The sequence below is a fragment of the Bacteroides mediterraneensis genome (genome assembly GCF_900128455.1).
Taxonomy (GTDB): Bacteria; Bacteroidota; Bacteroidia; order Bacteroidales; family Bacteroidaceae; genus Phocaeicola; species Phocaeicola mediterraneensis.
In genome coordinates, this window is sequence record NZ_LT635783.1 from 1,431,275 (window position 1) to 2,354,020 (window position 922,746).

Here is a 922,746-nt window from a genome sequence, read left to right on the forward strand (position 1 = left end):
AAAAGGCTGTCGTAAGTTTACGACAGCCTTTCTGTAATATTATATCTTTTTGAGGTATATACGCACGACTGAGTTCCCTTACGACTTGTGAAGTTGTAAGCGGCGCCACCAGAAGAATGTATTTACCATTGAATGTCTCATAATGTTATTTTTCTTGTTTTTTTATTGTTTCGTTCGCAAAGGTAACGATTCATTTGAAATTTCCAAACAAAAGAGCGTGATTTTTTTACTTTTTCCTATCTTTGCCCGAAATTTTAAAATCGCGTATATAATAAGGTCATGGAGGAATTCAGACTGGACGGTTTGACCGTCAAAGAACATCTGCTGATACTGGCAGCGGATGGGAACCGCAAGTTTACGGAAGGGCTTCACCCCGGTGTGGAACATGTGTTGGGCATTCGTTTGCCGGCGTTGCGGAAACTGGCTGCAAGGATTGCCAAGGGTGACTGGGAAAATTACCTTGAAACAGTCGACGGGTATTACATGGAAGAACGCATGTTGCAGGGAATGGTGTTGGGCTGCATCCAGCCCGATGAAGATGTGGAAGTGTATCTGCACCGTGTCACCTGCTTTGTGTGGAACATCAACAGCTGGTCGGTGTGCGATACGTTTAAGTTTGGAGGCGGGAAGGCGTTTATTCGCCGTCATTCAGCCCGTCTTTGGGAATACCTGAAAGAATGGATGAAAGCCTCGGGTGAGTATGAAGTCCGTTTCGGGGTAGTGATGGGTATGAGTTATTTTCTGGATACGGATCATGTGGATGAATTGCTTTCCTTACTCGACGGTATCCGTCACGAAGGATATTACGTACGTATGGCTGTGGCATGGGCTCTTTCGGTTTGTCTGGTAAAATTCCCTGAAAAGACTTTGGATTTTCTCCAAAACTGTCACTTGGATGATTTCACCTTCCGCAAGACCCTTCAGAAAATCGGCGAATCTTATCGCGTAAGTGAAGAGATGAAAAAGGCTGTCAAGGCATTGAAGCGTTGACAGCCTTTGCTGTTTTGGTTTTTATTTCATTCTAAATTTTACGGCTGCCCAATTGTGTTTTTCGCGGTGGTGTACGTATTCCATACCCAGACTTTCCGCTTTTTCACGCAATACCGGAATGTCTTCCGTGTAGAATCCGCTGATATACAGTTCAGAGCCTTTTTTCATGCAAGCTGCATAAGCCGGCATATCCTGTAGCAGGATGTTGCGGTTGATGTTGGCGATGATGACATCAAACGGTTCATGTCCTTTCAGAAGGGAAGCGTCGCCCAGCGCTACGGTGATGTTGGAGATACCGTTCAGGGCAATGTTGTCGCGCGAATTGTTCACGCACCAGTCGTCAATATCGATGGCAGTCACTTTTTCAGCTCCTCTCATGCTGGCCAGAATAGCCAGAATGGATGTGCCGCATCCCATATCAAGTACGGATTTTCCTTTCAGGTCGGCTTCCAGCAGTTCTCCCAAGATGGAGCTGGTGGTTTCATGGTGTCCTGTACCGAATGCCATCTGCGGATTAATCACGATGTCGTATTCAGCCTTCGGGTAGTCTTTGTGGAAGGTACTGTGAATCACACAGCGGTTGTCGATGACGATGGGCTGGAAGAAATTCTTTTCCCATTCTTCGTTCCAGTTCTTGTCTTCCGGTTCCGCGATGGAGTAGGTAATGGCTGTATCAGGTATCGGGAAATTCTCCACTACCTGCTTGAGGGCTGCTTCATCAAACTGGCTTTGCTGGATATAGGCCTTCATGCCGTTTTCACATTCCACGAAACTTTCGAAACCGATATCGGCGGTCAGTCCCGATAATACATCTGTGATGGTCTCGTTGCACGGCTGTGCGGTAAAGGTCACTTCAAAATATTTCATACGTTTGTGCGGTTTAAAATAGAATCTCAGACAAATGTACATAAAATCCTTGACATTATGGGTTCGTCGTACGCGAAAAACAATCCCTATATGTAGGGATATTCTGTCGTTTGCTAATAGGTAAAATAGCCATTTTTGGTGATTTTCCATGAAACAGGCATGTCGTATTTTTGCAAAGAAAGTTTTTACTTGTGTAAAAAACCTTAACCAAACTATTTTATGGATAAAAATCACAACGTAGGGCTCCTGTTGGCCCTATCTTTCCTTTTGCATATAAGCTACTTATATGCAGGCACTTCTTATGAGGCTTATGAAGCTGCTCCACAAATCGTGGTAAGAGGTGTGGTTACGGATGTCGGTGGAGAGCCGTTAATTGGAGCTGCTGTACAAAATGTACGAAAGAAAAGCGGTGTTGTTACAGACTTGAACGGTCAGTTTGAAATTCGTACTTCTGTGGGTGAAAAATGGACCGTCAGTTATATTGGGATGAAACCGTATGAGTTTGTTGTCAAGTCTGAAAAGAAATTGCGCATCGTGTTGGAATCCGATGTGCAGGCCTTGGCTGAGGTGGTCGTGACGGGATATAGTAAGGTGAATTCCCGACTGTTTGTAGGGGCTGTCACCAAAGTCTCTACCCAAGACTTCCTTTCGGCACCCCAGGCCGATTTCAGTCGCCTGTTGGAAGGAAAAGCGCCGGGGTTGAATATCTCTTCTGTTTCCAGCACTTTCGGGGCGGCTCCGAAAGTTAACATCCGGGGCGGCAGTTCCATTCACGGAAATGTGCAGCCTTTGTGGGTGGTGGATGGAGCTGTTGTGGAGGATATGGTGGCATTGAACGAGGAACAGCTGGCCTCCGGTGATGCCATTACGCTAGTCAGTTCTACACTGGCCGGATTGAACCCGGCAGATATTGAAAGTATTGAAGTGTTGAAAGACGCTTCGGCCACTTCCTTATATGGGGCCAGGGGGATGAACGGAGTCATCGTCGTGGAATCCAAGGCCGGCAAACGCGGGAAAGGACTCGATGTGACGTATAATTTGACCACCTCTTTGCGGCTCAGGCCATCTTATACACAATTTGACATGATGAACAGTGCCGAAACGATGCAAGTTTATCATGAGATGGAGAACAAAGGCTATTTTACGATGAATCGTGCCCTTTATGGGCGAAGGGGAGGGGTGTATTCCCAAATGTATCAGCTTATCGATACCTTTCAGCAAGGCGGATTCGGTTTGCCCAATACGTTGGAAGCCAGAAGGGCGTTTTTACATAAGGCATCCACGTATAATACCGATTGGTTCAAGCACATCTATACCCAGTCGCTGACACAAAATCATTCTTTGTCCTTGAGTTATGGGGGAGAGAAATCGGCCACTTATGCCTCCGTGAGTTTTTACAATGATCCGGGTGAAACGGTAGCCGAGAAGGTGAAGCGCTTTACGGGTTTCTTGAATTCGAGTTTCTTCCTGTCTCCCCGTCTGAAGGTATCTGCCAATCTGCAGGCCAACTTCCGTGAACAGCGTGCCCCGGGAACGTTTCCACGTATCCGGAATCTGGAGGCAGGAGCTTATAAGCGTGATTTTGACATCAACCCGTTCAATTATGCGTTGAATACGTCCCGTACGTTGCGTCCTTACGATGAGGCAGGAAATTATGAATATTACCGGAACGATTGGGCACCATTTAATATTCTTCAAGAGTATCAGGAAAATTACATGCGTATCCGGGTGTCCGATTTTCGTTTCTCATTAAGTGGGGAATGGGAACCTGTCAAGAAACTGCGTCTGTCGCTTTTGCTGAATACCCGTATGGCGGTGACGGGAATGGCGCATTTTCTGGGAGAGAACTCCAATGTGCTGTGGGCGTACCGGGCCGACCGGAGCTTGTTGGAAAGACAGCACAATATTTACCTTTACCGTCCGGAGAAGGGAGAGCCGCAGGTGATTCTGCCCATGGGTGGGGTTTACCAGAAATCGTCACAGACGATGAACAGTTATCTGGGACGTGCCTCATTGGATTATTCTCACGAATGGGGCGGACACCGGATCAAGTGGTTCTCTTTTGCCGAAGTGAAAATGAACGACTTGTCATCCGATGCTTTCAAGGGATACGGTATCGGTTTTAACCGGGCCAACAGTGTCATGACTTCACCGCTGGTGTTTGAAAAGATACTGAATGAAGGGGAGGACTATTTTTCCTTGCACGACCGCCATGAGCGTGACGTCGTTTTTTCCGGCTCTTTGACCTACGACTACCGGAACCGGTATATTCTGAATCTGGTAGGTAATTACGAAGGTTCCAATGCGGCAGGAATCGGTCGTCGGGTAAGATGGTTGCCTACTTGGAACGTGGGGGTGAAATGGAATGTGGATGCGGAGTCGTTTTTTGCACCTTTCCGTAATTTTTGGAACCAGTTTTCCCTGCGTATGAGTTACGGGTTGGTGGCCAAGATGAACAGTGAAGCCATCAATTCCTTGCCGGTATACGACAGTCGTCTGACCTTCCGTAAGGATATCTCCGACAGGGAATATGCCATTTACATCCAGCACCTGGAAAACCGTGACCTCACTTGGGAAAAAATGTATGAGTTCAATGTGGGAACCGACCTGTCTTTCTGGAATGACCGGATCAGCTGTTCGTTGGATGTGTATTCGCGCCGTTCGTTCGATTTGATTGACTGGGTACAGACTTCCGGTATCGGAGGGGAGTACAAAAAATGGATGAACTTTGGGGATATGAAGACCGTGGGCCTTGATTTTCTGCTGAATACGCAGAACATCCGGCAGAAAGATTTCAGCTGGAATACAGTCTGGGGCTTCTCATTCTATCACCAGGAGATAACCCGTCTGCTGAACCAACCTACCACTTTCGATATGGTGGCAGGCAACGGGCGGGGGAATATTGAAGGATTTCCCCGGGGAGGGTTGTATTCTTTCGACTTCCGGGGGCTGACGGATAGAGGATTGCCCCAGTTTTATTTTGGCAATCTGCCATTGTCATCCAACGGCTATTCGCAGATTGCGGGGGCCAACTTCTATGATACGACTTATAACCGGTCTTATCTGCTGTATGAGGGTCCTTTCGAGCCGTTTATCACTACTAGCTTGGAAAACACTTTCCGTTACAAAGGTTGGAGTCTCTCCGTGTTTCTGACTTCCCGGATGGGTAACAAAGTGCGGATCAGTCCGACGTTTGACCCGGAATACAACGACCTGAATGTGTTCACCACCCGTTATCGCGACCGCTGGCTGGTGAAGGGAGATGAACAGACCAAGCACATTCCCGTCATTCCAGGATATGACATTTACAGTTTGATGGGAAAAGAGAATGTGGAGCGGGCTTACAACACCTATAACTATTCGCAGGTGAATGTGGCCGACGGAAGTTTCGTGCGCTTGAAGAGTCTTTCGCTAGGCTATACTTTCCCTCGCTCGGTTTGTGAGAAAATGAAGATGAAAGGTCTCAGTCTGTATGCCCAGGTGACCAATCCTTTTTTGATTTATGCGGATAAGAAACTGCAGGGAAGAGACCCGGAGTTCATCAATTCCGGAGGGGTTTCTTCTCCCACCCCCAGAACGTACAGTATGTCGGTTCAGTTAAGTTTTTAATGAATAGAAAATATGAGAAAAATAAATAGATATGTTTCCTCCCTTTTGGGAGCGGTTTGCCTCGTGCTGTCTGCCTGCAATGATTTTCTGGAACAGTATCCCGATTCGAATACCCATACGGAAGTCGACTCCAAAGAGAAGATTGCCCAGCTGCTGACGGCTGCTTATCCGGAAGCCAGTTATTTCCGTTTCCTGGAGTTGCGGACGGACAATGTAGACGACCGGAGTGCGAAATTGCCGGCTTCACGGTTGAACGAGGCCATGTTTTATTGGAACGATTACCACGAGGAAGATTTGGATTCTCCCAAGCTGTATTGGTTGGATTGTTACCGGGGAATTGCTCAGGCCAATCAGGCGCTGGAATTGCTGGCCGCTTATCCGGACAAGGAAGACCCGCAGTTGCAGGCCCTTTATGCCGAGGCGTTTCTGGTTCGTGCTTACCTGCATTTCATGGTGGCCAATATCTGGGCGCCGCCTTTTGCCGATGAGGAAACCAACAAAGGGTTGCCTGGCATCCCTTATGTGGAGAAATCCGAGAAGAATGCATGGGTGTCTTATCCGCAAGAGAACTTGCAGGACACTTACCGGAAGATTGAAAGAGACCTTTCCTATGGGCTGGCTTGGGTGAAGGACGAGTATTATCAGAAGAAAAAATACCACTTTCATAAAAAGGCGGCTTATGCGCTGGCCGTCCGTTTTTTTGCCTATACGGGTCAGTGGCAAAAGGTGATTGATTATGCTACTTACGTATTGGGTTCGGACGTGAAGAAAGCCATTTTGCCTTATCAGGAATATAAGGAGAAATCCGTGGAGGAGATGGTGGAAGGTTATGCCTCGGAGGATAATCCAAGTAACCTGCTGATTACTACGGTGGAGAGCCTTTGGGAAGAAAACTACAAGACCGACCGCTATGGACTGGGAAGTGTATCGTATGAAGAGATTTTCCAGCGTTTTTCGTCTAAAAGTATCCGGCAGATAGAAGGTTATTTCAAAGCGGTGCACAGGCTTGATCGGAACAGTGCCTACTGGCCTAAATTTACCCATTTTCAGTCGGCTGACGGATTGCTGAACGAACGTCGCGGACAGTACACACAGAATGTCTTGCTGACCACCGAAGAAGTTTTTCTGCACCGTATTGAAGCCTACGCCATGACGGGCCGTGCTGATTTGGCCAAAGATGACTTGATTACGTTCATCAACCAGAAGCATATTGCGGATGGTATCGGGAGTGAGTTGTCTGGTACTGAAATCGAGAATGTGAAACCTGCCGACCGGGAGCGGATACAGCCTTTTTATCGTCCGCTTACGCAAGAACAGGCCGCTATTCTGTACTATGTCAGTGAGGTGGCCCGGCAGCAGTTCATTCACGAAGGACTCCGCTGGTTCGATTTACGCCGTTTCAATATCAGTGTAGACCGCAACCGGGTGGGAGAGGCCAAGAAGGCACGTTATGTGTTGCAGCCGGAGGATTCCCGCAAAACGCTCTCTTTGCCCGAGGGGGTAACTCTTATTAATCCGTAAACTTATAATGATATGCGAAAACAGATTTATTTATTGCTCTTGATAGGGGGCGGTTGCCTGGGAGGTGGATGTCAGAAGGTAGAGATGCCCGTTCAGTATCCTTTTGTTTCGGAACCTGGAGCACAAACCGAATTGGACCAATGGCTGTCGGAAGAATTTACTCGCCCCTATAATATAGAGGTAGGGTACACCCGGACGCCTTACAGAGAAACAGACTGGCCTGACAACCTGCCGCCCAATCGGGAGAAAATTCGTCCGTTGCTGGAGGCCTTGAAGGCTTTGTGGATAGTACCTTTTGAACAGGCCGGTGGTACGCCTTTCGTGAAGGAATATGTTCCCCGACAAATCCTTCTGTGGGGAGATGTCAATTTGAATTCCTTGCAGATAGGTGAAATTAATACCTCTTTGGGGGAAGCTGTTCTTCCGGTGTTTGGGGTCAATCGTTTTTCGGCAGCAACAGCAGAAAACCTTTTCCCGTATGTGCGGATGGCGACTTTTGCTTTTGCCAAACGGCTGGTACAAGGACGACCTTCCTTACTCGACAAGTTTGCGGCACTCAATCCATCGTCTTTTTATTATGACTGGTCGAAAAGTGCGGATGTATCCAAAGGGGAGTATCCGTTTCATGGTACGCCTTACAGTTGGAAGAAAGGTTTCTTCAGCAATGGAGCAATGGAATCATCCCTTTGTGATTTTGCCGAGACACTGAGTATGCTTGTATGTTTGTCTGTCAGTGAAATCAATGAGTGTTTAAATACGGCACAAGAATTGGGAGGTGAAGGAGCCAAGGCGACATTGCAGCGTAAAATGGCTTTTGTCGATGAGTTTTTATGGGAGAACTTTAAGATTCGCAGGGAGGCGCAGCTGACCCGGGTCATTTCAGCTTCTCTCAAACATTATAAACAACCACATGATGCTCCGGCATCGTGACAAAAAACAATGTGATGAAAAAATTGATTTTTTATATAATGATGGCTTGCGGATTAGGTATGGGGTGTAGCAAGCAGGAACCTGTATCGGTGAGCAATATTGAGGACTTGTCGGCGGCAAAGGGTTTCCGGGAACGCTTGTGCCAAGCGGAAAACGGATGGCTGGTGCGTTATTTCCCGCAAGTGGATAATTATTTGAATACGAATATTACCGAAAATATAAAGACGAACTATAACTCGTTGTATCCTGAAATCTTATCCCGCCGTTTGGGCGTGGGAGGCTATAATCTGTTTGTAAAGTTCCAACCCGACGGCACCCTGAAGATGCTGACGGATATTGCCTATCGGCAGTCGGACGCTGACCAAACGGAAATGGAGCGAAAAACCTATTATGCGCCGGAATTCAATCTGGAGGTGACGGAGGCAAACTATGAGATAAAGGTGGCGGAGGGATTGAACCTGATTTTGACGACGCCTACCATGCTCGACCAGCTAAAAGGATTTGAAGTCAATGTGGAAAACCGTTTCTCTCCGGTACGTGTGGAGGAAGACAAGATTGTGCTGCGTACGGCGAACTATCTGGGCGAAGGTTCTGAATGGATTGAACTGACTCCTCTCGATTTCCCGATGGAGGAATGGAAGGAACGGATGCAACGGCGGATTGACCGGAAAGAACGGTTCCGGAAACGCTCTTTTGCCACGGGCAACCAAAAATCGCGGCGTCCTTGTGTCTTGCAGATTCTGCTGACGGCAACTGGAGAAGTGGTGTATCAGAGCACCATGGATTTTGGTTATACGCTGATGGACGACCGTATGACTTATCATTATGGACATACGCGGGAGAATGGAGAACGGGTGGCCCGTTACGACCGTTTGCAGTATGAGCTGTTCTATAAGAACGAGCAGCCGGAAAAGACGGTGGAAGGCTACGATGGCAGCACGTATTACACGGCGTTGGGGTCGGGATATATGGCTACTGAAGAGGGAGTCTTTTTCCTGCCCGGACTGAAGTTCAACGAGGAGGTCGTGTTTCAGGAGTTTGTAGAGAAAGGAAGTCGGGAATGGGAAGGAGTGGCAGGGCCTTATACCGCCCGAATAAAATTTAATTGAATTGATAAATGAAGAAACGTATGAAATATTATGTATGGGTAGGCATGGCCGTGCTGCTGGTCGGTTGTCAGAAAGAAACGGCGGAGATGCCGCCCGAGGATTATAGTAAGTTTATCTCCTTGAAGGAAGCAGACAAGCTGCCGTTGGAGCTGGGAGTACCTTTCAACTGTTTCCCGAAGCATCCGGGCGACTGGGGTGTTACTCCGTCGGACGAATTTCAGATGGAGGATAAGAATACTTATTCAATAGAGTTGAATTTCTATGCACGGGCAGACATTCACAACCGGCAGGACCCGACCAATCTGACGGCTATGGTGATTCAGTACTTGGACACTGATAATCGGCTGGTGGTCGATACGTTGTACGACGGGAAGAACTGCATTACTTCCCGGGAACGTAACGGAGTATTGTCTTTTTCCGGCAAGCAGGCGGACCGGAAATACACGATTGAAAAGAAAAGTGGCGACCTCTTCTATTTTGCCGTGTTCCTCAGTCCGTATGGGAGGGTGGATGTCTCTTCGGAATTCTATGTCAATGGAGATGCCGATGATACGTTCTACGGCATGCAGTACGAGTATAGCCGGAACGCGGAATCCTTCCATATCACTGATTACGGGGTGGACTACCTGATTTATTCAAAAGCCATGTATTTACCTTAACTTAAATAATTTATCAAATGAAAAAAATCACCTTATGGATTTGTATGGGGAGTGTAATCTGTCTGCTCTCCGGTTGTGCGAAAAAAGAACTGGAAAGAATGACCGATTCAACCGAAGAGAAGAAGGAGGAGCTCCTGATGGAATATAAGTTTACTCAAAACGGAGTTTCTACGGTAGACATTGGGGAGTCGAAGGAGATGATTCTGGCTTTCCGTCATTTCAACAATGCCATCAACAGTAAGACGCAGAGTAATTTTTCCAAACAGCTGGAAAGTTATCGGAATGTCATTGCGGGTGCCTTGTCTCCGACAGATGAAGCGCTCAAAAAGCCGGTGGCCGACCGTATTTCCAGACTGGCAGACCAGCTGTATGCACTGGTGAGCAGTGAGGCTGTCAGTCGAAAAGCGCAGCCAGGCGTGCCGGGTACGGTGGCCGTATCGAATGAAGAATCCCGAATGCTGGACAAAAAAGGGGTGGAATTAGGGCAGGTCATCCAGAAAGCCCTGATGGGTGCTTTGACACTGGACAAGGTCAATTATTTTCTGGAAAAGGCCCTGAAAGCAGACAATGCATTGCCGGTGGCTGGTAAGAACTATACGGAAATGGCGCATTGCTGGGACATTGCCTATGGTTATTTGGGTACGTTGGACGTAGACCCGAATCGGCTGGCTCCTTTGTTCCTGGCCAACTATATTGAAAAGGAAGCAGTGGGCATGCAGGGACTGAGCGGCATCAATACGTCGGTCTATCAGGCTTTTTACAAGGGACGGAAGGCCATTGGGGACAACAATCTGGAGGAAGTGCGGAAGCAGGTGGCTTCCATTCGTGGGCAGATGCTCAAGTTGTTTTCCTTGCGTACGGTATATTATTTGCGGGAAAGCCAGACATTTCTGGAACGGACGGTTTCGGTGCCGAGCGAAGGTTACTTCCATTCCATGGGAGAGGCACTTGGGTTTATGCTGGCCCTTCCGTTTGTGAAGGATGAGGCTGGAAAATCCCGGATTACGTTGGAACAGGCGGTCGCTCTTTACGGCGGACTGACACAAGGTGAGACCGGCGTGTGGGAGAAAGACCGTCTCACCGGGGTGCAGGAGGGTTCCATCAGCGCAGCCATCGAAAAGGTACATCAGTATTTTAACTAAAAAATGCATTGACCTGACATGAAGAATTATGTATTGATTTTCCTTTTCTTGCTATGTGGCATGGTGGGGGTTACCTCGTGTGTGTACACCCCCATCAAAGGATATAATGGAAATTCCAAGATTGATCCGCAATACCTGGATTTCTGGTATCGGCAGCAGATATTACCCGCCTATGCCGGTTATCTGGCCCAGGTGAAGCGTTTGGATGAAATGGCTGGAGAACTGGAGAAATATCCTGAAAAATTGGTGGAGCTGAAGCGGCAGTATGAGGCCGCTTTCCTGTCCTTGCAAGACCTCATTATTTTCGACCAGCCTTATTTCGTGGGAGAGCTTTATGGCTTGTACACGGTATCGGCCCGTTTCCCGGTGAATAAAACACAATTGGAGGATGCGGTGCGTAATCGGTATTCGGCAGAAGTTTTGTCGGAACGGTTGGACCGTGGGGTGTTGTCGCCCAATGCCTTGGGCTATGCGGCACTGGATTATTTACTGTATTCAGACCGTGTGGACTTGACGGGAGAGACGGGGAGAGAGTATCTGTCTTTCTTCCCGGTATTGACCCGGTTGTTGGTGAAGCAGGCTGAGGCGGTGTATGCGTCTTATGAGAAAGGTGGCGATAATTTTGTGCGCAACGATGATTTCTCCGTGGGCGGCAGCCTGAACGTGGTGCTCAACTTGCTGATGAGTAACTTTGAAGCCAATATCCGGACGGCCAAGGTCGGCATTCCGGTGGGTATTTATGGAGTCTCAATCCATCAGCCGGAGCCGATGACGGTAGAGGCTTATTACCATGGAGAGGGACTTTCCACCCGCCTGTTGGTTCGGTCTGTTCAGGCTTTCCAGCGTTTCTACGACGGTTATCCTTACGGAGCGTCGTCGGCCAAGAACGGAGCGCTTTCTTTTGCTACGATGTTGGGAGAGTACCTTCCTCCCTCCAAGAGAACGGAGATTCTGCAAAAAATGGAACAGGTGTTCACGGCACTGCATGCCGAGCTGGATGATGAGACTGCCGATCTGGCCCGGTTGGCTGAAACTCCGGAAGGAACGGAGAAGTTGAAGCGGGTGTATGCGGAATTGCAAAAAGTGGTCGGAATCTTGAAAACGGAAGTAGTGTCGGCGTTGGGGCTTACGGTAACGTACAGCGACGGCGAAGAGGGCGATTAAAAACGGAGGAAAGATGAAAAAGATTTTATTGTGTATCATTTTATGTGGTGGAAGCATCGGGTGGGCTGTGCCTGGATTCTCTCAGTCGCTGCTGCATCTCTACGGCGACATCCAGTGGGAAGAAAGGCAAGTGAAAGGACCTGTTTGTCTGGAAATCTTCGGACTGGCGGGTAATCAGTCGGTACAGGTGCAGACCAATGAAAAAGGAACCGGGTATGCACTTACCGTGAAGCGTCCCGACTACACCTTCCTTTCGTTGATGTTCCGTCGCTGCGGACAGCCCGACAAGGTGGCTTACGTCAACGTGCAGCTGACGGAGAGTGATTCCGTGCGGTGCGACCTGTCTTTCCGCCCGCAGGAATATATGCTGGGCGAGGTGCAGGTGAAAGGCAGTTCTTCCCGCAAGGAACAGGGGCAGCGTTTTATGCGGGATGTGGAGGAGGCCATGATTTTTGCCGGCAAGAAAAGCAACGTGACTTTGACGGAAAATATGCTGTTTAACAAAGCGGCCAACAATACCCGTCAGTTGTTCCGGAACGTGCCCGGCATCACGATTCAGGAAGGAAGTGAGGGCGGGCTGCAACTGAACATCGGTACCCGTGGACTGAACCCTAACCGTTCTTCCAATTTCAACATGCGGCAGAACGGCTACGACATCAGTGCCGACCCGTTGGGCTATCCGGAAAGTTATTACACCCCCAATGCCAATGATATCAAGGAGGTGCAGGTGTTTCGTGGGGCTTCGGCCTTGCAGTACGGCTCACAGTTTGGGGGGATGGTGAACTTCAAACTTTCGGAGCCTCCGGCCGACAAGAAAGTAGAGGTAAAACAACATGTGTCGTATGGCAGTTATGGCTTTTTGAGTTCCTATACCCGCCTGTCGGGCACATTGGGCAAATTTGCCTACTACCTGTCGGGAACAGTCAAGAAGGGAAACGGCTGTCGTCCCAATGCCGATTTCAAAGGATACAGCGTGTTAGGTCAGTTTTTCTACCGGCCCAGTACGTATGAACTCTACAAACTGGATGTGCTGAAATATCATTATCTGGAACATCAGCCCGGCGGACTGACCGACAAGATGTTTGCAGAGAATCCCTACCAAAGCAACCGGGAACGCAACTGGTTCATGGTGGACTGGAACATCCTGTCGTTCAAGTATCGGAAAACCTTTGAGGAGAGTGGGGATGAAGTGAATTTCCATGCGGTCGGTTTGTATGCCCGCCGCTTTACGGTGGGATACCACACCAAGCGGGTGGGGTCGCCCGACCCGCTGAATGTGGAGCGGGACCTGCAGCGCGGCATCTTTGTCAACTGGAGCATGGAGGCCCGCTACTTGAAGCGATTCCGTCTTCCACGGTCGGAGGTGAAATCTTCGTGGGTGGTCGGCATGAAATACTATCAGGGACGGAATACGGGGGAACAGGCTCCGGGCAGCCGGGGAAAAGGTCCCGATTTCACCCCGGTGGAGCGGACTACAGATTTGTCGGACATGAACGGCAGGGTTGGCCTGCATTCTTTCTACCGTTATCCCAACCTGAACCTGGCCTGCTTCAGTGAGGCTTCCCTTCGTCTGGGAGAGAAGTGGACTGTGGTGCCGGGCCTGCGTTTCGAGATTATCCGTACCGGGATTTTGGGTGAGTTGTCACACTACCGCGTGGCGTACACCGACGGAACTCCTCAGCTGCAGAATGATGTGCTGAAAGACCGGGTGCATAAGAACCGAACCATCCTCTTGGCCGGAATTGCGGCTTCGTGCAAGTTGCCCCGTGCCGAGTTCTATGCCAATGCCACCCGGAATTACCGGGCCATTACGTTTAATGACATGCGTACCGTGTCGCCCGGACTGGCTGTCAATCCCGATTTGAAGGATGAGTCGGGCTATTCCAGTGATGTGGGAGTCCGTTCCCGCGGGAAGAGTTTGCTCAGTTATGATGTCAGTGCTTTTTTCCTCTACTACGGTAACCGCATCGGAGAATACTATCGGGAGAATCCGGAGATGAAGGGCACCTACCACCGTTACCGCGACAATGTGGGGAACGGTATCAGTTATGGGGTGGAAAGTACCTGTTCTGTCGATTTGTCTTCTTTTGCCCGGGTGATTCACGAAGACTTGAAGCCGGAAGTCTATGCCAGTGTGGCTGTGACCGGCTCCCGTTACCTGGGGCAGTCCCGGAAGCAGATAGAGTTTGTGCCGTTGTATAACCTGAAAGGAGGACTCAATTTGAGTTTCCGGCGCTTCTCGGCAGCCGTGCAGGTGAGCGGTACCTCTTTCCAGTACACCGACGCTTCCAATGAACCGATGGACCCCAACGACGGAGTGTACGGTATCTATGGAGCCATTCCCGGTTTTTGTGTGGTAGATGCAAGTGTCAGCTACCAGGCTACCCGTTATGCGGGGATGGTACTCTCTTTGCAGAACATCGGGAACGAGATTTATATGACCCGCAGGGCTACAGGCTATCCGGGGCCAGGCATCATTCCCTCGGCTCCGTTCAACATGATGCTGACCCTGGAATTACATTTATAAAATCAACGCAGAAAATGAATTGGATGGAATTATTTAAAGAAGCAGTCTGGTTGCCAGTGGCGTATTTGTTCGACCCGGCACGGAGAGTCTTTATCGGTTATCTTCTGATGTCCGGACTGATAGGGCTTTGCCTTTTGTATTTTGTACATGGAAAATCGTTTGTGGAAAGCTGGAGGGAATTGTTTGCCAAACGTAACTGGTGGAGCGGTTCAGCCCGTACGGACTACGGACTGTTTTTCATTGGTTTGTGCTTCAAGGCGGTATGCATCGTACCTTACCTGTCGGTGGGATCCATGCTGGCCTACGCGATGTCCATGCAGCTGACCGATTGGCTGGGACCTCGTCCAGACGCTTCTTCCAGTCTGTGGGTGGCATTCTGCTATCCTGTGATTTTGTTTCTTGTGAAAGACTTTTTTGTCTTTGTCACGCATTACTATCTGCACCGCAACCGTTATCTGTGGGAGTTTCACAAGGTGCACCATTCGGCCACGGTCATGAATCCGTTTACGCTCTATCGCATGCATCCCGTGGAAATTCTGTTGCAGAACCTGCAAGGAATGGCGGCTTTCGTGTTGGTGACCGGACTTTTCTTTTATTTCAACAATCATCTGGTGGCCCGGGCCACAATCTGGGGCGTCAATTCGTTCAGTTTTCTGTTCTTCATGGCTGGGGCCAATCTTCGCCATTCCTCCGTGCCGTTGAGTTACCCGCGGTGGCTGGAAGTGGTGTTGATGAGCCCTTATCAGCACCAGATTCATCACAGTGACGAGGCCCGGTTCTGTCATAGCAACTTCGGTTCCCGCCTGGCTATTTGGGATTATTGGTGCCACACGTGGGTACGTTCCGTCGATTGTCCGGAAAAAGACCTGCACTTCGGTCTGCCGGGTCGGGGACTTCATGCTTCGAATACCATAGCCGGAAATTTGCTTTCTCCTTTCAAGGGATGTGTCAGCATTTTCCGGAATACAGTCTGCCGAAAACATCGTATGTAGGTAAAGAGGAAGATTGGTAAGAGCCCGTCATTGCTAAAAATAGTTCAATGGCGGGCTTTTTTATGAGAATCTATTTGTCATATTAAAAAAAACTCTAATTTTACGCGACCGAAGCTGTCAGTCAGTTTGTCGGCAAAAGATTCACGTTTGAATGAAATGATACAGGTATGATGAAAAGCACGTTCTGTATGCTGCAATGCAGTATCCTAAGTTTGATGTCGGTGTTGGCCGGATGCAACAGCGAGGTCTTTATTGATGAATTTTTGACGGATTGTCCGACTGTTTCCCTTTCGGAGGATGCAACCGATGTGACCGTCCGTTTCGAAACCGATAATTGGGAAATTGTGAGTTTGGATAATCTGCGGGAAGACTTGTCAGTGTTTGTCACCGACCTGGAAGGGAAGAACGGAAAATCGCTTCCGCTTGAAGAAGGCGAAACTGGTATTGTACATTGCCGGAATTCTTTTCTGGATTTTCAGGTGGTAAAAAGCAATAGTCGCGAATTGCATCTGATTGCCGGAGAGAATCTTTATGACTGGCCGTTTGAGGCCGCAATCAGGGTAGGCAACCGTTACGAAGAAAAGATGATTCAAATTTCTTTTGCACCGACCAGGAAATATCAGGTAGACAGTGTAGCATACGACTGGAGTCAGTTTTCTTTTTATGACAATATGTTGGAGCCGGTAGACAAAATGGTTGTGAATACCCTGAACAGTTCCCAGCCCGTGACAGTGTGTTTTTATCCCTACCGCAATTCAGCCCGTACAGTGGAATTTTACATGCTGAGTAACAGTGGAAATATAGAGAGAGAAGCAGTACAGCAATTGTTGGAAGATTCTCTTTCTCAGGTTGAGATTCCGGATGTGGTGAATGGCGTGCCGGGATTATATGGCACGAAGGTGCCTTTCTGTGTTCAGGAGCAAAGGCTGGATGCGGGGCTGGACAAAAACCTGGGGGTGGTAAAGAAACTGGAACCCGGTAGGAAAGTACGCTTGGAAGTCTTTACTGGAATGAAGATGTATAATATACCTTATAAGGTTTATCTCTCCAATTCGTTTACCGGAAAGAAAATGATATTTTCCGGGACGCTTTCCAGTTCAACTCCATTCGATTATTTGATAATACCTTTTGACATTACCAATGAAGATGAATAGATTCATAGTCAGGATGTACGTAGGTGCAGTCTGGTGCACTTGCACCCTGTCGTTGTATGCAGGCAGCCGTGACAGCCTTTCCCATAAGACGGTGCATGCGGTAGGCTTTGACCTGAAGCCGGCCTATGTGTTCCCCACCCATGAGTTTTTTGCCGGGAACAATGCGACTTTTGCGCCCATCCGGAAAAACCTGTCGGTCAACCTGAAATACGGATTCAAGTTTGCTCCTGATTCATATTTCGGTCGGATGTATCCCCATGCCCTGCAAGGTATCGGGGTAGGATACCACACGTTTTTCAACACAGCCGAGGTGGGAAATCCCTGGTCTGTTTATGTGTTTCAGACTTCTCGTATTGCGAGTATTACTCCTCGTTTGTCTTTTGATTATGAATGGAATTTCGGAGCCTCTTTCGGGTGGAAAAAGTTTGATGCCGAATCGAATCCCTACAACCGGGTGGTGGGATCTAAGGTGAACGCTTATATTCATTTGGGCTTTCTGTTGAACTGGCAGCTGGATGCGTGTACTAGTTTGCGGGCCGGAATTGCCGCTACCCATTTCTCGAACGGGAATACGGGCTATCCCAATGCGGGGGTAAATACGGTGGGAGCCAGTATCGGCATTACCCGTTATTTTGGAGGAAGTGAGAAAACGGAATGTGCCTGTACCTTCCGGAGTCCGGCTTTCAAACCCTATCTCAGTTACGATTTGATTGTGTATGGCTCTACCCGGAAGAAGGGGGTGTTTCTGGAAGACGGTACCCCCATTTTGGTACCCGGTTCCTTTGGCATTCTGGGGCTGAATTTTACACCGATGTATAATTTCAGCCGCTATTTCCGGGCCGGTGTGTCATTGGATGCCCAGTACGATGAGAGTGCGAACATTTCCCGTCATATCGCCAACAGTGTGACAACTCCCGATGCAGAGACCATTAAGTTCTATCGTCCTCCCTTCCGGGAACAATTTGCCGTCGGACTTTCGTTGCGGGCCGAAATCGTGATGCCGATTTTTTCGATTAATTTGGGTTTTGGTCGGAATGTAATTTGCCGGGGAGCTGATACTGACGCATTTTATCAGGTTTTGGCTTTGAAGACAGATATTACCAAGAATCTGTTTTTGCATGTGGGCTACCAGCTTCATGATTTCAAGGACCCCAACAACCTGATGCTGGGCGTGGGATTCCGTTTCAATGCCAAAGGAAGGGAATAGGGGTTCCCTTCACTTTGGAGATTGGTTATTGCACGGCTTTCAGTGTAGCTTCATAGTCCGGTTCGTGGGAGATGTTTTTCACCAGCTGCGTATAGCATACTTTTCCATTCTCGTCCACCACGATGACGGCCCGTGCCATCAGTCCTTCCAACGGTCCGTCGGCCAGTTGCAGACCGTAGTGGGTCATAAAATCATGGCTGCGGAATACAGACAGGGGAATTACATTGTTCAGCCCTTCGGTAGAGCAGAAGCGTGACTGTGCAAAAGGCAGGTCCATGGAAAGGCACAGTACTACAGTGTTTGTCAGCCCTGCCGCCCTGGCGTTAAATTGCCGGACAGATAATGCGCATGTTGGTGTATCCAAACTCGGGAAAATGTTCAAGATTACTTTTTTTCCTTTGTAGTCCGATAAACTGATTTCTTCCATTTTTGCATTGACTGCCCGGAAGTCGGGAGCTTCTCTTCCTACTTTAATCATCGGGCCCGAGGTGTGTGCTTCTACTCCCCGGCAAACAACGGTTTCTCCTTTTTCTTGTGAGGAATTGCTGGAGGATGTGTTGGCTGTAAGATTCATTGATATGCCGTACAGACCTATCACAACCATCCATAAGATTCTACTGATTTTTTTCATATCAAATAATAATTAAAGGTTAGAATGATAAAGATAGGGCGATTTTTCTATTTCTTCAAATGGTATGCATTCCTTTTGGATTTTTCAAATAATAGTTGTAATTATTATATGTTTTCTCCTCTATATAAATAAAAAAATACGGGATTGTTTCGAATCCCGTATTTTCATTTGCATAAAATATTTTAGAATGGCTTATTGGTGTCATTTTTTATATTCCAGCTATTTCTTAGAATATTGCTGGTGAATATCTTCTTTTATGATGTAAGAAATTAGCAAACCTTGTGTGAACCGTCGCTGATTACGACATCATATACTTTCGGGCTGCGGCCGAATTTTTCTTTGAAGCGTTCTTTTGCGGTAGAAATGAAGGTTTCATACAATTCATTTTTTACCAAGTTAATGGTACATCCACCGAATCCACCACCCATTACACGTGAACCAGTTACTCCGCAATCAAAAGCGATGTCGTTCAAGAAGTCAAGTTCTTCGCAGCTTACTTCGTAGAGTTTGCTCATGCCATGGTGAGTTTCGTACATCTTTTGACCTACTGTTTCGTAATCACCTTTTTCCAGAGCGTCACATACATCCAATACACGCTGGATTTCTTCGATTACGTATTCTGCGCGCATGTAGTCTTCTTGGGTTGCTTCTGCTTTCACTTCATTCAGCATGTCCATTGTACAGTCTCTCAGGAATTCTACGGTCGGATGATTCTTTTTAATGGCAGCCACTACAGCTTCGCAGCTCTGGCGGCGTTTATTGTAAGCAGAAGAAGCCAGTTCATGTTTTACAACTGAGTCAACGAGCACCAAACGGTATCCATCTGGGCGGAAAGGGAAGTACTGGTATTCCAGTGAACGGCAGTCCAGACGAATCAGGTGACCTTCTTTTCCGAATACAGAAGCGAATTGGTCCATGATGCCACAGTTCACGCCACAGTAGTTGTGTTCAGTTGCCTGACCTACTTTAGCCAGTTCGAACTTATCAATCTTGTTGTCGCCAAACAAATCGTTCAACGCAAAAGCGTATGTAGATTCCAATGCAGCAGAAGAAGACATTCCGGCACCCAGAGGTACATCACCTGCAAATGCTGTGTTGAAACCTTTTACGTCAACTCCTCGTTTGATCATTTCGCGGCAAACACCGAAAATATAACGTGCCCAGCTTGCTTTCGGAGCATCTTCCTCGTTCAGGCCAAATTCTACGTAGTCTTTCAGGTCGATGGAGTAGGCACAAACCTTATCTTTGCCGTTCGGTTTGATTTCAGCTACCATTCCTTTGTCTACAGCACCCGGAAATACGAATCCTCCGTTATAGTCTGTGTGTTCACCAATCAGGTTGATACGTCCCGGAGAAGTATATACTGAGCCTGTTGTACCGTCGAAATGCTTGATAAAGCGGCTTCTTACAAATTCTATGTCCATAATGATAAAAATTTAAGGGTTAATATTAAAAGCATATCCGGCCCTGACACACAGGACCGGACGGCCGGATTTATTCTACAGGAATATCTTTATTTACATTCTTGCAACCTGTCAGACCGTAGAACAGCAGATAAGCAAGCATGGCTACAATCAGCCAGTAGCTGGCCATATAACCTACTGCATCGGAGATGACTTGTTGCAGCAACGGGAAGATTCCACCACCTACTACCATCATCATAAAGATTCCGGAAGCCTGTGCGGTGTATTTACCTAATCCTTCTACAGCCAAGTTAAAGATACCTCCCCACATGACGGAAGTACACAGACCGCAAAGGACGAGGAATAATGCACTTACTGGTACACGGGGTGTTTCCATTGATTTTACGACCTCAGCAGGAGTTGAATGTATTTCCTTCAGTGCCTCTGCATAGGGGGCCAAGGCTTCTTCCGACGGATTGCTGACGAATGTCGCAATCTGATCGGCTGGAACACCGGCGTTTGTCAAAATTTCAGAGGTCTTGGCTGCCGGATCATATACCACTTTCGGCACATTGAAACCCACTGTCTTGGGCGTGAAGATGGCGATGACTGTAAAGATTATGGCAGTAGCGGAAACGGTGATCAACTGTGCGCGGGTTGAAACTTTTCCACTGATGATACTACTGGTCAGACGACCCACCAGCATCAACAACCAGTAAATTGCTGCGATGGCGCCGCCGATAGCTGCACCGTTGGTCAGGATTCCGGCTCCCTTTTCACTGGAGTCGGCCAGGTAGAAGTTTAATGTACCCGGAATACCGATTTCAATACCTACATAAATAAAGATACCAATCACTCCCAGTACTGTATGACGGAAGCTCCAAGGGCTATGAGAGAATTTTTCTTTAGCTGCATTATCGCCTTTCTTTCTCATGTGAGGTTCCGGAATAGATACGAAGGAAATCACGATGAAAGTGAAAGCGAATACACCCATGGCGATGAACAACAGTGGAGCCACATCAGACATGGCTGTTTTCGGAGTCACTGTACCGATGAGCACGCCCACAAAGAGCGGTGTCAGTGTACCAGCCAATGAGTTCAATGCACCACCCGTCTGAATCAGCTGGTTACCTTTGTTGCCGCCACCTCCTAACAGGTTCAGCATCGGGTTGACTACTGTATTCAGCATACATACGCTGAAACCGCAGATAAAGGCACCCAACAGATACACGATGAAGTTCAGTTTGATGGCGTATTCACCTAAAGAGAAGACATCCACATCTGCTCCGAAAAGACTTGACAAGTATTGTACCAGCAAACCGACAAAGCCGACTGCCATGGCAATCAAGGATGTTTTTTTATATCCGATTCTAACCAGCATGTTACCGGCAGGAATACCCATGAAAAGGTATGCCAAGAAGTTCATCATGTTACCCATCATACCTAATGTGTTTGCACCGGCATACTGGTTTTTCCAGATGGTACCAAACGGTGCAGCCAGATTGGTAACAAATGAAATCATCGCAAACAGAAAGAACATCGTAATGATTGCGATGACATTAGTTTTTTGTTTTTGTTGCTCCATGGTTTAAATTGAAAGTGTATTAAGTTATAAATTAGATTGATTTTTTAGGTATTATTTTTCGACCCCGAATTTATAGATGGTTACTTGGTGATAGGTGTCTTCCGGTTTCAGTACGACTGAAGGGAAATGTCCTTTATTGGGTGAATCTGGAAAATGCTGTGCTTCAAAGCAGATGGCGCTTCTGGCCGGGAATGTGGCTCCATGGTATCCGGTGAAGCCGTTGTGCCAGTTGGCAGTGTAGACTTGCACACCTGGCTCGGTGGTATAGACTTCCAATGTACGTCCGCTTTCCGGTTCTACACATTTTGCTGCAAATACCAAAGCGTCTGTTTCCCGTTTGTTCAATACGTAGCAGTGGTCGTATCCGGCTCCGTTAATGAGTTGTTGGAAGGGCTCATTGATACGGCTTCCTACTGTGTGTGGGGTACGGAAATCCATCGGCGTTCCTTCCACTTTCAAAATTTCCCCCGTCGGGATAGATACTTCGTCGATAGGAATATAATAGTCTGCGTTGATAGTGACGATATTGTTGTCTACGGTCGGTGTCGGGTTGTTCAGACCAGCCAGGCTGAAGAAGGCATGATTGGTCAGATTGATGATGGTTTTTTTGTCCGTGTTGGCCACGTAGGTAATGACCAGTTCGTTGTTTCCGGTAAGGGTATAGGTCACGGTGACATCCAGATTGCCAGGGAAACCTTCTTCTCCATCTTTGGCAAGGTAATGCAGGCTGACAGTGTGGGCTTCTTTCTGCTTGGCATCCCATACACGAGCATGGAAACCAGTAGGACCTCCGTGCAAGGAGTTAGGTCCGTTATTGATGGTCAGCTTGTATTCTTTTCCATCCATCAGGAAGCTTCCTTTGGCGATGCGGTTGCCGTATCGTCCGATTAATGTACTGAGGAAAGGTTCATGACTGTTAATGACGTGGTCAATACTGTCATGTCCTTGAACCACATTGGCCAGTTTCCCGTTTTTATCCGGAACCATTATAGCTAAGATTGCTCCCCCGTAGTTTGTGATGGCAACTTCAGCGCCACTTTGATTTGAAAGAATAAACAAATCAGTTTCTTTACCGTCGATTGTTTTTTGAAAATCTGCTCTTTTTAAGCCGCTTAAATTATTTTCTTTGTAAAATGTGTTGTTCATATTATTAAAATCTTTTTAGTTCACACATCATTTTGTTGTGCAAATAAAAAGATTTTCTCCAACATACCCAAACATTTTTCAAAGAAAGAATACGGTTTATTTATTTAAAGAAAGTAAATCGGCTACAATAAAACTGCTTCCTCCCACAAAAATGAAATCATCGGGCTGAGCTTGATGCCGGGCAGCCTCGAAGGCTTCTTCCACATGGGGGTAGGCATTACCGTGCAATCCGAAGCTTTCTCCTAAAGCTTTCATTTTGTCACAAGGAAGTGCCCGTTTCACACTGGCTTGGGTGAAATAATAACATGCCTTTTGGGGAAGCATGGAAAGTACACCGCTCACATCTTTGTCATTTACCATTCCAATCACGATGTGCAGGGTTTGATACGTCTGCCGGCGAAGCTGCTCTGTGATGTATTGCATGCCGCCCACGTTGTGTCCGGTGTCACAGATGATGGTGGGGTGTTCTCCCAGTTTTTGCCAGCGTCCCATCAGTCCGGTCAGTTCACAGACGTGCAGGAAGCCTTCCCGCACATTTTTTTCTGTGATACGGTAACCGATATCAGGAAGCCGACGGAGGGCGGAAAGCAAGGTGTTGGTGTTTTTCAGCTGGCATAGTCCGCCCAGTTCACCTTCCAGGTCGGCATAGTCTGCCGTCTGGTAGATATAGTGCATGGTTTCGTTTCGTCTGGCATCGAGAAGCAGGTGTTCGTCTTCAGCAAATACGATGGGGGCACCTGCGGCTTCTGCCTTGGCCTGAAAGACCGGTCGGGTCTCCGGAGTGGTTTCTCCGATGATTACCGGAACGCCTTTTTTGATGATACCGGCTTTTTCGGAGGCAATTTTTGCCAGTGTATTTCCCAAAAACTGCACATGGTCGAAGCTGATGTTGGTGATGACGCACAAGTCGGGCTGGATAATGTTGGTGCAATCCAGTCTTCCTCCAAGGCCCACTTCAATGACGGCCACATCCACTTCCTGTTGGGCGAAATATGTAAATGCCATGGCGGTGGTCAACTCAAAAAAAGAAGGGTGCAGCGGTTCGAAGAAGGCACGGTGTTTTTCTACGAAATCGACGACGAACTCCTGGCTCACCGGTGTGCCGTTCACACGGATTCGTTCGCGGAAATCGACAAGGTGAGGAGAGGTGTAGAGGCCTGTCTTATAGCCTGCAGCCTGCAGGATAGCTGCCAGCGTATGCGAGCAAGAACCCTTTCCGTTGGTTCCGGCCACGTGGATGGTGCGGAAGCGGCGGTGAGGGTGGTCGAAATAATTGTCTAGTGCATACGTGTTGTCCAGCCCCTCTTTGTAGGCATCCTTGCCAACTTGCTGAAACAGAGGGGCACTGTTATATAGATAAGTGAGCGTTTCCTGATAATTCATGATTCTTGTTTTTTAAGCCGCTGCAAATATCATCATTTTTATCAGGATAACCTATCTTTTTAGCTTTCATTTACCACCAATAAGGCCCTTGGGGAGCTTTGATTCCTTCCACACCGATGCTGATGGAGCTGCTTTCATTGAATTTGAAGTTAATCATTCCGCCAATCCGGTCAGGAGCAAAATTGGGCAGCGGGTAGTAGTAGGGCGAACGTTTCGGCATGAGTGATTTGTTGCCATACGCATACAGGCTGATTCGTTCGTTCACCTTAAAGGCTGCAATACCGGCAATGCCCACGTTCCGGTAATTGATACCTCCCCAGTTGAAATTGTTGGCATACAGTCCGCCTGCCACGCTGAGGCGTTTGTTCAGGGGAACGGCATACAGGAAGGCTGCATCCTGTCCGAATCCTACGCCGGAAGGCGCATATTTGCTGGGGCTGAACGTGACGTTCATGCCGATGGAGGCATTGAATCCTTTATGCAGCTCCCATGTGGTATAGCTGAAGGGAGTGATGCCATACATATCGAAGGGAGAATATAGATAATGTGATTGTACGGGTGCGGGCAGAGGTACACTGAGGGTATCCTGCGGCAACAGATTCTCCGTGTGCAGGGGAGCGGCAGAAACGGAGTCGGCTGGAAGAGACTTTTTGTTTTCGGTCTGTGCAAAGACGAGTACCGGACAAAACAGTATTCCTATCAAGATACAGTGTTTCATTACTTTCTGTTTTTTAGGTGCCTCAAAAATACAAAAAAAGTGCCTTGCATTTCCCAGGATTATCTCTTTTTAGGTTTGGTTTAAAGATTATTTGGACAAATGGGAGGGAACCTATGAAAAAAGGCCATCCCTGTAAAGGAATGACCTTGTATTTCTGTCAAAAAGAGATTGCGTTAGTCGAATAGGCTTCTGAACTTCTTGAAGATTTTTTCTTTCAGGCTCATGTTCGGCTTGAAGTTCTCGGCTTCCTGCCATTTTTCGAGTGCCTGACGCTCTTCTTTGGTCAATGTTTCCGGAATGTAGACACTGACATTGACCAGCAAGTCGCCTGTCCCCGTATTGTATCCGTAGCTGTTGATGTTCGGCAAGCCTTTGCCCCGCAGGCGGAGTACCTTGCCTGGCTGTGTGCCCGGCTCTATCTTGATTTTTGCCTTTCCGTCGATGGTCGGGATTTCTACCGTACCTCCCAAAGCTGCCGTCGGAACGCTCAGCAGCAGGTTGTAAATCAGGTCGCTTTCGTCGCGAATCAGTTCCGGATGCTTTTCTTCTTCAATCAAGACCAGCAGGTCGCCCGGCACTCCGTTGTGTTTCCCGGCATTACCTTTTCCATTGATGGTTACCTGCATGCCTTCAGCCACCCCGGCAGGAATCTTCACGGTGACTACTTCTTCACCGTACACGATGCCTTCGCCGCCACATTCCTTACACTTGTTCTTGATGATTTTTCCTTCACCTCCACATTGCGGACATACGGTCTGGGTCTGCATCATACCGAAAATACTCTGTTGTGTGCGGGTCACGCTACCTGTTCCGTGGCAGGTAGGACAGGTTTCCGTGCCTCCGTCGCCTTCGGCACCCGTGCCGTGACAGTGGCTGCACTGCACGTATTTCTTCAGCTTGAACTTCTTTTCTACGCCCGTAGAGATTTCCTTCAAGGTCAGTTTGACTTTCACCCGCAGGTCGGAACCACGGAACTTGCGTTGGCGCGGCTGGCCGCTTCCGCCAAATCCGCTGCTGAATCCGCCGAAACCTCCGTGTCCGCCGAAAATATCGCCGAACATAGAGAAGATATCGTCCATGGACATGCCTTGGCCACTGAATCCGCCGAATCCGCTTCCGCCTCCGGCTGCACCGTCTACACCTGCAAAACCAAACTGGTCATAACGTGCACGTTTGTCGGCATTGCTCAACACTTCGTAGGCTTCTGCTGCTTCCTTGAATTTTTCCTCCGCCTCTTTGTCGCCCGGGTTGCGGTCTGGGTGATACTGGATGGCTTTCTTTCGATACGCTTTCTTTATTTCATCTGCCGTGGCCGTTTTGGCAACTCCAAGCACTTCATAATAATCTCTTTTCGCCATGACTCTACCTGTTTATTATTGGGCAACCACCACTTTAGCGTGACGGATGACTTTCTCGTTCAACTTGTATCCTGTTTGTACGCAGTCCAGAACCTTTCCTTTCTGGTCTTCGCTGGAAGCCGGCACCAATGCGATAGCTTCGTGGAAATCGGTGTCGAAATCCTGACCGACAGGTTCCATCTTTTCCAAGCCTTCCTGATGCAGGTTTTTCAGGAACTTCTGGTAAATCAGTTCCACCCCGTCGTAGATGGCCTTTACGTCTTCCGCTTTCTGCATGTTCTGTAGTGCACGTTCCAAATCGTCCAGAATCGGCAGCACGGCATTGATGGCCTTTTCACCACCGTTCTTGATCAGTTCGGCCTTTTCCTTGATGGTACGTTTCCGGAAATTATCGAATTCTGCAGACAGGCGCAGGTATTTGTCTTTCTGCTCGTCGATTACTTTCTGAGCTTCTTCCAATTCCTTTTCCAGCTTTTCTTCTGCAGTGAGTTCCTTCTTTTCTTCCCCTTCTTTCTGGGTTTCTTGCGTTTCCGCTTCTTGAGATTCAGCGGCAGTCTGCGCGTTTTCGGCAGTGTTCTGCTGTTGGTTCTTCAATTCTTCTTCCACGTTTGGGTTTTGATTTTTGTTACTCATATCTTAATGGTTTTTATTTCAGTTGAATGTTTTTGCTTTTTCACTAGCAAAATCTGTGCCTCAATCCGGCTTTTGTACGGATTGGCCGCAAAAATAATAAAAAACTGCCACACTGACATGGAAAAAGATAAGTTTCGGCTTCCGCCTTTCCTTTTTCCATTTCATCTTCCCGAAAGGTCGTTTCAACCCTTGATTTGTCTGTTTCACACTTTTATGCATCTTTTAGAGAGAGCGAGGAATTAATTTTGCTACCATCATCAATCAACACTCAAGAAAATGTTTAAGAAAATAGTCCGTTTTTCAATTCGCAAAAAACTGTTTGTCGCCCTGACGACACTGTTTTTAATGATAGGGGGCATCTATTCCATGCTGACATTGCCCATTGATGCCGTGCCCGATATCACCAATAATCAGGTGCAGATTGTCACGGTGTCGCCCACGTTGGCGCCTCAGGAGGTGGAACAGCTCATTACGTTCCCGATAGAGGTGGCCATGAGCAACATCATGAATGTACAGGAAATCCGTTCGGTGTCCCGTTTCGGACTTTCCGTGGTGACGGTCGTATTCAAGGAAAGCGTGCCCACGCTGGATGCCCGTCAGCTGGTAAATGAGCAGATACAGACCGTGGCTGGAGAGATTCCCTCCAATTTGGGGGTACCGGAAATGATGCCTATCACTACCGGGTTGGGCGAAATCTATCAGTATGTGCTGAAGGTAGCTCCCGGGTATGAAAAGAAGTACGATGCCATGGAGCTGCGTACCATCCAGGATTGGATTGTGAAACGCCAGCTTTCGGGTATTCCGGGTATCGTGGAAATCAACAGCTTCGGAGGTTACCTGAAACAGTATGAGGTAGCCGTCGACCCGGATGCCTTGTATTCGTTGAACATCACCATCAGTGATGTGTTCGATGCGCTGAGCCGCAACAACCAGAACACGGGAGGAAGCTATATAGAAAAGGTAAACCGGGCGTATTACATCCGTTCGGAGGGTATGATTTCCGATTTGAAAGACATTGAACAGATTGTCGTGACCAACCGGGGCGGGATTCCCGTGCATGTAAGTGACATCGGAAAAGTACGCTATGGCGCCCCCAAGCGTTTCGGAGCCATGACCAAGGATGGAGAAGGTGAGTGCGTGGGAGGTATCGCCATGATGCTGAAAGGAGCCAACGCCAATGTGGTGACCCAGGAACTGGAGAAGCGGGTGGCCAAGGTACAGAAGATGCTGCCCGAGGGTATCAGCGTAGAACCCTACCTGAACCGTTCGGAACTGGTGAACCGTAACATTTCGACGGTCATCCGTAACCTGGTGGAAGGAGCCATTATCGTGTTTCTCGTCTTGATTGTGTTCCTGGGAAATGTACGTGCCGGACTGATTGTGGCTTCCGTCATTCCCTTGGCCATGCTCTTTGCCTTTATCCTGATGCGGGTATTCGGCGTGTCGGCCAACCTGATGAGTTTGGGGGCCATCGACTTTGGTATTGTGGTAGACGGTTCCATCGTGATACTGGAAGGTATTCTGGCACACATCTATGGCAAGAAATGGATGGGCCGTACGCTGAGCAAGCAGGAAATGGATGAAGAAGTGGAAAAAGGTGCCGGCAATGTGGTGCGGAGTGCGACGTTTGCCGTACTCATTATTCTGATTGTCTTCTTCCCGATATTGACCTTGACGGGAATTGAAGGCAAGTACTTCACTCCGATGGCCAAGACCCTGGTGTTCTGTATCATCGGTGCCCTGTTGCTGTCGCTTACTTATGTGCCGATGATGGCATCGCTTTTCCTGAAACGTACCGTTTCGTCCAAGCCGACCTTGGCCGACCGTTTCTTTGAGAAGTTGAACCGCGTGTATCATCGGATTTTGAATTTCTGTCTGGCTCATGTGTGGGGTACCTTGGCTTCAGCCTTTACCTTATTAATATTATCCTTCTTGTTGTTCACCCGGTTGGGAGCCGAATTTATTCCGACACTCGATGAAGGCGACTTCGCCATGCAGATGACGCTTCCGGCAGGTAGTTCCTTGAGCCGCAGTATCGAGGTATCGCTTGCGGCTGAGAAGAAACTGAAAGAAGATTTTCCGGAAATCAAGCACGTGGTCGCCAAAATCGGTACGGCTGAAGTTCCTACCGACCCGATGGCCGTAGAGGATGCCGACGTGATGATTGTGATGAAGCCGTTCAGTGAATGGACTTCGGCCAGCAGCCGCGCGGAGATGGTGGAGAAGATGAAAAAGTCGCTGGAGTCGGTGAAAGGAGCCGAATTCAATTTCAGTCAGCCCATCCAGTTGCGTTTCAATGAGTTGATGACAGGAGCCAAAGCCGATATCGCCATCAAACTGTATGGAGAAGATATGGCCGAACTCTATGCCAAGGCCAAAGAGGCAGCCAAGTATGTGGAACAGGTGCCAGGAGCTTCCGATGTGCTGGTAGAGCAGGCCATGGGACTTCCGCAGTTGCTGGTGAAATACGACCGTGCCAAGATTGCCCGCTACGGCATTGACATAGAGGAACTGAATATGATTATCCGTACGGCCTATGCCGGAGAGGCTGCCGGAGTGGTCTTTGAAAACGAACGCCGTTTCGACCTCGTATTGCGTCTGGACAAGGATAAGGTGAAAGACCTGAACATCGACAAACTGTTTGTCCGCACGAGCGAAGGCATTCAGATACCGGTCAGCGAAGTGGCCAGCATCGACCTGGAGAACGGACCGTTGCAGATTAACCGCGATGCTACCAAACGACGGATTGTCATCGGTGTCAATGTGCGCGATGCCGACATCCAGCAGGTAGTGGAACAGATACGTACTTCACTGGAGAAAAATGTCAAGCTGAAACCCGGTTATTACTGGGAATACGGCGGACAGTTTGAAAACCTGCAGAATGCCGTACGCACGTTGAGCATTGTGATTCCGATTGCCCTGATGCTGATACTTTTGCTGTTGTTTTTCGCATTTAGAAGCGTAATTTATTCGTTAGTTGTTTTTTCTACCGTACCTTTGTCTCTGATTGGAGGTATCGTAGCCTTGTGGTTGCGTGGACTTCCGTTCAGTATCTCGGCCGGTGTGGGATTTATCGCCCTGTTTGGTGTGGCCGTGCTGAATGGTATCTTGATGATCAATCATTTTAATGATTTGCGAAAAGAAAAAACTTATACTATGTGTACGAATCGAATCATTGCAAAAGGATGTCCTCATCTGTTGAGACCGGTGTTCTTGACCGGACTGGTGGCTTCACTGGGCTTTGTGCCCATGGCGGTAGCTACCTCGGCCGGAGCCGAAGTACAACGCCCGCTGGCGACCGTAGTGATTGGCGGACTGATTGTATCTACCGTGCTGACCTTGATTGTCATTCCGGTGTTCTACCGGCTGGTAAATGTCATTGCCCATTTGTGGGGACGGAAAAGACACCGTGCTCGGTTGGGCCGAAAAACCGGAATGACCTGTCTGCTGTTATTGCTGGCCGTATCTGCTTCCGCCGTGAATCCGACTCCTCAGAAGGCGATTTCGCTGGATGAGGCCTTGGAAATAGCCTTGCAGAATCACCCACGGTTGAAGATGGCCAATGCGGAAATCGAACGGAGCCGGGCAGCCCGTGGAGAAGTGTGGGACGGGGGTAACACTTCGTTCAGCTACTCCTGGGGGCAGTTGAACGGGGAATACCGGAAAGATAACGAACTGTCGGTAGAACAGTCGCTCGGTTCCTTGCTGACTCCTTTTTATAAGAATGCCTTGGTCAATGCACAGGTGACCACCGGCAGTAACTACCGCGACATGGTGAAGAAAGAAATTGTGGCTGAAGTGAAACGGGCGTGGGTGTACTATCAATATGCTCTCCATTTGTATCGTTTGTATGGAGAGCAGGAGGAGCTGGCCCTGAAGCTGCGTGAAAGCGGGGAACTGCGTTATCAGCAGGGAGATATTGACCAGACACAACGGAACATGATTGCCACGCTGGCAGCGGATCTTCACACCCGCAGCCTGCAGGCACGGGAGGAAGTGGAGCTGGCTTCCCGTCGTTTTGCGTGGGCCTGCTATGCCGGTGCGCCGGTAGTGCCCAATGACAGTTCGCTGGCCGTACTTCCGCTCTCTTTGCAGGACCGTACGCTTTCGGCAGCCCATCTGAACTATTTTGCCAGTCAGGTACAGGAAAAGAAATCGGAACTCCGCATTGAACGCAGCAAGTTTTTCCCGGAGTTCTCACTGGGGTATGTGCGTCAGAAAATCGCCCCGCTGAACGGATTGAACTCGTGGATGGTGGGCGTGTCTTTCCCCATTCTGTTCTTCCCCCAGCGCAGCCGCAGCAAGCAGGCCAAGGTGAACTTGCAGATTGCAGAATGGCAGGCCGAGCAGAACCGGGTACAGTTGAACAACCAGGTGGAAGAGCTTTTCCGCCGTGCCCGCCAGCAGCAGGAGAGTCTGGATTATTATTCCAAGGCTGCCCTGAAAGAGGCAGAAGCCTTGCAGGAAAGTGCCCTGCTGAAGTTCAAGGAAAGTGAAATCAATATCACGGACTTCGTGCAGAGCCTGAACGCTTCACGCGACATCCGCCGGAGTTACATTGAAACGGTATATGCCTATAACGTATCCGTACTGGAAATCGAATTATACACTGAATAAAAAATAAAAAGCATAACAAGATGAAACAGATACTTTTTTTCTCAGCCTTATGGTGTGCACTGGCTTTCACGGCTTGCGGGGGAGGTGCATCCGAACAAACAACCGATGAAGCAGCCGGCACACAGTCGGCACAGGCCGACAGTCTTTCAGCCTCGGCCGACAGCGTGGAAGTGGACGGGGTTTCTGGAGCGACTCAGGTGGCCAATGCACCGTCTTTCAACGGCATCCTGATGGTACCTCCGCAGCAGCATGCCACCATTACCTTGAGCATGGGAGGCGCTGTACACAGCGTGGCTTTCCTTCCGGGCAGCTACGTACAGAAGAACCAAGTAATTCTGACATTGGAAAATCCGGACTTCATCGCCTTGCAGCAGACCTGGCTGGATGCAGCCGCACAAGTGGAATTTCTGGAAAAAGAATATCTCCGCCAGAAGAACCTGGCTTCGCACGAGGCCGCTTCACAGAAACAGATGCAGCAGAGCAAGTCGGACTATCTCTCCATGAAGAGCCGGCTGGATGCGGCGGCTGCCCAGTTGCAGATTCTGGGTATGGATACCCGTCATTTGCAGACGCAGGGCATTCATCCTTATTTGGAGATAAAAGCTCCGCTGAGCGGATATGTGACGAACATGAACGTCAATCTGGGAAAATATTTCAATGTGGGTGAACCTGTATGTGATGTGATTGACAAGCAGGCACTGATGTTGCAGCTGACTGCTTACGAGAAAGATTTGGACGATTTGAGGGTGGGCGACCAGATTGAGTTTCGTGTGAACGGCATGGGAAACAAGACTTTTGAAGCCGTGTTGGTTTCCATCGACCAGATGGTGGACAGCACCAACCGCTCCATCAAGGTGTATGCCCGTGTGTTGCATCCGCTGAAAGATTTCCGTCCCGGAATGTATGTATCAGCCCGTAAGGCTCCCCAAAAATCTTGATTGTGACGCATGAAGCGAATCGTGAACAATAAATATCTGCTGGTAGTGAATGCCATCGCCATCATGGTGGCATTCCTTACGCATTTCCCGGAACTGATTACCTTGTCGAATCCGTATTCGGCCGACGGGCTTTCGTTTCCGGGTATGCACTGGGCAGATGTGGGCAATGAGGTGCTGTTTACGTATGTTTCCTTGTTGTTGCTTTTCTTCCTGAACGAGGCCGTGTTCCATTTCAACAGTGACATGGTTTCCATCGGGTGGAAGAAGATGCTCTGCGCGTTTGTGCTCACGTGGATTGCGAGTAATCTGCTTGGAAAGTTTTTCGTCTACTTGCACCAGCATTTCGACATTCCGGCCATTGATGCCATGCTTCACCATTATCTCCATCCTTTACGGGATTTCCTGATTACCTGCATTGTGACGGGAAGCTGTTATTTTTTTCATCAGAACCGGAAAAGCCGCAAGATGTTGCTCGAAAACCAGCAGTTGCGCACGGAAAACATCATCAACCAGTATGAAGCCCTGAAGAGCCAGCTGAATCCGCACATGTTGTTCAATTCGCTGAACACCTTGTATCTGCTCATTCGCGAATCGCCCGACAAGGCCCGTCATTACCTGGAGGAGCTGTCGAAGGTGATGCGTTACACCTTGCAGGACAATGAGTCACATTCCGTGACCTTGCGGGAGGAGATGGAATATGTGAGGTCATATATGTATCTGCTGCAGGTGCGTTACGAAGAAAACCTGCAGTTTGACATCCGGATTTCGCCGGAGCTGCTTTCCCGCAAGCTGCCTCCCATGGCCCTCCAGCTGCTGATAGAGAATGCCGTGAAGCACAACGAAATCAGTAACCGTCGTCCGCTGACGGTGCTGGTAAAGGCGGAAGGCGATACGGTGGAGGTGAGCAACCCGTTGCAACCCAAGCGGGGTGGGGCGGCCGGAATGGGAATCGGACTGGCCAATCTGGCCAAACGTTACCAGTTGCTGTATAAAAAAGAGGTTTCCGTACAGGAAGAGAACAACCGTTTTACTGTGATTTTGCCTTTGATTTGAAATGAAAACACTGATTGTAGAAGATGAGAAAGCGGCTTTGCGCAACCTGAAGGCCGTGATGCAGGAAGTAGACACCGATTTTGAAATCGTCGGGGAGGTGGACAGCATTTTCGACGGAGTGGAATGGTTTCGTACGCATCCCATGCCGGAGCTGGTGTTTATGGACATTCATTTGGCCGACGGCTCAGCCTTCGACATTTGTGCACAGGTGGACATCACCTGTCCGATTATCTTTACCACGGCCTACGATGAATATGCATTGCGGGCGTTCAAGGTGAACAGCGTGGCCTATCTGCTCAAGCCCATCAGCCGTACTGACTTGCAGGAGGCCATGCACAAGCTGGAACTGTTGGGCGGACAGCCGAAGGAGGAGAAACAGCCCGACCTGTCGGATATTATCCGTAGCCTGAAAAAGGAGGAAAGCTACAAGACCCATTTTCTGGTGCCGGTGAAGGGCGACAAATTCCTGCCGGTATCGGTCGATTCCATCCAGTATTTCTATATTTCCAACGGGCTGGTCAAGGCTGTCGACGGAGACGGGAAGGAGTTTGTGTTCTCGCAGTCGCTCGACGAGCTGGCCGAACTGCTCAACCCGCACGATTTCTTCCGGGCCAACCGCCAGTTTATCGTATCGCGGAAGGCCGTATCCGACATCAGTCTGTGGTTCAACGGACGGTTGGCCATCAACTTGAAAGTGCCGGTGCCCGAGAAAATCATCATCAGCAAGGCCAAGGCTTCGGAACTGAAGGACTGGTTCTGAACAGAAAGGGAGAAACGCTTCGTGGTTTTTCCCTTTATTTTTTCGGTGGAAATCCGTATCTTTGCCGCATAATTCAAAAAAGGTAGAAAAAACAGATGATAACAGTTTCAAATGTAGCCGTTCAATTTGGTAAAAGAGTGTTGTATAACGACGTGAACCTGAAGTTCACGAATGGTAATATTTATGGCATCATCGGAGCCAACGGTGCCGGTAAGTCTACGTTCCTGAAAGTGATTTCGGGCGAGCTGGACCCCACCAAGGGAAGTGTCACCCTGGGACCGGGCGAACGTCTTTCGGTATTGAGCCAGGACCACTTCAAGTTTGATGCCCATACGGTGCTCGATACCGTGCTGATGGGACACACCGTGTTGTGGGACATCATGAAGCAGCGCGAGGCCCTGTATGCCAAGGAAGACTTTACCGATGAAGACGGTATCAAGGCAGCCGAACTGGAAGAAAAGTTTGCCGAACTGGAAGGCTGGAATGCCGAGAGCGATGCGGCCATCCTGCTGAGCGGGCTGGGCATCAAGGAAGACAAGCATAACACGCTGATGGGTGATTTGAGTGGTAAGGAAAAGGTGCGCGTGATGCTGGCACAGGCGCTTTTCGGAAATCCGGACAACCTGTTGCTCGACGAGCCGACCAACGATCTGGACATGGATACGGTGACCTGGCTCGAAGAATACCTTTCCAACTTTGAGCATACCGTGCTGGTGGTGAGCCACGACCGTCACTTCCTCGACTCGGTATGTACGCATACGGTCGATATTGACTTCGGCAAGGTGAACCTCTTTGCCGGTAACTATAGCTTCTGGTACGAATCCAGCCAGCTGGCTCTCCGTCAGCAGCAGAACCAGAAGGCCAAGGCGGAAGAAAAGCGCAAGGAACTGGAAGAATTTATCCGTCGTTTCTCTGCCAATGTGGCGAAGTCCAAGCAGACTACCAGCCGCAAGAAGATGCTGGAGAAACTGACGGTCGACGAAATCAAGCCGTCGTCACGCAAGTATCCGGGCATCATCTTTACGATGGACCGCGAACCGGGCAACCAGATTCTGGAGGTGTCGGGTCTGCGTGCCGAAACGGAAGAGGGTACGGTGCTCTTCAACGACGTGAACTTCACGGTGGAGAAGGGCGACAAGATTGTGTTCCTGAGCCGCGACCCGCGTGCCATGACGGCCTTGTTCGAGATTATCAACGGCAACCGCAAGGCGCAGGCCGGACATTATAACTGGGGGGTAACCATCACCACGGCTTACCTGCCATTGGACAACACTGATTATTTCAACTGCGACCTGAACCTGGTGGACTGGCTGAGCCAGTACGGTCAGGGAAATGAGGTGGAAATGAAAGGCTACCTGGGACGCATGCTGTTCTCCGGCGAAGAAGTGATGAAGAAAGTCAGCGTGCTGTCGGGAGGAGAGAAGATGCGTTGTATGATTGCCCGCATGCAGCTGCGCAATGCCAACTGCCTGATTCTGGATACTCCGACCAATCACCTGGACTTGGAATCCATTCAGGCGTTCAATAACAACCTGAAGATTTACAAGGGAAATGTGCTCTTCTCTTCACACGACCATGAGTTCATCGAAACCGTGGCCAACCGTATCATCGAGCTGACTCCGAACGGTATCATCGACAAGATGATGGATTACGACGAGTACATCTCATCCGACCATATCAAGGAGATGCGTGCCCGTATGTACGGCGATAAATAAGATGCAAAAAAACGCCTTTGCGTTTGGAGGAAAACGTAAGTACGTTTTATCCGAAACGCAAGGACGTTTTACTTGAAACGCAAGTACGTTTTTGTGGAAACGCACTTGCGTTTTTTTCTGTCCTCAAAAATCTTCTTATTTCGTCAGAAATTCCCCGCCGAACGACAACGGGAGCAGGTCTTTCGTACCGTCTACCTCGTAAATCGCTTTCTCGCCATACAGCAGGATGCGCATGGGCTGACGGTAGCGTTGCTCCGTTTCCAGCAATACCTGGCGGCAGGCTCCGCAGGGAGGAATCGGCGTGTCAAGGTAGCCGGCTTCGTTGCGGGCAGCAATGGCCAGTGTCAGTACCGCCTGGTCGGGATACTGGGAATTGGCATAGAACAGTGTGGTGCGTTCGGCGCACAGGCCGGAAGGATAGGCGGCGTTTTCCTGATTCGTTCCCGTGACGATAATCCCGTTTTTCAGCAGGGCGGCGGCACCGACCGAGAATTTGGAGTAGGGAGCGTAACTGCGCGAAGTGGCCTCTTTGGCCTTGTCAATCAGCTCGCGGTCTTGCGGGGCAAGTTCTTCGTATTGCAAAGAGTGGATACAGATTTCCAGTTTAATTTCTTTCATGGCTTTTGTTTTTGTGGTTGGGTAATAAACAAATATACGCAAAAAATCGGTTTTCCTCCTGCTTTTCTGTATTTTTAAGCATTTACCCGTAAGGCTTCTGTACCGAATCGCTTATCTTTGTGCAAAACCATAAAAGAAGAACTGCATGAAATCGTTAAGATATATCTTGGTGTGCTGCTTGGCAGGGATGGTACTATCTTTGGGAGCGGCCCAGCGGCGGAACAAGGCATACGAGGATTACATCCGGCAGTATCACAAGATTGCCGTGGAAGAGATGAAGCGTTACCACATCCCGGCCAGTATCACGCTGGCGCAGGGATTGCTGGAGTCGGGAGCGGGACGGAGCGAACTGGCCCGCAAATCGAATAACCATTTCGGCATCAAGTGTGGACGAAGCTGGGACGGGCGTACGGTGCGTGCCGACGACGATGCTCCGAACGAATGTTTCCGGGCTTACCGTCATGCCAAGGATTCTTATCGCGACCATTCCAAGTTCCTGCGTACGGGAGCGCGTTATGCTTTCCTGTTCCGGCTGAAGATTACGGACTACAAGGGATGGGCCCGCGGACTGAAAAAGGCCGGCTATGCCACCGACCCGCGTTATGCCGACCGGCTGATTAATATCATCGAACTGTATGACCTGGACCGTTACGACAGCAAGAAGGGACTGGAGTGGGCCGAGGAGTTCCCCAACCCGCATCAGCCGTATCTGGCCAACGACATGGTGTATATCATCGCCCGTCGGGGAGATACGTTCAAGTCGCTTTCGGATGAGCTGGGCATCAGCAAGAAAAAACTCCGCACTTACAATGAACTGCCCAAGGATTATGAATTTGCAGGGGGTGAAATCGTGTATCTGGAGAAGAAACGCCGCCGCGCTACGAAGGAATACATTGTCTACGTGGTGCGTCAGGGCGATTCCATGTACTCCATCTCGCAGAAGTTCGGCATCCGCTTGAAGAACCTGTACAAACTGAATAAGATGGAATCGGATGCTCCGGCTCCGAAGGTGGGCGACATTCTGCGGTTGCGCTGACCGGTTTATTCGTGGTGATAGGGACCGTTGTTCAGAATGGTCATGGCCCGGTAAAGCTGTTCCACGAAGATGAGCCGTATCATCTGGTGTGAGAAGGTCATCTTGGACAGGGAAATCTTTTCCTGGGCCGCCTGGTAGACCGCGGGGGAGAAGCCGTAGGGCCCGCCGATGATAAACACCAGCCGCTTGTTCACCGTATGCATCTTCCGCTCTACCCAGTTGGCAAACTCGATGGAGCGGAATTCTTTTCCATGCTCGTCGAGGAGTACCACCACATCGCCCGGCTGAAGGGCTTTCAGGATGGCTTCGCCTTCTTTTTCTTTCTGCTGGTCCATGCTGAGGCTCTTGGTGTTCTTGAGTTCGGGAATCACTTCCATGTCGAACGAAATGTAGTGCTTGGTACGTTCCACGTAGTCGTTGATGGCTGTGATGTAATGCTTTTCGACCGTCCGGCCGACCACAAGTAGGGTAAATTTCATATCTTTTTTACTTTGATTAAAACGGGTTGTCTTTGCAAAGATATGAATAATAATTACCTTTGCTTCCAGAAATATCACCTAATATTTTGAACAAAATGGACGAAAAAATTGTAAAGGATTTGATTGACCGTCTGATTGACCTCTCTTTTGCAGAGGATATAGGCGACGGGGACCATACTACATTGTCGTGTATCCCGGCAGATGCCATGGGAAAGTCGAAACTGCTCATAAAGGAAGAAGGAATCCTGGCCGGCATTGAAGTGGCCAAGGAAGTGTTCCATCGTTTCGACCCCGACATGAAGGTGACCGTATTCATGCAAGACGGTACGCACGTGAAACCGGGGGATGTGCCGATGGTGGTGGAAGGCAAGGTGCAGTCTTTGCTGCAGACCGAACGCCTGATGCTGAACATCATGCAGCGCATGAGCGGTATCGCGACCATGACGCACAAGTATGTGGAACGCCTGAAGGGGACAAAGACCCGTGTACTCGATACGCGTAAGACGACTCCGGGCATGCGTATCCTGGAGAAGATGGCGGTGAAAATCGGTGGGGGTGTGAACCATCGTATCGGTCTGTTCGACATGATTCTGCTGAAAGACAACCATGTGGATTTCGCAGGAGGCATCGACAAGGCCATCACGCGGGCCAAGGAATACTGCAAGGAAAAAGGCAAGGACCTGAAGATTGAAATCGAGGTGCGCAACTTCGACGAGCTGCAGCAGGTGCTCGACCTGGGTGGAGTAGACCGTATCATGCTCGACAACTTCACGCCGGAGAATACCCGCAAGGCCGTGGAAATGGTGGGCGGACGTGTGGAACTGGAATCTTCTGGCGGTATCACGTTTGACACGCTGCGCGACTATGCGGAATGTGGAGTGGACTACATCTCCGTAGGTGCATTGACCCATTCTGTGAAAGGTCTCGACATGAGCTTCAAGGCTTGTTGAGGCGGACGGAAAGAGAGGCTTGCTGCTTGTAACAAAAGAACAATCAACTAAAATAGAGAAGAGTGATGAAAAAAAGTGTTTTATGGAAAAGTGTGCTGGTGCTGGCATTGTGTTTGGCCGGAACAGCCAATGGAATGGCACAAGACCTGAAGTCGATTCTTTCGGGTGTGGTAGGTGCAGTGACCAATAAGGTGACAGGCGAAAGCAGTTCGCTGACCGGAACCTGGGCTTATTCCGGACCTGACTGCAAGTTTGAAAGCGACAACCTGCTGGCTAAGGCCGGTGGTGAAGTGGCAGCCAAGAAGGTGGAGGAAAAGATGAGCGGCGTATTGGAAAAACTGGGCTTCAAGGAAGGAGCGACTTATACTTTCAATGAGGACAGTACCTATACTTCCGTGATAGGTGGAAAAACGGTCAGCGGAACCTACAGCTACAATGCCGATACCAAGGAGCTGACAATGAAAACGCGTCTGGGACTGAAGGCGAATGCCACTGTGTCCAAAGGACTGACAGGCAATACGATGAGTCTGCTCTTCAAGGCCGACAAGCTGATGTCGCTGGCGCAGACCATTACCGGTGCAGTGGCAAGCAAGTCGTCTAATTCGGCTGTAAGCACAGCTACCTCTTTGCTGAACCAGTATGACGGACTGCAATTGGGAGTGGAGTTGAAGAAACAGTAATTTTGTTTTGTATATCTTAGGAAAGAAGCATGGATGCGGAGAGAATTTCTCTCGGAATCCATGCTTCTTTTTTTGTTTTCAGATGCATCCCTTGCTGGAGGGAATCTCAAAATGATGGATGTCGCGCCGGACGGCCATCTTGATGCTGCGGGCAAGCGCTTTGAAAATCCCCTCAATCTTGTGGTGTTCGTTGGTGCCTTCTGCCTTGATGTGAAGGTTCATGCGGGCCGAGTCACTCAGCGACTTGAAGAAATGGAGGAACATCTCGGTGGGCATGTCGCCAATCTTTTCGCGGGTGAAGGTGGCGTCCCACACCAGCCAGGGGCGTCCGCCGAAGTCGAGTGCCACCATGCACAGGCAGTCGTCCATGGGCAGGCAGTAGCCGTAGCGTTCGATGCCCCGCTTGCTTCCAAGGGCCTGATACAGACATTCTCCCAAGGCGATGGCCGTGTCTTCAATGGTGTGGTGCTCGTCTACGTGCAAGTCACCGTCCACGTGGATATCGAGGTCGATGCCGCCATGCTTGCCAATCTGCTCCAGCATGTGGTCGAAGAAACCCAGTCCCGTGTCAATGTGGCAGGTGCCGTTGCCGTCCAGGTTGAGGCGGATGCGGATATCGGTCTCCTTGGTCTTCCGGCACACTTCTGCCGTCCGTTCGCCGGCAAAGAGGAACTCCGCCACGCGGTCCCAGTCGGTAGTGGCCAGCACGCAGGTATCCTCCAGTTCGCTGCCAGCCAATATACTTTTATCCGGTTGCAGCAGGATGGCCTTGCAGCCTAGGTTCTGTGCCAGCTGTACATCCGTCGCCCGGTCACCGATGACAAAACTGCCCGGCAGGTCATAGTCCGGATTGTGCAGGTAAGCCGTCAGCATGCCCGTGCGGGGCTTGCGCGTAGGTGCATTGTCTTCCGGAAAGCTCCGGTCAATCAAAATATTGTCGAACTCGATGCCCTCGTTCTTGAACGACTGGAGCATCAGGTTGTGTACGGGCCAGAAAGTCTCTTCCGGGAAAGAAGGCGTGCCCAGTCCGTCCTGATTGGTCACCATGACCAGCTCAAAATCCAGTTTCTGCCGGATGAAATACAGGTTGCGGAACACTTTGGGGTAAAACTCCAGCTTTTCGAAAGCATCCAGCTGGTAATCTACGGGCGGTTCGATGACGAGGGTTCCGTCGCGGTCGATGAACAAGACTTTCTTTTTCATGCTTCCTCCTCCTTGTAGTTTTTCAGGGCCTCCAGCAGCGCATCGTTCTCCGGCCGCGTACCGATGGTGATGCGCAGGCAGTTGTGGCACAGGGCTACGTTGCTCCGGTTGCGGACGATGATGCCTCTGTCTACCAGGTAGTCGTAGATTTTCTTGGCATTGCTCACCCGGGTGAGGAAGAAATTCGCGTCGGTGGGGTAGATGTGCTCGCAGCACGGCAGTTTCTCAAATTCGGTCATCAGCCGGGTACGTTCCTTCAGTAACGAACCTACCCATTGCTGCACCTGATAATGCTTTTCAATCATCCGGATGGCTTCCTGCTGTGTCAGTCGGTTCACATTGTAAGGATATTTGATTTTGTTCAGCAGGTCGATGATTTCCTTGGAAGCGAACGCCATGCCCAGGCGGATGGCCGCACAGCCCCACGCCTTCGAGAAGGTCTGCAGGATAATCAGGTTCGGGAACTCGTCGAGCTGTGACAGGAACGACGGCTGGTCGGAGAAATCCGCATACGCCTCGTCCACGATGACCAGTCCTTCGAACTGCCGGAGCAGGGTCAGAATCTCTTCCCGGCACAGGTTGTTGCCCGTCGGGTTGTTGGGCGAGCAGAGGAAAATCAGTTTGGTGTGCTCGTCGGCAGCCGCCAGCAGGTCGGCAGCCTTGAACTGGAAATTCGCGTCGAGCTGCACCTTGCGGTACTCCACGTCGTTGACATTGGCACAGATCTGATACATGCCGTAGGTAGGCTCGATGGCCACCACGTTGTCGATGCCCGGACGGCAGAACGCCCGGAAAGGAAGGTCGATGGCCTCATCGCTGCCGTTGCCCAGGAAGATATGCTCGGGCGCCACCTTCTTGATACGCCCGATCAGCCCCTTCAGTTCCCGTTGCAGCGGGTCCGGGTACCGGTTGTTGGGCGTGTTGTAAGGATTCTCGTTGGCATCCAGAAACACCGATGCCTCTTTCCCGCTATATTCGTCGCGTGCCGAAGAATAAGGCTTCAAGGCCCAGATGTTCGGCCGCGTAAGTTCTTTCAATGGTTTCATGATTCTTTCTTTAAACGTACGGAGATTGCATTTTTGTGGCCGTCCAGCTGCTCGTTGGCCGCCATCACCTCAATGGCCGGGCCAATCATGGCGATGCCTTCGGGCGTGATTTCCTGGAATGTGATTTTGCGGATGAAGCTGTCCAGACTCACTCCGCTGTATGCCTTGGCATAGCCATTGGTCGGCAGCGTGTGGTTGGTGCCCGAAGCATAGTCGCCCGCACTTTCCGGCGAATAATATCCCAGGAATACCGAGCCCGCATTGACAATCCGTTCGCTGACTTCCAGGTAGTCCTTGGTTTCGATAATCAGGTGTTCCGGCGCATACTCGTTGACCATGGCCACCGCCTCGTCCATGTCCTTCACCAGAATCAGTTTGCTGGCCGCCAGCGAGCGGCTGGCTATTTCCTTCCGCGGCAATTGGGCCAGCTGGCGCTCCACTTCCTTCATGGCGGCTATCAGCAGCGGTTCGCTCGTCGTAATCAGGATGGCCTGACTGTCTACTCCGTGTTCCGCCTGTGAAAGCAGGTCGGCTGCCACGAAAACCGGATTGGCGGTTTCATCGGCCAGTACCGCCACTTCCGACGGACCTGCCGGCATGTCGATGGCCACGTCGCGCAGGGAAACCTGCTGTTTGGCCGCCGTGACATACTGGTTGCCTGGACCGAATATCTTATATACTTTCGGAATGCTTTCCGTGCCGTAGGCCATGGCCCCGATAGCCTGTACGCCCCCCGCCTTGAAGATACGGTTGATGCCCGCCAGTTTGGCCGCATACAGGATGGCCGGATGAATCTTTCCTTCCTTGTCGGGCGGGGTACAGAGAATGATTTCCTTGCAGCCCGCAATCTGTGCCGGAGTGGCCAGCATCAGCACGGTCGAGAAGAGAGGAGCCGTTCCGCCGGGAATGTACAGTCCCACCTTCTCAATGGGCACCGCCTTCTGCCAGCAAGTGACGCCCGGCAGGGTGGTAATCTTTTTCCCTTGGAACACCTGTGCCGCGTGGAACGTGTGGATGTTCTTGTAGGCCAGTGTGATGGCCGCCTTCAGTTCGATGCTGACCTTCTTTTCCGCTTCGGTGATTTCCGCCTCGCTCACCTGCAGGGAGTCCAGCCGTACCTTGTCGAATTTCTCTTCATACTCCCGCACGGCCTTGTCGCCTTCAAACTTGATGCGGTTCAATATTTCGAGTACCGTCTCCCGCAGCGATTCCGTCTGGAGAGTAGGCCGTTTCAGTAAGTCGGCCCATGTACTTTTCTCAGGATAAGTAATGATGTTCATAGTAGCATTTGGTGTGAAATGATTCAACGGTTAAAGTATCATTTTCTCGATGGGGAGTACCAGGATACCCTGTGCCCCGATGGCCTTCAGCTTGCCGATGATTTCCCAGAAACGTTTCTGGTCGATGACGGTGTGGATGCTGCTCCATCCCTCCGTGGCCAGCGGCATGATGGTGGGACTCTTGATACCCGGCAGTACCTCTACGATGTCATTCACCTTGTCGGTAGGCACGTTCATCAGCACATACTTCTTGTCTTCGGCTGTCTTCACGGCATCGATGCGGAACAACAGCTCCTGAAGGATTTCCTTTTTTTCTGCCGACAGGTTCTTGTTGCCGATAAGCAAAGCCTCACTCTTCATCACCACTTCCACCTCTTTCAGGTTGTTGCTGATGAGGGTAGAGCCCGAGCTGACAATATCGAAGATGGCATCCGCCAGTCCGATGGCCGGAGATATTTCTACCGAGCCCGTGATGACATGGATGTCCGCCTCAATCTGCTGCTCGTTCAGGAAGTTCTTCAGGATGTGCGGGTAGGAAGTGGCAATCTTCTTGTGGTTGAACCACTGCAGCCCGTCGTATTCGGTCTCCTTATGGATGGCCAGCGAGAGACGGCATTTGCTGAATCCCAGCCGGTGAACGATTTCAGCTTCTTCGGCACGTTCCACGAACTCGTTTTCCCCCACGATGCCCAGGTCGGCCACGCCGTTGGCCACGCACTGCGGAATATCGTCGTCGCGCAGGAAGAGCACCTCCACGGGGAAGTTGGTAGATTGTGTCAGCAAGGTACGTTTGGAAGTAGACAGCTTGATGTCGGCTTCTGTGAACAGGGCCATTGTGTCTTCAAACAAACGCCCTTTGGATTGTACGGCAATTCTTAACATGTTGTTTTTCGGTTAAAGTGTCCAAATAAAAAAAGGCTTACCGGGATGATTCCTAACGGCAAGCCTTCTTTGTTATCTTATCTCTTTTCTGTAACTACACGCCTTCTCAGCCTACCGTGTGAACCGTTAGGAAATGATGATGGCGATGATGTACAGTGTTTAAAATCATATTTTCTTTCTTTTGTTGCGACAAAATTATAAGATAAGATTTGAAAAAGCAAATATTTATCAGAAAAAAGTCGGTTTTGCTGTCAGTTTTATAAATTCTCCACCTCTTTTTCCGTATAGCAGCCCTTGAAGCACATTTCCTTTTCCGCTTTTTCCTTCGAGAAGAGGTAATAGGTGCATACGGCCTTGGTGCAAAGCTGGTCGTGCTCGTCGAAGATGCCCGCTTCGATGAACGCGAAGTGCCGTTTCACTTCTTTCAGCCGCGCCCTGAGCGTGAGATGCGAGTCGGTGGTATGCACCGGCTTCAGGTAGTGCGTTTCCATGCGGGAAGTCACCCCCGAAGTCTGCATCTTGCGGGCGATGACCCAGGCACAGATTTCATCGAGCATCGTGGCCTGTATGCCCCCGTGCAGGGTGTTCACCCAGCCCTGGAAGCGGGCCTCCGGTTTCCACAGGCACACAATCTCTTCTCCGTCCTCGTAAAACTCCATTTTCAGTCCGTCCTCGTTGTGGGGAGCACATCCGAAACAGTAGTAGCCTTCTATTCCTTTCCAGGGATTGATAATCTTTTCCATGTGCGTCGAGGTTGGAAGGTTAGAGGGTATAGTCCACGCAGGCCCGGTTTTCCTTGGCCTCTTTCAGGATACCCGCCGCAGCCACATGGGCCGGATGGATGGAATAGGCTTTTACGTCGTCGAGGGTGTCGAAACTGCTGTCCAGGCAGATGTCCCATGTCTCTGCCGGGTTCTCGTTCAGTCCTACATGGATGTCGCGGATAAAAGGAATGGTAGCCGGAAGGGCTTCGATAGCCGCTTTGAAACGGTGCATGATGTCGGCTTTTTCAGCCGCAGAAAGACTTTCTTTCAGTTTGAATAGAACAATGTGTTTGACCATGTTTGTTTGTTTTTATGATTTTCGTATTTTTGTGTATTGCAAATATAGAAATTAATTATTGAAACAAGTTATGATTATCATTGGAATTGCAGGAGGAACAGGCTCCGGGAAAACAACTGTGGTGCGACGGATTGTAGAAAGTCTGTCGGAAAATGAAGTGGCAGTGCTTCCGCTCGACTCATATTACAAGGACAGCAGCCATGTGCCCGTGGAAGAGCGGCAGAACATCAACTTCGACCATCCTTCTGCCTTCGACTGGGATTTGCTTTCGAAGCACGTGGATATGCTGCGCCGGGGCGAGGCCATCGAACAGCCCGTGTATTCCTACCTGACCTGTACCCGCCAGAAGGAGACCATTCACGTGGAACCGCGCAAGGTGGTCATCATCGAAGGGATTCTGGCCCTGAGCGACCGTCGTCTCTGCAAGCAGATGGACCTGCGCATCTTTGTGGATGCCGACCCCGACGAACGTCTGATACGTGTCATCCAGCGGGATGTGATTGAACGCGGACGTACGGCGGAGGCCGTGATGGACCGTTACGTGCGGGTGCTGAAACCCATGCACCTGGAGTTCATCGAGCCGGCCAAGCGGATTGCCGACCTGATTGTCCCGCAGGGAGGACACAACGAAAAAGCCATTGAGATTCTGAAAATGTACATCGAAAAAATCGTGGACCGATGAAAACCTGGATCGGATGTCTGGTAGGGGCGATGGCGCTGCTGCTCTTTTCCTGTCAGCCGGAAAAGAAGACGGAGGAGGTGGCGGTCGACTTGCCGCAGATACTGGAGAAGAAAGAGCTGGTGGTGCTCACGGTAAACAGTTCCGTGTCGTACTTCAACTACCGCGGCGAACCTATGGGATTCCAGTACGAACTGGCCCAGCAGTTTGCCAAGTCGCTCGGTGTGACCCTGAAGGTAAAGGTGGTGAAAGACGAAGAAGGGCTGGTGGACAGTCTGCTCTGTGGGGCAGGCGACCTGGTGGCCTATAACCTCATCATGACCAACGCCCTGAAAGACAGTCTGATTTATTGCGGGGAGGAAGACATCACCCGCCAGGTCATCGTGCAGCGGCGCGGAAAGGAAGCCCTGAAAGACGTGACGGAGCTGGTGGGGAAGAAGGTCTATGTCAATTCCGGAAAATACCGCACCCGGCTGGAGAACCTGAACCGGGAGCTGGGAGGCGGCATCGACATCTGTGAGGTCTCCTCCGACAGTGTCTCGTCGGAAGACCTGATTACGTGGGTGGCGGAGGGCCGTATCGACTATACGGTGGCCACCGACGAAATCGCCAAAATCAACCGAACCTATTATCCGGTGCTGGACATCAAGCTGGCCATCAGCTTCGACCAGCGTTCATCGTGGGCCGTGCGCAAGACCTCGCCCCAGCTGGCCGCCGCAGCCGACAAGTGGCACCGTGAGAACATCAACTCACCGGAGTTCCGGGCCAGTGCCCGGCGTTATTTCGAACTGGCCAAGCGTCCGTCGCACGGGTCCATTCTTTCCGTGAAAGACGGTAAGATTTCCCACTACGACGACCTGTTCCGCCGTTATGCCAAGGAAATCGGGTGGGACTGGCGTCTGCTGGCCTCGCTGGCCTATACGGAATCGAACTTCAATCCGAACGTCGTGTCGTGGGCCGGAGCCAAGGGACTGATGCAGCTCATGCCTGCCACCTCCCGTGTGATGGGGGTACCGCCCGGCAAGGAACAGGACCCGGAAGAGAGCATCAAGGCCGCCGTGAAATACATCGCCAACATGCAGCGCACGTTCAGTAAGGTAACCGACAAGGAAGAGCAGGCGAAGTTCATCCTCGCTGCCTACAACTGCGGGATAGGCCATGTGACCGATGCCATGGCCCTGGCCGAGAAGTATGGCTGCAACCGTTACCTGTGGGAGCACCACGTGGCCCATTACATGCTGCTCAAAAGCAACAAGGAATATTATCAGGACCCCGTCTGCAAGAACGGCTATCTCCGCGGCAGCGATACGTATGAGTTCGTGCGGGAGATTCTGGCGCGAGCGGAGCTTTACAAACGGAAAATCAAGAAGTAAGAGACGAGTTTAGGAACTTGTTCGGAAAGTGCTTGGAGGTTTTTGTGGAAACTTCAGGCACTTTTTTATGTTTCCCTGCCCGGAAACGTACGTTTCCCGTGGCGGAGCCGTATGTTTTCCGCGTGAAAACCGTACGTTTCTCTGCCGGGAAACGTAGAAAATTCTTTGAGGATGGGGTATCTTCGGCGGGAGGTTTTTTCATCTTCTCGGGGAAAAGCGTAACTTTGTAGAATGTTGAATGTTCAATAGACCTCATTGTGAGTTTGGAAAGACTGAAAATAGAATTATGGCAACAAGTACACAACAAAAGCAAGAGTTATTCAAGACAATATGGGCCACAGCCGAAGATTTGCGGAACAGTGTGGACGGATGGGATTTCAAGCAATATGTGCTGGGCATGTTGTTTTACCGTTTCATCTCGGAAAACATCACCAACTACATCAACAAATTGCAGCGTGAGGCTGGCATGGAAGATTTCGACTATACCACTTTCCCTGATGAAGAGGCCGAGAATGCGCGGGAAATGATTGTGCAGGAAAAGGGCTTTTTCATCTTGCCGTCTGAATTGTTCTGCAACGTACGGGCAAAAGCCAAGAACGACGCCAACCTGAACGAAACCTTGGAGGCGGTGTTCGACCACATTGAAGCGTCGGCCAAAGGAACGGACAGCGAAGACGACCTGAAAGGGCTTTTCGACGACATCGACGTGAACAGCAACAAACTGGGCAACACCGTGCCCAAGCGTAACGAAACCCTCTGCAAGATATTGAATACCATCGGAGGGCTCGACTTGAAGGGGGATTATTCGGAAAACCAAATCGATGTTTTCGGGGATGCCTACGAGTTTCTGATGACCATGTATGCCGGGAATGCCGGAAAGTCGGGCGGTGAGTTCTTCACACCGCAGGAGGTGAGCGAGTTGCTGGCCCGCATTACGGTGGTCGGCAAGAAGGAAGTGAACAAGGTGTACGACCCTGCTTGCGGCTCAGGCTCCTTGCTGTTGCAGTTTGCCAAGGTGTTGGGCAAGGAAAATGTGCGTACGGGGTTCTTCGGACAGGAAATCAACATCACGACCTACAACCTGTGCCGCATCAACATGTTTCTGCACGACATCAATTACGAGAAGTTCGACATCCACTGCGGCGATACGCTGACCGAGCCTTACCATTGGGATGATGAGCCTTTCGATGCCATCGTGTCCAACCCGCCTTATTCCACCAAATGGGCAGGTGATTCCAATCCGGTACTGATTAATGACCCGCGTTTTGCACCTGCGGGTGTACTGGCTCCCAAGACCAAGGCTGACCTGGCTTTCACCATGCACATGCTGTCGTGGCTTTCTACCGACGGCACGGCGGCCATCGTAGAGTTCCCGGGTGTGCTGTATCGGGGTGGAGCCGAGCAGAAGATTCGCAAGTACTTGATTGATAACAATTACGTAGATACGGTGATTCAGCTTCCAGCCAATTTGTTCTTTGGGGTGTCGATTGCCACCTGCATTATTGTGCTGAAAAAGAGCAAGAAAGAAAACAAGACCCTGTTTATCGATGCCAGTGCAGAGTTTGTGCACGAGGGAAACAAGAACAAACTTTCGCCCGATAATATCAGTCACATCCTGAATGAATACATCGACCGCAAGGAAGTGCAGCATTTTTCTGCCTTGGTAGACAATGCGGCCATTGCAGAGAACGACTATAATCTGTCTGTCAGCAGTTACGTGGAGGCAGAAGACACTCGTCCACAGACCGACATCAAGGAACTGAACGAACGAATCCGCCGCATTGTGGCACGCGAAAACGAATTGCGTACAGAAATCGACCGGATTGTGGCAGAATTGGAGGAGGATGAGGCATGAGTGAGATGCAGGGAAATATAATTGAGTCTTATTGTTCTTATCCAATTACGAACTCACTGCGTTCGCAATTGGATGTTGCAAAATATTTGCTTGGTTTGCAGGTGATTAATTGTATGGGTAACGTAGGATGGTGGAAAAAGGTCAGAACGCAGAAATTGTGGAGGATGAATTATGAGTAAGTTGCAGGATTTGATACGGAAACTTTGTCCGGAGGGGGTGGAGTTTAAGAGGTTGGGAGAAGTGTGTGAGATATATACAGGTGGAGAGCCTCCGAAAGATACAATTAAAGGAAATGCAAAAGATGTAGAGCATCCTTATCCAGTTTGGGCAAATGGTAAAGACGTTTATGGTTATTCATCTACATATAAAATAGATAAAGATGCTACTGTTATATCATCTATAGGTGCAAATACGGGAGCTATATATTTTAGAAGGGCTTATTTTACCCCAACAATAAGGTTAAAAGTTTTGGTTCCCAAAGATAATAATCTAATATCAAAATATTTGTATTATTATTTATCAACAGTTGCATTTGTAGTAAAATCTAGTAGTGTCCCTAATATGAATGCTAATGAGGTTAGAAAACTTGAAATTCCTCTTCCTCCCCTTGAAGTGCAAAATGAAATAGTTCGTATTCTTGATGCCTTTACATCGTATGCAGCGGAGCTGCAAACAGAGCTGCAAGCAAGAAAGGAACAATATGAGTATTATCGGAATAAGTTACTCACATTTGATGAGAATGATGAGAGAGTGAAATGGATGACGTTGGGAGACATTGGTAATATTTGTATGTGCAAAAGAATCATGAAGCATCAGACTAGCGATATTGGTGAAGTTCCTTTCTTTAAAATTGGTACATTTTGTAAAGAAGCTGATGCATTCATTTCTTATGATTTATATGATGAATATAAAAATAAATATTCATTTCCCCAAAAAGGGGAAATATTAATTTCGGCTTCAGGAACGATTGGTCGTACTGTTATATACGATGGTCAAGATGCATATTTTCAGGACTCCAATATTGTTTGGATTCAAAATGATGAATCCAAAGTATTAAATAAATATTTGTATTATTACTATCAAATAATAGAATGGAATGTAGAAGGAGGTACGATTAAGCGGCTATATAATACAAATTTATCTAAAACTTTTATTGCATATCCCTCACTTTCCGAGCAGCAACGCATCGTTTCCATTCTCGACAAATTTGAGTCCTTGGTAAACGATTTGTCTGAAGGACTTCCGGCAGAAATTGCTGCCGTGCAGGAGCAATACGAGTATTATCGTGATAAACTATTGACATTTAAACGGAAGAGTTAAAAGTATGATGAGTTTTCAGATGTTTAAGGAGCGCATAGCCTCGCTAAAAGTAGTTTATAGTGTAAGAGACAGAGTGCCATACAAGGTGTGCTCCGTGCAAGGTAATCTGTTGACCATTCAGAGGGAAAGTACCGGAAATTACGTAGAAATCAAACTGGATGAATTATATAATTTCTACGTGAACGAAACAACCTATACGACAAAGGCTGCGAGGAAATACATATCCGGGTATGTGTATTCTCCAGCTGTAGCCGTAATCAAAGAGTTAGTAAAATAAGTAAAAAACTTAAATCAAACATATAATGATAAAACCAGACACAAAAATAGAACCTCTTCGTGAGGATTTAAGATGTATCATTGAGGACTCTTTTTTGCTTAGTATTTCATTCAAACGTTGGATTATTTCTGTGAAATTAGATAAGATGTGGGAGCAATGTCTTTCAAAAGCGAAACAGGAGAATAGATTTTTTGGTATAGGTTCTGATGAGTATGAAGCAGGTAATGCATTAACGCTTTTGCTTAATATTTCTTTTGAAGAAGGTAATGAAACCTTGGTATGGTTAGTAAGTGAATTGTTGTATCTTTATCACAATGAAACGAGAAAAAATATTGACGTATCTGCTCTTCGGCTTGATATGCAAGTTATAGGCATAGATAATACGTTGATGCAACAATTGGATGACTTGTGTGTTAGTGAAGCCGTAACCGAGGAAGTAAAACCTGTTGTTCTTACAAAAGAACAAAAAGTCCGTCAGTTAGAGAATGATTATAAAGAAGTTTCTAAGGGTGACAGAAACTCACGAAAATCAATTGAAGCGTATTTAGAATGGCATAAAGAAGCATTGATATATCTTAGTGATTTTTATACTGATATGAATAGTGATTTTAAGGAGTTTAAAAATCTTGATAATTCAGGTAATGGCTATTCTCTATATTCAAACTTTAATAAAATCTATACCAAATATAATCTTTTAATGTCTAAAGTTAATATGGAATCAGAAAATAATCAAAAAAAAGGAAATAGTCCAATGGTATTTATTAGTCATTCTTCAAAGGATAAGGAGTTTGCGGAAGCTCTTGTTGATTTGCTTGAAAGTATTGGACTAAATAAAGAAACATTGTTTTGTAGTTCTGTTGATGGATATGGTTTAGGGTTAAGTGATGATATTTTTGAAACTTTACGTGGACTTTTTGAAAACCATGATCTTTTTATGATATTTCTTCATTCACCAAGATATTATAAAAGTTCAGTGTCTCTAAATGAAATGGGAGCTGCGTGGGTTTTACGTTCTGGCTTTTGTTCCATTTTGACCAGTGATATGGATTTCTCGGGCTTAACAGGCGTAGTTAATGGAAGTAAGATTTCTATTAAAGTAAATGCACAAGACGCAGCAAGTAGATTGAATGATTTGTATAAAATTCTCCAAGAGATTTTTAATCTAGCTCCTCTTGAAATAACTCAATGGGAAAGAAAACGTTCTATTTTTTTAAGAAATGTCAACGCTATAAAATATACAGAATAAAAAGATATGTCAGAGCAATATAAAATGGTAGCGGAAAATCCGCAGAGCACCGTGGTGTCGGATTATGAACCGAGGTACCGCACTGCCAAGCAATACCAGAGCGAGGTGGAAATGGAAAAGGGGGTTATAGAGCCTTTTGTAAACGACTTATCCGAAGGACTTCCGGCAGAAATTGCTGTCGTGCAGGAGCAATACGAGTATTACCATAATAAACTATTGGTATTCCGCAGAATAGAAAAGCATTGAATCATATAAATCAGAAAGTATGGATATTAACTAATTGTCCCAAGCTGTCCTAAGTCTGTCCCAAGCTGTCCTAAGTTTATCCGTAATAAAATCCTGCTACCGTTGATGGAAAATGGATTTATAGAACCAACTATTAAAGAAGTACCTAATAGCCCCAAACAGCTATATCGGCTTTGTAAAAAATTGTAATTTGAATAAATATGTCAGAGCAATATAAAATGGTAGCGGAAAATCCGCAGAGTACTGTGGTGTCGGATTATGAACCGAGGTACCGCACCGCCAAGCAATACCAGAGCGAGGCGGAGATGGAAAAGGAGTTTATCGAACAGCTCCAGACGCAGGCGTATGACTATCTGCCCATTACTTCCGAAAAAGAACTGATAGAGAATCTGCGCCGTCAGTTGGAAAAGCTGAACAACTATCGTTTTACTGACAAGGAATGGACGGCTTTCTTTAAGGAAAAGATTGCCAACCAAAACAGCGGTATCGTAGAGAAAACGGCTATCGTACAGGATGATTACATCCAGTTGCTGACCCGTGAGGATGGTTCCACCAAAAACATTTATCTGCTCGACAAGGACAATATACACAACAACCGTCTGCAGGTTATCAATCAGTATGTGCCCGAAGGAGGCAGTCATGAGAACCGTTACGATGTGACCATCTTGGTAAACGGATTGCCGCTGGTGCATGTGGAACTGAAACGCAGGGGAGTGGACATCAAAGAGGCTTTCAATCAGATACGGCGCTACAACCGGGAAAGTTTCTGGGTCGGATGCGGGCTGTTTGAATACGTGCAGATATTCGTAATCAGCAACGGTACACAAACCAAGTATTACAGCAATACCACCCGTGTGTCGCACATTGCGGAACAGAACAAAAATAGTAAGTCGAAAAGCAAGAATCAGACCAGCAACAGCTTTGAGTTTACCAGTTACTGGGCCAGAAGGGATAATCAGATTATTCCGGATTTGGTGGACTTCACGGCCACGTTCTTTGCCAAGCATACATTGCTGAATATCCTGACCAAATATTGCGTGTTTACTTCCGAAAAACTGCTCTTGGTGATGCGTCCTTATCAGATTGCCGCCACGGAAAGTATTCTGCAACAAATACGGGTATCGACCAACTACAAGAAGTATGGCACGGTGGAAGGTGGCGGTTTTGTGTGGCACACTACGGGAAGCGGTAAGACGCTTACTTCCTTTAAAACGGCCCGGCTGGCCAGCAAGATGGAAGGTATCGACAAGGTGCTGTTTGTGGTCGACCGTAAGGACTTGGACTATCAGACCATGAAGGAATATGACCGCTTTGAGAAGGGGGCCGCCAACAGCAACACCAGCACGGCGGTACTGAAAAAGCAATTGGAGGATGACAATGCGCACATCATTATCACGACCATACAGAAGTTGTCGGTGTTCATTGCCAAGAACCGCACGCACGAGGTTTACGGCAAGCACGTGGTGCTGATATTCGATGAGTGTCACCGCAGCCAGTTCGGCGAAATGCACACGGCTATTGTGAAGAAATTCAAGAAATACCATCTGTTCGGGTTTACAGGAACACCGATATTCCCTAACAACTCCAGCACGGGTGTTAAGTTTGATTTAAAGACCACCGAACAGGCATTCGGCAAGCGGCTGCATATCTATACCATTGTGGATGCCATTGCTGATGGAAATGTGCTGCCTTTCCGGGTGGATTACATCAGCACGATGCGTGAACAGGAAAACATCAAGGACGAGCAGGTACGCAACATCGACCGGGAAAAGGCTTTGCTGGCTCCCGAACGTATCCGCCGTATCGTGGCCTATATCCTGGAGCATTTCGACCAGAAAACCAAACGGAACGGCCGGTGGTTTGCCTTTCATAAATTGACCAATATTGCGGAAGTGGCTTCGGCAAAGAGAGGGAAGGAGGAAGTGGAGGAGCAAAAACAGAAAGTGCATATCCAAGGCTTCAACTCTTTGTTTGCCGTGTCGTCCATTGAAGCGGCCAAACTTTATTACCTGGAATTCAAGCGGCAGATGGCGGAACTTCCACCCGACCGGAGGCTGAAAGTGGCTACCATTTTCAGTTACGGGGCAAATGAGGCGGAAGAGGATTATACGGGGTGTGTAGATGACGAGAATTCAGAAAATACGGATGCGTTGGACAAGAGTTCACGCGACTTTCTGGAAAGTGCCATTGAAGATTATAACGCTTTGTTTAAGACCAATTATGATACCAGTGCCGACAAGTTCCAGAACTATTATAAGGATGTGTCGCTACGTATGAAGAACCGGGAGATTGATTTGCTCATCGTGGTAAACATGTTTCTGACGGGGTTTGATGCCACCACGCTCAATACGTTGTGGGTGGACAAGAATCTGCGGATGCACGGTCTGTTGCAGGCGTATTCGCGGACCAACCGTATTCTCAATTCAGTCAAGACGTTTGGAAACATTGTCTGTTTCCGTAATCTGGAACAGGCAACCAATGAAAGTATCGCGCTTTTCGGCGACAAGGAAGCGGGCGGACTGGTCTTGCTCAAAACTTTTGAGGAGTACTATAACGGATATGAAGACAAGAACGGCAAGCATCAGGAGGGGTACACGGAACTGGTCAATGCGTTGCTGGAGGATTATCCGCTGGACAAACGCATCGTGGGGGAAGAGGCGGAAAAGAAGTTTATCCGTTTGTATGGCGCTATCTTGAAGGCCACCAACATTCTTTCTACTTTCGACCAGTTTGCCGGAAAAGAGATTCTATCGGAAAGGGATGTACAGGATTATCACAGCGTGTATCTTGATTTGTATGAGAAGTATCGTCGTGTAAGAGGGGATAAGGTCAATGTGAACGATGACATCGTGTTCGAGATGGAACTTATCAAGCAGGTGGAAATCAATATCGACTATATTCTGTATCTGATTGAACAGATGCACGACGGAAATGTAGGCGACAAGGAAATCCATGTATCCATCCAGAAGGCCATCGGTGCCAGTCCGGACTTGAGAAACAAGAAGGAACTGATAGAGGATTTTATCAATCAGCTGACTCCTGATAAGCATGTGAACGAGGAATGGAAACGGTTCGTAAAAGAACAACAACATAAACAGTTGGATGAAATCATTTCTGAGGAAAAGTTGAAGCCGGAAGAAACCTATCATTTTGTCAGTCAGTCGTTCAAGGATGGAAACATACAGGAATCCGGAACTGGAATTGCCCGGATACTGCCGCCGATGTCCATTTTCGACAAGAGTCGTGAAACCAAGAAGAAGACTGTGCTGGAAAAGCTGAAAGCCTTCTTTGAAAGATTTTTCGATATTTCCAACGGGGAACTGTGACAATAAGGTATTGTGTCGTTTTTTGAGGAAGTCTCTTCAGGGGCTTCCTCAACTGTTTTTATGTGGGTTGCTCTCTCTTCGGCACTCCCTCTGTCGTTTTTCCGCCGATTTCTTTTATATAACTTTTTTTTCTTATAAATTTGCAGCCTAAATTTGGGAGGGTTCTTCCTGATAAACTAGATAATAGATAAAAAATCACATAACAATTATGAGTAAGAAGTTTACTGAATATTCGCAGCTCAACTTGTCGGAAATCAACAAGGAGGTGCTGAAAACATGGGATGAGAACGATGTGTTTTCCAAAAGTATGACGGAACGTGAGGGATGTCCTTCTTTCGTGTTTTACGAAGGTCCCCCTTCAGCCAACGGTATGCCGGGCATTCACCACGTGATGGCGCGTACGATTAAGGATACATTCTGCCGTTTCAAGACCATGAAGGGCTTCCAGGTAAAGCGTAAAGCCGGATGGGACACACACGGACTGCCGGTGGAACTGGGAGTGGAAAAGGCACTGGGCATCACCAAGGAGGATATCGGTAAAACGATTTCGGTGGCAGACTACAACAAGCACTGCCGCACGGATGTCATGAAGTTCACGAAAGAATGGACCGACCTTACACATAAGATGGGTTACTGGGTAGACCTGGACAACCCGTACATCACTTACGACAACCGCTACATTGAAACCTTGTGGTGGCTGTTGCAGCAGCTTTACATGAAAGGCTTGCTCTACAAGGGTTACACCATCCAGCCGTATTCTCCGGCTGCCGGTACGGGATTGAGCTCGCACGAGCTGAACCAGCCGGGATGCTACCGCGACGTGAAAGACCTGACCGTAGTGGCTCAGTTCAAGATGAAAAACCCGAAACCGGAAATGGCGGAGTGGGGTACACCGTACTTCATCGCATGGACGACTACTCCGTGGACTTTGCCTTCAAATACGGCTCTCTGCGTGGGTCCGAAGATTGACTACGTGGCCGTACAGACATACAATTCATACAATGGCGAGAAAATGACGGTGGTGCTGGCTAAACCGTTGCTGTATGCGCACTTCAACAAGAAGGCGGAAGGCTTGGCACTGGAAGACTACAAGCCGGGCGACAAGCTGGTTCCGTTCAAGGTGGTAGGTGAGTACAAGGGTACCGACCTCGTGGGCATGGAATACGAACAGCTTATCCCGTGGGTGAAACCGGTGGAAGCTGCCGAAGACGGCACATGGAAAGAGGCTGCCGACAAAGCGTTCCGCGTGATTCCGGGTGACTATGTGACTACGGAAGACGGTACGGGTATCGTACACATCGCGCCGACATTCGGTGCCGACGATGCCAATGTGGCACGTGCGGCGGGCATTCCTTCTTTGTTCATGATCAACAAAAAGGGTGAAACTCGTCCGATGGTCGACCTGACCGGTAAGTTCTATCTGATGGAGGAACTGGGTGAGGCGTTCGTGAAGGAATGTGTGGATGTAGAGAAATACAAGGAATACGAAGGCCGCTGGGTGAAGAATGCTTACGACCCGCAGTTTACCGTCGACGGCAAATACGACGAGAAAGCCGCTCAGGCAGCTGAATCACTCGACGTGTATATCTGCATGATGCTGAAACAGCAGGGACTGGCGTTCAAGACCGAAAAGCATGTGCACAACTATCCGCACTGCTGGCGTACCGACAAACCGGTGTTGTATTATCCGCTGGACAGCTGGTTCATCCGTTCTACGGCTTGCAAGGAACGTATGATGGAGCTGAACAAGACCATCAACTGGAAACCGGAATCTACGGGTTCGGGCCGTTTCGGAAAATGGCTGGAAAACCTGAACGACTGGAACCTGAGCCGTTCGCGCTACTGGGGTACTCCGCTGCCTATCTGGAGAAGCGAAGAGGGCGAGGAAATCTGCATCGGTTCAGTGAAAGAACTGTATGACGAAATTGAAAAATCGGTGGCTGCCGGTTTCATGACGGAAAATCCGTACAAGAAACTGGGATTCCAGCCGGGCGTATATAATAAGGAGAACTACGACAAGATTGACTTGCACCGTCCGTATGTAGACGATATCATCCTGGTATCTGCTTCGGGCAAGCCGATGAAGCGTGAGTCGGATTTGATTGACGTATGGTTCGATTCAGGTTCCATGCCGTATGCACAGCTGCACTATCCGTTTGAAAACAAGGAACTGATAGACTCTCGCAGCTACTATCCGGCTGACTTCATTGCGGAAGGGGTGGACCAGACGCGTGGATGGTTCTTTACGCTGCATGCCATCGCCACGATGGTGTTCGACAGTGTGGCTTACAAGAACGTCATTTCCAATGGTCTGGTGCTCGACAAGAACGGCAACAAGATGTCGAAGCGTCTGGGCAATGCCGTCGACCCGTTCGGCGCCATCGAGAAATTCGGTTCCGACCCGTTGCGCTGGTACATGATTACCAACTCTTCTCCGTGGGACAACCTGAAGTTTGATACGGAAGGGGTGGACGAAGTACGCCGCAAGTTCTTCGGTACTTTGTACAACACGTATTCATTCTTCGCCTTGTATGCCAACGTGGATGGCTTTACCTACGCTGAAAAGGACGTGCCGATGAACGAACGTCCGGAAATCGACCGCTGGATTCTGTCGTTGCTGAACACGCTGATCAAGAACGTGGATGCTTGCTTCACGGATTACGAACCGACCAAGGCCGGACGTCTGATTACCGACTTTGTAAACGATAACTTGAGTAACTGGTACGTGCGTCTGAACCGTAAACGTTTCTGGGGCAGTGCCATGTCGACCGATAAGCTGTCTGCTTACCAGACGCTCTACACTTGCTTGGAGACCGTGGCCAAACTGATGGCACCGATTGCTCCGTTCTATGCCGACCGTCTGTATATGGACTTGATTGGCGTGACCGGACGCGACCAGGTGGTTTCTGTACATCTTGCCAAGTTCCCGGTGGCCGACGAAAGCCTGATCAATGCGGAACTGGAGGCCCGTATGCAGATGGCACAGGATGTCACCTCCATGGTGCTGGCTTTGCGCCGTAAGGTGAACATCAAGGTGCGTCAGCCGCTGCAGTGCATCATGATTCCGGTGGTAGATGAGGCACAGAAACAGCATATCGAGGCAGTGAAAGACCTGATTATGAACGAGGTGAACGTGAAGGAAATCAAGTTCGTGGACGGTGCGGCAGGAGTGCTGGTGAAGAAAGTGAAATGCGACTTCAAGAAGCTGGGCCCGAAATTCGGAAAACAGATGAAGGCCGTGGCTGCTGCCGTGGCAGGCATGTCGCAGGAAGCCATCGCCGAACTGGAGAAGAACGGAAGCTACACCTTCCAGCTGGAAGGCGGAGAGGCCGTAGTGGAAGCATCGGATGTGGAAATCTTCAGCGAGGACATCCCGGGCTGGCTGGTAGCCAATGAGGGCAAGCTGACCGTGGCGCTGGAAGTGACCGTGACCGATGAACTGAAGCGCGAAGGTATCGCCCGCGAACTGGTGAACCGTATCCAGAACATCCGAAAGAACAGCGGGTTCGAGATTACCGACAAGATTGCGATTGTGTTGTCAAAAAATCCGAATACCGATGACGCGATAAATGAATATAATACTTATATTTGCAACCAAGTGCTGGCTAACTCATTGGTTCTGGCCGATGAAGTGGAAAACGGCACGGAAATTAGTTTTGATGACTTTTCGTTGTATGTCAATGTAACGAAATTGTAATATGAACTCATCCACCCGGTTCTGCCGGGTGGATACTATTATTAACTTAAAACTTTAAGCACTATGGCTGAAAAAACGAGGTATTCTGACGCTGAACTTGAAGAATTCCGCGCCATTATCATGGAAAAACTTCAGCTCGCGGAACGCGACTATGAGAAACTGAAAAGTAGTATAATGAACACGGATGGGAACGATACGGACGATACATCTCCTACATACAAGGTATTGGAAGAAGGAGCCAACACATTGTCGAAGGAAGAAACTACCCGTCTGGCTGCCCGTCAGCTGAAGTTCATTCAAAACCTGCGCGCGGCACTGGTACGTATCGAGAACAAAACCTACGGAATCTGTCGTGAAACAGGAAAGTTGATTCCCGCTGAGCGTCTTCGTGCGGTGCCTCATGCCACATTGAGCATTGAAGCCAAGCAGCATGGAAAGAAGTAACGAACATTAGTTTTTAACTCGAAGTTGGGAATTGAAGGTTGAAAAAACGCTGCTTTTTCAGAGTGGGCCATTTTCAATTTTCAGTTCTCAATTTTTTTGAATCGATTTGTAATTTGAAGAAGATGAAGAAATTTCTCACTCAGGGTCGTCTGGCTGCTCTTGTAGTGGCAGGGGTGCTGATTATTGACCAGCTTATCAAAATCTCGGTAAAGACAAACATGTTTTTGCATGAGAACATTCACGTGACTGACTGGTTTTATATTTATTTCACCGAAAACAACGGTATGGCTTTCGGGCTTGAGATTTTCGCCAAACTGTTTCTGACGCTGTTCCGCATCGTGGCGGCCGTGTTGATTACGGTATACATTACCAAGCTGGTGAAGCGGACCACGGACAAGGTGAAGAACGGTTACCTGGTGTGCCTTTCCCTGATTCTGGCCGGTGCGGTGGGCAACATCATCGACTGTGTGTTCTATGGCGAGATTTTCAGTGAGAGTACACATTCGCAGATTGCTTCGTGGGTGCCGCTGGGCGAAGGTTATTCCAGCTGGCTGCACGGCAAGGTGGTGGACATGTTCTATTTCCCGATTATCGATACCTACTGGCCCGACTGGATGCCTTTTGTGGGGGGTGACCATTTTATTTTCTTCAGTCCGATATTCAACTTTGCCGATGCGGCTATCAGCTGCGGTATCATTGCATTGCTCATTTTTTATTCGCGCTACCTGAATACGGGTGCCCGTGCGGAGTCCACTACTTCCAAAGAAGCCAAGAAATGAAACGGATTGCTGTTATAGGAGTCTCGGCCTTGATGCTGTGCGGCCTGTTCGGGTGCGGCAAGAAGGTGCCCAAGGATGTCATCCAGCCTCAAGCCATGGAGGATTTGCTTTATGATTATCACTTGGCCACGACGTTGAGTGCCGATTTGCCATACAATGAGAATTACAAGAAGGAGGCATATCTGGCTTATGTGTTCAAGAAGCACCATGTTACGGAAGCGGAGTTTGATTCTTCCATGGTGTGGTATTCCCGTCACAGCGACGAGATGACGACCATCTACCAGAACTTGCAGAAGCGGATGGAGACCACGGCGGAGCAGTTGAAGAAGCAGACCATCCGTCACAGCGGGGAGGTGTCTGTCTCCTTGTCGGGCGATACGGTGGATTTGTGGCAGGACCGCACACTGTACTGGCTCACGGCTTACGGCCTGACCAACAAGCTGACTTTTGATTTGAAGGCGGATACCTCTTTCCACGAGAAGGACCGACTGGTATGGGAAGCTGATTTCTCTTTCCTGCCGAAAGGGAAAACATCGGGCCGTGTGGTGATGGGAGTGAACTTGACTTTCAGCAACGACAGTACGCAAGGCATGACGCGCGTGGTGAGCATGTCGGGGATGCAACGCTTGGTCATCACGCCCGATTCTGCTTTCAAATATAAGAATGTGACGGGTTTCATGTACTACACCGGAGGGGAAGAAACCTCGGTGCTGGTCAGCCGCATTCAGCTGATGCGTTACCGTACGCCGGAACATCTTCTGCCGGTAGTATCCGATTCACTGGCTACAGAGCCTGCCGACACGCTTTTGAAGGATTCTCTTCGCCAAAACAGAATCAAACGGCCGGAACTCATGAAGCGTTGAAGTCCATGATTTATTATGCATCTCATTATCTCTGGCATGCGGGGCAGAACCGACTGTTCCGCATGCAGCGTATAGGGCTGGAGGCTTCCAGTCATCACTTTGTTTCCATGGAACCGCTTGAAGAAGAGGTCCGGCAGACCCAGTGGCTGGGAGGGCTGGTGGTACTGGCTCCCTGTCAGCCGGAGGTGAGGGAAGGAGAGCCGTTCCCGCATTTCTGCCTGCGAGTGTCCCAGTCGGTGACAGGGGGAGAGTCCTTGTATGCGTTTCACGTGACGGGATTCGACTTGCAGGCCATGAAGTTTACGTCGAAAAGTCGGCTGGTGCGTTTATGACATGCGGCGGCGGAACTCGGCGCACACAATGGCAGTGGCCACCGCCACATTCAGTGATTCGCTGGTTTCCTGTCCCTGCGGGTAGTTGGGTATCAGTAGTTTCTGTGACACCATCGCTTCAATTTCCTTGCATACCCCGTTCCCTTCGTTTCCCATCACGATGACACCGTGTGCCGACAGTTCCTGCGAATAGAGGCTGTCACCGTCCAGGAAGGTACCGAACACCGGAATCTTCCTTTCAATCTGCAGGCGGATAAAGGCTTTCAGGTCACAATAATGCAACTTGACGCGGGCCAAGGCACCCATGGTGGCCTGCACCGTTTTGGGATTGAAGGCATCGGCCGTGCCGGGGGAACAGAAGATATCCTCTATGCCGAACCAGTCGGCAATGCGGATGATGGTGCCCAGGTTGCCAGGGTCCTGCACGTCATCGAGTGCCAGACAGAGCGAGTGGGCGGGCAGGGTGTCGTCGTAAGGGTACGACGGAAGTTCGAATACGGCCAGCACTTCCTGCGGATTTTTCAGCAGACTGGCGCGGGCCAGCTCTTCCGGAGTCACTTCAATGGTTTCCTTGGCCAGTAGCAGAGGATGTTTTTCCAGCCATGAGGTGGTGGCTATCAGGAGGTGGCAGGGAAAATGTCCTAGCAGGTCGCCTACCAGTTTGTTGCCTTCGGCCAGAAACCCATTTTCAACTTTTCGGTACTTTTTCATCTCCAGTGCCCGGATGTATTTGATTGTGTTTTTGCTCAGCATAATTGTGACGGGGATTTTTAATTATATTTTATGAACAAAGCTAAGAAGATATTTTTAATTAATGCCTATCTTTGCATGTAATTTTGCATATATCTGCTTGTTTGTATGAAGATACCCCCCCGTTTCTATATAGGTCTGTGTGCGATGCTGCTTTTCCTGAGCGGATGTTCGGTCAGTAAGTTTATCCCGGAGGGGCATTATTTGCTGGACAATGTGAAGGTGGAGTCGGACAACAAGGAAATCAAGTCTTCTCAGATGACGGCCTACCTCCGTCAGACACCGAATGCCAAGTGGTTCAGTCTGGTGAAACTTCCCATGTACATTTACGGGGCTGCCGGAAAAGATTCTACCAAGTGGATGAACCGTTTCCTGTATCGCATAGGAGATGCTCCCCGTATTTATGATCCGGAGTTGGCAGAAGAGACACGTCTGCAAATTGAGCAGGCTGTACGCAACATGGGCTACATGAGCGGGCAGGTGAGCATGCACACCCAGACAAAGGGAAAGAAAATCAAGGTCTATTATCAGATTCATTCCGGCGACCCCTACCTGATTTCACGGGTGGCCTATGATATTTCCGATTATCGGATTCACGATTACCTGATGGCTGATTCGGCCCGTTCTTACCTCAAGGAAGGAGCCCGTCTGGATATCAACCAGCTGGATCAGGAGCGTGACCGCATCACGCAGTTCCTGCAGAACCGCGGATATTATCGTTTCAACAAGGATTTCATCACATATCAGGTGGACACCATGCGCAATTCACGTAATGTGGACCTGATTATGCAGCTGCATCCTTACCGTCGGAAGAAAGAGGATGCGCCTTCTCCGCACCGTCAGTATTATCTCCGGAATGTGGATTTTGTGTTTGATGTGGATTTCGCCGATCTTGCTTCCGAAAGTCTGCAAGGGATTGATTCCATCCGTTCAGGGGGGATGACGTTTTATTTTAAGGACAAAATGTTTCTGCGCCCCCAGGTGATTGGAGATAACAATCACTTGAGAACGGGACAGCTGTATCGGGTGCGCGACGTGCAGAACACCTATTCGGCGCTCGGACGGCTGAATATCCTGAAATATTCCAATATCCGTTTCCGGGAAGACTTGCGGGCTGATTCGGCTTACCTGGATGCGTATGTCATGCTGACCCGTAACAAGAACAAGTCGCTTTCGTTCGAGATTGAAGGTACCAACTCCGCAGGCGATTTGGGAGCGGCGGCTTCGGTGGCATACACCCACCGCAACCTGTTCAAGGGGTCTGAAACTTTCACCATCAAGGTGCGTGGGGCCTATGAGGCTGTGACGGGACTGGAGGGCTATGCCAACAGCAATTACATGGAGTATGGAGTGGAGACCAGCCTGAATTTCCCGGAATTCATGTTTCCTTTCCTTTCGGCTGATTTCCGCCGCCGGAGCCGAGCCACATCGGAGGTGACGGTGAAATACAACTGGCAGATTCGTCCGGAGTTCGAGCGTACGGTAGCATCTGCGGGATGGAGCTATCACTGGAGCAAACGGCGGGCTACCCATCGTTTCGATGTGCTCGACCTGAACTATATCTACATGCCGTATCGTTCGGAGACTTTCCGTGAGTATCTGGATTTGATGGATGAGAGGAATCCCCTGTTGCGTTACAGTTACGAAGACTTGTTTATCGTGCGTATGGGATATACCTATACGTACAACAGTTCCGGGGCCACATCGTTGAAGACTTCGCGCCGGAATTCCTATTCCATTCGTTTCAACATTGAAGAGTCGGGCAACTTGCTGTATCTCTTCTCGAAAGCGATTAACGGGAAGCCGAAGAATGGGGAGAATTATCAGATGGCCAATATCGGCTTTGCCCAATATGTGAAGACGGACTTCGACTATGCCAAGAACTTTATGATTGACGACCGCAACGCACTGGTGTTTCATGTGGGGGTGGGAGTGGCCGTGCCCTACGGGAACTCCAAGAGCCTTCCGTTTGAAAAACTGTACTTCTCTGGCGGGGCCAACAGCGTGCGCGGATGGAGTGTCCGCTCGTTGGGACCGGGAGGTTACCGGGGCGACAGTAACAGCCTGGACTATGTGAACCACACGGGCGACATCAAGCTCGACCTGAATCTGGAGTACCGCACCCATCTGTTCTGGAAACTGAACGGGGCTGCGTTCATCGATGCCGGAAATGTGTGGACCATCCGCAACCGGGAGTTGCAGCCTGAAGGTCTGTTCAAGTTCAACCGCTTCTACAAGCAGCTGGCCGTGGCCTACGGATTGGGGCTTCGCTTCGACCTGGACTTCCTGATTATCCGTTTCGACGGCGGTATGAAAGCCGTCAATCCGATGTACACCGGGCGCGACCGTTACCCGATTGTCTCTCCCGACTTCAAGCGCGACTTCGCCTTTCATTTTGCAGTAGGTTATCCGTTTTAATTCTTTATATATGAGTACGAACAAGAATGTATATACCCATGAAGAAGTGGACCAGCTCAAGGCCTGGTTCGACCAGGCTGAGCTTCCGGCTGAAATGCAGCTGGACAAGGCTGTCTATATTCCCGATGTGAAAGAAACCGTTCGCCGCCTGTTCTTGCAGGCCTATGTGTGCTGTGAAAATCCTCGCCTGCAAGGCTGTCTGCGTTTGCTGGAACGTATCAAGGCCCATCTGGAGGAAGAGAAAAAGAACTAGATGGGGGCTAAAATTGCCGGCTTTCTTTCATATTTGCGAAAAAAATACGAAATTTGCACAGCAACGAAAAAGATTATTTCAATACACCTTTATAAATATAACAATTATGACAAAAAGTGCATTACAAATTGCAAGAGCTGCTTACCAGCCGAAATTGCCGAAAGCATTGAAAGGCGCGGTAGTAGCTAAGGAAGGCGAACCGACTCAGTCTGTAGCCGATCAGGAAGAAATCAAGAAATTGTTCCCGAACACTTACGGCATGCCGTTGATTCAGTTCGTGGAAGGTGAAGCAAAGGAATACGCTCCGATGAACGTCGGTGTTATCTTGTCTGGTGGACAGGCTCCTGGTGGCCACAACGTTATCTCTGGTTTGTTCGACGGTATCAAGAAACTGAATCCGGCCAACAAACTCTACGGTTTCATCCTGGGTCCTGGCGGTTTGGTAGACCACAAATATATGGAACTGACAGCCGATATCATCGACGAATACCGTAACACAGGTGGTTTCGATATCATCGGTTCAGGACGTACAAAACTGGAAAAGGAAGACCAGTTTGAAAAAGGATACGAAATTCTGAAAGAACTGGGCATCAAGGCACTGGTAATCATCGGTGGTGACGACTCAAATACAAACGCTTGCGTATTGGCTGAATACTATGCTGCCAAGAACTATGGCATTCAGGTAATCGGTTGCCCGAAGACTATCGACGGTGACTTGAAGAACGAAATGATTGAAACTTCATTCGGTTTCGATACTGCCTGCAAGACTTACTCTGAAGTAATCGGTAACATCGAACGTGACTGTAACTCAGCCCGCAAGTACTGGCACTTCATCAAACTGATGGGACGTTCTGCTTCTCACATCGCACTGGAATGTGCTTTGCAGACTCAGCCGAACATCTGTATCATCTCTGAAGAGGTAGAAGCCAAGAACATGTCTTTGGACGACATCGTGACTTACATCGCTCAGGTAGTAGCAGACCGTGCAGCTGCCGGCAACAACTTCGGTACGGTATTGATTCCGGAAGGTCTGATTGAATTCATCCCGGCCATGAAGCGCCTGATTGCTGAATTGAACGACTTCCTGGCTGCCAATGGCGAAGAATTCAACAGCATCAAGCGTTCTAAACAGCGCGAATATATCATCAGCAAGCTGTCTCCTGAAAACGCAGCTATCTATGCTTCTCTGCCGGAGGGTGTAGCCCGTCAGTTGTCACTCGACCGTGACCCGCACGGAAACGTACAGGTTTCTTTGATTGAAACTGAAAAGCTGTTGTCTGAAATGGTAGCTACCAAGCTGGCTGCATGGAAAGAAGAAGGTAAGTTCGTAGGCAAGTTCGCTGCTCAGCACCACTTCTTCGGTTACGAAGGACGTTGCGCGGCTCCGTCTAACTTTGATGCCGACTACTGCTACTCTTTGGGTTACACTGCTTCTATGTTGATTGCCAACGGAAAGACAGGTTACATGTCTTCTGTACGCAACACAACCGCTCCTGCTGCTGAATGGATTGCAGGTGGTGTGCCTATCACCATGATGATGAACATGGAACGCCGTCACGGTGAAATGAAGCCGGTTATCCAGAAAGCACTGGTGAAACTGGATGGTGCTCCGTTCAAGGCTTTCGCTGCTATGCGTGACACTTGGGCTAAGGAAACAGCTTACGTATATCCGGGTCCGATTCAGTACTTCGGTCCGACAGAAGTTTGCGACCAGCCGACGAAGACTCTGCAGTACGAACAGGCAAAATAAATTGAAGGTTGAACTCCCGCAAGGGATTTTCAGCTGATACCTATCTTTTAGCGAAGAATCGGGCCGACCATCCGAGCGCCGGATTCTTCGCTATTTGTTGAAATACAATCTCTACCGCATGGGCGGTACATCTTTAGACATTCTTCATAAACACATTGACGATGACCAAAAAATCACCCATTCTCGCGGTGAACGAAGCCGAGAAAAAAACTTCCCGCAAGCGTCCTGCGGCCAGGAAAAACACGGGCAGACGAAAGACCGCTTCCGGCAAGCCGTCGGGAAGAACCCCGCGGGGAAAAAGGAAAATCCGCCACTGGCAGATGCCTTCCTGGTGTTATTACCTGTTGTTGGGGGGGATAGGTGCCTGTTTTGTCGTCGCATTCTATTATTTCTTTATCCGTCCCTACGCCTACCGCTGGAAACCTTGTTACGGGCTGAAAGCCTACGGGGTATGCCTGCCATACGGGTTTGAGGTGCATGGTTTCGACGTGTCGCACCATCAGGGGCAGATTGACTGGGCAGAATTGCAGAAAACGCAGAATTCGCCGTTTCCCGTACGGTTCGTGTTCATGAAAGCCTCCGAGGGAGGGGACTTCAGTGATACGGCATTCATTCATAACTTTGACGAGGCCCGCAAGCATGGGTTCATCCGCGGCGCCTATCATTTTTACAATCCCAAGACAGATGCTTCCCGCCAGGCCGATTTCTTTATCCGCTCCGTGAAACTGGAGTCGGGCGACCTGCCTCCGGTACTCGACATCGAGGTGAGGGGAGAGAACGAGAAGAAGCTCCGCCACGACCTGAAAATCTGGCTGGATAAAATCGAACATTATTATCGGGTGAAACCGATTCTCTATACATCCTACAAGTTCAAGACCCGCTACCTGAACGACTCCGTCTTCAACTCCTATCCCTATTGGATTGCCCACTACTATGTTGATTCAGTGGAATACAAAGGGCAGTGGCGGTTCTGGCAGCATACCGATGTGGGTCGTCTGCCGGGTATCCGGGAAGAAGTGGATTTGAACGTGTTCAACGGCACACTCGACGAACTGAAGCGTATGACAATTCCCTGACTTCCGGAACGCCTTTCGGAATAGCAAGAGAGATACAAACAAAAAACCCTCCGCAGGTATCCTTTTTCAGGAATCCCTGTGGAGGGTTCATTTTATATAATAGAAGATAAGGGAAAAATTCCGCAGACTTAGTTACGGAACTTCAATCCATCACCCTCGCGCTCTACGATAATCGGTTTCTCGCGGTTCACTTCCTGCGACAGAAGTTTCTTTGACAAATCGTTCAGCAAGTAGCGCTGGATGGCACGTTTAACCGGACGTGCACCGAATTCCGGATCGTAGCCGGCAGTAGCCAGGAAGTCGATGGCTTCGTCGCTCATCTGCAAGGTTACACCGTTGTCCTCCAGCATCTTCTGGATGCCTTTGATTTGCAAGCGGACAATCTGTTCGATTTGCGGCTTGTTCAGCGGCTGGAACATGATAATCTCATCGATACGGTTCAGGAACTCCGGACGGATGGTCTTCTTCAGCATGTTCATTACCTCTTTCTTGGTCTCGTCTACCACCTGGTCGTGGTTCTGGTCGTTAATCTTCTCGAACTGACTCTGGATGTACGAGCTGCCCAAGTTGGAAGTCATGATGATGATGGTGTTCTTGAAGTTCACCGTACGTCCCTTGTTGTCGGTCAGACGTCCGTCGTCCAGTACCTGCAACAAGATGTTGAACACATCCGGATGTGCCTTTTCGATTTCATCGAACAAGACCACTGAATACGGTTTCCGGCGAACGGCTTCGGTCAGCTGCCCCCCTTCATCGTAACCAACGTATCCCGGAGGCGCACCAATCAGACGTGACACGGTATGCTTTTCCTGATACTCACTCATATCGATACGCGTCATCAGCGATTCATCGTTGAACAGGTATTCTGCCAAAGCCTTGGCCAGTTCGGTTTTACCGACACCGGTCGTACCCAGGAAGATGAACGAACCAATCGGACGTCTCGGGTCTTGCAGTCCGGCACGGCTACGACGTACGGCATCTGCCACAGCCTGGATGGCTTCATCCTGTCCGATGACCCGCTTGTGCAGTTCGTCTTCCAGGTGGAGCAGTTTTTCACGTTCGCTCTGCAACATACGGCTTACCGGTATGCCCGTCCAGCGGGATACCACGTCGGCGATGTCTTCTGCCGTTACCTCTTCCTTGATCAAGGCGTTGTCGCCCTGTTTCTTCTTCAAGTCCTCTTGGATAGACTTGATTTCGTTCTCCAGTGCCTGCAGCTTTCCGTAACGGATTTCGGCCACCTTTCCGTAGTCGCCTTCACGTTCTGCCTTATCAGCTTCGAACTTGAGTTGTTCGATTTCCTTCTTGTTCTGCTGAATCTTGTTCACCAGTTCCTTCTCACTCTGCCATTTGGCCTTGTAAGAAGTCTCCTGTTCCTTCAGTTCCGCAATCTCCTTGTTCAACTGAGCCAGTTTTGCCTCGTCCTTTTCCCGCTTGATGGCCTCGCGTTCAATTTCGAGCTGTTTCAACCGGCGTTCAATCTCATCCAGTTCTTCCGGTAGAGAGTCACGTTCCATACGCAGCTTGGCAGCCGCCTCATCCATCAGGTCGATGGCCTTATCCGGCAAGAAACGGTCGGTGATGTACCGGCTGCTCAGTTCCACAGCCGCAATGATGGCCTCATCCTTGATACGTACCTGATGGTGGTTTTCGTAACGCTCCTTCAGTCCACGCAAGATGGAGATAGAGCTGGCCGTATCCGGTTCGTCTACCATGACGGTCTGGAAACGACGTTCCAACGCCTTATCCTTCTCGAAATACTTCTGGTATTCGTCGAGGGTAGTGGCACCGATGCTCCGCAGTTCCCCACGGGCCAAGGCCGGTTTCAGGATGTTGGCCGCATCCATGGCACCTTCGCCTTTTCCGGCACCCACCAAGGTGTGGATTTCATCGATGAAGAGGATGATGTTTCCATCAGACTTCTTCACTTCGTTGATGACCGATTTCAGACGTTCCTCAAATTCACCTTTGTATTTGGCACCTGCCACCAGCGCACCCATATCCAGTGAGAACAGCTGTTTGTTCTTCAGGTTTTCCGGCACATCGCCCCGAAGGATTCGCTGTGCCAGTCCCTCTACGATGGCCGTCTTACCGGTACCCGGTTCACCAATCAGAATCGGGTTGTTCTTCGTACGCCGGCTCAGAATCTGCAACACCCGTCGGATTTCCTCGTCACGGCCGATGACCGGGTCGAGCTTTCCGCTTCGTGCAGCTTCTATCAGGTTGATGGCATATTTATTCAGTGATTGATACGTATCTTCACTAGATTGCGAGGTGACATTCTGTCCCTGACGCAATTCCTGGATGGCAGCCCGCAGCTCCTTGTCGGTCAGCCCTGCATCCTTCAGCATGGTAGCCACCGTGCTTTTCACGTTCAGCAGTGCCAGCAGCATGGCTTCGAGTGACACATATTCGTCGCCCAGTTCCTTGGATACCTCCACGGCCTTCTGCAACACTTCGTTGGCGTCACGGCTCAGGTAGGGTTCTCCTCCCGATACCTTCGGCAAGGAAGCAATCTGCCGGTCGAGTACGGTTTCTATCTGCTGGCCGTTTATGCCGAGTTTCTGGAAAATGAAGTTGGTTACATTTTCGCCCACCTTCAGCAAACCTGCCATCAAATGTTCCGGCTCGATGGCCTGCTGTCCGCGGTTCTGTACCAGATTCACCGCCTCCTGCACTGCCTCTTGCGATTTGATTGTAAAGTTGTTAAAGTTCATAAATGGTCTCCTTTCTCGTTCTTGTTGTTTTTCTTTTTCTTTGCCGGGAGCCTCCCGCCTTGTGACAGGCGGCGCACCGACGCTTACCTTTATGCAAACTCTTTGCCAACGCCTGTCGGTCGGGAAAACCTGCCGAATTGTCATTCTGTATGGTTTTTATACTGAAGATCTGTCAGTTACGACCTGCTTTTTGTCAGTCGGAAAAACGCACTTGCGTTTGGATTAAAACGTCGAAGCGTTTTCTCTAAAACGTACTTGCGTTTTACTTCAAACGCACTTACGTTTTACCTCAAACGTACTTGTGTTTTGGATGAGGCGTAAGTAGCTGTAAACGAGTGGATTGTGTGGAACTCGGTTCCGGATGGGCCGATAGGGGTGAAGAAATTGGCTTCATTGAAATAACGGTAGAAAAATGCGGGCTCTCGGATATTTTTCGTACCTTTGTCTGAAGGCTTTTAATTGTGCATGTATGAAATACCCAATCGGAATACAGAGTTTTGACCGCATCATAGAAGACGGTTATGTGTACGTAGATAAGACGGATATGGTTTATTCGCTTGCTCAGGAAGGTTCGATTTACTTTCTGAGCCGTCCGCGGCGTTTCGGAAAGAGCCTGCTGGTTTCCACGCTGAAGAATTATTTTCTTGGGCGGAAGGAACTGTTCAAGGGGCTGAAGATAGACCGTCTGGAGAAGGATTGGAAGGTGTATCCGGTATTTCATTTGGATTTCAATGGTTCCAATTTCATGCAGAAAGGAGTGCTGGAAGAACGCTTGGATAATTATGTATCCGAGTGGGAAGCTTGCTACGGACTGCCCTCTGAAAGTGACAGGCTGGATGTGGGATTCCGTTTTATCAAGGTGCTTCGTGCGGCCCACGAACAGACGGGGCGTCGTGCGGTAGTGCTGGTGGATGAATACGACAAGCCGATATTGGACGTGCTGGATGTGGATAAGAATCTGGAAGAAGAGCACCGCAACATCCTGAAAGCGTTTTATTCCGTGTTCAAGGGAGCCGACGAGCATCTGCAGTTCGTGTTCCTGACGGGCGTGACGAAATTCTCGCAGGTGAGCGTGTTCAGTGGTTTCAACCAGCCTTTCGACATCAGCATGCACGGCAAGTATGAGACGCTTTGCGGCATCACGCAGGAGGAACTGGAGAATACTTTCCGGGAGCCGATGGAGCGCATGGCGCAGGTGTACGGATGTACGTACGAGGAAATGCGTAACCGACTGAAGGCCCAGTACGACGGCTATCATTTCAGTAAGAATATGACGGACATCTATAACCCGTTCAGTCTGCTGAATGCTTTTGCCACACTTGATATTTCCGACTACTGGTTCAAGAGTGGTACGCCTACTTACCTGATTCGTCTGCTTTCGCACACGAACGAAAATATGGACGAAATTACGGGCCGGTATTATGCGCCGAAGGAGTTTATCGACTACAAGGCAGATGTGGAACAGCCGCTTCCGATGATTTACCAGAGTGGTTATCTCACCATCAAGAACTTTGACCGGGATTTTGACTTGTTCCTGTTGGATTATCCCAACAAGGAGGTGAAGGAAGGTTTTCTGTCGATGGTGGCTTCCAAATACTTCGATAACGGGGATAAGATTTATCCTTGGGTGCGGGAGGCGACCATATTTCTGCGGAAAGGGGAATTGGACAATTTCCGTACGGGGCTGACTTCTTTCCTGGCAAGCATACCTTATACGATGCGCCGCAAGGAGAACGAACGGGAACGGGAGCGTTATTTCCATTATACGTTCTACCTGATTATGCGGTTGATAAGCGTCTATACGGTCTACACGGAGAAGGTGCAGAGTCAGGGCCGCGTGGATTGTGTGGTGGAGACGCCGCAGTATGTCTATATCTTTGAGTTCAAGCTGGACGGGACGGCCGATGAGGCCTTGCGCCAGATAGAGGAAAAAGGCTATGCCCGCGAGTATGAGTCGGACAGCCGCAAGCTGTACAGGATAGGGGCCGTGTTCTCTTCCGAAACGGGTGCCATCGGCGACTGGAAACAACTATAAACGGAAACACATTAACTAATTTATGGAAAAGAAAATACCCTTTGCTTCTGATGTGATTTTGATAGATGCTGCTTTCTTGGACCGCGTGGGCGGGGATATGGCGGCTCATTTTGCGCCCCTGGTGGGCCGGGAACTGCCTAAGGCCGACTTGGCGGTGCTGTTGGAATGTCTGGCGCTGGATGCCGGACTGGAACCGGGGCAGCACGAGATACAGGTGATTTTTGTGTACGATGCGGCACATGGCCGGATGCGTTTCTGTGCGCCTTCCGACTTGGAAAAAGAGATTCACGGCATGGCTTTCCAAAGCCGGCTGGGTGAGTTCTCACTGTATGCGTTCCAGACTTCGGGAATGGCCCGGCGGGAAGACTTGTTCGGTGAATCGTTGCAGTTGCTCACGGAGTCGAAAGACGCGCGCCGGGTGATGCTGGTGCCCGATGAGGGAGAATATGGCTCTGCCGTGGCCGAACTGGCAGAGAAGATGAAAGACAAGGAGAGTGTGACCGTGTTCGGCATGAACCCTCCGGCACACGAGTGCAGTTACCGTTTTGAGATGCTCGGGTTTGCCGTGCTTCAGTCGCTGGGCATCCGGGCAGAGGAACTTTAATCCGTGGAGTAGCCTATGTCTGATTTCCGTTTGAAAGCATTCTACAGTGTGGCCCGCAACCTCAGCTTTACCAAGGCCTCGCAGGAATTGTTCGTGAGCCAGCCGGCCGTGACCAAGCATGTGCGGGAGCTGGAAAGTCTTTACGGGGTGCGCCTGTTCGACCGTAAGGGGAACTCCATCTCGCTCACGGAGGCGGGGAAGCTACTCATGGAGCATTGCGAACGTATCCTGGCCGACTACCGCAAGCTGGAGTACGACATGCACCAGCTGAACAACGAATATGCGGGGGAACTGCGACTGGGAGCGAGTACGACCATCTCGCAATATGTGCTTCCACCTGTACTGGCTGCTTATACGGAACGTTATCCCCAGATGAGTGTGTCGCTCATGGATACCAACTCGCGCAATGTGGAGAAGGCGTTGCAGGAGCATACCATCGACGTGGGGATGGTGGAAGGTGTGTTCCGCCTGCCCAACCTGCGCTATGAACCTTTCCTGTGCGACGAGCTGGTGCCGGTGGTGTGTCCGCGCGGACGCTGGGCCGGAAAGGAGGAACTGACATTGGACGAGTTTACCCGTGTGCCGCTGGTGCTCCGTGAACGGGGTTCGGGCACGCTGGATGCCATTGAGATGGTGTTGGCTGAGCAGGGGTTGAAACTCTCGTCACTGAACGTGCGGATGCACCTGGGCAGCACGGAGGGTATCAAGTCGTTCCTGCGGTGCAGTGACTGCATGGGGATTGTATCGGTCTGCGCCTTGGGGCGGGAACTGAAAGCCGGCGACTTTCAGGTGATTGACATTGAAGGCTTGCAGTTCAAGCGGCATTTCTGTTTTGTATCGGCCCAAGGACAGGAGGCCGATACCGTATTGCATTTCATGCGTTTTGTCCGGCATTTCCTTGCGGGGAAGTAAAGACCGGACGGGGCGCTTCTTTTTATTTCTTACCAAATTCAGGGTCGATTTTCAGCAGGGCGGTCACACCGAAGGTGGCCAGGGTGCAGACCATAATCCAGATGAAGAACAGCTGGTAGCCCAGGGTTTCCTGCATCCATCCTGCAATCATGCCCGGCAGCATCATGCCCAAGGCCATGAAGGCCGTACAGATGGCATAGTGCGAGGTCTTGTGCGAGCCGTTGGCAAAATAAATCAGGTAGAGCATGTAGGCCGTGAAACCGAATCCGTAGCCGAACTGTTCCACGAAGATGCAGCTGTTGATGAGGACGAGGCTGTCGGGCTGGGCGTAGCTCAGGTACACATAAACCAGGTCGGGCAGGGAGATGGCCCACACCATGGGCCAGAGCCAGCGGCGGAGTCCGTGGCGTGCCACCGCAATGCCTCCCAGGATGCCACCCAGGGTCAGTCCGACGATGCCGAGGGTACCTTGTGCGAATCCGATTTGGGCGGTGGTCATGCCGAGTCCTCCTTGTTCCACAGGGTCGAGCAGGAAGGGGATGCCCATCTTGGCCAGCTGGGCTTCCGGCAGGCGGTAGAGCAGCATGAACAGGATGGCAGTGAGGGCCTGCTCTTTCTGGAAGAAGGAACGGAAAGTGAGCAGGAAGTCGGTCAGAATGCCTTTGGCGTTCCTCCGATGCGTGGCCGAAGGACGGTCCTGGTCGGGCCGCGGTAAGACGAAAGAATGGTAAAGCCACAAGGCCAGCAGACAGCCTGCCAGGGTAAAGAAGGTGATGCTCCAGGCGTAGGAAGTGCGGCCGGTCACTTCTTCCAGCCCTCCGGCCAGCATGATGAGCAGCCCTTGTCCGGCAATGGTGGCAAAGCGGTAGAAGGTGCTGCGGATGCCCACGAAGAAGGCTTGCTGGTGGGAGGTAAGCCCCAGCATATAGAACCCGTCGGCGGCGATGTCGTGGGTGGCGGAACTGAAGGCCACCAGCCAGAACACGGCCAGGGTGGTCTGGAAAAAATGGCTCGTAGGGATGGTGAAGGCAATGCCGGCCAGTCCAGCTCCCAGCAGCAGCTGGGTGGTGACAATCCACCACCGTTTGGTGCGGAGTAGGTCGACAAACGGGCTCCACAGGGGCTTGATGACCCAAGGCAGGTTCAGCCAGCTGGTGTAGAGGGCTACCTCCGTGTTCGAGATGCCCATCCGCTTGTACATCACCAGCGAGAGAATCATGACCGCTACGTAGGGAAGGCCTTCGGCAAAGTAGAGCGAAGGCACCCAATACCAAGGAGAACGTGTGTGCATGGCCGTCAGGATTTAGTATAACTTGCGGATTTCAGCTCCTTGGTAGTAGTGCAGCAGAATCTGGTCGTAGGCATAGCCTTTCTCGCCCATCACGGCGGCACCAATCTGGCAGAGTCCCACGCCGTGTCCCCATCCGGCGCCGGTCAGTTCGAACCATTCCGGTACACCGTTCACCTCCGGTCCCTTGTCGACCACGAAGGCCGAGCTGAACAGGTGGGTGGGTGAGAGGGTCCGTCGTATCTCCAGTTCTTTTCCGATAATCATCGTCTTCAAAGTACCCACAATCTTCAGGCGGCTGATGCGGCCCGACTTTCCACGTTCCACGGGAATAAGGTCGAGAATCTCGCCGTAGTCATTTTTGGTGTGGGTGGCAATCAGTCCGGCCAGTTCCGTCTGCGTATATCTCACTTTCCAGCGGTAGAAGTCCTGCGTCTCCTGGTCGTAGTGGTTGAGAATCTGGGAGAGGATTTTCGGGTTGGTGGTGTGGCAGAACGATTCCGGCCGTTGGCGGATCCAGCGTTCGGCTTCCTCCTCCTTTGTCAGGTCGGGCAGCGGGGATTCGGTGTCCAGGTCGCGCACGGCACTGAGGTAGGGATATTTCTTGTCCTCCCAGCAGTAGTTGAATTCTTCGGTCACCCCACCGCAGCACTTGGAGAAGCGGGCGTCGCAGATGGCGTGCTTGTACATGAGCACCTGGCCGCGGGTTTCCTTGACCGCCTCCACCACGCTCTGGTTCGATGCGCGGGTGATGCCTTGGTAGCGCTGGCAATGGTCGTCGGCACAGACGTCGAAGATGGTATGGTCTTCGCGGTCGTACCAGCGGATGTATTCCGTATCGGTCTTGAAGAAGGGGAAGAAGCCGCTGCTTTGTTTGCTGAGGGCTTTCCGTTTCTCAATCTGGGCCAGCAGCCAGCTCCGGGAAATCACGGCATGGGCTTTCAGGAACTCCAAGGAAGAGGTGGCATTCATCTCCGACGAAATGACACTGGTCAGGTAGTCCTCGGCCGGAAGCTGGTTGATGGCCGTAATCTTTCCCTCGTCCACCACCAGTCGCAGGGTGCCCAGGAAGGTCTGTGTCTCCTGTCGCTCCCAGTGGAAGTTGATACCGATGGTCACATCTTCGAGCGAGAAGGAAGCATCGTCTTCCAGTGGGGTGAAAGTCAGTTCGCGGTACACGTTGCCGTTCCAGAAAATGCCTCCTTCGTCGAAGGATACATGCTGTTTGCCGGAGACGGTTTCCCCTTTGGCCAGGAACTTGGCATTGAGGGTGAAATGTATTTCAAGGGCATTGACGATGCCCACGTTTATTTCGGGTTCTTTCATGGGGCTTAATGGGTTACTTCGTGATAGATTTGCCGCAGGGTGTCGGCGTTCAGTTTCTGGAAATCTTCTTCGCGGGCCGTCACCAGAATGCCGGCCATGTCGAGGGCACCGGGACTGACGAGCAGCTGGGCATCCCCCTCGGCGGTGTAGCATTGCGGACGGTGGGCGGTACGCGGAATGTAGACCGTGACAAACCCGTAGCGGGGGTCGTCCCAGGCAAACAGGTTGTAGCGGGGCTCCATCTCTCCTTCGGGCAAGGGCAGGCTGCGCAGGTAGCTGTCAATCAGCCGGGTGCCGGTACCCATTCCTCCCTGGGTGATGAAGGCGCGCAGGGGGCAGATGTATCCTTCAATGTCGTAGGCGATACAGGATTTTCCGTCGGCAAGCGGTTCGAACCCTTTTTCTACGGCGGTGCTCATCAGTTTGTCCCATTGCCGGATGAGGGGGACATCTTTCTGGTGTACGGCCTGAAAATGGAAATGGTCGGGAGCGGAGGCGCCACATTTGGCTCCGTTATAGAATACGGTGTAGCCCTCGGCAAAATGTTTTTCCAGCCAGTCGACCAGCCGCTCAGGCAACCGGCGGGCGGTCTTGTCGGCCAAAGTCTGCCACTGGTGCCGTTCCGTAGAAATCGTGAGATGTCCCGGCAGGATAGGATAAGGGTTCAGCCGCAGGCTGAAGGCTTCGTCCAGCAGGATGCGGAGACTCTGTTGTTCTTCCGGCTTGTGGCTCAGGCAGAGGAAGCAGGGGCGGGCCGCAATGGAAGCCTTGTCTACTTTGGCACAGGTGGAAACGGCGCGGGCCGGGTTGAACTGTACGGTGATGGGGTTGCCGTCCAGCGGGAGTGTGCGGGTCTGCACGTCGGCCAAGGCCTCATGGTTCTTGCGGGCCAGCGGCCAGGTGTCCAGCTGGTGGTGGATGAACGCTTCCGCCGAAATCTCCGGAGATGCTTCTTCCCAGGAAAGCGGACGGCGGAGCATGGCCTGCCGTTTGCGTATTTCCAGCGTACGCAGGCTGTCCTTATAGCTGTTGTTCTGATTCTGTTTTTCGATGCTCAGGGCTGCGTCGGAGTTGCCTTCCCATCGGCGGCAAAGATAAAGTACATCATAGATACGGCCGATGCGGTATTCGCGGGAGAAGGCCAGTCCCAAGGCATAGTCTTCGCCGTAGCTGGTGTTCGGCACACGTATCTTCCGTAGCAGCGGAGTGAAGAAAGCGCGGGGTGCGCCCAGTCCGTTGATGCGGAGGGCGTTGTTGTGGCCGTTGGTGTCGGTCCACTCCTTGTGGTCGATGACGCCCGGCGGCAAAGTCTCCAGCTGGAAATTGGTCATGCGGTACGAACCGATGACCATGGCGCAGCGTTCCCGACGGAATTTGTCGACAATCGTCTGGAGGGTAGACTGACTGCTGTACAAGTCGTCACTGTCCAGTTGCACGGCGAAGCGTCCGCAGAGCGGATGATGCACGCCCAGGTTCCAGCATCCGCCGATACCCAGGTCGTCCCGTTCCGGAATGAGGTGGATTACCTTCTCGTTGCCGGCATAGCGGTCGATGCACTCCGTGGTGCCGTCGGTCGAATGGTTGTCGATGACAATCACGTTGAAAGGAAAATCGGTCTCTTGGGTCAAGACGGAATCAATGGCATCGGCAATGGTGCGGATGCGGTTGCGTACGGGGATGATGACTGAGGCCTCGTAGGCAAATTCTCCTTCCGTAAGGTCGATATCCCGTTGTACCGGAGGCAGGAAGGCCCCGATATGCTTTAAATAATAAGTAAAGGCCGTTTCCCGTTCCAGTTGTACACTCCGGTTGCGCGGGTCCACGTAGTCAAACTGTTTCTCGCCCGACTTGCGGGTGTCTTCTTCAATTTCCGTGTAGAGGAACTCGCGGATGTGGGTCAGCTCGTGCTGTTGGGAGAGGGCCAGCCGCACGGCATAGAGGGCCGAGTAGCGGTATTCCGGTTGGTGGGTGATACATTCAAAGGCTTCCTGCAAGGCCGCTGTCTTGAAAAGCAGCACCGAGCCGAAGTCGAAATTATCGCGCACGCTTCCCGGCTGGTAGTCGATGACCGGATGAGGCTGCCGCACCCCGTCGGCCACCTGATAGTGGTCGGCATAGACCATGCCCGTTTCCAGGGCACACAGGTAGTCGCACATGCGCTCCAGCGCCATGTATCCCATGTCAAGCGCCTGCGTTTTGGTGTAGATGAGCAGGTAGGGCGTATGCGTCAGAGCGAGCATCTGCCGGATGCCGTCGGTCTGCTGGAAAGAGAAAAACGGGAGAATGCGGCATTTGCCGGTAGGGGCACCTGCGTTTTCCGGGTGGTCAGTTAGTAGGAATATCTGGTCTGTCCGGGAACTGGCGCTCAGTCCCTCGATGGTCTTATTCTGTTGGTTATCACCTTCGTAAGGAAGGAAACAAGTCACTAGATTATTCATATTTAATACATTTATACGGACAAAGATAGGGAATATATCTTATTTTTTCCCTAACTTTGTACGCTAAATGTGTAGAATATAAGAGAATTATGATGACAAAAGCTCCTTTATTGGGGAAAACACTGAACGAATTGAAAGCGATTGTGCAGGATTTGGGAATGCCCAAGTTTACAGCCGGACAGATTGCTTCGTGGTTGTACGATAAGAAGGTGGGGTCGATTGAAGAGATGACCAACCTTTCGTTGAAGAACCGTGAACGGTTGATGGAGAACTACGAAGTGGGGGCCAGTGCACCGGTGCATGCGATGCGTTCGGTAGACGGAACAGTGAAGTACTTGTTCTGCACGCCCGAAGGTGATTACATCGAATCCGTATATATTCCCGACGAAGACCGGGCCACGCTCTGTGTGTCTTCGCAAGTGGGATGTAAGATGAACTGTAAGTTCTGTATGACTGGAAAGCAGGGCTACACCACCAGCCTGACGGCTGCCCAGATTCTGAACCAGATTTATTCGGTGCCCGAGCGGGACACCCTGACCAATGTGGTGTTCATGGGAATGGGAGAGCCGTTCGATAACCTCGATGAGGTGCTGCGTGCCTTGGAAATCCTGACGGCCGATTATGGCTACAAATGGAGTCCGAAGCGTATCACAGTGTCGTCTGTAGGTCTGCGGAAAGGGTTGGAGCGCTTCCTGGAAGAGAGCGACTGCCACCTGGCTATCAGCTTGCATTCGCCGTTTCCCGCCCAGCGCCGGGAACTGATGCCGGCCGAGAAGGCATTCTCCATCACGGAAATCGTGGATATCCTCCGTAAATATGATTTCAGCAAGCAGCGCCGCCTGTCTTTTGAATATATCGTGTTCAAGGGAGTGAACGACAGCCTGATTTACGCCAAGGAACTGGTCAAGCTGTTGCGGGGACTGGATTGCCGGATGAACCTGATTCGTTTCCATGCCATCCCGAATGTGGATTTGGAAGGGGCCGATATGGAGTCGATGATTGCGTTCCGTGATTATCTGACGCAGCATGGCTTGTTTGCCACTATCCGTGCCTCCCGCGGAGAAGATATTTTTGCCGCTTGCGGCATGCTTTCTACCGCCCAGCAACAGGCCGAGAAAAAAGAAAAAGAAAGTGAAACCATTTAATACCAGAATATTATGAAGCGAGTAACATTTTATCTTGGGATAGCCTTGGCAGTGCTGTCATTCTCTTCCTGCCGGAACGGCGGAAAGAGTATCATCACTCCAGTGTCCAGCGGACGCCCCTACGAAGTGATGGTAGTAGCCGACGACAAATGTTGGATGAGTCCGGACAGCGCCCTTTTCCATGTGTTGGACACCGATGTGCCGGGATTGCCGCAGCCGGAACGTTCGTTTCGTATTTCACGTGTGCGACCGGATGCGTTTAATCGGTCGGTCCGTCTGTTCCGCAACATCATTATCGTGGACATTCAGGACATTTACACGCAGCCCAAATTCAAATATACCCGTGATGCCTATTCTTCTCCGCAGATGATTATGACCATCCAGGCACCCAACCAGCAGGAATTTGCCGATTATGTGTCGAAGAACGGACAAGTGATTATCGATTTCTTCACCCGTGCCGAAATGAACCGTCAGGTCAAACTGTTGGAAAAGAAGCACAGCGATTTGATTTCTACGAAGGTGAAGAGTCTGTTCGACTGCGACATCTGGATGCCGGTGGAACTGGAGTCGTATAAGGTAGGAAAGGATTTCCTCTGGGCTTCCAGCAACCTGAACGACCTGAACTTTGTGATGTATTCCTATCCGTTCCGCGATAAGGATACCTTTACCAAGGAATATTTCATCCACAAGCGCGACTCTGTGATGAAGGTCAACCTGCCGGGTGAGCGGGAAGGTATGTATATGGAAACATCCGATTCCATTTTCCTTACTACCCGCAACATTGCTGTGAAAGGAGATTATGCGTTTGAGGCCCGTGGTTTGTGGGACATGAAGAACGATGCCATGGGTGGTCCGTTCGTATCGCATGTACGTGTAGACCGTGAGCATGCTCGCGTCATCGTGGTGGAAGGGTTTGTCTATAACCCGGGCAAGCTGAAACGTGACCAGATTCGTAAACTGAATGCGGCGCTTTACACCTTGCAGCTTCCGTCGGAAAAGGAAGTTTCGGAGATTCCGGTAGACAATGCCATTTCGGAAGAAAAAGTGAACAAAGAAGCTGAACAGAATAAGCAATAAATATGGAAAATCGTAAAATTAGAGTGGGAATCACTCATGGAGATATAAACGGAGTAGGCTATGAGGTCATCCTGAAAACCTTCTCCGACCCGACCATGCTGGAACTGTGTACACCGGTCATCTATGGTTCGCCCAAGGTGGCGGCCTATCATCGCAAGGCCATGGAGATACCGACCAACTTCAGCATCGTGAATACGGCGGAAGATGCCCAGGACGGAAGGGTGAATGTGGTGAACTGCATTGAGGAAGAGCTGAAGGTGGAACTTTCCAAACCAACTCCCGAAGCGGGAAAGGCGGCATTGACGGCACTGGAAAAAGCACTGGCCGATTATCGGGACGGTTTGTTTGATGTGCTGGTCACGGCTCCCATCAACAAGCATACCATCCAGTCGGATACGTTCCATTTTCCCGGACACACGGAATACATCGAGGAACGGGTGGGCGACGGACAGAAGGCTCTCATGATTCTGCTGAAAGGTGACTTCCGCGTGGCGTTGGTCACGGGACATGTGCCGGTGCGTGACATCCCCGGCATGCTGACCAAGGAACTGATTATGGAAAAGATGGAAATCTTCCACCAGTCGCTGAAGAAGGATTTCGGTATCGACAATCCGCGTATCGCCGTTTTCTCCTTGAATCCACATGCCGGTGACCACGGTCTGCTGGGAACGGAGGAGGAGGAGATTATCATTCCGGCCATGAAGGAAATGATTGCCAAGGGTGTGCAGTGCTTCGGACCTTATCCGGCCGACGGTTTCATGGGTTCCGGTAACTATACCCACTTCGACGGTATCCTGGCCATGTATCACGATCAGGGACTGGCTCCGTTCAAGGCACTGGCCATGGACGAAGGCGTGAACTTCACCGCCGGACTGCCTATCGTACGCACCTCGCCGGCTCACGGCACGGCCTACGACATTGCCGGAAAAGGCGTGGCTTCGGAAGATTCGTTCCGTCAGGCCGTGTATGTGGCCATGGACGTGTTCCGCAACCGTGCATGGGAGAAAGAAATCAGTGCACGCCCGTTGCGCAAGCAGTATTATGAAAAACGTGACGATAGCGATAAACTGAAATTAGATAGCATAGAAGAAGAATAACATGAAGTTTGCAATCATATCAGCCGGGGAGGGGTCCCGGTTGTCACAGGAAGGAGTTCAGTTGCCCAAGCCTTTGGTGCAACTGAACGGAGTGGCCATGATTGACCGCCTGATACATATCTTCGCACAGAACGGGGCGGAAGAAGTGGTTATCATCATCAACAACGAGGTGCCCCTTACGAAGGCACATCTGCATGAACTGGAAAAGACATCCGAAGTGCCTTTGCGGGTAGTAGTCAAGACCACCCCCAGTTCCATGCACAGCTTTTATGAGCTGAGCCGTTACCTGAAGGACGACCGTTTCTGTCTGACTACCGTTGACACCATTTTCCGGGAAGAAGAGTTCGCCCGTTTCATTGAGGCCTTCAAGGCTTTCGACGGTGACGGCATGATGGCCGTGACAGATTATATCGACGACGAAAAACCCCTGTACATCGGTACGGATGCGTCCAATCGCATCACCGGGTTCTATGACAGTCTGCAACCCGACACCCGCTACATTTCCGGCGGAATCTATTGCTTGTCGCCCAAGTCGATTGTGACGTTGGAGAAATGCATGGCGCAGGGCATGTCGCGCATGCGCAACTTCCAGCGCCAGCTGGTGGCCGACGGTTTGCAGCTCAAGGCTTATCCCTTTTCAAAGATTCTGGATGTAGACCATGCGGGCGACATCGTGAAAGCAGAGGCTTTTTTGAACGGACAAGATTAAATATACCAAACGAGATAAAAGAATAAAACCTGATTTTTTGCGAAAAATCTAGAATAAAAAGACAGAATGTATAAACAAGGAGAGAAGATTCGGGTAGTCGGTGTGAGCCGTGGTAATGAGTATTCCCCGAATCATGTAGACAATGATGCTGCCATCCTCCGGCTGGCGGCAGAAGCATTGGAGAAAATGGGGTGTGAGGTCACTGTGTATCCGGAAAAGGAGTTTGTGGCCCAAAAGATAGAGGGAGCGTTTATCTTTGACATGGCGCGCGACAGAGCCACCATTGAACGCTTGAAAGAACTGGAAGCCGGGGGAGCGCTGGTGGTGAATTCAGCGTACGGCATCGACAACTGTGTCCGTCAGCAGATGACGGAACTGCTTATGGCAAACGGGGTACCTCATCCGAAGAGTTTCATTATTCCCACCGACGGGAAGTTTACCCCTTCCATTTTTCCTTGCTGGATCAAGCGGGGCAATTCGCATGCCATGGTGAAAGAAGACGTGGTGTATGTGGAGTGCCGGGAAGAAGCGGAAGTGGTGATGGCCGATTTCCGGGAAAGACACATTCCGGTGGCCGTGGTCAACGAGCATCTGGTAGGTGATTTGGTGAAGTTCTACGGGGTGCAGGGAACCGATTTCTTCTATAGTTTCTATCCCACGGAACAATCGCACAGCAAGTTTGGCTTGGAAGTCATCAACGGGGCGACTAGGGGATTCCCCTTTGATGTCAAGCAGCTGCAGGCTTATGCCAACAAGGCCGCCGAAGTGCTGAACGTTCCTATTTACGGAGGCGACTGCGTGGTATCGTCCACGGGCGAAATCCGTATCATCGATTTCAACGACTGGCCCAGCTTTGCCCGCTGCCGCGTGGAAGCCGGTCCGGAAATAGCCAAATGTATTTATAACCGCATCATGCACAAATTAGAAGAAGAATGAGTACGGAGAAAAAAGGAGTAGAGGCTTCTTTCAAGTCCATGGATACAGAAGAGTTTCTGGACATCCATTTCAATCGCCCCATCGGTTATGTATGGGCCTTGTTTTTCCAGCGTTTCGGCGTCCATCCCAATGTGGTGACCATCCTGTCCATCATCCTTGGAGTGGCGGCAGGGGTGATGTTCTATTATCCCGACATGACCCATACGCTGATTGGTATCTTCCTGCTGATGTGGGCCAACCATTATGACAGCTGCGACGGGCAGCTGGCGCGTATGACCGGCAAGAAAACCCGCTGGGGACGTATGCTCGACGGATTTGCCGGCGACCTTTGGTTTATCACGATTTATGTGGCCATCTGCCTGCGACTGATGAATCAGCCGCTTCCTTTCCATATCGGGGAGGCTTCCGGACAGACCTGGAGCATTTATATCTGGCTGATTGCCCTGTTCTCCGGTACGGTGTGCCACAGCAAGCAGTGTACGCTGGCCGACTATTACCGCAACATACACCTGTTTTTCCTGAAAGGAAAGGCCGGCAGTGAGCTGGACAACTTCAAGCAGCAGCGTGAGATTTTCCACAGCCTGCCCTGGAAAGGTAACTTCTGGTGGAAGGCTTTCCTGTATTTCTACGGTAACTATACCCGCAAGCAGGAGCAGATGACCCCGAACTTCCAGCGTTTCTATGCCTTTGTTCAGGAGCGTTACGGCGACAACATCCCGCAGTCGCTGCGCGACGAGTTCCGTGCCCTGAGCCTCCCGCTGATGAAGTACACCAATATCCTGACGTTCAACACCCGTGCGATAGCCCTTTACATCAGCCTGCTGATTGGCGAGCCTTGGTTGTATTTCATTTTCGAGATTGTGGTGATGACCGCTTTGTTCGTGTACATGCGTCACCGTCATGAAGCCTTGTGCGCATTCCTTTACCATAAATACGCCCAGTCATAATGAAAGAGAAATTTCGCAACATATTCTGGTTCTTCGGCATCTTTGCCATCGTGGTCATGCTCTGCACGTTCGACATGGACTATCAGGAACTCTGGCAGAACCTGCGGAAAGCCGGTATCTGGTTTCCGGCAGTCATCCTGCTGTGGGTGTTCATCTACTACCTGAACACCTGGTCGTGGTATGTCATTATCCGCGACGGGAAACATGCCAAGGTACCTTTCTGGAAGGTGTACAAGCTGACCGTTTCCGGCTTTGCCCTGAACTATGCCACTCCCGTGGGACTGATGGGAGGGGAGCCCTACCGTATCATGGAGCTGACCCCATACGTAGGAGCCAGCAAGGCCACTTCGTCGGTCATCCTCTACGTGATGATGCACATCTTCTCCCATTTCTGCTTCTGGTTGTCGGCAGCAGTGCTGTATGTCATCTTTGAACCGATGAACTGGGGAATGGGTATCGTGCTGTCGGTGGTGGTCTTTTTCTGTCTGCTGGCCATCTATTTCTTCATGAAAGGCTACCGCAACGGAATGGCCGTGCGCACGTTCAAGCTGTTGGGCCATGTGCCTTACGTGAAACGCTGGGCACACCGTTTTCTGACTGAGAAGAAAGAATCGCTGGAACGGGTGGACGCACAGATTGCCGAACTCCACAAACAGCGGAAGACTACGTTCTACGCATCGTTGGGACTGGAGTTCACGGCCCGCATCGTGGGCTGTGCCGAGGTGTTCTTCATCCTGAACATCCTGACCGACCACGTGAGTTTCCTGGCCTGTATCCTGATTATGGCCTTCACCTCCCTGTTTGCCAACCTGTTCTTCTTCTCGCCCATGCAGCTGGGTGCCCGTGAGGGGGGATTCGCGCTGGCCGTGGGCGGACTGGCCATCCCGAGTGCGTTCGGCATCTATACCGGACTGATTACCCGTGTGCGCGAATTGATTTGGATTGTAATCGGAGTGTTGCTGATGAAAGTCGGCAACGGAACCCAAAATACTACAAAAGATGAATAAACTGACAGATGTGAAAGGCGTAATCTTTGATTACGGAGGTACGATTGATACGAACAGCCGCCACTGGGCGGAAGTGTTGTGGAGCAAGTATGAAGCGTTTCAGGTGCCGGTGGACAAAGCCAGCTTCCGTGAGGCATACGTGCACGGCGAGCGCACGCTGGCTCGGGTGCCGCTGGTGAAGCCGGAGCATGACTTCCACGATGTGCTGCGCATCAAGACCGACATTCAGGTGAAATACCTGGTGGAGCAGGGCAAGCTGGACGAAGCGACTGCCAGCCGTGAGCGTTATGCCGAAAAGGTGGCCGACAGCTGCTACCGCTACGTGCTGGACGTACTGGAACGTACCCGTCCCGTGGTGAAGACCCTTTCCGAACGCTATAAGCTGGTGCTGGTGTCCAATTTCTACGGAAACATCCAGACCATCCTGAAAGACTTCGGCCTGTTCGATTTCTTTGCCGACATCATCGAATCGTCGGTGGTGGGCGTACGCAAGCCCGACCCGGCCATCTACCGCCTGGGCGTGGAAGCCATGGGCCTGCCCGCCGGGAATGTGCTGGTAGTAGGCGATTCCTTCTCGAAGGACATGGTGCCCGCGAAGAAAGTGGGCTGCAAGGTGGCCTGGCTGAAAGGCGAAGGCTGGGGAAATGAAGAGATAGACGAAACCCTTCCGGACCTCATCATTACTGATTTGCCGGAATTGCTGTCGTATGTATAAAGGAGGGGCACGGATGAAGAAACACGGAGTTGCCTTGGTGGAACGCCAATACCTGTTCCCCTTTGTACTGATTACCTCACTCTTTTTCCTGTGGGGATTTGCCCATGCCATTCTGGATGTGCTGAACAAGCATTTTCAGGAACTGCTCACCATCACCCGTACCCACTCGGCCATGATTCAGGCCACGATGTACATGGGTTATTTCATCATGGCCATCCCCGCCGGACTGTTCATCAACCGTTACGGATACCGCCGGGGTGTGGTGCTGGGGCTGCTGCTGTATGGCGTCGGCTCCCTGCTGTTCATTCCCGGGCAGCACTGGATGTCGTTCAATTTCTTTCTGTTCTCCTTGTTCGTCATCGGATGCGGACTGACCTTCCTGGAAACGGCCGCCAACCCGTATGTCACGGAACTGGGGGCGAAGGAGACCGCTGCCAGCCGCTTGAATTTCGCCCAGTCGTTCAACGGACTGGGATGCATCTTTGCTCCCATTCTGACGGGAATCCTTCTGTTTGCCGACGAGGACAAAGGGGCCAGCGGCAATGTGGCCCTCCCGTACGCCGTGATGGGCGTGATTGTACTGTTGGCCGCCCTGGCTTTTGTGCGGGTACGCCTGCCCGAGATACCTCACGAGGAGGAAGTGGACAGCGAAGGAAACCGTGTCGGCCTCTGGGCACATAAGCTGTTTGTCTTCGGTCTGATTGCCCTGTTTGCCTACGAGGTGGCCGAGATTTCCATCAACAGCTTCTTCCTCAACTACGTGACCGAGGTGGGATGGATGAACGCCCGCGATGCCTCCCTGATTCTGTCGTTCGGCGGACTGGGACTGTTCATGGTGGGCCGTTTCGTGGGAAGCTGGATTATGCGCCGTGTACGGGCCGAGAAGATGCTCTTCTGGTGTGCCACGGGAACGGTCGTCACTACGCTGCTGGTGATTCTCGACCTGGGTTCCGTGTCGTTCGTGGCCCTGCTCTGCGGCTATGCCTTCGAAGCCATCATGTTCCCCACCATTTTCGCCCTCTCCCTGAAAAGACTTGGCAGCCATACGAAGCGCGCCTCTTCCTTCCTGATGATGTCGCCGGTGGGCGGTGCCGTAGGTCCCGTACTCATGGGGCTGGTAGGCGACTATGCCGACATGCACTGGGCCTTTGTGGTACCCTTTGTCGGTTATGTGGTGGTGTGGTGCTATGCCCGCCACATGGTACGTCTGAAAAACTGAGACCGTTCTCTCAGGCGGTATGAAATAAAAGAAGCGCGGAACTTGAGGTGTCTCCCGATACCCTGGGTTCCGCGCTTCGGCGTATTAAATGATAAGTATAGAATTTGGGATTATTTACCTTGAGGAGCCTGAGGAGCTGCCGGACATTGGTTCGGACATCCCGGAGCCGGCATTTGTCCCGGCCGACCCATCTTGCCGTGCATCATCTGGCAGAGCTTCTGTCCCATGCGCTTGTGCATTTTTCCCGGACGGTCCATGCGGAACACTTTCTCCAGCTGGCGGGCATTCAGGATTTTCTTGAAGGAATTGTAATACTTCTTCTGTGTGTCGAGCACCTTCTGACGCATTTCGAAGCCCTTTTCAATTTCCTGTTGAATCTGTGCGTCGGTACGTTCGCAGGGTTTCACCTTTTCACCTTCCGGAGTCGGACGGCAATCCTTCAGTGCGGTCAGATATTCCTTGTAGAGGGTGGTGAACTGAGCCAGTTTGCTGTCGTCCAGCATCAGTTGTTTTCCCATTCGGGTAGCCTGCATGTCCATCCGCTGTTCCGGTGTCATTTTAGCACAATTCCCTTTTCCAGCTTTTGCCGGGCAATCTTTCTGTGGAGCGTTTTGCGCCATCATGCTGCCACATCCCAGACATACGGCGAGAATCAATGTAGAGAATAAACGAGTTGTTTTCATTGTTGTCATTTTTTTAAGTTGAACATTTTGTTTTTAGTGCACTTACGACTCTAAGACAATCAGACTTTCTCAGGGTTTATTGGGAACTTTGATTTTTAACATTTGAAAAGAAGACAAGTCGTCAGGTGTGAATTTTTTAAAGGATAATAGGAATTTCCATCAAATTACTTACGAAAAACGACCCTTTCATGCTGGGAATTCCATGCGTGGAAAACGCAAGTGCGTTTGGACTCAAACGCAAGTACGTTTTAAGGCAAACGCACTTACGTTTTGGATGAAACGTCCTTGCGTTTTGTTTAAAACGTACTTACGTTTTTGGGGCAAAGATAAGGTTGTTGTAAATGGCTAGAAATCAGCCTCTTTTGCAATCCTGATTTTTTCTCCCGTCACCGGATGCACGAACTCCAGTGCGGCGGCATGCAGATACAGACGGTCGGACGGCTGGCCGTAGAGGTCATCGCCCACAATCGGATGATTCAGTCCCTCGGGATGCGCGGCATGTACCCGGAGCTGATGCGTGCGCCCCGTATGCGGATAAAACGTCACCCTTGTCATCCCATCCCTGCGCTCCAGTACCCGGTAGGACGTGACCGCCCGTTTGCCGTATTCCCGGCTTACCATCTGGCGCGGGCGGTCCATCGGATTCGGACAGAGAGGCAGGTCGATGATACCCTCGTCCGTTTCCAGTTCCCCTTCCAGGATGGCCGTATATCGCTTGCGGATGAGGCGCGTCTCGAAAAGTGCCTGAAGCTCCTTGTGCACCTCCTTCGTCTTGGCCGCCAGCAGCAGTCCGGACGTCGCCATGTCCAGCCGGTGCACGATAAGCGGTCCGGTGGCTTTCGGGTAGAGGTTGTGCAACCGCTGGAGGATGGAATCGAGGTCGTTTTTGCCCGGTACGGAAAGCATGCCCGCCGGTTTGTGTACCACCACCAGCCACTCGTCTTCGTAGAGAATCTCCAGGGCCGTCTGCCGGTGCACATCTTCCTCCAGCGGATTCGGTTCGACCTCCAGCCCCACGAGCATGTGTTTCAGAATCGGTTCACATTTCCCCTTGCACGACGGATAGAAATGCCCTTCGCGGCGTATCTCGTCCTTGGGCGACATGCCCCACCAGAACTCGCCCATGGCCAGAGGCTGGAGGTGATGCAGGTACGCATACTGGAGCAGCTTGGGCAAGGCACATTCCCCCGCTCCGGCAGGCGGAGTCTTCTGCGGGGTATTTTGGAAAATCTCGCACAAATCTTTCACCTCGCCCCGGGCGTTGAGCATCCGGAACTGGGAAAACAGCCGTAACTGGAGTGCCGCCGAGCGCGTCTTCCGTTCGTGGCGTAAGGCCTGAATCTCCTGGTCGAGAGCCTGGAAAGCCTCTCCGGCCTCCTGCACCTTCTCCTTTAACCGCCGTTCCAGCCGTTTGAACTCTGCTTTCTGGAACTGGCTCTCGCGCGACATCGCTTCCGCCTCTTCGGAAGAAACCCCTTCCTTCCGCCGTTGTTCCCGACGGGCCTTCTCCTCTTTCAGTTTTTGTTTTTCACGGGTCAGTGTGGCCTGAGCCTCTTCCTCCGCCTGCTTCCATGCCGCCTGTGCCAAGCGGTAAGCCCCGCTGGCCTCCAGTGCCGCAATCCGGTGGTTGATGCCCGAAATCTCCGCCTCCTCGATACGGAAGAACCCGTCGGGTTGCAGGAGGTCGTACACCGGCGGCACGAAAAACGCGTGGTGGTTGCTGCCGGCCAGATTACCCGAGAAAGCAGCCAGGTAGCCCAGCTTTCCTTCTCCATCCCGGATGACCAGTACCCCGAACATCTTTCCCTGGCGGAGCTCTTCCTGCCAGTCGTCCCGCGTGAGCAGGTACTGGCGCACCTCTTCCGCCGCCAGTCGGGTAAGCGGGTGAGGAGTGTAGTGGAAGGGAAAAGTGAAGGCCTTCGGCAAGGCGATGCCTTCGGTAGGGGTGTGGAAAGAATGTATCATGATGAGAAATTCAGTTCGTTTTTATTGCGGGGCAAAGGTACAAATAAAATAAAAAAAAGAGTGGATTTAGGATAATTGTAAATAGAAGTTTTCATTTTGAATAATATTTTGTGAAAAATATTGATATTTTTATTGAATATTGTATCTTTGTTAGGCAGAGAGAAAATGCTATGAAAAACGGGATTGTGTGATTGTCTGGATGATGAAACAATCTATGGTTGCCTGAAAGAAGAACTGTTTTTATGGGAAAAGAATAGGCGATGTCCGTTTGGGGGGACAGTCGTTTTTAAGAAAGTGGAAATGTGCTTTTAAGACTCTTGGATTTTTCGTTTGTATTATTGTCGTACTCTAAATTTAATATTATGTCAATCAATGTCAATTTAAAAAAGAGAGGTGAAATTTCCATCTTCCTCGTTGGGATTTTACTGTTATTCACATTGTATGCATGTTCTGAAGATTCTCCTTCATCGGAAGAAGAACAGCCAACTCTTTCCATCCCTTCTAGCCAGCTTTCCTGGAATCTGGGTTATGAGGCGCAGACGGTTGAAGTGGAGTTCAGCTGCAATGCAGAGTGGGCTGTATCGGTGGACGACGCATCCTCTTCCTGGTTGAGCGTCACCCCTTCAAAGGGTAATGCAGGTGAGTATACGCTGTCGATTTCCGTGTCGGAGAATACGGACAAGGATTCCCGTACCGGTACTGTCACGGTGAGTTCCAGGGAATTGAGCAAGGAAATCTCCTTTACGCAAAGCGGGTTTGAAACCACCCTTTCCATTCCTTCTGACCAGCTTTCCTGGGACCTGGGTTATGAGGCACAGTCGGTTGAAGTGGAGTTCAGCTGCAATGCAGAGTGGTCCGTATCGGTGGACGACGCATCCTCAGCCTGGCTGAGTGTAACCCCTGTAGAGGGTGATGCCGGCCAGCATACACTGTCGATTTCCGTTGCGGAGAATACAAGCGGGGAATCTCGTACCGGCACCGTCACGGTAAGTTCCGGAGAAGAAAGCAAGGAAATATCTCTCACGCAAAGCGGATTTGATATGACACTCGATATACCTTCCAGTCAGTTGTCCTGGAACCTGAGTTACGAGGCACAGTCGGTTGAAGTGAACCTCAGCTGCAACGCAGAGTGGTCCGTATCGGTGGATGACGCATCTTCAGCCTGGCTGAGTGTAACCCCTGCAGAGGGTGGTGCCGGCCAGCATACACTGTCGATTTCCGTTGCGGAGAATACAAGCGGGGAATCTCGTACCGGTACCGTCACGGTAAGTGCCGGAGAAGAAAGCAAGGAAATATCCCTCACGCAAAGCGGATTTGATACGACACTCGATATACCTTCCAGTCAGTTGTCTTGGAGCCTGGGTTACGAGTCACAGTCGGTTGAAGTGAACCTCAGCTGCAATGCAGAGTGGTCTGTATCGGTGGATGCCGCTTCCTCTTCCTGGTTGAGCGTAAGCCCGTCAAAGGGTGGTGCCGGCCAGCATACACTGTCGGTTTCCGTTTCGGAGAATACAAAAGGGGAACCTCGTACCGGTACCGTCACGGTAAGTGCCGGAGATGTAAGCAAAGTGATTGTCCTTATGCAAAGCGGCTTCGAAACCACCCTTTCTATCCCTTCCAGTCAATTGTCCTGGAACCTGGGTTACGAGTCACAGTCGGTTGAAGTGAATCTTGGTTGCAACGCAGAGTGGTCTGTATCGGTGGATGCCGCTTCCTCTTCCTGGTTGAGCGTAAGCCCGTCAAAGGGTGGTGCCGGCCAGCATACACTGTCGGTTTCCGTTTCGGAGAATACAAACGGGAAATCTCGTACCGGTACCGTCACGGTAAGCTCCGGAAATGTAAGCAAGGTGATTGTCTTTACACAAAGCGGCTTCGAAACCACCCTTTCTATCCCTTCCAGTCAGTTGTCCTGGAGTCTGGGTTACGAGTCACAGTCGGTTGAAGTGAATCTTGGTTGCAACGCAGAGTGGTCTGTATCGGTGGATGCCGCTTCCTCTTCCTGGTTGAGCGTAAGCCCGTCAAAGGGTGGTGCCGGCCAGCATACACTGTCAATTTCTGTTTCGGAAAATACGGGTGAGGAATCTCGTACCGGCATCGTCACGGTAAGTTCCGGAGAAGTCAGCAAGAAAATTTCCCTCACGCAAAGCGGAAGAATCTTTCAGCCAGAAATTGGAGGTCCGGAAGACATGCCGGTGGAAGAATGGAAATAGTTTATTAACCATAAAGAACAGATATGATGAAAAAGATACAAAACTATATCAGTTTGTTTTTGTTTGTATGGACAATGTTTAGCTGTACAGATGAAAATGTGTTTGGGGGTAAGGATGAAATCAATGTGATTGGTAATATAGAATCCTCTTCAAGGACTGCGTACGAAGAAGGAGAGAATAAAGTGAGCGTGTCATGGGTGGCGAATGACAAGATTGGTTTGTTTACAGATGAACAGTCTTCTTTGTTGCCCTACAGTGCGGTTTCAGGGGGAAAGCAAGTGGATTTTACTCCTGCGGGTACCCGTCTGAAAGCACAGGACGGGGAAAAAGTATATGCATTTTATCCCTATGATAACCTCTCCATCAGTTATCCTAAAATTGCGCTTCCGGATTTGACCCAGCAATATTCCTCGGGCCTTCCATCGGCTGAAACGGATTTGATGTACGCCAAAGGAACGATAGCGGGTAATGAGCTGGTATTGAATTTTAAGCATTTGTTTGCCTTTATAAAGTTAAGAATCCAATCCGAACTTCTTAAAGGTACAACCGGATTGTTCATCCTTTCGGGAGAGCCTATCATGTATGCCTATAATCAGTCTGGAGCCACTCCATATTTTGATTATGAGGAAGAAACAATTACGTCGGACATGCTGGATTACATTTGGTATTCCATACCTTCAGATGTGATTGAGAGTCAGAATGTGGTTACCTGTTATGTGGCCGTTCTTCCAACTTCGGGGAATAATACGCTTGCTTTCTACCGGAAAGATAACAATGGGGTTGGAGATCTCATCATGAGTAAAGCGGCTCCCGCAGGAGGTTTTCTGGCCGGTCATGTGTATGATTTGACGGTCGATGAGAATGCAGACAACATTGAACAACAGGAAAGAGAGGCACTGATTGCTTTTTATGAGGCAACAGGCGGGCCACAATGGACGGATAATACCAACTGGTGTAGTGATAAACCTGTATCAGAATGGTATGGTGTCAGTACGTCGTGGGATGGAACCGTAGTCGGACTTTATTTGTATAACAATAATCTGACGGGTAGCATTCCTTCTGAAATTGGGAAGCTGAGTCATTTAGAGTGGCTCTATTTAGAATATAACAGCCTGTCCGGCACATTGCCTGAATCCATTTCTCAGCTTCAGCAGCTGAATTCCCTGGTTTTATCTGACAACAAGCTTGAAGGTACACTACCCGAATCTTTTGCTGGACTGATGGACAAGCTGCAAACGTTGGATTTGGGTTACAATAATTTTAGTGGACAAATTCCGGATGCAATCATTAATCATGAAAGATGGAAAGACTTATGGGTAGGCTGCATCGGAGGAGGTTTTGATATCTCCGGAGTCAGACTGCCGGCAGCCGATTTCAACGTACAGGCTTTGGATGGTACGTCAATCTCTTCGGCTACGGAGTTTTCGAAGAATAAGCTGACAGCCATACTGCATTGGAGTCCGTCTTGTCCTTTCTCAACGGCCTACATGGAAGAGCAGTTATTGCCATTGTATGAGATGTACAAGACCAAAGGCTTTGAGATAATAGGATATAGTGTGGCTTCCAGACCTGAAGTCGTAAATTATATCAATGAAAAACAGATTCCATGGAAGAATTTTGAATATACAGGAGACAATCAAGTACCGGGCTTCTTCACCCGATTCACTCCTGCCATTTTTCTGGTTGACCAGAACCAGGAGGTGGTCTTCCAGAGTGTGACACAAAACCGTAATGACATCCAGAGCGTATTGTCCGCATACTTGGGTGATGTTGAACTGTATACCTCCACTGATTATTCGCGCGACGGGGAGGTGGTTACCCTGCAGAAGGCTACGAAAGGAAAAGGTATCAATCTGGTTTTCCTGGGCGAGGGCTTTGTGGATAAGGACATGGGTGATAATGGATTGTATGAACAGGTGATGAGAAGCGCAGTAGACCAATACTTTGCTTATGAGCCTTTGAAATCGTTTAGAGACCGTTTCAACGCCTATTGTGTGAAGGTTGTGTCGCCCAATGCGGAATTCCTTTCGAATGCAGTGCATCGGATAAACGAGGACAATGCGGTTTGTTTCGAGTATGCCAGCAAAGTTCCAGGACTGGAAAATGCTTCTTATCAGATGGTTTCGGTAATTTACAACAAAGGGTGTAATGGTCGGAGTTATACTGTCATGTATTATGGCGACAGGTCGTATGTCGGTTATATGATGTCGGGAGTAAACGAGGTGCTGAACCATGAAGTCTGTGGCCATGGACTGGGCCGACTGATGGATGAATACGTGGAAGGTGGGTATGAAAACCTGACATTGCCTGCTTCTGAACGTGATATTATGGACGAGGAATGGAGCACTTATAAATGGGGTGCCAATGTGGATTGGAGAAGCAATGCAAATGAGGTAAGATGGGCTCATTTCTTGAACGATTCGCGTTATGCCGGTGAGGGCTTAGGCTTGTATGAAGGTGCTTATTTGTATGGAAAGGGGGCTTACCGTCCTACAGAAAACAGTATGATGCGCTATAATGATTCGCCGTTTAATGCTCCAAGCCGTGAGAGAATCTATCAGGTTATAATGGAATTGTCGGAAGGTGAGGACTGGGTATATAATTATGAAGATTTCGTGGCTTATGATATCGTCAACAGGAATTACGCCACTTCACGTGCTTTAACAGCTCCTTCCTCAGACAGTGCCCGTGAACTTTGGAAGAAGAAACACCGTGCTCCTGTAATTGTGAAGGGAGGTTGGAAAGATGCGAAATAGTTAGTTTGAGTCTGGTGTAAATACAAAGAATCTGTAGCCCGTCATTGAGAAAAATCACATCAATGGCGGGCTTCATTTTTCGGGGAAAAGCCCTGTCCCCTCGAAAATGGGGAAATATCCGTTGTTTGCAGATGTTTCCGGAGATTTTTGTTAAGTTTGCAGAAACGGTCAATTTCATCTCAAATGAGGAGCCTGAACTGTCGAGAATCTGGTTCTTTTGAATAGATACGGACAAGAAAATAGATACGGACAAGAAATATGTATGAAGTTTCTCAGGACAAGGTTTCATATATGCGGGTTGCTCGGCCTCCTTCTTGGGAGAATACTTGAAGATATTGGGAAGCCGGATGATTCACAGAATTTTTGCATGAGCTGACTATTTGATATATTAGCAGAATATTCCCTATGAAAACAACGAAGAAAACCATCCTCCGCCTGCTCATTGCCCTGGTCGTGGTGCTGGGGGTGGTGTATGCCTCCTTGCCCTACTATGCCCGTCAGGCGCTCATCCACTGGATGCCTGTCATCGACGACTTGGAAACCTTTCACCGGCATACGGTACACCATAATCCCGACGACGTGTGGCACTGGCCCCTTTCTGCCGACTATAACCGCTACCGACTCACGGAGCGGGATGCGCACTATCTGGACAGCCTGCGCACCGTGTCGTTTCTTGTCATTCATCGTGACAGCATCCTTTTTGAGAGTTACCGTGACGGGTGGAACGATACGCTGACCTCGAACCTCTATTCTGCCACAAAGACCATCGTGGGACTGTTGGCGGGTGTGGCCCTCGACGAAGGAAAGATTCACAGTCTGGATGACCCTGTATCGCGCTACCTGCCGGCCTATACGAAAGGGATGCAGGCCGATGTTACCTTGCGCGACTTGCTGACCATGAGCGGTGGCATGGCGTGGGATGAGGCGTATGCGTCGCTCTTCTCCGTTACCACGCATGGCTACTACGGTAATGATTTGTATGACTTGGTGACGGGCTTGGACGTGACGGAAAAGCCCGGCGTGCAGTATTCTTATCGTAGCGGTGAGACGCAACTGCTGGCTTTTGTCATCGAAGCGGCCACCGGGCAAACACTAAGCGACTATGCCGAAGAGAAGCTCTGGCGTCCGATGCAGGCCGAACGTGATGCCTATTGGTTGCTCGACAAGAAAGACGGCGACGAGAAAGCCTTCTGCTGCTTCCATACCACGGCTCGCGACGTGGCCCGTTTCGGAAGCCTCTTGTTGCACCGCGGCAATTGGCACGGCCACCAACTGGTATCCGAAGCCTATATGGACGAACTGATGCGTCCTGCTTCGTACCTGAAAGACCAGTGGGGCAAGGATTCACTCAGCTACTACGGTTTTCAGACGTGGATTATGGATTATCACGGGATGCGTTGTCCTTACATGCGCGGTATGCTGGGGCAATACATCATCGCCATCCCCGCACTGGATGCCATCGTGGTGCGTCTGGGTCGCAAGCGTAGCGATGTCTATCACCGCGAGCTTACGACCGACATCATGCGGTATATGGACATCGCCCTGAAGATGCTGAAAGAAAATCAGTGAAACGGGTACACACCTCCGAGTTATTGTTACATACCTACGGCCTGTTCTCCGCTACCTTTGCATAAAGACTAAAAAAAAACAGGAGATTATGAATCGAAGAAATTTTCTGAAACAGGCTTCCGGTTATACCTTGGCCGCAATCGGAATGATGACAGGCGTAGGGCAGGCCTTTGCCGGAACGAGGCTGGTGGGGGAGAGCGCGACAAATGCATCGTCAAACAATCGGGTACAAAGAAAAGAGATGGAACACCGCAAGCTGGGCGGGATGGAAGTTTCTGCCATCGGCTTGGGCTGTCTGCCGATGGTGGGCTACTATGGAGGCAAATATGAGAAGAAGGAGATGATAGACCTGATTCGGAGGGCATACGACCAAGGGGTTACGTTGTTCGACACGGCAGAGGTTTACGGGCCTTACACCAGTGAGGAATGGGTGGGCGAGGCCGTTGCCCCATTCCGTGACAAAATTAAAATCGAGACGAAGTTCGGCTTCGGGGTAGAAGAGGGTCAGCCGACCGCTCTGAACAGCCGGCCGGACCATATCCGGCGGGCAGTGGAAGGTTCGTTGCGCCGTTTGCGTACAGGCCATATCGACCTGCTTTATCAGCACCGTGTGGATCCGAATGTGCCGATGGAAGAGGTGGCTGGGGTGGTAAAAGACTTGATGCAGGAAGGGAAAGTCTTGCATTGGGGATTGTCTGAGGCAAGTGCCCGCTCCATACGCCGGGCACATGCGGTATGTCCGCTTTCAGCCGTGCAGAGTGAATATGCCATCTGGTGGCGCGAACCGGAGACCAAGATTTTTTCCACGCTTCAGGAGCTGGGTATCGGCTTTGTACCTTATTGCCCGCTGGGACGGGCTTTCCTGACGGGAACAATCAATGAACACAGCCGTTTCCAAAAGGGAGACAGGCGGTATAATCTGCCGCAATTCCAGCCTGAAGCATTGACACACAATATGCCGTTGGTTTATCTCGTGGAGGAATGGGCGAAACGTAAAGGGGTGACTCCGGCGCAGTTTGCCCTGGTTTGGATGCTCTCGCGTAAATCATGGATTGTCCCTATTCCCGGAACGACTAATCCTGACCATCTGGCTGACTTCCTCGGTGCCGCTTCCGTACGGCTGACTCCTTACGAAATGGAGGAGTTTGACGCTGCCTACGCCAAGATAGATCTGATGGGGCACCGTGCCGACCCCTTCACGGAGAGCCAGATAGATAAATGATTTTACCGTTATACAGATAATTGCGGATGGCTTGTTTGTTAGGTGTGCAGCTGCTGGCAGTATTCGGAAGGAGTGATGCCTTCTTGCTTCTTGAACATGCGACTGAAATGCTGGGGATATTCAAAGCCGAGTCTGTCGGATACCTGCGACACGGTTTCGCCCGCTGCCAGTCCGTTCTTGGCCAGCCGGATGATGAATCGACGGATGTGATTGCTTGCCGTATCGCCAGTGGTTTTCTTGATGACGTCGCCGAAATAATTGGGTGACAGGCACAGCTTGTCGGCACAATACTGCACGCTAGGCAGGCCGAGGGTCAGCTGTAGTTTGTCTTCAAAATAATCGCGAAGCAGATGGTCGAAACGGACGAGAATGTCGGAGTTCTCTACCTTGCGGGTCAAGAACTGGCGGTTGTAGAACCGTTGGCAGAAGTTGAGCATCAGTTCGATGTAGCCTACAAGGATGGTGTTCTGTAGCTCGTCTGGCTTTTTGAACAACTCGTCTTGTATCTGGCGCATGAGAGAGATAAGGATGTCATGCTCCTCATCTGTCATGTGCAGGGCTTCATTGACGCGGTAGTCGAAGAAAGAATATTCCTTGATGTGCTTTTCGAGTGGAAAGCCGTGCAGCAGGTCGGGATGGAACAGGAGTGCCCACCCCGTAATAGACACCTGTTCGCCGTTGTCTTCCTTGCCTCCCACTTGTCCGGGTGCCACGCACAGCAGCGTACCTTTGTGGTAGTCATACTTGCCACGGCCATAGTCCAAGGCTACATCGGCATCGTCCCGCAGGAACAGTCCGTACACACTGTAATTGTTCAGACTGTGACGTATGGGGGACACCTCGGCATAGTCTACCACGCAAACAAATGGATGTTTCGTGACACAACCGAGATAATTCCCGTAATCATTGACATTTCTTACTTTCAATATAGTGCTCATACTCTTTCTTGTTGTGTCTATACAAAGATAAAGTATTTAACTGACAATGTTTTATGCAGGTTGTAAATTCTGTAAAAATGGTATATTCTGCCAACTTATGGTTACGGGATTTTCGTTCATCACGATGTATTTTTGCATTTAGATAAATAACCGAAAATACAGTATATGAGAAAAGTAATCAGTATCATAATAGCCTTCGTGCTGGCAAGTAGCTTGTCCATGATGGCACAAACAATAAACCATAGTATGAATAGAATAGAAGTATGCAAGCAGAATTACCACACGCTGTTCGGCAGGAAAGCCTTGACCGGACAGGGTACTGACCCGGAAATGATGGATATTTTGCAGAAGTTTATCTTCGGTGAGGTATTTCAAACGGGCAACCTTACCTTGAAACAGCGTGAAATGATTACCTGCATCACCCTTGCTACCATGCAGACACTTCCGCAATTGAAAGCCCATGCAGGGGCGGCACTTAATGTCGGAGTCACTCCTGAAGAGCTGCGAGAGGTGATGTATCTCACTGCGCCTTTCATCGGTTTCCCTAAAATGCTGAATGCCGTGGCTACGGTAAATGAAGTGTTTCAGGAGCGGGGCATCTCATTGCCGTTGGAAAAGCAAGGCACGGTGACGGAGGAAACCCGTCATGCGACGGGCAAGGTCATTCAGGACCGGCTCTATCCCGGCGGCATCGCTTCGGTGATGGAAGGATTGCCCGGTGATATGGGCAAGCAGGTGGAGCAATTCCTCACGGATTATTTCTTTGGCGAAATATACAGCCGGGGCGCCATCGATTTGCCGACACGCGAATTGCTGGGCTACTGTGTGCTGACAACTTTGGAAGCCGAAAGTCAGCTTCGTTCGCACTATCACGGCAATCTCAACGTGGGCAACACGCCCGAAACACTGACTGCTGCCGTCATCCAGTGTCTGCCGTATATCGGTTTCCCGGCGGCCATCAAGGCGTTGCGCATCATCAAGGAAGAATATTCCCGGCCGGTTCCTGCTGAAAACAACCTGGTGCGCCTGTCAAAGATTTCTGTGGACCCGACCCAGTTGGAGGCCTACAATGCTTTCCTGAAGGAAGAAATTGAAGCTTCCATGCGCTTGGAACCGGGTGTATTGGCACTCTATGCCACTGCCGAGAAAGAAGCACCGCACAAAGTGACCATCCTCGAAATCTATGCCGACCGTGCGGCCTACGACAACCATTTGAAAACATCCCATTTTCAGAAATACAAGCAAGGGACACTTTCAATGGTGAAAGAATTGGAACTGGTGGATGTGAAACCCCTGATGCCGGGATTGAAAATCAAATGACGTGATTGGAATAATGGATTTTGCTTCGTATAGTATAAGAGAAAACCGGACTTTATCAGTCCAGTTCTCTCTGACGGCAGAAGCAGCCGCCGAATTTTTCGTCCACGTTTTCTACCGGCTGGCGGAAGATGCCGTACACCGAGGAGCCGGAACCACTCATGCTGGCGAACACGGCACCCAGGTCGTACAGTTCGTCCTTGATAGCGGCAATTTCCGGGTATTGCAGGAAAACGCTGTCTTCAAAATCATTCTTCATGTTGTCTTTCCATGTTTCTACCGGCTGGCGGGCGATGTCCTTCAAGGAAACCTCTGGCTTGTGGGGAGTGATATGGGCAAAGGCTTCGCGGGTGGATACGAAAATGTCCGGTTTCACCAGCACGAGGTAACAGCCTGAAAGCGACAGGCGGATGGGCTCAAAAACGTTGCCGATGCCAGTGGCAAAGACCGGTTGGTTGCGGATAAAGAAGGCACAGTCGGCACCCAGACGGGCGGCGTAAGCTTCCATTTCTTCCAGACTCAGGTTCAGGCGGAATTTCTCGTTCAGCAGCTTGATCATGAAAGCGCAGTCGGACGAACCGCCTCCCAGTCCCGCACCCGTAGGGATGTGCTTGAACAGGTGGATGTCGATGGGCGGCATCTCATGGTCTTTCTTCAACAGCTCGTAGGCTTTCACTACCAGGTTGTCTTCCGGAGCTCCTTCAAGGGCAGTTCCTTTTACGTGGAGGGTATAAGGAGTGTCGTCTTTTTCTCTTCGCGTCACCTCCAGTGCGTCTTGCAGGTGGATGGGATAGAAAATGGTTTCCAGGTTGTGGTAACCGTCGGCGCGTTTTTCAACAATATTCAGGCCAAGATTTATTTTGGCATTGGGAAAGGTAATCATAGTGTCGTTTGTTTTGTATGTTTTTTGTTGCTCAAATATACACGAAAGTTTTTAGAAAAACGGGATTCACGGAAAAAATCGTATCTTTGCCCCACTTAAATAAAAGACAAATGGCAGAACCGAGAAGAAATACACGTGTGGCGAAAACGGCTAAGACCAAGCCGATGGATGAGTATGGACATCTGCAGCCGCAGGCTCCTGAACTGGAGGAAGCGGTGCTGGGTGCGCTGATGATTGAAAAGGATGCGTATTCGCTGGTGAGCGAGATTCTTCGTCCGGAGTCGTTCTACGAGCACCGGCACCAGCTGATTTATGCGGCCATCACCGATCTGGCCATCCAGCAGAAACCGATTGATATCCTGACCGTGACCGAACAGTTGCGCTCGCGCGGCGATTTGGAAGAGGTGGGCGGACCGTTTTATATCACGCAGCTGAGTGGTAAGGTGGCGTCGTCGGCCCACATTGAATACCATGCCCGTATCATTGCCCAGAAGTTTCTGGCGCGTGAACTGATTTCTTTCACAAGCAGCATACAGACCAAGGCGTTCGACGAGACGCAGGATGTGGACGACCTGATGCAGGAGGCCGAAGGAAAGCTCTTCGAAATTTCCCAGCAGAACATGAAGAAGGATTACACGCAGATTAATCCGGTCATTCAGGAGGCCTACGAGATGTTGCAGAAGGCAGCGGCCCGTACCGACGGTCTGAGTGGACTTTCGAGTGGTTTCCATCAGTTGGACAAGATGACTTCTGGCTGGCAGAATTCCGACCTGATTATCATTGCGGCCCGTCCGGCCATGGGTAAGACGGCGTTCGTGCTTTCCATGGCGAAGAACATGGCGGTGAACAATAAGGTGCCGGTAGCGTTGTTCTCGCTTGAAATGAGCAACGTGCAGCTGGTGAACCGTCTGATTGTAAACGTCTGTGAGATTCCGGGTGAGAAAATCAAGAGCGGTCAGCTGGCACCTTACGAGTGGGGACAGCTTGACTACAAAATCAAGGAATTGTATGATGCTCCGTTGTATGTGGACGATACGCCGTCATTGTCTGTATTCGAATTGCGGACCAAGGCGCGCCGTCTGGTGCGTGAGCACGGGGTGAAGATTATCATCATCGACTACCTTCAGCTGATGAATGCCAGCGGAATGTCGTTCGGCAGCCGTCAGGAAGAGGTCAGCACCATCTCGCGTTCGTTGAAGGGACTGGCCAAGGAACTGAATATTCCGATTGTGGCCCTGAGCCAGTTGAACCGTGGCGTGGAGAATCGTGAAGGTATCGACGGAAAACGTCCACAGCTGAGTGACCTGCGTGAGTCGGGTGCCATCGAGCAGGATGCCGATATGGTGTGCTTTATCCACCGTCCGGAATATTATAAGATTTATACCGACGAGAAGGGAAACGATTTGCACGGCATGGCCGAAATCATCATTGCCAAGCATCGTAACGGTGCGGTGGGCGATGTGCTGCTGCGCTTCCGCGGCGAGTATGCCCGTTTCCAGAATCCGGACGACGATATGATTGTACCGATGCCGGGTGAGGAGAAGCCAGCTCCAGTACTCCGTTCGAAGATGAACGCCGGTGGGGGACAGGATTTCGTGCCGCCTCCACCCACTGATTTGCCTCCGATGCCCGATAATCCGTTTGGTGCTCCAGTGCCGGATGTTCCGTTTTAAGGCCGAATTAAAATACTACAGGCGGCTCGCTTTGATGCGGGCCGCCTGTGATGTCTCTATACGGGTTGTTTCAGAATTACTGTGCAACGGTCACTCCGAATTCCTCCAGTTCTACCGTAGCGGTAGTGGCATCGGGAGTCGTAGCTTCCAGTTTGATGAACCGGACAGATTCTGCCTGCGGAAGGGTTACGGTCTGCGGCAACGGATTGTGCATGATGTTACTGAACTCTCCGCGGCTGATTAGTTCCTTCCATTTCTTTCCATCGGGACTCACATAGAACTTATAGCGGAAGGCCATGGTCGGTTTGGCTTCTGCGTTCAGAGGGGCATAGGTAAAGGCCTTGAGGGTAACGGTCTTTCCTAAGTCGATGGTCAGCGGGGAAGCCGACAGCTTCTTCCAAGAGTCTCTGGACAGGTTGTTCCAGTTGGCTGCGCTTCCTTGTTCAGCCAACGGCTGGGCGTAGTAAGCCGCCACTTGCTGGATGTGCGCGTTCAGTCGGCTCTGGTGGATGGTGACTTTCAAGGAATCGGTCACGGTATCAGGAAAACGTACCATGCGCTTGTAGCCCACGGTGGTTCCTTTTCCCAAAAGCTTCCAGTTGCCGTTGTCCCAGGCTTCGAGGGTGAAGTCTTCCACTCGTTGTCCTTTAGAGATGTCTTCTTGCAGCATCACCACGTTGATAGGGGTTTGGCTTTTTACGGCATAGGTGCGTGCAGCTCCCTGCGGGGCTTCCCACGGCTGGTCTCCCCGAAGCACTTTGTTGTCTTTGAACGTTTCCTGGCGATAAGCGGCAAATTCTTTCAGACGGGCTACGTCGGCCTCATGAATCCGTCCCCGGCGGTCGGGAGGAATGTTCAGCAGGAGGACAGAGTTGTAGCCTACCGACTGGAAATAGATGTCCGACAGTTGCTTCAGACTTTTTACCTTGTCATTTTCTGTTTCATGCCAGAACCATCCCGGACGGATGGATACATCGACTTCCGACGGATACCAGAAGAGTTCCGTGGCATCTTTCAGCATTTCGCGGCTACCCAGGTCCTTGGCTTGGCTGTACACTTTCAGGCGGGCATTGTTTGCTTCCGAGCGGGCATAAATTCCCGGAGTCAGTACCGTGGCGCTCCATTCGGTTTCGCGTCCAAGGCCTTTTTCGTTGCCGACCCAGCGTACGTCGTCGCCCATGATGGCCATGACGGCTTTGGGTTGCAAGCGCTGAATGGTCTTGTAGAAGGCATCCCAGTCGTAGGTTTGTTTTTTCCCGTTGGGGCCTTCTCCGTTCGCGCCGTCAAACCAAACTTCGTGTACTTCTCCGTAGTTAGTCAGCAGTTCGGTCAGCTGTTCGATGAAGAATTTGTTGTAGGCAGGAGAATCGCCATAGCAGCTGGCGTTCCGATCCCATGGTGACAGGTAGACACCAAATTTCATGTCATATTTGGTACAGGCATCGCGAAGTTCCTTGACCACATCGCCTTTCCCGTTTTTCCAAGGAGAAGACGCTACGGAGTGAGTGGTGGTCTTGGTAGGCCACAGGCAGAACCCGTCGTGGTGCTTGGCGGTGAGCAATACCATCTTGAAACCGGCTTCTTTCAGGGTCTTCACCCATTGTTCGGCATCCAGGTCGGTGGGGTTGAACAGTGCCGGGTCTTCCGAGCCGTCGCCCCATTCCCTGTCGGTAAACGTGTTGATGCCGAAGTGCAGGAAGGCCGTCAGCTCCATTTGTTGCCAGGCCAACTGCTGAGGCGTAGGAACCAGACGGGCCGCCATGGATACTTTTTGCTCCATGGTTTCATTGCCAGAAAAAGGCAGGTGCTTCACGAAATAGGCCGTGTCTTGCTGTGCCTGCATTCCTATGGGGAGGGAAAGCAGTGCGCATGCCGCGAGAATTTGAGGTAGTTTTTTCATAATGAGATTGTTTTCAGAGTGTGATTTCATTTCATAATAGGGAAAATATCACAGAATTTGATTCAATGGAACGTTCCCCGAATGTTTTATTGGGGTAAAAATAATATAACTTGCTCAATTTTCAGTGATTTCGGTCGATAAAAACGCTGTTTGATAAGATTTTTTTTCTTTAAGAAAAGTGGGGTGGGGGAGATTATGAGAAAATAAGGATTGAATTTTCTATATTTTGACATCGGAAACTCTACTATTTGATTTTCTAATTCGCTAACATTCAGTCTAATTTCATGCAATCTGCGGATTTTATTAGAATATTCCATCTAATTTTTATAACTTTGCGCATCATTCTTAGGAAATTATAAATAACAACGATATGAATATCTCTTATAACTGGCTGAAAGAATACGTCGACTTCGACCTAACCCCGGACGAAGTGGCAGCCGCATTGACTTCCATCGGTCTGGAGACTGGGGGAGTGGAAGAAGTTCAAACCATCAAGGGGGGATTGGAAGGCCTTGTGGTAGGCGAGGTGCTGACTTGCGAACCGCATCCCAATTCCGACCACATGCATATTACCACCGTCAACTTGGGACAGGGAGAGCCTATCCAGATTGTCTGCGGAGCGGCTAACGTGGCTGCCGGACAGAAGGTTATCGTAGCCACACTGGGTACGAAGCTGTACGACGGCGACCAGTGCTTTACCATCAAGAAGTCTAAACTCCGTGGTGTGGAGTCAAACGGTATGATTTGTGCCGAAGATGAAATCGGCGTGGGCACAAGCCACGAAGGTATCATCGTATTGCCGGACGATGTGGTTCCGGGTACACCTGCCAAGGATTACTATAACATCAAGAGTGAATATGTGCTCGAAGTGGACATCACTCCGAACCGTGCCGATGCCTGCTCACACTACGGTGTGGCGCGCGACTTGTATGCATGGCTTATCCAGAACGGACACAAGGCTACATTGAAGCGTCCGTCGGTCGATGCTTTCAAGGTGGATAACCACGACATGAACATCGATATCGTGGTGGAAAATACGGAGGCTTGCCCGCGTTATGCAGGAGTCGCCATCAAGGGTGTCACCGTGAAGGAAAGTCCGGAATGGTTGCAGAACAAGCTCCGTCTGATTGGGGTGCGTCCGATTAATAACATTGTCGATATTACCAACTACATTCTGCATGCCTACGGTCAGCCGATGCACTGCTTCGATGCCGATAAGATTAAGGGTGGCAAGATTGTAGTGAAGACTTGTGCCGAAGGAACTCCGTTCGTGACACTGGACGAAGTGGAACGCAAGCTGTCTGACAAGGACCTGATGATTTGCAACACGGAAGAGCCGATGTGTATTGCCGGCGTATTTGGCGGACTGGATTCAGGTACGACGGAAACGACTACGGACGTGTTCTTGGAAAGCGCTTATTTCCATCCGACTTGGGTGCGCAAGACGGCGCGTCGTCACGGTTTGAGCACGGATTCTTCTTTCCGTTTTGAACGTGGTATCGACCCGAACATTACGATTTATGCCTTGAAGGAAGCTGCGCTGCTGGTGAAGGAACTGGCGGGAGGAGAAATCGCTTCTGAAATCAAGGACAACTATCCGCATCCGATTGCTGATTTCCCGGTAGAGCTTTCTTACGGCTATGTCAACTCACTGGTGGGTAAGGTGATTCCGGTAGAAACCGTGAAGAACATCGTTACCAGTCTGGAGATGAAGGTTGTGAACGAAACGGCAGAAGGTCTTTCGTTGCTGGTTCCTCCTTATCGGGTGGATGTACAGCGTCCGTGCGACGTGGTAGAAGATATTCTCCGTATTTATGGATATAATAATGTGGAAATCCCCACTACGCTGAAGTCCAGCTTGAGCGTGAAGGGAGAAGTAGATAAGTCGGTGAAACTGCAGAACCTGGTCGGCGAACAGCTGGTGGGTTGTGGTTTCAACGAGATTCTGAACAACTCACTGACCGCTGCGGCTTATTATGACGGACTGGAAACGTTCAAGCCGGAAAACTTGGTGCGGGTGATGAATCCGTTGAGCAACGACTTGAACGTAATGCGTGCCACACTGCTTTTCGGCGGTTTGGAAAGCATCCAGCACAATGCCAACCGCAAGAATGCCGACTTGAAGTTCTTCGAGTTCGGTAACTGCTATCACTTCCATGCCGAGAAGAAGAATCCGGAAAAGGTACTGGCTGCCTATTCGGAAGAATTGCACATGGGCTTGTGGCTGACCGGAAAGCGGGTAAGCAACTCTTGGGCACATGCCGATGAAAATGCGTCTGTATATGAGCTGAAGGCTTATGTGCTGAATATCTTCCGTCGTCTGGGGGTAAACTTCGGAGGACTGGTATTCGGAAATCTTTCGGACGACATTTACTCGGTAGCTATTTCCGTACACACTCGTGGCGGTAAGTTGCTGGCTACCTTCGGTGTGGTTTGCAAGAAGATTCAGAAGGCGTTCGACATTGACCATGAAGTATATTATGCCGACTTGAACTGGAAGGAACTGATGAAGGCTATCAAGAACAATGTGGTAAGCTATAAGGAAATCTCCAAGTTCCCGGCTGTAAAACGTGACTTGGCTTTGCTGATTGACAAGAAGGTACAGTTTGCTGAAATCGAAAAGATTGCTTACGAAACCGACAAGAAGCTGCTGAAGTCTGTTGAATTGTTCGATGTGTACGAAGGCAAGAACCTGGAAGCCGGCAAGAAGAGCTATGCCGTAAGCTTTATGCTTCAGGATGAAAATGCCACACTGAACGACAAGCAGATTGACAAGTTCATGCAGAAGCTGATTGGCAACTTGCAGAACAAGCTGGGAGCTGTGCTTCGATAAGATAAAGCCCTGAATGATGCGTTACGATATTCAACCAGATTATCACCTGAAAGCTAAGCGGAGATGTCTGACGGCATTCTCCGTGGGCTTGGTGCTTGCGTTTCAGGCTGTAAGGGTCCTTTGGGATTTTTCGCTCAATGCGCCATGGAAGAATGGATTGGCCATTGTGGGTGGTTTGGGATGCTTACTGATTAGCGGAATAGGGTGCTGGAAATACTGGAAGCTCATTCAGCATAATAAAAAGAGAATTCATTAAAAATAAATTTAAAAATATCATCCAATGGGAAGAGCGTTTGAATATAGAAAAGCTACAAAATTGAAAAGATGGGGTCACATGGCGAAGACCTTCACTCGTCTGGGTAAACAAATTGCAATTGCAGTAAAAGCTGGTGGTCCGGAACCGGAAAACAACCCGGCTTTGCGTTCGGTAATCGCTACTTGTAAGCGTGAAAACATGCCGAAGGACAACATCGAACGTGCCATCAAGAATGCAATGGGTAAAGACCAGAGCGATTACAAGAGCATGACTTACGAAGGATACGGTCCTCACGGAATTGCCGTATTCGTAGACACTTTGACAGACAACACGACTCGTACGGTAGCCGACGTACGTTCCGTATTCAACAAATTTGGCGGTAACTTGGGTACTACCGGTTCACTGGCTTTCTTGTTTGACCACAAGTGTGTGTTCACTTTCAAGAAGAAAGACGGTATTGATATGGAAGAATTGATTCTGGACCTGATTGACTACAACGTAGAAGATGAATACGATGAAGATCCGGAAGAAGGTACCATCACTATCTACGGTGACCCGAAGAGCTATGCAGCCATCCAGAAGCACTTGGAAGAATGTGGCTTCGAAGATGTCGGTGGTGATTTCACTTACATCCCGAACGACCTGAAGGATGTGACTCCGGAACAGCGTGAGACAATCGACAAGATGGTAGAACGTCTGGAAGAATTCGACGATGTACAGACGGTTTACACGAACATGAAACCGGAAGAGGACGCAGAATAATTTTTCTCATTACATACATTACGGACGGAGTGCTTCATCAGGTACTCCGTTCTTTTTTATACGCAAAAAAGACAATAGCATGAAATACAGTTACAGAACGATGGGGACCTGCAGTTCCCAGATTGACGTGGAAGTGGAAAACGGAATTGTAAAGGACGTACATTTTACAGGCGGATGCAACGGCAACCTGCAAGGTATCTCTTCACTGGTAAAGGGGATGAAAGTGGATGACGTGATTGCACGCCTGGAAGGTATCCGTTGTGGGGGAAAGCCCACTTCCTGCCCCGACCAGCTTTGCAAGGCCCTGCGTGAGATACGCTGAGAGGCTTTCTTAAAACTCCTCCGAAAGTGAGGAAAGCAGCACGATGAGCAGGATACCGGCGATGACGAGGGCCAGGAACGTGAACAGGCTCAGTAAGCCCACGGTTTTGAGGAAGGTTCTGACCCAACCACGGTGGTACACGGTGTGCAGCGAAATGTAGGTATAGATAAACATGCCCACGAGGAAAACAGTCAGTGTGTAGAAGGGAATGTCTCCTCTGAAGGCATCCAGAAAGTTTTTCTCTGTCAGCAGGGGAATCAGCGGGATAGGCAACAGCATCAGGAATACGGTATTCAGATGGATGGCATGCACGAAATGCCACATGTAGGGATACCGTGATTTGCGGAACAGCCCTTGTAGAAGCCAGGCGAACAGCGGCAAAAGGAACATCATGTAGAGGGGTGTCCATTTGGACAAGCCTCCTATGAGTTGGTTGAGGAAAGACTCCCGGCGGAGTTGTTCAGCTTCATCGGGATTGTCTGAATTCCATTCGTATACGGGTGTGAGGGCGTTCCCAGCGGAGTCTGTTTGGAAGTGAAGAGCTGCTTGCATCGATTCCGAGCCGATTTCTTTTTCTTTCAGCAGACTGTCCAGTTGTGAGGTTTTCACTTTCTGGAGGTACAGAATGGTTTTCAGGTCTTTTTCCCGGAGGGTGCTTTCACGGAGACAAGAGTCGGCTACCAGCTTCGGCATCCGTACATAGGAAAGGGAGAAACGGTCGTCCAGGCGTTGTACTTGGAACAGTTCATCGGTTCGGGTGACTCCTCTTTCCTGAAGAGCCTGCACCAGTTCCGGACCCTGATACAGATAGACGCTGGTATCGGGGAGGGCAGCTTCGGAGTTGAGCTGTTGGACTACTTCGTCGTTGATGCTCAGAGACTCTACGGCCTGTAAGGCTTGGTTGGCCTTATCAGAAGCCAGCATGAAAAAGAGGGTGAAAAAGACCACGGAGATGCACATGTAAAGGCGGAAAGGATGCACGTAGGAATTGATTTTCCCGGCATTGAACTCGTTGGTCAGGAAGCCCGGGCGAGTGAACATGAGCCATAAGGTCTGCCAGATTTTACTGTCGAACTGGTAGACATTTTCAAAGTATTGCTTGAAATATTTCCAGAACGGCTGGTAGATGTCGAGAGCATATTGTCCGCAGCAGTGGCAGTACATCCCTTCCAGTTTGGTACCGCAGTTTTTACAATAGGTGTATCCGGGAACAGTCTTTTTGCGGATTCTCTGGAGGCGTTTCAGTTCGATGAGCCGCATAATCCGGCGTTTCCTTTCTGTAAGTTTTTGTCGCATCCGGGCGAGAAAGCCCGTCTTCTTTTGCGTTTCGTGTGTGGTATTTTTCATGTCGGTCTGATTGAGTAAGATGATATACTGATACAAAAATACGTTTGTAGAATGAATTCTGCAAGTTTTTGTGAAGAAGAGCTGTATTCGGAACTTGTTCCTTCTTCAAATGGTGGAAAGGCATAAAAAAACAGTTATATTGTTTCCTTCTGTATCAGATTGTTCTTGGGAAGCAATATAACTGCAAGGATACCTTGTAGAGGTATTGTGTGTGATGCGATTAACCAATCTTGCTGATTTTTTTCAGCTTTTCTTCATCGATGATTTTGATTTTTCGTCCGTCGATAATAATCAGTTTTTCGGCAGCAAAGTTTGATAGGGTACGAATGGCATTGGAAGTGGTCATGTTGGAAAGGTTGGCCAAGTCTTCTCTTGAAAGATAGATACTCAGCGTGCACTGGTCTTCTTCCACTCCGTAGGTCTCTTTCAGGAAAAGCAGAGATTCAGCCAGACGTCCGCGGATATGTTTCTGAGTCAGGTTGACGGTTCTTTCATCGGAGATACCCAAATCTTTCGATAGTTGTTTGATAAAGAACATGGCCAGTTCTGCATTCTCCATAATCAGTTGGACAATGACCGGCATTGGAATCAGACACATGGTACAAGGCTCAAAAGCGGCAGCTGCGGTCACAAAATTTTCTTCCGCGAAATACGCACGGTAAGCGAAATATTCTTTGTTCTTGATGACACGGATAATCTGGCTTCTTCCTCCCACACCGTCTTTGTAAATCTTGACTTTGCCGTTCAGCAGGCACATCAGATTCTCCGGAGTTTCCCCTTCACAGTAGATTGTTTCGTTTTTCTTGTATTTTTGAATTGTAAAATTTTGTGCGAGTAGTTCGCGTTGTTGCTGGGTTAATGGTTGCCATAAATCTGGTATACTTTCGGCAATCTCAGCTTCTGTTAATTCCTTTTTTACCATAAGTGTTCCAAAACCATGTTATTAAGCACAAAGATAGAAAGAAAAATTGAAAGAATATACTTTTTCCGGGTAAAAAATGCCTCTGGAATAGGGCTTTGTTATATATTTGCCTAAGTTATGCGAATAGGGAAAGCCTTTTATATGGTTTTGTGGGGACTATGGGCTTTGTGCCTGTTAGGTGGTATCCCACAGCGGGGAATGGCACGTGACAATATGCCGGCTCTTCCCTTGCGACCCATGGTGCCCGATTCCATTCTGGAATATATGTTTCAGTCTGCTTCCGTCTATTCGCACGAAGTGAAGGGATACAAGGCGGATTTGTATTTAAAAGGACATCTCACCGTTCACAAGCAGAACCGCATCATACGCTACGTCCCTTCTATGTTCCGCTTGGAGAAGGGAATAAAAGACTACGTGCATGAATCCATCAGCGACCTTCAGTACACGGCTCCTGGACTTATTGACCGGAAGGTGAGGGCCATATCTACTACTTTTCCCAGTTATAGCGGGCAGATATTCGATGTGATAGACTACATGAAGTTCAATATCTATTCACCATCGTTGATGGGAAACAAGCTGTTGTCGCCTTTGAATAAGAAGGCACAGGTGCATTATCGTTATCTGCTGGAAAGCGTGGAACCTCAGTTTGACGGGGAGCTTTACTGCATCCGGGTGATACCACGCTACCGGAGTACGCAACTGGTAGAGGGGACATTGTGGCTTTCCTCGGCCGACTGGACCATCCGGAGGATGGATCTGAAAGGGCGTTATGATTTGATTCACTTTCATCTGCACATGCAGATGGGAGAGGAGAAAGACACGAAATGTCTCCCGGTGCTGATGAATCTGGACCTGAATTTCAAGTTCCTGAAGAATCACCTGGAGATGAAATACACCGGATGGATGCGCTATTCTTCGGTGACGTTCCGGCAACCGGGAGAGGAGTGGATTGATAAAAAGACAAAGGACCATAATCTTTCCAACTCTTATACGCTGACTTGTGACACCAGTCGTCTGGTAGTAGAGCGGGATTCATTCAACCGTATCCGTCCGATTCCTTTGTCGTCGTATGAAGATTCGCTTTATCGGATGGCGGATGAACGGAGGCGTCAGCGGGAGGCAGATACCTTGAAGCCTCCACCTACGAAGTTCAAAAAGAACATGGTGTTCCTCGGGCAGATAGGGGATGCCTTGATCAGCAGTTACGACATCGACCTGTCGCGGGTGGGGAGTATCAACTGTTCTCCGATTATCAATCCGTTGCTGGTGAGTTACAGTCATCGGAACGGGATTTCGTACCGTCAGGTGTTCAAATACAACAAGCTGTTTCACGACGGACGGTTGCTGCGTATCGCCCCCCAGATTGGTTATAACTTCACCAAGAAAGAACTCTATGCCAAGGCAGACGTGGAATATTTCTATAATCCCCGGAAGTTGGGGTCCATTGAAGTACATGCCGGAAACGGTAACCGTATTTACAGTAGTGTGGTGCTCGATCAGCTGAAGGAAATGCCGGACAGTACGTTCTCGTTCGAAGGGCTGGAGCTGGACTATTTTAAGGATGTGTACGTCGATGTGTCGCACAACATTGAACTGTGCAACGGTTTGAAACTGGGTACGGGATTGGCCATGCACTGGCGGTATACCAAAAGCACGCCGGAAGTGGAGGCCCGTGTCCGTTCCCGTTACAACAGTTTTGCTCCCCGCATCCGCCTGGAATGGACGCCGGGGATGTATTACTATATGAATGGCAACCGAAAAATCAATGTGGGTTCATATTATCCCACCTTCATGCTGGACTATGAAAGAGGCCTCAAGTTGCTGACGAATTCAGGCACGTATGAGCGTATCGAATGTTCGGTGGAGCAGATTATCCGTCTGAAGAATGTACGTTCTATTGCTTACCATATCGGAGGTGGAATGTTTACAAACCAGTCGGATATGTACTTTGTGGATTACGTGCATTTTGCCAATCTGAATCTGCCGCAGGGCTGGAACGACGACATCGGAGGTACCTTCCAGATGCTGGACGGGCGTTGGTACAATGCATCCAGTCACTATTTGCGGGGAAACATGACCTTTGAGGCTCCCTTTATTCTCCTGTATCCGGTGTCCCGTCTGTTGTCTTTCATTCAGAAAGAACGAATTTATGCGGGCATTCTGTTTATGCCTCACCTGAATCCTTATTTGGAGTTTGGATACGGTTTCGCCACCCACCTTTTCGATGCCGGTGTGTTTATCGGAAATGAAAAAGGTAAATTTACCTCCGTGGGATGTAAATTTACCTTCGAACTATTCAATAAATAACCTACTCTTTACACCAGTTCATCCGATGTATAGCCTTTTGGCAGCGGGCGGCAGTTATAGCCTGAAGCCATGATTTCTCCGTAAGCTCCGGCCGAACGCAGGGCAATGAGGTCGCCACGGTGTACCTTGTTCAGGTCGATGGCCTTGCCGAACACGTCGGATGATTCACAGATAGGCCCTACCACGTCGTAAGTCTCTACCGCTTCTTCCGAAGTCAGGTTTTCAATCTTGTGGTAAGCCTGGTATAAAGCCGGGCGAATCAGGTCGGTCATACCCGCGTCTACGATGGCAAACTGCTTGTTTGTGCCTTGTTTCACGTAAGTCACTTTGGTGATGAGGCTTCCGCATTGTCCCACTACCGAGCGTCCTAGTTCAAAGTGAAGTGTCTGTTGCGGGCGCAGGCGCAGGTGCTTGTGATAGGTAGCGAAGTACTCGGCGAAGTCCGGAATCGGCTGGCGGTTAGGATGTGCATAGTCGATGCCCAGTCCGCCACCCACGTTGATGTGTTCCACGATAATCTGGCGGGCATACAGTTTCTCCTGCAGTTCGTTCACGCGGTTGCAGAGCGCCACGAAGTCGCCCATGTCAAGAATTTGTGAGCCGATGTGGAAATGCAGTCCCACGAACTTCACGTTTTTCATCTCCAGTGCCAGGTCGATGATGTGGTCCATGTCCTGCATGCTGATGCCGAATTTGTTTTCGGCCAGACCGGTAGTGATGTTGGCATGTGTATGTGCACCTACATCCGGGTTGATACGGAATGCTACGCGGGCAATCTTGTTCTTGGCCGCAGCCAGTTCATTGATGACCTCCAGTTCCGGAATGGACTCTACGTTGAAGCAGAAAATGTCATAATCCAGTCCCAGATTGATTTCCTTGTCAGTCTTTCCCACGCCGGCATAGACAATCTTGCTGGCCGGGAATCCGGCTTGGATGGCTGCCTGAATTTCACCGCCGCTCACACAGTCGGCTCCCAGTCCGCTTTCGCGGATGATACGCAGGATTTTGGGATTGGCATTGGCTTTTACGGCATAATGCACACAGAATTTATTATATTTTCCTGCTTCCTCCTTGATTTTGTCCAAGGTTTCACGCAGCAGGTTTGCGTCATAATAATAAAACGGGGTTTCAAGTTCCCTGAAACGTGTTATTGGAAAATTTGCTTTCATGTGAGTTTAGTTGTTTTGGATTGATATAGAGGATAAAAAAGCGGACGATGCGGCTTTGACCGTATCCTCCGCTTTTCGCTGTATAGAAATGTATTTTATTTCTTGTTGCCGTTGAACAGCACGTCGCTCAATGACTGAAGCGCTCTCTTCTTGTCTGCCTCCCGAATCAGGAAAGAGATGTTGTAGTTGCTTCCGCCGAATGAAATCATACGCACCGGGATTTCGCGCATGGCATCGAGTGCCTTTGCCTCAAAACCTACGTTTTCCCATTCCAGGTCGCCCACTACGCAAACGATACACATGTCATGGTCTACTGTCACCGTACCGTATTTCTTCAGGTCGTTCACAATCTCATTCAAGTGCTTCGTGTTGTCGATAGACATGGACACACCTACTTCTGAAGTACAAACCATGTCGATGGCCGTCTGGTAGCTTTCGAAGATTTCGAACACCTTGCGCAGGAAACCGTGAGCCAGCAGCATACGGCTGGATTTGATTTTGATGGCTGTGATGTTGTCTTTGGCAGCTACCGCCTTGATTTTGCCTTTTTCCGTATCGTTTGAAATCAGCGTACCCGGAGCCGATGGTTCCATGGTGTTCAGCAGACGTACCGGGATGTTGGCATATTTGGCCGGCTGGATGCAGGTTGGATGCAGAATCTTGGCACCGAAGTAAGCCAGTTCGGCAGCCTCTTCAAAGTGCAGCTGACGGACAGGAGATGTCTTGTCCACTACGCGCGGATCATTGTCGTGCATACCGTCGATGTCCGTCCAAATCTGGATTTCAGACGCGTTGATGGCTGCTCCAATCAGAGAAGCCGTATAGTCGCTTCCTCCGCGCTGCAAGTTGTCGATTTCACCGTATGCGTTGCGGCAGATAAATCCCTGCGTGATATAAATCTCATAACCCGGATTGGCTTCCAGCTGTGCGTTCAGTTTCTCGCGGATGTACGTCAGGTCCGGTTCACTGTTTTTGTCCGTGCGCATGTATTCCAGTGCCGGAATCAGTACCGCCTTCACGCCCTGTTCGCACAAATAATTTGTCACCATGTTTGTAGAGATGATTTCTCCTTGTGCCAGGATGACCTTTTCTTCGAACAAAGTAAATATGTCTTTCGTGTAAGAACGAATGTAATCAAAAACCGATTTTACAAAATCCAGTGTCTTCTGTTTATATTCTTCGGTAGAATACAACTCATCAATGTGCTGTTTGTATTTAGATTCCAGTCTATTGATGATTTCATTTGCACCTTCTGGATTTTTCTTGTACAGATAATCCGAAATTTCAACCAATGTGTTCGTCGTACCCGACATGGCAGACAGGACTACAATTTTCTGTTCGCCGTCATTGATTAATTTGGCCACATCCTTCATTCTTTGTGCGGAACCTACGGATGTACCTCCAAACTTTAAAACTTTCATTTTACGTTTCGAATTTAAAATGTTTTATAATTAATTATTTTCGGGAGCAAATGTAGTAATAAAAACCCTATTTTAAGTTCATTTTGGCAAAATTCCTTTTACTCCTTTGTCTTTTTTATGAATTTGCGGTTTCTGTCAGGCGATGGTGCTCACATTTATACACTTTTCCCGGGTATTCCGACAGCAGGTTCAGGTTGTGCGTGGTCATGATGATGGCCGACCCTTGCCGGCAAATTTCTTGTAACAGTTCCACGATGTGCCGGCCGGTTTCCACGTCGAGATTTCCCGTCGGTTCGTCGGCCAGGATGATGTCCGGCTGGTTCAGGATGGCCCGTGCGATGACAATACGCTGCTGTTCACCTCCGGAAAGTTCGTTGGGCATTTTGTATCCTTTGTTTTCCATGCCCACCTGTCGGAGCACCTCTTCGATACGTTTTTCTATTTCCACACGGTTTTTCCATCCCGTAGCCTTGAGCACGAATTTCAGGTTCTCGTGTACGGTACGGTCGGTCAGCAGCTGGAAGTCCTGAAACACGATGCCCAATTTCCGGCGCAGGGTAGGGAGGTCTTTCCTTTTCATGTGTCGGACAGAATATCCCAATACCTGAGCCTCTCCGTTGTCGATTTCCACTTCCCCGTAGAGGGTCTTCAGGAAAGTTGATTTTCCGCTGCCCACCTTTCCGATAAGGTAGATGAATTCTCCTTTCTTCAATTCAAAGTTGATGTCTGAAAGAATTTCCTGCCCCTGCAGGCTGATGCTGACATGCTGATATGTGATAAGCGGTTGTGCTTCCATTCTTTCCATTAATGTTTTTTCCAGTTCGCGCTGTGGCGTTCTTTCAGTTCACGGGCCAAGTCTTCAATGCGGTATCCCTTGTAGGTGAGTAATACAATCAGGTGATACAGCAAGTCGGCTCCTTCGTAAATCAACCGTTCGTCGGTACCGTTGCAGGCCTCGATGATCGTTTCCACAGCCTCTTCGCCCACTTTCTGCGCCATCTTGTTGACACCCGAATTGAACAGGCTGGTCGTGTAGGATTTATCCGGCATCTCCTGGCGGCGTCGGTCAATGAAATCCTGCAGCTCCTTCAGGAACATGATGTCCTGCTCGTTCTTTTCACCCCAGCAAGTGTCGGTGCCTGTGTGACAGACAGGGCCGTCCGGGTGTACCATGATGAGCAAGGTGTCGTTGTCGCAGTCTGCCTTAATGGATACCACGTGCAGGAAGTTGCCGCTCTGTTCACCTTTGGTCCACAGGCGGTTTTTCGTACGGCTGAAGAAAGTCACCTTTCCCGTTTCCACGGTCTTCTCGTAGGCTTCCTTGTTCATGAAGCCCAGCATCAACACTTTCTGTGTGTAGTTATCTTGGATGATGGCCGGAATCAGGCCATTCATTTTCTCGAAATCCAGTTCCATAATTCTTTATTTAATATATAATAAGTGGTTAAACATGTTTTTATCTGCGCACGGTGACGCCTTCTTTGCAAAGGTAATCTTTTAATTCGGGAATCCGTATCTCTCCGAAGTGAAAAACGCTGGCAGCGAGTGCGGCGTTGGCTTTTCCCAGTGTAAACGCATCGCGGAAGTGTTCTTTCTTTCCGGCGCCTCCCGAAGCGATGACCGGGATGGTCAGTCGTTCAGCCAGTTCGGCCAGTGCCTCATTGGCATATCCTTCCTTCACTCCGTCGTGGTCCATGCTCGTGAACAGGATTTCTCCTGCGCCCCGGCGGTTGGCCTCTTCCGCCCATTCCATCAGGAAACGGTCGGTCTCCAGCCGTCCTCCGTTGAGGTAACATTTCCAGCCCTGCGGAGTCTGGCGCGCATCGATGGCCACCACGCATACCTGTGAGCCGAAATGGAGAGCAATGTCATCAATGAGCTGCGGGTTGCGGAGGGCAGAGGAGTTGATGGACACCTTGTCCGCTCCGGCGTTCAGAAGCCGTTCCACGTCGCTCAGTTCATGGATGCCGCCTCCCACCGTAAACGGGATATTGATTTCCGCCGAGATGCGTTTCACCAGTTCCGTAAATGTTTTCCGGCCCTCGTGGCTGGCCGTAATGTCCAGGTATACCAGCTCGTCCGCCCCTTGTTCGCTGTATGCCTTTCCCAGTTCTACCGGGTCGCCGGCCTGCCGCAGATTGACGAAGTTGGTTCCCTTCACTGTCTGTCCGTCCTTGATGTCCAGACAAGGTATGATTCTCTTTGCTAACATAGTTTTGTTTCTTGAATAAGTTTTAAGGAAGGAAAGCCTTTAAATCCTGTAGGGTGATGCGTCCCTCGTAAAAAGCCTTTCCGAATACCACCGCCGGGATGCCGGCCTCTTCCAGTGCTTCAATGTCCTTCATGCCGCTGATGCCTCCGCTGGCAATCAGATGCAGGTCGGGATGCGCCTGGATAATTTCCTTGTACAAGTCGATGGATGGTCCGTTGAGCATGCCGTCGCGGGAGATGTCCGTGCAGAGCACTTTCGTGACCCCCTTCTTGATGTATTCGTCGAGGAAAGGTATCAGTTCCATCTGGCTACATTCCAGCCAGCCGTTCACGGCGATTTTTCCATCCTTGGCATCCGCTCCCAGGATAATACGTTCGCTACCATAGGTCTCCATCCAGCGGCCGAACGTATCCGGCTCCTTCACGGCGATACTGCCCAAGGTAACCATTTGCGCTCCGCTCTCGAAAGCAATGTGCAAGTCTTCATCACTTTTGATACCTCCACCGAAGTCGATGACCAGTGAGGTCTGTCCGGCCAGCGCTTCCAGTACCTTGTAATTCACGATGTGTTTGGAAGCCGCTCCGTCCAGGTCTACCACGTGTAGCCGACGGATGCCGTGTGCTTCAAACATTTTGGCCACTTCCACCGGATTCTCGTTGTACACCTTTTTCGACTGGTAGTCTCCTTGTGAAAGTCGTACGCATTTGCCGTCGATGACATCGATGGCAGGTATAAGTTCTATCATAGGATGTTCTTGATGCAAATTGAGTGAAATATTAAAGATTCAGGAAGTTGCGCAGGATACATTCGCCCACCTTTCCACTCTTTTCCGGATGGAACTGGGTGGCATAGAAATTGTCCTTGTGCAGTGCTGCACTGAACGGAGTGATATATTCCGTAGTAGCCGCCGTAAACTCGTTGACCGGCACATAGAAACTATGGACGAAATACACGAATTCTTCCTCCTTGAGTCCTTGGAACAGCGGACTGCGGAGATGCGAAAGTGTGTTCCATCCCATGTGGGGCACTTTGTCCTCCGGATGGGTTGGCTGGAATTTCTTCACTTCCGCGTCGAAGATGCCCAGACAGTCGACGTCTCCTTCCTCGGAATGGCGGCAGAGCAGCTGCATGCCCAGGCAGATACCCAGAACCGGTTGCTTGAGGTCCTTGATGAGCTGGTCCAGTCCGCATCCTTTCAAGTAATCCATGGTAGTGCGCGCTTCGCCCACTCCCGGAAAAATGACCTTGTCGGCACTGAGCAGCATTTCCTTGTCGTGGGTGATGATGGGTTCCACACCCAGACGTTTCAGGGCACAGTCTACTGAAAAAAGGTTGCCGGCATTGTATTTTATGATGGCGATTTTCATTCTGTACTATTTTTTTTGTAGGAAAAAATTGTTTCTGCAAAAGTAACGAATTATAATCAATCTCCTAATAAACGCAACGAAAAGTTTGGTGCCTGCTTTCTTTTTCTGACAAGATGGAGCAGTGAGGAGTGATTTTCCCTATTTCTCATATTTAGTTTGTGTGGCTTCCATGGAATTTTTTTTCAGGAAGCTATTGCAGGTTCAAAAAATTGTACTACCTTTGCAACCGCAATCGAGAGAGAAAGCAACGAAAGAAAAACTTAATGGTGCGTTAGTTCAGTTGGTTAGAATACATGCCTGTCACGCATGGGGTCACGGGTTCGAGTCCCGTACGCACCGCAATAAACATTGAAAATCAATGTTTTACAAATTAAACACCCGATTTTACACCCAAGAATGTAAAGTTGGGTGTTTTCGTATTATTTATGATTATAAAGGGAGAGTATAAAAGTTTTTTACCAGTCGATGCGTTCATAGGATTTATGTGCCTGATGTTTGCCGGGGGTATTGCTTATGCCATTTATCACGCCTTGTTCGTTGCTGTTGTCCAGCAGAATATCGCTTCGGAAATTCTCGGGCGCACGTTTTCTTTGATATGTAGTCTGAGCACGCTCTCTTCCTTGTTGGGGATATTGGTATCGGGATATTTGGCTGAAAACATGAGTATTGCAACCTTGTTTGTAATCTGTGGGACGCTCATTGGAGCGGTCGGAGTAGCCGCGTGTTTCATCTCTTCGATAAAATCTCTGCAATAACATATTTATCACAAAGACATCGTTTATTATGGCAAAAAAAGAACACATTACGATTTCAGACTTATTCCAAATATTGGATTTATTGGAAAGTACAGGCGTGAAGTATTGGCTCGATGGAGGATGGGGCGTAGATGCCCTGCATGGAGGGCAAACCAGAATCCATAGAGATGTGGATATTGATTTTGACAGCCGTTATACCGACAATTTGATTGCCTTTCTTCAGGAAAATGGTTTCGTCATAGAAACGGACTGGCTTCCTGCGAGGATGGAATTATACAGCGTCGAATTAGGGTATATAGACATACACCCGTTTATATTGAATGAGGATGGTACATCCAGACAAGCGGATTTGCAAGGTGGTTGGTATGAATTTCAGTCGGACTATTTTGGTGAAACTACTTTGGATGGCAGGGTTATTCCATGTATTTCATTGAAAGGGCAAAAGATATTCCATTCGGGATATGAATTTCGGGATAAGGATATTCATGACTTATCTATTCTTGATGCTATTTCAAAATCATAATTAAAAGCTGGAGGATCAATTCCCCCAGCTTTTTCAGCCCTCGTTACATCATAACTTGAATCCTCTACTTTTTCTTGGCTCTTCTGTTTTTCGTAAACCTTGCCGAAGTTTCTCCCATTGTTCTTTGAACCATTCGCCAATCGGTTGCCTGTTTATGGTCAGTACCAGTTTACTGTCATTGGTCGGATTCTTTTCCACTTTGAAAATATCATTCCTGATGTCAAACTTCCGTCTGTGCTCTTCGGAATAAATCCTGCCATTGCACCTGATAGCCTCTTTCTTCGTCAGAAGGCTCTCTATCATTTCTTTGGTGAAGCCGATGGCAGAGCATAGCTTTTCCATTCTCAACATTTCTTTGAGCATCGGGAACCATTTGAACGCCTTTTCAAGAATAGCATTCAGCCGTGATATTTCCTTGTCTTTGGCTTCAAGCTCCTGCTTGTGTATTCCTTGCAGGTTGCGTATCTGCCTGCCGTGCTGTTCCTGCATGTGCCGCATTTGGGCTTTCAAGTCATCAATTCCCGTGTCCCGTTTGGCAATTTCCTGATGCAGTTCTGCATTGGATTGTTCCAGTTTCTTCATTTTTCCGCTACCGAAAAGAGAACCCACTCCGCTTACTATGACCGTAGCGGCATCGGTGGCTGCGCCTTTGAGCTTGTCCGTGCGTATCTCCGATTTCACCTGACGGAGTTCCTGTTCGGCAAGATTTATCTGTTCTTCTTTGTGCCGTTTTGCAGCATCCATGCGTTGCAGTTCGGCTTTCTGCTTCTCAATGATAAAATCGTTCCTCTCCAGATGTTCTTTGCCTGTTACGGCCTTTGACTGTCCACGCTCCATCAGCAGGATGTCGGATGCCAAACTCTGCATTTCGGTCATATCCTCGTCATTGAGTTTGCGGCTCTTGCCTGTATCGTGGTTCATCCAATCGAATACGATATGGGCATGGTAATTGGGCTTGAACCATCTTTCGCCTACTTGGAAACTCTCCTTGTCATCCACTTCGGGCTGACCGTTCAGCCAATGCCCCTCGTCCTTGTGCAGGAAGATTTGAAGCGGTGTGATGCCCCATCGCCTTTGGCACTCCTCGCCAAACCTACGCACATCTGCCAAAGTGGTGTCCTGTCTGATGAGCAAGACTCCCTCACGGATGGGTGAACATCCCGCCACCTTGATAATCTTGCCGTTTTTTCCTTTGCGTTCACGCTCCTTTTCCTGCATGGCGCGTCCTGTCTTTTCCTTGACCATGCGTTTGATGTTCTCATAGTGCGTCTGCAATTCGGGACTGCCGAAATCCGGATTTATCCATTGTCCATTATCGGCTGTAAGTTCGGGCACGATATAGATTTTGGACTTGCCGATGTTGCGCATATACTCGGCAGTCCTTCGGTTATGAGCCTCGCTTGATGCCACGTTGCAAGGCTTGACATGTATGCTTGATTTTGTTGCCATCTTTTCAATCTTTGATTCGGTTATTACTAATTTGGTTTGCTGCTTTCCGCTCATAACCGCAAAGGGGTTCTTAGGGGTGCGACCCATAAGCGGAGTTTCCAAAGAGAGGGTCACTCTTTGGTCGGGTTGCATAGGGCTGAAAGCCCTTGCCGGGTTCTTAGGGCAGCGTCCTAAGCCCCTCGGGAGAGCCCACAACTACGAAAGCGAAGCGTGTAGTTATAGTGGGCTATAACCGGAAGACTTTCGGTTTCTTGGATAGCGTGTCACTCCTCTTTCTGACGGATTGCATTTGCTCTTTTCCATCAGCCATGCGCTTCTGCAAATACTCGTTCAGGTCTTTGCATCCGCAGTAGATTTGGGAAGCGTCCCGTATATGCCGGGTGCTGTCGTATTCCTTGCGGATTTGTTGAAGGGCTTCCATTCCTGCACGGTCATTGTCAAAAAAGCAGTGGATGCGCTCATAGCTTCCCAACGGGTAGAGTGCCTTGGAAACATTGGCTACGGAATTAAGAATCATGTAATCCTGCCTGTCGAAATCGGGGCATTGCGGACAGCTTTCAAGCCGCAGGGTCAGAAATGAGAGGTAGTCCATAAATCCCTCAAAAACGTAACACGTGTTCCTTTGTTCTCCCGATTGTCTGATATGGGATATTTCTTTCGGCGCGATACAGCCCTTGAAATATCGGTTGCGTATCTCATAGCCGCCCGATATATTCGGAAACGCAATGGCGAAGTACCGCTTGCCGTTGTGCGTAAACCGTGCTTCCCTGCATTCTCTTTTCGCCAGTACCGGATTGATACCCCTTTCCTGCAAATAGGCGAGCAAGGCAGGGGAAGATAGCGGCACGGTTTCCAACTGCAGGAAACTCGGCTCCGTAAAGGACTGCTTGCGAAAAGAGAAAGAGACGGGACGCACGTGCGGTGCCTGTTCCTCTATGCGTTTCAAAAGGTACGGCACACTGTCCGTTGCATAGAGGTGCGAAGCCAGTGCGATGATGTTGCCGCCCTTGCCGAGCGCAAAATCGTACCATTGGTTCCGCTCGGTGTTCACCTTGAACGATGCTTCGGTTTCTTCCCTGAACGGCGATTTATACCAGAGATTGATGCCCTGCCGCTTCACCGGGCTATATCCCAAGCTGTGAAGATACTCTTCCAGCCTGATTTGTTTTGCTGTCTGTATGTCCATAAATGATTGTCTTTATCGGTTATCGTTTGTTTTTCTTTTCGCCAGTACCTTTTCATATAGGTTACTGGCTGTATAACCACTTCACTTTATTGTCGTATATATAGGATACGGCTTAAAGTGAAGCGGTTTGATGTGTCCCTGCAACCACTTCGCTTTATCCTAATATATAGACCCGGAGAATAAAGTGAAGTGATTGCAGGAAGCGTGTCAATAGTGGAAATCCGGTTCGTACCTGTACTTCCTGCCGTTCTCCTGCACTATCATCCGCTTGTTCTTCAACACTGTGATGAGTTTGACCAGCTTGTTGTCGCTTAACAGAACACCCACCAAGGCATACGACTCTTTCAATGCTTTGCTCAGTTCCTTATATCCGTATTCGTCCTGTAACGAAAATGCTGCTTCCAGTGCTATCCGGTGTTGTTGCTCGGAAATGTCCTTGCAGGCATCGAACCTTTCGCCTTGGGGTCTGCCGGGTGTTTTGGCTTCTGTCTGGTAATCCTCTATCAGTTCAGGCAGTGCCTTGTCATTGACGCGGAAGGCAAACGGCTCGAAGTCCATCGCACGGATGTGCATGGCGGAAACCTTGCTGATGTCCCCGTTGCTTTTGTCCTTTTCAACGAGCAGCACGGTTTCAGCCTTGTTGTTCAGTTCCGTGCCGATATGTCCCCTTGCGTTCTCATCCCCCTTGTTCTGGTGGAGTATCGTGTGGATATGTATCTGCCTGTCGTCCGTCCACTGCATCAGTTTCGATATGATGCGTGTCGATTCGCTGGGGCTGTTGATGTCATACACCATGTCACGGATACCGTCTATCACCACCATACCGAGGTTCGGTGTATGGTAGATTGCCTGTTCGACAATCCTTATGCGTTGCTCCGGCGTATATTTCCGCAGGGCAAGGAACTCAAGGTTCTCGTTGTCCCTGTCATCGGGCAGCCCTGCCATGCGCATGATGCGTTCCATCACATTCAGGCAGTGGTGGGGGCTTTGCTCCGTATCGACATACAGCACTTTCCGCTTGGCTTCGGGAAGTTCAGCCGCATACCTGAGCACCGTGCCGTTCTTCAAAGCCGCAGCCACGATAGCCGACACATTGAATGTCTTCTTGCTTTTGGCTTTGCCGATGGATGCACTGAAATTTCCCAACGTGCCGATTACAGAACCTTTCACGCTGAGGATTTCTGGCGCTTTCTCGTATTTTCCCGACAGGCTCAGCCGTGAGGCTTGCCAGAGGATTACCGCCTGTTCGTCCGATATTTCCCGGATGTCTTTCATATAGTCCATAGCAATTCCTCCCGTTACTTGCGTCCGCCTGTTTTCTTCCCTGCCAGTTCAAGGGCAAGTTCCGCATCCACGATAATCTTGCGCCCTATCTGGGTGATAGCCTTGTCTATTTTTCCGCTTTTCTTTATGCGGTTGGCGGTGGGCAGGCTGCATCCGAACAGTCTGGCTATGCCGGGTATTCCGTACACATACTTTCTGTTTGTGTCCGTTACGGGCTGTGGCTGCGCTTCCGTCTGAACGGAAGCGTGCCTGCTTAACATGATGAACTCTTCGCCTGTCATCTGCCAGACGGGTTTGGATAATAATTCTTGTAGATTTTGCATAGTTCTACTTTTTTTGATTCAACAATCAGCCCTGCGCACTGGCTGTTATTTCTGTTCTCGAACGATGCAAAATTAGGTAGGGTTATGGGTGGTAAGGATGGGGACGGTATAATCCGGATATTGATATATCTTATTGAATATCAGTAAATAAAAATACCACTCAAAAATTAATTTGAGTGGTAAAAGTGGAACTTTCGTAAAATATCAGGATATGTCACCGATTATCTGAATATATGTTCCATTTCTTTGGCGAATTTCTGGTTACTGTCACTCGGAAAATCGGAAACAGGCTCCTTGTACTTTGACTTGTAGTAGCTGTCATCAATATCCAGCAGTTTCAGTATCCCGGCTTTCCATTTGTCCTTGTCCTGCTTGGAGAGTTTCTCGCCCATCAGGAATATCAGATAGCATACACGGATTTTCTCTCTCGGTTTGATTCTCAACTTGCAGTTGCAGGGTTGCAGGTTCATATTGGCATAGAAATCCAGTGCGGAAATTTCCTCGAACTGTTCTCCAACACATACCTCATGAATGAGCGAAAGCAATTTCATGCTGAAATATTCTTGTTGTCCGTCCGTCGTTTCCTGCTGGCTGATGGGGTTGCCCGGCTCGTCCTGTCGTTTCCCGTCAGGAATGTATTTTTTCAATATGTCCAGAAAAAGGCGGCTTTGGCGGTATATGTCCGTACAACGGTTCTTCATATATTGGAACGCCTCTTTCCTTGCAGCCTTTTGCTGGTCATAGAGTTCGTTCAGTATGGCTCTTTCCTTGTCATATTCAGCCTTGCAGCGTTCATATTCTTTCTCCGCCTGCTTTTCCTCTTCGGCGGTATGTTCCCTATAGCCAATGGAATCATACTTGTTGTTGGCTTCATTCAGCGGCTTGCTCAGACTTCTTGTAACATCCAGTTGGGCTTTAATTTCAGGGGAATACCTTTCCATGTGCTGATAGCAAACACGTTCTATCACACTGTCACTTATGGGGTGCGTTTCATAAGACTGTATGCTCTTTTCTATTTCGGTTCTCAGGCTGCTGAGTATCAAGGTGTATTGTTCTTTTTGCCTGTCAAGCACCAGTTCAAGGATAGCGGCTTCAAAAGACTTTGTGTCACTATACTGCCGATAGAAATCCGAAATGAATTTCTGCCTGTCAAAAGAGAAAACGTGATTGTCTATATAGTCCCTGTATATTCTGTTGAGTTCTCCGTACCGGGGGATTATCGTCTGTATCTTGTCTGCCATAGGTGTCTTACTTTTGTTTGTTCTTTTCATTGTCAAGAAGCATCGTCAGTTCTTCTTCCACCTGTTCTATGCTCGGCAATGCCGATTTCAGGTTCTCTGGTACGGCCTTGCTGAGTTGGTAGTCACTGATGCCGATAGGCTGGTCATAGCCTGTCAGTGCATACTGCGCAACAATCTCATCCTTGCCCTTGCACAGCAGCAGCCCGATGGTCTTGTTGTCATTTTCTCCCCTCAGTTTGTCGTCCACCACATTGATGTAGAAATTCAACTGTCCGGCGTATTCCGGTTTGAACGGGGTGGCTTTCAGTTCCACAACCACGTATGCATGGAGCTTGATATTGTACAGAATCAGGTCGGCATAGAAATCGCTGTCGCCAATCTGGAAATGCTTCTGCCTTGCGACAAAGGCGAATCCGTTGCCCATTTCCAAAAGATAACGGGTAACGTGCTTCACCAGTTGTTCCTCTATGTCCCTTTCGTCAGCACGTTCTTTGGCTCCTGCCAAGTCAAAGATATACGGGTCTTTCAACAGGTAGTTGGCAAGGTCGCTTTGAGGTGCGGGAAGCGTGGCGGTAAAATTATTGACTTTACGGCTGTTGATTTGCCGTTCATACAGTTTGCTTTCAATCTGCATTTTCAGGACATTGCTGCTCCAGCCCATTTCCACGGATTGCTTCATGTACCAGTATTCCACACCCAGCGGAAGCGAACTGTTGAGCATGACCATTTGGCTTGCCCAATTGATTCTTGCCACAGGCGATGCAAGGAACAGTTTTTCTATATCTCCGATGTCTGTTCTATAAATGGCAGATACGGTTTTTGCCACATTCTGAATTTGCGCAGGAACTTCCTGCGTAAATTCTAATTCTCGAAAATCAACCGATTGTATTTGCGCAGTAAGCTCCTGCGTAAATTGCCCGTTGTTTAATTTCAAGACTTCATCTGTTACATTCCGTATGTTTGGAAGCGACAGCCTTGCATCCGTTTCAATAAAACATCGTAGTACACTCAATGGATACGACCTTGCGAATTGGCACATATAAGTAAGGTTGCGTTCCGAATATCCTTTCTTTTCGGGATAATTGAACCGTATCGCCTGCGCCAGTTTCTTGATGACCTTGCCGCCCCAGCCTTGTCGGTTCTGGTGGTACAATATGTAATTGCCCATCTTCCAGTAGTGGAACAGCATCTGTGCATTGGCGGCACTGATGAGCCGGACTTGCGCCTGCTCTATTTCTGAACCGATGGCACTGACGAAAGCCTCGAAACTTCTTTTCTCTATATTGTTGTTATCGTTACTGCTCATTGTTGTATGTATTGAAAGTTACAAAGATAAGCCGAATTACAGGCTTTCCATGAGACTTGATGATTGTTTTTTACAGTTGGTTGAATTTGTTCATCGCATTGGCTTTCACATCATCAGCGATGTCAATGTAAGGTTTCATCGCCTTGTAGTCGCTGTGTCCCGTCCATTTCATGACCACCTGAGCCGGAATGCCGAGAGCCAAAGCATTGCAGATGAAAGTCCTTCTTCCGGCATGGGTGCCCAACAATGCATATTTGGGCGTAATGGTGTCTATGCGTCTGCTTCCTTTATAATAGGTCTCGCTTACTGGCTCGTTGATTTCGGCAAGCTCGCCCAACTCCTTCAAATAATCGTTCATCTTCTGGTTGCTGATGACAGGGAGAGCCTTATGCCCCTCAAACTCCACATCTTTATATTTATCCAGTATCGCCTTGCTGTGGTTGTTCAACTCGATGATAAGCCTTTCGGCGGTCTTTACGGTGGTGATTTCTATATATCCGTCCCTGATGTCGCTTTTCTTTAGGTTATGCACATCCGAATACCGGAGTCCGGTGAAGCAGCAGAACAGAAAGACATCCCTCACCCGTTCAAGGTATTGCTTTGTGTCGGGTATCTGATAATTTTTGAGTTTATTCAGTTCTTCCCACGTGAGGAATATCACCTTTTTCGGGGTGCTCCGCAATTTGGGATTGAAATCTTCGTAGGCATTGTTCATGCAATACCCTTTCTTGGTACACCAGCGCAGGAACCATTTCAGATAGGCGACCTGTTTCATGATGGATGTGTTCCGCATGTCTTCGGTATCTTTCAGGAAATTCACATACTTTGTCAGCTTGGGTTCGTCCAGCGATTCAAAAGTCAGTCCCTTGTCAAACTTTTCAAGGTGCTTCCTTACTGCGGCAAACTTCTCATAGGTGGCATCTGACCAGCCGTTTTGCGTACCGCATTCTTTGATGAACTCGTCAAACACCTCCAACGGAAGAAACACCACCGGGGCTTCCTCCTCTTCCTTTTTCCCATCGTGCAATCTGTTGAACGCATCCTTTACCTGTTCGGTAGTGGGCATGAATCCCTGCACCTCGAACTCCTTGAAGATATTCTGTATTTCGGTGTAGTATTTCAGCAAGTCCGCATTGATTTCCGATGCGCTTTGCTTCAGCTTGTTGGTGCATCCGTTCTTTACCCGCTGCTTGTCGGCATCCCATTTGGCGACATCAATGCGGTAGCCCGTTGTGAACTCGATGCGGTGGCTGGCGAAAACCACACGCATACGGATAGGGACATTCTCCACGATTGGCACTCCGTTCTTCTTCCGGCTTTCCAATGAAAAGATGATGTTTCGTTTGATATTCATAATTGGGTGCGTTTGAAATTCAACACCCAAATATACACCCAATAATTGAAATAGCAAAAGGTATTTAATGATATTTAGTAATATAGCCGATTTATAATAACTTGATTATTATCAGTATATTGCAGTTTTATGAGATTTCTTGATTGTGTAAGTTAAAGTCCCGTACGCACCGCAAGGCTTCAGAGACATCTGAAAGCCAGCGAATGACAAAGCCCACAAAATCAATGATTTGTGGGCTTTGTTTTTTCTTTTTAGAGCCATTCTGAAGACAAACAAATTCCCCAAACAGACAAAGTTGAGTTACCAAATCGTTACAGAAAAAACGGGCTTTTGGAATTGTAACGATTTTCTTTGTAAGTCGCTGATTTGTCGTCTGTTGTCATTAAAATGTCCGCTTGTAAATCAATTATTAATCTTTCCTTTGCAGGCAATGTGTAACAGTTGTAACGAAGGAGCAAAATTAAAAGGTTTATGAGCAAAAGTACATTCCGAATCCTCTTTTATCTGAGGAAAAACTACCTGAACAAGTCAGGCAAGGCGGGTATCATGATCCGCCTGACGGTGAACGGTTACATGGTGCAGTTCAGTTCCAAACTGGACATAGAACCGTCATTGTGGGACACGAAAGCCGGGAAAGCGGCAGGAAACAGTGTCAAGGCAAGACAGATGAACTCTATGCTGGAGGACATCCGCACAGCCCTGAGCAATCATTACCGGTACGTGGAATCGCGTGATTCGTTTGTCACGGCGGAGAAGGTACGCAATGCGTTTCTGGGGTACGAGGTAAGGCAACAGACCCTGTTGGAGTTATTCAAGCAACATAATGAGGACGCTTCCAAACTGAACGGCATCAGCAAGGCTCCGGCTACGCTGGTGAAATATGACCGGACTTACCGCCGGCTGGAAGAATTTATGAAAGTGAAATATAAAGTGTCTGACATCGCCCTGCGGGAGATTGACCACAAGTTCGTGACGGACTTCGAGTTTTATCTCCGTACCGTCAGCCGGTGCAACGAGAATACTACGGGCAAGTTCATGCAGATATTCCGCAAGATAGTCCTCATCGCCAAAAACAACGGATGGATAACCATCGACCCGTTTGCAAACTATCATATTCACATGAAAGCGGTGGACAGGGGCTATCTGACGGAGCAGGAACTGGAGCGTATTCTCCAAAAGGACTTTAATTCGCGTCGATTGGAACAAGTTCGAGACGTATTCATCTTTTCTTGCTTCACGGGGTTGTCATACGTGGATGTAAAGAACCTTACCAAAGAAAATGTCTGTATTTCATTCGACGGGAAACAATGGTTGCGGCTGCACAGGCAAAAAACTTCCACTGCGGTCAATCTCCCCCTGCTGAAAACTCCTTTGGCAATATTGAAAAAGTACGAGGACAAACTATCAGACGGACGGTTGCTGCCTGTATTAAGCAATCAAAAACTTAACTCTTACCTGAAAGAAATTGCTGACATATGCGGGATTAAAAAGAATTTAACATTTCACCTCGCAAGACATACTTTCGCTACGACAACTACGTTGGCAAAGGGTGTTCCCATCGAAACGGTATCTAAGATGCTGGGACATACGAACATAAAAACCACACAGATTTATGCGCGTATCACCAACGATAAAATACGTGAGGACATGGAAATGCTTGCCGGGAAACTGGAGGGCATCGAAAACATTGCATTGCAAGCGGTAAATCATTGAACGGATTGTAACAGCGAAATGACAAATCGTCCCTGCTTATATGGAAAATTATATCACTTAAAAAATATATCGGTATGGCAAGAAAAGGATTTTTTGAGATAGAGCCTGCGCCGGGGAAACCGGAGGGGATTTCTGTAAGGATAGAACCGGGGGCGGACGGTGACGTGTGGATGACGGTAAACGATATTGTAAAGGCATACGGTGTGTTCTACCAGACGGTACGGGCAGGGCTGAAAGCCCTGAAAAAGTCCGGGGATTTTGACGAATACCGGGATGTAAAGATTGAGCGTTTCACCTACAAGGGAAAAACATGCAGCATAGAACTGTATAATTTGCGAATCGTTATCGCCCTCGGATTCAAAATGAACGGGCTGACATGTCAGCGGTTCAGGAAATGGGTGGCATCGCGACTTGCAGAATCCTACCAACGGAAACCATCTGCCTTGTTCCTATACATGGGAAAGGATACTTTCATAAGCTGAAAAAGATTCCCGGATTATGAATCTGAGTATATCCGGTCTGCTCCAAGTATAAACCAGTCCAGACTGGATGAACCATAAAGCCCTGTCCGTGCAGCAATGCCGGGCAGGGCATTTTTGTGCCCCGACCTTGCGTTCCGGGAAGAAAAATCAAGAAAATCATTATGTAGTATGTACATACTATATAATCCTCCTCTTGCAGATTGCACATCTTTGCAGCGTAATCAAAAACAAGAACGATATGGAAATAGTAACAATGGACCATGAAGTCGTAAAAGCGATGATGTCGAAAATCGACCGGATAGCGGCTTATGTATTCAAAAAAGAGAATGTGCCCAAAGAGGAGCCGGAAATTCTGCTGACCAGCGAGGAAACCGCCGACCTGTTGAAAATCAGCACAAGGACGCTCCAACGGATGCGCAAAGACCGCACTATCCCCTATGTGATGATGCGGAACAAATGCCGCTACCGCCTCGCGGATCTGGAGGAATGTGTACGGACAAAAATCGTGAAATGCAACCCGCAGACACTGGAAGAGTTCAGACGGAACTATCTGTTGAGCGGAAGGGATGGAGGACGGGAATATGATTGAGCGGGAATTGTTCGAGGCATGGATGCAACGCATCATGGAACGACTTGACCGTCAGGATAAAATCATCTCAGTGCTGATAAACAAGGATGCCGCCGGAGTGAAGTACATGGACGGTGAGCGCCTGTATGACAATCAGGACCTGTGCGAGATGCTGCGCACCAGCAAGCGGTCGCTGCAACGCTTCCGCAGCGAGTACGGACTGCGCTACCGGAAAATCAGCCGCAAGAGCTACTATACGGAGTCAGACGTGCTGGACTTCATCAACCGGAACATGGAGGAAGTCGTGCAAGGAGGGGTGAAAATTCTGAAAATGAAAGAGAATGCGGAAAAAAAGTCCCCGGTCAAGGCAAAAAGAAAAGGCAACGGGAAATGAAAACAGAAAAAACGGCGAAAGCCTGTGATTCTATAATTATTAAAAACATCGAAAATGGAACAGAAAAAGAAAAACGAGAAAGACGTGCTGGTCGTCCGCGACGAGAAGACGGGCGAAATCAGCGTGGTCGCCGGGCTGGACAGCAAGGGCTATCCGAAGACGGCTCCGGCAAAGGCGGAACACTCGCAGGACTTCCTGCGCTTCGACCGCCACGGGGACATGGTGGACAACTTCTTCAGGAACTTCTACCGCCAGTGCAAGGAGCCGACACGCTTCGGCTTCTACCGGGTGGCGGCGGACATGGCGGATGCGGTGCTGCCGGTCATCAAGGATTTGCTGAAAGACCCTGCGGCAAACGCGGAAATGCTTGCGGCGCACAAGGTGGACACATCGGAATACCGGAAGCAGGCGGAAATGGAGAATGTAAAACAAGAAAGCGACAATGAACCCCTTAAAAAGACAGAAGAAATGGAACAGAAAAAAGAAGAACAGAAACAGGAAGTGCAACAGCCTCAAACGGCTGAAGCGCAAGATGAGCAGCAACCGCAGAAACAGGAGAAGCCGAACCTGATAGCGGACGACCAAGTGGACTGGAATGAGCTGCTCAAATGCGGCATCGACAAGGAAAAGCTTTCAGAAAAGGATTTGAAAGCCCTGATGAATTACGGCAAGACGGGGCTGGTGACGGTGAAGCCGACCTTCGGCTACGAGAGCTACGAGCTGCAAGCCCGCCTCTCGTTTCAGAAAATGGAGGACGGCAAACTGAAACTGACACCCCATTTTATCCGTAACGAGCCGCGCCTTGACATCCCCCACAACGGCTACACCTTCACGGACGAGGACAAGAAGAACCTTAAACGCACGGGCAATTTAGGCAAGGTGGTGGATGTGGCGGATACGAGAACCGGAGAAATGCGCCAGTCGTATATCAGTATCGACCGCCTGACGAATGAAATCGTGGACGTGCCTGCCGACAAGGTGCGCATCCCCTATCAAATCGGACAGACCGGCTTGACAAAGGAAGAAATGGACATCCTGCGTGCCGGGCTTGCCCTGCCCAAAGAAGTGACATTATCCAACGGGCGCAAATTTCAGGCATTACTTCAGGTGAGCGCCGAAAAACGCGATGTGGAGTTCGTGCCGGGGCAGCGACGTCAGCAGCAGTCGCAGCGTCAAAGCAAGCAGCAGGACAATCCCGATGCACAGGGGCAGACGCAAGAAAACGGCGAAAGGCAACGGCGCAACCGCTCGTGGACGAACGAGGACGGAAGCATCCGCCCGATAAGCAAATGGAAAGACGACCTGTTCAACGAACAGCAAATCGCCGACTACGTGGCAGGCAAGACGGTGGTGCTTGCCAATGCGAAAGACGACCAAGGGCAGCCCTGCACGAAGTACCTAAAATTCAGCCATGAGAAAGGGCGTCCGCTGACCTACTCGCAGAATCCCGACCTCGCGCAGACCGTCGCCCCGTCGAACGAGAGCAGGACGCAGCTTGCCGTGAACAACGAGGGCAAGACCAACGAGGCCACCAAGCACGTGAAGGAGCCGTTGCAGCAGGGTCAGACCGCACCGAAGGACGAAACCCAGCAGAAACGGCAGACAAGAAAATCCAAAGGTGTGAAGGTGTCCTGATTGCCGCCACTAAATCCATCCGACAATAATCAACGGATTGAAACGGGGAGCATACACCGCCCTGTACCGCATATCCCATGGACAAGGACGTGCCCCGTTTCATTCCCACCCAAAGAAACAAGAGTATCAACAGATTAAATAGAAAAAGACATGATTACCATATTGGCAGAAAAACCGAGCGTCGCCCGTGAGATAGCACGGATTGTCGGCGCAATGAAGAAAGAAGAAGGGTATTTCACCGGAAACGGCTACCACGTGACATGGGCATTGGGGCATCTGGTACAGCTCGCCATGCCCGACGGGTACGGCATCAGGGGCTTCCGGCGCGACAGCCTGCCCGTCATTCCCGAAAGGTTCGAGCTTGTCCCCCGTCAGGTGAAGACGGACAAGGGCTACAAGGCGGACGCTGCGGCGGTGAAACAGATTAAAGTGATAACCAAGCTGTGGAACGAGAGCGACAGTATTATCGTGGCAACCGACTGTGCCCGTGAAGGGGAACTGATATTCCGCTACCTCTATGCCTATACCGGCTGTACCTTGCCCTTTCAAAGACTGTGGATAAGCTCGCTGACCGATGCCGCCATCCGCAAGGGACTGAAGGAACTGAAGGACGGTCACGAGTACGACAGCCTCTACCATGCCGCCAAAGCCCGTAGCGAAGCCGACTGGCTGGTGGGCATCAACGGCACGCAGGCATTGACCGTCGCCGCCGGACGGGGCACGTATTCCGTAGGGCGTGTGCAGACACCCACGCTGGCGATGGTCTGCAAGCGTTTCTGGGAAAACAAGCGTTTCACGCCCGAACCGGTACACCAGCTTCACTTTACCGTACCATCGGTAAGCGCAAGTGAAGTGGTAAAGTTCGCCTCGGTGGAGAAATGGAAAGACAAGGAGGAAGCCGCCGCATTATATAATAAGGTAAAGGCACAAATGGCGGCAACCGTTGTCAAAGTCGAAAAGAAAGAGAAGGTGGAGAACCCTCCATTATTATATGACTTAACTACACTTCAAAAGGAGGCGAACACGAAGCACGGCTTCACGGCGGAGCAGACGCTTGACCTCGTGCAGAAGCTCTATGAGGCGAAGCTCGTCACCTATCCGAGAACGTCGAGCCGCTACATCCCGGAGGACGTGTTTGACGAAGTGCCTGCGCTGTTCGACCGTCTGGCAGGTCATTCGTCCTTTGCGGAGAAGATTGCAGATATGGGCGAACTGAACCGCCGCAGCGTGGACGCATCGAAAGTGACCGACCACCATGCGCTGTTGGTGACCCCGAACCGTCCGCTGGCTCTTTACAAGAACGAACAGCTCATCTACGACATGATTGTGGGGCGCATGATTGAGGCATTTTCCCTGGAGTGCGTCAAGGACACGACCACCGTCCGTGCGGAGTGCGAAGGCGTGGCGTTTGAAACCAAAGGGTGCATCGTCCGCAAGGCGGGCTGGCGTTCGGTCTATGGCGAGGACAGGGAGGACACCGTACTGCCCGACTGGAAGGAGGGCGACACGCTGTCGATGAACGGCTGCACGATGAGTTCGGGCATGACCCGTCCGAAGCCGCTGCACACGGAAAGCACCCTGCTGGCGGCAATGGAGACCGCCGGACGCGAGGGCGTGGAGGACGAGGAAGCGCGGCAGGCGTTGAAGGACTGCGGCATCGGCACGCCCGCCACCCGTGCCGCCATCATCGAGACCCTGCTCCGGCGCGAATACATGGTGCGCGTGAAGAAGTCGCTCGTGCCGACGGAGAAAGGGCTTGCCCTGTATTCCATCGTGAAGGGCATGGACATCGCCGATGTGGAAATGACCGGGCGCTGGGAGTCGGAACTGGCGGAGATAGAAAAAGGCAGGACGCCGCACGAGGCTTTCCTGCACGACATCGAGGACTACACCCGCAAGATAACCACCGAACTGCTCGCCTGCGACAAAATCTTTGGTCACAAGGCATCGGGCTGCGCCTGCCCCAAGTGCGGCACGGGCACGATGCAGTTCTACGGCAAGGTGGTGCGCTGCGACAACCCGGACTGCGCCCTGCCGGTGTTCCGCCAGATAGCGGGCAGGACGCTCACCGACACGGAAATGACCGACCTGCTGGCAAAAGGGAGGACGGGTGTCCTCAGCGGCTTCAAGAGCAAACAGGGCAATCCGTTCAGCGCGGCGGTCGCCTTCGATGCGGATTTCAACACGAAATTCATCTTTCCCGAAGCCAAAGGCACAAGAAAGAGTACAAACATGAAAGGAAGAAGAAAATAATGACTACCTTTGCCACTGATTCATGTAATAATCTGTTTCAATTCGTTGATACTGTTTCTTTACATGGATTTAGTGGCGGCACTCGGAGGGATACCGGGTGCCTTTTTTCTTCTCCTTTATCCATATCAATATCCGATTTTTTCACCACTAAATCCATAAAAAGATGAAACAGAACAAGAAAACCGTTCCGGCGGAACTGTCCTATTACGGGCTGTACCTACTGGACTACCTGAGAAAATACCATCCCGACAAAGCATCGGATACCGGTTTCATTGCCGGACGCGAAGAAGCAGCCACCGCCACCTTCGAGAAGGAAAGGCTGGCGGGCGGCACGGTGGAGGACGCCCACGAGGAAGCCATGCGCGTGCTGCTCGAAGGGCTGCACTTCTCTCCCTACGCCCTGCTGACGGAGGTCGTGGAGAGGGAATTTGCCGACGAGGTGGCGGAACAGGAGCGTGAACCGTTCTGCCGCAGGCTCTACCCCCACCTGAACAACCTGTTTGCCGGTTACGACACGTCGGATGACACCTTCGCCCTGTCACCCGCGCATGACCTGCTCTACACGGAGCTGGTCGGAACCGTCATGCTTTATCTGGAGTCCTATGGCGTTCAATAGGAAACAGAAGCTGAGGGACAACATCGAGGCGGTACGCACGGCGTTCACGCTTGACCGGGAACGGCGCACCCCGACGGAAAGGGAACGTGCGCTGCTGGAGCGGTACTGCGGCTTCGGAGGGCTGAAGTGCATCCTGAACCCGGCAAAGGAACTGGCGGATGCCGTGCATTGGGTGAAGTCCGACCTCGAACTGTTCGCCCCGACGGTGGAACTGCACCGTATCATCCGTGAGAACAGCAGGGACGAAACGGAGTACAAGCGGTATGTGGACTCGCTGAAAGCCTCGGTGCTGACGGCGTTCTACACGCCGCAAGCCATCACGGACACCATCGTGGACGTGCTCCACGACAAGAAGGTGCGCCCGAAGCTCGTGCTGGAGCCGTCGGCGGGCATGGGCGCGTTCATCGCCCCGGTACTGTCGGACAATCCGCAGGCGGAGGTGATGGCTTTCGAGAAAGACCTGCTGACGGGCAAGATGCTCGGACACCTGTACCCGCAGCAGAAGATACGCAGGGAAGGCTTCGAGAAGATAGAAAAGCCGTTCCTGAACCGGTTTGACCTTGCCATCTCCAACATCCCTTTCGGGGATATAGCCGTGTTCGACCCGGAATACACCAATGGCTCGGTATTCAAAAAGATAGCGGCAAGGAAGGTGCATACCTATTTCTTTCTGAAAGGGCTGGACGCGGTGCGTGACGGCGGTATCGTGGCATTCATCACCTCGCAGGGCGTGCTGGATACGGAGGGCAACGGCGGCACACGCTACATGATGATGAGAAAGGCGGATCTGGTGTCCGCCATCCGCCTGCCGAACAACCTGTTCACGGACAATGCCAACACGGAGGTGGGGTGTGACCTGATTATCCTGCAAAAGAACGAGGGCAAGGAGGAACTTTCCGAAGAAGACAAGAGGTTGGGCGATGTCGTAAAGAACAACCATACGGGAATTTCCACCAACGGGTATTTTTTCGACCACCCAGAATACATCATCCACACCGACGCGAAAAGGGATACCGACCCCTACGGCAAGCCGGCTATGGTATATACGCACAGCGGCGGCGTGGAGGGCATCGCCACGGACTTGTACCGGATATTGTCGGCGGACCTGTCGGCACGGCTGGATTTGGAACGCTACAATGGCGTCAAGGCTGAAAAGCGTGAAACACAGACGATTTCCGTCCAGCCGCAAGTTCAGGAAGTACAACAGCCGAAGGTGGAAATAGAAGAAAAAACGGTACAGCCAAATGCAGAAGCGGTAAAATCCGCACCGCAGGTCGTGGAAACGAAACAGCACGAAGCTCCTGTCATGGACTTGTATGACCTGTTCGGCTACACGCAGGAGGAGCGCAGATTGGCGGAACGGGGACTGAAACCGGAGAGGAAGAAAGGAGCCAAGTTCAAACGCCGGAAGCCGGTGCAACCGTCATTGTTCCCGATGCCTGCTGACTGGCAGGGGGTAACGGCGAAAAAAGAAAATGAAGCGGCAAGAGGCAGAAGCGCGGAAACGGCTCCTGCCATCAGCCCCGAAGAGGTACGGGAAATAGAGGAAATCATCCGTCAAGGGGCGAGCGGAATGCCGGAAAGCCGGCACGAAGAGCCAGTACCCCTGCACGGAAAGACCGAAGGTGCTACCGCCCCAGCCGAAGACGATGACCCGGAGGATGCCGTTTACCGCAGTCTGGACTGGGAAACGAACCCGCCCATCAACGGCTTCTATGAAATGATGATGTCGCTCACGCCGGAGAAACGTGCCGAACTGCGCCGGATGGGAAAGGAAAAGATGGATGCCAATGCCGCCAAGCAAGCGGATACAGTCCGACCGCAATCCATACATCCGGTCTATCCAGTAGAGAACGGCTTTGAGGCAGAGGGAAGAAGACGGATTGAGCGTGTGGAAAGGGAGATGCGCGAGGAGGAAGCAGCCCAGACACCGGAAGAACGGCAGCGCAGGAAGGAGGAAGCGATGATGCCCCGTCCGTTCAAGGGCATTATGGAGCCGCACCTGAAGGAAGGTTCGATGGTATGGGAACATACCGGCGGCGTCCGTTTCCAAATCGGGGTGCTGAAGGATGTCACCAAGTACGGGGCAACATTCCAGCCGCTCGACATGGAGGGGATGCATGCGCAGAAGGCACAGCTCTACATCGACCTGCGCAACACCTACGAGCGGCTCTACACCCACGAAGCGGAAAACCACGAGGAAAACGCCTTGCTGCGCCGCAACCTGAACACCTACTATGACGAGTTTGTCATGCGCTACGGCAACCTGAACGCCAAGCACAACGCGAAACTCGTCCTCATGGACGCTTCGGGGCGCAACATGCTCTCGCTGGAGCGCGGCGAGAACGGGCAGTTCGTCAAGGCGGACATCTTCGACCATCCCGTTTCCTTCGCGCAGGAAACGCTTGCCGGAGTGGAGTCGCCCGAAGAAGCCCTGTCCGCCTCGCTGAACCGGTACGGCGGCGTGAACCTGCCCTACATGGAATCACTTTGCGACCTGCCGCAGACAGAGATACTCGAAGCCCTGAAAGGCAGGGTGTTCTACAATCCGCTGGCGGATGGTTACGAGATAGCCGACCGCTTCATCGCAGGGAACGTGGTGCAGAAGACCGCCGACGTGGAAGACTGGATAAAGGAAAATGAAGGGCACGGGATGCTGCCGCAGGCGCAGGAGGCTTTGGCGGCATTGCGCGAAAGCATACCCGAACAAATACCGTTTGAGGATTTGGATTTCAATTTCGGGGAGCGGTGGATACCCACGGGCGTGTATGCCGCCTACATGAGCCGCCTGTTCGACACGGAGGTGCGGATAACCTATTCGGAAAACATCGACGAGTATGCGGTGGCGTGCAGTCACAAGACGATGAAAATCACGGACGAGTTTCTGGTGAAGGGCTATTACCGCCACTACGACGGCATGAACCTCCTGAAGCACGCCCTGCACAACACCTGCCCGGACATGATGAAAAGCATCGGCAAGGACGAGCACGGCAATGACATCAAGGTGCGCGACAGCGAGGGCATACAGCTTGCCAATGCGAAGATTGATGAAATCCGCAACGGCTTCACCGAATGGCTGGAGGAACAGTCTCCGGAGTTCAAGAAACGGCTGACGGACATGTACAACAACAAATTCAACTGCTTCGTGCGCCCGAAGTACGACGGCTCGCACCAGAAGTTCCCGGACTTGGACCTGAAAGGCTTGGGGATAAAGGACTTGTATCCTTCGCAGAAGGACTGCGTATGGATGCTGAAATTGAACATCGGCGGTATCGCCGACCAGGAGGTTGGCGGCGGCAAGACGCTGATAATGTGTGTCGCATCCTATGAGATGAAGCGTCTGGGGCTGGTTCACAAGCCGATGATTATCGGTCTGAAAGCCAACGTGCGCGAGATTGCCGAGACCTACCGCAAGGCTTATCCCAACGCGAAAATACTCTACGCCTCGGAAAAAGACTTTACGGCAGCCAACCGGGTGCGCTTCTTCAACGACATCAAGAACAACGACTGGGATTGCGTCATCATGTCGCACGACCAGTTCTGCAAGATACCGCAGTCGCCGGAGTTGCAGCAACGCATCTTGCAGGAAGAACTGGACTCGGTGGAGGAAAACCTCGAAGTGCTGCGTCAGCAGGGTAAGGATGTGTCACGTGCCATGCTGAGGGGGCTGGAGAAAAGAAAAATCAACCTTCAGGCGAAGCTCGAAAAGGTGGAACACGCCATCAAGTCACGCACGGACGACGTGGTGGACTTCAAGCAGATGGGCATCGACCACCTCTTTGTCGATGAGAGCCACCAGTTCAAGAACCTGACGTTCAACACGCGCCATGACCGTGTGGCGGGACTGGGCAACTCCGAGGGAAGCCAGAAGGCGTTGAACCTGCTGTTCGCCATCCGCACCATACAGGAGAGGACGGGCAAGGACTTGGGGGCGACGTTTTTGTCTGGGACTACCATTTCCAACAGCCTCACGGAGTTATATCTGCTCTTCAAGTACCTACGCCCGAAGGCGCTGGAGAAACAGGACATCCGCTGCTTCGACGCATGGGCGGCGATATTCGCCAAAAAGACCACCGACTTCGAGTTCAACGTGACGAACAACATCGTGCAGAAGGAACGCTTCCGCTACTTCATCAAGGTGCCGGAGCTGGCGGCGTTCTACAACGAGATAACCGACTACCGCACGGCGGAGGACATTGGCGTGGACCGTCCGAAGAAGAACGAGATACTGCACCACATACCGCCCACTCCGGACCAAGAGGTGTTTATCGGGAAGCTGATGGAGTTCGCCAAGTCGGGCGACGCGACGATATTGGGCAGACCGCCGCTCTCGGAAACGGAGGAGAAGGCGAAGATGCTCATCGCCACGGACTACGCACGGAAAATGGCATTGGACATGCGCATGATTGACCCGAACTACGAGGACCACCCCGACAACAAGGCGAGCCATTGCGCCAAGATGATAGCGGAGTATTACCGCAAGTACGACGCGCAAAAAGGCACGCAGTTCGTCTTTTCGGATTTGGGTACGTACCAGCCCGGTGGCGGCTGGAGTGTCTATACCGAAATCAAGCGCAAACTGGTGGAGGACTACGGCATACCCGCCCATGAAATCCGCTTCATACAGGAGTGCAAGAACGAGAAGGCACGGAAGGCGGTGATAGAAGCGATGAACGAGGGGTACGTGCGTGTGCTGTTCGGTTCGACGAGTATGCTCGGCACGGGCGTGAACGCCCAAAGGAGGGCTGTCGCCATCCATCACCTCGACACGCCGTGGGTGCGACATGAAGTCGCATAGATAATTGTTGGAATGATACTTACGGGTATCAGCTTTAACCCGCTGTTCCGTCAGCGGTAGCCTACCGACCGATGCACCTTAATGTTGTATTAAGCGGTCGGGACGAAGTACACTTTCGCAAGACAAGACAGAACCGTGAGGGGAAGTCAAGTACGGTTAGTATCATACCGTAGAGTGGCGAGGCTGGATAGTATGGTTAGCGCAAGCGAACTGTTAGTAAACTTCGTAATGTCACGAAAGAGTGTAAGATACTGGCACACTCTACCCAAAAGGGAAGCGGTCGGTTAATCCTCTCCATGGTAGGATTACACGGATATAAGCACCGCCGGAGGATGAGACAGAACCTAACCTATCCGTTAGTTATCTATGTGGAACATGGTAAGCCTGTATATCTCCTGTCATGTAAAAATGACAGGTAAGCTGACAGCAATGAAAGCCGAATGGTGTGCAGGTATAAGATAACAGAAAAAGCGAATGCCGTTCTGTAATGGAGCGGATACGGATTGAACCGACATCACGGGCTGATGTGGGCGACATCATCCGACACGAAAGTGGGCAGACTTCTGTGACGACATTAGGTAGGCAATCAAACCGAATGTTGTCAAATGGTGATTCTTTACAATTAACTTTTAGAACTTTCAAAAGGAGGAAAGCAAATGAACGAAAACAAGACATCGTGTGCGCCTGCTGACAATCAGCAAACACTTTGGGACAGAATAGACTGGACTAAAGCGGAGTTGGCTGTCAGAAAGCTACAAGCACGAATTGTAAAGGCTCAGAAGGAAGGCAGATACAACAAGGTGAAAGCCTTGCAGTGGATGCTGACCCACTCTTTTTACGCAAAAGCCTTAGCCGTAAAGAGAGTTACTTCTAACGGAGGTGGCAACACCCCCGGAGTGGACATGGAAACATGGGAGAAACCCGAAGCAAAAACACAAGCAATAAGCGAACTCAAACGCAGAGGCTACCAGCCGAAGCCATTGAGAAGAGTCCACATCAAAAAGAGTAATGGCAAACTGCGACCGTTGGGAATACCGACAATGAAAGACAGAGCCATGCAAGCACTCTACCTTATGGCATTAGAACCAGTGTCGGAAACAACAGCCGACTCACGTTCATACGGTTTCCGCAAGGAACGCCGCTGTATGGACGCGGTAATGCAATGCCATAACATTCTCCGAAAAGGCTATTCTCCCGAATGGATTCTGGAGGGTGACATAAAGGGGTGCTTCGACCATATCAGCCATGAATGGCTGCTTGCCAACATCCCTATGGACAAGGCAATACTCCGAAAATGGTTGAAATGCGGCTATATCTTCAACAAACAGATGTTCCCGACAGAGGAGGGAACGCCACAAGGTGGCATTATCTCTCCCACGCTTGCCAATATGACATTGGACGGATTGCAGAAAGTCCTTGCAGAGAAATATAAACGAGTTAGAATCAAAGGTAAGTTATATTCGCCAATGGTGAATCTTGTCCGTTACGCTGATGACTTTATAATTACCTGCGAGAACCGTGAAACACTTGAAAAGGAAATCAAGCCATTGGTAGCCGACTTTATGTCTGAAAGAGGTCTGACCTTATCAGAAGAAAAGACGGTGATAACCAATATCCGTGACGGTTTCGATTTTCTCGGTTTCAACATCCGCAAATTCGGTAATGAAATATTGACCAAGCCGACCAAGAAAGCCGAAAAACGCTTTATGGAGAATATCCGTAAGGTGACAAAAGGTCATAAGGGTTGCAAGCAGGAATCATTAATCAGGATGTTGAATGCTAAAATTCGAGGATGGGGAGCATATTATCAGCATGGGGCGACACGTGATTCTTTTCACAGAATCGACCATCAGATATTTCTCGCCTTGTGGCAATGGGCTAAACGCCGTCATTCCAAGAAAGGGAAACAGTGGATAAAAGACCGCTATTGGCACAATATCCGAGGGAACAGCTGGACTTTTGCGGCTAAGTTCAAGAAATCAAACGGCAAAGAAGACCAACTTACCTTGTTGAAACTGGCATCTTCGTTTCCTTTTCTGCAATATACGCAGATAAAGGGGGACATGAATCCGTTTGACGCAGACTGCCGCCTGTACTTCAATAAAAGAATGAAGTCAAAGATGCTTGTGACGCTGAAAGGACGTAAATCCCTGCTTTACCTATGGGAAAAGCAAGGTCGGAAATGTCCGATATGTGGTGAACCGATTGACACGCATAAGGCATGGAATGTAATGCCGACCGTACAAGACGGACGGAAATGCAATCTGTTGGTTCATGATGAATGTTTCAAATTATCCCGTAAAAACAATGGAAACAAGAAGTAGGATGAGCCGGTCTCTGCACACGAACAGAGACTTTGAAAAGCTTGAGCCGTATGAGGGGAAACCCTCACGTACGGTTCTGAGGGGGGAAGAGGGCAGTAATGCCTTTGACCTACCCGATCGCCCGTCCGACCTCGCCCAAAGGGATGGACGGGCGGTCAGGAAAGGCAACGAGATTGCCAAGCTGTATGCGGACAACAAGGTGGACGTCATTATCTATGCGGTGGAGAAGTCGCTGGACAGCTACAAGTTCAACCTGCTGCATTGCAAGCAGACGTTCATCTCGCAGTTGAAAAGCGGCGCGTTGGGCGCACGAACCATCGACGAGGGGGCGATGGACGAGAAGTCGGGCATGAACTTTTCGGAGTACATGGCGATACTTTCCGGCAACACGGATTTGCTGGACAAGGCGAAACTCGAAAAGAAAATCGCCTCGCTGGAGGGCGAGCGCAAGTCGTTCCACAAGGGCAAGCGGGATTCGGAGTTGAAATTGGAGAGCAAGACCTCGGCGCTTAGGAACAACCAAGCGGTCATTGCCGGCATGACGGAGGACTGGGAGAAGTTCACCGCCGCCGTACAGACTGACAAGGAGGGCAACCGGCTCAATCCCATCAAGATTGACGGGCTGGACACCACCGACGAGAAGACCATCGGCAAGCGGTTGCAGGAGATAGCCAAGAACGCCACGACAGGCGGTCAGCCCAAGCGCATCGGCGAGCTGTACGGCTTCCCCGTCAAGGTGGTGAGCGAGCGGACACTCAGCGAGGGGCTGGAGTTCACCGACAACCGCTTTTTCGTGGAAGGGAACTACAGGTACACCTACAACAACGGGCATCTGGCTATGGCGGATACCCATGCCGCCGCCGTGAACTTCCTGAACGCGCTGGAGAAGATACCCTCCGTCATTGACCAGTACAAGGCGAAAAACGAGACGCTGGAACGCGAGATACCGCAGTTGCAGGAGATAGCGGGCAAGACGTGGAAGAAGGAGGACGAGCTGAAACAGTTGAAGTCCGAACTTGCCGCTCTCGACCGGAAGATACAGTTGGAACTGGCTCCCAAACATGAGGAAACGCCCGATAAAGGGCAGGTACAAGGTGGCGGTCAGGACTTGCCGAAGCCGGAGAACGTGCCGAAGCCGGACGATGCAGCCCATGACTACATCCGTGACCATATTATAATAGGCAGGCCGGGCATAAAACACAAGGAAATCCGTGGAATGAAAATGTGAATAAAGCCGATGATAGTTAGTGTTCTATCATCGGCTTTATTCACATTTTGCTTTTTATATGACCCTTTCTTGTTCTCGATACTCATTCGGTGTACACCCTACCACCTTCTTAAACATCCGGCTCAAATGATGCGGATACTGAAATCCGACTTCATAGGCAATTTCACTCACGGTTTTGCTCGTGCTTGCCAGCAAATCCTTGACACGGTTGATGACGGTGAGGTGGATATATTCAATGGCTGATTTGCCCGTTTCTTTCTTGATGAGGTCACCGAAATAGTTGGCTGAGAAGTGGAGCTGGTCGGCACACCACGCTACGGTTGGCAGACCTATTAGTTCGGGTTTGTTCGAGTCGAAATAACCGGTCATCAAATCCTCGAAACGGGTAAGAACATCGCGGTTGATAACCTCACGTGTGGCAAACTGACGGTCGTAGAAACGGAGGCAATGGTTGAGCAGGACTTCGATGTTTGAAGTGATAATACTGCGGCTGTGTTTGTCGATGCTGTGGTGAAGCTCTTCCTGTATTTCGATGAAACAGTTGAAGATGGTCTGGCGTTCACGCTCGGACATGTGCAGGGCTTCGTTCACTTCGTAGGAGAAGAAGGTGTATTCCTTCATCTTGCGGGCAAGGCTTGTACCGCGCAACAAATCAGGATGGAACAACAGAGCAAAGCCTTCGGGATTGGGTGTCTCACCGCCGTCATCAATGCCTGCCACCTGTCCGGGGGCTACAAATACCAGCGTACCTTCCTGATAGTCATACTGGCTACGTCCGTAAGTCAGTTTCCCATGTATCTTTTCCTTCAAGTAAATGCCGTAGAAGCCATAACATTTCTTTTTATGTTTTAATACTTTGACTTCCCGGAAGTCGATAAATGTCACCAAAGGATTGAGCGTTTCAATGCCCAAAAACTCATTATAATCATGGATAGTGCTGATATTTATGATGTCACTCATGCCTTATTTCCTCCATTATTTTGGTATGATGCCACAAAATTAGTTTTTTTCATGGTCTTTCGGTCATGCCGGAAGCTAAATCTGTAAAATAGGTGCAAGATTCTGTTATATGTGTTATCCGGCTGATTGTAGGAGAGTTGCATCGACTGGCTTCCGTTGATATTGGTGCTTCATTCTGTAATCTGTGTATGGACATAGAACCGTCTTCGTACTACCTTTGCACCATAACGAATTAGAGGACAAAATGAAAATGACTATCAATATCTGTTTGCTTATGACAGTTTTATCTTTCAGCAGTTGCAACGAGAGTACAACTTCGCCTTATGTGACTTCGCAAGAAGAGAACGATTCGGTTCCTGCAACAATGGAACACCTGACTACCCGCAGTACCATCGCTGATGTTTTGGTTCATCCGGCATTCGACGGGTTCAGCCGATACATTCTTCCTTTGGAATGGGGTTATGATGCCGATATGCCGCTCGCTGATGTGGCGCAGCTACTCCCTTATCATAATTATATTGACGCGGAGCGGTGCGTGGGTTACATCAACCAGATGATAGATTCCGTGGCGGCGGGGCGCAGGATTTATTATGACTTAGGACGCAAGGATGCCGGACTGTTCTTTTTCCGTGGACGGCCTGGTGCGCCGTTTGCGGTCGTCTGTCCCGGCGGAGGATTTTCGTATGTCGGCTCCATCCACGAGGGCTTTCCCCATGCCTTAGCGTTGAGCCGGATGGGGTACAATGCGTTTGTCATCCAATACCAGACAGGCAGTGCACAGACGGCTTGCGAGGATTTAGCGGCGGGCATCGAATACATCTTCCGCCACGCCACGAAATTGCAGGTCGATACAGCGGGCTATTCCGTGTGGGGCAGTTCGGCCGGGGCACGTATGGCTGCATACATCGGTTCATACGGAACGGCGGCTTTCGGTGCGGCACAGCTTCCCCGTCCGCGCACGGTGGTGATGGCTTATACGGGGCATAGCGAATATACCCGGCAAGACCCGCCGACCTATTCAGTAGTCGGTTCGAATGACGGCATTGCCAATCCGAACACGATGCGCCGCCGCACGGAAGCCTTGCAAGCCATCGGCATTCCGGCAGAGTTCCACCTCTATCCGAATCTCCGGCACGGCTTCGGGCTGGGCATCGGAACGAGTGCCGAGGGATGGATTGACGGGGCTGTCCGTTTTTGGGAAGACAACCGATGAAAGATGAATCCGGACTTCATCCTACATCAGTCCGTACCTCATCCTACATCAAGTCCGGGGTGATGTACCATCAGTTCCGGACTCATCTTTATTAACATTTGTCCTCATTATCTCCGACAACGCCAATCCGTCAGGATAAGTACCATCCGAGATATTTCCGGGGCTTCGGTGAAATAGGTGCTTCAATCTGTAATCTGTGTATGGACGGAGAAACTCTGCCAATGTAACTTTGCATCAGAAATCAAACTTAATACATTAACGATATGGATACAGTAAAATTGAGAAACGGCGTCGAGATGCCGATTTTGGGTTATGGAGTTTATCAGGTGTCACCGTCGGAATGCGAGCGGTGCGTAAGGGATGCGATTAGCGTGGGCTATCGTCTGATTGATACGGCACAGGCATACGGCAACGAACAGAACGTGGGCAATGCCGTCAAGAATTGCGGCGTATCGCGCGAAGAATTGTTCATTGTGACGAAAGTATGGATTTCCAACGCCGGATACGAGCGGGCAAAGGCCAGCATTGATGAATCACTCCGTAAATTGCAAACCGACTACATCGACCTGCTGCTGATTCACCAGCCATTCAACGACTACTATGGCACGTGGCGGGCGATGGAAGAAGCGTACAAGGCGGGAAAACTCCGAGCCATCGGCGTATCGAACTTCTACCCCGACCGATTCATTGACCTTGCGGAGTTCAGTGAAATACCGCCGATGGTCAATCAGGTGGAAACGCACGTGTTCAACCAGCAGATAGAAGCGCAGAAGATAATGGAGCAATACGGCACGCACATTATGGCGTGGGGACCGTTTGCCGAGGGGCGCAACAACTTCTTCGACAACGAAACGCTGATAACCATCGGTGCGAAATACAATAAGAGTGCGGCACAGACCGCCCTTCGTTACCTCATCCAGCGCGGCGTGATTGTCATCCCGAAGTCCGTCCGCAAGGAACGTATGGAGCAGAACTTCGACGTATTCGACTTTACATTAAGCGACGGGGATATGCTGCGCATTCGCCAGTTGGATTTAGGCCACAGCCTGTTCTTCTCGCACTACGACCCGCAGACGGTGAAATGGCTTTGCGATTATGGAAAGAGCAAATAAAGGCAGACAACTGAAAGTGCTGTTGGTAAACGGAAGTCCGCATCGCAACGGGAATACGTTTACCGCACTTTCAGAAGTGGCGAAAGCTTTGGACGAGGAAGGCATTGCGTCCGAAATCCTTTCTATTGGCAACCGCCCCGTGCAAGGCTGTATCGGCTGCTACAAGTGCAAGGAGAAAGGCATCTGCGTGTTCCGTGATGAAGCATACCTGACCTTGCGTGAGAAGCTGGCGGAGGCAGACGGCATCATCATCGGTTCGCCTGTTTATTTCGGAGGACCTGCGGGAAGCCTTTGCGCCTTGCTCGACCGCCTGTTCTATTCCAGCGGACAACTGGCGCAATACAAACCTGCGGCTTCCGTAGTGGTCTGTCGGCGTGGAGGGGCTACCGCTACGTTTGATAGGTTGAACAAATACTTCACCATTCTCAATATGCCCGTCGTGCCGTCGCAATACTGGAACTGTGTACACGGACGCAATCCAGACGAAGCCTTGCAGGATGCAGAAGGACTCCAGACGATGCGCACGTTGGCGCACAATATGGCGTGGATGCTGCGTAACTTGCGGAACAGCGACACTCCGGTAGAAACAGAAAAACGAATACATACCAATTTTATCCGATAAACAGCGTATGAAAAAAATATTCCAGACACTCTGTCTGTTGCTTGCCGCGACGATTGCAACGGCTTGCGACAATACGGAAGAAAACGGATGGCTGCCGGAAATAACGGTAGAAACTATTGTTACGACCGACATTACCGCCACCTCCGCCATATCCGGCGGGCGCATCTCCGGCAATACGGAAAGCATCACTGCTTTCGGTATCTGCTGGGGCACTTCCACTGAACCGACCATCAACGATTCGCATATCAACGCTGACGGCTCGCCCGAAACATTCGCCGTTTATATGATGGGGCTTACGCCGGGCACAACCTACTATGTCCGAGCTTTTGCTACCCTTGCGTCTGGCACAGTGTATGGCACGGCACGCCACTTCACCACCGCAAATGAAGATGGCGAAGAAGGAAGCGAGGACGAAATACAATTACAGACCTACTTGTGGCCGGAAGGCAATATGCCGACCGAAACCAACTACACCGTAAACAACGGCAACTATCAGGATGGCCCTGATTTCCGTCCCAATATGGTGTGGTATCCTGTGCCGGACGGCGTGGAGGTAAAAGGAGCCGTGATGGTATGTCCCGGCGGTGCGTTTATGTTCCGTAGCCCCAACGAAGGTGCGCCCGTGGCGGAGCGGCTGGCGGAATTGGGCTGGCAAAGCTTTGTGGTGAACTACCGTGTCCGTCCCTATACGATGGAGGAAGGCAGTCTGGACTTGGCACGTGCCATCCGCTATGTCCGTAGCCACGCCGCTGATTATGGCATTTCCCCCGACCATATCGCATCGGTAGGCTTCTCTGCTGGTGGCATCCTCTGTGGCGACGAGGCATTGCATTTCGACGGGCTGGTAAACGGTACGGTATTGGATGACAACTATGTTCCCGATGCGCTCGATGAGGTGTCGGCGGACGTATGTGCCATCGGTATGATTTACTCGTTCTATGGACGGTTGAGCGTATCAAATAACAACGTGGACGACCTGCGTGCAGGGAATATTCCCCCGACATTCTACACCTACGGTACGGAGGACCCCTTCTACCGCCAGTTCATTGCCAACGCCAACGCTGCCCGTGAAGCTGGGGTGCAGGTAGAAGAACACATACTGGACGGTTGGCCGCACGGCTTTGGCGTACAGGGAGAATGGACTACGTGGTTTGACAGTTTCCTGACACAGATAATGTTGCATTGATTATGAAAACAAATAAAGACAACCCCAAAGGCATCTCCCGTCGTGATGCACTAAAACGGATGGGAATATTTGTGGCGGGAGCAGCCGCATTGAGTATGCCCACGGTATTGACTTCTTGCGATATGAAAAAGAAGAAACGCATCGTCCTTTACTTCACCGCCACGGGCAACAGCCTCTACATTGCTCGGCAACTGGCAGACGAAGATACCGAACTGCTCAGCATTCCGCAGATGGTAAAGCAAGGTCATCGCGATTTTGAGGCGGACGAGATAGGCATCGTTTATCCCATCTACGGACACATGCCACCCAATATGGTGCGGAACTTCATCAAGCAGGCACGCATCAAGGCAAGCTACAAGTTTGCCGTCCTCACCTACGGGATGCTTGACTTCAACGCCGCCGAACTATGGGACGGTATATCACAGCAGGCAGGCACAAAATTCGACTACATCAACACCCTTGTGATGGTGGATAATTGGCTGCCCAACTTTGATATGGCAGAACAAATGAAGATAGACAAGCACATCCCCGAACAGATAGAGAAGGTAAAGGCGGACTTGAGCCAACAGAAGCATTGGGTAAAGCCCGCTACCAATGACGACCGTCGCAACCACGACGGCTTTATGTTCTTCTCTCGTCTCGACCCCGAAGTGGGCTTCCTGAAACGCAGCGAGAAGTATTTCCAAGTGACGGATGCCTGCATCGGTTGTGCCGTATGTACCGAAGTCTGTCCGCGCGGCAACTACAAACTGACCTCTACGGGCGTAAAGACCGAGGACGACTGTGACTTCTGTTTCGCCTGCATCCACAACTGTCCGCAGAAAGCCATCCAATTTCAATCACTACCCGACGACCCGTTGCTGGCACGTGGCGAGGTGAATCCCAACGCCCGCTACCGCAATGAACACGTGTCGTTGTGGAGCATCAAAGAAAGTAACAGACAATGAAAACGACTATAATCAAATTAAAAATGAATACACTCAAAAAAGTTTTGCTGTCCGCATTGCTTATCTGCGGTAGCGTATGCGTCCTGAACGCACAAGAGAAAACTACCACGGCAGGCGTGCCCGTAGTGAAACTGAACAATGGTGTAGATATGCCTCGTTTCGGATTGGGAACATTCCTGCAAGGTTCCAATGAAATCTGTAAGCAATCATGTCTTACCGCATTGAAGGCAGGCTACCGCCATATAGATACGGCACACGCTTACCAAGACGAGGAAGGCGTTGGTCAGGCTGTCAAGGAAAGCGGTATTCCACGTGAGGAAATCTGGATAACAAGCAAGCTCTGGCCTACGGAGTACGGCGAGGGCAAGACGATGAAAGCCATTGACGCGATGCTGGAACGGATGCAGTTGGATTACATTGACCTGCTCTACGTCCACCAGCCCGTTGGTGACTTCGTAGGAGCATGGAAGGATATGGAAAAGGCTGTAAAAATGGGTAAGGTGCGTGCACTCGGCATCAGTAATTTCGACGCCAACGATGAAGTATGGAACGCTATTATGGACAGTGCCACCATCAAGCCCCAAGTGCTCCAGATAGAGTGCCACCCTTATGCACAGCGATTGGAGATGCGCAAGAAGGCCGCCAAGGAAGGCATACAGATGGAATGCTGGTTCCCGCTGGGCGGCGCGATGAGTAACGGTGCGCTGCTGAAAGACCCCGTGATAAAGAAGATAGCCGAAGCCCACGGTAAGAGCCCGGCACAGGTCATCTTGCGCTGGCACATCCAGGAGGGTTTCTCCGTCATCCCCGGTGCGTCGAATCCCGACTACATCAAGGAGAACATCCAAATCTTCGACTTCGCCCTGACCGACGAGGAGATGCGGCAGATGCGTTCGCTCAACAAGGAGCAACGTTTCTTCAACGCTACGCTGGAGGACGTGGAGCGCATGGTGTGGGGAGCAAAACTCTAACAAAAAGAATCTATTTATGGAATATGTAAAACTGAACAATGGGGTGGAAATGCCCCTTTTAGGTTACGGTGTTTTCCAGATACCGCAGGCTGAATGTGAGCGCTGTGTGTCGCAGGCTCTCGAAGCAGGTTACCGCTCCATTGACACAGCGCAGGTTTATGGTAACGAGGCCGGTGTGGGAACAGCTGTACGGAAAAGCGGCATACCGCGCACAGAGCTATTTCTCACTACCAAGATATGGATTTCGAATGCCGGATATGAGAAAGCCGCCGCATCCATCGATGAATCGCTCCGCAAATTGCAGACTGACTATGTGGACTTGTTGCTCATTCATCAGGCGTATGGTGATTATTACGGCACGTACCGGGCCATGGAAGAGGCTCTGAAGGCTGGCAAGACACGTGCTATAGGGGTTTCCAACTTCCAGACCGGACGCTTCGTAGACCTCGCCTTGCACGCCGGAGTGAAGCCAGCAATCAACCAACTTCAGTGCAATGTGCTGAGTCAGCAGAACGGCATACGTCCTATTCTGGACGAGTTCTGCACAACACTAATGGCGTGGGGCCCCTTGGGAGGTCCAGATGCACCGGAAATATTGTCAAGCCATGTCTTGGTGCAGATAGGGCAGCGCCACGGCAAAACCGCCGGACAGGTCGCCTTGCGCTGGCTCACGCAGCAGGGCATAGTGGCTATCCCCAAAAGCACACACCGCGAGCGCATGGAACAGAATCTCGACATTTTCGGCTTCCGCCTCTCCGACAACGATATGGAAGCCATCTCCACCCTTAACCGGCATGATGCAGGAACGGTGGATTTCAATGACCCCGGTTACATCAAATTCGCATTGTCTTTGTAAAAATTCTATAGATTATGGAATATAGAACGTTAGGAACGGACGGCCTTCGCGTTTCAGCCATAGGATTAGGCTGCATGGGCATGAGCCATACCTATGGCGCGACCGCCGACAAAAAGGAAATGACGGAACTACTAGCACAGGCAGTGGATGTGGGCTACACTTTCTTCGACACAGCTGCCAGCTACGGCACTCAGGCTGACCCGCATGACAACGAGCATCTCGTAGGACAGGCGTTAAAACCCTACCGTGACAAAATAGTGCTTACCACCAAGTTCGGCATCACTATGGACCGCTCTGTACCTTGGCCATGGCCGGTTTTGGCAGATTCTTCACCCAAGGCTATCCGCCGTGAAGTGGAAGGTTCGTTACGCCGGTTACAGACAGATTATATCGACCTCTATTGGCAGCACCGCATCGACCCGCACGTGGCGCCGGAAACCGTGGCAGAAACCATGGCGGAACTTATCCGGGAAGGGAAGATACTCCATTGGGGCATCTCCGAGGCTGGTGAAGACTACCTGCGGCGGGTTCACAAGGTCTGCCCCGTCACCGCCGTGCAGAACCGTTATTCGATAATGGCACGATGGCACGAGGCACTGTTCCCCACGCTCGAAGAGCTGGGCATTGGCTTCGTCGCCTTCTCACCCCTTGCCAACGGCGTACTGAGCGAGTGTTACAACGCACAAACGAAGTTCGACCCCAAGACCGACTTTCGCAGCACTATGCCCCAGTTTTCGGCAGAGAGCTTCGAGAAGAACCGTCCGCTGTTCGCCCTCCTCAACCACCTCGCAGACACGCACCGTGCCACGCCTGCGCAGGTTTCCCTTGCATGGATGCTCTGCAAAAAGCCGTGGATAGTTCCCATTCCCGGCACACGAAAGCTTGCCCGCCTGAAAGAGAATGCTGGAGCGGCAGACATCGTGTTTACGCAGGAAGAAGTACAGGCTATTGATGAAGTGCTGGACAGAATGGAGATGAGCGATGTGTTTGGAGGATTAGACGTAAAAAAAGAGGCTTGATATGAAAGAAAGAATCATCCGTTTCTTCAAGATATGGACGCTTCCGCTTGGTATGTTCGCTGGTGTCGGCATTTACCTGATGTTTCATTACATCCCGTGGCTCAGTCCGTTGAAAGTACTGGCGAAAGGAGCGAATGATTACATTTTGCCGACAATGGTGTTTATCCAACTGTTCACAACTTTCTGTAAGGTTAACCCTCGTGAAATGCGCATCAAACGGTGGCACATGATTATGCTTGCTATACAGTTAACGTGCTGCATGGCGGTGGCACTGCCCATACACTTTTTCCCTGACTTCTCATACAATGTGGTGGTACAGGGTGCTTTGGTATGTTTGATTGTTCCCACTGGAACAGCGGCGGCAGTTATCGCCGGACGGCTGGGCGGTAATGAAACTACGCTGACCACCTACACCATTCTCAGTAATCTGGTAGCGGCGGTGATGATTCCGGCGGTGTTCCCGCTGGTGGAGATGCAGTCGGCAGGTTCATTCGGGCAACAATTCATGCTTATCCTGCGGCGTGTGTTTCCGCTGCTGCTCACCCCGTTCTTAGCGGCATGGGCATTGAGGGAGTTTGCCCCCAAGCTGCACGTGCTTGTAGTGAAATGGTGTGGAAGTCTGGCGTTCTATTTGTGGGGCATATCACTCGTCATTGCTATCGGACTGACACTGCGCTCGGTGGTGAACAGCCACTTCGATCCGCACGTAATGTGGCTGCTGGCTTTGTCGGCAATGGTGGCGTGCGCCTGGCAGTTCGGCATCGGGAAGCTGGTGGGTAAACGTTGCCACGACTACATCAGTTGCGGACAGGGTTTCGGACAGAAGAACACGATACTTGCCATTTGGGTATCCTACACCTATCTGACCCCTGTCATATCCGTGGCACCCAGTTGCTACATCCTCTGGCAGAACGTGGTGAACTCGTGGCAGCTGTGGAAGAAAGGAAAACGGGATGCGACATTATCCAATAATAACCAACAAAACTAAATAAATCATCCGTTTATGAACTATAGAAATTTGGGAACCCGCGGCTTGCGTGTGTCTGCCGTCGGACTGGGTTGCATGGGCATGAGCCATGCTTACGGTGCGCCTGCCGACAGACACGAAATGACGGAAATGCTGGCAAAAGCTGTGGATATGGGCTATACATTCTTCGACACGGCAGAGGTGTATGGCACGGCGGAACGTCCGCACGACAATGAAGAACTACTGGGCGATGCCCTGAAGCCTTACCGAGACCGGATTGTCATCGCTACGAAATTCGGGCTGCGTTTCGACATGGATAGCGGGCGCGTACCGTATCCGTTACTGCCTGACTCGCGCCCTAAAACCATAAGGAAATCTGTAGAAAGTTCACTCCGGCGTTTGCAGACCGATTATATCGACCTTTATTATCAGCACCGCCCCGACCCGAATGTACCGGTGGAAGAGGTAGCTGAAGTGGTGAAAGACTTGATAAAGGAAGGCAAGGTGCTCTATTGGGGCTTGTCGGAAGCGTCGGAGGAAGATATACGCCGTGCAAATGCTGTTTGTCCGCTTACCGCCGTGCAGAACCGCTATTCGATGATGGCTCGTTGGCATGAGGCGTTGTTTCCTACATTGGAGGAATTGGGCATCGGACTTGTGGCTTTTTCGCCGCTTGCCAACGGGCTGTTGTCCGATTGCTATAATGCCGCCTCGCATTTCGATGCAGGCACGGATTACCGGGCAGGAATGCCGCAATTCCAGCCTGACAGTTACGACAAGAATCGTGACCTGTTGGAATTTATTCGCCGCATCGCCGCAGAAAAGAATGCTACACCCGCACAAATCTCTCTTGCGTGGATGCTCTGCAAGAAACCGTGGATAGTGCCTATTCCCGGCACACGCAAGGTCTACCGCCTTCAAGAGAATGCAGGGGCGGCAGACGTTATCCTGAGCGGTGAAGAAGTGAAACAGATAGACTGGATATTGGCGATGACACCAATATCTGACGTATTCGGAGGAACAAAAATCAAAGCATAGAAATGAAACGATTCAATTACTTTATTCTGTCCGCTTTGCTTGCCTTGTGTGCAGGCTGTGGCGGATACTCATCCCAAACTCAAGAGGGGATGGCAAACGACAGTATCCTTGCTATCCGTGAGCAAGGTAGTTTCTTAATTGGGGGAACGGTAAAAAACGCACAAGGCACTTATGACACAAATCAGCCTCTGAAACCTGACGGACAGACATTGCACGGCGACCACGCCTATGTGTCTTACCAGATTCCGGCAGATGCCCGCAAGAATCCGCTCGTATTCCTGCACGGGGCCGGGCAGTCAGCCAAGACATGGGAAAGCACGCCCGACGGACGCGAGGGCTTTTCTACAATTTTCTTGCGCCGGGGATTCTGTACCTACTTGATAGACCAGCCTCGCCGAGGGCGTGCCGGACGCAGCACGATAGACGAAACCATCAAAGCCACGCCCGATGACCAGTTCTGGTTTGAGAATTTCCGCATGGGTGTGTGGCCGGATTATTATGACGGCAGCCAGTTTCCGCAATCGGCGGAAGTATTGGAACAGTTCTTCCGCCAAATCACTCCGAATACAGGAGCATACGATGAACAGCTTATAGCCATCGATGTGGCAGCCCTTATGGACAAGATTGGAGGCGGTATCCTCGTCACCCATTCGCAAGGTGGAGGACCAGGCTGGCATACTGCCATCAAGAGCGACAAGGTACGTGCCATCGTTTCCTACGAGCCGGGCAGTGGCTTCGTCTTTCCCGAAGGCGAAACACCTGCCCCCTTGCAGACCATCAGCCCGTTTGGGGCATTGAGTGCGACATCCATTACCTTGGCTGATTTCGAGAAGCTGACCCGTTTCCCGATTATCATCTACTACGGCGACTACATTCCCGATGAGCCGAGCGACAATTGGGCAATGGATAGTTGGCGTGTCCGCCTGAAAATGGCACGTCTGTTTGCCGATTGCATTAATCGCCACGGTGGCGATGTCACGGTGGTACACCTGCCGGACGAGGGCATCAAAGGCAACTCGCACTTCTTGTTTGCAGAAAAGAACAATGTGCAGCTTGCCGACTTATTGTCCGCTTGGTTGAAAGAGAAAAGTCTTGACTAACTACTCTTCTTAGTCTCATAACATATAAACGTAGAGCATCTTCGGAATGAGAATTTCGAGGATGCTTTTTTTTGAGCATATACGGCGTATGAGACCGCCTCATACGCCGTTAGAGATACCCTTATACACCGTATGAGCTATGCTCGAAATACATTCGTTGATATTGGTGCTTCCTTCTGTAATCTGTGTATGGACGGGCGATGGCTTACGGCGTAACTTTGCACATAGAATAATAATTAAAACAGAATGATTTATGAAGACAGCTATCTTATCCCTGACACTTCTTTTGCTTGCCCTCTGCCAGACGGCACAGGCACAGCAAACGGACACGCTGGACATGCGCCAGCAGAACATCGTACTCATCGCTTCGGCCACGGCGCGGGGAGACTTGAATAATCTGAAAACATCCCTTTCCCGTGGATTGGACAATGGGATGACGGTAAATGAAATCAAGGAAGTATTGGTACACGCCTACGCCTATTGCGGATTTCCCCGCAGCCTGCGTGCCCTGCAAACCTTTATGGAAGTATTGGACAGCCGCAAGGCACAAGGCATTACCGATACCGTAGGCCGCGAGGCATCAGCCATAACTGACAAACGGGACAAGTACACCCGTGGAGCGGAATTGCTTGAAAAGTTGAGTGGAGCACCAGCTGATGCGCCCAAGACAGGCTATGCCGCCTTTGCCCCCATCATTGAACAATACCTGAAGGAACACCTGTTCTGCGACATCTTCGAACGTGACCTGCTTACGTGGCAGGAGCGCGAACTGGCTACCGTGTCCATCCTTACCGCAATGGGCGAGGGAGTAGAACCGATGTTGAAGTCACATTCCGCCATCTGCCTGCGTCAAGGCATTACCGAGGGGCAGCTTAGGCAAATGACAACCTTAGTGAATGGGCTGGACGATGACGACCCGTTCGCACGCGGTACGCTGATGCCAGATAATCCGAATTTTACGGGCAAGGCCTGGCTGCAAGGCTATGTCGCTCCGCAGGACGGTTTCGGCTGCACGGTATCAAACGTAACCTTCGCACCCGGATGCCGCAACAGTTGGCACAGTCACAAGGGAGGACAGCTCTTGCTCTGCACTTCCGGCAAAGGCTATTATCAGGAGAAAGGCAAACCCATCCAGCTGCTTCTGCCCGGCGATGTGGTGAAGATTGCCCCTGATGTCATCCATTGGCACGGAGCGGCTCCCGACAGCGAATTTACACATATAGCCATCGGCACACAGCTGGACAAAGGCGGCGTGACGTGGATGGAGCCGGTAACGGACGAGGAATACAATAGCTATAAGGAGAGTAATAACCGATAAATTATAGGAACGATGAAAAAGTATTTTGTTTACCTGTTGATGGCGCTTGCCGCCTTCACTTTCAACGCCTGCGAGGACGATGACCCCGTGACGGAAGAACCGGGAACAGAACAGCCCGGCACACCAGATGACCCGAATGACAACTCTGATGATTCAGACGAACCTGAAGACCCTAACGACCCGGACACACCTTCGGGAGACAGCAACATCCTTGTGGCCTATTTCAGTTGGGGAGGAACCACACAGCGGATGGCACAGCAGATTGTCGAACAAACCGGAGCTGACCTGTTTCGTATAGAGCCAGTCACGCCTTATCCCGAAGATTATACCGAATGCACCGAAGTGGCATTGGCAGAACGGGACAGCGATGCCCGTCCTGCCATAAGCAGCTCAATTGATGAAGAAGCGTGGGCGGCATACGACACTATCTTTATCGGTTGTCCCGTATGGTGGCACACCACACCCATGATAATCTGCACTTTCGCCGAGAGCTATGATTTCGCAGGAAAGACTGTAGTTCCGTTCTGCACCTATGCATCAACCTACCGTGACGAGACACTGGCACGCATCGCAGAACTGACTTCAGGAGCCGAGGCGCATCTGGACGGATTGGGATTGACCAGCGGAAGCCTGAGCAACGAATCGAATGTGGAAAATTGGCTTCGTGAGATTGGAATCATTGAATAATAATACTAAACAATAAGAACGAATGAAAACAAAGATTATCGCACTCATCGCCCTGCTCGTTATGGGCGGAATGAGCCTGTACGCACAGGACAACAAAATCTTAGTGGCTTATTTCAGTTGGAGCGGCAACACACAGTATGTAGCAGAACAGATTGCCAAGCAGACTGGCGGCACGCTCTTCCGCATCGAACCCGTCAAGCCTTACCCCACGGAATACACCCCTTGCACCGAGGTGGCAAAGAAAGAAAAGGAGGACAATGCCCGTCCCGCCATCAAAAACAAGGTGGAGAATTGGGACAGCTACGACACCATCTTTATCGGATGCCCCGTATGGTGGTGGACTGCCCCGATGATTATCAATACCTTCACTGAGAGCTACGATTTCAAGGGCAAGACGGTCATCCCGTTCTGTACGTATGGAGCCACCTATCGCGACGAGACCCTCGCCAAGATTGTGGAACTGACACCCGATGCCAAACACTTGAAAGGATTTGGGGCGGTGAGCCGCAATACGAAAGGGATTACGGAGTGGCTGAAAGAGATTAAGGTCATCAAATAATGAGAGGAGGAACAGATGAAACGGTATTTTATCCCTTTCGCCTTGCTTTGTGCAACGCTGACATTCGCCTCTTGTGGCGACAATGAAGATAACGATATTGATGTCCCTACCGAAGAGGTAGTACCCGGAACTAATCACAATGTGCTTGTTGCCTACTTCTCCGAGCCTTTGCCGGACGGTGTGGATGCCAGCACTTCCGCCAGCCGTGTGATTGTAAACGGCGACTTGTACGGCAGCGTGGAATACATGGCAACGGTCATTAGCGAAACCACCGGTGCTGACATTGTACGGATACAAACAGCAACACCCTATCCGGGCAATTTTGATGATTTGGCATCACAGGCCGATAACGAGCGGCAGAACGATATTCACCCCGCTCTTGCCACGGATATTGAGAACTTCGATGATTACGATGTCATCTTCGTGGGCTATCCCATCTGGTGGTATCAGATGCCGATGGCAATGTATTCGTTCTTCGATGAATACGACTTTACGGGCAAGACGCTCATTCCTTTCTCGTCACACGGCGGAAGCGGATGGAGCGGAACGGTGGATGACATTGCCGGAATGGAGCCAAACGCCACGATGGTGGACGGTTACAGCATCTCGCGTAATAGCGTGGAAGGTTCAGCAGACGGCATACGTGAATGGCTCGGACGGATAGGAATGTCGGAACAATGAAAACATCTCGTTTATATATGGTATGGCCGTTTCTTTTCGTAGCTTTCCTTGTCGGGTGTGGTACGGATGAAACCTTGCCGGAAACGGGCAATCCGTCCGTCCCGGACAACTCAGGCGCATCTTCGTCCGAAGTGGAACTTGTCAGCGAAACAAATCCCATTCCCAACGGATACGAACAGGAAGCGGAACAACGTGGCAGCATTGTCCGTATGGATTATGACACACGCGACTATGCGGAAGGCAGTGGTGCATCCCGGACAAACACGGCATACGTCTATCTACCTTATGGCTATGACGAACAGAAAAGGTACAACATTATGTACCTCGTACACGGGCATTACGGCACGGCTTCCACCTATTTCGAGACAGAGGACGGTATGCTCCGAAATCTGCTCGACCAGATGATTGCCCACGGTGACATCGCCCCGATGATTGTAGTCACGCCGACTTACAACTACGGCCAGCCCACAGCCAACTATACAGATGCCGATCCGTATTGCAGGGCTTTGCCGCAGGAACTGGTCAACGACTTGATTCCTGTGGTGGAAAGCCGATACCATACATACGCCGAGGCCACGGATGCGGAGGGCATCGAGGCATCCCGTGCACACCGTGCCATCGGCGGCTTCTCGATGGGTGCAGTCACCACTTGGTATGCCTTTGACGAGACACTCGATGCATTCAAATGGTTTATGCCCGTCAGCGGCGACTGCTGGTCGTTAGGCCGGTTTGCCGGAATGAACCGTCCCGATGAAACGGCGGCTTATCTTGCTGACAAGGTGCGACAATCCGCATACGCCGGCACTGGGTTCTATATTTGGGCGGCAAGCGGAACAAGTGATTCGGCATACAGCGAAACCTTGCTGCAAATCGAAGGGATGGCACGCTTGCCGGAGGTGTTCAACACGGACAATATGACTTTCCACGAAAAAAAAGGGGCACGGCACGAATACCGTCCGACAATGGAATACATCTACAATGCGCTTCCGTTCTTTTTCCCGAAAAATGATGAATGATAAAAAATAGAAAAAAGATGAACAATTTTACATATCAATATCCCGTCCGCCAACATTTTGGCAAGGGGTGCGCCGAGGGCGCGATAAAAGAAGAAATGAGACTTGTGGGCAAGAATGTGCTGTTAGCATACGGTGGCGGCTCGCTGAAACGCACGGGATTGTATGACAAGGTTGTGGATTGGCTGCACGAGTGCGGAAAGGATGTGGTGGACTTCGGCGGAATTATGCCCAATCCTACCTATGCCAAGGTGCAGGAGGGTGCACGGCTGGTGCGTGAAAACAGTATAGACTTCATCCTTGCCGTGGGCGGAGGTTCGGTCATCGACTGCTGTAAGATAGTTTCGGCACAAGCAAAGTTAGACGAGGACATCTGGGAGATGCAGTACACGAAGCATCGGTATCCCAACGAATTTGTACCGATGGGTGCTGTCGTTACGGCATCGGGAACAGGTGCGGAGCAGAACAACGGGGCGGTCATCACCCACACCGAAAAGAAGCTGAAACAGCCGCTGGTTGGGGCTTACCACAACTTCGCCGTCTTGGACAGCGACTTGACGAAAACCCTTCCGATGGGACAAGTCATCAGCGGCGCATTCGACACATTGAGCCACTGTATGGAAACCTATATGGGCAAGCCGCAGACGGACAACCTCTCTGATGAAATCAACGAGGCGGTGATGCGCAACGTCATCAAGAACCTCCGTACCCTGATAGCCGACCCGGACAACGACTTTGCCCGTGGCGAACTGATGTGGGACTCTGCCCTTGCCGAAAACAGCCTGCTGAAGTTGGGCAAGCAGACCGACTTCCAATGCCATATGCTGGAACATGCCGTGGGTGCTTACACCGACTGCAACCACGGTCGGGCATTGGCAGTCATCCATCCCTCGCTCTACCGTCACTTGCTGAATGAAGGCAAGGAGAAGCTGGCGCGTATGGCAGAACGGGTGTGGAATGTGAAAGGCGATATCGTAGAACAGACCGCCGCCCTTGGCATCGATGCGCTCGAAGCCTTCATTAAGGAAATAGGCCTACCTACCCGTTGGAGCGAGTTGGGCATTACAGACGAGAGCGTGCTTCGTGCTGCTACCGACACCTGCCTGCTGATGCCGGGATGTTGCAAGCAGTTCACACGGGATGAATTGTTTGAGGTGTTGAAAGAGTGTATGTAATCAACTGACAAAAAGAAACACAATGAATACTTTATTTAAGAATGTTTTGTGCAGTGCTGTCGCTTTGATGCTGGCAGGCACATCGGTCGCACAGACTAACCAAGCGTTTACTTCGGTGGACTTCTCCACCATTCAAAGCCCTAACTCCAATCCTTTCGGGTTGGTCTATCAAGGAGCCATTACCAAGAACGAACCGGGCAAGGTGAACATCCATCGCATTACCTACGACCTGAACGGCTTGACAATAGTCGCCAATGTCTATACGCCTGCCGGATATGACACAGCGAAAACCTATCCCGCCCTTGTCGTGGCGCATCCCAACGGAGGCTGCAAGGAGCAGGTGGCGGGTCTATACAGCCAACGAATGGCGGAGCAGGGTTACATCTGCCTTGCCTTTGACGCAGCCTATCAGGGCGGAAGCGAGGGAGAGCCGCGCAACGTGGACAAGCCTGCCAACCGCATTGAGGACATACACCGTGCCGCCGACATCCTGACGCAATATCCCGGAGTGGATGCCAACCGCATCGGCATCCTCGGCATCTGCGGCGGTGGCGGCTATACGTTGAAAGCCGCGCAGACGGACAAACGCTTCAAGGCGGTCGCTACGCTCAGTATGTTCAACTCCGGACTGGTGCGGCGCAATGGTTTCCTTGATTCGCAGATGGGCGATGTGCAGGAGCGTCTTGCCGATGCCTGTGCCGCCCGTCAGAAAGAAGCCAATGGCGAAGCACCGGAATATGTGGGTGATATGAGCGGCATTTCGCCGGAGCAGGCGAAGCAGCTCCCTTTTGACCTCTATCGTGACGGCTACAAGTATTACCTCCAAACGCACGCGCATCCCGGCTCCACTTTCCGCTATACCAAAAGCAGTCTGATGGACTTGATGGCGTTTGATGCCAGCGAAGGGATGTACCTCATCAACCAGCCGCTCCTGATGATGGCGGGCAGCAATGCCGATACGTTCTATATGACTGAACAATGTTTCAGCAAAGCCACGGGGACGGACAACAAGGAACTGTATCTCATCCCCGGTGCAAGACACATCCAGACGTATTGGGTGCCGGAGCACGTGGAAAAGGCGGTAGGCAAGCTGACAGAGTTCTTTGGAAAACATCTGGAATGAACTTATCTCATCCCGGACATGAGGTAGGCTCAGGTCGGACATGAGATACCCTCAAGTCCGAGGTGAGGTAGCCAAAGGCCTGACCTTTAGTAAAGCTCTCTTGCCGCTTTCGTCGAAATTGGTGCTTCAATCCGTAATCTGTGTATGGACGCGCCACGGCGGAAGCGGTATTTTTGTATCAAGACATAAAACAAATAGTAATGAACGATATACGGACATTTACCATAGACGAGTTTAACAAACAGATGCGGCAGCCGACGTTGCACCCGGAAGTGGCCGTCATCGACCCGGCACGCTTGGAGGACGACGGCACATTATGCTTTACGGGCAACTTCTACGCCATCCGCTTTGTCCAGACACGATGCGGCGAAGCGCGTTATGGCAGAAAGTGCGCCGATTTCCAATATGGCACGCTGGTATTTACGAAGCCGGGCGACATCGTGCGCGTCTGCCGGGAGGATGCCGTGGACGGAAGCATATCCGGTATTTTGTTCCACCCGGAGCTGTTCAGCACCAAAAGCCTTGTGTTCAAGAAAACCGACTATACGTTCTTCGATTACCGGGAGAACGAGTCTTTGCACCTTTCCTTGCAAGAGAAGCGCATCGTGCAAGACCGTCTGGAACATCTCCACGAGGAACTGCGGCGCGATATTGACCGCCACAGCCTACGCCTTGTATCTGCCGGGCTGGAACTGCTGTTGGACTACTGCGTTCGTTTCTATGAACGGCAATTTGCCTGCCGCACCGACATTGACGGGGAATATATGGAGAAGCTGGACAAAACGCTTTCCCAATATTTTTCATTATGCGAACAAAAGTCTGTGGAAGGCGGTATAAGTAAGGTAGAATCCGCTTTGTCCTCCCTTTCACCTGCGTACTTGAACGACTTTGTACGGGCAGAAACCGGGAAAACGCTTGCCGAATATATACGCATCAGAATGATGGAGTACATCAAAAAGCGTGTCCACAAGGAAGGCTGTCCGTTGGAACAGGTTGCCGGAGAGTTCGGCTTCTATCAGCCACGCCTGTTGGCTCTTTTATATCGGCAGGTATTCGGATGCCAACCTGAGCACTATCTATTGACCCCGGATTATAAATTAAATTGATAACGATATGTACCCACAAATTATTTGTCACGTAATGGGTTCCGTGGATGGTCGGCTGCTGACCGACCGCTGGACGGAACCATATAATGGGAAGAGCAAAGGCGAACTGATGGGCATCTATGCCGCCGTTGGCCGCCAGTTGAATACCGACGCTTGGATGTTCGGCAAGAACACGTTGTGTGAAGGCTATTTTCCAAAGAAATTTCATACGCAGGACACCACGCCGTTGGCTCATCCTGCACCGTTTATTGCCGAGCGCACTTCAACCCGTCTCTTTGTGGTAGCCGACCCGGATGCGGACATTCTCTATGAATCCGCTACCGTAAGGGGCGACAGCATCGTCTGCATCCTGCCTGAAACGGCTCCTGCGTTCTATTTGGAGTATCTTCAGAAGAAAGGAATCTCCTATCTGTTTGCCGGATCAAAAGGCGATGACCTCCGCACGGCGATGCATACATTGGCGGAGACCTTTGGCGTGGAATCACTCTCGCTGCAAGGCGGAGGCATCATAGACGGTGCGTTCCTGCAAGCCGGACTGATAGACGAGTTGAGCCTTGTCATATATCCGGGCATCGACGGTTCAGCAGGCTCCACATCCATCTTCCATTATATTGGCAAAGGAAATCCCTCGCAAGGGCAGTCGCTTGAACTGCTATCTGTGAAAGAGATGGAGGACGGGGTGGTTTGGTTACGATATAAATTCCATAAAAACAGTTGAGAAGTATGTTACGCAAAATCAGACTGACGCTCGCCGTCCTGTTCTTCACCGCCGTCACGCTGTTGTTCCTCGACTTCACGGGGACGCTGCACGCTTGGTTGGGCTGGACGGCCAAAATACAGTTCCTGCCTGCGCTCTTGGCGTTGAATGTGGGAGTTGTGGTGTTCCTCGTGCTGCTGACACTTGCCTTCGGACGGGTGTACTGCTCAATCATTTGTCCATTAGGCGTGATGCAGGACATCATCGCTTGGGTGGGCAAGAAACAGAAAAAGAACCGTTACGGCTATTCTCCCGCCAAATCGTGGTTGCGGTATAGTGTGCTGGCGGTCTTCATCATTGCGATGATAGCCGGGATTGGCTCATTAGTGGCATTGCTCGCGCCGTACAGTTCATACGGGCGGATAGCCGGCAACCTGTTCGCCCCGATATACGGCTGGGGGAACAACCTGCTCGCTTATTTTGCGGAGCGAGCCGACAGTTACGCCTTCTATGAAACGGAGGTGTGGCTGAAAAGCCTGCCGACCTTCTTTATCGCTTTGCTCTCCTTTATTATAATAGGAGTATTGGCGTGGCGGAACGGACGGACTTACTGCAATACTATCTGTCCGGTAGGTACGGTGCTGGGGTTCCTTGCCCGTTTCTCGTGGTTGAAGCCGGTGATTGACAAGGACAAATGCGTAAACTGCAAACTGTGTGCCCGGAATTGCAAGGCGGCTTGTATCGACATCGCCAACCATCGGATTGATTACAGCCGTTGCGTGGCTTGTATGGATTGCATCGGAAAATGCCATAAGGGAGCCATCAGCTACAAGCATCCGGCAAAGGAAGCCGCACAACCGAAAGCTGTTGAATCTAAAATTTCAGCAGAGCAAATCAACGATGCCCGCCGCTCGTTTCTGACCGCCACGGCTTTGGTTGCCACAACTGCCGCGTTAAAGGCACAGGAAAAGAAAGTGGACGGAGGCTTGGCGATTATCGAGAGCAAGAAAATCCCCGACCGCAAGACCCCGATAGTGCCACCGGGAGCATTGAGCGCACGCGACTTCGCCCGGCATTGCACCGCCTGCCAGCTCTGCGTGTCGGTATGCCCCAACGGGGTACTTCGCCCGTCCACCGACCTGACGAAGCTGATGCAGCCAGAAATGGGTTATGAGCGTGGCTACTGCCGACCGGAATGTACGAAGTGCAGCGAAGTCTGTCCTGCCGGAGCTATACGCCCGATAACCGCAGCGGAGAAATCCGCCACGCAGATAGGACACGCCGTATGGGTCAAGGAGAATTGTGTGCCGCTGACCGATGGCGTGGAGTGCGGCAACTGTGCCCGCCATTGCCCGGCGGGAGCCATACTGATGATACCCTCGGATGCCGCCAATCCCGATTCGCCCAAGATTCCGGCCATCAACGTGGAGCGTTGCGTCGGTTGCGGGGCTTGCGAGAATCTTTGTCCGGCACGCCCGTTCAGTGCGATTTACGTGGAAGGGCACGAGGTGCACAGGGAGATTTAAAAGGAAGTCCGCGAGCGCCGTCGCACCCTACGACGGAGCGAATAATTCTCCAGAAGTGTTATTGCGCCCCGCGACGGAGCGAATAATTCTCCAGAGGCGTTATCGCGCCCTACGACGGAGCGAATAATTTTCCAGAAGTGTTATCGCGCCCTACGGCGTGGTTTACAATAAATGATAAAACAAAACTCAGTTATATGGATAATAAAAACAAAAGAATCATCTCGCGCCGCGATTTCTTCAAGATAGCGGGAGCGACAGGAATGGCAACCGCGGGGTTGGCGGCTTGCGCTAATAAGCGGGACAAGGCATCAGCTAACAGCGAAATCTCTACCGGGCAGATGACCTACCGTACCAACCCCAAGACAGGCGACCGGGTGTCGCTACTCGGCTTCGGCATGATGCGCCTCCCCTCTGTGGGAGGTCGCTCCGCACGGGAAGGAAACGAGGACATTGACCAGGAGATGGTAAACGAACTGGTGGACTACGCTCTCGCGCACGGCGTGAACTACATCGACACATCGCCCGCCTATTGCCGGGGCATGTCGGAGAAGGCGACCGGCGTCGCCCTTGCCCGGCATCCGCGCGACACGTATTTCATCGCCACCAAACTGTCTAACTTCGCCCCCGCCACGTGGACTCGCGAGGCAGCCATCGCGATGTACCGCAATTCGTTGAAAGACTTGCAGGTGGATTACATCGACTACTACCTGCTGCACGGCATAGGCATGGGAGGCGGCATGGAGGAATACGAGAAACGCTACATAGACAATGGCGTGTTGGACTTCCTGTTGGAAGAACGCGAGGCAGGACGCATCCGCAACCTCGGATTTTCCTATCACGGGGACATCGCCGTGTTCGATCGCCTGCTGGCAGAGCACGACAAATACCACTGGGACTTCGTACAGATACAGCTGAATTACCTCGACTGGAAATACGCCAAGCAAATCAACCCGCGCAACACCGATGCCGAATATCTGTACAATGAACTGGCAAAGCGCGATATCCCTGCTATCATCATGGAGCCGCTGTTGGGCGGACGGCTGTCCAATGTCCCGAACGACATCGTGGCAATGTTCAAGCAGCGCGAACCGGAGCGTAGCGTGGCATCGTGGGCATTCCGCTTTGCCGGAAATTTCCCAGGCGTGCTGACCGTGCTGAGCGGCATGACACGCATGGAACACCTGCAAGACAACCTGCGCACCTACAGCCCGCTGAAGCCGTTGAGCGATGACGAGCTCGCTTTCCTGCAACAGGCAGCCGACCGCATGATGCAGTTCGACACCATCCCTTGCAACGACTGCAAGTATTGTATGCCGTGCCCCTACGGGATAGACATCCCTGCCATTCTGCTGCACTACAACAAATGCCTGAACGAAGGAAACATTCCCGAAAGCTCGCAGGACGAGAACTACTGCCGTGCCCGTCGCGCCTACCTTATAGGTTATGACCGCGACGTGCCGAAACTCCGTCAGGCCAGCCATTGCATCGGGTGCAACCAATGTAGCCCCCACTGCCCGCAACGCATTGACATTCCGGCGGAACTGCAGCGGATTGACCACTTTGTGGAACGGTTGAAGCAAGATAATCTGTAACACCTAAAATTATATAGAGATATGAAAACTAACAAGTACATTCTGTTCTGCCTTTTCCTGCTGTATTTGGCTCCGGCAAAGGCTATCAACATTCCGAAAGATGAAAACAAGTATGTAACCATCAGCGGTACGGTAAAAGACAAGTCGGACAAGCGGGTCTTGTCTTACGCCAATGTGTCCATCGCCGGAAGCACGGAGTCCACCGTGACCAATGCCGACGGCGAATTTACGTTCAAGGTGAAAGAACCGGTAGGCAATACCACGCTCGAAGTGTCGCATTTGGGTTACGCCAATGCCCGTATCCGTCTGAAAGAAGGAGATTCGGACTTATCCACCGTCTGGCTTACACCCTCCACGTTGATGCTGAATGAGGTTGTCGTCAGCGGACGCAATCCGCGCGAGTTGGTAGAGGAAGCTATCCGGAAAATACCTGCCAATTACAGTACCGTGGCCGACCGACTGACTGGTTTCTATCGGGAAACCTCCCGCAAGCGCAGACGCTACATCAACATTGCCGAAGCCGTCATCGACTTACACAAGACACCCTACACGCAAGATGCCGGCCACGACCGGGTACGTATCCTCAAAGGCCGTCGCCTGCTTAGTCCGAAGGCAAGCGATACTTTAGCCGTAAAGCTATTGGGCGGGCCTAACGCATCCATTTATTTGGATGTGGTGAAGAATCCTGACTTGTTGCTCAGTCCCGAAGTTCTCCCGTGCTATGACTTCCATTTTGAGGAACCGACCGCCATCGACCAGCGTCCGCAATACGTGGTGAGCTTCACGCCCAACCGCAAACTGCCTTACGCCCTCTATTACGGCAAGTTCTACATCGACAAGGAACGCCTCTCCTTCACCCGTGCCGAGTTCTTCCTCGACACGAGCGACCGTTACAAGGCTACGCAAGCCATCCTGCACAGTAAACCTTTCGGCTTGCGCTTCAAACCTGTGGAAGTAGCTTATCAGGTCAATTACACCGACCACGATGGCAAGACCTACCTGAGTTATGTCCGCAACGAACTCCGTTTCAAATGCGATTGGCGGCGCAGGCTGTTCTCCACCAGCTATGCTGTTGTATCAGAAATGGTAGTAACGGACATCAAGCCGTCCACCACCGATATTCCCATCCGTGAAGCCTTCGGGAAAGACCAAATTCTTTCCGATGATGCCTCGCTGTTCTTCGACAAGGGCTTTTGGGGAAATTACAACATCATCAAGCCGGAGGAATCGTTGGAGAAGGCGGTGGGTAAGTTGCGAAAGATACAAGAGAAATAAAGTTTCAATCAAATGAAATTAAATCAGAAAATATTATTGGGCTATGTGTTATTACTGCTTATTATTGGTAGTATGGTAGGTGTTATTGTATATGAACGTAAGCGTATGCGTAATATTGAAATGGAGGTAAGTGAGATACAACAGGTACGCCGCGACATCAACACCGCCCACCGCCATATCACCCAGCTTGCCCTGTTGGGCGAGGGTGTCATTGGGTGGAATGATACGGATTATCGTAATTATCATAACCAACGACTGCATACAGACAGTTTGTTGCGAGCTTTGAAGCTCCATTGCATGACGTATGTACATCCAGAACAGATAGACACTCTTTGTACCCTGCTATCAGATAAGGAACTTCACTTGTGCCATATCATGGAAGCGATAGAACAGCAAGGCGAAGCGGACAGCCTTTTGGTGAACCACCTGCCCGAAGTAGCAAAGCGAGCAACACGTATTCGTACCGTGAAACAGAAGAAAAGCGGACTGGCAGGAGTGTTCGGAGGTAAGAAAACCGTTCAGGTACTCCCTTCCGCCAAAGAATTGCACCAGTTCAGCGACAGCTTGATAGCCCTGCAACTGCGGCAAACGGCGGAAATGGATGCCTACGCCGACAGTCTGCGCAACCGCAACAGGACACTGAACATCCAACTGAACAGATTAATCGGTGACCTTGATATACAGGCGCAAAACGCTTTTGTTCAGCGTGAACGGAAAATAACCGAGGCGCAGGCGTTGTCCGTGCGGCTGTTCACCGCCACCATATCCGCCGCCATCATCCTGCTGTTCCTGTCGTACTTCGCCATCCACCGGGAAATGAAACGCAACGACAACGAGCGGAAGCGGCGCGAGAAGCTCATCGGCGAGTTGCAGGAGAGCAACGAAGCGAATGAGAAGCTAATCAAGCTGCGGCGTAACCTCATCCAGAACGTCACCCACGAACTGCGCACCCCATTGACCGCCATCAGCGGTAACGCCGAACTGCTACAGAACGACACGGAAGCGGACAGCCGGATGCGCCACGCACAGACCATCCACGATGCCGCTAGACGCATGGCTTGGATGATTAACAGCCTGCTTGTGTATTTCCGACTGGACAGCGGCAAGGAAACGCCAAGTATCAAGCCGTTCAAGCTATGCTCCATCGCCGAGACCTTGAAAACGGAATTTGCGCCTTTGGCGAAAGGTAAACAACTCACATTCACGGTGAAAAACCAAGCGGACGAGATAGTAGGCGGCGACAAGAACCGCATCCTGAGCATCGGCGGCAACCTGCTATCCAATGCCATCAAGTTTACACAAAGCGGAACAGTCACATTAAGTACCGATTATAAGAACAATGTCTTCACGTTAGTAGTGGAAGACACTGGTACGGGCATAACAAAGGAACAGCAACAGCGGATATTCATCCCTTTTGAGCGGCTGGGCAATGCCGTGACGGAAGACGGCTTCGGGCTGGGGCTTGCCATCGTAGCCGATACGGTGAAACTACTGAAAGGAAGCATCACAGTGGAAAGCGAACCGGGCAAGGGAAGCCGTTTCACCGTGAGCCTTCCTTTGCCTAAGGCGGAGGAAACAACGGCCATCGAAAAGACAAACGCTCAACGTTCCACGCTCTCCGGCTGCTCCGTGCTGGCGATAGACAACAACGGGATGTTGCTGGACATGATGAAGGAAATGTATAAGCAAAGCGGCGTGGAGTGCGACACCTGCCTGACGGTGGATAAACTGACAGACCTGATGCGCACAAAGGATTACGACCTGCTGATAACCGACCTGAAGATGCCGGAGGTAAACGGCTACGAGGTATTGGAACTGATGCGCACATCGGAAATCGGCAACTCGCAGACCATCCCCGTTGTTGCCGCCACCGCCGCAGGCTACGTGGAGGAAGAGGAACTGAAAAGGAAAGGTTTTGCTGCCGTGCTATACAAGCCCTATTCCATAGACGAACTGCTTGCCGTCACGGAAAACTGCATCGAGCGGAACAAAACAAGCCGCATAGACCTCTCGCCTCTGCTCGCTTTCGGTGACAAACGGCGCACATTGGAAAAGTTAGTGACCACTACGCAATCCAACATGGAAGAAGTGCGCAAGGCGGAGGAAGCAAAGGACATGAAGGCGTTGGATAACTGGGTACATCATTTGAGAAGCTCGTGGATGCTGATAAAGGCGGAACAGCCGCTGAAAGTGCTGTATGATGTTATCCATAAGGAGAGCGTATCGGATGAAGAATTGAGTACAGCCGTAGGTGCAGTATTGGCACAAGGTGAGTTGATAGTTGATTTGGCAAGAAAGGAGGCGGAACGATGGGCAGAATAATCGTCATTGAGGACAACATCATCTATTCCGACTTTGTGTGCCGCCTGTTGGAAAACAAGGGATACCAAAGTGTAGCCACTTCCACCTGCAACGGCGCACGGAAGCTGTTTGCAAAGATGCAGGAGGACGACATCGTGCTTGCCGACATGCGCCTGCCCGACGGTGACGGCATCGCCCTGCTGGAAGAACTGCGGAAGCAAGGCAGGAACAATCCCTACATCGTCATGACCGACTATGACGAAGTGCCCACCGCCGTCCGGTCTATGAAATTGGGTGCGGAGGACTACATCCCGAAGAAGCTGATTGAGGACAACCTATTTCCGCTCCTGAAAACCTTACGGAAAAGGATGGAGCGGCACGAAGCACCGATTTACGAGCGGCAGAGCGCGGCTTTCCGTGAGATAGACCACAAGATAAAGCTGGTTGCCACCACCAACATGAGCGTCCTGATACTGGGCGAGAGCGGCACGGGCAAGGAACACATAGCCGAGAAGATACACGCAAGGAGCAAACGGTCGGCGGGGCCATTCATACCCGTGGATTGCGGACTGCTGTCGAAAGAGCTTGCCGCATCCGCCCTGTTCGGACACGAGAAAGGGGCGTTCACGGGAGCCGAAAGCAAGAAGCAAGGCTTTTGGGAGGAAGCCGCCGGAGGCACGTTGTTCCTCGACGAGATAGGCAACCTGCCACCGGAAGTGCAACAGATGCTGCTCCGTGCGCTGGAAGCCAAACGGTACAGACCCACGGGCGGCAGCAAGGACAAGAAAGCCGATGTGCGTATCATCGCCGCTACCAACGAGGAATTGCAGACCGCCATCGCCGAAAAGCGTTTCCGGGCTGACCTCTACCAACGGTTGAAGGAATACACCCTGCATATACCGCCATTGCGTGAATGCAAGGAGGACATTATGCCATTAGCTGACTTCTTCCGGCAACTTGCCAACGAGGAATTTGAGAAGCAGGTGAAAGGCTTTGACGCGGAAGCGAAGAAACAACTGCTTGCATACACATGGGGCGGCAACGTGAGGGAACTGAAACGGGTCGTGCGCATGGCGGTGCTGCATACAGAAGGCAATACGGTCACGGCGGACACGTTTGATTTTGACGAAATGCCGCCGGCGGCTGATGATATTTTGTCATTAAGCGACATGGAAAAGACGCGGATACTCCGTGCCTTGGAACAGTCAAAGGGCAACCGCACGTTGGCAGCAAAATTACTCGGCATCGGGCGTACCACCCTGTACAACAAGATAGACGCATACGGAATAGAATAGAAAATAGTAAAAAAATGAAAGGAATTACAGGAAAAAGGCTACCTTTGTAGCAACATTTGAGAAAAATCGGGTGTGGAAAGTAAAGATTTCTGCCCGATGAAGATATAGTATAGAATAAGACCGCAAGGCGTTTCAAGCGAAAATCTGGTAAATTGGAACTACAGAGGCGATTGCGTGATGCTTATGCTATGCCTTGGCATAGCGTGCAGTCACGTACTCTCTGTAAAGGCTTTACCAGAGCCGTCGCTTGAAAGTAGTGTGCATTGCACGCTATTTTTGTCGGCTTCGGTCATAACCACTAAAAAAGACCGAATGGGAAAAGTCGTATTATTCGCCGTCCTCACGATGGACGGATGCCTTGCGGACAGTTCAGGGGAAGCGCAGAAATGGCTTTCCAAGACCGACACGCCGGACAAGTTCGGGATTGCCGAAATGAAGGAAACCGCCCGTCCGCTTTCCGAATACACCTCACTCACCATGCTGGTGCTTGACAAGACCTCTGCAACCTATTTCATAGAAGCCAATACCACCACCGCAAGCATCATCAACGGCATGGCTCGGATGCACCTGCTGGATGAAATCATCCTCTGCACAATACCCGTCATTGCAGGGAATGGCTGCCGCCTGTTCCTTGGGGATTTGCCCGAAAGCGAATGGGTACGGGACGGAATAAAGGCGTACAAGGACGGCTCGCTGAAAGCCGTGTACCGCAAGAGCGATGGCGCAAGTGTTCAGAAAACGGACGCTTCCCTGCTCAAAAGACTGTTCAGATTATGAACACGTGTTCATAATCTGAACACTTCCGGAAATCCTTTTTGGGGTATCCAAAATTATTTTCATCAAACATATCCCTGTCTATCAGCCTGTTGCAAAACAAACCGCAAAAAAACTCTCTCCGTTGGACTGCCGTTTGCCCGATAGTTTTATGTGCGCACACTTCAACCCAAGTGTAACAACATAAAACTGAAGAAAAATGGAACATCTCATATTGACGGAAACGGAGTTTTTCCGGTTGATAGACAACCCCGAAAGCCGCAACGGGCTAAGTGCGGCATACAACGAGTTCGTAGCAACGGTCATTTCGCTCTGCACGGGAGCGGCAAGCCCCTGCCATCCGTTGCCCGCGTTGAGCTATGCGGAAACGGAACTGCAATACCACAAAGCCCTGCAAGATACGGGCACCCACCACAGCGTGTACGTGCGCAAAGCCCTCGCCTTCGTGCGCAAGATGCTGAAGCACATTTCCATGCCACATAGCCAAGTGCCGCCACTATCCTTCATCCCCTCCCAAGACGAAAAGAAAAATGACATACCTGCCGATGCCCCTTCCATGCGGTGGACGGGCAGCACCGTGGACCTGATAGAACTGCTGTACGGACTTGACACATTGAAATATATCAATGGAGGAGAAACCGGCATGGGGGAACTGTTGGGGCACTTCTCCCGTATATTCGGGCTGGAAATCAAAGACAGCCAATGCTATAACACCTATGCCGCCATCAAGGGACGGAAAAACGGTAGCCGCACCTATTTCTTTGACCGGGCTTCGGAGAAACTGAACCAGCGTATGGTGCAAGACGAAGAACGGGAACGGATGCGGAAAAGATAAACCATGTTCTTTTGTATATTTCCTTTTGAGTTGGGGCAAGGGGGCGCGTGAAGCGTCTCCTTGCCTGTTTTTTATACGTCTCCATGAAGAAAAGGCTATTTCTTGTCTGTTTTCTCCATGAAAAAGGTTACTTTTGTATCCATCATCGCCCTTAGATGGAAAAAGCTAAGGCTCGCCACTTCAAGAAGTGGCTCAATTTTATAATGCACATACAGAATGGAAACATATAAGAAACCGCCTTTGAGCTACACGGAACAAGTCGCCCTTTTGCAGTCAAGGGGCATGTCTGTTCCGGACATACCGCGGGCGGAAAGACTGCTCGCCAACATCAGCTATTACCGGCTCAGTGCCTATATGCTGCCCTATAAGAAAAAGGAGAACGGCACAATCATTGACAGTTTCAAGGAAGGCACGACATGGGATATGGTGTATGACTTGTACGTGTTTGACCGAAAATTACGCCTGCTCGTATTCGATGCCATTGAACGGCTGGAAATAGCCATCCGGACACAAATCATTTATCAGTTGAGCCACAAATACGGTTCCCATTGGCAAGATAATCCTTCCATATTCAAAGCTCCGGAACGACGTGTGTTGCGTGACGGCTCCATCGTGACATTCGATGTGTATGCCGAAATCCAGAAACATATCAGCGACCAATTGCACAGTAACCGGGCTGAGGTGTTCATCCAGCACTACCGGAACAAATATGACAATCCGGTCAATCCCCCTTCGTGGATGAGTGTGGAAATCATGTATTTCAATCACCTGTCACGTATCTGTACGGGATTGAAGAGCAGGGCGGACATCAACGGCATAGCCGATTATTTCGGCTTGCCTCCAAAGACATTCTGCTCATGGCTGCATACCATGAACTACGTGCGCAACTTGTGCGCCCACCATGCAAGGCTTTGGAATAGGGAAATGAGCATCGTGCCTGAAAAACTGCATTTTTCCAAAAGGCTGGTATGGATAAGCAATCCTGATACGGTACAGCGTGGCAAGGTGTATTATTTCTTCTGTATGTTGGGATACCTCTTACAGACAGCCAATCCCACTTCTTCATTCAAGGATAGGCTGAAAGCGTTGGTCGATGAATATAAAGGCGTAGCGTCACTTTCCGCAATAGGCTTTGCCGAAGGTTGGGAAAACGAAAAAATCTGGAAATAGTCATTTTTCCGGCTTCATGCGCTTGCCATTCAAGAAAAAATGCCTACCTTTGCATCACAAGATTAACAAGACAGTTATAAACTAAAAGATAATAAGCCTCCCAGGCGAGCCGCAAGGCAGCATACTTGGGGGGCGTTCTTCATTATAAGGGAAAATCCGTAACCCGGTCTGAAAAGAACAGCCGAGTTACGGATTTTCCTTTTTTCGCCTGTGGCGTTTTTTACTTGCCCTGCAAGAGGTGTTGCAGTTCCGGGTCGGACTGGATGCGCTGCAACTCGTCGGCGACAATCTGCCGCACCTCGGCACGGATGCGGTTGTAGTTCTCCTGAATCATCTCCTTCATGCGGTCGTTGCCGTCGGCATCGGTAAAGTCCGTGATGACGGGGATAGGCTTGTATGCCTGTTCCTCGCGCTTCACCTTCCCGGCATCCACCACTATCTCGCAATGAAAAATCTTCTGCTCGATGCGCTCGTTGAAATTGTCCGCCACCGCCCCGACGAACATGCCCTGCGTGAGCGTGGAAATCTTGCTTGCCGGGATAAGGCTCTCCATCTGCGTGTTGATGGAGGTGGACTTGTCCTCGCGGTTGATGGTGATGCTCTGACGCTTCTGCAAGATTTTGCCGAAACGCTCCGAAAGGGTCTTGGCGGTCTCGCCCACCACCTGACCGGAGAAGATGTTGCCCACCGTGTTCATCACTACGGCGGCTTCCTTGTCGCCGTAGTCGCGCTTGAGCTGCGAGAAGTCCTGAAAACCGAGGCAGACCGCCACCTTGTTGCTTCGGGCGGTGGCGATAAGGTTGTCCAGCCCCTTGAAGTAAATGGTGGGCAGCTCGTCAATAATCACCGCCGACTTCAGCTTGCCCTTCTTGTTGATGAGCTTCACGATGCGCGAATTGTACAAGCCCAATGCCGCACCGTAGATGTTCTGGCGGTCGGGGTTGTTGCCGACACAGAGTATCTTCGGCTCGTCGGGATTGTTGATGTCGAGGGTAAACTCGCTGTCGGACATGACCCAATAGAGCTGCGGGGAAATCATGCGGGATAGCGGTATCTTCGCCGATGCGATCTGTCCGGCAAGCTGTTCCATCGCGCCGCCTTGCCATGCGTCCATGAACGGGGAAAGGTAGTTCTCCAGTTCGGGATAGCTGGTGAGAATAGGAAACACGTCCTCGTAACGGCGGTTCAAGAGTTCAATGGCATGGGGAAAGGTGCAATACTTGCCGTCCTTATAGATGCGGAGGAACCAAATCACAGCAGCAAACAGGATAATCGGTGACTCCACAAAGAAGTCGCCCTGTTTTTGCACCCAAGTTTTGTTCAAATTGAGCATTATCGTGTAGGCACTCTCGTAGGCATCGGTGATGTCCTCCATGAAATCGGGGTGTATGGGATTGCAGCGGTGCGAGCGGCGCGGGTCGTCGAAGTTTATCACGTAGAACTTCGGCTTGACCTTATATCCTTCCGGGTGGTTCATCAGGTGGTTGTAGGCAATGGTCGATAAGTCGCTGAATTTGAAATCATAGATATACATTGAATAACCTTTCTCAATCTGTTGCTTGATAAAACTGTTTACCACGGCATACGACTTGCCGCTGCCCGGCGTGCCCAGCACGATGGACGCACGGAACGGGTTTACCACGTTGATGTACCCGTCGTTCCACTTCTTCCTGTAATAGAAGCGCGTGGGCAGGTTCACCGAATACTCGTTCTCGATGAGCCGCGTTTCCTGCATGAAGCTCTCGTTCTCCACATTGAACACGTCTTCCATGAGGTTGGTGCGCAGAAGGCGGCTCATCCATGTGCCGGACATCAGCAGGCAGACATAGCCCGCCGCTACGGTGGCGGTGTACAATGCCGCGTCTGCCTCTACGGGCAACGGCAGGGACAATATCCACCAGTTCAGAAAAAACAGCACCAGCCCTGCTGCAAGCACCGTCCAAATCCTTGCCCACGTGATTTTTTCCTCCTTGACCCCCTTCGTGCCCAGACACGAGAGTGCCAAGAAAACCAACGCAAAGAGTTTCGTATAGACAATGGAATGGAACAGCCCTGCGGTGCGGTCGAAGTTCACCAGCACCCTGTCCACCACGCCGATGTCGATGCCCCACAGCCTTACGGCTTCGTAACAATACCAATAGAGGTGTATGACCACCAGTAAAATGCTTACGGCACGCAGAAAATCCATGATTTTCGCCAATGCCCTCAAATCGTCTTCCTGTTGTGACATAAATCTGTTTCTGTTTTTAAGTTGAACAATATCTCCGCAAGGCACGGTACGGAGGTGAGCATACATCACCCCGGACTTCATGGTACATGAGGCCGGACTTGATGTAGGATGAAGTCCGACCTCATCCCCTATGCCCTGCGAAGGGATAAATTACAGCCCCAAACCCTTGCGGCGTTTCTTCCGCCTGCGTTTGAGGTCACGCTCGAAGGCGGCTTCCTGAGCCTGTGCGCCCGATGCGTCGCCGCCAAGCAAGCCCAAGCCCGTGGAATGCCCCTCATCGTATTCCTCATAGGAATGGATGTTTGCCTGTGGCGTATCCTCCGTGACAGTGAACGGCAGCGGCGGCGTGTCGGCATACGGCAGGGTAAAATGCTCCTGCAAGGCGTTGGCGGAAAACTCTTTGCCCAAATGTGAGCCGTTCAGCACACAGCCCGTGCGGTGGTCGATAAAGGTCGCCCCGTAGATGCGTCCTTCGTCCGTGTGGCGGAACACCACGTCCACACCCTTTGCTTTGAGCAGGGCGATGAACGTCTCCTTACGGTACGTCCGGGCAAGCACGGCAGCGACGGTCTTGCGCGTCATATCCGCCGGACGCTTGTCGCGGATGTGGGCCTTGGAGTATTCAAACCTGCGCCGCACGGCCTCGTAGCCGACGGACTTCCCGATGCGGGATGCCTTGAAAGGATTGCCCACCTTGTTCCCGGCATCGTCGGTGGCGGAATAGACCAGTCCGTGATATTCCCGTCCGCCTGCCATGCCACGGGCTTCCTCCACCGTGACATTGTAAAGGGATAACAGGGCGCGGTATTCGCCCATCGTCCGGAACTTGTAGGTCGCCATGACCGCCTTGGCGGTGTTCGCCACCTGACGCTTCACGTCGCCCTGCGAAGCATCCACCTTACGCAAGGGATTGTCGTGGCGGTGCTGCCTGCGGTCGGCGGGGTGCAGGCCGTACTTGCGTTCCAGTTCGGTGGTGATACGCTTGCTGCGGCGGTGGATGAAGTCCTTGTTCAGCCGCCTGCCCCGCTCGTCCACATTGACGGAAACGATATGCAGGTGGTGGCGTCCGATGTCCTCGTGTTTGAAGATAAGAAAAGGCTGGTCGCCGTAGCCCAGCTTTTCCAGATACTCCCGTGCGAGCTGTTCCATCTCCATGTCCGTCAGACGGTCGTCGGGATGCGGATTGAGGGAGATATGGATGACCTTGTTCCGTGTGCGGACATTCTCCGGCATGTACCGTTTGAAATCCTGCTCGGCACGGGCGATGTTCACCCGTCCGCTGCCGTCGTCGAAGACCTTGTTCACGGCGAGGAGCTTGCCCTCGCCCTCGTTCACCTTCAGCCCGTTGTAGGCGAGTGCGCCGTACAGCGACGTGCCTACATTGATTTTTGCGACCATCTCCCTTCAAACTCTTTGGACAGTTCCATGACTTGGCGCATCAATGCCGCCAGTTCCCTCGTGCATTGCTCCAGCCGGTAGAGCAATGCCATCGCCTTTTTCTCGGAGAAATGGCAGCGCAGCTCCTTGACCGTTTGGTTGTAGTTGTTGCCGATGGCACGGTACTGCGCATGGAAGGCGGAGAGCTTCGTGCAGTAGTCAAGCAACGTCTTGTCCGTCGTCAGCACCCGGAAAGGCTGCCCGAAGAAGTGCGCCTTCAGGAACACAGCCCTCGCGTACACGCCGGACTTCTCGTACATGGCGAGGAACCTGAGCCATTCCCCGTCGTCGAAACGCACCATCACGCAGTGCGACTTGCGGCTTTCTTTCGGGTGCCGCCCCCACTTGGGCGTTTCCGCCCCGTTCTTTTTCTTGTTCATATTACAATGGATTTAGTGGTGTCACGGCATAAGCGTAGCTTCCGGCAACCGCACCGCAGGTAGGAAAACAGGCTTCCCGACTTCGGAGAGGAAGCCCTCCCCGCAAGGGGCAAGGTCGTTTCGGGAGTAACCCGAAACCCTTTGAGTTACTCAAAGGACACCTTGCTGTGTCTTTGAGGACACAAAAATCCGTAGCAGACGGATTGAGTGTTACTCTTCCTCCTCCTTGCAAGACATAGTTCAAGCGAGCTTGACTCTGTTCTTGCTTCGTTCGTCGGTTGGGGATATGCCTGTTATAACAATCCCATAAAGGTATCGGTCGCCCGATACCCTCCGGCTGCCCAAAAGAAGGACGGAGCTGGGGCCTGCGGTACGCGCCGGGAGCATTGCCCTGCCGCTTGGGTGCAAAGGTAGGGGGTAAATCCGGGTCGGAAAGGGGCTGAGGAACGCCACAGGCTACCACATCGGCGCCAAATGCTGCCACGCAAGGGGCAAGTGATACAGGTAAGCTGAAATACCTTTTCCTTTGCACACAGAAACAACGGACCAACGATTTGCAGAAATGAAAATGAACGGAAACAACCATGCAATGCGGCAAGTCCGCATGAACGGACAGAAACGAATTTTTACTGCGGCGCTGATTCATTGTCGTGCTGTTGTACGACAATGCGGAAACAGACCAAGAGCGCCATAAGCAAACAGCACCGTAACGGTACAAGGACAGGAATACGGGACGAAGCAAGCCAATGGAGCAGCAGACCTGTAACCCTTCATGGGTACATATCCGTGTACAGGTACGGGAAAAAAGGAATGAACAGGCGGTGCAACAGACCGCTACGGATTGAGAATAACAATAATTTGTAACAACAACGATTAAAACAAGCAGGAAAATGAACAAAGAAACATTCGTTGCTTTCGCAACACAGAAAGGCGGTGTCGGCAAATCGACCGTCACCGCTCTCGTAGCCAACTATGTCCACAACGTAATGGGTTACAATGTCGCCGTGATTGACTGTGATGAACCGCAGCACAGCATCGCCGGACTGCGTGACAAGGAAACTGCCCTCATTGAGCAGAACGACCGGATGAGAGCCATCGCCTGCGAGCATTTCCGCAAGTCGGGCCGCAAGGCGTTCCCGGTCATCCGCAGCAATGCAGTACAGGCGTTGGACGATGCGGAAAGCCTGCTCGCAGAGGGTGACTATAAACCGGACATCGTGTTTTTCGACCTGCCCGGCACGCTGAAAAGCGACGGGGTAATCAAGACGCTCTCGCAAATGGACTACATTTTTACGCCCATCAGTGCGGACCGTTTCGTGGTGGAGAGCGCGTTGCAGTTCGTCATGATGTTCAATGACAACCTCGTGACTACCGGCATTGCCCGGACAAAAGCCATATCCCTGTTCTGGACCAAGGTGGACGGACGGGAACGGACAGACCTGTATGACCTCTACGGAAAACTGTTTGCCGAAAACAACTTCCATGTACTCGGCACCAAGTTGCCGGACAGCAAGCGCTTCCGTCGGGATATGTCCGACGACCGCAAGACGGTGTTCCGCTCGACCATCCTGCCTGCGGACAACGCCATGCTGCGGGGAAGCCGCATCAAGGAACTTGCCGAAGAAATCTGCGATGTCATTAAATCCTGAAGGTCATGGCAAGCCGCAAATTGAATACGGAAGGCATTGACGAGAACCTGCTGCTGGCTTCTATCGGCAAGTCCCGCCAAATGGCAGGCGCATCTCCGCCACCAAAGCCAGACGGAACCGGCAGTGCCGGGGAGACACCCGCTAATGCAGGACAACCGTCAAAAATGAAGGGGCAGTACGAACAGGTGAAGGGGAAAAGCCGGGATTACGGACAGACTTTCCTCAAAGGGCATGAGTTGAAAACACGGAAATGTGTGTACATCAGTGCAGAAGCCCACGGCATCGTGTCCAAGATAGTGAACACCATCGCAGACAAGGAAATCACCGTAGGCGGCTATATCGACACGGTGCTCATGCGCCACTTTGAGGAGAATAAGGAGGAAATCAACAGCCTGTACAGACGTGACAGGGACGACCTCATCTGAGAACAGACAATTATTGTAAAACATTAGAAAAACGAAGACAATGAAACTGAGTATCAACATTTTCAGAAGAAAGCAGAAAGAAGAAGCCTACATAGGCAAGTACCTCACCCGCCGCAAGCCGGAAGGCTGCGCACAAAAAGCGGTATATATCAGCCGGGAGAACCATGAGGCGGTCAAGCGGATTGTGGGCATAGCCGGAGGGCACGGGATGACCATATCCGGGTACATTGACCGTATCCTTTCAGAACACCTTGAACAGCATGGGGAGGAACTGGAAAGCCTGAGCAGCCGGAAAAGACACGGAGTTGTCGAACAGATAACGATAAGCCAATGGTGACGCTACTTATTATCCTGATGATGGCGTGCAACCTGTGGATACTTTTTTACCTGACATGTGAGCGTAAGGAAGAGCGGACCAGAGATTTTTCCGGCAAGGCAGGAAAGGAGGAACAACAGCAGAAACCTCTGGCTGACATCATGGGCAAAAGCCTGTTTCGGATGCCGGAAAGGACGCCACAAGCTACCACAACGGCGCCAAATGCTGCCACGACAGTCCGAAGTGAAGCAGTGGACGAAAAGGACGTTACCTTTGCCGACGAGTTGAAGGACACCGGAAACCATGCCGCAGAAAAGGACGCATCACGCCAAGTGCCTGACGAGGATTTGGACAAGGTATTCGAGGACAACCGCACTTACGCCCCGGATGAGGACTTTGACGAGGAGCCACCGCAGGCAGGCGGAAGCACCTTTGACGAAATCGACCGTGCCGCAAGGACGGTGAAGGATGCCAAGGCGAAGGAGCCGGAAATCCTGCAAGCGGGCAAGGTGTTCCATGAACTGGAAGGCACGGAGTTTTACAACATGTTCCGGCGTAACAACGCCCGGTACGAGGCAAGGGTGTCGGGAATGGTGGATGCCTATCTCGCAAGCATCCGTCCCGTGCAGAAGAGACCAAGGATGAAAGCGGCTGCGCAGAAGGAATACGAGAACTTCAACATCCGCGACTATGTATAACAAGTAAAACGTAACAATGATGCGAAAAAAGAAAATCGACTACGGCTAAACCACGGCTTGCCACCGAACCACTAAATCCACAAGCCGGCTTCATCCAAAGCCGCAAGAAGTAAAAACAAGTATCAACCGCCAAAGGGACTATCCAACCCGGAGGCACAAAAAAGAAACGATTATGACAAAGACATTGAAGAAAAAACAAATCATTCTCGCAGCCCTTCTGCTGGCTGCAAACATCTCAGCGTCCGCACAAGGCAACGGCATGGCGGGCATCAATGAGGCTACCAACCTTGTGACCAGCTATTTTGACCCCGGCACGAAACTCATCTACGCCATCGGAGCTGTCGTCGGGCTTATCGGGGGCATCAAGGTGTATGGCAAGTTCTCATCGGGCGACCCCGACACCTCGAAGACCGCCGCGAGCTGGTTCGGGGCGTGCATCTTCCTGATTGTGAGCGCGACGATTCTCCGTTCGTTCTTCCTTTAATAAACGTACATTCCCATACATATATAATAAGGTGTAAGGACAATGGCTGAATACCCTATCAACAAGGGCATAGGCCGTCCGGTGGAGTTCAAGGGACTGAAGGCGCAATACCTGTTCATCTTCGCAGGCGGGCTGCTTGCCGCCTTCATCCTCTTTGTCATCCTGTACATGGCGGGCGCGGGCCAGTGGCTCTGCATCGGCTTCGGTGTGGTGTCGGCTTCCGCCACCGTCGGGCTCACGTTCCGCCTGAACGCCAAGTACGGCGAACACGGGCTGATGAAGCTGGGCGCGGCACGGATGCGCCCCCGCCATGTGCTCCACCGCAGACGGGTGTCCAATCTGTTAAGACGAAAGACAGTGCAAGCGAGCGGAAAGAGAACTTGTTCTCAATTTCCCGAGTGCAGACTGTCTTATGTAAAAAAGAAAGGAAGAAACGTATGAGAAATGTAATGAAAGCCACCACGCTGGAAAGCCGCTTTCCGCTGCTCTCGGTGGAGCACGGCTGCATCGTCTCGAAGGACGCGGACATTACCGCCGCCTTCGAGGTGGAACTGCCGGAGGTCTATACCGTCACGGCGGAGGAGTACGAGGCCATCCATGCCACGTGGTGCAAGGCGATAAAGGTGCTGCCCGACTACTCGGTGCTGCACAAGCAGGACTGGTACGTGAAGGAGCGGTACCGCCCCGACACAGGCAGGGAGGGCATGGGCTTCCTCGCCCGCAGCTACGAGATGCACTTCAACGAGCGCCCGTTCCTGCACCACAAGTGCTACCTGTTCCTGACGAAGACGACGAAGGAGCGCATGAGGCAGCAGAGCAACTGGAACACCCTGTGCCGGGGGCACATCGTGCCGAAGGAGATGCAGGACAAGGAAACGGCGGTGAAGTTCATTGAGGCGGTGGAGCAGTTCGCGCGTATCCTGAACGATTCGGGGCACATCCGGCTGCGCCGGCTCTCCGATGACGAGCTTACGGGCACGGAAAAGGAAACGGGCATTATAGGCAGGTACTTCGCGCTCTCGCCGGGCAATGTGGACTGTCTGGAGGACATGGAAATGACGGCAAGGGAGATGCGCATCGGCGACAACCGGCTGTGCCTGCACACCCTGTCGGACACGGAAGACCTGCCCGCTGCGGTGGCGACGGACTGCCGTTACGAACGGCTCTCCACCGACCGCTCGGACTGCCGCCTGTCGTTCGCCGCTCCCGTGGGCCTGCTGCTTCCCTGCAACCATATCTACAACCAGTACGTTTTCATCGGCAACAGCGACGAGGAGCTGCGCCGCTTCGAGAAAACGGCGAGGAACATGCAGTCGCTCTCGCGGTACAGCCGCCAGAACGCCATCAACCGTGAGTGGGTGGAGGAATACCTAAACGAAGCGCACTCGCAGGGGCTGAAGTCCGTCCGCGCCCACTTCAACGTGATGGCGTGGAGCGACGACGCGGAGGAACTGAAACGCATCAAGAACGATGTGGGCAGCCAGCTGGCTTCAATGGGCTGCGTGCCGCGCCACAACACGACGGACTGCCCGACGCTGTTCTGGGCGGGCATCCCCGGCAACGCCGCCGACTTCCCGGCGGAAGAAGCGTTCCACACGTTCATCGGGCAGGCGGTGTGCCTCTTCGCCGGCGAGACCAACTACAAGGACTCGCCCTCCGCCTTCGGCATCCGCATGGCGGACCGTATCAGCGGCAAGCCGCTGCACATCGACATCTCCGACCTGCCGATGAAGCGGGGCGTGACGACGAACCGAAACAAGTTCGTGCTGGGTCCTTCGGGCAGCGGCAAGTCGTTCTTCATGAACCACCTTGTCCGCCAATACTTTGAGCAAGGCTCCCATGTGGTATTGGTGGACACGGGCAATTCCTACCAAGGGCTGTGCGAGATGATACACCGCAAGACCAAAGGAAAGGACGGTATCTACTTCACCTACACGGAGGAAAAGCCCATCTCGTTCAACCCGTTCTACACGGACGACGGGGTGTTCGACGTGGAGAAGAAGGACAGCATCAAGACGCTGCTGCTTACCCTGTGGAAAAGCGAGAACGAATCCGCCACGAAAACGGAGTCGGCGGAACTGGGCAGCGCGGTGAACGCCTACATCCTGAAAATCCAGCAGGACAGGAGCATCGTGCCGTCGTTCAACTCGTTCTACGAGTACATGCGGGACGTGTACCGCAAGGAGATGGAGGAACGCTACATCAAGGTGGCGAAGACGGACTTCAACATCGACAACTTCCTGACCACGCTCCGGCAGTATTACCGGGGCGGACGGTACGACTTCCTGCTCAACTCCACGGAGAACATCGACCTGCTGCACAAGCGGTTCGTGGTCTTCGAAATTGATTCCGTGAAGGATAATGCCGAGCTTTTTCCGGTGGTCACGATTATCATCATGGAGGCCTTCTTGGGCAAGATGCGGCGGCTGAAAGGCGTAAGGAAACAGCTCATCGTGGAGGAGGCTTGGAAGGCCCTTTCTTCGGCGAACATGGCTGATTACCTGAGGTATATGTACAAGACAGTCAGAAAATACTTCGGCGAGGCGATTGTGGTGACGCAGGAGGTGGACGACATCATCTCGTCGCCCATCGTGAAGGAGAGCATCATCAACAACTCGGACTGCAAGATACTGCTTGACCAAAGAAAATTTATGAACCGCTTTGACCAGATACAGTCCCTCTTGGGGTTGACGGAAAAGGAGAAGTCACAGATACTCTCCATCAACCAGTCCAACGACCCGTCAAGGCGGTACAAGGAGGTGTGGATAGGCTTGGGCGGCACGCAGTCGGCGGTGTACGCCACGGAGGTGTCCATGCAGGAGTATTTAGTGCGCCCGTAAAGGGAATTTGATGAATGTCGCTTTGGCAAGCGACTGGGCAAGTGTTTATAATGCCCATTAACAACCGCTTACCGGAGGGGGAAACCCCATAAGGGAACACAGCACGTTGGTAAAGCCATAAGTCAGCCAACTGTCAGGCTGCGACCGAATGGCAAGTTAAAATGACAGATATGAGGATAAAGCCTGTATTGGTTGAACGATAGTCCGAGCAGTCGTATCCTTGGGCAATGACGGAAGACAGTTGAATAATTCTTCGGAATTATACCGTCATGTTGCGGTACTACACTGATGATTTGTAGCAGGAGTAGCATAAACTTACCGCAAGGCAACTACCATAAGTAGTAAAGGACGAAAGTCGTATCCGACAATCTGTCAAGCCAAATAGTCGTCAAATTTCTAAACGGGGATTGCCTAAACCGGAAAGCCAGTTGTACGGCTATGGGGTCTGCCCCTGAATATCCGGCATGGCAACGGAGCTTCCATAGTAGTCTGAGCAGGGTAACGCCCTGTACATGGCGAAGGGAAGCAGCTAATTAAGTTTAACAATTTAAAGGAAGATGTGAGAGACATGAGAAATCCAGAAAATGTGTTGAACAGTCTGAGTAAACACAGCGGTAACTTGAACTATAAGTTTGAGCGGCTGTATAGAGTACTGTTTAACGAGGAAATGTTTTATGTAGCCTATCAGAATATTTATAGCAAGACAGGCAACATGACGGCAGGAGCCGATGGTAAAACCATTGACGGAATGAGCATTGACCGAATTGAACAACTGATTGGTAGTCTTAAAAATGAGACTTATCAGCCTAACCCGTCCAAAAGGACGTACATACTTAAGAAAAACGGGAAAAAACGTCCGCTTGGCATACCCTCTTTTGATGATAAGCTGGTACAGGAAGTAGTTAGAATGATACTTGAAGCAATCTATGAAGGTAGTTTTGAACATACTTCGCATGGGTTTCGTCCCAAACGAAGTTGTCATACTGCTCTTATAGATATACAAAAGACATTCACTGCCGTGAAATGGTTTATTGAAGGCGATATTAAAGGATTCTTCGACAATATCAATCATGACGTATTGATTAATATTCTTCGGGAACGTATCGCTGACGAAAGATTTTTGCGGCTTATCCGAAAGTTCCTGAATGCCGGATATGTGGAAGACTGGGTATTTCATAGAACGTACAGTGGAACTCCGCAAGGCGGGATTATCAGCCCAATACTGGCTAATATCTACCTTGACAAGTTCGACAAGTACATCAAGGAATACACCAATCGGTTCAATAAAGGAGTAACGAGAAAAGGCGACGCTCGATACAAGCTCTACGAACAGCGGAGATACCGACTGGCAAAGAAACTGAAAAATGAGAAAGATGCAAAGGTAAGGGAACAGATGACCGCTGAAATTAAGCGGCTACGAGAAGAACGGAACAACTATCCGGCACGTAATGAAATGGACAGCAGCATCAAACGGTTAAAATACGTGAGATACGCAGATGATTTTCTGATTGGAATTACCGGTAGTCTTGAAGACTGCAAAACAGTAAAAGAGGATATTAAGAATTATCTTAATGAAGCTCTTAAACTGGAACTGTCAGATGAAAAGACACTGATAACCAATGCACAAAAACCAGCGAAATTTCTCGGATATGACGTATTTATACGCAGGTGTAACGATTTACGTAAGGATAAGTTCGGTAGAACGGTTAGGGCATTCGGACACAAGCCTGTCTTGTACCTGAATTTTGAAACGATGCGGAAGAAACTCTTTGATTATAAAGTCGCAAGAATAGCGGTTGTCAATGGCAAAGAGGTTTGGAAATCCATCGTCAGAACGTACATGCTGAACTTGGATGACTTGGAAATAGTCAGTCAGTTCAATGCCGAAATCCGAGGGTTCTATAATTACTACTCAATAGCCAATAATAGCTATGTCATCAATTCTTTCTATCACATTATGTCATACAGCATGTATAAGGTATTTGCGAACAAATACAAATCATCTGTAAAGAAAATACTTCTGAAATATAAAAAGAACAAGGTTTTCCAAGTGGCATATGAAAATAGCAAGGGTAAGACACTTTACCAATCATTTTATCATGATGGTTTCAAACGCAAAAAGGTTGCAGGGAATATTTACTGTGACACTATTCCACGGACAGTTTCCATAACAGGTGGACGTAATAGCCTTATGGAAAGGCTGAAACTCCAAGTCTGCGAATTATGCGGTGCTACCGATAAACTCGAAATGCATCACGTTCGCAAACTTAAAGACCTGAAAGGTAAATCCGACTGGGAAAAGAAAATGATAGCTCGAAGACGAAAAACTTTGGCTGTCTGCTCAAAATGTCATGCAAAAATAGACCCCGACCGAAGAATCAGACTGAATTAATTAGTGGAGAGCCGGATACAGGGAGACTTGTAAGTCCGGTTCGGAGGCGAGTACTCGGAAACCTACCATAGAAATATGACAAGGCGCTGGGTGCTTAGCCTACGCCTACACGACGGAGGAAACGGAGAAGATGGAAGTCCGCGAACTGGCGGAGAAGCTGGGCGGCGACATGGAAGCCGCCATACGGCAGATAGCGGAAAGGCGGAAAGAAGAAAAACAGTAAACAGATTATTCAACGACATTAAAAATTGAAACAGAAAATGAACATTGAACTGACAAAGACACAACGGCTGCTGCTTTGCGGCGGTCTGATTGGCTTGGCATCGCTGATGCTGCAAGCCTGCGAAACGGTAATGAAGGAAAACGAAGACGTCCGCGAGAAGATTTGCGGCAACTGGCAGAGTGCGGAGGCGGGACCCGACATACTGGTGTACAAGGAGGGTGAACACTACAAGGTGACGCTGTTCCGACGGTCGGGCGTGCGCCGCAGGCTGAAGCCGGAAACCTACCTGCTCCAGCGGGAGGAGAACGGCAACCTCTACATGAACACGGGCTTTCGCATCGACGTGGCGTACAACGAGGAAACGGACGTGCTGACCTTCTCGCCGAACGGCGACTACATCCGGGTAAATATGGAGGACGCTTCGGACGGTGAAAAGAAAGAAGAATAATGAAAAGACAACGAACCACTAAATCCAACGTGAATGAGAATGAGACAAAAACTGAAAATGCCGCTGATAGCGGTCTGCCTGTGCCTCACGGGTGCGGGCACGGCAAACGCCCAGTGGGTGGTGTCCGACCCCGGCAACCTCGCCCAGAGCATCATCAACTCCGCCAAGGAGATGGTGGAGACGGCGGGCACGAAGGCGAACACCCTGAACGGCTTTCTGGAAACGCAAAAGATTTTCCAGCAGGGAAAGAAGTATTACGACGCGCTGAAATCCGTGCATGACGTGGTGAAGGGCGGCGTGAAAGTATCGAAAAGCATAGGGCTGGTGATGGAAATCTCGGAGATATACGTGGACAACTACCAGCGTATGCTCTCGGACGAGAACTACACGCCGGAGGAGCTTGCCGCCATCTCGTCGGGCTACGCCATGCTGATAGACGAAAGCTCGGACGTGCTGCAAGAACTGAAGAACGTGGTGAACGTCACAGGGATGTCGCTCTCGGACGCGGAACGGCTGGCAATCATCGACAACGCCTACCGCAGCCTGATGAACTACCGCAACCTCGTGCGCTACTACACGGGCAAGACCATCTCGGTGAGCTACCTGCGGGCAAGAAAGAAGAACGACATGGACCGGGTGATGTCGCTGTACGGAACGGCTAACGAAAGGTACTGGTAGCCTATGGGAGAGTTCGACAACCTTCACCAGATACTCCTTTCGCTCTACGACGAGATGATGCCGCTTTGCGCGGACATGACGGGCGTGGCGAAAGGGCTTGCCGGGCTGGGCGCACTGTTCTACGTGGCGATGCGCGTATGGCAGTCGCTTGCACGAGCCGAAGCGATAGACGTGTACCCGCTGCTGAGACCTTTTGCATTAGGTCTGTGCATCCTGTTCTTCCCGACCATCGTATTGGGCACGATGAACAGCGTGCTGAGTCCCATCGTGCAGGGCGTACACGGGATTCTCGAAGAGCAGACCTTCGACATGAACGAGTACCGGGAGCAGAAGGACAAACTGGAGTACGAGGCGCTGATGCGCAACCCGGAAACCGCCTACCTCGCCTCGGATGAGGAGTTTGACCGGCAGCTGGACGAGCTGGGCTGGTCGCCCTCGGATCTCGTGACGATGACGGGGATGTACATGGACCGGGCGGCGTACAACATCAAGAAAAGCGTGCGTGACTGGTTCCGCGAACTGCTTGAACTGATGTTCGCCGCAGCCGCACTCATCATCGACACGCTACGGACGTTCTTCCTCGTAGTGCTCAGCATCTTGGGACCGATAGCCTTCGCCTTCTCCGTGTGGGACGGCTTCCACTCGACACTCTCGGCGTGGTTCAGCCGCTACATACAGATTTACCTCTGGCTTCCGGTGTCCGACCTGTTCAGCACCATACTGGCGAAAATCCAGATTCTGATGCTCCAGCAGGACATCGAGCGTATGCAGACCGACCCAAACTTTTCGCTGGATGCAAGCGACGGGGTGTACATCGTATTCCTTATCATCGGCATCGTGGGTTATTTCACCATACCGACGGTGGCGGGCTGGATTATCCAAGCCGGAGGCGGCATCGGCAGCTACAACAAGAACATCGGGACCGCCGGGGCTTTGGGCGGCAGCGTGGCAGGTGCAGCCGCAGGAAACGTGGCGGGGCGTGCCGGGAAGCTCATCAAGGGAACGGCTGGAAAGGTGTTCAAGAGGTAACAGCCGGAACGGTTGAAGTGGCACTTTGGGGTTGCCTATGTGCCACTTTGACCTCCCCCGAAGTGTCACTTCGGGAAAAGGATACCGAAATATGATTTTACAAACAGAAAAAGAAAGACGAAAAGAAAATGGAATTCAAATCACTAAAGAACATCGAGACGAGTTTCCGGCAGATACGTCTGTTCGGCATCGTCTATACGGCAGCCTGCGCCCTCGTGGTGGTCTGCTCGGTGGTGTGCGCCTTCCGCTTTGCCGAGGCACAGCGGCAGAAGATATATGTCCTCGACGGGGGCAAGAGCCTGATGCTCGCACTCTCGCAGGACCTGTCGCAGAACCGTCCGGCGGAAGCGAGGGAACACGTGCGCCGTTTCCATGAACTGTTCTTCACGCTCTCGCCGGAGAAAAGCGCGATAGAGCACAACGTGAAGCGTGCCCTGCTCCTGGCGGACAAGAGCGCGTACAACTACTACGCCGACTTCGCCGAAAAGGGCTTCTACAACCGCATCATTGCCGGCAACATCAACCAAGTGCTTCAGGTGGACAGCGTGGTGTGCAATTTCGACCGCTATCCCTACGAGGCGAGGACATACGCAAGGCAGATGATTATCCGCGAGAGCAACGTGACGGAACGCACGCTTGTGACCGCCTGCCGCCTGCTCAACGCGAGCCGCTCGGACGATAATCCGAACGGATTTACCATCGAGGGCTTCACGGTGCTGGAGAACAAGGACATCCGGACCATAGAAAGATGATGCGCGTATGGGAAAGATGAAAACTCTCATTGAAAAGTACACCACCAATTTCAAGAAGAAATTGCGTGGAAAACTGGAAGCCCTGCCGCCGAAGGCACGTCTGGGGATAGTCCTCACGGCATTTGCCGCTTTCGCCTCGCTCTGCCTGTACATGACCGTCACCGCCATCGCCGGTTTCGGCAAGGGGAACGGGGTAATGGAGATACGGCACATCGAGAAATTGGACCTGCCGATGCAGGAAAGTATGAACCTATATAATAATGTATATGGAAAAGGAACAGAAGAAGAATGAACAGAAAGAGAAAAAGCCGCTGACCGAACAGCAGCGGCAGCAGCGCAGGAAGATGCTGGTCTATCCGCTGATGGGACTGCTGTTCCTGGGCTGCATGTGGCTCATCTTCGCACCGTCCTCCGAGGACAGGGAGAAGGCACGGCAGGGTCAGGGATTCAACACGGACATGCCTCTGCCCGAAGACTCGAAAATCATCGGTGACAAGGCGAAAGCCTACGAGCAGTTGCAGTTGGAGAACCGGCAGAAAGAACGCCGGGGCATGGTGGGCGACCTGTCCTCGTTCTGGCACGACGGCGCGGAAAAGCCGGACACGGCGGCTGCATCGGACGACTACCGCCTGACACAGACGGAACCGTCCGAAAATGAGCGTGCCGATAAGCAACAGGCGGGCATACGCACCTCCGCTGCCGCCTATGAGCGGCTGAGCACTTCGCTGGGCACGTTCTACGAGCCGCCGAAGGAGGACCGGGAAAAGGAGGAGCTTCGGGAACGCATCGATGAACTGGAAGCCATGCTGATGGCGCAGGAGGGCAAGCCGTCCTCAATGGAGGAACAGGTCGCGCTCTTGGAAAAGTCCTACGAACTGGCGGCAAGATACCAGAACGGGAAGAACAATGCCGGGCAGACCGCACAGTCCGAAGAAATGGAAACATCCGCCAAGGCGGACGGAAAGAGCATGAAGGCGGAACCGGTAAGCGGGGTGCGTCCGGCGGTGGTGTCCGCCTTGCCGCAGCCCATGACGGACTCGGCTTTCATCGCGGACTACGCGGGTGAACGGAACTACGGCTTCCACACCGCCATCGGCACGGCGGAAGCCTCGGAAAAGAACACCATCGCCGCCTGCGTGCAGGGCGACCAGACCATTACGGACGGGCAGACGGTGAAGCTCCGGCTGCTGGAGCCGATGCGCGTGTCGGGGCGCGTCATCCCCCGGAACACGCTCCTTGTGGGCGCGGCACGGTTGCAGGGCGAAAGGCTCGGCATCGGCATCACCTCGCTGGAACACGGGGGAAACATCATCCCGGTAGAACTGGAGGTGTACGACAGCGACGGGCAGGCGGGCATCTTCATACCCGGCTCGATGGAGATAGACGCGGCAAAGGAAATCGGGGCGAACATGGGCAGCTCGCTCGGAAGCAGCATCAACATATCGACCGACGCGGGGGCGCAGCTCGCCTCCGATCTGGGTCGCGGGGCGATACAGGGCATCTCGCAGTACATCTCGAAAAGGATGCGCACCATCAAGGTGCATCTGAAATCGGGGTACAGGGTGCTGCTGTACCAAGAAAAGGAATGAACAGCCCAAAAACATAAAGGCGAAAAAAGAAAAAATAATCAACAAACAAATTTTAATCACCACTAAATCCAACGTAAAATGAGTATCAAGAAAACAATGACAATGTTTGCCCTGCTGATGGGCATCGCCTGTGCGGCCTACGCGCAGGGAGTGACGAACGACAGCACCGCCACCGCCAAGGAGGACGGGCTGGAACTGGTGAAGGACGTCTATCCGCAGACGGAAGAGGACGGCGACCTGTACCACGGTCTGACGAAGAAGCTGATGTTCGACCGCATGATACCGCCGCACGGTCTGGAAGTCACGTATGACAAGACCGTCCACATCCTGTTTCCGGCGGCGGTGCGCTACGTGGACTTGGGTTCGCCCAACCTGATAGCGGGCAAGGCGGACGGTGCGGAGAACGTCATCCGTGTGAAGGCGACGGTCAAGAATTTCCGCAACGAGACGAACATGAGCGTCATCACGGAGGACGGGTCATTTTACACATTTAATGTGAAATACGCCGATGAGCCGCTTATCCTGAACGTGGAAATGAAGGACTTTATCCACGACGGCAGCACAGTGAACCGACCGAACAACGCGCAGGAAATCTACCTGAAGGAACTGGGCAGCGAAAGCCCGATGCTGGTACACCTCATCATGAAGTCGCTGCACAAGGAGGACAAGCGCAAGGTGAAGCACATCGGCTGCAAGCGTTTCGGCATCCAGTGCCTGCTGAAAGGGATTTATGTCCACAATGACCTGCTGTATTTCTACATGGAGATAAAGAACCAGAGCAATGTGCCGTTTGACGTGGACTACATCACGTTCAAGATTGTGGACAAGAAGGTGGCGAAGCGTACCGCCATGCAGGAACAGGTGCTGTTCCCGCTCCGCGCCTACAACTACGCCGTCCGTGTAGCCGGGAAACAGTCCGAGCGCACGGTGTTCTGCCTTCCGAAGTTCACCATCCCCGACGGCAAACAGCTCGTGGTGGAGATGAACGAGAAGGACGGCGGACGCCACCAGACGTTTACCGTGGAGAACGAGGACTTGGTACAGGCTGAAACCATCAACGAGCTGCGTGTGCGATGAAAGCGAGAGTCCTTTTCCTTGTAACGCTTCTGTCCGTCCTTTTCATGGGACGGGCGGAAGCCCAGCGGTGCCTGCCGAAGATGCGGGGCATCGAACTGAAAGCCGGGCTGAACGGGGCGGACGGCTATGTGCTGGGAGCCACGCTGTCAAGCTACGCGAAAGGCGGGAACAAGTGGGTGTACGGGGTGGAATATCTGCAAACCAACCATGATTATAGGAGTACGACCATCCCTGCGGCGCAGTTCACGGCGGAGGGAGGCTTCTACTACAACTTCCTGTCGGACGCGAAAAAGGTGGTGTTCCTCTATGCGGGCGCGTCAGCCCTTGCCGGGTACGAAACGGTGAACTGGGGCAAGAAGACGTTGTACGACGGGGCGAGGCTGAACAACGGGGATGCCTTTGTCTATGGCTGCGCCGCCACGCTGGACATGGAGGTGTACCTCGCGGACTTCATCGCGCTGACGGCTTCGCTCAGGGAGCGTTTCCTCTGGGGCGGAAGCATGGGGGTATGCCATACGGAGTACGGGATAGGTGTCAAGTTCATCATCAACTGACGGATGCCTATGGACATAGAAGCGATGAAACGGTTTCCGATAGAGGACTTCCTCGCCCGGCTGGGACATCATCCCGTGCAAAGGCGTGCCAATGCAATTTGGTACAGGTCGCCTTACCGGGAGGAAAAGACGCCTTCTTTCAAGGTGAACCCGGAGAAGAACCTCTGGTTTGACTTCGGCGAGGGCAAGGGCGGCAACATCTTCGCATTGGCGGGCGAGTTCATCAAGACGGGCGACTTCCTCACGCAAGCGAGGTATGTGGCGGAAGTGGCGGGTATGCCGACACAGGACTATGGACCGCAAAAAGCCGTTGATACGCACCGTTCTGACGGGCACAGCTTCGAGGATGTGAAGGTGCTGCCTTTACAGAACCGGGCGTTGCTCCATTACCTGCAAGAGAGGGGCATACCGTCCGCCGTCGCCATAGCGAACTGCAAGGAGATACGCTACTCCACGCACGGCAAGCGGTATTTCGCCGTGGCTTTCGGTAACGAAGGCGGCGGCTACGAGATACGCAACCCGTTTTTCAAGGGCTGCGTGCCGCCGAAGGACGTGACCCTGCTGTCGGTCGGCTCGGCGTCCTGCAACGTGTACGAGGGCTTCATGGACTACCTCTCTGCCCGTGCGCTGGGCATCGGCGGCAAGGAAGACCACCTTGTCCTCAACTCGGTGTCCAACGTGGCGAGGGCGTACCGCCATCTGGACGGCTACGGGCGGATAAAGTGCTACCTTGACAATGACGAAGCCGGACGGCGGACGCTGGGGGTTTTGCTTGCACGCTATGGCGGAAGGGTATCGGACTGCTCCGGCATCTATGACGGGTGCAAGGACTTGAACGAGCACCTGCAAAGGGTACTTGCCGAAAGGCAGGCTCAAAGCGAGAACGAAAAGAAAAACAAATCCATCAGACTATAACAGATTATGAACATGAATAAATTGAACAACAGACAAAAAGCGAAAAGAAACATAGTAAGAACCTTTGCTGCCCTCTGTGTGGGTATGCTCTCCATAGGCTTCACTTCCTGCGATGATGACTTGGATGTGACGCAAGCCTACCCGTTCACGGTGGAAACCATGCCCGTGCCGAAGGAACTGGCGCAGGGCGAAACGGCGGAGATACGCTGCGAGCTGGTGCGTGAGGGTGAGTTTGACGGGGCGGTCTATACCATCCGCTACTTCCAGTTTGACGGCGAAGGCACGCTGAAGCTGGATAACGGCCTGGTATTCCTGCCCAATGACCGCTACCTGCTGGAGAACGAGAAATTCCGCCTGTATTACACCTCGGAGTGCGACGAGTCGCAGAGCCTGACCATCACGGTGGAGGACAACTTCGGCAATGCCTTCGAGTGGGAAGTCGAGTTCAACAATGACTCGGATGCGGATGTGGCGGTGTCGGACACCTTGAACGTCAGCCGATGATGCGCAAGGCGTTGCTCCTGCTGCTGGCGGCTGTCCTCTGTGGCAGCCTGCCGGCACAGGATACGGAGGAAACGGCACGGCTGCTGGCGCTGTTCAACAGCCACCCGAAAGCGGACATAGCCGTTGAACTGGTGAAGAAATACGAGGGGCTGCATGACCGTTCCGACTACCCGTATTACGGCTACGGACACCGCAGGCTGCCGAACGAGAAGCTGTCCTACGGCATGACGGAGGCGGAAGCGGAAGCCCTGCTCCGCAAGGATTTGGCGGTGCGTTACAGGCTGTTCCGCAAGTATGGAAAAGACGCCTTGCTCCTGACCGTCCTGAGCTACAACGTGGGGCAAGGGGTGCTGCTCGGTCATGGAGGGCATCCGAAAAGCGGGCTTGTCCGCAAGCTGGAAGCCGGAAACAGGGACATTTTCCGTGAATACACAGCCTACTGCCGGTACAAGGGCAAGCCCGTCCGCTCGATAGAGCGGCGGCGCAAAATGGAGTTCCTGCTGCTGTATGAGCCGTGAGGCTATGGTTGGCTGTACAACAAACAAAATCCGATGGTGCCTTTTGTGGCTTCATCGGATTTTTCCATATTATCGAAGATGGAAAGTAACGGTTTCTTTGCTACTTTCTTATCCGCCTGTCCTGCTCATGAAAGAAAGTAGCGGGCGGCAATTCCTGCCACCCGCCAAAGGGTCATCCTGCCATTATACGCTTCTGTATGCGTTCAAGGGTACGCTCGGCAATGGGGCGTGTGTCCTTTGTCCAAAGGTCATAGTCATGCACGGATATTCCCACGCTCCGCAGGTCACGGATATAGCCGGACACATAATCTCCCGAAGGGAGGTAAACGAACTGCATCCATGCGTCCTTGCCGTCTGTCAGTATAAAATAGTATTTCATGATGCTTTCTCTTTTAATGGTAAGTGTGGGCCGGTGGTGTCCACCGCCACGCACTCAAAATTCTCTCATATCAGCGATAGTCGTACAATGTGTGAGCCATTCCTTTACGCAGGGCATGTTGTATTCGGAAGTGATGACTGCCATATGCTCGTTTATCTGCGTAAACCTCGTACTTTCATAGTCCTCCACCCATCCTTTGAGGGTATCCGTTCCCCATGCGTCCGCATCGGAAAACATATTGTCCAATACCTTGATTGGGTCGCTGAACGTAACTATCAGCGTATCATAGCCTGCTGTCATACCCTGTCCTCCTTCGCTTTAATCCATTCGTCACGCAACCGCCTGCACTCGTCCAGCGTGGGCTTCACGCAGGAGAACAAATCTCCGTCGGTATGGCGGTAGTCGTATTGGTACATAGTGCGGACTTTGCGCCCGATTTTCAGTTGGAATTTCTCGTACTTCTCGCCTGCCGTGCAGGTCGATACCCCGTTAATGGTCATTCTCGTTGTCATAGCCTTATCAATTAAAATTCAACAATCAGTAGTCTGTTCTCCAAACATTGGTCGGGGTCGGAAGCCTTCTTCTGCGTCACCCATAAATGGTGTGCGCCATACCCAAAGGCGAAAAGGACATTGAAAAGTTCCTTTCGGGCGAACACCTCCATTACACCCCTTACATCCTGCTCGTTCTTTGTCAGCACAAGCGTGTTCAACAGTTCGATGAACATTTCGGGCAGCTCCTCGTGCCATCCGAAAACCATATTTTCTATTTTCACTTCCATATCATTAACTATTAGTTTGTTATACGATTATGCCACCTGCTTCATCCGCTGCCGTATCTGCTCGGCATTGTCCTCCACCAACTTGATGATGCGGTCGTGGTATTCGGTGTTGGAGTTGCATACGCCACGGCTCTGCACCACTTTCAACGTCTGTAAGTCCACCTCCACCGTTTCGATGCGCTCTCCGTCAATCCGTGCGGATAGTATCAGCGAGTTTTCATCATTATAGTAAGCGTTGGTATAGACGCAATGGTGCATGGCTTTCCCTTCCTCGTAAAATTCGTCTATACTCTGTAACACCTTGATGATGATTAGCCCGTCTGTCAGTACAAGGTTGAAGAAGGCGGCTTTCTTTCGGATATACTCGTTTTTCTCTTTCGCCATATTCTCCAAACGCTTCCGCTCACGCTCCAACCGCTCGGCTTCCCATATCATGCGCCGCCGCTCCCGTTCACGCTCCAATTGGGCTTGCCGTTTCTCCATATATCGGTCGTGAGCCGCCTTGAGGTCGGTCGGGCAAATGAAATGGGGGTTGCGCACGTCTTTTCCCAATTTCTCCAACAGATATAAAAGGTCGCACCATAATGAGATGTCGGTTATGGCATATTTATTCCGCATTGCTATTTTGTACGAGTGCCAACATCTGTCAAGTGCTTGCGGCTTGGAGAGGAAATAGCGCAAATGCTCGATGTTGCCCGACTTCATCAGGGTTTCCGCACGGCTGTCTGAAAGCAATGCAGGGATGAGCTTGGTCGGCACAATGCCATGAAAGTCACCCTTGAAACCGTTTCTGCGTAACGTGTCCGTCACCTTAAATTTAGGGTATATCGGAGAATGGGCTATGTGGTCGTAGGCGATGTTGTCCTGCCGGATAGCCATAGGAGAGGCAAAAGAGAAAAGGTCAAGATACCTGCCCCAAATCCGCTGTTTGCCGACAACCGCTGTGCGTCCTTCCTTGTTCCACCAGTACTGACCAATTTCAAGTACATAGGGGTCAGCCTTGCAACCTTTCTCCATCTCCACGAAAAGGAGGTACATGCGCAGCACTTGGTATTCCCCACACGTGGTAAGAACGGTGAAGTATTGTTTCTGCTGCACTTTACGGACATAACTTGTTACCACTTCCAGCCTTGCCCCACATTCGGGGCAGGTGCAGTATTCCGTCTGTTTGTCCATAATCCAACAATGTCCGCAGTCCATGCAGGTGGTGCGTCCTTTGGGCAAACGGTGGGCGTAATGGTCAATGCACTCACGGAAAGCCCAATTCATCTGTGCTTTGGTTATGGGGCGGAGTTTCTTGCTCTGTGCAAATACCGTTTTCTCGAATTTGTTTCTCGGTTTCATAGGTTCAGAATAATGAGAGTTCAACTTGTTGTACATTTGTCTTTTGGCTTGCCTTAGCCTTGTTTCGGTTCTGCAACTTGCGCAGTTCCTCGGCTTGGTATTGGCGGATGGCTTGCTGCCGTGCTTCCGCCTTTTCCTCGTCAGTCAGTTCTACCGTATGGTTCACGACTACTTGGCATTGCAGTGGCTTGCCCACTTCAATGTCGTCCTCGTCATAGTAGTGGACGGCTTGGGAATAGATTTCACCGTCCGTAAAGCCGTTGCAGCCGCTTTTCTGTACCCAATTGAGGATATAGGTCACGCAATCCTCTATGTTCTTGTTAGGCTTGTTGTAATTTGCTGCAAACAGTTTGTCCTCCGCTGCACGGTTGTCCAGATAGGCTTGGATTGTACGCTTGAAATGGTCTGTTGTCTTGTTCATATCAGTATGTATTTTAGTCAATTGAAAAATTCTCCGTTGGATAAAAACTCATATCCGTTGGCTTCGCAATCATGTTCAAAAGCTTCCTCATCGGTGCAATACTCAACGTCCCTGCTGCAAAAGCGGAAGAAACTGCCGATGCACTCGTCCATAAGGTCATGCAGGTTCGTATGCTTGTCGGGTGCTTTCAGAAAGTCGTATATGGGCTTCAGGATGTCCATGTCAGCACAATAGCCTGTCAGCACGCAATCCTCGGTTACGGATATGCGGCTTCTGCGTTGTTTGTTGAAGTCCTTTCCGTGCCAATAGGTCTTGGGCTTGAAAAGGCTGTGCCAATAGTTGTTCACGATGAATTTCAATAACCGCACACCGCAAAGTCCTTCCTCTTCCTCGCTGTAATTGGAGGTGAAACGGTAGTAACACGTGCAGCCGTCATATCTCCAATCACATACACGTATGTTGAATATGCCTTCAAAGGCTTTCAGCGTTGCCATGTTCTCACTCTGCCACGGATATTCATACCCTGCCAACCATCGGTTGTAAGCATTTTCCTTTGCCGTGAATGAAAGTTCGTCCACCTTATAAACATCGTATGTCCTTGTTTCCGTTCTCATAATCTTCTGTCTTAAAGGGTTGTCAAATGGTTTCTTTCAAAATCTCTCTCCAATAGACTGGCTCTACCTCGCTTAAAAGAAAGTCTATGAAGTCCTTTCTCGCTTCCTTGTTCAGTTCATGGTACAATCTTCTGAATGAGGAAAAGTTACCGTTGATGTACGTTTCCACCATATACTCAAAGATGTTGTCCACCTCGTAAAACCTACATTGCTGCGCTGCCGTCTTGCTGTTTCTTTTCGCCATATCCTTATGAATTAAAGGGTTAATAACCAAATGAATGTCCAAATAATTGTCACTATTGAAAGTAGTGCGGTGAGGATGCCGAACATGAAGTTCAACACGCCCAATAGGATTTCCCCTGCGATGCCTACCGCCAAACCTCCTGCGCAAAGGGTAATGCCCCATGCCGCTCTCGCTACTGCGGACAATACTTTCCGCAAAGCCTTTCCGATGTCGTTCAATGTCATTCTCATATCTTCCAATTTTTAAGTTGTTCTTACTTGTCTTACTCGGATGGGGAGGTCGAGTCCTTTTTCTTTTCGCCTCTCCGTATGTCCGATGTTTCCTTGTGACGTCTTCCGACCGCGCATCGGTCGTTTTCGTTTCGGGGGCCATGCAAAGGTTAGGGAGTAGGTTCAGCAAATTTTTTCGACAGAATACTACCTGAGCCTGCGAAGTGTGGAGATTGTGGCTAAAAAATTTGTGTTCCTAATCCCGTCTTTACCTTTGCCCCTGCAACGAAAATGACCCACTGATGCCGTCTGGAATGGCGGCATGGGAATATCGGCATACTTGCTGGAGAGGCGGGAAGGAAAAGGGGAAGCATAGAGGATGGCGCAATGCGCCACGGGGAAGTTCAAAGGGCGGCGCAACGGACAAGGGGAAAGCCCCGCTTTCCTGCCGCCGTGACAGAAGTCCTGCAACCGTCATTGTCATGCGTGCATGGCTTGCGGTTGCAAGTTTTCTGCCGACGGCACATGTCTTCAAACGGTCTTGTCTGCCATGCCCGGTTTGGCAAAAGCATGGCAAGACGGTTTGAGGACAGGGAAGACATGACAGCCGGAAATAGTCGCAGGTGCAGATTCACGCTTGCCGTGCCCTGCATCCGGCGGCATTTCGGCTGCCAAAAGAAGACGAGAAAAAGAAAATGGATAAAACGGACTTGTCCGTTCTGCACAAGCATATAAAAGAAGTGCCCACGACGATGGCGGTGTCACTTGTGACATTGTGGTCGTCGTGGGCTTTTCTTTGCTTGTGCCGTTTCTGAAATGGGCTTACGCACATCAAGCCGGAAGCCGTTTTCAGAACGGAGTTTAGGCATAAGTTGAGTTGAAGGTCTTTAACAAGTTTGATGTAACATTCAAGTTTTTAGGATATTGTAATGGGAATTTATCAATAGTAGAGTTCTGAACCTCTACATTTATTAAATTGAAAAAGAAAAAAGTATGCACGAATTTTGCTGTTACAGAAAAAAGCATTAATTTTGTCAACTGAAAACGATATGCAACGCGGACATTATGATGTCGAACAAAGACATAAAACTGCCATAAAACAGTTACAATATCGTTACAAGAAAAATTTTGGTCGATGCAACAATCTGACTATGAGATTGTGGGCAAATTCGGGTTCGAGTCCCGTCCGCACCGCAAGCTTACAAAGCAAAATTAGGAAAAGCTCTGATTCACCACAGAATCAGGGCTTTTTTCGTTTCTGGGCGGATGCAGAATACGGTGGTTTTGCGAAGTAAGTCAGGTGCAAAAATGGTTGCTTTTTTCAGACCTCAAAAAATGCAACTAAAATGTATTGCATTTCGCTGATTTTCATATTTTTACGTAGGTTTGTTTTGCTCCATAAAAACTAAGTTTGTAACACTAAAAACAAAGGAGTATGAAACAGAACACACTAAGAGTGCTGTTCTTCGTTTTGAAGAGCAGGTTGTTAAAGAATGGTGAGGCGCCGATTATTCTTCGAGTAACTATAGATGGCCAGCAGGATGAAGTCCGGATTCAACGTTCTGTTCCGTTGAAGTTATGGGACAATGTGAAGGAACGCAGTAAAGGAAAAGACCGGAGTTCAATAGAACTGAACAGCTATATCGAGGCATTAAAAGTAAGGCTGTATCAGATTCACAAGGAACTTCTCTGTCGGGAAGCCCTGATTACCCCAAAGAATCTTCTGATAAAGTTATTCTCTAAAGAGGAACGACATCTGGTTTTGCAGACTATGCGGAAATGTATCGATGACTGGACTTCCCTGATCGGTACGGAGTACCAGCCCTCCACCATTTCACGTTATAACAATTGTTATGAATCGTTACAGACGGTCATAAAGGATTTCTACAGGAAAGAGGATATTACATTCCATGAGCTGAATGGGGAGTTTATCGACCGGTTTGAGATGCATCTGAGGACGGTACGCAAGCTTTCCCAGAATACCCTGACCAAGTATATGAGCTGTTTCCGCAAATTTCTCGGACTGGCCCGGGAAAACGGATGGCTGGAACTGGACCCGTTGGCCGGAAAACGCAAGCGTCTGTTTCGGAAGGAAGAAACGTGTCCTACGTTCCTGACCCTGGAAGAATTGAAACGGATTATGGAGAAGGATTTTTTCACGGCACGTCTGAACACCGTGAAGGATTTTTTTCTGTTTTGCTGTCTGACCGGCCTGTCATACATTGATGTGAAGACCTTGTGCCCGGTACATCTTTACAAGGACAATGAGGGGAAACTGTGGATACACAAGGCCCGCGTAAAGATTACTACTCATAAGGAAAGCTGTACCTGCAATGTTCCGCTTCTGGAACCCGCGCTTGTCATTCTGGAGAAATACAAGGACTGGAATCCGGAAAATCCTGAAGGTCCCTGTTTCCCGATTCCGTCGAATCAGAAGATGAACGAGTTCCTGAAAGAGATAGCCACCCTATGTCGGGTAAACAAGCGGCTGACCGTTCATGTGGCCCGGCACACGTTCGCGACGACTGTTACCCTTGCCAACGATGTCGCTCTACAGAATGTGTCGAAGATGCTCGGCCATTCTTCAACTCGCATGACACAGCATTATGCACGTGTACTGGATAACAGTATTATGAAGGACATGCAGGATGTTGCCCGGGTCTTCGGATAATCAGAAAAGGCTATACTTCACAACACACAGTGAGGTATAGCCTTTTACATAAGGAAGAGTTGTCTACTTGTATGGATTGGCCACGTTTTTACCGGGATTATCTCTTCTTCCCTTTTTCAATCAGTCTGATAACATCCTGTCTTCGATAATAGGTTTTCCGGTCAATTTGGGAGAAGGGTAAGGTGCCGTTGCTTCTCATGGCCTGCAGTGTTCTCTGCGATATGTTCAGTGCCATGCATACTTCCTGATTGTCCATCCAGTCATCCAGACTCTTTGAGGTTTGCCTGCTTTTGAGGTTTTCCAGTTTTTCTTTCAGCAGTCGGATGGATGTTATCATTTCTCTGAAAGTACCGGCTTCAATGTTTACGATTTCCATAAAGTATAGTTGTTTGGTTTGAGGCAAAGATAGACGGTATGGCCTGGCTGGCCAACGTGGTGTCATCAGATGGCAACATAAGTCATCAGATGTCTTAATGTAGGTTGTTGCTAAAATTGGTCATTAAAGAATATCCTATTGTTGAATCTGGGAAGTACAGCCATGTTCAGGAAAGGCATGTATCATACTTCGCAATATTGCGTAATTTTGCATAGTGCTGTATTTCAGTGTATTTACTAAGTTTGCACCAAAACAGAACGTATGAAAGGAAACACACTGAATGTAATGTTCTTTATCTTGAAGAACAAGTTGTTGAAGAACGGTGAAGCACCGGTCGTTCTTCGGGTGACAATCAATGGACAGCGGGATGAAATCCGTATCCAGCGCTCTATACCGGTGGAGTTATGGGACAATGCGAAGATGCGTAGCAAGGGAAGGGGGCGGAGTTCGGCAGAGCTGAACATGTATCTTGAGACACTGAGGGACAGAATATATGTCATCCATAGGAATTCCGTGTATGATGGGGAAAGACTGACTCCGAAGAAAATTCTGGATATTTTGTATGTCAGGGAAGGACGGCATCTGGTTCTGAAGGCCATGAAGGAATGTATAGACGGATGGGCGGCTTCTCCCGGGGATTTGCATCCTGCCACTCTGGCACGTTACAACAGGTGTCACGGATTGGTGGAGACAGTCATACGGGATGTTTACAATAAGGAAGACGTCGCATTCTCCGAACTGGACAGGAAGTTCATCACGGCATTTGAAAGATATCTGAAGGAAACCTGCGGGCTGGCCTGGAATACGGCGGCTAAATATCTGGAGTGTTTCCGTAAAGTTCTCAAGGTGGCTCAGCAGAAGGGCTGGATGGAACATGGCAAGTTTTTGGAAGAACTGGGACAGTTGTGCGTGAAGGAGGAGACTTCTCCGTCTTTCCTGGGCTGGGATGAACTGAGAACAGTGATGGAAACGGATATGAAGGCCGGACGTCTGGAACGGGTGAAGGATGTGTTCGTTTTCTGTGCTCTCACCGGACTTTCCTATCAGGGGATAAGTACTCTTTGTCCGTTGCACCTGTTTAGGGATGACGAAGGAACACTGTGGATTTGCAGGACACGTGCTGAAGGAACGGAGGTCGGAGACAGCTGTACAAGCCGTGTTCCTCTTCTTAAACCGGCAATGGTTCTGCTGGAGAAATACAGAGGTTGGAATCCGATGAATCCAGAAGGTCCGTGTTTTCCTGTCCCGTCAGTCCAGAAAATGAATGAATACCTGAAAGAGGTAGCGGCGCGTTGTCGGATTTCCAAGCGTCTGACCACCCAGATGGCCCGCAACACGTTTGCTGCGACAGTCACCCTGGCCAGCCGGATTCCTAAAGAACACGTCGGGGAAATGCTTGGCTATTCTTCCGACTATATGTTGCGCCATTATATGCAGGCTCTGGAGAGGAATTTCCAAAAGGCATGAAGCAGATATATACAAAATATGATAAAAAGTGAAAGGCTATACTCCAATGGATGTGGTGGTATAGCCTTTCCCATAAACGGAACTGGATGTCAGAACGCTTCTTTCCGGTTCTTTTCCAGCAGTCGTACGATATCGCTTTCCCGGTATAGGATTTTTCCTCCTATCTGGTAATAAGGCAATATGCCGTAGCGTCTGTAGTCCAGCAGCGTACGCTTGCTCAGCTTGAGTTTTCCGGCCAGTTCCGTATCTGTCAGGTAGTTTTCCCCGTCCAATAAGTGCCGGTTGTCCATTGGCAAATGGTCGATGAGGTCCGATACCCTTTTCATTTCATCGAAGAAATGAAGCACTTCCTTGTCTGAGCTGGTGATGATTGTTCCCATAAAATGTTCTTTTTGGTTTGAGACAAAGATATCCGCATTCCCATGCCGCTGCAAACCGCCGGAGCCTGTTGTCATTAGATTTCATTAAATGTCATCAGATTTCATCGGACCGGATTCCGGCTTCCAGTCCTTCAGCTTGTTCTTTAATACCTTCATGTCCTCCGTGACTTTCCTGTACGTGATTCTGGCATAGGCTTGTGTAACCCTCAAATTGGTATGTCCGAGCATTTTGGAAAGCGTTTCTATCGGAAGCCCGTTTTCCAGACAGACAGTCACGGCGAACGTGTGACGGGCCACATGAAATGTCACCCTTTTTCTTATATGGCAGATGTCGGCAAGCTCTTTAAGGTAAGCGTTACTTTTCTGGTTCGAGATGGTCGGGAATAGGTATTCCGATTCGCCTTTTCTTATGTAAAAACTTGCTATTTTCTTGGCTTGGGGAAGGAGAGGGATGAATGCGGGGTGGTTGGTCTTGGTTCTGTACAGATGGATATACATGCTCTTGCCGGAATCTGAAATGATTTGATCCTTTCTCAACCGACAGATGTCTGAGTAAGCGATGCCTGTGAAGCAGCTGAAGATGAATATGTCACGGATGGAAACCAGTCTGGGAATATCCAGCCGCTTGTTCATTATCCTTATTATTTCCTGCCTGTTCAGGTATTGTTTCTGGCTTTCCTCCTTCTTAATCCGGTAGGTTGAGAACGGATTGGTCAGGATAATTCCGCACCGGTATGCCCATAGGATTCCTTTTCTTACCATACTCATCATCTTGGCTGTCGTATTGATTGACAGCCTGCAGTCAGTCCTGAAGAAAAGTTCCAGTTCATGTATCATCTGCCGGTTGAACTGTTCCAGTGGCATATCTTGTCTGCCCATTTTCTTACAGAATTCCTCAAGCCGTCTGTAGACCAGTTTATGTCTGTTGGAATGGGACATGCTGATTTGTCCGGCATGTGCCAGCCTGTCCGCATCTTTCACTTGTTTGTCAAATATCTCCAAAAGGGAAGGCGGGTTGGATCCTGTGGCCATGAAGCGTTGTTTCAGCATGCTTGCTGTAAGCTGCTTTCCTTCCAGTTGGGCCTGTCGGTAATAGTGGAGTAACGTGGAACTTACTTTGTCTAGGTATGCATTGATGTCGTGTGCTTCTGGGTTCATGGTAGAAACACGTTTGTTCTGCTTGTCCCAATGTTCCTGCAAGATGGAAGTCTTCAGGCTTACATCTGTTGCCTTGTTATTGACTATAATGCGGAGCATGATTGTTGACTTACTGTCTTTTTGAAGCTTTCTACGTTTCAGATAGAAGTAGATGGAAAAACTATGTCTCATAAGAAATAAATATTAATTGTGTCCATATCACAGACGGATGCATAGGACACGGATAAGACATAGATTATGGTTTTGAGTGGAATGTAATATGTTGATTATTAATAGTCTTGGATAAAACGCTATAGGAGAAGAAAATAAAGTAAATGCGTGACTTTCAGATATTTGTTAGGGTCATAGGAAAAGGTTCTAATCCGTTTGGGGGCGGAACCTTATATTTTTTATCGCTAATAATCAGTTACTTATCTTGCTGTTTATCATTTAGTCCACCTATTTCACCTCGATTGAACTTCTTTGTTCTGCACTGATATACAACTCTTTGTCAGTACTGCAAAGATACGGATTTTTGCTTTGAAAATCAACGAAAATTCCAAGAAATGTTTAACGGAATGCTTCCTGTCTGTTTTTCTCAAGAAGTTCTTCTATATCAGATTCCCGATATAAAATTTTACCTCCAATCTGATAATAGGATAAGATTCCATTATTTCTATATTCTTGTAAAGTGCGTCTTGATACTTTAAGGTAATTTGCCAATTCTGCATCATTCATATATCTATGCCCATTAAGTGTTGGGTTGTTGCTCTTCAGAATATTTTCGAGTCTTGTTAGCGTATCTTTTAACCTATTGTATATCTGAATAACTTGCTCATTATCTTGGGTAATTACTTTGCTCATAATTTTCTGTTGTGTTTTTCAATGAACTTCTGAATATCTTCTTTTTTATAATAAATCTTTTTCCCAATTTGAGAATAAGAGATTTGGTCTGTATCTCTAAGATTCTGTAATGTTCTTGGAGAAATTTTGAGGATCAGGCAAACTTCTTGATTATCCAACCATTCCCCTATTGTTTTCTGTGAAGAAGCTGTAATCAATTTATCAATGGTATCAAGGAAGTTTTCAATTTCCTTTAATGTCTTTTCATATGTAGCTGTTTCAATTCCAATGATTTCCATATCCAAAAAAGTTGAGTTTGTACAAATGTATTTTGAATATGTATATGATACAAAATGTTGTCATTAGGTGTCGTCAGGTAGCATCAGATGTCATTGTTGGTGGCTGTGTTAACCCGTTTCCAATTCTGTATTACATAGTTTACACTTTTGGTTTACACTAAATATTAAGTAGAAAAAATATACGCCTGATTATCAGCGTCTAATAAGCTTGTTGATCTTTGTCTTAGATTCAGGCATACTATTTTCACTACTATAAGTACATACTCTTAGAGTGCGCACGAAGAGAGTATCTATTTATTCATTTAATAACATTGGAATTATGTCATATATAGATAATGAGATACTCGAAAGACTTATAGGAACCATGGTAGAGGGATTTGCCCGCATTGAAAAGAAACTGGATCAGATGAACCGTCTGAAAGAATGTATGAACGGAGACAGACTGCTTGATAATGTGGATCTGGCAGAACTCCTTGGTGTGTCACAAAGAACCTTGGCACGTTACAGGCAAGAGGGCAAGATTAAATATTACTCGGTGGAAAAGAACGGGAAATCATTCTATCTTGCCTCAGAGATACAGAGTTTCCTTCTCCAGCGAGGTAAGAACATAGTAAATAATAAGTAGCAAATAGAATAAGTGACCGTATTCTGATGGAAAGATGATACGGTCACTTATGCATTACACTGGGATTGCGGTCATTTTCAATGTATCCAGATTGACATAGACACCGCGATACAGTGTCTTTCCTTCCTTGAACATTCTCCATAATATGTCACATCCGATATGTGCCAGTGTGGAGTTGATGAACAAATCCTGTTTTTCCAAAGCTTCCGCCAGAGAACAGCTTGGTCCTGATTCCTTTTCCTTGATTTTTGCATAGTCCACTTTCTCGGTGATGACATTCATTTTAGGCATGGGAATATATTCCTGTGAAGAAGGTTGGAGAACTTTCTCACGTACCGTCCCGATGATGACCTGTCCTTTTGTCTGGCTGTTCCCAAAATCCATCCAGTATATGGGAGCCGAATGGTCACTGAAGTTTTCTTTGCGGACTTTCTTCAGGAACTTCCAAAGCGTAAGACGTGAACGTATATTGTCCGTACAGGTTATGATGATATTTGCTGTGCTTTCTCCAGAAAAGTTCCTGGTGGGGAAACATTGCGGTTCTGCAGTCCATGCGTATCCGAAGAAACGGTTGATGCGTGTGACAAGTGATACAGCCTTGTTCAGTCCCAGTTCCGTCTCACTGAAAAGCTGGCGTCCTATATTGGCTTGGCTTACTGTGTCGGGATCGAATACGGTGACATGCAGTCCGGGATGGCCCAATGCTTGAAGTGCCATACTCATGCGTGCCAGATTGGTTATCACTTGTGAGCCGGTACCTCCGGCTCCGATGACGAATACCGTTACCGGATGACGCGGATTGAGCAGGTAGCGGTCGGTAAAATGTATTGGTTAAAATTATAGTGTTATATAACGATAGCCTCCTTTTGATTATACGGCTAGCATCATGTTGCTTGTAGTTAATTCCTATAATCTTCATTTTAATTTTAATCAGTTTACTACCACATTTTTTCAGATGAATTTTCAAGGCGATAGTCATAAAGAAAATTCTCCTTAAGAAAGGAACAAATACGATTATAAAGCAGTATTGGAATTTATCTTTAATGGAATAGATAACTTAAAAAATAATGCAAGTGTCATATTTCTTACACTGATTATTTCGATAAAATGTTTTTTTTGCAAAAAAATGTATATATATGATATTATCTAAAAGGCAGAAAATAATAACAGCCATCATGGCTGGAACTATAGTAGGAGGTGGATTATTTTTCCTTTATATGTTGAGGGCGCATACTTATCTTACTGATGAACCTTCAGCTTGTGTGAATTGTCATATTATGTCCCCTTATTACGCTACATGGATGCACAGTTCTCATTCAATAAATGCTACTTGTAATGATTGTCACGTTCCTCATGAGAACTTTGTAAAGAAATGGACTTTTAAGGGAATGGATGGAATGAAGCATGTTGCAGCTTTTCTGACAAGTTCTGAACCACAGGTCATACAGGCACATCCTGCAAGCTCACAAGTAATAATGAATAACTGTATACGATGCCACCAGCAACTTAATACTGAATTTGTGGAAACAGGACGTATAGACTATATGATGTCTGAAGTTGGAAAAGGGAAAGCATGTTGGGATTGCCATAGGGAGGTACCTCATGGAGGTAAAAACAGTCTCTCTTCCACTCCCAATGCGATAGTTCCACTACCTGAATCACCCGTACCGGAATGGCTTAAGAAAATGAAGAAATAATAAAATAAAACTATAGTATATGAACAATAATTTTAAATCTTGGCATGGATGGTTGTTGTTTGGTGTTTCAATGACCGTTGTTTTTTGTTTGGGACTTGCTGTTTCTGCATTGTCTGAACGCAGGGCAGAAGTGGTAAGCATATTTAATAACAGAAAAAATCCTATGAAGGGTATTGTACCTCAGAATGAGAAGTTCCAGAGTGATTTCCCGAGAGAATATCAGACTTGGACAGAAACTGCCAATACTGATTTTCAGAGTGAATTTAATGGAAACGTAATGGTTGACGTCCTAGAACAACGTCCTGAAATGGTCATTCTTTGGGCTGGTTATGCTTTCTCAAAGGACTATTCTACACCGCGTGGACATATGCATGCAATAGAGGATATACGAGCAACATTACGTACCGGTTCTCCGGAAAACGAAAATGACGGTCCCCAGCCTTCTACATGCTGGACATGCAAGAGTCCTGATGTCCCACGTATGATGCAGGAAATAGGTGTTGATTCATTCTATAATAATAAGTGGGCTGCTTTTGGCTCTGAGATTGTAAATCCTATAGGATGTTCAGACTGTCACGATGCAGAAACTATGGATCTTCATATAAGCCGTCCGGCTTTGATTGAAGCATTTGCACGTCAGGGAAAAGATATAACAAAGGCAACACCGCAGGAAATGCGTTCTTTGGTCTGTGCGCAGTGCCATGTGGAATATTACTTCAAAGGGGATGGAAAATATCTGACATTTCCTTGGGACAAGGGTATGACAGTGGAAACAATAGAACAATATTATGATGAGAACAATTTCTCTGACTATACACATGCCTTAAGCCGTGCTCCTATTATCAAGGCACAACATCCTGATTATGAAATATCCCAGATGGGAATTCATGGACAGCGTGGGGTATCATGTGCAGACTGCCACATGCCGTATAAGAGTGAAGGTGGTATGAAGTTCAGTGACCATCATATCCAGAGCCCTCTTGCCATGATAGACCGTACATGTCAGGTTTGCCACCGTGAAAGTGAGGAAACTTTGCGTAATAATGTTTATGAACGTCAGCGTAAGGCTAATGAAATAAGAAACCGTCTGGAAGAAGAACTGGCTTCTGCACATATTGAAGCCAAATTTGCATGGGACAAGGGAGCTACGGATAATGAAATGAAGCCTGTTCTAAAGCTTCTTCGCGAGGCACAGTGGAGATGGGACTTTGGAGTAGCATCACACGGAGCAGCATTCCATGCGCCTCAGGAAATACAGAGAATCCTTTCGCATGGACTTGACAGAGCCTTACAAGCGAGATTGTCTATTTCCAGGATATTGGCAAAGCATGGATATACGGACAATGTACCTATGCCTGATATTTCAACCAAGGAAAAGGCTCAGAAATTTATCGGATTGGATATTCCAGCAGAGAAAGCTGCAAAGGAGCGTTTTATGAATAAGACTGTACCAGGTTGGTTGAAAGAGGCAAAGTCTAACGGACGTATTATTTGATATTTATGTGGAAGAATACTTGGGGAGTAAAAGAAGGAATAATGACCTGTGGCGGATTGATAGCCATAGGTCTTATTTTGCATCTATTTACGGGGGCTGTTGACTGGAGCAGTTTTGCTTGGCCACTTAATATCTGTATTTTAACAGTGTATGTAGTGGTTTTGATAATGCTTTATATTTTAAGGAAAAAGCTATATTTTGTTCGTTGGACAATGTCGTATAATGCAGCTGTACCATCATTGATAGCAGTTGTATTTCTGACATTCCTTATGGGGATGATAAAACAGATGCCGTCTTCTGTTTCTTCGGACGGATTTTCCATATTTAACAGTATGCTTTCTTTTTGGCCTTTCATTCTGGTTTATATTTGGATGACTTCAATAGTGGGGCTAGTTTCTATAAAATATTTGTTCTCATTTCGTGTTGCCAGAATACCATTTCTGCTAAATCATTTAGGGTTGTTTATAGCTTTGGTTTCAGCTACTTTGGGAAGTGCTGACATGAAGAGGCTGACTATGAATACCCGTATTGGTCAGACTGAATGGCGTGCTACAGACATTAACGGGAATTTACATGAATTGCCGTTAGCCATAGAACTAAAGGACTTCAGTATAGACGAATACCCACCGAAACTGATGCTGATAGATAATTCTACAGGAAAGGCTTTACCATATGATAAACCTGAACACCTTTTGCTGGAAGATGGGGTAAATTCAGGTAAGCTGTCAGAGTGGAAGTTTGAAATATTGGACAGAATAGAAATGGCTGCATCAGTATCAGGAGAAGATACTGTAAGGTATGTTGAATGGCCAAGTACCGGAGCCACTTATGCTGTAAACGTGAAGGCTGTTTCCTGTGATGGGAAACGAACTGCAAGTGGTTGGGTAAGCTGTGGAAGTTTTCTGTTCCCATATCAGGCTCTTCGCCTTGATAGTATTTGCAGTCTGGTAATGCCGGATAGAGAACCCAGACGTTTCTCTTCAGATGTAGTTATATATACAGAAAGCGGAAAAAAACAGGAAAAAACAATAGAAGTAAACAAACCTGCAGATATAGAAAACTGGAAGATTTATCAGTTGAGTTATGATGAAAGCAAAGGACGTTGGAGTGATATAAGTGTTTTTGAACTGGTTTTAGATCCTTGGCTTCCGGCTGTTTATGTAGGAATTATAATGATGATGTTTGGTGCTGTGTGTATGTTTGTCACTGCCCAAAAGAAAAATAATTAGAAAATAGGGAAATATGATGAGTTGGGACTGGTTTATATATTTTGCCATAGCGTCTGTATTGTTCTGGATTATAGGTTCATGGAATGCTTTTAAAGAATTCAAAATACGAGCATGTACATTTACTTTTATAGGACTTCTTGTCTTTGGAACATTTATAGTCTTGTTGTGGTATTCATTGGAGAGACCTCCTTTGCGCACAATGGGAGAGACCCGTCTGTGGTATTCTTTTTTCCTGCCATTTGCTGGGTTGATTACCTATATGAGATGGAGGTATAAATGGATACTTGGATTCAGTACTATACTGTCTGTAGTATTCATTTGTGTAAACATTCTTAAACCTGAAATTCACAATAAGGCTTTGATGCCTGCGTTGCAAAGCCCATGGTTTGCTCCTCATGTCATTATATACATGTTTGCTTATGCTATGCTTGGGGCTTCGGCCATAATGGGAATTTATCTTTTATGGATAAAGAAAAATCAAGGCGATGTCAAAGAAATGGCCTTGTGTGATAACCTGGTATATGTCGGATTGTCATTCATGACTCTAGGTATGTTGACCGGAGCATTATGGGCAAAGGAAGCATGGGGACATTACTGGTCATGGGACCCAAAAGAAACATGGGCTGCAGTTACATGGTTTTCATATCTCACATATATACATATGAGGATAGGAATGCATAATAAACGGAAAGCATCCTTGTATGTTTTACTGTTATCGTTTGTGTTTCTGCAGATGTGCTGGTGGGGAATAAATTATTTGCCGTCTGCACAAGGTAGCAGTATACATACTTATAATATGAACTGATTAAACCTTATGATTTATGAGAAGAAGAAACTTATCTATGTTGATAGCATTCTTATTTATAGGAAATGTATCAATCTCTTATGCCCAGGAAGAAAATAACGAAAAAGACAAATTTTTTGTTTCGGCCCAGATTCGTACAAGAGGTGAATACCGTAATGGAGCATTGTATTCACGTAATGAAGGTGATCCGCCGTCCGGTTTTATAAATGAACGTGCCAGACTTTCATTGGGATATGAACGTCAACGCCTTTCTCTGAAATTCTCTGCTCAGCATGTAGGTGTATGGGGACAGGATGCCTTGGTGGATAAGAACGGCCGTTTCATATTGAATGAAGCATGGGCTGCATTTGAATTTAATGATTATTGGTTTATGCAGTTGGGAAGACAGGCTCTTTCGTATGACGATGAGCGTATTCTCGGAGGGTTGGACTGGAATGTAGCCGGACGTTATCACGATGCTCTGAAAATTGGATATAGAAAAAATGGGCATCAGCTTCATGGTATATTTGCATTTAATCAGAATGACGAGAATGTTATAGGAGGAACATTCTATGATAGCAGCAAGACAAAGCTGTATAAGAATATGCAGACTTTATGGTATCATTATGATTTTGCTTCAACCCCTTTACAGTTTTCAATTATGGCAATGAATCTTGGTCAGGAGGGAGGCGATGCTGAGTCAAGAAAATCTGACACTCAATATATGCAGACATTCGGAACATACATTAAATATGCTCCCGGCCAATGGAATTTATCCGGTGCATTTTATTATCAGTTCGGCAAGAATGTATCATCACGTTCAGTATCAGCTTTTATGGGTAGTGCACGTGCTTCATATAATATAAATAAAAGCTGGTCTGTAAATGTTGGAACTGATTACTTGAGTGGAAATGATAAGTCTGACGGAACATATAAGGCTTTCAACCCATTATATGGAACACACCATAAGTTTTATGGGGCAATGGATTATTTCTATGCTTCTGATTTTATTGGAGGTTATAACCCAGGGCTTTCCGATACTCAGATTGGAGTTGGTTATAAGGTGTCTTCTTCAGTATCGATGGGAATGAATTATCATTATTTTGCTACAGCTGTGAAACTTGAAAATCTGGAACGTTCATTAGGATCTGAAATTGATTATCAGCTGGACTGGAAGATAATGAAGGATGTAAGTTTGTCTTTAGGCTATTCTGTAATGTTCGGGACTTCAACAATGGATATTGTAAAAGGAGGTAACCATAACAGCTGGCAAGACTGGGGATGGATATCACTGAATATAAACCCACAAATCTTTTGTAAGTGACGATTCCTGTATGAGTTTTGGTGGTAATTATTCTGAATTCAAGTTTCGATAATAAAATGTATATTAAACAGAACGCTCAATTGAGTAAATTACATATAATTTACTGTAAGTAGAAAATAGAAGACCTGGCAAATAGTCATGAAATAAAAGTAAATGAGCTATTTGTCAGGTCTTCTATTATAATTGAAATTAATCTTGATATTATATGGGCCTTTTAATTTTAGCCAAGTTTAATTCTATGTTACCATTAGGTATTCTTTTTATTAATCCTTCCTTTTCCATTTTATTGAATTCAGTTGATAATGCAGGTCTTGTAACATTCAAATATTCAGCCAGCTGCGTTAAAGTATGAGGCATCTTAATGATATTAGAGTCTTTAGCCTGCTTTTTAAACAGATATACTAGGATACGTTCTCTAATTGTTTTTCTGGATAAAACATCCAAACGTACAGTTGTACATATATTACATTTTCCGGATACACAAAGAAAACTTCTTAAAATATCAGGACATTCACTGATGAGACGGAATGTGGAATCCTTTGTAGCTGTCAGAAGTATAGATTCTTCAATCGTTTTAAATGTTGCGGGGAATCTGTTGTCTTCTTTAAACAAATGAGGAGTTGCAAATGCACGTGGGGCCACAATATTTTCGATTAGAACCTCATTGCCATTTGCATCAATAATATTGACCTCTAATTCTCCTTTTAATAAGATATATAGCCTGGAACAGGCTTCTCCTTGTTCTGCAATTATTTCATTATTTTGAATCTTGAATAAATTAAAATCAAGTTCCTGAATGAGTCTCTTTTTTAATATAGTATTTAAATCACGGAATAGTGGTATTGAGAATAATATATCTTTATAATAGTCATTAAATTCAATTGTCTCCATAATCTTATTCTTTTTGAAAATGTACAAAGTTAGTATTTTCTGCCGACATTATGAAACTTTATCCGGACTAATATCCAATCTGATTATCAGATTACTGAGGATTATGTGAACATAGTGTTTTATTCATAGATGAAGTTTCATGTATGTATATTATATGCTTTTCAAAAGTTTAGATTTGAAATATTCGCTGAATAAAACATACAGTTAAGAATGAAAATGTATTGGATTGATTATTTCATCAGGTATTTTCTCTAATAAATATCAATGGTGTCATTTTTATTACATCGTATTTTTTTCATCTAAGGTAATTTTGTCGTATAGTTATAGAATATTTTATACCTAGGTAATAGAACAGAGGTTGTTCTTACCTGTAAATTAGGCAAATATTTAAGCATATTTAGAACTTTATGAGAAAAGTAAGTAGGGAAATGGACAGCAACTGGGCATTGGAAATAATGCGCAAAGCTCCATATATAACGGTTAGTTTTACAAGACCGGACGGTACTGCATATGGAGTACCATTATCTTTGGCCAGTAATGGTGATGATATTTGGTATTTTCATTGTGCTCCAGAAGGTGATAAACTTGATGCTATAGCAGTAAATCCAGAAGTATGTCTTTCTGCTGTTACAAAATGCCAACCTACGGTTGGTCCTAAAGATGGAACTTTCACTCTTCAGTACCGTTCGGCTATTGCATTTGGAAAAGCTGAGGTTGTTACTGATAATGAAGAAAAGATTTTGGCATTGAGATTAATTAGCCAACGCTTTCTGCCAAAACACATGGACGCTTTTGAGGAAGCAGTTAAAAGAAGCCTTCATCGTACAGCTGTAGTCAAAGTAACCTTGTCGTCTCCTCCAACAGGCAAGCGTAAACAATACGATAAGAATGGCGATGAAATGAAGTATGGAAGGATGGAGTAGTAAAATATTAGATTATGAATTTGTTTGATGTTTATTCTATATTCCCTATAAATATTGTTAGGGGTTCTGGTTGTTATGTTTACGATGACAACGGTAATTCATATTTGGATTTTTATGGTGGACATGCTGTAATATCAATAGGGCATTCTCATCCGTACCTTGTAAAATGTATGTATGAGCAGATGCAGAATCTGATGTTTTACTCTAACTCAGTAGTTAATAAACTTCAGGAGAAGCTTGCATATGAATTGGGGGAAATCTCCGGGTATTCTGATTATAGTGCATTTTTTGTAAATTCTGGAGCTGAGGCAAATGAGAATGCCCTTAAACTAGCCTCGTTCCATACCGGAAAGAAAAAGGTGATAGCATTCAGAAACTCTTTTCATGGTCGTACATCAGCAGCAGTAGAGGTAACAGACAATCCTTTGATCACAGCTCCTCTTAATTGCAATGATAATGTATATTTTTCAGGAATGGATATAGCTGAGGTGGAAAGTGTATTGCGTAGTGGAGATGTTTGTGCTGTAATAATAGAAGGTATTTCTGGGGTTGGTGGAATAAGAGTTCCAGAGGATGATTTTCTTAAAGAATTGCGTAAGCTGACTATACAATATGGCGCAATTCTAATTATGGATGAAATACAGTCTGGCTACGGGCGTACAGGAAAGTTCTTTGCTCATCAATGGAGTGGCATTAAACCGGATATCATTACTGTAGCCAAAGGTATAGCCAACGGCTTTCCATTTTCAGGTGTTCTGATAAGTGACGTTTTCAAACCTCGTAAGGGAATGCTTGGAACTACATTTGGCGGTAATCATCTTGGGTGTGCTGCTGCATTGTCGGTGATACAGGTCATGAAAACTGAAAACCTGATAGAAAATGCAAATAATGTGGGAGATTATTTCATACACAAACTGCGTTCTATTGAATCGCCATTAATCACTGATGTTAGAGGACGTGGGCTAATGATAGGAGTTGAGTTTGCCATATCTGTGTCAAAGATCCGAGAGATGCTTCTGTTCAATCACCATATCTTTACCGGATATTCTGGTAGGAATATTCTGAGAATATTGCCTCCATTATGTATTACAAAGTCGGAAGTTGATTATTTCATTGATAAGTTAGTATGTTGTTTGGATAAATTAGGATGTAAGAATGATTAAGGAAGGAAAGGTCCCTTACAGGGTTTTTGTTATAGCAGGTAGTGAACCTCTTGGCTCTGCAGGGATACAGGCAGATGTCAAGGCAATATCTGCATGTGGAGGATACGCTGCAGGGGCTATCACATGTGTTGTTGATGAAGATACAGAGCATGTAAAGGATGTTTGTTTAATACCTGTTGATATGGTAGTGTCTCAAATACAGTCTTTTATGGAGGATGTCGAGGCCGACTGTATTAAGACTGGAATGCTGTATTCGAAAGATTTGGTATTGAAAGTCTCTGAGACGATAAAAAACTATGCTGGTATACCGTTGGTGGTAGATCCTGTTATGGTTAGTTCCTCGGGTGATCAACTTCTTGAAGATGAAGCTATTTTTTGTTATAAAAAGAAACTGATGCCACTAGCCACTATCATTACACCTAATATGCGAGAGGCAGAGATTCTACTCGGGCGAAAATTGAATATACATGGGATTCTAGACGACTTGAAGGAACTTTCTATTTGGGGTAATTCTGTGATAATAAAATCTGTGCCATATAAAGATAAACTTGCAGATTATTTTTATTGTCCACAAAATGGTGATTTTAGGGAATATATTAAACCTATAATTAAAACAAAGAATGTGAATGGAACGGGTGATATGTTCGCATCATCTATTGCTACTTATTTAGCAAGAGGATGGAATATTATTGATGCAATAGATAAATCTGAAGATTTTATTCATAAGGCCATAAGTTATGGAGCAAAATTTTCTTTCGGGACAGGTTTTGGGCCGGTTTTTCCATTCTACAAGAATTATACTAAATTACAGAAAGAAAATCTCAGATATAGAATGAATATCTCTCAAGACAGAAATAATAGGTGATATATTGTTTGATGTTATTAATTATCTAGAGTGTGAAATCTTGATATATAAAATGATTATTGCATAATATTTTAAAATAGATATTGATTTTATGGAACTTAGATGTAAGAAAGTAAAGGATATTGTCTTAGAAAACTCTGCAAGTGCGTCTGTTTTCTTCAGATATGGGATAGACTATTGCAATGGAAATATGAGTTTGGAAGATTTATCTGGAGAAAATAGCGCTAATATAGATGAAGTCCTCCACGATTTGGAAAATATATCACATCAGGGAACACCATTTTATTTATGGCCTTTAGATTTGCTTTTAGATTATATTATAAAGTATCATCACAGGAATACAAAGGAAAAAGGGGCTTATCTTCTTTCTATGATTGAGAATGTGAAGGACAATTATGGAATGGAATATCCTGAATTAAATGAATTGTTTAATCAGGTTAAGTTGTCAATGCACGACTTGGAATCGCATTTTCAGAAAGAAGAGAGTGTGTTATTCCCATATTTGTATGAATTGTTCGATGCTTCACATAATGAAGAATATATAGAGACTATGCATTGTGGAACAATTTCAAATCCTATCAGAGTAATGACAATGGAGCATGAAAATGAAAGGATGCGCTATATGCATTTGAGAAAGATTACAAACGGTTTTAGAGTACCGGATGAAAATCTTTGTATAAATTATGAACAGATGATGGTTGAACTGGAAACGTTTGTAGAGGATTTATTTGAGCATATATTCATTGAAAATAATATTCTATTTCCTCAATTTGAGAGATTGGAGAGAGAATGGGTAAGATGATTAATTATGACGTAAATCCTATTTTTACAGAATGAAATTATGAATACAACACATTTGCAGCTAATTTCCTCTATGATAGAATACTATCGGGGTGATGCTAAACGAATACAACATTTTATCAAAGTATATAATTTTGCTTCATTGCTTGGAAGACAAGAACAATTGGACGAAGAAACTCTTTTTATTCTTGAAACAGCAGCAATTGTTCATGATATTGGCATACGTATATGTGAACAGAAGTATGGAGTTTGTGATGGAAAACACCAGGAACTTGAAGGTCCGGCAGAAGCGGAGAAACTCTTGATAAAAACAGGTAATTATACATGTGAACAGATAGAACGGGTTTGTTGGTTAGTCGGTCATCATCACACATATACAAATATCAGTGGAATAGATTATCAGTTGCTTGTTGAAGCAGACTTTCTTGTTAATATATTCGAGGATGGATTCTCTGCTGAAATGATTGAGAATGTAAGAAATAAGATATTTAGAACACAATCAGGAATACAATGTTTAGAAGATATGTATTTGAAAGCTAACTGATTTTATGATATAGCTTGAGAATACTGTTTTTATATTGTAGTAAGATCTAAATGAAGGAATCCCCTGTCTGGGGGATTTTTTTATTTAGTAGTCATTTTTAAGTATATAAATTCTGGTATGTTGAAAATAGCAAGTAATAGAGATATGACATCTGGATCTCCATTGACTGTTTTGATTAATTTTACAGTCCCTCTTTTGTTGGGCAATCTTCTCCAGCAGACATACTCTATAGTTGATGCAGTAATAGTTGGTAAATTTTTAGGTATAAACTCTCTTGCGGCTGTTGGTGCAGGTACTTCTGTGATAACCCTTATATTGGGATTTTGTACAGGCTGTTGTTGTGGTTTTGGAATCCCTATGGCTCAGAAATTTGGTGCACATGATTATTTGACATTGCGTAGATATATTTTTATTAGTCTGAAGATTTCAGCAGTAATGTCTATAATGATTGCCATAATAACAAGCCTGTTGTGCTCGGATATATTGGGTTGGATGAAAACTCCTGAAAAGTGCTGAAAACGGTTGATATCCGTTCACCCAAAACGGTGATATCCGTTCACTTTTCATACTCTTTACCTATGGCGATGCAAATTTATTGATTTTCGTCTGTAACGTTGCAGTTTTGATGTCTTTTTTGACGTAAACTGCTGCCTTGTAGCTCGAAGCGCACACTTGTGTGTACCAACCTGTCTAATATTGCATCAGCTGCAGTCGTGTTGCCTTTCATCACATCGTACCAGTTGGCAACCGGCAGTTGTGATATGATGATCGTAGCTTTTTGTCCATGGCGGTCTTCTATAATCTCCATAAAGTCAAGTAACTGTTGTCCGTCAAGAACTTTCATGCCGAAGTCGTCCAGTATAAGCAGGTCAGTCTGTGCCAGCTTGGCGAAGAAACGATGCAGGGTACTGGATATACGGGCAAGGCTTATTTCCTCGAAGAGCCTGTACAGGTTATAATAAGCAACCTTATATCCGTTCATGCAGGCCTGATGACCAAACGCTGTACCCAACCAGCTTTTACCGGTACCGGCAGCACCCGTAATAAGTATGGATACCCCGTTTTTCACATAGTCACAAGTGGCGAGATTAAGCACTTTCTGCTTGTCCACGCCACGCTTGCTGTCATAGATAACTTCGCTTATGGATGCCTGATAACGGAAGTGTGCTTTTTTTATCAGACGGGCATTCCGGCTTTGATTCCGGTTATCCAGTTCAGCCTGTATAAGCAGTTGCAGACCGTCTTTCAAGGAGAGCGACTCTGCCTGTCGCGTCTCCTGCATGGTAGCCCAGTAATGGGCCATTCCAGGCATCTTAAGGTTTCTTAGAGCATTGATAATTTCATCCATCGTTATTTGTTTTGAGTGTTAGAAGTCTGTCATTTGAACTGTGATTTTCCACGGATATTACAGTGCTGCGGAGGAGCAAAGGAAGATGAAGGCTGCCCTACACCGGCACACTTGCTCTCTACCAGCGAACGGATAAAGCGGTAGCTGCATCTGTCTACATCCAAGGCTGTCTCGCAGGCTTTCTGGAAGACGGCCGGATCACTGCTCCTTTGCAGGTTTAGAAGCCCGTCGCAGGTCTTGTAATGAGTCTCCGGAGGCATTGTGGAAGAATAAAATATGCGGCGGATTACATCTCCAAGTATGCCGGATGCACGCTCGGCACGCTCTATGTATGATTTTGCGCTCATCCCTCTGTATTCCAGGGAGTTGCTTGCAAGATGCTCCTTTACGATAGTATACTTTCCCCTGTTGTAATCACGTAGGTGAGTGGCTACAAGCTCACCGTCCACATATACTTTTACCAGTGTGCGTGTATATGCGACATGTGCGGTTTTGGATATATACTGATACGGTACTGTATAATAGTGCTGGTCACGTCCAAGATAGATACAGCAGTTGGTTGACACCTTCAAATCGGTATATGACACAATCTCAAAATCTCTGTCAGGCAGTGGCATAAGATTTGGCTTGTCTACGGCAAGGAACCGTTCCTCACGCGTGTAAGGATGCTTTTGCATGCGTTTCTGGTTGTGCGCTTTCATTTTGAGTGAGGCTGCCCGGTTAAGCTCTTCCAGTGAATGGAAGGTTTCATTGCGGAGTTCGGCAAACACACGCATATAGACAAGCCTCACGGTCCCTTCCACGTTGCTTTTATCTTTTGGGTGTGCGGGACGTGCCGGTATGATGACCGTGCCATAATGATTGGCCATATCCTCCATTACACGGTTAAGCGAAGGCTCATATCTGTCTGTCTTGACAACGGCAGCTTTAAGGTTGTCAGGGACAAGCATCTTTGGTACGCCGCCAAGATGTTTCAGGCACTGCGTTATGGCATATACAAAGTCTTCTGTACGCTGTGAACGTACGAAGAGGATATAACCGTAGTCGCTTGCAGGCAGAGTGGCTACAAAAGCCTGACACTGGACGACCTCACCGGTTTCCATGTCAACGTATCCCATAGTATCACCGGCAAAATCGAGGAAAAGCTTTTCGCCGCCCGTACGCATGTCGGCAAGTATGGTGGATGGCGACTCCTTCCTGGCCTCTGTGTTCTGATTGTAATGAAAACGGAACTGTGTCAGGCTGTAGTGGTCATCCGGATGCTCATTACGGTATTCCTCCCAAAGCAGCTTCAGCGTGACATGCTTGCGCTTCATCTCCTCCTGAAGATATGGAAGAAGGGCTTTGAATGTTTCAAAACGCTTGTCGCTATATGCAGGATTGCCGCCCTTGAGACGGTGCTCAAGAATGGGATCATCCAACCTGATAAGTTCATCAAGGCTCAGGCTGTCAGCGTTGACCTTGTTCATGTAGTTGTTCACTGTCTCCTTGTTCATGCCGATTATATCGGCAGCCTTGCGGTTGGAGATTCCGCTCTTCTTTAGTAGAAGAAGTTGTTTGATCTGGCTCATATTCTTACTTTTTCCTGCCATAGTCGTATTGTATGAAGATTGTTTTCTGCATACAAGATACGGGAAAAGAGTAGCAAGTGAACGGACATGCTCCGTTTTTTATGCAGGCATTGTCGTTTCTGTGAGAAGGTGAACGGATATGCTCCGTTTTTCGAATGTAAACAACTGATTATTGTATCATTACATTCTTATCTCTGAACGGATATACTCCGATTTCTGTATACTAAAACGGACATTTTATCGTAATCCAAAACCACTGAACGGATATGCTCCGTTTTTTATGGCGTTTTGTGGCGTTTTTAGCTGAAATGAACGGATATACTCCGTTTTTCAGGCACTTTTCAAGGCCAATTTAGCGGTAAAACTGGATGGATTAAGCCGTTCAGAGTGGGTGGGGATGCTCCGTTTTCGGCATGAAAAGATAATGAATAAAGCTTATATATATTTGCTCATTACATTTTTGGGTATTCCATTTACTTTCTTCTATAATCTTTTTTCAAGTATTCTACGTGCTATTGGAGATAGTAGAACACCTTTTTTGTTTTTGGCTTTATCAACTCTGATAAATATATTATTGGATTTATTGACTATTCTCTTATTGGATTGGGGTGTAACTGGTGCAGCTATTGCAACGGTGCTTTCACAAGGAATATCAGCCTTACTTTGTTATATATACATTTACAGAAAGTATGATATACTTAAGGGTTCCAAACACGATAAAAAATTTGATTTAAGAATTGCAAGGCAGTTATTGTATATAGGTATTCCTATGGGACTGCAGGTTTCAATAATAGCTATAGGGATGATTATGCTGCAAAGTGCCAATAATTTTCTTGGAACTGTTTATATTGCTGCATATACTTCCGCAATGAGAATTAAAATATTTTTTGTCTGTTTGCTTGAAAGTCTTGGTATAGCTATGGCTACTTATAGTGGACAGAACTATGGTGCCGGAAAACCTGAAAGAATATGGTTAGGAATAAAATCAGCTTTAAAAATAGTAATAGTATATGTTTTAATATTGAATATAATTGTTTGGAGTTTCTCAAAAGAATTGGTTCTGTTGTTTATTGATTCCTCAGAGATTGATGTTATTGAGAATGCAGCTTTGTTCATAAGGATTTCTGCAATATTCTTTATTGTATTGGGAGTTTCATTTATATTCAGATATACTATCCAAGGGGTAGGTTATACTCGACTGGCTTTGTTTTCCGGAATATCAGAAATGCTGGCAAGGACATTTGTTAGTGTTTTTGCAGTCCCCATATTCAAATTCTGGGCTATTTGTTTTGGAGACCCCATTGCTTGGACGTTTGCTGTATTATTTCTTTTACCTGCATTTAAGTTTGTTAATAGAAAATCGTTGTTAATAAATAACTGAATTTTATATCCATTATACGGAACAAGTATTGTCTATTATAAAAAGCATAAACAATACTTAATTCCGTATATCCTTATTTATAGGTAGTGTTTCATTCAGTGTGTCTGAAATGAGTCTTCAGATCTTTTAGATGCTCCTTTTTGAATAGGATTGCTTAGCTTTATTTCTGTATATTTGTGGATTGTGGGAATAATACAAACACAATATGATTACTAGAAAATTTATAAAAGTCTCTGTATAAAAAATAATAAGAAATATAGCAATCAGAGAATAAAAGTAAAGCTTTTCAACGTCTGAAAAAACGCAAGGACGTTTTACTTGAAACGCAAGTACATTTTGATTAAAACGCAAGTGCGTTTCATGGCAAACGCACTTGCGTTTTTTTTATACGGATAAACGCTTGAAAATGAAGGAAGAAAGGATGTCTTCATTTTGAAATGGCCTCTTTTTTCATTTCTGGGCGGAAGCTGAATCCAATTCTGTAAAACTGACTTATGATTTTTCATCGCCTGTGTGTGTCGATGTCTCCGTACGAATGTGATGAGGTATTTCTGCCGGGAGGTTGCAGCGTTTAGTGGCAGCCGTTCGGGGAAATCTCCTAATTAATATTAAAATCTGGAGTCGGGCAAAATCCTTTTCAGGCTTTTCTTGTTGTATATTCATACAAACTAGACTTAAATTACATACTCTTTAATTTAACCGAATGAAAAAAATCTTCTTTCTCGCCACTTTGGTGAATGTGGCTTTGTGGACGCTTTGTATGACTTCGTGTAACAGGAATCTGCCGGAGAGCGGCACGGAACAACCGCCAGCCGGCAGGGTGGACTGGGATATGCTGCTGGAGGGCTCGCGGGCCGCGATGAAAGCCGACGGGAGTGGCCGTTTTGAGGAAGGAGATACGGTGGTGGTGTATGCCCGCAATGTGAAGGACGGACGCACACAGCACTACACGCTTCGGTTGTCGAACGGGAAGTGGATGCCCGAGCTGTACTGGGCGGAAGTGGGAGAGGATGTGGAGTTTACAGCTTGGCACGTGGCTCCTGCGCTTCGTCTGCATCAGGGCAGTCAGTCTTCCTCCGATTATTCCCATACGCTGGCTGCCGACCAGCAGGAAGTGGGATACCGCCGTTCGGATTTGCTGCGGGCACAGGCTCGTGTGCAGATGGGCGGGAAAGTGCAGCTGCATTTCAAGCATGCGCTTCATCGGCTGCGTCTGGTGCTGGAAAGCAAGGATGCATCGTATTCCAAAGAACAGTTGCAGCAGGCGGAAGTGAAGGTATATACGCCTTGCCAGCTTCCGTTCAGCCTGTCCGATGGGATGCTGAAGCTCCCGTCTGATTATCAATGGGTGAAGATGGCCCGTCAGACCGATGGGGCGTGGGTGGCGTTGGTATGCCCGCAGGAAACAAAGGCGTTGCTTGCTGAGGAGTGGATTCACATCCGTATCGACGGGCAGGACGTCGCTGTGAAAGTGCCCGAGACGGTCGACGGAAAGCCGTTCGAACGTTTGGAGGCAGGGAAGGAAACAGTGTATCGGCTGAACCTGCAAAAGGGAAACACACCGGATGCCTTTGCGGGAACCACCCGCTGGGTGTATGGAGTGAAGGAGCCTGCCGAAGGGCAATGGGAGGAAGACCGTACCCAGCTGCCTTGGACGGAGGGCTGTGGATGGTTCGACTGCAACAAGGTGAATCCTTCGGACGTGTCGGCCCGTGGCGACGGACTGATGTGTTGGGCGGCGGCCACTTCGAACCTGATTCACTGGTGGCTCCAGCAGAACAACGAAACGGAGGCTGTGAAAGCCTACAAGGGACCGAAGGCGGTGCCTGCCGACATGCTGCGCAGCGAGGTCTTCCAGCTGTTCAAGAACCGTTTCCCCAATCGGGGGGACTATCCGCTGAAGGCCATCAATTGGTTCTTCAATGGGGTGTTCCATCGGAAGCTGTATGACACTGACCAGCCGGACTCTCATGCCGGATTCTTCCGTACGCAGCTGGGTTCCCATTCGCTGGGCGCGGAATACGTGGGCATGGATTTGATGCGCGACCGCTTCAATGCGATTATCAAGCAGGCATTGTCTTCGCAGCAGGGCATCTTGTTTATTGTGAATATCGGAAGAGCCTGGTCTACCCATGCCGTAACGCTATGGGGGGTGAAGTTCGATGAGAACGGGCTGATTGATACCCTTTACATGGTAGACAACAACGATGGTCGTTATGATACGCGGGGTACCATCCGGGAGATGAAGGTGCAGTACCTTCCATACTCCAGCACGAATCCGGATTTGTATCCTTATGTGCCCAACAGCTTGGGAAATTTCACTATCCGCATTGAGTCGCTCTGCACCTTGAGTCTGGGGCGGGAGTGGATAAAGTAGGGTAGAGAGCATCCAATGAAGAATAATAACCTTATATAATCAACTACCATGAAAAAGAAAATAATGATTTTATTGATAGGTTTGGGCGTATCATTGCTAGTCTCTTCGTGTTCAACCATTTTGGACATAATATTGAGGAGTAACCAATGTATATATCCTGATTGTACGGAACAGGCAACCGACGGTTCTGCTTATTGTTCCCGTCATAAACCTTATTATTTTAGATAAATCCACGAGGCTCCTGTTTTTATGGTTGAAAGTGAGTAAGGTTGTTTTTGTGTGTTGAAACTGCTTTCAAGGCGGATGGCCCTTTCTCTGGTCCAGTCCGCTCACTCACCTCCTTTATACGGAATAGTCGAAAAAAAGCCAACCCATTCACCTTGTTTTGTGTGCGAATGGATTGGCTTTTTTCGGCTATTTACGGCATGTGCCGCTTTTGTCTTCGAGACACTTGAGGTTATTCAATCATTTTCTTCAAGGTATCCTTCATGACTTCGTGGTTGCGTAAATCGTTGCGGAGCTGATAGTGTCCGGACTTGTCCACCAGCACATACGAAGGAATACCGTCAATCTTGAATTGTTCGCAGAGATACTTCCATTGCTCGTCGTTCAGGCGGAAATGTTTCCCCTTGATGTTTGGAATCGCCTGCTTGTAAGCGACGAGGGGAGACGTTTCGTTGGCAAGGTAAATCCATACCAGGTTGTCGCTCTTCAGTTCCTGCTCCTTCAGTGGCTCGTTGGCACGGATGGACATGCGGCAAGGCCCGCACCAGGTGTTCCAGAAATCCACCAGGATGACTTTTCCCTTGTAGGGTACGATGAGGGCTTCGAAGAGCTTGTCCACAGGCACGTCTGGTGTCTTCTCGATGACGGCTTTTCCCTCTACCGCTTTGAGGGCGGCCTGTGCGTTTTCCTGCATCTTCAGAATCGCATCCCGGTAGAACGGGTTGTGTACGCCTTCAAGCGTGTGCCGGTCGGCCTCTGTCAGTGAGATATTCGCGGCTTTCTGTACCAAGGGAAAGACCCGTTGCAGGTCTTCGGCGAAGGTGCCTTTCAGTCCCGCTTCCTCGGGCCAGGCAATGAGTGGGTTGGAGAAACAAGAAGCATAGTACATGATATTTTCTCCCATCAGCAGTTGCTCGTCGGCGATAGGGAAGAGCTTGCACAATGCGGCACGGTTTTTGGCCGTCAGCGAGTCAATCTTCAGGTCCAGCGGTTTGTTGCGGTCCCACTGGTTGTGTATCATCCGGTAATTATAGGTACGGAGGGCGTCGCCTTGCGCCATGGCTTCCACTGCTTCCTGTTTCAATTTCAGCAGGGCCAGTTCTTTGCCCACCGGTGGCAGGCTGCTTTGTGCGATACTGTCGGAGAGTGACTGGTAAAGTTGGACGACATGCTGGGTATATTCGGCGGCCGTCATCTTGTAGTCGGCAAATTCCCTTGAATAAAGCTCCATGCTATAAGGTGTATCCGGATACAGTGCGGGAGAGGTCAGTCCAGCGTATGTGCCTGTGGCGTAGCATGCCGGCGTACTCTTGAAGGGAGGAAGTTGCTTCTCCTGCGTCCGGCGGTCCATGAGCATCTGTCCGCTTTGGTGCATGTCGATATACAAGTCAATTTCTTCGCCTGGAGCCAGCCAGAACTTGTTTACTCCTATTCCTGCAAGAGCAAAAGCCTGTGCGGAACCGTACTGCCAGAACTTGAATTCAGCCTCTCCCGTGTCTGCATTGATGGGGGCGGTGTAAGACTGCTGGCCGTTCAGCAGGGTATTGACATAGAGATTCACTTCCTTTGCCAGTTCTTTCCGGTAGCCCGAAAGATGGACGTGCACCACGGTCTCGCCCATTTTGAACAGGGGAGCGGGAAGGGAAGAAGGTACGGCCTCGTTCGCACGGATGACTTCGGCCGGGATGTCGGACGGCAGGGTGGCTTCCGTTTTTCCCGTCAGGTCGATGCCGAACAGCTTGAAACAATCGTCGCAATCGGATTCGATGAAGTCGAACGAGCGTGTGTCGCGGGGGAGGGGTTCAAAGCTCAGCCGGAAGGAGGCTTCTCCCGTTTCGGGCATCCAGAAGAGAGAATCGGCTTCAATGCCCTGCGTGCCTTTCAAGGCATATTTCTTGCCGTCGGCTTGCAGGTAAGATTCGGAACTGATTTTAATCCAGTAGTGCGGACGGAAATAGGCGTCCGTATAGAGCACCGTGGCCGTGTCGCTCAGTTCCACTTTCGCAATGTCGAGCGTCATGGTATTGGCCGACTCGATGAAGGGGTTCTCTACGCTTCTGGGAACAGGCGTGTTTGCTGCGGTGGCCAGCCATGCGGTGGCGGCCAATGCCAGTAGGGTCATTTTATTTTTCATGTAGGTTCAGGTTTAATTGTTTGTGTAAATATAAGGAAAGCTTTGTTCTGGGAAAAGAAAAACGTTAAAAATGTAAGGGAGACATATACAAATTGATAAAGAAAAGTTTTGTCTTTCTTGAAAAATCTTGTGTATATATAATATTTATTTGAATTATATTCGTTATCTTTGCACTAAGAAACATTTATTAATGTTCAATTAACACTATTCTTTTAACTAAAAACAGAATTATGAAAAGAAACCTAATTCATTTCCTGTTGATGGCTGTGATGGCTGTATGCAGTGTGTCTGCTTTTGCTCAGACTACTACAGTGAAAGGTCAGCTTGTTGACTCAGAGACGGGCGAACCTTTGGTCGGTGCCGCCGTTATAGTGGAAGGTCTGTCACAAGGTTCAGTGACCGACATTGACGGCTACTTCAAGCAAAGTGTGGCTGCGAATTCTACATTGGTATTCAAGTATGTAGGCTACAAAGACCTGAAGCAGAAGATTACCCGGAAGGACGCTTCTGTCGATTTGGGCGTGATTAAAATGCAGCCTGATGCCGTGATGTTGAACGATGTCGTCGTTACTTCTTCGGTGGCCATTGCCCGTAAAACTCCGGTGGCTGTATCAACAGTGGCGCCGGTGTTCATTGAAGAGAAACTCGGGACAAAGGAGTTTCCGGAAATTCTGAAGTCCACGCCTGGAGTCTACGCCACCAAACAGGGAGGAGGTTTCGGTGATTCTCGTATCAATATGCGCGGTTTTGAGTCGGAGAACATTGCGGTGATGATAAACGGTGTGCCGATGAACGACATGGAATGGGGTGGCGTTTATTGGTCCAACTGGGCCGGACTTTCTGACGTGACCCGCAGCATGCAGACGCAGCGTGGTTTGGGAGCCTCCAAAGTGTCGGCTCCTTCAGTAGGTGGTTCTATCAATATTGTGACCAATTCGGTAGAGGCCAAAAAAGGGGGTTCCGTCTCTTATGCGATGGGAAATGACGGATACAATAAAATCATGTTCAATGTGTCGACAGGTATGAGCAAGTCGGGATGGGCCTTGACACTGCTGGGTGCCAAGACTTGGGCTGACGGATATATTCAGGGTACGGAATATGAAGCTTACAACTGGTTCATCAACATTGCAAAGCGTATCAATGACAATCATCAGCTGTCGTTTACGGCTTTCGGAGCTCCCCAGTGGCATAACCAGCGCAACAACAACGACTGACTGACCATCGAAGGCTGGCAGACACTTGCCAAGAAATATATGAACGGGGACAGTCCATATAAGTATAACCCTACTTATGGCTATGGCTTGAATGGGGAAAGAAAAACGTCTGCCCGCAATGCCTATCATAAACCTCAGCTTTCATTGAACCATTTGTGGCAGATTGATGAAAAGTCATCTTTGAGTACAGCGCTTTATGCTTCTATCGGTAATGGATATGGATATGCCGGACAAGGACTGGAATCGACCGACCGGAGTAACTGGTACGGTGCTTCTTATGGTACGTTGAATACGACTTTCCGTCACGAGGATGGAACGTTTGCTTACGACGAGGTTTATAAACTGAATCAGGAAAGCGAGAACGGTTCCAAAATGGCCATGTCAAAGTCTTACAACAAACATACCTGGCTTGGTTTGCTTTCTACTTATACAACGAAATTCGGTAAGAATATCGACTTTTATGGGGGTGTAGACTTCCGTTATTATAAAGGTGTACATACCAATGAACTTTGCGACCTGTATGGAGGCGACTATTTTGTGGACTCTTCTTCTCGCCAGAATGTGCTGGTGGCCAACAATGCCGCTGCGGCTGCCGGCAGTGCTTTCGTCAATCAGAAGCTGCAGGTAGGTGATGTGGTTTATCGCGATTACGATGGATATACGGTGCAGGAAGGGGTCTTTGCACAGGCTGAATACAATAAGGATAAGCTGAGTGCGTTTGTGGCCGGTTCTATTTCAAATACGGGTTACTGGCGTTACGACCGCTTCTACTATGATGCGGCTCATGCAAAATCAGAAACTGTCAACTTCTTGGGATGGACAGTGAAAGGTGGTTTGAACTACAACCTGACTGAAAATCACAACCTGTTTGCCAATGTCGGTTACATCAGCCGTGCTCCTTTCTTCTCGGGAGGCGCTTTCCTGCAGTCTACTACAAGTAACCTGACCAACCCGGATGCGGTGAATGAGAAAGTGTTCTCGGCGGAACTGGGTTATGGCTTCCGTTCCAAATTCCTGACGGCAAACCTGAACCTGTATCACACCAAGTGGATGAACAAGACCATGAGCCGTGGTATCGATTTGAAAAATGAGGAAGGTGTTTTTGTAGACCGTATCAGCATCAACATGAGTGGAGTCAATGCGATTCATCAGGGTGTGGAATTGGATTTCGTGGCGAAACCGTTCAACTGGCTGGATGTGCGTGGTATGTTCTCTATGGGTTTCTGGCGTTGGGACTGTGATGCCAAGGGTTATTTCTATGATTCTACCGGACAGCCTGTAAAGAGCTGGACAAACCAGGGACAGATTACACATGCTTCCGGCATTCAGGCCGAAGACCATGCTTCGATGACCATCCATCTGAATGGTACGAAAGTGGGTAACTCGGCTCAGACTACTGCGGCTCTGGGACTGGATGCCAAGATTACTAAAGACCTGAGCGTGGGTGTGGACTGGAACTATTATGGCCGGAACTATGCGGAATGGTCGTTCAACTCCAATGATTTGGTGGCCAACGGAGAGAAGTCGTATGACGATCCATGGAAGATGCCGGATGCAAATGTTTTCGACTTGAGCGCCAGATATCGTTTCAACATCGGAAAAATCAGTGCGACACTTTATGGTAACATCGACAATGTATTCAATCAGGAATATATCACGGATGCCGTTGACGGTGCTTCACACACCTGGAAGGATGCCCGTGTGTTCTACGCATGGGGCCGTACTTACAGCGTGAGACTGAAACTTAATTTTTAATCTCTAAAGTTGGTGGAATTTATGAAAAGAAACTATATAATCCCCGCAATGGCATCGTTGCTTATGTTAGGGGCCTGCGGTTATAATGAAGATAACTTTGAGGGACTGGACGAAATGACCCGCCCTACCAATGTCTTTAAGAAAGACTATACTCTGACGGATGCAGATTATGCAACAATTGCCAACAACAGTACCAACAAGGCGCTTGCCGAAGCTGCCGGCCTTTCCGGCGAACTGTCGGCACTGAAGACCTCACTGACCTTTACAGATGAATTGCCGGGCACGGAATATATTCCTGCTTTTCTGGCGGCTACCTGGTATACAGGGGATGACGGTTCTGCAATCAAGGTTACTTATAACCAGCGGAGGGCATCTACTGCTACGGAGAAGGCGCTTAATGCAGCCTCTATCTATAGTGTCAGCAATGAGGACTATGAAACGGCATGGGGTGGTGCCAAGAATTCGTTCTTCACTCCTTCGGAAAGTGCTTCCAAGCATGTACCGGATATCTTGAAAGCAAATTATCCGGCTGCTGCGGAAGGAGACATGGTACTGGTGGACTACAATTATTCGGAACAGGAACCGAGCGGGAACGCTCCGGCTCTGAGCGAGGGTTTCGACGGACAGACGAACGGTGAGAATGTGGCCATTGACGGATGGCACAATGTGACAACCGTAGGTACGTATGCCTGGCAGGCCAAATCGTACAGTGGCAATCTCTACATACAGCAGAGTGCCTTTAAGCATGACGGTGAGTTGGAGTCTTATATGATTACGCCGGCTGTGGCCATCGAATCGGGGATGAGACTTACTTTTGATGCTTGTTATGGAAATTATAAGGCAGAGGGTGGCCGTCTGTCAGTGCTCTACAGTGAGAATCTGAAAGATTTTACGAAAGAAGCCATTGCTGCCGCTACGTGGACAGACATCACGTCTGCCGTGAACATACCGGTTCCCGATGGAACTTATGGTACATTGGCTAATGTATGTGACTATGATCTTTCTACCTTGGCCGGCAAGAAAGTTTGTTTTGCATTCCGTTACAACGGCAATTCAAAGAATGCTACGACTACTGTGCAACTTGACAATGTGGTAGTGAAAAAGGCGGCAGGTACCAGCGATTTGAAATCGACTCAAGTGAGTGACCTCTTCCAGTTCAATGGAACCGACTGGAAACTGTTTACCGGCGCTCTTTCTTTGGATGCGGCAGACTATAAGGCTATGGGAAGCAACTATGGAAACTTGGACAGCTCCATGGCTCCCGACAATTATTTGCCTGTTTACCTGTCACAACGCTATCCTTATGCACAGGAAGAAGATCAGTATACGGTGGCCTACAAGTACTATGACGGAAAGAGTAACAGTGTGAAATGTGCTACTTATATGATGCAGGCTGGCAAATGGGTCACTACTACAGTGCAGGTACTCACTAATCAGTTTGTGCTGACAAATGGCAAGTGGAACTATGACCCCAGCACGGTAATCGATTTGCCGGTAGAGAAGGGAAATGCAGAAGTATCTGCTTTCTATCAGGCAATCACAGATTGGGTAAAGGAAAATTATCCTAAATATGTCACAGGGTATGGCAACAATGATTATTATTATGGTGGCTCAGCTTATCAGAATAATTTTGACTTCCGTGTGAGCGCATGGAAAGGCCAAGGTACTTACAATGACATGAGTGATACCGACATTGAGAAACTGATGTGGGAGCGTCTGCCGGAAGCTTTCCCGCATGCGTTGGAAGCTCTTTACGGTTCTGTCACTCCGGTGGACGGCATCGACGTGATTTATACGATTAATTTTGGAATTTACGATGGTAGTGCGACGGTAACCTGGACAATTCAGTACAAGGTGGTAGCTGCCGGTAAATTTGAATATGTGGCCGAATCCTTGAAGAAAGTGGAATGACCTTTTTGATGTGATAAATGATGAGGGGCTGTCTCAGTTCAATAGAATTGTAATTGAGACAGCCCTGTTTTATATGGAGCCAAGTCTTTTTTGTCGCCATTTTACAGATTTCTATCTATTCAGAATAGGTGAAAGCGGATAGATGTATTTGTTGTATGCTTTCAGTTTCTTCATATCCACCCGGTTGTCCGAATACGGGTTGCTCTTCTCGTCATGGAAGAAGATGTCTGTTATGTTTTTCTTTTGGACAATACGCTCCCCGCACAGTGGAATATCCTCCACGTCAAAATCCTCCAGCGGAAGCATTTCCAATCTGCCGGGAAGATGGTTGTCAAGCTCGTTCATGTTGTAGTTGAAAAGAGTAAAGCCCTTATGTTTGAAGTCAAGACGTATGCCATACGGACGCCCTGTCAGAAAGGCATCCGCTGCTTTTGCCATATAATTTTCCATGATTGTTTGATGTAAAAGTCATGCAAAATTAAGGCTTTAGGAAAGCAGAAACAAACTTTATTGAATAAAGTAAACTTGACATTTTATATACCATGAAATTCATATGATAAACTCAGGTTATTTTTCCGGATTTGAATAAAAAACAGTCATTTACCACATGCTCCAGAAATATTTCCCTAATTTTGTGGGCAAAACGCAATCAGTTATGCAAAAGGATATAAAAAGCTTTTTTCATCCCGTCAATCCACAAATGAACATTCCCGACTGCGAATACGACAGGACCGGACTCTGTATTGCTATGGCTAAGGCTCTGGCACGCAATACAAATCACAGTCTGTATATCATAGACTATAACCGCAAGAACTTCCTTTACGTATCGTCCAACCCGCTTTTCCTCTGCGGTCATTCACCGGAAGATGTGCAACAGAAAGGTTATGCCTTTTATTTTGATGTCGTTCCGTCTGACGAAATAAACCGTCTTATGGAAATCAACGAAGCCGGATTCCGGTTCTACTATGACCAGCCTATAGAAAAAAGACTTGACTTGTCCATCGAGTATAACTTTCATATCCGCACATCAGAAAAGCATTCGCACCTTATCCACCACAAACTGACACCTGCCTTGCTGAGTGACAAAGGGGATATTTGGCTGGCTCTATGTACAGTTTCACTGTCACCGGAGAAAACTATCGGAGATGTAGTTATTTCAGACCATACATGTACTGACAGGTATTTCTACTCGTTCGAGGGAAGACGATGGAGAAAACAGTCTGAACTGATTCTTTCCGACCGTGAAAAAGAGATTCTCCAGCTCTCCGTCAAAGGAATGTCGAACACGGAGATTGGAGAAACTCTCTTCATTGATGCCAATACTGTCAAGTTTCACAAGAAGAAACTCTTCGAGAAACTACACGCAGAAAACATCACTGAGGCCGTGGGTATCGCAGCTAATATGAGGCTGATTTAGGAAGACGATATAGAACTTCGGCAGAGTGGCAACTGGAGGATGGGTAGTGATGTATTCCTCCATCTTCTTCCGTTCAAGTTCATTACTGATTATTAGTACCAATCATTTTTAAGGCAAACTCCAATACCGTATCACGGTTTTTCATAAAATCATTTACATTCTGACAAACTTTATAATCAGGCATGATACTTTTTCCCTCCATTGGGAATCCGTTTGGTGAAAAAAAAGGCTCTCTTGTCGGCAAACGAAAATAAATTCCATTCGTAGTATGGAATGTACGAGGACGATTTCCTGTATCCCCACCAGTCCCTTCACCGATAATTGTCACATCACCACTTTCTTTTAAATCCAATGTGAAACTTTCAGCGGCAGAAAAGGTATATGTACTGGTCAGAAGAAATAATTTACCCTTATATGAATCTTTCCGAGGAATTATTTCCCAATCCGGCGATACGCAATGTGGCTGTGGCTTATGGATGAGGTACTCGCATATTTTTTTACCGTTTCCACTATTTCCTCCTCCATTCTCACGGACATCCACGATTAAATCTGGAAAGTCCTTTACCTGTTGATAAGCTCTGTCAAATTCATCAACAACCGGATCCATCATAGACAATATGCGAATATATCCAATGCTATCCTGTAATACCGTCCATTCCACAGTAGGGTTTTGTTTTTCATGAAAGGCAGATGCTTTTTTCAGATTGAGCGTCAGGCTCACCGTATCTTGATTTCGAATTACCTGATAGGTTGCAATAGTATCGCTCCAAGAACGAAATAGCTTACGGGCGGTCATCAATCTTCGGCATTTTTCGGTAGAAGCAGGAGTATATTTTTCGTTCGTGGCAATCCATTCTGTAACCGGAATTTTATTTATACTCATAATTTCATCCTTATCTTGGAAGCCATTTTCACGCATATACAAATTAGGCTGATTAATAAAAACTCTTCCTTCAATATACAATGGAGCATAATTGGCCGTATAATCGTTTAGATAAACGGAGGCATGACCCGCATTTAGTGCAGCAAAATATTCTTTCAATATCTTGCCAAAATCAACAGGTGTATTTGCCTCTTTTGCTATTCGTCGTACATACTCTTGATGCAAACTATCCATGTTCAAATGCTTGGAAGGATACAATGAGTACTCGTCCAGGGTAACTTGATAGATTTCTTCAAATTCTGCTTTAAAATCCTCCTTCCCAATACAAAACTCATCGGCATAATAAGAAACGACTTTTACATCCCGATTATAGAAATACTTTGCATAAATGACCAATCCGATAAATCCCAATATCAAAAGAATCAAAAGGGATAAAGTAACTTTTACTACTATTCTAATACTCTTCTTCATTGTCTGATGTTTTTTAGTTTTCTGCTGCAAAGTTCCATACTTCGCGAGACTTTTCCACTACCCTGCAGGGTAGTTCTAATTCTATCAGTACAGAACGCCTCACTGAGGTCGTGGGTTTCGCTGCCGATTTGAGGTTGATTTCGGAAGACTAATCAGAATCTTTCTTCCGCTTGAACGATTGAAACCAAGAATTAAAAATTGATTCATGTAGTTTTATATTGTTTCTGTAAAACTCTTTGCTCCAACCGTTTTTAAGTCCGCAATCTTTCATATATTCACTTAATGGCTCAAGTCCGACTTCCTTTCTGAGTGAATCGACCTTCTCAATATCTTGTAGAGGGACCAGATAATCAACTCCATTCCTGGTTATTCTCTGCGTCCCATAAATTTGTTTTTGTCCTTGATTCATAAGGCACCTGTCCGTCAGAAAAGCATATTGCCAACCTTTAGCCGCACCCTTTTGGACAGCTTCTTTCAGTATAGGTAGATACTTATTCTGGATTAAAGAATCTTGGGAATGTTGAATACAAAGGAACAGAGCCTCGTTTGCCTCATAGCCAATATCATCGGGAGAAAGCCAACCGTATTGGTCAATGATTTCAGTAACTCTGACAGCATTTCTCCGGTCTATGCCGTCCATTATCTTTCTTATTTTATCTACATTCCGTTTCTTCTTCGCAGCATCAATCAATAACAGTCTTATACTTTGATCTTCAATTCTCATCTCTTCTAATTCCTTACCGATAGAATATAATTCTGCATCATACTCTTTTTCATAAGCATCAAGAATTCTGATGTAGGTCTTATTAAACGACATAGTATCTTGCTTATCCAGATAATAATGGCAGCTATCCACGATACTTGAAAAATTTTGTGCTGCTGATGTATTACAAAACAAAAAAAACAGACAGATATAAAACAAATTCTTTAACATAATGGTGTATCATTAGTGTCCGCTAAAAAATCATAGGAGTTCTTTGAAATATTAATTCACTCTGATAACGCTCAAGCATGGCAGAAAACTCTTTATATGAATGTAGGGCTTCTTTATACTTGCCTTGCTCATCCAAAATATTAAATTTCACCGAAGCATATTTTAGTGAATCCATGGTGAACGCAGCAGGACTTATTTCCGCAAGAATATTTAGAGCTTTGTCTTGCTCTCCAATTTTTGAATATCCTCGGGCAAAATTCATAGTTTCATCTTTGGAAAGTTCCAAATCCTGATATTTATCTAAAAAGGTTTTGAGATCATCAGGAGAACAGAATTCTATTGTATAAGATAGTAAAGAAGGGAAAAGATATACTTTTCCGTCAGGATTCTTTTGCACTAACGGTATGCAAATAGATAGAAGACTGTCTGCTGGGGACTGGTTATTCAACATCACATAGCCATCAAGCGCATTTGTATAACTCTTGATTTCAAAAATGCCTTTGCCTATAGCGTCATATAATCTTGCAGCTTCAATATTATTCTGAACAAACTCGTTTATCTTATACTGTTTGAGATACAAAGTACCTTGTGCTACCAAGGTATGAGCCAGTAGTAACGAATCAGTTACCACTTGTTTCAAATCACGACCATTCAAGAAGGATTGCATGGCTGAATCATCATCGCCCTGATTCTGATATATCCTGCCTTGATAATAATATGTCCGAAGTTTCTCGTCAGGAGAACCTTTTTTGAGATAATAATCAATGGCCGGTTGAAGGACATCGAAAGTCGTTGTGTCAATATAGTTCTTGTCCAATGCCATGGATTTAAGTAGTGCATACCTGGCTGCTATCTCTTTACCTTTAATATTTGTGACCGGAATGTTCTCCAATATGGTAAGTGCAGAATCAGGCTTGGTTTTCATAAGATTCTCGGCCATATCCATCTGCTCTAATATTGGAGTATTTCTGTCACAAGCGGCAAATACCACAATAGTTATCAGCAAAAGGATGATATTTTGAAATTTATGTATGCACATTATTCGTTCGATGTTAGCTGTTATTTTTTAATCCACAATTAAGTTAGTAGTAATAGGCTACGAATTAATTATCAGCTACATTATTTTCTGTGTGTTGCGTAACCTTTAAACTATTCGCATGCAAAAGTACGAATTGTTCTGTTTTTGCTTACCTGATTCTTTTCTTTTTTAATTAGCTCCGTTACAGTGGGTGTAATGACTTCCCTCCGCAAAGGAATAATTAATAATTGGGTTACAAGCAGACATTTGAACGTCAATGAGCGACAAATCAAGGATTTACATCGAAAATCGTTACAGAAGATTTTCCCGATTTTCCTGTAACGATTTAGTAACGGAACTTTGTCTGAAGTGGGCATTTTAATGTCTTTCGGTTGTCCACCGGATAAATAGAAAAAGTCCCGTAAAACGTTGATTTTACGGGACTTGTCTTAAATTGTCTACCTGAAGTCTTAGGTTTCAGCGGAGAGACAGGGATTCGAACCCCGGGTACCTCGCGGTACAACGGTTTTCAAGACCGCCGCAATCGACCACTCTGCCACCTCTCCAAAACTCTTTTTAGGAGTACCTCGTTTTTCGAAGGCGGTGCAAAGGTACGTAAAGAATTTTGTTTTCCAAATTTTTGGGGCGAAAAAATCGGCCTGAACCCTTATTTTCTTTTCTCCTGACCTTTCTGGCCGTGCTTGAAGCCCTTCAGCAGCTCCCGGTGGAAGCGCATTTCAGCCTTTTGCAGCAGATAGATTTTCTTGGCCGGGAGGAACTGTTTGTACTTCCGCACGTATTCCAGCTCCAGCTCATCGGTGGCGATGCGGGCCTGAATCACGTCTTCCACAATCTTGCCGTATTCCGTCTCGGTGGTATTGGCATTTTTCCCCTGACGAAGTTTCTGCCACGCCTCTTTGTTGTACACCTGTTTCTTGTCCTGCAACTCGAAGTAGAGCGGGAAGAATTTCTGTGCCTCTTCGTTGTTCAGTCCCGCCTGCTGGGTGAAAAATTCTTTCTGGCGGTTGCGGAATTCTTCTTTGCTAAGTTTGGCGTTCTGTGCCTGCAGGCCGGTCAGGCAGACCGTCAGCAGGAGCACGAGCGTGTAAATTGTTCTTTTCATTCTCATTCCTTTATTTATAGATTTCCGTATCTGCATCGGTGAGATACTGGTATAGGGTATAATCGTCCATCATGGTCTGGTTGACAATCGGGTCGATGTATTCGTCGGGCACTTCGGTGAAATCCGTCGTTTCCGAGGCGGCGGCAGGCGACTGCGACTGCTTTTCGCCCACGAACATCCGTACGCTGAGCATCAGTCCGCAGAACATGGCGGCCATGTAGACCCACGGCTTGACGCGTGTCCACAGCGTCAGTTTGGGTGCAGGCTGCGCCTCACGTTCCGGAAGCTTCTCCATCAGCTGTTCCGTGAAGCGTTCAAAGTAACCTTCCGGCACCGTGAAAGGATTCTCGGTTCCACATCTCTTCAGTAAGTCAGTTTCTTCCTTTTTCATATTTTTGCCTCCTTTGGAAGTTAGATTCGAATTTGTAAAAAAGGTTTAATCATGTTGATGAAAAAAATCTTCTATTTTTTTCACGGCATGGTGATAGGATGCCTTCAGCGCCCCTACGCTGGTGCCCAGAATCTCCGACATCTCTTCGTATTTCATTTCCTGGAAATATTTCAGGTTGAAGATGATGCGTTGCTTTTCGGGCAGTTGCAGGATGGCCTTCTGGAAGAGCTTCTGCGTTTCGTCGCCGTTGAAGTAAGGGTCACTCTCCAGTTTGTTGGCCAGGGCCGCGTCGGCATCGTCGAGCGACAGGCGGTTTTCGGCCCGCTGCTTGTTCAGGAAGTTCAGACACTCGTTGAGGGCGATGCGGTAGAGCCAGGTGGAAATCTTGGCGTCGCCGCGGAAATAGTCCAGGTTGGTCCATGCCTTGATGAACGTATTCTGCAACAGGTCGTTGGCGTCGTCGTGTGAAACCACCATGCGCCGTATCTGCCAGTACAGCTGTTCGCTGTAGGCCTTCACTATCCGTTCGAAGCCTTTTCGTTGCATCGACGGGTCCTGAAGCATCAGTATGGTTTCTTTTTCGTTATAATTGTTCATGGCGTGTGCGGGTTCGTCATTGTCTGGTAAGACAATCTCCCGGGGAATCGGTTTAATGAGGTTAGTTTTCTTTAACGTCTCAGAGCGAGATTTTCAGTCCCTCGTCGGCGGCCAAGGTGTCGGGGAAGATGGCGCGGGCCTCTTCCAGCAAGGCATTCTCGTCTTCGTAGCGTGCGGAGAAATGGCCGATGAGCAGGCGTTTCACTCCGGCTTCCCTGGCAATGCGGGCGGCCTGTGCGGCGGTGGAGTGGAGGGTCTGCTTGGCACGGACGGACTCGCTTTCGGTGAAGGTGGCTTCATGAAAAAGCAGGTCCACGCCCGCCACCTGTTCCGCCAGACGGGGCAGGTACACCGTGTCCGAACAATAGGCATACGCCCGTGGCGGGTCGGAGGGAGTGGTGAGCCGGTCGTTGGGAACCACCGTCCCGTCGTCCAGCACATAGTCCTCGCCGTTCTTGATGCGGTTCATCATGCAGATGGGGATGCCGTAGAAATCAATCATGTCGCGCCGGATATGGTTGGGCATCGGCTTCTCGCGAAAGAGGAAGCCGCAGGTAGGCAGGCGATGGCGCAGGGGGATGGTTTCCACGCTGACGGAACGGTCGTCGTAAATCACGGCACGTTCGCCCGGGTTGAAGGGGTGGAACACCACCTGATAGGGCATCCCCTTGCAGAAAAACTCCAGTTGCGGTTCCAGCAGACGTTGCAGGTCGGCATGGGCATGGATGTGGAGGTCGGCCGTACGTTCCAGCATGCCGAACGTGGAAATCAGTCCCATGAGCCCGAAGCAATGGTCGCCGTGGAGGTGGGAGATGAAGATGTGGTTCAGCCGGCTGAACTTCAGCTTGGCACGGCGGAGCTGCACCTGTGTGCCTTCGCCGCAGTCAATCATGAACAGTTTCTCGCGGATGTTGAGCACCTGCGAGGTGGCCTGATGGCGGGTAGTGGGCAGGGCCGAACCGCATCCCAGGATGTGTAGGTCAAATTTTTCCATTCTTTTTAGTCAAACTTGGTGTTTCGCATGTCGCCCGTCTCGGCATAGGCCAGGTGCATCTGGAAGGCATGGCGCAGCGACATCGGCGTGTGGCAGGAGTGACCTTCCGAAAGTTTCAGGTAATCCCACAACAGCTGTTTGTAGTCGGGGTGCGCACAGTTTTCAATGATGCAGCGGGCACGTTGCGAGGGCGATTTCCCGCGCAGGTCGGCCACGCCCTGTTCCGTCACGAGGATGCGCACGTCGTGTTCCGTGCTGTCCACGTGCGATACCTGGGGCACGATGGACGAAATCAGTCCGCCTTTGGCCACCGACGGGGTGGTAAAGATAGACAAAAAGGCGTTTCTGGCAAAATCGCCCGAGCCTCCGATGCCGTTCATAATCTGGCTGCCCGACACGTGCGTGCTGTTCACGTTGCCGAAGATGTCGGCTTCGAGGGCCGTGTTGATGGCGATGATGCCCAGGCGGCGGATCATCTCCGGGTGGTTGGTGATTTCCTGCGGACGCAGCAGGATGCGGTCGCGGAAGGTGCCGATGTGGTCGTACATCGTGTCCAGATGGTCTTCCGACAGGGTGAGCGAGCTGCCGGTGGCAAACCGGATACGGTCTTTCAGCATCAGGTCGATGACCGAGTTCTGTATCACTTCCGTGAACATGGAGAAGGCGGGGAGGTTCGGGTCGTCGCCCAAGGCACCCAATACGGCGTTGGCGATGTTTCCCACGCCCGACTGCAGGGGCAGGAACTCCTTGGGGATGGCACCGTTCTTCCATTCGCGCAGCAGGAAGGAGGCCACGTTGTGCCCGATTTGCAGGGTGGCTTCGTTCTGCGGCGTGAAGGCGGCGATGTGGTCGCGGGCATTCGTGCGGACCACTCCCGTAATCTTCTTCGGGTCGATTTTCACGCTGGTGCGTCCGGCCCGGTCGTTCACGTGGTAGAGAGGAATCTCCGTCCGGTAGGGCGGGTTGTCCAGTATATAGATGTCGTGCATGCCGGTGAGCTTGCCCGTATGCGCTTCATTCAGTTCGATGATGACCCGTTCGGCTTGCTGGAGCAGGGTGGGCGAGATGCCGACCGAGGTGCTCAGGATAATCTCTCCGTCGTCGGTGAGGTCGGAGGCTTCTACGATGGCCACATGGATTTTCCCCAGAAAACCGTAGCGCACGTCTTGTCCGATTTGCGAGAGATGGAGGTCGAAATATTGCACTTCGTGCTGGTTGATGGCCGTGCGCATGTCCTTGTTCGACTGGAAGGGTGTGCGGAACGACACGGCGTGGGCCTTGACCAGGGCACTGTCTACCTGACTGCCCGTGGCGCCTCCCGTGATGAGGCCGACCTTGAATTCTTTACCTTGTGCATGTTGTGCTTCTGCGTAGGCGGCCAGTGCTTCCGGCACCGCTTTCGGTGTACCTACTGATGAAAATCCGCCGATGCCGACGGTGTCCCCATGATGAATCGTGGCAGCGGCTTCGGCTGCCGTAATAAATGCGTATGTCATGATGTGTTTTTGGTCTTTTGCTACAAAATAGTCAGACAAAGTTAGAATTTGTAATTCAGATAACCAATCTTTCTGACATCTTTTCCGGTTTTAGCCCCGAAAGTTATCTGATTCACGCAAAATAAACTTATATTTATGCTTTCTCATCAAAAAAGCGAATCAGAATGATACGTTCAAACGGATTTCCTTTTATTTTTGTGAGGAGTTATCACGGAATTGTGATGAAAGATGAGAGTAACTAACTAAAAATGCTTTTACTGTGAATATGTGGAGAAAAGTCAGGCGCACGCTGGGAGTGTTGTGCCTGGTATTCGTGACGCTGTTGTTCGTCGACTTCACGGGCGTGTTGCATGCATGGCTGGGATGGATGGCGAAGATTCAGTTCCTTCCGGCGCTTTTTGCCTTGAATGCCGGAGTAATCGTGTGTTTGATTTTGCTCACGCTGGTAGCCGGACGTGTGTATTGTTCGGTGATTTGTCCGCTGGGCGTGTTTCAGGATGTGGTGGCCCGTCTGGCCAGAGGCCGCAAGAAAATGCCTTATACCTATTCCAAACCGAAGAGTTGGCTGCGCTACGGGGTGCTGGTCATCTATGTGCTGGCCGTGCTGCTGGGCGTGCATGCCTTGGTGGCTTTGCTCGACCCGTATGCGGTGTATGGCCGTGCAGCCCACAGTTTCCTGCAACCCTTGTGGATGTGGGGCAACAACCTGCTGGCTTCGCTGGCCGAACGCATGGACAGCTATGCGTTCTATTCGGTGGAGGTCTGGCTCAAGAGTCTGCCCGTGTTGATTGTGGCGGCGGTGATGCTGGTGCTGGTCATCGTGCTGGCGGCACGCAACGGCCGTACCTATTGTAATACCATCTGTCCGGTGGGCACCATGCTGGGATTCTTCTCCCGCTTTGCCTTGTTCCGCATCACCATCGACAAGGAGAAATGCAACGGCTGTACCCTTTGTGCCCGCAACTGCAAGGCGGCTTGCATCGACGTGAAGAACCACGCGGTGGACGGAAGCCGTTGCGTGGCTTGCATGGACTGTCTGGACAAATGTCATAAAGGTGCCATCGGCTACCGTTTCGCGTATGGAAAGAAGGCGGAAAAGGCTGAGGCTCCGGTGGCCGGAAAACCGGATTCCACTGCCGGACGCCGGGAGTTCCTGGCCGGCTCTTTGTTGCTGGCAGGGTCGGTGCTGAAGGCACAGGTGGCCAAGAAGGCGGAAGCCATCAAGATGGACGGCGGACTGGCCGACATCATCGACAAGAAAGAGCCGGTGCGCCACACGCCGATTGTACCGCCGGGAGCACAGGGACTCCGTCACCTGCAATCGCACTGTACAGCTTGCCAGCTGTGCGTGTCGGCTTGTCCGAACGAGGTGCTGCGGCCCTCCAGCTCCCTGGATTCCTTCATGCAACCCTACATGTCGTACGAACGCGGCTACTGCCGTCCGGAGTGTACGCGCTGTTCCGAGGTGTGTCCCGCAGGGGCCATCCTGAAAATCGACAAGGCCGAGAAGTCTTCCATCCAGATTGGGCATGCCGTGTGGGTGAAAGACTTGTGCATCCCGCTCACCGACAAGAAGGAGTGCGGCAACTGTGCCCGCCATTGTCCGGTGAACGCCATTTCGATGGTGCCTTCCGACCCGTCCAACCCCGACTCGCTGAAGATTCCGGCTGTGAACGAAGCCCGTTGCATCGGTTGCGGAGCCTGTGAGAACCTGTGTCCGGCCCGTCCGTTGAGTGCCATCTACGTGGAAGGCCACGAACGTCACCGTACGCTTTAACTGAATTGTCTTACCTTTATATATGCAAAGAGAATGGACGAGAAAAAACAGATGAACCGAAGAGATTTCCTGAAGATAGTAGGCATCAGTACGGTGGGAGCCACGGCGGCCCTCTCCGGCTGTGCACCCGATAAGAAAGAAACCAGCCAGGGGGTAGGCGAGGTGCCCGTGGGCAAGATGACCTACCGCCAGTTTCCTCCCAACGAGGACAAGGTATCGCTGCTGGGCTACGGCTGTATGCGCTGGCCCACCCTTCCGGCTCCGGGAGGCGACGGCAACGTCATCGACCAGGAGGAGGTGAACCGGCTGGTGGACTATGCCATCGAGCACGGCGTGAACTATTTCGATACGGCCCCGGTCTATGTGCAGGGCTGGTCGGAGACTTCCACGGGTATCGCCTTGAAACGGCATCCGCGCGAGAAGTTCTTCGTGGCCACCAAGATGTCGAACTTCTCCAATTCCGATTATGATTTCGGGGTGAAGATGTATCACAATTCGATGAAGAAGCTGCAGGTGGACTACATCGACTATTACCTGCTTCACATGCTGGGGGCTCCCGGCAAGCGGGGGTTGCAGGGACGTTTTCTGGACAACGGCCTGCTCGACTTTCTGCTCAAGGAGCGCGAGGCCGGACGTATCCGCCATTTGGGCTGGTCGTTCCATGGCACGAAGGAGGAATTCGACCGGGCACTGGCCATGCACGACCAGGTGCACTGGGATTTCATTCAGATTCAGTTGAACTATTCCGACTGGCTGCATGCTTCGGGCAACAACGTCAATGCGGATTATCTGTATGAGCAGGTGAGCAGCCGGGACATTCCGGTGGTGGTGATGGAACCGTTGCTGGGCGGACGCTTGTCGAACATCCCTGAACACGTGTTTACCCGCCTGAAGGAGCGAAACCCCGAAGGCAGTGTGGCTTCGTGGGCTTTCCGTTTTGCCGGTACGCCGGCCAAGGTGCTGACCGTGCTCAGCGGCATGACCTATATGGAACACCTGCAAGACAACATCCGCACCTATTCGCCGCTGGTGCCGCTCACCCAGGAGGAGAACCAGTTCCTGCTCGACACGGCGGAACTGATGCTGCAATATCCCACCGTGCCCTGTAACGACTGCAAATACTGTATGCCGTGTCCTTACGGCATTGATATCCCCGGCGTCCTGGTACACTACAACAAGTGCGTGAACGAGGGTAACATGCCGAAAGACCGCATGGACGAAAATTACGTGAAAGCCCGTCGGGCCTTCCTGGTGGGTTACGACCGCAGCGTGCCGAAACTCCGTCAGGCCAGCCATTGCATCGGTTGCAACCAGTGCAGCCCGCATTGCCCGCAGTCCATCGACATCCCCAAGGAACTGCACCGCATTGATGCGTATGTGGAGAAACTGAAACAGGAGACGCTGTGATGGAGGAGCTGATACGCTTGCTGAACGAGGGAGGTTATTCCTGCGTGGTGCGTCATGGGGACGAGACCCGCACCTTCTCCCGCCGGGGAGTGGCCGACTTGTATGACTTGTACCGCACCGACCGGGATTTCCTGCAAGGGGCCTGGCTGGCCGACAAAGTCGTGGGAAAAGGGGCTGCCGCCCTGATGGTGCTGGGAGGCGTGGCTCGCGTGTGGACCCGGGTCATCAGTACCCCGGCCCTGAGCCTGCTCCGGAACGGGGGTGTGGAAGTGGCCTTTGCGGAAGAAGTGCCCTGCATCATCAACCGCACCCGCACGGGCCGCTGTCCGCTGGAGACCCTCTGCGACATGTCGGACAATCCCGCGGCACTCTATCCGGTGATTGAGGGCTTTGTGAGCCGCATGCGGGAAGCCGCAGAAAAAGAAAAAACAAACGTTGAAAAATAGACTTATACATGGAAACAACCGTAAAACTTTACACATTGGGCTACAGCCGCGTGAAGACCTACGTCACCGCCCTGCTGTTTGTGGCCGGAAACATCGTCCTGCCCCAGCTTTTTCATCTGGTGCCGCAGGGAGGAGTGACCTGGCTGCCCATTTATTTCTTCACCCTGGTAGGGGCTTATAAATACGGCTGGAAGGCCGGACTGCTGACGGCGGTGCTCTCGCCGCTGCTCAACTCGTGGTGGTTCGGTATGCCTGCGCCTGCCGTGTTGCCGGCCATCCTGCTGAAATCCGTCCTGCTGGCCGTGGGAGCCGGACTGGTGGCTGCCCGCTTCCGGAAAGTCACCCTGCCGTTGCTGCTGGGCGTGGTGCTGTTCTATCAGGTGGCAGGTACGCTGGGCGAATGGATGCTCTCCGGCAGCCTGTTCACTGCCTTGCAGGATTTCCGTATCGGCATTCCAGGCATGCTGCTGCAAGTGCTGGGAGGCTACTGGCTCATCTGTCGTGTGCTGAAGAAATAAGAAGACTTTTGAGGGCTTTTGACACCCGTGGGAAAACGCCTTTGCGTTTGGGTTCAAACGTCCTTGCGTTTTACTTGAAATGTCCTTGCGTTTGAACCAAAACGTAAGGACGTTTTTTTTAGGGGTAACGGCGGGTGGAAAAGGCCTTCTGGAAGGGCTGAGAAGAGGAAAGGTGAGGGGGGTGGCGAACGGGCATAAAAAAAGGAGTTCCGCTGAACTCCAACCTTTTGTTAACCTTAAATCTAATACTATGAAAAACACATTGCAAAGGTACGTATTTTCTGGTTCTCTGCAAGCAAAATACCCGAAAAAATCTGTTTAATAACATCTATTAGGATTTGCTTTTGTCGGAAACGTTTTTGTTAACGCTTCTTTTACTACCTTTGCACTTAAAAAATAAAGAGATTATGGCATTTGAAGCGACGAAAAGAGAATGGGGGGAACTGTATGCGTTTTTCCGGCTGCTGGCCGACGGCTACGTGTACGGCGGAACTCCCGACGTGAAGAAGAACGAAACGCTCCGTCTTCCGGTGGCGATGGTGCAGCGCGAGGAGCACGACGGTACGCGTCAGTATATTCTGGAGAAGGATTCTATCCATCTGAAAGGGGAGCACATCGACAAGCGGATTCCGCGCGAGGACTTTGCCACGGTGGCCGAGCTCATCTATGCCGCCATCCGTCAGAGTCGGGAAGACGACGTGACCTCGCCCGACGGGGTGGAGGAGTTCCTCGACGAGGTGGCCATCTTCGACCTGGAGGCCCGCACGGACGACCGTACGGATTTCAGTGTGGCGTTCTATTCGGTGGATGCCCCGCTCATGGGTTTCTGCGTACGTTCCCGGCTGGGGATGATGATTCCACTGCTCGACGGCGGACGCACGGCCAACTTCAAGTTTGAGCAGACGGGTGTGAAGTTTGCCACGCCTACCGTCAACAAAATCAATGCGGAAGGGGAGGAAGACGACGTGGTGTCGCGGATGCTGATGATTGAGCGGCTGGGCGGCGTGCTGAAGTACAGCGATGTGGCCGACAAGATTTTCCGCAGCAACCTGTCGATGATTGACCTGCACATGGGGCGTCTGCTGGCCGAAATGACCCGCCTGATGTGGCTGGACGGCCTCACGAAGGTGTCGGACCTGACGGAGGAACTCAAGAAACTGAATCCGCTGAAAATCAAGGATGAACTGATAACGAAGCACCGTTTCTATGAATACAAGGTGAAGGAGCTGCTGCTGGCGCTGGCCATGGGCATGCGTCCGGCCAAGCTGTACAACGGTACCGACTCGGCCATCGCCGGTTTCCTGTTCGTGACGGGCGACGGCGAGGTGTTGTGCTACCAGCGGGCGTTCCGCCAGACCTTTGCCGACTTCCTGTTCCAGAACAGCCGCCTGGAGAAAGGCCCCACCGAGAAAGACAAGTACGGCTACCTGGAGCGTGAAAACGGGGTGTATTATTTCAAGCTGAACCTGAAAATCGGTCTGCTGAAACGCTGAGGCCGGGCCAATGAAGACAAAAAAAGCGGATGCTTCCTTCCTTTTCCAGGTAGAAGCATCCGCTTTTTTATGCGTTTCCGCGAAGCCGTTTTATTCTTCGTGGTTGCTGTAGTATCTCATGAACTGGGTACGTTCGAAGGGGTTCACTTCGCCGGCGGCGGCTGCGTTCATCTTGCCCTTGAACTGTGCGATGGTCGTGTAGCCTTTGTCGTCCATCCATTCTGCCAGTTCCTTCTTCATGGTCTCAATCATCTGGTTGCCGTGCTGGTAGATGATGCTGCATATTTCTACGGCAGAAGCTCCGGCCAGCAGGGACTTGATGACACCTTTTCCGCAATGCACACCGCCCGAAACGGCATAGTCCAGCTGCGGCACTTCGGCCGAAGCGATGGCTGCCCAGCGGATGCGGTCGGCCAGTTCGGAAGGAGAACTCATCACACTGGCGGTGGTGAAGGTCAGGTTGTCAATCTGGATGTCCGGCTGGTAGAAACGGTTGAACAAGACCACGGCAGCCGCTCCGTTGGCATAGAGCTGGTTGATGAGGGCTATCGGGTTGGTCAGGTTGCTGCCCAGTTTCAGGATGACCGGGATGCGGACCACCTTCTTGATGTGGCGCAGGATGTCGATGTGGCGCTGTTCGAAGCTGCCCGGCTTGTAGTCCTTGCTGGTCTGCAAAGACAGGATGTTCACTTCCAGTGCATCGGCTCCGGCCTGTTCCATCAGGCGCGCAAAGTCGGTCCATTCGCTGTCGCTGTAGCAGTTGATGCTGGCGATGACCGGAATCTTGCAGTGCTTCTTCACGTCCTCAATCAGGGCGATGTGCTCGTTCAGGGCATGAGAGCGCACGTAAGCTCCCAGGTAGTCGTCGGCTTCGGGAGAACCGTAGCTCTGCATGCTGCCTGTCTGCATATTGATTTGTTCTTCGAAAACTGATTTCAGTACCACTGCACCCGCTCCGGCTTCTTCCAGTTTCTGGATTTTGGCCAGGCTGTTCGTCAGGCCCGAACTGCTGATGATAATCGGGTTGTTCAGGGTTAACCCCGCAAAAGTTGTTTTTAGTTGTGCCATATTCTTCTCGTTTTTAATATACTCTTTCTCCGAAAATCTTGCTGCCTACGCGTACCATCGTGCTGCCGGCTTTCACGGCCAGCTGGTAGTCGTGCGACATGCCCATGGAAATCTCCTTGAAGCGGTCGTCGTGCGCGAAATACGTGTCTTTCAGTTCCGTGAAGAAGCGGTGCAGACTTTCAAATTCCTGGGTAATTTCCGCTTGGTCGTCCGTATTGGTGGCCATGCCCATCACGCCGCTGATGGCCACATGGGTCAGTTCCTGCCATGGTTCGGTGTCGAGCATCTCGCGGCATTCCTGGAAAGAAAATCCGTATTTGCTGTCTTCTTCGGCGATATGGATTTCCAGCAGGCAGGGAATCACGCGGTTGCATTTGGCGGCCTGTTTGTCGATTTCGGCCAGCAGCTTGTAGGTGTCTACCGCATGAATCATGGCGATGTAGGGCGCAATGTACTTCACCTTGTTGGTCTGCAGGTGGCCGATGAAATGCCACTCGATGTCGGCAGGCAGGGAAGCCTGCTTCTTGCTCAATTCCTGTTCCTTGCTTTCCCCGAAGATGCGCTGTCCGGCTTCGTAGGCCGCCAGGATGGCTTCGTTGGGGTGGAACTTGGATACAGCTACCAGGCGCACTTGGGGAGGAAGTTGTGTCCGTACCTCATTTAAATTAGACTGAATATCCATGGTTCTGATAAGTGTTTGTTCATCGTTTGTCTGCATCCGGGAATTCCGGTTTCACGTCGGGCTCTGCCGAGTAGGGATATACATCCATCAGGGCGGTTTCGGCCACGGAAGCAATCACGTAGTCGGCCATCGTGCCCTTCATGCCTTCGTCCAGTTTCTTCACCGCGTCGCGCAGGTCGGCAGCCTGTACCAGCACGTTGGTGGCCGTTTTCTTTTCGGCACCGCTCTTCTCGTCGAGGGTGATGAAATAGAGCTTGCACTTGAACCAGCGGTCGGCTGCTTCCTCTTCGCTGGGGAAGAGCTCGCTGTAGTTGGCGCGCTTGATGTCGGATACGGTGAATTCTCCGCTGATGAAGGGAGTGATTTCTTCGATAATACGCGATTCAGCCTCGGTGAAGCTGAGTGCGTCCACCAGATAGGGTTCCGTCACTTTCTTGTTCATGCCGTTTTCGGCTACTTTTTCGTAACGGATTTTGCATTCAAACCAGTTATGCATCATAATTTTTCTTGCTTTTCAATTTGTAATAATTCACACAAAGATACGATTATAAATTGAATGGGAGAACAAATGGTTTTGAAAAATCAGTCAATTCGCAATTTGCAGCGGTTTTGTTGCATGAATTCCTGAATGACGTCGGCATAGTTTCCCTGTATCAGGATGTGATGGTTGCCCAGCGGGTTGTGCAGGAAGTAATCGACCGGCTTGTCCAGCCGTACCTTCAGCTGGGTGCGGCAGCAGGTCACCAGGTTGGTGTTCTCGACGAGGTGGCCCGACGACAGGTAGTATTCGTCCAGACACTCGCCGCCGCACTTGAAGAGGGTCACTTCGCCTGCGTGTACGATGCCCTGGATGGCGATGCCGCTCTCCGTCTCGAAATGGTTGCGGATGATGAACTGTTCGGCCATCCGCGTGGGGATGGAGCAGTGGGCCAGGAGCACCTCGTTGCGGGCCAGGTCGACAAACGACGGGTTGGCCATGAAGGCCGGCTGGCCGATGAGTTCCTTCACCATCAGCAGGGTCATGATGGACTGGAGGTCGCCTTCGCATCCGGCAGGGATGCCTTCGTCGTTCAGCAGGGAGAGGGCCAGGCAGCCCGTGGTCTTCAGGCTCTGGATGAGCGAGAAGCAGGAAAGGGTGAGGGCGTCCAGTTTTTCTTCCTCGCACACGCGGCGGATGGCCCTGTACAGTCGCATGGCCCGCAGCAGTTCTTCGGGGGTGGCCTCCTGAATCCCCTTGGCACGGTTGGCGAACAGGGAGGCTTCCACGCCGATTTCGTCGTCGGTAATCTCATGGAAGGCCTTTTCCACGTGTTCGATGGGGATGTCGGTATAAATCACTCCCCAGCGCTGTCCGGCCAGCAGGTAGTCCACATGGCTGGCCACCAGCCAGGAAGCCGGAGTACCGATGACGCCGATGCGTTTCTTCTTCAGGGCCCGTTTGGCGGCAAAGGCCTGATGGTGCAGGAGCACCTGGTTGGCCATGTCGGGCGCCGGTCCGTGGATGATTCTCACCTTCATGTCTCTCGACTGTATCCAGGCGGAGATTTCGAGGGCGGCGGCCAGCGAGTTGTTCAGTCCGTCGGTGAGCAGGGTGATGGGATAGGGCAGGATGCTGAAAAAGCGCACCACGGCACTTTCCACACCGCCGCTGGCGATGAACGCCATCTTGTATTCGTTGCTGGGTATGCGGTCGGCTTCGGTATAATTGACCAGATGGAGCGTGAAGTGTTTCTCCAGCTCGACGAAGAGGTCTTTGTGTTTGTCGTAAACTTGCTCTGTGCGGTAGGTTCCGGCAGTAAATATAATTAGGTAAAGATTCATGTGAGATGGAATGTTTGGTTATCGGAAGCAAACATACGGATTTTTTGGGTTGAAGACATGGAAAATGCCTGAAAAGGCGTTAAACTTTCCTTGGAGGGCTTTTTTACGGGTAGCGGATGGCTGTTTTTTCTGAACACAAAGTTGGTTTATTTCGTCAATCCCTTTATCTTTGCAATTCAGAATTTTTTAAACTCATAAAATATGCCACAAATATCCATCAGAGGAACTGAAATGCCGGAGTCGCCGATTCGTAAACTGGCACCCTTGGCTGAAGCTGCGAAAGAGAGAGGAATTCATGTGTACCACTTGAATATCGGTCAGCCTGACCTGCCTACTCCGCGAGCGGCCCTCGATGCGATTCGAAATATTGACCGGAAGGTGCTGGAATACAGTCCCAGCCAGGGTTACCGCAGCTACCGCGAGCGGCTGGTGGGGTATTACGAAAAGTATGACATCCACTTGGATGCCGACGACATCATCATCACGACCGGGGGGTCGGAAGCGGTGTTGTTCGCGTTCATGAGTTGCCTGAACCCGGGCGATGAGATTATCGTGCCGGAACCGGCCTATGCCAACTACATGGCCTTTGCCATCTCTGCCGGCGCAATTATCCGTACGGTGACGACGACCATCGACGAGGGTTTCTCCTTGCCGAAGGTGGAGAAGTTCGAGGAGCTGATTAATGAACGCACGAAGGGTATCCTGATTTGTAACCCGAACAACCCGACCGGCTACTTGTACACCCGCCGGGAGATGAACCAGATTCGGGACTTGGTGAAGAAGTACGACCTCTTCCTGTTCTCCGACGAAGTGTATCGGGAATTTATCTATACGGGCTCACCTTATATCTCTGCCTGCCACCTGGAAGGCATCGAGCAGAACGTGGTACTGATTGACTCCGTGTCAAAGCGTTATTCGGAGTGCGGTATCCGCATCGGAGCCTTGATTACGAAGAACCCGGAAGTGCGCAAGGCCGTGATGAAATTCTGTCAGGCCCGCCTGAGTCCTCCGTTGATTGGACAGATTGCGGCAGAGGCTTCGCTCGACGAACCGGAAGAATATGCCCGCGAAACGTACGACGAGTATGTGGAACGGCGTAAGTGCCTGATTGACGGACTGAACCGTATCCCGGGCGTGTATTCGCCGATACCGATGGGGGCTTTCTATACGGTGGCCAAACTGCCGGTAGACGACTGTGAGAAGTTCTGTGCCTGGTGCTTGTCCGACTTCAACTACGAGGGGGAAACCGTCATGCTGGCTCCGGCCAGTGGTTTCTATACCACGCCGGGCGGCGGCAAGAACGAGGTGCGTGTGGCCTATGTACTGAAGAAAGAAGACCTGGTACGGGCGCTGTTCATCCTGCGTAAAGCACTCGAAGCCTATCCGGGAAGAGTGGATGAATGATGAGCAACTGGAAATTTTTTATCGCACGGCGGATTTACCGCAGCCGGGAAGGCGGGAAGGAGGTCTCGAAACCGGCTATCCGGATTGCGATGGCCGGCATTGCCATCGGGCTGGCGGTGATGCTGGTATCGGTGGCCGTGGTCATCGGCTTCAAGCATCAGGTACGCGACAAGGTCATCGGCATGGGGTCTGACATTGTGGTCTCCAGCATCGACGGGGCACAGCTCTACCAGATGAACCCGGTGGTGGGCAATGACAGCCTGCTTTCGGTGATACGGCAGATTCCGGAGGTGAGTCATGTGCAGCGTTACTCCACGAAGCCGGGCATGATTATGACGGCCGATAATTTTCAGGGAATGATTGTGAAGGGGGTGGCTCAGGAATACGACTGGACTTACCTGAAGGCGCATTTGCAGGAAGGGGAGATTCCGGTGCTCACGGATTCCGTGGCCAGCAACCGCGTATTGATTTCCCGTTCCATGGCCGACAAGCTTTCCTTGAAGGTGGGCGACAAGCTGTACACCTATTACATTGAAGACAATGTGCGGGCGCGCCGGCTGACGGTGAGCGGGATTTTCCAGACACACTTTTCATCTTTCGACGATTATTTTCTCGTGACGGACATGTACACGGTGAACCGCCTGAACGGTTGGGAACCGGACCAGGTGGGGGGCGTGGAAGTGGCCGTGGCGGACTATGACGACTTGAATACGGTGAATGATGCCATCCGGGCACATATCCAGGAGCGGATCGACCGTTACGGGGCGGTGTATTGCTCACGCACGTCGGAAGAACTCTATCCGCAGATTTTTGCCTGGCTGGATTTGCTCGACACGAATGTGTGGGTCATCCTGATTCTGATGACCGGCGTGGCGGGCTTTACCATGATTTCGGGCTTGCTGATTATCATTCTCGAACGTACGCAGATGATTGGAATTCTGAAAGCGCTGGGGGCCGACAATGCTTCCATTCGGAAGATATTCCTGTCGTTCTCTGTCTTCCTCATCGGGAGGGGCATGTGCTGGGGGAATGTCATTGGACTGGCGTTCTGCGTCATCCAGTATTTCTTTGAGCCTTTCAAGCTGGACCCGGCCACATACTATGTCAGTGCGGTTCCCGTGGAGCTTCATTTGGGCTGGATTGTGCTGCTGAACGTCTGTACCCTGCTGGTGTCTGTAGCCATGCTGGTGGGACCGTCTTATCTCATCAGTCATATTCATCCTGCAAAATCCATTCGTTTTGAATAAATCCTGTTTCAAAATCAGAGGCAAACGAATCTTTTTTACTAATTTTGCGGTCTCAATTGATATTAAAAATAAAATAACTACATAAAGTTATGGCAAAAGAATTAAAAGAACTTACCAAAAGAAGTGAGAACTATTCACAATGGTATAATGATTTGGTGGTAAAGGCCGACTTGGCTGAACAGTCTCCGGTGCGTGGCTGTATGGTAATCAAGCCTTACGGATATGCCATCTGGGAAAAGATGCAGCGCATCCTGGACGATATGTTCAAGGCTACAGGACATGTGAACGCCTATTTCCCGCTGTTGATTCCGAAATCTTACCTGAGCCGTGAGGCAGAACACGTGGAAGGTTTCGCCAAGGAATGTGCGGTGGTGACACATTATCGTCTGAAGAATGCGGAAGACGGTTCGGGTGTGATTGTAGACCCGGCAGCCAAACTGGAAGAAGAGCTGATTATCCGTCCGACCTCGGAGACCATCATCTGGAGTACCTATAAGAACTGGATTAACTCTTACCGTGACCTGCCTATCCTGTGCAACCAGTGGGCGAACGTAGTTCGTTGGGAAATGCGTACCCGTCTGTTCCTGCGTACGGCTGAATTCTTGTGGCAGGAAGGTCACACGGCACATGCCACTCGTGAAGAAGCAGAGGCTGAAGCACAGAAGATGTTGCACGTGTACGGTGATTTCGCTGAAAAATACATGGCCGTACCGGTCGTCAAGGGTGTGAAATCAGCCAACGAACGTTTTGCCGGTGCCTTGGATACGTATACTATCGAGGGACTGATGCAGGACGGAAAGGCTTTGCAGTGTGGTACGTCTCACTTCCTGGGACAGAACTTTGCCAAGGCCTTCAACGTGCAGTTCGTCGACAAGAACAACAAGCTGGATTATGTATGGGCTACTTCTTGGGGCGTATCTACCCGCTTGATGGGTGCCTTGATCATGACCCACTCTGACGACAACGGTCTGGTACTTCCGCCGCACTTGGCTCCGATTCAGGTAGTGGTAGTTCCTATCTACAAGAACGACGAACAGCTGAAGCAGATTGATGCCAAGGTGGAAGGCATCGTCAACAAGCTCCGCAGCATGGGCATCTCCGTGAAATACGACAATGCCGACAACAAGCGTCCGGGATTCAAGTTTGCCGACTATGAACTGAAGGGTGTACCTGTACGTCTGGTAATGGGTGGCCGCGACCTGGAAAACAACACGATGGAAATCATGCGTCGTGATACCCTGGAAAAGGAAACCCGTTCTTGCGAAGGCATCGAAGAATACGTAAAGAACCTGTTGGAAGAAATCCAGCAGAACATCTACCAGAAGGCGTTGAAGTACCGCAACGAACACATCTACAAGGTGGATACTTACGAAGAATTCAAGGAACAGATTGAGAAGGGTGGATTCATTCTGGCTCACTGGGACGGTACACCGGAAACGGAAGACCGCATCAAGGAAGAAACCAAGGCTACTATCCGCTGTCTGCCTTTCGAAGCCGACGAAGAAAGCCTGACTCCGGGTGTGGATATGCTGACCGGCAAACCTTCTGCACGTCGTGTGCTGTTTGCCCGCGCTTATTAATAAGATGCTATTTACAGTCATTCATAAAAAAGTCCGGTTCTCGCAAGGGAACCGGACTTTTTTTATGGACTTTATTCTACTCTCAGGTATTGCATGTATTCCTCGTAACTGATGTAACGTCCGCCCATCGACTTGAGGTGGGGCGTTTCAAACTGGCAGTCGATGAGGGTACCTCCGTGGGCATGCAGCAGTTGGGCCAGCCGGATTAGGGCCAGCTTGGAGGCACTGGGCACGAGCGAGAACATGCTCTCGCCGAAGAAACACGTGCCGAGGGTCACGCCATACAGTCCCCCGACCAGCTTGTCGCCTTCCCACACTTCCACGCTGGCCGCCAGATTCTGCTCGTACAGGCGGATGTAAGCCTCAATCATTTCCTCGCCCAGCCAGGCTCCTTCCTCGTCGATGCGGAGCTTCGAACAGTTCCGTATCACTTCTTCGAATGCCTGGTTGAAGGTTACCCTGTAAGTGTTTTTATGCATCAGCGTGCGCATGGAGTGGGAGATGTGAATCTCGCCCGGGAAGATGACGAAACGCTGCAAGGGGCACCACCACTGGATGACTTTCCGGCGGAATGCATACCAGGGGAAGATGCCGTTGGAATAGGCCAGGATAAGGCGGTCGACCGACAAGTCGCCCCCGATGGCCAGCAAGCCGTCGGGGTCTCCCCAGTGCGGGTCGGGGAAAGCCAGTTTTTTAGTCAGTTGGAAAACCATGGTGTGCAGATTATGAGAGAATACTCAGTTGGTTGTTTGCTACGGTGACCGTGACGTCGCCTCCCTGTTTCAGCGAGCCGAAGAGGATTTCCCGCATCAGCAGCGGCTTCAGATGGCCTGCAATGGCGCGGTCCATTTCCCGGGCTCCGTATTCCGGATTGAAGCCTTCCTTCAGCAGCCATTCGTGGGCTTCGGGCGTCAGATGCAGACGGACGTTGCGCCGTTCCAGCTTTTCGTCCAGCTGGCGCAGTTTCTTGTCGAGTATCTGTACGGCCATATCCCGGCTCATGTCGTGGAAGACCACGGTTGCCGACAGACGGTTCAGGAATTCCGGTTTGAAGGTTTTCTTCACTTGGCGGAGCATGGCCTGTCCTGTGGTCACCTGGCTGTTGAAGCCGATGGACGCCTGGTGCGCATACTGTGCCCCCGCGTTCGAGGTCATGATGAGAATCAGGTGGCGGCAGTCAGACTTCCGTCCCTTGTTATCCGTCAGCACCGCATAGTCCATCACCTGCAACAGGATGTTGAAGATGTCGGAGTGTGCCTTCTCGATTTCATCCAGCAACAGCACACAGTTGGGCGTTTTCCGGATGGCATCCGTCAGCAATCCCCCGTCCTCGTAGCCGATGTATCCGGCCGGCGAACCAATCAGTTTGGCGATGGTATGCTTCTCCATGTATTCGCTCATGTCGAAACGCACCAGCGAGATACCCAGTTCCGAAGCCAGTACCTTGGCTACCTCTGTCTTGCCCACTCCCGTAGGGCCGACAAACAGCAGGCTGGCCAGTGGCTTGTGCTCGTCCAGCAGTCCCGCCTTGGCCATCTGCACGGCTTCCACCACCTGCTTGATGGCCTCGTCCTGTCCGTAAATCTGTCCGGCGATGTGGTCGTAAAGGGCTTCCAGCGAAGCGTTGTCTTCCTCCTTGAACGCATTCGCATCAATCTTGCAGGTGTGCGACAACACCTCCGTAATCAGCTTCTTGTCGACCGTCTGTGCCCCTTCGTCCGTGGGATGGATTTCCCGGTAGGCCCCGGCCTCGTCAATCAGGTCGATGGCTTTGTCGGGCAGGAAGCGGTCGTTGATGTAGCGGGCGCTGGCCTTGACGGCATATTCGATGACTCCCGGTTCGTAGGTCACGTGGTGATACGTTTCGTATTTTTCCTTCAGTCCCTCCACGATGCGGACAGCTTCGTCGATGCTTGGCTCTTGGATGTCAATCTGCTGAAAGCGGCGTACCATGCCTTTGCTGCGCGAAAAGTACCGGTTGTATTCTTCGTAGGTAGTAGACCCGATGAAGCGGATGTCACCCTGTTCCAGGTACGGTTTCAGCATGTTCGAGGCATCCATCGAACCTTCGCCGATTTGTCCGGCCCCGATAAGGTTGTGTATCTCGTCGATATAGAGAATGGCCTTCTTTTCCGAGCTGAGGCTCTTCATGACACTTTTCAGACGTTGCTCGAAGTCGCCCCGGTATTGCGTGCCGGCCAGCAGGCTTCCCAAGTCCAGCTCATAAATATGGCTGCCCCGCAGGCGTTCAGGCACCTCGCCGGCTTCTATGCGGGCCGCCAGCCCGTAGGCCAGGGCCGTTTTTCCCACCCCCGGTTCGCCGACGTGCAGCGGGTTGTTCTTGTCTTTCCGGCACAGCACCTCGATGGTGCGTTCCAGTTCCTTTTCCCGGCCAATCAGCGGGTTGTGGGTGTCCAGCCGATCGTTCAGGCACGTGAGGAAGTTCTTCCAGGGACCACGCGCGTCTTCCATCTCGTTTTCCTCCAGACTGAGGTCGTCCCCATAGATGACCACCAGCTGGCTGATAAAGTCCATAATCCGTTCTTTCAGGTGTTTTCTCAGGAAGAAGCATGCCCACGAGTCGGGCAACAGCAATATGGCCTGCACCAGATGGGGTACGTCGAGCAGCTCGGAACCCGACGCTTCCACGAAACTGTATGCATTATCGAACAGCAGGTTCGATTGTACCGAGAACTGCAGTTCGTAGTTTGTACCTTCCGGCACCTGCTCCATTTTCTGGGCCAGGTACTCGTCTACTTCTTCTTCCAGCACGGGGATGTGACAGAAACATTCTTCTACAGCTTCCACAAAAGGGTCTTGATTAAAGAGTGCGCTGAGGATGTGTTCCGGGGTGATAAACTCATGGCGGTAACGGAATGCCAGTCCCTGGGCAAACGACAGCGCTTTGTCTACATATACAGATTTTTCGATGTGACTCATTGGTTCTTTTCAGTTTAATTGTCTTCAGGTTCTACAGTCAGTCGCAGGGGAAATCCTTCCTCGCGGGCCATTTGTGTGGTTTTCTGCGCCTTGGACTGCGCGATGTCATAAGAATAGATGCCTGCCGTGGCCGAACCTTCCAGGTGAATTTTCATGGTCAGGTCCTCGGCCTGCAGCTGCGATTTGAAAAACACGAGTTGGAGTACTTTCACCACGAAGTCCATGGTGGTGAAGTCGTCGTTGTGGAACACCACCTTGTAGTGTTTGGGTTCGCTCAGTTCCACGTGTGTCTTTTCTTTACATAACGATTGTTCTTTTTCCATTGTGGTCTAATTCAGATGATGGGTTGTGAAAGGTCAGCGTGCCGTCTCCAAGGTAAACTCCTGACGGTCGTAAATTTGTCCGTGGGTGTCGGTCACCGCAATACGGAAGGTGGCCGTACCGTTTTTCACACGTTTACCCACACTCACGGTAGCCGTATATTTCACTCCGTTGCCCGGCAGAATCTGTTCCACCAGGATGGAGGGCGAAATGTGTATCTGTTTGACCCCGCTGATTTCCGTCACGCTGGGAATCACGTTGTAAGCCGTTTCGCTGCCTTCGTTCATGATTTCAAAAATGATTTTACTGCTCTCTCCACCGTTCAGAATGTGGTCGCGGCTCTCGTCGATGAACCGCAGATTGCGGATGTATAGGGCCGACAGGGCCGACGAGGTGTTGTAGGGTTCGGTGTATACCTCTTCCACGGGGCGTTCTGCCGGATAGCCTTGGGGATTGCCTTCCGCTTCACGCGACTTGGGGGCAGTGAGTGCACCCCCGATGGCCGCTCCGGCCAGGGTACCGATGATGCTTCCGATGGCAGAGCCTCTGTAGCTCCCTCTCCATCCGTGACGGGAGTCGCCCACCAGTCCTCCGATGGCACCTCCTACGTTGCTTCCGATAGCGGCTCCTCCTACGATGGCCCCTGTGCGTTCAGGCTGGATGGTACCGCATCCTCCGGCCAGCAGCGATACGCCCAAAAGCGCGATGACAATTCTTCTCATGGCTGATATGTGGTTAGGTGTTACTTTTTATTTCCGTACTGGGCCTTGATGGCCGGAAGTTCTTTCTGGATGTCGCTGATGCGGCGGGCATCGCTGGGGTGCGTACTCATGAATTCAGGTACTTTCCCGCCCGAGCTGGCCGACATCTTCTGCCAGAACGTGACCGCCTTGTCGGGATTGTAGCCCGCCATGGTCATCAGCACCAGTCCCATGTAGTCCGCCTCCGACTCGTGCTTGCGCGAGAAGGGGAGGGTGACCCCATATTGCGAGCCGATGCCGTACACCGTACTGGCCACGGTCTGTATCATCTGGCTTTTGCCCGAAAGGCTCTGTCCCAGCAGTTGGGCACCATACTGTGTCAGCATCTGCTGGCTGATGCGTTCGTTGCTGTGCTTGGCCACCGCATGAGCCACCTCGTGTCCCAGCACTACGGCCAGTTCATCGTCCGAGGAGACCAGCTTCATCAGGCCTTCGTACACCACAATCTTCCCGCCCGGCATGCAGAACGCATTCACTTCGTCGCTCTTCACCAGATTGAACTCCCAGGAGAATTCCTGGATATCTGCCGCCAGTCCCTGGTTGCGCAGGTATTGCTCCGTGGCCGCGGCGATGTTTTTCCCTACCCGGACCACCATGGCCGTCTGGGTCGCGTTGGTCGATTTCTGGGCAGTCTTGATATAGTTGTTATACTGGGTCAGGCTGGAAGATAGCACTTCCTGGTCGGAAACCAGCAACAGCTGTTTGCGTCCGGTGAGGGGCACCGAACTGCATCCTGCCAGCATCAGCAGGGAAAGAAAGTATAAACTACACTTTTTTTTCATAACGGTTTCGTGAGATGTTTTACAAACATACACAAAAAATGATGATTTTTGATTATGTTTGTGGCAATAAACTGAAAAAAAGAGATGAAAAAGCAACTTTTTATAGCATGTTCTCTTTGCGGAGCCATGCTGGTGAATGCCGAGAATATTGAGGTGACCTCGTTCAAGTACGCAGGTCCCTATGCCTTGATGCAACCCTATCAGATTGACAGTGTGGATGTTAATTCCAAACCGTGGAAGGCGGAATCACTGCTGGACACCCCGGTATCGTTTGCCCTGCTCGACGGAGCGGAGGTGAAACAGGCCGGACAGCTGACACCTTCGTCCGACTATGCCCTGCACCTCATGGGCTTCGTGCTGGAGAACACGCACTACGGCCAGGTGTCGCTGAAGGTGGAGGGAGCTTCCCACTATCAGGTGTACGTAGACGGCAAGCGGGTGGAAGATACTTCGCTGTCGCTGGATCCGGCTACCCATCAGGTGATCATCAAATACCTTTCCGTGCCGGGCGAACAGAGTGTGCCGAAAGTGAGCCTCGATGCCAAGCAGGACGGGGTGTTCAGCCTCCGTACCGAACAGGGGCGTCTGTTCACCCTGGCCGATGTGCTCCACGGCACCCGTATCACAGGCACCGAGCTTTCAGCCGACGGGAAATACCTGATTACTTCGTACACGGTGACGAAGGAAGGCGGAAAGACTACCTCGCAGACCAAGGTGAAGGAACTGAAGACCGGCAAGGTGCTGGCTACGCGGGAAGAGACGCTGCACTGGATGCCGCGTTCCGCTCAGTATTATTATGTACGTCAGGGCGTATCCGGACGGGAACTGGTGACGGTGGACCCAGTCTCCGGACAGGAGGAAGTGTGGGTGAGCCACCTGCCGGAAGGTAGTTTCCGGGTAGCGCCTACCGAAGACTACCTGCTGTTTACCCTGGTACAGAAAGGTCCGGAAGAGAAGAAGGAAATCTATGAGTTCATCGACCCCGACGACCGTCAGCCGGGATGGCGCAACCGTACCTATCTGGCGCGTTTCGACGTGAAGACGGGGGTCTGCCAGCCGCTGACCTTCGGCTACAAGAACGTGTGGGCCACGGATATCTCGTCCGACGGGCGGTATGTCCTGATGATGGCTTCCAACCACCGCATGGGCAAGCGTCCGACCACCTTGTTCTCGCTTTACAAGATGGATGTGCAGACCTTGCAGGTGGAAGAGCTGGTGAAAGATGACGGTTTCCTGACCAACGCCCTCTTCTCGCCCGACGGTCGTCAGGTGCTGCTGGCCGGTTCGCCGGAGTGCCTGGGAGGTATCGGCAAGAACGTGAAGGAAGGGCAGACGCCGAGCATGATTGACATCCAGCTTTACCTGATGAACCTGCAGAGCAAGCAGATTGAACCGCTCACCAAGACGTTCAACCCGAACGTGATGCAGGCGGTGTGGTCGGCTGCCAACAACTGTGTCTACTTCAATGCGGAAGACCGCGACTGCATCTCCCTGTTTCGTCTGAACCCGGCAAAGAAGCACATTGAAAAGGTGAATGTGCCCGAAGAAATGGTGCTGGGATTCTCCGTGGCCGAGCAGGCGTCTTCCCTGTCGTTCTACGGGGAAAGTGCCTCCAATGCACACCGCCTGTATGTGGTCGATTTGAAGAAGGATGCCTCGAAGCTGGAAGAAGATTTGCACGGGGAACTGAAGGACGTGCTGCTGGGTGAATGCAAGGCCTGGGATTTTGTCAATTCGCGGGGCGATACCATCTGCGGACGCTACTACCTGCCGCCTCATTTTGACCCGGACAAGAAATACCCGATGATTGTGAACTACTACGGCGGATGCAGTCCTACCAGCCGGAACTTCGGCAGCCGTTATCCGCACCATGCGTATGCGGCCCTGGGCTATGTGGTCTATGTGGTGGAACCGAGCGGAGCCACCGGCTTCGGCCAGGAGTTCTCTGCCCGCCACGTGAACACCTTCGGCGACTATGTGGCCGACGACATCATCGAAGGCACCCGCAAGTTTGTGGAAGCCCATCCGTTTGTCAACGGCAAGAAGATTGGATGTATCGGTGCTTCCTACGGCGGTTTCATGACCCAGTACCTCCAGACGAAGACCGATTTGTTTGCGGCTGCCATCTCGCATGCCGGCATCAGCGACCACACCAGCTACTGGGGCGAAGGCTATTGGGGCTATTCCTACAGCGAGGTGTCGGCTGCCAACAGTTACCCGTGGCAGAACCCGGAACTCTTTGTCGGCCACAGTCCGCTGTTCAATGCCGACAAGGTACACACCCCGCTGCTCTTCCTCCACGGTTCGGCGGATACCAATGTGCCGGTGGGCGAAAGCATCCAGATGTTCACGGCCCTGAAACTGCTGGGACGGGAAACGGCCCTGGTGGTAGTGGACGGACAAGACCATCACATTCTGGACTATCAGAAGCGTATCCAGTGGCAGAACACCATCTTTGCGTGGTTTGCCAAATGGTTGCAGGATGACCCGACGTGGTGGAACACTCTTTATCCCCCTAAAACGTTGTAAGCCGGATGAAAATCATACATACCAGTGACTGGCACCTGGGGCAGCAGCTGTTCGATTATGACCGGAGCGAGGAACAACGGGACTTCCTCCGGCAGCTGCGCGACCGGGTAGCCGCAGAACAGCCCGACGCGTTGCTCGTGTCGGGCGACGTGTTTCATTACTGCAGCCCTTCGGCCTCTGCCCAGCGGTTGTATACCGATGCCTTGGTGGACTTGCACGAGACGTGTCCGTCGATGCAGATTGTCATTACGGCGGGCAACCACGACAGCAGTTCCAAGCTGGAAATCAGCCGCAACCTCTGGAAGTATGCCGGAGTGACCGTGGTCGGCTCCATCTGCCGCAACGAGGCGGGCGAGGTGGACCTGGAGCGTCACCTCGTGGAGGTGAAGGACGGAGCCGGGGAGCCGAAGGGCTATGTGGTGGCCCTGCCTCATGTCTATCCGCAGAACTTCCCGTCTCTGGACGAGGAGGTGCCGCGCGAAGACCGGCAGCGCTTCTTTATCCAGACTTTGCTCGACCGGGTGGCGGAGCGGAACGCGGCCCGACTGCCGGTGGTGCTGATGGCCCATCTGGCCGTGACGGGAAGCGACATTACCGGACAGGACGACGGACGCGGCGGCATGGACTACACCGACATCCGTCTGATGGGTGAGGGGTATGATTACCTGGCCCTGGGACACATTCATTTTCCGCAGACCTTGCCCGGCGGACGGGCCCGCTATTGCGGTTCTCCGCTGCCCGTCAGCTTCGACGAGAGTTACGGACATTCCGTGAGCGTAGTGGAACTGGCCTCACACGGTGCTGCGCCCGAAGTGCGTACGTGTCCCGTGCGGAACCTCTGGCCCTTGAAGGTGCTGCCCGCGCAGGCCGTCCCCCTGGAAGAGGCTTTGGAAGTCTTGCAGGCCCTTCCCGACGAAGAAAAGCTGTATGTGCAGCTGCATGTCCGGATTCAGGATGTGCCTCCGGCCTATTGCATGGAGCGGGCCTACGAACTGACCCGCGGCAAGCAGTGCCGTTTCTGCCGTTACAAGTGGGAACGGGAGACGGCGGAACCAACCGAGGACACGACGGAACTCGACGTGGACCGCTTGCAGACCTTCTCTCCGTCGCAGGTGGCCGCCATCTATTACCGCGACAAGTTCCAGCGCGACATTTCGCCGGAAATGCTCGACCTGCTGGAAGAGGCTGTGAAACGGGTGCAGACCCAAGAAGAGGAATAAGAACGCATGAAATTACAGAAACTCATTATCGAAAATATTGCTTCCATCGAGAAGGCGTGCATCGACTTTGCACACGGGCCGTTGGGCGAGGATTCCATCTTCCTGATTTGCGGACCGACGGGAGCGGGCAAGTCCACGCTGCTGGATGCGGTGTGCCTGGCCCTTTACAACACCACGCCCCGTCTGAAACAGGCGGCCAACGAACGCTATCAGGACGAGAACGACAGTTTCTCGGGGCAGACGGAAGGCGTGAGCATCGACGATTCCCGCATGCTGATGCGGCGCGACAGTGTGTCGGCGCAGGTGGAACTGTGGTTCACGGATGCCGCGGGGGAGGCCCTGCGGGCGGTGTGGAGCGTGGCAAGGGCGCGCAACAAGGCGGGTGGAAAAATCCAGAAAGTGGTGTGGACCCTTTCCTTGCAGGACGGTACCCCGCTCACCAACAAGTCGACGGAGACGCGGGCGGAGATTGAACGGCGCATCGGCCTCACCTTCGAGCAGTTCTGCCGGACCACGCTGCTGGCGCAGGGAGAGTTTACCAAGTTCCTCAAGAGCAAGGAGGAAGAGAAATCGAACATCCTGGAGAAACTCACGGGCACGGAAATCTATTCGCGCATCAGCCGGGAAATCTATGTGATGAAGACCGAAAAAGAGGCCGAGTTGCAGGAACTGAAGGCACAGACGGGCGGCATCGTGCTGTTGGGCGACGAGGAGCTGGCGGCGTTGCAGGCGGAACAGACGCAGGCGACGGCAGAGACCACGGCACTCCGCAAGGAACTGAAGCAATGGCAGGATTTGTGGAAATGGATGACCGACGAGCGAAAGCTGGTACTGGCACAGGAGGAGGCCGGAAAGGCGCTCCAGGCCGTGACGGAACGGGTGGAGTCGGAAGGCTACAGGCGCAACAAGGCGTTGCTGGAAGATTGGGACCGTACGGCCGACGTGCGTTTCCAGTGGACCGAGCAGGCGACTTTGCAGCAGCGCGTCCGCACGGCGGAAGAGGAGCTGGCCCGGCTGGCCCAGAAATATCATGCCCTGAACGGGGAATATGTCCGGCTGGAGCGGATGCGCGACCGCAGCCGGAAGGAACTGGCGGCGTGCGAGGACTTCCTCGCAGGGGTGCAGGAAAAAGTGCCGGTGTACGAGGCGGTGCAGTCGCTCACGGCCTTGTCCGACCAGATTCGGCGGTCGCTTCAGGTGACGGAGGATTGCCGGAAGGAACAGGGCCGCAAGGGAGCGGAGCAGCGGAAGATGGCCGAGGCACGTCAGAAGGCTGCGGCGGCGTATGAGGAAGCCCGGAAGATAGAAGAAAAGAAGCAGGCGGAAGTCACGGCTTGCCGCACGCAGCTGGAGGCCTTGCAGCCGGAGAAGCTCCGGCGGGAGAAGCAGGCAGCCGATACCCGGTTGGGCGACTGGAAGGCGTTGCGGGAGGCACTGGCGCTCCGGATGGAGAAGGAAAAGGCCTGGCTGGAGGTGCAGCAGAACCGGAAGGCTTTGCAGGACGAGGGCCGTCGGCAGCAGCAGGCGGTGGAGGAACTGAAAGCACAGGCCGAGGCCTTCCGCAGGGAAAAGGAGGAAGTGCAGCAGGTGTACGACAAGCAGCAGATGGCGTGTACGGACTGGGCGCGGGAGGCACGTGCCCGGCTGTCGAAAGGCGATGTGTGTCCGGTCTGTGGCCGTCCGGTGGAGGAGGACCTGGAGAATGAGGCTCACTTTGTGTCGTTGCTGGAGCCGGTACGTGTCTTGCTGGCGGAAAAGACCCGCCGGACGGAAGAGGTACTGGCGGCCTTGGCCCGGGCCGAGGCAGAGGTGCGTGCCCTGACGCGGCAGGAAGCCATGGAAGCGAAGAAGGAAACGGCGGCAGAAGCGGCTTTCCGGCAGGCGGAGGTGGCGGTGAAGCAGCAGCCGCTGGTGGCCGCGGTGACGGAGACAGCCGACGGGATGGTGCAGGTGGAACAGGCCTTGCAGGCACAGCAGGAGGTTTGTGGCCGGCTGGACATCCAGTGGCGGCAGGCCGAGGAACTGCAGCAGCGGTTGAATGGGCTGACCAAGGCACGCGAGGCGCTGACCGCCGACCGGGAGCAGTGGCACCGGAAGGTGGAGGAGGCCGACAAGGCCGTGTCCCGTCTGGAAGCGGAACTCCGTATGCTGGAGGAAGCCCTCGCGCGGGAGCGGCTCACCGTTTCCCAGTGTATGGAGAAAGGGGAGGCGCTGGTGACTTTTGTTCCCTGGAAAGCCGACTGGCAGACCGGCCGGGAGGAATTTATCACCCGCTTGCAGGAGGAAGTGGTCCGTTATGCGGAACGGCAGAAAGAGAAGGAAAGACTTGCGCATCAGGTGGAGTCGCTCACGGGGCAGCAGAATCAGGTGGAGGAGATACGGCTGTCCATCTGGACGGTGTGTCCGGCCTGGAAAGAGACAGACGGGGAGGCGGTGCCCGACGGTCCGTGTCCCGAGGGGCTTCCGGCCCGGTGGAATGCCTTGCACGCGGCGGTGCTTTCCGCCTGTCAGGCTTTGCAGACTTCCCGCAAGCTGGCGGAAGAAAAGAGGGCGGGCGTAGAAGCCTTCCTGGCGGCCCATCCGGAAATCTCGGGCGAATACCTGGAGAAGCTGGTGGGGCTGGAGCTGGAGAAAGTGCAGACGGCCCGCCGTACCTTGCAGAAACTGGACAACGAACTGGCTGCGTGCCGGGCGGAAAAAGAGCGGGTGGCCCGCGAACTGGAGGGGCATCGGGCGCAGCGTCCGCAGGATATGGAGGCGGTGACGCCGGAGGTCGTGGAAGAAACGATAGCCCGCCGGGAGGAAGCGCTGACGGCGAAGGTGTCCCGTCTGGGGGCCATTGCGCAGGTTTTGGCGCATCAGGAAGAGGGCTTGCAGCGCATCCGGAAACTCAAGGAACAGATAGAGGTGAAACAGAAGGAAGTGGACAGTTGGGCGGGAGTGGCTGCCCTCTTCGGCAGTGCCGACGGGAAGAAGTTCCGCAACATCGCCCAGAGTTATGTGCTCCGCCAGTTGCTGGCCGGGGCCAACCATTACCTGAGCCGCCTGACCGACCGCTACCGGATGGAGTGTCTGCCGGGGGGACTGACTATCCTGTTGCGCGACGAGTACCAGGGTGGGGTGAAGCGTCCCACTTCCACCATTTCGGGTGGAGAGAGTTTTCTGGTGTCGCTGGCGCTGGCCTTGGGACTGTCGTCGCTCAACCGGAAGAGTCTTTCGGTGGATGTGCTTTTCATCGATGAGGGATTCGGCACGTTGGACAGCGACTACCTGAACACGGTGATGGAGTCGCTCGAAAGGCTGCACCAGATTGGCGGCAAGAAGGTGGGCATCATCAGTCACGTGGAGGCTCTGCGCGAACGGATTGCCACGCAGATTCACGTGGAGCGGGTGAACCATACACTGAGCCGCGTGGAGGTGGTGAGCCGGGAGTAAAAGGATTTTCCGCGATTTGTAACTCGTTGTAAATCAGTTTGATTTCGATGCATAAAAAACTCCCTTACGTTTGATGGAAAACGTAAGGGAGTTTTGTTTGAAACGCAAGTGCGTTTTACCTGAAACGTCAAAGCGTTTTATCGGAAACGCAAGTGCGTTTTTTCAGGCTGTCCAAATCCTTGTGCAGGGCACATCCGGTACATCCGCTGCAACCGGTGCAGCCGCATCCGCCGGCCTGTCCTTTCCGCCGGATGACCTGACGGAAGAAACGTCGTCCGCTCCAAAGCACGCAGCCGGCTACGATGATATATACGAAAAGGTCTTGCATACTCATAAGGGGTAGGTTTTTAGGGTTAAATGAACAAACTTCCTATCTGGTGCACCGCAAAGGCGACAATCCAGGCCAGCACGGTGGTGTAGGCCGCGGCAAAGACGGGCCATTTCCAGCTGCGCGACTCTTGCCGGATGGCGGCCAGGGTGGCGATGCACGGGAAATAAATCAGCACGAACAGCATGTAGCAGTAGGCCACGAGCGGCGTGATGGGAATACGCTCGGAGAGGTTCACCGAGTCGATATCGTCGTCATTTGTATAGAGAACCCCCAGTGTACTGACCACCAGTTCCTTGGCGCCTACGCCCGACAGGATACCGATGCCCATCTTCCAGTCGAATCCCAGCGGTTCGATGACCGGCTCGATGGCCTTTCCCAGCTGGCCGATGTAGGAGTTCTCCTGCTGTTCGGCCTGTGTGGCATAGGCATCGTGGTTCGGATAGTAACCCAGGAACCAGATGATGATGGAAGCCACCATGATGATGCCGCCCATCTTCTTGAGGTATTGCTTTCCTTTCTCCCACGTGTGGCGCAGCACGACCTTGGCCGTCGGCATGCGGTAGGGCGGGAGTTCCATCACGAAGGGCGTGTCGTCACCTTTCACCAGGAACTTGGTGAAGATGCGGGCCATGAGTACGGCCAGCAGGATGCCGATGGCGTAGATGGACAGCAGGATGAGGCTGGCCTTGCCCGGGAAGAAGGCCCCAATCAGCACCAGGTAGATGGGCAGACGGGCACTGCACGACATGAGCGGGTTCACCAGCATGGTGACCAGACGGGCCTTGCGGCTCTCGATGATGCGCGACGTCATGATGGCCGGCACGTTGCAGCCGAAGCCCATGATGAGGGGGATGAACGACTTGCCGTGGAGTCCCATCTTGTGCATGATTTTATCCATGATGAAGGCGGCACGGGCCATGTAGCCGGAGTCTTCCATGAACGAGATGAAGAAGTAGAGCAGCAGGATGTTGGGCAGGAACACGATGACGCCTCCCACACCGCCGATGATGCCGTCCACAATCATGTCTTTCAGCGGGCCCGGACTGAGGAATTTTTCGGCTCCTTGTCCGATGAGGGCGACCAGCCATTCGATGAGTCGCTGCGGGTATTCACCCAGCACGAAGGTACCCTCGAACATGATGTACAGGAAGATGAAGAAGATGGGGTAGCCCCAGAAACGGTTGGTCACGATGCTGTCCACCACCCGTGTGAAGGTCTCCGTGTCGTGGTTGGTCTGCGTGAAGGTCTCCTTCAGGGCACCCGAGATGAAACCATACTTGGCATCGGCGATGCACTGCTCGCTGTCGTCGTTTCCCAGCTGGCGCAGGCGCTCCGCCTCCTTGTCGCGGGCCGCCAGAATCTCCTTGCCGTTGGGCAGCGGGGCGATGACGCGCGTCTCGATGTCCTTGTCGTTCTCCAGCAGCTTGATGGCCAGGAAACGGGTGGAGTATTTGTGGCGGATGTTCTCGTTCTTGCTGATTTCCTTCTTCACGGCGTCGATGCTCCGTTCGATTTCCGGTCCGTGGTTGATGTGGATGTGGCGGATGAAGCCTTTGGCCGTGAAGTTGTCTTCCGCTCCTTTGTATTTGTGGTCGGGCACGTAGGCATCGTGCCATTCGCGGAACTCGCGGAGGATTTCGTTCTTGATTTCGTCTTTCTGTCCCATGAAGTCGATGCCTTCATACAGGCCGATAATCACGTGGAACAGGTTGTCGATGCCTTCGCCCGTACGGCTGATGGTCGGCACGATGGGTACGCCCAGCAGTTCGCTCAGCTTGTGGTAGTTCAGCTGGTTGCCGCTGTGCTGCAAGGCATCGTACATGTTGAGGGCGATGACCATGCGCACGTTCATGTCGATGAGCTGGGTGGTGAGGTAGAGGTTGCGTTCCAGGTTGCCTGCATCCACCACGTTGATAATCACATCCGGGGTCTCCTCGATGATGTGCTTGCGCACGTAGAGCTCTTCCGGACTGTAGGCCGAGAGGGAGTATGTGCCCGGCAGGTCGATGAGGCGGAAGTGATAGCCTTGGAAGTCGAAGAAGCCTTCCTTCGCATCCACGGTCACACCGCTGTAGTTGCCCACGTGCTCGTGTCCGCCCGAGGCCACGTTGAAGAGCGAGGTTTTTCCGCAGTTGGGGTTACCCACCAGCGCCACGTTGATGGTGCGTCGTTTTCCTTGTGCGATGTTGCGCATCACCTCGTCGCTCACGGGGATGCCTTGTGAGATGGGCTCATGGTAGGTGTCGGTCTCCATTGTGCGCCGGGCTTCCTCTTCGCTGACAATTTCAATCATGTCGGCTTCCTGCCGGCGGAGGGAGACTTCATAGCCCATGATTTTATATTTGATGGGGTCTTTGAGCGGGGCGTTGAGCACCACTTCTACGGTCTTTCCCTTGATGAACCCCATTTCGATGATGCGGCGCCGGAATCCTCCGTGTCCGAGGACCTTGATAATGACGCTTTTCTCACCTGTTTTCAATTCCGAAAGTTTCATGTTGTTTGCATCGTTTTTATTTCATTTGCAAAGATACGGCATTGCTTTCTTTCTCGCAAGTTATTTAGACCGTTTTTAAATTACAATCTTCAGGGGAGCGTTTTTCGCATTTTATCCCTATGTTTGCAACATGTTTGCAAGGAAAGTCAGTCAGTTTATCGAAGAGAAGCACTTGTTTGGCCGGGGCGACAAGGTGCTGGTGGCACTGAGCGGCGGGGCCGACTCGGTGGCATTGCTGCGGGTGTTGCTCCAGCTGGGGTATGCGTGTGAGGCGGCTCATTGTAACTTTCACCTCCGCGGGGAGGAGTCGGTGCGCGACGAGCGGTTTGTGCGCGACCTGACCGGAAGGCTGGGGGTACCGTTGCAGGTGACGCACTTCGATACGAAGGCGTATGCGGCTTCGCGGGGCATATCCGTCGAGATGGCGGCGCGGGAACTGCGTTACGGCTGGTTTGCCGAACGGCTCCGGGCCTGCGGGGCGAAGGTGGTGGCAGTGGCCCATCACCGCGACGACAGTGTGGAGACGTTCCTGCTCAACCTGGTGCGGGGCACGGGCATTGACGGCTTGCAGGGCATCCGTCCCGTGAACGGCGAGGTGGTGCGTCCGTTCTTGTGCGTGAGCCGGGCGGAGATAGTGGACTATCTTTCTGCGCTGGGACAGGATTATGTGACCGACAGCACGAACCTGCAGGACGAGTTCATGCGCAACAAGCTCCGGCTGCACGTGATTCCGCTGCTGGAAACCCTTAACCCTTCGGTCAGCGAGACAATTGCCGAGACGGCCCGGCGCCTGTCCGACGTGGCAGTGGTGTATCACAAGGCCCTGGAAGAGGCCCGGCGGCGGGTGATGCCCGACGGGGAGACCATCGACATTCCGGCCTTGTGCCGCGAACCGGGGCCGAAGAACCTGTTGTTCGAACTGCTGCATCCGATGGGCTTCAATGCGGCGCAGGTGGACGATGTGTTCCGGGCGTTGCACGGGGAGCCGGGCCGGATGTTCCATAGCCGGGAGTGGACATTGCTGGTAGACCGTGACCGGCTGGTGCGCCGTCCGGCAGGAGCGGAAACGGAACGCTTGCCGGAACTGCGGCAGGAACGGATGGAGGTGGAGCCTCCGTTTGCAGTGCCGCGGGATAATAATAAGGTTGTGTACGTGGATGCGGCGGCTGTGCAGGGCGAACTGACCTTGCGGAAATGGCGGTCGGGCGACAAGTTCATACCCTTCGGCATGAAGGGTTTCAAGTCGGTACGTAACTATTTGCGCGACAAAAAGTTCTCCCGTTTCGACAAGGAGCGCCAGCTGGTGGTGTGCGACGGAGAACGTGTAGTGTGGCTGGTCAATGAGCGGGTGGACAACCGCTTCCGGGTGACCCTGGAAACACGATGTGTCATAAAACTGACCATAAAGTCTGTATAAATACGTCAAGTGGAAATTTTTCTATTAAAATATGCAAAAAAAGAGTTCGTAAGAGTATCAGATTGAGGTATTTGTATTTACTTTGAGTATGTTTAATCAAAATCATAGTCAGAATTATGAACGAATTAATTGCAAAGATCAAAGAATTGAATGCCGCTTTGGTAGCTGATGCTGAATTGCAGGCAGAAAAAGGTAACAAAGCTGCAGGCACTCGTGCACGCAAGGCATCCTTGGAGTTGGAAAAAGTTTTGAAAGAATTTAGAAAGGTATCTCTGGAAGAGTCAAAAAAATAAATAGTTTTCAAGACGGACTCATGTCTGAGGGAGAGAGATTACAGCATGCCGACTTATATGCGGACGCTGCAATCTCTCTTTTGTTTTTTTATCACACGGCGGGGTGGTTTTTAGAGGGGAACTTCGTACATTTGTCTGGATTTGTACGCGTGCGTTTATGAAGGAAGGTTTTCGGAAGATAGGGATGTGGGGGCTGATTTGCCTGATGTGCGCCATGCTGTGGCCTTCGTGCCAGCGTCGGCTGTCTCATGGGGAGCATGCCCGGGTGGATTCGTTGAACCGGGTGGCGTATGAGGCACGCTACAAGGATTTGTCGCTCTCGTCCCGGGCGGCTACGGAAGCCTTGAAGTGGTCCGACGGCTATGCGTCGGGCCGGGCGGAGGCCCTGAACAACATGGGGTTCTGTGCGTTCATGCGGATGGACTTCGAGCATGCGGCCCGTTTGTTCCAGAAGGCTTCGGAGGCCAGCAAGAACGAGCTGGAACGGCTGGTGGCCGACGTGGGGATGATGAAAATCTGCCAGCGTACGTCCATGAACAAGGAGTTCTATGATTATCATAACAGCGCGATGCAGCGTCTGCGGCGCATTAACGAGGACCGTTCTTCGCTGGAAAAGAACGGACTGGAGGGACGGCTGAACTATGCCGTCTCGGAGTTCTACATCGTTTCAGGAATTTATTATTATTATTTGCAACAGGACAGGGAGTCCTTGGAGGCCATCAATGCGGTGCCCGAAGAAGCCCTGAAGGCGGATACGGCGCAGTGGCTGTATTATGTGTATATGCGGGGCTCTGGCGGTATGTACGAGGCGCCTACCCGCGAGGAGGTGACGCTTGGGGAGTTCGGCTACCTGGTGCAGTGTCTGCAGGTGGCACAGGCCCGGGGATATATTTATTTCGAGGCCAATGCCTTGCAGGCCATGGCGGAACTGCTGGTGTTCCGCAGCAACCGGGAACTGCTGAGCGAGAAGCGGGCGGGGCTGTTGCGGCTGGTCAATCCGGAGAGTCTGCCGGTGGACAGTCTGCCGCTGGTGTTTGCCCGGGAGGCGTTGGGGCTGTTCAAGCGTTACGGCGACTGGTACCAGATTTCGGGGACGTATCGCACGCTGGCCACTTTCTACAATTATAGCGGACAGCCGGAAAAGGCGCTGGTCAATCTGAAGAAGGCGTTGAACTATGTCAATCTGCATCACGAGAAATATTATCATTGCACGGATTCGCTCGACCGTCTGCAGGCGTATCAGCCGGGGGGGACGACTTCCATCGAACTGCAGTGGATTAACGACGAGGGCATCAATACGGTGCCCGAATGGATTGCCCGCCTGCGGGAACAGCTGAGCCGCACGTACTCGGCCATGGGCTGCAAGGCGGAGTCGGACTACAACCGCAACGTGTACCTGGATATTCTGGACTACACGCGGCAGGACAAGGAACTGGAGAGCCGCTATGCGGCGTTGGAAAAGGAGACGGGCCAGCTGAATGTGCTCTTGTGGCTGGTGGCCGCGGGGTTCCTGGTGCTGGTGGTGCTGTTTGTCTGGCTGAACCGTTCGTGGCGGCAAAAGAATACGGTGTACCTCACGGAACTGAAGCGGGTGCTGGGGCTTTGCCAGCAGATTACGGGGGCGGTCCCTGCTTCGGCTACGAGCCGGGAGGAGGTGGCCGAAGCGGTGGCCGAGGTCATGAAGCCGGAGCTGAAGGCACTGTTCGGGGTGCGCGACGTGTGCATTACCTTCTGTGACGGAGAAGGGGAGGCGGAGGAAGTCCCGTCGGGCAAGGAAGAGGGCACTCCGCAGGTGTTCGAGCTTCAGTCGCCGGGCAAGCCGGTGACGGTGGGACGGCTGTGGATATGGCTGGCGGCTCCCGTACGCAAGGAGGAGCAGGCTCTCATCCGGCTGTTGTTGCCTTATCTGGCCTGGACGCTGGAGCACGGCATGAACCTGGTATCGCTCGATGAGGAGCAGAAGCGGCTGGAGAAGGAGCAGTATATCCACGAACTGCATCTCATGGAGAACAAGCGCCAGAACGAAGTGAAGAAGGCGTGCCTGTCTATCGTGACGGGGATTGTGCCTTATATCGACCGGATGGTGAACGAGGTGCGCAAGCTCCGTACCCTGCCATCGGACAGCGGGGAGGCGGTGCGCCGAGGCAAACTGGTGTACATCGACGAACTGGTGACGAAAATCAATGAATACAACGACATACTGGCCTTGTGGATTAAGATGCGGCAGGGCACGCTGAGCCTCCACATCGAGAACTTCGACCTGGAGGAGCTGTTTGCCATCATCGCCAAGGGGCGCCGTTCGTTTGAGCTGAAGAAACAGACGCTCACGGTGGGTGAGACCACGGCTTGCGTGAAGGCCGACAAGGCTCTGACCCTTTTCATGATGAACACGCTGGTGGAGAATGCCCGTAAGTACACGCAGGAAGGGGGGCGGGTGAGCCTGTCTGCGGAGGAAACACCCGACTATGTGGAGATTGCGGTGGAGGACAACGGACCGGGGCTTTCGGAGAAGGACCGTTCGCGTATCCTGGGCGAGAAGGTGTACGATTCGGGGGCCATCGGCATGGAGACGGCGGCCGACGCGGCGGAGCTTCAGCGTCAGAAAGGACATGGGTTCGGGCTGATGAACTGCAAGGGAATCATCGAGAAATACCGGAAGACGAACAGTGTGTTCGCGGTTTGCCGGTTCGACATACAGAGTACGCTGGGAAAGGGCAGCCGTTTCTCGTTCCGCTTGCCGAAGGGGGCGCGGCGGATGGCGGGCCTGTTGTGGCTGGGCTTCTGCCTGCTGGTAGGAGTGGCCTGTTCCTCTGGCCGGAAACCGGTGGAGCCTGTGGCCGACAGCGGGAAGGTGGCGCCTTACGACAGTCTGCTGGCCATTGCCAACGACTATGCCAACTGGGTGTATGAGTGCAACGTGCAGGGCGACCATGCCACGGCGCTGCTGCTGGCCGACAGTGTGTTGTATTACATGAATGCCCACTACCTCCGTTATTCGGGAAAGAACGGGCCGTTGCTCCGCCTGGAAGGGGAAGGCGACGGGGCGGAACTCGAATGGCTGGCCGAATCGTTCGATACGGATTATTTCATCTTGCTCGATGTGCGTAACGAGGCGGCGGTGGCTTCACTGGCCGTGAAGGATTTCCGGAAGTACCGCTATAATAATGCAGCTTATGCGTCGCTCTACAAGCGGCTGAGCAAGGACAACTCGCTCGAGGAGTATTGCTTGCAGATGCAGCGCTCGGCCAGCAACAAGCGGATTGCCTTGTCGTTGTTCGTGCTTCTGGTGTGCGGCTGCCTGATTGCGTATTATGCGCTCTACCTGCGCCACCGGTTGCATTACCGCTACAACATGGAGCAGGTGTTTGTGGTGAACCGGACGCTTTTCTCGGCGGCTTCGGGTACGGACGCCTTGGGCGACGAGGTGCTGGAGAAGATGCTCCGTCGCATGTTCAACGAACTGAACGAGATGATTCTGCTGGAGAACATGGCGCTGGCGGTGTACGATGAGGAGACCTGCCGACTGAAAACTGTCTGCTTTGCACCGGAAGAAGGGGAGGAGGAATTGCGCGAACGATTGCAGCGGTGTTATGACACCGGACAGATGCAGTGGACGGGCGCTACGAAATGGAGCTATCTGCCGTTGTGGGTGGAGACCGGAGGCGAGAAGCATTGTGTGGGGGTACTGGCCTTGAAACTGGCCCGTGCCTACAGCCGCGAGGAAGACCGTTTGCTGGTGGAGATGGTGTGCAACTACCTGGCAGTGGTGTTGTATAATGTGGTGGTACGGGTCAACCGGAAGTTCCACGACATCGAGCTGGCACAGGATGAGGCCCGCCGCTCCCTCTTCGAGGAAAACCAGTTGCACGTGCAGAACATGGTGCTCGACAACTGTCTGTCTACCATCAAGCATGAAACGATTTACTATCCGAGCCGCATCAAGCAGGTGGCCGACCGCCTGAGTGGTGACGTGACGGCAGCGCAGCGGAAGGAGCTGCTGAACAATATGTCGGAGCTGGTCGGATACTACAAGGATATATTTACCCTGCTCAGCTCGTGTGCATCGCGTCAGCTGGAGGAGGTGACATTTCGCCGTACGGAGGTGAGCGTGAAGGAACTGGCCGAAGGAGCTGGAAAATACCTGAAGAAGATGATGCGCAAGCGGAACTTTACGTTGGAATGGCAGGCTGAGGTGCCTCCGTTGTGGGTGACGGGCGACCGGGTGCTGTTGCTTTTCCTGCTGGAGAACCTGATGGATGAGGCGCTGCGCGAGGAGGCATCGGGCACGTTGCGGCTGGAGGCGAAGGAGGAAGACGGGTTTGTCCGGGTGGACTTCATCGACACGCGCCGCACCTACTCGCAGGAAGTGCTCAATGCCTTGTTCTATCCCGACAAGAAGCGGATGTGTCCGTCGGGCGACGGTTCGCATCTCTCGGGCACGGAATACCTGGTGTGCAAGCAGATTATCCGCGACCACGACGAGTATGGCGGGCGGAGGGGCTGCCGCATCAATGCCTGTCCGTGGAGCGGAGGGAAGGGATTCAGCGTGTGGTTTACTCTGCCGAAACGAAACAAGAAATAACGAATGAGAAAAATATAAAGTCAAGACAATATGGAGAAGTTTAAGGTGGTCATCGTAGAAGATGTCAAACTGGAATTGAAGGGGACGGAAGAGATTTTCCGTCACGAGATACCGAATGCCGAGGTGATTGGCACGGCCATGACCGAGGAGGAGTTCTGGAAACTGATGGAGACGTGTACGCCCGACATGGTGCTGCTCGACCTGGGACTGGGGGGCTCCACTACCATCGGTGTGGAAATCTGTGCCCGTCTGCACCGGGAACGGCCGGAACTGAAGGTGCTTATCTTTACCGGAGAAATCCTCAACGAGAAGTTGTGGGTGGACGCGCTTCGGGCGGGGGCCGTGGGTATCATCCTGAAGACGGGTGAACTGCTGACGGCGACCGACGTGCAGGCGGTGATGGACGGCAAGAAACTGGTGTTCAACGAGCCGATACTGGAAAAAATCGTGGCCCGCTTCATGCAGACGGTCGAGGTGGAACAGCGCCGGCAGGAAGCCATCATCGACTATGACATCGACGAATACGACGAGCGCCTGCTGCGTCACCTGGCACTGGGCTACACCAAGGAGATGATTACCAACCTGAAGGGGATGCCCTTCGGCGTGAAATCCATCGAGAAACGGCAGAACGAGCTGGTGAACCGCCTGTTCCGTCCCGACGAACGGACGGGGGTGAATGCTTGCCGGCTGGTGACCCGGGCGTTCGAGCTCCGTATCCTCGATATTGATAACCTGGAACCTGATGAGGAATAAATTCAGTCTGCATCCGGCCACCTGCTTCCTGTTGCTGTTCCTGCTCACGGCGCTGCTGTCGTGGACGGGCAGCATCTATGAATGGGAAGGGGTACGCAGCCTTTTGAGCGACGAAGGGCTGCGGTGGCTGTTGCGTACCCTTCTCGACGATTATCTCCTTTCGCCGGTGTTTCAGGCGGTGGTGTGTCTGTTCTTCGGGGTGGGACTGTTTGTGCATTCCGGACTGGGGAATGCCTGCCGGAGGATGGCGGGCGGCACGCGTAAGTTTTCCCGCAAGGAGAAGCGGGCATTGGGGCTGGCGACGGTGACGTTTCTGGCTTATGCGGGGCTTTGTGTCCTGCTGGCTTTCGGCCCGTGGAATGTGGTGCGCAGTGCCATCGGTACGCTGGCGGGTTCTCCGCTGGCCGACGGACTGTGGGGCGTGTGCTCGCTGGGCATTGCTCTGCCGTCTATCGTCTATGGCTTTGCTTCCGACTCGTATCTGAGCGACCGTGATGTGGTGGAAGGCATGGCCCATCTCTACAAGTGCCGGGCCACGTATTTTGTGGTGTTGCTCTTCATCACCCTGTTCTTCTCTTCGCTTGATTTTAGCGGATTGACGCACTACGCGGGATTGCCCGACGAGGTGTGCCGGGGCGCTTATCTGCTGTGCTGTCTGCTTTTTCTTTTGTAAAAATAGAGGCATTTCCCCTGAAACGATTATCTTTGCCCCGTTATTTTCAAATCGGAATAAAACCTATAATAACAAGATGAAAAAATTTGTAGTATTTGCTGCAGCCGGACTGATGTCTCTGGCTGCTTGTCAGGAAAAGGCAGGCTTTACCATCAAAGGTACAGCCGAAGGTGCAGCCGACGGCGACACCGTGTTCTTGCAGAAACAGACGGCAGAAGGCTTTGAGGCCCTCGATTCTGTCGTAGTGAAGAACGGAACGTTTGAATTCAAGGGAAATCCGGATTCAGTAGCCGTATCCCGTTATGTGACTTACATGAAGGGTGATACCCGGATGGCTACCATGGTATTTGTGGAAAAAGGAAACATCCAGGTGAACCTGAGTCCGATGGAAAGCCGTGTTTCGGGTACACCGAACAATGATACTTACCAGAAGTTCATGGACGAATACCAGCGTATCGGCAAGGAAATGAACGACATGTATCAGAAGGCAAAAGGCGACACCCTGCTCACGGAAGCACAGCGTGATTCCATCATGAAGGTGCTCGACCAGAAGGAAACCGAAGGACTGGACCGCATCTATCAGCTGGTGTCTGAAAATATCGGCAGCGCAGCCGGTGTACAGTTGCTGACCATGTTCAGCTCTTCTTTCGAAGTGGACAAGGTACAGCCGTTGCTGGAAAAGATTCCGGCTGCCTTTGCCAACGACGAGAGAGTGAAGGCTTTGAAGGAATACGTGGAAACGGTAGCCAAGACGGCTGTGGGACAGAAGTTCATCGACTTCACCCTGAATACGCCGGAAGGCAATCCGGTGAAGCTGTCGGATTTCGTGGCTGCCAACAACTATACACTGATTGATTTCTGGGCCAGCTGGTGCGGACCTTGCCGCATGGAAATGCCGAACGTAGTGGCTGCCTACGCCAAATACAAGGCAAAAGGTTTCGGTATCGTAGGTGTGTCTTTGGACAACAACGCCGAAAGCTGGAAGAAGGCCATCAAGGACCTGAACATCACTTGGCCGCAGATGTCCGACCTGAAGGGTTGGCAGTGTGAAGCTGCCGGACTCTATGGCATCCGTGCCATCCCGGCTACGTTGCTGGTTTCAAAGGACGGAACCATCGTGGCACGCGACCTGCGTGGGGAAGACCTGGAGGCCAAACTGGCAGAGCTGATGAAATAAGCTGATTCGGAATCTTCCGGAAAGAAAATACAAGCTTACAAGGCTGTCTCAGAATCAAATCTGGGACGGCCTTTTTTGTGCGCCGTAGGAAGCCGGAGCAAGCTTGACCTTATTTTGCCGTCTTATTGCCCTCTTTATTGTTTGGAGGAATCGTTGTCCTCAACAGCTTTTTCAGTAGTCTCTTTCCGCCGAGCCATTTTTTCACCTGGCTGTGTTTCCTGTCCGGCCAATCGGCGGGATGGTCTGACTTTTCTATGGGGAAACAAGCTCGTTCCCAGGGAGGGGACGGCCTGTTTCGCTGAGCATGTAATCGTTACAGGAGATTGCGCGTTTTATACTTCCATCATTTTCTTGAGCTTGCCGGAGAGGAGGAAAAGAATCACGGCTGCAGCCCCGCTCATGAAGACAAAGAGCATGAAGAAGTCGAACAAGTTCTCGATGGGGTAGCCCATGAAACTCTTGCTCACTCCGTGTTCGGGATAGTAACCGCTCAGCAGTCCGGCAAACTTGTTGGCAGCCGAGGTACTGAGGTACCACACGCCCATCAGCAGGGAAGAGAAGCGGGCCGGCGAGAGCTTGTAGACCAGCGACAGACCGATGGGCGCCAGGCAAAGTTCCCCCATGGTATGAATCAGGTAGAGGCCGGTGAGCCACACCATGCTGACTTTCACGCCGGGTTCCACGTCCTTCACGCCAAACGCGATGAACAGATAGCCCAAGGCCAGCAATCCCAGTCCGATGGCCTGCTTGCGCGGAGAACTCGGTTCGATACCCCTCTTACCCAGGAACGACCATACGGCGGCGAAAATCGGGGCCAGCGTGACAATCATGATGGGGTTGAACGACTGGAAATAGGCGGCCGGCATCTCCCAGCTGCCGATGTGGCGGTCGGTCTGCTCGTCGGCGAAGAAGGTGAGTGAAGCCCCTGCCTGCTCGTAGGCAGCCCAGAAGAAGATGACGAAGAAGGCGATGATGTAAATCACCCCGATGCGCACCTTCTCCTTCCGGTTCAGCGAGTGGTCGGTAATGATGATGACGGGCATCACGATGGCCGTAGCATAAATCAGCGAGCCAATCCAGTCGGCTCCGGCAAAGAGAGAACCACCTTCCGCACCCCAGTTGACCGAGAAAAGCAGGGTCAGCAGCAGCGTGCTGGCAATCATCAGGGCCGTACGTCCGGTACCCGTCTTTTTCGGTGCATCCCCGGCGGCAGGAGTGGCAGCGACGGTTTTCTGGGGGGCCGTACCTACCGGATTTCCGTCAGGGTCGCAGATGTATTTGTTCTTGAAGAGCTGGAACACCCCTGCACCCAGCACCATGCCGATGCAGGCTGAGAGGAATCCCCATTTGAAGTCCTCCGGGTGCCCCGTGTTGCCCACCAGTCCGCACACCAGCGGGGCAATGGTCGAACCCACGTTCACGCCCATATAGAAAATGGTGAAGGCCGAGTCCTTACGGTTGTCGTCGGGTGCATAGAGCCGTCCCACCATGGTCGAGATATTCGGTTTGAAGAAGCCGTTGCCCAAAATCAGCAGGCCCAGTCCGCAGAACATCAGGTACTTGGCCAGTGCCACCTCATGGAAATAGCAGGCACTGAGGAAGAGCAGGAACTGTCCGAGTGCCATGGTCAGTGCCCCCACGACGATAGACCGTCGGTTGCCCCAGTAGCGGTCGGCAATGTATCCGCCGATGAGCGGGGTGAGATACACCAGTCCCGTGTAGCTGCCATATACCTGTGAAGCCGTTTCCTTGTCGAAAAGCAGCGCCTGCACCATGTAGAGCATGAACAGTGCGCGCATGCCGTAGTAACTGAAGCGTTCCCACATCTCCGTTACGAAGAGAAGATAAAGTCCTTTTGGATGCCCTTTTGTTCGATTCATTCTTGTTTTATTGATAAAATGTTAGTAAAATCCGATTTTTTGCAAATGTAGTAAATCATTCTTTTCCCTGCAAATGAAAAAAGCCATCTCAGGGGGATGAGATGGCTTTCAGGGTAAAAATCCAAGTCGTTGGATTGTTATTAATGGATTGTGACTTGGTCAAGTTGTTGGTAAGTGGCCGTGATGCGCTCCATCAGTTCATTGCTGGGAGCCACAGCCATGAGCTGCAGTACGAGGTCGTTCACATCGGCCTTGCTGTCGAGTTCGAGTGCGCGGGTCAGGTCGTTGAACGACTCTTCATAGCGTGCGGTCTCGAGATACAGCTGTGCGCGCGACTTGTAGTTCTCCACGTCCTGCGGATTCAGGCGGATAGCCTCGTTCAAGTCTTCTTCGGCGCGGTCCCACATTTTCAGGTTGGTGAGCAGTACGCCTCTGGAGTAGTGTGCGAACGAGCGGTATTCCTTGTCGGCCTCCGGAATCAGTTCCAGACTTGAGTTGAGGGCCTGCAACGCCAGTTTGGTATCTTGGCAGAAATTGCAAATCAGCGCCATATAGCAGTGCGCGTAACCGTTGTCCGGATGCTCGTTGATTTCAGCGTTCAGGTAAGTATAAGCCGTTTCGGGGTCTCCCTCATTAAGAGCTTCTACACCTTTTATATAGTTTTCGCTTTCCGGGCGTTGGATATTTTCTGCGTGTAAGGCAGAAATGAAGCAGCAAATCAGCATTGCTGCCAGTGTTTTCATGGTGGCTTTCATAGAGTTTTGTTTTTTAACGGGCACAAATCTATAAACTTTTTGGGATATTGCAAAGATTTTACAGAAAATATGATTCTTGGACAATTGTTTTCCGTAAAACTTCCCTATCTTTGCAGCGAATAAAAATTAGAATATTTTTAAAGTATATCGTATAAAATACAGATTCTAATTAAATGATATTATAAACTTAATTTATTTGATAACCATGAAATCGCTTAATGAAATTATTTCACAATTTCCAAGGGTTGGAAAGGTAGGGGAAATTATTCCTTTGACGTCTGGCTTGATAAACCGGACTTATAAGGTGCAGACAGCAGATTCGAAAGAGTTCGACTACATCCTGCAGTGTATCAACCATCAGGTTTTTCAGGATGTGGAACTGCTTCAGCATAATATTGAATGCGTGACCCGCCACATCCGGGAGAAGTTGGAAAAGGCACACGAAACCGACATCGACCGCAAGGTGCTTCACTTCCTGCCTACCACCGAAGGGAAAACTTATTATTTCGACGGGGAACATTACTGGCGTGTCTGCGTGTTCATTCCCGAATCGCAGACGCTGGAGGCCGTGACACCGGAATCTTCTTATCTGGTGGGCGTGAAGTTCGGCGAGTTTGAAGCCATGCTGGCCGACCTTCCGGAGAAGTTGGGTGAGACCATCCCCGATTTCCACAACATGGAGTTCCGCATGAAGCAGCTGCGGGAGGCCGTGGCCCAGAATGCCGCAGGGCGTCTGGAAAAGGTACAGTCGCTGGTGGACGATATCGAAAAGGATGCCGACGAGATGTGTGCAGCCGAACGTCTGTATCGTGAGGGCAAGTTGCCGAAACGTATCTGCCACTGCGACACCAAGGTATCGAACATGCTGTTCGACAAGGACGGCCACGTGCTGTGTGTCATCGACCTCGACACCACCATGCCGAGCTTTGTGTTCTCTGATTTCGGTGATTTCCTGCGTTCGGCAGCCAACACCGCTCCCGAAGACGAGCCCGACCTGGACAAGATTCACTTCAACATGGACATTTTCCGGGCCTTTGCCAAGGGATACATCGAGTCGGCCAAGAGTTTCCTCACTCCGCTGGAAATCGAGATGCTGCCCTATGCCGTGATGCTGTTCCCCTACATGCAGGCCGTGCGTTTCCTGGCCGACTATCTCAACGGAGATACCTATTACCAGACAAAATATGCCGAGCACAATTACGTGCGCACGCTGGCACAATATAAGCTGTATCAGGAAGTCCGTAAGGCCGTTCCCGAAATGAAGGCTTATATCGCCTCACTGCTGTAAGCTCCGGATTTCAAACGGATACAGAACCCACGGAGGGGCCGTCTCAGATTGCATGGAGACGGCCCCTCCGTTTTGTTTCCGCCCGGATTGGAAGACGTCGTTTTTCTTATGGAATTTTTTTCAGGAGGCTGTTACCTTTTGGTCTGGAGTAATAAAAAAACAATTGCCTGATGGACAGGAGGGGGAGAGCTCCAACCCCATGGATTGTGGTTTTGTCGGTTGTATTGCTTTGAAATAAATTTTAACGTCGGATGAGGCGATTGTCTCATATTAAGGAATGGCGTTAATAGGGTTGTTTTGATAATATATTTTTGCTGGATAGGCATTTATTTTAACAGTTTAATCCGTTTACGGGGCATAACAGTAACAATGTAATAAAACACGCTCTTGCAGAATAACAATTTTTCTCTAAATTTGTGTTAGAATTCCATTGAAACTTAAACTGGTTTAAAGAATTAAAGGAACTTGGCTTATTAGAGTCTTTTCGGTCTTTGAACGTTTGAATTTTAGTTCTGGAATAAAGGTATTTCAAGGGGGGCTTGTCTGTCAAAAATACGTTTAATAGAGCTTTTGCATCACCTTTTGCTCTGCGCTATTTCACTCGCCAAAACATGGAAAACACAAGTCGATGGTCGTAGAATCAAACATGTATGTCCTTTCTCCTCATGTGGCAAGCATTCTCTTCGAAGATGCAATAATTGCTGTCTTGATTTACGCTTGGCAGGAACTGAGTATAATTCGAATGTTTGAAAGAATGTATCAAGGCTTTAAGGGGAAAATCGTGTTAATCTTAAATAATGTAGTTATTAACCTGAAAAATTAGCGTTATGAAACTAAAATCTTTCTTCTTATGGTCGCTGATGATAATTGGTGCCATATCCTGTAAGTATGATGATGGGGAACTCTGGAACAAGGTGAATGATCTGGACGAACGTTTGACGAACATTGAAGGGCAATTAACTCAAATGAACACAAACATCTCTTCCATGAGTTCTATCGTGAACGCATTGGAAGCTAATGTGTATGTAACGAGTGTTACGGAAACAGAAAACGGATATACTATTACATTCAGTGACGGGCAAACGGCATCGATAGCTAATGGAACGGCTGGAAAAGATGCCCCGGTTATCGGATTTAATAAAGATACGGATGGTAAATACTATTGGACTCAAACAATAGACGGTCAGCAAGACTGGCTGACAGATGAAAACGGCAATAAGATTCCTGTCACAGGAAATGATGCGGTTACGCCGCAGTTGAAAGTCAGCACGACAGGCTATTGGATGATCAGTTATGACCATGGGCTGACCTTTGTTGAGGTGCTGGATGAGAATGGTAACCCGGTAAAAGCTGTCGGCGAGCCTGGAGCCAGTGGTGATTCATGGTTCAGCAACGTGAGTGTAGAAAACGGTGAGGTTATATTTGTTCTCAAAGATGGCACTGAGATTAGAATACCATTTGAGGGAGAGGAGGAAATTCCCAGTATAAACTATGATGAGTTTAATATTGTGAATAATGGTGACGAAGTAAAGGGTGCCGTTGAAGAAATCACAGAGGAGGGTAATGACGGGCAACCGCTCACTATTGTGCAGACGGTTCCTTCTATATCTGAACTGATGCCAGCTACGGCATCTGTGAAATACGCTTCTATTCCGTTGCTTTATTCGGAAAGAACAAATACCCGTGAACAGCAGATGGGTTACACACATTCCATTTCACGTGCAGGAGAGAGCAACGTCACTTTCCCCGCAAATTTGCCTATCATGTTCTTTTTTGATGACAAAATCTTGCTCCCTTCTATCAAAGATAATTTTGTGGTAACCGTAGATGGAGTGGATGTGAAAGGAACAATTACAATCAATGCCAGTTCTACAGGAAATGCGATTATCACATTTACCCCTTGGGAGGAATTCCAGATCAATGTGAGCATCACCATTACTGTGAAGAAAGGCATGATGGATAAGAATGGAAACGAGATGCTTCAGGATGTCGTTTTGTCATACATTACAAACAATCCGGAAGTTAGCAGCTTTGACGGCAATACAAATTTTGAAAAAGGAAATGACGGAATTTACCTGATAGGCGACGGCAGTATAATGGAAGGCAGTGTGGGGGATATGGTTCCGCAGGAAGGTAGTCATTATGCCGCCATATCTTCAGGTAACTGTCTGGTTTCAGCAGATGGTTATGCTATCGGAGGCACTTCCAGTATGATGATATTGGGGCCGATAGAAAAAAATATCAAGAATCTTTCGTTCCATTATGACTTTATCTCTGCGGAGTTTAATGAGTGGGTCGGTTCAGCATTTGATGATTGTGTGGTCATGACGATTTATGGACCTTATGGCTCTTATTCCATTATGCTGACGAGCGTGAATATCATCGGTCAAGACAATACGCAGTTTAATGATTATCCGAATATGCCTGATGAAGGAGATCCTTATGCGGGTCATATCGGATGGACTGCTGCCAACATTAATGATATTCCTTATGTCGGAACACCGGCATATATCTCTTTCACTGTAACGGATGTGGGAGATACTATATATTCATCAATCTTTACAATAGATAATATTAACTATTAAAAGGAACTTAAAAATTGGATGAATTGAACCTTATCCAATGCTCGAAAGAGGCTGAGACGATAATTCTCATTCTATGACAAAACAAAGAAAAGCTGCCCCAATTTGTTGAAAATGAGGCAGCTTTTCCTGTTTTTTCAAACGCCTTTGCGCTGGGGGAAAAACGCACTTGCGTTTCGGTCAAAACGTCCTTGCGTTTTCCTTCAAACGCACTTGCGTTTTAGTTGAAACGTCCTTGCGTTTTGGAGTAAACGTCGAAGCGTTTTTCGCATACGTTTTCAGTCGATGTTTCCCACGGTGAATTTCTCGGGATGTTTCCCCTTGAAATCCTTGAAATACGACTTGATTTCCTTCATGTCCTTTTCAATGTCGCCCGTCGGCATGAGGTATTTCCCCGCCTTGATACATTTCTTTTGATAGTCTATGCCTATCAGCACGATGGGAATCTGGGCTCCCAGGGCGATGTAATAGAACCCCTTTTTCCATTCCGGGTTGGCCGAGCGAGTGCCTTCCGGGGTGATGGCCAGGTGAAACGTATCGCTTTTCTTGATTCGTTCTACCAGCTGGTCCACCATGGACGTACGCTTGTCGCGGTGTACGGGAATCCCTCCCATCTTCCGGAACAGGATGCCCAGCGGGAAGAAGAACCATTCCTTCTTCATCAGAAAGCCCGACTGGCGGCCTACGGCCGTGATGAACAGTTTCCCGATAATCAGGTCCCAGTTGGTGGTGTGCGGGGCCGCGCAGATGATGCACTTCTTGAAGTCGGGCACATCCACTTCCGCTTTCCAGCCCAGCAGTTTGTGGTAGATAAACCTGCAGATGGCTTGTTTCATGCGCACTTATTTGGCCAGTTCTTCCAGTTTTTTGAACACGCTGTCCACTTCGGCATTGAAGTCGGTTCTCAGCTTCTTGTAGAACAGTTTCACGCTGCCCGGTTCGGTGTGGCTGATGCGGCTGATGATGTCGTTGCGCAAGTTGATAATCTGGAGAAACAGCTGGCTGTAAGCTTCCCGTTTTTCCGCATTGGCGTTGGCCGATTCTACCAGGCAGAGTCCTGCTGCCACTTCGGTGATATAATTGACGGTTTTTTTCAATGATTTTCTACTTGCCATAATTCTAAAGTTTTTAGTTAATAAAAATGGATTATGCTGTAAAGATACGATTTCTTTTGGAATATCCATGACTGGTATCGCGATTCTTATGCATAAAAAACGTTCCGTACGTGTCCGGCAGCCTGTTGAAACGTGTAAAGGGAGGTGCCTGAGCGTACGGAACGGAAAAGAGAGATTAGATATGTCCTGTTAGAATGAATGGAGCTATATGCTTATTTTGCCAGCAGCATGTTGAATTCGGTTTTCAGCAGATGCTTTTGCGGAGAAGTGGCCGCACTTCTTCCTGGTTCGATACCCTCATTGATGGTAAATTCCATCACTTTCGTGGCTCCGGTCAGTTCATCGTCGATGCTGTTGTCGGGTGTGCCTGCCGGGAAAACTCCTGAAGTGGGGTTTGAGCCTGATTTCGGGATGACGGCACTTCCTTTATAGGTTGCCCTGACGGTATAGCTTGTGGCAGTGGAAGGGTCACAGTTGGCATACATGTTTACCCATACCTGATACGTGCCTTTCTGCATGCAGTCTGTGTTGAAGAAGATGTTCTCACTGTTCGTTCCGTCGATATCACATCCGGCGTTGGAGTCAATGTCCAGTCCGATTTTTTCCCATTCAATGTCTGGCTCATCATAGTAATTCCCGTTCTCTAGCCAGTCGTTGAGTATTTGATACTGCTCTGAATAGTAGGGGAAAATCTGGCCATAATAGATGATGTTTCCATTGGGTTCTACCACATACAAGTCTACATCTTTTTCATTGCTGAAACGCAGATTGACTTGCAAGTCGCCGGTTCCGGCTTCTACAAAGTGGGTCTGGCTTGTGAATCTCGGCGACACTTCTCCTCGTCTGTTTACGGTGGTAAATTCAAGGATGAAGTTTTCATTCAGGTTCTGGCTGAGCAGTACCAGTATGGTATAGATGTAAATCTTGCCTTCTTCTGTGGCACGGCCTTGGGCGGTCACTGGGGCATCCAGTTTCACTTTGAGGTATCCGCTTTCTCCCTGCACGCCGATATTGACATAATCGAGTTCCTCATTGGCATTCAAGGTAAGGTAAGAGGTTCCTCCGGGGAGGGCTGTTTCATCGAATGAGGCAGCTTGTAGCATTTGTGTATTGTTGCCTACCGGGAGACTGCCTTCTGTGTATTCTCCGTTTTCTACGTCAATGAACTGCTCTTGAAGGGAACTCATTGTGGACTCGTCATTTTCCCCACAGGCGTACATGGCCATGGCGCAGAACATCATTCCAAACAGTTTGATAATTTTTTTCATAGCATTCCTTTTTATGTGCTTATTCCCCCTGAAGCCGGTGAATAAATGGCAGACACAGGGAATATCCCCTTTAAGGTGGAGGGATGTGCCTGCTCCTTGGTTTTGCCTCTGATATATATATTGAGTGTGAAAAGAAAAATGTTTCTCTTTTTCCAAAAATAACGGTGAAAAAGATTGAATGCAAACGGAATAAGGTGATTTTGTTCCTGATTGTTGCTGTGATGGCACTATCTGTACGAATTTATAGGTTATGCGGATGAAATTTTCCAAAGTTTTTCAGCGAATATTTTTTACCTTTGTGGCATAGACGCGAACATTATGAAACGGATACTGATTTACACGGGTGCGGGCCTGCTGGTGTGCCTCTTTCTGCTGGCCGGCGGATTGTGGATTTTCCGCAACCGCATCCTGAACCGGCTGACGGAAAAGAAGATTGCCCAGGTGGAACAACGCTACGGGCTGGATGTGCATTATGAGAGCCTGCGCTTTGAAGGGACCGGACGGCTTTCCCTCGGGGGACTGTCGGTGGTGCCGGAGGGAAGGGACACGCTGCTGACGCTTCGTTCGGCGGCGTTTGACCTGGGCTTCTGGCAACTGCTGAAAGGCAATGTGGAGGTGCGCAATGTGTACATGGACGGCCTCACGGTCAGTTTCGTGAAGGAGAACCAGACGGCCAACTACGACTTCCTGTTCCGCAGCCGGACGGGAGGGGAGGAGGCCGCGCAGGACCATTCGCATGCGGGATACGACAAGCGGGTGCAACTGGTGCTCGACGGGGTGTTCCGTCTGCTGCCTTCCGACGGACGCCTTACCCATCTCCGGATTCGGGAGCGGAAGGACAGCGATTCGGTCAGCCTGTTCGTGCCGGAATTCAATATTGACCATCATCGTTTCAAGAGCCGGCTCACTTTCGTGGAGGGTGCACGCACGCAGCACTGGCAGACCGAAGGTGAAATCAATGCCGACGAACGACGGGTGTCGGTAGGCATTCAGGCTCCGGAATTGATTGTACCTTATATCCGCCGCAGGTTCGGGGCAGAGGTGTCTTTCAACCGCCTCTACCTGAGTTTCACCCAGCAGAGGGAGAACGGAAAACTGGTTTTGTCCGGGAAAACGGAAGTGGACGGACTGGCCGTGTTCCACCGCCGGTTGTCGCCGGAGCGCATCAACCTGGACGAGGGGGAGCTGGATTTCCACCTGAACGTGGAGCCGCATGCCCTGGAACTGGACAGCGCGAGTACGGTGCGTTTCAACCGTCTGCGGTTTCATCCCTACCTGCGCCTGGAACCGCCCGCCCATCTGATTGCGTCCATCCACAAACCTTCTTTCCCGGCTGAAGAGCTGTTCGGTTCCTTGCCCCATGGCTTGTTCGAGAACCTGGAGGGCATCCGGGTGGCAGGCAACCTGTCCTACGATTTCGGACTGGATGCCGACTTGGCCTGTCCCGACAGCCTGCAGTTCCATTCCGACCTGCGTCCGGAGCATTTCCGGATTCTGGGCTATGGAGCGACCAATCTCAGCAAGATGTCGGAAGAGTTTGAATATACCGCCTACGAAGATGAAGTGCCGGTACGCACATTTCCGGTCGGACCGTCGTGGAACCACTTCCTGCCGTTCGACAGTGTGCCCCAGCTGATGCGCATGGCCGTGCTGCAAAGTGAGGACGGCGGTTTCTTCTATCATCAGGGCTTCCTGCCCGACGCCATCCGTCAGGCCATGGCCTACGACCTGAAAGCCCGCCGTTTTGCCCGTGGAGGAAGCACGATTTCCATGCAGCTGGTCAAGAACGTATTTCTGAACCGCCGCAAAAACATCGCGCGTAAACTGGAAGAAGCCTTGATTGTATGGCTGATTGAGCAGAACCGGCTGACTTCGAAAGAACGGATGTTCGAGGTGTATCTCAACATCGCGGAATGGGGACCGAGAATCTATGGTCTGCTGGAAGCCTCGGAATTCTATTTTGGGAAGCGTCCGTCGCAACTCACGCTGGAGGAATGTATCTACCTGGCTTCCATCATCCCGAAGCCGAAGCATTTCCGCAGCTCGTTTGATGACAACGGGAGGTTGAAAGAGAACCAGGAAGGACACTTCCGCTTGGTGGCCCGCAGAATGGCCGCCAAGGGTGTCATTTCTGAAGAAGCCGCCGAGGGAATCGACCTGTCGCGGGTGGTGCTGACCGGAGAAGCCGGCAAATGTTTCTCCGACAGCCTCAGCCTTTCCGCTCCGCCGCCCGCTTTCTGACGAGGAAGGACTTCCTCCACGTTATTCTCCGATGAAAATGTTTCCGCGACGAGGACCTTCGTGCCGACCGTATTCCTTCCTCCGTGTTATTCTCCGATGAGGGTGGCCACGATACGCCGCCCTCCGCCGTGGTTGCGGAACTCACAGAGGTAGATTCCCTGCCACGTGCCCAGGTTCAGTCGTCCGTCGGTCACCGGGATGGACAGGCTGGCACCCACCAGGGTCGATTTGGCATGGGCGGGCATGTCGTCCCAGCCTTCCAGCGTATGGTCGTACCAGGATTCTCGTTCACGCACCAGGTTATTGAAAATCTTTTCCATGTCGCTCCGTACGTCCGGGTCGCAGTTCTCGTTGATAGACAGTCCGGCACTGGTATGCTGGATGAAGAGGTTGAGCAGTCCGGTCTTGGGCAGTGCCGGCAGGTGGCTCAGCACCTCATCCGTCACCAGATGAAAGCCGCGGGTGCGCGGCCGGAGAGTGAAAGTGGTTTGTTGTATCATCATTATGACAGGTTGATTGGTTTATTTTATATACATTTCCAGTCACCGATGGTGCCGGTTTCGGAAGAGAAGCTGGCCCCTATCCTGTAAAGCGTGCGGGAGTCGGAAGCATATTCCTTTGCATAGCCTTTTTCCTCTATCTGCTGAAGAGCCTCTTCGGCTGTACCGTCCAGCTTGAACTCGAAGATATAGATATATTGCGGCGTTTCCACGATGCAGTCCACCCGTCCTTGACTCTGTGCCTTTTCCACATAGACCGTGTAGACACTGACCATTCGCATAATCAGGTAGAAGGTGTACTGGAAATAACGCTCGCGTTCGGTCTCGTCCTCCTTGCGTCGCATGGTGTAGGGGATGCTGGCCAGGAAAGACGTGAAGAGGGTACGCAGGGTGTCCGTGTCGCCCGCTTCCAAGGTTTCCACCACCTCGTCCACCCATCCTTCCACGCGCTGTTTGGGCTTCAGGTAGGAGGCGGCCAACATGGTCAGGAAGCCGTTCTTCACCTCGTTGTTGGGGAAGTCGAGCAGGAACTTGTTCATGCGCATATTGTACCCCTTGATGGTGAGGTATCCGCTTTGGAAAATCATGGGCAGGGGCTGTTCCACATCCGCCTTGTAGTCGATGAACTCTTCCGGGCGGTAGTATTTTCCGGTAAGCTCGTTGAGGTTCTCGTTAAAATGGGTGAGAAGCCGGATGAGGTAGGTGGGCGTGCCGGAGCGGAACCAGTAATCATCTACACTTTGGCTGTCTAATGCATTAAGCAGGCTGAAAGGATTATATACGTCTGTCATCTGTTTGCTGAAATGATACCCATCGTATTGCAGCTTGAGACGTTGTTTCATTTCTTCCGGCGTAAAACCATATTCGTGTGCCATTTCCGCGATGGGCTCCGGGAAATAGCGGTCTATCTCTTCCTGTGTGATGCCGCAGAGCGCTTCGTAGCGTCGGTCCATGCTGATGTCCTTGGGCTGGTTGAACCCGCTGAACACACTCACCTGCGAGAATTTGGTGACTCCCGTCAGCAGGACGAACTGCAGGTGTGCATCGGCTCCCTTGAACACGGAGTAGAAGGCCTTCAGCACGTTGCGATGTCGGTCCTCCAGACCGGTGTCCACATCGAGCACGTCCAGAATCGGTTTGTCGTATTCATCAATCAGTACTACAGCCCGTCGTCCGGTCTGCTCGTGCGCCGCGCGGAGCACCTTGATAAAGCGTCCTCCCACGTCCAGCCGGTCGGCTTCGGAAGTCAGTCCGTAGCGGGTTTCCCAATCGGACACGTAATCCTCCAGCCGTTCTTCCAGTACGCCCGCTTGGGTGAAGTTGGAGCCGTTGAAGTCCACATGAAACACGGGATACACATTCCAGGCCTTTTCCAGCTGGTCTATTTTCAGTCCCTTGAACAGTTCCTTGTGCCCCAGGAAGTAGTGCTCCAGTGTGGACACCAGCAGACTTTTTCCGAAGCGTCGCGGACGGCTCAGGAAATAAATGCTTCCTTCTTGTGCAAGCTGGTAAATCAGGTCTGTTTTGTCAACATAGACATATCCGTCTTCGATGATGCGGTCAAAGCTCTGTATTCCGATAGGGTACTTCATGGGGCGAATGAATAATTAAGAATGAATAATGAATACTTTTTTCCAAAGATAGTGCAAACCGAGCGAAGCGGCAAGCGGAAAACGAAGTTTTCCAGCTTGCGTTTCCGAGGTGCGGCCTATATTCTTCAAAGATAGAGTGCAAACCGAGTGAAGCGGCAAGCGGAAAAGAATTATACGCAACCTTTAAAAATTATTTCTAGACAAGAAATATAAATATTAGTTGTATTTCTTGAAGGAAATATTTAATTTTATGACGTTGAATAAATATAAAATTTTTTACTATGAAAAAATGTCTTATTGTTTGGCTCACTTTAGTAGTGAGTTTGTCGGTACTTCCTTTCAGTGTAAATGCTTCAAGTAGTCGAAATGTGGAAATTACAACTCCTGACAGATCGTTGGAGGCAAAATTCTTAAAAGCCTACCGGTCGGGAGAGTATGTAGTAGTGGAAATGTTGTTTCAGAATGTTACCGATAAAGATTATTCCATGCGTGTATTTTTAGGGGATAATGTGGTGGTGTATGATGAGCTTGGAAATCAGTATACGGGAAACATATATGGTACATTCACGAAAGAAGGTAATCTTAGACTTTCTCCGCAGGTAGAGCTTCCTGCGGATATACCGGTGCGTTTCAGCCTGTATATTCAGAATGTGGCTAGTGATGTTCAATTTCTTCCTCGAATTAACTTGAATAATATTATTGCAATCAGGCCAGCAAGGTTTGCTTCCTCAAAATTAATTATAAAAAATATTTCTATTTCCGAGATGTAGGAAAAAATTGTAACATGTTCCTCGGAATGAAAAATAAAAACCTTACTCAGTGAATGGTAGCCATTTATCTGAGTAAGGTTTTCATTTTGGATTATAGCAGGTTGTCAATTCATGTTTGCCTGAGCCTGTTCTCTCTGTTTACAGCTTCTGGTCGGAGATGAGCCGGGCGATGCGCGTCTTGCTCTGTGCCCCTTTGGTGAGCAGGTACACATGCTTGTAGGCATCGCGGTTCAGTTCCGTGGGCGAGCCGTTGATGAGGATGATGTTCCGGTCGTTGGCAAACTTCAGGATACCGTTCACGTTGTTCGGGTGGAGCTTGCCGATTTCGTCCATCATGCAGTGCAGCTTGAAATCCTTGAACTTGCGCGAAGCCCCTTCCTTGAACACGTTCAGCAGCATGATGTTGATCATGGCCTTCACCAGAATGTCCGTTCCTTCCGAACCCACGTTCGAGAGTTTCTCCACGAAGCCCGTGTCGTTGTTGTTCTCGATGATGCGGAAACGCAGCTCGAACGAGTCGTACAGGCGGATGCTGTCGTAGCGGTAGGCATGAATCTCCTTGATGAAGTCGCGGAGCAGGGCGATGGCTTCCTGCTTCACCAGCTGCTCGTTTTCCGACGAGAAGAGGTTGGTGCCCGGCGCCAGGTCGTAGGCATGCTCGTTGTAGTATTTCTGGATGGCACGCAGGCTGTTCACCACGCGGTTGCTGCTCTCTTCCACCTTCATCTCGATGCACTGGATGACGCCCACGAAGTTGCACGTCTGGAATCCCTTGTTCACCTTGCCGATGAGGTCCTGGATGTCGTCTTCCGAAGCCGTCAGCATCGAGGTATCCATGCTGATGCGCTTGAAGATGTCGGAGTGCTCGTTGTTGATGCGGCGGACGAACTCGCTGATTTTGTTCTCTTCCACGAAGTCGTGCAGCTCCTCGGCAAAGCGGAGGTACTCCCAGTCTTCGGTAAACTTGGTCTTGAACTTGAAGGTGTTGTCTTCGTCGAAATGGCCGGTGAAGAGGTTCACTTCCTTGCGCAGGCGGTTCTGCAACGTCATGTACTGGCTGTCCGTGCGGCCCAGCTCGTCAATCAGTTCCAGACAGGTACGCGGCGTGTGGATTTCCACCGTGACAGGGTGCTCCGGATTGAAAATGTCCTGATGCGGCTTGTACCAGTCGTAGGCCGGAATCTTGCCGTATGCCTCCAGGTTGGCCTGCAACTGCGTCACTTCCTGCTCGGCCTGCTGCAGTTCCTTGTGGAGGGCGTCAATCTGTTCCTGCAAGCCCGAGGTCTCCCGGCGCAGGTTGTCCTTTTCCTGACCAAGCTGACGCTTCTGTTCCTCCTGCTCACGTTTCCATTCCGGAATGTGGTCGATGAGGTCGCGCTTGTCTTTCTCGTACTCGATGAGGAGGGTGGCGTGCTCCTTGATGAACTGCAGTTCGCGGTCGATGTCGCGCAGCTGACTGCCAATCTGTTGCAGACGTTCGGTGTCGGCCCCCTGCGAGTGGAGTTCCTGCTTCATCTGGCGCTCGTATTCCGCCTTTTCCGTGGCGATGCGCTGCTGTTCCTCCTGGTCTTCCAGACGGATGCTGCCCGCCTGTGTTTCCTTCTCCCGGGCGATGTCCTGCTGCACCCGGTTCCATTCCTGCTTCAGCCGGTTCAGTTTCTCGCTCTTCTCGCGGTTCAGGTTGTTCAGCTTGCCGTCAATCTCTTGCAGTTCCGCGGCGATGCGTTGCTTTTCTTCCTCCAGTTTCCGGAGCTTGGCGGCACGTTCGGCTTCCGCCTTCTTCTTCCAGTCGTCCAGGTCGAGCATGTCTTTCTGGTATTGCTGTTCCAGTTTCTCCAGCTCGTATTCCTGTACCGAAATCACGTCTTTCTGCTCTTTGATGCGGGGCTGGTACTTGGCCTTCAGCTGTTCCTCCAAAGCCTCCTTTTCCTGTTGCAGACGGAGGGTTTCGGCCTGGATTTCCGCCAGCCGCTTCACGCCCTTGTCGCGTTCCGCCTGATAGTCGTCGATGGAGCGGATGTGGCGTTCGATGTCCTGCAGGGAGATGGAGATGCCGTAGAACGACGTGCCCTCGTCCACTATCTTCGGCGAAAGGTTGGTCTGCCAGAGGATGGACTCATCGCACAGTTTGCCGATGTTCTCTTCCCATCCCTTCTTGTGCTCCTTGAGCCAGCCTTGCAGGGTGCTTTTGCTGTTTTTCAGGAAGGTCTCCAGTTCGTCCATGCGTGGGCGGAGCTGCAAGTGCTCGGCCTGCAGCTGCATCAGGGCCTCGTCTTTCTCCTTCAGTCCCTTCTGCAATTCCTCTTCCCACTTCAGGGTGAGTTCCTTGATGACGAGCTGGGCGTTGTTGATGCGGTTCTTCTTGCTCATGTGCAGGCCCGTGTACGACTGGATGCGGTGTTTCAGTTCCTCCTGCTCGGCTTCGAAGAAGGTTTCCTTGCGGCACAGCTGCATCTGGTAGTCGAGGGCGGTCAGTTCGTTCTGCTTGCCGCTGCGTTCCGGATGCAGTTGCTGGGAAAGCTGTTCGTACTCCTGATAGAGGGCTTCGGTGGCCGCTTCGTGCTGTCGGCGGGCTTCCTCGATGCGGGTGTTGAACGTGTTGTTCAGTCCCTCGAGCTGCTTGATTTTGGCCTCATGGATGCGGTTCCACTGCTCGTCGAGGCTCTGGATGAGCGACTTGTACTTGGTGGAGATTTCCGTATAGTGCGAGGTGAGGATGCGCTGTTCTTCCTGCAATCCCTGCTGCTTGTTTTTCCATTCGTCCTTGCGGGCCGCCCGTTCCTTGATTTCCTCAATCTGCCGGCGGGCATATTCTTTTTCCTTCTGCTGGGCCTTCTGCAGTTCGTTGTTCAGGATGGCCAGTGCCTCCTGCATCTTGTCGCAGCGCTGGCGCGACTGTTCCTGCAGTTCCTGACGGCGGGTGAGGAGGGCGGCACGTTCCTTTTCGGCCTTGCGCTTCCGTTCCTCGGCCTTGGGCAACTGGCTTTCGGTGAGGCGGAAGGTGGCGGCCAGTTCGCGGCAACCCTGTACGAGGGCCGTCTGCTGGCGGGCTACCTGTGCCGAAAGGGAGGTGATTTCCTTGGCCTGTTTCTGCGTCTCGCGTTTCTGGAACTCCTCGATGTCGCGCAGGCGGGTCTCGAAGTTCTTCAGGTGCTCCTTGTAGGTGTTCAGGTCGATGGCCGTCTCGTCTTCGTTGATGGACGAGATGATGGTTTTCTTGATGAATTCCGCGTCGAGCTTCGAGTTGAGGAGCACGTTCTGGATGGTGCGCGGGATGTTCTGGTACTGCTTGCTCTCCATGAGCGAGTAGCGGCTCATCTCGGGGCCTGCTCCGTTGCCGTAGAGGATGTTACGGTATTCGTCGTAGGTATAGATGATGCGCGAGTAGTCCACGCCATACTGGTCGAGGGCGGCACGGATGCGGTCATTGCCGCTGTAGGCCGTGCGGTGTTCGTCGACGAAGAACTCCATGCGGTAGGGCGAGTCGATGAAACGGTAGCACACGCGGCCCATCGACTTGAAGCTCAGGATGCAGAACGGGCCTTGCTCGGTGGCCACCTCGTAGATGATGTAGGAGTTGGAGTAGGGGAAATAATACTCCGTGTAGCTCTGCTTCTCCACGGGGATGCCCAGCTTCTGGGTGTCGGCGTTGTAGAAAAACAGGATGGCGCGCAGGACGGTACTTTTTCCCACTCCCTGCGTACCGATGAAATGCACATTCCCGTCCAGGTAGATGTCGTCGGCGTAGGGAATGTTGGCGCTGTTGATAAAGATGATTCTATTCAGGTTTCTCATTGTCTTCCGTTTCAGTGTCGTCGTAAATTTGGATACTTTCAATCAGGCGTTCCAGGTAGTGCCAGGAGCTCATCACCTTGTAGGTGTTGGTCTTCTCGTTCTCCAGTTCCAGGAAAGATTCCTTGGTGAGCTGGCGAATCATGTTGTCGAGCACGTCCTTGCGCACGTCCTTGTCGGAGAAATGCTTGCGCAGGCCGTCGAGCTTGTTTTGCAGCATCACGTTGAGGTTGGCCTCCACCAGAATCTGTTCGGGCTGGAAGCGGAAGCCCGCGCCGAAGGTCTCGTCGTAGGTCTTGAACAGGTCGAGCACGTCAATCCAGTAGTAGGCACGCATGATTTTCTGTTCCAGCGTGGTACGCGGTTCCACCCGCGAGAAGTAAAAGTATTCGTTGCCCCGTTCCAGGGTGTAGCCGATTTGGGCGAAGTAGACCGACAGCGCCTCGAAATGGTCGTCTATCTGGTCGTACATGTCGCGCACGGCTTCGTTGCAGCTGTTCGAACTGATGAACTGTCCCTTCTGGAGAGAGTCGAACAAGGCCGCGGTATTGTCAGGTATTTGTATGTTCAGTTCCATAAGTCAAATGTATAGGGATGAATGCGGGTTACGAGTGCGCCGGGTAAATCTTGGCATACTCGTACTGGTGGTACAGGCCGAACTCCTCGCTGATGTGGAGACGGTTTTCGTAGAGCGACACCATCTGGCAGAACAAGGTGGTGCGTTCCTGCTCGTCCACCTCGCGGGCAAAGGTGTAGTGCATCAGGTAGTGGAAGAGGTCTTCTTCCGGAGCCGAGGCATCGTTCCAGCGGGCCTGCGCCTGTGCCTGGATGTAGTCGCCCAAGGTCTCTTCCAGGTCGATGACCTCCTGGTACATGGCCGGCGATTCCATGTCTTCTTCGCTGAAGGCTCCCGCCTCGTGGCTGCGGATAATCTCGCGGTATTGCAGGTTGTGCAGCACCTTCAGGATGACGGGGCGTGCCTCGTCGGTACTCAGATAAGGCAGTGACAGCTTGAACGAAGACGGCACGGTGCCCTCCAGCAGCACGGAATGTTCCTTGTCGAGCACCTCCGAGAGGTTGCTTCGCGACCGCAGCTCGAACTGGTCCTGCAGGTACTTCACCTTCCGGATTTTCTCCACCAGAATCACCTGGCTCTTGATTTGGTTCAGGTAGTTGATGATGTCTTGCTGGGCCCGGATGAGGCTGTGGGCCGAGAGTTGGAGCTCACTGCGCAGTTCCAGCAGGATGCGGTTCAGCTCCTCGTCGGTAGCCTGCTGGAAAAACCGCCGTTCCTCGTGCAGGATGAGGTTTTCGGTGGTGTCAATCAGCTGCTGGATGTGAATCCGTTTCTTGTCGAGGTTCTCCAGTTTGGCAATCTTTATCTGGTAAGTCGGTTCGTGCTTGAAGGCATTGTCGATGCTGCTCTGCAGGTTCATGATGTTGCGGAGGGTGGTACGCGCAATCTTCTGGAACGTAATCTTGATGTTGCGCACATAACTCTCCTTGCGCGAGGCAATCTGCTCCTTCTCGTAGTAGTCCATCAGTTCGTGCAGATAAGCGATGTTCTCGTCGATGATGGCCGTGTTGATGTCCTCGTTCGCCTCGAGGAGCAGTTCGAAGAAGTCGAGAAAGCGGGCATCCAGTTCCACGAAGTTTCCGTTCTGGCGGATGACTTCCTTCTCTATGAGCAGTTTCAACCGGTTTTCATCGTCCTTGAGCAGTGCCAGTGCGTCGGAATAACGGAAACTGAGCGTCTTTCGCTTCTCGAACATTTCCGTAAGCAGTCCCCTGGCCGCCGCAATGGTATTGATAATTTCGTGAATCGATCGGAATATATACATAGTCTAGTTGAAAATTCGGGCAAAGTTATAATTTGCCCGCCAATTTTCCTAATGTTCCGGGACGATTTTCCCCCTCTCTCGGGGTGCTTTTCAGGGAGTTTACAGACGGTTCCTGTCTTTTTTGCCGATGCGAGTATGCTACGCTTGCCAAGGCTTGACCCGGTCTGTGGTCTTTCAGGAACCGTATTCCGGCACCTTGGGGCACTTGTCGGGTATTCCCCAAAAAAGTCAAGGTGATGCTTCCGGCACGCTACGGACACGGGTAAGCGTATCGTATGGGGGCGAGAGGTGGTTTTTATTCCTCGCTCACGGCTGTAAACACCGGGCGGAGTTGCTGGCTTTCGGTTTCGAAGCCATACCAGTAGCAGCGTCCTTCTTCGGGGGCGGGGAGCTTGCACAGGCGGAGGTCGTCACGGTAAGTGCCCGTGCAGACCGTCCACACTTCGGGCGGAGTGACGTGCTTCGTGCGTACCCGTTCGGCCGGTTCCTTCTTGAGCGACATGCCGGCCTCAATCCAGGCCCGGCTCATGGCCGTCAGGAAATGCGGATAGTGTGCCTTGCAGAACTGATAGAGCAGGATGCCCCGTCGTTCCAGTCCCATAGGCTGGTCGATGACCCCGATTTGAATCAGGTGATTCAGGAAGCGCGTCAGGAAGTCGGGTTCTTCCACAATCAGGCGGCGGGTGACTTCCTGCCAGGCCGTTGCGTTGTAGAATCCGTCGAGCAGGCGCGAAAGCTGGCGGGCGGTCTGTAACTCGTCGGGAGTGATTTCGCGGGTCTGAAGCACCTCGTAGGGCGGCAGGGGAGAGTAGCAGATGCCCAGTTGCTTGGCCCGGCGCCGCATCTCCGTGCCCGGCAGCAGCTTCAGCGATTCCAGCTGGATTTCTCCCGCACGGTATTCAGCCAGCGTACGTACGTCGTCGAAAATCTGCGACAAGTGATAGAGGGGTAGCCCCGCAATCAGGTCGGCATGCGTCTCCATGTTGTCCAGTGAGCAGAGATAACGCAGTCCCTCCAAGGCATCGGACAGTTTCCCGGCCCGTCGGCTGACGGTGAGTACCTCTTCGTGCAGGCTTTGGATGCCCGCCTCCAGGTGAAGCAGTCCCTTGGGCATGGAAGCCAGTTCCCGTTTCAGTTCTTCCGAAAGCAGGGCCGGATGGATTTCCAGGTGGAAACGCATGTCGGGAAACTCCCGGAAGAGGTCGAACAGGGCCTTGGCCCGGTGGCTCTGGTAGTTGAATGTACGGTCGAGCACCCGGATGTTCCGGATACCCTTTTCGTGAATCAGTCGGACGCGGGCGCGGATGGCCTCGATGGACAGTGTGCGCACCGGTTTTTCTCCTCCGCTCACACAGAACGCGCAGGTATTGAAGCAGCCTCGGGTAGTCTCCAGTTGCACGAACGGCTTGGTCCAGTTGAAGAACGGACTTTGTTCGGGATTGACCAGTTTGTCGAACGTCCTGACGCGCGACAGCCCGTTGTCGTGGTAATGGCCTTCCGCATCCAGAAAGCATAGCCCCGTGACCGCATCCCAGTCGTCCGGCTGTTGCCAGCGGGCGAGCCACTGCGGAAAAGTCTCTTCCCCCTCGCCCCGGAACACACAGTCGACAAAGCGGTTGGTACGCAGGAAGTCCTCGTTGGGCCCCAGAAACTCCGGACCGCCCAGTGTTACGATGCAGCGCGGCAGCATAGCCTTCACCCGGCTGATGACGTGCATGAGCGCCTCGTGGTTGAAGAGCCAGCAGGTAGCCGCCACGATATCGGGTGCATGGCGCACCACTTCCCCGGCCGTCATTCCCGGGTTTTCATTGATGGTAGCCGACACCACTCCCCACTCCAGGGAAGGGTCGTGCATCACTTGGGCATGCAGGGCTGGAAGCGCCAGTGAGGCATGCGCATACGAACTGTTCAGGTCGAGCCAGAGGATTTTCATGGGCAAAGAAAAGTCAAGATAAAAGATGCGTAAAGACAAAGGAAAAGGATTTGCAAACCGATGCGGAAACCGGGCTGCAAATCCTTTATCGTATCAGACCATCTCTTGTGCAGAGTGTCCGGTTATATTTTTAAATCAGGTACTGTGAGCTGATAGATTCGTTCGACATCACGCGGCGGATGGTTTCAGCAAACATGTCGGCGATGGACAGCTGTTTCACCTTTGCGCAACGCAGAGAGTAAGGTATACTGTCAGTAAACACGATTTCTTCCAGCTGAGAGTTCTGTACACGTTCAGAAGCCGGACCCGACATGACACAGTGAGAAGCGATGGCACGTACCGAGCGGGCACCTGCTTCCTTCATGATGTCGGCCGCCTTGGTGATGGTACCGGCTGTATCCACCATGTCGTCAATCAGGATGACGTTCTTGTCTTTCACGTCACCGATAATCTGCATGGAAGCTACCACGTTGGCTTTTTCACGTGTCTTGTGGCACAATACCAAAGGCACATCCAGGTATTTTGCGTAAGTGCTGGCACGCTTTGAACCACCCACGTCGGGCGTAGCGATAACCAGATTTTCCAGGTTCAGCGACTGGATATAAGGAGCAAAAATAGTAGATGCATACAAGTGGTCTACCGGAATATCGAAGAAACCCTGAATCTGGTCAGCGTGCAAGTCCATGGTAATCAGACGGTCGATACCTGCCACGCTCAGCAAGTCGGCTACCAGTTTCGCACCGATAGATACACGTGGTTTGTCCTTGCGGTCCTGACGAGCCCATCCGAAGTAAGGAACGACGGCAATGATGCTCTTGGCAGATGCACGCTTGGCAGCGTCAATCATCAGCAGGAGTTCCATCAGGTTGTCGGAGTTGGGGAAAGTGGACTGTACCAGAAATACATGCTGTCCACGGATGGATTCTTCATAAGAAACGGCAAACTCGCCGTCCGCGAAGTGAGTAATGTTCATGTTACCAAGTTCACAGCCCAAGCTGTTACAGATTTTTTCTGCAAGGTATCTCGAGTTTGTTCCGGAGAATACCTTAAAAGGTGATTTTGCGCTCATTGTAAAATAGATAATATTGCCTTATTTTCTGCAAAAGTACGCCATTTCTTTAAGCCGGACAAACGTTTCCGGCAGAAAATTCATCGGCGGCTCAGTCGGCCAGCCGTTTCAATTTCCTGAAATGAGCGATAAGTTCCTGATAATTGTAATCGGAAGCCGGGTTGAATTTGTTCCAGAGTCCGCCCAGGATGGCAGCTCCTCCGAAGCCGAAGTCTTTTACCTGGAGGATATTGTCCTCGTCCACACCTCCCAGGGCAATCACCCGCTTGTCGATGATTCCTTTGGCAGCCGCCTCACGGATTTCTTCGGACGTGAATCCCGCATGGTATCCTTCCTTGGAGATACTGTCGAATATCGGACTGAGGAATACGTAATCACACATCTTCTTGTCGGCGATGACCTCTTCGAAGGTATGGCACGATGCGCTCACGTGTCCCGAATAATTGTCGGGGACAATCGGGTTGCGGTGGCTCAGGTGGATACCCTTGAGTTTGTACTCCTCCTTCAGGTAGAAGTGGTCGTGTACGACGATACGTTTATGGTATTTTTCGGGGATGAGGGTGAGCAGACGTTCCGCATAAACCGGCGCTGTGTCGGGCTTACGCAGGTGGAGAATGTCCAGTCCCTCGTCAAACAGAGTGGTGATTATCTTGTCCTCCTCTACGAAATAGGTAGGGGTTGTTATCAAAATTAACTTCATGCGATTACACAAATTGTGGCGCAAATTTAGTAACCTCTTTGTAATATTCCTAATGCCCGTGGATATTTATTTTCGTAGAGCCTGTGAATCAGGGGATTACTGGAAAAAGATTCCTAAAAGCAGGAGCAGTAACAAGGTAATCAGCCCCACATACAGGGTGATTCTGAAGGCCTGTTTGCGGTCGGCCTGTTCTTTTTCCTGTGTTTGTTTCTTTATCTTCTCCAGTTTTTCCACGGAAAGAGTTGGAGGAATTTCCGTGTGGCGGCATTCGCCCATTCGCCGGCGCGTTTCTTTCATACGCTCCCGGCTGCGTTGACGGAGTTCCCTGTTTTCCTTGTCCCTCCGCATCATGTCGTGGATGCATCCTAGTGTTCCCATGGCGATTATTATTTTGTGACAAGACAGGCAATGAACATCAATAATAAAATGAGGGTAAGCCCAATATATCTGTATTTCTTGCTGAAAATCGTAGCGATACATAGAATGGCTATCAATAACCGATAGCAGATACTTCCAAGTGTGTCATTGCTCGTAAATACATTCACGATGGTAAAGGCAGCCATCATGAAGAGTATAATATTAAGGATTATCTTAAAAATGTCGTTTATAATTTCGTGTATGTTTATTGTTCAAGTTTTGAATCTATACAAAGATAAAAATTGTTCTTGCAGAAAACAAGTGATGGTCCATCTGATTTTTCCGTTTCCTGTATTCCGTTTGTTTGAATGTTCGTCTAAAATTACTACATTCGCAGTAGAATCAAAATCCAGTGGTTATGAGCAAGCTATATCCGGTAGGAGTGCAGAACTTTGAGAAAGTGATTTTGGGCGGTTACGAATATGTCGATAAAACTGCCTTGATTTACGAGTTGTTTAACACAGGGAGTTACTATTTCCTGAGCCGTCCGCGACGTTTCGGCAAGAGTCTGCTGTTGTCCACCCTCGAAGCCTACGCGCAGGGGAAGAAGGAGCTTTTCAAGGGACTGGCGCTGGAAAAACTGGAGAAGGACTGGACAGTGTATCCGGTGCTGCACATGGATTTGAATACGGAAAAGTATGACACGGAGGCAAGTCTGGAAAACAAGCTGGAACTGACCCTGAAACAATGGGAAGCGGAATATGGCTATAACCCGGACGAGTATTCCGTGGCGACCCGTTTTGAGGGTGTTATCCGCCGCGCATGCGAGCAGACAGGCCGCCGGGTGGTGATTCTCATCGATGAATACGACAAGCCCATGCTGCAGGCCATCGGCAACGAAGCCTTACAGAACGAGTACCGCAGCACCCTGAAGGCGTTCTACGGGGCGTTGAAGTCCATGGACGGCTGCATCCGCTTCGCCCTGCTGACGGGAGTGACCAAGTTCGGCAAGGTCAGCGTGTTCAGCGATTTGAACAACCTGCGGGATATTTCCATGATTGACCAGTATGCGGAAATCTGCGGTATCAGCGAGAAGGAAGTGCATGCCTACTTTGAGGAGGATATTCACGAGCTGGCCACGGCTACGGGAATGAGTTACGAGCAAGCGTGTGCGGAACTGAAAGCCAATTACGACGGCTATCACTTTACGGAAAATGCCGTGGGCATGTACAATCCGTTCAGCTTGCTGAACACCTTTGCCAACCGGCGCTTCGGCAGCTACTGGTTTGAGACAGGCACGCCCACCTACCTCGTCGAGCTGCTCAAGCTCCACCATTATCCGATAGAGGATTTGGAACACATCGTCACCAGCCAGCCGGTGCTGGACAGCATTGACACGGCCTCCACCGACCCGATTCCGGTCATCTACCAGAGCGGATACCTCACCATCAAGGGCTACAACAAGATGTTCGAGAACTACACCCTGGGCTTCCCCAACCGGGAAGTGGAACAGGGCTTCTTCAAGTTCCTGCTGCCCAACTACGCGTCGGTGAGCGTGAGCAAGTCGCCCTACCAGATTCAGTGCTTCGTGGAGGAAGTGATGGCGGGCAAGGTGGACGATTTCTTCGACCGCCTGAAGACGATGTTCGCCGACATCCCCTACGAGCTGGCCCGCGACCGCGAGGTGCACTATCAGAACATCCTGTACATCATCTTCAAGCTGATGGGCTTCTACGTGCAGGTGGAATACCACACGAGCCGCGGACGGATTGACCTGGTACTCCAGACGCAGGACTACGTGTACATCATGGAATTCAAGCTGAACGGCAGCGCGGACGAGGCACTGGCACAGATCCGGGAGAAAGGCTATGCCGCTCCTTTTGCCAAGGACAGCCGCACGGTCTACCGAATTGGCGTCAACTTCAGTGACGAGCTGCGGAACATTCAGGAAGTGAAGGTAGAAGCGCGATGAACTTTTCCTCTTATGGAGGTTGTTACGAAGCGTCTGCCATTATGAGACAGTCTTCATCTGTGCCGTATGCAAATCAAGATTGAAGCAGGACACAGTAGCCAGCCGCAGGCTCAGTCTCCCTCCTCCAGCTGGAAAATTTCGTCTACGGTCTTGCCGAAGTAAGCCGCAATCTTCAGCGCCAGGACCGTGGAAGGCACATATTTCCCTGACTCTATGGAATTGATGGTTTGCCGGCTTACTCCGATGGCCACAGCCAGCTCCTGCTGGGTCATATCTTTGATGGCCCGTTCTACTTTGATTGTATTTTTCATTTTTCAGCCTTTTTAAGTTGATAGAGTTCGTAACGGAATTTCAAGATAAAGAACAGCAGAAAGATATACAGGGTAGCCCAAAGACTGTAAGCATAGGCAAAGCCAAAAAGAAACAGGGTTTCCAGTACAAAGCAAAAGGTCGTAATCCAGAGGGCATACAGCATGGACTGGAGTCGGATTTGCAGAATCATTTCATCTTCCACTTTCTCTTTGCTCAGCGCAATGCACAGCAAGCACACCAAAAGGCCGAGAATCCAAATCTCCATAAAGATGTCCTCGCCCTGAAGCAGGGTGAACCAGACCGTGCCGTCAAGCAATTCATTGTTGGCCAGGCAAGGCATGGGAATGATGATTTCGGGTGCAACTCCCGCCATATCCAGACAAAACATAATCAAGAAAGGGACTAGCAGAATAAGTCCGACCTTCATACAGCTGTGAGGTAACAAAAAATTCGCTTTCATAATTGTAAAATTTAAAGTTAGGTATAGGGGTTTGTTTGTCTGCTTATAAGGATGTCTCAAAGTTAATGATATTTTCCATAAAGTCAAGCATACTTTACATAAAATCATGTATAGTTTACATTATTTAGGATGATTGTGCCACGGGAAGGTACTTTAGGATGCCTCTTTCGGAGAATTTGGAGTAGCCCGGCCTTTTCGGGGCATTACCCGTCGTACCTGCAACACTGCACATCTCGTTCATCCTTTTCATACGGATGGACTTCTACGTGCAGGCGGGAGCGGAGAACTTATTCTGAGATTTCTTCAGGTGCTATAAAAAAATGTGTAAATGGAAAGAAGTTCCGAAAGGAATTCCATCTTTTCCATTTACACAAAATCTCAGGCAGTAGCAGTGCATAATCAATCCCCTTTGCGGCATCGTCTGATATGTTGCACGAATGCTTAAAATCAAAACTATGCCCAATCTGGATAGCCGATATAGTTTATGCCAATGGCCATCCATTCTGTCAATCTATAATCATATCCTGCCGAGACAGACAATGCATATAGCATGTAGCTTTTCTTTTGAGCATACATTTGCAGGCTGCAAAACAATCATACAGCTAAAAGTAAAAATGATTATAAGCCAAACTTATATCCCACGGAAAGCGTCAGCATGTGATAGTGGGCGCCAATCACATCATTCTTGGCTTCTTTGCCCAAGGAGAGGTCATATTGCAGCTTGGCATACCAGTGGTGGATTTCGATGCCTATATTGGAAGATACTCCCCAGTCAAAGCGGCGGGACTCATCGTAAAGATAAAGATTGTCATTTCCCCAGGCATCCTTCCCATACACAAAACCGTCATAATATTGTTCATACATTCCCGGGAGGCTTCCCTCTAGATAGTAAGGATTGCTGTCAAACTTGTTTTTCAGGCAGAAGGCCACGTAGGGTCCCACGCCGAAAAACAGTTTGGTGTCCTTGTTCAGGTTCCATCTGAACTGGGCCATCACTGGTATCTGCAGGAAATGCCTTGTCTGCGACACGTTCTCTATCCAGGTGGAGTTTTCATTGCTGTAGATTCCCCCGTTGGAAATGGAATATCCCCTGAAAGTGTAAAACAAGCCCGATTCAATGCCGAAATGGCGGGTCAGATTGAAATCGGCGGCTACCCCGATTTTCGCAGAAGGTCTCCATTCCTGTCCCCATCCGTATCTCTGTACGGCAGAAATACCCGCTTCGGGAGCCAATGTCACATTTTGTGCGTACACTCCGCACACGCTTGCCATCAGCAGGCAAGCCAAAACTACTTTTTTCTTCATTGTCTTTCGTTTTAATTTATGCGTTACACATTCCGTTTTACGGTTGGATGATGTCTCCGGTACTGTTATCATCTCGTGGCAAATGTATGGATGATATTATTACAATCATCATATTTTGCGTTTTTTAAAATCACATCTACATTGTTTTGCAAATCGTTTGTTTCTTGTCACAGGTTCAATCGGCTGTCTCTCTCTGGCCTCTGGATGTGGTGTGATGACCCTGACCGTTACCTGTGTACCGTTACCTGTGCTTTTCCCACAGATAAAAAAACGTGAAATTTTATGGCCCTGATAATAATTATTATATTTGCAAAAACGTCCTGATATGAAGAATTACGATATTGACCGCATTTTAAGGCCCGCATTCAAATTGTTCTTGATGTATAATTACGAGAGTGTGTCGACGGCTAAACTTGAAGAAGAAACAGGTCTGACCAGAGGAGCTATTTTTTTCAAACATAAGAGCAAGGAAGCGCTGTTCAAGGCTGTGGTCGACAGGTATGTGTTGGAGTTCAAGCCGGGCTTTACGGAAGTGAACGACGTGGACACCTTGAAAAGTTTTATTGATGCGTTTCTGGCAGATACCAGTAGACGAATGGACGAAATGTGCTTATTGGGAATACCCAATGTGCAAAGAGGCTATTTCAACCTGTTGTATCAAGCATTAAAATATTATCCGGAAGCAGACATCAAGATTCAAGCGATGTTTGGTGCAAGCATAAAAATCTGGGAGGACATCCTACAAAAGGCAAAGGAATCCGGCGAAATCAAGCCGACTTGCGATGTGCATAAAACGGCATTGCAATTCAGGTATCTCTATTCCGGCATGGCTTTTGAAGATAGTTTCTCCAAAGGTTTGAATCTGGATTCGCTAAGAGACTTGTATTATTCTCTGTATGACGAACTGAAAAATGAAAAGTAGGGTATGAGGGTGTCTCTCCCTGGAACAGATAAGCGGAAAACGCCTTGAAGGAGTGAGGAATTCTTCCAGGTGTTTTCTATGTTTCCCACAAGGAAAACGTATGTTTCCCTGCCGGAAAGTACATATAAAAAGTGTTTGAGAGAAGAATGAGGAAAGTTTACTGGTTATCAGTTACTTTCCTCATTTTGGTTAAAAGTGGCGAGGACAGACGAAGACGGGAATACGACAAGATGAGACAGAGGAACGTTACCTATCCGTAACCTATACCCCAAATGGTGAATGTTGAGGTTCGGAAGAATAAGGAAGGTTACGAATTGAATTTGAACGCTCTGATTTATAGTGAGTTACTGATGAGTAACGTAAGATTTTTGGTTACGAACCAAATTTGCCGTGTTCTGCCGTGAAATGCGTAGCAAGAAAAGACTCTTCATGTATTAATTTTGAACGCAAAAATGAATGACGTTATGAAGAGTACATTTTCAATTATCTTCTACCTCAAAAGACAGGTAGTAAAGAAAGATGGTACAGTTCCAGTTATGGGACGTATCACAGTGGACGGAACACAGGCGCAGTTCAGTTGCAAGACAACTGCCAATCCAGATTTGTGGGATACCAAGGGCGGACGCATGATAGGTAAGAGTATGCAGGCTTTGGAAGTGAACCGCAAATTGGACAAGATGCGTGTGAGTATCAGTAAGCATTATCAGGAGATTATGGACAGGGACAACTTCGTCACTGCCGACAAGGTGAAGAACGCCTTTCTTGGTTTGGAGTATCGTTGCCATACACTGATGAAAGTCTATTTCCAAAGCCGTGATGAAATGGAAAAGCAATATAAGGCTGGCATAAAGTCTTTGAGCTCATTCACAAGATACAGAATAGGATGTGCCTATGTCGGTGAGTTCTTGCAATCGCATTATCATGTCAAGGATATTGCTTTGAAAGAGTTGTCGCTGCCTTTTATCACGGACTACGAGACTTTTCTCAGAACCGAAAAGCACTTGAAGATAAACTCTGCGATGGTGTTTGTCCGCAATCTCCGTGCAATGGTATTCCGCGCCATAGATAATGAGTGGCTTGTAAAAGACCCTTTCAGACGATATGAGTACAAGGAAGAAGAGACGACAAGGGAGTTCTTGACAAAAGAAGAGATTCGCTTGCTCATGGAAATACCAATCACCCGAAAGAAGATGAGCATGGTACGTGATTTGTTTCTGTTCTGTTGTTTCACTGGTCTCGCCTTCATAGATCTTTATAACCTGAAGGAAGAGAACATCAAAACGTTCTTTGACGATGGCGAGTGGATAATAATCCATCGACAGAAGACGGGAACTGAAGCCGACATCAAGTTGCTTGACTATCCCAAGCAGATTATGGAAAAATACCGTGGATTGTGTGAAGACGGTAGGGTATTTCCAGTACCCAACTACAAAAGTTGTATGGATTCGCTCAAAAGACTGGGCAAGAGATGCGGCATCACCAAGCCGCTGTCCTGGCACCTATCCCGTCATTCGTTCGCAACCTCGGTTTGCCTCTCCAACGGAGTTCCAATAGAAACCGTGAGTTCAATGCTTGGTCACAAGAACATAAAGACAACCCAGGTGTATGCCAAGATTACCAAAGAAAAATTGAGCAAAGACGTGGAAAAGTTGTCTCAGCAGATTAATAACATTGAGGAATTCACGTTTGGAAATGTTTGCAACGACAATACTAACACTATAAATGGCAGAGTATGAAACGACAAGTGATAACAATACAAGAAGATATGGTCATCTACGCCCCACATCATGGTGAGGTGTGGATGACAGTTTGGGAGATTGCCGAACTGTTGAATGTAACGGGGACAGCAGTGAAGAATACCATCAAGCGCATTTGGAAACAAAGTGTGCTGAAAGACTTCCAGCATTCTCAATACATCAAACTTGAAAATGAATATTCTGCGCATGTCTATGATATGGAAGTGATTATCGCCATAGCACTTCAAATGGATACATACCAAGCCTTGTTGTTCAGACAATGGTTTATAAGTAAGGTTGTGAACCGCAAGGATTGCCAAGCAGAGCAAGTAAAACACGAGTATCCGATGATTATTGTGATGAACGGAACGATGCCAAGAGGTGCAAGTTAGAATTTCTCATCTTTTAATAAGATTCCTACACCTTTATAATATAATAGCGTACAGGGGGAACGATTTTTGTCGTTGTACCCTGTACGCTATTTTTGTTTCGCTATTATGAAGCAGTACCCTCCCCTTGTGAAACAGTGCCGTCGATTATCGGCTTGCGGTAATTACCAGTGAGAAGTGCTTGTATCTCGGATTCCGGATAGAGGGTTTTGCCACATAATATAATGTAGGGCAAGATGCCTTGTTTGCGATATTCCTGCAAGGTGCGGCGACTAAGCTTCAGGAACTCGGAGAGTTCCTTGTCGGTGAGGTATCGCTCCCCGTCCAAAGGTGGGTTGTAGGACTCGATGAATGAGGATAGCCAGTTGTTGGCTTTCTTCAAGGATTGCATGGCGGTGTCTATCGACTTGCTCTCATGCGTAAGAAGTTGGTTCATGTTCATTGTTTACAATTTGGATTAAGTGGTGAATATAAAATGTGTTGGCTCGCCCATGGTAAAGTTTTTGGCTTTGCCTTGGACGAGTTTGGTCTTATGCTATACCGATTTGATTCTGGCGATAAGCGGAACGATGGCTTTGACCTCTTCGGGGCAGTAATAGAATTGGCGACCTATCTGGGTATGCCCCAAGAAACGGCGGTCACGAAGTTTTTGTAAGGTGCGCTGGCTGATGCGAAGTTGCTGGCAGACCTCATGACCTGTAAGCCATTTGTTCAGACGCTTGCCGTTAGCCTTATGCTTCAGCAACTCAACTTTCTTTACCAAGGCATCGTATCTTGCCATCATCAAGTCGAATGCCTTCTTTTCCATTGTTACTACTTCCATATTCTCTGTTTTATTGGTTCAACAAATTCGGGTGCAAAGTTAATGTGTGTATGTAGAAAAACAATGAAAATGAATAACTGTGGCAGTGCTTTTCTGGGGTTTGCCGACCGCTTGGCAAGAAAAATCAAGAAAATTATACGTGGGTCATTAATGAGTTGTTAAACGGATATTTCGCAAATGATTAATTTTGCCACCGAGAAATCAAAACAGCAAAGTTTGTAACATTTAAAACGGAATCAAAATGGAAGTAATAACAATGGAAAGTTCAGCCTTTAAGATGCTGACAGAACAGATTGCCGACGTGGCAAAGTTGGTAGCTCTCATATATTCCAATGCGAGAGAAAATACCAAAAGAAGAAGTATGGAACTTGTGCTGACAAGCAGTGATGCAGCAAGAATACTTGGGATAAGCAAGCGAACCCTGCAGCGCTTGCGCTCTACCAACAGCATCGAGTACTTCATGGTGCGCGGACAATGCAGATACAGCATCAACGCTGTACAGAAATTGATTGAGGAACGAACCATTGCCAAGGAGACATGAGTATGGAAGATGGAACATTGAGACGATTGGAATTATATCTGCATGACCTGCACAAGAAGATTGACGGCATCTATGACATGCTGATGTTGAGACATGAGCGAAGCGGAGAGGACAAGGGATGCTCTTGCATCAACGAGAGATTGCTCGACAACCAGGATCTCTGTCTTCTGTTTCAAATCTCTCCCCGTTCCCTGCAACGCTACCGCAGTCTGGGAGTGCTTCCCTACAAGCGGCTGGGACAGAAGACCTACTATACGGAGGAAGACGTGAAGCAATTTATCAAGAACAACGTGAAGGATTTCAATCAAGAGAATGTGGAGCATTATTTGACTCGCATTCACCAAAAATTCAAATAACAAAAGTATTCACCATTAAACATTTACAATTATGGTACAAAAGAAAAAGAGTGATGAACAGGACGTGCTGGTAGTCCGTGACGAGAAGACGGGCGAGATCAGCGTCGTCGCCGGACTCAGCAGAGACGGCACACCGAAGCGAGCACCCGCCAAGGCGGAGAACACGTCCGACTTCCTGCGTTTTGACCGCAACAGTGACTTGATGGACAGTTTCTTTAGAAACTTCTACCGCCAGTGCAAGGAGCCAAGCCGATTCGGATTCTACCGCATAGCGGCAGACCAGGTGGGAAACCTGCTTGGAGTGATGAAGGAGTTACTGAAAGATCCGGAGGCTAACAAGGAGATTCTTTCCGCCCACAAGGTTGACACCTCCAATTATGAGAAAGAGGCAAAGCAATCGGAAGGTCAGGCGAAAGAAACCGCATCATCGGACGATGCGTCCAAGACGCAAGCTAACACAGAAAAAGAGAATGTACCATCTGAACAAACCAACGAAAAAGAGAACGACATGGAACAGAAACCAGAACAGACCGCAACCGAACAGCAGGCACAGACCGCTCCGGGTGTAAAGCAGAACCTCATTAGTGGTAACGATGTGAACCTGCAGGAACTTGGTGCCAAATATGGCATAGACTTCAACAGTATGAATGAGAAGGATATGAAAGCCCTGCTCAACTACGGCAAGACAGGGCTTGTGATTGTGAAGCCGACCTTCGGCGGTGAACAGATAGAGATACAGGCCCGTCTGTCATTCCGCAAGGACGATAACGACCAGTTGCAACTCGTGCCGCATTTCGTGCGCAACGAGCCTAAACTCGATGTCGCTTACAAAGGCTATACCTTCACTCCAGAGGACAAGAAGAACCTGTTGCAGAACGGCAACCTCGGAAAGGTAGTGGATTTCCCCGACAAGAATACAGGTGAGCTGCGTCCTCATTTCATCAGTATCGACCGTCTCACCAATGAGATTGTTGACATCCCGACCAACAAGGTGCGCATCCCCGATACCATCGGCAAGACACCTATTACCAAGGACGATAAGAGAGTGCTCTACTCAGGTATTCCGCTTCGCAAGGAGATTGAGCTTGCCAACGGGCGCAAGTTTACACCGCTGCTGCAGGTGAATGTGGAACAGCGTGGCGTGGAGTTCGTGCCTGGCAGCACAAGACAGGCGCAAGGTCAGAAACAGAATGGAGACAAGAAGCAAACCGCTGACAAGCAGGAGCAGAAGGCAGAAGGTGATGCGGGCGGTCAGAAGAAGCAGCAAGATCCCAACCACTGGCTCAATGAGGACGGAACCATCCGCCGACTCAACACCTATTTCAAGAAGGAACTGACCGAGCAGCAGAAGGACGACTATGTGGCAGGCAAGACCATCGAGATCAAGGAAGTGCCGAACAAGAACGGCAGCGGTACCTATACCGCCTACGTAAAGTTCGACTTCGACAAGATGCAGCCACGTTCCTACCGCAACAATCCAGACCTCAAACAGGCGAAGGAACAGATTCCGACCAATGAGAACAAGGTACAAGTCGCCGTCAACGAGCAGGGCAAGACCCATGAGGCGACCAAGCACACCAAGGATCCGCTGAGTCCGGGACAGTCTGCGCCAAAGAACGAAAAGCAGCAGAAGGAACAGAACGCAGAGGAACAGAAGCCAAAGAGAAAGGCAAGAAGCGTGAAGATGTAGTTGCCGCCACTTGATCCACAGAGTTAATCATCCATCATAACAACCGACATCTTCGGCCGTCTATCCCACGGTTGCGGATGTCACAAAAACAACAGACAATGAAGACAATCATCGCAGAGAAACCAAGCGTAGCCAAGGAAATCGCCCACATTGTGGGAGCTGACAAGCGTGAGGAAGGCTATATGCAGGGCAATGGCTATTATGTGACATGGGCATTCGGACATTTAGTGCAGCCTGCCATGCCGGAAACCTACGGTATGAAGGGATTCCATGCAGAGAATCTGCCTGTGATTCCCGACCCGTTCGTTCTTGTTCCCCGACAAGTCAAGACTGAGAACGGCTACAAACCAGATGCAGGTGTGCTTGCCCAGATTAAAATTATCGGCAAGCTGTTTGACAGCAGTGAGCGCATTATCGTAGCAACCGATGCCGGACGTGAGGGAGAGTTGATTTTCCGATACCTCTATGTGTATCTCGGTTGCCAGAAACCTTTCGACCGTCTCTGGATCAGTTCGCTTACGGACACCGCCATCCGTGAGGGACTTCTGAACCTCAGGGATGGCAAGGAGTATGACAATCTCTATCATGCAGCCAAGGCACGAAGTGAGGCAGACTGGCTCGTCGGCATCAACGGCACACAAGCCCTGACGATAGCCGCAGGACGTGGCACCTATTCCGTAGGTCGTGTGCAGACTCCGACCCTTGGCATGGTGTGCGAACGCTATTGGGAACACAAGCGTTTCGAGTCGAAACCGTTCTGGCAGGTACACTTCGGTGTGGTTGATGCAGACAGTGGCAATATACTGAAGTTCACATCTGCCAACCGATGGACAGACAAAGGCACCGCAACCGATATATATAATAAGGTGAAAGATACCGGTTCTACCATCATCACAAAGGTAGTAACCAAGCGAAAGGTGGAGAAGGCACCGCTCCTTTACGACCTCACCACCTTGCAGAAAGAAGCCAACTCCCAGCATGGCTTCACGGCAGAGCATACACTCTCCATCGCCCAGAAACTCTACGAGGCAAAGTTCATCACCTATCCAAGAACATCAAGCCGCTATATCTCGGATGATGTATTTGCCACCCTTCCCAAACTCTTCAAGAATCTGGAGAATCATTCGGAATATGGAGAAAAAGTGAAACTCTTGCCTGGCAGTGAGGACTACAGCAAGAACAGCGTGAATGCCGCCAAGGTGACCGATCACCATGCCCTGCTCATCACAGAAAATGCAGCCATTGGTCTTTTCAAGGACGAGAAGATCGTTTATGACATGATATTGTGCCGGATGATTGAAGCGTTCTCGGCAGACTGCATCAAGGACATCACATCAGTATCGGCGCAAGTGGATCATGAAGTTGAGTTTGGCATCAGTGGCTCCATCATCCGACAGACTGGCTGGCGAGCGTTGTCGCTCAAGGAAAAGAACAAAAGGCAGGACAAGGATGCAGACGCAACCGACAATGAGGTCAGGGAGCAAGTCATTCCCAACTGGCAAGAAGGACAGCATATCACTCTTTCTGGCTGCACCATCACGGAGGGCAAGACCAAACCAAAGCCATTGCATACGGAATCCACATTGCTTGCAGCAATGGAGACCGCAGGCAAAGAGATAGAAGATGATACGATGCGCCAGGCAATGAAGGACAGCGGTATTGGCACACCTGCCACACGTGCCGCCATCATCGAAACCCTGCTCAAACGAGAGTATATGGTGCGCCAGCAGAAGAAACTTGTGCCGACAGAAAAGGGACTCGCCCTGCATTCCGTGGTGAAGAACATGGCGATTGCCAATGTGGAGATGACGGGCAAATGGGAGGCGGAACTTGCCAAGATTGAACGAGGTGAAGCAAGTGCAGACGGGTTCACCCATAGTATCGAAGGCTATACCCGTGAAATCACTGCGGAATTGTTAGGTTGTGACAGACTTTTCAGCCACAAGGATTCCGGCTGCCAGTGTCCTAAATGCAAGCAAGGTACCATGCAGTTCTTCGGAAAGGTAGTAAGATGCAGCAACAAGGAGTGCGGTATGCCAGTGTTCAAGCAGGTAGCAGGAAAGTTGCTCACTGATGCCGACATCACCGACTTGCTCACCAAGGGCAAGACCAGAACGCTCAATGGTTTCACCAGCAAGCAAGGCAAACCATTCTCCGCAGCCATTGCCTTTGACGAGAATTTCAACACGAAATTCGTCTTTGCAGAGCGCAAAACAGCAGAAAAGCGAGGAAATGTGAAGAGATACAAGAAATAGTTTGTACCTTTGCCACCGAAACATGGTTCATAAATGGTGTCTTGATTCAGGATGCTTTTATTTACTGTGGATTAAGTGGCGGCACTCGGAGGGATACCGAGTGCCTTTTCTTGCTTTCACACAAACACCAACCGCCATCCACGGTTTATTATTCACCACTTAATCCATTCAACGGACAAATGAACAGAAAGAAACAGGCACAGACAGAGCTGTCCTATTACGGACTGTACCTCTTGAACCACCTCAGAGAGAACCGTTTTCCACAAGCCAGCGATGCGGACTTTATCCGCGAACGTGCAGACCATGCTGCAGAAGTATATGAGCAGGCACGGCGTGATGCCCTCTTTGCCGATGCGGCACAAGAGCTTGCCATGTCAGCATTGCTGAAAGGTCTCCGCTTTTCCAAGTACAGCATCCTGTATGATGTTGTTGACAGTGAGTTTCCCCTGGAGGTAGCAGTAGAAGACCAGGAAGCGTTTGTCAAGCACCTCCTGCCTTTGGTTGACAACGTGTATTCCATTTACGACCTCACCGATGACGATTTTGCCCAGTCACCGGACTACGACCGGCTCTATACAGAGCTGACGGGAGCCGTTGCCCTTTTCATAGAGTCAAATGGCGTACAATAGAAAACAACGGCTGAACGACAACATCAAGGCGATAGAGACAGCATTCATCCTTGACAGGGAACAGCGCACGCCGACCGCCCGTGAGCGTCTCCTTCTGGAGCGTTATTGCGGATTCGGTGGATTGAAGTGCATCCTGAACCCTGCCAGGGAACTGGCGGATGCCGTCCATTGGGCAAAGTCAGACCTTGAATTGTTTGCTCCAACAGTGGAGCTGCATAGACTTATCCGTGAAAACAGCAAGAATGAAAGCGAGTACAAACAGTTGATGGACAGTCTGAAACAGTCCGTCCTTACGGCATTCTACACGCCGTCAGCCGTTACAGAGGCTCTGACGGATGTGTTGAAAGAGCATCAGATCATCCCCGAAAAGGTGCTTGAGCCCTCGGCAGGCATCGGAGCCTTTGTCGATTCCGTCTTGGATAACAATCCCAAGGCAGACATTATGGCGTTTGAAAAAGATCTGCTTACAGGAAAGATACTCCACCATCTGCACCCGGAGCAGAAAGTGCGCATAGAGGGATTCGAGAAGATAGAAAAGCCTTTCAATGACTACTTCGACCTCGCCATCTCAAATATTCCCTTTGGCGATGTTGCCGTGTTTGATCCGTCCTATACAGCCATGAAAGGCATGAGGGCACTTGTCACCAGACGCATACACAACTACTTCTTTGTCAAGGCTCTTGATACGGTAAGGGATGGTGGGTTGGTTGCCTTCATCACCTCACAAGGCGTATTGAATGCCAAAAACAACAGTGCCGCGCGTTTTATGATGCTCTATCATGCAGATCTCGTATCAGCGATTCGTCTTCCCAACAACCTGTTCACGGAAAATGCCAATACGGAAGTGGGCAGTGACCTCATCATTCTGCAGAAAAATACCCAAAAGGAGTCGCTGCGAGGAGACGACAACCTGCTTGATACTGTCTATAATGACGAGAACCGCATTCCGACTAACAACTACTTTCTGGAGCATCCGGAACGCATTATCCATACAACAGCAAAGTTGGATACCGACCCATTCGGCAAACCTGCAATGATATACACGCATGAGGATGGTGTGGAAGGCAGTGCAGAGGATTTACGAAAGATGCTCCATGAAGACTTTAAGAAGAATCTCAATTTGAACCGATACTTGGGGATTGAGGGAACAATGTCTGAGGAAGTTAAGGAGGTTGAAGAAACAGAAAAGATAGAAAAAACAGAGAAGATGAAGCCTTCCATTGAGGAAAAGCAGAACGATACGGTAGTATCCTTGCAAAAGCAGGAAAAGCCTACTGATGATGCAGAGCTATCCCAAAAATCCAATCATCAGCAGCCACCAGTGCAAATGACGCTGTTTGACCTTTGGGGAATGGAAGAAGAAAACCGTCTGACTGTCCATGCTACAAAGAAGAAAGCAGAGATAACAGTGGGTGCTGTCGCCAAGAAAGTGTCAAGGAAGAAAGCAAGTCCGTTGGTAAAAAGCGTCAATCCGACTTTTGAAGTTGTGACAAAGCCTGTGGAAAAAGAAGAAAAGCCTTCGTTGACAGATGCAAAAGAGCAGGAAACAGCACAGGAGACAAAACCAATCCTGCCTGGGGATGAGCCATACGCAAGCATCTCTTGGGAAGAGAATCCGCCAATCAACGGCTTTTACGAGATGATGATGACCATGGCTCCCGAAGACAGGGTGCTGCTGCGCCAAAAGGCGGAACAGCACCGTCAGGAACAACTCAAGGCTTTGGGCGTTGAAGATACGCTTGATCCGAAGTTCAAACCTCCGATGGAACCGATAGAAGTTCTCAAAGTTCAAATCGGGCATGGACATTCGAAAGGGAATGAGGCAAAAGAAGATTCCAAGACTCAGAGCACATTGAAAGAAACAAATCATGAGCGGGAACAGCAAAAAGAGCAAGAAAGAAAGCGGGAAGAGCTGGCAAAGAAGAAAGAGAATGTTATGAAGCCCCGTCCATTTGATGAGAAACTGGAAAGTTTTCATCGTGAGGGTTCTATGGTGCTCGACTCTGCCGGAAACATCGGTGTATTGAAAGACCTTACCAAGTATGGTGCTACCTTCATGCCGTTGGATCTGAATATGGAGCAGAAAGAAAAGGCTGTCCTGTATATCGCCCTCCGTGATGCCTATCAGAAACTTTACACCTATGAAGCGGAAGAACAGACGGAAAACAAGCAGATGCGTGAGAGTCTGAATGTCTATTATGACGCTTTCTTCATCCGCTTCGGCAACCTCAATGCCAAGCAGAACGTGAAGTTCATCCTCATGGATGCCTCAGGGCGCGACATGCTGTCGTTGGAACGGGTGGAAAACGGACATTTCACAAAGTCAGACATCTTCGACCACCCGGTCTCTTTTTCGCTTGACGAGGTCAGTCATGTCGATTCTCCAGAGGAAGCGCTCACCGCCTCGCTCAACAAGTTCGGCCGTATCGACTTGCCGTATATGACTGAATTATCGGATATGCCGGAACAGGAACTGACGGAAGCGCTTAAAGGGCGCATCTATTACAATCCGCTCATAGACGGCTACGAGATAGCCGACCGCTTCATTGCTGGCAATGTCATAGAGAAAGCGGAGCGTATAGAAGAATGGCTGAAGGAAAATCCCGACCATGCAATCGTGAGGGAGTCGTTGGATGCCTTGAAGGCAAGCATTCCCGAACCGATAGCCTTTGAGGACCTGGACTTCAACTTCGGTGAACGTTGGATACCTACAGGTGTGTATTCCGCTTACATGAGCCACCTCTTCAATACACAGGTCAGCATCGTCTATTCCGACAGCATGGACGAATATTCGGCAAAATGCAGTATGAAGACCATGGCCATCACGGATGAGTATATGGTGAAGGGATATTACCGCCACTATGACGGCATGAGTCTTCTGAAACATGCCCTGCACAACACCTGTCCCGACATGATGAAGAGCATCGGCGAGGATGAACACGGCAACGACATCAAGGTGCGTGACAGCGAGGGCATACAGCTTGCCAATGCCAAGATTGACGAAATCCGCAACGGGTTCACTGAATGGCTGGAAGAGCAGTCAGACTCCTTTAAGGAACGCTTGACCACAATGTACAACCGGAAGTTCAACTGCTTCGTGCGTCCGAAGTATGACGGTTCTCACCAGACCTTCCCCGGCTTGGACTTGAAAGCCCTTGGCGGAAAGTATGGTGTCAAGAGTGTGTACCCAAGTCAGAAGGACTGTGTATGGATGCTTTTGCAGAACGGCGGCGGGATATGTGATCACGAGGTCGGTACTGGCAAAACCCTCATCATGTGCATGGCTGCGCATGAGATGAAACGTCTCGGTATGGCTCACAAGCCGATGATTATCGGACTGAAAGCCAATGTCGCGGAGATAGCTGCCACCTATCAGACAGCTTATCCCCATGCGAGGATACTCTATGCCTCGGAGAAGGATTTTTCCACCAAGAACCGTGTCAGTTTCTTCAACAACATCAAGAACAACGACTATGACTGTGTAATCATGTCGCACGACCAGTTCGGGAAGATACCTCAATCGCCAGAACTCCAACGGCAGATATTGCAGGCGGAGCTTGATACCGTGGAGGAAAACTTGGAAGTGATACGCACGCAGGGCAAAGACGTGTCGAGGGGAATGCTCAAAGGCTTGGAAAAACGGAAGTTCAACTTGGAGGTGAAGTTGCAGAAGATAGCCTACAGCATCGAGCAGCGCACCGATGATGTGGTGGATTTCCGCATGATGGGCATCGACCACTTGTTTGTGGACGAGAGCCACCAGTTCAAGAACCTCATGTTCAATACCCGTCACGACCGTGTGGCAGGACTCGGCAACAGCGAGGGGAGCCAGAAGGCACTCAATATGCTCTTTGCCATCCGAACCATACAGGAGCGGACAGGCAGAGATCTGGGAGCGACATTCCTGTCGGGAACAACTATCAGCAACTCACTGACAGAGTTGTATCTGCTTTTCAAGTACCTGCGCCCAAAAGAACTGGAGCGTCAGGACATCCGCTGTTTCGATGCGTGGGCGGCAATCTTCGCCAAGAAGACTACCGACTTCGAGTTTAACGTCACCAACAACATCGTACAGAAGGAACGTTTCAGATACTTCATCAAGGTACCGGAGCTTGCTGCTTTCTACAACGAGATAACCGACTATCGCACGGCGGAGGCGGTTGGTGTGGACAGACCAAAGAAGAACGAGATCCTTCATAACATACCACCGACACCCGAGCAGGAGGACTTCATCCAAAAGCTGATGGAGTTTGCCAAGACGGGTGATGCCACCATCCTCGGAAGACTGCCTCTGTCGGAAACGGAAGAGAAGGCAAAGATGCTCATTGCTACGGACTATGCCCGAAAGATGGCTCTCGATATGCGCATGATAGACCCGACTTGTGAGGACCATCCCGACAACAAGGCGAGCCATTGTGCGAAGATGATAGCCGACTATTACAAACGCTATGACAATTACAAGGGCACACAGTTCGTATTCTCAGATCTGGGAACATACCGACCGGGCGAATGGAACGTGTATTCAGAAATCAAGCGCAAGCTGATAGAGGATTACGGCATACCGTCGTCTGAAATCCGCTTCATTCAGGAGTGCAAGAACGAGAGGGCAAGAAAGGCGGTGATAGCAGCTATGAACGAGGGATCGGTACGAGTATTGTTCGGCTCCACATCCATGTTGGGTACAGGTGTAAACGCACAAAAACGGTGTGTGGCTATCCATCATTTGGATACACCGTGGCGGCCGTCAGACTTGGCACAGCGTGACGGTCGAGGGGTGCGTGCAGGCAACGAGATTGCCAAACTGTATGCCGACAATAAGGTTGATGTCATCATCTATGCGGTGGAAAAGTCGCTTGACTCGTACAAGTTCAACCTCCTGCACTGCAAGCAGACATTCATTTCACAGTTGAAAAGCGGAGCCTTGGGAGCGAGAACCATTGACGAGGGAGCGATGGACGAGAAATCGGGCATGAATTTTTCAGAGTATATGGCTATTCTCTCCGGAAATACCGACTTGCTTGACAAGGCGAAGCTGGAGAAGAAGGTTGCTTCTCTGGAGGGTGAGCGCAAATCGTTCAACAGGGGCAAGCGTGACTCAGAAACAAAATTGCAGTCAAAGATGGCAGAGCTGGGCAACAACAAAGCCTCTCTCAAGGGAATGACCGAGGACTACGGCAAGTTTATGGGCAAAGCCAAGAAAGACAAGGACGGCAACATCCTCAACCTCATCACTCTTGATGGTGTGGAGTCCACGAACTTAGAGGTTATAGGAAAGCATCTGCAAATGTTGGCGGAGAAAGAGACAACTGGCGGACAATACAAGCGGATTGGAGAAATCTACGGATTCCCTGTCAAGATTGTCAGCAAGACAAGTTTCGAGAATGGTCTTCCATTTGTTGACAACCGCTTTTTTGTCGAGGGCAATTACAAGTACCAGTACAACTACGGTCACATTGCCAAGTCGGACCCGATAGCAGCGGCAAACAACTTTCTGAATGCCTTACAGAAGATACCAAGCTACATTGAGCAGTATGATTCAAGATGCAAGGCTTTGGAAAAGGAAATACCGCAACTGGAAGAGATAGCTGGCAAGACTTGGAAGAAAGAGGAAGAACTGAAAGGTCTTAAAGCGGAACTGGCGGCGTTGGATAGAAAAATACAGTTGGAATTGGCACCACCACAGGAGCAAGATACTGCAGAAAAACACGAAACAAAGAATATAGAAACAGAACAAAGCATAGTTGGAAAACAAGCACGCTCCGTCTGTCGGTTATGACACCTAATTATATATAGGGGTATCTTGATGTTTTTATCATAATAAGATACCCCTGTTTTTTACATGAAATCTCAAATTTGTAAACATAACCCCATCATAAAAAATGAATAGCAAGTATTCCTGCTGAGTTTATCAAATCAGGTCCATTGTTGTTGATGACGACTCTACCATCAGCTCATATATACCTTTCCGACACAAGCATATAGTGTTTTCATTTGTACCCCGAATGTGTACAGTTTCAAACCATGATTTACATTTTAACATAAGAAACTGAAGCCGTGACCATTTGTGAATTTTTGCCAAACTAACTCCAGTACATACAACAGATGTAAAAGATTTCTGCAAAATTGACCGAAATCATAAGAAAAAACACCAAATCAGCAAATTTCTTAAAGATTATATCCGTTTCTTAAGATTATTTTTGTATATTTGCAGCATTAGTTTGGTGGTAAAGCCTATTGGCCTGCCACGTGACAATAGGACCTTACGGAGCAAGCCTATATCACAATTCTTCTCCGTAGCAACAGTCCGTTCTCTCTCACTGGTCTCTCCCTGCGCGGCAGAGGCATACGTTTTTATATTTTTCAAACACTCCAAATTGACAGCGCATGAGAAAGTTTACTTCTTTTTTACTGTTAGGCTTCGCTATCGGCAGTTTCGCGCAAACGCCCGGAGGAGTCAGCGGAAGCGAACTGTGGTTCAAGACTGCGCCTTTGAACTCAGACCTGCAAGGTTATTACCGTTGGCAGGATTTCTCTGGGGATTCCATACGGCTGATGCTATTGGACAGCCGTGGCGTCAAGTCTGAACTTACTCTTCCGAACAGTTCAGTCCATTACTTCAACTTTAATCCGAGTCTCTGGCTCGCAGACGGATTTCGTAGTCTGAGTGCCAAACTCAAACACGGCAACCTCTCGCAGGCTACCGTCATCGGTGTCTTTGCACCGGAACTGGCAACCATCGGCAAGGATATGGTTGTCTATGCTCTTGACGGCCGAAAGGGCGACGGAGCCATTCTGAGCAAGGACAAAGCCGTAAGGGGTAGAGGTGTTGAACCACTGGACTATGGTTCAGCATCGGGTGAAGACCTGCTTTATCAATCAAGTGATTCTTTGTCCGAGAACGGTTTTAAGGAAAGCGCTCTGCGAGTTGTGTCCTACTTCAAGGTAAGCAATCCTTCAACAACATTGTGGGGAGACAACTCCAACACCACATTATTCATCGGAACCCCTTCCACCTCTGGCAGTTTCGGTACGGATTTCCCGACCTCGCTCTTCGGTAATGCTTCCATCCGTGGATATGCCCCTGAGCTTATTGTGTTCAGCAGGATGCTTACACCCGATGAGCGCAGAAAAGTGGAGAGCTATCTGGCGGTAAAGTACGGCATCACCCTCAAAGGCTCGTATCTTGACAGCGACGGAAACCTGACTTGGGATATGGCGGAGAACCAAGCCTACCACCATAGGGTCACAGCTGTTGGAACCGACATGGCAGGAAGTCTCTCCCAGCCGCTTTCCGCAACATCATATGAGGAAAGTCCGGTGTATGCGGCCTTGAAGGAGAACGGAACTTATCATGACGCAAATCCATACAACCCTTCATCCGCTTCCCGTCTGCTTGTCATGGGACGTGAAAACGGCAATCCGATGCCGGACAGAGGCTTTACTTTCTGGGGCGACGATGATGTGGCACTTGCAACATATACCTCACCTACAGATTCCCTGTGGCATGTCATGAAACGTACATGGATGGTCAAGACCAACGTGCCGTCAAAGCCCGACAGTACAGTGGCAAGATGGACTGCGCAAGGACTTGAAGTGTCAAGGAATGGCTTTACAGACAATATCATCCAAGAGAAAGCCGCTTCCGGAGCTTATGCCACGACCCCAGCCCTTGTTGGAGGTGGCGGTGCTTTTGAGTTCACCTGTCCGACAAGTCACCCGACTTTTGACGTTGGCTTCGGAAGTATCGGTGGCAGCACATGCAAGTATGGATTCCGGTTCACCAATGCTGGAGTTGTTTATCCGATCATCAACGGAGCGGTCTCAAATTCATACATCGCCACGGATGTTGACGGAACGGACATTTCCATCCGCAAGGAAGGCAAAAACATCTATCTGCGTGTTGACGGAACAGGAAGTGCGGCAAGAACCATATCCCTTTCGGATGCAACTGACACAGACACAAATGTGGGCATTATCCGAACGGAAGGAGCAGAGTCCGCCTTGAACATGGCAGGCTTGAGGACAGGAGGAATAGATGATGTCGGTTATATGGCAGAGTTGAGCTATGACCTCACACCGGACAGGGAATTCTCAGACTATTGCCGCAAGCGTACCGTCATGCTCATAGATCCAAGCGGTGAAGGTGATTTCGACATCAACAGCAATAGTAACATAAGATGCTCCAAGCCTGATATGACAAGGGGCAAGACCATATTCCGCAATATCCTATGGGATGCAGACGGAAGCGGAAGCGATGTGTTCACATTCGCCTATTATGACGGCATTTCCTATGATGCCACTCCTACGCCGTCAAGTTGCGAGAATGGAGTTCCACGCAATGACGGGTATATCGACATCGGCATCAACATCGGTACACCAGTCTATTCCTATGTGCTCAGCGTTGACACCGTTGCAGGAAAAGTAAAAGGAGAAACCATTGCCAGAGGAACATTCTTCGGTGACACGCATAGAATCACGAATCTTGCCCCCGGCGCCTATGCGCTGTCCGTATCACAAGGTGGAGGCAACGAGATTTATGCCACTGGCAATGCACTCTACACCTCATACTCACATGACACCAGGACCTATCTGTCTGGCGACATCTCATGGACGGTGAACGATACAAAATCAAACTACCGTGTGGGATTGGAGCCAAGCCTCACGGACGAGATCACCCAATATGGCTTCGACATGCGGGGCGACAAGGCGCATATCATAACCGGTGGATATACAAGCCTAACCAAATATGTCACCATCAAGCCTGGCGATGTGCTCAGTGTTACAGTCCGCAATATGCAGGTCACATACAAGTTGAACGGACAGACCGTGCATCATGAATATGTCTGGTCACTTCGTGCATGGCGGTTCTGCATCAAGTACGGAAAGGGCGAGACACATATCACAGACCTTACCGTAAACGGTACGCCTGTAACCTCATTCACCACAAGGGGCAACGTGCAGATAGAAACACCCAAGAAGTGTACGACAACGATGACCGTCTATGTCGGCAGCGAGTGTGATGCAAGTATGCCTAACGGAACACAGGCAAGGGAGAACCATGTGGGCAGCTCGGACAGACAGGCTGACAATACCTTCATTTCTGGAGAAGACGAGGATTTCACTGTCAAGGGCAACGGTTCTACGACAGGCATCTACGAGGCTAAACTCACACAGGACAAGCCTTCTGCAGCCACATTGATGGTGTTTGACGTATCAGGCAAACTGGTGGTGTCACGCCAAATGACAGGCGAAAGCGTCAAGCAAGCCGACTTCAAGGTTCCCGCATCGGGTGTGTATGTCGTGAAGGCAATCTCCGAGAATGGGGAGCATACAAGGAAAATCTCAGTAAAGTAACTTAAAGGAAGATACGCATGAAGAATTATATACAGAAGGTGGCGTGGGCATTGGTTTTACTGCTTGCCGCCACACTGTCCCTTTCGGCAAAGGACGGGACAGCCGTGAGAAAACTCTTCAAGAAGGGTGTCTCTGACAGTATCTCCGTAGGAGGTAGCAAACTGGTCGTTCTTCAGAAAGACCTCATTCGGAACAGAAGCCTTTCCGTGAACTCTATCGGAGAGGAGAATGTTCCTGAGCTTGACTTTGCCATGACCAACGTCACGGCAGGAGGACAGGGCTACCGTTTTCTCCCTCACGGAACACACTTCACAGGCGAGGGTGCGACTGTCAAGATAAAGTATGACCGCACGAGAATACCAAGCGGCTATACCGAGGACGACATCCGTACCTATTACTACGACCCGGCCGAGAAGCATTGGGTTGCGTTGGAGCGTGTGCGTGTGGACAAGAAGGAAGAGTGTGTCGTTTCAAAGACGACCCACTTCACCGACATGATCAACGGTGTGATACAGGCACCGGAGTCACCGCAGACAGAAGGCTTTGCCCCGACGATGATGAACGACATCAAGGCGGCTGACCCGACGGCGAAGATAAATGTCATTGCGCCTCCAAGCGCAAACAACCGTGGCTCTGCCAACTTGCAGTATCCGTTCGAGATGCCGCCAGCACGAAACGGTATGCAGCCAAGCCTTGGCTTGCAGTACAGCAGCGAGGGCGGTAGCGGTTGGCTTGGCGAGGGTTGGAACGTCAGCGTGCCAAGCATTACGCTTGACACCCGGTGGGGCGTGCCTCGTTATGACCAGTCAAAAGAGACGGAGACTTATCTTTTGTCCGGTTCAATGCTCTCCACTATGGATGACAACGGACAGATGGGAGTCGCACACCGTGGCGAGAAGATGAACAGAAAGGCTGACCGCCAGTTCTACACCCGCCAAGGCGGTGATTTCAGCCGTATCATCCGCAAGGGTGACAGTCCTGCCAACTATTATTGGGAGGTTACAGACAAGCAGGGTGTCAAGTACATCTATGGTGGTGACGGAGCTGTTGTAAAGGGCAATGTCACTGATGCTTCGGGCAATACCCGTGAGGTGATTGCCGAATGGAAGCTGAAACGTGTCGAGGAACTCCACGGTGACTATATAGAATATGTGTATGACATCGTGGATGAGGATGTGCGTGGCGGCTTGAAGGCCAAGGCTGCATATCTGAAAGAGGTTCACGCAGGTAATGCAGGACAGGAACCGCACACCGTTGTACTCTTTGAAGGCAACAAGGTAAAGCAGGTAAAGACCAACAATGCCCGCTATGGATTCCTCGCCTCCTCCAACAAGCTGCTGGAGAAAGTGACCGTGAATTTCCAGGGCGAGACATTGCGCAGCTATGCCTTTGACTACAAGGAAGGTGCATTCCACAAGGAAATGCTCACAGGTGTCAGACAGTACGACAACACCGGAAAGGAAGTGGCTTTCCAGAACTTCGACTATTATGATGATGTGCAGGCTGAAAAGGGATATGTTCCGTTCAAGGACGATTCCGAGAAATGGAACACGCACGATGACGGACTTGACGCTGGTTTCGTCAATCCTTTAAAGACTGTCAGCAAGCGTTTCAGCGACAAGCCTACTGCACTTGGCGGAACAACAAGTTCTTCTGTAAGCGGTTCGTTCTATGCAGGTGTGGGACCTTGGGACGGAAGCAAATGGAAAGGCAATACAATAGGAGGTTCTTACAGTTACTCCAGCGATACCAGCAAGGGACTTTCCGCATTCGTTGACTTGAACGGTGACGGACTTCCAGACAAGGTTTATAAGTCCGGTGGTTCCGTATATTATCGTCCACAGGTCAAGACTGACAACGGAGAAGTCGTATATGGTGAGCCTGTCAAGGTAAAGGGCATCAGTAACTTCTCGACAACCAAAAGTTCTACGAACTCTTTCGGTGCGAATGCCGTTGTCGGTTGGAATGTCCTGACTGCCGTTGTCGGAACGGACAAGTCAACCACTAAGACCAAGACCACCCAGTATTTCAGCGACATCAACGGTGACGGACTTGTTGACCTCGTTTCAAATGGCAAGGTTTATTTCAACCACTTGGAGTTTGACGAGGCAGGCAATGCCGTGCCTACATTCACTTTGAGCAGTGCCGATACGCCAAGTCCTATCATCTATGGCGGCAAGGTTGACACATCCGTTATGGAGGTTAGCGAGGATGAGCAGGCAGAAGCCATCAAGAACTCCCCTATGGAGGATATTGTGCGTGTATGGCAAGCGCCAAAGGATGGAACAGTAAGCGTGGCAGGTCAAGTAAGCCTTGTCGCTCCTACTGGAGACTATGACGCTGACGAATACCAAAAAGCGGACGGTGTGAGGGTTGCCATTCAAAAGGGTGGCAATGAGCTTTGGAACAAGACTATTGCAAAGGGCGACGGCAGTTCTTATGCCGCTGCAGTCTCTTCTGTTGCCGTCAAGCGAGGTGACAGAATCTATTTCCGTGTGCAGTCGGGTTCCGAGGAAACAAGCAACGGCTCATTTGACAAGGTGAACTGGTCGCCTACCATTATATACGCTGGCGAATCTAATGTTTTGCCTAACGGGCTTTCTTCAACAGAGTACAAGCCTGAGGATGGTGCCATCTATGATGTGAACACCTCTGCCAATGTGGAGAATGGTTCAAGTGTTGAAGTTCACAGTGTCTTCCACAAGCCTGTAACAACCGACGATGTTGTTCTCAGCATCATCGGCAGCAACGACAAGAAAGACAGTGACGGAAACGACAACCCGAACTATATCGAGAAGACGGTCTTTGCTCGTACACTGAAGGCTAATGAGACTTTCAATGGCGATTCACTCAACATCAGTCTGGAGAATACAGAAAAGCTGACCAACTTCAGCTTTGAGATTTCATCCACCTCAAATGTTGATTGGAAGAATATCGGTTGGCAAGCGTCTGTGACTTATAAGGACTCTGCCAATATCGAACAGACGGTAGCCGTTCCTGCACACTACAATACATTTGCAAATGCCTTGGCAGAGGGCAAGCCATACTTGACCACAGCGACTGATACAATTATGGTTGTGTCACCAGTGCTTATCCTTTCTGACAATTCCATCAATGGCCAGATTACTTTGACTGCCAAGACAGAGGATGCACTTGTTGGCAAGAAGTCTTTCACTATCGAGAATGGCATTTTGAAAGCCGATACTCTGCGATTTGCAACAACCGCAGGAAAGAAGTTATGGTTTGAATACAGCTATCCTGCAACTATCTCGGATGAAACTGTTACTTCTGCCTCTGTTTCCATTCAGAAAGATGCGGCAGGTCTTGTGACAGAGAATGTCCTTGCTGGATTCTATGCAGAAAGCGATAATCTTGGCTTCGGTATGCTTTACCGTGGCTGGGGAGGTTTTGTCTATAACTCTGCAGAAGGCAGATATGCAAAGCCTATTGACGAGTCATTGCTGAAATTGCCGGAAAACGAGAACGACAAGGTTGATCCTCTCACAATGGCATTCACTCCATTGGGCACAGACCAGACCTCTATGGACAAGTGGGTCGGTCAGCGACAGGACATCTATCTTACTGCGACCGAGGCAAGCACAGCCCGATTGACCGAGCAGGATGTACTCCTTACCAATCCTTTGGATAACAATGCGGAGGTGGCAGGACTTGCAGGTGAATACTTGCAAGGCACTGGCGCAGCGGCGGTAAACCAAGTTGTATCAAGCAAGAGTACCGTTGTGCAAGGCGGTGCGCTGGGCATTACCCACAACAATGCAAATGGTAGCTCCAAGACGGAAGTTGCCATGATGGATATGAATGGTGACGGATTCCCTGACATCATTGCTGGTGGTAGTATCCAATACACCAATTCACAAGGCGGATTGAGTGGAGAAATCTACAAGGGTATCGGAGCTAATAACTCTGACAATGCTTCTGAGGCATGGGGATATGGCGGCAATCCTGTGGCTTCCGTATCACAGATTACGAATTTGGCGAAAGGTGTAAAGCAGTCTTTGAGCAATGTACAGACAGAATGGCAAGCTCAATTCTCTATCACTGGCAGTGCGCCAAAGAACACAGATGAAGCCGTAGAGTCATTCATTGACATCAATGGTGATGGACTTCCAGACAAGATTCTTTCCGACAAGAAAGTAAGATTAAATCTTGGTTATGCCTTTACTGAACCTATTGATTGGGAACTTGATCGTATTCAAGGTGGTAAGAGTCTCTCTTATGATATAGGTGCAAGTGGTGGCGCTAACCAAGGATTTGGCGAAATTAAGGAAAAACAAATCAATAAGGCCTCCGGCAGTTTCTCCGCAGGATTTGGCATCGTGACTTCTGAAAGCGAAGAGGAATACAACCTTATCGACATCAACTCTGACGGTCTCCCAGATAAGGTCTGGAAGAATGGTGATGGTATCATTGTTGCCCTTAATACAGGCAATGGCTTTGACGAGCCTATCAGTTGGAAGGGTGCAAGTGCGCTTAGTGAATCAGCCTCTACATCAGAGTCTGCAAATGCAGCGTTCACTTTGACCATCAACATTCCTGTCATAAGCATCAAGATTTCAACCAACCCTGGTGCTTCCACCTCACATAGCATCAACCGCCCTACATATTCTTTGCAGGATGTGGATGGTGACGGCTATCTTGACATCGTTGAGTCTGAGAAGGAAAGCGAGTTGAAGGTTACACGCTCTGCCATTGGCAGAACCAACATGTTGAAGTCAGTCACCAATTCCTTGGGCGGAACTTTCACATTGGACTATGCCCACACCACTCCGACCTACGGTCTTCCTGGTGGCAAGTGGGTAATGTCTGCCCTTACCGTTGACGACGGAATCCATGACGATGGTCCAGTCATGACAACCGCCTTTGAGTACAAGGACGGAAAGCGTGACCGCCATGAACGTGAGTTCCTCGGTTTCGGTGAGGTTATCACCAAGAACCTCGATACGGAGAATGGCAATTCTGTTTACAGACAGGCTGTTGAGAACTACGATGTAGCCAACTACTACACGCAGGGCAATGTTACCGCTACTTCCGTGGAGGATGCCAACGGCAACAAGTACACCGAGACAAAGAACCGTTACGACAGCTACTATCTGACTGCCGACGGTGACAAGTACACGTTCGCAAAGCGTGACGTGAACCTTTGGAGCGACCGTGCTTCTGCATTCGTTCCTCTCCGCTATACGGCAAACTTGCAGTATGAGGGAGCGGCAAACGGTGTGGTTACATCCGAGGCATGGAACGAGTATTACCTCAATGGCTATCATGGTGAGTTGAAGTCCTACAAGTACAGCGACAAGGGCAGTCTTGGCGAGGACGGAAACGGCAAGTTCGATTATGCGACTGCTATCAAATATACCGACAATGCAAGCAAGCACATCCTCGGACTTCCTGTTGATGTGACTGTTACAGGCGGTGACGGCTCACTCTATCACCATGTGACGGCGAAGTATAATACCAACTACGCCAACCATATCACTCAGATTACACAGCAGTTGAATGACGGTGCGGCAGTTACTGATTACAAGTACGACTCTTACGGCAACATCATCCAGAAGACCCTCCCTGCCAACGGCAAGGGACAGCGTATGTGGTACAAATACCGCTATGAGCCGGAAATGAACATGTATGTTGAGCGTATTGACGATGCGTGGGGTTACCGCAGCGAGCAAGGCAACTTCGACTATCGCTATGGTATCGCCAAGGAGCATCGTGACCTCAACAACTTCTACTATGAGACTGATGTTGACGACCTCGGTCGCATTACTGGCGTACGTGGTCCAAATGAGTTGGCTACGGGCGTGCCTTATGCCATCGCCTTTGAATATCAGCCTTTGGCTACATTCAATGAGAGTGGCATTACCGCTCCTGCTTACGCAGTGACCAAGCACTACGACATCCAGCACCCTAACGACGACTTGGAGACCGTTACATTCGTTGACGGTTTCGGAAGAGCCGTGCAGGTGAAGAAGGACGGTGTTGTGACAAGTGCATCCAAGGGAAGCTCTGCCAAGGACGAGAACGTGATGATTGTCAGCGGCAGAAACGTGTATGATGCTTTCGGACGTGTGGCAAAGGCTTTCTATCCTACAACGGAAGGAACTGGATCGAACTCAACGTTCAGCAAGTCATTTGACAATGTATCTCCAACGGTTACTGTTTATGACGTGCTCGACCGTGTTACCTCTGTGACATTGCCGGACAACTCTACGACAACTACGGCATATACAGTTGACAATAGCAGTCATACTCTCGTTACAACCGTAACGGATGCACTTCATAATGTGCAGGCAACCCATACCAACGGCAGTGGCAAGACCTTGAAGACCATCCAGAAGAGCGGTCCTGACGGTGAGATTACCACTTCGTTTGAGTATGATGGCATACAGCGTCTTGTTCGTGTTACCGACACGGAGGGTAATGTAACGACCTCTACTTACGACATGGGTGACCGCCGTACTGAGGTGAACCATCCTGCAAGCGGCATCACAAGTTTCACTTATGATGCGCTCGGCAATGTGCTGACCAAGCAGACTGCCAACCTTGCAAAGGAAGGCAAGTTCATCACCTACGATTACGACTATCAGCGTCTGACGGGTATCAACTACCCAGACCACCCGGAGAACAACGTAAAGTATTACTACGGTGGTCGCAATGCCTCTCAGAACCGTATCGGTAGGTTGATGCTCCGTGAGGACGGAACAGGTGCCATCGAATACTTCTATGGCAAGATGGGCGAAGTCACCAAGACCCGCCGCACGATGATTGTGCCTAACCAGGCGATAGCAACCTACGTGACGCAATGGACTTATGACAGCCACAACCGTCTGTTGGAGATGATTTATCCTGATGAGGAGAAAATCACCTACTCTTACAACCTCGGAGGTCAGCTTGAAAAGGTTCATGGCTACAAGTCATACGGCTACGATTATGTAAGCAAGATTGGCTATGACAAGTTCGAGCAGCGCACATACTTGAAGTATTGCAACGGTGCAGAGACATTCTACACCTACGCCCCACAGCGTCGCAGATTGCAGAACCTCACTGTGAATAGTGGTGGCAACACCATTATGGATAACGCTTATACATACGATGCAGTAAGTAATGTGCTCAGTGTTGTAAACGGTGCGTCAGTCCCACAGAGTGGCAAGGCTGGCGGACAAATGGCGCATACCTATACATACGATGCACTCTATCGTCTTGTAAGCGCAACAGGTACTTATACAGGTGCGGACAACAAGACAGCAAGCTACACTCTTGCGATGGGCTACGATAACATGCACCGTATCACATCAAAGCGTCAGATTCTCACGCAGAACAATGTGCAGTTCAACGGTACGTTGAATGCTGGCTATGATTTGTCGTACACTTATGGAACAGACACAGGCAAGAAATTCCAGCTTGCCAATGTGAAGGATGTGAATTATCGCACGGAAGAAAATCCGTCAGAGAGCGAGAATGTGAACAACAATCACGCCTATGAGTATGATGCTAACGGTAATCTTGTTTATGTCAACACAAGCCGTACCAAGAAGGATGGCATGGCTGACGAGAAGACCGCAGAGCGCAAACTCAAATGGGATGAGGAGAACCGTCTCCTCGCTTCTGATGATAACGGCTTTGTTACCAATTATTGGTATGATGCAGATGGTGAGCGCACAGTGAAAACTTCTGGCGAGAGTGACCAGGTTTATGTGAACTCCGAGTTTGCTGGAGGTCGCACGAACACAGCCAAGTTCTCGTTGTATGTAAGTCCATATTTGGTTGCCAACCAAGGCGGACGTTACACCAAGCATATCTACATCGGTAGTCAGCGTGTCGTTTCCAAGATTGGTGACTTCGACTCTTACGGCTCAGACCCACGCCGCATCCAGTATGCAGGTAGTGAGACTGATGGCTTGTCTGTTGATTATAAGGTTAAATATACTCAACAGTTGCAGGTCATTAAGGATAATTATGCAACCTTTGCAGTGCCGTACAATGGCGAGGACAACAACGACTATGTCGATGGCAAGGGCTTCTGCTGCAATGACGGCAGCTTGGAGGCTGCGCAGGCACGTGTTATGGCAAGAGCAATGAAGAACAATTTCCAAGAGGGTGACTCATACGAGAAGATGCAGTTCTACTATCACCCAGACCATTTGGGTAGCAGTAGTTACATCACCAACCTTGAAGGCGAAGTGGTGCAGCATATCGAGTATGTTCCTTTCGGTGAGGTTTTCGTTGAGGAGCGCAACAACATTTGGAATACACCTTATCTTTTCAATGCGAAGGAATTCGATGAAGAGACGGGATTGTATTACTATGGAGCGAGGTACTATGACCCAAGATTAGGACTATGGATAACTACAGATCCTTTGCAAGAAAAATACTACGACATCTCTACTTATTGCTATGCTTATAACAATCCAATACGATATGTAGATCCAACAGGAATGGAAGGATGGCTGTCTGATTGGTGGAAACAAAACAATGTTGGAACCAGATTGTTAGGAGGTGTCCAAATGGTTGGCGGTTCTATTGAGGCTGTTGGTGGAGGAATCGGTGGAATTCTTACTGCAGAAACAGGTGTAGGTCTTGCTGGTGGTGTCGCTCTGTTGTTACATGGTGCCGACAATGCTTATGCAGGTGCAAAGCAAATGTGGACTGGAAAAAGCCAAACTACATGTACATATGCTGGCACTAAATATGCATCTCAAAAATTGGGGGCCAGTGAGGAGACAGCTGACAAAATAGCAACAACAGTAGATGTTGGAACAAGTTTTGTCGGAGGAGGCTCTGGACTATACAAAAGCAATAGATTTGTCACTGGGAGACTTCAAAAACATGTTAATCAAGCTGTCAAGGAAGTTGATTCAGAAGGACTAAAGGCATTGACTCAGAAACAACTTAGAGCAGTCCAAAAGAATTCGAGATTATATCCAGCATATAGGGGTAACAGAATAGATGTGCGTACCAGACAAAAAGTTGGAAATGACAAGTTTCTAAAATGGTTTGATATAAAAAGCAATTATACTAATGGACCAGATTTTACCAGAGGAAACAAATGGTGGGATATGACAACTCATGCCCAATGGCAGAAACATGTAAATAAATATGGGAAAAATGGCACTTTATTAAACACCGCTCCTAAACGTTAATAACTGTAATTAGAGCCAGAGACATTCAGTTTCTGGCTCTATAATAAAATAAGATGAAATGAATTTACTCCATTATTTCAATAAAAAAAGAGAATTATCTCCAAGTAATAGGAAAGAATATTCCTTAAATGAACATGGATATGTGGATTTAAAGAACCAATTTATAGATAGTTCCGATTTGGCAAACAAATACGAAAAATGCGATTTTTCTAAATCGTCGTTTGCTCATTCCAATAGAATATATTGGATAGAAAACAGAATATTTATAAATTCAATATTTTATAAAACAATTTTTAGAGCATTAGCAGAACATGGAAATGAATTTTATAGCTGTATGTTTGAAAATATAAATTTCAAAAATGCAATTATAGGATACGATTCATCGTGCTATACCTATTGTACTTTTAAGAAAGTCAAATTCGGTGCATTTATAAAACCACAATTTAGAGATTGCAAATTTATAAATTGTGATTTTTACGATGTGGATTTTCAAGCTTCAAATTTTGAAAATTGTGAGTTCATCGGCAATTTAGATAACGTGTGGTTTAGAGGAGGATTTCCTACAGAATCTTTTAAAAAAGAGTTTGGAAATGCTAAGCAGAATAAAATGCTAAATGTATCTTTTGAGGATGCAATATTACATGATGTGACATTTAGTGACAATTGTGATTTATCTACAGTTTTGTTCCCTAAACAAGGAAAGTATTTGTTTTTTGATAATTGGGATGAACAGTTAGATCTGATAATGAATGAATGTACAGCAAATAAGTCTATGACAATAAGAAACGATATTGTTTCTTTTGTTGAAATACACAAGGTTCATTCAGCAAATCAAAAGTATTATATCTTAAATGTTGTAGATTTGTTGAAAGAGTATGATGATAAAGCTGTTGAAATTATTGCAAAAAAAGCAACACAAAAAATAGGATTTTCAGAATAGAAATGTAAAATAAACTGTGTCATACTACAATTGGTAAACACAGTTTATTTACGTTTTATCTTTGAGCCACCTTGAAAAAAAGTGACATCAAAACAGAGTGGTGCTTCAAAATGCTGGAATTTTTTACAGACCTTATGTATCTGCACTACAAGACGATTTAATTTACACGACCTATATGCACTTATTTTTTCTTCAATACATATAGCTTAGCAGTCTCACCTTTCGGTTCATTACCCAGTGAATCTGTCAAGACAACATTGTTGGCATCCTTCACTTTATAGAAGGTATGCTCGCCACTTGAAGAGCGCACAAGCATCAAGACATTGTTGTCAAGCACTTGAAAGGTGCCGCTTGTTTCGTCATACCCTTTTTTGCTATCTATTTTGCAAAATAGAACAAATCTATGCAATAAATGCAAATTACAATCGTCTTTCAACTATAACACAAAAAGTTGGCGAGATGAAAATAACATTAAGACAAGGCTTCAAACCGCCTTAAAAATCAGCAGGGAATATCAGAGGATTTTTTCCTTTGAATCTTTGACTTATTTCCTTTTGCAGAATCTGCTCCACTACCGTGACCGATGCACTCCATAATGTTCAGGCTACCCATACCAATGGCAGTGGCAAGACCTTGAAGACCATCCAGAAGAGCGGTCCTGACGGTGAGATTACCACTTCGTTTGAGTATGATGGCATACAGCGTCTTGTTCGTGTTACCGACACGGAGGGTAATGTAACGACCTCTACTTACGACATGGGTGACCGCCGTACTGAGGTGAACCATCCTGCAAGCGGCATCACAAGTTTCACTTATGATGCGCTCGGCAATGTGCTGACCAAGCAGACTGCCAACCTTGCAAAGGAAGGCAAGTTCATCACCTACGATTACGACTATCAGCGTCTGACGGGTATCAACTACCCAGACCACCCGGAGAACAACGTAAAGTATTACTACGGTGGTCGCAATGCCTCTCAGAACCGTATCGGTAGGTTGATGCTCCGTGAGGACGGAACAGGTGCCATCGAATACTTCTATGGCAAGATGGGCGAAGTCACCAAGACCCGCCGCACGATGATTGTGCCTAATCAAGTGATCGCAACTTATGTGACGTAATGGACTTATGACAGCCACAACCGCCTGTTAGAGATGATTGTCCAGACGAGGAGAAGATTACTTCTCTTACAATCTCGGCGGTCAGCTTGAGAAGGTTCATGGCTAAAAAGCAAAGGATGTTAGTTCTTATATATTAATAAAGTAAAAAATGCCCAAATGCAATATATTTTAACGCCTTAATAATGAAAATTGTTAATAATACATAAATAACGCATTCGTTATATATCGATTTAAAATAAATTTCGTAAATTTGCATAATTTAATCAATAGTACTGTATAAATATGAAAAAGTATTTAGTTTTAATATTATTGGCAGTGATTGTATCATCGTGCCAAGATGAAATTCTTAATGACAGTAATCCTGTTATTGAGAACGTGAATGTTAATTTGTCTATGGATGAGGCAATGAGTATTGCAAATGATAATCCTACAAATTTATCAGAGGATGAGATTCTGGCAATGGTAAATGATTTTTCCACTTCGTTGGGCTCAAAAACAAGAAGTGCTGCCAATCCAAGAATGTCTATTGTGGGCTCATATCGCATTGGCGGAATTATATCAAGCAAGACAACAAGAGGGACTACGACTGATAGTATTCCTGTTTATGAGGTGTGTTTACAGTCTGGAGAAAAGAGTGGGTATGCTTTAGTTTCTGCCGACTCTCGAAGTGCTGGTGTTTTGGCATATATAGAAAATGGTAATTTTGAGAAAAAAGATAGTACTGGGGCATGTTTGATGTTAAAATTGGCAGAAGCTTCAACTGTTTCAGAGATAAATAAAATAGAAAGGCTCAAAGTTGAGTTACGAGAGAAAACCTTGAAGAAAGTAGCTTCTTGTTTGGGTAAATCTACAGTAACATATGAAGAAATAAAAGATTTGATTGAGGTTAATGGTGTAAAAAGCCATGAAACAACTTCCCGTTCTACAGCTTATGACAAACCTTTGAGCCAGATTATATCGTTAATGCCTCAAAATGGTGGAGCTGTTTTAAAGACCGAGTGGGATCAAGACAATCCTTATAACTTGTTGTTGCCTAAAACTTATAATGAATATCATACGGAAACAAATTACCCTATGGGGTGTGCTATTACAGCAGGAGTTCAAACTTTAGCAGCTATCGCTCCGAGCATGACGATTGATGGAACAGTCATAGACTGGGCATTTGTTACTAAAAAACCGAAATTGAAGTATGATTCGTATTTTGGCGGAGATTATGAGGAGGCTATGATGATTTCCAAAGTAGTTAAGCATATGTATGAAGGAACAAATACAACACCAAATATTGATGAGGATTTTAAGTATGGGCCTTATGATGATCCGAATATACCTCGTGTAAAAAGTAGTACAACTTCAGTTTCTAATTTATTGGATTATTTAAAGAAGTATGTTTCTTGTGGCACTTATTATAATAAATATGCCCCAGATCCATTGTTAAATACGATAAATGCAAACCGCCAGATGCCTTGCGTTGCAATAATGGGTGGAACACATACTGCAAATGAACAGGCAGAAAAAGGTTCTCATGCTTGGGTTATAGATGGATATGCAATTTGCACTAAGACAAGCAGAGAAATTTTACGAAATAACGATTTGTACTTTCATGCTAATATGGGATGGGGTGGACCTGACAATGGCTTTTATAAGGTAAATGCAGATGCTTCGACTGATTTTGAGACAACATTAGGCACTTATAATATAAATTTTTGGGAAATAACAGAAATTCATAAGAAATAATTAGTTTTAATTGCATTTGGTGTACAAAGTTATGTACATCAAATGCTTTATTCTATTGGCAAATATGAAAATAATTCAATACTTTTTTCTTTTTTTTGTGTTTTCTATAGTATATGGCTGTAGTAATGGTACTGATGTTTCATCATTGTGTTTTGAAAAAGAGTATTACGAAAAGCCATTATTAGAAAACCCATCGGAAATTATGTTTAGTGGTGGAAGCAACAATCTTTCAGTCGAAGTGTCAGATGATAATGTTTTGGAAGCCACTATTGATGCTGGAAAAATAAAAATAAAGACAAAAAAGAATGGGATTGTTTATCTTGTTGTAAAGGATAAGACGGAGAATACTAGCGTTACTATTAGGGTTAAGGTCGTGGATAGTTACTTAGGTTTGCAATTAGGCAAACCAATTCCGAACTATTCTGTTTATAACGAAGATGACAGACTTTATTTAGTAAATAATAAAAGTAAATCATTTTATTTATATGATAAATCTTTTAATTTAAAAGCTACTGGCAATTACAAACTGTTTGTGAAAAACTCAAATTATTTTCTTTCTTTAGTCTTTTCAGATAAGGTTTGTTTTTATAATATTTCAAACAGTTCACATGCTTTTTTATGGGGAGCCATTCCTACTTATTTAGGGTTTTTATGGACGAATGAAGGTCTTACAACTACTAATGCACGAGATATATCACCTGTCGTTATGACTGCTTTTGATTTAGACACAAATAACGTTTACTATTTTAATGTTGATTCTACCGAATTTCCTTACGGGATATTAAATTAAAACACAACAGCAATTAGCAATATACAACACCTTTCTGTTGATGCTATTTTGAATATATGTAAAACTGATGATATTAGAGGTGAAGTTCTGAATGGTAAAGGTGTAAGAGTTAAGTAAACGACTCTCTCATTTACTCATTGATAAAGCTGACAATGCAAAAGACTTTTCAATAAGATTCAAAAGGATGGTAGGATTGAAACTCTTGCCATCCTTTTTCGATTAAGTCTCACAATCTACACTTTGTCAGCTTTTGGCTTTATTGTCCATTGTTATTATTCAATAATGGTTCTTTCTCTAACGATATGCTGTTTTTACCAAGAATTTACATAAAAGTTGTTATAATATGACAGTATCGGCGAATCGGTACCACTGTAGCGCATGAATCGGTACCATCATAGCACTGCATTCGGTACCATCGTATCACTTGAATCGGTACCATCATAGCGCCCCAATCGGTACCAAAAAGATGTAAAGTTCTGCTCATGTATAATAATAACCGCCTATCTTTGCAGAAGAATTTTTAAATCTGTATAGATATGGCACAAAGTAATGTAAACATGAGCAAATTAAAACGTTCATTTCAAATGCTAGCGGCAAAAATACCGCAACGCACCATTTGCGAGCAACTACACATGGGACGTGGCGTACTGAACCGTTACAAGACCTTGGCGGATTCCCAAGGTTTGTCCTATGGCGTGATAGGCCGCATGAGTGACGGGGAAATAGAATCTTTCCTCCAGTTGTCCAAACCCACAGCAGCCCCATCTTCCCAACGTCAGGTGCTGGACGGGCTGTAGCCTGAATATGTGTCAGACTTGTCGCATAACCGCTACCTCACCATTCAAGCCCTGCACGAGTCATACAAGAAGGAGCATCCCGACGGATATGGATACACCCAGTTCAAGAAGTCAATCCGTAAGTATCAGTACTCACACAACCTCAGCTTCCATAACACCTATATTCCTGGGGAAGAGATGCAGATTGACTTCGCCGGCGATACCCTGTGGCTTACCGACCCGAAGACAGGTGAGCTAACCAAGGTTGTCGTCCTGGTCTGTATCCTGCCATACAGCGGCTTGGGATTTGCCAAGGCTATGTACAACGCTTCCATGGAGAACTTCTTCGGCGGTATATCCGATGCCTTCTCTTACTTCGGCGGAACAACTCGCATAGCCAAGAGTGACAACATGAAGCAGTGGGTGAAGAAATACGACCGCTACGAGCCAGCGTTCAATGATGCAGCCGTGGAATGGGCCGCCTACTACGATACAACCCTCCAAACCTGCAGGGTTCGCACTCCCAGGGACAAAGGTCCAGTCGAGGGACTCGTCCAAAAGACCTACAATGCCGTCTACGCTCTGCTACATGACGAGGTGTTTTACAATCTACCGAGTATGAATGCCCGTATCTATGAGTTGATGGACGGCTTCAATGAAAAGCCGTCCAGAACGACAGGGAGAAGCAGACGTGACATCTTCGAGGCGGAAGAGCAACCTACGTTGGGCAAACTGCCCATGACTCCATACCGCTTCAGATATCGCAAGGAGGTGAAACTGTCCGGTACCTATCACGTCATGGTTGACAAGCACAACTATAGCGTGCCATACCAGTATGTCGGGCAAAAGGTGAGCGTACTGTGGGACTTGGATACCGTGGAGGTTTACTCCGGGAGTTCTCGCATAGCCATCCATCAGCGTCGCCAAGGATCTGGATACAGCACGCTTGACGAGCATATGCCAGACAAACATCTTGCCTACAAGCACGGACAGGGATATAATGCCGCCTATTTCCTGGAGGAGGCGGCATTGGTCGGCAGCAACACCACTGCTGCAGTCCAATCCATCCTCAATCGCACGAAGCATGTCGAGCAGTCGTACAAGTCCTGCCAAGGAGTCCTGTCTCTCAAGCGCAAGTATGGCAAGGAGCGTCTGGAGAAGGCCTGCAAGCGTCTGGCAGGTTGTTCATCCATCACCTACACGACCATCCGCAATGTGTTGGAGAAGAACCTTGATCAAGTTGACGGGGAAGAAACAGTCTCAAATGTGCCACAGAACGACTATGTGAGAGGCGCGGAGGCATTTATGAACATTTAAACATATATATAGTAACATGAACTTACAAGAAACCATCATACAACTCAACGAGTTGAAGCTCAGAGGTATGTCATCCTCCTTCGAGGCCATGACCAGCCTTCCTGTACAGAACCGCCCATCCCTGGAAGTCGCCATCTCCAAGATGGTGGATGCAGAGGTGCAGGACAGACGAGATCGAAAGACCGCCATGTATCTAAAAATCAGCAAGCTTAGATATACGGCACTCTTAGAGGATGTCATCTGTGGAACAGACCGCAACTTCACCAAGGATGACCTTACCGCCATTGCCGACTGTGCCTTTATACGCAGGCATGAGAACTTGCTCATACAAGGAAAGTGCGGCTGCGGAAAATCCTTTCTTGCCTGTGCCCTTGGAAGACAGGCTTGCATGCTAGGCTATAGAACTCTCTATCTCAACATGAACAGCTTTGTGGAGAAAGTTGCACTCAGCAAGCTGGATGGGTCGTACCTAAAGATGATAACCAATCTAGAAAAGTATGACTTGCTCATATGGGATGACTTCGGGTTGCAGCCAATGGATGACAAGACCAGACTCGCAATGCTCCAAATCCTAGAAGAGAGATACGAGAGAAAGTCCGTCATTATCGCCTCACAGCTTCCTATTGCCAAATGGTATGATTATATAGGTGATCCTACCTTGGCAGATGCCATTATGGACCGTTTGGTGGCAAATGCAAGTAAAATAGAGTTAAAAGGCGATTCTATGCGCCAGAAATTGAAAAAATAAATTACCTTTGCAAATTGAAAAGCAGAACTGAAATCTTGGTACCGCTTGCAGCGATACAAGCGGTACCGATTGCAGTGATAGCATGGTACCGATTACACCGCTACGCTTGGTACCGATACAGCGCTATCGTCATATAATATATATAAATATTCGTCTTTGATACTTCCTGCCATTATCTTTGCCGATTAAAATGTTAGTGCAAAGCAATAATGAAGTAATAGAAACGTAAAAAGTAAACAACATGGAACGCAAAGAACAGACCGGGCATATCTGTAGATGGATGGCTTTAGGCATCATGACTGCCATCGTCATCGTAGGATGTACCATTGTAATCGGCCTATTTGAATGGCGCGACAGAAAGGAGATTGAGTGTAGAAATGCAGAACTGCATCAGTGGCGAAAGAATGTGCATGACTTAAACTTGCACATAACGGAATTGTCACTGCTTGGTGAAATGGTTGCGGATTGGGACTCAACAGATGTAAATGAGTATCATTCGCTTCGATTGGAAGTGGACAGTATGCTTGAAGGCATCGCAGGTATCTGTCCGAAAGAAGATTCTGATACGATCTGCCGTCTTCTTGCAGAAAAGGAACAGCTCCTTCTAGATATAAAGGATGCTATGCAGGAATTGAATGCCACTCAAGAAAAGCTGACCGCAGAAGTTCCAAGAATTGTAGAGCAGAATAAGACTGAAAGCAAAAGACTTTCAGCTATGCCACAGCAGGCAAAGCCAAAGAAGCGAGGTTTCTTCAGCAGATTGTTCGGCAAGAAAGAAAATGCAGTAACAACAGGCAACCGTTTAACCCAAACTGAAAAGATGCTCACCAACCTAAACCAAACGGTTGTTGCTAAACATCACCAGCAAAGCCGTAAGGTAGTGGAGATATTGGATAGTCTTGGAAATAGAAATGAAGGTATCAATAAGCAGTTGCAAAGAGTAATCAGCATAGCTGATGAGAATGTGGATAAAGGCATCAAAGTTCGTGAGCGACAAATCGCAGACTTGGAAGGCAATTATACCTATTATTATATAGGGATGATAGGATTGTTGATATTGGTGTTTTTCGTATTATTCCTATTGGTGTGGCGATTCGCATTCAAGACACGTAAGAGCAAGGAAGAAACAAGAAAGGTGATGCTGACAGTAACACATGAGATGCGCAGTCCTTTGTCTGCCATCAAGGATTATGCCCGCAAGATTAGCGGACTTGAAGATGCTACGGATGAAAGCAAACGGTATGCCGACTTGATTGTTGACACATCGAAAGGCTTGACTTCTATGATAGACAGTTTCCTGGTTTACTCCAAATTAGCGAATGGAAAGGCGACCGTCAAGGAACGCCCTTTCCGTATGATGGACATTGCCGAGCAATTAAAGATGGAGTATGAGCCCTTTGCTGCGAAGAAACAACTTGAATTGAGCGTCAACAATAAGGCAGATGGTGTTGTCAATGGAGACAAGGAAAAGGTGCTTACAATAGGACGCAATCTGCTTTCCAATGCCATCAAATATACGGGAAAGGGTGAGATAGTATTGTCCACAACCTATAAAAATGGTGTATTCATGCTAATGGTTAAGGATACAGGAACAGGATTGGACGACAAGCAACAAAAACAAATCTTTAAGGAATTTGCAAGATTGGGAAATGCGGTCACCCAACCGGGATTTGGCTTGGGACTTTCCATTGTCAAGAACCTCGTTTCACTTATGAAAGGAAAAATCGATGTGTCCAGTCACCAAGGGCTGGGAAGTATATTTACCATTAGTCTTCCTATGGCTACAGCCGAAAAGCAGAATGTGGAACCAACTCAGTATAGAACGAAACGACAAGATTCGTTTACTGTCATTGCCATTGATGATAGCCATGTGCAACTGAGTACCATTCGTGAGGCGTTTGCATCAAACGGCATTGTATGTGACACTTGTAATAATGCCACGGATTTATTGGATATGATGCGCAAAAAATCTTATGATCTGCTGATAACGGATTTGAAGATGGCTGAAGTGAATGGTATCGAGATTCTGGAAATGATGCGTATGGTGAACGTGCGTAACTCTAAGACTATTCCTGTTGTTGTTATGACAGCAGCACCAAATGTGAGTGAGCAAGAACTGCTTGACGCAGGATTTGTCGCTTGTCTGTTCAAGCCGATGTCTGACAAGGATTTGATAAACACTGCAAGAAAGTGTGTGAATGGCAAGATAGCAGAAAAACAAATAGACTTCTCTATGTTGCTGACCTACGGCAATGAAAAAGAGACTTTGGAGAATTTCGTAAAGGAAATGACTGATACATTGGGCAGTATCCGTAATGCAGCCAAAGAGGAGAACCGCAAGAAAATGTCCGATGCCATTCACCACGCAAGAAGCTCGTGGATGATGGTACAATCTGACGAGTCTTTGAACTATCTTTTTGACCTGATTGAAGATTCTACATCATCAGACGACGTTATCAACCAAGCGGTTGAGGATGTTTTCGCACATGGTGAGGCAATCATCAAAGCCGCACAAAAGAAAATTGAGGAGGTAACAGTATGAAGAAAGTAATAATCATTGAAGACAGTCCGACATTTTGCAATATGTTGGGCAAGAAGTTGGAGGCGAAGGGATGGAAAACAATCTTATGCTACAATTACAGAGATGGTCTGAAAGCTGTTAAGGAATCCTCAGAATGGAATGTTGTCATTTCGGATATGCGCTTGGGGAATGATAACGGCATCGACCTGTTGGAATGGTTGCGTAGTAACGGCTACCAGAATCCATTTATTATCATGACATCTTACGATGAAAGCATGAGTGCCGTGAAGACTATGAAATTGGGAGCGGAAGACTATATACCGAAGAAATTGTTGCTTGATGTAGTTTATGAACGTTTGGAAGAAATCATAGACAAGCAGAAACGACTCGTAGAGTTGAATAACAAGATTGTTTACCGCAAAAGTGAGAAGTTTCGCCGTATATACAAAATGGCAGAATTGTTTGCCAAAAGCGACATGGCTGTTATGATATTGGGCGACAACGGAACTGGCAAAGAACATATAGCGGAAAAGATACATCTGCAAAGCAAAAGAGCCGACAAGCCTTTTGAAGTAGTAGATTGCGGTACGCTTTCTGCGGAACTTGCCGTTTCCGCTCTCTTCGGGCATGAGAAAGGGGCATTCACAAGTGCGGAGGCAGCAAGAAAAGGTTACTTTGAATTGGCTGCTGGAGGTACGCTGTTCTTGGACGAGATAGGCAACCTGCCGAAAGATGTACAGGCGATGCTGCTGCGTGTGTTGCAATCCAAGAGCTACCGACCATTGGGAGCTATAAAAGACAAAGTGGCTGATGTGCGCATTATTGCCGCCACCAACGAAAACCTGCAAGAGGCAGTTCGGGAAGGACGATTCAGAAGCGACCTGTATTATCGACTTCACGAAGCGGTTATTGAGATTCCACGGTTGCGGGATTGTAAGGAAGATATTATGCCATTAGCTAACTTCTTCCTGAAACTATATGATAGGCATACGGACAAAGAAATAAAATGTATCAGTAAGGAAGCGCAAAGGGCACTTGTAAGCCATACATGGCCAGGTAATGTGCGTGAGTTGAAATCATGTATCATGCGAGCTATGCTGTTATGCGAGAATGAGATAATAGATGTCGAGGACTTGCAGTTGTCACAATCGGCATTGACAGAAGAGGCTTTGGACTTTGATGAACAAGAACGCAAGATCAATCGAGAGCGTATCTTGTGGGCTTTGAAGCAATGTAATGGCATCAAGCGTGATGCGGCAAAAATGTTGGAAATGAGCCATACTACATTCTATGCCCGCATGAAAGAGTATGGTATTCCAACTAACAAGTTGTAATGGTATAAGAACCGTGTAAGGAAGATTGGACAAGTGTCCGGTTTTCCTTACACTATTTCTGCTTGCAATTCCCTTGTGAAAATCTTATTCTCTTGATAAAGTTGCTGATTATCAGGAAATATCATCATCCTATTGTTTAGTCTGTCTTGGAATGGCATATGTATTGGACTAATAAATGGTGTGCGCACGAATACATCAAATTAGTACAAACCCATAAAAGAGACAGCAACATGGAATACAACATATTGTTAGAGACTGATTTTTTCAACTTGCTGAATGCAGGTCATAAGAACAAAAGTGGTAACGCTTTAGAGAACTCATATCGTGAGTTTATCAAGGTTGTGGTTGATTTATGCAGCACTAACGTGAAGCAAGCGGTCTTTGCACTGTCATACGTAGAAACCGAGCTTGACTTTCATCTGTCAATGCCCCATATAAAGGATTGTTTGGGAACCGTAGGCTTGTATGTGCGCAAAGCAATTGCATTTGTCCGCAGAATGCAAGAGCATGTGGCAGCAACATATCATCTTCATGTGACCACATCCACTTCAGAAGCCTCTCCGCCAGTATCATCAGAATCAAAGCCATTAGTAAAATGGACTGGCAATGCCGTTGACCTTGTAGAAATGGTATATGGCATCTGCGTCATGGGAAGCGTGAATGATGGCGATGTGAAGTTCAAGGACTTGGCGCATGCCATGTACCAGTTCTTTGGTATCAAAGCCAAGGACTGCTATCGTTTCTATACCGACATCAGAAGACGCAAGAACTATAGTCGCACCTATTTTTTGGACAAGATGCAGGAGAAGTTGAACGACAAAATGCGAAAGGATGATGAATTGGAAAGAATGAGACGATAAAAAACGATAAATCCCATATATGTATGCAGGGTCGAGTAACTGAAAGGACAATTCCTAAAAGTTACTCGCCTTATTGTTTATTTCTGTATGAGATGCTTTAAGCTCTCGTCACCAGCGATGCGCTCCAGCTCGTCCTTGACAATCAGCTTGACATCCTCCTTGATTTGGTTGTAATTGTCCAGAATAGCTTGCTTCATGCAGTCGTTGCCATCGGCATCCTTGAAGTCGTTGATGATGGGGATAGGCTGATAATGGCTTTCCTCTCGCTTTACCTTATCGGTGTCAACGACAATCTCGGCATGGAAGATCTTCTGCTCTATGCGCTCGGTGAAGTTGTCGGAAACAGAGCCGACAAACATACCTTGGGTAAGACCACTTATCTTGCTTGGCGGAATGAGACTGTCCATCTGGGTATTGATAGATGTAGAGACATCCTGACGGTTGATGGAAATGGACTGGCGCTTTTGGAGCACTTTTCCAAAACGCTCGGATAAAGTCTTGGCGGTCTCGCCAACGACCTGTCCGCTGAAGATATTACCAACGGTATTGATAACCACCTTAGCCTCCTTGTCTCCATAATCACGGACCAACTGCGAGAAGTCCTGGAAGCCCAAGCAGACGGCAACTTTGTTGCTTCGTGCCGTGGCAATCAGGTTATCCAAGCCTTTGAAATAGATGGTCGGCAACTCGTCAATGATAACGGATGATTTGAGTTGTCCCTTCTTGTTGATGAGTTTCACGATGCGGCTGTTGTACAAGCCGAGTGCAGCACCATAAATGTTCTGACGGTCGGGATTGTTGCCGACACATAGAATTTTCGGTTCTTCGGGATTGTTGATGTCGAGTGTAAACTCGCTTGCGGACATCACCCAGTAGAGTTGTGGTGAAATCATTCGTGACAGCGGAATCTTTGCGCTTGCAATCTGCCCCGCCAACTGCTCCATTGCCCCACCTTGCCATGCATCCATGAATGGAGAAAGATAGTTCTCAAGTTCGGGATAGCTCGTCAGTATCGGAAAAACATCCTCGTATCTGCGGTTGAGCAATTCTATGGCATGAGGAAAGGTACAATACTTCCCGTTCTTGTAGATTCTTAGGTACCAAATGATGGCTGCAAAGAGGATAATCGGACTCTCCACGAAGAAGTCGCCCTGCTTCTGAACCCACGTCTTGTTGAGGTTGAGCATGATGGTGTATGCACTCTCATAAGCATCGGAAATGTCACTCATGAAATCCGGGTGAATGGGATTGCAGCGATGACTTCTGCGAGGATCGTCAAAGTTGATGACATAGAACTGGGGCTTGACCTTATATCCATTCTGATGGTTCATCATGTGGTTGTAGGCAATCGTCGAAAGGTCGGGAAACTTGAAATCATAGATATACATTGAATACCCCTTCTCTATCTGCTGTTTGATGTAGTTGTTCACTACAGCAAAAGACTTGCCACTACCCGGTGTACCTAACACGATGGTCGCTCGGAACGGATTGACCACGTTGATCCATCCTCTCTGCCATTTCTTCTTGTAGTAGAAGCGAATGGGCAGATTGACAGAATACTCGTTCTCCATGAGTTTGGTCTCCTGCATGAAACTCTCGTTCTCATTATTGAAAACATCCTCCATGAGGTTGTGTTTCAAGAGCCTGCTCATCCAGAGTCCTCCCATCAACAGGCAGATATAACCCGCTGTCATTGTAAAGATGTACAGCGTGGCATTGCCCAAATGAGATATAGGCAACAATAATATCCACCAGTTGAGGAAGAACAGACAGAAGCCTACGGCAAGAACCGTCCAAATCTTGCTCCAACTCATCTTCTCTGCCTTTACGCCCTTGGTTCCAAGACATGAGAGTGCCAAGAGTAAAAGCGAGAACAACTTTGTGTAGAGGATAGAATGAAACAAGCCACCTGTACGGTTGAAGTTGATAAGGATTCTGTCAACAACTCCGATTGTCACTCCCCATATGTGCATTGCCTCGTAGCAATACCAATATACATTCATAATTGCGAGTATTATACTCACGGCACGGAGAAAATCCATAATTTTCCCCAGTGCTCTCAAATCGTCTTCTTGTGCCATTGTTTTTCAGTTTTGAAGTTATACAAATTGTTTTTGATTGAAGGTAGGCTTTCTCCATTGTATAAGAAAGCCAACCTTGATAACACGATTAAAGACTTCGCCCTTTTCGTTTCTTCTTCTTTCTACGCAACTCTCTGTCAAATGCAGCTTCCTGCGCCTCATTTGAAGGACCGCCTCCAGCCATAAGTCCAAGACCGCTGCCGTACTCATCGAACAAGCTAGAACCATGATATTCCTGTTCCGGCATTGTGACATCTTCCTTCGGGATGGTAAGCGGTATCGGCTGCTCATTCTCGTAAGGTAAGGTGAAGTGCTCCTGCAGGGCATTGGCAGAAAGATTCGTTCCAAGCCTTGAACCATTGAAAACGCTTTGAGTGCGGTGGTCAATGAATGTTGCTCCGTAGATACGGCCGTCAGCTGTATGTCGAAAAACAACATCAATGCCCTTTGCTTTCAGCAGTTCAACGAACTTATCCTTATGGTACGTCTGTTTCAAGACTGCTTCTACGCTATGACGGGTCATCTCGGATAGTTTCTTGTCCTCCTTGAACTTCTTGGCAGAATAAGCGAACCGCTTTTCTATCGCCTCCACACCGACAGATTTGTCAATCTTGGAAGCCTTGAAAGGATTTCCCACCTTGTTGCCCGGTCCGTCCGTGGCAGAATAGACAAAACCATGATACTCACGACCGCCAACTTCGCCTCTGACTTCCTCCAAGGATATATTATATAAGGAGAGAAGTGCACGGTACTCGCCCAAGGACTGGAACCTGTAGGTAGCGCAGAGAGATTTTACGGTATTGGCAACCTGCTTCTTCACATTGCCTTGGCTTACATCCACCTTGCGGAGTGGATTGTCTGCCTGGCGTTGCTTGCGGTCTGCCTTGTGGAGATTGTACTTCTCCTCCAAGTCACGGGTGATAGCCTTGCTCCTATGGTAGTTGTATCGGCTATCCAAACACTTGCCGTTTTCATCCACTCGGATAGTCACGATGTGCATGTGATGACGGTCGATGTCCTCATGCTTGTAAACCATGTATGGCTGGTTGCCATATCCCATGCGCTCCAAGTATTCACGGGCGATGTTCTCCATGTCCATATCCGTCAGCACATCATCGGGATGCGGATTCAAGGATATATGCACGACAGGCTTCTCTGTTTTGATGTGCGGAGAAAGGTATCGCTGGAAATCACGCAAGGCATTGGCGATGCTCGTCTTTCCCGAACAATCATCGAAGATCTTGTTCGTTGCTAAGAGCTTTCCCTCTTCCTTGTTAATCTTTTCACCATTGTATGCCAGTGCGCCATACAATGAACTTCCGAAACTTATCTTTGCGACCATCTTTCCTCAAACTTACGGGTTAGTTCAACAATCTCACGGGTAAGAGAGACCAGTTCCCTGGTGCAATTCTCCAGCTTATAGAGCAAAGCCATCGCCTTTTTCTCTGAGAAATGACAACGGAGTTCCTTGACAATCTGGTTGTAGTTGTTGCCAATCATTCGGTACTGCGAGTGAAAAGAAGAAAGCTTGGTGTAGTATTCCACCAATGTCTTGTCCTCGCGCAGCACCTTGAACGGCTCGCCGAAGATGCGTGCCTTGGCAAAAACAGCCTTTGCCTTCACATCAGTCTGCTCATACATGACGAGGAATTTCATCCACTCGTCATCGTCGAACCGAAGCATCACATGGTGCGACTTCGGGTTCAGCTTGGGGATTCGTCCCCCTCGTTTTCTTTCTGTGTTCATATTAAAATGGATTAAGTGGTATATGCGGCAATAATGGAATTGCACAAACTATCGTCAGATTGGAACATGGGGAGCCCGACTTCGGAGAGGCTACCAACCCGGCAGGGCAAGGTCTTTGGAGAGTAACTCCAAAGGTTTTGAGTAACTCAAAACATACCTTGCTATGTCTTTGAGGACATAAAAATCCGCTTAGGGTGGATTGAAGTTAGCCTTCGTAAGAAGCTGTCCCCATCCCGAATGGAAGCTGTTCGGGAAATCCAGTCCTTTGCGGAATATCAAGCCTTGTTCTTCTCGGAACGATATGGATGCGCTATCCATCGCTTTGCCTTTCGGGTGCAAAATTACGGCTAAAATAGCACCCTTGGAACAGATGCACCCCAGACAACCACTGCAACTATCGGCAACATGCTGCCACAGGATTTGAAAACCATTGTTTTTCGGATTTTTCGTTGTTACTTTGCAGCGTGAATGACAGACATACATGTCTTGAATGATGCAAAACAGACGGCATATTCAGATGCTCCAATGCAGTCATATAAAACGTATTACATGTAATATGATAAAACGTTTGACATGCAAAATGCTTGATATGTAAAATGTAATATAAGTATGCACAAATGTGGCATGACATACAGACTGGCTATAGAACAGTTATGAAGCATGACATATATAAAAGCCATATAGCAAGCATAAAAACAATATAACTGATACGAAAGTTGCATAACATATAATATCACTTGCAAGCCTCATGGCTCATAGATTTGCACCATAGCATGTAGGATGTATCGCAAATAAAAATGCAATACCGCATTATAACAAACAAGATGTATAACTCATAAAAAGACAAACATGAAGAAAGAACCAACATTCATCGCCTTCTCCACCCAAAAGGGAGGAGCTGGCAAGACAACACTAACGGTGTTGATGGCAAGTTACCTTTATTATGTCAGAGGTTACGATGTCGTGGTGGTTGACTGTGATTTTCCACAGTTCAGCATCAAGGACATGAGAGAGCGTGACATGCAGAACATCGAGAGTAATGAGTATCTGTTGAGACAGACGCATGAGATGATGAGAAGAACAGGCAAGCCTGCCTATCCAATCGTGGAGAGTCGTCCCGACGAGGCTGTGGAAACAGTAAAGCCTTTCTTGGAAATGGACACACCGCCAGACTTCATCTTCTTTGACCTCGCAGGAACGATTGACAACCTCGGTGTCATAGAGACCATTGCCACGATGGACTACATCTTTTGTCCGATTACAGCAGACAATGTTGTGTTAAGAAGTTCCATCATGTTCGCCAGTCAGTTGAACGATATGTTCATCAGCGTCGGCAAGACAAATATCAAGGAACTGAATATGCTTTGGAACATGGTTGATGCAAGAGAGAAAACAAACCTCTACGAGAAAGCTGGTTGTGTGATGGACGGATTGGGATTGTCTGTGTTGAACACCTACATCCCAGACAGTAAGCGTTTCAGAAAGGAATGTGCAGAGGATGGTAACAAGGTTGTCTTTCGCTCTACGATTCTACCTCCCGACAAGCAACTGATAAAGGGCAGCAACATAGAGAAATTGGCTGACGAAATATTATCCATTATCAAGAAGTAATGTGTATGGCAAAGAATTTAAAAGTAAACATTGACTCGGAAGAGTTCAGAAACTCATTCCGCCCACACATGCCACCAAGCAGGGCTTCAACGGAAGAACCTATACAGAAGGAGGCACTAAAGAGCGAGGTAAGTAAACAAAAAGAAGCAATGCCTTCCAAGGGTACTTCATCTCTCATGGATGAATACCAAGAAAGGTATATTCGCAGGTCTGAGAATCCAGCTCGTTCTGGCAAGATGACATACATCCGAAAGGAGTATCATGAAACCATCATGCGCCTCGTGTCTGTCATTAACCGTGAGGATATGTCTTTGTCGGGCTATATAGACCATGTGCTGACAGAACATTTCCAAAAGTATGGGGAAGTTATCAAAGAGGTGTATAAGAAGAATAACAAGGATATAATCATGTGGTAATATGGAAATAATGTTATTGATAATTGTACTCCTGTATTTTATGTGGAGTATAGCAGTCTTGGTATTTGATGCCGACATCTGGCTTAGAAGCAAGTTGAGAATAGAAAAGACTAATGTGGCACCTAAGGAAAGTCCGCCTATTCCTGCTGATGACTTCATTGTCAGACACACCTATACTGTCTCACCGAAAAAAGTCCCAAGCGAACCTGTGCAAATTAAACGGGAGGATGATGGTGAAACAATAAGGGAAAATGAGGTTACATTCGAGGATGATCAATCTTTGGTGAAGTCCGCCCGTATTCCTGACAATAAGTTGGATGAAGTTTTCACAGATACACGTATTGAGGATGTTGACGTGAAATACGATGAATCAGAAGAAGAGCCTGTTGTTGAACAAGCAAGTGGCAATAGCTTTGAGGAGATAGACAAGGCTGTTGAAACAGCAAGCAAGCCGAATGCCACAAACGAAGAATGTGCTCATGCTGGCAAGGTGTTTATTGAAATGGAAGGCAATGAACTTTTCAACATGATAGCGGAACGTTCCAAGCAGATCAAACGCAGAATGAATGCGTTGATGGAATTGCACATGTCGAGCGTTTCCACCATCAAGCCTACATCAGAAAAAGCAACAAAAGCTATCAAAAAGAAGAAACTTGTTGTACCAGAAGACTTCAAGGATTTCAATATCAGAGATTTTGTATAACAATAAAAATGAGAATTATGAAAAAAGCAAGAAAGAACAACGGGACTAAGGAGCACATCTGTGTTCAGTCCATAGTGAATGTAACCATGTCGTCAAGTACCAACAACAGAAATGGGTACATCGGCAAGTTCATGACGGATGCAGGCTTTACTGCAAGACTTGGCAGACAGGTAAGCATCAGTGAGGAAACTCATGAGCGAGTAATGAAGTTTGTCAGTGTCGTAGGCAAAGGACAGGTTTCCATGGCAAGTTTCATCGAGAATATCATCAACGAGCACTTCAACATCCACAATGCCGAAATAAAGGCTGCGTTTGATGAAGGACTCAAGGCATATCGCATCTAACAACAAGACAGTACACCAATGAAAAAGAAAGACTACGGCTAAAATCTCAGCTCGCCACTGAATCCACAAGTCGGCATCATGCCGCATGAGTAAACAAAAGTATCAACCGCCAGCCGGGATCATCCAATCCCCAAGGCACAGAAAAAAACGATTTATGAACAAGAAAAACAGAATCATTCTTCTTGCTGCGATGATTTTCGCAGCCGTATCACAGACATTCGCGCAAGGCAACGGACTTGCAGGTATCAACGAGGCAACAAGTATGGTGACCTCCTACTTCGACCCGGGCACGAAGCTCATCTACGCCATCGGTGCCGTGGTGGGTCTCATCGGAGGCATCAAGGTGTATGGCAAGTTCTCGTCAGGCGACCCGGACACGAGCAAGACTGCCGCAAGCTGGTTCGGAGCCTGCATCTTCCTCATCGTGAGTGCAACCATCCTCCGCTCGTTCTTCCTATAATATAATAAGGTATAAGACTTATGGCTGACTACCCAATCAACAAGGGCATCGGTCATTCGGTTGAGTTCAAGGGACTGAAGGCACAGTACCTCTTCATCTTCGCAGGTGGACTGCTTGCCGTCTTCTTCCTTGTGGTAGTCCTCTATATGGCTGGTGCGGATCAATTGGTCTGCATCGGCTTGGGTCTCACGCTCGGATCATTGCTAGTATGGGGAATATTCCATCTGAACAACAAGTACGGTGAGCATGGACTGATGAAGCTCCTTGCCGCCAAGAGCCATCCACGCTATATCCTCAACCGAAGGAAAACAAACCGAATGTTCAAACATAAAAAGAAAGAAGAATGAGAAATATCAGAAAATCAAGCACCCTTGAAAGCAAGTTCCCGTTGCTTGCCGTGGAGCAAGGCTGCATTATCTCCAAGAATGGCGACATCACGGTCGCCTACGAGGTGACGCTCCCCGAAATCTTCACGGTAACATCGCAGGAGTATGAGTCGGTACATGCCGCATGGTGCAAGGCTATCAAGGTGCTGCCAGACTACAGCATCGTACACAAGCAGGACTGGTTCGTGAAAGAGAACTATGCGCCGGACTTGCAGAATAGCGATATGAGCTTTCTGTCAAGAAGCTACGAGAGACACTTCAATGAGCGTCCTTACCTGCATCACCAGTGTTACCTGTTCCTCACCAAGACCACCAAGGAGCGTATGGCACACCAAAGCAATTTTTCCACCTTGTGCCGTGGGCATATCATCCCCAAGGAAATCAAGGACAAGGAAACGGTAGCAAGATTCCTCGATGCCGTGGAGCAGTTCGCAAGAATCATCAACGACAGTGGTTATATATCATTGCGAAAGTTGGCTGATGATGAAATCACAGGCACGGAACGGACAACGGGACTTGTAGGCAAGTACCTATCGCTCTCCACGGAGAACGTGCAATGTTTGGAGGATATGGAATTGTCTGCAAGTGGTATGCGTATCGGAAACAAACACCTATGCCTTCATACCTTGTCGCAAACGGAAGACTTGCCAACGGAAGTATCTACGGACAACCGCTTTGAGCGATTGTCCACTGATCGAAGTGACTGCCGACTATCTTTTGCCGCTCCAGTTGGCTTGCTGTTGTCCTGCAATCATATCTATAACCAGTATGTCTTCATAGACAACAGTGACGAGACCTTGCAGAAGTTCGAGAAGACCGCACGTAACATGCACTCGCTGTCAAGGTACAGCCGACAGAACGCCATCAACAAGGAATGGATTGACGAGTATCTGAACGAGGCTCACTCACAAGGCTTGCAGTCTGTCCGTGCCCATTTCAATGTTATGGCATGGGGCGAGGATATGGAAGAGTTGAAGCATCTTCGCAACGACGTAGGCAGTCAGTTGGCAAGCATGGAATGTGTGCCACGCCACAATACGGTGGATTGTCCGACACTTTTCTGGGCAGCGATACCCGGCAACGAGGGGGATTTCCCGTCAGAGGAGAGTTTCCATACCTTCATTGAGCAGTCAGTGTGCCTCTTCACGGAGGAAACCAACTATATGGATTCTCCCTCACCGTTCGGCATCAAGATGGCAGACCGCATCAGTGGTAAGCCGCTGCACATTGACATCTCTGACCTGCCGATGAGAAAAGGCGTGACAACCAACCGCAACAAGTTCGTGCTCGGACCATCGGGAAGTGGAAAGTCGTTCTTCATGAACCACCTCGTCAGACAGTATTACGAGCAAGGCACGCATGTGGTCTTGGTGGATACGGGAAATTCCTACCAGGGACTCTGCGAGATAATCAACAGAAAGACAGGTGGAAAGGATGGTATCTACTATACCTATACGGATGAGAGTCCCATCTCATTCAATCCGTTCTTCACCGAGGATAAGGTCTTTGACATCGAGAAGCGTGAGAGCATCAAGACTTTGCTCCTGACACTTTGGAAGAAGGACAACGAGCCTGCCACACGAGCGGAAGAGGTTGCCTTGTCAAATGCCGTGTCGCTCTACATCGGTAAACTGAAAGAGGAAAGCGACATCGTGCCGTGCTTCAATACCTTCTATGAGTTTGTGGGAACGGAATACCGCAAGGTACTGGAAGAAAAGAAAGTCCGTGAGAAAGATTTTGATATAGACGGATTTCTCAACGTGCTGGAACCTTACTACAAGGGTGGTGAGTACGACTATCTGCTTAACTCCGACAAGGAGCTTGACCTGCTGCACAAGCGGTTCATCGTTTTCGAGATTGATTCCATCAAGGACCATCCAATCCTGTTCCCGGTCACGACCATCATCATCATGGAGCTGTTCATCAACAAGATGCGCCGCCTGAAAGGCATCCGCAAGATGATAGTGATAGAAGAAGCATGGCTGTGACATGTAAGTCTTGTATATGATTGTTCAACTTTCATTCCACGAGTTGGAAATAGAACGATTGAACCTGTTGTTCCGTCAACAGTAGCCTATGGGAACGTGCGGTATTAAGCAATGAACCCGTGCGGTAACAGAACCAACAATGAAGCCCTTCCGAAAGGAGAAGTCTGAACCGTGAGGGGATGACAACTGCCGTTAGTATCGAACGACAGGGGAGCTAGGCTGAATGGTATGAATAACGTAATGTGAACCGTTGATAAACGTCGTAACTTCGAATGAGCTGCTAATGATACTGGGCTCTAACCCAAAAGGGATGCAGTCGGATAACCTTCTCCATGCTAAGGTTACACGGACATAACGACTGCCGGCGGATAGACGGATTCTAACCCATTCGTTTGTCATATACAAGAAACATGGTAAACCCGTACTTCTCCTGTTAACAGCAGGTAAGCAGACCGTAAGTGAAGCCGAATGGAGTGCGGGCAGAGGAATGCGGAGAAAGCGAATGCCGTTCTATAATGGAACGGATAGAGGTTGAAACATCACCTCACACGAAAGTGGGCAGACTTCCGCATGGTGGATGTTTTACAAGAAACTTATAGAACTTATTAAAGGAGAAAAGCAAATGAACGAGATTAAAACATCGTGTGCATCTACTGACCGGAAATGGAGCACTTGGGAAAGCATAGACTGGAACAAGTGTGAGATAGCGGTTAATAAGCTACAAGCACGTATTGTAAAAGCTCAAAAGGCGGGCAAACACGGCAAGGTGAAATCTTTGCAATGGGTGCTAACGCATTCGTTTTACGCTAAAGCTTTAGCCGTAAAGCGTGTTACATCAAACAGTGGCAGTGACACCGCAGGCGTTGACAAGGTGAAATGGTCAACTCCCAATGCCAGATTCAAGGCTATCGGTGAACTGAAAAGAAGAGGCTACAAGCCCCAGCCGTTAAAAAGGGTCAATATCAAAAAGAGTAATGGGAAACTACGTCCTTTAGGTATCCCGACGATGAAAGACAGGGCTATGCAGGCATTATACCTGCTTGCGTTGGAACCTGTATCGGAAACAACTGCGGACAGTAATTCCTACGGTTTCCGTAAAGAGAGAAGTACTGGAGATGCAAGGGAACAATGTTTTTGTGTCCTTGCAAAGAAAACTTCTCCCGAATGGATTATGGAGGGTGACATCAAAGGTTGTTTCGACCACATCAGCCACGAATGGCTGCTGAACAATATCCCTATGGATAAAGTGATGCTGCGGAAATGGCTCAAATGCGGTTTTGTCTTCAACAAGGAGCTATTCCCTACGGAAGAGGGTACCCCACAGGGCGGTATCATCTCACCAACTCTTGCGAATATGACACTGGACGGGCTGCAAACTATGCTTGCAGAGAAGTATCACAAGAAATTTGTAAACAGGAAAACGACCTACTATCCCAAAGTACATCTTGTACGCTATGCGGATGATTTTATCATCACGGGTAGAAGCAAGGAAGCTTTGGAAGAAATCAAACCGTTAGTAGTAGACTTTCTCAAGGAAAGGGGATTAACCCTGTCGGAAGAGAAAACAAAGATTACGCACATTGATGACGGATTTGATTTTCTTGGGTACAATATCCGAAAATACAAAGGAGTGCTTCTAATCAAACCGTCCAAAAAGAGCCTGAAGAAATTCATGCAGAAAATCCGGGGAATCATTGATTCCAATAAAGGAAGCAAACAGGAATCACTTATAAGGCTCTTGAATCCTGTGATAACAGGCTGGGTAAACTACTATAAGAATTGTGTGGCTTCTGACACATTCGGAAAAGCTGACTACCTGATATTTGAAAAGTTATGGCAATGGGCTAAGAGACGACACCCCAAGAAAGGCAAATACTGGATTGCCGACCGATACTTTACACGGATAAAAAACCGCAACTGGTGCTTCGTGGCAAACTTCAAGAAAGGCAAGACTGATGACAGGATTGCACTGAAAAGGCTGTATGACACAAAGATTACCCGATATGTCAAGGTAAAAGGTGAAGCAAATCCCTTTGACCCCGAATGGACAGAGTATTTTGAAAAGCGTAAGACTTACAAGATGCTACAGTCGCTCAACGGTAGAAAATCATTGCTGTACATGTGGGAAAGACAGAACCATTTATGTCCCGTATGTGGTAAACCCATAGACAAGGAACATCCTTGGGGAACTTCCCAACAAATAGTCAATGGCAAGAAAGTAAATTTCCTGCTGCATGACAGCTGTAGAAGAAAAGTCATTCAAACTAATAAGATGTAACTATGAGCTGGTTTCTATTAAATAGAAATTTAACACTGCTTGAGCCGTATGATTGGAAACTTTCATGTACGGTTCTGAGGGGGGAAAGGGGCAGTAATGCCCCTGACCTACCCGGCAAAGCGATAGCTTCGGCAAACATGGCGTCCTATATCAAGTATCTCTATAAGACGGTCAGAAAGTTCTTCGGTGAGGCGGTTGTGGTAACCCAGGAAGTAGAGGACATCATATCCTCCGCTATCGTGAAGGACAGTATCATCAACAACTCAGACTGCAAGATACTCCTTGACCAGAGGAAGTTCATGAACAAGTTCGAGCAGATACAGGCATTGCTCGGATTGACGGAAAAGGAGAAGTCGCAGATTCTCTCCATCAACCAGTCCAACGACCCGTCACGTCTCTACAAGGAAGTATGGATAGGACTCGGAGGAACGCAGTCGGCAGTATATGCCACAGAAGTGTCCACGCAGGAATATCTCGCCTATACGACTGAGGAAAGTGAGAAACTGGAGGTGAGGGCATTGGCGGAGAAACTCGGTGGTGACATGGAAGCCGCCATCCGGCAGCTTGCAGAGGACAAACAAGAGAACAAATGAAATTCATTATCCACTTAATCCAAAAGTAAAAATGAGAACAAAAGTAATCATGACAATCTGCCTGTTCCTGCTGATGGCGGGAAAGGCAAGCGCACAGTGGTCTGTCATAGATCCTACCAACATTGCGCAGAGTATCATCAACTCGTCCAACAACATTGTGCCGGGTAGGTCAGGGGCATTACTGCCCCTTTCCCCCCTCAGAACCGTACATGAAAGTTTCCAATCATACGGCTCAAGCAGTGTTAAATTTCTATTTAATAGAAACCAGCTCATAGTTACATCTTATTAGTTTGAATGACTTTTCTTCTACAGCTGTCATGCAGCAGGAAATTTACTTTCTTGCCATTGACTATTTGTTGGGAAGTTCCCCAAGGATGTTCCTTGTCTATGGGTTTACCACATACGGGACATAAATGGTTCTGTCTTTCCCACATGTACAGCAATGATTTTCTACCGTTGAGCGACTGTAGCATCTTGTAAGTCTTACGCTTTTCAAAATACTCTGTCCATTCGGGGTCAAAGGGATTTGCTTCACCTTTTACCTTGACATATCGGGTAATCTTTGTGTCATACAGCCTTTTCAGTGCAATCCTGTCATCAGTCTTGCCTTTCTTGAAGTTTGCCACGAAGCACCAGTTGCGGTTTTTTATCCGTGTAAAGTATCGGTCGGCAATCCAGTATTTGCCTTTCTTGGGGTGTCGTCTCTTAGCCCATTGCCATAACTTTTCAAATATCAGGTAGTCAGCTTTTCCGAATGTGTCAGAAGCCACACAATTCTTATAGTAGTTTACCCAGCCTGTTATCACAGGATTCAAGAGCCTTATAAGTGATTCCTGTTTGCTTCCTTTATTGGAATCAATGATTCCCCGGATTTTCTGCATGAATTTCTTCAGGCTCTTTTTGGACGGTTTGATTAGAAGCACTCCTTTGTATTTTCGGATATTGTACCCAAGAAAATCAAATCCGTCATCAATGTGCGTAATCTTTGTTTTCTCTTCCGACAGGGTTAATCCCCTTTCCTTGAGAAAGTCTACTACTAACGGTTTGATTTCTTCCAAAGCTTCCTTGCTTCTACCCGTGATGATAAAATCATCCGCATAGCGTACAAGATGTACTTTGGGATAGTAGGTCGTTTTCCTGTTTACAAATTTCTTGTGATACTTCTCTGCAAGCATAGTTTGCAGCCCGTCCAGTGTCATATTCGCAAGAGTTGGTGAGATGATACCGCCCTGTGGGGTACCCTCTTCCGTAGGGAATAGCTCCTTGTTGAAGACAAAACCGCATTTGAGCCATTTCCGCAGCATCACTTTATCCATAGGGATATTGTTCAGCAGCCATTCGTGGCTGATGTGGTCGAAACAACCTTTGATGTCACCCTCCATAATCCATTCGGGAGAAGTTTTCTTTGCAAGGACACAAAAACATTGTTCCCTTGCATCTCCAGTACTTCTCTCTTTACGGAAACCGTAGGAATTACTGTCCGCAGTTGTTTCCGATACAGGTTCCAACGCAAGCAGGTATAATGCCTGCATAGCCCTGTCTTTCATCGTCGGGATACCTAAAGGACGTAGTTTCCCATTACTCTTTTTGATATTGACCCTTTTTAACGGCTGGGGCTTGTAGCCTCTTCTTTTCAGTTCACCGATAGCCTTGAATCTGGCATTGGGAGTTGACCATTTCACCTTGTCAACGCCTGCGGTGTCACTGCCACTGTTTGATGTAACACGCTTTACGGCTAAAGCTTTAGCGTAAAACGAATGCGTTAGCACCCATTGCAAAGATTTCACCTTGCCGTGTTTGCCCGCCTTTTGAGCTTTTACAATACGTGCTTGTAGCTTATTAACCGCTATCTCACACTTGTTCCAGTCTATGCTTTCCCAAGTGCTCCATTTCCGGTCAGTAGATGCACACGATGTTTTAATCTCGTTCATTTGCTTTTCTCCTTTAATAAGTTCTATAAGTTTCTTGTAAAACATCCACCATGCGGAAGTCTGCCCACTTTCGTGTGAGGTGATGTTTCAACCTCTATCCGTTCCATTATAGAACGGCATTCGCTTTCTCCGCATTCCTCTGCCCGCACTCCATTCGGCTTCACTTACGGTCTGCTTACCTGCTGTTAACAGGAGAAGTACGGGTTTACCATGTTTCTTGTATATGACAAACGAATGGGTTAGAATCCGTCTATCCGCCGGCAGTCGTTATGTCCGTGTAACCTTAGCATGGAGAAGGTTATCCGACTGCATCCCTTTTGGGTTAGAGCCCAGTATCATTAGCAGCTCATTCGAAGTTACGACGTTTATCAACGGTTCACATTACGTTATTCATACCATTCAGCCTAGCTCCCCTGTCGTTCGATACTAACGGCAGTTGTCATCCCCTCACGGTTCAGACTTCTCCTTTCGGAAGGGCTTCATTGTTGGTTCTGTTACCGCACGGGTTCATTGCTTAATACCGCACGTTCCCATAGGCTACTGTTGACGGAACAACAGGTTCAATCGTTCTATTTCCAACTCGTGGAATGAAAGTTGAACAATCATATACAAGACTTACATGTCACAGCCACACGTCTTCGACGGCTCAGAACATGATCAACAACTTCAAGGAGACCGTGAAGATTTACGAGCAGGGCAAGAAGTACTACGATGCGCTGAAGTCGGTGAACAACCTCGTCAAGGACGCACGCAAGGTGCAGCAGACCATCCTCATGGTGGGTGACATCACGGACATCTACATCAACAACTACCAGAAGATGATGCACGATGACAATTTCTCCGTGGAGGAACTCTCCGCCATCGGCTTCGGTTATACCAAACTGTTGGAGGAAAGCAACGATGTGCTGACTGAGTTGAAGAACGTGGTGAACATCACGACCCTTTCCATGACGGACAAGGAGCGAATGGACGTGGTGGAACGCTGCTACTCGAAGATGAAGCGTTACCGCAATCTCGTAAGCTACTACACCAACAAGAACATTTCCGTGAGTTATCTGCGTGCCAAGAAGAAAAACGACCTCGACCGCATCATGGGACTCTACGGCAAGTCTAACGAGAAATACTGGTAGCCTATGGATTTCGAGAATCTTCACCAGATACTGCGTTCCCTGTATGACGAGATGATGCCGCTGTGCTCCGACATGACGGACATCGCCAAGGGACTTGCAGGACTTGGGGCGCTGTTCTATGTCGCCCTGAGGGTTTGGCAGTCACTGTCAAGGGCAGAGCCGATAGACGTATTTCCGTTGCTCCGTCCGTTTGCCATCGGACTTGCCATCATGTTCTTCCCGACCATCGTGCTCGGTACGCTCAACAGCGTGATGAGTCCCATCGTGCAAGGTACACATTCCATGCTGGAGACACAGACCTTCGACATGAATGAATACCGGGCGCAGAAAGACAAGTTGGAATATGAGGCGATGAAACGCAATCCCGAAACTGCATACCTTGTGAGCAACGAGGAGTTTGACAAGCAGCTTGACGAACTCGGCTGGTCACCCGGCGACGTGGTGACAATGGCAGGAATGTATGTGGAGCGTGGCATGTACAGCATGAAGAAGAGCATACGTGATTTCTTCCGTGAACTGCTGGAACTGCTGTTCCAAGCCGCCGCACTGGTCATAGACGTGCTGAGGACATTCTTCCTCATTGTCCTCTCTATCCTCGGTCCGCTTTGTTTCGCCATATCGGTATGGGACGGATTCCAGTCCACGCTGACACAATGGTTCTGCAGGTACATACAGATTTATCTCTGGCTACCCGTTTCGGACTTGTTCAGTACCATCCTTGCCAAGATACAGGTGCTGATGCTGCAAAACGACATCGAGGCATTGCAGAACGACCCGAACTTTTCCATTGAGGCAAGCAACGGTGTTTACATCGTTTTCCTCATCATCGGAATCATCGGTTACTTCACCATACCGACCGTGGCAGGCTGGATCATACAGGCAGGTGGCGGCATCGGCAACTACAACCGGAACGTGAACACGGCAGGCTCACTGGGCGGAAGCATCGCAGGAGCAACGGCTGGAAATGTGGCAGGACGTGCTGGAAGGCTCATCAAGAGCGGATTTAAGAAAATATAGTCATTCATGAACAATACAACGAAAAGAAAAATGGAATTCAAGTCATTGAAGAATATCGAGACCTCGTTCAGGCAGATACGCCTGTTCTGCATCGTCCTCGTCATCGGTTGCGCTGTTGTTGCAATATGTTCGGTGGTGTTCGCATTCAGATTTGCGGAGAAGCAACGCGAGAAGATATACGTCCTTGACGGAGGCAAGTCGCTGATGCTCGCCCTCTCGCAAGACCTCTCACAGAACAGACCTGCCGAGGCAAGGGAACACGTGAGACGCTTTCATGAGCTGTTCTTTACGCTATCTCCCGAAAAGAGCGCCATCGAGCACAACGTGAAACGAGCCTTGCTGCTGGCAGACAAGAGCGCATACAACTATTACCAGGACTTTGCGGAGAAAGGTTTTTATAACCGACTTATTGCGGGAAACATCAACCAGTCGCTGCAAGTTGACAGCGTGGTCTGTAACTTTGATAACTACCCTTATCAAGCCAAGACCTACGCACGGCAGGTGATACTCCGAGAGAGCAACGTGACGGAGAGAAGTCTTGTCACCGTATGCAGGTTGGTGAATGCCACACGCTCCGACGACAACCCGAATGGTTTTACAATTGAAGGTTTCACCATTGTGGAGAACAGGGACATCAGTACAGTAGAACGATAAAAATAGCAAGAATGGAAAATCCGATTAAGACAATCCAAGAAAAGGTGAATGGTATGAAGGGAAGACTGCGTGACAGGCTGGATTCCCTTCCGCCAAGGGTGAGACTGAAAGTCGTGCTCGTCATGTTCAGCTTGTTTGCCCTCTGTAGCCTTTACATGATAGGTTCAGCCATCATCAACTTTGGAAACGGCAAGACCTCTAATATAGAGGTTGAGCACATTGAGAGTGTAAAGTTGCCTACCGACAAGGGGCAGCAAGTGACCAACCAAGATGAATTGACACATGGAGAAGGAGAAGAATGACAAGGTGGAGCCGGATAAGGCTCCAAAGGAAAAGAAGCCTTTGACAGAGGAACAGCGTATCAAGCGTAACAAGATGATTGCCATACCATGCATGTGCCTCGTCTGCGGTCTGGTGCTATGGCTTATCTTCAAGCCGTCTGCATCAGAGGGTGAGAAAGGCAGCAAGGGATTCAACATGGAAATGCCTGATGCGGAGAAGACAGATGTGGAGGCAGACAAGCGCAAGGCATACTCCAAGGAGAATCTTGCCAATAAGCAAAAGGAAAAAAGCAGAGTAATGAACACTCTTGGTGAGTACATGCCAGGCATTGATTCGACTGCTACACGGCAAGAAAAGGACTTTGACCTGATGCAGTCTGGGCAGCAGCCAACAAAAGCGGAAAGACAGGAGGCGGATGCCATCCGCTCGTCTGCCGAGGCATACCAAACCTTGAACACGACCTTGGGCGGTTTCTATGAACAGCCACAGCAAGGGGGAAGCAGCGAAGATGCTGAGTTGAGGAAACGTCTTGACGAGCTGGAGGCAAGCATGATGCAGCAGGAAAACAAGCGTTCCAATATGGACGAGCAAGTCGCCCTTATGGAGAAGTCCTACCAACTTGCGGCAAAGTACATGCCTGGTGGAAATGCCAATGCGGCAAGTCCTTCATCGGCAGAAACTGCAACAGAGGAAAACAAGGAAGCTGTCACCAAGGGCAAGAAAGCCAAGGTTTCCCCTGTAAGGCAAGTGCAAAGGCATGTGGTCTCGTCTTTGACCCGCTCCATGAGTAACGAGGAGTTTGTCGCCTCTTACTCGGAAAAGGCTTCGGCAATATTCAATACCGCCATCGGAAGAGGTGGTGTTTCCGACAAAAACACGATTTCTGCCTGCATCCACGGCAACCAGACCATAACGGACGGACAGGCAGTAAGGTTGAGATTGTTGGAATCTATGCGTGTCGGCAATAGGGAGATACCACGAAATTCTGTCATTGTCGGAGTGGCACGATTGCAAGGCGAAAGGCTTTCCATAGCCTTGAAGTCCATTGAGCACAACGGCATGATTATCCCGATTGAGCTTGCAGTCTATGACAATGACGGTCAGGAGGGCATCTTCATCCCGAAGTCGATGGAGGTTGACGCAGCCAAGGAAGTCGGTGCCAACATGGGAAGCTCGCTGAACAGCAGCATCAACATTTCCTCCAATGCCGGGGCACAGCTTGCCTCCGACTTGGGAAAAGGTGTCATACAAGGCGTGTCGCAGTATATCTCCAAGAAGATGCGTACCGTCAAGATACACCTGAAGGCTGGCTACAGGGTCATGCTCTACCAAGAGGAAGATTAGCCGAAAGGCAACAACATTTATACCACTTAATCCAAAAGTTTAATTAAAAGCAAACTAAAATGAAGAAGACAACAATCATGTTCGCCCTTATGCTGGGCGTAGCCTGCACTGCATCAGCGCAGAAGACAGGCAAGAAAAAAGCGCAGAAGTCTGTAAAGACTGAGCAAGTAAGCACTGTTTCTTCCGACCAGGAAGAGAAACTGACCTTGACCAAGGAGGTGTATCCGCAGAAGGAAGAGAACAGCAACCTCTATCATGGCTTGACCAAGAAGCTGACCTTCGACCGCATGATTCCACCTCATGGTTTGGAAGTGACTTATGACAAGACGGTTCATATTCTCTTTCCTGCCTCTGTCAAGTACGTTGACTTGGGTTCAGAGGACCTTATTGCTGGCAAGGCGGACGGTGCGGAGAATGTTATCCGTGTAAAAGCTGCCGTGAAGAACTTCAAGAAAGAGACCAATATGAGCGTCATCACGGAGGATGGCTCATTCTACACCTTCAATGTGAAGTATGCCAAGGAACCGCTCATGCTCAATATCGAGATGGCGGACTTCATCCATGACGGTGAGGCGGTGAACCGCCCGAACAATGCGCAGGAGATTTATCTCAAGGAGTTGGGCAAGGAAAGTCCCATGCTGGTACACCTCATCATGAAGTCCATCCACAAGGAGAACAAACGCAAGGTGAAGCATATCGGCAGCAAGCGTTTCGGGATCCAGTATCTTTTGAAGGGCATCTATGTACACAGCGACTTGCTGTATTTCCACACAGAAATCAAGAACCAGAGCAACGTGCCGTTTGACGTGGACTATATCACGTTCAAGGTGGTGGACAAGAAGGTGGCGAAGCGAACCGCCATTCAGGAGCAGGTGCTTCTTCCTGTCCGTGCCTACAACTATGTGGTGCGTGTGGCTGGCAAGAAAACGGAGCAGACGGTGTTCTGCTTACCGAAATTTACCATTCCTGACGACAAGGAGCTTGTCGTGGAGATGAACGAGAAGGAAGGCGGTCGCCATCAGTCGTTTGTCGTGGAGAACAGCGACTTGGTGCGAGCTTTGACAATCAACGAACTTAGCGTGAAGTAACGGATGAATAGAAGAAACATTGCAATCATGGCGATGCTTGCCCTCACCGCAGGGCAGGCATTCGCCCAAAGATGTCTTCCTCAGATGAAAGGCATTGAGGTGAAGGTCGGCATGGCTGACGGAGTGTATAACGGCAAGAAGTCCTGCAAGGCTGGCTATTACGCAGGTTTCGGACTTTCAAGCTATACCAAGGGTGGTGACAAGTGGATATATGGGGCGGAATACCTGCAAGTGAATCAGCCTTACCGTAACACTTCCGTTCCAATAGCACAAATTACGGGCGAGTTCGGTTATTCCTACAACTTCCTTTCCGACAACAGTAAGACGGTGCTGTTCTATATCGGAGGTACGGCACTGGCTGGCTATGAGTCCGTAAACTGGGGCAAGAGAACCATGTCGGACGGAGCGACCTTGCAGAACAAGGGAGCGTTTATCTATGGTGGTGCCGTGGCATTGGAAACGGAAATATACCTGTCGGATGCTATAGCTTTGACCGCTTCCGTTAAGGAAAGGCTTGTTTGGGGCAACAGCACGGGACATTTCCACACGCAGTTTGGCATCGGCATGAAGTTCATCATCAACTAAAACAGTGAGCCTATGGACATCAATGAAATCAAACAAGTGCCTATTGTGGACTTTCTCTATGTTCTCGGCATTGAGCCTGTCAAGCACAAGGCTTCGGGACTTTGGTATCATGCGCCATACCGCAACGACCGCAATCCTTCGCTTCGGGTATCAACGGACAAGAATGTCTGGTATGACTATGGCATCGCCAGAGGTGGTGACATCTTCAACCTCGCAGGGGAGTTCATCAACAGCAATGAGTTTGTGGCGCAAGCCAAGTTCATATCTGAAACACTTGGTGGCAGCTTCCCGACATCGTTTCCGCATCATAAAAGAATAGCGGAAAAGGCTGTGAAGGCGAAAGGCAATCCCTTTAGTGATATTGTGGAAAAGCCTTTGAGTCATCCTGCACTTCGGCAGTACTTGCGTGAGCGTGGCATATCAGCTGACGTGGCGAGCCGTTTCTGCTGTCAGGTGGAATACCGATACAATGGCAAACAGTTTTTTGCTGTCGGCTTCAAGAACAACAGCGGTGGCTACGAGATACGCAACCGTTTCTTCAAAGGTTGCGTGTCGCCAAAGGACGTCACTCTCATTGGCAGGAACAGCAACGTCTGCCATCTGTACGAGGGTTTTATGGATTTTCTCTCTGCCGTAATTCTTGACATAGGTCGTGGTGAGGATCATATTATTCTCAATTCGGTGACTAATATGCAAAAGGTGCATCATCTTTTAGATGGCTATGCACAAGTGTACTGTCATTTGGACAATGACGAAGCTGGCGAGAATGCCCATGTCGAACTACAAAAGCGATATGGCGATAAGGTCATTGACCATTCGCATCTATACACTGGCTACAAGGACTTGAACGAGTACCTGATGAGCCATAAGACAAGAAAGTAACAATCATTCAAAAAGCAACAAGACAATGAAGAAGAACAATAAAATCAAGAAATCAGTGAGCGTGTTGGCATTCCTTTTCGTGTGTGCCGTGTCGGTAATCCTTTCATCGTGCAGCGATGAGCTGGACATTCAGCAGTCGTATCCTTTCAAGGTGGAGACGATGCCTGTGCCAAAGGACATTGTGCGTGGACAGACTGTTGAAATCCGCTGCGAGTTGAAGGCGGAGGGAAAGTTTGACGGCACCATCTATACCATCCGCTATTTTCAGCATGACGGAAAAGGTTCGTTGAGAATGGAGAACGGAACGGTGTTCCAGCCAAACGACCGCTATCTGTTGGAGAACGAGAAGTTCCGTCTTTACTATACTTCGGCAAGTACGGAGACACAGACGCTGACAGTGGTGGTGGAGGACAACTTCGGCAAGTCATACGAAATGGAGTTCAGTTTCAACGATACTGATGAGGAGGAAGAGTTTGCGAGAAGTGCCAACAAACTCGGTAGCGTATGAGGTTGATGATATTGTTAGCCTTGCTTCTTGTGTCGGGCAGCTTGTCTGCCCAGACGCAAGGGGCGATAAAGCGAGTTTGTCATGTGCCACGTTTTGAGTTGGCTGTCGCCTGCATCAAGAAGTACGAGGGTCTGCACGGACCGAAGCACCATCCTTATGTCGGATATGGACACAAGCTGTTGCCTGGCGAGAAGTTTTCTCCAATAATGACGGAACGGCAAGCCGATGCATTGCTGCGCTCTGACCTCAGAAAGCTCTGCGCCATGTTTCGTGGTTTCGGTCGTGACTCGCTGCTCTTGGCTACACTTGCCTACAATGTGGGGTGTGGAAAGGTGATGAAAAGCCGGATGTATGCCAAGATGCGAAGTGGCAACAGAAACATCTATCGTGACTATGTGGACTTCAAAAGGTGGAACGGAAAGATAGTGCCTTCCATCGAGCGAAGAAGAAAAATGGAGTATCTGCTCTTGTTTACTCCATAGAATAAGGTTTTATAAACTAGGACAGTCCTTTTGATTGGGGGCTGTCCTTTGTTCTTTGCAAGCATCGCAGATAAGGAAAAGACGGTTTCTTTGCCACTTTCTTTTCCGCTCCTCGGCTCATGAAAGAAAGTGGCGGAACGAATTTTCATCGCTCCGCCGATATAGATTTCATGTCGTTGCAACCATTCGTTGCTCTATAAGTCTTGCATTGCTGTTCACCAAGTTGATGATGTCGGCATGATGTTCGGTATCCTTGTTCTGTAGTCCGTGGCATTGTACGACTTTCATCTGTTCGAGTGAAAACTCCACGGTCTCAACCCTTTGTTCGGCTATTCTTGCTGAGAAGATGATGCAGTCGGGATTGAGTGAATAGTTTGTACCGCTGCCTACGCAATGATGCATCGCCTTGCCCTCAAGAACGTGCTCCCTGACGCTTTCAAGCATTCTCACCACGATATTGCCGTCCGTGAACATTAAACCGAAGAAACGGCTCTTCATTTCCTTGAACTTGTCCTCGTTCTTCAATGCCTTGCGTATCTCCTCCTCGGTGCGCTCCTTTTCTTTCTTGGCTCTGATTTTCTCGGATATTCTGTCGTGCTCGGCTTCAAGGTTGTCGGGGCAAATGTAATGTGGACTTCTGATGTCCTTGCCCATTTCTACCAACATACAGATGTAGTCCGCCCATTTGCCGATGTCTGTAATAAGGTAATGGTTGCGGTTGGCTATCTTGTAGGCATTCCAACAAGTTTCCAAGTGCCGTGGATGGTCTATGAAGTGGCGGACGTGTCCGTAACGACATTGTTTCATCATCGTTTCGATGCGGTGGTCTGTCAGCATCGCCTTGAACAATGTAAGCGGTTCGATGCCGTGAAACGCTCCGTCAAAGCCGTTGCGCCATATCTGAGGAATGACTTTCATATCGGGGCAGACCGGAAATGAGGCAATATGCTGATAGGTGGTGTTGTCCTTGCGCAGTTCAATGTCGGAGTCGTAGCAGAACGTGTCCATATAGATACCCATTGTGCGCTTACGTGCCATAACCTCCACCTTGCCTTTCTCGTTCATCCAATAGCGTGCCACCTCCCAACAATAAATGTCTGCCTTTTGTCCCTTGCGGTAATAGGCTTTCATCTGATATGCTCGCATAAGTTGTAGTCCCTTGCGCTCGGTGAGTACGCAGAAATAGGTAGAAGACATTGCCTTCTGTCGCTTGGTGCGCTGCACTTCCAACTTTGCCTTACACTTCGGGCAGACACATTTGTCCGCATCCTCGTCCGTAGTCCAAGTGTGTCCGCAGTCCATGCAGGTGGTCTGTCCGTGCTTCAACTGAAAGGCATAGTGGTCAAGACATTCACGGAATGCCCATTGCATTTGCGCTCCCTTGATAGGTCGTAACCCCTTGTTTGAGGTTACGACTTGCTTCTGATATTTCGTTCTTGGTTTCATAACGTGTCGAATAATGATGGTTGGTGTACTTCTGTTTCCGTTCTCTGTGAGATGCGCTTGGCGGTATCTCTGTTACGCATCTTGTTCATCTGCTCTTGCTGATATTGGCGGATAGCTTCCTGTCTTGCTTGTGCCTTCTCCTCCTCTGTGAGTTCAATGTGGTGGTTAACAGACACTTGGCAGTTCAATGGTTTTTCTACCTCGATGTCCTTCTCCTCGTAGTAGTGGATGGCTTGCCCATATATCTCGTCATCGCAAAAGCCGTTGCAACCGCTCTTCTGTACCCAATTAAGGATATAGGTGACGCAATCGTCTATGTTCTTGTCGGGGTTGTCATACTTGGCTGCAAAGAGTTCGTCCTCCATAGCACGCTCCTCCAAATAGGCTTGTATGGTTCTCTTGAAATATTCTGTAGTGTTCATATCTGATGTTGTTAAAGGGGTTGTTACTCATGATAGATGATGTCGCAGTCCTCAACTTCTGTAGGCAGTCCGAAGAACGGATAATGGCTGAAGTAAGGTCCTGTGCACATGTCATCGTTGTATCTCGGACTTACTATCTCAATATTGTTCTTGCGTATGGCTTCGTCCACCATACGGATTTCCTCGTCCGTCAGTCCGCTTGCATCGCCATTGATGATGTAGCAGAGTGACCATGTAGGTATCGCTTCAATGCTTCTGTTCATATCGCTTGTACTTTAAAGTGTTAATAACCAAATGAATGTTCCAATCAGTACCACCATAGAAAGAATGGAAATGATGATACCGAAGATGAACTTCACAATTCCCAATATGACTTCACCGACCATGCAGAGAGCCATATATCCCAACCAAGCCACCAAAGTGATGAGGGTTGAGCCGACTGCGGAGAGTAATCTCCACCAAGTCTGTGTTATGTTGATGTTTGTTGTCATATAGCCTTGAATTAAATTTATTTGCGGTTCCAGGAACTGAAGGGAAGTTCTCGTTTCTTCACCTTTTGTCGCTCCCTTTTCCGACATTTTTTTTTGCGTCTTCCTGTCGCATCGGTCGTTTCGTTTCAGGTGCCTTTCAAGGGCGGCGAGGCTGGAAATACAAGGTTTTTCGGAAAAATACTACCCAACGGTGTGGAGATTTTTTCGAAAACCGAAGGCTCGACCTTTTATTTCCAAAGCCCGCTGCCATACCTTTGCACCTGCACGATAACGGTTGATGCCAAAAGGAAAGACCTTGTGGAGGAAAGAAAATCAGAGCGGCAAATGAAAATAGAAACTTCACGGAAGTTTTGGACAGCACGATTATCGCATACTCATTTCTGAGAAATGGATATAAATACTGTTTTGCATATGTTTTTAGGAAAATGGAAATCGCATACAATAATGGCACAGCCTTCAGAGAAATTCCGATGAAAGAAGAGTATGGCTTGTCCATGCTTCTTGCATCGGGTTTTCTCCAAGGCTGTGCAGCCAAGCATGAAAGTGGTCGTTGGGGTTTACATCAATGACTTCTTTCTTGCGGTGGAGTATGCAAACAAAATTGTACGGCAAATCAAGGAATGGTGTTTATTTTGATCGGTTAGCCTGCAACCGACAAAAAGAAACACTTTTCCTCATGCCGTACTACTGAGACATGAAAAGGTGGCGTGCCACTGTTTCATGTCGTTTGGATTGTGCGATAAAAAATGGAACTGCGAGTTGTGGCTATAAAAGTCAGCCGTTGTCAGCACGGCAAACAAAGAAAAGTCCTTGGCAGTATAGTCTTGAATTATTTCAAGGCATACCGCCAAGGATCTTTCTTGCCGTGCCATAGTCGGAGGAAGTTAGTCTGAGGTACGAGGACTGTCTTTCTTCGACGACGGCTGAGTTTTATATAGAAGTTGCATACCGTATTTATAGCTTAAAGTTGTTTGGACTGACACTCTGACATCATAAAATCCTCAAAATAAAATAGGCATGATTTTTGTAATGTATATATATGATTTTTGAATGATACGACTCAGCCAACAGTCCCGGCTAAGCCGCATGGATTAAAAGGGACTTAAACACAAATAAAAATGGCATTAACGTATAAAGTATTAAACTCAAATTTTGAAAAAATGAATGGTAAAAGCCTTGCTGGATCAGAAACATTTGGTGGTGGAAAAGTAGGATAGAACATTATATCTGTAGTATTTGATATTAAATATAAGGAATTATCATATGAAATATAGAATTTTGTTTTTTTTGTCAATTATTATAAGTATGGGGTTCTGTGCCTGTACAGACGATAGTGACGACATTTTTATTAACGAGAATCAAATTTCAACAAGAGCTGTAAATGGAGCTTATACTTATCCTGATGTTTCTGAGATATTGAAACAAGACGTAGTAAAAAAGCAAATGAATGAAGCTTGGAATTTGATGAAGAAAACCGCAAGTTCTGCTTCTCGCTCCGAGTACGGATTTTATATTTATAAAAGTCAGACAAGCGGAAAATATTATGTAGGAAAAATGGTAAAAGGTCCTGCCATTACGGGATGTGCAGGTACTAACGCAAGTATATCGTTGGGAGTACCAACTTCAAACATTGATGTTTGTGCTTTTTTTCATTGCCATACAACACTCCATTATTGTCCTAAAACAACTTCACGAAGAACAGGTCCATCCCAAAATGATTTAGATTTAGCACAGTCATATAATTTGCCTGGAATTTTACGTGATTATGAAGGTCCAGAAATAACAGGAGGGCATAATATCAATGAATCCTATAAGGATATAACGTTTGGTCCGACAAAAAGACCTGATATTCAATATAATGATGTTATCAAATAAAAACATAAAGACATGAAGTATTTGGTTTTATTTTTAATGTCCATGTTTCCACTTTTGAGTATTTCAGCTCAAAATCTTGAAAAAATGGACTCAGTTCAGAGAAATAAGTATCTTATCGATTTAAGTTCTGAAGTCATAAAAACAATGGGGCCTGGTTATTATAGAAACACACATCCAACGATTAGTGAAGGTGTGTTTAAAAGTAATGATGGCAGAGCAAAAATAAAAAAGAATATTGGTCGCAAATATTATGAAATAAAATATCCTTACGACAAGTCAAAAGAAACTTTGGAGTTTGATTTTTCTGCAAAAGTTCGTATTTGGAAAGATACGGGCGAACCTTGCGATGTGATATTTGGAAATGGATATGGGAAAAACTTTTTCTTTTCAAGTTACAAGGAACAGACTAAAAGTCGAACTGCAACAGATAAAGTTCCATATCAACAGGTACAAAACGCCAATAAGAATATTGGAACAAAATGAGGAGCCATGTAAAGAGGATGAAAAATTAACGATTTGAATAGAATCTTTATACATAAAAGTATAAATTACAAAGGTTCATGGTCGTGACATTGTTTTATTGCTCTTGCGACAGAATCTGTAGTTAATGTACTTCGAATTAGATAATGGGAGAATGGTTTATGAAGCAGACTTAACCATTCTCCTTTTTTTATATGATGTGATAAGCAGATGAGCGATAAAAAAGAAGCTGCCGAACATGCTACCATTGTGGATCTGATCCGCAATGACCTTAGCCGTGTGGCGGAGCATGTAAGGGTGGATAAATACCGTTATATTGATGTGCTCCATACCAATAAGGGGAATATTCTCCAGGCCAGTTCTGAAATAAGCGGCAAGTTACCAACCGACTATCAAAAGCACATCGGAAACATATTGGATGCAATGTTGCCCGCAGGTTCCATAACAGGTGCGCCAAAGGACAAGACTATGGAAATAATCCACGAAGCGGAAGGCTATGACCGTGGATTCTATACAGGAATCATGGGTATATATAATAATGGTGAACTCAACTCGGCTGTAATGATACGCTTTCTTGAAAATGACGGTCAGGGAACGTATTTCAAGGCATACCGCCAAGGATTTTTCTTGCCGTGCCATAGTCGGAGGAAGTTAGTCTGAGGTACGAAGACTGTCTTTCTGCGACGACGGCTGACTTTTATACAAAACACACGAAAGGATGAGAATATGCAAACGAAATAGACCATTCAAAACAGGAACCCTTGCCACATATGTTTGAATGGATTGAAATGGAAATAGCAAAGAATAGAGAAGAGTATGGTTAATAAAAACAGATTTATCCAAGCAAAAAATCGAGGATAAAAAATCTTAAAACATTCTTTATCCCCGATTAAATATCGTACCTTTGCAACCGAAAGAGTTCTTTGGATGGTTATGCAAATCACAGCAGGATGCTACATTCTGTTTATTTCTAATTCGTAACCTCTTCTTTTTATGAGGTAAAAACTTGTCTCATTCTCAATCACTTATAAAAAATACGTACTTTCGCTCCAGTAAAACGTACGTTTCTGCCTCGGGAAACATACGTCTCCGGGAAGGGAGACGTACACATCAGACGTACGTTCCCGGGAAAACGAAGAGGCGTCTGGTCAATTTCTTCCACAGCTTTGAAAAACCGTTTCTTTTTCGTATCTTTACGGTTGTAATTAAAACAAATGCCGATGAAAATAAAACTGTTATTGTGGAGCTTGGTGGTCACAGCCGTAGTGTGCAGCCTCAGTCTGTTTGTTACACAATGGATGGGCCTTGCCGATGATTGGTGTACCATGGTGAGCGTGTTCCTTGGCATCGTATTGGGGAGCAGTTGCAACCGGTGGTTACAGCGTGCAGCTCATTGAAAAATTCTCAGGCAAGCGGAATACTTACCTGAGAATTTTCTTTTTTCATCGGATAATCCCCGTATCCTTGTCCTTCAGCTGGATGGAACGGTCGACGTCGTGGAACTTGCGTCCTCTGGACAGGCGCCACGTCACGGCCAGGCCGACGAGAATTTGTTATTAATATGAAAAAAAACGCTGGAAGAGAGGGTACATTGATTTTTGTAACTATTTTTATTGCCACATCAGGAGAATCTGTTCTCCAAGCAAGACTAGACTGAAAATTGGGGCACGTTGGAAAGAAGGCGGGCATCACGAACTATTTAAACCGAAATTATGAGAACTAAAGACTTGACGGTATTTATTATGTGCATGTGCCAGTCATTTTGCTTTGCACAAAAAAAAGTGAGAACCCTCACCGGCAATATGAGGAAAATTATAAATGGGAAATGAATTTCGCCTGAGGACTGAACACTAACGGCTGGGAATTTATGGGAGGCGTTCATTGGCTGCCGGTTTCTTATGTAGGTATAGGAGCTTCTGTCGGTTTTGATTCAGAAATTAAGGAATGGTCTGATTGGGGCAGAAGGGAAGGCGATTCTTTTTATGAGGACGATTATTGTGCCCGATTTATTTTCAAGCCATCCTTATTATTGCGTACGCCCTCGTTGTGGCATCTGGAATCGCAGGACTTGGATTTTCATTTGTTTGCTTTGCCGGGAGTCATTCTGTCACCTCCCGCCAGAGGGGCAAGAGATTCTGGTTGGCTGTATTGGAGCGGGGCGGTCGGTCTGACGGCAATTATAGACCGTTTGGTCCTTTCCTTGGGGTATAATTGCTCTAATTATTACCTTTTGGATGGGAATCCTCATGCACACCATGCTTATGAGAAATTCGAGAAGGGAGAAAAGCAGCGCACACATTCTGTCTTTATCATGTTGGGCTATAAGTTCTAGCCTGTAGGGGGCGGATGGTTTTTATCTCCCATGCGGTTCTCCTCAAAAGGATGCTCAGGCGGGCAAATGTTCCCGCCTGAGCATCTTTTCATCGGATAATCCCTGTATCCTTGTCCTTCAGCTGGATGGAACGGTCGACGTCGTGGAACTTGCGTCCCCTGGTCAGGCGCCACGTCACGGTCAGGCTGACGAGGTTGCAGGCATCGCCGCTGTAGAGGGCGGTGTGTTTCTGGAGGTTCCGGTTCAGGATTTCCGATTCAAACAGCTTGTATTTGTGCTGGAAGGGCTGTTGCCAGATCAGGGCGAACTGCCAGTCCTTGTAGCTGTAGGCGGCCTTCAGGGTGATGTCGCCCCCGCTGTATCCCTTGGTTTCCCCTTCCAGGAAGCGGGAACCGTTGTCGGCGTAGGCATGGAGGGAGAGGTTGCCCAGGTAGGCGTTGACAGCCCCCGTGACGAAGTAGGACGTGTAGCAGTGCGTGTAGTCCTGACCGAAGTTGAAGCAGCGGAACAGTCCCCCGTAGGCCGTGACGGAGAGCTTTTCCGGCAGCAGCCAGTAGCTTGCGTAGGCCATGGCGTTCAGTGCGTCAATTTCCTTCTGGTTGCGCTGGGTGTAGATGAACCGGTCGTCGGCTGTGCGTTCATACACCGCCATGTTGGGACGAAGGCATTGCTTGTAGAAACCTTCCAGACTGGCTTGCAGGCGGTTGTCGGTGTACGTCAGCCGCAGGAGGTGATACATCTCCCGGTTGGGCTTGAGGTCGGGACTGCCCACGGTCCATTCCATGCGGTTGTTGCGGATGGAAGCGTCGCTGATCATGGCCACCCGTGAGGTGCGTTCGCTCATCTGGAAATTGTAGCTCAGCTGCAGGGCGTGGGTGAAATTGTAGCTCAGGGCCGCTTTGGGGCAGAAGCTCCAGTAGTCGTACGAATGGGCCTGCTGGCGGTAGTGCAGGTAGCTGCCCCCGATGCCTGCCGAATAGCGGAGGTTGCCCCACAGTCCCTTGATTTCGGAGAACAGGTACACGCGGTTGTGGTGGATAGGGGTGGCAGCCGAGACGTCGCCCGTATATTCATTGTTCGTGTATTTCTGGCTGTAGTTGAGGCCGGCAGACAGGGTGAAGGGCTTCAACCGGTTTTCGTAGATGGCCTCGCTCAGGAGAGAGTAGGTGCGTCCGTCCACGTCGTAACGGTAGGGCGAGCCTTCGTCGTAGCTGTCCGAGGAGCGGGTGCCGATGTAGGTGCCCACGGCGTTGAGGGTGAGCGACTGCCGGGGCGTGAACTGCTGGAAGTAGTAGAGGTCGAGCACCGGACTCCCGCTCCGGCTCTGCTGCTGTTCGAAGGCCGTGTAAGTCTGCTCCCCGTCCACAATCTGCTTCTGATTGAAATTGTTGGGTATGTGACTGAAGTCGCCGCTCAGCGAAGCCTGAAACACATAGCGGGTGGAGTCGGCTAGGTTGTAGGTCAGCTTCAGCTGGTTGTTCAGGCTCTGGTTGCGCGAGTCGAGGTCGTTGCGTTGGATGGTATAGACCGACCCGTCGTTCAGGTGGTAGTGGGCCGTTTCCTCCGTCCGTAAGTCTCTGTAGTTCTGGTAACCGATGCTGTAGTTCAACGACAGCTCACTCTTTCCCGTGTTCCATTTGCCATACACCGTGTAGTCGCCCTGGCGGGTTGTCAGCGCCTGGGTGAACGAGGTGCCCAGCGTGTATCCGTTGTCCGCCCGTCGGGTAGTGATTTCGATGACGTAGGCAATGCCGTCGCCGTAGCGCACGCCGGGGTTGTCGATGAAATGGATGGTACGGATGCTCTTCGGGTCGAGCGAAAGCATCTCCGCCTTGTCCACGATGATGCCGTTGATGCGGATTTGTACGCTTCCCCGCTGGTCGATGGCCGAGATGGTGTGTCCCACCTCATCCACACGGATATTCGGGAGGGTGAGTTGCTGGAGCAGGCTGTAGCCCGAGCGGGAAGAAGTCTTCTGCTGTTCGGAGGGATAGAGCAGCATTCCGTCGGTCTTCTTGATAATCCGGTCGGCCTTGACCTCCACCTCGCCCAGTTCCACGGTGGGTTCCACCTCTTGCGCGAGGGCGGGGAGGGTCAGCAGCAGAAGGAAGAGGATGGCCCTGAATCGGGAGGCGGTGGACCGGAAACTCCCGGTCGGTCGGGACTGTTTATGGGTGGTCCCGCATGTTGTTTGAGACTTTGTGGGGAGCATTGAAGCCCGACATGAGGACTTATGGCCCGACTCATGCAGTGTGCGATGGGTAAGGAAGGTTCCCTCCTTTTTCAGGCAGAGGGTGTGCATCAGCGGAAGCCGGCTTCCGGCTCCCTGCTGGAAAAGTAATCTGAGTGTTTGCATTTGTTCCTGTGTGTAAAATTCAGGAACAAAAGTAGGGGGCTGTCGCGAAGGCGTCAAAAACCGACGCTGACATTTGCCTGACAATTCGCTGTCAGTCTTTCATCTCGTTGATTTCCAGTGAATAGTTCCGCCCTCTGTCGGCCACGATTTTCAGTCGCGTATGCTCCTCCACGATGGGTTTCAGGCGGCGGATAAGGGTGTAGAGCGTGTCGTTGGCATCGTCTTTCTTGGGCCAGAGCACGGCACAGATTTCCTCTTTCGTGAGCGAGTGGGAGGGAGCCTGCCAGAAAAGCCGCATCAGTTGCTGCTGCATGGGCGTGAAACGGATGGGAGTATGGTCGGCTGCGTAGAAACGGTCGTCCGCGTCCGAGTAAGTCAGTCCCCCGAAGTCCTGGGCAGATTGTGTGCCCCCTTCAGCCGATGGTACGCTTCCTTCGGCAGGTTGCAGCATCGGGTTCTCCTTTTCCCGCTTCCGCAAGTACAGCATCGAGCCGATGGCCCAGAGCAAAGCCGCCGCCATCAGTCCGCCGGGCAAGCGCTGGTCGGACATGCTGAATACAGCCGCTGCCGACAGCCGGGTATAACCTTTCAGGGCCAGCGTTTCGCCCGCCCGTCCGTTGCGGACCACCAGCGTGTCACTGCAGATGGCCTGTCCGTCCATCGAGCTGCCCCGGTAGTCACCGTCCATCACGTCGAAGGTGAGGAAAGCCGCCTGTTTCAGTCGCGGGTTCTTCAGGTGGCGGCAGAAACGTTCGTCGGACACGGCGATGAGCACCTGTCCGCCCGACGTCTGCCGGAGCTGTTTGTACGCCCGTATCGTATCCTGTGTCACAATCGGGTCTTTCTTTTCCAGTAAGGTCTGGGCCAGCGCCTGGTTCAGGTCGGCGGTTATCTCGTCTCTTGTCACGCGGTAGTTGTGGCGCCCGGCCAGCAGGGAAGTCAGCATCAGCGTCAGAAACACCGTGACGGGTAGTAGTCTGCGGTTCATAGAGCAATCGGGTTTGGTTTCTGCAAATGTAGTGAATTCGCATGGAAAAAGATGATGTAGAATTTTTTTTATGCGATTCTTTATGCTTGGTGAGATAAAAAGACAAAATCTTCTTCCATTATTTCGGCCATCAGTTCCTCATCGTCTGTGAGATTGGGGTGTCTGTTTCTGAAATCAGCCCATTCTTGCGTGAGAATCGGCTTGATATGGGTATATTCCTAGGGATTTTTATATTGAAAATTCCTTGCTTGTTCACACCAGAACTTCACTTGGTTCATATAGTTCATACATCCGGAATCCGCAAGCTTTAGACTGTCTTTTATCGTTTGTGTGGAATAGCGGGGAACGTATGGAAAATCGGCTATGGACTTGACCATGTCATTGAATTCCGATACGGCACAGGATTGGCAGTTCTTGATTTCGCCACCTGTTCTTTGCTGTCTTTCAAACCAGTTTCTGGCCAAGGGGGCGACTTTCTTTGTAAAAACAAAGAAACTTATTCTATGAATGGCCTTTTCTCCGCTTAGCAGGGCTTTGGTGTGAGTAGATTTGCCTTCGATTTCCTCTTTGGAGAGCCGTTTGGCACTTTCATATCCCATTCTTAATTCTACCAGCAGCAGTCGTGCGTTGGTGCCTTGATTATTTTCGTAGGTCTGGACTCCGATGACAGCATCCACTGTGTGGTCGGCCTGGGCTTTGTGCAGCACATTCTTTTCATAAAAATCCATGTCCAGGCACTCGATTTCAGGATTAAAATAATCATGTCCCGGATAATCCTTGTTGGATACCGTATTGAGAAACGAGTGACATAGCGGGTAGAACGAATGGGCGGCTACCACTTCATTGTTATAAACCAGTTGCTCCATATTCCTTGATGCGGTCTAAAGCGATGTTAAACGACTCAAATATCTCGCTGATTTCGTTCCCCAAGGCCTTGTAAACGAATTTATGTTTATTGTCAGGACATTGCTGAGCTACGTAGAAATGGGTGTGTGGAAGAATTCCTTCTTTTTCAGCAATATCATGGATAGCCGATACCATGTCGGGGTTATGACTGGCAATCATGATTTTCAATCCCAAGGTTTTGTTCAGCAAGACCAGCATGCGGGCAAATTCTACAATCCATTGCGGATGCAAGTGGGCTTCAGGCTCGTCTATCATCAGCAGGGTCTCTTCATTCAGGTAGCCGTTTTCCAGCAAGCGTTGCAGGTAGGAGAACGTTTTGAACCCTGTGGCCACTTCACTTAATCTGATATTTATCTGTCGGTCGTTGGATATGTAACGAAGCTCTTTGGGGAGGAAGAGATTGTCTTCTTTTTTCAGTACAGCCTCTCCGTCTATCAGGCTTCTAATTCTGAACAGAAGTTTTTTGATGTCTGTCGATTCATCTCTTTTCTGTTCATCTGTGATTAACGTGCGCAGGGAGTTCCAGAAGATGTTGTCTGTAGCATCGGAAGTGATTGACATGGGCGTGTCAATATAGATTGCATCGTGCAGGTTATACAGATTTGACAGATGGTCATCGATAATGCTGACCTCATCTTCTTCCAGTTGAATATAGGGAGGGCAATCATTTCCCGTGTGAAACTGTCGGTTGAGCGTTTCGAAAAAAGTCTGGGCCGACCGTTCGTTGATTTCACTTAGAAGCGTGGACGACAGTTTGTTCGCCAGCCTGCGATTTTGTTCTGTAAAATCATCGATAGCTTGCGGAAGGCTCTTGTTGGTTATTGCGGCATTCAGGTAGGCCATGATACGCTCTTTGCGGGCATCGGATATCTTGTCGTCCAGATTTTGCAAGAGTGCATTTTCCGTAATGGCCGTGGCTTGTAGAAACAGATTCTGAGCGAGTTCGATATGCTGGGGAGAATAGATCTCCAACTGTTTTAGTTGTTCTTGTATCTCGTAGAGCTTATCTTTTGCCGAATCTTCTTTGTCGGAAAACAGACTTTTCCTGTTCATCCGTTCAAGGTCTCTGCAAACAAAACCCATTCTGTCAATCAAAGATTGCAGTTTTTTGATAAACTCGTGTTGCAGGTTGTTTTCAAAGTTGGCTGTGCCCTTGATGAGGTAATACAACCAACGGGACAATGTGCTTTTTCCGCAGCCGTTGATGCCAGATAGTATCGTGATTCCGTCGATGATGATGTCTGCTTCTTGAATCGCATGATAGTTACGTACAATGAATCTGTATTTGCTCATACTTGTAGGTTTCGATGTTTGGAATAAAATAGTCGCTGTGGATGCGATGAAAACAAAGTTACGTAAAATCTGTGGAATAACCTTGGAATAAGGGTAGATTCGTATTTATACTCGAATGATTCCTGTTGTGGTATGGACTAATCCGTCTTGCTCTGATGTGGAGGAGTGGCTGCATATCTGAATCTAAATTTTGATTCATACCGTAATGAATTTTAGTTCATCAAGTAGTGATCTGTAGGTTTTCCAGAATTTGCTGATATCTTCATTTAGCATGATACCCACATTCTTTATGTGCATGAGGTCGTTGAAATAAGCTAAGTCTGTAATGGCAGATTTTCATATTATATGATTGAATATATGACGCTGCAAATTTATAGGATTTCCAATGAAATAGTAATCCTTATCCTTAAAATATAAATTGATTATTTATCAATGTGTTGCCCGATACCATGAAGTCTGCGGGTAGGTTCTCGCCTTGCTGCTGAGACTGGGGGCGGAGGTGGTGATGCCGGAATAATGGGTGATAGAGAGTGGGCCGAGCGAGGCGGTAAAGAACTTTTCCGTATGTGCTTTGTAGGGAACCACCTGCTCCAGCAGGGCTTCCACCTGGGCCAGCTGCGCCGCATCGTTGCCGCAAAGGGCACGGACGTAATCGCCGAAGTCGTAGAAAATCACGGGCGAGTAGCCGTCCATGCGCTGGAGGGAACCCGTCTGCGAACTGTCCAGCGAATGGCGGGAATGAAGGTCCTTCATCAGGAGCGCCAGGTCGTCCAGCCGGGACCAGTCGGTCACGGCGATGGTGCCGTATTCGGGATTCTCGGCCAACAGGTATTCCCCGATGCGGGCAGAAGAAATGGGGGATGAGAGATGCTGGCTCACATTCTCCCATTGAATGTGAAGGCAGGAAAGTTCACGTCGTCGTGATTGCTACCGACAAGACAGAAGATGCTCAGGAATACCAGCGGAATGTCGGTGAGTCGTTTTGTGTGCATGATAAACAAAAGTATCAGCTATTTTCTTTTTTCCAGAAGAAATTCCTGAGCAGCCGTTGCACGAGAACCAGCAGTGCCAGCACACAAACGGTGTATTGCAGAAACGCTCCTTGATTCTTGAGGCCGTAAAAGAGCCCGATAATGAAGCATAACTGGAAGAGATAATCAAGAATTTTAAATAGCATAGTCTTTGAAATAAAAGGTTATGCTGCAAAAATAAGATAAAATAGGAAAAATCGAGCATCCGGACTTGAAAAATCCCCTGCCAGGCGTGTTTTTTTACTTTTCACCGGCAGGGGAAGGAGAATTATGCAAAAATTAGGACTCGCTTATTTCCAGTCGTTCGGCATGGCTCCGTAGTCGTCAGATTCGTATAGGTGTCGTACGTTTCGCTGTGATGGGTGATTTTACACCAGCGAGATGACATAGCTTTCCATGCTTTTCAGGTCGATGTGCCAGAGCCGGCCGCTCAGTGCGTGTGGGCTGCCCAGGATGACCTTCATCGTTTCGTTGGCTTCCACGCAGCCCACTACGCCCGGTGTGACACCCAGCACGGCTTTCGACGGATGGGGCATGGCCAGCATGCCTTCCTCGTCGGGGAAGAGGGTGCGGTAGTCGGGACCGCCCTGGTAGTTGAACACGGAGACCTGTCCGTCGAACTCACGGATGGCCCCGTACACGTACACCTTGTCCAGCCGCACACAGGTGTCGTTGATGAGGTAGCGCGTGCGGAAATTGTCGCATCCGTCCACCACGATGTCGTAGTTGGCGATGAGGCATTCGGCGTTCTGCGGGGTGAGCCGTTCGTTCCAGGCCTCCACACGGATGTCGGAGTTGAGGGCTTGCAGGCGCAGCTTGGCCTGTTCCGCCTTGGAGAGCCCGATTTCAGGCTCGCTGTAGAGCACCTGCCGTTGGAGGTTGGTCTCGCTCACGGTGTCGTCGTCAATCAGTCCGATGGTGCCCACTCCGGCACCGGCCAGGTAGAGGGCCACGGGCGAACCCAGTCCGCCCACTCCCACGATGAGTACGCGGGCCTGCTTCAGAAGGAGTTGTCCTGCCTCGCCGATTTCGTCGAGCAGAATCTGTCGGTTGTAGCGTGAGGCTTCTTTTTCGGTCAGTTTCATAAGGTGAAAAGGGGATAAGGGTGAGTAAAATGACAGAAGGCACCCGGAAGTCGGGAAAATGGCCTCCGGATGCCTTCTGAAAGGGGTTCTGCGTATGCTCGGAAAACGCCCTTGCGTTTCAATCAAAATGCCCTTACGTTTCAAGTAAAACGTACTTGCGTTTCAGGGAAAACGTACTTGCGTTTTTGTCCAAACGCTTCGGCGTTTTCAGACGAGTGTAAAGGCGTTTCTCAAAGGATGTTCCGGAGGGCTTTTCAGCGGGCCGGAGCCGCCTGGGCAAAGGTCTGTGCCATGTGGTCGAACGAAGCGTCCCAGTCCTTCCATACCGGTTCACGTCCCACGGCCTTCAGGGCCTTCTCCACTTCCACGGCGGTACGTTCGTCGCTCACGTGGAACTGTTCCAGAGCCTGCGGATAGGTGTAGTAACCACCCGGTTCCGTCTTGCTCTCGGCACTCATGGTGGTGACACCCAGCGTAGCCATGTGGTCGCGGATGTTTGCCGGTTCACGCGTAGAGTAGGAGATGTCCACGTCGTGGTCGAAGATACGCATGGCGAAAGTCACCTGTGCCAGTTCCTTGTCGCTCATGATGACGTTGGGCTGGAAACCCTCGTTCTCGGCCGGACGCATGCGCGGGAAGTTCACGCTGTATTTCGTCTTCCAGTAATGTTTCTGCAAGTAGCGCAGGTGGTAAGCCATCATGGTCACGTCTGTACGCCAGTCCTCCAGTCCGATGAGCACGCCCATGCCGATGGAGTGTACGCCGGCCTGTCCCATGCGGTCGAATCCGTTGACACGCCATTCGAACTTCGATTTCATGCCGCGCGGATGGTACACGTTGTAGCGGGCCTTGTTATACGTTTCCTGGAAACAGATTACCCCGTTCAGTCCGTGGTGCACCAGTTCGGCATACTCTTCCGTCTTGAGCGGCATCACCTCAATCTTCAGGTTGGAGAAATACGGTTTGGCCAGGTCGAGTGCTTTGGCCAGGTAAGGCACACCCGCCTTGGCCGGGTTTTCGCCCGTCACAATCAGCAGGTTCTCAAACGGAGCCAGCTTCTTGATGGCTTTGTACTCGTTTTCGATTTCCTCCGGCGTGAGGATGGTGCGGGCCATCGGGTTGCTGATGTGGAAGCCGCAGTACACGCACGAGTTGGTACACGAGTTGGTGATATAGAGCGGAATAAACATGGAGATGGTACGTCCGAACCGTTCTTCGGTATATTTCTTGCTGAGGCGTGCCATGGGTTCAAGAAACTTTTCGGCAGCCGGCGAGATGAGTGCCATGAAGTCGTCTACGTCGCACCGTGATTTTCCGAGTGCCCGTATCACGTCGGCCTCGGTTTTGGAGTAGATGGCCTTGGTCGTCTCCTCCCAGCTTATTTTTTCTAATTCGTCACTAAACATTTCTACAGTTAATAGTTAAAAATTAAAAGTTAAAATTCAAAGTCTCAAATTAAAAATGGATGTAGGGGGTGAAGGTCATATCTTTTCGGCCTGCTTTTTCTTCTGGTTGTTTTCCTTGCTGGTCTTTATGATGCACACCAGGAGCTTGATGAGTTCCTTGGCATCTTGGTCGATGGATTCATACGAGGAAGCATCGATATATTCAGACTTATAGAGCAGCAACAACCAGTAAGCGGTTTCGTTGGCTTCTTTCAGGGCAATGTGCAGTTTATGGACAAAGTCGTTCGCACTTTCCGCAAACTCGGCTTCACATACCATGGCTCCTATGGCCGTACCGCTTCGCAACAGTTGTTTGGACAGGATATGCTCTGCTTTCTCGTCGTTCAGGTATTGGTAAGCTTTGACGATGCGTAAGGCGAAATTCAAGGACTTGCCGTAAACTACACTTTGACCCATAAGTATCTCATTTTTAACTTTTAACTTTTACTTTTTAATTTGCGACAGGTCGCGGCTGAGTTTCATCGCACAGAAGTTCGGACCACACATGGTGCAGTACTCGCCGTCGGTGTGACGTCCCTCGTTGAAGTATTCCAGCGCACGGTCGGGGTCGAGGCTCAGGTGGAACTGGTCGCGCCAGCGGAACTCGTAGCGGGCCTTGCTCAGGGCATTGTCGCGGATTTGTGCGCCCGGATGACCTTTGGCCAGGTCGGCCGCATGGGCGGCAATCTTGTAGGTGATGACACCCGTACGCACGTCTTCACGGTTGGGCAGACCCAGGTGTTCCTTCGGGGTGACGTAGCACAGCATGGCCGTACCCAGCCAGCCGATTTGTGCGGCACCGATGGCCGAGGTGATGTGGTCGTATCCCGGGGCGATGTCGGTCACCAGCGGGCCGAGGGTGTAGAACGGCGCGTTGTGGCAGTGGCTGATCTGACGCTCCATGTTCTCGCGGATTTTGTGCAAGGGCACGTGTCCCGGACCTTCGATGAAGGCCTGCACGTTCTTCGCCCACGCACGGGTCACCAGCTCGCCCATCGTGTCGAGTTCGGCAAACTGTGCCTCGTCGTTGGCGTCTGCGATACAGCCCGGACGCAACCCGTCGCCCAATGACACGGCCACGTCATACTGTGCCAGGATATCGCAGATGTCGTCGAAGTGCTCGTAGAGGAACGATTCCTGGTCATGGATGAGGCACCACTTGCTCATGATGCTTCCGCCGCGGCTCACGATGCCGCACAGACGCTTGTCGGCCAGGTGCACGTTGTGACGGCGGATACCGGCATGGATGGTGAAGTAGTCCACTCCCTGCTCGCACTGCTCGATGAGGGTGTCGCGGTAGATTTCCCATGTCAGGTCTTCTACCTTGCCGTTCACCTTCTCCAGTGCCTGGTAGATGGGCACGGTGCCCACCGGTACCGGACAGTTGCGCACAATCCATTCGCGTGTCTCGTGGATGTTGGCACCCGTCGACAGGTCCATCAGCGTGTCGCCGCCCCATTTGCAGCTCCACACGGCCTTGTCCACTTCCTCGTCGATGCTCGACGTGGTGGCCGAGTTGCCGATGTTGGTATTGATTTTCACCAGGAAGTTGCGGCCGATGATCATCGGTTCCGATTCCGGGTGGTTGATGTTGGCAGGCAGCACGGCCCGTCCGGCGGCAATCTCATCGCGCACGAATTCCGGCGTGATGTAGGTGTCGATGCCCAGCTCCTTGCAGTTCATGTTCTCGCGGATGGCTACGTATTCCATTTCCGGGGTGATGATGCCCTGTTTGGCGTAGTACATCTGCGTGCAGCTGTGGCCTTCCTTGGCACGGTAGGGCAGGGCGATGTGCTCAAAGCGCAGGTGGTCGAGCGAGTGGTCGTCGCGGCGCATCTTGCCGTATTCCGAGGTGATGGACGGCAGCTGTTCCACGTCGCCGCGGGAAGTAATCCAGCTCTCGCGCATGCGCGGCAGTCCTTTCTTCAGGTCAATCTGGATGTTCGGGTCGCTGAACGGGCCGCTGGTGTCGTACACGTACACCGGGTCGTTGGGGGTCATTACCTTCTTCCCGTCGACTACGGTCACCGTGGGGGTGAGGTTCACTTTCTGCATGCCTACCTTGATGAAGGGGAATAAGGTGCCCTGCATGTAGGCTTTTTCGGCATGGGCGTATGCTTTTTGGTCTTTTTCTTTTTCCATATAAATCGGGTTTGTTTGCGGGTAGAGGAAAGGCCCCTACCGGTTGATAAAATCAGGATTTACTCATTCAAGAAAGAAGTGAGGGGAGAGGAAGCGGAAGCCACCAGGTTGTCGGCCTGCACGCCCAGTCCGGCTTCGTAGGCACGGCGTCCGGCGATGACGGCCTCCTTGAAGGCGATGGCCATTTCCACCGGGTTTCCGGCAACGGCGATGGCGGTGTTCACCAGACAGGCGTCGGCACCCATCTCCATGGCTTCAGCGGCATGGCTCGGAGCTCCGATACCGGCATCCACTACCACCGGCACGTTGCTCTGCTCGATGATGATGCGCAGGAAGTCGCGGGTTTGCAATCCCTTGTTCGTACCGATGGGGGCAGCCAGCGGCATCACCGTAGCGGCTCCGGCTTCTTCCAGACGCTTGCAGAGGGTCGGGTCGGCCTGGCAGTAGGGCAATACCACGAAACCGAGTTTTACGAGCTCTTCCGTAGCCTTCAGGGTCTCGGTAGAGTCGGGCAACAGGTAGCGCGGGTCGGGGTGGATTTCCAGTTTCAGCCAGTTGGTGCCGAAGGCTTCGCGGGCCATCTGTGCAGCGAACACGGCTTCTTCTGCGGTACGCACGCCGGAGGTGTTCGGAAGGAGTTGGATATGCGGGTGGATGATATGTTTCAGCATGTCGTCTTCCTTGTTCTCAAGTTCGATGCGTTTCATGGCGACGGTCACCATCTGGGTGCCGGAAGCGAGAATGGCTTCTTCCATGACTTGGTTGGAGTTGAATTTTCCTGTTCCCAGGAACAAGCGGGAGTCGAATTCTTTTCCCGCAATCATTAGTTTCTTCATTGTTCTATATATGTTTTTGGTTTGCTTTCCTTTTACTTTTTCTTTTTGGCGGCAAAAAGAAAAAGGTAACAAAAAGAAAAACCGCCGTCTGCAGTTTCAAGGCGGCTGCGAGGCTTCGCCCGGCGGAAGCGCAGGAACTCGCTTCGCTCAAACAGCCTGCGCTTCTTTTCGCCGTGCTCCGCTTCTCCGCTTTTCGCCTTGAAACTGAGGACGGGATTTTTTCGCTGGCTTGCTCTTCGCTCTTCGCCCTTTGGGCGAAATCGCTGTGTGGGGAGGTGGGGCTTTTGCTTTCTTTCTTTCTTTCTTTCTTTCTTGCTCCGCTTTTTGCTTTGGCCTTCCTTTTGGGCGAAATCGCTGTGTGGGGAGGTGGGGCTTTTGCTTGCGCTTCTGTTTCTTGCTCCGCTTTTTGCTTTGGCCTTCCCTTTGGGCGAAATCGCTGTGTGGGGAGGTGGGGCTTTTGCTTTCTTTCTTTCTTTCTTGCTCCGCTTTTTGCTTTGGCCTTCCTTTTGGGCGAAATTGCTGGGAGAAGGTTGGGCTTTTTCCTCTCGTTGCGCGAAGAATACTCGTTCTGCGCTCTACGTTGAGATAAAACCGGTTGGTTGCAGTGCTTTATGCTCCGTGGGGAGGGGGAATGAGCTTGTGGCTTGCGTTCCTTGGCGAGCATGAATGGCTTTTCCGCTGTTCTTCTTCAGAGATGAATCCAATGCGTTAAGCGCAACCCATCGGAATCAAAAAATAAAAGTCAGTCGTTTTTTAACTGTTAACTTTTACCTTTTAACTCCTCGATGATTCTCCTCGTTTCTTCCACCGGATTCTCTGCCCGCAGGATGGTGCCGCTCAGGGCGATGCCGGTGACACCGGTCTGTAGGATGTCGGGGATGTCGTCCAGGGTGATGCCCCCGATGGCGACGATGGGCAGGTGGATGCCTTCCGCCTTCATTTGCTGTACGATGGAACGGTAGCCTTCGAGGCCGAGGATGGGGCTGAGCTTCTCTTTGGTGGTGGTAAAGCGGAAGGGGCCGCAACCGATGTAGTCGGCACCGGCTTCATAGTGGGCCCGTACGTCGTCGAACGTGTTGGCGGTGCCCCCGATGAGGAAGTCCCTGCCCAGGATTTTCCGCGCTTCGGCTATCGGCATGTCGTTCTTGCCCAGGTGCACCCCGTCGGCCTTCAGCTTGCGCACCAGTTCCACCCGGTCGTCAATGAGGAAGGTGGCCCCGTACGTGCGGCACAGTTTCTGTACCTCCACGGCCACGGCTTCCGTCTCTTCGTCGGAGGCATGCTTCATGCGCAGCTGTACCCAGCGGCAACCCCCTTCGAGGGCCATGCGGGCCGAGTCAAGATACGAATACGTGTCGGTGAAATGCGTGATGAACTGCAGTTTGAAATGATTCATGTCCATGGCCTCATCCTCCACAAGCGGCTTTGATGATGACCAGACTGTCGCCCTCCTTCAGGACGGTGTGTTCCCATTCCGCACGCGGAATCATGCGGTTATGCAGCGCGATGGCCACTCCCTGTGCCGGAAGCTCCAGTTGCTGTGCCAGTGCGGCAATGTGCTGACCTTGTGTAAGTTCAGTCTCTTTGTTGTTTACCAGTACTTTCATAATCGTTCAGTGTTAGCGTAAACCAAAGAGGCGGGTCCCGAAAGGGAAAAGAAAAATGGAGGCCGGAATCAACAATCCCTTCGTCGGTATTAACCGCATCAGGTTCGTAGGGTATAATCTCAGCCCGGACGCATCCTTGGGGCACCCCTTTGTCTACTTTCTGGCAAAGGTAACGAAAACTTTGAAACGGCGGACAGCTGCCGTGCCTTTTTTACCTTTTTTTGCAGGCAATCAACGGTGCTCCCTGAACAGCTGCACCTTCACGCCGAACGAGAGGCGGAGAATGTCGCGCAGCGAGAGACTCTTGTTGGTCACCTTGCTGATGAGGTATAGCTCGCAGGTGCTCAGCTCGTAGAAGAGGGAGATGTGGCGCACCAGCTCGTGGCGGGGACTGAATCCGAACCGTTGCCCCACGAAGAGGTAGGGCCGCATCTTGGTACTGAAGTTGTAGTATTTGTTGGGATAGCGTCCCGGCTCCTTCTTCCAGAACTCCTCGCCCGCAATGGTCGTGAGGTAGAGTCCGCAGTAAAAGGGTTCCGCCATCCAGTGCTCCTTGAAGCAGATGCTCCAGGGAATGTAGTTCTGCTTTACGGTGAAGGTGAGCCGGAACTTCTCGGCATATTTCGACGGGAGAAAACCCACGAGAAAGTCCGTTTCCCACTGGCAGCGGCGTCCGTAGTCCCAGCCTACACCCACCGAGTTGAGTCCCATCCCTCCGGCGTACTGCCATTTCAGGTGAGTGGGTTTCAGGCGTTCCCATCCTTCATAGCGCAGGTGCGTGCGCTGGTCCCACCGCCTTTCCCTGACGTTCGGAGCGACAGAGTCATTCTGTGCCTGCAAGGGCAGGAGCGTCATCGCGGCCACTCCTCCCACCAGTATCCCTTTAAAAATCGACCACTTCATACGCATAGCCGTCGGCATTAAGAGTGAATAACAGGTAGGCACGCTTCTTGGCACAGGTACATTCGTAGTACAGGATGCCGTCGTCGAAGAAGTCATCCACACTGAGGTTATGTCCGTGGCCGTAGACACAGAACTGCAAGCCGGGCATCTGCCGCAGGTAATACTCGAAATACTCCGCCAGGTTGTTGTTGAACTGCTCGGAGAAGGGGCCCGCATGCATGGCCACCACGGTCTTTTCCACCCCCTCGGGCACATTGTCGATTTCATCGCGGATATACTGGATGTTGGGTACAGCCGACGAGTTGTCGAACTCCAGGGCGTTGGTGTTCAGGCAGAGAAACCTTACGTTGCCGGCAGTGAAGGCAAAATCCTCCGAGCCGAAAATCTTGCGGTACACGTCGAGTCCCGTAGCCAGACAGTCGTGGTTGCCCAGCAGACAGACGTAAGGCACGTTCAGTCCGTTGAGAATGTCGCGCTGCTTCTCGAACTCCAGCTTCAGGCCGAAGTCGGACAAGTCGCCCGTGTGGACCACGAAGTCCAGATCGCCCCGCCGGTTCAGTGCCTCCACGGCATCCTCCGTCTCGTCGTACCAGCGCTGCGTGTCGCTGATTACGGCAAACCGTATCTCGTCTTTCCCCCAGGTAGCCTCCTCGATTTGTTCGATGTGGCGGCGGTTCACGTCCGTCTCCCCGTCAATGTCCAGGTCGTACGGATGATATTCAATCATGTCGCATCCTCCCAGCAGCAAGGCCCAGAGGCAGCCGTATATCAGCCGGAAGTGCAGGCGGAAACGAGGGGAGAGTGTCGGATAAGTACGCATAAGCAATTCATTTTATATGTGCAAAGGTAAGCCACAAATGCGGTTTGTCCGTTTTTCAGAAAGTCGGATTTTCTGTCCTGAAAGTCGGTATTTCCCTTGTAAAGAACATTTTGCACACTTATCCGGCAGTTCGGGGGAGGCTTTTCAGCCCCTCCCTGTGAAGTCTGGCGGGAGCCGTTCCGGTTACCACTTCACCGGCTCCTGCAGAATCTGTCCGTCGGTGGCATCCTGCGCCGTGAACGCGTTCGCCTTGTACTGCACGCAAATCATCACCAGCGGTTCCGTACCATTGTTTCGCACCGAGCGCTTGCCTTCGGGAGCCACGCGCACCACGCTTCCTTCCGCCACGGGGAATACCTTCCCGTCCACCTGAAATTCACCCTTTCCGCTCACGAAGATATACAGTTCCTCGTGCGTCTGGTGCGTGTGAAGGAAACCGGTTTCCTTTCCCGGGGCGAACGACTGGAACGAGATTTCCGCGCCCGTGGCCTGCAACGCCTGTCCCATGAACACCTTTCCCTGGATTTCCATCCCCGGAGCTACCGGCAATACATACTCGCTCAACTCGCTGAATGAACCTGTGGATACGGCGGAAAAATGTGCGCCTGCTGCAATTTGCTGAATCTGTTTCATAGTGTAACTGTTTTAATGATTTCACCGGCAAAGTTGCCATCTTCTTTCCGCTCCTGCAAGAAGGCACCTCCCCGTAAGTAGGTTACCGCGAGGTTACCAATGTTCACTACGAGCTGGTTACGTCCGGCAGATTTAGGCTTTTTTTGCAGAGGGTATCCTCCATCGTCTGCCGCCCCGAAAAAATCCCAATTTTTAGGTATTTCAAATCCGCGCCGGAAGCCGTTTCTTTGCCATGTCAAATCAAACATGTAGCATAATATGAAGAAAACAGGTATTTTTTATGGCTCCACCACCGGCACCACTGAGTCGGTGGCCCGCCTGATAGCAGACAAGCTGGGCATTGCCCCGGCAGACGTACACGAAGTGACCAAGCTCGATACGGCTCTGGCCGAAAGTTACGACGCCCTGATTCTGGGCACCTCCACCTGGGGCGAAGGCGAGTTGCAGGACGACTGGTACGACGGATTCAAGGTGCTGCAAGGCGCCCATCTCTCCGGCAAGATAGTGGCTCTCTTCGGCTGTGGCGATTCCGAATCTTATTCCGACACCTTCTGCGACGCCATGGGTCTCCTCTATGAAGGCCTGAAAGACAGCGGCTGCACCTTCGTGGGTGCCGTGGACGATAGCGATTACACCTATTCCGCCTCCGTGGCCGCAGCCGACGGAAAGTTCGTGGGACTGGCCCTCGACGACGTGAACGAAAGCGACCGGACCGACGACCGTGTGAGTGCATGGGCCGCACAGCTCCAAGCCGAACTGGCCTAAGGAAATTTCCCACAATCTCTCTTCTAAATCCGTAACCTATGATGACCCCTGATATTCATCCCGTGGAACTGAAAGTCTTTCTCAACCACATCTATGAGCTGAAGAAAGGCGTGCGACAGATGGTGCTGTACACCACGAACAAACGCTACGAAGATTTTGCCGTGAAACGCCTGCGAAGCCAGCGCATCCAGTTTGTGATTCAGCCGGTGGACGACGAGCGCATCAATCTCTTTTTCGGCAAGGCAGAGTGCATCGACGCCATCCGCCTGATGGTGACACGCCCCCTGAACCGCCTCACACCCGAAGAGGATTTCATCTTGGGGGCCATGCTGGGTTATGACATCTGTGCCCAGTGCAAGCGCTATTGCACCCGCAAGGCACGGAAAATGGGAGCCTGACCGGGCTCCCATTCTTTCTTAATTTCCTCTGTACGTAGAATATCCGTAAGGCGAAAGCGTGATGGGCACGTGGTAGTGCTTGCCGTCCTTGATTTCGAACACCACCTCGATGAAGGGGTAGAACGACGGTTGCTGCAACCGCTCGAAGTAGGGCGCCACGTGATACGTCAGGCGGTAGATACCCTTGTGGGCATCCGTTCCCTCCAGAAAATCCTTCACCCGTCCGTTCTCGTCCGTCAGTTTCTCTTCCAGCAATGCCCAGGTCTTGCCGTCGGGCTGAAGTTGCGAGAGACTGATTTTCACACCCGCCGCAGGCTGTCCCTGCTGGATGTCCAGAATGTGGCTCGAAAGTTGGTACGTCTTTTCCTGTGCGAAGCCCACCAGGCTCCACACCAGCAGACAGAAAGTCCAGAATAGTTTCTTCATGATTTTTTTCAGTAAAGGGGTTAAACAAGATTCAAACAAGATTGTAACGGTTACAAATATGGCGATTTTCCTTCTTTCCGCCAAGTTTCCCCTCTCGATGCTCTGCCGATTTTGAGGTTATTAACTAAACTCCTGCCGTGCGTGTGCCGTTTCGCTTGTATTTTTGCGCCATGAAATACATCTACCTGCCCCTCGGATTCCTGTCGCTGGCCCTAGGCCTTGCCGGCATCTTTCTGCCCGTGCTGCCCACCACACCCTTTCTGCTGCTGTCGGCCGCCCTCTTTTTCCGCAGCTCGCCGAGAGCCTATCAGTGGCTGATGAACCACCGTCTGCTGGGTCCCTACATCCGCGATTTCCGGGAGTCGCGTGCCATCCCCCTGCGTGCCAAGGTGATTGCCCTGAGCCTGCTGTGGCTCACCTCCCTGCACTGCATCTTCCTGGTGTTCGATGCCCTCTGGCTCAAGGCGATGATGCTCGCTGTGGCCGTGGGAGTGACCCTTTATCTCTGTTCCTTCAAAACCAAACGAAATGACTGATACCCTTTCTTTCTGCGGACGCGAGGAAGCCGCCGCTCGCATGAACCGCTTCGGAGGCGAAGGCCGTCCGTTCTTTTTCCTGATAGACTACGCCGGCGAGCAATGCTTGGTGGAAGAACCCCACCGCCTGCCGCCCTCGGAACTGCTGTTCGCCTTTCCGGGCGCCACGAACGTGCCGGAGGAGGACCGCCGCACCCCGTATCCCGCCACCTTCCGCTGGGACTCCCGCCCGATGTCGTTTGCAGCCTACTGCCGCGGGTTCGACCTCGTACACCGTCACCTGCATGGCGGCAACTCCTTCCTGGTGAACTACACCTGCGCCACCCCCGTCGACACCGACCTCACCCTGCGGCAGGTGTTCGACCACGCCCGCGCCCCCTACAAGCTCTGGCTGCACCGCCGCTTCGTGGTCTTCTCGCCCGAAACCTTCGTGCGGATAGTCGACGGCTTCATCTATTCCCATCCCATGAAGGGCACGATGGATGCCACGCTGCCCGCCGCCCGCGAACGCCTGCTGTCCGACCCGAAGGAAGCCGCCGAGCACGCCACCGTCATCGACCTCATCCGCAACGACCTGAGCCGCTTCGCCACCGAAGTGACCGTGACCCGCTACCGCTACCTCGACGAGCTGCACACCCATCGCGGACCCCTGCTCCAGATGAGCTCCGAAATCCGCGGCCGCCTGCCCGAAGACTATCCCTCACGGCTGGGCGACCTCTTCTTCAGCCTCCTACCCGCAGGGTCCATCACCGGCGCCCCGAAGCCCCGCACCGTGCAGATTATCCGCGAAGCCGAGACCCACGACCGCGGTTTCTACACCGGCGTGACCGGCTACTTCGACGGACGCCACCTGGACAGCGCCGTGCTCATCCGCTTCCTGGAACAGCAGTCCGACGGCACGAAGCAGTTCAAGAGCGGGGGAGGCATCACCTTCCGCAGCGAAGCCCGAAACGAATACGAAGAAATGAAACAGAAAGTCTATGTGCCTCTTTATTGAAACCCTCCGCATTGAAGACGGCAAGGTGTGGCATGCCCCGCTGCACGACCGCCGCCTGAACGACACCCGCCGTGCCTTCTTCGGCCCCGTGCCCGACCTCCACGTGACGGATTTCCTCCGTCCGGAAGCCTACACGGAACGCACCCGCTGCCGCCTGACCTACGCCCGCGACGTGGTCCGCGTGGAATACTTTCCCTACCGCGTCCGCCCCGTACACCGTCTGCAACTCGTGGTGCGCGACGACCTCGACTACCGCTACAAACGGGCCGACCGCCGCGTGCTCGATGAAGCCTTCGCCCTCCGCGGCCAGGCCGACGACGTGCTCATCGTCCGCCACGGACTCCTCACCGACACCTCCATCGCCAACATCGCCCTCTGGGACGGATGCGAGTGGCACACCCCCGCGCATCCCCTGCTGGAAGGAACCCAGCGCCGCCACCTCCTCGACACCGGACAGATAAAAGAAACGGACATCCCGGCCGCCTCCCTCGGAAGCTACCGGCACATCCGTCTGTTCAACGCCCTGATTCCCTTCGGCGAGGTGGAACTCCCCGTGAGCCAGGTGCTGTATTGATATCCTTCGCGTCACTCCACCAGCTCGTAGCTGCTGATTTGAATCGGCATGTCGAGGTTGTGGAGCACCTTCTCCAGCATAATCCCCTCCAGGTTGTCGTATTCATAGCCGAACGTAGCCCGGATGCCCTGCAAGATGAACTGCGTGGCCCGGTCGAGCGCAATCGGCAGACTGTCGCCCTGCATCAGCGAGCCCGTAATGACACTCGTGAACGTGTCGCCCGTGCCCGGATAGTGCGCCGGCAGATACGGGCAAGTCACCTTCCAGTAACGGTCGCCGAAGCGGTTGTACGCATAGACCGACGTCGAGCGCGGGTCACCGCTCACCGGCACGCTCGTGGCAATCACGATGGCCGGTCCCTGGTCCGACAGCGTCTTCAGCGCCTGCTTCAGTTCCGCATCCGTCAGCTCCTCCCGGAACGGCATGTCCAGCAAGTAGTACAATTCCGTCAGGTTTGGTGTGATGACATCCGCCAGCCGGATCAGCTTCCGCATCTCCGTCACCATCTCCTCGGTGATGCCCTTGTAGAGATGCCCGTTGTCGCCCAGTACCGGGTCGACCACCACCATGTCGTTCTCGCCGCGGAACTTCTGGATGAACTCCTCCACAATCTGCGCCTGTTGCGGCGAGCCCAGGTAGCCCGTGTAGAACGTGTCGAAGTGCACGTTCATCTTCTCCCAGTGCGCGATGATGTGCTTCATCTCCTCCGTCAGGTCGAGGAAGGAGTAGGAAGGGTACTGCGTGTGCGTGGACAGCACCGCCGTGGGCAGCGGACACACCTGAAATCCCATGGACGAGAGTACCGGGATGACCGCCATCAGCGATACGTGGCCCACCCCCGACAGGTCGTGTACGGCGGCCACCTTCTTCACCTGATTTTTCAGGAAACCTCCCGTCCGTTGAGGCGTTTCCGTCGGTGCCGTCGGCTTTTTCTTCTTGTACTTCCGTTCCTTTTCCCAGGCCGCTTTCCGTGCCTGATACGCTTCATATTGTCGTTCAATGTAATTGTCTGCCATAGTTTTGTGAATTTACAATTACAAAGGACGCTACTTTTTATGGAACGAGCAAACTTTTTCGTGCATTTTGTAGGATGGGGAGAGGAAAAACGAAGGCTTGCTCCGGGGGGAATCCGGGGCCTTGTAGCGGATTTCTGGGTTGATTCCGATTAGTGTAGTTTGGTTTCTTTTTGCTGCTTGTGTCGGGATTTAGGTGGCTTTCTGATTTTGTTTTTGTGGGGATTTCCTAGGGAATTTAGAGAGGAAACCCCTTTCAGAAGGCTTCTGGAGGGGGTAGCTGGGGTGCGAAATGGAGAGGTTTGGGGGAATCTGGCGGCAGGTCCTTCTTGTTTTAAGGGATTTTGGGGCGGAAAACGGGCTTGCGTTTTAGGTGAAACGCCTTTGCGTTTGGAAGCAAACTCTTCGGCGTTTGGAGTGAAACGCACTTGCGTTTGGGGGAAAACGTACTTGCGTTTTGGGGTGTATGGGTTTTGAGAGGGGGGGTGCGGATGTTGGGTGGATTTGGATGGCTGTTTGGGTGGGGGTGTTTTCTAGTTGGTGGAGTTTGATGGATTGTTTTGGATTGTCTTTTTGAGGGGTTTGCTTTGGACTTTTGTGAGCGGTGGTGCTGGAATTGCTTTTTTGCTTGCTTTTAGTGTGGGTGTTTGTGTGATTGTATTGCTTTTTGAATTTTGATAAGCGGTTCTGCTTGCGGATTTTGAGCGGATGGGCGGCGGGGCGAGAAAAGAAAGTGGTTTTGGAGAGGGAGTGGGGGATGGTGACATTTTGGTAGGAGTGACATCCTGGTGGATGGTGGGAAAAATATAACGAAGATTTTCTATGGAAGTATCTCTGAGTGCATTAAAAATCCTCATCAGCATGCTTTCTGATATGCAGATGAGGATTGAATTTTTTATTTGAATCAGTTATCCTTGTTGATAATCCGGCCAAGGAATGTATCCGTATATGTGTGATTGATGTTTAGGCGAATAGGATGATAGTCGGGTAGACTTTCTAAAAATTCCAGTTCGAAGACTAGTCTTGGAGCTTTGTCGTTGCTTTCAGGGTGGATTTCTAATTCTATAATATCAGTTGGCGGTATTTGTCAGAAGTGCTTTACTACATGTTTAAAACGTGGAGGAGTGTTTCCACTTTATGCTATAGTCATGATGCTTAAGGGCTTTTCAAGTGTATCAGGACAAGATGTTGCACTTTCAGAAAAAGCTTTTTACACAAATCAATGCTAATTATAGTATGTTGATATCTTTAATAAGCATCTGTACATTTGTAAATAAATAGGGTATAAATTAAAAGTGAATGAAGGAGCAATGGACAAAGAGCCTATTTTACTTTTATTTGGACATAATGTGCAAAAATATCGAAAAGAATTAGGGCTATCTCAAGAAAGACTTGCAGAGCTAGCTGGTGTACATCGCACTTATATAGGAATGGTTGAACGTGCTGAAAAGAATATCACACTTTGTAACATTGAGAAGATTGCTAAAGCACTTAATGTTGAAATCAAAGATCTGTTTTAATATGGCTACTATTCATACTGTTAAAATTATTGAGAATACTCGTGCAGACTACAGCCACACTTTGACTAAGTTGTAAATAGCTTTTTATTGAACAAGATATAACCTATTGGAATTGGAGTGACCGAAATATGCTATACAGTAAAATTAGAAATGTTTAATATGTATAATCCTAAATATATCATTAATGACCAGATGTGGCAGTATCGTAGTCCCAAAGGACCGGCAATACATACATTTTTTACAGCCGATGGGACTGCTATCGGTATGTTTCAAGGTTCAAGAGGTGTTCGCCCTGATTTGGACTTTAAAGTAAAAATACTATTGCCAAATCCTGAATCAGTGCCATATCTACTTCCACATGATGAATGGGTTGTGGATTTACTAATTAAGGCGCAACATTATAAAAGGGAAATTATAGATCTTCTTAATTTCTATCTCAACTTTTACGAAAATTGTCATCCCTTTAACTCAGTTGAAGAAAGATCTGCATATGTGCCTACCACTATAAGGAAAATTGAAAAGCTATACAGTAATGTGAAGGTAGATGGAACGATGTCCATCGGGGGAATTGCTTTGATACTAGAATTGTTCTGTTTGTGTGAAAAACAAAACCCCGATGCCCATCAATTTTGTCTTACGCTTTTATGGACAAAAGAATGTATTGAAGGAACGAGAGACCTAAAAAATCTCTTGAACATAGTAATCCGTCATCGTGAGTATTAGAACGGAAGTTCCAGACCATAATACACCTCAGATTCACAAAAAACGTTGGCATCACTCTCAGGGAATAGATTGGCTTGTTTTTCCAATTTTGCCAGAATTTCATTCCTCCTATTAGTGTTATTCAGTTCCTCACGGCGGGTTTTGCTCAGTTGCAAAAAGGCTTCATTTTGATCTATGCCGAGGAATCGACGTCCCAATAGATTTGCAGCAATACCTGTCGTACTACTGCCTGTGAATGGATCTAAAATCCATGCACCAGGAAGAGTTGAGGCTTGTATGATTCGCGACAGAACGCACAATGGTTTTTGAGTAGGATGTTTACCACAAGATTTTTCCCATCGTGCAATTGCTGGTAATCGCCACACATCACGCATCTGAGTACCGCCATTGATCTTTTTCATGAGTTCATAGTTAAAGTAATGGGGTACCTTTTGCTCTTTACGAGCCCAAAGTATATATTCGGCAGCATAAGTGAAATATTTGCAAGACAGATTTGGTGGTGGATTTGTTTTCTCCCAGGTAATGCAGTTCAATATTTTGAATCCTAACTCAGTCAAGCATCGTGCTACAGAGAATATATTATGATAAGTACCACTTATCCAAATCGTTCCATTGCTTTTCAGTTTATCTCGACAAGCTGCTATCCATGACTTATCAAACAGATAATCTTCTTCATATCCGTTGGATTTATCCCAATCTCCTTTATTGACAGATACCATTTTGCCGTTTTGAACACTTATTCCGCCATTTGACAAATGATATGGTGGATCTGCGAAAATCATATCGAACTTGAATTCAAATGAATTCAGAAGTTCAATACAATCTCCCTGAAGAAGAGTAAAATCTTTATTCTCTGACTTATAATAAGCAACTGGCATTTAAATAAGTACTTTTGGTATTATTTCACTTTCAAGATCTGCAATATTGTATAAGTGTTCCAAGACATCAAATGTTTCTTTCAGGTTATTTTTTGCATTTCGCCAGCCACATCCATCTGTGAACCAAACAAACTTAAAATAGCCTAAATCTTTGGTTTCTAGCGTAATTGTTTTATAACTACGGGCCGTTTCGTTCAGTTTGGATCCACTGCTGGTATAAAAGTTCGTTTCTATTCCATAAACAATGTCTTTACCTTTTACAACAAAATCGAACCTCTTTTCAGCTCCACCATTATTTGAGATAGAAGACAGGTCTATACCCCATTTTGCCTCTATTTCATGGATATACATTTCCTTAAAATATGATTCACCTTTCACAAGCCCAGCTTTGCAAAGAAAACCTTCCACAAGATTTTCCATCAAATGGCCTCCTCTATTCTTACGACCATTAGAATCCAGACCAGTTTCGATGCCTGTTACATAATCAACGAGATTGTTGACTATATGATTTTCCATTAAATCAAAAAGGCCTGTTTTACGCATAAATTTGGTATATTCTTCATTTGTGCAATTAGGCTTATCAAAATGAAAATCAATCTGGCCTTCTTCATCCATAGCCATAATATCTAGCTCGCGTTTGGCTAAAAGAATAGGAATGCAACTTAATGTTTCTGGATATTTTGTTAAAATCTTTTGAAAATCTTCTTCAATATTCTTCGAACCAATAAGTGAATTTAGAATATTGAGAGGAATTTTGATGGCATCCACATTATTGAATACCTTATTGAAATCAATATAATATTTGTAATCGGCTATTGAAGGTCTAAAACCTGCAAACCAACTGTCGAAATCTCTCATATCAGTAAACATTGGCAACATTTGAAATCATTATCTCAGAAATAGCACCACGACCATTACTCTTTGAATTTATCATTCTCGCAGCAGAGACTCGTTTAATGGAAAAGTCCTTATAAAGGTGATCAAAGAAATTGTCTCCATTATCTACATTTTGCGGATCTGAATTACTTGCAACAAACAAGGATTTGTGCATAGCTATTTGTTCACAAAAATCACGTAAACGCATTTGTTCAGTATCATCAAAACCGTTTTTTGCATAAGAGGTAAATGCGGAAGTGTCTGTTAGAGGACGATATGGAGGATCACAATAATACAAAACATTATCGCCCGCATATTTACCAGTTTGTGCAAAATCACCACAAAGAATTTCAACCCGTTGTAAAACAGCTGAATCTGCCCTTAATGTTTCTTCATCACAAATTTTAGGATTTGTATATTTTCCATATGGAACATTAAACTTTCCTTTTGAGTTGACACGATATAGCCCATTAAAACAGGTACGATTGAGGAAGATAAATAATGCAGCTGTTTCAACATCTGAATTATTTTTCTCATTAAAACGATCACGTTGAGATAAAAAATAATTTTTTCTTGCCTCATTATCAAGTGCAAGATATTCTGTCTGAATTCGTGTTAATTCAAGAATTAATTTTTCAACATCTGATTTTATTATACGGTATGTACAAATTAATTCTTCGTTTATATCATTAATTATAGCACGTGTTATGTTAGGATATTCTTGTAGAATCCAGAATAAAACGGCTCCTCCGCCCACAAATGGCTCAATATAAGTCATATTATTCCTTTGTGACAAATCATGAGGTAGAACTTTTCTTATATCGTCAAGAAGTTGTGTTTTACCTCCAACCCACTTAACAAATGGTTTTGCTGGATATGTATATAATCTTTTCATATGCTTCAAAATATTACGGCAAAATTTGTCTTCCGTAATATTCTACAAAAATACGAATAACAGCTTATTTGGGCAACACAATAAAATATAAGACTAAGATTTTTTTATCTTGCCTGCTATAAATACGAAAACTATTCCAAAATTGATTTGGTGGTGATAGAAGTGAAAGACTACAGTGGCTGACTGTTTGTAAGTTATGCTGAAAGACATCACCTATCCGCAGTTTGGCACGCTTGTAGGTTATGCCTGCAATATAATGAAGGTATTGAAAACCGTAGAAGGATTTGGCGATGCGGAATATACAGACAAGAGGGAAGTGGCCCGTGTGCTTCGTGAAGCCGTGCGCAACGGAGAGAATCCGGTCGTCGTAGCGAGCCATGTGGCAGACGTGCAAAGCCGGAACTGGGACTGTCCGCGGCCGGTCGTAAATTGGCGTTCACGTTTCTTTAGAATCCCTTGGAGAAGGTGGATGAGATTTTAGTTTTTCTTTTCAACGTTCTTTTGTTTTACATGGATTTCACTATTTTTGTATCTGATAAGAAGAAAATAAGAAAAGTATGTACATACCACCCTTCACTGTTTCCTCTAAAGCGATTAATCTGATTGCAGAAATAGCTTCCACGATAGAACGGTATGCTATACACATGGAGCAATCCGATGGATTACGCCTGCGCAAGGCCAACCGGATAAAAACTATTCATAGTTCGTTGGCTATAGAGGGAAATAACTTGACGGAAAGCCAGGTGCGTGACATTATAAACGGGAAAAATGTAGTAGCTCCCCTGAGGGAGATACAAGAAGTGAAGAATGCGATAAAAACATACGAGTTGTATCCCTCTTTGAATCCGTTTAAGGTGAGCGATTTGCTGAAAGCTCACGGAGTGATGATGCAGGCCTTGACAGGTGATGCCGGAAGATTCCGTGCCGGTGGTGTGGGAGTGTTCAGTGAGAAAGGATGTGTACACATGGCACCTCCTGCCGACAGGGTGCCTATGCTGATTAATGATTTGTTTGAATGGCTTGCTGAATCGACAGACCATCTGTTAATTCGTTCGTGTGTATTTCATTATGAATTTGAGTTTATTCATCCGTTTAGTGATGGAAACGGGCGTATGGGCAGGCTGTGGCAGTCGCTCATATTGGGTAAACTGCATCCGTTGTTTGAACATCTTCCTGTAGAGAACATGGTCTATGCCAACCAGCAGGCTTATTATGATGCCATTACTGAAAGCTCAAGAATAGCTAATAGTGGCCCTTTTATCGATTTTATGCTGAATGAGATATTGAGTGCATTGAAGGCTCATCAGGCTGAGGAGACAGAGAATGGCGGTTTAAATGACGGTATAAATGGCGGTTTAAACGTCGGTATAAACGAACGAAATATATTGACTCTTATCGCTAATTCACCTACGGTAACTGTACGTGAGATGGCAGATATGTTGGGCTTTTCATTAAGGCAATGTGAGCGCCTGATAGCAGAAATGAAGCGTAAGAACCTGATAAAGAGAACAGGCTCAAAGAAATCAGGTATATGGCAGGTGGTATATGATCAGACAAAGGAAATTTAGCCATCTTCCGGATATTCTTTTTCATTTCCTCCCATTCTTGCCGGATTTTCTTATTTTTGTATATAACGAATGGTATAAAAAGTTGAGATTAAAGAAGTACTTTCATTAGAAGAAAATTTATAGTATATAACCCCAAGAATTATGGACATACAAACAATACTATCCAACCTGAAGATTGACCAGTTGAACGCCATGCAGGAGGCCGCTATCGATGCCTGGAAAGACGGCAGCGACCTGATTCTGCTTTCGCCCACCGGCTCCGGAAAGACGCTGGCCTATCTGTTGCCGCTGGTGAGCTCGCTGAAGCAGGGAGTGGAAGGCGTGCAGGCCGTGGTGCTGGTGCCTTCGCGCGAACTGGCTTTGCAGATTGAGCAGGTGTTCAAGGCCATGGGAACCGGCTTCCCGGTGATGAGCTGCTACGGCGGTCGCCCGGCCATGGAGGAACACCGCACCATGAAGGGCATCTCGCCGGCCGTGATTATCGGTACGCCGGGACGTATGAACGACCACCTGAACAAGGAGAATTTCGAGGCCGGCACGGTGCGCACGCTGGTCATCGACGAGTTTGACAAGTGCCTGGAGTTCGGCTTCCAGGACGAGATGGCCGAGGTCATCGGCAAGTTGCCGTCGTTGCGCCGCCGCTTCCTGTTGTCGGCCACCGATGCGGAGGAGATTCCGCGCTTCACGGGGATGAACCGCACGCAGAAGCTGGACTTCCTGAATCCGGAGGAGACGGTATCGCAGCGCTTGAGGCTCTATAGGGTCACCTCGCCGGAGAAGGACAAGCTGGAGACGCTCTACAAGCTGCTGTGTACGCTGGGCAACGAATCGACGCTGGTGTTCTGCAACCACCGGGAGAGTGTGGACCGGGTAGGGAAGTATCTGCACTCCATGAAGGTGTATTGCGAGACGTTCCACGGCGGCATGGAGCAGGACGACCGCGAACGGGCGTTGTATAAGTTCCGCAACGGGAGCTGCCATATCTTCGTATCGACCGACCTGGCGGCCCGGGGACTGGATATTCCGGACATCCGTCACGTGGTGCATTATCACTTGCCGGTGGCCGAGGACGGGTTCATTCATCGCAACGGACGTACGGCGCGCTGGGAGGCGGAGGGAAATGCCTTCCTCATTCTGCATGCCGAAGAACGTATCCCCGACTATGTGCCGCAGCCGCTCGAAGAGTTCGCCTTGCCGGAAAAGACACCGCAGCCTGCCTTGCCGGAATTTGTCACCTTGTATATAGGGAAAGGCAAGAAAGACAAGATCAACAAGATTGACATCGTGGGTTTCCTCTCCAAAAAAGGCGGACTGGGCCGGGAGGACGTGGGCCGTGTAGACGTGAAAGATCACTATGCGTTTGCGGCTATTTCGCGGAAAAAGGCTAAACAAACGTTAAAACTCATACAAAATGAAAAGATTAAGGGGGTAAAAACTTTGATAGAACTGGCAAAATAATAACTTTGTGTCACATCAGCCCTCCGGCGGTGAGGGCTGCTTCACATTTTGCTATGTCGCGCGAGTGTCCTCCCTGCCATGGCTTTCCATTTTCGTGTCAATATGTTATCAAAATGACCTTTACTTGCATAATTTGAAAGTTAAAATCCGATAAGCGTGTAAAATTATCACGAATTCTTTTGGAAGTCTAAAAATAATCACTAAATTCGCAAGTGTTAGCTAAAATGATTGTTTAACCAAAACAAACTTCCAATGAAGAAACATAATTTTAATGCGGGACCGTCTATTTTGCCTCGCGAAGTGATAGAAAAGACAGCTCAGGCTATTCTTGATTTTAATGGTTCAGGACTTTCGTTGATGGAAATCAGTCACCGCGCGAAAGACTTCCAGCCGGTGGTGGACGAAGCGGTTGCGCTGTTCAAGGAACTGCTGCATATTCCGGAAGGATACTCGGTATTGTTCCTGGGTGGAGGTGCAAGCTTGGAGTTCTGTATGGTTCCCTATAATTTCCTGGAAAAGAAAGCGGCTTACCTGAACACGGGTACATGGGCTAAGAAGGCCATGAAGGAAGCCAAGGCTTTCGGCGAGACGATTGAGGTGGCTTCTTCCGAAAAGGATGGCTACACGTATATCCCGAAGAATTACGAAGTGCCGGCCGATGCGGATTATTTCCATATCACGACGAACAATACAATCTATGGTACGGAACTGCATGCCGACCTGGATGTGAACGTGCCGATGGTGGCTGATATGTCGTCGGATATCTTCTCCCGTCCGGTGGATGTGTCCAAGTATATCTGTATCTACGGAGGTGCGCAGAAGAACCTGGCGCCTGCGGGTGTGACTTTCGTCATCGTGAAGAACGATGCGCTGGGCAAGGTGTCCCGTCATATTCCGACCATGCTGAACTATCAGACGCATGTGGACAAGGGTTCTATGTTCAACACGCCGCCGGTAGTGCCTATTTATGCCGCACTCCAGACATTGCGCTGGCTGAAGGAACAGGGCGGTGTGGAAGAAATGCAGCGCCGTGCCAAACAGCGTGCCGACATGCTGTATGCGGAAATCGACCGCAACAAGCTGTTCCGGGGTACGGTGACGGTGAAGGAAGACCGTTCGTACATGAACATCTGCTTCGTCATGGCGGATGAATACAAGGAACTGGAGGCCGACTTCCTGAAGTTCGCTACCGAAAAAGGTATGGTGGGCATCAAGGGTCACCGTTCGGTAGGTGGTTTCCGTGCTTCTTGCTACAATGCCATGCCGGTAGAAAGTGTGCAGGCGCTCATCGACTGCATGCAGGAATTTGAGAAAATGCATTAATTGTTGTTATATCTGAGAATAAGGGCGTGGGAGATACAAAAACACGTCCTTGTTTTCTTTAAAATCGAATATTATGAAAGTATTGGTTGCGACAGAGAAACCGTTTGCCAAAGTGGCAGTAGACGGTATCCGGAAAGAGATAGAAGGTGCAGGCTATGAACTGGCTTTGCTGGAGAAATATACCGACAAACAGCAGTTGCTCGATGCGGTGAAGGATGCGAATGCGGTGATTATCCGCAGTGACATCATCGACAAGGAGGTGCTGGATGCGGCGAAGGAACTGAAAATCGTGGTGCGTGCCGGCGCGGGATACGACAATGTGGACCTGGAGGCGGCTACGGCGCACGGGGTTTGCGTGATGAATACGCCGGGGCAGAACTCGAATGCGGTGGCCGAACTGGCTTTCGGCATGATGGTGATGGCGGTGCGTAACTTCTACGACGGCAAGTCGGGCACGGAACTGAAGGGCAAGAAGTTGGGTATTCATGCGTATGGCAACGTGGGACGCAATGTAGCACGTATCGCCAAGGGATTCGGCATGGACATCTATGCGTACGATGCCTACTGTCCGAAAGAGGCGATGGAGGCCGACGGCGTGAAACCGGTGGATTCAGCCGAAGAACTGTATGCCACTTGCAACGTGGTGTCTCTGCACATTCCGGCCACTGCCGAAACCAAGAACTCGATTAATTATGCGCTGGTGAACCGGATGCCGAAAAACGGGCTGCTGGTGAATACGGCCCGCAAGGAGGTCATCAACGAGGCGGAACTGATCAAGCTGATGGAAGACCGTCCGGACCTGAAGTATGTGACGGACATCATGCCGGTGGCCAATGAAGAATTTGCAGCCAAATTCCCGGGACGTTATTTCTCTACGCCGAAGAAGATGGGTGCACAGACGGCTGAGGCGAATATCAATGCCGGCATCGCAGCGGCCCGTCAGATTGTGGGCTTCCTGAAGGATGGTTGTGAGAAATTCCGTGTAAATAAAAAATAACTCCTGTTTTACGCATAAATGAAACTGACGAGTGACGAACGGCATTTGCTGATTCCGTTGGGAATGGGCAGTTCCTTGCTGCTGGTGAATACGTTGTGCAGGTCGTTTTTGGATGACTTCTGGCAGGGTTTTCTGTGCGGTATGGCACTGGTATGTTTACTTTATGCGTTACGGACGTTGGTATTGTTTTTCAAACGAAATTTCAAGCATTATGGCAACAGTTAAACCATTTAAAGGGCTTCGTCCGCCGAAGGAGCTGGTGGAGCAGGTGGCTTCCCGTCCTTACGACGTGTTGAACTCGGCAGAAGCGCGCGCCGAAGCGAAAGGCAACGAGAAATCATTGTATCACATCATCAAGCCGGAGATTGACTTTCCGGAGGGTACGGATGAGCACGACCCGCGTGTGTACGACAAGGCGGTGGAGAACTTCCGGATGTTCCAGGAAAAGGGCTGGCTGGTGCAGGACGACAAACCGTGTTATTATATTTATGCCCAGACCATGAACGGCAAGACGCAGTATGGCCTGGTGGTGGGGGCTTACGTGCCCGACTACATGAACGGAGTAATCAAGAAGCATGAGCTGACGCGACGCGACAAGGAAGAAGACCGCATGAAGCATGTGCGGGTGAACAATGCGAACATCGAACCGGTGTTCTTCGCTTACCCGGAAAGCAAGGTGCTCGATGCGGTGGTGGCGAAATATACGGCGCAGAAGCCGGTGTATGATTTCGTGGCACCCGACGACGGCTTCGGCCATCAGTTCTGGGTGATTGACGACGACAAGGACATCGCCACAATCACGGAGGCGTTCAAGGAGATGCCTTCGCTCTACATTGCCGACGGACATCACCGGAGTGCGGCAGCGGCACTGGTGGGGGCTGAAAAGGCGGCCCAGAATCCGAACCATCGGGGCGACGAGGAATACAATTACTTCATGGCGGTGTGTTTCCCGGCCGAGCAGCTCACCATCATCGACTACAACCGGGTGGTGAAGGACTTGAACGGACTGACGCCGCAGGAGTTCCTGGAGGCGCTGAAGAAGAACTTCGTGGTGGAGGAAAAGGGAACGGACATCTACAAGCCGACGGCCCTGCACAACTTCTCGCTGTATCTGGATGGCAAATGGTACAGCCTGACGGCCAAACCGGGCACGTACGACGACCACGACCCGATTGGGGTGCTCGACGTGACGATTTCCTCGAACCTGATTCTGGACGAGATTCTCGGCATCAAGGACTTGCGTTCGGACAAGCGCATCGATTTCGTGGGCGGTATCCGCGGACTGGGTGAACTGAAGAAACGGGTGGACAGTGGCGAGATGAAGATGGCGCTGGCTCTCTATCCGGTGTCCATGAAGCAGCTGATGGACATTGCCGATACGGGCAACATCATGCCGCCGAAAACCACCTGGTTCGAACCGAAACTGCGTTCGGGACTGGTGATTCACAAGCTGGAGTGAGATGCTCCCACAGAAAGGAATCAAGGGCTGTGGCCTCGTAAAAGAGGAACAGCCCTGATGATATACGTTATCATTTTTGTAAATCCTCTTGTTTTAGTCGTGTATTTCTTGGGGACGGCTGGAAACAAGAGGATTTTTTGCGGATATGCGGGGGAGAATCCGTCGGAAAGGAGATGAAAAAAACGCACTTGCGTTCGGGTTGAAACGTAAGTGCGTTTTGTCTGAAACTCTTTGGCGTTTGGATTGAAACGCAAGTGCGTTTGAGTCGGAACGTCAAGGCGTTTTTTTAGGGTCGGGAAAGTGAGCCTTACGTGGTTTCGGGGAGGCTCTTCTTTTTCAAAATAGTCTTATTTCGGCAAGGTCACGGGGAACAGGTCGTTCGGACGGTGTTCGCGCAGGATGACCTGCTTCATCTGGTCTACGAGCTCCGGATGCTGGGCAGCCACGTCGTGGTCTTCGTGGATGTCGTCGGCCAGGTTATAGAGATGAGGCACGCCCTTCTTGACCACCATCTTCCAGTCGCCCATGCGGAGACCAATCTGGTCGGTTTCGTGGAACTCCCAGTAGAGGAAGTCGTGCGACTTCTGGGTGGCGTCATTCCCCAGCAGGGTGGGGGCGAAGGAGATGCCGTCGAAGCAGTCGCCTTCCAGTTTCTTGTTCAGGTATTTCTTCGGGAAACGCTTGTCGCCCACCAGCTCGCAGAACGTCGGCATAATGTCGTAGAAGGCCAGCTGATGGTCGTTCACTGTGCCGGCTTTCACCTTGCCCGGCCAACGGACGATGAACGGGATGCGGATGCCGCCTTCGTAGCACTGGCGCTTCAGGCCGCGCAGCTTGCCGTCGCGTCCGAAGAATGTCGGGTCGGCCCCGCCTTCTTCGTGAGGACCGTTGTCACTGCTGAAAATCACAATCGTATTCTCGTCGAGACCTTTTTCCTTCAGCTTGGCCAGGATTTCGCCCACGTAGGTATCCAGTCGGTTAATCATGCCGGCAAACTGGGCGTGAGTATGGTCGCTGGCATTGTAGCGGGAACCGGCCTGTCCGCCCCAGGTCTTGTCTTCAAAGAATTTCTGCTTGTATTTCTTCAGGAGGGAGTCGTTGGGCTGGGCCAGTTCGGCGTGCGGAAGGGTATAGGTGAAGAAACCGTAGAAAGGCTGGGATGCGTCCTGCTTGTCGAGCCATTCCAAGGCCTTGCGGTGGATGATGTCGGCCGAGTACTGCGTACGCTTGAAGTAGTCATCGCCACTCATCGGATAGCGGATGTTGTCTTCCAGGATGATGCGGGTCACGGCAGTGTCGCCTGCGGCCCGGCTGTAACTGTTCAGGAAGTTCGGGTAGTAGAGGTGAGCCTGAAACTGGCACATGTAGCCGAAGTATTCGTCCACGCCGCGCTTGTCGGGAGTGGAGGTCGAGCCTTCGTAGCCGCCCGCCCATTTGCCGAACATGCCGGTGGTATAGCCGTTCTTCTTCATGATTTCCGGCAGGATGATGTGCTGCGGGTCGTAGGGCTCCTGTCCCGTCACGGCATATTCCTTGTTCTGTCCGTACCACACCTCGCCGCTCCAGTATTCCTTGTTGCCTCTTACGTGGCCGTGTCCGCTGTGCTGGCCGGTCATCAGGCTGGCGCGCGACGGAGCACTCACGGGACTTCCGGCGTAGGCCTGGGTGAAGCGCATGCCTTCGCGGGCCATCTGGTCGATGCAGGGAGTCTGGATGAAAGGTTGTCCGTAGCAGCCTAAATCGCCGTAGCCCATGTCGTCGCAAAGAATAAAGATAATGTTGGGTTTCTCGGAAGGGGGAGTGGCAGCTTGTGCATGAGGAGCAGCCAGGGCCGCCAGCCCCATGCAGTAAGTCAGTTTCTGTAATTTTTTCATGCCATTAGTTTCTTAAAGGGGTTAATGTGTGGACAAAGATAGTGCTTTCCGGGCAAAGATGAGCGAAAAATCACTAAATTTGCGTCCTGAAAAAAGACAAAAGCCATGCAAGACGATACCTATAAGACCATTGGAGCGCGTGCCGAGGCCATTTATACCGAGAAGCGCAGCAAGTTTATCGCCATCGCGTTGCCGGTGCGCACCCTGACCGAAGTCAAGTCGCTCCTGGAGGAGTACCAGAAGAAATACTACGACGCGCGCCACGTGTGTTATGCCTACATGCTGGGGCCGGAACGGAAGGATTTCCGGGCGAACGACAACGGGGAGCCTTCGGGAACGGCGGGCAAGCCGATTCTGGGACAAATCAACTCGCACGAGCTGACCGACGTGCTGGTCATCGTAGTGCGCTATTTCGGGGGTATCAAGCTGGGCACGAGCGGACTGATTGTGGCCTACCGCACGGCGGCTGCCCTGGCGCTGGAGGAGGCTCCGGTGCTCGAGAAGACCGTCGACGAGGAGGTGGCCGTGGCCTTCGAATATCCTTTCATGAACGACATCATGCGCATCGTCAAGGAGGAGTCGCCCGAGATTCTGGAACAGTCGTACGACATGGACTGCCTGATGCGGCTGCGCATCCGCAAGTCGATGATGGGCAAGCTCCGTGCGCGGCTGGAGAAAGTGGAGACGGCCCGTTTCGTGGACGAGTGACAACCTGCTGCGGCTGCGCATCCGTCCGTCGATGAGGAGCCAGCTCCGCGTGCGGCGGAAGGAAATGGAAACCGTCCGTTTCGTGAACGGATAATGGGTGGATGGAATTGAAACCGGAATTTTTTTCTTCGGTAAAAGTGCTGATTTTTGGCCATTTCCTGTGGTTTTTTAATAAATTTTATTACCTTTGTTACTAACCTATAATCTTCATCTTATGAAACGTTTGGTCGGCCTTTTCTGCTTGGTGTGCCTCCTTTTCGGATGCAAGGAGGAAGCAGACCGTGGCTTGGTTCAGCCAGTGGAACAGTCGGTGGTGTCGGAAGAGGCTGCGCCGGACAGTGTGGAAGCGGTGCTCCCGTTTGAGCGCAAACCATTGACGGGTGCCGACATTATTCTGGTCAAGGAACTGCTTTTCGACAAATATACGTTGAAGGATGAATATCCGTATCAGGACACGGTGCGCTCGTTCAAGTGGGACGTGATTCGCAAGTGTCTGGCCTTCATTGAGAACCTGCAACATGAGGCTGCCCGCTGGGCCGTTTTCCAGAACTACAAGAACCGGAATCAGGAAGCGCCGCTGGTGCGGAGCTATGTGCGCAACGTGTACCGCCGCATTGCCGATACGCTGGGCGTGGAGCGCTACCAGTCGGTGCCGCTTTACCTGCCGACCGATACGCTGGTGCCCGAACGCTACGGACGCGACGGGGCCTTGGCTTCCTTGCGGGGCGAGAGCGGAGGGTTCTACCGCGTGTCGCCGGTGAGCATCGAGGGCGAATGGCTGGTGCCCCGCCGTTATATCAAGCTGCTGGCCGACAGCACGGCCTTTCATCGGGTGGTGGTGGTAGACCGGGGCGACCAGAACATCGCCACGCTGGAACGGCTGGAAGAAGGTACCTGGGCCATCCGCAGCATGAATCCGGCCACTACGGGCATGCACCGTCCGCCGTATGCGCAGGAAACACCTCTCGGCATGTTCGTAGTGCAGGAGAAGAAGTCGCGCATGGTCTTTCTGAAAGACGGTTCCTCGGCCACCGGAGGCTATGCGCCCTACGCGAGCCGTTTCACCAACGGAGCCTATATCCACGGCGTGCCGGTCAATGTGCCGCGGACGGCCATGATTGAGTACAGCTGGTCGCTGGGCACCACGCCCCGTTCGCACATGTGTGTGCGGAATGCCACCTCGCATGCCAAGTTTGTTTACGACTGGGCCCCGACGGAACGCTCGCTGGTGATTGTAATCGAGTGATTTCTATAAAATTAACTCTCTTTCAGGAAGAGGTTGCCTGGAAAATCCGTACCTTTGCCGCCGAATATTCTTAGGTGGTCAAAATCATGCACAATTCTATATTGAAATTTCTTTTTTCGGCACTTTTCCTGTCTTTCCCCTGCGCGTATTTCACGGCGGAGGGGGAGTGTGTTTCTCCTGAAAATCCGGCAGCTGCGGTGAAGGCAGCCGACGAGGTGAAGTCGCTTTATCACGCCATGCAGCTGGAGGGGGTGGTCAACTGGAAGGCGTTCAAGCTGGCAGTGACGGGCTACAACCGCATCAAGGGGCGGAAACGCGAGGTGCTGACGCTGATTGATTTCTCGAAACCTTCCACGGAAAAACGGCTGTACGTGTTCGACATGAAGCATCGCCGGATGCTCTATTCGTCGGTCGTTTCGCACGGGAAGAACAGCGGAGGGAATTATGCCACTTCGTTCTCCAATGAATATGGCTCTTATAAAAGTTCGCTGGGTTTCTACCTGACGGCCTCTACCTATCAGGGGAAGAACGGCTATTCGCTGGTGCTCGACGGACTGGAGAAAGGCATCAACGACCGGGCCCGTGAGCGGGCCATCGTGGTGCACGGGGCCGCTTATGCCGACCCTTCAGTGGCTCAGCGCGGCGGGCGACTGGGACGCAGTTTCGGCTGTCCGGCCCTTCCTACCTCCGTGGCACGTCCGATTATCGATACGATAAAAGGGGGCAGCGTCATGTATATCTATGCCGAAACCCCCTCTTACCTGGCTCAGAGTTCCATTCTGAACGACTCGGATGTGAATGTTATCGTAAATCAATGATTTCCGCTTCCGGATATTTCTGCTTGTTGAAGCGGAACGTCGCATCGGGCAGGTTCACGCCCGTCTGGTACGACGAAATCTGAAATTCCTGTTTCTCGCCGTTGTGCAGCTGGATGGCAATGTAGACCGGCGAACCGTTTTCCTTTACATTCAGCGTGATGCTTTTCACATCCTGTGAAGCCTTGGGGGTGAGCAGGATTTCCTGTCCTCGCTTGCCCTGGCGGGTCTTCTCGCCCACATAGCGGTAGTTGAAGCTCTTCTTGTAGGAAGTCAGCAGGGCATACGGATTGACGCTCTGCAGCTCCTCGGGGGTAGGGGTGGACACGTTCACCTCTTCGTTCTGCTCCACGTAGCTCCATTGCGTCTTGCCGTCGAACCACGTCCGGATACCTCCGCTTTCCAGGTAGAACTTGTCGCCTTTCAGCAACAGTTTGCCGCGTTGTGTGCCTCCGAAACTCAGGCTGACTCCGCCCGCCTTGCGGTACGTGTCGGCCATCTTATTTAAAATGCTTTCCGCTTTGGCATCCTGCTGGGCTGCTGCCTGCAGCCAGGCGATTCCCATGAGCAGGACGACCAGAAAAATCTTTCTCATATCAAGTCTGTTTATTAGGTTGTACGGATAAGGGCAGCCTGTGTCAGTCTTTCAGGCTGCTCATTCTCATTTGCAAGTCGTTCTCGTCCAGGCAGAGCACGTCGCGCGCCTTGCTGCCGTTGGCCGGTCCCACGATGCCCGCTTTTTCCAGCTGGTCCATGATACGGCCGGCCCGGTTGTAGCCGATGGAGAACTTACGCTGAATCAGGGAAGTAGACCCCTGCTGGTGGTAGATGACCAGGCGGGCAGCCTCTTCGAAGAGCGGGTCGAGACGGTTCATGTCCACATCGGCCGTACTGCCGCTGGCCTCGGCATTCTCGTCCACGTATTCCGGCAGCATGAAGGCCGTAGGATATCCCTGCTGCTTGCCGATGAAGGCCGCGATGCGTTCCACTTCCGGCGTGTCGACGAAGGCACACTGCACACGCACCGGATCGTTGCCTTGCAGGTAGAGCATATCACCTTTACCAATCAGCTGCTGGGCACCCGGACGGTCGAGGATGGTACGGGAGTCCATCATGGAAGCCACACGGAAGGCCACACGCGCCGGGAAGTTCGCCTTGATGGTACCCGTGATGATGTTCGTGGTCGGACGCTGGGTGGCGATGATGGCATGGATACCCACCGCACGGGCCAGCTGGGCGATACGGCAGATAGGCAGTTCCACTTCCTTGCCGGCGGTCATAATCAAATCGCCGAACTCATCGATGATGATGACGATGTAGGGCAGGAAGTGATGCCCGTTCTCCGGATTCAGTTGGCGGTTGATGAATTTCGCATTGTATTCCTTGATGTTACGGCATCCCGCACTCTGCAGGAGCTTGTAACGGTTGTCCATTTCCACGCACAGCGAGTTCAGCGTCTGCACCACCTTCGTCACGTCGGTGATGATGGCGTCGCCGCCGTCGGGCAGCTTGGCCAGGAAGTGACGCTCAATCGGCGCATAGATGGCAAATTCCACCTTCTTCGGGTCGATGATGACGAACTTCAGTTCGCTCGGGTGTTTCTTGTAGAGCAGGGAAGTCACGATGGCATTCAGACCGACGGACTTACCTTGACCGGTGGCACCGGCCACCAGCATGTGGGGCGCTTTGGCCAAATCCACCATGAACACCTCGTTGGTGATGGTCTTTCCCAGCGCCACCGGCAGGTCGAACGTGGTTTCCTGGAACTTCTTGCTCGTCAGGATGGAACTCATCGGTACGATGTGCGGGTTGGCGTTCGGTACCTCGATACCGATGGTACCCTTGCCCGGAATCGGGGCGATGATACGGATACCCAGTGCCGAAAGGCTCAGGGCGATGTCGTCTTCCAGGTTACGGATTTTCGAGATACGTACCCCTTCGGCCGGCGTGATTTCATATAAGGTAATCGTGGGGCCCACACTGGCCTTGATGGAACTGATTTCGATGCCGAAGCTGCGCAGCACCTTGATGATGCGGTTCTTGTTGGCATTCTGTTCCTCCATGTCGATGTCCGGGTCTTCGTTCTGGTAGGTATTCAGCAAGTCGAGAGTAGGGAAGCGGTAGAACTCCAGGTCCAGTCGCGGGTTATACGGCTGGGTGATGTCGCCCTTGTAGGCCTGGTCTTCTTCCTTGGTATCGTTGCTCACCTCGAACGCCGGTTCTTCTTCCTTTTCTTCCTCCTTCCGAACCGGCTCCACCTCAAAAGGGTGTGCTTCTTCTTTCTCTTCCGGTTCAATGGGCAGGTCGATGGCATGGGAAGCTTCTTCCTTCGGTGGAGCTACGGGCGTTTCTTTCTTCGTTTCCTTCACCGGAGCCGGTTCCGTTTCCTCTTTCGTTTCCGCTGCCGGTTCTTCTTTCTTTCCGGCCTCGTTTTCCTTCTTATCTTCTTTCTGTTTCCGGTGCGTCCAGCTCTTCCAGAAACTTTCTTTCTTTTCCTTCTTCTCCTCTTCCGGGTCGGTCAGCGGAGCCGTGACGGTTTCCGCTTTCACCTCCTCCTGGCGGGAAGCCGTATCGGTCTGTGGTTCAGCATCGGGCGTATTCTCTTCTTTCTTCAGGGCAGGATGCAAGGCCTTGCGCACCACGCCCATGGTTTGCTGCGTGAGGGCCACCCCGAAGAGAATCGCTACCGCCAGCAGCACCAGAATCAGTCCCGGCGCACCGATTTGCGAACAAATCCAGCGGCTCACATTGTAGCCGTGCAGTCCGCCCGGATAAATAAAGGAATCTTCCATTACGCCCCCGAACGCGAATCCCAGGGTGACGGAGAACCAAATCATCACCGTGGCACAGCCCAGGAACCAGTTGCGGATGCGGAACTGATACGCTTTCATCAGTTTCATGCCCGCCACCACCAGGAAAATGATGATGCAGTAAGCCGAAAACCCGAAACAGTCGTTGATGAGGAACTGTGCCAGCTGGGCCCCTCTGGCCCCCGCATAGTTCTGGATGCGGTTACCCGTTTCCAGCAGTTCCGACGGGTTGGGATGTGTCAGGATGCTCTGGTCGTTTCCCCCGGTAAAGAAGAAGGAACTGAAAGCCAGCAGCATGTACACGCCGAAGATGACGCACAATAACCCTATGATGAATGAAGTGGTTTCACTTTTTAGCACTGTCCATGTTTTTCCGGCCATGGCTACCGCTTTTTCACTTTTGCTCGTATCTGTTTTTTTAGTTTGCATGGTGATTCAAATTAGCTAAACATTCATGCAAATGTACGAATAAAACTAGAACTGAGAAATTTTTTTTGTACCTTTGCGCTTCAATTAGCGTGATTATGGAAGAAAAAAACTCTCAAGTGATATTCGATAAAAATGCGGTCGAGTTTGTGACAGTGGCCGCCGAGTTTTGTGGGTTTATGGAGCGGGTTTCCGACATGAAGCGCCGCGATTTCGTAGACAAGTCCCTGAAACTCCTTCCTCTTTTATACCTGAAAGCTTCGTTGCTTCCCGCGTGTGAGCGGATGGATGATTCCGACCCTGAAACCTTCGTGACCGAAACCGACTACGAGGTGCTGCGTGGCTCGGTGGCCTCCCTCTTGGGCGAATACGACGATTACCTCGAAGTTTTCCTCGACGACATGGCCTATAGTGATACACCCATCCATCAGAACATCTCCGAGTGCCTGGCCGACATCTACCAGCCGCTCAAAGATTTCATCTGCGTATTCCAGCTGGGACTGGAGCAGACCATGAACGACTCGCTGGCCATCTGCCGCGAACTGTTTGCCGAGTTCTGGGGACAGCGCCTGGTGAACGTGATGCGGGCCCTGCACGACGTGAAATACCGTCAGCTGGCCCATGAGGAGGCGGAAGACGAATCCCCGCTGTATGAAGGCCACTGTACCGAAGAAGAACTGTATGAAGGCCTGGACATGGGCGAGGAGGAATAACCCTAAAATGTGCGAATTGAAATGGTAGAACTACAGAGCAAAATAGACAAGAAGTTTGTTGCCGAACTGCCCAAAGTGTCCTTTCCCGGCCGCATATTTGTGATTTACACGGAGGCGGAAGCCCGCAAGGCCATTGATTACCTGAATACCCATGTGCTGGTGGGGGTAGATACCGAAACCCGCCCGTCGTTCCGGAAAGGTGCCGTCAACAAGGTGGCCTTGCTGCAAGTGTCCACCTACGACACGTGCTTCCTTTTCCGTCTGAACCATCTGGGCCTGCCCGACTTCCTGGAAGAGTTCCTGCAGAACGACGTGCTGAAAATCGGTCTCTCGCTGAAGGACGATTTTGCCATGCTGCGCCGCCGCAACCGCAAGGACCCGCGTACCGGCAACTGGGTGGAGCTGCAGGATTATGTCACGGCTTTCGGACTGGAGGAGAAGAGCTTGCAGAAGATTTATGCCCTCCTTTTCCACGAAAAGATTTCCAAGAGCCAGCGCCTGTCCAACTGGGAGGCCGACACCCTGACCGAGGCGCAGCAGCTGTATGCCGCTACCGATGCCTGGGCTTGTGTGCGCATCTATGAGTACCTGGAAGAGCTTCGCCGCACAGGAAAATACCGGGTGATACGCCCCGAAGCCCCCGAAAATATTCTCGACGATTAATAACTTAAACCATACAAATGAGCTATAAGAAAGTATTTCTCAAACCCGGAAAGGAAGAATCGCTCAAGCGTTTCCATCCTTGGGTTTTCTCCGGCGCCATTGCCCGCGTGGAAGGTGAACCGGAAGAAGGCGAGGTGGTCGATGTCTATACCTCGAAGAAGGAGTTCATTGCCTGCGGACATTTCCAGATAGGCAGCATCGCCGTGCGCGTGCTGTCCTTCCGCCAGGAACCCATCGACCATGACTACTGGGTACGCCGTCTGCGGGTGGCCAAGGACCTCCGCTGTGCGTTGGGCCTGATTGGCAATCCCCGCAACAACACCTATCGTCTGGTACATGGCGAAGGCGACAACCTCCCCGGACTCATCATCGACGTGTACGACCATACCGCCGTCATGCAGGCACACTCTGCCGGCATGCACCTCGACCGTATGGCGGTGGCCGATGCCCTTGAAGAGGTGATGGGCGACGTCATCCAGCACATCTATTATAAATCGGAAACCACACTGCCTTTCAAGGCGGATTTGCTGGCCACAGAAAACGGCTTCCTCAAGGGAGGCAGTCCGGAGAACGTGGCGATGGAAAACGGCCTGAAGTTCCACGTGGACTGGCTCAAGGGGCAGAAGACCGGCTTCTTCGTCGACCAGCGTGAGAACCGTGCCCTGCTGGAACGCTATGCCAAGGGCCGCAACGTGCTCAACATGTTCTGTTACACCGGCGGTTTCTCGTTTTATGCCATGCGCGGCGGAGCCAATCTGGTACACTCCGTGGACAGTTCCGCCAAGGCCATCGACCTGACCAACGAGAACGTGGCCCTCAACTTTCCCGGCGACACCCGTCACCAGGCGTTTGCGGAAGATGCCTTCAAGTTCCTCGACCGCATGGGCGACCAGTACGACCTGATTATTCTCGACCCGCCGGCCTTTGCCAAGCACCGTGACGCCCTCCGCAATGCCTTGCGCGGCTACACCAAGCTCAACGCCAAGGCTTTCGAGAAAATCCGTCCGGGCGGTATCCTCTTCACCTTCTCCTGTTCGCAGGTAGTCAGCAAGCAGGATTTCCGCAATGCCGTGTTCACCGCTGCCGCCCAGAGCGGACGCAGCGTGCGCATCCTTCACCAGCTCACGCAGCCGGGCGACCATCCGGTCAATATCTACCATCCCGAAGGAGAATACCTCAAGGGACTGGTGCTCTATGTAGAATAATTTTCATTATAAATTAGTGTGTAGAAAGAAAAAGCCTGTTTCCTACCGGAAAATGAATTCCGTGCGGGAAACGGCTTTTTTATATGATTCATATCATCGCCAGGTCGGTCTGGGCGATAGCTTGTGCAGTGTGACAACCTGCATTTATCCGAACAATTTTCCTAGAAGGCTTTGTTTCTTCTTCTTTTCTTGTTTTCTCTTTTCCACAGCCTCACCGAGCTTGTCGTCAAGCGTTTCTTCCACCAGATCGGCCAATTTGATGCGGTAATGGATGATACGATAAATACTGTTCCAGTCGAAGAGTCCACCCACATTGCGGTCATCGATAAACACATCCGCTTTTAACTTTCGGGAGAAATATTGATGTCCGGTTTGTTCCTCCGGATAGTTTGTATTTACGGCATAGAACTCCAATCCTCGCTGACGGCAAAATTCCACTGCTTCATTGAGCAGCTCATCCTCTCTTACCGACCACAAAATCAATCTGTGTCCTTCTTTTTGTAACATCTTTAAAGTATCTATTGCAAAAGGAATTTCTTTTCCGATTTCTGGATATCGGTGTTCCACAATCGTTCCGTCAAAATCAACAGCTATAATCATATCGGTTTTTATTTATAAAATAGTTAGTTATTAGTATGCATTCTTTTCTCCATGTATCGCATTGGCCACCGTCTTGTAGATGATGAACAAGTCCAGTCCGAAACTCCAGTGTTCGATGTACCAGATATCACCTCTCACACGGCCTTCCATGTCTTTCAGTTCCTTGGTTTCGCCACGGTAGCCTGTCACCTGACTCCATCCCGTAATACCCGGTTTCACGAAATGCCGCACCATGTATTTATTGATAAGCTTGGAGTATTCTTCCGTGTGTTTCAGCATGTGCGGTCGCGGTCCCACAATACTCATGTCGCCCTTCAGCACATTGATAAACTGCGGCAACTCGTCGATGTTCGTCTTTCGCATGATGTTTCCCCAGCGTGTCTTCCGGGGGTCATCCTTGGTGGCCTGCAAGGTATCCGCCTGCGCGTTCACCTTCATGCTGCGGAATTTATAACAATAGAATTCCTTGTCGTTCAATCCGTTTCGCTTCTGCTTGAAGAACACCGGTCCAGGCATGGTCAGCTTCGTGATAATCGTTACGATAATCAGGATGAAGGGGAACAGCGTGCACAGGAAGAGCAGTGAGAATACGATGTCGAACGCCCTTTTCAGCATCTTGTTGCCTGTCTGGCTCAACGGGTCTTCCCGCAGGCTCAGATATGGCACGCTTCCTATCATGTTGAAATACATCCGTTTGTGCAGGTACGTACGGATGTTGGGCACGCTATAGAAATGTACCAAATGGTTCTCGCAGTAATCGATGATGGGACGTATTATCTCATGGTCTTTCGAAGGCAGACAGCAGAACAGGTAATGGTTGTTTTTGTTCTCATTCAGGTATTGCATCACTTCTGTGGGAGTACCCAGATACGGGCATTCCTTGGGAAAGTTTGGATTCGGCTGATAGTCAAAGTATCCATTCACCCGGTATCCTGTCCAGTCCTGGTCGGTCAGTTCATGGTATAGCTCCAGGTTGTTGTCTGCGCTGCCTACCAGTACCACGTATCGCACGTTTCCACCTTTTGAACGATATTTTTTCAGCATAGCACGTAGAGAGAGTCTGAATATGCTAATGCATAGGAATAGGATAAGTACATAAATCAGATAAAAGAGGGAAAGGGTATCCATGAATTTCCCTATTTCCAGCACGATACCCGAGATGATTCCGAATAAGGCCACCGTTTTGAATATGCGGGTGATGATTTGGTAAATGTAAATCTTTCGTCTATAAAGAATGACTCCAATCTGTCGGGAGGCGATGAAATAGCATAGCATTATGGTAAGAATAGCTTGATAATGCGGTACACTTAAGGCTTTATGCCATGAAGTATCCTTGACCCACTCATTAAAAAAGAAGAAAAGCACTCCTGCCAATAGTGTTTCGAAAGTCGTCACGAATAGGCCTACCCATTCGTTGTATGAATCATACCTTGTTTTCATATCATTTGAATAGTTTAAGGGTTTATTCTACAAATAAAAACATTTTTCTTTTTTTCTCAATGTTTGCGAAAAGAAATTTGAGTAAAATCTAAAATTTGGTCAGTTCCAGACGCGCGTAGTCCGATTCCAGTGTCATTTTTTCCCCGTTACACTTTACAATCTCGAACACTGTTTCCTTTTGGTTGTCGATGCCGAAATGCTTCAGCTTTTCTACCGGTGCATCCTCTCCCGTATCACTGGTTGATTTTCGTACTTTGAAATCTTTCACCACCAGCTGTGTTTCGTTGTTCCGGTATTCTGTACGTCCGATATAGGCTCCATAGCCTTTACTGCCTTGCTTTTCGGCCACCTCCGTCACCATGCGCGTAATGCTGTAGTACAGTCTTTCGCACTTCACGGTTTCCCCGGTTTCCGTTAGGGTGAACTGTTCCAGTATCCAGAGTCCTTCCACATCGGAGTTTATCGGTGCCTTTTTGCAACCGCTAAAGGTCATTGCCAGTCCGATGACCATCATGATTATCATACATGTTCCTCTTTTCATTTGCCAAGTCCTCCAGTTTTTCTAAGTGTAATCATTCCCCCTGTGCTGTTTCCCAAGTAATTTCCACGGTCTATTCCCAGTGCGGCACTTACGCTCCAGCCCTTGGCCCATTGGGGCAGGTAAGTCACTTCGGCCATGCTGTTGAACTGCTTGCGCACCTTGTCCAGCGGACTGGAATATCTTCCCCAATGCCGTGCATACGAGGCGATGAGCCGCCATTTCCATTCTTCCGACGGATTGCCGGAGATGCCCACATGCTGCGCTTTCATCCGGTTGCTCTTGAAGCAGATGCTTCCGTCCTGATTATAAACAGGCCCTGCCAGCAGCGGGTTTCCGATTCCTTGTCCATAGTGCTGCCATGCCTGATAAATATAGTGGTTGTAATAATCGTCTCCGCCGCTCATCTGCAAGTCGGAGAAAGAGCCCCAGAAGCCGTCATACAGAATCGGGCCGGAAGCATCCTTTGTGCTGATGCCTTCCCAAAGCACCGCCGACACCCATTTGTTTTTCGGGAGATACACTTCGATGCCCAGCTGTCCGTCTTTCCATCGTCCGTATTCCCAGAACATCTGCGAATGGTCCTCGAAGTAGTGGTCCAAAGTAGCCCTGATTTTCCAGTCGCCTGCGTAAAAGTTCAGGCCGAAATTCCAGCTTCCCAGCATGTTCCCTTCCACGTTCACCTGTTCGCCTTCCGGGGTATCACTGCCCCCTGCCGTAGGGAAGAAAGCGTGCCAGTACGATTTCAGCCCGTCGGGCATGTCAGTAATCCGCTTGGAGCTTCCGTCGGCCAGTTTCTGGTATTGGTCGCCACTGAACTGGGTGGCCATGAACAGACCGAATTCAAACTCTACGGGCAGTTTCTCCTTGTTTCCCAGCCGGAACATCAATGATTTGCTGTGATACATCACTTTCTTGGCATATTTCTGGTTCACCCCGCAGAAATTTTCCTGCCAGTGTCCGTCGGTAAATATACCATACGCCAGGTGTCCTTTGAAAGCCAGCCATTGGCGGGTGCCCGGTATGGACAGATAGTCTTTGATTTCTCCTCTAATCTGCGGTATCGGCCGCATGTTCGGGCCTTCGGCCATCCAGCCGCTGGTCAGTTCACTGTTCTTTTCCAGCGGAAATCCCATTCTCTCCTTGCTTCCTACGCTCAGAGTCAGCATTTTCCATGAGAAATCCGCGTATGCCTGCTGAATCCAGAAGTCCGAGGTTTGTTTCACTCCTCCCGCCAAGTCCAGTCCGGCATCAATCCGCCATCCCTTGCGTAGAGGCTTGTGCCATTCCAATCCAGCCCTCAAGTACCCGCTGTTAGGTTTCTCACTTTCCATACCAAACCGGTTGGCTGTCAGCCAGAGCGGGGCATACGTGCCCGACGACACTGTCCCCGACATCTCTACTCGATATTGGAATTCCTGGGAGTTTTCTTGCGCCAGTACCGGAGTGGCCAGAAAAAAAAGTAAAATAGATTTAGATAAATTCATATTTTTTTCTGCTATTCGTAGGCAAAGGTATGAAAGAAAGCCGTAAAACGCATATTTTCGGTGTGGAATTTTCGCAGAAGCATGCTTCTTTATATGTTTCGACATAGAATTATAGTAAAAAACACTTACATTTGAACATTACATTCTTCTGTTACATGAAAAACGCGTGGTGGATTCTGTTATGGCTGCCTTGGTTCAGCCTGATGGCACAAGATTTCTCTTTCCGGAAAAACCGGATTTTTTTGGGGGCTTCTGTGGAAGGAGCCTATCTGCTTACGAGCGATGAGTATGCCCGTGAGTTCCTGCAAAGTCATGGTGTGCGCTTTTACAATTTCCACGTGCGCTTCCAGCCGCTTCCCGGAGATCCTTACGATAAGGCCTACCGTTCTCCCTCCCTCGAGTTCGGTGTGCTGGCCGCTGATTTCCGGGATATCCGTCTTTTCCGGTTGGAGAATCCTTCCCGTCTGTCGGGGATGGGAGGCCTGTTTGCCTTGTACGGTGCCTTCCGGCGCGATGTGGTAGAAGCCGGTCCTTTCCGCCTGAATTACTTCTTGGAGAATGGGATAGGCTGGTCCACCCGTCCTTACGACGGTTTGCAGAATCCGGACAATGAGCTGATAGGGGCGCCGCTTTCCATTTATTTTGGGATGGGAGTGGGAGGGAATTTCCGCATCGGGAAACAGTGGGAGCTCAGTGTGGGCCTCCATTTCCGCCATTTCTCCAACGGTTCCCTTGATCGGCCGAACAAGGGGGCCAATACGGTAGGTGCCTCTCTGGGCGTCAGCCATACGTTGTCTGTTCCCGAGGCGTCGGAGGCTTCGGCTCCCGTCCGGGACCCGCTATCCTTGTCTCAGAAGAGAATGTATGTAGATGTGTCTGTGGGGTGGATGGCCAGTACCCTCATGGATGAATGGTTCTATTCCCTCCGCTGTCCGTCGGACGACCCTCGTTATCGGACAAAAGATTTTCGCTTGTATTCGGCCCTGGGCGTGTCCTTATCGGCCATGTACCGTTACTCTCTCCGTTTTGCTTCCGGGTTGGGAGTGGATTATGGTTACCTGCCCTGGGTGGACGATGTGGCCTCTTACGACCGGCTGAATCACACGGAAGACCGCTACAGTCGTCATAGCCTGGGCATCTGTCTGAAGCATGAGATTTTCTACAAACGCTTTTCTACCTGTCTCAGTGTGGGCTATTACCTGTACCGCCACACCGGACACCTCTCACACGAATTCGAGAAACCCTATTATGAGACCTTCGGTCTCCGCTACACCTTGCCGTTTGGAGATACATTCTATGTAGGCTATCAAGTCAAGGCCCACCTGTTCCGAGCCAGTTGCATGGAGTTCAGTGTCGGCACGCGGCTGTGAGCTCCGTGGCTCAATCCCTCCTGAAAATATCCCGTGTGTACACCTTCTCCTTCACGTCGTCCAGACAGGCATCGTAGCGGTTGGCAATGATGGCATCCGCCTGTTTCTTGAAAGTTTCCAGGTTGTTCACCACCCGCGAGCCGAAGAACGTCGTGCCGTCTTCCAGCGTCGGTTCATAGATAATCACCGTAGCCCCTTTGGCCTTGATGCGCTTCATCACCCCTTGGATACTGCTCTGACGGAAATTGTCGCTGTTCGATTTCATGGTCAGTCGGAACACCCCGACCACACATTCCTTCTCCGTGGCCGGATTATAATCCCCCCGGTTGTAGTAATCATAATATCCCGCTTTCTTCAGCACCTGGTCTGCGATGAAATCCTTTCGCGTGCGGTTGCTTTCCACGATGGCATGAATCAGGTTCTCCGGCACATCCGCATAATTGGCCAGCAGTTGCTTGGTATCCTTGGGCAGACAGTATCCTCCGTAGCCGAAGCTCGGATTGTTGTAATGCATGCCGATGCGCGGGTCCAGACAGATACCTTGGATGATGGCCTGTGTGTCCAGCCCCTTCACCTCGGCATACGTGTCCAGCTCGTTGAAGTAGCTCACACGCAGGGCCAGATACGTATTGGCAAACAGCTTCACCGCTTCCGCCTCCTTCAGGCCCATGAACAGGGTGTCGATGTGCTCTTTGATGGCTCCTTCCTGCAGCAATGCCGCGAACTCATGCGCTTTTCCCTCCAGATCTTCTCCCGCGATGGCCTGGATGGCCTCATTTTCCTCCTTCAGTCCCGCAATCAGTTTCGGATACCCCACGATGATGCGGCTGGGGTAGAGGTTGTCATACAGCGCCTTGCTTTCGCGCAGGAACTCCGGCGAGAACAGCAGGTTGAATTTCTTTCCGGCGAGGGCAGGAGTGCTGCGGAACTTTTCCGCATACTTCACGTACAGGCTCCGGCAGTATCCCACCGGAATGGTACTCTTGATGACCATCACCGCATCCGGGTTCACCTCCAGCACCAGGTCGATTACTTCCTCCACATGGCTCGTGTCGAAATAATTCTTCACCGGGTCATAGTTGGTAGGTGCTGCAATCACCACGAAGTCCGCGTCCTTGTAGGCCGCCGCCCCGTCGAGAGTAGCCGTCAGGTCCAGTTCCTTCTCCGCCAGATATTTCTCGATATATTCGTCCTGAATCGGGCTGATACGGTGGTTGATTTTCTCCACCTTCTCCGGAATCACGTCCACTGCCGTCACCCGATGATGCTGTGCCAGCAGAGTCGCAATAGACAAGCCCACGTAGCCTGTACCGGCTACGGCGATATGTAAGTTGCTCATATTTCTAGGTCATAATAGTTGCACAAAGAAAGCGAATAATTCGCAGAAAAGCAAGTCCCTGCCGGAGTGAAGCGCCCATCCAATCTTTTCCATGTCAGCTTCTACTGATTTCAAGCCCTTTGTCCGACAAACTCATCTCCACGAATCGTGCCCGGTCGTTGGGGCGGTTCTCCGTCAGCAGCTGGCGGATACGCAGCGCCGCATCCGGGTCCTTGGCCACCATATACAGGTAGCCCCCTCCGCCGGCCCCCGGCAGCTTGTAGCCCAGACACAGGTCGTCAATTCGCTCCGTCAGCGCCTGTACCGCCGGCGGGTTCGTACCCTCGTCCAGCAGCTGGTTCTGCTTCCACGTCTTCCGTATGAGCCGTCCCATGCCCTCGAAATCATTCCGCAGGATGGCGTCGTACATGTCCATGGCATGCCCCTTCATCTGCTCCAGCAGGTGCAGGTGGCGGTTCGAGTTGAGAAACATTCCCCGCACAATCTCCGCCAGGATTCCCTTGGCCGTGCGCGTAAGCCCCGTATAATATAAGAGGTGGCATTTGCGGTACTCGTCGCCCGTGAAGAGATAGTCGGGCAGCCAGCGCACCATCGGTTCCTGGTGCCATCCCGGCTGCGTCTGCAGCAGCTTCACGCCATGCAGCACCCCTCCATACTGGTCCTGCCATCCGCCGCCCGTGGTGAGCAGCTGTTCCAGCACCAGCGTGCGGCTGCCGATGCCCTGCTTGTCCCAGTTCAGGCCGCAGAAGTCATTCAGCGCCCCCAGTACCGTGGCCGCCAGAATCGAGCTTGTGCCCAGTCCCGAACCCGCCGGGATGGCCGAGAGCAGCGTCACCTCGACGCCCGTGCCGAACGCCTTCAGCTGTGCCTCCAGCGAGTCGAAATGCTCCGTCGAGAAATCCGGATGGAACCCCGCCAGCGTCAGTGCCGCCTTCGGAATGGAGAACGGCGATCCCACCTTGCAGAAATCCTTCAGCTCCTCGTAGGTAGAAACCACCTCCATGGCTCCCAGGTCGATGGAACGCAGGATGATGCGGTGTTCCCTCGACGGTTTCACGTACACCTGCAGCGGCGGCTGTCCGTTCAGTTCGATGGCCAGATTCACCACGTTTCCCCCCTCCATCAGGCTGTAGGGCGGGGTGTCCGTCCATCCCCCCGCAATGTCGATGCGCACCGGGCTTCGGCCCCACACAATCTGGTCGGCATACACCGAGAGCTTCGGCTGCTGGCGGTAATCCATCGTGCCGGTCAGTCCCTGCCGCATCAGGCCGAACGCCCGTTCCTCCATCGCCTTCGCCTCCGGTTTCCCTTCCAGTTCCAGCACCCTTGCGCGGAACATCGCGTCGCTGATACGTTTCAGCAGGGGAGACTCCTGCGGCAGCTCCTTGGGCAGGTCGATGTGCCATCGGGCAAATTCCCCCGCCGCTTCCTGCAAGTCCACCTGATAGAACACGCTCCGTTCCTCGTTCCGGGCCAGCAGGCTCCAGTTCTCCTTCCGGAACATTTCCCGCTGGGCAAACAGCCGTCGCAGGTTGGCATACGCCGAAATCTCGTCCGCCGATACCTTCCGGGCCTTCTGCCAGATGGCCTTTCCGGCTTCTCCCTGTCCGCCGTCCGTCATCCATTGCAGCACCGTGCCCAGGTCGGCTATCGAGTCCGTCACCGGGAAAATCGCCGCCGCCTGCAAGTCCTCACAGCCCCGTATCTCGTCCGCCGTCAGTCCTCTTTCCGCCAGCCATTCCGTCACCGGACGGCCCAGAAAGAGGGTAGAAGCCTCTTTCAGGCTCCCCTTGAATTTATCGTTGAAGCCATACGGGCGTGCGGCGAATTCCTTTTCGCCCATCGGCACCACGTCGATGCACACTCCCTCCGGTACCTTTAGTTTCCAGTCGTTGCGCGGCACCCCCGTGATTATGTTCCGGCTGTGCAGCAGCCAGTCCTTGCCCACGTGGCTGTTTTCCACCCAGATTTCCGCGTTGTCCGCCGTCAGGGTAAAGTCCATTTCCGCATTCTGTACGAACACCGCCGGATGCGGTTTCACCTTGTGGTGCATGATGGCCCGCTGGTCCACCACGCAGTTCTGCACCGCCAGTGTCGACGAAATCATCTCCCGGCTCGTGCCGTAGTGATGGAATTCCCCGCCCGGCAGCGGCAGGATGGCCACCTTCAGGCTGTTCAGTTCCTCGTCCGCGATGCGCGGGTGTGCGCCCAGTGCCAGTCCGAATTCCGAATACATGTCGTAGAACTTCACGTCCCCGTTCGGAGTGGTCGAACGTTTCACCATCAATTCCACGGCCCGGTCACTCAGCAGCCAGATGCCGATGTCCATCAGGAACAAGTAATCCTGCATCAGCTTGCCCATCTCCTCCACGCTTGGTTTTTGCAGCATGAAGTCCAGCTTCTCCGGTTCCTTTCGCGAAGACACGAACACCCCGTGGTTCTTTGCCAGTTCCGGGTCCACCCACAAGCCGTAACACACCACGTCCACGTCCGGAATGTCCTGTAGCGGCTGAGTAGCCCGGATGTACACGTCGCCACTCGCAATCAATGTGTGCAGTCCTTCCGGAGCCCGTTCCATGATTTCCTCGTACAAAGGCAGTTGCAGTGACAGCAGGTTCTGTGTGAGCCGTTGTCCCCGTGCCCAGCGGAACACCGGGATCGGTGTCAGAATCTTTCCCGAAGGCGCATAGCCCGGCAGTCGCCGGCTCTGTCCCCCCGCGTGCAGCAGGATACGCTTCTCCCGTGCCAGCCAGTCCCCGAGTCCGGCTGTGTTACCTTCTTCCGTCCGGCAGGCATTCAGCAGCCACGCCGTACCTCCTCCCGAACCCAGTTTCTTGCCCACCGGGTCCGACGTGCAGAACCACTCCTTGTGGTCCGCGTGCATGATATCGTGAAAACATTCCACCAGATTTGGTGGCAATGACAGTAACTTTTTCATCTTAGATAATTAATAATGAATAATGAACAGTGATGAGAATTAAAAGTTAATAGTTAAAAAGTAAAAGTGGTAGGTTGTACACTTCGTTTTTAACTTTTAATTTTCAACTTTTAATTTTTAATTTTTAACTTTTAACTTTTAACTATTGATTGACTTACAGCTTGAATATCCGTTCCATTAATTTCCATTTTTCCTGCGACGTCGCTCCAGGCGCTGCTTTCTGGTATTTCGCCATGTGTGCTTCCCATTCTGCCTGGCGGGGTAGGGTAGCCAGCCGCGCATAATCCCGTTCCATATCAAAATCGTCCGTTGTGTCCATAATCATGAACAGACGGTTCCCGTCAATGTAAATCTGCATGTCGGTGATGCCCACTTCGCGGATACCCGCTTTCACTTCTTCCCACACGTGTGCATGTTCTGCCACGTAGGCCTCAATCAGCTCCTTGTCGTTGTAGAGCTCGAGTGTCTGGCAATATCTTTTCATTTGTGTGTTGGTTATTTCGTAATTCCCTGCAAAGTAAGCGAATTCTCTGCAGAAAAGCAAAAACTCCCGTTCCTTGGCTTTTTGTTGCCGTAGAAACGGGAGTCTGTGTATGGTTTTTTACACCGTCTGGTGGTTGATGCAAATCCCTTTCAGGTACCATTCATACAAGCGGTGGATACCCTCGTCGATTTCCACCTTGTGGTGCCATCCCAGGCTGTGCAGCTTGCTCACGTCCGTCAGCTTGCGCAGCGTGCCGTCCGGTTTGGACGCATCCCAGCGCAGTTCGCCCTTGAAGCCGATTTCCTTCATAATCTTTTCGGCCACTTCGCGGATGGACAGTTCCTTGCCCGTACCCACGTTGATGTGGCAGTTGCGGATTTCCGTGATACCGTCGGCGTTCTTCACCGAAGCGTCGTACGTCTGCTTGAAGTCCACATTCAGCAGTACGTGTACGCTGGCATCCGCCATTTCCTCGCTCCACAGGAACTCACGCAGCGGCTTTCCGGTACCCCAGAGGGTCACCGCTTCGGCTGCTATGCCGTAGTGCGCCAGCACCTCCGTAATGTCTTTCTCGTCCGATGTGCCGTCCACCACAAATTTCTCGCCGTTGCGCATTACGCTCACCGGACGCAGGCTGATGTCCTTGCGCACTGCTTCCCAGTCGCCCTCGTTCAGGCATTTGGCCAGGTAAATCTTGCGAATCATGGCCGGCAGCACATGGCTGTTCTCCAGATGGAAATTGTCGTTCGGACCATAGAGGTTCGTCGGCATCACCGCGATGTAGTTCGTGCCATACTGCAGGTTGAAACTCTCACACATCTTCAGTCCCGCAATTTTCGCGATGGCATACGGTTCGTTCGTATATTCCAGCGGAGAGGTGAGGAGCACCTCCTCCTTCATCGGCTGCGGTGCTTCGCGCGGATAGATACACGTACTTCCCAGGAACAGCAGCTTCTTCACCCCGTGACGGAAACTCTCGCCAATCACGTTCTGCTGAATCTGCAAGTTCTGGTAGATGAAGTCTGCCCGGTAGTGCAGGTTGGCCATGATGCCCCCCACGTGTGCGGCAGCTAGAATCACGGCATCTGGCTTTTCCTCATCAAAGAACGCCTTTACGGCCACTGGATCCAGCAGATCCAGTTCCTTGTGTGAACGTCCCACCAGGTTGTTATATCCTCTTTCCTTGAGGTTGTTCCAGATAGCAGAACCCACCAGTCCGTGGTGTCCCGCTACATATATCTTTGCTGATTTGTCCAACATAATCAAAAGCCTCCCTTTCTCAGTAGAAAAATCCCGTTTTTACGTTTAACTTTTACCTTTTAACTATTAACTTTTAACTATTTCACGATTCCCTTCTCCAGGTATTCTGCCAAGTTCGTGCGGATTTCTTCTCCTGCCTTTTCCACGGCCACTTTCGCCATATCCGCATCCACCATGATGTTGATTAGTTCCTCGAAAGAAGTCTTGGTTGGGTTCCAGCCTAGTTTAGCCTTCGCCTTGGTCGGGTCACCCCAGAGGTTCACCACGTCCGTCGGGCGGTAGAAGTCTTCGCTCACTTCCACCAGACACTTGCCGGTCGCCTTGTCATATCCCTTTTCGTCGATACCCTTACCCTTGAATTCCAACTCAATGCCTGCACGTTTGAAAGCAAGGTAGCAGAATTCACGCACACTGTGCTGTTCACCTGTGGCGATGACGAAATCTTCCGGCTGGCTGTTCTGCAGGATTAGCCACATACATTCCACGTAATCCTTGGCATACCCCCAGTCACGCAGCGAATCCAGGTTGCCCAGATACAGCTTCTCCTGCTTTCCCTGTGCGATGCGTGCCGCCGCCAGCGTAATCTTACGCGTCACGAACGTCTCCCCGCGGCGTTCTGATTCATGGTTGAACAGGATACCCGAGCAGCAGAACATGTGATACGCCTCGCGGTATTCCTTCACAATCCAGTAACCATACAGTTTGGCCACCGCATACGGGCTGTACGGATGAAACGGTGTGTTCTCGTTCTGCGGCACCTCTTCTACTTTTCCGTATAATTCAGAAGTAGACGCCTGATAAATGCGGCACGTGTCCGTTAGTCCGCACAGACGGACCGCCTCCAGTACACGCAGTACCCCCGTGGCATCCACGTTGGCCGTAAACTCCGGCGAGTCGAAGCTCACCTGCACATGGCTCTGTGCCGCCAGGTTGTATATTTCCGTCGGGCGCACCTTGCCCACTACCTGTAGCATACTCATGGAGTCCGTCAGGTCCGCATAATGCAGATGGAAGTTCGGTTTCCCCTCCAGATGCGCAATACGTTCGCGGAAGTCTACCGACGAGCGGCGGATGGTACCGTGTACGTCATATCCTTTTTCCAATAAAAACTCAGCCAGGAAGGAACCGTCCTGTCCTGTGATACCCGTGATTAGTGCTGTTTTTCTTTCCATGTTTATTTTTCGTTATAAAGTTATTTCCATGATAAATCTGTGACTGCAAATATCAGCTTTTTTCTTTGAATTTTCTTTTGAGTAGGTAGAAAATGAATGATAATAAATTAAGAACTCCCATTTATGTAGTTATTAAATACTACAAAAATGGGAGGCTTCTTTATATTGCATTTAATTTCTTACTGTTCATTTTTTAGCGTTATTAATCTCTTCTAAAGATATCTCGCGTATACACTTTGTCTTTCACGCTATCCAGACAAGCATCATATCGGTTGGCGATGATGGCATTGCTCTCTTTCTTGAACTCTTCCAGATTGTTTACCACTTTCGAACCAAAGAAAGTAGAACCGTCTTCCAGTGTCGGTTCATAGATGATTACCGTAGCACCTTTGGCCTTGATACGCTTCATTACTCCCTGAATACTGCTCTGGCGGAAGTTATCACTGTTTGACTTCATGGTCAAACGGTATACGCCAATTACGCACTGCTTTTCTGCTGCCGGACTATAGTCACCACGATTATAGTAGTCATAATATCCCGCTTTTTTCAGCACCTGGTCTGCAATGAAATCCTTACGTGTACGGTTACTTTCCACGATGGCCTGAATCAAGTTTTCCGGCACATCCTGATAGTTGGCCAGAAGCTGTTTGGTGTCTTTCGGCAGACAGTAACCACCGTATCCGAAACTCGGGTTATTGTAGTGCGTACCGATACGCGGGTCCAGACAGATACCCTGAATGATGGCCTGTGTGTCCAGTCCCTTCACTTCGGCATACGTATCCAATTCGTTGAAGTAGCTCACACGCAGTGCCAGATACGTGTTGGCAAACAGTTTCACCGCTTCTGCCTCTTTCAGACCCATGAACAGCGTGTCGATGTTTTCCTTGATGGCACCTTCTTGCAACAGGGTTGCAAATTCTTTGGCTTTTTCTTCCAGATGTTCTCCTGCGATGGCTTTGATAGCTTCGTTTTCTGCATCTCGTCCGTCAATGAATTTCGGATAGCCTACGATGATTCGGCTAGGGTAGAGGTTGTCATACAATGCCTTGCTCTCGCGCAGGAACTCCGGCGAGAACAACAAGTTGAATTTCTTTCCGGCGAGGGCAGGAGTGTTACGAAATTTTTCCGCATACTTCACGTACAGGCTCCGGCAATATCCCACCGGAATGGTACTCTTGATGACCATCACTGCATCCGGGTTTACTTCGAGTACTAAATCAATCACTTCCTCCACATGGCTCGTGTCGAAATAATTCTTCACGGGGTCATAGTTGGTCGGTGCTGCAATCACTACGAAATCTGCGTCTTTATAGGCTGTAGCTCCGTCCAGTGTAGCCGTCAGGTTCAGTTCCTTTTCTGCCAGATACTTTTCAATATAATCATCTTGTATCGGGCTGATACGATTATTGATTTTCTCTACCTTTTCAGGGATTACATCTACGGCTGTCACGTGGTGATGCTGTGATAATAAGGTGGCGATTGATAAACCGACATAGCCAGTTCCAGCTACGGCGATATTTACATTATTAAAACTATCCATAATTGTGAGTATTATAGTTCAATTACTTTATTTAGTGAATTTATAAGAGAAGGCGAAGCAATCTCACCAATTTCTTTTAAAGGTTTCAAATCATTTCGATTAATCAGTTCACTTAATTGAGCCTTATCGTATGCTGCATATACATACCCTAATTCATGCATGCGCATTGCTGTTGCCATCTGATGATCGTTACGATGTTCTTTTAGAGAGGCTAATCTTGGAACAATGATTATCGGTTTTTTTTGTTTTAGCGCCGAAATAATAGTACCCATACCTGCGTGTGCAATTATTAGTCTGGCTTTTTTAAAATATTGGTCGAACTCATCAGGCGGTAGAAAATCGACTGTTTTAATGTTCTGTGCTTGATAATTAGTTTGGATTGTTTGGCAAATGACTTCTTCTTCTGTATCCTTACACAATTCGTCAAGCATTTTTACAAACCTGTCAAATGGAGCTTGTGTTCCTATTGTTGCAAATATCATGTGTGTTTCTTTTTAGATTTAACCAATTACATTTCCCATGAATTGAACCTTTTCAGTTTCTAATTCTTTCCATTGAGTGTAAGTGTGAGTCGCAAATTTAGATGCCACACGCCCACATAGTGACAAATGATTCACATTGGCAATACTGTCTACCCAGATAGTTTTTTTTCTTAAGCAAAAGGCTGCAAATAAAACGATAAGCCCAGGAGCAGCTCCTGTAGTGATTATGACATCTGGTTTTTCTTGTCTTATTAATTTTAGGTCATGAAAAAAGGCCGGAAATAATTTATACCAGTTCCATCGGCTAAATTCTAATAATTTATGGAAGGTATGATTGGGTACCATTGTTGCACACTTTTCATGCGTAGATAGATATGATATTTCATATTTATTTTCTAGGCCCTTCATAATACGTAAGAGTTGTACCCAATGTCCTCCAATTGAAGCTACGGCTAATATTTTTTTCATTTTTTTGTTATAGTCAAAATCTCATTGATTAATTTTGAGATTGAAGCGTGTTTTTATTGTAAATTTTTTCTATCTTTTTACGAAATTGATAGAATATTATGTTATGTTAACTGTACAATTTCCCTTTGATAAATTTGAATATATTTTTGGGAAATGTGTATACTATGATATAAGTTAAAATACGTCTGAATTTTGATTGTTGATATTTATTTAATTCTCTACATTTTGTTTTATAGAATGATCTGTCGATGGATGTGTATGCCATGTTCCAAATATATCCTAATAGTTTTGGCCTTTTATTTTTGCACCATGCTTTATAAGCGCCTTCTGAGATTCCCCATTTATCGAAGTCTGACATCATATTTGGAACTCCAACAAACATATACAGCGGCCATTTTGCAGAAAAATCTCTATTTAAAGGGTTTCTTTGTATTTCCATTGGCAGATTAATATATAAGCATGATGTTTTTGCTTCTAATTTTTTTGTCCCCATCAAAATAATAGCTAAGAACTCATATCCGTAGTGGGATGGTGAAAAGTAATTTTTGCCTTTATTCCATGCATCTAATCTAAATACAATAGATGATATAAATCCTAAATCAATAGTAAAGCGATCTATTAATTGGGGCAAAGTAATTTGTAGAGTCATTGATTCATATTGAGTATTTTTTACTCCTAAATCTTTGATTCCATATATTGTATCTTTTCCATAGAGTCTATTAATATGAATGATTCCTATTGTTTCCTGTTCATTTAGGGTGTTAAGTAAATAGTCTATCAAAAATGGATATGGAAGGTCATCATCTCCCCATATAATGACATATTCACTAGTACACTTTTCTACAGAACGAATAATGCTTTCTCCAACTTCGGCATATTGATTATAATAATAATATTCAATAAAAGTATTTTCTTTGCACAAATTTTTCATGTAGGTGTCTGTATTATCGTTGCAGCAATTTGCACATACCACAAATTGGATATTTTCAATATTTCTTTTAATTTGTGGAAGAAATACTTCAATTGTCCGTCTTAAATATTCATAGCGATTGAGAGTTGGAATTACAATTGATAACTTTTTCATATCTTATAATTTATATGCTATTGTATCAGAGGGATCATACAACATATCTGTATATGCGAGAACAATAAATTTATCAGGACCTGTATTGATGAAGTCATGAGCAATATTATTAGGGACAAATACACTTTTTGCCTCTTCTAACGACATTGGGATTTCCAAACGCTCATGTGTTTTAATATCTTCTAAACGTAATGTTGCATTTCCTTCTATGACAGTGAACCATTCAACTGCCTTAGGGTGATAATGTCCTCCTTTTATTTCTCCGGGTAGTCCCATTGTTAAATATACTTCTCCTGTATGATTAGGTATATTTTCCTCTGTTCCTGTTATTGCTTTAAAAAACCATCCTCGTTCATCCTTAATGAGACGACGGGGAATTATTTTTATTTGATCTTTGAGCGTAGCCATTTTTAATATTTGTTGATTATGTCTTTTATTTTTGTTTTAGCTTCAAATCCAATAGCTTCCTTTAATTTATTTCCATTAAGTGCTAAAAATTTCATACCTACATCTGCTCTTTGAACAGTACCAAAACAATTCGTAGGTACACTTTTCCCCATACAGTGATGAATTAAAGTGACTATTTCTTTTACAGTTAATGTTTCTTTACCTTCTATGTTATAGATTCCATTGGGGAGCTTCTTATTAACTGCAAGGTGGATGAGGCGAGGAACTTCGTTTACGTAAATATATTGCCGTGTTTGATCTCCTGCTGTAAAATGGAGTTCTTCATTGTTTTTGATAGCATTAATAGTATATGGTATAAGGCGAAGTGGGTTCTCTTTTTCACCGTATATTGTAGGAATTATGAAATGCCAATGTGTAAATTCATGTTTGTAGGAGCTTATGAAGCGTGTAAGCATCCGTTTTGAAACAGCGTAGTCATTGGGGGCTTCACACAATGAGGTTATAATATCTTCTTCGGTGAATGATTTTTGTTCTTTAGTTTGACCCATTTCAAATACTGACCCAAATGATACAAATATTCCTTTATAGCCATTTACCTTAAGATCATCACATAGATTGACAGGTACTGTCACATTTAAGGCATATACTATATAGGCGCTTTCATGAAGATTACTTTGGATACCGGCACCTGAGGCATAAATTATTATATCAGATTTTAACAGTTCTGAATAGTCTATTTTGTCAGATAAAAGATTTATCTGATAAAAATGGTTATATTCATGTCCTTGAGGAGCATCCAAACCATACATATCAAGATTCCATTTTTGCTCGTTGCAATATTTTGCCATTGCAACAGAGAGGAAACCATTTGTTCCTATTATAGATATTTTCATTTTTTCCCGTAATTAATATATTTTGATATTTGTTCTATACACATTCCGTATATATCATCCGTTTCACGATATTTTTTATACCATTCAACGACAAGTTCTATGCATTGCTCTATGTTCATTCTAGGTTCCCATCCTAGTTTGACCTGAGCTTTTGTGATGTCAAGCATTAGTAACTTGGCTTCGTGTAAAGCATTAGGATCGCTTATGTCATGTAATTCTCCAGAGCCATAGTTCTTGATGACTAAGGAGGCTACATCCCATACAGAAGTTACGCTTTCCATTCGAGGTCCAAAGTTCCATCCTTCACAATATTGAGTTGGTGATTCCCACATTTTCATTGCTAACAACATATAGCCACTAAGCGGTTCAAGTACATGTTGCCAAGGGCGGATGGAGTAAGGAGACCGAATATTAATGGGATTATTTGATTCAAGAGCTTTTATACAGTCGGGAATAATTCTATCTAATGCCCAATCTCCACCTCCAATTACATTTCCAGCTCTAACACTTGCAAGACTTTTACCATGCTTTTCATATTGTTCAGGATTAAAAAAACTACGTCTCCATGAACTAATTGCTATTTCACAACATCCCTTTGAAGAACTATAAGGGTCATATCCTCCCATTGGTTCATTCTCTCGATACCCCCATATTTGTTCTTTATTTTCATAACATTTATCTGTTGTAATCATAATGCCAACCTTTACACTTTCAGTACTTCGAATGGCTTCCATTATGTGGATAGTTCCCATAACATTTGTTTCATAGGTTTCTACAGGGATATCGTAGCTAAGTCGTACTAATGGTTGGGCTGCCAAATGAAATACTATTTCAGGTTGGTATTGTTTGAATATTTCTTTTATTTTTTCTCCATTACGAATGTCTGCTCGAATATCTGCTTTTATTCGTTTCCCGATTCCTGAAAGTACATAATTATCTCGTTCTGTAAAAGGTTCGTTTGCAACACCAATTACTTCTGCTCCTAGTTCGTGCAGCCAAATAGAAAGCCATGAACCTTTAAAACCTGTATGTCCAGTTACAAGTACCCGTTTCCCCTGAAAGAAATTATTGAATATATCTACCATGATTGACGATTTTAGTTTCTTGAAGACTAGCAAGAATAAATATTTTTATATAAGAAAAATAGATGATATTTAGTTTTTACCAGATTTTCCATGGAGCATTATTCTCACTCCACATTTTTTCTAAATCCATGTTGTCTTTAAGCATGTCCATAGGCTTCCAGAAACCTGTATGTTTATAAGCATGCATATCTCCTTTTGCTGCTATATTTTGTAAAGGTTCACGCTCAAACATAATAGGATCCGCATTTTCAGGAAGATAATTAAATATGCTTGGTTCACATACAAAGAATCCAGCATTTATCCAGTTACCTTCTCCATCTGGTTTTTCTTCAAATGAAAGAACTGTGTTTGTCTTAGGGTCAATGTGGACAGACCCAAATCTACCAGCTGGTTTATATACAGTCATTGATAATGCTTTCCCGCTTTCATTATGTGCTTTGATTGTATCTTGGATGTTCAGGTCTGCTACTCCATCACCATAAGTTAGACAAAATTGTTCATTTTCAATATATTTTTGAATCCTTTTAAGTCTTCCAGCTGTCATTGTATTTAGTCCTGTGTCTACCATCGTAACTTTCCAGTTTTCTGAATGGTTTTCTAAAAGTTGAACAGAATTGTTTGACAAATCAACTGTTACATCTGTATTGTGCAAAAAATAATTCATAAAATATTCTTTTATGACATACCCTTTATAGCCACAACAAATTATAAATTCATTTATTCCATAAGATGAATAAATTTTCATAATATGCCAAAGTATAGGTTTACCTCCTATTTCAATCATAGGTTTAGGCATATACTGTGTTTTTTCACTAAAGCGTGTACCAAGACCGCCTGCAAAGATTACTGCTTTCATATTGCTGTTAATTTATTTAGAACGTGAACCTGTAATTATTCTTAAAAATTGGGGGCATATCTTATTTAAAATAGAATATGCTATGTATGAGAATAGTATGGTAAATAAGACAAAAAAGAAAGGTAAAAAATAAAGGATGAAATTTGAATCTATTTCTATTACTTTAAAGAATCCACCTATCATGTAACCCATAAAAGGTTCATGAAAAACATAAATAAAAAATGAAGCAACGGCTATTTTATATAGCCATTTAAGATTATATATTTTTATTGCTCTATAAAGAATAGTATATAACATTATGGAATTTGGTATAATGAAATAATTCATGGCCAAATTATATTGAATATTATATATGTAACATAATATTACGATTATAAAACTTAGTAACCAGATAATAACTAATTTTAAAAAAGGTAATGAATTATTGATGCGTTGAAATATATTATATGAAGGGACTATTGAAAAATAAGCTCCAGATATAAAAAAGAATAGGCCGGTACTAGATATCCCGCTACTATAAAAAGGATAAAATAAATAAATAATACCAATAAATAATATAAGCCATTGTTTGAATAATTTTATCAGATAAGATATTAAAGGGGTTAATAAAACCATAACAATCAAATCTCTTAAAAACCAAAGTGTTGATAATATTGGTGCTCCGTCTCTAATATCCCAAAACATTCTTATATAATCGATAACTGTAAAATCGGCAATATATTTTAGTTTAGTACCTGTAAAATAATGTTCTAATCCTAATATGACTTGTAGAAAAAATGGAATAAAGAAGCTGCTGAAAACGGTTGATATCCGTTCACCCAAAACGGTGATATCCGTTCACTTTTCATACTCTTTACCTATGGCGATGCAAATTTATTGATTTTCGTCTGTAACGTTGCAGTTTTGATGTCTTTTTTGACGTAAACTGCTGCCTTGTAGCTCGAAGCGCACACTTGTGTGTACCAACCTGTCTAATATTGCATCAGCTGCAGTCGTGTTGCCTTTCATCACATCGTACCAGTTGGCAACCGGCAGTTGTGATATGATGATCGTAGCTTTTTGTCCATGGCGGTCTTCTATAATCTCCATAAAGTCAAGTAACTGTTGTCCGTCAAGAACTTTCATGCCGAAGTCGTCCAGTATAAGCAGGTCAGTCTGTGCCAGCTTGGCGAAGAAACGATGCAGGGTACTGGATATACGGGCAAGGCTTATTTCCTCGAAGAGCCTGTACAGGTTATAATAAGCAACCTTATATCCGTTCATGCAGGCCTGATGACCAAACGCTGTACCCAACCAGCTTTTACCGGTACCGGCAGCACCCGTAATAAGTATGGATACCCCGTTTTTCACATAGTCACAAGTGGCGAGATTAAGCACTTTCTGCTTGTCCACGCCACGCTTGCTGTCATAGATAACTTCGCTTATGGATGCCTGATAACGGAAGTGTGCTTTTTTTATCAGACGGGCATTCCGGCTTTGATTCCGGTTATCCAGTTCAGCCTGTATAAGCAGTTGCAGACCGTCTTTCAAGGAGAGCGACTCTGCCTGTCGCGTCTCCTGCATGGTAGCCCAGTAATGGGCCATTCCAGGCATCTTAAGGTTTCTTAGAGCATTGATAATTTCATCCATCGTTATTTGTTTTGAGTGTTAGAAGTCTGTCATTTGAACTGTGCTTTTCCACGGATATTACAGTGCTGCGGAGGAGCAAAGGAAGATGAAGGTTGCCCCACACCGGCACACTTGCTCTCTACCAGTAAACGGATAAAGCGATAGTTGCATCTGTCTACATTCAGGGCTGCCTCGCAGGCTTTTTGGAAAACGACCGGATCACTGCTCCTTTGCAGGTTTAGAAGCCCGTCGCAGGTCTTGTAATGAGTCTCCGGAGGCATTGTGGAAGAATAAAATATGCGGCGGATTACATCTCCCAGTATGCCGGATGCACGCTCGGCACGCTCTATGTATGATTTTGCACTCATCCCTCTGTATTCCCGGGAATTGCTTGCAAGATGCTCCTTTACGATAGTATACTTTCCCCTGTTGTAATCACGTAGGTGAGTGGCTACAAGCTCACCGTCCACATATACTTTTACCAGTGTGCGTGTATATGCGACATGTGCGGTTTTGGATATATACTGATACGGTACTGTATAATAGTGCTGGTCACGTCCAAGATAGATACAGCAGTTGGTTGACACCTTCAAATCGGTATATGACACAATCTCAAAATCTCTGTCAGGCAGTGGCATAAGATTTGGCTTGTCTACGGCAAGGAACCGTTCCTCACGCGTGTAAGGATGCTTTTGCATGCGTTTCTGGTTGTGCGCTTTCATTTTGAGTGAGGCTGCCCGGTTAAGCTCTTCCAGTGAATGGAAGGTTTCATTGCGGAGTTCGGCAAACACACGCATATAGACAAGCCTCACGGTCCCTTCCACGTTGCTTTTATCTTTTGGGTGTGCGGGACGTGCCGGTATGATGACCGTGCCATAATGATTGGCCATATCCTCCATTACACGGTTAAGCGAAGGCTCATATCTGTCTGTCTTGACAACGGCAGCTTTAAGGTTGTCAGGGACAAGCATCTTTGGTACGCCGCCAAGATGTTTCAGGCACTGCGTTATGGCATATACAAAGTCTTCTGTACGCTGTGAACGTACGAAGAGGATATAACCGTAGTCGCTTGCAGGCAGAGTGGCTACAAAAGCCTGACACTGGACGACCTCACCGGTTTCCATGTCAACGTATCCCATAGTATCACCGGCAAAATCGAGGAAAAGCTTTTCGCCGCCCGTACGCATGTCGGCAAGTATGGTGGATGGCGACTCCTTCCTGGCCTCTGTGTTCTGATTGTAATGAAAACGGAACTGTGTCAGGCTGTAGTGGTCATCCGGATGCTCATTACGGTATTCCTCCCAAAGCAGCTTCAGCGTGACATGCTTGCGCTTCATCTCCTCCTGAAGATATGGAAGAAGGGCTTTGAATGTTTCAAAACGCTTGTCGCTATATGCAGGATTGCCGCCCTTGAGACGGTGCTCAAGAATGGGATCATCCAACCTGATAAGTTCATCAAGGCTCAGGCTGTCAGCGTTGACCTTGTTCATGTAGTTGTTCACTGTCTCCTTGTTCATGCCGATTATATCGGCAGCCTTGCGGTTGGAGATTCCGCTCTTCTTTAGTAGAAGAAGTTGTTTGATCTGGCTCATATTCTTACTTTTTCCTGCCATAGTCGTATTGTATGAAGATTGTTTTCTGCATACAAGATACGGGAAAAGAGTAGCAAGTGAACGGACATGCTCCGTTTTTTATGCAGGCATTGTCGTTTCTGTGAGAAGGTGAACGGATATGCTCCGTTTTTCGAATGTAAACAACTGATTATTGTATCATTACATTCTTATCTCTGAACGGATATACTCCGATTTCTGTATACTAAAACGGACATTTTATCGTAATCCAAAACCACTGAACGGATATGCTCCGTTTTTTATGGCGTTTTGTGGCGTTTTTAGCTGAAATGAACGGATATACTCCGTTTTTCAGGCACTTTTCAAGGCCAATTTAGCGGTAAAACTGGATGGATTAAGCCGTTCAGAGTGGGTGGGGATGCTCCGTTTTCGGCAGAAGCCCCATAAAGTCCAAAATATATAGGGGATAAATAGTGTTCTAAATCGAGATTTAAGTTTGTTTTTAAAAGTATCTTTTTTTAAAAAGAAAAGGAAACCACTTAAGAAGAAAAAGATAGGTACTGCATTTTGTACTAAAATTCTTGTGGTTATTTGCATCCATAAATCAAATGATTCTGTATTTATAGATGATGGTAAGTATTTTCTGAAATCAGCATGAATAAAGATTACTAATAATATGGATAAACCCTTTAGTAATGTTATACTTTTGCTTTCATCTTGTGATAATTTTATAGCCATAAATAGTCAGTATTAACTTTGATAAATATTTGACTTTCAATAAGAGTTATAACTGATATGTGAGTTTAATCTAATTTATAAGAATTTCTTTGGAGAAATTTAAAGTAATATGTCATTATTATTTCTTGTTTAAATAAAAACTAAATAATCTGATTAGTATGGTATAAAGGTGAAGTTTAGCGAGTATGAAAAAGATTTGATGCTTTAAAGGAAGATGCTTATATGGATAAGTTTGAAATAGTTTTTCAACCTCAGGTTTCGTAATTATTTCTTTTATGTTGTTTTTAGCTTCTTTATATCCTATTTGGGGAATATATCTTACTTCCTGGGTTATACACGCACGAATTTTAAGTAGAAATTGACGATCTAGTCTTGTTTGGAATTCTAATTGAGTGAATCCGAGATTTTCTAATTTATTTTGTTGCACTTGGTATAAAAATCTTTCTTTGTCAAAGCGGTCTTTACGATAAGTCCGAGTTAATGAGGCTCCATTATCACAATAATAATAATATGCTTGAGGAATCATTCCAACACAATTGCAATGAGGTAGAAAATCTATGTGCCACATTATATCTTCAGCGATGTATATTCGTTCTGAAACAAATTGTAAATGGTAGTTAGTAATGATTTTTCTAGAATATATACCTCTCCATACCGACATTAATAGTTTAACATCTGAGTGATAAAAAGGGGGGGGACCTATCATATCTAATAAAACATCTTTAATTTCATTTTTTCCTTTATGCAAGATATATTCATCGTTTTCAATAATTTTCTTTATATTATTATCCTCTTTATATATGTTGTAGTTACAGTAGACAACATCACATGCGTTCTCTTTTGCGTATTCATAAAGATCCTTGAACATGTTGTTATCTACATAATCATCGGAATCAATGAAGGCGACATATTCACCTATTGCAATCTCCAAACCGCTATTACGGGCAAAACCAAGACCTGCATTTTTTTTATGGATTACTTTAATTATGTTGCTATATTGTTTTTTATAGTTATCACAGATTTGAGCGCAATTATCAGTTGAGCCGTCATCGACGAGAATGATTTCATAATCGTTGATAGTTTGATTTAGTAGCGTATTTAAACAACGTTCTAAATATTTCTCAACATTGTAGACTGGGACTATGATTGATAATTTCATTTTATGATTTTTTTTATAAACTTGATTGCTCTTTCGATTGTATGGAAAATGGTAGGATTCTTGTAGAATAAATTGCTAATGCTTCTGTATAATTGGGATGATAACAATTCTATATCTGAGCCTGATATTAATTTTATTTGGGTTGCAAAAGGTTTAGATTTAGGGTTATCAATTAAATCATTAATTGAAGTGGATAACTCACCCTTTTCTTTTATTTCCTGAAAGATTGCAGACTTGATAAAGGTATAAGGTGGAGTGTCGTTTTTTCTGTTATAGGAAGATGCATAGTAATGGATTATTTTTGCGTCTAGGAGAAAAGGTATTCCATTTTCCAATATCTGACAGTTCCATTCCCCACCTAATTCCTCTATTAATTGTTTTTCTGCGTTTGTTTTCCCAAAGGCTGGTTGATCATAGTGGAACCCATTCTTGATAGAATTTAACCATTCTTGATGCCATTTCTTATAGAAATTATGACTTTTAATTGTGTCTTTTACGAAGATGACGCCACTATTAAAATAAATGAAATTCTTGTCAACTATTTTCCAGCCTATTTTTTTTGCAAGTTGAGTGATAAATCTATTTTGTTGTAATTCATTGAAAGCAAGATGATAGTCTTTTACTGCTGCTATATCTACTTTTAAATTATCTAACTCTTCTAATGAAGAGGTTATAATTGTATCAGAGTCAATAAAAAGAAAATCTCCTATAATATATTCTCTTAAAGATGTTTTGAGAAAACGAGACCTCTGAACTTTTGTAAAGTTAAGTGGTACATCTATAGCAATAATTTGTGTTATATATTTTAATATATAAGCTCGTTTTCCTGTTATAGTATCATTCGTTTTTTGGTCAACAACGAGAATTACCTGAACATCTGGATTATGTTTTCGCAGTGAGCATATTGATACAAATGTTTGTTCTAAATATACATCATTGTTGTCACTTGTTAAAACGTATACGACTTGTGTCTTCATAAGGATTTCTATTGCTTGTTAAAATAATAGATGATAAGCCTAAAATTAATAAGGAATAGGGGCGTATTCCTGTCATGATTGTAGACAAGAAAAATGCTAAATATAATAATGTAGTTAAAATCTTATAATTGGAGTGACTCCAAAAGAAACTATATAAACAAAGAATTAATATAATATATAAAATTAATCCGATTATACCTTCCTCTGTTAATTTTAGCAATATTAAACTTTCAAATCCCAATAAGTCGGGATGAACATGTCCGTTTTGTATAGAATAAAACTCACGATATCCTTTTCCTTCGCCAAATAATATATCGTTTCTAATCTCATAAAAAGCAGCATCTAACTGGTTAGTTCGCATATCCATAGTAGAACCCGTTGTGTGATTTGATTCTTTCCAAAATGTAATGTTTGAAACAATAGTGTCATAGATATTGTCTGTTCTTATCTGGTATTTTAATGGGAGAAATGCATAAATAACAACGAATAAACATCCTGTGGCTAAAATATATTTAAATAAGTTCGTGGATTGTTTGTTCATTTTGTTTATTGCAAATATGGTAATAATGATGATGAAAGGAAATAGGGCACCACGAGTTCCTGAGAGAACAATAAAAAAGAATAAACATGTTGCATATATCCAGTTCCCTTTTTTGTTTGCTAAGAAAATAGGTGTTAAGAGTAGGTAATATTGGCCTAATGATAATGGATGTCCAAAGATTGATTGTATTCTCATTGAAAATGCACCTCTTTCCGAATTTATCATATCTGTAAAAGCGTCATTAAGTCCTAACATAGAATAAAGCATATTTCCAGCAGGGTTGAAATGTAAAATCATTTCAAAAGTTATAGAATATATAAAATTAAAAATAAGCATAATTTTTATGCACCTTATAAGTCTGGAATACAATGTTAAATCTTTATAGGATTGGGATAGTACGATAATAATAAACAGAATTTGGACAATTTCCGCAATAAAATATGAGGTTTGCATTTTAATTGGTACTTTCTCAGAGTTCAATATTATGAATACTGAACAGAAAATATATATAATTAGTATATATCTGTATTTTCTTGTAAGCAGTATAACCCTCTTTCTATCTCCTTTATTGAGTAAGAACGAAATCGTAACAATTAAGAATGGAAGGTACTGGATAGGGAAACCTGCTCCAAGTCCTGGAATTTGTATAGATTGTATAGTAAACGGAATAATAAACAATGATGAAAAACAATATAGAATTGCCTTATTCATATTCCCTTTTATACAATGGAATAATATTATGATGTTAAATAAGGCTAAAAATATAACGATGAGGTTATACATATTGAATTAGTGGGATATTTTTTTTGACAATAACATAAAGATAGATTTCAAATCTATTTGTTTTGTTATAGCATTAAATAATAGAAAATGTGTTAAGGCAATAATTGACATTATACTAAAATCGAGTATGTTTGATTCAAATTGTACCAATCTAGTGTATAACATCAATATTATTGTAAGAATAATTGAAGATATAAATGGATAAATGCAACTTTTAAGTAATGGGGTTACACTTGCCTTTAAAACCAGCTTGTACAATATAAAATAAGAATTTATGGTGTTTATTAATAATGTGATATTCCAAGCCCATGCTATTGCTTCAATTTGATCATAAAATAGAGCTGTAAGAATAAAACCTATAATTGTACATGTAGAATTACATAAACCTCCATAGAATAGAAACTTTGTTTTGCCTGATGCCTGATAAATAGCTCCGATAGTTGAAAGTACCATTTGTAATGGTAGAGAAAGTGAGAGTATTTTAAAAACTGGAACAGCCTGTTCCCAATTATCGCCAAAAACAATATAAATAATATCACTTCCAGCAAAATACAAATATGCCCCCATTGGGAAACTTATTAACGCAATAAATCTAATAATTTTGTTATATTTATCAGCTAATGCATTAAAATCATTTTGAAGGGATGTTAAGATTGGATGCATTACTGGAGTTACAACATTTGTAATATTATTTAAAGGGAGTAACATTAGGCGGTAAGACTTTTCATAATAACCTAAATCTTGCATACTATAAAATTTCCCAATGATAAGTTTGTCTAGATTTCTTGAGAAATAATTAATGAAGTTGAATAAGAATTGGTATGCTGAATATGAGAATATTTTATTTAAGCATTGCTTAGTAAAGCCTTGAAAGAAGTTTAATTTGTATTGCCTATAATAAATAATAAATATACTCATTGTAGAGAATATGGGTGAAATTAGTAGAGAATAAAGCCCAAGTCCGTAAAATGCAGATACAATTGAAACAACTCCACATATTGCTTGTACCGTTAATGTCACTTTTGCAGCATATTTAAATCTCTTATTTTTGTGTATTAGTGCATTAGGGACTATGTTAAACGACGCAAATAGCAAGTTAAATGATAACAATTGGCATATTGTGATTAAAATATCACTTTTATAAAAATGGCCAATAGGATATGATAGAATAGCAAATATAAAGGCTAGAACTATTCCTATAACAATTGTGAAAGAAAAAATCTGATTAATATCGTTTTTAGTTAGATTCTGATTTTGAATAATAGCCGCTCCTACTCCCATATCGGTAAATAGGTTAAAGAAAGCTATAACTATTGTAGCTATGGCTACAATACCAAAATCTTCAGGAGTCAGAAGTCTCGCTAGAACGCCAGTTATAACAAGTTGAAAAAATAAACCTGAATATTTCTGTATAGCGGTCCAAAAAACGCCATTTACCATTTCTTTTCTTAAGGACATAAAATATTATTTAAGATGATTGTATAAATTATATTTTTCAAACACATTTTTGAATTGTACATCATTTAGGCATAGTTCTTTTGTATTTATATTACAAAGTCCTATATCTTGTACTGAATTGTTTATTAAATAGTCTGTTCCATTATTGGTATTTGTTTGAATTCTCTTTGAAAGGATATTTGATTTTACTGCCATGGCCTTAAACCATATATCATCAGCGAATTGGCAAATATCCATGAATACTTTTTTGTTAAATACTTCATTATCAAAAATCTTTGGTGGAAATAATGTCCCAGCGCCGGTTGTTGGGAAATTTAAAATATTAGGGGCTGTATCAGCGCACTCAAATTCCCATTCATTATACTTCATTACGACTCCATCATTATTTAGACGAATGCGGTGATGCCTTGCGCAATAAATAAATGCAGGATCCTCTAAATATGCTGATATTAATTTTTCAAGGAGATTAAAATCATATAATAAATCGTCATCTATTGTTATGATTGCATCATTAGGATATTGTTGTAATGCAGGTATTAATTTCTTATATGATTTTAAGTCTTCACAATATTTAATTTCTAGCCCTTTTTCTTGTAAGTATTTTAATGACTGGGGAAGTCTTTTCCCTTCAAAACTATAATCTAGCCATAATATGATTTTATTTGCTTTTAATGTTTGCTCCATTATAGATTCAATAGTTAAATGGACATCATTGATACGTTTGCCATAGGTTGTTAATGAAACTATAATGTCGTGATTACAATATTTATAATTGGTTATACCTGGTTGTTTGTTAAAAAGAATATTTTGTTCTAATATATTTCTCTTGTTATTAAATTCTAGATTATTAATTATATGCTTAAGCTTCTTAATTTCGTTTATCTTTTCTGCTATTTTTTTCATATTTTAAAAAATTATATTCTGGCTATCGAATAATACTACTATGCATTTGAATTTTCTTAATTCTGTATTTATTGGGAACTGAAATTTTTTATTGAGTTTTACTTTTTCTTTTTTTCATTTTCGAGGCCATAACCATATCCGTATCCATATCCATATCCGTACCCTTTTCCGTAGCCGTATTTCTTACCATAGCCATAACCATAGCTGTTTTTACGCTTACTCATATCAATACCATTGATGACAGTAGCCAGTTTCGGGAACTTATGTTCGTTCTTCAATACATTGATGTATTCATAACCGGCTTTCGGGGTGACATCAGCACGGCAGACATAGACGCACATATCGGCTACACGGCCAATGATGGCGGTATCGGTTACCATACCAATCGGAGCGGTATCGAGAATCACGTAATCGTAACGGGATTTCAGCTGGTCGATGGCGTGTACCAGGACATCACGGGCTACCAGCTCGGTCGGGTTAGGAGGTACGGGGCCACCGGGCAGGATATCCAGGTTCGGGCTGATGTCGGAACGCTGAATCATGTCGAACAGGTTCACATTGTCGGGGTCGCTCAGGTAGTTGGTGATACCTTCGGCGCGGCGGCTCAGATTGAACACCTTGTTCAAACCGGGCTTACGGATATCCATACCGACTACAATCACTTTCTTGCCCAGAAAGGCAAGGCTGACGGCGGTGTTTCCGGCCACAAAGGATTTTCCTTCTCCCGGCTGGGTAGAAGAGAAGAGTACTACTTTGTCGTCTTTGCCCAACATAAAGAGCAGATTGGTACGCAGGCCGCGGAAGGTTTCTTCCATAATGTCGTTCTTGTTTTCGTGAATCACAATGGCACCTTTTTCAGGAGTAGCACATTTGGGCAGTTCGGCCAGAATGCCTACACTGGTGATGCGTTCCACATCCTCGCGGTTCTCAATCTTGTATTTCAACAAATCGCGCAGGTACACAAAACCTACTGGAATGCCTAAACCAATGATAAGGGCGGCCAAGGCAATCATTTTCTTTTTGGGAGAAACGGGATATTTATCCGGAAGGGCTTCTTCAATAATGCGTCCGTTGGTCGCAGTGGCTGCCAGGGTAATGGCATTTTCTTCCCGCTTCTGTAACAGCATGATATAAAGCTGGGCTTTGATTTCCTGCTGGCGGGCGATGCTCAAAAATTCCTTTTCCTGCTGGGGCGCACTGCTGATGCGGCCTTCATACTTCCGTGCTTGGCGTTCCAAATCGGCCTTCGTGATTTGAAGTCCTTTCAAGACACTGGCTACGGTGGTCTGTACATTGTGGCGGGTGGCCTCAATGCCCGTATTCATATTGACTACTGCCGGGTTGGTTTCGGAAGAAGTGAGCAACAAGCGTTTGCGCTCAATTAGCATGGAGTTGTATTGGTCAATCAGTTTACTTAGGTCCTGATCCTGCAAGCCCACATTGGCAGGAATGACCTCGTGGGCATTGGCGGGATTGTTGATATACTCGCGCAAAAATTCTACCAGCCGGATTTGGGTCTGGTTTTCAATCCGCATTTGTTCGTATTTGGAGTTTTCCTGCAATGCCAGTTGGGCATCGCTGGTCAAATCGGTCAAACCAGATTTCTGCTTAAAGTCGGCCAGCTGGGTTTCGGTGGTTCCCAATTCTTGGTTGATAATGTTAATACGGTCTTCAATAAATTCCGCCGACTTCATCGCTACCTCATTTTTTTCATCATTGGCATCCTGATTGTAGAAAGCTACCAGGCAGTTGATGAAATCCACAGCACGTTGGCGACTAGTGTTTTTGACTGCCATTTGGGCAATGGTAGTAGTTTTAGAGGTAGATTCTACACTCAAATTCTCTCCATACGCTTTAGCTACGGCAGTAGGAGAATTGATATAGGAAATCAATTGTAGGTCGCCATCGTTTCCTTTTCGCCATTCGGTAAGTATTGAATCTTTTACCGTTACACTTATTACGCCCACAGGGGTAGGGAAAACTGCTGGCAGTTTTTCGAAATTCTTCTCAATTTCTGCTTCTTCTTCATTGAGCGTGTATTCTGCTTTGGCTTTTAGATGATTGTCTGGTGTATAAGTAAGATGTAATTTAATACTTCCCTCTAATTTGTCAGCTTCTTCAGGTGACATATAGACTTCCAAGGGGGAAGTTTTGTAAAGAGGCGTATTGTAACCAAAGAAGCGTTTTTCACCTGTAGAAATATATAGTCCCAAGTGGGTGACTACTTTCTTAATAAGGGTGCGCGATTTCATGATTTCCACTTCGTTGTCGAAATTGTTGCTCATGGAGAAGCCGCCCATGCTTTGCAGAGCTTCCATAGCGCTTCCCGCAGCACCCATGGACCGGTTACGGGAGTCTTCTTCCTTAATCAGTACGCTGGCAGTCACATTATAGACCGGAGCCTGATAACGGAGGTACACAAAGGCCAGTACTACACAGACAATTACACTGACCACAAACCAAGGCCAGTAGGCCAGGTATTTGAAAATAAGTTCGTAGAGGTTGAAAGGTTTTTCTTCCGGATTCTCCGGAGTAAGATTATTGGAGGTTGTTTGTTCAGTCATAACAGAAATTTCTATAAGAAGTTTGAGAATGGGTTAGCGGAGAATGTTGACCAGCAAGCTGGCGATGGATACCAGAATGGAGGTGGCTGAAATCACCGTGGTGGTGGTGTTACCGATGTCGGAGTTCTTGGCCTTGGTCTTGTTCGGAGTGACATAGAGGATGTCGTTCTGCCGCAGGTAGAAGTAGGGCGACAGCACCAAGTCGCTCTTGGTCAGGTCGAGTTCCTTGATTTCGCGCTTGCCGTCGGCGTCCTCGCGAATCAGCTTTACGTTGGTGCGCACACCATACACGGTCATGTCGCCCGCCATGGCCAGGGCTTCCAGCACGTTCACCTTTTCGTTGCTCACGGTGAAGGTACCCGGGCGGGTCACTTCTCCCAGCACGGAAATCTTGTAGTTGGCCATACGCACCGTCACGATGGGAGCCTCTTTCAAGTACGAAGTCAGTTTTTCGCGAATCAGGTCTTCCGCCTGGTTCTTGGTGAGTCCGCCCACCTTCAGGCGGCCCAGCACGGGGAAGTCAATTTCACCCTTGTTGTTCACCAGATACTGCTGGAGGCTGGGCTGGGTGGTGGTGCTAATGTTTGTAAGGGCGGCGTTCATTGGGGTCTGCACCGTCAGGTTGAACGGGGCGGATGCCTGCGGGTCGGTGGTGTTGATGGTAATGCTCAACAGGTCCTTCGGCATGATCTTGGCATCGTAGAGCGGAATCTCTTTTCCGTAGTTGTTTACCACTTCAGGGTCTTGCAGATAGGGCACTTTCTTGTAGGAAGTGCAACCGGCTGTCAGGGTCAAGGCCACTGCCAGGCAGGCAATTTTGTGTAATCTCATATTCGCTTGTGTAACTAATTTGTTTTTTAATGATGATGTATAGGCGGCTGTGGGGCGTGCTTCGCCGTTACCTGTCCCAGTTGGCTTGGTCCGGGAAGGGTAATCCACAGTGTTTATAATAACCCTGCAAAAATAGCGTTTATTTCTATCTCCCGCAACGTTTCTTGACACTTTTCTGCTTCTTTTTTGATGGCGGGACAAAAAATGACGGATTTTTGATAAAATGACCTGAAAATTACCTTCAAACGCCCTTGCGTTTCGGTGAAAACGCACTTGCGTTTGGGGTAAAACGCCCTTGTGTTTCGATGAAAACGCACTTGCGTTTGGGGTAAAACGTCCTTGCGTTTTCGGGCGGAGCGGTCCGGCGGACGAAAAAAATCGGCGGATTTGACAAAGAAAGTGGATAAAAAGTTTGTCTATTTGGCCGAAAATGAGTAAATTTAAAGCATAATCAAAAGCTAAAAAATATGAATCGGATGCAACAGAATGTAAGAAAGGAGGCCGGCGCGGAAGAGGAAGCGGGCTTCTGTCTGCGGGTGTACCGCAAAAACGAACTGGCGCGGCTCTATTTCCCGCAGGCGGACAAAAAGGGGGCTTTGCAGGGATTGTCGCGCTGGATAAAACATTGCGCGGAACTGGAAAAAGCGCTCGAAGCGGCGGGCTACGACAAAAACCGGAAGTTTTATCTCAAGCCGGAAGTGGCGCTCATCGTAAAATTTTTAGGCGAGCCGTGAAAAAGTCGCGGAGCGGCTTTTACGGCCTTTCTCTCAAAATTTCCGGACTTTTAAAGGGTGGGAGTTAATTAATATAATAATGGAGGGCGCGGGACCCTGTGAGCAAACCCTGACCCAAAATTTGTTAATTCGTAAGTTAATGCCTTGTGGGTTAGTGAGTTGGGTGGTGCGGACTTTTTTGCGAACCCTTGCAGGTTTTTCCGGCGGGAAAAACGGGGCCCCGGAGGCGGCGGAGCTCCCTTGTCCTAAAGTAAAATTTTTCTTGAAAAAAACTGGAAAAATATTTTCATATTAGAAAAAGTTTGTCAATCTTTGCAAGCGCAAACGGAAATCAACTGGTTTCCGGTATGCATGAAAGTGTTTCATAAAAACGCTTTCTGAGTTCGAAGTATAACTGATTGTCTTTCTGGACGTGTCGTTTTGTGACATAAATCCGGCAAAAGAAAAACACAGCACATTTCGATATTAGGCTTATCTATGCTCTAATTTAAATAAAATAACATGAAAATTATTAAAACTTTGTACTCGAAGTTCACGAGAATCGGAACGGAGGGTTATCTGGTGGTGCCAAGGGCTTTGTTGAATGAAGTACTCAACGTGGATGGACCGTTCACGCTGCCTCAGGCTTATTTGTATCTGTTTGTACGTAGCGCATTCTGCGACCAGCCGAAGGAGGGGTTGAAGAGGGGGCAGCTGAAGTTTACCGCGAGCGAACTGGCGGAGTGTTTCCAATGGTCGCCGTGGCTGGTGAGGCGGTTCCTCTACAACCTGCGCAGAATGGGAGTGGTGGAGCTGGACATGGTGCCGGGCGTGAAGTCGATAATGACGATGAATTTCTACGATGCGCTGACCGGGGGCAAGGGTGAGCCGCTCACCACGGAGGAACGGAGGGACTGCCATGCGTTCTGGAAGCAGTATTACGGGCTGCTCGACCGGAAGGCGTCGGACTTTTATGCCACTACCCTGGAATGGGGGCGGCTGACGGAGAAGGAACGGCGGATGGCGATGAAGAACATGGTGGATTATTTCCGCTCGCTGAACGACATCCAGTATGTGAAATCTGCGCCGAATTATTTGAAATACAAGGCGTTTTTGATGCCGGAAGATATTGATGACTATTTAAAAACCAATAAGAAATAAGATATGAAGGGAAAGGAGATTAGACAGAATGAGAAAATGGGTTTGGAAATGAACCTGTTGCATGCAGACGAAGTGGAAAGTGCCGTACTGGGAGCCGTGATGCTGGAGCCGGTGTCGCTCCGCGAAGTGGAGGGATTTGTGCGCGCGGAGATGTTTTACCAGCAGAAGCACCGCTATATGTGGATGGCCATCGAATCGCTGGTGGCCAAGGGGCTGGAGCCGGACATCATCATGGTGACGCAGGAACTGGCGATGATGGGCAAGCTGGAAGAGGCGGGGGGTGCCTACGAGGTGACGCTCAAGACGGCGAACCTGGCCAGCTCGGCGCACTTGTGGGAGCATGTGCGGGTGTTGTATGAGTTCTACCTACGGCGTTCCATCGCGGAGTGTCTGCTGCGCCGCCTGGGCGAGACGGCCGACCGGACGGAGGATGTGTATGAGGTGCTCACGGAGCTGATGGACGACCTGGAACGCCTGAAGGAGGGTTCGCCGCTGGAGGAGCATCTGCTGGACATGAAGCGGGTGATGCAGAAGACGTGTGAGCGCATCCGCGACCGGGTGGGCCGGAGTGTGAACGGGGTGTCGGGCATCCCGTCGGGAATTCCGGAACTGGACCGCATGACGGGCGGATGGCAGCCGGGCAACCTGATTTTCACGGCGGGAAGACCGGGTATGGGCAAGACGCAGCTGGGACTGAAGTTCGCGTTGCACGCGGCGGAAAGGGGCTACAGGGTGCTTTTCTATACGCTGGAGATGATGAGCGAGGAAGTGGGCGAACGGGTGCTGATGATGCGGGCGCCGGAACTTTACCGGAAGGTGAGGGGCGGATATACGTCGGAAAAGGAGGTGGACGACTTGTGCCAGGTGGGCGACGAGGTGGCGGAATGCCGGCTGATGGTGGACGACACGCCGTATGTGAGCATCGAACGGCTGTGCGCGGGGGCCAAGACGGTGAAGTCGCGCTGGGGACTGGATTTGGTGGTGGTGGACTACTTGCAGCTGGTGGGCAGCACGCCCCGGGCGGGACGTACCCGCGAGCAGGAGGTGGCGGAGTGTTCGCGCCGGCTGAAGGCGCTGGCCCGTTCGCTGGAATGCCCGGTCATCGTGGCGAGCCAGTTGAACCGCCAGGTGGAGCAGACGTTCGACCACCGTCCGGAACTGAAGCATCTGCGCGAGAGCGGGGCCATTGAGCAGGATGCCGACCTGGTAATCATGCTGCACCGCAACGAGCGTGGGGGCGACCCGAAACGCTGCGGACTGATTGTGGCGAAAAACCGTCACGGGGAGGCGAGCCAGCCGAACGCGAGCGTGGAGGTGGACTTGTTCTGAGTCTTTTCCGGATTTTATCTCTTCGAATGTCGTCACAGGTCGTCGTATTTCTACTTGCCGGGAAGCGGAGGCAGTATCTTTGTCTCAGTAACGAAAAACAATGAATAATGAATAATGAAGAATGAAAAATGAATAATGAGGAATGGGCGCGCGTTTCCTGGTTTTATTGATTCTTCAGTCTTTATTCTTTGTTCTGGACTTTTCGCTTTTAACTTTTAACTTTTAACTCTTAACTTTTAACTTTTAACTTTTAACTTTTAACTCTTAATTGGTTGAATTATGAAAAAGACAGTGACTTATTCAGTAGTAGGACGTGTGAACCCGGCAGACCGTGAAAGTGGTGAAATGAAGTATTATGCGCAGTCGCAGGCACGCGGCGAGATGGGCATCCGCGAGATTTCGGAACGTATCCAGCAGATGTGTACCGTGACCCGTGCCGACGTGATGGCGGTGCTCACGGCGATGGAGGAAATTGTGTCGGAGGGCTTGCAGGGCGGCGAAATCGTGCGCCTGGGCGGTCTGGGCTCCTTGCAGCTGAGCCTGAGCGGCGAGGGGGCCGACACGGAAGAGATGTTCTCCGACTCGCTGATTGAGAAGGTGCGTGTGCTGTTCCGTCCGGGCACGGTGATGCAGGAGGCCATCAACAACCTGGCTTTCGAGAAGGTGCCGGTGAAGTACAGCAAGAAGGACGAGGAAGACGGCGGCCTGGGTGCTTAAAACGAGGAGGAAACGATGAGAGTGACAAGGGTGAAATGGATCGTAATCAGGGTGCTGAAGTGTCTGCTCTGTATCCTGATCGGTAAAAAACTGGATTGTGATGAGAAAAATTGACATGATTGTCATCCACTGCACGGCTACGAGGGCGGATTCCCCGCTCTCGCCTGCCGAGCTGACGAGGATGCACCGGAAAAGGGGATTCAAGTGTTGCGGGTATCATTATTATGTGCGCAGGGACGGCGAAATCTGTAGCATGAGGCCGGTGGAGCGCGAGGGGGCGCACGCCAAGGGCTACAACGCGCGGAGCATCGGCATTGCCTACGAAGGGGGACTGGACGAGAAGGGCTGGCCGGCAGACACGCGGACGGAACGGCAGAAGCGCTCGCTGCGGGTGCTGGTGAGGGTGCTGAAGGAGGATTTCCCCACGATTACGCAGGTGGTGGGGCATCGCGACCTGAGCCCGGACCTGGACGGCGACGGAATAGTGGAACCGGAGGAATGGACCAAGGCTTGTCCTTGCTTTGAAGTGGAACGGGAGCTGTGATGGCTCCCGTTTTTTGTTGCAGATTCAAATTAATGGTGTATCTTTGCAAAAATATTCACTTCTAATTCTTTATGGAGAATCTGTATATCGTACTTCTTGCATTTGTATCGGCAGTGGCCATGGGACGGATGATTATCCCGAATATCTTGATTATTTCAATGCGGAAACGCTTGTTCGATGTGCCCGACGCGCGCAAGGTGCACCGGCGTCCCATACCTCGGCTGGGGGGCGTGACGTTTTTCCCGGTCATCCTGTTCGCGATGTGTGTGTTCACGGCGCTGCGGGTGGTGACGGGCAACGGTCCGGACGAGGTGCACGTGGAGCGGGTGGCCTGCGAGTTCATGTTTCTGGTGGGCGGACTCACGCTGCTGTATATCGTGGGCATCGGCGACGACCTGGTGGGGGTGCGCTACCGGCGGAAGTTCGTGATTCAGATTCTGTCGGCGGCAATGATTCCGCTGTCGGGCTTGTACATCAACGACTTTTACGGGCTTTTCGGTATCGGCGTGGTTCCGGCGGCGGTGGGTATTCCGCTGACGATGTTGCTCACGGTGTTCATCACGAACGCGGTGAACCTGATTGACGGCATCGACGGACTGGCGTCGGGGCTGAGCATGGTGGCGCTGCTGGTGTTCGGGGTGCTCTTCGTGGAGCTGAACCAGTGGATGTATGCCATGCTGGCTTTCGTGACGGTGGGGGTAATCATTCCTTTCTTCTCGTACAATGTGTTCGGACGGGCGGAGATGGGGCGCAAGATTTTCATGGGCGACACGGGGAGCCTGACGCTGGGCTTCATCCTGAGTTTCTTCGTGGTGCGCTATTGCATGTACGACCCGGTGATGCTGCCGGCGCTGAAGGACAACCCGCTGCTGGTGTCGTTCAGTGTGCTGCTGGTGCCGTGTCTGGACGTGGTGCGGGTGGTGCTGCGGCGTGCGCGCAACAGGCAGCCGCTGTTCCTGCCGGACAAGACGCACATCCATCATAAGTTTCTGGCAATGGGTTTCTCTCCCCGCGGGGCCATGGTGACCATCCAGCTGATGTCGGCGTGCTTCTTCGTGTTTACGATGGTGGCCATCCGCTACGTGAACAACACGCTGGTGCTGCTGGCGGATATCGCGCTCTGGACGCTGCTGAATGTCTGGTTCAACTGGGTGATAAAAAAGCGTGAGTAATTTTTTTAGACATAAGAACATAAGGACATAAGTTCCTGTGTGTTTTTTTAGACATAAGAACAAAAGGACATAAGTTTTTTTGTACGCGTGCATCCCCCTCCCGTTATTCATTCTTCTTTTGTTCTTGTGTTCTTCTGTCTTTTGAAGTGTAGACATAAGAACAAAAGAACATAAGTTTTTTGTGCGTGCGCATCCCCGTCGTTATTGATTCTTCTTTTGTTCTTCTGTTCTTCTGTCTTTTAAAGTGTAGACATAAGAACAAAAGGACATAAGTTTTTTTGTGCGCGTGCATCCCCCTCCCGTTATTCATTCTTTTTTTTGTTCTTGTGTTCTTCTGTCTTTCAAAGTGTAGACATAAGAACAAAAGGACATAAGTTTTTTGTGCGTGCGCATCCCCCTCCCGTTATTCATTTTTCATTATTCATTATTTTGTTCTTCTGTCTGAAAAACGGGCATAAAAAAAGGGAATCTTCCCAGACTCCCAATCTTCATTAACCTTAAATCTAATACCATGAAAAACACAGTGCAAAGGTAAGGGTTTTATGTTATGAAACATATAAATTGCACAAGAATCTGCATGATATTAACACTATTTATGCTTTCTCCCGCGCGAAGGCCGATTTGGCCCCCTTTGAACCGTGTTTTTTGCAAATTAGAGAGGGGCTGAGGTTTGGTGGTTAGGGGGAAAACTGTATCTTTGTCGATAAAACTAAAAAAATAGACGGAATGAAGAAACACTTCGCTAGACTGGCGCTGTGCTTCTTTCTGCTGGGGACGGCCCATGCCTATGCCCAGAGCGGAATGACGGACAGCCAAGTGATAGAATATGTACAGCAGGCGCTTCAGGCGGGAAAAGACCAGCAGACCATCGCCATGGAACTGTTGGCCAAGGGTGCCACGCAGGATCAGCTGCTACGGTTGAAATCGCAGTACGGGGCGGCGGAAGGCGGTGTCACGGAAGAGGCTGCCCCGGCCACGGATTCGGGCAGCCGGACACGGAAGACGGCGGCTGCGGCTGCACAGGGCAAGACCGGCGCGGCGGATGCCAGCCTGTGGACCGACGGCATGAAGCAGAGTATGGAACGGCGGAAATCGCTGAAGGCGGCTCCCACGGGCGAGGACGAGGTGTTCGGACGGAACATCTTCAATCAGGAGAAGCTGACTTTCCAGCCGAACCTGAGCATGGCCACGCCGGAGAATTATTCGCTGGGACCGGGCGACGAACTGATTGTGGACGTGTGGGGGGCCAGCCAGAACACGATGCGGCTGGAAATTTCGCCCGACGGCTACGTGAACATCGCCAACGTGGGACCGGTGTACCTGGCGGGGATGACCATCCAGGAGGCGCGGCGGGTGCTGAAGCAGGAGCTGGGCCGGATTTATGCCGACGCGGGCAACCAGATTCAGGTGACGCTGGGCAAAATCCGCACCATCCAGGTGAACGTGATGGGTGAGGTGGTGGCGCCGGGCACGTATGCGTTGTCGTCGCTCTCCACGGTGTTTTATGCCTTGTACGTGGCCGGAGGGGTGAGCGACATCGGCAGCCTGCGCAATGTGCAGGTGGCCCGCGGCGGACGGACGGTGGCACGGCTCGACGTGTACGACTATATTTTGAAGGGGCAGATTCGCGACGACATCCGCTTGCAGGACGGCGACGTGGTGATGGTGCCTACCTTCGAGGAACTGGTGAAGATTAAGGGAAAGGTGAAGCGGCCGATGTGGTACGAGATGAAGCACGGCGAGTCGGCGGCTACCTTGTTGAAATATGCCGGAGGATTTTCTTCGGATGCTTACCGGAAGAGTATCAGCGTGTTACGGAAAAATGGAAAAAATTTTTCGGTAAAAACGGTAAACGATACGGATGTTTCGACGTTTATATTAGCAGACGGCGATGTGGTGACGGTGGATTCCATCCTGAACCGTTTCGACAACCGTCTGGAGGTGAAAGGGGCGGTGTACCACCCGGGGGTGTACGAGCTGAGCGGTTCGCTCAACACGGTGCGCCAGCTGGTGGAGAAGGCCGACGGACTGCTGGGCGAGGCTTTCACGGGGCGCGCGGTGCTGTATCGCGAGCGGGAAAACCTGACGCGGGAGGTGCTGCCGGTCGATATCGAGGGCATCCTGAAGGGGACGTCGCCCGACATTGCCTTGCAGAAGAATGACATTTTGTATATTCCGAGCATCCACGACTTGCAGGATCTGGGACGGGTGAGCATCAGCGGCGAGGTGAACCAACCGGGAAGTTACCCGTATGCGGACCATCTGACCCTGGAGGATCTGGTGATTACGGCGGGGGGACTGAAGGAGTCGGCTTCGCTGGTGCGGGTGGATGTGGCACGCCGTATCCGCGACCCGAAGAGCACGGAGGAACCGGAGAAGATAGGGCAGAATTTCTCGTTCGGCCTGAAGGACGGTTTCGTGGTGGACGGGCAGCCGGGTTTCGAGCTGCAGCCTTACGACCAGGTGTACGTGCGCCGCAGTCCGAGCTATGCGGAGCAGATGAACGTGACGGTGGAGGGCGAGGTGCTCTACGGCGGCGACTATGCGCTGAACACGAAGAGTGAACGCCTGAGCAGCCTGGTGCAGCGGGCCGGAGGGGTGACACGCCATGCGTATGTGCGCGGGGCGAAGTTGCGCCGGGTGGCCAACGAGGAGGAGCTGCGACGCATGGAGGACGTGGTGCGGATGGTGCGCCGGGAAATCGGCGAGAACCTGTCCGATGCGCTGGGCCTGAAGGTGGACAGCACGTTCACGGTGGGCATCGACCTGGAAGAGGCGCTGGCTCAGCCGGGGGGCGACGCCGACCTGGTGCTGCGCGAGGGCGACGTGCTGATGGTGCCGGAATACAACAATACGGTGAAGGTGAACGGAGCGGTGATGATGCCCAACACGGTGTCGTATGCAGAGGGCAAGAGCGTGAAGTATTACCTGAGCCAGGCCGGGGGCTATTCGGCCAACGCCAAGAAGAACCAGAAGTTCATCATTTACATGAACGGACAGGTGGCGGAGGTGAAAGGCAGCGGCAGAAAACAGATTGAGCCGGGATGTGAAATCGTGGTGCCGAACAAGACGAAGAAGTTCAACTTCGCCTCCGTGGTTTCGAACGCGACTTCGTTTGCCTCACTGGCAACGATGCTGGCTTCACTGGCAACGATGTTGAAATAACCTTTAATCGATGAGTATATGAATATGAAAATGAGACTGATTGTCATGAACTTCCTGCAGTTTGCCGTGTGGGGAGCGTATCTCACTTCGATGGGAACGTACCTCGCCGGGGTAGGACTGGGAGGACATATCGGCATTTTTTATGCGATGCAGGGCATTGTGTCCCTGTTCATGCCGGCGGTGATGGGCATCATTGCCGACCGCTGGATTCCGGCGCAGCGCCTGCTGGGGCTGAGCCATCTGCTGGCGGCGCTGTTCATGGCGGGAGCCGGCTATTATGCCATGACCACGGGGTCGCAGGTGGAGTTTCCGGCGCTGTTCGCCTTTTATTCCATGAGTGTGGCGTTCTACATGCCTACGCTGGCTCTGTCGAACTCGGTGGCGTACACGGCGCTCGACAAGGCGGGACTGGACACCATCAAGGCGTTTCCGCCCATCCGCACGTTCGGCACCATCGGCTTTATCTGCTCGATGTGGCTGGTCGACCTGCTGGGCTTCCAGTCGAACTACATGCAGTTCTTCACGTGTGCGGTGTGGGGCGTGGTGCTGGCGGTGTATGCGCATACGCTGCCGGAGTGCCCGGTGAGCCGCGGACAGGGGGAGAAGAAGTCGCTGGTGGAGGCGCTGGGACTGAAGGCGTTCCTGCTGTTCAAGGACCGCAAGATGGCCACGTTCTTCATCTTCTCGATGCTGCTGGGCGTGTCGTTGCAGATTACCAACGGGTTTGCCAATCCGTTCATCACGAGCTTCAGCGCTATTCCGGAATATGCCGACACGTTCGGCGTGCAGCATGCCAACCTGCTGATTTCGCTCTCGCAAATCAGTGAGACGTGCTGTATCCTGCTCATCCCGTTCTTCCTGGGACGGTTCGGCATCAAGCGGGTGATGCTCATCGCCATGGTGGCGTGGGTGCTCCGTTTCGGCCTCTTCGGACTGGGCGACCCGGGCAGCGGGGTGTGGATGTTCGTGCTGTCGATGCTGGTGTATGGCGTGGCGTTCGACTTCTTCAACGTGTCGGGCTCGCTGTATGTGGACAAGGAGACGGACCTTTCCATCCGTTCGAGCGCGCAGGGACTGTTCATCCTGATGACCAACGGCATCGGGGCGACGGTGGGCACGCTGAGCGCACAGGCGGTGGTGAACCGTTTCGTGGACTTCAACTCCACGGCGCCGCAGGTGGAAGGCTGGAGCTGTGCGTGGTTCGTGTTCGCGGGTTACGCACTGGTGGTGGCAGTGGCTTTTGCATTGATTTTCAAATATAAACACGAAATAGTTAAACGTTAACTTTAAACTGGAAATAGTATGAAAGAGGATGAATTGGTAGAAATGGTGGTCAAGGACGTGGAAGAGGTTCTTGACGTGGATAAGGTGATGGATGACATGTCTTTTGACGACCTGATGGAGGATGAGGAGAAGCTGGACCAACTGTGCTTCATCCTCGAGAACCGGCGTGTGACGCTGGTGGAGAAGTACGGCCAACGGGAAATCATGGCGCTGGTGGGCTTCGAGGCGGGCTATCAGCTGTGTCTGATTCCCAAGCACTCGCCGCGGGTGGCGGATTCGCTGGCTTTCCAGACGCTGGTGGCTTTTCACAGGCTGGGCGTGACGCTGGAAAAGACGGTGGTGAGCGGAGAGGTGGAAGACATGATGCAGACCACGGTGTACATGCGGAAACCGGACGGCTCGCCGATGGAGATGAAGCTGATGCTGGACGACGCCTTGCTGCTCTCGGTGCTGGGACAGATTCCGTTCTACGTGACTCGGGGCTTTCTGGAGACCAAGGGACGCGACACCTCGGAGCATGGGAAGAACAAGGAGCTGTTCCTGCTGGAGCTGATGACGGACGAGATGCTGGAAAAGGAGATGGAGGAGGCCATCCGCAGGGAGAATTATGAGTACGCCGGACTGGTGAAGCAGGTGCAGGACGCGCGGAAACAGGAGGCGGCAGGAAATTTAACGGACTAAATTCTAGAGTGATATGCACGTATTTTATACACCGGATATTGAACAGACGCAGGAGTTGCCGGAAGAGGAAGCCGGCCACTGCCTGCGGGTGTTGCGCCTCGGAGTGGGCGACGAAGTGACGCTGACCGACGGGAAGGGCTGCTTTTACCGGGCGGTGATTGCGGCGGCCACCCAGAAGCGGTGTGTGGTGAAGGTGCTGGAGAAAACGGAGCAGGAGCCTTTCTGGAAGGGGCATCTGCACCTGGCTCTGGCGCCTACGAAGAACATGGACCGCATGGAATGGCTGGCGGAGAAGGCCACGGAAATAGGGTTCGACGAGCTGACTTTCCTGAACTGCCGCTTCTCGGAACGGAAGGTCATCAAGACCGACCGCGTGGAGAAAATCGTGGTCTCGGCGGTGAAACAGTCGCTCAAGGCACGCAAGCCGGTGGTGAACGAGATGACGGATTTCCGCCGTTTCATGGAGCGGGAATTTACGGGGCAGAAATTCATTGCCCATTGCTATGAAGGGGAAAAGCCTTTGCTGCGCGACGTGCTGCGGCCCGACGAGGATGCCGTGGTGCTGATTGGTCCGGAGGGGGACTTCAGTCCGGAGGAAGTGGCACTGGCAACGGAAAAGGGCTTTCAGGCGGTGAGCCTGGGCAAGTCGCGCCTGCGCACGGAAACGGCGGCGCTGGTGGCCGTGCACCTGATGAACCTGGCGCACAGCGAATGAGAAACAGGAACTATCTATTATTGTGTAACTTTAAAAATAAGTGAGTATGAAAAAGACGTGGAAATGGATGGGAGGTCTGGCACTGGGTATGACCTTGATGCTGGCTTCGTGTGGCGAAAAAAATCCGTACACCAATGCGCTGCCGAAGGATGCGGCCACGGTGGTTTCGCTGGATGTGAAGGAAATGGCAGAGAAGTGTGCGTTCGACAAGCAGACGCAGCAGTCGATGGCCACGGTGATGAAATCGTCGTTCAAGGGAAAGGCGGATGCCCTGGTAGACAAGATTATGGAGAACCCGGAGGAAAGCGGACTGCGGCTGACCGACCGGGTGTATTTCTTTGCGATGCCTCAGTCGGAAATGGGCGGCTTGCTGGTGCGTATGGCCGACAAGGACAAGCTGGAGAAGCTGATGGGGCTGTTGCAGGAGCAGGGTCAGTGTGAGGCTCCGGCCGACGGCGACGGCTGCCGCTGGACGGTGGGAGGCGATGCGCTGATGGCATGGACGGAGCATGCGTTTCTGATGCTGGCGGCCAACGGGAATCCGAAGGACTTGCAGCACCAGGCTTCGATGTGGCTCCGCCAGAAGGACGGTGAGGGCTATTCGGGCACTCCCGACTTTGGGAAGCTGAAGAAGGCCGACGAGGACATCGCCATGGTGGCTTCGTTGAACATCATGCCGAAGCAGTATCTGTCCATGGCGACCATGGGACTGCCGGCCGACCTGAAGCTGCAGGACCTGAAGACGTTCTCCACGCTGGATTTCCAGGACGGAAAGGCGGTGCTGGAGGTGGAAATGATGACCGAAAACAAGGTGTACAAGGACTTGCTGAAGAAGCAGGAGGAGGTGACGGGCCCGATCAAGGGGTCGTATCTGGAGACCTTCCCTGCCAATACGGTGGGCTGGCTGAGTGCGCATGTGGACGGGGCAAAGGCGTACGAGCTGCTGCGCGAGAACCCGACGGTGCGTCAGGAGCTGGACAACTCGATGATGCCGCTCGACTTTGAAGCGATTTTCAAGGCGGTGGACGGTGACGTGGCGCTGGCCATGCCGGAGATGTCGTTCTCACCGGGATTCATCCTGTATGCCGACGTGAAGAACAGTGAGTTCATGCGTACGTTTGAGGACCTGAAACCGATGCTGGCGATGACCAACGGACAGATGCGTTTGCTGGACAAGGGCAAGGATGCGTATCAGTTTGTGGCTGTGGACGGCTCGGCACTGGGCATGGGACGCGGACCGGCATCCATCTGGCTGGGCGTGAAGGACAAGCGTTTCTACCTGACCAACCGCGAGAGCCTGATCGGCAGCGAGGTGAAGGGACAGACGCTGGAAGATTGCAGCTGGGCCAAGGACGTGAAGGGTAAGCTGTTCTATATGAACGTGAACTTCCAGGCCATTGCGACCGCATTGCCGCAGCTTCCCTACGTGGGCATGCTGGACTACCTGACCATCGAGTCGGAAGGGACAACCAAGGCCCGCATGGTGCTGCAGATGAAGAACAAAAAAGACAATGTGCTGAAGCAGCTGGTGGGAATGATGAAGAATTGATAGTAAGTTAAAAGGTAAAAGTTAAAAGGTAAAAGCTGTGGGTGTGAACCCGTTTTAACTTTTACCTTTTACCTTTTAACTATTAACTATTAACTATTAACTATTAACTATTACCTTTTACCTTTTACTTTTTAACTTTTAACTGGTGAAATGGACACTATAGAATTACAGCAAACCCTGCCGGAGGTATTTGCCGGACGCGACGGAATCGTGTCGGACGTGTGGCACCGGCAGGTGGTTTTCCAAAAGGGAAAGATGTACTTGATTGAAGCGGCGTCGGGCACAGGCAAGTCGTCGCTTTGCAGTTTTATTTATGGGTATCGCACGGACTATCAGGGGATTATCACTTTTGATGGGGTGAACGTGCGGAAGCTCACGGTGAAGCAGTGGACCGATATCCGCAGGCGCTCGCTGAGCATGTTGTTTCAGGAGCTGCGGCTGTTCGGGGAGCTGACGGCGTGGGAGAATGTGCAGCTCAAGAACGGGCTGACGGGCTTCTGCCGCAAACAGCAGGTGAAGGACTGGTTCGAACAGCTGGGCATCGCCGACAAATGGGATGTGAAGGTGGGCAAGATGTCGTACGGACAGCAGCAGCGTGTGGCCTTCGTGAGGGGCCTGTGCCAGCCGGCCGACTTCTTCTTCCTCGACGAGCCGGTGAGTCACCTGGACGACGGCAACGGGCAGATCATGGCCCGTATCCTGAAGGAAGAGGCGGCGCGCCAGGGGGCCGGCGTGATTGTGACATCCATCGGCAAGCACCTGCCGCTGGAGTATGACAGGGTGCTGAGTTTGTAAGGTTTTTAAACGCATAAAGAGATGATCTGGAAATTATTGAGACAGCACATCAGTGTGGCGCAGCTGGCGGGGTTCTTCCTGGCCAACCTGTGTGGCATGGTCATCGTGCTGCTGAGCATACAGTTTTACAAGGACGTGTTGCCGGTGTTCACGCAGGGCGACAGTTTCATGAAGAAGGACTACGTGATTGTGAGCAAGAAGGTGAGCACGCTGGGCAGCCTGGTGAGCAAGGGCGGCACGTTCTCGAAAGGGGACATCGCCGACATGGAGGCACAGCCGTTTGCCAAGCGTACGGGAGCCTTTACACCGGCGCAGTTTAAGGTGTCGGCGGGCATGGGCATGGCGGGCATGCAGCTCTCCACGGCCATGTTTTTCGAGTCGGTGCCCGATGAGTTCGTGGACGTGCGGCTGGAGGGCTGGACGTATCGCGTGGGGCAGGACGAGATTCCGATTATCATCCCGCGCAACTACCTGAACCTGTACAACTTCGGTTTCGCGCAGAGCCGCAACCTGCCGCAGCTGTCGGAGGGGGTGATGGGCATGATGACGCTCGACATCCGCCTGAGCGGGCAGGGACGTACGGAACGCATGAAGGGGCGTATCGTGGGCTTCTCGAACCGGCTGAACACGATTCTGGTGCCGCAGGCGTTCATGGACTGGGCCAACACGGCCTTCGGCGACGGGAGGGACAACGCGCCTTCACGTCTGATTGTGGAGGTGGACAACCCGGCAGACGACCGCATCGCGAAGTATTTCAAGGACAAGGGATATGACACGGAAGGCGACAAGCTGGATGCGGGCAAGACCACGTGGTTCCTGAAGATGGTGACGGGCATCGTACTGACGGTGGGCCTGATTATCAGTGTGCTGTCGTTCTACCTGCTGATGCTGAGCATCTATCTGTTGTTGCAGAAGAACACGAAGAAGCTGGAGAACCTGCTGCTCATCGGGTTCAGTCCGGCGGCAGTGGCGCGTCCGTATCAGGTGCTCACGGTGGCACTGAACGCGGCAGTGGCAGTAATCGGTGTGCTGATAGTGTGTGCGGCCCGCGGCGGGTATCTGGACATGCTGGGCCGGATGGTGCCCGACCTGGAAGAGGGCAGCCTGTGGCCGGCCTTGCTGACGGCGGGAGTGCTTTTCCTGGTGGTGTCGGTGCTGAACGTGCTGGCCGTGCGGCGGAAGGTGGATTCCATCCGGGTGAAGAAGTGAGAAAGAGACACATTTATTATTATAAATAGAATTGACACATGAAAAAACTAAAGAATGTATGGCTTTATCTAAGCTTTTTGTTGTTTGTGGCCGGAATGGCAAGTTGTAGCACCGAAGACCCTACGGGTGTGGAGGTATCGCGTGAGGATATCATCGGCACATGGAAGGTGACGGCGAATGACTGGAAGGACTCGGAAGGGGACTCCGGACGGAATGACCATGTGGGTCTTATGCTGACGCTGGGCAGTGACGGCACGGCGGCTTTCCAAGGCTACCAGTACCGGTGGACGCTGGCCGGCGGCGGAGTGCTGACGTTGTCGGGAAATGCCGGCCTGACGGTGAAGGTGACCATCCTTTCGCTCGTGGACGGGGAACTGAAAGCGACGTATTTCAGCGGCTCGTCGTCGGAAGCGTATGAAGTGGAAGGGAATTACACTTTCCGCCGGGGGTGATTTCTTAGACATAAGAACAAAAGAACATATTCTTGGAGAGAAGAGCGGCAGAACTTGTTTTTAGACAGAAGAACATAAGAGCAAAAGATATGGGAACGGAAGAGCTTATTAAGATGGTTATCCAGTGTGCGTATGAGGTGAGGATGCGTCTTGCAGCGGGTTTTCTGGAGTCCGTGTATCAGAAGGCGATGTTGATTGAGTTGTGTCAGCGAGGGATTCGTGCGGATTCGGAGGTGCCTATCCATGTGTATTATCGGGACAGTGTGGTAGGGGAGTTTCGGGCGGATATCTTGGTGGAAAATAAGATTATCGTTGAACTGAAAGCAGTGCAGCGGTTGAACCCTATTCATGAAAGCCAGTTGGTGAACTATCTGACTGCGACTCGCAAAGACCACGGATTACTGATTAATTTCGGGGGTGAACGGATTGAGATAAGAAGGAAGTTCCGGGAGTATAAGAACAGGGTGTAGATCTTGAATTCTGGACAGAAGAACAAAAGAACAAAAGGTTAAAGAACAACGAGGAATGCACAAAAATATGTTCTTCTGTTCTTCTGTCCATAAAAAGAAAACATCCACTCGTTGAAAAACATGTTCTTTTGTTCTTCTGTCCATAAAAAGGAAACATCCACTCGTTAAAAAAAACATGTCCTTTTGTTCTTCTGTCCATAAAAAGAAAACATCCACTCGTTAAAAAAACATGTTCTTCTGTTCTTCTGTCCATAAAAAGAAAACATCCACTCGTTGAAAAACATGTCCTTTTGTTCTTCTGTCCAAACCCCGCTCCATGTGACCGCACACACACAGAATTTATGTAAATAATTGTTTAATAAGAAACGGCTGTGTGAACGAGTGTAAAACGCTCTGTCCGATATCCCTTGATTTATGTCTATTATTGGGGGAATCAGTATAAAATATGTTACATGGAGTTACACCTATGTGAGTTTATTCTGTAAATTTGCGTTACATAAATGGTCAAACTTTTGACAAACACCCGGGACGTTTGGAAAAAGAGAGACCAAGAAGATTCATTTTTTTAATTAAAATAATAGCTTATGTCAAAAATCGTTGGACACATTTCGCAGGTAATCGGTCCGGTGGTCGATGTGTACTTCAAGTTCGAAGAAGGACAAGACGTGGAACACGCCTTGCCGAAAATCCACGATGCCATGACGATCGCCCGTAGCGACGGTCGTACGCTGGTGATTGAAGTACAGCAGCACATCGGTGAAGACACGGTACGTTGCGTGGCCATGGACAGCACGGACGGATTGAAGCGCGGAATGGAAGTCGTTCCTACGGGTCATCCGATCACGATGCCTATCGGTAACCAGATCAAGGGCCGTGTGATGAACGTGGTGGGTGACACCATTGACGGAATGAAGAGTCTGGACAAGAAAGACGGATTCCCCATTCACCGTGAACCTCCGAAATTCGAAGACCTGGCTACCACCCAGGAAGTATTGTTTACCGGTATCAAGGTGATTGATTTGCTGGAACCTTATCTGAAAGGTGGTAAAATCGGTCTGTTTGGTGGGGCGGGCGTCGGAAAAACCGTGCTCATCAAAGAGTTAATCAACAACATTGCCAAGAAACACAATGGTTTCTCCGTGTTTGCAGGGGTGGGTGAGCGTACCCGTGAAGGTAATGACCTGCTGAGAGAAATGATTGAATCTGGCGTAATCCGCTACGGTGACGACTTCCTTAAGAGTATGGAAGAAGGTAACTGGGACCTTTCGAAGGTGGATTACAACGAAGTGGAAAAATCGCAGGTGGCCATGGTGTTCGGTCAGATGAACGAACCTCCCGGTGCCCGTCAGTCAGTGGCGCTTTCAGGACTGACGCTGGCAGAGTCTTTCCGTGACCGTCAGACGGGCGAAAACGGTCCGCGCGATATCCTGTTCTTTATCGACAACATCTTCCGTTTCACGCAGGCCGGTTCCGAGGTTTCCGCCTTGCTGGGACGTATGCCGTCTGCAGTAGGTTACCAGCCGACACTGGCTACGGAAATGGGTCAGATGCAGGAACGAATCACTTCTACGAAGAACGGGTCTATCACTTCTGTTCAGGCGGTGTATGTGCCTGCCGACGACTTGACCGACCCTGCTCCGGCCACAACCTTTACGCACCTTGACGCCACTACGGTGTTGAGCCGTAAGATTACCGAGCTGGGTATCTATCCGGCTGTGGACCCGCTGGACTCTACGTCGCGTATCCTCGACCCGCTGATTGTGGGCAAGGAACACTACGAGACCGCTCAGCGCGTGAAACAGATTCTGCAGCGTAACAAGGAACTTCAGGATATCATCTCCATTCTGGGTATGGATGAACTTTCGGACGAAGACCGCCTGACAGTGAACCGTGCCCGCCGTGTACAGCGATTCCTGTCGCAGCCGTTTGCCGTGGCTGAACAGTTCACCGGTGTGCCGGGCGTGATGGTTTCCATCGAAGACACCATCAAGGGCTTCAAGATGATTCTGGACGGCGAGGTGGACTATCTGCCGGAACAGGCCTTCCTGAACGTGGGTACCATTGAGGATGCCATCGAGAAGGGTAAGAAGTTGCTGGAAGCTGCAAAGAGTTAATAATTAAAAGTTAAAAGTTAAAGGCTAAAGGCCGAAAAGGCCGGCGGCTGATAACGAATAGTAGAATTATGAAAGAACTTCATCTGGTTATCGTTTCACCCGAACGCCTGGTTTACGAAGGAAAAGTGAGCCTGGTGACCTTTCCGGGAGGTGCTGGAAAATTCCAGGTCATGGCTGACCATGCCCCGCTGATTTCCACGCTCGCGGCAGGGGAAGTGAAATACGTGGCCGGAAAGGAAACGCACTCGCTGCAAATCAAAGGCGGGTTCGTGGAAGTCAAAAACAATCAGATTTCAGTCTGTGCCGAACTCTGAGAAGAGGGGGGCAGGCGTTGAACCGAATATGTTTTTGGCGGCTTTCCGAATGAAAAACCGCACGATACTATGTTTTTGTTGACCGTGAAGAAAAAATTTGTGAAAGAATTGACCGTGATAGGAATCGTACTGACAGCGCTTGTCGCCGTGGTGTATCACTTGTTCATCCCCGACAGGTATTTCCTGTGGTTTCCTGCCATCCCGATATTCTTTTATCTTTTCGGTCTTTTTTACATAGAAATGTTCGCGTTCAATTACCGTTTGGGTATCCAGAAGATTGCAATGACCTATCTGGTGTGCAAGGCGCTGAAATTCATCCTGAGCGCACTGGTGCTGATATTCTACGGATTTGTGATTGAGCATGAAGTAGTGGCCTTCATGGTGACCTTCATCTTCTTTTACTTTGCGTTTCTGATATTCGAAACCCGTTTTTTCCTTCTTTTTGAAGCGAAACTCAAATTAAGACAAAAAACAAATGATGAAAAAAATACGGTACATAGTGATTACGCTGTTACTGCTGATGGTGGTTCCGGCCGCCACGGTGAAGGCGCAGGCCGCTGAGGGCGACGTGGACGTGAATGAACTGGTGTTCGGACACATCGGCGATGCCTACGAGTGGCACATCGCGACTTTCGGCAACACGGAGGTGCGCATCCCGCTGCCCGTCATCGTGAAAAGCAGTACAGGCTGGCACGTGTTCTCGTCTGCCCGGCTGGAGGAAGGTCCTTACGAGGGTCTCTACGTGGCCAAGGGCGGCAGCTACGACGGAAAAATCGTGGAACGGAACGCGGCCGGCGAGGAGGTGCGTCCGCTGGACATCTCCATTACGAAGAATGTGCTGGGCTTGTTTATCAACAGTGCGGTGCTGCTGGTGATTATGCTGAGCTGCGTGCGCTGGTACAAGAAACATCCGCTGGAAGACGGGGCGCCCAAAGGGGGTGTCGGCATGATTGAAGCCACGGTGATGTCGATTTACAACGACGTGATAAAGGGCTGTGTGGGCGAGAACTACCGCCGCTACGCACCTTATCTGCTCACTGCTTTCTTCTTCGTGCTGGCCAACAACCTGATGGGGCTGATTCCGATTTTCCCCGGTGGAGCCAACGTGACGGGTAACATCGCCATTACGATGGTGCTGGCCTTGTGTACGTTCGTGCTGACCAACGTATATGGCACGAAGGCTTACTGGAAGGAAATCTTCTGGCCCGATGTGCCCACATGGCTGAAGGCGCCGGTACCTATGATGCCGTTGATTGAATTCTTCGGTATCTTTACCAAGCCGTTCGCACTGATGATCCGTTTGTTTGCCAACATCATGGCGGGACATGCGGCAGTGCTGAGTCTGATTGCCATTATCTTCATCACGGTGAAATCGGGACCGGTAATCAACGGTTCGATGACGGTGGTGGCTGTGGCATTCGGCATATTCATGGATGCGCTGGAACTTCTGGTGGCATTCATCCAGGCATACGTGTTCACAATGCTGTCGGCTGTGTTTATCGGCTTGTCGCAGGTGAAAGAGCATGCCAAGAAATAATCGATTCAAAGAAAATTAAAGTATAACCTTTTAAAACAAGAAAATTATGTTATTGTCAGTTTTATTGCAGGCAGCTGCAGGTGTAGGTATTAGTAAATTGGGCGCCGCTATCGGTGCAGGTATTGCAGTTTTGGGTGCCGGTATCGGTATCGGTAAGATTGGTGGCTCGGCAATGGAGGCAATGGCCCGTCAGCCGGAAGCTTCAGGCGACTTGCGTATGAACATGATCATCGCTGCCGCCCTGGTAGAAGGTGTGGCCCTGATCGCTATCGTGGTTTGTTTGTTGACATTGTTCTTGTAATAAATAAAACAGTAAATTATGGGATTATTAACTCCGGACCCGGGGCTGCTGTTCTGGATGATTATCACTTTCGGAGTCGTGTTCTTCATTTTGGCGAAATACGGCTTTCCGGTAATCATCAAGACGGTGGAGGACCGGAAAGCATACATTGACAACTCGCTCAAGGCAGCTCGCGAAGCCAACGAACAGCTGGCGAACGTGAAGGTGGAAGGAGAGAAAATCCTGACACAGGCTCACGAGGAGCAGAGCCGTATATTGAGTGAGGCAGCGGCTACACGCGACCGTATCATCAAGGACGCTCAGGACAAGGCCTTCGCCGAAGGCAACCGCCTGATGGAGGAGATGAAGAAGCAGATTGAAACGGAAAAGGAAAGTGCCATCCGTGACATCCGCCGCCAGGTAGCTGTGCTGTCGGTGGGCATTGCGGAAAAAATCATGCGCAGCAAGCTGGCCGACGAGAAGGAACAGGCCGCGCTGATTGACCGTCTGCTGGATGAAATGATTGAATCTTCTAAAAAATAAATGAGTTATGAATACAGGAGTCGTTTCGAGGCGTTTCGCGAAGGCGCTGCTGGCGTATGCGAAGGAAGAGGGACAGGAAGACAAGGTGTATGAGGAGGTGAGAACACTGGCCGCACACTTTGTGGAGGTGCCCGGCCTGCGCCACGCCATTGAGAATCCTGTGCTGGAGAAAAGCAAGAAAGTGGAGCTGCTCTGCGAGGCGTCGGGTGGAAAGACGGTGAGCAAGGTGCTGACGCGCTTCTTCAATCTGGTGCTGGAGGAGAGACGGGAAAAGTTCTTGCAGTTCATGACGTGGTCGTACATCGACCTTTATCAGGAGGACAAAAACATTCTCATCGGTAAGCTGACGACCGCTGCAAGCTCGCCCAAACTGGTGGAACACTTGCAGAAACTGGCTGCGGAACGTACGCACGGAAAGGTGATTCTCGAAGAAAAGGTGGACAAGAACCTGATTGGAGGGTATGTCATCGAACTGGCGGGCTACCGGCTGGATGCCAGTGTGGCCAATCAGCTGAAGCGCGTGAAACAGCAGTTTATCACGAAGAACAGAAGAATAGTGTGAGAGTTAAAAGGTAAAAGTTAAAAAGTAAAAGTGGAAATATATTTGCGACTATTCACTTTTAACTATAAACTCACTCCTTTTCCTCTCGTTTTTAACTATTAACTTTTAACTATTAATTAAAAGAACTATGCCAGAAAATACAATAAAACCCAGCGAAGTTTCCGAGGTGTTGCTCCAACAGTTGAAGGGGATTGACAACTCGCTGAAATTCGACGAAGTAGGTACCGTACTTCAGGTGAGCGATGGTGTGGCACGTATTTACGGTCTGCGTAATGCGGAAGCCAACGAGTTGCTGCAGTTTGAAAACGGTATCATGGGAACGGTGATGAATCTGGAGGAGGACAACGTGGGAGCCGTGCTCTTGGGTCCGACCGACCAGATCAAGGAGGGGATGATTGTAAAGCGTACCAAGCATATCGCTTCTATCAACGTGGGCGAATCCATGCTGGGACGTGTCATCGACCCTCTGGGCGTGCCTTTGGACGGACGCGGTGAGATTGGCGGCGAGCTCTGCGAAATGCCGCTGGAGCGCAAGGCGCCGGGTGTTATCTTCCGTCAGCCGGTAACCGAACCGTTGCAGACGGGTCTGAAGGCCATCGACGCGATGATTCCTATCGGCCGCGGACAGCGTGAGCTGATTATCGGCGACCGTCAGACGGGTAAGACCGCCATCGCCATCGATACCATCATCAACCAACGTGCGAACTTTGAAGCCGGAAATCCGGTGTACTGTATCTATGTGGCCATCGGTCAGAAAGGTTCTACCGTGGCCAGCATCGTGAACGCCCTGCGTGAAAAGGGTGCCATGGATTATACCATCGTGGTGGCTGCCACGGCTTCCGACCCGGCTGCCATGCAGTATTTCGCTCCGTTTGCGGGTGCCGCCATCGGTGAGTACTTCCGTGATACCGGCCGTCATGCCCTCGTGGTCTACGATGACCTGTCGAAACAGGCCGTGGCTTACCGTGAGGTGTCTTTGATTCTGCGTCGTCCGTCCGGACGTGAGGCTTATCCGGGTGATATCTTCTATCTGCACTCTCGTCTGTTGGAACGTGCGGCCAAGATTATCAGCCAGCAGGAAGTGGCCGAGCAGATGAACGACCTGCCTGCCAGCCTGAAAGGCAAGGTGAAGGCCGGCGGTTCACTGACTGCCCTCCCGATTATCGAGACGCAGGCCGGCGACGTGTCTGCCTACATCCCGACCAACGTGATTTCCATCACCGACGGTCAGATCTTCCTGGAAACCGACCTGTTCAACCAGGGTTTCCGTCCGGCCATCAACGTGGGTATCTCCGTTTCGCGTGTGGGTGGTAGCGCACAGATAAAGAGTATGAAGAAAGTGGCCGGTACGCTGAAAATCGACCAGGCTCAGTATCGTGAACTGGAAGCCTTCTCCAAGTTCAGCAGCGACATGGACCCTGTAACGGCCATGGCCATCGACCGCGGACGTAAGAACAACCAGCTGCTGATTCAGCCGCAGTACTCACCGATGCCGGTGGGCGAGCAGGTGGCTATCCTGTACTGTGGTACGCACAGCCTGATGCGCGACATCCCTATCGCCAAGGTACGTGCGTTCCAGGATGCCTTCCTCACCACCCTGCGTGCGAACCACCAGGCCGACGTGCTCGATGTGCTGGCAGCCGGAAAGATCAACGACGACGTCACAGCCATTATCGAAAAAGTAGCGGCAGAAACTGCCAGACAATTTAAAGCATAATCCTCATGGCATCACTGAAAGAAGTTAAAGGAAGAATCAACTCAATCAACGGCACGCTGAAGATTACTTCGGCGATGAAGATGGTGGCCTCGTCGAAACTGCACAAGGCGCAGGAGGCCATTGAAAACATGCTTCCTTACGAGCGCCGGCTGCACCGCATGCTCGAACATTTCCTGAGTGCGGGGCTGACCGTGGAGTCGCCTTTTGCAGTGAAGCGTGAAGTGAAGAAAGTGGCCGTTGTCGTATTTGCATCCAACAGCAGCTTGTGCGGCGGATTCAACGTGAACGTAATCCGTCACCTGCACGAGGTGGTGGAGGAATATGCCCGGAAGGTGGGCCGCGAGAACATCGTGATTTACCCGGTGGGCCGGAAGGTGGCCGACGCGGTGAAGAAGATGGATGGCGTGGTATCGGCCGGGGATTACCAGCACATGAGCGGGAAACCGAACTACAAGGAGGCTGCCGACCTGGCCGCCGACCTGATGCAGCGCTTTGCCGCCGGTGAAATCCAGCAGGTGGAGCTGCTGTACAACCACTTCAAGTCGACCTCTTCGCAGGTGCTGACCCGCGAGACGTATCTCCCGCTGGAACTGAATGCGGCGAAGACGGACGACACGGAAGAGGCTGCCGACGAAATGCAGGCCGACTACATCATCGAACCCTCGCCGGAACAGGTGATGCAGGAACTCCTGCCGAAGGTGCTCCGCCTGAAGATTTACACCGTGCTGCTCGACTCTACGGCTTCGGAACATGCTGCCCGTACGATGGCCATGCAGATTGCCACGGATAATGCAAATGACTTGATACAGGAACTGACCTTGATTTACAACAAGAGCCGCCAGCAGGCCATCACGAATGAGCTGCTGGATATCGTGGGCGGGACAATGGCCTGACCCCCGGTGCGGCGCTCTTGCACTGCATAAAAAAACGTATCGCTGCCTTTCGGCAGGATACGTTTTTTTTTGAACGAATAAACTAAAAAATTAATTATCTTAAAAAGAAAACATGAAATTGCTTGGTGATTTATTTATATAACAATCTGGTTGTCACTTTGTTCATCTCTTGTCGTGTTTTTTTTCTTTTCATCTCTTTTTAATAATTATAGAAGCTCACCCAGCTGCCGTCGAGCTGACATTCCAGGCGTCCGTCGCCGAGGCGGATGTTGTCCATGTAGGAGAAATCGCCCCCGCCGTAGTTGAGCCGGATGCTGGTGTAGAACGCGTCGTACCAGTCCCATACGAAGGTGTAGCGGTATTCGTCCCACCGTCCGTAGGCATCCTGCACACGGAGGTAGTCTTCGCCCGTGCCGTCGGGATAGAAGCGCAGCACTTGGAAGCGGTGGTATCCGTAGTCGTCGTACCAGTCGTCCTGCCAGTCGGAGCTGCAGAGGTAGGCCGTGCGTTCGCGGTATTCAAGAGAGTGGTTTCCCAGCTCCAGTTCCACGTCGCAAGACGGGAAGGCGAGTGTCAGCGTGAGCAGCATCGCTATATACATGAATTTTCGTGCCTTTGTTTTCATAACTCTTGGTGTTTTTGGTTTTCCTTATGTGACAAAGGTATCCGAAAAAAAGCATACAAACGAATGATTTTTCCTATTCGTGGAGGGGAATTTCCCTATGGCAGGTAGGGATTGGCGCAAAAAAAGGCCCTGCAATCCAGATGGGGTAGGATGCAGAGCCATAAAAAACTAGGGCAGGCTTTTTTATTCCTATATTGATGGATATGTATATAGGTCAGGGTTTTTGAAGCAAGGCTGCCAGTGCATCGCGCCAGTCTTCTCCGTTGCGCGGGCAGTAAGTCTGGAAGCCCAGGGCGCGTGCCGCCTGTACGTTGCCCGGTCCGTCGTCCACGAAGAGCGACTCTGCCGGGTCGATGCCGGCATCGGCTATCAGGAAGTCGAAAATCCGTCGGTCGGGTTTGGTCACGCCAATCTGATAAGACAGGTAGAGCTTGTCGAAATACTCCGTCAGCGGTTTTCCCTTCGAGGAGAATTCCGGACTGCACGCCCAGTCCATCACGTAAGGGTTGGTGTTGCTCAGCACGAACAGCTTGTAGCGTTTGCGCAGTTCCTTGAGACAGTCGAGCAAGCGTTCGTCCAGTCCCGTGAAGTAACCCATCCATGCCTGGCGGGTCTCGTTCCAGTCGGGTGTATGTCCGCAGAGCTCGCCCAGCTTCTGCTGGAATTCGTCGGGAGAAATCTTTCCTTCCTCCAGTTCCTGGAAGATGCCCGTCTGGTGATACTTGTCCAGACGCTGGTCGGCATCGGCCAGTCCCAGGCGTTCGAAAGCCTCGACCGCCTTTTCGCGGCTGATGGGGGCGATGACCCCTCCGAAATCGAAAATCAGGTTCGTTATCATAATGTCGTTTTTATTTTCTCAGCATCAGGTTCTTGAACGGGCCGGGGTAGGGCGTTTCAAATTCCATGCGTTCGCCCGTGAGCGGATGGTAGAAGCAGAGCTTGAAGGCATGAAGCGCCAGGCGTCCGAGCGGGTCGGATTCACAGCCGTAGCGTGCGTCGCCCACAATCGGATGTCCGAGCGTCTGCATGTGAACGCGGATCTGGTTCTTGCGGCCCGTTTCCAGCTGCAGTTCCACGAGCGAGTAGCCGTTGGCCCGCTTGATGGTGCGGTAGTGCGTGATGGAAAGCTTTCCTCCGTCGTCTACCGGCGAGGAGCTGACATACAGCTTGCGGTCGGTGAGCCAGGAACGTACCATGCCCTGGTCTTTCTCCATGTCGCCCATGACGATGGCCACGTAGCGGCGGTCGTACACAATGTCGTGCCAGTTGTCGCGGAGCGTGTGCTGCGTCTTTTCGTCCTTGGCATACATCATGATGCCCGACGTCTCACGGTCGAGGCGGTGCACCACGAAGATGCGGTTGTTGCGGTGTTCCCGTTTCACATACTCGTTGAGGATATGCTGTGCGGTACGTTCCTTCTGGTGGTCGGTGGCCACGGAGAGCAGTCCCTCTTTCTTCTCCACCACGATGAGATACGCATCCTCGTAGAGAATCTTCAGCATCGGATGGCGGAACTCGTGGTTATGCTTTTCCCGGCTCACCTGCACCTTCATGCCCGGTTTGAGGGGATAGTTGTACTGTGTCTGGATGTTGTTGTCCACCAGTACCACGCGGTTGGTCAGCAAGGCCTTCACGCGCGTGCGGCTGATGCCCGCCATCTTCTTCATGAGGAACTCCATCAGTTCCGCCGGCTCGGTGACCGGATAGACCGTATATTTGGCGGCAGCCCGCGGGAAGGGGCGCCGTCCGTTGCCGTTCATATTTTTTCTTGCCACTTTGTGTATCGTAATCTTTGGTTAGTTATCGGTTCGGGAATAAGGTGCGTGCGTTCAGCGTCTGTCCAGGCGGACCACATTCTCCACGTGGTGCGTGTGGGGGAACATGTCGACCGGCTGTACGGCAGTCACCTTGTACTTGCCGTCGAGCAGCTGGAGGTCGCGTGCCTGTGTGGCCGGGTTGCAGCTCACGTAGACGATACGCTTCGGCTCGGCGGCCAGAATCACGTCGATTACGTCGTTGTGCATGCCCGCGCGGGGAGGGTCGGTGATGATGACATCCGGGCGTCCGTGCTCCGCGATGAAGTCGTTGGTGAGGATGTCCTTCATGTCGCCCGCATAGAACAGCGTGTTGTCGATGCCGTTCAGGGCCGAGTTCACCTTGGCATCCTCGATGGCTTCGGGCACATACTCGATGCCCACCACCTTGCGTGCCTGCCGTGCCACGAAGTTGGCGATGGTGCCCGTACCCGTGTAGAGGTCGTACACCAGCTCGTTGCCCGTGAGTCCGGCAAACTCGCGTGCCACCTTATATAAATTATAAGCCTGTTCGGAATTGGTCTGGTAAAACGATTTCGGTCCCACCTTGAAGCGCAGTCCTTCCATCTCCTCGAAGATGTGGTCGTTGCCTTTGAACACCTCCACGTCGAGGTCGCCGATGGTATCGTTGCACTTGTTGTTGATGACGTACATCAGCGAGGTAATCTGCGGGAACGTGTCGGCCATGAACTGCAGGATTTCCTCCATCTTGCGGCGGTCGTCGTCGCCCGTCACCTTGCACTGAAGCACCACCATCAGTTCGCCCGTAGACGAGGTGCGGATCATGATGTTACGCAGCAAGCCTTCCTGCGAGCGCAGGTCGAAGAACGGGAAATTGTGCGCATAGGCATAGTCGCGCACCGCGTTGCGAATCTGGTTGGAGATGTCGTCCTGCAACCAGCATTTGTCGATGGCCAGCACCTTGTCGAACGCTCCCGGGATGTGGAATCCCACCGCGTTCATCTGGTTGTACTTCACGTCCTGCTTCACCTCCTCTTCGGTGAGCCAGCGCTTGTTGGAGAACGTAAACTCCAGCTTGTTGCGGTAGAAGCGGGTCTTTTCCGAACCCAGGATGGGACGGAATTCCGGTAGTTCCACCTTCCCGATGCGGGTGAGGTTGTCGAACACCTGTTTCTGCTTGTACCTGAGCTGCTCTTCGTACGACAGACACTGCCATTTGCATCCTCCGCACACGCCGAAATGGCTGCAGAATGGCTCCACACGCAGGGGAGATTTCTCGTAGAACTTCACGGCCACCGCTTCGGCGTAATGGTTCTTCTTGCGTTTCACCTGCAAATCGACTACATCGCCCGGCACTACATACGGGACAAACACTACCAGTTCATTCACTTTAGCCACGGCCTTGCCTTCTGCGGCTACATCTGTTATCGTTACCTTCTCCAATAAGGGAAGTTCTTTTTTCTTTCTTGCCACGTTTTTTTTAATAAAACCAATTTGGGAGCAAATTTATATATTTTTCCTGACATTCTGCTATGTTTTGGGAAGAAGTTGATTTTGTAAAGTCTATGTTGCAAAATATGTCGAAAAATATCTTTGTAAAATTTGGAATGTAATAAAATATGTATAGATTTGCGCCGTTGACCAACGAAAAACACACTCGTTAACCAACGGAAAAAAATTATTCAACCTTATCAAATAAGAAAACATGGAAAAGAAAAGAGTCTACACCTTCGGGAACGGACATGCCGAAGGAAAAGCTGACATGAGAAACTTGCTGGGTGGAAAGGGGGCAAACCTGGCCGAAATGAATCTGATTGGTGTACCTGTACCTCCGGGATTTACCATCACCACGGAGGTCTGCAACGAATATTTTGAGAAAGGAAAAGACGATGTGGTTGCCTTGCTGAAAGACGACGTGGAGAAATCCATCAAGGGCGTGGAGAGCCTGATGAAGTCGAAGTTCGGCGAGGTGGAAAACCCGCTGCTCGTTTCCGTACGTTCGGGTGCCAGAGCATCCATGCCGGGAATGATGGACACCATCCTGAACCTGGGACTGAACGACGAGGTGGTAGAGGGACTGGCCCGCAAGACCGGCAACCCGCGCTTCGCCTGGGATTCTTACCGCCGCTTCGTGCAGATGTACGGCGACGTGGTGCTGGGCATGAAACCCGTGAACAAGGAAGACATCGACCCGTTTGAAGCCATCATCGAGGACGTGAAGAAGGCCAAGGGCGTGCGTCTGGACAACGAACTCGACGTGGACGACCTGAAGACGCTGGTGGTCCGCTTCAAGGAAGCCGTGAAGAAACAGACCGGACAGGAATTCCCGTCATGCGCCTACGAACAGCTGTGGGGCGCCATCTGTGCCGTATTCGATTCGTGGATGAACGAGCGTGCCATCCTCTACCGCAAGATGGAAGGCATCCCGGCAGAGTGGGGAACAGCCGTGAATGTGCAGGCCATGGTCTTCGGTAACATGGGCGAGACATCGGCCACAGGTGTCTGCTTCTCACGCGACGCCGCTACCGGAGAAGACCTGTTCAACGGTGAATACCTGATCAATGCCCAGGGTGAGGACGTGGTGGCCGGAATCCGCACGCCGCAGCAGATTACGAAAATCGGCTCTCAGCGCTGGGCCGAACTGCAGGGCATCTCGGAAGAGGAACGTGTGGCCAAGTATCCTTCCATGGAAGAAGCCATGCCCGCCATCTACAAGGAACTCGACGAGCTCCAGACCAAGCTGGAAAACCATTACCACGACATGCAGGACATGGAGTTCACCGTACAGGAAGGCAAGCTCTGGTTCCTCCAGACCCGTAACGGAAAGCGCACGGGTGCCGCTATGGTACGCATCGCCATGGAAATGCTGCACCAGGGCATGATTGACGAAAAGACGGCCCTGATGCGTTGCGAGCCGAACAAGCTCGACGAACTGCTGCATCCGGTGTTCGACAAGGAAGCGCTGGGACGTGCCCGCGTTTTGACCCGCGGTCTGCCGGCCTCTCCGGGAGCTGCCTGCGGACGTATCGTCTTCTTTGCCGAAGATGCGGCCGAATGGCATGACGGCGGTCATCGCGTGGTGCTGGTACGTATCGAGACTTCACCGGAAGACCTGGCCGGTATGCAGGCTGCAGAAGGTATCCTGACCGCCCGCGGAGGTATGACCTCGCATGCAGCCGTCGTAGCCCGCGGTATGGGTAAGTGCTGCGTATCCGGTGCCGGAGCCATCAACGTGAACTACAAGACCCGTACGGTGGAAATCGACGGGGTGGTGCTGAAGGAAGGCGACTACATCTCCATTAACGGAACCAACGGTTATGTGTATGCCGGAGAAATCCCGACCCAGCCGGCCAAGCTGTCGGGCAACTTTGCCGAACTGATGGAACTCTGCGACAAGTACGCCCGCCTGAAAGTGCGTACCAATGCCGACACGCCGCGCAACGCACAGGATGCCCGCGGTTTCGGTGCCGTGGGTATCGGACTCTGCCGTACGGAACACATGTTCTTCGACGACGAAAAGATTATCGCCATGCGCGAAATGATTCTGGCCGAGGATGTGGAAGGCCGCAAGAAAGCCCTCGACAAGCTGTTGCCTTACCAGAAAGCCGACTTCAAGGAAATTTTCAAGACCATGGACGGACTGCCGGTCAACGTGCGTCTGCTCGACCCGCCGTTGCATGAGTTCGTGCCGCACGACCTGAAGGGTCAGGAAGAGATGGCCGAGGCCATGGGAGTGACCGTGGAATACATCCGCCAGCGTGTGGACAACCTCTGCGAGCACAACCCGATGCTGGGTCACCGCGGCTGCCGTCTGGGAAATACCTATCCGGAAATCACCGAAATGCAGACCCGCGCCATCCTGGGTGCCGCCTGCGAGCTGAAGAAGGAAGGCTACGACCCGCATCCGGAAATCATGGTGCCGCTCATCGGTATCCTGTATGAGTTCGAGGCACAGGAAAAGGTGATCCGTGAAACGGCTGCCCGTCTGTTCAAGGAAGAAGGTGTGGAAATCCCGTTCAAGGTGGGTACCATGATTGAGGTGCCGCGTGCCGCACTGACCGCCGACCGCATCGCTTCACACGCCGAATATTTCTCTTTCGGTACGAACGACCTGACACAGATGACCTTCGGTTATTCGCGCGACGACATTGCTTCCTTCTTGCCGGTGTACCTGGAGAAGAAGATTCTGAAGGTAGACCCGTTCCAGGTGCTCGACCAGAACGGAGTGGGACAGCTCATCGAGATGGCCGTAGCCAAAGGCCGTTCGGTACGTCCCGACCTGAAATGCGGTATCTGCGGCGAGCATGGCGGTGAACCGACTTCCGTGAAGTTCTGCCACAAGGTAGGTTTGGATTACGTGAGCTGCTCTCCGTTCCGCGTGCCTATCGCAAGACTGGCTGCCGCGCAGGCTGCTATTGAAGAGATGAAGTAATATTTTATTGAATTTATGGAAAAGCTTTGGGGATAATTGTCGAAAGAAATCCCTGAAGCTTTTTTTTCTTCATTTGTTTTTACAGTTTGACATATCCCTTGAATAAGGATGTCTAAACTTACCTCAGGATATTGATTATAGATTAAAAAAGTATGAAGTATGATGAAAAGAATTTGTTTGTTTGCTGTGTGTGCATGCTTGTTGGCCGACATGAGTTACGCTCAAAGAAAAGTTGAGGTAGTAGAAACCCCGCAAGAAACACAAGCAGCTACTAGCGGGAAAGTAATTAAGCGTAAAGTGGCAATAGGACGGTTCTCAAATGAAACGCAATATGCGAAGGGCATATTCTATGATAAAGAGAATGATCCGATGGGCAAACAAGCGCTGGATATTCTTTCAGCTAAGCTGGCTGCTTCCGGAAAATTCCTGCTGTTGGAGCGAAGCGATTTGTCCACTTTGCTTGAAGAAGCCCAAAAGGGCGAGAACGGTTTGGCCACGGTCGGAGCTGATTATATGATTATTGGTTCCATCACGGAATTTGGCCGGAAGAATACCGGGAAATCGGGTGTCTTTACCACCACAAAAACACAGACCGTGGAGGCGGCGGTAGCTATTCGTCTGGTAGATGTGTCTACAGGCCTGATCATTTATTCGGATGAGGCAAAAGGTTCTGCCGATTTGACCACTAAGACAACTATGGGTATAGGTGGACGTGCTGATTTTGATGCCACACTGAGTGACAAGGCCATTTCTGAAGCCATTGGACAGCTGGTGGAGAATATCATTAATAAATGTACAGACAAACCATGGAGAACTTATTTCCTTTCTTATGATACGGATGCGGTGTTGATTGCAGGTGGAAAAAGTCAAGGCATAGAAGAAGGGGATGTATTCTGCGTGAAGTCAAAAGGTAAGAAAGTGAAAAATCCTCAGACGGGTTTGATGATTGAATTGCCAGGAAAGAAAATAGGTACGGTCAAGGTGATATCTACAGGGGGCGATACTCCGGAAACTGAATATTCTTTTGTGGAGGTATCAGCCACGGCTCCGATTGATGCAACGAAACTAAGTGAATATTATATTGAAGAATCCAAGTAATTATGAAAACAAGATTATGGATGATTGTTGGGCTGGTTGCATTGCTGTGCGGATGCAAGGCTCATTATCCTGTGGCTCAGGAAAGTGGAAAAGAAGACATGGCTTATTTGCTCTTCACTAGTCCGGGTGAATATGCAGGAAAGGAAGTGACCGTTATGCTGGATGGCAAAAAGCCTTTTGAGGCGAAGGTCGTCAAGGCTAAAAATGCCAATCGCAAGGGAACATCGTATGCGGTTTCTACCGGGCGGAAGAAGATTGACGTGATTTACAATGGAAAATCGATTTATAGTAAGGAAATATTTGTGTCTACTCAGGAAACTAAAATAATCACATTGCCATGATGAGAAAAATTCTATTTATGGGTACTTGTATGCTGGCTTTTGCTTCTTGTACTACCGTGAAGCCATTGTATTCGTGGTATAATTATGAAGACGTGACTTATCAGTACAGTAAGAAAAGCACGGAAGGACTTCAAGTGAAAGTGCTGGAACAGTATCAAAAGATGATTGACAAGCAAAAGGGTTCCAGAGGGGTCGTTCCTCCGGGATTGTATGCGGAATACGGCTATATGTTATATCGGACCGGAAAGAAAGAGGAAGGCCTTTCTTTCTTGAAGGAAGAAATAAAGGTTTATCCGGAGTCGGAAAAATATATCTCAAGAATCATTAAACAGCTTGAAAAATGAAAAACTATTTAATTGTTACATTAGCTATTATACTACTGTCTTCATGTGCGGAAACGATTACACGCGGAAAGCAGTATGCTAAGTTATACGAGGAGAAACCTGTTTCCATAGTTATCATGCCTCCCATCAATCAGACGAATTCCGTAGAAGCAAAAGATTTCTTTTATACTACGATGTATATGCCGCTTTGTGAGAAAGGCTATTATGTGTATTCACCTTATCTGACAATGGAGATGTTCCAGACAGAAAGTGCATACGACAGCGAGATGTTTCTGGAAAATGACATAAATATCTTCAAGAAAGTGTTGGGAGCAGATGCGGCGATGTTTACGGTTATAAAATCCTGGAGCCGGAAAACGATGACCGGAAAACTGACTGTGGACATAGAATATATTTTGCGTTCCACTTCTACAGGAGAAACTCTTTACCACAGGGAAGGCTTGATGAATGTAGACACAAGTGTCAATGCAGGAGGCGGATTACTGGGAACTGTCGTAAGTATGGCTGCCACGGCTTTAAGTACTGCCATGACAGATAAAGTGGTGGCAGGAAGAAAATGCAATGCTTTTGTGTTGAGTGATATGCCTGTGGGGAAATACAGCCCCAATTATGGCAAAGACCAGAACCTGGAGGCTGGTAAAAGTTATATTAAAGCGACTGTGAAATAATTCTCCGAAAATTATAAGGTCGTGTGAGGCGCACTGTGTCACGCATCGTTTTTCTATAGAAAAACCATTTTTTCAAGGGCTGTTCCCGACGGGAACACGCCCTTTTTTGTTGCCTTGACGTAAGTTTGGCATAAGGGATAATGTAGTCCTTTGACGGTTGGAAATATTCGGATAAAATCACTAAATTTATCGTGTTCAATGATAACTTTGTCTCAGTGAACAGAAGCATGAATGTGGAATTAAATCAAGAAAAAGATGGAAACAAAAGAGCTTATGACTACGGATTTCGACCGTAAGTTGGATGTGCTGATGGAAGAAAATCGTGCGGGACGGCTGGAAAGGTATCCGTGGGTAGGGGCACGTTATGCCGGACAGGCTCCTAAGGTGCTTGTTCTGGGTGACAGTCATTATGCCACAGACGGGAACGAGTTTTCGCAGGAGGCCTTGGAGGAACTGTTGGAGAAAGATGCCACCAGAGCCGTAGTGGACTGTGCGATAACTTCCGATGCTCCTTGGAGGATGTTTGCCGGATTGTACAGTCTGTTCGGGAAAGACAGTCTGGAGAGCCGGAAAGATTTCTGGTCCAAAATAGCATTCTACAATTTCATCCAGCGCGTGATGCGGGCAAGAGATGAACGGCCGGCGTACGAGGATTTTATGAACGCATGGAAATGCTTGTCCGGCCTGTCTGACGTGCTTCTGCCGGATTTTTGCTTGTTTATCGGAACCCGAAGCGAGACCGGCATCGAAGGGTTGGGAGAAGGGAACTATGCAATCAGGCAGGATGATTCCGTTTACATCAACGGCTTTCCGCGGGAGGGATGGTTCTTGAGTGCCGGTGGACGGCGGGTGCCTTTCATAGCCATACATCACACCAGCATGGGCTTTTCTCCTTCCCACTGGCAGGCGTATTTGGAAGATAAAATTCCTTCTGTCATGCGGCAACTGAGGAAATGACCCGCAAAAATCCGCCCGCAAGGTGTAAAATGTCTCATATAACACTTATCTTTGGCGGAAAATTCAGAAAAACATGATTGATACGGAATATTTGAAGCATTTTGAAGAGAGATTGCAGCAGAACCTGCTGCATTTGTGTACCCACGAAGGGGTGCTCGACGGCACGCTGCTGGCCACCGAGGATTTGGACAAGCGCTGGCACGACCTGGCGCCGGAATACATGGCCGATGCCGTGGAGCAGATTCCCGACTATCCCACGGTGTCGGTGGCTTGGGCGGCTTACCTGGGGTTGGGTGTGGCCTGCCACTGGGACGAGGACTGGGAGGCTTGCATGCAGGCCACTTACCAGTCGTACTACGGGGAGCAGGGCTTTGACGACATGGACGAGCACATTGTGCACGACCTGCTCGGACTGCCGCTCGACGGGGCGGAGGCCGCTCGTCTGGAGAAAGTGATTCGCCGCTGTGCGCAGTATGCGGTAGATGCCATCCGCCACGAACAGATTGAGCCGCAGAGTCCGCGGGCCTTCCACGTGTTTGCCCGTGCCTGCCGGACGATGTTCCGCATAGGGGCGGCCATCGAGCTGAAACGCCTGGGCTACAAGTTCGAGAAAGTACAGCTCAGCCAGGTGCCGGGCGGTTTCCCGGCTTGAGAGACGGATTCTGCAAGCGCCTGTGAATCAGCGGGTCTCATAGGATGAAAAAACGTCCTTACGTTTTCCTTCAAACGCACTTGTGTTTTGGGTAAAACGTAAGGACGTTTTGGTGTAAACGCACTTGCGTTTTCTGGGGAAGCGTAAAGGCACTTTGGGAGGGGAAAAGATTCCTTAATTTCTGTGGAAAACTTCACATATTTTCAGACTGCAAACGGGCCGGATGAGAAGCCGGAACCGGTTGATTCCGGACAGTTCCTTCTGTGGCGACAAAAGGACGGCAGAATTACGGTAGATTGGTACATGGATAAATGAAATCTGTCCGAAAACGGAATCTTATATTCTTATAAAGTGTAAAATTCGTGCGGATGTAAAGAAAATAATCGGATAATCCTACAAATCGCCAAAAAATTGTAATCTAGAGAAAGAATGCATTATTTGGTTTGCTATCAGTGACTTTTTATTGGCTACGACACCCGGAAAGGCCAGAAACCCCACTTCAGGCCGAAAAATTGACAGTGAAAATCCCATGAACAACATGCGGAGAAAATGAGTTTTTATAGGCGAGAGTGTTTGATTTTAATTTTTAAATTTAACTTATGAAGAAAAATGTATTCAAAATGTCTGCTTTTGCGCTGATGTTGGCATGGGCAGGGTGTAGTAACGAAGAAATTGCCACAACTGCGCAAGGCGGAGATGACACATTATCTCCAGGAGAAGCAATGATTGAAATTAGTCTGACAAACGCCAATTCGCGCGCGGCGCGTCCGGTGGGAAGTTCGGCAGCCGCCAACAATGTGGACCATTACAAGCTGGTCGTATTGAAAGACGGTGCTGTGGCCGAAGGAGTCACTGTGACGCAGATTGACGGTGCGGCGGTGAGCAGCAATGACCCGATGGATGAGGCGGGTGCCGCGTGGAACAGTGCGGTTTCCACTGAAGGTGCAGGGGAGGCAAGCCGTGAGAACGGTCTCAAGAAAATCAAGCTGGCAGGCCTGAAGGCCGGGGAGTACACGATTATTTCTTATGCCTATAACGGAGATACGGACCCCTATGCGGCTACGTTGTCGGGCAACACTTTTACGACTCAGACGCAACTGACAGGCTTTGACGTGGAGGAACTGTTTGCCGGTTCGGTTACGGTATCTGCCACGGAGGAAGGTAAGTTTACCACCCAGCCCAAGGTGACGATGGAGCGTCAGGTGGCTGGTATGCTGGCCTACTTCAAGAATGTACCCGCCTACGTCAATAACGAGAAGGTGGAGAAGGTGGTGGTGAGAGCCAACCGTGAAGCCAGCGGGTTTACTTTCCCTTCTACAGCCGATTTGAATGGTAAGTGGGATTCAGGCAACAGTGGGGCGGTTGATTTGCTGACGTTTACCATGAGTGCGGCAAGCAACTATTCGGTAGCAAAATTGGGTGAGACCTATACCTTCAACGCAGAAGGGGGAGATGGCAAGAAATACCAGCTGGCAGACGGAATGCCTGAAAACCAATCCCTGAAATGTGTGGACCACTCACTTTTCGGTGGCCGCTTCGTCTTGCCTTACGAGGAGCATGTGGCCAGCCAGACGTTGAGCATCCACATCTTGGGCAGCGGCAACAAGGAGCTGAAAGTGCTGAATGTCACTGTGGCACAGGCTCCGAGCGATGGAACGAAATACCAGTATGACATCCGCCGCAATAATTTCTACTCCATCGGTAAGAAACTGTTCACGGACAATACGGAAGGAAAAGACTCAGCCACTTTGGAGGCAGAACCGGGTGCCGACGACAAGGATGCGCCCATCGACCTCTCGAAGTCGGATGAGCTGCTGGTCACCTTGAACGACGCATGGGGAGTGCTTCACGATACTGCCGTAGAATGATATAACGCCTCAAACTGCGTCACAATCTGCTGGAAGTGTGGCGGCAAATAATGCATCGTCTGTGCGTGCAGGGCAAGGGGAATGCCGTAGAACGCTTCAGCGATGCTGCCCGTGATACAGGCCAGCGTGTCGCTGTCGCCGCCCAGTGAGACGGCGTTGCGGATGCAGTCTTCAAAACCCGTCCCGTCCAGAAAAGCACGGATGGCCTGGGGCACGGTGCCTTGGCAGGTAGCGTCCCACTTATATGAGTCACGGATACCGTCGCAAGTGAAATTCAGGTTGTAGCCGAATTTTGCTTCGACGGTATTTTTTATGTCCTCTTTCCGTTTCCCGCATCGGGCCAGGAAGATACAGAGGGCCGTGGCCTGCGCTCCCTTGATGCCCTCGGGATGGTTGTGCGTGCAGGCGGCGGAGACGTGGGCCGCTTCCAGGGTCTCTTCTTCGGTGCGGAATGCCCATCCTACGGGTCCTACGCGCATGGCCGAGCCGTTGCCGCAGCTGCCGTAGGGGAGGAGCTGTCCCGTCTGCTGTCCTTGCCGTAGCCATTCGCGGAAACGTCCGCCGAAGCCGCCCAGCGGACACGGGTAGCAGGTGGCATAGCGGAAATAATACGTCGCACAGTCCCCGCCGTGCAGCAGCCAGTCGGCCGTGGCGAGGGTCAGGATACTGTCGTCGGTATATCCCTTCTGAGGGGTGAAGAGGGGGAATCGCTTGGTCTTGATGTTATGGAACTCGTAGACGCTGCCTACGATGTCGCCGAGAATGCTTCCAATCATGGGATAGTTTTTTGTTTGTGGATGTAAAGATAGTGCAAAAATGGATGAATAAGGGGGAGGGTGATATGGATTGACAAAAAAGAGCAAAAAAAATGTCTGATGACTTTGATTTATTAACAAGAAATGTATGTTTTGTGAAAAATTTTATATATTTGTGGTGATTGACTTTGTTGTATTATCTAAAAGCTAGGAAAAACATGGGGGTTTTATTTCATATTATCAGATATTCTATCGGTAATCTGTTTTTGGGAGTTCTTCTCACAGTAGCAGGGATATTGTTGATGTTTGTCTTGATTCGGTCATGGCGCCGTGACAGCACTTTTACGCCGGTAAGTTACATTGTGGGCGTTATCCTATTTTTCTTTCTTTCAGTCCAGGCCGTTTTGCTTTGTGGAGCGGTAACCATTAAATCTTATTGCAATGAGGTGGAATATGCCATCAATGACTGGGTAAAGGATGCTCCTGTCGGAACCGTATATAATCAAGCGGAAAGCCAGATAATATTGGAACAAATCATGGACCAGTGGCCATTGGTAGGTTACTTTGTGAACCTGGCCGATTTTTCAGGCCATACACCAGAAACGATTGCGCCGGCAATGGCGGGGGAACTGCGCTCGGTGATGAATCATTTCATACTTCGCCGCATAGGCTGGAGTCTGTTTTTTGTGGTAATCGGTGCTTTCATCGTAATCAAATCGATGGAGCGGGTGACACGCAGAAGCTATTCTCACAGATATTCCGGAGCGGGGCGCAGAAGAAGACGTTATGATGATTAAATATAAATTAAAAATTAATTACTATGGCAAATCATTTAGTTATTGGATTAGGAGGAACGGGAGGCTCTGTCTTGCGTGCCTTGCGTAAGCGTATTTATGAAGAGTTTCGTTCAAATGATCCAGCAGGCAGTGCTAATATAGAATATTTGTATGTGGATTCAAGTCTGGCCGATTTGAACAATGAAGAAGACTGGCAGACATTAGGTGTGTCTGTTCAGCTCTCTCCGGCACAGCGCTTGTCAATCAACGGAATCGGTTCAGGGGTGTTGAGTAATCTCGACCAATATCCGGGCATCAATGCTTTTATCAACCGCAAGGATGAGGCGATGCTGAAGGAAGGCATCGGGGCCATTATCAGTGAAGGTATTGGAGGCCAGCGCCGTCGTTTCGGGCGAATGTTGATTGCCAATAACATGTGTGGTCTGCCCCAGAATACATTTGTCGGACAGGTACATGCGCGTGTCCGTGCGTTGAAAGAGAAAGAAGATGTGGACGATGTGACCTTCCATATCTGTGCCGGACTCGGTGGTGGAACAGGTTCAGGTTCCATTGTGGATGCGGTGGCTCAGATTCGTAATGAATTTCAGCGTACGGGAGACGACCGTTCGAAGTTTAAGATACAGCTTTATCTCTATGTACCGGAGAAAATCATTCAGATTCCGGGAGGCGAAGACAGCAACCGCTATTACCAGCCGAACGGTTATGCTGCTTTGCTGGAACTCAATGCGATGTCGGTAAAACGTTATTTCCCTACGGATGTGAAAGGAAATACCGACGAATATGGCAATGTGCGTCGCTTGTTGATGGGACAGGACGCGTTTGATATGGCTTATCTGTACACCAATGTGAATGAAGCCGGCAAGGAAGTGAACATCCATAAGGTGCTGCCGGGAATCGTGGGTGATTTCCTGTTCCAGAAGATTGTGGCTTCTTCCATGCAGAATGGAGGGAAGATGGCTCGTCTGGAGACCAATGAGAACAACGGTCTTCTACCGGAAAACAATGAGACAGGTGAAGCTGTCCGTAGCCGTCGGTTTATGACCTTTGGGGTGAAGCGGATTGAATATCCCGAAACGGAGGTTGTAGAGTATGGAGCCTACAATTTTGCGCGGCAGGCTTCCATGCAGATGTTGTATGGATTATGGGATGAGGCACGCGGCTACATCGAGTGTACGGAAGACATGGTAGGAAAGACTTTCATTCACGATGTGGAGAAAGACGCTGAAAAGGAAGCGAACTTGTTGTCTGACGATTATCTCACATTAAGCAAGCCGTTGCCTTCCATTGAAAAGCACGTGACCAACTGGAAACCTATTGTGCAAGGATGGGAGTTCTATGTAGACCGTTACAAGCAAGATGTGCAGGCTGAATGTCAGAAGAAAGAATGGTATGAAGAATTCAACCAGCTTTGTGAGAAGTTCTATGATTCGATGTACCGTGGATGTGGCGTCAAGAAATTCTATTTCGATTATGAAACTCAGATTCCGGGTTTTGCCGAGGAAATATGCCGGCGCATAGAGAATAATCTGTTCGCAAAATGGAAGAATGGGGAGATGTCCATCATCGAGGTGCATAAATATATTGCAGTTTTGATAAGCAAATGTACGGAACGTATAGAGGGCTTCAAATCGAAGATTACCAAGCGTACTACCTATTTGAATGAAGATTTGGCAGAGCAGCTCGAAGAAATCCGTGCCGACTGGAACAATATCGGTTGGCTGAAAGATGCGATTACGAATGCATCGGCCAAGACGTTCGGGCGCTTTGCCGATGCGAAACGCGAACAGCTGACGGTGGCCACTTCCATTGCAGCTTATGGTTACGCCGTGAAACTGATGTCGGAAGTCATCAATATGCTGACGCTGTTGAACAATAACAGTGTGGAACCGTTCATGAGGGTGTTGTCTGAATTTGCAGACAGCATGAAAAAACAGGCTGAAGAAAAGTGCAAGCTGAGCGATGCGGAGACCAGCAGCATGAACAGTGAGGTGGTAAAGGAATACGATCCGAAGCTGGTTCGCGACACGGTACGTGGATTCCTCAAGAATCAGGCCAATCAGAAGGCGTATGCCAGCAGCCTGCGTGCAAGCATCGTGGAATCTTTGGGTACGACCAATGTGGGATTTGCCAGTCTGGGAAAGAAAATCAATGTTTCGGCTTTGCAGGAAATCACGCTGAAGAGTTGCATTGAAAGTGCCCGGAAGGAGATGGACGATTATTCGCTGAAGAATATAAACCAACGCTTGGTCAATGTGAATATTCTGGACAAATTGAGAAATACGGATTGCAGCACTCCCGACAAGCGCAAACGTTTTATCAAGGAGATTTACAATGCCGCACAAAGCTTCTTGCCGTTCAACGGCTCGGAAGAAGGAAAGGGAAGTCCTGAAACCGCTGCAAACCATCAGAAGATTATCCAGCTTTCTTTGCCTTTGTACGAAGACGACGACACTTTCCGCAACGATTTTATCAAGGACTTTGGGGAAAGTGGAACAATTCCTTTCAACAAAGACAATGATGTCTCTGTGAATTTCAAGAGCAATCAGATTGTAGTGATTACGGCGCACAGCGGTTTCCCGTTGCGCTATGTGGACAATGTGCGTGTGCTGAAAGAAAAATACGACGTACTGGTACGCAGCGAGGTGAACCGCATGGTGGTACATACAGAATCCTTCTCCAAGGCTTTACCGGGATTGTTTGCTCTGGATGCCGGTGATTTGAAGAAACGTCTGCGCCCGGTTGTGCTGCTGGCTTATGCCCTGGATGGCCTTTTGGTAGAACGTGAAGACGTGGAAACGGGTGTGAAAACCATGTGTTTTGCCGGTGAGAAAAACCGCATGGGACGTGTCAGCCGTTGGATTCCGGTCGGAAACGACATGATTGAGACGCTGAATGAACTGTGCAAGATGAGTCGTGCGATGGATGCGGAAGCCCTGAAGAAAGCTGTGCAGACCGAACTGGATACAAACTATAAGCATGTAGAAAAGAAGAACCAGTTGATGCTGAAGATGGGTGAGACCCTCGATAATGTATTGTTGCCACTCTTGGGTGGAAATGATAATAATCCGGAATTTGTAGCCTTTAACAAGGCGGCAGAAGATTTATGTGACAATGATTTGAAGTTTGACTAAAAAAACGAAAGACTATGGCAAAGAAAAAAGGAGTTTGCGTGAACATTGATTGCGAAAACTATAAGAAAGAAATAGAAGTTGAACCCGGAAGTGAATTTGAATGTCCGTTGTGTCATCAATCTTTGAAGGAGAAGACTACAGGTCCTGGTCCTACTGGCCCTGGCGGTGGTAAAATGGCAATAATTATTGGTGCCGTGGTTCTGGTACTGGCTTTAGGGGGTGGCGCTTATTATTATATGACCAGTGACAAGTCGGCCGAGCCTCAGGTACCTGCGGGGGTAGATACAACCGTGGTGACGCCAGTTCCGCAAGATACGCTGAAGACAGATTCAGTGAAACAGGAGGAAGAGGTGCCTGCTGAGCCAAAGGAAAAGAAATCTGTACCAATTACTGGAAAAGGCACGGTGGACTTGGGATATGCCATTTATACCGGTGATTTGAAGAATGGAAAGCCTCACGGATATGGCACATTGACTTATAAGAGAAGTCAGAAGATTGTGTCTTCAAAAGACTTTGTGGCCAATCCCGGGGATACGTTTGAAGGAGAATTCCGGGACGGGAAAATCAGTGGAATCGGTTATTGGAAACACGATGGCAATGAAACGGCTGTGAAACCATGAGACAGTCTTTCCATATAGCGACATTGATGGTGGCGGCGGCATTCGCTTTGGAGGCGAATGCGGCCCCACCATTCTATACCCGTTGTCTGGAAAGACTGTCGTGTGCGCTGAAGCTGAACTTGCCTGATTCCTTGGGTGAGAATGTGGATAATGATTCTACATGGCAGTTTCGGGGAAAGGCTTTGCGCATACGGACGAATGTATATGGGGATGTTTCGCATATCGGTTATAAGCTGTTCGATACCCAGTGGGCTGCGGATTATACGGCTCGTCCACTGCTTGATTTTTTAGAGCGTTATGCGCTGGAGCAGGATGTGCCACGGAAAGACGTAGACAAGGAAGAGGAAGCGGTCCGGAAACGGTTGACCTTCATTGAAGGCGATGCATCGATGATTGCTCAACGGACTCCCGAGATGGGATGCGTGATTGATGAAGTGGAGCGTAGAAGATATACTGTCAGCTGGGAGAAGGGCAATCAAAAGATATGTATGGTAATTCCGGCCGATTATCAGCTTTTCTTGGGAGCGAATGCGGTGGAACTGGAGCATATTTTCGAGCGGGATGTGAAGCGTATGTCCTCTGAGGCAGTGGAAGACAAATGGCGGGAGATGTGGAAGAATGGAACCCGGTCGCGGGCAGACAGTGTGTGGATAATCAGCAATGGTTGTTATTTGAGCGATCAGATACGTTCGGATTTATATTTGCAGGGAAGTGAAGCCGACATGAAACTTCTATTGGATTCCTCGAAACCTTTGCGTAGTGTCAGCAATGTTCTACTTACAGGATGTTTTCATAAAAGTATTCCTATGCAGCTGACGATTGACAAGTATGGTTACTTGAAGTCTGATATTGAAGTCACTCTGCAGCAGCTTCTCGCCTATTTCCATTCCGAAAATTGCATGCTCTATTTAGGCGTCAAGAGCCGTACGAAAGAGAGGGCATCCCTCACGCTTTTTGCCGTGAATTTTAAGATGGCATATAATCATACAATCAGCGTGGAATTTCCTTTCAATATTTTGGAGGGAGGAGAAGACAAGGTGAAAGGAAGGATTTATGTCTATACTCCTTTACAGAATATTACAGAGAAGTTTTTTATTGATAACCTTAAACAGAATGAACCGTGAAAAAGAATTGTCTATTTGCTATTATATTAGCGTGGTTACCTCTATTTTCTTTGTTTGCCGACCAGACCGATGAGGTGAAAAAGCAGATTAATAAGATAAAAAAAAGTAGCCAGTACATTTATGCTGAATCTACCGCTCCCACAGAAGCGGATGCACGCAGTTACGCGGAAAGTAGGCTGTATGAGGAGGTAAATGCCTGGGTCGCTACGCAGCGGAAACTGAAAAAAAGTACAAATCTGGTAGTGAATAACCGGAAAGAATTATGGACGATGCTGTCAATGCCCCGTGGCAGTAACATGTACCGTTCATTTATCTACGTAAAGAAGAGTGATATATTGCCTACGGAGAATGCCGTAATTATACCGAATCAGTCACTCCCTCCGGTCGAAGAATCCATCAAGGAGACTTTGCCGGAAATTGTGACGCAAATTGCGGCTTGTTCCCAATATGGAGATATGGCTGCGATGGTCAAACAGGCGAAGAATGATGGTAAAATAAAAAATTATGGCCGTTATGCTTCATTGGCCAATCCGGATAAATGCTACTTGATAATTTACAATCGGGAGGGAAAAGTGGTCGCAACTCTTACCCCGGAGCCCGGCAGGAAAAATATAAAGACGAATAAACCGGACAGTGTGAAAAACTATAGTGGTTGTGGAGCGATTGGATTTGAATTATAGAAACACAAATTTATTGATTGATATGAGAAGAAGATTGATATGTGCATTTGTTGCGCTTGTATCCATGTGTATGTGGAGTATAGGCCAGATGAAGGCGGTGACCGTAACACTGACAGTAGATGAAGGAGTTGGCCGGCCAGCTGCCTTGAGCAGGGCTGAACAAAATTTGAGTATGGTGCTGACAGAAATAAATCGAGCCCAACAAGCAAAGACCATATTGACTACGAGAGGATTTCCCATGGATGATTTTTCCTTGAGGTCATTGCTGCGATTATGGGCTGTCACACCTTTCTATTGTGACGATGAAGAAGTGGTGGAGCGGTGCTGGATATTCAAGGACGGCACAATGATGGTAAGCCATATTCCTTTGATTATCACTCCTGAGGGTGAGAATTTTGGAGTCGGCACGTATCAGGAGGCTGTCATTGAATTTGACTCAAACGGTGGAATTACCGATTTCCGCCTGGCACTTGATGCGCATGTGGCAGAAAGCATGGAAAGATGCGGCAGCGTGGTGGAAAAAGAAAAGCAAATGATTATTATGCAGTACATTGAACGTTTCCGTACGGCTTATAACCAGCGTGATTCTGATTATATTGAAAAAATATTCAGTGATGACGCACTGATTATTACGGGAAAGGTAATTACGGTACGCAGGAATAATGACTTTGGAGGGTTGAGCCAAAAGGTGGAATACACCAAACAGACGAAGGAGCAATATATCCGCAACTTGAAAAAGGCTTTCAAACGCAATAAATGGATTAATGTGAAGTTCAGTGAAATTGGTGAAAACGGTGAAAGCGGAGGATGTGCGGGCATTACTCGTTCCACGGTCGACCCCACCAAATATGGTGTGCGTCTGCGTCAGGAATGGAATTCCAGCAATTACAGTGATGAAGGGTATCTGTTCCTGCTATGGGAGTTTCCGGAAGATGGAAGAGACCCGATTATTCATGTACGTACTTGGCAGCCGGAATGGGTGGGCGGCAAACGGCAGCAGCCGGATGATGACATCTCTACTTTAGGTGCCTTTGACTTATAAAAAATAATAAATTGTAGATTGACTATGAATTTGTTTAGATATATCTTAGCTGCGTGGATGATACTGTGTGTGTGTGCATTGCATGCGCAAACACAGTATATTTCACACAGCCGATGCGTAGAGGAAGACCGTTTTGAAGATTTGGCTGGCGATGGAGGGGTAATCCTGTTGTCCAAGCATAAAGATTTAGTGATTGCTCTTCCGAATGTAAGGAATAAGTCCATACGGCTGGTAGGCGAACGGCCGGATGGATATTATGAATATTGCGTGATAATTAAAGCAGGAGAAACACGTACGCCAAAATTGGAGATAAGTCGGCGAGGGAGTGTCTATAAAACGGAACTGGTGCAAAAAGTGAAGCCGGATTTCCTGATAGCATATCGAGTGGAGGAAGTGCAGAATCCGATATGGAAAGATGAGCAGACCCAGTCGAACGATGCGTATTTGGATGCCAACTTTGCGGTACTTGAATTGTCGACCACCATAAAGGACTTGAAGGTGGAATGTCATCCGGACCTGAATGCGGTGGTTGAGAGCAAGGTCAGTACAGCCGATCCGAATATCTCGATAGTGACAGTCAAAATCCCGGTCATTTCTTTGACTGGGGCAAGAGAACTTATTGAAAAGACAGAAAGGGAATATACAGCCCAGAAGAACAAGCTGGATAATATGGCAGAAGCTCCAGATGCAGAGTGGGATTTGCTGGATAAGCTTGAACTGGCAAAAGATAGTCTGGCCAATAGTTTCAAGCAGATGACAAACATCGGGATACATGCGGCGGGGACAAACTGGCTGACGGTTGAAGTGGGAGACTTGGGTCCCCGTGCCAAAAAGTGCTATGCGGTGCTCCCCATTGTGGTAGAGAAAAATGTATATGTGACTCAGTGTAGTGCGTTTATGAATGAAGGCGGAAAGCTGTTTGGCATGCGAAAGTACAAAGAGGCCCGTTTGGCTTATGAAGACGCCTGGAATTCGGAAGATGTGATTGCTACTTTGCGTCCTGCTATTCGGGAATCGATAGCACAATGTGATTCATGTATGCTGTATGAGAGCCTGGCTGCAGGTGCAATCAAAAAAATAGCCGAGTTAAAGAAAAATGGAGGTGCGACACAGGAGGAAGTGGCGCGTTATGCATCGGCTGCAGTGGAATTTATGGAGATGGTAAATGCTTATAATCCAGATGATTTTTATCGGACACGCATTGAACGGATGAAGAATCTGCTTTCAGGGATGCCACTGAAAATAAGATTCACTGTTGTAGAATGGAGAACATTGCAGGAAGGGAATAAAATTCCAGGAGTGGAAGTGTGGGCCTATAAAGGATTGTCACCTGTTTCTTCCAACACTTTTTCTTCGGATAAAAGATTTGAAAAACTATTGGAGAGAAATGTTGTTGATTACACTCAAATCGGGGTTTCCGACGAGAACGGTTTGGTTGAAGTTGATTTGGACAGGACAGAACTTCCGCAAGGGATATTGTTCCGCCCGTCAAAAGATAGTAAGATTAAAATTAAATATATGACCATAGCTGAGCTGATGCAGCAGGCTCAGGGAACGTATATGGAAAAGCAGTTCCGTTTGAAGATGTATGTAAAATAAAAATCTGTTATCAATTAAAAATGTATTATTATGAAAAAAATTTTACTTAAAGGGGTAGTCTTGATGTCTTTGGCATTTTTCTGTTCAGTAAATGTCTCAGCACAAGGCTTTTTTAAAAAATTAAAAAGTGCGGCAGAAAAGGTGGAGTCTGTCACCAAAACGATTAATGGTGACACGGACGAAAAATCGACAGAACAGCAATCTGCGAACGATAGCATCTCTACAAAGGATTTTTTGGAGAATGCCCCTTATTATTCTGTAAAAAAAGTAATAGAAACCGATTCTTTAGGCAATACCATTATCAATGAAGACGGCACTACACGTTATAAATACTTGTTGATTGATAAGAACGGGAATGTTTGTGCGGCTAATACTGCAAAGAAACATTTGAATTCTGCGCTCAAGTCAGGGGCCTTCATCTTATTAAAGGTAGGTGGTGGAGCTACTGCAGGAGGATTATTAGGCAAAAAACTAGGTGGATCGAAAAAAGGTGCCTGGATAGGAGCCGGTGTAGGTGCTGCTGCGGGAGTTCTGGCATCCATGAATGATATCAAGGCAGTGAAGAAACAGGTTAAATTAATGAAGGAGTGCAAGAAGGTATTAAGTGCTTATCAGAATACCTTTACGGAAGAAGGTTTCCCGTTAGATGCTGCTGCAGATTTATCAAATGTGGATGGGATAAATTTCACGGAATGTGAAGAAATCACGAAAAGTGCGGCTGATGTAAGAGCTGAGCTTCTCGCATCTAAGACAGAAGGGGATTCTCTTGAGGATGTGGATCTTCCTGACGATATAGATGTGTAATGGCTTAATTTGATTTATTGGATTAAAATTGATGTTGAAACGATAAGTAACAAGCTACTTGTTGATGGGAAGGGCCCGCCATTGTAAAGTCTACAGAATGGCGGGCTTTTTTTCGTCCTGTTCCTTTGGGTTGGGCTTTTTCTGTCAGACTTACGTTGTTGGGGGATATGTCCTCTTTCTGGTTCCCGGCGGCTGGTTAGAGTTCCGTGTGGAAGGTTATAAAATTTCTCTGGCAATCCACGCACAGGCTTCTGCATCGGCCAAGGCGTGATGATGTTGTTTCAGGTCGTATCCGCAGAGGGCGGCCACGGTGTGCAGCTGGTGGTTCTCCGCCCACGGGAAAGCGCGGCGGGAGGGGCCCAGCGTGTCATAGAAATCATAGTCGGGATAGTCCATTTGGTAGACCCGGAAGACGGCTTTCAGGCAGCTCTCGTCAAACGCCTTGTTGTGGGCCACGAGGGGGAGTCCCTCAATCAGTGGGGCCACCTGTGCCCATACCTGGCTGAACACGGGTGCGCAGTCGGTATCCTCGCGGGTGAGTCCGTGCACTTGCGTGCAGAAACGGCTGTAGTAGTTGGGCTCCGGCTGGATGAGCGAGTAGAACGTGTCGGTGATTTCTCCGTGGCGCACCACCACCACGCCCACGCTGCATACCGAGCTGCGGGCCCCGTTGGCGGTCTCAAAATCGATGGCGGCAAAGTTTTCCATGTTTTTTCGTTGGTTTGGATACAAAGGTACATAGAATTTGTCCATACTTTTCCGTCCGGGCGCTGATTTTTGTGTGTCTGCCGATGATCCTCCCTTGACTGCAGATATTCTTCCTTGCCCGGGAAGTTCCAGTTGCCGATGGCCCCTGTGTTATATCGGAATACCACTTGCGGAGAGTATAGAATAATACATAGGCTGCGCATCGTATCCAAGATCGGTGATTTTATTGTAACTTTGCTGAGGATTTGATTTTCTAAAATGTGCGACAGGTTCCAATGGATAATTTAATTTTTCAGATACAGCAGGATAACGAATATGCCTTCAAGCAACTCTATCAGAATTATTATTCGAGAGTGGTGACTTTTATCACGGGCATTATCAAGAGGCGGGAGACAGCCCAAGATTTGGCACAGGATGTATTTGTCAGTCTTTGGCTTAACCGGAAGACGCTGGATGTTTCACGAAATCTGCAGAACTATCTTTTTGTCGCTTCGCGTCATGCAGCCATTAATTATTTGAAAAAAGAATTGTCTGTCACATCGGAGCCGATAGAAGACATGCACACGGATATAGGTTCCGACATTACGGTAGAAGATACGCTTTTCGCCAAGGAAATTCGTCTGCTCATAGAAATGGTCGTTTCGGAAATGCCTGCACAACGGCAGCGCATTTATCGGATGAGCCGGGAGCAGGGAGTGAGCAATGAAGAAATAGCCGGCACGTTGGGAATCAGCAAAAGGAGTGTGGAGAACCAGATCAGTCTGGCTTTGAAGGAAATCAGGCAGGCCGTCACTGCCTACATGATTTTTCTGTTCTGCATGTTATCATAAGTTAAAAAACTGTGCCATGGAAGTGAGTATGGACGGAAATGTTTGTACTTGATTGTAGAAAACAGAAAAACTTATGAATTACATTCACGAAATTATCAGACGATATGTCCATCGCCGATACCCTCAGAAGCTGGAGAGAAAAATCCAGCGCTGGCTCTGTGAGGATGAAAATGCGGAAGCGAAGGAGGAAGCATTGCTCCGGTACTGGAATGAAGCGGAGACCGTGTCCGACAGTCGGGAAATGAAAGACGGATGGAAACGGATTTCCGGTCGGCTGGGTTTCAGGAGCAGAAGCCGCCGCGGGTACAGGTACGGCTATGCCGCCTCTTTCCTGATTTGCGTACTGGCCGTTTCTTTCTGGCTATGGAATTTTAGAGAAACTTCCCTCATACAAACGGTGACGACCGGAAAAGGAGAGTCGAAAACCGTTACTTTACCCGACGGTTCCCTGGTCCGTTTGAATCCTTCTTCAGAAATTGCCTTTCAGCAAGCTTTTAAGGATACTGTCCGTCGGGTTAGACTGAAAGGGGAAGCTTGGTTCAATGTAGTCCATCATGCGGACAAGCCCTTTATCGTGAACGCTCCAAATCTGACCACAAGGGTGCTGGGCACCCGGTTTTGTGTGGATGATTATCCGGAGGACGGACAGGCTGCCGTGTATCTGCAAACGGGGTCGGTTGAAGTAAACCCGGCAGAAAGTTTCCACTCACACGTATTGCATCCCGGCGAATATTGGGTATATGACAAGACCACACACCAGATACACATTTCTGCGCGAAAGCCGCCTTACCTGTATTTCCGGAATGTGAGTCTGGAGGAAATCAGACACTCGCTGGAGCGGAAGTTCAATATTCCGATAAAATTGGAAGGTGTTTCGAAAGAAAGGTACACCCTCGAATTTGATTCGACGGCCACCGTCAGGGAAGTGCTGGAAACCCTTTGTGTATTGGATGAACACCTTACTTGGAGAACCGGCCATGACCATACAATCATTCTCAGTATAAAACACGAATAACACGATGAGGACCAAACTGTTTTTATTGTTCTGCCTGTTGGCTTTTATGGCTGGAAGCACCTTGTATGCTCAACATTCGGCTCAATCTGTCTTCTCCATCGAGGGGACGTATGATGCCTCCGGATTTCTGGAACTGGTCAGGGAAAAGACCGGTTGCCGGATTGCCTATAAGGAATCTGACCTGAAAAACAGCCGGAGAATCCGTCTAGACTATCAGAAAAAGCCTTTGGATGTCATTCTGAAGGATGCCTCAGAGAAATACGGACTTCTGTTTGTGAAGCATGGAAACCAGCTGATTGTCAAGAAACGAACGCAATCACCTTCTGTCTCAAAGGAACAGTCGGCCCCGGTCGCGAAAGATACCGTGCGTAGTTTCTACATGCAGGAAGTGGTGAAGACGGCCCCTCGCATCGACAGGCTCCGGAACCCGCAAATGGGAATGACGGTGATGGATGACAACGCCATCCGAAGCGTACCGACGCTTTTGGGAGAACCGGACGTCATCAAGGCACTTCAACTGCAGCCCGGAGTGTCTGCCGGTACGGAAGGGTTTGCCGGTATGTTCGTCCGGGGAGGGGAAAATGATGAGAACCTGTTTCTTATCGACGGATGTCCCATTTATCAGACCAATCACCTGGGTGGATTGTTTTCTCCCTTTAATGCCGATGCGGTCAGTCACCTGACGTTCTATAAGAGTGCTTTCCCGGCACGTTACGGGGGAAGGCTCTCCAGTGTGACGGATCTTTCGATGAAAAGCGGAGATTATAAAGGCTGGCATGGAAACTTTACGGTAGGATTGACGTCGGCCAATGTCAGTTTCTCCGGTCCGTTGGTGAAAGACCGGACTTCCCTGTTTGTCGCACTCAGGCGTTCCTGGTTGGAACTGGTTTCCGTACCGGCACTGGCCATCATCAACGCCTCGAAAAAGAAATCCGGAGAGAAGGTCATAGCCGGTTACAATTTCACGGATTTCAACCTGAAACTTGACCATCGGTTGGGGCGTTTCGGAACACTTTCCTTGCTGGGATATTATGGGCATGACCGTCTCAAGATGGGGGAACATCGCTTTTCGGGTGATGGGGAAGATACGGACCCTTATCTCCATAAGAATGAAAACCGGTTGGGGTGGGGGAATATGCTGACTGCCCTGAAGTGGCACCTCCCTATCAATACCCTTTTCGTATATGACATGAAGGCTTCTTATACACGCTATCAGTCTGATTTCAGGAAAACGGTGGAAACGGTATCGGGTCGGGAGAGTGAGACCGGCTATGAAAATAGCCGGTCGCGAACCGAGAACCGAAATGCCATTCACGACCTCTGTGTAGATGCCTCCTTGGCGTTTACACCGTCTGACCGGGTCATTATCCGCTTGGGGACGCAATACACACACCATCGTTATGCGCCGGAAGAGGAGGTACGGGAATCTACCTCTCTACCATCGGGAAACGGGAACAGAGAAAGTCGGGTAATTGCCAATGAGTGGAACGCTTATCTGGAGGGTGACCTTGAAGTTTGCCGGTGGTTGCGGTTCAATGCCGGACTGCACGGTTCTTTCTTCCGGGTGGAAGGAAAGCAATATCAGGTCTTCGAGCCTCGTGTCTCGGCTGATTTCCGGCTGAGCCCGGTGGTCAGTCTGAAAACCGGATATGCCCGTATGAGCCAGTTCGTGCAACAGGTAAGCGACAATTACATTTCTTTGCCTACCGACTACTGGCTGCCCATTACCCGGAACTTCTCGCCGCTGACTTCCGACCAGGTTTCGGCTGGTATCTATGTGTCGCCCGGCAAAAAGTACACTTTCTCCGTTGAGGGGTATTATAAGAAGATGGACCACCTGCTGGAGTACCGGGGTGATTACAAGGATTTACAGGTTGCTTCCTGGGAAAACAGACTGACCAGCGGAAGCGGCAGGGCTTACGGAGTCGATTTTCAGGCAGAAGCCGATTTTGGGAAACTGCACGGTTTCATCGGTTACGGACTGATGTGGAGCGACCGGCTCTTTGCTGACCTGAATGGGGGAAAACGCTTTCCGTCGAAATATGATAACCGCCATAAGGTAACCTTGTCGGCTACCTGGAAGTGCTCCGAACGGGTGGAACTGAATGCCGGATGGGTGTTCATGACCGGGAACAGGGTTACGCTGTCACTTGAGAACTATCCTTATCCGGACGGTTATCCTACGGATATTGTCCCCACTTATCCGCATAAGGAGGAGGAAATGCCTGATTATTATGCAGGAAAAAACAATGTACGCCTGCCGGCCTATCACCGGCTGGATGTGGGTATCAATATCTATCGTCCGTTAAGACGCGGACGGACCGGGATATGGAACGTTTCGCTCTATAACGCCTATTCACGCATGAACCCCATCATGATAGAGAAGAACAACCAGAAACAGAGTATGGACGGTACACCGCTGGCTCCCCGATTCCGGCAGTTTGCCTTGTTTCCCGTCATTCCCTCTGTCTCTTATACTTATAAATTCTAACGGACACATAGCTATATGAATATACATTTTCATCCCAGTATTTGGGCGCTACTGACTGTCTTCTCGCTGACAGCCTGTTACAAGGACATCGACCTGGAGAAGTATCGTCCTGAACCGACACTTGTACTTAACAGCATACTTTCGCCCGATACGGTTGTCCGGGTACAGGTAGCCCGTACGGTATTCTTTACCGACCATCGGGAAACGGACACTAATGTGGCGGATGCGGAAGTCAGAATGTGCGTGAACGGCAGGTTTACAGAAAGCTTGCGCTACGATGAAACAAGTCGGATGTATCTGGCGGATTATCATCCTGTGCCCGGTGAGCTCATCAGTCTGGAAGCTAAGAGTCCCCTCGGGTATGTGTCCGGACAGGGAATCATCCCTGAAGTGGTACCCATAGAAGGTGTCAGACTGACGGCCCGTACTTTTGATGACCCGGACCAGATGTACTGGGCTCCCGGTGGGGTTACTTACGGGAAATCGTACGAGGTGACCTATTTCATTACTTTTACCGACCCTTCGGCGGAACGTAACTTTTACTTCATCCGGATAGAAAGTGGTGATGGAATAGCCGCTGAAACGATTGATTACTCGTACGACGACGTCTTTCTGGCACAGCAGGAGTCTATTGACGGAATCACAACGGATACCGGTATCTATGGGAATGAAGGCCGTACGTTTACGGATGATTTGTTCAACGGAAACCGCTATACGCTGAAAATCGTAGAAAAGGCTCCTTTATACACGAATGATTCACGCCCTCGTAAAATCATCCTTTATTCGCTGTCGGAAGATTATTATCATTATCTGACCGGTGTTTTCAATACGGATGAGGAATCAGTCAAGGGCAGTCTGACAGGCCTCGGACTGGCAGAACCTTCTCCCCATTATACCAACATCACAGGCGGAACCGGTATTGTAGGTGGCGTGCAAAGCCGGTCGGTTCGGGTAGACTTGAAATCCGTCCTTGAATAGAAAAACTTTTAAAAAACATTATAAATAAAAACATTATGAGACTAAAATTAGTAGTGGCCTTATTGGCCTTGGGAATGGCAACCGTGACTTTCACCTCTTGTGGCGACAATACGCCGGACAAAGGTTTTGAACTGACAAGTTATCTGGATGGAAATTATACGCCTACCGACAATGCCTGTCACTTGTCGGCAACCATTAATGGGGAGAAAGTGTCCGAAAAGGCTTCAGTCACCTTTCATACCAGAGACTTGCAGACCGGAAGCATGGTACTTAATAATCTCTTTGAAGGATATGCATCCGTTGAAATCGAAGAATTTACGTTGGCTCAGGAAACGGAAGGAGAATCTGTACGCCTAACGTTTACTGGTACTCAGCAAGTAGATGAAACGCTCCGGTTCAGCTATTCCGGTTATGTGGTTTATGGAAAATTGTACATCGAGTTCAACATGGAATAAAAAGAAGGGGAGATTGTACCATTTCCCGTAAGAATATCCATCATTTTCCTCATTCCATGTTTTTATTGAACTGCTCCTCGCAGGCTTTTTTATTCTGTGCATACTCGTAAATCGGACAGTCTTTTTCGTGTCAAGCCCGTATCATTATCTCATAATGGCAGACGCCGCCCCCGACTGCTCGCCGACCTCGTTCCCTCGTTTCACCTTCTTGCCGTATCCGAATGTATAAGTGACCGACAGATTCAGACGCTGATGGAAATTATTGCCCTCCACAAGCTGGGTTTCGGAATAGAGAGAAGTCGACAACAGATTCGTGGCACACAGCCAGTCTTTCCGGAGCAGGTTCATTCCGCTGACACGGATGTTCCAGCTGGAACGGCTCCACCCGGCCAGAACCTGATAGAAATCACGGTCCTTATAGATTACGCCCCGGTTGCCCTGTACCGTAAGGCTTCGGGTCTGGTAGGCTGCCTGAAAATAGAAATCCCCCAAATAATAAGTGGCAGAGGCATTGCAGTAGAACGGGGACTGCGAAATGTCGAAAAGCCCCGTCATGCGATAGAAGGAGACCGAGGGAGAGGCCGCCAATTGCAGCTTCCCATTGAACAGTCTGTAATTGAACGACAAGCCTATCTGTGTCCGGTTGTATGCTCCATCCGTCTTATACGTACGGAGCAGGGCCTTTCCGTCCTGATAAGGCTGGTAAACAGGTACATACAGATTGTATTCACCGAAGTACTGCATAAATGCCGAAGCAGAGAACGCGCTCGTCGGTATCCAGTTGTAGGACAGGTTGAAGGTCACCTGTCGGGAAAGCCCGATGGTGGGATTTCCCGTATAGTACATCAGCTCGTTCTGCTGAAGAACATTCGGCGTCTTTTCACTGGCTCCGGGATAGTTTGCTCCGAAATGGAAGAACGTACGGAACGAGTGCTTTTGTGAGGGAGAGAAACCTGCCGATAAGTTCAGCAGCGGATAGACTTCTGCCACAGACTGGTCGTTAATCTGGTTCTTTTCCCATTGCAGGGCGGCATCGGCCCGGACGTTCCATCGGACATTCGAGAAATTATAGCCCAATGCGGCACCGGCATAGGTATCTGAGAAATCGTTGTCGTAGGGTGATGTGCCGGAATAGCTCACGTCGTTGGAGGTCGAGCCGAACCATGCCCGGAAGAAGGCACTCTGCTTGTCGGCTATTTTCTTGAACAACGTGGCACTTCCCCGGAACTGCCAGACATCCTCCCTTGAAATGTTCGCAATGCGGGAACTGCCCGGCAATGAAGTCTGATAAAGATACGAATAATTCGTGTGACCATAATTCATGCTCGGCGATACGCTGAGGTCAAAACCGCGGGGAAGGATGAAATAATAGTTACCCGACCAGACAAAATAACGGCTGGTGGAGGGCTCGTTTTTATAGTAAGAATAATCGGTGTTCTGTTTGGGAACAAATGACAGCATACCCTTCGTTTCCGACAGTGGAGTTTGATCAAAATTGAAACCGACGGTATTGGCTATCTGCATTTTGTCGGTGTCGTAGATGGCCCGGAACGTGATTGGATACTGGTTGTACTTGAGGCGGGCGCTCTCCAGCGTTTCGTTTCGGGTCATCTGATAGGTTTCTCCCGCTTCATTCTGCAGACTGTAGATTCCCGAAACGGAATTGCCCGAATGGCTGATATCGTGGTTGGAAGCCCCCGCATATAAATCGTAGGTCATCCGTTTATGTACGAACTTGGAGTAGACCGAAGCCCGGCTTGAGAGTTTGCCTATCAGAAAGTTTTCATTCAAGGTTGCCTTGGTATAGCCTCCGTATTCGTATTGCTGTACGATGAAATTGACCACATGTTCCTTTCCCTGGAAACGTGGGTCGGCCGGGAAGTCAAGGTATTCCACTCGTCGTACATCGGAAGTGGATATTCCCTCCATTTCTTCTGCCGAAGCAGGAATATAGTTGATGTAGATGGCCACACTCTGTCCGCTAGGCGTGGTGACTGTATTGTCCATCAGGTTAATGTTGATTTGAGGAATGGCGAGCTGCTTCAGAAGATCTATCGCATTTTGTGCGGAAGTTTTCTGGCGGGCTGTCGGAGTGAAAGTGGAAGAGGAAGCATCAGTACGGTGCATCCGAGCTTTCACCACCACTTCCTTCATCTCGATGGTAGACAGGCTGTCGAGTGTCTGGCTCACGCCGGTTATGGGGAAAATACCTGTCAGGCACATCATCACCCCCCCAAAAAGCTTTCTGTGTTTTTTCTATCATATTATCATAATTTGTGTGTGGTGTAACAATTTACTTTATTTTCCTGTTTCTACTTTCACTTCCTGAATGTTCCGCAGCTCGTCACTGAAGTTGACACCAATCCGATAGACCGTGCGGCTGTCCTTGGCAAAAGGAGCGGCATAGCCTTTTTCCCGAATCTGGGCCAGTGCCTCGTCCGCGCTGCCGTTCAGCTTGAATTCCATGACGTACACGTAGTCCTGCGTCTGGAGCACCAGGTCAATCCGTCCGCGGCTCGTGTGGTATTCCACCTGCACGTAGAAGCCCATCAGCTTGAAGATGATGTACAGGATGTTCTGATAGTGCACCTCGCGGTCGCGGGCCAGCTCGTAAGGGATGTCGGCGAACATCGTCTTCAGGCGGTCAAAGAAATCGTCCACCTTGCCCGCCATCACTTCCTCCACGAAACACTGAATCTGGTAGGGCGACTTGCTCACGCTCACCGACGCATAGTTAGGCAGCAGGAACTTGAAGAAGCCCTGTTCCACTTCCCGGTTGGGGAAGCCCAGGGTGTAGTTCTCGAACATCTTGTTGTAGCCCTTGATGGTGAGATAGCCGCTCTGGTAGATGACCGGAATCGGGTCGGTGGAGGCCGTGTCGATGCTGTCCAGCACCGGCTGGCTGGTGACGATGTGTTCCAGGTCTTCTATCGGATAATGGTGGAGCTTGAGCAGCTCGACGAGGTAGGTGGGCGTGCCTGTTTCAAACCAGTAGCTGCCGAACTTTTTCTTCGCGAAGGTGTTCAGCAGGCTGAACGGATTGTACATGCCCACGGCATTTTCCGTGAAATGGTAGCCGTCGTAATTGGCTTGCAGTTCCGCGCACGCTTGCTCGTAACTCATCCCCGTAGCCGTGGCCAGCTCGTGAATATCCTCCTCAAAGTAGGCATGCACTTCCTTCTCGCTGATGCCACAGATTTCCACATAGCGATCGTCCATGGAAATGTCCATCAAGTTGTTCAAATCGCTGAACACGCTGACCTTGCCGAACTTGGTCACTCCCGTCAGCAGGGCGAAGCGGATGCAGCCGTCCATGGACTTCAACGCCCCGTAGAACGCCTTCAGGGTGCTGCGGTACTCGTTCTGCAAAGCTTCGTTGCCGATGGCCTGCAGCATGGGCTTGTCGTATTCATCAATGAGAATCACCACCCGGCGGCCTGTCTGCTCGCATGCGCGGCGGATGAGGCCTTGGAAACGCCGGGCCACCCCAATCTCGGCAGAGGAAGCTCCATAGAGCGCTTCCCAGTTTCGTACGTTCTCTTCCAATACATTGGTCAGCGACTCCGGTGAATCGTATTTCTGCGTATTCAAATCCAGATGCAGCACCGGATACACCGTCCAGTCCTTCTCCAGTTTTTCCAGCGCCAGTCCCTTGAAAAGCTCCTTCTTCCCTTGTGCGTAGGCTTCGAGGGTGGACAACAGCAGACTCTTGCCGAAACGTCGCGGACGGCTCAGGAAATAGTAACTCCCTGTGTTAAACAACTCGTAAATCAAGGCAGTTTTATCGACATATTCGTAACCGCCCAAAATCACTTTCTCAAAGTTCTGCACTCCTACCGGATATAGCTTGCTCATAACCACTGGATTTTGATTCTACTGCGAATGTAGTAATTTTAGACGAACATTCAAACAAACGGAATACAGGAAACAGAAAGTCCGATTGGGAATGAGGAAAATTGTGTGTTTAATTTCAAAATCGGCAATATCTTAAAGACTGTGTGTGGGGGGCTGATGTGAAAAAATAGTATATTTGCATAGACAGAATAGCAGATTGTGGCTTGTTTTAGAAGAGAATCGTTTTATGGGAAAAATATACTGGAAAGGTGTAAAAAGGAAGTTCGATAAATTCATAGAAAGAATTCTTGACTGTATCATATTCTTTACAGATTGGTTAGGCTGATTTATGTCAATAAAATAGCGATTCAGCCTTTGTTTATTACTGATATAGTTTATATAAATCATTATTGTGATACTTATAATTAAAAATACAGATGAAACGGAATTGTATTTTATTTCAAGTCATTCTCATTATTGCAGGCCTGACTTTTAATAGTTGTAGTGTAGAAACAAAGTCACTTTCAACAGAGCAGGCTTATGCCGAACTTAAACTGCCGGAAGAACCCGACAGTTTGCAAATCCATGCGATTGTCCAGGCCTCACGGATTTGGGGGTTTGCCAAGTGTCACCATCCAGCTTTTGCTTCCCGTTCTATCAATGCGGATGCTGAATATTTCTGTTTATTAAATGATGTCCTTCAGGCACCGGATTCCATGAAAAATGACATTTGTTTAAAATGGATATCAGGATTGGGCCCTTATGCAATACGTGATGAGGAAGACGGCGAAAACATGGAGACTTTCAATGACTTCAACTGGATTTCAGATTCTTTGTCTTTGGGTAGAGCCTTGAGTGATAGCCTTATGAGGCTCAGAGATGCTGACCCGGGAAATAACCAATACGTAAAACAGACACCTGTCAATGTTTCGTATATTGAGACACAATATTCAGACATACCGAAAGATGATGTGGCATACCGTCTTCTCGGTGTTGCCAAATTCTGGAATGCGGTGGACAGTTATTCGCCTAACCGTAATCTCACAGACCGTCCGTGGGATGATGTACTTGCAGAATATATTGCATTGGCGTTTGACCGTTCTATCAGCTTTTCCGCTTTGTATTCCAGAATGGTTTCCGAATTGTGTGACACACACGTCAATTCGTGGTACATCCCAATTTTCGGAGGGCGCTTTGTCCCTTTGATGTGCCAATTTGCAGAAGACCGATTGTTCGTAGCCGATACATGTTCTCTTGTACCCAATAATTTTGAAATCGGCGATGAAATCATTCTCATTGATTCTGTCAGTCCTATCAAGCGACTGAATGAACTTGCTCCATACATACCTCATTCCAACCGGAGCTCACTTCTGCGGGACGGTTCCTATGCCACTCTGTTGACAGCGAAAAATGAAGCTTGTGTAGAGTATGTGCGCGAAGGTAAAACTTACACTACCATAATCTCGTCTGTTGACGGAAGCAAGTTTGTCAACAGGAGGTTTTCATCACAAAATACTTCCACTAAGCCTGAATTTAAAAAAAGTGGCGGACGGTATAGGCTATATAAACATCAGCAATCTTACTTGCAAAGATGAACAGGATTTGGAGAATTTCTTGGCATCCTGTGATAAACTAATTATCGATTTACGTTCATATCCGGCAGAATACGATGTGCTTCACAAGCTATTGCCCACTTTCTTCTTTTCTCAGGCCAGAGAAGCCGCAGAAGTTTTATTGCCACAAGCTCACCGGCCAGGTGGTTTCATCCGAACTACGGTATCGACGAGAAAAACATCTGAACCGGATAAGCTCTATAAAGGAAAACTTGTTTTATTGGTGAATGCGCATTCGCAATCTATGTCTGAATACTTTACAATGTTTCTGCAAACTATACCGGGTTCTGTGACTATCGGAAGCCAGACAGCAGGTGCTGATGGCGATGTGACAAGAATTCAGCTCCCTTATGCTTCATTCAACATTACAGGTGCCGGGATATGCTATCCTGACGGAACAAATGCCCAGCGTAATGGAGTGAAAATAGATAAGGTTGTGGAACCCTCAGCCGAAGGAATGATACGTGGGGTGGATGAACAGCTGCAGGAAGCAATTGACTATCTGCAAGGAGGACACATCTGATTTCAAAGACGGTTTTTATGAAACACATATTTATATCCATTCTGCTTGTATTAAGCACATCCCTGAAGGCACAAAGTATTCAGAAAATGGATTCCCTGTTATTGGGAGCCTATGAAATGTAGACGGCCGGCAGGTTATCTATATCTGGCCCGTAGAAGATGCCAAAAGGTTGAATGAACTTCGCAGTGAAATTGGTGCCGGTGATATTGAAACATATATCCGGGTCCTTAAGGTAACGGCTGGATGTGATGTAATTTACAATCCGGAACTGACGGTTCATCAAATGAAAAAGATGGGACTACTGAAGAATATGAACACAAGCAAATAGAACAATCCTATGAACCAGCCGTTAGATGACATGCAATGTGCTTATTGCTACAGAAAAAACAAATAAAAATAAAATATCTCGATTATGTTCAAAAAAATATGTACTATTTTCTGCTTGCTCGTTTCTCTGAGCATACAAGCGCAGAATGCCGATGTACGAGTCGGACAGCTTGTCAATGAAAGTAATTGGTTTGAACTGAAACAGGCATTGAAAACAACTCCTGCCGATTCCATATCGCCATTTTTACGCCAGTTGGCTACGGCCATGACCCATCATTATTTCAACCGACCGGATTCAGCATGCGTCGTGCTCTATGATTTGTTGAGCAATCATCAGCAAGAGTTGGGAGACTACACCATGAATATGGTTCTCTTGTATAGTACCAATCTGGTAAGAACCGGTCATTACAATGATGCTGCCGATCTTCTTCAGAATCTCTATAGCCAACTGGCTGCCATGGGTATGGACAGTATCCAGATTGCTCCCTACCGGAGTCAGGCACAGCAGTATCGTGCGTTGGCCGCTTGCGGTCCTTTTTATCAACCGCTTCATAAACCGGGTGAATACCACATTCCGATGGTGATTGAAAGCAAAGGTGGGCAACACTCCATTGAAATGGATGGGAGTATCAATGGAAAAGAAGGGCGTTTCCTGTTCGATACAGGAGCCGGAGAAAACCTGATAACTCCCAAATTGGCAAAGGAATATGGATTGCGTTTTTTGGATACCGACATCACCGTGGCAGGTGTTGGAGGTTTGAAAGAGGGTGGATATGCCATCGCAGACACGTTGCGTATCGGCGGTATGACTTGGCTGAATGTGCCTTTTGCTGTAATTGATACTCATACCGGGCATGAAGAAGCCGATAAGTATAATGAAAAATACCAGCTTCCTCCTGTCATCGGACTCCCTGTCATGCTTTGTATGCAGGAAATCCAGTTGGACTTTGCTCGCCGAGAACTTGTTATCCCGGCCATACCTACTCCGAATCCGCTGGGCAGAAGTAACCTCATACGTACAGATACGGAAGGGTTGCAATTGAAAACAGCCGATGAGAGCGGACATCCTGTGTATCTTCATTTTGACACAGGTTTTTATTACACTAATATGGAACCAACCTGGTACAACCGTCACCGTCAAGAGGTGGATGCCGCAGGGGTGCCCGATTCACTGCGCGTTGCAGGAATAGGGGGCGTGGCAATTACCCGCACCTACAAGTTGCCGCAAATGAAATTCCAGATAGGGAACGGCACCGCGACGATTGACTCTATCAATGTGAATACGGGCATTGATTTGCATACAGGGCAGAGGAGAAACACTGATGTTTCTAAGGGAACGGAGGATGGGGTGCTCGGCTTGAATGCACTGGAAAAATTCTCTCAGGTGATTCTCAACTTAAAGGATATGTATATGGAGGCTGTTCCATTTGCAGAGAAACAGTAAAACGTATTGTATTTCAATAGAATTTAAGGGGGAACCCAACGGCATAATACCGAAAGGTTCTCTCTTTTTCTTTTACTTTTCAAAGAGTGACATTTGAGGAATGGCGAGCTGCTTCAGAAGGTCTATCGCATTTTGTGCGGAAGTTTTCTGGTGGGCTGTCGGAGTGAAAGTGGAAGAGGAAGCATCAGTACGGTGCATCCGAGCTTTCACCACCACTTCCTTCATTTCGATGGTAGACAGGCTGTCGAGTGTCTGGCTTACGCCTTTTATGGGGAGAATGCCTATCAGGCACATCACCACCCCCCAAAAGGCTTTCTGTGTTTTTTCTGTCATATCTGTGTGTAGTGTAACAATCTACTTCTCAACAACAAAAATAAGGAAAATTGTTGTATGATAGTCACGCGTTATACCACATTCTGAAAAAGCTCTAATTTTACAATAAAAAGACAGGCATTGGAGCATTTTTCCGCCTATTTTTTTATATTTGTCATTATACAACAAATAATATTTCTCACTCCACACAAGATGGAAAATTTCAGACTTAAAAACAGATGGATGTATGGAGGCTACATCATCCTGTGGTGGTTCCTCGGAGGACTGATATTCTATTGCCTCCTGAACCTAATCACCCAATCCCCTAAGGAGGAAGCAGACTTCCTGTATCCTTATTCATCCTATATGCTGAGCGGAATTCTCATCAGCTGGATGCACAGCCGCACTTATTACGTCGTAGGGAAGGACATACTGCAAATACGTACTCCACACGTTCTTCTGAAGACGCTGGCCTTACACGATATCGTACAGGCAGTGCATTATGACTCCACCCGGTTCAATGTGCGCCATGGGTGGTATAACGTATGCCTGACCCTCCAGAAAGGAAAGAAGGTCTATCTGTATGCGAAAGATGGGGAAAAGCTCATCGCGCTTCTACCTTCACTTCCTGAATGTTCCGCAGCTCGTCACTGAAGTTGACACCAACCCGATAGACTGTGCGGCTGTCCTTGGCAAAAGGAGCGGCATAACCTTTTTCCTGAATCTGGGCCAGTGCCTCGTCCGCGCTGCCGTTCAGTTTGAATTCCATGACGTACACGTAGTCCTGCGTCTGGAGCACCAGGTCAATCCGTCCGCGGTTCGTGTGGTATTCCACCTGCACGTAGAAGCCCATCAGCTTGAAGATGATGTACAGGATGTTCTGGTAGTGCACCTCGCGGTCGCGGGCCAGCTCGTAGGGGATGTCGGCGAACATCGTCTTCAGGCGGTCGAAGAAATCGTCCACCTTGCCCGCCATCACTTCCTCCACGAAACACTGAATCTGGTAGGGCGACTTGCTCACGCTCACCGACGCGTAGTTGGGCAGCAGGAACTTGAAGAAGCCCTGTTCCACTTCCCGGTTGGGGAAGCCCAGGGTGTAGTTCTCGAACATCTTGTTGTAACCCTTGATGGTGAGGTATCCGCTCTGGTAGATGACCGGAATCGGGTCGGTGGAGGCCGTGTCGATGCTGTCCAGCACCGGCTGGCTGGTGACGATGTGTTCCAGGTCTTCTATCGGATAATGGTGGAGCTTGAGCAGCTCGACGAGGTAGGTGGGCGTGCCTGTCTCAAACCAGTAGCTGCCGAAGCGCCGGTTGGCAAAGGTGTTCAGCAGGCTGAACGGATTGTACATGCCCACGGCATTTTCCGTAAAGTGATAGCCGTCGTAATTGACTTTCAGTTCCGTGCACGCTTGCTCGTAACTCATTCCCGTAGCCGTGGCCAGCTCGTGAATATCCTCCTCAAAGTAGGCATGCACTTCCTTTTCGCTGATGCCGCAGATTTCCGCATACTGGTCAATCATGGAAATATCCCGCAGGTTGTTCAAATCGCTGAACACGCTGACCTTGCCGAACTTGGTCACTCCCGTCAGCAGGGCGAAGCGGATGCAGCCGTCCATGGACTTCAATGCTCCGTAGAACGCCTTCAGGGTGCTGCGGTACTCGTTCTGCAAGGCTTCGTTGCCGATGGCCTGCAGCATGGGCTTGTCGTATTCATCGATGAGAATCACCACCCGGCGGCCTGTCTGCTCGCATGCACGGCGGATGAGGCCTTGGAAACGCCGGGCCACCCCAATCTCGGCAGAGGAAGCTCCATAGAGCGCTTCCCAGTTTCGTACGTTCTCTTCCAATACATTGGTCAGCGACTCCGGCGAATCGTATTTCTGTGTATTCAAATCCAGGTGCAGCACCGGATACACTGTCCAGTCCTTCTCCAGTTTTTCCAGCGCCAGTCCCTTGAAAAGTTCCTTCTTCCCCTGCGCGTAGGCTTCGAGGGTGGACAACAGCAGACTCTTGCCGAAACGTCGTGGACGGCTCAGGAAATAGTATTTGTTTGTATTAAACAATTCATAGATTTGTGCGGTTTTGTCCACATACACATAGCCGTCATGTATCAGGCCTTCAAAATTCTGCACTCCTACCGGATATAGCTTGCTCATAACCACTGGATTTTGATTCTACTGCGAATGTAGTCATTTTAGACGAACATTCAAACAAATGGGAAACGGGAAATGGAAAATCGGGCCGGGAATTCTTCCTTTTCGAAGGTTTGCGGTTCTCAATGATTCGTTTTTGATAAACGGATGGAACACGGTTTGTTTGAAATAGGAGGGCGACCGTCAGATGTGGGAGGATTTTTAAAGGGAAAAGAGGGTTTTATTCTGAATATTCTATACATTTGTAGAAAAAGAATAATCATTTTCTTATTCACGGGATGCGCCATGAAGAAACAGATACAACCCATGAGCATAGGTAAATATGCGATGAAGGCAATAGGGAGCAGTCTTTTCCTGCTGTTTCCGCTTGGCATGACTGCCCAGACCTCCTCCAATGATTCCATCAGCCGGACGGTCGCCTTGGATGAAGTGACCATTGTGGCATCGAATGTCACTCGTGTGGATAATCATCTTGTGATATATCCCAACACCCAGCAGAAAAAATCGTCCAACAGCGGATATGGGGTTTTGAAACGGTTGATGATACCGGGCATGATTGTCGATACGCAGTCGAACAAGGCCGAGGCAATGGGGATGCCCGTGTCGTTCTATATCAACGGGCAACCGGCCGATGAGAGGGATGTCCGGATGCTCCGTCCGAAAGACATTGCAAAGATTGAATATCATGACAATCCGACCGGGAAATACGCGAAAGACCAGATTGTCGTCAATTTCATACTGAAGGAATACAAGGCGGGAGGTTACGTCCAGTTGGACGGCTTGCAGACAATTGGATATACGCATGGCGATTACAATCTTGCCACGACCCTCAACCGGAAGCATACGACTTATTCCGTATTTGCCGGAGCCAATTATTTTGATGTCGGCAATAACCGGACCGGGATGGTTGAACATTATGCCTTGCCCGGCCAGCCGGTCGACCGGACAAGCGGTTCCGATGAAGCCTATTCCAGGCACAGCGAGTATGTGCAGTTCCGCTTGCAGCGCCAGAAGGCAGGACGGTATATCGTGGGGAAACTGTCGCTGATAAACAATGCTTCTCCCCGCAGCGAAGTGGCCGGAACCGTCCGCACGGGTGACGAGGCGTCCACATTCACCACGTCTACCGACCAGAAGAGCCTGTCGCCCAAACTGGACCTCACGGGTACTATTCCTCTTTCCAAAACGCAAAGTTTTACTTTCGGTCTGCACGGCACCTATTCCCGTAACCTGTATAACCGGACTTACAGGGAGCCGGACTTTGAATCGGGTTCCTATGAGTCGGAAAATGCCGGAGGCTTCCAGGTGTCTGCCCTCTACACCTACTCCAAGGAGAAACATTCTTTCTCGGTCGAGCTGTTCGATTTCCATCATGTGTGGAAGGCGCAATACGCAGGTAGTCATCCGCTGGACCAGTCACTCTGGAAAAACGAATCGCTGGCTTTCCTTTCCTACAATTATGCCTTTACCCCGAAGCTGTCGCTACGGTCAAGAGTGGGGGTGGACTGGCTCCAATACCGGCTTCACGGCAGTGAAAAACTCAGCAAGCTGTCGCCGCGTGTCGTTCTCAACTTCCAGTATCAGCTGAAAAGTGGGATGCTGTTATGGTCCTCGTCCTATAACAATTACAACTACGGGATGGACCTCATTAACCAAGCCCGCATCGGACTTAATCCTTACCTGGTGCAGACGGGAAATCCTTACTTGAAAGTGGGACGCTCATTCAATTCATACCTGTATTATTCCGGCAAGATAAAGAGAACGGGGCTTTCGGCCATCCTCCAGTACAAGCTGGAGCATAATCCAGTGGTCCACGACTATTATGCAGAGGATACCTATCTCGTCAAGTCGTTCACCAACCGCGGGAACATCCACTACTATGGGGCGATACTGGCGGCCTCGCACACGTTCAACCGGACGTTCAGCCTGTCGGGCGATATAAGGTACAACTATACGTCCGTTCACTCCGTGTGCGAATTCGGCAGCCGTAACCTGACGGGCAACCTCAATGCCAATGTCTATCTGGGGGATTTCAGTCTTTCTCCTTATATCAATTTCAGGAATAAAATCGTCAATACTACTTCGTTGGGTATAGAAGAGACTCCCGTCAATTACGGACTGGAATGTACGTACAGCAAGGGGAATTTCTTTGCGGAGGTCAATCTCGTATCTCCCTTCACCGACCGGAAGTTCAGAAAGGCGTTCCAGCATGCACTCTACGCGTACTGTTCGGACGAAGATTTCAAGACAAACAGCCGGTACTGTCACATCAAACTGGCCTACACCCTCGACTTCGGCCGCCAGACGAAGAAGGTGAGACAGGAGGTGGACAGAACGGTAAGCAGTTCGTTGTTGAAGTCTTTCTAAGCAGGAACAGATGCTATTCCCAAGTTTCATGAATAATAAAACCGTTTACGATATGAAAAAATGTATGATTCTTTTTGCCTTGCTCATGGGCTGTCTTTGGGCAAAGGCGCAGTCAGTCGTTCCGCAGGTCAATGAAAACGTGGAACTGATGAGTATCTTGTCCCGTATGGCAGGATTTCAGGAATATCACATGGATATGGCAGGGCAGTATATAAAAGACATGGACAGCTATTTTAAGGATAATACTGCGCATCCGGCAGTCCGGTACATGAAAGAACTCAGAAAAAGATATGGCATCTCTTTCGATGCGGTCATGTCCATGGCTATCCATCTGGACAATCGGAACGGTGCTCTTTCATTGATAGAGGAAGACGTCCCCACCTTGGACAAAAGATGGAAGGAAGTGGATAAAGGTGAATTTCTGTCTCATCTCAACAGCTTTTATAAGGATACAGAATTCAATGCGTTTTTCAAAGCCCATAAAAGCCTTTATGAAAAGGGAATCAAGTCTTATCAAGACAATGTCATCAGCCATTTTGATATAGACTGGTATCCTCGTTTCTATGGCAATGAACCACTGGAAGTTTTTTCGGTGATCATCGGTTTTTGCAACGGTGGAGGAAACTATGGAGTAGACCGGCAGGTAAAAGGGAAAAAGAAGGAAGTCTTTGCGGTGGTAGGCTATTACGTGGATAAGGAAGATACGCCTATGTATAGCAAGGAATATCTGCCGACCCTGATTCATGAATTTAACCATTCCTTCATCAATCATTATCTGGATGAAGACAAATATCCTGCACACGTAAAAGAACTTGAGCCTGCTGCCACAGATTTGTTCAAGTCTGCACAATGGAGCATGTCGAGACAGGCATACAATAATTGGAAAACCATGGTCAATGAGTCGCTTGTCCGCGCGGCTGTGATCTGTTATATGCTGGATAAGGCATACAAACCGGAAGAAATAAGGAATGAACTGTTGGAACAGATGCAACGAAACTTCAGGTGGATGCCGGAATTGGTGAGCCTGCTGAGAAAATACGAGAAAGAACAGGCAAAATATGGTAACTTTGAGAATTTCTATCCGAGTGTGACAGACTTTTTCAAGGAATATGCTCAAAAGGAGAATGAAAGATTTGAGGCGATAAAATAATGAAACTGCTATTATTTTAAATTGCTTAAGGAGAGACTTATATGAATAGATTTTTTTCGCTTTTATCAATCGTATTACTTTATTGCAGTACAATTTCTGCGCAATTAATAAACATTGATTATAATAACCCGTTATGGTCCTTTGATTATATGCGTGAGGCATGGAAAAACAATATGGATTTTTGGGAAGCAGAACATAGAATCCAAATTGACAGCACCCATGTAAATCAAAAATTCCGCGATTACTATGGGCAGGCACTGATGACAGTCCAGACTTTCAATGGCAGAATCTTAGAGAAAGACAGAACGGGTTGGCTTTTTAGAAATCCCATACAAAAGCTGAAGCAAAGCGAAGAACTGAGTGAAGCAATTACCCCATCAGATGCGAAAGATTTTATCTTGAAGAATTTTTTGGATGAAAAGATAATCATGTTCAATGAAGCGCATTTATATCCGCAGCATCGCGCTTTTATCAATTCCTTATTAAAGGATTTATATGGCAATGGCTACAGGCATCTGTTTATGGAAGCCTTATCTGCCGAATATGAAGGGGTGGCTTATCCAGAAAGGGAAATGGGGATATATACAAATGAACCGAATATGGCAAATCTTGTCAGGAATGCCATACAAACCGGATTCAAACTGCATGCTTATGACGGTTACGAATATAAAAACAGAGATTCTGTTTCGGCTGAAAATATACTGAAGGTCATCCAAAACAATCCTCAGGACAAGTTCATAATTATATGCGGATTTGCCCATAATAATGAGAAACTTTCCCGTTCACTTGCATCCTATCTGAACCAAATAGCCCAAATAAATCCTTTGACAATAGATCTTACCGTTTATTCAGAACCCGAATCAAGCAATTATTATAAAGAACTCTTAGATTATTATCACATCGAAGTTCCGTCTGTTTTGACCGGGCCTGACAATAAGCAGGTGGGCATGAAAAACTCATCCGGAAGAGACCTCTATGTGGTTTTTCCACATACGAAGTATGTTCACGGCTATCCACAATGGATGATAAACCCAAAAGAAAACAAATTTGACTCTTTGAAATTCTCTGATTATGGTGTGGCAAGAGTATATATAAAAGAAGAACTTACTCATATAAAATCTCCGATTCCATATTCCTTTAAATATAGAAACAGTGATAACATGATACTTGTTCCTCTAAGAGATTATATCATCAGGTATTATAAGCTCAAGGAAGGCAAACCTATTCTTATCAAAAGTTCTGATAACACAGCTTTTGTCTCACATTAAGAATGTTACAATAAGTGTAGTACATTAAAAAGCAAGTGCTTCAAGAATGTACAGCTTGTCTATTCTGATTGTTTTGAATTACTGAAACCAACAGTAAATTATATATGAAGTACGTAATTTTTTGTATCTCATTTTTTGTACTGAATATGTCTTTAAGTGCACAAAGTATTCAGAAAATAGATTCCCTGTTGTTGGGAGCCTATGAAAGTGACCAGAAAATCAGAACGGAGTCCATGACTCTGATGAGCAAGTTGAACAGTGCCGGAGCTAATGATGTTCCGGGCTCTGTAATAGATTCTCTTATGCTGCTTCAGGAGCAGACGCAGGCGATTGACAAGGAAAATCAGATTCTTGTTGCTTCAGTACTGAAGAAAGGATTGCCGGAAGGTTTGTCATCGCAATCCTATAAAGCTATATGGTTGATTGTAGATCATGCCGATTTGAAATTCCAGAAAAAACATCTCCCGATAATGGAAGAAGCTGTACGAAAAGAGTTGATAAGTGCCGGCGATTATGCAGTTTTGGCAGATAGAATCAGAATGAGAGAAGGTAAGCCGCAGAAATATGGAACACAATCTTATACCGTCACTGTAGACGGCCGGCAGGTTATCTATATCTGGCCCGTAGAAGATGCCAAAAGGTTGAATGAACTTCGCAGTGAAATTGGTGCCGGTGATATTGAAACCTATATCCAAGTCCTTAAGGCTACGGCTGGATGTGATGTAATTTACGATCCGGAACTGACAGTTCATCAAATGAAAAAGATGGGACTACTGAAGAACAACACAAGCAAATAGAAAATCTTATGAGCCAGCCACTATCTTATATCGGATTTATTTTATGTCTTTTCCTGATTGCAGTCTGCTTCATTGCTATTCTTTATTTGTCATATAAAAAGAGTGGCAGATTGCGTGACATGGTACGTTTTGTAATTTCCCCAAGAGATGTTCTGGTCTCGGATTTCAAAATCGTCAGTATCTTAAAAACTGTACTGTGGTTCTTTATTATCCATATATCTTTTACTTTTGTATATCATTTTGCTGACCTTGTGTTTTATTCGGAAAGCGTAGAAACAAGTATTGGAAATTCTGTACAGACCTTGCCACTATGGGTTATCCTTTTACTGCCGCCTATACTGGAAGAAACAGCCTTCCGTCTGCCTCTCAAACGCAAGAGGCTGTACATTACATTGTCAAGTGCAGCGATAATGTTCTTTTTATCGGCCATCATATTTTCCACCAAGGTTTACCATGTTACATGGGTAAGACTTTTTTCATGTGCAATTTTAGCATTGATCACGTGGCTTTGGGGATATAAATGGGTTTCAAAGGTCAATTTCAAAATCTGGTTATGGATTCTGGTACTTTCCTTTTCCATACTACATATTATAAATTATGACCTCAGTGCAATGGATATAGGCGAATGGATTCGGATTGTCTTAAAAGAAGGTGTTAAGATACCGAGTGCCTTGATGTTTAGCTATGTGAGAATCAAGCATGGTTTCGGCACTTCTGTAGCCTTGCATTTTATTATCAATCTTTCTGCCTGTATGCTTGGTTCAATGGCATGAAAATGGTAACTTTATGGTTAGATTGCATGCAATGTGCTTATTGCTACAGAAAAAACGAATAAAAATAAAATATCTCGATTATGTTCAAAAAAATTTGTACTATTTTCTGCTTGCTCATTTCTCTGGGCATACAAGCACAGAATGTCGATGTACGAGTCGGACAGCTTATCAATGAAAGTAATTGGTTTGAGCTGGAACAGACATTGAAAACAACTCCTGCCGATTCCATATCGCCATTTTTACGCCAGTTGGCTACTGCCATGACGCATCATTATTTTAACCGACCGGACTCAGCATGCGTCGTGCTCTATGATTTGTTAAGCAATCATCAACAGGAGTTGGGAGACTACACCATGAATATGGTTCTCTTGTATAGTGCCAATCTGGCGAGAACCGGTCATTACAATGATGCTGCCGATCTTCTTCAGAATCTCTATGACCAACTGACCGCAATGGGAACTGATAGCACCCTAACCGAACCATATAAAGCTCAGGCACAGCAGTATCGTGCGTTGGCTGCTTGCGGTCCTTTCTATCGGCCGCTTCATAAATCGGGTGAATACCGTATTCCGATGGTGCTTGCAAACAAAGGTGGGCAACACTCCATTGAAATGGACGGAAGCATCAATGGAAAAGAAGGGCGTTTCCTGTTCGATACAGGGGCCGGGGGAAACCTGATAACTCCCAAATTGGCAAAGGAATATGGATTGCGTCCTTTGGATACCGACATTACCGTGGCAGGTGTTGGAGGTTTGAAAGAGGGTGGATATGCCATTGCAGATACATTACGTATCGGCGGAATGACCTGGGTAAATGTACCTTTTGCTGTAATTGATACCCATACTGGGCATGAAGAAGCCGATAAGTTTAATGAAAAATACCAGCTTCCCCCTGTTATCGGACTCCCTGTCATGTTTTGTATGCAGGAAATTCAGTTAGACTTTGCCCACCGAGAACTTATTATTCCAGCCACACCGACCCCAAATCCTTTGGACAAAAGCAACCTCATACGTACAGATAATGAATTGTTGCAATTAAAAACGACAGACGAAACGAATCGTCCTGTCTGCTTCCAGTTTGACACAGGTTTTTATTACACTAATATGGAGCCTACCTGGTATAACCGTCACCGTCAAGAGGTGGATGCCGCAGGGGTGCTCGATTCACTGCGCGTTGCTGGAATAGGGGGCGTGGCAATTACCCGCACCTATAAGTTACCGCAAATGAAAATTCAGATAGGAAACGGCACCGCGACGATTGACTCTATCAAGGTGAATACGGGCATTGATTTGCATACTGGACAACTAAAGACAACTGCCTTTTTTAATGGTACAGAAGACGGTGTGCTTGGTTTGAACGCCCTGGAACAGTTCTCAAAAGTGATTATCAACTTAAAGGATATGTACATGGAGGCCATCCCATTTGCAGAGAAACAGTAAGCACATTGTGTTTCAATAGAATTTAAGGGAGAATCCGCCGGCAATACGCCGAAAGATTCTCCCTTTTTGCTATCTCAGTCCTGTATATTCCTGAATATACGTAATGCAGAACGCAATCATATAACTACATGTTTTACTATAAATATATTCTTCATATTTCATTGATTATAAATTTATTTCATATATTTGTGAAATAGGCAAAATCAAATTCCTAATATACTTAGAGACTATGATTTGCAAAGTAAGAAAAATATAGAAAGGAGTAATGAGTATGAACAGAATTGTAATCTCTTGTCTTTTATTTGCAGCTCTTTTCATTGTAGGGTGTAGCAAAGATGAGCCTCGTGACATTGTAAATGAAATCAAGATGTCCGTTTCTGCCGAAACAGGTACTTACATACCATGGGGAAGTGATACTCCAGTAGAGTGTATGCTTGTTATGTCTGAAGACAATCCCGGTGTATGGGAACCGCTTGCCTTCGGAAGAATTGAAGGATTTACATACGAAGGAGGACATGAATATTACCTTTCGGTAAAACGGACCATCCTCGCAAATCCTCCAACAGATGGTTCAGACCGCACATATTCACTTATTAGAGTTCTTGAAGACCGATTGATGACCGAATCGGAAGAACCGGAAGAAGATAAAGAAATCAAAACGGAAGAAGACATTGTATATTACGATAAATGTCCTTTCAATAAGTATGCAATGGAAAAAGAGCTGCTGGTTGACAGCGAAGGAAATATAAGATATAATAACGGAGACCGTTTACCGCCTTATGACATGGCCCGGCTCTGGATAGAAGACGTACTACCTAAAGATGATCCGAATTGGATTAAATTCCAGAAAGTACCTTATATGGCCATCTATTCATTCGTCTTGTCACCTTTTACGGATGAACTCCGACTGGTGAGAAACGATCCTATGTTCAAGGAAGCTATACCGGAAAGTGAATTTAATGACATTCTATCCATGAAATCCGGTGAAAAAGTCCATTATGCGCTCATTCTTGTCAATGTGTATATGGACGGACTTCAGAAATTAGAATTTACAATAACGAAACAATAAATATTTAAGGGAGAACCTGACAGTGCAATACCGAATGGTTCTCCCTTTTTCTTTTACATTTTAAGATAAATCTCGTTCGGAAAGATATGAAAAAGGAACGGTTTTTCAAAGCTGCGTAAGAAATTGGCCAGACGCTTCTTCGTTTTCCCGGGAACGTCCGTCTGATGTGTACGTCTCCCTTTCCGGAGACGTATGTTTCCCAAGGCAGAAACGTACGGTTCCCGGCAGGAAAACATACGTTTTCCTTGCGGGAAACATAGAAAACGCATTGAAGAATTCCTCATTCCTTCAAGGCGTTTCCGGTTTATCCGTTCCATGGAGAGAAGCCCTTTAATAACCGAAAGGAACACAGAAAGGACTCATGGACAAAAGCCTGTGTACAAAAACAATACTTGCAAGAAAACAACTTTCTAACTTCAACTCATTTTATAAATATGATTTGACAGGTACAAGTGAAAATACTTTTTTTGCTTTAAAGATCCTATTAGGATGGAATGGGCGAGAGCAGATTGAAAACATGAAGACAAGGGAAGTCTCTCTTGCCACCATGAATGCTAAAGACATGGAAACAGGAGTTCAGTATTATTTTGTTGTCGGCAATCATGATATTCCAGAGAATGTTTTAGGTATAAGCGATTAAGATTTTCTTTGGTCGCTTTTACTTTTCCAATTTCATAATCGGGGAGCCTAATACCCCTGTCTCAAAAATACAGGGGGCAAATATCCCTCACGCTAGCATGTATATGTAAAATCACATACTCATTCCAAAACCATTGGTGGGACAAGCAATACACCACTACCTTAATGAAGTCATTCTCGTGAAGTGAGAAAAACGGTCGATGGTAGCTTATTTAATTCATCACTATAATTGCAAATCAATTATAAAAGCTATATTTGTCTATTTCTGAATCAAATTGATAAAGTATGAAAACATCGTTAGCATTAGTAACTTCCAGAGAGCTTTCAAGTTTTAGCTTCTATAAAGATGCACTCTATGCATTTGAGAGCGTACTATCAAAAGGGTTACTTGGATTTAACTCTGATTTAGTGGAAGAAATATGTATAAGGCTTAAATGTGAGTCACCGGTGTTCGCTCAATTTTCTCAAGCACAACGCCCTAAATACTATGAGGATAAAACTTTTAAATATAGAGGTTCTGTAACCCCTGAGGTAAGGTTGTATAAATGTCTCACAGCAGATTTTGTGGTGGATTTCGAAGGTTATTTTAAGTTGACTACGAAAGAAGAATGTCTCAAATATTTGGCCCTTTCATTCATAGATTTTTTAAAGAACTTAAAATACCCGGGCAAATTGAAGAAATTCGAAAAAGAGAAACTGCTTCAGGCTGTCAAAGACATCTTTATAGAGAACTCCATCATATCAGAGCAGGATGGCGTATAGTTCACCTGAATTGAATCTATGCAATCATTTGACAACTCGTGTCACCTCAAATGTAGAAAAACCCATCAGCAAGTAGTACATCACTAACCTCGATGATGTAATTCTCGTAAAGTGAAAAAGATAAGGTGTTGATAATGATTGGATTATTTTATAAGTATAGCGAAAATTGTTGTATGATAGTCACGCGTTATACCACATTCTGAAAAAACTCTAATTTTACAATAAATAGACAGGTATTGGCACACTTTTCCGTCTGTTTCTTTTATATTTGTCATTATATAATAAATAATTCTCACTCCACACAAGATGGAAAATTTCAGACTTAAAAACAGATGGATGTATGGAGGCTACATCATCCTGTGGTGGGTCCTCGGAGGACTGATATTCTATTGCCTCCTGAACCTAATCACCCAATCCCCTAAGGAGGAAGCAGACTTCCTGTACCCTTATTCATCCTATATGTTGAGTGGGATTCTCATCAGCTGGATGCACAGCCGCACTTATTACGTCGTAGGGAAGGACATACTGCAGATACGTACTCCTTACGTCCTTCTGAAGACGCTGGTCTTACACGATATCATACAAGCAGTGTATTATGACTCCACCCGGTTCAATGTGCGCCATGGGTGGTACAACGTATGCCTGACCCTCCAGAAAGGAAAGAAGGTCTATCTGTATGCGAAAGATGGGGAAAGACTCATCGCGCTTCTACTTTCACTTCCTGAATGTTCCGCAGCTCGTCACTGAAGTTGACGCCAATCCGGTAGACCGTGCGGCTGTCCTTGGCAAAAGGAGCAGCATAGCCTTTCTCCCGAATCTGGGCCAGCGCCTCGTCCGCGCTGCCGTTCAGCTTGAATTCCATGACGTACACGTAGTCCTGCGTCTGGAGCACCAGGTCAATCCGTCCGCGGCTCGTGTGGTATTCCACCTGCACGTAGAAGCCCATCAGCTTGAAGATGATGTACAGGATGTTCTGGTAGTGTACCTCGCGGTCGCGGGCCAGCTCGTAAGGGATGTCGGCGAACATCGTCTTCAGGCGGTCGAAGAAATCGTCCACTTTGCCCGCCATCACTTCCTCCACGAAGCACTGAATCTGGTAGGGCGACTTGCTCACGCTCACCGACGCATAGTTAGGCAGCAGGAACTTGAAGAAGCCCTGTTCCACCTCCCGGTTGGGGAAGCCCAGCGTGTAGTTCTCGAACATCTTGTTGTAGCCCTTGATGGTGAGATAGCCGCTCTGGTAGATGACCGGAATCGGGTCGGTGGAGGCCGTGTCGATGCTGTCCAGCACCGGCTGGCTGGTGACGATGTGTTCCAGGTCTTCTATCGGATAATGGTGGAGCTTGAGCAGCTCGACGAGGTAGGTGGGCGTGCCTGTCTCAAACCAGTAGCTGCCGAACTTTTTCTTCGCGAAGGTGTTCAGCAGACTGAACGGATTGTACATGCCCACGGCATTTTCCGTAAAGTGATAGCCGTCGTAATTGGCTTGCAGTTCCGCACAGGTCTCTTCATAGGTCAGGCCCGTAGCCGTGGCCAGGGCGTGAATATCTTCTTCAAAATACGCATGCACTTCCTTCTCGCTGATGCCACAGATTTCCACATAGCGATCGTCCATGGAAATGTCCATCAGGTTGTTCAAATCGCTGAACACGCTGACCTTTCCGAACTTGGTCACACCCGTCAGCAGGGCAAAGCGGATGCAGCCGTCCATGGACTTCAACGCCCCGTAGAACGCTTTCAGGGTGCTGCGGTACTCGTTCTGCAAAGCTTCGTTGCCGATGGCCTGCAGCATGGGCTTGTCGTATTCATCGATGAGAATCACCACCCGGCGGCCTGTCTGCTCGCATGCGCGGCGGATGAGGCCTTGGAAACGCCGGGCCACCCCAATCTCGGCAGAGGAAGCTCCATATAGCGCTTCCCAGTTTCGTACGTTCTCCTCCAACACATTGGTCAGCGATTCCGGCGAATCGTATTTCTGCGTATTCAAATCCAAGTGCAGCACCGGATACACCGTCCAGTCCTTCTCCAGTTTTTCCAGCGCCAGTCCCTTGAAAAGTTCCTTCTTCCCCTGCGCGTAGGCTTCGAGGGTCGACAACAGTAGACTCTTTCCGAAACGTCGCGGACGGCTCAGAAAATAATATTTGTTTGTATTAAACAATTCATAGATTTGTGCGGTTTTGTCCACATACACATAGCCGTCATGTATCAGGCCTTCAAAGTTCTGCACTCCTACCGGATATAGCTTGCTCATAACCACTGGATTTTGATTCTACTGCGAATGTAGTGATTTTAGACGAACATTCAAACCCACGGGAAAAAGGAAATGGGAAATCTGGCCGGAAATTAGGAGAATTGTGTATCCAATCGCCAAATCAGCCATATCTTAAAGGCCGTATGGGGAGTCTGAAGTGAAAAAAATAGTATATTTGCAATAGATGGAATAGTAGATGGTTGCTTGTTGTAGAGGAGGACAGCTTTATGGGAAAAATATATTGGAAAGGTGTCAAAAGGAAGATAGACAAACTGATTGAAAGAATCTTTGATTGCATCCTGATTTTTACCAATTGGTTAGGCTGAACATTCTTCGTCCTGACGAATGATGAGGTATCACAAAAAAGGGAGAACCCGGCGCAAAACCGAAGGTTCTCCCTTTTTTTGAAGATTCTTTCTCAGGTCATTCTGCCACCTTCTTGACCACCAGTGTGTGGTTGTTGGCATCCCGCCATTCTGCCAGCAGGGCATACAGCTCCTTGTAGTTGGACGGAGTCTGCAGCTGTCGGCTTATCCGGAGGCTGCGGGTCACTTTCACGCCGTCTTTCGTCGGCTGGTAGCTGAAGGCAACTTTTCCGCAGGCGTTGCTGACTTCCTTGTCGGTGCGCGGGGTGACTTTCATTCCTTCCGGCAGACAGACAAAGGTTTCCAGTGTACAGTTCATTGTTCTCGGCAGAAGGATGCTTTCAGGAATGGTCGTGTTGGGCGCATACGTATAAAGGGTACGTACGGGTGTCGGGTCGGGCAGGGCAACGATTCCCCAGCCTTCGGCGGGCTGTTGCAATTGGGTTTCGTCTACTTTCAGGGTGTCGGTCTGCTGCATATCTTTGGCACTCAGATAGGCTTCCATCGTCAGGGGTTTGCCTTCCAGGTTGGTCACTGTCAGGAAGGGTTGCAGGCAGGCTTCTTCCGTACCGGTCAGGGCGACCTTCTCGGGCATCAGCTTGCTTTGGGCTACTACCGATACGAGGCCGGACAGTCCCTGATTGTCTTTCGTGGACGGACGCAGGGCGCAGACGGCCACTTCTGCTTCCAGTCCGGCAGCCTGCTGCAAGGTGACATCCAGGTTCACCAGTTCCGCTTGGGTACCGTAGGCTGAGCGGATGACTTCCGAGGCCGGACGCAGGCGGTAGCCGGCTTCTTGCAGGGATACCCCGCAACGTCCCAGCTGATACAGGCCGGTCATGTAGTCGGCAATGGCATTACGGATGGCCTGCGGATTGCCTTCAATTCCTTGGGTCAGTTCGGCCACCTTGGCTTCAATGACGGAACGGCTGCCGGGCTGGAACTGGGCTTTCAGGCTTTTCAGGGCTTCGTCGTAACGCGGCCAGGTGGAGGCTATGAAGATGGGCATCATGCCGCTGCTCACTGCCTGTACCTGTCCTATGGCTCCTCTGGCAGAGGGATAGGCGTACGGACGGGATTTCACATCTTTCAGTGTCCAGGTAAAAGTTTTCATGCCGCTTCCTTGGGTGATGGCCGGTTTGGCGGAAGCGTTCAGCAGTTCGTAGTGTACCGCTTTCCCGGCCGGAACGTTCAGACGGAAGGTATATTCCTTGATGGGGGAAAGTTCTTTCACCGGGCAGCATACATCCAGTTCCGGCAGGTAACCAGCCTTGCTCACGATGGAATAGTCCAGTACGATGGTGGCCCCCAGTTCGAGTCCGGTGTGCACCACGACCATCTCTTTCAGGCGGTTGTAGGCCGGGGCATTGGCGGCTGCCGAGGGGAGTACCTCTACCAGGGCGTTGGCCGGAGTCTGGATGACGGTACCGTCCTTCTGACGGGTGTAGGATTCGTGGATTTCCAACTTCTGGAATTCTGGGTCGTACACGATAAAGGTTTCTCCATACAAGCTGTTCATGGCGGCATGCGTGAACAGGGTCAGTTCCTTTTGTACCCGTACCTCCTGGCTGCCGTCGGCCCGCAGGGTATAGGTCTTCGAAAGTTTGCGGAACTCCGCTTCCGATGCGGCTTTGGCCGGCAGGACAGCCAGCAAAAGCATTCCTATGATTCCTATGTAAATCGATAATGTTTTCATTGCTTTTCGTTTCATGTTAAGCCCTCGCATAAGGGATTACTTTTTGACTACCATATATTCTCCATATCCTTTGGCGGTGTTCACTGCCTTGCGGAAGCTGTCCCAGTCGGCTGCTTCATAGACACGCTTCTTCAACCGAAGGGAGGTTTTCAACTGCAGCTGGTTGCCACTCTGTTTCAGGCTTCCGGTGAATCCGGCACCCGTACCGTCCATCTGGTCCTGTTTTTCCTTTCCTTGCCATTTGTATCCGGCCGGGAGTTTCAGGTTTTCTTCCATTTCAACCAGACGGGAGCAGCCGTCCTTGAAGCCGTAGGCCCGTTTCTCCAGACGGGTATCAATCCGCAGGTAGGAGAGGACCTGGGTGTAGAGGTTGTTCAGTACGAAGGGCTTGAAGATGAGTTCGCCTTCTTCGCCTTTCAGGGCGTATCCTGGAATGGTATAGCGGAACGTAATCCGGATGGGAGCTTTCTGATAGTCTTTCGGCGCACGACCATAGTCCACGCTTTCTAGCCGGGCTTTCGGGGAGACGTTCAGCAGCTGGCGTTCCATGGAATGTTTCCATTCACTCTGGAAGCCGGTGGTGAAAATGCGCCGGATGTTGCTGTCGCTCTGTCCTTCGGCTTCGATGGTGAAGGAGCCTTTCAGTGCGCCCTTCTCGTCGAGGGTGTTCTGGGCCTTGATGCGCACGTAATGGTTTTCCGGGTCGGAAATCGGAGTCAGGCACAGGTCGGTGCCTTCCGGGGTGCCCGGCAGGTAGTTCTGCTGCTGTTCGGCACTGCTCCACAGTTCCCGGCAGAAAGGTACCCAGGTCGGGTCGAGGGGCATCAGTGTACCGTCACTGAGCTTTACCACGGCCACACAGTGGTTGAAATGGTCGGCAGGGATGGTCTCCACGCGGCTGCCCGCCATGGTCATGGCCGGGAAGGCTTCGAATCCCGCCATCCGCAGGAAGGAAATCAGGGTACCGGCAATGTCCTTGCACACGCCGCAGCGGTCGGTGTAATCCATCTGCAGGTTGTGCAGGGTGAATCCTTCACCTTTCCCCATGGAGATTCCCGCATAACGGATGTTGTCGGCCACCCAGTGGGTCAGTACGGCGATTTTCTCCATCTCGGTCTTCTTGCCGCGAATCAGTTCGTCTACCTTCTTCTGGGCTTCCGGAATAGCAGTAAAGCTGCCGTAGTCTTCATTGACGCCATAAAACCAGCGCGACTTCTCTTTCCAGTCGGCTGTGGTAGACATCATCAGCTTCGGTGCGGCGTCATAGAAATCCACCATGTTCGGTTCGCGGCGGAAGGGCATGATTCCGTCCTTGGCGAAAGTGTAGACTTTCCGTCCGTCCTCGTAGCGCATGGAGGAGGCACAGTCGCCCTGATAGAACTGGAACTGGATTTCTTTTTCGGCCGGAAGGCTGACGCGGTACACTTTCCGCAGGGTCGGCTCGGTGGCCCAGAAGGGCACGATGTCGTAGAACTGCCCGCGCATCGGGGGAATGAAACGGGAGTCGTCTCCTTCCTGCGGCAGGTCGACCAGCAAGGCGTAGGTGAATCCTTTCTTGTTGATTTCATAGTCGACGATGTCGCCCGGTTTCAGGGCACCCAACTCCAGCATAATCTGGCGGGCTCCCCAGTAAATGGCTCTGGCCGGAGCGGCATAATCGCAGGCCTTGCTCACGTCGACCATCGTATATGTCCCGTCGGTGTGATAGATGGTCACCCGCTTGAAGGTGGCGGCGGCTGTCAGCGGGTCGTAATCGTATTTCAATACCCGTTGCTGCAAGGCTCCGGCAGGTGTCTGTACCCGCACGGCCCGGCAGACCGCAAACGAACCTTGTCCGGTGGGTTCTACCGTTACACTCGTACTGTCCAATAAGTTCACACAAGGATAGCTGGCATACTGTTTATCCAGCGCAATGTTCCCGCCGTTTCTCCACGACTGGGCATGTACCACCGTTCCTCCCAGCATCAGGATGAAGGTGCCTACAAAAAATAGTTTTGTCTTTCTCATATTCCTTTTAATAGGTTTCCTGATTATAAAAACGGCATAAATTTATACATTCTTTGTGTGATGACCTAATGCTTGTGTGCTTTTATTTTTATATCGATTAAAAAAGTGTCAAAATGATATTTCGAGCGAGGCTGTGCTGACTTTCGATGAAGCGTCCATTCCCGTAATTATTTATTCTTAAATCCCTCCGGAATTGCACAGAGTTTGGTATATTTGTAGGAGATGAACCTTAAAACAATGCAGACATGAAACACATTCTGATTCTTTTGTGTGCCCTGCTGGGATTGGGCAGCTGCCAGGGTGGGAATTCCACCCAGATAGACAACCGGACGGTGGCGCAGTTCGACGTGGCCCGCTTCATGGGAAAATGGTATGAGATAGCCCGCTACGACCATCGTTTTGAAAAAGGAATGAGCCGTGTGACGGCCACTTACACCTTGCTTCCGAATGGGCGCATCGAGGTGCTGAACGCGGGATACAAGGACGGGAAATACAAGGAAATCACCGGTAAGGCGAAACAGCCCGATCCGAACGATCCCGGCAAACTGAAGGTATCGTTCTTCCTGTGGTTTTATGCCGACTATTATGTGCTCGACATCGACCCGGACTACCGCTATGTGCTGATTGGCAGCAGTAGCGACAAGTATCTGTGGATTATGAGCCGGGAAGAGAAACTGCCCGACGGCGTGCTTCAGCAACTTCTTGATGAGCTGCGGAAACGCGGATACGATACAGATAGGCTGGTGTTTAATTGATAGACGGATTTCGAGAACGGAAAGCGTTTGTAAGATAAAAATCTCCTGCTTTAGCTATTTTCACAAAGGCAAAGCAGGAGATTTTTTGGGGGGGGGCAATCGGTAAGAAGGTTGCTGTCTCAGGCCCGGAAACCGATGCGGCGTGTGGGCTGCGGTTCCAGTTTCAGTACCCGGTTGCCGCAGAGGTGACGGCTGGCAGCCTGTACGTCTTCCACCTCAATGGTGCGGAACAGAAGGGCGTCGTCGGGCAGGGTAGGCAGCGACATGATGCGCCGGGCCATGCTCTTGATGAGACCCTGCTCTATCAGGTTGTGCACCCAGCGCCCGTTGCCGAAATGGGCGTCCCTGGGGGTGGTAGCTTCCACGATGAGGCGATACAGGGCCTCGTCTGCGGCAGGCGTCAGCTGGAAGCTCCGTTTCTCCAGGTAGCGGTGCGCCATCTCCCGCAGCTCGTTCGCCGTGTAGTCGTCAAAGTGGAACTGGAGCGGGAAGCGGTCCTGCAAGCCCGGGTTGGTGCGCATCAGCAACTGCATCTTGTCCTCGTAGCCGGCCAGGATGACAATCAGGTCGGGATTGGGTTCCGAGAGTACGGGGAGCAGGGCATGGATAACTTCCTTGCCGAAGTCCCTCGTTTCCTCCCGGGTGGTCACCAGCGTGTAGGCCTCGTCGATGAAGAGCACGCCGCCCCGTGCCTCTTGGATGGCTTCTCTGGTCTTCTTTTCCGTCTCCCCGATGAATTCGCCCACGAGGTTCGTGCGGCAGGTCTCCACGGTATGCCCCACGGAAAGCACTCCCATCCGATGGTACATCTGTCCGATGAGCTTGGCCACCGTAGTCTTTCCCGTACCGGGATTGCCGAGGAACAGCATGTGGTGACGGTTCTCGTGCGACGTATCGAGTCCCAGTTCCTGCCGTTTCTTGGTGAAGCGGGCCAGCATCCGTGCCTCCTCCAGGTCTTCCTTCAGTCGCGCCAGTCCCACCATCTTCTGCAAGGCCTGTTCGGCATCCGGTTCTTTGTCGGCAACATCCTTCGCCGGCAGGTCGTCGGTTCTTTCCAAGTCGAGGTCATCGCTTCCTTTCGGTGCGAGACTGTCGGTTCCCAGAAGCATGTCTTCCTCGTCAAACGGCAGGGCAAGCAAGTCGGCCGGAGTCTCTTCATCCGGGTCGGCATCGGCAGGGCGGTCGGGAGTATAAATTGTGTTCTGCTCAGTGAAGAGCCGTTCCATTGCCTCACTGTAGGTCCGCAGCTGGCAGGTGGCCCTCAGTGCCCCATAGAAGATGAAGCGGGGACCAGAGGTACCGGTCTGCTCCAGCCATTCTCCCAGCAGGTCGAGCAGGAGAGTATCCTGGTCGGAGTAAGTCAGGTAGGGCACTTCTACCACTACCACCTTCTTCTGGCTGATTTCCTGCTGAAGCTGAGGCCATTTCAGAGAACCGTTCAGCAGTTCCCGCAAAGAGAAATGATAGCAGGATGACGCCCGCTTCTCACAGAAATGGAAGGCCAGCAGACGGATGGCACAGGCATGGGCCTGGTCGCCCGTCACGAGTAAGTGGGGCACGGGAAGCTGACGGCTGTCGAGGGCATGGAACAGCTCGATAAACTGCCGGATGAAGTTGCCGTCGTTTCCCTCCCGCACCAGTCGGTCGAACAAGGGCAGGAAACAGAATTTCTCGGCAAAGTATCTTTCTTCCGGACGGGTCTGGAAATCCTCCACCTCGGTCTTGTCCCAGCGTTCGTAGCCGGCATAGAGTTCCAGGAGGACCCATCCCATCGGACGCCCGTTGCGGTAGACATAGATGCGGTAGAGGCCGACACCCCATACCTCATCAGAACAGATGTCGAAGCGGACTTTGCGGAGATTTTTTCTCGGCAGTTCGCGGGCATCGCAACCTAAGAAACGGTATTCGTCGGAATATACGCGGATGGAAAGTTCCTGCGCATCGGTAAAGCCATCGGGATGAGAGAGTTCCACAGCAAGGTGGTTCCGAGCATATTCGGGAGCATAAAGTTCTTCGGAAAAAGTGCGGGAAGCACGTAACATAAGATTTTTCATATACAACAAATGGATTTTAAAGTGAAAAAATAAATGGATAAAGCTGAAACCTGCAGGCACGAACGGTCTGCGGGAGTAGAAAGGTCCCTCTCGTTTCCCCATTGAAAGAGAGGTACGCGCTAGTACGTCAAAGAGCACAACCATCCCGGCCTCCTTGTCGGAAGCAATGATTCATTCGATTCCTAAGCTGAGAAAAATCCAATCAGGACCTCAGCGGAACGTAACGAAAACTCGGTGTGACATCTTTAACGATCATTTGTTGTATATAAAATCAAAGTGCGATGAAATCTCCTTTAGGCGGAGGTTCGGGACAAAGATAAGCATAACTCTTGAATTAAAGAAGAATAAATTAATAATTAATAATGAATAATGAATAACGGCGTGGAGTGCGCACAAAAACTTCTGTTCTTCTGTGCTTATGTCTATATTTAAAAGACAGAAGAACATAAGAACAAAAAATAAAAGAACGACGGCGTGGAGTGCGCACAAAAACTTATGTCCTTTTGTGCTTATGTCTATATTTAAAAGACAGAAGAACATAAGAACAAAAAAATAATGAATAACGGCGTGGAGTGCGCACAAAAACTTATGTCTTTCTGTGCTTATGTCTATATTTAAAAGACAGAAGAACATAAGAACAAAAAATAAAAGAACGACGGAGTGGAGTGCGCACAAAAAAATATGTTCTTTTGTTCTTATGTCTATATTTAAAAGACAGAAGAAGATAAGAACAAAAAAATAATGAATAACGGCGTGGAGTGCGCACAAAAACTTCTGTTCTTTTGTGCTTATGTCTATATTTAAAAGACAGAAGAACATAAGAACAAAAAATAAAAGAACGACGGAGCGGAGTGCACACAAAAAAATATGTTCTTTTGTTCTTCTGTCTGAAAAAAAGAAAACGTCCACGGATATAACGGGAAAAAGAATACAGGTAAAGCGCTTGTGGGATTGGAAGATTATCCCTAATTTTGAGTGTAGATAAAAATGAAGAATATGGGTCACACGAATTTTAATCTGCAACGGTTTCTGGATGCTCAGGAAGACATGTATCCCGTAGCATTGAAGGAAATCCGGAAGGGCGGCAAGCAGAGCCATTGGATTTGGTATATCTTCCCTCAGGAGAAGGGACTGGGCTACAGTTACAATTCACAATTCTACGGATTGGACGGCGAGGAGGAGGCCCGGGCCTATCTGGCGCATCCGGTACTGGGAACGCGTCTGCGGGAAATCACCCGTGCCTTGCTGGCGCATCGCGGACATCGTACACTACGGCAACTGATGGGTTCGGAGGTGGACGTGCTGAAACTGCACAGTTCGATGCAGCTGTTCGACAAGGTCTCCCCGGACGATGTGTTTGCCGAGGTGCTGAAAGCGTATTTCTCTAGATAAGATAAGAAGAAGGAAGCCATGAAAGATATCCGAATAACCGTGATGCGCAAGGCGTGCTACCACGACCTGATGGCGCAGTACGAGAATCCCCTTGAACATCCCTGCGATATGGAAGAAGGGCAGGTGTTCATCGCCCACGGCTGGGAGAAGCCCGAGGGACTGTGTGAGAGTGCGTGGCAGAGCATGTCGCCTTTCGTGATGGCACTGGCGCACGGGGGAAGCAATTTCTACGACGGCTGGATGAAGAACGAGCGCTCGGCCATGATTTCGTGCAACGACGGTTTCCGTCCGGTAAGTTTCCTGATTGAAGTAATCGATTAATACCGAAGAATATGTTAGCTTATACTTATATGAAACAGGGGCAGTTCGCCTTGCTGGAGAAGCCGATGCCCATGCTGAAAGACCCGAAGGATGCCTTGGTGCGCGTCACCTTGGGAAGTATCTGCACCAGCGATTTGCACATCAAGCACGGCAGTGTGCCGCGGGCCGTACCGGGCATCACGGTGGGCCATGAGATGGTGGGTATCGTGGAGCAGGTGGGAGCGGAAGTCACGAACGTGAAGCCGGGCGACCGGGTGACGGTCAATGTGGAGACTTTCTGCGGAGAGTGTTTCTTCTGCCGCCACGGATATGTGAATAACTGCGAGGACCCCGACGGAGGTTGGGCACTGGGTTGCCGTATCGACGGCGGTCAGGCGGAATATGTGCGGGTGCCGCATGCCGACCAGGGGCTGAACCGTATTCCCGACGGGGTGACGGACGAGCAGGCGCTTTTCGTGGGCGACATCCTGGCCACTGGCTTCTGGGCCGCGCGCATCTCGGAAATCACGCCCGACGATACGGTGCTGCTGATTGGGGCCGGACCTACGGGAATCTGTACGCTGCTCTGTGCCCGGCTGAAGCATCCGCGCCGCCTCATCGTGTGTGAGAAGTCGGAAGAGCGCATCCGTTTCGTGCAGACGCATTATCCCGAGGTACTGGTCACTACCCCGGAGCAGTGTCAGTCATTCGTGAAAGCTCACAGTGCGCACGGTGGGGCCGACGTGGTCATCGAGGTGGCCGGAGCCGATGACACCTTCCGTCTGGCTTGGGAATGTGCCCGTCCGAATGGCATCGTGACCGTTGTCGCTTTGTACGACCGTCCGCAAGTGCTTCCCTTGCCCGACATGTACGGTAAGAACCTCACCTTCAAGACGGGAGGGGTAGACGGCTGCGACTGTGCCGAAATTCTTCGGCTGATTGCGGAAGGTAAGATTGATACCACACCGCTCATTACGCACCGCTTCCCCCTCAACAAGATAGAAGAGGCCTACCGCATCTTCGAAAACCGTCTGGACGGGGTGATTAAGGTGGCGGTAACTGAAAAAGTCGAGCCTTATGCAGGAGATACGGACTGGCAGCGTATTGCCCGGACCAAACAATCTGATTTCCGTCGGAACTGTTTGCGGGTGGGATGTGAGGCCAATTCATTGAATAGGCAGGATGGTACGAAGAACTATTATGGAAATGTGCTTCAGGAAAAGGATGCCCGGAAAGGATTGAATTTCTACGAAGGTTTCCGGAAAGAAATCTTGTCTGCCATAGGGGCGTACAGACAGCCGTTATGGGCCAACCTGCTCCGTAGTGAACATATTCCATGGAACCTGTTTTTCCCGATGGGACTTACTTCCCGCGCAAAAGAAGCTTGTGGTGAACTCTTTCGGGAGTTGACGGGACTGGATGTGAAGGAGGTGACTTGTATCCGGATTGAGTATGCTCCTTCTCCAAGAAATACGGCCGATGGGTGGCGCTATTTGAATGACGGTACCTCGTTTGACTGTTACATTGGGTACAAGGATAATTCGGATGCTTTCTGTGGAATCGGCATAGAAGTGAAATACACGGAGATGGCCTATAAGTTGCAGCCGGGTTCGTCTGAATATAGGCATACCCGGGAGAAACTGAGTGAAGAGTATCTGCGTGTCACCCTTCAGAGTGGATGCTATCACATGCTTTCTGCTGTCACGGACGAGGAAGCCTTTCCAAAAGTTCTGATAGAAGATGATTACCGTCAGCTGTGGCGCAATCACATGCTTGGTATGTCGATGGTGCAGCATCATGATATCTGCCGTTTCTTGTCGGTTCATTTATATCCTTCTGGGAACAGGCACTATGAGAAGGTGCTTCCTGAATATGAGTGCCTGTTGACAGAGAAAGGCCGGAGCACCTTCCTTCCTCTTACTTATGAGCGGTTGTTTGAAGCAATGGGGCATTATGTGTTTTTCTCTTGCGAGGAAGACAGAAAATGGAAAGAATATTTGCAGGACAGGTATTTGTATTGAGAATTTGAAAGATGTTGTTTTAAAAATAAAGAGACTATGCGAAAAAATTTTGGAGTAAACACATGGTTGTACCCGATGCCCGTCTTTATCGTGGCTGCGTACGACGAGAATGGAAAACCCAACGCCATGAATGCCGCGTGGGGAGGAGTTTATACGGACAACATGGTGGGCATCTGCCTGGCTGAAGGCCATAAGACGACCCAGAACATTCTGGCTACGAAGGCTTTCACCGTGAGCATGGCGACAGCCGGTCAGGTAGTGGCCTGCGACTATGTAGGTCTTGTTTCCGGGAAGAGAGAGCCGGACAAGTTTGCCAAGGCGGGCTTCCATGCCTTGAAGTCGGAGTTCGTGAATGCCCCGATTATCGAGGAATTGCCGATGACCTTGGAATGTGAACTGGTTTCGTACGACAAGGAGAGCAACCACCTGGTAGGCCGTATTGTCAATGTGTCGGCTGCAGAAGAGATTCTGGACGAGAACGGAAAGATTGACCCTGCCCGTCTGAAACCGATTACCTTTGACCCGATTCATCACCAGTATCTGGCCATCGGTGAGAAAGTGGGCAATGCCTTCTCCGACGGGAAAGCATTGAAGTAGAATCAGTGAGGTAAAAAGAGGCCGCCACGTGTCTTCAGCAGGATGCGTGGCGGTTTTTTCATTCTGCCAGATTAGGAATTGCGGCAGATAAATCTTACCTTTGTGTGTACGAAAGGATTAAAACGAAACGGCCATGAACAGACTTTATCCGGTAGGCATACAGAATTTCGAAGATCTCCGCAGCAGGGGATATATTTATGTAGACAAGACCTCTCTTTTATATAACCTGGTACAGACTGGGAAGTATTATTTCCTGAGCCGTCCCCGTCGGTTCGGGAAGAGCCTGATGATTTCCACATTGGAGGCTTACTTCCAGGGAAAGAAGGAACTTTTCAAGGGACTTGCCATGGAAAGTCTGGAGAAAGACTGGACGGTGCATCCCGTACTGCACATGGATTTGAATACCCGCAACTATTACGATGATGCATCTTTGCTGGGTATTCTGAATCAGAATCTGGAGGGATGGGAGAAACTGTATGGCGATGAGAAAAAAGACCGTGTGCCGGAAGAACGTTTCATGTATGTCATCCAGCGGGCGTACGAGCAGACGGGGCAAAAGGTGGTGATTCTGATTGATGAGTATGACAAGCCGATGCTTCAGACCATTACAAACCCGGATTTGCAGACTCGTTTCCGCAACACGCTCAAGGCGTTCTACGGGGCGCTCAAGTCGTGCGACGGTTCTATTTATTTTGCCATGCTGACGGGCGTGACGAAGTTCAGCAAGGTGAGCGTATTCAGCGACTTGAACAACCTGCGCGACATTTCCATGGTGAATCAGTATGCCGAGATTTGTGGTATCAGTGAGGCTGAGCTTCACCAGTACTTTGACGAAGACATTCATGTACTTGCTGATAAATTAGGATTGAGTTTTGAACAGACCTGCGAGCAACTGAGAGTGAACTATGACGGCTATCATTTCTGCTACAAGTCGGTAGGCATGTACAATCCTTTCAGTTTGCTGAGTACCTTTGCCAATATGCAGATTGGGAGCTATTGGTTCGAGACGGGCACGCCGACCTACCTGGTGGAACTGATGAAGCTTCACCATTACCGGGTGGATGAAATCGAGCACATCGTGACCAGCGGTCCGGTACTGGACTCCATCGATGCGGCTTCCACGGACCCGGTACCGGTCATCTACCAGAGCGGGTACCTGACCATCAAGGACTACAATACGGAGTTTGAGAACTATACGCTGGGTTTCCCGAACCGGGAGGTGGAGCAGGGCTTCTTCCGCTTTCTCTTGCCTCACTATGCGTCGGTGAGCACCAGCAAGTCGCCCTACGAGATTCAGTGCTTTGTGGGTGAGGTGCGCAAGGGGGATGTGGACGGTTTCCTGAGCCGGTTGCAGACGTTCTTCGACGATACACCCTACGAGCTGGCCCGCGAGCGGGAAGTGCATTACCAGAATATCCTCTACATCGTGTTCAAGCTGATGGGTTTCCACACGGAAGTGGAATACCGGACTTCGCGCGGCCGGGTGGACCTGGTGCTGAAGACTTCCGACTACATCTACGTGATGGAGTTCAAGTTGAACGGCACCGCCGAGGAGGCCTTGCAGCAGATAGAGGAGAAAGGTTATGCTTCGGCTTTTGCAGCGGACGGTCGGAAAGTGGTCAAGGTGGGGGTGAACTTCAGTGACGAGACCCGGAGCATCGAGCGGTGGATTGTTGATTAAAAATTATTTGTGTAGAATAAGAGGGTGTGTCAAAACTAAAATGACTGCTCTTTAAAGTTACAGATTATAATTATAATATTTAAAAGGGGCCGTATCAAACTCTGTATTGAGTAATGATGCGGCCCTTTTTTAGTCTTTAAGGGTACTCAAATTTCAAATTATAAGTTCATTTTTTCAAAAAATGAATTTTGACACACCCTCTTATTAATTTGTTTATTATAAGTTTTTTAGTTTTCTGATCCTTTCAGTTCCCCAAATAGCAAAACCATCATAAATGATAAGGTCAGGCATAGTTTGTGCGGTATAAATATTTTTTTCTCTTGGTTGGAGGTTTTTCTTATACCATCGGTTAATGATAGTTACAGACCTATTAGGATAATATGCTTTTTTCCTGATATTTAGTTCTGGCTGCCAATATGAAATAATCATTGTTTCACACAATTCTACATCTTTTCTTGTATGTGGATTGTCGTCAGAAAACTTTCCAATCCAAATTTCTTCATTTCGTAAATAATGAACAATATGTGTTTTATCTGCTAAATATCTATTATAAATATATCCTTCTTTATTCATAGAAATGCCACAATAGCTTCTGACTTTTTGTTTATTTATTGGTATTCCTGTAACGATATAGAAAAAATAATTTAATGTATGATTATATTTTTTCTCCCATTCAATAAGGGATTCAATATTAAAAAATGGTCCTACCCATTCAATTGTATATAAATCATTTGTCATAATTCTATTTCCCTCCAAAAAACTTCTTCTTGTAATACGATTCGGCGGTATAGAGTGCCGCTGCCGGATTGTTGCCCGTCACACGGTCCTTGGTGACGAGGGTGGTGACGTACGCTTCCGAGTATTTGTAGAACAGGCTGTCGTGCCCCACACAGAGACCGATGACCACGTTCAGGTCGGTGTGTGCCTCGTTCAGCAGGCGGGCTTGCAGAATCGGGTTGCACATGGCGGCCCCGATGCTCTCACACTGGGCAGGGATGCCTACTGACGTCTTGGGCTGTCCGGCCACCTTGCAGATGACGGAATATGCCTCGAAACCGTTGGCGCGGAGGATGCGGGCGAAGATACGTGCCTCGCGGATGAGGCCGATGCAGTTGGCAATGCCGATGCGGTGCGCACCGATTTTCCGGGCAAACTCCATGATTTCCTGTACGCGGGTCCACTGGCAGTAGCCTTCGTATTCCACTTCCGCACTGGCCACCATGATGTCGTGGTTGCGGTCCTCTTCGTAACGCTCCAGTGCCCATTGGCGGTCTTCCTCCTTCAGGTGGGTCGTCAGGCAGAAATCGGGATAAGTGCGGTCTTTGAATTTGCAGTTCTGTGTGCCGCAGTCCACACAGGTAGGTGTCGTTTCTTTTTCCATGTGATGGGTGTGATTGGTTTAACAGGGGGCAAATATACGAGATTTATTTCCAATTGGTAGACAGAAATCCGCATTTGGTGGATTCTATTTTCAGAAATGGGAACAGATGCCTACATTCGCTTCCGATTAGTTTTCATTAAAATTGTGTGTAAGATGAAGAAAATGATGTGGATAGCTTGTGGACTGGCTCTGCTGTGTGCTCCGATGGGCGCAAATGCCACCACCCGCTTTGACACGCCGCAGGAGAAGGTGCAGAAGAAAGAGGTGCCCAATCCGGAAAAGGCGGCGCAGCGGCGGACCGACGAGATGGACAAGATGCTGGACCTCACGGAGAAGCAGTACAAGAAGATTTACAAGCTCTTCCTGAAGGAAGAGAAGGAAAAAGTAGAAGCCCTGATGGAGCGTCATCCCGGAGGAATGAACGGACAACCTCCCATGGGAGGAAGACCGCCGAGGGGAGGAGGACGTCCGCCCATGGGAGGAGGTATGCCCCCGCAAGGGGGAGGATTCCTTGGCATGGGAGGAGATGCGGATGATATGACGCCGGAAGAACGGATGAAGGCACGTGCCGAGGAGATGCAGAAGGAGCAGGAAAAGCGGGAGAAGAAAATCCGCAAGATTCTCACCGACGAACAGTATGAAATCTGGCAGACTCGGAAACCGCAGGTTCTGCCGCCGATGCCGAAGGGCGACCGGCCGGGACCGGGCCCTCGCGAACGGGGAGAGGAAGAGTCTCCATTGCAGGAGGCTCGTGCGTTCTGAACTGTTTTTCACGTTTCAGATCGTTTTATTGGACGGGAGGACAAAAGGGGAATTGTCTCTCCCGTCTGTTTTTGTAAGAAATGCTAAGAGAGAGTAGACTATGAAAGGACTGAAGGGGCTTGATTTTTCGAACGTGTTCTTGGCAAGTTAGTTCATCGACGACCGCCAGTGTGTGCATCCCGAGTGCGGGCATACGTTGATTTCTCTCTGTGCGGGCAAGCCGGGACTTACCGTTCGGTGGTGCTGAAGTTCTCGCGGAGCTTCAGAAGCAGGGAGAATCCTGAGTCGGAAACCGTAAACGGGGTAGTTTCCGCAGTGAAACGGGTTGCGGGGATGTGAGGAAAACAAACTATCTTTGCCCCATCACCAATGAAACGAGGAGGAACTATGAAACAGATTTTTATGGCACTGGCCTTACTTTGCGGCGTGACCCTGACGGCCTGTGCACAGAAACAAAAGACTCAGCCTATGACACATGATGCGAAAATCCTGGTGGCGTATTTTTCGGCCACAGGCACTACTGCTGAGGCAGCAGCGAAACTGGCCCGCGTGACGGGCGGGGAATTGTTTGCCGTGACTCCCCGACAGGCTTACACGGCAGCCGACTTGGACTGGCACGACAAGCAGTCGCGGAGTTCGGTAGAGATGAACGACGAGAAGGCGCGTCCGGCCTTGAAGACGAAGAAGACGGATGTGGCGGCCTACGACGTGGTGTTCATCGGTTATCCCATCTGGTGGGGCGTGGCACCGAGAATCATCAATACCTTTATCGAGAGTCATGACTTGAAGGGTAAGACGCTCGTGCCTTTTGCCACTTCGGGCGGCAGCGGTATCGGTCCGAGCGTGAAGGCGCTCAAGGCGGCGTATCCATCACTGCAATGGACGGAAGGGCGCTTGCTCAACCGGGCCAGCGAGAGTGACATCCGTACGTGGGTGGAGAAACTCGGCTGCCTTCGCTGACAGGCGGCACGTGATTTTCCGGCGGGGAGATTTGCGGAATGTGCGGCAGATGTCGTAACTTTGCCGCACATTGAAAACAGACTGTGTTATGCCCGTTATTGAAATCACCTCGCTGGCGCATCCCGGAGTGGACGTGTTCAGCACCCTGACCGAAGCCCAGCTGCGCAACCGCATTGACCCGCAGCGGGGCATCTTTATTGCCGAGAGTCCGAAAGTCATCCGGGTGGCCTTGGAGGCCGGATATGAACCTGTGTCGCTGCTCTGCGAGCGGAAGCACCTCACGGGCGATGCGGAGGACCTTGTGCGGCGGATGGCCGACTTGCCTGTCTATACGGGCGACCGGGACTTGCTGGCCCGGCTTACGGGCTATACGCTGACGCGGGGGGTGCTGTGTGCCATGCGGCGTCCGGCTTTTCATCCGGTGGAGGAGGTCTGCCGCGGGGCCCGCAGGGTGGTGGTTATCCACGGGGTGGTCGATACCACCAACATCGGAGCCATTTTCCGTTCGGCAGCCGCACTGGGCATCGATGCTGTGCTGCTCACGCCCGATTCGTGCGACCCGCTGAACCGCCGGGCGGTGCGGGTGTCGATGGGTTCGGTGTTTTTGGTGCCCTGGACGTGGGTCGACCGTCCGCTGGAGCAGTTGAAGGCACTGGGTTTCCGCACGGCTGCCATGGCGCTGACCGACCGTTCCGTGCCGCTGGACTATCTGCCGTTGAAGGAGGAACCGCGCCTGGCCCTGATGATGGGTACCGAGGGCGACGGACTGCCGGAAGCGGCCATCGAGGGGGCCGACTACGTGGTGCGTATTCCCATGGCGCACGGGGTGGATTCGCTCAATGTGGCGGCGGCTTCGGCCGTGGCTTTCTGGGAGTTGCGGAGCCGGGAATAAATCTTCCAACTGACCACTATTTTCAGTACATAAAAAACGCTTTGGCGTTCGGAAGAAAACGTCAAAGCGTTTGGACTAAAATGTCCTTGCGTTTGACTCGAAACGCAAGGACGTTTTGTTTGAAATGCACTTGCGTTTTCATTGAAACGCAAAGGCGTTTTTTCAGGGTCAGATTTCGTCCGGCCAGGGGCAGGGTTTTCCCGTCTTTTTGAACGACGGACGCTGGGCACCCGAGCTGCGGAGGAACTCCCCGAGGTTGGCCGAGAGGGCTTTCACTACCTCCGGATACTGCTGGGCCAGGTTGTGCTGCTCGCTGATGTCGGCCGGGATGTCATAGAGTTCCTTCTTTCCCGTTTCGTAGAAATAAATCAGTTTCCATTTTCCCTGACGCACGGTGCAGGTGGCGCCGATGCCCGGGCCTTGTTCACCCCACAGGTTCGGACAGTTCCAGTAGAGGCTTCTGCCTTCCGACGGGTCGCCGGTCTGCTTGAGCAGGGGCACGAAGCTCACGCCGTCCACGGTCTGCGGCACCTTCCAGTCGGTGATGCCGGCCATCTCGAGGATGGTGGGATAGTAGTCCTCGATGATGACGTATTTGTCGCAGCGGGTATTGGGTTTCGTCACGCCCGGCCAGCTCACAATCATCGGTTCGCGGATACCACCCTCGTAGGCTGAGCCTTTTCCGCAGGTGAGGGGTGCATTCTGCGTGTAGAGCGGTTCGTCTCTCCATTCCTTGCCGGTAGCGTATCCGCCGTTGTCGCCGCAGAACAGGATGATGGTGTTGTCCGCCTCACCGTTCTTCTCCAGCCAGTCCATGATGTCGCCCAGGCTCTTGTCCATGCCTTCGATGAGGGACGCATAAGCTGCCTCCTTGTCCGACATGCCTTTCTTCTTGTACTTGTCGAAGAAGCGCACGTCCTTGTCAATCGGGATGTGGATGGCATAGTGCGACATGTAGAGGTAGAACGGCTGGTTGTAGGCCTTGGCCTTGTCGAGGGCCTTCAGGGCTTCCTGCGTCAGGGCCTCGGTAACGAACGTGCCCGTCTTCCAGTAGTGCTCCAGTCCCGGTACCGACATGAGCGAGGTAGGGTTTCCCTTGTCGTCGTGTCCGTAGCTCAGTTCGCTCAGGTATGTGGCCAGTCCGCCCGCCGCATGTCCGGCGATGTTCGTCTCGAAGCCGAAGTGGCAGGGATTCTCTCCCGGAGTGTCGATGGCCCCCCAGTGCGCCTTTCCGCAGTGGATGGTGTGGTAGCCGCTGTCTTTGAGGAACTGCACGAACGACTTGGCCACGAAGGTGTGGTTGGTGCCCTCCACCTGTGCGATGCCATTGTAGTTCCAGTCGGGCAGTTGCAGCACGTCGCTCTGGGCGTCAGTGGTCTTGTCCTTCTGCAAGGTCCAGTTGGTCACCCGGTGACGGGCGGCGTTGGCTCCGGTCATCAGGCTGCAGCGTGTGGGCGAGCTGATGCTGGAGGCGTAGGCCTGGGTGAACATCATTCCCTGGCGGGCCAGACGTTCCATGTTGGGAGTTTCGTAACGCTCGTTGTACATGGTCTTCTGTGTCCAGAAAGGCAGGGAAGTGTCCTGCCATCCCATGTCGTCCACCAGGAAGAAGATGATGTTCGGGCGCGGGTCGGGACGGTCGTTGGCGACGCCATTCAGCGGGGAGAGAATGGGAGCCAGTCCCAGGAGTGCGAGTAGATTTCTATTCATGATATAGGCTTTTAGATTAATCAGTTACGTGGTAAATGCTAAAGTTTCGGATAAGAGGTTCCGCGGTACATTCCTCCACCACCAGCCGGAAGGACTGGGCTTCGACGGCAGGGAAGGATTCGATGCGCTTGTGTCCCACGGAAGAGCCTTTGGCCACGGTGGTCCACTTGCCGTTCACCTTCGCTTCCACCCGGTAGGCCCGGATGCGTTCGCCGCCGTTCAGGTCTTCCTGAATCTGGTAGTAGTTTACGGGCTGAGCCTTGTCGAGCGAGAGCGACAACCGCTTCTTTCCGGTGGCCGAAGTCGCTGCCAGCGGCTGGCCGAAGCGGCGGTTGATTTCCGCGCCCCATTCTTTCAGACGGCGTACGTCGCCCTCCGGAATCAGACCGTCGGGGTTGGGAGTGAGTCCCACCATCAGCGTGGCGTTGCGGCCCACCGATTTCTCGTACATCTCCATCAGGTTCTCCAGCGGATAGACTGCCTTGTCGTCATCGCCCGGTTCCCAGAACCATTCGTGGCGTCCGTTGTAGCCGCGCAGGGGCGTGTCGGCCATGGCAGGCACCCAGTACTTGCCGTCGGGGTCGCCGTGGGTCAGCAGCTTGTTGTGGTCGGCCACGCCGTCGGTGGCGTTGCTGTGGCTGTACGGGTAGGGGAAGCTCGACCAGCAGGGATAGCCCACGGTACCGCTTTCCGAACCGCCCCAGCGCAGGTCGGCCCGGTTCACGTTATGATAGAACAGGCAGTCGGGCTGGTATTCGTTCACGATGGGTTCCACGTCGGGACCCAAGCCTTTCGGGTCGTCGGCACCCCCGTCGAACCAAATCATGAAAAGGTCACCGTAGCGGGTGCAGAGTTCTTTCACCATCTTTTCGCACAGTCGCTTGTACCATGCCTGACGGTTGCGGGCAAACTCGCCTTCGCCCTCCGCCTTGAAGTTGTGGATGCCCAGCAGGGAGTTCCAGCGGATGCCGATGTAGATGCCCGGCTGCAGGCCGTACTTGCGGCAGGAGTTCACGAAGTCGCGCACGATGTCGCCTTTTCCGTCGCGCCATTTCACGGCCTTCAGGCAGTAGGGGTTCACGTCGCTCTGCCACAGTCCGAAGCCCGTCTCGTGGGTGGCGGTCAGGATGGCAAACTTGGCGCCGGCCGCCTTGGCCGACTGAATCCACTGGTCGGTGTCGAGGTGGTCGGGATGGAAGATGTTGTAGTCTTCAATCGGGTTGATACGGTTGTTGCCTTGTCCGTACACCTGTCCGTCGAACACGTGCAGGTCGTAGTGGAATACCACGCCCAGTTCGGCCTCGTGCCATTTCATCTGGCGGGGAGCCGGTTTCGGTCCTTCGGGTTCGGTGGTCCGGGCGTGAACGGCTGCACCGCAGGTGGCGAGCAGCATCAGTAGGGTAAAGAGTGTTTTTTTCATATTCAATGTGTCAAGTATTTTACAAACGGGTCATGGGTCTTTCCGAGCCATTGGATGAGGGTCTGGTGCAACGAATCGCAGTGGGCCGGCTGGCTTTCCGCCACGTTGTGCAGCTGGCCGGGGTCGGTGGTCCGGTCGTACAGCCAGGTCTGCGTCACTTTCCCTTTCTGCACATCCACCACGTAGGTGTAGCGGGCAGTACGGATGCCGCGTCGTCCGGACGTGGGGTCGGAAGGTTCGCAGTAGTAATAAGGCTGGAAAGCGTCTTCGGGTGTCTGAATCTGTTCCTGCAGGAGATACCGGCTCCAGTCGTGCGTCTGTACGGTGGACGGAATCTCCGCCTTCCTTCCCATCAGCGAGAGCAGGGTGGGATACAGGTCGGCAAAGGCCACGGGCAGGTCGCTCCGTTGCGGATGGAGTCTGCCTTTCCAGCAGCATATCATCGGGATGCGCATGGCTTCCTCATAGAACACGTTCTTGCCTTCCACTCCGTGTCCGCCCATGCAGACGCCGTGGTCGGACGTGAAGACGAGGAGGGTATTCTCAAACAGTCCGCAGTCTTTCAGGGCCTGTACGATGCGTCCCACCTGTTCGTCCACTCCGGTGATGCAGGCGTAGTAGTTGCGGATATTCGTCCGGAAGTAGTCGCCTTCGGGAGTCCCTTTCTCCGGAATATACGGTTTCTGCCGGGCCAGTGCTTCCACGTCGAGCGAGTCGTACAGCCGTTTGTAGGCGTCGGGCACCAGCTCGTAGCCCGTGTGCGGGGGATTCATGGAAACCACCAGGGCAAAGGGGCGGTTGGACTGCACGCTTTCCGTGCGGATGAATTCGATGGCGCGGTCGGCCTCGTAGGTCGGTCCCCACTGGTTCACGTAGTGGAACTCGTCTCTGCCCGCCAAGGTATCCCAGTACATCGGATGCAGGTGGTTGTCGTAGGTACCGTAGGCCATCCATCGGTCGAAGCCGTGGCGGCGTTCGGGTGGGCACCATTCGTTCCAGGCCACTGCCCCCCGGTTGTTGGAGGTATCCACGTAAGGAGGATGCGGCGCGTCGAGGTGCCATTTGCCGATGTAGGCCGTGGCATACCCCGCCTGCTTCAGCACGTCGCTCCAGCAGACCGCTTCGGTGGAAAGCTCCACCCCGTAGGGCGTGTTCAGCGAATTGCAGTTGCCCGTCACCCCGTTGGCCATGGGATACATGCCCGTCATGAGCATGGCCCGGGCGGGCGAGGATACCGGATAGCTGCTCACGGCCTCCGTGAAGAGGATGCCTTCGCTCGCCAGCTGGTCCAGATGAGGGGTCTGCACCGGCTCCTGTTGCAGGCAGCCCAGCGCATTGCCCCGGAACTGGTCGGCCATGATGAAGACCAGGTTGGGCTGCGAGGGGTTTCCCTGCGGGAATGCAGTCAGCGGAAGAGCGGCCAGTGCGGCGGAAGTGTAGAGTAAGTGTGTCAGTTTCATAATCAATAAATATCCCCGGAGGGTGGCAAATGAATGCCGTTCAAATGAAAAGGTGTGCCAAAGATAGGAAAAACACCTCATCCTTGGCACACCAATTTTTATAATAGATTTAAAAGAATTCTATCATTACTGGTTGGCATAGCTACCTGCTTTTACAGGCCATCCCGGATTCTGGTAAACTACGGAAGTAGAAACATCGCCACCTTCTTCTGGAGTAGACATACGGAATACGTCGTATGACAGCGGAGAGAGGTAGTTGGCTTCTTCAAAGCAGTAGCCGTTGTACTTCTTGACTAATTCGTTCATTGCTTGCGGGCGCAGATACTTGCTGACAGAAGCGGTGTTGGGAGCCGTATAGTTCAGCTTGCAGGCGGTGCAGGCAGCTTCGAAGCTGGTGTGGAATTCATCCCAGTAGTTCATTCCTTCTACCCAGTAGTTCTGCATCATGTCGAGTGAACGCCAGCGATACAGGTCGTCCTTACGCATACCTTCCGCAATGAGCTCGCTGCGGCGTTCGCGACGGATGTTGTAGAGGGTCTTGTCCACCAGTTCTTTTCCGGAATAGCGGGCCAAGTCGATTTCCTGATTCAGGTCGGTAGCCTCGATGGTCTTCTTGAAATCGGCATTTACCCCAGCGCGGTTGCGCAGTTCCGTCCAGTATTTTTTGAGGGTAGCGTCTTCCAGTGTGTTGTAGCGCAGGTAGTAGGCCTCAATGTAATTCAGGTAAGCTTCTGCCGCACGGAAGATAGGCAATGCCAGCGGATAGGCACTGTTGTAAGTCACGTCGTTGTCGGCCCATCCTTTGCGAGGAATGTAGCCGGTACTGGTCACGCGGATGCCACTGGCTGCAATCAGTCCGGGGTACTGGTACATGATGTCTTTCCCATTGAGGGTCATGATTTTGTCGCCGGGTTTTGCCACGGAAGTCACCAGACGTAAGTCGCGGTCTTTCATTGTGCTTTCCAGGCTCTTGTCGCCCTGATACGTGCTTTGGCTAGCATAAATAGGCAGACCGTTGGTCATCAGATAGCTGTCCACCAGTGAGCGGGTGAAACCCGTGTTGTCGCCGTGTGAGAAAATATAGGTCTTGTCGCCCACTTCGATGGCACCATAGCCGTGGGTAGCTCCCATCACTTGGTTCTGCACCTTGGCATCTTCGCTATACATACGCCACAACAACACTTCGCCACGCTGTCCGGACAGGTCGGTCTGGTTGTAGAGGCTGGCATAGTTGGCTGTCAATGAGGAACCGTCGCCCACTTCCTTGGCCGACTTGATGGCTTCGTCCAGGAAGAACTGGATTTCCTGGTTCAGGTCGGTGTGAAAAGAAGCGGCATCACCCGGCCATCCCGGTCCGCCCGGAACACGTGCCGTACCTGCATGGTATTTTTCCCATGTAGCTTCGTACAAAGCCACGCGTGACTTGAACAACAAGGCACATTCGCGGTTCAGACGGTGAGTGGTGAAGCTGTTTGACTTGGGATACATCAGTTTGATGGCCTGATCCAGGTCGCTCAGAATAAAGCGGGCTACTTCGTTGCGCGGCTTGCGTTTGTTGGCTTCCACATTGGCTGCATAGTCTCCGTCGGTCAGCACTTCGGTCAGGATAGGGAAGTCTCCGTATGCTTTCAGGAGGCTGAAGTAGGTGTAAGCCCGGAAAAAGTACATTTCGCCGATGTAATGGTTCACATTGGCGCCGGGGCTCAGCGTCCCGTTTTTCAGGTTTTCTTCCGTGCGTGCCAGAAAGAGGTTGCAGTTACGGATGGTGCTGAAGCTGCCGTAGCTGCCAGTAGCCGGCACCTGGACGCGCTGAGGAAGGAAGTTATCCACCTGGTCGATTGTCGTCATGTCGTCGCTGTTGTTGTCCGTGGTGAAGTATCCAAAGGTTCCTGTACCCGTCCCGTGGTCGGGCAGCAGACCGTACATGTTGTTGCAATAAGGTTCCAGCTGGTTTTCGGCAGTGAAGAAGTTGCCGTCTACGTTGTCGGAGATAGGCTCTTTGTCCAGGAAGTCGGCACAAGAGGTTCCCATCAGCAAGGTAGCTGAAAATAAGAATATATATTTCAGTTTCATAATTATCGATTGTTTTTGTTAGTTTACAAAGTTACGTTTACGCCACAAGAGAGGGTACGGCTCAACGGATAAGTCATACCGTTCTGATACAATGCTTCCGGATCGAAGTTCTTGTTGATGGAAGTACCAGTCCACAAGTTGTCGCCTGAGAAGAATACTCTGACGCGTTCCAGTCCGATTTTGTGAACCCATGCTTTCGGCAGGGTATAACCGATTTGCAGGTTCTTCAGACGGATGTAAGAAGCGTTTTGTACGAACTGCGACTGGCTCTGGCGGTTCTGGTTGGAGTTCCAGAGAGGACGCGGATAGTAAGCGTTGGTGTTTGCTCCCAACGGGTCGCCTTCCGGACGGAAGAAGTCCCAGTGTTCCTTGTAACCGGTAGAAGACCATGCGTTGCCGTCTACACCCCAGAAAATCATACCGCTCAACAGGTAGTCACGTTTGGCCACACCCTGGAAGAAGATGCTCAGGTCGAAGCCTTTCCATTCTGCACCGATGTTCAAACCGAAGCGGAAACGCGGAGTCGAGTTACCGATAATCTTACGGTCGCCCGGGTTGTCTACTGTATTCTCGCCGTTGGTGATTTTTCCGTCACCGTCCAGGTCGGCATACATCATGTCACCGGCCTTCCATCCTGAAGCAGCCAGGCTGACACCCGGAATGGTGTTCTGGTCTACCTTTTCCAAGTGTGCGGCCATTTCTTCGTCTGTCTTGGCCATGCCTACTGATTCATATCCCCAGATTTCGCCCAGATACTGTCCGGTGTAATAAGTGGAGAGTGACTTGCTGGCGTTGGGGTATTCCGTAATTTTAGTACGTGAATCAGAAAGGTTGAAGGCTACATTGTAGTTGAATTCACCGATGCGGTCCTGCCAGTTCAGCTGGAGTTCCCAACCTTTGGTACGCAAAGAAGTGTTGTTGCGTTGCGGAGCCGAAGCACCCACAATCGGAGAGATTTCCTGTGCCGGTCCTACCATGTCTTTGGTATCACGGATAAAGTAGTTGAAGTAACCGCTCAAACGGTTGTTGAAAGCGCCGAAGTCCACACCGTAGTTGTAGCTGTAAACACGTTCCCAAGTCAGCAGGGAGCTTACCAGTCCCGGAGCGCTTGCAATGTTCGACTTGTTGGCCGCATCCAGCAACCAGCGTCCGCCTGCATCCGGGCTGCCCACTGTGACTGCCTGAATGGCATAAGTAGGATAGTAGGAGTTGGTGTTCTGGTTACCAAGGCTACCATAAGAGAAACGCGGTTTCAAGGTGTTGACCCATTTGCTCAATGGTTCCCAGAAGGATTCGCGAGCGATGTTCCAACCTACGGAAACAGAGGGGAAGGTAGCCCAGCGGCTGTCTGCGCGGAAACGGGAAGAACCGTCGCGGCGGATGTTGAATTCGAACAGGTAACGTCCGTCGAAGTCGTAGTTCAAACGTCCGAAATAACCTAATGATGACCACTCACCGCGATATGCGCCGTTGCTCTGTGTACCGGTAGAAGTGTTGACATCCGGATTGTTGTCGTTCATCACGTCGGAACGCTTGGCCCATACATTGTTGTAACGGTAGCTTTCGCTGTTCATACCGAGCATCACTTTCAGGTTGTGTTTTTCCAGGAAATTGAGGCTGTAGTCGGCATAGAGTGAAGTGGTAATCATCGTTTCACGCTGCTGTTCGCTGTAAGCCCAAGTCTTTCCGGCTGCCAGGTCGGCGTCACCACCCAGCCATTGTTCGGGAATCGGATTGTTTTCTTTGTCATAGAGATACACTCTGGCCACATTGTAAAGGTGTTCGTAGCTGCCAGTACGCAGAGCCAGGTCACCGTGAATGGTCAGTCCCTTCATCGGAGTCAGAATCAGGCTACCCTGTGTGAAGTAAGTGTCGTCCTGTGTGTTGGAGCGTCCGCCCGAGGTCAGCTGCATCAGTTTCGGGTTACGGGTGTAATGACCGTTGTTGTCGTAAAGCGGCATGTTGGGGTGCAGCTTGGTAGTTTCTGCAAAGAAACGGTCGCCGTACAGTTTCAGGAAGGTCGGCATGCCGATGTCTTCGCGGATGAAACGGCTGTTGAATTCCAGACGCATCCATTTGGTGATTTCCGCACTGATGCGGGCACTGGCATTGTAGCGCTTTTTGTTGTCGTTGGCGTAGTTCATCTGTCCGTCCTGGCTCAGGAAGGCACCCGATACATAATATTGTATCTTTTCATTACCTCCCGACAGGCTTACGTTGTGCTCTTGTCCGAAAGCCGTCTTGTCGATGAAGTTGCGAGGCCAGTTCTGGTTGTCGTTGGAGTTCTGGTTGAAGGCGAAGCAGTTACCGTTCTGTGAAAGAGACGGGTCGGCAGTGGTAGTAATCTCCCCGCGCATGTACTGCTGGATACGTTCCATGGTGATGTCCGAGAAGAAGTGTGCTTCACCGGAACCCGTGTTGTCGATGGCACGGTTGAAGTACTGTGCAAAAGTATACGCATCCAGCATGTCAGGGATGTTGGTCGGACGAGACCAGCGCAGGTTGTTGGAGTACGAAATGCTGGTCTTACCCTGCTTACCTTTCTTGGTAGTAACCAGGATGACACCGAACGGAGCACGTGAACCGTAGATGGCAGCAGAAGCCGCATCCATCAATACCGAGATGTTGTCGATGTCCTGCGGGTTCAACTGGTTCAGGTCGCCTGCCACACCGTCAATCAGCACGAGGGGAGAAGCGCTGGAACCTGTTCCCAGGTTACCTGTACCACGGATGTTGAAAGAAGGATTGGCATCCAGCTTACCGCCGGCATCCGGGATGCTGACGTTCAGACCCGGAACTACACCTTGCAGAGCCTGACCTACGGAGGTTACCGGACGGGATTCCAGTTTCTTGTTGTCCACCGAAGCTACGGCACCGGTCAGGTTCACTTTCTTCTGTGTACCGAAACCTACCACTACCACTTCGTCGAGTGTCTGGGTGTCTTCCGACAGGGCTACCTGATAAGAGGTTTTGCCTTTCTGTACCGGGATTTCCAATGTCTGATAACCGATGTACGATACGACCAGCGTACTTCCGGCAGCCACGTTGTTGAGCTGGAAGTTTCCGTCCAAGTCGGTGATACAGCCGTTGCTCGTACCTTTAATCACTACTGACGCCCCGATGATGGGATCATTCAGCTTCTTGTCTGTGACAATTCCGGAGATGCTCATCTGTTGCGCGTGTAGCGGTAGCAAACCTGCCAGCACTGCGATGAGCAGAGTGATGAATTGTGTCTTCATAAGGTTCCTTTTTTTAGATTAAGTTATTAAATTAGTGGTTAAACAAGTTGGGTGATTTTCACTCTTTGCAAAGCTATGAATTTAAGGGCTTGGCCACGGTGGGTAAACATCGCATTAAAGGGTGGTATTCTTCTTACAGCTGTTTTTTTAGGGGGTAAAATTTGTTTTTTGGGGCCCTAGAAGGTGTTTTGTGGCGGATTTTTGTTTTCTTTGCATTTGTTTACTAGACTAAATCTAAAGAATGAAAAATTACACGCTTATACTTCTCCTTCTTTTGGGGTTGGCGTTCCCGTCCAAGGCACAAAGGTTGCTGGAAAAAGATTTCCAGGTGCTGAACATGAACGACGGAATTGCCGACAACGACATTCATTCCATTGAAAAGGATACGGAAGGTTTTATCTGGTTTGGCACCAGCAGCGGATTGAGCCGCTACGACGGGCAGGATTTCAAGACTTTCCGCATCACGGAGGCCCTTCATCGCACGGTGGGGAAAGTAGTCTCACTGAACAAAGATTATTTGCTGGTCCGTTCGGAGCGGACGCTGTTTCTGTTCGATAAGCGGCGGGAAAGGTTTCTCTCTCTCTGGGATGCGGAGCGGAACCGGATTGTGGACTTTACCCGTTTCGTGTCGACCAGCGACGGACATTGCTGGGGAGTGGCCGGAAACACGCTTTCGGAGATGGATTTGTCTACGGCTTCCTTCCGGGAAGATACGGCCTTTGTTTATTTGCAATCCACGGTCAAGGTGGAATCGGAGTCGGAACTTATGATGCTCTGTCTGGGAGAAGACGGGAAGAGTCTTTATGGTATAGGCCGGAAAGGTACGGTTTACCGTTATGACCGGGGGCAGAAGCGGCTGGAAACGCTTTGTGTCCGCCCGATGCAGCGGGATGTGCTGGTTACTTCGGCGTTGCAGGGGGATAATTTTCTGTGGATAACGACTCTCGGCGACGGACTGTATGGCTACGACCTGACGACTTGTGCGGTACATCACTGGAACTACGATCCAGCCAACCGCAACGAACAGCTCTCGCACAACGATGTGTTCCAGCTCCTGCCGCTGGGCGATTCCCGCTACATGGCTTTGACATGGAACGGCTATACGATGCTTACGCTGACACCGGAACGGGAACTGAAGATGCAGGCTTTTCATTCTTTCGGGAACAGCGGCAACCAGTACATCGAAACACGTATGGTGACCGGCTATTACGACCCCGAAGGACTGCTGTGGATTGGAACGGAAGGAGGAGGCGTGCTGTTTTCCGACCTGCGCCAGCTTTTCTATCAGCAATATGCACAGGCACATTCCAATGAACTATGCGGCATCCAGATGGATAAGGAAGGTTATCTTTGGCTGGCTACTTTTCATAAGGGCCTTTTGCGCAGCACGCAGCCTTTTGATGGAATTCAACCGTTGGATTTTCAGCCGATGGCTCCCGGTGTGGCGGCCATTCACACTGTTCTCTGCAGTGCGGCGGACACTCGCGGCGGACTTTGGTTCGGCTCCCGGAACGGGAGCGTACTCCGGTATGGGGAAGACGGCAGCTGGCAGGCACTTGGCTTGGACGAGGAGACATCGCCGGAGGTGTGGAGCCTTCTGCCTTTCTCGGAGAATGAGGCTTGGGCGGGCACCAGCAACGGGCTTTACCGGGTGAATCTCCGCAAGGGGACTTCGGTGAAGGTGGAATGGAACAATCCGCAGATTCCCGACCATATTCAGGTGCGTGCGCTGGCCCTTAGTGATGCCCGTACGTTGTGGCTCGGTACGACCCGTGGACTGTTGCGCCTCTCGATGGAAGGCAACCGGGTGGTACGCTCCTACGCCGGTTACGAGCGGGAAGCCGACCTCTCGCCGACGGACGTGGAAGTGCGGGCACTTTTGTTCGGTTCCGACCAAGTCTTGTGGGTGGGATATGCCGGCAACGGCCTGGGGGCCTGTTCGCCTGTAGACAACCGGATTTTATTTCATTATACCACGGAGGAGGGCTTGTGCAGTAATTTCGTGACCGCTTTGGCCGAAGACGGCGACCATTCCTTGTGGGTGGGCTCCAATTCCGGTATTTCCCGTCTGAGCCGTCATTTGCAGTCGTTCTACAATTTCTATATCTCGGGCAGCAACCGTTCTGTATTCTTCGGAAAGGATTTCCTGTTCTGGGGCAACCATAGCACGCTGACTTATTTCCGTCCCTCTCGGCTCCGCTTTCATTATCCCATCGAAAAGGGAAGGGTGGTGTTCACCAACTTGGAGGTCAACCATGCGTCGGTGCAGATTGGGGAGTACGTGAACGGACAGGTGGTCTTGCCCCGCTCCTTGCTTTATACCACGAGCCTGCATCTGAACCATGCCAACCGGAACTTTTCGCTTTCGTTCTCCAACCTGCTTTACCTGCACAAGCTTCAGAAATACCTCTATCGTCTGTACCCGTATCAGGAGGAATGGATTATGGCCGACGAGGGAGACAAAATCTCTTACGACCGTCTGCCTGCGGGAGAATATACGTTTCAGGTGAAGACGGTCTTTCAGGACCAGAGCGAGGGAGAGGTGAGCAGTCTGGCCATCGTAGTCGACCCGCACTGGAGCGAGACCTGGTGGTTCCGTCTGCTGGTGGCTGTGGGACTGATAAGCATGGTATTGGTCTACCTCCACCGCGTGCGCCTGAAAGAGAAGCGCGTACAGTATGAATTGCGGCTGGAGCACGAACTGTTTACGGTGAACATGGAGCGCAACAAGGAAATCGAGCTTCGCAAGGAGCGGGAAGATTTCTTCACGATGGCCGCCCACGAGCTGCGTACCCCGCTTACCCTGATACTGGCTCCTTTGCGTGAACTCCTGCACAAGACGCCCACTTCGCATCCTTTCTATGCCAAGCTGTCCATGATGTTCAAATATGCCGAAGGACTGCATACCCTGACCGACCGTCTGCTTTACATCCAGAAGGCAGAGGCCGGGATGGTGAAGCTCCGTCTGTCGCAGGTGGATGTGGAAGCCCTGCTGGTGGACGTGGCACAGGGGTTCCAGTCGCTGGCTGCCGAACGGAAGATAGATTACGCCTGGGAACTGGCGCCGGACTGTGTGCCGGTATGGGCCGACCGGGAGAAACTTTCATCGGTGGTGCAGAACCTGATATCAAATGCGTTCAAATACACGCCGGAAGGAGGAAAAATTCGTCTGAAAGTGGAACGGAAAGAAATAGACGGGAAACATTTCTGCTGTCTGTCGGTGAGTGATACCGGAAAAGGCATTGATGCCGTTCTCTTGCAGCATATCTTCGACCCCTTCGTGACGGGCAAGGAAGCGCCTGCTGTTTCTACGCATGTGGGTATTGGCCTGAAAATCGTGAAACACATCGTGGAGATGCATCACGGACGGGTCACCGTAGACAGCGAGCCGGGCAAGGGCAGTCTGTTCTGTGTGTACTTGCCCGAAGGAAAATCACATTTCAACGAAGACGACTGTACGTGGGAAGAAGCTACTGCCGTATCCCATGAAACGGCTCCCGTTTCGCCGGAACTGATTCTTCCAGTAGATTCGGAAAGGACCGAGGAAGAGGGGGAGAAACAGACCGCCGCCCGTCAGACGGTACTCGTAATTGAAGACAATACCGACATGCGCCGCTACTTGTGTGAATTGTTGCGGAAGCAGTATCGGGTGCTGGAAGCCGAAAACGGAGAAGAGGGTCTGGAGACCGCCGTGGAGCAGGTGCCCGACTTGGTGCTGTCGGATGTGATGATGCCCGTGATGGACGGGTTCACCTGCTGTGCCGAACTGCGCAAGCGGAAGGAAACGGCCCACATCCCCGTCTTGATGCTCACCGCCAAGGCCGAGGACAGGGACAGCGTGGAAGCCTCCCGACGAGGAGCCGACGACTACCTGCGCAAGCCGTTCAATCCGGAAGTGCTGTTGGCCAAGATAGCCTGTCTGCTCGACATGCGCCGTCGCCTGAAACAGATTTACACCCGTACGCTGCTGCATGCTTCGTCTGCTGCTTCAGCTTCGACGGAGAAACCGGAAAGCGTGGAAAGCGAATTTATGCAGAAGGTGTGGGCTTGTATCGAGGCGAATGTCAGTAATCCCGATTTCAATGTCAAGGTGCTGTCTGGGGAACTTCACATGAGCCTGGCCACCCTCTACCGCAAGCTGAAGCAGCATACCGACCTTTCAGCTGTGGAACTGATTCGCCACATCCGCATGACCAAGGCCGCCTTGCTGCTGATGGAGACCAGTCTCTCGGTAACGGAAGTGGCCGAGCGCGTAGGCTTCAACGACCTGCCCACCTTCCGCAAGCATTTCACGGACATGTTCGGCGTTTCCCCTTCCAAGTATGCCGAGAGCGGGCAGGGCGGAAACAACAAGTCCCAGCCAGAGGCCGGGACCGGGGTGTGATAAATCGCTCAGAGGAATGTTGTGCGGATAAGTTTACCCGCACAGGCTCCGGTACTCGTTCGGGGTGTGTCCCACCAGCCGCTTGAACATCCGGCTCATGTGTTGCGGGTACTGGAAGCCCAGGCTGTAGGCAATCTCGCTCATGGGCTTGGTGGTGGAAAGCAGCATTTCCTTCGCCCTTTCAATCACCTTTCCCTGAATGTATTCCGAGGCCGTCCGTCCCGTCTGCCGGCTGATCATATCGCCGAAATAGTTGGGTGAGAGGAAGACCTTCTCCGCAAAGTATTTCACCGTAGGCAGTCCCTCTTCCTGCGGTGCCGGACTGTCGAAATACTCGTCGAGCAACTGTTCAAAGCGCACGATAATGTCTTTGTTGGAGGCTTCGCGCGTGGTGAACTGCCGTTCGTAGAAACGCATGCAGTAGTCCAGCAGCAGTCCGATGTTAGCCGTAATCAGGCGGCGGCTGTGCTTGTCGGCCGGACGTCGCAGTTCCGTGTCAATCTTTTGCAGGCAGTCCATCACCGTGCGGCGTTCGTCCTCCGACACGTGCAGTGCCTCGCGGGTTTCGTAGGAGAAAAAGGAGTAATGCTTGATGTCCCTTCCCAGCTGCGTGCCCCGGATAAAATCCGGATGAAAGAGCAGTCCGTGGCATTGGGGCAGCATGCCTTCCTTCATACGGAAAGAGGCCACCTGACCCGGGGCGAAACAGACAATCGTCCCCTCCTGATAGTCGTAGGGCTGGCGTCCGTAGGTGATGTCTCCGCAACAGATTTCTTTCAGGAACAGGGCATACACCCCATAGTTTACTTTAAATTCCTGCGGCCACCGCGTAGCCTTCGACAAGTCGACCACGCTGACCATCGGGTGCAGGGTCTCCAGTCCGAAGAGCCGGTTGTATTTTTCCACTGAATCCAGTTCAATCACTTCTTCTTTCATCGTCTTTCCTCCATTTATTCTCTGGCAAATTTACGATTTATTCTTGGGAATCGCAATATCCCTTGGGAGGCCCTTTTCTTACGCTATCCCCAGCAATTCAATCTCAAAAATCAGGGTAGAGCCGCCGGGGATACCGGGCTGTGAGAACTTGCCGTAGCCCATCTCTGCCGGGAGGTAAATCTCCCATTTGTCGCCCACGCACATCTGCTGCATCGCGATAATCCATCCCTCAATGAGGTCGCTCAGGCGGAAAGCGGCAGGAGCACCTCCACGGCTGCTGTCAAATTTCTTCCCGTTGATGGTCCATCCCGTGTAGTGTGCGGTGACGATGCTCCGCGGTGTGGGATGCTTACCGTCGTTCGCTCCCGAAGCCAGTACCTTGTAGTAGATTCCCTTGGGGAGCGCCTGCACTCCCTCTTCCTTCGCCTTTTCGGCCAGCCAGTCCTTGTTGGCCTGCATGTATTCTTTCTTTCCCATTTACAAATGATTTTGGCGTAAAGATACGGATTTTCCGGAAACCGTTCTATTTCTGCCGCGAGGAATCGTCCAGCTGCATGCTTCTGATGCCCTCTTCGAAGGTGTGAGGCCGGTAGCCCAGTTCCCGTCGGGCTTTTTCGATGCTCAGTCCGCTGAACCGGGGGCGGGGAGTCTTTTCCTGCATCGCGGCCGTGTGTACCGGAAGGATGAGCGAACGGTCCAGACCCAGTGTGTCGGCCGTGCGCAGTGCCATGTCGGCCACGGTCATGCATTCTCCGCCGCAGAGGTGATAGATGCCGCGGACCGGCTGTGCGACGAGTTTTTCAATGCCCTGCACCACGTCGCCTACATAAGTCGGCGTGCGCCACTGGTCATCTGCCACCCGTATCTCCTGGTGGTTGCGCAGACGCTGGATGACCAGCGTGACGATGTTGCCGTGCTGTCTCGGATAAGGGGCTCCGTACACCACCACGATGCGGGCAATGGCATAGTTCCGGCAGATGGAGGCCACCACCTTCTCGCTTTCCCATTTCGTGCGGCCATAATAATTGACAGGAGAGGGCGTATCCTCTTCGGTGTACAGCCGGCAGGTATCTCCTCCGAACACGAAGTCGGTGGACAGATGGATGAGTCGGCTGCCGTATTGCTCACACAAGGTAGCCAGACTGGCCACGGCCTTTACGTTCACCGCATCGGCTTCGGTAGGATGCGTCTCGGCATAATCCGTGGCCGAAAGAGCCGCCGTATGGACCACCACATCGGGCTGCACTTCCTCCATCCGCTTTTTTAGTTCCGCTTCGTTTGTGATGTCCGTCTCCAGAAAACGGTAGCCGTGTGCCGGCGGACAAATGTCCGGATGCAGTGAGCAACCGGTGACCTGCCTGTCGGGTTTCTTGGCAAAAGCATACAGCAGGTGACGTCCTGTAAACCCGTTGGCTCCGACAATCAGTATTTTCTTGTTCATGACTTGTAGGTGAATCGTTTCAACGGTCAAAGGTACAAAAAAATGTGGGATTCCGTTCTGTCCTTAAAACAGTCCCTGCACCCATCCCCACAGTTCCGCACTGAGGTAGACCACCGCCTTGGCGAGCCAATAGATGAGCACGCACAGCAACAGGATGCCCACGGCAGTCAGCACGGCCTTGCGGTTCACCTCCCGGATGATTTCCTGGTCGCCCTCCACGAAGCCCACAATCAGCCGGAAGTTCTTGGTGTACGAGCGGCTGAAAATGTCCAGCAAGTCGCCAATCCAGAGCGGGATGATGCCCAGCAGCATGTCCGTCAGCATGTTGTAGATGATGGCCAGGGTGAGGGGGATGGACTTGATTCTGAACAGGGACACGGCGAGAAAAGGCAGCATCATGACAGACGAGAAGATGTCGCCTGCCGTCGGGAAAAGCAGGCCGATGAGAGGGTCCAGAAAATACCGGTCCATCACGTTCTTGATAGTCCTGATCAGTCGGTAGAGCGGGTCGGTTTCCCACTGCAGGTGTTGAGTATTTTGTTTCGTATGCTCCATTTAGTCACTTGTTGGGTACAAAGATAAGGGTATTCGTGGAGATTTTCCAGATAATTCCTATCTTTGGCATGGCGTAAAACTCTTTTGTAGGGTGATATGCAAGAAATGTTGTGACTTTAAATCAAATCAATAATTATGGATATAGACCAAAAAATATATTGCGGCAATGAGGCTATTTGTAGGAATATAGAATCCTTGCATGGGAATGAACGAGGCTTGTTGTCCCAGAATATCTTATCGCAGTTGCGCAACTTCCTGGAATGTATTTTTGTGAAGATTTATATGAGTACAGGCAAGCCGCTGGTAGAGAATGATTATCAGAACATAAAGGATGCCATCAAGTTTATGAATACGCTACAAGGCAAGTATCGTTTTTTGAATCAGTTCCATAAACTCTTGCAAATCTCCGTCTCTCATTACACGTTGGACCCGGACAGCTCGGAGAGACTGATGCTTAAATATTATGAATATCTGTTGCGTATTAAGACTTTTATGCGAGACAATTATAGGATGGAACTGCTGGAAAACCTTCATAAGTTTCCGTTGGATACGGATACGGCATTTACCCAGTATTATGAAGCGATAGCCAAAGTGCTGGAAAACAAGGCGGCCATTGCTCAAAAAACAATTCAGCACGGACGGTTCTATATCGAGAAGTCACATTCTGTAATCATTCATGATACAATTTTTTATGAAGTGACTTTTATTCCTGCCCACAATAAGTCCAGCAAGTTTGACCGGATAATCGCTTTCACAAAGCAGGAAATCTCTTCTTATTATGCTGTGGAACTTCATTTGGCTGAGTTTGATATTCAGGTTCTGGGGCGCAGGATGCCGATTGTGATTATTGTAGATTGGAGTGTTTCTATCAGGGCTTGTGAGCTCAGTAATTTTGCAAAGATTTTCGGCCGTTCGGAAAACTATAGAGGGCTTAAGGAATATTCCAACTTAATGCAATACCTGACGAAGTCTGGGATGAATCTTGTCGAGCTGATGGAGGCCTCAAATGAATTCTATGCTGATTTTATGAGCCATGTACAGGAAGGAACGAAAAACAATGTCCTCTCTTCCCTTCTGACCGTTTGCCGGAATTTTATAGCCGGAGATATGGAGGGAACCAACGTGGTGCGTTATTTGCTTTATCACTTGAATAATAAGATAATTAAACGGCAGTTGTCAAAATATCCGTGCCAAGGCTTGTCCGGTCTGTATTTATATCCCCAGTGTATTCCTTTTGACAGGATTCCGTTTAACTTTTCACTGTCAAAGCATAATCCGTCGGTTTCTGATTTGTTCTATTGTATCGACTCTTCCGGTCGCAAACATGAGTTGTTTGCCCGTTTTATTAAAAACAACACGGAATGTAATGGGGTATTGTACACTCCTGTGAGTGATGTGCAGCATTTTGAGGAACCAGAGGTGTTGGCAGAAAAATACAATGGTATTCTGTACAGAACCCATCAGCATTTGCGGATAGAATGTGACAAAGGACATTTTTATATCAAGCAATATGAAGACCATGTGCGGACTATCATCTCAAATCTGTTGGATCATACCGGGAGCGGGGTCAGGAATTATGTCAATTCCGTGGAAGCATGGATGAAAACCTCTGGAATTAATATAGACAGTGAGGAAAAGAGCAAAGCCATAAAGAACCTGTTCAAGGATTCGAAGGTCGCTCTTGTTTACGGTCCGGCAGGAACCGGGAAATCCATGATGATAAATTATATCTCTTTGTTCTTTAAAGAGAATCATAAGATTTTCCTTGCGAATACGAACCCTGCGGTAGAAAATCTCCGTCGCAAGGTCACAGCTGAAAATGCGGACTTCATGACGATTACAAAATTCCTTTCGGCTGGCAATTCCGATACGGAATGTGACATCCTGTGTGTGGATGAATGTAGTACTGTCAGCAATAGGGATATGGTGAAGATTTTGGAAAAATCCACCTTCCAGCTTTTGTTGTTGGTGGGGGATGTGTATCAGATAGAATCGATTTTGTTTGGCAACTGGTTCAGCATTGCCCATTTCATGATGCCGAAGAGCGCGGTGGTCGAGCTGACTACAACATATCGAACGACCGACCATGGGTTGAAAGAGGTTTGGGACCGGGTACGTCGGATAACGGACGACAGGCTGGAGTTTATCACACGGAATGGCTTTTCGTCAGTATTGGATGATTCTATATTCTCCAAAAGTGCGGAAGATGAGATTGTGCTTTGTTTGAACTACGACGGTCTGTATGGAATTAATAACATCAACAAGTTTCTGCAAAGCAATAATCCCAATCCTCCCATGAGAATCGGAGTGCAGATTTATAAAGTGGGCGATCCGGTCTTGTTCAACGAGTCGGACCGGTTTTCTCCTTTAATCTACAATAACCTGAAAGGGAAGATATTGTCCATAGAGGAGATGGAAGACTGCGTGTATTTTACAATCGAAATCTATATGGCAATCAATGAACTGGATGTGTCGGGACTGGACTTGGAACTGCTGGATTCCGTGGCTGGAGATACTTCTGTTATCCGTTTCAGGGTAGAGCTTCAAAATGACGGTGACGAGGATGACGATGACGTGGCCTCCGTTGTCCCGTTTCAGATTGCCTACGCTGTGTCCATCCATAAGGCTCAGGGCCTGGAATACGATTCTGTAAAAGTGGTGATAACCAATGAGATTGAAGAGATGATAAGCCATAATATTTTTTATACAGCTATTACCAGGGCCAAGGAAAAATTAAAAATATACTGGAGTCCGGAGACAGAAAACCGTATTCTGAAAAACATGAAAGAGCAGTTTAATGATAAGGACTACAAACTTTTTAAAGAAAAATTCAAGGCAGAACTAAATTGTTTTTAGGTAAAATTACGCTTTATTACAGTCGTATTGTTTTGAGTGTGGCGGAATGCGCCTATTTTTGTCACATTATTTGTGAACCTATGGACAAAAAACAGCTTAAATACTGGAAAACCTGTCTACTGGATGCCGAATGGAGCAATACCCCCTCCAATCAGGAACCGCGTGTTACGTTGAGAATTGGTCGCCGGATGCCGGAATATCTCCTTAAAAAAGACCGGGAGTTGCTTTTTCCGGACGAGACAGATTCCCCAAAGAAGCACAGTGTACGTATTGCTCCCTGTGTGCTGCTTCCCGAATATGAAAATGGCAAGCTCCTCGGCAGGCCATTCCCTGAATATCCTTTTTTTATCACTTATACCTTGTGGCCCGACGGTCGGTTGGGCATGCCGGAAAACCCGCTGGAGCGAGTGCCGGTGTTTGTCCGTAGGTTTCTTTCTCCCAATGCCAAGGACGACCGTACGATTGCTTCCCTTGCGGAGGTGGACTGTCTGCTGAAGGAATTCCCGTTGGAGCTGGCCGATGAGAAGGCTTATTGGCGGGCATGTGAGGGATTGTTTCGTAAGGCTACCGGAATGGCTTTCTCTGAAATGAACTATTCGGAGTGTCCGGAGATTGCGGTTACAAAGGCACCGGCCACGGGAATGGCACAGAATATTCTGCGACTTTACGACAAGCTGCTGAACAGCCGTGACGACTTTCCCCTGCTGGAATGTCTGACGCGTTGTGAATGTGAGCCGCTGCTTTCGTTGCCCGACCGGAAAGAAGTATATGCCAACCGGAAACATCTGGCGCAGATGAGCGGTGATTTTCCCTTGTCCGTCTCCCAACGCGAAACCTTGGCCATGTACACCCACCCCCGTTGCAGTCGGATTTTTGCCGTCAACGGCCCTCCGGGAACGGGAAAGACTACCTTCCTGCAGACGGTCATCGCCAACCGGCTGGTGAATTCCGTACTGTCGGGAGGAGAGCCCGAGCTCATTGTGGCCAGTTCTGTCAACAACCAGGCCATTATGAACATTCTCAAGGATTTCAAGATAGAAGCTGCGGATTCGGATGATTCCGAGGTACGTCTGGCCGAGCGCTGGCTGCCGGAACTGGATACACTGGGCTTGTATCTGTCCGGCAAGGCAGACGAGCGTTATGCCATGATGCTGAACAACCAAGGAAAGGGCTTTCCGGAGGCGTACGACCAGTCGGAGCGGGTAGACGAGTACCGCACGTATTACTTGGAGCGCTTCAACCGTCATTTCCATGCTTCCTGTCAGGACGAGACGGAGTGCCAGGAGTACCTGCGCGGTCGGATGTTGCTCTTGAGGCAGCGGATTGACACAGGTTTGGAGGTCGCCGTACAGAAAGAATGTGGTACCGGAAGCGGAGACGGAAGCTTATGGGCCCGGATGATGCACCGCTTCTGCAAGTCCTCTACCGTCTACGAAGAATTTGTGGCCCAGTGGGAGGAAAATGATGATTTCAAGAAATGCTATACCCGACTGACAGGGGGAGAGGAGTATAAGGACTTGCCCTGCATGGACGACATGGCCGTGCGACTGGACATCAGTTACCGTTATCAGATGTTCTGGTATGCCATCCACCATCGGGAGGCCGAGTTCATCCGTCGCCTGAGTTGTTGTACCGGAAACCTCAACAGTGAAGACCGCGGGGTGTATCTCGCCCGATTGAGGCGTCTGGCCTGCGTGTTGCCAGTATTCATCTCTACGTTCCATTCTCTTCCCCGCTATATGACTTGCACCTGCGAAGGTGAAAAGTTCGTCCCCCTTTACAATACCATCGACCTGCTCATTGTCGACGAGTCGGGGCAGGTGTCGCCCGAGCTGGCCGTACCTTCGTTCAGCCTGGCGCGGCAAGCCATTCTCGTGGGCGATGTGGAACAGATAGAGCCCATCTGGCCCGTGTCTGCCGAATATTCTTTTCTCAACCTCAAGCGCTTCGGGGTGGTGGCTTCGGAAGAAGACCCGCTCTACGGTTTCCTGTCCGAACACGGTTTCCTGTCCTCTTCCGGAAGCCTCATGAAAATGGCCCGGAAAAGTTGCAGTTTCCAAGTGGACGGCGAACGGGGCGCCTTCCTGCGCGAACACCGCCGCTGCCTAGATGCCATTATCGCCTATTGCAACGACTACGTGTATCATGGGCGGTTGGTTCCTCTGAAAGGCGACCGTCCGAAGTATACGGCCATTCCCGCCAAAGGCTATGTGCATGTGAACGGATTCAGCCGGAGAGGAAAGACCGGAAGCCGTTTCAATGAAGCCGAAGCCACTGCCATTGTAGCCTGGCTGGTCCGTGAAAAAAAAGGGCTGGAAAAAGCTTATGGGAAACCCATCCATCAGGTGGCCGCCATTGTCACCCCGTTCAAGGCACAGGAACGCCTCTTGCGTAACCTGCTGTCCAGCTTGTCCTCCCAGGAGGCTGAGCTGTTTGCACCAATGACCATCGGCACCGTCCATTCGCTGCAGGGAGCCCAGTATCCGCTGGTGCTTTTCTCACCTGTCAATTCGCCCGGCGATTCTTCCTTTTTTATGGAAGCGGGCGGAAAATACAACATGCTCAATGTGGCCGTATCGCGGGCGCAGTATCATTTCCTGGTGTTCGGCAACATGAACATCTTCCATCCCGACCGGGACACGCCGTCGGGTAACCTGGCCAAATGGCTGTTCGACGGTCTGCAGGACGAAATGTCAGCCGGTTTTGTCTATCAGGCCGAGTGTCCCTTGTGCCGTTATACCGAAGTCGACCGCCTGTCCACCCTCGAAGCCCATCGGGAGATTCTGCGCAGGGCGATTCAGACGGCCCGTCGTCGCGTGGTAATTGTGTCGCCCTTCCTCTTTCTGACTGCTTTGGAGAGTGACAACCTGATTCCCCTTATTCAGGAAGCCGTGGAATGCGGAGTAGAAGTGGTGGTCTATACCGACCATTATTTGGGCAAGGAGCACGGTCTGTGGCGCGCAGATACCCTGAAAGCTCGCCGCGCGCTGGTAGAAAACCACGTCAGTCTGCGGATTTTGAAAGGCATCCACAACAAGTCGCTGGCAGTAGACGACTGTCTGCTGGTGGAAGGCTCGTTCAACTGGCTTTCGGCCAACCGTGACGAGGAGAAAGCCCGTTACGAATGTTCCATCCGGGTGCAGTTTCCGGCGGCTGCCACCTACATTGAGCGGCTGGAACAAGAACTGTCACAGATTGAAACGGAAACCGTCTTCTACCGTCCGCGGGGAGGCGAGGGCTTCAGTCCGGACTTTTTCCGTCCACCCTTTCACTATACTTGTCCGCAGAGTCTCCTGACACATGTCCATGAACAGGTCGGCCGGCTGGGCGTTCCCGCGGCATCCCCGCAGGAAAGTGTGCGGCAACTCCGGGAAAAGGCTCCGCGTCACGGAGCATTCTGGACCGACGAAGAAATGCAGCTCGTGTGGGAACTGATGAACTACACCAACGTTCTGAGTGTGTTCACCGACTGCCTGCAACGCAGCGAGCGCTCCATCCGGTATAAAGTGGAAGGCACGGCCTCTTAATTCCCGGGGCCTTCTGCTCCTTTCCGGCAAAAACGCTATCTTTGCATAAACTATTCAAGAAACCTATGCAACTCACCTATATCTTCCACAGCGGCTTTGCCCTCGAGACCGACCGCTGCATCCTCGTGTTCGATTACTGGATGGACCCTGCCGGCGTGATGCCCTGTCTGCTGCGGTCGGCCAAGCCGATGTACGTCTTCTCCAGCCATTTCCACGAAGACCATTTCAACCGCGACATCTTCTCCTGGCGGACCGCGAAGACGAACCTCCGCTACATCCTTTCGAAAGACATTCTGAAACACCGCCGTGCGCAGAAGGATGAAGCCGACGCCTGGCTGGGCAAAGGCGCCACGTGGGAAGACGAGCGGGTGCGTGTGACCGCCACCGGAAGCACCGACAGCGGCGTGTCGTGGGTGATTGAGACCGGCGGCAAGCGCATCTTCCATGCCGGCGACCTGAACAACTGGTACGCCCGCTTCCTGACCGACGACTACCACGGAGGTATGGTCTATAGTCCCGACTTCGGCATGGAAATCGCCCCCCTGAAGGAAGAGAAACGTTACTTAGGCGAGCTGAAAGACATCCGCAAGCTCACCGACCGTTTCGACGTGGTGATGTTCCCCGTAGACGGGCGCATCGGCAACGGCTACACCCGCGGGGCACGTCAGTTCCTCGATGTGTTTCAGGTCGGTCTGTTCGTGCCCATGCACTTCGTGGCCAGCGGTTTCGAATCGGCCTGGCGGATGAAAGAGTTCACCGACGCCCAGTCCGTCCCGTTCTGGAGCATCCGGCAGGAAGGAGAGACGTATGTGGTGGGCAAGCGTATCGAAGTGGTGGCGGCGGTCATCGTCCGCGACGGGAAGTATTTCGCCACCCAGCGCGGCTACGGTGAGTTCAAGGATTACTGGGAGTTCCCCGGCGGGAAGATGGAGCCGGGCGAGAGCAGGGAAGAGGCCCTGGTGCGGGAAATCCGCGAGGAGCTGGACACGGACATCCGGGTGGAGGTCTTCCTCACCACGGTGGACTGTGAGTATCCGTCGTTCCACCTCACCATGCATTGCTATCTTTGTTCGGTGGTTTCCGGCAGCTTGGTGCTGAAGGAGCATGAGAACGCCGCCTGGCTGAAGCGGGAGGAACTGGAGAGTGTGGCGTGGCTTCCGGCGGATGTGAGGGTGGTGGAGGAGATAAAGAGGCAGTCAGGAAGTTAAAACTTTTTGTTTCTAGAAATGGAGTTTCTGTATCTCTTCATCTGAAAGCACTCCTTTCTCCTTCATGAAATCAATCAAATCTTCCATCAGGTAGCGGGAGCCAAATGTGTGAAGCACATCGTATGAAGGAACGATGTATCCATACAGTATGCCCGACTGTTTCAGTCTGTTATACACCTCACGTTGTGGTAAATGGAGAATTCGTGAAAGACTTCCAATACAGTAGGTGACAAATTCAAGAATATTCTTATCCATACACTCCAATGATTTATATTCACAAAGATAAAGTTTTTCAGGATTCTTTCTCAAAATATGTCAGCCAGTTTCATTTTATTTTGTACTTTCAGCTTGAAATTCAGAAACCAGCGAGCGATGTTAAAGAAAGAATATCTCTGTGTGACCGATGATACCGACCTGACCGATGATTCCCTTTGGAACGGACAGCGCTACGTGATTGACCGGCTGGCCGACATGCTGTATTACGACCTCTTTCAGGAAAGAATCGACAAAACGGAATTCAAAGAGATAGGTATGTACGGGGCTCTGGCGTTGCTGCACGACGACCGTTACCGCTATTTCAAGCAGGAAGTCTCCGAAATCGTGTCTTATCTGCTGGCCCATTTGGAGATTACCACCACTCCGCTCGGCGATGAAGTATTGCCCTGTATCGAGCTCTACGGATGCTATACGCGTGAGGAAATATTTACCCTAGTCGGGCGGCAGACTTTGGAGAAAAGAATGTCTGGTTCGGTATCCGGTGTGTTCAATTTGCCGGAGTACGATGCCACCCTGCTTTTCGTCACGCTGAACAAGTCGGACAAAGACTTTTCTCCTTCCACGCAATACGATGATTATGTCATCAACAAAGACTATTTCCATTGGCAGTCCAAGAATACCGACGCCCATCATAACCGTGGGGGACGGATTTACACCGAGCAACCTCAGCGGCACAACAAGATTGTGCTCTTTGTGCGTGAGGAAAAGAAAGATGGTTTTGGAAACACCTGTCCTTTCCATTGTTTCGGCCCCGTGGACTATGTTTCATCGCACGGTGATTTCCCCATGAACATCACCTGGCGACTGGAGCAACCGGTGATGCCGCAATACCTGAAAGTGGTGTGAAAAAGAGGGGATTAGTTTGTGATAAAAAACGGACAAATGTGCGCTGGACATTAATTTGAAGACGACTATGCACATCACGTTTGGAGAAGGGAACACACGCATGACGACTGTTTTTACTATTTTATATTTACGCTCTATTGGTTTTGAGGTGAGCAATAATGTTTGCCGATTATTCGTGGTATTTCCGTAATGCGTTGGTGAGAGCGAATTATAAGAATGCGCAGAAAGGGATTGATTACACACCCGTATATTTGGAACGCTTCTTCCGAAATCTGCTGTTGGGAGACCAATGGGACTTGCGCAATCGTTATCTTCACATTACTCCTTCCAGCGAATGGAAGAATCAGCCCAATCTGGCAGAAACTAGGGAGACAGGACAAGCCTGGGACAAGGTGCATACGGATAATCCGGAGATAGAGCGTCTGGTAGCAGTGATTGGGGAGGGATAATTTATTTTGTGTAAATTTTCGTTTATTTTCCTATGGCTCATCATTCTTTCGGGATATTTGCCTGGTTAAGTGGGAAGTTCCTTTCCACCCACCGCTCAATATTCTTTCGGGCGACTTCCGGACGGATGGCTTTTTCAAGGGGCATGCCTTCGGGCGTGAGACTGTCCACGCGACTGAATCCAGCCTGGAGCAGCGGCTCGGCGTCGAGGGCCTGTCCGGCCACCAGCCAGGTGGGGACGTGGTGAGCTTGTGCACGGCGCATCACCCGTTCCGGCAACTTGCCCATGAGGGTCTGACGGTCGGCACGGCCTTCACCGGTGAGGACCAGGTCGGTGTGGGTCAGGAGGGTGTCGAAATCGCAGAGGTCGAGCAGGAGGTCGGCACCCGATTGCGTGGTGGCTTGAAGGTATTGCAGAAAAGCGTACCCCAATCCTCCGGCAGCTCCGGCACCCGGCTGGGAGGAAGCATCTCTGCCCATGCGGCGGGCCGACTCTTCGGCAAACTGACGGGCACGGTGGTCCAGTACCTCCACCATCTCCGGTGTGGCTCCCTTCTGCGGGGCAAACACGTGAGCCGCTCCTTCCGGTCCGTAGAGCGGGTTGCGCACGTCGCTGGCCAGGATGAAGCGGCATCCGGAGAGTGTTTCGTGCAGCACCTCTTCTATCGTTCCGTCCGGCGCCAGACAGTCGGTCAGAGCCTGAAGCATCCCTTTTCCGGCATCGCTCGTGCCGCTTCCGCCCAGTCCGATGATAAAGCGGCGGCATCCGTGGCGTGCGGCGTGTCCCACAAGCTCACCCACTCCGTAGGTAGTGGCCACCAGCGGGTTACGCTCTTCGGCGGTCATCCGGGTCAGTCCGCAGGCTTGTGCGGTTTCGATGACGGCGGTTCCGTCGGGTGCGAGGCCGTAGCGGGCGGTGACGGGGCGCATCAGCGGGTCGTGTACTTCCACTTCCCGCATTTCTCCATGCAGGGCGGCGATAAAGGCTTGCAGCATGCCTTCGCCTCCGTCGGACATCGGGAGGGCACGTACTTCCACGCCGCGGGCGGTCAGGGCCTGCGAGAAAGCGTCTTCCACCTCTTCCGAGGAGAGGCAGCCTTTGAAAGAATCGAGGGCAAGTAAGATTCGCATAGGTTTGTAGTTCAGTGTAGCGATACTGACTACAAAATTACGTTTCTTCTGCTTATCGGCAAAATAAATTGTAACTTAAACCTATATGGAAGGCGAACATACCTTGGCCCTTGTTCGCCGGCTCTTCAGTCGCCATAACGAAGCCGATTCCTCCACTTGCTCCCAGGCGTTTGTAAATCTGGTGGGTGTATTCCAGAAATCCCCCGAACCCGATTTCCGTTTTCTGGTGCTTGCTGAAATACTGTGGACCGGCATAAAGGCTCAGTGCCAGAAATTTGGAAAGGTGCATCTGCATGCCTACGTTCCATAGGTAGCGTTTGTCGTCTGCTCTTTCGGACTTGAATTTTGTGTTGTAGCCAAACGCTACCGACAGACCGAATACCACAGGAGAAGTATAACGCAGACGAATCCCTGCATTGCCATAAGTAAAGCCGTAGCCTGCTTCCAGGTTGATGAGATGATACTCGTTGTTCCAGCCCTTGGCATCGGTAAGATCAGCCAGTGCCCGTCCGGCATTTGCGGCCCATTCACTGTTGGAAGAAGAATAGGTGGGCGTTTGGTAGTCACTTTCATTTGTCTGCGACTGGCTGTTGCTGCCTACATGAGGGAAGAGTGTCGTAAAGACATAGGTACGTATGGTCGGTTTGCCGGTTCCCATCGACACGCTTCCCGTAGGAGATAAAATTTGATTCCCTTCACAGTCGTATGCCTCAAACCAGCTCAAGGAATGAGGGATAGTGAGCTCTGTGACCAGCTGGAAGGTGCCGTAAGGTGTTTTCAAGGTGATGGGTGTACAAAGGTTGCCTCCGGCTTTGAATATGGTGTAATATTCATTTTCTGCCTGGGCCATTTGGAAGCTCGTCCATAGCAGAAGGACAAGAAAAACACATTTTTTCATAATCGTATGGATTTAAGGTGAAATGTCAGTAACACAAAGAAAAAAAATAGATTTGTTTTTCTTGTCATAGATTTTCAGGACAGGTGAAGCATAAAATAAGTGACAGCCGAGTGATAATATATGTGAAAATATCGAGAGAAAGTGGGGGCAGTAGTTGTTTTTTATCTTTTAATGAATATATTTGTATTTGTGAAATATATCTAATTTTAAAATCTATTTACTATGAATGCACAACCTAAAATCACACTCTCTGGAGTGTTGTCCGAAGGTATTTCCATCGGAATCAAAAATCTTGCATCGTTGATAGTGGCCAGCCTTTTGTGGCTTGTCACCATTTGGATTCCCTACTTGAACGTGGGGACAACTATCGCCATGAGCACCATTCCCATCGAACTGAGCAAGGGAAAAGTCATTTCTCCGTTGTTTATTTTCGATGCGAAGTACAGGAAGTACATGGGAGAATATTTCACTTTGAAAGGAATGATGTGGATGGCTATTTTCCCGGCTTCGCTTTTTGTCATAGTGCCGGGTATGATTAATTTCATTGGGATGGTCTCTGGCCTTGTTCATTCTGTTGGATAGAGGAGTGGCGCCAGGGGAGGCCATGATTCGTAGTAACAAAGCTACTTACGGTTACAAGTGGACTATCTTCGGAGTGGGGTTCGTATTGAATGTCTTGTTTGTTATTGTGGCATTGATTCTGCTCCAGATTCCGCATATCGGCGTTCTGTTGGTTTTCATTCTGATTGTCGTACTGATGGTGGCCCGGTTGGGATGCAATGCTGTCATCTATCGCAACTTGGTGGAGAAGGAGGAAGAAGAATCCGTTGCATAAGTAGCTGAACTTCTTATCTTGATTAAATTATACCCGGAAGAAGGCGGGCGGAATATATCCGAACGGACTTCTTCCGGTTTTTTTGTTTTCAGAGACTGGACGATGACTGGGCTTTCCACAGCTCCTCAATGAGCGGCACATAATACGTCCGCACCTCTTCCGCCGTGGGCGTATGCTGTCCGGGAAAGTGGAAGGCATGGGTGTAGTGCGTGAGGAAGAGCGGCTCGTAGTGCGCCAGACGGTCGTTCTCCCCGAAAAGGCCCCAGATGCGTTCGCGGCCTTCCGGCGTGCAATGGTCCCACTGATGGCGCTGTACCTCGGCAAACTCGTCTATCAGAGCCTGGTCGATGACGAAATGCGCACGGCCGTCTGCCCTCGGGGATTTGTACGCGTGGGGACCGAGGCGTTCGGCCAGGAAACGGGTCATCTCGAAATACGGATTGCCGAGCAGGGCCGGGAGACCGTTTTCGGAGGCCACGATTTGCGCCAGGAACGCCCCGTTGCTGTTGCCCACCAGCAGGTCGGGATGCTCCTGCTCACACAGCCGGCGGATAAAGGCGAGGGCCTCCTGCGGATGCAGCGGCAGGTCGGGTGTCAGGACGAGGGCCTTTCCGGCCATACATTCCTTCAGTGCCTGTGCGGGAACGCAAGCCCCCGAGGCGAAGAACCCGTGCAGAAAAATGAGTTTCCGTGCTTCCATCTCAACAACCGCTTCCGTCCAGGTTACAAGTGGCGCCTTCTTCCACCGGGCGTGAATGCAGGCCCGCGTCTTCCGGACGGAGGGTTACGGTGCCGTCTTCCAGCACGAAGCAGGGGATGCCCGCCGCGCCGATGCGCTTGGCTTCGTCGAACACGGGCGAGTGGTCACGGAGCTTGAGGAAAGCCTTGAGGTTCTTCACGTGCTGCCCGATGTCGATGATTTCGTATCGGTCGTTGCCTTTCACTTGTGCTTCCACGTAGGTGCAGTCTGGACAGGTGTCCATTCCATAAATCTTGATCATGGTCGTATCGTTTTTTAGGATGATTCAATTCGTGGGGTAAAGATACGCATTTTCCCCGTTCCGGCGATGAAAAACTGCGGTGCAAGTGAATACCCGAAGGGGATAATCCGTATCTTTGCGCGACTTTTTAAGGTAAGAAGAAGACAATGGATGCAATCGTGACGCAGATGATTATCCTGTTCATCCTGGTAATCGTCGGTTATTATCTGAGCAAGAAGAAAATGATGGATGCGGATTTCGACCGCAAACTTTCGGGACTGGTCATCAACGTGACATGCCCCAGTCTGATACTTTCGTCGGTGATGGGCGACACACTCCCGGACAAGGAACTGATTCTGCCGCTGCTCGTGGTGGGGTTCGCCACCTATGTGGTACTGATTGGAGCTGCCTTCCTGCTCCCGCGCTACCTGCCCGTCAAGATGGCCGACCGTGGTATTTACAGTTTCATGCTGGCTTTCGGCAACGTGGGCTTCATCGGCTATCCCATCGTGGCCTCCATCTTCGGTGCCAGTGCGGTGTTCTACGCCAGCATCCTCAACTTCCCCAGCACGCTACTGATTTTCGTGTTCGGCACCCTCTTCATCTCGGGCGGCGAGGGCAAGATGCGCTTCGACTGGCGCACGCTCTATTGTCCGGCGATGATTGCCTCGTACCTCTCCATCCTGATTGTGGTGACGGGATGGGTTCCGCCCCGCGTCATCAGTACCCCGTTCGTGTTGTTGGGTAATGTCACCGTACCCGCTGCCCTGCTCATCATCGGCTCGTCCATCGCCCAGGTGCCTATCCGCCGGATGTTCGGCAACACGGCCATCTACCTGATGGCGGCCCTGCGTCTGATGCTCGTTCCCTTGCTGATTCTCTATCTCTCCCGTCTCTGTCAGGTGGACGAGACCATCGCCAATATCAACGTGGTGCTGGCCGCCATGCCCGTGGCTTCGTACGGCACCCTGTTCTGCATCCAGTACCAGAAGGGGGAGGTCATCATGGCCGAGGGCACCTTCCTCACCACCTTGCTCTCCGTGCTGAGTATCCCGCTGCTGACGATGTTCCTGTAGCCTTATTTCAGCAGCGCTTCCAGTGTCTTTTCCGGTTCGTGGGGCAGGATTTTCCGCAGCTGTCCGAGCAACCTTTCACGCGACTCTTGCGGGGTGCGGTCCGGGTGACAGGCTTCCCGTCCGAAGAGGGCTTCGGGCGTGGTGAGCAGCGACCATCCCCAGCCATATTCCCGTCCGTGGCAGTCGCGGGGGTAGACGAAATCCTCCGTCACGATGTATCCGGCCATCTGCAGCCGCGTGATATAGGCGTCGAAACGGCTCCGCATCTTCGGTCCCGTGAAACCGCAGGAAGTCCGCAGTTTCCGGGTAATCTGATGTCCCTCAATTTTCAGTACGTCGAGAATCGTTTCTTCGATGCTCCCTTCTTCCGGATAGGGGAAAAGGCTCCGCCGGTAGTTGCAGAAATCGGGCCACCATTCGCGGCTGATGAACGCGGCTTTTCCCTTGAAAAACTTGCCGTAGGCGCAACCGCTTTCTTGCAGGATGGCGCCTTTCCATTCCCAGAGCGGCCATTCCCAGCCGCCGTCGGGCAGGCGGGTGTACTGGCAGTCTTCGTCGGTCACTTCCTCGGCCGACCAGCCGGCAATGCCCATGGAGAGCAGGGGCAGCATCCCCACCTGACGGATGTACTCAATCAATTCGGGGCAGGAGTGTATGAGTTCTTGTGGCATGGCTTTAGTCTGTAGTTTATTTTTAGGGAAAGATACACATTTTCCCGATTCCTTCTCAGAAGATGCACGTAATTTTTTGTGGAGATTCTTCTTGGAGAAGAAAACGCTCTCGATATATCGGAAAACGATGGGAGATTGACAGGCAAACCTTCCATCGTTTTCTACGTTTCCCGAACCGGAACCGTAAGTTTTCCGGGCGAGAAACGTACGTCTTCCGAGGCGGAAACCTACGTTTTCCACAAGGGAAACGTAGAAAATGCAAGGACGAAGGGAGGTCAATGCAGGGATGTTTTAGGATTTTTACGAAGATAGCTTCGACCTGAATGAAGCAGAACCCGTATCTTTGTCTGTCAATGTATCAAACAGACAGTCCTTATGACTCCACCTCTTATAGAACAATCTACCTTGGAAGAACGCCGGGCATACGTGCTCGACGCCTGGAAGTGCTTGCATAACTGTGAGTTGTGCGGAAAATGCCACGTGTTGAAAGGTCAGGACGTGGAAATCCTTTATGCTGATTACATAGAGGGACGGCGTAGTTACATGGAGGTGACCCTCGACATCCGGAACCGGAGTTACTGATTGGCTGTAAAGTAATTGTTGGAGGAATAAAATTATAAATATAGATAAATTAGTTGTATTAGTCTATGCAAGATATTACTAAAACATTTACAATCCAATGGGTTGGCCCTTTCAAGAATATACAGCAGCTGAAGTCTTATCTTGAGGATAATTCTACTTGTGATAAATCATTGTTTAATTTTTATTATTTCTCAGGGAATAAAAAAGGTAAAGGACATTCAGCCTTAAAAATTTATACATATTTTGGTATTCATAAGAAATCTGATGGAATAGAGAAACGTCTTAACAATTATCATACGCATTATAAAGATTTTCATGAAAATGATAATATGAGAATATGGATTGGGGCTTTTGGTAATGAAAAAGATCAGAAAGAAGAGAATATAGAAGATGCTGAAACTCTATTTATCAGTACTTATGGTAAGAATATTTTTACTGAAAATGAGAAGAAAGTAAAGGCCATTATACGAGAATCGATTTGTATAATCAATCTTTTTTATAAAACAACAGAAGAGCCATGGATAAGAAAACCTGCAGATATACTTTTCATGGATGATGTGCTTATACATGAAACTGAAGAAAAAATTAAACGTACTCTTGTAGCCAAATTAAAATCTGTCAGATGGTAAAATAATAGATATGAATGTTTCTTTAAATAAAAGTAAATTAGGTGGTATTGGGGAGAATATGGTTCAAACCAAATTAATGCAGTTAGGGTTAAATGTGGTAAATGCGAATACTATTATAGCTAACTATGAAGCTGTGGATTTAATTTGTTCTCAGCCTGGGAATAAGAAAAACGTTTACATACAAGTAAAAACTTGTAGAGGCAATAACTTTCCTATTGGGATGACTTTGGCAAAATGTACTAAGGATTATCTAGAAAGGAAGGTTAAAGGTCCGTGGGTTTTTGTACATGTTGTCGGTGAAGGAATCAATATGGAATTTCAGTATTATATTCTGACAAGAGAAGAAATGATTGCTTTAGCGTCTGAAAGCAATTTTTGGTATATCAATCAATGGAAAAAGACATATCGATTAAAGCCTGTGAATCTCAACAGTGCTTGTGGTATTGATTTGAAATGGTTAAGAGCAGAAGGGGAAGATAACAATTATAAACATGAGGCTTTTATAAACCCGATAACAGCTAATACAGAAAATAAGTGGGAGAAAATATTGGATGAATTTGAGGCTGAGGATGGTATTAATGTAATACTCGGAACTTTCACAGGCGTAACTGATTTTCAGAAGGAAGATAAAGAGAATGAGTTAGCTAGGCAATTCATGCTCCTTGCTAAAAAACTCTTGTATGGTGGATACTTTCTTGTGAATGAGAGAAGACGTATTTATTTGGAAGATATTGAATTCTATTATCATGAAGAACAAACAGATGGTTTGAAAGATCCGGCAATGTATCATACTTCAGATTATGAAAAGCGTGATGATTTGCCCTATTTCATATTAGGATCTATGAACTGTCATGTGTCGGGAATAGATATTACATTTGAAAATCAGGTGAAAGAATATAGAGCGTCGTTTCTCATTAGAGGATATAGAGTTGAGTCACTTACTAATGACACCTGGACGGAAACTAAAAAGTATGAAAAACGTGCTACTTACATTTATGAGGATTTGATGATGGGAATTTCATTGAATAGTAACTTGACTATTGGATGGGTCAATGAAAAAATGCAAAGTGAAAATTATGAGATAGGGGTTGGATGCAGAATAAATGTTCCAGCTTTTATAAAAGACGAAAATGGTCGTTTTGTAAAGGACGGTAATAGAAACTATATGAAAGAGGAAATCGGGGAAGCGCAATATAATATCTTACCAAAGGGTCTGCAATCAGAGTATTTTTCCTACTCAGGAAAACGATACAGAAAATGCAATAGGCCATGGCGTTTTTATAAAAAATAATTTATCAATAAAATCTTGAATAAAATGACACCAGAAGAATTTGAACGATATGTGGCATGTATATTTGAATCTAAAGGATATAAAACAGAAGTAACGAGATATTCTGGAGATTATGGTGTGGATGTTTTTGCTTTTAAAGGGAAAGAAAAAATAGCCATACAAGTAAAGAAATTTGGAAACTGTACACGAAAAGTTAATCGTGATGTTTTCTTGAAACTGTATGGTTCTCAACATTTTTTTGACTGTACTAAAGCTATTGTTGCCACAGACGGTAAAGTAATGGATGACGTGGTTGAGGTTGCCAAAAAACTGGGTATTGAAATCTTTTCTGTGGATACAAAAAAGATAGAAAAATGTAGACCTGATAATCAATCTACTGTCAATGATGCAATAACAGAAGACAATAGGCTATATCCTGATTTTTCGTTAATATGGGACAATTTTATCAGGCCATTGGAAGGGAAAACTCTTTTTAATTCAAGAGGACCAAACAGAATACTTGAAGTTAATAATACAGCATTAATACGTTCTTCCATAAATGACATACCAAGTGAAATTGATTATGATGATTTTAAATTGGCTTATGAATATCTCGCAAAAAAAGGCTCTGTAACTCGAGATTATATCAATCAGCAGATTGATAAGAGATGTTCTTCCATTATTTTTTTGGTTCTTGCGCAGGTTCCTTTTATTGAGGAATTGAAAAATCCTACGCAAACATTAAAAATGAAAAGTGAATATATTTATAAGTAGATTTCAGATAATGTAAACTCACAAATGCCACTATAAAACTGAAGTAGAAAATTGGGCTCTCATAAGAAGAGATTGTTGGTCTTCGTTTATGGAACTTCAGTTTTATAGGATATTTTCACCGCTTGGTCAAAGTAATCATGAACGTGACGGCCACGATGGCAATGGTGATACCCACTACGATGTTTGTGGTAAGCGGTTCGCCGAACACAACCGTGCCGACCACGATGGCGGTGATGGGCTCGAACACCCCGAGGACGGAAGCCTTGGTGGCCCCGATGTTACGCGAGGCGATGGCCAGAGTCGCCGTGGAAACCACCGTCGGCAGGAAGGCGAGTCCTACCAGGTTGAGCCAGTCGTGTGCGTGGGTGAGACCTGCGGTGAGGGCGGTATCGGAAATCAGAATTTTTCCCAGAAACACAATCGCTCCCACGGAGAGGGCATAGAAGGTGAGCAGAGAATTGGAGATGCTGGCGATGGCCTTGCTCCGGTTGATGATGACGATAAAGAGGGCGTAGACCAGGGCCGAACCGATGGAAAGGAGTACACCGATGGGGTTGAGCGCCTGTGTGCCGTCGCCCTGCGTCATGATGAGGACGCCCCCGAAGGTTGCCGCGATGGCCAGCCACACCGGCCAGGAAGGCACCACTTTCAGGAACACCATGATGATGGCCACCAGCACCGGGTAGAGGAACACCAGCGTCGTGGCCAGTCCGGAAGCGATGTATTCGTAGGCATCGAACAGGAAGAGGCTGCTCGATGTGTAGAGCAGTCCGAGGATGAGCAGGATACCCGCCTGTTGTCCGGAAACCCGGAAACTCTGCCGGCGCACCAGCAGAAACAGGGCCAGAATCAGTACGGCAAAGAGATAGCGGAAGAAGAGGATGGATTCGGTGGCGGCGCCGTGCTTCATCAGGGGAACCGCAAACAAGGGGTTCAGTCCATACGTGATGCCGGTGATGATTCCCGCCGGATAGCCGATGAGGGCGTTCTTGCTAAGTTTTTTCATGTGTTTGCAGAAGTAAATGTTTGTCGGGGTGCAAAATTAGTCATAAAATGGAAACGTGGGCTTCCCCGCGGGCACGAATCCGTGCGCCGGGGAAGGAACTCATTTATCTTTTCAGCAATGAAGTCCCATTTCGTAGGCTTCCTCCAGCTTCGGGTTTCCGTTGATGCTGCGAGGGCCTGCCACGCCGCCACAGAACAACGTCCCGGCCAGGCGGCTCTTCGGGAAACAGTCAATCCATCCCGTGAGACCTCCCTCTGCGCGTCGGGGCACTTCCGGCTCCTCTTCGGCAGCCGTGGTCAGCAGATAGACCTCGCGGAACTGATAGTCGAGGGTGTACATCGCATTCATACGGTCGATGAGCACCTTCATCTGTCCGCTCATCTCGAAATAATAAATCGGGGTAGCCCATACGATGACGTCGGCGTGCAGCACTTTCTGCATGATGACGTCGGCATCGTCCTTGATGACACACTTGCCCAGCTTCTGACAGGCCAGGCAGCCGCGGCAGAACTGTATATTCTTGCCTGCCAGGGAAATCTTTTCCACTTCATGACCTGCCTGGAGGGCTCCCTCCACAAAGCGGTCGGCCAGCATGTCGCTGTTGGAACCCGTGCGCAGGCTGGTGGAAATCACAATCACTCTCTTCATCTTGTCTTGTTTTTATCGGTTTTTGTAAATCGGATTCAAAGGTATAGCTTTCTGCGCAGCTTTGTGCAGGTAGGGGCTGAAAAAATATGCGTCAGAAGTGTGTGGGCATGAGTATTCATGCTTTTTCCTGCTTTCGTTCCGCCTGCTTCCGGAAAATCTGTGCCGCGATGCTGCCCGAGAAGTTGTGCCACACCGAGAACATGGCTCCGGGAACGGCCGCAAGGGGGAACAGGGCGAAATGAGTCGTAGCCAGCGAAGTGGCCAGTCCGGAGTTCTGCATGCCCACCTCGATGGCGATGGCCGACCGTTTGGACGGTTCGCTTCCAGTCAGGGCCGCCAGTCCGTAGCCCAAGGCCAACCCGAGGACGTTGTGCAGAATCACCGCCACGGCTACAATCAGGCTGCACGCGAGGATGCTGGCCGCGTTGTGTGCCACGATGATGCCGATGATGAAGGCGATGGCCAGCGTGGAAATCATGGGCAGTAATGGAACGATTCGCCGGGTAGTCCGGTTGAAGTAATGGTTGGCGGCAAATCCCAGCACGATGGGGAGAATCACCACCTGCACGATACTCAAAAACATGCCGGCGATGTCTACGTCGACCGATTCTCCGGCCAGCAGCCACACGAGGCCCGGCGTGAGCAGGGGAGCCAGCAGGGTGGAGACCCCGGTCATGGCTACACTTAGGGCCACGTCGCCTTTGGCCAGGTAGCAGATGACGTTGCTGGCCGTACCTCCCGGGCAGCATCCCACGAGAACCACACCCAAGGCCAGTTCTTCCGGCAGGGCCAGCAGTCGGCAGAGCAGCCACGCCAGGGAAGGCATGATAAGGAACTGGGCCAGTTCGCCCACGAGAATATCTTTAGGGTGTTGCAACACAGGCTTGAAGTCGGACGGGCGGAGGGTCAGTCCCATACCGAACATCACCACGCCCAGCATCGGCGTGATGGCCGAAGTGCTTATCCAGTTGAACGAGGCGGGGAGGAAGAGTGCCACGGCGGTGATCAGTACCACGATGAGGGTGATGTGTGCCGCAATCCAGGCGGAGATTTGGATGAGGTTATTTTTCATTGTTCTCTATCTTAATCATTTTCCAATCTTTCGGAATCCTGAATGAGACCGTTCTTTTTGTGCACAGACGAGAGGCAGGGACGGGGCATCCGGATTTTTCCGGCAAAGGTACGAAAACCTCTGCGAAACGCAAGCGGAAAAAGGGAGGTTCAATACAGTGGAAAGGTTCTGTAATTGAATTAATAAGAGGATGGAAAGTTGATCTGTTTCAATAATCGAAGTAAAATTATCCGTAATTGAGGCGCTTCAAAATTCTTCAAAACCGATTATCTTTGTAAAAAAAACGAAGAGAGAGGTATGAAAGTTTTGTTGATTAACGGAAGTCCCCACAGAGAGGGGAACACATTTATCGCCTTGTCGGAAGTGGCAAAGGCGTTGGAAGCGAATGGTGTAGAGGCGGAAATCGTATCCATCGGAACCAAAGCCGTACAGGGTTGTATTGCCTGCGGACGCTGTAGGGAACTGGGACGGTGCGTGTTCAAGGATGAGTTGTATCAGAGAATCCGGGAGAAACTGGAGACGGCGGACGGTCTTGTTGTCGGGTCACCGGTGTATTACGCAGGCCCTAATGGCTCGCTTTGTGCCCTGCTCGACCGTCTGTTCTATTCTGCCGGCGATTTGCTGGCCTACAAGCCTGCCGCATCGGTGGCTGTATGCCGTCGCGGGGGAGCCAGTGCGACGTTCGACCGCCTGAACAAGTATTTCACCATCAACAACATGCCGGTGGTGTCGTCACAATACTGGAACAGCGTGCATGGCAGGTTGCCCGGCGAAGCGAGTCAGGACATCGAGGGATTGCAGACCATGCGCACGCTGGGACGCAACATGGCGTGGCTGCTGAAGAACCTGAAGCAAGGAGGGGAGCCTGTCCCGCCCAGTGAGCCGTGGACGCCGACCCATTTCATCCGATAGAGACCACGACCGAAGGATGTGACGGATGGGTTTCTTTGGAACTCCGAAAAAGGCAGGGTCACACCTGCATATTAATGAATCATTTAACAATAAGAATCTGATGAAAAAAATTAGTTTCTACACAAGGGAAGACTTCCGCTTATGGTGTCTGGTGACCTTTTCACTGTGTGTGCTGCTTTCGGGATGTGGCAAGACAGAATCGGAAGTGTATATTCCCAAAGCTCCCGATTATTCCGACCCGACTTTCTGGTACACTGAAGAGAACGACAAGGCCGGCCAGAATGCCGATGTGTTCTATATCGTATCGACCTGGGAAAAAGACTGGGAGACAGAGGATGGGGTGACAGTCCACTATGCCGACGTCTACAACAAACAACACCGTGACGACATGACGAAAGAGATTTCGGGAGTGGCTGCTTATATGGGGAAGGACAACAATTTCTACGCTCCTTTCTACCGTCATATCACGATTGAAGGTTGGGCCACCCGCGATGAGCATATCATCAACAGCCGTTTTGAAGTGGCCTTCGAGGATGTGCGCAATGCTTTTGAGACCTTTCTGAAGAACCGTCCGAAAGACCGCCCGTTTGTACTGGCCGGATTCAGTCAGGGCGGAAAGGCCGTGGTGGAGCTGCTGAAAATCATGCCCGAGGAAGCATACCGCCGGCTGGTGGCAGCCTACGTGTTGGGATATAAAGTGACGCCTGCCGACACACTGGCTTCTGCGCATCTCAAGGCTGCTCAGGGGCCTGACGATATCGGTGTGACCATCTGTTACAACTCGGTCAGCGATGTGAAGTACATCCAGCCTGTCATCGCTTCGCCGTGTGCTTTCTGCATCAATCCTGTCAATTGGCGTACGGATGAAGTGCCGGCTGTCTTGCACGATACGATTACGGTGAGTGTGGCACAAAAAGAAAAGGTGCTCGTGGTGAAAGGTTACAGCGGCAGTGAGTATGCGCCCATCATGGGCTTCCTCAATGTGGGCGACTTCCATAGCTGTGAGCCGTGGTTGTACAAGGAATGTCTGGAGAAGAATATTAAGAATCGCATCGAGGTGTTCAAGAAAACACGGTTGTGAGACAGGTGATACGGTGCGCCAGGGATAGTCTTGGCGACGGATGGCGCACTGTATGCTTGGAGGAAAGATTTTTCTGTCTTACGGAATTCTGAATGAAACCGCTTTTTCCGGGTGTCAATGAACGAGGGTAGCCTGCGGACGTTGTGCGGAACTGGAGCGGTGAAATCTTCCGGTCATATTCTTTCTTTCCGGGATATGACCATCAGTGAAAAGTAGGGAAACTTCTTTTCCTTGATAATTGCCGGGTCGGAGGTATAGAATTCGTTCGCCCGGCTGATATTTTCAAAGTAATGGAACGCTGCTTCGGGGTGGGAGTCGATGCACTGACGTACGGCTTCCGCGCAAAAAGGCAGTTTCATGATGACGAGGACATAGCCGGAGTGGAGTTTCTCGGTCAGTTCCTCGGCCGAGATGAGGCCTGGAATGACCAGCAGCCTTTCTTCCTGTTTGGCCAGGTGGAGGCCTGCCACGGGTCCTGCGGCAATGAACGCCGGAATGCCTGCGATGCGTCTCACCGGCAAGCCCTTATTTTCCAACAATTCATACAGGTACTGCACGGAAGCATAGAATCCGGCATCGCCTTCGGCGGCCACAGCTATTTTCTGCCCTTCACGGTAATCTTCCTCTATGTGTGCAGCCACCTCTTGATATACTTGCAGGGCCGCTTCTCTGTGCTTGTTCATCGGAAGGGTGAATGTCTTGATTTTCTCTTCCCCGATTCCCAATGCCCGCAAGGTGTTCGCGGCGTAGGAGGAGGGGATGCCAGCGGCACTGCGGGTACCCGGACAATAGATAGAGGAGGCTTCCTGTAGGGCCTTCAGTCCTTTCAGGGTGATAAGTTCCGGGTCGCCGGGGCCTAAGGATACAAACTGAATAGCGGGATATGTTGGTTCCATATAATCAAAAGAGGGTTGTTTTTTGTGCCCGCTAAGATACTATCTTTTTTGTGAAAATGAAAAATCTGCCGTAGTGTAGCATATCAGAAAATATTTTCTACCTTTGTGGCGATATTGGTTCACTGCTGGATAAAGCGTGATGAAAAGGGAATCAGGTGAAAGTCCTGAACAGACCCGCTGCTGTAAGTTTCGCATGATTTTCAGGAAATCTGCATGCCACTGTCGGAAAGATGGGAAGGCTCCTGAAAAGAAACAAGTCAGAAGACCTGCCAGTGTGTACATAGTTTTTTATGCTTTCGGGAAATAAGGTATGAAAACAACGAGCTGGACTTCTCTCTACCCGTTCTGGATATACGGAATCCTCTTCTCTTTGTATTTGCATGCGTCTCGCGGGCATAAGTGTGTGGTATGAAGATTTGAGGAACTTATGAAACACCTGACACTCATTTTTGTTTTCGTTTTTGGCATTGTCGGCTTCTCGGAAGGGCTGGCACAGAAACTGGTCACTCTTTCGGGTCGCATCACGTCTGCCCACGGACAGCCTGTGGCGCAGGCTTCACTGGCGGTGGAGGGTACGGCCTACGGAACGTATTCGGACGAGAAGGGGGACTACCGACTGGAGCTTCCGGAGGGGACGTATACCGTGGTGGCTTCTTTCATCGGTTATGAGAGCCAGAAGCAGACGGTCCGGTTGGCCGGGCACAAGCGAATCGACTTTGTCCTGAAGGAAGAGGCCGTGGCCTTGAATGAGGTGGAAGTCTATGCCAAGAGCCAATCGCAGAAATTGCGGGAAGGTACGTTCGCCGTCAGTGCGCTGGATGTGAAGCCGATTGTGAGTTCGTTGAACAACCTGAACGAGCTGGTGGACCGGGCTTCGGGCATCAAGGTGCGGCAGGAGGGAGGCGTCGGGTCGGACTATGACCTGTCCATCAACGGGATGTCGGGCAATTCGGTCCGTTATTTCATCGACGGGGTGCCGCTGGAGACAAAGGGCTCCGGGGTGTCGCTGGCCAATCTGCCGGTCAATCTCATCGACCACATCGAGATGTATAAGGGGGTGGTTCCGGCTTATTTGGGGGCTGACGCGCTGGGCGGTGCCATCAACATCGTGACGAAGAAGGAGAAAAAGAATTACCTGGACCTATCGTACGGGATAGGTTCGTTCCATACGCACAAGGCGGACTTGAACGCGCAGGTGGTGTTTCCCAAGAGCGGGATTATCGTGCGCCCGACCGTCGGAGTCAGTTATTCAAAGAACGACTATATGATGAAAGGGGTAGAGGTGTGGGAGGAAAGTGTGAGAAAGTACGTGCCGTCCAACCGCCGGCGTTTCCACGACGATTATTTCTCGCTGCTGGCCCAGGTGGAGGTCGGAGTGAGCGGGAAACGGTGGGCAGACGACTTCTTTGTGACGGCTTCGTATTCGAAGGTGGACAAGGAGCTGCAGACGGGTTCTATCCAGACCAAGGTTTACGGGATGGCCGAGCGGAACGGGTCGGCTTATAACGTGTCGGCACAGTACCGCAAGAAGGACTTCCTGTTAAAGGGGTTGCAGATGCACAGCATGCTTTCGCATACCTGGGACTATTCGCTGACGGTGGATACGGCCTACCGGGTGTACGACTGGAACGGGAATTATGTGGAGAGTTCCCGCAATGAGATTACGGGCCGGGAACGGTCGTTGCGGCATTACAAGTGCCCCACGACGATGTTCCGCTCCAACTGGGACTATCGCTTTCATCCGCAGCATGCCCTGAACCTGAACTACTTGTTCAATCGGACGGGAAACGACCGCTACGATGACGTGGATGACAGTTTTGTGCCGTCCAATGACGTGGTGTGCAAGCACATCATCGGGCTTTCCTATCAGCAGCAACTGTGGCAGGAAAAGATGGAGAACACGTTCTTTATCAAGGATTACATCAATCACCTGAATATCCGGCAGACGGACTTGTACTGGCAGACGGGCTCGGACAAGGTGAAGGGAGAAAGTACGGGAAATTACCTGGGATACGGGGCCGGCACGCGGGTGAAGTTCCGGGAGCCGGTCGCGCTGAAGGCTTCGTTCGAGCATAGCGTGCGTCTGCCTCTGGCCCGTGAACTGCTGGGCAACGGGTCTACGGTCTATGCCAATACGGCGTTGCGTCCGGAAAGGAGCAACAACGTGAACGTGGGGCTCTTTGGTACGTGGCATCCCGGAGTGGGGCATGTGTTGTATTACGAAGTGAACGGCTTTATGCGGTTTGTGGACGATTATATTCAGGCCGTGGTGGCGGAGAAAGAGGGCATGATGCAGTATCAGAATGTACCTGCGGTGCATATCAAGGGACTGGATGCGGAAGTGCGCTACAGCTGGAGGAACCACTTGCAATGCATGGCCAATGTGAGCTGGCAGGACGCGCGCGACCAGCGTAAATACAAGGATGACGGCAAGCCTTCGGCCACGTACCTGAACCGGGTGCCCAACCGCCCGTGGTTGTTCGGGGCGGCGGAGGTCGACTATACGTTTCACGAGGTCGGCCTGAAGCACAGCAGTCTGCGCCTGGAGGGTTCGTATCAGTGGGTACACTGGTATTTCCTGACCTGGGAGGCGTATGGCTCGAAGGAGAGCAAGGCGCAGATTCCGGCGCAGCATGTGGTCAATGCGGGGGTGACTTACTCGTTGGAAAACGGGAAGTACAACCTGTCGGTCAGCTGCGACAACCTCTTTGATAAGTTGGTGTACGACCATTACAAACTGCAAAAACCGGGAAGGTCGTTCTTCCTGAAGTTCAGGGTGTTCCTGAACTGACATGTGAATCTGAACTAGATATTAACAAACTATAGTAATATTAATCTTAAACATTATGTGTATGAAAACAACGAAATTTTCCTTTCTGAGATTCCTGAAAGCGGGTGTGTTTGCTGCGGCACTTTTTTCTTTTACGGCATGTAGTAAGGATACTCCGTCCGAGAATACGGTGGACCCGGAACCTGCCGGGAAGTATCATTTTGATATCTTCATGACGGTAGGCAAACACGGCGGCATGGGAGGAGGAGATAATACGATTGTCAAAAGTGTGGAATCGCTGACAGCCGACCAGCCGATGATTGATATCAAGGGGTCCGGTGTGGAACTGAATCCGTATACCATCGAGCTGATTGCCAAAGGGAAATATTATTATCAGGTGCCGAGCAAGCAGACACGTTTCACGAAGTTCCGGATTCTGGACAACAAGATTGAAGTGGTGCAGGAACAGCCGTTTGGGGTGAATTCCTATACCGAACGGAAGTATACGCATGCGTGGCTGGACGACAAGACCTTGCTGATTATGGCGGCCAATGGGGATGCGGACAAGATTGTCTGGACCAAACTGAATGCGGAGGATATGCGTATCTTGTCGGAGGGCACGCTGGAGCTTCCTTTGCCGGCCAAGGCGACTGCGTTTACGACGACGGGTATTCTTACCTACAATGAGAAGGTGGGCAAGCTGTATTATTTCTATTATGGAAAGACCAAGGCCGGCCGGAAAGGGGTGCCCACTTCCAACTTCCTGACAGCCGTCATCAATCCTTCGGACATGAAGGTGGAAAGCAACAAGGTCAATGCGCTGGCCGGAGAAATGGCCGGAAGCTCCTACGGACAGCTGTTGCAGGACTGCGTGACTTACGACGAAACCGGAAACCTCTACCTTGCCGCATTTACCAAGAAGGGCGATTTGGAAGAGGGTTGTCTGTTGCGTATCAACAAGGGGGAAACGGACTTCGACCCTTCTTATAACGGCTATCCGAATGCGGACGGGAAACTGTGTACGGTTCAGTACCTGGGCAACGGCAAGGCGCTGACTTACGCCAGAAACCAGTCGGCCAATACGGGACGGGACACTTACAGCCTGTATTATTCCATCGTGGACTTGAAAACGGGCAAAAGAACCCGGCTGGCTTGCGACGGGAAGGAAATCGGTTTCAATAGTGGCCGCTTCTCCCAGCGTTCGGTGGTGGTAAACGGAAAGGCTTATATCGGGGTCAATACGGAGAAAAGTACCTGCATTTATATTTACGACGTCGCTACCGGAAAGGTGGAAAAAGGGGCGGATATCGCGCAGGGTTACTATTTCGACGTATTGAGAGTAGTGGAGAATTGAGAAATCTTATAACTTTGCAAGGATAAGAAAGCGATAGAATCAAGACGAATGGCGAATCACAAGATAATTGTAGCAGGCATCGGCCCGGGCTCCGCGGAGGACATCACTCCGGCGGTGGTCCGGGCCTTGGCTAGTGCGGATGTGGTAGTGGGATATCACTATTACTTCCAGTTTGTGCGTCCCTACTTGAAGGAGGGGGCGGAGTGTGTGGACACGGGGATGAAGCGGGAACGCGACCGGGCTCGTCAGGCTTTCGAGCTGGCGGAACAGGGCAAGTGTGTCTGTGTCATCAGCTCGGGCGACTCCGGCATCTACGGGATGGCACCGTTGATGTATGAGATGAAGCGGGAACGCGCCAGTGAGGTGACGCTGGAGGTGTTGCCGGGTATCAGTGCGTTTCAGAAGGCGGCTGCCAGACTGGGGGCGCCGGTGGGACATGATTTCTGCGTGATTTCCTTGTCCGACCTGCTGACGCCATGGGAGAAGATTGAGAAACGCATCCGTGCGGCGGCATCGGCCGACTTCGTGACAGCAGTCTACAATCCGAAGAGTGAGGGTCGTTACTGGCAGTTGTACCGCCTGAAGGAGATTTTCATGCAGGAGCGGGAAGCGACGACACCGGTGGGCTATGTGCGTCAGGCGGGACGTGAGGAAGAGACCGTGAAGATAACGACTTTGGCCGACTTTGACCCGGAGGACGTGGACATGTTTACGGTGGTGCTCATCGGGAACTCGCAGTCGTACGAATGGGCGGGCCATATAGTTACCCCACGGGGGTATTATCCGCCAGAAAAAATGGAGGCGACAGGCATCGGACAGGAGATTATGATTCACAGCTTCCAGACCATTTCCAAGGAACTGAAGAAACAGGACCTGCCGCTCGGACACAAGTGGGCGTTGCTGCATGCCATCCATACGACGGCCGATTTCGAGATGGAGCACTTGCTGTACAGCGACGAGCATGCGGTGGAAAAGCTGCATGAACTGCTGGTGACGGGCAAGGTCCGTACCATTATTACCGATGTGACCATGGCGGCTTCGGGCATCCGGAAACGGGCCCTTGAACGGCTGGGACTGGAGGTGAAGTGTTACCTGAACGATGAAAGGGTGGCTCGGATGGCCGCTGAAAAGCAAATCACCCGTACCCAGGCGGGCATACGTCTGGCAGTGGAGGAGCATCCGGATGCCTTGTTTGTCTTTGGGAACGCGCCTACGGCCTTGATGGAACTGTGTGCCCTGATGAGAAAGCAGAAGGCGCATCCCGGAGGCATCATCGCGGCCCCGGTGGGTTTTGTGCATGTGTGTGAAAGCAAGTACATGGTGAAGACCTTCCAGAGCGTGCCCAAACTGATTGTGGAAGGACGGAAGGGAGGAAGTAATCTGGCAGCCACCTTGGTGAACGCCATCCTGACGCTGGACGATGCGGCCTTGTTAAAACCCGGACGCGATGTGTAGGCAGTCATTCCATATTATCGGCATCAGTGACAGCACCGAGATTTATTTTCCGCCTCGGGTGCAGGAAGTCATCTTCCGGGGGAAGGTGTTTTCGGGGGGCGTGCGCCATCACCAGCTGGTGGAACGGTTCTTGCCCGAAGGGGCGGAGTGGATAGACATCACCGTGCCGTTGGACAAGGTGTTCGCGCAGTATGCCGCACACCGGGAGATTGTGGTCTTTGCTTCCGGCGACCCGCTGTTCTTCGGCTTTGCCAATACCGTACAGCGCTTGTTGCCCGAGAGCAGTATCCACGTCTATCCCACGTTCAATTCCTTGCAGATGCTGGCCCATCGCCTGCTGTTGCCTTATCAGGAGATGCGGATGGTATCGCTGACCGGGCGTCCGTGGAAGGCTTTCGATGCCGCACTGATACGCGGGGAGCGCATGCTCGGGGTACTGACCGACAGGGTGAAAACGCCGGCAGCCATTGCCGCCCGGATGCAGGAATACGGCTACGACAATTACCGGATGTATGTGGGAGAGGCTTTGGGCAATGCGGCGGAAGAACGGGTGCGGGAGCTGACGGTAGAAGAAGCCCGGCACACCACTTTCCAATCACCCAACTGTCTGATTCTGGTACGCTCGGCACTGCGCCGTCGTCCGCTGGGACTGAAGGAATCAGAGTTTGCGCTGTTGAACGGACGGGTGAACATGATTACGAAACGACCGGTACGCCTGCAGACCTTGAGCATGCTGGATTTGCAGATGCGCACGGTCTTCTGGGACATCGGCAGTTGCACGGGTTCCGTGTCGATTGAAGCGAAGAGTCTCTATCCCGAACTTGAGGTGATTGCCTTTGAACGGCGTCCGGAAGGAGCGGAACTGTTGCGGGCGAACAGTGTCAAGTGGGGAACTCCCGGCATACGGTTTGTGGGCGGGGATTTCATGGAACAGCCTTTGGCCGACCTCCCTCGTCCGGATGCGGTGTTTATAGGCGGGCATGGAGGCCGGTTGCAGGAGTTGCTGAAGCGTGCAGACGAGGTCTTGCTTCCGGGGGTAGTAATCGTATTCAATTCGGTGAGCGAGGACAGCTTGCAGCAGTTTTACGAGGGAGTGGCGCAGACCGGACGTCGGGTGACCGAACGCATCCGGCTTGTGGTGGATGCCCATAATCCAATTGAAATATTGAAAGCAGAATGAAAGAGAAAACAGCCATTATATTGATATCTTCCCAGGCATTGCCGATGGCGCAGCTGCTGGAGAAGGAATTGGGAGATTGTACCATTTTTTCACAAAAGGCACTCGACGGATGCACGCAGGTGGCCTCGTACAGTGAGTTTGTGGCGGCTTCGTTTGCCGCATACGACCGTTTCCTGTTTATCGGGGCCATGGGCATCTGTGTGCGCTGCATCGCTCCCTGTGTGTCCGACAAATATGCCGATCCGGCGGTGGTGTGTATGGACAGTACCGGGCAGTTCGTCGTTCCGGTATTGTCCGGCCATGTGGGAGGGGCCAACGAGTGGGCCCGGCAGATTGCGGCCATCTTGGGGGCACAGGCGGTCATCACCACTCAAAGTGACTGCCACGGGGTGTGGGCCTTGGACTTACTGGCTGCCCGGTTCGGATGGCAGACCGCATGCTCGCACGAGGAGATGAACCGCGCGATTGCCCGTTTCGTGAACCAGGAAAGAGTGTCCTTGCTGTTGGATATAAAGGACAAGGGTACCGCCTGGCTGGAGCGTACCCTTCCGCCGTATGTAAAAGTGTATTATCATTATGCCGACATTCCTTTCGAGGAGACGGACCTGCTGATTGCCGTCACGCCCTACGAGTACGAGGCGCCGGTGCAGGCCTTGTATTATCGTCCGCAGGTGTTGCATCTCGGAGTGGGCTGCAAGAAACAGTGCGTACCCGACGGCATTGCCGAATACATCGAAAAGGTGATGCGCTCGCACGGCCTGTCACCGTTGTCGCTGGCTACGGTCGGTACGATTGAGCTGAAGAAAGACGAGCCGCTGCTGAAGGCGTTGCGGGAGCGATGGAAACAGACAAAGGTCTGCATCTATTCTGCGGAAGAGCTGAGCGGTCTGGAGATACCCCATCCGTCGCAGAAGGTGTATGAAGTGACCGGGGTCTATGGTGTGGCCGAGAGTGCGGCACTCAAAAGCAGCGGAGGCGGAAAATGGCTGCTGGATAAACAGAAAGGAGAGTTGGTGACGGGCTCGCATTTCACCTTTGCGGTGACACTGGCGGCGGAGGCGGTGCGCGGAGGACACATCGAGATTGTGGGGGCCGGTCCCGGTGACCCGGAACTGATTTCGGTGCGTGGCAAACGGATGCTGGAAAAGGCCGACCTGGTGCTGTATGCGGGCAGTCTGGTGCCGCGCGAGCTGACTTATTACGCAAAGGAGGGGGCCGTGGTGCGCAGTTCGGCCCACATGGACCTACAGGAGCAGTTTACCTTGATGAAGGAATTCTACGACCGGGGACTGTTTGTGGTGCGTCTTCACACCGGCGACCCGTGTATCTACGGTGCCATTCAGGAACAGATGGCCTTCTTCGATGCCTACGGCATGAGCTACCACATCACGCCGGGAATCTCGTCTTTCCAGGCGGCGGCAGCGGCCCTGCGTTCGCAGTTCACCATCCCGGAGAAGGTGCAGAGCATCATCCTGACCCGGGGAGAGGGGCGGACCCCCATGCCGGAGAAGGAACAGTTGCACAAGCTGGCCCAGTCGCAAAGTACCATGTGCATCTACCTGAGCGCGTCCATCGTGGAGAAGGTGCAGGAAGAACTCTTGCAGGCCTATCCGCCGGAGACGCCTGTGGCTGCCTGCTACAAGTTGACGTGGAAGGAAGAGAAAATCTACCGGGGGGTACTGAAGGACCTGGCCCGTATCGTTCGGGACAATCACCTGACCCTGACTACGCTGCTGGTGGTAGGAGAAGCGATAGACAACCGTAAGGGGCTTTCCCGTTTGTATGCCTCCGACTTTACCCATTTGTTCCGGTCATGATACTCGTATTAGGTGGAACCACGGAAGGGCGGCTGGCCGTGAAAGTGCTGGATGAGTCGGGCAAGCCTTATTTCTATTCCACGCGCGGAGACTCGCAGCAGATCAGTTGCCGTCATGGGGAGCGTGTCAGCGGGGGCATGGATGCGGAAAAGATGGAAGCCTTCTGTCGGGCGCACTCTGTCCGCCTGCTGGTGGATGCGGCCCACCCGTTTGCCGTCCGCTTGCACGAAACTGTGGAACAGGTCAGCCGGAGCCTTCAGTTGCCCGTGGTGCGTTTCGAACGTATCTATCCGCCCCGTACCGACGAGGTTATCTGGTGTGCGGATTATCAGGAAGCCGTCCGCCGGTTGAAGGAGGACGGCATTACCCGCCTTCTGGCACTGACCGGCGTGCAGACCATCGGGAAACTGCGCGACTTCTGGGCGGACGATACCCTCCAGCCGACTTGTTGGTTCCGTATCCTGGATCGGGAGGAATCCGTCTCACTGGCCGTGCGGCAGGGTTTCGATGCGAATCGGCTGGTCTTTTACCACGAAGGCGCACCGGAAACGGAACTTCTGGAGCAGTTGAAGCCCCAGGCCATCCTGACCAAAGAGAGCGGCGAGAGTGGCGGTTTTGTCGAGAAACTGGAGGCAGCCCGCCGTGGGGTAATTCCGGTCTATGCGGTCTGTCGCCCTTCCCTGCCGGCCGATTTCATTACGGTGACCGGCATACACGGACTGCGGAAAGCCATCGAGCGCTTGCTGCCCGATTTCTATCCCTTGCGGAGCGGATACACCACCGGAGCCTGTGCCACGGCTGCGGCCAAGGCGGCCCTGATTCGCTTGCTGACGGGTGAATCTCTTTCGGAAGTACGTTTTCGGATACCCGACGGAGAGGAACTGTCCTTGCCCCTTGCATCCGTCTGTCAGGAAACAGACACATCGGCTACGGCTGCCGTGGTGAAAGACGCGGGCGATGACCCCGACGTGACCCACCGCAGCGTAATAGAGGCCAAGGTGGCGTTTGCCGCACAACCCGGTATCCGTTTCCTGCAAGGGAAAGGGGTGGGGAAAGTCACCCTTCCCGGTCTGGGATTGCCGGTGGGAGAGCCTGCCATCAATCCGGTTCCCCGGCAGATGATGATGCGGGAACTGTCGGCCCTGTACGGCGGGGGACTGGAGGTGACGATTTCCGTACCGGGGGGAGAGGAACTGGCCCTTCGTACGTTCAATCCCAAGCTGGGCATCGTAGGCGGAATTTCCATCATCGGGACTTCGGGCATCGTGCGGCCTTTCTCTTCCGAGGCTTTTGTGGAAGCCATCCGTCGGGAGGTGGAAGTCTGTCAGGCCATCGGAGCGGAACGGCTGGTGCTCAACTCCGGTGCCAAGAGCGAGAAATATGTGAAACGTGAATACCCGGACTTGCCCCCGCAGGCCTTCGTACATTACGGGAACTACATCGGTGATACCCTGAAGATTGCAGACGACCTGCACATCGGGAAGGTAACGATGGGTATCATGCTGGGCAAAGCGGTGAAACTGGCCGAGGGCCACTTGAATACCTACAGCAAGCAGGTGGTGATGAACAAACAATTCTTGCAGGAACTGGCCCGCGACTGCGGTTGTTCTCCGGAGGCACAGGCGGTGATTGCGAAGATGACGCTGGCCAGGGAGCTGTGGAAAGGTCTCCCGGAAGCGGATGCAGCCCTTTTCTTTCCGGCCCTTCTGGGCTTGTGCCTGAAGCATTGCCTGGCCTTGCTCAGCCGGACGGAACTCACCCTGATGCTGATAGACGAGGACGGGCACATTGCCTGCCGCCTAGTGGGGCAGGGCGTCCAATAACTGATGTACGGCTTGCAGCAGCTCTTCGATGGTGGCTGCCTGTACGGTCTGTCCGGAAGCAGGATGGAGGAAGAAAGCCTCGTCGGTGACCGCGATGTACCAGTCGGACGGATGCTGCCGGTTGCCTTCAATCCCGTGACGGGCCAGTGCCTTCTGCACCATGGTGTACCGGTCTCCTTCTCCTGTGAGACGTACGGAGACCGTGGCCTGCCGGGCGATGCGGAACAGTCCGCTTTCCCTGTCAAACCGGATGCCTTTTCTCAGGAAGAAATGGCTGAGACTCCCATCCAGTGACAAATCTTCCGGGGTACCGGTCTTCACCCCGTTCTCCTTGTTCATCAACCACACTTTGTCGGCAATCTGTAGCGCCAGTTCCAAGTCGTGTGTGGACAGGAAGATGGTGCGGTTGCCCGTGTGCGACAACCGGAACAGCAGTTGCATGATTTCCACCTTGCTGGGAAAGTCCAGGAAAGCGGTCGGTTCGTCCAGAAAGATGATGTCCGTCTGCTGTGCCAGTGCTTTGGCAATCATGACCTTCTGCCGCTCGCCGTCGCTCAGCTGATGCACCATCTGGTGGCGCAGGTGCCCGATGCCGACCTGTTGGATGGACTCTTCTATCACCTCCCTGTCGTGCTTGCCCAAGCGGCCCCAGAATCCGGTGTACGGACTTCGTCCCATGCCGACCAGTTCCTCCACCGTCATGTTGCGCAGCTCGCACTTCTCGGTCAGCACCACTCCGATGAGCGTGGCCAGTTCCTTGTCGGAATACGTGGACAACGGTTTTCCTCTCAATATGATTTCTCCCTCCAGCGGCGCCTGAAATCCGGATAAGGTGCGGAGCAAGGTCGATTTTCCGATGCCGTTCGCCCCCAACAGGCAGGTCAGTTCCCCGCTGTGGAGGCAGGCGTTGATGTCGGTAGCCACCACCTTCCGGTTGCCTTTCTCCTTGTAGCCGATGGTGAGGTGATTGATTTGTATGTGATTGTTTTCCATCATTCGTTTAGGTCATTGCGTCGTTTGTTGAACAATACCGAGATAACCACCGGCGCACCCACCAGCGCCGTCACGGAGTTGACCGGAAGTGCCCCTTCAAATCCCGGCATGCGTGCAATCAGGTTGCACACCAGGGCCATGGCTCCTCCCATCAGCAGGGAGGCCGGCATCAGGATGCGGTGGTCTGACGTGCGGAACAGGCTGCGGCAGAGGTGAGGAACCGCCAGTCCAAGGAAGATGATGGGACCGCAATAGGCCGTGACGATGGCCACCAGCACGCCCGAGCAGGTGATGACCTGCAGTCTGGCCCGCTTGATGTTCAGTCCTAGGTTGCGCGCGTAGGCATCCCCCAGCAACAGCAGGTTCAACGTTTTCACCAGCAGGAAAGAGACGGGCAGGAGCACCAGCATAATCGAGACAAACAGCGTCATCTGGTTGCCCGATACGCGGGCGAAGCTGCCCAGTCCCCAGATGACATAAGCCCGGATGTCTTCTTCCACACTGAAGTATTTCAGTACCCCGATTACCGCGTTGGCCACATAGCCCACCATCACCCCGATAATCAGCAGGGTCACGTTTCCCTTCACTTTCTGCGAAACGAAGATGATGAGTGCCATGACAGACAGCGAGCCGATAATGGCCGAAAGGGTCAAGGCGATTTCGCCCATGATGCCGATTTTGCTCAAAGCCACTCCGCCGAGGGTACCGGACAGCAGGACCACGAAGGCCACGCCCATGCTCGCGCCGGAGCTGATGCCCAGCACGGAAGGTCCGGCCAGCGGGTTGCGGAACACCGTCTGCATCTGGAGTCCGCTGACCGACAGTCCGGCTCCTGCCATGAGGGCCGTCAGTGCCTGTGGAATACGGGATTTCCAGATGATGTTGTACCAAATTTCGTTGTCGTGCGAATTCCCCCACAAAATCTGCCACACCTCCTGGAACGGAATCGATACAGACCCCAGGAGCAGGTTCAAGAGGAAGAAGACAAAAATCAGCAGGGCGATGAACACCATATAAAGTGCGACCGGACGTTTCATGCAAGGAAGGGGATTAGGGTTTTAAGCATTCATAATAACGGGGGGTATGGTCGGGCAACAGCTGCGGATGGAAGATGGCAATCAGGTCGGCCAGCACCACTTCCGGTTCCATCGGCATACTCTCGTAAAACGGTTTCTCACTCATGTTGCAATAGATGACCTGTTTCTTCTTGAACGCCTGAAAATCGGCATAGCGGACATCCTCGGCTTGCAGGGCTTCGTAAGAGAACTTCCCTTTGTAGCTGTTGACGATTCTCCAGTAGTCTGCATACGCCGCCTGACTGTAGACCGTTTCAAAGTCGAGCGACACCCCGCCCGAGTGTGTATCCTCCTTCAGGAAATAGTCGGCCCCCGCATCCTTGAACAGCTGGGCCAAGAAACTCTTTCCCCCGACGGCATACCAGTTGCCGCCTCTCAGTTCACCACTGAACACGACCGGCCGTTTCTTCACCTGCGCGGTAAGCTGCACCAATTCCTGGTAACGTTTCTCTATCTCCGCAAAAATCCGGTTGGCCTGTGCTTCCTTTCCAATCAGCAGTCCGACAAACTTGATCCATTCCGCTTGGCCCAGGGGAGTCATCTCCTTGTAGCCCAGGTGCGGGATGAGGGGAATGCCCACTTCCGTCAGGGCGTCATATCCTCCGCGCTTGAAGGGAGAAATCAGGATGACGCCGGGATGGATGCCCATGATGACCTCGTTGTCAAAGTTGCCCTCGATGCCAATCTTGTGCGTCTTTCCTTCCTTCAGCCGCTTCTGCATGTCGGCATTGAAAAGATGACGGGTACTGGTAATTCCGACCACGGCATCCAGGGCCGAGAGTTTGATAAAGTTGGAAAGTTGCAGGGAAGTCATGCAGACCGTGCTCTTGACCGGCGTTTCGATGACGGTGTAGCCCTCAGGCGCGCCGGTGACTTTGGTTCCTTTCGGCGCCAGGACAAAGTGATACGATTCTCCGCCTTCTTCCTTTTGCGGGTCTTTGATGTCCAGCAGGCAATAGCCCTTGTCCGTGTAAGTCACCTGAAATCCCTTCGCGTATCGAGGGACAATGCGGACGTTCGTATCGGCAGGGGTGACAGTGCCGTTTGCATTCGTTTTCTCCTCTGTATTCGAGCTTTTCTTCGCTCCGCAGCCAAACAAGAAGGGTATGGCCAGGCATACCCACCAAAATAGATGTTTCATGGTCTGTTATTCGTAGGTAATCACTTTTCGCTCTCCGAACCGTTCCGGAAGGATGCAAGAAGTGTTTGTATTTTCTGTCTCAATTGAAAAATAGCTTTGCAAAGTTAAAAGATATAATTAAAAACAGCCTCCCTGTCATTACTTTTTGTCATACTATAACAATCTATAGTATTGTCCGTTTCCGAGAAATGAGCAGATGGCATTATCTTTGTCACCGATTATGATTCACAAATTTATCTGGTATTTATGAAAGCAAGAACTTTTCTCGTGGCTTGTTGCCTCGCTTTAGGTGGAATCTGCATGCCCGTGCATGCACAGGAAGAAGGAAATTTCGTGTCGGAAGATGTGATGCAGCATCTTCAGGAAGGCGATAAAATCGCATTGCTGATGGTCCATTTCGGTACCACGCACGACGACACCCGTGCTCTCACCATCGACGCCCTCAACCAGAAGGCCAAGGCCGAATTCCCCCAGCTGGAGTTCCGCGAAGCCTATACCTCGCGCATCATCATGCGGCGGCTGGCCAAGCGGGGCATGCGCAAACTGAATCCGGTGGAGGCCCTGGCCCAGCTGAAAGCGGACGGCTACACCCACGTCATTATCCAGTCGACTAACATCATCGACGGCATCGAGATGGAATCGCTCCGCAAGGACATCGACCTGATGCGCCCTCTGTTCAAGGAAATCCGTCTGGGCATGCCCCTGCTTTACACCCCGGAAGACTACAAGCAGGTGATTGACTGCCTGGCCACGAAAAGCCGGGAGAAAACCTTCACCATCCTGGTGGGGCACGGCACCTACACCCCCGCCACTGCCCAGTATGCCATGCTGGACTACATGCTGCAGGCGGAAGGCCATACCGATTTTGCCGTCGGAACGGTAGAAGGCTATCCCACCTTCGACAATGCCATCGACCGGCTGGAAGCGCAGAAAAAAATCAAGCAGGTACAACTGATTCCCTTCATGTTTGTGGCCGGCGACCATGCCAAGAACGACATTGCGGACGACATGAAAGCCGCCCTGGAAAAGAAAGGCTATCAGGTGACCGCCCTGTTGGAAGGCCTGGGAGAACAACCCGCCATCCAGCAGCTTTACCTCGACCACATCCGCTTTATCCTTCAGCACAAGCAGGTGGACATCGTGCAGAAAAAGAAGGCTTATGCCCAAGAAAAAGACTGACTAAAAACGGAAAACTTATGTCGTTAGCCAAACCTCAATTCCTGATTGCGGCTGCCGCTTCCGGAAGTGGCAAGACCACCTTTACGATGGGCCTGCTGCGGGTACTCAAAAGGAGGGGCCTGCCCGTGCAACCCTTCAAGTGCGGCCCCGATTACATCGACGGGAAGTTTCATGCCCTCGCCTCGGGGCGGGAGTCTGTGAACCTGGACACCTGGATGGCCTCGGAAGCCCATGTGCGGGCAGTCTATTCCCGGTACGCCCGGGAGGCATCGGCCTGTGTGGTGGAAGGCGTCATGGGCCTGTTCGACGGGTACGACCGGATGAAAGGGAGCAGTGCCGAGATTGCCTCCCTGCTGCATCTGCCCGTCATCGTGATTCTCAACGCACGTTCTTCGGCCTACACCGTCGCCGCAGTCTTGTATGGGCTGAAGCATTTCTGCCCCCAGGTGGAAGTGGCGGGAGTCATCTTCAACCAGGTAGGTTCTCCTTCGCACTATGCGTACCTGAAAGAGGCCTGTGCCGATGTGGGCGTGGCCGATTTGGGCTATCTGCCCAAGGTAAAGGATATCGAAGTCCCTTCCCGCCATTTGGGACTGACCATCGGGCGGGCTGCGGAAATCGATGCCCTGTCCGACAGGGTGGCCGATTTGATGGAACAATACGTGGACGTGGACCGCCTGCTGGCGCTGACCACCCGTCCGCAGGAAGTGTTCGATGCGACTCCTGCCTCCGCGGTTGCCTCCGGCGAATCGGGGCGAAAACGCATCGCGGTGGCACAGGATGCCGCCTTTAACTTCCTCTATAAGGAGAACCTGGACGTCTTTTCCCAAAAGGCGGAAGTCGTGACCTTCAGTCCGCTGGCAGGCGATGCACTGCCACAGGCCGATTATGTGTACTTGCCGGGCGGTTATCCGGAGTTCTTTGCCGACTCCCTGAGCCGCAATGTACGGTTGGGTGCACAGCTGAGAGACTTCGCCGGGCAGGGCGGGCGACTGTTTGCCGAATGTGGAGGAATGATGTATCTGTGCCGGCAACTGGTTTCGCAGGAGGGCGAGGTGTATCCGATGGCGGGCGTGCTGCCTTTGGATTGTACGCTGGAGAAAATGCGTCTGCACCTGGGCTATCGTACGGCCCGTTATCGGGGCATGCAGCTCAAGGGACATGAGTTCCATTATTCGTCGGTCGTCCAGCCCGATGCGCTGCCCTCCGAGGTTTGCCAGTACAATGTGAAAGGTGCGCCGGTAGACACCCCTTTGTACCGTTACAGGAACGTGATTGCCGGATACACGCACTGGTATTGGGGAGAGAATGACTTTTTTAACTTATGGGATTAAAACGAAGAGTATGAGAAAAATATATACCCGGACCGGAGACGACGGAACGACCGGCATCCATGGGGGCGCACGTGTGCCCAAGGACGACATCCGCATCGAAGCGAATGGCTGCCTGGACGAGCTGAACACCCTGCTCGGCATCATCCGGAGCCTGTTGCCGGAGGCCGATGCGTGGCAGCAAAAACTCTGTTTCATCCAGCGCAACCTGATGGTCGTGATGAGTCATGTGGCAACCCCTTCCGCGCTGAGGGAACAGAATCCGAACGAACTGCCGCAGGACTTGGACAAGTTTTGCGAGGAGTGGATGGACGAGATGATGTCGCAGCTGGAAGACAACGGCTATTTCATCCTGCCGGGCGGCACTCCGCTGTCTGCCCAGTTACAGTATGCGAGGGCCGTGACGCGCAGGGCAGAACGGCGGCTGTGGACCCTTCACCGCACGGACCCCGTCCCGCAGGCGATTCTCCGGTTCATCAACCGCTTGTCGGATTTGCTTTTCGTAATGGCCCGATTTGAAATGCAGCGGCAGCAATGGCCCGAAGAGAAATGGATGAGCTTTGCCTACAAGCGGAAGAAGCGGAGGGAGGAATAAAAGCAGCTGGGCGTGACGGATGGATTTCTCCTTCATCCGGGCCAGCTCCTTCTCGTCGTGACGGCTCGCATACGAAAGTCCCCCGCTGTGAAAGGCAGTTCGGAGTGTCGCCGGGCGGGGTAGCCGTTCATTCATAAGATGTCCAACGATGGGCGGTGCTTTTTTATGCTTGTTTCTGTGGACTTGGAACGGACGGAAGCCCGGTGACGTTATGCCCACAGAGTATTGGTAAAAACGGCCATCTTGATTGCAGGATATGCTATCGCCCATTTCCGTCCCATGATGATGACTGTGCTGGCAATGATATTCGGCAGACCTCCCTAATGTTCGCAAGAGATAAACAAGCCTGTTTGTGTATCAGAAAAACGCTTGGTCGAATTGTGTTTCATGCTGAAACGTTTTTTATGTTTCTCCACTTGGAACCGTATGTTTCTCGTGTGGGAGACGTACGTTTTTGCTTCGGGAAACGTATGTCTCCCGTGCGGGAAACGTAGAAAACGCAGGGGAGGATTTCCCTTTGCGTCAGTGAGCTTTTTAATCTGCAAAAGAAGGGGATTATCGGCTTGAAATTACATAATGAGTACGGGAGCAAAAGCCATTTTCAATAGAAAGGATTACGTTTATATGCCCCGCTTGTAGAATTTAACCCCATAAATTTGACTATTATAAAATAAATCGTAATTTTGCCCCCATGGAATTAGTAGCCGAACAGACAAGTCCGTCTGTCGGTGCAAGGGAATCCGGTGGAAAACCGGAGCTGTACCCGCAGCTGTAACCTCCATTCCAGAAATGTCTGTAACTACAAGTGTCACTGTCGCTTATGCGCGATGGGAAGGCCCTACAGACAGGAGGAAGCCAGAATACCTGCTAATATCCACGACGACAAAGCATGGGGCTTCCGGGATTAGGAGCGCAAGGTGCACCTTATGAATACAGATTTGTAATATTTTGTTTCCTGCCTGTGGGGGAGGACTTTACTTATCTTCATCTGAAGCCGCATGCCCGCTTTATAATTTTGACAAAAAGGTTGCATGATGAAGAAAAAGTTAGGATTTATTCTCCCGTTGCTGTTGGTAGGCAATGCCCCACATTCCGTGGCGCAAAGCATGCAGGAGGGCAAGAAAGTGGAAGAGCTTTCCGTGAGGTTGGACGAGGTGGTGGTGACGGGTACCGGCACGGAACATTACCTGAAAGACGCTCCCGTACAGACGGAAGTCCTCACCCGGAAGGCGTTGGAACAATTCCAGGCACGCAGCATGGAAGAGCTGCTGAGTGGGCTTTCCGCTTCACTCACCTTCCACGATGGAGACATGGGCGGCCATATCCAGTTGAACGGGCTGAACAACGATTACATCCTCATCCTGATTGACGGCAAGCGGATGAACGGGGATGTAGGCGGACAGAACGACTTGAACCTGTTGAACCCGGCCAATATCGAACGCATTGAAATTGTGAAGGGGGCCGCCTCCTCCCTTTATGGAAGCGATGCCATCGCCGGGGTCATTAATATTATCACCAGGAAGAGTCCTCACAAGATGGAACTGACCAGCACCAGCCGGGTGGGTGAGTATGGCGACGTCAGGGAAAGCGCTTCCTTCGGACTGTCCGTCGGAAAGATAAAAAGCGTGACGGGAGTGAACTTCCGGCATACGGACGGTTGGCAGAATACCGACTTGCAGTGGAACCAGCAGCAGCTGAAACCAGGCTCCACGCTGAAAACGATGAACCGGTCTACCAATTATACGTTGTCCGAGAATCTGGAATGGCAGGTCAATGACCAGCTTCAGCTGACGGCTTCCGGCAGTTATTACGAACGCTGGGTTGCCCGTTCGCACGGACAATGGAGTTATCTTGCCAATGATTTCTATTATCGCAATTATGGGTTCGCTGTCGGCGGCAAATACAAGCTGGGCGGACGGAATTACCTGACGGCAGACCTTTCGTACGACCGGTATGGGTATTTCTACGACTACAAGTTGCAGGAGGTCACCGACTATTTCATGGAGGGGAACCGCATCACTTATTTCCCCGGACAACGCATCAAACAAAGCATTCAGAAACAGGTGCTGGGCCAGGCGAAAGGGGTCTTCTACTTCGGCGAGCGCCACATCCTGAACACGGGCATCGAGTATCTGTACAATGGTCTTGAATCTCCCCACCGGATTGACGGCGACCGTGCTTCTGTCTATACGTTGGCCGCTTATGCCCAGGAAGAATGGACGGCCCGGGAAAACACGGTCGTCACCGTAGGAGCCAGAGGAACCTTGCACAAGGAAACGGGCTTGAACTTCAGTCCCAAAGTGTCCGTCTTGTACAAATGGTCGGATTTTAACCTGCGTGCTTCGTATGCCATGGGATACAAATCGCCCACCGTGAAAGAGTTATATTACAACTACATAGCCACATTAGGTGGCGGCGCGCTTACGGCCTACCATGGCAACAAAGATTTAAAGGCGCAGACCTCCCAATATGCTTCTGTAGGGCTGGAATACGCGGGAAACAAGTGGCAGGCCAGTCTGACAGGCTATGTCAACCTGTTGCGCCACCTGATTGAGCTGGTGGAAATCAATCTTACCCCGGAAGAAAAGCTGGAGGAGATTGAGAAAAGCAAGGAGTATCGGAACCTGACGCGGGCACGCATCTGGGGAGTGGACTTCACTTTCAATTACCAGCCGACCAAGGATGTTACGCTGAGCGGGGGCTACAGTTTCGCAGACCCCAAGGCCCAATATCCCAACCAGGGCATCAACTACATGGAATATATCCCGATGGATGCCACTTCAAAGCACAACGCGACGTTTCATGCCGCCTGGCAGCATGCGTGGAAGCGGTATCGCCTGGGAGTAGGGGTGTACGGACGCTATCAGTCCACCCGCCGTTATGTGAAGGATAACAATGCCGACGCTTTCCAGACTTGGCGCATCAATACGGCGCACACCTGCCTGGGAATGAAACGCTGGACGATGACCCTGAACGTAGGAGTGGACAATGTGTTCAACTACATAGACCGTACTCCTTTCGGCTATAATCGGGCCACCACCACACCCGGACGTAATTTCTACGTTTCGGCACTCCTCAAGTTCAAAAACAGATAATTACACCATATTCACTTATTAACTCACTAATAGTATGAAAATGCATTTTTTCAAATCAAGTATGATGGCAACGCTGATGGCGACTGCCTTGTGCACGGGTATCGTTTCGTGCAGTGACAAAGACGACGTGGAAAGTACCTTGAATCCGGCCGAACGGATTGTCTCGCAGACCAAGAAGCATGACACGGCCTTGCTGCTCTGTACCTTTGGCAGCACCTACAAAGAGTCGCTTTCTGTATATGACGACGTGATGGATGACTTCAAGAAGGAATTCCCTGATGTGGACATTTACATGTCGTTCACCTCGCGTACCTGTATCAACCGCGTACAGGCTGCTACGGGCATCGAACGCTATGAACTCGACCAGTGGCTGAAGGCCATCGGAAACGCCGGATACAAGCGGGTGGCAGTGCAGTCGCTGCATGTGATTCCCGGTGAGGAGTATCTTTCGTTGATGAACACCGACATCAAGAAATACTTTATGATTCAATGGTTTCCGCACATCGACGTTTTGCGCGGAGCCAACCTGTTGTCTGAGGAAGAAGACACGAAAATGGTGGCCGACGTGCTCTACAGCCACTATGCGGAAAGGCTCAGTGACAAGAACCACATCGTGCTGCTGATGGGACACGGTAACCCGGATGAAAACTACAGCGCGAACCAGAAGTATGCCGAGGTACAAAAGGCCCTGCAGGCCAAAGCTGCCCACAAGAATATCTTTGTGGGGACGGTGGATTATGGCGATATGCTTTTTTGGCCCAAGGAGGTGGAAGAGAATCCGGCCGACCGCCTCACGGATGTCCGCACGGTACGCAGCCAATATCCGAATTGCATCTACTCCCAGATCATGCAGTATTGCGAAGATAACGGCCTGCAACCGGCCCACGTGAAAGTCTATATCGCTCCTTTCATGTCCATTGCCGGTGACCATGCCCATAACGACCTCTGGGGATTGAAGGCACTGGCCGAAGGGGCCGATGTGAATAAGGTTGAACTGAACACGAACGAATACAGCTGGCGTGAGCGTTTGGAGAAAATCGGCTTCCAGGTGCAGGAGGATTTTGAATCTCATCCCATCAGGGAGGCCGGGGCCGACCATGGCATTGCCGACGGTTGCGGCATCCGCGCCCTGGGCAGTTATCCTGAAATCCGTCGAATCTGGGTGAAGCACCTCCGCGAACAGTGGGATGCCAACGCCTGGGAGAACGGAAAGGATTATCAATAAGCCGTCATCAGGGTTCCGGAAGCATTGCCTGCCATAGCTTCATCGGCAATAGCTTCCGGATGATGAAAGCTCTGAGTATAGCCGTAAATTGGACCTGGAACGTATCTTTGAGGTAGGAGTCGCAAAAAATAAGTATTAAAATATGATAATTCATTTGATGAATCAAAGTCTATTCGTATTTTTGCGAACAACAAACAAAAGGAGGAATAGAAAGGATGAAAAAGAAGTATACAGAAGAACAGGAAAAGATAGCCCGCTTTGCCAAGGCGATGGGGCATCCGGCACGCATAGCCATACTTCAGTTCCTGGCCTCTCAGGAGTGTTGCTTTTTCGGTGATATTCATGAGGAACTTCCCATTGCAAAGGCCACGGTATCGCAGCATCTGAAAGAGTTGAAAGAGGCCGGACTTATCCAGGGTGAAATTGAGACGCCGAAAGTAAGATACTGCATCAACAAGGAAAACTGGGAAATCGCCAAAAAGGTGTTTGCCGGTTTTTTTGGACAACCTATATGTAAGAAAGAGGGCTGCTGTGAGTAAGCCCTTTTTTTTGAAGGATAAGTTCGTAGTTTTGCGAATAACTAACAATTGAAATAGAAAGACATGAAAAAAATTTTATTCTTGCTTGCTGCATGCTTCACCTTTAGCGCCTGCAGCATGAACGCAAAGAACGGAACGGAAGCACAGACGCAAAAAGAAGTGACAGTAAAAGACCATGTGGAAGTATTGTATTTTCACGGGAAGCAGCGTTGTGCTACCTGTATGGCCATCGAAAGCAATACAAGAGCTGCAATGGAGGAGAACTTTGCGGAACAGCTCAAAAGGGGTGAGGTCGTTTTTAAGGTAATAGACATCAGCCAGAAGGAAAATGAGAAGATGGCCGAGAAGTATGAGGTAACCTGGTCATCGCTGTTTGTCGTGAAATACAAGCACGGACAGGAAACAAGCGAGAACATGACCGAATTTGCTTTCGGAAATGCCCGCAAGTCGCCGGACGTATTCAAAGCTGGGGTGGTGAAGGCTGTCAATGAAATGCTGAAATAACGGAGAAGGTTATGGACTGGTTACAGACATTGCTGGATAACAGCTCCACTCCCGTACTGACAGCGTTTCTGCTCGGACTGCTGACCGCGCTGTCACCTTGTCCGCTGGCAACGAACATCGCAGCCATCGGCTTTATCGGAAAAGACATTGAAAACAGAAAGCGCGTTTTCCGGAACGGCTTGCTCTATACGCTGGGGCGTATCCTTTCATACACCCTGCTCGGAGCGGTACTGATTATGGTTCTGAAAGAAGGTTCCAGCATGTTCGGCATACAGAAGGCCATCGGGACATGGGGGGAACTTGTGCTGGGTCCGCTTCTGCTCGTGATAGGTCTGTTCATGCTCTTTGGCGACAAACTGAATCTCCCGCAGTTCGGCTTCCACGGAAATGCGGAAGGTCTCGTCCGGAAAGGCGGATGGGGTGCCCTGCTGATTGGCGTACTGTTTGCCCTGGCTTTCTGTCCGACAAGCGGTGTGTTCTATTTCGGCATGCTGATACCGATGTCTGCCACGGCGACAGCCGGCTATTTCCTTCCTGTGGTATTTGCCATTGCCACAGCCATCCCCGTGATTGCCGTGGCATGGATTCTTGCCTTCAGTGTGCAGCAGATGGGAAATTTCTACGGCAGGATGCAGAAGGTGCAGAAATGGATGAACCTGATTGTGGGCGTGGTGTTTATCCTCGTTGGCATCTATTATTGCTGGATAATGTATTTATAAAACGAATCGATAACAAACCAAATATTTACGAACATGGAAATTAAAGTTTTAGGTCCGGGTTGTGCCAAATGTAAATCAACCTACAATGTCATTGAGAAAGTGCTGAAAGAAAACCACATCGATGCGAAACTGACCAAGGTGGACGACATCATGGAAATGATGAACTACCACATCATGACCACACCGGCCGTGGTGATTGACGAGGTGGTGAAGATGAAAGGACAGGTTCCGACTGAAAGCGAGGTAAAGAAACTGCTGGGCATCTGAGGCACAGAATGATTTAACTGTGGGCGGCAGAGACAACTGTGGTGGAATCTGCCGCTCTTTTAATGAATAGGTTGTTCGTATTTAGACGAATTAAAATAGAATAGAAATGATACAGGATTTTGCTGACTGGCTTGTTTACGGGTTGTTCGGACTGAGTGCCGATACTCCGGTAGGAGTTGCCGTAAACTTCTTCTTTTATGATACAATTAAAATTCTCATACTTTTGTTCTTCATCAGTGTGTTGATGGGCATTGTCAACGCTTATTTCCCGATAGAGCGTTTGCGGAACTATCTCGTCACACACAAGATGTACGGGTTGCAATACTTGCTGGCGTCACTCTTCGGAGCCATCACCCCGTTCTGTTCGTGTTCATCCATACCGCTGTTCATCGGCTTCGTGAAAGGCGGTATCCCTTTGGGGGTCACCTTCGCCTTCCTGATTACCTCCCCGCTGGTGAATGAGGTGGCTGTGGCCATGTTTCTCGGCTCATTCGGTCTGAAAGTGACACTGATTTACGTCATCAGCGGGATTCTGTTGGGAGTAATAGGCGGTATCGTACTCGGCCGTATGCGTCTGGCTCCTTATCTGAGCGACTGGGTAAAGCAGATACAGGCCCACTCATCCGCCCAGGCCGATGAATGGGAAAAAGACCATACCACCTTTATCAAACGACTCCCGACCATTGTCCGTGATGCCTGGAAGATTGTCAGCGGTGTGCTTATATATATCCTGATTGGTATCGGTATCGGTGCCTTCATGCATGGTTTTGTGCCGGAAGGCTTCTTCCAGCAATACATGTCGAAAGACAACTGGTATGCCGTGCCTCTGTCTGTGATTCTTGCCGTACCGATGTATGCCAATGCCGCGGGTATCGTGCCAGTCATCGAGGTGTTTGTGGCAAAAGGCATTCCCATCGGAACCGCAATAGCTTTCATGATGGCGGTCGTAGGCCTTTCCCTGCCGGAAGCCACCCTGCTGAAGAAAGTAATGACCTGGAGACTGATCGGCATATTCTTCGGAACGGTGGCGTTCTTCATCATTCTGTCGGGCTATCTGTTTAACTATATACTGTAGATAAGATAATAAATAGAATAGGGGAACATTCCTATTTTAAGTCAAACCAATAAAAAACGGAATAAATGAAAGTATTGATTCTTTGTACAGGAAACAGCTGCCGCAGCCAGATGGCTCACGGCTTTTTGCAGTCATTCGATAAAAACCTGGAAGTATATTCAGGGGGTACCGAACCGGCAGACCAGGTAAATGCCAAGGCAGTGGAAGTGATGAAGGAAGTGGGGATAGACATCAGCTCGCATGTGCCTACACACGTCAACACGTATCTCGATCAGGAATGGGATTATGTAATCACCGTGTGCGGTGGCGCCAATGAAAGCTGTCCTGCCTTTACAGGAAAGGTCGGCAAACGTATGCACATCGGTTTTGACGATCCTTCACAGGCTACAGGCACGCCGGAGTTCATCGACTCGGAGTTCCGCCGTGTACGTGACGAAATCAGAAATGCCTTTGCCCGTTTCTACATCACGGAAATCAGAAAGGAAGAATTGCCGAAATGCGCTTGTGGTGAATAGGGTGTTACTGCCCAAAAATGAGCGGCATGGCACATATTCTGACAGGAGATTTGGACTGTTCAGACGGTTACAGTGTCATTCGCAACTTTGTTCCCTTAGTTTGAGGAGGGTATTCTTGTGAATGGAATGAAATGAAACATAAAAGGTTCCACATCCAAATGGGATGTCCTTTTTGCGCCAATGTAATATCAGCTGATCGGAATGATTCTTCCTCATGGGTTTGAATAAAGAACGCATAGAGTTCTTAAATCAAAAAAAAACACCGATCATCGGAATAGGGTAAAGCGTATCCGGTGGTCGGTTTCATTTTTTGCCTTTTTTAGTGCTTATTGTTCCCGTTCAAAATGGGCAAATGTGAACTGTTATTTGTTCAGAATCTGTAGTTGGTTGTCGCCCATCATTCTCAGGCCTTTAATAAAGCATTTAATAAGAAATCTCATTTTTGTGGTTGTTTTTATGTTTTACAACACAAAAGTACGCATTGTTTATTACATAATATGTTGTATAGCATATAATTTTCATGAAAGGCCTTAATACTTGATATATGTCAACCAGATGGTAGAAGCTGAATGTTTTTTTCTTTTCTGTCGTTACTTGAAAATAAAAATAGTATCTTTGGCAGACCGTACTTTTGAAAGAAAAAGAATGAGAATATGAAAAAAATGTTTTTGCTGAGTGTATGCCTTCTCTGTTTGCTGAGCCTGTCGGCTTGGGCAGAAGTAACTCCGGTCGACACGATACCTTTCGAACTGGGTGCCGACAACCGTTTGTATGTGACAGTCTATATCAACGGGCAGGACGACCGCCCCCTGCGCTTTGTGCTGGACACGGGAGCGACGGATGTGGTGCTCAATTCCAATTCGCCGCGCACCGAAGGGCTGGCTGCCTTTACGGGAAGTGTGGAGAACAATAGCGCCAATTCGGTGGAAACCATTCCTTCCACAGAGTCCTCTCAGGTGGTGAGGATGGGCAGCCGGGCCATTTCCGGCTTGGAACTGGTAGCTGTTCCTTATCCGCCCGATGCCTTGGACGGTGTGCTGGGGCTGTCTTATCTGAGGAACTTTGATGTCCGTATTGATTATCGGCGGAAATCCATCTTCCTGTATGAATTGGGCGACGGGCAGAAGGCGGCATCGGACAAGGCTGTCAAGCTGAAGATGGACTATCGTCTGGGAGTGCCGGTCGTTCCGGTCGGCGTGCGTGTCGGCGGAGTGGATTATCAGGTATCGGTAGAGGTAGACACGGGTTCCGACCGTGTGTTCGACCTCAATACACCTTTCGTCCGTCGCAACAGCCTGCTGGGCACACAGAAACCATTTGCCATCTCGCGCATAGCCGGTACGGTGAAGGAGGGCGGTGAACTTCAGAACGTGTACTTCGATTGGGTGACACTGGGAGATGCCCTGACTTTGCCCCGCATACCCGGTGCTTTTTCTACAGTGACGGAAGGGGTGCAGGCCAGTGAGGCGATGGACGGCGTGTTAGGCAACAATTTCCTGCAACGCTTCAACCAGCTTTATGACTTCAAGAACAACTTCCTTTATTTGGAGGTGAACGACCGACTTTATACTCCTTTCTATGACTTTTTGGTTCGTTGAACAGTCTCAATCCGAATGATGCGTATTATAAACCCTTTCCAGCAGCTTTCCCACTCCGCACAACGGAAGGCCATGGTACATGAATTAGAGAAGTCAGGTAACGCTTCGGAATCGATTGCTGCCCCAAGAAGATTCCCTGCCGCAACTATGGCTTTTCATAGACTCCTTCCCGCGGCAGAGGCTTGTCAAGATTGGCTACTCCTAAGACGGTGATGGCGGTAACGGTTGCCGTATGCTTCAGATACTCTGGGATGTTCTTGGTAAACAAATCACGTTCGGTATGCCAGATTTCCCCATAACTGAAATTATATCCTTTCACATCTTTTGTGGTAAATCCGTATGTCGGGACTCCATACGTGGCAAACACTTCCGAATCGGTACCACCTGCTGCTTTCGGTAATTTGCGGGGCGGCCGTACAGTCACTTTAAACGGAATGTCGGCCCGGATTTTTTGGATAGGCTGGGTTATCTTGACGAAATCATCATACATCGCCTGTGAGACAGCTATTCCGACGGGCGGTTCCGGCCCACCGTCACGGTTGAATACGTTGACAATCTTGGGCAGTTCCCGCTCATGTTTCTTGCAATAAGCTTTCGAGCCTAACAGTCCGAACTCTTCTCCGGCAAAGGCGATGAAAAGAATCGTTCTCTTGGGTTTCGCTCCCGACAAGGCCAACATACGAGCCGCTTCCATCATTGGGGCAATTCCTGTACCACAGTCGATGCCGCCTGTACCCGTGTCATAAGAATCCAAGTGTCCGCAGACAATGACTTGCTCATCCGGGTATTTGCTGCCTCGAATAGACGCTACAACGTTGTGGTATTTGATGGGACCGAGTTTGAAATGATTGCGGATATCGAACTCCAGCAGGAAGTCTTCCCGCCGTTCTTTCACCATCTGGGCGATGATATCGAACTGATGCTTGTCGAGTTTGATGTCGGGAACTTCGGGCAGGTTGTCGAACGTCATGCTGTCAATCATCTTCCGGTCATAGAGCGCGCGGATAGGCACTTCCGATGCTTGGATGAATCCTAAGACACCGGCTTCAATCATCTCGTGGTAGTAGAGAGCCGGGAATTCCTTATAAGGAATCATCTCGTTGTTTTCTTTTTTCTCCCGGTTTCTTGCCCTGAGTTCGGCATTCTTCTGGTCGATTTCCTTATTTTCTTGTTTGATAGCCCGACGGATAGAATCTGCGTGCGCCGTCCGGTCGATTGGCCAGCCGTCGTTTGTGCCGGAGATTAAGACCCAGGCCCCTTTCAACTTGAATTTGATGCGTTCGAATTCCTGGTCGGTATGAGGTTCCATCAAGACATGACCACGCTGCACCCCTTTCGTTCCGGATGTATAGGAAGGAGTAGCGAAATGGAGGGTCATTCCATGGTCGTGACTCAACAGCTTTCCAAACCAAGGACCGCGATTAAAGCCGACAGAAAGTTCACCAGCTTCTTCCAGATGCACATCCAATCCCCATTTTTTGTATTCGTGTACCATCCATTCGGCCGCATTTTCATACGCATCCGACCCGATGGGGCGTCCGCCAAAACGATTGGTCAGTATATCCAGCTGATGTGCGGCCTGATTATCCTGTTGCCCCATTTCAATGATTTTATCAACGACGGCTTTTTGAGCGAAAAAAGGCTGTACTCCAAATGACAAAAATACAGCATAACATAAGAATAATTTTTTCATGTGTCACAAAATTGAATATTTCGTTTGCAAAAGAAATGATAAATTAGATGAAATCAAAAAAAAGAGAGATTTTCTGTCAGGAAGGATAGTTTTTATTTTATTTCTTTTACCTTATGCAAAAAAGAAGTCTTCTTATGTCCAAAGAGTTGACGGCTCAGCCATGCGACTTGAGCCATCAACTCTCTGATACGTTCCTGCAACCTTTCATTCTGCTCCACCTGTCTTTGTCAGTGGCAGATTCGGATGTCATTGATATTGATAAATTCTTTCCAGCAGCTTGTTGCCCAACAAGGGACGATAGTGCCCTGATTCATAATAGTGGTGGTAATCTTCTGTAAATTCGTTCATGCCACTGAAATCATACACATTTTCTTTCCCGAAAATGCTTTGCAAGAATGCTCTGTCGTCCGGGTGCAGTTCTTTCTGGTTGTAATCCGGACTGATGATGACACGTACCGAGGTGTCGTGACGGCGCAGGACTTTCCTGATTTCCTCCAACAGCACACGTTGCCGCTGAAACAGGACAGGCTCTTCTACCACAGCAATACCCTTCCGTTCGGGAAACTCCTGTTTACGGTTTCTCCAGTATGCCTCACCTTCCTGCTCAATCATCTTCTCACGTGGATTGAACGAATCATTGTTCCGCGAATCGCGTATCCTTCCATAAGGATTCATCTGCCTCATGTCTGGGTCCACACGTCCTGTGATTCTATATTTCAGATAAGGGAACAAAAAGTCCGGCATCGCGAATGCCTGCATGAATTCCATCTGCACGACCAACGGACTATCTCCCGATACAGCAGCCGGAAGTACGTTGCTGTAACCGCTCAAAGGGCTAATACGTGAAAGCGAGGTACGGTTAAGAACCAGCAGCACATTCTTTATTTCTGCCCCTTCCTTCTCGAGGGCATGAAGCTTGAGACTTATCGCCTTCAAACTCTCTCCATTTCCGAAAAGACGGATGGCATGATCACCGGGGGAAAGGTATTTTTCCCACTCCGCACAACGGAAAGCCATGGTAGATGAATTACCCAAAATAAAAGAATTGAAATGTACGCTGTCCTTATGGTTCCGGTATATTTGCCAACCCACATGATGTTCGTTCAGCATGACATCCGAATCATACAGGTCGTATTTGCGGAGGACCATGAAAGGATCATCATACACGTAAAGGGCCATCAAAGCCCAGAATGGGAGGGCAAACCACAGCGATTTTCGGACGAGACGCAGGAAAGCAGCGCGTTTACGGATGGGTGCGTCCGTAATAGTTTCCGGTATTTTTTCCATCAGAATTGCAGATATATGAAGTTTTCCGTGCCGAACTTGCCATAAGCGAACACGGCAAACACAATTAAATAATACACGGTCCAACGGACGAAGGCAGGCTGGTTCTCTAAACGCAGGTGCAAGTCGCCTTTGGACATAAAAAAGTCATAAAGCAGTATCAGCAACCAGGCACTGCCAGCTACGATGCAGATGTGGTCGGACATGCCGATATTGATTTCTTTCCAGCTCGCACGAGTCTGAAAAGAGATGTTCCGCAGGAAATAGAACGCGTCTGAAACAGACTGTGCCTTGAAGAACACCAGCGATACGGCAAAAATGAGATAGGTGCGGACAACCGAAAGCGTGGCGAACAGCCGTTCTCCAATCTGTTTCCTTACCTTGTTCCGTATTTTCTCCGTCCTCAGTTCCCACACAATCACAAGCCCCTGAATGAATCCATAGACGGCAAATGTCCATCCCGCACCGTGCCATATACCCAACGCAATGAAGGTCACCATGAGGCTTGCCGCCACACCTCCTTGTCCCCAACGGCGGGTAAACGATGACAAAGGAAGAAAAAGGTAATCCCGCACCCAGGAGGAAAGGGAGATATGCCAGCGGCGCCAGAACTCAGCCGTAGTCTGGGCGGCAAAGGGATGCGCGAAGTTGGGTGACAGTTTCAATCCAAACAACATGCCTGTTCCAATCGCCATGTCCGTGTAGCCGGAGAAGTCGGCATACAGTTCGATGGGATAGAGCAGGCAAGCCATAAGCAGTTGTACACCTGAGGCGGTGTGCATCGAATCGAACACCCCGTCAATGTAGGGCGCTATATGGTCGGCAAGCACCAGCTTCTTCACCAATCCCACCACAATCAGCTTCAGGCCGTAGGTCATCATGGAATAGGAGGCAGGGGAGAGTCTTCGGACTTGCGGGAGCAAATCGGCCGACCGTTCAATCGGGCCCGACAGGAACTTCATGAACAGGAGCATATAAAGCAGGAAATCCATCAGATTCCGCTCCGCCTTTTCTTCCTCCCAATACACTTCCGTCAAGTAGCCGATGGCCTGAAAGGTGTAGAACGACATGCCCAACGGGAAAACAATGCCGGAGTTTCCGGTCAACTGGTGGGCATAGCGGAACCCAATCCAGCAGAGAACGAGACAGGAGATACTGCTCCAGTAAATCAAGCGGGAGCCCCTTCCTTTTTCACAGGCCCGCTCAATCCGTATCGCCGCACCGTAGGTGAAAAGACTTACGACCAGAGCCGTGACAAGAAATACGAGATTGAAGTAGCCGATGAAAACCCCACTGGCCGCCAGCAGAATCCGCTTCCGCCCTTTCTCACAGACCAAATGGTATAAGGTGAAACAGAGCAGGAGCAGCAGGACAAATTCAAGGGAAATGAATGACATCGCTTCTCCCTCCTTATTTGGCCTTATTCAGGATAGTCTGGCAAAGATCGCCCACATTTTTCAGTTTCACGATTTCACGAAACGTGAAACGCACCCCGAACTTCTTCTCAATCTCGGTGAGCAGTACCATATTGGTCAGCGAATCCCATCCCTCCACGTCGTGGGCCGTAGTGCTTTCGGTCAAGGTGATGTTGTCTCTCTTCAATACTTTTCTGAATATTCCGTTCAGGATTTCCAATAATTCTTTCGTTTCCATATACTTGATTGTTTTTGAGTTATTGAGTGATATATTTTAGCAGTTGGTTCCGGTCAGTTTTGTTGCTGTTGTTTTGTGGAAAACAAGGCATGAAATGAATGTGCCGGGGGCACATATAAGCCGGCAGATGACTTTGCAGGTACTGTTCCAAGCGTTCCGTATCTTCCGTCTCCCGCTCTACGGCCAGGTGCAGTTCACAACTTCCGTCAGAGGTAAAAACCGGCAACACTACCGCGTTACAGCTATGTCGGTAGAACGCCTTGACGTGGTATTCAATCTCGCCCAATTCTATTCTGAAGCCTTGTATCTTTACCTGTGTGTCTTTGCGGCCACAATAAACGATGTCTCCGTCCGCATCTGCCAGACAGAGATCGCCGGTACGGTAATATAGCTTTCCGGAGGAATCCGTCACAAAACATTCCGCCGTCTTTTCGGGAGCCCCCCAATACCCGCTCATGAGTTGAGGTCCGGAAATCCACAGTTCCCCCGTCTCTCCGGCCGGAAGGGGTTTGCCCGAAGGGGAGGCAATCAGATAGTCCATCCCCTGAAAAGGTTTCCCGATTGCCGCCATGCCGTTATGGTGTTTGGCCCCTTCCGCCGGGATGACATACGACGTGCAGTAGATGGTCGCTTCGGTCGGTCCGTACAGGTTGACGACCGTAGCATTGGGTATGCAAGGACGAAATTCGTGGAGCAGATTCACGTCGGTGGCCTCCGCGGTGACGACGAGATAGCGCAAGTCCGGGAAACAGATTTCCCCGAAATAAGGACGTGACAACCGAAGCACGGAAGGGGCTACAGCCGCAAACGTAAGTCGATGACGCTCCATGATATCCAGTACGTTCAGGTATTTCATTCCCTGTTGCGGAACGGGATAGACACACGCGCCGAGAGTAAGGGGATAAAGAAACGACACGACAGAGACATCGAACGTCAGTTCGAACATCTGAAGCATACGGTCGTTTTCATCCAGTTGCCATCCTAAAGCCCGATAGGCCTGGTAGAACGCATTCAGGTTCTTCCGGGAGATGGGGACACCCTTGGGTTCGCCCGTACTTCCGGACGTGAAGATGATGTAAGCCGGTACGTCGGAATCCACCTCCTCGATGCCGGACGGCAAAGCAAGCCGATGGGAGGGGAGAGACACCCGTATGGCCCTGATGTCAGCGGGAAGCATGTGGCCATTTTCCCCACTGTAGAGCCACAGGCCGATGCCGGATTGCCGGGCTATCCGAGCGTTGCGCTCTGCCGGATAATCGGGATGTAACATGACGTAGGTTTTCCCGGAAAGTAGCACACCCAAAATGGATGCATAGGTTTCCATACGGTTTTCGGCCGCGATGCCCACCGTGTCTCCGTGGAGATTTCTCAGCGTTTCACAAATACTTCCTGCCAGTCCGAACAATTCCTGATAGGTAAAGGTCCGGTCGTCAAGGACCAGTGCCGGACGCATGGCATAACGGTTCGATGCCTGGACCATGGCTGCCAGCATATCTGCGTCGTTTTTCTTTTCCATATTACGTAGTTATAGTCTAGTCTATTATCTCTGCTTTCCTTTACTTGTTTATTTGTATAACGGAGATTGGTGCAAATCCCCCTATTCCAGGAATGTGAATATTGGTTAAATGTAAGTATGTGATAGATAATAGTTATACTGATTTGTATGCGAACAGCATTTTGACAGGGAAAAATATACGTGATTTATTGCGAGAAAAATGACTGCTCTGTAGTGTTTCCGGAAAATGCTTCGTCGAATTGTGCATCATGAGGAAATGTTTTTTATGTTTTCCATTCGAGAACCGTATGTTTTCCATCCGTGAAACGTACGTTTCCCAAGGCGGAAACATACGTTTTCCGTGTGGGGAACATAGGAATCCTAAGCACAAATGGGTATTTATGCTTAGGCGTTTTTGAGTCTACATAAAAGGGGAAAAGAGGAGATTAGCTAGAAACAATAAAAGCTACTGAGAACCAGTAGTTTTTATATTTAGATTAGCTTGAAACAGATTTATTATTTGCCTATGCAGTATGTGTACATCGTTGATTATCAATAGTATAGCGCTCTAAAAGGTACAACCAGCAGGTTGGCAAGTATCTGAGAATGTGTAAGTTAGTGATTTTTAGCACCATTCTCGGCTTGTACCTCCATTTGGGAAAGTAAAAGTAAGTGTAATTTCTTGAATATCAAAATGTGCGGTACAAAAACTTGTGAAAAATGGCGTTTTTTGATGAGAAAAGGTACAAAAGTGGCCCTGAAACAGAGGGGACATTATGATTACTTTGCGAAGTATTCAGTCTTCAAGCAATAGGCATAAATCGAGTCCTGGAACGAGATTTCAGCAGCCATAAGAGCCTTGAGCTAGTTCAGCTGCTGTGTGGTCTGTGTTTCGTGATTGTTACAAACGACAGACTTATGTGACAGCGATCGCTTTTTTTAAGATTGCCTAAGTAGCAATATTCTGAACAGAAAAGGAAGCATTATTTCTTTTATTGTTCAAAATATTGCTATATTTGCAGTATGGATAGACAATTAAGTGAAATAGGAACCATTCCAGTAACGACTTCAATCATTGAATCGTTGTATCCGGAACTTAAGTCTGCTGACAAGAAAGTAACCTGGCTCGAAAAGCAAGGGATTATCATCAGATTGAAGCGGGGACTTTATGTGATCAACCCCGAATATTCAGGAAAGACTCTATCAAGTGAGTTGATTGCCAATCATCTCTATACACCTTCGTATATTTCAATGTCTACTGCACTACGATATTATGGACTTATCCCCGAGGCTGTATATGTTCATCAATCAATGACTGTAAAACATCCCCGAAGCTTTCAAACTCCAGTCGGCAATTATGACTACAAATATATTTCAAGAAAGGCATTTCCGATAGGAGTAAGGAGTATGAATAAAGGTGACTATGCATTTCTTATTGCATCACCGGAAAAGGCTTTGTGTGATTTGATTGCCAATTCCTCAAAAGTCATTCTTCGTTATATGAAGGATGTAGAGACATATCTTGAGCAGGATATTCGTATGGATATGGATGAGTTCTATAATATGGACGCAACCATATTTGAAGATTATATAAAGGTTGGCAAAAAGGCTGATTCAATTTCAACACTTCTAAAATTCTTAAGACGATGAAAAATGAAATATTCGACAATATGCTCTCCCGTTATGATTTAACAACGGAGCAACATAAGAGAAACGCCATATTTGAAGTGAACCAACAAATGATACTTGCAGGCCTGTATGCTGGGGGCTTCTTTGAATCGGCTGCGTTCTATGGCGGAACTTGTCTGAGAATCTTTCATGGCTTGCAGCGTTTCAGTGAGGACATGGATTTCTCATTGCTTGCGCAAGATGATACCTTCGATTTTACGAAATACTTCCCTGCTATCATTGATGCCTTTGCAATGGTAGGTCGTGAGGTTGAAATAAAGAAAAAAGATAAGAAGAATTTTGGGAAAGTCGAATCGGCATTTCTTAAAGATAATACCGATGTGTATGATGTGACTTTCCAAACAGAGAAGTCTATAAAGATAAAGATTGAAGTAGATACTTGTCCGCCGTTGAACTTCAAGACGGAACAAAAGCTATTGCTCCAACCACATTCATTTATGACCCGTTGTTTCACACTTCCGGACCTGTTTGCAGGCAAGATGCACGCACTGGTCTATCGTGCATGGAAGAATAGGGTTAAAGGCCGTGATTGGTATGACTTTGAATGGTATGTACGCCATAATGTTCCGTTGGATTTTACTCATTTGGCAGAACGATGCAAGCAGTTCAACAATGAGGATATTACTCTAGAGTTATTCAAGGAGAAACTCATTGAGCGTCTCTCTACAGCTGATATAAAACAAGTGAAAGAAGATGTATTGCCTTTCATGCGCAATCCAAAAGAACTTGATATTTGGTCAAATGATTATTTCGTGCAGTTGGCCGGGATGGTAAGAATAGAATAATACAACATTAAGCTTTCTCCAAGAAATAACTACTAAAGTATTTATAGCTTTAGTAAGCCTGCACCTTTTCTTATTGGCGAAGGTAATCCAAGTAAGGTTATACTTATTCATAGTCTTATTATTTTGCAAAGAACTCAGTCTTCAACCAATAGGCATAAATCGAGTCTTGGAACGAGATTTCACCGGCCTTATTATCCAATATATCATTCTTGATAAGGGCAGCCTTTGAGCGGGATATTGAGGTCGTTGAAGAGATTTGATAGCGATGCATCACTTCAGTCGAGCTAATAGCCTTTTCTCCAGCTATAAGAGCCTTGAGGTAGTTCAGTTGCTGTGTGGTCAGTGTTTCGGTGATTGTTACAAACAACAGACTTAACTGCTCCATCAATGCTGTGTGCGCCTCACGTACAATCTCAACAGTACATACATCCTTTGTTCTGAGCCATGAAAGCTGTGCCAGCTGCTGTGCGTAGTATGGATGATTATCTACGAGCTTTGCAATCAAATGGCTTGCTTCATCGTCGATGTTCTTGCCGGTATCAGCGAAACGACTCTTGAAAAATTCCACAAGGTAAAGTGTGTCAATCTTATTGAGAAACATCAGATTGCCGAACTTGTAGAATGGTTTGGATGAGTCGGTAAACACTTCCATCATCATGTGGCGCTTGCTGCCCTAGAGACAATAAGCCACACTTTGATGCAGCTGCCAATGTGAACGCAATTTTTTCTGGGAATAGTCTGGGTCGGTAAACGTCGCGATATTTTGGAACTCATCTACGCAAATCACGATTTTCAGGCCCTTCTTCCTGGCAATCTTTTCGGCAAGATCGAGCACTTCGTCGGGATTACGCTTTATCTCCTCCCAATCAAAATCGATTGAAACCTCGTTAGTAGAGTCCGTACCGATTGAAATCTTGGGAACAAGATGCGAAAAGAAACTCTTCGCACTCTCGATTGCTTCCTCCCATTTTGTGGAAGTGGCGGCAATTACTTTTTGGGCGAGCAGCGAATAGAAATGCTCCTCGCTACGTACATTGAAAAGGTCGATATGACAGATTCGGAGTTTGCAGTCTTGCGCCATCGCTAACTTTGCTGCCTTATTTACAAGCGAACTTTTACCCCAGCCGCGAGGAGAGATAATAATGGTGTTGATTAACGATGTGAAATACTGGACCAAGTAAGTCGTTTCTTTTTCACGATCGCAAAAATCTTTTCCGATGGCTATTTTTCCATATATAAACGGAACTTCTTCCATATCACTCTATTTTTGATTATGTTGCTAATATAGCACAAAAATGTAATTACATAAGTCGATGCTACAAAAAGTGTATATACATTTATTGTAGTATTTTGCTGATTGGTGTTGTCTATACATAAATATCTGGATAAAAGTTGTACAATCATAATGGGTTTCGTTTTCTGGCAAGAAACAATATATTATTTGTTATAGGTGAAATACGAACTCTACGAATAATATAATAATGCTTAGTATCTTCTCTATTTCTGTAACCTATCATAAAATAAAGTAAAACCGCTATATTTGTATATTATATGATAGGTTGAGTTATGACAAAAAGTACAATGGGTACCAAGTTGCCAAGAAAGCTGGAGCAGTAAAATCTAGATTTTCAAGTATATATCTAAACTGAATGATAAAACGGTAGATCTTTCAGAAGTCTTCTTTGTTTTTGTTGTGTATATACTTTTTCATAAAATTGCTAATAATAATTTTTTTATCGTTTCCTGATTTATTGTATCTGTCGTAGAAATGCGAAGCAAGTGAAGTCCTAACTTTTTAAATATCTGATTTTTCAACGCATCACGTGATTGTTGGACGTCATTCTCTTTATGGAAATGCCATCCGTCCACTTCAATGGCACAGATCGGTTGTTTGGTCAGGGAATTATAGAGCAGGAAATCCACATGTGAGAATGGACTTTCAGCGAACGCTTTTTCTTTATCTTCCAATTGATTCCAGTCGGCAATAAGTCTGGACAGTAGATAATGACAAAGTACTCCCGTATGGGGCAAACCTAATTCAGCAATGGCTTTTAACAAGATATCGTATATTAGATTCTCTGATAAATGTTCAGAGACGGCAGGATGAGCAGTTTCGTAAGCCAATCTTTCTGCTGTATATTGCTGATAGAGCAAATCAAAAACAGAATGCAACTTACTGGATTTCACTTCAAAATTGTTGTACTGAATATAACTGATTAGCTGGCTGAGATTGGAATCCTCTGGCATTTCATTGCCGTTTGTAACCAGACATAATTTGGTCTTAGCACGGGAAATGGCCACATTAAGCAAATTGGCGTCATCCGAAAATTCGGTAGGATAGTTGTCCACCATACTCATAATGATGGTGTCACATTCCCGCCCTTGGTACTTATGTACTGTACTGGCTATGTCTTTTCCGACGGTTTTGTTGATTGCTTCAGCTTGTGCCCGATACGGAGTAATAATACCTATACTTTCCGACTCTGCGCATTCCGGTAATACCTCTTGCGTAATGACATCTATTTCTCGTTGGTTGAAATGTCCTCTGGCATGGTTGCCGGGTATAGTTCGCATCACTTGCAATACATCTTTTTCTCCTTCGTCTGTAGTCATAGCAACCAGTTCTCCATTGTAAAAGCGCTGATTACAGAACTCTATGATTTTCGGATGGCAACGATAATGTTCTCTAAGCAGTGTTACTGGCGCATCCCGAAATATTTTTACGCACGATTGTAGGAAACTATGAGTGGCGGCGTTATATCGATCGTCCACTTTATATGTGGTCTGAATAGCCTTCAACGCCAATTCTTCTTCTCGGCTTACCACGTTGGGTAACTGTTTGTCGTCACCCACAATCACGGCGTTCGTGGCACATGATAGAGCCAGAGCCCCCGTCTTAATATCCACTTGGGAGGCTTCGTCCATAATCACATAGTCAAATACCATGTCTTTACTGATACAGCTTTTGGCCGAATAAGTGGTGCTGAGCACAACCGGATATTCTTTCAGAAACTCTTCTGTTCTGGGCTTAATATCCTTGATCGTAAATTTTTTCCTTTGTCCGGTATTATACCGTTTAGCTATCTTGTCCTTCAATAGTTGCAGAGAAGAAGAGCGAAGTTCTTTCATACTCTTTTGGATATCGATGCTTTGGAGTGCCGAAGCAATCGATTCCAGCTCTTGCTCTAATTCTGTTTTTCGAGAAAAGTAATAGGCCGACTCCAAACTGTTTATGACATCTGTTGCTTTCCTATTTAAAAATGTCAATATTTTAATTCCTAATGAAAAAGCCCATTGCAATCTGAACCATAAACCTGGCTTACGTCCGTTCTCAACCATCATCTGATAGCGGTTGAGTAATTTCATAAGTTTAGCCGATGGTTTGCCATTCAACCATTCATCCTCTGTATGGTTGTCTTTCCGCATTTCGTTGTATTTCGATTCTTTTAATAGGGCATCGTATTCAGCCTTTAATCTGGCTTGTCGGAGTTGACCATCAAATCCTTGTGAAACGGCTTGAAGTGAGTCTTTCGCCAGATTCTTTGTAGTTGTTTGTTCCTCAATCTTCCAATCTGTCATAGCAGGATACTCTGGCTGGTTGGCGATGAATGTTTCTTTGTTTTGTACACTACCCAGTTGGGCCACAAGAAAGCCTAGTCCTTCTCCGTTTAGTTTCTCAGCTACATTCTCTACAGCCGAGTTATTGTTTGATACAACCAATACCGTTTTACCTTTCATCAGCAGATTGGCAATGATATTCAGTATCGTCTGTGTCTTACCAGTTCCCGGAGGTCCCTGAATAACGCTTACCTGATGCGTCAATGCTGCTTCTACGGCCGCTTTTTGGCTGGCATTGCATCCAAACGGATAATAGACTTGTTGGGGCATGGAGCAAGTTGCCAATTTTGTTTTGTCACCTAGGTATTGAGCCAAGGGAACATTGTCACGCTTCACATCTACCAATTCATATTGTTTGGATAGAATACTTTCATCATCTTCTTCCGCAATCAGTCCTGTTTCATCAGCCAGTTTGCGAAGATAATCCCAAATAGAACCTCCATTTTTGTCAATCGGGGTACGGGTAATATAGACCTCGTTTCCTTCTAGATTCTCATAGTAGCCATTGTCATAGGTCACTCGATAAAAAATGTAGCGACCATCTGTAAAACGTAGTAATTCTGCAACATTGTTAATGTGTTTATTATTGATGTATAGCCCTTTTTCTCCAAGATTGATTGTATCAGGATGTGTCAGATTGCTGAAAACGGTTGATATCCGTTCACCCAAAACGGTGATATCCGTTCACTTTTCATACTCTTTACCTATGGCGATGCAAATTTATTGATTTTCGTCTGTAACGTTGCAGTTTTGATGTCTTTTTTGACGTAAACTGCTGCCTTGTAGCTCGAAGCGCACACTTGTGTGTACCAACCTGTCTAATATTGCATCAGCTGCAGTCGTGTTGCCTTTCATCACATCGTACCAGTTGGCAACCGGCAGTTGTGATATGATGATCGTAGCTTTTTGTCCATGGCGGTCTTCTATAATCTCCATAAAGTCAAGTAACTGTTGTCCGTCAAGAACTTTCATGCCGAAGTCGTCCAGTATAAGCAGGTCAGTCTGTGCCAGCTTGGCGAAGAAACGATGCAGGGTACTGGATATACGGGCAAGGCTTATTTCCTCGAAGAGCCTGTACAGGTTATAATAAGCAACCTTATATCCGTTCATGCAGGCCTGATGACCAAACGCTGTACCCAACCAGCTTTTACCGGTACCGGCAGCACCCGTAATAAGTATGGATACCCCGTTTTTCACATAGTCACAAGTGGCAAGATTAAGTACTTTCTGCTTGTCCACGCCACGCTTGCAGTCATAGATAACTTCACTTATGGAAGCCTGATAACGGAAGTGTGCTTTTTTTATCAGACGGGCATTCCGGCTTTGATTCCGGTTATCCAGTTCAGCCTGTATAAGCAGTTGCAGACCGTCTTTCAAGGAGAGCGACTCTGCCTGTCGCGTCTCCTGCATGGTAGCCCAGTAATGGGCCATTCCAGGCATCTTAAGGTTTCTTAGAGCATTGATAATTTCATCCATCGTTATTTGTTTTGAGTGTTAGAAGTCTGTCATTTGAACTGTGCTTTTCCACGGATATTACAGTGCTGCGGAGGAGCAAAGGAAGATGAAGGTTGCCCCACACCGGCACACTTGCTCTCTACCAGTAAACGGATAAAGCGATAGTTGCATCTGTCTACATTCAGGGCTGCCTCGCAGGCTTTTTGGAAAACGACCGGATCACTGCTCCTTTGCAGGTTTAGAAGCCCGTCGCAGGTCTTGTAATGAGTCTCCGGAGGCATTGTGGAAGAATAAAATATGCGGCGGATTACATCTCCCAGTATGCCGGATGCACGCTCGGCACGCTCTATGTATGATTTTGCACTCATCCCTCTGTATTCCCGGGAATTGCTTGCAAGATGCTCCTTTACGATAGTATACTTTCCCCTGTTGTAATCACGTAGGTGAGTGGCTACAAGCTCACCGTCCACATATACTTTTACCAGTGTGCGTGTATATGCGACATGTGCGGTTTTGGATATATACTGATACGGTACTGTATAATAGTGCTGGTCACGTCCAAGATAGATACAGCAGTTGGTTGACACCTTCAAATCGGTATATGACACAATCTCAAAATCTCTGTCAGGCAGTGGCATAAGATTTGGCTTGTCTACGGCAAGGAACCGTTCCTCACGCGTGTAAGGATGCTTTTGCATGCGTTTCTGGTTGTGCGCTTTCATTTTGAGTGAGGCTGCCCGGTTAAGCTCTTCCAGTGAATGGAAGGTTTCATTGCGGAGTTCGGCAAACACACGCATATAGACAAGCCTCACGGTCCCTTCCACGTTGCTTTTATCTTTAGGGTGTACGGGACGTGCCGGTATGATGACCGTACCGTAATGATTGGCCATATCCTCCATTACACGGTTAAGTGAAGGCTCATATCTGTCGGTCTTGACAACAGCAGCTTTAAGGTTGTCAGGGACAAGCATCTTTGGTACGCCGCCAAGATGTTTCAGGCACTGCGTTATGGCATATACAAAGTCTTCTGTACGCTGTGAACGTACGAAGAGGATATAACCGTAGTCGCTTGCAGGCAGAGTGGCTACAAAAGCCTGACACTGGACGACCTCACCGGTTTCCATGTCAACGTATCCCATAGTATCACCGGCAAAATCGAGGAAAAGCTTTTCGCCGCCCGTACGCATGTCGGCAAGTATGGTGGATGGCGACTCCTTCCTGGCCTCTGTGTTCTGATTGTAATGAAAACGGAACTGTGTCAGGCTGTAGTGGTCATCCGGATGCTCATTACGGTATTCTTCCCAAAGCAGCTTCAGCGTGACATGCTTGCGCTTCATCTCCTCCTGAAGATATGGAAGAAGGGCTTTGAATGTTTCAAAACGCTTGTCGCTATATGCAGGATTGCCGCCCTTGAGACGGTGCTCAAGAATGGGATCATCCAACCTGATAAGTTCATCAAGGCTCAGACTGTCAGCGTTGACCTTATTCATGTAGTTGTTCACTGTCTCCTTGTTCATGCCGATTATATCAGCAGCCTTGCGGTTGGTGCATATTCCGGCGGATACCCGTTCAGTCCCCAGTTAGTATTCAGTGTTGTTGGCAAAGTTAATACTTCTTTCTTAGGCTCTCTCCTTTGAGGTCAAATTTTATTGCCTTATGCACGATTCTGTCCAGACAGGCTTCCGCAATGAGCTCGCTTTGGAACACATCATACCAGTCTGCAACGGGAAGCTGACTGGCCAGGATGAGTGCTTTCCGGTTGTACCGGTCATCTATGATCTGTTCAAAGTCATGCTGTATCTGGCCGTCCAACTTGACCATCCCAAAGTCATCGATAATCAGCAGGTCATGTGCGTTCAGCTTCCGGAAGAAGTTTGTCTCCCGTCCTTCCAGGTGTACAAGCTTCAGGTTCTCGATGAGCATGTTCATCGTGAAGTACAGTACTTTCCGGCCGTTCCTGCATGCCCTGTCACCCAAGGCGCAGGCGAAGTAGGACTTTCCGGTTCCTGCCGGTCCGGTAATGATGACCGTCATTCCGCCAGTGATGTAATTTCCGGTTGCAAGGTCGGCTGCAGAGCAGGCCTGTATTCCCCTTGCCGTGTCCGTTTCAAGTTCTTCCATCGAGGCTCTCAGACGGAAGCCGGCATTCTTTATAAGACGCTGGATGCGGTTGTTCCCTCTCGTGTCACGTTCGTACTGGAGCATGATCTGCATGCCTTCACGCAGGGTAAGCTTGTCCAACTGATGTGTTTCTTCCAGGGAGCTCCAGCAGCTTGCCATTCCCGGAAGCTTCAGCTCGTGCAGTGTTCTTTCTGTTTCGTTGCTCATAATCATTTATTGTTATTGGTTCATGTCATTTCCTGTAAAATAGTCTTTTCCACGCATGTTTCCGTGGTTTGACGATGTAGGCGCATGGAAGATTACCGTCTCGTCGGCAGATGCATTCACACCGTTACGTTTGAGTATGGCTTCAAACTTGCTGTAGGAATAAATACCGTACTTCATGCACTGGCGGCAGGTAAGGTCAAACGTGGCAAGGTCATACTTCCTTCTGAGGCTGACTATGGAGTTGCACAGCTTGTAATACACCTCTTCAGGCTGTGCGGTACGTTTGGGGTCAAAGATGCTCTTTACGTATTCATGGCAGTCCGGCGATATGTCCTTCGCCTTTTCCACATAATAGGCTGCCGAACGCTCCATGATTACCCTGCAACTGGATGCGAGATGTTCCCTGACTGTGGTATAGCCGTATGTATGGCTGCGGATATGCGAGGCTACCAGTTTCTGCTCCACATAGACCTTGACCCATGAACGGGTAAAGACTACTCTTGCCTGTTTTCCTACATGGATATAAGGGACGGAGTAAAAATGGGTCACTTTGTCCTGTCTCAGCTCCACATGGCAGTTTGCCTGTACTTTCAGATCGGCATACAGGCGCATCTCATAGGGTTCCGGCTTCAAGGGTTTGAGCAGCTCCTTCTCCATGGCATGAAAACGTTCCTCACGGCTGTAGGGACGCTTCTGCATGCGGGTCTGGTTGTGCCTTTCCATCAGCTCCCATACGGCACGGTTCAACTCTATGAGTGAATGGAAGGTGCGGTTACGCAACCTGGCATAAATACGGTTATATGTAATCCTTACGGAGTCCTCTACCAGAGCCTTCTGTGTCGGTGATGCCGGGTCACATGGCAGCACTACAAAATGGTAGTAGTTGCCCATGTCCTCAAGAGCCTTGTTCAGCTTCGGCTCATGCCGGTCATTGCTGATTACAGCCGATTTGAGATTGTCGGGAGTCAGTATGGGAGGTACACCGCCCAGATGTTCCAGGCACATCCTTATGGCATACAGGAAGTCTTCCGTCTTCTGCGAAGGTACACATATCACATAGGTATAGTCGCTGTAAGGCATGCAGGCGACAAACACCTCCACCTTTATGACTTCTCCGGTTTCGGCATCCACATAGCTGAGCTTGTCACCGGCAAAGTCGACCATGAGTTTCTCTCCCGGTCTGTAGGTGTTGGTAAGTACGGCTGTAACATCCTTCTTCGCAACGAGATTCTGCTTCAGATGGTAATAGAACTGTGATTTTCCGTAACCGTCGGGATGAGTCGCACGGTATTCATCGAACAGGACCTGACGGCTTACATGGGATTTGGAATCCGTCAGCAGTTCCCTGTATCTGGGTAGCAGGATCAGGAACTCTTCCATTCTCCTGTCCGTATATGCCGGAGAACCGGCATGGAACATCCGTTCCAACTCGGGATCGTCAATCTCAAGGAGGTCGCTGATGTTCCATCCGTTGGCTTTTACTGTATTCACATAACCGTTGACGGTTTCCTTGTCTATCGGTAACTTGCGGCTTACACCGCGGTTGGATTCTCCGGCCTGCTTGAGCTGGAGTACTTGTTTTATCAGACTCATATCCTTTGTTGTTCCTGCCATGACTGTGCTGTTTCTTGTTAGCTTACCAGCACAAAGGAAACTGAAACCGGGGAAAGAATGAACGGATATGCTCCGGAAACGAAGATATACGCTCACAATTCCATGCACGGCTGAACGGATATACTCCGGAAAATCTGAAAGCATACGTCTAAAGTGAACGGGTATGCTCCGGAAAAAAGGTGCTACAACGTGCAATTCTCGGAGGTGAACGGATATGCTCCGGAAAAATTGAGATTTTAATGTCTGGTTATCCATTTTTTCATCCTTTTAGGGGATGAACGGATATAAGATTGTGCTTTTAAAGGCTATTTTTATGCTTTATAAGCTGCCGGAAAGTGAACGGGTATGCTCCAGAATATGTAGCGGTTGGAGATTCCGCTCTTCTTTAGTAGAAGAAGTTGTTTGATCTGGCTCATATTCTTACTTTTTCCTGCCATAGTCGTATCGTATGAAGATTGTTTTCTGCATACAAGATACGGGAAAAGAGTAGCAAGTGAACGGACATGCTCCGTTTTTTATGCAGGCATTGTCGTTTCTGTGAGAAGGTGAACGGATATACTCCGTTTTCCGTATGTAGACAACTGATTATAGTATTATTACATTCTCATTAGTGAACGGATATACTCCGATTTCTGTAGAGAAAACGGAGATTCTATCGTAATATCCAAACCACTGAACGGATATGCTCCGTTTTTTATGGCGTTTTGTGGCGTTTTTAGCTGAAATGAACGGATATACTCCGTTTTTCAGGCACTTTTCAAGGCCAATTTAGCGGTAAAACTGGATGGATTAAGCCGTTCAGAGTGGGTGGGGATGCTCCGTTTTCGGCAGTCAGATAAAGTAAACGGGATGGATTGTAATTGAATACACGTGGTGATGACGAAAAACGAACAGCCCAAAGTCCATTCTTGTTTTGGTAAATAGAAGAAACACGTTCGGTGACAAACATTTGCTTGTCACCGCGTTTCTCTAGATCAACTATCATACAATGATTTGCATCCATAATAATAGCTTATTATATGGTGGTTATACGACTATGGGATACTAAGCTATTGCATAATAATCAATAAGGAACAGACATTTCTATTATATCAGACATTGCGCGACTTATATCCTCTTTATATTCCAATCCTATAGATTTGTTTAGCATAGCTTCTACTAATTGGTCGGTAAAAGAACCTTTTCCTTTTGCTGAAATACTTAAAGCGAACAGTACTTGATAATACATAATACGCAATTTTCGTGGAGTGATATCAATCGAATTATGATTGATTAAAAAATCATGAAACAAATTTTTAATCTTTTCATCATCCAATTCTGGTATATCTTCTGAAGCAGTAGTAGCAACGACTGCTCCTTCATAACGGGACGTACTAAATGGAGGTTCTTCTATTTGTTGCATATTGGATTTATAATTTTCTGAATTAGAATCTTTAATCAGCATTTCTATATACTCTTCTAATTGTTTAGAATCAAGTCGGGGTAATTTAATACCAAAAAGAAATAATTTATCTAATTGTTCCCGTGATAATAAGGCAGCCTCTTCAGAATTAAAACCATTAGCCGTGAGTTCTTGCACATAGGAATGAAGAAGTTTCTTCTCGTCAATACTACATATCACGATAAGTCTTTCTTGAATTATGCGGTTTTCAAGAACAGTTCTTAAAGATTCAATAAGACTAATCATTTTATGTGATGGACATCTATCTATATCATCAACGTAAAGAATTATCCGAGATTTATTATGACACAAAACCATTGTTTGTAATAGTTTCTGCAAATTTCCCTCTATCTCATTTTGAATGCCCAAGTAATTCTTATAAGATTTCCTGCTTGTATATTTTTTTATGATGTGTCGTACAGATGCAGGCTTTTTAATTAACAGATGTGCAATACCCGTAAACACATAAATGGCACATGCCGGAATTTTTGCAGAAATTAAAAAGTCCTTGATTACGTTATTGGAATGTATCGAAACAATCCAACCTATAATCCAACCTATAATTAAAATAAGAAAATAAATTGCGACATCTCTAGTAAGAAGCGTTTGAAACAAGTAATTTAGAGATTTTGCAGCACGAGAAGCCGATTTATAAATAGTTTCATACAGATATGCCCATAAAGCAGGGGTATCTTGATATTTCCAAGCATTAAACTCTACTATTGTATATTCTAGCTCATGTTTTTGTTTATCTATAAGATTCATTTTGAGACGGTTAAAGAAATAGGTTTTGCCACGCCCCCATGGACCAAATATACCTAACATTCTCGTAGAGTCAGCTTGGGAGGTTGCAATTTTATCCAACTGCTTAGCAAAACACTCCGCAACAGAGTCTATACCAAAACAAGGAGTCGCGTCCGTATCTACAATCTTCTTGTATTTCTCTTTGACTGTGAAATATTTAACAGGCTTCCTTGATTCCTTTTGTGATTGTTTATTTTTTGCTTCACTTTCATCGCCTGGAACATCTATATTAACACCAACCCCAGATTGTATCATTTTCGATGTATCTGAAAGTCCATCTGACACTAATTCTTCTTCGCTAAGAAGGTTTTCTTCCACGTATTCTATTCCTGCTGGGGTTATTCCTGTAATCGTTCCATTATCTCCGATATATAATACCAAACTGATATAACCTGCATCTTTCAATCCTTTTGCGGCATCTAAAACTTGCTTTGGAGAATCAAAAATCAATTTATCTTGAGCGCATAATTCCTTGAGATCAATAGTCGTAGATTTGTCATCCTTATACCTATGATATAAGGATAACAAAATATTCTGTTTTAATTCTTTGATGGTCATAATTCTATTTTCTTAATCGTTAAATCCAAATTTATTCCATGCCTCCATAACCAAGCGTTTGGTACGGTACTCGCCCAGTTCTCGGAGTTCTCGCTCTTTGAGCACGCGGAATGTTTCGTTGATACAGCCTTTGCTACACACATCTTCAGGATCAAGAATATAGCGAAGGTCCTCAGTGGTAAGACCATATAAATGAGCAAAGATGGCATCCAGTTCGGCTTGCCACACAGTTCGTTGCTCTTCATTCCATATGACTGGTTCTTCAGGTAGGTCATACTCTTCTGGGCACTCTTCTCGCAACTCTTCCATCCAACCATCCAAGTCATGATTGAACCAGCAAAGGCGTGCTACACGCTCCACAATTCCCTGTTCGTAACCCGATGAGGAAACCTGTTCTGGAGTAAGGACAGGGAATTGTTTCACAAAACTGATACTGGCATGACTTCCTCCAATTTTTTGTCTTGTTGTATAATCAAATACTAATGAGGACATCATTCCCAAAAGCAGTGCTCCGGGCATAGTGCCACGCTCCACGAAGAGGAGCGTGGCACTATTCCCGACGCCGAAGGCGTCGGGAATAGGCGACACTATAAACGTCCTTTCATCAACAGCTCTTGCTATATCTCGAAATCCAATAAGCCATTTATGTTTCCATTCCCAAATAATATTATCTTTAGCATCTATCTTTACAAGTCGATTATAGACTTCCTCTTGTGGTACCCAATACCAAGGCATAGGAGTGTCATAAGGATTTGCTAATTGCTCTAAAGTTGGTGTCGGTACTGTATTAGGGCGTTCTTCTTTGGTGGGCCAATCAGCATAGTGATGATTATAATGCCAAATCATTTTCCCTTCATATAGTGGAACATAAATCTGATTATTTAAAAGAAATTTATTCCCATTTAGTTCTGCTCCTTCATTGATAAGTTGAGAGTAGGTACGGAAAAGATAAGAAGCCGTGGACATATTAAACATACTGCCAAACTTGATATCCCAAGGATTCTCACTCGTTGTATCGTTTATTATCACTTTACAACGGCGATAAATCTTAGTAGTAAGCATTGCATCGCGACTAGTTCGAAATATCGGGCATGTTTTGGTGTTTGGATTTAAAAGTTCAAAATCTGTTGTTTTAAGTTTATAGATTCTTGCAGGATCGAGAAGATGATCCATACGGGTTAGGTAAAACCCGCCCGAAACTTCACGAGGAGTATCATGTTTTTGACCGACGGAGAGGAGACAGAATTTAAACATCCGGTGAATGTCAAATAAGCCTTCTTTATTCTCAAAATCATAAAGAGATATTAACCTGTTTTCTTCAATAAGTTTGGAGAAAAATGTTTTGCTACTATCATTTACCGCAATACCGGTAGGTAGTACTAATCCCCAGGCTTCTTTTGAACAATTTAAGCAATGCTCAGCAAAGAGCGGATATAAATCAATTTTTCCTATAGCTGTGAGGGGAAAACGCCCAGAGTTTTTTACATAATTAGATTGACTCGATACAGTCTCACGAGCAGTCTTATATTCATTATATAAGGCTGGATTATTTTCTTTAAGTTGAGCAATTCTTTTATCTCGAGCAGCTTGGTTTGCAGCGTGGACAATGGAATCATCTTTGTCAACGAACCATTTTTCATCTTCCATTTGAAGTTTGTCCCAAGGTGGATTGCCACACATCACATCAAATCCGCCTCCATCAGCAAAGACCTCTGGAAACTCGACACACCAGTGGAAGAAACGATTGGCCTGTGCCACTTCGTTCACTTCTTGTTTGAATGAATCAGGAAGAACCTGTAAACCTTCCATCTCCTCAGTTGAATAATCAAGATACTTTATCTCCTGTAAAGCATTATAGACTGTACGGGTATAGGGAATATTGAATGGGGTAAATGTCTCGGTTTCATCATCAAATTCTGAAGCCAAATCTGTTGCATGGAATTGTTTGTAGAAACTATAAACATATATATCACAAGCTCGTCGTAGACATTCTACACGAGGAGATTGCATTAATTCCTCCCATTTTGATTGCTTGGTAAGCTCTTGTAAGAGTGAGTCTTCAGGTAAATCATTAATTTCTTTAACCTTACCGGCCAGTCCGATCTGTTCACTATCAATGCTTTGAATGGCAATATCCTGACTAAACAAGGTTACAGATAAGCCTATATTTCTCCCACTACGAACTAAGTCGACATCTTTAAGGGCCTGTTTGTTGAGCTCAATAATTCTTTTCTTGGTTTCTTTATTATCAGCAGTGAACGCTTCTTTGGGAACTCCATTAAGGAGTACATCAAGGTTGGTCACTCCAACCACAGAGTTACCGCAACGAATATGATGGTCAAGGAAAGATAGTGGTTTCCCAGCACAATAACCTTCAATCCAAAGCACGACTTTACAAAGTTCTACAGCATCGGGATTATAGTCTACTGCATAGATGCACTTCTGAATTACTTCACGAAGCGCTTCACGATAGTCGAGCGAAGCTGGATTGTCTTCACCAGTACGTAATGTACATATATACCAGGCTAAAGTTCGAGCCATAGCCAAAATAATATGACCTGAACCACTGGCGGCGTCACATACTTTCATGGAGAGTAGTGAACGAATTTTTTCTTCAGTGGTCTGACATTTGGCAATACGCTCTTTAATTACCGGCTCCAAGGTTGTACGAATAAGACTTTGCACGAGGTCTGGACGGGTATAGTAGGAACTAGATGATTTCCGATCAAGGCCTGCGCCAAAAGTAAAATTCCACTCTGAGACGGATGTTCCCTGCATAATGATAGCACGCATTTCAAGAATACCCTCATATACTGACCCAAACTCTTCTACATCAAGAGATGAATAATTAATCTTTACCCGATTTTGTTTCTCGTCCCTAAACTCATTTAGACAAGAGAAAGCAGCCAGAAGCTGTTCATTAGTAATCTGGCATTGACGTAAATAATGCAATGTCTCAGAAGCGAATAATACGCCTCCAAGAGGCTTGATAAAGAGTGGAGCTCCAAATGTTTCATCTTCAAAAAGTCGGAAAGAATCCATTAGCCCTTCCCATAAGTCACAGTAGCGTTCATTGCGCAAATAGGGTAACTCTGACAAGCCACGTAAGCGAGACACTGCATAATATTTTTTGTAAATGTCCTGGCAACGAACTTTTTGATCATAATCATTATCTGTATCCGGAGCACCGATATTGTATACCAGATTGCGGTCTTCAATAATAAAGAGAAATAATAATCGGTAAATAAAATGAATCAGTTCTTTATTCAAAGTCTGTGCGTTTGCTTCACCATTGATGACAGCCTGTCTGAATACTTCATTACCTGCACCTTTTCCACATACCACTGAGCGTCCCAGTATTTCCATTGCTTTTTGAACGGCATCACTTAACCCTGCACGAATGCGGTTACCGCTTTCAATAGAGCGATTGAACCATTGTTCCATGATACAGGCATCGTCCCCGCTGTGTGTGAAACGGGAAGAATGCATCAGTCGGAACAACAAGCAGAATTCAGCATAATGATCTTCTTCGACCATACGACGTATGTCGAACTCAATGTATGTAAGTTTGACTAATTGTCCGGTGTTACGAATAAGGCGTAATACTTGACCATTAGTTACAATGCCATATACATGTTCGGTATTATTTAGATAGTCAAGCATAGTAGCTTGAGGTGACTTTTGGCGGCGTTCACCTTTGATTCGCTGGTCGAGTGTACATTTATCGAGAAGATCTAATTCTGCATCACCAGTTTTATCACCGACTATAATAATTGGCATTTGGTCCAATTCGGGACAAATATAAGGTATGTCGAACTTACGTTCGCCTACTTCAATTTGTGTAGGTTGATAATCTAACTGATAATCAAGACTCGAAAAGAACCGTTCCATGAGACGACGTACAGCTTTCGTTCCGTATGGGTCGCGAAGAGAGTTACGTTCAGAAAATAGTTTCCAATCGTTACGCAGACTGCTCCATGCATTATCAATTTTGGCCGTGAGCGAAACATCAAGATTAAAATCTTGTTCACGGTTACCTTGCATGGAAGATTCAGTCTCTATTTCATGTAAAATATCATCTGAGAGAAGATGGCCATATATATGTATAGAAGTATAATCCATATCCAATAGTTTACTTTATAAATGTGATACTTTGGGTGTATAAACAAACGCAGCTATAACATCCATGGGAAGAATTGGCTTTACTACCTGATACTCTGCTTCTGAAAGATACGTACGGTATCGTGCAAACGAACGTACCAGGTTATTTGCCCGTTCTGTGGCAATGTCGTCGGTGTGTAGGCGTAGTGTCGCTTCATTGTTAATCCATTCCAAACGGCGGTTGAAGATATTGCGTTGAGCAGCTAAGTCAATATTACCGGTTGGCTGTGAATCCAAAAATAGATTTTGGCATTCAGCCTCTGAAATGAAATCATGATTGTCTACTTTCCCCTTATACCCAAAGAATATCATTTCCTCACCAACCAATTGATTATCGTTGTGTTTTGTCTCGCTAATTACAGATCGGACTCGCATAAGGAGTACGGTAGTAACCATATCAACCTTGTCTGTCTCTATAACCATTGCACGGCAAGCTCCCAAGTTTCCGCCGTTGATTGTATCATTGACAACACTCCTTGAAAGATCTTCTACGAAAGTGTGATTACGTCCAATATACATGTAGTTTTTAGGAGTAGGCGAAGCAAATGAAATCCGCACTGTTCCTTTTTTATCTACCGTCCGTTGAAAGTAGGATTTCAAATTTTCTGGCAGTTCGATAAATTGGAAGGAATAGCACAGTGGAATACTATCCACTTTCACATTGATACCGGCATGTCGTAATTCTCCGATAACGAAATCCCTTGTATCGTAAATATCACCTATAACCTTTTTGGCTTCATTCAGACTTTCAATCAACCGGGTCGGATCCATTGCTTTCGTATTATGGGCAAAGTAGGTATGTGACTTCTTTTCAATTTCTACAGCTCGTTGAATACGTTTATCATGTTCTTCAACCGTTTCTGAAGCCCACTCCATATCAAAAAGAGTCGGCTGTTTAATAAATTCCTTTTTCGTGTCGAGTACAATAATCTCTTCCATAATACTCTCCATAAGCGTAGAATCATTATCGGCAATTGGGATGTAAATACCTAATGATTTTCGAATCTGATTTTGCTTACGATAAAGTACTTTCATGATGATTTTGTCGACAGGATTCGTGTCTTCATCAAAGAGCGTAAAAATCGCAACTTCCTTTTCAGTCTGTCCAAAGCGATCTATACGACCGTTACGCTGTTCCATACGATTAGGGTTCCATGGTAAATCATAATGAATAACACAATTAAAACCCGTTTGAAGATTTACTCCTTCTGAAAGACAATCAGTACATACTAATACATGGCGAGGTGCTTTAGCTAATTCTTCAATCTTCATTTTACGGTCTTCATCCGTAAGTCGACTGGTTATCACTTCAACCGATACATCTTTGTATTTTTTATTGCCAGATAAATGTTTGGCTATATAGTCTTTACAATATTCTGCTGTCTGTATATATTGACAAAAGACTATTGGAGCATATCCAGAATTTAAAGCAAATTCAACATTCTTTGCCAATTCTGTAACTTTGCTATCTTGTCCCTTTTCTTTGATTTCTCGAAGGATTGAAATGAATGAACGGAACTTGTTCTTCTCACTATTTGATGATTCCTCGTATGATTCAGGAATTACATCATCATTGAAAAGCCCATCTTTTAATGCATCATTAAATTTATAAATCTTGTCGTTATCTTCTGCTACATTTTCAGAATCATTAGAGCGTTTGTTTATTTTGTTCTGTAGCATGCTAATACCTGCATCTGGACTTGACATCACACCTCTGATAAGGGCCAATAGATCCCAGTAAATATAGCGTTGTTTTATTTTACCTAAAGAACGTGCAGCTTTGACACCTTCACGTACATAGTCTATAATGTTCATAAGGAGAGCATGGTACTGAGCACTTAATTCATATTTGGCATCAAATTGAACGCGAGTAGGAAATATCATATCATTTCCTACATAAGGTTTAACATCTGCACGACGGCGTTGGATAAAATAATGTGACAGTTCTTCACGTTGGCGAGCATCTTCCAATGTGAAATGTTCAAACTCAGGTTTTAAGAGCCCGATAAGTGATTGAAATTCCTCATTATTTCCACTATGAGGAGTTGCAGTAAGAAGTACTATATGCCTTTCTGATTTAGACAAATCAGAAAGTAAAGCATGGCGTAGCTGCTGACTCTTGTTGGCACCTTTGGGCTTAGCGCAAGTATGTGCTTCGTCCACTATGATAAATTCCGGACAATGTTGTAGAAACATTGGCTTTCGGTCTGAAGACTTAATATAGTCTATAGAAATGATTTGGAAGGGTATATCGCGGAACACATTTTGATTGGCACGCATATTCTTTTCCAAACGGCTTATTGTGCTGGAGCGGATAATTTCGGCTTCCAGCCCAAATTTATCGCGAATTTCATTCTGCCATTGCTCGCATAGGTGTGGCAAACATATAATAGCAAAACGTTGAATCTCTTTGCGATCCAAAAGTTCTTTAGCAATTAATAAAGATTCCAAAGTCTTACCTATACCTACATCATCTGAAATCAGCAAACGTATAACCTGGTGTTTCAGGGCCAATATGAGGGGAACCATTTGGTAGGGGCGAGGTTCAAAAGAAAGTCGTCCTAAACAATGGAATGGTCCTGCTATGTCACGAAATGATAATCGGCACGCATTATAAAGAATACGTGCTGCCTCAGGATAACTATTCGCTCCCACATCATCAGATGAGGGCTTGCGAAAATCATATGAGCAGACCATTGAATTTAGTTGGTCTTTATATAATGGCTTATACAGACCGATAACTTCGGCATCTGTACCACCTAAAGGTTTTATAATTAATATATCTTTATCTGATGACTGTTGAACCACCCATGGACGTGAGCGAAATTCAACAAGTGTTCCTGTTTTATATTCCATCTCAATTAACTTATTGGAGTAAATATGTCTGAATGTGCAGATACGAACTCTGCCAATGGCGTTTTGTAGTACCAAACGATGACTACATAGCCGGCATCTTCAAGCACTTCTCTTTTCTTTCTATCATCTTCCCGCACTTCTGGTAAATCATGGGGTGTACCATCACAAAATACCACGATTCTATCACCATATATGAAGTCTGGTTGCACATAATATTTTTCTGGAAACATTGGCTGGGCTTTATCTGGTAGACGAAGCTTATGCTCATATAAATATTTTAAGAATTCGTATTCTGTGCTGCTATTATGGTCACGGGTTGCTTCGAGTTCCTCATACTGTTTATCGTAGCTTTGAAGTTGGCCAGCATTGCGCACTTCTATATCAGCATTCATCATGATAGATAATGTATTATATATTTTTCTAATATCAATAAGTTGATGATATGGCTGATTGTAGTAATTAAGCAAATTAGTATAATCTGCAGGAATTAATTTGGCACGCTCTTCCTCTGAGAGTGGTGTAGTTCTTCCATAACAGATTTCATAAGCTCGTTTTACTACTGCGTGATAAGATGCAGGCTCTAATACTAAGCGTTCCAGTACACCTAATGAACCTTCTGCATTTTCGTAAATGAGAAGATTGGGGACTTTTTCATCTCCCATTACATCGGCTCCTATTTCACTACCTTCTATTTGAAAGACATCTTCTATTGCTTGCTTAAATGCATACAAGAATGTACGAACAGCTCCTTTATCTGATAAAGCAAGCGTATCAAGAGGCTGAATATAAATAGCATTTGCAGTTGTCTCTGTAAATAACTTGACGTACTTGATACTGTTTGGCTCTTCCGGATGCTGTTGTTGTTTTTGCATATGAATTGCCATACGTTCTGCACTAATCCAATCACCTGTTTTTGTATCAAAGGCAAAGCCATTTGCATTGTCGTCATTTTTTGATTCCAGAATATAAGTCAAGCGACATGAGGGGATGTAACGAATATTGGCTAAATGAGTTCCATTATTAGTCTTTAGTTCGCACATGCTTATTGCACGAGTATCATCTGAAGAGAAATAGGTTTTTAATTGATAGAATTTTCGACTTCGTTCTTCTTCCTGACACGTAATTTTTTCGCTTTCTTGTGCTACCATGTCTTGTAATTGTATACAATAGCCTGGTATCATTTTAGAGACACCATCAAGACTCTCTCCTGTGATTATATCTGTATGATGTGAAGCATTCTCTTGATTTTTGTAAATTACTCCCGTTTTGGGATTGTAGAAAAATTTGTTAGGCGTTACTTCTCCCGTTAACATCATGCGAGATACACGGAATTTGCCACCATCATTGTAGATGATATTTTGAGGACCAAATTCTGTTAATGCCAATGATTTTGCCCGGCTAAGATATTCTACCTTATCGCTATTTTTATATTGCAGTAAAGCTCTCTGAGGTAATTTTGTAAAATTATATCCTGGCAAGAATCCTTCGCTGGCAAAATATCTGTAAGGGTAGAATTCGTTCTCTTCCGCATTTTTCCCTTGATTTTGTCCGAGAAGCATATCGCGAAGCTCTATTCCTCGTCTTTCCTTTAATAGTGCCTCTTTCTTTTCCTTGGAATTTTCACCATATATATTATTTCTGGTAACAGTTTGTGCTTCTTCAATCTGCTGTTGAGCTAATTTATATAAGCTACGCCAGCGGTTGAGAGCTTTGTCAAAATCATATAAATAACTATCCAAAATCCGGTCCATCCAACTGTCAGAGAACCAATATGGCATTTCTTTGTCGATTCTACTAGACAAATAATAGTCTGATATAGCTTGCTTAAAAATGGCTTTAATCTCTTGTTTTCGTTCTTTTGAAAGTTGGAGATGATGAACAACTTCGGGTTTTAACGTGATGTTATTTGCATTACTATAATCAACCAAATCTGCAATCCCGTTAGATAATTGAGGAATGGGGCATATGGATAATATAGTAGAATGCAAATGGGTCGAGAATAATTCTTCGTTAACCAGTTCCATACGTGGTGCTTTTACCTCACCACTCACCATCTTTTCAGGATGACGAAGATAATAATTTTCGTGTGAGTTACGTGTACGGCAGTAAGTATAGATTAAAGCTGCTTGACCGCTACGTCCTGCACGACCAGCACGTTGAGTATAATTTGCTGGAGTAGGTGGAACATTGCGCATACCCACTATAGATAGGTCTTTAATGTCAATACCAAGTTCCATGGTAGGTGAACAGTATAGTACAGGAAACTCTCCATTACGGAATTGCTGTTCTCGTTTTTCACGTTCATCTTTAGGAACCTGACCTGTATGATCTTTCGCTTCCAAATTTATATTGGAAAGCGGAATATTTTTATAGAAGTTCTGAAAATAGTTATTAGGGGTATAAACAATTTCATCCCCAATAGTCCTAATTCTTGTAAGATCTGTTCTCACATTTTTTTCATCACCTTTTTCCCATAAAATGCTTGAATAAAATAATTGGTAAGCTCCGTCATTTTCTTGAATGTAATTACCCAATGCAGCAAATAAAGATTGCATATAGGAAACATAATCTTCTGAATTACGGATTGTTGCAGTACCTCCATTTATATTCAAGAAATCGCGAACAAAAAATGCCAATTTAGAGCGATAGCCAGCGACCTCTTTTCCAAAAGCCTTGCGCTTATTCTGTGGTTTTACAAAGCATAATGCATGTGAGGCAGTAATTCTGTCGTTATCGTCTAATGTCCATGGACTTTTTAGATTTTCTCTAACTTGTTTCTCTATGTCTTTTGCAGCCTCTTCTGTTCTATCATCAGAATATATGCACAATTTGTGACGCATATAATCCAATATTTGGATGATGAAGCGTTCCTTATTTTCATCAGATAATCCGTCTAATTCAGGTATATCATAGAGACGGTCGCAACCATTTTCACCTGTAATTTCGTCATGGAGATATTCATAATTAATCTTCAATAGTGCACATTCTTCAAGATTGGGCATGTTTACTTGCCAGTTTCCAGCCAGATCATCGTAGATGATAGTTCCTAAATATCTTTCCATTACATTTTCTACTTTCTTTGCACGCCCTCCAGTCCAATTAGGGAATCGGAAATAATCGTTATGAGAAAGATGAAGGTGCTTAAATACGAGTCTAGCAATTCTATCACTACCAATAGGCTCATCTGCTTCTTTTACAGCATTCCAAATGGCAGAGCGTATTTTACCTATACGTATAAAATCATTAAAATGGCCAGATTGTAGGGCAGCATCCTGACGAGCATCCACAAAAGTCATGACTTTACAGTCTGCAGGTTCTACATTTGCATTTCTCATTTTTATGACATTCTCATATGAAAGTACGGTTGTTGCTGTACTTCTACCTTCACTACCAATTTTTGATAACTTAGACCATTCTTTACTTGATCCTGAATAGATAGCTTTTGCCGTTGGATCATACTTCAGTGGACTTGGCACATATATTCCTTCAATACACTCATTATTAACATCTTGAACTTCTGAAAGGTCCCCATATATTGTAAAATAAACTTTTTTTGGGAAACGATCTAAATAAGTTTTCTTAAATTTTCGATTCCCATTTTTATCTATAGTGTACCAGTCCTCTGGAATATCATCTGAATTTGGATCTAATAAGAAATCTTCAACAGATTCATTCTTATGGGGAACGATAATATAACCGTTGTTTATAGTAAATTCTTGCTCTTCTTCATCTAATTCATTACGCTCATCGTAATTTCTGGGTAGAAGAGTGTCGTTTATAATTTTTACAGAATACAATTCATGTCCGCTTAAACGACTGAACATGATAGGATAGTATTGTACTTTATGCTCATTATCAGACAGCTCTTCACAATATAATTTTTCATCAACTGTAATGTAACGGTTTTCAGGATTTCCTAATGTTGCATATACATTTCCGGTCTGAGGAATAAATTGGTGGATTTTATAAGGTAATAGATTAGCCCCTTGATTAATATTAATATCATTACACCAGTTTAATATATCAATAATGTGCTGAATACAAATATCTATTGAGACTTTTCTATCAATATAATTATGTAATTGTTCAGCTATTTTCCTAATAGAACAAGGAGCTCCTCTGAAGTACTTTTGTTCCTGTTTGTCAAAGCGCAGCGCAATGTTCTGCTCAATCCAATTGGCTGTAGGATGATTACGGAGCATATCAGCATTTAAATCTGACGGAATAGGAGAATTTATAGCTGATAGTATATCCTCTTTAGAATAATTTGTATTGGATAAGCCAACCTTCAAAGTTTCATCTACAACTTGATTAATATCATAGGAGCTGCCAAAAATGCAAGAAGCAACTTCTGCAACCTTTTGACGCTGTTCTTTATAGCTAAGTTTATCATCTGCAACCATTGTGGCAGATGTTCCAAAACATAACACTGGCTTTTTAGCTTGTGCCTTTATTCGCCTAATCAAAAATGAGACATCACTACCTTGCATACCACGATAGGTGTGCAATTCGTCAAATATCAAATAATGAAGATTCTCAAGGAAACAATCTCTGAGCCGTTTTTCATCGCCAGCGCGAGTCATTAAAAGTTCCAGCATCATATAGTTGGTTAATATGATGTTGGGAGGCGTAGTTTGTATGTGTTCTCTAACTTGTGAATCTTCTTGTCCTGTATATTTGGCAAATGTAAACGGGCATTCTTTTCCTGTCGCATTTTCATACTGTTGACGATATCTAGCCAACTCTTCGGATTGAGAGTTGATGAGCGCATTCATAGGATATACAATAATGGCTATTGTTTTATTGATAGAATCTTCTTGATGTTGTAGTATATAATTGAAGATGGTAGCCATAAATGTACGAGATTTGCCAGAACCTGTACCTGAGGTTACAATAAATTCTTTATCTTGACATCCTAATTCTATCGCCTCCTGTTGGTGTTTATAGAAGGGATTCTTAAAAAATAATCCTAAATCTTTATGAATAGGGAAGCCATTGTTGATCATTTGACTGACATCGATTCCAGACGCAAAATTAGGATTAAACTGAATTAAGGCATCCGGCCACAATTTTTCACTTTTAATGGCCTCACTAACCTCTTTTCTTATCCGTTCGTCTTTTATGGAAACGAAACTACCGATATATTCTTTATAGCTTCGTTTTATTTCTTTGTATATATCTAATATATTCATATTTGTATATAATCGTTCTATTGTTTTGAGCTTATTAACAGTTCTCGAATATCGACTTCTAATATTTGAGATATTCTTAATAATGTTTCAAGACTTGGTTGGGAAGTGTTTGTGCACCATTTGGACACAGTAGCAGGATCTTTCTCCAATTGCTTAGCTAGCCATTTATTGGTTCGCTTTTTCTCCACAAGCACAACCTTGATGCGGTTTATGTCTTTTTCTTTTTCCATAAGGATTTTCTTTCGTTCTATGCAAAGATAAGAAAGCCTATCTATTTTTCATCATTTCAATAGGACTATTTGCAATAATATTTGCGAATTAGTTCAATATTATAAGTTATTTCTCGATAACATAATTTCTTTTTGGAATAGAAATCTGTATCTTTGTAGGTAACAATGTTTTGATATAGGCAATTGCTGATAGAAATATAAATATTAATTATATGGAACAAATAATAACAACAACAGTTGTAACATTAATATCAGGAGCTATCGGTGCCATAATTGGTACCTATGGCGGAGCGTTATTTGCTGCAAAAAGACAAGAAAAACATATAAAAGAACTTAGACAAGTTGCTATAAAAGCTTTAAAAATATTCCAAAAGTATGCTCGTAATAAACAAACTTACGATGTTGCAGCTTCTGAATTCAATAATGCATTAAGTATTGCTGAGAAAAGAGTTTTTATTGTTGCATTACATAAGTTGGGTATCCCTATTCTGGCGACTCCAGATTCTAAGTTTGACATACAAAATATTGTATTTGAAAAAAGAGAAATAGATAAAGACGAAATAGAAGCTATTATCAGCCAAATACAATTAGGACATTGTGATCAGTTATTTTACATTGAACCTGATAATTATTTTAGTGAAAACATTCGTTTAAAAACATTACGTTATATTGCCAAAAGATGGGTAAGAGAAGTTTTTGGTAAAAGCAAACTTGATCGTTCTCAGAATCCTATTGTTATAGTTTATCCTACTAATTGGTGGCTAGGTTATACATTAGGAGAAAGGTTAGGAATTGCGGTTTTAAGAGAACGTATATCTTTAGACGAATATTTTGATGAACAAGGCTTGCCTAAGGAAGATTCTATTGAGCGTTTAATAACAGACATAGATCGTGGTCTTTGGGATAGTAGCTTCTTTTGGGATATAGAAAATTATCGAAGTGTAACTGCTACAAATTCTCTTAATAATATGATCTCTCAATTATTAAACAATAATCAGAACAGTACGATTCAGAAAAAAGAGGGATAAAAGACAAAAAGTTTGTAAAAAAAAGCAACAGAGAGGATTTTCCTCTCTGTTACGAAAAAAGTTATACCTCTAACTCCTTCAACGGCAACCCATAATTATATTGTCTGAAAAATCCTCGGTGAATAAGTTTCAGACCAAGGGTCTGATAATACTTGTAGTCATCATCCTCGGTGCAGAGGTATTTGTAACCATAGCGTGGGGCGTACTCCTTGAAGAAGCGGGCAAGGTCTTTCAGGTTTTCTTGCTGGTTTCGTTTGAAGTTGCCGCGCACAATGATAATGCTCCAGTCGGGGATGCTGCCAACACCACAACTGTATTCCCAAAAACGGATGTATAAATTCATTTCGCCTACATGGACGGAAACACAAATGCCGTTGGCGTTGTGCATAACGGAACAGCAATTTCTATAACCGAATCTCTCACACAAATAGAGATTGAAATCGTAAATAAAATCGGAATAGTTCATAATAATTTGAATTTTGATGGTTAATAAAAAATTGATTATAGACTGAAACCTCGCTTGCGTTTCGGTTTCTTTTTCTTCTTTTTAAGCCGGTTGGCCTGTATCGCTTCCTCCGTATCATAATCCGTAGGAGAGGGCGTGAACAATCCCACACTGATGCTGGAATGATTCTCCTGCTGGTATTCATGCCGAGGTTCCTCGCGTATGGTTTCTGTCTGTGCCTGACGCTGGTTCATGGTAGCAGAAAGAGCGTTATATCTCAGCTCCTGGTCGATGTTCAGGAAACTGAACTGGCGGTCAATCTTGGAACCGCTAAAGGTCAGTTGGTCACATGTGAACTTGACACCTTGCATCTCTCCGGTCGTGCGACTTTGCTTCCATTGCGTATCAATTCCGTACTTCCGTAAGGCCACTCGCAGCTCACTCCAGCTTCGGGCGTTCGGAACTTCTCGTTTCAAGGCATGATAGATAAAATACTTTACCTTGTCATGATGACGTAACCGCATGAAATTGACATTCTCTTTTCCTTCGGCAAAATGCAAACGGTAACGGGCTGTCAGCATCTTGCAGACCTTTTCGTTTCGGTAACGGTCGTTCTTGTCGCTGATGGTGCGGCCGTCATTATCCACCCGGTTGTAAACGATGTGACAATGCGGATGATCACGGTCGGTATGCCTGGCGATGATGAACTGCGTGTTCTCGATTCCCATCAGCTTCATATAGTCGTGGGCAATTTTCAGCATCAGTCCATCATCGTCACGGATGCGGTCCCCGTCTTCTGCAGAGAAACTCAATGATATATGGCCGACCTTGTTCTTGACCTTGTCATTCAATAAAGTCTGCAACTCGAATTGCTCCGCTATTTCTTCAGGTGAACCGTAGACACCAACCGCTTTCAGCAGGCGTGATTTATCTTCTTTCAGCACATAGTTTACGCACCCGGAAAACGATGTGCCCTTGACAATCTTACCTATCATCCTTGAGTTGTTTTATGAGTTGAGAAATCTGCTGGGTGACGGTCCGGCACTCATCGGCCACACGATAAAAACCGTAAGCGTTGGCTCGTTTGGCAAGCTGATTCAGGTTCGTACTTTCGCCAATCAGTTTTCGGATGATGTCAAGATTTTCTCTCGTAATCCGTTCGCGCACCGTACCGTGTTCAATGAGTGAACGCACTACTTCGCTTTGACTGCGTTTACTGCGCCGGCTGAGTGCTCTGAGCCAGCCGAATTGTTCGTCTGTAAGACGGATTGTAACTGTATTTTTCTTGTCCATAATATTTGCTTTTGAGATTAATAATTGTGACCATCGGGAGCCGTCTCACCTTCTTTTGAGGTGAGCAAGTGGCCGGGAAATGTAATACACCGGCATAAACTTGCTCCAGTGAAAAAGAAGAGAATCAGACATCTGAAAGTCATTGTTTGAAAAGTCCTTTCCGAGTATGTTGAACCGTTGCTGAAAGCGGTGCTTTCTCCACATTGACAAGCCGTAAATCGAAGGTCTTGACCAGCGTTTTCAAGGCCGGATTCAACGTGATAAGACGATTGAAAATTGCTTCCTTTGTCTCTTCTTTCAGCAGAAAATCTGCAATGTCATAACCCGCATCCCGTTCTTCTTTTGTTGCGTTTCTTTCCATAAAATCGAAGAGAGAAACCTCTATTCCCAGGCTTCGGATCATCTCCATTTTACTATTCCAATAGTCGGTTGCACCCAGATCGGGGAAGAGCAGAACACGTCGGTTTCTTAATACGCTCATGGCATCCTGATTGAACGCACCGTTCTTTCCGCCCGAAGCAATCCAGAGGTATTGCGGCAGATAGAAACTGGATATCAAAGCGCTTTTCTCACTCTCCACAAGGGCAACCGGACGCTGTTGGTCGGAAAACAAAAGGTGCTCACCAAACAGGCATTGCCGGAGGTTGAAATTCTCTTTCTTCAAAAGGGAATGTACCCACGTGATGTAGTTGTGCGGCTCTTTAATCCGTCTTCCGCTTCCAGGATTGTAGAGCATCACTTTTCCGGTGCGTACACGTCCGGAAATATCGACCTGCCAAAAGACCGTAGCTCCCGGCCAATGCTTCGAGGTTCCTACATGGTAGCGCAACATCAGCTCTTCGGTAGCCTCCTGTCCGAAATGGAAACTCAGGAACTGAAACAGCTTGTTCGTGTGATAAAGCTTCAGGGATTGCCTCATAATTTCGGGCTCAATGAAGGATGGCGCAGGAGGCAGACTGATGCGTGGCTTTGACACTGGTACAAACTCTTCACTCAATCGCTCCTTGGCAATCGGATTCTCATCAAAGTACATTTTGGGCGTATAGTTGTAGCCGCACTTTTGTTCATGGTTGCATCGCCCTACATAGTCAGGAAAGCTGATTTGTTTTTCCGTATCGATGTATTTGGCGAAACAACTTTTGCGGTGGCAGTTCGGGCATGTGTGCCGGGTGCTGACACCTTTGTATGGTTCTAATGTAAATCTGTAGTTCATTTTTCTTTCTGTTTGGATGTTACTATGCACATTTTCGCAACTTCACAAACCCCTCGGTTGCGAAAATGTGCATAGTAACAGGTTTATTTACTGTATTCTCCATGATTCTCTTTTCTGAATAATGTTCCGATATGGCGTTTTAGAAACATCTTGAAAGCATGCTCTTTCATCCCGTAACTTTCAGCAATGCCGATACCTTCTGCCGTTGTAAATCTGTGAGGCAGATTCAGGTATATGTTGCGGTGCAATTCGCTCAACTGTTCTTGACTGACGGCGGTCTGCACTTTTACGGCTGTTGTCCGAAAATACTCGGCCAGCAGGATGGCACGGTTCACGCTTTCAAGGTCAATCATATGCTTGTCACACTCTCCGCAAGTCCATCGGGCAAGCTGGATAATCAGACAAAACCGGATAATGTAGATTTCCAGTTTGCAGTAAATACCTACCAACGCATCGTTGGTTTCCATATCACATTGACGGGCATTTTCATGCTGCCAACCGTAAAGCCGCTGCTTGGCTTCTTCATCGAATGGCAGGCATTGAGGCTGCAACTCATTATTCTCGTCATGCGGACAATCTTGTGCGATCAGCTTATCGATAATCTGTTGCCACTGGATTTCCAGTTCTTCAGGAGTTTCCCGGTCGTTCCATCTGCTTTTCAAGACAGATTCAGGCATCACGAAAAGAATACGGTCAATAAAACCGTTACTTGAACGTTCGCCCTTGACCAGTTCACCCAATATCTTCTTTTGGATGGTACCGATAACGGAGATATAGGGACGTCTGATAAAAATGGAACTTTGCGTACTCTTGCGGTCTGAAATCGTAGGTTTGGCATTGAACACCGAAAGCCAGAACTGTTCTTCCGAACCGTTATTGTAGCGGTTGAAATTCTTGAACCAGGCAGATAACTCATCCGACCAAAGGCAAAGTCCTCTGGGATTTTGGGCATGTATCAGGCTCAATCCTTCGGGAGTAATATCCGAAACAAGAAAGCGTTTGCGCACGGGAGCCTGCGGAAATTCATCCAAACCAGCTTCCATGCGTTCCTTTTTGCTCATGGACATAGTGCGTTCATACTCGGCATACAGTTTCTGATACTCCTGATTCTGACAATAGTCATGTTCAATGAACGGCTGGAAAGCGAAACTCAGCGGGTGACTCTTATTGGCTCCGGGGCGACCAATCAGAGCCATATATAGGATGGGACTTTCCAACCAGTTGCGCTTTACCTGCACCAGATGGGAGTTGCCAATCCCCACGGCAATGGCCGCAAGGATAGCCGCAGCAACATAATCCACGGGATAGCCCTGACAATCGTGCAAACTGCTGATGATACGCTGAATCCTGATAGGAAAGACTTCTATCGGGAACTCACCGCCGGACATCTTGACTCCGATGCGCACAGCCTCACCGATAATACCTTCTGCTGTTAATTTGGAGGTTTCCATATCCATGCAGATCAAAAGTTATAACCTCCCTTTGGTTTGCGTTTCGCTCCATGTACTATCTCCGCAGCCTGTTCCTGAAGTGACATGGCCTGCATCTGCTTGCGTCCGGACTCAATCCATTCCAGCAGCTCATCTTCATAGAAATAGAGTTTCTTACCTCGTTTGTAAGCCGGAATCAGTCCTTTGCGCGCAAGCGTGTAAATAGTAGGCTTTGCCTTTCGTGTGATTTTACAGGCTTCGTCAATTTCAATAAGACGATGCTTGTCGGAAGAAACCTGCGGTTGCAGTGCCGCTACCATTTGACGGATTTGTTCCATCTGTTCTGTGAGATAACCTACCGCCTGCGGCAGCTTATCAAAAGTGATTTGTTCGTTTGCCATACGTACTCGTTTTTAATTGTTCGCTGGCAAAGGAAATTGGTGTTTTGATGGTGGAAAACATCACCGGAATATAACTGTGAGATAACTTTTGATGGTGATAGATTTTATACATTCGTTCTTTTTATTGTAAATGAATAGAAAATCTCAATCATAAAAATTTTAGATTTGTTGGTTTATTCATATCCCTTGGGTATATTTGTATAGCTTGTGCAGTTAATAGGCATTTATTCATTGTTAAAATATATTTTATATGAAGAATATTATAGCTGTAATATGGGACTTTGATAAAACCTTGGTAGATGGATATATGCAAGATCCAATTTTTAAGGAATATGACATTAATTCTTCAACTTTCTGGAAGGAGGTTAATTCATTGCCTGAAAAGTATATGCGGGAACAAAATGTTAAAGTTAATCCTGATACGATATATTTGAATCATTTTCTTAAATATGTCAGAGAAGGAATTTTTAAAGGCTTAAATAATGAAAAATTAAAAGGATATGGCAAGCAACAATCTTTTTATAAAGGAATTCCTGAAATATTTAAGACAACTACAGAATTGTTAAAGTCAGATCCTGTCTGTGAAGAGTACAATATAAAAGTAGAACATTACATAGTAAGTACTGGGTTTGCACAAGTAATTAGGGGAACATCAATAATGGATTACGTAAAATATGTATGGGGATGTGAACTTATTGAGGAGGAAGATGAAGAAGGAAATAAATTTCTATCAGAAATAGGATATACCATTGATAATACTTCAAAAACTAGAGCTCTCTTCGAAATTAATAAAGGTGTAGGAGGAGACGTGGAGGTAAATGTTAATAGTAAAATGACAAATGAACAGCGTCGAGTGGATTTTAGAAATATGATTTACATAGCTGATGGACCCAGTGATGTACCCGCTTTCTCTGTTGTCAAGGGTAAGGGAGGTGCCACATTTGCAATATACCCTCAAGGTAATAAGGATGCTTTTAAGCAGGTTGAGCGTTTAAGAGAAGATGGAAGAATTGATATGTTTGCAGAAGCTGATTATTCAGACGGAAAAACGGCTTCAATGTGGATTTGTAATAAAATTCAGGAGTTTGCAGAACGAATAAAGAAGGAAGAACAGGCGAAAAGAGGTAATTTAGACAATGTACCACATCATTTAGTTTAAATTTATAAAAACGGGAATAATTTGTCTTGAGACCGAATGGGAGCATACTATTAAACAAAATAGATTGTCTTTGCATACAAGGTCTTTATTGGGGTTCCTTGAAAAATCATGGGGGTGTAAAGTGATTTATCGTAGAGTAGCTACTAAAGGAGAGCTTCAATATTATTTGAGAAGATTCGCTACGTCTGAATATAATGGTTACTCTATTTTTTATTTATCTTTTCATGGCGATACCCATTCTATTTTTTTGGAAGGAGAGAAGAAAACAGAGAAGAAGTTGACATTAAAAGAATTGGCAGATATGGCAAAAGGAGTCTTTACAGATCGTTTTGTACATTTCAGCAGTTGTCGCACATTACTAGGAAGTGATAAAGAATTAGAGGAATTCAAAAATGATACAGGAGCTTTATACTTATCCGGATATACAACAAAGGTGGATAGTATTTTAAGTGCTATTAATGATATCGCTTATTTTGATCAAATATTACGCCATCAAACCAAAAAGGCATTAATAGCTTCTGCAATGGAAAAATATTACAATGGACTATCCCAAAAGTTGGGATTTAAAATATTTTGATATCATACATTAGACAATTGCAGTATTTAGTTTAATATTACACTCTGACTCCGTATGTGACATTTTACGTTCAATAGTTGAGATCTCCAAGTCACGGAGGGTATGGGCAAAGACACTCTTGATGAAAGTTGCAGTATGAATACGCTTTATACCAAAAGCCTTGCCAATATTCCATCCAAAGTGCATAATATCAATGCTTTTGAGTTGTGAATCAACCTTTACAGGCGATATCTTTTGTAAGGTATCTTCCGTACTATATTCTGCAACGTATGTGCATAGACGATTGAGATCTTCTTCACTCATATAGGCAACCATTGTTTGCTTCGTATAGCTGATGACCTTTTCCAATTTGGTTTGAGTAGCACGATTCTTTTTTGCTATAGCGTTGGTTCGCATGACTTCATATTCTGAAGGTTCAGAGATTGCTTCTTCAATGGTAGGAGCAGGCTCAATGACATCAGGCGTAGCCTGGTTTGAATCTTTACTTGTAGGGGCTTCCGGAACAGAAACGGTGTTATTGTGATTTTTCATCGTTTGAAAAGCAGAGAAACGCAATAGAAAAGCTTCTATGCGTGGCAGCAGAAACTGATTGAAAGTTGTCTGTAAACTGGCATAGATCGCCATCAAGACAATTACTGTTGCAAAAAATGCAACACTACTACTGAAATCGTCAACACCTTTGGATAAAATAAACTGACGAGCTAAAACGCCAACGACAAGAGTACCTACCAATACAAGGGAATAGAGTGCTATATGTTCTATACTTTTCTGATTCATAGTGATATTTGCTAATTGTTTGTGCGCAAATATATGTCATTTTATAGATACCATGTTATAAATCCAAGAAAGTGGCAGCATTTGTCCTCGATATAGTACTTATTTCTATGCCATCTATGCCACAATAGAATAAAAAAGAAGAGTCCAACTAGGTTTTAACCCCATGTCAGACTCTTCTTTCGTTACAGAACTTTATACTATTTCAGCGAAATCTTATTCGCCGTCTCTCGCTTCTTGGAGTTAACCAAATCAGCATAGATTTGTGTCGTGGTGACATTCTTATGCGTCAGCATCTTCGATACTGTGTAAATGTCTGTTCCTAAGGAGATTTGGATGACGGCATATGAATGACGAAAGCAGTGGAAAGTTATGTGTTTTCTGATTCCGGCTTCGGCAATCCATTGTTTCAGAGGATGATGAGTCATGGATCGGGTTAAACCTTTGAAGACTTTTCCGGTGCCCCATTCGCCACACAGTTCCAGAGCCTCCTGACTGATGGGGAGTGTAGCCTCGGTTTCTGTCTTTTCGGTGCAGATACGGATATAGTAACCTTGATCCGGGCCGACTTCAAAATCACGCCAGTCCAGCTTCAGAATATCACTGATACGGAGACCGGTCATGCAAGCAAATAAGGAGGCTTGTTTCAAGACAGGAATCTTGCATGGCGTAGCTGCCAGTTTCTTGACTTCATCAAGTGTCAGATACTCTTTCTTGACCTCTTTCCATTCTATCTTTTCCAGAAAGTCGTTCAAGTTCTCACGCAGCATCTTCTCTTTGTAGGCTATCTTCAACAAGGCTCGGTAAGTTGAATAATAGCCAGCGGCCGAATTGCGTGAGATATAAGCATTGGGATGATTGATTTGTTTGCATTTGAGCAGGTAATCTCTGAACTTCTCGCACAGTTCCACGGTGACATCACCAAAGGTGCATTTACCACCGACAAATTTCTCGAAGTGGTTGTAAACGCAATCCCATTTCTCATACTTTTCTCGTGCTTTAGTCCGGAAATAGGCGAGAAAATCTACCTTTTGTTTGTTCTTATCCAGGAATCCGAATTCTTCATTGATAAGCGACTGGACACGGATACAGCGGATTGCCTCTGCCTTGTTCAGCATATCCTGATTGAACATTCTTTGCTGCTCATTCTTGGGCTTGGCATAGATGTAAATGCCGAGGAATTCCCGGCGACTCATCTTCATCGTGTAAGGATTGCGAATGGCCGGATAATAATCCAGATAAAGAGATATGCGGTCGTTACGCAATGGCTTTTGTCTCAAAGTTACGTTGGTGCATGTAAGTGTCATAGCTATATTGTTTTTTGATTAATACTTGTTTTTGTTGCAAATAAAATAGGTGTTCTAATGGTGGTATTTATCACCGGAAAATAACTTTCGGCTCATTCTATTTTTGGAGGTTCAAAGAACTTGTCCAGCTCTTCCCGCAGAATCTTGGTATATTTACCGACTTTGATACGGGCGATATTATGGTATTTTACATAATGGTAGAGTTGATCCCGTGTCAGTTTGAATCGTTCCATCGCTTCGGCAATGGTGTAGTATTTGGGCTCTTCGGGAGCTATGAGGCCTTTGGCAATGTCGACATGCTTTTTGGAGTAGAACACCATGATGCCGACTTTCTTTTTAGGAATGGCATTCTTTGATACAAAAGAATAGATGGCCGTTAGTGTCATGCCGAACTTCTCCTGCATGTCTTGCGTGCTGTACCATTCCTTGATCTCAGGATCGGGAGTTTTCTTTGCAAAGTAGTCATCAATATGCTTTTTGCTCCAATAGGTTTTTCCACGATGAAAGGTTCGTGGAATATTATGTTCCTTAGCGATATGAAATATCCAGGAATCCTTTACGCCATACTTTTCCTTAACTTCAGCTGTGGTGTAGAAATCTGATATTGGAGTTTTCTCTTTGGGTTTATTCTCATTATTGGAAGCAATAATGTAGTCGAACATATTATCAATATCCGAACGCCGTACAAGAGTTTTCCCATCAAATCTGACCGCTTTGATTTTCGCATTTTTGATATACCGATAAATTGAGGTACGGCCTACACCTAAAAATGCGGCAACTTCAGTAGGAGTTAAGAACTCTTTTTCAGAATTAGGTTTTAATTCTGCATCATGTTTCAAGTGGAATTCTTGAATTCGTTTTTTTCTAACTCGATCTTTGTATGCGAGGTTTGCGCACCTGTGTGAACAGTATGCGGTAGTAATCTTGTGGGCGGTAAAAATGGTGCCACACCACTCGCATTTCTTTTGAATTTCAATGTTACTAGCCATTTTAATTATCTTTTTAGTTCGCCAAATCTGTTTCATTGCGTACCACAGCGTTCCAAGGCGTTCCAGGTTGTCCACCACCTGGCAGACAGTAAACCCGGCTTTTGGCTTGTGAGGTACACAAGAGGTACAAAAAATGGCGTAAAAAGGCTTAGCAACGATTATCAACGATACTTGAGCAACAAAAAAGGCGCCCGTAAAGAGCGCCATATTAATCGATTATAATCAATTTAACTATCTGATAACCAAGTATTTACTTGCCTATGCAAAAATGCTTGAAAATATTCCCCAGCACCTCATCGGTCGTGATTTCCCCGCCCACAATCTCTGCCAGGTGGAAGAGACACTCACGGAGGTCTTGTGAAACCAAGTCACCGGAGAGATGCATGGCCAGTCCGTCCTGTACGCGGTGGATTGCTTCCAGCGCATGACTCAAAGCCTCGTAGTGGCGGATGTTGCTCACCACCACATCGTTCTGTGAGAGGTCGGGCAGGGCGGCGAAGTCCACCAACTGCTTTTGAAGCTGAGAAAGTCCCTCTTTCTGCTTGGCCGAAAGAGAAAGCACACATACGTCCTCCGGCAAATCGGGGAGAGCCGCTTTCAGGCGAGCAAGCTGTGCATCCGTCGAAGAAGCAGTATTATCCGTAGAAGGTTCTGCCGATGAAAGCAAATCCGCCTTGTTGAGCACAATCACCAGGTGCTTGCCTTTGCAGCGGGGCAGAATCTTGCCGGCCAGTTCGCGGTATTGCGCCTCGGCACAAGTGGCGTCGATCACCCAAAGCACGATATCGGCCTGGTCCAGTTTCTGGAAACTCCGCTCGATACCCAGACTTTCGATGGTGTCGGTCGTTTCACGGATACCCGCCGTATCGATAAAGCGGAAGGTGATGCCGCCCAGGTTCATCGTATCCTCGATGACGTCGCGCGTGGTACCGTGAATGTCGCTCACGATGGCGCGTTCTTCGTTCAGGAGGGCATTCAGCAGGGTAGACTTCCCGGCATTGGTTTCGCCTACGATGGCCACGGGGACGCCGTTTTTGAGGGCATTTCCTACGCTGAACGTATCCACTAGGTGATGGATGACGTGCTCAATCTGGCGGGCGATGTCTTCCAGCTCCGAACGGTCGGCAAACTCCAGTTCCTCGTGGTCGCTGAAATCAAGCTCCAGTTCCATGAGGGAGGTAAGGTGGAGCAACTTGTCGCGCAGGGTGGCCAGTTCCCGACTAAATCCGCCGCGCATCTGGTTCATGGCCATGCGATGGGTGGCGGCGGAGGTAGAGGCGATGAGGTCGGCCACTGCTTCGGCCTGGCTCAAATCCATCTTGCCGTTCAGGAAGGCACGCTGGGTGTATTCCCCCGGTCCGGCGGCACGGCATCCTTGCCGGATAAGAAGCTGCATCACCTGCTGGAGAATGTAGCTCGAACCGTGGCAGGAGATTTCCGTGGAGTCTTCTCCCGTGTAGGAATGAGGGCCTCGGAAAAGGCTGACCAGCACTTCGTCGATAATCTCTCCTTCAGGACTAAGGATGTGGCCGAAGGTGAGGGTATAGGGTTCGCGTTCGGCCAGCGGTTTACCGGAAACGGGCTTGAAAATGCGGTCGGTGAGGGTGATGGCTTCCGGACCCGACACGCGGATGGTGCCGATGGCTCCGCCTTGGGCGGTGGCGATGGCACAGATGGTATCTTGGGTTTGTAGTATGTTCACGTGTGTATTGCTTTTAAAATCCTTGCAAAGATACGGTTTTCGGGTTACATCCGGAAGGAGAGCCGACAGATTTATGCAGGCAGGTAGAGGGTTTTCACCAGCAGGTCGACCACTTTTTCGAGGTATTCGCGGTCGGTTTCATCGAAGGTAGCCAACTGGTCGCTGTCGATGTCGAGCACGCCCCGGACTTCTCCGTTGACCGTCATCGGCACGACGATTTCGGAACGGGAGAGGGAACTACAGGCGATATGGCCGGGGAACTGGTCTACGTCGGGCACGACTTGGGTACGGGCTTCGGCCCAGGCGGTACCGCATACACCACGACCTTTCTTGATGCGGTAGCAGGCCACGCTGCCTTGGAACGGGCCGAGGTGAAGCTCGCCTTCGTGTACCAGGTAGAAGCCTACCCAGAAGAATCCGAAGGCTTCTTTCAGGGCGGCACTGGTGTTGGCCAATACACTGATTTCGTTTTTCTCGCCTTCAATCAGGGGGGCGAATTGTTCAAGGAATTGCGCGTAACGCTGACGCTTGTCGGTAAGGGTGGATTTGAAACTTGCTTCCATGTAGATGATTTTTCAGACAGAAAAACAGGCTCTCTTCCGGAGAAGGGAACCTGTTGATTGATAATTAGTTTACTAGATTCTTTCAAGGACGACTTTAATCAGGTCGTCGATTTTGCTCTTGTATCCGGTGTTGGCTTCCTTGGCCACGCGGTTGGCAATGACCATGCACACGGTGGTGGCTTTATGGCCTTGCAGACGGGCCAGTCCGGCCAGGGCAGAGCTTTCCATTTCGAAGTTGGTGATGCGGTGTCCCTGGTATTCGAAGCTTTCGATTTTCTCGTTCTGGTGCGGGTCGGCCAAGGGGATACGGAGCTGACGTCCTTGCGGACCGAAGAAACCGCCACAGGCCACGGTCACGCCGCGTACCATGTCGGTGCCGGCGATGCGTTCCACCAGTTCCTTGTCGGCATGAATCACGTAGGGAGCCGGGGCGCAGAGGTTACCTGTCCAGCCCAGGTGGTTGAGCAGGGCGCGTTCCATGGGCAGGTCGCACACGGCGTTGCGTCCTTCGTAAAAGTTCAGGAGGCCGTCGAATCCCACGGAGACTTCGGAACAGATGAAGGTGCCTACGGGCGTGTAGGACTGCAGGCCGCCGCAGGTACCGATGCGCACGATTTCCAGCTGTCGGAAGGTATCGTTTTCTTCGCGGGTCTGGAAGTTGATGTTGGCCAGCGCATCGATTTCATTCATCACGATGTCGATGTTGTCGCACCCGATACCGGTGGAGGTCACCATGATGCGTTTGCCTTTGTAGGTACCGGTGATGGTATGAAACTCACGGCTTTCCACTTCACATTCGCGGGTGTCGAAGTGGGAAGCTACGAGGGCCACACGTCCGGGGTCACCCACCAGAATAATTTTGTCGGCCAGGTGCTCCGGTTTCACGTGGAGATGGAATACAGAACCGTCTTCGTTGATAATCAGTTCTGAAGGGGGAAAATACTTTTTCATACGTTACGTTTTTAGTCAAGTAAAGTTTATGTCTTCTTATTTGCCGATGGGCTCGTGTCCGGCAGGATGAGAATCCGGTCGGGCAATGCTGCTCCGCATGTCGGTATCGGCTTGGATATTCTTCATCCGGTAGTAGTCCATGATACCCAGGTTGCCGCTTCGGAAGGCTTCGGCCATGGCTTTGGGCACTTCGGCTTCTGCCTGAATCACGTTGGCACGGGCTTCTTCGGCTTTGGCTTTCATCTCCTGTTCCAGGGCTACGGCCATGGCGCGGCGTTCCTCGGCCTTGGCCTGGGCGATGTTCTTGTCGGCATTGGCCTGGTCAATCTGCAGGGAAGCTCCGATGTTACGGCCGATATCGATATCGGCAATATCAATGGAAAGGATTTCGAAAGCGGTACCGGCATCGAGTCCCTTGCGCAGCACGAGCTTGGAGATGGAGTCGGGGTTTTCGAGTACCGACTTATGATTTTCGGAAGAACCGATGGAAGAAACGATGCCTTCGCCTACACGGGCCAGTACGGTGTCTTCACCGGCCCCACCCACCAGCTGGCGGATGTTGGCGCGTACGGTCACACGGGCCTTGGCAATGAGCTGGATACCATCTTTGGCCACGGCAGTGACGGGAGGGGTATCAATCACTTTCGGATTGACCGACATCTGTACGGCTTCGAACACGTCGCGTCCGGCCAGATCGATGCTGGTGGCCATCTTGAAGGAAAGTTCGATGTTGGCTTTTGAAGCTGATACCAAAGCGTGTACCACCTTTTCCACGTGTCCCCCGGCCATATAGTGAGCTTCCAGATCATCACGGGTAATGTTGCTCAATCCGGCTTTGTGGGCTTCAATCATGGCGGGTACGATGACGTAGGGCGGCACGTTACGGATGCGCATCAGGAACAGCTGGATGAGCGAAATCTTGACGCCCGACACCTTGGCCGAGAGCCAGAGAAAGAAAGGCACGTAGTGGAAAAAAATGACCAGGAAGATGATGACACCTCCGGCCAGAATAAAGGGGAGATAAGCGGGATTAATCATATACGTTAGATTTAAAAGTGAATACAGGAAGAAAGGTGAACGTGAAGTTTACGCATGTTTCACGTACACCGTGGTCTCATTGATGCGGACAATCTCTACCGGTGTCTTCTCGTCGATGAATCCGTCGGCCGACTGCACCTCGATGATGTGTCCGTTGAAGTCGGCGTTGCCAATCAGAGTCAGACGGGTGACGCTCATGCCCCGGTCGCCGGGTTTCAGGTCCATTCCCTCAAAGGGAGAGGGACGGTAGTCGAGGGTTTTCTTCAATGACAGACGATCGACGGTCTTGGAGCGCATGAACCACCACGTCACGCCGATTATGCCCAGCAGAGAGACTCCGATGGTGAGGAATCCGGCCTGTGAGCCGAGCGAGGCAAAAGCGGAATAGATGGCATAAAGGATGCACACCGCAGCTCCGACTCCCGCCACGCTGATGCCGGGAATCAGAAAGACTTCGATGGCAAAGAGTATCAGGCCTCCGATAATGAGTGCGATGATAATCAGTGTTTCCATGGTAGTGTATATTTTTATATTAGAGGTTCTTCAGTTTCTTGATTTCCGTGTTCCGGATGTCAAGCGTAAGCGCCTCAATTTCTTCGCGCAGCTCTTTCACCCGCTTCTCACGGTCGAGGATACCCGGTGTCAGCTTGTTCTTCAGTTCCGTATCGCCGGATGCATAATTGGCCCGGATTTGTACGAGGGCCTCGTCCATGGCTTTCAGGTCTTTTTCTTTCTGCTGGAGCAGCTGGTATTTTTTCCGTGCCTCTTCCGAGCGGAAATCAGCAAGGGTATGATAGATGTCGTGATCGTCTACCACGAAGCGGAAATCGCCTTTCTTTTGGGTCTCGTTTTCGCCGTACATCACCTGTGCCAGTTGTTGCTTGGCTATCCGGACTTTGTCGGCATCCCCCCAAGTGTGCTGGATGCCGTTCAGCATCGCTACATTGGTCAGCAATTCGGGGTCGGTCGTATCATAGTCATACACTTGCTTGGAGCTGTTGGGGGCAAAGACATACACACAGACTTTGCCTTCCGGCTGATAACGGTCGGAAGCGAACCATCCCAGGTCGTTAAAGTCGTCGATGGCATACATATAGTCGTTAAAAGGAGAATTGAACGGAAACCCCATATTGTCCGGTTTCAAATAGCTTCCGTCTTCCGAGTCATAACGGGTAATGAAAATGTCATAACCGCCCAGGCTTTCTTCTCCCTTGGCCGCAAAATAAAGAGTAATACCGTCGGAATTGATAAACGGATAGTTCAGGTCAGTACCTGCTTCGTCCAAACCTTTCACTTTTTCGGGTACTCCCCAGTCACCTCCCAGCGTGACACTGGTGTAAAGGGCTCTTTCGTTTGTTCCCGGTACACGGTGGGCAAGGATTTTCTTGTCTTTCATTCCGTTGGTGAATTCCGTACAGTCGCTTTCGCCGGTAAGCCCCACCTTTCCGGATTCCTCGTTGATTTTATATGCCTGAAGGAAGTCATTTTTATCGACCACAAAACTGTCAATGACGGCTACGCTTTCCACTCCCCGCATCATACGGGCTCCCATGCGGTAGCGGTCCAACAGTGCTTCCAGTTCGGAAGTGTCACGGTTCTTACGCTCCATCCAATAGATGTGGTCTTCCAAGTTCTCAATGGCTTCGTCAAAGCGGTACAAGTCGAAATAGGCTTTGCTCAGGTAGAGAAAACCGTTGATGACCTTGCGTTCGGCACTTTTCTCCAGATAGGGTACAGACTCTTTCAATTCGCCGGTCTCATAGCAGCAGGCGCCGTACCAGAAGTTGTAGTTGGCATTTGAAGGAGATTGTTTCACCAAGCGTTGGAAGACAGGTTTCGCCTTGTCAAACTGCTTGTCGTTGAACCATTTTTGTGCTTGGCTCAGGGTCTGTGCGGAAACTCCTCCCACACCACAAAGAGCCAATAGAGGGAGTATGTATCTTTTTTTCATCGTTTCTGTGTCTAAAAGTTTCTCAAATGTAGGAATATTCTGGGAATTATACCATTTTCTGTTCCCTATTTTTCTTTTTACACGGAACTTTGGCCGTTTTGGTTTTGCGAATATAACCAATAATGTATATTCCCGGCACGATGCAGTTCATAAAAAAGCGTAACCGTTTCCCTTTATTCGGGCGTTTTTCGTAATTTCGCCGCCGTTTTTAATATCATACGTATGGGAAAAATGACGGAAGAAGACCGCCTGATGCGCCGCATCAACCAGCGGTTCATGAAAGGGATAATGAAATACAACCTGATAGAAGAAGGCGACCGAATCCTGGTGGGCCTTTCGGGTGGGAAAGACTCACTGGCCTTGCTGGAGTTGCTGGCTTTGCGTTCACGCATCTACAAACCTAAATTTTCAGTGGTAGCAGCTCATGTGGTGATGAAAAACATCGCCTACGAGTCCGACCAGACCTATCTGCGCGAGTATGCCGAGAAGCTGGGTGTACCGTATGTGTGCTATGAAACGGAATTCGACCCGTCGACCGACAACCGGAAATCTCCGTGTTTTCTGTGTTCGTGGAACCGGCGGAAGGCGCTCTTCACCGTGGCCAAGGAGCACGGATGCAACAAAATTGCATTGGGGCACCACATGGACGACATTCTGGAGACTTTGCTCATGAACATGACCTTCCAGGGGGCTTTCAGCACCATGCCGCCGCGGCTCGTAATGCGCAAGTTCGACATGACGATTATCCGTCCCATGTGTCTGGTACACGAAGCCGACTTGAAGGAGATGGCCGCCCTCCGGGATTTCCGCAAGCAGGTGAAGAATTGCCCGTATGAAAAAGACTCCCATCGTTCGGACATGAAAGAGGTGCTGGCCCGGTTGGAAGCCATGAATCCGGAAGCACGTTACAGCTTGTGGGGGAGCATGAACAACATCCAGCGCGACCTTCTTCCGATGGAGAGTGAAGAGGATTCGCTCGGTTAAGTCTCATTCGGGGACATTCAGTACCACTTGCTTACCCGTCATGGTGATTTTTCCTTCGGCAATCAGTTCCGACAGGGCGCGGGCCAGTGACGGACGGGCTACTCCCAAAATAAAGGCCACTTCCTGCTGGTTGTGGATGCCTCCGTGCATCTGCAGGTAGTTCAGCAGGCGTGATTTCAGGCTCTGCAAGGCGAATTCATTCAGCTTGCGGCTCAGAAACAGACTCCGGTCGGAAATGATGGCGATAAAATTCCTCATCACGGCCGGCTGGGCATGCATGAACGCCTCGAAACGGGTACGGTCCATGACAAGCACCTCGCAGAGTTCCGTGGCTTCCACATTCACCGGGAAACGGTTCTCCGAGGCATAGATGAAGGCCGGAGCCAGAATGTCGGGTGCCTTGATCCAGTCGATGGTGAGCTGTTTGCCTTCTGCATTTTCCATTTGTGTCTTCACGTTCCCTTTCATCAGAATAAACAAGGAACGGCATGCGTCTCCCTGACGGGCAATGTATTCTCCTTCCTTATATATGCGCAAACTGTTCGGTGCCTCACGCAGCAGTTGGTGAAGGGCTTCTGCCTCGCATCCTTCAAAGAGGCTCATTCGTGTCAAAACTTCGGTATGCATCTTTCTTTTAACTTTTCTTTGGGTTCCGTGTCACATAGGTGACAGAAATCCCGTGTGGGATTCCTCATCTTTGTGCAAACTTAATGAAAAATCAACAATAACCCAAGAAAGAATATGGAAGGAAACATGTTTTGCTACCAGTGCCAGGAAGCTGCCAAGGGCACAGGATGTGTGTTGAAAGGTGTATGTGGAAAGAAAGATACCACCGCACGTTACATGGATTTACTGCTGTTTGTGGTGCGCGGAGTATCCGTAGCAGCCGATGCCTTGCGTACGAAAGGCCTTGAGGTGGAAGCCGACACAAACGGTTTTGTTACCGACGCGCTTTTCTCAACGATTACCAATGCCAATTTTGATGACGAAAGCATCCTGGTCCGTGTACGTAAAGGCCTGGAACTGCGCGACCGCTTGAAGGCGCGTGCTGCCGATGCCGGCATCGCCTTGCCGGAGGTGGACGAACTGACCTGGAATGGTGGAGAAGCGGACTATCTGGCCAAATCGGCTTCCGTAGGGGTGCTGAGGGAGCCGAACGAAGACCTTCGCTCATTGAAGGAACTGCTGATGTACGGACTGAAGGGCATGGCCGCTTACCACGAACATGCCATGCGACTGGGCTTTGCCGATGAAGCTATCCATGCGTTCATGCAATCGGCGCTGGCCCGCATCACCGTACAGGCAATGGGAGCCGATGAACTGGTGGCGCTGGTTCTCGAAGCCGGACAGCACGGGGTACAGGTGATGGCGTTGCTGGATCAGGCGAACACCACCCGTTACGGTCATCCGGAACTGACAAAGGTGAACATCGGGGTAGGCAAGAATCCGGGTATCCTAATCAGCGGACACGACTTGCACGATTTGGAAGAGCTGCTGCGCCAGACCGAAGGTACGGGAGTGGATGTATACACGCATAGCGAAATGCTTCCGGGACACTATTATCCGGCGTTCAAGCAATACAAGCATTTTGTAGGCAACTACGGAAACGCCTGGTGGAAACAGCGCGAGGAGTTTACGGCCTTCAACGGTCCGATTGTCTTCACCACCAACTGTATCGTGCCGCCATTGGAGAATGCATCGTACAAGGAGCGGATGTTTACGGCCAACTCAACAGGCTATCCCGGCTGCAAGCACATCGCTACGGATGCCGAAGGCCACAAGGATTTCTCGGAGGTCATCGCACTGGCCAAGCAATGCCAGCCACCAGTGGAACTGGAACAGGGAGAGATTGTCGGTGGATTTGCTCATAATCAGGTGATGCAGCTGGCCGATAAGGTGGTAGAAGCGGTGAAGAGCGGAGCCATCCGCAAGTTTGTGGTCATGGCCGGATGCGACGGACGCATGAAGAGCCGCGATTACTATGCCGATTTTGCACAGGCCCTTCCGAAAGATACGGTCATCCTTACAGCAGGTTGTGCCAAGTACCGTTACAACAAACTGCCGTTGGGCGACATTCAGGGAATTCCTCGGGTACTCGATGCCGGACAATGCAACGACAGCTACTCACTGGCTGTGATTGCCCTGAAGCTGAAGGAAGTCTTCCAGTTGAACGACATCAACGAACTGCCCATCGTGTACAACATTGCCTGGTACGAACAGAAGGCAGTCATTGTCCTGCTGGCCCTGCTGAGCCTGGGCGTGAAACACATTCACCTGGGACCCACATTGCCGGCCTTCCTCTCACCGAACGTAGCCAAGGTACTGGTCGAACAGTTCGGCATCGGAGGTATTACTACCCCCGAAGCGGACATGCAACTGTTCGGCATCTGATGACGGCTTAATAGGATTTCTCGTTGGCCAGATTCCAGGCATTGAGGAAAGAAGCTTTCGTGATTTCCACCACCTTCTCCCAGTTCAGCTTGTCTGCATGGTCGGAAGGCTGGTGGTAATCCGGATGCCCGTCCGTGTGATACCAGATGATGGGAATGTCGTGCACGGCAAACGAAGCATTGTCGCTTCCTCCCACCGGACGGTCCCAAGGACGGTAGTCGGGCTTCAGTTTCAGCTTGTAACGGACGATGTCGTCTTTCAGCCACTGTCCCAAGGCCGGATGCGCCTCCGTATAGAAATACACCACATGTTCGGGTTGTTCCGGGAAATGGTTCCGCCCGATCATGTCAAAATTCAGGTAACCTTTAATCTCCTTCACGAAATCACAATTCTGCATGAAATACTGGGAGCCGAGCAATCCTTTCTCTTCTCCGTCCCAGAAGGCGATGATCACGTTGCGCAGCGGTTTCTTGCCACTGGCCTGAAAGGCACGGGCAATTTGCATCACTGCCGACACTCCCGATGCGTTGTCATCGGCTCCGTTGTAAATCTTGTCATCCGCCAATGTCTCGTCAATGCCTAGATGATCGAAATGGGCACCGACCACGACATACTCGTCGGTCCGTTCTCCGGGAATCATTCCCAGCACGTTGGCCATCTGAAGAGAACGGTGTGTCAGCTGCTTCAATTGGGCGATGGAATCGGGATGTACCTGCCAGCGGCCTTTTTGCTGTCTTTCCTTGGCACAAGCCTCGAAAGGTTGATAATAGGAATCTCCGTAAAGAGGAGAGATACCGGCCTCCTGAAGACAGGAAACCAGATAGCGGGCAGCCACGCGCGAACCGGTCATACCGGCTTCACGTCCTTGCAGGGCATCGTCTGCCAGAAAACCTACGATGGCTTCAGCCGAAGGTCGGTTAATACTTTGCAGGCCTTTTTCCACGGCGGTCTGTGCCTGCAGGAGAGAGGTACCGCATGAACCGATGGTCCATGCCAGTAACAGAGAGGTTACAGTCTTTTTCATAATGAGAGCAAAAATAGGGAGAACTTGCGAATTTCCCAAACTTATTCTTCCAGTTTCTTCACGTAGCAAGAGCTTGATTTTCTAAAAATTGAGGTTTACTCCAGCCATCACCGTGGCACGCGGCATAGGATATCCGGCATTGATTTCGTATCGCTGGGCCAGCAGGTTCTCGCCACGTGCCCAGATGTCCAGCCAGCGGATAGCCCGGAAGGAAGCCCGCACGTTCCACAGTACGAAGTCCTTTGTCACTGCGGGGGCGGTCTGGGTATAGAGTCCCGCGATGTATTGCAGTCCCGTCGACACGTTCCAGCGGCCTTGGGAGAAATTGGCCCCAGCGTAAAGTTTGTGTTCCGGAGCGGCGATGACCGGATGCGCCATGTGCAGGTAACTGTAGTTCCCGTCTACCGACCAGTCGCGGTTGATGCGGTAAGCTGCCTGCAATTCGATTCCTGCATTTTCTATCTTTCCGGTGTTCTGGTTCAGCATCCCGCTTCCGTGCGGATTTTGCAACGTCTGTATCAGGTTCTTGGCATTGATATAAAACAAATTCACTCCATAATACAGCCGTTCCTCCATCAACCGTTGTGAGAAGGCCAGCTCATAGTTCCACATCGATTCCGGTTGCAAATCAGGATTCTGCGGCGGGAACATATACATTTCCCGCAGGATAGGGTAGCGGAATCCTTTCGAAACCGAGGCCTTCAGTTCCATAGCCTGCGGCAAATGGAAAGCCAGTCCGGCCTGCGGCACCCATTCCGTACCCACCCGTGAATGATGGTCCACCCGCAATCCCGCATTGAAAGTCAGCCAAGAGCAAAAATCCTGCCGGAAGTCGATGTAGCCGGCCAGTTCGTCTTCCTGCTTGTCCACCAAATCAGAAGTAGTGCCCACCTTTTCTCCGCTCACATATTCATTCCAGGCACGGCCTCCGTAACGGAACCAGTCGAAGCCCAGTGTGATACGGTTTCCCGTAAAGAACTGCGTACTTTGATAGAGGGATATCCCCGTCATGTAATCATGAGAATTGAAACGGGCATCCTGAGGACTTTCCCCGGCAGAAGGCGTATATCCGTCGTTAATCCAATGGTCTCCCCAGTTGTAGAAGAAACTCAATCCTCCGGAAGTCTTTTCGTAATGATTCTCCAGCGCAAACGAAGTCATGCCCCGCGTGATTCGCTGGTCTCCGTCGAGCAGCGGTGCACTGACCGGCCCCGGATAGGAAGCATTGAAATGTGTCACGTTCACGTCGCCCCGCACGTCCCAATGGTCGGTCATCTCGTATCCCAGCTTGGCATAGCCGCCATACTGTTCAAACCCCATGTCATCCCGATGCCCGTCGGTACGGTTATAGGAACCGGATACCACGCTCGAAAACCGTCCCTTGCGGACACGGTTGGTCAGTTCCGTTTCCAAGGTATTATACGAACCGTAGCCCGCATGCAGATGGGTGTTTACCCCGTCTTCCTGCATCTTCCGCGTCACGATGTTGATCACGCCGCCCATAGCGTTCGAGCCGTACAACACCGAAGCGGGGCCCCGCAACACTTCCACCCGTTCGGCCAGGAACGACTGGTAGGCATCGGCTATCGGATGACCGAAAATGCCGGCATATTGCGGATGGCCGTCAATCAAGACCATCAGCCGGGCCGTTCCTCCGCTCAGTCCACGCAGAGAGATGCTACCCGCCGCCCCGTTGGACACGCCATAACCCATCACCCCGCGCGAGGTGACGAAGAGCCCGGGAACCTGCTCGGTCAGCACCGGCAATAAGGACGGTTGCAGGGAGTGTTCAATCTGGGCACGCCCCACCACCGATACGGTCTGCGACAGATGACGCACATCCGTCTCGTGGCGGGCACCAGTCACCACCACCTCGTCTATCTGGTGAATTTGGTTTGTAAGTGAAAGTGTATCGTGTGATGAGGTTTGAGCCATACCTGCTTGGCAGGCCAAACTGATTCCTATAATAGAAAGATATACTTTTTTCATTGATTCATTTTTGTTTGTGTCTCTTATGACGCACTACATGATTATGTGTGACAAAAGTAGTAAATATTCTTCCGTTTTGCCTTACCCGCATGACAGATAATCTTTTCTTCATCCCCGATAAAGATGCTTTTGTTCTTTTATTCTCCATACTTTTGCATCTAAAATGAAGAATTTTCTTGATATTTGTATTACATGACGATTCAATGTCTTGAACAGACGGGTGAAGCCATCCGCTTCCTGTCGCAGGGGCATCCCGACGGAAAGGTCGTGATTCGTTTGTAGTGCAACCGGAAATCATTCCATCTAAAATAGAAGAAAAATGAAATATTACGAGATTTGTTTCAGTCCCACGGGAGGTACGCAGAAAGTGGCAGATGCCGTAACGAAGGGCTTGGCCCAAAGTACTTCCAAGATAGATTTGACCGACGCCAAGGGGAACTTTGACGGCATTTCATTGACGAAGGAAGATGTGGCCTTAATTGCCGTACCCTCTTATAGTGGACGGGTACCAGAGACTGCCGCCGCACGTATTGCCCGTTTGCAAGGTCACGGTGCCAGCGCCATTCTCATTTGCGTGTATGGAAACCGTGCCTACGAGGATACCCTGGTAGAATTACAGGACATCGCCCATCAGGCCGGATTTAAGGTGGTGGCAGCCGTAGCGGCCGTAGCCGAACACTCCATCGCCCGCCGCTATGCCGCCGGACGGCCGGACGAAGAAGACCGGACACAGCTCACGGAATTTGCCCGTCAGATAGCACAGAAAATCACTTCCGGAGATACTTGCGAGCCGAAGATTCCCGGTCACCGTCCGTATCGGAAGGCAGGAGCAACGGGGATTGTACCGAAACCCACAAAAGCTTGCATAAACTGTGGAGTGTGTGCCCGCAAATGTCCCGTAGGAGCCATCAATCCGACGGATTCCCGGGAAGTGGACAAGAAAGCCTGTATTTCGTGCATGCGTTGTGTAGCGGTCTGTCCTCATTCCGCCCGCAAAATCAATCGCTTCCTGTTGTTTCTGGTCAATGCCATGCTCAAGAAAGCCTGTTCCCAGCGGAAAGGGAACGAACTTTACCTATAGAAGTGAGCGTATTAAGATTATTCGTAGATGCCGTTCTGATAATCCGACTGATATTGCAAACAAGTCTTGCCAGTCTGCTGCTTGAAAAAACGCATCAGATGACTGGGGTCGGAAAAATGGAAATCATCGGCCAGCTGGCTCACACTGCGGTTGGAGAATAGCAATTCATTTTTCAGTTCTTCCAATAAGCGTTGTTTGAGCAGATGGGAGGCAGATACGCCGAATTGAGCCATTACAGCATGGTTCAGGGTAATTCGGCTGATATGGAGCATGTCGGCATATTCTGTCACCCGCTGCATCTCCCGTATATGCTGTTCAAGCAGTTCCTTGAACTGATAGGCGTAGTTGTTTTTAGGAACATCCATGGGAAGATGGTAGGTAGCAGCATATTCACGGTTGATTACCAATAGCAGGTAATACAATACAGCTACAATCAGGTTGTAGCTGTCGGCAGTGGGATGTTGCAGTTCCTGCTTGATTTTTTCCAGCAACTGCATACATTCCCTAAACAACGATTGGGAAACGGGTGACAGGTAAGGAGGAGTATCCGTCTGGTAACAATACAGCAGACGGTAGGCAAAGAACTTGTCGGCAATGAAAGTGCGCATGAAATCCTCTCGGAAGATAAGAAAGGTATAGTCCAAAGCTTCTTCCTCTACGTGCCATTCCTGTTGCTGGTGCGGAGAGAGAAGCAGCGCCATGTCATCATGCAGTGCTATTCGTTTATTGTTCAGCACCAGAAAACCGTTGGTTTTCCGGAAAAAGAAAAATTCGAAGAAATCCGTCTTGAAGGTCGGATTCTCAGTCAGTACTCCACAAATCTCACTACTATGTCCGGTATTGATATAGAAATCCACGCCGCATTGGGTTTTGTTGAACGGGACGTTGACAAGTCTTTCCGGATTGAGATTTTTCTTTTTCATGACTTTTCCAAATTGTTTCACACGCAAAGATAAAGAATGTAATTATCAAAATGGCCTGTTTCCCTTCTTTTTGGGTATGAGGAGTGAAACAAAATATACCGACTTTTGCGATGAACAAAAAGAAACAGAAGGCTATGGATAAAAACAAGACAGCAGTTATTCAATTGGTGCGCAATGCGACATTGAAGATTCATTACGCAGGCAAGTGTATATTGGTCGATCCGGTGTTGGCTGAAAAAGAAACGTTAAGGTCGGCACTTGGAGTGAATAAGAATCCAAGAGTACATCTGAACATGTCGGCAGCCGACCTTGTAAAAGATGTGGACATGGTTTTGTTGACTCATAACCATATCGATCATTACGAACCAAGTGTGAGACATTATTTGCCTTACACCATCCCATTTTTCACCCAACCGGCAGATAAAGAAACAGTCGTACACGACGGATTTATGAATGTAGAAGCCATAGAAGAGATGAAACAGCTAGGAGGACTGAGTATTTTCCGGACAAACGGGCATCACGGTTTCGGCAAACTTGCAGAAATGATGGGACCTGTATCTGGCTTTGTCCTGAAGGCAAAAGGTCTGCCTACCATTTATGTGATGGGAGACTGTAGGTGGGAGAATACCATTCGTGAGAACATCGATCGATATCATCCGGATTATATAGTTGTCAACTGTGGGGGAGCTGTGTTTCCGGAATTTTCCAAAGATTTCGGACCGATTTTGCCCGATGAGCATGAAGTAATGCAGATGCTGGATGAAGTGCCAAAGAATGTAAGACTGATTGCTGTACACATGGATGCCATTGACCATTGCCAGACTACACGCGCTATCCTGCGTAACGAAGCCCAGCATAATCACATAGATATGAATCGTTTGATTATTCCCGAAGATGGGGAATGTATAGCATTATAAGCGATGGATACAGAAATCATTCACGAAATTAAAGTGCAGAGCGTCATGACCAAGTCCTCTCTGCCCGTCGGAGGTTATTCGGTGAACCCATACGTGGGTTGCCCGCACGCCTGCAAATATTGTTACGCCTCGTTCATGAAACGCTTCACCGGACATACTGAACCGTGGGGCACGTTTCTGGATGTGAAGCACTGGAAACCGATAGCGAACCCGCATAAATACGATGGTGAACGTATTGTGATAGGTTCCGTAACGGACGGATACAACCCCTACGAAGCCGAGTTCCGAAACACCCGCCGTCTGCTAGAGGAACTTCGCGGCACACAGGCTGAACTGATGATTTGCACGAAGTCCGACCTTGTGCTGCGCGACTTGGACCTGTTGAAGCAGTTCCCCAAGGTCACGGTGTCTTGGTCGGTCAATACGCTGGATGAGGAGTTTCGTGCGGACATGGACCGGGCAGTCAGCATCGAACGCCGCTTGCGTGCGATGCGACAGGTCTATGAGGCAGGCATCCGTACCGTGTGTTTCGTGTCGCCTATCTTTCCAGGCATCACCGATGTGAAGGCGATTATCGAAGAAGTAAAAGGATATGCCGATTTAATCTGGCTGGAAAACCTGAATCTGCGCGGGCAGTTCAAAGGAGAAATCATGGCGTATATCCGTAAGAAGCATCCCGCACTCTTTCCGCTGTACGAGGAAATATACAACCAGAAAAGACTGGATTACTGGAAAGCCTTGGAAGAGGAGATTTCATCCTATGCCGCACAACAAAGCTTTCCCTATCGGGTAAACGATTTGCCCTACGGACGTTCTGAAAAAGGGAAACCCGTGCTTGTCAACTATTTCTATCACGAAAAAATCAAACTAAATCGATAAAACTAAGAAATCAACTACGGCGTTGCAGGGATTCTCATTCCTTTGCAGCGCCGTATTTGCGTTCAAACACCTCCGTATTCCGGTTGCCCCATTCAATCATGGCATCGATAATCGGCAGCAGACTGCGCCCCAACTCGGTCAAGGCATATTCCGTCCGCAAAGGCACTTCATGGTAGGTGGTTTTGGAAACGAGTCCGTCTTCTGCCAGTTCCTTCAACTGGATGTCGAGCACACGGGGAGTCGCTTCCGGGAAGAGTTTGTGCAGTTCGCTGGGACGCAACGCCCGATGCCGCAGTTCATCCAGCATACACGATTTCCATTTGGAGTCTATCAGGCTCATGGTCAGCCGGAGCGGACAGTCCAAATCCACAGGTATTTTTCTTTCGTACATGATTTCTGAAGAGTAAACAATTACACTGTCGCAAAGATAAGGATAACTCCCGAAACCCCTGCATACCGAATAATTTTTCGGTGGGTGAATAATTTTTCGGTAATTGTATAAACCGTTCCCGTCCCCTACATTTGCAATAGTATAAACCCCTTAAACTGTGGAATATGATAGCAAGCATTGAAGAGTATAAAGCCGTGGAAGAAGCGGCCCTGAAAATTACCGTAATTACCGGAAGCCCTCGCAAGAAGGGCAACAGTTTTGCCATGACTGAGGCATTTGTGAAAGCCGCCGAACAGCGCGGTCATACCATCCAACGTTTTGATGCCGCTTTTCTGAAGATTGGCGGATGCCATGCCTGCATGACGTGTTACAAGACAGGAAAAGCCTGTTCTTTCGACGACGATTTCAACCTCATTGCCCCGGTCATCCTGGAGTCGGATGCAGTGGTATTCTCCATGCCGGTCTACTGGTATTCCATCCCGGCACAGATTAAAGGTGTCATCGACCGCCTGTTCTCGCTCGTAGTGGGCGGGAAAGACATTGCCGGAAAGAAATGTGCCTTGATTACCTGTTGTGAAGAGGAAGATCCTACCGTCATGGACGGTGTACGCATTCCTTTGGAGCGCTCGGCTGCACTGCTGAAGTGGGACATGGTAGGAGAGGTGCTGGTGCCCGGTGTATTGAACGAAGGAGAGATTGAGAAAACCGATGGCTGTCGGCAGGCTGCCGCATTGGCTGAAAAATTCTAATCCGTTTTCAGATTTGCATCTCCGTCGCGAAACAAGGGCCTTCATTCTTTGAGAAGAAGAAATCCCGTAATTCACGACGGAGATTTTTTTGTCCACCTGCATCACCGCAAGCAACGGCCGACAGTGTCATATACTTGAATCGCCCGATTCATTCCGGCGATTCTGCAAGATGTCGTCCATCTGCTCCTTGGCCCATTGTATCAGCCCGTTCAGATGGGGAAGTAAGGATTTTCCGCGGGAAGTCAACGAATATTCCACCTTGGGCGGCACCTGCGCATACACTTTCCGGCTGACCAGTCCGTCTTCTTCCAGCGTGCGGAGAGTGACCGTCAGCATTTTCTGGGAAATGTCCGGAATCATGCGACGGAGTTCACTGAAACGCATCACCGGAAACTGTTCCAAGGTAAAAATAACCAAAATCGACCATTTGTCGCAGATACGGGACAGCACGTTCCGAATCGGACAGTTCCTGAGGTAAATATCGTCATTCCGTTTGTTCTTATCCATATCAAATAGTTCTATCGGTTACTCCACAAAAGTACAAATAAAAAGTAAAAATACAGCAGGATATTTCATTTTGCTGTTAAAACACTTGTTTAAATATCTTTTTATTTATAATTTCGCAAAAATGAATTTATAATGCTACAATTATACAAAATACACAAACAAAATGACACCACAAAGATTAAATTGATAAACCTGGGATGTCTTTCTCCCAGGAGCATGGACAAAAAGAATCGCTCGTTTGCAAAGGGGAAAACAGACGTAGCATGAGTGACAAAGATTGAGATAAGGTATAATTTAAAAAAGGTAAGGATATGGATAAAATGATTGAAAACCGAGACGCGGTCAACAAATGGATGGAACGCTTTGGTGTGCGTTTCGGGGTGTACAAAAACGGGGTTTTTAAAGAACAGTTGTTCCCTTTTGATGCCATACCGAGGGTAATTCCCAAGGAAGACTGGGATTATCTGGAAAGGGGACTCATACAGCGTGTCGATGCGTTGAATTTGTTCCTATACGACATCTATCACGAAAAAGAAATTATCAAAGACGGCATTATACCGGCCGAATTCATTTATTCGTCCAAGGGATACCTTCCGGAGTGTGAAGGCGTGTCGCCCATCCACGACATTTACTCGCACATATCGGGTATCGACCTGGTGCAGGCAAAAGACAACCGCTGGTTTGTGTTGGAAGACAACCTCCGCATTCCTTCTGGCGCGTCTTATCCGATGATAGCCCGTACCATCACGCGGAAAGTATCACCGCTCACTTTTCAGGAGAATGCAGTGGCCGACAACCGCGATTACAGTAGTCTGCTGAAGGAGATGATGGACTATATGAACGACGGACGGGGCATTTCGGTCATCCTGACTCCCGGACGCTATAATTCGGCCTTCTTTGAACATTCGTATCTGGCCGAGAAAACAGGAGCCACCTTGGCTTTCCCGGGAGATTTGGTGGTAGAGAACGACATTGTTTACTACATGGGACTGTACAAAGAAAGACAGCAGGTGGGATGCATCTATCGCCGTATCAGCGACGAATACCTCGACCCGCTAACCTTCAATTCGGACTCCCTGATAGGTATTCCTCATCTCATGCAGGCCTACCGGAAAGGCAATGTGGCGGTGGTCAATGCCCTGGGCAATGGAGTGGCCGACGACAAAGGCATCTACTATTTCGTGCCTAAAATGATTACGTATTACCTGAACGAGAAACCGATTCTGCAGAATGCGCCGACCTATCTTCCGTATTACAAGGAGGATTATCAGTATATCTTGGACAATATCGCAAAGCTGGTCATCAAGGATGTGAGCGAAGCCGGAGGATACGGAGTGGTATTTGGCCGCGATCTTTCTCCCGAGAAACTGGCGGAACTGAAGCAGCTGATTATCGATGAGCCTCGCCGCTGGATTGCACAGGAAGTAATCGACTTCAAGGACCTGGAAATTCAGGAAGGCGATGAGCGGGTGGAACGGAAAGCCGACTTACGGGCTTTCGTCATTTCCGGCGAACAGACCCGGGTATGGAAAAGCGGACTGACCCGTTTTTCACGCAACCCGAACTCCTTTGTGGTCAACTCTTCCCAAGGAGGAGGATTCAAGGATACATGGGTAATGGAGGAGTAAACAGATTCAAAAAACAAATACAACAAATACAATATGATTACATGCAATGCAATTTCAGCCATTAAGGCCAACCGCCTGTACTGGCTTGGACGATATACAGAGAGAGTCTACATCAGCCTTCACCTGCTGCGCCGTTACTACGACAAGATGATTGACGGCAAGCCGAAGGAATACGAGGAATATTATCAGAAACTGGATACCAGTAATCCTTATCCGGACAAGGAAAGTTTCCGGATAGGCTACATGTACGATGATAAGAATCCCTGTTCCCTGATTTCGGGACTGACTGCCGCCAATGACAACGCCATTGTCCTTCGCGAGGAGATTATGAGTGAAACTCTTTCGTACATTGAACTTTCGTTGTCGTATATCCGGAAGTCGGCCGAAAAAAAGGATGACAACATCACCGGCCTTCAGCCGATTACCGACTACTTGCTTGCCTTCTGGGGCTCGATTGACGAACGGGTGTTCGATGAACGGGTGCGCAATTTCCTGCGGATTGGCAAGCTCGTGGAGAACATGGACATGCACATCCGGTTCGACTATCCTTTCTATCGCATTGAAGAGGCATACGAGTCCTTGAAGCTTTGTGCGGAGACCGAGGAAGGCATCTTCGACCCGATGATACTGGAACACCTGGACGAACTGCTAAGGGAAGATGTGTACGACTGTTCCAACCTGGGATACAAGTCAATCGTACTTAAATATATCAACCATCTTGTCTTGTTGTAAGAATATAATGTAAGGAAACCATGATTGTAAAGAAATATCTATATAATTATCAGACCATCATCCACTTCAGCTCGCCGGTCATCAACCATTTCTTCAGCCTGAGGTGTATGCCTTGCGTCAATGCGTGTCAGCAGGTGGTGAAACGCGACATGTTTCTCCATCCGTCTGACTACTTGATTTATGGAGCCGATGCCTGGGGAAATCCGCTGCAATACGGTAGCCGGGCCGAGGCGCACGATGCGTTTATCTTTGTCAGCAGCGGGGAAGCGAAGCTCAGCCCGTACTGCATTCCAGAACTCACGCCGGGGGATGTGTTCCGGGTAGAATCGGCCCTGACCGGAATATCCGACTCCCTGAAAGCCTTCCTGGCAGAAGCAGGACCGAAGAAAGAGGATGCACTGGATTATGCCCTGCGCCTTTCGGAAAAGATTCACGACTACATGTGCTATGCTCCGGGCACTACGCAAATCAATACGACCGCCATGGAGGCCTTCCAGCAACGGAAAGGCGTGTGTCAGGATTATGCCCATATCCTGATTGCGCTGTGCCGCGCCTGTGGCATACCTGCCCGCTATGTGAACGGCTTCATGCAGGGCACGGGAGTGACCCATGCCTGGGTGGAAGTGCTCGTAAACAATGAGTGGAGAGGAATAGACCCGACAAACAACCAATTGATAGAATACGGATACATTAAACTGGCGCATGGGCGCGATGCCCTGGACTGCCAGGTCAACCGTGGCGTGTACACCGGTCACCCTACGGAACAGACCGAAATCCGAGTAATTGTAGAAGAATTATGATAAAAACAGTGGTATCTACCGCCCTTCCTGTGGACGAGCGGCTATTGATAAAGAAAAATGTCATCCGCCATGGAAACTCAAGCAAACGTATCTGCATCGTGACGGGTACGCACGGCGACGAACTGGAGGGCCAGTATGTCTGTTTCCGGCTCAATCAAATCGTACAACAAAATCTGGAGAAACTGAACGGTACCGTGGAGATTTATCCGGCACTGAATCCGTTGGGTATCGACTCCATCACCCGGGGCATCCCGGGCTTCGACCTGGACATGAACCGCATCTTCCCCGGCAATCCGGACGGAACCATGACCGAACAGGTGGCTTATACCCTCCTGCGTGATTTGCAGGGAGCGGATATGGTAATCGATATCCATTCCAGCAACATCTTCTTGCGGGAAATTCCGCAGGTACGCATCAACGAACATACGGCGGAGAAGCTGGTGCCTTATGCCAAGCTGCTCGACGTGGATTTCATCTGGGTGCATGAGGCCGCTACGGTGCTGGAAGCTACCTTGGCCCATTCACTGAACAGTCTGGATACTCCCACCTTGGTGGTAGAGATGGGAGTGGGCATGCGCATCAACCACGGATATGGCAACCGGCTGGTAAACGGTATCCTGAACCTGATGCATACTTTGGGCATCTGGGCCGAAGCTCCCGAAGCCAACTCCATATCCACTCCGGTCGTCTCCGCAGGCAACCGGGTGAGCTTCCTCAATGCGGATGCTTCCGGTGTCTTCCTCACCGAAATCAAGAACAACATGATTGTAGAAAAAGGAGAGAAGATAGGCGAGATTGTCAGCCCGCTCACCGGAGAGGTTTTCCAGACTGTAGAAGCGCCTACCCGGGGACTGCTTTTTACCCTCCGCGCGTACCCCATCGTCTATCAGGGATCCCTCCTGGCACGTATTCATCAATTTTAAGCAACCGATATGAAAAATGAAATAATCTTCCGCATGGAATCTCCTTTCCGCGACACGTTCCGCATCCAAGGATTCCGTTTCGGAGAAGGAGAGAAGAGTCTTGCGCTGGTAGGCGCCATGCGTGGCAACGAGATACAGCAACAATACATCTGCTCACAGGTCATAAACCGGTTGGCCGCACTGGAGAAAGAAGGCCGGCTGGTGCCCGGGCACGAAATTCTGGTCGTTCCTTCGGCCAATCCTTTCTCCATGAACATCGAGAAGCGCTTCTGGGCCATGGACAACACCGATATCAACCGGATGTTCCCGGGCTATGATCAGGGAGAAACCACCCAGCGTATCGCAGCCGCTCTTTTCGAGGCCATCCAAGGATACACCTACGGCATCCAGCTAGCCAGTTTCTACGTCCCGGGCGATTTTGTACCGCATGTGCGGATTACCCAGACCGGTTATGAGGACACGGCCACGGCGGCCCTCTTCGGCCTTCCGTTTGTCTGCCTCTACAAACCGCTGCCGTTCGACACCACCTTGCTCAACTATAATTGGCAAATCTGGAACACCAAAGCATTCTCCCTTTACAGTGGAGGAAACGATACCGTGGAAGGAAAAGACGTGGCCGACTGTGTGCATACGATTTTCCGCTTTATGCACCGCACGGGACTGATAGACTATACCGACTACAGCAGTCCGGACTACAATTCCCGCCTGCTGGATGAAGAAGAGCTGGTGTCGGTCAGAACCCCCGTTTCAGGTATCCTGTACAAGATGAAACACGCTTGCGATGTGGTGAAGAAAGGAGAAGTGATGGCTTCTGTCATCGACCCTTACTACGGCCATGTCCTGATGGAAATTCAGGCTCCAACCAACGGAATTGTCTTTTTTGCCCATAACAAGTCGCTGGTGCTGCAGAATACCGTAGTGTATAAGATTGTTTAACGAAGAGATGTAAAAAGAACAAAGATAGGAGAGTGAAAGGTCACCGGCTGCTGAAAACGGTTGATATCCGTTCACCCAAAACGGTGATATCCGTTCACTTTTCATACTCTTTACCTATGGCGATGCAAATTTATTGATTTTCGTCTGTAACGTTGCAGTTTTGATGTCTTTTTTGACGTAAACTGCTGCCTTGTAGCTCGAAGCGCACACTTGTGTGTACCAACCTGTCTAATATTGCATCAGCTGCAGTCGTGTTGCCTTTCATCACATCGTACCAGTTGGCAACCGGCAGTTGTGATATGATGATCGTAGCTTTTTGTCCATGGCGGTCTTCTATAATCTCCATAAAGTCAAGTAACTGTTGTCCGTCAAGAACTTTCATGCCGAAGTCGTCCAGTATAAGCAGGTCAGTCTGTGCCAGCTTGGCGAAGAAACGATGCAGGGTACTGGATATACGGGCAAGGCTTATTTCCTCGAAGAGCCTGTACAGGTTATAATAAGCAACCTTATATCCGTTCATGCAGGCCTGATGACCAAACGCTGTACCCAACCAGCTTTTACCGGTACCGGCAGCACCCGTAATAAGTATGGATACCCCGTTTTTCACATAGTCACAAGTGGCAAGATTAAGTACTTTCTGCTTGTCCACGCCACGCTTGCAGTCATAGATAACTTCACTTATGGAAGCCTGATAACGGAAGTGTGCTTTTTTTATCAGACGGGCATTCCGGCTTTGATTCCGGTTATCCAGTTCAGCCTGTATAAGCAGTTGCAGACCGTCTTTCAAGGAGAGCGACTCTGCCTGTCGCGTCTCCTGCATGGTAGCCCAGTAATGGGCCATTCCAGGCATCTTAAGGTTTCTTAGAGCATTGATAATTTCATCCATCGTTATTTGTTTTGAGTGTTAGAAGTCTGTCATTTGAACTGTGCTTTTCCACGGATATTACAGTGCTGCGGAGGAGCAAAGGAAGATGAAGGTTGCCCCACACCGGCACACTTGCTCTCTACCAGTAAACGGATAAAGCGATAGTTGCATCTGTCTACATTCAGGGCTGCCTCGCAGGCTTTTTGGAAAACGACCGGATCACTGCTCCTTTGCAGGTTTAGAAGCCCGTCGCAGGTCTTGTAATGAGTCTCCGGAGGCATTGTGGAAGAATAAAATATGCGGCGGATTACATCTCCCAGTATGCCGGATGCACGCTCGGCACGCTCTATGTATGATTTTGCACTCATCCCTCTGTATTCCCGGGAATTGCTTGCAAGATGCTCCTTTACGATAGTATACTTTCCCCTGTTGTAATCACGTAGGTGAGTGGCTACAAGCTCACCGTCCACATATACTTTTACCAGTGTGCGTGTATATGCGACATGTGCGGTTTTGGATATATACTGATACGGTACTGTATAATAGTGCTGGTCACGTCCAAGATAGATACAGCAGTTGGTTGACACCTTCAAATCGGTATATGACACAATCTCAAAATCTCTGTCAGGCAGTGGCATAAGATTTGGCTTGTCTACGGCAAGGAACCGTTCCTCACGCGTGTAAGGATGCTTTTGCATGCGTTTCTGGTTGTGCGCTTTCATTTTGAGTGAGGCTGCCCGGTTAAGCTCTTCCAGTGAATGGAAGGTTTCATTGCGGAGTTCGGCAAACACACGCATATAGACAAGCCTCACGGTCCCTTCCACGTTGCTTTTATCTTTAGGGTGTACGGGACGTGCCGGTATGATGACCGTACCGTAATGATTGGCCATATCCTCCATTACACGGTTAAGTGAAGGCTCATATCTGTCGGTCTTGACAACAGCAGCTTTAAGGTTGTCAGGGACAAGCATCTTTGGTACGCCGCCAAGATGTTTCAGGCACTGCGTTATGGCATATACAAAGTCTTCTGTACGCTGTGAACGTACGAAGAGGATATAACCGTAGTCGCTTGCAGGCAGAGTGGCTACAAAAGCCTGACACTGGACGACCTCACCGGTTTCCATGTCAACGTATCCCATAGTATCACCGGCAAAATCGAGGAAAAGCTTTTCGCCGCCCGTACGCATGTCGGCAAGTATGGTGGATGGCGACTCCTTCCTGGCCTCTGTGTTCTGATTGTAATGAAAACGGAACTGTGTCAGGCTGTAGTGGTCATCCGGATGCTCATTACGGTATTCTTCCCAAAGCAGCTTCAGCGTGACATGCTTGCGCTTCATCTCCTCCTGAAGATATGGAAGAAGGGCTTTGAATGTTTCAAAACGCTTGTCGCTATATGCAGGATTGCCGCCCTTGAGACGGTGCTCAAGAATGGGATCATCCAACCTGATAAGTTCATCAAGGCTCAGACTGTCAGCGTTGACCTTATTCATGTAGTTGTTCACTGTCTCCTTGTTCATGCCGATTATATCAGCAGCCTTGCGGTTGGAGATTCCGCTCTTCTTTAGTAGAAGAAGTTGTTTGATCTGGCTCATATTCTTACTTTTTCCTGCCATAGTCGTATCGTATGAAGATTGTTTTCTGCATACAAGATACGGGAAAAGAGTAGCAAGTGAACGGACATGCTCCGTTTTTTATGCAGGCATTGTCGTTTCTGTGAGAAGGTGAACGGATATACTCCGTTTTCCGTATGTAGACAACTGATTATAGTATTATTACATTCTCATTAGTGAACGGATATACTCCGATTTCTGTAGAGAAAACGGAGATTCTATCGTAATATCCAAACCACTGAACGGATATGCTCCGTTTTTTATGGCGTTTTGTGGCGTTTTTAGCTGAAATGAACGGATATACTCCGTTTTTCAGGCACTTTTCAAGGCCAATTTAGCGGTAAAACTGGATGGATTAAGCCGTTCAGAGTGGGTGGGGATGCTCCGTTTTCGGCACACCGGCTTCCCGCCGACGGCAGGCAACCGGTGACACTGGATTGATTATTGCAGTTTGCCATATTCTTCGTCGGAAACCGGCTCCAGCCATTCGTTGGACGTGTTTTCGCCCGGCACCTCAAAGGCCAGATGTGCGAACCAACTGTCGGCAGTCGCCCCGTGCCAGTGCTTGACTCCTGCCGGAATATGAATCACCGTGCCCGGCAGAATCTGTACGGCCGGTTTGCCTTCTTCCTGATACCAGCCGCGTCCGGCCACGCCAATCAGCATCTGTCCGCCACCCTTGGTAGCCCGGTGGATGTGCCAGTTGTTGCGGCATCCCGGCTCAAAGGTCACGTTGGCCACAGGCACCTGTTCCTTGGACACCGGAGCCAGGTAACTGTTTCCGATGAAATACTTCGCATACGCCGTGTTAGGTTCACCGATAGGGAAAATCATCTCGCGCTGGAAGGCTGCTTTGGCATTGTCTCCAGTGGTGTCTTCCGCCCACACTTCCTTGGCCAGACGGAAAGCGGCCCATGCCTTCGGCCATCCGGCATAGAAGGAGATATGTGTGATGATTTCAGCGATTTCCGTACGGGTGATGCCGTTCTGCTTCGCCGTCTGCAAGTGGTAAGTCAGCGAACTGTCGGTGATGCCCTGGCTGATGAGTGAAGTGAGGGTCACCAAGCTGCGGTCGCGCAGCCCGAGTTTGTCGGTCCGGCTCCACACCTCCCCGAAAAGTACGTCGTCGTTCAATTCCGCGAATTTAGGAGCAAATTCTCCCAGCTGGTCGCGTCCAGCCGTCTGTTTGATAGTTTCCTGTGCCATAATTGTTGTACTGTTTATTACCCATGCGGCAAGCGCAAGGAGCATTTGTATTTTCATCATGCAATGAGTTTAACGGTTTGTATTTTTCTGATTTCCTGTGGCAAAATTAACCGTTTTATATTATGGCACGTGTATACGTTTTACGGATATTTATACCCGAATGGCGGAAGATGAAATACAAGCTGTTTCAACTTCCATCCTAAACTGATTTTTTCAATTCGAAATAGCTTTTGTTTTCATAAATGTGGCTGTGAACTCCTTGCACTTACGCATGTCTTGTCTGGACGAAGCGATAGAGTAAGTATTGTATTTCTCAAAAATATCCAATCCGCGTCCAAGCATGATTGTCCACCCTGTGTCAGTCTTGATGCATCGATCATGGAAATCTCTGAATTTATATTCAAACTCAATGCCATACGATGCCAGGTCATCTTTGATATCGTCAAATTTGTCTATCAACTCAGGAATTTTTTCTTCCTCTTCATTCGTGATAAGATTGAGTTTCAAGTCATCTACTGGACGAGTATTGATGAGCATTAAAGCAAATTCCATAAAATTCTTGATTTGCCATGAAGTGCGGATATAGGGATCTTCCACTGTGATACTATTTGCTCCTGCCATATAAGGAGCAAACAATTTCTCGTAACTCACACCGGTTTGTCCCATTCTAAAGGTCATGCTCTTTTCTTGCAAAATATGGATACGGGGGCGCTTTGCAATTTGACAGCTCGAGTTTCTTTCTTCCTCTACGGAGCATGTTTCTGTATTTTCTTCATTCAAAGGCTGAGCCTCTGCATCGGTTAGCTTCACAGTCGCTGTACTTATCGTTGAGTTTATTGGAATTATAAGAGGATTGCTTACTTTTTCCAATGTCTCAACATTCATTTCGATACCTGTTTTTAGATTGATATATTTGAATTTGGCTGGTTCGGCATTGAAAGTTTCGTCAATTACATATAATTGATCCTTTACACGTTTACGACCTTCAGCAGCAAAATCAACCAATTCGTACGCTTCCTCGTCAGTCATCTTTCCATCAGGATAAAGCAGCTTCATCATTCCGGAAAATGTCTTGCGGATGGCCAGATGGTCACGCTCTGAAAGAGAACCGTCGAATTTGGCATAGTCTTTCAAAACTGCCGTACGGTCATCATTGCGCAGGGCATGGAGCACCGCAGCAATGTAATCAGTAATAAGTCCGTAACCTTTGGAGAAGCTGTCTTTTTTCAACATTCTAATCTCCCATCCGGGATTATACAGATGGATTCGGTCAAGAAAAGCACCTTTGATGAAAGAGGCAGGTATGGATTCAAACAGATGCGTATTCTTCAACATAAAAGGGACAGTATGCTTTGTATTTCCAACAAACACCATCGAGGCACTGGCTTCATGCGTTCCCTTGCCACGATTAAACGATTTATTGGCCAGATAATTCTGCATCGTATCAATAAGCACGGCATCCACGTTACGTCCTTTCTGCTGCTCAAATTCATCCCATGCCACTACATCCCAATAGCCCACAAGACCCAGAATTTCTTTGTTTCCCTGCATTTTGACAAAGAGACGTGCACTAGTCACATCTCCGCCCGATACGAGTACACCATAAGGTGATAGTTCCTGAAATACATGCGACTTACCAGTCCCTTTAGGACCAAGCTCCACAAAGTTGAAGTTATTCTCCACATGGGGGAGGAGGCGAGCAAGCGTGATAAATTTTTCCCGTCGGTTCATGGAGTCCGGATTTAACCCTACCGTATGCATGAGCAAATCCATCCATTCCTCCGTAGTGAAATTCTTGCGCAGGTCAATATACTCTTGCAAATCGATATTTGAAATCTGTATAGGCTTCAGAGTCTGAATTTCCCATCTCACCTTTACATCTTCTCCACTGATATAACCAATGGTGACGATGCACCACACTCCATTTCCACTCAGAAGTTTCGGATTCTTGCGTACATAGTCTGTTCCGATAGGTACTCCCGTCAGACCAAGGTTGGCAAAAGTAGCCTGGTACTCATCATTCTTTTCGTTAAGCACCACCGTCACTTTATCAATGATACGATGTTTGCCGTGCTCACGGATAAGTCCTTTTACCGACTCAGCTTCTGCGCGATGTACATAATTATGCTGGATAACCTCTTTCACTTTTTCGAGGCCCTCGTTAATGATTTCTTCGTCATCACTGGCACAATACTGGCCAAGCAAGTATTCCAGTACGTAAGTCGGTACAGGAAGTCCTCCCTTAACCAAAAAAGCCAGATCTTTTCTTACCACCTTGCCAATAAAGGCATTTAATACTTTCTGCTGTGAGTCCATATCTTATGCTCCTAAAAATCTTGTTCAATCATTGTATTATTCTTCACTGTCTCACGGATAAGCGGATTTAACCGGTCATCTGCATCATAAATACGAAGCTGCAACATACTTGCGCTGACCGATTTTTGCAAATTGAGCGTAACTTCATACACCCGGTTATTCAGGTTCGTTGCATCCGTACTGTTCAAGGTCAGTTCCTTTTCCTGAGTCACAGGATCGTCACCGTTATAAATGCAGCATACCACCTTGCGTTCCATCACGGTCATACTCACGGCTTCCGATTGTATAAGTTGGAATTTCAACCGACTGCTGACCATATTCAGGTTATGATTCATTAAAGAGATACCCACCTTTTCAGTCTTGTTTGTCCGCTTCTGCTGACTCCTGATTACCGGTATAATCATCTCCTGAAGGGATGCACCGCCATGGGCAAAGTTGTAGCCTCCCGAAGCCGCCAGTCGGTTGGTGCCGACTGGTACGCCTATCCAAAGTGGCATCTGACATTTTATGGCAGATACTCTTTCAAGAGGGAATTTGATGATTCCTTCCACATATTCATCGCTGTCTGTGAGATAATACCTCGTTTTTTTCTCTGCTGATGCATCAGTGATATTGTGCTTGTCCTTATCCTCAAATTTCATGTCATTGTACAGAAAGCCATGATCGGCAGTCAACACTACATTGGTCACATTCCAAGTAGCATGCAGACGTTTGATTAATACAGACAACTGGTCTATGGCCTTGCGGCAAGCACTGATTACCTCAAACGGGCTTTGAGAATGGCTTGCTTCATCAATCGTATCATGGAAGATATATACTAAAGGCCTTTTGAACAGTTCCCGCGTTGAAATCTGGTCACCATTCATCACATCTTCATAACGTACACACACTCCTCCTTCACGATATTTATCCAAATGAGCTGTCCGTTGTTCTGTAGTTGCCAATACGGCTCCGTCCACCGCCATATCCGTACCAATCAGTTCCAAAGAGTGATGCGGTAGGAGGGAGAGCTTGCAGCACTTTGTTTCCGTGGGCAACATGGCCTGATAGGCCTCGATTGAAGCCATATTTTTTTCCTTGGCCAGTCTCTGCATCAATTCCATAGCCACTTCGTATCTCAGGGCATCACTGATAATGATTACCTGTTTCACATTCAAATCAGACTCGTTAGCATAAAAATCCTCCTGATGCTTCAATCCCGTTTCCGTAAACCAAGCCCCTTTTTCTTCCACGCAGGTCAGCCATTCCAGATTAAGAAGGTTGGCAACCTTCGCATATTCCTGGTCTAATTGTCTTTTGGCCACATTCAATACAAGCTCGATAGGATTCTCTTTGGTTATCAGTTCATGATAAGCTTCGAGTGTCTTTCTGTAGGACATATCTACCAGATAGAACTCTGTAATATATTTATTTACGTATTCCTTCGTATTGTTAAGTTTAAGTGTCCCCAGTCCACGCACCTGCATATAAAACAGGGCCGACTGTTCAATAAACCGGATAATGATTTGAATATGACTGTCAGCGGGCAGTTTCAGGGATAATTCACGCATACGGTCGTTCACATCTTCCGGATCAGCCATCAATTTCTTTTCAACTATTTCCTGCAGAATCGGCCAGCAAAGAGCTTCTGTATAATAAAAGTAGTTTGCATCAATGCCATAGATATTAATGATTTCCTCTTCTTTAATATCTGAAGCCAAAATTCTCATGGATTGGATGAACTTCTCACTAAGCAGACGATCGTGCGTGCCCCATTCATAAATCTTGTTTATCTGGTCAAGAACTGCAGAGCTGCTGATTTTATATTGTTTGTATGAATCCCCCGGCACTACATCCAACAGTTGTGTAATGCAATTGTATTTCAAACATTCGGCAACGCTTTTCATCTTTTGAGAAGCATTCAGGTTATAGCTTACCCCGAAGAGTTTTATCAATTTGTCATTAGCTGTCTTGCTGGCATCCAAGTTTCTTGAAAGTCTATGCCAGAAGTCCGTACGCTTTTTCTCCTCCCAGGTAGCATCAAGGATAATCATCTTTACAATGATTGTTTCCCAGTCTAGAAGTTTCTTGTCGCCAAGGTAATTGGAGATGAAAGCCCGGCAAACAAGATCTTCGCTGAAAGTAGCGGAATTGATATGCCCATTGAGGATATTTTGGATTTTGGAGGACATGATTTCCGCAATGTTTTTCTTGATAAAACCACGGAACCGCTCCGGCAGGTTATACTGCTGCATATATGAAGCATAGTCATCTTCCTTGTATTCCATGTTGGCTTTAAGCATATCGAGCAATGGAAACTGTAGCTGCTGTTCTTCTGAATGGGGATAGGTTCCCACAGGGAAGAGCAGCACGACGCGTTTGTCCTTCCAAGTATTCTCTATGGCATATTTTGTATTGAACCAGGCGCCGTCGAACACTTTATAGACGTATCCGTCAGACCAATCTTTTACGTCTTCAAGCTCTGTCTGGATAATGCCCATCTTGTCGAAGATAAAGAGCACATGTAGTTGAGGGTTGCGCTCAAAGTAACTGTATATTCTGTCTTGTATCATAAAAGCTTTATTACTTTCAATATTTTTACAGTAAACTGATAAGATAATTACGATTATCCTCAGATAAATGTGTTGCTTTAATGTATTCCTTTAATTTCTCTCGAAATATTTCATTTTTTAATAAACTTATTCTTTCTTTTTCATCAAGTTTTAAAATCCAACCAATCTCAACTTTTTCTAATGAAGAATAGTTGTAAGGATCAATAAAGAATTGCAAACAATCATTACTAATGGCAACTTTATTAATAGAGTCATGTAGCTCACTGAAGCTATTATCTTTTCTCATTTGTGCCAAAAGATAACAACAATCCATCGTAATTTTTCCCTTATTGAGAAGTTTGTTAAATCGTTCTATTGAATAGCTATGTATATTATTATTGAATATCAAGAAAAGATAATGATATAAATTATCAATTGTATTTAGGCAATAATCTAATACAATACTTTTGAATGGTTCTGTGATTATTGGATATAGTAAACATAGGGTTAATGCTCGATTATTATCGACAAATAGTTCATTCGTTCGTATATCAGTAAACTCAATTTTCTTATCCTTTAAAATCTCTATTAATGAATATAAACAGTTATTATATAAAAATGTATGATTTGAATTATATAACATAAGCTCTATTAATTCCTTTGCAATTTCTACTTTCGGTGGATATTGGCTGATAAGCAAATGAATAGTTTGATTCCCTATATAGTTTTCAAATCTCCAACATTTTAATAATACTCTATATAGTGCTTCTACATCAATTCCATCATTATGAGATCTTGAGATTATAAGCAGTAAATTTGATAGAGGATTATAAAACAAAGAATCATTTTTAAATAAATATTGATTTTCTTGTACTATATTATTCAGACATGTATTAATATAATTTATACCAGATTCATCGAACAACAAAGTCTTTATATCGTATCCATTTAATATGGATTTGAGCTTCTCATTTTCATTATCAAATATAAGCATTCTTAACATAAAGTTGTCCAAAGACTCAATTCTTGTACCCTCAAAGCCTATTCCATACATCTTACTTGGAGGTGTAGCAAAACTATTCAATATACCCAATGCTGTATTATGGCATAATGATTTATAATGCAAACTATTATCGCAAATTATACAATTAGCCCATGAAAAAATTCTTTCACGTTGATAAATAGACATTAAGACAACTATATTACTATTAACGGAGCACCCACCTTTTTCTTGGGACTTTCTTTGTTGGAATATTCGTTCTTTTAAATCTTCAGTTTTAACGAGATTATTACCAATAGCTCTATAGGAAACCAAATCTTGAAATATTTTCTTTATCTCTTTATTTAAAGGCAATTTGTTCAATATTTCTTCCAACTCATTTTCATTCACTGATTCAAGTGCTTTTTTGATGTTAAAACTTTTATCAAAAATTTTTTGCGCCCAAATACAATTTCTGATGGCCCACATATTATATCTGCAAATGAAATATAAGATATACTTCTTACGATTCCAGTAGCGTGATAATAGTTCTTTATATATTTTAAACGCTTCCCAATAGTCTCCTAATAAATATAGTGTAAATGGTAATTCTAAATCATCTATTGTGTGCTTAATCGTTTTACAGCGTAATTCTTTTAGCTTGTTGCATACTTGTATATAATCAAAGTTTCGGATATAATAAATTGTTGTTTTAGGTATGTAATAATTAATATTTTGGTAAAATTTATTATCGAGTATTTTAATATTATCTATTTCTTCTAAATAATTATACCATGCTAATTGTAAAAGAGCTTTCAGACTGATAGAAGGGTGATTAATTAAAAAATGACGTTTTCCTCTATTATCTATAACTTGACTTTCTAAATCTTTAAAATATTTCAGATTAGTCTGTAAACCATTTGAGTGGGCATTCCAGGTCATTTTTTTATAGTTAGGGAAAAAATATCTAAGTCCATCTCCAAAAGAGCGCAGTTCTTGACTGTAAGACATAACTCGATCATAAAGATATGCGGCTAAATCCTGTTTAGGAACTTCTCTATAATTGTTGATGGAATATAGAATCTTATCTGTTAACCGACCTATTCCATTTAAATCATCTGGATTATATTCTTTACCATTAATTACATCAATTTCTTTCTCGCTGAAATAAAGTATATTGATTCCTTTTTTCTCAAAATATTGTTTTGTCACAAAATCCGGTTCCTCGCATGATAACAGGTAGGCTCTTTGCATATTCTCTGACAAAATATTTTGCAACTCATTTAATATCATTTTTAAATTTAAATCAGCGAAAGAGAAGCCAACAAATAGCACGAGTTTACTTGCAAATATAGATTGTACAAAAGCACGTATAAGCGGAAAATTCTTTGGATAATTATAATAATCCGTTTCGGTAAGAACTATATTATCGGTTATATAATCTCCATGCATTTTAACAAGAACATTTGGATATGCAATTTGTGGAATATCCTTATCTTCTCTTACAATATCATATTGCGTAAATTGATTAATAAGCTCTTGTTCTATTAAATCATCGTAGTTTGTAGTTATTATATGGCATGGATTTAGCAACAAAATACTTTTATGTAATCTATTAGGTACAGCTTTATTATAAAGTAATACCTCTTTTACTTTATCCATATACTCTTTATGCCCCCGTGAATCTTTGTACAACTGGGCTACTTTTAGAGCATCCATTTCATTTGTCAACTTTTCAGGAAGTTCAGCCTTCATTGATTCTATAAGTTCATTCCAAGTCGGAATACCCGAATTCCTAGAAACTCCGGCACCTACAAATATCGCTAGTCGATTTTCCCGACTTGCTTTTTGTATATGTAAAAGATGAGATATTTGTTGCTTATCCATAATATACTTTTTTATTTGAGTTTTGCTAATATATCCCCGAACTTGGCATAATTGACTACCACACCATCATCAAGGTCAAAGCTGATAGCTTGTTCGGCCACTACCTGCAAACGTTCGTGATATTCACGGCACTCATCGAGTTGCTTCTGAAGCGTTTGGAGCTGCTTACTTTCCTTGGTAGTCAGTTCTGCCCGGCGCATATCGAGTTTTTTAATCTCCTGCTCCAAGTGTTCTATGAAAGGGAGGAGGTATTTGGCTCGGATACGTTCCACTGTATAGGCATTCATGCGATGCATATAAGCTATTACCTGGAAGGTACCTTTCTTGGATGCGAACAGCCAGTAAATCGGACGGTTCTGATACATCTTTTTATGGTCTTTCCAGAAGTCCTTCACGAAATATTGTTCCAATGTTTTACCCAAGCATTGCTCCATGTAGTTCAGATTTTCTACTTGCGTTTCTTCTCCAAATGCGATGCGAACAAAGTCTGCCATACGCAGAGGGGCATTGTCACTGAAACCACAATCACTGTTCATCAAAGGCAGGATGCCGTCATCATCTATGTCATACTTCCTGCCGTGATAAGAGTAGGGGGCAATCTCTTCTTCGGTCGGTTCTGGATGTGCGATATGTAATCCCGGTTTGTCCAAACGGTAACGTCCCATCATACATCCTACGGCATAACTGATGAGCTGTTTGATAATGACATCGTCGTTCCACTTCATTACCTTAGGCGCATCTTCGCCTTCCGCAGATGGTACAAAGGAGATTTCACCCTGTTGTAGAATGGTGATTTCATCAAGCGGTACGTTGGGGGTAAGTTCATCTTGCAGACCGTATATTTCAATAAACTGTCGGTTGAGTTCTTCTTCGTTGGTATGCAGTTGGTTGAACATTTGTTCCCACTTTTTCTTGTATTGTTCTACGCGCCATTCTATACTGTCCGGATGTGGTTCTTCCCTTGGAATCTCGGCATCCATATTCAATAACTCGTTGCGTTGGAAGTCCCAAGAAGTTTCATGAGCATCCCAGTCTTGACAGGAGATAGATATATTTTGTAGGGTAATATTATCTATTTTAGCCTTGAGTGAATCTTGAACACGTAACTTTAATGTAAATACTTCTGCTATGTTAGTATTAAAAGTGGGATTCATTAAATTCATAATAGAATGAACGACACGAGTATTGAGATATGCTAGTATATAATTTGTCATATCTATATTCTCATTTTTCATTACAATAGTAGGAGCAGCTTTATTAAATAAATAATCTTTTGGTAAAATTCTAAATCCTGTACCATTCTTGCCGCTACAAATTAAATTCCATGTGATACCTGTCCTATACCACAAATATTCATCTTGAATACGAGCTACTGGATTATTCTTATATTCTTGACGCGCTTCAAATGACCAATCAATGACATCCTCTATGTTGCCATACCATCTGCGAAAGGAACCACCTTTCGCAATTGGGACCCATTTATGTCCTTTCCCAGAATTTGTTTTTGATACTTCCCAAATGTATCTTAAATACTTATTATTATTGCCTGTGATGTTTTGTCCATCTGAAATTCCATAATGAGTAATATTTATACCGTATAGAAAACAAGCAATCATTTTCTCACTAGCCCAATATCCAATCGGACATCCCGGAATTTTCTCGAAGTCAGATTGAAATACATTTTGGTAATATACCTTAGAACTACGTTCCCTTAATGCTCGCAGAAACATACCTTTCTTATCAGTACAATTCTTTCCATCAACCAGTCGGAAATAAACGCCACCTTCATCGGACTTATGCTTGGCAATTACAAATGCCGTATTCTGAACTACTTCACCACTCAGCTCATCAAATGTTCGAGGTCCCAAGTGAAGCATATTTTCAATATGATAATTATTAAGCAAAGTGCTACGAAACTTTTCAAATGAAGAGAGGAACATCCAGCTTTGCATATTAATCATACCATATTTTCCATTAGCTACAAGTCGGTCTATAGACAACATCATAAATGTAGAGAATAAATCGGCTTTTCCTTCTTCATAGTTTTTCTTCACATACTTGCTTAGCACCTCATTCATACTACCTGCACCCATATAAGGCGGATTCATCACCAATGCATGATACTTTTCCGTCAAGGCCAGAATCAGTTCAAATGCAGGAAGTTGGGCACGAATGGCCTCCGGTATAAAGTCCTGATTGTGCCAATATTCTACCGTCTGTTTTACCAGCAATCGGGTACTATCGCTAAGTTCAAATTTCATGATAGAGCCCAACGAATCCGCATGCTGCATCAAGTCGAAGCAAGCGATGAGTTCATTGACGTGAGTCTGATTTTCCTGCCCCAAAAAGAAATGAGGAAGGAATTCTCTGACCAGACCATTCTTTTCTTCATCCCAAAGCTTCGGCATGGCCAATACATGAGGCAAACAATGAGCGTCGGCAAATGAAGCATCCTTTTGGCAAGCTTTCAGCAAGAGGGCAAAAGTGGCTAATTGCTTGGCACGATTGTCAATGTCTACTCCGGTCAAGTTATGCTGAAAGATATTCTCTATGGCTTCCCCACGGCCATAGCCTTCGGCAATATAAAGATCGTAGAGCAAATCAAAACACTCGTTCAGAATATGGCCTGAGCCACAGGCTAAATCGGCTACTTTCAGGTCTGTCAGTTCTTCGTATCTTAAGATGTTTTCTGCCGGAGTCTTTTCAGAAGGTTCCACCAGATATTGCCACTTCTTCTGTAGCGCGGTTTCGTATGGATTGTTGTCGAGGTAGATACGGCCCACTGTATTCTGCACCATATATTTCACAATCCAGTTGGGGGTGAATATCTGCGTAGCGGCAGGAATCTCGTCTGCCTCAAACTTGCCTTTCTTGGCAAATACTTCGTCCTTACGTTCCGAAATATAGAACTGGTAGAGCCAGCCTATCAGTTCCGGTGATTGAAAATCCTCATCGGTTACAAATTCCGTATGGTTGAGCATGTCTACAAAGCCGCCTTCTGTCAAAATATTGTTCGGCAGAAGCAGCTCAGTATAGTCGGCCATAGAGCCGAAACACTGGTTGATGATGGGATTGTCATGACACCATGCGGTTATGAGCAGGGCAAACTGTTCGGTTACTTTCGTATCATCGTCAAGTAACTCTATTACGCGCTGACGAAGATCTTCTTTCATCAGAGGAAGGTGGCCTTGGCGGGCTTGGTCCACAATAACCGGTGTACGTGCGGCATCGGCATACTGGAGTACAGGAGAACAGAGATTGTTCTTCTGCAAGATGCGGATGGCACACAGTCGGTTGAACCAGGTATAGGCAGCTTCTTCATACACTTCATTGATGCCTTTCTGCTGTACACGATTGAAGAGAGACATCCACTGATGGTAGAATCCCTCTGTATAAAATTGTCCGTTCCAAAGTGTACCGCCCTGCATAAGTTGCGGTCGGTGTTCTTCGGCCACATTCCCTTTCCGGTCGAAACCAAGGGTCATAATCTTGGCAGCGATGCCGGTTTTCAATATGTTGCGTGCTTCGGTGGCGAAGCGTTTAATCTTATTGGTGTCCATATATCTTTCGTTATCTTTTTGAGCTAATTATCCCAAATAGCTTTCAAGTCATTCTGTAACATTTCAATTTCATCATATCCTGTGGTATGCAATCCTTTATCAAGAATGTCTGTCCTGAAAGCAATGCCCGTTCCTTTGCACAGCAGGGTCCCGATGTGCAGTATCAGCTTATACAGTTGGTGACCTTGAATGTGCAAGTAGGCATTTTCCGGAGTTAAAATTCCATTTGGATTGGCCGGTTCTTCTGTCAGTCCACCTGTTGCGGCTTCAAACAGGGACTGAACGGTTTTCAGATATGCTTTGCCGTTATCTGCTAAATCAGCACGTTTAGGTTGCAGAGGAATACAGGCATTGAATTTCGATACATTCCACAACTGATTGAGACGGCTGTCTGCCCCGTACCGAATCAGATACAACAACGGCTTATAAACGATTCTCGAAAACGACGTAAGAAAAGCCTGCATGTCAAAATCAGTTTCAGGTTGTATCAGCTTCATGCGTTCATTGAGATGAGAGGCTTCGCATAAGTGATTCTCCCACGAATAGGCATAGGTCTGAGCAATGAAATTCTTTGCTGAAAATTCAGTCTCACCTCTTAACAAACGCAAATCACTGTCTATGCAGATAAAGAAACGCGCAGTAAGGTAAGGTCTGAATTTCAGGCATTGCTCACATCCGCGGGTGTCTTTACCGTCATCACTTTTGCTGAAATACAGGTAGCGGTAACGTCCCGGGTTAATGGTTTGAAGTTGATAGTCCCAAAATGTCTCATCTTCCTCGTCTTCCAGATGTATCACGGCTTGATAACGTCCTGTCAGGGCAAGATTCCGATAAAGCTTGGCTTGTTTCTCTATCCAATTGATTCCTTCCATACGCCGTGTTACTTTGTGATTTGTTCCATATACCAGACTTTATCTCCCCATCCATCTCCGAACAGGGCAGGGGAATGAGTCGTAATGAAAAACTGAGCGTTGGGATTGAAACGAACCAACAGGTTGATAAGTTCAAACTGCCAGTCTATATCCAGTGAGTTTTCCGGTTCGTCAATCAGAACGATAGATTCACGTTTGCCCAATAAAAATACACGGAGCAGAATCAGCAGTACCTGCATCTCTCCGGAAGAAAGCGCTCCCACGGGTAGCGTACCGTTATCAGTAATCACAGAAAATTTGCTTCCCTCTATCTCTATCCGTTTGCGGGTTAAAGCGAACAAGCCGTTGATTGTTTTCTGAAAATCAGCAATCTGTGCTTTTAATTCTTCTTGTTTCTCAGCAGAACTGTCTATCATGGACATACGAACATTCATCAGTGAAGGACCGGTTTTCATGTCATAGATGAAATACTCCAAATCTTGCGCTAATGCCGTAGCTGTCTTCCGCTTATCTCGCATGGCAATATTATCAATGGAAGGCAGATAAACAATGTATTCACTTTGTCCATGGTTATCCGCCACCAGTGACTCATAGAGGTTTTTCAGAAACGTGGTTTTCCCACTTCCATTTACCCCCATTATAATGTTGACATCGGGATGGGCCGCGAACTGGACCTTCTGTTTGTTCCAAAGGTCGATATTTACTTCCGATATTCTTGACAGTGACATATATTCTAGGTTTTAGGATTGCTGTTATTTGATAATCATTACTCCATCGTGGTCGACAAGCAGACGCTCCAATTGCTGACGCAGTCCGTCCAGATAGCGTTCGATATCTTCTGCATTCGTAATAGGCAGTTTGGTCTTGGTCTGCAGTGAGGCCTGACGGATTCTCTTTTCCTGTTCCGGTAATGTTGGAGGAGTATACGACATGATTCTCTCTACCTGTTCCTGATAGAAGGCATCGGTATTGACATTGTTCTGCAACACCAGAATATTGGTCGGAGAGGTCTTAAGTTGAATCGTCGCTTCACGGTCGGACAATACGCTCACAGGCACATGTTGCTGCTCTGCCACCTGCTTGAGATAGTCGAACATATCATTGTAGGCCGCTTTGATTTTCTCACGCAAACGGTTTCGTACATCATCCAAGATTCCTGAAAGCTGGTTCATCAGCTTGATGTAGTTACGGAATGTCTTTCCGATAGGCCATGGGTCCTCTTTCACTTTACAGAATTCACCGACAGCTCCCTGCTGCTCCATAGGTACAAACGGGAAGTTGTAGATATTGTCATCTGCAAACTGAATGAGCTGTTTGTAGGTAGAAAGCTGGTCGTGCGTGAATTGCACCACTTCCTTGCATTTGTCGGTAAGAGCCTTGGCTTCATCCTTTGACGCGATGAGAAGGTTGAAGAATTTCAACGGATCACGCTCATCAAGCCATGATTCAAAGAGTTCAACAGCCTGGCGGATTGGCCCGGAAAAAGGATAGGTGATTATCTGTTGTTCGATATCCTTATAACCTTTGACTAATCTGGCAAGACTGCGCTCACTTTCCATGTCACGGCAAGCACGGAACAGTTGGGTGCTGTCGGTAGTGGATGGAGCGGAAGATATGCCGAATATCTCTTTCCAGGCAGCAATGAAATTCTGAATGACCTGTGGCGAAATAACTTGTGCCTGACGGAGTGTAAACTTGTTGCTTTCGTTCACAATGCGGTTGGCTACGGTCGTTATTTCTACGTTCGGATTGTTCGAATAAGAATAGTCGCGGTTGTGACGACGTACCAGTTCATTGATGACATAGAGGGTACAGATATTGTCCCATCCGTATGGCGCTTTTGAGAACTTGGCAAGCACATCCGATACGTTCACCTCTGCAAACTGCTTGTTCAGGTAGATTTCCACTTCGTGTTCTGCATCAGTAAGAGCGGCGTTCATGCCTTCATATTCCCCTGCTTCAATATTGCGCAGAATGGCCTTCTTCAACTGTTCCGTAGTACGGGGAATGTTTGGAGAATCCACCAGGTTTGCTTTCGTGTAAATTCCTGCCAGATGTTTCTCGATGGCTGCACGGTAACGGTCGTTTCCTTTCTTTTGTCCCAGTTCCGTTTCGTCAATCACACTCAGTCCCGAAACAATGGGGCAAGTGTCAAGAATCTTTTCAAATTCTTTTTTGATAAGTCCTTCGTAGAGTTCCTCAGCCCGTTTGGCAAATTCTTTGCGGGTGTTGGCATTGTCCTCGTTGGGAACAGGGGTAGCCATGTAACGTTCTGCCTGACAGTACCAGTAGAAGGCGTTGTACAAACGTCTGTTCTCACGATACTGTGGGCCTACATAATAGACCATCCGGTTGGCATTGCTATTCTGCAGGGCAAGTTGCTCGGCGGTATCATAATCCGGGTCCATCACGAATTCCACCATCACATCCGGATTGTTGCTCAGGAAAGTACGTTGTTTGATGGTCAGCCCTACCGAAAAGCTGCGGGTCTTGTATTGCTCCTTATTACGGAGGGCTGTGATATATTTATTGAAAATATCCTTCAGCTGCTCGGCCTGTGTATTGTTGTCCACCACCTGGCTTTGAATGAGTTGTGCCACCTTCATCTCTTCCTCGCTGTAGAAAGTGAACGTGTCTGGTGCGCCCTGCTTGCCTTGCTCGCGGCGGATGATGTTGTTATCACAAAGAAACTCCACAATTTTCTCCACCTCATTTTTGATGGTCAGACGGGGTGTTTCCATATTGTTTACCAGAAGTGAAGTCACATTATCCACGGTAGCCGGGAAAAGTAACTGGTCGGTCTGCGAAATATTGCAAATCATGAAGAGTACGTTGGCCACACGAACAGCCAGACGGGTCTTTTCGGGCTTGTCTGTCTGGTAAGTGCGTGCCATGCGGAGGGCATTGTCCACGGCCTTCTGTCCACGAGCCTGCAAGCCTTCCTCGAACATGTTGTTATAGAGTTCATCAAAAGAAATGAACTTACCCAACTCAGCCTCGGCATTGGCTTTGGCTGTAGAGTGAATCACCTTGATGATGCTTCGCTCATTTCCCTTTACTTCTTTGGCTACATAGCCTAAATTCAGGAAAGAGTTGAATACCTGCATAATCAATTTGAACTGATAAGGCACAAAAGGGTAGTAGTCTACAAAATCTTCCTGAGAATCATAACTGCTGTATGAATTAGGAAGTTTGAACTGAAGATCAAAACCGGCTCTATATTTATTGTATAAGTCAGCCAGCACAGGCTTTACTTCTTCCTTCTTGTCGAGGATACGCTTCTGCGTAATCACTTCCGGTTGTGTTCCCTTGAGCGACACTTTCACTTCGAAACGCCCCTTGATTTTACCTTCTTTGTCTTTTTCTTCGGCTATATGGCAATCGTCCATAATCTCCGAAAGATCTTGCTGTGCGGTACAAGCCACCCAGACCTTGTTATCACATGCTTCGGACAGTTTTGTAATGATTTCCTGAAGGTTGAGATAACGGTCGCGTTCCTTGTTGATGAACTGTGAAACTTCATCGGCAAGGAATATCAGGCGGTAGTCATCGCCTTTGTCTTTCAAATAAGCCGCCAGTTCCAAGCCAAAACGGTCGATGCTCATGTTCGTGTCACGCTTGATGATACGTTCGCGGATACTATCGACAGAGAGTGTCGGGGCCAGTTCTTTGGCGATGTCAAGCACCCAATCGAGTTCATTATCAATCAAATCGGCTGCCATACCCGGATCATTCCAATCGCCACCTTCCTCGGCAATGCGTTGCTTGAAAGCCTCAAACACACCTTTTTCTTCCAAAGGCTTTTCCAGATTCTGGGCCAGCGTAATGTTGAACTTATTAAAGCCACGTTTACCATTGAACTCGTTCCAGAAGACATGAAGGAAAGCCTTCTTTTTGTCGGTGGAGTTGTCGTAACTGGTTTCCAGATTGAAAATGCACGTATCGATGGTGGCACGCTTCATCCAGTTGGCTATGGATGCCAGCTGTTCATAGTCGAAACCCAGATTATGTTTTTCATCGAGGGGGTCGATGGCCTTGACAGCTTCAAGCAAACGGGAAAAAGCTTCGTCACGGGTAGACGGAGTGATGCAATAGTCAAGGTATTTCAGAAAATGAGATTTTCCCGACCCGTAGTAACCGTCAATCCAGATACCTACGTGGTCGTATGGCCGGTTGTTCTTTATCGCATCGAGAATACGGAAAAGGCCGTTGATAATCTCATCGGTGAACACGTATTCCTGTATTTCCACACGTTCTGTTTCCGGGTCAAACTTGGTGGCACTTACGGCAGGATTGACTGCACGGTCGATGGGCTTGCTATATAGTTCTTTCAGTTTCATGGGTTATTCGTTAATTAAAAGGGTGGCGCGATAGGTATGATTATCGGGAAGGGTGTCAAACAACCGGAAAGAGTTCTGGTCACGATGACCTGGATAAAACACGATAATCTTATATTTCTCCGTCTCGTTGTAATCTTCATAAAGAGCCAGAAACTCATTGACTCTCAAATAGGGATACATACTGCCGATACCGTACATGAAAACGTACGGGCGACGATACTGGTCCTTGATGGTGATATGGTCAATGATACGTTGATGAATAAACCGGACAAACTCTGGAGAATGTGCGTTACGGGTAAGCGTATCCTGCGTATTTTTTGCAGTAGACGGATCGCGCTGTTCTTTCTCCATCAAATATTTCAACATGGACGGATGACGCAGGAACTTCTTCTGGTCCAAGAAGTGACAGAACTCCTCAAACAGGTTCAACGTAAGCACATCCACATAGTTGATGGGACGGATAAGATTCGCTTTAAACTCTTGTATCTGTCTGCGGATATCGTATTCCTTGTCTGCCGGATATTGGTAGATAAAGAAGTTGTAGAACAAGTCTCCATTTTCCGGGTCCTGAAAACCGGGACTGTTCAGTTTGTCATCAAGCTCTTTTAGGGTCATAATAGGGTTTTCTTTATATTTTCTATTTCGTAGGGCTGCAACAGACAGGCTTCGAGAAACCAGGATGCACCTTTGGCCAGATAATAACTGAAGTTGCTGCAAACGAGTGCATTCAAATGGCTCTCCCGGTCCAGCATACCGACTTTTCGGAGAATGGTCAGATAAGCACTTGCCACCCGATCTTTGGTATTGTCACTCCAGGAATCAACAAACTCATCTTTCGCTGAGATTTCATTTAACTCCATCATGAGGTCCTCTTTTTTCACACTTCTGGAAATGCTGTTCCATTTTTTCATGGTCACATTGACATGAAAATCAAAGCATATTTTATAGGTCTTCAAGATTACGTAGAAAAGGGCGGCTACCTTGTCAGAATCATTCATTTTCAGAAAGTCATTCCAAAAATAGGCCGGCATCGCTTCATAGCGGCGCTTGATTTCAAGAATGGCTTTTGCACGTGAACGTTCAGCATTTATTTGCAACAGATGGTTGTTCACCTTCTCCTCATTCAGCAGTTCCTCACTATTGGTTGCCTGCAATAAAGGTAGAAGTGTGACGGTTTCTTCAAATAGAAAACCTCCCCCCGTTATGGCTGCTGTATATGGACTGTTTTTTTTATTCATTTTATGTTAGCATGTTTGAGCCATCCGTTCGTTGTTTGCTCTTCTGCAAAACGACTTGAAGGCGATTCAAAATTTTGTTTCCCCTATATTTATATATAAGGTCATATCTTTCAACAAAAATAATGTTTTTATTCGAAGTATCATTCTGAGACTAGGATTAAAAAGGCAATTCGCTTAAAAAAGTGTATTTCTAGATTCTTCCATTCATTCTTTTCCCAAGAAAAAACTTCTTCCAAACGGTCATTTCCCCGCTTTCCACTATCTTTGCGCCATGAATTACCTGGAACTGTTTGGAACCCTCGTGGGGTTGGTCTATCTGGCACTGGAGTATCGCGCCAGCATCTACCTGTGGCCGGTGTCCATCATCATGCCGGCCATCTATCTGGTGGTGTATTATCAGGCCGGACTGTATGCCGATTTCGGAATCAATGTCTACTACCTGCTTGCCTCGGTGTACGGCTGGATGGCCTGGAGCCGAAGGAAGAGAAAGACAGACCCGGCACAGCCAGTAGCGGAACTGCCCATCACTTCCATGCCGCGCAAGGTGTATCTGCCCCTGACGGCTGTGTTTGCGGTGTGCTGGCTGGCCATCGCGTGGATACTGATTGAGTGGACCGACAGCAATGTACCTTGGACCGACAGCTTCACCACGGCCCTGAGTGTGGTGGGGATGTGGATGCTGGCCCGTAAGTACGTGGAACAGTGGGGAGTATGGATGGTGGTCGACTGGGTATGCTGCGGACTATACGTATATAAAGGATTGTATTTCACAGCGGTGCTTTACGGCGTGTATGCCGTAGTGGCCATTTTCGGATGGAGAAGATGGCGGACAGCGATGAGGACTGAACCCCAGGTTGAAAACGAATAATGAAGCAAGTCGCATGGAACACAACGAGTATAAAATGTATTTATCAAAGGAGGAAAGGATGCAGACTGTCTTGCCTTTCGTGCCCGAAGCGGTAGTGGTGGGCAACGGCGATTTCCCTTCGCATCCGTTCCCACTGGCTGTGCTGGATGCTTCGCCGTACGTGGTGTGCTGCGACGGAGGGGCGGACGCGCTGGTGGACAGCGGACGGATGCCCGGTTGGATAGTGGGCGACGGCGATTCGCTCTCGGAAACGAATCGGGTGCGTTTTCACGACCGGATACATCGCATCTCCGAGCAGGAGACGAACGACCAGACGAAAGCGGTCACTTTTCTGGCCGACAAAGGCATCCGGCGGATTGTCTTCGTGGGGGCTACGGGCAAGCGGGAAGACCATACCTTGGGAAATATCAGCCTGCTCATGGAATACCAGCAGATGGGACTGGAGGTGGCGATGCTGACCGATTACGGGTCGTTTGTGCCAGCCGCCGATACGGAGGAGTTTGCAGGGTTTCCCCGTCAGCAGGTGTCGGTATTCAATGTGGATGCAGTGCAGCTGCGGAGCGAAGGGTTGCGGTATCCGCTGTATGATTTCCATAGCTGGTGGCAGGGGACACTGAACGAAGTGACAGGGCACGGTTTCCGCATTCAAGCAAAGGGTCGTTACTTGGTGTATCGTACTTATGAAGCAAAGAAATAACTCACAGTAGATGGGAATATTCACCGCCACCCGCCGTATATCAAAAAACGACTTATATTTAAGTTGTATCTGTACATATTCGTAACTATCTGATAATCATACAGCTAATATTTTCTAAGAAACGCAAGTGCATTTACCTTAAAACGCAAGTGCGTTTTGTCTGAAACGCCTTTACGTTTTCCTTCAAACGCACTTGCGTTTTGACCAAAACGTACTTGCGTTTTTCAGCGAATCGTTTCTGCCTGATTTTTAAGCAAATAAATCTTCTTTCTCTTGCTTTTCTCAAAAGAAAGTGCTAAATTAGGGCATCGTAGATTTTAAATGTAATGCCTATGAAAAAGTATGTAGCAGAATTAGTCGGAACAATGGTTCTTGTACTGCTGGGATGCGGTAGCGCCGTATTCGCCGGAGGAGTGGCCGACACAGTGGGTGCCGGAGTAGGAACCATCGGAGTGGCTATGGCTTTCGGACTCTCTGTCATCGCCATGGCTTACACCATCGGAAACATATCCGGTTGCCACATCAATCCGGCCATCACGCTGGGAGTGTGGCTCTCGGGAGGTATGAAAACCAAACGGGCACTGATGTACATGCTCTTTCAGGTGGTAGGCGCCATCATCGGCTCGCTGATTCTGACCTTGCTGGTATCGACCGGTGCGCACGGAGGACCTACGGCGACGGGCTCCAACAGTTTCGCACCCGATGCCATGGGACAGGCGTTCCTGGCGGAAGCCGTGTTTACCTTTATCTTTGTGCTGGTGGCCTTGGGGGCTACGGACGAGAAGAAGGGGGCCGGCAACCTGGCGGGACTGGCCATCGGACTGACGCTGATACTGATTCACATCGTGTGTATCCCGATTACGGGTACTTCCGTGAATCCGGCCCGCAGCATCGGACCGGCCTTGATGGAAGGCGGACAGGCTATCGAACAGCTCTGGCTTTTCATCGTGGCTCCGTTTGTGGGAGCGGCTTTCAGTGCCCTCGTGTGGAAGTTCCTGCGCACGGATAAATAAAGAAGGACCCTCGATAGCATGTCTTTTTCATTTAAAAAGCGTATCTTTGCAGCCGGTTTTTAAATAAAGGAAAAGATATGCTATCGCACGGAATTTATTCTATCGTTTTACTGATTTTTTCGAACATCTTCATGACGTTTGCCTGGTACGGGCACTTGAAGATGCGTGAGGAGTTCAGCTGGTTTGCCGCACTGCCGCTCATCGGGGTGATTGCGTTCAGCTGGGCCATTGCTTTTTTTGAATATTGTTTGCAGGTGCCGGCCAACCGACTGGGTTTCAAGGACAGCGGCGGACCGTTCGACATCATGCAGCTGAAAGTGATTCAGGAAGTGATTACGCTGACGGTCTTCACGATATTTTCCATGATTGCTTTCAAGATGGAATTGAAATGGAATCACTTGGCTGCCTTTTTCTGCCTGATTCTGGCCGTATACTTCGTATTCAAGAAATAAGCGGCGGGGTCAGTTCTGCCGGTCGCGCAGGCGCTGGATTTCGCGCTGCACATCGTACTGGTTGTTTCTGACTTTGTCTTTCCGCAGGAATTCTCTGCGCCGGATGGAGTCCTCGGCTTCTTTCCGGCGGATATACTCATACAAGTTTCCCGCATCCTCCTCCCGGGCAGGTTGCGGGTTTTTCTTTTTCTTCTTCTCTACGACGTTCAGGGTGTCGGGTTTCGCTGCCGGCTGGACGGCCTTGACGGAGTCGGGTGTGGCATAGACGGGCAGGAGAGGGGCTCCCGAAAAGGCGGGCTGGAAGGAGAGCATGGTATGGGTGGTGTCGGCCCGCTGGGCGGCGGAGCGACGGTAGAAGTTAGGTACTTTCAAGCTGTCGGCAGCAGTAGGCACGTAGTCGGCATACGTCTTCCAGGCGTTGGCATGCTTGCGGTTATGAGCCAGCATCCGTCCGCGGGGAGACAGATTATCGTAGAGGAAACCGATGAAATCAAGTCCGCCGATGCCGAAAGTTGGCCCTATCGGTGCATTGAGGTCCCTGTACACTCTTCCCGTAGAAGGCATCAGGCTGCGCCCATAGTTTTCATCCCTGTAGACTTGGTTGGGATTCAGGGTCCAGGAGATTTCCCATTTCTTGGGACGTCCGGTCACCAGCACATCGTACACGGGATCTTCTCCGAAACGAGTCCAGATGGTGTAGGGTTCCATGCGGACATAGCCTTCGGGTTTCTTCACCTTGGTGGTATCAATCAGGCTGCGGGGCACTTTCAGGTCGACCTTGAAGTCCATCCATTTCTTGTTGAGCGGAGCCTCCAGAGGCTTCTTCTCCAGCTTGCTCGCTGGATCAAAATCAAATTGAATCATTTTTACGGCATCCATGTTGAGCTGCAGTTCTTTTTCCTGCTGCTGAGCCATGGCCGGAAGAATACCGGCTGCACATAGGAATAAAGTCAGTTTGGATGATAAATGTGATGCGTAGTCCATGTCGTGTGTGTATTTATAGTCCTTTCACTCGTCCGCCCTGCATCCAGCATTTGCGGTAGTAGGGCTCTTCCAGCCGGCTGACGATGACGCCTGCACTGGTGCTGGCGTGGATGAATTTCCCGTCTTTCAGGTAAATGCCCACGTGGTTGGCAGTCTTCTTGCGGCGCCCGTCGTGGAAGAACACCAGGTCGCCTTCCTGCAACTTGCGTTTGCTCACCTTGCGGCAGTCTTTTGTCCGCTGGGCCTCCGAATTGCGCTGCAGTTTCTTGTGGTACACTTTCTTGTAGACGGCGGACGTGAAGCCTGAACAGTCTGTTCCCCGATGGGTGCTTCCCCCGTGACGGTAGGGCACGCCAATCCAGTCGGCTGCTTCTACATACAGGCGGTGGTTGTCGTCGGCATCAATGTCCATTTCCAGGCGTACAGCCGCACGTGCCAGTTCCCGGTAGTCCACGCGAGGGGCGCGGGTGCCGCAGGAGGAAAACAAAAGTGTGCACACCAATACAAGCATGCACACCGAAAAACGAGTGATACGGTTTCTGTACATATCATGTTATTTTAAAACAAATGTACACAATATTCTCGTTACCTGATAATCAACTTAGCGTATTTTAGAACCTGTTGAAGATTGTTTCATTTTATTCCTTCACCTCGAAATAGTCTTCCAGCTCTTTTCCTGCGGCACCGTCGGCATTGTCAAGGTCGCGAAGCAGGTGCCCCTGTTCCAACAACACAATACGGGTACTGAGGTCCACGGTGTGGCTCAGGTTGTGGCTGGACACAAGGATAGTGGCTTTATGCTCCTCGTAATAATGCTGGAGCAAGTGCTTGGGCAGCGACTGTGAAGTAGGGTCGAGGAAGTTGAACGGCTCGTCCAGAATGACGAGTTCCGGATTGTGAAGCAGGGCGGTGACGATACCCATCTTCTGCTTGTTCCCGGCGGAAAGGTTGCGGATGTATTTCTTTTCTTTCAGGATTTCATCGCCCAGAAAACGTTCATAGCGATGGATGCGCTCATGAAGGGTAGCGGCATCGAACCCATACATGCGTCCGCAGAACTGGAAATATTCTTCGGGGGTGAGGTAATCTATCAGAAAACTCTCGTCCATATAGGCTCCCACACGCAATTTCCACTCTTCACTTTGTGACACATCGGTGCCATCCAGGCACACGCTCCCGCTGTCGGCCTTCAGCAAATCGAGCATCAGGCGGAAGAGTGTGGTCTTTCCGGCACCGTTGTTGCCCATCAAGCCCAGTATCTCGGGCTCTTGCAGGGTGTAGTCGGGAATATCGACAGCCGTTTTGCTGCCGTACGTTTTTTTCAAGTTCTGTATCTTGATTTCCATAAGGATTCATTGTGATTGGTTACAAATAAAAAGTTACCTCGTTTCGCGCAGATTCTCCAAAAGTGAATGTCGCTTCCGGAGCACTTTCCGGTAGAGCGCCCTGCACCAAAGAGGATGAAGCAGGATGCCCGGCAGGCCCAGCAGGGCACAGACCAGATAGGCCGTAGAGGGTTCCATCCATAAGAACAGGATGCGGCAGAGGGCTATCGGCATAAAAAAGGCAAAGGCTACGCTCAAGGCCTGATAAGGAGAGTTCCACTGACCTTTTCCCATGAGGGAAGCGTCCAGCGGAGCGGTCTTCCGGTTCACAAGGGCCAGCAGCATGATGGCCGGAAGGGTGACACCGGCCGTGTAGACCAGCTGGCTGAAGACCAGCAGGACGGAGGTACCTCCCCAAATAAGCGCGGGCAGCATGCACACCAGTGGAATGACCAGCAGCAGGCAATACACGTAGTATTTGGCCCGGAACAGATAGAGCAGGGAACCGGGGCGCATCAGCAGTCCGTCGAGGTAGTTACCTTCATAGGCCATGATACGCGACAAGATGCTGATGGCGTATCCCGTAAAGCAATACACCACATACAGGTGCAGGCCGAAAAATTCTTCCTCACCGACATGGCTGAGACCCAGCAGGCTCAGTGCAAACAATACGATGACTACGGTCATCATCTGGAAATTTTTCCGGGGAGCATTGTTGCGGAATATCATCTTCAGCTCCAGTTTCATATATTCTCCCGTCAGTCCTAAACGGTCGAGGAAACGGTAGCGCCCGGTATGTTTGCTTTGCGGCACTTTTTCCCGGCGATTCAGTTCGCTATAGATACAAGCCACCTGTACCCGGCTGTTCAGGAAGCCCAATAGTACAATCACGACCAATACGCCCAGATAGGCCAGTACGCGGCCTTGCATAAAGGCCTCGCCCAAAGTCATGAAGAAACAGCTGATGCCTCCTTCCGGGAATAGGGATTCTGCCAGTAATTGCAGGCCATAGAACCCGAGAGGGAGAAGTACCCAAGCCGTATGACGGCGTTGCAGCGTACGTACCAGTACGCTCCAATAGGCGTTGGCCACCATCAGCAGCCAGATGCCTGCCGCATAGCCCACGACACCGGCTATACCGAAGAAACGGACCACGGTCATGGCCGCAAAAGGTACAAATAAAAAGAGCCAGAACAGATTGAACGCCTTCAGTCCCACCTGTACGAGCAGGACATTAATCAGTTGTTGTTTCCTGACCGGCAACAAGAGATAGGGTTTGATTTCCTGCGTAGGAGTCGGGAAAAGGAAACGCAGCAGAAAATCCAAAAACAGGATGCCCGGCAAGCAGGCATTGAGCACATCATAGGGTTCCATTCCGGAAAACCCCTTTTCAAAAACAAAGGGCAGCGAAACCCCGATTAAGACGAGGTACGCTGCCCAAAATGCGACAAACAGATAAATCAGGAACTTGGCAAAGCGGTTCCGATCGTACATCGGACTCCGCCTTGCAGCAAGTTTTTGATTTCTCCGTATTTCAGTAAATAACATACGCGGAGTAATTGCTCTGTTTCCTTATTTTTCTACCGGAGAACTCATGCTGACTTCCACTTCGTTCTTCTGTCCGAAGAAGGCCTTGGCAAAGGCTTTCAGGTCGTCGCCGGTGATGGCGTTCACTGCTTCTTCGTATCCGGTATTCATATCCAGGTTTTCCCAGTAGTACGTGTTCAGGATACCCATCCAGTAACCGTTTTCTTTCTGGTTCTGCTTGTAGGTCTTCAGCATGTATTCCTTCACCTTGCTCAGGTCATCGCTTTCCGGACCGTTGGCAATGAATCCTTCAATACCTTCGTTGATGAGTTTCACCATCTCTTCGCGACGGTTCGGGTCAGTATCGAAATACACCTGGAAGGCACCTTCTTCGCTCGGATATTTGCTCAGGTTTCCGCTACAGCTTACACCGTAAGTTCCTCCGGCATCTTCACGTACGGTACGCAGGTAAACCATGTTGAGCAACTGGCCGAGCATGCTCATCTGCAGCTTGTTCTTCATGTCATACTTGCAGTCGCCGGAATAAACCATCAGCACGCTGGCCTTCGGAGTTTCCAGTTCTTTCACGAAGTTGTTTTCATACATACCCTTGCGGATATCCATCTTGGTGTCGCGGAAGTGTTCGTTGCGTTTCGTAGCCGGCAGGGCACCCAGGTACTGTTCGATGAGCGGAGTAGCTGTCTTTTCATCGATGTTACCCACCAGGATGAACGTAAAGTCGCTGGCATCGGCAAAACGGTCTTTGTACAGTTCCATCACCTTGTTGTAGTCAATCTTGTCGAGCATGTCGGCTTTCATGGACAAGGCACGCGGATGATGGTTGTAGAGTGCCACGGTGATAGAGTCGCTGAACGCAGTCATCGGGTTGGCTTCCTGGTTGGCCAGAGCCGCCTTGTTACGGGTGATGAAAGAAGTGAAGGCTTCCTGGTCCATACGCGGCGCCGTGAAGCGCAGGTAGGTGAGCTGGAGCATGGTTTCGAAGTCTTTCGGAGAACAGCTACCAGACAATCCTTCTGTCAGGGTATTGACTTGTGCGCTGGCAGAAGCCATCTTTCCAGCCAAAACCTTGTCCAAATCTACGGCATCGAAGTTACCCAGTCCGCCCAAAGAAGCAATCTGACTGATCAGTGCAAACTGCAGTACATCCTTGTCGTCGAACAGAGAAGTTCCACCCGGGCTGAAGGCCTGCATACGTACTTCATCGGCCTTGAAATCGGTCGGTTTCAGGATGACACGCACACCGTTGCTCAGGGTCAGGATAGTAGAACCGAACACACCTTGTTCTGTCTTGACTACCTTTCCGGCCTGCGGTTTGTCTTTTATCAGCGGTTCGTCGGAAACCTTGTCCACATAAGCGGTCAGTTTTTCAGCTTTCACCTTATCCAATACAGCTTTCAGTTCGGCTTCCGTCGGATATTTCATGCCTTCCTTCTCAGGGCAGAATACACTGAGCACCACGTTCTTTTCGGTGATGAGCTGCTTCATTACCTGGTTGATGGCGTCCACCGGAATGTTCGGCACCACTTGGTTCATGATGGCATATTCATTCTCGATACCCGGAATCGGTTCGTTGTCAATGAAGTTGCGCACATATTCGTTTACGTAAGCACCGTTGCGCTGTTTGTTGCGTTCGTTGTAGACAGATTCCAGTCCGCGCAGGTAATCCGCTTTGGCACGAGCATATTCGCTGGCCGTAAATCCGAACTGACGCACACGTTCCAGTTCGCGCATCAGGGTTTCGGTTGTCAGGAGGATACCGTCTTCCTTGGCAGCCGCATACGCCATGAACGCATCCTTGGTCTTGGCCACAATGAAGTCGCCATCGCCCACACCTGCTTCAATGAACGGCGGATTGGCCTGCTGGGTCAGCTCATTCAAACGGCTGTTGAGCATGCTTTCGATGGAAGAAATCATGTAGTTCATCACCAGATATCCCATGTTGTTCTTCTGGTCGTTGGGCACGGCGTCATGCTTGTGCATCAGATAAACAATAGGTACCTGCTGTTCCTTGTCCTTGGCCACGGTGATAATCGGCTCGTCGTTGTCGGGCACCGGGAAGTATTTGCGTTCGGCGGCATTGGCCGGCATCTCGATGGGCGAGAACATGCGTTTGATTTTGTTTTCGATGCTGTCCACGTTGATGTCGCCCACCACGATAATACCTTGCTGGTCCGGACGATACCATTTCTCATAATAGTCTCTCAAAGCCTGGTAAGGGAAATTGTCGACCACTTCCATGGTACCGATAGGCAGACGGTAGGCATACTTGCTGTCCTTGTAGATGACAGGGAACACCTTTTCGTACATACGCATCATGGCACCTGAACGGGTACGCCATTCTTCGTGAATCACGCCACGTTCCTTGTCGATTTCCTTCGGGTCGAGGGTCAGGTCGTTGGCCCAGTCGTGCAGAATCAACAGACAGGAGTCGATGATTCCGTCGCGGATGACCGGCACATTATTAATATTGTACACAGTTTCGTCTACCGAAGTGTAGGCGTTCAGGTTGGCACCGAACTTCACGCCAATGCTTTCCAGATACTCCCGAAGCAAGTTGCCGGGGAAATGCGTGGTTCCGTTGAAACACATGTGCTCCAGGAAGTGGGCCAGACCGCGCTGGTCGTCTTCCTCCAGGATAGAACCTACTTTCTGCGCAATGTAGAAGTCGGCCTGATGTTCCGGCAACTCGTTGTGACGGATGTAGTAGGTCAATCCGTTGTCCAACTTACCGATGCGCACATTGGGATCGGTAGGGATGGGCGGCATCTGCTGTGCGAAGGCCGTCATGGCACCTCCCACCAAGATAACTGCCGCCACAGTTCTTTTCAGTTTAAAAACCTTCATTGTAATTTTTTTTGATTAGATTGTGAATAAGATTAGAGAAGTCCGTTGGCCGACAGGTAACGTTCTGCCTCAATGGCTGCCTTGCATCCGCTTCCGGCGGCTGTGATGGCCTGCCGATAATGCGGATCGGCTACGTCACCGGCAGCGAATACACCCGGAACGCCCGTGCAGGGAGTATTGCCTTCCGTCACGATGTAACCGGTTTCATCGGTGGTTACCCACGGCTTAAAGATGTCTGAATTAGGTTTGTGACCAATGGCCAGGAAGAATCCGTCGATGGCCACGTCGTAGCGTTCTTCGTCGGGTTCACCCATACGTTTCACTACGTGCATGCCTTCCACACCGTTCTCACCGAACAGGCCTACGGCATTGTGTTCAAACAATACAGTGATGTGTGGATGGTTCATTACGCGTTCCTGCATGATTTTGGAGGCACGGAGATAAGGTTTGCGCACCACGAGGTACACCTTGCTGGCCAGTCCGGCGAGGTAGACTGCTTCTTCGCAGGCTGTGTCGCCGCCGCCCACTACAGCCACGGTTTTCTTACGGTAGAAGAACCCGTCGCAGGTGGCGCATGCGCTTACCCCTATACCGGCGTATTTCTTCTCGTCTTCCAGCCCCAGGTATTTGGCTGTGGCACCGGTAGAAATGATGACGGTATCGGCGGTGATTTCTTTCTCATCGTCTACCACGAAAGTGTAGGGGGCCTTGCTCAGGTCGGCCTTTGTGACAATTCCGTTACGAATATCGGCTCCGAAGCGTTCCGCCTGCTTCTTCAGGTCGTCCATCAGCACGGGGCCGGTCACACCTTCCGGATAGCCGGGGAAATTCTCCACTTCAGTAGTGGTGGTCAGCTGTCCGCCGGGTTGGAGACCTTCATAAAGTACGGGAGAAAGATTGGCACGGCTGGTGTAGATGGCTGCCGTGTATCCTGCAGGTCCTGATCCGATGATCAGGCATTTTACATGTTCTGTTGCCATAAATAATGAAATAAAATTATCTTAATCGAGTTATTGTTGAGCAAAAATATATATTTTTTGGAATAATCCTTACAACCACTTATGGATTTTTCGAAAATATGCATCCTTTATTCATTCATATTTGTCCTTTGGATACGGGTTTTTATTGCATAAATGAAAAATACGTGCTACCTTTGCCTGTCAAAAAGATAAAAACTAACATTTAATAGGATATGTTTAGAAGTCATACTTGCGGTGAGTTGCGACTCGCCGACGCAGGCAAGAACGTGACACTGGCCGGATGGGTGCAGCGTACACGTAAAATGGGAGGAATGACATTTGTGGACCTCCGCGACCGTTATGGCATCACGCAGCTGGTGTTCAACACCGAGGTGAATGCCGAACTTTGTGAGCGTGCCAACCACCTGGGACGTGAATATGTGATTCAGGTAAAGGGAGCGGTGAGCGAACGCTCCAGCAAAAATGCCAACATCCCGACGGGAGAGATTGAAATCATCGTATCGGAACTGAATATTCTGAACACGGCACAGACACCGCCTTTCACCATTGAAGACAATACGGACGGAGGAGATGACCTTCGTATGAAATACCGTTACCTGGACTTGCGCCGTACAGCCGTACGCAAGAACCTGGAACTCCGTCACCGCATGACGATGGAAGTGCGTCGCTATCTGGACAGCAAAGGCTTCCTGGAAGTGGAAACTCCGATGCTGATCGGTTCTACTCCGGAAGGTGCGCGCGACTTCGTAGTGCCTTCTCGTATGAACCCGGGACAGTTCTACGCCCTGCCTCAGTCTCCGCAGACTCTGAAGCAGTTGCTGATGGTTTCCGGTTTCGACCGTTATTTCCAGATTGTGAAGTGTTTCCGCGACGAGGACCTTCGTGCTGACCGTCAGCCGGAATTCACTCAAATTGACTGCGAAATGAGTTTCGTGGAACAGGAAGACATTATCAATATGTTTGAAGGCATGGCCAAGCACCTGTTCAAGGAACTGCGTGGCGTGGAACTGACCGAACCGTTCCAGCGGATGCCGTGGGCAGATGCCATGAAGTACTACGGAAGCGACAAACCGGATTTGCGTTTCGGCATGAAGTTCGTGGAACTGATGGACGTGCTGAAAGGTTACGGTTTCTCTGTATTCGACAATGCAGCCTACATCGGCGGTATTTGCGCAGAAGGAGCCGCTCACTATACCCGCAAGCAGCTGGATCACCTGACTGAATTTGTGAAACGTCCGCAGATTGGTGCCAAAGGTATGGTATATGCCCGCATCGAAGCCGACGGTACAGTGAAGTCAAGCGTCGACAAGTTCTACAGCCAGGAAGTACTGCAGAAGATGAAAGAAGCCTTCGGTGCCAAACCGGGTGACCTGATTCTGATTCTGAGTGGCGACGATGCCATGAAGACCCGCAAGCAGCTTTCTGAACTGCGTCTGGAGATGGGTAACCAGCTGGGGCTGCGCGACAAGAACAAATTCGCTTGCCTGTGGGTGGTGGATTTCCCGATGTTCGAATGGAGCGAGGAAGAAGGCCGTCTGATGGCCATGCACCATCCGTTCACTCATCCGAAAGACGAGGATATTCCTTTGCTGGATACTGATCCGGCAGCCGTTCGTGCCGATGCCTACGACATGGTAGTCAACGGTGTGGAAGTGGGTGGAGGTTCTATCCGTATCCACGACTCTGCACTGCAGGCCAAGATGTTCGAAATCCTCGGCTTTACCCCGGAAAAGGCACAGGAACAGTTCGGCTTCCTGATGAATGCCTTCAAGTTCGGTGCACCCCCTCACGGAGGTCTGGCTTACGGACTCGACCGCTGGGTATCTCTGTTTGCCGGCTTGGATTCTATCCGCGACTGCATCGCCTTCCCGAAGAACAACTCCGGACGTGACGTGATGCTGGATGCACCTGGATTCCTCGACCAGAAACAGCTGGATGAACTGCATCTGAAAGTAGATCTTGACGAAAACAAATAAAAGACACGTTTCAAACGGAAAAACAAGAGAAAGGAACTGAATGAAGGAATCTGTACGGGTGATACGCTTTGCCATAGTAGGTACGCTCAATGCCTTGATTGCAGCGGTGGTGGTCTGGCTATTGATGCACATCGAGGGCGAAAGCTACATTATCGCAAATATATGTGCGTACATCGTGGCGCAGATTCACAACTTCATTTGGTGCAAATATTGGATTTTCCCGCTTGAAACAGATGACAAAAAAAATAGCATCTGGCATCAGATGCTATTTTTTATTGGTGCTTTCGCACTGGCCTACAGTGCACAATTCCTTTTCCTGCTGATGCTCGTGGAGCTTCTTCACTGCAACGAGTATCTGGCACAATTCCTCGGACTCTTCGTCTATGGCGCCGTCAATTTCATCTGCAACCGCCGCCTGACGTTCCGTTAACCCATCTCTATCAAGTTTCTTTCTTCAATGTAACGCAACCCGCGCTCCAGAATGACTTCACGCGTCTTCTCCGGATTGTCGGTGCGGAACACCAAAATACCTTTTCCGCCCAACAGGAAGGAATAGAGGTAGGAAATGCCTATGCCCGTCTCACTGAAGCTGCGGATGGCGTCGGCTGCCCGCCCCGGCTCGTTGTCCAGACTGATGGCAAACACCTCGGACACGTTGGCCGAGATGCCGGCATCCTTCAACACGTGGAAGGCCCGGAGGGGTTCGGAACAGATGATGCGGTAGATGCCGTATTCCACGGTATCGGAAATGGTGGAAGCAATCAACTGAATGTGGGCTTCCTTCAACAGTTCGAGCACCTGCAACAGGGTGCCCGACTTGTTCTCTACAAAAACAGACAACTGGTGTATGGTCATATCTTTTTCTTTTTAAATCAATGTCTTTCGTAAATCTTTCACGCGCACAGCCTTGCCTTCCTGTACGGGCAGGCTTCCCTTGGGCACGAGCTTGACGCGCGGAGTAATCAGAATCTCGTCCTTCAGCTGGCGGGTGATTTCCTTGGTCAGGTTCTGGAGGAAGCCGTAATCGTCGGTAAAGTCATTCAATTCCACTTCCACCGTCATTTCGTCGTTGGCATCGAGGTTGGTCAGGGTGATGAGGTACTCGTTGCCCAGCTCCTTGAACTGCAACAGGATGTTTTCAATCTGGATGGGGAAGATGTTTACACCCTTGAGAATCATCATGTCGTCGCTGCGTCCCTTCATCCGGTCGAGCCGCTTGTGATAACGTCCGCAAGGACAGTCACCCGGCAAGATACGGGTCAGGTCGCGCGTACGGTAGCGGAGCAACGGCATCGCCTCCCGGTTGATGGTGGTCAGCACCAGTTCGCCCACTTCACCTTCGGGCACCGGTTCCAATGTCACGGGGTCTACAATCTCCACAATGTAATAGTCCTCCCAGATGTGGAGTCCGTTCTGCTCCGGACATTCGAAGGCCACGCCCGGACCACACATCTCCGACATGCCGAAAGAATTGTAAGCCTTGACGCCCAACATGTTCTCTATGCGCCGGCGCTGCTCGTCGGAATGAGGTTCCGCCCCGATAATCAAGGTCTTGAGGTGCGTATCCCGCCGCGGGTCGATGTGCATCTCCTGCATCACCTCATACAGGCGTCCGGCATAGCTCGGAATGGCATGCAGGGCCGTGGTACCGAAGTCGGTGATGAACTTAATCTGGCGTTTGGTATTGCCGGCCGCCGCAGGAACGGTCAGCATGCCCAGGCGTTCGGCCCCATACTGGAATCCCAGTCCCCCGGTAAACATGCCGTAGCCCGAAGAGTTCTGGAAAATATCGCCCTTGCGGAGTCCCACCATATACAGGCAGCGGGCCACGGCATTGGCCCATTCCTCCAAATCGTGCTGTGTGTGCAGGATGACGGTCGGAGTGCCGGTAGTGCCACTGGACGAATGCAGGCGTACCACTTCCTCCAACGGCACGGCAGAGAGTCCGAAAGGATAATGGTCGCGCAAATCCTGTTTGGTGGTGAAGGGAATGCGCTGCAAATCCTCCAACGACTGTATATCTTCTGGTTTGATTCCGCATTGCTGAAAGCGTTCCTTATAAAAAGGAGAATGCATGCAACGGTTGATAGTTGCTTTCAACCGCTGCAACTGAAGTTTCTCGATGTCCGGTCTCGACATCGTTTCCACTTCAGGATGCAAGTACATTTGTGTGTTTCTCATGTTATTTTCTGTTATTTGGCCTACAAATATAGAAATAATAAACTAAAACCAAACAGAAACTTTCATTTTTATTGTGCAAAAGTAGAAATGCTTTAAATTTGACAGAGGGAAACAGTCGGTTCCATGCTTCCGGCGGCTCTTTTCTGAAGACAACCGACTTCCAGCCGATATATAAGAAAAGAGCCGTTGCCTCCCTCACGGACGAAGAAATGCAACGGCCCTTTTTATTTCGTACAGAAGCGACCCGGAAAACGGAACCGCCTCACAGTGATTTACTCAAAACTCCCGTAGCGCGTAGGCAGCAGCTTCCGGTCGCCCAACGTGTTGTCGATGCGGGCCACATTAATCCAGAACTTATTGTCGCGCACACTCTGAATAGGATAAGCCGCCTTCTCCCGGCTGTAGGAATGCGTCCAGTTGTCGCCCACAATCTCGTACTCCGGATGCGGCGAGTTCACCAGTACGTTGTCTTCCTTGTCGGCCTTTCCGCTTTCAATCTCGGCAATCTCTTCCCGGATGTGTACCATGACCTCAATGAAATTATCCAGTTCAGCCTTGCTTTCACTTTCGGTCGGCTCAATCATCAGCGTGCCGTGTACCGGGAAGGAGAGGGTAGGCGCATGGTAACCGTAGTCCATCAGACGCTTGGAGATATCATTTTCCGAGATACCGCTTTCCTCGTGCAGCTTACGGCACTCCAGAATCATTTCGTGTCCCACGAAACCGTTCTTGCCGCGGTACACCACTCCATACGCATCCTTCAGGCAGGCAGCCAGATAGTTCGCGTTGAGAATGGCCACCTGCGTGGCTTTCTTCAGGCCCTCGGCCCCCATCATGCAGATGTACCCATAAGTGATAGGCAGGATACCCGCACTTCCGTAAGGTGCCGCCGACACTTCATTCGTCGGGTTACCCAGACTGACATGTCCCGGAAGGAAAGGCACCAAGTGTTCGGACACACAAATCGGCCCCACACCCGGACCGCCACCTCCGTGCGGGCTGGCAAAGGTCTTGTGCAAGTTCAGGTGACACAAATCGGCCCCGATGGTACCCGGATTCGTCAGGCCCACCTGTCCGTTCATGTTCGCGCCATCCATGTACACCTGTGCGCCGCACGCATGGATAATCCGGCATATCTCCTTGATTTCCTCTTCAAAAATACCGTGGGTAGACGGATACGTAATCATCAGCGCAGCCAGTTCGTCCTTGTGTGCTTCCGCCTTCTCCCGCAAGTCGTTCAGGTCGACGTTTCCGTGCTCGTCGCACGCGCAAGTCAGCGGCTCATAACCCGCCTGTACGGCAGAAGCCGGATTGGTGCCGTGGGCCGATGCCGGAATCAAGACCAGATGACGGTGTCCCTGTCCGATGCTTTCCAGATAGCTCCGGATGACACGCAATCCCGTATATTCACCCGCAGCTCCGGAATTCGGCTGGAGAGACACACCCGCAAAACCCGTGATGGTCTTCAGCTGTTCGCACAGGTTCTGAATCAACGTCTGATAGCCTGCTGCCTGGTCTTCCGGCACCAGCGGGTGCATGTTCATCCAAGCCGCATTGCTCAGCGGTAACATTTCGGCCGCCGCATTCAGCTTCATGGTACAGGAGCCTAGTGAAATCATGGAATGTGCCAACGAAATATCCTTGCGCTCCAGGCGCTTGATGTAACGCATCATCTCCGTTTCCGTGTGGTATTTATGGAACACCTCATGGGTGAGGTACGCACTCTTGCGCTGGAAGACTTCCGGCAGGGGAGCCGTTGCCGGAATCGGTTTGGCTTCATGCATCGGTTCTTCGGCTGCCACGGCAAAGAGGTTGACAAGCCGTTTGGCATCGGACGCGGTCGTCGTCTCGTCCACACTGATACCTACGTCTCCATTGCCGAAATAGCGCAGGTTGATTTCTTTTCCCAAAGCGATGGTACGTACTTCCTGCAGCGTCACATGGTCGGGCAACTGGATTCTCAGGGTATCGAAGAACGTGTCGTGACGCAGCTTGTAGCCCAGACATACCAGCTGTTCGGCCAGCCAGACCGCCACGGCGTGCACCTGCTCCGCAATCTCCCGGATACCCTCCGGTCCGTGGTACACGGCGTAGAATCCCGACATCGTGGCCAGCAAAGCCTGTGCCGTACAAATGTTGGAAGTGGCTTTTTCCCGTTTGATGTGCTGTTCGCGGGTCTGCAAGGCCATACGGTAGCACAGACGGCCGTACTTGTCCTTCGACAAGCCGATGATGCGTCCCGGCATGTTACGCTTGTACTCATCCCGTGTGGCGAAGTACGCTGCCGAAGGACCTCCGTAGAACATCGGCGTACCCAGACGCTGGGCGCTTCCGAACACGATGTCAGCTCCCCATTCTCCGGGCGGCACCAAGATGGCCAGCGAGAGGATATCGGCAGCCACGGCCACCTTGCATCCGGCGGCATGCGCCTGTTCCGTAAAGGCCCGGTAGTCTTCAATGCTGCCGCTGTTGTTCGGATACTGCACGATGCAGCCGAACATATCGGGTGTGAAGGCCAGTTTTTTATAACTGCCCACCTTGACCGTGATGCCCTGCGGAAGGGCACGGGTACGGATTACCGCCAGATCTTGCGGGAAGATTTCCTCGTCGACGAACAGCACGTTGGCCTGGGCCTTCTGCTGGGCACGGCTTCTGAGTCCGTGCATCATCGTAGCCGCTTCCGCCGCCGCGGTCGCCTCATCCAGCAAGGAACAGTTGGCCAGCGGCATGGCCGTCAGGTCACTGATTACCGTCTGGAAATTCAGCAGGGCCTCCAGACGTCCCTGGGAGATTTCAGCCTGATAGGGCGTGTAGGAAGTGTACCACACCGGATTCTCGAACACGTTGCGCTGGATGACCGCCGGAGTCACGGTGTCATACCACCCGCATCCGATGTACGTCTTATATAATTTGTTCTGGGCGGCCAGTTGGCCGATGTGCGTGGCAAATTCACGTTCCGTCATGGCAGGAGCCAGTTTCAGCGGTTCCTTCAACCGGATATTGGCCGGAATGGTCTTGTCAATCAGTTCATCCAGGCTTTTGACCCCAATTTTTTCCAGCATCAGGGGAAGTTCTTTTTCCCCGATGCCGATGTGTCGGTTTGCGAATGTCGTTGTTTTCATGATTTATACTAAGATTTATGGTTTCAGGTAAAAAAGCGGTTTTTCAACGGAAGAAAGGATTGTTCATCTTCTCATAGCCGATGGTCGTGGAGTTTCCATGTCCCGGATAGACCACTGTTTCATCGGGAAGCACCAGCAACCGCGACATGACACTGTCGCGCAGCTGTTCGAAGTTGCCCCCTTCCAGGTCGGCCCGTCCGATGCTGCCCCGGAACAAGACATCACCGCTGAACATGCAGTGTTGCGCCTCGCAATAGAACACCAGCCCGCCCGGCGAATGACCCGGCACGGCAATCACCTTCAGCTCCTGGTTGCCCACCGGCACGACATCCCCGTCGTGGAGGGCGTTGCCCATGGCAGGCGCTTCCTCGTTCAACGGGAAGCCGAACATCCGGCAATACTCTCCGATGCGCGGCAGGAGAAACGCATCCTGCTCGCTGGCTTCCGTACGCAGCCCGAACTCCCGGAGCATGAACGCATTGCCGAACACATGGTCCAGGTGCAGGTGCGTGTTCAGCAGATGGCACACCGTCAGCCGGTTGTCTGCAATGAACTTCTTCAACGCCTGCTGTTCTTCCTTGTAATAGCATCCGGCATCAATGACGGCTGCCTGCAATGTCTCCTCGTCCCACACCACGTAGCAGTTGACCGGAAACATATTGAATTCAAATGATTTTATTTTCAGCATACGATTTATCCGTTAATGGTTACATATACCACTTTCTTGGTCTCGAAAAATTCTTCCTCAAAATAGTCCTTCAAGTCATAAATGAGCGTCTGGTGCTTCACCGGCATGACCTCTCTGTCCAATTCTCCGCCCTTCAGGCAAATCAGTCCGTTGGGGAGGGCATTGTGCTGTTCCTTCCGGATATTCTTCCGGATAATCTTCAGCAGGTCGGTGAGCGGCATCACCGCCCGGCTCACCACAAAGTCGAACTGCTGTTTCTCTTCTTCGGCGCGGCAGTGGCGGGTCGTCACGTTCTTCAGTCCGATGGCCTGCGCGATTTCCGTGGCCACCTTCACCTTCTTGCCGATGCTGTCCACCAGATGGAAATGCGTATCGGGAAACAGGATAGCCAGCGGAATGCCGGGAAAACCTCCGCCCGTGCCCAGGTCCATGACTTCGGTCGCCGAACGGAAATGGATGATTTTCGCGATGCCCAGCGAATGTAGCACATGATGCTCATACAGATTGGTGATGTCCTTGCGTGAAATCACGTTGATTTTGCTGTTCCAGTCGGTGTACAAGTCATACAACGCCGCAAACTGCTGTTTCTGCGTCTCGGTCAGGTCGGGAAAATATTTCAAAATGATATCCATGTACGATTATTTCTTGATTAAGTAAGTTTCAATTTCCGAGTAGGACACCGTCAGCTCAAACTGCCCCAGGTAATACGGAGCAATGTCATACCGGTTGTACAAGAAAGTCACCCCGTCTTTTCCCAGCAGGAAGTTGTCGGGGATATACAAATCCGTATCCAGCAGGATGCCCACCTGGTTCAGTCCTTCCACACACGTCAGCGTGTCTGTTTCCAGTCGCTTGTTGGCTTCGGCCAGCAGTTGCGGCAGAATCAGTCCGCAGATTTTTTCCTCCGTCCCTTTGACAAACAGATTCTTCTTGTCCAGGATTTTCCCGTTTGTGGCATCCACATTCACCCAGCGTCCCCACGTATTGGGATGCGCCCCTCCGGTGTTCTGGAAAGTGGTGACCTTGTAATTCCAGATGCTGTCTTTTCCCTCCGTCAGTTCTGAGTTTATATCATATTCATAATTATACCAGTTGGGAATCTCGTCCGCCTTCATGCCGTTCTTCACATCCGTTTCATAATTCTTCTGCACGTCGTTCAAGTACTCGCTTGCCAGACTCTCCTTAATGGAAGAGACGAAAGCAACTGGAGAAACGGCTCCTGCATGGGCGCTCGAAAAAGTTTCCTCCAATACCTTGTTGATAACTTCCGTCAACGAATCGTTCGCCTGGGCCGATTTCAAATATTTGAAATTGATTTTCACTTGGCACTTGGGAGATTCAGTGTTTCCCTTATCCAGATACACGATTGTATCCATCAAGACAGAATCCACCACGGCCCGATTGTTTTCTACTGTCCGGTGTCCTGTACATCCCGGTAGCATGGTTGTGGAAAGTGCTCCACAAAAAATGAAGGAAATGACTCCTCCCTGTATTTTTTTCATCATATCCAGAGGTTTATAATCAGCAAATGATTTATACTCTCACAAATATAGCATAACTTCCCGAATTGTCATGGAAAAAGGAATTCTTTTTGTAAATCTTTGCCATTCCCACGGAAAAACTTTTTCTTTGCAAAATGTAACCTATCAAGAATTGAATGCCATGATTACAATAGAAAACTGGGGACTCATCTCTTATTCCGAAGCCTGGGAACGACAAACTGCTCTTTTTGACCAGCTGATTGAGGCGAAGCTCCACGGGAAACCTTATACCAACCGGATTATCTTCTGCCAGCATCCGCACGTGTACACGCTGGGCAAACATGGCAAGGCAGCCAACATGCTGCTGAACCCCATGCAGTTACAGACCATTCATGCCGAACTGTTCCAGGTGGACCGGGGAGGGGACATCACCTACCACGGACCGGGACAATGGGTGTGCTATCCGATTCTGAACCTAGAAGACTTCCACCTGGGACTGAAGGAATACCTGCACCTGCTGGAAGAAGCCGTCATCCGCCTGTGCGGACAGTACGGCATTGAGGCCGGAAGAGTGAACGGGGCCACGGGCGTATGGCTGGCCACCGGTACGCCGGAAGAACGTAAAATCTGTGCCATGGGTGTGAGAAGCAGCCATTTCGTCACCATGCACGGACTGGCCCTCAACGTGAATACCGATTTAAGGTATTTCAGCTACATCCATCCCTGCGGATTCATCGACAAAGGAGTCACTTCGCTACAGGCGGAGCTAAAACGGGAAATCCCGATGGACGAAGTGAAAGACAGGCTGGAAAAGCTGATACTGGAATTATTCAAGGAAACGGCCTGACGGAACGCGTCAGGCCGTTTCTGCCGCATTATTGCCGACCGGCAAGAAACACTTTCAACTGTTCATCGATTTGCTGCATACCCTTTACCGAAGGATGTCCGCCCTGCTTGTCGATACCCTTCAACTCCAGGCAGGGCACCTGATAATGTGCGCAGATGGTCTTTACGGATTCGTTGATTTCCGCCTTCAGGTCGCAGTTCAGCAGAAAATACACCTCCACATTGGGATAGCGGTAACGGATGTGCTCCAGCATATAGGCCATGGCCGGACGGAAGCTGTACAAGTTCTGCTTGGTCCAGTCCGCATACTGGTATTCGCCGATGGGTGCTCCGGCCCAGCTGTCGTTCGTACCGCCGAATATCAGGATGATGTCCGGGCAGCCCAAGTTGTCCATCCGCGTCACAAACGAGCGGTCGGAATAGTCCGCTTTCTGGTAGCCGGTATGGCAGATGGTAGAACCCGAAAAGGAATTGTTCACACACAGGCGGTATCCGCTTTCCTGAATGAACTTGTACCACCACGTCTGGCCGACGGAAGTCACATCGTTCTTATTCAAAGGCTGTGGAAAATACCACACGGCATTCGTGTCCGGTTGAAGATAGTGCTCGAACGTGGAATAGGAATCCCCCAAGATGGAAACAGATTTCCGGTACTGCGAAAATCCGGTGCTGCAAATCGTCATGAAGAGGAGCAGCAAAGCAAACGTTTTTCTCATGATATGTCGGTTAAAGTTTTCACAAATGTACGCGATAAAAAGCAAAACCCACAGAAAAAACGGCTACAAATAAAAGGGATTTCGTCCGGAAACAAGGAATCAGGGTAAAATTATCCGTAATCCGTCTACCGCAAATTTCCCCAAACCGATGTATTTTTGTGGAATAGAAACCGATTTACAAAACATAAAGACATGGAACTAAATGATTTTCTGACGCATGTAGCCCAGCGTCGCCCGCTGGATACCCCTGAAATACAGGAATTTCTGGACCGGATGAGCGATGAAGCCCGCCGGGTAACATTCGAGCTGAACGGCTCATATCACACCATGGAAGAAATCCGGGCACTGATGTCCCGCCTTTTCGGACGTCCGGTAGACGAGACCTTCCGGGTGTTTCCTCCTTTCTACACGGATTTCGGAAAGAATATCCACGTGGGAAAGAACGTGTTCATCAATGCCTGCTGCCATTTTCAGGACCAGGGCGGAGTGACCTTGGGCGACGGCTGCCTGATAGGGCACAACGTGGTGTTTGCCACGCTGAACCACGACCTGAACCCGGAACGCCGTGCCGCCATGACGCCGGCTCCCATCGTCTTGGGAAAACGGGTATGGGTAGGCTCGAACAGTACCATCCTGCAAGGAGTCACCATCGGTGACGGTGCCGTGATTGCCGCAGGGGCCGTCGTGACGAAGGATGTGCCGGCCAATACGATAGTAGGAGGGGTGCCGGCCAAGTTTATCCGGAGCATTGAATAACAGATTTTTGCGTTTTTGCCTATACGAGAAAAAGGTCGGTGGATTTTTCTGCCGGCCTTTTTTATTTTTAATCAGGATAAATCACCTTCGAATCTGTCATATTTGATAACTTTGCAAAAACACATCATTATGGATATTTGGGACCCTAAAAAACGATCAGCTGTTATGGCAAGAATCAAGAGTAAAGACACAAAGCCCGAATTAATCGTGCGTCATTACTTATACCATAGGGGGTATCGTTATCGTAAAAATGTAAAAGACCTTCCAGGAACTCCGGACATTGTACTATATAAATATAATATTGTAATCTTTGTCCATGGATGTTTCTGGCATGGACATGAAATAGACAGTCATATACCCCATAGCAATAAAAGTTTTTGGGAGAAAAAAATAACACAGAATAAAATCCGAGACCAAAGAAACAAAATTAAATTAAAAGAATTAGGCTGGCATGTAATGACAATTTGGGAATGTCAGTTAAAACCAGCCGTAAGGGAACAAACTTTATTGGAAATAGAATATTACATAAATCATATTTTTTTGGAAAAGTTCAAAACTCCTGTATCTACACAAGAAAACTTCTCCAGCCTAGTAGCTGAAGAAGCTGAAACATATACAACCAATTCTCAAAAAGAATGAATAGACGTGCTTTTTTGTTTCGATTTAACTATTTCTATAAATGAATCCAAGGTTTCTATCTCAGATTGGAAATCTTTATCAAACGATGTTTTATACGGTTTAGGTACAACAAGTTTTAAATGTTCATGTCTCATTTCCAATAATTGATTTTTAGAGATTCCCTGCTGTAAAGTAAACAGGTATTTGGTCTCTATACGGTTTGCTTCATTTAAAACTTGTCTCCAACGATCCTTGCAAGTCGTTTTTGCTCCCAGAAAAACTAGATTCTCCGTTGGAAACAACAAATCATGATAGGCCTCTCCACCAGGAAATAGAAAATCTGGTTTCTTATTATCTTCCGTTACAACTTGTTCCTCAAATTTCAAGTTGGCAGACGTAAATATAATGGCTAAATGATGCTCCAATGATTTGCCAGCCCTTGATTTACGGCGATTCAAGATGGCATTAGAAAATTTTATCAGTTCTTGGCAATTAGCAAACGGACTACTGTAAATTGGGGCATATATTTTCTCTTCAAAACTGCGGAACAAGCTATATTCCGTATCAATCCAATTCAATAACTGTAAATCAGGATTACCGCAAATAATAGAATTCGTGATACCATGAACATCATTGTAGGCATTTCTAGCAAGTTGGGCCATCTGGATTGTTTCCGGGAAATCCGTATATACAGAAACTATTTCTTGAATCTTTGTCTTCAACAATTCTTCGGGAGGAACAGATTGAGAAAGATCTATCAATTGATTTGTTCTCTCCGGAGAAAGGTTGAAGAATGCAAAAAAATCATCTATATCTTGGTCATTCTGCAATACAAAACCAGAATAATGCTCCTCTTCTTGCTGCGCCAAGATTAGCAAATCTCCCACATTATCTTCTTCAAAAAATGGGAAAGACCTTCCGAATCGCGTAATTCTATATTCATTACGTGTGCCTTGCCCATAATAAATAAAACGGCTATCGGTCGTAAAATCATCCTGCCACTTTACTTTCACATATTTATCTTTATTTTCCCCTTTTACTCCAGGTTTATCAAACAACAAAGGAGCGGCACATTTGGGAATATAAAATCCTGATTGATGTGAACCGTTTTTCCCTGTATCATTGGCCGTGATAAAACGACAAAAGGCATATTTCGCATTTTGTACCTTCTCGATTGCCTTATATAATAATTCACTCATAAATCTGTGTGTTTAACATTGTCTTAACCAGTTGTTCTGATACAGCCGTAATGAGAGGAACAACCACCGAATTACCACATTGTCTATATGCTTGCACATCAGAAACTTTATTTATAATATATTCATCTGGATATCCCATCAGACGGGCACATTCCCTCGGGGTTAAACGGCGAGGATTTATTCCGTCTCCCTGTGGAATCAATATTTCGGAACCATCTTTATAATATCTTGCACTTAAAGTACGACTTATGCCATCTAAATCTACCAAACCAAACCCAAACCCATTGCCTTTCGCTTTATGCTTTTCTGCATAATTCTGTAAATAGTTCCATAATTTATCAGAAAGTGTATATTTAGAATCCGGATAATAATCTAGGATATCCCGTATCTTCCGAATGGGATTATCCGCTTTGGGAAACTCGAAATGCTCTAATCCATGATAGCGTCTTTTATCGAAACCGACAATCATAATACGCTCTCTATGTTGTGGAACATAGTCTTTACCATCCATCACTTTATAATGTATGGAATATTCCAACTCTTCCAGCGTGGAACAAATTATCTTAAATGTATTTCCTTTATCATGTGAAACAAGATTCTTGACATTCTCCAGATAAAACGCTTTTGGCCTATGACGGCTTAATATTTCAGCTACATCAAAAAACAAAGTTCCTTGCGTCTTATCACGAAAACCAGTTTCTCTACCTAGACTTTTTTTCTTAGATACCCCAGCGATAGAAAATGGCTGACATGGAAACCCCGCACATAATACATCAAAATGTTCAGGAATATATCTCTTAGTTTCTTCCTTCGTAATATCTCCAAAAGGCATTTCTCCAAAATTTGCCATATAAGTTTTTTGAGCAAAAGGATTCCATTCAGACGAAAATATACATTTTCCACCTTGGGCTTGCATAGCTAACCGAAAGCCACCCATCCCTGCAAATAAATCGATAAATGTAAACTTATAATTTTTAGGATCCGGAAAAGGTATCTGAAAGAAATCATTAAATAATCCTTCTTGCAAAGGATCACACAAAACCCCTTCTGTTATTTCTATTTTGGGAAACTTATATTCCAAATATTCTCTTAAATATTTATGGGCCTGTTTCACAGAAAAATCTTTAATGAACTCCCGGTTATGCAAATAATGGGTAATTACAGCCAGCTGATTGTCATAAGATTTCGGACCATACATATATACCTGTATTTTACCACCAGAAGTTTCTGTAATGGAGATTTTTTCCGGGAAATCAGATAAATGTATATTGGATAATATTTTATTCATAAATTCATTCAGTAATTCAACCACAAAGATAGAATAATTCTTTGAGAAGATAAAAGAAAGTATAATCCCCAAGAAAGGGGTAGAGACATAAAAAAAGTTCCAAAAACCTTTCGATTTTCAGAACTTCCTCATTTTGCCTCACGGCTTCGGTACACCCTCAGGGATTCGAACCCTGGACCCACTGATTAAGAGTCAGTTGCTCTACCAACTGAGCTAAGAGTGCATCCACTATAATTGTCAAACTTTCCGAAATTTGTACACCCTCAGGGATTCGAACCCTGGACCCACTGATTAAGAGTCAGTTGCTCTACCAACTGAGCTAAGAGTGCATCACTATTTTCATTTGCGAGTGCAAAGGTATACTTTTTGTTTGAAACAGCCAAACATTTCTACAGTTTATTTCACACTATTTTTTCAAATCTTTCCCGACTGACTGGTTATAAGACAGATATAACAAAGGCCGGCATAGAAAAAAATCCAGCCGACCTTGCAGTTTTATTTACATAATAACAGATTTGGATTCTGCATCAGAAGCGATAACCCACGCTGATGGCGAAACTCATGTTCTTAGGTTTGTCGCCTTCATCGACATCAAACGGACAAATGAATCCGTTCTGTCCCGTCAGGTTAATCAGATAGCGGTCGCTCAATTCAAATCCTACGCCATACTGGATACCCAAGTCGAAACGTTTCATATATGCATCTTCTCCATCTTCCCCTTTAAACAATTTCATGTCGGCATCCCCATATTTTGCTTTACCTCCTAAACCAAATGCCAGATACGGACCTGCATTGATTACGAACTTAGTGTTTTCGCTGATATTGACCTTATAGGCAGCCAGAATAGGGATTTCCAGATAGATAGGACGATAAGTGATTTTTTCACCTTCTTCTTTGAATTTCCATCCTTTGGAAGTAAACATCAAGCCAGACCGGAAAGACCAGCTTTCACTGAGCCCATAATCCATGCCCAGTCCCAATGTAAAGCCTGTCAATGACTTTGCTTCGTCAGCCTTCGTTACGTTACTGAAGTTCACGCCTACACGTACATCCCATTTCACTTGAGAGAAACCTACCAATGCGAACATAGCCAGAACGGCTGTCATAAAAAACTTTTTCATAATACTAGTGGTTTAAGTTCCGGTCCTGTCCCCTTGAACCAATCAGTTTTATTTCGAAAGTGGAGGGGCGCTTTCACTTACAATGTATAAGAATGAAAGTCCGCTTCCGTTTGTGATTGTTCACAAATTTATAAAATCATTTCAATTTATCAAACTTTATAAAACCACGGAGAAAGCCAAGGAGGCCTTATTCCCGACTATCCCATGAAAAAGCGGGATTATGCGTACTTTTTTGGGGCATAAAAAATTTGCCTTTCCGGCTGCCCAAAAACGCAAGTGCGTTTGGACTTAAACGCAAGTGCGTTTCAAACAAAACACCCTTACGTTTTAAGTCAAACGTAAGGGCGTTTTTCCCTGGTCTTCAAATGTCTTCAGAAAACCCTCAAAAGTCTTTTAATGTCCTCAAAAATCCTCTTGTCAGAACCCCATCTTTTTGGTCTTTCCGCTCACCTTCTGGATGTCCAGCCGGATGATTTCCGTACGAGGGAACGATTTGTTGGCATACTCGATGCCCTGTACCTTGTGGTCGGGACAGTATTTGGAGAGCAGGAGGGAGAGGGCCGACATCCGTTCTGCTTCGTGCAGGCTGTGGTGGGCCGTGCATTGCAGCACCACGCTTTCGTAGCCCGTAGTGAACTTGTCGGGGATGACGCGGCTCCGTCCCGTCACACAGAACGATACATTGGGGCAGGCGTCGATGCAACGCAGCTTGCGGCCCACCGGCGCACAATGGATGTAAATGGAGTTTCCACGGTCCCACACATAATTAATCGGAATGCCGTAGGCTCCGTTCCCGTCTTCGCTCTGCATGGAGAGGATGCCGTATTCACCGTCGCGCAGGATTTCAAAAGCGCGGGTCTCGTCGAGCAGGCGGTCCTGCCTGCGCACGTCCTGATTGTTGTATTCCATAATCCCTCCGCTTTTATTGGTTGGCCAGTTCGTAGATTTCGCGGGTAGCTTGTGCATCCAGCGGCACGTAGCAGCCCACGTATTGCCCCTTGTTCTCGTGCAGTTTCTTTACCAGCAGGTCGATGTCCGGATGCTCGATGCCCAGTTCCTTGAAGGTGACAGGCATGCCGATGGCATGGAAAAAGGCTTTCAGGCGAGCCACTCCCTCCAGGGCCATGGCTTTCTTGTCGTCCGACTCGGGCACGTCCCATACGCGGTTGGCATACTGGGCCACCTTGCCCACATGATGGCTGGCCATGTAGGTGAGCCAGGCCGGGAAAATCACCGCCAGTCCGGCCCCGTGCGTTACATTATATATGGCACTCACCTCGTGTTCCATGAAGTGCGAAGCCCAGTCTTCCACGGCCCCTACGCCGCACGTTCCGTTGTGGGCGATGGTACCGGCCCACATCAGGTTGGCACGGGCCCCGTAGTCCGTCGGTTCCTTCATCACCCGGAGGGCCTCCGTGATGATGGCCTTGAGCGTACCCTCACACATGCGGTCGGGCACCTCCTGGTCTTCGGCGTTGGTGAAATAACGCTCCATGATGTGCGCCATCATGTCGGTCACCCCGCAAGCCGTCTGCCAGGCGGGCAGGGTGTAGGTCAGCTCCGGATTCATCACGGCAAAGGTGGGACGGAGCAGGCCGTGTGTGCGGACACTCAGCTTCTTCAGCCCGTCGAGCTTCGTGATGACCGTGTTTCCGGAACCTTCACTTCCGGCTGCCGGGATGGTGAGCACCACGCCCAGGGGAACCGCTTTCTGCGGTACGGCCTTGTTGATATAGAAATCCCAGAAATCGCCTTCGTAAGGGATACCCATGGCGATGGCCTTGGCCGTGTCGATGACGGAACCGCCGCCCACAGGCAGCAGGAAATCAATCTGCTCGCGGCGTCCCAGGTCGATGCCTCCGTACACCTTCGGGTCGGTAGGGTTGGGCTGTACACCTCCCAGTTCCACGTGAGGGATGCCCGCCTCATCGAGTTCCTTCTTAATCTTGTCGAGCAATCCGCTGCGCACCACGGAACCGCCGCCGTAGACAATCAGCACTTTCGTGCCACGGTATTTCTTCACCAGCTCTGCCGTCCGGCTCTCTGTGCCTTTTCCGAACACGAATTCAGTCGGGCTATAAAAATCGAAGTTATTCATATTGCTTACAGATTATAGGGTTTATATGCTTTGTTGGACAAAGTTACAGAATTTCTCCGTATTTTTTATAGGAAAAACGACACACCTCGGTATCCTCTAGTCAGAAAACTGGAAATTCCATTTGCCTCGGCGCGGGGCTTTTTGTATCTTTGCGGCACAAACTTAAAAACTGCCCTAATGAAATCGGATATCGAAATAGCACGCAGCATTGAGCTGACAAAGATTAAACAAATCGCACGCGAGTATGGCATTCCAGTAGAGGAAATCTCCAACTACGGACGTTACATTGCCAAAGTTCCTGAAACACTGATTGATGAAGAAAAGGTGAAGAAGAGTAACCTGATTCTGGTGACGGCCATCACGCCGACAAAGGCCGGCATCGGAAAGACAACCGTTTCCATCGGTCTGGCACTCGGACTGAACAAAATCGGCAAGAAGGCCTTCTGTGCCTTGCGCGAACCGTCGCTCGGTCCCTGCTTCGGAATGAAGGGTGGAGCTGCCGGAGGTGGTTATGCACAGGTGCTCCCGATGGACAAAATCAACCTGCACTTCACGGGTGACTTCCACGCCATCACTTCGGCCCACAACATGATTACGGCCCTGCTCGACAACTATATGTACCAGAACAAGGACAACGGCTTCGCCATGAAGGAAGTGCTCTGGAACCGTGTGCTCGACGTAAACGACCGCGGCCTGCGCTACATCGTGACAGGACTGGGAGGCAAGACCAACGGCATCACCCGCGAATCGAGCTTCGACATCACGCCGGCCTCTGAAATCATGGCCATCCTCTGTCTGGCAAGAGATGAAGACGACTTGCGTCGCCGCATCGAGAACATCCTGCTGGGATTCACCATCGACAACAAGCCTTTCACGGTGAAAGACCTGGGCGTGGCAGGTGCCATCACGGTGCTGCTGAAAGATGCGTTGTCGCCCAACCTGGTACAGACTACGGAACATACACCGGCCTTCGTACACGGCGGTCCGTTTGCCAACATCGCCCACGGATGTAACTCCGTACTGGCTACCAAGCTGGCCATGACCTTCGGCGACTATGTAGTGACAGAAGCCGGATTCGGTGCCGACCTGGGTGCAGAGAAATTCTACAACATCAAATGCCGCAAGGCGGGTCTCCAGCCGAAACTGACGGTCATCGTGGCTACGGCGCAGGGACTGAAGATGCACGGTGGTGTGGATGTGGACAAAATCAAGGAACCGAACATGGAAGGCTTGAAAGAAGGAGTGAAGAACCTCGACAAGCACATCGACAACCTCCAGTCGTTCGGTCAGACCGTAGTAGTGGCCTTCAACCGTTACGCCAACGATACCGACGAAGAACTCGACTTCGTGCGCCGTCACTGTGAGGAAATCGGCGTGGGCTTCGCCATCAACAACGCCTTCATGGAAGGAGGAGCAGGTGCCATCGACCTGGCCAACCTGGTGGTAGACACCATCGAACACAACCCGTCGCAGCCGCTCACCTTCACTTACGACGAAACGGATTCTGTGGAAGAGAAAGTGACCAAGATTGCCTGCGGATTGTATGGAGCCAAACAGGTGCTGTTCGGCCCGGCTGCCCGCAAGAAGATGCAGATGATCAAGGACTTGGGATACACACACTTCCCGGTCTGCATTGCCAAGACACAGTATTCTTTCTCTACCGACCCGAAACTCTACGGAGTGGCTTCCGGCTTCAACTTCGCCGTGCGTGACATCGTCATCAACGCCGGAGCGGAAATGCTGGTAGTGGTAGCCGGAGAAATGATGCGTATGCCGGGATTGCCGAAAGAGCCGCAGGCATTGCACATCGACATTGTGAACGGAGAAATAGAAGGATTGTCGTAAGCCGATGAAGCCACAGTTTCTTGTCGGAGCCCTGATGCCCGGAAGCGGGCAGACCCTCGTGGCCTTGGGACTGATGCGGGCGTTGCGCAACCGCGGCCTGCATGTACAGTCGTTCAAGTGCGGACCGGAGCTGGCTGAGCTGCGCTATCATGCGCTGGCCACAGACCACGAACCGGCCAATCTAGATGCGTGGATGGCCTCGCACACTCATCTGCAAACCCTCTACAACGGTTACGGCGAAAAGGCCGATGTATGTCTCGTAGAAGGGAAGGGAGGACTGTTCGACGGTTTCCGGAAAGCGCAGGGAAGCGGGGCCGAACTGGCCCGTCTGATGAGAATACCAGTGGTGCTGGTGGTCAGCGCGCGCAATGCGGGCTACTCCACGGCAGCCATGCTGCAAGGCTTCAAACATTTCTATACAGATTTGAAAATAGCCGGAGTGATTTTCAACCAGGTCACTTCGGCTGCCCAATATGGTTTCCTGCGCGAAACCTGTGCCGAGGCGGGAGTGGAATGTCTGGGTTATCTTCCTTTACTGGAGGATGCAGGCCTTCCTCTCCGGCATCAGGCACTTACCCTGCCGCTCCGGAAGGATCTCGACCAGCTTTTCCAGAAGGTGGCCGAACAACTGGCGCAGCATGTCGACTTGCCCAAGCTGTTGAATCTTTGTACCCGTATCTTCCCTTGTGCGTACTCACTCCCTTACATTTCGGAAACTGAAACGGAGGCATGGATTGGTGCCCGAAAACTGCGGATTGCCCTGGCTTCCGACCCGGCCTTTCCTTTCCTGTACCGGAGAAGCATCGACCGCATTCAAGGAGAAATCATCCGTTTCAGTCCGGTGTTCGGCAGCAAATTGCCTCAGGCGGACATCGTCTACCTTCCCGGAGGTTATCCGGAACTGTTTGCCCGCCAGCTGCATCGACGTAAACCCCTGATGGAACAGTTACGCGACTACGTGGAAAACGGAGGAAAGCTGTTGGCCGAGGGAGGAGGAATGGCACTGTTGGGACAGACCTTGACCGCACGTCCCGGCGGAACGGCCTACGAGATGGCCGGCATCCTGCCTTATTCCGTCTGCGTGAAAGACAACCGTCCGTGCAGCGGATACCGCCAGACTTCCTATCGGGAACTCAAGCTGAAAGGATATGAGTATCGCTACTTCGACATCGTGCCAACGGAAGAAGCCGCTTCGCTCCAGACTCCGGTGTGTCATGCCAAGGGAGGGGAGATGCCCGGCTCATACTTTTTCCGTTACAAGAACTGCATCGCCACTTCCGTCCACAATTATTGGGGAGAAATCGGTCTGTACAAGCTCTGGGAGTAGGTCGGCAGCCTCTTTTTCTGCTTTTCGGGCGAAAAAAAATGAAGAAAAAGGAGGATTCTAAAAAAATAATTCTATCTTTGCATCACCAAATCGCGGCAGTAGCTCAGTTGGTAGAGCATCAGCTTCCCAAGCTGAGGGTCACGGGTTCGAGTCCCGCTTGCCGCTCTTATTGATAATCAGAGGCTTATATAAAGTGAGCTTCTGATTTTTTTTGATAGTACTCCCTTTATAAAGAATCAAGGCCTTGTTGCCCATTCCTGACACCTTACCGTAAAGGTGGTCATCTTCTTTGCTGTATTCCACGGAGCCCTTGTAACCTTTGTATTCCCAATAATTCATAATCAAACCATTATTCTTCCAATATATTCAGATATTGTGAGAAATAATTCTTTTTTCGTAACTTCGCAAAAACCCTAAACCGAAATCTTTATGAAAGCAAAGTTACTGATTGCCCTGTTCGGCTTGTTGCTCAGCCTGGGCACTACCTCGTGCGTGACACCGCGACACGCCAAGAGACCTCCCCACAAGAAAGAAGTTCCTCCCGGACATGCCAAGAAGAAACACGGCAAAAAAGCGGCCAAGTTCTATGCTCCGGGACACCGCAAACCGCTTCCTCCGCAGGTCTGAGAAATAGAAATTCACCCTTCGGACCAGCCTTCAGCGGAAGTGTCCGGAGGGGGGAAAAAGGAAATAACTACTCTTTTTAGTTATTTAACTATGAAAATTAGTTTATAAACTAAAAGTTTTAGTTCTTTGCGGTAACCAAATGAAACGGATATGAAAACACTTACCGCCAAAGAAGAAGAAATCATGGGATTTTTCTGGGAAAAAGGCCCCATGTTCGTCAAGCAGCTGGTGGAACTCTACGATGAACCCCGGCCGCATTTCAATACCCTGTCTACTATTGTACGGGGGCTGGAAGAGAAGGGTTACCTGTCGCATACAGCGTTTGGTAATACCTACCAGTATCATGCCGTAGTGTCGGAAGAGGAATTCCGGCGGAAAACCCTGCGTGGGGTCATCTCCAAATATTTCAACAACTCTTTCTTAGGGGCTGTCTCCTCGCTGGTGAAAGAAGAAGACATTTCGGTGGAGGAACTCAAGGAGCTCATCCGTCAGGTGGAGGAAGGAGAGCAGGAAAAACTACAGTAACACTTTGCGGCTTATGGGAACCTTTTTAGTCTACATACTCAAATCGGCCGTCTGCCTGGCGGTGTTCTACCTGTTCTACCGCCTGCTGCTCAGCAAGGAGACTTTCCACCGCTTCAACCGGATAGCCCTGCTGGGGGTGATGGTACTCTCGTGCCTGCTGCCTCTGATACAGGTCACGGTCAAGGAGGCTTCTCCGGTAAACATGCAAATGATGTCGATGGAGGACTTGCTGCTGATGTACCAGTGGAACCAAGGAGCGACGGTAGTAGAAGAGGGGGGCCACTCGTTCCGCTGGCAGGAAATACTGGTACTGGTCTACTTCGCGGGACTGCTGTTCGTCATTGTCCGCCACCTCTGGTCGTTGGGACGCATGCTCTTCCTCATCCGCCACAGCCGGTGCGAGAAGCTGGACTACGGCGTCCGGCTGGTGATACACCAACGCCACATCGCCCCTTTCAGCTGGATGCGCTACATCGTGATTTCGGAAACCGATCTGAAGGAAGGAGGACACTACATTCTGGTACATGAACTGGCCCACATCCGTCACCACCATTCGTGGGATTTACTGCTGACCGAGCTCTGCGCCTGGGTGCAATGGTTCAACCCGGCCATCTGGCTGCTCAAGCAGGAATTGCAAAACATCCACGAATACGAGGCCGACGAGGAAGTGCTCCGTCAGGGCATACAGGCAAAAGAATATCAAATGCTATTAATAAAAAAAGCCGTTGGCGCAAGGCTCTACTCTATTGCCAACAGCTTTAATCACAGTTCACTTAAAAAACGTATCACTATGATGATTCGAAAAAAATCCAATCCATGGGCACGCGCCAAGTACCTCTACGTACTTCCGTTGGCAGCCGTTACCGTAGCTGCCTTTGCCCGTCCCGAAATCTCCCAACCGCTGGACGAGATTTCAAGTGTCAAAGTTAATGATTTATCGGCAGTTCTGGAAACGTATGCCGATAAAAATGTGTCGAACCCTGCCGAAAAGGTCACCCTGAAGATGAAGGTGGTGGATGAAAAGGGAGGACCCATCATCGCGGCAACCATACTCGTGGTGAATACGACCAACGGTACCATTACCGACGAAAACGGCAACTTCACGCTTGAAGCCGCTACCGACCAAAGCATCCAGGTGTCCTACATTGGTATGGGTACGGTCACGATGACAGTCAAGGACTGCCTGAAGAAGGCCGACCAGACGATTGTACTGCCTGAAGGTGACACAAAGAAAGATGTGAAAGTAGTAGCACCTGTTCCGCAAGCCGTGACTTCGGACGACCGGACCTTTGACGTGGTGGAACAAATGCCGGAATTTCCGGGCGGCATGAAGGAATGTCTGAACTTCCTGGCCCGCAACGTGAAATACCCCACCAAAGCACAGGAAGCCGGTAAGCAGGGAAGGGTCATCGTACAGTTCATCGTGCAGAAGGACGGTTCGCTGAGCGACCTTCACGTACTCCGCCCGGTCGACCCGTGGCTGGATGCGGAAGCCATCCGGGTGATTGGCACCATGCCGAAATGGAAACCGGGCATGCAGCACGGTCAGGCGGTTGCCGTGAAATTTACTCTCCCGGTGACTTTCATGTTGGAGGGAACCAACAACCAACCGAAGGCAGGTGACAATGACATCGTAGTAGTAGGGTATGGAGTCACTCCGGCTCCTCAGAAAAGCGAAGTTCCGGTAGCAATCGTCCAAATGTTTCAGAACGGCAAGGACGGTCCGGGAAAAGAGGAAGCATTGCCGATGGTGCTGATAGACAAAACAGAGGCCTCCACCGAAACGATGAACAAACTCGACCCACAATGCATTGAATCAATCACTGTATTGAAAGACGCATCGGCTACGGATATATACGGCGAAAAAGGGAAAAATGGTGTGATTCTTATCACCACCAAAAAGAAGTAAAAAAACGCACTTGCGCTCCTCAAAAAACACAAGTGCGTTTAAAGGAAAACGCCTTTGCGTTTGAAGTAAAACGTAAGGGCATTTCAAACCAAACGCAAGGACGTTTTATCACAAACGTACTTGCGTTTTTTCATGGGGTTCAGCTGTTTTCATAAACAACTGTTTATCAAAGCGTTATCCCATTCTTGAAAATGGCGATTTCGCGATAGTTCTTCTTCTCGTTGTTCACGAACTCCCCACTGGCTACCCGAATCACATAGTCGGTGAAACGGCGGCAAGTGGTCTCCATCGGTTCGTCTTCCACGATGACGCCCGCATTGAAATCAATCCATCCGGGTTTCTGTGCCGCCAGATGGGAATTGGTGGAAATCTTCATCGTGGGCACGAAGGTACCGAAAGGAGTACCGCGCCCCGTGGTGAAGAGCACGATGTGGCAGCCCGAAGCGGCAAGGGCCGTAGCGGCCACCAGATCATTGCCCGGAGCCGAAAGCAGGTTGAGTCCCTTGGCTTGCAGGCGGTCGCCATAGGCTCTCACGCCCGACACATAACTCTTGCCACACTTCTGCGTGCAGCCCAAGGCTTTCTCTTCGAGGGTAGAGATACCACCTGCCTTGTTGCCCGGCGAAGGATTCTCGCCCACAGGCTCCCCGTGGGAAAGGAAATATTCCTTGAAGTCGTTAATCAGGCTCACCGTCTGCCGGAAGAGTTCCGGCGTGCGGCAACGGTTCATCAGGATGGTTTCCGCCCCGAACATTTCGGGCACTTCCGTCAGCACCGAGGTGCCTCCCTGTGCAATCAGATAATCGGAAAACATGCCCAGCAGCGGATTGGCCGTGATGCCGGAGAAGCCATCAGAGCCGCCGCACTTCAGTCCCACGCGCAGCTCGGAGAGAGGCACATCCGTACGCTTGTCCTGACAACACTTGGCATACAGTTCACGCAGGATGCGCATGCCTTCCTCGTATTCATCGTCCACCTTCTGCGCCACCAGAAAACGGATACGGTCTTCGTCGTACGGGCCGATGAACTCCCGGAACACGTCGGGCTGGTTGTTCTCGCATCCCAGACCTACCACCAGCACGGCTCCGGCATTGGGATGCAGCACCATGTCGCGCAGGATTTTCTTCGTGTTCTCATGGTCTTCGCCCAGCTGCGAACAACCGTAGTTGTGGGGAAAAGCCACGATGGCATCCACCCCCTTGCCGCCGTCCGTCTCGCGGCGGAGTCTGTCGGCCAGCTGGTTCACGACGCCGTTCACGCAGCCCACGGTCGGGATAATCCAAATCTCGTTACGCACCCCCACATCGCCGTTGCGGCGGCGGTAGCCCTTGAACGTGCGATGCTCCACGGCGATATCCGTATGCACCTCCACCGGCGTGTAGGTATAGTCCAGCAGCCCCGCCAGATTGGTCTTGATATCTTTTTCGCTCACCCAGGTACCTTCGGGCACGTCCTTCATCACGTGACCGATGGGGTAGCCGTATTTAATGATATTTTCTCCGGCACGGAAGTCCTTCAGTGTCACCTTGTGTCCGGCAGGCACGTCCGTGCGCAGCATAATGGTCCGCCCGTCTGCCTCGATGGTCTCTCCCGCACGAAGGGGAGCGATGGCCACCGCCACATTGTCGGCCGGATTGATTCGCAGATAAGTTGTTTTCATATAATTGCAGTATGATCAGGTTATTCGTTGACGTGCGTATCGAAATAAAAGTCGAGATTCTCCGTCGTAATCAGGTTGATGGGCATGTAGTTGCAGTTTTTCACCTTCTTGCGCAGAATCAGGTGGTTGCACAGACATTCAATGCTGTTGTATCCCTGCACCGTGGGCTGCTGTGCGATGATGAAGTCGATGCTTCCCGCCTTCAGGCAAGCCACGTTGCGGCGGAGCAGGTCGTATCCCATCAGATGGAAATCCGTACGCCCGTGACGCTGCATGTATTCCCCGATGATATACGCCTTCGAGTTGAAGGTGATGCCACACTTCACGTCGGGATGAGCGGCAAAGAACTCGTCGAGGCGCGACGCATCCTCGCCCGGCTGCTTGGCATAGAGGTTGAGCTCCCACATCTTCAGCTCCGGGCAGTGCTCCTTCATGTACTCATAGAAACCTTCCTCGCGGTAAAGCTGCTGGTTGGACCCCAAGTGTCCTTCGTTAATCTGGCGGAAGATGACGATTTCCGTCTGTCCCTGAGACAGCAGACGCAACATGCGTGCCGCAAAATAGCCGCTCCGCCGGGCATGCTGTCCGTAGAAAGCCAACGGGGAAAGCCGGGGAATGTTCGAGTCGATGAACACATAAGGGATGCCTGCTTCCTGCAAACGGCCGACAAAGCGTTCGGTTTCTTCTTCGATGGCAGGCGAGAGGATAACCCCGTCGGGCTGCTCGTCGAGGATGTGCATTCCCGCTTCGGTGAAAGCCCCCGACTCGTACTGGTCGTAATAGAAAGCCGACAGCGAGACGTTGAAATCGGAAAAACGGGCCACCGCCTGCTGCATGCCGTGTTCCACGTCTGTCCAGTAATCTCCCTCGTTGTGCGACGGGAGCAGATAGACAAACCTGTATTTCTTGTTCGAAGCCAGCGCGCTGGCATACATGTTGGGCTGATAATTCAACTTCTGTAATATTTCCTCCACCTTCATACGGCTGGAAGCAGACACCCCGCTCCGCGAATGAAGTACACGGTCTACCGTTCCTACCGACACACCTGCCATCTGGGCGATGTCCTTGATACGGATTCTCTCTTGCTGTTTTTCCATGCTTTCACCTTATTATATATTTAAAAACTCATCCTGCAGTAAAATACCACTTTTTACGTTACAAAGTTACTACAAAAAAGTGAAATGCGGAAAGAAATAGTGATAGAATTGAGTTACAAGGGTTTCAGTCGTGCTTCCGATTATTCGTGAAGCCATCGCAATCACCGCTGAAGCCAAATCAGGACGCCGCTACGTTACTTGTCCGTAACCATGCCCGAAAGGGCGACAAACGGACACGGATAGCGAAACAAGGCGTTAAGGATTAGTGAGTTACTGACAACCCACGCAACAAATCCGGTTACGGAAAAAGATTGCGCCGTTCCTCCCCGTTTTGCGTACCGACAACGGACTCTTCACCAACTAATTTTGAACCTAAAAAAATTAAGGACGATGAAGAGTACATTTTCAGTAATCTACTACCTCAAGCGTCAGGTAGTGAAAAAGGACGGGACAGTACCCGTCATGGGACGCATCACGGTGGACGGCACCCAGATGCAGTTCAGCTGCAAACTGACCGTCGATCCCAAGCTGTGGGACACCAAAGGGGGACGTGTCACGGGCAGAAGCACGGCGGCACTCGAAACGAACCGCATGCTCGACAAGATGCGTGTACGCATCAACAGACATTATCAGGAAATCATGGAGCGTGACAACTTTGTCACGGCAGAGAAGGTCAAGAACGCCTTTCTCGGACTGGAACACCGCTACCACACGCTGATGCAGGTGTTCCGCCAGCACAACGAGGACTACGAGAAACAGGTGGAGGCCGGCATGAAAGCCAAAGGTACACTCTTGAAATACAAGACCGTTTACAAGCACCTGCAAGAGTTCCTCTCCATCCGCTACCGCGTGAAGGACATCGCGCTGAAAGAGCTTACGCCCGCCTTCATCTCCGACTTCGAGATGTTCCTGCGCACGGACAAGCACTGCTGCACCAACACCGTGTGGCTGTATGTCTGCCCTTTGCGGACGATGGTGTTCATCGCTATCAACAACGAGTGGCTCACACGCGACCCGTTCCGGGAGTACGAAATCAAGAAGGAGGAAACTGTGCGCAGTTTCCTGACGAAAGAGGAAATCCGGCTGCTGATGGAGGGCAGGCTGAAAAACGCCAAGCAGGAGCTTTACCGCGACCTCTACCTGTTCTGCGCCTTCACCGGCTTGTCGTTCGCCGACATGCGCAACCTGACGGAAGAGAACATCCACACCTACTTCGACGAACACGAGTGGATAAACATCAACCGCCAGAAGACGGGCGTGGTGTCCAATATCCGCCTGCTCGACATCGCAAAGCGCATCATCGACAAATACCGGGGTCTGTGCGGGAACGGCAGGATTTTCCCCGTTCCCCACTACAACACGTGCCTTGCCGGAATCCGTTCCGTCGCCAAGCGTTGCGGCATCACCAAGCATATCACGTGGCATCAGAGCCGCCACACGGCAGCCACGACGGTGTTCCTCTCCAACGGCGTACCCATCGAAACGGTGAGTTCCATGCTGGGACACAAGAGCATAAAGACGACACAGATATACGCGAAAATCACCAAAGAGAAGCTCAACCAAGACATGGAAAACCTTGCGGCAAGGTTGAACGGCATCGAGGAATTTGCAGGTTGCACCATCTAAAACAGAGAAGCCATGAAACGTGATATAATCATCATAGAGGACAACACGATCAGCGTAAACGGTAACGAGATATGGATGACCGCCACAGAAATCGCCGGACTGTTCCACACGGGCGTCCCGGCAGTGAACGCCGCCATCAGAGCCGTCCGCAAGCCGGACGTGCTGAACGACTACGAAGTGTGCCGCTACATGCGGCTTGAAAACGGGCTGCACGCGGATGTTTACTCTCTTGAAATCATCATCCCCGTCGCCTTCCGGCTGAACACCTACCATGCGCATGTGTTCCGCACGTGGCTGGTAGAGAAAGCACTCTCGAAGGAAAAGCGGCAGGCATACGTGATGTTCATACAGAACGGAAAAGCCGGGTATTGCTGATAACGCATATAAATAAGAAAAAGGAAACGGACAGCCCCGTGAAGGAGTTGTCCGTTTCCTTTTTTCATGCAGCCGCCTTATTCCATCGGCTTGCGATAGTTCGCCTCCAACAATTCACGCAACCCCGATTCAGGGTAAAGCACCTTCCCTCCCAAAAGGATAAAGGGCAACACCCTGTTGTTGCGGTACTCCTGCAAGGTGCGGCGGCTGACACGGAGCAGTTCCGCCACCTCCCTGTCCGTCAGGTAACGCTCCCCGTCCAACGGCGGGCGGTAACTTTCCAGAAAGGCGGAGAGCCATTTCGAGCCTTTGCGCATGTTCTGCACAAGGGTGGCAAGCGGCTCGTCCTCCATCGTAAACACTTCATTGTTCTCGTTCATCATCATTTCGGATTCAGTGGGTTGTGAATAATAAAAATCATTTTCCGCCGGGATAGAGCGTGCCGACAAGCGGAATGAGCCTTTTGACCTCCTCCGGCTTGTAATAGAACCTGCGGTTAATCTGCGAGTAGCCGATAAGCCGCCTGTCGCGCAAGGTCTGCAACGTGCGCGGGCTGATCCTCAACTGCCCGCAGACCTCCTCGCCCGTGAGCCACCTTTCCATCCGCCCGCCGTCGCTCCTGCGCCTAAGGGTGGCTACCTTCTCCGCGAGGGCGTTGAAGGACACCACCATCATCTCGAAGGTCTTTTTCTCGATAGATACTATTTCCATAAGCAAAACATTTCAGAGTTTGCCGCAAAGGTAACGAAGCCGCCATGAACACGCACCGTTTCCCGCTAAAAGGCAGCTTGTTGCGCCGTCTGTCCGGGTTACGGAGCCATTATCCATAAAAATCTTACGTGAGCCACGTAGTGAGCTGTTAAAGCCCCTTTGGTTTATTGCCGAATTTTGCCGCAGAAACCAAAAGAAAAGACTGAATATGAAAGTGATAACGATGGAAAGTTCCGCCTTCACCGCATTGACGGAACAGATAGCCGAGATAGCGGCACACGTGCGTGCCGTTTCCGGCGGGAGGAAGGAAGAATCCCCCGACAGGCTGCTCACCACCCGCGAGGCGGCGCACCTGCTGAACGTGAGTTGCCGCACCCTCCAGCGCATGCGCAGCGAACAGCGCATCGCCTATGTCGTGCTGCGCGGCAAGTGCCGCTACCGGCAGTCGGAAATCGACCGCCTGCTCGAAGACAGCACCATTACGGGTGATGCCGCGACCCCGGAACAGATGAAACGCAACCACACGCTGCGCACGGGCGGCAAACCCAAAGGAAGGAGGACGTAGGACATGGAACTGCTTACCCGCAACAATTTCGAGAACTGGATGCAGAAAGTTATGGAACGGCTCGACCGTCAGGACGAGATGCTGCTCTCCATGCAGCCGTCCGGCAAAGCCCCGAACCCGATGGACGGGATCAGGCTTTTCGACAACCAAGACCTGTGCATGCTGCTCCAGATCAGCAAGCGCACCCTGCAACGCTACCGCAGCATCGGCGCATTGCCCTACAAGACGCTCGGCAAAAAGACCTATTACAGCGAGGCGGACGTGCTGACGTTCCTCTCCGAACATGTAAAGGACTTCCGCAAGGAAGATATAGCCTTCTACAAGGCTCGTATCCATAATTTCTTTCAAAAATAACCATTAAAACATTTTTCAGATGGCAAAGAAAAAAGACGAAAAGGACGTGCTGGTTGTCCGTGACGAGAAGACGGGCGAAATCAGCGTGGTAGCCGGGCTGAACGCCGACGGCTCCCCCAAGCGTATCCCCGCGAAAGCGGAGAACTCGCAGAGCTTCCTGCAATTCGACCGGCACGGCGACGTGCTGGACAACTTCTTCAAGAACTTCTTCCGCCAGTGCAAGGAACCCAGCCGCTTCGGTTTCTACCGTGTCGCGGCGGACCAAGCCGACAAACTGCTGGAGGTTATCAAGGACTTGCTGAAAGACCCCGACGGCAACAAGGAGATGCTTGCGCCCCACAAGGTGGACACCTCCGGCTACGAAAAGAAAGTACAGGAGGAGCAGTCCGCCGAAAAGCAGGAACAACCGGAACAGAAACAAGATGACGAACCTAAAAAACAGGAAGAAATGGAACAGAAAAACGAACAGAATCAGGAAAGCCCGCAACAGACGCAGGGCAACCGGGGCTACCAGCCCATCGACGAGAGCAAGATCAACTGGCAGGAGTTGGAGGAGAAATGGGGCGTGAAGCGCGACGACCTTGAAAAGTCGGGCGATCTTAACAGGATGCTCAACTACGGCAAGTCCGACTTGGTGAGGGTGTCGCCCAATTTCGGCGGAGAGGCTTTCGAACTGGACGCCCGCCTCTCCTTCAAGAAGGACGGCGAGGGCAATGTCAGCCTTGTGCCGCACTTCATCCGCAAGGAGCAGAAGCTCGACGAGTATAAGGAACACAAGTTCTCCGACGATGACCGGAAGAACCTGCGCGAAACGGGCAACCTCGGCAGGGTCGTGGACCTCGTGGACAGGGGAACGGGCGAGATCATCCCCTCGTTCGTCAGCATCGACCGCAAGACGAACGAAATCACGGATGTCCCGGCAAACAAGGTGCGCATACCGGAGCGCATCGGCAAGACGGAAATCACCAAGCAGGAGCAGGACATGCTGCGTGCCGGGCTGCCCGTGCGTGACAAGCTCATCGAGCGCAAGGACGGCAGGAAGTTCGTCACCACCCTGCAAGTGAACGTGGAGCAGCGCGGCGTGGAGTTCGTGCCGGGAACCGGCAGGTCGCCCCGTGCCGTCCAGACGCAGGAAACGAAGAACAACCCCGCACAGGGACAGGCGCAGGGTACGGAGAATGCCGCCAACACGCAGAAGGAGCAACGCCGCAACACGTGGACTAACGCCGACGGCAGCATCCGACCCATCAGCAAATGGAGCGGCGTGGACTTCACCGAGCAGCAGAAAGCCGACTACGTGGCTGGCAAAGCCGTGAAATTAGAGAACGTGACCGACAAGCAAGGCTTCCACGCCACGATGTACATCAAGTTCAATCCGGAGAAGGGACGCCCGTACCGCTACGACACCAACCCCGACAACGCTCAGAAGGTCGCCCCGTCCAACGAGAGCCGCACGCAGGTGGCGGTGAACAGCGAGGGCAAGACCAACGAGGCTACCAAGAACCTGAAAGAACCGTTGCGGAAGGGACAGACCGCCCCGAAGGACACCGCACAGCAACAGCAGCAGGAGAAGCCGCAGAAAAGAAACAATAAGGGCATGAAGATGTAATCCGGTGTCCGCCACTAAATCCGAAGTACCATTTGTAAAATTCAAAACGACAGAAGAATATGAAGACAATCATTGCAGAAAAGCCGTCTGTGGCACGTGAGATCGCCCGTATCGTGGGCGCGACAAAGAGAGAGGAAGGATATTTCGAGGGAGGCGGCTACGCCGTGACATGGGCGTTCGGACACCTCGTGCAGCTTGCCATGCCCGACGGCTACGGCATACGCGGCTTCGTCCGTGACAACCTGCCCGTCATCCCCGACACCTTCACGCTCGTCCCCCGCCAGACCAAGACGGAGAAGGGTTACAAGCCTGACAGCGGTGTGGCGGCGCAGATAAAGGTTATCGCCACCCTGTTCAACAGGAGCGAACAAATCATCGTGGCGACCGATGCAGGGCGTGAGGGTGAGCTTATCTTCCGATACCTCTACCATTATATCGGATGCACCACCCCGTTTGTGCGCCTTTGGATAAGCTCGCTTACCGACAAGGCTATCCGCGAGGGGCTGCGCAACCTCGAAGCGGGCGGCAAATACGACAATCTCTATCTTGCCGCCAAAGCGCGGAGCGAATCAGACTGGCTCGTGGGCATCAACGGCACGCAGGCACTCTCCATCGCCGCCGGACACGGCACATATTCCATCGGACGGGTGCAGACACCTACATTGGCAATGGTGTGCGCACGCTATTGGGAGAACCGCCGCTTCACACCCGAAGCCTTTTGGCAGCTCCATATCGCAACGGACGGCTGCGACGAAGGAACAGTGAAGTTTTCCTCTTCCGAAAAGTGGAAAGAGAAAGAGCCTGCGACGGAACTGTATGATAAGGTGAAGTCGGCAGGCACAGCCACCGTCACGAAAGCCGAACGCAAGGAGAAGACGGAGGAAACACCGCTCCTGTACGACCTGACGACGCTCCAGAAGGAAGCCAACGCCAAGCACGGCTTCACGGCGGAACAGACGCTTGAAATCGCGCAGAAGCTCTATGAGAAGAAGCTCATCACCTATCCGCGAACCGGAAGCCGCTACATACCCGAAGACATGTTCGCTGAAATCCCCAAGCTGCTCGCCTTCATCGGGGCTTTGCCCGAATGGAAAGGCAAGGTGCAGCCGAAAGCGCAGCCGACACGCCGCAGTGTGGACGGCGGCAAGGTGACGGACCACCACGCCCTGCTCGTCACTGGCGAGAAGCCGCTGTTCCTCTCCAAAGAGGACAGCACCATTTATCAGATGGTTGCCGGGCGCATGATTGAGGCTTTCTCCGAGAAATGCGTCAAGGACACCGCCACCGTCACGGCGGAATGTGCCGGAGTGGAGTTCACGGTGAAAGGCAGCATCATCAGGCAAGCCGGATGGCGTGCCGTCTATGGCGGGGAGGACAAGGAAGAAACCGCCATCCCCGATTGGCGGGAAGGCGACACGCTGACGCTGAAAGGCTGCTCCATCACGGAGGGCAAGACCAAACCCAAACCGCTGCATACCGAAGCGACACTGTTGTCGGCAATGGAAACGGCGGGCAAGGACATAGAGGACGACGCATTGCGTCAGGCGTTGAAGGACTGCGGCATCGGCACGCCCGCCACCCGTGCGGCGATTATCGAAACGCTCTTCAAACGCGGCTACATGGAACGCTGCAAGAAATCGCTTGTGCCGACAGAAAAAGGGCTTGCCCTCTACTCGGTCGTGAAGACGATGCGCATCGCCGACGTAGCCATGACGGGCGAATGGGAGAAGAATCTGGCACGCATCGAGCGCGGGGAACTGCCCGCTGACACCTTCCGCAGGGAGATAGAGGCGTACACACGTGAAATCACCTCCGAACTGCTCTCGTGCGACAAACTGTTCTCCCGCAGGGATTCCGGCTGCAAGTGTCCCAAGTGCGGGACGGGCAGCATGCAGTTCTACGGCAAGGTGGTACGCTGCGACAACGCGGAGTGCGGGCTGCCCGTGTTCCGCCTGAAGGCGAACCGCACCCTTTCCGACGACGAGATCAAAGAGCTGCTCACCGACGGGCATACGAAGCTGCTCAAAGGCTTCAAAAGCAAACAGGGCAAGAGCTTTGATGCCATAGTCGCCTTTGACGGGGACTATAACACGACTTTCGTGTTCCCCGAAAGGAAAACGAGCAGGAAATTTTCAGGACGGAAGAAATAGTATTACCTTTGCCACTGGTTCAGAGTAATGAATTGTTCTTCGATACCGGATTACACTCATACTTTGGATTTAGTGGTGGCACTCGGAGGGATACCGAGTGCCTTTTCTTTCTCCTTTCCAGACGATTATCCACGTCATTACCAATCCACTAAATTCCAAAGTAATGAACAACAAGAAGAAAAACGAGGGTCAGACCGACTTTTCCTATTACGGTCTGTACCTGCTGGACTACCTCCGCACGAACAGGTTTGAACAGGCTTCCGATGATGCCTTCATCCGGGAGCGTGCCGACCGTGCCGCCGAAACGTATGAGCGTGTGCGGCTCGAAGGCTATCCGCCCGAAGGGGCGCAGGAGTTGGCGATGGACACGCTCCTGCGGGGGCTTCGCTATTCCAAGTACGCCATCCTCCGCGAAGTCGTGGAAAACGAGTTTGCCAACGAAGTGCCGGAAAAGAAACGCGAAGCCTTCATCCGAAAGCTGCTGCCGCCTGTCGGTAATGTATTCTCCGCCTATGACCTTTCGGACGACAACTTCGCCCTGTCGCCCGAATACGACCTGCTCTACACGGAGCTGACGGGAGCCGCCGTCCTTTATATCGACGAGTATGGCGTTTAACCGCAAACAACGGCTGCGGGACAACATCGAGGCGATACGGACGGCATTCATCCTTGACAGGGAACGGAGGACGGCAACCGCCGAGGAACAAGCCATACTTCGGAAGTATTGCGGTTTCGGCGGATTGAAGTGCATACTGAACCCGGCAAAGGAACTGACGGATGCCGTGCATTGGGCGAAATCGGACCTCGAACTGTTTGCCCCTACGGTGGAGCTGCACAGGCTGGTGCGTGAAAACAGCAAGGACGATACGGAGTACAAGCGGTACGTGGATGCCATGAAGCAGTCCGTGCTGACCGCTTTCTACACCCCGCCGGAGATAACCGGCACTATCGCGGATGTACTGCATGAACACGGCATACGTCCCGATCGCGTATTGGAGCCGTCGGCGGGCGTGGGCGCATTCGTGGATGCCGTGCTGGAAAACAAGCCGGACGCGGATATCATGGCTTTCGAGAAAGACCTGATGACGGGCAAAATATTGGGATACCTGCATCCAGACCAAAAGGTAAGGGTGCAGGGATTCGAGAAGATAGAGAAGCCATTCACGGACTATTTCGACCTTGCTATCTCGAACATCCCGTTCGGCGACGTGGCTGTGTTCGACCCGGAGTTCACGGGCAGCCAAGACCCGGCAAGGCGTTCCGCACCGAAGGCAATACACAACTACTTCTTCCTGAAAAGCCTTGACGCGGTGCGTGAGGGCGGCATCGTGGCGTTCATCACCTCTCAAGGGGTACTGGACGCACCGTCCAACGCGCCCATACGCGAGTATATGATGCGTAATGCCAATCTGGTGGGAGTCGCACGCCTGCCGAACAACCTCTTCACGGACAACGCGGGTACGGAAGTGGGTAGCGACCTGATTATCCTGCAAAAGAACAGCGGCAAGAAACGGGAGCTGTACGATTATGAAGAGTTGTTCGTGCAGACGGAAAAGACACCGATAGGTAGTTTCCAGAACGGGTATGTCGGCAGCATCGGCATGATTCCCCACTCGGATCTGATAAGCGGCACAGACCCTTACGGGAAACCAGCCTATAAAGTCATGCACCGGGACGGCATCGAGCAAATGGCGGAGGATTTGCGGGAACATATGGATATTGAGCTGTATAAGTTGGACAAAAAGCTGTATGAAATGCACAGCCTGCATCCGGCACAGGGGAAAAGCACGGTGACAGAAACCATTTCCACACCGGTTGTCACTCCTGAGATACAGCCACGTCATGAAATGGCAGTGAAGCCCGAAGCGGCAACACCGCAGCCGGAGGAAGAAAAGTCGGAGATAGAGCCGCGCCGCCCCGATTATTCGGAGGGCGTGCAGCTCTCCCTGCTCGACCTCTGGGGCATGACGGAGGAAGTACGCAAGCAGGAAGCACCCGCCAAGAAGAAAAAGACGGCGAAAAAGGAAAGCCCGGCAAGGCGCATGCCTCCCAAACCGCAGGCGCAGGTTACGCCGAAGGTTACGACCGCACCGCCACAGCCGTCTGCCGCACCGCCGACGGAAAGCAGGGACAGCCATGAAACAAAGCCGGTGAGTGTCGCAGCCAAAGCCGATCCGGATGATATTTACGCTACTTTGGATTGGGACACCAATCCGCCCATCAACGGCTTCTATGAAATGATGATGGACCTCACGCCGGAGCGACGCAAGGAACTTCGCAGGCTGGCGGCACAGCATCAGGAGAAACGGCAGCATGTCCCGGACGTGAAAGCCGCGCCGGAGCAGGAAACACGGCAACCCGAAACACAGCCGGAAGTTGCCGCCATTCCTGTCGCTCCCGCAACGGAAGCGGCTGCAACCTCCCTTTTTCCCGAAATGGAAGCGGAAAAACCGAAAGAGGAAGCTCCCGACCTGTCGCCGCGTCCCTACCACCGCACGCCGGAAATGCACTTGCGTGAAGGCTCGTTAGTGGCTGACAGTGGGCGTCGTAACATCGGTTATCTGAAAGACATCACGCCTTACGGCGCGACATTCCAGCCGCTTGGACTGACAGGCTATCAGAAAGAGAAGGCGTTGCTGTATGTGTCGCTCCGTGACGCATACGAGCGTCTGTACCGTTATGAATCGAACAGGCGCGAGGAAAACCCGCAGTGGCGTGAGCATCTGAACACCTGCTATGACGAGTTTGTCATGCGCTACGGCAACCTCAACGCCAAGCAGAACGTGAAACTGGTGGTGATGGATGCAGGAGGACGCGACATCCTTTCGCTGGAACGTGCGGAGGACGGCAGGTTCGTCAAGGCGGACATTTTCGAGCGTCCCGTTTCCTTCTCGGTAGAGAGCCATGCCAACGTAAGCTCTCCCGAAGAGGCACTCTCCGCATCGCTCAACAAGTTCGGCACGGTCAATCTCGACTATATGCGGGAGATAACCGACAGTACGGAGGAGGGATTGCTTGACGCCCTCAAAGGACGCATCTTCTACAACCCGCTCGTAACCGGTTACGAGATAAAGGACAGGTTCATCGCCGGGAACGTGATAGAGAAGGCGGAACGCATCGAGGCATGGATGGGCGACAACCCCGAAAACGGGCGTATGCCGGAAGTGAAGCAGGCGTTGGAGGCTCTGAAAGAAGCCGAGCCGCCGCGCATCGCTTTTGAAGACCTCGACTTCAATTTCGGGGAACGCTGGATTCCGACGGGCGTATATGCCGCCTACATGAGCCGTCTTTTTGACACGGACGTGAAAATCGCCTACTCCGCAAGCATGGACGAATTTTCGGTGGCGTGCGGCTACCGCACCATGAAAATCACGGACGAGTTTTTAGTGAAGGGCTATTACCGGAACTATGACGGCATGCACCTGTTGAAACACGCCCTGCATAACACCTGCCCGGATATGATGAAGTCCATAGGAAAGGATGAACACGGAAACGACATCAAGGTACGCGACAGCGAGGGCATACAGCTCGCCAACGCCAAGATTGACGAAATCCGTAACGGGTTCTCGGAATGGCTGGAAGAGCAGTCGCCGCAGTTCAAGGAACGGCTGACGACGATGTACAACCGCAAGTTCAACTGTTTCGTGCGCCCGAAATATGACGGCTCACACCAGACCTTTCCGGACCTCAACCTCAAAGGGCTGGCAAGCAGGGGTATCAAGAGCGTCTATCCGTCGCAGATGGATTGCGTCTGGATGCTCAAACAGAACGGCGGTGGCATCTGCGACCACGAAGTCGGTACAGGCAAGACGCTGATAATGTGCATTGCAGCGCATGAGATGAAGCGTCTGAATTTGGCGCACAAACCGATGATTATCGGGCTGAAAGCCAATGTCGCGGAGATTGCCGCCACCTATCAGGCGGCATACCCGAACGCGCGGATTCTCTATGCCTCGGAGAAGGACTTTTCGACCGCCAACCGCGTGCGTTTCTTCAACAACATCAAGAACAACGACTATGATTGCGTCATCATGTCGCACGACCAGTTCGGCAAGATTCCGCAGTCGCCGGAGTTGCAGCAGCGCATCCTGCAAGCGGAGCTTGACACGGTGGAGGAAAACCTCGAAGTCTTGCGGCAGCAGGGCAAGAACGTATCGAGGGCGATGCTGAAAGGTCTGGAAAAGCGCAAGCACAACCTTGAAGCGAAGCTGGAGAAGGTGGAACACGCCATCAAGTCGCGCACGGACGACGTGGTGGACTTCAAGCAGATGGGCATCGACCATATTTTTATTGACGAATCGCATCAATTTAAGAACTTGACTTTCAACACGCGGCATGACCGTGTGGCTGGTTTGGGCAACTCGGAAGGAAGCCAGAAAGCCCTGAATATGCTTTTTGCCATCCGCACCATACAAGAGCGCACGGGTAAGGACTTGGGGGCGACGTTCCTATCCGGCACGACCATCAGCAACTCGCTGACGGAACTGTACCTGCTCTTCAAGTACCTGCGCCCGAAGGAACTGGAACGGCAGGATATCCGGTGCTTTGACGCATGGGCGGCTATCTTCGCCAAGAAGACGACCGATTTCGAGTTCAACGTGACGAACAACGTGGTGCAGAAGGAGCGTTTCCGCTACTTCATCAAAGTGCCGGAGCTTGCCGCCTTCTACAACGAGATAACCGACTACCGCACGGCAGAGGATGTGGGTGTGGATCGTCCGCACAAGAACGAGATACTGCACCATATACCGCCCACGCCGGAGCAGGAGGACTTCATTCAAAAACTGATGCAGTTCGCCAAGACGGGCGACGCCACGCTGCTCGGTAGACCGCCCCTGTCGGAAACGGAAGAGAAGGCAAAGATGCTGATCGCCACCGATTACGCACGGAAGATGGCTCTCGATATGCGCATGATAGACCCGAACTACGAAGACCACCCCGACAACAAGGCTTCCCACTGTGCCAAGACGATTGCGGAGTATTACCATAAATACGACGCGCAGAAAGGCACGCAGTTCGTGTTCTCGGATCTGGGGACGTACCAGCCGGGCGACGGGTGGAACGTGTACAGTGAGATAAAGCGGAAGCTGACGGAGGACTACGGCATACCGGCAAGCGAGGTGCGCTTCATTCAGGAGTGCAAGACCGACAAGGCGCGCAAGGCGGTGATAGACGCCATGAACGCCGGAACGGTGCGCGTGCTGTTCGGTTCCACCTCCATGCTCGGAACGGGCGTGAATGCGCAAAAAAGGTGTGTCGCCATCCATCATTTGGATACGCCTTGGCGACCGTCCGACCTGCAACAGCGTGACGGACGGGGAGTCAGGGCAGGCAACGAGATTGCCAAGCATTTTGCCGGGAACAATGTGGATGTCATCATCTACGCGGTGGAAAAGTCGCTGGACAGCTACAAGTTCAACCTGCTGCACTGCAAGCAGACGTTCATCTCGCAGCTTAAAAGCGGGGCGATGGGCGCGCGTACCATCGACGAGGGGGCGATGGACGAGAAATCGGGCATGAATTTCTCGGAGTACATGGCGTTGCTCTCCGGCAATACCGACCTTTTGGACAAGGCGAAACTGGAGAAGCGTATCGCATCGCTTGAAGGGGAACGCAAGTCGTTCAACAAGGGCAAGCGCGATTCGGAGTTCAAGCTGGAAGCCAAGACGGGGGAACTGCGTAACAACACGGCTGTCATCGAAGCCATGACGGAAGATTGGAACCGCTTTCTTTCCGTTGTGCAGACGGACAAGGAGGGCAACCGCCTGAATGCGGTCAAGGTGGACGGCGTGGATTCTACCGATGAAAAGGTTATCGGAAAGCGTTTGCAGGAGATAGCCAAGAACGCCACTACGGGCGGGCTGTACAAGCCTGTCGGGGAACTTTACGGCTTTCCGATAAAGGTGGTAAGCGAGAGGATACTCAAAGAGGGGCTGGAGTTTACCGATAACCGCTTCGTGGTGGAGGGAAACTACAAGTACACCTACAACAACGGGCATCTGGCGATGGCTGATTCGGTAGCCGCCGCACGTAATTTCCTGAACGCATTGGAGCGGATTCCGTCCATAATCGACCAGTACAAGGGAAAGAACGAGGTGCTGGAAAAGGAAGTTCCGCAGTTGCAGGAGATAGCGGGCAAGGTATGGAAAAAGGAGGACGAACTGAAACAGCTTAAGTCCGAACTTGCCGCACTTGACCGAAAGATACAGCTGGAACTTGCGCCGCCTACGCAGGAAGCCGACGAAAAAGAAAAGGATGGACAGGAGGTCAAGCCTGTTTCGGAAGGTGTACGGAGCATATCGCCACAACAAACTGATGATGCACCGCAGATACGCAGCCCGGTGAATGAGCGAAATCCAACGGGCAACATCATTGGCGACCATGTCATCATCGGACGACCGGGTTTTCAGTTAAAGAATAAAAACCGATCGAAAGGGATAAAAATTTAAAATTAGGAATTTTATATAAAATATTAATAGGGGCTATCCAAAAGGTCTAAAAGTAAATCATATCCCCTCTGCAAGTATCTGTAGGAGAGTGATTGCAAGACTTTCTTTCTTTTTGGGCAGCCTCTATTAAATTTATTTGCTCTTTCTTGATTTATGTTTATAAACATTATACCAAAAACATTCCAACTAACCTTGTTTATGTTTTGTCAGCCACCATTTGCACAACCATATTTGACTCCCAAAGAGAATGAATTCGATAAGATAACTTGCTGCATACCCACAATAAGGGGCTAAATAGAATACGAATGGGAAATAGATAACAGCACCGACAACAGATTGCGTTATGTAGTTGGTTAAACTCATTTTACCATAAAGCTGTAATGTGGAAACCGCTTTATTTGACACATTCCTTATGACACAATAATATGAACGAGAATATTTCTACAGAATCATCAGTAAAACAGAAAAAAATACTAATTTTGTTTTTGATGATCCTTCCAAAAGGAATTAGAAAAAATGTCTAATTCTAACTTATAGAGGAAAAAGCAACAATTAAATATTAAAGAATAAAAGATACGAAAAATATGACGCCAAAAGAGATACTACAAAAATGGATTGACTGCTTCAACGCCGCCGATGCAGTCGCTTTGGCAAACTTATACGCTCAGGATGCCATAAACCATCAAGTCGCAAACACCCCAGTTATAGGAAAAACAGCTATCCATGAAATGTTTGTAAATGAATTTGCAACCTCAAAAATGGTTTGTATTGTTGAGCATATATTCGAGGATGGAGAATGGGCTATCATGGAATGGAAAGATCCGCTCGGGTTGCGAGGATGCGGATTCTTTCATGTGCAAAACGATAAAATAGTTTTCCAAAGAGGTTATTGGGATAAGCTCAGCTTTCTCAAACAGCACGGTTTACCCGTAGAGAATAGTGATGAAAATCCAAACACATAACACCGTCCGATATGGGAATCATCATTCATTCTTTAGAGTCCGTTTCTTTCAAAGATTTGTATGCGGCATTCTCATCTGCATTCAAAGATTATGATTTCTCTTTGAATGCGGATGAATTGCGACGCATGCTCGACCGACGAGGATACAATCCACAACTATCTTTCGGAGTATTTTTCGAAGGACGGCTGATTTCTTTTGTGCTTAACGGAACAGGCATGTACAACAACATCTTGACTGCCTATGACACAGGGACGGGAACCGTACCTTCATTCCGGGGATTACACCTAACCCAAAAAATATTCACTTTCAGCCTCGAATTGATATGTCAACAAGGAGTTCGGCAATATGTACTGGAAGTTTTGCAACACAATCACAAAGCAATAAAAATATATCGCAAATTAGGCTTTGAAACACAGAGAAATTTCAACTACTACTCTGCCAAACTGAGCGATATTGTTCCTGTATTGCAAGTAAACCATACCGCATGTCGCATACTCCCATCGGATTTAAAAAACTGCCTTAACCAAACGGCCTGGTTCGATTTTCATCCTTCATGGCAAAATGACAGGGCTTCACTGGAACGCGGAATCGACAATTTGGACATATTGGGAGCTTATGAAAGAGAAGAACTTGTCGGATTTGTTATCTTTGAACCGGCATCTGGCGATATTTCATCCCTCGCAGTTGCAAAAGATTACCGGCGTAAAGGAATAGGCAAGTCTTTGCTTAAAAGTGCTGTCAGTCATTTTCAAAGCGATGTACTCAAATTTACTAATGTTGATTGCGATTGTGAATCAGTCACTGGTTTCTTGTCATCATTAGGACTTACCCCAAAAGGACAACAGTTTGAAATGGTCAGAAAAATTTAACCTACATTTATATGAATAGCCCTCATCATCAAATAACAAATTAATAATACCAAATAAAAATACGTATAGATTAAAAAAGTTCTTTGTGCTTTTGTCAGGGAACTTTTTTTTCGTAAATTTGCGTTCAATTATGCGGCAGTAATAATATACATATTAATACGAGTTAAGAATCCTGTAGTTTTCTACATGCTACGAGGAGGTATTAAAAGGTGCGTTTCGGCAATGCATCTATTGTAGTATATTATTGCTTAATCAAATGAACATTATAAATTTAGGAATTCTTGCTCACATTGATGCAGGAAAAACTTCCGTAACCGAAAATCTGCTATTTGCCTGCGGAGCAACGGAAAAGCGCGGCAGTGTTGATAAAGGTGACACCATAACAGACTCTATGGATATAGAAAAACGTAGAGGAATTACTATTCGGGCTTCTACGACATCTATTGTTTGGAATGGTGTGAAATGCAATATCATTGACACTCCGGGACACATGGATTTTATTGCAGAGGTGGAGCGGACATTCAAAATGCTTGATGGTGCAGTCCTCATATTATCGGCAAAGGAAGGCATACAAGCACAAACAAAGTTGCTGTTCAAGACTTTGCAAAAACTGCAAATCCCGACAATTATATTTATCAATAAGATTGATCGTGCCGGCGTAAATCTTGAGCGTTTATATCTGGACATAAAAACAAATCTGTCGCAAGACGTCTTGTTTATGCAAACGGTTGTCGATGGAGTCGTTTACCCGATTTGCACCCCAACAGATATAAGGGCAGAACACAAAGAATTTGTATGCAACCATGACGACGATATATTAGAACTATATTTGGCGGATAAAGAAATCTTACCGGCAGATTATTGGAATGCGATAATCGCTCTTGTGGCAAAAGCCAAAGCCTATCCGGTCTTGCATGGATCAGCAATGTGCAATATTGGCATCAATGAGTTGTTAGACGCCATCATTTCTTTTATATTTCCTCCGGCATCAGTCCCCAATAGACTTTCAGCTTATCTTTATAAAATAGAACATGACCCCAAAGGGCATAAAAGAAGTTTTCTAAAAATTATTGACGGAAGGCTGAGACTTCGAACCGTTATAAAAGTCAATGATTCTGAAAAATTCATCAAGATTAAAAATCTAAAAACCATTTATCAGGGCAAAGAGATAAATGTTGATGAAGTGGTTGCTAATGATATCGCAATTATAGAAGATATAGAAGAATTAAGAATCGGAGATTATTTAGGTGTTAAACCTTGTCTGATTCAAGGATTATCTCATCAGCATCCCGCCCTCAAATCTTCTGTCCGACCAGACAAGCCCGAAGAGAGAAGCAAGTTGATATCCGCTCTAAATGTATTGTTTATTGAAGACCCGTCTCTGTCCTTTTCCATAAATTCATATAGTGATGAATTGGAAATCTCGTTATATGGTTTAACCCAAAAAGAAATCATACAAACATTGCTGGAAGAACGATTCTCCGTAAAGGCCCATTTTGATGAAATCAAGACTATCTACAAAGAACGACCTAAAAAGAAGGTGAATAAGATTATCCATATCGAAGTCCCTCCCAACCCTTACTGGGCCTCCATAGGACTGACTCTTGAACCTTTACCGATAGGGTCAGGGTTGCAAATCGAAAGTGAAATCTCCTTTGGTTATCTGAACCATTCTTTTCAAAATGCCGTTTTTGAAGGAATCCGTATGTCTTGCCAATCGGGATTGCATGGATGGGAAGTGACGGATTTGAAAGTAACCTTTACTTATGCCCTTTATTATAGTCCGATAAGTACCCCTGCCGATTTTAGACAATTGTCTCCTTATGTCTTCAGGTTGGCTTTGCAACAATCAGGAGTGGATATTCTCGAACCGATGCTCTATTTTGAGTTACAGATACCACAAGTAGCAAGTTCCAAAGCTATTACAGATCTGCAAAAAATGATGTCTGAGATTAAAGGTATCAGTTGTAATAATGAGTGGTGTCTTATTGAAGGGAAAGTTCCATTAAATACAAGTAAAGACTATGCCTCAGAAGTAAGTTCATACACTAAAGGCTTAGGCACTTTTATGGTTAAGCCGTGTGGGTATCAAATAACAAAAGGCGGTTATTCTGATAATACCCGTATGGAAGAAAAGGATAAACTTTTATTCATGTTTGAAAAATCAGTATCATCAAAATAATGGAACGATCCAGGAATTTCTATAAGACAATACGGTTGGGGTATATACTTATCTCCGTTCTTATCGGATGTATAGCATATAATAGCTTCTATGAATGGCAGGAGATAGAAGCATTAGAACTTGACAATAAAAAAATAGACGAGTTCCGAAAAGAGATAAACAATATCAATATTCAAATGATAAAATTCTCTCTATTTGGTGAAACAATACTGGAATGGAACGATAAAGATATCGAACATTACCATGCACAGCGTATGGCAATGGACAGTATGCTCTGCCGTTTCAAAGCTACCTATCCGGCAGAGCGTATAGACAGCGTACGCCATCTTCTCGAAGATAAGGAACGGCAGATGTGCCAAATCGTGCAGATACTTGAACAGCAACAAGCCATCAACGATAAGATACCCCGTCAAGTACCCGTAATCGCGCAGAAAAGTGTGCAAGAACAACCCAAGAAACCTAAACGAAAAGGATTCTTGGGCATCTTCGGCAAAAAGGAAGAAGCGAAACCAACTGTGACTACCACGATGCACCGTTCCTTTAACCGGAATATGAGAACCGAACAACAGGCGCAAAGCCGTCGCTTATCGGTTCATGCCGATAGCCTTGCCGCACGAAATGCGGAACTTAACAGGCAACTGCAAGGACTGGTTGTTCAAATAGACGGGAAAGTACAAACTGACCTACAAAAGCGGGAAGCCGAGATAACAGCCATGCGGGAACGGTCGTTCATTCAGATTGGGGGCTTGACAGGGTTCGTTATACTGCTACTGGTCATATCATATATCATCATACACCGAAATGCCAACCGCATCAAGCGATATAAACAGGAAACCGCAGATTTAATTGAGCGACTGCAACAAATGGCAAAGCGAAACGAGGCACTGATAGCCTCTCGCAAGAAAGCCGTTCATACCATTACCCATGAATTACGTACACCACTGACGGCAATAACGGGTTATGCCGGACTGATGCGGAAAGACTGCAATACGGATAAAACCGGGACGTATATCCGAAACATTCAGGAATCTTCTGACCGCATGCGTGAAATGCTGAACACCCTGCTGAATTTTTTCCGGCTGGACAACGGCAAGGAACAGCCTAATTTCTCCGCATGTAGGATTTCCGCAATCACACATACGCTCGAAACGGAGTTTATGCCAATCGCCATAAACAAAGGACTGACTCTGACAATACATTGCCACAAGGATGCCTTTGTATGTACAGATAAGGAACGCATCTTGCAAATCGGGAACAACCTGCTGTCCAACGCTATCAAGTTCACGGAGAACGGCAGTGTTTCTTTGCGGGCAGATTATGATAACGGTCTGCTGAAACTTATCGTCGAAGATACGGGTACAGGTATGACCGAAGAGGAACAGCAACGGGTATTCGGGGCGTTTGAACGTCTGTCAAACGCTGCCGCAAAGGATGGCTTCGGATTAGGTCTTTCCATTGTTCAGCGTATTGTGACAATGCTCGGCGGCACAATCCGTCTGGAGAGCGATAAAGGCAAAGGTAGCCGTTTCACGGTGGAAATCCCCATGCAGACAGCCGAGGAACTACCGGAACGGATAAATCAAACACAGGTTCATCATAACCATACATTCCACGATGTGGTTGCCATCGACAATGACGAAGTGCTGCTCCTGATGCTGAAAGAAATGTATGCACAGGAAGGGATACACTGCGATACCTGCACCAATGCTGCGGAGCTGATGGAACTGATACGAAAAAAGGAATACAGCCTTCTTCTGACGGATCTGAATATGCCGGATATAAACGGTTTCGAGTTGCTGGAACTGTTGCGCACTTCCAACGTTGGCAATTCAAGGGATATCCCGGTAATCGTGACAACCGCTTCGGGCAGTTGCGGCAAAGAGGAACTTATAGAACATGGATTCACAGAATGCCTGTTCAAGCCGTTCTCCATATCTGAACTGATGGAGATTTCAAATAAATGCGCCATGAATGCGGCACAAAATGAAAAGCCGGGTTTCACCTCCCTGCTATCCTACGGCAATGAAGCCGTCATGCTGGAGAAATTGATAACGGAAACAGAAAAGGAAATGCAGTCGCTCAGGTATGCGGAACAACGGAAAGACCTTCCGGAACTGGACGCCCTAACACACCACCTGCGCAGCTCTTGGGAGATACTCCGTGCCGACAGACCGTTGAGGGAACTTTATAAACTGATTCATCACAATGGCACACCTGACGACAAAGCAATAGGCAATGCCGTAAGAGCTGTGCTGGATAAGGGTTCGGAGATAATCCGGCTGGCAAAAGAAGAAAGGAAGAAATACAACAATGGATAAGATAAAAATCATCGTGGTGGAGGACAACATCGTGTATTGCGAGTTTGTCTGTAACCTGCTGGCACGTGAGGGATTCCGTACCGTGCAGGCTTTCCACCTCTCGACAGCGAGGAAACTTCTGCAACAAGCCGCTGACGGGGACATCGTGGTTTCAGACCTGCGCCTACCTGACGGCAATGGTATCGACCTGTTGCGTTGGATGCGCAAAGAGGGTATGACGCAGCCGTTCATCATCATGACCGACTATGCCGAAGTGCATACGGCGGTTGAAAGTATGAAACTCGGCTCGCTGGACTACATACCCAAACAACTCGTGGAGGACAAACTCGTGCCTCTTCTCCGTACCATACTGAAAGAGCGGAATATCGGGCGGAGCCGTATGCCCGTGTTTGCCCGTGACGGTTCCGCCTTCCGGAAAATCATGCACCGGATAAGGCTGGTAGCACCAACCGACATGAGCGTACTGATATTCGGAGAGAACGGCACGGGCAAGGAGCATATCGCCCACCATCTGCATGATAAAAGCAAACGTTCCGGCAAGCCGTTCGTGGCTGTGGACTGCGGATCGTTAAACAAAGAGCTTGCTCCATCGGCATTTTTCGGACACGTCAAAGGCGCATTCACCGGTGCGGACAGTGCCAAGAAAGGATATTTCCATGAAGCCGAAGGCGGCACGCTGTTTTTGGACGAAGTGGGCAACCTCGCACCGGAAACCCAACAGATGCTTCTGCGTGCCATACAGGAGCGGCGATACCGCCCCGTTGGTGACAGGACGGATAGAAGTTTCAATGTCCGTATTATCGCTGCCACCAACGAGAATCTGGAAAAGGCGGTCAATGAAAAGCGTTTCCGGCAGGACTTGCTGTACCGTCTGCACGACTTCGATATAACCGTTCCGCCGCTGCGTGATTGTCAGGAAGACATCATGCCGCTGGCAGAGTTTTTCCGCGAGATTGCCAATAATGAATTGGAGTGCAAGGTTAGCGGATTCAGCTCCGAAGCACGGAAAGCGTTGCTGACCCATTCATGGCCGGGCAACGTGCGCGAGCTTCGGCAGAAAATCATGGGCGCGGTGTTGCAGGCACAGACGGGACTTGTCACGAAAGAGCATCTGGAACTTGGGATAACCGAAACAACCTCTATTACCGGCTTCTCCCTACGCAACGATGAGGAAGATAAAGAGCGGATTCTGCGTGCTTTGAAGCAGGCTGACGGGAACCGGAAGGTCGCTGCCGAATTGCTTGGAATAGGCAGGACAACACTCTATAATAAACTGGAAGAATATGGATTGAAGTATAAATTTGAGCAACCATAGCCCGCAATTCGCTGAAAATGGCTATCTTTGCATGACATATTAGAAGGTAACGGCGACTGGCAGAGCCTTTTGCCGCCTATATATAACATAAGACCGCAAGGCGTTTCGAGCGAAAATCTGGTAAATTGACACTACGGAGACGATTGCGTGATGCTTATGCTATGCCTACGCATAGCGTGCATTCACGTACTCTCCGTAAAAGGCTTTACCAGAGCCGTCGCTCGAAAGTAGTGTGATTTGCACGCTACTTTTTTGTCCTTGCCCAACGAAAGGAAACGATAATGGGTAAAGTACAGATTCTTGCCGTCCTCACGATGGACGGTTGTCAAAGCTCCGAGTTATGTTGCAAAGCGTATAAGGAACTGCGCCTTGAAGATTGCGGCATCAATAAGATAAGGGAAAACGCCCTTTATCATATCACACCGGATTATTCCATATCTATGCTTGACGAATGGCGGAAATCCACAACAGACATCTGCTATCTGGCAGAAGTCACTCCTGAAAAGGCGGACTACATCAACGGGCTGCTGCGTATGCGTGTGGTGGATGAAATCATACTTTACACGATTCCTTTCATTGCCGGAACGGGAAAGCGTTTCTTCCAGTCCGCCTTGCCACAGGGACAATGGACGCTGACCTCACAGAAGGTGTACCGCAACGGAGTGGTCCGCCATATCTATAAAGCGTGCGTTTGATGTCCGGAAAGTGGACGAATGTTCAGTAAATGAACACTTTAAGCTGAATACAATTCCTGTCGGATAAATAAATTGAGAAATTATCACACTGAAATCCAGCACCTTGCAGAGAGCGTGCCGGATTTTTTCTTTTATGTACACGCTTTTTGCCAATCATATTCATGTGCGCATACCGAAAAACAGAGTGTAAAATTTCAAAATTGACAGGACATGAATTATTTCTTATTGGCGGAAACCGAGTTCTTCCGCCGTATAAACGAAGCCGGGGACTGCAATATGGAAACGGCATACACGGCTTTCGCCACGCAAGTGATCGAACTATGCAGCGGCAATGTGGACACCAACCGCACCATCATTGCGCTGGCTTACATTGAAATCGAGTTGCAGCACCATCCCGTGCGCAATCTTCCCGAAGAAAAGAGGGAGGTTGCAGCCTACATCAGCAAGGCACTCTCTTTCGTGAGGAAGATGCAGAAGTTCCTTGCCGCTCCCCAAGTGCCACCACTAATCCCCATCCGTACATCCTCCGACAACACAACCGAAAATCCCGCCTCACCCCTGCAATGGACGGGCAACGCCATCGACCTCGTGGAACTTATCTACGGCATCAACGAGATGGGCTGCATCAACAACGGCAACATGCCGCTCAAACAGCTGGCCCCGCTTCTCTACAAGATTTTCGGGGTTGAATCAAAGGACTGCTACCGCTTCTATATAGACATCAAACGCCGGAAGAACGAAAGCCGCACCTATTTCCTTAACAGAATGCAGGAGAAACTGAACGAGAGAATGCTCCGCGACGAAGAAATGGAGCGCATGAGAAGATAAAAAATATCCATTATAAATAAAAAGACAGGATGCATGTATTCCTGTCTTTTTAGTTTATATTTGATTACATACTAATTAGTTCTATATGAAACCTTTCAATCCGATAAAGATAAACTGCAAAACATTATGTCTGGGAAATAATAGAACAATTAGTGCTATTAGCATTTATAATTACTACGAACGATGAAACAACTACTTTAAGATTGATCTATAAAAATCGCCACTTTGCAGTTTGTTTTTTGTGTAAAATTCGCCAATTAAAAAATTATGATTATCTTTGCACTATAATTCATAAAGGTATGGAAACAGTAAATAGAATACTTCAAGAGAAGATTACTGCACGAATCGCGCCCAATAAAGCAGTATTAATTTTTGGTGCCCGCCGTGTTGGTAAAACGGTAATGATGCGTAAAATTGTGGACAACTATTCAGGTAGGACTATGATGCTCAACGGTGAAGACTACGACACATTAGCACTTTTGGAGAATCGCTCAATTGCCAATTATCGACATTTGCTGGATGGTATTGATTTGCTGGCTATTGATGAGGCACAGAACATACCACAAATCGGTAGTATTCTGAAGTTGATAGTTGATGAAATACCGGGAATAAGCGTCTTGGCAAGTGGTTCTTCATCATTCGATTTACTGAATAAGACTGGTGAACCGTTGGTAGGTCGCAGTACGCAATTTTTACTTACTCCTTTTTCGCAACGGGAAATAGCACAAATAGAAACCCCTTTTGAAACTCGTCAGAATCTTGAAGCCCGTTTAATTTACGGTTCATATCCTGAAGTAGTAATGATGGAGAACTATGAACGTAAAACAGACTATTTACGCGATATTGTAGGTGCATACCTGCTTAAAGATATCTTAGCAATTGACGGCTTAAAAAATTCGAGCAAGATGCGCGATCTGCTTCGATTGATAGCTTTTCAGTTGGGCAGTGAAGTTTCTTACGATGAGTTAGGTAAACAGCTCAGCATGAGCAAAACAACAGTTGAAAAATATCTTGACCTCTTGGAGAAAGTATTCGTTATATATCGTCTTGGGGCTTACTCGCGCAATCTTCGCAAGGAGGTGACGAAAGCTGGGAAGTGGTATTTCTATGATAATGGCATTCGAAATGCTATTATAGGTGCTTTTTCACCATTGGCTATTCGGCAGGATGTTGGTGCATTGTGGGAGAACTATATCATCGGAGAGCGTCGTAAGGCGAATTTCAACGAAGGGCTGCATAAGGAGTTCTATTTTTGGCGTACTTACGATAAACAAGAGATTGATCTTATCGAAGAGAATCCTAATAATCTGACCGCATTGGAATTTAAATGGGGGAACAAGATGCCGACTGTTCCAAAAGTATTTCAAGAAGCATATCCACACGTAGAGTTTCATGTGGTGAACAGGGAAAATTATTTAGAATTTGTGTAATGTAAAAATTTATAAGAGTATGTATTTAAGCCGGTTGCATATTAGTAAGTTTAGAGTATTCGATGATATCACCTTGTATTTCAAGAATGGTATAAATATACTGATTGGAGAAAATAATTCGGGAAAAACCGCAATTATAGATGCCTTACGTATATGTCTCGGATGCGGTAAACCAGATAACTTTATTTATGTGCAAGACGGAGATTTACATGTTAATCCGGAAAATCCTTCAGAAATCAACACAGTCATACAATTTGACTTGATATTTGAATTTGGAGATGCGTCAATTGAAAGGGAATGTTTCTATGATTTCATATCACAAGATAAAGACAATCCTGACAAGCAAACGATACAGTTGCATTTGAAATTCATCCAAGAAAATAATGGGAAGAAAAAATATTTCAAACGAATAATATGGGGTGGAGACAACGAAGGGCAGCAAGTACCTTATGAATCTTTACAAGAAATCTTTTATACCTATTTAAGTCCACTAAGAGATGCCGTAAGTTGTCTGCGACCTTATTCATATGACAATAAAACATCGCAGTTATTCAACCAACTTACAAAATATGACAAAGGCAACGAAAGCATACCTCTGAATGAAGAAAAGAAAAAATCACTTGCAAAAAATCTATACCAAATCTTCGAGAATGATGCTTATGATTGGAAACATATTTTAACTACAGGAAAGAGCAAAGTTAATGAGCATCTTGAAGGTACAGGAATAACTCTAAAACATCCTGATATAGAAATGCGCTATGTAGGCCGAGAGTTCTCGGATGTTGTACGTGGTATCGAATTAAAATGTCCGGTTTATAAAACAGTCGAAGCCGGACAAGAACAGAAATACTTTACCCTATCTCAAAATGGTTTAGGTGAAAACAATCTTATTTTCACATCCGTTGTCTTAGGAGATCTTATCAACAGATGCGAAGACCATGCTTTGGAAATCTACAACGCTTTACTTGTGGAAGAGCCCGAAGCACACTTGCATCCACAGTATCAGAATACTTTCTTCGAGTATCTAAATGAATTACAAAGCAAAGGACTTCAAGTATTTGTAACATCGCACTCACCGACAATTACGGCTAAATCGGATGTCAATAATATTTCCATTTTGCAACGTAAACAAAGTATTATACAGTCATTTTCATTTGATGAATTATCGGAAGATGATTATCCGAAAGAAAGTAAACGACATTTGCGAAAATTCTTGGACACGACAAAAGCTCAATTATTTTTTGCTAACGGAGTGTTGTTGGTAGAAGGTGTCGCAGAAGCGATTATTATACCCATTCTCGCAAAGAAATTCTTGACCGAAAAAATCGACTTGTGTAAAAGTGGCATTGAATTAGTCAATATCGGAGGTGTCGCATTCAATCATTTTGGGTTATTATTTAACAATGATGATGAGAGAAAGCGACTATTGTCGAAATGTGCGATCATTACAGACAGCGATCCCAAAGACAATGGAGATATATCTGACAGAGCGCAAAAAGCAAAGGATTTAGAGAAACATAACCTGAAAGTATGTTTGGCTACACACACTCTTGAGCATGATTTATTCGAACAATCTGAGCGTAACAAAGCTATAATGCGAGATGTATATCGAAAAATACATGCTCAAACAGATGATTTAAGTGGTGATTTTAATGTCTCTACTTTAATGAAAAAACTCAAATCTAATAAAGATAAAGCGGAATTTGCATTACAACTTTGTGATAGATTAGAAACCGAAGTAGCGTTCGATGTACCTGATTATATAAAGGATGCTATTTTGTTCATAGCCCCTTCAGAATAAAAGTATGGATATTCAATTATCAGCACAACAACAAGCTGTTGTAGGTTGCAACGAGCCGAGAATTGTCGTGAAAGCCTGTCCGGGAAGTGGAAAGACTTTCTCTGTGGCTGCGCGTATGGCAAAACTTTTACGAGAGAATAATTTATCGAGACACCGAGGAATTGCAGCCATATCTTTTACCAACACTGCATGTGAGGTTATACAAAAAGAACTTAAAGAGACATTCGGTTGTCGAAATATAGGTTATCCTTCATTTATAGGGACGATTGATAGTTTTATAAATACTTACATATTTCTGCCTTATGCCCATTTAGTTATGGGATGTGATTGTCGTCCTGAAATAGTAGGAACCGCATTTAATAAATGGTTTGATTATGATCCGACCCAAACAAGATATATTAGGGGTAAGCACGGTGAACGAATAATTACATCTCGTGATACCAACTACTATTTCGATCTCATATCATTTGGGCTTAATGACCAATTATTGCGATTAGCCCCATATCAGTCATATCATTTCGGAAAAGCGGATTGGGATAATCCCAATAAGAAAGATGGTTCACCTAAAAAGATTATATCTGAATTGAAAGAGATGAAATGGAAACATTTCAATGCAGGCAAGTTCAATCAGGCAGATGCGATATATTTTACATTCAGAATATTAGATAAATATCCTTCAATAACACAAAATCTTGTCCGTAGATTTCCTATATTGATAATTGATGAAGCTCAAGACACAACAGAGTTGCAAATGGCTATAATTGATAAATTATCTCAATATGGAGCGGAATCTATTATGTTGATTGGGGATCCTGACCAAGCAATTTTTGAATGGAATACTGCCAGTCCACATTTATTTATGGAAAAATACAATAATCCAGATTGGCATTCATTGGATTTGTCGGAAAATAGACGTAGCTCCGAAAAAATATGTCAATTAGCTAATCGTTTCTCAGGAAATGAAATGTGTTCAATAGCAAGTGACAAGGATTACACAGACGAGCCATGTATTAAAGGGCATCTCGACACGCCGGAATCTGTCAATCAAATTACGAATCATTTCATCGAAAAATGCAATGAGATGGGATTGGATGAATCTGAATATGCAGTTGTATTTCGAGGACAAAAGTTTGGCGAAACAAACTTTGGATTAGTAAACAATGATAGCTCATCAAGACAGAATAGTCCGTGGATAAACGGACACTACGGCGTTAGAGATATTGTATATGGAAAATATTTGATTGATCATGGAAAATATACTGACGGACTATCTCTTATAGAAAAAGGTTGCTATAAAATAACAAAGCGAGTACGGTATGTTCCCGCAAGTACAATACGAAAAGAAATAGGGGAAGTAGGGTTTAGAAGACATAGAGCAGAAATGGTTGAGTTTATTCAAAAATTACCTTCAACGAATAATACACTGTCTAATTGGATTACGGAACTTCAACAAACGGGCATAAATCTAACTGTTGATTTGGGCAAGGCGAATGTCCGTATTGAATCGCTTTTTAGAACAGTAAATCATCTCTTTCGGCAAGAGCGACCTTACCTGAAAACAATTCATTCGGTAAAAGGCATGACATTGGAGGCTATTTTAGTATTTCTATCTAAAAAAGCTGTCAGCACGAACTATGCAACGATTTTGAATAATCCTGCAAAGTATTCTGTTGACAATAATGAAGAACTCCGCATTGTGTATGTTGCATGTACACGACCTAAAAAAATGTTATGGATAGCCGTTCCATCAGACGATATCGATTGTTGGAGAAATAAATTGTTCTAAGCAAAAACAGATGATGCGATATTGTTTGCCATCATCTGTTTTTTGCTTTATATTTAACTACTTGGTAATAATATGCTTATAACGGGGCAGAACAAGGTATCAAACTTGTCCCGCCCGTTTCCGTTACCGACTGCCTCCTGTCGGCTATTTCTGCTGCAACAGATGTTTCAGATTTTCGTCATTAGCGATGCGTTCCAACTCTTCCTGAACAATCTGTTTCACCTCCTCCTTGATGCGCCTGTAATTCGCCTGCACTGTTTCCTTCATGCAGTCTTTGCCATCCTCGTCCGTGAAGTCGGTAATGATGGGTATCGGCTTGTAGGCTTTCTCCTCGCGTTTCACCTTCTCGGCATCCACGACAATCTCACAGTGGAAAATCTTCTGCTCGATACGCTCGTTGAAGTTGTCGGACACCGAACCGACAAACATGCCCTGCGTCAATCCGGAAATCTTGCTCGGCGGGATAAGCGCGTCCATCTGCGTGTTGATGGATGTAGAAACGTCCTGCCGGTTGATAGAGATAGACTGCCGTTTTTGCAACACCTTTCCGAACCGCTCCGAAAGCGTCTTGGCGGTTTCGCCCACCACCTGACCGGAGAAGATATTTCCGACAGTATTCATCACGACTTTGGCTTCTTTATCGCCATAGTCACGCACCAACTGGCTGAAATCCTGAAATCCCAGACATACGGCAACCTTGTTGCTTCGTGCGGTGGCGATAAGGTTGTCCAGCCCCTTGAAATATATCGTCGGAAGCTCGTCGATGATAACTGACGACTTCAACATCCCTTTCTTGTTGATGAGCTTCACGATACGGGAATTATACAGACCGAGAGCCGCCCCGTAAATGTTCTGACGGTCCGGATTGTTGCCCACACAGAGGATTTTCGGCTCTTCGGGATTGTTGATGTCCAGCGTGAACTCGCTGTCCGACATCACCCAATAGAGCTGCGGGGAAATCATGCGTGACAGTGGAATTTTCGCCGATGCGATCTGCCCCATCAACTGCTCGGCAGCCCCTCCGAGCCATGCGTCCATGAACGGTGAGAGATAGTTCTCCAGTTCGGGATAAGAGGTCAGAATCGGGAAAATATCCTCATAGCGGCGGTTCAGGAACTCGATGGCATGGGGGAACGTGCAATACTTGCCGTTCTGAAAAATTTTAAGATACCAGATGATAGCCGCGAAAAGGATGATGGGCGATTCCACAAAGAAGTCGCCCTGCTTCTGCACCCAACTTTTATTTAAGTTGAGCATGATGGTGTACGCGCTCTCGTAAGCGTCCGTGATGTCCTCCATGAAGTCCGGGTGAATGGGATTGCAACGGTGCGAGCGTCGCGGGTCGTCGAAGTTTATCACATAAAACTTCGGCTTCACCTTGTACCCCTCCGGGTGGTTGAGCAGATGATTATAGGCAATCGTGGACAAGTCACTGAATTTGAAATCATAGACATACATCGAGAAGCCCTTCTCAATCTGCTGCTTGATGAAATTGTTTACTACCGCGTATGACTTTCCGCTGCCCGGCGTACCCAACACGATGGACGCACGAAACGGATTCACGACATTGATCCAGCCGTTGTTCCAACGTTTCCTGTAATAAAAGCGTGTGGGCAGATTGACCGAATACTCGCTTTCGATAAGCCGTGTTTCCTGCATGAAGCTCTCGTTCTCGTTGTTGAACACGTCATCCATGAGGTTATGCTTCAACAGGCGGCTCATCCACAGACCGCCCATCAGCAGGCATACATAGCCCGTGCCTACGGTCAGCACGTAAAGCCCCGTCACCGCTTCAACCGGCAGCGGCAATGCCAGTATCCACCAATTGAGGAAGAACAGCACGAACCCTGCGGCAAGTGCCGTCCAGATTCTTCCCCAAGTGATTTTCTCTCCCTTCACACCCTTTGTCCCCAGACAGGACAGGGCAAGCAGGAGAACGGCAAACAGTTTCGTGTAGAGGATGGAACGGAACAGCCCCGCCGTGCGGTCGAAGTTCATCAGGATTCTGTCCACCACGCCGATGTCCACGCCCCATAGCCGTATGGCTTCATAGCAGAACCAGTACACGTTCATGACCACTAAAATAATACTCACGGCACGCAGAAAATCCATGATTTTCGCCAATGCCCTCAAATCGTCTTCTTGTTGTGACATAGATTGAAAATTTTTGATTGTTGATACCTCGATTACATTCCCAAGCCCTTGCGCCTTTTCTTTTTCTTCTTGCGCTGCATCGCCCGGATAAAGGCTTCCTCCTCGGCATCCACTGCCGGACCTTCGGGAGTGAGCAGACCGACACCGCCCACCGTGTCCTCGTGGTCGGATGCGGTCTGTCTGCGCATATCCTCTCCTGTTTCCACCGGAACGGACAGCGGAATCGGCGGCTGTCCGGCATAAGGCAGCGTGAAGTGTTCCTGCAAGGCGTTGGCGGAAAGCTCCTTGCCCATGCGCGAGCCATTCAGCACGCAGCCCGTGCGGTGGTCGATGAACGTGGCTCCGTAGATGCGTCCTTCCTCCGTATAGCGCAGCACGGTGTCGATACCCTTCTCCCTGAGCCGCGAAACGAACTTCTCCTTGTCATACGTGCCTTCAAGCACGGAAAGGACGGCGCGTTTTGTCATGTCGGCGAGTTTCCGGTCCTTAATCTCCTGCTTGGAACGGGCAAACTTCTTCTGCACGGCTTCATAGCCGGCGGACTTCCCGAAAAGCGAGGACTTGAACGGGTTGCCCGTCTTATTCCCGGCATCATCGGTGACGGAATAGACCAGCCCGTGATACTCGCGTCCGCGCACGTTTCCCCGCGCTTCCTCCACCGTCATATTATATAAGGAAAGGAGGGCGCGGTATTCACCCATCGTCTGGAAACGGTACTGTCCGTTCAGAGCCTTGACGGTATTCCCGATCTGCCTCTTCACGTCGCCCGCCGAAGCGTCCACCTTGCGCAGCGGGTTCTCTATCCGTTGATTCTTACGTTCCGCCGGGTGCAGCCCGTACTTTTGTTCCAGTTCCCGCCGGATGCGGTCGCTGCGACGGAAAAGGAAATCCTGATTGAGCCGCCTGCCTTTCTCATCCACATTGATTGTCACGATATGCAGATGGTGGCGGTCTATGTCCTCGTGCTTGACAACAAGGTACGGCTGGTTGCCGTAGCCGAGTTTCTCCAGATACTCGCGTGCGATGTCCTGCAATTCCGTGTCGGTCAGCACGTCGTCGGGATGCGGGTTGAGAGAGATATGGAGTACCGGTTTCTCCACCCTCGTATGCTCCGGCATACAGGCAAGAAAGCCCTCCATCGCCTTGCGTATGTCCACCGTCCCCGTGCCGTCATTGTAGATGCGGTTGGTGGTGAGCAGACGCCCTTTCGCCTCGTTGATCTTTTCCCCGTTGTAGGCAAGCGCGCCGTACAACGACTTTCCTACACTGATTTTTGCGACCATTTCGCCTCCATTTCCCTTGAAAGTTCCACAATCTGACGGCTCAGTTTCACGAGTTCGACGGTCTGTTGCTCCAGCTTGTAGAGCAACGCCATCGCCTTTTTCTCGGAAAAATGCAGCCTGAGTTCCTTCACGACTTGGTTGTAGTTCGTGCCTACCGCGCGGAACTGCGCATGGAAATCGGACAGTCTGGTGTAGTAATCCACCAGCGTCCTGTCCACTTTCAGCACCCTGAACGGCTGCCCGAAGAAGTGCGCCTTGATGAAAACCGACTTGGCGTAAACGCCCGACTTCTCGAACATGGCGAGGAAACGGTTGTGTTCCTCCTCGTTGAAACGGACGGTGTAGCGGAACACCGCCGGATCAAGTTTGGGATTTCTCCCGGTCTTGTTTCTTTTCTCTTTCATATAAACTTTGGATTTAGCGGATGGACGGCATAAGCCGCCGCTTCTTGGCACAGACACCGCAGGTTTGAAAGGCTTCCCGACTTCGGAGAGGAAGCCCGCCCCCTGCAAGGGCAAGTGCTTTTCGTGGCTGCTCAAAACGTTTTGAGCGGCTGAAAAGACATCTTGCTATGTTCAGACGAACATAAAAATCCGTCGGGGACGGATTGGGGGAATACCTTTCAAACTCCGGGCTGCGCCACCTGCGGCGAACCCTGCCGTTCGGGTGCAAAGTTACGCCCTTAAAGCGGTATCGGACAGAGGCTTGCCCCGGACAATCAGTGCCAACCGGCGCAACATGCCGCCACTTGCCGGGGAAGTGGTGCGGATTCAAAAATATCCTTGTTTATTTGCAGCATGATTCAAGAAACGAACGATTTGAAGATATGAAAAATGAGGCTTTCAAATACCCGGCAAACCGCTTCGGCGGCTATTTGCCAGACCGGATACCCGAACCTTCGGATGCCCGGCTTTCCAATGACGCGGTGATTCACGGATTCAATGACTTCATGACGCAATGTCGTCATTCACCAGTTATCCGAATCCCTGCCTCACCGTTGAAGCGGATACGTGACGAACCGGACAGGCGGAGATTCGCGGACGCGGATATACATGTCACCGATTCCGTATCGGAGCAGGAAAACAATTCATCAACCATTAAAACCAACAGAACCATGAGTAATGAAACATTCGTTGCATTCGCAACACAGAAAGGGGGCATCGGCAAATCCACCGTCACGGCACTTGCCGCCAACTACCTCCACAACGTGAAAGGACACAATGTCGCCGTCATAGACTGCGACGCCCCGCAGCACAGCATACACGGGTTGCGTGAGCGTGAAACGGGACTTATCGGCGGGAGCCTCTATTTCAAGGCACTCGCGTGTGACCACTTCCGCAAGATAAGGAAGAACGCCTACCCGGTCATCGCAAGCGACGCCCTTAACGCCCTCGATGATGCCGAAAGGATGCTTGCCGAAGAAAAGGTGAAACCCGACGTCGTGTTCTTCGACATGCCGGGAACCCTGAAAAGCAACGGCGTGGTCAAGACCCTCTCGCAGATGGACTACATCTTCGCGCCCATGAGTGCCGACCGTTTTGTCGTGGAAAGCACCCTGCAATTCGCCGTGATGTTCCGCGACAACCTCATGACGACGGGACAGGCGAAAACAAAAGGGCTGTACCTCTTCTGGACGATGGTGGACGGCAGGGAGAAGAACGGGCTTTACGACCTGTATGGGGATGTGATAGCCGAGATGGGGCTGCCGGTGCTGTCCACCCGCCTGCCCGACAGCAAGAAGTTCCGGCGCGACCTCTCGGAAGAGCGCAAGAGCGTGTTCCGCTCTACCATCTTCCCGATGGATGCGTCCCTGCTGAAAGGGAGCGGCATCCGTGAGTTCTCGGAAGAGATAAGCCGTATCATCAGACCTCAATAATCATGGGCAGCAGGAAAGTGAACACCGAAGGCATTGACGAGGAACTGTTGATAGCCTCCATCGGCAGACGCAGGCAGGACGGGACCCTGTACCACGCGCAGGAGCCGCCCGCACCTGCTCCCGAAGAAGAAAGCGTCCCTGAAACGGAACCGCCGCCCGTGCAATACACGGCAAAGGAAAAACCGCAGAGGGACACCGTCCGCCGCAAACGGCAGGAGGACGACTATTCCGGGCTGTTCCTCCGCCGCAACGAGATAAAGACGCGCCAGTGCGTCTATATCAGCCGCGACGTCCACAGCAAGATTCTCAAAATCGTGAACGACATCGCCGGGCGTGAAATCTCGGTAGGCGGCTACGTGGACACCGTGCTGCGCCAACATCTGGAACAGCACAAGGAGAAAATAAACGAACTGTACAAGAAACAACGTGAAGACTTGATTTGAATATGGAAAAGAACCAGAAAAACAGAAGTCCGCAGCATGACGGCGGCGGTATGCTTGCCCAAGTGCAGGCGAGTGTGGAAATCCTGTCCCCCGTGCCGTTATGCGGCAAATGCGGTGAGAAGGACTATGAACGGCTGTTCATCCGTGAAGCCGAAGTGAAGGCACGCGAGGGAAAGATGGCGTATGTGCGCCCGGAGTACCACGACCGCATCATGCGCATCACCCGTGTGATCGGGCATGACCGGCTGTCGCTGTCCGCCTACATCGACCATGTGCTTACGCACCACTTCAACCAGTGCGAGGAGGCGATAAAAAGCCTTTACGCCCGGAATTACGACGCAGTATTTTAACCCTCAAAAAAGAGAACGTGCATGAGTGAAACAATAAGCATGACTGATATTCTGCTGACCGTATCGGTCGGCTGCAACCTGTGGTTCCTGTTCCTGCTCCTTTATGACAGGATCATGGAAACCAGACTTGTCCGCTTCCTCAGAAGCATAGCCGGAGTGTGGCGGTCGTTGGGCGGCACGGCGGCAAAGCCCGAAGCGGTAAGGGAAATACCGCCCGCAGACACCCCGGACATCATCGGCAAGAGCCGTTTCAGGATGGCATCGACCCGGACAACCGCTGCCATACCGACGCAAGAAGCCGCCACTTCGGAAAAAGGCATTGAGCTGACGGAGGAAGAGGCTACTTTTGACGACGGAAACACGGAAACCGTGTCCCGTCCCGCCCAAATCCCGGAGGATAAACTCGACGAAACCTTCACGAGCCTCACGCCTTCGGAACTGGAGTTCGGGGAGGACGAGCCGGAGGAAGAAACGCCCGACGCGCCGAGGGCATCCGGAAGCAGCTTCGACGAGATAGACGATGCGGTCAGAACCGCCAAGAACCCGGAAGCGACAACGACGGAACGGGAGCGGGCGGCAAAGGTCTTCACCGACATGGAAGGGACGGAGCTGTACGAGAAGCTGATGACCGGCTCGTCTGAAATGAGCATCCGCATCAAGGGGCTTATCGAAATCCGGCTGAAGAAACCGAAAAAGGATTTTGTCGTCCCGGACAATATTGAGGACTTCGACATCCGCAACTATGTATAACGACTAAAAAAGAATGAAAATGAAAACGTAAGACGGCATCACCCACGCGCACGGCGGTACAAGGTACAGCCGGTCCGCAACGGACACACCCAAGTCCGTAGAAACAAACGGGCAACCCACTAAACCAAAGAAAAGTAACCGAGTATCAACCGCCCGACAAAGGACCATCCACCCTTTTGACGGCACAAAACAAGAACAGTTTATGAACAAGAACAACAGACAGAAACTTATCCTCTCAGCGGCACTTCTGGTTGCCGTAACCGCCTCCGCCTTCGCGCAGGGGAACGGCATCGCGGGCATCAACGAAGCCACCTCTATGGTGAGTTCGTACTTCGACCCCGGCACGAAACTCATCTACGCCATCGGCGCGGTAGTCGGGCTTATCGGGGGCGTGAAAGTGTACGGGAAATTCTCGTCCGGCGATCCCGATACCTCCAAAACAGCGGCAAGCTGGTTCGGAGCGTGCATCTTCCTGATTGTCGCCGCCACCATCCTGCGCTCATTCTTCCTTTAATAAACCAATGTATGGCTGAATACCCGATAAACAAGGGTATCGGCCGTCCGGTAGAATTCAAGGGCTTGAAGGCTCAGTACCTCTTCATCTTCTGCGGAGGTCTGCTGGCTCTCTTCGTCCTGTTCGTCATCCTCTACATGGTCGGCATCGACCAGTGGGTATGTATCGGCTTCGGCGTGGCATCGTCTTCCGTCCTCGTGTGGCAGACCTTCGCACTGAACGCCCGGTACGGCGAACACGGACTGATGAAATTAGGGGCAACAAGGAGCCATCCCCGATACCTTATCAACCGGCGGCGGATCACCCGATTATTCAAACGGAAACGAAAGGAAGAAACGACATGAGGAATACATCCAAAATGACAACACTGGAAAACAAGTTCCCGCTATTAGCGGTGGAGCAAGGCTGCATCATCTCCAAAGACGCCGACATCACGGTGGCTTTCGAGGTGGAGCTGCCGGAGCTTTACACCGTGACGGGCGCGGAGTACGAGGCGATACACGGCTGCTGGTGCAAGGCGATCAAGGTGCTGCCGGACTTCTCCGTTGTCCACAAGCAGGACTGGTTCATCAAGGAGAAGTACAGACCGGAGTTGCAAAAGGAGGACATGAGTTTCCTCTCACGGAGCTTCGAGCGTCACTTCAACGAGCGACCGTACCTGAAGCACACGTGCTACCTCTACCTAACCAAGACGACGAAGGAGCGTAACCGGATGCAGAGCAATTTCAGCACGCTGTGCCGGGGGCATATCATCCCGAAGGAGCTGGACAAGGAAACCGCCGCGAAGTTCATGGAGGCTGCGGAACAGTTCGAGCGCATCATCAACGACAGCGGCTTTGTCAGGCTGCGCCGCCTCTCCACCGACGAGATTGTGGGGACGGAAGGCAAAACCGGACTGATAGAGCGTTATTTCTCGCTCATGCCCGAAGGCGATGCCACGTTGCAGGACATAGACCTCTCGGCACGGGAGATGCGCATCGGCGACAACCGCCTGTGCCTGCACACCCTGTCCGACGCGGAAGACCTGCCCGGCACGGTGGCTACCGACACCCGGTATGAGAAACTCTCCACCGACCGCTCGGACTGCCGCCTCTCCTTTGCATCCCCGGTGGGGCTGCTGCTCTCCTGCAACCACATCTACAACCAGTACGTGATTATCGACAACAGCGAGGAGAACCTTCAAAAATTCGAGAAGTCCGCGAGGAATATGCAGTCGTTATCCCGATACAGCCGGAGCAACAGCATCAACCGCGAGTGGATAGACCGATACTTGAACGAGGCGCACTCCTACGGTCTGACCTCGGTGCGGGCGCACTTCAACGTCATGGTGTGGAGCGACGACGCGGAAGAGCTGAAGCACATAAAGAACGACGTGGGCAGCCAGCTGGCAAGCATGGAGTGCGTGCCGCGCCACAACACCATCGACTGCCCGACACTCTATTGGGCGGCGATGCCCGGCAATGCTGCGGACTTTCCGGCGGAAGAGAGTTTCCACACCTTCATTGAACAGGCGGTGTGCCTCTTCACGGAGGAAACCAACTACCGCAGCTCGCTCTCGCCCTTCGGCATCAAGATGGTGGACAGGCTCACGGGAAAACCGCTGCACCTCGACATCAGTGACCTGCCGATGAAGCGGGGCATCACCACGAACAGGAACAAGTTCGTATTAGGTCCTTCGGGTAGCGGCAAGTCGTTCTTCATGAACCATTTGGTGCGCCAATATTACGAGCAGGGCGCGCATGTGGTATTGGTGGACACGGGAAACTCCTATCAGGGATTGTGCGAGATGATACGGCGCAAGACGGGCGGCACGGACGGCGTGTATTTCACCTACACGGAGGAGAAGCCCATCAGCTTCAACCCGTTCTACACCGACGACTACGTGTTTGACGTGGAGAAGAAGGACAGCATCAAGACGCTGCTGCTGACGCTCTGGAAGTCGGAGGACGACAAGGTGACGAAAACCGAAAGCGGGGAATTGGGCAGTGCCGTGAGTGCCTACATCGAGCGCATCAGGGCAGACCGGAGCATCGTGCCGTCGTTCAACACTTTCTACGAGTACATGCGCGACGACTACCGCAGGGAACTGGCGGAGCGTGACATCAAGGTGGAGAAGGAGGACTTCAACATCGACAACATGCTCACCACCATGCGGCAGTATTACCGGGGCGGACGCTACGACTTCCTGCTCAACTCGGCGGAGAACATCGACCTGCTGGGCAAACGGTTCATCGTCTTCGAGATTGATTCCATCAAGGACAACCGCGAACTGTTCCCGGTAGTGACCATCATCATCATGGAAGCCTTCATCAACAAGATGCGGCGTCTGAAAGGTGTGAGAAAGCAGCTTATCGTGGAAGAGGCTTGGCTGTGACATGTAAGTCTTGTATATGATTGTTCAACTTTCATTCCACGAGTTGGAAATAGAACGATTGAACCTGTTGTTCCGTCAACAGTAGCCTATGGGAACGTGCGGTATTAAGCAATGAACCCGTGCGGTAACAGAACCAACAATGAAGCCCTTCCGAAAGGAGAAGTCTGAACCGTGAGGGGATGACAACTGCCGTTAGTATCGAACGACAGGGGAGCTAGGCTGAATGGTATGAATAACGTAATGTGAACCGTTGATAAACGTCGTAACTTCGAATGAGCTGCTAATGATACTGGGCTCTAACCCAAAAGGGATGCAGTCGGATAACCTTCTCCATGCTAAGGTTACACGGACATAACGACTGCCGGCGGATAGACGGATTCTAACCCATTCGTTTGTCATATACAAGAAACATGGTAAACCCGTACTTCTCCTGTTAACAGCAGGTAAGCAGACCGTAAGTGAAGCCGAATGGAGTGCGGGCAGAGGAATGCGGAGAAAGCGAATGCCGTTCTATAATGGAACGGATAGAGGTTGAAACATCACCTCACACGAAAGTGGGCAGACTTCCGCATGGTGGATGTTTTACAAGAAACTTATAGAACTTATTAAAGGAGAAAAGCAAATGAACGAGATTAAAACATCGTGTGCATCTACTGACCGGAAATGGAGCACTTGGGAAAGCATAGACTGGAACAAGTGTGAGATAGCGGTTAATAAGCTACAAGCACGTATTGTAAAAGCTCAAAAGGCGGGCAAACACGGCAAGGTGAAATCTTTGCAATGGGTGCTAACGCATTCGTTTTACGCTAAAGCTTTAGCCGTAAAGCGTGTTACATCAAACAGTGGCAGTGACACCGCAGGCGTTGACAAGGTGAAATGGTCAACTCCCAATGCCAGATTCAAGGCTATCGGTGAACTGAAAAGAAGAGGCTACAAGCCCCAGCCGTTAAAAAGGGTCAATATCAAAAAGAGTAATGGGAAACTACGTCCTTTAGGTATCCCGACGATGAAAGACAGGGCTATGCAGGCATTATACCTGCTTGCGTTGGAACCTGTATCGGAAACAACTGCGGACAGTAATTCCTACGGTTTCCGTAAAGAGAGAAGTACTGGAGATGCAAGGGAACAATGTTTTTGTGTCCTTGCAAAGAAAACTTCTCCCGAATGGATTATGGAGGGTGACATCAAAGGTTGTTTCGACCACATCAGCCACGAATGGCTGCTGAACAATATCCCTATGGATAAAGTGATGCTGCGGAAATGGCTCAAATGCGGTTTTGTCTTCAACAAGGAGCTATTCCCTACGGAAGAGGGTACCCCACAGGGCGGTATCATCTCACCAACTCTTGCGAATATGACACTGGACGGGCTGCAAACTATGCTTGCAGAGAAGTATCACAAGAAATTTGTAAACAGGAAAACGACCTACTATCCCAAAGTACATCTTGTACGCTATGCGGATGATTTTATCATCACGGGTAGAAGCAAGGAAGCTTTGGAAGAAATCAAACCGTTAGTAGTAGACTTTCTCAAGGAAAGGGGATTAACCCTGTCGGAAGAGAAAACAAAGATTACGCACATTGATGACGGATTTGATTTTCTTGGGTACAATATCCGAAAATACAAAGGAGTGCTTCTAATCAAACCGTCCAAAAAGAGCCTGAAGAAATTCATGCAGAAAATCCGGGGAATCATTGATTCCAATAAAGGAAGCAAACAGGAATCACTTATAAGGCTCTTGAATCCTGTGATAACAGGCTGGGTAAACTACTATAAGAATTGTGTGGCTTCTGACACATTCGGAAAAGCTGACTACCTGATATTTGAAAAGTTATGGCAATGGGCTAAGAGACGACACCCCAAGAAAGGCAAATACTGGATTGCCGACCGATACTTTACACGGATAAAAAACCGCAACTGGTGCTTCGTGGCAAACTTCAAGAAAGGCAAGACTGATGACAGGATTGCACTGAAAAGGCTGTATGACACAAAGATTACCCGATATGTCAAGGTAAAAGGTGAAGCAAATCCCTTTGACCCCGAATGGACAGAGTATTTTGAAAAGCGTAAGACTTACAAGATGCTACAGTCGCTCAACGGTAGAAAATCATTGCTGTACATGTGGGAAAGACAGAACCATTTATGTCCCGTATGTGGTAAACCCATAGACAAGGAACATCCTTGGGGAACTTCCCAACAAATAGTCAATGGCAAGAAAGTAAATTTCCTGCTGCATGACAGCTGTAGAAGAAAAGTCATTCAAACTAATAAGATGTAACTATGAGCTGGTTTCTATTAAATAGAAATTTAACACTGCTTGAGCCGTATGATTGGAAACTTTCATGTACGGTTCTGAGGGGGGAAAGGGGCAGTAATGCCCCTGACCTACCCGGCAAGGCTCTCTCTTCGGCAAATATGGCTGACTACCTGCGCTATATGTACAAGACGGTGCGCAAGTATTTCGGTGAGGCAATCGTGGTGACGCAGGAGGTGGACGACATCATTTCCTCACCCGTTGTCAAGGAGAGCATCATCAACAACTCGGACTGTAAAATCCTGCTCGACCAGCGCAAGTACATGAACAAGTTCGACCAGATTCAGGCGTTGCTCGGACTGACGGAGAAGGAGAAGTCGCAGATACTCTCCATCAACATGGCGAACAACCCCTCACGGCTCTACAAGGAGGTGTGGATAGGCTTGGACGGCACGCAGTCGGCGGTCTATGCCACCGAGGTGAGCGCGGAGGAATATCTGGTGCGCCCGTAAAGGGAATTTGATGAATGTCGCTTTGGCAAGCGACTGGGCAAGTGTTTATAATGCCCATTAACAACCGCTTACCGGAGGGGGAAACCCCATAAGGGAACACAGCACGTTGGTAAAGCCATAAGTCAGCCAACTGTCAGGCTGCGACCGAATGGCAAGTTAAAATGACAGATATGAGGATAAAGCCTGTATTGGTTGAACGATAGTCCGAGCAGTCGTATCCTTGGGCAATGACGGAAGACAGTTGAATAATTCTTCGGAATTATACCGTCATGTTGCGGTACTACACTGATGATTTGTAGCAGGAGTAGCATAAACTTACCGCAAGGCAACTACCATAAGTAGTAAAGGACGAAAGTCGTATCCGACAATCTGTCAAGCCAAATAGTCGTCAAATTTCTAAACGGGGATTGCCTAAACCGGAAAGCCAGTTGTACGGCTATGGGGTCTGCCCCTGAATATCCGGCATGGCAACGGAGCTTCCATAGTAGTCTGAGCAGGGTAACGCCCTGTACATGGCGAAGGGAAGCAGCTAATTAAGTTTAACAATTTAAAGGAAGATGTGAGAGACATGAGAAATCCAGAAAATGTGTTGAACAGTCTGAGTAAACACAGCGGTAACTTGAACTATAAGTTTGAGCGGCTGTATAGAGTACTGTTTAACGAGGAAATGTTTTATGTAGCCTATCAGAATATTTATAGCAAGACAGGCAACATGACGGCAGGAGCCGATGGTAAAACCATTGACGGAATGAGCATTGACCGAATTGAACAACTGATTGGTAGTCTTAAAAATGAGACTTATCAGCCTAACCCGTCCAAAAGGACGTACATACTTAAGAAAAACGGGAAAAAACGTCCGCTTGGCATACCCTCTTTTGATGATAAGCTGGTACAGGAAGTAGTTAGAATGATACTTGAAGCAATCTATGAAGGTAGTTTTGAACATACTTCGCATGGGTTTCGTCCCAAACGAAGTTGTCATACTGCTCTTATAGATATACAAAAGACATTCACTGCCGTGAAATGGTTTATTGAAGGCGATATTAAAGGATTCTTCGACAATATCAATCATGACGTATTGATTAATATTCTTCGGGAACGTATCGCTGACGAAAGATTTTTGCGGCTTATCCGAAAGTTCCTGAATGCCGGATATGTGGAAGACTGGGTATTTCATAGAACGTACAGTGGAACTCCGCAAGGCGGGATTATCAGCCCAATACTGGCTAATATCTACCTTGACAAGTTCGACAAGTACATCAAGGAATACACCAATCGGTTCAATAAAGGAGTAACGAGAAAAGGCGACGCTCGATACAAGCTCTACGAACAGCGGAGATACCGACTGGCAAAGAAACTGAAAAATGAGAAAGATGCAAAGGTAAGGGAACAGATGACCGCTGAAATTAAGCGGCTACGAGAAGAACGGAACAACTATCCGGCACGTAATGAAATGGACAGCAGCATCAAACGGTTAAAATACGTGAGATACGCAGATGATTTTCTGATTGGAATTACCGGTAGTCTTGAAGACTGCAAAACAGTAAAAGAGGATATTAAGAATTATCTTAATGAAGCTCTTAAACTGGAACTGTCAGATGAAAAGACACTGATAACCAATGCACAAAAACCAGCGAAATTTCTCGGATATGACGTATTTATACGCAGGTGTAACGATTTACGTAAGGATAAGTTCGGTAGAACGGTTAGGGCATTCGGACACAAGCCTGTCTTGTACCTGAATTTTGAAACGATGCGGAAGAAACTCTTTGNGCGAGGGGGCGGAGAACCGCCGCGACTTGCTGTGCGGGAAATGGGAAAGCGTGGAGGGCAAGCCCGACGTGCTTATCTACAAGGAGGGCGAAGCCTACAAGGTGACGGTATTCAAACGGAGCGGCATCCGCCGCAGGCTGAAACCGGAAACCTATCTCTTGCAGGAGGAGAACGGCAACCTGTTCATGAACACCGGCTTCCGCATCGACGTGGCGTATAACGAAGCCACCGACGTGCTGACCTTCTCACCCAACGGGGACTACGTGCGTGTGAAGCCGCAGCCGGAAACTCCGGCAGAAAAATAAGAACCGCTAAAATCCAAAGAAACATGAGAACAAGAATAACATTCGTCATCTGCCTGTGCCTGCTTTTCGCGGGCAGGGCTTCCGCCCAATGGGTCGTGAGCGATCCGGGCAATCTGGCGCAAGGCATCATCAACGCCTCGAAGAACATCATCCACACCTCGAAGACCGCCACGAACATGGTGAACAACTTTCAGGAAACGGTGAAAATATACGAGCAGGGCAAGAAGTATTACGACGCCCTCAAATCGGTGAACAATCTGGTCAAGGACGCCCGCAAGGTGCAGCAGACCATCCTGATGGTGGGCGACATCACGGACATCTACGTGACCAGCTTCCAGAAGATGCTGCGCGACGACAACTTCACGGTGGAGGAACTCGGAGCCATCGCCTTCGGGTACACGAAGCTGCTGGAGGAATCCAACGACGTGCTGACGGAGCTGAAGAACGTGGTGAACATCACCACGCTCTCCATGACGGACAAGGAGCGCATGGACGTGGTGGAACGCTGCCACTCCAAGATGAAACGTTACCGCAACCTCGTGAGCTACTACACCAACAAGAACATCAGCGTGAGCTACCTGCGTGCGAAGAAGAAAAACGACCTTGACCGCATCATGGGGCTGTACGGCAGTATGAACGAAAGATACTGGTAGCCTATGGAGTTCGACAACCTTCACCAGATTCTCCGCTCGCTCTACGAGCAGATGATGCCGCTGTGCGCCGACATGGCGGGCGTGGCGAAAGGCATCGCCGGGCTGGGCGCGCTCTTCTATGTCGCCTACCGGGTATGGCAGTCGCTGGCGAGAGCCGAACCGATAGACGTCTTCCCGATGCTCCGTCCCTTTGCCGTCGGTCTGTGCATCATGTTCTTCCCTACGGTGGTGCTTGGCACGATAAACAGCGTCCTCTCGCCCGTCGTGCAGGGTACGGCGAAACTGCTCGAAACGCAGACTTTGGACATGAACAAGTACCGTGAGCAGAAGGACAGGCTGGAATACGAGGCGATGGTGCGCAATCCCGAAACCGCCTACCTCGTGTCCAACGAGGAGTTTGACAAGCAACTGGAGGAATTGGGCTGGTCGCCCTCCGACATGGTGACGATGGCGGGGATGTATATCGACCGGGGGATGTACAAGATGAAGAAGGGCATCCGCGACTTCTTCCGCGAGATACTGGAACTGATGTTCCAAGCCGCCGCCCTCGTGATAGACACCATCCGCACGTTCTTCCTCGTGGTGCTGGCGATACTCGGTCCGATAGCCTTCGCCATATCGGTGTGGGACGGCTTCCAAAGCACGCTCACGCAGTGGATATGCCGCTACATTCAGGTCTATCTGTGGCTGCCCGTGTCGGACATATTCAGCACCATACTCGCCAAGATTCAGGTGTTGATGCTCCAGAGCGACATCGAGCGCATGCAGACCGACCCCAACTTCTCGCTGGATTCCAGCGACGGGGTGTATATCGTGTTCATGATAATCGGCATCATCGGCTACTTCACCATTCCGACGGTGGCGGGCTGGATCATTCAAGCCGGGGGCATGGGCGGCTACGGGCGCAACGTGAACCAGATGGCGGGACGCGCCGGAAGCATGGCGGGCAGCGTGGCGGGTGCTACCGCAGGCAACATGGTCGGACGTGCCGGGAAACTGCTGAAATAATCAATGTGCAATTATAAACGGAAAAAGTAAAATGGAATTCAAGTCACTCAAAAACATCGAATCATCGTTCAGGCAGATACGCCTGTTCGGTATCGTCTTCCTCTCGCTGTGCGCCGTGATAACGGTATGGAGCGTGTGGAGTTCCTACCGCTTCGCGGAGCGGCAGCGTGAAAAGATCTATGTGCTGGATAACGGCAAGTCGCTGATGCTGGCACTCTCGCAGGACCTCTCGCAGAACCGTCCGGCGGAAGCGAGGGAGCATGTGCGCCGCTTCCACGAGCTGTTTTTCACGCTCTCGCCCGAAAAGAGCGCGATAGAACACAACGTGAAGCGTGCGTTGCTGCTGGCGGACAAGAGCGTGTACAACTACTATTCGGACTTCGCCGAGAAAGGGTACTACAACCGCATCATCGCCGGTAACATCAACCAAGTGCTGAAAGTGGACAGTGTGGTGTGCAACTTCAACGGCTATCCCTACCGTGCCGTGACCTACGCCACGCAGAAGATCATCCGGCAGAGCAACGTCACAGAGCGCAGCCTCGTGACCACTTGTCGCCTCTTGAACTCGTCTCGTTCGGACGACAACCCCAACGGGTTCACCATCGAGGGATTCACCATCATCGAGAACAAGGATTTACAAACCATCAAAAGGTAAACGGATATGAAGAAAATCAAGAAATCATTTTGGGGCGCATATTGGAAACTCCATGACAAAAAGAAAATGCTGGTGGCAAGGCTCAGGGGCTATCTGGACGGTTTGCCGCCGAAGACACGCAGGCGCATCGTGCTGGCAATGCTCGCCGCATTCGCCACGCTTGCCCTCTACACTTTCGGTAAAGCCGTCTATGACATCGGCAGGAATGACGGTAGCCGGATGGTGACAGACCATGCCGGACAGGTGGAACTGTCCGTACAGCAAAAAACGGAAAATCACTTAATACCTTATTTATATGGAACAGACAAAGAACGAAACGAAGATTGAGAACAAGACGGAGAGCAAGCCCGAAAACAAGACGGCTCCCGGCAACGACAAGCCGAAGAAGGAGCGCAAGCCGCTGACCGAAGCCCAACGGCTGAAACGTCAGAAAATGATAGTGCTTCCCGCTATGGTGCTGGTATTCATCGGGGCGATGTGGCTGATATTCGCCCCGTCCTCCGGCAAGGAGCAGGAACCGGGAACAAGCGGCTACAACATCGAGATGCCCGACGCGGACAAGGAGAACCGCCGGATTATCGGTGACAAGGCGAAAGCCTACGAGCAGGGGGCAATGGAGGAACGGCAGGAGAACCGCAGCCGCGCCATGCAGCAGTTGGGCGACCTGTTCGACCGCGAAACGGCGGCAGCGGATGGGGACAGCGACTTCGACCTTGCCAATCCCGGCGGAACGGAAGAGGCGGTGAAGCCCGCGCCGAAAACCATCCAGTCCTCGGCAGCTGCCTACCGTGACCTCAATGCCACACTCGGCAACTTCTACGAGCAGCCGAAGAACGACAATGCGGAGATGGACGAACTGCTGGAACGCATCGCCACGCTCGAATCCGAACTGGAAAGCGGAAAAGAGAGAAGCTCCACGATGGACGAGCAGGTGGCACTCATGGAAAAATCCTACGAGCTGGCGGCGAAGTACATGGGCGGTCAGAACGGCACGCAGGCGGCGGGACAGACCACAGAGCCGTCCCCCGTGCAGAAAGCCGGAAAGAATACGGCAAAACCCGTCAGGCAGGTGACGCATCAGGTGGTGTCCTCGCTCGGACAGCCCGTGAGCAATGCCGAATTTGTCGCTTCCTTCTCGCAGGAACGCAACCGCAGTTTCAACACGGCGGTGGGCATTACAACCGTATCGGACAGGAACACCATACCGGCATGTGTCTATGGGGCGCAGAGCGTGACGGACGGGCAGGCGGTCAGGTTGCGCTTGCTGGAGCCGATGGCGGTAGCAGACCGGATCATTCCCCGTAATGCGGTGGTGGTCGGCGCAGCCAAGATTCAGGGCGAACGGCTCGCTATCGAAATCACCTCGCTGGAACACGACGGTACGGTTATCCCGGTGGAGTTGGAGGTCTATGACACGGACGGACAGCCCGGCATATTCATCCCCAACTCGATGGAGATGAACGCTGTCCGGGAGGTTGCCGCCAACATGGGCGGCTCGCTGGGGAGCAGCATCAACATCTCCACCAATGCCGGGGCGCAGCTCGCCTCCGACTTGGGCAAGGGGCTGATACAAGGCACGAGCCAGTATATAGCCAAGAAGATGCGCACCGTCAAAGTGCATCTGAAAGCCGGGTACAGGGTCATGCTCTATCAAGGAGTGAATTAAGGAAATAATCAAATTTTTATTTACCACTAAAAATCCAAAGTAAAATGAAAAAAGTAATCATGATGTTTGCCCTCGCTATGGGCATCGCAACTGCCAACGCGCAGGAAAACGTAACCGTTGGGCAAAGCAACGGAAGTGACCAACCGACCTTGACAAAGGAGGTCTATCCGCAGAAGGAGGCGGACGGCGACCTGTATCACGGTCTGACGAGAAAGCTGGGCTTTGACCGCATGGTTCCCCCGCACGGCTTGGAAGTGACCTACGACAAGACCGTGCATGTCATCTTCCCGGCGGAGGTGCGCTATGTCGATTTAGGCTCGCCCGACCTGATCGCGGGCAAAGCCGACGGAGCGGAGAACGTCATCCGTGTGAAGGCAACCGTGAGGAACTTCCCGAACGAAACCAACATGTCTGTCATCACGGAGGACGGGAGTTTCTACACCTTCAACGTGAAGTACGCCGCCGAGCCGCTGCTGCTCAATGTGGAGATGTGCGACTTCATCCATGACGGCGAGGCGGTGAACCGCCCGAACAACGCGCAGGAAATCTACCTGAAAGAGCTGGGCAGCGAAAGCCCGATGCTGGTGCGCCTTATCATGAAGTCCATCCACAAGCAGAACAAACGTGAGGTGAAGCATATCGGCTGCAAGCGTTTCGGCATCCAGTACCTTCTGAAAGGCATATACACGCACAACGGGCTTCTGTATTTCCACACGGAAATCAGGAACCAGAGCAACGTGCCTTTCGATGTGGACTACATCACATGGAAAATCGTGGACAAGAAGGTGGCGAAGCGTACCGCCGTGCAGGAGCGTGTCATCCTGCCGCTCCGCGCACAGAACTACGCCACGTTCGTGCCGGGCAAAAAAAGCGAGCGCACGGTCTTCACGATGGCGAAGTTCACCATCCCCGACGGCAAGTGCCTCGTGGTGGAGCTGAACGAGAAGAACGGAGGTCGCCACCAGTCTTTCGTGATCGAAAATGAGGATTTGGTACGTGCAAACACGATTAACGAACTCCAAGTGCGCTGACCATGAGAAAGCACATCGCAATAATCATCGCGTCGCTTGCACTCTTCACGGGGCAGGCGCACGCCCAGCGATGCCTGCCGAAGATGCAGGGTATCGAGGTCAGGGCGAATCTGGCAGACGGCTTCAAACCCGGCGGTAACGACGGCGGGTACAGTTTCGGGGCGGCTCTCTCCACCTACACGAAGAAGGGTAATAAATGGGTGTTCGGAGGTGAGTATATTCTGAAGAACAACCCCTACAAGGACACTTCCATACCTGTGGCGCAGTTCACGGCGGAAGGCGGCTACTATTTCAAGATACTTTCCGATGCCCGTAAAATCGTGTTCGTCTATGCGGGGGCTTCGGCTCTCGCCGGGTATGAATCGGTGAATTGGGGCGAAAAGGTGCTGCATGACGGCTCGACACTGCATGACCGGGACGCCTTCGTCTATGGCGGTGCGCTGACGCTGGACGTGGAGTTTTACGTGGCTGACCGTATCGCCCTGCTCGCCAACCTCCGGGAGCGTTGCCTGTGGGGTGGCGACACGAAGAAATTTCATACGCAGTGGGGCATGGGTATAAAGTTCATCATCAACTGATGCGCCGCATGGAACGGACGGATATAGACACTATGAGGCAAATATCCCTCGCGGACTTTCTCGCACGGTTGGGACATGAGCCTGTCCGAAGGAGCGGAAACGAGCTGTGGTATCATGCGCCATACCGCAATGAGCGCACGCCCTCTTTCCGCGTGAACGTGGCGAAACGGCTCTGGTACGACTTCGGCTTGGGCAAGGGCGGTGACATCTTCACGCTTGCCGGGGAGTTTGCCCGAAGCGGTGACTTCATGGCGCAGGCGGGATTCATAGCGGAAACTGTGCGTATGCCATTTGTCTCAGCGAAAAAGCCGTTGTACCTGCCGGAACCGTCCGAACCTGCCTTTGAGGGAGTGGAAGCCGTCCCGCTGCTCCGCTCACCACTGACGGACTATCTGGCGGAACGGGGCATCCCTTATGCCGTTGCATCCCGCCACTGCTGCCGCCTGAACTATGGCGTGCGTGGAAAGCGGTATTTCACAGTTGGCTTCCCGAACGTGGCTGGTGGCTACGAAATCCGGAGCCGCTATTTTAAGGGTTGCATACCACCCAAAGATGTGTCACTGATAAAACCGGAAGATACCGCCTCTGACGTATGCAGCGTGTTCGAGGGTTTCATGGACTTTCTGTCCGCTGACACACTCGGCATAGGCGGCAATGGCGACAGCCTTGTGCTGAACTCCGTCGCCAACGTAGGCAAGGCGGTGAAACACTTGGACGGGTACGGGCGCATCGACTGCTTCCTCGACCGTGACGAATCCGGGCGGAGGACGCTGGAAGTCCTCAAAGGACACTACGGCGGACGTGTCTGTGACCGTTCCGCACTCTATGACGGTTGCAAGGACTTGAACGAGTATCTGCAACGGACAGCAAAAAAAGAAATGAACAATAACTTAAAAATCAAAGGACAATGAACATACTGAACAACAAGAACAAGAGAACATCCATCTTCAAGGCGTTGGCACTCTGCCTGTTCGCCGCCGTGTCGCTCACGCTCGCATCGTGTGACGATGACATGGACATCCAGCAATCCTATCCGTTCACGGTGGAAACGATGCCCGTACCCAACAAGGTGACAAAGGGGCAGACGGTGGAAATCCGCTGTGAGCTGAAAAAGACAGGCGAATTTGCCAACACGCTCTACACCATCCGGTATTTCCAGTTCGAGGGGGAAGGCACGCTGAAGATGGACAATGGCATCACTTTCCTGCCCAATGACCGCTACCTGCTCGAAAACGAGAAGTTCCGGCTGTACTATACGGCTGAGGGCGACGAGGCGCACAACTTCATCGTGGTGGTGGAGGACAATTTCAAAAATTCCTACGAATTGGAATTTAACTTCAACAACCGGAACGTGAAGGACGACATTCAGACCGTCATCCCCATCGGCAATTACAAACCTCTGCCAAGATGATGCGTGTATTCATGGCTATCCTCTGTTCGCTACTGGCGGTCTGTTCCGTGTCCGCACGGGACAGCCGTCAGAAGGGGACGGACGGGCAGGCGGCAATCTACCGCCTGCCGCCTTTCGAGCGGGCGGTTCGGTGTACGAAGTATTTCGAGGGCTGGCATTCGGAGAAACACCACCCATACGTGGGCTGGGGGCATCAGGTGCAGCCGGGGGAAAGGTATTCGGCACGCACCATGACGAAGCGGCAGGCGGACGCGCTCCTGCGGAAAGACTTGCGGAAGTTCTGCGCCATGTTCCGCAAGTTCGGGCGTGACAGTCTGCTCCTTGCCACGCTCGCCTACAATGTCGGTCCATACCGGCTTTTGGGGAGCGGAAAGATACCCAAAAGCACGCTGATCCGAAAATTGGAGGCGGGCGACAGGAACATTTACCGGGAATATATCGCTTTCTGCAACTACAAGGGTAAACGGCACGCCATGCTGCTCAAACGGAGAAAGGCGGAGTTTGCACTGCTGTACATTCCGTAACATGGCAAATGCCTGACAAATGAAAATCCGATGAAGCCGCAACTTCATCGGATTTTCCGCTTTTCATACATTCGGGATTTTTCCCTTGCCGATTACTTCACCGTCCCTGCAATGCTCTATGATGCCGGGCGAAAATCCCATCTCCCCGATTGCGATGTGCCGGATATACTCTGCATATTTCTGACCTTGAAAATTCTTCCCCGTGAGGTTTTTGAAAATCATCTTTATGCTTATTCCGTCATCGCTGTGCAAGATGATTTTTCCGTTTTGTCTGATTTCTTCCATGATTGAAACTTGTTTTTGTGAATACTATCGTAGATTGGGACAGCGGTTTCTTTGCTACTTTCTTTGTCCGCCATCATGCTCACCGAAAGAAAGTAGGGCGGCTTTTGCCGCCGCCACTTAAAAACGGGTGTAGAGTCCCGTTACCATCGTGAACATTTCTTCCAGCATATCGCAGTATATGCCCTCGTGCGTTTCGATGTCCTTCGTCTTGCACTCGAATGTCTTTTTACTGAACGTTTTGCGGTAGAAACGCATATTGTAAAGGTCTAAGCCGGCATCGTAGATGATGTCAAGACGGTTTGCGCTCGTCTTGTTCCTCGCAAGGCTCATGCGTAAGCCGTTGCCCATGTCTGTAAAATCCTTGCTTCCCGTCATGGCGACAAAGCGTCTGCCGCCTATCTGCTGTAAAATCGTCTTTGCTATCATGCTTTTCTTGGTTTTAGGTTGGCGGTGCGGACACCGCCAACTTGTTTAACATTCTGTTATCTCGGCAATGGGGGTGTTTCGTTTCAGCCATTCCATCAGGCACTCCATATTGTACTCGCTTGTGATGACTGCCGTATGGCTGTTGATGGCGGTAAACCTGCTGCTCTCGTAGTCGTCTATCCACCCTTTTAGGGTATCAACTCCCCACGCTTCGGCATCGTCAAAGATGCCGTCCAATACTTTGATAGGCTGGCTGAACTTCACTATCAGCGTTTGATAGGCTGCTTTCATCGGTTGTCCTCCTTTTCTTCCTTTTCCGTGAGCCACTTGTCCCGTGCGGCTCGGCACTCGTCCAATGTGGGTTTGACACAAGAGAACAACTCTCCGTCTGTGGGGTGGCGGTAGTCGTACTGCACAAGTGTCCGCTTGCGTCTGCCGATACCTAATTGGAAACGCTCGTATTTCTCCGTACCTGCTTCCGTGCAGGTGCTTATTCCGTTGATGGTCATTCGTGTTGCCATAATCGTTGATTTTAGGGTGGTTAAAAATGTACTGACAGAATTCTGTTCTTCATCACCATTTCGGGGTCACTCGTATAGCGTTGGTGCAGGTAGAAATGGTGGGAGCCGAAGCCGTAAAGGAAAAACCTGTCAAGTTCGTGCTTCTCGGCAAAGTCCTTTACACTCCGTCTTAACTGCTCCTCACTCGTTGCAAGAGTGAGGAGGTTTACAAATTCAAGGAACATCGTGGGGATTTTATCGTCCCACAGACAAATCATGCTTTCAATTCTTACTTCCATACTATTGGGTATTATAGGTTGATACTATGCCGCTTCCATCCGCTGGCGGATAAGGTTCACGTTGCTGTTCACAAGGTTTACAATGCGGTCGTGGTACTCGGTATTGGAATTGTGCAAGCCACGACTTTGCACCACCTCCAATGTCTTCAAGGAAACCTCCACCGTTTCTATGCGCTTGCCGTCAATGGTGGCGGATAGGATAAGGGAGTTCTTTTCAAGGAAATAGGAGTTGGAAAACACGCAATGGTGCAGTTCCGTCCCTTCCGCTGCAAACTCCGCCACGCTCTCCAACACACGCACCTGCAAAGTGCCGTCCGTAAAGGCAATGCCGAAGAATATGCCTTTGAGTTTGCGGTATGCCTTCTCGTGTTTCTTCGCTTGGCGGATGCGTTCCTCCAACTTCTTGCGCTCTATCTCCTTGTTGCGCTTGTGCATAAGTCTGTCGTGTTCGGCTTTGAGGTCGGAGGGACAGACGTACTTCGGGCTGTTCGTGTCCTTGCCGAAATGACGCAGGAGGTCTATGGTGTCACGCCACATGGAGCCGTCCGAAATGGTGTAACCGTTACGGATACATATCTTTATGGATGCCCAATACCTCTCTATGTCAAAGGAACTGCGGATGTAGTGGCGCAACATGGGATATTGCCCTGCCTTCAACAGCGTTTCGGCTCGGCTGTCGGAAAGGATAGCCGTGAAAAGGTCGTAAGGCAGTATGTTGTGGTATTCGCCATTGAAGCCGTTGCGTTTCAGTTCGGGTATGAAACGCTGTCGGGGATAGGTGCAGACGGGGTTTATATCGTATGCACGGAGTTTGTTGTTCTTGCGTACCTCCATGTCGCTGTATTCCGCCCATAGGTCGTAGTAAAGTATGGACATTCCTCGCAGTCGGGCGACAGTGACGGTTGTGCCTTTGGGCGAAATCCACCTTTGCACCACTTCATAAATGGAATACTCGGCTGCCTGCCCTGCCTTGTATCGGGATTTGACGAAGAAGAAGCGTATCACTTGGTACTGCTTGCAGGTGGTGATGATGCAGAAATACTCGTTCTCGCTGAACACGCTCTTTCGGGTGCGCAACGCTTCCAGCTTCATGCCGCAATGGGGGCAGGTGCATCCGCAAACGGTGTCCGCAAGGTCGTGTTCACTCCTCCACGAATGTCCACACTCGGTGCAGATGTTCGTGCCGTCCGCCCTCTTGATGGCGTAATGCTTGAAGCAATGACGGAAAGCGTATGCCCTCTGTGTGGCGGTCAATTTGGGCAGTCGCTCGCTTAATCGTGCGACTTCCTGCTGTATGGGTGTTCTCGGTTTCATAATCAGAAATTGAATAGGTTGGGTTGTTGTACTTCTTGTGCGGTCGCTTTGGTGGCGGTTCTCGGCTTGCTGCGGTTCTGCAACTTGCGGAGTTCTTCTTCTTGGTATCTGCGGACTGCGTTCTGCCGTGCTTCCGCCTTTTCCTCCGCCGTGAGTTCCACAACATGGTTCACCGCCACGTGGCACTGAATGGGCTTGCCTACCTCTATCTCGTTCTCGTCATAGTAGTGGACGGCTTGCCCGAATATCTCCCCGTCCGTGAAGCCGTTGCAACCGCTCCGCTGCACGTAGTTGAGAATGTAGGTGACGCAATCGTCTATGTTCTTAGCAGGGTTGCGGTAGTTCTTCGCAAAGAGCGCATCTTCCGCTGCACGCTGCTCCAGATACATCTGTATCGTTCTCTTGAAATGTTCTGTTCCTTTCATATCGCTGTCGTTTTTAGATTGTCTGTTTCAGTATCTCTCTCCAATAGGTCGGCTCTACCTCGCTCAGAAGGAAGTCTGTAAAATCCCTCCGTGCGTCCTTGTTCAGTTCTCGGTAGAGTTCACGGAACACGGATATGTTGCCGTTGATGTACGTTTCCACCATGTACACGAAGATGTTGTCCACCTCGTAGTATCTGCATTGCTGCGCTACCGTTTTGCTGCTTCTCTTTGCCATGTCGGTAGGGGTTAAAGGGTGAATAACCAAAGGATGAAACCGAAGAAGGCGATAGTGGAAAGGATAGCCACGATTACGCCTATCGCCACTCGGAACACTCCGTTTACAATCTCTCTAATGATGCCCAAAGGATGCCGAACACCCCGAAGGCGGTGCGCACCATTAAGCCGCATATCGCAAACCCTATGTACTGCGCCATTTGTCTGAAATTTGCCGTTGCCGTCATATCTTCGCTGTTTTTGATTTTTTATTTTTTTAATGCGGATTCAAGAGCTGAGGGAGTTGAGTTTCAAACTATCTTATCTGCCTCTCGTTTATCCGACATTTTTTTTATGCGTCTTTCTGTCGCATCGGTCGTTTTCGTTTCGGGTGCTTGAAAAGGTAGGGATTAGGGAATGCAAGGTTTTTCGGGAAAAATACTACCCGCAGGGCTGGAGATTTTTTCCGAAAACAGGAGGCTTGACCTTGCATTCCCGTCCAATCCCGGAATTACCTTTGCGCCCAGAACGGAAATGACTGCCTGATGCGGCTCACTGAAAGACGCGAAAATGGAGGTAAACGGAAGTGGAGGCAGATTAGACAGGAAAACTTCAAAAGAGAAATCCGTGAAAAAGGGAAAACGCCAAAAAGGAAAAGGGACATAGCCGGAAGCGTGGAACCGGGTAAACCACCGGCAAGGAAGTATGATTTTATATGTCTGTCCGAGCGTGTCCGGTCTGACGGATAAAATCATTCTTCCCGGTTTGCCTGCCGTGCATGACGGCTTGTTCCATTTATGGATCGGGCGGTCAGACACGGCTTTCCGCTTACGGCTCAAAGGAACAGCGGAAAAAGAAATCATCTGCGAACCCGTAAAAGCACCTCTTTGGCATAAGCACAAAAGAAATGGGCCTTGCATCATCAGTCTAAACTGTTGTTTAGGCGTGAGGCAAAGCCCTTTTCGCCGCTTATGCGGCAGTCGGCATACGTCCGTTCAAAATCCTTTTGGGCGATGGTGTACCGACGGATAAAACCGCTTTTACGGAAAAACTTGTATGAGAAGAAAAAAATTAGGGAGATTCATTTCAAAATCTCCCGTTTTATTGTTACTTTTGCATACGAAGAGTTCTTTGAAGGTTACGCAATGCGCAGAAGGATGATGCAGTAGATAACTAACTAAATCGTAACCTATTACTATCATGAGCAATTAACCTACGCTCATTTCCAATAAATTACACTCTTTTCGTAACTTATCGATACAAATATATAACTTATTTTGGTTTTTAAAAAATAAACTGTACCTTTGTGTGCGCACACAGAGAGGATATTTTCAAGAACAGCTATCCCCTCTGCGAGGCGAACGGAAAACTACATTATCAACCATATAAGTTTAAAAAGATTATCTAGCCATGGGAAAAATTGTTACTTTAGGCGAAATCATGCTGAGATTGTCTACACCGGGCAATACTCGCTTTGTTCAATCAGACAGCTTCGACGTGGTGTACGGCGGGGGCGAAGCCAACGTGGCAGTGAGCTGTGCCAACTACGGCCATGAGGCATATTTCGTAACCAAGCTGCCGAAACACGAAATCGGACAGTCGGCTGTCAATGCCTTGCGCAGATACGGTGTGAAAACGGACTACATTGCCCGCGGCGGCGACCGTGTAGGTATCTACTATCTGGAAACGGGAGCTTCCATGCGTCCCAGCAAGGTGATTTACGACCGCGCACATTCTGCCATTGCGGAAGCAGATCCCTGCGACTTCGACTTCGATGCCATCATGGAAGGAGCCGACTGGTTCCACTGGTCGGGCATCACTCCGGCCATCTCGGACAAGGCGGCCGAACTGACCCGTCTGGCATGCGAAGCAGCCAAACGCCACGGAGTAACGGTTTCCTGCGACTTGAACTTCCGCAAGAAGCTGTGGACCAAGGAAAAGGCACAGTCTATCATGCGCCCATTGATGCAATATGTAGACGTTTGCATCGGTAACGAAGAAGATGCGGAACTTTGCCTGGGCTTCAAACCGGAGGCCGACGTGGAAGGCGGAAAGACCGATGCGGAAGGCTACAAAGGCATCTTTACGGCCATGGCCAAGGAATTCGGCTTCAAGTATGTGGTGTCTACATTGCGTGAATCTTACTCTGCCACCCACAACGGCTGGAAGGCCATGATTTACAACGGCAAGGAATTCTATGTATCCAAACACTACGACATCGATCCGATTATCGACCGCGTAGGTGGAGGCGACTCTTTCTCCGGCGGTATCATCCACGGCCTGCTCACCAAGTCTACGCAGGGTGAGGCACTGGAATTCGCCGTGGCTGCTTCGGCACTGAAACACACCATCAACGGCGACTTCAACATGGTTTCTGCCGAAGAGGTGGAAGCACTGGCAGGCGGAGATGCCAGCGGACGCGTACAAAGATAATTTTCAAACACAACCAATCAACCTTACAAGAAATGGCTAAATTCGATAAAATTGCGGTGTTGGACAAAATCGGTTCAACGGGTATGGTGCCTGTGTTCTATCACAAGGACGTGGAAATTGCAAAGAAAGTGGTAAAGGCTTGCTACGACGGGGGTGTACGTGCTTTTGAATTCACCAACCGTGGCGACTTCGCCCACGAAGTGTTTGCCGAAGTAGTGAAATTCGCTGCCAAGGAATGTCCGGAAATGGCAATGGGAGTGGGGTCTGTAGTAGATCCTGCCACGGCAGCCCTTTACATCCAGCTGGGTACCAACTTCGTGGTAGGCCCGCTGTTCAACCCTGAAATCGCCAAGGTGTGCAACCGCCGTCTGGTGCCTTACACTCCTGGATGCGGAAGCGTGTCTGAAGTAGGTTTCGCCCAGGAACTGGGATGCGACCTGTGCAAGATTTTCCCGGGCGACGTGCTGGGCCCGAAACTGGTGAAAGGCCTGCTGGCTCCGATGCCGTGGTCCAAACTGATGGTGACCGGCGGAGTGGAACCGACACAGGAAAACCTGACAGCATGGGTCAAAGCCGGCGTATTCTGCGTAGGCATGGGTTCCAAGCTCTTCCCGAAAGACAAGGTAGCCGCTGAAGACTGGGCATACGTGACCGACAAGTGCAAGGAAGCCTTGGGCTACATCGCCGACGCCCGCAAATAAGACAAAATTCATTTTGTTTAAAGGTGTATAAGTAGAAAGCCTCGCAATGTCCTTCACACACATTGCGGGGCTTTTTTATGCCCGCAAGCGGAAGAATATTCATGAAAAAATACAAAAACGACGCCCTCCGCATGGATATGTGGACGGAAAATCCTATCTTTGCATGAAATTTTTCGCGAAATATGAAAATTAAGGAAATTGTGAATGCCCTTGAGATATTCGCGCCTCTGCCTTTACAGGACGGATTCGACAATGCCGGACTGCAAATCGGATTGACAGACGCGGAAGCTACAGGGGCTTTGTTGTGTCTGGACGTCACGGAAGCCGTGGTAGATGAAGCCATCACGCTGGGATATAACCTGATTGTGTCCCACCATCCGCTCATCTTCAAGGGCTACAAGTCGATTACCGGACGCGATTACGTGGAGCGTTGCATCCTGAAAGCCATCAAGAACGACATCGTGATTTTCTCGATGCACACCAACCTGGACAATGCCCCGCAGGGAGTGAACTTCAAGATTGCCGAAATTATCGGACTGAAGAACCTGCGCATCCTGGAGCCGAAAGAGAACCAGCTGCTGAAACTGGTCACCTTCGTCCCCACAGCCCAGGCCGAAGAGGTGCGCCAGGCCTTGTTCGCCGCCGGATGCGGATGCATCGGCAACTACGACTCCTGCAGCTATAACCTGGAAGGAAAGGGCACTTTCCGCGCACAGCCGGGCACGCATCCTTTCTGCGGAGAAATCGGCCAGCTGCATGAGGAACAGGAGGTGCGGGTGGAGACGGTGCTTCCGGCCTACCTGAAAGGGAAGGTGCAGAAGGCCCTCATCGAGGCTCATCCTTATGAGGAGCCGGCCTACGACTTCTATCCCTTGCAGAACGAATGGGCACAAGCCGGTTCGGGACTCGTGGGCGAACTGGAAGAACCGGAAACGGAGACCGACTTCCTGCGCCGCGTGAAGAAACTGTTCGAAGTGGGCTGCGTGAAACACTCGCGCATGAGGGGACGCCTCATCCAGAAGGTAGCCCTCTGCGGAGGAGCCGGAGCCTTTCTGCTGCCCAAGGCGGTAGGCACGCACGCCGACGTCTTCCTGACAGGCGAAGTGAAATACCACGACTATTTCAGCTACGAGAACGACATACTGATAGCGGAAATAGGGCACTACGAAAGCGAACAATATACCAAAGACTTATTATATTCAATCATACGGGAGAAGTTTCCGACACTCGATGTACAGCTGACGCGTGTCAATACCAATCCCATAAAATACTTGTAGAAAACTATGGCTAAAGAAGCAAAAAAAGATCCGAATGAATTGAGTGTAGAAGAAAAGCTGAAAGCACTCTATCAGTTGCAAACCATGTTGTCGGAGATTGATAAAATCAAGACACTGAGAGGGGAGCTTCCGCTGGAAGTGCAGGACCTGGAAGACGAAGTGACCGGTCTGAGCACACGTATCGAAAAGATCAAGGGTGAGATTGAAGAGTTGAAGTCGAATGTGGCCAGCAAGAAAATCGAAATCGAAACGGCCAAGACTTCCATCGACAAGTATAAGAGCCAGCAGGACAATGTGCGCAACAACCGCGAATACGACGTGCTGACCAAGGAAATCGAATTCCAGAGCCTCGAAGTGGAACTCTGCGAAAAACGTATCAAGGAATACACCGCTGGCATCAAGGCTAAGGAAGAGGAAATCGTGAAGAGTGAACAGCTGCTCGAGGAAAGAAAGAAAGACCTGGAGGTGAAGAAGAACGAGCTGGACGAAATCGTGGCCGAAACCAAACAGGAAGAAGAAAAGCTGAGAGAAAAAGCAAAGAACCTGGAAGCTACCATCGAACCGCGTCTGCTTCAGGCTTTCAAGCGTATCCGTAAGAACTCACGCAACGGTTTGGGTATCACTTACGTGCAGCGTGACGCTTGTGGCGGTTGCTTCAACAAGATTCCGCCTCAGAAACAGCTCGACATCCGCATGCGCAAGAAAATCATCGTTTGCGAATACTGCGGACGTATCATGATTGACCCGGAACTGGCGGGTGTGGAACCGGAAAAGCATCTGGAAACAAAAATGAAATAAGTACCGGAAAAACCGGTGACTGGAAAGAAGGGATTCCTATCCGTGGGAATTCCTTCTTTTTTTATGCCTTACAAATCGGCATAGCGGGGGATGTCGGGAAGAAAATAATACGTGTTGCGCGCATAGTCGATACGGCAGCAGTAGTGACGGAGCCCGTTGCTCACCACCAGATAGTCCACCTTCAACACCATGTTGTAGCGCGTAATCTGGTCGAAGACCGCCTGCGTAATCTCCACCGTAGGAGCCTTGTACTCCACAATCATCTGCGGGGTCAGGTCGCGGCGGTAGAGCACCGTGTCGCAGCGTTTCTTCGTCCCGTTCAGGCTGATCTGTATCTCATTGGCCAGCAGCCCTTGCGGATAACCCTTTACTTCCAGCAGGAAATGCGTGAAATGCTGGCGCACCCATTCTTCCGGAGTCAGCGCCACATAGCGGCGGCGGATTACGTCGAATATCACGTGTTTTCCGTCGCGCTGCGCAATCTTGGCGTCAAAGGCGGGTAAGTTCAATACATCCATAAGCGTCCTTCTATTACGGGGCAAAGATACGCTATTTTCCTAAAACCACATAAAAGCTGAATTATTTTCCAAAATCTGCGGGTCTCCGGTGCGAGAAAATCCCGAATTCTTTTTCCTGTTTGCATTATTATTGTACATTTGCGTAAATGGAACGTGATTCCACGTTTCTGAGAAAACCTTATTGGCAACACAAATTCTGAAATCCAATGAAAACGAAAGAAGAAATAGTAGCAAACTGGCTGCCGCGCTACACCAAGCGGAAGCTGGAAGACTTCGGTGAATACATCCTGTTGACGAACTTCAACAAATACGTCGAAATCTTTGCCGAACGGTTCAACGTGCCCATCCTGGGACGCGACGCCAACATGATTTCGGCCCATGCGGAGGGAATCACCATCATCAACTTCGGGATGGGAAGCCCCAATGCAGCCATCATCATGGACCTGCTGAGTGCCGTGCACCCCAAGGCGTGCCTCTTTCTGGGCAAGTGCGGGGGTATCGACAAAAAGAACCAGATAGGCGACCTGATTCTCCCCATTGCCGCTATCCGCGGCGAAGGAACGTCGAACGACTATTATCCGCCCGAGGTACCGGCGCTTCCGGCCTTCATGCTCCAGCGTGCCGTATCGTCGGCCATCCGTGACCACTCGCGCGACTACTGGACGGGGACAATCTACACCACCAACCGCCGCATTTGGGAGCACGACGAGGAGTTCAAGAAGTACCTGCTGAAAACCCGTGCCATGGCGGTGGATATGGAGACGGCCACCTTGTTCACCACCGGATTCGCCAACCACATCCCGACGGGCGCTCTACTGCTCGTGTCCGACCAGCCCATGATTCCGGAAGGCGTGAAGACCGAACAGAGCGACTCGATGGTGACCAAGAACTTCGTCCATGAGCACGTGGAAATCGGCATCGACGCCCTGCGCATGATCATCGACGAAAAGAAAACCGTAAAACACCTGAAATTCGACTGGTAAACGAGGCGGAAGACAATGGCAAAGGAAGTCACATACGAAGAGATTGTACGCAACCTGAAGAACCGGGTCTACGCGCCTGTCTATTTTCTGATGGGCGAAGAGGATTACTACATCGACCGGATTGCCGACTACATCATCGACACCGTGCTCAACGAGACGGAAAAGGAATTCAACCTGACCGTGGCCTACGGGGCGGATACCGACGTGGCTAACGTCATCAATGCGGCCAAGCGCTACCCGATGATGTCGGAATACCAGGTGGTGGTAGTCAAGGAGGCACAGAGCCTGAAACGCCTCGACGAGCTGGCCTTCTACCTGCAGAAGCCCCAGAAATCGACCATCCTAGTGATGTGCTACAAGCACGGCAGTATCGACCGCCGGAAGAAACTGGCCGCCGAAATCGAAAAGAACGGCGTGCTCTTCGAATCGCGCAAGCTCAAGGACAGTCAGCTGCCCGGTTTCATCTCGTCGTACCTGAAGCGCCGGAAGGTGGAAATCGAGCCCAAGGCTTCGGAGATGATGGCCGAGTTCGTGGGAGCCGACCTGAACCGCATGGCGGGCGAACTGGAGAAACTCATCCTGACGCTTCCGGCAGGCATGCGCAGAATCACACCGGAACAGATAGAGCGCAACATCGGCATCAGCAAAGACTATAACAACTTCGAGCTACGGAGCGCGCTGGTAGAGAAAGACGTGCTGAAGGCCAACAAAATCATCAAGTATTTCGAGGAAAATCCCAAGAACAATCCGTTGCAGATGACGCTGGCCATCCTGTTCAATTTCTTCTCCAACCTGATGCTGGCTTATTACGCTCCCGAAAAATCCGACCAGGGAGTTGCCGCCCAGCTGGGCCTGAAAAGTCCGTGGCAAGCGAAGGATTACATGCTGGCCATGCGCCGTTATTCGGGCGTGAAGGTGATGCAGATTATCCATGCCATCCGCGAATGTGACGCCCGGTCGAAAGGCATCGGCAATCCGTCCACGCCCGACGGGGAACTGCTGCGCGACCTGATTTACTTTATCCTACACTAAATTTTCTCTCCGAAGCGGAGAAGTCACGATAAGCCCTCAAAAAAGCGGCATACATTCGGAAAATCGCCGGATGTATGCCGCTTTTTTCGTTTTCGCGAGAATTGAAAATTCCGGGGCGAAATACAAATGGACGTCAAATTTTAAATTCTCACGAGGTTTCCCTACAAACGGTCAATTACAAGTAGAATTGGAAGAAGAAAAATACAAAAGTAAACCTGCTTTCGTGTAGATTTGTATAGTTTACATTTGTACTTACTACTTTTCTACACAACAAATGTAAATATTCCGATTCGAGTAGGGGAGTGATTACACTGATACAAAGCGTTTTACAAGAATAAACCATTACATCTCTAAATGTAAACGAATAAATATAACCTTCACTTTAACCATACATAACAGACTGATTACCAGCTATAATAGAACTGATTTCCACAAATCCATTCAAGAAAAAGAAGGAATAAGACGAATAAACTTCAAATTCGGCCCAATATACACATCTATCAAACCATAAATAGCATAAAACCAGTAATATAACAATATAATATAAAGTAAATTACAATTGTATTTACACTTGTATAGAAGCAACATTGTACAAATGGAATGCGCTGTTTTACATCTGTAACGATATAAATTTAGATTTATAAATTTGCATTTCTAAATTTAAAGAATTACTTTTGTAATCAACAAACAAAGCCATTTCCATTTGTATATGAAGGACCGGATTCTAAAAATCATGCAAAAAGAGGGATTGACGAACGCCGAATTCGCCGAGAAGATTGGGATTTCCACCTCGTCACTGTCGCATATCTTCAGCGGGCGAAACAAACCGAGCCTGGAAGTCGTGATGCGCATCCACAAAGCCTGTCCGTATGTCAACATCAACTGGCTGCTCTACGGAGAAGGCGAAATGGAAGAAAGCGCTCCCGCCGTGACAGGCATGGACCTGTTCACCCAACCGCTTGAGAATCCGAAAAACACGTCCGACGAACCGGATTCTCCCGATTTTTGCAAGGAGAACGAGGTTCCCAAGGTGGTTTATCCCCCCAAAGAGATTATCAGAGAGGAAGTTAAGTACATCGAGAAACCACATCCGAAGATTACCGAAATACGCATTTTCTTCGACAACGGCACCTACGAGGTCTTCAAACCCGAAAAATAACGTCCCGCACGGGAAAAAGCATCCCCCCGGGAACTAGGCATATAAAAGGTAAATTCGTATCTTTGCGTGACAGAAACGAATTTACCTTTTTTATATGAAGAAATACATCTTAGATTTGACAGTCACCGAGAACCTTCGCCTGCACGCGAACTACGTTCTCATCAAGCTGACGCAAGAGGCTCCCTTGCCCGAAATGCTTCCGGGACAGTTCGCCGAAATCCGGGTGGACGGCTCGCCGACCACTTTCCTGCGTCGCCCCATTTCCATCAACTATGTAGATAGAGAGAAAAACGAAGTGTGGTTCCTCGTCCAGCTCGTAGGCGACGGTACCCGTAAACTGGCCACCGTAGAGAAAGGCGACACGGTGAACGTGGTGCTCCCGCTGGGCAACGGATTCACGATACCGGCTTCGCCCGACACCAAGGTGCTGCTCGTGGGCGGCGGCGTAGGTACGGCTCCCATGCTCTATCTGGGTGAAGCCCTCCTGAAACGAGGATGCAAGCCGACCTTCCTGCTGGGTGCCCGCTCGCAGAACGACCTGCTCCAGCTGGAAGAGTTCAAAGCCCTCGGCGATGTGTACACCACCACCGAAGACGGCAGCATGGGCGAAAAAGGATACGTCACCATGCACAGCGTACTGAAAGAAAAACGATTCGACCTGATCTGCACCTGCGGCCCGAAACCCATGATGGTGGCAGTGGCCAAGTATGCCAAGGCAGAAGGTATCGAATGTGAAGTGTCACTGGAAAACACCATGGCCTGCGGCGTCGGCGCCTGCCTCTGCTGCGTGGAAAAGACCGACGAGGGACATGTGTGCGTATGTAAAGAAGGTCCGGTATTTAATATAAAGAAACTATTATGGCAGATTTAAGCGTAAACATCGGTAAATTGAACATGTCGAACCCGGTCATGACTGCATCGGGTACATTCGGATATGGACTGGAGTTCCAGGATTTTGTCGACCTGGAGAAAATCGGAGGCATCATCGTGAAGGGTACCACGCTCCACCATCGGGAAGGAAACCCTTATCCGCGTATGGCCGAAACACCCATGGGTATGCTCAATGCCGTGGGACTGCAGAACAAGGGCGTGCATTATTTCGTAGACCACATCTATCCGCAGATTAAGGACATCAGTACGAACATGATTGTGAACGTGTCCGGCTCACAGGTGGAAGACTATGCCGAAACGGCTTCCATCATCAACGAACTGGAGAACATCCCGGCCATCGAGCTGAACATCTCCTGCCCGAACGTGAAGCAGGGAGGTATGGCTTTCGGTGTGACGGCCCACGGAGCAGCCGAAGTGGTGAGCGCCGTGCGCAAGGTCTACAAGAAGACTTTGATTGTGAAGCTGTCGCCCAACGTGACCGACATCACCGAGATTGCCCGTGCGGCAGAAGGTGCTGGAGCCGACAGCGTGTCGCTCATCAACACCCTGCTGGGTATGGCCATCGACGCGGAGAAGCGCCGTCCGGTGCTGTCTACCGTGACTGGCGGTATGAGCGGTGCGGCCGTGAAACCCATCGCCCTGCGCATGGTATGGCAGGTGGCCAAGGCCGTGAAGATTCCGGTAGTAGGCCTGGGCGGTATCATGAACTGGAAGGACGCCGTGGAATTCCTGCTGGCTGGTGCCACTGCCATCCAAATCGGTACGGCCAACTTCATCGACCCGGCCATCACCGTGAAAGTGGCCGAGGGCATCAACGACTATCTGGACCGTCACGGATACAGTTCCGTACGCGACATCATCGGGGCACTGGAGGTCTGAAAAACAGCCCTCTCAAAGCCCGAAAACAGGCATAAAAAAATGTCCTTGCGTTCGTCACAAAACGCAAGGACATTTTCTTTTAAACGCAAGTGCGTTTTACCTAAAACGTAAAGGCGTTTTAAATGAAACGCACTTGCGTTTTTCTAGAGGGTGAAAATCAGGCTTTTTCAAGTCTAATATGGGGAAAATACCCCCCCAAATTACGGATACGGTTGTCTGTTTATGTAATTAATCCGTTTTTATACGCTTCTGAGTTGGAACAAACCGAATACTTTTATTACTTTTGCAAAGTTCAGTTCCAGCCCTTTTCTTCTGGAAAAGCCAGAAAACTGAACAAGACATATTGAAAGGCGTTTACTACGCTTTGGTTTTGACGTTCTGAAATCCTAGGAAAATTTCAAAATTGTAAGTCAAGAACAAAGCAACGTAAATGCCCCATGGGTGTGTTATATCCATACCTGTTATGCCCGATAGCCATAAGTGTATCTGTACGCCTGTGGTGGCTTCCGGTGTAAGGGTATGTTATATATACATATCGGCGTGGGGCTTCTGCGTTGCTCGTTTCGACTTACAAGGCAACATTCCTAGGAGCCTCAGAACGTGAAGCGAGCGACAGTGCAGGGCTTCACGCTTGAACCGAATATTGTAAAATATCAATCTGATTATCAAATATTAATATCGGAAATTGTATGGTAATGATACCATATAGTTCCCGATATTTGTGAGGATTAGCCTATTCTTTCTTGTGCAACCTCAATGGCTTTCCGCTTTAATTCGTCTTCACCTTCTATAGCATCCAATACTTTGTCTGCCAACCATAGTGTAAGAAGTTCATTTTTATCAATCTTGAAATACTCAGCTAATTGTATTACTTGTGCCCGTTTAGCATATCTATCGCCACGCTCTATTTTGCTAAACATTGGAGTGTCTATTTCAAGCAAAGCTGCCAATTGCCTTTGTAGCACACCGTGTTCTTCTCTCAACTCTTTTATTTTGTCTCCTAATAACATGGTCTTTATTCTTTTGAGTTCAGTATGTGTTTCGTCGAATTTCGACGGATTTAAACATTTTCGACGGAATGGGCTGTATCTTTTCGTCGAATTTCGACGGATTGGCTATAATATAAACCAATTTCGTCCATCTGTTCTAATCAATTCCTCGGCTTTCATAACTTTCAATAGATCACCAAGGCTGCGTAGTTTTTGCTCTTCAGTCTTATTGCTAGGCATTACATCTTTGATGTATTCGTAGATGCCATCACGTTTGGCTCCATCTGATCCAGCATTCTTAAGATATTGCAAAACCATCTGTTTAATTTTGTCCTTATCAAGTCCTTTTTGCTTGGTGTAACCTTGCAATTGACGAGTGGCTTTAGCAACTCCTAAAGAAATTGTATAATTGGGAGCATCGCCCTCAATAAGTCCCCTGTTCAGCAAGTCTTTTGCAACATCTTCATGTATGAATCTGCCTTTCTGCACAGCATCGAGAGATATGCAATCCCATAATGATAGAGTGTTGTCAGTCTTCAATAAATCCGTATATCGTTTATTGATCTCGTTACCATATATGCGTACTACAACTTTCTTTTTTGCCGCATCAATCTCGTAGTCCGGCATCGGAAAGTGTCTGCGCCATTGTTCATTAAACATTTTCTTGATGCCACGACTTACGGTATCAATCATATTGAAGTCCACCATTGCCTTGCATAGGCATTCATTGCGGAAATAGGTCTGAGATTCCTCATTTCTCAAAGCATTTTCCAAAGTTCCGGGGATGAAAGTACCGGCGTTGGAATAATATAGGTAGCCGGGATTCTCAACGAAATTGACACGCTGTTGCATCGTGTAATCTTGATGAGCAATGCAGTTATGAAGTGCTTCGCGTATAGTGTAGTCATCATACTGTTTCATTGTATCTGGGAAAAGCGTACCACCAGGCATTTCACGCAAAGTCAGATTTTCAATCTTTGAGAGAATTTCATCTACTGTCAGTATGAATGGAACAGTGAAATGTTCGTAGTCCACCACATCTTGATTTGCATCCCTGCGTGTCCAAGTTACCTGAGCGACAACAGGACGCAGCTTAAAGGCTGATTCGTATTTGCCCAACAATATGATAGCGGCACGAGTGATGCTTCCATTTCTTGTCAGCCCGCATTTGCCAAGAAATGTCTGAATATCCCAAGCATTTACCTCTGATTCGGGAATACGACTATGTACCTTTTTAAACATTTTGCGGGCTTTAGCTATAGCAACTTCGTCAAGGTCATCTATCGTTGCATCAGGAACAATCTGTGCAGACCAATCTGTTTCACCAAATATTGGCTCATCAAGAATGACATTCATGCGCTCAGTGGTCGACTCCACAAGAGAATCTTCAATTCGCTGCCATGCTTTGTTATGAGCGTAAACAGGCAATTTGGGACGATGCTTGGGAATATGGACTACCCAAACTTTCTTGTTAGTGTCATCGGTAACAAACTCTTCAATATTGAGACCTTCTGTCGAAAGATTAACACATCGTTCTGTTAAACGAAGAATTGCCTTTTGCCGGTCATAGTTATAGGTATCAGTCCCGACAATTTCCAAAGAACTGTCATGTACCCCTATCACTAAATGTCCTCCTTCCATATTGGCAATAGCCGACACATATGAGATGATATCGTTTTTCTCATCCCCACAGAATGAGTTCTTTAAATTCTTGAATTCCTTCCATTCGCAACGAGCATTCTCTTGTGGATAGTTGCGAAGGAGATATTGTTGTAGTTCTGACTCTTGCATAATTATCCAATTATACTTTCACTTTCATCATTATGTTTCTCAGCATTTCTGATGACGCATTCTTTACTTGTATTGGCATAGCAGTAGACACAGAAATGACGACAAGTATTATACATGCCGATGTCTTTGCTGATCATACATCCACATACCTTACGTTGCCCTGTATCCTTTACATTACGCACCTTCTCTGGTATTGGTGGCAAATTACCAAACAAGTCTTTTTCTGGTAATTTCAATGTATGTAGATAATAGACAAGTTCCTTATCGTCAGCAAAAATGCGTTTCATCAATTCACCATCAATACAACGATTGTGTTCTATCCCGTATTTTTCGAGGTCAATATCTTCCGCACAAGTGGCGATTTCAACATCCCAACCATCTTTGTGCCAAACTTCACGAATCTTTTGAAGTCCTTCTACGATTTCTATGCGTTGAGCAAGGTTGGCTTCGGCATTCTCCACATTCTCCTTTGTAAAAAGCATAGTTTCCTTAACAAGGTTGTTTTGAACCTTGCGATAAGCTTTTACATCAACGAAACTGAATACAAGCTTATTTGTGTAACCTTTCAGTTTATTTCCAATGTGCCAAATGCGCGTCAAGAGGTCACGAGGAGCGATATTTGGCGTAATTATTAAAGGATCAAAACGCCAGATTACTTTCTCCTTACCAATCATATCAGAAAGTTTCTTGAATGTCTCAACTCTGTTTTCGACAGACGAAACATTAGGTTCAAAACCTTCTTTTACATAATCGTTGAGTGTAACCTGAAAGTAGTAGTGTATTCCTCTTTCGTCAAGCTCATGAAGGTATGGGAGGATCGGCTTTGGGTTCTTTGTCCAGAAAATCACAACCTTGCAGTTCTTGAAAGAAATATACATTTTCTGCTGGTTGAAGGGGTTATACCATGCACAATACCCTTTAGCCAAGCGGTTGAAGAACCACTTGGCATAAAAAGCAGGAATATCGGTTGAACGACTTGCAGAGACAATGACAGGAGCTGTAGCTTCTACTTGTTCACCTGTATCGTTCGTGATAATAATTTTACCTGTTGGCATAACGATTAAATAAATCTTGCATTAACTGCTCAAAGTACTGTTTATTCTCATAAGTTCCCTCTACGATAGGAGGATAACCACCTTTATCATAAAAGCACCAATGCTTAAAATGATCAATGGTTGATCTATTATCTATAGGGTTATCCAATGGATTAGAATAGTATTTACCACCAGGAGCATAACCTTTTTGAAATGTTATTACCTTTCTGGAAAGCGTTTCTCGCATTTTTATAGGTAGGTAGTTTCTTGAAAGGATAAAATAGTTAACATTTGCATCTTCTACAAATTTAGATGATGTTGGATGTATTGGTCTCAGGTTTCGCTTTTCAACACCATCCTGCGAAATAACATTATTTCCTTGTGGTTGTGGATACGAAGTCATATTTAAACTTTTAATACTTGAAATCAGTTTCTCAATCTTCTTATATGCAGCATCAGTTGGTTTCAAGAAGTTGTCAAGGATGCTCAAGAACGCTTCTGGATCTTGCCTTTTACTCTCAAGTTCTATAGCTTTATCAATATTTTCTTTTTGGGTCTTTAAACCTTCTTTACCTACAATCGAATAAATTTTACTACGGAATTGTTCTGGTGTATAAGCACCCTCATCTCCTGCAAAATTAACAGCATCAAGAGCTTTGTACGCTTTAGTTGTAGTAATACGTGAGAAACTACTAAAAATATACATAAAAGCTTTAGGACTTTGAACTATATTTTCAAGTTTAACAGCCTTATTTACCGCCTCAACAACTTTCTGCTGTTTTACAACTTTTGACTCTACATTATTTTGATTCTCAATAATCTTAGATCCCAACTGACTTTCTACAATAACTGAAGTATTATTGCTCGCTTTGGGTAAGACAGCATCCTTTATTTCTATTCCATTAAGCATTCGCCAAACATTACTTGCAAATGATTGATAATAATCCTTATTGCCATTTATCAATACAGACGTAAATGTCTTTGGCAGAGACGTAAAACCTCTTGTGGCACCATAGATGCCATAAGCTAACTTATAATTACAGAATCCTACTTGTACAAGGTACTCTACCAAACGATCAATGTTATCGCCTTTCTGACAGAATGCAGCAAACGATGAAAGTACATCATTTTCAATAGCGAATAAGTCAAAGGCGGAGTTCTCCTGGAAATGATTAAGTAATGCTCCAACATAAGCAGATGCAGGATTTGAGTCCCATTTATCTCCAAGCATGTTCCTTAGAATCATACCTCCATTATATGCCTGTGCCAAAGGTTCTTCTACGCCATTTTCTTCCATTACAGATTTGTACTCTGCCATAAACTGGGAGCAAATAAGGTTCTTATAGAAAGAACTTTGGTAAGATGTGTCCAAAATATGCAAAGACAGATTATCATCAACATTCAGCAATTCCTCAATGGCATACTTTTCACGTTGAGCATTATCTTTTGCTTCCAATTTACGAATGGCGCTATTCATATTGTCTATGACACGAGAAAACGTCTCTGGGGAAACATACTCTAAACAACTCCACAATTCGTTTGCATCATAGACTCTACGAAGAGGAAGTTTGTTACAGAATGCGTCATAAACACCCCAGTAGTGCAAAAGATTCTTGGCATCTTTTGTAGAAAGACCTTGCGGATTGTCAGACAATTTTAACTCTAATAAATTTTTGTTCCAAATGGTATCTTCATCTATTGAAGAATAGATTTCATTAAACTCTCTGATTCCATTCAAGATAGCATCGTCTTGTGCCTGAGTGGGTCTTTTATCAGGAGAATTTACAACAGCAGAAAGCGTGTTACGAAGTTTTCTTGACAAAGCTTTCAATTTGCCAACCTCGTTGCTGACCGAGCTATTAGCACCTATTAGATAACAATAAATGAAACCTTTAATTCTGTCTAGCAGAACGTCTCTACTAACATCTATAGGTTCATTCTTGATCTTGAAATTTACATATGAAAGATTCCATAAGAAATCATCTTTGTCAGATTGAGTAAATAAATCTTTGGCAACGCCAAAAAATGTTTTTTTCTCTTTGGGTTTAACATCTATGTTAGGAGCATAAAGCTTATAGAACTTATTCTCTAGGCTTTGTTCTGCCTTTGACAATACACCCTGATGCTCCTGATAACTATTAAAATAGATACGACAATGAAAAGGGTTAAGGTTGATGGTATGATAGCAGAGATAGGTCTCTACTCCGTCATGTTCCTTAGCCTTCTCAAAGAATCCATCTTTATAGTCATCAGTTTCTATCTCAATAACCATAGGATAGTTCTCAAGGTCATTTTCTTCAATCTCGAACCTTGGATATTTACTGTACAATATTATTACTTGTTCTTTGTCGTTCGCGCAGACAGGATAGAAGCGTTTGTTACCAAAGCCGCGTCTTGCGTAAAATCCTAAGGGCGAAATTGACTCTGAAGACAATATGTTATTGAAATTCAGAGTACAGGTCGGTATGTATAATTTCATAATTATCCTCGTTTTTTAGGAGTTGACAAACCTCATAGTGTTAATTTGGGGCCACTTGTAAGACTCGTATCATAAAGTGAAGTAGGTACATCATCAAAAAGACTGGAAAGATTGCCTGAGTGCATTATATACAAAGCTCGATAGGTTCTTGTCACGGCCACATATAGTGGATTTCGGTTTGCATCGTCTTCAACAGTACATTCAGGAATGAAAACATGTTCAAATTGAAGTCCTTTTGAACTATGGTAGGTCATCATCTTTGGATTGTCTGAAGAAAAATCTAGATCCATAAACTGCCCATACTTAGCTTCAACGTTTACACCATGATTCTTGAAATATTCATATGCACGCTCTACTTCATCATTGTGTCTAAATAGGATGCCGACATCCTCCATGTTTTTGTTTTGAATAAGCGAAATGATGGCATCATACTGTTCAGTAATGTTATTATACTTGATAATCTTTGGTTTTTCAACACCCTCTTCAGTACAACGCTCTTCAAGTTCGTCACTTTCGGAATTTAGATACTGTGCAAGACGGGCTATCTTTTTGGGTAATCGATGATTGAACACAAGCTGTTCGACAGGGAACTTAGTAAAATACTGTATATCCTCCATTGAAACAGTTTGCTTATCTTTAATAAAAGTATAAAGTTGTTGAGCCGAGTCACCATACAACAATAATGCTTTTTTTGCCTTAGAACGGAATAGTTCTATATCCTCTTTGGAAAAATCTTGTGCTTCATCCACAATAATATAATCAGCACTTGGACATCCAGCTCTATTCTGCCAATGCCAATGATAATCAACATTTCGTTGTGGAATACCTACCTGTGAAATGCCATCAGCCATATATTGCATTAGTGCTTTAGTGAACACAATGTAAAGATAGGTACCCTTATGCTCATCTTGTATCTGTTTTGCCTTCCACAAGGCAAGAATGGACTTTCCACTACCTGCACAACCCTTAACAATGTAGGAGTTATCTGTTTTCTTGTTAATCACCTTTACCTGGTAATCATCAAGTTCGGAATCTTTAACGTAAAAACTTCTCTTAGCCATGATTAGATTTATAGATTTATGTTGAAACTATCAATTGTTATTTCATTGTCTTTTGAATGGCTGCAAATTGCCAAATCATCATTTTGCATGTATTTGGTGGGGTGTATGACGTGGATAAGGTTTGCTGTTTCCATTCCTTGCATGATAGCTGTCTTAAGCGGTTTCTTACACAGCACTCGATAACACACCCTACTTTCGTCATTTGATTTGTGAGAATGACTTACGCTGAATGTTTGCTGCATAAAGCAAAAGTCTCTACATTCATCATGACAAGCACACGACAACGGTAAAAGCGTCTCAATGGTTCTGCTTTTACGAACATAGTCATTTATTGCATTATTCATCAATTGAGGATAGAAGTATCCTGAATGTTCGTCTTTAGTTGTTACATCAAGCATTATAAGCAAACCGTTTTCATGAAGAAAAGCCGTAAGTTTCTTTGCCATTATTGCGTATGCATTTGTTGGTAGGACTTCTTTAGAAATTAACTCACAAACCATCTTGTCACAGAGGATAAAATGATAATCGTTCTTTCCGAATGCAAGTTTTACCACGTCTTCAATAGTGCCTAACGTCTGGCTAAATACACTTAGTTCGACTTGTATATTTTTATTAGGGTTACACTCTACTAAATCCTTGAGTATGGCTAAAGCACCATCATTGCCATCTATTGCTGTGATACTTATCTTTGTATGAGGTAAATGTCTTCCAATTGCTGTAATCAAGCCAAGAATTTCCCCACCCGTACCGCAACCGTAATCCAATACACTAATCTCATCTTGTTCCAACGTTTTCTTCAGGCATTTATTCTGCAAAAGATTATCAGCAATACAAAACATTTCTGCATAACTACGAGGAAAGTAAGTACCAAGATAGACTTTAAGTTCTTCTTCGTTGAGATCAAGATTATACTCATAACGCTCATGCTCTGGAGCATAAATAGCTTGATGGTCATTGAAAATCTTTTTGTCAAGCCAATGTGGCAGAATCGTCTTTGACTTTCGGAAACAAACGTTCGAATTAGTATTTGACAGTTCTTTTGATTGATGTTCTTCGACAACGCCAGATGAATTGTCACTTTCGGTTGCAATTCTCTCGCCTTCTTCCCAAAAGATTGTAGAAGATGAAATGGCTTTAACAGCATGATTAGTGAACTTTGCGAGTTTTGCACAATGTTCACCGATGCCATCTGCATTTATTGTAACAACATATTCTTGAGTTAACCTTATTCCGTGTGCTGCAAAAGATGAAGATGCCCTTGTGCTGTCAAGCACCTTGACTGTAAAATTGTCGAGCTTGAGCGATAATTTTACTATCCTTTTCACAAAATTCGAAAGTGCAATACTATTTTCGTCCTCGGCAATAAAAGAATCAAAGTTTAATATTACCTCTTTTTTCTTTTGTTTTTTCTCTTCAGTGTGGGGCTCGTACTTCTTTATATCTTCGAACAACTCTATTTTCTCAATTGGCTCTGCTGGTTTATCATAAGTAGCATTGCTGAATTCCGTCAGATAGAAGGGATTTAGGTTGAGAGTTTCCGCAAGTTTAACGATTCCGAGTGGGTCAAGGTCGGTGTGAGGACAAGTGATGTCATCCAACTTTTCAATGAAATGTTCGCTATCAGTAATGTGAAGCCAAGACCTGTTGGTGGCACTTAAATTGTTTTCCAATTCAATGGGTTGATGAAATATAATAAGATGGGGGACATCCTTGATTTGATTCTTTTCAACCCCCAAGACTTTAAGTTCTTTCTTAACTGTCGAATGGTTTATTCGTGCTTGTTGGAGGGCTGTTTTTCTTGAGCCTCCCTTGATGGTTTTTCCATCGCAAGTCCATTCTCCGTTTTCATTGGCAACAACTTTGCCACCATAATTCTTAAATTCGATTGAGATGATAGCATCCTTCTTGATAAACAACGCATCTAATTCACATCCAATATTATAGTTGCCTACGAACACACAGAATTCATTCGAATCCTCATAGTGAGCTTTGAGTTGCTCACAGAGAAACCGAAACTGCTCACGTTCTGCTGTTGTGTCAAAGTTTCCGACTCTGAATGTTAAAAGTCCTCCCATTACAAAATATCAATACTATTTTTGTAAACTAAATGATCTTTGTTCCTGTGTTGACTTTTTCGTTTAAGAATTGTCAGTTTCGACTACAAAGGTACAAAAAATATAGCAAACACTTGTATGTATAGATATGAATTTGCAATAAATATATTTACTATCAATCAACTATCTTCGTTTTACCGAAGTATGCTTCTTTGCTGCGTTATCATTCCACGGTAGGTCAGACGATGAGCCACCAGATCCAGTACCAACATGAACCTCTGCCGGTCCTCCGGCGGCAAGGATAAAAGCTGTACCCAATAGTTCTGCCTGCTTTCCATTTACCTGCTCCTGTGGCTCGAATACGGTATTGACAAATTCCTCATCTGTGATCTGGCCGTTGAAATGTCTTTGGGCCACATCATAGTCTATCTGGAATTTGATGTTCTCAAAAAGCTCATCACCGACCCGTGTCCAGATGTGGAGCGACGGATTCCGACAGTTTGAGACATTGACACGTACAAGCTCATAAAATCAAGACACTAATGGTTATATGTTTCAACACCATCATTACCTCAAGCGTAATGAACTATTATAAATACAATCTTCCCAATATGAAGGTACATACAATATATTATAACCAGCCAACATAATTGCCCCCATTTCCAAGTCTTTAAAAGTAATAGTTAAACCTTCCTTGATTATCATATAAAACTTTTCCAATTTTTCATCTGACAATCCTTTATTATTAAAGTATTTAAAGGTATTATTATAAATATATCTAAGAGATTGAATAACAGACTTATCGCTTCCAATATATAAATAATCATCCCCATAGTCTAACAAATAGGAAAAGATAGCATTACGAATTAAAGGATTTAATTCTTTCATTTCATTATCAGAAAGGTATGCTACATGAAAGTCTTCTATCTGATTTCGTAAATATGCTGCAATCGATTTTGCTAATTGATTTTGATTACCAATCAATTCTTTACCTTTCAGAATAAGCACTTCACTTGCAGACTGATGCTCATTAAAAAGAATATTATCTAAAGCCATAAAAATCAAATTATTCCAAGTAATTAATCTTTACAAAGATAAGAATTTCACTTTAAAATATAATATTTCCCTAGAAGACAATAACATATCAACTGAAAAAACTATAGCTATAATTTTCATGCTATTCTCGTCATATTCTGACGAGAATAATCCGTTTATTCGCGTCAAAACGTATGAGGCCGCATTAAGAGATATTACCGATTTTATGACACTAAGTGAGAATTATTTTATCAGAACTATTTTCACAACCCCCTCAACTTCTCATCAAACTCCCTGCATTCCCAATAATAGGTTTCCACATCAGGAATACCATCCATAATATGAGCAGACAATTGATTGCAAAGCATTTTAAGATTGGAAGAAGAACCAGCTAAGGCTGTAAGATTAGAATGAATATCGGCCAAACCATCCTCTTCAATGGAAATATCCGACAGCAGGATAAAGACAATCCGGCAATCATCAAAAGCTGAATTATCCTTACAAACCTGTTTGCAAATTAAGATACTATCTGCCAGTTTTTGAGGTAAATCAGACTCATATTTCTGCGCCTGCTTACGAACAGATTTCTCTGTTCCTTTGTTTGAAAGGACTAAATCCCAACTCTTTAGTTCCACAAAACACAAGCAAGCACTGGAAGGAGAATCAGTCAATGCATCAACCGAATTTCTTGATTCTATCCCCATCGCTTTATCTGCCTCCTTTTTTACGGTATCAAAATCGAGGACATCGGTCTTTGAACCCGCCACCGAACACATATATACCTTCCCTTTAGAAGGTGCACATGCACTGTGAAGATTACAAATCACAGTATCGCAACCATCGAGGTATCCTTTTATTCTATTATATATTTCGGATGGAGTCATTTCAAACTGTTTCTTGCTGCATCTACATTCATTATTTCCCGTAATGGAGCAGCCAATAAGGTAAAAACCTGATTCAAATCATTGGTTACCTCCTTAAAACTGGAGAGCCTAGAATCCTGATTCTGTTCTGCCATATAATATACCACGTCTTTTTCTATTCCTTTGGCCGCAGCAAAATATCTCAGTCCCTGTATAAAATATGGACTGTGCGAACTGACAACAATAGGAATTCCTTTGGCTACCAGTTCAACAATAAACTGGCAAAAACTTATCTGCCACTCAGGATGTAGATGGATTTCCGGTTCATCCAAAACGAGCATTTTCGATGTGGAAATACTGTCCGTCTGTAACAGACGTAAAAGAACGCCAAAAGATTTGATGCCGGAAGCCACACTAACCGCTGGAATGGAAATGCCGTTTCTAAGAAAATATAATTGTTTTGTCTTCTCATCCACCGTAAAATTTCCTCCTATCAATCGTCTTATTTCATCCAATTGCGACTGATAGCTATTAGAACGGAATAATCCAGGCAAATCTTCAGCCGTATTGAGTATCTTTTCGGCCATATCGCCCAAATGATAGGGGATATTGCCTTTTTGCAAAGAATTAGACATTCCACGGAAAGATTTTGTGGGCACAGAACTTGACATGCGTAACGTATCGAGTATATGCAAATAAACTGGAGACTCTACATAGGTTATATCTTCAATGGAAGAATCTCCCCATAACTTAATATTTGATATTTTTCCATTCTCAAAAGTGAGGCTTATGTCACTGCCATCGGCATCCGTCGTATCATCATGAAAATAAATACTGGAATGTGTGGTACCGTATGAACTTAATGGCTCCATAAACTCACTTCTTGATATAATGTCAAATTCTCTCTTTACAGCCAAAACGGGATTCTCCAATTCTGAGAGATTTTGCTGGATTTGTGTGAATTTATCGTTTAATATAGCTGCCTGCCGATTCGTGAATCCACATTCAACCGCTTCCTTCTTAAGCGTTTCGGACAATTCTTCTACAGTAAGATTCTTCTCTACTAAATCGATACTTATTGATTGGATGTCCTGCAAAATTTTTGCATGATTATAGCGACTAAATAATCTCTTGATAGAAAGCAGATGAGAGTTTACAAACTGCAACGTCTTGAATTTATCTACTTGCTTTACATTATTGGTTGCCTTGAGAAGGGAAAACAAAACTTTACCGATTGAACTTTTACCTGAATCGTTTTCACCGGTTATCACAGTAAGTCCCCCAAGCTCAATATCTGCGCTTGCAACCTTTAAAATATTCTGTAACTGAAGTTTCATCTTTTATAAAATCAAGTCCATTGCAAATGTAAAAAAAATAGCTTACAAAACAAATTCAGCCGCTTGCTACTTATCCCTAATTAACCCTGCTATTTCTCTTCCAGCAAATCCGGACGCAAACGCTTCGTCCGTTCGAGCGACTGCTGGAACTCCCATTCACGAATCTTCGCTTCATGCCCCGACAGCAGGATATCGGGTACCTTCCAGCCCTTGTAGTCCGCCGGACGGGTGTACACCGGAGGAGCCAGCAGGTTGTCCTGGAACGAATCGGACAAGGCCGACTGCTCATCGGAAATCACTCCCGGGATGATGCGGACAATGGAGTCGGCAATCACCACCGCCGCCAGCTCACCGCCCGTCAGCACATAGTCGCCGATACTGATTTCCTTCGTGATGAAATGCTCGCGGATACGGTAGTCGATGCCCTTGAAATGCCCGCACAGGATAATCAGGTTCTGCGACAACGACAGCGTGTTCGCCATCTTCTGGTTGAACTGCTCCCCGTCGGGCGTCGTGAAAATCACCTCATCGTAGTCCCGTTCCGCCTTCAGCGCGGAGATGCAACGGTCAATCGGCTCAATCTTCATCACCATGCCCGCACATCCCCCGAACGGATAGTCGTCCACCTTGCGGTAACGGTCGTACGCGTAGTCGCGCAAATTGTGGATGTGAATCTCGGCAATTCCTTTCTTCTGTGCCCGGCTCATGATGGAGTAATTGAAGAACCCTTCAATCATTTCAGGCAATACGGTTATAATGTCTATTCTCATTTGTCTGCGATTGTTTTTTGCAAAAGTACGAATATTTTTGCTACTTTTGCATGAAAACATTCCTCTTTAATGTCATGACAGAAATAGAAAGAATCGACCAACTGCGTGAAGAATTGCACACGCACAACCATAACTACTACATTCTCAATGCCCCCACCATCAGCGACCAGGAGTTCGACCGCCTGATGCGCGAACTGCAGGATTTGGAGGCGAAACATCCCGAACACTACGACCCGAACTCGCCGAGCGTGCGCGTGGGCAGCGACCTGAACAAGGAGTTCCGCCAGGTGGAACACAAGTATCCCATGCTTTCGCTGGGCAACACGTATTCCGAGGCGGAAGTCCGGGAGTTCTACGAACGGGTGCGGAAGGCACTGAACGAGGATTTCGAAATCTGCTGTGAACTGAAGTTCGACGGGACGTCCATCTCGCTGACCTACGAAGACGGGCAGCTGGTGCAGGCGGTGACCCGCGGCGACGGCGTGCGGGGCGACGACGTGACGGACAACGTGAAGACCATCCGTTCCATCCCGTTGCGCCTGTCGGGCGAAGGCTATCCCCGCCAGTTTGAAATCCGTGGCGAGATTCTGATGCCGTGGACGGTGTTCGAGGAACTGAACCGCGAACGGGAGGAACGCGAGGAACCGCTGTTTGCCAACCCGCGCAATGCGGCATCGGGTACACTCAAGTCGCAGAACTCGGCGGTGGTGGCTTCGCGCAAGCTCGACGCGTACCTATATTATTTATTAGGGGAAGAGCTGCCGCACGACGGGCACTATGAGAACTTGCAGGAGGCCGCACGCTGGGGTTTCAAGATTTCCTCGCACATGCGCAAGGTGCGCACGCTGCAGGAGGTATTCGACTTCATCAACTACTGGGACCTGGAGCGCAAGAACCTGCCGGTGGCTACCGACGGCATCGTGCTGAAGGTAAACTCCCTGCGCCAGCAGCGCAACCTGGGCTATACAGCCAAGTCGCCGCGCTGGGCCATCGCCTACAAGTTCCAGGCGGAGCAGGCATGCACCAAGCTGCTGAAGGTGACGTATCAGGTGGGACGTACGGGGGCCGTCACTCCCGTGGCCAACCTGGAGCCGGTGCAGCTTTCAGGAACGGTGGTGAAGCGGGCCTCGCTCCACAATGCCGACATCATCGAGGCGCTCGACCTGCACCTGGGCGACATGGTGTACGTGGAAAAGGGAGGCGAAATCATCCCGAAGATTACGGGGGTGGACAAGGACGCGCGTCCGGCAGGCAGCGAGAAGGTGACTTTCATCACGCACTGTCCGGAGTGCGGCAGCAAGCTGGTGCGCTACGAAGACGAGGCGGCCCATTACTGCACGAACGAGGACGGTTGTCCCACGCAAATCAAGGGACGCATCGAGCATTTCATCAGCCGCCGCGCGATGAACATCGAGGGACTGGGTCCGGAGACGGTCGACCAGTTCTATCAGGAGGGACTGATTCACGACGTGGCCGACCTCTATACGTTGCAGGCAGCCGACATCTGCCGTCTGAACCGTATGGGCGAGAAATCGGCCGAGAACATCATCCAGGGAGTGGAGAAGTCGAAGACCGTGCCCTACGAACGGGTACTCTTTGCCTTGGGCATCCGCTTTGTGGGCGAGACCGTGGCCAAGAAGGTGGCGCGGGCGTTCCCATCCATCGACCTGCTGAAGGCGGCCACACTGGACGACCTGATTCACGTGGACGAAATCGGCGAGAAGATTGCGCAGAGCATCCTGCGTTATTTCCATAGCGAGAAGAACCTACAGCTCATCGAACGCCTGCGCGAAGCCGGACTGCAGATGGCGGTGAGCGAAGAAGAAACAGCCGGACAGACCGACAGGCTGCAAGGCCAGTCCATCGTCATCAGCGGGGTGTTTGCCCGTCATTCGCGCGACGAGTACAAGGCGCTCATCGAAAAGCACGGTGGAAAGAACGTGGGCAGCATCTCCAAGAAGACGAGCTTCATTCTGGCCGGGGAAAACATGGGTCCCAGTAAGCTGGAAAAGGCCCAGAAACTTGGCATCCGCATCGTCAACGAGGACGAGTTTCTCGGGATGATTGGCGAGTGAGGGACTTCCATTCCTTTACAATTTATTTATAAAAGGCAAAAAAACGATTAAATATATAGGTTAAGTTGAAAATATTCGTACTTTTGTACACTCGTTAAAGCGTTTATATTTCATTTATGATAGCAAGAAGACTGAAAGGAATGGGGGTGGCTCTGATTACTCCCTTCAAGAACGACGGCAGCGTGGACTATGAAGCGTTGTTGAGACTCGTTGAATATCAGGTACAAAACGGGGTGGATTTCCTTTGTGTACTGGGAACCACCGCAGAGACACCGACACTGACAGAAGAAGAGAAAAGACAAATCAAGAAGGTGGTGATAGAACGCGTCAACGGCCGTGTGCCCATTCTGCTGGGTATCAGCAGCAACTGTACGCAGACCGTACTCAACACCCTGAAAAACGAAGACTTCACGGGAGTGGACGCCGTACTGGTGGCCGTTCCTTATTACAATAAACCTTCGCAGGAAGGTATTTACCAGCATTACAAGGCCATCGCCGAGGCAACCAACCTTCCGGTGGTGCTCTACAATGTACCGGGACGTACGGGCGTGAACATGACGGCCGAAACGACTCTGCGGCTGGCACGCGACTTCAAGAACATCGTGGCCATCAAGGAGGCTTCGGGCAACATCTCGCAGATGGACGACATCATCAAGAACAAGCCGGAGAACTTCGACGTGATTTCGGGCGATGACGGTATCACTTTCCCGCTGATTACACTGGGTGCCGTAGGAGTCATCTCGGTCATCGGAAACGCTTTCCCGCGGGAATTCAGCCGCATGACCCGTCTGGCACTGGCAGGCGACTACAACAATGCGCTGACTATCCACCACAAGTTTACGGAGCTGTTCAAGCTGCTCTTTGTCGACGGTAACCCGGCCGGTGTGAAGGCCATGCTCAGTATGATGGGCATGATTGAAAACCGCCTGCGTCTGCCGCTGGTGCCCACGCGCATCACCACCTACGAACAGATGCGCCGCATTCTGGACGAACTGAAGGTAAGATGCTAAGGAGAATTCTCCTTGCATCTTCTCATGCCTACAGGCAATAAAAAAAGAGATTTCAAAAACCGAGGAGGGATTTGAAATCTCTTTGCTTTTTGTTGTATCCATGTCATCTTCTGTAAGGGGCGGGCATCAGCCTTTGGCTGTGTGCAGCAGTGATGCCAGTTCAGAGGGGCTCACGTTCTTTGCGACAATCACCCCGCGGTCATCTACAAGGCAGTTGATGAAACCGTGCTTCAGGTCGTACGACTTGAAAATCTCTGAATTCTCACCCTCCATTTCCTGATAGACGTTATCGCCGATACCGTCTTGTCTGACTGCCGTCCGGAAAACCGACGGATAGCGGTCGAACGAAATGGAAATCATCTCAACACGGGCATCGTCCGAAACCACATGGTGCAATCTGGCATTGCGGGTACGCGAAGTGGCATCGTAACTGGCCCAGAAACTCAGCAGAATGTAATTGCCTTTGGGGGCTTGCAGGCTGAGCGGCTGCTTTTCGTTTCCGAGCACTAACTCCGGAGCCTGCGCCCCGACGGGAAGTTTCTCGGTGGGAGTATTTCTCTTGTCGAATGACAGAGAAATCAAGGAACTGAATACTAATACAACAAAAAACCACTTTACATTTTTGAGCATGTAATTTGATTTTAGTTAATACTATCCGGTACTGTGTCCTTACAGTGATTTCCTGCCCGGAACATTACTTCTGCGGCGGAACGGAGGTCCATTCCGCCACGTGAATCTGGGAAATCCGGTGCAAATATACGGTTTATTTCCCGAAAAGATTCAAAGAAGTCTGTTATTTTATGTTTTTAAGCATAATTTTTAAGTTTCATCTGTAGCATTTCTCCGTTTTCGGCCACATATACATATTTGTCTACATCCCTGTCTTCCACTTCTATACGGTAATAATTGCCGTCGGCAGTCTCAAAATAGTCCACGTCGTCCACCCGCATGCCACTACCGGTGAGCTCGGCCAGTGCCTGACGCACTTCCTCGGGAAGGGTATCCATTTCGTAGCGGCCGATTTCATAGGTGGTGTGTACCCAAGAGAGAACTCCGCTGGCATCCTGCTGATAGAATACCTCTTTCTGCCGGCCTCCGTCACGGATTTCCACTTCAATGCCTCTCCGGTCTTCCTCGATATCCAGAATCACAGCCTGCGGATATCGCTCCATCACCAAATCTTTCACTTCTGCTGTCTGTCCGGGAGCCACGGGCAGGCGGTCGCCCCATTCCGTATTCTCACGGAGCAGCGTACCGTCTTCCAGATAAGTAAGCTCATACTCCCGTTCGCCCGATTCCACTTCAATCACGTAAATCATGTCCATACCGTTCTTTTCAATCATGTCCACATCGTCCACCCGCCAGGAGGCGTATGCACTGGCCGCAAAAGCCTCCAATACGGCTTGCGGAAGCTGCCTGAACGGCAGGTCGTATTCCGTCATCACCCATACGCCGTCGGGAGTGAACCAGGCCTTGTTCTCATATCCGTTGCCCACAAACTCGGCCTCATAGAATTCGCCGTTCCGCTCCCAGTCCACACGGGAGGCATTGGGGTATCTGCTGTCGAATGCCGCCTGCAAATCGGCTGATACTTGTACATGATCATCGTCTTTATCACAGCTTGTCAGGCCGACCACACCCAGTGTCATCATGGCCCAGAATACAAATTTCTTCATAACCTATGTCCTTTTTTCATTTATCTGTGGCAAAGATTGCACCTGATTCTGAAAAGAATTTGAAATTTTCCCCGCAGATGAAAAAATATGCCTATATTTGAGGTACACAACTTGGAACATTCACTGCATGAAAAAAATATACAGCATCCTGACCTTTCTTTTCTGTCTGTTATGCGCTGCGGCATCCGCCCAAAAGGTGGGACTGGTGCTCAGCGGGGGTGGGGCGAAAGGACTGACCCATATCGGAATTATCCGCGCACTGGAAGAAAACCACATACCTATTGATTATATCACAGGCACATCCATGGGGGCCATCGTCGGCTCGCTCTATGCCATGGGCTACTCGCCGGACGACATGGAAAAGCTCATCAAGTCGGACGACTTCAAGCGGTGGTATTCGGGAGGCATTCAGGAAAAATACATCTATTATTTCAAGCGGAACCCGCCCACGCCGGAATTCATCAACATCCGTGTGTCACTGAAAAATCCACTGCACAAGGTGAAGACGCAGTTCCTGCCATCGAGCGTGGTCGACCCGCTACAGATGAACCTGGCTTTCGTGGAACTGTTCGGGCAGGCCACCGCGCTCTGCCGGGGAAACTTCGACAAGCTGTTCGTGCCGTTCCGCTGCGTGGCCTCCGATGTGTACAACAAGCGTCCCATCATCTTCAAAGACGGTGACCTGGGCGATGCGGTGCGAGCTTCCATGAGCTTTCCGGGCATGTTCAAGCCCATTGAAATCGACTCCGTACTGGCCTACGACGGGGGTATCTACAACAATTTTCCGGTGAACATCATGATGGAGGACTTCCATCCCGACATCATCATCGGCAGTGTGGTCAGCTCCAACCCCGGAAAACCGCAGGAGGGCGACATCATCGGACAGCTGGAGAGCATGATTATGCAGAAAACAGACTATTCTGTGCCCGATTCCATGGGCATCCTCATGACCTTCAAGTACGACGACGTGAGCCTGATGGATTTCGACCGCTTTGACGAGCTGCACGACATCGGCTACAACCGTACCATCCAGCTGATGGATTCCATCAAGAACCGCATTTCCCGGCGTATGGACTATCGTCTGCTGGAAAAAGAACGTATCGCTTTCAAGAAGAAAATGCCGGAACTACGCTTCCGCAACATCGTCATCCACGGGGCCAACGACCAGCAGAAGAAGTACATCCGTAAGGAGTTTCATTCCGACAACGACGGCACGTTCTCGCTGGAGGAGCTCCGTAAAGGATATTTCCGACTGATGTCGTCGGACAACATGATTTCGGAAATCCTGCCACATGCGGTGTACAATCCCTACGAAAATGATTTTACCCTCGACCTGCAGGTCAAGATGAAGGACGATCTTTCTATTCGGGTAGGTGGCAACGTGGGTTCGAACGGGGCCAATCAGGTGTACGTGGGGGCTACTTACCACAACCTGAACAACTATTCGAAAGAATTCTCGCTGGACGGACAACTGGGACAAATCTACAATAACCTGCAAATCTCCGGACGTATCGACCTGCCGACGCGGCTGCCGACTTCCTACCGTTTGGTGGCTTCCCTGTCAACATTCGACTATCTGAAACAGGAAAAGCTGCTGAGCAAGGGCAATACGCCCATATTCAACAAACAGAAGGAGGAATATGTCAAGCTGTTCGTATCCATGCCTTTTCTGAGCCGCCAGAAGGCGGAATTCGGTATCGGACTCGGGCATCTGGAAGACCAGTATTTCCAGACCAACGTTATCGACTTCACGTCGGACGTGCGGGATGCCAGCAAATACACCATTTTCGGAGGTTCCGTGGCACTGGACGGGAATACCTTAAACAGTAAACAGTTTGCTACAGCCGGACGCAGGGAAAGACTCGCAGCCCATATCTACACGGGCGTGGAGCGCTATTATCCCGGCATGGAAGATCCGGCCTATACGGAAGACTACAAATACATCCAGTCGTGGCTGCAAATTGCCTATGAACTGGAAAAGTATCATACTCTGAACACCCATTTCTCGCTGGGTACGTACCTGAAAGCGTATTACTCCTCACGCAACTTCAGCCACAATTACCGGGCCACCATGATGCAGGCGGGCGAATTTGCACCGACAGCTCACAGCCGAATCACCTATAACGAGGCTTTCCGAGCCAATCAGTTTGTCGGGATAGGGGTAAGTCCGATTTACCAGTTTGCCAACATCTTTCAGATTCGCCTGAGCATGTACGGATTCGCGCCGATTTTTCCCATTCGCCAGGACGGCAACAAGGCATACTACGGAAAAGTCTTCTCTCAGTTCGAATATCTAGGTGAATTGGAAGTCGTAGCCCGTCTTCCATTCGGCTCCATCTGTGCCTACCTAAACCATTACAGTTCACCGAGTAACAACTGGAATCTGGGCATCACACTGGGCTGGCAGATATTTGGAAGCCGGTTTATGGAATAAATTTATTGAAAAAAAGTAGGTGAAAGATTTGGATATTTCACACAAACTCCATACCTTTGCACCCGTCAAACAAAAAGGACATGGCCGCGTAGCTCAACTGAATAGAGTAGCTGACTACGGATCAGCCGGTTACAGGTTTGAATCCTGTCGCGGTCACTTGTCTGTTAGGTTTGAATTGAAAATGATTGGCCGCGTAGCTCAACTGAATAGAGTAGCTGACTACGGATCAGCCGGTTACAGGTTTGAATCCTGTCGCGGTCACCATTTCACCACAGAGACATAGATATTTGGCCACGTAGCTCAACTGAATAGAGTAGCTGACTACGGATCAGCCGGTTACAGGTTTGAATCCTGTCGTGGTCACTTTTCTAGTCCGGTTTTCAATGATTGGCCGCGTAGCTCAACTGAATAGAGTAGCTGACTACGGATCAGCCGGTTACAGGTTTGAATCCTGTCGCGGTCACGAAAAAGCATCTTCCAATAAGGAAGGTGCTTTTTTTATATTCACACACTTTCTCTGTTTTATTTTAGATAAGTAAAAGCGGCTCAACGTTAAAAGCCTGAGGGATTCGTTGATTGGGCATAAATTTTAGCCAGTCCGAACAAGGAGAACGCCTCTAAATCTGATTCTATCAAAAATTGGGCGACACTTATACTTACAACTTTTCAATACACTGCATGGGAAGCAAACATCATTTATAAGAGTGAGTATCCAAATAAAGAAAGTCAAACTCTCTCAAACAACAATCAATTCTTTTTCCAACCAAACTTCACAATGGGAGATCGAGTTATTTTTATAATTAAACATAATACTGATTATATCCACTTTGCGTTTATACGAAAACGTAACTACGTTTTGTCCAAAACGCACTTATGTTTAGATAAAAACGCACTTGCGTTTTACTTAAAATGTACTTACGTTTTACGTTAAACGTAAGTGCGTTTTGACTGAAGCTCCAGTGCGTTTTACGCAGCCTTCATAAAAATCCCAAGAAGGCCTTTTTTAAGGTAAGCATTTGTTAAACTACAGGTATTGAACTTTATATACAACAATAGCGACTGTCACTATAAACCTAATAGTTGCAGTCGCTATTATTTTATTGAACCTATATGTTGCAGTCAGCACCGGTTGCCGGCTTCCTCCTCTTGTTTTGTCAATGCACTTTCCGGATGTTGCAGCTTCCATTTATGTGGAAGCAGTTCCAGCAGTTCCTCATGAGTAGCCTTTTTGTGATAGGGCATTCGGGCGATGACATCATTCAGATAATCCCTTGGGGTTACATCATGTGCCTTACAGGTGGCCAGCAGGGAACAGATGACCGACATATTAGCCGCTGCCTCATGGTTGCCGCAGAAGAGGTAATTTTTCCGTCCCAGAGTAATCGANCGGAGCCTCTGCTGCGGATTTTCCTGAATGCCCTCGACCATCATCACCAGGTCGCGCCATTCCATGGGATAGCTGTTTGATTGGGGATCGTACTCCGGCAGTTTGAAGCGGCCCGCCTCCAGGCGTTTTACATACATCACCATACCTCCGTCTTCTGCATGAAGCAGTTTCATGAGCCTGCGGCTGGAACCGATGAAGATGAAGACATCCCCGTTCTTCACTTCGCTGTTCATCTTCTCATGTACCACTCCGCACAGCGAACTGATACCCTTGCGCATATCTGTCCTGCCAGGACACAGGAAGTAGCGCATCGTGTCGTTCAGGTTAAACATGGCCGCCTCGAAGACTTTGGGTGAACAGCTCCATCAGTATCTCTTCTGACCCGTTCCCGAAGTGGGCACGAAGACCGTTGGGAAACAGAACGGACACACCATGCGGCACTTGTCCTTCAGGGGACGATTCCATGACTGACTGTTTAAGACTGATGGGAACCAGCTCCTGTTTAACACTGTTCCTGTCAACCGAACATTTTCTACGCCAGTAATGATAGGTTGAATAACTTATACCTATCTGTTGTAGGTACGACTTCAACGGCAGGCCGCTTTGTTGTACCTGTAATTCCAATTCTTCAAATTCCAGTCTATTCATAATAATTGAGGTTTGATTGTATTCGCTGCCGCAAAGCTACAATCAAACCTCAAGGTGTAAAAGGTGCATTTGTCCGAATGCTTACGTTTTAAGCCCAAATTACGCTACATATAGACGACCTACACAATATACCAATAAAAACGAAACAGGGCCGGATTTTGAAAGAAGAATCCGGCCCTGCAAATAAAAAACATTTAGAGAATTACTTTATCACCAAGATGGGTGTGTTGGAATGGAAAATCATCCGGCGGGCAATGCTCGGATTAAACAGCCGAGCAAAGATATTCCGCTTATAATTGGACAGGCACAACACATCGATGCCTTTTTCCTTCACGTAGTCATCAAGGTTATTAAGCAGGCTCTCTCCACCCAGCATATCGTAGTCGATTGTCAGTTGCGGATACTGCTTCTTGAAATATTCCTGGATACCCACCAGCTTGATCTCGTTCCACGTACGTTTCTGGGCATTGTCGCTAAGATGGATGAACGATACCTCAAAATGATAATCCTTGAAAGTGGTTACCAAGGAATCAAAGGCAATCAGGTCGCGCTGGTCAAAGCTCGTAAAGAACGCAATCTTATGAATGTCGTCGAAATTCTTCTTTGTGGCATTTTTCGGGATGGCATACACAAACACCGGACTGCGGTCAATAATCTCGGCTGTCACGCTGCCTATCAAATCCATTTCCTTTTCTCCCTTACCACGGGTTCCCATGATGATAAGGAGCGGCTGTTCCTCGCGCGCATAATGCAGGATTTCCTCCTCGGGCACCCCTTCCTTCAGCACGCAGGTGTATTTCACGTCGGGCAGCTCACCTTTCGCAATACGCTCCTTGATGTCGCCGGTGAGCTTGTTCAACTGTTCATGGATGTTGTCGAGCATGCTCTTGATACCCAGTTCATGCTCCATAGGCAGTCCGTAGCTTTCTGTGGCATACTGCAGGCTCGGCATATACACCGGACTGAAATACACATGCATCAGTACCACCTCGGCCTGGATTTTGGCCGCGAAGTTGAATCCGAACTCACAGGCAGCTATTGAATAATCGGAGAAATCCACCGGTACCAGTATCTGCTTGCTGTGTTTCTTTTCCGTCTTTTCCTCGTTGACCACATCATCGGCCAGCCATGCAGAACTTTCAATGATTTTCAATGCCCTTGGCAAGTCGCTTTCGCGGATACGGATTCTCACCCCCGAAGAAATGACGGGCTGAATCAGGTTGACATTGTGGATGCATGCCTCAATTCCTTCATTTTCAAGCACATTCTTAAGAATCTGGGCTTTAGAGTAAGTAAGAATGGCCAGTGTTACAAGTTTTTCTTCCATGGCTTCTGCATTTTAGGGTTAATATCTGAACAACAAGGGCTGCAACCGGAACGGACACTCTCCCACTCCCTGTTACAGCCCTTTTCTTATTTAAGCGCGTTGCTCTTCTTTCAGAATGGCTATCGCCTTATCGAGCACCGTGGTATCGTCCAGCATCACCAGTCCGCCGTCGGGGCCCGGCTCCAAGTGGATACCCACGCTTTTTCCGTCCTTGAAATTATGTCCGCCAAAAAAATTACGCACCGTTTCCACACTGAGGTTCAGCTCGTCGGCTATACGATGCATGCTGCCCGAGGGCAATGAATCTTTGATTTTACGGAGTTCGTTAAAAGTTATTGTTCTGTTCATAGTAGTCAAAATTAAGTGTTAGACAAACTGTTGTTTTTAAATACCGAGTTAAATATAGCAAAAGATTACGACAGCACAAATTTTCTGCCCCACTTTTTTGAGAATATCTCCCTTTTATATCAGAAATGCAGACTTTTTGCGACCAGCATCCCCTTGATAATCGCATAAAGATAGGTCAGAATCAGCGTGGCATGCAAGATGGATATGTCTTCACGGGTATATCCGCTGCAGGTGTATTGGGTGGAGATGTATTGCGGACTGTCGAAAAAGCGTCGGCAGAGGTACGTATAGAGCCAATATACCAGTCCTCCCACGGCCAGCCCGACTATGGCCCCGCACAGGATGTCGCCGGGATAATGCACTCCCAGATAGATACGCGAATAAGACGGAATCAAGGCCCAAAGGAACATCATGCACGTGAAAGGCAGGTAACGTACCAGCAGCGACACGAACATGGCTACAGCAAAGGTATTGGCCGCATGGCTGGAGATAAAGCCATACAAGCCACCCCGGTAACCGTTGACCGTCTGCACCATGTACATCAGTTCCGGGTCTTGCGTAGGGCGGAAACGTGCGAAATACGGCTTACAGAGTCCGGAGGCCAGCTGATCGGCCAGCAGCACGCAGAGTCCCACCATCAGCGTGATGACAATACCCTGCGAAATGCGGTTGTTCTTGAAAATGACATACAGCAACACCACCATGGCCGCAATCCATGTACGGGTGTCAGTCACCGTCCACATGAATCCGTCCCAAAACAAGGAATCACTTCCGTTCAACGAAAGCAGCAATGCCTTGTCGGCCTCGATGAGTTGCTGTATGTCTGCCATTTTTTAATGCTTGAATTTAAATGAGTTCTATTGCTTCTGTCTTCACCCAACCTTTGTTGCCGTCTTCCAGGCGGATTTCTTTCCAGCCCTTCATGGAATTGTCTTCAATGAAGACTTTCGTTCCTTCGTGAAGCACGAACAGGTCGGTACCGCTTTCGTTCGGCGTACTCTTGACATTAATGGTCGGTTCCATCACGATGGCACCCGTACGGTCTACAAGTTCTGACTTCTGTTCGCTGGCAAAAAGATTGGCACATACTGTCACCACCAGAAATACTACGGCTCCGATGAATCCCGTCTTCTTAATCCAAAGGCGATTGCCGAAGATATAGAAAGAAACCCCAATCAGCAAAAGAATGAAGGAGAAAATTCCTACATATCCCCAGCTTTTCTCGCTCATCAGGTTGACCAGCGACTTATACCAGGTGACGATAAACACCTCGGCTGTCGGCGTGATGTTGTCCACCGTCTTGCTCCGGGCCATATCCAGGTTGAAGCGGATATCGGCATCTCCCGGGCTCAGCAAAAGTGCCCGTTCATAGTTGAGCACTGCCTTAGGCGTGTTCTTCATCTTGAAGTAGGCATTACCCAGATTATAATAGATATCGGCCGACTCGCCCTGCGTTTGCAAGATTTGCTCGTACATGGCAGCCGCCTCACTGAACTGGTTCTTCTGGTATGCTTCGTCAGCCTCCGCCTTGGTGGGGGCCGCCATCGCAAACTGGATGCACCCAATCAGCCCAATCAATAGTAAAGACAATTTCTTCATATCTAGTTGCTCTCCTATCCGTTTTTAATGTTTGATACTGTTTTCCATTTTACTGATCACTTCCACGGAAGCGGAATAAACCTTGTCCATGGCCTCGTTCTCATCGCCCGGCGCATAACGTGCGTATTCACATTCGTTGAGCACCCCAATGAACTCGGCAATCAGGGCCTCCTCTACGCCGTAGTTGGTCAGTTCGGCTTCGATGTTGTCCTTTGAAAGCTGTGACACCGGAATACTGAGCTTGTCGCTGATGTATCCCCACAAGGCCTTCAGCACTTCATCGTAGAACTCGTTCTTCTTGTTTTCGGCCAACAGCTTGCCAGCCAGTTTCATACGGCGGGTAGCCACCTTGTTGGCCTTCTTGGTCTTCATCTTGGCCACGTTGGCATTATCAAGAGCCTTCTGCCGATAAATCACCGCAAAGACGATGAACAGCAGCAATGGAATCAGATAGCACAAGTAATAGCCTACGCTGCCGAAGAAGAATTCACCTTTCGGACGGAGGGTCGTATTGCCCAGCTTGATGAAGCGGACATCCTTGCCCAGCATCTTCACGTTCTCCTTGTTGGTGAAATCCGCAATCACCTGATCGGCATTGCCCTGTCCCTTTGCCACTTTCAAGTTATAAGCCTCTGTCTTGAGCGTCTTGTAACTGTTGCTCTTCAGGTCGAAATACGTGAATTCCACTGCCGGAACGGTAAAGTTACCGGCATGGCGCGGAATAGCCAGATATTCGAAGGTCTTTGTACCCGTCAGTCCGCTGCTGGTCAGCTTGTAGTTGTCGGTCACTTTCGGATCATACACCTCAAAATCCTGCGGGAACTTGATGTCGGGCGTACTGATCAGTTTCATGTTACCCGTACCCGTCAGGGTCAGCTTGATGGTTACGGCATCGTTGGTCTTCACGTCGGTAGCGTTGATAGACGAAGCCAGCTTGAAGTCACCCACCGCGCCCGAGAATCCGGCAGGTTTAGCCGGAAGCGGCTGTACGTTGATGACCAGCTTGGGAGTAGTGATTTTCTTTTTCACCTCCACGTATCCCCCGCCATTGAAGAACGCGTCAAACGGGTCTTCGGAAGCTGTCTGCTGGGCAATCACCCCATCGAACGTGATGGAAGGAATCTCCAGTTTGCCGGTCTGCTGCGGGAACAGTACATACTGGCTCCACACCGTCGTATTGTAATTCCGTCCCTTATAATGCTCCAGCGTGAAAGTCTTCTGCTGCGGCAATTCCACTTCCTGCGTATGGAAGCCTTTCAAGTCGGGCATATCCCCACGAAGTTGGCGCAGATTCACCACGGTATACACCTTGTAAGTCAACAGAATGGCTTCCTGTTCGTGTACAGTCGTCTTGCTGGCCGTAGCCGTGATAAACAAATCATTAGACGTAATCCGGCTGCCTGCCACCTGACTCCGGGAGGAAGAACCGCTTCCCCCACCGTTTCCTCCGCTCTTCGATGCCTGATCCTGCGGAAGCACCTTGATGGAAATGGCATTCGAAAACACTTTCTTTCCATCCACTTCCACACTGGCTGCGGGAATGGTGTAAGTACCCGGATTACCCGCCAACAGAATATACGTAAAAGCCGTCGAGCTGCTCGACGTACGCTTTCCGTTGATAATCTGGATGCTGCTCTGCTGAGAACGGCTCGGTCCCATCAGCACATCGAAGCCCTTGATGGAAGGTGCCCGGAAGTCCTTGATATCTTGCGAATTGACCGTGAAGACGAGACGCACCTGGTCACCACTGACCACCACGTCGGCAGCTTCCGCCACAAACCGTACATTGTCGGCCTTCACCTGTCCTACGGCAAGTATCATAAAAAGTAAGAATATTATCTTTCGCATTATTCTTTGATTTATAATTATTCGTTTGTTCTTCATCTTTGTTGGTTTACCAGTCCTTCTCCAGTTTACGGCCCTGCACCTGAATCTGCTTCTTCACCTTGTCCTGCACGTTCTTTTCGTCCTGCATGGCAGCGTTAAGCAACTGTTCGGCATTCTCTTTCGACATCTGGTTCTGATTCTGCTGCGGTTGCTGCGGATTCTGCTGGTCCTTCTTGTTCTGTTCCTGCTGGTCCTTGTTCTGCTGTTTGTCGTCCTGCTTCTGGTCCTGCTTGTTCTGTTTCTGGTCCTGATTCTGCTGGTTCTGCTGCTGGTCTTTCAGCTGCTTCTGCGCCAGTGCCAGGTTGTAGCGGGTTTCATTGTCCTTCGGATTATTGCGCAGGGATTCCTTATAGGCTTCGATACACTGCGGCAACTGTTTGGACGACTGCAGGATAACGCCCATGTTATGGTAAATCTGCGCCAGCTTCATCTTGTCCTTTTCAATCTTTGAAGCAGCGGTAAACTGTTCCATGGCCTCCTTCCCCTTCTGCTGCATCAGCAACGCATTCCCCAGGTTGTACATGGCATCGGCCGACTTGGGATTCAGTTCCAGTGCCTTCCGGTAGTCCACTTCTGCCTTGACAAACAAACTGTCCTTGTAGAGTTTGTTGCCGCTCCGCAGAAAATCACGGTCTGTTTTCTGTGCGTAACCCGCCACAGCAGTCATGGCCAGGCACATACACAGCATATATCCTTTCACTTTCATCTCCAATTTCATTTAAAGAGTTTCACATTCTTGAAAAGCGGATTCTTGCGGTTCAGAATCATCAGGTCGGCAGCCAGCAACAAAAGGGCCAGCCAGGCCAGTACCTGGAACTGCTCGTCGAATTCCGTAAAGACCTGCGTCTCCACGTCCGCCTTTGCCAGTTTGTTGATTTCCGCGTTCAAGGCTCTCTCCGCATTGTTGGTGTTGTCCACCCGCACATAAATGCCGTTTCCTGCCTTGGCGATTTCCTGACACATCTGTTCGTTCAGACGGGTCACAATCACATTACCGTCCTTATCGCGGCGGAACTCGTTGCTGCCTTCCATCGGAATGGGTGAACCGTCGGGCGAACCGACCCCCAGCACAAACACCCGTATCCCTTTCTTGGCGGCTGCCTGTGCGGCTTCTATCGCTCCCCCCTCGTGGTTTTCTCCATCCGTAATCAGCACGATGGCTCTTCCTACGCCTTCATTCGGCGTGAAACTTTTCATGGCCAGGTTGATAGCCCCGCCGATATCCGTACCCTGCGTGGTAATCAACGACGGAGAGATGGTTTCCAGGAACATCTTGGCCGATACATAGTCGCTCGTAATCGGAAGCTGTGTAAAGGCCTGACCTGCAAACACAATCATGGCCACCTTGTCGTTGTTGAACGTTTCCACCAGACGGGAAATCAGTTTCTTCGACTTCTCCAGACGGCTGGGAGTGACATCCTGTGCCAACATGGAGTTGGAAATATCCAGCGCCACCACGGTTTCCACACCTTGCCGTTTCACCGTCTCCATCTTGGAACCGAACTGCGGACGGGCCAGCATGAAAATCACCATGGCCAGCGCGGCAAAAGTCAGCCAGAACTTGACATCGGGACGGTATTTGGACACATCCGGCATCAAGTGTGCCAGCAGTTCCGGACTACCGTATTCGCGCAAGCGCTTGCGGCGGCGGTAGTTCGTATAAAAATAGAACACAGCCAGCAAGGGCAGCACAATCAGTAAATATAAATATTGAGGTTCTCCAAATCGAAACATGGCTTCTTCTTTTAAGGTATTTTCTTTAATACTGTATTCCGCAACAGGATTTCAAGCAGGATGCTCAGGAACGCAATCAGGGCAAACACCTGATAAGCCTCTTCGCGCTTGCTGAATTCCTTCACGTTCAGTTTCGTCTTCTCCAGTTTGTCAATCTCGCGGTATACTTCTTTCAGCTTGGTATTGCTGGTAGCCCGAAAATAGTTTCCGTTGGTAGTACCCGCAATCTGACTCATGGTCTGTTCGTCGATTTCCACCGGCATCTGCACATACTGCACACCCGCATAGGTCTGCATCGGATAAGGTGCCGTTCCGTTGGTTCCTACACCGATGGTGTACACGCGGATGCCAAACTGCTTGGCAATCTCGGCCGCCGTCAGCGGAGAGATGTCTCCCCGGTTATTCACACCATCCGTCAGCAGGATAATCACCTTCGACTTAGCCTTGCTGTCTTTCAGACGGCTCACTGCGTTGGCCAGTCCCATACCCAGTGCCGTACCGTCTTCAATCATTCCGCGCTGCACCATGTCGCAGCCCACACTCTGGAACAAGTTCAGCAACACCCCGTGGTCGACCGTCAGCGGACACTGCGTGAAAGCCTCTCCCGCAAAGACAGTCAGACCGATGTTGTCGTTCGGACGTCCGTTGATGAACTCTGCCGCCACCTGCTTGGCCGCCTCGATACGGTTCGGCTTCAAGTCCTCTGCCAGCATACTGGTCGATACGTCGACCGCCAGCATGATATCGATACCTTCAATTTCCGTGTTCTGCCAGTTATCCGTAGTCTGCGGGCGTGCCAGCACCAGCACAATCATCACAAACGTCAAGATACGGAGCACGAACGGTGCATGCAGCAAATACACCTTCCAACTGCGCGGAGCCTGCATGTACATCCGTGTGGTAGATACCTGCATGGTCGGTTCCGTTTTCTTGCGGCGCATCACGTACCACACGATATACGGAATCAGCAGCAACAGCAGGAACAGATATTCTATATTCGCAAAAATCATAGTCTCAACTCATTTTAAAATTAAAAAAAGAGGTCGATGAGGTGACGCACAGACAGATACAAGGCAATCAGTGCGGCTACACCCGTGATGGCAATGCTGCAGAGCAGTACAATCCGTCCCTGTTTGGAACGTTTTTCCTCCACCTTGATTTCCGTAGGCTCCTTCTTGGCGTTCGGATCTTCCTCTATCTTGGTCTGGTTGATGAAATCCACGGCATTCACCAGGTTCATGTCGTTCTCGTTCATCAGCGGCGCATATTTGGCAAACTTCACCAGATCGGCCGTTTCAAACATCGCCTTCAGGTCGCGGATAGAATCCTTGTCCTTTTCCTCCAGCAAGCGTTCAATGATTTCCGAAGAAGTCATCTCCATGGCATTGAAGCCGAAACGCTCCTTTATATATACACGAATCACATCGGTCAGTTCCGTGTAATATGCTTTCGGGTCCTCCCGTTTGGCAGCCTTGTCGGCCTTGATGGTCTCAATCTTCTTCATGGCAGCCAGATGAGGAGGCAACTTCGGTTCTATCTTGATAATCTTGATAATCGGCTTGTTGTCGCGATAGCGGATGACAAAGAAGACGGTCACCACTCCCAATGCGATGAACAACAGGATGGAATACACCAACGGAGCCAGATCGTCCCATGTGAGAGGTACCTCCTGAATGGTTTTCGGACCAAAGAACTGGTCGGGATGCAACGTATCCACCGGGATGGAATACACCTTCAGGGCCAGCGCCTTGGAGCGGTAGGCCTTGTCATTGACCAGCACTTCGAACGGCGGCAGGTAATACAGTGCCGAGTCGAAAGAAGTCACCGTATACTCCTGTGAAATCAGCCAGCGCTTGTTGTCGTTAAGCAGCTGGGTATCCGGTTTGGCCACATCCAGAATCTCCACTCCCCTGACCAGCGTGTCACGAAGCTGCGGTAACCTCAGTTTCTGGTTGGCATCCATGCTGACCTGCAACTTGATTTTGGCCTGCTCGCCAATCAGCAATTGAAGAGAGTCGATAGTCGCTTCCACTGTTACCGACTGGGCTTTCAGTCCGGACACTCCGCACAAAATCAGTACCGCGCAGCAACATGCCTTTATCATTTTCGTGTAATATAATATGAAATGTCTCATGTCAACTGTCAGTTTCGTTTAGCAAATAAATTCAACAACGCCTTCACATAATCCTGGTCTGTACGGACAGACACAGAGTCCACATTGCTGTGGGTGAAGGTTTCGTTCAGCTTCTGCTGCCTTTCCTTCCACCAGGCGTGATGTGCATTCCGCAGCGCCTTGGAAGAAGTGTCAATCCACTGTTCATGACCCGTTTCCGCATCGCGTACCAGCATCAGGCCCACATCGGGAAGCTCTTCCAGCCGGCGGTCGTACACCTGTACCGCCACCACATCGTGCTTCCGGTTGGCAATGGTCAACGCATTCTGGAAGTCCCGGTCGTCGATAAAATCGCTGAGGATGAACGCCGTACAGCGTTTCTTCAACACATTCGTCAGGTACTCGATGGCACACTGCAGATTGGTCCGCTGGCTTTCGGGCTTGAAATCAAGCAGCTCGCGGATAATATACAAGATGTGCTTGCGTCCTTTCTTGGGAGGGATGAATTTCTCAATCCGGTCGGAAAAGAAAATCACGCCAATCTTATCGTTGTTCTGGATGGCAGAAAAAGCAAGCGTGGCGGCAATCTCCGTCACCATATCCTTCTTCAGCTGCTTGATGGTACCGAAATCCAGACTGTTGGACACGTCCACCAGCAACATGACCGTCAGTTCACGTTCCTCCTCAAAGACTTTCACGAATGGTTTGTCGAAGCGAGCGGTCACATTCCAGTCTATATCGCGCACGTCGTCCCCAAACTGATATTCGCGGACTTCGGAGAACGCCATACCCCGACCCTTGAAGGCCGAATGATACTGGCCGGCAAAAATATTGCTCGAAAGTCCCCTCGTCTTGATTTCAATCTGACGGACACGCTTTAAAAGTTCACTTGTCTCCATTCCTTTAGTATTTGACCGTGCCCCTGCGGAATCGGCCGAGGAACACGGTTGAATCGTTTATAATCTATGCAGCTTCTCCGCTGCGGATAAAAGCGGACGGGAGCACTCTCCTCCCCGTCTGCCACGGTTTCAGACGCCCGCTTATCAGGGCACTTCCACTTTGTTCAGAATCTTGCTGACGATTTCGTCGGAAGTCACGTTGGTCGCTTCCGCCTCGTAAGTCAGTCCGATACGGTGACGGAGCACGTCGTGTGCCACGGCACGCACATCTTCCGGAATCACATACCCACGGCGTTTGATGAAAGCATAGCTGCGGGCAGCCAGTGCCAGGTTGATAGACGCACGCGGAGAACCGCCAAAGCCAATCAGGCTCTTCAGGTCCTTCAAATCGTATTTTTCCGGATAACGGGTAGCGAACACGATGTCGGCAATATATTGTTCAATCTTTTCGTCCAGGTAAACCTGACGCACTACCTCACGCGCCGCAATGATATCTTCCGCCTTCAAAATCGGACGGACTTCCACACGTTCGCCCGAAATATTCTGGCGGACAATTTTCTTTTCCTCTTCCAGCTTCGGGTAGTCAATGATAACCTTCAGCATGAAACGGTCCACCTGAGCTTCCGGCAACGGATAGGTACCTTCCTGTTCAATCGGGTTCTGCGTAGCCATTACCAGGAAAGGTTTCGGCAAAGCGAAAGTCTGCTTGCCCAGTGTCACCTGACGTTCCTGCATGGCCTCGAGCAAGGCACTCTGTACTTTCGCCGGGGCACGGTTGATTTCATCGGCCAATACGAAATTGGCGAAGATAGGTCCCTTGTTGGCGATGAACTGTTCATCCTTCTGACTGTAAATCATGGTACCGATGATATCGGCCGGCAGCAAATCAGGAGTAAACTGCACACGACTGTATTTGGAGTCGATCAATGAAGCCAGGGTCTTGATGGCCAATGTTTTTGCCAAACCCGGCACACCTTCCAGCAGGATATGTCCGTCGGAAAGCAACCCGATCAACAAAGATTCGATGAGGTGTTTTTGACCTACGATTACCTGATTCATTCCTTCCATCAGGTTGGTTACGAATGCGCTCTGGCGTTCGATACGTTCGTTTAATTCACGAATGTCAATAGCTTCAGCCATAATTTTCTTCTATTTTAGTTCCTATTTTTTTCATTAAAAAAAGCTCTTTCTCTACCTATGTCTAAAAGGACACCCCAAAATTAAGGCATTCCATTAACAGGCACAATAAAATTTGATAAAAAAATATAGACGGCTTTCCCCTTTTAAGGCTTATTGAACTAAAGAAAATTAAAAAGACCCTGTTTGCATACAAACAAGGCCTTAGTTTATTTTTTAGGAGTCAGCTGCGGAATCTGAATGGTTGTCCCCACCGGCACATTGTCCGGATTCTTGATAATGGATTTGTTGTGCTTCACCAGGTAGGGCCACAGTTTCTTGTTGCCATAAAACTTCAGGGCCACCCGCACCAGACTTTCTCCCGGACGAAGCGTATAAGAAGCCTGAGTACCTGTAATCTGGTATTCTACCGTATCGGCCAAAGTTTCCCGTTTCGCCGGTACGGCAGCTGTCTTTTCTGTTGTTTCCGTTTTTTTCGGCGTTCCGGGCACTACTTTTTCTTTGTTCACCGTATCCGAAGACTGCACCTGCATCCGGGAAGAATCCACTTTAGAGGTCAGCGTATCTGCCAGCTGAACCGAATCCGGTACCACGGGTACCGACTTCTGCTGTCTTTCCTGTTTCATCAGATACTCTACTACCTCCTCCGGCATATAACGCCGGCCCGATGTCAAGGCCCAAGTAATCAATCCTCCAATAAAGATACCCACCAACAACACCGAAGCAATCATGCACCACGGAAAATGCCGCTCCTTATCCTCCTTTTTCACCGGTTCCACGGTCTCCACAGCCTGTTCAGCCACAGATTTTTCCGGAGCCTCGTCCGTCTCTGGGGTTGTTTCGACTGTTGCTTCTTCCTTCAACTCCTCGCTTTTCCTTTCCGAGGCAGTCACGTCGGTTCCTGAAGCCTTCTCTTCCTGCACAACCGCTTCCACATCCGCCGGTTCTTCTTTCTCTTCCTCCGACGAATCTGCCACCACTTCCAGACACGATTCCTCCGGTTTCTGCTCTGGAGAAGAAGAAACCGTATCAGGCTCAGGCTCCACCTGCAAGTGTGCCTCCGTCTCCACTGGCAAGGACTCCTCCTCTTGCATACCTTCCTGAGAAGACTCCTCTCCAACGGTTGTTATTTCATCGCCCGGTACGTTTTCCACCGTTTCTTCCGCCATATCAGACTCCCCTTCCTCTTCTGTCCCATCCGGTAACCCACCTTCTTCCGGGAGGTCGGCAAAATGCACCTCATCCTTGAGCAAAACCGACTGAAAATGTGCAAAAGGCCTGTTAATCAAGTCTCGCAGCCCCGCTTCCGGAATGAACGACACACGGGTATGTCCCTTGATTTCAATGGCCTCCCCCGTGTTGACATCCACACTTTTCCGAGCCTCGATATTGATGAGTTTAAACGTACCCAACCCTTTCACCTTTACATACTTGTCGCGTGCCAAGGCTTCCTCTATCAAGGCAAGAAACTCCTTCACAAACAGCTCCGCATCTGCCTCATTCCACTGGCATTTGCGGGCAAACAATTCCACAAGTTCTTGTAAGGTTATTTTCTCATTCATCAGGCAAAACGTTTTTAAACTTTTCCTTCAACACCGTACTCGGCTTGAAAGACAGCGTCAGTTTGGGAGGCACCAGAAAACGCTGCCGCGTGACAGGATTCACAGAAATACGCTCCATCTTCTTCTTCACCTCAAACGCACCGAAACCTTGCAGGCTGACCGTCTTGTCATCCTGCAAAGCCTGCGACATACATTCGGTAAGCGAAGCGACCAAAGAAGCCGTCTCCTTCCCCGGCTTGTTCACACGGCGGGAAAGTTCCTCTATGAATTCCTTGTTTGTCATTTTATTTCACAATTCTTGCATACAAATCAAAATCGTCCGCATCATACACTTTCACCCGATGGAAAGTCCCGGTCTTCAGGCGGTGTTCACCCGCTTCAATCAAGACCTCCGGATCCACCTCCGGCGAATCGAACTGTGTACGGCCGATATAATAGTCCCCTTCTTTCCGGTCGATGATGACCTTGAATTCCTGTCCAATTTTCTGGTGCGCCAATTCAGCCGAAATTTCCTGCTGCAAGGCCATCAGCTCGTCCAGACGCTGCTGCTTCACCTCGTGCGGAATCTCATCCTTGTAATGCTTGGCCGAATAAGTGCCTTCTTCTTCCGAATAAGCAAATGCACCCATGCGTTCAAAGCGGGCCTTGCGCACGAACTCCTTCAGTTCTTCAAAGTCCTGTTCCGTTTCTCCGGGATGCCCCACCATCAACGTGGTACGCAAGTGAATGCCCGGCACCTCCTGGCGGAACTTCTCAATCAGCCGGTACGTTTCTTCCTTGGTCACATGACGGCGCATTTTCTCCAACATATTGTCGCTGATGTGCTGCAAGGCAATATCCATGTATTTGCACACATTGTCGTTCTCTCGCATCACACGGAACAAATCTTCCGGGAAGTGAGCCGGATAAGCATAATGCAAACGAATCCATTCCACGCCCGGGATATGTGCCATCTGCTCAATCAGTTCCGGCAGCATCTGTTTCTTGTACAAGTCCACCCCGTAATACGTCAGTTCCTGCGCAATGACCTGAAATTCTTTCACCCCTTCCGACACCAGCAGACGTACCTCGTCCAGAATCTCTTCCATCGGACGAGACACATGCTTTCCGGTAATGATAGGGATGGCACAATACGCACATTTGCGGTCGCAGCCTTCCGAAATCTTCAGATAAGCATAATGCTTGGGAGTCGTCAGATGACGCTCGATGGAAAACTCCGAATGATACGCCTTGCCCAAATCGGCCAGCAGTTCGTTCCAGTTGAACTTTCCATAAAACTTGTCCACCTGCGGAATCTCCATCTGCAAGTCCTTCAGGTAACGTTCCGAAAGACAGCCCATGACATAAAGTTTCTTCAGCCGGCCTTCTTCCTTGGCCTGACAGAACTCCAATATCATGTTGATAGACTCTTCCTTGGCATCGCCAATAAAACCGCACGTATTGATAACGGCTATTTCTCCCTGAGGGTGGGCACTGTCGTGCGTCACTTTATATCCGTTGGCCTCCAGCTGTTTCATGAGCTTTTCAGAGTCCACCAGATTCTTTGAACACCCTAATGTAATAATATCAATTGTATTCTTTCTCATTTTTCTGTGGTTGGGCCAAACAATGAATCCACGAATTCCCGGCGACGGAATATCTGCAGGTCCTCCATTCCTTCTCCCAGCCCGATGTATTTCACCGGAATCTTGAACTGGTCGGAAATACCGATTACCACACCCCCTTTGGCAGTACCGTCGAGTTTGGTAATGGCCATCGCCGTCACCTCCGTGGCCAGCGTAAACTGTTTGGCTTGTTCAAACGCATTCTGTCCGGTAGAGCCGTCGAGCACCAGCAGCACCTCGTGCGGTGCATCGGGAACCACCTTCTTCATCACGTTCTTGATTTTGGTCAGCTCGTTCATCAAGCCGATTTTATTATGCAGACGGCCTGCCGTATCGATGATTACGACATCCGCATGGTTGGCCGTAGCCGAACTCAGCGTGTCGAAAGCCACCGAAGCCGGATCGGCCCCCATTTTCTGTTTGATGACAGGCACACCCACCCGTTCGCCCCAGATGTCCAGCTGCTCCACGGCGGCTGCACGGAACGTATCGGCTGCACCCAGATAGACTTTCTTTCCTGCCTTCTTGAACTGATAAGCCAGTTTTCCGATGGTCGTAGTCTTTCCTACTCCGTTCACGCCCACCACCATAATCACATACGGTGTCTTGCCTTGGGGAACGTCAAAATCCGCCGTATCCACCGAATTGTTCTCCATCAGCAATGCGGCGATTTCTTCGCGAAGAATATTATTCAGCTCCTGCGTATTCACATACTTGTCTTTCGATACCCTGGCTTCTATGCGTTTGATAATATTCAGCGTAGTTTCCACTCCTACATCAGACGTAATGAGCACTTCCTCCAGATTGTCCAGCACCTCGTCGTCTACCTTCGATTTTCCAGCCACTGCACGCGCAATCTTGCCGAATACACTCTCCTTGGTCTTAGACAATCCTTTGTCTAACGTCTCTTTTTTTTCCTTTGAGAAAAAACTAAAAAATCCCATACAACATAACTTTTATCAGTTTCTGACACAAAGATATAACTATTCTCGTTCACACACAAAAAAAGTTCCTTTCATATTTTGAATGAAAGGAACTTTTATTTAGCATTTTATATTTGACTCGCTAAATTATTTCTTGAAGAAGTCCTGAACTTTTTCGTTAGGAACCATCTGTTCGTCAAAAACGTAAGCACCTGTTTTCGGAGACTTAACCATTTTGATAACCTTAGTATAAGAACGGCCTTCTTTACCTGTCTGAAGGGTTGCGACTGTTTTCTTTGCCATGGTCTGTTATTATTTAATTTCTTTATGAACTGTTACTCTTTTCAAAATAGGATTGTACTTTTTCAGTTCCAATCTTTCAGTGGTATTTTTTCTGTTCTTTGTTGTAATATAACGAGAAGTTCCCGGCATACCACTATCCTTCATTTCTGTGCATTCAAGGATTACCTGTACTCTGTTTCCTTTAGCTTTCTTAGCCATAGTCTTTCTCTCCTTTTAATTAACCAATAATTTTGATAGTTTTCCAATCACAATAGCCTTTTGCCACTGCTTCATTCAGCGCTGCATCGAGGCCTTTTTTGTTAATAACTCGCAAGCCGTTAGCACAGATGTTCAGGCTAATCCAGCAATCCTGTTCTACATAGTAGAATTTCTTAGTAAACAAGTTCACATCAAAAGTTCTTTTTGTTCTTCTCTTAGAGTGTGAAACGTTGTTGCCTATCAAGGCTTTTTTTCCGGTAATTTGACAAATTTTCGACATTTCTATCTAGTTTTTATAGTTTTATTCCATGGTTCTCTCAAACGGAGTGCAAAGTAAGTGATTTTATTTTACATAAACAAATCTTTCACCAAGAAATTGCACTTTTACCCCTCATTTTCTTGATTTTGACACAATTCCAACAATAATTGCAGGGTTTTGGCCGTTGCAGCCTGGATATTTTTCTCGCGACCTTCGTCTTCACTCAACAAAGCCGTAAGCACCTTTTCTTTCGAACCGGCAGCCACCCAGATGGTACCGACCGGCTTTTCCGGAGTGCCTCCCGCAGGTCCGGCGATGCCCGATGTAGCTACGGCATAATCCGTATCCAGGACTTCAATGGCACCTTTCACCATTTCCACCACGGTTTCTTCACTTACAGCCCCATACTTTTCCAATGTTTCTGCATTCACATGCAGGTGATTCACCTTCACCTCATTTGAATAGGCGATAATTCCACCTTTATAGAAACGAGAACTACCTGGGATAGCAGTTATGATGGCAGCCACGTTACCAGCCGTACAGCTTTCAGCGGTAGCCAATGTAAAACCTTCTCTCCAGAAGATTTCACTTATCTCCTTACTTAGTGTTTTGGTTTCTACTGACATAATCTGTTTTTTCTAAATTGTTACTTAATGGTTACCCGTGAATAAGCGGGCTTGTCTATTGTGCAAAAATCCTTGTCCAAAAATTTATAGTATCCCGTAATGGCAATCATGGCCGCATTGTCAGTGGTATAGCCGAACTTCGGGATGAAGATGTTCCAGCCATACTTCTTGGCATGTTCACGGAAAGCGTTGCGGAGTCCGTTGTTGGCCGAAACACCACCTGCCACGGCCACTTCCTTGATGCCCGTATCCTTCACCACCTTACGCAGCTTGTCCATCAGAATGTCCACAATGGTCTTCTCCAACGAGGCAGCCAGGTCGGTCTTGTGATGCTCTACAAAATCCGGATCTTCCTTTACCCATTCCTTGAGCGAATACAGGAAAGAAGTCTTCAAGCCGCTGAAGCTGTAGTTGTAGCCCGGGATATGCGGTTTGCTGAAAGTATAGGCATTCGGGTTGCCCTGACGTGCCAGCTTGTCAATAATCGGTCCGCCGGGATAGCCCAGCCCCATCACCTTGGAACATTTGTCGATGGCTTCTCCTGCCGCATCGTCGATGGTCTGCCCCAGCACCTCCATGTCGTTGTAGGCATTCACACGGATAATCTGTGAATTTCCACCCGATACCAGCAGACAGATGAAAGGCAGGCTCGGCTGTACATTCTCGCCGTCCGGTTCCTTGATAAAATGCGCCATCACATGTCCCTGCAGATGGTTCACCTCCACCATCGGAATACCCAGCGCACGGGCAAACCCCTTCGCAAACGATACTCCTACCAGCAAAGAACCCATCAGCCCCGGTCCGCGGGTAAAAGCCACCGCGCTCAATTCTTCCTTTGTCACCCCGGCCCGTTTCAATGCCTCGTGCACCACCGGCACAATGTTCTGCTGATGCGCCCGCGAAGCCAGTTCCGGCACCACTCCCCCGTATGCTTCGTGCACTGCCTGACTGGCAATCACGCTGGAAAGCAGTACCCCGTCCTTGATTACCGCAGCCGAAGTATCGTCACAAGAAGATTCTATTCCTAATATTATCGTACTCATAAAATGTCCTTATACCTTAAATATATTAATGCGTCAATATTTCAAGACCCTGTTCCGTCATCACGAATGTATGCTCCCACTGTGCAGAAGGAAGTTCATCCTCCGTCACTACGGTCCAGCCGTCTTCTTCATCAATAAACACTTCCCAGGTTCCCATGTTGATCATCGGCTCGATGGTAAACACCATGCCCGGCACCAGCAGCATGCCCGTACCCTTCTTTCCGAAATGCTCCACATCCGGCTCCTCGTGGAACTCCAGTCCCACCCCGTGGCCACACAAGTCGCGCACCACCGAGAAACCGTTCTTCTTGGCATGTTTTTCGATGGCGTGGCCGATGTCGCCCACAAAACTGAACGGTTTGGCCGCCTCCATTCCGATTTCCAGACACTCTTTAGCCACACGGACCAGCTTCTCTTTCTGAGGTGTGGTTTTCCCGATGATGAACATACGGGAAGCATCCGCATAATACCCGTCCAGAATCGTCGTACAGTCCACGTTGATAATATCGCCTTCTTCCAGGATTTCTTCTTCGTTCGGAATACCGTGGCACACCACCTCATTGATGGACGTGCAACAGCTTTTCGGAAAACCTTCATAGCCCAAGCAGGCCGGGATAGCCCCGTGGTCCTTTGTGTATTCATACACCAGCTTGTCTATTTCCGCCGTACTCATTCCGGCATGGATTTCTTTTTCCACCAAATCAAGCACCCCTGTATTGATGACCCCGCTACGACGGATGCCTTCAATCTGTTCCGGAGTCTTAATCAACTGGCGAGTCGGAACCAGATGGCCTCTGTCCTGATAATACAGCACCTTCTTGTCCAGTTCGGTCAACTCCGCTCCTTTAGGAACCTTCCAGTTTATTTTATGTCTTCTCATAATTTTCATTTTTACCTGACGCAAAGTTATAAGAAAAAAATGGAATAGGATACGGTATGAAGAATAAAAATACCTCTCCGTCCAAGAAAGACCTGTCACATTTCTGTAATACCACTCTAAAAATCCCGGGAATGTTCATAAAATGCCACACATAGCATAAATTTGACAACCAAAAAACTTGCTATCGCAACAAAATATTTATATCTTCGCCCTGACAGTAAACAAATAAAATAATTTAAATTCAAAAACTATGATGGACAAGACTCAAATTGGGACAAATGCCGGGATTGTCTGGAAGCTGCTTTCCGACAACGCACATTGGGAATACGAGAAACTGAAAAAAGAATCCGGATTGTCCGACAGAGATTTGAATGCCGCAATCGGATGGCTGGCACGCGAAGACAAAATAGATTTCGACATCGACGAAAAGGAAGACCGCTTATTCTTGCATGTCAACGTCTATATTGGCTGACAAAAAGGCCATTGAATACAACTGAACGTACATTCAATGGCCTTTTTCGTCCCTTTTTATTATAACGTCACACAATCCGGTTCACCGTAATATCGGGAAAATCATGCAGCATCATCAGAAGCAACCCTTCTTCATTCGCCCGCTTGGCCCGTATCACCATCGAGATGCGGTACATCTCCCGTCCGTCCTCATACACCTTGTTCATCTCATACGAAGCAATCTGGAAACCGCCTGAACTGAACCGGGCCGACACATCTTTCAGCACGCCGGGATTTCCCGCCGTAAATTCAATAATCATGTTCCGCATGCCCACACTCTTGAAGCAATAGCTGAGTACCTCCAGTCCAGCCAGTGCCAGCAAGGTGGCTAGAACACCAATCAAATACATACCCGCTCCGATGGCCAGTCCAATGCCTGCGGTGGCCCACACCCCTGCCGCCGTGGTCAGTCCACGGACCACTTGCTTCTGCAAGAGGATAATGGTTCCGGCCCCGATAAAGCCGATGCCGCTGACTACCTGGGCCGCCAAGCGACTCGGGTCCAACCGCACCAAATCTTTCTCCAGCACATCCATGAAACCATATTGCGACACAATCATCATCAACGCACTGCCCAAGGCCACCAGAAAATGGGTCCGGTAGCCGGCTTCCTTTGCCCGGTATTCCCGCTCCAGACCGATGAGTACTCCCATCAGGCCTGCCACGAACAACCTTAAAGAAAAATCCACGTAAATATTCATATACTTTCCGTTATCAACTTTCTTGCGAAAGATACGAAAAATTTGATAGTTCCCAAATGGGAAACATAATCTAATAAAAAGTGGTTAAATTTCTTTAGTATAACATTTTACTAGAAAAGTAATCTCTTGCTCCACCGAAATCCTGCAATATTTTACAGTGCCTTGTGGAACTAAAGAAGCACCTTAAACAATCGTAAGCATTCGGCAAACCACGTATTTTTTCCTTAAACTTCCGTCATTAACTTTACGTCCAAAAAGCAAAGTTATGATGACGCGAGAAGAAGTAGTAGAGATAATGAACTACTGCAAAGAGCACAAAGTGACTTATAAATCAAGATTAGAGGAACTCAATATCCCTGTATGGCGGTTTTATGACAGCAAATCCCGTTATGCCGCCGAGCAATCATCGGGTAAATCGGCTCAGGGTGAGTTTATCGAGCTTCCCCACAGCGGATCTTTTGTTCCTGTTCCTTCATTTGCCGGAACAAGCGGGCGTAAACAGAAAAACACACCGATCCCGCCAAGCGGATTGAAAGAGATAGAAATACGTACACCGGCCGGTACTGCCATACGCATTTGCGGTGAGCTAAATGAAAAGGAACTGTTTTCAATCATCCAGGCCTGCAGCCATGTTCAGCCTTAATGACAGCATGCGCTATCTGTTGTATAACCGCCCGACTGATATGCGCAAAAGTTTTCATACTCTTAGCGGTATCATCACCGACGCCATGGGTCAGGACCCTTGTAACGGCAACGTATATATCTTCATAAACCGTGCCCGTGACCGTATAAAGCTCCTGCATTGGGAGCCGGGCGGCATGGTGCTGTACTCCAAACTTCTGGAAGCAGGAACCTTAGGAAAACCTGATTCTGCTAATGACAATGAGGTCTGTACAAATATAGAATGGCGGGAACTTGTCATGATTGTGGAGGGTATCATGGAAGCCCGCGACTCCCGTCGCACGAGACTTGAAAACCTGCAGAAACTTCGAAAATAGTATCGGATTTTTACTCTATTCGCTTTTGTATGTCATTGGATTTTAGTATATTTACATTGTAGAACAATGAGATACAGATGCTTACAGAAGAACAGGAAAAAGCCTTATTGGAAGAAATTGAGAAGCTCCGTCAGGATAAAGCGGCGCTTATCAGCAGGGTTTCCTCGCTGGAACAATCCCTTTACTGGCTCCGGAAAAAAGTCTTTGGGCGGATGAGCGAGAAGAGTCTTCCGCTTGATCCCAACCAGCTGTTTCTGTTCTCAAAGGAGGAAATGTCCTCCATGGAAATATCCCGGATGGAGGAGGAAGTCCGCAAGAGTGAAGAAGAAATCACCAGAACCATAAAAGTCAAGGAAAAACCGGTCCGCAAGTCTCTGGACACTTCCTCACTGCCTGTAGAGGTTGTTGATCTTTACCCTGAAGGGACAACAAATTCATTGAAATCGGAAAGGAAGAGAGTTCACGCCTGGAACGTGTTCCGGCAAAAGTATATATCCTGAAGACCGTCCGTCACAAAGTGATAAGTAAATCCGATATGGAGAAATACCCCGAGGAAAGGCAGATTCTGATTCACCCGCTACCTCTTGTTCCGGTCAGCAAATGTATGGCAGGCGCCTCGGTCCTGACGGACATTATCATCGGCAAGTTCATGTATCATCTCCCGTTCTACCGTCTGATACAGCAGTATCGCGAATCAGGAATCAGCATAAGCGAATCTACCATGTGCGGATGGTATGAAATGGCGGTGGAGAAACTCAAGCTGCTGTACAACCGGCTCAAACAGAAGATACTCTCCAGTGAGTATATACAAGTGGACGAGAGTGTCATTCCTGTGATGGACAATGAGAAACATAAGGCGAAAAAAGGGTATGAGTGGTGCGTGCGCGACGGCATCACGGGGGACGTCATGTTCCATTATGACCGTGGCAGCCGTTCGGGGATGGTAGCCCGTGAACTGCTGGGATGCTACCGTGGCATTGTGCAATGTGACGGCTATGCAGCTTACGAACAGTTCGAGCAGATGAAAGGAATCACCCTGGTCGGCTGCTGGGCACATGCCAGAAGGAAGTACGTGGATGCCCTGGAAGAGAACAGGACCCTGGCCACACAGGCAATACACTACATCGGCAAGCTGTACAAGATAGAATCTGAAGCCAATGATGCCGGACTCGCAGCCGAAGAGCGTAAGGAAAAACGTATAAACGAAGCCTATCCGCTGATACTTGAATTTGAAAAGTGGCTGCAGGATGCTTATCTTAGAGTGCTTCCTAAAAGCCGTATGGGTAAATGCCGAAAACGGAGCATCCCCACCCACTCTGAACGGCTTAATCCATCCAGTTTTACCGCTAAATTGGCCTTGAAAAGTGCCTGAAAAACGGAGTATATCCGTTCATTTCAGCTAAAAACGCCACAAAACGCCATAAAAAACGGAGCATATCCGTTCAGTGGTTTGGATATTACGATAGAATCTCCGTTTTCTCTACAGAAATCGGAGTATATCCGTTCACTAATGAGAATGTAATAATACTATAATCAGTTGTCTACATACGGAAAACGGAGTATATCCGTTCACCTTCTCACAGAAACGACAATGCCTGCATAAAAAACGGAGCATGTCCGTTCACTTGCTACTCTTTTCCCGTATCTTGTATGCAGAAAACAATCTTCATACGATACGACTATGGCAGGAAAAAGTAAGAATATGAGCCAGATCAAACAACTTCTTCTACTAAAGAAGAGCGGAATCTCCAACCGCAAGGCTGCTGATATAATCGGCATGAACAAGGAGACAGTGAACAACTACATGAATAAGGTCAACGCTGACAGTCTGAGCCTTGATGAACTTATCAGGTTGGATGATCCCATTCTTGAGCACCGTCTCAAGGGCGGCAATCCTGCATATAGCGACAAGCGTTTTGAAACATTCAAAGCCCTTCTTCCATATCTTCAGGAGGAGATGAAGCGCAAGCATGTCACGCTGAAGCTGCTTTGGGAAGAATACCGTAATGAGCATCCGGATGACCACTACAGCCTGACACAGTTCCGTTTTCATTACAATCAGAACACAGAGGCCAGGAAGGAGTCGCCATCCACCATACTTGCCGACATGCGTACGGGCGGCGAAAAGCTTTTCCTCGATTTTGCCGGTGATACTATGGGATACGTTGACATGGAAACCGGTGAGGTCGTCCAGTGTCAGGCTTTTGTAGCCACTCTGCCTGCAAGCGACTACGGTTATATCCTCTTCGTACGTTCACAGCGTACAGAAGACTTTGTATATGCCATAACGCAGTGCCTGAAACATCTTGGCGGCGTACCAAAGATGCTTGTCCCTGACAACCTTAAAGCTGCTGTTGTCAAGACCGACAGATATGAGCCTTCACTTAACCGTGTAATGGAGGATATGGCCAATCATTACGGTACGGTCATCATACCGGCACGTCCCGTACACCCTAAAGATAAAAGCAACGTGGAAGGGACCGTGAGGCTTGTCTATATGCGTGTGTTTGCCGAACTCCGCAATGAAACCTTCCATTCACTGGAAGAGCTTAACCGGGCAGCCTCACTCAAAATGAAAGCGCACAACCAGAAACGCATGCAAAAGCATCCTTACACGCGTGAGGAACGGTTCCTTGCCGTAGACAAGCCAAATCTTATGCCACTGCCTGACAGAGATTTTGAGATTGTGTCATATACCGATTTGAAGGTGTCAACCAACTGCTGTATCTATCTTGGACGTGACCAGCACTATTATACAGTACCGTATCAGTATATATCCAAAACCGCACATGTCGCATATACACGCACACTGGTAAAAGTATATGTGGACGGTGAGCTTGTAGCCACTCACCTACGTGATTACAACAGGGGAAAGTATACTATCGTAAAGGAGCATCTTGCAAGCAATTCCCGGGAATACAGAGGGATGAGTGCAAAATCATACATAGAGCGTGCCGAGCGTGCATCCGGCATACTGGGAGATGTAATCCGCCGCATATTTTATTCTTCCACAATGCCTCCGGAGACTCATTACAAGACCTGCGACGGGCTTCTAAACCTGCAAAGGAGCAGTGATCCGGTCGTTTTCCAAAAAGCCTGCGAGGCAGCCCTGAATGTAGACAGATGCAACTATCGCTTTATCCGTTTACTGGTAGAGAGCAAGTGTGCCGGTGTGGGGCAACCTTCATCTTCCTTTGCTCCTCCGCAGCACTGTAATATCCGTGGAAAAGCACAGTTCAAATGACAGACTTCTAACACTCAAAACAAATAACGATGGATGAAATTATCAATGCTCTAAGAAACCTTAAGATGCCTGGAATGGCCCATTACTGGGCTACCATGCAGGAGACGCGACAGGCAGAGTCGCTCTCCTTGAAAGACGGTCTGCAACTGCTTATACAGGCTGAACTGGATAACCGGAATCAAAGCCGGAATGCCCGTCTGATAAAAAAAGCACACTTCCGTTATCAGGCTTCCATAAGTGAAGTTATCTATGACTGCAAGCGTGGCGTGGACAAGCAGAAAGTACTTAATCTTGCCACTTGTGACTATGTGAAAAACGGGGTATCCATACTTATTACGGGTGCTGCCGGTACCGGTAAAAGCTGGTTGGGTACAGCGTTTGGTCATCAGGCCTGCATGAACGGATATAAGGTTGCTTATTATAACCTGTACAGGCTCTTCGAGGAAATAAGCCTTGCCCGTATATCCAGTACCCTGCATCGTTTCTTCGCCAAGCTGGCACAGACTGACCTGCTTATACTGGACGACTTCGGCATGAAAGTTCTTGACGGACAACAGTTACTTGACTTTATGGAGATTATAGAAGACCGCCATGGACAAAAAGCTACGATCATCATATCACAACTGCCGGTTGCCAACTGGTACGATGTGATGAAAGGCAACACGACTGCAGCTGATGCAATATTAGACAGGTTGGTACACACAAGTGTGCGCTTCGAGCTACAAGGCAGCAGTTTACGTCAAAAAAGACATCAAAACTGCAACGTTACAGACGAAAATCAATAAATTTGCATCGCCATAGGTAAAGAGTATGAAAAGTGAACGGATATCACCGTTTTGGGTGAACGGATATCAACCGTTTTCAGCAGGTAAAGCCATCGAATATACGTACACGCTTCTTCCCAGGCTTTCCAGATACGTAAACGACGGAAGAATCGAAATTGATGACAACCGCATAGAAAATGCCATAAGACCTTTGGCTTTGGGAAGAAAGAACTATCTGTTCTGCGGCAACGACGCATCCGCATACAGGGCTGCCATCGTGTACTCTCTGATAGCCACCTGCAAGTCGGCAGAAGTAGACCCTAGAATCTGGATGGAAGATGTCCTGAGTAAAATTCCATATTATGAAAGGGATGAGAAAAATATGGAGGAACTTCTACCACGTAATTGGGCAAAATCCAATCAAACTTGTTCCGAATAAACACTATTAGTTCCGAATCGACTACGAATAGTACCGATTCGGAACTAATTCACAAAAATTGCAACGTGGTTTACCGAATGCTTACAAACAATCAGTTGGAGCTGGAGTACTTGTTTTATCAGACTCATATCCTTTGTTGTTCCTGCCATGACTGTGCTGTTTCGTATAAATTTACCAGCACAAAGGAAACTGAAACCGGAGAAAGAATGAACGGATATGCTCCGGAATTATAGCTAATTATTTTCTTTTATCTCTGTATTCTTCATATCTTGTGAATGCTTTATTTTAAGCATATCTATAAATCCCTGATTCTTCCCTCTCCATCTGCGCACAACATAACTATTAAAATCGAACTTTCCTAAATCTAAATTATCGGCATGGTCTGATATTATGATTTGAGGCAGAAAACCATAATTCTCTTCTATTGAATTTATAACATTTATTATTTGTACAAATAGATTAGTTACTGCATTAAGATCCTCATCAGCTGATTTGTTCTCCAACTTCTTAAGTTTCTTAGCATCAAACTTTTCTTCATTAACATCTACTGTTGCAGGGAAATAAACTTGACTAGGTTGGTCTAAAAATAGTATAGAAGGAACTAACGCCTTATCCCCTAAAGAGGCGAAATACTTGAGAATTGACAAAAATAAGCAAATATGAGAATACAGCCAATTGGCTCCACTTCCCATAGATCTAAGATATACTTTTGTTTGATTATCTTTCAGATGATATAATTCAAAAGTATGTATGTCAAAATAAAGGTTAATGGGCTGATATGATGCTTCAAAATCTAGTTTACGACCAATCTCATTCATCGAATGATTAATGAAGGCTTCAGCCTCTTCCAATTTATGTTCAACATTATATCGCTTTTGCAATACTTTTTCAATCTCTTCTATTCTTTTCTTAATATCCTTGAATTTTTCTTCGTCAAAACTAATGGATTTATCTCTAGACCATTCTAATTCATTCTCAATCTGGAGCCTCACTTTCAAAGACTGTTCTTCTAATGACCTGTCGTTTTCAAGACTTTTATTAATCTCATTAATTTTTATGATTTCGTTATTAATAGTCCGAATTTGTTGATTAATTTCCAGCAATTCTTTTTCATACTCCACCTTCTTAGGTAGGAAAGAATCTATTCTCATTGGAGATTTCCTTAGTTCGGAATTCAACCAATTAATTGCTTCTGTTAATTTATTTGCATCTGTTATAGTCGCACTATTTATATTGTGGCAGAAAGGACATATAGAGCTGCTTTTTATAGCCTCCTTAATGGGATTATATCTGTCAATAGCTTCGGCATAAGATTTTGCATACTCAATGGAAGATATCACTTTCTCTAACTTAAGTGTAATCTCTCTTTTTTGAGCAAGTAATAAATTCTTCTGCTTAATTAGTTCTGTATATTGATACTTGTATTGCTCGGAGTTTTCATTTACTATAATGGTAGATTCTCTTAGCTTATCAAGGTAGGTCTGAGCGGCATTAAGCATATGTATACTATCTATCCCTGGAAATAATTCATTACCGCTTATGGTATAATATTCTTCTCTTAAAGTATCTAGATACGAACACCGATCTTTCTTATTAGATTCAAAACGATTTTGCTCGTTCTGTATTTTCTCTAGTTTTATTTTACATTCCTCTAATTCCCGAGATAAGATATAATACTGCTGATCGACAAGTCCTGCAAATATTTTAAACTCATCTATAACACGTTCTCGTTTTTCTTTTTCATCGAATCTATAGAATAAAGAATGTTTATTAGCAACCAAGTTTTGATGTTGTAACATAAATGAAACCATATTTCGAAAAGAGGGATGTCCTTTTTTAACAGCTTTTCTATTTATACTATTATCAGCCTCATCCATATTTGATATTTCAATTCCGAAAAAATGTCCCAATTCTTCTTTGAAAGCATTTATATCAATATAATACTCATCACCGAAGTAAGAACTATTCAAATCATCTATATCCAAATCTTGAGGTTCAATTTTGAAAAACAATTTTCTAGTCCTTTCGGCTTGCTCACGAGCAATTACTAACTGAGTGTCGTTTTTATATAATACGACAAAGTAAAGGTGAGCATTCTCTGTAATAACACCAGCTGGGATAGTATTATCAGCACTTCCTGTACAGTAATCAAATAACTCTATTATAGCACTTTTTCCTGTAGAAGATCTACCAGTTACAATGTTTAGACCTTCATGCATATCAATATAATGACAATTATCATATTGATCAACAATACCCATATATTTTATATAACTTTTCATAGCGCTTTTATTCCAAATGCATAGTAAGTGTTAATAACATTCTTTGTGAAAATATTATGCAACTGTGAAGAAAGATTTATAATTTTCTTCAAGCGGGAATCTGTCAACATATTGACATCATTAATCACAGTTACCGTAAGATTTTTATCTATCTCAATATATTTACAATCAATAGCATATTGTAAACACTTATTTGTTTGTTCTTTATAGTAATAAAAACGGTCCTCAAATCCAGCCATTATATCTTTGTCTTTTGTTATTCGACTCATATTGGAAGCGGTAGTAATTCGCTGAATTTTTCCTACGAACTCATTATTTAGAACTAAAGGAAACACGAAATAAGCCAATAATATATTCTTGTCCGTTGGTTTTAAGTTTTTATAAAAAGAAACCAGCAAAGGGGTTAGAATAAATGTATTGTTTTGCAGAATTGATATGTTTTCTATGAACTTACTCATTTGCTCTATCTTTTAACAACCATATAAATTTGTCATTTTCATCAGCTATCATATGTAGCATACCATTATGGAAATATAAATCCACATTATTATAGGTGTGAAACGTTATATCATTACTTCCCGTCATGTCATCATAAAAGTCTTGTGATTTAGTAATTCGTTCACTATCATTGTAGTTCCTTGATGCTTTTCTATATTTTGCAGCATAACTTTTTATCAAGTTCTCTTCATATTGTAATAGCGATTTCTTCTTTACTTCAGACTTTTCCAACTCTTGCTTAATCATTTTTGCTGTATGCACATAATCATCAATAGCATCAGGAATAACATCTTCATATTTTATATCCTTGATTTTCTCAACAAAAGCATAACCATCATAGTCATTTTTGCTAATATCTGCTAACTTTAGTTTAGCAGGAAACACTGCAGTATTTTCTACTAATGTTTTTGTTACCTCTTCTGATTCTCTTGTGAAATCTTCGTACGTAATTCTCCAGTTATGACTAACAATGTCAGGATTAAGTATATAACCAAACATATGATTAATATATTTCCCTTTCTGTATATCGGGGATGTTCTTTCCGTATTCTTCTTGAAGATATTTATGATATTGACTTCCATTCATGCTTATACTATCAATGTATAACATCTTTGCGATTTGTGATAGTCTTGTCGCATTTTTAGCATCAAAAATGATATTCATACATGTTGCTAAATCCTTATTTTTTCTTTTTTGTAAGTCAAAATTCTTTTTGATATTTCTAAGAACATCCATTCTTTCTGTCATCGTTTTACTATTCCAATTCAACCAGGCAGAATCTATAGAAACTTTTTGAGTTGTTAGCAATACAAGAGAACTAAACATGTCAAGAGGAAAGTCTTCTCTCATCCAATTATAAATACTCTTCCATACATTCTTATCGGAATCTGTTAATGCTTTTTTATAAAATTTTGATTCAATCTGTTTGCTATCAAACAGACTTCCTAATACAGAAACATCACCATATGTTTCTATATATATAGATTGTCCTTTTCGCATCTTGAAACATCGTTCTAATGCAATAAGAAATTGAAATAGAATACCTTTAATAGATGATGTTGAATCAAATTTCAGTTTTGGCATATCCTTTATATTATATTTAATAATAAATCCCCACTTCTGCTTTTATATAACTCTAAATAATTATCAACATAGTCTTTCCTCTTGTGGCTATGTATATCTTGACATATCTTCTCTAAATTTCCCTTATATCGTTCATTCTTATTGTATTCACCCTCAACTCCGTCTGTAATAGTGCAACTTCTTGTTGATTTAGCTTCTGGCAGCCACACCTTGGTCGTACCTGCAACAATATATTTGTATAATTCCTGTTGTAGTTCGATTTCATACTTCTGGATTATATGTTCATCTTCCTTAAAAAATAAATATACTTTTTCTTTTCTTGGGAGCACCTCTTCTATACTTAATTCTTGGATTTGAAGGCTCAATCTTTCTATAATAGCAAAAATCTCTTTCAACTCAATTTTGTACACATTAGTTTCGGTTGATTTATGCGAAAGAGGATTCATTAGTAGATTCAAATTAGCAATCAATCTACTCAAGTCTGTAAGATCAAATCCTTGTATCTTTGAAAAGAAATCAAATGATATTTCCAATACATTTCGAAGCCTTTCATGTTTAGCACCGTCATTTTGTTTTGATAGTTTAGGAGGGAAGACTTCATTTACCATAGCCTCTACTGCTTTACGTAAATAGTTCGCTGCAGCAGGGTAATCAAATTCCTCATAATGTTTACGAGCTCTTGCAATATCTGATTCAGAGTTGAATTCCTTAGGATTATTTGTAGAAGTATCATCCTTGTACAATTCCTTAAATAACCAACCATCTTCCTTTGCTAGACCTTTTGATCTGTTCGCAAAATAAATTCTTTCTTTAAAATGCTCAAAGAATGCTCTATCATGAGTAAACAGATATATCTTATACTTACCAGATATTTTCAGCAAGAAGTCTACAACTTTTGCACGATTGCTCATATCAAGACTAATGAGCATATCGTCTAAAGCTAGAAAGCTGCCTTCCGGAGGAACCGTATCATCTGCAGGATTAATGCCTCTCAATAATGCAAAGCGAATAGACAATGCTATAGCAGTTAGTTTTGCTTCATTAAAATATACATGTGGTTTAGGTATCTCAATACCACCCTCCTTAATTTCAATGCCAATTATAGGTTCAATCAAAGATTTATTTTTGGTTCTCTCCAATTCCCCTTTTTGATTCTTAATCAAACGATTATCCCATTTTAGTCTAAATCCATCAAAATATATATTTGGATTTGGGTTAACCTTTGGATATGTCAAAATGATTGATAAATCTTGTTCTCCTTCGGTCTTAAAGTAATTCTTGTATATATCCGATACAGCAATGTTAATATCTCCAATAAAACTTTCAAGTTCACTATTGAAGATATCAATCATCTCATTTATTTTCTTTGTTGAACTTCTATTATTAAGTTTTGACGCTTCATCTTCAATTTGTTCATACATTAACGACATATATGTTCCTTGTTCATTAATATATTTGTATGGCAAAATCTCTCGCAAGAATATTGGGAAAAGATTTATGCTGTTTGAGTTTGTAAAATTAAAGAACCCGTTTAGAAGTTGATGATTAACGAAAAATGTTTCAAGCTCTGCTAATCTGTCAAAACCGACACAACCATATTCGGATACCGTTGATAAAAATGGATTCCTAGCTCCAATAAACCAATTAACTGCCACATATGGTTTGTCAGAAGCATCTTTCGGCGAGAAAAAACGATTGACAAGGTTTTGTGAATTACTTTTATCAAAATACTTCTTTCCATTATCAGGCTTTCTATATGAATTGAAGATACAATGTAAAGCATAATAAATAGAAGACTTACCACTACCATTTTCTCCATACATTAACAAATGCTTACCATCCAACTCTATTGTATGTAGAGATGGGAATGCTTTAAATCCATTAATAACTATTCCGTTAATTTTTGCCATAATTATCCTTCAATTATAAGTTTGAGTATCTTTGGGCTTCTTAATGTGAATAAATCCAAACGGTTCCGTATTGGATTATCCATTTTCTTTATAGCCATAAAGGTATTTAATATGACTTCAGATTTATCCTTTTCAGTAGTTAATTGTGATATAGGTTTAATGAGTTCTAAAGAAGAGTCAATTATGTTGATTTCTTGCTCTTTCATATGCTCCCCAAAGTATAATTCATACACACAGCCATCAATAATTTTTTCAAAAAATAGTGCAATTGTTTTGTTTGAAACTAATCCTGATAAGTTTTCTTTTGTAGAACTTGCCATCATTACATAATCAACAATTGTCGCAATTAATTCCTGAACATTGATCGCTGGTACCGCAATAGGAATATGCAGCAAAGGCTCCTTGTCTATTTGAAAATTCGCCCCTTGCATTTTCCCCTTATATTTTAGCCAATACTTTATTAGTGTTGAATTTAATAATCCTGTTAGATACTTTTGGTTTACTCTATTTGTTCTAATAATTAAGTAAGCTCTAGAAACAAAACTGTCAAAATTTACATAAGAAAACGCAGGTCGATTTACACACTTTCTTAGTGCTAAGATTTTTTCTCCTTCAAAGCTTTCTTTTTTTCTAGCACGATGTAATCCATAAGGTTTATTTACTGATGTAATAACTGTTGAAAATTGGTCTAAATGTTTTTGTATGTTAGGGTAAAGTGAAATACGATCATTTACAGAAGAATCTGTATATATGATCCATTCTGAATTCTTTTTACATACAGAATATCTGTTTATCAATTTTGATGTATAATATGGCTTTACAAGTTCCTTCTCAGTACAATTAAGACTTAAACTATCATATTCCTGTTGGCTTAATACAAAAATACCATCTCCAATTTGTTTCTTATTGTTTAAAAGTTGTTGAGTTTTTTTGTTTACATAATCTTGCAAGACATCAATACCTGAAGATATCTCCTTAATCCCTTCTTTGTCATTTAAGAGAATATGCGTTGTATCGCTTATTAATTGCAATATTTGGTCATTCTCTGTAGATGCAAATGTTAACAACTGATTTGAGAAATGTGCTCTATTAATTAATGGCATAAAGAATACATTACTATCATCATGTATTTTTTTCAGTAAATTAATCGCCGCCTGTTTGTTTGCATATTTTTGTTGAACTTTTCTATAATCAAAAGAATAATTATCAGTAATACTATCTTTCTGAAAGAGCATAATCATTGTTTGTATACTTGCACTATCAAAAATCTTAGCATCAAAGAAATCTATTAATTGAATGATTTTGGTATCTGATACAATCTTATTACGTAAAAGGCTTGCCCCATCGTTGGTAACCCAATTATTTGTGGCAATATAACATAAACACGCATTAGGCTTTAATAAATCAATCCCTTTACAAGCAAAAATATACCAAAGATCCATTTTCCCTTGATAATATTCACTGCTCCTTAACCCATTAAATGCGTTTTTATCAGTTGCTTCTTTAATATACGGTGGATTTCCTATTATTATATCAAACCCGATAAACTTTCCATTCTCGTCAAGCAATTGTGGAAACTCAAAACGCCATTCAAAAGCATCAACATATAATTTGTTCGTCTGAATATCTTCTTGTTCTTTTTCAAGGATATTCAGCTTCTCTTTCAGCTTCTTCAATTCATCCTTTTCTACCTTTGTTCTCTCTCCAAATAAGGTTGGGCCTTCAAGCATAATAACTTTGCCTCTTAGCTTTGCAAGCCTCTCCTTAAACTGATTGCTAAGCTCTGTCTTAAATGCACTCTTTATATCTTTAATTGTCTTACGAAAAAGTTTCTTTGCTTGGTGATTGGAGGTATTGGTGTATTCTCTTACCAATTCTTTGTACTTGGTAAGTGTCATTTTCTCATTTTCCTCTTTACCTTTGTTGTACTCCACAAAAGCATTCTCTATAGGCGCATCTATAGGATAGCGACTCAGCAATGAATTCCCGCAAGTGATTTTATAATCCAAGTTAGGAAGTGGTTGAGGTTCCTCTGCATCTACGACCAAGGCCAGCCAAAAACGCAATCGTGCAATATCTACTGCACCTTGCTCGATATCAACTCCGAAGATGTTATTTTGGATAATATCTCGTTTAGTTTGATTAGAATCAAAATTGCCGTAAGGATCTGCATGCGATTGCAAATGGTGAATAGCATGATATAACACATAAAAAATCCCCATAGGAAATGCTCCGGAACCAATAGCCGGGTCGCATACTTTTATATCTTTGAGTAGTTGTATAAATCGTAATGCCAAGGTTTTGGTCTGGAGTACAGGCAGAACTATTCCATTATTTATCAGTTGCTCTATAGATTCTGCATATTGCTCGTCAGGCTCGTGAGTCTTTAAATATTGTATAACACTTTGGCGACACATATATTGCACAATTTCTTTTGGAGTATAAAATGCGCCTTTATCTTTGTTATCTTCCAAAAGATTCTCAAAGATATGTCCCAGCATTTCGGGATCGATACCCACTTCGCTATCGTCAGGATCGTTTTCATCGATGGTGAAATTGTACATGGCAAAGAAATCCATCAGTTCCTTGAAATAGGAATATGGAAAATCTATATCCAGTTTGTCGACGTTATCTTTCTCGAACAGACCACCGTTAAGGTATGGAATTTTGATATTTTCTCCCAATCGGGTATCAGCTATATCCCCTTCGCGTTTTTCATTAAGTGTATTAAAAAACAAATATTCAAGAACATCGCTTAACAAGCGGTCGTTCCCTTCGTAGCGTCCAATCAGGTGACTGAGATAATTTTTATCTCCACCTTCCCAATCCGAGCGTGAAGCAGGCACACCCATCCAGCCTTTTTTCTGAAGGAATTGCAGAAATACCAGTCGGCCAAGCAGTTTCTTTACATAGTCACGATTTGTTTTAGTGTCGGAAAGTAGTTTCAGAAACTTCATATATTGAGCTTTGTATCCAGCAAAGAATTCCTTATTCAGGCGCTCAACAGAAAAAGCCTCTGTAACATCTGCCAGATAGATAGAACTGTTTTTCTTTTTGGATATCAATTCATACAGGCGGTCTGCAGCCGACCTGCACGGTTCGTTCTCTCCCAAAAGGAAAGTATATCTTTTAGGTGCCGTTTCTGATTTTATCAGTTCTCCGTCTTCATTGAAGGAAGTTTGTTTCGCTATAAAGGTCAGGCGATAATCGAGGACATTCTTTGAATAGTAGAAAGCCAGGACACCATGAATAATGGATTGATCAACCGTTTTTGCCGCAATTTCGCGCAGTCCTTTCCGATTACGCTTAATAAGCACATTATCTGAGACTTCAAATGTATAAATAGCCAATGAACGCCCGTCATCCAAACGGATTGTACCTACTTGTCCTCCGCTCTTTACCAAATCATGTGAGATTTGATTTATGCGAGTGAAGAATTCAACGTTAGGAAACATTTCTGTCAATATGCCTTTCCACTCACCGAAATCAAATCTGGTAGATAATTTATTTTGTAATTCTTTTGATGTCATGCTTGTAATAATTAAAGATTAAAACTTTCGGAAATAATAATTTCCGGAACGAACTCCTTTGTCGCTTTTATGCGATTCACAGCTTGATCTTCATGGGTGCTTAATTCAACATGTTCAAGCGGGTAAGAAGTAATGATTTTCATAAGTTGCTCCAGCAATATAACGATTTTAACAGGTGCTTTTTTTGTGGCACTTTGCAACTTGTTTATGTCCCGCTGCAACTGTTGAAATTTTCCCGTAGATATGGCACGTTTGGCCTTTTCTATCAAAGTAAATTCTTCGTCTGTTATATTGGGAACATGTAAAAATCCATCAAGATAAGCCAAAGCTTTTTTCTCATTGGGACCTTGGGTGGTAACCACTTTCTTAGTAGTGGCTTTTGCATCCTCTTCTTTTTCCGAAAAAACTTCTATCGCCTTTGCTACTTGCTCATGATGTTTATCATGCAAAGGAATGGCTTTCTCTTCCGGCCTTGCCTCAAATTCTTTCACGGCTTCCAAAAAAGTAAGCTCTTCAATGCTTCCGTCTTCACGAATAAAGGTAAAAGCATCCCTTCTTTTATTGCGAATAAACGTTATGGTACTCATAGGGATCAGTTTACTTTTCCTCCCTACACGGGCTCTTAAAGGCATCTTGTTTATTCGTTTTATCAGGTCAGGGTCATCCTCTTTCAATTGTCTAAGCCACATCAGATATCGCAATTTCTCATCTCTTTCCTCGTCTGCATTCTTATCAAACAGTCCGAAGCTTTCCGGATTTTCATCTGTAGAGTAAATCTGACTGTCTTCACCCAAAGCAGCATGGAAGGCAAAGAGTTTCATCTTGGCTTTTTTCTCCAGCTCTATGTCATTGTTTACTTTGGCCGTAGGAAAAAAATTGAAAATGTGTACCTCTTTAGCCGTACTTCCGATACGGTTTACACGCCCAATTCGTTGCATCAGTCGAGTGGAATTCCAAGGTGTATCGTAGTTGACAATAACATTTGCACGATGCAAGTTTACGCCTTCAGCCAGGACCTCGGTAGAAATGACTATATTATAATCATTCTTTTTCTCACCTTTATAGTTCGCATCGAAGTTCGCTTCAAGGACAGTCATTTTATCGTTCCGATTATCACTATAAATAGCCAGCACACGATTAAAACCATTTGCTTTTAATGCATCATACAAGTACTTGGTCGTTTCTTTACTTTCAGAAAAGATTACAAGTTTACCTTCCTGATTAATAGATTTATCAAACAGTTTACCTTTCAGGTATTCATTAATAAAAATATCCAATTTCGGGTCGTATGTGATTTTATCCCATGCATCTACCAACTCTTCCAAAATTCGTCCGTCGTTTTCCAAGCCTTCCTTAAAGCCAAATTCAAAATCTTCCGGCGTACAAATTTCAATCGTCGGGTCGGTATATTGCGCTTCTTCTATCAATCGAATCAGTTCATCTTCTTTCCCTTCACTCAACAGTTCATTAACTTTTAAGTTAGGAGCAATATATATCACACCTTTTTCAAACATACCAAGCATGACTTTGTTGGCCTGATAGTATCTCTTTAAAGATTGTTTGAATGCATAGAAACTACTGTCTATTCGCTTGACAAGCAATGTTTTCATAATACCTGCCAACTGAATAGATATCATATCTGCCTTTTTGTACTTAGCTTTCTTCTTGGGAACCAAATATTTAATAGCCTGATAACGATAGTATTTCAATACATTCCCTTCTTTACCACCTAAATATCGGATTGTCTTGTCGTACAAGGCTTCCAGCTCAGAGTCTAATTGATAATAAATCTTATGGGGCGGCTTCACATCTGGGAAATGCACATTTTGTTCTTCCAAATCCTTTCGGTAAGCTTCGTTTTCCATTAAATCTGTACGTGTACGACGCACAGTCAAAGGCTCAACCACCTTAACTCGAATCTTTTCGTAAATTTCCTTTATTCCATTAGCAATCAGTCCTATATCTTTTTGTTTTTTAATCTTCTTGTATTTGTCTATTTGTTCACGAAAGAAACGCTGCAAGTTTCCTTCTTCCAAAGTGCTGTCTTTAGAATCCTGAAACAAATAAACCAAATTAGCTATATCTTCAGGTTTGTTGTTCAAAGGAGTGGCAGAAACGAGTATCACTTTCTTGTCATGCAAGCTACCATCAGCATGCAGTGTCTTAGTCTTGCAAAGTTTCTGTAGCTCGTTGTACATAGATGCAGTATCGCTTCTAAACTTATGGGCTTCATCAACGATGACCAAATCATAAAGTGACGGATTCTTTATTTTATGCAAGCTTCCATTTGTGATAATTTTATAATTGTCAAGTTTAAACTCTACCATTGTTCTTTCCCAACCTTCTTTAAGAGCAGGGGGAACAATAATCAAGGTATGAGAGCGATGCATTGGAAACCCATTGGCAAAGAAAAATTTCTTGGCAATGAGAGCTGAAACGATAGTCTTTCCCAATCCGACTACATCGGACAGAAAAAATCCGTTATGCTTCATCATTTTTGAATATCCATCATTTACGGCATCAATCTGATAAGACAATTTCTTATATCCTTTAGGCAAGTCTGATATTGAATTTGGATCAAAATCAATACTTCTCCCAAAATATTCCAAAAGAAACTTCAAGTAAACTTCGTATGGCGTAAACTCAGTATTCAGATACGATTCCTTTTTTATCTTCTCTATATGATTGATATCAATGGCAACAGATTCTGCCCATAGCTTTTCAAAAGTTTCAGTCGCAAATTGAATATCATCGTCATATCTTAGCTCTACATTAAACTCAAAATTTTTCTCCAATCCAGCTTCCGTCAGATTACTAGAACCTGTAATTACTGATCCATAACCATGTGGATGATATACTTCTTCACGAAAGATATAGATTTTGGCATGTATGTTTTGCTTGGGATGGATACGCATCTCAATTCTGCCGGAAACAATATCTTCGATAAACTGATACATTCCGTCTTCCACTTCCTTGTCATACTTCGCCTCTTGGATATTCTTTTTTATGTCATTGAAGAATTCCTCTTGTGACTGTTCATTGTTTGGATTAAAAAGTAATCCTTGCTGATTGGCCTGATAAGTCAGTTTGTCTACATTGATACCTACTAAGATTCTAATGTGTGGAGTCTGTTGAATGAACTTTCGGATTCTAAAATATCCAGAAGCTCTAAAATACCCTACAAGCGCATCAAAAAAATGCACTTTTCTATACTTAAAAACCCCTTCAATTTTTTCAAGTAAGGTATTTTCTTTCTCGTTAGTAAAGAAATTAGTCCCCATAATTATTGTTTAGTAGTTACAATCAAGCTTCTTACATCGACATCCAGTTTTTCTGCAATTTGCATCAACATCTCCAAAGACGGTTGCATTTTGTTTGAACACCATTTAGACACAGTAGATGGATCTTTTCCTAACTGTTCAGCAAGCCATTTTCCTGTTTTCTTTTGTTCAACCAAAACAATTTTTATCCTATTTATATCTTTCATTGCAAATCCTTTTATTGGCGTATAGGACAAATATACTGATAATAGATGAAAGAAAAAAACAGTCATGAGTCTTTTTATTTTCATAAACACCATTTTTCGAAGACCTTTTCCCGATTAGGATTCTACACATAACCCTAAAATGCAGTTACATATACCCCCATCCGCCCTCTCATTTTCTACATCCCGCATCCGGAAACCATACGTTTCTGCTCGCGGAAACATACGTTTCCCGACTGAAGAACCTACGTTTCCGCCCCGCGAAACGTAGAAAAGCAGGAAGCGTCTCTCCGTCTGTGCCCTTGTCTTTTCAAGACCACAAAGCCTCATTTCCACCCAACGCCCCTTTCACCTCACCACTTGCGCCACGTTTCCGCTCCCGCATTTTCTCAATTACACTTTTTTCCGTACTTTTGCACCCGATTCACAGTACTATTTTATGAAATACAAACTATTAGCATTAGACCTCGACGGTACGCTTACCAACTCGAAAAAAGTAATCACCCTTCACACCCGGGAAACGCTTCTTAAAGCGCAGGAAAAAGGAGTAAAAATCATACTGGCTTCCGGACGGCCCACCTACGGCATCGTGCCTCTGGCCGAACAGCTGGAGCTTCAGAAATACGAAGGATACATCCTGGCCTATAACGGCGGGGAAATCACCGACTGGAAAACCAAAGAAGTGATATGCAAGAACCTTCTCGACCCAGAGGTGCTTCCCTACCTGTATGAATGTGCCAAGAAGAACGATTTCGCCATCGTGACCTACGACGGGGAATATGTGCTGACCGAAAAGCCTGACGATGAATACGTGCTGAAAGAGGCACTGCTCAACGTGATGAAAATCAAGAAGGTGGACAACTTCCTGGAGGCCGTGAAGCATCCCATTGCCAAATGCCTGATTGTGGGCGACCCTACCCGCCTGGCGGTACTGGAAAAAGAGATGTACGACCACCTGAAAGACCGCATGGGCGTGTTCCGCTCCGAGCCTTATTTTCTGGAACTGGTGCCGAAGGGCATCGATAAGGCCCTGTCGCTGGCGGGTATGCTGGAAAAGATTGGGGTGTCGCGCGAAGAAATGATTGCTATCGGCGACGGATTCAATGACCTGTCCATGATTAAATACGCCGGACTGGGGATTGCCATGGCCAACGCACAGGACGTGGTAAAAGAAAACGCCGACTTCATCACTCTGTCGAATGAGGAAGACGGCGTGGCGTATGCGGCAGAAAAATTCATTCTGTCTTAGGCTTCCGGTCGAAGAACGGATTCTTGGAGGATGCGCTCACGGGGATGGCATACACCTGGGTGCATCCGTCCAGCCAGTCGAGTTGCTGGGCTGCCAGTCCGGCCGAAAACATGACCCGCGTATCCACCCGATGGTCGGCGGCTACGGAGCAGGCCGACCCGATGGCTATGCCTACATCCACACTATTGATGGCGCAAGGCACTCCTTCCTTGCGGATGGCGCAGGTGTCATACCCGCAATGTCCGCAATCCAACCCCTGCGGATGTGAATGGGTGCCTATCAGCACAATGCACTCCGCCTGCAGGATATTGTCGGCGTCACGCAGGAAGAATTTAAACCCATTGTCTTCATACATCTGCTTCATCGTGTCCGACAGGATGCGGATGTTGCTTTCCGTCACCATGGCCACCTCTATGATGTCCACGCCCTTCCCCTTGGGGGCCGTGCGGGCGGCCGTCATCATCTGCTGTGCCACCTGCAACACTTGTTCATGGCGGCTGTCTCTTTCATTCAGTATCATATCTCCTTCAAGTTAAAACAATATACAATAAAAAAAAGGGTTATATCCGAGTTCCTCTGCCTGAGCTTCGGATACTCTAAATATAACCCTTTTCAAAATAAATCACCAAAGGATTTATTTCTTTTTTCCTTTTTTCAGGTCATTTTCATGAATGGCCTCTTCTACTTGATAAGCCGGCGCATGTTTTTTATGCATGCCTTTCGGTTTTTTATTACCTGCAGCTCCCATAGTAAAAACCTCCTTTCAAAGTCCTTTAAAAAGTCAAACGATATAATTTATTATTTCAATAAATCCAGTTGTTTGAAGCACTTGATCAATTTTTCGATGGCGAAGTCCACCTGTTCCTTGGTATGAGTAGCCATCAGTGCAAAGCGCACCAGCGTGTCTTGAGGTGCACAGGCCGGTGGGATTACCGGATTGATGAAGACACCTTCATCGAAGGCCAGCTTGGTCACTTCGAAAGTCTTGTCCGTATCGCGCACGTACAACGGAATAATCGGGCTTTCCGTATCGCCGATTTCAAAGCCGGCTTCACGGAAGCTCTTCAACGCATAGTTGGTAATCTTCCACAAATTCTTCTGACGTTCCGGTTCGGTCTTGAAAATATGGATGGCCTCTCTGGCGGCAGCAGTAGCAGCCGGTGTGTTGCTGGCCTGGAAGATATAAGAGCGGGCATTGTGGCGCAACCAGTTGATGACGTCCTTGTCACCGGCCACGAAACCACCGATAGATGCCAGTGACTTACTGAACGTACCCATAATCAGGTCGATGTCGTCCGTTACGCCGAAGTGGTCGCATACGCCGCGGCCTTCCCGACCGAAGACACCCAGTCCGTGGGCTTCGTCCACATAGATGCTGGCATTGTATTTTTTCTTCAGGCGGACAATTTCCGGCAGGTTGGCCAGGTCGCCTTCCATGGAGAACACGCTGTCCACTACAATCAGTTTCACGGCGTCCGGTTCGCATTTCTGGAGTTCTTTCTCCAAAGCCTCCATGTCATTATGCTTGTATTTCAGCTGAGTGGCAAAAGAAAGACGGCGTCCGTCTACGATAGATGCGTGGTCGCGGTCGTCGCAAATGATATAGTCGCCACGTCCGGCCAACTGAGGAATCACGCCTTCATTTACGGTAAAACCTGTGGAGAAGCAAAGTGCTTCATCTTTTCCTACGAATTCGGCCAACTCTTTTTCCAGCTGCACGTGGATATCAAGTGTTCCGTTCAACAGACGGGAACCGGCACATCCCGTACCGTATTTGCGAGTCGCTGCAATGGCCGCGTCAATAATTCTTTGGTCGTGAGTCAAGCCCATGTAAGAGTTTGAACCAAACATCAGCACCTTTTTTCCGTCCATCATCACCTCTGTGTCCTGTGCGCTGTCAATCTCACGGAAATAAGGGTAAACGCCTCTTTCCATATACATCTGAGGCAATCTGAATTTACTAAATTTTTCTTGTAATAATCCCATATTTTAAGTATCTGGTAAGCACCCCGGCTTACGTTAAACTTTATCACTTTGCAACCGTATTGTCACATCGTTTTTACTAAGAACGTGCAAAGATACAAAAAACTCCAAAATCAGATACAAATCCTCTAAAAAAATTGATTTTGTGTTTAATTATCCCCAAAAACATCCCTCAAATATGAAAGATAATATTATTTTTGTGCTCCCAAATTCTAAATCTGACTTATGGATCCGAAAAAGCGAATCATCTTTGTGGTAAACCCCATATCCGGAACCCACGGAAAGGAATTCATACTGAAGCTCATCGAGCGGGAACTGGACACATCGAAATATGAATATTCCATCCGAAAGACCGAATATGCCGGACATGCTTCCGAGATAGCCGCACAGGCTGCCTCGGAAGGGGCAGATATCGTGGTGGCTATCGGCGGAGACGGAACCATCAACGAAATAGGACGGGCGCTCATCCATACGGACACGGCCATGGGAATCATTCCCTGCGGTTCCGGGAACGGACTGGCGCGCCATCTGCACATCCCCATGGAGCCCAAAGGAGCCATCAACGTGCTGAATGCCGGACGGGTCAAGACCATCGACTATGGAATTATCGACAACCGTCCCTTCTTCTGTACGTGCGGAGTGGGATTCGACGCTTTCGTGAGCCTGAAATTTGCGGATTCCGGGAAAAGGGGCTTGCTCACCTACCTGGAAAACACCTTGCACGAGAGTCTTACGTACCAGCCGGAGACGTATGAGATTGAGAATTCAACGGGCACCGTCCGCTACAAGGCTTTCCTGATTGCCTGCGCCAACGCGTCACAATATGGGAACAACGCCTACATCGCCCCGCAGGCTTCCCTGACCGACGGGATGATGGACATCACCATTCTGGAGCCTTTCACGGTGCTGGATGTGCCTTCGCTTTCCATCCAGCTGTTTACCCGCACGCTCGACCAGAACAGCCGTATCAAGACAATGAAGGACAAATGCATCGTCATCCACCGGGAAAAGGAAGGGGTGTTCCACTTCGACGGCGACCCGGCAATGGGAGGAAAAGACTTGAAGGTGGAAATCATTCATCAGGGACTGCATGTCATCGCTCCCATCCGGCCGAAGCGTATGCCGTCGCCCCCATTGAACATCCTGCAACATTTCACTGATTTCATCGGCCGACGTCCGTTTACCGAGACCATCGCCCAGAAGCACCGCCAGCTCCTGATGCTGAACCAGCATATTCTGAGAAGGCTCTCCAAGAAATAACTCTCCCGGCCCTACAAGGCCAGATAGAACGGCTTGGCCAGTGCCTCAAACTCCGGCGTATAGACGTGACGCTCCATTTCAATGGCCAGATGGCAGGTTTCGGTCTGCACACAAGCCGACTTGACAAAGGCCATCAGCACCCGTTTGGGAGGAAGTCCGGCACGGGGATGTACCCATGTCTGACGCGAAAGAGACAGGCCTTGCTTCAAAGCCAGCGCCACAAAATCGGAGGCGGCAGTAGCCGGAAGTATCACCGAAAAGCAGCCTTCGTCTGAGAGCAAAAAGGCGACTTTTGCCAAAAGCGCCCCGAAATCCAATTCATCGGTATGCCGGGCCGTATTCCGCTGGGCATGAGGGCATTTCACCGCTTCCACGAAATAGGGTGGATTCGATACAATCGCATCAAAACGGTCTTTCCAGTCTTCCGGTGCCTGCCGGATGTCCAGCTGAGTCACTTCCATCCGGTCGGCCCAAGGCGAACGGGCCACGTTCTCCCGCGCCTGTTCCACGGCGGCTCCGTCAATGTCGACCGCCGTCACGTAAGCCTGTGGGTTCCGCTGGGCCAGCATCAGGGCAATCAGTCCGCTCCCGGTACCGATGTCCAAGATACGGGCGGCTCCGTCCACCTGTGCCCAGGCACCCGCCAACACTCCGTCCGTGCCCACTTTCATGGCACATTTATCGTGAAAAACCACAAACTGCTTGAACTGAAAAAAAGGATTCGGCATAGCTTCTTACTCAAATTTTGCGCCAAAATTACGGAAATCCTCTCAGAAAGTGGTCTCACCTCATATTATTTTTAAATAATAAACAGGTATTTGAAGTAAATAGTTTCCAAATTAGGCGCGGAATGATTACCTTTGTGCCGTTTTGAACAATAAAAAAACCTTCTTAATTCAGAAGCGAAAAAAATATGGTAAAAAAGACAAAAAACAACGAGATTCTGGTTAGTGCAGAAGGCAAGGATATCCCTATGATGGCCGAAATCGAAACCATTCCTACGGAGGATACCAAGGAAGAAGATTTGACTGGGGAATTGCCCGTCATGCCCCTGCGCAACCTAATGATATTCCCTTCTATCGTCATGCCGATTAACGTGGGACGCCAGCCGACACTGAAGCTGGTGAACCAGGCTCTCCAAAGCAAGGAGCCCATCGTCATCACCACGCAAAAGGTGGGCGAAACGGAGTCACCCAAGCAAAAAGACCTGTTCCCCATCGCCGTCATCGGTAAGGTGCTGCGCGTGTTCGAAATGCCGGGAGGGACCATTACGGCCATCCTTCAGGCCACGGGCCCGAAGGTGAAGCTGGAAGAAATCACTTCCACCCGCCCATTCCTGCGGGGAAAAGTTTCCGTGATTGAGGAAGACATGCAGGATGAAAAGTCGGACGAGTTCAAGACGCTGATTGACACTTGCAAGGAGCTGAGTGCAAAGGTAATCGAGCTTTCGGACGAGATTTCTCCCGATACGGCTTTTGCCTTGAAGAACCTGGACAACAACGAGGTGCTGGTGAATTTCATTTCGGGCAACTTCCCCTTCCCCATCAACGAGAAGTATGAGCTGTTGCAGATGAACGACCTGAAGTCGCGCCTGTACCGCCTGATTCAGTTATTGAACAAGACCATCCAGCTGGCCACGCTGAAACAGAACATCCAGATGCGTACGCGCGAAGAGCTGGACCGCCAGCAACGGGAATACTTCCTGCAACAACAAATCAAGAACATTCAGGACGAGCTGGGCAACGGACAGGACGATGAAATCGACGAACTCCAGAAGAAGGGCGAGAAAAAGCTCTGGAAACCGGAGGTGAAGGAGATTTTCGACCGCGAACTGGCCAAGCTGGAGCGCATCAACCCGCAATCGCCCGACTATAACGTGCAGCTGACGTACCTGCAGACGTTGCTTTCCTTGCCGTGGGGTGTGTACACCAAGGACGTGATTGACATTCCGAACGCCAAGAAGATTCTGGACAAGGAGCACTACGGACTGGAGAAGGTGAAAGAACGTATTCTGGAATACCTGGCCGTGCTGAAGCTGAAAGGCGACCTGAAATCGCCGATTATCTGCCTCTACGGCCCTCCGGGAGTCGGCAAGACCTCACTGGGACGCTCCATCGCCACGGCCCTGAAGCGGAAATATGTCCGCATGTCACTGGGTGGCGTACACGACGAGGCGGAAATCCGCGGACACCGCAAGACGTATATCGGTGCCATGCCGGGACGTATCATCAAGAGCCTGATCAAGGCGGAGACCTCCAACCCGGTCATCATCCTGGACGAGATTGACAAGCTGAGCAACGACAACCACGGCGACCCGAGTTCGGCCATGCTGGAAGTGCTCGACCCGGAACAGAACAACACGTTCCACGACAACTATGTGGACATCGACTACGACTTGTCGAACGTCATGTTCATTGCCACGGCCAACAACCTGGGCACCATCCCTACTCCGTTGCTCGACCGTATGGAACTGATTGAGGTGAGCGGCTACATCACCGAGGAGAAAATCGAGATTGCCCGCCGCCACCTGATTCCGAAGGAAATGGAAAAGAACGGTTTGAAGAAGGAACACGTGAAGTTCACCAAGCCGGCCATCGAATACATCATCGAGAACTATACCCGTGAAAGCGGTGTGCGTGAGCTGGAGAAGAAAATCAGTAAGGTGATGCGGAAAATCGCCCTGGAAATCGCCAGCGGTGAATTTACCGAAACGCACGAACTGAAACCGAAGGACATCGAGAAATTCCTCGGCCCGCAGGAATACTCCCGCGACAAGTACCAAGGCAACGAATATGCCGGCGTGGTGACCGGACTGGCCTGGACGGCGGTAGGCGGCGAAATCCTGTTCGTGGAAACCAGCCTGAGCCGCGGAAAGGGACAGTTGACCCTGACCGGAAACCTGGGTTCCGTGATGAAGGAATCGGCCATGCTGGCACTGGAGTACCTGAAAGCGCACAGCCATCTGCTCGACTTGCCGGAAGGCATCTTCGACAACTGGAACATCCATATCCACGTGCCGGAAGGAGCCATTCCGAAAGACGGTCCCTCTGCCGGTATCACGATGGTCACCTCACTGGCGTCTGCCCTGACCCAGCGGAAAGTAAAGGCCAACCTGGCCATGACGGGCGAAATCACCCTGCGCGGAAAAGTGTTGCCGGTAGGCGGTATCCGCGAAAAGATTCTGGCCGCCAAACGGGCCGGCATCAAGGACATCATCTTGTGTGAGGAAAACCGCAAGGACATCAACGAAATCCAGCCGATGTACCTCACGGGCATGACCTTCCACTACGTGAAGGACATCAAGGAGGTGCTCCGCCTGGCCCTGACCGACGAGAAGGTGGCCGATGCCATTGATTTCACCGTGAAAGAAGACAAAGACAAAAACCAAGAAAACCCAGCACAATGAAGTTTGAGTTACAACATACGGATCCCAAATCGAATGCCCGCGCCGGTCTGATTACGACCGACCACGGGCAGATTGAGACCCCTATCTTTATGCCGGTCGGCACACTCGGTACGGTAAAAGGGGTGCATCTTCACGAACTGAAGAACGACATCAAGGCCCAGATTATCCTGGGAAACACGTATCACCTCTACCTGCGCCCGGGACTCGACATCATTGAGGGGGCCGGAGGACTGCACAAGTTCAACGGGTTCGACCGCCCGATGCTGACCGATAGCGGGGGCTTCCAGGTGTTCTCCCTTTCCGGCATCCGGAAATTGCGCGAAGAAGGCGTGGAGTTCCGCTCGCACATCGACGGGTCGAAACACCTGTTCACTCCGGAACGGGTGATGGACATCGAACGCACCATCGGGGCCGACATCATCATGGCTTTCGATGAATGTGCGCCCGGCACCTCCGACTATGACTATGCCAAGAAGTCGATGGAGCTGACGCATCGCTGGCTCGACCGCTGCTGCGCCCGTTTCAACGAGACGGAGCCCAAGTACGGCTACAGCCAGTCGCTCTTCCCCATCGTGCAGGGATGTGTGTATCCCGACCTGCGCCGGCGCTCGGCGGAATACATCGCTTCGAAGAATGCCGACGGAAACGCCATCGGCGGACTGGCCGTAGGGGAACCGACGGAGAAGATGTATGAGATGATTGAGGTGGTCAACGAAATATTGCCTACCGACAAGCCCCGCTACCTGATGGGCGTGGGAACTCCGGTCAATATTCTGGAAGGCATCGAACGGGGAGTGGACATGTTCGACTGCGTGATGCCGACCCGCAACGGCCGAAACGGCATGCTCTTCACCAAGGACGGCATCATGAACATGCGCAACAAGAAATGGGAGAACGATTACTCCCCCATCGAAGCCGACGGTGCTTCCTACGTGGACACGATGTACAGCCGTGCCTACCTGCGCCACCTGTTCCATGCCCAGGAGCTGCTTGCCCTGCAGATTGCCTCCATCCACAACCTGGCCTTCTACCTCTGGCTCGTGGGCGAGGCCCGCAAGCACATCATCGCCGGCGACTTCTCTACTTGGAAGCCGATGATGGTGAAACGTTTATCTACCCGATTGTAATTGTAGTTTGATATGAAGCACAATGTGTTCCAGCTGTTCCGTTTCTACCTGAAAGCAGGAAGGGAACAGCTGAAAAAATTAAAAGGAAACCCGTTCAAGAAGAAATGGCTGAAACGGCTCGACAGGTACATCATCGTGAAGTTCCTGGGCACCTATTTCTTTGCCATCGCACTGATTATCTCCATTGCCGTGGTGTTCGACATCAATGAAAACATTGACGACTTCATCAACAACAAGGCGCCCATCAGTGCCATCATCTTCGACTATTACCTGAACTTCATCCCTTACTACACCAACCTGTTCAGTCCGTTGTTCGTGTTCATCGCCGTGATTTTCTTCACGTCGAAGCTGGCGGAGAACTCCGAAATCATCGCCATGTTCTCCACGGGCATGAGTTTCAAGCGGCTCATGGTGCCTTACATGATTTCGGCAGCCATCATCGCCCTGGTCACTTACGTGCTGAGCACGGAGGTCATCCCCACGGGAAGTGTGACGCGACTGAAGTTCGAACAGGTGTACAAGAACAAGAAGAAGACGGATTATGTGCGCAACATCCAGCTGGAGGTGGACACGGGGGTGATTGCCTACATGGAACGCTACGAGGACTACAACAAGACGGCCTACCGCTTCTCGCTCGACAAGTTTGAAGACCACAAGCTGGTGTCGCACCTCACGGCCCGCCGCATCACCTACGACACGACCGCCGTACACCGGTGGATTATCAAGGACTACATGATTCGGGAGATGAAGGGCATGCGCGAGACCATCACTCACGGCGACCGTATGGACTCCATCATCAACATGGAGCCGCAGGACTTCCTGATTACCCGAGGGCAGCAGGAAACCATGACCAGCCCCCAGCTACGGGAATACATCGACAAGCAGAAGCAACGAGGGTTCGCCAACATCAAGGTGTTCGAGGTGGAATACTACCGGCGCATCGCCACTTCGTTCGCGGCCTTCATCCTGACGGTCATCGGGCTCTCGCTCTCGTCGCAGAAGCGGAAAGGAGGTATGGGACTTCACTTGGGTATCGGTATCGCCCTGAGTTTCTCCTACATCCTGTTCCAGACCATTTCGTCGACCTTCGCCATCAACGGAAACGCGTCGCCCAACCTCGCGGTATGGATTCCGAACATCCTCTATCTGTTCATTGCGATTTACCTCTACCGCAAGGCGCCGAAATAAAGTTGCGTTGTCCATACACCCCATGGAAGGAATTATTATATCATAAAAAAATGCATCCCAGAAGTCATGTATCACTTTCAGGATGCATTTTTTATTTGGAAAGCCCGAATCTGCTAAGGACAATCATCATCACATAAAGATGAGACCGTTTCATCACAAAAATACTAAGGGAAAAATTTTATAGGCAAGTTTTAAAAGTAAAAGACCTCCTGCTTTAGCCTTTGTTTATTAGAATTCTATAGCTAAAAACAGGAGATTCTTATAGGGTAATTCTATAGATTACAAGGAAGTCTTTCCTACTTTTCTAATTGAAAACAATCTCACCCCCTTTATTCTACGTCTAAAATCTCGTTTCTTCACTTTACCGAAACAGTTTCCGAGAAACACTGAAGAACGGAATTTCATTTCAGGTACGTGCGGAAGAACTGTTCGATTTTGTCGAAAGGAATCACGTCCATCCGGTCGTACAGGTCCACGTGACTGGCACCGGGAATGATGAGCAGTTCCTTGTTGCCGCCCTTGAGCTTCTTGAAGGCATCCTCGCTGAAGTAGCGCGAATGGGCCTTCTCGCCGTGAATCATCAGCACGGCACTTCGTATCTCATGGCTATAACTCAGCAGGGGCATGTTCATGAACGAAAGGGCCGAGGTCTTGTTCCATCCGTCGTTGGAGTTGAGCGAGCGCCTGTGGTAGCCGCGCGGGGTCTTGTAATAGGCATGATAATCCTTCACGAACTGGGGCGCATCGGCGGGCAACGGGTCCACCACTCCTCCGGCCCGGGCGTACGTGCCGCGGCGGTAGTCTTCCGTGCGCTGGGCGTTGAGCTGCTCGCGCTGCTCATAGCGGGCGTCGGCATCCATGGCATCGAAATAGCCGTTGGCCGTGACGCGGCTCATGTCGTACATCGTGGAAGTCACCGTGGCCTTGATACGGGTATCGATGGCCGCCGCGTTGAGGGCCATGCCTCCCCATCCGCAGATGCCCAGGATACCGATACGGCCGGCATCCGCCTGGTCGCAAGTGGACAGGAAGTCGACCGCCGCACAGAAGTCCTCCGTATTGATGTCGGGCGAGGCCACGTAGCGCGGTTCGCCTCCGCTCTCACCCGTGTACGAGGGGTCGAAGGCGATGGTGAGGAAGCCCCGTTCGGCCAGTGTCATGGCATACAGCCCGGACGACTGTTCCTTCACGGCCCCGAACGGTCCGCTCACGGCAATGGCCGGCAGCTTGCCTTCGGCCTCTTTGGGCACATACATATCCGCCGCCAGGGTGATGCCGTAGCGGTTCGTAAAGGTCACCTTGCGGTGGCTCACCTTCGGGCTCAAGGCGAACACCTTGTCCCATTCCTGCGTAAGATTCAAACTCTGTCTTTCCATTTTCACCTCCGTTTTTACATCCGGCGTTGCGGCGGAAAGGCTGCCCGTAGCCAGAAACCAGGCCGCCGATGCCGCACACAACGTCTTCCACATTTTATTATCCATTCTACAAATTTCTATGTTTCTACGGAGGCAAAAATAACACAAAAGCCCCACAGAGGCATTTCTGTGAGGCTCAAATTTCATTTCCGAAAGGCTCAGACCGGGAGCGCCGGCACCAGTGCCGTGGGCGGGATGCCGTATTGCTTCTTGAAGGCCGTGGAGAAATGCGAGGGGTTCTTGAAGCCCACTTCGGCATAGACCTCCACCACTTTCCGGTGTTCCTCCTTTATCAGGCGGTAGGCCACTTCCAGCCGTTTGCGGATGAGCCATTTCTCGGGCGTCAGGTCGCTCACCTTCTTGAAATCGCGCTTGAAGGTGGCCAGGCTGCGCCCCGTGTAGTGCGCCAGTTCCTCGAGCGAGAACTCGTACATGTAGTTCCGGTTCATGAAGTCGAGGATGTCCATCTTCCACGGGGTACTGAAATCGAACAAGAGGGTCATGAAGCGGCGGTCCGTGTGGAGCAAGGCCAGCAAGCCTTCCTCCAGCTTCAGGCGCATCACGTCGTCCTGAGGCTTCACCTCCGGATTGAAGTAAGGGGTCATCGAGGCGAAAAGGCTCTCAATCTCTGCCGAAGGGGGCAGCTTTCTCACGCCGGGAACGAATCTCTCCGTCTTTGCGGGGCGGTCTTCCTGGAGGGCGTATTTGCCGTACATCTCGCGCAGGAACGGACGGGTGAAACACAGGTAGATGCCGCAATACTGCTCCCCGTGGCAGGCCTTCTTGTACATCGTCACCCGGTGGTCGCGCGGAATGAACACACACTCTCCTTTTCCCACGTGCACCTGGCGGCTTCCGTCGTCGAGCACCATTTCGCCGGAAAACACGTAGTTCATGGCATATTCGCGCGAGCGGTGCACGCAGGCGTCGGCATCGTCATAGAAGAAGCTGAAAAACACGTTCTGGTAGTTGAAGATGATTTTCATGGGGCCGGGTGAAACCGGTTGGGTGTCTGAATTCATGGTGGATGATATTTTAAATGCATGATGGGGTAAAGTTACAAAAAAACTCCTTTGTGCCTCGTTTCCGCACAAAGGAGTTTTCCGAAAGAGGGACGAACCGCCCGGAAGAGCGGTCCGCACACCTTTTTATTTATTAGTAACCCAGTTCTTTTTCAAGGGCATTGTATTTTTCCTTGTCAAGCTTCCAGTAGATGTTCAGCAGGTACTGACCCCACAACTGGCGGTTGTCCGGCTTCACTTCCTTGGCTTTTTCATAGAAAGGCTGAGCCTTTTCGTACATTTCCTTGATTTTGCCTTCATTGGTGGCATATTTCGGGTCGTCCATAGAAAGCTTGGAGTTTTCTTCTACAAGTTCCTGAGCCGGGAAGAAGTAGCAGTCGCCAATCTTGGAATAGGCTTCACCTACGAAGTCTTTTCCTTCTGAGATAATCTGGTTGAGAGTAGCGATGGCTCCATCGTAATCTTTCTTTTCATACTGAAGCACACCCTTTACATACAGGAAGTAAGGAGTAGAATTCTTGGCCAATACGGCATCCATCTGAGCCAGACCTTCGTCAATCTTACCCTTCTGGATGTAATAGTCCATCAGGTTACCGATGAAGTATTCCTGAGCCGGGAATTTTTCCACACCTTCCTGGATAGTAGCCAGCCATTTGGTGGAATCGGGAGTTTCACCCTTTCCGTATGCTTCAGCCAGGCACATCAGTGAACGGTAACCTTCTTCTTTGTGTTCCTTACCGATAGTGGCATATTTGATTACGGCTGCATTGTCTTTCAAAGAGTTTGCGGCAAGTGCTGCATAGTTGGCAATCAACGGAACCAATGTATCGTTCTTCACGGCTTCTTCGCTTTCGAACATCGGGTTCTGCGGAGCGTCTACAAACAGACCGAAGAATTTCAATGCGTTAGCATAGTTACCTGAGTTGTACGCGTCAGAACCAGCGTTAGTCAGCTGAGGACGAACCGTAGCCAAAGTCTTGGCCAGTTTCTTTCTCAGTTTCGGTTTCTTCAGTTCACCGCTCTTTACTTTAGCCTGTTCTACTTCGTCACATTTTGTGTAGTATTCAAACAGTTTGGCCAGACTATTGTACAATTTGGCGGTATCTGCCTGACCACCCGGCAAATACAGTTTCATGTTTTCATCGTCATAGATGGACTTCTGGAAATCACCAGCCAGTTTCCATGTTTCAGGGTCATTAGCCGTTGAAGGGTCGGTCAACGCCGGTTCGATGATTTGTGCTGCCTTTGCAGGATCGCTCTTGGCAGATTTCGCTTCCTTCACTACGCTTTCCTGAGCGGAAACAGCGCATGCCGTGAAGAATAAAGCTGCTGTAAATAAAACTTTTTTCATAAGGTTTGAATTTAGTAATACAAATATTCAAGTTAGTTTTTGTCGGAATTCTCGTCACCTTCTTCCTCCGCAGGCTGGATGGTTTCCCCGTCAACCGGCTGGATGTCCGATGGCTGGATGGTTTCTGTGCCTTCCGCCTCTTCCTCTTCCGTTTCAGAAGCTACCTTGCAGACAGAACCAATCTGGTCGTTCCGTTTTTCCAAATCAATCAGGCGCACGCCTTGTGTGGCACGTCCCATGATGCGCACGTCGGCCACTTTCAAACGGATGGTGATGCCCGACTTGTTGATAATCATCAGGTCATTGTCGTCGGTTACCGACTTGATGGCTACCAAGTGTCCGGTCTTTTCCGTAATGTTCAGCGTCTTCACACCCTTTCCGCCACGGTTGGTCTTGCGGTAGTCCTCAATGTCCGAACGTTTTCCGTAACCGTTTTCAGATACCACCATGATGGTTTCCGTGTCGGGGTCCTTGATGCAAATCATTCCGATTACTTCATCGGCTCCATCCTCATCGAGCGTGATGCCGCGTACACCCGTAGCCGTACGTCCCATTTCGCGGACAGCACTTTCGTGGAAGCGGATGGCACGGCCGTTGCGGTTGGCAATCACGATTTCGTTGTTGCCGTTGGTCATGCGCACTTCAATCACGCGGTCATCCTCACGAATCGTAATGGCATTCACACCGTTCTGACGCGGACGTGAGTACTGTTCCAGCAAGGTCTTCTTGATTACCCCGTTCTTCGTACAGAAAAGCACGTAGTGGCTATTGATGAAGGCCGTGTCGTTCAAGTTCTTCACACGCAGATAAGCCGTTACCACATCATCGGCCTCGATGTTCAGCAGGTTCTGGATGGCACGTCCCTTGGAGGTCTTGTTGCCTTCCGGAATCTCATATACTTTCAGCCAGTAGCACTTTCCTTTCTGTGTGAAGAACAGAAGAGTGTTGTGCATCGTAGCCGGATAAATATGTTCGATAAAGTCTTCGTTACGGGTTTCGCTACCCTTTGAGCCTACCCCGCCACGGTTCTGTGCATGGAACTCAGAAAGCGGTGTACGCTTGATGTATCCCATGTGGGAAATGGTGATGACCATTTCATCGTCGGCATAGAAGTCTTCCGGATTGAATTCTTCCGAAGCATACACGATTTCCGAACGGCGGTCGTCACCGTATTTTTCTTTCACTTCAATCAGTTCGTCCTTGATAACCTTCTTACAAAGTTCCTCGTTGCTCAGGATTTCCTCGAAGTAAGCAATCTGCTTCATCAAGTCCTCGTATTCAGCATGGAGCTGGTCTTGCATCAGACCGGTGAGCTGGCGCAAACGCATTTCCACAATGGCGCGGGCCTGAATCTCGCTCAGGTTGAAGCGGGCCATCAGGTTGGTAATCGCCTCGTTCGGGGTCTTGGCCGCACGGATGATGCGGATTACCTCGTCGATATTGTCGGAAGCGATAATCAGACCTTCCAGAATGTGGGCACGTTCCTTGGCCTTGCGCAGGTCGTAACGCGTACGGCGGATTACCACCTCGTGGCGGTGTTCCACGAAATATTTAATCAGGTCCTTCAGGTTGAGCAGACGCGGACGACCGTGAACCAGCGCCACGTTGTTCACACCGAATGAAGTCTGAAGCATGGTCATCTTATAAAGCTTGTTGAGCACCACGCTGGCGTTGGCATCCCGCTTGATGTCGATGACGATACGCATACCTTCGCGGTCGGTTTCATCGTTCACATTCGAAATACCGTCTATTTTCTTTTCGTTCGACAAGTCGGCGATGCTCTTGATGAGTTCGGCCTTGTTCACGCCGTAAGGAATTTCCGTCACCACAATCTTGTCGTGCGTAGGATGCGATTCGATTTCCGCCTTTGCACGCATCACGATACGTCCGCGTCCGGTTTCGTAGGCGTCGCGCACCCCGCTTATACCATATATATATCCTCCTGTCGGGAAGTCGGGCGCCTTGATGTATTGCATCAGGCCGTCCACATCAATATCATTGTTGTCAATGTAAGCCACGCAGGCATCAATCACTTCGCGCAAGTTGTGGGTCGGCATGTTGGTAGCCATACCTACGGCGATACCCGATGCTCCGTTCACCAACAGGTTCGGAATACGGGTCGGCATGACGGTAGGTTCCTGCAACGTATCATCAAAGTTGTTGGTGAAGTCTACGGTTTCCTTGTAAAGGTCCTGCATCATTTCCTCGCCGATTTTCTTCAGGCGGGCTTCGGTATATCGCATGGCGGCCGCACTATCACCGTCAATAGAACCGAAGTTACCTTGACCGTCGACCAGCGGATAACGCATCGACCAGTCTTGAGCCATTCTGACGAGGGCTCCATATACAGACAAGTCACCGTGGGGATGGTATTTACCCAACACTTCACCCACGATTCTCGCGGCTTTTTTATACGGTTTGTCGGATGTATTTCCCAGCTCCATCATTCCATACAAAATACGGCGATGCACCGGCTTAAATCCATCTCTTACATCAGGGAGGGCGCGTGCCACGATTACCGACATAGAGTAGTCAATGTACGACGACTTCATTTCCTCTTCGATGTTGATTTTTATAATTCTGTCTTGTTCTTGCATTTAACACATTATTAATTATACTTCCTTTTCAAGGCTTGTGAAAAACCATGCTAAAGTACGACTTTTAGCCGATATACAAAAACTTTTCCCCTAAAAAATACGCGTGGCACCTCTTTTGGGAGGGCATACAGCCCGTGTGGCACACATTTTGTTAAATAGAGAAAAAGACTTCGCTTGAAATCTTTATTATAATGTATATTTGCAATCTATTTTTGACTTAACTTTGAGGATATATATGAATTTGATGAGCAACGAATTTACGCAACAAGTGTCTGATATTGTCGTATATGGCAAGGAAGAGGCCAACCGACTCCAGAACGCCCATATCGAGCCTGCACATCTGCTATTGGGCATCATACGCGACGGTGAGTGTAAAGCGGCAGAGATTCTAAAGTCGTTCTACCTGGACCTGAAAGCCATCAAGAACGAATTAGAAACGCAATTACGTGAACAGTCCATCCCCGAAAATTATTCTCAGGATATTTCCTTCAGTCCGGAGACCTCCAAAATACTGACTCTGAGCCTGCTGGAAGCTAAACTGATGAATGAACAGAAGGTGGACACACCCCATATTTTACTGGCAATTATGAGAGACAATCAAAATAACGCATCCAAGATTTTGGAAAAGAATGATGTAACTTACGCAAAAATCACCGACCGTCTGAAATCGGGCAATACGATTATCAACGGACTGGATTTCAATGATGACGAAGAAGAGGAAGGCATCGGACACCGAAACGCTCCGGACAGGAACGAGGGTGCTTCAGGCGCCCCTAACAATCGCCAGACTACGCAAACAGCCCCTCCCAAATACCCGGACGGAGACACCCCCAACCTGAACAAATACGGCATTGACCTGACAAAGGCAGCCGGGGAAGGCAAACTCGACCCCGTGATTGGACGGGAAAAGGAAATTGAACGAATCGCCCAGATTCTGAGCCGGAGAAAGAAGAATAACCCGATTCTCATCGGAGAACCGGGAGTAGGAAAATCCGCCATTGCGGAAGGACTGGCGCTCCGCATCATCGAGAAAAACGTGTCGCGCACCCTGTTCGAGAAACGGATTGTATCGCTCGATATGACGGCAGTAGTGGCCGGCACCAAATACCGCGGTGAATTTGAGGAGCGTATCCGTGCCATTTTGTCAGAGGTCAAAAAGAATCCGGACGTTATTCTGTTCATCGATGAAATCCATACCATCGTGGGAGCAGGTTCAGCAGCCGGTTCCATGGACGCCGCCAATATGTTGAAACCGGCGCTGGCCCGTGGTGAAATCCAATGCATCGGTGCTACCACGCTCGACGAGTACCGGAAGAACATCGAAAAGGATGGAGCGCTGGAACGCCGTTTCCAGAAAGTACTGGTAGAACCTACCACTCCCGAAGAGACGTTGCAGATTCTCCGGAACATCAAGGACAAATACGAAGAGCACCACAATGTGATGTACACCGACGAAGCACTCGAGGCTTGTGTACGCCTGACCGACCGTTATGTGACCGACCGCTATTTCCCGGACAAGGCCATTGACGCACTGGACGAAGCAGGCTCACGTATTCACCTGACTCACATCTCCGTACCGAAAGAAATCGAGGAACAGGAGCGGTTGATTGAGGAAGCCCAGCAACACAAGAACGAGGCCATCCGTTTGCAGAACTTCGAACTGGCTGCCAGCTTCCGCGACCGCGAGAACCAATATACCGCACAGCTCGACCGTCTGAAAAATGAATGGCAGGAGAAGTTGAAAGACAACCGCGAAACCGTAGACGCTCCCCAGATTGAGGAAGTGGTGTCCATGATTTCAGGAGTTCCCGTACAACGCATGGCCCAGTCGGAGGGAATTCGGCTGAAAGGAATGCGGCAAGCCTTGCTATCCAAAGTCATCGGACAAGACAAAGCGATTGACACCCTCGTGAGAAGCATCCAGCGGAGCCGTGTGGGCCTGAAAGACCCGAACAAGCCGATTGGCACGTTTCTCTTTTTAGGACCTACAGGCGTGGGAAAAACGCATCTGGCCAAAGAACTGGCCAAGAACATGTTTGGCTCCACAGAGGCCATTATCCGTATTGATATGAGTGAATATATGGAAAAGTTCACCGTGTCACGTCTGGTAGGAGCTCCTCCGGGATACGTGGGTTACGAGGAAGGCGGCCAGCTGACGGAAAAAGTGCGCCGCCGCCCTTACTCTATCGTCTTGCTGGATGAAATCGAAAAGGCACATCCCGATGTGTTCAACATGCTCCTGCAAGTGATGGACGAAGGTCGGTTGACGGATAGTCTGGGACGTACCGTGGATTTTAAGAATACGGTCATCATCATGACGTCCAACATCGGTACCCGCCAGCTGAAAGAATTCGGCAAGGGCATCGGCTTCACGGCCCAGACCAGTGAGAACGAGAAGGAACATGCCAATAGTGTGATTCGCAAGGCATTGAACAAGTCGTTCGCCCCGGAATTCATCAATCGTCTGGATGAAATCGTGATGTTCGACCAGCTGGACATCGACTCGCTGGAGAAGATTATCGACATCGAACTGAAGGGACTCTACGACCGCATCGAAGGTTGCGGCTATCGGCTCCTGCTCGACCCGGAAGCCAAACGCTTTGTGGCCGAAAAGGGTTACGACGTACAATTCGGCGCCCGCCCCTTGAAGCGTGCCATCCAGAACCACCTGGAAGACGGTTTGGCGGAACTCATCCTCAACGAGGAACCGGAAGCGGGCGACACCTTGCACGTATCGCTCAACGCACAGGGCGACGGAGTGGAGATGAAAGTGGAAAAAGCCACAAAAGAATAAACGGAATTCTCTGTCAGAATTTCGGAATACAGACAAAATGTCAGGTACGAATGTATCTGGCATTTTTTTTGTGAAAAGACCGGAGAAAAATTTTTATTCGACAATCATAAAAAATAAAGAGATATGCAGAAAGGTAATATCGGGGTTACAACAGAGAACATCTTCCCCATCATCAAGAAATTTTTGTACAGCGACCATGAAATATTCCTCCGCGAGCTGGTTTCAAACGCCGTGGATGCCACTCAAAAACTGAAAACACTGGCGGCTACCGGTGAGTTCAAAGGGGAACTGGGCGATTTGACCGTCCGCGTAAAAGCCGACAAGGACAACGGTACCATCACCATCAGCGACCGTGGTCTGGGTATGACGGCCGAGGAAATCGACAAATACATCAACCAGATTGCCTTCTCCGGCGCCAACGACTTCCTGGAGAAATACAAGGACGATGCCAACGCCATCATCGGTCACTTCGGTCTGGGATTCTACTCTGCCTTCATGGTGGCCAAGAAAGTGGAAATCATCACCCGTTCTTATAAGGATGACGCCAAAGCCATGAAATGGAGTTGTGACGGTAGTCCTGAGTTTACCCTCGAAGAAACAGAACGTAACGACCGGGGTACCGACATCATCCTGTATGTGGACGACGATTGCAAGGAATTCCTGGAAGATTCTCGTCTGCAGGGCTTGCTGACTAAGTATTGCCACTTCCTTCCGGTACCGGTAGCTTTCGGCAAGAAGAAAGAATGGAAAGATGGCAAGCAGGTAGAAACGGAAGAAGACAACCTGATTAACGACACTTGTCCTATCTGGACCAAGAAGCCGTCGGAACTGAAGGAAGAAGACTACAAGAAGTTCTATCGCGACTTGTATCCGATGGCCGACGAACCGCTGTTCTGGATTCACCTGAACGTGGACTATCCGTTCAACCTGACGGGTGTGCTTTACTTCCCGAAAATCAAGAGCAACATCGACCTGCAACGTAACAAGATTCAGTTGTATTGCAATCAGGTATATGTGACCGACTCTGTAGAAGGCATCGTTCCGGACTTCCTGACCCTGCTTCACGGTGTCATCGACTCACCGGATATTCCATTGAACGTTTCCCGTTCTTACCTGCAGAGCGATTCGAACGTGAAGAAGATTTCGACTTACATCACCAAAAAGGTGGCCGACCGTCTGCAATCTATCTTCAAGAACGACCGGAAAGAGTTTGAAGAAAAATGGGACGACCTGAAAATCTTCATCAACTACGGTATGCTGACGCAGGAAGACTTCTACGAAAAGGCTTCCAAGTTTGCCCTGTTCAAGGATACAGACAACAAATATTATACGTTCGAGGAATACCAGACCCTCATCAAGGACAGCCAGACCGACAAGGACGGCAACCTGATTTATCTGTATGCCAACAACGCCGACGAGCAGTACACTTACATTGACGCCGCCAAGAACAAAGGCTACAACGTGCTGTTGCTCGACGGCCAGCTGGATGTGCCGATGATCAACATGCTGGAACAGAAGTTCGAAAAGAGCCACTTCACCCGTGTGGATAGTGACATCATCGACCGCCTGATTGTGAAGGAAGAGCAGAAAGGCGAAGAACTTCCGCAAGACAAGCAGGAAGTGCTCAGCACCTTGTTCAAAGGCCAGATGCCGAAAGTGAAGAAGACCGAGTTCCACGTAGAGGCACACGCCTTGGGCGAAAGCGGCGCTCCGATTGTCATCACACAGGCCGAATACATGCGCCGTATGAAGGATATGGCCAGCATCCAGCCAGGCATGAGCTTCTATGGCGAAATGCCGGACATGTTCAACCTGGTACTGAACACTGACCATCGTCTGATTAAGCAGGTATTGAGCGAAGCAGAAAGCGCTTGTGCCGAGAAACTGGTGCCGGTGGAATCTGAACTTGCCATGCTGACTTTGCGCCGCAACGAGTTGCACAAGGCACAGGAAGGCAAGAAGGACGAGGAAATTCCGACCACGGAGAAAGACGAACTGAAAGACGTGGAGAAGAAAATCGACGCCCAGAAGGCTGAGAAGGAAAACATCCTCAACGGCTATGCCGCCGACAACAAAGTGGTTCACCAGCTCATCGACCTGGCTCTGTTGCAGAACAACATGTTGAAAGGAGAAGCCCTGACCAATTTCGTGAAACGAAGCGTGGAAATGATTTAATTTACCCCTCAAAATAGGGAAAGCCATTCCTGCAAGCCCGCAGGGATGGCTTTTTTTGTGCCTTTTATGCCATCGGATAGAAGATAATTTGTACATTTGCAAAGATATCACGCAAACAAACAACCATGGAAAACAAAACTGAATTGATATTAATCCGTATCAGCGGAGTGGACAGGCCGGGGCTGACCGCATCGGTGACCGCAATCTTATCGAAATACCAAGTAGACATTATGGACATCGGACAGGCCGACATCCACAGTACCCTGTCGCTGGGCATTCTTTTCAAATGCTCCGACAAAGATTCCGGAAATATCATGAAGGAATTGCTTTTCAAGGCATCGGATTTGGGCATCAACATCCGCTTCTACCCCATCAGCGCGGAGGAATATGAAACATGGGTGAACCTGCAAGGCAAAAACCGTTACATCCTGACCCTGCTGGGTCGGAAGCTGACCGCTGAACAGATTGCCGGTGCCACGCGGATTCTGGCGGAGCAACAACTGAACATCGACGGCATCCGCCGTCTGACAGGACGTATCCCGCTCGATGAGAAAAAAGCCAATGTGCGGGCCTGCATCGAATTCTCGGTCAGAGGCACTCCGAAAGACCGCGAAGCCCTGCAGAGCCAGCTGATGCAGCTGAGTTCGTCGCTGGGTATGGACTTCTCCTTCCAGCAGGACAACATGTACCGCCGCATGCGCCGACTCATCTGTTTCGATATGGATTCTACCCTGATTGAAACGGAGGTCATCGACGAACTGGCCATGCGGGCCGGTGTGGGCGACCAGGTAAAGGCCATCACGGAAAGGGCCATGCGGGGAGAAATCGACTTCTGCGAAAGTTTCAAGGAACGGGTGGCCCTGCTCAAAGGCTTGGATGAAAGCGTGATGCGCGACATCGCCGAACATCTGCCCATTACCGAAGGCGTGGAACGCCTGATGTTCGTGCTCAAACGCTACGGCTACAAGATTGCCATCCTCTCGGGAGGATTCACTTACTTCGGCAACTACCTGAAAGACAAGTTCGGCATCGACTACGTGTATGCCAACCAGCTGGAAATCGTGGATGGAAAACTGACCGGACGTTACCTGGGCGACATCGTGGACGGCAAGCGGAAAGCCGAACTCCTGCAACTGCTGGCACAGGTGGAGAAGGTGGACATCGCACAGACCATTGCTGTGGGCGACGGAGCCAACGACCTGCCGATGCTCTCCGTAGCGGGACTGGGAATCGCCTTCCACGCCAAACCGAAAGTAGTAGCCAATGCACAGCAGTCCATCAACACCATCGGAATCGACGGGGTACTCTACTTCCTGGGATTCAAGGATTCTTACCTCGACGAACGGGGAAAACTATAACGACAAGCATAAAACCAAGATATGAAGTTTTCAGAACTGAACTTAGAAGATAGCGTCCTCGATGCATTGGACGCCATGAATTTCCAGGAATGTACGCCCGTGCAGGAACACACCATTCCGGTCATCCTGGAAGGAAAAGACCTGATTGGCGTGGCCCAGACAGGTACGGGGAAAACAGCAGCTTATCTGCTCCCGGTGTTGAACCAGTTGAGCAAGGGAGGCTATCCGGAAGATGCCATCAACTGTATCATCATGTCGCCCACCCGTGAGCTGGCCATGCAGATTGACCAGCAAATGGAGGGTTTTTCGTATTTCATGCCCGTTTCGAGCGTGGCGGTGTACGGAGGAAACGACGGCATCCGCTTTGAACAGGAGAAAAAGGGACTGACCCTGGGGGCCGATGTGGTCATCGCCACTCCCGGACGACTCATCAGTCACCTGAGTCTGGGATACGTGGACTTGTCGAAGGTATCGTTCTTCATCCTCGACGAAGCCGACCGAATGCTCGACATGGGATTTGCGGAAGACATCATGCAGATTGTGAAATACCTCCCCAAGGAACGGCAGACCATCATGTTCTCGGCTACCATGCCGACCAAAATCCAACAGCTGGCCAAGACCATCCTTCACGACCCGGTGGAAGTGAAACTGGCGGTATCCAAACCGGCGGACAAGATTATCCAGGCGGCCTACATCTGCTACGAGGCACAGAAGTTGGGCATCATCCAGTCACTCTTCCAGTCGCAGGAGCCGGAACGGGTGATTATCTTTGCTTCTTCCAAGCTGAAGGTGAAGGAAGTGACCAAGGCCCTGAAGCGGATGAAGCTGAACGTGGGCGAAATGCACTCCGACCTGGAACAGAGCCAGCGGGAAGAAATCATGCACGAGTTCCGCAACCGCCGCATTGACATTCTGGTAGCTACCGACATCGTGGCCCGCGGTATCGACATCGACGACATCCGTCTGGTCATCAACTACGACGTACCGCACGACAGCGAGGACTATGTACACCGCATCGGACGTACGGCCCGCGCCAACAACGACGGATGTGCCATCACGTTTGTGAGCGAAACGGAACAGACCCGATTCAAACAGATTGAGAATTTCCTGGGAAAAGATATTTACAAGCTCCCCTTGCCCGAAGAAGTGGGCGAAGGCCCGGCTTATGCTCCCCGTACTTCCAAGAAAGGCGGAGGCAACAAGCAGGTCAAGAATTTCTCCCGCAACAAAAAAGGCGGATGGAAGAAAAAGGGAGGTAACCAGCAGAAAAAACAAGGCGAACGAACGGTGAAGAACTAAAATCCATCCGTTTGTGTTTCTCTACAAGAAACCCGGATAAGTGCCACGTAAATAGAATCAGGCACTTGTCCGGGCTTTTTTGTCGGCCAAATCAGGCTTCGGGAAAAAGAACTATCATCCGATTTTTTCTGTTCACGAAAACGACGTCCCTCATATCACCAACCTCCATCACTATTCTCAAACGAACACAACAAACTGAATCACAACCGATTACCACACACCTTTAAAGTCTTACTTTCGGCCTGAACAACACATAAAAAAACGCAAGTGCGTTTGCTCTTAAACGTACTTGCGTTTTACCTAAAACGCACTTGCGTTTGGAATGAAACGCACTTGCGTTTAAGTCCAAACGTAAAGGCGTTTTTTCAGCCCTCAATTTCACTCAATTCCAGCCAGCGCATGGTCTTCTCGTCGAGCTCGTCGTTCAGGGCTGGCAGACGCTTCGACTTCTCGGTCAGTTCGTCTACACTCAACGTACCACTGCACAAGTCGGCTTCCAACAGTTTCTTTTCCTCCTCCAGGGTAGCAATGTCTTTTTCCAGCTGTTCCAACTCTTTCCGCTCCTTGAACGTCAGGCGGCGTTTTTCGTTCAACCGGACACGCTGGGTCTTTTCCTCCTTCGGTTTGGCGGCCTCCTTATCGTGTTCCGCCTTGGCCAGCTTCCAGTCGCGGTAGTCGGAATAATTGCCCGGGAAATCTCGGATGTCACCCTGACCTTTGAACACCAGCAGATGGTCGACCACCTTGTCCATGAAATAGCGGTCGTGACTCACCACGATGACACATCCCTTGAAGTTCTGCAAATATTCCTCCAGCACCTGTAAGGTCACGATATCCAGGTCGTTGGTCGGCTCGTCGAGTACCAGGAAGTTCGGGTTCCGCATCAGCACCGTACAGAGATACAGACGACGGCGTTCTCCCCCGCTCAGCTTGTACACATAGCTGTGCTGTGTTTCGGGAGTGAACAAAAAATGCTGCAGGAACTGCGAAGCCGTGAGCCGCTTGCCGTTGCCCAGTTCAATCACCTCGGCAATGTCGGTAATCACGTCAATCACCTTCATCTGCTCGTTGAACTTCAGTCCCTCCTGCGAGTAATAACCGAAACGGACGCTCTCGCCGATGTCCAGTGTCCCGCTGTCCGCCTTCTCCAGTCCCATCAGAATCTTGATGAACGTGGACTTGCCGGTACCGTTGTTGCCCACGATACCCATCTTCTCATAACGGGCAAAAACGTACGAAAAATCATCCAGTATCACCAGGTCGCCGAAACGCTTGCAGAGATGGTCGGCCTCGAAAATCTTCGAACCGATGTACGACGCCTTGACATCCAGTTTCACATTCGAGTCATAACTTCGCTGCTTGGCCACTTTCTCCAGTTCATAGAACGCTTCCTCCCGATAGCGGGCCTTATGGCCGCGGGCCTGCGGCATCCGTCGCATCCACTCCAACTCCGTGCGATACAGGTTGTTGGCACGAGCAATCTCCGCATTGGTCGCCTCGATGCGCTCCTGACGTTTTTCCAGGTAATAACTGTAATTTCCTTTATAAGAATACAGCTGGCGGTTGTCTATCTCTATGATTTCCGAGCATACCCGGTCCAGAAAATAACGGTCGTGCGTCACCATGAGCAGGCTCAGGCTTCCACGGTTCAGGTATTCCTCCAGCCACTCGGTCATATCCAGGTCGAGATGGTTGGTCGGCTCGTCCAGAATCAGCAAGTCCGGTTCCGTAATCAGCACATTGGCCAGGGCCACCCGCTTCAGCTGTCCGCCGGACAAGTGTCCGATTTTCTGGTAAAAGTCGCGGATTTTCAGCTGCGAGAGAATCTGCTTGGCCCGGCGTTCGTAATCCCACGCCTTCTCGTGCTCCATCCGTGCCAGCAGGTCATCCAGTCCGGGATTGCCGGGTGTTTCCATGCACCGTTCGTATTCCTTGATCAGTTCCACCGTGGAATTGCCATGATAGAAACATGCCTCGAGCACGGTCAGTTCTTCGGGATACTTCGGGCTCTGTTCCAGATACCCCACGCGCAGGTCACGACGGAAAGTGATTTTCCCTTCGTCATAACCTTCCTTTCCCGCCAGGATGTTCAGCAAGGTGGTCTTGCCCGAACCGTTCTTGGCAATCAGTCCGATGCGCTGTCCTTCCGCAATGCCAAAAGATATTTCATTAAAAAGCACCAAGTCGCCGAACGACTTGGTCAAGTTTTCTACTTGTAAATAAGGAGTCATAATTGATTGCTTCTAAAGTCACCGGCAGAAGGCTCAATCCATGGCCGCTTCCACCTCGTTCTTAATCCGTTCGAATTCCGCTTTCAGGTTGCACGGTTGTCCGTTGCGCACCTTGTCCCAAATCAGGGCTACCGGATTCACCCTCACCTTCGAGCCGCCGAACTGCAAGGCCGGATATTCTTTCGGTCCGTCGATGACCGTCACCCATTCCATACCGTCCATCTCATTGACCAGTATCACGCCGAAAGCCGTGCCGAATCCTTCCCACGCCTGACGCTGCTTGGGGTTGAAACGCCCGCTGTCCATCACCTTCTGCAGGTTTGCCAAATCGGCTTCCGTACCCGTGAAGTCCTTGGTCAGCTGCTTCTTGACCGTGGAAACGGCCCAGTCGTAGTCTTCGTTTATCTGGTTGATTTCCAACACCCGCACCGGAATGACGGCTTTCACCGGCTTGTCGGAAGCTCCACGCACCTTCAACGAAGCCACAATCGCTTCTCCGGCTTTCGGGCTGTCTCCCTTGACCACGGTAAACGAACATTCCACCGAAATCTCGCCCCGTCCGGTCACCCAGATGTGCGTGGTGTACCACACATTGTTTTCCTGAAAGCTCTCGGCCGAATAGACGCAGTCCCAGTTTCCCAGCTTCACTTTCTTGGCTCCACGCACTTCGCGCAGCTCATCCTCCATACACGCTGCGGCATAATCCGCCCCTTCGCCCCGATAGGCAGAAATGCGGAAATTGCCGCTCCACTTGTCCGGATTATAAAACAGGAAGCTGTCTTCCGTATCCTCAAATTCACACCAGTTGTCGGGGTACTCCAGTGAAAACCACGCCCCCGGAGAGATATATTTTTTCATAACACGTTTGTTTTAGGTTCGTATGCCCACCTGACTGATTTACTTCAGCGGAAGAATCTCAATCCAATAATCATCGGGGTCGTTGATGAAATACAGTCCCATCTGCTCGTTTTCGAAGCAGACGCATCCCATTTCCTTGTGGAACTTGCGGACCTCGTCGTAGTCGCCTGCCACACGCAGACAAAGATGGCTTTCGTTCTCACCCAGCTCATACGCTTCGGTATGGTCGCGCAACCAGGTCAGTTCCAACAGAAAATTCGAACTGCCGTCGGTGAGATACACCAGAATGAACGAACCGTCGGCCGCTTCCTTGCGGTGAGACTCGTGCAGACCCAGCGCCTTCTCATAAAATTGGATACTTTTCTCGAGGTTGGTCACGTTAATATTGAAATGGTCAAATCTTCCTTTTATTTCCATGTTTTTTCTATTTTAGTTTTTCTACAATCCTACTCAATCCAAATCTGTCTGCTGCCCGCGGTGTGCAGGTACCCACACCCGCGTACCCACCTGTGCAGCCAATGGGACGAAAGCCTCGGCCTTTGCATAGGCTTCGTCAAAATGCATCGGTACAAAGATAGCGGTTTTTATCTGTTTCACAAACTGCACAGGGCCACGCATGTATTCCCGTCCCAGCCGGGGGTCGACCGGAAACAGCACCACGTCCATCCGGTCTGTATAAGTCGCAATGTCTTCCAATTCTCTCAGGAAGAAAGCTTCATCATGCTTCCATTCCGCTTCCGGACTCTCGTCCATCCAGTGCCAGTTGTTCAGGTCGCCGGCGTGAAACACCGTTTTTCCTTCCACCTTCACCAAGAACGAGACGCCGATGTCGGTCGAGCCGAAGGCACGGATTTCCAGAAAATCATCCTGAAACACATCACCTTTCTCCATCCAGTGTATCGTCCGCGGCCGGGTTTCTCCGGCAGAAAGCTGAATGTCGCGCGAAAACACATAGACGATATCCGGCCGTCGTGCGCTCCACGACAACACCTCCCGATTGAAATGGTCGTAATGAGAATGGCTGGCCAGCACATACAACCGTCCTTCCCGTGAAAGGATTTCGCCGTGCAGAATCCCCTTGTCGGCCGACCGGGAATCTTCAAAATAATCAAATACGATGGTATAGCCTTCGCCCAGCAGGGCAAAGCCGCTATGATACAGATACACCAGTTTCATACGTTTATTTTCCGGCTATAGGTTGTACGTATGCCCGCGTGGCCTTGTCGATTTCAAGGAACATGTAGTTCACCTTTCCCGAATGAATCAGGTCTTTATGTTCGTTGTAGATGCGGGTGGCATATTCCTTGGATTTCTCGAACATGAACTTCGACACACTCTCCTGCGACTTGCCCGCCACGGTGGAATCCAGTTTCTCTTCCGGGAAGAAATCGTCCAGGTTCACATCGCCAATCATGGACGTTTCCAGGAAGTGAATGTTCCGGTGCAGACGGTCCGTGTAATAGCCCACGAACATGTGGCCCGGCACCCGCACCAGAATCGGGTTGATATTGACAGCTTTCAGCAAAGAGGCAAACAGCACACTTCCGTCCACACAGTTAATCTGGGCCGATTTCAGGGCATCGTCGAACGTCCGCACCCGCTGGGTGAACACCACGTTCGAAGAAAGGCTGCTGTTGCTGATGGAACTGTACTTGAAGCCTCTTTTCTGCAACACATACCACAAGGCATACACTTGCTTGTCGACCACTGTCGTGTCCTTACTCTGATACCCCCAGAAACGGTTGACGATACGCGAATCGAGGGCCTCGCGCAACACCTGGCTAATGTTCGGGTTGTCCTCGTTCACATACGCGGCAAAGAACTCACCCGTGTCGTGAAACTTCATATTGCTGTCGATATACCCCAACAAGCACTCGTTGATGCTGCGCACGGAATACGTATGCATGGCCGAATACACCCGCCCGTTGTTCAGCTTCGCCTGTACGGACACGGTGACCGGCATGGCCTGCGTATTCTCCAGCAATGCCTGGTAATTCCATATCACATCGGGAAAAATCAGGTATTCCTTTCCCGATTCCGGCAAAATGAATTCAGAAACCGAATGGGCAAAAAACGGTGTTTCAGCCAGTTCGATGTGAAGTTTGCTGTTGGCATGAGGACTGCGTATCTTGATGGCGATACACGATTTGGGATTGCCCAGATAGGTACTGTCGCCCGGCACAATCAGCTGGGCATCGGTCGTGGCGGTAGAAAGAATCGTAACGGGGAAGATATTCCCACCCAGTTCGTCGGTAATTTCCAGTCCGGATGAAAAAGGTTCATACCTGTAGATATACAAAGTCGTGGCAACGGCGACCAGCACGGCCAGCACGAAAGTGGCCAGTTTCCATTTATTCTCTTTCCTGATTTTAAACTTTCTCAGTAACATCATCACAAAATAACCCATTAAAAAAATACCGGAGCAGACCCGGATAAACAACTTCCCCCCGTGCCTGCTCCGGCCTGCGGTTATCTCACCGCAATACTTTCTATTTCTACCAGCACTCCTTTCGGCAAAGCCTTTACGGCCACAGCCGAACGAGCCGGGAAATCGCCCTCGAAATACTGGGCATACACGGCATTCATGTCGCCAAACAAGGCCATATCAGACAGGAACACCGTAGTTTTCACTACATTGGCAGTAGTCAGTCCGGCTTCAGCCAGCACGTTCTTGATGTTTTCAAACACCCGTGTGGTCTGTTCCTTGATTCCACCTTCCACTACCTCGCCTGTAGCCGGGTCTACCGGAATCTGTCCAGACAGGAATACCATACCGTTCACTTCCACAGCCTGGCTGTATGGGCCAATGGCAGCAGGAGCCTTTTCTGTAAAAATTACTTTTTTCATAAGAGTTAATCAATCATTTAAATTGTATTTTCAACGGCTAAATTAGCACATTTCTTTCAATCGGGAGAGAGAAATATGAAAAAAAGTCACCATTTATTCGTGATTATCACAAAAAACACTTACTTTTGTCCTCGCAATAAAGCAAAAGGGTATCAGGAAACGGATGGTGTGTTCTGTTCCCGGTTCAAACAACAACAATCAAAATCTTTCGAAATTCAAATACGTGTGAAAGAGGAAAGAGACCTCCTGATGGTTTGTCATGTTTCACACGGCCAATATTAATTATATCATTATTAACCTATTTTATGTACAATATCATTCAATTAAACGACAAAGATTTGTCGGAGTTGCAGCAGATTGCCAAAGAGTTGGGTCTGAAGAAAACCGATTCGCTGCGAAAAGAAGAATTGGTGTACCGCATTCTGGACGAACAAGCTATTGTCGGTGCCACCAAAAAAGTGGCTGCCCAACAAAACAATGAAGAACGCAAAGAAGGACAACCACGCAAGCGTTCGCGCATCAGCATAAAAAAAGAAGGGGACAAGGTGTACACTGCCACTAAAGACAAAGCGCAGAAACTGGAAGTCAACACTCCTGCTCTCCCGGCTCCTACACCTTTATTTAAAGAGATACCTGCTCCAGCCGAAAATACAATGAAAGAAGCGGTCCCAGCCGAAGGGACAGCCATCCAGGCAGAAGCTCCGGCTGCCGAAGAAAAACCGAAAGCCAAACGAGGACGGAAACCGGGTTCCAAAAACAAATCAACCCTGGCCAAAGAGGCACAGGAAGCAGAACAGCAGGCAAAACAAGAAACAGCGCCGACTGCAGCCCCCCTCCCCATCGAAGACGACATGGAGCTTCCTCCACTCGATTTAAGCAACAATGATTTTATTCCTATAGAAGACCTGCCGTCGGAAAAATTCGAAATTCCATCGGAACTGCTCGGCAAGTTTGAAGCAACCAAAATGGAGGCTCCTGCTCCAGCTCCGGCCAAAGAGGGCAAACAAAAATTCCAGCCGCGCCAGGCTCGCCAGAACAACCGGAACAACCGTCCCAACAATAACAACAACCAAGGAAAAGACAATACACAGCCGAACGGCCAGAACAATCCTGCGGGACAATCGGCTGCCGCTTCTACGGAAGCACCCGCCAACGCCACAGCTCCCGCACCAAAACCTGTAGAAAAGGCATACGACTTCGATGATATCCTGCAGGGAACCGGCGTGCTGGAAATCATGCCCGACGGCTACGGCTTCCTCCGTTCTTCCGATTACAACTATCTTTCTTCACCCGATGACATCTACGTGTCACAGTCACAAATCAAACTGCTCGGACTGAAAACCGGCGACGTGGTAGAAGGTACCATCCGTCCGCCAAAAGAAGGTGAAAAATATTTCCCGCTGGTCAAGGTATCTAAAATCAACGGACTCGACCCGGCTCTGGTGCGCGACCGTATTCCGTTCGACCACCTGACCCCTCTCTTCCCCGACGAAAAATTCAAATTGTGCAAGGGATACAACGACAACCTCTCGGCCCGCGTGGTCGATTTGTTCGCGCCCATCGGTAAAGGACAGCGTGCCCTGATTGTGGCACAGCCGAAGACCGGTAAGACCATCCTGATGAAAGACATTGCCAATGCCATTGCAGCCAACCATCCGGAGGTGTACATGATTATGCTGCTCATCGACGAGCGTCCGGAAGAAGTGACCGACATGGCACGCAGCGTAAAGGCCGAAGTGATTGCTTCTACCTTCGACGAACCGGCTGAACGCCACGTGAAAATTGCGGGCATCGTATTGGAAAAAGCCAAACGTATGGTAGAATGCGGACATGATGTAGTGATTTTCCTCGACTCTATCACCCGTCTGGCACGTGCCTACAACACGGTTTCTCCGGCATCGGGCAAGGTACTGTCTGGAGGTGTGGATGCCAACGCATTGCACAAGCCCAAACGTTTCTTCGGCGCAGCCCGTAACATTGAAGGGGGAGGCTCACTGACCATCGTGGCTACCGCCCTGATTGATACAGGTTCGAAGATGGATGAAGTGATTTTCGAGGAATTCAAGGGAACAGGTAACATGGAATTGCAGCTGGACCGCAACCTGAGCAACAAGCGTATCTTCCCGGCAGTCAACATCGTGGCTTCAAGTACGCGCCGCGACGACCTGCTGCTGGACAAGACTACCCTCGACCGCATGTGGATTCTCCGCAAATATCTGGCAGACATGAATCCGATAGAAGCCATGGATTTCGTGAAAGACCGCCTGGAAAAGACCAAGGACAACGACGAATTCCTGATGAGCATGAACTCTTGATAATCATCAGCTATACAAAAAGAGAAAGTCCCTTGCACCACATGATGCAAGGGACTTTTCTTTTGCTCTTATTTTATCAGAACGGCAGGTCGTCTTTCTCATCTGTAGCAGAGAAATCGGCCGGAGCCGCATTCACCGGCGGGAAAGGAGCTTCCGTAGGAGGCACCTGAGGAGCCGCCCCTACCCGTTCCACTTTCCAGGCACGGATACTGTTGAACCAGCGCCCCTGCCATTCGCGGGCATCAATGTCGAAAGACACATTCAGCTCTTCTCCTATCTGAATATTAAACTGCTTGATTTTGTCGTCTCCAAAGACATCAAAACACATACGACGCGGATACTGGTCGTGTGTTTCAATCACATATTCTTGAACTTTCCATTCGTTTCCGTTGCGTGAAGTACCACCTTTCGGCTCCAAAACTGCAATCACTCTTCCTGCTAATTCCATAAATATTATTTTTAAATTCGGTGACGAAATTACGACTTTCCACAGAAGAAAACTAATTTTTAAGACCTTTTTTTATAGGCTGTATGTAATCTTTTCGTAACTTTGGCAATTGGTTTAAGGCATCCAAGGATGCTTTCTGAGAACAAAAACAAAACAAAAATAAATATAAAAGAACTATGAAGTTTATCGTTTCAAGCACTGCTTTATTCAGCCATCTGCAGGCTATCAGCCGAGTGATTAATTCAAGAAATTCCTTACCGATTCTGGACTGTTTTCTTTTCGAACTGAGAGACGGTACGCTCTTCATGACGGCATCCGACAACGACACAACCCTGTCGACCTCCATCGAAGTAAACGAATCGGACAGCGACGGACGGTTTGCCGTTTCTTCCAAGACTTTGCTGGAAGCACTGAAAGAAATCCCTGAACAGCCGTTGAGTTTTCACATAGAAACCAGCAACATGGAAATCACCGTGGAATATCAAAACGGTAAATACAGCCTGATGGGACAAAATGCCGACGAATACCCGGATGCACAGGAGCTGGGCAGCAATGCCGTGCAGGTGACCATGGGGGCTGATGTCCTGATGAACGGGGTAAACCGCAGCCTGTTTGCCACGGCCGACGATGAACTTCGTCCGGTGATGAACGGTATTTATTTCGACATCAGCACGGAAGACATCACGCTCGTGGCCAGCGACGGACACAAACTGGTGCGTTGCAAGACGTATGCGGCGCACGGAGCTGAGAAAGCGGCTTTCATCCTGCCGAAGAAACCGGCCAACCTGCTGAAAGGCTTGCTGCCGAAAGAGCAGGGCGACGTACAAATCGGTTTCGACGACCGCAATGCGATGTTCACCCTGGAGAACTATCAGATGGTATGCCGCCTGATTGAAGGACGTTACCCGAACTACAACTCGGTAATTCCGCAGAACAACCCGCACCGCGCTATCATCGACCGTGCCCTGTTCATCAGTGCCCTGCGCCGTGTATCTGTGTTCTCTTCGCAATCCAGCAGCTTGATCAAACTGAGTCTGTCGGGAAACCAGATGAAGATTTCCGCACAGGACATCGACTTCTCGACTTCGGCCGAAGAAACCATCGTATGCCAGTATGACGGCAATCCGATGAGCATCGGTTTCAAGTCATCGTTCCTGATTGACATCCTGAACAATATTTCTGCACAAAATATCATCATCGAACTGGCCGACCCGTCACGCGCAGGGGTCATCGTGCCGGAAGAACAGGAAGAAAACGAAGACCTGCTGATGCTGCTGATGCCGATGATGCTGAATGACTGATTATTCATTTGTACACATAACTTACTCATGAAACTGAACTTGAAAAATCCGCTCGTGTTCTTCGACCTGGAGACCACGGGCACCAATATCAATACAGACCGTATCGTTGAAATCTGTTACCTGAAAGTATATCCCAACGGAAATGAGGAGGCCAAAACGCTCCGTATCAATCCGGAGATGCATATTCCGGAAGCATCGACTGCCATCCATGGCATTCACGACGAGGACGTGGCCGACTGCCCGACTTTCAAGGAGGTGGCAAAGGACATCGCCAAAGACATTGAAGGAGCCGACATTGCCGGATTCAATTCCAACCGTTTCGACGTGCCCGTACTGGTGGAAGAATTTCTGCGGGCAGGTATCGACATCGACCTGACCAAACGGAAATTCATCGACGTGCAGGTTATCTACCACAAGTTGGAACAGCGCACGCTTTCGGCTGCCTATAAGTTCTATTGTGGCAAGAACCTGGAAGATGCGCATACGGCCGAAGCCGACACACGGGCTACGTATGAAGTGCTGAAAGCACAGCTCGACCATTATCCGGATGTGTTGGAAAACGACATCAATTTCCTGTCGGATTATTCCAGCTACAGCAAGAACGTGGACTTTGCCGGAAGAATCATCTATGACGACAAGGGAGTGGAGATTTTCAACTTTGGAAAATACAAAGGAATTCCTGTGGCTGAAGTGCTCAAGAAAGACATGGGCTACTATGGCTGGATTATGAACGGAGATTTCACACTGAATACGAAGAACGTACTGACCAAGATTCGCCTGCGCGAAACAGGGCTGGTCAAGTAAAGAGAATTGTGCATGAATACACTACAAGGCAAGAAAATCGTACTGGGCATCACGGGCAGCATTGCGGCTTACAAGGCAGCGGTACTGACACGGGCATTAATCAAGAAGGGGGCGGAGGTGCAGATTGTCATCACCCCGGCAGGAAAGGAATTTATCACTCCTATCACCCTCTCGGCCCTGACCAGCAAGCCGGTCATCAGCGAGTTTTTCTCACAGCGCGACGGCACGTGGCACAGTCACGTGGACTTGGGACTATGGGCCGATGCCATGGTCATCGCTCCGGCTACGGCTTCCACCATCGGCAAGATGGCACACGGGATAGCCGACAACATGCTGGTCACCACTTACCTGTCAATGAAAGCACCGGTATTCGTGGCTCCAGCCATGGACCTGGACATGTTTGCCCATCCTTCCACCCAGCATAATCTGGATATTCTGCGCAGCTACGGCAACCACATCATCGAACCGGCTTCGGGCGAACTGGCCAGCCATTTGGTAGGAAAAGGACGCAGGGAGGAACCGGAGAAGATTGTGGAAGTATTGGAAGAGTTTTTCCCCCGCCAGCAGGACTTGGCCGGGCGGAAAATTGTCATCACGGCGGGTCCTACGTACGAGAAGATTGATCCGGTACGCTTTATCGGCAACTATTCTTCCGGGAAAATGGGATATGCCCTGGCCGAAGCCTGCGCCACACGAGGGGCCGAAGTCACATTGGTAAGCGGCCCCGTTACCCTGCATACCGTCCATCCGCACATTCACCGCGTAGACGTGGAAAGTGCGGCGGAAATGTATCAGGCCGCAGCCGAAGCTTTCAAGGAAGCCGATGCCGGAATCCTCTGTGCCGCCGTGGCCGATTTTACCCCGGAACAGGTAGCCGCACAGAAAATCAAGCGGGAAAAAGACGACCTGGTGTTGCGTTTGAAGCCGACGTGCGACATCGCCGCCTCGCTCGGGAAAGAGAAACGTCCGGGACAGGTGCTGGTGGGATTTGCCTTGGAGACCTGCGACGAAGTAAGCCATGCCCAGGACAAGCTGGCCCGGAAAAACTTTGATTTCATCGTACTGAATTCGTTGAATGACAAAGGGGCTGGATTCCGCTGTGACACCAACAAAATCACGATTATCGACCGTTCGGAGGCTGTTTCCTATCCGCTGAAAAGCAAGAAGGAAGTGGCTGAAGACATTGTAGACAAACTTTCGAGTCTGTTTCATTCCTAAATTGCCATGCTACAGTCTATTTTCATACAAAACTATGCGCTGATTGACAAACTGGACATCAGCTTCACTTCCGGATTTTCGGTCATTACCGGGGAAACCGGAGCGGGAAAGTCCATCATCTTGGGGGCTATCGGACTTCTGCTGGGTCAGCGGGCCGATGTGAAAGCCATCAAGAAAGGGGCTTCGAAGTGCATTGTGGAAGCGACTTTCCGGATTGCCAACTATGGCATGGAACCGTTTTTCCAAGAGAACGACATCGAATACGAACCGGACGAATGTATCCTGCGCCGTGAAGTGTCGGCCAACGGAAAAAGCCGGGCGTTCATCAATGATACTCCTGCCTCACTTGCACAGATGAAGGTGCTGGGCGAAAAACTGATTGACGTACACAGCCAGCACCAGAACCTGTTGCTGAACAAAGAAGGTTTCCAGCTGAACATCTTGGACATTCTGGCACAGGACGAAGCACAGCTTTCGACCTATCAGGCCGTCTATCAGTCGTATAAGAAAGTAGTGAAGGAACTGGAGGATTTCATCGCACAGGCTGAAAAGAGCCGACAGGACGAAGACTATATCCGTTTCCAACTGGAGCAACTGGAGGAAGCCGGACTGAAGGAAAACGAACAAACGGACCTGGAACAGGAAGCGGAAACGCTGAGCCATGCCGAAGACATCAAGGCCGGACTCTACAAGGCCAGCCAACTGATTAACGGTGAGGAAGGCGGTACGGTATCGCTCACCAAGGAATGTATGCAGACGCTTCAGGGACTGACTCAGGTATATGCCCCGGCACGGGAATGGATGGAAAGGCTGAACAGCTGCTACATCGAGCTGAAAGACCTTGCCCGCGAGATTGGCAATGCGGAAGAAGAAGTGGAATTCAACCCTTCGCGTCTGGATTTCGTGAACGAACGGTTGAACCTGATTTATTCCTTGCAGCAGAAGCATCACGTACAAACGGTAGAGGAACTGCTGGAACTGACGGAAAACTACCGCCATCAGCTGAATGCCATCACTTCTTTCGACGACCGGATTGCAGAACTGGAAGGACAAAAGAAAAAGCTCTACGCAGAGGTACTGAAACAGGCCGGTGTACTGACTGAACTCCGTACGCAGTCGGCCCGCCACATCGAATCGCAAATGGAATCTCTGCTTATCCCGTTGGGAATGCCCAACGTGCGGTTTGCCGTGGAACTGACGGCCCGCAAGGAACCAGACAGCAAGGGGATGGACAGCGTGACTTTCCTCTTCTCGGCCAACAAGAACGGTACGCTGCAGAACGTAGCTTCCATCGCGTCGGGCGGTGAGATTGCCCGCGTGATGCTCTCGCTCAAAGCCATGATTGCAGGAGCTGTCAAACTTCCTACCATCATCTTCGATGAGATTGACACGGGTGTTTCGGGCTCCATCGCAGAGAAGATGGCCCTCATCATGCAGGACATGGGACGACAGAACCGGCAGGTTATCAGCATCACGCATCTTCCTCAGATTGCAGCCCGCGGCATCGCGCACTACAAGGTGTACAAGGAAGACACCGAGACCGGGACAAACAGCCACATCCGACGGTTGTCGGACGAGGAACGGGTGCAGGAAATCGCCCACATGCTCAGCGGCAGTACGCTTACAGAAGCTGCCGTACAGAATGCACGTGCCCTGCTAGGCTTTAACTCATAACAAGAAACTACAAAACCATGATAGAAAAGAACGAAATGATTTTCGGCGTACGCGCCGTCATCGAGGCTATCCAGGCCGGAAAAGAGATTGACAAGGTATTAATCAAAAAGGATATCCAGAGTGATTTGTCGAAGGAGCTCTTCGCAGTATTGAAAGATACCTTTATCCCCGTACAACGGGTGCCGGTGGAACGCATCAACCGCATCACCAAGAAGAATCACCAGGGCGTAGTGGCCTTCATCTCGCCCATCACTTACCAGCGCACGGAGGACATCGTGCCCTTCCTGTTCGAACAGGGAAAGAATCCGCTGCTTATCCTGTTGGACGGACTGACGGATGTGCGTAACTTCGGAGCCATTGCCCGCACGTGTGAATGTGCCGGAGTAGATGCCATCATCATCCCCTCCAAAAACAGTGTCAGCGTGAATGCAGATGCCATCAAGACTTCGGCAGGTGCCCTGCACACAATCCCTGTCTGTCGAGAAAATAACATTACAAATACCATCAAATTTCTGAAAGACAGCGGATTCAAGATTGTGGCAGCCACAGAAAAAGGTGATTATGATTACACCAAGGCCGACTACAAAAGTCCGACCTGCATCATCATGGGGGCGGAAGACACGGGTGTGCCTTATGACCACTTGGCTCTTTGCGACGAATGGATCAAAATTCCTTTGTTCGGAAACATTGAATCACTGAACGTATCCGTAGCAGCGGGTATCCTGATTTACGAAGCTGTAAAGCAAAGAGGATTCGGAGAAGAATAAAACAATAAAACATACAACTACCATGAAAATAAGAAAATTTACCCTTATTCTGACGTGCTGCGGAATGGCTTTCCAGATGGGATTCGCCCAAGAACTTCCCAAATGGGCAAACAAAGCCCGGAAAGCGGTATTTTCCGTCGTCACGTATGACAAAGACAACCAGATTCTCAATACCGGCAACGGATTCTTTATCGACGAAAATGGAACAGCTGTTTCAGATTACACCTTATTTAAAGGAGCCGAACGTGCCGTTGTAGTTACCGCCGAAGGCAAAGAGCTTCCGGTGGAATACATTCTGGGAGCCAACGATATGTACGACGTAGTGAAGTTCAAGACGACTCTCGACAAAAAGACAGAAGCCTTGCAACCGACCTCACGCCCGGGAACGGTGAACGAGACTGTGTACGTGCTACCCTACTCCACACAGAAAGCGGCAACGGGTACGCACGGCACCATTGCCAAGATTGATATCATCAGCAACAACTCTTTCTATTACACCCTGAACATGAAGACGGGTGACAAGACAGTCAGCTGCCCGGTGATGAACGCGGAAGGAGAAGTGATAGGATTGGTACAGAAAAACAGCGACAAGGAAAGCACTTCGAGCTATGCCATCGGCATCGGATATGCCAAGAGTCTTTCCATCAGTGCCCTGTCGGCCAACGACTTCGCCCTGAATGCCATTGGCATCCGGAAAGGGTTGCCGGAAGACGAGTCTCAGGCACTGGTGTATGTGTACATGGCTTCATCTAACCTGACCCGCGATGAATACCTGAACCTGCTGAACGAATTCATCCAGCAGTTCCCCAAAAACAGCGAAGGTTATTCCCGTCGGGCTACCTGCTACATCGGCTATGGAGACGACTCTCACTATGCACTGGCCGAAAAGGATTTGGAGACCATGGTGAAAGTCTCAGACAACAAAGGAGATGCCTACTACAACCGCTCCAAACTGTTATATAACTACGTGCTGGGATTACAGGGTGCCAAACCTTACGGCGACTGGACACTGGAACGGGCACTGAAGGAAATCAATACGGCCCTTGAGAACGACAAGCAAGGATTGTATTACCAGCTGCAGGGCGACATTTATTTTGCCATGCAGAAATATCCGGAAGCTTTCGCCAGCTACGAAGAAGTAAACCGCACTCCGCTGGCTTCGGCTGCCAGCTTCTATGCGGCAGCCAAAACGAAGGAACTGATTGAGGGTGCTTCCAAGAAGGAAGCCATAGCCTTGATGGACAGTGCCGTGGCAAAATACAATCCACCCTACGGCAAGGAAGCCGCCCCCTACCTCTATGAACGTGGACGCATGAAAGCGGAAGACAACCAGTTCCGTGAAGCGGTAACAGACTATAACCTTTTCCAGGAAGCCATGATGGGACAGGTTTCCGCTGAGTTCTATTTCATCCGCGAACAGGCTGAGATGCAATGTCGCATGTATCAGCAGGCTATCAATGATATAAACCAGGCCATCGAAATGGAACCGAAGAATGCGGAATATTGGGTAGAAAAGGGAGGCATCCATCTCCGCGTCAACCAGCTGAATGAAGCCATCGAAGCCCTGAACAAGGCTATTGAACTGGATGTGCAGAATTCTGCCGCTTACCGTATGCTCGGCTACTGCCAGCTACAGCAGAACAAAAAGAAAGAAGGGCTGGCTAACTTGGAAAAGGCTGTCAAATTGGGTGACACCGTAGCCAAGAGCCTGCTGGAAAAATATAATAAATAATCGTTATGAACAACAGAGTCTGTCACCTTTTCGGTATCCGCTACCCTATCATTCAAGGAGGAATGGTGTGGTGCAGTGGCTGGCGACTGGCCTCAGCCGTCAGCAACGCAGGCGGACTGGGGTTACTTGGAGCTGGTTCCATGCATCCGGAAACCCTGCGCGAACACATCCGCAAGTGCAAGGCAGCTACCGACAAACCGTTCGGTGTCAATGTGCCGCTGATGTATCCTGAGATTGAAACCCTTATGGACATTATCCAGGAAGAAGAAGTGAAAATCGTGTTTACCTCTGCCGGTAACCCGAAAACATGGACTTCCAAGCTTCAACAGGCAGGCATCAAGGTAGCCCATGTAGTATCTTCCAGCCATTTCGCCATGAAATGTGAAGAAGCCGGAGTGGATGCCATTGTAGCCGAAGGATTCGAGGCCGGCGGACACAACGGACGGGAAGAGACTACCACTTTCTGCCTGATTCCGGCAGTGAAGAAAGTATGCACCGTTCCCCTCATTGCCGCAGGAGGCATCGTGTCGGGGGAAGGTATCCTGGCTGCGGAAGCCTTGGGCGCAGAAGGTGTACAAATGGGTACCCGCTTCGCCCTGACGGAAGAAAGCTCAGCCCACTTCACCTTCAAGGACCGGTGCCTGCGACTGAACGAAGGGGATACCCAACTGACCCTCAAGCAGCTTTCTCCCACCCGTCTGGTCAAGAACGACTTCTACAAGCAGGTGGAAGAAGCCGAACAAAAAGGGGCTTCTGCCGATGAAATGAGGGCTTTATTAGGCAAAGGCCGGGCTAAGAAAGGTATCTTTGAAGGAGATATCTATGAAGGAGAGCTGGAAATCGGACAAGCCGCCTCACAGATTCACCAGTTGCAGACGGTAGATGAAGTGATGACGGAACTGATAGAAGATTACCGCAAGGCACTCCGCCAACTGCAGGACAAGCAAGGCTGGTAAGCAGATAGGGCGCTAATAGAAACAAGGCCTACCAAAACAGTCAGCCCCCCGCCTGCAAGCCTCAGTAATAAGAGATCTCCAAGTATTTGAAGACGCAGCATATTGTAAACAAATACACCTCAGGAATTTGAAGAGCTGTCAAGAACCTCCGGATTTGAGGACGTATTTACAAAGGAATCCCCTTATTTTTCTACTTTCTTTTTTATGAGGGAGAAAGAGAAAAATAAGGGGATTCTTATATTATCTCACTTATGAATCACCGGAGCATTCCTCCGGAGAAACACCTAGGGGTTGTCCTCACGGTTAATCCCCGTCAGAAAGCCTTATGGAAGAGATGCTGGGAGTTTCTCGCGACTGGTGACCAGAGAGGATACCCTCGCCACAAACTTTAGGAGACGTTGAAGGGTCATCCCCACCGTTGCACAACCATTCGGCTCTCCTTGAAGCAGAGATTTCAGTCTCACCAGAATAATTTCACTTCCTACTTATTCCGCTTCAGAAACAACGAATTGGTAATGGTAGACGGAAGTTCCTCCTGATAGTGCGTCACCATGATCAAGGTCTTGTCCTTCCGGCCACAGAAAGCCTCGATGACATCCTTCACCAACCGGCGGTTACGCATATCCAAACCGTGCAAAGGCTCGTCCAGAATCAGCAGTTCTGGGTCTTTGACAAACGCACGAGCCAACAGCACCATACGCTGTTCCCCACTGGAGAGCTGGAGGAAACTGCGGTCTTTCAAGTCGGCAATACCAAAGATGTCCATCCACCACACGCACGTCTCCACATCCTTTGCCTGTGTCTTACGATACAAACCGATGGAATCGTGCAAACCACTGGCCACGATGTCAATGGCCGGAAGGTTCTTCAAATAAGCACGGTGCATTTCCGGACTCACATAACCGATGTGCTTCTTGATTTCCCAAATACTCTCACCACTTCCCCGTTTGCGTCCAAACAACGCAATGTCGCATGCATAACTCTGCGGATTATCGGCACAAATCAAGCTCAGCAACGTAGACTTTCCGGCCCCGTTCTCTCCGCTGAGCGCCCATTTCTCTCCGCACTTCACCGTCCAGTCGAGGTCTTTCAGGATGACCCGTTCCCCATATCGGATGCTTACCTTATTCAAGTCTACGATATGCTCCGTATGATACAGGTTCTCGGCATACGGCAAATCCAATATCCGCTGCCGCTTCTCATCAGACAACACATGTGCCGGAGCCGGTTCCCGGTGAGCCAGGTATTCCTGTAACGTGATTTTCGGTCCACAGTGACAGTCTTCCACCGGTATCACGTGCGTAATGAACGCCGGGATATCGTCCGTCTTCGACAAAACCAGAATCACTTGCAGATTCGTCATCTCGGTCAGCTTGCCCAGCAACGTATGTAACAGTCCGCGTGTCCGGGCATCCAGACCGATGAAAGGATTGTCCATAATCAACACCCGCGGACCGCTCAGCAACGTCTTGGTCAGCTGGAACTTGCGGAGTTCTCCACTGGAAAGCAGGATAATGTGCTTGCTGAGCATCTCCTCTATGCCAAACAAGCCATAGAGTGTCTTCCGGAGCTGCTCGTCCTTGCACTCCGGCAGCAAATCGGCCACGATGGGCGTATCGTCCAAGTCGTGCGAGTTCCATCGCTGCTGGTAATAATAATTCCCGTCGGCATCCCCATACGAATCGCGGAAAGTGATGTATTTGATGTTGTCACAAGCCATTTTGGATTCTGAAGGAGAGAAATCATACTTCACCTCGTTCATCAGCAACGGATAACGGCCCGTGATAGTATCCACCAACAGGCTCTTTCCCGCCCCGTTCGGTCCCACAATAGCCACATGCTCTCCCGCAGCAATCTGCAGGTTGATAGGTTCCCTCATCCGATAGAGCGGATGACGTGTTACCCCGTTCTCAATTGTAATTACATTCTGCATTGTCTTTTTTAGTTTTATAATTGCTTCTATGTCGTTGTTTCTTACTGATGCACAATCATGGCCGTGCGGGGAGCCACCGTGAGCACATTGCCCGTCAGCGTACCCAGTCCCAGCACATTGTCCACGCGCCCGTCGCGGCAAGCTATCCAATAACGTCCTTCGGGCACATTAATCTGCACCGGTTCCGTACGTGCGTTGAGCACCACCACCGTATTCAGCCACGAATCACCCGCCGGACTTCCCTTGATACGGAAAGCCACCACATTGCTGGCTGGTGTCGGCAAGAACTCCAGGTGCTTGGCAATCAGCGAAGCATCACCCATACGGAACGAAGGATGCGCCTTGCGCATGGCAATCAGTCCGCGCACGTAATCAAAGAAATCATGATGTGAAGTCTTTCTCCGCCAGTCGATGGCATTGACGGCATCCGGGCTCTTGTAAGAATTGGCTACGCCCTGCTTGCCGCGCAGAATCTCATCCCCCGCATACCAGAACGGAATGCCCTGCGACGTGAATACTGCCGTAGCCGCCAGCTTGGCCAGTGCATTCATCTCCTGCTCCGAAAGTCCCGGCAAGGTCGTCTTCAACCGGTCGGCCAGACAAAGATCATCGTGACAGCTCACGTAACTGATGAGCTGGTCGGGCTGCGCAGCCCAGAAATGAAGTTCCTTCTCCGCCTTCGCCGTAGCCAGTGAATCTTCCATCAGACTGTCCGTCGGGGCCGGAGGCTGCACAGACGCAGTCGCATGCTTCTCCACCAGTTGCGGATGAGAAATTCCCCCTGCCAGTCCGAATTTCACGCCCGCCGCATGCCCCATACGACCGATAACGAACGCCCCTTTGGCATTATCGTCCCATGGACCACGCAACGCATCGCGCATCTCGTCACAAAACATGCCGATGTGCGGAAGCCGCTGCGCATTCTTCTTCATGGCCAGCAGACTGTCCGGCAACTGCGGACGACCGGCCGCCCAACCTTCTCCATAAATATAAATTGTAGGATCAATCCGGTCGAGCGCCTGGCGGATTTCGTTCATTGTTTCGATATCATGAATCCCCATCAGGTCGAAGCGGAAACCGTCGATATGATATTCCTTAGCCCAATAGCAGACCGACTCAATCATGAAACGCCTCATCATCGGACGCTCGCTGGCCGTCTCATTGCCGCAACCCGAAGCATTGGCCCATTTTCCATTGGCATCCGTGCGGTAGAAATACCCCGGCACCGTACGCTCAAAGTTACTACCCTTCGTAATCGCGGTATGGTTGTACACCACGTCCATCACCACCCGGATACCCGCCCGATGGAGGGCCATCACCATCTGCTTGAATTCCCGGATACGCACGTCCGGTTTGTAAGGGTCGGTGGCATACGAACCTTCCGGCACGTTATAGTTTTTCGGATCATAACCCCAGTTGTACTGCGGCTTGTCGAGCTTCGTCTCGTCCACCGACGAGAAGTCGAACGACGGCAACAGCTGTACGTGAGTCACCCCCAGTTCCTTCAGATGGTCGAGCCCCGTTTTCTCCCCCAGATAAGTCTTTGTACCCTCTTCCGTGAGTGCCAAAAACTTCCCCCGGTTATGAATACCCGCCACCGTATCGATGGAGAAATCCCGATGGTGCAATTCATAAATGATGATATCCGAAAAACGCTTCAACGGCGGACGCTTGTCTTCATTCCACCCCTTCGGGTTCGTCGCACCCCAGTCGATGATGGCTGCCCGGTCGCCGTTCACCCCCACCGCCTTGGCCAGAAGTCCGGGAGTATCTCCCTGCCATACGTCGTCAATCTTCACGTTGAAGGTATAGAACTTCCCTTTCAGGTCTTCGTCCACCCGGGCCTGCCACATCCCGTAGGATGCCGGCTCCATCTTCACCATCCGGTAGGCCGAGCCTCCCTGCCCTTTCTCATAGAGCAGCACCCGCACCTCCTGTGCCGTAGGGGCCCAGAGCGAAAACTTCGTGACGGAAGGGGCATACACCATTTCCTCCCATTCACCGTTGTACACCGGATATTTGTCAAACGTCGTCTGTGCATCCTGGTGCGAGGATGTACATCCCGCTGCCACTGTCATCATTGACATTACGACAAGATGCTTCAGTTTCATACTTCTTTCTCCTATTTTTTTATGCGTTCCGGATTCTTGGCAATAAAATCCTTCCAACTGGAATACGTTTTCGGCATTTCCGGACGTCCCATCTGCAAATAATGACAGTAGGCCGCTCCCAACGCATCGGTAGCATCCATGAAAGGTCCCATCTCCGAATCGGGAATGTGCAACATCCGTTTCAACATGTCGGCCACCTGCTCCTTGCTGGCCTGCCCGTTGCCGGTGATGGCCATCTTGATTTTCAACGGCGCATACTCCGTCACCGGAATGTCGCGCATCAGAGCCGCCACGATGGCCACCCCCTGCGCCCGTCCCAGTTTCAGCATGGACTGTACGTTCTTTCCGAAAAACGGCGCCTCGATGGCCAGTTCATCGGGCAGGTACGAGGAAATGATGCCCTGCACCCGCTCGTAGATGTGCTTCAGTTTCAGGTAAGGGTCACCGCATTTGCGCAAGTCGATTACCCCCAAGGTCATCACCTGCGGTTTCACCCCCGTCACCTTCAGCACCCCGTAGCCCATGATGTTCGTACCCGGGTCGATGCCGAGAATAATCTTTTCCTTGACCGGCTGAATCACTTTATCACCTCCATCAATGTAGGGAATCCGATGACCTTATCCTTGAACACCTTCATCATCTCGGTATTCAGTGCCGCTCCCTGTTTCACATGCCAGTGGTGCAGCGTAGCAGTATCTTCCACCTCCCACTGCAGCGAGAAACATTCACTGTCCTGCTCCTTATGGCTCAGAATGCGCAAGATACGGGGATTCTTCAGCTCGCCCGACTTCTCCACTTCCGGAATATAACATTCATTCAACCAGATGATAAAATTGCGGGCATCGCCCATCTCCACATGAAATGTAGTATTGTAAATCAGCATATCTCTTTCTATTTTAAATAATTGACAAAGTTATAAAATCTCCCTGAAAAAGCCTCCAATTCAGGAATATCTGCGAGGATAACGGAACAGGATACTCAGCAAAGCCACCGCCCCCAGGGCCATCGGATAATACAGATACCCGATGATGTTGATGGGCGACAAGCCGGAAAGCTCCGCGGCAATCAACAGCTGCGCCCCGTAAGGAATGATGCCCTGTATCACACACGAGAACGTATCCAGAATACTGGCACTCTTCCGTTTGTCCACCCGGAACTGCTCAGCAATATCGTTGGCCAAGGGACCTACGGTAATGATGGCAATCGTATTGTTGGCTGTACACACATTGGCCAGACTCACCAGGGCCGCAATGCTCAGTTCAGCCCCCCGCTTGCCCCTCACATGCTTGGTGAGCCGGTGCAGCACATAATCCACTCCTCCGTTGAAACGAATCAGTTCCAGCATGCCTCCCGCCATCAGGGTCACGATAATCAGTTCGCCCATGCCCGTCATGCCTTTTCCCATGGCCCCGAACCAGCCGAACACATCGAAGGCACCGTAAGCCATACCTACAATGCCCGTGGCCACCAGCCCCAACAGCAAGACCAGCAACACATTCATGCCGACCACTGCCGTACCGAGCACAATCAGGTAAGGAATCACCTTTACCCATTCCACATGAGGAATATCCTGTACCACCTCAATATGACTACCGTAAATAATATAGTAGATAAAGACAAGCAAGGCTGCCGGAAAAGCAATCAGCGAATTCACCCGGAACTTGTCGCGCATCACACAACCCTGCGTACGGGTCGCTGCAATCGTGGTATCGGATATAAAGGAAAGGTTGTCGCCAAAGAAGGCACCACCCACCACCACAGCCGTCATGAACACCACGCTGACATCCGTCTTGGCCGCTATACCTGCCGCCACCGGCACCAGTGCCACGATGGTTCCTACCGACGTACCGATAGAGAGGGAAATAAAACACGCGGCCAGGAAGATGCCTGCCAACAGCAAGTTGTCCGGAAGCAGGCGCAAGGTCAGATTCACCGTGGCGTCAATCGCTCCCATGGCTTGGGCCGACTGGGCAAAAGCTCCCGCCAGAATGAAAATCCAAATCATCAGCATGATGTTCTTGTTGGCTGCCCCCGTGGAATACTGAATCAGCCGGTCGTTCAAGCTCAATCCCTTCGTGGTGGCCACGGCATAAATGGACGATACCATGAAAGCCACAGTGATAGGAATCTTGTAAAAATCGTTGATAATCAGGGAGGTCACCAGATACAGGCATAAAAACACCACCAGCGGACTCAAGGCCCACGCATTGGGTTTGTTCACAATGGGAGTCAGTTTCTGAAAATTCATTCGTTCTTTCGCTACTAATTTTTAATTGACGACAAAGGTACGCATTTTTCATTACTTTCCCGCCGGCAGAATCACCATTCTGAAAACATTTCCGCCAAACACTCTCTCATCCGCTTTGTTTTCAACCTGTTTTCTACCCTAAAAGGTAAAAAAACAGAAGAAAGAGGAAATTTCCGACCCATATTTTGGCCATATAAGAATATTGCCTATATTTGCGAAGTCATCAAAAGAAAATGTATGAAACGGACCCTGTTTAAAATAATGCTGTTGCTTGCCGTCATCTTTATGAGAATAGAGACGACAACCGCCGCTTCATGCCGTCATACAACCCATGATGTCAATACCTCTACCGCGATATCTGCCTCTACCGATGCTGACAAAGCGTATAATTTTATTCATGCCACTTTAGACAAGACCCATAATTTGTTCAGTACCCTTACCACCCATGACCATTCACTGGCCAAGGAACTGGAAGAACGCATCCAGCGCAACGATGAACAAAACATCAATTTTTCTCTTCGTCTATTGTTATTCTATCATTCCCTACGAGAGGTAGGATTGCTGAAGGACAAGGAGTGCCTTTATCCTTCAACTCTTATTCATTGTGTGATTCCCTCATGCGAATACTATGTATTTGCCATGAGAAAGATTCTAATTTAGCCGTTTTATAAGGTTAGTTGTTTTTCACTGCTCCGGCGCGGCACGTGTCGGAGTAGAATCAGTTCTTGCTTCACATATTTGACGCAAGCAAGAAACTTATTGCCTCTATTTTTCTTAAAACAAAACTTTATAAAACGCTTAAAATCATGAAAACAAATAATTCTACACATTCTTTCAAAGGAATAGAAGCTGCTGGCTTCATCATCATCGCATGTTTCATTGCAGCCATCTGCATCTATCATTTCGTATTTGGCAATCCGTCCAACTTTATGAATAACGACCCAGCCAACCATCCGCTTCCGGGCAACATGTTGGGTACCATTTATAAAGGAGGAATCATCGTACCCGTCATCCAGACGCTCTTGCTGACCGTGCTCACACTGAGCGTAGAACGCTATTTCACTCTCCGGGCTTCGTTCGGGAGAAACAAATTGTCCAAGTTTGTGGCACAAATCAAGCAAGCTCTCAACGAAGGGGATATGCAAAAAGCCCAAGAATTATGTGACAAACAACGGGGCTCGGTAGCCAACGTGGTACGTTCCACCCTCAAAAAATACCAGGAAATGGAACAGGACAACGGACTGACCAAGGAACAGAAGATTCTGGCCATTCAGAAAGAGCTGGAAGAAGCAACGGCCCTCGAATTGCCCATGATGCAACAGAACCTGCCCATCATTGCCACTATCACCACATTGGGAACGCTGATGGGATTGCTTGGAACGGTTATCGGTATGATCCGCTCGTTCGCTGCACTTTCTGCCGGAGGTGGTACAGACTCCGTCGCCTTGTCCACAGGTATTTCGGAAGCCTTGATCAACACGGCTTTCGGTATCTTGACCGGAGCACTGGCTGTCATCTCTTACAACTATTATACCAATAAGATTGACAAGCTGACCTACAGCCTCGATGAAGTAGGATTTTCCATTGTACAGACTTTCGCGGCTACTCACTGATTCCGCCGGAATCCCCTCGTGTACACAATAACAGAGGTTTAACGAAAGATTGTTTATTATGAGTAGAGCAAAAATACAGAAAAAAAGCATGTTCATCGACATGACGGCGATGAGCGATGTCACCGTGCTGCTGCTGACTTTCTTCATGCTGACAGCCAGTTTCGTAAAAAAAGAACCGGTACAAGTGATCACCCCGGCCTCGGTGTCGGAAATAAAGATTCCCGAGACCAACATCCTGTCTATTCTGGTAGACCCCCAGGGGAAAATCTTCATGAGCCTCGACAAGCAGAGCGACATGACGGCTACCCTGGAAGCCATGGGCAAGGAATACGGGCTGACCTTCACCCCACAGGAGATAAAGAAATTTTCCCTGCAACAGACATTCGGGGTACCGATGAGTCACATGAAATCGTTTCTTGCCCTCAGCACGGAGCAACAAGACCGCACCCTGAAAACACAGGGTATTCCCTGCGACAGCATCGACAACCAGTTCAAGGCTTGGGTACGCCATGCACGTAGCGTCAACCACGACCTGCGCATCGCCATCAAGGCAGACCAGCAAACCCCCTATGCGGTCATCAAGAAAGTAATGAATTCTCTTCAGGACCTTAAAGAGAACCGGTACAACCTGATTACCTCGCTGAAATCGGGTCCGGAAGAATAAAAAAAACAACATTATGGCTGAAATTCAAGAAAATAATTCCAAAGAGAAGAAAGGAAACAAGCAAAAGAAAATGAATATCCGGGTCGATTTCACCCCCATGGTAGACATGAACATGCTGCTGATTACTTTCTTCATGCTGTGTACTTCTTTGAGCAAACCTCAAACCATGGAAATCAGCATGCCTTCCAACGATAAGAACATTACCGAAGAACAGCAGAACAAGGTGAAAGCCTCGCAGGCACTGACCTTGCTACTGGCCGACGACGGAAAGCTCTATTATTATGAAGGTGAACCGGACTACAAGAACTATGCTTCTTTAAAAGAAACCTCCTATCGGGCCGACGGACTGCGCAGCCTGCTGCTTGGAAAGAACCGGGAAGCCGTCAGGAAAGTACGGGAAGTAAAGGAGAAAAAGGCACGACTGGAAATCACCGAAGAAGAATGTAGGCAAGAAATTGCTCGCATTAAATCGGGGAAAGACACTCCAACCGTCATCATCAAGGCTACAGACAAGTCGACCTACAAGAACCTGATTGACACACTGGACGAGATGCAAATCTGCAGCATCGGGAAATACGTGATTGTCGACCTCACGGAAGGCGACCGTTTCCTGATTGACAACTATGTATCGAAAGGTGGGTTAAGTCAAAATGCGACAGACCGGAATGTATAACTTCAAAAAAGAAAGACATGTCAAAAGTTGATTTAACTTCTTTGGAATGGTGCGAACTCATTTTCAAAGATCGGAATAAGAATTACGGTGCCTACAAGATGCGCCGGGATTTGGGGAAGCGGCAGACAGCCGCCCTGGTAATTGTAACCGCAGTGGCCTTTGCCGGATTCACTTTGCCACGCCTCATCCGGATGGCCATACCCGCACAGAAAGAGGAAATGGTGGAAGTGACTCAGCTTTCGGCTCTGGAAGAACCGGAAGTGAAAGAAGAAATACTGAAAAAGGTGGAGCCTGTCGCTCCACCCCCTCCTGCCCTCAAGAGTACCATCAAGTTTACGGCACCGGTCATCAAAAAAGATGAAGAGGTACACGACGATGACGAGCTCAAGAGCCAGGAAGAACTGACACAAACCAAAATTCAAATATCCATCGCAGATGTAAAGGGGAACGATGAACTGAACGGGAAAGACATTGCCGATTTGCAGGAAGTCATCACCCAGGCTCCGGAAACGCAAAAAGAAGAGCCTTACACCATGGTGGAACAAATGCCGCAATTTCCGGGAGGACCCGCCGAACTGCTCAGGTACATTGCCAAGAACCTGAAATATCCTGTAATAGCGCAGGAAAACGGCATACAAGGGAAGGTCATCCTGCGCTTTGTGGTTTCCGCCCAAGGCTTCGTGGAAGAGGTAAAAGTGCTCCGTTCACTGGACCCCTACTGTGACAAAGAAGCCATCCGGGTGGTAAAATCCTTGCCGCAATGGATTCCCGGAAAACAGAACGGACGCAACGTACCCGTGTACTACACCTGTCCCATTGTGTTTAAATTACAATAACCTGATGTGTATGAAAAGAAAATACCTGTTTTATCTACTGCTGTGCGTCCTTGCATGTACGGCCTGCCATTCTTCCGGGAAATCCGGAAAGGAAGAAACGCTTTATTCCGGTGAAATCCGGATAGCCGTCGACGAATCTTTCAAGCCAATCATGGAAGAAGAGTTACAAGTCTACCAGGCCCTGACACCGGAAGCCGTTATCCATCCGATCTACTGTAGCGAGGTGGAAGCCGTCAGCCTTCTTCTGAAAGACAGTGTCCGGCTGGCCGTCACCCACCGCCGCCTGACAGAGGAAGAACTGGCTTCTTTTCATGCACGCAAGTTCTTTCCCGAATCGGTCCGGCTGGCCACCAGCGGAGTAGCCCTGATTACCCACCGCAACAATCCGGACTCGGTAATCACGGTCGAACAGTTCCGCCGCATCATGACCGGCAGGATGACTCAGTGGAAAGAACTGAACCCACAGTCTGCTTTGGGAGCCATACAGGTGGTTTTCGACAATCCGAACTCTGGCCTCCTGCATTACGTCATGGATTCCATCTGCCAGGGAACGGCGCTTTCACCTTCCCTAAAGGCACAGAAGACCAATGAGGAGGTCATCGACTACGTGTCGTCGACCCCTTCGGCCCTCGGAGTGATTGGGGCCAACTGGATTGGAGACCAAGCAGATACCACCCGGCTTTCCTTCCATCAGAAGGTCCGGGTCATGGCAGTCTGTCCGACTCAGGAAACCAATACGGCACACGGTTTCAAGCCATATCAGGCCTACCTGGCACTCAGGAAGTATCCGTTTACCGCCGATGTGTTCCTCTTGGTCAACGACCCGAAAGGAGCTCTTCCAACCGGTCTGATGACGTTTCTGACGGGCGACCGCGGGCAACGCATCCTCCTGAAGTCAGGACTGGTTCCGGCCACTCAACCGGTACGTATTGTGAATGTAAAAGATGATTTTTAAACAACAACGAAAAAACAGACAATGAAAAATAAAATCTTATTTTTTATAAGTTGCGGTTTGCTGTCAACCCTGCCCTACACCAGCACCGCCCAAGAAAAACCTGCCGAGGAGACCACCCGGCAAATCCAACAAATTGCCGCCGGCATCCCAACCCATCCGGAGGCGGCTGCCCAACAATTCCACGAACTGCTGAAAGGGAAGAACAAGAAAAACGTCTCCCTGCTCGTGGCCGTAGGAAACGCTTACCTCGCGCACAACTGCCTGGAAGAAGCACAGACTTATGCCGACCAAGCTCTGAAAACCGACCCGCGGGCTGCCGAAGCCTGCGTACTGGCGGGCGACGTTGCCCTGGCCCGGAAAAAGGTAGGAGAAGCCTGTGGGTATTACGAACAAGCCATTCTGTTCGATGCCGACTGCAACGAAGCCTACTACAAGTACGCACGGGCCTACATCGGAGTCAATCCGTCTCTGTCGGTTGAAATGCTCGCCAAACTAAAGGCCCGTCATCCGGAACAGGCCGATGTGGACCGCGAACTGGGAAACGTGTACTACCAGTCCGGCAATTACGCCAAGGCCAAATCGGCCTACGAGACGTTCATGCAACGGGGAACGCCCGGCGTGCAGGACTACGAGCGTTATGCCATGCTGCTATACCTGAACAAGAACTACGCACAATCCTTGCAGACCGCAAGAAAAGGCTTGGGCACCGATGCCCACAATCATCTTCTGCTACGTCTGCAAATGTACGATTTGTATGAGACAGGTGCCTGCAAGGAAGGACTTGAAGCCGCCGATACGTTTTTCAACGGCCCGGCAGAGAATGACTATGTGTACCTGGACTATCTGTACCAGGGGCGCCTGTTACTGGCTGAACAACAGACCGATCAAGCCTTGAAATGTTTTGAAAAGGCTCTTCAGGCCGACCCTCGGCACGAACATCCGGAAATAGCCAAAGAAGTGTCTGCCGTCCAGGAAAAACTGCAACACTATCCCGAGGCCATCCGTCTGTATGAGCTCTACATGAACCACAAGCAAGGACAGAAAGAAATAAGCGACCTGTTCCTATTGGGAAGACTGTACTACATGGCTGCTGGAAACGTTTCCGAGGAAGAAAGCGAGAAGACGACATACCTGAAAAAAGCAGACGAGATTTTCGCGCAAGTCTCCCAGAAAGCGCCCGACAACTACCCGGGATATTTCTGGCGGGCACGGACCAACGCCATGGCCGACCCTGAAAGTACGGAAGGACGGGCCAAGCCTTACTACGAAGCAGCCTTGGCACTGCTGGAAAAGAAAGCCGATGCCTCCCAATCACTTCTCATCGAATGTGAAAGTTACTTGGGTTACTATTACTTCCTGCAAAAGGACTACGCACAATCACAGGTCTACTGGAAGAAAATCCTAGAGCTGGACCCGGAAAACGCCACGGCACGGCAAGCCTTGCAAGGTCTCTGATGCCAGCAGAGTCTTTTTATCTTTTCACCAATAAAAAAACAAGTTTATGGAAATATTCAACCTATCCCAATCTTATCCTCCTCAGGACATCCGGAAACGGACTCACTTGTTCCTCATCGTTCTCTCCGTAGCCATGCTGGCCGTCGGAATCAGTCTGTTTTTCTTGCCCAAAAACCAGACAGAGTCGAATATCGACGCATTGCGAATCTTCCTCGGAATCCTGCTGACCGGCTCTGCCCTCTACTTCCTAGGCTTCCGCACCCGTTATCTGGCTTATGCAGAAACGGGCAGCCGTATCTGCAAGCGGCACTTCATCTGTTCCAAAACCCGGTTCTCCCGCTTACGGGAACACCTGGCCGACTATTGCCTGCTGCCTGAAATTGCTCCGGAAGAAAACCGACTGTACCTGCTCGTCGTACATTCGAAAGATTGGCAGTACACTGCGTTCCAGGTCTTGTCGTACACCTCTTTTCTGTATGAACCCGTCACGGAACTGTGTCGCCTGAAAGGAAAAGAGGCTGCCACCTTCCTACAAAAACTGCATACTGCCCATGGACTTTTTGATTGACTTCCTCCTGCATGTCGACCAGCACTTGATGGAGTTCATGCAAGCCTACCATCAGTGGACGTATGTCCTTCTATTTCTGATTGTCTTTTGTGAGACCGGACTTGTGGTCCTGCCTTTCCTCCCCGGAGACTCTCTGCTTTTTGTCTCCGGGGCCATGGCCTCACTGCCGGATACTCCCCTGCACATCAGCCTGCTGCTTCCGGTGCTGTTTGCCGCCGCCGTACTGGGCGACTCGTGCAACTACCTGCTGGGGCAGCATTTCGGGGAAAAGCTGTTCAACCGGCCCGAGTCCAGGCTATTCCGCCAAAGCCACCTGGAAAAGACCCATGCCTTCTTCCAGCAACATGGCAAAAAGGCCGTCCTCATTGCCCGCTTCGTGCCTGTGGTCCGCACATTTACCCCATTCGTAGCCGGAATGGGGAGAATGCACTATCCCAGCTTCATGGGCTACAATGTGGCGGGAGCAACCGTATGGGTCCTTTTGTGCTGCCTTTCCGGTTATTTTTTCGGCAACCTTCCCTTTATACAGGAGCATCTCAACCTGCTGTTGTATGGCATCGTGCTGGTATCGCTCAGTCCGGCTCTTATTGAATTCTTACGCCTAAAAATTAAACTTCACTAACTACAGACATGAAAAATTCATTATTAAACCGTTTTGTACCCAAAGAAACCAAGTTTTTCCCTTTATTGCAACAACTTTCGCGCACCGTACAGGATGCTTCCCGACTGCTCATCGACAGCATGGAATACGACACCCCGGATACCTGGCTGGAATTTTATCGGGAAATCAAGGAAGCCGAAAAAGAAGGTGACAGAATCACCCAACTGATATTCAAAGAGCTCGGACAGACCTTCATCACCCCGTTCGACCGGGAGGATATACACTATCTGGCTTCTGCCCTCGACGATGTGGCCGACCGTATTCACAGCACCTCCAAGCGAATCGCCATTTATAATCCACGCAGCCTTTCCGAGAGTGCTAAAAAACTGGCTGTCCTCATACAGCAAGGCACTTCTCTTATCTGTAAGGCCGTGGACGAGCTGGAACATTTCAGTAAAAATCCCTCCCGTTTGAAAGACTGTTGCCTGCAACTGCACGAGCTGGAAAACCGCGCGGACGAGGTGTATGAACTGTTCATCATGCAGTTGTTCAATGAAGAGACCGACTGCATCGAACTGATTAAGACCAAGGAAATCATGCAGGAGCTGGAAAAGACCACCGACGCAGCTGACCGTGTGGGGAAAATCCTGAAAAACTTCATCATTAAATATGCTTAAACCGTTTTGTCATGGAATTACTCATTGCCATCCTCGTACTTGCGTTGCTCTTTGACTATATCAACGGATTCCACGACGCGGCCAACTCCATCGCCACCATCGTGTCGACCAAGGTGCTGAGTCCGCTCCAGGCCGTCGTATGGGCTGCCTGTTTCAACTTTGTGGCGTTCTTCATCGCCAAATACCTCATCGGCGATTTCGGTATCGCCAACACAGTATCGAAGACCGTCTACGAACCCTACATCACACTGCCCGTCATCCTTGCAGGAGTCATTGCCGCCGTCATTTGGAATCTGTGGACCTGGTGGAAGGGCATCCCTTCTTCTTCCTCCCACACCCTCATTGGCGGATTTGCCGGAGCCGCTATCACCGCCCACGGATTCGAGGCCATCCATAGCGCCGTCATCCTGAAAATCGTACTGTTCATTTTTCTGGCTCCCCTCATCGGTATGGTCGTAGCTTTCCTGTTTACCCTACTGGTGCTGAATCTGTGCCGGAAAGCCCACCCCCACACCGCCGAAAAATGGTTCAAGAAACTTCAGCTGCTGTCTTCCGCCTTGTTCAGCATCGGACACGGCCTGAACGACTCACAGAAAGTAATGGGCATCATTGCTGCGGCCCTGATTGCTGCCCATTCACAAGGTATCAGTATGGGTGTGCACAGCGTGGCCGACCTGCCCGACTGGGTAGCCTTTTCCTGCTTCACGGCCATTTCTCTGGGCACCATGTCCGGAGGCTGGAAAATCGTACGGACCATGGGAAGCCGGATTACCAAAGTGACGCCACTGGAAGGAGTGATTGCAGAAACATCCGGAGCCTTTACCCTATATCTCACGGAATACCTGAAGATTCCGGTCAGCACAACCCATACCATATCGGGGGCCATCATCGGGGTGGGTACCACCAAACGCCTGTCGGCCGTCCGCTGGGGAATCACCCGGGAACTGATGACTGCATGGGTACTCACCATTCCCGTAAGCGGACTGCTGGCTGCCATCGTGTACTGGTTGCTGGAAGGGATACAAGCAGGATGATGAAGGAAAGAAAAATGTCCTAAAGGTCGGAATTTTGTAAAAAAAGGAAGCCTCATAGGTAAAGTTCTATCAACTTTTATTACTTTTGCGCACATTGTGTCAAACATTGTGCAATTTGAAATGGAAATACAAGACAGTTTCATACAGCTTGTGGAAGAAAGCATCCGCGCCAACTGGGACCGTGATGCACTGACAGACTACAAAGGAGCTACCCTGCAATACAAGGACGTAGCAAGAAAGATAGAGAAAATGCATATCCTGCTCGAACGGGCAGGCATCCGGAAGGGAGACAAAATCGCGCTGTGCGGGCGCAACAGTGCCAATTGGACGGCCACTTTCTTAGGGGTGGTCACCTACGGGGCGGTAGCCGTTCCCATTCTCCATGAATTCAAAGCCGACAACGTGCACCACATCGTCAACCATTCGGAAGCCCGCATGCTTTTCGTGGGCGACCAAGTGTGGGAGGAGTTCAACGAAGCAGCCATGCCGAACCTGGAGGGAATCATCGAACTGAAGAATTTCGACCTGGTGGTGTCACGCTCGGAACAGCTCACGTATGCCCGTGAGCACCTGAACGAGGAATTCGGCAAGAAATATCCCTGCCGTTTCCGTGCCGAACAGGTGTCCTACCGCCGGGAAGAGCCGGAAGAACTGGCTGTCATCAACTACACCTCGGGCACTACGGGCTATTCCAAAGGGGTGATGCTGCCCTACCGGAGCATCCTTTCCAACATCGTACACATCCATCACAAGGTGGGACTGAAGGCGGGCGACAGTATCGTGTCCATGCTTCCGCTGGGACATATCTTC

The 922,746-nt window shown here is 49.0% G+C and carries 782 protein-coding genes, 9 tRNA genes, 26 pseudogenes and 3 riboswitches (1 of these 820 running past the window's edge); of the genes and pseudogenes, 454 read left to right on the forward strand and 363 right to left on the reverse strand.

Annotated elements, in window-relative coordinates; genetic code table 11:
- Window positions 1-279 precede the first annotated feature (279 nt).
- On the forward strand, window positions 280-990 hold the full coding sequence (locus BQ7480_RS05660; RefSeq protein ID WP_022353683.1) for a DNA alkylation repair protein: 711 nt from the start codon (window positions 280-282) through the stop codon (window positions 988-990).
- Window positions 991-1,011: 21 nt separating this feature from the next.
- On the opposite strand, the gene prmA is transcribed toward BQ7480_RS05660, so the two are convergent.
- Window positions 1,012-1,857, reverse strand: a complete 846-nt coding sequence (prmA, locus tag BQ7480_RS05665) for a 50S ribosomal protein L11 methyltransferase (protein ID WP_072542072.1) — start codon at window positions 1,855-1,857, stop codon at window positions 1,012-1,014.
- A 219-nt stretch (window positions 1,858-2,076) separates the two neighbouring features.
- Between prmA and BQ7480_RS05670 the strand changes: the two genes are divergently transcribed.
- The 11 genes from BQ7480_RS05670 to BQ7480_RS05720 all read left to right on the forward strand — a co-directional run bounded on the left by BQ7480_RS05670 (window position 2,077) and on the right by BQ7480_RS05720 (window position 17,871).
- Window positions 2,077-5,466 carry a SusC/RagA family TonB-linked outer membrane protein gene (locus tag BQ7480_RS05670; RefSeq protein ID WP_072542073.1) on the forward strand — a complete coding sequence of 1,130 codons (3,390 nt, stop codon included), beginning with the start codon at window positions 2,077-2,079 and terminating at the stop codon, window positions 5,464-5,466.
- A gap of 12 nt (window positions 5,467-5,478) precedes the next feature.
- Entirely contained in the window at window positions 5,479-6,987 is a 1,509-nt protein-coding gene (locus tag BQ7480_RS05675; protein ID WP_072542074.1) for a RagB/SusD family nutrient uptake outer membrane protein, read from the forward strand.
- Between the two features lie 12 nt (window positions 6,988-6,999).
- The gene (locus BQ7480_RS05680; protein WP_072542075.1) at window positions 7,000-7,917 is read left to right on the forward strand and encodes a putative zinc-binding metallopeptidase; all 918 of its coding nucleotides are present in this window, start codon (window positions 7,000-7,002) and stop codon (window positions 7,915-7,917) included.
- A 14-nt stretch (window positions 7,918-7,931) separates the two neighbouring features.
- Window positions 7,932-9,026 (forward strand): DUF4302 domain-containing protein, encoded by a 1,095-nt coding sequence (locus BQ7480_RS05685; protein ID WP_139255724.1) that lies wholly within the window; start codon window positions 7,932-7,934, stop codon window positions 9,024-9,026.
- Window positions 9,027-9,046: 20 nt separating this feature from the next.
- Window positions 9,047-9,685 (forward strand): hypothetical protein, encoded by a 639-nt coding sequence (locus BQ7480_RS05690; protein ID WP_139255725.1) that lies wholly within the window; start codon window positions 9,047-9,049, stop codon window positions 9,683-9,685.
- 17 nt (window positions 9,686-9,702) lie between these two features.
- Window positions 9,703-10,827, forward strand: a complete 1,125-nt coding sequence (locus tag BQ7480_RS05695) for a DUF4856 domain-containing protein (RefSeq protein ID WP_083581768.1) — start codon at window positions 9,703-9,705, stop codon at window positions 10,825-10,827.
- Window positions 10,828-10,845: 18 nt separating this feature from the next.
- Entirely contained in the window at window positions 10,846-11,991 is a 1,146-nt protein-coding gene (locus BQ7480_RS05700) for an imelysin family protein (RefSeq protein ID WP_072542079.1), read from the forward strand.
- 13 nt (window positions 11,992-12,004) lie between these two features.
- A complete protein-coding gene (locus tag BQ7480_RS05705) occupies window positions 12,005-14,518 on the forward strand; it encodes a TonB-dependent receptor family protein (protein WP_083581769.1) in 2,514 nt (837 codons plus the stop codon).
- Window positions 14,519-14,541: 23 nt separating this feature from the next.
- The gene (locus BQ7480_RS05710; RefSeq protein WP_072542080.1) at window positions 14,542-15,510 is read left to right on the forward strand and encodes a sterol desaturase family protein; all 969 of its coding nucleotides are present in this window, start codon (window positions 14,542-14,544) and stop codon (window positions 15,508-15,510) included.
- 167 nt (window positions 15,511-15,677) lie between these two features.
- Entirely contained in the window at window positions 15,678-16,664 is a 987-nt protein-coding gene (locus BQ7480_RS05715; protein WP_072542081.1) for a hypothetical protein, read from the forward strand.
- A complete protein-coding gene (locus tag BQ7480_RS05720) occupies window positions 16,657-17,871 on the forward strand; it encodes an acyloxyacyl hydrolase (RefSeq protein ID WP_072543921.1) in 1,215 nt (404 codons plus the stop codon). The genes BQ7480_RS05715 and BQ7480_RS05720 overlap by 8 nt, the downstream gene beginning before the upstream one ends.
- Window positions 17,872-17,896: 25 nt before the next feature.
- Here BQ7480_RS05720 and tpx read toward each other — a convergent pair whose 3' ends face one another.
- The 9 genes and pseudogenes from tpx to BQ7480_RS05760 form a co-directional block, all read right to left on the reverse strand.
- Window positions 17,897-18,445, reverse strand: a complete 549-nt coding sequence (gene tpx / locus BQ7480_RS05725; RefSeq protein WP_072543922.1) for a thiol peroxidase — start codon at window positions 18,443-18,445, stop codon at window positions 17,897-17,899.
- Window positions 18,446-18,771: 326 nt separating this feature from the next.
- Complete coding sequence (galK, locus tag BQ7480_RS05730; RefSeq protein WP_072542082.1) at window positions 18,772-19,926, reverse strand: galactokinase; 1,155 nt, start codon at window positions 19,924-19,926, stop codon at window positions 18,772-18,774.
- 70 nt (window positions 19,927-19,996) lie between these two features.
- Window positions 19,997-20,290 (reverse strand): annotated as a pseudogene (locus BQ7480_RS18325) (MFS transporter); the annotation flags it as partial.
- A gap of 171 nt (window positions 20,291-20,461) precedes the next feature.
- Window positions 20,462-21,490 (reverse strand): annotated as a pseudogene (locus BQ7480_RS05735) (MFS transporter); the annotation flags it as partial.
- Window positions 21,491-21,541: 51 nt separating this feature from the next.
- Window positions 21,542-22,636 (reverse strand): aldose epimerase family protein, encoded by a 1,095-nt coding sequence (locus BQ7480_RS05740; RefSeq protein WP_072542084.1) that lies wholly within the window; start codon window positions 22,634-22,636, stop codon window positions 21,542-21,544.
- A gap of 96 nt (window positions 22,637-22,732) precedes the next feature.
- Window positions 22,733-24,019, reverse strand: a complete 1,287-nt coding sequence (locus tag BQ7480_RS05745; RefSeq protein ID WP_072542085.1) for a bifunctional folylpolyglutamate synthase/dihydrofolate synthase — start codon at window positions 24,017-24,019, stop codon at window positions 22,733-22,735.
- Between the two features lie 70 nt (window positions 24,020-24,089).
- On the reverse strand, window positions 24,090-24,737 hold the full coding sequence (locus BQ7480_RS05750; protein WP_072542086.1) for a hypothetical protein: 648 nt from the start codon (window positions 24,735-24,737) through the stop codon (window positions 24,090-24,092).
- Window positions 24,738-24,910: 173 nt separating this feature from the next.
- On the reverse strand, window positions 24,911-26,095 hold the full coding sequence (gene dnaJ, locus BQ7480_RS05755) for a molecular chaperone DnaJ (RefSeq protein WP_072542087.1): 1,185 nt from the start codon (window positions 26,093-26,095) through the stop codon (window positions 24,911-24,913).
- 15 nt (window positions 26,096-26,110) lie between these two features.
- Complete coding sequence (locus tag BQ7480_RS05760) at window positions 26,111-26,728, reverse strand: nucleotide exchange factor GrpE (RefSeq protein ID WP_022354931.1); 618 nt, start codon at window positions 26,726-26,728, stop codon at window positions 26,111-26,113.
- Between the two features lie 276 nt (window positions 26,729-27,004).
- On the opposite strand from BQ7480_RS05760, the gene BQ7480_RS05765 reads away from it, so the two are divergent.
- The 5 genes from BQ7480_RS05765 to BQ7480_RS05785 all read left to right on the forward strand — a co-directional run bounded on the left by BQ7480_RS05765 (window position 27,005) and on the right by BQ7480_RS05785 (window position 35,811).
- Window positions 27,005-31,345: a CusA/CzcA family heavy metal efflux RND transporter gene (locus BQ7480_RS05765; RefSeq protein ID WP_072542088.1), complete on the forward strand. Its 4,341-nt coding sequence runs from the start codon at window positions 27,005-27,007 to the stop codon at window positions 31,343-31,345.
- A gap of 20 nt (window positions 31,346-31,365) precedes the next feature.
- Window positions 31,366-32,283 (forward strand): efflux RND transporter periplasmic adaptor subunit, encoded by a 918-nt coding sequence (locus tag BQ7480_RS05770; RefSeq protein WP_072542089.1) that lies wholly within the window; start codon window positions 31,366-31,368, stop codon window positions 32,281-32,283.
- A gap of 9 nt (window positions 32,284-32,292) precedes the next feature.
- Entirely contained in the window at window positions 32,293-33,336 is a 1,044-nt protein-coding gene (locus BQ7480_RS05775; protein WP_072542090.1) for a sensor histidine kinase, read from the forward strand.
- 1 nt (window position 33,337) lies between these two features.
- Window positions 33,338-34,096, forward strand: coding sequence for a LytR/AlgR family response regulator transcription factor (locus BQ7480_RS05780; protein ID WP_072542091.1), 759 nt, complete (start codon window positions 33,338-33,340; stop codon window positions 34,094-34,096).
- A gap of 95 nt (window positions 34,097-34,191) precedes the next feature.
- On the forward strand, window positions 34,192-35,811 hold the full coding sequence (locus BQ7480_RS05785; protein WP_072542092.1) for an ABC-F family ATP-binding cassette domain-containing protein: 1,620 nt from the start codon (window positions 34,192-34,194) through the stop codon (window positions 35,809-35,811).
- Window positions 35,812-35,946: 135 nt separating this feature from the next.
- On the opposite strand, the gene BQ7480_RS05790 is transcribed toward BQ7480_RS05785, so the two are convergent.
- On the reverse strand, window positions 35,947-36,429 hold the full coding sequence (locus tag BQ7480_RS05790) for a cytidine deaminase (protein ID WP_072542093.1): 483 nt from the start codon (window positions 36,427-36,429) through the stop codon (window positions 35,947-35,949).
- Between the two features lie 145 nt (window positions 36,430-36,574).
- Between BQ7480_RS05790 and BQ7480_RS05795 the strand changes: the two genes are divergently transcribed.
- Window positions 36,575-37,465, forward strand: a complete 891-nt coding sequence (locus BQ7480_RS05795) for a glucosaminidase domain-containing protein (RefSeq protein ID WP_072542094.1) — start codon at window positions 36,575-36,577, stop codon at window positions 37,463-37,465.
- A 5-nt stretch (window positions 37,466-37,470) separates the two neighbouring features.
- Here the strand turns inward: BQ7480_RS05795 and rlmH are convergent, their stop codons facing one another.
- A complete protein-coding gene (gene rlmH, locus BQ7480_RS05800; RefSeq protein ID WP_072542095.1) occupies window positions 37,471-37,944 on the reverse strand; it encodes a 23S rRNA (pseudouridine(1915)-N(3))-methyltransferase RlmH in 474 nt (157 codons plus the stop codon).
- Between the two features lie 95 nt (window positions 37,945-38,039).
- Between rlmH and nadC the strand changes: the two genes are divergently transcribed.
- Complete coding sequence (gene nadC / locus BQ7480_RS05805) at window positions 38,040-38,894, forward strand: carboxylating nicotinate-nucleotide diphosphorylase (RefSeq protein WP_022353872.1); 855 nt, start codon at window positions 38,040-38,042, stop codon at window positions 38,892-38,894.
- 65 nt (window positions 38,895-38,959) lie between these two features.
- On the forward strand, window positions 38,960-39,574 hold the full coding sequence (locus BQ7480_RS05810; RefSeq protein ID WP_083581772.1) for a DUF4923 family protein: 615 nt from the start codon (window positions 38,960-38,962) through the stop codon (window positions 39,572-39,574).
- Window positions 39,575-39,652: 78 nt separating this feature from the next.
- Here BQ7480_RS05810 and hisB read toward each other — a convergent pair whose 3' ends face one another.
- The 6 genes from hisB to BQ7480_RS05840 form a co-directional block, all read right to left on the reverse strand.
- On the reverse strand, window positions 39,653-40,777 hold the full coding sequence (hisB, locus tag BQ7480_RS05815; protein ID WP_072542097.1) for a bifunctional histidinol-phosphatase/imidazoleglycerol-phosphate dehydratase HisB: 1,125 nt from the start codon (window positions 40,775-40,777) through the stop codon (window positions 39,653-39,655).
- Window positions 40,774-41,823, reverse strand: coding sequence for a histidinol-phosphate transaminase (gene hisC / locus BQ7480_RS05820; RefSeq protein WP_072542098.1), 1,050 nt, complete (start codon window positions 41,821-41,823; stop codon window positions 40,774-40,776). The genes hisB and hisC overlap by 4 nt, the downstream gene beginning before the upstream one ends.
- Complete coding sequence (gene hisD, locus BQ7480_RS05825) at window positions 41,820-43,103, reverse strand: histidinol dehydrogenase (protein ID WP_072542099.1); 1,284 nt, start codon at window positions 43,101-43,103, stop codon at window positions 41,820-41,822. The genes hisC and hisD overlap by 4 nt, the downstream gene beginning before the upstream one ends.
- 30 nt (window positions 43,104-43,133) lie before the next feature.
- Window positions 43,134-43,985, reverse strand: a complete 852-nt coding sequence (gene hisG, locus BQ7480_RS05830) for an ATP phosphoribosyltransferase (RefSeq protein ID WP_072542100.1) — start codon at window positions 43,983-43,985, stop codon at window positions 43,134-43,136.
- Between the two features lie 257 nt (window positions 43,986-44,242).
- A complete protein-coding gene (locus tag BQ7480_RS05835; RefSeq protein ID WP_022353878.1) occupies window positions 44,243-44,728 on the reverse strand; it encodes a PaaI family thioesterase in 486 nt (161 codons plus the stop codon).
- 19 nt (window positions 44,729-44,747) lie between these two features.
- The gene (locus BQ7480_RS05840) at window positions 44,748-45,047 is read right to left on the reverse strand and encodes a Dabb family protein (protein ID WP_072542101.1); all 300 of its coding nucleotides are present in this window, start codon (window positions 45,045-45,047) and stop codon (window positions 44,748-44,750) included.
- Window positions 45,048-45,117: 70 nt separating this feature from the next.
- Between BQ7480_RS05840 and udk the strand changes: the two genes are divergently transcribed.
- From udk to BQ7480_RS05915, 14 genes are all read left to right on the forward strand, one after another.
- Entirely contained in the window at window positions 45,118-45,729 is a 612-nt protein-coding gene (gene udk, locus BQ7480_RS05845; RefSeq protein ID WP_072542102.1) for a uridine kinase, read from the forward strand.
- Window positions 45,726-47,099: an MltF family protein gene (locus BQ7480_RS05850; protein WP_072542103.1), complete on the forward strand. Its 1,374-nt coding sequence runs from the start codon at window positions 45,726-45,728 to the stop codon at window positions 47,097-47,099. The genes udk and BQ7480_RS05850 overlap by 4 nt, the downstream gene beginning before the upstream one ends.
- A 286-nt stretch (window positions 47,100-47,385) precedes the next feature.
- Window positions 47,386-48,954 carry a type I restriction-modification system subunit M gene (locus BQ7480_RS05860; protein WP_072542105.1) on the forward strand — a complete coding sequence of 523 codons (1,569 nt, stop codon included), beginning with the start codon at window positions 47,386-47,388 and terminating at the stop codon, window positions 48,952-48,954.
- A gap of 171 nt (window positions 48,955-49,125) precedes the next feature.
- On the forward strand, window positions 49,126-50,274 hold the full coding sequence (locus BQ7480_RS05870; protein ID WP_072542107.1) for a restriction endonuclease subunit S: 1,149 nt from the start codon (window positions 49,126-49,128) through the stop codon (window positions 50,272-50,274).
- Between the two features lie 4 nt (window positions 50,275-50,278).
- Window positions 50,279-50,551: a hypothetical protein gene (locus BQ7480_RS05875; protein ID WP_139255728.1), complete on the forward strand. Its 273-nt coding sequence runs from the start codon at window positions 50,279-50,281 to the stop codon at window positions 50,549-50,551.
- Window positions 50,552-50,576: 25 nt separating this feature from the next.
- Window positions 50,577-51,797, forward strand: a complete 1,221-nt coding sequence (locus tag BQ7480_RS05880; RefSeq protein ID WP_072542109.1) for a toll/interleukin-1 receptor domain-containing protein — start codon at window positions 50,577-50,579, stop codon at window positions 51,795-51,797.
- 6 nt (window positions 51,798-51,803) lie between these two features.
- Entirely contained in the window at window positions 51,804-52,043 is a 240-nt protein-coding gene (locus BQ7480_RS18005) for a hypothetical protein (RefSeq protein WP_210436322.1), read from the forward strand.
- A gap of 93 nt (window positions 52,044-52,136) precedes the next feature.
- Window positions 52,137-52,232 (forward strand): hypothetical protein, encoded by a 96-nt coding sequence (locus BQ7480_RS18360; protein ID WP_394332645.1) that lies wholly within the window; start codon window positions 52,137-52,139, stop codon window positions 52,230-52,232.
- An 11-nt stretch (window positions 52,233-52,243) separates the two neighbouring features.
- Window positions 52,244-55,369 (forward strand): type I restriction endonuclease subunit R, encoded by a 3,126-nt coding sequence (locus BQ7480_RS05890; RefSeq protein ID WP_072542111.1) that lies wholly within the window; start codon window positions 52,244-52,246, stop codon window positions 55,367-55,369.
- A gap of 208 nt (window positions 55,370-55,577) precedes the next feature.
- Window positions 55,578-59,066 (forward strand): isoleucine--tRNA ligase, encoded by a 3,489-nt coding sequence (ileS, locus tag BQ7480_RS05895; protein WP_072542112.1) that lies wholly within the window; start codon window positions 55,578-55,580, stop codon window positions 59,064-59,066.
- A gap of 63 nt (window positions 59,067-59,129) precedes the next feature.
- Window positions 59,130-59,510 (forward strand): TraR/DksA family transcriptional regulator, encoded by a 381-nt coding sequence (locus BQ7480_RS05900; RefSeq protein WP_022353887.1) that lies wholly within the window; start codon window positions 59,130-59,132, stop codon window positions 59,508-59,510.
- 122 nt (window positions 59,511-59,632) lie between these two features.
- Entirely contained in the window at window positions 59,633-60,289 is a 657-nt protein-coding gene (locus tag BQ7480_RS05905; protein WP_072543923.1) for a lipoprotein signal peptidase, read from the forward strand.
- Window positions 60,286-61,152, forward strand: coding sequence for a DUF4296 domain-containing protein (locus BQ7480_RS05910; protein ID WP_072542113.1), 867 nt, complete (start codon window positions 60,286-60,288; stop codon window positions 61,150-61,152). The genes BQ7480_RS05905 and BQ7480_RS05910 overlap by 4 nt, the downstream gene beginning before the upstream one ends.
- 5 nt (window positions 61,153-61,157) lie before the next feature.
- The gene (locus tag BQ7480_RS05915; RefSeq protein ID WP_139255729.1) at window positions 61,158-61,484 is read left to right on the forward strand and encodes a hypothetical protein; all 327 of its coding nucleotides are present in this window, start codon (window positions 61,158-61,160) and stop codon (window positions 61,482-61,484) included.
- On the opposite strand, the gene BQ7480_RS05920 is transcribed toward BQ7480_RS05915, so the two are convergent.
- Complete coding sequence (locus BQ7480_RS05920; RefSeq protein ID WP_072542115.1) at window positions 61,479-62,237, reverse strand: TrmH family RNA methyltransferase; 759 nt, start codon at window positions 62,235-62,237, stop codon at window positions 61,479-61,481. The two genes, BQ7480_RS05915 and BQ7480_RS05920, sit on opposite strands and share 6 nt — an antisense overlap.
- A gap of 105 nt (window positions 62,238-62,342) precedes the next feature.
- On the opposite strand from BQ7480_RS05920, the gene tamL reads away from it, so the two are divergent.
- From tamL to BQ7480_RS05940, 4 genes are all read left to right on the forward strand, one after another.
- The gene (gene tamL, locus BQ7480_RS05925) at window positions 62,343-64,652 is read left to right on the forward strand and encodes a translocation and assembly module lipoprotein TamL (protein ID WP_072542116.1); all 2,310 of its coding nucleotides are present in this window, start codon (window positions 62,343-62,345) and stop codon (window positions 64,650-64,652) included.
- Window positions 64,653-64,662: 10 nt separating this feature from the next.
- Complete coding sequence (locus tag BQ7480_RS05930) at window positions 64,663-64,905, forward strand: DUF6965 family protein (protein ID WP_072542117.1); 243 nt, start codon at window positions 64,663-64,665, stop codon at window positions 64,903-64,905.
- 106 nt (window positions 64,906-65,011) lie between these two features.
- Window positions 65,012-66,655, forward strand: coding sequence for a diphosphate--fructose-6-phosphate 1-phosphotransferase (locus tag BQ7480_RS05935; RefSeq protein ID WP_072542118.1), 1,644 nt, complete (start codon window positions 65,012-65,014; stop codon window positions 66,653-66,655).
- A gap of 161 nt (window positions 66,656-66,816) precedes the next feature.
- On the forward strand, window positions 66,817-67,731 hold the full coding sequence (locus BQ7480_RS05940) for a glycoside hydrolase family 25 protein (protein WP_072542119.1): 915 nt from the start codon (window positions 66,817-66,819) through the stop codon (window positions 67,729-67,731).
- A 128-nt stretch (window positions 67,732-67,859) separates the two neighbouring features.
- Here BQ7480_RS05940 and clpB read toward each other — a convergent pair whose 3' ends face one another.
- Window positions 67,860-70,448 (reverse strand): ATP-dependent chaperone ClpB, encoded by a 2,589-nt coding sequence (gene clpB / locus BQ7480_RS05945; RefSeq protein WP_072542120.1) that lies wholly within the window; start codon window positions 70,446-70,448, stop codon window positions 67,860-67,862.
- Between the two features lie 469 nt (window positions 70,449-70,917).
- Between clpB and BQ7480_RS05950 the strand changes: the two genes are divergently transcribed.
- Genes BQ7480_RS05950 through BQ7480_RS05960 form a run of 3 tightly spaced genes read left to right on the forward strand, consistent with a single transcriptional unit; the run spans window position 70,918 to window position 73,999 of the window.
- The gene (locus BQ7480_RS05950; RefSeq protein WP_072542121.1) at window positions 70,918-72,483 is read left to right on the forward strand and encodes an ATP-binding protein; all 1,566 of its coding nucleotides are present in this window, start codon (window positions 70,918-70,920) and stop codon (window positions 72,481-72,483) included.
- Window positions 72,484-72,505: 22 nt separating this feature from the next.
- Window positions 72,506-73,087, forward strand: a complete 582-nt coding sequence (locus tag BQ7480_RS05955) for a DUF6621 family protein (protein ID WP_072542122.1) — start codon at window positions 72,506-72,508, stop codon at window positions 73,085-73,087.
- 15 nt (window positions 73,088-73,102) lie between these two features.
- The gene (locus BQ7480_RS05960) at window positions 73,103-73,999 is read left to right on the forward strand and encodes a LysR family transcriptional regulator (protein WP_072542123.1); all 897 of its coding nucleotides are present in this window, start codon (window positions 73,103-73,105) and stop codon (window positions 73,997-73,999) included.
- A 22-nt stretch (window positions 74,000-74,021) separates the two neighbouring features.
- Here BQ7480_RS05960 and BQ7480_RS05965 read toward each other — a convergent pair whose 3' ends face one another.
- The 4 genes and pseudogenes from BQ7480_RS05965 to BQ7480_RS18370 all read right to left on the reverse strand — a co-directional run.
- Window positions 74,022-75,290, reverse strand: a complete 1,269-nt coding sequence (locus tag BQ7480_RS05965; RefSeq protein ID WP_072542124.1) for an MFS transporter — start codon at window positions 75,288-75,290, stop codon at window positions 74,022-74,024.
- A gap of 12 nt (window positions 75,291-75,302) precedes the next feature.
- Entirely contained in the window at window positions 75,303-76,613 is a 1,311-nt protein-coding gene (locus BQ7480_RS05970; RefSeq protein ID WP_072542125.1) for a SpoIID/LytB domain-containing protein, read from the reverse strand.
- Between the two features lie 473 nt (window positions 76,614-77,086).
- Window positions 77,087-77,965 (reverse strand): annotated as a pseudogene (locus tag BQ7480_RS18365) (DUF4922 domain-containing protein); the annotation flags it as partial.
- Between the two features lie 30 nt (window positions 77,966-77,995).
- Window positions 77,996-79,051 (reverse strand): annotated as a pseudogene (locus BQ7480_RS18370) (glycosyltransferase family 2 protein); the annotation flags it as partial.
- A gap of 92 nt (window positions 79,052-79,143) precedes the next feature.
- Between BQ7480_RS18370 and rlmN the strand changes: the two are divergent.
- The 9 genes from rlmN (at window position 79,144) to BQ7480_RS06020 (ending at window position 87,903) form a co-directional block, all read left to right on the forward strand.
- Window positions 79,144-80,196 carry a dual-specificity RNA methyltransferase RlmN gene (gene rlmN, locus BQ7480_RS05980; protein ID WP_072543924.1) on the forward strand — a complete coding sequence of 351 codons (1,053 nt, stop codon included), beginning with the start codon at window positions 79,144-79,146 and terminating at the stop codon, window positions 80,194-80,196.
- A gap of 12 nt (window positions 80,197-80,208) precedes the next feature.
- The gene (locus BQ7480_RS05985) at window positions 80,209-81,273 is read left to right on the forward strand and encodes a DUF4837 family protein (RefSeq protein WP_072542127.1); all 1,065 of its coding nucleotides are present in this window, start codon (window positions 80,209-80,211) and stop codon (window positions 81,271-81,273) included.
- 2 nt (window positions 81,274-81,275) lie between these two features.
- Entirely contained in the window at window positions 81,276-82,370 is a 1,095-nt protein-coding gene (pdxA, locus tag BQ7480_RS05990; protein WP_072542128.1) for a 4-hydroxythreonine-4-phosphate dehydrogenase PdxA, read from the forward strand.
- 1 nt (window position 82,371) lies between these two features.
- Window positions 82,372-83,079, forward strand: a complete 708-nt coding sequence (locus BQ7480_RS05995) for a nucleotidyltransferase family protein (RefSeq protein ID WP_072542129.1) — start codon at window positions 82,372-82,374, stop codon at window positions 83,077-83,079.
- Window positions 83,080-83,145: 66 nt separating this feature from the next.
- Window positions 83,146-84,015, forward strand: a complete 870-nt coding sequence (locus BQ7480_RS06000; RefSeq protein WP_072542130.1) for an ATP-grasp domain-containing protein — start codon at window positions 83,146-83,148, stop codon at window positions 84,013-84,015.
- Window positions 84,012-84,962: a CDP-alcohol phosphatidyltransferase family protein gene (locus BQ7480_RS06005; RefSeq protein WP_072542131.1), complete on the forward strand. Its 951-nt coding sequence runs from the start codon at window positions 84,012-84,014 to the stop codon at window positions 84,960-84,962. The genes BQ7480_RS06000 and BQ7480_RS06005 overlap by 4 nt, the downstream gene beginning before the upstream one ends.
- The gene (locus BQ7480_RS06010) at window positions 84,962-85,969 is read left to right on the forward strand and encodes a lysylphosphatidylglycerol synthase transmembrane domain-containing protein (protein WP_072542132.1); all 1,008 of its coding nucleotides are present in this window, start codon (window positions 84,962-84,964) and stop codon (window positions 85,967-85,969) included. The genes BQ7480_RS06005 and BQ7480_RS06010 overlap by 1 nt, the downstream gene beginning before the upstream one ends.
- Window positions 85,962-86,684 (forward strand): HAD family hydrolase, encoded by a 723-nt coding sequence (locus BQ7480_RS06015; RefSeq protein ID WP_072542133.1) that lies wholly within the window; start codon window positions 85,962-85,964, stop codon window positions 86,682-86,684. Before BQ7480_RS06010 ends, BQ7480_RS06015 begins: the two co-directional genes overlap by 8 nt.
- A 13-nt stretch (window positions 86,685-86,697) precedes the next feature.
- Window positions 86,698-87,903: a sugar MFS transporter gene (locus BQ7480_RS06020; RefSeq protein WP_072543925.1), complete on the forward strand. Its 1,206-nt coding sequence runs from the start codon at window positions 86,698-86,700 to the stop codon at window positions 87,901-87,903.
- Between the two features lie 110 nt (window positions 87,904-88,013).
- On the opposite strand, the gene BQ7480_RS06025 is transcribed toward BQ7480_RS06020, so the two are convergent.
- Together BQ7480_RS06025 and BQ7480_RS06030 are read right to left on the reverse strand one after the other, a co-directional pair.
- Complete coding sequence (locus BQ7480_RS06025) at window positions 88,014-88,586, reverse strand: hypothetical protein (protein ID WP_139255731.1); 573 nt, start codon at window positions 88,584-88,586, stop codon at window positions 88,014-88,016.
- Between the two features lie 345 nt (window positions 88,587-88,931).
- A complete protein-coding gene (locus BQ7480_RS06030; RefSeq protein ID WP_072542135.1) occupies window positions 88,932-90,551 on the reverse strand; it encodes an RluA family pseudouridine synthase in 1,620 nt (539 codons plus the stop codon).
- A 362-nt stretch (window positions 90,552-90,913) separates the two neighbouring features.
- Between BQ7480_RS06030 and BQ7480_RS06035 the strand changes: the two genes are divergently transcribed.
- The 4 genes from BQ7480_RS06035 to BQ7480_RS06050 all read left to right on the forward strand — a co-directional run bounded on the left by BQ7480_RS06035 (window position 90,914) and on the right by BQ7480_RS06050 (window position 98,308).
- A complete protein-coding gene (locus BQ7480_RS06035; protein ID WP_072542136.1) occupies window positions 90,914-92,761 on the forward strand; it encodes a BACON domain-containing protein in 1,848 nt (615 codons plus the stop codon).
- A gap of 23 nt (window positions 92,762-92,784) precedes the next feature.
- A complete protein-coding gene (locus BQ7480_RS06040; RefSeq protein ID WP_072542137.1) occupies window positions 92,785-95,517 on the forward strand; it encodes a fimbrillin family protein in 2,733 nt (910 codons plus the stop codon).
- A gap of 405 nt (window positions 95,518-95,922) precedes the next feature.
- Window positions 95,923-97,086 (forward strand): serine hydrolase domain-containing protein, encoded by a 1,164-nt coding sequence (locus BQ7480_RS06045; RefSeq protein ID WP_072542138.1) that lies wholly within the window; start codon window positions 95,923-95,925, stop codon window positions 97,084-97,086.
- 241 nt (window positions 97,087-97,327) lie between these two features.
- Window positions 97,328-98,308, forward strand: coding sequence for an aldo/keto reductase (locus BQ7480_RS06050; protein ID WP_394332646.1), 981 nt, complete (start codon window positions 97,328-97,330; stop codon window positions 98,306-98,308).
- Window positions 98,309-98,346: 38 nt separating this feature from the next.
- Here the strand turns inward: BQ7480_RS06050 and BQ7480_RS06055 are convergent, their stop codons facing one another.
- Window positions 98,347-99,246, reverse strand: coding sequence for a helix-turn-helix domain-containing protein (locus tag BQ7480_RS06055; RefSeq protein ID WP_072542140.1), 900 nt, complete (start codon window positions 99,244-99,246; stop codon window positions 98,347-98,349).
- Window positions 99,247-99,492: 246 nt separating this feature from the next.
- On the opposite strand from BQ7480_RS06055, the gene BQ7480_RS06060 reads away from it, so the two are divergent.
- The gene (locus tag BQ7480_RS06060; protein ID WP_394332620.1) at window positions 99,493-100,566 is read left to right on the forward strand and encodes a carboxymuconolactone decarboxylase family protein; all 1,074 of its coding nucleotides are present in this window, start codon (window positions 99,493-99,495) and stop codon (window positions 100,564-100,566) included.
- Window positions 100,567-100,621: 55 nt separating this feature from the next.
- Here BQ7480_RS06060 and ispE read toward each other — a convergent pair whose 3' ends face one another.
- Entirely contained in the window at window positions 100,622-101,446 is an 825-nt protein-coding gene (ispE, locus tag BQ7480_RS06065) for a 4-(cytidine 5'-diphospho)-2-C-methyl-D-erythritol kinase (RefSeq protein WP_072542141.1), read from the reverse strand.
- Window positions 101,447-101,556: 110 nt separating this feature from the next.
- Between ispE and dnaB the strand changes: the two genes are divergently transcribed.
- Window positions 101,557-103,119 (forward strand): replicative DNA helicase, encoded by a 1,563-nt coding sequence (gene dnaB / locus BQ7480_RS06070; protein ID WP_072542142.1) that lies wholly within the window; start codon window positions 101,557-101,559, stop codon window positions 103,117-103,119.
- Window positions 103,120-103,195: 76 nt separating this feature from the next.
- Here the strand turns inward: dnaB and BQ7480_RS06075 are convergent, their stop codons facing one another.
- The gene (locus tag BQ7480_RS06075) at window positions 103,196-105,019 is read right to left on the reverse strand and encodes an alpha-L-fucosidase (RefSeq protein ID WP_083581876.1); all 1,824 of its coding nucleotides are present in this window, start codon (window positions 105,017-105,019) and stop codon (window positions 103,196-103,198) included.
- 370 nt (window positions 105,020-105,389) lie between these two features.
- Here BQ7480_RS06075 and pheT point away from each other — a divergent pair, with 370 nt between their 5' ends.
- The 3 genes from pheT (at window position 105,390) to BQ7480_RS06095 (ending at window position 109,192) form a co-directional block, all read left to right on the forward strand.
- Window positions 105,390-107,852 (forward strand): phenylalanine--tRNA ligase subunit beta, encoded by a 2,463-nt coding sequence (pheT, locus tag BQ7480_RS06080; protein ID WP_072542144.1) that lies wholly within the window; start codon window positions 105,390-105,392, stop codon window positions 107,850-107,852.
- 280 nt (window positions 107,853-108,132) lie between these two features.
- On the forward strand, window positions 108,133-108,870 hold the full coding sequence (locus BQ7480_RS06090) for a YebC/PmpR family DNA-binding transcriptional regulator (protein ID WP_022353817.1): 738 nt from the start codon (window positions 108,133-108,135) through the stop codon (window positions 108,868-108,870).
- Window positions 108,871-108,949: 79 nt separating this feature from the next.
- A complete protein-coding gene (locus tag BQ7480_RS06095) occupies window positions 108,950-109,192 on the forward strand; it encodes a TIGR03905 family TSCPD domain-containing protein (protein WP_072542146.1) in 243 nt (80 codons plus the stop codon).
- 9 nt (window positions 109,193-109,201) lie between these two features.
- Here BQ7480_RS06095 and BQ7480_RS06100 read toward each other — a convergent pair whose 3' ends face one another.
- Together BQ7480_RS06100 and BQ7480_RS06105 are read right to left on the reverse strand one after the other, a co-directional pair.
- Window positions 109,202-110,539, reverse strand: a complete 1,338-nt coding sequence (locus tag BQ7480_RS06100; RefSeq protein WP_072542147.1) for a DUF3667 domain-containing protein — start codon at window positions 110,537-110,539, stop codon at window positions 109,202-109,204.
- 220 nt (window positions 110,540-110,759) lie between these two features.
- Window positions 110,760-111,461 carry a Crp/Fnr family transcriptional regulator gene (locus tag BQ7480_RS06105; RefSeq protein ID WP_022353820.1) on the reverse strand — a complete coding sequence of 234 codons (702 nt, stop codon included), beginning with the start codon at window positions 111,459-111,461 and terminating at the stop codon, window positions 110,760-110,762.
- A 117-nt stretch (window positions 111,462-111,578) separates the two neighbouring features.
- Here BQ7480_RS06105 and BQ7480_RS06110 point away from each other — a divergent pair, with 117 nt between their 5' ends.
- Entirely contained in the window at window positions 111,579-113,768 is a 2,190-nt protein-coding gene (locus BQ7480_RS06110) for a DUF5686 family protein (RefSeq protein ID WP_072542148.1), read from the forward strand.
- 8 nt (window positions 113,769-113,776) lie between these two features.
- Here BQ7480_RS06110 and lysA read toward each other — a convergent pair whose 3' ends face one another.
- The 7 genes from lysA to hisH all read right to left on the reverse strand — a co-directional run bounded on the left by lysA (window position 113,777) and on the right by hisH (window position 119,937).
- Window positions 113,777-114,937, reverse strand: a complete 1,161-nt coding sequence (gene lysA, locus BQ7480_RS06115; RefSeq protein WP_072542149.1) for a diaminopimelate decarboxylase — start codon at window positions 114,935-114,937, stop codon at window positions 113,777-113,779.
- A gap of 95 nt (window positions 114,938-115,032) precedes the next feature.
- The gene (locus BQ7480_RS06120) at window positions 115,033-116,358 is read right to left on the reverse strand and encodes an aspartate kinase (RefSeq protein WP_022353823.1); all 1,326 of its coding nucleotides are present in this window, start codon (window positions 116,356-116,358) and stop codon (window positions 115,033-115,035) included.
- A gap of 115 nt (window positions 116,359-116,473) precedes the next feature.
- The gene (locus BQ7480_RS06125; protein WP_072543927.1) at window positions 116,474-117,154 is read right to left on the reverse strand and encodes a cell division ATP-binding protein FtsE; all 681 of its coding nucleotides are present in this window, start codon (window positions 117,152-117,154) and stop codon (window positions 116,474-116,476) included.
- An 8-nt stretch (window positions 117,155-117,162) separates the two neighbouring features.
- Window positions 117,163-117,774: a bifunctional phosphoribosyl-AMP cyclohydrolase/phosphoribosyl-ATP diphosphatase HisIE gene (gene hisIE / locus BQ7480_RS06130; protein ID WP_072542150.1), complete on the reverse strand. Its 612-nt coding sequence runs from the start codon at window positions 117,772-117,774 to the stop codon at window positions 117,163-117,165.
- Window positions 117,775-117,814: 40 nt separating this feature from the next.
- Window positions 117,815-118,570, reverse strand: a complete 756-nt coding sequence (gene hisF / locus BQ7480_RS06135) for an imidazole glycerol phosphate synthase subunit HisF (protein ID WP_072542151.1) — start codon at window positions 118,568-118,570, stop codon at window positions 117,815-117,817.
- A 22-nt stretch (window positions 118,571-118,592) separates the two neighbouring features.
- Entirely contained in the window at window positions 118,593-119,315 is a 723-nt protein-coding gene (hisA, locus tag BQ7480_RS06140) for a 1-(5-phosphoribosyl)-5-[(5-phosphoribosylamino)methylideneamino]imidazole-4-carboxamide isomerase (protein ID WP_072542152.1), read from the reverse strand.
- A 31-nt stretch (window positions 119,316-119,346) separates the two neighbouring features.
- Window positions 119,347-119,937: an imidazole glycerol phosphate synthase subunit HisH gene (gene hisH, locus BQ7480_RS06145; RefSeq protein ID WP_072542153.1), complete on the reverse strand. Its 591-nt coding sequence runs from the start codon at window positions 119,935-119,937 to the stop codon at window positions 119,347-119,349.
- A gap of 265 nt (window positions 119,938-120,202) precedes the next feature.
- On the opposite strand from hisH, the gene BQ7480_RS06150 reads away from it, so the two are divergent.
- A tRNA-Asp gene (locus tag BQ7480_RS06150) sits at window positions 120,203-120,276 on the forward strand.
- A gap of 116 nt (window positions 120,277-120,392) precedes the next feature.
- On the opposite strand, the gene BQ7480_RS17715 is transcribed toward BQ7480_RS06150, so the two are convergent.
- On the reverse strand, window positions 120,393-120,695 hold the full coding sequence (locus tag BQ7480_RS17715) for a hypothetical protein (RefSeq protein WP_139255732.1): 303 nt from the start codon (window positions 120,693-120,695) through the stop codon (window positions 120,393-120,395).
- 25 nt (window positions 120,696-120,720) lie between these two features.
- Here BQ7480_RS17715 and BQ7480_RS06160 point away from each other — a divergent pair, with 25 nt between their 5' ends.
- The gene (locus tag BQ7480_RS06160) at window positions 120,721-121,215 is read left to right on the forward strand and encodes a nucleotidyltransferase domain-containing protein (RefSeq protein ID WP_072542155.1); all 495 of its coding nucleotides are present in this window, start codon (window positions 120,721-120,723) and stop codon (window positions 121,213-121,215) included.
- A gap of 48 nt (window positions 121,216-121,263) precedes the next feature.
- Here the strand turns inward: BQ7480_RS06160 and BQ7480_RS06165 are convergent, their stop codons facing one another.
- The 7 genes from BQ7480_RS06165 to BQ7480_RS06195 all read right to left on the reverse strand — a co-directional run bounded on the left by BQ7480_RS06165 (window position 121,264) and on the right by BQ7480_RS06195 (window position 129,358).
- Window positions 121,264-122,664 carry a mobilization protein gene (locus BQ7480_RS06165; RefSeq protein ID WP_072543928.1) on the reverse strand — a complete coding sequence of 467 codons (1,401 nt, stop codon included), beginning with the start codon at window positions 122,662-122,664 and terminating at the stop codon, window positions 121,264-121,266.
- 226 nt (window positions 122,665-122,890) lie between these two features.
- Complete coding sequence (locus tag BQ7480_RS06170; protein ID WP_072542156.1) at window positions 122,891-123,850, reverse strand: toprim domain-containing protein; 960 nt, start codon at window positions 123,848-123,850, stop codon at window positions 122,891-122,893.
- A 207-nt stretch (window positions 123,851-124,057) separates the two neighbouring features.
- Entirely contained in the window at window positions 124,058-125,134 is a 1,077-nt protein-coding gene (locus BQ7480_RS06175) for an AAA family ATPase (RefSeq protein ID WP_072542157.1), read from the reverse strand.
- Window positions 125,135-125,148: 14 nt separating this feature from the next.
- Complete coding sequence (locus BQ7480_RS06180; RefSeq protein WP_025066904.1) at window positions 125,149-125,457, reverse strand: DUF3853 family protein; 309 nt, start codon at window positions 125,455-125,457, stop codon at window positions 125,149-125,151.
- 221 nt (window positions 125,458-125,678) lie between these two features.
- The gene (locus BQ7480_RS06185; RefSeq protein ID WP_072542158.1) at window positions 125,679-126,698 is read right to left on the reverse strand and encodes a hypothetical protein; all 1,020 of its coding nucleotides are present in this window, start codon (window positions 126,696-126,698) and stop codon (window positions 125,679-125,681) included.
- A 7-nt stretch (window positions 126,699-126,705) separates the two neighbouring features.
- Window positions 126,706-128,004, reverse strand: a complete 1,299-nt coding sequence (locus tag BQ7480_RS06190; protein WP_072542159.1) for a PDDEXK nuclease domain-containing protein — start codon at window positions 128,002-128,004, stop codon at window positions 126,706-126,708.
- A 70-nt stretch (window positions 128,005-128,074) separates the two neighbouring features.
- A complete protein-coding gene (locus tag BQ7480_RS06195; RefSeq protein WP_072542160.1) occupies window positions 128,075-129,358 on the reverse strand; it encodes a site-specific integrase in 1,284 nt (427 codons plus the stop codon).
- Window positions 129,359-129,829: 471 nt separating this feature from the next.
- Here BQ7480_RS06195 and BQ7480_RS06200 point away from each other — a divergent pair, with 471 nt between their 5' ends.
- From BQ7480_RS06200 to BQ7480_RS06245, 10 genes and pseudogenes are all read left to right on the forward strand, one after another.
- The gene (locus tag BQ7480_RS06200; protein WP_072542161.1) at window positions 129,830-131,071 is read left to right on the forward strand and encodes a site-specific integrase; all 1,242 of its coding nucleotides are present in this window, start codon (window positions 129,830-129,832) and stop codon (window positions 131,069-131,071) included.
- Window positions 131,072-131,145: 74 nt separating this feature from the next.
- Window positions 131,146-131,553, forward strand: a complete 408-nt coding sequence (locus BQ7480_RS06205; protein ID WP_072542162.1) for a BRO-N domain-containing protein — start codon at window positions 131,146-131,148, stop codon at window positions 131,551-131,553.
- Between the two features lie 238 nt (window positions 131,554-131,791).
- A complete protein-coding gene (locus BQ7480_RS06210; RefSeq protein WP_072543929.1) occupies window positions 131,792-132,142 on the forward strand; it encodes a helix-turn-helix domain-containing protein in 351 nt (116 codons plus the stop codon).
- A complete protein-coding gene (locus BQ7480_RS06215; RefSeq protein WP_130070802.1) occupies window positions 132,135-132,515 on the forward strand; it encodes a helix-turn-helix domain-containing protein in 381 nt (126 codons plus the stop codon). Before BQ7480_RS06210 ends, BQ7480_RS06215 begins: the two co-directional genes overlap by 8 nt.
- Before the next feature lie 54 nt (window positions 132,516-132,569).
- Window positions 132,570-134,150 carry a DUF4099 domain-containing protein gene (locus tag BQ7480_RS06220; RefSeq protein WP_072542164.1) on the forward strand — a complete coding sequence of 527 codons (1,581 nt, stop codon included), beginning with the start codon at window positions 132,570-132,572 and terminating at the stop codon, window positions 134,148-134,150.
- A 150-nt stretch (window positions 134,151-134,300) separates the two neighbouring features.
- Window positions 134,301-136,403: a type IA DNA topoisomerase gene (locus tag BQ7480_RS06225; RefSeq protein ID WP_072542165.1), complete on the forward strand. Its 2,103-nt coding sequence runs from the start codon at window positions 134,301-134,303 to the stop codon at window positions 136,401-136,403.
- A gap of 163 nt (window positions 136,404-136,566) precedes the next feature.
- Window positions 136,567-137,019, forward strand: coding sequence for a DUF1896 family protein (locus tag BQ7480_RS06230; protein ID WP_072542166.1), 453 nt, complete (start codon window positions 136,567-136,569; stop codon window positions 137,017-137,019).
- Window positions 137,006-141,796: pseudogene (locus BQ7480_RS06235) on the forward strand (N-6 DNA methylase); the annotation flags it as partial. The gene BQ7480_RS06230 and the pseudogene BQ7480_RS06235, both read left to right, overlap by 14 nt.
- Before the next feature lie 677 nt (window positions 141,797-142,473).
- On the forward strand, window positions 142,474-144,141 hold the full coding sequence (ltrA, locus tag BQ7480_RS06240) for a group II intron reverse transcriptase/maturase (RefSeq protein WP_072542168.1): 1,668 nt from the start codon (window positions 142,474-142,476) through the stop codon (window positions 144,139-144,141).
- Window positions 144,142-144,247: 106 nt separating this feature from the next.
- A pseudogene (locus BQ7480_RS06245) lies at window positions 144,248-145,369 on the forward strand (DNA methylase); the annotation flags it as partial.
- Window positions 145,370-145,423: 54 nt separating this feature from the next.
- On the opposite strand, the gene BQ7480_RS06250 reads toward BQ7480_RS06245, so the two are convergent.
- Window positions 145,424-146,329: a helix-turn-helix domain-containing protein gene (locus BQ7480_RS06250; protein WP_072542170.1), complete on the reverse strand. Its 906-nt coding sequence runs from the start codon at window positions 146,327-146,329 to the stop codon at window positions 145,424-145,426.
- Between the two features lie 274 nt (window positions 146,330-146,603).
- On the opposite strand from BQ7480_RS06250, the gene BQ7480_RS06255 reads away from it, so the two are divergent.
- From BQ7480_RS06255 to BQ7480_RS06390, 28 genes are all read left to right on the forward strand, one after another.
- A complete protein-coding gene (locus BQ7480_RS06255) occupies window positions 146,604-147,542 on the forward strand; it encodes an alpha/beta hydrolase (RefSeq protein WP_235816646.1) in 939 nt (312 codons plus the stop codon).
- A gap of 263 nt (window positions 147,543-147,805) precedes the next feature.
- Complete coding sequence (locus BQ7480_RS06260; protein WP_072542172.1) at window positions 147,806-148,654, forward strand: aldo/keto reductase; 849 nt, start codon at window positions 147,806-147,808, stop codon at window positions 148,652-148,654.
- 10 nt (window positions 148,655-148,664) lie between these two features.
- Window positions 148,665-149,276, forward strand: coding sequence for a flavodoxin family protein (locus BQ7480_RS06265; protein ID WP_072543930.1), 612 nt, complete (start codon window positions 148,665-148,667; stop codon window positions 149,274-149,276).
- Window positions 149,277-149,283: 7 nt separating this feature from the next.
- Complete coding sequence (locus BQ7480_RS06270) at window positions 149,284-150,462, forward strand: alpha/beta hydrolase (protein WP_072542173.1); 1,179 nt, start codon at window positions 149,284-149,286, stop codon at window positions 150,460-150,462.
- A gap of 2 nt (window positions 150,463-150,464) precedes the next feature.
- A complete protein-coding gene (locus BQ7480_RS06275; protein ID WP_072542174.1) occupies window positions 150,465-151,409 on the forward strand; it encodes an EFR1 family ferrodoxin in 945 nt (314 codons plus the stop codon).
- 23 nt (window positions 151,410-151,432) lie between these two features.
- Window positions 151,433-152,380, forward strand: coding sequence for an aldo/keto reductase (locus tag BQ7480_RS06280; protein ID WP_083581877.1), 948 nt, complete (start codon window positions 151,433-151,435; stop codon window positions 152,378-152,380).
- A gap of 16 nt (window positions 152,381-152,396) precedes the next feature.
- The gene (locus BQ7480_RS06285) at window positions 152,397-153,236 is read left to right on the forward strand and encodes an aldo/keto reductase (RefSeq protein ID WP_072542175.1); all 840 of its coding nucleotides are present in this window, start codon (window positions 152,397-152,399) and stop codon (window positions 153,234-153,236) included.
- Window positions 153,237-153,250: 14 nt separating this feature from the next.
- Window positions 153,251-154,255: an aldo/keto reductase gene (locus BQ7480_RS06290; protein ID WP_072542176.1), complete on the forward strand. Its 1,005-nt coding sequence runs from the start codon at window positions 153,251-153,253 to the stop codon at window positions 154,253-154,255.
- 1 nt (window position 154,256) lies between these two features.
- On the forward strand, window positions 154,257-155,243 hold the full coding sequence (locus tag BQ7480_RS06295) for a hypothetical protein (RefSeq protein ID WP_072542177.1): 987 nt from the start codon (window positions 154,257-154,259) through the stop codon (window positions 155,241-155,243).
- Between the two features lie 15 nt (window positions 155,244-155,258).
- Entirely contained in the window at window positions 155,259-156,260 is a 1,002-nt protein-coding gene (locus tag BQ7480_RS06300; RefSeq protein WP_072542178.1) for an aldo/keto reductase, read from the forward strand.
- A 2-nt stretch (window positions 156,261-156,262) separates the two neighbouring features.
- Window positions 156,263-157,360, forward strand: a complete 1,098-nt coding sequence (locus tag BQ7480_RS06305; RefSeq protein WP_072542179.1) for an alpha/beta hydrolase — start codon at window positions 156,263-156,265, stop codon at window positions 157,358-157,360.
- 253 nt (window positions 157,361-157,613) lie between these two features.
- On the forward strand, window positions 157,614-158,678 hold the full coding sequence (locus BQ7480_RS06310) for a carboxymuconolactone decarboxylase family protein (RefSeq protein ID WP_072542180.1): 1,065 nt from the start codon (window positions 157,614-157,616) through the stop codon (window positions 158,676-158,678).
- Between the two features lie 12 nt (window positions 158,679-158,690).
- Window positions 158,691-159,365: a flavodoxin gene (locus BQ7480_RS06315; RefSeq protein ID WP_072542181.1), complete on the forward strand. Its 675-nt coding sequence runs from the start codon at window positions 158,691-158,693 to the stop codon at window positions 159,363-159,365.
- Window positions 159,366-159,387: 22 nt separating this feature from the next.
- On the forward strand, window positions 159,388-159,924 hold the full coding sequence (locus tag BQ7480_RS06320; RefSeq protein ID WP_072542182.1) for a flavodoxin: 537 nt from the start codon (window positions 159,388-159,390) through the stop codon (window positions 159,922-159,924).
- A 15-nt stretch (window positions 159,925-159,939) separates the two neighbouring features.
- Window positions 159,940-160,605: a flavodoxin gene (locus tag BQ7480_RS06325; RefSeq protein WP_072542183.1), complete on the forward strand. Its 666-nt coding sequence runs from the start codon at window positions 159,940-159,942 to the stop codon at window positions 160,603-160,605.
- Window positions 160,602-161,621 (forward strand): alpha/beta hydrolase, encoded by a 1,020-nt coding sequence (locus BQ7480_RS06330; protein WP_161946430.1) that lies wholly within the window; start codon window positions 160,602-160,604, stop codon window positions 161,619-161,621. Before BQ7480_RS06325 ends, BQ7480_RS06330 begins: the two co-directional genes overlap by 4 nt.
- A 17-nt stretch (window positions 161,622-161,638) precedes the next feature.
- Window positions 161,639-162,793, forward strand: coding sequence for an iron-containing alcohol dehydrogenase (locus BQ7480_RS06335; protein ID WP_072543932.1), 1,155 nt, complete (start codon window positions 161,639-161,641; stop codon window positions 162,791-162,793).
- A gap of 22 nt (window positions 162,794-162,815) precedes the next feature.
- The gene (locus tag BQ7480_RS06340) at window positions 162,816-163,916 is read left to right on the forward strand and encodes an alpha/beta hydrolase (RefSeq protein WP_072542185.1); all 1,101 of its coding nucleotides are present in this window, start codon (window positions 162,816-162,818) and stop codon (window positions 163,914-163,916) included.
- Between the two features lie 200 nt (window positions 163,917-164,116).
- Window positions 164,117-165,022, forward strand: a complete 906-nt coding sequence (locus BQ7480_RS06345) for an AraC family transcriptional regulator (protein ID WP_072542186.1) — start codon at window positions 164,117-164,119, stop codon at window positions 165,020-165,022.
- A 7-nt stretch (window positions 165,023-165,029) separates the two neighbouring features.
- A complete protein-coding gene (locus tag BQ7480_RS06350; protein ID WP_072542187.1) occupies window positions 165,030-165,740 on the forward strand; it encodes a dihydrofolate reductase family protein in 711 nt (236 codons plus the stop codon).
- Between the two features lie 5 nt (window positions 165,741-165,745).
- Window positions 165,746-167,245 (forward strand): 4Fe-4S binding protein, encoded by a 1,500-nt coding sequence (locus BQ7480_RS06355; RefSeq protein WP_072542188.1) that lies wholly within the window; start codon window positions 165,746-165,748, stop codon window positions 167,243-167,245.
- A gap of 194 nt (window positions 167,246-167,439) precedes the next feature.
- The gene (locus BQ7480_RS06360) at window positions 167,440-168,837 is read left to right on the forward strand and encodes an aldo/keto reductase (RefSeq protein WP_072542189.1); all 1,398 of its coding nucleotides are present in this window, start codon (window positions 167,440-167,442) and stop codon (window positions 168,835-168,837) included.
- Window positions 168,838-168,858: 21 nt separating this feature from the next.
- Window positions 168,859-170,112, forward strand: coding sequence for a carboxypeptidase-like regulatory domain-containing protein (locus BQ7480_RS06365; protein WP_072542190.1), 1,254 nt, complete (start codon window positions 168,859-168,861; stop codon window positions 170,110-170,112).
- A gap of 12 nt (window positions 170,113-170,124) precedes the next feature.
- The gene (locus tag BQ7480_RS06370) at window positions 170,125-172,434 is read left to right on the forward strand and encodes a hybrid sensor histidine kinase/response regulator (protein WP_072542191.1); all 2,310 of its coding nucleotides are present in this window, start codon (window positions 170,125-170,127) and stop codon (window positions 172,432-172,434) included.
- Entirely contained in the window at window positions 172,422-173,708 is a 1,287-nt protein-coding gene (locus tag BQ7480_RS06375) for a sigma-54-dependent transcriptional regulator (protein WP_072542192.1), read from the forward strand. The genes BQ7480_RS06370 and BQ7480_RS06375 overlap by 13 nt, the downstream gene beginning before the upstream one ends.
- Before the next feature lie 312 nt (window positions 173,709-174,020).
- On the forward strand, window positions 174,021-174,485 hold the full coding sequence (locus BQ7480_RS06380; protein WP_229078344.1) for a dihydrofolate reductase family protein: 465 nt from the start codon (window positions 174,021-174,023) through the stop codon (window positions 174,483-174,485).
- Between the two features lie 196 nt (window positions 174,486-174,681).
- On the forward strand, window positions 174,682-175,317 hold the full coding sequence (locus BQ7480_RS06385; protein ID WP_072542193.1) for an RteC domain-containing protein: 636 nt from the start codon (window positions 174,682-174,684) through the stop codon (window positions 175,315-175,317).
- 216 nt (window positions 175,318-175,533) lie between these two features.
- Window positions 175,534-176,487 (forward strand): Abi family protein, encoded by a 954-nt coding sequence (locus BQ7480_RS06390; protein ID WP_072542194.1) that lies wholly within the window; start codon window positions 175,534-175,536, stop codon window positions 176,485-176,487.
- 220 nt (window positions 176,488-176,707) lie between these two features.
- Here the strand turns inward: BQ7480_RS06390 and mobC (BQ7480_RS06395) are convergent, their stop codons facing one another.
- The 4 genes from mobC (BQ7480_RS06395) to BQ7480_RS17860 form a co-directional block, all read right to left on the reverse strand.
- A complete protein-coding gene (gene mobC / locus BQ7480_RS06395; protein WP_072542195.1) occupies window positions 176,708-178,717 on the reverse strand; it encodes a conjugal transfer protein MobC in 2,010 nt (669 codons plus the stop codon).
- A 150-nt stretch (window positions 178,718-178,867) separates the two neighbouring features.
- Window positions 178,868-180,115, reverse strand: a complete 1,248-nt coding sequence (gene mobB, locus BQ7480_RS06400; protein WP_072542196.1) for a conjugal transfer protein MobB — start codon at window positions 180,113-180,115, stop codon at window positions 178,868-178,870.
- The gene (mobA, locus tag BQ7480_RS06405; protein WP_072542197.1) at window positions 180,094-180,534 is read right to left on the reverse strand and encodes a conjugal transfer protein MobA; all 441 of its coding nucleotides are present in this window, start codon (window positions 180,532-180,534) and stop codon (window positions 180,094-180,096) included. The genes mobB (BQ7480_RS06400) and mobA (BQ7480_RS06405) overlap by 22 nt, the downstream gene beginning before the upstream one ends.
- Before the next feature lies 1 nt (window position 180,535).
- Window positions 180,536-181,018 (reverse strand): hypothetical protein, encoded by a 483-nt coding sequence (locus tag BQ7480_RS17860; protein ID WP_154670759.1) that lies wholly within the window; start codon window positions 181,016-181,018, stop codon window positions 180,536-180,538.
- A gap of 379 nt (window positions 181,019-181,397) precedes the next feature.
- Here BQ7480_RS17860 and BQ7480_RS06415 point away from each other — a divergent pair.
- The 19 genes and pseudogenes from BQ7480_RS06415 to BQ7480_RS06505 form a co-directional block, all read left to right on the forward strand.
- Window positions 181,398-182,183, forward strand: a pseudogene (locus BQ7480_RS06415) (ParA family protein); the annotation flags it as partial.
- Window positions 182,184-182,188: 5 nt separating this feature from the next.
- Window positions 182,189-182,608, forward strand: a complete 420-nt coding sequence (locus BQ7480_RS06420; protein ID WP_072542200.1) for a DUF3408 domain-containing protein — start codon at window positions 182,189-182,191, stop codon at window positions 182,606-182,608.
- 40 nt (window positions 182,609-182,648) lie between these two features.
- The gene (locus BQ7480_RS06425) at window positions 182,649-182,945 is read left to right on the forward strand and encodes a DUF3408 domain-containing protein (RefSeq protein ID WP_072542201.1); all 297 of its coding nucleotides are present in this window, start codon (window positions 182,649-182,651) and stop codon (window positions 182,943-182,945) included.
- A complete protein-coding gene (locus BQ7480_RS06430) occupies window positions 182,939-183,622 on the forward strand; it encodes a hypothetical protein (RefSeq protein WP_072542202.1) in 684 nt (227 codons plus the stop codon). Before BQ7480_RS06425 ends, BQ7480_RS06430 begins: the two co-directional genes overlap by 7 nt.
- Window positions 183,623-183,794: 172 nt before the next feature.
- Window positions 183,795-184,106, forward strand: coding sequence for a DUF4134 domain-containing protein (locus BQ7480_RS06435; RefSeq protein WP_055220740.1), 312 nt, complete (start codon window positions 183,795-183,797; stop codon window positions 184,104-184,106).
- 42 nt (window positions 184,107-184,148) lie between these two features.
- Window positions 184,149-184,460, forward strand: a pseudogene (locus BQ7480_RS06440) (DUF4133 domain-containing protein); the annotation flags it as partial.
- 83 nt (window positions 184,461-184,543) lie between these two features.
- Window positions 184,544-186,934, forward strand: a pseudogene (locus BQ7480_RS06445) (TraG family conjugative transposon ATPase); the annotation flags it as partial.
- Window positions 186,935-187,514: 580 nt separating this feature from the next.
- A complete protein-coding gene (locus BQ7480_RS06450) occupies window positions 187,515-189,338 on the forward strand; it encodes a reverse transcriptase/maturase family protein (protein WP_072541321.1) in 1,824 nt (607 codons plus the stop codon).
- Between the two features lie 260 nt (window positions 189,339-189,598).
- Window positions 189,599-190,009: a DUF3876 domain-containing protein gene (locus BQ7480_RS06455; RefSeq protein ID WP_072542205.1), complete on the forward strand. Its 411-nt coding sequence runs from the start codon at window positions 189,599-189,601 to the stop codon at window positions 190,007-190,009.
- A 39-nt stretch (window positions 190,010-190,048) separates the two neighbouring features.
- Complete coding sequence (locus BQ7480_RS06460; RefSeq protein WP_072543934.1) at window positions 190,049-190,687, forward strand: DUF4141 domain-containing protein; 639 nt, start codon at window positions 190,049-190,051, stop codon at window positions 190,685-190,687.
- Window positions 190,688-190,690: 3 nt separating this feature from the next.
- On the forward strand, window positions 190,691-191,716 hold the full coding sequence (gene traJ, locus BQ7480_RS06465; RefSeq protein WP_072542206.1) for a conjugative transposon protein TraJ: 1,026 nt from the start codon (window positions 190,691-190,693) through the stop codon (window positions 191,714-191,716).
- 128 nt (window positions 191,717-191,844) lie between these two features.
- Complete coding sequence (gene traK, locus BQ7480_RS06470; RefSeq protein ID WP_004322024.1) at window positions 191,845-192,468, forward strand: conjugative transposon protein TraK; 624 nt, start codon at window positions 191,845-191,847, stop codon at window positions 192,466-192,468.
- A 16-nt stretch (window positions 192,469-192,484) separates the two neighbouring features.
- Window positions 192,485-192,760, forward strand: a complete 276-nt coding sequence (locus tag BQ7480_RS06475; RefSeq protein ID WP_072542207.1) for a TraL conjugative transposon family protein — start codon at window positions 192,485-192,487, stop codon at window positions 192,758-192,760.
- Complete coding sequence (gene traM, locus BQ7480_RS06480) at window positions 192,729-194,057, forward strand: conjugative transposon protein TraM (protein ID WP_210436323.1); 1,329 nt, start codon at window positions 192,729-192,731, stop codon at window positions 194,055-194,057. Before BQ7480_RS06475 ends, traM (BQ7480_RS06480) begins: the two co-directional genes overlap by 32 nt.
- Before the next feature lie 78 nt (window positions 194,058-194,135).
- The gene (gene traN, locus BQ7480_RS06485) at window positions 194,136-195,134 is read left to right on the forward strand and encodes a conjugative transposon protein TraN (RefSeq protein ID WP_394332621.1); all 999 of its coding nucleotides are present in this window, start codon (window positions 194,136-194,138) and stop codon (window positions 195,132-195,134) included.
- A complete protein-coding gene (locus tag BQ7480_RS06490; RefSeq protein ID WP_072542209.1) occupies window positions 195,131-195,688 on the forward strand; it encodes a conjugal transfer protein TraO in 558 nt (185 codons plus the stop codon). Before traN (BQ7480_RS06485) ends, BQ7480_RS06490 begins: the two co-directional genes overlap by 4 nt.
- Window positions 195,689-195,691: 3 nt before the next feature.
- Window positions 195,692-196,603, forward strand: coding sequence for a toprim domain-containing protein (locus BQ7480_RS06495; RefSeq protein WP_072542210.1), 912 nt, complete (start codon window positions 195,692-195,694; stop codon window positions 196,601-196,603).
- A 6-nt stretch (window positions 196,604-196,609) separates the two neighbouring features.
- Window positions 196,610-197,107: a DUF3872 domain-containing protein gene (locus tag BQ7480_RS06500; protein ID WP_083581776.1), complete on the forward strand. Its 498-nt coding sequence runs from the start codon at window positions 196,610-196,612 to the stop codon at window positions 197,105-197,107.
- Window positions 197,104-197,625: a glycoside hydrolase family protein gene (locus tag BQ7480_RS06505; RefSeq protein ID WP_072542212.1), complete on the forward strand. Its 522-nt coding sequence runs from the start codon at window positions 197,104-197,106 to the stop codon at window positions 197,623-197,625. The genes BQ7480_RS06500 and BQ7480_RS06505 overlap by 4 nt, the downstream gene beginning before the upstream one ends.
- Window positions 197,626-197,797: 172 nt before the next feature.
- Here the strand turns inward: BQ7480_RS06505 and BQ7480_RS06510 are convergent, their stop codons facing one another.
- From BQ7480_RS06510 to BQ7480_RS18010, 10 genes are all read right to left on the reverse strand, one after another.
- Window positions 197,798-198,004: a hypothetical protein gene (locus tag BQ7480_RS06510; protein WP_072543936.1), complete on the reverse strand. Its 207-nt coding sequence runs from the start codon at window positions 198,002-198,004 to the stop codon at window positions 197,798-197,800.
- Window positions 198,005-198,058: 54 nt separating this feature from the next.
- A complete protein-coding gene (locus BQ7480_RS06515) occupies window positions 198,059-198,304 on the reverse strand; it encodes a DUF6956 domain-containing protein (RefSeq protein WP_072542213.1) in 246 nt (81 codons plus the stop codon).
- On the reverse strand, window positions 198,301-198,516 hold the full coding sequence (locus BQ7480_RS06520) for a DUF3873 domain-containing protein (protein ID WP_072542214.1): 216 nt from the start codon (window positions 198,514-198,516) through the stop codon (window positions 198,301-198,303). Before BQ7480_RS06520 ends, BQ7480_RS06515 begins: the two co-directional genes overlap by 4 nt.
- A gap of 11 nt (window positions 198,517-198,527) precedes the next feature.
- Window positions 198,528-198,785 carry a hypothetical protein gene (locus BQ7480_RS06525; protein ID WP_032570574.1) on the reverse strand — a complete coding sequence of 86 codons (258 nt, stop codon included), beginning with the start codon at window positions 198,783-198,785 and terminating at the stop codon, window positions 198,528-198,530.
- A gap of 27 nt (window positions 198,786-198,812) precedes the next feature.
- Entirely contained in the window at window positions 198,813-200,129 is a 1,317-nt protein-coding gene (locus tag BQ7480_RS06530) for a PcfJ domain-containing protein (RefSeq protein ID WP_072542215.1), read from the reverse strand.
- A 4-nt stretch (window positions 200,130-200,133) separates the two neighbouring features.
- Window positions 200,134-200,550 carry a PcfK-like family protein gene (locus BQ7480_RS06535; RefSeq protein ID WP_072542216.1) on the reverse strand — a complete coding sequence of 139 codons (417 nt, stop codon included), beginning with the start codon at window positions 200,548-200,550 and terminating at the stop codon, window positions 200,134-200,136.
- Window positions 200,551-200,567: 17 nt separating this feature from the next.
- Window positions 200,568-201,164 (reverse strand): hypothetical protein, encoded by a 597-nt coding sequence (locus BQ7480_RS06540; protein ID WP_072542217.1) that lies wholly within the window; start codon window positions 201,162-201,164, stop codon window positions 200,568-200,570.
- A gap of 22 nt (window positions 201,165-201,186) precedes the next feature.
- Entirely contained in the window at window positions 201,187-201,513 is a 327-nt protein-coding gene (locus BQ7480_RS06545) for a hypothetical protein (RefSeq protein ID WP_394332648.1), read from the reverse strand.
- The gene (locus BQ7480_RS17575) at window positions 201,420-201,638 is read right to left on the reverse strand and encodes a hypothetical protein (RefSeq protein ID WP_021963139.1); all 219 of its coding nucleotides are present in this window, start codon (window positions 201,636-201,638) and stop codon (window positions 201,420-201,422) included. The genes BQ7480_RS06545 and BQ7480_RS17575 overlap by 94 nt, the downstream gene beginning before the upstream one ends.
- 383 nt (window positions 201,639-202,021) lie before the next feature.
- Window positions 202,022-202,189 carry a hypothetical protein gene (locus BQ7480_RS18010; protein WP_154670760.1) on the reverse strand — a complete coding sequence of 56 codons (168 nt, stop codon included), beginning with the start codon at window positions 202,187-202,189 and terminating at the stop codon, window positions 202,022-202,024.
- Window positions 202,190-203,052: 863 nt separating this feature from the next.
- On the opposite strand from BQ7480_RS18010, the gene BQ7480_RS06565 reads away from it, so the two are divergent.
- Window positions 203,053-204,288, forward strand: coding sequence for a site-specific integrase (locus BQ7480_RS06565; RefSeq protein WP_072542219.1), 1,236 nt, complete (start codon window positions 203,053-203,055; stop codon window positions 204,286-204,288).
- 97 nt (window positions 204,289-204,385) lie between these two features.
- Here the strand turns inward: BQ7480_RS06565 and BQ7480_RS06570 are convergent, their stop codons facing one another.
- Complete coding sequence (locus BQ7480_RS06570) at window positions 204,386-204,664, reverse strand: helix-turn-helix domain-containing protein (protein ID WP_072542220.1); 279 nt, start codon at window positions 204,662-204,664, stop codon at window positions 204,386-204,388.
- A 261-nt stretch (window positions 204,665-204,925) separates the two neighbouring features.
- Between BQ7480_RS06570 and BQ7480_RS06575 the strand changes: the two genes are divergently transcribed.
- A complete protein-coding gene (locus BQ7480_RS06575; RefSeq protein ID WP_072542221.1) occupies window positions 204,926-206,131 on the forward strand; it encodes a site-specific integrase in 1,206 nt (401 codons plus the stop codon).
- A gap of 89 nt (window positions 206,132-206,220) precedes the next feature.
- On the opposite strand, the gene BQ7480_RS06580 is transcribed toward BQ7480_RS06575, so the two are convergent.
- From BQ7480_RS06580 to BQ7480_RS06595, 4 genes are all read right to left on the reverse strand, one after another.
- A complete protein-coding gene (locus BQ7480_RS06580; protein ID WP_394332650.1) occupies window positions 206,221-206,457 on the reverse strand; it encodes a helix-turn-helix domain-containing protein in 237 nt (78 codons plus the stop codon).
- 138 nt (window positions 206,458-206,595) lie between these two features.
- Entirely contained in the window at window positions 206,596-207,840 is a 1,245-nt protein-coding gene (locus tag BQ7480_RS06585) for a site-specific integrase (protein WP_072542223.1), read from the reverse strand.
- 378 nt (window positions 207,841-208,218) lie between these two features.
- The gene (locus BQ7480_RS06590) at window positions 208,219-208,512 is read right to left on the reverse strand and encodes a helix-turn-helix domain-containing protein (RefSeq protein WP_072542224.1); all 294 of its coding nucleotides are present in this window, start codon (window positions 208,510-208,512) and stop codon (window positions 208,219-208,221) included.
- Window positions 208,509-208,790, reverse strand: coding sequence for a helix-turn-helix domain-containing protein (locus tag BQ7480_RS06595; protein ID WP_004326371.1), 282 nt, complete (start codon window positions 208,788-208,790; stop codon window positions 208,509-208,511). The genes BQ7480_RS06590 and BQ7480_RS06595 overlap by 4 nt, the downstream gene beginning before the upstream one ends.
- Window positions 208,791-209,109: 319 nt before the next feature.
- On the opposite strand from BQ7480_RS06595, the gene BQ7480_RS06600 reads away from it, so the two are divergent.
- Window positions 209,110-209,415, forward strand: coding sequence for a helix-turn-helix transcriptional regulator (locus tag BQ7480_RS06600; protein ID WP_072542225.1), 306 nt, complete (start codon window positions 209,110-209,112; stop codon window positions 209,413-209,415).
- 54 nt (window positions 209,416-209,469) lie between these two features.
- On the opposite strand, the gene BQ7480_RS06605 is transcribed toward BQ7480_RS06600, so the two are convergent.
- A complete protein-coding gene (locus BQ7480_RS06605) occupies window positions 209,470-210,243 on the reverse strand; it encodes a PRTRC system ThiF family protein (protein WP_072530482.1) in 774 nt (257 codons plus the stop codon).
- Between the two features lie 308 nt (window positions 210,244-210,551).
- Between BQ7480_RS06605 and nrfH the strand changes: the two genes are divergently transcribed.
- From nrfH to BQ7480_RS06630, 5 genes are read left to right on the forward strand one after another with little or no spacing between them, the layout of a single operon-like run.
- Entirely contained in the window at window positions 210,552-211,112 is a 561-nt protein-coding gene (gene nrfH, locus BQ7480_RS06610; RefSeq protein WP_072530483.1) for a cytochrome c nitrite reductase small subunit, read from the forward strand.
- A gap of 19 nt (window positions 211,113-211,131) precedes the next feature.
- Window positions 211,132-212,607 carry an ammonia-forming cytochrome c nitrite reductase gene (gene nrfA / locus BQ7480_RS06615; RefSeq protein WP_072530484.1) on the forward strand — a complete coding sequence of 492 codons (1,476 nt, stop codon included), beginning with the start codon at window positions 211,132-211,134 and terminating at the stop codon, window positions 212,605-212,607.
- A gap of 5 nt (window positions 212,608-212,612) precedes the next feature.
- On the forward strand, window positions 212,613-213,836 hold the full coding sequence (locus tag BQ7480_RS06620) for a cytochrome c biogenesis ResB family protein (protein ID WP_072530485.1): 1,224 nt from the start codon (window positions 212,613-212,615) through the stop codon (window positions 213,834-213,836).
- A 16-nt stretch (window positions 213,837-213,852) separates the two neighbouring features.
- Complete coding sequence (locus BQ7480_RS06625; protein WP_072532060.1) at window positions 213,853-214,641, forward strand: cytochrome c biogenesis protein; 789 nt, start codon at window positions 213,853-213,855, stop codon at window positions 214,639-214,641.
- A 16-nt stretch (window positions 214,642-214,657) separates the two neighbouring features.
- Window positions 214,658-215,944, forward strand: coding sequence for an alginate export family protein (locus BQ7480_RS06630; RefSeq protein WP_072542226.1), 1,287 nt, complete (start codon window positions 214,658-214,660; stop codon window positions 215,942-215,944).
- A 201-nt stretch (window positions 215,945-216,145) separates the two neighbouring features.
- On the opposite strand, the gene BQ7480_RS06635 is transcribed toward BQ7480_RS06630, so the two are convergent.
- Complete coding sequence (locus tag BQ7480_RS06635; protein WP_072532061.1) at window positions 216,146-216,835, reverse strand: Crp/Fnr family transcriptional regulator; 690 nt, start codon at window positions 216,833-216,835, stop codon at window positions 216,146-216,148.
- Between the two features lie 407 nt (window positions 216,836-217,242).
- Here BQ7480_RS06635 and BQ7480_RS06640 point away from each other — a divergent pair, with 407 nt between their 5' ends.
- From BQ7480_RS06640 to BQ7480_RS06665, 6 genes and pseudogenes are all read left to right on the forward strand, one after another.
- Window positions 217,243-217,758 carry a pyridoxamine 5'-phosphate oxidase family protein gene (locus BQ7480_RS06640; protein ID WP_072542227.1) on the forward strand — a complete coding sequence of 172 codons (516 nt, stop codon included), beginning with the start codon at window positions 217,243-217,245 and terminating at the stop codon, window positions 217,756-217,758.
- Between the two features lie 14 nt (window positions 217,759-217,772).
- Window positions 217,773-218,921, forward strand: coding sequence for an aspartate aminotransferase family protein (locus BQ7480_RS06645; RefSeq protein WP_072542228.1), 1,149 nt, complete (start codon window positions 217,773-217,775; stop codon window positions 218,919-218,921).
- Window positions 218,914-219,786 carry a bifunctional hydroxymethylpyrimidine kinase/phosphomethylpyrimidine kinase gene (gene thiD / locus BQ7480_RS06650; protein ID WP_072530490.1) on the forward strand — a complete coding sequence of 291 codons (873 nt, stop codon included), beginning with the start codon at window positions 218,914-218,916 and terminating at the stop codon, window positions 219,784-219,786. The genes BQ7480_RS06645 and thiD overlap by 8 nt, the downstream gene beginning before the upstream one ends.
- A gap of 91 nt (window positions 219,787-219,877) precedes the next feature.
- The gene (locus BQ7480_RS06655; RefSeq protein ID WP_072542229.1) at window positions 219,878-220,588 is read left to right on the forward strand and encodes a hemerythrin domain-containing protein; all 711 of its coding nucleotides are present in this window, start codon (window positions 219,878-219,880) and stop codon (window positions 220,586-220,588) included.
- Between the two features lie 39 nt (window positions 220,589-220,627).
- Window positions 220,628-221,131: an HD domain-containing protein gene (locus BQ7480_RS06660; RefSeq protein WP_072530493.1), complete on the forward strand. Its 504-nt coding sequence runs from the start codon at window positions 220,628-220,630 to the stop codon at window positions 221,129-221,131.
- Window positions 221,132-221,257: 126 nt separating this feature from the next.
- A pseudogene (locus tag BQ7480_RS06665) lies at window positions 221,258-221,638 on the forward strand (MATE family efflux transporter); the annotation flags it as partial.
- An 85-nt stretch (window positions 221,639-221,723) separates the two neighbouring features.
- Here the strand turns inward: BQ7480_RS06665 and istB (BQ7480_RS06670) are convergent.
- Both istB (BQ7480_RS06670) and istA (BQ7480_RS06675) read right to left on the reverse strand, forming a co-directional pair.
- On the reverse strand, window positions 221,724-222,479 hold the full coding sequence (gene istB / locus BQ7480_RS06670) for an IS21-like element helper ATPase IstB (protein WP_072541451.1): 756 nt from the start codon (window positions 222,477-222,479) through the stop codon (window positions 221,724-221,726).
- 29 nt (window positions 222,480-222,508) lie between these two features.
- On the reverse strand, window positions 222,509-224,071 hold the full coding sequence (gene istA / locus BQ7480_RS06675) for an IS21 family transposase (protein WP_072541450.1): 1,563 nt from the start codon (window positions 224,069-224,071) through the stop codon (window positions 222,509-222,511).
- Between the two features lie 394 nt (window positions 224,072-224,465).
- On the opposite strand from istA (BQ7480_RS06675), the pseudogene BQ7480_RS06680 reads away from it, so the two are divergent.
- Together BQ7480_RS06680 and BQ7480_RS06685 are read left to right on the forward strand one after the other, a co-directional pair.
- Window positions 224,466-225,431: pseudogene (locus BQ7480_RS06680) on the forward strand (MATE family efflux transporter); the annotation flags it as partial.
- Between the two features lie 703 nt (window positions 225,432-226,134).
- On the forward strand, window positions 226,135-227,808 hold the full coding sequence (locus BQ7480_RS06685; protein ID WP_072542231.1) for a fimbrillin family protein: 1,674 nt from the start codon (window positions 226,135-226,137) through the stop codon (window positions 227,806-227,808).
- A gap of 457 nt (window positions 227,809-228,265) precedes the next feature.
- Here BQ7480_RS06685 and BQ7480_RS06690 read toward each other — a convergent pair whose 3' ends face one another.
- A complete protein-coding gene (locus BQ7480_RS06690; RefSeq protein WP_072542232.1) occupies window positions 228,266-230,167 on the reverse strand; it encodes a TlpA family protein disulfide reductase in 1,902 nt (633 codons plus the stop codon).
- Between the two features lie 230 nt (window positions 230,168-230,397).
- Here BQ7480_RS06690 and BQ7480_RS06695 point away from each other — a divergent pair.
- Both BQ7480_RS06695 and BQ7480_RS06700 read left to right on the forward strand, forming a co-directional pair.
- A pseudogene (locus tag BQ7480_RS06695) lies at window positions 230,398-233,136 on the forward strand (TonB-dependent receptor).
- Between the two features lie 21 nt (window positions 233,137-233,157).
- A complete protein-coding gene (locus BQ7480_RS06700; protein ID WP_072542233.1) occupies window positions 233,158-235,047 on the forward strand; it encodes a choice-of-anchor J domain-containing protein in 1,890 nt (629 codons plus the stop codon).
- A 111-nt stretch (window positions 235,048-235,158) separates the two neighbouring features.
- Here the strand turns inward: BQ7480_RS06700 and BQ7480_RS06705 are convergent, their stop codons facing one another.
- Complete coding sequence (locus BQ7480_RS06705) at window positions 235,159-235,497, reverse strand: hypothetical protein (RefSeq protein ID WP_072542234.1); 339 nt, start codon at window positions 235,495-235,497, stop codon at window positions 235,159-235,161.
- Between the two features lie 205 nt (window positions 235,498-235,702).
- Here BQ7480_RS06705 and BQ7480_RS06710 point away from each other — a divergent pair, with 205 nt between their 5' ends.
- Entirely contained in the window at window positions 235,703-236,464 is a 762-nt protein-coding gene (locus BQ7480_RS06710) for a helix-turn-helix transcriptional regulator (RefSeq protein WP_072542235.1), read from the forward strand.
- An 82-nt stretch (window positions 236,465-236,546) separates the two neighbouring features.
- On the opposite strand, the gene BQ7480_RS06715 is transcribed toward BQ7480_RS06710, so the two are convergent.
- From BQ7480_RS06715 to BQ7480_RS06755, 9 genes are all read right to left on the reverse strand, one after another.
- Window positions 236,547-237,818, reverse strand: a complete 1,272-nt coding sequence (locus BQ7480_RS06715) for a S41 family peptidase (RefSeq protein ID WP_072542236.1) — start codon at window positions 237,816-237,818, stop codon at window positions 236,547-236,549.
- A gap of 148 nt (window positions 237,819-237,966) precedes the next feature.
- On the reverse strand, window positions 237,967-238,752 hold the full coding sequence (locus tag BQ7480_RS06720; RefSeq protein ID WP_072542237.1) for a DUF6624 domain-containing protein: 786 nt from the start codon (window positions 238,750-238,752) through the stop codon (window positions 237,967-237,969).
- A 22-nt stretch (window positions 238,753-238,774) separates the two neighbouring features.
- Entirely contained in the window at window positions 238,775-239,692 is a 918-nt protein-coding gene (locus BQ7480_RS06725; RefSeq protein WP_210436324.1) for a hypothetical protein, read from the reverse strand.
- Between the two features lie 559 nt (window positions 239,693-240,251).
- Window positions 240,252-240,336, reverse strand: a tRNA-Ser gene (locus tag BQ7480_RS06730).
- A 101-nt stretch (window positions 240,337-240,437) separates the two neighbouring features.
- On the reverse strand, window positions 240,438-240,893 hold the full coding sequence (locus tag BQ7480_RS06735; RefSeq protein ID WP_072542239.1) for a hypothetical protein: 456 nt from the start codon (window positions 240,891-240,893) through the stop codon (window positions 240,438-240,440).
- A gap of 10 nt (window positions 240,894-240,903) precedes the next feature.
- On the reverse strand, window positions 240,904-241,284 hold the full coding sequence (locus tag BQ7480_RS06740) for a hypothetical protein (RefSeq protein WP_072542240.1): 381 nt from the start codon (window positions 241,282-241,284) through the stop codon (window positions 240,904-240,906).
- A gap of 45 nt (window positions 241,285-241,329) precedes the next feature.
- On the reverse strand, window positions 241,330-241,881 hold the full coding sequence (locus BQ7480_RS06745; protein ID WP_072542241.1) for an RNA polymerase sigma factor: 552 nt from the start codon (window positions 241,879-241,881) through the stop codon (window positions 241,330-241,332).
- Between the two features lie 79 nt (window positions 241,882-241,960).
- A complete protein-coding gene (locus tag BQ7480_RS06750; RefSeq protein ID WP_072542242.1) occupies window positions 241,961-242,875 on the reverse strand; it encodes a ribonuclease Z in 915 nt (304 codons plus the stop codon).
- Between the two features lie 5 nt (window positions 242,876-242,880).
- Complete coding sequence (locus BQ7480_RS06755) at window positions 242,881-244,371, reverse strand: butyryl-CoA:acetate CoA transferase (protein ID WP_072542243.1); 1,491 nt, start codon at window positions 244,369-244,371, stop codon at window positions 242,881-242,883.
- 265 nt (window positions 244,372-244,636) lie between these two features.
- Here BQ7480_RS06755 and BQ7480_RS06760 point away from each other — a divergent pair, with 265 nt between their 5' ends.
- From BQ7480_RS06760 to BQ7480_RS06785, 5 genes are all read left to right on the forward strand, one after another.
- The gene (locus BQ7480_RS06760; RefSeq protein ID WP_072542244.1) at window positions 244,637-246,148 is read left to right on the forward strand and encodes a 4Fe-4S binding protein; all 1,512 of its coding nucleotides are present in this window, start codon (window positions 244,637-244,639) and stop codon (window positions 246,146-246,148) included.
- A 33-nt stretch (window positions 246,149-246,181) separates the two neighbouring features.
- On the forward strand, window positions 246,182-247,555 hold the full coding sequence (locus BQ7480_RS06765; RefSeq protein ID WP_072542245.1) for an aldo/keto reductase: 1,374 nt from the start codon (window positions 246,182-246,184) through the stop codon (window positions 247,553-247,555).
- Entirely contained in the window at window positions 247,555-248,001 is a 447-nt protein-coding gene (locus tag BQ7480_RS06770) for a DUF1893 domain-containing protein (protein WP_072542246.1), read from the forward strand. The genes BQ7480_RS06765 and BQ7480_RS06770 overlap by 1 nt, the downstream gene beginning before the upstream one ends.
- An 8-nt stretch (window positions 248,002-248,009) precedes the next feature.
- Window positions 248,010-248,519, forward strand: a complete 510-nt coding sequence (locus tag BQ7480_RS06775) for an ECF transporter S component (protein ID WP_072542247.1) — start codon at window positions 248,010-248,012, stop codon at window positions 248,517-248,519.
- Window positions 248,520-248,926: 407 nt separating this feature from the next.
- The gene (locus tag BQ7480_RS06785; protein ID WP_072542249.1) at window positions 248,927-250,012 is read left to right on the forward strand and encodes an HpaII family restriction endonuclease; all 1,086 of its coding nucleotides are present in this window, start codon (window positions 248,927-248,929) and stop codon (window positions 250,010-250,012) included.
- Window positions 250,013-250,102: 90 nt separating this feature from the next.
- Here the strand turns inward: BQ7480_RS06785 and BQ7480_RS06790 are convergent, their stop codons facing one another.
- From BQ7480_RS06790 to BQ7480_RS06805, 4 genes are all read right to left on the reverse strand, one after another.
- Window positions 250,103-251,080 carry a dihydroorotate dehydrogenase-like protein gene (locus tag BQ7480_RS06790; protein ID WP_072542250.1) on the reverse strand — a complete coding sequence of 326 codons (978 nt, stop codon included), beginning with the start codon at window positions 251,078-251,080 and terminating at the stop codon, window positions 250,103-250,105.
- A 13-nt stretch (window positions 251,081-251,093) separates the two neighbouring features.
- Window positions 251,094-251,762, reverse strand: coding sequence for a YggS family pyridoxal phosphate-dependent enzyme (locus tag BQ7480_RS06795; protein WP_072543938.1), 669 nt, complete (start codon window positions 251,760-251,762; stop codon window positions 251,094-251,096).
- A gap of 19 nt (window positions 251,763-251,781) precedes the next feature.
- Entirely contained in the window at window positions 251,782-252,264 is a 483-nt protein-coding gene (locus tag BQ7480_RS06800; protein ID WP_139255735.1) for a DUF4494 domain-containing protein, read from the reverse strand.
- An 80-nt stretch (window positions 252,265-252,344) separates the two neighbouring features.
- Window positions 252,345-253,583 (reverse strand): fucose isomerase, encoded by a 1,239-nt coding sequence (locus tag BQ7480_RS06805; protein ID WP_072542252.1) that lies wholly within the window; start codon window positions 253,581-253,583, stop codon window positions 252,345-252,347.
- A gap of 201 nt (window positions 253,584-253,784) precedes the next feature.
- Here BQ7480_RS06805 and BQ7480_RS06810 point away from each other — a divergent pair, with 201 nt between their 5' ends.
- From BQ7480_RS06810 to proS, 3 genes are all read left to right on the forward strand, one after another.
- A complete protein-coding gene (locus BQ7480_RS06810; protein WP_072542253.1) occupies window positions 253,785-254,987 on the forward strand; it encodes a pyridoxal phosphate-dependent aminotransferase in 1,203 nt (400 codons plus the stop codon).
- Window positions 254,984-256,234, forward strand: a complete 1,251-nt coding sequence (locus BQ7480_RS06815; protein WP_083581779.1) for an ABC transporter permease — start codon at window positions 254,984-254,986, stop codon at window positions 256,232-256,234. The genes BQ7480_RS06810 and BQ7480_RS06815 overlap by 4 nt, the downstream gene beginning before the upstream one ends.
- A gap of 89 nt (window positions 256,235-256,323) precedes the next feature.
- The gene (gene proS / locus BQ7480_RS06820) at window positions 256,324-257,814 is read left to right on the forward strand and encodes a proline--tRNA ligase (RefSeq protein WP_072542255.1); all 1,491 of its coding nucleotides are present in this window, start codon (window positions 256,324-256,326) and stop codon (window positions 257,812-257,814) included.
- 71 nt (window positions 257,815-257,885) lie between these two features.
- Here the strand turns inward: proS and aat are convergent, their stop codons facing one another.
- Genes aat through BQ7480_RS06845 form a run of 5 tightly spaced genes read right to left on the reverse strand, consistent with a single transcriptional unit; the run spans window position 257,886 to window position 262,618 of the window.
- On the reverse strand, window positions 257,886-258,527 hold the full coding sequence (aat, locus tag BQ7480_RS06825; protein ID WP_072542256.1) for a leucyl/phenylalanyl-tRNA--protein transferase: 642 nt from the start codon (window positions 258,525-258,527) through the stop codon (window positions 257,886-257,888).
- 10 nt (window positions 258,528-258,537) lie between these two features.
- On the reverse strand, window positions 258,538-260,754 hold the full coding sequence (locus BQ7480_RS06830) for an AAA family ATPase (protein ID WP_072542257.1): 2,217 nt from the start codon (window positions 260,752-260,754) through the stop codon (window positions 258,538-258,540).
- Between the two features lie 14 nt (window positions 260,755-260,768).
- A complete protein-coding gene (locus BQ7480_RS06835) occupies window positions 260,769-261,077 on the reverse strand; it encodes an ATP-dependent Clp protease adaptor ClpS (protein WP_072542258.1) in 309 nt (102 codons plus the stop codon).
- Window positions 261,078-261,110: 33 nt separating this feature from the next.
- Window positions 261,111-261,797, reverse strand: a complete 687-nt coding sequence (locus tag BQ7480_RS06840; protein WP_072542259.1) for a glycine zipper domain-containing protein — start codon at window positions 261,795-261,797, stop codon at window positions 261,111-261,113.
- A 20-nt stretch (window positions 261,798-261,817) separates the two neighbouring features.
- On the reverse strand, window positions 261,818-262,618 hold the full coding sequence (locus BQ7480_RS06845; protein WP_072542260.1) for a M48 family metallopeptidase: 801 nt from the start codon (window positions 262,616-262,618) through the stop codon (window positions 261,818-261,820).
- An 84-nt stretch (window positions 262,619-262,702) separates the two neighbouring features.
- On the opposite strand from BQ7480_RS06845, the gene BQ7480_RS06850 reads away from it, so the two are divergent.
- From BQ7480_RS06850 to BQ7480_RS06860, 3 genes are read left to right on the forward strand one after another with little or no spacing between them, the layout of a single operon-like run.
- Window positions 262,703-265,147, forward strand: coding sequence for a S9 family peptidase (locus tag BQ7480_RS06850; RefSeq protein ID WP_072542261.1), 2,445 nt, complete (start codon window positions 262,703-262,705; stop codon window positions 265,145-265,147).
- Between the two features lie 5 nt (window positions 265,148-265,152).
- Window positions 265,153-266,367, forward strand: coding sequence for a metallophosphoesterase family protein (locus BQ7480_RS06855; RefSeq protein WP_072542262.1), 1,215 nt, complete (start codon window positions 265,153-265,155; stop codon window positions 266,365-266,367).
- Between the two features lie 6 nt (window positions 266,368-266,373).
- Complete coding sequence (locus tag BQ7480_RS06860) at window positions 266,374-269,802, forward strand: AAA family ATPase (RefSeq protein WP_072542263.1); 3,429 nt, start codon at window positions 266,374-266,376, stop codon at window positions 269,800-269,802.
- Window positions 269,803-269,929: 127 nt separating this feature from the next.
- Here BQ7480_RS06860 and BQ7480_RS06865 read toward each other — a convergent pair whose 3' ends face one another.
- Both BQ7480_RS06865 and feoB read right to left on the reverse strand, forming a co-directional pair.
- The gene (locus tag BQ7480_RS06865) at window positions 269,930-270,136 is read right to left on the reverse strand and encodes a FeoB-associated Cys-rich membrane protein (RefSeq protein ID WP_072542264.1); all 207 of its coding nucleotides are present in this window, start codon (window positions 270,134-270,136) and stop codon (window positions 269,930-269,932) included.
- Between the two features lie 19 nt (window positions 270,137-270,155).
- A complete protein-coding gene (feoB, locus tag BQ7480_RS06870; protein ID WP_072542265.1) occupies window positions 270,156-272,627 on the reverse strand; it encodes a ferrous iron transport protein B in 2,472 nt (823 codons plus the stop codon).
- 130 nt (window positions 272,628-272,757) lie between these two features.
- On the opposite strand from feoB, the gene tilS reads away from it, so the two are divergent.
- The 6 genes from tilS (at window position 272,758) to BQ7480_RS06900 (ending at window position 281,522) form a co-directional block, all read left to right on the forward strand.
- Entirely contained in the window at window positions 272,758-274,044 is a 1,287-nt protein-coding gene (tilS, locus tag BQ7480_RS06875; RefSeq protein WP_072542266.1) for a tRNA lysidine(34) synthetase TilS, read from the forward strand.
- Between the two features lie 116 nt (window positions 274,045-274,160).
- The gene (locus BQ7480_RS06880) at window positions 274,161-274,337 is read left to right on the forward strand and encodes a histone H1 (protein ID WP_007561922.1); all 177 of its coding nucleotides are present in this window, start codon (window positions 274,161-274,163) and stop codon (window positions 274,335-274,337) included.
- A gap of 157 nt (window positions 274,338-274,494) precedes the next feature.
- Entirely contained in the window at window positions 274,495-278,919 is a 4,425-nt protein-coding gene (locus BQ7480_RS06885; protein WP_072542267.1) for a DUF5112 domain-containing protein, read from the forward strand.
- A gap of 30 nt (window positions 278,920-278,949) precedes the next feature.
- Entirely contained in the window at window positions 278,950-279,672 is a 723-nt protein-coding gene (locus BQ7480_RS06890; RefSeq protein ID WP_072542268.1) for a DUF5932 domain-containing protein, read from the forward strand.
- A complete protein-coding gene (locus BQ7480_RS06895) occupies window positions 279,662-280,345 on the forward strand; it encodes an AbgT family transporter (RefSeq protein ID WP_072542269.1) in 684 nt (227 codons plus the stop codon). The genes BQ7480_RS06890 and BQ7480_RS06895 overlap by 11 nt, the downstream gene beginning before the upstream one ends.
- A 76-nt stretch (window positions 280,346-280,421) precedes the next feature.
- Window positions 280,422-281,522, forward strand: a complete 1,101-nt coding sequence (locus BQ7480_RS06900) for a TlpA disulfide reductase family protein (RefSeq protein WP_072542270.1) — start codon at window positions 280,422-280,424, stop codon at window positions 281,520-281,522.
- A 332-nt stretch (window positions 281,523-281,854) separates the two neighbouring features.
- Here BQ7480_RS06900 and BQ7480_RS06905 read toward each other — a convergent pair whose 3' ends face one another.
- Both BQ7480_RS06905 and BQ7480_RS06910 read right to left on the reverse strand, forming a co-directional pair.
- Entirely contained in the window at window positions 281,855-283,402 is a 1,548-nt protein-coding gene (locus tag BQ7480_RS06905; protein ID WP_072542271.1) for a peptide MFS transporter, read from the reverse strand.
- A 140-nt stretch (window positions 283,403-283,542) separates the two neighbouring features.
- Window positions 283,543-284,157, reverse strand: a complete 615-nt coding sequence (locus BQ7480_RS06910) for a tetratricopeptide repeat protein (protein ID WP_072542272.1) — start codon at window positions 284,155-284,157, stop codon at window positions 283,543-283,545.
- A gap of 205 nt (window positions 284,158-284,362) precedes the next feature.
- Here BQ7480_RS06910 and BQ7480_RS06915 point away from each other — a divergent pair, with 205 nt between their 5' ends.
- Together BQ7480_RS06915 and BQ7480_RS06925 are read left to right on the forward strand one after the other, a co-directional pair.
- The gene (locus BQ7480_RS06915) at window positions 284,363-285,445 is read left to right on the forward strand and encodes a phosphotransferase enzyme family protein (protein WP_072542273.1); all 1,083 of its coding nucleotides are present in this window, start codon (window positions 284,363-284,365) and stop codon (window positions 285,443-285,445) included.
- Window positions 285,446-286,272: 827 nt separating this feature from the next.
- Entirely contained in the window at window positions 286,273-288,030 is a 1,758-nt protein-coding gene (locus BQ7480_RS06925; RefSeq protein ID WP_083581780.1) for a PL29 family lyase N-terminal domain-containing protein, read from the forward strand.
- 275 nt (window positions 288,031-288,305) lie between these two features.
- On the opposite strand, the gene BQ7480_RS06930 is transcribed toward BQ7480_RS06925, so the two are convergent.
- From BQ7480_RS06930 to BQ7480_RS06940, 3 genes are all read right to left on the reverse strand, one after another.
- Window positions 288,306-288,863 (reverse strand): 1-acyl-sn-glycerol-3-phosphate acyltransferase, encoded by a 558-nt coding sequence (locus BQ7480_RS06930; protein WP_072543939.1) that lies wholly within the window; start codon window positions 288,861-288,863, stop codon window positions 288,306-288,308.
- 6 nt (window positions 288,864-288,869) lie between these two features.
- Window positions 288,870-289,142, reverse strand: coding sequence for a hypothetical protein (locus BQ7480_RS06935; protein ID WP_072542276.1), 273 nt, complete (start codon window positions 289,140-289,142; stop codon window positions 288,870-288,872).
- Between the two features lie 212 nt (window positions 289,143-289,354).
- Window positions 289,355-290,410 (reverse strand): hypothetical protein, encoded by a 1,056-nt coding sequence (locus BQ7480_RS06940; protein ID WP_072542277.1) that lies wholly within the window; start codon window positions 290,408-290,410, stop codon window positions 289,355-289,357.
- Window positions 290,411-290,728: 318 nt separating this feature from the next.
- Between BQ7480_RS06940 and BQ7480_RS06945 the strand changes: the two genes are divergently transcribed.
- Window positions 290,729-292,651: a transglycosylase domain-containing protein gene (locus BQ7480_RS06945; protein WP_072542278.1), complete on the forward strand. Its 1,923-nt coding sequence runs from the start codon at window positions 290,729-290,731 to the stop codon at window positions 292,649-292,651.
- A gap of 86 nt (window positions 292,652-292,737) precedes the next feature.
- Here the strand turns inward: BQ7480_RS06945 and BQ7480_RS06950 are convergent, their stop codons facing one another.
- The gene (locus BQ7480_RS06950) at window positions 292,738-293,151 is read right to left on the reverse strand and encodes a secondary thiamine-phosphate synthase enzyme YjbQ (protein ID WP_022354620.1); all 414 of its coding nucleotides are present in this window, start codon (window positions 293,149-293,151) and stop codon (window positions 292,738-292,740) included.
- 26 nt (window positions 293,152-293,177) lie between these two features.
- Window positions 293,178-294,743: an ATP-binding protein gene (locus tag BQ7480_RS06955; protein WP_072542279.1), complete on the reverse strand. Its 1,566-nt coding sequence runs from the start codon at window positions 294,741-294,743 to the stop codon at window positions 293,178-293,180.
- Window positions 294,744-295,024: 281 nt separating this feature from the next.
- On the opposite strand from BQ7480_RS06955, the gene BQ7480_RS06960 reads away from it, so the two are divergent.
- The gene (locus BQ7480_RS06960) at window positions 295,025-295,513 is read left to right on the forward strand and encodes a hypothetical protein (protein WP_022354617.1); all 489 of its coding nucleotides are present in this window, start codon (window positions 295,025-295,027) and stop codon (window positions 295,511-295,513) included.
- A gap of 138 nt (window positions 295,514-295,651) precedes the next feature.
- Here BQ7480_RS06960 and BQ7480_RS06965 read toward each other — a convergent pair whose 3' ends face one another.
- From BQ7480_RS06965 to BQ7480_RS06995, 7 genes are all read right to left on the reverse strand, one after another.
- Window positions 295,652-299,308, reverse strand: coding sequence for an ATP-binding protein (locus BQ7480_RS06965; protein ID WP_072542280.1), 3,657 nt, complete (start codon window positions 299,306-299,308; stop codon window positions 295,652-295,654).
- Window positions 299,292-299,882 carry a condensin complex protein MksE gene (locus BQ7480_RS06970; protein ID WP_072542281.1) on the reverse strand — a complete coding sequence of 197 codons (591 nt, stop codon included), beginning with the start codon at window positions 299,880-299,882 and terminating at the stop codon, window positions 299,292-299,294. The genes BQ7480_RS06965 and BQ7480_RS06970 overlap by 17 nt, the downstream gene beginning before the upstream one ends.
- Before the next feature lie 28 nt (window positions 299,883-299,910).
- Window positions 299,911-301,146 (reverse strand): hypothetical protein, encoded by a 1,236-nt coding sequence (locus BQ7480_RS06975; protein WP_072542282.1) that lies wholly within the window; start codon window positions 301,144-301,146, stop codon window positions 299,911-299,913.
- Between the two features lie 295 nt (window positions 301,147-301,441).
- A complete protein-coding gene (locus tag BQ7480_RS06980) occupies window positions 301,442-303,079 on the reverse strand; it encodes a B12-binding domain-containing radical SAM protein (protein ID WP_072542283.1) in 1,638 nt (545 codons plus the stop codon).
- Window positions 303,080-303,209: 130 nt separating this feature from the next.
- Window positions 303,210-304,148 carry a ribose-phosphate pyrophosphokinase gene (locus BQ7480_RS06985; RefSeq protein WP_072542284.1) on the reverse strand — a complete coding sequence of 313 codons (939 nt, stop codon included), beginning with the start codon at window positions 304,146-304,148 and terminating at the stop codon, window positions 303,210-303,212.
- Window positions 304,149-304,239: 91 nt separating this feature from the next.
- Window positions 304,240-304,848: a thiamine phosphate synthase gene (locus BQ7480_RS06990; protein ID WP_022353720.1), complete on the reverse strand. Its 609-nt coding sequence runs from the start codon at window positions 304,846-304,848 to the stop codon at window positions 304,240-304,242.
- A 96-nt stretch (window positions 304,849-304,944) separates the two neighbouring features.
- Complete coding sequence (locus tag BQ7480_RS06995; protein WP_072542285.1) at window positions 304,945-305,226, reverse strand: hypothetical protein; 282 nt, start codon at window positions 305,224-305,226, stop codon at window positions 304,945-304,947.
- A 397-nt stretch (window positions 305,227-305,623) separates the two neighbouring features.
- Between BQ7480_RS06995 and BQ7480_RS07005 the strand changes: the two genes are divergently transcribed.
- Window positions 305,624-307,177 carry an ATP-binding protein gene (locus BQ7480_RS07005; protein ID WP_072542287.1) on the forward strand — a complete coding sequence of 518 codons (1,554 nt, stop codon included), beginning with the start codon at window positions 305,624-305,626 and terminating at the stop codon, window positions 307,175-307,177.
- A 110-nt stretch (window positions 307,178-307,287) separates the two neighbouring features.
- Here the strand turns inward: BQ7480_RS07005 and BQ7480_RS07010 are convergent, their stop codons facing one another.
- From BQ7480_RS07010 to BQ7480_RS07020, 3 genes are all read right to left on the reverse strand, one after another.
- Window positions 307,288-307,488: a helix-turn-helix transcriptional regulator gene (locus BQ7480_RS07010; protein WP_072542288.1), complete on the reverse strand. Its 201-nt coding sequence runs from the start codon at window positions 307,486-307,488 to the stop codon at window positions 307,288-307,290.
- Window positions 307,485-307,949 carry a hypothetical protein gene (locus tag BQ7480_RS07015; protein WP_139255736.1) on the reverse strand — a complete coding sequence of 155 codons (465 nt, stop codon included), beginning with the start codon at window positions 307,947-307,949 and terminating at the stop codon, window positions 307,485-307,487. The genes BQ7480_RS07010 and BQ7480_RS07015 overlap by 4 nt, the downstream gene beginning before the upstream one ends.
- Before the next feature lie 618 nt (window positions 307,950-308,567).
- Window positions 308,568-309,254 (reverse strand): porin family protein, encoded by a 687-nt coding sequence (locus tag BQ7480_RS07020; protein WP_072542290.1) that lies wholly within the window; start codon window positions 309,252-309,254, stop codon window positions 308,568-308,570.
- A 325-nt stretch (window positions 309,255-309,579) separates the two neighbouring features.
- On the opposite strand from BQ7480_RS07020, the gene BQ7480_RS07025 reads away from it, so the two are divergent.
- The 3 genes from BQ7480_RS07025 (at window position 309,580) to BQ7480_RS07035 (ending at window position 312,304) form a co-directional block, all read left to right on the forward strand.
- A complete protein-coding gene (locus tag BQ7480_RS07025; RefSeq protein WP_072542291.1) occupies window positions 309,580-310,176 on the forward strand; it encodes a TetR/AcrR family transcriptional regulator in 597 nt (198 codons plus the stop codon).
- A 464-nt stretch (window positions 310,177-310,640) separates the two neighbouring features.
- Complete coding sequence (locus BQ7480_RS07030) at window positions 310,641-311,912, forward strand: site-specific integrase (protein ID WP_072543940.1); 1,272 nt, start codon at window positions 310,641-310,643, stop codon at window positions 311,910-311,912.
- A complete protein-coding gene (locus BQ7480_RS07035; RefSeq protein ID WP_072542292.1) occupies window positions 311,909-312,304 on the forward strand; it encodes a virulence RhuM family protein in 396 nt (131 codons plus the stop codon). Before BQ7480_RS07030 ends, BQ7480_RS07035 begins: the two co-directional genes overlap by 4 nt.
- Before the next feature lie 103 nt (window positions 312,305-312,407).
- Here the strand turns inward: BQ7480_RS07035 and BQ7480_RS07040 are convergent, their stop codons facing one another.
- Window positions 312,408-312,743, reverse strand: a complete 336-nt coding sequence (locus tag BQ7480_RS07040; protein ID WP_072542293.1) for a helix-turn-helix domain-containing protein — start codon at window positions 312,741-312,743, stop codon at window positions 312,408-312,410.
- 93 nt (window positions 312,744-312,836) lie between these two features.
- Window positions 312,837-313,124 carry a helix-turn-helix domain-containing protein gene (locus BQ7480_RS07045; RefSeq protein WP_071122342.1) on the reverse strand — a complete coding sequence of 96 codons (288 nt, stop codon included), beginning with the start codon at window positions 313,122-313,124 and terminating at the stop codon, window positions 312,837-312,839.
- A gap of 241 nt (window positions 313,125-313,365) precedes the next feature.
- On the opposite strand from BQ7480_RS07045, the gene BQ7480_RS07050 reads away from it, so the two are divergent.
- The 9 genes from BQ7480_RS07050 (at window position 313,366) to BQ7480_RS07105 (ending at window position 338,047) form a co-directional block, all read left to right on the forward strand.
- Window positions 313,366-313,665 (forward strand): helix-turn-helix domain-containing protein, encoded by a 300-nt coding sequence (locus BQ7480_RS07050; protein ID WP_072542294.1) that lies wholly within the window; start codon window positions 313,366-313,368, stop codon window positions 313,663-313,665.
- Between the two features lie 77 nt (window positions 313,666-313,742).
- The gene (locus tag BQ7480_RS07055; protein ID WP_139247659.1) at window positions 313,743-314,021 is read left to right on the forward strand and encodes a helix-turn-helix domain-containing protein; all 279 of its coding nucleotides are present in this window, start codon (window positions 313,743-313,745) and stop codon (window positions 314,019-314,021) included.
- A gap of 31 nt (window positions 314,022-314,052) precedes the next feature.
- A complete protein-coding gene (locus BQ7480_RS07060) occupies window positions 314,053-315,711 on the forward strand; it encodes a DUF3945 domain-containing protein (protein WP_072542296.1) in 1,659 nt (552 codons plus the stop codon).
- A 98-nt stretch (window positions 315,712-315,809) separates the two neighbouring features.
- The gene (locus tag BQ7480_RS07065; RefSeq protein ID WP_072542297.1) at window positions 315,810-317,966 is read left to right on the forward strand and encodes a type IA DNA topoisomerase; all 2,157 of its coding nucleotides are present in this window, start codon (window positions 315,810-315,812) and stop codon (window positions 317,964-317,966) included.
- Between the two features lie 179 nt (window positions 317,967-318,145).
- Entirely contained in the window at window positions 318,146-318,595 is a 450-nt protein-coding gene (locus tag BQ7480_RS07070) for a DUF1896 domain-containing protein (RefSeq protein ID WP_072542298.1), read from the forward strand.
- On the forward strand, window positions 318,582-324,371 hold the full coding sequence (locus tag BQ7480_RS07075) for a helicase-related protein (protein WP_072542299.1): 5,790 nt from the start codon (window positions 318,582-318,584) through the stop codon (window positions 324,369-324,371). The genes BQ7480_RS07070 and BQ7480_RS07075 overlap by 14 nt, the downstream gene beginning before the upstream one ends.
- A gap of 608 nt (window positions 324,372-324,979) precedes the next feature.
- A complete protein-coding gene (locus tag BQ7480_RS07080; RefSeq protein ID WP_072542300.1) occupies window positions 324,980-327,949 on the forward strand; it encodes a T9SS type A sorting domain-containing protein in 2,970 nt (989 codons plus the stop codon).
- Window positions 327,950-327,966: 17 nt separating this feature from the next.
- On the forward strand, window positions 327,967-337,107 hold the full coding sequence (locus BQ7480_RS17585; RefSeq protein WP_083535723.1) for a SpvB/TcaC N-terminal domain-containing protein: 9,141 nt from the start codon (window positions 327,967-327,969) through the stop codon (window positions 337,105-337,107).
- 58 nt (window positions 337,108-337,165) lie between these two features.
- Entirely contained in the window at window positions 337,166-338,047 is an 882-nt protein-coding gene (locus tag BQ7480_RS07105; protein WP_072542301.1) for a pentapeptide repeat-containing protein, read from the forward strand.
- A 181-nt stretch (window positions 338,048-338,228) separates the two neighbouring features.
- On the opposite strand, the gene BQ7480_RS18375 is transcribed toward BQ7480_RS07105, so the two are convergent.
- The gene (locus BQ7480_RS18375; RefSeq protein WP_327028250.1) at window positions 338,229-338,483 is read right to left on the reverse strand and encodes a copper resistance protein NlpE N-terminal domain-containing protein; all 255 of its coding nucleotides are present in this window, start codon (window positions 338,481-338,483) and stop codon (window positions 338,229-338,231) included.
- Window positions 338,484-338,623: 140 nt separating this feature from the next.
- Between BQ7480_RS18375 and BQ7480_RS07115 the strand changes: the two genes are divergently transcribed.
- The 9 genes from BQ7480_RS07115 to BQ7480_RS07150 all read left to right on the forward strand — a co-directional run bounded on the left by BQ7480_RS07115 (window position 338,624) and on the right by BQ7480_RS07150 (window position 349,243).
- The gene (locus tag BQ7480_RS07115; RefSeq protein WP_234213561.1) at window positions 338,624-339,163 is read left to right on the forward strand and encodes an RHS repeat domain-containing protein; all 540 of its coding nucleotides are present in this window, start codon (window positions 338,624-338,626) and stop codon (window positions 339,161-339,163) included.
- A gap of 282 nt (window positions 339,164-339,445) precedes the next feature.
- The gene (locus tag BQ7480_RS07120) at window positions 339,446-340,897 is read left to right on the forward strand and encodes a C10 family peptidase (protein WP_072542302.1); all 1,452 of its coding nucleotides are present in this window, start codon (window positions 339,446-339,448) and stop codon (window positions 340,895-340,897) included.
- A 64-nt stretch (window positions 340,898-340,961) separates the two neighbouring features.
- The gene (locus BQ7480_RS07125) at window positions 340,962-341,687 is read left to right on the forward strand and encodes a hypothetical protein (protein WP_139247643.1); all 726 of its coding nucleotides are present in this window, start codon (window positions 340,962-340,964) and stop codon (window positions 341,685-341,687) included.
- 584 nt (window positions 341,688-342,271) lie between these two features.
- Entirely contained in the window at window positions 342,272-342,484 is a 213-nt protein-coding gene (locus BQ7480_RS18140; RefSeq protein WP_235816647.1) for a hypothetical protein, read from the forward strand.
- Window positions 342,485-342,493: 9 nt separating this feature from the next.
- A complete protein-coding gene (gene istA / locus BQ7480_RS07130) occupies window positions 342,494-343,780 on the forward strand; it encodes an IS21 family transposase (RefSeq protein ID WP_235816648.1) in 1,287 nt (428 codons plus the stop codon).
- A gap of 16 nt (window positions 343,781-343,796) precedes the next feature.
- Window positions 343,797-344,528, forward strand: coding sequence for an IS21-like element helper ATPase IstB (gene istB, locus BQ7480_RS07135; RefSeq protein ID WP_072542304.1), 732 nt, complete (start codon window positions 343,797-343,799; stop codon window positions 344,526-344,528).
- A 241-nt stretch (window positions 344,529-344,769) separates the two neighbouring features.
- The gene (locus tag BQ7480_RS07140) at window positions 344,770-347,070 is read left to right on the forward strand and encodes a hybrid sensor histidine kinase/response regulator (protein ID WP_072546031.1); all 2,301 of its coding nucleotides are present in this window, start codon (window positions 344,770-344,772) and stop codon (window positions 347,068-347,070) included.
- Window positions 347,067-348,383 (forward strand): sigma-54-dependent transcriptional regulator, encoded by a 1,317-nt coding sequence (locus BQ7480_RS07145; RefSeq protein WP_072542306.1) that lies wholly within the window; start codon window positions 347,067-347,069, stop codon window positions 348,381-348,383. Before BQ7480_RS07140 ends, BQ7480_RS07145 begins: the two co-directional genes overlap by 4 nt.
- A 230-nt stretch (window positions 348,384-348,613) precedes the next feature.
- Window positions 348,614-349,243 (forward strand): RteC domain-containing protein, encoded by a 630-nt coding sequence (locus tag BQ7480_RS07150; protein WP_072543941.1) that lies wholly within the window; start codon window positions 348,614-348,616, stop codon window positions 349,241-349,243.
- Between the two features lie 77 nt (window positions 349,244-349,320).
- Here the strand turns inward: BQ7480_RS07150 and mobC (BQ7480_RS07155) are convergent, their stop codons facing one another.
- The 3 genes from mobC (BQ7480_RS07155) to mobA (BQ7480_RS07165) form a co-directional block, all read right to left on the reverse strand.
- Window positions 349,321-351,324 (reverse strand): conjugal transfer protein MobC, encoded by a 2,004-nt coding sequence (gene mobC / locus BQ7480_RS07155; RefSeq protein WP_072542307.1) that lies wholly within the window; start codon window positions 351,322-351,324, stop codon window positions 349,321-349,323.
- An 88-nt stretch (window positions 351,325-351,412) separates the two neighbouring features.
- Window positions 351,413-352,666 (reverse strand): conjugal transfer protein MobB, encoded by a 1,254-nt coding sequence (mobB, locus tag BQ7480_RS07160; RefSeq protein ID WP_072542308.1) that lies wholly within the window; start codon window positions 352,664-352,666, stop codon window positions 351,413-351,415.
- Window positions 352,651-353,070 carry a conjugal transfer protein MobA gene (mobA, locus tag BQ7480_RS07165; protein ID WP_072542309.1) on the reverse strand — a complete coding sequence of 140 codons (420 nt, stop codon included), beginning with the start codon at window positions 353,068-353,070 and terminating at the stop codon, window positions 352,651-352,653. The genes mobB (BQ7480_RS07160) and mobA (BQ7480_RS07165) overlap by 16 nt, the downstream gene beginning before the upstream one ends.
- A gap of 849 nt (window positions 353,071-353,919) precedes the next feature.
- Between mobA (BQ7480_RS07165) and BQ7480_RS07175 the strand changes: the two genes are divergently transcribed.
- From BQ7480_RS07175 to BQ7480_RS07220, 10 genes and pseudogenes are all read left to right on the forward strand, one after another.
- A complete protein-coding gene (locus BQ7480_RS07175; RefSeq protein WP_072542311.1) occupies window positions 353,920-354,681 on the forward strand; it encodes a ParA family protein in 762 nt (253 codons plus the stop codon).
- A 5-nt stretch (window positions 354,682-354,686) separates the two neighbouring features.
- The gene (locus tag BQ7480_RS07180) at window positions 354,687-355,097 is read left to right on the forward strand and encodes a DUF3408 domain-containing protein (RefSeq protein WP_072543942.1); all 411 of its coding nucleotides are present in this window, start codon (window positions 354,687-354,689) and stop codon (window positions 355,095-355,097) included.
- A 1-nt stretch (window position 355,098) separates the two neighbouring features.
- Window positions 355,099-355,800 carry a hypothetical protein gene (locus BQ7480_RS07185; protein WP_072542312.1) on the forward strand — a complete coding sequence of 234 codons (702 nt, stop codon included), beginning with the start codon at window positions 355,099-355,101 and terminating at the stop codon, window positions 355,798-355,800.
- Between the two features lie 17 nt (window positions 355,801-355,817).
- Window positions 355,818-356,144 carry a DUF3408 domain-containing protein gene (locus tag BQ7480_RS07190; protein WP_228115390.1) on the forward strand — a complete coding sequence of 109 codons (327 nt, stop codon included), beginning with the start codon at window positions 355,818-355,820 and terminating at the stop codon, window positions 356,142-356,144.
- A gap of 154 nt (window positions 356,145-356,298) precedes the next feature.
- The gene (locus BQ7480_RS07195) at window positions 356,299-356,604 is read left to right on the forward strand and encodes a DUF4134 domain-containing protein (RefSeq protein WP_072542313.1); all 306 of its coding nucleotides are present in this window, start codon (window positions 356,299-356,301) and stop codon (window positions 356,602-356,604) included.
- 20 nt (window positions 356,605-356,624) lie between these two features.
- Window positions 356,625-356,951, forward strand: a complete 327-nt coding sequence (locus tag BQ7480_RS07200) for a DUF4133 domain-containing protein (protein WP_072542314.1) — start codon at window positions 356,625-356,627, stop codon at window positions 356,949-356,951.
- Window positions 356,948-358,972, forward strand: a pseudogene (locus BQ7480_RS07205) (TraG family conjugative transposon ATPase); the annotation flags it as partial. The gene BQ7480_RS07200 and the pseudogene BQ7480_RS07205, both read left to right, overlap by 4 nt.
- A 628-nt stretch (window positions 358,973-359,600) precedes the next feature.
- The gene (gene ltrA, locus BQ7480_RS07210) at window positions 359,601-361,256 is read left to right on the forward strand and encodes a group II intron reverse transcriptase/maturase (protein WP_072543943.1); all 1,656 of its coding nucleotides are present in this window, start codon (window positions 359,601-359,603) and stop codon (window positions 361,254-361,256) included.
- Between the two features lie 116 nt (window positions 361,257-361,372).
- Window positions 361,373-361,849 (forward strand): annotated as a pseudogene (locus BQ7480_RS07215) (TraG family conjugative transposon ATPase); the annotation flags it as partial.
- Window positions 361,850-361,880: 31 nt separating this feature from the next.
- Window positions 361,881-362,009: pseudogene (locus BQ7480_RS07220) on the forward strand (DUF4141 domain-containing protein); the annotation flags it as partial.
- A 115-nt stretch (window positions 362,010-362,124) separates the two neighbouring features.
- On the opposite strand, the gene ltrA (BQ7480_RS07230) reads toward BQ7480_RS07220, so the two are convergent.
- Window positions 362,125-363,780, reverse strand: a complete 1,656-nt coding sequence (gene ltrA / locus BQ7480_RS07230; protein WP_072543943.1) for a group II intron reverse transcriptase/maturase — start codon at window positions 363,778-363,780, stop codon at window positions 362,125-362,127.
- A gap of 629 nt (window positions 363,781-364,409) precedes the next feature.
- Between ltrA (BQ7480_RS07230) and BQ7480_RS07235 the strand changes: the two are divergent.
- The 10 genes and pseudogenes from BQ7480_RS07235 to BQ7480_RS07280 all read left to right on the forward strand — a co-directional run.
- Window positions 364,410-364,910 (forward strand): annotated as a pseudogene (locus BQ7480_RS07235) (DUF4141 domain-containing protein); the annotation flags it as partial.
- Between the two features lie 3 nt (window positions 364,911-364,913).
- Window positions 364,914-365,927, forward strand: coding sequence for a conjugative transposon protein TraJ (traJ, locus tag BQ7480_RS07240; protein WP_068856391.1), 1,014 nt, complete (start codon window positions 364,914-364,916; stop codon window positions 365,925-365,927).
- Between the two features lie 30 nt (window positions 365,928-365,957).
- Complete coding sequence (traK, locus tag BQ7480_RS07245; RefSeq protein WP_068856390.1) at window positions 365,958-366,581, forward strand: conjugative transposon protein TraK; 624 nt, start codon at window positions 365,958-365,960, stop codon at window positions 366,579-366,581.
- An 11-nt stretch (window positions 366,582-366,592) separates the two neighbouring features.
- Window positions 366,593-366,883 (forward strand): TraL conjugative transposon family protein, encoded by a 291-nt coding sequence (locus tag BQ7480_RS07250; RefSeq protein ID WP_072542317.1) that lies wholly within the window; start codon window positions 366,593-366,595, stop codon window positions 366,881-366,883.
- Window positions 366,864-368,207 (forward strand): conjugative transposon protein TraM, encoded by a 1,344-nt coding sequence (gene traM, locus BQ7480_RS07255; RefSeq protein WP_072542318.1) that lies wholly within the window; start codon window positions 366,864-366,866, stop codon window positions 368,205-368,207. Before BQ7480_RS07250 ends, traM (BQ7480_RS07255) begins: the two co-directional genes overlap by 20 nt.
- 59 nt (window positions 368,208-368,266) lie before the next feature.
- Window positions 368,267-369,295: a conjugative transposon protein TraN gene (gene traN, locus BQ7480_RS07260; protein ID WP_072542319.1), complete on the forward strand. Its 1,029-nt coding sequence runs from the start codon at window positions 368,267-368,269 to the stop codon at window positions 369,293-369,295.
- A gap of 3 nt (window positions 369,296-369,298) precedes the next feature.
- Complete coding sequence (locus tag BQ7480_RS07265) at window positions 369,299-369,880, forward strand: conjugal transfer protein TraO (protein WP_072542320.1); 582 nt, start codon at window positions 369,299-369,301, stop codon at window positions 369,878-369,880.
- A 45-nt stretch (window positions 369,881-369,925) separates the two neighbouring features.
- Window positions 369,926-370,762, forward strand: a complete 837-nt coding sequence (locus BQ7480_RS07270; RefSeq protein WP_235816649.1) for a toprim domain-containing protein — start codon at window positions 369,926-369,928, stop codon at window positions 370,760-370,762.
- A gap of 25 nt (window positions 370,763-370,787) precedes the next feature.
- On the forward strand, window positions 370,788-371,270 hold the full coding sequence (locus BQ7480_RS07275) for a DUF3872 domain-containing protein (protein ID WP_072542322.1): 483 nt from the start codon (window positions 370,788-370,790) through the stop codon (window positions 371,268-371,270).
- Window positions 371,267-371,752 (forward strand): lysozyme, encoded by a 486-nt coding sequence (locus BQ7480_RS07280; RefSeq protein WP_072542323.1) that lies wholly within the window; start codon window positions 371,267-371,269, stop codon window positions 371,750-371,752. Before BQ7480_RS07275 ends, BQ7480_RS07280 begins: the two co-directional genes overlap by 4 nt.
- 168 nt (window positions 371,753-371,920) lie before the next feature.
- On the opposite strand, the gene BQ7480_RS07285 is transcribed toward BQ7480_RS07280, so the two are convergent.
- Genes BQ7480_RS07285 through BQ7480_RS07300 form a run of 4 tightly spaced genes read right to left on the reverse strand, consistent with a single transcriptional unit; the run spans window position 371,921 to window position 374,111 of the window.
- Window positions 371,921-373,198, reverse strand: a complete 1,278-nt coding sequence (locus BQ7480_RS07285) for a PcfJ domain-containing protein (RefSeq protein ID WP_072542324.1) — start codon at window positions 373,196-373,198, stop codon at window positions 371,921-371,923.
- Entirely contained in the window at window positions 373,195-373,620 is a 426-nt protein-coding gene (locus BQ7480_RS07290) for a PcfK-like family protein (RefSeq protein WP_072542325.1), read from the reverse strand. The genes BQ7480_RS07285 and BQ7480_RS07290 overlap by 4 nt, the downstream gene beginning before the upstream one ends.
- Window positions 373,621-373,643: 23 nt before the next feature.
- Window positions 373,644-373,883: a DUF6926 domain-containing protein gene (locus tag BQ7480_RS07295; protein ID WP_072542326.1), complete on the reverse strand. Its 240-nt coding sequence runs from the start codon at window positions 373,881-373,883 to the stop codon at window positions 373,644-373,646.
- Between the two features lie 12 nt (window positions 373,884-373,895).
- Window positions 373,896-374,111 (reverse strand): hypothetical protein, encoded by a 216-nt coding sequence (locus BQ7480_RS07300; RefSeq protein WP_005823733.1) that lies wholly within the window; start codon window positions 374,109-374,111, stop codon window positions 373,896-373,898.
- A 1,263-nt stretch (window positions 374,112-375,374) separates the two neighbouring features.
- On the opposite strand from BQ7480_RS07300, the gene BQ7480_RS07310 reads away from it, so the two are divergent.
- From BQ7480_RS07310 to BQ7480_RS07330, 5 genes and pseudogenes are all read left to right on the forward strand, one after another.
- Complete coding sequence (locus BQ7480_RS07310) at window positions 375,375-375,986, forward strand: hypothetical protein (protein ID WP_139247644.1); 612 nt, start codon at window positions 375,375-375,377, stop codon at window positions 375,984-375,986.
- Between the two features lie 12 nt (window positions 375,987-375,998).
- Window positions 375,999-376,469 carry a hypothetical protein gene (locus BQ7480_RS07315; RefSeq protein ID WP_072546033.1) on the forward strand — a complete coding sequence of 157 codons (471 nt, stop codon included), beginning with the start codon at window positions 375,999-376,001 and terminating at the stop codon, window positions 376,467-376,469.
- A 207-nt stretch (window positions 376,470-376,676) separates the two neighbouring features.
- A pseudogene (locus tag BQ7480_RS07320) lies at window positions 376,677-377,075 on the forward strand (chorismate-binding protein); the annotation flags it as partial.
- A 611-nt stretch (window positions 377,076-377,686) separates the two neighbouring features.
- Window positions 377,687-377,863: a hypothetical protein gene (locus tag BQ7480_RS17870; protein ID WP_154670761.1), complete on the forward strand. Its 177-nt coding sequence runs from the start codon at window positions 377,687-377,689 to the stop codon at window positions 377,861-377,863.
- Window positions 377,864-378,333: 470 nt separating this feature from the next.
- Complete coding sequence (locus BQ7480_RS07330) at window positions 378,334-378,798, forward strand: hypothetical protein (RefSeq protein WP_072542331.1); 465 nt, start codon at window positions 378,334-378,336, stop codon at window positions 378,796-378,798.
- An 88-nt stretch (window positions 378,799-378,886) separates the two neighbouring features.
- Here the strand turns inward: BQ7480_RS07330 and BQ7480_RS07335 are convergent, their stop codons facing one another.
- From BQ7480_RS07335 to BQ7480_RS07380, 10 genes are all read right to left on the reverse strand, one after another.
- Window positions 378,887-381,154, reverse strand: coding sequence for a TonB-dependent receptor (locus BQ7480_RS07335; protein WP_235816650.1), 2,268 nt, complete (start codon window positions 381,152-381,154; stop codon window positions 378,887-378,889).
- 91 nt (window positions 381,155-381,245) lie between these two features.
- A complete protein-coding gene (locus BQ7480_RS07340) occupies window positions 381,246-382,142 on the reverse strand; it encodes a helix-turn-helix domain-containing protein (RefSeq protein ID WP_072542332.1) in 897 nt (298 codons plus the stop codon).
- A gap of 218 nt (window positions 382,143-382,360) precedes the next feature.
- Window positions 382,361-383,008: a hypothetical protein gene (locus BQ7480_RS07345; protein WP_072542333.1), complete on the reverse strand. Its 648-nt coding sequence runs from the start codon at window positions 383,006-383,008 to the stop codon at window positions 382,361-382,363.
- Window positions 382,989-384,341, reverse strand: coding sequence for an AAA family ATPase (locus tag BQ7480_RS07350; RefSeq protein WP_072542334.1), 1,353 nt, complete (start codon window positions 384,339-384,341; stop codon window positions 382,989-382,991). Before BQ7480_RS07350 ends, BQ7480_RS07345 begins: the two co-directional genes overlap by 20 nt.
- A gap of 429 nt (window positions 384,342-384,770) precedes the next feature.
- Window positions 384,771-385,094 carry a hypothetical protein gene (locus BQ7480_RS07355; protein WP_139255737.1) on the reverse strand — a complete coding sequence of 108 codons (324 nt, stop codon included), beginning with the start codon at window positions 385,092-385,094 and terminating at the stop codon, window positions 384,771-384,773.
- A gap of 646 nt (window positions 385,095-385,740) precedes the next feature.
- Window positions 385,741-386,457: a HesA/MoeB/ThiF family protein gene (locus tag BQ7480_RS07360; RefSeq protein WP_072542336.1), complete on the reverse strand. Its 717-nt coding sequence runs from the start codon at window positions 386,455-386,457 to the stop codon at window positions 385,741-385,743.
- 254 nt (window positions 386,458-386,711) lie between these two features.
- Complete coding sequence (gene thiH, locus BQ7480_RS07365; protein ID WP_072542337.1) at window positions 386,712-387,863, reverse strand: 2-iminoacetate synthase ThiH; 1,152 nt, start codon at window positions 387,861-387,863, stop codon at window positions 386,712-386,714.
- 75 nt (window positions 387,864-387,938) lie between these two features.
- Entirely contained in the window at window positions 387,939-388,319 is a 381-nt protein-coding gene (locus BQ7480_RS07370) for a four helix bundle protein (protein WP_072542338.1), read from the reverse strand.
- A 27-nt stretch (window positions 388,320-388,346) separates the two neighbouring features.
- The gene (thiC, locus tag BQ7480_RS07375) at window positions 388,347-390,044 is read right to left on the reverse strand and encodes a phosphomethylpyrimidine synthase ThiC (RefSeq protein ID WP_072542339.1); all 1,698 of its coding nucleotides are present in this window, start codon (window positions 390,042-390,044) and stop codon (window positions 388,347-388,349) included.
- Between the two features lie 59 nt (window positions 390,045-390,103).
- Window positions 390,104-390,880, reverse strand: a complete 777-nt coding sequence (locus BQ7480_RS07380) for a thiazole synthase (protein ID WP_072542340.1) — start codon at window positions 390,878-390,880, stop codon at window positions 390,104-390,106.
- On the opposite strand from BQ7480_RS07380, the gene BQ7480_RS18150 reads away from it, so the two are divergent.
- On the forward strand, window positions 390,880-391,464 hold the full coding sequence (locus BQ7480_RS18150) for a hypothetical protein (RefSeq protein ID WP_072542341.1): 585 nt from the start codon (window positions 390,880-390,882) through the stop codon (window positions 391,462-391,464). The genes BQ7480_RS07380 and BQ7480_RS18150 overlap by 1 nt on opposite strands.
- Window positions 391,465-391,640: 176 nt before the next feature.
- On the opposite strand, the gene BQ7480_RS07390 is transcribed toward BQ7480_RS18150, so the two are convergent.
- The 6 genes from BQ7480_RS07390 to BQ7480_RS07415 all read right to left on the reverse strand — a co-directional run bounded on the left by BQ7480_RS07390 (window position 391,641) and on the right by BQ7480_RS07415 (window position 395,091).
- Complete coding sequence (locus BQ7480_RS07390; RefSeq protein WP_394332651.1) at window positions 391,641-392,276, reverse strand: thiamine phosphate synthase; 636 nt, start codon at window positions 392,274-392,276, stop codon at window positions 391,641-391,643.
- Window positions 392,277-392,286: 10 nt separating this feature from the next.
- On the reverse strand, window positions 392,287-392,487 hold the full coding sequence (thiS, locus tag BQ7480_RS07395) for a sulfur carrier protein ThiS (RefSeq protein WP_072542343.1): 201 nt from the start codon (window positions 392,485-392,487) through the stop codon (window positions 392,287-392,289).
- Between the two features lie 58 nt (window positions 392,488-392,545).
- Window positions 392,546-392,646, reverse strand: a riboswitch (TPP riboswitch).
- 72 nt (window positions 392,647-392,718) lie between these two features.
- A complete protein-coding gene (locus tag BQ7480_RS07400; protein ID WP_072543945.1) occupies window positions 392,719-393,390 on the reverse strand; it encodes a hypothetical protein in 672 nt (223 codons plus the stop codon).
- Entirely contained in the window at window positions 393,371-394,117 is a 747-nt protein-coding gene (locus tag BQ7480_RS07405) for a metallophosphoesterase family protein (RefSeq protein ID WP_083581882.1), read from the reverse strand. The genes BQ7480_RS07400 and BQ7480_RS07405 overlap by 20 nt, the downstream gene beginning before the upstream one ends.
- Before the next feature lie 276 nt (window positions 394,118-394,393).
- Window positions 394,394-394,843 (reverse strand): cupin domain-containing protein, encoded by a 450-nt coding sequence (locus tag BQ7480_RS07410; RefSeq protein ID WP_072542345.1) that lies wholly within the window; start codon window positions 394,841-394,843, stop codon window positions 394,394-394,396.
- The gene (locus BQ7480_RS07415) at window positions 394,840-395,091 is read right to left on the reverse strand and encodes a hypothetical protein (RefSeq protein WP_072542346.1); all 252 of its coding nucleotides are present in this window, start codon (window positions 395,089-395,091) and stop codon (window positions 394,840-394,842) included. Before BQ7480_RS07415 ends, BQ7480_RS07410 begins: the two co-directional genes overlap by 4 nt.
- Before the next feature lie 10 nt (window positions 395,092-395,101).
- Here BQ7480_RS07415 and fldA point away from each other — a divergent pair, with 10 nt between their 5' ends.
- The gene (fldA, locus tag BQ7480_RS07420; RefSeq protein WP_072542347.1) at window positions 395,102-395,608 is read left to right on the forward strand and encodes a flavodoxin FldA; all 507 of its coding nucleotides are present in this window, start codon (window positions 395,102-395,104) and stop codon (window positions 395,606-395,608) included.
- A gap of 38 nt (window positions 395,609-395,646) precedes the next feature.
- Entirely contained in the window at window positions 395,647-396,006 is a 360-nt protein-coding gene (locus BQ7480_RS07425; protein ID WP_072542348.1) for a DUF2023 family protein, read from the forward strand.
- Between the two features lie 18 nt (window positions 396,007-396,024).
- On the opposite strand, the gene uraH is transcribed toward BQ7480_RS07425, so the two are convergent.
- A complete protein-coding gene (gene uraH / locus BQ7480_RS07430) occupies window positions 396,025-396,432 on the reverse strand; it encodes a hydroxyisourate hydrolase (RefSeq protein ID WP_072542349.1) in 408 nt (135 codons plus the stop codon).
- A 170-nt stretch (window positions 396,433-396,602) separates the two neighbouring features.
- Between uraH and BQ7480_RS07435 the strand changes: the two genes are divergently transcribed.
- From BQ7480_RS07435 to BQ7480_RS07445, 3 genes are read left to right on the forward strand one after another with little or no spacing between them, the layout of a single operon-like run.
- Window positions 396,603-396,968 (forward strand): YbaN family protein, encoded by a 366-nt coding sequence (locus tag BQ7480_RS07435; protein WP_072542350.1) that lies wholly within the window; start codon window positions 396,603-396,605, stop codon window positions 396,966-396,968.
- Window positions 396,961-397,965 (forward strand): aminodeoxychorismate synthase component I, encoded by a 1,005-nt coding sequence (locus BQ7480_RS07440; protein WP_072542351.1) that lies wholly within the window; start codon window positions 396,961-396,963, stop codon window positions 397,963-397,965. Before BQ7480_RS07435 ends, BQ7480_RS07440 begins: the two co-directional genes overlap by 8 nt.
- Window positions 397,949-398,539: an aminotransferase class IV family protein gene (locus BQ7480_RS07445; RefSeq protein WP_072542352.1), complete on the forward strand. Its 591-nt coding sequence runs from the start codon at window positions 397,949-397,951 to the stop codon at window positions 398,537-398,539. Before BQ7480_RS07440 ends, BQ7480_RS07445 begins: the two co-directional genes overlap by 17 nt.
- Before the next feature lie 11 nt (window positions 398,540-398,550).
- Here the strand turns inward: BQ7480_RS07445 and BQ7480_RS07450 are convergent, their stop codons facing one another.
- Window positions 398,551-399,555: a pyridoxamine kinase gene (locus tag BQ7480_RS07450; RefSeq protein WP_235816651.1), complete on the reverse strand. Its 1,005-nt coding sequence runs from the start codon at window positions 399,553-399,555 to the stop codon at window positions 398,551-398,553.
- 1,307 nt (window positions 399,556-400,862) lie between these two features.
- Between BQ7480_RS07450 and BQ7480_RS07460 the strand changes: the two genes are divergently transcribed.
- Together BQ7480_RS07460 and BQ7480_RS07465 are read left to right on the forward strand one after the other, a co-directional pair.
- The gene (locus BQ7480_RS07460) at window positions 400,863-401,072 is read left to right on the forward strand and encodes a helix-turn-helix domain-containing protein (protein WP_072543947.1); all 210 of its coding nucleotides are present in this window, start codon (window positions 400,863-400,865) and stop codon (window positions 401,070-401,072) included.
- Window positions 401,073-401,231: 159 nt separating this feature from the next.
- Window positions 401,232-401,795, forward strand: a complete 564-nt coding sequence (locus BQ7480_RS07465) for a hypothetical protein (protein ID WP_139255738.1) — start codon at window positions 401,232-401,234, stop codon at window positions 401,793-401,795.
- Here the strand turns inward: BQ7480_RS07465 and BQ7480_RS07470 are convergent.
- From BQ7480_RS07470 to BQ7480_RS07480, 3 genes are read right to left on the reverse strand one after another with little or no spacing between them, the layout of a single operon-like run.
- Window positions 401,792-402,673, reverse strand: a complete 882-nt coding sequence (locus BQ7480_RS07470; RefSeq protein WP_072542355.1) for a DNA-methyltransferase — start codon at window positions 402,671-402,673, stop codon at window positions 401,792-401,794. The two genes, BQ7480_RS07465 and BQ7480_RS07470, sit on opposite strands and share 4 nt — an antisense overlap.
- Window positions 402,674-403,531, reverse strand: a complete 858-nt coding sequence (locus BQ7480_RS07475; protein WP_072543948.1) for a type II restriction endonuclease — start codon at window positions 403,529-403,531, stop codon at window positions 402,674-402,676.
- A gap of 1 nt (window position 403,532) precedes the next feature.
- Entirely contained in the window at window positions 403,533-404,444 is a 912-nt protein-coding gene (locus tag BQ7480_RS07480) for a DNA adenine methylase (RefSeq protein WP_072542356.1), read from the reverse strand.
- Window positions 404,445-404,640: 196 nt separating this feature from the next.
- Here BQ7480_RS07480 and BQ7480_RS07485 point away from each other — a divergent pair, with 196 nt between their 5' ends.
- The 7 genes from BQ7480_RS07485 to BQ7480_RS07515 all read left to right on the forward strand — a co-directional run bounded on the left by BQ7480_RS07485 (window position 404,641) and on the right by BQ7480_RS07515 (window position 411,249).
- Window positions 404,641-404,925, forward strand: coding sequence for a hypothetical protein (locus BQ7480_RS07485; protein WP_072542357.1), 285 nt, complete (start codon window positions 404,641-404,643; stop codon window positions 404,923-404,925).
- Between the two features lie 76 nt (window positions 404,926-405,001).
- The gene (locus tag BQ7480_RS07490) at window positions 405,002-406,012 is read left to right on the forward strand and encodes a Fic family protein (RefSeq protein WP_072542358.1); all 1,011 of its coding nucleotides are present in this window, start codon (window positions 405,002-405,004) and stop codon (window positions 406,010-406,012) included.
- A gap of 141 nt (window positions 406,013-406,153) precedes the next feature.
- On the forward strand, window positions 406,154-407,470 hold the full coding sequence (locus tag BQ7480_RS07495; RefSeq protein ID WP_072542359.1) for a DEAD/DEAH box helicase: 1,317 nt from the start codon (window positions 406,154-406,156) through the stop codon (window positions 407,468-407,470).
- Window positions 407,471-407,722: 252 nt separating this feature from the next.
- The gene (gene serC / locus BQ7480_RS07500; RefSeq protein ID WP_072542360.1) at window positions 407,723-408,793 is read left to right on the forward strand and encodes a 3-phosphoserine/phosphohydroxythreonine transaminase; all 1,071 of its coding nucleotides are present in this window, start codon (window positions 407,723-407,725) and stop codon (window positions 408,791-408,793) included.
- A gap of 73 nt (window positions 408,794-408,866) precedes the next feature.
- Window positions 408,867-409,790, forward strand: a complete 924-nt coding sequence (locus BQ7480_RS07505) for an NAD(P)-dependent oxidoreductase (RefSeq protein ID WP_022352964.1) — start codon at window positions 408,867-408,869, stop codon at window positions 409,788-409,790.
- A gap of 18 nt (window positions 409,791-409,808) precedes the next feature.
- The gene (locus tag BQ7480_RS07510) at window positions 409,809-410,015 is read left to right on the forward strand and encodes a hypothetical protein (RefSeq protein WP_072542361.1); all 207 of its coding nucleotides are present in this window, start codon (window positions 409,809-409,811) and stop codon (window positions 410,013-410,015) included.
- Window positions 410,002-411,249, forward strand: a complete 1,248-nt coding sequence (locus tag BQ7480_RS07515) for a DUF1015 domain-containing protein (protein ID WP_072542362.1) — start codon at window positions 410,002-410,004, stop codon at window positions 411,247-411,249. Before BQ7480_RS07510 ends, BQ7480_RS07515 begins: the two co-directional genes overlap by 14 nt.
- A 347-nt stretch (window positions 411,250-411,596) precedes the next feature.
- Here BQ7480_RS07515 and BQ7480_RS07520 read toward each other — a convergent pair whose 3' ends face one another.
- On the reverse strand, window positions 411,597-413,123 hold the full coding sequence (locus tag BQ7480_RS07520) for an arylsulfatase (protein WP_072542363.1): 1,527 nt from the start codon (window positions 413,121-413,123) through the stop codon (window positions 411,597-411,599).
- Window positions 413,124-413,228: 105 nt separating this feature from the next.
- On the opposite strand from BQ7480_RS07520, the gene BQ7480_RS07525 reads away from it, so the two are divergent.
- The 3 genes from BQ7480_RS07525 to BQ7480_RS07535 all read left to right on the forward strand — a co-directional run bounded on the left by BQ7480_RS07525 (window position 413,229) and on the right by BQ7480_RS07535 (window position 415,895).
- The gene (locus BQ7480_RS07525; RefSeq protein WP_072542364.1) at window positions 413,229-413,831 is read left to right on the forward strand and encodes an IMPACT family protein; all 603 of its coding nucleotides are present in this window, start codon (window positions 413,229-413,231) and stop codon (window positions 413,829-413,831) included.
- Window positions 413,832-414,045: 214 nt separating this feature from the next.
- Window positions 414,046-415,077 carry a L,D-transpeptidase gene (locus tag BQ7480_RS07530; RefSeq protein ID WP_072542365.1) on the forward strand — a complete coding sequence of 344 codons (1,032 nt, stop codon included), beginning with the start codon at window positions 414,046-414,048 and terminating at the stop codon, window positions 415,075-415,077.
- Between the two features lie 86 nt (window positions 415,078-415,163).
- The gene (locus tag BQ7480_RS07535; RefSeq protein ID WP_210436326.1) at window positions 415,164-415,895 is read left to right on the forward strand and encodes a murein L,D-transpeptidase catalytic domain family protein; all 732 of its coding nucleotides are present in this window, start codon (window positions 415,164-415,166) and stop codon (window positions 415,893-415,895) included.
- On the opposite strand, the gene BQ7480_RS07540 is transcribed toward BQ7480_RS07535, so the two are convergent.
- Window positions 415,879-416,487 carry an outer membrane lipoprotein periplasmic chaperone LolA1 gene (locus tag BQ7480_RS07540; RefSeq protein WP_072542366.1) on the reverse strand — a complete coding sequence of 203 codons (609 nt, stop codon included), beginning with the start codon at window positions 416,485-416,487 and terminating at the stop codon, window positions 415,879-415,881. The genes BQ7480_RS07535 and BQ7480_RS07540 overlap by 17 nt on opposite strands.
- A 43-nt stretch (window positions 416,488-416,530) precedes the next feature.
- Window positions 416,531-419,131, reverse strand: coding sequence for an FtsK/SpoIIIE family DNA translocase (locus BQ7480_RS07545; protein ID WP_072542367.1), 2,601 nt, complete (start codon window positions 419,129-419,131; stop codon window positions 416,531-416,533).
- 95 nt (window positions 419,132-419,226) lie between these two features.
- Between BQ7480_RS07545 and BQ7480_RS07550 the strand changes: the two genes are divergently transcribed.
- The 3 genes from BQ7480_RS07550 to BQ7480_RS07560 are packed head-to-tail and all read left to right on the forward strand — an operon-like array spanning window position 419,227 to window position 421,709.
- Window positions 419,227-419,841, forward strand: a complete 615-nt coding sequence (locus tag BQ7480_RS07550; RefSeq protein WP_072542368.1) for a DUF5063 domain-containing protein — start codon at window positions 419,227-419,229, stop codon at window positions 419,839-419,841.
- Between the two features lie 21 nt (window positions 419,842-419,862).
- Window positions 419,863-420,504 (forward strand): 3'-5' exonuclease, encoded by a 642-nt coding sequence (locus BQ7480_RS07555; RefSeq protein WP_072542369.1) that lies wholly within the window; start codon window positions 419,863-419,865, stop codon window positions 420,502-420,504.
- 17 nt (window positions 420,505-420,521) lie between these two features.
- Window positions 420,522-421,709, forward strand: coding sequence for a class I SAM-dependent rRNA methyltransferase (locus tag BQ7480_RS07560; protein ID WP_072542370.1), 1,188 nt, complete (start codon window positions 420,522-420,524; stop codon window positions 421,707-421,709).
- Between the two features lie 144 nt (window positions 421,710-421,853).
- Here BQ7480_RS07560 and BQ7480_RS07565 read toward each other — a convergent pair whose 3' ends face one another.
- The 4 genes from BQ7480_RS07565 to BQ7480_RS07580 all read right to left on the reverse strand — a co-directional run bounded on the left by BQ7480_RS07565 (window position 421,854) and on the right by BQ7480_RS07580 (window position 425,774).
- Window positions 421,854-422,309 (reverse strand): BT0820 family HAD-type phosphatase, encoded by a 456-nt coding sequence (locus BQ7480_RS07565; RefSeq protein ID WP_072542371.1) that lies wholly within the window; start codon window positions 422,307-422,309, stop codon window positions 421,854-421,856.
- A gap of 30 nt (window positions 422,310-422,339) precedes the next feature.
- Window positions 422,340-423,749 carry an undecaprenyl-phosphate glucose phosphotransferase gene (locus BQ7480_RS07570; RefSeq protein ID WP_072542372.1) on the reverse strand — a complete coding sequence of 470 codons (1,410 nt, stop codon included), beginning with the start codon at window positions 423,747-423,749 and terminating at the stop codon, window positions 422,340-422,342.
- Window positions 423,750-423,837: 88 nt separating this feature from the next.
- Window positions 423,838-424,272, reverse strand: coding sequence for a lipocalin-like domain-containing protein (locus BQ7480_RS07575; RefSeq protein ID WP_235816652.1), 435 nt, complete (start codon window positions 424,270-424,272; stop codon window positions 423,838-423,840).
- 14 nt (window positions 424,273-424,286) lie between these two features.
- A complete protein-coding gene (locus BQ7480_RS07580) occupies window positions 424,287-425,774 on the reverse strand; it encodes a capsule assembly Wzi family protein (RefSeq protein WP_072542374.1) in 1,488 nt (495 codons plus the stop codon).
- A gap of 155 nt (window positions 425,775-425,929) precedes the next feature.
- On the opposite strand from BQ7480_RS07580, the gene BQ7480_RS07585 reads away from it, so the two are divergent.
- The gene (locus BQ7480_RS07585; RefSeq protein ID WP_072542375.1) at window positions 425,930-427,144 is read left to right on the forward strand and encodes an acyloxyacyl hydrolase; all 1,215 of its coding nucleotides are present in this window, start codon (window positions 425,930-425,932) and stop codon (window positions 427,142-427,144) included.
- Between the two features lie 10 nt (window positions 427,145-427,154).
- On the opposite strand, the gene BQ7480_RS07590 is transcribed toward BQ7480_RS07585, so the two are convergent.
- The 24 genes from BQ7480_RS07590 to BQ7480_RS07710 all read right to left on the reverse strand — a co-directional run bounded on the left by BQ7480_RS07590 (window position 427,155) and on the right by BQ7480_RS07710 (window position 454,286).
- Window positions 427,155-428,483 carry a nucleotide sugar dehydrogenase gene (locus BQ7480_RS07590; RefSeq protein ID WP_072542376.1) on the reverse strand — a complete coding sequence of 443 codons (1,329 nt, stop codon included), beginning with the start codon at window positions 428,481-428,483 and terminating at the stop codon, window positions 427,155-427,157.
- A gap of 94 nt (window positions 428,484-428,577) precedes the next feature.
- Window positions 428,578-431,421, reverse strand: coding sequence for a bifunctional fucokinase/fucose-1-phosphate guanylyltransferase (locus BQ7480_RS07595; RefSeq protein ID WP_072542377.1), 2,844 nt, complete (start codon window positions 431,419-431,421; stop codon window positions 428,578-428,580).
- Window positions 431,422-431,575: 154 nt separating this feature from the next.
- Window positions 431,576-431,905, reverse strand: a complete 330-nt coding sequence (locus BQ7480_RS07600; RefSeq protein WP_022353168.1) for an L-rhamnose mutarotase — start codon at window positions 431,903-431,905, stop codon at window positions 431,576-431,578.
- A 117-nt stretch (window positions 431,906-432,022) separates the two neighbouring features.
- Window positions 432,023-433,165 (reverse strand): GDP-L-fucose synthase family protein, encoded by a 1,143-nt coding sequence (locus BQ7480_RS07605; protein WP_022354100.1) that lies wholly within the window; start codon window positions 433,163-433,165, stop codon window positions 432,023-432,025.
- A 77-nt stretch (window positions 433,166-433,242) separates the two neighbouring features.
- Window positions 433,243-434,337, reverse strand: a complete 1,095-nt coding sequence (gene gmd / locus BQ7480_RS07610) for a GDP-mannose 4,6-dehydratase (protein ID WP_072542378.1) — start codon at window positions 434,335-434,337, stop codon at window positions 433,243-433,245.
- Between the two features lie 202 nt (window positions 434,338-434,539).
- A complete protein-coding gene (locus tag BQ7480_RS07615; RefSeq protein ID WP_072542379.1) occupies window positions 434,540-435,877 on the reverse strand; it encodes a nucleotide sugar dehydrogenase in 1,338 nt (445 codons plus the stop codon).
- 11 nt (window positions 435,878-435,888) lie between these two features.
- Entirely contained in the window at window positions 435,889-436,359 is a 471-nt protein-coding gene (gene pssE / locus BQ7480_RS07620; RefSeq protein ID WP_072542380.1) for a PssE/Cps14G family polysaccharide biosynthesis glycosyltransferase, read from the reverse strand.
- An 18-nt stretch (window positions 436,360-436,377) separates the two neighbouring features.
- The gene (locus BQ7480_RS07625) at window positions 436,378-436,827 is read right to left on the reverse strand and encodes a glycosyltransferase family protein (RefSeq protein WP_072542381.1); all 450 of its coding nucleotides are present in this window, start codon (window positions 436,825-436,827) and stop codon (window positions 436,378-436,380) included.
- 106 nt (window positions 436,828-436,933) lie between these two features.
- The gene (locus tag BQ7480_RS07630) at window positions 436,934-437,911 is read right to left on the reverse strand and encodes a glycosyltransferase family 2 protein (RefSeq protein ID WP_072542382.1); all 978 of its coding nucleotides are present in this window, start codon (window positions 437,909-437,911) and stop codon (window positions 436,934-436,936) included.
- A gap of 3 nt (window positions 437,912-437,914) precedes the next feature.
- Window positions 437,915-438,319: a polysaccharide biosynthesis C-terminal domain-containing protein gene (locus BQ7480_RS07635; RefSeq protein ID WP_072542383.1), complete on the reverse strand. Its 405-nt coding sequence runs from the start codon at window positions 438,317-438,319 to the stop codon at window positions 437,915-437,917.
- Between the two features lie 2 nt (window positions 438,320-438,321).
- Window positions 438,322-439,212: an NAD-dependent epimerase/dehydratase family protein gene (locus BQ7480_RS07640; RefSeq protein ID WP_072542384.1), complete on the reverse strand. Its 891-nt coding sequence runs from the start codon at window positions 439,210-439,212 to the stop codon at window positions 438,322-438,324.
- Complete coding sequence (rfbG, locus tag BQ7480_RS07645; protein WP_072543950.1) at window positions 439,209-440,297, reverse strand: CDP-glucose 4,6-dehydratase; 1,089 nt, start codon at window positions 440,295-440,297, stop codon at window positions 439,209-439,211. Before rfbG ends, BQ7480_RS07640 begins: the two co-directional genes overlap by 4 nt.
- A 76-nt stretch (window positions 440,298-440,373) precedes the next feature.
- The gene (gene rfbF, locus BQ7480_RS07650) at window positions 440,374-441,153 is read right to left on the reverse strand and encodes a glucose-1-phosphate cytidylyltransferase (RefSeq protein WP_072542385.1); all 780 of its coding nucleotides are present in this window, start codon (window positions 441,151-441,153) and stop codon (window positions 440,374-440,376) included.
- A gap of 12 nt (window positions 441,154-441,165) precedes the next feature.
- Complete coding sequence (locus BQ7480_RS18015; RefSeq protein ID WP_210436327.1) at window positions 441,166-441,975, reverse strand: acyltransferase family protein; 810 nt, start codon at window positions 441,973-441,975, stop codon at window positions 441,166-441,168.
- Between the two features lie 51 nt (window positions 441,976-442,026).
- Window positions 442,027-442,782 (reverse strand): IS21-like element helper ATPase IstB, encoded by a 756-nt coding sequence (gene istB / locus BQ7480_RS07660; protein WP_072541451.1) that lies wholly within the window; start codon window positions 442,780-442,782, stop codon window positions 442,027-442,029.
- A 29-nt stretch (window positions 442,783-442,811) separates the two neighbouring features.
- The gene (gene istA / locus BQ7480_RS07665; protein ID WP_072542387.1) at window positions 442,812-444,374 is read right to left on the reverse strand and encodes an IS21 family transposase; all 1,563 of its coding nucleotides are present in this window, start codon (window positions 444,372-444,374) and stop codon (window positions 442,812-442,814) included.
- Between the two features lie 309 nt (window positions 444,375-444,683).
- A complete protein-coding gene (locus BQ7480_RS07670; RefSeq protein ID WP_072542388.1) occupies window positions 444,684-445,070 on the reverse strand; it encodes an acyltransferase family protein in 387 nt (128 codons plus the stop codon).
- A 118-nt stretch (window positions 445,071-445,188) separates the two neighbouring features.
- Window positions 445,189-446,229, reverse strand: coding sequence for a glycosyltransferase (locus BQ7480_RS07675; RefSeq protein WP_072542389.1), 1,041 nt, complete (start codon window positions 446,227-446,229; stop codon window positions 445,189-445,191).
- On the reverse strand, window positions 446,226-447,206 hold the full coding sequence (locus BQ7480_RS07680; RefSeq protein ID WP_072542390.1) for a glycosyltransferase: 981 nt from the start codon (window positions 447,204-447,206) through the stop codon (window positions 446,226-446,228). The genes BQ7480_RS07675 and BQ7480_RS07680 overlap by 4 nt, the downstream gene beginning before the upstream one ends.
- Window positions 447,172-448,083: an O-antigen ligase family protein gene (locus BQ7480_RS07685; RefSeq protein ID WP_139255739.1), complete on the reverse strand. Its 912-nt coding sequence runs from the start codon at window positions 448,081-448,083 to the stop codon at window positions 447,172-447,174. The genes BQ7480_RS07680 and BQ7480_RS07685 overlap by 35 nt, the downstream gene beginning before the upstream one ends.
- A 453-nt stretch (window positions 448,084-448,536) precedes the next feature.
- Entirely contained in the window at window positions 448,537-449,988 is a 1,452-nt protein-coding gene (locus BQ7480_RS07695; protein ID WP_072542393.1) for a lipopolysaccharide biosynthesis protein, read from the reverse strand.
- A gap of 6 nt (window positions 449,989-449,994) precedes the next feature.
- On the reverse strand, window positions 449,995-450,891 hold the full coding sequence (locus BQ7480_RS07700) for a glycosyltransferase (protein WP_072542394.1): 897 nt from the start codon (window positions 450,889-450,891) through the stop codon (window positions 449,995-449,997).
- Between the two features lie 98 nt (window positions 450,892-450,989).
- On the reverse strand, window positions 450,990-453,455 hold the full coding sequence (locus BQ7480_RS07705; protein ID WP_072542395.1) for a GumC family protein: 2,466 nt from the start codon (window positions 453,453-453,455) through the stop codon (window positions 450,990-450,992).
- A gap of 33 nt (window positions 453,456-453,488) precedes the next feature.
- The gene (locus tag BQ7480_RS07710; protein ID WP_072542396.1) at window positions 453,489-454,286 is read right to left on the reverse strand and encodes a polysaccharide biosynthesis/export family protein; all 798 of its coding nucleotides are present in this window, start codon (window positions 454,284-454,286) and stop codon (window positions 453,489-453,491) included.
- Window positions 454,287-454,753: 467 nt separating this feature from the next.
- Here BQ7480_RS07710 and BQ7480_RS07715 point away from each other — a divergent pair, with 467 nt between their 5' ends.
- The 24 genes from BQ7480_RS07715 (at window position 454,754) to BQ7480_RS07840 (ending at window position 478,202) form a co-directional block, all read left to right on the forward strand.
- The gene (locus tag BQ7480_RS07715; protein WP_083581783.1) at window positions 454,754-455,020 is read left to right on the forward strand and encodes a DUF4248 domain-containing protein; all 267 of its coding nucleotides are present in this window, start codon (window positions 454,754-454,756) and stop codon (window positions 455,018-455,020) included.
- Window positions 455,021-455,521: 501 nt separating this feature from the next.
- The gene (locus BQ7480_RS07725; RefSeq protein ID WP_072542399.1) at window positions 455,522-456,160 is read left to right on the forward strand and encodes a hypothetical protein; all 639 of its coding nucleotides are present in this window, start codon (window positions 455,522-455,524) and stop codon (window positions 456,158-456,160) included.
- A 3-nt stretch (window positions 456,161-456,163) separates the two neighbouring features.
- Window positions 456,164-457,489, forward strand: coding sequence for a replicative DNA helicase (locus tag BQ7480_RS07730; RefSeq protein ID WP_072542400.1), 1,326 nt, complete (start codon window positions 456,164-456,166; stop codon window positions 457,487-457,489).
- 279 nt (window positions 457,490-457,768) lie between these two features.
- Window positions 457,769-458,206, forward strand: a complete 438-nt coding sequence (locus BQ7480_RS07735; RefSeq protein WP_072542401.1) for an HU family DNA-binding protein — start codon at window positions 457,769-457,771, stop codon at window positions 458,204-458,206.
- A 100-nt stretch (window positions 458,207-458,306) separates the two neighbouring features.
- Entirely contained in the window at window positions 458,307-458,750 is a 444-nt protein-coding gene (locus BQ7480_RS07740; RefSeq protein WP_072542402.1) for an N-acetylmuramoyl-L-alanine amidase, read from the forward strand.
- Between the two features lie 71 nt (window positions 458,751-458,821).
- Window positions 458,822-459,922, forward strand: coding sequence for an MraY family glycosyltransferase (locus BQ7480_RS07745; RefSeq protein ID WP_072542403.1), 1,101 nt, complete (start codon window positions 458,822-458,824; stop codon window positions 459,920-459,922).
- Between the two features lie 726 nt (window positions 459,923-460,648).
- Window positions 460,649-463,087, forward strand: a complete 2,439-nt coding sequence (locus tag BQ7480_RS07755; protein ID WP_072542405.1) for a polysaccharide biosynthesis/export family protein — start codon at window positions 460,649-460,651, stop codon at window positions 463,085-463,087.
- An 18-nt stretch (window positions 463,088-463,105) separates the two neighbouring features.
- Window positions 463,106-464,371 (forward strand): MFS transporter, encoded by a 1,266-nt coding sequence (locus BQ7480_RS07760; protein WP_072542406.1) that lies wholly within the window; start codon window positions 463,106-463,108, stop codon window positions 464,369-464,371.
- An 18-nt stretch (window positions 464,372-464,389) separates the two neighbouring features.
- A complete protein-coding gene (locus tag BQ7480_RS07765) occupies window positions 464,390-465,052 on the forward strand; it encodes a hypothetical protein (protein ID WP_072542407.1) in 663 nt (220 codons plus the stop codon).
- A 13-nt stretch (window positions 465,053-465,065) separates the two neighbouring features.
- Window positions 465,066-465,767 (forward strand): 16S rRNA (uracil(1498)-N(3))-methyltransferase, encoded by a 702-nt coding sequence (locus BQ7480_RS07770; protein ID WP_072542408.1) that lies wholly within the window; start codon window positions 465,066-465,068, stop codon window positions 465,765-465,767.
- A gap of 46 nt (window positions 465,768-465,813) precedes the next feature.
- The gene (locus BQ7480_RS07775) at window positions 465,814-467,316 is read left to right on the forward strand and encodes a DUF4836 family protein (RefSeq protein WP_072542409.1); all 1,503 of its coding nucleotides are present in this window, start codon (window positions 465,814-465,816) and stop codon (window positions 467,314-467,316) included.
- Window positions 467,317-467,466: 150 nt separating this feature from the next.
- Complete coding sequence (locus BQ7480_RS07780) at window positions 467,467-468,111, forward strand: ATP-binding cassette domain-containing protein (protein ID WP_072542410.1); 645 nt, start codon at window positions 467,467-467,469, stop codon at window positions 468,109-468,111.
- A gap of 21 nt (window positions 468,112-468,132) precedes the next feature.
- On the forward strand, window positions 468,133-469,320 hold the full coding sequence (locus tag BQ7480_RS07785) for a hypothetical protein (protein ID WP_072542411.1): 1,188 nt from the start codon (window positions 468,133-468,135) through the stop codon (window positions 469,318-469,320).
- A 38-nt stretch (window positions 469,321-469,358) separates the two neighbouring features.
- Window positions 469,359-469,772 (forward strand): hypothetical protein, encoded by a 414-nt coding sequence (locus BQ7480_RS07790; protein ID WP_072542412.1) that lies wholly within the window; start codon window positions 469,359-469,361, stop codon window positions 469,770-469,772.
- A gap of 89 nt (window positions 469,773-469,861) precedes the next feature.
- Entirely contained in the window at window positions 469,862-470,242 is a 381-nt protein-coding gene (locus tag BQ7480_RS07795) for a GxxExxY protein (RefSeq protein ID WP_072542413.1), read from the forward strand.
- Between the two features lie 584 nt (window positions 470,243-470,826).
- Entirely contained in the window at window positions 470,827-472,356 is a 1,530-nt protein-coding gene (gene atpD / locus BQ7480_RS07800) for a F0F1 ATP synthase subunit beta (RefSeq protein WP_072542414.1), read from the forward strand.
- A 68-nt stretch (window positions 472,357-472,424) separates the two neighbouring features.
- The gene (locus BQ7480_RS07805) at window positions 472,425-472,670 is read left to right on the forward strand and encodes a F0F1 ATP synthase subunit delta/epsilon (RefSeq protein ID WP_072542415.1); all 246 of its coding nucleotides are present in this window, start codon (window positions 472,425-472,427) and stop codon (window positions 472,668-472,670) included.
- Window positions 472,671-472,739: 69 nt separating this feature from the next.
- Window positions 472,740-473,231 carry a hypothetical protein gene (locus BQ7480_RS07810; RefSeq protein WP_072542416.1) on the forward strand — a complete coding sequence of 164 codons (492 nt, stop codon included), beginning with the start codon at window positions 472,740-472,742 and terminating at the stop codon, window positions 473,229-473,231.
- Complete coding sequence (atpB, locus tag BQ7480_RS07815) at window positions 473,191-474,207, forward strand: F0F1 ATP synthase subunit A (protein ID WP_072542417.1); 1,017 nt, start codon at window positions 473,191-473,193, stop codon at window positions 474,205-474,207. The genes BQ7480_RS07810 and atpB overlap by 41 nt, the downstream gene beginning before the upstream one ends.
- 46 nt (window positions 474,208-474,253) lie before the next feature.
- Window positions 474,254-474,508: an ATP synthase F0 subunit C gene (gene atpE / locus BQ7480_RS07820; RefSeq protein WP_072542418.1), complete on the forward strand. Its 255-nt coding sequence runs from the start codon at window positions 474,254-474,256 to the stop codon at window positions 474,506-474,508.
- Window positions 474,509-474,526: 18 nt separating this feature from the next.
- A complete protein-coding gene (atpF, locus tag BQ7480_RS07825; protein ID WP_072542419.1) occupies window positions 474,527-475,030 on the forward strand; it encodes a F0F1 ATP synthase subunit B in 504 nt (167 codons plus the stop codon).
- A 7-nt stretch (window positions 475,031-475,037) separates the two neighbouring features.
- The gene (locus BQ7480_RS07830) at window positions 475,038-475,592 is read left to right on the forward strand and encodes a F0F1 ATP synthase subunit delta (RefSeq protein WP_072542420.1); all 555 of its coding nucleotides are present in this window, start codon (window positions 475,038-475,040) and stop codon (window positions 475,590-475,592) included.
- 127 nt (window positions 475,593-475,719) lie between these two features.
- Window positions 475,720-477,309 (forward strand): F0F1 ATP synthase subunit alpha, encoded by a 1,590-nt coding sequence (gene atpA / locus BQ7480_RS07835; RefSeq protein ID WP_072542421.1) that lies wholly within the window; start codon window positions 475,720-475,722, stop codon window positions 477,307-477,309.
- Window positions 477,310-477,314: 5 nt separating this feature from the next.
- Window positions 477,315-478,202: a F0F1 ATP synthase subunit gamma gene (locus tag BQ7480_RS07840; protein ID WP_072542422.1), complete on the forward strand. Its 888-nt coding sequence runs from the start codon at window positions 477,315-477,317 to the stop codon at window positions 478,200-478,202.
- 199 nt (window positions 478,203-478,401) lie between these two features.
- Here the strand turns inward: BQ7480_RS07840 and BQ7480_RS07845 are convergent, their stop codons facing one another.
- The 4 genes from BQ7480_RS07845 to rlmD form a co-directional block, all read right to left on the reverse strand.
- Window positions 478,402-478,827 carry a hypothetical protein gene (locus tag BQ7480_RS07845; RefSeq protein WP_235816653.1) on the reverse strand — a complete coding sequence of 142 codons (426 nt, stop codon included), beginning with the start codon at window positions 478,825-478,827 and terminating at the stop codon, window positions 478,402-478,404.
- Between the two features lie 214 nt (window positions 478,828-479,041).
- Window positions 479,042-479,665 carry an HAD family hydrolase gene (locus BQ7480_RS07850; RefSeq protein ID WP_072542423.1) on the reverse strand — a complete coding sequence of 208 codons (624 nt, stop codon included), beginning with the start codon at window positions 479,663-479,665 and terminating at the stop codon, window positions 479,042-479,044.
- Window positions 479,666-479,675: 10 nt separating this feature from the next.
- The gene (locus BQ7480_RS07855; RefSeq protein WP_210436351.1) at window positions 479,676-480,587 is read right to left on the reverse strand and encodes an RluA family pseudouridine synthase; all 912 of its coding nucleotides are present in this window, start codon (window positions 480,585-480,587) and stop codon (window positions 479,676-479,678) included.
- 69 nt (window positions 480,588-480,656) lie between these two features.
- The gene (gene rlmD, locus BQ7480_RS07860; protein WP_072542425.1) at window positions 480,657-482,075 is read right to left on the reverse strand and encodes a 23S rRNA (uracil(1939)-C(5))-methyltransferase RlmD; all 1,419 of its coding nucleotides are present in this window, start codon (window positions 482,073-482,075) and stop codon (window positions 480,657-480,659) included.
- Window positions 482,076-482,307: 232 nt separating this feature from the next.
- Here rlmD and ppdK point away from each other — a divergent pair, with 232 nt between their 5' ends.
- The 8 genes from ppdK (at window position 482,308) to BQ7480_RS07900 (ending at window position 490,962) form a co-directional block, all read left to right on the forward strand.
- Window positions 482,308-485,034 (forward strand): pyruvate, phosphate dikinase, encoded by a 2,727-nt coding sequence (gene ppdK / locus BQ7480_RS07865; protein ID WP_072542426.1) that lies wholly within the window; start codon window positions 482,308-482,310, stop codon window positions 485,032-485,034.
- 162 nt (window positions 485,035-485,196) lie between these two features.
- Window positions 485,197-486,132, forward strand: coding sequence for a CsgG/HfaB family protein (locus tag BQ7480_RS07870; RefSeq protein ID WP_072543952.1), 936 nt, complete (start codon window positions 485,197-485,199; stop codon window positions 486,130-486,132).
- A 2-nt stretch (window positions 486,133-486,134) separates the two neighbouring features.
- Window positions 486,135-486,473: a hypothetical protein gene (locus BQ7480_RS07875; RefSeq protein ID WP_072542427.1), complete on the forward strand. Its 339-nt coding sequence runs from the start codon at window positions 486,135-486,137 to the stop codon at window positions 486,471-486,473.
- A complete protein-coding gene (locus BQ7480_RS07880) occupies window positions 486,470-486,817 on the forward strand; it encodes a DUF4810 domain-containing protein (protein WP_235816654.1) in 348 nt (115 codons plus the stop codon). Before BQ7480_RS07875 ends, BQ7480_RS07880 begins: the two co-directional genes overlap by 4 nt.
- Window positions 486,814-487,485, forward strand: a complete 672-nt coding sequence (locus tag BQ7480_RS07885; protein ID WP_072542428.1) for a GNA1162 family protein — start codon at window positions 486,814-486,816, stop codon at window positions 487,483-487,485. The genes BQ7480_RS07880 and BQ7480_RS07885 overlap by 4 nt, the downstream gene beginning before the upstream one ends.
- A gap of 255 nt (window positions 487,486-487,740) precedes the next feature.
- A complete protein-coding gene (locus BQ7480_RS07890) occupies window positions 487,741-488,442 on the forward strand; it encodes a hypothetical protein (protein ID WP_072542429.1) in 702 nt (233 codons plus the stop codon).
- A gap of 73 nt (window positions 488,443-488,515) precedes the next feature.
- Entirely contained in the window at window positions 488,516-489,094 is a 579-nt protein-coding gene (locus BQ7480_RS07895) for a hypothetical protein (protein ID WP_235816655.1), read from the forward strand.
- A gap of 599 nt (window positions 489,095-489,693) precedes the next feature.
- Window positions 489,694-490,962: a FimB/Mfa2 family fimbrial subunit gene (locus tag BQ7480_RS07900; RefSeq protein ID WP_072542430.1), complete on the forward strand. Its 1,269-nt coding sequence runs from the start codon at window positions 489,694-489,696 to the stop codon at window positions 490,960-490,962.
- Here BQ7480_RS07900 and BQ7480_RS07905 read toward each other — a convergent pair.
- Window positions 490,941-491,738: an ADP-ribosylglycohydrolase family protein gene (locus BQ7480_RS07905; protein WP_072542431.1), complete on the reverse strand. Its 798-nt coding sequence runs from the start codon at window positions 491,736-491,738 to the stop codon at window positions 490,941-490,943. The genes BQ7480_RS07900 and BQ7480_RS07905 overlap by 22 nt on opposite strands.
- A gap of 197 nt (window positions 491,739-491,935) precedes the next feature.
- On the opposite strand from BQ7480_RS07905, the gene BQ7480_RS07910 reads away from it, so the two are divergent.
- From BQ7480_RS07910 to BQ7480_RS07945, 8 genes are read left to right on the forward strand one after another with little or no spacing between them, the layout of a single operon-like run.
- The gene (locus BQ7480_RS07910) at window positions 491,936-492,514 is read left to right on the forward strand and encodes a hypothetical protein (protein WP_072542432.1); all 579 of its coding nucleotides are present in this window, start codon (window positions 491,936-491,938) and stop codon (window positions 492,512-492,514) included.
- A gap of 23 nt (window positions 492,515-492,537) precedes the next feature.
- Window positions 492,538-495,645, forward strand: a complete 3,108-nt coding sequence (locus BQ7480_RS07915) for a tubulin-like doman-containing protein (RefSeq protein ID WP_072542433.1) — start codon at window positions 492,538-492,540, stop codon at window positions 495,643-495,645.
- A gap of 14 nt (window positions 495,646-495,659) precedes the next feature.
- A complete protein-coding gene (locus BQ7480_RS07920; protein WP_072542434.1) occupies window positions 495,660-496,265 on the forward strand; it encodes a hypothetical protein in 606 nt (201 codons plus the stop codon).
- The gene (locus tag BQ7480_RS07925; protein ID WP_072542435.1) at window positions 496,262-497,389 is read left to right on the forward strand and encodes a hypothetical protein; all 1,128 of its coding nucleotides are present in this window, start codon (window positions 496,262-496,264) and stop codon (window positions 497,387-497,389) included. Before BQ7480_RS07920 ends, BQ7480_RS07925 begins: the two co-directional genes overlap by 4 nt.
- A complete protein-coding gene (locus BQ7480_RS07930; RefSeq protein WP_072542436.1) occupies window positions 497,386-498,069 on the forward strand; it encodes a hypothetical protein in 684 nt (227 codons plus the stop codon). Before BQ7480_RS07925 ends, BQ7480_RS07930 begins: the two co-directional genes overlap by 4 nt.
- 22 nt (window positions 498,070-498,091) lie before the next feature.
- Window positions 498,092-499,111, forward strand: coding sequence for a hypothetical protein (locus BQ7480_RS07935; RefSeq protein WP_072542437.1), 1,020 nt, complete (start codon window positions 498,092-498,094; stop codon window positions 499,109-499,111).
- A 24-nt stretch (window positions 499,112-499,135) separates the two neighbouring features.
- Window positions 499,136-500,710: a hypothetical protein gene (locus BQ7480_RS07940; RefSeq protein ID WP_072542438.1), complete on the forward strand. Its 1,575-nt coding sequence runs from the start codon at window positions 499,136-499,138 to the stop codon at window positions 500,708-500,710.
- Between the two features lie 30 nt (window positions 500,711-500,740).
- Window positions 500,741-501,514, forward strand: a complete 774-nt coding sequence (locus BQ7480_RS07945; protein ID WP_072542439.1) for a hypothetical protein — start codon at window positions 500,741-500,743, stop codon at window positions 501,512-501,514.
- 216 nt (window positions 501,515-501,730) lie between these two features.
- Here the strand turns inward: BQ7480_RS07945 and BQ7480_RS07950 are convergent, their stop codons facing one another.
- Window positions 501,731-502,222 carry an exonuclease domain-containing protein gene (locus tag BQ7480_RS07950; protein ID WP_072542440.1) on the reverse strand — a complete coding sequence of 164 codons (492 nt, stop codon included), beginning with the start codon at window positions 502,220-502,222 and terminating at the stop codon, window positions 501,731-501,733.
- A 275-nt stretch (window positions 502,223-502,497) separates the two neighbouring features.
- Here BQ7480_RS07950 and BQ7480_RS07955 point away from each other — a divergent pair, with 275 nt between their 5' ends.
- The 5 genes from BQ7480_RS07955 to BQ7480_RS07975 all read left to right on the forward strand — a co-directional run bounded on the left by BQ7480_RS07955 (window position 502,498) and on the right by BQ7480_RS07975 (window position 507,991).
- Window positions 502,498-503,052: an RNA polymerase sigma-70 factor gene (locus tag BQ7480_RS07955; protein ID WP_072542441.1), complete on the forward strand. Its 555-nt coding sequence runs from the start codon at window positions 502,498-502,500 to the stop codon at window positions 503,050-503,052.
- A gap of 73 nt (window positions 503,053-503,125) precedes the next feature.
- Window positions 503,126-504,067: a FecR family protein gene (locus BQ7480_RS07960; RefSeq protein ID WP_072542442.1), complete on the forward strand. Its 942-nt coding sequence runs from the start codon at window positions 503,126-503,128 to the stop codon at window positions 504,065-504,067.
- Between the two features lie 4 nt (window positions 504,068-504,071).
- Window positions 504,072-506,558, forward strand: a complete 2,487-nt coding sequence (locus BQ7480_RS07965) for a TonB-dependent receptor plug domain-containing protein (protein WP_072542443.1) — start codon at window positions 504,072-504,074, stop codon at window positions 506,556-506,558.
- A 15-nt stretch (window positions 506,559-506,573) separates the two neighbouring features.
- Window positions 506,574-507,536, forward strand: a complete 963-nt coding sequence (locus BQ7480_RS07970) for a DUF4249 domain-containing protein (RefSeq protein WP_072542444.1) — start codon at window positions 506,574-506,576, stop codon at window positions 507,534-507,536.
- A gap of 35 nt (window positions 507,537-507,571) precedes the next feature.
- Complete coding sequence (locus BQ7480_RS07975; protein WP_139255740.1) at window positions 507,572-507,991, forward strand: DUF4925 domain-containing protein; 420 nt, start codon at window positions 507,572-507,574, stop codon at window positions 507,989-507,991.
- Between the two features lie 144 nt (window positions 507,992-508,135).
- Here the strand turns inward: BQ7480_RS07975 and BQ7480_RS07980 are convergent, their stop codons facing one another.
- Together BQ7480_RS07980 and BQ7480_RS07985 are read right to left on the reverse strand one after the other, a co-directional pair.
- Window positions 508,136-510,217 (reverse strand): porin family protein, encoded by a 2,082-nt coding sequence (locus BQ7480_RS07980; RefSeq protein WP_072542446.1) that lies wholly within the window; start codon window positions 510,215-510,217, stop codon window positions 508,136-508,138.
- A 72-nt stretch (window positions 510,218-510,289) separates the two neighbouring features.
- A complete protein-coding gene (locus BQ7480_RS07985; protein WP_072542447.1) occupies window positions 510,290-511,846 on the reverse strand; it encodes an ATP-binding protein in 1,557 nt (518 codons plus the stop codon).
- A 416-nt stretch (window positions 511,847-512,262) separates the two neighbouring features.
- Between BQ7480_RS07985 and BQ7480_RS17930 the strand changes: the two genes are divergently transcribed.
- The 3 genes from BQ7480_RS17930 to BQ7480_RS08000 all read left to right on the forward strand — a co-directional run bounded on the left by BQ7480_RS17930 (window position 512,263) and on the right by BQ7480_RS08000 (window position 515,732).
- Entirely contained in the window at window positions 512,263-513,420 is a 1,158-nt protein-coding gene (locus BQ7480_RS17930) for a S41 family peptidase (protein WP_072542448.1), read from the forward strand.
- 76 nt (window positions 513,421-513,496) lie between these two features.
- Window positions 513,497-513,961: a S41 family peptidase gene (locus BQ7480_RS07995; protein ID WP_317043165.1), complete on the forward strand. Its 465-nt coding sequence runs from the start codon at window positions 513,497-513,499 to the stop codon at window positions 513,959-513,961.
- Window positions 513,962-514,373: 412 nt separating this feature from the next.
- Window positions 514,374-515,732: a retropepsin-like aspartic protease gene (locus BQ7480_RS08000; RefSeq protein WP_072542450.1), complete on the forward strand. Its 1,359-nt coding sequence runs from the start codon at window positions 514,374-514,376 to the stop codon at window positions 515,730-515,732.
- A 72-nt stretch (window positions 515,733-515,804) separates the two neighbouring features.
- Here BQ7480_RS08000 and BQ7480_RS08005 read toward each other — a convergent pair whose 3' ends face one another.
- Complete coding sequence (locus BQ7480_RS08005) at window positions 515,805-516,065, reverse strand: hypothetical protein (RefSeq protein ID WP_072542451.1); 261 nt, start codon at window positions 516,063-516,065, stop codon at window positions 515,805-515,807.
- Window positions 516,066-516,257: 192 nt separating this feature from the next.
- On the opposite strand from BQ7480_RS08005, the gene BQ7480_RS08010 reads away from it, so the two are divergent.
- Window positions 516,258-516,698 carry a hypothetical protein gene (locus BQ7480_RS08010; protein WP_072542452.1) on the forward strand — a complete coding sequence of 147 codons (441 nt, stop codon included), beginning with the start codon at window positions 516,258-516,260 and terminating at the stop codon, window positions 516,696-516,698.
- Here the strand turns inward: BQ7480_RS08010 and BQ7480_RS08015 are convergent.
- Complete coding sequence (locus BQ7480_RS08015) at window positions 516,649-518,202, reverse strand: ATP-binding protein (RefSeq protein ID WP_072542453.1); 1,554 nt, start codon at window positions 518,200-518,202, stop codon at window positions 516,649-516,651. The two genes, BQ7480_RS08010 and BQ7480_RS08015, sit on opposite strands and share 50 nt — an antisense overlap.
- 282 nt (window positions 518,203-518,484) lie before the next feature.
- Between BQ7480_RS08015 and BQ7480_RS08020 the strand changes: the two genes are divergently transcribed.
- From BQ7480_RS08020 to BQ7480_RS08070, 10 genes are all read left to right on the forward strand, one after another.
- The gene (locus BQ7480_RS08020; RefSeq protein ID WP_139255741.1) at window positions 518,485-520,566 is read left to right on the forward strand and encodes a TonB-dependent receptor; all 2,082 of its coding nucleotides are present in this window, start codon (window positions 518,485-518,487) and stop codon (window positions 520,564-520,566) included.
- Window positions 520,567-520,618: 52 nt separating this feature from the next.
- On the forward strand, window positions 520,619-521,716 hold the full coding sequence (locus tag BQ7480_RS08025; RefSeq protein ID WP_072542455.1) for a DUF4932 domain-containing protein: 1,098 nt from the start codon (window positions 520,619-520,621) through the stop codon (window positions 521,714-521,716).
- Between the two features lie 41 nt (window positions 521,717-521,757).
- Window positions 521,758-522,984, forward strand: coding sequence for a hypothetical protein (locus BQ7480_RS08030; protein WP_139255742.1), 1,227 nt, complete (start codon window positions 521,758-521,760; stop codon window positions 522,982-522,984).
- Window positions 522,985-523,088: 104 nt separating this feature from the next.
- A complete protein-coding gene (locus BQ7480_RS08035; RefSeq protein ID WP_072542457.1) occupies window positions 523,089-523,781 on the forward strand; it encodes a DUF6624 domain-containing protein in 693 nt (230 codons plus the stop codon).
- 8 nt (window positions 523,782-523,789) lie between these two features.
- Complete coding sequence (locus BQ7480_RS08040) at window positions 523,790-524,554, forward strand: hypothetical protein (RefSeq protein ID WP_139255743.1); 765 nt, start codon at window positions 523,790-523,792, stop codon at window positions 524,552-524,554.
- 80 nt (window positions 524,555-524,634) lie between these two features.
- Window positions 524,635-525,993, forward strand: coding sequence for a retropepsin-like aspartic protease (locus BQ7480_RS08045; RefSeq protein WP_072542459.1), 1,359 nt, complete (start codon window positions 524,635-524,637; stop codon window positions 525,991-525,993).
- A gap of 271 nt (window positions 525,994-526,264) precedes the next feature.
- Window positions 526,265-527,062 carry a DUF4377 domain-containing protein gene (locus BQ7480_RS08050; RefSeq protein ID WP_072543955.1) on the forward strand — a complete coding sequence of 266 codons (798 nt, stop codon included), beginning with the start codon at window positions 526,265-526,267 and terminating at the stop codon, window positions 527,060-527,062.
- 361 nt (window positions 527,063-527,423) lie between these two features.
- Window positions 527,424-527,702: a hypothetical protein gene (locus BQ7480_RS08060; RefSeq protein ID WP_072542461.1), complete on the forward strand. Its 279-nt coding sequence runs from the start codon at window positions 527,424-527,426 to the stop codon at window positions 527,700-527,702.
- A gap of 284 nt (window positions 527,703-527,986) precedes the next feature.
- On the forward strand, window positions 527,987-528,463 hold the full coding sequence (locus BQ7480_RS08065) for a hypothetical protein (protein ID WP_072542462.1): 477 nt from the start codon (window positions 527,987-527,989) through the stop codon (window positions 528,461-528,463).
- Between the two features lie 306 nt (window positions 528,464-528,769).
- The gene (locus BQ7480_RS08070; protein ID WP_072542463.1) at window positions 528,770-529,210 is read left to right on the forward strand and encodes a hypothetical protein; all 441 of its coding nucleotides are present in this window, start codon (window positions 528,770-528,772) and stop codon (window positions 529,208-529,210) included.
- On the opposite strand, the gene BQ7480_RS08075 is transcribed toward BQ7480_RS08070, so the two are convergent.
- The 3 genes from BQ7480_RS08075 to BQ7480_RS08085 form a co-directional block, all read right to left on the reverse strand.
- Window positions 529,161-530,714, reverse strand: coding sequence for an ATP-binding protein (locus tag BQ7480_RS08075; protein WP_072542464.1), 1,554 nt, complete (start codon window positions 530,712-530,714; stop codon window positions 529,161-529,163). The genes BQ7480_RS08070 and BQ7480_RS08075 overlap by 50 nt on opposite strands.
- Window positions 530,715-531,137: 423 nt before the next feature.
- A complete protein-coding gene (locus BQ7480_RS08080) occupies window positions 531,138-532,775 on the reverse strand; it encodes a DUF3857 domain-containing protein (RefSeq protein ID WP_072542465.1) in 1,638 nt (545 codons plus the stop codon).
- A gap of 36 nt (window positions 532,776-532,811) precedes the next feature.
- A complete protein-coding gene (locus BQ7480_RS08085) occupies window positions 532,812-534,740 on the reverse strand; it encodes a DUF3857 domain-containing protein (RefSeq protein ID WP_394332652.1) in 1,929 nt (642 codons plus the stop codon).
- Between the two features lie 287 nt (window positions 534,741-535,027).
- Between BQ7480_RS08085 and BQ7480_RS08090 the strand changes: the two genes are divergently transcribed.
- On the forward strand, window positions 535,028-535,537 hold the full coding sequence (locus BQ7480_RS08090) for a lipocalin family protein (protein WP_072542466.1): 510 nt from the start codon (window positions 535,028-535,030) through the stop codon (window positions 535,535-535,537).
- Window positions 535,538-535,656: 119 nt separating this feature from the next.
- Here the strand turns inward: BQ7480_RS08090 and BQ7480_RS08095 are convergent, their stop codons facing one another.
- The gene (locus BQ7480_RS08095; RefSeq protein WP_072542467.1) at window positions 535,657-537,591 is read right to left on the reverse strand and encodes an AAA family ATPase; all 1,935 of its coding nucleotides are present in this window, start codon (window positions 537,589-537,591) and stop codon (window positions 535,657-535,659) included.
- Window positions 537,592-538,578: 987 nt separating this feature from the next.
- On the opposite strand from BQ7480_RS08095, the gene BQ7480_RS08110 reads away from it, so the two are divergent.
- From BQ7480_RS08110 to BQ7480_RS08130, 6 genes and pseudogenes are all read left to right on the forward strand, one after another.
- Window positions 538,579-538,983 carry a DUF1810 domain-containing protein gene (locus tag BQ7480_RS08110; RefSeq protein ID WP_072542470.1) on the forward strand — a complete coding sequence of 135 codons (405 nt, stop codon included), beginning with the start codon at window positions 538,579-538,581 and terminating at the stop codon, window positions 538,981-538,983.
- A gap of 18 nt (window positions 538,984-539,001) precedes the next feature.
- The gene (locus BQ7480_RS08115) at window positions 539,002-539,304 is read left to right on the forward strand and encodes a TIGR04076 family protein (protein WP_072542471.1); all 303 of its coding nucleotides are present in this window, start codon (window positions 539,002-539,004) and stop codon (window positions 539,302-539,304) included.
- 11 nt (window positions 539,305-539,315) lie between these two features.
- Window positions 539,316-540,350 (forward strand): annotated as a pseudogene (locus BQ7480_RS08120) (alcohol dehydrogenase); the annotation flags it as partial.
- Window positions 540,351-540,377: 27 nt separating this feature from the next.
- Window positions 540,378-541,304, forward strand: a pseudogene (locus BQ7480_RS18380) (PGN_0703 family putative restriction endonuclease); the annotation flags it as partial.
- Window positions 541,305-541,340: 36 nt separating this feature from the next.
- Window positions 541,341-541,901: a flavin reductase family protein gene (locus BQ7480_RS08125; protein ID WP_072542472.1), complete on the forward strand. Its 561-nt coding sequence runs from the start codon at window positions 541,341-541,343 to the stop codon at window positions 541,899-541,901.
- Window positions 541,902-542,034: 133 nt separating this feature from the next.
- Window positions 542,035-543,582 carry an ATP-binding protein gene (locus tag BQ7480_RS08130; protein WP_072542473.1) on the forward strand — a complete coding sequence of 516 codons (1,548 nt, stop codon included), beginning with the start codon at window positions 542,035-542,037 and terminating at the stop codon, window positions 543,580-543,582.
- Between the two features lie 216 nt (window positions 543,583-543,798).
- Here BQ7480_RS08130 and BQ7480_RS08135 read toward each other — a convergent pair whose 3' ends face one another.
- Together BQ7480_RS08135 and BQ7480_RS08140 are read right to left on the reverse strand one after the other, a co-directional pair.
- Window positions 543,799-544,320: a hypothetical protein gene (locus BQ7480_RS08135; protein ID WP_072542474.1), complete on the reverse strand. Its 522-nt coding sequence runs from the start codon at window positions 544,318-544,320 to the stop codon at window positions 543,799-543,801.
- A 4-nt stretch (window positions 544,321-544,324) separates the two neighbouring features.
- Window positions 544,325-544,963 (reverse strand): DUF1847 domain-containing protein, encoded by a 639-nt coding sequence (locus BQ7480_RS08140; protein ID WP_022352664.1) that lies wholly within the window; start codon window positions 544,961-544,963, stop codon window positions 544,325-544,327.
- A gap of 153 nt (window positions 544,964-545,116) precedes the next feature.
- Between BQ7480_RS08140 and BQ7480_RS08145 the strand changes: the two genes are divergently transcribed.
- From BQ7480_RS08145 to BQ7480_RS08155, 3 genes are all read left to right on the forward strand, one after another.
- The gene (locus BQ7480_RS08145; protein ID WP_072542475.1) at window positions 545,117-545,725 is read left to right on the forward strand and encodes a hypothetical protein; all 609 of its coding nucleotides are present in this window, start codon (window positions 545,117-545,119) and stop codon (window positions 545,723-545,725) included.
- Between the two features lie 387 nt (window positions 545,726-546,112).
- Complete coding sequence (locus tag BQ7480_RS08150) at window positions 546,113-546,685, forward strand: flavodoxin (protein WP_072542476.1); 573 nt, start codon at window positions 546,113-546,115, stop codon at window positions 546,683-546,685.
- 88 nt (window positions 546,686-546,773) lie between these two features.
- Window positions 546,774-547,577 carry a TrmH family RNA methyltransferase gene (locus BQ7480_RS08155; RefSeq protein WP_072542477.1) on the forward strand — a complete coding sequence of 268 codons (804 nt, stop codon included), beginning with the start codon at window positions 546,774-546,776 and terminating at the stop codon, window positions 547,575-547,577.
- Between the two features lie 168 nt (window positions 547,578-547,745).
- Here the strand turns inward: BQ7480_RS08155 and BQ7480_RS08160 are convergent, their stop codons facing one another.
- The 5 genes from BQ7480_RS08160 to BQ7480_RS08180 form a co-directional block, all read right to left on the reverse strand.
- Window positions 547,746-549,287, reverse strand: a complete 1,542-nt coding sequence (locus BQ7480_RS08160; RefSeq protein WP_072542478.1) for a sulfatase — start codon at window positions 549,285-549,287, stop codon at window positions 547,746-547,748.
- Window positions 549,288-549,303: 16 nt separating this feature from the next.
- Window positions 549,304-550,707, reverse strand: a complete 1,404-nt coding sequence (locus tag BQ7480_RS08165; protein ID WP_072542479.1) for an alpha-L-fucosidase — start codon at window positions 550,705-550,707, stop codon at window positions 549,304-549,306.
- A gap of 2 nt (window positions 550,708-550,709) precedes the next feature.
- Window positions 550,710-552,167, reverse strand: a complete 1,458-nt coding sequence (locus BQ7480_RS08170) for a sulfatase family protein (protein ID WP_072542480.1) — start codon at window positions 552,165-552,167, stop codon at window positions 550,710-550,712.
- Window positions 552,168-552,293: 126 nt separating this feature from the next.
- Window positions 552,294-554,240, reverse strand: a complete 1,947-nt coding sequence (locus BQ7480_RS08175) for a RagB/SusD family nutrient uptake outer membrane protein (protein WP_072542481.1) — start codon at window positions 554,238-554,240, stop codon at window positions 552,294-552,296.
- 23 nt (window positions 554,241-554,263) lie between these two features.
- Window positions 554,264-557,479 carry a SusC/RagA family TonB-linked outer membrane protein gene (locus BQ7480_RS08180; RefSeq protein WP_072542482.1) on the reverse strand — a complete coding sequence of 1,072 codons (3,216 nt, stop codon included), beginning with the start codon at window positions 557,477-557,479 and terminating at the stop codon, window positions 554,264-554,266.
- 241 nt (window positions 557,480-557,720) lie between these two features.
- Here BQ7480_RS08180 and BQ7480_RS08185 point away from each other — a divergent pair, with 241 nt between their 5' ends.
- Window positions 557,721-561,863 (forward strand): hybrid sensor histidine kinase/response regulator transcription factor, encoded by a 4,143-nt coding sequence (locus BQ7480_RS08185; protein WP_072542483.1) that lies wholly within the window; start codon window positions 557,721-557,723, stop codon window positions 561,861-561,863.
- 33 nt (window positions 561,864-561,896) lie between these two features.
- On the opposite strand, the gene BQ7480_RS08190 is transcribed toward BQ7480_RS08185, so the two are convergent.
- The 4 genes from BQ7480_RS08190 to BQ7480_RS08205 form a co-directional block, all read right to left on the reverse strand.
- Complete coding sequence (locus BQ7480_RS08190; protein WP_072542484.1) at window positions 561,897-562,799, reverse strand: helix-turn-helix domain-containing protein; 903 nt, start codon at window positions 562,797-562,799, stop codon at window positions 561,897-561,899.
- Window positions 562,800-562,877: 78 nt separating this feature from the next.
- Entirely contained in the window at window positions 562,878-563,276 is a 399-nt protein-coding gene (locus BQ7480_RS08195; RefSeq protein ID WP_072542485.1) for a BamJ family beta-barrel-assembly machinery protein, read from the reverse strand.
- 46 nt (window positions 563,277-563,322) lie between these two features.
- On the reverse strand, window positions 563,323-564,240 hold the full coding sequence (locus BQ7480_RS08200) for an SDR family oxidoreductase (RefSeq protein ID WP_072542486.1): 918 nt from the start codon (window positions 564,238-564,240) through the stop codon (window positions 563,323-563,325).
- Window positions 564,241-564,303: 63 nt separating this feature from the next.
- Window positions 564,304-564,795 (reverse strand): DUF4112 domain-containing protein, encoded by a 492-nt coding sequence (locus tag BQ7480_RS08205; RefSeq protein WP_072542487.1) that lies wholly within the window; start codon window positions 564,793-564,795, stop codon window positions 564,304-564,306.
- A gap of 135 nt (window positions 564,796-564,930) precedes the next feature.
- Between BQ7480_RS08205 and BQ7480_RS08210 the strand changes: the two genes are divergently transcribed.
- The 4 genes and pseudogenes from BQ7480_RS08210 to BQ7480_RS18020 all read left to right on the forward strand — a co-directional run bounded on the left by BQ7480_RS08210 (window position 564,931) and on the right by BQ7480_RS18020 (window position 572,386).
- Window positions 564,931-567,651, forward strand: a complete 2,721-nt coding sequence (locus tag BQ7480_RS08210) for an ATP-dependent DNA helicase (RefSeq protein ID WP_072542488.1) — start codon at window positions 564,931-564,933, stop codon at window positions 567,649-567,651.
- Window positions 567,652-567,731: 80 nt separating this feature from the next.
- On the forward strand, window positions 567,732-571,178 hold the full coding sequence (locus BQ7480_RS08215) for an AAA domain-containing protein (RefSeq protein ID WP_072542489.1): 3,447 nt from the start codon (window positions 567,732-567,734) through the stop codon (window positions 571,176-571,178).
- A gap of 65 nt (window positions 571,179-571,243) precedes the next feature.
- A pseudogene (locus tag BQ7480_RS18155) lies at window positions 571,244-571,984 on the forward strand (MBL fold metallo-hydrolase); the annotation flags it as partial.
- A gap of 27 nt (window positions 571,985-572,011) precedes the next feature.
- On the forward strand, window positions 572,012-572,386 hold the full coding sequence (locus BQ7480_RS18020; RefSeq protein ID WP_317043166.1) for a (deoxy)nucleoside triphosphate pyrophosphohydrolase: 375 nt from the start codon (window positions 572,012-572,014) through the stop codon (window positions 572,384-572,386).
- Between the two features lie 12 nt (window positions 572,387-572,398).
- Here BQ7480_RS18020 and BQ7480_RS08230 read toward each other — a convergent pair whose 3' ends face one another.
- Window positions 572,399-572,641 carry a DUF3791 domain-containing protein gene (locus BQ7480_RS08230; protein WP_072542490.1) on the reverse strand — a complete coding sequence of 81 codons (243 nt, stop codon included), beginning with the start codon at window positions 572,639-572,641 and terminating at the stop codon, window positions 572,399-572,401.
- A 204-nt stretch (window positions 572,642-572,845) separates the two neighbouring features.
- Between BQ7480_RS08230 and BQ7480_RS08235 the strand changes: the two are divergent.
- Both BQ7480_RS08235 and BQ7480_RS18160 read left to right on the forward strand, forming a co-directional pair.
- Window positions 572,846-573,508, forward strand: a pseudogene (locus BQ7480_RS08235) (DUF3427 domain-containing protein); the annotation flags it as partial.
- Window positions 573,509-573,587: 79 nt separating this feature from the next.
- Window positions 573,588-573,828, forward strand: a pseudogene (locus BQ7480_RS18160) (Fic family protein); the annotation flags it as partial.
- A 169-nt stretch (window positions 573,829-573,997) separates the two neighbouring features.
- Here the strand turns inward: BQ7480_RS18160 and BQ7480_RS08245 are convergent.
- Entirely contained in the window at window positions 573,998-575,086 is a 1,089-nt protein-coding gene (locus BQ7480_RS08245) for a glycerate kinase family protein (protein ID WP_072542492.1), read from the reverse strand.
- Between the two features lie 52 nt (window positions 575,087-575,138).
- Window positions 575,139-575,984: a hypothetical protein gene (locus BQ7480_RS08250; protein WP_139255746.1), complete on the reverse strand. Its 846-nt coding sequence runs from the start codon at window positions 575,982-575,984 to the stop codon at window positions 575,139-575,141.
- 222 nt (window positions 575,985-576,206) lie between these two features.
- Here BQ7480_RS08250 and BQ7480_RS18165 point away from each other — a divergent pair, with 222 nt between their 5' ends.
- On the forward strand, window positions 576,207-576,566 hold the full coding sequence (locus tag BQ7480_RS18165) for a hypothetical protein (RefSeq protein ID WP_235816657.1): 360 nt from the start codon (window positions 576,207-576,209) through the stop codon (window positions 576,564-576,566).
- A gap of 22 nt (window positions 576,567-576,588) precedes the next feature.
- Window positions 576,589-576,819 carry a hypothetical protein gene (locus tag BQ7480_RS18170; RefSeq protein WP_235816658.1) on the forward strand — a complete coding sequence of 77 codons (231 nt, stop codon included), beginning with the start codon at window positions 576,589-576,591 and terminating at the stop codon, window positions 576,817-576,819.
- 88 nt (window positions 576,820-576,907) lie between these two features.
- Here BQ7480_RS18170 and BQ7480_RS08260 read toward each other — a convergent pair whose 3' ends face one another.
- Entirely contained in the window at window positions 576,908-577,519 is a 612-nt protein-coding gene (locus BQ7480_RS08260) for a YqiA/YcfP family alpha/beta fold hydrolase (RefSeq protein WP_072542494.1), read from the reverse strand.
- A gap of 1 nt (window position 577,520) precedes the next feature.
- The gene (locus tag BQ7480_RS08265; protein WP_072542495.1) at window positions 577,521-577,820 is read right to left on the reverse strand and encodes a glutaredoxin-related protein; all 300 of its coding nucleotides are present in this window, start codon (window positions 577,818-577,820) and stop codon (window positions 577,521-577,523) included.
- Between the two features lie 146 nt (window positions 577,821-577,966).
- On the opposite strand from BQ7480_RS08265, the gene BQ7480_RS08270 reads away from it, so the two are divergent.
- The gene (locus BQ7480_RS08270) at window positions 577,967-578,875 is read left to right on the forward strand and encodes an AEC family transporter (protein WP_072542496.1); all 909 of its coding nucleotides are present in this window, start codon (window positions 577,967-577,969) and stop codon (window positions 578,873-578,875) included.
- Between the two features lie 2 nt (window positions 578,876-578,877).
- Here BQ7480_RS08270 and BQ7480_RS08275 read toward each other — a convergent pair whose 3' ends face one another.
- Window positions 578,878-579,546 (reverse strand): AlkZ-related protein, encoded by a 669-nt coding sequence (locus BQ7480_RS08275; RefSeq protein ID WP_072543957.1) that lies wholly within the window; start codon window positions 579,544-579,546, stop codon window positions 578,878-578,880.
- 375 nt (window positions 579,547-579,921) lie between these two features.
- Here BQ7480_RS08275 and BQ7480_RS08280 point away from each other — a divergent pair, with 375 nt between their 5' ends.
- The 4 genes from BQ7480_RS08280 (at window position 579,922) to BQ7480_RS08295 (ending at window position 582,801) form a co-directional block, all read left to right on the forward strand.
- Window positions 579,922-580,128, forward strand: a complete 207-nt coding sequence (locus tag BQ7480_RS08280; protein WP_072542497.1) for a hypothetical protein — start codon at window positions 579,922-579,924, stop codon at window positions 580,126-580,128.
- Window positions 580,129-580,193: 65 nt separating this feature from the next.
- Window positions 580,194-580,757 (forward strand): hypothetical protein, encoded by a 564-nt coding sequence (locus tag BQ7480_RS08285; protein WP_072542498.1) that lies wholly within the window; start codon window positions 580,194-580,196, stop codon window positions 580,755-580,757.
- Window positions 580,758-580,767: 10 nt separating this feature from the next.
- Window positions 580,768-582,048: a hypothetical protein gene (locus BQ7480_RS08290; protein WP_235816659.1), complete on the forward strand. Its 1,281-nt coding sequence runs from the start codon at window positions 580,768-580,770 to the stop codon at window positions 582,046-582,048.
- 24 nt (window positions 582,049-582,072) lie between these two features.
- Window positions 582,073-582,801 carry a restriction endonuclease gene (locus tag BQ7480_RS08295; protein ID WP_072542500.1) on the forward strand — a complete coding sequence of 243 codons (729 nt, stop codon included), beginning with the start codon at window positions 582,073-582,075 and terminating at the stop codon, window positions 582,799-582,801.
- 115 nt (window positions 582,802-582,916) lie between these two features.
- Here BQ7480_RS08295 and BQ7480_RS08300 read toward each other — a convergent pair whose 3' ends face one another.
- The 3 genes from BQ7480_RS08300 to BQ7480_RS08310 all read right to left on the reverse strand — a co-directional run bounded on the left by BQ7480_RS08300 (window position 582,917) and on the right by BQ7480_RS08310 (window position 585,527).
- On the reverse strand, window positions 582,917-583,807 hold the full coding sequence (locus tag BQ7480_RS08300; RefSeq protein ID WP_072542501.1) for an EamA family transporter: 891 nt from the start codon (window positions 583,805-583,807) through the stop codon (window positions 582,917-582,919).
- Between the two features lie 111 nt (window positions 583,808-583,918).
- A complete protein-coding gene (locus BQ7480_RS08305; RefSeq protein ID WP_072542502.1) occupies window positions 583,919-584,455 on the reverse strand; it encodes a flavodoxin family protein in 537 nt (178 codons plus the stop codon).
- A 115-nt stretch (window positions 584,456-584,570) separates the two neighbouring features.
- Complete coding sequence (locus BQ7480_RS08310; RefSeq protein ID WP_072542503.1) at window positions 584,571-585,527, reverse strand: bile acid:sodium symporter family protein; 957 nt, start codon at window positions 585,525-585,527, stop codon at window positions 584,571-584,573.
- A gap of 297 nt (window positions 585,528-585,824) precedes the next feature.
- Between BQ7480_RS08310 and BQ7480_RS08320 the strand changes: the two genes are divergently transcribed.
- Both BQ7480_RS08320 and BQ7480_RS08325 read left to right on the forward strand, forming a co-directional pair.
- Window positions 585,825-586,439: a flavodoxin family protein gene (locus BQ7480_RS08320; protein WP_072542505.1), complete on the forward strand. Its 615-nt coding sequence runs from the start codon at window positions 585,825-585,827 to the stop codon at window positions 586,437-586,439.
- Window positions 586,440-586,539: 100 nt separating this feature from the next.
- On the forward strand, window positions 586,540-587,520 hold the full coding sequence (locus BQ7480_RS08325) for a DUF3089 domain-containing protein (RefSeq protein ID WP_083581887.1): 981 nt from the start codon (window positions 586,540-586,542) through the stop codon (window positions 587,518-587,520).
- A 173-nt stretch (window positions 587,521-587,693) separates the two neighbouring features.
- Here BQ7480_RS08325 and BQ7480_RS08330 read toward each other — a convergent pair whose 3' ends face one another.
- Window positions 587,694-588,416, reverse strand: a complete 723-nt coding sequence (locus BQ7480_RS08330) for a precorrin-2 C(20)-methyltransferase (protein ID WP_072542507.1) — start codon at window positions 588,414-588,416, stop codon at window positions 587,694-587,696.
- A 98-nt stretch (window positions 588,417-588,514) separates the two neighbouring features.
- Window positions 588,515-588,704: riboswitch (cobalamin riboswitch) on the forward strand.
- Between the two features lie 139 nt (window positions 588,705-588,843).
- Here BQ7480_RS08330 and BQ7480_RS08335 point away from each other — a divergent pair.
- From BQ7480_RS08335 to cbiD, 6 genes are all read left to right on the forward strand, one after another.
- Window positions 588,844-591,207 (forward strand): TonB-dependent receptor, encoded by a 2,364-nt coding sequence (locus BQ7480_RS08335; protein ID WP_072542508.1) that lies wholly within the window; start codon window positions 588,844-588,846, stop codon window positions 591,205-591,207.
- A gap of 61 nt (window positions 591,208-591,268) precedes the next feature.
- A complete protein-coding gene (locus BQ7480_RS08340; protein ID WP_072542509.1) occupies window positions 591,269-592,540 on the forward strand; it encodes a hypothetical protein in 1,272 nt (423 codons plus the stop codon).
- A gap of 48 nt (window positions 592,541-592,588) precedes the next feature.
- Window positions 592,589-593,995: a precorrin-3B C(17)-methyltransferase gene (gene cobJ / locus BQ7480_RS08345; RefSeq protein ID WP_072542510.1), complete on the forward strand. Its 1,407-nt coding sequence runs from the start codon at window positions 592,589-592,591 to the stop codon at window positions 593,993-593,995.
- On the forward strand, window positions 593,988-595,175 hold the full coding sequence (gene cbiE / locus BQ7480_RS08350; RefSeq protein WP_072542511.1) for a precorrin-6y C5,15-methyltransferase (decarboxylating) subunit CbiE: 1,188 nt from the start codon (window positions 593,988-593,990) through the stop codon (window positions 595,173-595,175). Before cobJ ends, cbiE begins: the two co-directional genes overlap by 8 nt.
- Complete coding sequence (cobM, locus tag BQ7480_RS08355; RefSeq protein ID WP_072542512.1) at window positions 595,172-596,992, forward strand: precorrin-4 C(11)-methyltransferase; 1,821 nt, start codon at window positions 595,172-595,174, stop codon at window positions 596,990-596,992. The genes cbiE and cobM overlap by 4 nt, the downstream gene beginning before the upstream one ends.
- Window positions 596,989-598,815 (forward strand): cobalt-precorrin-5B (C(1))-methyltransferase CbiD, encoded by a 1,827-nt coding sequence (cbiD, locus tag BQ7480_RS08360; protein WP_072542513.1) that lies wholly within the window; start codon window positions 596,989-596,991, stop codon window positions 598,813-598,815. Before cobM ends, cbiD begins: the two co-directional genes overlap by 4 nt.
- Here cbiD and BQ7480_RS08365 read toward each other — a convergent pair.
- The 3 genes from BQ7480_RS08365 to BQ7480_RS08375 are packed head-to-tail and all read right to left on the reverse strand — an operon-like array spanning window position 598,792 to window position 602,025.
- Window positions 598,792-599,811 carry an ABC transporter ATP-binding protein gene (locus BQ7480_RS08365; RefSeq protein WP_072542514.1) on the reverse strand — a complete coding sequence of 340 codons (1,020 nt, stop codon included), beginning with the start codon at window positions 599,809-599,811 and terminating at the stop codon, window positions 598,792-598,794. The genes cbiD and BQ7480_RS08365 overlap by 24 nt on opposite strands.
- Window positions 599,808-600,845 carry a FecCD family ABC transporter permease gene (locus BQ7480_RS08370; RefSeq protein WP_072542515.1) on the reverse strand — a complete coding sequence of 346 codons (1,038 nt, stop codon included), beginning with the start codon at window positions 600,843-600,845 and terminating at the stop codon, window positions 599,808-599,810. Before BQ7480_RS08370 ends, BQ7480_RS08365 begins: the two co-directional genes overlap by 4 nt.
- 13 nt (window positions 600,846-600,858) lie before the next feature.
- Window positions 600,859-602,025, reverse strand: coding sequence for an ABC transporter substrate-binding protein (locus BQ7480_RS08375; protein WP_072542516.1), 1,167 nt, complete (start codon window positions 602,023-602,025; stop codon window positions 600,859-600,861).
- A 246-nt stretch (window positions 602,026-602,271) separates the two neighbouring features.
- Here BQ7480_RS08375 and BQ7480_RS08380 point away from each other — a divergent pair, with 246 nt between their 5' ends.
- From BQ7480_RS08380 to BQ7480_RS08435, 12 genes are all read left to right on the forward strand, one after another.
- A complete protein-coding gene (locus tag BQ7480_RS08380) occupies window positions 602,272-603,204 on the forward strand; it encodes a sirohydrochlorin cobaltochelatase (RefSeq protein WP_083581787.1) in 933 nt (310 codons plus the stop codon).
- A gap of 17 nt (window positions 603,205-603,221) precedes the next feature.
- The gene (locus BQ7480_RS08385) at window positions 603,222-604,538 is read left to right on the forward strand and encodes a cobyrinic acid a,c-diamide synthase CobB (protein ID WP_072542518.1); all 1,317 of its coding nucleotides are present in this window, start codon (window positions 603,222-603,224) and stop codon (window positions 604,536-604,538) included.
- Window positions 604,539-604,548: 10 nt separating this feature from the next.
- Window positions 604,549-605,130, forward strand: coding sequence for a cob(I)yrinic acid a,c-diamide adenosyltransferase (locus tag BQ7480_RS08390; protein ID WP_072542519.1), 582 nt, complete (start codon window positions 604,549-604,551; stop codon window positions 605,128-605,130).
- Between the two features lie 681 nt (window positions 605,131-605,811).
- Window positions 605,812-606,016, forward strand: a riboswitch (cobalamin riboswitch).
- 220 nt (window positions 606,017-606,236) lie between these two features.
- On the forward strand, window positions 606,237-608,225 hold the full coding sequence (locus tag BQ7480_RS08395) for a TonB-dependent receptor plug domain-containing protein (protein ID WP_394332653.1): 1,989 nt from the start codon (window positions 606,237-606,239) through the stop codon (window positions 608,223-608,225).
- 40 nt (window positions 608,226-608,265) lie between these two features.
- Window positions 608,266-609,450, forward strand: coding sequence for a sirohydrochlorin cobaltochelatase (locus BQ7480_RS08400; protein WP_072543959.1), 1,185 nt, complete (start codon window positions 608,266-608,268; stop codon window positions 609,448-609,450).
- Window positions 609,451-609,665: 215 nt separating this feature from the next.
- Window positions 609,666-609,989, forward strand: coding sequence for an ArsR/SmtB family transcription factor (locus BQ7480_RS08405; RefSeq protein WP_072542520.1), 324 nt, complete (start codon window positions 609,666-609,668; stop codon window positions 609,987-609,989).
- A gap of 63 nt (window positions 609,990-610,052) precedes the next feature.
- Complete coding sequence (locus BQ7480_RS08410; protein WP_072542521.1) at window positions 610,053-610,493, forward strand: nitrophenyl compound nitroreductase subunit ArsF family protein; 441 nt, start codon at window positions 610,053-610,055, stop codon at window positions 610,491-610,493.
- Window positions 610,494-610,504: 11 nt separating this feature from the next.
- A complete protein-coding gene (locus tag BQ7480_RS08415) occupies window positions 610,505-611,212 on the forward strand; it encodes an aromatic aminobenezylarsenical efflux permease ArsG family transporter (protein WP_072542522.1) in 708 nt (235 codons plus the stop codon).
- Window positions 611,213-611,245: 33 nt separating this feature from the next.
- Window positions 611,246-611,479 carry a thioredoxin family protein gene (locus BQ7480_RS08420; protein ID WP_072542523.1) on the forward strand — a complete coding sequence of 78 codons (234 nt, stop codon included), beginning with the start codon at window positions 611,246-611,248 and terminating at the stop codon, window positions 611,477-611,479.
- A gap of 106 nt (window positions 611,480-611,585) precedes the next feature.
- Window positions 611,586-612,554 carry a permease gene (locus BQ7480_RS08425; protein WP_072542524.1) on the forward strand — a complete coding sequence of 323 codons (969 nt, stop codon included), beginning with the start codon at window positions 611,586-611,588 and terminating at the stop codon, window positions 612,552-612,554.
- Between the two features lie 65 nt (window positions 612,555-612,619).
- Window positions 612,620-613,069 (forward strand): arsenate reductase ArsC, encoded by a 450-nt coding sequence (locus BQ7480_RS08430; protein ID WP_072542525.1) that lies wholly within the window; start codon window positions 612,620-612,622, stop codon window positions 613,067-613,069.
- A gap of 653 nt (window positions 613,070-613,722) precedes the next feature.
- Window positions 613,723-614,667 carry a retropepsin-like aspartic protease gene (locus BQ7480_RS08435; RefSeq protein WP_072542526.1) on the forward strand — a complete coding sequence of 315 codons (945 nt, stop codon included), beginning with the start codon at window positions 613,723-613,725 and terminating at the stop codon, window positions 614,665-614,667.
- Between the two features lie 145 nt (window positions 614,668-614,812).
- On the opposite strand, the gene BQ7480_RS08440 is transcribed toward BQ7480_RS08435, so the two are convergent.
- From BQ7480_RS08440 to BQ7480_RS08465, 5 genes are all read right to left on the reverse strand, one after another.
- A complete protein-coding gene (locus tag BQ7480_RS08440; RefSeq protein WP_072542527.1) occupies window positions 614,813-616,360 on the reverse strand; it encodes a M20/M25/M40 family metallo-hydrolase in 1,548 nt (515 codons plus the stop codon).
- A 246-nt stretch (window positions 616,361-616,606) separates the two neighbouring features.
- The gene (locus tag BQ7480_RS08450; RefSeq protein ID WP_072542529.1) at window positions 616,607-617,647 is read right to left on the reverse strand and encodes a histidine kinase; all 1,041 of its coding nucleotides are present in this window, start codon (window positions 617,645-617,647) and stop codon (window positions 616,607-616,609) included.
- Window positions 617,647-619,041, reverse strand: coding sequence for an MBOAT family O-acyltransferase (locus BQ7480_RS08455; protein ID WP_072542530.1), 1,395 nt, complete (start codon window positions 619,039-619,041; stop codon window positions 617,647-617,649). Before BQ7480_RS08455 ends, BQ7480_RS08450 begins: the two co-directional genes overlap by 1 nt.
- 13 nt (window positions 619,042-619,054) lie before the next feature.
- Window positions 619,055-619,297, reverse strand: coding sequence for an acyl carrier protein (locus BQ7480_RS08460; RefSeq protein WP_072542531.1), 243 nt, complete (start codon window positions 619,295-619,297; stop codon window positions 619,055-619,057).
- Between the two features lie 19 nt (window positions 619,298-619,316).
- Complete coding sequence (locus tag BQ7480_RS08465; protein WP_072542532.1) at window positions 619,317-620,813, reverse strand: amino acid adenylation domain-containing protein; 1,497 nt, start codon at window positions 620,811-620,813, stop codon at window positions 619,317-619,319.
- A gap of 1,002 nt (window positions 620,814-621,815) precedes the next feature.
- Between BQ7480_RS08465 and BQ7480_RS08470 the strand changes: the two genes are divergently transcribed.
- Both BQ7480_RS08470 and BQ7480_RS08475 read left to right on the forward strand, forming a co-directional pair.
- The gene (locus tag BQ7480_RS08470) at window positions 621,816-622,442 is read left to right on the forward strand and encodes a type IV toxin-antitoxin system AbiEi family antitoxin domain-containing protein (RefSeq protein ID WP_072542533.1); all 627 of its coding nucleotides are present in this window, start codon (window positions 621,816-621,818) and stop codon (window positions 622,440-622,442) included.
- Window positions 622,439-623,266, forward strand: coding sequence for a nucleotidyl transferase AbiEii/AbiGii toxin family protein (locus BQ7480_RS08475; RefSeq protein WP_007855251.1), 828 nt, complete (start codon window positions 622,439-622,441; stop codon window positions 623,264-623,266). Before BQ7480_RS08470 ends, BQ7480_RS08475 begins: the two co-directional genes overlap by 4 nt.
- A gap of 118 nt (window positions 623,267-623,384) precedes the next feature.
- Here the strand turns inward: BQ7480_RS08475 and BQ7480_RS18175 are convergent, their stop codons facing one another.
- The 13 genes from BQ7480_RS18175 to BQ7480_RS08535 form a co-directional block, all read right to left on the reverse strand.
- A complete protein-coding gene (locus tag BQ7480_RS18175; protein WP_235816662.1) occupies window positions 623,385-623,924 on the reverse strand; it encodes a hypothetical protein in 540 nt (179 codons plus the stop codon).
- Window positions 623,925-623,939: 15 nt separating this feature from the next.
- On the reverse strand, window positions 623,940-624,521 hold the full coding sequence (locus BQ7480_RS18180; RefSeq protein ID WP_235816663.1) for an ATP-binding protein: 582 nt from the start codon (window positions 624,519-624,521) through the stop codon (window positions 623,940-623,942).
- Between the two features lie 452 nt (window positions 624,522-624,973).
- Complete coding sequence (locus BQ7480_RS08490) at window positions 624,974-627,553, reverse strand: AAA domain-containing protein (protein ID WP_235816664.1); 2,580 nt, start codon at window positions 627,551-627,553, stop codon at window positions 624,974-624,976.
- Window positions 627,554-627,604: 51 nt separating this feature from the next.
- Entirely contained in the window at window positions 627,605-628,360 is a 756-nt protein-coding gene (istB, locus tag BQ7480_RS08495) for an IS21-like element helper ATPase IstB (RefSeq protein WP_071150252.1), read from the reverse strand.
- 29 nt (window positions 628,361-628,389) lie between these two features.
- A complete protein-coding gene (gene istA, locus BQ7480_RS08500; protein ID WP_072542534.1) occupies window positions 628,390-629,919 on the reverse strand; it encodes an IS21 family transposase in 1,530 nt (509 codons plus the stop codon).
- Window positions 629,920-629,944: 25 nt separating this feature from the next.
- Window positions 629,945-630,667, reverse strand: a complete 723-nt coding sequence (gene istB / locus BQ7480_RS08505) for an IS21-like element helper ATPase IstB (protein ID WP_072532092.1) — start codon at window positions 630,665-630,667, stop codon at window positions 629,945-629,947.
- Window positions 630,668-630,679: 12 nt separating this feature from the next.
- Entirely contained in the window at window positions 630,680-632,281 is a 1,602-nt protein-coding gene (gene istA / locus BQ7480_RS08510; RefSeq protein WP_072542535.1) for an IS21 family transposase, read from the reverse strand.
- Window positions 632,282-632,592: 311 nt separating this feature from the next.
- A complete protein-coding gene (locus tag BQ7480_RS18300; RefSeq protein WP_262483147.1) occupies window positions 632,593-632,718 on the reverse strand; it encodes a hypothetical protein in 126 nt (41 codons plus the stop codon).
- 626 nt (window positions 632,719-633,344) lie between these two features.
- A complete protein-coding gene (locus tag BQ7480_RS08515) occupies window positions 633,345-635,084 on the reverse strand; it encodes a P-loop NTPase fold protein (RefSeq protein WP_072542536.1) in 1,740 nt (579 codons plus the stop codon).
- Window positions 635,085-635,096: 12 nt separating this feature from the next.
- Window positions 635,097-639,206: an Eco57I restriction-modification methylase domain-containing protein gene (locus BQ7480_RS08520; protein WP_072542537.1), complete on the reverse strand. Its 4,110-nt coding sequence runs from the start codon at window positions 639,204-639,206 to the stop codon at window positions 635,097-635,099.
- 15 nt (window positions 639,207-639,221) lie between these two features.
- Window positions 639,222-642,101, reverse strand: coding sequence for a helicase-related protein (locus BQ7480_RS08525; RefSeq protein ID WP_072542538.1), 2,880 nt, complete (start codon window positions 642,099-642,101; stop codon window positions 639,222-639,224).
- Between the two features lie 5 nt (window positions 642,102-642,106).
- Window positions 642,107-647,293 carry a DEAD/DEAH box helicase gene (locus tag BQ7480_RS08530; RefSeq protein ID WP_072542539.1) on the reverse strand — a complete coding sequence of 1,729 codons (5,187 nt, stop codon included), beginning with the start codon at window positions 647,291-647,293 and terminating at the stop codon, window positions 642,107-642,109.
- Between the two features lie 17 nt (window positions 647,294-647,310).
- On the reverse strand, window positions 647,311-647,523 hold the full coding sequence (locus BQ7480_RS08535) for a helix-turn-helix transcriptional regulator (protein WP_072542540.1): 213 nt from the start codon (window positions 647,521-647,523) through the stop codon (window positions 647,311-647,313).
- 212 nt (window positions 647,524-647,735) lie between these two features.
- Here BQ7480_RS08535 and BQ7480_RS08540 point away from each other — a divergent pair, with 212 nt between their 5' ends.
- A complete protein-coding gene (locus tag BQ7480_RS08540; RefSeq protein WP_072542541.1) occupies window positions 647,736-648,551 on the forward strand; it encodes a hypothetical protein in 816 nt (271 codons plus the stop codon).
- A 61-nt stretch (window positions 648,552-648,612) separates the two neighbouring features.
- On the opposite strand, the gene BQ7480_RS08545 is transcribed toward BQ7480_RS08540, so the two are convergent.
- The 6 genes from BQ7480_RS08545 to BQ7480_RS08570 form a co-directional block, all read right to left on the reverse strand.
- On the reverse strand, window positions 648,613-649,017 hold the full coding sequence (locus tag BQ7480_RS08545; protein WP_072542542.1) for a hypothetical protein: 405 nt from the start codon (window positions 649,015-649,017) through the stop codon (window positions 648,613-648,615).
- Window positions 649,018-649,052: 35 nt separating this feature from the next.
- Complete coding sequence (locus BQ7480_RS08550; protein ID WP_072542543.1) at window positions 649,053-649,991, reverse strand: relaxase/mobilization nuclease domain-containing protein; 939 nt, start codon at window positions 649,989-649,991, stop codon at window positions 649,053-649,055.
- Window positions 649,981-650,289, reverse strand: a complete 309-nt coding sequence (locus BQ7480_RS08555; protein WP_008151762.1) for a MobC family plasmid mobilization relaxosome protein — start codon at window positions 650,287-650,289, stop codon at window positions 649,981-649,983. The genes BQ7480_RS08550 and BQ7480_RS08555 overlap by 11 nt, the downstream gene beginning before the upstream one ends.
- 139 nt (window positions 650,290-650,428) lie before the next feature.
- The gene (locus tag BQ7480_RS08560) at window positions 650,429-651,502 is read right to left on the reverse strand and encodes a DUF6371 domain-containing protein (protein WP_068855228.1); all 1,074 of its coding nucleotides are present in this window, start codon (window positions 651,500-651,502) and stop codon (window positions 650,429-650,431) included.
- 83 nt (window positions 651,503-651,585) lie between these two features.
- Window positions 651,586-652,953 (reverse strand): DUF3987 domain-containing protein, encoded by a 1,368-nt coding sequence (locus BQ7480_RS08565; protein ID WP_072543960.1) that lies wholly within the window; start codon window positions 652,951-652,953, stop codon window positions 651,586-651,588.
- 11 nt (window positions 652,954-652,964) lie between these two features.
- On the reverse strand, window positions 652,965-653,333 hold the full coding sequence (locus tag BQ7480_RS08570; protein ID WP_072542544.1) for a helix-turn-helix domain-containing protein: 369 nt from the start codon (window positions 653,331-653,333) through the stop codon (window positions 652,965-652,967).
- Window positions 653,334-653,583: 250 nt separating this feature from the next.
- On the opposite strand from BQ7480_RS08570, the gene BQ7480_RS08575 reads away from it, so the two are divergent.
- Together BQ7480_RS08575 and BQ7480_RS08580 are read left to right on the forward strand one after the other, a co-directional pair.
- Complete coding sequence (locus BQ7480_RS08575; protein ID WP_072542545.1) at window positions 653,584-654,492, forward strand: HAD family hydrolase; 909 nt, start codon at window positions 653,584-653,586, stop codon at window positions 654,490-654,492.
- Window positions 654,493-654,511: 19 nt separating this feature from the next.
- A complete protein-coding gene (locus BQ7480_RS08580) occupies window positions 654,512-655,069 on the forward strand; it encodes a DUF6642 family protein (protein ID WP_394332654.1) in 558 nt (185 codons plus the stop codon).
- Window positions 655,070-655,078: 9 nt separating this feature from the next.
- Here BQ7480_RS08580 and BQ7480_RS08585 read toward each other — a convergent pair whose 3' ends face one another.
- The 9 genes from BQ7480_RS08585 to BQ7480_RS08625 form a co-directional block, all read right to left on the reverse strand.
- Window positions 655,079-655,846: a mobilization protein gene (locus BQ7480_RS08585; protein ID WP_072542547.1), complete on the reverse strand. Its 768-nt coding sequence runs from the start codon at window positions 655,844-655,846 to the stop codon at window positions 655,079-655,081.
- Window positions 655,847-656,043: 197 nt separating this feature from the next.
- Entirely contained in the window at window positions 656,044-657,150 is a 1,107-nt protein-coding gene (locus BQ7480_RS08590; RefSeq protein WP_072542548.1) for a site-specific integrase, read from the reverse strand.
- Window positions 657,151-657,242: 92 nt separating this feature from the next.
- Window positions 657,243-658,139 carry a helix-turn-helix domain-containing protein gene (locus tag BQ7480_RS08595; RefSeq protein WP_072543961.1) on the reverse strand — a complete coding sequence of 299 codons (897 nt, stop codon included), beginning with the start codon at window positions 658,137-658,139 and terminating at the stop codon, window positions 657,243-657,245.
- A 250-nt stretch (window positions 658,140-658,389) separates the two neighbouring features.
- Window positions 658,390-659,841: a tRNA uridine-5-carboxymethylaminomethyl(34) synthesis GTPase MnmE gene (gene mnmE, locus BQ7480_RS08600; RefSeq protein ID WP_083581788.1), complete on the reverse strand. Its 1,452-nt coding sequence runs from the start codon at window positions 659,839-659,841 to the stop codon at window positions 658,390-658,392.
- Window positions 659,842-659,912: 71 nt separating this feature from the next.
- Window positions 659,913-660,404, reverse strand: coding sequence for a GAF domain-containing protein (locus BQ7480_RS08605; RefSeq protein ID WP_072542549.1), 492 nt, complete (start codon window positions 660,402-660,404; stop codon window positions 659,913-659,915).
- 72 nt (window positions 660,405-660,476) lie between these two features.
- Entirely contained in the window at window positions 660,477-661,355 is an 879-nt protein-coding gene (locus BQ7480_RS08610; protein ID WP_072542550.1) for a nucleoside phosphorylase, read from the reverse strand.
- 36 nt (window positions 661,356-661,391) lie between these two features.
- Window positions 661,392-662,393, reverse strand: coding sequence for a flotillin-like protein FloA (gene floA, locus BQ7480_RS08615; protein WP_072542551.1), 1,002 nt, complete (start codon window positions 662,391-662,393; stop codon window positions 661,392-661,394).
- A gap of 48 nt (window positions 662,394-662,441) precedes the next feature.
- Window positions 662,442-662,906, reverse strand: a complete 465-nt coding sequence (locus BQ7480_RS08620) for an NfeD family protein (protein WP_072542552.1) — start codon at window positions 662,904-662,906, stop codon at window positions 662,442-662,444.
- A 19-nt stretch (window positions 662,907-662,925) separates the two neighbouring features.
- The gene (locus BQ7480_RS08625) at window positions 662,926-664,344 is read right to left on the reverse strand and encodes a tetratricopeptide repeat protein (protein ID WP_072542553.1); all 1,419 of its coding nucleotides are present in this window, start codon (window positions 664,342-664,344) and stop codon (window positions 662,926-662,928) included.
- A 222-nt stretch (window positions 664,345-664,566) separates the two neighbouring features.
- On the opposite strand from BQ7480_RS08625, the gene BQ7480_RS08630 reads away from it, so the two are divergent.
- On the forward strand, window positions 664,567-665,328 hold the full coding sequence (locus BQ7480_RS08630) for a PP-loop family protein (protein WP_072542554.1): 762 nt from the start codon (window positions 664,567-664,569) through the stop codon (window positions 665,326-665,328).
- 3 nt (window positions 665,329-665,331) lie between these two features.
- On the opposite strand, the gene BQ7480_RS08635 is transcribed toward BQ7480_RS08630, so the two are convergent.
- Entirely contained in the window at window positions 665,332-665,955 is a 624-nt protein-coding gene (locus tag BQ7480_RS08635; protein ID WP_072542555.1) for a Crp/Fnr family transcriptional regulator, read from the reverse strand.
- 114 nt (window positions 665,956-666,069) lie between these two features.
- Here BQ7480_RS08635 and hcp point away from each other — a divergent pair, with 114 nt between their 5' ends.
- The gene (hcp, locus tag BQ7480_RS08640; protein WP_072542556.1) at window positions 666,070-667,719 is read left to right on the forward strand and encodes a hydroxylamine reductase; all 1,650 of its coding nucleotides are present in this window, start codon (window positions 666,070-666,072) and stop codon (window positions 667,717-667,719) included.
- Window positions 667,720-667,726: 7 nt separating this feature from the next.
- On the opposite strand, the gene BQ7480_RS08645 is transcribed toward hcp, so the two are convergent.
- Entirely contained in the window at window positions 667,727-668,743 is a 1,017-nt protein-coding gene (locus BQ7480_RS08645; protein WP_072542557.1) for a M28 family metallopeptidase, read from the reverse strand.
- Window positions 668,744-668,824: 81 nt separating this feature from the next.
- Window positions 668,825-670,678, reverse strand: a complete 1,854-nt coding sequence (locus BQ7480_RS08650; RefSeq protein WP_394332655.1) for a TonB-dependent receptor — start codon at window positions 670,676-670,678, stop codon at window positions 668,825-668,827.
- Window positions 670,679-671,051: 373 nt separating this feature from the next.
- Here BQ7480_RS08650 and BQ7480_RS08655 point away from each other — a divergent pair, with 373 nt between their 5' ends.
- Window positions 671,052-671,813, forward strand: a complete 762-nt coding sequence (locus tag BQ7480_RS08655) for a 4Fe-4S binding protein (protein ID WP_072542559.1) — start codon at window positions 671,052-671,054, stop codon at window positions 671,811-671,813.
- A 17-nt stretch (window positions 671,814-671,830) separates the two neighbouring features.
- Here the strand turns inward: BQ7480_RS08655 and BQ7480_RS08660 are convergent, their stop codons facing one another.
- On the reverse strand, window positions 671,831-672,736 hold the full coding sequence (locus tag BQ7480_RS08660; protein WP_072542560.1) for a helix-turn-helix domain-containing protein: 906 nt from the start codon (window positions 672,734-672,736) through the stop codon (window positions 671,831-671,833).
- Window positions 672,737-672,846: 110 nt separating this feature from the next.
- Here BQ7480_RS08660 and BQ7480_RS08665 point away from each other — a divergent pair, with 110 nt between their 5' ends.
- Together BQ7480_RS08665 and BQ7480_RS08670 are read left to right on the forward strand one after the other, a co-directional pair.
- Entirely contained in the window at window positions 672,847-673,653 is an 807-nt protein-coding gene (locus BQ7480_RS08665; RefSeq protein WP_235816666.1) for an MBL fold metallo-hydrolase, read from the forward strand.
- A 3-nt stretch (window positions 673,654-673,656) separates the two neighbouring features.
- Window positions 673,657-674,532, forward strand: coding sequence for a radical SAM mobile pair protein B (locus BQ7480_RS08670; protein ID WP_072542561.1), 876 nt, complete (start codon window positions 673,657-673,659; stop codon window positions 674,530-674,532).
- Window positions 674,533-674,566: 34 nt separating this feature from the next.
- On the opposite strand, the gene BQ7480_RS08675 is transcribed toward BQ7480_RS08670, so the two are convergent.
- Window positions 674,567-674,923, reverse strand: coding sequence for a winged helix-turn-helix transcriptional regulator (locus BQ7480_RS08675; protein WP_072542562.1), 357 nt, complete (start codon window positions 674,921-674,923; stop codon window positions 674,567-674,569).
- A 164-nt stretch (window positions 674,924-675,087) separates the two neighbouring features.
- Between BQ7480_RS08675 and BQ7480_RS08680 the strand changes: the two genes are divergently transcribed.
- Window positions 675,088-675,672 (forward strand): flavodoxin family protein, encoded by a 585-nt coding sequence (locus BQ7480_RS08680; protein WP_072542563.1) that lies wholly within the window; start codon window positions 675,088-675,090, stop codon window positions 675,670-675,672.
- A 126-nt stretch (window positions 675,673-675,798) separates the two neighbouring features.
- Here BQ7480_RS08680 and BQ7480_RS08685 read toward each other — a convergent pair whose 3' ends face one another.
- Window positions 675,799-676,179, reverse strand: coding sequence for a winged helix-turn-helix transcriptional regulator (locus BQ7480_RS08685; RefSeq protein WP_022354551.1), 381 nt, complete (start codon window positions 676,177-676,179; stop codon window positions 675,799-675,801).
- Between the two features lie 311 nt (window positions 676,180-676,490).
- Here BQ7480_RS08685 and BQ7480_RS08690 point away from each other — a divergent pair, with 311 nt between their 5' ends.
- From BQ7480_RS08690 to BQ7480_RS08710, 5 genes are read left to right on the forward strand one after another with little or no spacing between them, the layout of a single operon-like run.
- The gene (locus tag BQ7480_RS08690; RefSeq protein WP_022354553.1) at window positions 676,491-677,807 is read left to right on the forward strand and encodes a circularly permuted type 2 ATP-grasp protein; all 1,317 of its coding nucleotides are present in this window, start codon (window positions 676,491-676,493) and stop codon (window positions 677,805-677,807) included.
- A gap of 33 nt (window positions 677,808-677,840) precedes the next feature.
- Window positions 677,841-678,539 carry an alpha-E domain-containing protein gene (locus tag BQ7480_RS08695; RefSeq protein ID WP_072542564.1) on the forward strand — a complete coding sequence of 233 codons (699 nt, stop codon included), beginning with the start codon at window positions 677,841-677,843 and terminating at the stop codon, window positions 678,537-678,539.
- A 20-nt stretch (window positions 678,540-678,559) separates the two neighbouring features.
- Window positions 678,560-679,339, forward strand: coding sequence for a transglutaminase domain-containing protein (locus BQ7480_RS08700; protein ID WP_072542565.1), 780 nt, complete (start codon window positions 678,560-678,562; stop codon window positions 679,337-679,339).
- Window positions 679,336-680,262: a M14 family metallopeptidase gene (locus BQ7480_RS08705; protein ID WP_072542566.1), complete on the forward strand. Its 927-nt coding sequence runs from the start codon at window positions 679,336-679,338 to the stop codon at window positions 680,260-680,262. The genes BQ7480_RS08700 and BQ7480_RS08705 overlap by 4 nt, the downstream gene beginning before the upstream one ends.
- A gap of 9 nt (window positions 680,263-680,271) precedes the next feature.
- A complete protein-coding gene (locus tag BQ7480_RS08710; protein ID WP_072542567.1) occupies window positions 680,272-681,198 on the forward strand; it encodes a M14 family metallopeptidase in 927 nt (308 codons plus the stop codon).
- Between the two features lie 130 nt (window positions 681,199-681,328).
- Here BQ7480_RS08710 and istB (BQ7480_RS08715) read toward each other — a convergent pair whose 3' ends face one another.
- From istB (BQ7480_RS08715) to BQ7480_RS08770, 12 genes are all read right to left on the reverse strand, one after another.
- Window positions 681,329-682,084, reverse strand: coding sequence for an IS21-like element helper ATPase IstB (istB, locus tag BQ7480_RS08715; RefSeq protein ID WP_071150252.1), 756 nt, complete (start codon window positions 682,082-682,084; stop codon window positions 681,329-681,331).
- 29 nt (window positions 682,085-682,113) lie between these two features.
- Window positions 682,114-683,676: an IS21 family transposase gene (istA, locus tag BQ7480_RS08720; RefSeq protein ID WP_072542568.1), complete on the reverse strand. Its 1,563-nt coding sequence runs from the start codon at window positions 683,674-683,676 to the stop codon at window positions 682,114-682,116.
- A gap of 438 nt (window positions 683,677-684,114) precedes the next feature.
- Window positions 684,115-684,936: a carboxymuconolactone decarboxylase family protein gene (locus tag BQ7480_RS08725; protein ID WP_072542569.1), complete on the reverse strand. Its 822-nt coding sequence runs from the start codon at window positions 684,934-684,936 to the stop codon at window positions 684,115-684,117.
- A gap of 156 nt (window positions 684,937-685,092) precedes the next feature.
- Entirely contained in the window at window positions 685,093-687,195 is a 2,103-nt protein-coding gene (gene brxL / locus BQ7480_RS08730) for a BREX system Lon protease-like protein BrxL (RefSeq protein ID WP_072542570.1), read from the reverse strand.
- An 11-nt stretch (window positions 687,196-687,206) separates the two neighbouring features.
- Window positions 687,207-689,747 carry a PglZ domain-containing protein gene (locus BQ7480_RS08735; protein WP_072542571.1) on the reverse strand — a complete coding sequence of 847 codons (2,541 nt, stop codon included), beginning with the start codon at window positions 689,745-689,747 and terminating at the stop codon, window positions 687,207-687,209.
- Between the two features lie 25 nt (window positions 689,748-689,772).
- Window positions 689,773-692,592: an SIR2 family protein gene (locus BQ7480_RS08740; RefSeq protein ID WP_072542572.1), complete on the reverse strand. Its 2,820-nt coding sequence runs from the start codon at window positions 692,590-692,592 to the stop codon at window positions 689,773-689,775.
- Window positions 692,593-692,603: 11 nt separating this feature from the next.
- A complete protein-coding gene (gene pglX / locus BQ7480_RS08745; RefSeq protein WP_072542573.1) occupies window positions 692,604-696,152 on the reverse strand; it encodes a BREX-1 system adenine-specific DNA-methyltransferase PglX in 3,549 nt (1,182 codons plus the stop codon).
- Window positions 696,153-696,175: 23 nt separating this feature from the next.
- Window positions 696,176-697,024 (reverse strand): DUF4435 domain-containing protein, encoded by an 849-nt coding sequence (locus BQ7480_RS08750; protein ID WP_072542574.1) that lies wholly within the window; start codon window positions 697,022-697,024, stop codon window positions 696,176-696,178.
- A gap of 8 nt (window positions 697,025-697,032) precedes the next feature.
- A complete protein-coding gene (locus BQ7480_RS08755; protein ID WP_072542575.1) occupies window positions 697,033-697,752 on the reverse strand; it encodes an AAA family ATPase in 720 nt (239 codons plus the stop codon).
- 24 nt (window positions 697,753-697,776) lie between these two features.
- On the reverse strand, window positions 697,777-701,364 hold the full coding sequence (gene brxC / locus BQ7480_RS08760) for a BREX system P-loop protein BrxC (protein ID WP_072542576.1): 3,588 nt from the start codon (window positions 701,362-701,364) through the stop codon (window positions 697,777-697,779).
- A 3-nt stretch (window positions 701,365-701,367) separates the two neighbouring features.
- The gene (locus BQ7480_RS08765) at window positions 701,368-701,979 is read right to left on the reverse strand and encodes a DUF1788 domain-containing protein (RefSeq protein ID WP_022354580.1); all 612 of its coding nucleotides are present in this window, start codon (window positions 701,977-701,979) and stop codon (window positions 701,368-701,370) included.
- Window positions 701,976-702,602: a BrxA family protein gene (locus tag BQ7480_RS08770; RefSeq protein ID WP_072542577.1), complete on the reverse strand. Its 627-nt coding sequence runs from the start codon at window positions 702,600-702,602 to the stop codon at window positions 701,976-701,978. The genes BQ7480_RS08765 and BQ7480_RS08770 overlap by 4 nt, the downstream gene beginning before the upstream one ends.
- Before the next feature lie 271 nt (window positions 702,603-702,873).
- Between BQ7480_RS08770 and pnuC the strand changes: the two genes are divergently transcribed.
- The 4 genes from pnuC to BQ7480_RS08790 all read left to right on the forward strand — a co-directional run bounded on the left by pnuC (window position 702,874) and on the right by BQ7480_RS08790 (window position 705,632).
- Entirely contained in the window at window positions 702,874-703,470 is a 597-nt protein-coding gene (pnuC, locus tag BQ7480_RS08775; protein ID WP_072542578.1) for a nicotinamide riboside transporter PnuC, read from the forward strand.
- A gap of 13 nt (window positions 703,471-703,483) precedes the next feature.
- Window positions 703,484-704,167: a thiamine diphosphokinase gene (locus BQ7480_RS08780; protein ID WP_083581789.1), complete on the forward strand. Its 684-nt coding sequence runs from the start codon at window positions 703,484-703,486 to the stop codon at window positions 704,165-704,167.
- Window positions 704,168-704,499: 332 nt separating this feature from the next.
- The gene (locus BQ7480_RS08785; RefSeq protein ID WP_072542580.1) at window positions 704,500-705,180 is read left to right on the forward strand and encodes an MIP family channel protein; all 681 of its coding nucleotides are present in this window, start codon (window positions 704,500-704,502) and stop codon (window positions 705,178-705,180) included.
- A 77-nt stretch (window positions 705,181-705,257) separates the two neighbouring features.
- Window positions 705,258-705,632 carry a DMT family protein gene (locus BQ7480_RS08790; RefSeq protein WP_022354575.1) on the forward strand — a complete coding sequence of 125 codons (375 nt, stop codon included), beginning with the start codon at window positions 705,258-705,260 and terminating at the stop codon, window positions 705,630-705,632.
- 9 nt (window positions 705,633-705,641) lie between these two features.
- On the opposite strand, the gene BQ7480_RS08795 is transcribed toward BQ7480_RS08790, so the two are convergent.
- The 6 genes from BQ7480_RS08795 to trxB form a co-directional block, all read right to left on the reverse strand.
- Window positions 705,642-706,616, reverse strand: a complete 975-nt coding sequence (locus BQ7480_RS08795) for a DUF4858 domain-containing protein (RefSeq protein ID WP_072542581.1) — start codon at window positions 706,614-706,616, stop codon at window positions 705,642-705,644.
- A 13-nt stretch (window positions 706,617-706,629) separates the two neighbouring features.
- The gene (locus BQ7480_RS08800; RefSeq protein ID WP_072543964.1) at window positions 706,630-707,127 is read right to left on the reverse strand and encodes a C40 family peptidase; all 498 of its coding nucleotides are present in this window, start codon (window positions 707,125-707,127) and stop codon (window positions 706,630-706,632) included.
- Window positions 707,128-707,254: 127 nt separating this feature from the next.
- The gene (locus BQ7480_RS08805; RefSeq protein WP_072542582.1) at window positions 707,255-707,962 is read right to left on the reverse strand and encodes an ABC transporter ATP-binding protein; all 708 of its coding nucleotides are present in this window, start codon (window positions 707,960-707,962) and stop codon (window positions 707,255-707,257) included.
- Between the two features lie 33 nt (window positions 707,963-707,995).
- Entirely contained in the window at window positions 707,996-709,489 is a 1,494-nt protein-coding gene (locus BQ7480_RS08810) for a DUF5687 family protein (protein WP_072542583.1), read from the reverse strand.
- Window positions 709,490-709,513: 24 nt separating this feature from the next.
- Window positions 709,514-712,333 carry a M16 family metallopeptidase gene (locus BQ7480_RS08815; RefSeq protein ID WP_072542584.1) on the reverse strand — a complete coding sequence of 940 codons (2,820 nt, stop codon included), beginning with the start codon at window positions 712,331-712,333 and terminating at the stop codon, window positions 709,514-709,516.
- A 32-nt stretch (window positions 712,334-712,365) separates the two neighbouring features.
- Window positions 712,366-713,313, reverse strand: a complete 948-nt coding sequence (trxB, locus tag BQ7480_RS08820) for a thioredoxin-disulfide reductase (protein WP_072542585.1) — start codon at window positions 713,311-713,313, stop codon at window positions 712,366-712,368.
- A 212-nt stretch (window positions 713,314-713,525) separates the two neighbouring features.
- Between trxB and aspS the strand changes: the two genes are divergently transcribed.
- Window positions 713,526-715,289: an aspartate--tRNA ligase gene (aspS, locus tag BQ7480_RS08825; RefSeq protein ID WP_072542586.1), complete on the forward strand. Its 1,764-nt coding sequence runs from the start codon at window positions 713,526-713,528 to the stop codon at window positions 715,287-715,289.
- A 40-nt stretch (window positions 715,290-715,329) separates the two neighbouring features.
- Window positions 715,330-715,719, forward strand: a complete 390-nt coding sequence (locus tag BQ7480_RS08830; RefSeq protein ID WP_072542587.1) for a GtrA family protein — start codon at window positions 715,330-715,332, stop codon at window positions 715,717-715,719.
- Here the strand turns inward: BQ7480_RS08830 and BQ7480_RS08835 are convergent.
- From BQ7480_RS08835 to BQ7480_RS08860, 6 genes are all read right to left on the reverse strand, one after another.
- The gene (locus tag BQ7480_RS08835; protein WP_072542588.1) at window positions 715,716-716,144 is read right to left on the reverse strand and encodes an amino acid-binding protein; all 429 of its coding nucleotides are present in this window, start codon (window positions 716,142-716,144) and stop codon (window positions 715,716-715,718) included. The genes BQ7480_RS08830 and BQ7480_RS08835 overlap by 4 nt on opposite strands.
- Window positions 716,145-716,156: 12 nt before the next feature.
- Complete coding sequence (locus tag BQ7480_RS08840; RefSeq protein WP_210436354.1) at window positions 716,157-717,455, reverse strand: phenylacetate--CoA ligase family protein; 1,299 nt, start codon at window positions 717,453-717,455, stop codon at window positions 716,157-716,159.
- Window positions 717,456-717,742: 287 nt separating this feature from the next.
- Window positions 717,743-720,592 (reverse strand): aminomethyl-transferring glycine dehydrogenase, encoded by a 2,850-nt coding sequence (gene gcvP, locus BQ7480_RS08845; RefSeq protein WP_072542590.1) that lies wholly within the window; start codon window positions 720,590-720,592, stop codon window positions 717,743-717,745.
- Window positions 720,593-720,635: 43 nt separating this feature from the next.
- The gene (locus BQ7480_RS08850) at window positions 720,636-721,277 is read right to left on the reverse strand and encodes an MBL fold metallo-hydrolase (RefSeq protein WP_072543965.1); all 642 of its coding nucleotides are present in this window, start codon (window positions 721,275-721,277) and stop codon (window positions 720,636-720,638) included.
- Window positions 721,278-721,285: 8 nt separating this feature from the next.
- On the reverse strand, window positions 721,286-721,912 hold the full coding sequence (gene rsmG / locus BQ7480_RS08855) for a 16S rRNA (guanine(527)-N(7))-methyltransferase RsmG (protein WP_072542591.1): 627 nt from the start codon (window positions 721,910-721,912) through the stop codon (window positions 721,286-721,288).
- A gap of 6 nt (window positions 721,913-721,918) precedes the next feature.
- Entirely contained in the window at window positions 721,919-722,785 is an 867-nt protein-coding gene (locus BQ7480_RS08860) for a DUF3298 and DUF4163 domain-containing protein (RefSeq protein ID WP_083581791.1), read from the reverse strand.
- A 157-nt stretch (window positions 722,786-722,942) separates the two neighbouring features.
- On the opposite strand from BQ7480_RS08860, the gene lipB reads away from it, so the two are divergent.
- Complete coding sequence (gene lipB / locus BQ7480_RS08865) at window positions 722,943-723,608, forward strand: lipoyl(octanoyl) transferase LipB (protein ID WP_072543967.1); 666 nt, start codon at window positions 722,943-722,945, stop codon at window positions 723,606-723,608.
- A gap of 28 nt (window positions 723,609-723,636) precedes the next feature.
- Here the strand turns inward: lipB and BQ7480_RS08870 are convergent, their stop codons facing one another.
- Complete coding sequence (locus tag BQ7480_RS08870; RefSeq protein ID WP_072542592.1) at window positions 723,637-724,323, reverse strand: SGNH/GDSL hydrolase family protein; 687 nt, start codon at window positions 724,321-724,323, stop codon at window positions 723,637-723,639.
- 192 nt (window positions 724,324-724,515) lie between these two features.
- Between BQ7480_RS08870 and BQ7480_RS08875 the strand changes: the two genes are divergently transcribed.
- Window positions 724,516-725,079: a sugar O-acetyltransferase gene (locus tag BQ7480_RS08875; protein WP_022354959.1), complete on the forward strand. Its 564-nt coding sequence runs from the start codon at window positions 724,516-724,518 to the stop codon at window positions 725,077-725,079.
- Window positions 725,080-725,208: 129 nt separating this feature from the next.
- Window positions 725,209-725,718, forward strand: coding sequence for a very short patch repair endonuclease (locus BQ7480_RS08880; protein WP_072543968.1), 510 nt, complete (start codon window positions 725,209-725,211; stop codon window positions 725,716-725,718).
- On the opposite strand, the gene BQ7480_RS08885 is transcribed toward BQ7480_RS08880, so the two are convergent.
- From BQ7480_RS08885 to BQ7480_RS08915, 7 genes are all read right to left on the reverse strand, one after another.
- The gene (locus BQ7480_RS08885; protein WP_072542593.1) at window positions 725,706-726,896 is read right to left on the reverse strand and encodes a type II restriction endonuclease; all 1,191 of its coding nucleotides are present in this window, start codon (window positions 726,894-726,896) and stop codon (window positions 725,706-725,708) included. The genes BQ7480_RS08880 and BQ7480_RS08885 overlap by 13 nt on opposite strands.
- Window positions 726,889-728,184: a DNA (cytosine-5-)-methyltransferase gene (gene dcm, locus BQ7480_RS08890; protein WP_072542594.1), complete on the reverse strand. Its 1,296-nt coding sequence runs from the start codon at window positions 728,182-728,184 to the stop codon at window positions 726,889-726,891. The genes BQ7480_RS08885 and dcm overlap by 8 nt, the downstream gene beginning before the upstream one ends.
- 150 nt (window positions 728,185-728,334) lie before the next feature.
- Window positions 728,335-728,407 (reverse strand) — tRNA-Lys (locus BQ7480_RS08895).
- Between the two features lie 33 nt (window positions 728,408-728,440).
- Window positions 728,441-728,513, reverse strand: a tRNA-Lys gene (locus BQ7480_RS08900).
- A 198-nt stretch (window positions 728,514-728,711) separates the two neighbouring features.
- On the reverse strand, window positions 728,712-729,305 hold the full coding sequence (locus BQ7480_RS08905; protein WP_072542595.1) for a porin family protein: 594 nt from the start codon (window positions 729,303-729,305) through the stop codon (window positions 728,712-728,714).
- A 417-nt stretch (window positions 729,306-729,722) separates the two neighbouring features.
- The gene (locus tag BQ7480_RS08910; protein WP_072542596.1) at window positions 729,723-730,214 is read right to left on the reverse strand and encodes a pyridoxamine 5'-phosphate oxidase family protein; all 492 of its coding nucleotides are present in this window, start codon (window positions 730,212-730,214) and stop codon (window positions 729,723-729,725) included.
- A gap of 13 nt (window positions 730,215-730,227) precedes the next feature.
- Window positions 730,228-731,403 (reverse strand): iron-containing alcohol dehydrogenase, encoded by a 1,176-nt coding sequence (locus BQ7480_RS08915; RefSeq protein ID WP_072542597.1) that lies wholly within the window; start codon window positions 731,401-731,403, stop codon window positions 730,228-730,230.
- Window positions 731,404-731,580: 177 nt separating this feature from the next.
- Here BQ7480_RS08915 and BQ7480_RS08920 point away from each other — a divergent pair, with 177 nt between their 5' ends.
- The 3 genes from BQ7480_RS08920 (at window position 731,581) to BQ7480_RS08930 (ending at window position 734,740) form a co-directional block, all read left to right on the forward strand.
- Window positions 731,581-733,248: a formate--tetrahydrofolate ligase gene (locus BQ7480_RS08920; RefSeq protein WP_072542598.1), complete on the forward strand. Its 1,668-nt coding sequence runs from the start codon at window positions 731,581-731,583 to the stop codon at window positions 733,246-733,248.
- Between the two features lie 4 nt (window positions 733,249-733,252).
- Complete coding sequence (locus BQ7480_RS08925) at window positions 733,253-734,575, forward strand: cobyrinic acid a,c-diamide synthase CobB (protein WP_072542599.1); 1,323 nt, start codon at window positions 733,253-733,255, stop codon at window positions 734,573-734,575.
- 92 nt (window positions 734,576-734,667) lie between these two features.
- Window positions 734,668-734,740 (forward strand) — tRNA-Gly (locus tag BQ7480_RS08930).
- On the opposite strand, the gene BQ7480_RS18185 is transcribed toward BQ7480_RS08930, so the two are convergent.
- Complete coding sequence (locus tag BQ7480_RS18185; RefSeq protein ID WP_072542600.1) at window positions 734,714-734,914, reverse strand: hypothetical protein; 201 nt, start codon at window positions 734,912-734,914, stop codon at window positions 734,714-734,716. The genes BQ7480_RS08930 and BQ7480_RS18185 overlap by 27 nt on opposite strands.
- A 90-nt stretch (window positions 734,915-735,004) precedes the next feature.
- Here BQ7480_RS18185 and BQ7480_RS08940 point away from each other — a divergent pair, with 90 nt between their 5' ends.
- From BQ7480_RS08940 to BQ7480_RS08950, 3 genes are all read left to right on the forward strand, one after another.
- The gene (locus BQ7480_RS08940) at window positions 735,005-735,202 is read left to right on the forward strand and encodes a hypothetical protein (RefSeq protein ID WP_072542601.1); all 198 of its coding nucleotides are present in this window, start codon (window positions 735,005-735,007) and stop codon (window positions 735,200-735,202) included.
- 150 nt (window positions 735,203-735,352) lie between these two features.
- A complete protein-coding gene (locus tag BQ7480_RS08945) occupies window positions 735,353-735,727 on the forward strand; it encodes a BlaI/MecI/CopY family transcriptional regulator (RefSeq protein WP_072542602.1) in 375 nt (124 codons plus the stop codon).
- Between the two features lie 13 nt (window positions 735,728-735,740).
- Window positions 735,741-737,636, forward strand: a complete 1,896-nt coding sequence (locus BQ7480_RS08950; protein ID WP_072542603.1) for a M56 family metallopeptidase — start codon at window positions 735,741-735,743, stop codon at window positions 737,634-737,636.
- A 166-nt stretch (window positions 737,637-737,802) separates the two neighbouring features.
- Here the strand turns inward: BQ7480_RS08950 and BQ7480_RS08955 are convergent, their stop codons facing one another.
- Both BQ7480_RS08955 and BQ7480_RS08960 read right to left on the reverse strand, forming a co-directional pair.
- Entirely contained in the window at window positions 737,803-739,296 is a 1,494-nt protein-coding gene (locus BQ7480_RS08955; RefSeq protein WP_072542604.1) for a UxaA family hydrolase, read from the reverse strand.
- 20 nt (window positions 739,297-739,316) lie between these two features.
- Window positions 739,317-740,393: a LacI family DNA-binding transcriptional regulator gene (locus tag BQ7480_RS08960; protein WP_072542605.1), complete on the reverse strand. Its 1,077-nt coding sequence runs from the start codon at window positions 740,391-740,393 to the stop codon at window positions 739,317-739,319.
- Between the two features lie 390 nt (window positions 740,394-740,783).
- Here BQ7480_RS08960 and BQ7480_RS08965 point away from each other — a divergent pair, with 390 nt between their 5' ends.
- Window positions 740,784-742,019: a site-specific integrase gene (locus BQ7480_RS08965; protein WP_015532459.1), complete on the forward strand. Its 1,236-nt coding sequence runs from the start codon at window positions 740,784-740,786 to the stop codon at window positions 742,017-742,019.
- 12 nt (window positions 742,020-742,031) lie between these two features.
- Window positions 742,032-742,394, forward strand: a complete 363-nt coding sequence (locus tag BQ7480_RS08970; protein ID WP_005944300.1) for a virulence RhuM family protein — start codon at window positions 742,032-742,034, stop codon at window positions 742,392-742,394.
- 77 nt (window positions 742,395-742,471) lie between these two features.
- Here BQ7480_RS08970 and BQ7480_RS08975 read toward each other — a convergent pair whose 3' ends face one another.
- A complete protein-coding gene (locus BQ7480_RS08975) occupies window positions 742,472-742,777 on the reverse strand; it encodes a helix-turn-helix domain-containing protein (RefSeq protein ID WP_025066921.1) in 306 nt (101 codons plus the stop codon).
- A gap of 34 nt (window positions 742,778-742,811) precedes the next feature.
- Window positions 742,812-743,105, reverse strand: coding sequence for a helix-turn-helix domain-containing protein (locus BQ7480_RS08980; RefSeq protein WP_015532457.1), 294 nt, complete (start codon window positions 743,103-743,105; stop codon window positions 742,812-742,814).
- A gap of 208 nt (window positions 743,106-743,313) precedes the next feature.
- On the opposite strand from BQ7480_RS08980, the gene BQ7480_RS08990 reads away from it, so the two are divergent.
- The 6 genes from BQ7480_RS08990 (at window position 743,314) to BQ7480_RS09015 (ending at window position 754,232) form a co-directional block, all read left to right on the forward strand.
- Complete coding sequence (locus tag BQ7480_RS08990) at window positions 743,314-743,670, forward strand: helix-turn-helix domain-containing protein (protein WP_015532456.1); 357 nt, start codon at window positions 743,314-743,316, stop codon at window positions 743,668-743,670.
- 3 nt (window positions 743,671-743,673) lie between these two features.
- Window positions 743,674-744,024: a helix-turn-helix domain-containing protein gene (locus BQ7480_RS08995; protein ID WP_009016627.1), complete on the forward strand. Its 351-nt coding sequence runs from the start codon at window positions 743,674-743,676 to the stop codon at window positions 744,022-744,024.
- A gap of 19 nt (window positions 744,025-744,043) precedes the next feature.
- Window positions 744,044-745,633 carry a DUF3945 domain-containing protein gene (locus BQ7480_RS09000; RefSeq protein WP_005944293.1) on the forward strand — a complete coding sequence of 530 codons (1,590 nt, stop codon included), beginning with the start codon at window positions 744,044-744,046 and terminating at the stop codon, window positions 745,631-745,633.
- 59 nt (window positions 745,634-745,692) lie between these two features.
- On the forward strand, window positions 745,693-747,783 hold the full coding sequence (locus tag BQ7480_RS09005) for a type IA DNA topoisomerase (RefSeq protein WP_005944290.1): 2,091 nt from the start codon (window positions 745,693-745,695) through the stop codon (window positions 747,781-747,783).
- A 163-nt stretch (window positions 747,784-747,946) separates the two neighbouring features.
- Window positions 747,947-748,399: a DUF1896 domain-containing protein gene (locus tag BQ7480_RS09010; protein ID WP_005944286.1), complete on the forward strand. Its 453-nt coding sequence runs from the start codon at window positions 747,947-747,949 to the stop codon at window positions 748,397-748,399.
- Window positions 748,389-754,232 (forward strand): N-6 DNA methylase, encoded by a 5,844-nt coding sequence (locus BQ7480_RS09015; RefSeq protein ID WP_015532455.1) that lies wholly within the window; start codon window positions 748,389-748,391, stop codon window positions 754,230-754,232. The genes BQ7480_RS09010 and BQ7480_RS09015 overlap by 11 nt, the downstream gene beginning before the upstream one ends.
- A 186-nt stretch (window positions 754,233-754,418) precedes the next feature.
- Here the strand turns inward: BQ7480_RS09015 and BQ7480_RS18190 are convergent.
- Window positions 754,419-754,698: pseudogene (locus BQ7480_RS18190) on the reverse strand (DUF418 domain-containing protein); the annotation flags it as partial.
- Window positions 754,699-754,816: 118 nt separating this feature from the next.
- On the opposite strand from BQ7480_RS18190, the gene BQ7480_RS09025 reads away from it, so the two are divergent.
- The 10 genes from BQ7480_RS09025 to BQ7480_RS09070 all read left to right on the forward strand — a co-directional run bounded on the left by BQ7480_RS09025 (window position 754,817) and on the right by BQ7480_RS09070 (window position 768,418).
- On the forward strand, window positions 754,817-755,194 hold the full coding sequence (locus BQ7480_RS09025; protein WP_005944282.1) for a nuclear transport factor 2 family protein: 378 nt from the start codon (window positions 754,817-754,819) through the stop codon (window positions 755,192-755,194).
- An 11-nt stretch (window positions 755,195-755,205) separates the two neighbouring features.
- A complete protein-coding gene (locus BQ7480_RS09030; RefSeq protein WP_005944281.1) occupies window positions 755,206-756,063 on the forward strand; it encodes a GNAT family N-acetyltransferase in 858 nt (285 codons plus the stop codon).
- A gap of 256 nt (window positions 756,064-756,319) precedes the next feature.
- Entirely contained in the window at window positions 756,320-758,245 is a 1,926-nt protein-coding gene (gene tet, locus BQ7480_RS09035; RefSeq protein WP_065739727.1) for a tetracycline resistance ribosomal protection protein, read from the forward strand.
- A complete protein-coding gene (locus BQ7480_RS09040) occupies window positions 758,245-760,563 on the forward strand; it encodes a hybrid sensor histidine kinase/response regulator (protein WP_005944277.1) in 2,319 nt (772 codons plus the stop codon). Before tet ends, BQ7480_RS09040 begins: the two co-directional genes overlap by 1 nt.
- Window positions 760,556-761,878 (forward strand): sigma-54-dependent transcriptional regulator, encoded by a 1,323-nt coding sequence (locus BQ7480_RS09045; RefSeq protein WP_005944275.1) that lies wholly within the window; start codon window positions 760,556-760,558, stop codon window positions 761,876-761,878. The genes BQ7480_RS09040 and BQ7480_RS09045 overlap by 8 nt, the downstream gene beginning before the upstream one ends.
- Window positions 761,879-762,159: 281 nt before the next feature.
- Window positions 762,160-762,573, forward strand: coding sequence for a dihydrofolate reductase family protein (locus BQ7480_RS09050; protein ID WP_005944197.1), 414 nt, complete (start codon window positions 762,160-762,162; stop codon window positions 762,571-762,573).
- 210 nt (window positions 762,574-762,783) lie between these two features.
- Window positions 762,784-763,401, forward strand: coding sequence for an RteC domain-containing protein (locus tag BQ7480_RS09055; RefSeq protein ID WP_005944195.1), 618 nt, complete (start codon window positions 762,784-762,786; stop codon window positions 763,399-763,401).
- Window positions 763,402-763,700: 299 nt separating this feature from the next.
- On the forward strand, window positions 763,701-764,831 hold the full coding sequence (locus tag BQ7480_RS09060) for an ATP-binding protein (RefSeq protein WP_005944193.1): 1,131 nt from the start codon (window positions 763,701-763,703) through the stop codon (window positions 764,829-764,831).
- A 19-nt stretch (window positions 764,832-764,850) separates the two neighbouring features.
- Window positions 764,851-766,632, forward strand: coding sequence for an ATP-dependent nuclease (locus BQ7480_RS09065; protein WP_005944191.1), 1,782 nt, complete (start codon window positions 764,851-764,853; stop codon window positions 766,630-766,632).
- 4 nt (window positions 766,633-766,636) lie between these two features.
- Window positions 766,637-768,418, forward strand: coding sequence for a UvrD-helicase domain-containing protein (locus tag BQ7480_RS09070; protein ID WP_005944188.1), 1,782 nt, complete (start codon window positions 766,637-766,639; stop codon window positions 768,416-768,418).
- A gap of 144 nt (window positions 768,419-768,562) precedes the next feature.
- Here the strand turns inward: BQ7480_RS09070 and mobC (BQ7480_RS09075) are convergent, their stop codons facing one another.
- From mobC (BQ7480_RS09075) to mobA (BQ7480_RS09085), 3 genes are read right to left on the reverse strand one after another with little or no spacing between them, the layout of a single operon-like run.
- Window positions 768,563-770,572 carry a conjugal transfer protein MobC gene (gene mobC / locus BQ7480_RS09075; protein WP_005944186.1) on the reverse strand — a complete coding sequence of 670 codons (2,010 nt, stop codon included), beginning with the start codon at window positions 770,570-770,572 and terminating at the stop codon, window positions 768,563-768,565.
- A 32-nt stretch (window positions 770,573-770,604) separates the two neighbouring features.
- The gene (gene mobB, locus BQ7480_RS09080) at window positions 770,605-771,855 is read right to left on the reverse strand and encodes a conjugal transfer protein MobB (RefSeq protein ID WP_005944183.1); all 1,251 of its coding nucleotides are present in this window, start codon (window positions 771,853-771,855) and stop codon (window positions 770,605-770,607) included.
- The gene (mobA, locus tag BQ7480_RS09085) at window positions 771,834-772,259 is read right to left on the reverse strand and encodes a conjugal transfer protein MobA (protein WP_005944180.1); all 426 of its coding nucleotides are present in this window, start codon (window positions 772,257-772,259) and stop codon (window positions 771,834-771,836) included. The genes mobB (BQ7480_RS09080) and mobA (BQ7480_RS09085) overlap by 22 nt, the downstream gene beginning before the upstream one ends.
- Window positions 772,260-772,681: 422 nt before the next feature.
- Here mobA (BQ7480_RS09085) and BQ7480_RS09090 point away from each other — a divergent pair, with 422 nt between their 5' ends.
- The 21 genes and pseudogenes from BQ7480_RS09090 (at window position 772,682) to BQ7480_RS09190 (ending at window position 790,532) form a co-directional block, all read left to right on the forward strand.
- Entirely contained in the window at window positions 772,682-773,731 is a 1,050-nt protein-coding gene (locus tag BQ7480_RS09090; RefSeq protein WP_008765477.1) for a ParA family protein, read from the forward strand.
- A 2-nt stretch (window positions 773,732-773,733) separates the two neighbouring features.
- Window positions 773,734-774,174 carry a DUF3408 domain-containing protein gene (locus tag BQ7480_RS09095; RefSeq protein WP_005944168.1) on the forward strand — a complete coding sequence of 147 codons (441 nt, stop codon included), beginning with the start codon at window positions 773,734-773,736 and terminating at the stop codon, window positions 774,172-774,174.
- Between the two features lie 2 nt (window positions 774,175-774,176).
- Window positions 774,177-774,524: a DUF3408 domain-containing protein gene (locus tag BQ7480_RS09100; RefSeq protein WP_005944164.1), complete on the forward strand. Its 348-nt coding sequence runs from the start codon at window positions 774,177-774,179 to the stop codon at window positions 774,522-774,524.
- 21 nt (window positions 774,525-774,545) lie between these two features.
- Window positions 774,546-775,274, forward strand: coding sequence for a hypothetical protein (locus BQ7480_RS09105; protein ID WP_005944161.1), 729 nt, complete (start codon window positions 774,546-774,548; stop codon window positions 775,272-775,274).
- 202 nt (window positions 775,275-775,476) lie between these two features.
- Window positions 775,477-775,788 (forward strand): DUF4134 domain-containing protein, encoded by a 312-nt coding sequence (locus BQ7480_RS09110; RefSeq protein WP_005944158.1) that lies wholly within the window; start codon window positions 775,477-775,479, stop codon window positions 775,786-775,788.
- A gap of 11 nt (window positions 775,789-775,799) precedes the next feature.
- Window positions 775,800-776,132, forward strand: coding sequence for a DUF4133 domain-containing protein (locus BQ7480_RS09115; protein ID WP_005944155.1), 333 nt, complete (start codon window positions 775,800-775,802; stop codon window positions 776,130-776,132).
- On the forward strand, window positions 776,129-778,162 hold the full coding sequence (locus BQ7480_RS09120) for a TraG family conjugative transposon ATPase (protein WP_072542606.1): 2,034 nt from the start codon (window positions 776,129-776,131) through the stop codon (window positions 778,160-778,162). The genes BQ7480_RS09115 and BQ7480_RS09120 overlap by 4 nt, the downstream gene beginning before the upstream one ends.
- Window positions 778,163-778,784: 622 nt before the next feature.
- Window positions 778,785-780,440 (forward strand): group II intron reverse transcriptase/maturase, encoded by a 1,656-nt coding sequence (ltrA, locus tag BQ7480_RS09125; protein WP_072543943.1) that lies wholly within the window; start codon window positions 778,785-778,787, stop codon window positions 780,438-780,440.
- Window positions 780,441-780,553: 113 nt separating this feature from the next.
- Window positions 780,554-780,916 (forward strand): annotated as a pseudogene (locus tag BQ7480_RS09130) (TraG/VirB4 family ATPase); the annotation flags it as partial.
- Between the two features lie 580 nt (window positions 780,917-781,496).
- A pseudogene (locus BQ7480_RS09135) lies at window positions 781,497-782,696 on the forward strand (reverse transcriptase/maturase family protein); the annotation flags it as partial.
- A complete protein-coding gene (locus BQ7480_RS09140) occupies window positions 782,671-783,006 on the forward strand; it encodes a DUF3876 domain-containing protein (protein ID WP_072542608.1) in 336 nt (111 codons plus the stop codon). The pseudogene BQ7480_RS09135 and the gene BQ7480_RS09140, both read left to right, overlap by 26 nt.
- Window positions 783,007-783,029: 23 nt before the next feature.
- A complete protein-coding gene (locus BQ7480_RS09145; protein ID WP_005850484.1) occupies window positions 783,030-783,659 on the forward strand; it encodes a DUF4141 domain-containing protein in 630 nt (209 codons plus the stop codon).
- A 3-nt stretch (window positions 783,660-783,662) separates the two neighbouring features.
- Window positions 783,663-784,667 carry a conjugative transposon protein TraJ gene (traJ, locus tag BQ7480_RS09150; protein WP_005944138.1) on the forward strand — a complete coding sequence of 335 codons (1,005 nt, stop codon included), beginning with the start codon at window positions 783,663-783,665 and terminating at the stop codon, window positions 784,665-784,667.
- Between the two features lie 31 nt (window positions 784,668-784,698).
- A complete protein-coding gene (traK, locus tag BQ7480_RS09155; protein WP_072542609.1) occupies window positions 784,699-785,322 on the forward strand; it encodes a conjugative transposon protein TraK in 624 nt (207 codons plus the stop codon).
- A gap of 6 nt (window positions 785,323-785,328) precedes the next feature.
- Window positions 785,329-785,649 carry a TraL conjugative transposon family protein gene (locus tag BQ7480_RS09160; protein ID WP_005944136.1) on the forward strand — a complete coding sequence of 107 codons (321 nt, stop codon included), beginning with the start codon at window positions 785,329-785,331 and terminating at the stop codon, window positions 785,647-785,649.
- Entirely contained in the window at window positions 785,618-786,988 is a 1,371-nt protein-coding gene (gene traM / locus BQ7480_RS09165; protein WP_005944132.1) for a conjugative transposon protein TraM, read from the forward strand. The genes BQ7480_RS09160 and traM (BQ7480_RS09165) overlap by 32 nt, the downstream gene beginning before the upstream one ends.
- Before the next feature lie 44 nt (window positions 786,989-787,032).
- Window positions 787,033-788,019 carry a conjugative transposon protein TraN gene (gene traN / locus BQ7480_RS09170; protein ID WP_005944129.1) on the forward strand — a complete coding sequence of 329 codons (987 nt, stop codon included), beginning with the start codon at window positions 787,033-787,035 and terminating at the stop codon, window positions 788,017-788,019.
- Between the two features lie 2 nt (window positions 788,020-788,021).
- Window positions 788,022-788,597 (forward strand): conjugal transfer protein TraO, encoded by a 576-nt coding sequence (locus tag BQ7480_RS09175; protein ID WP_005944127.1) that lies wholly within the window; start codon window positions 788,022-788,024, stop codon window positions 788,595-788,597.
- Between the two features lie 8 nt (window positions 788,598-788,605).
- Window positions 788,606-789,508 (forward strand): toprim domain-containing protein, encoded by a 903-nt coding sequence (locus BQ7480_RS09180; protein ID WP_025066945.1) that lies wholly within the window; start codon window positions 788,606-788,608, stop codon window positions 789,506-789,508.
- Complete coding sequence (locus BQ7480_RS09185; protein ID WP_005944124.1) at window positions 789,505-790,008, forward strand: DUF3872 domain-containing protein; 504 nt, start codon at window positions 789,505-789,507, stop codon at window positions 790,006-790,008. Before BQ7480_RS09180 ends, BQ7480_RS09185 begins: the two co-directional genes overlap by 4 nt.
- The gene (locus BQ7480_RS09190) at window positions 790,005-790,532 is read left to right on the forward strand and encodes a glycoside hydrolase family protein (RefSeq protein WP_015532448.1); all 528 of its coding nucleotides are present in this window, start codon (window positions 790,005-790,007) and stop codon (window positions 790,530-790,532) included. Before BQ7480_RS09185 ends, BQ7480_RS09190 begins: the two co-directional genes overlap by 4 nt.
- 63 nt (window positions 790,533-790,595) lie before the next feature.
- Here the strand turns inward: BQ7480_RS09190 and BQ7480_RS09195 are convergent, their stop codons facing one another.
- The 9 genes and pseudogenes from BQ7480_RS09195 to BQ7480_RS09235 form a co-directional block, all read right to left on the reverse strand.
- Window positions 790,596-790,817 carry a DUF7688 family protein gene (locus BQ7480_RS09195; protein WP_005944120.1) on the reverse strand — a complete coding sequence of 74 codons (222 nt, stop codon included), beginning with the start codon at window positions 790,815-790,817 and terminating at the stop codon, window positions 790,596-790,598.
- 117 nt (window positions 790,818-790,934) lie between these two features.
- On the reverse strand, window positions 790,935-791,243 hold the full coding sequence (locus BQ7480_RS09200) for a hypothetical protein (RefSeq protein WP_005944119.1): 309 nt from the start codon (window positions 791,241-791,243) through the stop codon (window positions 790,935-790,937).
- 45 nt (window positions 791,244-791,288) lie between these two features.
- Window positions 791,289-791,534: a DUF6956 domain-containing protein gene (locus tag BQ7480_RS09205; protein ID WP_005944117.1), complete on the reverse strand. Its 246-nt coding sequence runs from the start codon at window positions 791,532-791,534 to the stop codon at window positions 791,289-791,291.
- Entirely contained in the window at window positions 791,531-791,764 is a 234-nt protein-coding gene (locus BQ7480_RS09210; protein ID WP_005944115.1) for a DUF3873 domain-containing protein, read from the reverse strand. Before BQ7480_RS09210 ends, BQ7480_RS09205 begins: the two co-directional genes overlap by 4 nt.
- 20 nt (window positions 791,765-791,784) lie before the next feature.
- Window positions 791,785-792,042, reverse strand: coding sequence for a hypothetical protein (locus BQ7480_RS09215; RefSeq protein ID WP_005944113.1), 258 nt, complete (start codon window positions 792,040-792,042; stop codon window positions 791,785-791,787).
- Between the two features lie 24 nt (window positions 792,043-792,066).
- Window positions 792,067-793,356: a PcfJ domain-containing protein gene (locus BQ7480_RS09220; protein WP_005944110.1), complete on the reverse strand. Its 1,290-nt coding sequence runs from the start codon at window positions 793,354-793,356 to the stop codon at window positions 792,067-792,069.
- A 2-nt stretch (window positions 793,357-793,358) separates the two neighbouring features.
- On the reverse strand, window positions 793,359-793,781 hold the full coding sequence (locus BQ7480_RS09225) for a PcfK-like family protein (protein WP_005944107.1): 423 nt from the start codon (window positions 793,779-793,781) through the stop codon (window positions 793,359-793,361).
- A gap of 13 nt (window positions 793,782-793,794) precedes the next feature.
- A complete protein-coding gene (locus BQ7480_RS09230; protein WP_005944104.1) occupies window positions 793,795-794,016 on the reverse strand; it encodes a hypothetical protein in 222 nt (73 codons plus the stop codon).
- Between the two features lie 11 nt (window positions 794,017-794,027).
- Window positions 794,028-794,242, reverse strand: a pseudogene (locus BQ7480_RS09235) (hypothetical protein).
- Between the two features lie 1,162 nt (window positions 794,243-795,404).
- On the opposite strand from BQ7480_RS09235, the gene BQ7480_RS09255 reads away from it, so the two are divergent.
- From BQ7480_RS09255 to BQ7480_RS09270, 4 genes are all read left to right on the forward strand, one after another.
- Window positions 795,405-796,427: a sugar kinase gene (locus BQ7480_RS09255; RefSeq protein WP_072542610.1), complete on the forward strand. Its 1,023-nt coding sequence runs from the start codon at window positions 795,405-795,407 to the stop codon at window positions 796,425-796,427.
- 32 nt (window positions 796,428-796,459) lie between these two features.
- Entirely contained in the window at window positions 796,460-797,128 is a 669-nt protein-coding gene (locus tag BQ7480_RS09260) for a bifunctional 4-hydroxy-2-oxoglutarate aldolase/2-dehydro-3-deoxy-phosphogluconate aldolase (protein ID WP_072542611.1), read from the forward strand.
- 182 nt (window positions 797,129-797,310) lie between these two features.
- Window positions 797,311-798,405, forward strand: coding sequence for a Nif3-like dinuclear metal center hexameric protein (locus BQ7480_RS09265; protein ID WP_072542612.1), 1,095 nt, complete (start codon window positions 797,311-797,313; stop codon window positions 798,403-798,405).
- A gap of 6 nt (window positions 798,406-798,411) precedes the next feature.
- Window positions 798,412-799,203 (forward strand): zinc ribbon domain-containing protein, encoded by a 792-nt coding sequence (locus tag BQ7480_RS09270; RefSeq protein WP_072542613.1) that lies wholly within the window; start codon window positions 798,412-798,414, stop codon window positions 799,201-799,203.
- 68 nt (window positions 799,204-799,271) lie between these two features.
- Here the strand turns inward: BQ7480_RS09270 and BQ7480_RS09275 are convergent, their stop codons facing one another.
- On the reverse strand, window positions 799,272-799,721 hold the full coding sequence (locus BQ7480_RS09275; protein WP_072542614.1) for a type I restriction enzyme HsdR N-terminal domain-containing protein: 450 nt from the start codon (window positions 799,719-799,721) through the stop codon (window positions 799,272-799,274).
- A gap of 206 nt (window positions 799,722-799,927) precedes the next feature.
- On the opposite strand from BQ7480_RS09275, the gene BQ7480_RS09280 reads away from it, so the two are divergent.
- The 5 genes from BQ7480_RS09280 to BQ7480_RS09300 all read left to right on the forward strand — a co-directional run bounded on the left by BQ7480_RS09280 (window position 799,928) and on the right by BQ7480_RS09300 (window position 804,665).
- Window positions 799,928-800,704, forward strand: coding sequence for an AMP nucleosidase (locus BQ7480_RS09280; RefSeq protein ID WP_072542615.1), 777 nt, complete (start codon window positions 799,928-799,930; stop codon window positions 800,702-800,704).
- 15 nt (window positions 800,705-800,719) lie between these two features.
- Window positions 800,720-801,736 carry a DNA polymerase III subunit delta gene (gene holA, locus BQ7480_RS09285; protein ID WP_072542616.1) on the forward strand — a complete coding sequence of 339 codons (1,017 nt, stop codon included), beginning with the start codon at window positions 800,720-800,722 and terminating at the stop codon, window positions 801,734-801,736.
- 709 nt (window positions 801,737-802,445) lie between these two features.
- Entirely contained in the window at window positions 802,446-802,895 is a 450-nt protein-coding gene (locus BQ7480_RS09290; protein ID WP_072542617.1) for a helix-turn-helix domain-containing protein, read from the forward strand.
- 94 nt (window positions 802,896-802,989) lie between these two features.
- The gene (locus BQ7480_RS09295; protein WP_072542618.1) at window positions 802,990-803,766 is read left to right on the forward strand and encodes a dihydroorotate dehydrogenase electron transfer subunit; all 777 of its coding nucleotides are present in this window, start codon (window positions 802,990-802,992) and stop codon (window positions 803,764-803,766) included.
- Window positions 803,754-804,665 carry a dihydroorotate dehydrogenase gene (locus BQ7480_RS09300; protein ID WP_072542619.1) on the forward strand — a complete coding sequence of 304 codons (912 nt, stop codon included), beginning with the start codon at window positions 803,754-803,756 and terminating at the stop codon, window positions 804,663-804,665. Before BQ7480_RS09295 ends, BQ7480_RS09300 begins: the two co-directional genes overlap by 13 nt.
- Before the next feature lie 728 nt (window positions 804,666-805,393).
- Here BQ7480_RS09300 and BQ7480_RS09305 read toward each other — a convergent pair.
- From BQ7480_RS09305 to trmD, 10 genes are all read right to left on the reverse strand, one after another.
- Window positions 805,394-805,675: a helix-turn-helix domain-containing protein gene (locus BQ7480_RS09305; RefSeq protein WP_072542620.1), complete on the reverse strand. Its 282-nt coding sequence runs from the start codon at window positions 805,673-805,675 to the stop codon at window positions 805,394-805,396.
- Window positions 805,676-805,780: 105 nt separating this feature from the next.
- Window positions 805,781-807,445, reverse strand: a complete 1,665-nt coding sequence (locus tag BQ7480_RS09310; protein ID WP_072542621.1) for an RNA-binding domain-containing protein — start codon at window positions 807,443-807,445, stop codon at window positions 805,781-805,783.
- Between the two features lie 2 nt (window positions 807,446-807,447).
- Complete coding sequence (locus tag BQ7480_RS09315; RefSeq protein ID WP_007764072.1) at window positions 807,448-808,500, reverse strand: DUF1848 domain-containing protein; 1,053 nt, start codon at window positions 808,498-808,500, stop codon at window positions 807,448-807,450.
- Window positions 808,487-810,958, reverse strand: a complete 2,472-nt coding sequence (locus BQ7480_RS09320) for a hypothetical protein (RefSeq protein WP_072542622.1) — start codon at window positions 810,956-810,958, stop codon at window positions 808,487-808,489. The genes BQ7480_RS09315 and BQ7480_RS09320 overlap by 14 nt, the downstream gene beginning before the upstream one ends.
- A 32-nt stretch (window positions 810,959-810,990) precedes the next feature.
- Complete coding sequence (locus tag BQ7480_RS09325) at window positions 810,991-812,019, reverse strand: ATP-binding domain-containing protein (protein WP_004328961.1); 1,029 nt, start codon at window positions 812,017-812,019, stop codon at window positions 810,991-810,993.
- Between the two features lie 8 nt (window positions 812,020-812,027).
- A complete protein-coding gene (locus BQ7480_RS09330; RefSeq protein WP_072542623.1) occupies window positions 812,028-814,094 on the reverse strand; it encodes an NERD domain-containing protein in 2,067 nt (688 codons plus the stop codon).
- A 546-nt stretch (window positions 814,095-814,640) separates the two neighbouring features.
- Window positions 814,641-815,129, reverse strand: coding sequence for a hypothetical protein (locus tag BQ7480_RS09340; protein ID WP_072542624.1), 489 nt, complete (start codon window positions 815,127-815,129; stop codon window positions 814,641-814,643).
- A gap of 242 nt (window positions 815,130-815,371) precedes the next feature.
- On the reverse strand, window positions 815,372-815,992 hold the full coding sequence (locus tag BQ7480_RS09345) for a hypothetical protein (RefSeq protein ID WP_072542625.1): 621 nt from the start codon (window positions 815,990-815,992) through the stop codon (window positions 815,372-815,374).
- Window positions 815,989-817,308: an AAA family ATPase gene (locus BQ7480_RS09350; RefSeq protein ID WP_072542626.1), complete on the reverse strand. Its 1,320-nt coding sequence runs from the start codon at window positions 817,306-817,308 to the stop codon at window positions 815,989-815,991. The genes BQ7480_RS09345 and BQ7480_RS09350 overlap by 4 nt, the downstream gene beginning before the upstream one ends.
- Window positions 817,309-817,397: 89 nt before the next feature.
- Window positions 817,398-818,078 (reverse strand): tRNA (guanosine(37)-N1)-methyltransferase TrmD, encoded by a 681-nt coding sequence (trmD, locus tag BQ7480_RS09355; protein WP_072542627.1) that lies wholly within the window; start codon window positions 818,076-818,078, stop codon window positions 817,398-817,400.
- Window positions 818,079-818,152: 74 nt separating this feature from the next.
- Between trmD and ligA the strand changes: the two genes are divergently transcribed.
- Together ligA and dapA are read left to right on the forward strand one after the other, a co-directional pair.
- Complete coding sequence (gene ligA, locus BQ7480_RS09360) at window positions 818,153-820,153, forward strand: NAD-dependent DNA ligase LigA (protein ID WP_072543970.1); 2,001 nt, start codon at window positions 818,153-818,155, stop codon at window positions 820,151-820,153.
- Between the two features lie 116 nt (window positions 820,154-820,269).
- The gene (dapA, locus tag BQ7480_RS09365; protein ID WP_072542628.1) at window positions 820,270-821,163 is read left to right on the forward strand and encodes a 4-hydroxy-tetrahydrodipicolinate synthase; all 894 of its coding nucleotides are present in this window, start codon (window positions 820,270-820,272) and stop codon (window positions 821,161-821,163) included.
- Between the two features lie 126 nt (window positions 821,164-821,289).
- Here dapA and BQ7480_RS09370 read toward each other — a convergent pair whose 3' ends face one another.
- On the reverse strand, window positions 821,290-821,793 hold the full coding sequence (locus BQ7480_RS09370) for a thioredoxin family protein (RefSeq protein WP_072542629.1): 504 nt from the start codon (window positions 821,791-821,793) through the stop codon (window positions 821,290-821,292).
- 176 nt (window positions 821,794-821,969) lie between these two features.
- Entirely contained in the window at window positions 821,970-822,839 is an 870-nt protein-coding gene (locus BQ7480_RS09375; RefSeq protein ID WP_072542630.1) for a PepSY-like domain-containing protein, read from the reverse strand.
- A gap of 127 nt (window positions 822,840-822,966) precedes the next feature.
- Here BQ7480_RS09375 and BQ7480_RS09380 point away from each other — a divergent pair, with 127 nt between their 5' ends.
- The 5 genes from BQ7480_RS09380 to BQ7480_RS09400 all read left to right on the forward strand — a co-directional run bounded on the left by BQ7480_RS09380 (window position 822,967) and on the right by BQ7480_RS09400 (window position 825,736).
- Window positions 822,967-825,273, forward strand: a complete 2,307-nt coding sequence (locus tag BQ7480_RS09380) for a patatin-like phospholipase family protein (protein WP_072542631.1) — start codon at window positions 822,967-822,969, stop codon at window positions 825,271-825,273.
- A gap of 82 nt (window positions 825,274-825,355) precedes the next feature.
- A tRNA-Arg gene (locus tag BQ7480_RS09385) sits at window positions 825,356-825,429 on the forward strand.
- A 31-nt stretch (window positions 825,430-825,460) separates the two neighbouring features.
- Window positions 825,461-825,537 (forward strand) — tRNA-Arg (locus BQ7480_RS09390).
- A 25-nt stretch (window positions 825,538-825,562) separates the two neighbouring features.
- Window positions 825,563-825,636 (forward strand) — tRNA-Arg (locus BQ7480_RS09395).
- Window positions 825,637-825,662: 26 nt separating this feature from the next.
- A tRNA-Arg gene (locus BQ7480_RS09400) sits at window positions 825,663-825,736 on the forward strand.
- Between the two features lie 656 nt (window positions 825,737-826,392).
- Here the strand turns inward: BQ7480_RS09400 and tnpB (BQ7480_RS18385) are convergent.
- From tnpB (BQ7480_RS18385) to map, 23 genes are all read right to left on the reverse strand, one after another.
- On the reverse strand, window positions 826,393-826,992 hold the full coding sequence (gene tnpB, locus BQ7480_RS18385) for an IS66 family insertion sequence element accessory protein TnpB (RefSeq protein ID WP_083581792.1): 600 nt from the start codon (window positions 826,990-826,992) through the stop codon (window positions 826,393-826,395).
- Complete coding sequence (gene tnpA, locus BQ7480_RS09415; RefSeq protein WP_072542632.1) at window positions 826,985-827,308, reverse strand: IS66 family insertion sequence element accessory protein TnpA; 324 nt, start codon at window positions 827,306-827,308, stop codon at window positions 826,985-826,987. The genes tnpB (BQ7480_RS18385) and tnpA overlap by 8 nt, the downstream gene beginning before the upstream one ends.
- 202 nt (window positions 827,309-827,510) lie before the next feature.
- Window positions 827,511-828,635 carry a universal stress protein gene (locus BQ7480_RS09420; protein ID WP_072542633.1) on the reverse strand — a complete coding sequence of 375 codons (1,125 nt, stop codon included), beginning with the start codon at window positions 828,633-828,635 and terminating at the stop codon, window positions 827,511-827,513.
- 90 nt (window positions 828,636-828,725) lie between these two features.
- Window positions 828,726-828,983 carry a DNA-binding protein gene (locus BQ7480_RS09425; RefSeq protein ID WP_072542634.1) on the reverse strand — a complete coding sequence of 86 codons (258 nt, stop codon included), beginning with the start codon at window positions 828,981-828,983 and terminating at the stop codon, window positions 828,726-828,728.
- Window positions 828,984-829,102: 119 nt separating this feature from the next.
- Window positions 829,103-829,813 (reverse strand): phosphatase PAP2 family protein, encoded by a 711-nt coding sequence (locus tag BQ7480_RS09430; RefSeq protein ID WP_072542635.1) that lies wholly within the window; start codon window positions 829,811-829,813, stop codon window positions 829,103-829,105.
- 16 nt (window positions 829,814-829,829) lie between these two features.
- Entirely contained in the window at window positions 829,830-830,528 is a 699-nt protein-coding gene (locus BQ7480_RS09435) for a tetratricopeptide repeat protein (protein WP_374043617.1), read from the reverse strand.
- A 78-nt stretch (window positions 830,529-830,606) separates the two neighbouring features.
- Window positions 830,607-832,430 (reverse strand): BatD family protein, encoded by a 1,824-nt coding sequence (locus BQ7480_RS09440; protein ID WP_072542637.1) that lies wholly within the window; start codon window positions 832,428-832,430, stop codon window positions 830,607-830,609.
- A gap of 46 nt (window positions 832,431-832,476) precedes the next feature.
- Window positions 832,477-833,175: a tetratricopeptide repeat protein gene (locus tag BQ7480_RS09445; RefSeq protein WP_072543971.1), complete on the reverse strand. Its 699-nt coding sequence runs from the start codon at window positions 833,173-833,175 to the stop codon at window positions 832,477-832,479.
- A gap of 8 nt (window positions 833,176-833,183) precedes the next feature.
- The gene (locus BQ7480_RS09450) at window positions 833,184-834,203 is read right to left on the reverse strand and encodes a vWA domain-containing protein (RefSeq protein ID WP_072542638.1); all 1,020 of its coding nucleotides are present in this window, start codon (window positions 834,201-834,203) and stop codon (window positions 833,184-833,186) included.
- An 11-nt stretch (window positions 834,204-834,214) separates the two neighbouring features.
- Window positions 834,215-835,213 (reverse strand): vWA domain-containing protein, encoded by a 999-nt coding sequence (locus BQ7480_RS09455; RefSeq protein WP_072542639.1) that lies wholly within the window; start codon window positions 835,211-835,213, stop codon window positions 834,215-834,217.
- Window positions 835,214-835,233: 20 nt separating this feature from the next.
- A complete protein-coding gene (locus BQ7480_RS09460) occupies window positions 835,234-836,307 on the reverse strand; it encodes a BatD family protein (protein ID WP_139255748.1) in 1,074 nt (357 codons plus the stop codon).
- Between the two features lie 38 nt (window positions 836,308-836,345).
- Window positions 836,346-837,215 (reverse strand): DUF58 domain-containing protein, encoded by an 870-nt coding sequence (locus BQ7480_RS09465; RefSeq protein ID WP_022353711.1) that lies wholly within the window; start codon window positions 837,213-837,215, stop codon window positions 836,346-836,348.
- 144 nt (window positions 837,216-837,359) lie between these two features.
- Window positions 837,360-838,355 (reverse strand): AAA family ATPase, encoded by a 996-nt coding sequence (locus BQ7480_RS09470; RefSeq protein ID WP_072542641.1) that lies wholly within the window; start codon window positions 838,353-838,355, stop codon window positions 837,360-837,362.
- 206 nt (window positions 838,356-838,561) lie between these two features.
- On the reverse strand, window positions 838,562-839,914 hold the full coding sequence (locus BQ7480_RS09475; protein WP_072542642.1) for an HU family DNA-binding protein: 1,353 nt from the start codon (window positions 839,912-839,914) through the stop codon (window positions 838,562-838,564).
- Window positions 839,907-840,197: an HU family DNA-binding protein gene (locus BQ7480_RS09480; protein ID WP_072542643.1), complete on the reverse strand. Its 291-nt coding sequence runs from the start codon at window positions 840,195-840,197 to the stop codon at window positions 839,907-839,909. The genes BQ7480_RS09475 and BQ7480_RS09480 overlap by 8 nt, the downstream gene beginning before the upstream one ends.
- Window position 840,198: 1 nt before the next feature.
- Window positions 840,199-841,500 carry a 30S ribosomal protein S12 methylthiotransferase RimO gene (gene rimO, locus BQ7480_RS09485; RefSeq protein ID WP_072542644.1) on the reverse strand — a complete coding sequence of 434 codons (1,302 nt, stop codon included), beginning with the start codon at window positions 841,498-841,500 and terminating at the stop codon, window positions 840,199-840,201.
- A complete protein-coding gene (gene ftsY, locus BQ7480_RS09490; protein WP_072542645.1) occupies window positions 841,497-842,462 on the reverse strand; it encodes a signal recognition particle-docking protein FtsY in 966 nt (321 codons plus the stop codon). Before ftsY ends, rimO begins: the two co-directional genes overlap by 4 nt.
- A 126-nt stretch (window positions 842,463-842,588) precedes the next feature.
- Window positions 842,589-842,744, reverse strand: a complete 156-nt coding sequence (locus BQ7480_RS09495; RefSeq protein ID WP_007558249.1) for a DUF4295 domain-containing protein — start codon at window positions 842,742-842,744, stop codon at window positions 842,589-842,591.
- A gap of 9 nt (window positions 842,745-842,753) precedes the next feature.
- Entirely contained in the window at window positions 842,754-842,942 is a 189-nt protein-coding gene (rpmG, locus tag BQ7480_RS09500; protein WP_005841291.1) for a 50S ribosomal protein L33, read from the reverse strand.
- 19 nt (window positions 842,943-842,961) lie between these two features.
- The gene (rpmB, locus tag BQ7480_RS09505; protein WP_007558239.1) at window positions 842,962-843,222 is read right to left on the reverse strand and encodes a 50S ribosomal protein L28; all 261 of its coding nucleotides are present in this window, start codon (window positions 843,220-843,222) and stop codon (window positions 842,962-842,964) included.
- Between the two features lie 104 nt (window positions 843,223-843,326).
- Window positions 843,327-843,827, reverse strand: a complete 501-nt coding sequence (locus tag BQ7480_RS09510) for a CinA family protein (RefSeq protein ID WP_072542646.1) — start codon at window positions 843,825-843,827, stop codon at window positions 843,327-843,329.
- A 20-nt stretch (window positions 843,828-843,847) separates the two neighbouring features.
- Complete coding sequence (gene tsaD / locus BQ7480_RS09515) at window positions 843,848-844,870, reverse strand: tRNA (adenosine(37)-N6)-threonylcarbamoyltransferase complex transferase subunit TsaD (protein ID WP_072542647.1); 1,023 nt, start codon at window positions 844,868-844,870, stop codon at window positions 843,848-843,850.
- Window positions 844,871-844,895: 25 nt separating this feature from the next.
- Entirely contained in the window at window positions 844,896-845,750 is an 855-nt protein-coding gene (gene map / locus BQ7480_RS09520) for a type I methionyl aminopeptidase (RefSeq protein ID WP_072543972.1), read from the reverse strand.
- Between the two features lie 253 nt (window positions 845,751-846,003).
- On the opposite strand from map, the gene BQ7480_RS09525 reads away from it, so the two are divergent.
- Complete coding sequence (locus tag BQ7480_RS09525; RefSeq protein WP_072543973.1) at window positions 846,004-846,222, forward strand: winged helix-turn-helix domain-containing protein; 219 nt, start codon at window positions 846,004-846,006, stop codon at window positions 846,220-846,222.
- A gap of 67 nt (window positions 846,223-846,289) precedes the next feature.
- Here the strand turns inward: BQ7480_RS09525 and BQ7480_RS09530 are convergent, their stop codons facing one another.
- Window positions 846,290-846,961, reverse strand: a complete 672-nt coding sequence (locus BQ7480_RS09530) for an MgtC/SapB family protein (protein WP_072542648.1) — start codon at window positions 846,959-846,961, stop codon at window positions 846,290-846,292.
- Between the two features lie 265 nt (window positions 846,962-847,226).
- Between BQ7480_RS09530 and BQ7480_RS09535 the strand changes: the two genes are divergently transcribed.
- The 7 genes from BQ7480_RS09535 to BQ7480_RS09565 all read left to right on the forward strand — a co-directional run bounded on the left by BQ7480_RS09535 (window position 847,227) and on the right by BQ7480_RS09565 (window position 852,406).
- Window positions 847,227-847,604 (forward strand): hypothetical protein, encoded by a 378-nt coding sequence (locus tag BQ7480_RS09535; protein ID WP_229117961.1) that lies wholly within the window; start codon window positions 847,227-847,229, stop codon window positions 847,602-847,604.
- A complete protein-coding gene (gene tnpB / locus BQ7480_RS09540) occupies window positions 847,591-847,959 on the forward strand; it encodes an IS66 family insertion sequence element accessory protein TnpB (RefSeq protein ID WP_072542649.1) in 369 nt (122 codons plus the stop codon). Before BQ7480_RS09535 ends, tnpB (BQ7480_RS09540) begins: the two co-directional genes overlap by 14 nt.
- 77 nt (window positions 847,960-848,036) lie before the next feature.
- Window positions 848,037-848,459, forward strand: a complete 423-nt coding sequence (locus BQ7480_RS18205) for a transposase (RefSeq protein WP_235816667.1) — start codon at window positions 848,037-848,039, stop codon at window positions 848,457-848,459.
- The gene (gene tnpC / locus BQ7480_RS09550) at window positions 848,453-849,331 is read left to right on the forward strand and encodes an IS66 family transposase (protein ID WP_235816731.1); all 879 of its coding nucleotides are present in this window, start codon (window positions 848,453-848,455) and stop codon (window positions 849,329-849,331) included. Before BQ7480_RS18205 ends, tnpC begins: the two co-directional genes overlap by 7 nt.
- A gap of 309 nt (window positions 849,332-849,640) precedes the next feature.
- A complete protein-coding gene (gene istA / locus BQ7480_RS09555) occupies window positions 849,641-851,203 on the forward strand; it encodes an IS21 family transposase (protein WP_072542568.1) in 1,563 nt (520 codons plus the stop codon).
- 29 nt (window positions 851,204-851,232) lie between these two features.
- Window positions 851,233-851,988, forward strand: coding sequence for an IS21-like element helper ATPase IstB (gene istB / locus BQ7480_RS09560; RefSeq protein ID WP_071150252.1), 756 nt, complete (start codon window positions 851,233-851,235; stop codon window positions 851,986-851,988).
- A 25-nt stretch (window positions 851,989-852,013) separates the two neighbouring features.
- Window positions 852,014-852,406 (forward strand): IS66 family transposase, encoded by a 393-nt coding sequence (locus tag BQ7480_RS09565; protein WP_072542651.1) that lies wholly within the window; start codon window positions 852,014-852,016, stop codon window positions 852,404-852,406.
- A 233-nt stretch (window positions 852,407-852,639) separates the two neighbouring features.
- On the opposite strand, the gene BQ7480_RS09570 is transcribed toward BQ7480_RS09565, so the two are convergent.
- From BQ7480_RS09570 to BQ7480_RS09600, 7 genes are read right to left on the reverse strand one after another with little or no spacing between them, the layout of a single operon-like run.
- Window positions 852,640-854,688, reverse strand: a complete 2,049-nt coding sequence (locus tag BQ7480_RS09570; protein ID WP_072542652.1) for a DUF3732 domain-containing protein — start codon at window positions 854,686-854,688, stop codon at window positions 852,640-852,642.
- On the reverse strand, window positions 854,685-855,146 hold the full coding sequence (locus BQ7480_RS09575) for a three component ABC system middle component (protein WP_072542653.1): 462 nt from the start codon (window positions 855,144-855,146) through the stop codon (window positions 854,685-854,687). Before BQ7480_RS09575 ends, BQ7480_RS09570 begins: the two co-directional genes overlap by 4 nt.
- Window positions 855,139-856,269: a hypothetical protein gene (locus tag BQ7480_RS09580; protein ID WP_072542654.1), complete on the reverse strand. Its 1,131-nt coding sequence runs from the start codon at window positions 856,267-856,269 to the stop codon at window positions 855,139-855,141. The genes BQ7480_RS09575 and BQ7480_RS09580 overlap by 8 nt, the downstream gene beginning before the upstream one ends.
- Before the next feature lie 5 nt (window positions 856,270-856,274).
- On the reverse strand, window positions 856,275-858,179 hold the full coding sequence (locus tag BQ7480_RS09585) for an AAA family ATPase (RefSeq protein WP_072542655.1): 1,905 nt from the start codon (window positions 858,177-858,179) through the stop codon (window positions 856,275-856,277).
- Between the two features lie 2 nt (window positions 858,180-858,181).
- Window positions 858,182-861,709, reverse strand: coding sequence for an Eco57I restriction-modification methylase domain-containing protein (locus BQ7480_RS09590; protein WP_072542656.1), 3,528 nt, complete (start codon window positions 861,707-861,709; stop codon window positions 858,182-858,184).
- 11 nt (window positions 861,710-861,720) lie between these two features.
- On the reverse strand, window positions 861,721-864,990 hold the full coding sequence (locus BQ7480_RS09595; RefSeq protein WP_072542657.1) for a helicase-related protein: 3,270 nt from the start codon (window positions 864,988-864,990) through the stop codon (window positions 861,721-861,723).
- 2 nt (window positions 864,991-864,992) lie between these two features.
- Window positions 864,993-865,196 (reverse strand): helix-turn-helix transcriptional regulator, encoded by a 204-nt coding sequence (locus BQ7480_RS09600; protein WP_072543974.1) that lies wholly within the window; start codon window positions 865,194-865,196, stop codon window positions 864,993-864,995.
- A 436-nt stretch (window positions 865,197-865,632) separates the two neighbouring features.
- Here BQ7480_RS09600 and BQ7480_RS09605 point away from each other — a divergent pair, with 436 nt between their 5' ends.
- Entirely contained in the window at window positions 865,633-866,442 is an 810-nt protein-coding gene (locus BQ7480_RS09605; protein WP_072542658.1) for a Cof-type HAD-IIB family hydrolase, read from the forward strand.
- Here BQ7480_RS09605 and BQ7480_RS09610 read toward each other — a convergent pair.
- The 3 genes from BQ7480_RS09610 to spt all read right to left on the reverse strand — a co-directional run bounded on the left by BQ7480_RS09610 (window position 866,429) and on the right by spt (window position 868,428).
- Complete coding sequence (locus BQ7480_RS09610) at window positions 866,429-866,962, reverse strand: ferredoxin domain-containing protein (protein ID WP_072542659.1); 534 nt, start codon at window positions 866,960-866,962, stop codon at window positions 866,429-866,431. The two genes, BQ7480_RS09605 and BQ7480_RS09610, sit on opposite strands and share 14 nt — an antisense overlap.
- Window positions 866,963-867,076: 114 nt before the next feature.
- A complete protein-coding gene (locus BQ7480_RS18025; RefSeq protein ID WP_022053955.1) occupies window positions 867,077-867,190 on the reverse strand; it encodes a hypothetical protein in 114 nt (37 codons plus the stop codon).
- A 50-nt stretch (window positions 867,191-867,240) separates the two neighbouring features.
- The gene (gene spt, locus BQ7480_RS09615) at window positions 867,241-868,428 is read right to left on the reverse strand and encodes a serine palmitoyltransferase (RefSeq protein WP_072542660.1); all 1,188 of its coding nucleotides are present in this window, start codon (window positions 868,426-868,428) and stop codon (window positions 867,241-867,243) included.
- A 222-nt stretch (window positions 868,429-868,650) separates the two neighbouring features.
- Between spt and BQ7480_RS09620 the strand changes: the two genes are divergently transcribed.
- Window positions 868,651-869,685, forward strand: coding sequence for a diacylglycerol/lipid kinase family protein (locus BQ7480_RS09620; protein WP_072542661.1), 1,035 nt, complete (start codon window positions 868,651-868,653; stop codon window positions 869,683-869,685).
- Window positions 869,686-869,696: 11 nt separating this feature from the next.
- On the opposite strand, the gene BQ7480_RS09625 is transcribed toward BQ7480_RS09620, so the two are convergent.
- Complete coding sequence (locus tag BQ7480_RS09625; RefSeq protein WP_072542662.1) at window positions 869,697-870,413, reverse strand: tRNA1(Val) (adenine(37)-N6)-methyltransferase; 717 nt, start codon at window positions 870,411-870,413, stop codon at window positions 869,697-869,699.
- Between the two features lie 185 nt (window positions 870,414-870,598).
- Between BQ7480_RS09625 and lon the strand changes: the two genes are divergently transcribed.
- From lon to BQ7480_RS09640, 3 genes are read left to right on the forward strand one after another with little or no spacing between them, the layout of a single operon-like run.
- Complete coding sequence (gene lon, locus BQ7480_RS09630; protein ID WP_072542663.1) at window positions 870,599-873,091, forward strand: endopeptidase La; 2,493 nt, start codon at window positions 870,599-870,601, stop codon at window positions 873,089-873,091.
- Window positions 873,088-874,218 (forward strand): tRNA guanosine(34) transglycosylase Tgt, encoded by a 1,131-nt coding sequence (gene tgt / locus BQ7480_RS09635; protein ID WP_072542664.1) that lies wholly within the window; start codon window positions 873,088-873,090, stop codon window positions 874,216-874,218. The genes lon and tgt overlap by 4 nt, the downstream gene beginning before the upstream one ends.
- Window positions 874,219-874,230: 12 nt before the next feature.
- Entirely contained in the window at window positions 874,231-875,406 is a 1,176-nt protein-coding gene (locus BQ7480_RS09640) for an LptF/LptG family permease (RefSeq protein WP_139255750.1), read from the forward strand.
- A 401-nt stretch (window positions 875,407-875,807) separates the two neighbouring features.
- On the opposite strand, the gene BQ7480_RS09645 is transcribed toward BQ7480_RS09640, so the two are convergent.
- The 4 genes from BQ7480_RS09645 to gyrA all read right to left on the reverse strand — a co-directional run bounded on the left by BQ7480_RS09645 (window position 875,808) and on the right by gyrA (window position 881,791).
- Window positions 875,808-876,887 (reverse strand): alpha/beta hydrolase, encoded by a 1,080-nt coding sequence (locus tag BQ7480_RS09645; protein ID WP_072542665.1) that lies wholly within the window; start codon window positions 876,885-876,887, stop codon window positions 875,808-875,810.
- Between the two features lie 92 nt (window positions 876,888-876,979).
- The gene (locus tag BQ7480_RS09650) at window positions 876,980-877,807 is read right to left on the reverse strand and encodes an AraC family transcriptional regulator (protein WP_072543976.1); all 828 of its coding nucleotides are present in this window, start codon (window positions 877,805-877,807) and stop codon (window positions 876,980-876,982) included.
- 169 nt (window positions 877,808-877,976) lie between these two features.
- A complete protein-coding gene (locus tag BQ7480_RS09655) occupies window positions 877,977-879,194 on the reverse strand; it encodes a tetratricopeptide repeat protein (protein WP_072542666.1) in 1,218 nt (405 codons plus the stop codon).
- Window positions 879,195-879,226: 32 nt separating this feature from the next.
- Window positions 879,227-881,791: a DNA gyrase subunit A gene (gene gyrA, locus BQ7480_RS09660; protein ID WP_072542667.1), complete on the reverse strand. Its 2,565-nt coding sequence runs from the start codon at window positions 881,789-881,791 to the stop codon at window positions 879,227-879,229.
- A gap of 244 nt (window positions 881,792-882,035) precedes the next feature.
- Between gyrA and BQ7480_RS09665 the strand changes: the two genes are divergently transcribed.
- The 4 genes from BQ7480_RS09665 to BQ7480_RS09680 all read left to right on the forward strand — a co-directional run bounded on the left by BQ7480_RS09665 (window position 882,036) and on the right by BQ7480_RS09680 (window position 889,417).
- The gene (locus BQ7480_RS09665; RefSeq protein ID WP_072543977.1) at window positions 882,036-884,585 is read left to right on the forward strand and encodes an ATP-dependent Clp protease ATP-binding subunit; all 2,550 of its coding nucleotides are present in this window, start codon (window positions 882,036-882,038) and stop codon (window positions 884,583-884,585) included.
- A gap of 123 nt (window positions 884,586-884,708) precedes the next feature.
- Window positions 884,709-886,760: a molecular chaperone HtpG gene (gene htpG / locus BQ7480_RS09670; RefSeq protein ID WP_072542668.1), complete on the forward strand. Its 2,052-nt coding sequence runs from the start codon at window positions 884,709-884,711 to the stop codon at window positions 886,758-886,760.
- A 125-nt stretch (window positions 886,761-886,885) separates the two neighbouring features.
- Complete coding sequence (serB, locus tag BQ7480_RS09675; protein WP_072542669.1) at window positions 886,886-888,118, forward strand: phosphoserine phosphatase SerB; 1,233 nt, start codon at window positions 886,886-886,888, stop codon at window positions 888,116-888,118.
- A 21-nt stretch (window positions 888,119-888,139) separates the two neighbouring features.
- On the forward strand, window positions 888,140-889,417 hold the full coding sequence (locus tag BQ7480_RS09680; RefSeq protein WP_072542670.1) for a DEAD/DEAH box helicase: 1,278 nt from the start codon (window positions 888,140-888,142) through the stop codon (window positions 889,415-889,417).
- Window positions 889,418-889,782: 365 nt separating this feature from the next.
- Here the strand turns inward: BQ7480_RS09680 and abc-f are convergent, their stop codons facing one another.
- The 6 genes from abc-f to BQ7480_RS09710 all read right to left on the reverse strand — a co-directional run bounded on the left by abc-f (window position 889,783) and on the right by BQ7480_RS09710 (window position 895,353).
- Window positions 889,783-891,648 (reverse strand): ribosomal protection-like ABC-F family protein, encoded by a 1,866-nt coding sequence (abc-f, locus tag BQ7480_RS09685; protein ID WP_072542671.1) that lies wholly within the window; start codon window positions 891,646-891,648, stop codon window positions 889,783-889,785.
- A 33-nt stretch (window positions 891,649-891,681) separates the two neighbouring features.
- Window positions 891,682-892,506, reverse strand: a complete 825-nt coding sequence (locus tag BQ7480_RS09690) for a DUF3805 domain-containing protein (RefSeq protein WP_072542672.1) — start codon at window positions 892,504-892,506, stop codon at window positions 891,682-891,684.
- A 39-nt stretch (window positions 892,507-892,545) separates the two neighbouring features.
- Complete coding sequence (locus BQ7480_RS09695) at window positions 892,546-892,923, reverse strand: VOC family protein (protein ID WP_022353655.1); 378 nt, start codon at window positions 892,921-892,923, stop codon at window positions 892,546-892,548.
- 33 nt (window positions 892,924-892,956) lie between these two features.
- Entirely contained in the window at window positions 892,957-893,682 is a 726-nt protein-coding gene (locus tag BQ7480_RS09700; protein WP_072542673.1) for an MBL fold metallo-hydrolase, read from the reverse strand.
- 4 nt (window positions 893,683-893,686) lie between these two features.
- Entirely contained in the window at window positions 893,687-894,874 is a 1,188-nt protein-coding gene (locus tag BQ7480_RS09705; RefSeq protein ID WP_083581889.1) for a hypothetical protein, read from the reverse strand.
- A gap of 101 nt (window positions 894,875-894,975) precedes the next feature.
- Window positions 894,976-895,353 (reverse strand): RidA family protein, encoded by a 378-nt coding sequence (locus tag BQ7480_RS09710; protein WP_072542674.1) that lies wholly within the window; start codon window positions 895,351-895,353, stop codon window positions 894,976-894,978.
- A 305-nt stretch (window positions 895,354-895,658) separates the two neighbouring features.
- Here BQ7480_RS09710 and rho point away from each other — a divergent pair, with 305 nt between their 5' ends.
- The gene (gene rho / locus BQ7480_RS09715; protein ID WP_072542675.1) at window positions 895,659-897,668 is read left to right on the forward strand and encodes a transcription termination factor Rho; all 2,010 of its coding nucleotides are present in this window, start codon (window positions 895,659-895,661) and stop codon (window positions 897,666-897,668) included.
- Between the two features lie 76 nt (window positions 897,669-897,744).
- Here the strand turns inward: rho and BQ7480_RS09720 are convergent, their stop codons facing one another.
- The gene (locus BQ7480_RS09720; protein ID WP_072542676.1) at window positions 897,745-898,116 is read right to left on the reverse strand and encodes a DUF3127 domain-containing protein; all 372 of its coding nucleotides are present in this window, start codon (window positions 898,114-898,116) and stop codon (window positions 897,745-897,747) included.
- Between the two features lie 176 nt (window positions 898,117-898,292).
- Here BQ7480_RS09720 and dnaN point away from each other — a divergent pair, with 176 nt between their 5' ends.
- The 7 genes from dnaN to BQ7480_RS09755 are packed head-to-tail and all read left to right on the forward strand — an operon-like array spanning window position 898,293 to window position 906,568.
- Complete coding sequence (gene dnaN, locus BQ7480_RS09725; protein WP_072542677.1) at window positions 898,293-899,417, forward strand: DNA polymerase III subunit beta; 1,125 nt, start codon at window positions 898,293-898,295, stop codon at window positions 899,415-899,417.
- A gap of 27 nt (window positions 899,418-899,444) precedes the next feature.
- A complete protein-coding gene (locus BQ7480_RS09730) occupies window positions 899,445-900,221 on the forward strand; it encodes a 3'-5' exonuclease (RefSeq protein ID WP_072542678.1) in 777 nt (258 codons plus the stop codon).
- A 12-nt stretch (window positions 900,222-900,233) separates the two neighbouring features.
- Window positions 900,234-901,439, forward strand: a complete 1,206-nt coding sequence (coaBC, locus tag BQ7480_RS09735) for a bifunctional phosphopantothenoylcysteine decarboxylase/phosphopantothenate--cysteine ligase CoaBC (RefSeq protein ID WP_072542679.1) — start codon at window positions 900,234-900,236, stop codon at window positions 901,437-901,439.
- A gap of 6 nt (window positions 901,440-901,445) precedes the next feature.
- Window positions 901,446-903,113, forward strand: a complete 1,668-nt coding sequence (gene recN / locus BQ7480_RS09740; protein ID WP_072542680.1) for a DNA repair protein RecN — start codon at window positions 901,446-901,448, stop codon at window positions 903,111-903,113.
- A 17-nt stretch (window positions 903,114-903,130) separates the two neighbouring features.
- Window positions 903,131-903,880 (forward strand): 23S rRNA (guanosine(2251)-2'-O)-methyltransferase RlmB, encoded by a 750-nt coding sequence (rlmB, locus tag BQ7480_RS09745; RefSeq protein WP_072542681.1) that lies wholly within the window; start codon window positions 903,131-903,133, stop codon window positions 903,878-903,880.
- A gap of 22 nt (window positions 903,881-903,902) precedes the next feature.
- Window positions 903,903-905,612, forward strand: a complete 1,710-nt coding sequence (locus BQ7480_RS09750; RefSeq protein WP_072542682.1) for a tetratricopeptide repeat protein — start codon at window positions 903,903-903,905, stop codon at window positions 905,610-905,612.
- 5 nt (window positions 905,613-905,617) lie between these two features.
- Window positions 905,618-906,568, forward strand: a complete 951-nt coding sequence (locus BQ7480_RS09755; protein ID WP_072542683.1) for an NAD(P)H-dependent flavin oxidoreductase — start codon at window positions 905,618-905,620, stop codon at window positions 906,566-906,568.
- A gap of 481 nt (window positions 906,569-907,049) precedes the next feature.
- Here BQ7480_RS09755 and BQ7480_RS09760 read toward each other — a convergent pair whose 3' ends face one another.
- From BQ7480_RS09760 to BQ7480_RS09780, 5 genes are read right to left on the reverse strand one after another with little or no spacing between them, the layout of a single operon-like run.
- Window positions 907,050-908,501, reverse strand: a complete 1,452-nt coding sequence (locus BQ7480_RS09760) for an ATP-binding cassette domain-containing protein (protein ID WP_072542684.1) — start codon at window positions 908,499-908,501, stop codon at window positions 907,050-907,052.
- 41 nt (window positions 908,502-908,542) lie between these two features.
- The gene (pulA, locus tag BQ7480_RS09765; RefSeq protein WP_072543979.1) at window positions 908,543-910,612 is read right to left on the reverse strand and encodes a type I pullulanase; all 2,070 of its coding nucleotides are present in this window, start codon (window positions 910,610-910,612) and stop codon (window positions 908,543-908,545) included.
- 11 nt (window positions 910,613-910,623) lie between these two features.
- Window positions 910,624-911,193 carry a crossover junction endodeoxyribonuclease RuvC gene (ruvC, locus tag BQ7480_RS09770; RefSeq protein ID WP_072542685.1) on the reverse strand — a complete coding sequence of 190 codons (570 nt, stop codon included), beginning with the start codon at window positions 911,191-911,193 and terminating at the stop codon, window positions 910,624-910,626.
- Window positions 911,190-911,495, reverse strand: coding sequence for a DUF4286 family protein (locus tag BQ7480_RS09775; protein ID WP_072542686.1), 306 nt, complete (start codon window positions 911,493-911,495; stop codon window positions 911,190-911,192). Before BQ7480_RS09775 ends, ruvC begins: the two co-directional genes overlap by 4 nt.
- Before the next feature lie 60 nt (window positions 911,496-911,555).
- Complete coding sequence (locus BQ7480_RS09780) at window positions 911,556-912,860, reverse strand: Na+/H+ antiporter NhaC family protein (RefSeq protein ID WP_072542687.1); 1,305 nt, start codon at window positions 912,858-912,860, stop codon at window positions 911,556-911,558.
- Between the two features lie 237 nt (window positions 912,861-913,097).
- On the opposite strand from BQ7480_RS09780, the gene BQ7480_RS09785 reads away from it, so the two are divergent.
- The 12 genes from BQ7480_RS09785 to BQ7480_RS09840 form a co-directional block, all read left to right on the forward strand.
- Window positions 913,098-913,520 (forward strand): hypothetical protein, encoded by a 423-nt coding sequence (locus BQ7480_RS09785; protein WP_072542688.1) that lies wholly within the window; start codon window positions 913,098-913,100, stop codon window positions 913,518-913,520.
- A gap of 146 nt (window positions 913,521-913,666) precedes the next feature.
- The gene (locus BQ7480_RS09790) at window positions 913,667-914,473 is read left to right on the forward strand and encodes a MotA/TolQ/ExbB proton channel family protein (protein ID WP_072542689.1); all 807 of its coding nucleotides are present in this window, start codon (window positions 913,667-913,669) and stop codon (window positions 914,471-914,473) included.
- Window positions 914,474-914,531: 58 nt separating this feature from the next.
- Window positions 914,532-915,137 (forward strand): ExbD/TolR family protein, encoded by a 606-nt coding sequence (locus BQ7480_RS09795; protein WP_072542690.1) that lies wholly within the window; start codon window positions 914,532-914,534, stop codon window positions 915,135-915,137.
- Between the two features lie 13 nt (window positions 915,138-915,150).
- Window positions 915,151-915,810, forward strand: a complete 660-nt coding sequence (locus tag BQ7480_RS09800; protein WP_022353633.1) for an ExbD/TolR family protein — start codon at window positions 915,151-915,153, stop codon at window positions 915,808-915,810.
- 17 nt (window positions 915,811-915,827) lie between these two features.
- Complete coding sequence (locus BQ7480_RS09805; protein ID WP_072542691.1) at window positions 915,828-916,646, forward strand: energy transducer TonB; 819 nt, start codon at window positions 915,828-915,830, stop codon at window positions 916,644-916,646.
- Window positions 916,647-916,656: 10 nt separating this feature from the next.
- Window positions 916,657-917,601 carry a PstS family phosphate ABC transporter substrate-binding protein gene (locus BQ7480_RS09810; RefSeq protein ID WP_072542692.1) on the forward strand — a complete coding sequence of 315 codons (945 nt, stop codon included), beginning with the start codon at window positions 916,657-916,659 and terminating at the stop codon, window positions 917,599-917,601.
- A gap of 21 nt (window positions 917,602-917,622) precedes the next feature.
- Window positions 917,623-919,056, forward strand: a complete 1,434-nt coding sequence (locus BQ7480_RS09815) for a tetratricopeptide repeat protein (RefSeq protein WP_072542693.1) — start codon at window positions 917,623-917,625, stop codon at window positions 919,054-919,056.
- A gap of 46 nt (window positions 919,057-919,102) precedes the next feature.
- Window positions 919,103-919,624 carry a hypothetical protein gene (locus BQ7480_RS09820; protein ID WP_072542694.1) on the forward strand — a complete coding sequence of 174 codons (522 nt, stop codon included), beginning with the start codon at window positions 919,103-919,105 and terminating at the stop codon, window positions 919,622-919,624.
- On the forward strand, window positions 919,608-920,246 hold the full coding sequence (locus tag BQ7480_RS09825) for a DedA family protein (protein WP_072542695.1): 639 nt from the start codon (window positions 919,608-919,610) through the stop codon (window positions 920,244-920,246). The genes BQ7480_RS09820 and BQ7480_RS09825 overlap by 17 nt, the downstream gene beginning before the upstream one ends.
- Before the next feature lie 8 nt (window positions 920,247-920,254).
- A complete protein-coding gene (locus tag BQ7480_RS09830; protein ID WP_072542696.1) occupies window positions 920,255-920,902 on the forward strand; it encodes a DUF47 domain-containing protein in 648 nt (215 codons plus the stop codon).
- An 11-nt stretch (window positions 920,903-920,913) separates the two neighbouring features.
- Window positions 920,914-921,936: an inorganic phosphate transporter gene (locus BQ7480_RS09835; protein ID WP_072542697.1), complete on the forward strand. Its 1,023-nt coding sequence runs from the start codon at window positions 920,914-920,916 to the stop codon at window positions 921,934-921,936.
- A 120-nt stretch (window positions 921,937-922,056) separates the two neighbouring features.
- Window positions 922,057-922,746, forward strand: the 5' end (the start) of a protein-coding gene (locus tag BQ7480_RS09840; protein ID WP_072542698.1) for an AMP-binding protein. The gene runs 963 nt beyond the window's last position; 690 of the gene's 1,653 nt are visible here — the first part of the coding sequence; it begins with the start codon at window positions 922,057-922,059; its stop codon lies off the right edge, out of view.

What these genes read in the sequence shown, in the direction of transcription:
- istA (WP_072542568.1), bottom strand. Translation starts at nt 683,676, where the DNA reads ATGGCAGGAAAAAGTAAGAATATGAGCCAGATCAAACAACTTCTTCTA.
- mobB (WP_072542196.1), bottom strand. Translation starts at nt 180,115, where the DNA reads ATGGTCGCAAAAATCAATGTAGGCACGTCGCTGTACGGCGCACTCGCC.
- BQ7480_RS06980 (WP_072542283.1), bottom strand. Translation starts at nt 303,079, where the DNA reads ATGAAAATCCTCTGGCTCGACCTGAACAGTTCGTATGCGCATGCCTCA.
- BQ7480_RS07335 (WP_235816650.1), bottom strand. Translation starts at nt 381,154, where the DNA reads ATGCAAACACTCAGATTACTTTTCCAGCAGGGAGCCGGAAGCCGGCTT.
- BQ7480_RS08610 (WP_072542550.1), bottom strand. Translation starts at nt 661,355, where the DNA reads ATGAAAAAGTATTTTCCCCCTTCAGAACTGATTATCAACGAAGACGGT.
- atpF (WP_072542419.1), top strand. Translation starts at nt 474,527, where the DNA reads ATGGGATTATTAACTCCGGACCCGGGGCTGCTGTTCTGGATGATTATC.
- ltrA (WP_072543943.1), top strand. Translation starts at nt 778,785, where the DNA reads ATGAACGAGATTAAAACATCGTGTGCATCTACTGACCGGAAATGGAGC.
- BQ7480_RS07125 (WP_139247643.1), top strand. Translation starts at nt 340,962, where the DNA reads ATGAAAATAATTCAATACTTTTTTCTTTTTTTTGTGTTTTCTATAGTA.
- BQ7480_RS06335 (WP_072543932.1), top strand. Translation starts at nt 161,639, where the DNA reads ATGAACAATTTTACATATCAATATCCCGTCCGCCAACATTTTGGCAAG.
- BQ7480_RS05740 (WP_072542084.1), bottom strand. Translation starts at nt 22,636, where the DNA reads ATGAACAACACATTTTACAAAGAAAATAATTTAAGCGGCTTAAAAAGA.
- BQ7480_RS09345 (WP_072542625.1), bottom strand. Translation starts at nt 815,992, where the DNA reads ATGACTCCATCCGAAATATATAATAGAATAAAAGGATACCTCGATGGT.
- BQ7480_RS08280 (WP_072542497.1), top strand. Translation starts at nt 579,922, where the DNA reads ATGACTCCACCTCTTATAGAACAATCTACCTTGGAAGAACGCCGGGCA.
- BQ7480_RS07405 (WP_083581882.1), bottom strand. Translation starts at nt 394,117, where the DNA reads ATGATTGAATATCATCCGTACGACCTGGACATTGACGGGGAGACGGAC.
- BQ7480_RS06795 (WP_072543938.1), bottom strand. Translation starts at nt 251,762, where the DNA reads ATGGATATTCAGTCTAATTTAAATGAGGTACGGACACAACTTCCTCCC.
- BQ7480_RS09260 (WP_072542611.1), top strand. Translation starts at nt 796,460, where the DNA reads ATGGCTAAATTCGATAAAATTGCGGTGTTGGACAAAATCGGTTCAACG.
- BQ7480_RS06910 (WP_072542272.1), bottom strand. Translation starts at nt 284,157, where the DNA reads ATGAAAGCCACCATGAAAACACTGGCAGCAATGCTGATTTGCTGCTTC.
- dnaB (WP_072542142.1), top strand. Translation starts at nt 101,557, where the DNA reads ATGGCAGAACCGAGAAGAAATACACGTGTGGCGAAAACGGCTAAGACC.
- BQ7480_RS06925 (WP_083581780.1), top strand. Translation starts at nt 286,273, where the DNA reads ATGAAACTAAAATCTTTCTTCTTATGGTCGCTGATGATAATTGGTGCC.
- BQ7480_RS07670 (WP_072542388.1), bottom strand. Translation starts at nt 445,070, where the DNA reads ATGGCTATAAAATTATCACAAGATGAAAGCAAAAGTATAACATTACTA.
- BQ7480_RS09175 (WP_005944127.1), top strand. Translation starts at nt 788,022, where the DNA reads ATGAGAAAGCACATCGCAATAATCATCGCGTCGCTTGCACTCTTCACG.
- istA (WP_072542387.1), bottom strand. Translation starts at nt 444,374, where the DNA reads ATGGCAGGAAAAAGTAAGAATATGAGCCAGATCAAACAACTTCTTCTA.
- tpx (WP_072543922.1), bottom strand. Translation starts at nt 18,445, where the DNA reads ATGAATCTTACAGCCAACACATCCTCCAGCAATTCCTCACAAGAAAAA.
- BQ7480_RS06320 (WP_072542182.1), top strand. Translation starts at nt 159,388, where the DNA reads ATGAAAACAAAGATTATCGCACTCATCGCCCTGCTCGTTATGGGCGGA.
- BQ7480_RS06110 (WP_072542148.1), top strand. Translation starts at nt 111,579, where the DNA reads ATGCGAATAGGGAAAGCCTTTTATATGGTTTTGTGGGGACTATGGGCT.
- BQ7480_RS05995 (WP_072542129.1), top strand. Translation starts at nt 82,372, where the DNA reads ATGAAGTTTGCAATCATATCAGCCGGGGAGGGGTCCCGGTTGTCACAG.
- BQ7480_RS08045 (WP_072542459.1), top strand. Translation starts at nt 524,635, where the DNA reads ATGTTCAAAAAAATTTGTACTATTTTCTGCTTGCTCATTTCTCTGGGC.
- BQ7480_RS09620 (WP_072542661.1), top strand. Translation starts at nt 868,651, where the DNA reads ATGGATCCGAAAAAGCGAATCATCTTTGTGGTAAACCCCATATCCGGA.
- hisG (WP_072542100.1), bottom strand. Translation starts at nt 43,985, where the DNA reads ATGTTAAGAATTGCCGTACAATCCAAAGGGCGTTTGTTTGAAGACACA.
- BQ7480_RS06690 (WP_072542232.1), bottom strand. Translation starts at nt 230,167, where the DNA reads ATGAAAAATAAAATGACCCTACTGGCATTGGCCGCCACCGCATGGCTG.
- BQ7480_RS09095 (WP_005944168.1), top strand. Translation starts at nt 773,734, where the DNA reads ATGGGCAGCAGGAAAGTGAACACCGAAGGCATTGACGAGGAACTGTTG.
- BQ7480_RS08025 (WP_072542455.1), top strand. Translation starts at nt 520,619, where the DNA reads ATGAAAAAATGTATGATTCTTTTTGCCTTGCTCATGGGCTGTCTTTGG.
- brxC (WP_072542576.1), bottom strand. Translation starts at nt 701,364, where the DNA reads ATGAAACTGAAAGAACTATATAGCAAGCCCATCGACCGTGCAGTCAAT.
- BQ7480_RS08155 (WP_072542477.1), top strand. Translation starts at nt 546,774, where the DNA reads ATGCCCGTTATTGAAATCACCTCGCTGGCGCATCCCGGAGTGGACGTG.
- BQ7480_RS07880 (WP_235816654.1), top strand. Translation starts at nt 486,470, where the DNA reads ATGATGAGAAAAATTCTATTTATGGGTACTTGTATGCTGGCTTTTGCT.
- BQ7480_RS07970 (WP_072542444.1), top strand. Translation starts at nt 506,574, where the DNA reads ATGAATATACATTTTCATCCCAGTATTTGGGCGCTACTGACTGTCTTC.
- BQ7480_RS06630 (WP_072542226.1), top strand. Translation starts at nt 214,658, where the DNA reads ATGAGAAGAAGAAACTTATCTATGTTGATAGCATTCTTATTTATAGGA.
- BQ7480_RS08725 (WP_072542569.1), bottom strand. Translation starts at nt 684,936, where the DNA reads ATGAAAATACAAATGCTCCTTGCGCTTGCCGCATGGGTAATAAACAGT.
- BQ7480_RS06805 (WP_072542252.1), bottom strand. Translation starts at nt 253,583, where the DNA reads ATGAATCTTTACCTAATTATATTTACTGCCGGAACCTACCGCACAGAG.
- BQ7480_RS07570 (WP_072542372.1), bottom strand. Translation starts at nt 423,749, where the DNA reads ATGAAAACAAGGTATGATTCATACAACGAATGGGTAGGCCTATTCGTG.
- BQ7480_RS08795 (WP_072542581.1), bottom strand. Translation starts at nt 706,616, where the DNA reads ATGGACTACGCATCACATTTATCATCCAAACTGACTTTATTCCTATGT.
- BQ7480_RS08555 (WP_008151762.1), bottom strand. Translation starts at nt 650,289, where the DNA reads ATGGACAAGAAAAATACAGTTACAATCCGTCTTACAGACGAACAATTC.
- BQ7480_RS08805 (WP_072542582.1), bottom strand. Translation starts at nt 707,962, where the DNA reads ATGGAAATCAAGATACAGAACTTGAAAAAAACGTACGGCAGCAAAACG.
- BQ7480_RS08635 (WP_072542555.1), bottom strand. Translation starts at nt 665,955, where the DNA reads ATGCATACCGAAGTTTTGACACGAATGAGCCTCTTTGAAGGATGCGAG.
- BQ7480_RS08655 (WP_072542559.1), top strand. Translation starts at nt 671,052, where the DNA reads ATGAAATATTACGAGATTTGTTTCAGTCCCACGGGAGGTACGCAGAAA.
- BQ7480_RS08260 (WP_072542494.1), bottom strand. Translation starts at nt 577,519, where the DNA reads ATGGAAGCACGGAAACTCATTTTTCTGCACGGGTTCTTCGCCTCGGGG.
- BQ7480_RS06815 (WP_083581779.1), top strand. Translation starts at nt 254,984, where the DNA reads ATGATGAGCAACTGGAAATTTTTTATCGCACGGCGGATTTACCGCAGC.
- rfbF (WP_072542385.1), bottom strand. Translation starts at nt 441,153, where the DNA reads ATGAAAGCAGTAATCTTTGCAGGCGGTCTTGGTACACGCTTTAGTGAA.
- BQ7480_RS08660 (WP_072542560.1), bottom strand. Translation starts at nt 672,736, where the DNA reads ATGAAAAAGAAAAATCTCAATCCGGAAAGACTTGTCAACGTCCCGTTC.
- BQ7480_RS08550 (WP_072542543.1), bottom strand. Translation starts at nt 649,991, where the DNA reads ATGATAGGTAAGATTGTCAAGGGCACATCGTTTTCCGGGTGCGTAAAC.
- traN (WP_072542319.1), top strand. Translation starts at nt 368,267, where the DNA reads ATGAAGAAGACAACAATCATGTTCGCCCTTATGCTGGGCGTAGCCTGC.
- BQ7480_RS08270 (WP_072542496.1), top strand. Translation starts at nt 577,967, where the DNA reads ATGGATGCAATCGTGACGCAGATGATTATCCTGTTCATCCTGGTAATC.
- BQ7480_RS06455 (WP_072542205.1), top strand. Translation starts at nt 189,599, where the DNA reads ATGAACATTGAACTGACAAAGACACAACGGCTGCTGCTTTGCGGCGGT.
- BQ7480_RS06160 (WP_072542155.1), top strand. Translation starts at nt 120,721, where the DNA reads ATGGCAAAAAAAGAACACATTACGATTTCAGACTTATTCCAAATATTG.
- lipB (WP_072543967.1), top strand. Translation starts at nt 722,943, where the DNA reads ATGATTACAATAGAAAACTGGGGACTCATCTCTTATTCCGAAGCCTGG.
- BQ7480_RS08750 (WP_072542574.1), bottom strand. Translation starts at nt 697,024, where the DNA reads ATGGAAGGAATCAATTGGATAGAGAAACAAGCCAAGCTTTATCGGAAT.
- BQ7480_RS09215 (WP_005944113.1), bottom strand. Translation starts at nt 792,042, where the DNA reads ATGGAAGTAAGAATTGAAAGCATGATTTGTCTGTGGGACGATAAAATC.
- BQ7480_RS06750 (WP_072542242.1), bottom strand. Translation starts at nt 242,875, where the DNA reads ATGGAAAAATTTGACCTACACATCCTGGGATGCGGTTCGGCCCTGCCC.
- BQ7480_RS18170 (WP_235816658.1), top strand. Translation starts at nt 576,589, where the DNA reads ATGATTCGTAGTAACAAAGCTACTTACGGTTACAAGTGGACTATCTTC.
- BQ7480_RS06210 (WP_072543929.1), top strand. Translation starts at nt 131,792, where the DNA reads ATGGAAATAGTAACAATGGACCATGAAGTCGTAAAAGCGATGATGTCG.
- recN (WP_072542680.1), top strand. Translation starts at nt 901,446, where the DNA reads ATGCTACAGTCTATTTTCATACAAAACTATGCGCTGATTGACAAACTG.
- BQ7480_RS09290 (WP_072542617.1), top strand. Translation starts at nt 802,446, where the DNA reads ATGAAGGACCGGATTCTAAAAATCATGCAAAAAGAGGGATTGACGAAC.
- BQ7480_RS09665 (WP_072543977.1), top strand. Translation starts at nt 882,036, where the DNA reads ATGAGCAACGAATTTACGCAACAAGTGTCTGATATTGTCGTATATGGC.
- BQ7480_RS09530 (WP_072542648.1), bottom strand. Translation starts at nt 846,961, where the DNA reads ATGAATATTTACGTGGATTTTTCTTTAAGGTTGTTCGTGGCAGGCCTG.
- BQ7480_RS07415 (WP_072542346.1), bottom strand. Translation starts at nt 395,091, where the DNA reads ATGTTTGATTTGACATGGCAAAGAAACGGCTTCCGGCGCGGATTTGAA.
- mobC (WP_072542307.1), bottom strand. Translation starts at nt 351,324, where the DNA reads ATGGCACAAGAAGACGATTTGAGAGCACTGGGGAAAATTATGGATTTT.
- BQ7480_RS07495 (WP_072542359.1), top strand. Translation starts at nt 406,154, where the DNA reads ATGGACATACAAACAATACTATCCAACCTGAAGATTGACCAGTTGAAC.
- hisB (WP_072542097.1), bottom strand. Translation starts at nt 40,777, where the DNA reads ATGAAAAAGAAAGTCTTGTTCATCGACCGCGACGGAACCCTCGTCATC.
- BQ7480_RS06055 (WP_072542140.1), bottom strand. Translation starts at nt 99,246, where the DNA reads ATGAGCACTATATTGAAAGTAAGAAATGTCAATGATTACGGGAATTAT.
- BQ7480_RS09180 (WP_025066945.1), top strand. Translation starts at nt 788,606, where the DNA reads ATGGAACGGACGGATATAGACACTATGAGGCAAATATCCCTCGCGGAC.
- BQ7480_RS05760 (WP_022354931.1), bottom strand. Translation starts at nt 26,728, where the DNA reads ATGAGTAACAAAAATCAAAACCCAAACGTGGAAGAAGAATTGAAGAAC.
- BQ7480_RS08065 (WP_072542462.1), top strand. Translation starts at nt 527,987, where the DNA reads ATGAAAACATCGTTAGCATTAGTAACTTCCAGAGAGCTTTCAAGTTTT.
- BQ7480_RS06010 (WP_072542132.1), top strand. Translation starts at nt 84,962, where the DNA reads ATGAAAGAGAAATTTCGCAACATATTCTGGTTCTTCGGCATCTTTGCC.
- BQ7480_RS09565 (WP_072542651.1), top strand. Translation starts at nt 852,014, where the DNA reads ATGAAAAGTGAACGGATATCACCGTTTTGGGTGAACGGATATCAACCG.
- istB (WP_072541451.1), bottom strand. Translation starts at nt 442,782, where the DNA reads ATGGATGAAATTATCAATGCTCTAAGAAACCTTAAGATGCCTGGAATG.
- BQ7480_RS09580 (WP_072542654.1), bottom strand. Translation starts at nt 856,269, where the DNA reads ATGCCAAAACTGAAATTTGATTCAACATCATCTATTAAAGGTATTCTA.
- BQ7480_RS08015 (WP_072542453.1), bottom strand. Translation starts at nt 518,202, where the DNA reads ATGAGCAAGCTATATCCGGTAGGAGTGCAGAATTTTGAAGGCCTGATA.
- BQ7480_RS05965 (WP_072542124.1), bottom strand. Translation starts at nt 75,290, where the DNA reads ATGCACACACGTTCTCCTTGGTATTGGGTGCCTTCGCTCTACTTTGCC.
- BQ7480_RS06170 (WP_072542156.1), bottom strand. Translation starts at nt 123,850, where the DNA reads ATGGACATACAGACAGCAAAACAAATCAGGCTGGAAGAGTATCTTCAC.
- BQ7480_RS07580 (WP_072542374.1), bottom strand. Translation starts at nt 425,774, where the DNA reads ATGAATTTATCTAAATCTATTTTACTTTTTTTTCTGGCCACTCCGGTA.
- BQ7480_RS08305 (WP_072542502.1), bottom strand. Translation starts at nt 584,455, where the DNA reads ATGAAGAGAGTGATTGTGATTTCCACCAGCCTGCGCACGGGTTCCAAC.
- BQ7480_RS07925 (WP_072542435.1), top strand. Translation starts at nt 496,262, where the DNA reads ATGAGACAGTCTTTCCATATAGCGACATTGATGGTGGCGGCGGCATTC.
- istB (WP_072542304.1), top strand. Translation starts at nt 343,797, where the DNA reads ATGAACTTACAAGAAACCATCATACAACTCAACGAGTTGAAGCTCAGA.
- BQ7480_RS08425 (WP_072542524.1), top strand. Translation starts at nt 611,586, where the DNA reads ATGATACAGGATTTTGCTGACTGGCTTGTTTACGGGTTGTTCGGACTG.
- BQ7480_RS09340 (WP_072542624.1), bottom strand. Translation starts at nt 815,129, where the DNA reads ATGGCTTTAGATAATATTCTTTTTAATGAGCATCAGTCTGCAAGTGAA.
- BQ7480_RS08390 (WP_072542519.1), top strand. Translation starts at nt 604,549, where the DNA reads ATGAGAAAAATATATACCCGGACCGGAGACGACGGAACGACCGGCATC.
- serC (WP_072542360.1), top strand. Translation starts at nt 407,723, where the DNA reads ATGAAGAAACATAATTTTAATGCGGGACCGTCTATTTTGCCTCGCGAA.
- BQ7480_RS07780 (WP_072542410.1), top strand. Translation starts at nt 467,467, where the DNA reads ATGGACACTATAGAATTACAGCAAACCCTGCCGGAGGTATTTGCCGGA.
- BQ7480_RS08310 (WP_072542503.1), bottom strand. Translation starts at nt 585,527, where the DNA reads ATGAAAAATAACCTCATCCAAATCTCCGCCTGGATTGCGGCACACATC.
- BQ7480_RS06490 (WP_072542209.1), top strand. Translation starts at nt 195,131, where the DNA reads ATGAAAGCGAGAGTCCTTTTCCTTGTAACGCTTCTGTCCGTCCTTTTC.
- BQ7480_RS07575 (WP_235816652.1), bottom strand. Translation starts at nt 424,272, where the DNA reads ATGATAATCATGATGGTCATCGGACTGGCAATGACCTTTAGCGGTTGC.
- BQ7480_RS08195 (WP_072542485.1), bottom strand. Translation starts at nt 563,276, where the DNA reads ATGGGAAAGAAAGAATACATGCAGGCCAACAAGGACTGGCTGGCCGAA.
- BQ7480_RS09050 (WP_005944197.1), top strand. Translation starts at nt 762,160, where the DNA reads ATGGGTAAAGTACAGATTCTTGCCGTCCTCACGATGGACGGTTGTCAA.
- BQ7480_RS08585 (WP_072542547.1), bottom strand. Translation starts at nt 655,846, where the DNA reads ATGAATCAGAAAAGTATAGAACATATAGCACTCTATTCCCTTGTATTG.
- pssE (WP_072542380.1), bottom strand. Translation starts at nt 436,359, where the DNA reads ATGATATTTGCAACAATAGGAACACAAGCTCCATTTGACAGGTTTGTA.
- BQ7480_RS08680 (WP_072542563.1), top strand. Translation starts at nt 675,088, where the DNA reads ATGATAGCAAGCATTGAAGAGTATAAAGCCGTGGAAGAAGCGGCCCTG.
- BQ7480_RS07450 (WP_235816651.1), bottom strand. Translation starts at nt 399,555, where the DNA reads ATGGCAGACAATTACATTGAACGACAATATGAAGCGTATCAGGCACGG.
- BQ7480_RS08875 (WP_022354959.1), top strand. Translation starts at nt 724,516, where the DNA reads ATGGAACTAAATGATTTTCTGACGCATGTAGCCCAGCGTCGCCCGCTG.
- BQ7480_RS07935 (WP_072542437.1), top strand. Translation starts at nt 498,092, where the DNA reads ATGAGAAGAAGATTGATATGTGCATTTGTTGCGCTTGTATCCATGTGT.
- nrfA (WP_072530484.1), top strand. Translation starts at nt 211,132, where the DNA reads ATGAACAATAATTTTAAATCTTGGCATGGATGGTTGTTGTTTGGTGTT.
- BQ7480_RS06995 (WP_072542285.1), bottom strand. Translation starts at nt 305,226, where the DNA reads ATGGGAACACTAGGATGCATCCACGACATGATGCGGAGGGACAAGGAA.
- BQ7480_RS07805 (WP_072542415.1), top strand. Translation starts at nt 472,425, where the DNA reads ATGAAAGAACTTCATCTGGTTATCGTTTCACCCGAACGCCTGGTTTAC.
- ltrA (WP_072543943.1), top strand. Translation starts at nt 359,601, where the DNA reads ATGAACGAGATTAAAACATCGTGTGCATCTACTGACCGGAAATGGAGC.
- BQ7480_RS08020 (WP_139255741.1), top strand. Translation starts at nt 518,485, where the DNA reads ATGAAGAAACAGATACAACCCATGAGCATAGGTAAATATGCGATGAAG.
- ligA (WP_072543970.1), top strand. Translation starts at nt 818,153, where the DNA reads ATGACAGAAATAGAAAGAATCGACCAACTGCGTGAAGAATTGCACACG.
- BQ7480_RS07635 (WP_072542383.1), bottom strand. Translation starts at nt 438,319, where the DNA reads ATGGCTACGCTCAAAGATCAAATAAAAATAATTCCCCGTCGTCTCATT.
- BQ7480_RS05860 (WP_072542105.1), top strand. Translation starts at nt 47,386, where the DNA reads ATGGCAACAAGTACACAACAAAAGCAAGAGTTATTCAAGACAATATGG.
- BQ7480_RS06990 (WP_022353720.1), bottom strand. Translation starts at nt 304,848, where the DNA reads ATGAAGTTAATTTTGATAACAACCCCTACCTATTTCGTAGAGGAGGAC.
- BQ7480_RS06025 (WP_139255731.1), bottom strand. Translation starts at nt 88,586, where the DNA reads ATGAAAACAACTCGTTTATTCTCTACATTGATTCTCGCCGTATGTCTG.
- BQ7480_RS08435 (WP_072542526.1), top strand. Translation starts at nt 613,723, where the DNA reads ATGAAAAAAATGTTTTTGCTGAGTGTATGCCTTCTCTGTTTGCTGAGC.
- BQ7480_RS07595 (WP_072542377.1), bottom strand. Translation starts at nt 431,421, where the DNA reads ATGAAAAAGTTACTGTCATTGCCACCAAATCTGGTGGAATGTTTTCAC.
- BQ7480_RS07770 (WP_072542408.1), top strand. Translation starts at nt 465,066, where the DNA reads ATGCACGTATTTTATACACCGGATATTGAACAGACGCAGGAGTTGCCG.
- BQ7480_RS08870 (WP_072542592.1), bottom strand. Translation starts at nt 724,323, where the DNA reads ATGAGAAAAACGTTTGCTTTGCTGCTCCTCTTCATGACGATTTGCAGC.
- BQ7480_RS07755 (WP_072542405.1), top strand. Translation starts at nt 460,649, where the DNA reads ATGAAGAAACACTTCGCTAGACTGGCGCTGTGCTTCTTTCTGCTGGGG.
- pulA (WP_072543979.1), bottom strand. Translation starts at nt 910,612, where the DNA reads ATGAAACTGAAGCATCTTGTCGTAATGTCAATGATGACAGTGGCAGCG.
- BQ7480_RS06620 (WP_072530485.1), top strand. Translation starts at nt 212,613, where the DNA reads ATGTGGAAGAATACTTGGGGAGTAAAAGAAGGAATAATGACCTGTGGC.
- BQ7480_RS08705 (WP_072542566.1), top strand. Translation starts at nt 679,336, where the DNA reads ATGATAAAAACAGTGGTATCTACCGCCCTTCCTGTGGACGAGCGGCTA.
- dapA (WP_072542628.1), top strand. Translation starts at nt 820,270, where the DNA reads ATGATAGCAAGAAGACTGAAAGGAATGGGGGTGGCTCTGATTACTCCC.
- BQ7480_RS06535 (WP_072542216.1), bottom strand. Translation starts at nt 200,550, where the DNA reads ATGAACAAGACAACAGACCATTTCAAGCGTACAATCCAAGCCTATCTG.
- BQ7480_RS07960 (WP_072542442.1), top strand. Translation starts at nt 503,126, where the DNA reads ATGAATTACATTCACGAAATTATCAGACGATATGTCCATCGCCGATAC.
- BQ7480_RS07185 (WP_072542312.1), top strand. Translation starts at nt 355,099, where the DNA reads ATGGAAATAATGTTATTGATAATTGTACTCCTGTATTTTATGTGGAGT.
- atpA (WP_072542421.1), top strand. Translation starts at nt 475,720, where the DNA reads ATGCCAGAAAATACAATAAAACCCAGCGAAGTTTCCGAGGTGTTGCTC.
- BQ7480_RS17870 (WP_154670761.1), top strand. Translation starts at nt 377,687, where the DNA reads ATGAAAATAAAACTGTTATTGTGGAGCTTGGTGGTCACAGCCGTAGTG.
- BQ7480_RS09575 (WP_072542653.1), bottom strand. Translation starts at nt 855,146, where the DNA reads ATGAGTAAGTTCATAGAAAACATATCAATTCTGCAAAACAATACATTT.
- istB (WP_072532092.1), bottom strand. Translation starts at nt 630,667, where the DNA reads ATGAGCAACGAAACAGAAAGAACACTGCACGAGCTGAAGCTTCCGGGA.
- thiD (WP_072530490.1), top strand. Translation starts at nt 218,914, where the DNA reads ATGATTAAGGAAGGAAAGGTCCCTTACAGGGTTTTTGTTATAGCAGGT.
- BQ7480_RS08265 (WP_072542495.1), bottom strand. Translation starts at nt 577,820, where the DNA reads ATGATCAAGATTTATGGAATGGACACCTGTCCAGACTGCACCTACGTG.
- BQ7480_RS05875 (WP_139255728.1), top strand. Translation starts at nt 50,279, where the DNA reads ATGATGAGTTTTCAGATGTTTAAGGAGCGCATAGCCTCGCTAAAAGTA.
- BQ7480_RS06040 (WP_072542137.1), top strand. Translation starts at nt 92,785, where the DNA reads ATGATGAAAAAGATACAAAACTATATCAGTTTGTTTTTGTTTGTATGG.
- BQ7480_RS06295 (WP_072542177.1), top strand. Translation starts at nt 154,257, where the DNA reads ATGAAAGAAAGAATCATCCGTTTCTTCAAGATATGGACGCTTCCGCTT.
- BQ7480_RS07035 (WP_072542292.1), top strand. Translation starts at nt 311,909, where the DNA reads ATGAAACGACAAGTGATAACAATACAAGAAGATATGGTCATCTACGCC.
- atpD (WP_072542414.1), top strand. Translation starts at nt 470,827, where the DNA reads ATGTCAAAAATCGTTGGACACATTTCGCAGGTAATCGGTCCGGTGGTC.
- tilS (WP_072542266.1), top strand. Translation starts at nt 272,758, where the DNA reads ATGTTTGCAAGGAAAGTCAGTCAGTTTATCGAAGAGAAGCACTTGTTT.
- BQ7480_RS09015 (WP_015532455.1), top strand. Translation starts at nt 748,389, where the DNA reads ATGGCGTTTAACCGCAAACAACGGCTGCGGGACAACATCGAGGCGATA.
- BQ7480_RS06740 (WP_072542240.1), bottom strand. Translation starts at nt 241,284, where the DNA reads ATGAAAAAGGAAGAAACTGACTTACTGAAGAGATGTGGAACCGAGAAT.
- BQ7480_RS07410 (WP_072542345.1), bottom strand. Translation starts at nt 394,843, where the DNA reads ATGAAACAGATTCAGCAAATTGCAGCAGGCGCACATTTTTCCGCCGTA.
- BQ7480_RS08595 (WP_072543961.1), bottom strand. Translation starts at nt 658,139, where the DNA reads ATGGCTAGTAACATTGAAATTCAAAAGAAATGCGAGTGGTGTGGCACC.
- BQ7480_RS08205 (WP_072542487.1), bottom strand. Translation starts at nt 564,795, where the DNA reads ATGGAGCATACGAAACAAAATACTCAACACCTGCAGTGGGAAACCGAC.
- BQ7480_RS17585 (WP_083535723.1), top strand. Translation starts at nt 327,967, where the DNA reads ATGAAGAATTATATACAGAAGGTGGCGTGGGCATTGGTTTTACTGCTT.
- BQ7480_RS09100 (WP_005944164.1), top strand. Translation starts at nt 774,177, where the DNA reads ATGGAAAAGAACCAGAAAAACAGAAGTCCGCAGCATGACGGCGGCGGT.
- BQ7480_RS09320 (WP_072542622.1), bottom strand. Translation starts at nt 810,958, where the DNA reads ATGAAATTATACATACCGACCTGTACTCTGAATTTCAATAACATATTG.
- BQ7480_RS08150 (WP_072542476.1), top strand. Translation starts at nt 546,113, where the DNA reads ATGAAACAGATTTTTATGGCACTGGCCTTACTTTGCGGCGTGACCCTG.
- BQ7480_RS08230 (WP_072542490.1), bottom strand. Translation starts at nt 572,641, where the DNA reads ATGGATAAGAATATTCTTGAATTTGTCACCTACTGTATTGGAAGTCTT.
- BQ7480_RS09440 (WP_072542637.1), bottom strand. Translation starts at nt 832,430, where the DNA reads ATGCGAAAGATAATATTCTTACTTTTTATGATACTTGCCGTAGGACAG.
- BQ7480_RS06960 (WP_022354617.1), top strand. Translation starts at nt 295,025, where the DNA reads ATGAAAAAATGTCTTATTGTTTGGCTCACTTTAGTAGTGAGTTTGTCG.
- BQ7480_RS09510 (WP_072542646.1), bottom strand. Translation starts at nt 843,827, where the DNA reads ATGTCAGTAGAAACCAAAACACTAAGTAAGGAGATAAGTGAAATCTTC.
- BQ7480_RS05785 (WP_072542092.1), top strand. Translation starts at nt 34,192, where the DNA reads ATGATAACAGTTTCAAATGTAGCCGTTCAATTTGGTAAAAGAGTGTTG.
- BQ7480_RS06595 (WP_004326371.1), bottom strand. Translation starts at nt 208,790, where the DNA reads ATGGAAATCATTGGAATTGAAACAGCTACATATGAAAAGACATTAAAG.
- BQ7480_RS08145 (WP_072542475.1), top strand. Translation starts at nt 545,117, where the DNA reads ATGAAGAAAATGATGTGGATAGCTTGTGGACTGGCTCTGCTGTGTGCT.
- BQ7480_RS06525 (WP_032570574.1), bottom strand. Translation starts at nt 198,785, where the DNA reads ATGGAAGTGAAAATAGAAAATATGGTTTTCGGATGGCACGAGGAGCTG.
- BQ7480_RS08415 (WP_072542522.1), top strand. Translation starts at nt 610,505, where the DNA reads ATGGACTGGTTACAGACATTGCTGGATAACAGCTCCACTCCCGTACTG.
- BQ7480_RS09195 (WP_005944120.1), bottom strand. Translation starts at nt 790,817, where the DNA reads ATGGAAGAAATCAGACAAAACGGAAAAATCATCTTGCACAGCGATGAC.
- BQ7480_RS09040 (WP_005944277.1), top strand. Translation starts at nt 758,245, where the DNA reads ATGGAACGATCCAGGAATTTCTATAAGACAATACGGTTGGGGTATATA.
- BQ7480_RS06590 (WP_072542224.1), bottom strand. Translation starts at nt 208,512, where the DNA reads ATGAGCAAAGTAATTACCCAAGATAATGAGCAAGTTATTCAGATATAC.
- trmD (WP_072542627.1), bottom strand. Translation starts at nt 818,078, where the DNA reads ATGAGAATAGACATTATAACCGTATTGCCTGAAATGATTGAAGGGTTC.
- pglX (WP_072542573.1), bottom strand. Translation starts at nt 696,152, where the DNA reads ATGGACACCAATAAGATTAAACGCTTCGCCACCGAAGCACGCAACATA.
- BQ7480_RS06370 (WP_072542191.1), top strand. Translation starts at nt 170,125, where the DNA reads ATGAAATTAAATCAGAAAATATTATTGGGCTATGTGTTATTACTGCTT.
- BQ7480_RS09430 (WP_072542635.1), bottom strand. Translation starts at nt 829,813, where the DNA reads ATGGCAGACATACAGCAACTCATCGAGGCCGACAAGGCATTGCTGCTT.
- BQ7480_RS07065 (WP_072542297.1), top strand. Translation starts at nt 315,810, where the DNA reads ATGAAGACAATCATCGCAGAGAAACCAAGCGTAGCCAAGGAAATCGCC.
- BQ7480_RS07300 (WP_005823733.1), bottom strand. Translation starts at nt 374,111, where the DNA reads ATGACAACAAACATCAACATAACACAGACTTGGTGGAGATTACTCTCC.
- BQ7480_RS05715 (WP_072542081.1), top strand. Translation starts at nt 15,678, where the DNA reads ATGATGAAAAGCACGTTCTGTATGCTGCAATGCAGTATCCTAAGTTTG.
- BQ7480_RS08450 (WP_072542529.1), bottom strand. Translation starts at nt 617,647, where the DNA reads ATGGAAAAAATACCGGAAACTATTACGGACGCACCCATCCGTAAACGC.
- istB (WP_071150252.1), top strand. Translation starts at nt 851,233, where the DNA reads ATGGATGAAATTATCAATGCTCTAAGAAACCTTAAGATGCCTGGAATG.
- BQ7480_RS05940 (WP_072542119.1), top strand. Translation starts at nt 66,817, where the DNA reads ATGACCAAAAAATCACCCATTCTCGCGGTGAACGAAGCCGAGAAAAAA.
- BQ7480_RS09695 (WP_022353655.1), bottom strand. Translation starts at nt 892,923, where the DNA reads ATGGAAATAAAAGGAAGATTTGACCATTTCAATATTAACGTGACCAAC.
- BQ7480_RS06635 (WP_072532061.1), bottom strand. Translation starts at nt 216,835, where the DNA reads ATGGAGACAATTGAATTTAATGACTATTATAAAGATATATTATTCTCA.
- BQ7480_RS07565 (WP_072542371.1), bottom strand. Translation starts at nt 422,309, where the DNA reads ATGATTATAGCTGTTGATTTTGACGGAACGATTGTGGAACACCGATAT.
- BQ7480_RS06105 (WP_022353820.1), bottom strand. Translation starts at nt 111,461, where the DNA reads ATGGTAAAAAAGGAATTAACAGAAGCTGAGATTGCCGAAAGTATACCA.
- cobM (WP_072542512.1), top strand. Translation starts at nt 595,172, where the DNA reads ATGAAAGAGAAAACAGCCATTATATTGATATCTTCCCAGGCATTGCCG.
- BQ7480_RS09300 (WP_072542619.1), top strand. Translation starts at nt 803,754, where the DNA reads ATGGCAGATTTAAGCGTAAACATCGGTAAATTGAACATGTCGAACCCG.
- BQ7480_RS07965 (WP_072542443.1), top strand. Translation starts at nt 504,072, where the DNA reads ATGAGGACCAAACTGTTTTTATTGTTCTGCCTGTTGGCTTTTATGGCT.
- BQ7480_RS08740 (WP_072542572.1), bottom strand. Translation starts at nt 692,592, where the DNA reads ATGGATAAGCAACAAATATCTCATCTTTTACATATACAAAAAGCAAGT.
- BQ7480_RS08520 (WP_072542537.1), bottom strand. Translation starts at nt 639,206, where the DNA reads ATGGATTATACTTCTATACATATATATGGCCATCTTCTCTCAGATGAT.
- BQ7480_RS09310 (WP_072542621.1), bottom strand. Translation starts at nt 807,445, where the DNA reads ATGCAAGAGTCAGAACTACAACAATATCTCCTTCGCAACTATCCACAA.
- BQ7480_RS08460 (WP_072542531.1), bottom strand. Translation starts at nt 619,297, where the DNA reads ATGGAAACGAAAGAATTATTGGAAATCCTGAACGGAATATTCAGAAAA.
- BQ7480_RS07900 (WP_072542430.1), top strand. Translation starts at nt 489,694, where the DNA reads ATGAAGAAAAATGTATTCAAAATGTCTGCTTTTGCGCTGATGTTGGCA.
- BQ7480_RS08095 (WP_072542467.1), bottom strand. Translation starts at nt 537,591, where the DNA reads ATGAAAAATCTTATGTTACGTGCTTCCCGCACTTTTTCCGAAGAACTT.
- spt (WP_072542660.1), bottom strand. Translation starts at nt 868,428, where the DNA reads ATGGGATTATTACAAGAAAAATTTAGTAAATTCAGATTGCCTCAGATG.
- atpB (WP_072542417.1), top strand. Translation starts at nt 473,191, where the DNA reads ATGGTGGTTCCGGCCGCCACGGTGAAGGCGCAGGCCGCTGAGGGCGAC.
- BQ7480_RS06205 (WP_072542162.1), top strand. Translation starts at nt 131,146, where the DNA reads ATGGCAAGAAAAGGATTTTTTGAGATAGAGCCTGCGCCGGGGAAACCG.
- BQ7480_RS18140 (WP_235816647.1), top strand. Translation starts at nt 342,272, where the DNA reads ATGCTAGCGGCAAAAATACCGCAACGCACCATTTGCGAGCAACTACAC.
- BQ7480_RS08300 (WP_072542501.1), bottom strand. Translation starts at nt 583,807, where the DNA reads ATGAAAAAACTTAGCAAGAACGCCCTCATCGGCTATCCGGCGGGAATC.
- BQ7480_RS06715 (WP_072542236.1), bottom strand. Translation starts at nt 237,818, where the DNA reads ATGAAGAAGAGTATTAGAATAGTAGTAAAAGTTACTTTATCCCTTTTG.
- traJ (WP_005944138.1), top strand. Translation starts at nt 783,663, where the DNA reads ATGGAGTTCGACAACCTTCACCAGATTCTCCGCTCGCTCTACGAGCAG.
- BQ7480_RS08765 (WP_022354580.1), bottom strand. Translation starts at nt 701,979, where the DNA reads ATGACCCTAAAAGAGCTTGATGACAAACTGAACAGTCCCGGTTTTCAG.
- BQ7480_RS05660 (WP_022353683.1), top strand. Translation starts at nt 280, where the DNA reads ATGGAGGAATTCAGACTGGACGGTTTGACCGTCAAAGAACATCTGCTG.
- BQ7480_RS06020 (WP_072543925.1), top strand. Translation starts at nt 86,698, where the DNA reads ATGAAGAAACACGGAGTTGCCTTGGTGGAACGCCAATACCTGTTCCCC.
- BQ7480_RS07285 (WP_072542324.1), bottom strand. Translation starts at nt 373,198, where the DNA reads ATGAAACCAAGAACGAAATATCAGAAGCAAGTCGTAACCTCAAACAAG.
- BQ7480_RS07910 (WP_072542432.1), top strand. Translation starts at nt 491,936, where the DNA reads ATGGGGGTTTTATTTCATATTATCAGATATTCTATCGGTAATCTGTTT.
- BQ7480_RS06185 (WP_072542158.1), bottom strand. Translation starts at nt 126,698, where the DNA reads ATGGCAGACAAGATACAGACGATAATCCCCCGGTACGGAGAACTCAAC.
- ileS (WP_072542112.1), top strand. Translation starts at nt 55,578, where the DNA reads ATGAGTAAGAAGTTTACTGAATATTCGCAGCTCAACTTGTCGGAAATC.
- rsmG (WP_072542591.1), bottom strand. Translation starts at nt 721,912, where the DNA reads ATGGATATCATTTTGAAATATTTTCCCGACCTGACCGAGACGCAGAAA.
- BQ7480_RS06685 (WP_072542231.1), top strand. Translation starts at nt 226,135, where the DNA reads ATGAAAAAAATCTTCTTTCTCGCCACTTTGGTGAATGTGGCTTTGTGG.
- BQ7480_RS09830 (WP_072542696.1), top strand. Translation starts at nt 920,255, where the DNA reads ATGAAAAATTCATTATTAAACCGTTTTGTACCCAAAGAAACCAAGTTT.
- BQ7480_RS07810 (WP_072542416.1), top strand. Translation starts at nt 472,740, where the DNA reads ATGTTTTTGTTGACCGTGAAGAAAAAATTTGTGAAAGAATTGACCGTG.
- traK (WP_072542609.1), top strand. Translation starts at nt 784,699, where the DNA reads ATGGAATTCAAGTCACTCAAAAACATCGAATCATCGTTCAGGCAGATA.
- BQ7480_RS05700 (WP_072542079.1), top strand. Translation starts at nt 10,846, where the DNA reads ATGAAGAATTATGTATTGATTTTCCTTTTCTTGCTATGTGGCATGGTG.
- BQ7480_RS08970 (WP_005944300.1), top strand. Translation starts at nt 742,032, where the DNA reads ATGAAACGTGATATAATCATCATAGAGGACAACACGATCAGCGTAAAC.
- BQ7480_RS05780 (WP_072542091.1), top strand. Translation starts at nt 33,338, where the DNA reads ATGAAAACACTGATTGTAGAAGATGAGAAAGCGGCTTTGCGCAACCTG.
- BQ7480_RS08670 (WP_072542561.1), top strand. Translation starts at nt 673,657, where the DNA reads ATGGATACAGAAATCATTCACGAAATTAAAGTGCAGAGCGTCATGACC.
- BQ7480_RS07105 (WP_072542301.1), top strand. Translation starts at nt 337,166, where the DNA reads ATGAATTTACTCCATTATTTCAATAAAAAAAGAGAATTATCTCCAAGT.
- BQ7480_RS08800 (WP_072543964.1), bottom strand. Translation starts at nt 707,127, where the DNA reads ATGCTTGTATTGGTGTGCACACTTTTGTTTTCCTCCTGCGGCACCCGC.
- BQ7480_RS18205 (WP_235816667.1), top strand. Translation starts at nt 848,037, where the DNA reads ATGCTTACAGAAGAACAGGAAAAAGCCTTATTGGAAGAAATTGAGAAG.
- BQ7480_RS08675 (WP_072542562.1), bottom strand. Translation starts at nt 674,923, where the DNA reads ATGTACGAAAGAAAAATACCTGTGGATTTGGACTGTCCGCTCCGGCTG.
- BQ7480_RS08430 (WP_072542525.1), top strand. Translation starts at nt 612,620, where the DNA reads ATGAAAGTATTGATTCTTTGTACAGGAAACAGCTGCCGCAGCCAGATG.
- BQ7480_RS05955 (WP_072542122.1), top strand. Translation starts at nt 72,506, where the DNA reads ATGGAAAAGAAAATACCCTTTGCTTCTGATGTGATTTTGATAGATGCT.
- BQ7480_RS08405 (WP_072542520.1), top strand. Translation starts at nt 609,666, where the DNA reads ATGAAAAAGAAGTATACAGAAGAACAGGAAAAGATAGCCCGCTTTGCC.
- BQ7480_RS08665 (WP_235816666.1), top strand. Translation starts at nt 672,847, where the DNA reads ATGAACAAAAAGAAACAGAAGGCTATGGATAAAAACAAGACAGCAGTT.
- tamL (WP_072542116.1), top strand. Translation starts at nt 62,343, where the DNA reads ATGAAGATACCCCCCCGTTTCTATATAGGTCTGTGTGCGATGCTGCTT.
- BQ7480_RS06035 (WP_072542136.1), top strand. Translation starts at nt 90,914, where the DNA reads ATGTCAATCAATGTCAATTTAAAAAAGAGAGGTGAAATTTCCATCTTC.
- BQ7480_RS09010 (WP_005944286.1), top strand. Translation starts at nt 747,947, where the DNA reads ATGAACAACAAGAAGAAAAACGAGGGTCAGACCGACTTTTCCTATTAC.
- BQ7480_RS08770 (WP_072542577.1), bottom strand. Translation starts at nt 702,602, where the DNA reads ATGAATAAAAAAAACAGTCCATATACAGCAGCCATAACGGGGGGAGGT.
- BQ7480_RS07760 (WP_072542406.1), top strand. Translation starts at nt 463,106, where the DNA reads ATGAATATGAAAATGAGACTGATTGTCATGAACTTCCTGCAGTTTGCC.
- BQ7480_RS09060 (WP_005944193.1), top strand. Translation starts at nt 763,701, where the DNA reads ATGGAAACAGTAAATAGAATACTTCAAGAGAAGATTACTGCACGAATC.
- BQ7480_RS18010 (WP_154670760.1), bottom strand. Translation starts at nt 202,189, where the DNA reads ATGCTTTTGCCAAACCGGGCATGGCAGACAAGACCGTTTGAAGACATG.
- BQ7480_RS07920 (WP_072542434.1), top strand. Translation starts at nt 495,660, where the DNA reads ATGGCAAAGAAAAAAGGAGTTTGCGTGAACATTGATTGCGAAAACTAT.
- BQ7480_RS08835 (WP_072542588.1), bottom strand. Translation starts at nt 716,144, where the DNA reads ATGACCATACACCAGTTGTCTGTTTTTGTAGAGAACAAGTCGGGCACC.
- BQ7480_RS09595 (WP_072542657.1), bottom strand. Translation starts at nt 864,990, where the DNA reads ATGGGGACTAATTTCTTTACTAACGAGAAAGAAAATACCTTACTTGAA.
- BQ7480_RS07290 (WP_072542325.1), bottom strand. Translation starts at nt 373,620, where the DNA reads ATGAACACTACAGAATATTTCAAGAGAACCATACAAGCCTATTTGGAG.
- BQ7480_RS09585 (WP_072542655.1), bottom strand. Translation starts at nt 858,179, where the DNA reads ATGGCAAAAATTAACGGAATAGTTATTAATGGATTTAAAGCATTCCCA.
- BQ7480_RS08180 (WP_072542482.1), bottom strand. Translation starts at nt 557,479, where the DNA reads ATGAAGACACAATTCATCACTCTGCTCATCGCAGTGCTGGCAGGTTTG.
- BQ7480_RS05705 (WP_083581769.1), top strand. Translation starts at nt 12,005, where the DNA reads ATGAAAAAGATTTTATTGTGTATCATTTTATGTGGTGGAAGCATCGGG.
- BQ7480_RS07360 (WP_072542336.1), bottom strand. Translation starts at nt 386,457, where the DNA reads ATGAAACTGACCGAAAAAGAAGCCTCACGCTACAACCGACAGATTCTG.
- BQ7480_RS06710 (WP_072542235.1), top strand. Translation starts at nt 235,703, where the DNA reads ATGCAAAAGGATATAAAAAGCTTTTTTCATCCCGTCAATCCACAAATG.
- BQ7480_RS09710 (WP_072542674.1), bottom strand. Translation starts at nt 895,353, where the DNA reads ATGAAAAAAGTAATTTTTACAGAAAAGGCTCCTGCTGCCATTGGCCCA.
- BQ7480_RS06975 (WP_072542282.1), bottom strand. Translation starts at nt 301,146, where the DNA reads ATGTATATATTCCGATCGATTCACGAAATTATCAATACCATTGCGGCG.
- BQ7480_RS08470 (WP_072542533.1), top strand. Translation starts at nt 621,816, where the DNA reads ATGGATAGACAATTAAGTGAAATAGGAACCATTCCAGTAACGACTTCA.
- BQ7480_RS07485 (WP_072542357.1), top strand. Translation starts at nt 404,641, where the DNA reads ATGCTGAAAGACATCACCTATCCGCAGTTTGGCACGCTTGTAGGTTAT.
- BQ7480_RS06565 (WP_072542219.1), top strand. Translation starts at nt 203,053, where the DNA reads ATGAAACAGAACACACTAAGAGTGCTGTTCTTCGTTTTGAAGAGCAGG.
- BQ7480_RS07730 (WP_072542400.1), top strand. Translation starts at nt 456,164, where the DNA reads ATGAAGGGAAAGGAGATTAGACAGAATGAGAAAATGGGTTTGGAAATG.
- BQ7480_RS08535 (WP_072542540.1), bottom strand. Translation starts at nt 647,523, where the DNA reads ATGGAAAAAGAAAAAGACATAAACCGCATCAAGGTTGTGCTTGTGGAG.
- BQ7480_RS09625 (WP_072542662.1), bottom strand. Translation starts at nt 870,413, where the DNA reads ATGCCGAATCCTTTTTTTCAGTTCAAGCAGTTTGTGGTTTTTCACGAT.
- BQ7480_RS07250 (WP_072542317.1), top strand. Translation starts at nt 366,593, where the DNA reads ATGGAAAATCCGATTAAGACAATCCAAGAAAAGGTGAATGGTATGAAG.
- BQ7480_RS05765 (WP_072542088.1), top strand. Translation starts at nt 27,005, where the DNA reads ATGTTTAAGAAAATAGTCCGTTTTTCAATTCGCAAAAAACTGTTTGTC.
- BQ7480_RS07075 (WP_072542299.1), top strand. Translation starts at nt 318,582, where the DNA reads ATGGCGTACAATAGAAAACAACGGCTGAACGACAACATCAAGGCGATA.
- BQ7480_RS05810 (WP_083581772.1), top strand. Translation starts at nt 38,960, where the DNA reads ATGAAAAAAAGTGTTTTATGGAAAAGTGTGCTGGTGCTGGCATTGTGT.
- BQ7480_RS09000 (WP_005944293.1), top strand. Translation starts at nt 744,044, where the DNA reads ATGGCAAAGAAAAAAGACGAAAAGGACGTGCTGGTTGTCCGTGACGAG.
- BQ7480_RS09265 (WP_072542612.1), top strand. Translation starts at nt 797,311, where the DNA reads ATGAAAATTAAGGAAATTGTGAATGCCCTTGAGATATTCGCGCCTCTG.
- hcp (WP_072542556.1), top strand. Translation starts at nt 666,070, where the DNA reads ATGGAAGGAAACATGTTTTGCTACCAGTGCCAGGAAGCTGCCAAGGGC.
- BQ7480_RS08650 (WP_394332655.1), bottom strand. Translation starts at nt 670,678, where the DNA reads ATGGCTCAAACCTCATCACACGATACACTTTCACTTACAAACCAAATT.
- BQ7480_RS07030 (WP_072543940.1), top strand. Translation starts at nt 310,641, where the DNA reads ATGAAGAGTACATTTTCAATTATCTTCTACCTCAAAAGACAGGTAGTA.
- BQ7480_RS06100 (WP_072542147.1), bottom strand. Translation starts at nt 110,539, where the DNA reads ATGAAAAATACCACACACGAAACGCAAAAGAAGACGGGCTTTCTCGCC.
- BQ7480_RS06955 (WP_072542279.1), bottom strand. Translation starts at nt 294,743, where the DNA reads ATGAAGTACCCTATCGGAATACAGAGCTTTGACCGCATCATCGAAGAC.
- BQ7480_RS18185 (WP_072542600.1), bottom strand. Translation starts at nt 734,914, where the DNA reads ATGAATTATTGGGAATACAAAGGTTACAAGGGCTCCGTGGAATACAGC.
- traN (WP_005944129.1), top strand. Translation starts at nt 787,033, where the DNA reads ATGAAAAAAGTAATCATGATGTTTGCCCTCGCTATGGGCATCGCAACT.
- BQ7480_RS07390 (WP_394332651.1), bottom strand. Translation starts at nt 392,276, where the DNA reads ATGAATCATTTCAAACTGCAGTTCATCACGCATTTCACCGACACGTAT.
- BQ7480_RS09600 (WP_072543974.1), bottom strand. Translation starts at nt 865,196, where the DNA reads ATGAAAGATATAAATAGGATAAAAATTGTTTTGGTTGAACAAAAGAAA.
- BQ7480_RS09375 (WP_072542630.1), bottom strand. Translation starts at nt 822,839, where the DNA reads ATGAAGAAATTTGTATTCTGGGCCATGATGACACTGGGTGTGGTCGGC.
- BQ7480_RS07145 (WP_072542306.1), top strand. Translation starts at nt 347,067, where the DNA reads ATGAAGAAAGTAATAATCATTGAAGACAGTCCGACATTTTGCAATATG.
- BQ7480_RS08880 (WP_072543968.1), top strand. Translation starts at nt 725,209, where the DNA reads ATGGATATTTGGGACCCTAAAAAACGATCAGCTGTTATGGCAAGAATC.
- rlmB (WP_072542681.1), top strand. Translation starts at nt 903,131, where the DNA reads ATGATAGAAAAGAACGAAATGATTTTCGGCGTACGCGCCGTCATCGAG.
- BQ7480_RS07470 (WP_072542355.1), bottom strand. Translation starts at nt 402,673, where the DNA reads ATGCCAGTTGCTTATTATAAGTCAGAGAATAAAGATTTTACTCTTCTT.
- BQ7480_RS06360 (WP_072542189.1), top strand. Translation starts at nt 167,440, where the DNA reads ATGGATAATAAAAACAAAAGAATCATCTCGCGCCGCGATTTCTTCAAG.
- istB (WP_072541451.1), bottom strand. Translation starts at nt 222,479, where the DNA reads ATGGATGAAATTATCAATGCTCTAAGAAACCTTAAGATGCCTGGAATG.
- BQ7480_RS07275 (WP_072542322.1), top strand. Translation starts at nt 370,788, where the DNA reads ATGAAGAAGAACAATAAAATCAAGAAATCAGTGAGCGTGTTGGCATTC.
- BQ7480_RS18165 (WP_235816657.1), top strand. Translation starts at nt 576,207, where the DNA reads ATGAATGCACAACCTAAAATCACACTCTCTGGAGTGTTGTCCGAAGGT.
- trxB (WP_072542585.1), bottom strand. Translation starts at nt 713,313, where the DNA reads ATGGCAACAGAACATGTAAAATGCCTGATCATCGGATCAGGACCTGCA.
- BQ7480_RS06060 (WP_394332620.1), top strand. Translation starts at nt 99,493, where the DNA reads ATGAATAGAATAGAAGTATGCAAGCAGAATTACCACACGCTGTTCGGC.
- BQ7480_RS09825 (WP_072542695.1), top strand. Translation starts at nt 919,608, where the DNA reads ATGGACTTTTTGATTGACTTCCTCCTGCATGTCGACCAGCACTTGATG.
- BQ7480_RS07625 (WP_072542381.1), bottom strand. Translation starts at nt 436,827, where the DNA reads ATGAAAAAAATATTAGCCGTAGCTTCAATTGGAGGACATTGGGTACAA.
- BQ7480_RS07120 (WP_072542302.1), top strand. Translation starts at nt 339,446, where the DNA reads ATGAAAAAGTATTTAGTTTTAATATTATTGGCAGTGATTGTATCATCG.
- BQ7480_RS07515 (WP_072542362.1), top strand. Translation starts at nt 410,002, where the DNA reads ATGGCAACAGTTAAACCATTTAAAGGGCTTCGTCCGCCGAAGGAGCTG.
- BQ7480_RS08130 (WP_072542473.1), top strand. Translation starts at nt 542,035, where the DNA reads ATGAACAGACTTTATCCGGTAGGCATACAGAATTTCGAAGATCTCCGC.
- BQ7480_RS08990 (WP_015532456.1), top strand. Translation starts at nt 743,314, where the DNA reads ATGAAAGTGATAACGATGGAAAGTTCCGCCTTCACCGCATTGACGGAA.
- BQ7480_RS06735 (WP_072542239.1), bottom strand. Translation starts at nt 240,893, where the DNA reads ATGAAAAGAACAATTTACACGCTCGTGCTCCTGCTGACGGTCTGCCTG.
- BQ7480_RS07640 (WP_072542384.1), bottom strand. Translation starts at nt 439,212, where the DNA reads ATGAAAATATCTATAATAGGAACAAATGGTTTCCTCTCTGTTGCAATG.
- BQ7480_RS09610 (WP_072542659.1), bottom strand. Translation starts at nt 866,962, where the DNA reads ATGATACTGAATGAAAGAGACAGCCGCCATGAACAAGTGTTGCAGGTG.
- BQ7480_RS06005 (WP_072542131.1), top strand. Translation starts at nt 84,012, where the DNA reads ATGAGTACGGAGAAAAAAGGAGTAGAGGCTTCTTTCAAGTCCATGGAT.
- BQ7480_RS06790 (WP_072542250.1), bottom strand. Translation starts at nt 251,080, where the DNA reads ATGGCACAACTAAAAACAACTTTTGCGGGGTTAACCCTGAACAACCCG.
- BQ7480_RS18025 (WP_022053955.1), bottom strand. Translation starts at nt 867,190, where the DNA reads ATGGGAGCTGCAGGTAATAAAAAACCGAAAGGCATGCATAAAAAACAT.
- BQ7480_RS08785 (WP_072542580.1), top strand. Translation starts at nt 704,500, where the DNA reads ATGAAAAAGTATGTAGCAGAATTAGTCGGAACAATGGTTCTTGTACTG.
- BQ7480_RS09090 (WP_008765477.1), top strand. Translation starts at nt 772,682, where the DNA reads ATGAAAAATGAGGCTTTCAAATACCCGGCAAACCGCTTCGGCGGCTAT.
- BQ7480_RS09590 (WP_072542656.1), bottom strand. Translation starts at nt 861,709, where the DNA reads ATGACATCAAAAGAATTACAAAATAAATTATCTACCAGATTTGATTTC.
- BQ7480_RS09800 (WP_022353633.1), top strand. Translation starts at nt 915,151, where the DNA reads ATGGCTGAAATTCAAGAAAATAATTCCAAAGAGAAGAAAGGAAACAAG.
- BQ7480_RS07355 (WP_139255737.1), bottom strand. Translation starts at nt 385,094, where the DNA reads ATGAAGGACCTTCATTCCCGCCATTCGCTGGACAGTTCGCAGACGGGT.
- BQ7480_RS07550 (WP_072542368.1), top strand. Translation starts at nt 419,227, where the DNA reads ATGGAAGAAAAAAACTCTCAAGTGATATTCGATAAAAATGCGGTCGAG.
- BQ7480_RS08925 (WP_072542599.1), top strand. Translation starts at nt 733,253, where the DNA reads ATGAAGCCACAGTTTCTTGTCGGAGCCCTGATGCCCGGAAGCGGGCAG.
- BQ7480_RS07915 (WP_072542433.1), top strand. Translation starts at nt 492,538, where the DNA reads ATGGCAAATCATTTAGTTATTGGATTAGGAGGAACGGGAGGCTCTGTC.
- BQ7480_RS08540 (WP_072542541.1), top strand. Translation starts at nt 647,736, where the DNA reads ATGGAACAAATAATAACAACAACAGTTGTAACATTAATATCAGGAGCT.
- BQ7480_RS08005 (WP_072542451.1), bottom strand. Translation starts at nt 516,065, where the DNA reads ATGACAGAAAAAACACAGAAAGCCTTTTGGGGGGTGGTGATGTGCCTG.
- BQ7480_RS07020 (WP_072542290.1), bottom strand. Translation starts at nt 309,254, where the DNA reads ATGAAGAAAAAAGTAGTTTTGGCTTGCCTGCTGATGGCAAGCGTGTGC.
- BQ7480_RS08375 (WP_072542516.1), bottom strand. Translation starts at nt 602,025, where the DNA reads ATGAAACATCTATTTTGGTGGGTATGCCTGGCCATACCCTTCTTGTTT.
- BQ7480_RS08110 (WP_072542470.1), top strand. Translation starts at nt 538,579, where the DNA reads ATGAAGAATATGGGTCACACGAATTTTAATCTGCAACGGTTTCTGGAT.
- BQ7480_RS06640 (WP_072542227.1), top strand. Translation starts at nt 217,243, where the DNA reads ATGAGAAAAGTAAGTAGGGAAATGGACAGCAACTGGGCATTGGAAATA.
- BQ7480_RS06290 (WP_072542176.1), top strand. Translation starts at nt 153,251, where the DNA reads ATGGAATATAGAACGTTAGGAACGGACGGCCTTCGCGTTTCAGCCATA.
- BQ7480_RS05915 (WP_139255729.1), top strand. Translation starts at nt 61,158, where the DNA reads ATGATTTATTATGCATCTCATTATCTCTGGCATGCGGGGCAGAACCGA.
- mobC (WP_072542195.1), bottom strand. Translation starts at nt 178,717, where the DNA reads ATGTCACAACAGGAAGACGATTTGAGGGCATTGGCGAAAATCATGGAT.
- BQ7480_RS06700 (WP_072542233.1), top strand. Translation starts at nt 233,158, where the DNA reads ATGAAAAGAAACTATATAATCCCCGCAATGGCATCGTTGCTTATGTTA.
- traK (WP_068856390.1), top strand. Translation starts at nt 365,958, where the DNA reads ATGGAATTCAAGTCATTGAAGAATATCGAGACCTCGTTCAGGCAGATA.
- BQ7480_RS06860 (WP_072542263.1), top strand. Translation starts at nt 266,374, where the DNA reads ATGAAATTACAGAAACTCATTATCGAAAATATTGCTTCCATCGAGAAG.
- BQ7480_RS18005 (WP_210436322.1), top strand. Translation starts at nt 51,804, where the DNA reads ATGTCAGAGCAATATAAAATGGTAGCGGAAAATCCGCAGAGCACCGTG.
- traN (WP_394332621.1), top strand. Translation starts at nt 194,136, where the DNA reads ATGAGTATCAAGAAAACAATGACAATGTTTGCCCTGCTGATGGGCATC.
- BQ7480_RS06165 (WP_072543928.1), bottom strand. Translation starts at nt 122,664, where the DNA reads ATGGCAACAAAATCAAGCATACATGTCAAGCCTTGCAACGTGGCATCA.
- BQ7480_RS07295 (WP_072542326.1), bottom strand. Translation starts at nt 373,883, where the DNA reads ATGAACAGAAGCATTGAAGCGATACCTACATGGTCACTCTGCTACATC.
- BQ7480_RS06175 (WP_072542157.1), bottom strand. Translation starts at nt 125,134, where the DNA reads ATGGACTATATGAAAGACATCCGGGAAATATCGGACGAACAGGCGGTA.
- aspS (WP_072542586.1), top strand. Translation starts at nt 713,526, where the DNA reads ATGTTTAGAAGTCATACTTGCGGTGAGTTGCGACTCGCCGACGCAGGC.
- BQ7480_RS07710 (WP_072542396.1), bottom strand. Translation starts at nt 454,286, where the DNA reads ATGAGATTACACAAAATTGCCTGCCTGGCAGTGGCCTTGACCCTGACA.
- pheT (WP_072542144.1), top strand. Translation starts at nt 105,390, where the DNA reads ATGAATATCTCTTATAACTGGCTGAAAGAATACGTCGACTTCGACCTA.
- rpmG (WP_005841291.1), bottom strand. Translation starts at nt 842,942, where the DNA reads ATGGCTAAGAAAGCTAAAGGAAACAGAGTACAGGTAATCCTTGAATGC.
- BQ7480_RS08070 (WP_072542463.1), top strand. Translation starts at nt 528,770, where the DNA reads ATGGAAAATTTCAGACTTAAAAACAGATGGATGTATGGAGGCTACATC.
- BQ7480_RS07790 (WP_072542412.1), top strand. Translation starts at nt 469,359, where the DNA reads ATGAAAAAACTAAAGAATGTATGGCTTTATCTAAGCTTTTTGTTGTTT.
- BQ7480_RS09185 (WP_005944124.1), top strand. Translation starts at nt 789,505, where the DNA reads ATGAACATACTGAACAACAAGAACAAGAGAACATCCATCTTCAAGGCG.
- ppdK (WP_072542426.1), top strand. Translation starts at nt 482,308, where the DNA reads ATGGAAAAGAAAAGAGTCTACACCTTCGGGAACGGACATGCCGAAGGA.
- BQ7480_RS09780 (WP_072542687.1), bottom strand. Translation starts at nt 912,860, where the DNA reads ATGAATTTTCAGAAACTGACTCCCATTGTGAACAAACCCAATGCGTGG.
- BQ7480_RS07870 (WP_072543952.1), top strand. Translation starts at nt 485,197, where the DNA reads ATGAAAAGAATTTGTTTGTTTGCTGTGTGTGCATGCTTGTTGGCCGAC.
- BQ7480_RS08975 (WP_025066921.1), bottom strand. Translation starts at nt 742,777, where the DNA reads ATGATGAACGAGAACAATGAAGTGTTTACGATGGAGGACGAGCCGCTT.
- BQ7480_RS08455 (WP_072542530.1), bottom strand. Translation starts at nt 619,041, where the DNA reads ATGTCATTCATTTCCCTTGAATTTGTCCTGCTGCTCCTGCTCTGTTTC.
- BQ7480_RS07505 (WP_022352964.1), top strand. Translation starts at nt 408,867, where the DNA reads ATGAAAGTATTGGTTGCGACAGAGAAACCGTTTGCCAAAGTGGCAGTA.
- BQ7480_RS08685 (WP_022354551.1), bottom strand. Translation starts at nt 676,179, where the DNA reads ATGGATAAGAACAAACGGAATGACGATATTTACCTCAGGAACTGTCCG.
- BQ7480_RS05695 (WP_083581768.1), top strand. Translation starts at nt 9,703, where the DNA reads ATGAAAAAAATCACCTTATGGATTTGTATGGGGAGTGTAATCTGTCTG.
- BQ7480_RS07785 (WP_072542411.1), top strand. Translation starts at nt 468,133, where the DNA reads ATGATCTGGAAATTATTGAGACAGCACATCAGTGTGGCGCAGCTGGCG.
- BQ7480_RS09470 (WP_072542641.1), bottom strand. Translation starts at nt 838,355, where the DNA reads ATGGCTGAAGCTATTGACATTCGTGAATTAAACGAACGTATCGAACGC.
- BQ7480_RS06385 (WP_072542193.1), top strand. Translation starts at nt 174,682, where the DNA reads ATGGAACATCTCATATTGACGGAAACGGAGTTTTTCCGGTTGATAGAC.
- BQ7480_RS08125 (WP_072542472.1), top strand. Translation starts at nt 541,341, where the DNA reads ATGCGAAAAAATTTTGGAGTAAACACATGGTTGTACCCGATGCCCGTC.
- BQ7480_RS07015 (WP_139255736.1), bottom strand. Translation starts at nt 307,949, where the DNA reads ATGAAAGCGAATTTTTTGTTACCTCACAGCTGTATGAAGGTCGGACTT.
- BQ7480_RS08695 (WP_072542564.1), top strand. Translation starts at nt 677,841, where the DNA reads ATGATTACATGCAATGCAATTTCAGCCATTAAGGCCAACCGCCTGTAC.
- BQ7480_RS07555 (WP_072542369.1), top strand. Translation starts at nt 419,863, where the DNA reads ATGGTAGAACTACAGAGCAAAATAGACAAGAAGTTTGTTGCCGAACTG.
- BQ7480_RS07520 (WP_072542363.1), bottom strand. Translation starts at nt 413,123, where the DNA reads ATGAAAAAATTACAGAAACTGACTTACTGCATGGGGCTGGCGGCCCTG.
- BQ7480_RS07445 (WP_072542352.1), top strand. Translation starts at nt 397,949, where the DNA reads ATGTGCCTCTTTATTGAAACCCTCCGCATTGAAGACGGCAAGGTGTGG.
- ispE (WP_072542141.1), bottom strand. Translation starts at nt 101,446, where the DNA reads ATGATTACCTTTCCCAATGCCAAAATAAATCTTGGCCTGAATATTGTT.
- traM (WP_072542318.1), top strand. Translation starts at nt 366,864, where the DNA reads ATGGAGAAGGAGAAGAATGACAAGGTGGAGCCGGATAAGGCTCCAAAG.
- mobA (WP_072542309.1), bottom strand. Translation starts at nt 353,070, where the DNA reads ATGAACACAGAAAGAAAACGAGGGGGACGAATCCCCAAGCTGAACCCG.
- BQ7480_RS07605 (WP_022354100.1), bottom strand. Translation starts at nt 433,165, where the DNA reads ATGTTGGACAAATCAGCAAAGATATATGTAGCGGGACACCACGGACTG.
- BQ7480_RS06845 (WP_072542260.1), bottom strand. Translation starts at nt 262,618, where the DNA reads ATGAAAAAAAAGTGTAGTTTATACTTTCTTTCCCTGCTGATGCTGGCA.
- gyrA (WP_072542667.1), bottom strand. Translation starts at nt 881,791, where the DNA reads ATGCAAGAACAAGACAGAATTATAAAAATCAACATCGAAGAGGAAATG.
- BQ7480_RS06355 (WP_072542188.1), top strand. Translation starts at nt 165,746, where the DNA reads ATGTTACGCAAAATCAGACTGACGCTCGCCGTCCTGTTCTTCACCGCC.
- BQ7480_RS09455 (WP_072542639.1), bottom strand. Translation starts at nt 835,213, where the DNA reads ATGATTTTTGCGAATATAGAATATCTGTTCCTGCTGTTGCTGCTGATT.
- BQ7480_RS07945 (WP_072542439.1), top strand. Translation starts at nt 500,741, where the DNA reads ATGAAAAAAATTTTACTTAAAGGGGTAGTCTTGATGTCTTTGGCATTT.
- ftsY (WP_072542645.1), bottom strand. Translation starts at nt 842,462, where the DNA reads ATGGGATTTTTTAGTTTTTTCTCAAAGGAAAAAAAAGAGACGTTAGAC.
- mobA (WP_005944180.1), bottom strand. Translation starts at nt 772,259, where the DNA reads ATGAAAGAGAAAAGAAACAAGACCGGGAGAAATCCCAAACTTGATCCG.
- BQ7480_RS06310 (WP_072542180.1), top strand. Translation starts at nt 157,614, where the DNA reads ATGAAGACAGCTATCTTATCCCTGACACTTCTTTTGCTTGCCCTCTGC.
- BQ7480_RS08840 (WP_210436354.1), bottom strand. Translation starts at nt 717,455, where the DNA reads ATGTACTTGCATCCTGAAGTGGAAACGATGTCGAGACCGGACATCGAG.
- BQ7480_RS05935 (WP_072542118.1), top strand. Translation starts at nt 65,012, where the DNA reads ATGACAAAAAGTGCATTACAAATTGCAAGAGCTGCTTACCAGCCGAAA.
- gcvP (WP_072542590.1), bottom strand. Translation starts at nt 720,592, where the DNA reads ATGAAAACAACGACATTCGCAAACCGACACATCGGCATCGGGGAAAAA.
- BQ7480_RS09225 (WP_005944107.1), bottom strand. Translation starts at nt 793,781, where the DNA reads ATGAAAGGAACAGAACATTTCAAGAGAACGATACAGATGTATCTGGAG.
- BQ7480_RS07890 (WP_072542429.1), top strand. Translation starts at nt 487,741, where the DNA reads ATGGAAACAAAAGAGCTTATGACTACGGATTTCGACCGTAAGTTGGAT.
- BQ7480_RS08010 (WP_072542452.1), top strand. Translation starts at nt 516,258, where the DNA reads ATGGAAAATTTCAGACTTAAAAACAGATGGATGTATGGAGGCTACATC.
- BQ7480_RS05930 (WP_072542117.1), top strand. Translation starts at nt 64,663, where the DNA reads ATGAGTACGAACAAGAATGTATATACCCATGAAGAAGTGGACCAGCTC.
- BQ7480_RS09070 (WP_005944188.1), top strand. Translation starts at nt 766,637, where the DNA reads ATGGATATTCAATTATCAGCACAACAACAAGCTGTTGTAGGTTGCAAC.
- BQ7480_RS07765 (WP_072542407.1), top strand. Translation starts at nt 464,390, where the DNA reads ATGAAAGAGGATGAATTGGTAGAAATGGTGGTCAAGGACGTGGAAGAG.
- BQ7480_RS06765 (WP_072542245.1), top strand. Translation starts at nt 246,182, where the DNA reads ATGGACGAGAAAAAACAGATGAACCGAAGAGATTTCCTGAAGATAGTA.
- BQ7480_RS07025 (WP_072542291.1), top strand. Translation starts at nt 309,580, where the DNA reads ATGAAGAATTACGATATTGACCGCATTTTAAGGCCCGCATTCAAATTG.
- hisF (WP_072542151.1), bottom strand. Translation starts at nt 118,570, where the DNA reads ATGTTAGCAAAGAGAATCATACCTTGTCTGGACATCAAGGACGGACAG.
- BQ7480_RS09790 (WP_072542689.1), top strand. Translation starts at nt 913,667, where the DNA reads ATGAAAACAAATAATTCTACACATTCTTTCAAAGGAATAGAAGCTGCT.
- BQ7480_RS08515 (WP_072542536.1), bottom strand. Translation starts at nt 635,084, where the DNA reads ATGACCATCAAAGAATTAAAACAGAATATTTTGTTATCCTTATATCAT.
- BQ7480_RS18175 (WP_235816662.1), bottom strand. Translation starts at nt 623,924, where the DNA reads ATGATGATGGAAGTGTTTACCGACTCATCCAAACCATTCTACAAGTTC.
- BQ7480_RS09280 (WP_072542615.1), top strand. Translation starts at nt 799,928, where the DNA reads ATGAAAACGAAAGAAGAAATAGTAGCAAACTGGCTGCCGCGCTACACC.
- BQ7480_RS06900 (WP_072542270.1), top strand. Translation starts at nt 280,422, where the DNA reads ATGAAAAAATTTGTAGTATTTGCTGCAGCCGGACTGATGTCTCTGGCT.
- BQ7480_RS08530 (WP_072542539.1), bottom strand. Translation starts at nt 647,293, where the DNA reads ATGAATATATTAGATATATACAAAGAAATAAAACGAAGCTATAAAGAA.
- BQ7480_RS09605 (WP_072542658.1), top strand. Translation starts at nt 865,633, where the DNA reads ATGAAATACAAACTATTAGCATTAGACCTCGACGGTACGCTTACCAAC.
- BQ7480_RS09645 (WP_072542665.1), bottom strand. Translation starts at nt 876,887, where the DNA reads ATGGATAATAAAATGTGGAAGACGTTGTGTGCGGCATCGGCGGCCTGG.
- BQ7480_RS08950 (WP_072542603.1), top strand. Translation starts at nt 735,741, where the DNA reads ATGGGAACCTTTTTAGTCTACATACTCAAATCGGCCGTCTGCCTGGCG.
- BQ7480_RS07975 (WP_139255740.1), top strand. Translation starts at nt 507,572, where the DNA reads ATGAGACTAAAATTAGTAGTGGCCTTATTGGCCTTGGGAATGGCAACC.
- BQ7480_RS06190 (WP_072542159.1), bottom strand. Translation starts at nt 128,004, where the DNA reads ATGAGCAGTAACGATAACAACAATATAGAGAAAAGAAGTTTCGAGGCT.
- BQ7480_RS05850 (WP_072542103.1), top strand. Translation starts at nt 45,726, where the DNA reads ATGAAAACCTGGATCGGATGTCTGGTAGGGGCGATGGCGCTGCTGCTC.
- BQ7480_RS08335 (WP_072542508.1), top strand. Translation starts at nt 588,844, where the DNA reads ATGAAACACCTGACACTCATTTTTGTTTTCGTTTTTGGCATTGTCGGC.
- BQ7480_RS09200 (WP_005944119.1), bottom strand. Translation starts at nt 791,243, where the DNA reads ATGATAGCAAAGACGATTTTACAGCAGATAGGCGGCAGACGCTTTGTC.
- traJ (WP_072542206.1), top strand. Translation starts at nt 190,691, where the DNA reads ATGGGAGAGTTCGACAACCTTCACCAGATACTCCTTTCGCTCTACGAC.
- rlmH (WP_072542095.1), bottom strand. Translation starts at nt 37,944, where the DNA reads ATGAAATTTACCCTACTTGTGGTCGGCCGGACGGTCGAAAAGCATTAC.
- hisIE (WP_072542150.1), bottom strand. Translation starts at nt 117,774, where the DNA reads ATGGAACTGGATTTCGAGAAAATGAATGGCCTGATTCCGGCCATCATC.
- BQ7480_RS09315 (WP_007764072.1), bottom strand. Translation starts at nt 808,500, where the DNA reads ATGCCAACAGGTAAAATTATTATCACGAACGATACAGGTGAACAAGTA.
- BQ7480_RS05910 (WP_072542113.1), top strand. Translation starts at nt 60,286, where the DNA reads ATGAAACGGATTGCTGTTATAGGAGTCTCGGCCTTGATGCTGTGCGGC.
- BQ7480_RS08090 (WP_072542466.1), top strand. Translation starts at nt 535,028, where the DNA reads ATGAAACACATTCTGATTCTTTTGTGTGCCCTGCTGGGATTGGGCAGC.
- traM (WP_005944132.1), top strand. Translation starts at nt 785,618, where the DNA reads ATGGAACAGACAAAGAACGAAACGAAGATTGAGAACAAGACGGAGAGC.
- BQ7480_RS07440 (WP_072542351.1), top strand. Translation starts at nt 396,961, where the DNA reads ATGACTGATACCCTTTCTTTCTGCGGACGCGAGGAAGCCGCCGCTCGC.
- BQ7480_RS08060 (WP_072542461.1), top strand. Translation starts at nt 527,424, where the DNA reads ATGGACAAAAGCCTGTGTACAAAAACAATACTTGCAAGAAAACAACTT.
- BQ7480_RS07150 (WP_072543941.1), top strand. Translation starts at nt 348,614, where the DNA reads ATGGAATACAACATATTGTTAGAGACTGATTTTTTCAACTTGCTGAAT.
- BQ7480_RS08920 (WP_072542598.1), top strand. Translation starts at nt 731,581, where the DNA reads ATGAAATCGGATATCGAAATAGCACGCAGCATTGAGCTGACAAAGATT.
- BQ7480_RS08320 (WP_072542505.1), top strand. Translation starts at nt 585,825, where the DNA reads ATGAAAGTTTTGTTGATTAACGGAAGTCCCCACAGAGAGGGGAACACA.
- BQ7480_RS09640 (WP_139255750.1), top strand. Translation starts at nt 874,231, where the DNA reads ATGAAGCACAATGTGTTCCAGCTGTTCCGTTTCTACCTGAAAGCAGGA.
- BQ7480_RS08215 (WP_072542489.1), top strand. Translation starts at nt 567,732, where the DNA reads ATGGACAAAAAACAGCTTAAATACTGGAAAACCTGTCTACTGGATGCC.
- mobB (WP_072542308.1), bottom strand. Translation starts at nt 352,666, where the DNA reads ATGGTCGCAAAGATAAGTTTCGGAAGTTCATTGTATGGCGCACTGGCA.
- BQ7480_RS06075 (WP_083581876.1), bottom strand. Translation starts at nt 105,019, where the DNA reads ATGAAAAAACTACCTCAAATTCTCGCGGCATGCGCACTGCTTTCCCTC.
- BQ7480_RS09775 (WP_072542686.1), bottom strand. Translation starts at nt 911,495, where the DNA reads ATGCTGATTTACAATACTACATTTCATGTGGAGATGGGCGATGCCCGC.
- mobB (WP_005944183.1), bottom strand. Translation starts at nt 771,855, where the DNA reads ATGGTCGCAAAAATCAGTGTAGGAAAGTCGTTGTACGGCGCGCTTGCC.
- BQ7480_RS05960 (WP_072542123.1), top strand. Translation starts at nt 73,103, where the DNA reads ATGTCTGATTTCCGTTTGAAAGCATTCTACAGTGTGGCCCGCAACCTC.
- BQ7480_RS17930 (WP_072542448.1), top strand. Translation starts at nt 512,263, where the DNA reads ATGAAACGGAATTGTATTTTATTTCAAGTCATTCTCATTATTGCAGGC.
- BQ7480_RS06435 (WP_055220740.1), top strand. Translation starts at nt 183,795, where the DNA reads ATGACAAAGACATTGAAGAAAAAACAAATCATTCTCGCAGCCCTTCTG.
- ltrA (WP_072542168.1), top strand. Translation starts at nt 142,474, where the DNA reads ATGAACGAAAACAAGACATCGTGTGCGCCTGCTGACAATCAGCAAACA.
- BQ7480_RS08000 (WP_072542450.1), top strand. Translation starts at nt 514,374, where the DNA reads ATGTTCAAAAAAATATGTACTATTTTCTGCTTGCTCGTTTCTCTGAGC.
- BQ7480_RS07140 (WP_072546031.1), top strand. Translation starts at nt 344,770, where the DNA reads ATGGAACGCAAAGAACAGACCGGGCATATCTGTAGATGGATGGCTTTA.
- BQ7480_RS06830 (WP_072542257.1), bottom strand. Translation starts at nt 260,754, where the DNA reads ATGAGTCACATCGAAAAATCTGTATATGTAGACAAAGCGCTGTCGTTT.
- BQ7480_RS06495 (WP_072542210.1), top strand. Translation starts at nt 195,692, where the DNA reads ATGCCTATGGACATAGAAGCGATGAAACGGTTTCCGATAGAGGACTTC.
- BQ7480_RS05680 (WP_072542075.1), top strand. Translation starts at nt 7,000, where the DNA reads ATGCGAAAACAGATTTATTTATTGCTCTTGATAGGGGGCGGTTGCCTG.
- BQ7480_RS06855 (WP_072542262.1), top strand. Translation starts at nt 265,153, where the DNA reads ATGAAAATCATACATACCAGTGACTGGCACCTGGGGCAGCAGCTGTTC.
- BQ7480_RS08395 (WP_394332653.1), top strand. Translation starts at nt 606,237, where the DNA reads ATGCAGGAGGGCAAGAAAGTGGAAGAGCTTTCCGTGAGGTTGGACGAG.
- BQ7480_RS08915 (WP_072542597.1), bottom strand. Translation starts at nt 731,403, where the DNA reads ATGAATAACTTCGATTTTTATAGCCCGACTGAATTCGTGTTCGGAAAA.
- BQ7480_RS08885 (WP_072542593.1), bottom strand. Translation starts at nt 726,896, where the DNA reads ATGAGTGAATTATTATATAAGGCAATCGAGAAGGTACAAAATGCGAAA.
- BQ7480_RS06770 (WP_072542246.1), top strand. Translation starts at nt 247,555, where the DNA reads ATGGAGGAGCTGATACGCTTGCTGAACGAGGGAGGTTATTCCTGCGTG.
- BQ7480_RS08940 (WP_072542601.1), top strand. Translation starts at nt 735,005, where the DNA reads ATGAAAGCAAAGTTACTGATTGCCCTGTTCGGCTTGTTGCTCAGCCTG.
- BQ7480_RS09160 (WP_005944136.1), top strand. Translation starts at nt 785,329, where the DNA reads ATGAAGAAAATCAAGAAATCATTTTGGGGCGCATATTGGAAACTCCAT.
- BQ7480_RS06810 (WP_072542253.1), top strand. Translation starts at nt 253,785, where the DNA reads ATGCCACAAATATCCATCAGAGGAACTGAAATGCCGGAGTCGCCGATT.
- BQ7480_RS09750 (WP_072542682.1), top strand. Translation starts at nt 903,903, where the DNA reads ATGAAAATAAGAAAATTTACCCTTATTCTGACGTGCTGCGGAATGGCT.
- BQ7480_RS06425 (WP_072542201.1), top strand. Translation starts at nt 182,649, where the DNA reads ATGAAACTGAGTATCAACATTTTCAGAAGAAAGCAGAAAGAAGAAGCC.
- BQ7480_RS08710 (WP_072542567.1), top strand. Translation starts at nt 680,272, where the DNA reads ATGAAAAATGAAATAATCTTCCGCATGGAATCTCCTTTCCGCGACACG.
- BQ7480_RS07005 (WP_072542287.1), top strand. Translation starts at nt 305,624, where the DNA reads ATGAGCAAGCTATATCCGGTAGGAGTGCAGAACTTTGAGAAAGTGATT.
- BQ7480_RS08165 (WP_072542479.1), bottom strand. Translation starts at nt 550,707, where the DNA reads ATGAAAAAAACACTCTTTACCCTACTGATGCTGCTCGCCACCTGCGGT.
- BQ7480_RS08115 (WP_072542471.1), top strand. Translation starts at nt 539,002, where the DNA reads ATGAAAGATATCCGAATAACCGTGATGCGCAAGGCGTGCTACCACGAC.
- BQ7480_RS07545 (WP_072542367.1), bottom strand. Translation starts at nt 419,131, where the DNA reads ATGCAAACTAAAAAAACAGATACGAGCAAAAGTGAAAAAGCGGTAGCC.
- BQ7480_RS06970 (WP_072542281.1), bottom strand. Translation starts at nt 299,882, where the DNA reads ATGGAACTGAACATACAAATACCTGACAATACCGCGGCCTTGTTCGAC.
- BQ7480_RS07675 (WP_072542389.1), bottom strand. Translation starts at nt 446,229, where the DNA reads ATGAAATTATCAATCATAGTCCCAGTCTACAATGTTGAGAAATATTTA.
- BQ7480_RS06570 (WP_072542220.1), bottom strand. Translation starts at nt 204,664, where the DNA reads ATGGAAATCGTAAACATTGAAGCCGGTACTTTCAGAGAAATGATAACA.
- BQ7480_RS06760 (WP_072542244.1), top strand. Translation starts at nt 244,637, where the DNA reads ATGTGGAGAAAAGTCAGGCGCACGCTGGGAGTGTTGTGCCTGGTATTC.
- rpmB (WP_007558239.1), bottom strand. Translation starts at nt 843,222, where the DNA reads ATGTCGAAAATTTGTCAAATTACCGGAAAAAAAGCCTTGATAGGCAAC.
- BQ7480_RS06775 (WP_072542247.1), top strand. Translation starts at nt 248,010, where the DNA reads ATGGAAACAACCGTAAAACTTTACACATTGGGCTACAGCCGCGTGAAG.
- BQ7480_RS08905 (WP_072542595.1), bottom strand. Translation starts at nt 729,305, where the DNA reads ATGAAAAAGTTTTTTATGACAGCCGTTCTGGCTATGTTCGCATTGGTA.
- BQ7480_RS07560 (WP_072542370.1), top strand. Translation starts at nt 420,522, where the DNA reads ATGAGCTATAAGAAAGTATTTCTCAAACCCGGAAAGGAAGAATCGCTC.
- BQ7480_RS09115 (WP_005944155.1), top strand. Translation starts at nt 775,800, where the DNA reads ATGGCTGAATACCCGATAAACAAGGGTATCGGCCGTCCGGTAGAATTC.
- BQ7480_RS06015 (WP_072542133.1), top strand. Translation starts at nt 85,962, where the DNA reads ATGAATAAACTGACAGATGTGAAAGGCGTAATCTTTGATTACGGAGGT.
- holA (WP_072542616.1), top strand. Translation starts at nt 800,720, where the DNA reads ATGGCAAAGGAAGTCACATACGAAGAGATTGTACGCAACCTGAAGAAC.
- BQ7480_RS08960 (WP_072542605.1), bottom strand. Translation starts at nt 740,393, where the DNA reads ATGGAAAAACAGCAAGAGAGAATCCGTATCAAGGACATCGCCCAGATG.
- mobA (WP_072542197.1), bottom strand. Translation starts at nt 180,534, where the DNA reads ATGAACAAGAAAAAGAACGGGGCGGAAACGCCCAAGTGGGGGCGGCAC.
- BQ7480_RS09760 (WP_072542684.1), bottom strand. Translation starts at nt 908,501, where the DNA reads ATGCAGAATGTAATTACAATTGAGAACGGGGTAACACGTCATCCGCTC.
- BQ7480_RS05685 (WP_139255724.1), top strand. Translation starts at nt 7,932, where the DNA reads ATGAAAAAATTGATTTTTTATATAATGATGGCTTGCGGATTAGGTATG.
- BQ7480_RS09270 (WP_072542613.1), top strand. Translation starts at nt 798,412, where the DNA reads ATGGCTAAAGAAGCAAAAAAAGATCCGAATGAATTGAGTGTAGAAGAA.
- BQ7480_RS06755 (WP_072542243.1), bottom strand. Translation starts at nt 244,371, where the DNA reads ATGACATACGCATTTATTACGGCAGCCGAAGCCGCTGCCACGATTCAT.
- BQ7480_RS08080 (WP_072542465.1), bottom strand. Translation starts at nt 532,775, where the DNA reads ATGAAAACATTATCGATTTACATAGGAATCATAGGAATGCTTTTGCTG.
- BQ7480_RS09700 (WP_072542673.1), bottom strand. Translation starts at nt 893,682, where the DNA reads ATGAAACTGGTGTATCTGTATCATAGCGGCTTTGCCCTGCTGGGCGAA.
- BQ7480_RS08245 (WP_072542492.1), bottom strand. Translation starts at nt 575,086, where the DNA reads ATGCGAATCTTACTTGCCCTCGATTCTTTCAAAGGCTGCCTCTCCTCG.
- BQ7480_RS08380 (WP_083581787.1), top strand. Translation starts at nt 602,272, where the DNA reads ATGAAAGCAAGAACTTTTCTCGTGGCTTGTTGCCTCGCTTTAGGTGGA.
- lon (WP_072542663.1), top strand. Translation starts at nt 870,599, where the DNA reads ATGGTAAAAAAGACAAAAAACAACGAGATTCTGGTTAGTGCAGAAGGC.
- BQ7480_RS07740 (WP_072542402.1), top strand. Translation starts at nt 458,307, where the DNA reads ATGAGAAAAATTGACATGATTGTCATCCACTGCACGGCTACGAGGGCG.
- BQ7480_RS07905 (WP_072542431.1), bottom strand. Translation starts at nt 491,738, where the DNA reads ATGATTGGAAGCATTCTCGGCGACATCGTAGGCAGCGTCTACGAGTTC.
- BQ7480_RS09720 (WP_072542676.1), bottom strand. Translation starts at nt 898,116, where the DNA reads ATGGAATTAGCAGGAAGAGTGATTGCAGTTTTGGAGCCGAAAGGTGGT.
- BQ7480_RS07745 (WP_072542403.1), top strand. Translation starts at nt 458,822, where the DNA reads ATGGAGAATCTGTATATCGTACTTCTTGCATTTGTATCGGCAGTGGCC.
- BQ7480_RS08700 (WP_072542565.1), top strand. Translation starts at nt 678,560, where the DNA reads ATGATTGTAAAGAAATATCTATATAATTATCAGACCATCATCCACTTC.
- cobJ (WP_072542510.1), top strand. Translation starts at nt 592,589, where the DNA reads ATGGCGAATCACAAGATAATTGTAGCAGGCATCGGCCCGGGCTCCGCG.
- tgt (WP_072542664.1), top strand. Translation starts at nt 873,088, where the DNA reads ATGAAGTTTGAGTTACAACATACGGATCCCAAATCGAATGCCCGCGCC.
- BQ7480_RS06255 (WP_235816646.1), top strand. Translation starts at nt 146,604, where the DNA reads ATGACAGTTTTATCTTTCAGCAGTTGCAACGAGAGTACAACTTCGCCT.
- BQ7480_RS05675 (WP_072542074.1), top strand. Translation starts at nt 5,479, where the DNA reads ATGAGAAAAATAAATAGATATGTTTCCTCCCTTTTGGGAGCGGTTTGC.
- BQ7480_RS09795 (WP_072542690.1), top strand. Translation starts at nt 914,532, where the DNA reads ATGAGTAGAGCAAAAATACAGAAAAAAAGCATGTTCATCGACATGACG.
- BQ7480_RS06120 (WP_022353823.1), bottom strand. Translation starts at nt 116,358, where the DNA reads ATGAAAGTTTTAAAGTTTGGAGGTACATCCGTAGGTTCCGCACAAAGA.
- BQ7480_RS07535 (WP_210436326.1), top strand. Translation starts at nt 415,164, where the DNA reads ATGCACAATTCTATATTGAAATTTCTTTTTTCGGCACTTTTCCTGTCT.
- BQ7480_RS09105 (WP_005944161.1), top strand. Translation starts at nt 774,546, where the DNA reads ATGAGTGAAACAATAAGCATGACTGATATTCTGCTGACCGTATCGGTC.
- BQ7480_RS17575 (WP_021963139.1), bottom strand. Translation starts at nt 201,638, where the DNA reads ATGAGAATGACATTGAACGACATCGGAAAGGCTTTGCGGAAAGTATTG.
- BQ7480_RS06600 (WP_072542225.1), top strand. Translation starts at nt 209,110, where the DNA reads ATGTCATATATAGATAATGAGATACTCGAAAGACTTATAGGAACCATG.
- BQ7480_RS06420 (WP_072542200.1), top strand. Translation starts at nt 182,189, where the DNA reads ATGGCAAGCCGCAAATTGAATACGGAAGGCATTGACGAGAACCTGCTG.
- istA (WP_072542535.1), bottom strand. Translation starts at nt 632,281, where the DNA reads ATGGCAGGAACAACAAAGGATATGAGTCTGATAAAACAAGTACTCCAG.
- BQ7480_RS07040 (WP_072542293.1), bottom strand. Translation starts at nt 312,743, where the DNA reads ATGAACATGAACCAACTTCTTACGCATGAGAGCAAGTCGATAGACACC.
- BQ7480_RS06950 (WP_022354620.1), bottom strand. Translation starts at nt 293,151, where the DNA reads ATGATACAACAAACCACTTTCACTCTCCGGCCGCGCACCCGCGGCTTT.
- BQ7480_RS08420 (WP_072542523.1), top strand. Translation starts at nt 611,246, where the DNA reads ATGGAAATTAAAGTTTTAGGTCCGGGTTGTGCCAAATGTAAATCAACC.
- BQ7480_RS06215 (WP_130070802.1), top strand. Translation starts at nt 132,135, where the DNA reads ATGATTGAGCGGGAATTGTTCGAGGCATGGATGCAACGCATCATGGAA.
- BQ7480_RS09810 (WP_072542692.1), top strand. Translation starts at nt 916,657, where the DNA reads ATGAAAAGAAAATACCTGTTTTATCTACTGCTGTGCGTCCTTGCATGT.
- BQ7480_RS07705 (WP_072542395.1), bottom strand. Translation starts at nt 453,455, where the DNA reads ATGACTGAACAAACAACCTCCAATAATCTTACTCCGGAGAATCCGGAA.
- BQ7480_RS06125 (WP_072543927.1), bottom strand. Translation starts at nt 117,154, where the DNA reads ATGGAAGCACAACCGCTTATCACATATCAGCATGTCAGCATCAGCCTG.
- BQ7480_RS07280 (WP_072542323.1), top strand. Translation starts at nt 371,267, where the DNA reads ATGAGGTTGATGATATTGTTAGCCTTGCTTCTTGTGTCGGGCAGCTTG.
- BQ7480_RS07725 (WP_072542399.1), top strand. Translation starts at nt 455,522, where the DNA reads ATGAAAATTATTAAAACTTTGTACTCGAAGTTCACGAGAATCGGAACG.
- aat (WP_072542256.1), bottom strand. Translation starts at nt 258,527, where the DNA reads ATGGTTTTCCAACTGACTAAAAAACTGGCTTTCCCCGACCCGCACTGG.
- BQ7480_RS06260 (WP_072542172.1), top strand. Translation starts at nt 147,806, where the DNA reads ATGGATACAGTAAAATTGAGAAACGGCGTCGAGATGCCGATTTTGGGT.
- BQ7480_RS07985 (WP_072542447.1), bottom strand. Translation starts at nt 511,846, where the DNA reads ATGAGCAAGCTATATCCGGTAGGAGTGCAGAACTTTGAGAAAGTGATT.
- map (WP_072543972.1), bottom strand. Translation starts at nt 845,750, where the DNA reads ATGAGAAGACATAAAATAAACTGGAAGGTTCCTAAAGGAGCGGAGTTG.
- lysA (WP_072542149.1), bottom strand. Translation starts at nt 114,937, where the DNA reads ATGAAAGCAAATTTTCCAATAACACGTTTCAGGGAACTTGAAACCCCG.
- BQ7480_RS07540 (WP_072542366.1), bottom strand. Translation starts at nt 416,487, where the DNA reads ATGAGAAAGATTTTTCTGGTCGTCCTGCTCATGGGAATCGCCTGGCTG.
- BQ7480_RS06880 (WP_007561922.1), top strand. Translation starts at nt 274,161, where the DNA reads ATGAACGAATTAATTGCAAAGATCAAAGAATTGAATGCCGCTTTGGTA.
- BQ7480_RS08160 (WP_072542478.1), bottom strand. Translation starts at nt 549,287, where the DNA reads ATGAATAGAAATCTACTCGCACTCCTGGGACTGGCTCCCATTCTCTCC.
- BQ7480_RS06000 (WP_072542130.1), top strand. Translation starts at nt 83,146, where the DNA reads ATGTATAAACAAGGAGAGAAGATTCGGGTAGTCGGTGTGAGCCGTGGT.
- BQ7480_RS05950 (WP_072542121.1), top strand. Translation starts at nt 70,918, where the DNA reads ATGAAATACCCAATCGGAATACAGAGTTTTGACCGCATCATAGAAGAC.
- uraH (WP_072542349.1), bottom strand. Translation starts at nt 396,432, where the DNA reads ATGAAGAAACTATTCTGGACTTTCTGTCTGCTGGTGTGGAGCCTGGTG.
- BQ7480_RS06895 (WP_072542269.1), top strand. Translation starts at nt 279,662, where the DNA reads ATGAGGAATAAATTCAGTCTGCATCCGGCCACCTGCTTCCTGTTGCTG.
- BQ7480_RS06030 (WP_072542135.1), bottom strand. Translation starts at nt 90,551, where the DNA reads ATGATACATTCTTTCCACACCCCTACCGAAGGCATCGCCTTGCCGAAG.
- BQ7480_RS09820 (WP_072542694.1), top strand. Translation starts at nt 919,103, where the DNA reads ATGGAAATATTCAACCTATCCCAATCTTATCCTCCTCAGGACATCCGG.
- BQ7480_RS06305 (WP_072542179.1), top strand. Translation starts at nt 156,263, where the DNA reads ATGAAACGATTCAATTACTTTATTCTGTCCGCTTTGCTTGCCTTGTGT.
- BQ7480_RS06330 (WP_161946430.1), top strand. Translation starts at nt 160,602, where the DNA reads ATGAAAACATCTCGTTTATATATGGTATGGCCGTTTCTTTTCGTAGCT.
- BQ7480_RS07265 (WP_072542320.1), top strand. Translation starts at nt 369,299, where the DNA reads ATGAATAGAAGAAACATTGCAATCATGGCGATGCTTGCCCTCACCGCA.
- BQ7480_RS07380 (WP_072542340.1), bottom strand. Translation starts at nt 390,880, where the DNA reads ATGAAGAAACTAATGATTGCGGGAAAAGAATTCGACTCCCGCTTGTTC.
- BQ7480_RS09785 (WP_072542688.1), top strand. Translation starts at nt 913,098, where the DNA reads ATGAAACGGACCCTGTTTAAAATAATGCTGTTGCTTGCCGTCATCTTT.
- BQ7480_RS06540 (WP_072542217.1), bottom strand. Translation starts at nt 201,164, where the DNA reads ATGAGAACGGAAACAAGGACATACGATGTTTATAAGGTGGACGAACTT.
- BQ7480_RS07895 (WP_235816655.1), top strand. Translation starts at nt 488,516, where the DNA reads ATGATTGATACGGAATATTTGAAGCATTTTGAAGAGAGATTGCAGCAG.
- nrfH (WP_072530483.1), top strand. Translation starts at nt 210,552, where the DNA reads ATGATATTATCTAAAAGGCAGAAAATAATAACAGCCATCATGGCTGGA.
- BQ7480_RS18300 (WP_262483147.1), bottom strand. Translation starts at nt 632,718, where the DNA reads ATGGCAGGAAAAAGTAAGAATATGAGCCAGATCAAACAACTTCTTCTA.
- BQ7480_RS07585 (WP_072542375.1), top strand. Translation starts at nt 425,930, where the DNA reads ATGAAAAACGCGTGGTGGATTCTGTTATGGCTGCCTTGGTTCAGCCTG.
- BQ7480_RS07435 (WP_072542350.1), top strand. Translation starts at nt 396,603, where the DNA reads ATGAAATACATCTACCTGCCCCTCGGATTCCTGTCGCTGGCCCTAGGC.
- BQ7480_RS09435 (WP_374043617.1), bottom strand. Translation starts at nt 830,528, where the DNA reads ATGGCGGCCCCCACCAAGGCGGAGGCTGACGAAGCATACCAGAAGAAC.
- BQ7480_RS06230 (WP_072542166.1), top strand. Translation starts at nt 136,567, where the DNA reads ATGAAACAGAACAAGAAAACCGTTCCGGCGGAACTGTCCTATTACGGG.
- BQ7480_RS09220 (WP_005944110.1), bottom strand. Translation starts at nt 793,356, where the DNA reads ATGAAACCGAGAACACCCATACAGCAGGAAGTCGCACGATTAAGCGAG.
- BQ7480_RS06375 (WP_072542192.1), top strand. Translation starts at nt 172,422, where the DNA reads ATGGGCAGAATAATCGTCATTGAGGACAACATCATCTATTCCGACTTT.
- BQ7480_RS06720 (WP_072542237.1), bottom strand. Translation starts at nt 238,752, where the DNA reads ATGTTAAAGAATTTGTTTTATATCTGTCTGTTTTTTTTGTTTTGTAAT.
- dcm (WP_072542594.1), bottom strand. Translation starts at nt 728,184, where the DNA reads ATGAATAAAATATTATCCAATATACATTTATCTGATTTCCCGGAAAAA.
- BQ7480_RS05900 (WP_022353887.1), top strand. Translation starts at nt 59,130, where the DNA reads ATGGCTGAAAAAACGAGGTATTCTGACGCTGAACTTGAAGAATTCCGC.
- BQ7480_RS06785 (WP_072542249.1), top strand. Translation starts at nt 248,927, where the DNA reads ATGGCATTTGAAGCGACGAAAAGAGAATGGGGGGAACTGTATGCGTTT.
- BQ7480_RS07370 (WP_072542338.1), bottom strand. Translation starts at nt 388,319, where the DNA reads ATGGGTCAAAGTGTAGTTTACGGCAAGTCCTTGAATTTCGCCTTACGC.
- BQ7480_RS08630 (WP_072542554.1), top strand. Translation starts at nt 664,567, where the DNA reads ATGGGAAAAATGACGGAAGAAGACCGCCTGATGCGCCGCATCAACCAG.
- BQ7480_RS09330 (WP_072542623.1), bottom strand. Translation starts at nt 814,094, where the DNA reads ATGGGAGGACTTTTAACATTCAGAGTCGGAAACTTTGACACAACAGCA.
- BQ7480_RS08645 (WP_072542557.1), bottom strand. Translation starts at nt 668,743, where the DNA reads ATGAAAAAGACTGTAACCTCTCTGTTACTGGCATGGACCATCGGTTCA.
- BQ7480_RS06930 (WP_072543939.1), bottom strand. Translation starts at nt 288,863, where the DNA reads ATGAAACAAGCCATCTGCAGGTTTATCTACCACAAACTGCTGGGCTGG.
- BQ7480_RS06460 (WP_072543934.1), top strand. Translation starts at nt 190,049, where the DNA reads ATGAGACAAAAACTGAAAATGCCGCTGATAGCGGTCTGCCTGTGCCTC.
- BQ7480_RS08200 (WP_072542486.1), bottom strand. Translation starts at nt 564,240, where the DNA reads ATGAACAAGAAAATACTGATTGTCGGAGCCAACGGGTTTACAGGACGT.
- BQ7480_RS09815 (WP_072542693.1), top strand. Translation starts at nt 917,623, where the DNA reads ATGAAAAATAAAATCTTATTTTTTATAAGTTGCGGTTTGCTGTCAACC.
- BQ7480_RS06095 (WP_072542146.1), top strand. Translation starts at nt 108,950, where the DNA reads ATGAAATACAGTTACAGAACGATGGGGACCTGCAGTTCCCAGATTGAC.
- BQ7480_RS07010 (WP_072542288.1), bottom strand. Translation starts at nt 307,488, where the DNA reads ATGAAAAATACAATCAAAGTAGAACGGGCCATCAAAGATATGACCCAG.
- fldA (WP_072542347.1), top strand. Translation starts at nt 395,102, where the DNA reads ATGAAGAAAACAGGTATTTTTTATGGCTCCACCACCGGCACCACTGAG.
- istA (WP_072541450.1), bottom strand. Translation starts at nt 224,071, where the DNA reads ATGGCAGGAAAAAGTAAGAATATGAGCCAGATCAAACAACTTCTTCTA.
- BQ7480_RS09835 (WP_072542697.1), top strand. Translation starts at nt 920,914, where the DNA reads ATGGAATTACTCATTGCCATCCTCGTACTTGCGTTGCTCTTTGACTAT.
- BQ7480_RS07315 (WP_072546033.1), top strand. Translation starts at nt 375,999, where the DNA reads ATGAAGTATTTGGTTTTATTTTTAATGTCCATGTTTCCACTTTTGAGT.
- BQ7480_RS06050 (WP_394332646.1), top strand. Translation starts at nt 97,328, where the DNA reads ATGGAACACCGCAAGCTGGGCGGGATGGAAGTTTCTGCCATCGGCTTG.
- BQ7480_RS06220 (WP_072542164.1), top strand. Translation starts at nt 132,570, where the DNA reads ATGGAACAGAAAAAGAAAAACGAGAAAGACGTGCTGGTCGTCCGCGAC.
- BQ7480_RS07425 (WP_072542348.1), top strand. Translation starts at nt 395,647, where the DNA reads ATGATGACCCCTGATATTCATCCCGTGGAACTGAAAGTCTTTCTCAAC.
- proS (WP_072542255.1), top strand. Translation starts at nt 256,324, where the DNA reads ATGGCAAAAGAATTAAAAGAACTTACCAAAAGAAGTGAGAACTATTCA.
- BQ7480_RS06200 (WP_072542161.1), top strand. Translation starts at nt 129,830, where the DNA reads ATGAGCAAAAGTACATTCCGAATCCTCTTTTATCTGAGGAAAAACTAC.
- istA (WP_072542568.1), top strand. Translation starts at nt 849,641, where the DNA reads ATGGCAGGAAAAAGTAAGAATATGAGCCAGATCAAACAACTTCTTCTA.
- thiC (WP_072542339.1), bottom strand. Translation starts at nt 390,044, where the DNA reads ATGGAAAAAGAAAAAGACCAAAAAGCATACGCCCATGCCGAAAAAGCC.
- BQ7480_RS06340 (WP_072542185.1), top strand. Translation starts at nt 162,816, where the DNA reads ATGAATACTTTATTTAAGAATGTTTTGTGCAGTGCTGTCGCTTTGATG.
- BQ7480_RS08525 (WP_072542538.1), bottom strand. Translation starts at nt 642,101, where the DNA reads ATGGAATATAAAACAGGAACACTTGTTGAATTTCGCTCACGTCCATGG.
- BQ7480_RS06345 (WP_072542186.1), top strand. Translation starts at nt 164,117, where the DNA reads ATGAACGATATACGGACATTTACCATAGACGAGTTTAACAAACAGATG.
- BQ7480_RS07475 (WP_072543948.1), bottom strand. Translation starts at nt 403,531, where the DNA reads ATGAGAGATTTCGACAGTTGGTTTGCAGGTTTTAGACCTTCAATAGCC.
- BQ7480_RS06840 (WP_072542259.1), bottom strand. Translation starts at nt 261,797, where the DNA reads ATGAGAAGAATTGTCATCGCGCTTTTGGGCGTATCGCTGCTGGCCGGA.
- BQ7480_RS05770 (WP_072542089.1), top strand. Translation starts at nt 31,366, where the DNA reads ATGAAACAGATACTTTTTTTCTCAGCCTTATGGTGTGCACTGGCTTTC.
- BQ7480_RS06510 (WP_072543936.1), bottom strand. Translation starts at nt 198,004, where the DNA reads ATGAAATACTATTTTATACTGACAGACGGCAAGGACGCATGGATGCAG.
- BQ7480_RS09325 (WP_004328961.1), bottom strand. Translation starts at nt 812,019, where the DNA reads ATGGCTAAGAGAAGTTTTTACGTTAAAGATTCCGAACTTGATGATTAC.
- BQ7480_RS08995 (WP_009016627.1), top strand. Translation starts at nt 743,674, where the DNA reads ATGGAACTGCTTACCCGCAACAATTTCGAGAACTGGATGCAGAAAGTT.
- BQ7480_RS09425 (WP_072542634.1), bottom strand. Translation starts at nt 828,983, where the DNA reads ATGAACAGAACAATAACTTTTAACGAACTCCGTAAAATCAAAGATTCA.
- feoB (WP_072542265.1), bottom strand. Translation starts at nt 272,627, where the DNA reads ATGAAACTTTCGGAATTGAAAACAGGTGAGAAAAGCGTCATTATCAAG.
- thiS (WP_072542343.1), bottom strand. Translation starts at nt 392,487, where the DNA reads ATGAAAGTACTGGTAAACAACAAAGAGACTGAACTTACACAAGGTCAG.
- BQ7480_RS08285 (WP_072542498.1), top strand. Translation starts at nt 580,194, where the DNA reads ATGCAAGATATTACTAAAACATTTACAATCCAATGGGTTGGCCCTTTC.
- prmA (WP_072542072.1), bottom strand. Translation starts at nt 1,857, where the DNA reads ATGAAATATTTTGAAGTGACCTTTACCGCACAGCCGTGCAACGAGACC.
- BQ7480_RS07310 (WP_139247644.1), top strand. Translation starts at nt 375,375, where the DNA reads ATGAAATATAGAATTTTGTTTTTTTTGTCAATTATTATAAGTATGGGG.
- BQ7480_RS05985 (WP_072542127.1), top strand. Translation starts at nt 80,209, where the DNA reads ATGAAGCGAGTAACATTTTATCTTGGGATAGCCTTGGCAGTGCTGTCA.
- BQ7480_RS09145 (WP_005850484.1), top strand. Translation starts at nt 783,030, where the DNA reads ATGAGAACAAGAATAACATTCGTCATCTGCCTGTGCCTGCTTTTCGCG.
- BQ7480_RS05670 (WP_072542073.1), top strand. Translation starts at nt 2,077, where the DNA reads ATGGATAAAAATCACAACGTAGGGCTCCTGTTGGCCCTATCTTTCCTT.
- BQ7480_RS06475 (WP_072542207.1), top strand. Translation starts at nt 192,485, where the DNA reads ATGAAAACTCTCATTGAAAAGTACACCACCAATTTCAAGAAGAAATTG.
- BQ7480_RS06180 (WP_025066904.1), bottom strand. Translation starts at nt 125,457, where the DNA reads ATGCAAAATCTACAAGAATTATTATCCAAACCCGTCTGGCAGATGACA.
- BQ7480_RS06300 (WP_072542178.1), top strand. Translation starts at nt 155,259, where the DNA reads ATGAACTATAGAAATTTGGGAACCCGCGGCTTGCGTGTGTCTGCCGTC.
- BQ7480_RS07530 (WP_072542365.1), top strand. Translation starts at nt 414,046, where the DNA reads ATGAAACGTTTGGTCGGCCTTTTCTGCTTGGTGTGCCTCCTTTTCGGA.
- BQ7480_RS06350 (WP_072542187.1), top strand. Translation starts at nt 165,030, where the DNA reads ATGTACCCACAAATTATTTGTCACGTAATGGGTTCCGTGGATGGTCGG.
- BQ7480_RS06945 (WP_072542278.1), top strand. Translation starts at nt 290,729, where the DNA reads ATGAAACGGATACTGATTTACACGGGTGCGGGCCTGCTGGTGTGCCTC.
- ltrA (WP_072543943.1), bottom strand. Translation starts at nt 363,780, where the DNA reads ATGAACGAGATTAAAACATCGTGTGCATCTACTGACCGGAAATGGAGC.
- BQ7480_RS05775 (WP_072542090.1), top strand. Translation starts at nt 32,293, where the DNA reads ATGAAGCGAATCGTGAACAATAAATATCTGCTGGTAGTGAATGCCATC.
- BQ7480_RS09680 (WP_072542670.1), top strand. Translation starts at nt 888,140, where the DNA reads ATGAAGTTTTCAGAACTGAACTTAGAAGATAGCGTCCTCGATGCATTG.
- udk (WP_072542102.1), top strand. Translation starts at nt 45,118, where the DNA reads ATGATTATCATTGGAATTGCAGGAGGAACAGGCTCCGGGAAAACAACT.
- BQ7480_RS08790 (WP_022354575.1), top strand. Translation starts at nt 705,258, where the DNA reads ATGCTATCGCACGGAATTTATTCTATCGTTTTACTGATTTTTTCGAAC.
- abc-f (WP_072542671.1), bottom strand. Translation starts at nt 891,648, where the DNA reads ATGACTCCTTATTTACAAGTAGAAAACTTGACCAAGTCGTTCGGCGAC.
- BQ7480_RS06580 (WP_394332650.1), bottom strand. Translation starts at nt 206,457, where the DNA reads ATGAAAAGGGTATCGGACCTCATCGACCATTTGCCAATGGACAACCGG.
- BQ7480_RS07525 (WP_072542364.1), top strand. Translation starts at nt 413,229, where the DNA reads ATGCAAGACGATACCTATAAGACCATTGGAGCGCGTGCCGAGGCCATT.
- BQ7480_RS08170 (WP_072542480.1), bottom strand. Translation starts at nt 552,167, where the DNA reads ATGAAACTGACACACTTACTCTACACTTCCGCCGCACTGGCCGCTCTT.
- BQ7480_RS09370 (WP_072542629.1), bottom strand. Translation starts at nt 821,793, where the DNA reads ATGCTCAAAAATGTAAAGTGGTTTTTTGTTGTATTAGTATTCAGTTCC.
- BQ7480_RS08575 (WP_072542545.1), top strand. Translation starts at nt 653,584, where the DNA reads ATGAAGAATATTATAGCTGTAATATGGGACTTTGATAAAACCTTGGTA.
- BQ7480_RS08815 (WP_072542584.1), bottom strand. Translation starts at nt 712,333, where the DNA reads ATGAAGGTTTTTAAACTGAAAAGAACTGTGGCGGCAGTTATCTTGGTG.
- BQ7480_RS06585 (WP_072542223.1), bottom strand. Translation starts at nt 207,840, where the DNA reads ATGAGACATAGTTTTTCCATCTACTTCTATCTGAAACGTAGAAAGCTT.
- BQ7480_RS06195 (WP_072542160.1), bottom strand. Translation starts at nt 129,358, where the DNA reads ATGAATATCAAACGAAACATCATCTTTTCATTGGAAAGCCGGAAGAAG.
- brxL (WP_072542570.1), bottom strand. Translation starts at nt 687,195, where the DNA reads ATGGACTCACAGCAGAAAGTATTAAATGCCTTTATTGGCAAGGTGGTA.
- BQ7480_RS08780 (WP_083581789.1), top strand. Translation starts at nt 703,484, where the DNA reads ATGGAACACAACGAGTATAAAATGTATTTATCAAAGGAGGAAAGGATG.
- BQ7480_RS07685 (WP_139255739.1), bottom strand. Translation starts at nt 448,083, where the DNA reads ATGCTTATTTTTAATTTTATATATTCTATAACTTTTGAAATGATTTTA.
- BQ7480_RS07180 (WP_072543942.1), top strand. Translation starts at nt 354,687, where the DNA reads ATGGCAAAGAATTTAAAAGTAAACATTGACTCGGAAGAGTTCAGAAAC.
- BQ7480_RS06835 (WP_072542258.1), bottom strand. Translation starts at nt 261,077, where the DNA reads ATGGAAAAAGAACAATCGTTATGTAAAGAAAAGACACACGTGGAACTG.
- BQ7480_RS08475 (WP_007855251.1), top strand. Translation starts at nt 622,439, where the DNA reads ATGAAAAATGAAATATTCGACAATATGCTCTCCCGTTATGATTTAACA.
- traM (WP_210436323.1), top strand. Translation starts at nt 192,729, where the DNA reads ATGTATATGGAAAAGGAACAGAAGAAGAATGAACAGAAAGAGAAAAAG.
- BQ7480_RS06905 (WP_072542271.1), bottom strand. Translation starts at nt 283,402, where the DNA reads ATGAATCGAACAAAAGGGCATCCAAAAGGACTTTATCTTCTCTTCGTA.
- BQ7480_RS08385 (WP_072542518.1), top strand. Translation starts at nt 603,222, where the DNA reads ATGTCGTTAGCCAAACCTCAATTCCTGATTGCGGCTGCCGCTTCCGGA.
- BQ7480_RS08570 (WP_072542544.1), bottom strand. Translation starts at nt 653,333, where the DNA reads ATGGCAAACGAACAAATCACTTTTGATAAGCTGCCGCAGGCGGTAGGT.
- BQ7480_RS06505 (WP_072542212.1), top strand. Translation starts at nt 197,104, where the DNA reads ATGATGCGCAAGGCGTTGCTCCTGCTGCTGGCGGCTGTCCTCTGTGGC.
- coaBC (WP_072542679.1), top strand. Translation starts at nt 900,234, where the DNA reads ATGAATACACTACAAGGCAAGAAAATCGTACTGGGCATCACGGGCAGC.
- BQ7480_RS06250 (WP_072542170.1), bottom strand. Translation starts at nt 146,329, where the DNA reads ATGAGTGACATCATAAATATCAGCACTATCCATGATTATAATGAGTTT.
- BQ7480_RS06515 (WP_072542213.1), bottom strand. Translation starts at nt 198,304, where the DNA reads ATGACAGCAGGCTATGATACGCTGATAGTTACGTTCAGCGACCCAATC.
- BQ7480_RS05880 (WP_072542109.1), top strand. Translation starts at nt 50,577, where the DNA reads ATGATAAAACCAGACACAAAAATAGAACCTCTTCGTGAGGATTTAAGA.
- BQ7480_RS07775 (WP_072542409.1), top strand. Translation starts at nt 465,814, where the DNA reads ATGAAAAAGACGTGGAAATGGATGGGAGGTCTGGCACTGGGTATGACC.
- rimO (WP_072542644.1), bottom strand. Translation starts at nt 841,500, where the DNA reads ATGAGAAAGAATACAATTGATATTATTACATTAGGGTGTTCAAAGAAT.
- BQ7480_RS07615 (WP_072542379.1), bottom strand. Translation starts at nt 435,877, where the DNA reads ATGGATAGTTTTAATAATGTAAATATCGCCGTAGCTGGAACTGGCTAT.
- traK (WP_004322024.1), top strand. Translation starts at nt 191,845, where the DNA reads ATGGAATTCAAATCACTAAAGAACATCGAGACGAGTTTCCGGCAGATA.
- BQ7480_RS09755 (WP_072542683.1), top strand. Translation starts at nt 905,618, where the DNA reads ATGAACAACAGAGTCTGTCACCTTTTCGGTATCCGCTACCCTATCATT.
- BQ7480_RS07840 (WP_072542422.1), top strand. Translation starts at nt 477,315, where the DNA reads ATGGCATCACTGAAAGAAGTTAAAGGAAGAATCAACTCAATCAACGGC.
- pnuC (WP_072542578.1), top strand. Translation starts at nt 702,874, where the DNA reads ATGAATTACCTGGAACTGTTTGGAACCCTCGTGGGGTTGGTCTATCTG.
- BQ7480_RS08135 (WP_072542474.1), bottom strand. Translation starts at nt 544,320, where the DNA reads ATGACAAATGATTTATATACAATTGAATGGGTAGGACCATTTTTTAAT.
- tnpB (WP_072542649.1), top strand. Translation starts at nt 847,591, where the DNA reads ATGTTCAGCCTTAATGACAGCATGCGCTATCTGTTGTATAACCGCCCG.
- BQ7480_RS09055 (WP_005944195.1), top strand. Translation starts at nt 762,784, where the DNA reads ATGAATTATTTCTTATTGGCGGAAACCGAGTTCTTCCGCCGTATAAAC.
- BQ7480_RS05795 (WP_072542094.1), top strand. Translation starts at nt 36,575, where the DNA reads ATGAAATCGTTAAGATATATCTTGGTGTGCTGCTTGGCAGGGATGGTA.
- BQ7480_RS08325 (WP_083581887.1), top strand. Translation starts at nt 586,540, where the DNA reads ATGAAAAAAATTAGTTTCTACACAAGGGAAGACTTCCGCTTATGGTGT.
- serB (WP_072542669.1), top strand. Translation starts at nt 886,886, where the DNA reads ATGGAAAACAAAACTGAATTGATATTAATCCGTATCAGCGGAGTGGAC.
- BQ7480_RS08565 (WP_072543960.1), bottom strand. Translation starts at nt 652,953, where the DNA reads ATGGAAACCTCCAAATTAACAGCAGAAGGTATTATCGGTGAGGCTGTG.
- clpB (WP_072542120.1), bottom strand. Translation starts at nt 70,448, where the DNA reads ATGAACTTTAACAACTTTACAATCAAATCGCAAGAGGCAGTGCAGGAG.
- BQ7480_RS09210 (WP_005944115.1), bottom strand. Translation starts at nt 791,764, where the DNA reads ATGGCAACACGAATGACCATCAACGGAATAAGCACCTGCACGGAAGCA.
- BQ7480_RS07715 (WP_083581783.1), top strand. Translation starts at nt 454,754, where the DNA reads ATGAATCGGATGCAACAGAATGTAAGAAAGGAGGCCGGCGCGGAAGAG.
- rfbG (WP_072543950.1), bottom strand. Translation starts at nt 440,297, where the DNA reads ATGGTAGATATATTCAATAATTTCTTTCAGGGGAAACGGGTACTTGTA.
- BQ7480_RS07875 (WP_072542427.1), top strand. Translation starts at nt 486,135, where the DNA reads ATGAAAACAAGATTATGGATGATTGTTGGGCTGGTTGCATTGCTGTGC.
- BQ7480_RS08980 (WP_015532457.1), bottom strand. Translation starts at nt 743,105, where the DNA reads ATGGAAATAGTATCTATCGAGAAAAAGACCTTCGAGATGATGGTGGTG.
- dnaJ (WP_072542087.1), bottom strand. Translation starts at nt 26,095, where the DNA reads ATGGCGAAAAGAGATTATTATGAAGTGCTTGGAGTTGCCAAAACGGCC.
- BQ7480_RS08030 (WP_139255742.1), top strand. Translation starts at nt 521,758, where the DNA reads ATGAATAGATTTTTTTCGCTTTTATCAATCGTATTACTTTATTGCAGT.
- BQ7480_RS09065 (WP_005944191.1), top strand. Translation starts at nt 764,851, where the DNA reads ATGTATTTAAGCCGGTTGCATATTAGTAAGTTTAGAGTATTCGATGAT.
- BQ7480_RS08075 (WP_072542464.1), bottom strand. Translation starts at nt 530,714, where the DNA reads ATGAGCAAGCTATATCCGGTAGGAGTGCAGAACTTTGAAGGCCTGATA.
- BQ7480_RS07735 (WP_072542401.1), top strand. Translation starts at nt 457,769, where the DNA reads ATGAAAAAGACAGTGACTTATTCAGTAGTAGGACGTGTGAACCCGGCA.
- BQ7480_RS06325 (WP_072542183.1), top strand. Translation starts at nt 159,940, where the DNA reads ATGAAACGGTATTTTATCCCTTTCGCCTTGCTTTGTGCAACGCTGACA.
- BQ7480_RS06380 (WP_229078344.1), top strand. Translation starts at nt 174,021, where the DNA reads ATGGGAAAAGTCGTATTATTCGCCGTCCTCACGATGGACGGATGCCTT.
- BQ7480_RS06655 (WP_072542229.1), top strand. Translation starts at nt 219,878, where the DNA reads ATGGAACTTAGATGTAAGAAAGTAAAGGATATTGTCTTAGAAAACTCT.
- BQ7480_RS06280 (WP_083581877.1), top strand. Translation starts at nt 151,433, where the DNA reads ATGAATACACTCAAAAAAGTTTTGCTGTCCGCATTGCTTATCTGCGGT.
- BQ7480_RS08830 (WP_072542587.1), top strand. Translation starts at nt 715,330, where the DNA reads ATGAAGGAATCTGTACGGGTGATACGCTTTGCCATAGTAGGTACGCTC.
- tet (WP_065739727.1), top strand. Translation starts at nt 756,320, where the DNA reads ATGAACATTATAAATTTAGGAATTCTTGCTCACATTGATGCAGGAAAA.
- BQ7480_RS08620 (WP_072542552.1), bottom strand. Translation starts at nt 662,906, where the DNA reads ATGGAAACACTGATTATCATCGCACTCATTATCGGAGGCCTGATACTC.
- BQ7480_RS06625 (WP_072532060.1), top strand. Translation starts at nt 213,853, where the DNA reads ATGAGTTGGGACTGGTTTATATATTTTGCCATAGCGTCTGTATTGTTC.
- BQ7480_RS09205 (WP_005944117.1), bottom strand. Translation starts at nt 791,534, where the DNA reads ATGAAAGCAGCCTATCAAACGCTGATAGTGAAGTTCAGCCAGCCTATC.
- BQ7480_RS07400 (WP_072543945.1), bottom strand. Translation starts at nt 393,390, where the DNA reads ATGAAGTGGTCGATTTTTAAAGGGATACTGGTGGGAGGAGTGGCCGCG.
- BQ7480_RS08250 (WP_139255746.1), bottom strand. Translation starts at nt 575,984, where the DNA reads ATGAAAAAATGTGTTTTTCTTGTCCTTCTGCTATGGACGAGCTTCCAA.
- BQ7480_RS07045 (WP_071122342.1), bottom strand. Translation starts at nt 313,124, where the DNA reads ATGGAAGTAGTAACAATGGAAAAGAAGGCATTCGACTTGATGATGGCA.
- BQ7480_RS09495 (WP_007558249.1), bottom strand. Translation starts at nt 842,744, where the DNA reads ATGGCAAAGAAAACAGTCGCAACCCTTCAGACAGGTAAAGAAGGCCGT.
- BQ7480_RS07200 (WP_072542314.1), top strand. Translation starts at nt 356,625, where the DNA reads ATGGCTGACTACCCAATCAACAAGGGCATCGGTCATTCGGTTGAGTTC.
- BQ7480_RS06885 (WP_072542267.1), top strand. Translation starts at nt 274,495, where the DNA reads ATGAAGGAAGGTTTTCGGAAGATAGGGATGTGGGGGCTGATTTGCCTG.
- BQ7480_RS08755 (WP_072542575.1), bottom strand. Translation starts at nt 697,752, where the DNA reads ATGTCACTGTCAAGAATATCGGAAGTAAATATCGACCTTTGGAACAAA.
- BQ7480_RS07950 (WP_072542440.1), bottom strand. Translation starts at nt 502,222, where the DNA reads ATGGAAAACTTTGCCGCCATCGATTTTGAGACCGCCAACGGGGCCCGC.
- BQ7480_RS08365 (WP_072542514.1), bottom strand. Translation starts at nt 599,811, where the DNA reads ATGATGGAAAACAATCACATACAAATCAATCACCTCACCATCGGCTAC.
- BQ7480_RS09475 (WP_072542642.1), bottom strand. Translation starts at nt 839,914, where the DNA reads ATGAATGAGAAAATAACCTTACAAGAACTTGTGGAATTGTTTGCCCGC.
- BQ7480_RS09445 (WP_072543971.1), bottom strand. Translation starts at nt 833,175, where the DNA reads ATGAAAGTGAAAGGATATATGCTGTGTATGTGCCTGGCCATGACTGCT.
- BQ7480_RS09230 (WP_005944104.1), bottom strand. Translation starts at nt 794,016, where the DNA reads ATGGCAAAGAGAAGCAGCAAAACGGTAGCGCAGCAATGCAGATACTAC.
- pdxA (WP_072542128.1), top strand. Translation starts at nt 81,276, where the DNA reads ATGGAAAATCGTAAAATTAGAGTGGGAATCACTCATGGAGATATAAAC.
- BQ7480_RS09730 (WP_072542678.1), top strand. Translation starts at nt 899,445, where the DNA reads ATGAAACTGAACTTGAAAAATCCGCTCGTGTTCTTCGACCTGGAGACC.
- BQ7480_RS09380 (WP_072542631.1), top strand. Translation starts at nt 822,967, where the DNA reads ATGAAAAAAATATACAGCATCCTGACCTTTCTTTTCTGTCTGTTATGC.
- BQ7480_RS09655 (WP_072542666.1), bottom strand. Translation starts at nt 879,194, where the DNA reads ATGAAAAAAGTTTTATTTACAGCAGCTTTATTCTTCACGGCATGCGCT.
- hisD (WP_072542099.1), bottom strand. Translation starts at nt 43,103, where the DNA reads ATGAACATCATTACTTATCCTGAGAAAAGTACATGGGCCGACTTACTG.
- BQ7480_RS08370 (WP_072542515.1), bottom strand. Translation starts at nt 600,845, where the DNA reads ATGAAACGTCCGGTCGCACTTTATATGGTGTTCATCGCCCTGCTGATT.
- BQ7480_RS09450 (WP_072542638.1), bottom strand. Translation starts at nt 834,203, where the DNA reads ATGTTTCGATTTGGAGAACCTCAATATTTATATTTACTGATTGTGCTG.
- BQ7480_RS07480 (WP_072542356.1), bottom strand. Translation starts at nt 404,444, where the DNA reads ATGAAAAGATTATATACATATCCAGCAAAACCATTTGTTAAGTGGGTT.
- BQ7480_RS09025 (WP_005944282.1), top strand. Translation starts at nt 754,817, where the DNA reads ATGACGCCAAAAGAGATACTACAAAAATGGATTGACTGCTTCAACGCC.
- BQ7480_RS08545 (WP_072542542.1), bottom strand. Translation starts at nt 649,017, where the DNA reads ATGAACTATTCCGATTTTATTTACGATTTCAATCTCTATTTGTGTGAG.
- BQ7480_RS08590 (WP_072542548.1), bottom strand. Translation starts at nt 657,150, where the DNA reads ATGACACTTACATGCACCAACGTAACTTTGAGACAAAAGCCATTGCGT.
- BQ7480_RS08400 (WP_072543959.1), top strand. Translation starts at nt 608,266, where the DNA reads ATGCATTTTTTCAAATCAAGTATGATGGCAACGCTGATGGCGACTGCC.
- BQ7480_RS06865 (WP_072542264.1), bottom strand. Translation starts at nt 270,136, where the DNA reads ATGAGTATGCAAGACCTTTTCGTATATATCATCGTAGCCGGCTGCGTG.
- BQ7480_RS09110 (WP_005944158.1), top strand. Translation starts at nt 775,477, where the DNA reads ATGAACAAGAACAACAGACAGAAACTTATCCTCTCAGCGGCACTTCTG.
- dnaN (WP_072542677.1), top strand. Translation starts at nt 898,293, where the DNA reads ATGAAGTTTATCGTTTCAAGCACTGCTTTATTCAGCCATCTGCAGGCT.
- BQ7480_RS07510 (WP_072542361.1), top strand. Translation starts at nt 409,809, where the DNA reads ATGAAACTGACGAGTGACGAACGGCATTTGCTGATTCCGTTGGGAATG.
- BQ7480_RS09190 (WP_015532448.1), top strand. Translation starts at nt 790,005, where the DNA reads ATGATGCGTGTATTCATGGCTATCCTCTGTTCGCTACTGGCGGTCTGT.
- BQ7480_RS07590 (WP_072542376.1), bottom strand. Translation starts at nt 428,483, where the DNA reads ATGAGCAACTTACATATCGCCGTAGCCGGTACAGGCTACGTGGGCTTG.
- BQ7480_RS06915 (WP_072542273.1), top strand. Translation starts at nt 284,363, where the DNA reads ATGAAATCGCTTAATGAAATTATTTCACAATTTCCAAGGGTTGGAAAG.
- nadC (WP_022353872.1), top strand. Translation starts at nt 38,040, where the DNA reads ATGGACGAAAAAATTGTAAAGGATTTGATTGACCGTCTGATTGACCTC.
- BQ7480_RS08690 (WP_022354553.1), top strand. Translation starts at nt 676,491, where the DNA reads ATGGATAAAATGATTGAAAACCGAGACGCGGTCAACAAATGGATGGAA.
- BQ7480_RS07340 (WP_072542332.1), bottom strand. Translation starts at nt 382,142, where the DNA reads ATGAACCGCAGACTACTACCCGTCACGGTGTTTCTGACGCTGATGCTG.
- BQ7480_RS08175 (WP_072542481.1), bottom strand. Translation starts at nt 554,240, where the DNA reads ATGAAACTGAAATATATATTCTTATTTTCAGCTACCTTGCTGATGGGA.
- BQ7480_RS09480 (WP_072542643.1), bottom strand. Translation starts at nt 840,197, where the DNA reads ATGACAAACAAGGAATTCATAGAGGAACTTTCCCGCCGTGTGAACAAG.
- BQ7480_RS05920 (WP_072542115.1), bottom strand. Translation starts at nt 62,237, where the DNA reads ATGCTGAGCAAAAACACAATCAAATACATCCGGGCACTGGAGATGAAA.
- BQ7480_RS06660 (WP_072530493.1), top strand. Translation starts at nt 220,628, where the DNA reads ATGAATACAACACATTTGCAGCTAATTTCCTCTATGATAGAATACTAT.
- BQ7480_RS08085 (WP_394332652.1), bottom strand. Translation starts at nt 534,740, where the DNA reads ATGCTGGGAGGAACGGTGGTACATGCCCAGTCGTGGAGAAACGGCGGG.
- BQ7480_RS08190 (WP_072542484.1), bottom strand. Translation starts at nt 562,799, where the DNA reads ATGAAAGAAGAAGTGATTGAACTGGATTCAGTGGAAAAATACAACCGG.
- BQ7480_RS07070 (WP_072542298.1), top strand. Translation starts at nt 318,146, where the DNA reads ATGAACAGAAAGAAACAGGCACAGACAGAGCTGTCCTATTACGGACTG.
- BQ7480_RS07795 (WP_072542413.1), top strand. Translation starts at nt 469,862, where the DNA reads ATGGGAACGGAAGAGCTTATTAAGATGGTTATCCAGTGTGCGTATGAG.
- BQ7480_RS07190 (WP_228115390.1), top strand. Translation starts at nt 355,818, where the DNA reads ATGAAAAAAGCAAGAAAGAACAACGGGACTAAGGAGCACATCTGTGTT.
- BQ7480_RS08910 (WP_072542596.1), bottom strand. Translation starts at nt 730,214, where the DNA reads ATGGAATACAACAATCAGGACGTGCGCAGGCAGGACCGCCTGCTCGAC.
- BQ7480_RS07955 (WP_072542441.1), top strand. Translation starts at nt 502,498, where the DNA reads ATGGATAATTTAATTTTTCAGATACAGCAGGATAACGAATATGCCTTC.
- BQ7480_RS07695 (WP_072542393.1), bottom strand. Translation starts at nt 449,988, where the DNA reads ATGTCCTTAAGAAAAGAAATGGTAAATGGCGTTTTTTGGACCGCTATA.
- BQ7480_RS08340 (WP_072542509.1), top strand. Translation starts at nt 591,269, where the DNA reads ATGAAAACAACGAAATTTTCCTTTCTGAGATTCCTGAAAGCGGGTGTG.
- BQ7480_RS05905 (WP_072543923.1), top strand. Translation starts at nt 59,633, where the DNA reads ATGAAGAAATTTCTCACTCAGGGTCGTCTGGCTGCTCTTGTAGTGGCA.
- hisA (WP_072542152.1), bottom strand. Translation starts at nt 119,315, where the DNA reads ATGATAGAACTTATACCTGCCATCGATGTCATCGACGGCAAATGCGTA.
- BQ7480_RS06890 (WP_072542268.1), top strand. Translation starts at nt 278,950, where the DNA reads ATGGAGAAGTTTAAGGTGGTCATCGTAGAAGATGTCAAACTGGAATTG.
- BQ7480_RS06520 (WP_072542214.1), bottom strand. Translation starts at nt 198,516, where the DNA reads ATGACAACGAGAATGACCATTAACGGGGTATCGACCTGCACGGCAGGC.
- BQ7480_RS08625 (WP_072542553.1), bottom strand. Translation starts at nt 664,344, where the DNA reads ATGAAAAAAAGATACATACTCCCTCTATTGGCTCTTTGTGGTGTGGGA.
- BQ7480_RS08410 (WP_072542521.1), top strand. Translation starts at nt 610,053, where the DNA reads ATGAAAAAAATTTTATTCTTGCTTGCTGCATGCTTCACCTTTAGCGCC.
- BQ7480_RS06090 (WP_022353817.1), top strand. Translation starts at nt 108,133, where the DNA reads ATGGGAAGAGCGTTTGAATATAGAAAAGCTACAAAATTGAAAAGATGG.
- galK (WP_072542082.1), bottom strand. Translation starts at nt 19,926, where the DNA reads ATGGACATAGAATTTGTAAGAAGCCGCTTTATCAAGCATTTCGACGGT.
- BQ7480_RS07845 (WP_235816653.1), bottom strand. Translation starts at nt 478,827, where the DNA reads ATGAAAACAAAGGCACGAAAATTCATGTATATAGCGATGCTGCTCACG.
- BQ7480_RS06935 (WP_072542276.1), bottom strand. Translation starts at nt 289,142, where the DNA reads ATGGCAAGTAGAAAATCATTGAAAAAAACCGTCAATTATATCACCGAA.
- BQ7480_RS07350 (WP_072542334.1), bottom strand. Translation starts at nt 384,341, where the DNA reads ATGAGCAAATACAGATTCATTGTACGTAACTATCATGCGATTCAAGAA.
- BQ7480_RS08185 (WP_072542483.1), top strand. Translation starts at nt 557,721, where the DNA reads ATGAAAAATTACACGCTTATACTTCTCCTTCTTTTGGGGTTGGCGTTC.
- BQ7480_RS18180 (WP_235816663.1), bottom strand. Translation starts at nt 624,521, where the DNA reads ATGGAAGAAGTTCCGTTTATATATGGAAAAATAGCCATCGGAAAAGAT.
- mobC (WP_005944186.1), bottom strand. Translation starts at nt 770,572, where the DNA reads ATGTCACAACAAGAAGACGATTTGAGGGCATTGGCGAAAATCATGGAT.
- BQ7480_RS06645 (WP_072542228.1), top strand. Translation starts at nt 217,773, where the DNA reads ATGAATTTGTTTGATGTTTATTCTATATTCCCTATAAATATTGTTAGG.
- BQ7480_RS09275 (WP_072542614.1), bottom strand. Translation starts at nt 799,721, where the DNA reads ATGGATGTATTGAACTTACCCGCCTTTGACGCCAAGATTGCGCAGCGC.
- BQ7480_RS05870 (WP_072542107.1), top strand. Translation starts at nt 49,126, where the DNA reads ATGAGTAAGTTGCAGGATTTGATACGGAAACTTTGTCCGGAGGGGGTG.
- BQ7480_RS08955 (WP_072542604.1), bottom strand. Translation starts at nt 739,296, where the DNA reads ATGAAAACAACTTATCTGCGAATCAATCCGGCCGACAATGTGGCGGTG.
- BQ7480_RS08210 (WP_072542488.1), top strand. Translation starts at nt 564,931, where the DNA reads ATGGATATAGACCAAAAAATATATTGCGGCAATGAGGCTATTTGTAGG.
- BQ7480_RS07630 (WP_072542382.1), bottom strand. Translation starts at nt 437,911, where the DNA reads ATGAAAAAGTTATCAATTGTAATTCCAACTCTCAATCGCTATGAATAT.
- BQ7480_RS08040 (WP_139255743.1), top strand. Translation starts at nt 523,790, where the DNA reads ATGAGCCAGCCACTATCTTATATCGGATTTATTTTATGTCTTTTCCTG.
- BQ7480_RS07680 (WP_072542390.1), bottom strand. Translation starts at nt 447,206, where the DNA reads ATGAAGACACAAGTCGTATACGTTTTAACAAGTGACAACAATGATGTA.
- BQ7480_RS08560 (WP_068855228.1), bottom strand. Translation starts at nt 651,502, where the DNA reads ATGAACTACAGATTTACATTAGAACCATACAAAGGTGTCAGCACCCGG.
- BQ7480_RS09305 (WP_072542620.1), bottom strand. Translation starts at nt 805,675, where the DNA reads ATGTTATTAGGAGACAAAATAAAAGAGTTGAGAGAAGAACACGGTGTG.
- BQ7480_RS05690 (WP_139255725.1), top strand. Translation starts at nt 9,047, where the DNA reads ATGAAATATTATGTATGGGTAGGCATGGCCGTGCTGCTGGTCGGTTGT.
- BQ7480_RS06365 (WP_072542190.1), top strand. Translation starts at nt 168,859, where the DNA reads ATGAAAACTAACAAGTACATTCTGTTCTGCCTTTTCCTGCTGTATTTG.
- BQ7480_RS05720 (WP_072543921.1), top strand. Translation starts at nt 16,657, where the DNA reads ATGAATAGATTCATAGTCAGGATGTACGTAGGTGCAGTCTGGTGCACT.
- BQ7480_RS07850 (WP_072542423.1), bottom strand. Translation starts at nt 479,665, where the DNA reads ATGATAACGAACCTGATTTTCGATTTCGGAGGGGTCATCGCCCCCATC.
- BQ7480_RS07465 (WP_139255738.1), top strand. Translation starts at nt 401,232, where the DNA reads ATGTATAATCCTAAATATATCATTAATGACCAGATGTGGCAGTATCGT.
- BQ7480_RS06450 (WP_072541321.1), top strand. Translation starts at nt 187,515, where the DNA reads ATGAGAAATCCAGAAAATGTGTTGAACAGTCTGAGTAAACACAGCGGT.
- BQ7480_RS07940 (WP_072542438.1), top strand. Translation starts at nt 499,136, where the DNA reads ATGAATTTGTTTAGATATATCTTAGCTGCGTGGATGATACTGTGTGTG.
- BQ7480_RS05745 (WP_072542085.1), bottom strand. Translation starts at nt 24,019, where the DNA reads ATGAATTATCAGGAAACGCTCACTTATCTATATAACAGTGCCCCTCTG.
- BQ7480_RS07885 (WP_072542428.1), top strand. Translation starts at nt 486,814, where the DNA reads ATGAAAAACTATTTAATTGTTACATTAGCTATTATACTACTGTCTTCA.
- BQ7480_RS08810 (WP_072542583.1), bottom strand. Translation starts at nt 709,489, where the DNA reads ATGTTATTTACTGAAATACGGAGAAATCAAAAACTTGCTGCAAGGCGG.
- BQ7480_RS09350 (WP_072542626.1), bottom strand. Translation starts at nt 817,308, where the DNA reads ATGAAACTTCAGTTACAGAATATTTTAAAGGTTGCAAGCGCAGATATT.
- floA (WP_072542551.1), bottom strand. Translation starts at nt 662,393, where the DNA reads ATGATTAATCCCGCTTATCTCCCCTTTATTCTGGCCGGAGGTGTCATC.
- BQ7480_RS05840 (WP_072542101.1), bottom strand. Translation starts at nt 45,047, where the DNA reads ATGGTCAAACACATTGTTCTATTCAAACTGAAAGAAAGTCTTTCTGCG.
- atpE (WP_072542418.1), top strand. Translation starts at nt 474,254, where the DNA reads ATGTTATTGTCAGTTTTATTGCAGGCAGCTGCAGGTGTAGGTATTAGT.
- BQ7480_RS06530 (WP_072542215.1), bottom strand. Translation starts at nt 200,129, where the DNA reads ATGAAACCGAGAAACAAATTCGAGAAAACGGTATTTGCACAGAGCAAG.
- BQ7480_RS06705 (WP_072542234.1), bottom strand. Translation starts at nt 235,497, where the DNA reads ATGGAAAATTATATGGCAAAAGCAGCGGATGCCTTTCTGACAGGGCGT.
- BQ7480_RS08465 (WP_072542532.1), bottom strand. Translation starts at nt 620,813, where the DNA reads ATGGAAAAGAAAAACGACGCAGATATGCTGGCAGCCATGGTCCAGGCA.
- BQ7480_RS07195 (WP_072542313.1), top strand. Translation starts at nt 356,299, where the DNA reads ATGAACAAGAAAAACAGAATCATTCTTCTTGCTGCGATGATTTTCGCA.
- BQ7480_RS06575 (WP_072542221.1), top strand. Translation starts at nt 204,926, where the DNA reads ATGAAAGGAAACACACTGAATGTAATGTTCTTTATCTTGAAGAACAAG.
- BQ7480_RS09420 (WP_072542633.1), bottom strand. Translation starts at nt 828,635, where the DNA reads ATGGAAGAAAAACTTGTAACACTGGCCATTCTTACTTACTCTAAAGCC.
- BQ7480_RS09045 (WP_005944275.1), top strand. Translation starts at nt 760,556, where the DNA reads ATGGATAAGATAAAAATCATCGTGGTGGAGGACAACATCGTGTATTGC.
- BQ7480_RS08330 (WP_072542507.1), bottom strand. Translation starts at nt 588,416, where the DNA reads ATGGAACCAACATATCCCGCTATTCAGTTTGTATCCTTAGGCCCCGGC.
- BQ7480_RS09120 (WP_072542606.1), top strand. Translation starts at nt 776,129, where the DNA reads ATGAGGAATACATCCAAAATGACAACACTGGAAAACAAGTTCCCGCTA.
- BQ7480_RS09570 (WP_072542652.1), bottom strand. Translation starts at nt 854,688, where the DNA reads ATGAAAAGTTATATAAAATATATGGGTATTGTTGATCAATATGATAAT.
- BQ7480_RS07980 (WP_072542446.1), bottom strand. Translation starts at nt 510,217, where the DNA reads ATGATGTGCCTGACAGGTATTTTCCCCATAACCGGCGTGAGCCAGACA.
- BQ7480_RS07345 (WP_072542333.1), bottom strand. Translation starts at nt 383,008, where the DNA reads ATGGAGCAACTGGTTTATAACAATGAAGTGGTAGCCGCCCATTCGTTC.
- BQ7480_RS07330 (WP_072542331.1), top strand. Translation starts at nt 378,334, where the DNA reads ATGGGAGGCGTTCATTGGCTGCCGGTTTCTTATGTAGGTATAGGAGCT.
- BQ7480_RS06045 (WP_072542138.1), top strand. Translation starts at nt 95,923, where the DNA reads ATGAAAACAACGAAGAAAACCATCCTCCGCCTGCTCATTGCCCTGGTC.
- BQ7480_RS06275 (WP_072542174.1), top strand. Translation starts at nt 150,465, where the DNA reads ATGAAAACAAATAAAGACAACCCCAAAGGCATCTCCCGTCGTGATGCA.
- BQ7480_RS06315 (WP_072542181.1), top strand. Translation starts at nt 158,691, where the DNA reads ATGAAAAAGTATTTTGTTTACCTGTTGATGGCGCTTGCCGCCTTCACT.
- BQ7480_RS06850 (WP_072542261.1), top strand. Translation starts at nt 262,703, where the DNA reads ATGAAAAAGCAACTTTTTATAGCATGTTCTCTTTGCGGAGCCATGCTG.
- BQ7480_RS09525 (WP_072543973.1), top strand. Translation starts at nt 846,004, where the DNA reads ATGGACAAGACTCAAATTGGGACAAATGCCGGGATTGTCTGGAAGCTG.
- BQ7480_RS07080 (WP_072542300.1), top strand. Translation starts at nt 324,980, where the DNA reads ATGAGAAAGTTTACTTCTTTTTTACTGTTAGGCTTCGCTATCGGCAGT.
- BQ7480_RS06725 (WP_210436324.1), bottom strand. Translation starts at nt 239,692, where the DNA reads ATGGCCGAGAATCTTATGAAAACCAAGCCTGATTCTGCACTTACCATA.
- BQ7480_RS07855 (WP_210436351.1), bottom strand. Translation starts at nt 480,587, where the DNA reads ATGAACGGCAACGGACGGCGCCCCTTCCCGCGGGCTGCCGCCAAATAT.
- BQ7480_RS06745 (WP_072542241.1), bottom strand. Translation starts at nt 241,881, where the DNA reads ATGAACAATTATAACGAAAAAGAAACCATACTGATGCTTCAGGACCCG.
- BQ7480_RS09690 (WP_072542672.1), bottom strand. Translation starts at nt 892,506, where the DNA reads ATGAAAAAATATATCTCTCCGGGGGCGTGGTTTTCACTGGAGTACCCC.
- BQ7480_RS06940 (WP_072542277.1), bottom strand. Translation starts at nt 290,410, where the DNA reads ATGAAAAAAATTATCAAACTGTTTGGAATGATGTTCTGCGCCATGGCC.
- BQ7480_RS05710 (WP_072542080.1), top strand. Translation starts at nt 14,542, where the DNA reads ATGGAATTATTTAAAGAAGCAGTCTGGTTGCCAGTGGCGTATTTGTTC.
- BQ7480_RS09465 (WP_022353711.1), bottom strand. Translation starts at nt 837,215, where the DNA reads ATGGAGACAAGTGAACTTTTAAAGCGTGTCCGTCAGATTGAAATCAAG.
- rho (WP_072542675.1), top strand. Translation starts at nt 895,659, where the DNA reads ATGTACAATATCATTCAATTAAACGACAAAGATTTGTCGGAGTTGCAG.
- BQ7480_RS09255 (WP_072542610.1), top strand. Translation starts at nt 795,405, where the DNA reads ATGGGAAAAATTGTTACTTTAGGCGAAATCATGCTGAGATTGTCTACA.
- BQ7480_RS06390 (WP_072542194.1), top strand. Translation starts at nt 175,534, where the DNA reads ATGGAAACATATAAGAAACCGCCTTTGAGCTACACGGAACAAGTCGCC.
- BQ7480_RS06270 (WP_072542173.1), top strand. Translation starts at nt 149,284, where the DNA reads ATGAAAAAAATATTCCAGACACTCTGTCTGTTGCTTGCCGCGACGATT.
- BQ7480_RS06965 (WP_072542280.1), bottom strand. Translation starts at nt 299,308, where the DNA reads ATGAGAAACCTGAATAGAATCATCTTTATCAACAGCGCCAACATTCCC.
- BQ7480_RS08965 (WP_015532459.1), top strand. Translation starts at nt 740,784, where the DNA reads ATGAAGAGTACATTTTCAGTAATCTACTACCTCAAGCGTCAGGTAGTG.
- BQ7480_RS07600 (WP_022353168.1), bottom strand. Translation starts at nt 431,905, where the DNA reads ATGAAAAGATATTGCCAGACACTCGAGCTCTACAACGACAAGGAGCTG.
- BQ7480_RS05835 (WP_022353878.1), bottom strand. Translation starts at nt 44,728, where the DNA reads ATGGAAAAGATTATCAATCCCTGGAAAGGAATAGAAGGCTACTACTGT.
- BQ7480_RS08290 (WP_235816659.1), top strand. Translation starts at nt 580,768, where the DNA reads ATGAATGTTTCTTTAAATAAAAGTAAATTAGGTGGTATTGGGGAGAAT.
- cbiE (WP_072542511.1), top strand. Translation starts at nt 593,988, where the DNA reads ATGTGTAGGCAGTCATTCCATATTATCGGCATCAGTGACAGCACCGAG.
- istB (WP_071150252.1), bottom strand. Translation starts at nt 682,084, where the DNA reads ATGGATGAAATTATCAATGCTCTAAGAAACCTTAAGATGCCTGGAATG.
- BQ7480_RS06225 (WP_072542165.1), top strand. Translation starts at nt 134,301, where the DNA reads ATGATTACCATATTGGCAGAAAAACCGAGCGTCGCCCGTGAGATAGCA.
- BQ7480_RS08140 (WP_022352664.1), bottom strand. Translation starts at nt 544,963, where the DNA reads ATGGAAAAAGAAACGACACCTACCTGTGTGGACTGCGGCACACAGAAC.
- BQ7480_RS07460 (WP_072543947.1), top strand. Translation starts at nt 400,863, where the DNA reads ATGGACAAAGAGCCTATTTTACTTTTATTTGGACATAATGTGCAAAAA.
- BQ7480_RS09005 (WP_005944290.1), top strand. Translation starts at nt 745,693, where the DNA reads ATGAAGACAATCATTGCAGAAAAGCCGTCTGTGGCACGTGAGATCGCC.
- BQ7480_RS08945 (WP_072542602.1), top strand. Translation starts at nt 735,353, where the DNA reads ATGAAAACACTTACCGCCAAAGAAGAAGAAATCATGGGATTTTTCTGG.
- tsaD (WP_072542647.1), bottom strand. Translation starts at nt 844,870, where the DNA reads ATGAGTACGATAATATTAGGAATAGAATCTTCTTGTGACGATACTTCG.
- hisC (WP_072542098.1), bottom strand. Translation starts at nt 41,823, where the DNA reads ATGAAACCATTGAAAGAACTTACGCGGCCGAACATCTGGGCCTTGAAG.
- BQ7480_RS07830 (WP_072542420.1), top strand. Translation starts at nt 475,038, where the DNA reads ATGAATACAGGAGTCGTTTCGAGGCGTTTCGCGAAGGCGCTGCTGGCG.
- BQ7480_RS07175 (WP_072542311.1), top strand. Translation starts at nt 353,920, where the DNA reads ATGAAGAAAGAACCAACATTCATCGCCTTCTCCACCCAAAAGGGAGGA.
- BQ7480_RS05790 (WP_072542093.1), bottom strand. Translation starts at nt 36,429, where the DNA reads ATGAAAGAAATTAAACTGGAAATCTGTATCCACTCTTTGCAATACGAA.
- BQ7480_RS09805 (WP_072542691.1), top strand. Translation starts at nt 915,828, where the DNA reads ATGTCAAAAGTTGATTTAACTTCTTTGGAATGGTGCGAACTCATTTTC.
- BQ7480_RS08735 (WP_072542571.1), bottom strand. Translation starts at nt 689,747, where the DNA reads ATGATACAAGACAGAATATACAGTTACTTTGAGCGCAACCCTCAACTA.
- gmd (WP_072542378.1), bottom strand. Translation starts at nt 434,337, where the DNA reads ATGGAAAGAAAAACAGCACTAATCACGGGTATCACAGGACAGGACGGT.
- BQ7480_RS08295 (WP_072542500.1), top strand. Translation starts at nt 582,073, where the DNA reads ATGACACCAGAAGAATTTGAACGATATGTGGCATGTATATTTGAATCT.
- BQ7480_RS06285 (WP_072542175.1), top strand. Translation starts at nt 152,397, where the DNA reads ATGGAATATGTAAAACTGAACAATGGGGTGGAAATGCCCCTTTTAGGT.
- BQ7480_RS09535 (WP_229117961.1), top strand. Translation starts at nt 847,227, where the DNA reads ATGATGACGCGAGAAGAAGTAGTAGAGATAATGAACTACTGCAAAGAG.
- hisH (WP_072542153.1), bottom strand. Translation starts at nt 119,937, where the DNA reads ATGAAAATCGCCATCATAAAATACAATGCCGGCAACCTTTTTTCAGTA.
- BQ7480_RS09650 (WP_072543976.1), bottom strand. Translation starts at nt 877,807, where the DNA reads ATGAAAATCATCTTCAACTACCAGAACGTGTTTTTCAGCTTCTTCTAT.
- BQ7480_RS07055 (WP_139247659.1), top strand. Translation starts at nt 313,743, where the DNA reads ATGCTGATGTTGAGACATGAGCGAAGCGGAGAGGACAAGGGATGCTCT.
- BQ7480_RS09295 (WP_072542618.1), top strand. Translation starts at nt 802,990, where the DNA reads ATGAAGAAATACATCTTAGATTTGACAGTCACCGAGAACCTTCGCCTG.
- BQ7480_RS07060 (WP_072542296.1), top strand. Translation starts at nt 314,053, where the DNA reads ATGGTACAAAAGAAAAAGAGTGATGAACAGGACGTGCTGGTAGTCCGT.
- htpG (WP_072542668.1), top strand. Translation starts at nt 884,709, where the DNA reads ATGCAGAAAGGTAATATCGGGGTTACAACAGAGAACATCTTCCCCATC.
- BQ7480_RS09460 (WP_139255748.1), bottom strand. Translation starts at nt 836,307, where the DNA reads ATGATAAAGGCATGTTGCTGCGCGGTACTGATTTTGTGCGGAGTGTCC.
- rlmN (WP_072543924.1), top strand. Translation starts at nt 79,144, where the DNA reads ATGACAAAAGCTCCTTTATTGGGGAAAACACTGAACGAATTGAAAGCG.
- BQ7480_RS07700 (WP_072542394.1), bottom strand. Translation starts at nt 450,891, where the DNA reads ATGAAAAAAATAGCAGAAAAGATAAACGAAATTAAGAAGCTTAAGCAT.
- BQ7480_RS09030 (WP_005944281.1), top strand. Translation starts at nt 755,206, where the DNA reads ATGGGAATCATCATTCATTCTTTAGAGTCCGTTTCTTTCAAAGATTTG.
- cbiD (WP_072542513.1), top strand. Translation starts at nt 596,989, where the DNA reads ATGATACTCGTATTAGGTGGAACCACGGAAGGGCGGCTGGCCGTGAAA.
- BQ7480_RS08050 (WP_072543955.1), top strand. Translation starts at nt 526,265, where the DNA reads ATGAACAGAATTGTAATCTCTTGTCTTTTATTTGCAGCTCTTTTCATT.
- BQ7480_RS06430 (WP_072542202.1), top strand. Translation starts at nt 182,939, where the DNA reads ATGGTGACGCTACTTATTATCCTGATGATGGCGTGCAACCTGTGGATA.
- tnpA (WP_072542632.1), bottom strand. Translation starts at nt 827,308, where the DNA reads ATGAATAGACTGGAATTTGAAGAATTGGAATTACAGGTACAACAAAGC.
- BQ7480_RS06985 (WP_072542284.1), bottom strand. Translation starts at nt 304,148, where the DNA reads ATGAGCGCAAAATCACCTTTTAAGGTATTCTCCGGAACAAACTCGAGA.
- BQ7480_RS05970 (WP_072542125.1), bottom strand. Translation starts at nt 76,613, where the DNA reads ATGAAAGAACCCGAAATAAACGTGGGCATCGTCAATGCCCTTGAAATA.
- BQ7480_RS07490 (WP_072542358.1), top strand. Translation starts at nt 405,002, where the DNA reads ATGTACATACCACCCTTCACTGTTTCCTCTAAAGCGATTAATCTGATT.
- BQ7480_RS05890 (WP_072542111.1), top strand. Translation starts at nt 52,244, where the DNA reads ATGTCAGAGCAATATAAAATGGTAGCGGAAAATCCGCAGAGTACTGTG.
- BQ7480_RS08605 (WP_072542549.1), bottom strand. Translation starts at nt 660,404, where the DNA reads ATGGAAGCAAGTTTCAAATCCACCCTTACCGACAAGCGTCAGCGTTAC.
- BQ7480_RS06500 (WP_083581776.1), top strand. Translation starts at nt 196,610, where the DNA reads ATGAACATGAATAAATTGAACAACAGACAAAAAGCGAAAAGAAACATA.
- BQ7480_RS08440 (WP_072542527.1), bottom strand. Translation starts at nt 616,360, where the DNA reads ATGAAAAAATTATTCTTATGTTATGCTGTATTTTTGTCATTTGGAGTA.
- BQ7480_RS08035 (WP_072542457.1), top strand. Translation starts at nt 523,089, where the DNA reads ATGAAGTACGTAATTTTTTGTATCTCATTTTTTGTACTGAATATGTCT.
- traJ (WP_068856391.1), top strand. Translation starts at nt 364,914, where the DNA reads ATGGATTTCGAGAATCTTCACCAGATACTGCGTTCCCTGTATGACGAG.
- BQ7480_RS08860 (WP_083581791.1), bottom strand. Translation starts at nt 722,785, where the DNA reads ATGATGAAAAAAATACAGGGAGGAGTCATTTCCTTCATTTTTTGTGGA.
- istB (WP_071150252.1), bottom strand. Translation starts at nt 628,360, where the DNA reads ATGGATGAAATTATCAATGCTCTAAGAAACCTTAAGATGCCTGGAATG.
- thiH (WP_072542337.1), bottom strand. Translation starts at nt 387,863, where the DNA reads ATGTTTAGTGACGAATTAGAAAAAATAAGCTGGGAGGAGACGACCAAG.
- BQ7480_RS08275 (WP_072543957.1), bottom strand. Translation starts at nt 579,546, where the DNA reads ATGCCACAAGAACTCATACACTCCTGCCCCGAATTGATTGAGTACATC.
- BQ7480_RS07050 (WP_072542294.1), top strand. Translation starts at nt 313,366, where the DNA reads ATGGAAGTAATAACAATGGAAAGTTCAGCCTTTAAGATGCTGACAGAA.
- BQ7480_RS05750 (WP_072542086.1), bottom strand. Translation starts at nt 24,737, where the DNA reads ATGAAACACTGTATCTTGATAGGAATACTGTTTTGTCCGGTACTCGTC.
- BQ7480_RS17715 (WP_139255732.1), bottom strand. Translation starts at nt 120,695, where the DNA reads ATGTTATTGCAGAGATTTTATCGAAGAGATGAAACACGCGGCTACTCC.